This is a genomic window from Polaribacter staleyi (assembly GCF_038024045.1).
Classification (GTDB): Bacteria; Bacteroidota; Bacteroidia; order Flavobacteriales; family Flavobacteriaceae; genus Polaribacter; species Polaribacter butkevichii.
The window spans coordinates 1,787,816-2,710,561 of the sequence record NZ_CP150665.1 but is presented as its reverse complement, the minus strand read 5'-3'; the positions used below and the strand labels follow the sequence as shown (position 1 = coordinate 2,710,561).

Annotated in this window: 772 protein-coding genes, 6 tRNA genes, 3 rRNA genes and 4 pseudogenes (2 of these 785 only partly in view); 424 read left to right on the top strand and 361 right to left on the bottom strand. The window is 30.5% G+C overall.

What is annotated here, in order from left to right; all coding sequences use genetic code 11:
• The 16 genes from WHD07_RS11675 to nirB form a co-directional block, all read right to left on the bottom strand.
• Nucleotides 1-3,102, bottom strand: partial view of a TonB-dependent receptor gene (locus WHD07_RS11675; protein WP_343328527.1) — the 5' portion only. It extends 33 nt beyond the left edge of the window; only the first 3,102 of its 3,135 coding nucleotides appear in the window; the start codon lies at nucleotides 3,100-3,102; the stop codon falls past the left edge of the window.
• A gap of 180 nt (nucleotides 3,103-3,282) precedes the next feature.
• Entirely contained in the window at nucleotides 3,283-3,963 is a 681-nt protein-coding gene (locus tag WHD07_RS11670; RefSeq protein WP_343328526.1) for a T9SS type A sorting domain-containing protein, read from the bottom strand.
• A 374-nt stretch (nucleotides 3,964-4,337) separates the two neighbouring features.
• Complete coding sequence (locus tag WHD07_RS11665; protein ID WP_343328525.1) at nucleotides 4,338-5,609, bottom strand: alginate export family protein; 1,272 nt, start codon at nucleotides 5,607-5,609, stop codon at nucleotides 4,338-4,340.
• Between the two features lie 131 nt (nucleotides 5,610-5,740).
• Nucleotides 5,741-6,571: an ABC transporter ATP-binding protein gene (locus tag WHD07_RS11660; RefSeq protein ID WP_343328524.1), complete on the bottom strand. Its 831-nt coding sequence runs from the start codon at nucleotides 6,569-6,571 to the stop codon at nucleotides 5,741-5,743.
• Nucleotides 6,571-7,428 (bottom strand): ABC transporter ATP-binding protein, encoded by an 858-nt coding sequence (locus tag WHD07_RS11655; RefSeq protein WP_343328523.1) that lies wholly within the window; start codon nucleotides 7,426-7,428, stop codon nucleotides 6,571-6,573. The genes WHD07_RS11660 and WHD07_RS11655 overlap by 1 nt, the downstream gene beginning before the upstream one ends.
• A 92-nt stretch (nucleotides 7,429-7,520) precedes the next feature.
• Nucleotides 7,521-8,627, bottom strand: coding sequence for an ABC transporter permease (locus WHD07_RS11650; protein ID WP_343328522.1), 1,107 nt, complete (start codon nucleotides 8,625-8,627; stop codon nucleotides 7,521-7,523).
• A gap of 236 nt (nucleotides 8,628-8,863) precedes the next feature.
• Complete coding sequence (locus WHD07_RS11645; RefSeq protein ID WP_343328521.1) at nucleotides 8,864-10,249, bottom strand: CmpA/NrtA family ABC transporter substrate-binding protein; 1,386 nt, start codon at nucleotides 10,247-10,249, stop codon at nucleotides 8,864-8,866.
• Between the two features lie 330 nt (nucleotides 10,250-10,579).
• Nucleotides 10,580-11,245: a Crp/Fnr family transcriptional regulator gene (locus tag WHD07_RS11640; protein WP_343328520.1), complete on the bottom strand. Its 666-nt coding sequence runs from the start codon at nucleotides 11,243-11,245 to the stop codon at nucleotides 10,580-10,582.
• 108 nt (nucleotides 11,246-11,353) lie between these two features.
• Nucleotides 11,354-12,787 (bottom strand): rubredoxin, encoded by a 1,434-nt coding sequence (locus WHD07_RS11635; RefSeq protein WP_343328519.1) that lies wholly within the window; start codon nucleotides 12,785-12,787, stop codon nucleotides 11,354-11,356.
• A complete protein-coding gene (locus tag WHD07_RS11630) occupies nucleotides 12,784-16,305 on the bottom strand; it encodes a molybdopterin-dependent oxidoreductase (RefSeq protein WP_343328518.1) in 3,522 nt (1,173 codons plus the stop codon). The genes WHD07_RS11635 and WHD07_RS11630 overlap by 4 nt, the downstream gene beginning before the upstream one ends.
• Before the next feature lie 152 nt (nucleotides 16,306-16,457).
• The gene (locus WHD07_RS11625; RefSeq protein ID WP_343328517.1) at nucleotides 16,458-17,882 is read right to left on the bottom strand and encodes an MFS transporter; all 1,425 of its coding nucleotides are present in this window, start codon (nucleotides 17,880-17,882) and stop codon (nucleotides 16,458-16,460) included.
• Between the two features lie 526 nt (nucleotides 17,883-18,408).
• Nucleotides 18,409-19,068, bottom strand: coding sequence for a response regulator transcription factor (locus WHD07_RS11620; protein ID WP_211296735.1), 660 nt, complete (start codon nucleotides 19,066-19,068; stop codon nucleotides 18,409-18,411).
• A 282-nt stretch (nucleotides 19,069-19,350) separates the two neighbouring features.
• Nucleotides 19,351-21,159, bottom strand: coding sequence for a type IV pili methyl-accepting chemotaxis transducer N-terminal domain-containing protein (locus WHD07_RS11615; protein WP_343328516.1), 1,809 nt, complete (start codon nucleotides 21,157-21,159; stop codon nucleotides 19,351-19,353).
• A 17-nt stretch (nucleotides 21,160-21,176) separates the two neighbouring features.
• Nucleotides 21,177-21,761, bottom strand: a complete 585-nt coding sequence (locus WHD07_RS11610) for a DUF4202 domain-containing protein (RefSeq protein ID WP_343328515.1) — start codon at nucleotides 21,759-21,761, stop codon at nucleotides 21,177-21,179.
• Between the two features lie 9 nt (nucleotides 21,762-21,770).
• Nucleotides 21,771-22,148, bottom strand: a complete 378-nt coding sequence (gene nirD, locus WHD07_RS11605) for a nitrite reductase small subunit NirD (RefSeq protein WP_343328514.1) — start codon at nucleotides 22,146-22,148, stop codon at nucleotides 21,771-21,773.
• A 151-nt stretch (nucleotides 22,149-22,299) separates the two neighbouring features.
• Nucleotides 22,300-24,813 (bottom strand): nitrite reductase large subunit NirB, encoded by a 2,514-nt coding sequence (nirB, locus tag WHD07_RS11600; protein ID WP_343328513.1) that lies wholly within the window; start codon nucleotides 24,811-24,813, stop codon nucleotides 22,300-22,302.
• Between the two features lie 224 nt (nucleotides 24,814-25,037).
• Here nirB and WHD07_RS11595 point away from each other — a divergent pair, with 224 nt between their 5' ends.
• From WHD07_RS11595 to WHD07_RS11550, 10 genes are all read left to right on the top strand, one after another.
• Nucleotides 25,038-25,619: a HupE/UreJ family protein gene (locus WHD07_RS11595; protein WP_343328512.1), complete on the top strand. Its 582-nt coding sequence runs from the start codon at nucleotides 25,038-25,040 to the stop codon at nucleotides 25,617-25,619.
• A gap of 214 nt (nucleotides 25,620-25,833) precedes the next feature.
• Nucleotides 25,834-26,262, top strand: coding sequence for a deoxycytidylate deaminase (locus WHD07_RS11590; protein WP_105049634.1), 429 nt, complete (start codon nucleotides 25,834-25,836; stop codon nucleotides 26,260-26,262).
• On the top strand, nucleotides 26,252-27,823 hold the full coding sequence (locus tag WHD07_RS11585; protein ID WP_343328511.1) for a S41 family peptidase: 1,572 nt from the start codon (nucleotides 26,252-26,254) through the stop codon (nucleotides 27,821-27,823). Before WHD07_RS11590 ends, WHD07_RS11585 begins: the two co-directional genes overlap by 11 nt.
• A gap of 320 nt (nucleotides 27,824-28,143) precedes the next feature.
• Nucleotides 28,144-28,473, top strand: a complete 330-nt coding sequence (locus tag WHD07_RS11580) for a HesB/IscA family protein (protein WP_105049636.1) — start codon at nucleotides 28,144-28,146, stop codon at nucleotides 28,471-28,473.
• Between the two features lie 38 nt (nucleotides 28,474-28,511).
• On the top strand, nucleotides 28,512-28,661 hold the full coding sequence (locus WHD07_RS11575; protein WP_343328510.1) for a hypothetical protein: 150 nt from the start codon (nucleotides 28,512-28,514) through the stop codon (nucleotides 28,659-28,661).
• A complete protein-coding gene (locus WHD07_RS11570; protein ID WP_343331007.1) occupies nucleotides 28,630-28,875 on the top strand; it encodes a four helix bundle protein in 246 nt (81 codons plus the stop codon). The genes WHD07_RS11575 and WHD07_RS11570 overlap by 32 nt, the downstream gene beginning before the upstream one ends.
• A 32-nt stretch (nucleotides 28,876-28,907) precedes the next feature.
• A complete protein-coding gene (sufB, locus tag WHD07_RS11565) occupies nucleotides 28,908-30,356 on the top strand; it encodes a Fe-S cluster assembly protein SufB (RefSeq protein ID WP_343328509.1) in 1,449 nt (482 codons plus the stop codon).
• Between the two features lie 129 nt (nucleotides 30,357-30,485).
• Nucleotides 30,486-31,235: a Fe-S cluster assembly ATPase SufC gene (sufC, locus tag WHD07_RS11560; protein ID WP_105049639.1), complete on the top strand. Its 750-nt coding sequence runs from the start codon at nucleotides 30,486-30,488 to the stop codon at nucleotides 31,233-31,235.
• Nucleotides 31,236-31,377: 142 nt separating this feature from the next.
• Entirely contained in the window at nucleotides 31,378-32,691 is a 1,314-nt protein-coding gene (gene sufD / locus WHD07_RS11555) for a Fe-S cluster assembly protein SufD (protein WP_105049640.1), read from the top strand.
• Nucleotides 32,692-32,787: 96 nt separating this feature from the next.
• Nucleotides 32,788-32,991, top strand: a complete 204-nt coding sequence (locus WHD07_RS11550) for a hypothetical protein (protein WP_343328508.1) — start codon at nucleotides 32,788-32,790, stop codon at nucleotides 32,989-32,991.
• A gap of 30 nt (nucleotides 32,992-33,021) precedes the next feature.
• Here WHD07_RS11550 and WHD07_RS11545 read toward each other — a convergent pair whose 3' ends face one another.
• On the bottom strand, nucleotides 33,022-34,344 hold the full coding sequence (locus WHD07_RS11545) for a serine hydrolase (RefSeq protein ID WP_343328507.1): 1,323 nt from the start codon (nucleotides 34,342-34,344) through the stop codon (nucleotides 33,022-33,024).
• Between the two features lie 99 nt (nucleotides 34,345-34,443).
• On the opposite strand from WHD07_RS11545, the gene WHD07_RS11540 reads away from it, so the two are divergent.
• The gene (locus tag WHD07_RS11540) at nucleotides 34,444-35,658 is read left to right on the top strand and encodes a cysteine desulfurase (RefSeq protein ID WP_343328506.1); all 1,215 of its coding nucleotides are present in this window, start codon (nucleotides 34,444-34,446) and stop codon (nucleotides 35,656-35,658) included.
• A 128-nt stretch (nucleotides 35,659-35,786) separates the two neighbouring features.
• Here the strand turns inward: WHD07_RS11540 and WHD07_RS11535 are convergent, their stop codons facing one another.
• On the bottom strand, nucleotides 35,787-37,469 hold the full coding sequence (locus WHD07_RS11535) for a G-D-S-L family lipolytic protein (protein WP_343328505.1): 1,683 nt from the start codon (nucleotides 37,467-37,469) through the stop codon (nucleotides 35,787-35,789).
• A gap of 21 nt (nucleotides 37,470-37,490) precedes the next feature.
• Complete coding sequence (locus WHD07_RS11530) at nucleotides 37,491-40,352, bottom strand: TonB-dependent receptor (protein ID WP_422897637.1); 2,862 nt, start codon at nucleotides 40,350-40,352, stop codon at nucleotides 37,491-37,493.
• A gap of 206 nt (nucleotides 40,353-40,558) precedes the next feature.
• Between WHD07_RS11530 and WHD07_RS11525 the strand changes: the two genes are divergently transcribed.
• Together WHD07_RS11525 and serS are read left to right on the top strand one after the other, a co-directional pair.
• A complete protein-coding gene (locus tag WHD07_RS11525; protein ID WP_343328503.1) occupies nucleotides 40,559-41,491 on the top strand; it encodes a bifunctional riboflavin kinase/FAD synthetase in 933 nt (310 codons plus the stop codon).
• A gap of 1,557 nt (nucleotides 41,492-43,048) precedes the next feature.
• A complete protein-coding gene (gene serS, locus WHD07_RS11520) occupies nucleotides 43,049-44,323 on the top strand; it encodes a serine--tRNA ligase (protein WP_343328502.1) in 1,275 nt (424 codons plus the stop codon).
• Nucleotides 44,324-44,420: 97 nt separating this feature from the next.
• Here the strand turns inward: serS and WHD07_RS11515 are convergent, their stop codons facing one another.
• Nucleotides 44,421-44,567 (bottom strand): hypothetical protein, encoded by a 147-nt coding sequence (locus WHD07_RS11515; RefSeq protein WP_170062904.1) that lies wholly within the window; start codon nucleotides 44,565-44,567, stop codon nucleotides 44,421-44,423.
• Between the two features lie 123 nt (nucleotides 44,568-44,690).
• Between WHD07_RS11515 and WHD07_RS11510 the strand changes: the two genes are divergently transcribed.
• Both WHD07_RS11510 and WHD07_RS11505 read left to right on the top strand, forming a co-directional pair.
• Entirely contained in the window at nucleotides 44,691-46,487 is a 1,797-nt protein-coding gene (locus tag WHD07_RS11510) for a tetratricopeptide repeat protein (RefSeq protein WP_343328501.1), read from the top strand.
• An 84-nt stretch (nucleotides 46,488-46,571) separates the two neighbouring features.
• On the top strand, nucleotides 46,572-46,901 hold the full coding sequence (locus WHD07_RS11505) for a DUF4286 family protein (RefSeq protein ID WP_105049649.1): 330 nt from the start codon (nucleotides 46,572-46,574) through the stop codon (nucleotides 46,899-46,901).
• Here WHD07_RS11505 and WHD07_RS11500 read toward each other — a convergent pair.
• On the bottom strand, nucleotides 46,898-48,961 hold the full coding sequence (locus WHD07_RS11500; protein WP_343328500.1) for a M48 family metalloprotease: 2,064 nt from the start codon (nucleotides 48,959-48,961) through the stop codon (nucleotides 46,898-46,900). The two genes, WHD07_RS11505 and WHD07_RS11500, sit on opposite strands and share 4 nt — an antisense overlap.
• Before the next feature lie 147 nt (nucleotides 48,962-49,108).
• Here WHD07_RS11500 and rsmA point away from each other — a divergent pair, with 147 nt between their 5' ends.
• On the top strand, nucleotides 49,109-49,912 hold the full coding sequence (gene rsmA, locus WHD07_RS11495) for a 16S rRNA (adenine(1518)-N(6)/adenine(1519)-N(6))-dimethyltransferase RsmA (RefSeq protein ID WP_343328499.1): 804 nt from the start codon (nucleotides 49,109-49,111) through the stop codon (nucleotides 49,910-49,912).
• A complete protein-coding gene (gene mgtE, locus WHD07_RS11490; protein WP_105049651.1) occupies nucleotides 49,902-51,254 on the top strand; it encodes a magnesium transporter in 1,353 nt (450 codons plus the stop codon). Before rsmA ends, mgtE begins: the two co-directional genes overlap by 11 nt.
• Before the next feature lie 289 nt (nucleotides 51,255-51,543).
• Here the strand turns inward: mgtE and WHD07_RS11485 are convergent, their stop codons facing one another.
• The 3 genes from WHD07_RS11485 to WHD07_RS11475 all read right to left on the bottom strand — a co-directional run bounded on the left by WHD07_RS11485 (nucleotide 51,544) and on the right by WHD07_RS11475 (nucleotide 54,878).
• On the bottom strand, nucleotides 51,544-52,221 hold the full coding sequence (locus tag WHD07_RS11485; protein WP_105049652.1) for a response regulator transcription factor: 678 nt from the start codon (nucleotides 52,219-52,221) through the stop codon (nucleotides 51,544-51,546).
• Nucleotides 52,211-54,139 carry a tetratricopeptide repeat-containing sensor histidine kinase gene (locus tag WHD07_RS11480; protein ID WP_343328498.1) on the bottom strand — a complete coding sequence of 643 codons (1,929 nt, stop codon included), beginning with the start codon at nucleotides 54,137-54,139 and terminating at the stop codon, nucleotides 52,211-52,213. The genes WHD07_RS11485 and WHD07_RS11480 overlap by 11 nt, the downstream gene beginning before the upstream one ends.
• 205 nt (nucleotides 54,140-54,344) lie before the next feature.
• Nucleotides 54,345-54,878 (bottom strand): RNA methyltransferase, encoded by a 534-nt coding sequence (locus WHD07_RS11475; RefSeq protein WP_343328497.1) that lies wholly within the window; start codon nucleotides 54,876-54,878, stop codon nucleotides 54,345-54,347.
• 124 nt (nucleotides 54,879-55,002) lie between these two features.
• Between WHD07_RS11475 and mutS the strand changes: the two genes are divergently transcribed.
• Both mutS and WHD07_RS11465 read left to right on the top strand, forming a co-directional pair.
• Complete coding sequence (gene mutS, locus WHD07_RS11470) at nucleotides 55,003-57,576, top strand: DNA mismatch repair protein MutS (RefSeq protein WP_422897661.1); 2,574 nt, start codon at nucleotides 55,003-55,005, stop codon at nucleotides 57,574-57,576.
• Nucleotides 57,576-58,037 (top strand): RNA methyltransferase, encoded by a 462-nt coding sequence (locus tag WHD07_RS11465; RefSeq protein ID WP_343328495.1) that lies wholly within the window; start codon nucleotides 57,576-57,578, stop codon nucleotides 58,035-58,037. Before mutS ends, WHD07_RS11465 begins: the two co-directional genes overlap by 1 nt.
• Nucleotides 58,038-59,135: 1,098 nt before the next feature.
• On the opposite strand, the gene WHD07_RS18285 is transcribed toward WHD07_RS11465, so the two are convergent.
• The 7 genes from WHD07_RS18285 to WHD07_RS11435 all read right to left on the bottom strand — a co-directional run bounded on the left by WHD07_RS18285 (nucleotide 59,136) and on the right by WHD07_RS11435 (nucleotide 63,475).
• Nucleotides 59,136-59,543: a type II CAAX prenyl endopeptidase Rce1 family protein gene (locus WHD07_RS18285; RefSeq protein WP_422897660.1), complete on the bottom strand. Its 408-nt coding sequence runs from the start codon at nucleotides 59,541-59,543 to the stop codon at nucleotides 59,136-59,138.
• 135 nt (nucleotides 59,544-59,678) lie between these two features.
• Nucleotides 59,679-59,846, bottom strand: coding sequence for a hypothetical protein (locus WHD07_RS11460; RefSeq protein WP_343328494.1), 168 nt, complete (start codon nucleotides 59,844-59,846; stop codon nucleotides 59,679-59,681).
• A gap of 11 nt (nucleotides 59,847-59,857) precedes the next feature.
• The gene (locus WHD07_RS11455; protein WP_343328493.1) at nucleotides 59,858-60,034 is read right to left on the bottom strand and encodes a hypothetical protein; all 177 of its coding nucleotides are present in this window, start codon (nucleotides 60,032-60,034) and stop codon (nucleotides 59,858-59,860) included.
• A 93-nt stretch (nucleotides 60,035-60,127) separates the two neighbouring features.
• Nucleotides 60,128-60,436: an HTH domain-containing protein gene (locus tag WHD07_RS11450; protein ID WP_343328492.1), complete on the bottom strand. Its 309-nt coding sequence runs from the start codon at nucleotides 60,434-60,436 to the stop codon at nucleotides 60,128-60,130.
• A gap of 18 nt (nucleotides 60,437-60,454) precedes the next feature.
• Nucleotides 60,455-62,614, bottom strand: coding sequence for a peptidase domain-containing ABC transporter (locus WHD07_RS11445; RefSeq protein ID WP_343328491.1), 2,160 nt, complete (start codon nucleotides 62,612-62,614; stop codon nucleotides 60,455-60,457).
• Between the two features lie 18 nt (nucleotides 62,615-62,632).
• The gene (locus WHD07_RS11440; protein ID WP_343331006.1) at nucleotides 62,633-63,070 is read right to left on the bottom strand and encodes an HlyD family efflux transporter periplasmic adaptor subunit; all 438 of its coding nucleotides are present in this window, start codon (nucleotides 63,068-63,070) and stop codon (nucleotides 62,633-62,635) included.
• 96 nt (nucleotides 63,071-63,166) lie between these two features.
• Nucleotides 63,167-63,475 carry a hypothetical protein gene (locus WHD07_RS11435; RefSeq protein WP_343328490.1) on the bottom strand — a complete coding sequence of 103 codons (309 nt, stop codon included), beginning with the start codon at nucleotides 63,473-63,475 and terminating at the stop codon, nucleotides 63,167-63,169.
• A gap of 745 nt (nucleotides 63,476-64,220) precedes the next feature.
• On the opposite strand from WHD07_RS11435, the gene WHD07_RS11430 reads away from it, so the two are divergent.
• Nucleotides 64,221-64,502: a Sec-independent protein translocase subunit TatA/TatB gene (locus WHD07_RS11430; RefSeq protein WP_158839705.1), complete on the top strand. Its 282-nt coding sequence runs from the start codon at nucleotides 64,221-64,223 to the stop codon at nucleotides 64,500-64,502.
• Nucleotides 64,503-64,539: 37 nt separating this feature from the next.
• Here WHD07_RS11430 and WHD07_RS11425 read toward each other — a convergent pair whose 3' ends face one another.
• From WHD07_RS11425 to WHD07_RS11415, 3 genes are all read right to left on the bottom strand, one after another.
• Nucleotides 64,540-65,181 carry an O-methyltransferase gene (locus WHD07_RS11425; RefSeq protein ID WP_105049660.1) on the bottom strand — a complete coding sequence of 214 codons (642 nt, stop codon included), beginning with the start codon at nucleotides 65,179-65,181 and terminating at the stop codon, nucleotides 64,540-64,542.
• Between the two features lie 182 nt (nucleotides 65,182-65,363).
• Nucleotides 65,364-65,627, bottom strand: a complete 264-nt coding sequence (locus WHD07_RS11420; protein ID WP_343328489.1) for a hypothetical protein — start codon at nucleotides 65,625-65,627, stop codon at nucleotides 65,364-65,366.
• A 3-nt stretch (nucleotides 65,628-65,630) separates the two neighbouring features.
• Nucleotides 65,631-66,197, bottom strand: coding sequence for a sigma-70 family RNA polymerase sigma factor (locus WHD07_RS11415; RefSeq protein ID WP_343331005.1), 567 nt, complete (start codon nucleotides 66,195-66,197; stop codon nucleotides 65,631-65,633).
• 300 nt (nucleotides 66,198-66,497) lie between these two features.
• Between WHD07_RS11415 and panB the strand changes: the two genes are divergently transcribed.
• The 6 genes from panB (at nucleotide 66,498) to WHD07_RS11385 (ending at nucleotide 70,050) form a co-directional block, all read left to right on the top strand.
• Complete coding sequence (gene panB, locus WHD07_RS11410) at nucleotides 66,498-67,316, top strand: 3-methyl-2-oxobutanoate hydroxymethyltransferase (protein ID WP_105049663.1); 819 nt, start codon at nucleotides 66,498-66,500, stop codon at nucleotides 67,314-67,316.
• 118 nt (nucleotides 67,317-67,434) lie between these two features.
• The gene (locus tag WHD07_RS11405) at nucleotides 67,435-67,791 is read left to right on the top strand and encodes a four helix bundle protein (RefSeq protein ID WP_343328488.1); all 357 of its coding nucleotides are present in this window, start codon (nucleotides 67,435-67,437) and stop codon (nucleotides 67,789-67,791) included.
• Between the two features lie 15 nt (nucleotides 67,792-67,806).
• Nucleotides 67,807-68,745 (top strand): 2-hydroxyacid dehydrogenase, encoded by a 939-nt coding sequence (locus WHD07_RS11400; protein ID WP_343328487.1) that lies wholly within the window; start codon nucleotides 67,807-67,809, stop codon nucleotides 68,743-68,745.
• A 28-nt stretch (nucleotides 68,746-68,773) separates the two neighbouring features.
• Nucleotides 68,774-69,160 (top strand): VOC family protein, encoded by a 387-nt coding sequence (locus tag WHD07_RS11395; protein ID WP_343328486.1) that lies wholly within the window; start codon nucleotides 68,774-68,776, stop codon nucleotides 69,158-69,160.
• 32 nt (nucleotides 69,161-69,192) lie between these two features.
• The gene (locus WHD07_RS11390) at nucleotides 69,193-69,636 is read left to right on the top strand and encodes a hypothetical protein (protein WP_343328485.1); all 444 of its coding nucleotides are present in this window, start codon (nucleotides 69,193-69,195) and stop codon (nucleotides 69,634-69,636) included.
• Between the two features lie 15 nt (nucleotides 69,637-69,651).
• Entirely contained in the window at nucleotides 69,652-70,050 is a 399-nt protein-coding gene (locus tag WHD07_RS11385; protein WP_343328484.1) for a DoxX family protein, read from the top strand.
• Between the two features lie 763 nt (nucleotides 70,051-70,813).
• Here WHD07_RS11385 and WHD07_RS11380 read toward each other — a convergent pair.
• Nucleotides 70,814-70,957 carry a hypothetical protein gene (locus tag WHD07_RS11380; protein WP_343328483.1) on the bottom strand — a complete coding sequence of 48 codons (144 nt, stop codon included), beginning with the start codon at nucleotides 70,955-70,957 and terminating at the stop codon, nucleotides 70,814-70,816.
• 265 nt (nucleotides 70,958-71,222) lie between these two features.
• Between WHD07_RS11380 and WHD07_RS11375 the strand changes: the two genes are divergently transcribed.
• Nucleotides 71,223-72,116: an IS1595 family transposase gene (locus tag WHD07_RS11375; protein ID WP_343328482.1), complete on the top strand. Its 894-nt coding sequence runs from the start codon at nucleotides 71,223-71,225 to the stop codon at nucleotides 72,114-72,116.
• A 483-nt stretch (nucleotides 72,117-72,599) separates the two neighbouring features.
• On the opposite strand, the gene WHD07_RS11370 is transcribed toward WHD07_RS11375, so the two are convergent.
• Genes WHD07_RS11370 through WHD07_RS11355 form a run of 4 tightly spaced genes read right to left on the bottom strand, consistent with a single transcriptional unit; the run spans nucleotide 72,600 to nucleotide 79,256 of the window.
• Nucleotides 72,600-73,457: a class I SAM-dependent methyltransferase gene (locus WHD07_RS11370; RefSeq protein ID WP_343328481.1), complete on the bottom strand. Its 858-nt coding sequence runs from the start codon at nucleotides 73,455-73,457 to the stop codon at nucleotides 72,600-72,602.
• A gap of 57 nt (nucleotides 73,458-73,514) precedes the next feature.
• A complete protein-coding gene (mnmG, locus tag WHD07_RS11365) occupies nucleotides 73,515-75,392 on the bottom strand; it encodes a tRNA uridine-5-carboxymethylaminomethyl(34) synthesis enzyme MnmG (protein WP_343328480.1) in 1,878 nt (625 codons plus the stop codon).
• A 49-nt stretch (nucleotides 75,393-75,441) separates the two neighbouring features.
• Nucleotides 75,442-75,852, bottom strand: coding sequence for an rRNA maturation RNase YbeY (gene ybeY / locus WHD07_RS11360; protein WP_105049672.1), 411 nt, complete (start codon nucleotides 75,850-75,852; stop codon nucleotides 75,442-75,444).
• Nucleotides 75,853-75,854: 2 nt separating this feature from the next.
• Nucleotides 75,855-79,256 carry a DUF4175 family protein gene (locus WHD07_RS11355; protein WP_343328479.1) on the bottom strand — a complete coding sequence of 1,134 codons (3,402 nt, stop codon included), beginning with the start codon at nucleotides 79,254-79,256 and terminating at the stop codon, nucleotides 75,855-75,857.
• A 200-nt stretch (nucleotides 79,257-79,456) separates the two neighbouring features.
• On the opposite strand from WHD07_RS11355, the gene WHD07_RS11350 reads away from it, so the two are divergent.
• The 7 genes from WHD07_RS11350 to WHD07_RS11320 all read left to right on the top strand — a co-directional run bounded on the left by WHD07_RS11350 (nucleotide 79,457) and on the right by WHD07_RS11320 (nucleotide 85,687).
• Nucleotides 79,457-80,296, top strand: coding sequence for a hypothetical protein (locus WHD07_RS11350; protein WP_343328478.1), 840 nt, complete (start codon nucleotides 79,457-79,459; stop codon nucleotides 80,294-80,296).
• Between the two features lie 97 nt (nucleotides 80,297-80,393).
• Nucleotides 80,394-81,914 (top strand): glutamate--tRNA ligase, encoded by a 1,521-nt coding sequence (gene gltX, locus WHD07_RS11345; protein ID WP_343328477.1) that lies wholly within the window; start codon nucleotides 80,394-80,396, stop codon nucleotides 81,912-81,914.
• Nucleotides 81,915-81,916: 2 nt separating this feature from the next.
• On the top strand, nucleotides 81,917-82,462 hold the full coding sequence (locus tag WHD07_RS11340) for a hypothetical protein (protein WP_343328476.1): 546 nt from the start codon (nucleotides 81,917-81,919) through the stop codon (nucleotides 82,460-82,462).
• 158 nt (nucleotides 82,463-82,620) lie between these two features.
• Nucleotides 82,621-83,547, top strand: coding sequence for an SPFH domain-containing protein (locus tag WHD07_RS11335; protein WP_343328475.1), 927 nt, complete (start codon nucleotides 82,621-82,623; stop codon nucleotides 83,545-83,547).
• 74 nt (nucleotides 83,548-83,621) lie between these two features.
• Nucleotides 83,622-83,939, top strand: a complete 318-nt coding sequence (locus WHD07_RS11330) for a heavy metal-binding domain-containing protein (protein ID WP_343328474.1) — start codon at nucleotides 83,622-83,624, stop codon at nucleotides 83,937-83,939.
• A 73-nt stretch (nucleotides 83,940-84,012) separates the two neighbouring features.
• Nucleotides 84,013-84,825: a LytTR family transcriptional regulator DNA-binding domain-containing protein gene (locus WHD07_RS11325; protein WP_343328473.1), complete on the top strand. Its 813-nt coding sequence runs from the start codon at nucleotides 84,013-84,015 to the stop codon at nucleotides 84,823-84,825.
• Nucleotides 84,809-85,687, top strand: coding sequence for a LytTR family DNA-binding domain-containing protein (locus WHD07_RS11320; protein ID WP_343328472.1), 879 nt, complete (start codon nucleotides 84,809-84,811; stop codon nucleotides 85,685-85,687). Before WHD07_RS11325 ends, WHD07_RS11320 begins: the two co-directional genes overlap by 17 nt.
• A gap of 201 nt (nucleotides 85,688-85,888) precedes the next feature.
• On the opposite strand, the gene tatA is transcribed toward WHD07_RS11320, so the two are convergent.
• From tatA to rnr, 3 genes are all read right to left on the bottom strand, one after another.
• A complete protein-coding gene (gene tatA, locus WHD07_RS11315) occupies nucleotides 85,889-86,077 on the bottom strand; it encodes a twin-arginine translocase TatA/TatE family subunit (RefSeq protein ID WP_343328471.1) in 189 nt (62 codons plus the stop codon).
• 56 nt (nucleotides 86,078-86,133) lie between these two features.
• On the bottom strand, nucleotides 86,134-86,823 hold the full coding sequence (locus tag WHD07_RS11310) for a head GIN domain-containing protein (RefSeq protein WP_343328470.1): 690 nt from the start codon (nucleotides 86,821-86,823) through the stop codon (nucleotides 86,134-86,136).
• Nucleotides 86,824-86,912: 89 nt separating this feature from the next.
• Nucleotides 86,913-89,138, bottom strand: a complete 2,226-nt coding sequence (gene rnr / locus WHD07_RS11305; RefSeq protein ID WP_343328469.1) for a ribonuclease R — start codon at nucleotides 89,136-89,138, stop codon at nucleotides 86,913-86,915.
• A 112-nt stretch (nucleotides 89,139-89,250) separates the two neighbouring features.
• On the opposite strand from rnr, the gene WHD07_RS11300 reads away from it, so the two are divergent.
• The 4 genes from WHD07_RS11300 (at nucleotide 89,251) to WHD07_RS11285 (ending at nucleotide 92,290) form a co-directional block, all read left to right on the top strand.
• Nucleotides 89,251-90,180, top strand: a complete 930-nt coding sequence (locus tag WHD07_RS11300) for a diacylglycerol kinase family protein (protein WP_343328468.1) — start codon at nucleotides 89,251-89,253, stop codon at nucleotides 90,178-90,180.
• A gap of 228 nt (nucleotides 90,181-90,408) precedes the next feature.
• Nucleotides 90,409-90,582: a hypothetical protein gene (locus WHD07_RS11295; RefSeq protein ID WP_170062911.1), complete on the top strand. Its 174-nt coding sequence runs from the start codon at nucleotides 90,409-90,411 to the stop codon at nucleotides 90,580-90,582.
• A 707-nt stretch (nucleotides 90,583-91,289) separates the two neighbouring features.
• Complete coding sequence (gene rpiB / locus WHD07_RS11290; RefSeq protein ID WP_158839757.1) at nucleotides 91,290-91,724, top strand: ribose 5-phosphate isomerase B; 435 nt, start codon at nucleotides 91,290-91,292, stop codon at nucleotides 91,722-91,724.
• A 125-nt stretch (nucleotides 91,725-91,849) separates the two neighbouring features.
• Complete coding sequence (locus tag WHD07_RS11285; protein WP_343328467.1) at nucleotides 91,850-92,290, top strand: GNAT family N-acetyltransferase; 441 nt, start codon at nucleotides 91,850-91,852, stop codon at nucleotides 92,288-92,290.
• A 118-nt stretch (nucleotides 92,291-92,408) separates the two neighbouring features.
• Here WHD07_RS11285 and WHD07_RS11280 read toward each other — a convergent pair whose 3' ends face one another.
• From WHD07_RS11280 to WHD07_RS11270, 3 genes are read right to left on the bottom strand one after another with little or no spacing between them, the layout of a single operon-like run.
• Nucleotides 92,409-94,937: a TonB-dependent receptor gene (locus WHD07_RS11280; RefSeq protein WP_343328466.1), complete on the bottom strand. Its 2,529-nt coding sequence runs from the start codon at nucleotides 94,935-94,937 to the stop codon at nucleotides 92,409-92,411.
• Nucleotides 94,927-95,841: a FecR family protein gene (locus WHD07_RS11275; protein ID WP_105049687.1), complete on the bottom strand. Its 915-nt coding sequence runs from the start codon at nucleotides 95,839-95,841 to the stop codon at nucleotides 94,927-94,929. The genes WHD07_RS11280 and WHD07_RS11275 overlap by 11 nt, the downstream gene beginning before the upstream one ends.
• Before the next feature lie 59 nt (nucleotides 95,842-95,900).
• Nucleotides 95,901-96,410: an RNA polymerase sigma factor gene (locus WHD07_RS11270; RefSeq protein ID WP_343328465.1), complete on the bottom strand. Its 510-nt coding sequence runs from the start codon at nucleotides 96,408-96,410 to the stop codon at nucleotides 95,901-95,903.
• A gap of 181 nt (nucleotides 96,411-96,591) precedes the next feature.
• Between WHD07_RS11270 and WHD07_RS11265 the strand changes: the two genes are divergently transcribed.
• From WHD07_RS11265 to WHD07_RS11255, 3 genes are all read left to right on the top strand, one after another.
• Nucleotides 96,592-97,644 carry a hypothetical protein gene (locus WHD07_RS11265; protein ID WP_343328464.1) on the top strand — a complete coding sequence of 351 codons (1,053 nt, stop codon included), beginning with the start codon at nucleotides 96,592-96,594 and terminating at the stop codon, nucleotides 97,642-97,644.
• A gap of 94 nt (nucleotides 97,645-97,738) precedes the next feature.
• Nucleotides 97,739-98,521 (top strand): membrane metalloprotease, encoded by a 783-nt coding sequence (locus WHD07_RS11260; RefSeq protein WP_343328463.1) that lies wholly within the window; start codon nucleotides 97,739-97,741, stop codon nucleotides 98,519-98,521.
• A 77-nt stretch (nucleotides 98,522-98,598) separates the two neighbouring features.
• Nucleotides 98,599-99,183 (top strand): porin family protein, encoded by a 585-nt coding sequence (locus tag WHD07_RS11255; protein WP_343328462.1) that lies wholly within the window; start codon nucleotides 98,599-98,601, stop codon nucleotides 99,181-99,183.
• Between the two features lie 278 nt (nucleotides 99,184-99,461).
• Here the strand turns inward: WHD07_RS11255 and WHD07_RS11250 are convergent, their stop codons facing one another.
• Genes WHD07_RS11250 through dinD form a run of 4 tightly spaced genes read right to left on the bottom strand, consistent with a single transcriptional unit; the run spans nucleotide 99,462 to nucleotide 102,522 of the window.
• Nucleotides 99,462-100,028, bottom strand: a complete 567-nt coding sequence (locus WHD07_RS11250; protein ID WP_343331004.1) for a pseudouridine synthase — start codon at nucleotides 100,026-100,028, stop codon at nucleotides 99,462-99,464.
• Nucleotides 100,029-100,032: 4 nt separating this feature from the next.
• Entirely contained in the window at nucleotides 100,033-100,830 is a 798-nt protein-coding gene (locus WHD07_RS11245) for an alpha/beta hydrolase (RefSeq protein ID WP_343328461.1), read from the bottom strand.
• 58 nt (nucleotides 100,831-100,888) lie between these two features.
• The gene (locus WHD07_RS11240) at nucleotides 100,889-101,677 is read right to left on the bottom strand and encodes an aldose 1-epimerase (protein ID WP_343328460.1); all 789 of its coding nucleotides are present in this window, start codon (nucleotides 101,675-101,677) and stop codon (nucleotides 100,889-100,891) included.
• A 5-nt stretch (nucleotides 101,678-101,682) separates the two neighbouring features.
• The gene (gene dinD / locus WHD07_RS11235; protein ID WP_343328459.1) at nucleotides 101,683-102,522 is read right to left on the bottom strand and encodes a DNA damage-inducible protein D; all 840 of its coding nucleotides are present in this window, start codon (nucleotides 102,520-102,522) and stop codon (nucleotides 101,683-101,685) included.
• A gap of 100 nt (nucleotides 102,523-102,622) precedes the next feature.
• On the opposite strand from dinD, the gene recA reads away from it, so the two are divergent.
• The 3 genes from recA to WHD07_RS11220 all read left to right on the top strand — a co-directional run bounded on the left by recA (nucleotide 102,623) and on the right by WHD07_RS11220 (nucleotide 105,215).
• Complete coding sequence (gene recA, locus WHD07_RS11230; protein WP_105049694.1) at nucleotides 102,623-103,630, top strand: recombinase RecA; 1,008 nt, start codon at nucleotides 102,623-102,625, stop codon at nucleotides 103,628-103,630.
• 162 nt (nucleotides 103,631-103,792) lie between these two features.
• Complete coding sequence (locus WHD07_RS11225) at nucleotides 103,793-104,335, top strand: GNAT family N-acetyltransferase (RefSeq protein WP_343328458.1); 543 nt, start codon at nucleotides 103,793-103,795, stop codon at nucleotides 104,333-104,335.
• 163 nt (nucleotides 104,336-104,498) lie between these two features.
• Nucleotides 104,499-105,215: a LytTR family DNA-binding domain-containing protein gene (locus tag WHD07_RS11220; RefSeq protein WP_343328457.1), complete on the top strand. Its 717-nt coding sequence runs from the start codon at nucleotides 104,499-104,501 to the stop codon at nucleotides 105,213-105,215.
• A gap of 162 nt (nucleotides 105,216-105,377) precedes the next feature.
• Here the strand turns inward: WHD07_RS11220 and WHD07_RS11215 are convergent, their stop codons facing one another.
• The 4 genes from WHD07_RS11215 to WHD07_RS11200 are packed head-to-tail and all read right to left on the bottom strand — an operon-like array spanning nucleotide 105,378 to nucleotide 108,321.
• On the bottom strand, nucleotides 105,378-105,530 hold the full coding sequence (locus tag WHD07_RS11215) for a PspC domain-containing protein (protein ID WP_105049697.1): 153 nt from the start codon (nucleotides 105,528-105,530) through the stop codon (nucleotides 105,378-105,380).
• Nucleotides 105,531-105,551: 21 nt separating this feature from the next.
• Nucleotides 105,552-105,983, bottom strand: coding sequence for a dUTP diphosphatase (dut, locus tag WHD07_RS11210; protein WP_343328456.1), 432 nt, complete (start codon nucleotides 105,981-105,983; stop codon nucleotides 105,552-105,554).
• Nucleotides 105,984-105,988: 5 nt separating this feature from the next.
• Nucleotides 105,989-106,864, bottom strand: coding sequence for an alpha/beta hydrolase (locus WHD07_RS11205; protein WP_343328455.1), 876 nt, complete (start codon nucleotides 106,862-106,864; stop codon nucleotides 105,989-105,991).
• Nucleotides 106,865-106,866: 2 nt separating this feature from the next.
• On the bottom strand, nucleotides 106,867-108,321 hold the full coding sequence (locus WHD07_RS11200) for an oligosaccharide flippase family protein (RefSeq protein ID WP_343328454.1): 1,455 nt from the start codon (nucleotides 108,319-108,321) through the stop codon (nucleotides 106,867-106,869).
• 96 nt (nucleotides 108,322-108,417) lie between these two features.
• On the opposite strand from WHD07_RS11200, the gene WHD07_RS11195 reads away from it, so the two are divergent.
• From WHD07_RS11195 to WHD07_RS11185, 3 genes are read left to right on the top strand one after another with little or no spacing between them, the layout of a single operon-like run.
• Complete coding sequence (locus tag WHD07_RS11195) at nucleotides 108,418-109,413, top strand: NAD(P)H-dependent glycerol-3-phosphate dehydrogenase (protein ID WP_343328453.1); 996 nt, start codon at nucleotides 108,418-108,420, stop codon at nucleotides 109,411-109,413.
• Nucleotides 109,414-109,456: 43 nt separating this feature from the next.
• On the top strand, nucleotides 109,457-110,116 hold the full coding sequence (locus WHD07_RS11190; RefSeq protein WP_105049701.1) for a hypothetical protein: 660 nt from the start codon (nucleotides 109,457-109,459) through the stop codon (nucleotides 110,114-110,116).
• Nucleotides 110,117-110,120: 4 nt separating this feature from the next.
• Nucleotides 110,121-111,389: an MFS transporter gene (locus WHD07_RS11185; protein ID WP_105049702.1), complete on the top strand. Its 1,269-nt coding sequence runs from the start codon at nucleotides 110,121-110,123 to the stop codon at nucleotides 111,387-111,389.
• 54 nt (nucleotides 111,390-111,443) lie between these two features.
• On the opposite strand, the gene WHD07_RS11180 is transcribed toward WHD07_RS11185, so the two are convergent.
• The 5 genes from WHD07_RS11180 to WHD07_RS11160 form a co-directional block, all read right to left on the bottom strand.
• A complete protein-coding gene (locus tag WHD07_RS11180; protein ID WP_343328452.1) occupies nucleotides 111,444-113,147 on the bottom strand; it encodes a cytochrome-c peroxidase in 1,704 nt (567 codons plus the stop codon).
• Between the two features lie 107 nt (nucleotides 113,148-113,254).
• The gene (locus WHD07_RS11175) at nucleotides 113,255-114,775 is read right to left on the bottom strand and encodes an alkaline phosphatase PhoX (protein ID WP_343328451.1); all 1,521 of its coding nucleotides are present in this window, start codon (nucleotides 114,773-114,775) and stop codon (nucleotides 113,255-113,257) included.
• Between the two features lie 235 nt (nucleotides 114,776-115,010).
• Nucleotides 115,011-115,349 carry a hypothetical protein gene (locus WHD07_RS11170; protein ID WP_343328450.1) on the bottom strand — a complete coding sequence of 113 codons (339 nt, stop codon included), beginning with the start codon at nucleotides 115,347-115,349 and terminating at the stop codon, nucleotides 115,011-115,013.
• 415 nt (nucleotides 115,350-115,764) lie between these two features.
• Nucleotides 115,765-116,103: a hypothetical protein gene (locus WHD07_RS11165; protein WP_343328449.1), complete on the bottom strand. Its 339-nt coding sequence runs from the start codon at nucleotides 116,101-116,103 to the stop codon at nucleotides 115,765-115,767.
• Between the two features lie 299 nt (nucleotides 116,104-116,402).
• Nucleotides 116,403-118,049 (bottom strand): glycerol-3-phosphate dehydrogenase/oxidase, encoded by a 1,647-nt coding sequence (locus tag WHD07_RS11160; RefSeq protein ID WP_343328448.1) that lies wholly within the window; start codon nucleotides 118,047-118,049, stop codon nucleotides 116,403-116,405.
• Nucleotides 118,050-118,193: 144 nt separating this feature from the next.
• Between WHD07_RS11160 and WHD07_RS11155 the strand changes: the two genes are divergently transcribed.
• Together WHD07_RS11155 and WHD07_RS11150 are read left to right on the top strand one after the other, a co-directional pair.
• Entirely contained in the window at nucleotides 118,194-118,628 is a 435-nt protein-coding gene (locus WHD07_RS11155) for a TerB family tellurite resistance protein (RefSeq protein ID WP_343328447.1), read from the top strand.
• A 39-nt stretch (nucleotides 118,629-118,667) separates the two neighbouring features.
• On the top strand, nucleotides 118,668-119,258 hold the full coding sequence (locus WHD07_RS11150) for a 2OG-Fe(II) oxygenase (RefSeq protein ID WP_343328446.1): 591 nt from the start codon (nucleotides 118,668-118,670) through the stop codon (nucleotides 119,256-119,258).
• A 42-nt stretch (nucleotides 119,259-119,300) separates the two neighbouring features.
• Here WHD07_RS11150 and WHD07_RS11145 read toward each other — a convergent pair whose 3' ends face one another.
• A complete protein-coding gene (locus WHD07_RS11145) occupies nucleotides 119,301-119,843 on the bottom strand; it encodes a pyridoxamine 5'-phosphate oxidase family protein (RefSeq protein ID WP_343328445.1) in 543 nt (180 codons plus the stop codon).
• Nucleotides 119,844-119,937: 94 nt separating this feature from the next.
• Between WHD07_RS11145 and WHD07_RS11140 the strand changes: the two genes are divergently transcribed.
• Nucleotides 119,938-121,413 carry a Na+/H+ antiporter NhaC family protein gene (locus WHD07_RS11140; RefSeq protein WP_343328444.1) on the top strand — a complete coding sequence of 492 codons (1,476 nt, stop codon included), beginning with the start codon at nucleotides 119,938-119,940 and terminating at the stop codon, nucleotides 121,411-121,413.
• Nucleotides 121,414-121,470: 57 nt separating this feature from the next.
• On the top strand, nucleotides 121,471-121,755 hold the full coding sequence (locus WHD07_RS11135) for a hypothetical protein (protein WP_343328443.1): 285 nt from the start codon (nucleotides 121,471-121,473) through the stop codon (nucleotides 121,753-121,755).
• Between the two features lie 1,002 nt (nucleotides 121,756-122,757).
• Here WHD07_RS11135 and WHD07_RS11130 read toward each other — a convergent pair.
• The 8 genes from WHD07_RS11130 to pheS all read right to left on the bottom strand — a co-directional run bounded on the left by WHD07_RS11130 (nucleotide 122,758) and on the right by pheS (nucleotide 131,674).
• Nucleotides 122,758-123,153: a hypothetical protein gene (locus WHD07_RS11130; RefSeq protein WP_343328442.1), complete on the bottom strand. Its 396-nt coding sequence runs from the start codon at nucleotides 123,151-123,153 to the stop codon at nucleotides 122,758-122,760.
• Between the two features lie 9 nt (nucleotides 123,154-123,162).
• Complete coding sequence (locus WHD07_RS11125; protein ID WP_343328441.1) at nucleotides 123,163-123,759, bottom strand: TetR/AcrR family transcriptional regulator; 597 nt, start codon at nucleotides 123,757-123,759, stop codon at nucleotides 123,163-123,165.
• A gap of 6 nt (nucleotides 123,760-123,765) precedes the next feature.
• Nucleotides 123,766-125,184 carry an efflux transporter outer membrane subunit gene (locus tag WHD07_RS11120; RefSeq protein ID WP_343328440.1) on the bottom strand — a complete coding sequence of 473 codons (1,419 nt, stop codon included), beginning with the start codon at nucleotides 125,182-125,184 and terminating at the stop codon, nucleotides 123,766-123,768.
• A 1-nt stretch (nucleotide 125,185) separates the two neighbouring features.
• Nucleotides 125,186-128,332, bottom strand: coding sequence for an efflux RND transporter permease subunit (locus WHD07_RS11115; RefSeq protein ID WP_343328439.1), 3,147 nt, complete (start codon nucleotides 128,330-128,332; stop codon nucleotides 125,186-125,188).
• 21 nt (nucleotides 128,333-128,353) lie between these two features.
• Nucleotides 128,354-129,487, bottom strand: a complete 1,134-nt coding sequence (locus WHD07_RS11110) for an efflux RND transporter periplasmic adaptor subunit (protein ID WP_343328438.1) — start codon at nucleotides 129,485-129,487, stop codon at nucleotides 128,354-128,356.
• Nucleotides 129,488-129,499: 12 nt separating this feature from the next.
• Nucleotides 129,500-130,003 carry a GbsR/MarR family transcriptional regulator gene (locus WHD07_RS11105; RefSeq protein ID WP_105049718.1) on the bottom strand — a complete coding sequence of 168 codons (504 nt, stop codon included), beginning with the start codon at nucleotides 130,001-130,003 and terminating at the stop codon, nucleotides 129,500-129,502.
• Nucleotides 130,004-130,250: 247 nt separating this feature from the next.
• Nucleotides 130,251-130,508 carry a hypothetical protein gene (locus WHD07_RS11100; RefSeq protein WP_343328437.1) on the bottom strand — a complete coding sequence of 86 codons (258 nt, stop codon included), beginning with the start codon at nucleotides 130,506-130,508 and terminating at the stop codon, nucleotides 130,251-130,253.
• A 146-nt stretch (nucleotides 130,509-130,654) separates the two neighbouring features.
• A complete protein-coding gene (gene pheS, locus WHD07_RS11095) occupies nucleotides 130,655-131,674 on the bottom strand; it encodes a phenylalanine--tRNA ligase subunit alpha (protein ID WP_105049720.1) in 1,020 nt (339 codons plus the stop codon).
• A gap of 211 nt (nucleotides 131,675-131,885) precedes the next feature.
• On the opposite strand from pheS, the gene gdhA (WHD07_RS11090) reads away from it, so the two are divergent.
• The 21 genes from gdhA (WHD07_RS11090) (at nucleotide 131,886) to WHD07_RS10990 (ending at nucleotide 159,279) form a co-directional block, all read left to right on the top strand.
• Nucleotides 131,886-133,229, top strand: a complete 1,344-nt coding sequence (gene gdhA / locus WHD07_RS11090) for an NADP-specific glutamate dehydrogenase (RefSeq protein ID WP_343328436.1) — start codon at nucleotides 131,886-131,888, stop codon at nucleotides 133,227-133,229.
• Nucleotides 133,230-133,346: 117 nt separating this feature from the next.
• Nucleotides 133,347-136,379: a PEP/pyruvate-binding domain-containing protein gene (locus tag WHD07_RS11085; protein ID WP_343328435.1), complete on the top strand. Its 3,033-nt coding sequence runs from the start codon at nucleotides 133,347-133,349 to the stop codon at nucleotides 136,377-136,379.
• 179 nt (nucleotides 136,380-136,558) lie between these two features.
• Entirely contained in the window at nucleotides 136,559-137,896 is a 1,338-nt protein-coding gene (gene gdhA, locus WHD07_RS11080; RefSeq protein ID WP_343328434.1) for an NADP-specific glutamate dehydrogenase, read from the top strand.
• 87 nt (nucleotides 137,897-137,983) lie between these two features.
• Nucleotides 137,984-138,604 (top strand): LysE family transporter, encoded by a 621-nt coding sequence (locus WHD07_RS11075; protein WP_343328433.1) that lies wholly within the window; start codon nucleotides 137,984-137,986, stop codon nucleotides 138,602-138,604.
• A gap of 9 nt (nucleotides 138,605-138,613) precedes the next feature.
• Complete coding sequence (locus WHD07_RS11070) at nucleotides 138,614-139,234, top strand: LysE family transporter (RefSeq protein WP_343328432.1); 621 nt, start codon at nucleotides 138,614-138,616, stop codon at nucleotides 139,232-139,234.
• 58 nt (nucleotides 139,235-139,292) lie between these two features.
• Nucleotides 139,293-139,898 (top strand): LysE family transporter, encoded by a 606-nt coding sequence (locus WHD07_RS11065; protein ID WP_343328431.1) that lies wholly within the window; start codon nucleotides 139,293-139,295, stop codon nucleotides 139,896-139,898.
• A 10-nt stretch (nucleotides 139,899-139,908) separates the two neighbouring features.
• Nucleotides 139,909-140,748 carry an alpha/beta hydrolase family protein gene (locus WHD07_RS11060; RefSeq protein WP_343328430.1) on the top strand — a complete coding sequence of 280 codons (840 nt, stop codon included), beginning with the start codon at nucleotides 139,909-139,911 and terminating at the stop codon, nucleotides 140,746-140,748.
• A gap of 106 nt (nucleotides 140,749-140,854) precedes the next feature.
• Entirely contained in the window at nucleotides 140,855-141,937 is a 1,083-nt protein-coding gene (gene dinB / locus WHD07_RS11055; protein ID WP_343328429.1) for a DNA polymerase IV, read from the top strand.
• A gap of 143 nt (nucleotides 141,938-142,080) precedes the next feature.
• On the top strand, nucleotides 142,081-142,530 hold the full coding sequence (locus tag WHD07_RS11050; RefSeq protein WP_343328428.1) for a GNAT family N-acetyltransferase: 450 nt from the start codon (nucleotides 142,081-142,083) through the stop codon (nucleotides 142,528-142,530).
• Complete coding sequence (locus WHD07_RS11045) at nucleotides 142,531-142,980, top strand: 3-oxoacyl-ACP synthase (RefSeq protein ID WP_343328427.1); 450 nt, start codon at nucleotides 142,531-142,533, stop codon at nucleotides 142,978-142,980.
• Nucleotides 142,981-142,984: 4 nt separating this feature from the next.
• Nucleotides 142,985-143,893, top strand: coding sequence for a helix-turn-helix domain-containing protein (locus WHD07_RS11040; protein ID WP_343328426.1), 909 nt, complete (start codon nucleotides 142,985-142,987; stop codon nucleotides 143,891-143,893).
• Between the two features lie 316 nt (nucleotides 143,894-144,209).
• Nucleotides 144,210-144,845, top strand: a complete 636-nt coding sequence (locus tag WHD07_RS11035; RefSeq protein ID WP_343328425.1) for a DUF6973 domain-containing protein — start codon at nucleotides 144,210-144,212, stop codon at nucleotides 144,843-144,845.
• A 191-nt stretch (nucleotides 144,846-145,036) separates the two neighbouring features.
• Nucleotides 145,037-146,653, top strand: coding sequence for an aspartate:alanine exchanger family transporter (locus WHD07_RS11030; RefSeq protein WP_343328424.1), 1,617 nt, complete (start codon nucleotides 145,037-145,039; stop codon nucleotides 146,651-146,653).
• A 45-nt stretch (nucleotides 146,654-146,698) separates the two neighbouring features.
• Nucleotides 146,699-148,561 (top strand): SLC13 family permease, encoded by a 1,863-nt coding sequence (locus WHD07_RS11025; RefSeq protein ID WP_343328423.1) that lies wholly within the window; start codon nucleotides 146,699-146,701, stop codon nucleotides 148,559-148,561.
• 249 nt (nucleotides 148,562-148,810) lie between these two features.
• Nucleotides 148,811-149,476, top strand: a complete 666-nt coding sequence (locus WHD07_RS11020; RefSeq protein WP_343328422.1) for a succinate dehydrogenase cytochrome b subunit — start codon at nucleotides 148,811-148,813, stop codon at nucleotides 149,474-149,476.
• Between the two features lie 12 nt (nucleotides 149,477-149,488).
• Entirely contained in the window at nucleotides 149,489-151,501 is a 2,013-nt protein-coding gene (locus WHD07_RS11015; RefSeq protein WP_343328421.1) for a fumarate reductase/succinate dehydrogenase flavoprotein subunit, read from the top strand.
• Nucleotides 151,502-151,511: 10 nt separating this feature from the next.
• Entirely contained in the window at nucleotides 151,512-152,252 is a 741-nt protein-coding gene (locus WHD07_RS11010; protein WP_105049736.1) for a succinate dehydrogenase/fumarate reductase iron-sulfur subunit, read from the top strand.
• A gap of 175 nt (nucleotides 152,253-152,427) precedes the next feature.
• The gene (locus WHD07_RS11005) at nucleotides 152,428-152,985 is read left to right on the top strand and encodes an RNA polymerase sigma-70 factor (protein ID WP_343328420.1); all 558 of its coding nucleotides are present in this window, start codon (nucleotides 152,428-152,430) and stop codon (nucleotides 152,983-152,985) included.
• Nucleotides 152,986-153,104: 119 nt separating this feature from the next.
• Nucleotides 153,105-154,277 (top strand): FecR family protein, encoded by a 1,173-nt coding sequence (locus WHD07_RS11000; RefSeq protein ID WP_343328419.1) that lies wholly within the window; start codon nucleotides 153,105-153,107, stop codon nucleotides 154,275-154,277.
• A gap of 205 nt (nucleotides 154,278-154,482) precedes the next feature.
• Nucleotides 154,483-157,800, top strand: coding sequence for a TonB-dependent receptor (locus WHD07_RS10995; RefSeq protein WP_343328418.1), 3,318 nt, complete (start codon nucleotides 154,483-154,485; stop codon nucleotides 157,798-157,800).
• A 12-nt stretch (nucleotides 157,801-157,812) separates the two neighbouring features.
• Nucleotides 157,813-159,279, top strand: coding sequence for a RagB/SusD family nutrient uptake outer membrane protein (locus WHD07_RS10990; protein WP_343328417.1), 1,467 nt, complete (start codon nucleotides 157,813-157,815; stop codon nucleotides 159,277-159,279).
• Nucleotides 159,280-159,405: 126 nt separating this feature from the next.
• Here the strand turns inward: WHD07_RS10990 and WHD07_RS10985 are convergent, their stop codons facing one another.
• Nucleotides 159,406-160,041, bottom strand: a complete 636-nt coding sequence (locus tag WHD07_RS10985) for a ribonuclease H family protein (protein WP_343328416.1) — start codon at nucleotides 160,039-160,041, stop codon at nucleotides 159,406-159,408.
• Nucleotides 160,034-160,606: a phosphoribosylglycinamide formyltransferase gene (locus WHD07_RS10980; RefSeq protein WP_105049750.1), complete on the bottom strand. Its 573-nt coding sequence runs from the start codon at nucleotides 160,604-160,606 to the stop codon at nucleotides 160,034-160,036. Before WHD07_RS10980 ends, WHD07_RS10985 begins: the two co-directional genes overlap by 8 nt.
• A gap of 171 nt (nucleotides 160,607-160,777) precedes the next feature.
• Here WHD07_RS10980 and WHD07_RS10975 point away from each other — a divergent pair, with 171 nt between their 5' ends.
• The 6 genes from WHD07_RS10975 to WHD07_RS10950 all read left to right on the top strand — a co-directional run bounded on the left by WHD07_RS10975 (nucleotide 160,778) and on the right by WHD07_RS10950 (nucleotide 165,942).
• Nucleotides 160,778-161,014 (top strand): acyl carrier protein, encoded by a 237-nt coding sequence (locus WHD07_RS10975; protein WP_004569249.1) that lies wholly within the window; start codon nucleotides 160,778-160,780, stop codon nucleotides 161,012-161,014.
• Between the two features lie 6 nt (nucleotides 161,015-161,020).
• Entirely contained in the window at nucleotides 161,021-162,274 is a 1,254-nt protein-coding gene (fabF, locus tag WHD07_RS10970) for a beta-ketoacyl-ACP synthase II (protein WP_105049751.1), read from the top strand.
• Nucleotides 162,275-162,280: 6 nt separating this feature from the next.
• Nucleotides 162,281-163,018: a ribonuclease III gene (rnc, locus tag WHD07_RS10965; RefSeq protein WP_105049752.1), complete on the top strand. Its 738-nt coding sequence runs from the start codon at nucleotides 162,281-162,283 to the stop codon at nucleotides 163,016-163,018.
• Nucleotides 163,019-163,323: 305 nt separating this feature from the next.
• Nucleotides 163,324-163,794, top strand: coding sequence for an IPExxxVDY family protein (locus WHD07_RS10960; RefSeq protein ID WP_105049753.1), 471 nt, complete (start codon nucleotides 163,324-163,326; stop codon nucleotides 163,792-163,794).
• 2 nt (nucleotides 163,795-163,796) lie between these two features.
• Nucleotides 163,797-165,224 (top strand): pyruvate kinase, encoded by a 1,428-nt coding sequence (gene pyk / locus WHD07_RS10955; RefSeq protein ID WP_343328415.1) that lies wholly within the window; start codon nucleotides 163,797-163,799, stop codon nucleotides 165,222-165,224.
• Nucleotides 165,225-165,471: 247 nt separating this feature from the next.
• The gene (locus WHD07_RS10950) at nucleotides 165,472-165,942 is read left to right on the top strand and encodes a CBS domain-containing protein (protein ID WP_343328414.1); all 471 of its coding nucleotides are present in this window, start codon (nucleotides 165,472-165,474) and stop codon (nucleotides 165,940-165,942) included.
• Nucleotides 165,943-165,948: 6 nt separating this feature from the next.
• On the opposite strand, the gene WHD07_RS10945 is transcribed toward WHD07_RS10950, so the two are convergent.
• Both WHD07_RS10945 and WHD07_RS10940 read right to left on the bottom strand, forming a co-directional pair.
• Nucleotides 165,949-166,299: a hypothetical protein gene (locus tag WHD07_RS10945; RefSeq protein ID WP_105049756.1), complete on the bottom strand. Its 351-nt coding sequence runs from the start codon at nucleotides 166,297-166,299 to the stop codon at nucleotides 165,949-165,951.
• Nucleotides 166,289-166,831: a GNAT family N-acetyltransferase gene (locus WHD07_RS10940; RefSeq protein ID WP_343328413.1), complete on the bottom strand. Its 543-nt coding sequence runs from the start codon at nucleotides 166,829-166,831 to the stop codon at nucleotides 166,289-166,291. The genes WHD07_RS10945 and WHD07_RS10940 overlap by 11 nt, the downstream gene beginning before the upstream one ends.
• A gap of 159 nt (nucleotides 166,832-166,990) precedes the next feature.
• Here WHD07_RS10940 and WHD07_RS10935 point away from each other — a divergent pair, with 159 nt between their 5' ends.
• The gene (locus WHD07_RS10935; RefSeq protein WP_105049758.1) at nucleotides 166,991-167,326 is read left to right on the top strand and encodes a single-stranded DNA-binding protein; all 336 of its coding nucleotides are present in this window, start codon (nucleotides 166,991-166,993) and stop codon (nucleotides 167,324-167,326) included.
• A gap of 66 nt (nucleotides 167,327-167,392) precedes the next feature.
• On the opposite strand, the gene WHD07_RS10930 is transcribed toward WHD07_RS10935, so the two are convergent.
• Complete coding sequence (locus WHD07_RS10930; RefSeq protein ID WP_343328412.1) at nucleotides 167,393-168,313, bottom strand: L,D-transpeptidase; 921 nt, start codon at nucleotides 168,311-168,313, stop codon at nucleotides 167,393-167,395.
• Between the two features lie 153 nt (nucleotides 168,314-168,466).
• Between WHD07_RS10930 and WHD07_RS10925 the strand changes: the two genes are divergently transcribed.
• Nucleotides 168,467-168,964 (top strand): hypothetical protein, encoded by a 498-nt coding sequence (locus WHD07_RS10925; protein ID WP_343328411.1) that lies wholly within the window; start codon nucleotides 168,467-168,469, stop codon nucleotides 168,962-168,964.
• 14 nt (nucleotides 168,965-168,978) lie between these two features.
• Here WHD07_RS10925 and WHD07_RS10920 read toward each other — a convergent pair whose 3' ends face one another.
• The 4 genes from WHD07_RS10920 to WHD07_RS10905 form a co-directional block, all read right to left on the bottom strand.
• Complete coding sequence (locus WHD07_RS10920; RefSeq protein WP_105049761.1) at nucleotides 168,979-169,440, bottom strand: pyridoxamine 5'-phosphate oxidase family protein; 462 nt, start codon at nucleotides 169,438-169,440, stop codon at nucleotides 168,979-168,981.
• A 151-nt stretch (nucleotides 169,441-169,591) separates the two neighbouring features.
• Nucleotides 169,592-169,888: a chaperone modulator CbpM gene (locus WHD07_RS10915; RefSeq protein ID WP_105049762.1), complete on the bottom strand. Its 297-nt coding sequence runs from the start codon at nucleotides 169,886-169,888 to the stop codon at nucleotides 169,592-169,594.
• A 2-nt stretch (nucleotides 169,889-169,890) separates the two neighbouring features.
• Entirely contained in the window at nucleotides 169,891-170,778 is an 888-nt protein-coding gene (locus WHD07_RS10910) for a J domain-containing protein (RefSeq protein ID WP_343328410.1), read from the bottom strand.
• Between the two features lie 166 nt (nucleotides 170,779-170,944).
• Complete coding sequence (locus WHD07_RS10905) at nucleotides 170,945-171,358, bottom strand: hypothetical protein (protein WP_105049764.1); 414 nt, start codon at nucleotides 171,356-171,358, stop codon at nucleotides 170,945-170,947.
• A 140-nt stretch (nucleotides 171,359-171,498) separates the two neighbouring features.
• Here WHD07_RS10905 and WHD07_RS10900 point away from each other — a divergent pair, with 140 nt between their 5' ends.
• The 10 genes from WHD07_RS10900 to WHD07_RS10855 all read left to right on the top strand — a co-directional run bounded on the left by WHD07_RS10900 (nucleotide 171,499) and on the right by WHD07_RS10855 (nucleotide 182,128).
• Nucleotides 171,499-172,740, top strand: coding sequence for a PAS domain-containing sensor histidine kinase (locus tag WHD07_RS10900; protein ID WP_343328409.1), 1,242 nt, complete (start codon nucleotides 171,499-171,501; stop codon nucleotides 172,738-172,740).
• Nucleotides 172,737-173,786, top strand: coding sequence for a response regulator (locus tag WHD07_RS10895; protein ID WP_343328408.1), 1,050 nt, complete (start codon nucleotides 172,737-172,739; stop codon nucleotides 173,784-173,786). The genes WHD07_RS10900 and WHD07_RS10895 overlap by 4 nt, the downstream gene beginning before the upstream one ends.
• Nucleotides 173,787-173,875: 89 nt before the next feature.
• Complete coding sequence (locus tag WHD07_RS10890; RefSeq protein ID WP_105049767.1) at nucleotides 173,876-174,715, top strand: universal stress protein; 840 nt, start codon at nucleotides 173,876-173,878, stop codon at nucleotides 174,713-174,715.
• Between the two features lie 491 nt (nucleotides 174,716-175,206).
• The gene (gene hpf, locus WHD07_RS10885; protein ID WP_105049769.1) at nucleotides 175,207-175,509 is read left to right on the top strand and encodes a ribosome hibernation-promoting factor, HPF/YfiA family; all 303 of its coding nucleotides are present in this window, start codon (nucleotides 175,207-175,209) and stop codon (nucleotides 175,507-175,509) included.
• Between the two features lie 341 nt (nucleotides 175,510-175,850).
• Entirely contained in the window at nucleotides 175,851-176,702 is an 852-nt protein-coding gene (locus WHD07_RS10880) for an ATP cone domain-containing protein (RefSeq protein ID WP_105049770.1), read from the top strand.
• Between the two features lie 4 nt (nucleotides 176,703-176,706).
• The gene (locus WHD07_RS10875; RefSeq protein ID WP_343331003.1) at nucleotides 176,707-178,080 is read left to right on the top strand and encodes an MBL fold metallo-hydrolase; all 1,374 of its coding nucleotides are present in this window, start codon (nucleotides 176,707-176,709) and stop codon (nucleotides 178,078-178,080) included.
• Between the two features lie 15 nt (nucleotides 178,081-178,095).
• On the top strand, nucleotides 178,096-178,512 hold the full coding sequence (locus WHD07_RS10870) for a hypothetical protein (RefSeq protein WP_343328407.1): 417 nt from the start codon (nucleotides 178,096-178,098) through the stop codon (nucleotides 178,510-178,512).
• A 247-nt stretch (nucleotides 178,513-178,759) separates the two neighbouring features.
• Nucleotides 178,760-179,209 carry a hypothetical protein gene (locus tag WHD07_RS10865; protein WP_105049772.1) on the top strand — a complete coding sequence of 150 codons (450 nt, stop codon included), beginning with the start codon at nucleotides 178,760-178,762 and terminating at the stop codon, nucleotides 179,207-179,209.
• A gap of 179 nt (nucleotides 179,210-179,388) precedes the next feature.
• Nucleotides 179,389-179,850 carry a (2Fe-2S)-binding protein gene (locus WHD07_RS10860; RefSeq protein WP_105049773.1) on the top strand — a complete coding sequence of 154 codons (462 nt, stop codon included), beginning with the start codon at nucleotides 179,389-179,391 and terminating at the stop codon, nucleotides 179,848-179,850.
• A gap of 61 nt (nucleotides 179,851-179,911) precedes the next feature.
• Nucleotides 179,912-182,128, top strand: a complete 2,217-nt coding sequence (locus WHD07_RS10855) for a xanthine dehydrogenase family protein molybdopterin-binding subunit (protein WP_343328406.1) — start codon at nucleotides 179,912-179,914, stop codon at nucleotides 182,126-182,128.
• 331 nt (nucleotides 182,129-182,459) lie between these two features.
• On the opposite strand, the gene metG is transcribed toward WHD07_RS10855, so the two are convergent.
• Entirely contained in the window at nucleotides 182,460-184,514 is a 2,055-nt protein-coding gene (gene metG, locus WHD07_RS10850; protein WP_343328405.1) for a methionine--tRNA ligase, read from the bottom strand.
• 172 nt (nucleotides 184,515-184,686) lie between these two features.
• On the opposite strand from metG, the gene WHD07_RS10845 reads away from it, so the two are divergent.
• Nucleotides 184,687-185,640 carry an LD-carboxypeptidase gene (locus WHD07_RS10845; protein ID WP_343331002.1) on the top strand — a complete coding sequence of 318 codons (954 nt, stop codon included), beginning with the start codon at nucleotides 184,687-184,689 and terminating at the stop codon, nucleotides 185,638-185,640.
• Here WHD07_RS10845 and WHD07_RS10840 read toward each other — a convergent pair.
• Nucleotides 185,630-186,019, bottom strand: a complete 390-nt coding sequence (locus WHD07_RS10840) for a hypothetical protein (RefSeq protein WP_343328404.1) — start codon at nucleotides 186,017-186,019, stop codon at nucleotides 185,630-185,632. The genes WHD07_RS10845 and WHD07_RS10840 overlap by 11 nt on opposite strands.
• A 64-nt stretch (nucleotides 186,020-186,083) precedes the next feature.
• Here WHD07_RS10840 and WHD07_RS10835 point away from each other — a divergent pair, with 64 nt between their 5' ends.
• Nucleotides 186,084-186,443 carry a YraN family protein gene (locus WHD07_RS10835; RefSeq protein ID WP_343328403.1) on the top strand — a complete coding sequence of 120 codons (360 nt, stop codon included), beginning with the start codon at nucleotides 186,084-186,086 and terminating at the stop codon, nucleotides 186,441-186,443.
• A 78-nt stretch (nucleotides 186,444-186,521) separates the two neighbouring features.
• Nucleotides 186,522-187,424: a DMT family transporter gene (locus tag WHD07_RS10830; RefSeq protein ID WP_343328402.1), complete on the top strand. Its 903-nt coding sequence runs from the start codon at nucleotides 186,522-186,524 to the stop codon at nucleotides 187,422-187,424.
• A gap of 2 nt (nucleotides 187,425-187,426) precedes the next feature.
• Here WHD07_RS10830 and WHD07_RS10825 read toward each other — a convergent pair whose 3' ends face one another.
• The 3 genes from WHD07_RS10825 to WHD07_RS10815 form a co-directional block, all read right to left on the bottom strand.
• The gene (locus tag WHD07_RS10825; protein ID WP_343328401.1) at nucleotides 187,427-187,918 is read right to left on the bottom strand and encodes a TlpA disulfide reductase family protein; all 492 of its coding nucleotides are present in this window, start codon (nucleotides 187,916-187,918) and stop codon (nucleotides 187,427-187,429) included.
• Complete coding sequence (locus WHD07_RS10820) at nucleotides 187,918-189,282, bottom strand: TlpA family protein disulfide reductase (protein WP_343328400.1); 1,365 nt, start codon at nucleotides 189,280-189,282, stop codon at nucleotides 187,918-187,920. Before WHD07_RS10820 ends, WHD07_RS10825 begins: the two co-directional genes overlap by 1 nt.
• A 148-nt stretch (nucleotides 189,283-189,430) precedes the next feature.
• Nucleotides 189,431-189,781, bottom strand: a complete 351-nt coding sequence (locus WHD07_RS10815) for a hypothetical protein (protein WP_343328399.1) — start codon at nucleotides 189,779-189,781, stop codon at nucleotides 189,431-189,433.
• 83 nt (nucleotides 189,782-189,864) lie between these two features.
• Between WHD07_RS10815 and WHD07_RS10810 the strand changes: the two genes are divergently transcribed.
• On the top strand, nucleotides 189,865-190,368 hold the full coding sequence (locus WHD07_RS10810) for a CvpA family protein (protein ID WP_343328398.1): 504 nt from the start codon (nucleotides 189,865-189,867) through the stop codon (nucleotides 190,366-190,368).
• A gap of 89 nt (nucleotides 190,369-190,457) precedes the next feature.
• On the opposite strand, the gene WHD07_RS10805 is transcribed toward WHD07_RS10810, so the two are convergent.
• The 10 genes from WHD07_RS10805 to WHD07_RS10760 all read right to left on the bottom strand — a co-directional run bounded on the left by WHD07_RS10805 (nucleotide 190,458) and on the right by WHD07_RS10760 (nucleotide 201,783).
• Nucleotides 190,458-191,084, bottom strand: a complete 627-nt coding sequence (locus WHD07_RS10805; protein WP_105049784.1) for a carbonic anhydrase — start codon at nucleotides 191,082-191,084, stop codon at nucleotides 190,458-190,460.
• Between the two features lie 11 nt (nucleotides 191,085-191,095).
• Nucleotides 191,096-192,958, bottom strand: coding sequence for a SulP family inorganic anion transporter (locus WHD07_RS10800; protein WP_343328397.1), 1,863 nt, complete (start codon nucleotides 192,956-192,958; stop codon nucleotides 191,096-191,098).
• Nucleotides 192,959-193,051: 93 nt separating this feature from the next.
• Nucleotides 193,052-193,681 carry a carbonic anhydrase family protein gene (locus WHD07_RS10795; RefSeq protein WP_105049786.1) on the bottom strand — a complete coding sequence of 210 codons (630 nt, stop codon included), beginning with the start codon at nucleotides 193,679-193,681 and terminating at the stop codon, nucleotides 193,052-193,054.
• A 14-nt stretch (nucleotides 193,682-193,695) separates the two neighbouring features.
• Entirely contained in the window at nucleotides 193,696-194,481 is a 786-nt protein-coding gene (locus WHD07_RS10790) for a universal stress protein (RefSeq protein ID WP_343328396.1), read from the bottom strand.
• Nucleotides 194,482-194,486: 5 nt separating this feature from the next.
• Complete coding sequence (locus WHD07_RS10785; RefSeq protein WP_343328395.1) at nucleotides 194,487-196,079, bottom strand: SulP family inorganic anion transporter; 1,593 nt, start codon at nucleotides 196,077-196,079, stop codon at nucleotides 194,487-194,489.
• 83 nt (nucleotides 196,080-196,162) lie between these two features.
• A complete protein-coding gene (locus WHD07_RS10780) occupies nucleotides 196,163-196,459 on the bottom strand; it encodes a hypothetical protein (protein WP_343328394.1) in 297 nt (98 codons plus the stop codon).
• 66 nt (nucleotides 196,460-196,525) lie between these two features.
• The gene (locus WHD07_RS10775; protein ID WP_105049789.1) at nucleotides 196,526-197,284 is read right to left on the bottom strand and encodes an SH3 domain-containing protein; all 759 of its coding nucleotides are present in this window, start codon (nucleotides 197,282-197,284) and stop codon (nucleotides 196,526-196,528) included.
• A gap of 1 nt (nucleotide 197,285) precedes the next feature.
• Nucleotides 197,286-199,049 carry a BatD family protein gene (locus tag WHD07_RS10770; protein WP_343328393.1) on the bottom strand — a complete coding sequence of 588 codons (1,764 nt, stop codon included), beginning with the start codon at nucleotides 199,047-199,049 and terminating at the stop codon, nucleotides 197,286-197,288.
• Between the two features lie 130 nt (nucleotides 199,050-199,179).
• Nucleotides 199,180-200,031 (bottom strand): tetratricopeptide repeat protein, encoded by an 852-nt coding sequence (locus WHD07_RS10765; protein ID WP_245893539.1) that lies wholly within the window; start codon nucleotides 200,029-200,031, stop codon nucleotides 199,180-199,182.
• A gap of 357 nt (nucleotides 200,032-200,388) precedes the next feature.
• Complete coding sequence (locus WHD07_RS10760) at nucleotides 200,389-201,783, bottom strand: glycosyltransferase family 2 protein (RefSeq protein WP_343328392.1); 1,395 nt, start codon at nucleotides 201,781-201,783, stop codon at nucleotides 200,389-200,391.
• Between the two features lie 546 nt (nucleotides 201,784-202,329).
• Here WHD07_RS10760 and WHD07_RS10755 point away from each other — a divergent pair.
• Entirely contained in the window at nucleotides 202,330-203,022 is a 693-nt protein-coding gene (locus WHD07_RS10755) for a hypothetical protein (protein WP_343328391.1), read from the top strand.
• Nucleotides 203,023-203,276: 254 nt separating this feature from the next.
• Here the strand turns inward: WHD07_RS10755 and WHD07_RS10750 are convergent, their stop codons facing one another.
• The 8 genes from WHD07_RS10750 to WHD07_RS10715 all read right to left on the bottom strand — a co-directional run bounded on the left by WHD07_RS10750 (nucleotide 203,277) and on the right by WHD07_RS10715 (nucleotide 211,856).
• The gene (locus WHD07_RS10750) at nucleotides 203,277-204,323 is read right to left on the bottom strand and encodes a VWA domain-containing protein (protein WP_343328390.1); all 1,047 of its coding nucleotides are present in this window, start codon (nucleotides 204,321-204,323) and stop codon (nucleotides 203,277-203,279) included.
• 27 nt (nucleotides 204,324-204,350) lie between these two features.
• Nucleotides 204,351-204,713 carry a four helix bundle protein gene (locus WHD07_RS10745; protein WP_343328389.1) on the bottom strand — a complete coding sequence of 121 codons (363 nt, stop codon included), beginning with the start codon at nucleotides 204,711-204,713 and terminating at the stop codon, nucleotides 204,351-204,353.
• A 46-nt stretch (nucleotides 204,714-204,759) separates the two neighbouring features.
• Nucleotides 204,760-205,764 carry a VWA domain-containing protein gene (locus tag WHD07_RS10740; RefSeq protein WP_343328388.1) on the bottom strand — a complete coding sequence of 335 codons (1,005 nt, stop codon included), beginning with the start codon at nucleotides 205,762-205,764 and terminating at the stop codon, nucleotides 204,760-204,762.
• The gene (locus WHD07_RS10735; protein WP_343328387.1) at nucleotides 205,751-206,668 is read right to left on the bottom strand and encodes a BatD family protein; all 918 of its coding nucleotides are present in this window, start codon (nucleotides 206,666-206,668) and stop codon (nucleotides 205,751-205,753) included. The genes WHD07_RS10740 and WHD07_RS10735 overlap by 14 nt, the downstream gene beginning before the upstream one ends.
• 19 nt (nucleotides 206,669-206,687) lie before the next feature.
• Complete coding sequence (locus tag WHD07_RS10730; RefSeq protein ID WP_343328386.1) at nucleotides 206,688-207,557, bottom strand: DUF58 domain-containing protein; 870 nt, start codon at nucleotides 207,555-207,557, stop codon at nucleotides 206,688-206,690.
• A gap of 69 nt (nucleotides 207,558-207,626) precedes the next feature.
• On the bottom strand, nucleotides 207,627-208,616 hold the full coding sequence (locus tag WHD07_RS10725) for an AAA family ATPase (RefSeq protein ID WP_068447642.1): 990 nt from the start codon (nucleotides 208,614-208,616) through the stop codon (nucleotides 207,627-207,629).
• 105 nt (nucleotides 208,617-208,721) lie between these two features.
• Nucleotides 208,722-209,498 (bottom strand): UDP-2,3-diacylglucosamine diphosphatase, encoded by a 777-nt coding sequence (locus WHD07_RS10720; protein ID WP_343328385.1) that lies wholly within the window; start codon nucleotides 209,496-209,498, stop codon nucleotides 208,722-208,724.
• Between the two features lie 438 nt (nucleotides 209,499-209,936).
• Nucleotides 209,937-211,856 carry a M1 family aminopeptidase gene (locus tag WHD07_RS10715; RefSeq protein WP_343328384.1) on the bottom strand — a complete coding sequence of 640 codons (1,920 nt, stop codon included), beginning with the start codon at nucleotides 211,854-211,856 and terminating at the stop codon, nucleotides 209,937-209,939.
• Nucleotides 211,857-211,960: 104 nt separating this feature from the next.
• Between WHD07_RS10715 and thiL the strand changes: the two genes are divergently transcribed.
• Both thiL and WHD07_RS10705 read left to right on the top strand, forming a co-directional pair.
• Entirely contained in the window at nucleotides 211,961-213,013 is a 1,053-nt protein-coding gene (gene thiL, locus WHD07_RS10710; RefSeq protein ID WP_343328383.1) for a thiamine-phosphate kinase, read from the top strand.
• Nucleotides 213,013-213,510, top strand: a complete 498-nt coding sequence (locus tag WHD07_RS10705) for an isochorismatase family cysteine hydrolase (protein ID WP_343328382.1) — start codon at nucleotides 213,013-213,015, stop codon at nucleotides 213,508-213,510. The genes thiL and WHD07_RS10705 overlap by 1 nt, the downstream gene beginning before the upstream one ends.
• 268 nt (nucleotides 213,511-213,778) lie before the next feature.
• Here WHD07_RS10705 and WHD07_RS10700 read toward each other — a convergent pair whose 3' ends face one another.
• The 18 genes from WHD07_RS10700 to WHD07_RS10615 form a co-directional block, all read right to left on the bottom strand.
• Nucleotides 213,779-214,237, bottom strand: a complete 459-nt coding sequence (locus WHD07_RS10700; RefSeq protein ID WP_343328381.1) for a MarR family winged helix-turn-helix transcriptional regulator — start codon at nucleotides 214,235-214,237, stop codon at nucleotides 213,779-213,781.
• 1 nt (nucleotide 214,238) lies between these two features.
• Nucleotides 214,239-214,604: a VOC family protein gene (locus WHD07_RS10695; RefSeq protein ID WP_343328380.1), complete on the bottom strand. Its 366-nt coding sequence runs from the start codon at nucleotides 214,602-214,604 to the stop codon at nucleotides 214,239-214,241.
• A gap of 216 nt (nucleotides 214,605-214,820) precedes the next feature.
• On the bottom strand, nucleotides 214,821-215,030 hold the full coding sequence (locus WHD07_RS10690; RefSeq protein WP_343328379.1) for a hypothetical protein: 210 nt from the start codon (nucleotides 215,028-215,030) through the stop codon (nucleotides 214,821-214,823).
• Between the two features lie 13 nt (nucleotides 215,031-215,043).
• Nucleotides 215,044-215,346 (bottom strand): DUF3817 domain-containing protein, encoded by a 303-nt coding sequence (locus WHD07_RS10685; protein WP_343328378.1) that lies wholly within the window; start codon nucleotides 215,344-215,346, stop codon nucleotides 215,044-215,046.
• A gap of 532 nt (nucleotides 215,347-215,878) precedes the next feature.
• Nucleotides 215,879-216,469: a TetR/AcrR family transcriptional regulator gene (locus tag WHD07_RS10680; RefSeq protein WP_343328377.1), complete on the bottom strand. Its 591-nt coding sequence runs from the start codon at nucleotides 216,467-216,469 to the stop codon at nucleotides 215,879-215,881.
• 255 nt (nucleotides 216,470-216,724) lie between these two features.
• Nucleotides 216,725-217,489 carry a type I methionyl aminopeptidase gene (gene map, locus WHD07_RS10675; protein WP_343328376.1) on the bottom strand — a complete coding sequence of 255 codons (765 nt, stop codon included), beginning with the start codon at nucleotides 217,487-217,489 and terminating at the stop codon, nucleotides 216,725-216,727.
• 226 nt (nucleotides 217,490-217,715) lie between these two features.
• The gene (locus tag WHD07_RS10670) at nucleotides 217,716-218,141 is read right to left on the bottom strand and encodes a hypothetical protein (protein WP_343328375.1); all 426 of its coding nucleotides are present in this window, start codon (nucleotides 218,139-218,141) and stop codon (nucleotides 217,716-217,718) included.
• 298 nt (nucleotides 218,142-218,439) lie between these two features.
• Complete coding sequence (locus tag WHD07_RS10665) at nucleotides 218,440-219,504, bottom strand: polysaccharide lyase family 7 protein (RefSeq protein WP_343328374.1); 1,065 nt, start codon at nucleotides 219,502-219,504, stop codon at nucleotides 218,440-218,442.
• Nucleotides 219,505-219,544: 40 nt separating this feature from the next.
• Complete coding sequence (locus WHD07_RS10660) at nucleotides 219,545-219,979, bottom strand: RbsD/FucU family protein (protein ID WP_343328373.1); 435 nt, start codon at nucleotides 219,977-219,979, stop codon at nucleotides 219,545-219,547.
• Between the two features lie 26 nt (nucleotides 219,980-220,005).
• Nucleotides 220,006-220,776, bottom strand: coding sequence for an SDR family NAD(P)-dependent oxidoreductase (locus WHD07_RS10655; RefSeq protein WP_105049803.1), 771 nt, complete (start codon nucleotides 220,774-220,776; stop codon nucleotides 220,006-220,008).
• Nucleotides 220,777-220,840: 64 nt separating this feature from the next.
• Nucleotides 220,841-221,953, bottom strand: a complete 1,113-nt coding sequence (locus tag WHD07_RS10650) for a polysaccharide lyase family 7 protein (RefSeq protein ID WP_343328372.1) — start codon at nucleotides 221,951-221,953, stop codon at nucleotides 220,841-220,843.
• Nucleotides 221,954-221,957: 4 nt separating this feature from the next.
• On the bottom strand, nucleotides 221,958-222,677 hold the full coding sequence (locus tag WHD07_RS10645; protein ID WP_105049805.1) for a FadR/GntR family transcriptional regulator: 720 nt from the start codon (nucleotides 222,675-222,677) through the stop codon (nucleotides 221,958-221,960).
• Nucleotides 222,678-222,744: 67 nt separating this feature from the next.
• Entirely contained in the window at nucleotides 222,745-224,019 is a 1,275-nt protein-coding gene (locus WHD07_RS10640) for a divalent metal cation transporter (RefSeq protein ID WP_343328371.1), read from the bottom strand.
• Nucleotides 224,020-224,040: 21 nt separating this feature from the next.
• Entirely contained in the window at nucleotides 224,041-225,939 is a 1,899-nt protein-coding gene (gndA, locus tag WHD07_RS10635; RefSeq protein ID WP_343328370.1) for an NADP-dependent phosphogluconate dehydrogenase, read from the bottom strand.
• Between the two features lie 685 nt (nucleotides 225,940-226,624).
• On the bottom strand, nucleotides 226,625-227,221 hold the full coding sequence (locus WHD07_RS10630; protein WP_343328369.1) for an MCP four helix bundle domain-containing protein: 597 nt from the start codon (nucleotides 227,219-227,221) through the stop codon (nucleotides 226,625-226,627).
• 143 nt (nucleotides 227,222-227,364) lie between these two features.
• On the bottom strand, nucleotides 227,365-228,285 hold the full coding sequence (locus tag WHD07_RS10625) for a septum formation inhibitor Maf (protein WP_343328368.1): 921 nt from the start codon (nucleotides 228,283-228,285) through the stop codon (nucleotides 227,365-227,367).
• Between the two features lie 102 nt (nucleotides 228,286-228,387).
• Nucleotides 228,388-228,852 (bottom strand): large conductance mechanosensitive channel protein MscL, encoded by a 465-nt coding sequence (gene mscL / locus WHD07_RS10620; protein WP_343328367.1) that lies wholly within the window; start codon nucleotides 228,850-228,852, stop codon nucleotides 228,388-228,390.
• Nucleotides 228,853-228,863: 11 nt separating this feature from the next.
• Nucleotides 228,864-229,838, bottom strand: a complete 975-nt coding sequence (locus WHD07_RS10615; RefSeq protein ID WP_343328366.1) for an acyl transferase — start codon at nucleotides 229,836-229,838, stop codon at nucleotides 228,864-228,866.
• Between the two features lie 74 nt (nucleotides 229,839-229,912).
• Here WHD07_RS10615 and WHD07_RS10610 point away from each other — a divergent pair, with 74 nt between their 5' ends.
• The 6 genes from WHD07_RS10610 (at nucleotide 229,913) to WHD07_RS10585 (ending at nucleotide 233,813) form a co-directional block, all read left to right on the top strand.
• On the top strand, nucleotides 229,913-230,257 hold the full coding sequence (locus WHD07_RS10610; RefSeq protein ID WP_343328365.1) for a DUF4377 domain-containing protein: 345 nt from the start codon (nucleotides 229,913-229,915) through the stop codon (nucleotides 230,255-230,257).
• A gap of 12 nt (nucleotides 230,258-230,269) precedes the next feature.
• Nucleotides 230,270-230,962 (top strand): hypothetical protein, encoded by a 693-nt coding sequence (locus WHD07_RS10605; protein WP_343328364.1) that lies wholly within the window; start codon nucleotides 230,270-230,272, stop codon nucleotides 230,960-230,962.
• A 17-nt stretch (nucleotides 230,963-230,979) separates the two neighbouring features.
• Nucleotides 230,980-231,387, top strand: a complete 408-nt coding sequence (locus tag WHD07_RS10600; RefSeq protein ID WP_343328363.1) for a hypothetical protein — start codon at nucleotides 230,980-230,982, stop codon at nucleotides 231,385-231,387.
• On the top strand, nucleotides 231,383-231,952 hold the full coding sequence (locus tag WHD07_RS10595; protein ID WP_343331001.1) for an RNA polymerase sigma factor: 570 nt from the start codon (nucleotides 231,383-231,385) through the stop codon (nucleotides 231,950-231,952). The genes WHD07_RS10600 and WHD07_RS10595 overlap by 5 nt, the downstream gene beginning before the upstream one ends.
• Nucleotides 231,939-233,288 carry a hypothetical protein gene (locus tag WHD07_RS10590; RefSeq protein WP_343328362.1) on the top strand — a complete coding sequence of 450 codons (1,350 nt, stop codon included), beginning with the start codon at nucleotides 231,939-231,941 and terminating at the stop codon, nucleotides 233,286-233,288. The genes WHD07_RS10595 and WHD07_RS10590 overlap by 14 nt, the downstream gene beginning before the upstream one ends.
• 165 nt (nucleotides 233,289-233,453) lie before the next feature.
• Entirely contained in the window at nucleotides 233,454-233,813 is a 360-nt protein-coding gene (locus WHD07_RS10585; RefSeq protein ID WP_343328361.1) for a hypothetical protein, read from the top strand.
• Here WHD07_RS10585 and WHD07_RS10580 read toward each other — a convergent pair.
• Nucleotides 233,801-234,859 carry an isoaspartyl peptidase/L-asparaginase gene (locus WHD07_RS10580; RefSeq protein WP_343328360.1) on the bottom strand — a complete coding sequence of 353 codons (1,059 nt, stop codon included), beginning with the start codon at nucleotides 234,857-234,859 and terminating at the stop codon, nucleotides 233,801-233,803. The two genes, WHD07_RS10585 and WHD07_RS10580, sit on opposite strands and share 13 nt — an antisense overlap.
• 113 nt (nucleotides 234,860-234,972) lie before the next feature.
• Between WHD07_RS10580 and WHD07_RS10575 the strand changes: the two genes are divergently transcribed.
• From WHD07_RS10575 to WHD07_RS10550, 6 genes are all read left to right on the top strand, one after another.
• The gene (locus WHD07_RS10575) at nucleotides 234,973-236,514 is read left to right on the top strand and encodes an aldehyde dehydrogenase family protein (protein ID WP_343328359.1); all 1,542 of its coding nucleotides are present in this window, start codon (nucleotides 234,973-234,975) and stop codon (nucleotides 236,512-236,514) included.
• Between the two features lie 165 nt (nucleotides 236,515-236,679).
• Nucleotides 236,680-237,267, top strand: coding sequence for an alpha-ketoglutarate-dependent dioxygenase AlkB (locus tag WHD07_RS10570; protein WP_343328358.1), 588 nt, complete (start codon nucleotides 236,680-236,682; stop codon nucleotides 237,265-237,267).
• A 178-nt stretch (nucleotides 237,268-237,445) separates the two neighbouring features.
• Nucleotides 237,446-238,033, top strand: coding sequence for a 2OG-Fe(II) oxygenase (locus WHD07_RS10565; RefSeq protein ID WP_343328357.1), 588 nt, complete (start codon nucleotides 237,446-237,448; stop codon nucleotides 238,031-238,033).
• Between the two features lie 61 nt (nucleotides 238,034-238,094).
• Nucleotides 238,095-239,468 (top strand): DUF1800 domain-containing protein, encoded by a 1,374-nt coding sequence (locus WHD07_RS10560; protein WP_343328356.1) that lies wholly within the window; start codon nucleotides 238,095-238,097, stop codon nucleotides 239,466-239,468.
• Between the two features lie 101 nt (nucleotides 239,469-239,569).
• Entirely contained in the window at nucleotides 239,570-240,760 is a 1,191-nt protein-coding gene (locus WHD07_RS10555; protein ID WP_343328355.1) for a DUF1501 domain-containing protein, read from the top strand.
• A gap of 97 nt (nucleotides 240,761-240,857) precedes the next feature.
• Nucleotides 240,858-241,832, top strand: a complete 975-nt coding sequence (locus tag WHD07_RS10550) for a YitT family protein (RefSeq protein ID WP_343328354.1) — start codon at nucleotides 240,858-240,860, stop codon at nucleotides 241,830-241,832.
• Between the two features lie 34 nt (nucleotides 241,833-241,866).
• Here WHD07_RS10550 and WHD07_RS10545 read toward each other — a convergent pair whose 3' ends face one another.
• The 24 genes and pseudogenes from WHD07_RS10545 to WHD07_RS10430 form a co-directional block, all read right to left on the bottom strand.
• Nucleotides 241,867-243,006, bottom strand: coding sequence for an ATP-binding protein (locus WHD07_RS10545; protein ID WP_343328353.1), 1,140 nt, complete (start codon nucleotides 243,004-243,006; stop codon nucleotides 241,867-241,869).
• A 2-nt stretch (nucleotides 243,007-243,008) separates the two neighbouring features.
• Nucleotides 243,009-243,872 carry an aldo/keto reductase gene (locus tag WHD07_RS10540; protein ID WP_343328352.1) on the bottom strand — a complete coding sequence of 288 codons (864 nt, stop codon included), beginning with the start codon at nucleotides 243,870-243,872 and terminating at the stop codon, nucleotides 243,009-243,011.
• 2 nt (nucleotides 243,873-243,874) lie between these two features.
• A pseudogene (locus WHD07_RS10535) lies at nucleotides 243,875-244,630 on the bottom strand (SDR family NAD(P)-dependent oxidoreductase); the annotation flags it as partial.
• Between the two features lie 190 nt (nucleotides 244,631-244,820).
• Nucleotides 244,821-245,762: a hypothetical protein gene (locus WHD07_RS10530; protein WP_343328350.1), complete on the bottom strand. Its 942-nt coding sequence runs from the start codon at nucleotides 245,760-245,762 to the stop codon at nucleotides 244,821-244,823.
• A gap of 98 nt (nucleotides 245,763-245,860) precedes the next feature.
• Nucleotides 245,861-246,121 carry a hypothetical protein gene (locus WHD07_RS10525; RefSeq protein ID WP_343328349.1) on the bottom strand — a complete coding sequence of 87 codons (261 nt, stop codon included), beginning with the start codon at nucleotides 246,119-246,121 and terminating at the stop codon, nucleotides 245,861-245,863.
• 314 nt (nucleotides 246,122-246,435) lie between these two features.
• The gene (gene atpG, locus WHD07_RS10520) at nucleotides 246,436-247,302 is read right to left on the bottom strand and encodes an ATP synthase F1 subunit gamma (RefSeq protein ID WP_105049828.1); all 867 of its coding nucleotides are present in this window, start codon (nucleotides 247,300-247,302) and stop codon (nucleotides 246,436-246,438) included.
• Between the two features lie 49 nt (nucleotides 247,303-247,351).
• Nucleotides 247,352-248,929 (bottom strand): F0F1 ATP synthase subunit alpha, encoded by a 1,578-nt coding sequence (gene atpA / locus WHD07_RS10515; protein WP_105049829.1) that lies wholly within the window; start codon nucleotides 248,927-248,929, stop codon nucleotides 247,352-247,354.
• Nucleotides 248,930-248,950: 21 nt separating this feature from the next.
• Nucleotides 248,951-249,508 carry an ATP synthase F1 subunit delta gene (atpH, locus tag WHD07_RS10510; RefSeq protein WP_105049830.1) on the bottom strand — a complete coding sequence of 186 codons (558 nt, stop codon included), beginning with the start codon at nucleotides 249,506-249,508 and terminating at the stop codon, nucleotides 248,951-248,953.
• A gap of 8 nt (nucleotides 249,509-249,516) precedes the next feature.
• On the bottom strand, nucleotides 249,517-250,017 hold the full coding sequence (locus WHD07_RS10505) for a F0F1 ATP synthase subunit B (protein ID WP_105049831.1): 501 nt from the start codon (nucleotides 250,015-250,017) through the stop codon (nucleotides 249,517-249,519).
• A 154-nt stretch (nucleotides 250,018-250,171) separates the two neighbouring features.
• Nucleotides 250,172-250,360, bottom strand: coding sequence for an ATP synthase F0 subunit C (gene atpE / locus WHD07_RS10500; protein ID WP_013993139.1), 189 nt, complete (start codon nucleotides 250,358-250,360; stop codon nucleotides 250,172-250,174).
• 36 nt (nucleotides 250,361-250,396) lie between these two features.
• Nucleotides 250,397-251,530, bottom strand: a complete 1,134-nt coding sequence (gene atpB, locus WHD07_RS10495; protein WP_343328348.1) for a F0F1 ATP synthase subunit A — start codon at nucleotides 251,528-251,530, stop codon at nucleotides 250,397-250,399.
• A gap of 84 nt (nucleotides 251,531-251,614) precedes the next feature.
• Entirely contained in the window at nucleotides 251,615-252,001 is a 387-nt protein-coding gene (locus tag WHD07_RS10490) for a DUF6168 family protein (protein WP_343328347.1), read from the bottom strand.
• Nucleotides 251,994-252,212: an AtpZ/AtpI family protein gene (locus WHD07_RS10485; protein WP_343328346.1), complete on the bottom strand. Its 219-nt coding sequence runs from the start codon at nucleotides 252,210-252,212 to the stop codon at nucleotides 251,994-251,996. Before WHD07_RS10485 ends, WHD07_RS10490 begins: the two co-directional genes overlap by 8 nt.
• Complete coding sequence (locus WHD07_RS10480; RefSeq protein ID WP_343328345.1) at nucleotides 252,178-252,591, bottom strand: polymer-forming cytoskeletal protein; 414 nt, start codon at nucleotides 252,589-252,591, stop codon at nucleotides 252,178-252,180. The genes WHD07_RS10485 and WHD07_RS10480 overlap by 35 nt, the downstream gene beginning before the upstream one ends.
• A gap of 1 nt (nucleotide 252,592) precedes the next feature.
• A complete protein-coding gene (locus tag WHD07_RS10475; protein ID WP_343328344.1) occupies nucleotides 252,593-254,815 on the bottom strand; it encodes a tetratricopeptide repeat protein in 2,223 nt (740 codons plus the stop codon).
• A 128-nt stretch (nucleotides 254,816-254,943) separates the two neighbouring features.
• Nucleotides 254,944-255,639: an ABC transporter ATP-binding protein gene (locus WHD07_RS10470; protein ID WP_105049837.1), complete on the bottom strand. Its 696-nt coding sequence runs from the start codon at nucleotides 255,637-255,639 to the stop codon at nucleotides 254,944-254,946.
• A gap of 11 nt (nucleotides 255,640-255,650) precedes the next feature.
• On the bottom strand, nucleotides 255,651-257,117 hold the full coding sequence (locus WHD07_RS10465; protein ID WP_343328343.1) for a DUF5687 family protein: 1,467 nt from the start codon (nucleotides 257,115-257,117) through the stop codon (nucleotides 255,651-255,653).
• Between the two features lie 51 nt (nucleotides 257,118-257,168).
• The gene (locus WHD07_RS10460; RefSeq protein ID WP_343328342.1) at nucleotides 257,169-257,876 is read right to left on the bottom strand and encodes a hypothetical protein; all 708 of its coding nucleotides are present in this window, start codon (nucleotides 257,874-257,876) and stop codon (nucleotides 257,169-257,171) included.
• 2 nt (nucleotides 257,877-257,878) lie between these two features.
• Nucleotides 257,879-258,556: a hypothetical protein gene (locus WHD07_RS10455; RefSeq protein ID WP_343328341.1), complete on the bottom strand. Its 678-nt coding sequence runs from the start codon at nucleotides 258,554-258,556 to the stop codon at nucleotides 257,879-257,881.
• A 2-nt stretch (nucleotides 258,557-258,558) separates the two neighbouring features.
• Nucleotides 258,559-259,104 carry a hypothetical protein gene (locus tag WHD07_RS10450; protein ID WP_343328340.1) on the bottom strand — a complete coding sequence of 182 codons (546 nt, stop codon included), beginning with the start codon at nucleotides 259,102-259,104 and terminating at the stop codon, nucleotides 258,559-258,561.
• 140 nt (nucleotides 259,105-259,244) lie between these two features.
• The gene (locus WHD07_RS10445; protein WP_343330977.1) at nucleotides 259,245-260,132 is read right to left on the bottom strand and encodes an IS3 family transposase; all 888 of its coding nucleotides are present in this window, start codon (nucleotides 260,130-260,132) and stop codon (nucleotides 259,245-259,247) included.
• A gap of 8 nt (nucleotides 260,133-260,140) precedes the next feature.
• On the bottom strand, nucleotides 260,141-260,452 hold the full coding sequence (locus tag WHD07_RS10440; protein ID WP_343328339.1) for a transposase: 312 nt from the start codon (nucleotides 260,450-260,452) through the stop codon (nucleotides 260,141-260,143).
• Between the two features lie 75 nt (nucleotides 260,453-260,527).
• Complete coding sequence (locus WHD07_RS10435; RefSeq protein WP_343328338.1) at nucleotides 260,528-261,178, bottom strand: hypothetical protein; 651 nt, start codon at nucleotides 261,176-261,178, stop codon at nucleotides 260,528-260,530.
• An 11-nt stretch (nucleotides 261,179-261,189) separates the two neighbouring features.
• Nucleotides 261,190-261,528, bottom strand: coding sequence for a PadR family transcriptional regulator (locus tag WHD07_RS10430; protein WP_105049842.1), 339 nt, complete (start codon nucleotides 261,526-261,528; stop codon nucleotides 261,190-261,192).
• Nucleotides 261,529-261,778: 250 nt separating this feature from the next.
• Here WHD07_RS10430 and WHD07_RS10425 point away from each other — a divergent pair, with 250 nt between their 5' ends.
• Nucleotides 261,779-263,125, top strand: coding sequence for an OmpA family protein (locus WHD07_RS10425; protein ID WP_343328337.1), 1,347 nt, complete (start codon nucleotides 261,779-261,781; stop codon nucleotides 263,123-263,125).
• Nucleotides 263,126-263,198: 73 nt separating this feature from the next.
• Here WHD07_RS10425 and trxA (WHD07_RS10420) read toward each other — a convergent pair whose 3' ends face one another.
• Nucleotides 263,199-263,558, bottom strand: a complete 360-nt coding sequence (gene trxA / locus WHD07_RS10420; protein ID WP_105049844.1) for a thioredoxin — start codon at nucleotides 263,556-263,558, stop codon at nucleotides 263,199-263,201.
• Between the two features lie 195 nt (nucleotides 263,559-263,753).
• On the opposite strand from trxA (WHD07_RS10420), the gene WHD07_RS10415 reads away from it, so the two are divergent.
• Nucleotides 263,754-265,817, top strand: coding sequence for a prolyl oligopeptidase family serine peptidase (locus WHD07_RS10415; RefSeq protein WP_343328336.1), 2,064 nt, complete (start codon nucleotides 263,754-263,756; stop codon nucleotides 265,815-265,817).
• A 42-nt stretch (nucleotides 265,818-265,859) separates the two neighbouring features.
• Here WHD07_RS10415 and WHD07_RS10410 read toward each other — a convergent pair whose 3' ends face one another.
• Nucleotides 265,860-266,915 (bottom strand): NAD(P)/FAD-dependent oxidoreductase, encoded by a 1,056-nt coding sequence (locus WHD07_RS10410; protein WP_343328335.1) that lies wholly within the window; start codon nucleotides 266,913-266,915, stop codon nucleotides 265,860-265,862.
• A 228-nt stretch (nucleotides 266,916-267,143) separates the two neighbouring features.
• Here WHD07_RS10410 and WHD07_RS10405 point away from each other — a divergent pair, with 228 nt between their 5' ends.
• Nucleotides 267,144-269,222, top strand: coding sequence for a M13 family metallopeptidase (locus WHD07_RS10405; protein WP_343328334.1), 2,079 nt, complete (start codon nucleotides 267,144-267,146; stop codon nucleotides 269,220-269,222).
• Nucleotides 269,223-269,452: 230 nt separating this feature from the next.
• Complete coding sequence (locus WHD07_RS10400) at nucleotides 269,453-270,376, top strand: ABC transporter ATP-binding protein (protein ID WP_343328333.1); 924 nt, start codon at nucleotides 269,453-269,455, stop codon at nucleotides 270,374-270,376.
• Nucleotides 270,377-270,524: 148 nt separating this feature from the next.
• On the opposite strand, the gene WHD07_RS10395 is transcribed toward WHD07_RS10400, so the two are convergent.
• Complete coding sequence (locus tag WHD07_RS10395) at nucleotides 270,525-273,353, bottom strand: VPS10 domain-containing protein (protein WP_343328332.1); 2,829 nt, start codon at nucleotides 273,351-273,353, stop codon at nucleotides 270,525-270,527.
• Between the two features lie 164 nt (nucleotides 273,354-273,517).
• Here WHD07_RS10395 and WHD07_RS10390 point away from each other — a divergent pair, with 164 nt between their 5' ends.
• From WHD07_RS10390 to WHD07_RS10365, 6 genes are all read left to right on the top strand, one after another.
• Nucleotides 273,518-274,837 (top strand): DEAD/DEAH box helicase, encoded by a 1,320-nt coding sequence (locus WHD07_RS10390; RefSeq protein WP_343328331.1) that lies wholly within the window; start codon nucleotides 273,518-273,520, stop codon nucleotides 274,835-274,837.
• A 494-nt stretch (nucleotides 274,838-275,331) separates the two neighbouring features.
• On the top strand, nucleotides 275,332-276,624 hold the full coding sequence (locus WHD07_RS10385; RefSeq protein WP_343328330.1) for an aminopeptidase P family protein: 1,293 nt from the start codon (nucleotides 275,332-275,334) through the stop codon (nucleotides 276,622-276,624).
• 341 nt (nucleotides 276,625-276,965) lie between these two features.
• Nucleotides 276,966-277,127, top strand: coding sequence for a hypothetical protein (locus WHD07_RS10380; RefSeq protein ID WP_170062918.1), 162 nt, complete (start codon nucleotides 276,966-276,968; stop codon nucleotides 277,125-277,127).
• A 141-nt stretch (nucleotides 277,128-277,268) separates the two neighbouring features.
• Complete coding sequence (locus WHD07_RS10375; protein ID WP_343328329.1) at nucleotides 277,269-278,051, top strand: MbnP family protein; 783 nt, start codon at nucleotides 277,269-277,271, stop codon at nucleotides 278,049-278,051.
• A 56-nt stretch (nucleotides 278,052-278,107) separates the two neighbouring features.
• Entirely contained in the window at nucleotides 278,108-279,160 is a 1,053-nt protein-coding gene (locus WHD07_RS10370) for a cytochrome-c peroxidase (protein ID WP_343328328.1), read from the top strand.
• Nucleotides 279,135-280,109 carry a hypothetical protein gene (locus WHD07_RS10365; RefSeq protein ID WP_343328327.1) on the top strand — a complete coding sequence of 325 codons (975 nt, stop codon included), beginning with the start codon at nucleotides 279,135-279,137 and terminating at the stop codon, nucleotides 280,107-280,109. Before WHD07_RS10370 ends, WHD07_RS10365 begins: the two co-directional genes overlap by 26 nt.
• A gap of 69 nt (nucleotides 280,110-280,178) precedes the next feature.
• On the opposite strand, the gene WHD07_RS10360 is transcribed toward WHD07_RS10365, so the two are convergent.
• Nucleotides 280,179-281,183: a sugar kinase gene (locus tag WHD07_RS10360; RefSeq protein ID WP_343328326.1), complete on the bottom strand. Its 1,005-nt coding sequence runs from the start codon at nucleotides 281,181-281,183 to the stop codon at nucleotides 280,179-280,181.
• A 264-nt stretch (nucleotides 281,184-281,447) separates the two neighbouring features.
• Nucleotides 281,448-282,233, bottom strand: a complete 786-nt coding sequence (locus WHD07_RS10355; protein WP_105049854.1) for an alpha/beta fold hydrolase — start codon at nucleotides 282,231-282,233, stop codon at nucleotides 281,448-281,450.
• A 164-nt stretch (nucleotides 282,234-282,397) separates the two neighbouring features.
• Between WHD07_RS10355 and ppk2 the strand changes: the two genes are divergently transcribed.
• Nucleotides 282,398-283,198, top strand: a complete 801-nt coding sequence (ppk2, locus tag WHD07_RS10350; RefSeq protein WP_343328325.1) for a polyphosphate kinase 2 — start codon at nucleotides 282,398-282,400, stop codon at nucleotides 283,196-283,198.
• Between the two features lie 59 nt (nucleotides 283,199-283,257).
• Here the strand turns inward: ppk2 and WHD07_RS10345 are convergent, their stop codons facing one another.
• The 7 genes from WHD07_RS10345 to WHD07_RS10315 all read right to left on the bottom strand — a co-directional run bounded on the left by WHD07_RS10345 (nucleotide 283,258) and on the right by WHD07_RS10315 (nucleotide 290,226).
• Entirely contained in the window at nucleotides 283,258-283,614 is a 357-nt protein-coding gene (locus WHD07_RS10345; protein WP_343328324.1) for a cupredoxin domain-containing protein, read from the bottom strand.
• A gap of 41 nt (nucleotides 283,615-283,655) precedes the next feature.
• Entirely contained in the window at nucleotides 283,656-284,204 is a 549-nt protein-coding gene (locus WHD07_RS10340) for a carboxymuconolactone decarboxylase family protein (protein ID WP_343328323.1), read from the bottom strand.
• A gap of 279 nt (nucleotides 284,205-284,483) precedes the next feature.
• On the bottom strand, nucleotides 284,484-284,798 hold the full coding sequence (gene trxA, locus WHD07_RS10335; protein WP_343328322.1) for a thioredoxin: 315 nt from the start codon (nucleotides 284,796-284,798) through the stop codon (nucleotides 284,484-284,486).
• A 459-nt stretch (nucleotides 284,799-285,257) separates the two neighbouring features.
• Nucleotides 285,258-286,097: a helix-turn-helix domain-containing protein gene (locus tag WHD07_RS10330; RefSeq protein WP_343328321.1), complete on the bottom strand. Its 840-nt coding sequence runs from the start codon at nucleotides 286,095-286,097 to the stop codon at nucleotides 285,258-285,260.
• A 32-nt stretch (nucleotides 286,098-286,129) separates the two neighbouring features.
• Nucleotides 286,130-287,383 (bottom strand): AbiH family protein, encoded by a 1,254-nt coding sequence (locus WHD07_RS10325; RefSeq protein ID WP_343328320.1) that lies wholly within the window; start codon nucleotides 287,381-287,383, stop codon nucleotides 286,130-286,132.
• Nucleotides 287,376-288,656 carry a branched-chain amino acid transport system II carrier protein gene (gene brnQ, locus WHD07_RS10320; protein ID WP_343328319.1) on the bottom strand — a complete coding sequence of 427 codons (1,281 nt, stop codon included), beginning with the start codon at nucleotides 288,654-288,656 and terminating at the stop codon, nucleotides 287,376-287,378. The genes WHD07_RS10325 and brnQ overlap by 8 nt, the downstream gene beginning before the upstream one ends.
• Nucleotide 288,657: 1 nt before the next feature.
• Entirely contained in the window at nucleotides 288,658-290,226 is a 1,569-nt protein-coding gene (locus WHD07_RS10315) for a serine hydrolase (RefSeq protein ID WP_343328318.1), read from the bottom strand.
• A 130-nt stretch (nucleotides 290,227-290,356) separates the two neighbouring features.
• On the opposite strand from WHD07_RS10315, the gene WHD07_RS10310 reads away from it, so the two are divergent.
• The 4 genes from WHD07_RS10310 (at nucleotide 290,357) to WHD07_RS10295 (ending at nucleotide 292,787) form a co-directional block, all read left to right on the top strand.
• Nucleotides 290,357-290,959, top strand: a complete 603-nt coding sequence (locus WHD07_RS10310; RefSeq protein ID WP_343328317.1) for a hypothetical protein — start codon at nucleotides 290,357-290,359, stop codon at nucleotides 290,957-290,959.
• Between the two features lie 78 nt (nucleotides 290,960-291,037).
• Entirely contained in the window at nucleotides 291,038-291,817 is a 780-nt protein-coding gene (locus WHD07_RS10305) for an alpha/beta hydrolase (protein WP_343328316.1), read from the top strand.
• A 71-nt stretch (nucleotides 291,818-291,888) separates the two neighbouring features.
• Entirely contained in the window at nucleotides 291,889-292,347 is a 459-nt protein-coding gene (locus WHD07_RS10300) for a YHS domain-containing (seleno)protein (RefSeq protein WP_343328315.1), read from the top strand.
• The gene (locus WHD07_RS10295) at nucleotides 292,347-292,787 is read left to right on the top strand and encodes a YHS domain-containing (seleno)protein (protein WP_343328314.1); all 441 of its coding nucleotides are present in this window, start codon (nucleotides 292,347-292,349) and stop codon (nucleotides 292,785-292,787) included. Before WHD07_RS10300 ends, WHD07_RS10295 begins: the two co-directional genes overlap by 1 nt.
• A 98-nt stretch (nucleotides 292,788-292,885) precedes the next feature.
• On the opposite strand, the gene tyrS is transcribed toward WHD07_RS10295, so the two are convergent.
• Nucleotides 292,886-294,178: a tyrosine--tRNA ligase gene (gene tyrS / locus WHD07_RS10290; protein ID WP_343328313.1), complete on the bottom strand. Its 1,293-nt coding sequence runs from the start codon at nucleotides 294,176-294,178 to the stop codon at nucleotides 292,886-292,888.
• Nucleotides 294,179-294,363: 185 nt separating this feature from the next.
• Between tyrS and WHD07_RS10285 the strand changes: the two genes are divergently transcribed.
• Nucleotides 294,364-295,374 carry an NAD-dependent epimerase/dehydratase family protein gene (locus WHD07_RS10285; RefSeq protein ID WP_343328312.1) on the top strand — a complete coding sequence of 337 codons (1,011 nt, stop codon included), beginning with the start codon at nucleotides 294,364-294,366 and terminating at the stop codon, nucleotides 295,372-295,374.
• Here the strand turns inward: WHD07_RS10285 and WHD07_RS10280 are convergent.
• The 4 genes from WHD07_RS10280 to WHD07_RS10265 are packed head-to-tail and all read right to left on the bottom strand — an operon-like array spanning nucleotide 295,352 to nucleotide 298,323.
• Nucleotides 295,352-295,780 (bottom strand): DUF4296 domain-containing protein, encoded by a 429-nt coding sequence (locus WHD07_RS10280; RefSeq protein WP_343328311.1) that lies wholly within the window; start codon nucleotides 295,778-295,780, stop codon nucleotides 295,352-295,354. The genes WHD07_RS10285 and WHD07_RS10280 overlap by 23 nt on opposite strands.
• A 1-nt stretch (nucleotide 295,781) precedes the next feature.
• Nucleotides 295,782-297,122, bottom strand: coding sequence for a dihydroorotase (locus WHD07_RS10275; protein WP_343328310.1), 1,341 nt, complete (start codon nucleotides 297,120-297,122; stop codon nucleotides 295,782-295,784).
• A gap of 9 nt (nucleotides 297,123-297,131) precedes the next feature.
• On the bottom strand, nucleotides 297,132-297,593 hold the full coding sequence (locus WHD07_RS10270) for a GNAT family N-acetyltransferase (protein ID WP_343328309.1): 462 nt from the start codon (nucleotides 297,591-297,593) through the stop codon (nucleotides 297,132-297,134).
• Nucleotides 297,594-297,600: 7 nt separating this feature from the next.
• On the bottom strand, nucleotides 297,601-298,323 hold the full coding sequence (locus tag WHD07_RS10265; RefSeq protein ID WP_105049869.1) for a polyprenol monophosphomannose synthase: 723 nt from the start codon (nucleotides 298,321-298,323) through the stop codon (nucleotides 297,601-297,603).
• Nucleotides 298,324-298,378: 55 nt separating this feature from the next.
• Between WHD07_RS10265 and WHD07_RS18280 the strand changes: the two genes are divergently transcribed.
• The 4 genes from WHD07_RS18280 (at nucleotide 298,379) to WHD07_RS10250 (ending at nucleotide 301,382) form a co-directional block, all read left to right on the top strand.
• Complete coding sequence (locus tag WHD07_RS18280) at nucleotides 298,379-299,047, top strand: DUF4271 domain-containing protein (RefSeq protein WP_422897636.1); 669 nt, start codon at nucleotides 298,379-298,381, stop codon at nucleotides 299,045-299,047.
• A 17-nt stretch (nucleotides 299,048-299,064) separates the two neighbouring features.
• The gene (locus WHD07_RS10260; RefSeq protein ID WP_343328308.1) at nucleotides 299,065-299,811 is read left to right on the top strand and encodes a uroporphyrinogen-III synthase; all 747 of its coding nucleotides are present in this window, start codon (nucleotides 299,065-299,067) and stop codon (nucleotides 299,809-299,811) included.
• A 179-nt stretch (nucleotides 299,812-299,990) separates the two neighbouring features.
• Nucleotides 299,991-300,995: a sugar kinase gene (locus tag WHD07_RS10255; RefSeq protein WP_105049872.1), complete on the top strand. Its 1,005-nt coding sequence runs from the start codon at nucleotides 299,991-299,993 to the stop codon at nucleotides 300,993-300,995.
• Between the two features lie 6 nt (nucleotides 300,996-301,001).
• On the top strand, nucleotides 301,002-301,382 hold the full coding sequence (locus tag WHD07_RS10250; protein ID WP_343328307.1) for a VOC family protein: 381 nt from the start codon (nucleotides 301,002-301,004) through the stop codon (nucleotides 301,380-301,382).
• On the opposite strand, the gene radA is transcribed toward WHD07_RS10250, so the two are convergent.
• The 4 genes from radA to panC form a co-directional block, all read right to left on the bottom strand.
• Nucleotides 301,379-302,740: a DNA repair protein RadA gene (gene radA, locus WHD07_RS10245; RefSeq protein ID WP_343328306.1), complete on the bottom strand. Its 1,362-nt coding sequence runs from the start codon at nucleotides 302,738-302,740 to the stop codon at nucleotides 301,379-301,381. The two genes, WHD07_RS10250 and radA, sit on opposite strands and share 4 nt — an antisense overlap.
• A 279-nt stretch (nucleotides 302,741-303,019) precedes the next feature.
• On the bottom strand, nucleotides 303,020-303,964 hold the full coding sequence (locus tag WHD07_RS10240; protein ID WP_343328305.1) for a lysylphosphatidylglycerol synthase transmembrane domain-containing protein: 945 nt from the start codon (nucleotides 303,962-303,964) through the stop codon (nucleotides 303,020-303,022).
• 1 nt (nucleotide 303,965) lies between these two features.
• Entirely contained in the window at nucleotides 303,966-304,316 is a 351-nt protein-coding gene (gene panD / locus WHD07_RS10235) for an aspartate 1-decarboxylase (protein WP_036825265.1), read from the bottom strand.
• Between the two features lie 28 nt (nucleotides 304,317-304,344).
• A complete protein-coding gene (panC, locus tag WHD07_RS10230) occupies nucleotides 304,345-305,193 on the bottom strand; it encodes a pantoate--beta-alanine ligase (protein ID WP_343328304.1) in 849 nt (282 codons plus the stop codon).
• 97 nt (nucleotides 305,194-305,290) lie between these two features.
• On the opposite strand from panC, the gene WHD07_RS10225 reads away from it, so the two are divergent.
• The 7 genes from WHD07_RS10225 (at nucleotide 305,291) to WHD07_RS10195 (ending at nucleotide 318,228) form a co-directional block, all read left to right on the top strand.
• Entirely contained in the window at nucleotides 305,291-306,100 is an 810-nt protein-coding gene (locus WHD07_RS10225; RefSeq protein WP_105049877.1) for a glycogen/starch synthase, read from the top strand.
• A gap of 12 nt (nucleotides 306,101-306,112) precedes the next feature.
• Nucleotides 306,113-307,672: a DUF4270 family protein gene (locus WHD07_RS10220; RefSeq protein ID WP_343328303.1), complete on the top strand. Its 1,560-nt coding sequence runs from the start codon at nucleotides 306,113-306,115 to the stop codon at nucleotides 307,670-307,672.
• A gap of 25 nt (nucleotides 307,673-307,697) precedes the next feature.
• The gene (gene glmS / locus WHD07_RS10215; protein WP_343328302.1) at nucleotides 307,698-309,554 is read left to right on the top strand and encodes a glutamine--fructose-6-phosphate transaminase (isomerizing); all 1,857 of its coding nucleotides are present in this window, start codon (nucleotides 307,698-307,700) and stop codon (nucleotides 309,552-309,554) included.
• Nucleotides 309,555-309,800: 246 nt separating this feature from the next.
• Complete coding sequence (locus tag WHD07_RS10210) at nucleotides 309,801-315,407, top strand: PAS domain-containing protein (RefSeq protein ID WP_343328301.1); 5,607 nt, start codon at nucleotides 309,801-309,803, stop codon at nucleotides 315,405-315,407.
• Nucleotides 315,404-316,057 carry a response regulator transcription factor gene (locus WHD07_RS10205; protein WP_343328300.1) on the top strand — a complete coding sequence of 218 codons (654 nt, stop codon included), beginning with the start codon at nucleotides 315,404-315,406 and terminating at the stop codon, nucleotides 316,055-316,057. Before WHD07_RS10210 ends, WHD07_RS10205 begins: the two co-directional genes overlap by 4 nt.
• A gap of 125 nt (nucleotides 316,058-316,182) precedes the next feature.
• Nucleotides 316,183-316,545, top strand: coding sequence for a response regulator transcription factor (locus tag WHD07_RS10200; RefSeq protein ID WP_343328299.1), 363 nt, complete (start codon nucleotides 316,183-316,185; stop codon nucleotides 316,543-316,545).
• Nucleotides 316,546-317,865: 1,320 nt separating this feature from the next.
• Nucleotides 317,866-318,228: a response regulator gene (locus WHD07_RS10195; protein ID WP_343328298.1), complete on the top strand. Its 363-nt coding sequence runs from the start codon at nucleotides 317,866-317,868 to the stop codon at nucleotides 318,226-318,228.
• Between the two features lie 267 nt (nucleotides 318,229-318,495).
• Here WHD07_RS10195 and WHD07_RS10190 read toward each other — a convergent pair whose 3' ends face one another.
• From WHD07_RS10190 to WHD07_RS10180, 3 genes are all read right to left on the bottom strand, one after another.
• The gene (locus tag WHD07_RS10190) at nucleotides 318,496-319,230 is read right to left on the bottom strand and encodes an energy transducer TonB (RefSeq protein WP_105049883.1); all 735 of its coding nucleotides are present in this window, start codon (nucleotides 319,228-319,230) and stop codon (nucleotides 318,496-318,498) included.
• 131 nt (nucleotides 319,231-319,361) lie between these two features.
• Nucleotides 319,362-319,967, bottom strand: a complete 606-nt coding sequence (locus WHD07_RS10185; RefSeq protein WP_343328297.1) for an NAD(P)/FAD-dependent oxidoreductase — start codon at nucleotides 319,965-319,967, stop codon at nucleotides 319,362-319,364.
• Nucleotides 319,968-320,555, bottom strand: coding sequence for a MarC family protein (locus WHD07_RS10180; RefSeq protein ID WP_343328296.1), 588 nt, complete (start codon nucleotides 320,553-320,555; stop codon nucleotides 319,968-319,970). It lies immediately after the preceding gene.
• A gap of 84 nt (nucleotides 320,556-320,639) precedes the next feature.
• Here WHD07_RS10180 and WHD07_RS10175 point away from each other — a divergent pair, with 84 nt between their 5' ends.
• The 15 genes from WHD07_RS10175 to tsaB all read left to right on the top strand — a co-directional run bounded on the left by WHD07_RS10175 (nucleotide 320,640) and on the right by tsaB (nucleotide 333,102).
• Complete coding sequence (locus tag WHD07_RS10175; RefSeq protein ID WP_343328295.1) at nucleotides 320,640-321,215, top strand: DUF3109 family protein; 576 nt, start codon at nucleotides 320,640-320,642, stop codon at nucleotides 321,213-321,215.
• Between the two features lie 109 nt (nucleotides 321,216-321,324).
• A complete protein-coding gene (locus WHD07_RS10170) occupies nucleotides 321,325-322,062 on the top strand; it encodes an energy transducer TonB (RefSeq protein WP_343328294.1) in 738 nt (245 codons plus the stop codon).
• Between the two features lie 66 nt (nucleotides 322,063-322,128).
• The gene (gene deoC / locus WHD07_RS10165; RefSeq protein ID WP_343328293.1) at nucleotides 322,129-322,875 is read left to right on the top strand and encodes a deoxyribose-phosphate aldolase; all 747 of its coding nucleotides are present in this window, start codon (nucleotides 322,129-322,131) and stop codon (nucleotides 322,873-322,875) included.
• Between the two features lie 2 nt (nucleotides 322,876-322,877).
• Nucleotides 322,878-323,450: an acyltransferase gene (locus tag WHD07_RS10160; RefSeq protein WP_317044735.1), complete on the top strand. Its 573-nt coding sequence runs from the start codon at nucleotides 322,878-322,880 to the stop codon at nucleotides 323,448-323,450.
• A gap of 1 nt (nucleotide 323,451) precedes the next feature.
• A complete protein-coding gene (locus WHD07_RS10155) occupies nucleotides 323,452-325,527 on the top strand; it encodes a gliding motility protein RemB (protein ID WP_343328292.1) in 2,076 nt (691 codons plus the stop codon).
• A gap of 199 nt (nucleotides 325,528-325,726) precedes the next feature.
• Complete coding sequence (gene cyoE, locus WHD07_RS10150; protein ID WP_343328291.1) at nucleotides 325,727-326,629, top strand: heme o synthase; 903 nt, start codon at nucleotides 325,727-325,729, stop codon at nucleotides 326,627-326,629.
• Nucleotides 326,630-326,631: 2 nt separating this feature from the next.
• Nucleotides 326,632-327,219: a cytochrome c oxidase subunit 3 gene (locus WHD07_RS10145; RefSeq protein ID WP_343328290.1), complete on the top strand. Its 588-nt coding sequence runs from the start codon at nucleotides 326,632-326,634 to the stop codon at nucleotides 327,217-327,219.
• Between the two features lie 58 nt (nucleotides 327,220-327,277).
• Complete coding sequence (locus WHD07_RS10140; protein WP_105049891.1) at nucleotides 327,278-328,261, top strand: cytochrome c oxidase subunit 3; 984 nt, start codon at nucleotides 327,278-327,280, stop codon at nucleotides 328,259-328,261.
• An 85-nt stretch (nucleotides 328,262-328,346) separates the two neighbouring features.
• Nucleotides 328,347-328,688, top strand: coding sequence for a cytochrome C oxidase subunit IV family protein (locus tag WHD07_RS10135; protein WP_105049892.1), 342 nt, complete (start codon nucleotides 328,347-328,349; stop codon nucleotides 328,686-328,688).
• A gap of 77 nt (nucleotides 328,689-328,765) precedes the next feature.
• Nucleotides 328,766-329,431 (top strand): hypothetical protein, encoded by a 666-nt coding sequence (locus tag WHD07_RS10130; protein WP_343328289.1) that lies wholly within the window; start codon nucleotides 328,766-328,768, stop codon nucleotides 329,429-329,431.
• Nucleotides 329,428-330,129: an SCO family protein gene (locus tag WHD07_RS10125; RefSeq protein WP_343328288.1), complete on the top strand. Its 702-nt coding sequence runs from the start codon at nucleotides 329,428-329,430 to the stop codon at nucleotides 330,127-330,129. Before WHD07_RS10130 ends, WHD07_RS10125 begins: the two co-directional genes overlap by 4 nt.
• Nucleotides 330,122-330,661 carry a DUF420 domain-containing protein gene (locus tag WHD07_RS10120; protein WP_343328287.1) on the top strand — a complete coding sequence of 180 codons (540 nt, stop codon included), beginning with the start codon at nucleotides 330,122-330,124 and terminating at the stop codon, nucleotides 330,659-330,661. Before WHD07_RS10125 ends, WHD07_RS10120 begins: the two co-directional genes overlap by 8 nt.
• Nucleotides 330,654-330,875, top strand: a complete 222-nt coding sequence (locus WHD07_RS10115; protein ID WP_343328286.1) for a hypothetical protein — start codon at nucleotides 330,654-330,656, stop codon at nucleotides 330,873-330,875. Before WHD07_RS10120 ends, WHD07_RS10115 begins: the two co-directional genes overlap by 8 nt.
• 121 nt (nucleotides 330,876-330,996) lie before the next feature.
• Nucleotides 330,997-332,328, top strand: a complete 1,332-nt coding sequence (locus WHD07_RS10110) for a TolC family protein (RefSeq protein WP_343328285.1) — start codon at nucleotides 330,997-330,999, stop codon at nucleotides 332,326-332,328.
• Between the two features lie 87 nt (nucleotides 332,329-332,415).
• A complete protein-coding gene (gene tsaB / locus WHD07_RS10105; RefSeq protein ID WP_343328284.1) occupies nucleotides 332,416-333,102 on the top strand; it encodes a tRNA (adenosine(37)-N6)-threonylcarbamoyltransferase complex dimerization subunit type 1 TsaB in 687 nt (228 codons plus the stop codon).
• Here the strand turns inward: tsaB and WHD07_RS10100 are convergent.
• On the bottom strand, nucleotides 333,092-333,892 hold the full coding sequence (locus WHD07_RS10100) for a mechanosensitive ion channel family protein (RefSeq protein WP_343328283.1): 801 nt from the start codon (nucleotides 333,890-333,892) through the stop codon (nucleotides 333,092-333,094). The genes tsaB and WHD07_RS10100 overlap by 11 nt on opposite strands.
• Nucleotides 333,893-334,065: 173 nt before the next feature.
• Nucleotides 334,066-334,266, bottom strand: a complete 201-nt coding sequence (locus tag WHD07_RS10095; protein WP_105049900.1) for a dodecin family protein — start codon at nucleotides 334,264-334,266, stop codon at nucleotides 334,066-334,068.
• Nucleotides 334,267-334,411: 145 nt separating this feature from the next.
• On the opposite strand from WHD07_RS10095, the gene WHD07_RS10090 reads away from it, so the two are divergent.
• Nucleotides 334,412-334,762, top strand: coding sequence for a nicotinic acid mononucleotide adenyltransferase (locus WHD07_RS10090; RefSeq protein ID WP_343328282.1), 351 nt, complete (start codon nucleotides 334,412-334,414; stop codon nucleotides 334,760-334,762).
• Between the two features lie 357 nt (nucleotides 334,763-335,119).
• On the opposite strand, the gene WHD07_RS10085 is transcribed toward WHD07_RS10090, so the two are convergent.
• The 10 genes from WHD07_RS10085 to WHD07_RS10040 all read right to left on the bottom strand — a co-directional run bounded on the left by WHD07_RS10085 (nucleotide 335,120) and on the right by WHD07_RS10040 (nucleotide 353,617).
• Nucleotides 335,120-335,839, bottom strand: coding sequence for an energy transducer TonB (locus tag WHD07_RS10085; protein WP_343328281.1), 720 nt, complete (start codon nucleotides 335,837-335,839; stop codon nucleotides 335,120-335,122).
• Nucleotides 335,840-335,897: 58 nt separating this feature from the next.
• Nucleotides 335,898-336,188, bottom strand: a complete 291-nt coding sequence (locus tag WHD07_RS10080) for a VanZ family protein (RefSeq protein ID WP_343328280.1) — start codon at nucleotides 336,186-336,188, stop codon at nucleotides 335,898-335,900.
• Nucleotides 336,189-336,246: 58 nt separating this feature from the next.
• The gene (gene gcvH / locus WHD07_RS10075; protein ID WP_343328279.1) at nucleotides 336,247-336,627 is read right to left on the bottom strand and encodes a glycine cleavage system protein GcvH; all 381 of its coding nucleotides are present in this window, start codon (nucleotides 336,625-336,627) and stop codon (nucleotides 336,247-336,249) included.
• A 27-nt stretch (nucleotides 336,628-336,654) separates the two neighbouring features.
• Entirely contained in the window at nucleotides 336,655-343,794 is a 7,140-nt protein-coding gene (sprA, locus tag WHD07_RS10070; protein WP_343328278.1) for a cell surface protein SprA, read from the bottom strand.
• A gap of 5 nt (nucleotides 343,795-343,799) precedes the next feature.
• Nucleotides 343,800-344,381, bottom strand: coding sequence for a Holliday junction branch migration protein RuvA (gene ruvA, locus WHD07_RS10065; RefSeq protein ID WP_105049905.1), 582 nt, complete (start codon nucleotides 344,379-344,381; stop codon nucleotides 343,800-343,802).
• Nucleotides 344,382-344,416: 35 nt separating this feature from the next.
• Nucleotides 344,417-346,699, bottom strand: coding sequence for an NADP-dependent malic enzyme (locus WHD07_RS10060; protein WP_343328277.1), 2,283 nt, complete (start codon nucleotides 346,697-346,699; stop codon nucleotides 344,417-344,419).
• A gap of 114 nt (nucleotides 346,700-346,813) precedes the next feature.
• On the bottom strand, nucleotides 346,814-348,550 hold the full coding sequence (locus tag WHD07_RS10055; protein WP_343328276.1) for a glycosidase: 1,737 nt from the start codon (nucleotides 348,548-348,550) through the stop codon (nucleotides 346,814-346,816).
• Between the two features lie 13 nt (nucleotides 348,551-348,563).
• Entirely contained in the window at nucleotides 348,564-349,493 is a 930-nt protein-coding gene (locus WHD07_RS10050) for a carbohydrate kinase (RefSeq protein ID WP_343331000.1), read from the bottom strand.
• Between the two features lie 54 nt (nucleotides 349,494-349,547).
• Complete coding sequence (locus tag WHD07_RS10045; RefSeq protein WP_422897635.1) at nucleotides 349,548-350,885, bottom strand: MFS transporter; 1,338 nt, start codon at nucleotides 350,883-350,885, stop codon at nucleotides 349,548-349,550.
• Between the two features lie 98 nt (nucleotides 350,886-350,983).
• On the bottom strand, nucleotides 350,984-353,617 hold the full coding sequence (locus tag WHD07_RS10040) for a TonB-dependent receptor (protein ID WP_343328275.1): 2,634 nt from the start codon (nucleotides 353,615-353,617) through the stop codon (nucleotides 350,984-350,986).
• Nucleotides 353,618-353,802: 185 nt separating this feature from the next.
• Between WHD07_RS10040 and WHD07_RS10035 the strand changes: the two genes are divergently transcribed.
• The 3 genes from WHD07_RS10035 (at nucleotide 353,803) to WHD07_RS10025 (ending at nucleotide 357,680) form a co-directional block, all read left to right on the top strand.
• Nucleotides 353,803-354,828, top strand: coding sequence for a LacI family DNA-binding transcriptional regulator (locus WHD07_RS10035; RefSeq protein WP_343330998.1), 1,026 nt, complete (start codon nucleotides 353,803-353,805; stop codon nucleotides 354,826-354,828).
• 127 nt (nucleotides 354,829-354,955) lie between these two features.
• Nucleotides 354,956-357,424, top strand: coding sequence for a DUF5686 and carboxypeptidase regulatory-like domain-containing protein (locus tag WHD07_RS10030; RefSeq protein ID WP_343328274.1), 2,469 nt, complete (start codon nucleotides 354,956-354,958; stop codon nucleotides 357,422-357,424).
• Nucleotides 357,425-357,437: 13 nt separating this feature from the next.
• A complete protein-coding gene (locus WHD07_RS10025) occupies nucleotides 357,438-357,680 on the top strand; it encodes a MoaD/ThiS family protein (protein WP_343328273.1) in 243 nt (80 codons plus the stop codon).
• A gap of 69 nt (nucleotides 357,681-357,749) precedes the next feature.
• Here the strand turns inward: WHD07_RS10025 and WHD07_RS10020 are convergent, their stop codons facing one another.
• Nucleotides 357,750-358,025, bottom strand: a complete 276-nt coding sequence (locus tag WHD07_RS10020) for a DUF3817 domain-containing protein (protein ID WP_105049909.1) — start codon at nucleotides 358,023-358,025, stop codon at nucleotides 357,750-357,752.
• 137 nt (nucleotides 358,026-358,162) lie between these two features.
• Between WHD07_RS10020 and WHD07_RS10015 the strand changes: the two genes are divergently transcribed.
• Nucleotides 358,163-358,585, top strand: coding sequence for a molybdenum cofactor biosynthesis protein MoaE (locus WHD07_RS10015; RefSeq protein WP_158840185.1), 423 nt, complete (start codon nucleotides 358,163-358,165; stop codon nucleotides 358,583-358,585).
• 353 nt (nucleotides 358,586-358,938) lie between these two features.
• On the opposite strand, the gene WHD07_RS10010 is transcribed toward WHD07_RS10015, so the two are convergent.
• Both WHD07_RS10010 and WHD07_RS10005 read right to left on the bottom strand, forming a co-directional pair.
• Entirely contained in the window at nucleotides 358,939-359,967 is a 1,029-nt protein-coding gene (locus WHD07_RS10010) for a COX15/CtaA family protein (protein WP_343328272.1), read from the bottom strand.
• A 91-nt stretch (nucleotides 359,968-360,058) separates the two neighbouring features.
• Nucleotides 360,059-360,250 (bottom strand): cold-shock protein, encoded by a 192-nt coding sequence (locus tag WHD07_RS10005; RefSeq protein ID WP_036825331.1) that lies wholly within the window; start codon nucleotides 360,248-360,250, stop codon nucleotides 360,059-360,061.
• Nucleotides 360,251-360,651: 401 nt separating this feature from the next.
• Here WHD07_RS10005 and WHD07_RS10000 point away from each other — a divergent pair, with 401 nt between their 5' ends.
• Entirely contained in the window at nucleotides 360,652-361,926 is a 1,275-nt protein-coding gene (locus WHD07_RS10000) for a ribonucleotide-diphosphate reductase subunit beta (protein WP_105049912.1), read from the top strand.
• A gap of 3 nt (nucleotides 361,927-361,929) precedes the next feature.
• On the top strand, nucleotides 361,930-363,711 hold the full coding sequence (locus WHD07_RS09995; RefSeq protein ID WP_343328271.1) for a ribonucleoside-diphosphate reductase subunit alpha: 1,782 nt from the start codon (nucleotides 361,930-361,932) through the stop codon (nucleotides 363,709-363,711).
• A 316-nt stretch (nucleotides 363,712-364,027) separates the two neighbouring features.
• Here the strand turns inward: WHD07_RS09995 and nhaA are convergent, their stop codons facing one another.
• A complete protein-coding gene (nhaA, locus tag WHD07_RS09990) occupies nucleotides 364,028-365,338 on the bottom strand; it encodes a Na+/H+ antiporter NhaA (protein WP_343328270.1) in 1,311 nt (436 codons plus the stop codon).
• A gap of 6 nt (nucleotides 365,339-365,344) precedes the next feature.
• Nucleotides 365,345-365,785, bottom strand: a complete 441-nt coding sequence (locus WHD07_RS09985; RefSeq protein ID WP_343328269.1) for an META domain-containing protein — start codon at nucleotides 365,783-365,785, stop codon at nucleotides 365,345-365,347.
• Between the two features lie 179 nt (nucleotides 365,786-365,964).
• On the opposite strand from WHD07_RS09985, the gene WHD07_RS09980 reads away from it, so the two are divergent.
• The 3 genes from WHD07_RS09980 to WHD07_RS09970 all read left to right on the top strand — a co-directional run bounded on the left by WHD07_RS09980 (nucleotide 365,965) and on the right by WHD07_RS09970 (nucleotide 371,237).
• Nucleotides 365,965-367,302, top strand: coding sequence for a deoxyguanosinetriphosphate triphosphohydrolase (locus WHD07_RS09980; RefSeq protein ID WP_343328268.1), 1,338 nt, complete (start codon nucleotides 365,965-365,967; stop codon nucleotides 367,300-367,302).
• Nucleotides 367,303-367,428: 126 nt separating this feature from the next.
• Nucleotides 367,429-367,764, top strand: a complete 336-nt coding sequence (locus tag WHD07_RS09975; RefSeq protein ID WP_343328267.1) for a hypothetical protein — start codon at nucleotides 367,429-367,431, stop codon at nucleotides 367,762-367,764.
• 17 nt (nucleotides 367,765-367,781) lie between these two features.
• Nucleotides 367,782-371,237 (top strand): T9SS type A sorting domain-containing protein, encoded by a 3,456-nt coding sequence (locus WHD07_RS09970; RefSeq protein WP_343328266.1) that lies wholly within the window; start codon nucleotides 367,782-367,784, stop codon nucleotides 371,235-371,237.
• Between the two features lie 57 nt (nucleotides 371,238-371,294).
• Here WHD07_RS09970 and dxs read toward each other — a convergent pair whose 3' ends face one another.
• Nucleotides 371,295-373,061 carry a 1-deoxy-D-xylulose-5-phosphate synthase gene (dxs, locus tag WHD07_RS09965; protein ID WP_343328265.1) on the bottom strand — a complete coding sequence of 589 codons (1,767 nt, stop codon included), beginning with the start codon at nucleotides 373,059-373,061 and terminating at the stop codon, nucleotides 371,295-371,297.
• A 65-nt stretch (nucleotides 373,062-373,126) separates the two neighbouring features.
• Here dxs and WHD07_RS09960 point away from each other — a divergent pair, with 65 nt between their 5' ends.
• Nucleotides 373,127-373,576 carry a nucleoside deaminase gene (locus WHD07_RS09960; protein WP_343328264.1) on the top strand — a complete coding sequence of 150 codons (450 nt, stop codon included), beginning with the start codon at nucleotides 373,127-373,129 and terminating at the stop codon, nucleotides 373,574-373,576.
• Between the two features lie 100 nt (nucleotides 373,577-373,676).
• Nucleotides 373,677-376,178, top strand: a complete 2,502-nt coding sequence (locus tag WHD07_RS09955) for a S9 family peptidase (RefSeq protein WP_343328263.1) — start codon at nucleotides 373,677-373,679, stop codon at nucleotides 376,176-376,178.
• A 215-nt stretch (nucleotides 376,179-376,393) separates the two neighbouring features.
• Here WHD07_RS09955 and WHD07_RS09950 read toward each other — a convergent pair whose 3' ends face one another.
• From WHD07_RS09950 to WHD07_RS09925, 6 genes are all read right to left on the bottom strand, one after another.
• On the bottom strand, nucleotides 376,394-376,600 hold the full coding sequence (locus WHD07_RS09950) for a helix-turn-helix domain-containing protein (protein ID WP_147111921.1): 207 nt from the start codon (nucleotides 376,598-376,600) through the stop codon (nucleotides 376,394-376,396).
• A 1-nt stretch (nucleotide 376,601) separates the two neighbouring features.
• Nucleotides 376,602-377,105, bottom strand: coding sequence for a DUF2975 domain-containing protein (locus tag WHD07_RS09945; RefSeq protein WP_343328262.1), 504 nt, complete (start codon nucleotides 377,103-377,105; stop codon nucleotides 376,602-376,604).
• Nucleotides 377,106-377,107: 2 nt separating this feature from the next.
• Nucleotides 377,108-377,686 carry a DUF2975 domain-containing protein gene (locus WHD07_RS09940; protein WP_343328261.1) on the bottom strand — a complete coding sequence of 193 codons (579 nt, stop codon included), beginning with the start codon at nucleotides 377,684-377,686 and terminating at the stop codon, nucleotides 377,108-377,110.
• 75 nt (nucleotides 377,687-377,761) lie between these two features.
• Nucleotides 377,762-378,196, bottom strand: coding sequence for a LexA family protein (locus WHD07_RS09935; RefSeq protein ID WP_105049921.1), 435 nt, complete (start codon nucleotides 378,194-378,196; stop codon nucleotides 377,762-377,764).
• A gap of 354 nt (nucleotides 378,197-378,550) precedes the next feature.
• Nucleotides 378,551-379,816, bottom strand: a complete 1,266-nt coding sequence (locus WHD07_RS09930) for a Y-family DNA polymerase (RefSeq protein WP_343328260.1) — start codon at nucleotides 379,814-379,816, stop codon at nucleotides 378,551-378,553.
• Nucleotides 379,817-379,896: 80 nt separating this feature from the next.
• Nucleotides 379,897-381,393, bottom strand: coding sequence for a PLP-dependent aminotransferase family protein (locus WHD07_RS09925; protein WP_343328259.1), 1,497 nt, complete (start codon nucleotides 381,391-381,393; stop codon nucleotides 379,897-379,899).
• Nucleotides 381,394-381,460: 67 nt separating this feature from the next.
• On the opposite strand from WHD07_RS09925, the gene WHD07_RS09920 reads away from it, so the two are divergent.
• The 4 genes from WHD07_RS09920 (at nucleotide 381,461) to WHD07_RS09905 (ending at nucleotide 386,759) form a co-directional block, all read left to right on the top strand.
• A complete protein-coding gene (locus WHD07_RS09920; RefSeq protein ID WP_343328258.1) occupies nucleotides 381,461-383,284 on the top strand; it encodes a TonB-dependent receptor in 1,824 nt (607 codons plus the stop codon).
• Nucleotides 383,285-383,301: 17 nt separating this feature from the next.
• The gene (gene bioB / locus WHD07_RS09915; RefSeq protein ID WP_343328257.1) at nucleotides 383,302-384,384 is read left to right on the top strand and encodes a biotin synthase BioB; all 1,083 of its coding nucleotides are present in this window, start codon (nucleotides 383,302-383,304) and stop codon (nucleotides 384,382-384,384) included.
• A 377-nt stretch (nucleotides 384,385-384,761) separates the two neighbouring features.
• Nucleotides 384,762-385,334: a hypothetical protein gene (locus WHD07_RS09910; RefSeq protein ID WP_105049927.1), complete on the top strand. Its 573-nt coding sequence runs from the start codon at nucleotides 384,762-384,764 to the stop codon at nucleotides 385,332-385,334.
• A 21-nt stretch (nucleotides 385,335-385,355) separates the two neighbouring features.
• Nucleotides 385,356-386,759 (top strand): flotillin family protein, encoded by a 1,404-nt coding sequence (locus tag WHD07_RS09905; RefSeq protein ID WP_105050615.1) that lies wholly within the window; start codon nucleotides 385,356-385,358, stop codon nucleotides 386,757-386,759.
• Nucleotides 386,760-387,602: 843 nt separating this feature from the next.
• Here the strand turns inward: WHD07_RS09905 and rseP are convergent.
• Nucleotides 387,603-388,949 (bottom strand): RIP metalloprotease RseP, encoded by a 1,347-nt coding sequence (gene rseP, locus WHD07_RS09900; RefSeq protein WP_343328256.1) that lies wholly within the window; start codon nucleotides 388,947-388,949, stop codon nucleotides 387,603-387,605.
• A gap of 172 nt (nucleotides 388,950-389,121) precedes the next feature.
• On the opposite strand from rseP, the gene WHD07_RS09895 reads away from it, so the two are divergent.
• From WHD07_RS09895 to WHD07_RS09875, 5 genes are all read left to right on the top strand, one after another.
• Nucleotides 389,122-389,802, top strand: a complete 681-nt coding sequence (locus tag WHD07_RS09895) for an SCO family protein (RefSeq protein ID WP_105049929.1) — start codon at nucleotides 389,122-389,124, stop codon at nucleotides 389,800-389,802.
• A gap of 51 nt (nucleotides 389,803-389,853) precedes the next feature.
• Nucleotides 389,854-390,084: a FeoA family protein gene (locus WHD07_RS09890; RefSeq protein ID WP_105049930.1), complete on the top strand. Its 231-nt coding sequence runs from the start codon at nucleotides 389,854-389,856 to the stop codon at nucleotides 390,082-390,084.
• On the top strand, nucleotides 390,084-392,195 hold the full coding sequence (gene feoB, locus WHD07_RS09885; RefSeq protein ID WP_343328255.1) for a ferrous iron transport protein B: 2,112 nt from the start codon (nucleotides 390,084-390,086) through the stop codon (nucleotides 392,193-392,195). Before WHD07_RS09890 ends, feoB begins: the two co-directional genes overlap by 1 nt.
• A complete protein-coding gene (locus WHD07_RS09880; protein ID WP_343328254.1) occupies nucleotides 392,111-392,308 on the top strand; it encodes a FeoB-associated Cys-rich membrane protein in 198 nt (65 codons plus the stop codon). The genes feoB and WHD07_RS09880 overlap by 85 nt, the downstream gene beginning before the upstream one ends.
• 88 nt (nucleotides 392,309-392,396) lie before the next feature.
• Nucleotides 392,397-392,960 carry a DUF2911 domain-containing protein gene (locus WHD07_RS09875; protein WP_343328253.1) on the top strand — a complete coding sequence of 188 codons (564 nt, stop codon included), beginning with the start codon at nucleotides 392,397-392,399 and terminating at the stop codon, nucleotides 392,958-392,960.
• A gap of 131 nt (nucleotides 392,961-393,091) precedes the next feature.
• Here WHD07_RS09875 and WHD07_RS09870 read toward each other — a convergent pair whose 3' ends face one another.
• Nucleotides 393,092-393,460, bottom strand: coding sequence for an SPOR domain-containing protein (locus tag WHD07_RS09870; RefSeq protein ID WP_105049934.1), 369 nt, complete (start codon nucleotides 393,458-393,460; stop codon nucleotides 393,092-393,094).
• A gap of 192 nt (nucleotides 393,461-393,652) precedes the next feature.
• On the opposite strand from WHD07_RS09870, the gene WHD07_RS09865 reads away from it, so the two are divergent.
• The 8 genes from WHD07_RS09865 (at nucleotide 393,653) to WHD07_RS09830 (ending at nucleotide 405,062) form a co-directional block, all read left to right on the top strand.
• On the top strand, nucleotides 393,653-394,957 hold the full coding sequence (locus WHD07_RS09865) for a c-type cytochrome (protein ID WP_343328252.1): 1,305 nt from the start codon (nucleotides 393,653-393,655) through the stop codon (nucleotides 394,955-394,957).
• 83 nt (nucleotides 394,958-395,040) lie between these two features.
• Nucleotides 395,041-398,100 (top strand): TAT-variant-translocated molybdopterin oxidoreductase, encoded by a 3,060-nt coding sequence (locus tag WHD07_RS09860; RefSeq protein WP_105049936.1) that lies wholly within the window; start codon nucleotides 395,041-395,043, stop codon nucleotides 398,098-398,100.
• Nucleotides 398,101-398,173: 73 nt separating this feature from the next.
• Nucleotides 398,174-399,628 carry an NrfD/PsrC family molybdoenzyme membrane anchor subunit gene (gene nrfD / locus WHD07_RS09855; protein ID WP_105049937.1) on the top strand — a complete coding sequence of 485 codons (1,455 nt, stop codon included), beginning with the start codon at nucleotides 398,174-398,176 and terminating at the stop codon, nucleotides 399,626-399,628.
• A 2-nt stretch (nucleotides 399,629-399,630) separates the two neighbouring features.
• Complete coding sequence (locus tag WHD07_RS09850; protein ID WP_105049938.1) at nucleotides 399,631-400,158, top strand: DUF3341 domain-containing protein; 528 nt, start codon at nucleotides 399,631-399,633, stop codon at nucleotides 400,156-400,158.
• A gap of 10 nt (nucleotides 400,159-400,168) precedes the next feature.
• Nucleotides 400,169-400,711, top strand: a complete 543-nt coding sequence (locus WHD07_RS09845; RefSeq protein WP_211296745.1) for a c-type cytochrome — start codon at nucleotides 400,169-400,171, stop codon at nucleotides 400,709-400,711.
• Nucleotides 400,712-400,738: 27 nt separating this feature from the next.
• The gene (locus tag WHD07_RS09840; protein WP_343328251.1) at nucleotides 400,739-402,202 is read left to right on the top strand and encodes a quinol:cytochrome C oxidoreductase; all 1,464 of its coding nucleotides are present in this window, start codon (nucleotides 400,739-400,741) and stop codon (nucleotides 402,200-402,202) included.
• Nucleotides 402,203-402,240: 38 nt separating this feature from the next.
• A complete protein-coding gene (locus WHD07_RS09835) occupies nucleotides 402,241-403,248 on the top strand; it encodes a cytochrome c oxidase subunit II (RefSeq protein WP_105049941.1) in 1,008 nt (335 codons plus the stop codon).
• A 32-nt stretch (nucleotides 403,249-403,280) separates the two neighbouring features.
• Complete coding sequence (locus WHD07_RS09830; protein ID WP_105049942.1) at nucleotides 403,281-405,062, top strand: cytochrome c oxidase subunit I; 1,782 nt, start codon at nucleotides 403,281-403,283, stop codon at nucleotides 405,060-405,062.
• 328 nt (nucleotides 405,063-405,390) lie between these two features.
• On the opposite strand, the gene WHD07_RS09825 is transcribed toward WHD07_RS09830, so the two are convergent.
• From WHD07_RS09825 to pflB, 6 genes are all read right to left on the bottom strand, one after another.
• Nucleotides 405,391-406,056 carry a LysE family translocator gene (locus tag WHD07_RS09825; RefSeq protein ID WP_343328250.1) on the bottom strand — a complete coding sequence of 222 codons (666 nt, stop codon included), beginning with the start codon at nucleotides 406,054-406,056 and terminating at the stop codon, nucleotides 405,391-405,393.
• 94 nt (nucleotides 406,057-406,150) lie between these two features.
• On the bottom strand, nucleotides 406,151-407,197 hold the full coding sequence (locus WHD07_RS09820; RefSeq protein ID WP_343328249.1) for a ferredoxin--NADP reductase: 1,047 nt from the start codon (nucleotides 407,195-407,197) through the stop codon (nucleotides 406,151-406,153).
• A gap of 10 nt (nucleotides 407,198-407,207) precedes the next feature.
• Nucleotides 407,208-408,197 carry an aspartate-semialdehyde dehydrogenase gene (locus WHD07_RS09815; protein WP_105049945.1) on the bottom strand — a complete coding sequence of 330 codons (990 nt, stop codon included), beginning with the start codon at nucleotides 408,195-408,197 and terminating at the stop codon, nucleotides 407,208-407,210.
• A gap of 164 nt (nucleotides 408,198-408,361) precedes the next feature.
• Nucleotides 408,362-409,156, bottom strand: a complete 795-nt coding sequence (locus WHD07_RS09810; protein WP_343328248.1) for a formate/nitrite transporter family protein — start codon at nucleotides 409,154-409,156, stop codon at nucleotides 408,362-408,364.
• A gap of 33 nt (nucleotides 409,157-409,189) precedes the next feature.
• Nucleotides 409,190-409,912, bottom strand: coding sequence for a pyruvate formate-lyase-activating protein (pflA, locus tag WHD07_RS09805; RefSeq protein WP_343328247.1), 723 nt, complete (start codon nucleotides 409,910-409,912; stop codon nucleotides 409,190-409,192).
• A 110-nt stretch (nucleotides 409,913-410,022) separates the two neighbouring features.
• Entirely contained in the window at nucleotides 410,023-412,278 is a 2,256-nt protein-coding gene (pflB, locus tag WHD07_RS09800; RefSeq protein ID WP_105049947.1) for a formate C-acetyltransferase, read from the bottom strand.
• A gap of 224 nt (nucleotides 412,279-412,502) precedes the next feature.
• On the opposite strand from pflB, the gene WHD07_RS09795 reads away from it, so the two are divergent.
• From WHD07_RS09795 to WHD07_RS09720, 16 genes are all read left to right on the top strand, one after another.
• Entirely contained in the window at nucleotides 412,503-413,534 is a 1,032-nt protein-coding gene (locus WHD07_RS09795) for a rhodanese-related sulfurtransferase (RefSeq protein ID WP_343328246.1), read from the top strand.
• Nucleotides 413,535-413,580: 46 nt separating this feature from the next.
• A complete protein-coding gene (locus WHD07_RS09790) occupies nucleotides 413,581-413,829 on the top strand; it encodes a type II toxin-antitoxin system Phd/YefM family antitoxin (protein WP_105049949.1) in 249 nt (82 codons plus the stop codon).
• Nucleotides 413,830-414,090: a Txe/YoeB family addiction module toxin gene (locus WHD07_RS09785; RefSeq protein ID WP_105049950.1), complete on the top strand. Its 261-nt coding sequence runs from the start codon at nucleotides 413,830-413,832 to the stop codon at nucleotides 414,088-414,090.
• Between the two features lie 51 nt (nucleotides 414,091-414,141).
• Nucleotides 414,142-415,389: a peptidase U32 family protein gene (locus WHD07_RS09780; RefSeq protein WP_343328245.1), complete on the top strand. Its 1,248-nt coding sequence runs from the start codon at nucleotides 414,142-414,144 to the stop codon at nucleotides 415,387-415,389.
• Complete coding sequence (locus WHD07_RS09775; protein WP_105049952.1) at nucleotides 415,389-415,619, top strand: ferredoxin; 231 nt, start codon at nucleotides 415,389-415,391, stop codon at nucleotides 415,617-415,619. The genes WHD07_RS09780 and WHD07_RS09775 overlap by 1 nt, the downstream gene beginning before the upstream one ends.
• Nucleotides 415,620-416,032: 413 nt before the next feature.
• Entirely contained in the window at nucleotides 416,033-417,559 is a 1,527-nt protein-coding gene (locus WHD07_RS09770; RefSeq protein ID WP_343328244.1) for a regulatory iron-sulfur-containing complex subunit RicT, read from the top strand.
• On the top strand, nucleotides 417,534-418,028 hold the full coding sequence (locus tag WHD07_RS09765; protein WP_105049954.1) for a gliding motility lipoprotein GldH: 495 nt from the start codon (nucleotides 417,534-417,536) through the stop codon (nucleotides 418,026-418,028). Before WHD07_RS09770 ends, WHD07_RS09765 begins: the two co-directional genes overlap by 26 nt.
• Before the next feature lie 71 nt (nucleotides 418,029-418,099).
• Complete coding sequence (locus WHD07_RS09760) at nucleotides 418,100-420,367, top strand: penicillin-binding protein 1A (RefSeq protein ID WP_343328243.1); 2,268 nt, start codon at nucleotides 418,100-418,102, stop codon at nucleotides 420,365-420,367.
• Between the two features lie 152 nt (nucleotides 420,368-420,519).
• Nucleotides 420,520-421,221, top strand: coding sequence for a CoA transferase subunit A (locus tag WHD07_RS09755; protein WP_343328242.1), 702 nt, complete (start codon nucleotides 420,520-420,522; stop codon nucleotides 421,219-421,221).
• A gap of 117 nt (nucleotides 421,222-421,338) precedes the next feature.
• Nucleotides 421,339-421,599 (top strand): four helix bundle protein, encoded by a 261-nt coding sequence (locus WHD07_RS09750; RefSeq protein WP_343330997.1) that lies wholly within the window; start codon nucleotides 421,339-421,341, stop codon nucleotides 421,597-421,599.
• Between the two features lie 34 nt (nucleotides 421,600-421,633).
• Complete coding sequence (locus WHD07_RS09745) at nucleotides 421,634-422,287, top strand: 3-oxoacid CoA-transferase subunit B (RefSeq protein WP_343328241.1); 654 nt, start codon at nucleotides 421,634-421,636, stop codon at nucleotides 422,285-422,287.
• 1 nt (nucleotide 422,288) lies between these two features.
• Nucleotides 422,289-422,516: a hypothetical protein gene (locus WHD07_RS09740; protein WP_105049958.1), complete on the top strand. Its 228-nt coding sequence runs from the start codon at nucleotides 422,289-422,291 to the stop codon at nucleotides 422,514-422,516.
• A 15-nt stretch (nucleotides 422,517-422,531) separates the two neighbouring features.
• Complete coding sequence (locus tag WHD07_RS09735) at nucleotides 422,532-422,762, top strand: hypothetical protein (protein ID WP_343328240.1); 231 nt, start codon at nucleotides 422,532-422,534, stop codon at nucleotides 422,760-422,762.
• A gap of 45 nt (nucleotides 422,763-422,807) precedes the next feature.
• The gene (locus WHD07_RS09730) at nucleotides 422,808-423,569 is read left to right on the top strand and encodes an exodeoxyribonuclease III (protein ID WP_105049960.1); all 762 of its coding nucleotides are present in this window, start codon (nucleotides 422,808-422,810) and stop codon (nucleotides 423,567-423,569) included.
• Between the two features lie 8 nt (nucleotides 423,570-423,577).
• The gene (locus WHD07_RS09725) at nucleotides 423,578-424,894 is read left to right on the top strand and encodes a lytic transglycosylase domain-containing protein (protein ID WP_105049961.1); all 1,317 of its coding nucleotides are present in this window, start codon (nucleotides 423,578-423,580) and stop codon (nucleotides 424,892-424,894) included.
• 106 nt (nucleotides 424,895-425,000) lie between these two features.
• A complete protein-coding gene (locus WHD07_RS09720; protein ID WP_105049962.1) occupies nucleotides 425,001-425,984 on the top strand; it encodes a DUF4837 family protein in 984 nt (327 codons plus the stop codon).
• Nucleotides 425,985-426,048: 64 nt separating this feature from the next.
• On the opposite strand, the gene trpS is transcribed toward WHD07_RS09720, so the two are convergent.
• Nucleotides 426,049-427,017 (bottom strand): tryptophan--tRNA ligase, encoded by a 969-nt coding sequence (trpS, locus tag WHD07_RS09715; protein ID WP_343328239.1) that lies wholly within the window; start codon nucleotides 427,015-427,017, stop codon nucleotides 426,049-426,051.
• 238 nt (nucleotides 427,018-427,255) lie between these two features.
• Here trpS and WHD07_RS09710 point away from each other — a divergent pair, with 238 nt between their 5' ends.
• Together WHD07_RS09710 and trhA are read left to right on the top strand one after the other, a co-directional pair.
• Entirely contained in the window at nucleotides 427,256-428,020 is a 765-nt protein-coding gene (locus WHD07_RS09710) for a lysophospholipid acyltransferase family protein (RefSeq protein ID WP_343328238.1), read from the top strand.
• Entirely contained in the window at nucleotides 428,017-428,655 is a 639-nt protein-coding gene (gene trhA / locus WHD07_RS09705) for a PAQR family membrane homeostasis protein TrhA (RefSeq protein ID WP_343328237.1), read from the top strand. Before WHD07_RS09710 ends, trhA begins: the two co-directional genes overlap by 4 nt.
• Before the next feature lie 4 nt (nucleotides 428,656-428,659).
• On the opposite strand, the gene WHD07_RS09700 is transcribed toward trhA, so the two are convergent.
• A complete protein-coding gene (locus WHD07_RS09700) occupies nucleotides 428,660-429,133 on the bottom strand; it encodes a CYTH domain-containing protein (RefSeq protein ID WP_343328236.1) in 474 nt (157 codons plus the stop codon).
• A gap of 48 nt (nucleotides 429,134-429,181) precedes the next feature.
• Entirely contained in the window at nucleotides 429,182-430,159 is a 978-nt protein-coding gene (locus WHD07_RS09695) for a class I SAM-dependent methyltransferase (protein WP_343328235.1), read from the bottom strand.
• Nucleotides 430,160-430,403: 244 nt separating this feature from the next.
• On the opposite strand from WHD07_RS09695, the gene WHD07_RS09690 reads away from it, so the two are divergent.
• Both WHD07_RS09690 and recO read left to right on the top strand, forming a co-directional pair.
• Nucleotides 430,404-432,764, top strand: coding sequence for a hypothetical protein (locus tag WHD07_RS09690; protein WP_343328234.1), 2,361 nt, complete (start codon nucleotides 430,404-430,406; stop codon nucleotides 432,762-432,764).
• A gap of 1 nt (nucleotide 432,765) precedes the next feature.
• Nucleotides 432,766-433,488: a DNA repair protein RecO gene (gene recO, locus WHD07_RS09685; protein ID WP_158840297.1), complete on the top strand. Its 723-nt coding sequence runs from the start codon at nucleotides 432,766-432,768 to the stop codon at nucleotides 433,486-433,488.
• On the opposite strand, the gene WHD07_RS09680 is transcribed toward recO, so the two are convergent.
• The 6 genes from WHD07_RS09680 to WHD07_RS09655 all read right to left on the bottom strand — a co-directional run bounded on the left by WHD07_RS09680 (nucleotide 433,489) and on the right by WHD07_RS09655 (nucleotide 440,554).
• Nucleotides 433,489-433,842: an SdpI family protein gene (locus WHD07_RS09680; protein WP_343328233.1), complete on the bottom strand. Its 354-nt coding sequence runs from the start codon at nucleotides 433,840-433,842 to the stop codon at nucleotides 433,489-433,491. It lies immediately after the preceding gene.
• Between the two features lie 93 nt (nucleotides 433,843-433,935).
• The gene (locus WHD07_RS09675) at nucleotides 433,936-434,802 is read right to left on the bottom strand and encodes an acyl-CoA thioesterase (RefSeq protein WP_105049969.1); all 867 of its coding nucleotides are present in this window, start codon (nucleotides 434,800-434,802) and stop codon (nucleotides 433,936-433,938) included.
• Nucleotides 434,803-434,811: 9 nt separating this feature from the next.
• On the bottom strand, nucleotides 434,812-435,978 hold the full coding sequence (locus tag WHD07_RS09670) for a peptidogalycan biosysnthesis protein (protein WP_343328232.1): 1,167 nt from the start codon (nucleotides 435,976-435,978) through the stop codon (nucleotides 434,812-434,814).
• A gap of 1 nt (nucleotide 435,979) precedes the next feature.
• Nucleotides 435,980-436,873 carry a metallophosphoesterase family protein gene (locus WHD07_RS09665; protein WP_343328231.1) on the bottom strand — a complete coding sequence of 298 codons (894 nt, stop codon included), beginning with the start codon at nucleotides 436,871-436,873 and terminating at the stop codon, nucleotides 435,980-435,982.
• A gap of 59 nt (nucleotides 436,874-436,932) precedes the next feature.
• On the bottom strand, nucleotides 436,933-438,063 hold the full coding sequence (locus WHD07_RS09660; protein WP_343328230.1) for a PepSY-associated TM helix domain-containing protein: 1,131 nt from the start codon (nucleotides 438,061-438,063) through the stop codon (nucleotides 436,933-436,935).
• Nucleotides 438,064-438,133: 70 nt separating this feature from the next.
• Entirely contained in the window at nucleotides 438,134-440,554 is a 2,421-nt protein-coding gene (locus tag WHD07_RS09655) for a TonB-dependent receptor (protein ID WP_343328229.1), read from the bottom strand.
• Between the two features lie 606 nt (nucleotides 440,555-441,160).
• On the opposite strand from WHD07_RS09655, the gene WHD07_RS09650 reads away from it, so the two are divergent.
• The 8 genes from WHD07_RS09650 to trxA (WHD07_RS09615) all read left to right on the top strand — a co-directional run bounded on the left by WHD07_RS09650 (nucleotide 441,161) and on the right by trxA (WHD07_RS09615) (nucleotide 449,527).
• Complete coding sequence (locus WHD07_RS09650; RefSeq protein ID WP_343328228.1) at nucleotides 441,161-441,556, top strand: MarR family winged helix-turn-helix transcriptional regulator; 396 nt, start codon at nucleotides 441,161-441,163, stop codon at nucleotides 441,554-441,556.
• Nucleotides 441,557-441,566: 10 nt separating this feature from the next.
• A complete protein-coding gene (locus WHD07_RS09645) occupies nucleotides 441,567-442,679 on the top strand; it encodes an efflux RND transporter periplasmic adaptor subunit (RefSeq protein WP_343328227.1) in 1,113 nt (370 codons plus the stop codon).
• A gap of 27 nt (nucleotides 442,680-442,706) precedes the next feature.
• A complete protein-coding gene (locus WHD07_RS09640) occupies nucleotides 442,707-445,907 on the top strand; it encodes an efflux RND transporter permease subunit (RefSeq protein ID WP_343328226.1) in 3,201 nt (1,066 codons plus the stop codon).
• On the top strand, nucleotides 445,894-447,222 hold the full coding sequence (locus WHD07_RS09635) for a TolC family protein (protein ID WP_343328225.1): 1,329 nt from the start codon (nucleotides 445,894-445,896) through the stop codon (nucleotides 447,220-447,222). The genes WHD07_RS09640 and WHD07_RS09635 overlap by 14 nt, the downstream gene beginning before the upstream one ends.
• Before the next feature lie 66 nt (nucleotides 447,223-447,288).
• Nucleotides 447,289-447,420, top strand: a complete 132-nt coding sequence (locus WHD07_RS09630) for a hypothetical protein (RefSeq protein WP_262510187.1) — start codon at nucleotides 447,289-447,291, stop codon at nucleotides 447,418-447,420.
• A 97-nt stretch (nucleotides 447,421-447,517) separates the two neighbouring features.
• Complete coding sequence (locus tag WHD07_RS09625; protein WP_105049973.1) at nucleotides 447,518-448,150, top strand: Crp/Fnr family transcriptional regulator; 633 nt, start codon at nucleotides 447,518-447,520, stop codon at nucleotides 448,148-448,150.
• Nucleotides 448,151-448,202: 52 nt separating this feature from the next.
• Entirely contained in the window at nucleotides 448,203-449,216 is a 1,014-nt protein-coding gene (locus WHD07_RS09620) for a c-type heme family protein (RefSeq protein WP_343328224.1), read from the top strand.
• A gap of 11 nt (nucleotides 449,217-449,227) precedes the next feature.
• Nucleotides 449,228-449,527 carry a thioredoxin gene (gene trxA / locus WHD07_RS09615; protein ID WP_105049975.1) on the top strand — a complete coding sequence of 100 codons (300 nt, stop codon included), beginning with the start codon at nucleotides 449,228-449,230 and terminating at the stop codon, nucleotides 449,525-449,527.
• A 52-nt stretch (nucleotides 449,528-449,579) separates the two neighbouring features.
• On the opposite strand, the gene nadB is transcribed toward trxA (WHD07_RS09615), so the two are convergent.
• Both nadB and nadA read right to left on the bottom strand, forming a co-directional pair.
• A complete protein-coding gene (nadB, locus tag WHD07_RS09610; protein ID WP_105049976.1) occupies nucleotides 449,580-451,169 on the bottom strand; it encodes an L-aspartate oxidase in 1,590 nt (529 codons plus the stop codon).
• 9 nt (nucleotides 451,170-451,178) lie between these two features.
• Nucleotides 451,179-452,174 carry a quinolinate synthase NadA gene (gene nadA, locus WHD07_RS09605; RefSeq protein ID WP_343328223.1) on the bottom strand — a complete coding sequence of 332 codons (996 nt, stop codon included), beginning with the start codon at nucleotides 452,172-452,174 and terminating at the stop codon, nucleotides 451,179-451,181.
• 105 nt (nucleotides 452,175-452,279) lie between these two features.
• On the opposite strand from nadA, the gene WHD07_RS09600 reads away from it, so the two are divergent.
• Entirely contained in the window at nucleotides 452,280-452,861 is a 582-nt protein-coding gene (locus WHD07_RS09600) for a methyltransferase domain-containing protein (RefSeq protein WP_343328222.1), read from the top strand.
• A gap of 73 nt (nucleotides 452,862-452,934) precedes the next feature.
• Here the strand turns inward: WHD07_RS09600 and WHD07_RS09595 are convergent, their stop codons facing one another.
• Both WHD07_RS09595 and WHD07_RS09590 read right to left on the bottom strand, forming a co-directional pair.
• Nucleotides 452,935-455,037: a TonB-dependent receptor domain-containing protein gene (locus WHD07_RS09595; RefSeq protein ID WP_343328221.1), complete on the bottom strand. Its 2,103-nt coding sequence runs from the start codon at nucleotides 455,035-455,037 to the stop codon at nucleotides 452,935-452,937.
• Between the two features lie 64 nt (nucleotides 455,038-455,101).
• Nucleotides 455,102-455,476, bottom strand: a complete 375-nt coding sequence (locus tag WHD07_RS09590; RefSeq protein WP_343328220.1) for a hypothetical protein — start codon at nucleotides 455,474-455,476, stop codon at nucleotides 455,102-455,104.
• Between the two features lie 188 nt (nucleotides 455,477-455,664).
• Here WHD07_RS09590 and WHD07_RS09585 point away from each other — a divergent pair, with 188 nt between their 5' ends.
• The 21 genes from WHD07_RS09585 to WHD07_RS09485 all read left to right on the top strand — a co-directional run bounded on the left by WHD07_RS09585 (nucleotide 455,665) and on the right by WHD07_RS09485 (nucleotide 476,880).
• Nucleotides 455,665-456,387, top strand: a complete 723-nt coding sequence (locus WHD07_RS09585; protein WP_343328219.1) for a peroxiredoxin — start codon at nucleotides 455,665-455,667, stop codon at nucleotides 456,385-456,387.
• Nucleotides 456,388-456,503: 116 nt separating this feature from the next.
• A complete protein-coding gene (locus WHD07_RS09580; protein WP_343328218.1) occupies nucleotides 456,504-456,947 on the top strand; it encodes an OsmC family protein in 444 nt (147 codons plus the stop codon).
• 101 nt (nucleotides 456,948-457,048) lie between these two features.
• Nucleotides 457,049-458,380, top strand: coding sequence for a cytochrome ubiquinol oxidase subunit I (locus WHD07_RS09575; RefSeq protein ID WP_343328217.1), 1,332 nt, complete (start codon nucleotides 457,049-457,051; stop codon nucleotides 458,378-458,380).
• Nucleotides 458,381-458,386: 6 nt separating this feature from the next.
• A complete protein-coding gene (cydB, locus tag WHD07_RS09570; RefSeq protein WP_343328216.1) occupies nucleotides 458,387-459,463 on the top strand; it encodes a cytochrome d ubiquinol oxidase subunit II in 1,077 nt (358 codons plus the stop codon).
• A gap of 20 nt (nucleotides 459,464-459,483) precedes the next feature.
• Nucleotides 459,484-459,780 (top strand): hypothetical protein, encoded by a 297-nt coding sequence (locus WHD07_RS09565; RefSeq protein ID WP_343328215.1) that lies wholly within the window; start codon nucleotides 459,484-459,486, stop codon nucleotides 459,778-459,780.
• An 82-nt stretch (nucleotides 459,781-459,862) separates the two neighbouring features.
• A complete protein-coding gene (locus tag WHD07_RS09560) occupies nucleotides 459,863-460,474 on the top strand; it encodes a TetR/AcrR family transcriptional regulator (protein WP_343328214.1) in 612 nt (203 codons plus the stop codon).
• 1 nt (nucleotide 460,475) lies between these two features.
• Nucleotides 460,476-461,726 (top strand): TolC family protein, encoded by a 1,251-nt coding sequence (locus WHD07_RS09555; RefSeq protein ID WP_343328213.1) that lies wholly within the window; start codon nucleotides 460,476-460,478, stop codon nucleotides 461,724-461,726.
• A gap of 102 nt (nucleotides 461,727-461,828) precedes the next feature.
• Nucleotides 461,829-462,722: an HlyD family secretion protein gene (locus WHD07_RS09550; protein ID WP_343328212.1), complete on the top strand. Its 894-nt coding sequence runs from the start codon at nucleotides 461,829-461,831 to the stop codon at nucleotides 462,720-462,722.
• Nucleotides 462,723-463,625, top strand: coding sequence for an ABC transporter ATP-binding protein (locus WHD07_RS09545; protein ID WP_343328211.1), 903 nt, complete (start codon nucleotides 462,723-462,725; stop codon nucleotides 463,623-463,625).
• Nucleotides 463,626-463,699: 74 nt separating this feature from the next.
• Nucleotides 463,700-464,428, top strand: a complete 729-nt coding sequence (locus WHD07_RS09540) for an ABC transporter ATP-binding protein (protein WP_343328210.1) — start codon at nucleotides 463,700-463,702, stop codon at nucleotides 464,426-464,428.
• Nucleotides 464,429-464,614: 186 nt separating this feature from the next.
• Nucleotides 464,615-465,001, top strand: a complete 387-nt coding sequence (locus tag WHD07_RS09535) for a GxxExxY protein (RefSeq protein ID WP_343328209.1) — start codon at nucleotides 464,615-464,617, stop codon at nucleotides 464,999-465,001.
• Nucleotides 465,002-465,234: 233 nt separating this feature from the next.
• Nucleotides 465,235-466,341, top strand: a complete 1,107-nt coding sequence (locus WHD07_RS09530; protein ID WP_343328208.1) for an ABC transporter permease — start codon at nucleotides 465,235-465,237, stop codon at nucleotides 466,339-466,341.
• 39 nt (nucleotides 466,342-466,380) lie between these two features.
• The gene (locus tag WHD07_RS09525) at nucleotides 466,381-467,502 is read left to right on the top strand and encodes an ABC transporter permease (protein ID WP_343328207.1); all 1,122 of its coding nucleotides are present in this window, start codon (nucleotides 466,381-466,383) and stop codon (nucleotides 467,500-467,502) included.
• 68 nt (nucleotides 467,503-467,570) lie between these two features.
• Complete coding sequence (locus WHD07_RS09520; protein ID WP_343328206.1) at nucleotides 467,571-469,028, top strand: FAD/NAD(P)-binding oxidoreductase; 1,458 nt, start codon at nucleotides 467,571-467,573, stop codon at nucleotides 469,026-469,028.
• 55 nt (nucleotides 469,029-469,083) lie between these two features.
• Complete coding sequence (locus WHD07_RS09515; protein WP_170062922.1) at nucleotides 469,084-469,221, top strand: hypothetical protein; 138 nt, start codon at nucleotides 469,084-469,086, stop codon at nucleotides 469,219-469,221.
• A 161-nt stretch (nucleotides 469,222-469,382) separates the two neighbouring features.
• A complete protein-coding gene (locus WHD07_RS09510) occupies nucleotides 469,383-470,018 on the top strand; it encodes a DUF2202 domain-containing protein (RefSeq protein ID WP_343328205.1) in 636 nt (211 codons plus the stop codon).
• A gap of 135 nt (nucleotides 470,019-470,153) precedes the next feature.
• On the top strand, nucleotides 470,154-471,464 hold the full coding sequence (locus tag WHD07_RS09505) for a TolC family protein (RefSeq protein WP_343328204.1): 1,311 nt from the start codon (nucleotides 470,154-470,156) through the stop codon (nucleotides 471,462-471,464).
• Nucleotides 471,465-471,595: 131 nt separating this feature from the next.
• Nucleotides 471,596-472,675: an efflux RND transporter periplasmic adaptor subunit gene (locus WHD07_RS09500; RefSeq protein ID WP_343328203.1), complete on the top strand. Its 1,080-nt coding sequence runs from the start codon at nucleotides 471,596-471,598 to the stop codon at nucleotides 472,673-472,675.
• A gap of 256 nt (nucleotides 472,676-472,931) precedes the next feature.
• Nucleotides 472,932-476,126, top strand: coding sequence for an efflux RND transporter permease subunit (locus WHD07_RS09495; protein WP_343328202.1), 3,195 nt, complete (start codon nucleotides 472,932-472,934; stop codon nucleotides 476,124-476,126).
• Nucleotides 476,127-476,225: 99 nt separating this feature from the next.
• Entirely contained in the window at nucleotides 476,226-476,531 is a 306-nt protein-coding gene (locus WHD07_RS09490) for a hypothetical protein (RefSeq protein ID WP_343328201.1), read from the top strand.
• Between the two features lie 136 nt (nucleotides 476,532-476,667).
• Nucleotides 476,668-476,880, top strand: a complete 213-nt coding sequence (locus tag WHD07_RS09485; protein ID WP_343328200.1) for a DUF2892 domain-containing protein — start codon at nucleotides 476,668-476,670, stop codon at nucleotides 476,878-476,880.
• A gap of 77 nt (nucleotides 476,881-476,957) precedes the next feature.
• Here the strand turns inward: WHD07_RS09485 and WHD07_RS09480 are convergent, their stop codons facing one another.
• The 3 genes from WHD07_RS09480 to WHD07_RS09470 form a co-directional block, all read right to left on the bottom strand.
• Complete coding sequence (locus WHD07_RS09480) at nucleotides 476,958-479,699, bottom strand: outer membrane beta-barrel protein (protein WP_343328199.1); 2,742 nt, start codon at nucleotides 479,697-479,699, stop codon at nucleotides 476,958-476,960.
• Nucleotides 479,700-480,241: 542 nt separating this feature from the next.
• Nucleotides 480,242-483,691, bottom strand: a complete 3,450-nt coding sequence (locus WHD07_RS09475) for a hypothetical protein (protein ID WP_343328198.1) — start codon at nucleotides 483,689-483,691, stop codon at nucleotides 480,242-480,244.
• Nucleotides 483,692-483,927: 236 nt separating this feature from the next.
• Nucleotides 483,928-485,106, bottom strand: coding sequence for an acyl-CoA dehydrogenase family protein (locus tag WHD07_RS09470; RefSeq protein WP_343328197.1), 1,179 nt, complete (start codon nucleotides 485,104-485,106; stop codon nucleotides 483,928-483,930).
• 174 nt (nucleotides 485,107-485,280) lie between these two features.
• Between WHD07_RS09470 and rnpA the strand changes: the two genes are divergently transcribed.
• The 17 genes from rnpA (at nucleotide 485,281) to WHD07_RS09385 (ending at nucleotide 503,899) form a co-directional block, all read left to right on the top strand.
• The gene (gene rnpA, locus WHD07_RS09465) at nucleotides 485,281-485,673 is read left to right on the top strand and encodes a ribonuclease P protein component (RefSeq protein ID WP_343328196.1); all 393 of its coding nucleotides are present in this window, start codon (nucleotides 485,281-485,283) and stop codon (nucleotides 485,671-485,673) included.
• Nucleotides 485,660-487,291, top strand: coding sequence for a S41 family peptidase (locus WHD07_RS09460; RefSeq protein WP_343328195.1), 1,632 nt, complete (start codon nucleotides 485,660-485,662; stop codon nucleotides 487,289-487,291). Before rnpA ends, WHD07_RS09460 begins: the two co-directional genes overlap by 14 nt.
• Nucleotides 487,292-487,318: 27 nt before the next feature.
• Nucleotides 487,319-488,998 carry a DUF6909 family protein gene (locus WHD07_RS09455; protein ID WP_343328194.1) on the top strand — a complete coding sequence of 560 codons (1,680 nt, stop codon included), beginning with the start codon at nucleotides 487,319-487,321 and terminating at the stop codon, nucleotides 488,996-488,998.
• A gap of 36 nt (nucleotides 488,999-489,034) precedes the next feature.
• The gene (locus WHD07_RS09450; protein WP_343328193.1) at nucleotides 489,035-490,072 is read left to right on the top strand and encodes a hypothetical protein; all 1,038 of its coding nucleotides are present in this window, start codon (nucleotides 489,035-489,037) and stop codon (nucleotides 490,070-490,072) included.
• A gap of 2 nt (nucleotides 490,073-490,074) precedes the next feature.
• Nucleotides 490,075-491,082 carry a dTDP-glucose 4,6-dehydratase gene (gene rfbB / locus WHD07_RS09445; RefSeq protein WP_343328192.1) on the top strand — a complete coding sequence of 336 codons (1,008 nt, stop codon included), beginning with the start codon at nucleotides 490,075-490,077 and terminating at the stop codon, nucleotides 491,080-491,082.
• Between the two features lies 1 nt (nucleotide 491,083).
• Nucleotides 491,084-491,941 carry a glucose-1-phosphate thymidylyltransferase RfbA gene (gene rfbA, locus WHD07_RS09440; RefSeq protein ID WP_343328191.1) on the top strand — a complete coding sequence of 286 codons (858 nt, stop codon included), beginning with the start codon at nucleotides 491,084-491,086 and terminating at the stop codon, nucleotides 491,939-491,941.
• On the top strand, nucleotides 491,938-492,477 hold the full coding sequence (rfbC, locus tag WHD07_RS09435) for a dTDP-4-dehydrorhamnose 3,5-epimerase (RefSeq protein ID WP_343328190.1): 540 nt from the start codon (nucleotides 491,938-491,940) through the stop codon (nucleotides 492,475-492,477). Before rfbA ends, rfbC begins: the two co-directional genes overlap by 4 nt.
• Before the next feature lie 188 nt (nucleotides 492,478-492,665).
• Nucleotides 492,666-493,955 carry an oligosaccharide flippase family protein gene (locus WHD07_RS09430; RefSeq protein ID WP_343328189.1) on the top strand — a complete coding sequence of 430 codons (1,290 nt, stop codon included), beginning with the start codon at nucleotides 492,666-492,668 and terminating at the stop codon, nucleotides 493,953-493,955.
• An 86-nt stretch (nucleotides 493,956-494,041) separates the two neighbouring features.
• The gene (locus tag WHD07_RS09425; protein ID WP_343328188.1) at nucleotides 494,042-494,665 is read left to right on the top strand and encodes an acyltransferase; all 624 of its coding nucleotides are present in this window, start codon (nucleotides 494,042-494,044) and stop codon (nucleotides 494,663-494,665) included.
• Nucleotides 494,666-494,668: 3 nt separating this feature from the next.
• Nucleotides 494,669-495,694 (top strand): glycosyltransferase family A protein, encoded by a 1,026-nt coding sequence (locus WHD07_RS09420; protein ID WP_343328187.1) that lies wholly within the window; start codon nucleotides 494,669-494,671, stop codon nucleotides 495,692-495,694.
• Between the two features lie 490 nt (nucleotides 495,695-496,184).
• Nucleotides 496,185-496,874 carry a hypothetical protein gene (locus tag WHD07_RS09415; protein ID WP_343328186.1) on the top strand — a complete coding sequence of 230 codons (690 nt, stop codon included), beginning with the start codon at nucleotides 496,185-496,187 and terminating at the stop codon, nucleotides 496,872-496,874.
• Nucleotides 496,867-498,045 (top strand): O-antigen ligase family protein, encoded by a 1,179-nt coding sequence (locus WHD07_RS09410; protein ID WP_343328185.1) that lies wholly within the window; start codon nucleotides 496,867-496,869, stop codon nucleotides 498,043-498,045. Before WHD07_RS09415 ends, WHD07_RS09410 begins: the two co-directional genes overlap by 8 nt.
• Before the next feature lie 9 nt (nucleotides 498,046-498,054).
• Nucleotides 498,055-499,170: a glycosyltransferase gene (locus tag WHD07_RS09405; RefSeq protein WP_343328184.1), complete on the top strand. Its 1,116-nt coding sequence runs from the start codon at nucleotides 498,055-498,057 to the stop codon at nucleotides 499,168-499,170.
• 5 nt (nucleotides 499,171-499,175) lie between these two features.
• Nucleotides 499,176-500,531: an exopolysaccharide biosynthesis polyprenyl glycosylphosphotransferase gene (locus WHD07_RS09400; protein WP_343328183.1), complete on the top strand. Its 1,356-nt coding sequence runs from the start codon at nucleotides 499,176-499,178 to the stop codon at nucleotides 500,529-500,531.
• Nucleotides 500,532-501,284 carry a glycosyltransferase gene (locus tag WHD07_RS09395; RefSeq protein WP_343328182.1) on the top strand — a complete coding sequence of 251 codons (753 nt, stop codon included), beginning with the start codon at nucleotides 500,532-500,534 and terminating at the stop codon, nucleotides 501,282-501,284.
• 117 nt (nucleotides 501,285-501,401) lie between these two features.
• Nucleotides 501,402-502,676 (top strand): phosphoribosylamine--glycine ligase, encoded by a 1,275-nt coding sequence (gene purD / locus WHD07_RS09390; RefSeq protein ID WP_343328181.1) that lies wholly within the window; start codon nucleotides 501,402-501,404, stop codon nucleotides 502,674-502,676.
• A gap of 164 nt (nucleotides 502,677-502,840) precedes the next feature.
• A complete protein-coding gene (locus WHD07_RS09385; protein ID WP_343328180.1) occupies nucleotides 502,841-503,899 on the top strand; it encodes a glycosyltransferase in 1,059 nt (352 codons plus the stop codon).
• On the opposite strand, the gene WHD07_RS09380 is transcribed toward WHD07_RS09385, so the two are convergent.
• A complete protein-coding gene (locus WHD07_RS09380) occupies nucleotides 503,864-504,904 on the bottom strand; it encodes a sensor histidine kinase (protein ID WP_343328179.1) in 1,041 nt (346 codons plus the stop codon). The genes WHD07_RS09385 and WHD07_RS09380 overlap by 36 nt on opposite strands.
• 12 nt (nucleotides 504,905-504,916) lie before the next feature.
• Nucleotides 504,917-505,615 (bottom strand): response regulator transcription factor, encoded by a 699-nt coding sequence (locus WHD07_RS09375; RefSeq protein WP_105050020.1) that lies wholly within the window; start codon nucleotides 505,613-505,615, stop codon nucleotides 504,917-504,919.
• A 242-nt stretch (nucleotides 505,616-505,857) separates the two neighbouring features.
• On the opposite strand from WHD07_RS09375, the gene WHD07_RS09370 reads away from it, so the two are divergent.
• Together WHD07_RS09370 and WHD07_RS09365 are read left to right on the top strand one after the other, a co-directional pair.
• A complete protein-coding gene (locus WHD07_RS09370; protein ID WP_343328178.1) occupies nucleotides 505,858-506,664 on the top strand; it encodes a T9SS type A sorting domain-containing protein in 807 nt (268 codons plus the stop codon).
• A gap of 190 nt (nucleotides 506,665-506,854) precedes the next feature.
• Nucleotides 506,855-507,571: a 3'-5' exonuclease gene (locus WHD07_RS09365; RefSeq protein WP_105050022.1), complete on the top strand. Its 717-nt coding sequence runs from the start codon at nucleotides 506,855-506,857 to the stop codon at nucleotides 507,569-507,571.
• A 232-nt stretch (nucleotides 507,572-507,803) separates the two neighbouring features.
• Here WHD07_RS09365 and WHD07_RS09360 read toward each other — a convergent pair whose 3' ends face one another.
• Both WHD07_RS09360 and WHD07_RS09355 read right to left on the bottom strand, forming a co-directional pair.
• Nucleotides 507,804-509,675: an ABC-F family ATP-binding cassette domain-containing protein gene (locus WHD07_RS09360; protein WP_343330996.1), complete on the bottom strand. Its 1,872-nt coding sequence runs from the start codon at nucleotides 509,673-509,675 to the stop codon at nucleotides 507,804-507,806.
• Between the two features lie 529 nt (nucleotides 509,676-510,204).
• The gene (locus WHD07_RS09355; protein WP_343328177.1) at nucleotides 510,205-513,612 is read right to left on the bottom strand and encodes a M4 family metallopeptidase; all 3,408 of its coding nucleotides are present in this window, start codon (nucleotides 513,610-513,612) and stop codon (nucleotides 510,205-510,207) included.
• A 286-nt stretch (nucleotides 513,613-513,898) separates the two neighbouring features.
• Between WHD07_RS09355 and WHD07_RS09350 the strand changes: the two genes are divergently transcribed.
• From WHD07_RS09350 to WHD07_RS09335, 4 genes are read left to right on the top strand one after another with little or no spacing between them, the layout of a single operon-like run.
• Complete coding sequence (locus WHD07_RS09350) at nucleotides 513,899-514,915, top strand: sugar phosphate nucleotidyltransferase (RefSeq protein ID WP_343330972.1); 1,017 nt, start codon at nucleotides 513,899-513,901, stop codon at nucleotides 514,913-514,915.
• A complete protein-coding gene (locus WHD07_RS09345; protein ID WP_343330971.1) occupies nucleotides 514,916-515,893 on the top strand; it encodes a hypothetical protein in 978 nt (325 codons plus the stop codon).
• A 2-nt stretch (nucleotides 515,894-515,895) separates the two neighbouring features.
• On the top strand, nucleotides 515,896-516,666 hold the full coding sequence (locus tag WHD07_RS09340) for a DUF4292 domain-containing protein (RefSeq protein ID WP_343330970.1): 771 nt from the start codon (nucleotides 515,896-515,898) through the stop codon (nucleotides 516,664-516,666).
• A complete protein-coding gene (locus WHD07_RS09335) occupies nucleotides 516,666-517,904 on the top strand; it encodes a murein hydrolase activator EnvC family protein (RefSeq protein ID WP_105050026.1) in 1,239 nt (412 codons plus the stop codon). Before WHD07_RS09340 ends, WHD07_RS09335 begins: the two co-directional genes overlap by 1 nt.
• Nucleotide 517,905: 1 nt before the next feature.
• Here the strand turns inward: WHD07_RS09335 and WHD07_RS09330 are convergent, their stop codons facing one another.
• The 3 genes from WHD07_RS09330 to WHD07_RS09320 form a co-directional block, all read right to left on the bottom strand.
• Complete coding sequence (locus WHD07_RS09330) at nucleotides 517,906-518,412, bottom strand: mechanosensitive ion channel domain-containing protein (protein WP_105050027.1); 507 nt, start codon at nucleotides 518,410-518,412, stop codon at nucleotides 517,906-517,908.
• 12 nt (nucleotides 518,413-518,424) lie between these two features.
• Entirely contained in the window at nucleotides 518,425-518,934 is a 510-nt protein-coding gene (locus WHD07_RS09325; RefSeq protein ID WP_105050028.1) for an acyl-CoA thioesterase, read from the bottom strand.
• 73 nt (nucleotides 518,935-519,007) lie between these two features.
• Nucleotides 519,008-519,919 carry an SPOR domain-containing protein gene (locus WHD07_RS09320; RefSeq protein WP_105050029.1) on the bottom strand — a complete coding sequence of 304 codons (912 nt, stop codon included), beginning with the start codon at nucleotides 519,917-519,919 and terminating at the stop codon, nucleotides 519,008-519,010.
• Between the two features lie 96 nt (nucleotides 519,920-520,015).
• Here WHD07_RS09320 and dprA point away from each other — a divergent pair, with 96 nt between their 5' ends.
• Together dprA and WHD07_RS09310 are read left to right on the top strand one after the other, a co-directional pair.
• Nucleotides 520,016-521,116, top strand: coding sequence for a DNA-processing protein DprA (gene dprA, locus WHD07_RS09315; protein WP_343330969.1), 1,101 nt, complete (start codon nucleotides 520,016-520,018; stop codon nucleotides 521,114-521,116).
• A 20-nt stretch (nucleotides 521,117-521,136) separates the two neighbouring features.
• Complete coding sequence (locus WHD07_RS09310; RefSeq protein ID WP_343330968.1) at nucleotides 521,137-522,204, top strand: hypothetical protein; 1,068 nt, start codon at nucleotides 521,137-521,139, stop codon at nucleotides 522,202-522,204.
• 187 nt (nucleotides 522,205-522,391) lie between these two features.
• Here WHD07_RS09310 and WHD07_RS09305 read toward each other — a convergent pair whose 3' ends face one another.
• The 8 genes from WHD07_RS09305 to mutY form a co-directional block, all read right to left on the bottom strand.
• Nucleotides 522,392-523,336 (bottom strand): hypothetical protein, encoded by a 945-nt coding sequence (locus WHD07_RS09305; protein ID WP_343330967.1) that lies wholly within the window; start codon nucleotides 523,334-523,336, stop codon nucleotides 522,392-522,394.
• A 127-nt stretch (nucleotides 523,337-523,463) separates the two neighbouring features.
• On the bottom strand, nucleotides 523,464-524,825 hold the full coding sequence (locus WHD07_RS09300; protein WP_343330966.1) for a hypothetical protein: 1,362 nt from the start codon (nucleotides 524,823-524,825) through the stop codon (nucleotides 523,464-523,466).
• A gap of 17 nt (nucleotides 524,826-524,842) precedes the next feature.
• Nucleotides 524,843-527,254 (bottom strand): TonB-dependent receptor, encoded by a 2,412-nt coding sequence (locus WHD07_RS09295; RefSeq protein WP_343330965.1) that lies wholly within the window; start codon nucleotides 527,252-527,254, stop codon nucleotides 524,843-524,845.
• A 300-nt stretch (nucleotides 527,255-527,554) separates the two neighbouring features.
• Nucleotides 527,555-528,421 (bottom strand): DMT family transporter, encoded by an 867-nt coding sequence (locus WHD07_RS09290; RefSeq protein ID WP_105050034.1) that lies wholly within the window; start codon nucleotides 528,419-528,421, stop codon nucleotides 527,555-527,557.
• A gap of 103 nt (nucleotides 528,422-528,524) precedes the next feature.
• Nucleotides 528,525-529,073, bottom strand: a complete 549-nt coding sequence (gene gldD, locus WHD07_RS09285) for a gliding motility lipoprotein GldD (RefSeq protein WP_343330964.1) — start codon at nucleotides 529,071-529,073, stop codon at nucleotides 528,525-528,527.
• Nucleotides 529,066-530,394 (bottom strand): gliding motility-associated protein GldE, encoded by a 1,329-nt coding sequence (locus tag WHD07_RS09280; RefSeq protein ID WP_343330963.1) that lies wholly within the window; start codon nucleotides 530,392-530,394, stop codon nucleotides 529,066-529,068. The genes gldD and WHD07_RS09280 overlap by 8 nt, the downstream gene beginning before the upstream one ends.
• Nucleotides 530,395-530,413: 19 nt before the next feature.
• Nucleotides 530,414-530,857 (bottom strand): single-stranded DNA-binding protein, encoded by a 444-nt coding sequence (locus WHD07_RS09275; RefSeq protein ID WP_105050037.1) that lies wholly within the window; start codon nucleotides 530,855-530,857, stop codon nucleotides 530,414-530,416.
• A gap of 172 nt (nucleotides 530,858-531,029) precedes the next feature.
• Nucleotides 531,030-532,073 carry an A/G-specific adenine glycosylase gene (gene mutY / locus WHD07_RS09270; RefSeq protein WP_343330962.1) on the bottom strand — a complete coding sequence of 348 codons (1,044 nt, stop codon included), beginning with the start codon at nucleotides 532,071-532,073 and terminating at the stop codon, nucleotides 531,030-531,032.
• A 165-nt stretch (nucleotides 532,074-532,238) separates the two neighbouring features.
• On the opposite strand from mutY, the gene WHD07_RS09265 reads away from it, so the two are divergent.
• The 7 genes and pseudogenes from WHD07_RS09265 (at nucleotide 532,239) to WHD07_RS09230 (ending at nucleotide 541,552) form a co-directional block, all read left to right on the top strand.
• On the top strand, nucleotides 532,239-532,535 hold the full coding sequence (locus WHD07_RS09265) for a carboxypeptidase-like regulatory domain-containing protein (protein ID WP_343330961.1): 297 nt from the start codon (nucleotides 532,239-532,241) through the stop codon (nucleotides 532,533-532,535).
• 12 nt (nucleotides 532,536-532,547) lie between these two features.
• Nucleotides 532,548-535,559, top strand: a pseudogene (locus WHD07_RS09260) (SusC/RagA family TonB-linked outer membrane protein); the annotation flags it as partial.
• Between the two features lie 19 nt (nucleotides 535,560-535,578).
• Nucleotides 535,579-537,132: a RagB/SusD family nutrient uptake outer membrane protein gene (locus WHD07_RS09255; RefSeq protein ID WP_343330960.1), complete on the top strand. Its 1,554-nt coding sequence runs from the start codon at nucleotides 535,579-535,581 to the stop codon at nucleotides 537,130-537,132.
• 18 nt (nucleotides 537,133-537,150) lie between these two features.
• Nucleotides 537,151-538,034, top strand: a pseudogene (locus tag WHD07_RS18275) (zinc-binding metallopeptidase).
• An 8-nt stretch (nucleotides 538,035-538,042) separates the two neighbouring features.
• The gene (locus WHD07_RS09240) at nucleotides 538,043-539,272 is read left to right on the top strand and encodes a DUF4302 domain-containing protein (protein ID WP_343330957.1); all 1,230 of its coding nucleotides are present in this window, start codon (nucleotides 538,043-538,045) and stop codon (nucleotides 539,270-539,272) included.
• 168 nt (nucleotides 539,273-539,440) lie between these two features.
• Nucleotides 539,441-539,731 carry an HU family DNA-binding protein gene (locus WHD07_RS09235; protein WP_036824254.1) on the top strand — a complete coding sequence of 97 codons (291 nt, stop codon included), beginning with the start codon at nucleotides 539,441-539,443 and terminating at the stop codon, nucleotides 539,729-539,731.
• Between the two features lie 291 nt (nucleotides 539,732-540,022).
• Nucleotides 540,023-541,552: a ribonuclease E/G gene (locus WHD07_RS09230; RefSeq protein WP_343330956.1), complete on the top strand. Its 1,530-nt coding sequence runs from the start codon at nucleotides 540,023-540,025 to the stop codon at nucleotides 541,550-541,552.
• A gap of 629 nt (nucleotides 541,553-542,181) precedes the next feature.
• On the opposite strand, the gene WHD07_RS09225 is transcribed toward WHD07_RS09230, so the two are convergent.
• A complete protein-coding gene (locus tag WHD07_RS09225; protein WP_343330955.1) occupies nucleotides 542,182-543,237 on the bottom strand; it encodes an endonuclease/exonuclease/phosphatase family protein in 1,056 nt (351 codons plus the stop codon).
• A gap of 141 nt (nucleotides 543,238-543,378) precedes the next feature.
• Here WHD07_RS09225 and WHD07_RS09220 point away from each other — a divergent pair, with 141 nt between their 5' ends.
• From WHD07_RS09220 to truB, 10 genes are all read left to right on the top strand, one after another.
• Nucleotides 543,379-546,135, top strand: coding sequence for a carboxypeptidase-like regulatory domain-containing protein (locus WHD07_RS09220; protein WP_343330954.1), 2,757 nt, complete (start codon nucleotides 543,379-543,381; stop codon nucleotides 546,133-546,135).
• Nucleotides 546,136-546,251: 116 nt separating this feature from the next.
• Entirely contained in the window at nucleotides 546,252-547,673 is a 1,422-nt protein-coding gene (locus tag WHD07_RS09215; RefSeq protein ID WP_343330953.1) for a DUF5689 domain-containing protein, read from the top strand.
• Nucleotides 547,674-547,822: 149 nt separating this feature from the next.
• Nucleotides 547,823-548,494 carry a TIGR02594 family protein gene (locus WHD07_RS09210; RefSeq protein ID WP_105050047.1) on the top strand — a complete coding sequence of 224 codons (672 nt, stop codon included), beginning with the start codon at nucleotides 547,823-547,825 and terminating at the stop codon, nucleotides 548,492-548,494.
• 86 nt (nucleotides 548,495-548,580) lie between these two features.
• The gene (locus tag WHD07_RS09205; protein WP_343330952.1) at nucleotides 548,581-550,593 is read left to right on the top strand and encodes a hypothetical protein; all 2,013 of its coding nucleotides are present in this window, start codon (nucleotides 548,581-548,583) and stop codon (nucleotides 550,591-550,593) included.
• An 82-nt stretch (nucleotides 550,594-550,675) separates the two neighbouring features.
• A complete protein-coding gene (locus WHD07_RS09200) occupies nucleotides 550,676-552,769 on the top strand; it encodes a hypothetical protein (protein WP_343330951.1) in 2,094 nt (697 codons plus the stop codon).
• Between the two features lie 53 nt (nucleotides 552,770-552,822).
• The gene (mce, locus tag WHD07_RS09195; protein WP_105050052.1) at nucleotides 552,823-553,233 is read left to right on the top strand and encodes a methylmalonyl-CoA epimerase; all 411 of its coding nucleotides are present in this window, start codon (nucleotides 552,823-552,825) and stop codon (nucleotides 553,231-553,233) included.
• Nucleotides 553,234-553,298: 65 nt separating this feature from the next.
• Complete coding sequence (locus tag WHD07_RS09190) at nucleotides 553,299-554,177, top strand: cell division protein FtsX (RefSeq protein WP_105050053.1); 879 nt, start codon at nucleotides 553,299-553,301, stop codon at nucleotides 554,175-554,177.
• A gap of 4 nt (nucleotides 554,178-554,181) precedes the next feature.
• A complete protein-coding gene (locus tag WHD07_RS09185) occupies nucleotides 554,182-554,424 on the top strand; it encodes a DUF3098 domain-containing protein (RefSeq protein WP_105050054.1) in 243 nt (80 codons plus the stop codon).
• Between the two features lie 2 nt (nucleotides 554,425-554,426).
• Nucleotides 554,427-555,236, top strand: coding sequence for an undecaprenyl-diphosphate phosphatase (locus WHD07_RS09180; protein ID WP_105050055.1), 810 nt, complete (start codon nucleotides 554,427-554,429; stop codon nucleotides 555,234-555,236).
• Between the two features lie 9 nt (nucleotides 555,237-555,245).
• On the top strand, nucleotides 555,246-555,950 hold the full coding sequence (truB, locus tag WHD07_RS09175; protein WP_105050056.1) for a tRNA pseudouridine(55) synthase TruB: 705 nt from the start codon (nucleotides 555,246-555,248) through the stop codon (nucleotides 555,948-555,950).
• 77 nt (nucleotides 555,951-556,027) lie between these two features.
• On the opposite strand, the gene mscL (WHD07_RS09170) is transcribed toward truB, so the two are convergent.
• From mscL (WHD07_RS09170) to WHD07_RS09160, 3 genes are read right to left on the bottom strand one after another with little or no spacing between them, the layout of a single operon-like run.
• Nucleotides 556,028-556,438, bottom strand: coding sequence for a large conductance mechanosensitive channel protein MscL (gene mscL, locus WHD07_RS09170; protein WP_343330950.1), 411 nt, complete (start codon nucleotides 556,436-556,438; stop codon nucleotides 556,028-556,030).
• 54 nt (nucleotides 556,439-556,492) lie between these two features.
• Nucleotides 556,493-557,590, bottom strand: coding sequence for an alanine racemase (gene alr / locus WHD07_RS09165; protein WP_343330949.1), 1,098 nt, complete (start codon nucleotides 557,588-557,590; stop codon nucleotides 556,493-556,495).
• Between the two features lies 1 nt (nucleotide 557,591).
• Complete coding sequence (locus WHD07_RS09160) at nucleotides 557,592-558,212, bottom strand: thymidine kinase (protein ID WP_105050059.1); 621 nt, start codon at nucleotides 558,210-558,212, stop codon at nucleotides 557,592-557,594.
• Between the two features lie 100 nt (nucleotides 558,213-558,312).
• On the opposite strand from WHD07_RS09160, the gene WHD07_RS09155 reads away from it, so the two are divergent.
• On the top strand, nucleotides 558,313-559,134 hold the full coding sequence (locus WHD07_RS09155) for a hypothetical protein (protein ID WP_343330948.1): 822 nt from the start codon (nucleotides 558,313-558,315) through the stop codon (nucleotides 559,132-559,134).
• Here the strand turns inward: WHD07_RS09155 and WHD07_RS09150 are convergent.
• Both WHD07_RS09150 and WHD07_RS09145 read right to left on the bottom strand, forming a co-directional pair.
• Nucleotides 559,131-560,141 (bottom strand): glycosyltransferase family 9 protein, encoded by a 1,011-nt coding sequence (locus WHD07_RS09150; RefSeq protein ID WP_343330947.1) that lies wholly within the window; start codon nucleotides 560,139-560,141, stop codon nucleotides 559,131-559,133. The genes WHD07_RS09155 and WHD07_RS09150 overlap by 4 nt on opposite strands.
• A gap of 8 nt (nucleotides 560,142-560,149) precedes the next feature.
• Nucleotides 560,150-560,758, bottom strand: coding sequence for a DUF4254 domain-containing protein (locus WHD07_RS09145; protein ID WP_343330946.1), 609 nt, complete (start codon nucleotides 560,756-560,758; stop codon nucleotides 560,150-560,152).
• Nucleotides 560,759-560,883: 125 nt separating this feature from the next.
• Between WHD07_RS09145 and WHD07_RS09140 the strand changes: the two genes are divergently transcribed.
• On the top strand, nucleotides 560,884-561,360 hold the full coding sequence (locus WHD07_RS09140; RefSeq protein WP_105050062.1) for a DUF4252 domain-containing protein: 477 nt from the start codon (nucleotides 560,884-560,886) through the stop codon (nucleotides 561,358-561,360).
• Between the two features lie 21 nt (nucleotides 561,361-561,381).
• On the opposite strand, the gene WHD07_RS09135 is transcribed toward WHD07_RS09140, so the two are convergent.
• Nucleotides 561,382-561,729 (bottom strand): arsenate reductase family protein, encoded by a 348-nt coding sequence (locus WHD07_RS09135; protein WP_105050063.1) that lies wholly within the window; start codon nucleotides 561,727-561,729, stop codon nucleotides 561,382-561,384.
• A gap of 41 nt (nucleotides 561,730-561,770) precedes the next feature.
• On the opposite strand from WHD07_RS09135, the gene WHD07_RS09130 reads away from it, so the two are divergent.
• Nucleotides 561,771-562,226: a DinB family protein gene (locus tag WHD07_RS09130; protein ID WP_343330945.1), complete on the top strand. Its 456-nt coding sequence runs from the start codon at nucleotides 561,771-561,773 to the stop codon at nucleotides 562,224-562,226.
• A gap of 163 nt (nucleotides 562,227-562,389) precedes the next feature.
• Complete coding sequence (locus WHD07_RS09125) at nucleotides 562,390-563,538, top strand: cystathionine gamma-synthase (protein ID WP_343330944.1); 1,149 nt, start codon at nucleotides 562,390-562,392, stop codon at nucleotides 563,536-563,538.
• A gap of 57 nt (nucleotides 563,539-563,595) precedes the next feature.
• Here the strand turns inward: WHD07_RS09125 and WHD07_RS09120 are convergent, their stop codons facing one another.
• Nucleotides 563,596-565,218, bottom strand: coding sequence for an Ig-like domain-containing protein (locus WHD07_RS09120; RefSeq protein ID WP_343330943.1), 1,623 nt, complete (start codon nucleotides 565,216-565,218; stop codon nucleotides 563,596-563,598).
• Nucleotides 565,219-565,273: 55 nt separating this feature from the next.
• Nucleotides 565,274-565,960, bottom strand: coding sequence for a ComF family protein (locus WHD07_RS09115; protein ID WP_343330942.1), 687 nt, complete (start codon nucleotides 565,958-565,960; stop codon nucleotides 565,274-565,276).
• Between the two features lie 52 nt (nucleotides 565,961-566,012).
• Here WHD07_RS09115 and WHD07_RS09110 point away from each other — a divergent pair, with 52 nt between their 5' ends.
• Together WHD07_RS09110 and WHD07_RS09105 are read left to right on the top strand one after the other, a co-directional pair.
• Nucleotides 566,013-566,576 carry a class I SAM-dependent methyltransferase gene (locus WHD07_RS09110; protein WP_343330941.1) on the top strand — a complete coding sequence of 188 codons (564 nt, stop codon included), beginning with the start codon at nucleotides 566,013-566,015 and terminating at the stop codon, nucleotides 566,574-566,576.
• 44 nt (nucleotides 566,577-566,620) lie between these two features.
• Complete coding sequence (locus WHD07_RS09105) at nucleotides 566,621-568,162, top strand: glycine--tRNA ligase (RefSeq protein ID WP_343330940.1); 1,542 nt, start codon at nucleotides 566,621-566,623, stop codon at nucleotides 568,160-568,162.
• Nucleotides 568,163-568,234: 72 nt separating this feature from the next.
• Here the strand turns inward: WHD07_RS09105 and WHD07_RS09100 are convergent, their stop codons facing one another.
• Nucleotides 568,235-568,753, bottom strand: a complete 519-nt coding sequence (locus WHD07_RS09100) for a heavy metal-associated domain-containing protein (protein WP_343330939.1) — start codon at nucleotides 568,751-568,753, stop codon at nucleotides 568,235-568,237.
• A 161-nt stretch (nucleotides 568,754-568,914) separates the two neighbouring features.
• On the opposite strand from WHD07_RS09100, the gene WHD07_RS09095 reads away from it, so the two are divergent.
• From WHD07_RS09095 to WHD07_RS09025, 15 genes are all read left to right on the top strand, one after another.
• A complete protein-coding gene (locus WHD07_RS09095) occupies nucleotides 568,915-569,790 on the top strand; it encodes a DMT family transporter (RefSeq protein ID WP_343330938.1) in 876 nt (291 codons plus the stop codon).
• Between the two features lie 147 nt (nucleotides 569,791-569,937).
• Nucleotides 569,938-570,561 (top strand): 50S ribosomal protein L21, encoded by a 624-nt coding sequence (gene rplU, locus WHD07_RS09090; RefSeq protein WP_105050072.1) that lies wholly within the window; start codon nucleotides 569,938-569,940, stop codon nucleotides 570,559-570,561.
• 40 nt (nucleotides 570,562-570,601) lie between these two features.
• Nucleotides 570,602-570,862, top strand: a complete 261-nt coding sequence (gene rpmA, locus WHD07_RS09085) for a 50S ribosomal protein L27 (RefSeq protein ID WP_036824185.1) — start codon at nucleotides 570,602-570,604, stop codon at nucleotides 570,860-570,862.
• A gap of 392 nt (nucleotides 570,863-571,254) precedes the next feature.
• Complete coding sequence (locus WHD07_RS09080) at nucleotides 571,255-571,977, top strand: response regulator transcription factor (protein ID WP_343330937.1); 723 nt, start codon at nucleotides 571,255-571,257, stop codon at nucleotides 571,975-571,977.
• A gap of 227 nt (nucleotides 571,978-572,204) precedes the next feature.
• The gene (locus WHD07_RS09075; RefSeq protein ID WP_343330936.1) at nucleotides 572,205-573,437 is read left to right on the top strand and encodes a 3-deoxy-D-manno-octulosonic acid transferase; all 1,233 of its coding nucleotides are present in this window, start codon (nucleotides 572,205-572,207) and stop codon (nucleotides 573,435-573,437) included.
• Between the two features lie 59 nt (nucleotides 573,438-573,496).
• On the top strand, nucleotides 573,497-574,054 hold the full coding sequence (locus WHD07_RS09070) for a YeeE/YedE family protein (RefSeq protein WP_343330935.1): 558 nt from the start codon (nucleotides 573,497-573,499) through the stop codon (nucleotides 574,052-574,054).
• Nucleotides 574,055-574,166: 112 nt separating this feature from the next.
• Nucleotides 574,167-574,580: a transporter gene (locus tag WHD07_RS09065; RefSeq protein WP_105050075.1), complete on the top strand. Its 414-nt coding sequence runs from the start codon at nucleotides 574,167-574,169 to the stop codon at nucleotides 574,578-574,580.
• Nucleotides 574,581-575,573, top strand: coding sequence for a GTP 3',8-cyclase MoaA (gene moaA, locus WHD07_RS09060; RefSeq protein WP_343330934.1), 993 nt, complete (start codon nucleotides 574,581-574,583; stop codon nucleotides 575,571-575,573). It abuts the gene before it with no gap.
• A 97-nt stretch (nucleotides 575,574-575,670) separates the two neighbouring features.
• The gene (locus WHD07_RS09055) at nucleotides 575,671-576,858 is read left to right on the top strand and encodes a molybdopterin molybdotransferase MoeA (protein ID WP_343330933.1); all 1,188 of its coding nucleotides are present in this window, start codon (nucleotides 575,671-575,673) and stop codon (nucleotides 576,856-576,858) included.
• A 48-nt stretch (nucleotides 576,859-576,906) separates the two neighbouring features.
• Nucleotides 576,907-577,263: a four helix bundle protein gene (locus WHD07_RS09050; RefSeq protein ID WP_343330932.1), complete on the top strand. Its 357-nt coding sequence runs from the start codon at nucleotides 576,907-576,909 to the stop codon at nucleotides 577,261-577,263.
• A 26-nt stretch (nucleotides 577,264-577,289) separates the two neighbouring features.
• The gene (gene moaC / locus WHD07_RS09045) at nucleotides 577,290-577,763 is read left to right on the top strand and encodes a cyclic pyranopterin monophosphate synthase MoaC (RefSeq protein WP_343330931.1); all 474 of its coding nucleotides are present in this window, start codon (nucleotides 577,290-577,292) and stop codon (nucleotides 577,761-577,763) included.
• A gap of 81 nt (nucleotides 577,764-577,844) precedes the next feature.
• Nucleotides 577,845-578,948: an NTP transferase domain-containing protein gene (locus WHD07_RS09040; RefSeq protein WP_343330930.1), complete on the top strand. Its 1,104-nt coding sequence runs from the start codon at nucleotides 577,845-577,847 to the stop codon at nucleotides 578,946-578,948.
• Between the two features lie 30 nt (nucleotides 578,949-578,978).
• Nucleotides 578,979-579,449, top strand: coding sequence for a hypothetical protein (locus tag WHD07_RS09035; protein WP_343330929.1), 471 nt, complete (start codon nucleotides 578,979-578,981; stop codon nucleotides 579,447-579,449).
• Between the two features lie 44 nt (nucleotides 579,450-579,493).
• On the top strand, nucleotides 579,494-580,903 hold the full coding sequence (locus tag WHD07_RS09030; protein ID WP_105050081.1) for a sensor histidine kinase: 1,410 nt from the start codon (nucleotides 579,494-579,496) through the stop codon (nucleotides 580,901-580,903).
• Nucleotides 580,904-580,952: 49 nt separating this feature from the next.
• On the top strand, nucleotides 580,953-581,726 hold the full coding sequence (locus WHD07_RS09025) for an enoyl-CoA hydratase/isomerase family protein (protein ID WP_343330995.1): 774 nt from the start codon (nucleotides 580,953-580,955) through the stop codon (nucleotides 581,724-581,726).
• Nucleotides 581,727-581,795: 69 nt separating this feature from the next.
• Here the strand turns inward: WHD07_RS09025 and WHD07_RS09020 are convergent, their stop codons facing one another.
• The 5 genes from WHD07_RS09020 to WHD07_RS09000 all read right to left on the bottom strand — a co-directional run bounded on the left by WHD07_RS09020 (nucleotide 581,796) and on the right by WHD07_RS09000 (nucleotide 585,802).
• On the bottom strand, nucleotides 581,796-582,380 hold the full coding sequence (locus tag WHD07_RS09020; RefSeq protein WP_343330928.1) for a hypothetical protein: 585 nt from the start codon (nucleotides 582,378-582,380) through the stop codon (nucleotides 581,796-581,798).
• Between the two features lie 276 nt (nucleotides 582,381-582,656).
• Entirely contained in the window at nucleotides 582,657-583,241 is a 585-nt protein-coding gene (locus WHD07_RS09015) for a hypothetical protein (protein ID WP_343330927.1), read from the bottom strand.
• A 258-nt stretch (nucleotides 583,242-583,499) separates the two neighbouring features.
• Complete coding sequence (locus tag WHD07_RS09010; protein WP_343330926.1) at nucleotides 583,500-584,072, bottom strand: hypothetical protein; 573 nt, start codon at nucleotides 584,070-584,072, stop codon at nucleotides 583,500-583,502.
• A 293-nt stretch (nucleotides 584,073-584,365) separates the two neighbouring features.
• A complete protein-coding gene (locus tag WHD07_RS09005) occupies nucleotides 584,366-584,950 on the bottom strand; it encodes a hypothetical protein (protein WP_343330925.1) in 585 nt (194 codons plus the stop codon).
• A gap of 279 nt (nucleotides 584,951-585,229) precedes the next feature.
• Complete coding sequence (locus tag WHD07_RS09000; RefSeq protein WP_343330924.1) at nucleotides 585,230-585,802, bottom strand: hypothetical protein; 573 nt, start codon at nucleotides 585,800-585,802, stop codon at nucleotides 585,230-585,232.
• A gap of 215 nt (nucleotides 585,803-586,017) precedes the next feature.
• On the opposite strand from WHD07_RS09000, the gene WHD07_RS08995 reads away from it, so the two are divergent.
• A complete protein-coding gene (locus WHD07_RS08995; RefSeq protein ID WP_105050086.1) occupies nucleotides 586,018-586,890 on the top strand; it encodes an AraC family transcriptional regulator in 873 nt (290 codons plus the stop codon).
• Between the two features lie 44 nt (nucleotides 586,891-586,934).
• Here the strand turns inward: WHD07_RS08995 and WHD07_RS08990 are convergent, their stop codons facing one another.
• From WHD07_RS08990 to WHD07_RS08970, 5 genes are all read right to left on the bottom strand, one after another.
• Nucleotides 586,935-587,594 carry an HD domain-containing protein gene (locus WHD07_RS08990; protein ID WP_343330923.1) on the bottom strand — a complete coding sequence of 220 codons (660 nt, stop codon included), beginning with the start codon at nucleotides 587,592-587,594 and terminating at the stop codon, nucleotides 586,935-586,937.
• Between the two features lie 54 nt (nucleotides 587,595-587,648).
• The gene (locus WHD07_RS08985) at nucleotides 587,649-588,491 is read right to left on the bottom strand and encodes a universal stress protein (protein ID WP_343330922.1); all 843 of its coding nucleotides are present in this window, start codon (nucleotides 588,489-588,491) and stop codon (nucleotides 587,649-587,651) included.
• A 12-nt stretch (nucleotides 588,492-588,503) separates the two neighbouring features.
• Complete coding sequence (locus WHD07_RS08980; protein ID WP_343330921.1) at nucleotides 588,504-589,646, bottom strand: hypothetical protein; 1,143 nt, start codon at nucleotides 589,644-589,646, stop codon at nucleotides 588,504-588,506.
• A 9-nt stretch (nucleotides 589,647-589,655) separates the two neighbouring features.
• The gene (locus WHD07_RS08975; RefSeq protein WP_343330920.1) at nucleotides 589,656-590,612 is read right to left on the bottom strand and encodes a hypothetical protein; all 957 of its coding nucleotides are present in this window, start codon (nucleotides 590,610-590,612) and stop codon (nucleotides 589,656-589,658) included.
• 221 nt (nucleotides 590,613-590,833) lie between these two features.
• Nucleotides 590,834-591,244 carry a BrxA/BrxB family bacilliredoxin gene (locus WHD07_RS08970; RefSeq protein WP_105050091.1) on the bottom strand — a complete coding sequence of 137 codons (411 nt, stop codon included), beginning with the start codon at nucleotides 591,242-591,244 and terminating at the stop codon, nucleotides 590,834-590,836.
• A gap of 362 nt (nucleotides 591,245-591,606) precedes the next feature.
• Here WHD07_RS08970 and WHD07_RS08965 point away from each other — a divergent pair, with 362 nt between their 5' ends.
• The 5 genes from WHD07_RS08965 to WHD07_RS08945 all read left to right on the top strand — a co-directional run bounded on the left by WHD07_RS08965 (nucleotide 591,607) and on the right by WHD07_RS08945 (nucleotide 597,716).
• The gene (locus WHD07_RS08965; RefSeq protein ID WP_105050092.1) at nucleotides 591,607-592,368 is read left to right on the top strand and encodes a TerB family tellurite resistance protein; all 762 of its coding nucleotides are present in this window, start codon (nucleotides 591,607-591,609) and stop codon (nucleotides 592,366-592,368) included.
• 170 nt (nucleotides 592,369-592,538) lie between these two features.
• Nucleotides 592,539-595,946 (top strand): isoleucine--tRNA ligase, encoded by a 3,408-nt coding sequence (ileS, locus tag WHD07_RS08960; RefSeq protein WP_343330994.1) that lies wholly within the window; start codon nucleotides 592,539-592,541, stop codon nucleotides 595,944-595,946.
• A 5-nt stretch (nucleotides 595,947-595,951) separates the two neighbouring features.
• A complete protein-coding gene (locus tag WHD07_RS08955) occupies nucleotides 595,952-596,329 on the top strand; it encodes a TraR/DksA family transcriptional regulator (RefSeq protein WP_343330919.1) in 378 nt (125 codons plus the stop codon).
• A gap of 72 nt (nucleotides 596,330-596,401) precedes the next feature.
• Nucleotides 596,402-597,058, top strand: coding sequence for a hypothetical protein (locus WHD07_RS08950; protein WP_343330918.1), 657 nt, complete (start codon nucleotides 596,402-596,404; stop codon nucleotides 597,056-597,058).
• A gap of 43 nt (nucleotides 597,059-597,101) precedes the next feature.
• Nucleotides 597,102-597,716: a lipoprotein signal peptidase gene (locus tag WHD07_RS08945; RefSeq protein WP_343330917.1), complete on the top strand. Its 615-nt coding sequence runs from the start codon at nucleotides 597,102-597,104 to the stop codon at nucleotides 597,714-597,716.
• 388 nt (nucleotides 597,717-598,104) lie between these two features.
• On the opposite strand, the gene WHD07_RS08940 is transcribed toward WHD07_RS08945, so the two are convergent.
• Together WHD07_RS08940 and WHD07_RS08935 are read right to left on the bottom strand one after the other, a co-directional pair.
• Nucleotides 598,105-598,272: a hypothetical protein gene (locus WHD07_RS08940; protein ID WP_343330916.1), complete on the bottom strand. Its 168-nt coding sequence runs from the start codon at nucleotides 598,270-598,272 to the stop codon at nucleotides 598,105-598,107.
• A 27-nt stretch (nucleotides 598,273-598,299) separates the two neighbouring features.
• The gene (locus tag WHD07_RS08935) at nucleotides 598,300-601,707 is read right to left on the bottom strand and encodes a T9SS type A sorting domain-containing protein (protein WP_343330915.1); all 3,408 of its coding nucleotides are present in this window, start codon (nucleotides 601,705-601,707) and stop codon (nucleotides 598,300-598,302) included.
• A 374-nt stretch (nucleotides 601,708-602,081) separates the two neighbouring features.
• Between WHD07_RS08935 and WHD07_RS08930 the strand changes: the two genes are divergently transcribed.
• Nucleotides 602,082-603,077: a hypothetical protein gene (locus WHD07_RS08930; RefSeq protein ID WP_343330914.1), complete on the top strand. Its 996-nt coding sequence runs from the start codon at nucleotides 602,082-602,084 to the stop codon at nucleotides 603,075-603,077.
• Between the two features lie 40 nt (nucleotides 603,078-603,117).
• Here WHD07_RS08930 and WHD07_RS08925 read toward each other — a convergent pair whose 3' ends face one another.
• From WHD07_RS08925 to WHD07_RS08905, 5 genes are all read right to left on the bottom strand, one after another.
• Nucleotides 603,118-603,693 carry a phage tail protein gene (locus WHD07_RS08925; protein WP_343330913.1) on the bottom strand — a complete coding sequence of 192 codons (576 nt, stop codon included), beginning with the start codon at nucleotides 603,691-603,693 and terminating at the stop codon, nucleotides 603,118-603,120.
• Nucleotides 603,694-603,957: 264 nt separating this feature from the next.
• Nucleotides 603,958-604,641, bottom strand: a complete 684-nt coding sequence (locus WHD07_RS08920) for a response regulator transcription factor (RefSeq protein WP_343330912.1) — start codon at nucleotides 604,639-604,641, stop codon at nucleotides 603,958-603,960.
• Entirely contained in the window at nucleotides 604,625-605,440 is an 816-nt protein-coding gene (locus WHD07_RS08915; RefSeq protein ID WP_343330911.1) for a sensor histidine kinase, read from the bottom strand. Before WHD07_RS08915 ends, WHD07_RS08920 begins: the two co-directional genes overlap by 17 nt.
• 140 nt (nucleotides 605,441-605,580) lie before the next feature.
• Complete coding sequence (locus WHD07_RS08910) at nucleotides 605,581-606,111, bottom strand: hypothetical protein (RefSeq protein WP_343330910.1); 531 nt, start codon at nucleotides 606,109-606,111, stop codon at nucleotides 605,581-605,583.
• A gap of 806 nt (nucleotides 606,112-606,917) precedes the next feature.
• On the bottom strand, nucleotides 606,918-607,430 hold the full coding sequence (locus WHD07_RS08905) for a hypothetical protein (protein WP_343330909.1): 513 nt from the start codon (nucleotides 607,428-607,430) through the stop codon (nucleotides 606,918-606,920).
• Nucleotides 607,431-607,596: 166 nt separating this feature from the next.
• Between WHD07_RS08905 and uvrC the strand changes: the two genes are divergently transcribed.
• Both uvrC and WHD07_RS08895 read left to right on the top strand, forming a co-directional pair.
• Nucleotides 607,597-609,393, top strand: coding sequence for an excinuclease ABC subunit UvrC (uvrC, locus tag WHD07_RS08900; protein WP_343330908.1), 1,797 nt, complete (start codon nucleotides 607,597-607,599; stop codon nucleotides 609,391-609,393).
• Nucleotides 609,390-611,591 carry a patatin-like phospholipase family protein gene (locus tag WHD07_RS08895; RefSeq protein ID WP_343330907.1) on the top strand — a complete coding sequence of 734 codons (2,202 nt, stop codon included), beginning with the start codon at nucleotides 609,390-609,392 and terminating at the stop codon, nucleotides 611,589-611,591. Before uvrC ends, WHD07_RS08895 begins: the two co-directional genes overlap by 4 nt.
• A gap of 65 nt (nucleotides 611,592-611,656) precedes the next feature.
• Here the strand turns inward: WHD07_RS08895 and WHD07_RS08890 are convergent, their stop codons facing one another.
• Nucleotides 611,657-613,912 (bottom strand): inorganic phosphate transporter, encoded by a 2,256-nt coding sequence (locus WHD07_RS08890; RefSeq protein ID WP_343330906.1) that lies wholly within the window; start codon nucleotides 613,910-613,912, stop codon nucleotides 611,657-611,659.
• Nucleotides 613,913-613,995: 83 nt separating this feature from the next.
• The gene (locus tag WHD07_RS08885) at nucleotides 613,996-615,207 is read right to left on the bottom strand and encodes a porin (protein ID WP_343330905.1); all 1,212 of its coding nucleotides are present in this window, start codon (nucleotides 615,205-615,207) and stop codon (nucleotides 613,996-613,998) included.
• Between the two features lie 334 nt (nucleotides 615,208-615,541).
• Between WHD07_RS08885 and WHD07_RS08880 the strand changes: the two genes are divergently transcribed.
• A complete protein-coding gene (locus WHD07_RS08880; RefSeq protein WP_343330904.1) occupies nucleotides 615,542-618,292 on the top strand; it encodes a TonB-dependent receptor in 2,751 nt (916 codons plus the stop codon).
• A 134-nt stretch (nucleotides 618,293-618,426) separates the two neighbouring features.
• Nucleotides 618,427-620,439, top strand: coding sequence for a hypothetical protein (locus WHD07_RS08875; RefSeq protein WP_343330903.1), 2,013 nt, complete (start codon nucleotides 618,427-618,429; stop codon nucleotides 620,437-620,439).
• Nucleotides 620,440-620,707: 268 nt separating this feature from the next.
• Here WHD07_RS08875 and WHD07_RS08870 read toward each other — a convergent pair whose 3' ends face one another.
• The 9 genes from WHD07_RS08870 to WHD07_RS08830 all read right to left on the bottom strand — a co-directional run bounded on the left by WHD07_RS08870 (nucleotide 620,708) and on the right by WHD07_RS08830 (nucleotide 633,528).
• Nucleotides 620,708-621,211, bottom strand: coding sequence for a DUF3575 domain-containing protein (locus tag WHD07_RS08870; protein WP_343330902.1), 504 nt, complete (start codon nucleotides 621,209-621,211; stop codon nucleotides 620,708-620,710).
• Between the two features lie 58 nt (nucleotides 621,212-621,269).
• Nucleotides 621,270-621,821: a DUF3575 domain-containing protein gene (locus WHD07_RS08865; protein WP_343330901.1), complete on the bottom strand. Its 552-nt coding sequence runs from the start codon at nucleotides 621,819-621,821 to the stop codon at nucleotides 621,270-621,272.
• 179 nt (nucleotides 621,822-622,000) lie between these two features.
• Nucleotides 622,001-623,137 (bottom strand): efflux RND transporter periplasmic adaptor subunit, encoded by a 1,137-nt coding sequence (locus WHD07_RS08860; protein ID WP_343330900.1) that lies wholly within the window; start codon nucleotides 623,135-623,137, stop codon nucleotides 622,001-622,003.
• Nucleotides 623,138-623,139: 2 nt separating this feature from the next.
• On the bottom strand, nucleotides 623,140-627,459 hold the full coding sequence (locus WHD07_RS08855; RefSeq protein ID WP_343330899.1) for a CusA/CzcA family heavy metal efflux RND transporter: 4,320 nt from the start codon (nucleotides 627,457-627,459) through the stop codon (nucleotides 623,140-623,142).
• Nucleotides 627,460-627,527: 68 nt separating this feature from the next.
• Nucleotides 627,528-627,914, bottom strand: coding sequence for a hypothetical protein (locus WHD07_RS08850; RefSeq protein ID WP_105050116.1), 387 nt, complete (start codon nucleotides 627,912-627,914; stop codon nucleotides 627,528-627,530).
• A gap of 255 nt (nucleotides 627,915-628,169) precedes the next feature.
• On the bottom strand, nucleotides 628,170-631,547 hold the full coding sequence (locus WHD07_RS08845; RefSeq protein WP_343330898.1) for a hypothetical protein: 3,378 nt from the start codon (nucleotides 631,545-631,547) through the stop codon (nucleotides 628,170-628,172).
• Nucleotides 631,548-631,603: 56 nt separating this feature from the next.
• Nucleotides 631,604-632,098, bottom strand: a complete 495-nt coding sequence (locus WHD07_RS08840; protein WP_343330897.1) for a methylated-DNA--[protein]-cysteine S-methyltransferase — start codon at nucleotides 632,096-632,098, stop codon at nucleotides 631,604-631,606.
• 1 nt (nucleotide 632,099) lies between these two features.
• A complete protein-coding gene (locus WHD07_RS08835) occupies nucleotides 632,100-632,771 on the bottom strand; it encodes a hypothetical protein (protein WP_146105300.1) in 672 nt (223 codons plus the stop codon).
• Nucleotides 632,764-633,528: a TatD family hydrolase gene (locus WHD07_RS08830; RefSeq protein ID WP_343330896.1), complete on the bottom strand. Its 765-nt coding sequence runs from the start codon at nucleotides 633,526-633,528 to the stop codon at nucleotides 632,764-632,766. Before WHD07_RS08830 ends, WHD07_RS08835 begins: the two co-directional genes overlap by 8 nt.
• Nucleotides 633,529-633,629: 101 nt before the next feature.
• Between WHD07_RS08830 and WHD07_RS08825 the strand changes: the two genes are divergently transcribed.
• Complete coding sequence (locus WHD07_RS08825; protein ID WP_343330895.1) at nucleotides 633,630-634,988, top strand: DEAD/DEAH box helicase; 1,359 nt, start codon at nucleotides 633,630-633,632, stop codon at nucleotides 634,986-634,988.
• Entirely contained in the window at nucleotides 634,988-635,353 is a 366-nt protein-coding gene (locus WHD07_RS08820) for a Na(+)-translocating NADH-quinone reductase subunit F (RefSeq protein ID WP_343330894.1), read from the top strand. The genes WHD07_RS08825 and WHD07_RS08820 overlap by 1 nt, the downstream gene beginning before the upstream one ends.
• A gap of 241 nt (nucleotides 635,354-635,594) precedes the next feature.
• On the opposite strand, the gene WHD07_RS08815 is transcribed toward WHD07_RS08820, so the two are convergent.
• The 3 genes from WHD07_RS08815 to WHD07_RS08805 all read right to left on the bottom strand — a co-directional run bounded on the left by WHD07_RS08815 (nucleotide 635,595) and on the right by WHD07_RS08805 (nucleotide 638,385).
• Nucleotides 635,595-636,401 (bottom strand): Abi family protein, encoded by an 807-nt coding sequence (locus tag WHD07_RS08815; protein ID WP_343330893.1) that lies wholly within the window; start codon nucleotides 636,399-636,401, stop codon nucleotides 635,595-635,597.
• Between the two features lie 336 nt (nucleotides 636,402-636,737).
• Nucleotides 636,738-637,457 carry a 3-ketoacyl-ACP reductase gene (locus WHD07_RS08810; protein ID WP_343330892.1) on the bottom strand — a complete coding sequence of 240 codons (720 nt, stop codon included), beginning with the start codon at nucleotides 637,455-637,457 and terminating at the stop codon, nucleotides 636,738-636,740.
• Nucleotides 637,458-637,539: 82 nt separating this feature from the next.
• Nucleotides 637,540-638,385, bottom strand: a complete 846-nt coding sequence (locus WHD07_RS08805; RefSeq protein ID WP_343330891.1) for an OmpA/MotB family protein — start codon at nucleotides 638,383-638,385, stop codon at nucleotides 637,540-637,542.
• A gap of 116 nt (nucleotides 638,386-638,501) precedes the next feature.
• On the opposite strand from WHD07_RS08805, the gene WHD07_RS08800 reads away from it, so the two are divergent.
• The gene (locus tag WHD07_RS08800) at nucleotides 638,502-639,494 is read left to right on the top strand and encodes an FAD:protein FMN transferase (RefSeq protein WP_343330890.1); all 993 of its coding nucleotides are present in this window, start codon (nucleotides 638,502-638,504) and stop codon (nucleotides 639,492-639,494) included.
• A gap of 108 nt (nucleotides 639,495-639,602) precedes the next feature.
• The gene (locus tag WHD07_RS08795) at nucleotides 639,603-640,877 is read left to right on the top strand and encodes a hypothetical protein (protein WP_343330889.1); all 1,275 of its coding nucleotides are present in this window, start codon (nucleotides 639,603-639,605) and stop codon (nucleotides 640,875-640,877) included.
• Here the strand turns inward: WHD07_RS08795 and WHD07_RS08790 are convergent.
• The 6 genes from WHD07_RS08790 to gpmI form a co-directional block, all read right to left on the bottom strand.
• Nucleotides 640,874-641,644: a class I SAM-dependent methyltransferase gene (locus WHD07_RS08790; RefSeq protein WP_343330888.1), complete on the bottom strand. Its 771-nt coding sequence runs from the start codon at nucleotides 641,642-641,644 to the stop codon at nucleotides 640,874-640,876. The two genes, WHD07_RS08795 and WHD07_RS08790, sit on opposite strands and share 4 nt — an antisense overlap.
• Before the next feature lie 53 nt (nucleotides 641,645-641,697).
• Nucleotides 641,698-642,072, bottom strand: a complete 375-nt coding sequence (locus WHD07_RS08785; protein WP_343330887.1) for a GxxExxY protein — start codon at nucleotides 642,070-642,072, stop codon at nucleotides 641,698-641,700.
• 97 nt (nucleotides 642,073-642,169) lie between these two features.
• Entirely contained in the window at nucleotides 642,170-642,973 is an 804-nt protein-coding gene (gene map / locus WHD07_RS08780; RefSeq protein ID WP_343330886.1) for a type I methionyl aminopeptidase, read from the bottom strand.
• Nucleotides 642,974-643,030: 57 nt separating this feature from the next.
• Nucleotides 643,031-643,432, bottom strand: coding sequence for a BT0820 family HAD-type phosphatase (locus WHD07_RS08775; protein WP_343330885.1), 402 nt, complete (start codon nucleotides 643,430-643,432; stop codon nucleotides 643,031-643,033).
• Nucleotides 643,432-643,974 carry a thioredoxin family protein gene (locus WHD07_RS08770; protein WP_343330884.1) on the bottom strand — a complete coding sequence of 181 codons (543 nt, stop codon included), beginning with the start codon at nucleotides 643,972-643,974 and terminating at the stop codon, nucleotides 643,432-643,434. Before WHD07_RS08770 ends, WHD07_RS08775 begins: the two co-directional genes overlap by 1 nt.
• Before the next feature lie 15 nt (nucleotides 643,975-643,989).
• The gene (gene gpmI / locus WHD07_RS08765) at nucleotides 643,990-645,507 is read right to left on the bottom strand and encodes a 2,3-bisphosphoglycerate-independent phosphoglycerate mutase (protein WP_343330883.1); all 1,518 of its coding nucleotides are present in this window, start codon (nucleotides 645,505-645,507) and stop codon (nucleotides 643,990-643,992) included.
• A 267-nt stretch (nucleotides 645,508-645,774) separates the two neighbouring features.
• Between gpmI and WHD07_RS08760 the strand changes: the two genes are divergently transcribed.
• From WHD07_RS08760 to WHD07_RS08750, 3 genes are all read left to right on the top strand, one after another.
• Complete coding sequence (locus tag WHD07_RS08760) at nucleotides 645,775-646,161, top strand: ankyrin repeat domain-containing protein (protein ID WP_105050133.1); 387 nt, start codon at nucleotides 645,775-645,777, stop codon at nucleotides 646,159-646,161.
• 170 nt (nucleotides 646,162-646,331) lie between these two features.
• Complete coding sequence (locus WHD07_RS08755; RefSeq protein WP_343330882.1) at nucleotides 646,332-648,077, top strand: aromatic amino acid hydroxylase; 1,746 nt, start codon at nucleotides 646,332-646,334, stop codon at nucleotides 648,075-648,077.
• Nucleotides 648,078-648,128: 51 nt separating this feature from the next.
• Nucleotides 648,129-648,410, top strand: coding sequence for a rhodanese-like domain-containing protein (locus tag WHD07_RS08750; protein ID WP_343330881.1), 282 nt, complete (start codon nucleotides 648,129-648,131; stop codon nucleotides 648,408-648,410).
• Nucleotides 648,411-648,498: 88 nt separating this feature from the next.
• Here the strand turns inward: WHD07_RS08750 and WHD07_RS08745 are convergent, their stop codons facing one another.
• The 3 genes from WHD07_RS08745 to alaS form a co-directional block, all read right to left on the bottom strand.
• Nucleotides 648,499-648,906: a hypothetical protein gene (locus WHD07_RS08745; protein WP_343330880.1), complete on the bottom strand. Its 408-nt coding sequence runs from the start codon at nucleotides 648,904-648,906 to the stop codon at nucleotides 648,499-648,501.
• Between the two features lie 115 nt (nucleotides 648,907-649,021).
• Complete coding sequence (locus WHD07_RS08740) at nucleotides 649,022-649,969, bottom strand: GSCFA domain-containing protein (RefSeq protein ID WP_343330879.1); 948 nt, start codon at nucleotides 649,967-649,969, stop codon at nucleotides 649,022-649,024.
• A gap of 72 nt (nucleotides 649,970-650,041) precedes the next feature.
• Nucleotides 650,042-652,660, bottom strand: a complete 2,619-nt coding sequence (alaS, locus tag WHD07_RS08735) for an alanine--tRNA ligase (protein WP_343330878.1) — start codon at nucleotides 652,658-652,660, stop codon at nucleotides 650,042-650,044.
• Between the two features lie 160 nt (nucleotides 652,661-652,820).
• Here alaS and WHD07_RS08730 point away from each other — a divergent pair, with 160 nt between their 5' ends.
• The 8 genes from WHD07_RS08730 (at nucleotide 652,821) to WHD07_RS08695 (ending at nucleotide 658,738) form a co-directional block, all read left to right on the top strand.
• Nucleotides 652,821-653,789 carry a M23 family metallopeptidase gene (locus WHD07_RS08730; RefSeq protein WP_105050138.1) on the top strand — a complete coding sequence of 323 codons (969 nt, stop codon included), beginning with the start codon at nucleotides 652,821-652,823 and terminating at the stop codon, nucleotides 653,787-653,789.
• A gap of 94 nt (nucleotides 653,790-653,883) precedes the next feature.
• The gene (locus tag WHD07_RS08725) at nucleotides 653,884-654,213 is read left to right on the top strand and encodes a MerR family transcriptional regulator (protein ID WP_343330877.1); all 330 of its coding nucleotides are present in this window, start codon (nucleotides 653,884-653,886) and stop codon (nucleotides 654,211-654,213) included.
• Between the two features lie 117 nt (nucleotides 654,214-654,330).
• Complete coding sequence (locus WHD07_RS08720; RefSeq protein ID WP_343330876.1) at nucleotides 654,331-654,939, top strand: LemA family protein; 609 nt, start codon at nucleotides 654,331-654,333, stop codon at nucleotides 654,937-654,939.
• A gap of 5 nt (nucleotides 654,940-654,944) precedes the next feature.
• A complete protein-coding gene (locus WHD07_RS08715) occupies nucleotides 654,945-655,382 on the top strand; it encodes a TPM domain-containing protein (RefSeq protein WP_343330875.1) in 438 nt (145 codons plus the stop codon).
• Complete coding sequence (locus WHD07_RS08710) at nucleotides 655,379-656,224, top strand: TPM domain-containing protein (RefSeq protein WP_343330874.1); 846 nt, start codon at nucleotides 655,379-655,381, stop codon at nucleotides 656,222-656,224. Before WHD07_RS08715 ends, WHD07_RS08710 begins: the two co-directional genes overlap by 4 nt.
• 125 nt (nucleotides 656,225-656,349) lie before the next feature.
• Nucleotides 656,350-657,195 (top strand): hypothetical protein, encoded by an 846-nt coding sequence (locus WHD07_RS08705; protein ID WP_343330873.1) that lies wholly within the window; start codon nucleotides 656,350-656,352, stop codon nucleotides 657,193-657,195.
• A gap of 164 nt (nucleotides 657,196-657,359) precedes the next feature.
• Complete coding sequence (locus WHD07_RS08700) at nucleotides 657,360-657,617, top strand: hypothetical protein (RefSeq protein ID WP_343330872.1); 258 nt, start codon at nucleotides 657,360-657,362, stop codon at nucleotides 657,615-657,617.
• Nucleotides 657,618-657,844: 227 nt separating this feature from the next.
• On the top strand, nucleotides 657,845-658,738 hold the full coding sequence (locus WHD07_RS08695) for an IS1595 family transposase (protein WP_343328482.1): 894 nt from the start codon (nucleotides 657,845-657,847) through the stop codon (nucleotides 658,736-658,738).
• Here WHD07_RS08695 and WHD07_RS08690 read toward each other — a convergent pair whose 3' ends face one another.
• From WHD07_RS08690 to msrB, 14 genes are all read right to left on the bottom strand, one after another.
• Nucleotides 658,739-659,119 (bottom strand): DUF423 domain-containing protein, encoded by a 381-nt coding sequence (locus WHD07_RS08690; protein WP_343330871.1) that lies wholly within the window; start codon nucleotides 659,117-659,119, stop codon nucleotides 658,739-658,741.
• A gap of 6 nt (nucleotides 659,120-659,125) precedes the next feature.
• Complete coding sequence (locus WHD07_RS08685; RefSeq protein ID WP_343330870.1) at nucleotides 659,126-662,818, bottom strand: metallophosphoesterase; 3,693 nt, start codon at nucleotides 662,816-662,818, stop codon at nucleotides 659,126-659,128.
• 14 nt (nucleotides 662,819-662,832) lie between these two features.
• On the bottom strand, nucleotides 662,833-663,432 hold the full coding sequence (locus tag WHD07_RS08680; protein WP_343330869.1) for a nucleotidyltransferase family protein: 600 nt from the start codon (nucleotides 663,430-663,432) through the stop codon (nucleotides 662,833-662,835).
• A 4-nt stretch (nucleotides 663,433-663,436) separates the two neighbouring features.
• Nucleotides 663,437-664,456 carry an XdhC family protein gene (locus WHD07_RS08675; RefSeq protein WP_343330868.1) on the bottom strand — a complete coding sequence of 340 codons (1,020 nt, stop codon included), beginning with the start codon at nucleotides 664,454-664,456 and terminating at the stop codon, nucleotides 663,437-663,439.
• 60 nt (nucleotides 664,457-664,516) lie between these two features.
• Nucleotides 664,517-666,805: a BamA/TamA family outer membrane protein gene (locus WHD07_RS08670; protein WP_343330867.1), complete on the bottom strand. Its 2,289-nt coding sequence runs from the start codon at nucleotides 666,803-666,805 to the stop codon at nucleotides 664,517-664,519.
• Nucleotides 666,806-666,812: 7 nt separating this feature from the next.
• Entirely contained in the window at nucleotides 666,813-671,846 is a 5,034-nt protein-coding gene (locus tag WHD07_RS08665) for a translocation/assembly module TamB domain-containing protein (RefSeq protein ID WP_343330866.1), read from the bottom strand.
• A gap of 170 nt (nucleotides 671,847-672,016) precedes the next feature.
• The gene (locus WHD07_RS08660; RefSeq protein ID WP_105050149.1) at nucleotides 672,017-672,286 is read right to left on the bottom strand and encodes a hypothetical protein; all 270 of its coding nucleotides are present in this window, start codon (nucleotides 672,284-672,286) and stop codon (nucleotides 672,017-672,019) included.
• A 17-nt stretch (nucleotides 672,287-672,303) separates the two neighbouring features.
• The gene (locus tag WHD07_RS08655; protein WP_343330865.1) at nucleotides 672,304-673,521 is read right to left on the bottom strand and encodes a bifunctional alpha/beta hydrolase/OsmC family protein; all 1,218 of its coding nucleotides are present in this window, start codon (nucleotides 673,519-673,521) and stop codon (nucleotides 672,304-672,306) included.
• A gap of 15 nt (nucleotides 673,522-673,536) precedes the next feature.
• A complete protein-coding gene (locus WHD07_RS08650; protein WP_343330864.1) occupies nucleotides 673,537-674,055 on the bottom strand; it encodes a peptide-methionine (S)-S-oxide reductase in 519 nt (172 codons plus the stop codon).
• Nucleotides 674,046-674,990 carry an aldo/keto reductase gene (locus WHD07_RS08645; RefSeq protein ID WP_343330863.1) on the bottom strand — a complete coding sequence of 315 codons (945 nt, stop codon included), beginning with the start codon at nucleotides 674,988-674,990 and terminating at the stop codon, nucleotides 674,046-674,048. Before WHD07_RS08645 ends, WHD07_RS08650 begins: the two co-directional genes overlap by 10 nt.
• Before the next feature lie 69 nt (nucleotides 674,991-675,059).
• Nucleotides 675,060-676,616, bottom strand: coding sequence for a protein adenylyltransferase SelO (locus WHD07_RS08640; RefSeq protein WP_343330993.1), 1,557 nt, complete (start codon nucleotides 676,614-676,616; stop codon nucleotides 675,060-675,062).
• Nucleotides 676,616-676,861 (bottom strand): glutaredoxin family protein, encoded by a 246-nt coding sequence (locus WHD07_RS08635; protein ID WP_343330862.1) that lies wholly within the window; start codon nucleotides 676,859-676,861, stop codon nucleotides 676,616-676,618. Before WHD07_RS08635 ends, WHD07_RS08640 begins: the two co-directional genes overlap by 1 nt.
• A gap of 68 nt (nucleotides 676,862-676,929) precedes the next feature.
• Nucleotides 676,930-677,466: a peptide-methionine (S)-S-oxide reductase MsrA gene (gene msrA, locus WHD07_RS08630; protein WP_343330861.1), complete on the bottom strand. Its 537-nt coding sequence runs from the start codon at nucleotides 677,464-677,466 to the stop codon at nucleotides 676,930-676,932.
• A gap of 86 nt (nucleotides 677,467-677,552) precedes the next feature.
• Nucleotides 677,553-677,996: a peptide-methionine (R)-S-oxide reductase MsrB gene (gene msrB / locus WHD07_RS08625; protein WP_343330860.1), complete on the bottom strand. Its 444-nt coding sequence runs from the start codon at nucleotides 677,994-677,996 to the stop codon at nucleotides 677,553-677,555.
• A 189-nt stretch (nucleotides 677,997-678,185) separates the two neighbouring features.
• Between msrB and WHD07_RS08620 the strand changes: the two genes are divergently transcribed.
• Entirely contained in the window at nucleotides 678,186-679,391 is a 1,206-nt protein-coding gene (locus tag WHD07_RS08620; RefSeq protein WP_105050157.1) for a Pycsar system effector family protein, read from the top strand.
• Here the strand turns inward: WHD07_RS08620 and WHD07_RS08615 are convergent.
• The 3 genes from WHD07_RS08615 to WHD07_RS08605 form a co-directional block, all read right to left on the bottom strand.
• On the bottom strand, nucleotides 679,388-681,775 hold the full coding sequence (locus WHD07_RS08615) for a GAF domain-containing protein (protein WP_343330859.1): 2,388 nt from the start codon (nucleotides 681,773-681,775) through the stop codon (nucleotides 679,388-679,390). The two genes, WHD07_RS08620 and WHD07_RS08615, sit on opposite strands and share 4 nt — an antisense overlap.
• A 77-nt stretch (nucleotides 681,776-681,852) precedes the next feature.
• A complete protein-coding gene (gene der, locus WHD07_RS08610) occupies nucleotides 681,853-683,169 on the bottom strand; it encodes a ribosome biogenesis GTPase Der (RefSeq protein ID WP_105050159.1) in 1,317 nt (438 codons plus the stop codon).
• Between the two features lie 125 nt (nucleotides 683,170-683,294).
• Nucleotides 683,295-684,806 carry a choice-of-anchor I family protein gene (locus WHD07_RS08605; protein ID WP_343330858.1) on the bottom strand — a complete coding sequence of 504 codons (1,512 nt, stop codon included), beginning with the start codon at nucleotides 684,804-684,806 and terminating at the stop codon, nucleotides 683,295-683,297.
• Between the two features lie 184 nt (nucleotides 684,807-684,990).
• On the opposite strand from WHD07_RS08605, the gene WHD07_RS08600 reads away from it, so the two are divergent.
• Nucleotides 684,991-685,500 carry a GTP-binding protein gene (locus WHD07_RS08600; RefSeq protein ID WP_343330857.1) on the top strand — a complete coding sequence of 170 codons (510 nt, stop codon included), beginning with the start codon at nucleotides 684,991-684,993 and terminating at the stop codon, nucleotides 685,498-685,500.
• Here the strand turns inward: WHD07_RS08600 and era are convergent.
• Nucleotides 685,497-686,381, bottom strand: coding sequence for a GTPase Era (gene era / locus WHD07_RS08595; protein ID WP_105050162.1), 885 nt, complete (start codon nucleotides 686,379-686,381; stop codon nucleotides 685,497-685,499). The two genes, WHD07_RS08600 and era, sit on opposite strands and share 4 nt — an antisense overlap.
• A 180-nt stretch (nucleotides 686,382-686,561) precedes the next feature.
• On the opposite strand from era, the gene WHD07_RS08590 reads away from it, so the two are divergent.
• A tRNA-Met gene (locus tag WHD07_RS08590) sits at nucleotides 686,562-686,634 on the top strand.
• A gap of 179 nt (nucleotides 686,635-686,813) precedes the next feature.
• Here the strand turns inward: WHD07_RS08590 and WHD07_RS08585 are convergent.
• Both WHD07_RS08585 and WHD07_RS08580 read right to left on the bottom strand, forming a co-directional pair.
• Entirely contained in the window at nucleotides 686,814-687,803 is a 990-nt protein-coding gene (locus tag WHD07_RS08585; RefSeq protein WP_422897657.1) for an ISAon1 family transposase, read from the bottom strand.
• On the bottom strand, nucleotides 687,790-688,140 hold the full coding sequence (locus WHD07_RS08580) for an ISAon1 family transposase N-terminal region protein (RefSeq protein ID WP_343329009.1): 351 nt from the start codon (nucleotides 688,138-688,140) through the stop codon (nucleotides 687,790-687,792). The genes WHD07_RS08585 and WHD07_RS08580 overlap by 14 nt, the downstream gene beginning before the upstream one ends.
• Before the next feature lie 155 nt (nucleotides 688,141-688,295).
• Between WHD07_RS08580 and WHD07_RS08575 the strand changes: the two genes are divergently transcribed.
• From WHD07_RS08575 to WHD07_RS08475, 21 genes are all read left to right on the top strand, one after another.
• On the top strand, nucleotides 688,296-689,687 hold the full coding sequence (locus tag WHD07_RS08575) for a site-specific integrase (protein WP_343330856.1): 1,392 nt from the start codon (nucleotides 688,296-688,298) through the stop codon (nucleotides 689,685-689,687).
• A complete protein-coding gene (locus tag WHD07_RS08570) occupies nucleotides 689,688-690,338 on the top strand; it encodes a hypothetical protein (protein ID WP_343330855.1) in 651 nt (216 codons plus the stop codon).
• 436 nt (nucleotides 690,339-690,774) lie between these two features.
• Nucleotides 690,775-693,081, top strand: coding sequence for an EcoAI/FtnUII family type I restriction enzme subunit R (gene hsdR / locus WHD07_RS08565; protein WP_343330854.1), 2,307 nt, complete (start codon nucleotides 690,775-690,777; stop codon nucleotides 693,079-693,081).
• 103 nt (nucleotides 693,082-693,184) lie between these two features.
• Complete coding sequence (locus tag WHD07_RS08560; protein ID WP_343330853.1) at nucleotides 693,185-694,771, top strand: class I SAM-dependent DNA methyltransferase; 1,587 nt, start codon at nucleotides 693,185-693,187, stop codon at nucleotides 694,769-694,771.
• Entirely contained in the window at nucleotides 694,764-695,981 is a 1,218-nt protein-coding gene (locus WHD07_RS08555) for a restriction endonuclease subunit S (RefSeq protein ID WP_343330852.1), read from the top strand. Before WHD07_RS08560 ends, WHD07_RS08555 begins: the two co-directional genes overlap by 8 nt.
• Before the next feature lie 12 nt (nucleotides 695,982-695,993).
• Nucleotides 695,994-697,190 carry a PD-(D/E)XK nuclease family protein gene (locus WHD07_RS08550; protein ID WP_343330851.1) on the top strand — a complete coding sequence of 399 codons (1,197 nt, stop codon included), beginning with the start codon at nucleotides 695,994-695,996 and terminating at the stop codon, nucleotides 697,188-697,190.
• Between the two features lie 12 nt (nucleotides 697,191-697,202).
• Complete coding sequence (rnhA, locus tag WHD07_RS08545; protein WP_343330850.1) at nucleotides 697,203-697,904, top strand: ribonuclease HI; 702 nt, start codon at nucleotides 697,203-697,205, stop codon at nucleotides 697,902-697,904.
• Nucleotides 697,905-697,956: 52 nt separating this feature from the next.
• The gene (locus tag WHD07_RS08540) at nucleotides 697,957-700,947 is read left to right on the top strand and encodes an AAA domain-containing protein (RefSeq protein ID WP_343330849.1); all 2,991 of its coding nucleotides are present in this window, start codon (nucleotides 697,957-697,959) and stop codon (nucleotides 700,945-700,947) included.
• Between the two features lie 36 nt (nucleotides 700,948-700,983).
• A complete protein-coding gene (locus tag WHD07_RS08535; protein WP_343330848.1) occupies nucleotides 700,984-704,589 on the top strand; it encodes an EVE domain-containing protein in 3,606 nt (1,201 codons plus the stop codon).
• Nucleotides 704,590-705,831 (top strand): McrC family protein, encoded by a 1,242-nt coding sequence (locus WHD07_RS08530; RefSeq protein WP_343330847.1) that lies wholly within the window; start codon nucleotides 704,590-704,592, stop codon nucleotides 705,829-705,831.
• An 834-nt stretch (nucleotides 705,832-706,665) separates the two neighbouring features.
• Nucleotides 706,666-707,796 carry a hypothetical protein gene (locus WHD07_RS08525; protein ID WP_343330846.1) on the top strand — a complete coding sequence of 377 codons (1,131 nt, stop codon included), beginning with the start codon at nucleotides 706,666-706,668 and terminating at the stop codon, nucleotides 707,794-707,796.
• Nucleotides 707,797-707,800: 4 nt separating this feature from the next.
• Entirely contained in the window at nucleotides 707,801-708,235 is a 435-nt protein-coding gene (locus WHD07_RS08520; protein WP_343330845.1) for a hypothetical protein, read from the top strand.
• 3 nt (nucleotides 708,236-708,238) lie between these two features.
• Entirely contained in the window at nucleotides 708,239-709,708 is a 1,470-nt protein-coding gene (locus tag WHD07_RS08515; protein ID WP_343330844.1) for a hypothetical protein, read from the top strand.
• 6 nt (nucleotides 709,709-709,714) lie between these two features.
• A complete protein-coding gene (locus WHD07_RS08510; protein WP_343330843.1) occupies nucleotides 709,715-713,086 on the top strand; it encodes a hypothetical protein in 3,372 nt (1,123 codons plus the stop codon).
• 12 nt (nucleotides 713,087-713,098) lie between these two features.
• A complete protein-coding gene (locus WHD07_RS08505; protein WP_343330842.1) occupies nucleotides 713,099-714,298 on the top strand; it encodes a hypothetical protein in 1,200 nt (399 codons plus the stop codon).
• 4 nt (nucleotides 714,299-714,302) lie between these two features.
• Nucleotides 714,303-715,913, top strand: coding sequence for a hypothetical protein (locus tag WHD07_RS08500; RefSeq protein WP_343330841.1), 1,611 nt, complete (start codon nucleotides 714,303-714,305; stop codon nucleotides 715,911-715,913).
• Entirely contained in the window at nucleotides 715,913-716,635 is a 723-nt protein-coding gene (locus WHD07_RS08495; protein WP_422897654.1) for a hypothetical protein, read from the top strand. The genes WHD07_RS08500 and WHD07_RS08495 overlap by 1 nt, the downstream gene beginning before the upstream one ends.
• 3 nt (nucleotides 716,636-716,638) lie before the next feature.
• Nucleotides 716,639-717,349, top strand: coding sequence for a hypothetical protein (locus tag WHD07_RS08490; RefSeq protein WP_343330839.1), 711 nt, complete (start codon nucleotides 716,639-716,641; stop codon nucleotides 717,347-717,349).
• Nucleotides 717,350-717,354: 5 nt separating this feature from the next.
• Nucleotides 717,355-718,098, top strand: coding sequence for a transglutaminase-like domain-containing protein (locus WHD07_RS08485; protein WP_343330838.1), 744 nt, complete (start codon nucleotides 717,355-717,357; stop codon nucleotides 718,096-718,098).
• On the top strand, nucleotides 718,088-719,014 hold the full coding sequence (locus tag WHD07_RS08480) for an endonuclease/exonuclease/phosphatase family protein (protein ID WP_343330837.1): 927 nt from the start codon (nucleotides 718,088-718,090) through the stop codon (nucleotides 719,012-719,014). The genes WHD07_RS08485 and WHD07_RS08480 overlap by 11 nt, the downstream gene beginning before the upstream one ends.
• A gap of 11 nt (nucleotides 719,015-719,025) precedes the next feature.
• On the top strand, nucleotides 719,026-719,571 hold the full coding sequence (locus WHD07_RS08475; protein ID WP_343330836.1) for a CHAP domain-containing protein: 546 nt from the start codon (nucleotides 719,026-719,028) through the stop codon (nucleotides 719,569-719,571).
• A gap of 637 nt (nucleotides 719,572-720,208) precedes the next feature.
• Here the strand turns inward: WHD07_RS08475 and WHD07_RS08470 are convergent.
• Genes WHD07_RS08470 through WHD07_RS08440 form a run of 7 tightly spaced genes read right to left on the bottom strand, consistent with a single transcriptional unit; the run spans nucleotide 720,209 to nucleotide 728,279 of the window.
• Nucleotides 720,209-721,015, bottom strand: coding sequence for an alpha/beta hydrolase (locus tag WHD07_RS08470; protein WP_343330835.1), 807 nt, complete (start codon nucleotides 721,013-721,015; stop codon nucleotides 720,209-720,211).
• 8 nt (nucleotides 721,016-721,023) lie between these two features.
• Nucleotides 721,024-723,525, bottom strand: a complete 2,502-nt coding sequence (locus WHD07_RS08465) for a glycoside hydrolase family 2 TIM barrel-domain containing protein (protein WP_343330834.1) — start codon at nucleotides 723,523-723,525, stop codon at nucleotides 721,024-721,026.
• A 13-nt stretch (nucleotides 723,526-723,538) separates the two neighbouring features.
• Nucleotides 723,539-724,408, bottom strand: coding sequence for a glycosyl hydrolase (locus WHD07_RS08460; RefSeq protein WP_343330833.1), 870 nt, complete (start codon nucleotides 724,406-724,408; stop codon nucleotides 723,539-723,541).
• A gap of 20 nt (nucleotides 724,409-724,428) precedes the next feature.
• Complete coding sequence (locus WHD07_RS08455; RefSeq protein ID WP_343330832.1) at nucleotides 724,429-725,547, bottom strand: Zn-dependent alcohol dehydrogenase; 1,119 nt, start codon at nucleotides 725,545-725,547, stop codon at nucleotides 724,429-724,431.
• Nucleotides 725,548-725,558: 11 nt separating this feature from the next.
• Entirely contained in the window at nucleotides 725,559-726,800 is a 1,242-nt protein-coding gene (locus tag WHD07_RS08450; RefSeq protein ID WP_343330831.1) for an NAD(P)/FAD-dependent oxidoreductase, read from the bottom strand.
• A 6-nt stretch (nucleotides 726,801-726,806) separates the two neighbouring features.
• Entirely contained in the window at nucleotides 726,807-727,115 is a 309-nt protein-coding gene (locus WHD07_RS08445) for a 2Fe-2S iron-sulfur cluster-binding protein (protein WP_343330830.1), read from the bottom strand.
• A gap of 6 nt (nucleotides 727,116-727,121) precedes the next feature.
• Nucleotides 727,122-728,279, bottom strand: a complete 1,158-nt coding sequence (locus WHD07_RS08440) for a cytochrome P450 (protein ID WP_343330829.1) — start codon at nucleotides 728,277-728,279, stop codon at nucleotides 727,122-727,124.
• Nucleotides 728,280-728,419: 140 nt separating this feature from the next.
• Between WHD07_RS08440 and WHD07_RS08435 the strand changes: the two genes are divergently transcribed.
• Nucleotides 728,420-729,256 (top strand): AraC family transcriptional regulator, encoded by an 837-nt coding sequence (locus tag WHD07_RS08435; protein ID WP_343330828.1) that lies wholly within the window; start codon nucleotides 728,420-728,422, stop codon nucleotides 729,254-729,256.
• Nucleotides 729,257-729,456: 200 nt separating this feature from the next.
• On the opposite strand, the gene WHD07_RS08430 is transcribed toward WHD07_RS08435, so the two are convergent.
• The 3 genes from WHD07_RS08430 to WHD07_RS08420 all read right to left on the bottom strand — a co-directional run bounded on the left by WHD07_RS08430 (nucleotide 729,457) and on the right by WHD07_RS08420 (nucleotide 731,575).
• Complete coding sequence (locus WHD07_RS08430; protein WP_343330827.1) at nucleotides 729,457-729,696, bottom strand: hypothetical protein; 240 nt, start codon at nucleotides 729,694-729,696, stop codon at nucleotides 729,457-729,459.
• 175 nt (nucleotides 729,697-729,871) lie between these two features.
• Nucleotides 729,872-730,792, bottom strand: coding sequence for a helix-turn-helix transcriptional regulator (locus WHD07_RS08425; protein WP_343330826.1), 921 nt, complete (start codon nucleotides 730,790-730,792; stop codon nucleotides 729,872-729,874).
• A gap of 24 nt (nucleotides 730,793-730,816) precedes the next feature.
• Nucleotides 730,817-731,575 (bottom strand): SDR family NAD(P)-dependent oxidoreductase, encoded by a 759-nt coding sequence (locus WHD07_RS08420; protein ID WP_343330825.1) that lies wholly within the window; start codon nucleotides 731,573-731,575, stop codon nucleotides 730,817-730,819.
• A gap of 600 nt (nucleotides 731,576-732,175) precedes the next feature.
• On the opposite strand from WHD07_RS08420, the gene WHD07_RS08415 reads away from it, so the two are divergent.
• The 7 genes from WHD07_RS08415 (at nucleotide 732,176) to WHD07_RS08385 (ending at nucleotide 742,842) form a co-directional block, all read left to right on the top strand.
• Nucleotides 732,176-733,798 carry a hypothetical protein gene (locus WHD07_RS08415; protein WP_343330824.1) on the top strand — a complete coding sequence of 541 codons (1,623 nt, stop codon included), beginning with the start codon at nucleotides 732,176-732,178 and terminating at the stop codon, nucleotides 733,796-733,798.
• A gap of 440 nt (nucleotides 733,799-734,238) precedes the next feature.
• Entirely contained in the window at nucleotides 734,239-735,630 is a 1,392-nt protein-coding gene (locus WHD07_RS08410; protein WP_343330823.1) for a sulfatase, read from the top strand.
• 21 nt (nucleotides 735,631-735,651) lie between these two features.
• Nucleotides 735,652-737,106, top strand: coding sequence for an aldehyde dehydrogenase (aldA, locus tag WHD07_RS08405; protein WP_343330822.1), 1,455 nt, complete (start codon nucleotides 735,652-735,654; stop codon nucleotides 737,104-737,106).
• A 97-nt stretch (nucleotides 737,107-737,203) separates the two neighbouring features.
• Nucleotides 737,204-738,415 (top strand): glycoside hydrolase family 117 protein, encoded by a 1,212-nt coding sequence (locus WHD07_RS08400; protein WP_343330821.1) that lies wholly within the window; start codon nucleotides 737,204-737,206, stop codon nucleotides 738,413-738,415.
• Nucleotides 738,416-738,440: 25 nt separating this feature from the next.
• The gene (locus WHD07_RS08395) at nucleotides 738,441-740,000 is read left to right on the top strand and encodes a sugar porter family MFS transporter (RefSeq protein ID WP_343330820.1); all 1,560 of its coding nucleotides are present in this window, start codon (nucleotides 738,441-738,443) and stop codon (nucleotides 739,998-740,000) included.
• Nucleotides 740,001-740,087: 87 nt separating this feature from the next.
• Nucleotides 740,088-741,353 (top strand): Ig-like domain-containing protein, encoded by a 1,266-nt coding sequence (locus tag WHD07_RS08390; RefSeq protein WP_343330819.1) that lies wholly within the window; start codon nucleotides 740,088-740,090, stop codon nucleotides 741,351-741,353.
• A gap of 262 nt (nucleotides 741,354-741,615) precedes the next feature.
• On the top strand, nucleotides 741,616-742,842 hold the full coding sequence (locus tag WHD07_RS08385; RefSeq protein ID WP_343330818.1) for a T9SS type A sorting domain-containing protein: 1,227 nt from the start codon (nucleotides 741,616-741,618) through the stop codon (nucleotides 742,840-742,842).
• Between the two features lie 77 nt (nucleotides 742,843-742,919).
• Here WHD07_RS08385 and WHD07_RS08380 read toward each other — a convergent pair whose 3' ends face one another.
• The 3 genes from WHD07_RS08380 to WHD07_RS08370 are packed head-to-tail and all read right to left on the bottom strand — an operon-like array spanning nucleotide 742,920 to nucleotide 746,242.
• Nucleotides 742,920-743,762: a class II fructose-bisphosphate aldolase gene (locus WHD07_RS08380; protein WP_343330817.1), complete on the bottom strand. Its 843-nt coding sequence runs from the start codon at nucleotides 743,760-743,762 to the stop codon at nucleotides 742,920-742,922.
• A 10-nt stretch (nucleotides 743,763-743,772) separates the two neighbouring features.
• Complete coding sequence (locus WHD07_RS08375; RefSeq protein WP_343330816.1) at nucleotides 743,773-745,329, bottom strand: hypothetical protein; 1,557 nt, start codon at nucleotides 745,327-745,329, stop codon at nucleotides 743,773-743,775.
• Between the two features lie 4 nt (nucleotides 745,330-745,333).
• Nucleotides 745,334-746,242, bottom strand: a complete 909-nt coding sequence (locus WHD07_RS08370; protein ID WP_343330815.1) for a carbohydrate kinase family protein — start codon at nucleotides 746,240-746,242, stop codon at nucleotides 745,334-745,336.
• A gap of 129 nt (nucleotides 746,243-746,371) precedes the next feature.
• On the opposite strand from WHD07_RS08370, the gene WHD07_RS08365 reads away from it, so the two are divergent.
• From WHD07_RS08365 to eno, 3 genes are all read left to right on the top strand, one after another.
• Nucleotides 746,372-747,217, top strand: a complete 846-nt coding sequence (locus tag WHD07_RS08365; protein WP_343330814.1) for an AraC family transcriptional regulator — start codon at nucleotides 746,372-746,374, stop codon at nucleotides 747,215-747,217.
• 233 nt (nucleotides 747,218-747,450) lie between these two features.
• On the top strand, nucleotides 747,451-748,935 hold the full coding sequence (locus WHD07_RS08360; protein WP_343330813.1) for an aldehyde dehydrogenase family protein: 1,485 nt from the start codon (nucleotides 747,451-747,453) through the stop codon (nucleotides 748,933-748,935).
• A 20-nt stretch (nucleotides 748,936-748,955) separates the two neighbouring features.
• Nucleotides 748,956-751,247, top strand: a complete 2,292-nt coding sequence (gene eno, locus WHD07_RS08355; protein ID WP_343330812.1) for a phosphopyruvate hydratase — start codon at nucleotides 748,956-748,958, stop codon at nucleotides 751,245-751,247.
• A gap of 158 nt (nucleotides 751,248-751,405) precedes the next feature.
• Here eno and WHD07_RS08350 read toward each other — a convergent pair whose 3' ends face one another.
• From WHD07_RS08350 to WHD07_RS08335, 4 genes are all read right to left on the bottom strand, one after another.
• On the bottom strand, nucleotides 751,406-752,689 hold the full coding sequence (locus WHD07_RS08350; protein ID WP_343330811.1) for a glycoside hydrolase: 1,284 nt from the start codon (nucleotides 752,687-752,689) through the stop codon (nucleotides 751,406-751,408).
• Nucleotides 752,690-752,691: 2 nt separating this feature from the next.
• A complete protein-coding gene (locus tag WHD07_RS08345) occupies nucleotides 752,692-753,069 on the bottom strand; it encodes a DUF4982 domain-containing protein (protein ID WP_343330810.1) in 378 nt (125 codons plus the stop codon).
• Nucleotides 753,070-753,167: 98 nt separating this feature from the next.
• Nucleotides 753,168-754,718 (bottom strand): glycoside hydrolase family 2 protein, encoded by a 1,551-nt coding sequence (locus WHD07_RS08340; protein WP_343330809.1) that lies wholly within the window; start codon nucleotides 754,716-754,718, stop codon nucleotides 753,168-753,170.
• A 73-nt stretch (nucleotides 754,719-754,791) separates the two neighbouring features.
• Nucleotides 754,792-757,320 (bottom strand): glycoside hydrolase family 2 TIM barrel-domain containing protein, encoded by a 2,529-nt coding sequence (locus WHD07_RS08335; RefSeq protein ID WP_343330808.1) that lies wholly within the window; start codon nucleotides 757,318-757,320, stop codon nucleotides 754,792-754,794.
• A 492-nt stretch (nucleotides 757,321-757,812) separates the two neighbouring features.
• On the opposite strand from WHD07_RS08335, the gene WHD07_RS08330 reads away from it, so the two are divergent.
• Entirely contained in the window at nucleotides 757,813-758,838 is a 1,026-nt protein-coding gene (locus tag WHD07_RS08330; RefSeq protein WP_343330807.1) for a LacI family DNA-binding transcriptional regulator, read from the top strand.
• A 105-nt stretch (nucleotides 758,839-758,943) separates the two neighbouring features.
• On the opposite strand, the gene WHD07_RS08325 is transcribed toward WHD07_RS08330, so the two are convergent.
• The 18 genes from WHD07_RS08325 to WHD07_RS08240 form a co-directional block, all read right to left on the bottom strand.
• The gene (locus WHD07_RS08325) at nucleotides 758,944-760,224 is read right to left on the bottom strand and encodes a glycoside hydrolase (protein ID WP_343330992.1); all 1,281 of its coding nucleotides are present in this window, start codon (nucleotides 760,222-760,224) and stop codon (nucleotides 758,944-758,946) included.
• A gap of 22 nt (nucleotides 760,225-760,246) precedes the next feature.
• Complete coding sequence (locus WHD07_RS08320; protein ID WP_343330806.1) at nucleotides 760,247-761,698, bottom strand: sulfatase; 1,452 nt, start codon at nucleotides 761,696-761,698, stop codon at nucleotides 760,247-760,249.
• Nucleotides 761,699-761,718: 20 nt separating this feature from the next.
• On the bottom strand, nucleotides 761,719-762,990 hold the full coding sequence (locus WHD07_RS08315) for a glycoside hydrolase family 117 protein (protein ID WP_343330805.1): 1,272 nt from the start codon (nucleotides 762,988-762,990) through the stop codon (nucleotides 761,719-761,721).
• A 57-nt stretch (nucleotides 762,991-763,047) separates the two neighbouring features.
• A complete protein-coding gene (locus WHD07_RS08310) occupies nucleotides 763,048-764,004 on the bottom strand; it encodes a hypothetical protein (protein ID WP_343330804.1) in 957 nt (318 codons plus the stop codon).
• A 5-nt stretch (nucleotides 764,005-764,009) separates the two neighbouring features.
• On the bottom strand, nucleotides 764,010-766,202 hold the full coding sequence (locus WHD07_RS08305) for a glycoside hydrolase family 3 C-terminal domain-containing protein (RefSeq protein WP_343330803.1): 2,193 nt from the start codon (nucleotides 766,200-766,202) through the stop codon (nucleotides 764,010-764,012).
• Between the two features lie 4 nt (nucleotides 766,203-766,206).
• A complete protein-coding gene (locus WHD07_RS08300; RefSeq protein WP_343330802.1) occupies nucleotides 766,207-767,331 on the bottom strand; it encodes a glycoside hydrolase family protein in 1,125 nt (374 codons plus the stop codon).
• Nucleotides 767,332-767,342: 11 nt separating this feature from the next.
• Nucleotides 767,343-768,905: a sulfatase gene (locus tag WHD07_RS08295; RefSeq protein ID WP_343330801.1), complete on the bottom strand. Its 1,563-nt coding sequence runs from the start codon at nucleotides 768,903-768,905 to the stop codon at nucleotides 767,343-767,345.
• Between the two features lie 8 nt (nucleotides 768,906-768,913).
• On the bottom strand, nucleotides 768,914-770,014 hold the full coding sequence (locus tag WHD07_RS08290; protein WP_343330800.1) for a glycoside hydrolase family protein: 1,101 nt from the start codon (nucleotides 770,012-770,014) through the stop codon (nucleotides 768,914-768,916).
• A gap of 2 nt (nucleotides 770,015-770,016) precedes the next feature.
• Nucleotides 770,017-771,123 (bottom strand): glycoside hydrolase family protein, encoded by a 1,107-nt coding sequence (locus WHD07_RS08285; protein ID WP_343330799.1) that lies wholly within the window; start codon nucleotides 771,121-771,123, stop codon nucleotides 770,017-770,019.
• A 36-nt stretch (nucleotides 771,124-771,159) separates the two neighbouring features.
• Nucleotides 771,160-772,407 (bottom strand): glycoside hydrolase family 16 protein, encoded by a 1,248-nt coding sequence (locus WHD07_RS08280; protein ID WP_343330798.1) that lies wholly within the window; start codon nucleotides 772,405-772,407, stop codon nucleotides 771,160-771,162.
• Between the two features lies 1 nt (nucleotide 772,408).
• Nucleotides 772,409-775,453: a glycoside hydrolase family 2 TIM barrel-domain containing protein gene (locus WHD07_RS08275; RefSeq protein WP_343330797.1), complete on the bottom strand. Its 3,045-nt coding sequence runs from the start codon at nucleotides 775,451-775,453 to the stop codon at nucleotides 772,409-772,411.
• 36 nt (nucleotides 775,454-775,489) lie between these two features.
• A complete protein-coding gene (locus tag WHD07_RS08270) occupies nucleotides 775,490-777,775 on the bottom strand; it encodes a glycoside hydrolase family 2 protein (protein WP_343330796.1) in 2,286 nt (761 codons plus the stop codon).
• Nucleotides 777,776-777,786: 11 nt separating this feature from the next.
• Nucleotides 777,787-780,024 carry an FAD-dependent oxidoreductase gene (locus WHD07_RS08265; protein WP_343330795.1) on the bottom strand — a complete coding sequence of 746 codons (2,238 nt, stop codon included), beginning with the start codon at nucleotides 780,022-780,024 and terminating at the stop codon, nucleotides 777,787-777,789.
• A 31-nt stretch (nucleotides 780,025-780,055) separates the two neighbouring features.
• Nucleotides 780,056-781,720 carry a sodium:solute symporter family protein gene (locus tag WHD07_RS08260; protein ID WP_343330794.1) on the bottom strand — a complete coding sequence of 555 codons (1,665 nt, stop codon included), beginning with the start codon at nucleotides 781,718-781,720 and terminating at the stop codon, nucleotides 780,056-780,058.
• Nucleotides 781,721-782,095: 375 nt separating this feature from the next.
• Nucleotides 782,096-785,464 carry a VCBS repeat-containing protein gene (locus WHD07_RS08255; protein WP_343330793.1) on the bottom strand — a complete coding sequence of 1,123 codons (3,369 nt, stop codon included), beginning with the start codon at nucleotides 785,462-785,464 and terminating at the stop codon, nucleotides 782,096-782,098.
• A gap of 113 nt (nucleotides 785,465-785,577) precedes the next feature.
• A complete protein-coding gene (locus WHD07_RS08250; protein WP_343330792.1) occupies nucleotides 785,578-787,086 on the bottom strand; it encodes a RagB/SusD family nutrient uptake outer membrane protein in 1,509 nt (502 codons plus the stop codon).
• 21 nt (nucleotides 787,087-787,107) lie between these two features.
• On the bottom strand, nucleotides 787,108-790,062 hold the full coding sequence (locus tag WHD07_RS08245; protein WP_343330791.1) for a TonB-dependent receptor: 2,955 nt from the start codon (nucleotides 790,060-790,062) through the stop codon (nucleotides 787,108-787,110).
• An 891-nt stretch (nucleotides 790,063-790,953) separates the two neighbouring features.
• Nucleotides 790,954-793,086, bottom strand: coding sequence for a SusC/RagA family TonB-linked outer membrane protein (locus WHD07_RS08240; protein ID WP_422897659.1), 2,133 nt, complete (start codon nucleotides 793,084-793,086; stop codon nucleotides 790,954-790,956).
• Nucleotides 793,087-793,755: 669 nt separating this feature from the next.
• Here WHD07_RS08240 and galB point away from each other — a divergent pair.
• From galB to rrf, 6 genes are all read left to right on the top strand, one after another.
• On the top strand, nucleotides 793,756-796,239 hold the full coding sequence (gene galB / locus WHD07_RS08235; protein WP_343330790.1) for a beta-galactosidase GalB: 2,484 nt from the start codon (nucleotides 793,756-793,758) through the stop codon (nucleotides 796,237-796,239).
• A 1,147-nt stretch (nucleotides 796,240-797,386) separates the two neighbouring features.
• Nucleotides 797,387-798,904 (top strand): 16S ribosomal RNA (locus WHD07_RS08230).
• Nucleotides 798,905-798,989: 85 nt separating this feature from the next.
• Nucleotides 798,990-799,063 (top strand) — tRNA-Ile (locus WHD07_RS08225).
• 83 nt (nucleotides 799,064-799,146) lie between these two features.
• Nucleotides 799,147-799,220 (top strand) — tRNA-Ala (locus tag WHD07_RS08220).
• 184 nt (nucleotides 799,221-799,404) lie between these two features.
• Nucleotides 799,405-802,290, top strand: a 23S ribosomal RNA gene (locus WHD07_RS08215).
• 174 nt (nucleotides 802,291-802,464) lie between these two features.
• A 5S ribosomal RNA gene (rrf, locus tag WHD07_RS08210) occupies nucleotides 802,465-802,574 on the top strand.
• Together the 16S, 23S and 5S rRNA genes with 2 tRNA genes alongside form the textbook arrangement of a ribosomal RNA operon.
• Before the next feature lie 477 nt (nucleotides 802,575-803,051).
• Here the strand turns inward: rrf and WHD07_RS08205 are convergent.
• Together WHD07_RS08205 and WHD07_RS08200 are read right to left on the bottom strand one after the other, a co-directional pair.
• On the bottom strand, nucleotides 803,052-803,627 hold the full coding sequence (locus WHD07_RS08205) for an NAD(P)H-dependent oxidoreductase (RefSeq protein ID WP_343330789.1): 576 nt from the start codon (nucleotides 803,625-803,627) through the stop codon (nucleotides 803,052-803,054).
• Between the two features lie 73 nt (nucleotides 803,628-803,700).
• Entirely contained in the window at nucleotides 803,701-804,525 is an 825-nt protein-coding gene (locus tag WHD07_RS08200; protein ID WP_343330788.1) for a helix-turn-helix domain-containing protein, read from the bottom strand.
• 399 nt (nucleotides 804,526-804,924) lie between these two features.
• Here WHD07_RS08200 and WHD07_RS08195 point away from each other — a divergent pair, with 399 nt between their 5' ends.
• The 3 genes from WHD07_RS08195 to WHD07_RS08185 all read left to right on the top strand — a co-directional run bounded on the left by WHD07_RS08195 (nucleotide 804,925) and on the right by WHD07_RS08185 (nucleotide 806,259).
• Nucleotides 804,925-805,404, top strand: coding sequence for an Hsp20/alpha crystallin family protein (locus tag WHD07_RS08195; protein WP_343330787.1), 480 nt, complete (start codon nucleotides 804,925-804,927; stop codon nucleotides 805,402-805,404).
• 178 nt (nucleotides 805,405-805,582) lie between these two features.
• Complete coding sequence (locus WHD07_RS08190; protein ID WP_343330786.1) at nucleotides 805,583-805,792, top strand: hypothetical protein; 210 nt, start codon at nucleotides 805,583-805,585, stop codon at nucleotides 805,790-805,792.
• Nucleotides 805,792-806,259, top strand: coding sequence for a hypothetical protein (locus WHD07_RS08185; protein ID WP_343330785.1), 468 nt, complete (start codon nucleotides 805,792-805,794; stop codon nucleotides 806,257-806,259). The genes WHD07_RS08190 and WHD07_RS08185 overlap by 1 nt, the downstream gene beginning before the upstream one ends.
• Before the next feature lie 115 nt (nucleotides 806,260-806,374).
• On the opposite strand, the gene WHD07_RS08180 is transcribed toward WHD07_RS08185, so the two are convergent.
• The 6 genes from WHD07_RS08180 to WHD07_RS08155 all read right to left on the bottom strand — a co-directional run bounded on the left by WHD07_RS08180 (nucleotide 806,375) and on the right by WHD07_RS08155 (nucleotide 811,508).
• Nucleotides 806,375-806,677, bottom strand: coding sequence for a DUF3817 domain-containing protein (locus WHD07_RS08180; protein WP_343330784.1), 303 nt, complete (start codon nucleotides 806,675-806,677; stop codon nucleotides 806,375-806,377).
• 1 nt (nucleotide 806,678) lies between these two features.
• Complete coding sequence (locus tag WHD07_RS08175; RefSeq protein WP_343330783.1) at nucleotides 806,679-807,137, bottom strand: hypothetical protein; 459 nt, start codon at nucleotides 807,135-807,137, stop codon at nucleotides 806,679-806,681.
• Nucleotides 807,138-807,211: 74 nt separating this feature from the next.
• A complete protein-coding gene (locus WHD07_RS08170; protein WP_343330782.1) occupies nucleotides 807,212-808,129 on the bottom strand; it encodes an AraC family transcriptional regulator in 918 nt (305 codons plus the stop codon).
• Between the two features lie 144 nt (nucleotides 808,130-808,273).
• Nucleotides 808,274-809,407, bottom strand: a complete 1,134-nt coding sequence (locus WHD07_RS08165; protein ID WP_343330781.1) for a putative porin — start codon at nucleotides 809,405-809,407, stop codon at nucleotides 808,274-808,276.
• 49 nt (nucleotides 809,408-809,456) lie between these two features.
• A complete protein-coding gene (locus WHD07_RS08160) occupies nucleotides 809,457-810,350 on the bottom strand; it encodes an IS1595 family transposase (protein ID WP_343328482.1) in 894 nt (297 codons plus the stop codon).
• Between the two features lie 297 nt (nucleotides 810,351-810,647).
• Entirely contained in the window at nucleotides 810,648-811,508 is an 861-nt protein-coding gene (locus WHD07_RS08155; protein ID WP_343330780.1) for an AraC family transcriptional regulator, read from the bottom strand.
• Nucleotides 811,509-811,740: 232 nt separating this feature from the next.
• On the opposite strand from WHD07_RS08155, the gene WHD07_RS08150 reads away from it, so the two are divergent.
• The 9 genes from WHD07_RS08150 (at nucleotide 811,741) to WHD07_RS08110 (ending at nucleotide 826,856) form a co-directional block, all read left to right on the top strand.
• Complete coding sequence (locus WHD07_RS08150; RefSeq protein ID WP_343330779.1) at nucleotides 811,741-814,824, top strand: TonB-dependent receptor; 3,084 nt, start codon at nucleotides 811,741-811,743, stop codon at nucleotides 814,822-814,824.
• Between the two features lie 11 nt (nucleotides 814,825-814,835).
• On the top strand, nucleotides 814,836-816,335 hold the full coding sequence (locus tag WHD07_RS08145; RefSeq protein ID WP_343330778.1) for a RagB/SusD family nutrient uptake outer membrane protein: 1,500 nt from the start codon (nucleotides 814,836-814,838) through the stop codon (nucleotides 816,333-816,335).
• A 25-nt stretch (nucleotides 816,336-816,360) separates the two neighbouring features.
• On the top strand, nucleotides 816,361-817,254 hold the full coding sequence (locus WHD07_RS08140) for a hypothetical protein (RefSeq protein WP_343330777.1): 894 nt from the start codon (nucleotides 816,361-816,363) through the stop codon (nucleotides 817,252-817,254).
• Between the two features lie 150 nt (nucleotides 817,255-817,404).
• Nucleotides 817,405-818,925 (top strand): cellulase family glycosylhydrolase, encoded by a 1,521-nt coding sequence (locus tag WHD07_RS08135; RefSeq protein WP_343330776.1) that lies wholly within the window; start codon nucleotides 817,405-817,407, stop codon nucleotides 818,923-818,925.
• Between the two features lie 113 nt (nucleotides 818,926-819,038).
• A complete protein-coding gene (locus tag WHD07_RS08130; protein ID WP_343330775.1) occupies nucleotides 819,039-820,082 on the top strand; it encodes a glycosidase in 1,044 nt (347 codons plus the stop codon).
• A 1-nt stretch (nucleotide 820,083) separates the two neighbouring features.
• A complete protein-coding gene (locus WHD07_RS08125) occupies nucleotides 820,084-821,652 on the top strand; it encodes a cellulase family glycosylhydrolase (RefSeq protein ID WP_343330774.1) in 1,569 nt (522 codons plus the stop codon).
• A gap of 30 nt (nucleotides 821,653-821,682) precedes the next feature.
• Entirely contained in the window at nucleotides 821,683-823,278 is a 1,596-nt protein-coding gene (locus WHD07_RS08120) for a sodium:solute symporter (RefSeq protein WP_343330773.1), read from the top strand.
• Nucleotides 823,279-823,379: 101 nt separating this feature from the next.
• On the top strand, nucleotides 823,380-824,204 hold the full coding sequence (locus WHD07_RS08115) for a sialate O-acetylesterase (RefSeq protein WP_343330772.1): 825 nt from the start codon (nucleotides 823,380-823,382) through the stop codon (nucleotides 824,202-824,204).
• Between the two features lie 63 nt (nucleotides 824,205-824,267).
• A complete protein-coding gene (locus WHD07_RS08110; protein WP_343330771.1) occupies nucleotides 824,268-826,856 on the top strand; it encodes a beta-mannosidase in 2,589 nt (862 codons plus the stop codon).
• A 142-nt stretch (nucleotides 826,857-826,998) separates the two neighbouring features.
• On the opposite strand, the gene WHD07_RS08105 is transcribed toward WHD07_RS08110, so the two are convergent.
• From WHD07_RS08105 to WHD07_RS08090, 4 genes are read right to left on the bottom strand one after another with little or no spacing between them, the layout of a single operon-like run.
• On the bottom strand, nucleotides 826,999-828,021 hold the full coding sequence (locus tag WHD07_RS08105) for a UDP-glucose--hexose-1-phosphate uridylyltransferase (protein WP_343330770.1): 1,023 nt from the start codon (nucleotides 828,019-828,021) through the stop codon (nucleotides 826,999-827,001).
• Nucleotides 828,022-828,041: 20 nt separating this feature from the next.
• The gene (gene galK / locus WHD07_RS08100; RefSeq protein WP_343330769.1) at nucleotides 828,042-829,190 is read right to left on the bottom strand and encodes a galactokinase; all 1,149 of its coding nucleotides are present in this window, start codon (nucleotides 829,188-829,190) and stop codon (nucleotides 828,042-828,044) included.
• 10 nt (nucleotides 829,191-829,200) lie between these two features.
• Nucleotides 829,201-830,091 carry an aldose 1-epimerase gene (locus tag WHD07_RS08095; protein ID WP_343330768.1) on the bottom strand — a complete coding sequence of 297 codons (891 nt, stop codon included), beginning with the start codon at nucleotides 830,089-830,091 and terminating at the stop codon, nucleotides 829,201-829,203.
• Nucleotides 830,092-830,097: 6 nt separating this feature from the next.
• Nucleotides 830,098-831,090: a GntR family transcriptional regulator gene (locus WHD07_RS08090; RefSeq protein ID WP_343330767.1), complete on the bottom strand. Its 993-nt coding sequence runs from the start codon at nucleotides 831,088-831,090 to the stop codon at nucleotides 830,098-830,100.
• A 138-nt stretch (nucleotides 831,091-831,228) separates the two neighbouring features.
• Here WHD07_RS08090 and WHD07_RS08085 point away from each other — a divergent pair, with 138 nt between their 5' ends.
• On the top strand, nucleotides 831,229-832,857 hold the full coding sequence (locus WHD07_RS08085) for a sodium/sugar symporter (RefSeq protein ID WP_343330766.1): 1,629 nt from the start codon (nucleotides 831,229-831,231) through the stop codon (nucleotides 832,855-832,857).
• Between the two features lie 65 nt (nucleotides 832,858-832,922).
• On the opposite strand, the gene WHD07_RS08080 is transcribed toward WHD07_RS08085, so the two are convergent.
• Together WHD07_RS08080 and WHD07_RS08075 are read right to left on the bottom strand one after the other, a co-directional pair.
• The gene (locus WHD07_RS08080) at nucleotides 832,923-833,360 is read right to left on the bottom strand and encodes a thioesterase family protein (RefSeq protein ID WP_343330765.1); all 438 of its coding nucleotides are present in this window, start codon (nucleotides 833,358-833,360) and stop codon (nucleotides 832,923-832,925) included.
• A 68-nt stretch (nucleotides 833,361-833,428) separates the two neighbouring features.
• Complete coding sequence (locus WHD07_RS08075; RefSeq protein ID WP_343330764.1) at nucleotides 833,429-835,558, bottom strand: carboxy terminal-processing peptidase; 2,130 nt, start codon at nucleotides 835,556-835,558, stop codon at nucleotides 833,429-833,431.
• Nucleotides 835,559-835,909: 351 nt separating this feature from the next.
• Between WHD07_RS08075 and surE the strand changes: the two genes are divergently transcribed.
• From surE to WHD07_RS08045, 6 genes are all read left to right on the top strand, one after another.
• The gene (gene surE, locus WHD07_RS08070) at nucleotides 835,910-836,680 is read left to right on the top strand and encodes a 5'/3'-nucleotidase SurE (RefSeq protein WP_105050633.1); all 771 of its coding nucleotides are present in this window, start codon (nucleotides 835,910-835,912) and stop codon (nucleotides 836,678-836,680) included.
• Nucleotides 836,668-836,955: a hypothetical protein gene (locus WHD07_RS08065; protein ID WP_343330763.1), complete on the top strand. Its 288-nt coding sequence runs from the start codon at nucleotides 836,668-836,670 to the stop codon at nucleotides 836,953-836,955. Before surE ends, WHD07_RS08065 begins: the two co-directional genes overlap by 13 nt.
• A gap of 78 nt (nucleotides 836,956-837,033) precedes the next feature.
• Complete coding sequence (gene lpxB / locus WHD07_RS08060) at nucleotides 837,034-838,155, top strand: lipid-A-disaccharide synthase (protein WP_343330762.1); 1,122 nt, start codon at nucleotides 837,034-837,036, stop codon at nucleotides 838,153-838,155.
• Nucleotides 838,156-838,166: 11 nt separating this feature from the next.
• Complete coding sequence (locus WHD07_RS08055; RefSeq protein ID WP_343330761.1) at nucleotides 838,167-838,502, top strand: n-acetylglutamate synthase; 336 nt, start codon at nucleotides 838,167-838,169, stop codon at nucleotides 838,500-838,502.
• Between the two features lie 36 nt (nucleotides 838,503-838,538).
• Nucleotides 838,539-839,030 carry a C40 family peptidase gene (locus WHD07_RS08050; protein ID WP_343330760.1) on the top strand — a complete coding sequence of 164 codons (492 nt, stop codon included), beginning with the start codon at nucleotides 838,539-838,541 and terminating at the stop codon, nucleotides 839,028-839,030.
• Between the two features lie 38 nt (nucleotides 839,031-839,068).
• Nucleotides 839,069-841,084: a ComEC/Rec2 family competence protein gene (locus tag WHD07_RS08045; RefSeq protein WP_343330759.1), complete on the top strand. Its 2,016-nt coding sequence runs from the start codon at nucleotides 839,069-839,071 to the stop codon at nucleotides 841,082-841,084.
• 112 nt (nucleotides 841,085-841,196) lie between these two features.
• Here WHD07_RS08045 and WHD07_RS08040 read toward each other — a convergent pair whose 3' ends face one another.
• The 4 genes from WHD07_RS08040 to WHD07_RS08025 form a co-directional block, all read right to left on the bottom strand.
• Nucleotides 841,197-841,715 carry a thioredoxin family protein gene (locus WHD07_RS08040; RefSeq protein WP_343330758.1) on the bottom strand — a complete coding sequence of 173 codons (519 nt, stop codon included), beginning with the start codon at nucleotides 841,713-841,715 and terminating at the stop codon, nucleotides 841,197-841,199.
• A 92-nt stretch (nucleotides 841,716-841,807) separates the two neighbouring features.
• Entirely contained in the window at nucleotides 841,808-843,379 is a 1,572-nt protein-coding gene (locus tag WHD07_RS08035) for a peptide MFS transporter (RefSeq protein ID WP_343330757.1), read from the bottom strand.
• Between the two features lie 71 nt (nucleotides 843,380-843,450).
• On the bottom strand, nucleotides 843,451-844,842 hold the full coding sequence (locus WHD07_RS08030; RefSeq protein ID WP_105050215.1) for a peptide MFS transporter: 1,392 nt from the start codon (nucleotides 844,840-844,842) through the stop codon (nucleotides 843,451-843,453).
• 13 nt (nucleotides 844,843-844,855) lie between these two features.
• Nucleotides 844,856-847,057: a S9 family peptidase gene (locus WHD07_RS08025; RefSeq protein ID WP_343330756.1), complete on the bottom strand. Its 2,202-nt coding sequence runs from the start codon at nucleotides 847,055-847,057 to the stop codon at nucleotides 844,856-844,858.
• A 145-nt stretch (nucleotides 847,058-847,202) separates the two neighbouring features.
• Here WHD07_RS08025 and WHD07_RS08020 point away from each other — a divergent pair.
• The 5 genes and pseudogenes from WHD07_RS08020 to WHD07_RS08000 form a co-directional block, all read left to right on the top strand.
• A pseudogene (locus tag WHD07_RS08020) lies at nucleotides 847,203-848,471 on the top strand (hydroxymethylglutaryl-CoA reductase, degradative); the annotation flags it as partial.
• A 57-nt stretch (nucleotides 848,472-848,528) separates the two neighbouring features.
• A complete protein-coding gene (locus WHD07_RS08015; protein ID WP_343330990.1) occupies nucleotides 848,529-848,930 on the top strand; it encodes a DUF1569 domain-containing protein in 402 nt (133 codons plus the stop codon).
• A 158-nt stretch (nucleotides 848,931-849,088) separates the two neighbouring features.
• Entirely contained in the window at nucleotides 849,089-850,030 is a 942-nt protein-coding gene (locus WHD07_RS08010; RefSeq protein WP_343330755.1) for a GYDIA family GHMP kinase, read from the top strand.
• Nucleotides 850,031-850,161: 131 nt separating this feature from the next.
• The gene (locus WHD07_RS08005) at nucleotides 850,162-851,373 is read left to right on the top strand and encodes an NAD(P)/FAD-dependent oxidoreductase (protein ID WP_343330754.1); all 1,212 of its coding nucleotides are present in this window, start codon (nucleotides 850,162-850,164) and stop codon (nucleotides 851,371-851,373) included.
• Nucleotides 851,374-851,472: 99 nt separating this feature from the next.
• A complete protein-coding gene (locus tag WHD07_RS08000) occupies nucleotides 851,473-852,027 on the top strand; it encodes a thioredoxin family protein (protein ID WP_343330753.1) in 555 nt (184 codons plus the stop codon).
• A gap of 77 nt (nucleotides 852,028-852,104) precedes the next feature.
• Here WHD07_RS08000 and WHD07_RS07995 read toward each other — a convergent pair whose 3' ends face one another.
• The 5 genes from WHD07_RS07995 to WHD07_RS07975 all read right to left on the bottom strand — a co-directional run bounded on the left by WHD07_RS07995 (nucleotide 852,105) and on the right by WHD07_RS07975 (nucleotide 854,559).
• Nucleotides 852,105-852,602, bottom strand: a complete 498-nt coding sequence (locus WHD07_RS07995) for a hypothetical protein (protein WP_343330752.1) — start codon at nucleotides 852,600-852,602, stop codon at nucleotides 852,105-852,107.
• Between the two features lie 113 nt (nucleotides 852,603-852,715).
• Nucleotides 852,716-853,090 carry a hypothetical protein gene (locus WHD07_RS07990; RefSeq protein WP_343330751.1) on the bottom strand — a complete coding sequence of 125 codons (375 nt, stop codon included), beginning with the start codon at nucleotides 853,088-853,090 and terminating at the stop codon, nucleotides 852,716-852,718.
• A 214-nt stretch (nucleotides 853,091-853,304) separates the two neighbouring features.
• On the bottom strand, nucleotides 853,305-853,538 hold the full coding sequence (locus WHD07_RS07985; RefSeq protein WP_343330750.1) for a hypothetical protein: 234 nt from the start codon (nucleotides 853,536-853,538) through the stop codon (nucleotides 853,305-853,307).
• A gap of 11 nt (nucleotides 853,539-853,549) precedes the next feature.
• Complete coding sequence (locus WHD07_RS07980) at nucleotides 853,550-854,155, bottom strand: thiamine diphosphokinase (RefSeq protein ID WP_343330749.1); 606 nt, start codon at nucleotides 854,153-854,155, stop codon at nucleotides 853,550-853,552.
• A gap of 68 nt (nucleotides 854,156-854,223) precedes the next feature.
• Nucleotides 854,224-854,559: a hypothetical protein gene (locus WHD07_RS07975; protein ID WP_343330748.1), complete on the bottom strand. Its 336-nt coding sequence runs from the start codon at nucleotides 854,557-854,559 to the stop codon at nucleotides 854,224-854,226.
• A 528-nt stretch (nucleotides 854,560-855,087) separates the two neighbouring features.
• Between WHD07_RS07975 and WHD07_RS07970 the strand changes: the two genes are divergently transcribed.
• From WHD07_RS07970 to WHD07_RS07940, 7 genes are all read left to right on the top strand, one after another.
• Nucleotides 855,088-855,807 (top strand): sensor histidine kinase, encoded by a 720-nt coding sequence (locus WHD07_RS07970; RefSeq protein WP_343330747.1) that lies wholly within the window; start codon nucleotides 855,088-855,090, stop codon nucleotides 855,805-855,807.
• A 200-nt stretch (nucleotides 855,808-856,007) separates the two neighbouring features.
• A complete protein-coding gene (locus WHD07_RS07965) occupies nucleotides 856,008-856,730 on the top strand; it encodes a LytTR family DNA-binding domain-containing protein (RefSeq protein ID WP_343330746.1) in 723 nt (240 codons plus the stop codon).
• Nucleotides 856,731-856,758: 28 nt separating this feature from the next.
• Entirely contained in the window at nucleotides 856,759-857,838 is a 1,080-nt protein-coding gene (locus WHD07_RS07960) for a diphosphomevalonate decarboxylase (protein ID WP_343330745.1), read from the top strand.
• Nucleotides 857,839-857,864: 26 nt separating this feature from the next.
• Nucleotides 857,865-858,260 carry a hypothetical protein gene (locus WHD07_RS07955; protein ID WP_343330744.1) on the top strand — a complete coding sequence of 132 codons (396 nt, stop codon included), beginning with the start codon at nucleotides 857,865-857,867 and terminating at the stop codon, nucleotides 858,258-858,260.
• Nucleotides 858,261-858,314: 54 nt separating this feature from the next.
• Nucleotides 858,315-859,241, top strand: a complete 927-nt coding sequence (locus tag WHD07_RS07950) for a mevalonate kinase family protein (protein WP_105050230.1) — start codon at nucleotides 858,315-858,317, stop codon at nucleotides 859,239-859,241.
• Between the two features lie 4 nt (nucleotides 859,242-859,245).
• Nucleotides 859,246-860,163 (top strand): geranylgeranylglycerol-phosphate geranylgeranyltransferase, encoded by a 918-nt coding sequence (locus tag WHD07_RS07945; protein WP_105050231.1) that lies wholly within the window; start codon nucleotides 859,246-859,248, stop codon nucleotides 860,161-860,163.
• A gap of 36 nt (nucleotides 860,164-860,199) precedes the next feature.
• Entirely contained in the window at nucleotides 860,200-861,054 is an 855-nt protein-coding gene (locus tag WHD07_RS07940; RefSeq protein WP_105050232.1) for a pseudouridine synthase, read from the top strand.
• 121 nt (nucleotides 861,055-861,175) lie between these two features.
• Here the strand turns inward: WHD07_RS07940 and WHD07_RS07935 are convergent, their stop codons facing one another.
• Nucleotides 861,176-861,778, bottom strand: coding sequence for an RNA polymerase sigma-70 factor (locus WHD07_RS07935; protein ID WP_343330743.1), 603 nt, complete (start codon nucleotides 861,776-861,778; stop codon nucleotides 861,176-861,178).
• 140 nt (nucleotides 861,779-861,918) lie between these two features.
• On the opposite strand from WHD07_RS07935, the gene WHD07_RS07930 reads away from it, so the two are divergent.
• From WHD07_RS07930 to WHD07_RS07890, 9 genes are all read left to right on the top strand, one after another.
• Nucleotides 861,919-863,070, top strand: coding sequence for a FecR family protein (locus tag WHD07_RS07930; RefSeq protein WP_343330742.1), 1,152 nt, complete (start codon nucleotides 861,919-861,921; stop codon nucleotides 863,068-863,070).
• A gap of 168 nt (nucleotides 863,071-863,238) precedes the next feature.
• Nucleotides 863,239-866,826, top strand: coding sequence for a SusC/RagA family TonB-linked outer membrane protein (locus WHD07_RS07925; protein WP_343330741.1), 3,588 nt, complete (start codon nucleotides 863,239-863,241; stop codon nucleotides 866,824-866,826).
• A 12-nt stretch (nucleotides 866,827-866,838) separates the two neighbouring features.
• On the top strand, nucleotides 866,839-868,389 hold the full coding sequence (locus WHD07_RS07920) for a RagB/SusD family nutrient uptake outer membrane protein (protein WP_343330740.1): 1,551 nt from the start codon (nucleotides 866,839-866,841) through the stop codon (nucleotides 868,387-868,389).
• 261 nt (nucleotides 868,390-868,650) lie between these two features.
• Nucleotides 868,651-869,823: a TlpA disulfide reductase family protein gene (locus WHD07_RS07915; RefSeq protein WP_343330739.1), complete on the top strand. Its 1,173-nt coding sequence runs from the start codon at nucleotides 868,651-868,653 to the stop codon at nucleotides 869,821-869,823.
• 26 nt (nucleotides 869,824-869,849) lie between these two features.
• Nucleotides 869,850-871,046 (top strand): TlpA disulfide reductase family protein, encoded by a 1,197-nt coding sequence (locus WHD07_RS07910; protein WP_343330738.1) that lies wholly within the window; start codon nucleotides 869,850-869,852, stop codon nucleotides 871,044-871,046.
• A 383-nt stretch (nucleotides 871,047-871,429) separates the two neighbouring features.
• Entirely contained in the window at nucleotides 871,430-872,809 is a 1,380-nt protein-coding gene (locus tag WHD07_RS07905) for a TlpA disulfide reductase family protein (protein ID WP_343330737.1), read from the top strand.
• A gap of 168 nt (nucleotides 872,810-872,977) precedes the next feature.
• Nucleotides 872,978-875,791 (top strand): pitrilysin family protein, encoded by a 2,814-nt coding sequence (locus tag WHD07_RS07900; protein WP_343330736.1) that lies wholly within the window; start codon nucleotides 872,978-872,980, stop codon nucleotides 875,789-875,791.
• A 121-nt stretch (nucleotides 875,792-875,912) separates the two neighbouring features.
• A complete protein-coding gene (locus WHD07_RS07895; RefSeq protein ID WP_343330735.1) occupies nucleotides 875,913-877,877 on the top strand; it encodes a protein-disulfide reductase DsbD family protein in 1,965 nt (654 codons plus the stop codon).
• Between the two features lie 38 nt (nucleotides 877,878-877,915).
• On the top strand, nucleotides 877,916-879,418 hold the full coding sequence (locus WHD07_RS07890) for an aminotransferase class V-fold PLP-dependent enzyme (RefSeq protein WP_343330734.1): 1,503 nt from the start codon (nucleotides 877,916-877,918) through the stop codon (nucleotides 879,416-879,418).
• Between the two features lie 170 nt (nucleotides 879,419-879,588).
• Here the strand turns inward: WHD07_RS07890 and WHD07_RS07885 are convergent.
• From WHD07_RS07885 to WHD07_RS07875, 3 genes are all read right to left on the bottom strand, one after another.
• Nucleotides 879,589-879,674 (bottom strand) — tRNA-Leu (locus WHD07_RS07885).
• 349 nt (nucleotides 879,675-880,023) lie between these two features.
• A tRNA-Leu gene (locus WHD07_RS07880) sits at nucleotides 880,024-880,109 on the bottom strand.
• A 15-nt stretch (nucleotides 880,110-880,124) separates the two neighbouring features.
• A tRNA-Gly gene (locus tag WHD07_RS07875) sits at nucleotides 880,125-880,196 on the bottom strand.
• A gap of 297 nt (nucleotides 880,197-880,493) precedes the next feature.
• On the opposite strand from WHD07_RS07875, the gene WHD07_RS07870 reads away from it, so the two are divergent.
• From WHD07_RS07870 to WHD07_RS07760, 23 genes are all read left to right on the top strand, one after another.
• Nucleotides 880,494-884,621, top strand: coding sequence for a hybrid sensor histidine kinase/response regulator transcription factor (locus tag WHD07_RS07870; RefSeq protein WP_343330733.1), 4,128 nt, complete (start codon nucleotides 880,494-880,496; stop codon nucleotides 884,619-884,621).
• A gap of 285 nt (nucleotides 884,622-884,906) precedes the next feature.
• Complete coding sequence (locus WHD07_RS07865) at nucleotides 884,907-886,244, top strand: T9SS type A sorting domain-containing protein (protein WP_343330732.1); 1,338 nt, start codon at nucleotides 884,907-884,909, stop codon at nucleotides 886,242-886,244.
• A 328-nt stretch (nucleotides 886,245-886,572) separates the two neighbouring features.
• Nucleotides 886,573-889,338, top strand: a complete 2,766-nt coding sequence (locus tag WHD07_RS07860) for a T9SS type A sorting domain-containing protein (RefSeq protein WP_343330731.1) — start codon at nucleotides 886,573-886,575, stop codon at nucleotides 889,336-889,338.
• Between the two features lie 25 nt (nucleotides 889,339-889,363).
• Entirely contained in the window at nucleotides 889,364-889,543 is a 180-nt protein-coding gene (locus tag WHD07_RS07855) for a hypothetical protein (protein ID WP_343330730.1), read from the top strand.
• 161 nt (nucleotides 889,544-889,704) lie between these two features.
• Nucleotides 889,705-892,539: a PQQ-binding-like beta-propeller repeat protein gene (locus WHD07_RS07850; RefSeq protein WP_343330729.1), complete on the top strand. Its 2,835-nt coding sequence runs from the start codon at nucleotides 889,705-889,707 to the stop codon at nucleotides 892,537-892,539.
• A gap of 117 nt (nucleotides 892,540-892,656) precedes the next feature.
• Nucleotides 892,657-894,204: a T9SS type A sorting domain-containing protein gene (locus tag WHD07_RS07845; protein ID WP_343330728.1), complete on the top strand. Its 1,548-nt coding sequence runs from the start codon at nucleotides 892,657-892,659 to the stop codon at nucleotides 894,202-894,204.
• 11 nt (nucleotides 894,205-894,215) lie between these two features.
• Nucleotides 894,216-895,682, top strand: coding sequence for a sulfatase (locus tag WHD07_RS07840; protein ID WP_343330727.1), 1,467 nt, complete (start codon nucleotides 894,216-894,218; stop codon nucleotides 895,680-895,682).
• A 10-nt stretch (nucleotides 895,683-895,692) separates the two neighbouring features.
• Nucleotides 895,693-897,498 (top strand): alpha-1,3-galactosidase-related protein, encoded by a 1,806-nt coding sequence (locus tag WHD07_RS07835; protein ID WP_343330726.1) that lies wholly within the window; start codon nucleotides 895,693-895,695, stop codon nucleotides 897,496-897,498.
• 25 nt (nucleotides 897,499-897,523) lie between these two features.
• Entirely contained in the window at nucleotides 897,524-898,900 is a 1,377-nt protein-coding gene (locus WHD07_RS07830; protein WP_343330725.1) for a sialate O-acetylesterase, read from the top strand.
• Nucleotides 898,901-898,925: 25 nt separating this feature from the next.
• Nucleotides 898,926-901,244, top strand: coding sequence for an alpha-amylase family protein (locus tag WHD07_RS07825; protein WP_343330724.1), 2,319 nt, complete (start codon nucleotides 898,926-898,928; stop codon nucleotides 901,242-901,244).
• Nucleotides 901,245-901,248: 4 nt separating this feature from the next.
• Nucleotides 901,249-902,133, top strand: coding sequence for a sialate O-acetylesterase (locus WHD07_RS07820; protein WP_343330723.1), 885 nt, complete (start codon nucleotides 901,249-901,251; stop codon nucleotides 902,131-902,133).
• A 4-nt stretch (nucleotides 902,134-902,137) separates the two neighbouring features.
• The gene (locus WHD07_RS07815) at nucleotides 902,138-903,673 is read left to right on the top strand and encodes a sulfatase (protein ID WP_343330722.1); all 1,536 of its coding nucleotides are present in this window, start codon (nucleotides 902,138-902,140) and stop codon (nucleotides 903,671-903,673) included.
• 182 nt (nucleotides 903,674-903,855) lie between these two features.
• Nucleotides 903,856-905,277 carry a sulfatase gene (locus WHD07_RS07810; protein WP_343330721.1) on the top strand — a complete coding sequence of 474 codons (1,422 nt, stop codon included), beginning with the start codon at nucleotides 903,856-903,858 and terminating at the stop codon, nucleotides 905,275-905,277.
• Between the two features lie 23 nt (nucleotides 905,278-905,300).
• Complete coding sequence (locus WHD07_RS07805; RefSeq protein ID WP_343330720.1) at nucleotides 905,301-906,842, top strand: sulfatase; 1,542 nt, start codon at nucleotides 905,301-905,303, stop codon at nucleotides 906,840-906,842.
• 339 nt (nucleotides 906,843-907,181) lie between these two features.
• Nucleotides 907,182-909,107, top strand: a complete 1,926-nt coding sequence (locus WHD07_RS07800) for an FAD-dependent oxidoreductase (protein WP_343330719.1) — start codon at nucleotides 907,182-907,184, stop codon at nucleotides 909,105-909,107.
• 136 nt (nucleotides 909,108-909,243) lie between these two features.
• Nucleotides 909,244-909,465, top strand: a complete 222-nt coding sequence (locus tag WHD07_RS07795; RefSeq protein WP_343330718.1) for a hypothetical protein — start codon at nucleotides 909,244-909,246, stop codon at nucleotides 909,463-909,465.
• Nucleotides 909,466-909,617: 152 nt separating this feature from the next.
• Nucleotides 909,618-911,090: a sulfatase gene (locus tag WHD07_RS07790; RefSeq protein ID WP_343330717.1), complete on the top strand. Its 1,473-nt coding sequence runs from the start codon at nucleotides 909,618-909,620 to the stop codon at nucleotides 911,088-911,090.
• A gap of 185 nt (nucleotides 911,091-911,275) precedes the next feature.
• On the top strand, nucleotides 911,276-913,966 hold the full coding sequence (locus tag WHD07_RS07785; protein ID WP_343330716.1) for a hypothetical protein: 2,691 nt from the start codon (nucleotides 911,276-911,278) through the stop codon (nucleotides 913,964-913,966).
• A 2-nt stretch (nucleotides 913,967-913,968) separates the two neighbouring features.
• Nucleotides 913,969-915,480, top strand: coding sequence for a sulfatase (locus WHD07_RS07780; protein WP_343330715.1), 1,512 nt, complete (start codon nucleotides 913,969-913,971; stop codon nucleotides 915,478-915,480).
• A 1-nt stretch (nucleotide 915,481) separates the two neighbouring features.
• Nucleotides 915,482-917,014, top strand: coding sequence for an arylsulfatase (locus WHD07_RS07775; protein WP_343330714.1), 1,533 nt, complete (start codon nucleotides 915,482-915,484; stop codon nucleotides 917,012-917,014).
• A 13-nt stretch (nucleotides 917,015-917,027) separates the two neighbouring features.
• Complete coding sequence (locus tag WHD07_RS07770) at nucleotides 917,028-918,551, top strand: sulfatase (RefSeq protein WP_343330713.1); 1,524 nt, start codon at nucleotides 917,028-917,030, stop codon at nucleotides 918,549-918,551.
• A gap of 170 nt (nucleotides 918,552-918,721) precedes the next feature.
• Entirely contained in the window at nucleotides 918,722-921,952 is a 3,231-nt protein-coding gene (locus WHD07_RS07765) for a glycoside hydrolase family 2 TIM barrel-domain containing protein (RefSeq protein WP_343330712.1), read from the top strand.
• Nucleotides 921,953-922,109: 157 nt separating this feature from the next.
• A protein-coding gene (locus WHD07_RS07760) for a right-handed parallel beta-helix repeat-containing protein (protein ID WP_343330711.1) crosses the window boundary here: on the top strand, nucleotides 922,110-922,746 show its 5' portion. It continues 1,184 nt past the right edge of the window; only the first 637 of its 1,821 coding nucleotides appear in the window; its start codon is at nucleotides 922,110-922,112; the stop codon falls past the right edge of the window.

Sequence of the window (922,746 nt, the reverse complement as noted above, 5' to 3'; positions counted from 1 at the left end):
AGAACTTACAGGATAAGTACCTTTGTCTATACCTCTAGTACTTAAACCATTGTTTCCTACCTCTGGGTCATACCCAGTATACTTTGTAAAAGTTAATAAATTTTGACCAGCAACATACAATCTTAACTTAGACAGTTTCATTTTGGTTAACATTTTTTTATTAAAATTATAACCCAATGTTATATTACGTAATCTAACATAAGTACCATCTTCTAACCAAAAATCATTTCTTCCTCTAAAGTTATCATGCGTTTGAGCACCTCTATATACAGGTATATCTGAAGTTGGATTTTGAGCTGAATATTGGTAAATTAAATCTTGATGATTCCCATATTGATAAGCATACGCTTTACTACCATTCATTATTTTACCTCCAAAGGCTCCATATAATTGTGCAGAAAGATCAAAATTGCTATAAGAAACAGATGTATTAAAACCCATTTCAAACTTTGGTGTACCACTACCAGAATATTGTCTATCATTAATATCAATAACTCCATCTCCTTTATCTGGTATTCCGTCACCATCCGTATCTACAGTTAAAGCATCAACCAATCTTAAGTCTCCTACTTTTGCTCCACTAGTAGGAAATTCAGCAAGATAAGCGTCTAATTCCCCTTCTCTAATAATTCCATCTGTTTTAATTAAAAAGAACGCACCCGCTTCATAACCTTCTGCCAAAACAGAAACTGCATCAGTATCATTATCTGTACCCGCAATATTACTATCATTAAAATAAATGATTTTATTAGAACCACTCATTTTGGTTACTTTATTTTTATTCTTAGTAAAATTAACTCCAGCATTCCATTTTACTTTCCCTCTTCCTTTATTTTTATAGTTTAAGGCATATTCAACACCAAAGTTTTCCATATCTCCAACATTTAAAACTACCGAAGCATCACTTCCAGAACCTGCACCAACTGTTGGTGGTAAAAATACAGGGAATAACATGTCTTTTTTGTTTGTTGTATACACATCTTGCGTAAAAGTTAACCTATTCTTAAAAAATGATAAATCAATACCAAAGTTTTTAGAAACAGATGTTTCCCAAGAAACCAACTCATTTGCATAGGCTTGTTGTGTTGCTCCTAATTGTAAATTTTGATTGTCTCCAGCCCCAAAAACATAATCGTTTTCTAAAGTAATTACTGGTGCGTATGCATAATCTGCAATACCTTGATTACCTGTAGTACCATAACTTGCTCTTAACTTAAAATTATTAACAATGTTTTTAACCGGTTCCCAAAAGTTTTCGTCAGAAACGTTCCAACCTGCAGAAAAAGAAGGAAAAGTTCCCCAGTGATTATTTTTAAATCTAGACGACCCATCTCTACGCACACTGGCACTTAACAAATATTTTCCTTTATAATTATATTGTAAACGAGCTAACATACCAATCAGTGTGTTTTCTCTATCTTGTCCCCATTGTCCTTTTCCAGACCCTGCTAAAGACTCTCCCGTTGCACCATTAATAACGGTAATATCGTTACTATTAATATCAAACTTCTGTGCAAAGAACGAAGAAAAATTATATTTTTCAGCAGAATAAACTCCAACAAAATTTACATTGTGATTTCCAAAAGATTTATTCCAGTTGATAATGTTTTCCCAAGAAAATCTAATCGATGTTGAGCTAGAATTATAAATTCTAGATTGCTGTCCCGGTAATGGTTCTCCTTCAAAATCATATGCTACGAATTCTGGACTGATCGTTCTTCTAGTTGCATTTTCCCAACCTGAAGATATTCTTGAGGTAAATTTTAAATTTTTATTAAAATTATAAGAAATATCTAATCTTCCATCAAAATAATGTCTTTCATCATTATCTTCTTGAAGTAATTTTCTACCTAAGTAAGATAAGTTCTGAGCAGAACTTCCATCACCTGCATCTCCAATAGATTCTAAGTTATCTTCAAGATCTACTTGTAATGCTTGGTATCTATAAGCGTCTCTTAATAACCCCCAAGGTGCTATTTGTTTTTCTTCAACTCTAAAAGACATACCAGTTTTAATATCCCAATTTCCTTTTTTTAACTGAGCGTTTGTTCTTACATTGAACCTGTCATATCCAGAATTATAAACCATACCTTCTTGAGAAAACAAGTTTGCCACAACACTATATGTTAACCCAGCTTTACCTCCTGAAAGAGACAAACTATAGTTCTGAATTGGAGCAGCATCATTCTCTATAAAGTCAATTAAATTTGTATTATTAGTTAACTGAGATGAATTATTTTCTGCACTATGCCAAGTGTTTCCATAAACATTTCCATTTTGAGCAAAAGATTGTAAGAAGTGAGAATACAATTTATCTTCACGATCCATAATATGTGTAACAGAAGTAATATTTTGTACACCGTAGTAGGCATCTAAATTAATCTTCATTACACCCGCTTTACCTTTTTTAGTTGTAATTAAAATTACACCCGCTGCACCACGTGTTCCATAAATTGCAGCAGAAGCTGCATCTTTAAGTACATCTATACTTTCAACCTCACTTGTACTTAATTTTGGATCACCGTCAAAAGGAATTCCATCTACTACATATAATGGCTTATTAGAACCATTAATAGAGGTTAAACCACGAATCATAATGTTTGCTTCAGAACCAGGAGCACCATCACTAGCAACAACTGTTACCCCTGCAATTTGTCCTTGCAGTGCAGAACTTAAATCTGAAGTTGAAATTTTCATTATCTCTTCAGATTTAATTTGAGATACAGCACCTGTTAGCTCTTTTTTCTTCTGAGTACCATAACCAATAACCACAATTTCGTCTAATTGAGATACATCTTCAGATAAGCTAACATTAATCGATTTTTTCCCATTTACCTTAATTTCTTTTGTAGCAAAACCAATGTAAGCAAATATTAACGTACTATTGTTCTTCGCCTTAATTACATAGTTACCATCAAAATCGGAAACAACCCCATTTGTTGTTCCTTTAACAAGAATACTTACCCCCGGTAAAGGTTGTCCTCCACCTGTAACATTACCTTTTACAGTAATTGTTTGCGCTTGCAACACACTAACACACATAACAAAAAAGAATGCGATGTAGATAGCTTTGTGTTGATACTTTATTATTTTAAATTTCATATTTATTATAATTTGAATTTATTTATGTTTACAAATATTTGATTTTAATACTATTTTACTAATAACAAATGATTTTATAATTAAAACAAATGTTGAAAAGCTTAAAGTTTTGTTAATATATAAGGAATTACCAATTTTTTACTTTAAAAAACATTTATTTATAAAAAGATTGTATCTAATTTAATTTTTTACTATTTTTTTTGCAAAACCGTTATCCCCTACTAAGAAATAAATCCCCTTATTTAAACCAGAAATATCAAGAATATTTTTAGCTTTAAAGGTCTTTACAGTTTTTCCTAATAAATTAATTACGCTAAGAATTTTAATATTAGAAACATCAGAAATATTTATAAAATCAGTTGTAGGATTAGGATACACTTCTATTTTCTTTTCTTGAACAGAAAAGTCTTTATTAGCCAGAGTTGCAGCTGCATCTACACTAATATTATATTTTTCAATTTGTGTTGATGAAGCTCCTGCAGCAAAAATTTGAAGTGTATACCCAGAAACATCCACAGTAGGTGTGTACTGGTATGTTTCTGTAATAGAAGTTGCACTACTTTCTGTGAAACCATTTTTATAATCTGCATTTTTAAAGACCGCAGGACTAGAAGCTGGCTCATAAAACCTAATAACAATTCTTGCCTGATCTCCAACAGGTTGTGTATTCCCAGGAGCTACAGGTAAATTGGTATAAGTAGCTTCTATATCTAAAGGAACATTTGTAGGTAATGTATTTACAGGGCTTGTTGAAGCAAGAAAATCATCTATAGGCTTGCCGTTAACTTTAATTTCTAACGTTTGTGCTAAACTTGAAAACCCAACAAGAAAAGCAATTAGTACAAAAGTAATTTTTTTCATATTTTATGTTTTGAATTAATAATATTCAAATTTTAAAATAAAAACAGCTGTACCTTAATACTGATGGTTTATTTAATAAAACATATGTTTTATTAAATAAATATCTTTTTTACAATAACACTTCATAATTACTAACTTTACATACGTTAAAATGATGTATTTTATAATTTATTATTATAAATTTCAATGATTTATTTTTAGAATCCCCTTTTTTTGTCAAGTTTCTAGTTTAAAATTATAATTTTTCACCAAACAGATCAGTTATCATGCTTAACTTATAATAATATATTAAAACGAAAAGTTGTCACTAAAAAAAGCCTCACATTTCTGTGAGGCTTTTTTGTAAGTGCTATAAATTTTTAATTTTCAGAATTTTAATTTAAAAACTTTGGCTTAATCACTAACATTGCCCAAGCCCAGTTTTGATTATTTGCTGCAGCTGCTTCTGTTACGTTTTTTAGTTCATACATACCGTCACTTGCAAACATTTGAGAATATCCAAGTGCTAAAGAATATCCTTTAAATTTCTTTTTGTACACTAAATCTATTTCTGTTCCTAAAGATTTTTCTCCACTTGCTAATGCTTGTTCTCCTCTAAAATTAAGTGCTTTAACCATTAAGCTAGAAGAATCGTTTAAAGTGAAGTTTGCACTTAAATGTAGGTCTACTAAACCAATTGAGTTTGCATGATTCCCTACATAAAAATAATCCATAAAACCATTAAACTTATGGTTTGTTCCATATAAAGGGAAAAATGCTCCCGTTTCTCCTGCATCACCATCGTTACCACTAATAGCCTCTACACCTAATCCTAAACTTACTTTTGGCGCTACTTTATACGTTGCATCTAAACCAACTAAATACGCTCCTTTTACATCCACATCTCCCTGACGTTTTCCTGTCTGTAAAAAAGCGTTTGCAGACAAACCAAAGCTACCAGATTTATAATCTAAATGTGTTCCTAAGGTCTGTAAATTACTTACGCCGTCTGCTTCTCCTGATACAGCATCAAATTCTTGAAATCCATTATTTAACAATAATAAACTACCCGTTAATTTATTCCACTTTTGTTTCATATATAACATTTGCATCGTTTTATATGAGAAAAAACCGGTTGTATTATACGCAGTACCTGCAGATTGAAAACCTGTTGGATTTGAATAATCTTGGTTAAATGCCAATGCAAAATCTAACATAAAATTATCTTTTTTATATTTAAGTAAAGCTGCATCGTGGTTTCTACCTTGTTGTGCCCAATCTAATCCTCCTAAGATTCTTTGATCATCATAAGATAAAACTTGACGACCAACTCTTGTTGATGTATTTTCTCCTAACTTTAATTCTGCCCAAGCCTGAAAAACTGCAAAAGAATTATTTTGATCATAAGGTAAAATTTGTCTGTTTTCTCCCCACACCATTACATCTTGTAAACTTACGTACACCCAATAATTGTCTGTCATGTAGCTGGTATTTAAACGTACTCTTGTAGAAATTCCAAAACCGGCATCTGCTGCATCCGGAATTAAACTTCCAAATCCGTTTCTATATTCTGTTCTTGGTCTAAACTCTCCATCTAATGTAAATTGTGCATTTACAAACTGAAAACACGCTAACATTAGCCCTAAAATTACGTATTGTTTTTTCATTTTTTTCTTATTTAATTTAATCCTATTTGGTTTTTAATTGTAATTATTTGAGATTGAAATCTCAAAGATAACGCCCCTTATTTATGAATATTATGATAAATCTCATATTAAAAGACATAATTATCTTTTATTTAATGTTCTAAAAAATCTATTAAATGTTTTCTGTATGCATAGTAATCATCATGCTCTAAAACAGACTTTCTAGTTCTTGGTCTTTCAAAATTGATATCTAAAATATCTCCTATTTTTGCTTTTGGCCCACTTGTCATCATTACTACTCTGTCTGCTAAAAAAATAGCTTCATCCACATCGTGTGTAATCATCACAGCGGTAATTTTTTCTTTATTCCAAATTTCTATTAAAATGTCTTGCAATTCTCCTCTTGTTAAAGAATCTAACATTCCAAAAGGTTCATCTAACAACAATACTTTTGGTTTTATTGCAAATGCTCTTGCAATACCTACTCTTTGCTGCATTCCTTGAGATAATTCACTTGCTTTTTTATAAAAAGCATCTTCTAAACCTACTTTTTGTAAATAGTATTTTACAACATCATTTCTTTGTTTTTTTGTTGCATTAGGAAAAACCTGATTTACACCCAACAAAACATTCTGTAAAGAAGTCATCCAAGGCATTAAACTAGGCGATTGAAAAATAACACCTCTATCTGGTCCTGGTCCTTGTATATGTTTTCCTAACACAGAAATATTTCCTCCAGAAATTGGGTTTAATCCTGCAATCATAGAAAGCATTGTTGTTTTACCACAACCAGAATGCCCAATAATAGTGACAAATTCTTCTTTTTTTATTTGTAGATTTAAGTCTTCTAAAACTACATAATCTCCTTTTGGAGTAGGATATACTTTTTTAAGATTTTTTAAATCTAACATTACGTCATTAGAAGGAAAACGTGTGTTATTCGTAATAATTTTAGGTGTTTCTTGTTTTATTATAGTGCTCATTAGATTCCAAATTTAAACTGATTCACAAAATCTTTAGGCGTTAAATCTGGAAGTACATATTCCTTTTTAGCTTCAGATTTACGTTCATTTCCAATATCCATTAAATACTCAATAATAGCATTTCTGGTTTTTTTAAAGCTCTCATTATCATTCATGGCTGTTTTATCTCTCGGACGCTCTAAATCAATTTTAAATTCTGGACCCAATGTTGCATTAGGCCCAGGCCTTAAAGGAATAATTCTGTCTGCCATATAAATACCTTCATCCACATCATTTGTAATTAACAAAGCTGTTCTCTTATCTTTCCCCCAAATATTTAAGATTTCGTCTTGTAAATTACCACGTGTTAAAGCATCTAAAGCTCCTAGAGGTTCGTCCATAATTATCATTTCTGGTTTCATTGCCAAAGCTCTTGCAACCGCAACTCTTTGACGCATTCCTCCAGATAATTCGTTTGGTCTTTTATTAATTGCTGGCGTTAAACTCACCATTTCTACATAATTGGCAACAATTTCATTTAGTTCCTTTTTGTTTTTCTTCGGAAAAGCTTCTTTTACTGCCATAAACACATTCTGACCAACCGTTAACCAAGGTAATAATGAATAATTTTGAAAAATTACTCCACGCTCATGACTTGTACCAACTACAGGAGCTCCTTTAAACAACACTTCTCCACTTGTTGGTTTTATCAATCCATTAATTAAATTAACTAATGTTGTTTTTCCACTTCCTGTAAAACCTACAATTGCAACAAATTCGCCTTCTTCTATTTTCAAGTTGATATTAGACAACACTTCTGTTTCTCCATCTGCTTGATGATAATTTTTGTAAATATTATTTAGTTCTAAATATGCCATCTTATTTATGTGTAATTGTGTAATTGCTGAACTGTTTAATTGTTGCTAAACTTACGTTTACACGTTTAAACAATTCCACGATTAAACATTATTTATATTGCATCCGTTTTATCAAAAGACACCCAATTCTGAATCGTTAACATCAATCTATCTAATAAAAAACCGATAATACCAATTACAAACATGGCAACAATAATTTTTGCATTAGAATCGTTTGCGCCATTTTGAAATTCTTCCCACACAAACAACCCTAAACCAGGACTCTGTGCCAAAAGTTCAATTGCAATTAAAACCATCCAAGCAACTGATAATGTTATTTTTAACCCTGTAAAAATTAAAGGCAGCGAAGAAGGTAAGATTACTTTAAAAATCTTCTGAAAAGTTCCTAGTTTTAAAACTTTTGCAACATTTATATAATCTTTATCTACAGAAGAAACTCCCATAGCCGTATTTACTAATGTTGCCCACATAGAACAGAAACCAACACTAATAAATGAAATGGTAAACGAACTATCTTCATTAGAATCTATCAACAATGTTTTTACAATCATAAAAACTAATAAATACCAAACTACAGGTGATACTGGCTTAAAAATCTGAATAAACCAATTAAATGCACTTTTTAAAGTAGCACTTAATCCTATAAAAATACCTAAAGGAACTGCAATTAATAAGGCCAATAAAAACCCAGCAAATACCGTTTGTAAACTTCTAAATATTTGATCTACAAAAGAAGGTCTACCCGTGTAGGTAATTGCCTCTTTTCCTTCTGCAATTCTTTTGGCATTTAAAGCTGCTGTTTTTTCTATAAAAGCAGCTTTATCTGCACTAATAATTCTGTGATCTCTTAATAAAGAATGAAAAGATTCCCAAACCTGAGCAGGAGATGGTAATGTATTTGGCTGACAACTAGATTCACCAGAAGCAATACAAGCTTTTAAAGCATCTGCCGCAACTTGACCTTGGTCTTGTAAAGCCTTTTCTATTTTAAATTCTGCCTCTATATTGTATAAAGACTTTGCCCCTAAATGCCACAAACCAATAAATAATAAAATGGAAGCAAGCGGCACTATTGTCTTGCGTAAAAAGTTTTTAAATGCTTCTTTTTCTAGTTTTCCAGTAAACAGATCTTTTAATGTTATAAAAAAACCTAATCCTATAAAATTAGAAACCTTCTCTAGTGTTAAACTTGCTTTCATGTGTTTATTTTTAAAGTTCTCGATACAAAATTTCTGAAAATTAATTTTTACTCGAATGACAGTACCTTATTTTTCAGTACTAATATTTTACGTTGTCACATCGAGTGATTTCGATTTTTCTTCGAAATTGTATCGAGATGTTTTTTTATCCTTTCGACAGAGTGAGGTATGAACGACGAGAAATCTTATAAATAGTGAGATTCCTCCTCATACTTCGTTCGGAATGACAAAATCAATTATTTTTTATCTTTATTTCCTATTTTAAAACTATTGATGTATCCTATAGGGTCTTTTGCATCGTACATTGTTCCATCAATAAAATCTGCTGTTGCTGGTTTGTAACCATCTGTTGCAGGAATATCTGTTGCAGGAATTTTTCCTTCTGCTACTAAAAGAGCTGCTGCTTTTTTCCAGATATCTGGTCTGTAAATATCCTTAATTGTACTTGCATACCAGTCTGCAGTTTTTGCATCAGGTATTTGTCCCCATCTTCTCATTTGTGTTAAAAACCAGATTCCATCAGAATAAAAAGGATAAGTAGCATTGTACTTATAGAATACATTAAAGTCTTCCATTTCTCTTTTATCTCCTTTTTCGAATTCAAAAGTACCAGTCATAGAATTTGCTAATACTTCTACCGGAGCACCTACGTATTGAGACATAGATAAAATTTGTACAGCTTCTTTTCTATTTTCTGGTTTGTCTAACCATTTACCAGCTCTAATTAATGCTTTGGTAACTGCAATGGCTGTATTTGGATTTTCGTTTACAAATTTCTCTGTCATAACAAATACTTTTTCTGGGTTGTTTTTCCAGATATCATAGTTTGTAACAACCGGAACTCCAATTCCTTTAAAAACTGCTTGCTGATTCCAAGGTTCACCCACACAATACCCATGAATAGTACCTGCTTCTAACGTTGCCGGCATTTGTGGCGGAGGCGTTACAGATAATAAAACCTCAGCATCAATTTGTCCTTGTACGTTTTCTTTGGTGTACATTCCAGGGTTGATTCCTGCTGCTGCCAACCAATATCTAATTTCATAATTGTGCGTTGAAACCGGAAAAACCATTCCCATTTTAAAAGGTTTACCAGAATTTCTATACTCAGTAATTACAGGCTTTAAAGCTTCTGCTTTTATAGGATGAACAGGTTTACCATCTTTATCTTTTGCTACATGTGGTTTCATTTTAGACCAAACATCATTAGAAACTGTAATTGCATTTCCGTTTAAATCCATAGAAAAAGCAGTTACTAATTTTGCTTGACGACCAAAACCTGCTCCTGCAGCAATTGGCTGACCTGCTAACATGTGCGAACCGTCTAATTGACCATCAATAACACGGTCTAAAATATTTTTCCAGTTAGATTGTGCTTCTACAGAAACAAATAATCCTTCGTCTTCGAAAAATCCTTTTTCTTTTGCAATAGCTAAAGGAGCCATGTCTGTTAACTTAATAAATCCAAACTTTAATTGAGGTTTTTCTATAGCTAATGTTTTCGTTTTTGATATTGTTGCATCAACTACTGTTGTTGCCTTTTTAGTTTCTTTACCTCCACAAGCAAATAATAACATTGCTACAGGTAAAATGTAAGTTGATTTTTTAAATAGAGATTTCATTTTTAGTAAGTTTTATTAATCTACGTATTAATACTTATTTGTTTGACAAATATATAAGTAGATATGTTTCTAACTTATGGGAAACCTCATGTTAAAACCTCTTTTTAAAACATATTATAAACTGCGATAAAACATATTACAACAGTAAAATAATATTATTCAACACATTAAACCAACATAAAACATATACGTATAATTCTACGTACTTATTTTTAGATTAATTTTTATACGTAAAAAACCCTTCAGGTTTTAAAATCTGAAGGGTTTATAATATTAATTTTTAAAAATAGACCTAAACTTCATTAGACCAGTCCAAAATTTACAAGAGTATTAAGAATCTAGATAATAATTATGTTCACTAATTTCATTCTTTAAATTCTGAATATTAGCAATACCAATTTTTTTTCCTTGAGCAATAATCAATCCTTCCTTTTTAAGTGTAGAAAAAATTCTTATGACTTGTTCTTCTGTAGTTCCTGCATAATCTGCATATTCTTTTCTACTTAAAGGTAGGTTTAAAAAACCTCTTAAATCGCCAAATTTTCTATGAATATATAACAATGTATCAATAACGCGTTCACGAACAGTCATTTGAGAAATCGTTTTCACTTTAGATTCACTTCTATTTAATTCGTTAGCGTAAAACAACATCATATCATACCCAAATTTAGGGTTTTCTAACAACGCTTCTTGTAAATCGTCTTTAGAAAAGTAACACAAAACAGTATCTTCTAAAGCAATAGAACCAATAGAATAATACTCTTCTGTACCAAAACCTCTATGCCCTATAATTTCTCCTTCTTTAGCAAAACGCACAATTTGTTCACGTCCATTAATACCAGTTCTAAAAACTTTTACAGTTCCTTTTAAAATGAAAAACAAGCCATTTACAGGTGCTCCTTCCATAATAAATTGTTGCCCTTTTTTACATTTAAGCGTTTTCTTATGCTCTACAAAAGCTGAATTCGGTAAATTAGGTAGATTTTTCTTTATCAAACAATTCGTATTTATACAAGAAGCACAAGAAAAATCAGTAATTACTTTTCTTGAGTTTTTTAATACTATGTTTGAATTTATAATCAAATTATTTATGCTATATGTTACTTATTTAACTAATACTACTTTTTTAAAACTACTTTTAGGTGCTTCACAAAGCGAACATTCATAGCTTTCTGGAAGCGTACTAAAAAGGGTTTCTGCAGGGATATTTTGAGTAATATCGCCAAAGGCTTCATCGTAAATTGTGAAACAATCTTTACATTGATAAACTTCTAATTCTGTGGTTTCTTTTTGTACCTCAACTTCTTTTTCTGCTTCGATTTCACTTCCTAATTGATCAAAATACAACTGACTTAATTCCATTAACAAACCGGGTAATTCTACTTTATCCACGTCTTGAACGTGCATAATATATTGCCTTGTATTTGGGTCGAAATTTTTAGCATACAAAAGATTATACGTATCTCTTGTTTGAAAGTTGCCAATCATTTCTGGTTGTTTATTTCTTTCCACTACAATTGATGTAAAATAATAAGCTGCTTTGCTGTAATCTGTAATTCCGAAGGTTAAACCATAGGTACTAATATCATTTTGATCGAAATTAGAAACCAAGTATTTCTTTAAATTTAAAGCATCTTTATTAGCTACAGGAATATGCCAATTTAACTCTAACATAGAATGGCGCACATTGATTCCTCGCTTCCCTAAAAACTTCTCCCAAACCAGTTTAGATTCTTTCGGAATCCCTTTAACTACAAAAGATTTCCAAGGTGTAATAGAAATTTTACCAATCTTATTTTCAGAACACAATTCGCACATTTCTTTTAAGAAAGAAACATCATATTTATTGTTTCTCCAATACAAACCTAACCAGTATTTATCCATCCCAATTTTGTTCATTCCTTCAAAATAAGGAAAAGGATAAAAAGGCACTTCTAAAGGTTTATCTACCGTTCTATTATTGGTGTCTACTGCATCACTAACCAAATCGAAAATCATTTCGATGGTTTCTGGCTCTTCTTGAAGAACGTTTTCAATGGCAGTTTCAATCTTATCTAAATCCCAACTATAAATTAAAGCAGGATACATTTGTGTTTTTTTCCAATCTGGAAGCCTCACATACAAATACCAATAATCTTCGTGTTCTGAAGCGATAAAATTTATATTCCCTGTAAACAAAGGAACTAAACGTTGTTTTGGATCTGTTAAATTTATTTTTAATTTAGATTCTGTGCTAAATTGTTCTAAAAGATATAAATATCTATCTCCGGTTAACCAAGACGTACTCGGAAAAATATCTGCACAAACATAAGACGAAACAATGTTTTCTACGCCTGTTTCATTGGCTTCTACAATTTTTAATTTATCAAATTGAGCTAACTCTTCTTGATTTACTTTTTTAGGTAATAAAATATCTTGTCTAGATCCAAAAGAAATGGTTTTTAAGCCCAAACTTTCTACAGATTCACAAATGTACTTTAGTTCTCCAGGAGATAAAACTCCACCTCTTACAATGATTCTATTTAACTGCTCGCTCATACTGTTACTTTTGCATTGTTCAAAATTTCTCTTACTTCCGTTTTACAACTTCCACACCCTAAACCTGCGCCTGTTTTGTTACATAATTCCGTAAAATTAGAACATCCTTTAGCAATGGCTTCTTCAATATTCCCTTCTCCTACTTGGCTACAAGAACAAACTAATTTTCCTAAAACAGGTACATCATTAGATGCGCCTCTTAACAAAGTATCTCGTTTGTCAGACATTTCAATCTTGCTTTCAATTAAGGTTTTAAACTCTGCAAATTCATTTTTATCACCTACTAAAACAGCACCAATTAGTAAATCGTCTTTTACAATACACTTCTTATAATATCCTTTAGAAATATCTGTAAAAATAATTTCTTCGTAACTTGGGTCGTTGTCTGGTACAGAAACCTCTCCGATACTACATAGATTTAAATCGCTAAATTTTAGAATATTCATTAGCACAGAACCTTTGTAAGCCTCACTAATATCGCCTGCAATAAAATTAGCTAAAATGCCTGCTTGTTCTTCTGCTGCAGAGGTAATACCAAATAATTTATTATTAAATTCGGCAATTTCCCCGATGGCAAAAATATCTGGATGAGAAGATTGTAAATGCTGATTTACCTTTACGCCTCGCCCGCAAACAATACCGTTATTTTTAGCAATTTCTATATTTGGCCTTGTACCAATTGCATAGACAATGGCATTGGCCGTAATGTATTTTCCACTTTTTAGGTTGATGGTTAACTCACCAGTATCTTCATCATCAAAAACAGTACTTACTTCATTATCAAAATAAATTTGAATTCCTCTTTCTTGTACGTTTATTGATAATAATTTACTAGAAATTTTATCTAATTGACGTTCCATTAATCTAGATGCACGCTGAATAATAGTGATTTTTACATTCTTGTGCTTCATCGCTGCAGCCAACTCTAAACCTAACAAACCTCCACCAACAATTACAACATGTTGTTCTTCTGGTAACAAACCTGTAGCATCTAAATAATTTTTAAATCGATCTGCATCATTTTTATTACGCATGGTAAAACGACCTGGTAAATCTATTTGCACATCTTTAGGAATAAAAGGTCTACTTCCTGTTGCTAAAATCAACTTATCAAAAGAATGGGTTTCACCGTTAGAATCTGTTACTATTTTAGTCTCTTTATCAATTTTATTGATAATTGTTTCTGGGTGAATTTTAATATTCAATCCCTTTAATTCAGCATTTTTTATTTTTAATAATTGCTCCCAAGACAGTTCTTCTGTAATATATTCTGGTAATAAAACACGGTTGTAAAACAAGTTAGATTCCTTAGAAAAAACATGAATTTCATCTACCTCGTTATAATCTCTATAATTTTGTAAAAATCTAAAAGCGGCAGCTCCAGCACCTGCAATAATAATTTTGTCTTTCGGTTTTTTATATTTTGAAACTGAAACCGATGTAAATTTAAAATCTGGCTCTTTAGAAACCGGATCTATATGTGTATTGGTTAAATTATTAGCTCTATTTAAATTACTATTTAGCACTTTACCCCAATGCATTGGTAAGAAAACAACGCCTTCTTTAATTTCGTCTGTAATTTTTGCACGTACTCTAACCACTCCGTTTGCACTTTTAATTTCTGTAATATCTCCGTCTTTAATTTTGTTTAAAAAAGCATCTACAGGGTTAATTTCTAAAACAGGTTTTGGATAATGTGTTTTTAACCTTGCTACTTTACCTGTCTTTGTCATGGTGTGCCACTGATCTCTAATACGACCTGTGGTTAAAATTAAAGGAAATTCATCGTTTGTTTTTACCGATGTATTTTCTATGGTTGATGGAACATTAAAAATTGCTTTTTGAGAAGGTGTATAAAACTTTTTATCTTCAAAAAGACGTGGCGTTCCTTTACTTCTATATTCATTTACAGGCCACTGAAAAGTACCTTCGTTTTTTAATCGATCATAATTTAAGAAAGAAACATCAATATTTGTTCCTTTGGTCATCGAAGCATATTCGTCATAAATTTCTTCTGCACTGTTAAAATTAAAACCTCTAAAGCCCATTCTTTGTGCAAAATCACAAAAAATTTCTACATCTGGTCTTGCTTCTCCTGGCGCTTCAATCTCTTTTGGTAAATAAGAAATTCTTCTTTCAGAATTTGTCATAGTACCTTCTTTTTCTAACCATGCAGCAGCTGGCAACACCAAATCTGCATAGTTTAAAGTATCTGCTTTATGAGAAATTTCTTGTACCACCACAAATTTAGATTTTGCCATGGCTTTTTCTATTTGATGAGAATTTGGCATACTCACCAACGGATTTGTACTCGCAATCCACACTGCTTTTACCTTTCCGCTTTCTAAAGCATCAAATAATTCTGTTGCTGTTAATCCTGGTTTTGCAGATATTTTATCAACACCCCAAAATTGCGCAACTTCTCTTCTATGTTCTTCGTTATTTAAATCTTTATGAACCGCTAACAAGTTTGCCATTCCACCAACTTCTCGTCCGCCCATTGCATTTGGCTGACCCGTTAATGAAAAAGGACCTGCACCAGGTTTACCAACCTGACCAGTTATTAATGATAAGTTTAAAAGTGATGTGTTTTTGTCTGTACCAATTACACTTTGGTTTAAACCCATTGCCCACATACTGATAAAGCCTTTAGATAGACCAATCATTTCTGCAGCTTTCTGAATTTCTTTTGCAGGAACTCCACAAATTTTAGATGCTTGTTTTAAAGTCGTTTCAAAAATAACTTCTTTATAACCATCAAAACCTTGTGTGTGGTTTTTAATAAAATCTTCATCAATTAAACCACTTTTGTACAAACACCTACCAATAGCATTGTATAAAACAACATCGGTTCCTGGTGTTAATTGCAAATGCAAATCTGCAAATTTTGCAGAATCTGTTTTACGTGGATCAATTACAATTACTTTTACCTTCGGATTTTCTTCTTTGCGTTTTTCAATTCGTCTAAACAAAATTGGATGACACCAAGCAGGATTTGCACCTGTTATTAAAAAAGTATCAGCTAATTCTATATCGTCGTACGAAATTGGCACACTATCTTCTCCGAATGTTTTTTTATAACCAACCACTGCAGAACTCATGCATAAACGTGAGTTGGTATCTATATTATTGGTTCCTAAAAACCCTTTTGTCAATTTATTGGCAATGTAATATTCTTCTGTTAAACTTTGTCCAGAAACGTAAAACGCTACAGCATCTGGACCATGTTTTTTTATAATTGATTTAAAAACGTTGGCAGCTCTATCTAAAGCCGTATCCCAAGAAACACGCTCACGCGGATGAGAGCGACTCCAACGCATTTCTGGATATAAAATTCTATCTGAAGTATCATTGGCAACATAATGCAAGTTCATACCTTTAGAACACAACATCCCTTTGTTAACAGGATGGTCTTTATCTCCTTCAACAAAAACCTTGTTGTTCATGTCTTTTTTTACGATAATTCCGCAACCTACTCCACAATAAGAACACGTTGTTTTAATTTCATTTTTAATCATTTAGACCAAGGTTTTATACAAAATACGACATTAAAATATTACTAACCAAAATTCCATTTTTTTATTCTGATACATTAAAATTAGAGAACTGAATTTTTAAATCTGTTTTTCGATTCTTAATGTATTAGATAATTGGGGGACAATCATCTGTTTTATCTTTTTACTTTAATTGGTATCAACTCTGGTGATAAACCATTTATTTTTTCTGTTTCATCTTCTTCCTCTGTAGAAAACTTTATTGCTAATGCTGCAATACCTGTAGCAACAACCACAAAACCAATTAATAAATATCCGTTTGCAACGGCACTTGAAGAAGCTGCAGATTGCGCTGCTTTAATAACCTCATCTCCCAAACCTTCGCTAGATACAATGGCTGCTTTTTCTGCCAATGAAGATTTGGATTTTAATAACATTGCTGCTAAAAATGCACCAACATTTCCTCCTGCTCCAACAATTCCAGAAACAGAACCGATGGCTTTTTTATTGATAAATGGCACTACAGAAAACGTTGCTCCTTCTGCCATTTGTACACTTAAACTAAATAAGATTAATAAAACAACTCCTAAAACCAAACTTGTTGCTCCTGAGAAAGATATTAACATAATACCTTGTAAACTTAAGATGAAAGACAAGAATAAAACACGCCCTCTCAATCCTTTTAATTTCCCAAATTTATCTCCAAAGAAACCACCTAGAGTTCTTGCAAAAATATTCATCAAAGCAAAAGATAATACAATATTACCAGCGGTTACTCTTTGTAATTGAAACGTATTCTGAAGATAATCATCCATAGTTCCGTACACTGTTAATTCAATTCCGAAACTTGCAGCATATACTACAAAAAGAATCCAAACTCTATAATCTTTTAATACTTCTAAAAATCCTATTTGATCCTTTTTAGTAACAATCATTTCTCCAGCGGCTTTTAATTCGCCAAAGTTTCCTTTTGGTGTATCTGTTGTAAATACGTAATATACAATACCCATTAAAAAACAAACAATACCAGCAATTACCATAGAATATCTCCAAGCTTCACCGTCTGCAACTCCAAAAGCAACCACTGCTGCTGCAATTAAAGGCATACCTAATCTATTTGCTCCACCACCTAAGTTACCCCAACCTGCAGAAGTTGCATTTGCGGTTCCTACAATATTTGGTGCAAACATTAAAGAAGTATGTACTTGTGTAATTACAAAGGAAGCTCCAATAAAACCAATAAATAATCTACAAACTAAAAATTGCGTTGGTGTTTGTACTAATCCACATAAAACAACAGGAATTGCACCTAACATTAATAACCAAGTATAGCATAATCTTGGTCCGTATTTATCACATAATTTACCAATAAGCAAACGTGCAAAAACGGTTCCTGAAACGGCTAAAATAATTGAGTTCCATTTTTGATCTGGAGTTAAGCCTAAATCTTTTACAACATCTGGCATAAATGGTACAATACCAAACCATGCAAAAAAGCATAGAAAGAATGAGATTGATGTAATCCAAAATGTACGAGTGGATACATTCTTAAAATCGAATAAACTTAATTTTGTTGACTTTTCTTGAGATAGATTTATCATAATACATATTTTTAGATACACAAAACTAAGTATAAATACTTAATTAATGTACTAAAAAATACGTATTTTATAATTATTACTAGATTAATAATTACGTAGTATTGAATTTAAGAATATGATAAAATTGGAGTTGAAAAATAATTGTTATGAAAAAGGTGTATTCCAATAAATGAATATTTTACAGAGAAATACTTAGGTTTCCTGGTTGTTATGAGTTGTTACACAGAGCTTCACAGAGAAACACAAAGATACACAGAGTTTTTTTCTTTGCGCCCTTGGCGATATAACTTTGAGAACTTTACGGTGAGTTATTACACAGAGGTTCACAGAGAAACATAGAGATACACTGAGGTTTTTTCTTTGCGCCCTTGGCGATATAACTTTGTGAGCTTTGCGGTTAGTTGTTATACAGAGAATCAAAGAGAAACGCAGAGATGCACTGAGGTTATTTCTTTGCGCCCTTGGCGATATAACTTTGTGAGCTTTGCGGTTAGTTGTTACACAGAGACATCTACAGTCAAAAGACCTATATCAACTGATACTCTCTGGCCTTATTTGTTAATTCTTGTAAGTTTTTAGCTTCTAATTTCTTCATTAAATTAAAACGATGCACTTCTGCAGTACGCTTACTAATTGCTAATTCTTCAGCAATATCTTTATTATTCTTTAACTCTAAAACTAAAGTAAGTATCTGTCTTTCTCTTTTAGTTAACTTAAAAGGAAGCTCTTTTAATTCTGTTTTTGGTTCTGAAACTTTCATTGTATTACCATTTACAAAGTTATTCATTATAATGGTAGAAACATCACCTGTAAAATACTTATCGCCAGCAGCTACATTATTCACGGCTTTTAAAAACTCTTCTTTACTAGCTCCTTTTAACAAATAACCATCTGCACCGGCTTGTATCGATTTTACAACATACTCTTCAGAATCGTGCATAGAAAGCACTAAGGTTTTTACATCTATTTTCTGTTTTGTAATTTCTGCAACCACTTCAATACCATTCATTTCTGGCATACGAATATCTACAATAAGAACATGAGGTTTGTTTTTAGCAATTACCTCTAAAGCTTCTTTTCCGTTAGAAGCTTCATCAATAACCGTAATTCCTGTCTGATCTTCTAAAAGTGCTTTTATTCCATCTCTTACCAAAACATGGTCGTCTGCTAAAACTACATTAATCATAATTACAATTATTTTATACGTACAAAAATAAGGTTTTTAAGTAAAACTACGTAATTAAAATAATCTCTAACCGTTACTTAATTTTCTAAAAGAATCTATCTGCATTATAACTACACTGTCACATCGAGTGATTTTGCTTTTTTTTTGCAAAATTGTATCGAGATGTTTTTTTACAAGAAATAAAAGTTAACAACCCTAAAAAAGTTTTCGATACAATTTTTCTTCATTCTTCAGAAAAATCACTCGAACTGACATTATGTAAAGCATATCTATATTAAAAAGTTAAATAGGAATATTCAAAGTAACTCTAGTCCCTTTTCCTAATTCAGAATTTAAGAATAAACGACCATCAATATATTTAATTCTTTCTTTCATAAAGGTCATTCCCATGCCTCCATCTCCGTTTTTTACTTTCTTTACTTTCGATGGTTCAAAACCTTGACCATCATCATCAATAACAATACTTAAAATATTTTTACTGTGAGAAAGTGACACTAAAATATGTGAAGAATCTGCATATTTAATAGCATTGTTAATTGCTTCTTGGGTAATTCTGTAAATATTAATTTCTACCAAAGAATCTAAACGATCATTAAAACCTGTTTTGTTATAAAACATAATTTCTTTACCTGTTAATCTCCCTAGCTCTTGTGTTAACTTGGTTATTGCAGGCACAATTCCGTGATCTGATAATTCAGGCGGAGTTAAATTAAAAGTAGCAGTTCTAACTCCTTTTATAATATTGGTGGTTAATTCTTTTAGGTGTTCTATTTTTATCGTTGTCTTATCAATATCATTCATATTAATGCTTTCTAGATTGTATTTTAACCCTGTAAGCATTTGTCCAATTCCGTCATGAACATCTTTGGCAATTCTGTTTTGTTCTTTTTCTTGATTTTCAATAATCTTACTTGAGATTATTTTCTGCTGACTCATTTTCTCCTCGAAATTCTTTTTTACCAACCTTTCAATTTCTATCTGGGCAGCTTTTCTATCTGTAATTTCTGAAGCTATAATTAACAATTCTGATTTATCTTCTGTAGGCCTGTAAGGAACTATAGACATTTCTAACCAAATACCAACATCTCCTTTAATAGTTGCTTTTACCTCTCCTTGCCAACCCGTTTTTTTATATTTATTAATTAAATCTTCAATTAATAATTGCTCATTTTCATTGGTTGATAAAACATGCCAAAAGAAAACTTCTTTTTTAATTTTTGACAATCGAAATAAGCGAGAAAACTTATTACCTATATGAATTAAACTTCCGCTTGGAGAAATTCTTGCAAACAATAGCGTTTCATCCATTGCATGACTTAAAGCACGTAATTCTTTAATTGATTTTTCTTTAGAAAGACTCAGTTCATCTGCGTCAAAAGCCATTTTTTTAGCTTTTTTTTCTGCAAATAATAAATCAGACAACGTAGCTTTTACTGATTTTGCTGCTGGCCAAAAAATGAATAATAACTCTCCAAAAAGAATCAATAAAGTTAAGCCCATTAAAGTAACCTCTAACTTTCTTAACCAAACTACTTTTTCTTCTGCTTCTAAATCATACTGATTTACAATCTCATCCATTATCAACAAAAAAGCACTTTCGTTATTGGTTACCTTTTTAATTTCTGATGTTAATTCATCATTAGAAACATTAGAATTTTCTAACTTATTTATAATTGATTTTGATGCTTTCTGAATGGTATCAAAAACAGGATTGATTGCTATAAACTTGTTTTTTATTTTATCGCTATTCTGTTTAGGAAGCCCTAAACTATCATTTCCGTTTTGAAGTGAATAATGAGACAACTCCCATAAATGAAGTGTTTCTGTAATTTTATTTTTAAGAAGAATTCTGTTTTTTTCATCCGAAGAAACCAAAAGAGAAACAATTTCTTTGGTTAATTTCTGACTCAACATTCGCTGCCTACCCGCAACATTAATTACGGTAGAATCGCTTTTTTGAGTTTCTAAATGATTGCGAACTAAAACCTGACTAATAATTACAGAAAGCGCAATAGCACTTAACGCAATCATATACAAACGGCTTAATTTATTAAACGTTCTTTGGTCTAATGAATTACCGTTTTTAGTCATTTTTTAGGTTATATTTTCTATGAAATAGCTTGTTTTACCAATGCTAAACTTTTTTCTGAAAATGGTATTTTTAAAGCTGCTGCGTGTCCAGCATCAGACATTTTTACCCATGTTTTCTTTAAAATATCAATGATTTTTTCATCGGTATGTTTTGCTGCAAATTCATCAAAGTAATAATCTAGAAAAACCAGGCAAATAACATCTTCTAAAGTTTGAGATTCTTCGTTTTTCTTGATGAGTTTTTTTAAGATAATTTTCTGAACTCTATCTACAAATTGAGCATCAAAACCAACTTGTTCTAAGATTTCTCCAGTCAATTCTGCGTGCATCTTTTTTAATTCTTCACGCCATTTTAGATACCCAACTCTATCCATCGGAAACTCTTTTCTACCAATTTTCCAACGACAAATATGTTGTGCTCTTGCCGCAATTTGAAGTGCTTTTGATGCATTTGGATCAAACTGAAGCAACTTTCTAGTCATCCTTTGAGAATACAATAATTCTTTAGGATACTCTAATCCAGAAACTTGGTAATTGTTTGGGTCTTCTGCGTTTTTTTTATCAATAATAGCAATAGCAGTTTCAAATCTTGTTGGCTTCATTTTTTAGTTTTATTCTGAGAAGCCAATATACACATTTTCTGCTTCAATCTTAACAGGATATATAGCAATAGGCGCTAAATCTGCATTTAAATTTTCGCCAGTTTCTAATGAAAACGTTTTTTTATGCAAAGGACATGCAATTTTAGGAATCCCTTTATGATCGCCCAACATACCTCTAGACAACACCATTTCTTGTTTTTCTGGTGATAAATTTTGACACGCATACCATTTGCCCAATCTAGAAAAATTGAAAACAGCAATTTGTAAATCTTTGTATTTTACACACGCACCACCATCTTTTGGAAACGCACTTATTGGAGCGGCTTTAAACCAAACTTTTACTTCTGCTTCTTTGACTGTTTTGTATTTTAAAAGTAATGTGTCCATAATTGTTGTTTTTGTTGATATGTTCTCGATACAAAATTTCTAAAAAAGAAATTTCACTCGAACTGACAGTTTTCGTTTAGCTATTTTATTTTTAATATTGTCACATCGAGTGATTTTGCCTTTTCGCAAAATTGTATCGAGATGTTTTATTTTAATTTTTCCAGAGTTCTGGCATTTTTTGATCACGTAAAGGCACAAATACTAAGTTGTCATCTCTATCATCTGAATTTACAAAATGATGAAAACGTTTCTTTGTTTCTTCGTTTGCGATGGCTTGCTTCCACTCACATTCGTAAGCATCCACTAAGAATTGCATCTCTTTTTCTAAATCTTCAACAATATTTAAGCTGTCTTCTATAACCACTTTTTTCAATTGCTCTATTCCGCCTTCTAATTTATCTAACCAAGCAGCAGTTCGCATTAACGGAGCGGCTGTTTGTATATAGTAAATTAAATAACGATCTAAATATTTTATAACCGTTTCATTGTCTATTTTTTCAGCTAATAACTGTGCGTGTCTTGGTGTTGCTCCACCGTTTCCACCCACATAAAGATTCCAACCACCTTCTACAGCGATAATTCCAAAATCTTTACCTCTTGCTTCTGCACATTCACGAATACAACCAGAAACACCACCTTTAATTTTATGCGGAGAACGCAACCCTTTATACCTGTTTTCTAATTTTATGGCAAAAGAAATACTTTCATCTAAACCATAACGACACCATGTAGAACCTACACAACTTTTTACAGTTCTTAATGATTTTCCGTATGCATGACCACTTTCAAAACCTGCATCAATTAACTCTTTCCAAATTGCTGGTAAATCATTTAATTCAGCTCCAAAGAAATCGATACGCGCTCCACCGGTAATTTTTGTATATAAATTATATTTCGTTCCTATTTGTCCTAAAACAATTAAGTCTTGTGGCGTTACTTCTCCACCCGCAATTCTTGGCACTACAGAATAGGTTCCGTTACGCTGTATGTTTGCTAAAAATTTATCGTTTGTATCTTGGGTAACATCTTCTTTATTTGGAGTATCATTATATAAACTTGCAAAAATTGAAGAAACTAACGGCTTACAAGTTTCACAACCATGACCGGTTCCTGTAGCATCTAAAACCTCGTTAAAAGTAGTTAGCTTTTTGGCTTTTATAATTCCGTATAATTCTTGTCTGCTATATTCAAAATGTTCACAAATTACATTTTTAACTGTTTTACCTAACGATTTCAACGTTTCGTTAACCAAATCTGTAACCATTGGTTTACAACCACCACAACTTGTACTTGCTTTTGTTGATGCAATAACGCCTGCTAAATCCTCACACGAACCATCTTTAATAGCTCCACAAATTTGACCTTTACTTACGTTTTCACAAGAACAAATTTGTGCCTCGTCTGGTAAATCTAATGCACTACCAAAAGCACCGCCTTCTGTTGCTGGTAATATTAATTGCGCAGCATCTTCTGGAATTGCCATTCCGTTTAAAAATACTTGATGCAACATATTGTAGTCTGATGCATCCCCTACTAAGATTCCTCCTAATAAAGATTTACCATCTAAACTAACGTTAATTCTTTTATATAAATGCTGTGTTTTGTTTTCGAAAATAACAGAATGTCCTTTAGATGCAGGCATAAAAGGTTCTCCAAAACTTGCTACATCTACACCAATTAATTTTAATTTGGTAGACATGTCAATTTCGGCAGGCATTAAAGTTTCGGTCTTACCTAAAATTTGATCTACAGCAACACCAGCCATATCGTAACCAGGAGCCACTAAACCATAAATCATTTGGTTGTACAAAGCAACTTCTCCGATTGCGAAGATATTTTCGTCGGAAGTTTTCATTTTATTGTCAACTACAATTCCGCCACGAACGCCCATTTCTAAGCCACATGTTTTACCAAGTTCATCTCTTGGACGAATTCCTGCAGAAACTACTAACATTTCTACGTCTAAAACATCGTCTTCGCCAAACTCCATTCCCGTAATAGCATCGTCTCCTAAAATCTGGTTGGTTGCTTTACTTAAATGTATATTTAATCCTATCGATTCTAATTTTAATTGCAATACTTTACTACTTCTTGCATCTAATTGTCTTGGCATTAATTTAGGTGCAAACTCTACAATATGCGGTTCTAACCCCATATCCATAACAGCTTTACCAGCTTCTAAACCTAATAAACCACCACCTAAAACAGCAGCTCTTGCATTTGGGTTTCTCTCTTTAAGATTTGCAGCATACGCTAACATACCTTCTAAATCCTCTATAGTTCTGTACACAAAAACCCCTTCTTTTTCTACACCTTTAATTGGCGGAACAAAAGCAGAAGATCCTGTTGCTAAAACTAAGTAATCGTAATTAAAAACTCTGTTTTTAGCAGTAATTATAGTTTTTGTAGTTCTTTGAATGTCAGAAACTCTTTCATCAACAATTAAATCGATTTTATTTTCTTTATACCATTCTGCAGGTGCCATTTCTAAAGCTTTTGCATCTTGGTTTTCGAAAAACTCACTTAAATGGACTCTATCATAAGCAGGTCTTGGCTCTTCACCAAAAACAATAACTTTAAATTCTTCATTTACAGATGCTGCTACAAATTTTTCACAAAATTTATAACCAACCATTCCATTACCTACAACTATAATTGTTTTCATAATTACGTATTTGAATTACAAAACTAAGTATTATTACTTATTTATACGTATTTAATTTTATAAAATTTACGTATTAATTAAATTATTATTGATTTAAAGAAATGAATACTTATAAATTTGATATTATTTAAAATTTAGCAATTAGAATTGTTAATAGTGTATTTACGTTTTATTTCGATTACAGTTTTTAATATCTTTGGCAATCACACCTAATTAATTTTTAAATGGACGATTTTTTACTGTATTTTAAAATGGGCTTAAACCATGTGTTAGATTTATCTGCTTATGACCATATTTTATTTTTAATTGTTTTAGCAGTTGTATTTAGCTTTAGGCAATGGAAAAAAGTTTTATGGTTGGTTACTTTATTTACAATCGGTCATTCTGTTACCTTGGCTTTATCCGCGTATGGTATTTTAAAAATTAAAATGGATATGATTGAATTTTTGATTCCGGTAACCATCTTTATAACCGGACTTGTAAATGTACTTACCGCTAAAAATGCGTCTTCGGGGAAACAAAATATCAACTTAATTTTTGCTGTATTTTTTGGTTTAATTCACGGATTAGGTTTTTCTAACTATTTTAAAATGATGGTTGGTAAAGAAGAAAATAAGTTGTTTCCGTTATTAGAATTTGCATTAGGTATAGAAGCTGCTCAGATTATTATTGTTTTAGGAATCTTAATTGTTGGTACACTACTACAAAACTTTTTTAGAGTTAGCAGAAGAGATTGGATTTTAGTTTGCTCTTCTATTGTAATTGGTTTTGCGATACAAATGATGTTAGATAGAGTTTTTTGGTAAATAACAAAATTTTCGTTTTTTTCTGCTGATAACAAGTAAGCTGCGTTAGGGATTGCAGTGAAAATCCTTTTTATGAAGAATGAATAAAAAGATTGTAACATAAAGCCCGACCTTTAGGGGAACGCCCAAAAAAGAGTACTTAGAGAGCGTCTAAATAAATTTTGTCTTATTATTAACGTCTTATTTCTGTAAATATTTTTACTTTCGTTCTAGTATGACGGATAAGAAACAATTAAAGTACGATAGAGCTTACTTAAAAATGGCTTTTGAGTGGGGAAAACTCTCACATTGTAAACGTAAACAAGTAGGTGCACTCATTGTAAAAGGCAGAATGATTATTTCTGATGGTTTTAACGGAACACCAACTGGTTTTGATAATTGTTGTGAAGACGATGAAGGAATTACAAAGTGGGAAGTTTTACATGCAGAGGCAAATGCTATTTTAAAAGTTGCTTCTTCTACCCAATCTGCAAAAGGTGCTACACTTTATATTACCTTATCTCCGTGTACACAATGCAGTAAATTAATTCACCAAGCAGGAATAAAACGTGTGGTTTTTGCAAATTCTTACAGAGATACATCTGGAATCGATTTTTTACAAAAAGCAGGCGTAGAAATTATGCATTTACCTTATGAAAAATAGTAACAACTTACCTATATATTTATCTTTAGCAGTTATTTTAGGTTTACTTATTGGTGTTTCTTTAAACGGAAGCCCTATGAATATGATGTCTCTTTCTAAGAATTCTTCGCAAGAAATGAAGATAAAGAAACTGATTAATTTTATTGAAAAAGATTACGTAGATACTTTAAATACAGATAGTTTATTAGATGGTGCCATAACGCAAATGTTGGGTAAGTTAGATCCGCATTCTGTGTATATACCTAAAGAAAATTTGCAAGCTGTTACAGAAAACATGCAAGGCAATTTTGTTGGTATTGGTGTGCAATTTAGAATGATAAACGATTCTATTACCGTGATTCAACCTATAAAAGGCGGACCAAGCATAAAAGCAGGTATTAAAGCTGGCGATCGTATTTTAATGGCATATAAAGATACGTTGTATGGTAAAGATATGTTTACAGACAAAGTGCCTGGTTATTTAAAAGGGAAACCAAATACTAAAGTTGCACTTCAAATTTATAGAAAAAGTACAGACTCTCTTTTTACAATTGATGTGACTCGTGGTAAAGTAAATATTAAAAGTGTTGATTTGGCATATATGATTAACGATTCTGTTGGTTATATTAAATTAGATCGTTTTGCTAGAAACACCTATACAGAATTTAAATCATCATTACATACTTTAATAGATGATGGAATGACCGATTTGGTCTTAGATTTAAGAGGCAATGGCGGTGGTTTTATAGACATTGCTAATAGTATTGTTGATGAATTTTTAGAAGACGATAAATTAATTGTTTTTACCAAAAACAACAAAAATAAAATTGAAGAGTCTTTTGCCACTTCTAGAGGTGATTTTGAAAAAGGTGGTTTGTATGTTTTAATTGATGAAAACTCTGCCTCTGCATCAGAAATTGTTGCGGGAGCCTTACAAGATAATGACAAAGGAACTATTATAGGTCGTAGATCTTTTGGGAAAGGTTTGGTGCAAATAGAAATGGATTTAGGTGATGGTTCTGCAGTGCGTTTAACAACGGCTCGTTATTACACTCCAACAGGTCGTTCTATTCAGAAACCCTATAATCATAATGGAAATAAAAATTATTATAAAGATTTTCAGAACAGAATTACAAGCGGAGAACTACTAAGCAGAGACAGTATAAAAGTAGTAGATTCTTTAAAATTTACAACACCAAAAGGTAAAATTGTTTACGGTGGTGGTGGTATTATTCCGGATGTTTTTGTACCTATAGACACTACTTCTTACATGACCAATTTCTATTTTAACACTATAAATAATTTTGCTTTTGATTATGTAGATAACAATAGAAAAGCTCTAGAAAAATGGACCATAGACAGCTTTGTAACAGATTTTGACACAGATAAAAAAGTATTTAATTCTTATTTAACAGAAGTTAAAAACCGTGTAAAACCAAATACTAAAACCAAAGAAAGTTTAAAAAAATACTTAAAAGCATCTATTGCAAACACTCTTTTTGGCGATGTAGGTTTTTATAGAATTATGCACAAAGATGATAACATGATTCAGAAAGTATTAGAACTAGAAAGCCAGAAATAATTAATTCGGTTAGTTTGTATTAGTAAAAGACGGTTACTCATAGTTGTTAGCACTAAAATAATCTTTAATGGTACGTATTAATTTGCTATTGTATACATGCTTTTGCACCAATTAAAAATATAATATCTTTTCTAAATTCATTGTAGTAGTTATAAGTGTTTTAAAAACCCATTACTGTTCTAAGAACTACAATAAACCTTACTTATAATTACAATCAATAAAACCAATTGTATAATTAGGTTTGATAATGAAAGTTTCCAAGTTTTATTCGACTTATATTGTATATTTGCAGACAATTTAGATTTAATCTATTTAAAATTATGATAAAAGTTTCAGACACAGCGAAGAAGAAAGTCGTAGAACTAATGACTGACGATGGCTTTAATGCCGCAACCGATTATGTTCGTGTTGGTGTAAAAAGTGGTGGTTGCTCTGGTTTATCTTACGATTTAACTTTTGATAATAAAAAAGATGAAAACGATAAAGTCTTTGAAGAGAATGGTGTGAAAATTATTGTCGATAAGAAAAGTTTTTTATATTTAGTAGGAACAACTTTAGAATACTCTGGAGGTTTAAACGGAAAAGGATTTGTTTTTAACAATCCAAACGCAAACAGAACATGTGGTTGTGGGGAGAGTTTTAGTTTATAAAGTTCACAGTAAAAAAGTTTTTAAAGTAGCGTAATGTTATGGCAAAATTTAGTTCTTTTGAAGAAATTATTTCTTGGCAAAAAGCAAGAGAACTAAATGTTGTCTTATATAAGATTACAAATTCAAATGATTTATTTTCTAAAGATTTTGGATTAAATAAGAAGGGCGTCAGTTTCAATTTCTTCTAACATTGCAGAAGGTTTTGAAAGACAAACAACTAAAGAATTTATAAGATTCTTATATATAGCTAAAGCATCTGCGGGCGAAGTTCGTTCTCAATTGTATTTAGCTTTTGACATAAAATATATTGATAAAAATGAGTTTGAAGAATTAAAGTTAAAAACAAATGAAGTTTCAAAATTGATAAGTGGACTATTAAAATATCTGCATTCAACTTTATAAACTTTTAACTTTTTAACATTATAAACTAATTTATGAGCAAGTACACAGAAGAAGATTTAGAAAAAGAATTAGAAACCCAAGAATATAAATACGGTTTTTATACAGATATAGAAAGTGACACATTTCCTGTTGGATTAAGTGAAGATGTTGTTCGCGCAATTTCTAAGAAGAAAAATGAGCCAGAATGGATGACTGAATGGCGTTTGGAAGCTTATAGAGTTTGGGAAAAAATGGAAGAACCAGAATGGGCAAATGTGCATTATGAGAAACCAAAGTTTCAAGACATTGCGTATTATTCTGCTCCAAAAAAGAAACCTAAATTAAATTCTTTAGATGAAGTTGATCCAGAATTATTAGACACTTTTAAACGTTTAGGGATTTCTTTAGACGAACAAAAAAAATTAGCTAATGTTGCTGTAGATATTGTTATGGATTCTGTTTCTGTAGCTACTACTTTTAAAAAGACATTAGGTGAAAAAGGGATAATTTTTATGCCAATTTCTGAAGCAATTCAAGAACATCCAGAATTGGTTAGAAAATATTTAGGAACCGTTGTACCAACAACAGATAACTTTTATGCAGCATTAAATTCGGCAGTTTTTTCTGACGGATCTTTCTGTTACATTCCTAAAGGTGTTAAATGCCCAATGGAATTATCTACCTATTTTAGAATTAATGAAGGTGGTACAGGACAATTTGAAAGAACCTTAGTTGTTGCAGATGCAGGAAGTTATGTTTCTTATTTAGAAGGTTGTACTGCACCAAGTAGAGATGAAAACCAATTACACGCAGCTGTTGTAGAATTAATTGCAATGGACGATGCGGAAATTAAATATTCTACCGTACAAAACTGGTATCCTGGTAATAAAGAAGGTAAAGGTGGCGTTTACAATTTTGTAACCAAAAGAGGATTGTGTGAAACCAACGCTAAAATTTCTTGGACACAAGTAGAAACAGGTTCTGCAGTAACATGGAAATATCCTTCTTGTATTTTAAAAGGAAACAATTCTGTTGGTGAATTTTACTCTATTGCAGTAACCAACAATCATCAACAAGCAGATACTGGTACAAAAATGATTCACTTAGGCAAAAATACCAAGTCTACCATTATTTCTAAAGGTATTTCTGCAGGACACTCACAAAACTCATATAGAGGTTTGGTACATGTTGGAGCTCGTGCAGAAAATGCACGTAATTTTTCTCAGTGCGATTCTTTATTAATGGGTAATTCATGTGGTGCACACACGTTTCCTTACATAGAAGCAAAAAACAAATCGGCACAAATAGAACACGAAGCAACTACAAGTAAAATTGGTGAAGAACAATTATTTTACTGTAACCAACGTGGTATCGATACAGAAAAAGCAATTGCATTAATTGTAAACGGATTCAGTAAAGAGGTTTTAAACAAACTTCCTATGGAATTTGCTGTGGAAGCGCAGAAATTATTAGAAATTAGTTTAGAAGGTTCTGTAGGTTAAAAAACTACAAATAGTTACTGTTTACTTGTTTACCTATTAAATTACATAAACAACGAATACAGTTTAAAAATATATAATTATTAAAATAATGCTGATAGCCAAAAGCTAAAAGCCAATAGCATAAAGAGAATGTTAAAAATAGAAAATTTACAAGCAAGTATAGACGATAAATCAATTTTAAAAGGATTGAATTTAGAAGTAAAAGCAGGTGAAGTACATGCAATTATGGGGCCTAATGGTGCTGGAAAAAGTACCTTGGCAAACATTATTGCAGGAAAAGAAGATTATGAAGTTACTGCCGGAACTATTGAATTAAATGGTGAAGATATTAGCGAATTAGCACCAGAAGAAAGAGCACATAATGGTGTCTTTTTATCTTTTCAATATCCTGTAGAAATTCCTGGAGTTTCTGTTACAAACTTTATTAAAACGGCTATTAACGAAACTCGTAAAGCAAAAGGTTTAGAAGACATGCCTGCTAAAGACATGTTAAAAATGATTCGTGAAAAATCAGAATTATTAGAAATAGACCGTAAATTCTTATCTCGTTCTTTAAACGAAGGTTTTTCTGGTGGAGAAAAGAAACGTAACGAAATCTTTCAAATGGCAATGCTAGAACCAAAATTAGCAATTCTTGATGAAACTGATTCTGGTTTAGATATTGATGCTTTACGTATTGTTGCAAACGGTGTAAACAAATTAAAATCTAAAGACAACGCAGTAATTGTTATTACGCATTACCAACGTTTACTAGATTATATTGTACCAGATTTTGTACACGTTTTACACGATGGAAAAATTGTAAAAAGTGGAGACGCTTCTTTAGCTTTAGAATTAGAAGCAAAAGGATATGATTGGATTAAACAAGAACTAGTATAGTTCACAGTAAATCAGTAGCAGTTTGCAGTCAAAAAACTGCATGCTAAAACAGAAATAAAATTAAAATAGTTAGTCATTAAAGCAATTTATACATGTCATTGGTAAACTGCCAACTGAAGACTGACAACTGAAGACTGAAATAATGGAATTAAAAGAAAAATTAATATCATCATATGTAGCTTTTGAAAACGGAATTGACATTAATTCTGATGTTCATGAGATACGTTCTAAAGCATTTCAAAACTTTGAAGCGTTAGGTTTTCCTACCAAAAAGTTAGAAGAATGGAAATACACGTCTTTAAACTCAGTTTTAAAACAAGACTATAGTATTTTTCCTAATAAAGCCAATAACATTGAATTAGCCGATGTAAAGCAGTATTTTATACATGATATAGATACGTATAAAATTGTTTTTGTTGATGGTAAATACAGCTCGTTTTTATCTGAAACAACGCATGATACTGTAGATGTTTGTTTAATGTCTGCCGCTTTAACAAAGCCACAATACAAATCGGTTATAGAAAACTACTTTAACAAAGTTGCAAAACAAGATAATTTAACGTCTTTAAATACGGCATTTGCTACAGAAGGAGCTTATATAAACATTCCTAAAAATGTTGAAGTAAAAAAACCAATTCAAATTATCAATTTTACTACAGGTTCAGAAGCTGCAACCATGCTACAACCTAGAAATTTAATTGTTGTTGGAGAGAATGCTCATGTTCAAATTATAGAACGTCATCAAAGTTTAACAAGCAACCCAGTTTTAACAAATTCGGTTACAGAAATATTTGCTGATAAAAGAGCTTTTGTAGATTATTACAAAATTCAAAATGATGATAATAATGCATCATTAGTAGACAATACTTTTGTAGAACAACAATCTAATACTGTTGTATCTGTGCATACTTTTTCTTTTGGAGGAAATATCACTAGAAACAATTTAAACTTTTATCAAAAAGGAGAATACATAGACTCTATCTTAAAGGGAATTACAATTATTGAAGGAAAACAACACGTAGATCATCATACTTTGGTACACCATATTGAGCCAAATTGTGAAAGTCATCAAGATTATAAAGGAATTTATGATGAGCGTTCTACAGCTGTTTTTAACGGTAAAGTAATTGTAAATAAAGAAGCTCAAAAAACAAATGCTTATCAACAAAACAACAACGTTTTATTAAGTGATAAAGCAACCATTAATGCAAAACCTCAACTAGAAATTTTTGCTGATGATGTAAAATGTTCTCACGGTTGTACTATTGGTCAATTAGATGATGAAGCTTTATTTTACATGCAACAACGTGGTATTCCTAAAAAAGAAGGAAAAGCATTATTAATGTTTGCTTTTGCAAATACGGTTTTAGAAAGCGTTAAAATACCAGAGGTAAAACAACGTATTACCAAGTTAATTGCAGAGAAATTAAATGTAAATATTGGTTTCGATTTGTAAGGCAACGCAGTTGCTTTTTGTATAAAGATTAAACCACGCTTTTTGCGTGGTTTTTTTATGCTCAACTATTTTTTGTAACTTTAAAAAAACAAAATTATGAACAAAACAATTAAAACAATTTTATTATCTGCAGGAGTAGTACTTCTTGTTTATGGAATTTACACAATGGTACAGCCAGAAACCGAAATTTCTATTGGCGATTTAGATTTAGTAAAAGCACAAGACAATACAAACTCTTATATTACAATAGCATTAGGAATTGTAGCTGTAGCACTTAGTTTGATAAAAGGAAAGGGCTAAATAATTCAACCTATTTTTTTACAAATGGTATTATTCTTCAATAGCAGAAATAACACCTTTTAAAAACTCATTTTCATCAAAGTTTTTTAAGCCAAAACGTACAATAACCATTTCTTGATCGGGTAAAACATATACCCTTTGTCCTTGAAAACCATCTGCATAATACATGTTTTTAGGCACATCTTTAAAGTGATTTTTTGCATTTAACCAAAACTGAGCACCATAAGTTCCATCAGAAGTTGGTGTTGGTCTGGTTATATAATCTACCCATTTTTTTGTAAATAATTGTTCTCCGTTCCAATTTCCGTTTTTAAGGTATAAAAGACCAAATTTACACCAATCTCTTGTGGTTGCCCAAGAATAAGAAGAACCTACGTAATTTCCACTTAAATCGGCTTCTAAAAGCATAGAATTCATTCCTATCTTATCAATAAAATCTGAATACCAAAAATCTAAATATTCTTGATGTGTTTTAAAATAGCTTTTTAAAATTCCAGATAATAAATTAGTGGTTCCAGAAGAGTAATTCCAAGTTTCGTTTGGCTTGCCAACCAAAGGTTTGTTTTCTTGCATTTTGGTCATATCTCTTTCTAAAAAAAGCATTTTAGTAGCGTCAGAAATTTCTTCGTAATTTTCATCCCATTCCAAACCAGAATTCATTTGTAATAAATTACTGATGGTAATATTTTTTCGTTCATCTTTTTGCCACGACGCAATTGGTGCTTTATCATTTACGCCCAATTTTCCTTGATGTTCTAAAACACCAAAAACAGTACTTAAAATACTTTTAGTCATGGACCAACCCAATAATTTTGATTCTTTAGAAAATCCATCGGCATATTTTTCTAAAACAATTTGATCTTTATAAATGATTAAAACCGCTCTTGTTTGGTTTATTGAATCAAACAAAAAATCTACAGAGCTATCTATTTTAGCATAATCTAAATTTGCAAAAACCGTATCTTTTTGTGGTGCATCTCCATAAGGATACACCTTTAAATTATCCCTTTTTTTTCTTTTAGGTATTAGGTAATTGGCAGTTTCATCCTTTTCTATTAAGGTTAAAACAGCGCCTAAACCTTTTCTATAAACTGCTTTTCTAGTTAATAAGCCAAACGCAGAAGAAATTGCTATTTTACTTTCTAAATCAATTGCATCAGAAGCTAAATTAACAGGCGCAAAATTATTATCTGTTTTGTCTGTAAAGGCTAAAGTTCTATCTGCAACAAAAACAGAAGAAGCAATATTTTTAGCAGAATAGCCCGATAACATATTCAATTTTGGATAATTATAAATTATTGTACTTAAAACAAGAATCAATACTAAAAGTAGAATCCGTTTAAAAATTTTCATGAGAAAAGAGTTTAGTTATGTAAAAATAAGAAAATCATATTGGCTTTTTTACAAGTTTAAAAAATCAACCTTTATCTTTGTCTTTTAAATTGATTTTGTATGATAAATGTTGATAAAATTCGAGAAGATTTTCCCATTCTAAAAAGAACGGTTCACGGAAAGCCTTTAGTCTATTTTGATAATGCTGCCACTTCACAAACACCGCAAGTTGTTATTGATGCCATTGTAGATTATTATAGCAATTACAATGCTAATATTCACAGAGGTGTGCATACTTTAAGTCAGGAAGCAACAGACAAATATGAGCAAGCACGTATTAAAATTCAGAAACATTTTAATGCAAAAGAAGCTTATGAAATTATTTTAACTTCTGGTACAACAGACAGTATTAATAGAGTTGCTGCTGGTTTTGCAACCCTTTTAAATGCAGGTGATGAAATCATTGTTTCTGCATTAGAACACCATTCTAATATTGTACCTTGGCAAATGTTGTGCGAAAAAACAGACGCTATTTTAAAGGTCATTCCGATGTTAGAAGACGGTTCTTTAAACATGGAAGCTTACCACAATTTATTGAATGAGAAAACAAAATTGGTTTTTTGTAACCATGTTTCTAACGCATTAGGAACCGTTAACCCAATTGAAGAAATTATTAATGCTGCACACAAAGTAAACGCTGCTGTTTTAATTGATGGAGCTCAGGCTACACCTCATATAAAACCAGATGTACAAGCTTTAAATGTTGATTTTTATGTAGCTTCTGCTCATAAATTATGTGGCCCAACAGGTGTTGGAATGTTATACGGAAAACAAGAATGGTTAGAAAAACTACCTCCTTACCAAGGTGGTGGAGAAATGATAGCTACCGTAACTTTCGAAAAAACAACCTATGCTGGTTTGCCTCATAAATTCGAAGCTGGAACACCAAATATTTGTGGTGGAATTGCTTTTGGAGCTGCCATAGATTATCTAAATTCTATTGGTTTTGATGAAATTGCAGCGTATGAAAATGAACTTTTAACTTACGGTACGCAAGAACTTTTAAAAATTGAAGGATTAAAAATTTACGGAACCACCAAAGAAAAAACTTCGGTTATTTCTTTTAATGTAAATGATATTCATCCGTATGATATTGGCTCAATATTAGATAAATTAGGAATTGCCGTTAGAACAGGTCATCATTGTGCACAACCCATTATGGACTTTTATAAGATACCAGGAACCATAAGAGCTTCCTTTTCATTCTACAACACAAAAGAAGAAATAGATGTTTTAGTTGCCGGCGTAAAAAGAGCAACAATGATGCTTTCATAATTGTCATTGCGAGGAACGAAGCAATCTGCTTAGTGTAAGCTACAAATTTTTATGTATTACGTTCTATAATATAAAAAAAGGTTGAGCAATTGCTCAACCTTTTTTTTGTACTTAATTGTATGTATTTCTTACTGTAAAAGCGGTGAATAATTTGTTGTAAAATCTCCTGCTTTTGCCAAACCATTTGTTGCTGTTGTAAAGTTAGAACCAAATTTAGCATCCATAGCAGCTAAAATTTTGTTAGCCATTAAAGCATAACCTCTACCTGTTAAATGAACTCCATCTAAACTTACCAAACCACCCGTAACTAAACTTGTTGTCATGGTATAACCATCAAACATTATTCCTGTAGAAGCTTCTTGTAAAACACCCTTAAAATCTACCAAAGCAATATTATCATTTAAAGCAGCAGCATCTTCTATAATTGTATTATAAGCATCTGTAGCGGTTTTTATTGCTAATTGTTCTTGTGGTGTAAGTACCCACTTATCTTCTAAAGGAAGGGTAATTCCTTCTGCAGAAAACTGACCCGCTAAAGTTGCTGGTAAAAGTCCATTACTTTGAGCAATTAAAGTACCCGCTGCAGTCATATTTACTGTTCCGATTACTCTACTACTTGGTAAAACAAATAAATCATTAGAAGTTGCAGATCTTGCTTTTCCATATTGTTGCCCTAACAAATTAGCCACCAAAGGTGCCGCTGCAGCAGGTAACCCTATCGATTCTACAAAAGGAACAAAAGTTGGACTCGCACCTAAACTATTAGTAATTGCAGCAGTTAAATCTGTGGCATCTTCATCATATATAACTAAAGAATTTGTTTCTGTAGCAGAAAAAACAATAGCACGTTCTGGTTCTCCAGCACCTACATACACCTGATTAACAGCGCCAAAAACTGAATTTAATAACGGAATTTGAGCTTTTAAAGTTGGTCCAGTTTCTGCATCATTAGGGTCTAAAGGATTATAAGGCACGGTTGTAAAGTGTGCTAATGTTGTAATATAAGGTAAATTAGCAACTACTCCTTTTGCTCCACCAGAAGTTAAAGTTGCAATCATACCATTAAAAACATTTGCAAAAACTAAAGGGTTTGTAATATCATTAGATCCATAAGTTGCAGGGTTTAAATTCCCTGTAGGATTTCCTTCAGATGGAGATTGATCTACACCAGTACCTCCAGAAAGTGCATAGCCTAAAACATCATTACCACCAATTTCTGATAATGTAAAAAATGTTGGTGACTGTGCCATTGCATCTCCTAAAACCGTTGCTGTAGATGAAGAAGCCATTCTTGCAAAATAAGGGTTAGCTAACCCTGGTATAACGCCTGCTGAGTTACCATAACCTGCCGCTAATAAATGAAAGCTTTTTGCCCCAGGAATACCAAAATTATTTAAGCTACCGCTAACAGTAGAAGTAACTTCTGTAGTTGGTGTTGCTGTTAAAGATTCTGGCCCAGAACCATTAAAAAATAATCTTGGTCCTTGTATTACATTTCCTGAATACAATAACCCACCAATATTATCATTCATTAAAGGTTGATTAAAATCTCCTCCTCCAGCAGCTTTAAATTTTGATGCTAAGATATTAGGAAAAGAATTTTCTTGTGCTACTTTAAACAAAGCTCCATCTGTAAAACCTGCTGTAAAAGAGGCTCCAATAGAAACATATTTAGAAAAATCTAACCCATTTGCATTTAATTGAACTTCTGCTGCTACTTCTTCTGGAATTGTATCCAACTCATTGTTTACATCACAAGACATAAAACCAAGCGTTAAAAGAAACAATCCTACATATTTATAATTCTTCATTAAATTTTGATTTTTTTTTTTTTAGTTATTAATTGTCCAAGAAAGGTAGTACTGAGAACCAATAGCACCAACACCCGGAGCACTTAAATATTCTTTACCTGTTAAATTAGCACCTCCTAATTTAAAAACAGATTTCCAAGTAGGCACACTATAATTAATTTGTGCATCTAATACTGTTCTAGATGCAATTGTTGCGTCTAAGAAAGTAGATTCCCATCTGTATTCATCTTGCCATCTTGCATTAATATTAAAACCAAAGTTTTTAAACAAATTGGTGTTTCCAAATTGTAATTTTACTTTGTGTTCTGGTGTATTAAACCCTGCTTCAAAATCTGGATCAGAAGCTTGATCAAAATCAAATTTAGAATACGTATAATTTAAACCTAGATTAAAATCATTTAAAACCTTTGTGTTTAAACCAATAGAAGCCCCATAAGAATTAATATCTGCTGCAGAATTGGTATAGGTTTGAAAACCTGCAAAATCACCATTTCCTATAGCTATTAAAGCTAAAGGAACATTAGCACCACCAGGACCTACAGGTGCCGTTTGTGTTAAGTTTACATCTCCATAAAAAGGAACTACCACATTTTTATTTGCGATAAAATCTTCATATTGATTGTAATACACACTTAAATCTACAGAAATATTAGAGTCTCCTGTTGGTACAATACCTCTATACCCAACCTCAAAAGCAGTTACTTTTTCTGGTTTTACCAATGCTACATTTGCATTTGTAGGTAAATTAGATTGATCTGCTGCAAAGGCCTCTACAGAACTTTGAGAAAAGGCATTTTCATAAGCCATTCTACCAGAAATAGAAGTAGTACTTCCAATTGGAGTAGTACCAAAATTATTAGCAATAAATTGACCTCCTCCACTAACAGTTAAAGGACTTGTAGTGTATCTATCTAAATTATCTGGTGCAGAACCTACTAAAAAACCTCTACCTGCATTTAAACCGATGTATTGATCTTGTGTTGTTGGGTTTCTAAAACCTGTTTGAAAAGAAGCTCTAAAGTTTTGATTTTTATTTTCGCCACCTGCGTAGGCAAATGAAATTCTTGGTGAAAAATTACCTTCAAAATTTTGTGCTTTGTCATAACGAATAGAAGCTGTAATTTTTAAACGATCTTCTTCTAAAAATTTCTTTTGTGCTTGTGTATACACACCATATTCATTGTATTCTATTGGACCATCATAATCTGTAAAAATACTACCGTTAGAATTTAAAGAGTATAACCTGTATGAACCACCAACCTGAAACTCTGCCCAATCTGTAATATCTTGTAAGTTATAGTTTGCATCTGCATGATAATATTTAGTATTGTCTTGAAATTTAGCACCAGTAACTAAATCTGGGTCTTGGATTACCTCTTCAAAAGCGGCTTTAAAACCTGCTGATCCAGGAAGTAACCTACCCGATTCTGCCGTTTGTCTTGCAACTGCATGTGCTTGATCTGCCGTTAAACCTGCTAACGTTCCTTGTACAAAAGCTCCGGTATACTCTCCAAACCAAGTATTGTCATCTTTCCAAGCTCTATTAATATTAATAGCAGCAAAACGAGTATCGTAAGAATTACCTGCATCTTCACTAGTTACATAACCTCTAACAAAAAAGTTTTTACCTTTTACTTCCAATTTATGTTGCTCCATTAAGAAGTCTTTAATATTGTATCTGTTGGTACCTTGATAAATAGTGTTTCCAATACCAAATTTAGAATTCCATACAATTTCTAAACGATCATCTCCAAAAGGACGATAATTTAAAGAACCTCCAAATTTTACACTTTTTGCTTCATAAGTCATTAAATCTCTTTCATCGTACCCTGTTCTACTTACATTTTCGCTAGGCACTAAAGCTGCTGCACCAGATGGTAAAATACCTAACCCCTCTAAGGTTTCTGCAACGCCTCTTAAATTGGTAGAGACCTCATCTCCATAAACATTTAAACCATCGTAGTTTCTATCAGAATTTCTATCTCCAGAAGTATAACTGCCATCTTTTGTATTTCTATAATCTGTTGCATACCATTCTGTACCTTTTAAATAAGATAAAGTAGCTTTTGCAGCAAACTTATCTGAAAAAGCATATGCCATTCTAATATTTAGATCTTTAAATTCGTTGTCTCCTGCAGCATCTTGACTTGTAATTCCTGATTTTAAAGAAACACTAATTCCTTGATCTTCAAAAGGGCTTTTACTTGTCATAAACATAATACCATTAAAAGCATTGGCACCATATAATGCAGAAGATGCCCCTGGAAGTAATTCTACCGTTTTTACATCTAACTCAGACATACCTAACAAATTACCCAAGGCAAAATTTAATGCCGGAGATGAATTATCCATCCCGTCTACCAACTGCATAAAACGCGTATTAGAAAACGTAGCAAAACCACGTGTGTTAACAGATTTAAAAGTTAAACTATTTGTATTAATATCTACTCCTTTTAAATTTTCTAGGCCATCATAAAAACTAGGTGCAGATGTGTTTTTAATTGACCTACTATCCATTCTTTCTACCGTAACAGGAGACTCCATAATACGTTCTGGAGTTCTAGAAGCAGAAACAACTATTTCATCTAAAGAAGTTTCATTTTCAATTAAACTAGCAATTACTTTTTGATTATTTTTTGTAATTTCTATTTTTTCTGGATGAAAACCTAATACAGAAATCTCTAAAGTAAAAGGTGGTTTATCTGTAACCTGTAGTACAAAATTACCATCAAAATCGGTAGTAGTACCTACCGCTTTTCTTGAAATTTTAATATTAGCACCAGGAATTGTTTCTCCTGTTTTGGCGTCTTTAACAGTACCTGTAACCGTGGTTTGAGCAACCATGGCAACACTACTAAAAGCTATAAACGCTAGAAGTATCATTTTTTTTATCATAATTTGAATTATTTGTTAGCTAAATGCAAAATACAATTTTTTTTGAATAATTCAATAAATAGTGCTGTTTTTTAAGATTATAACAATAATACCCCGTATTTTTATCAAATAAAAAGTTCTAAAAACTACTCTTTTACATATTAGAAGAAACGGTTAGTTATTGTACATTTGTAATATCTTTAATTATCTTTTTTTTGGATACAATTCAGAATATTTCTAATTTTTCTACTTCAGAAAAAACATACGTAACCATTGGTACTTTTGATGGGGTACATTTTGGGCATCAAAAAATTATTGACAAGCTTGTTTTAGAAGCTAAAAAAGCCAATAAAAAATCGGTGTTGCTTACCTTTTTTCCGCACCCAAGAATGGTGTTACAAAAAGACAATTCTTTAGAGTTGATTAACACGATTGAAGAACGTGCAGAATTGCTTAAAAAAACAGGTTTAGATTACTTAATTATTCATCCTTTTAGTAGGGAATTCTCTAGAATGACGGCCTTAGAGTTTGTACGTGATGTTTTGGTAAATAAACTTAATATATCTAAATTAATTATTGGTTACGATCATCATTTTGGTAAAAATAGAGAAGGAAATATTGTTCAGCTTACTGAATACAGTCATTTATATGATTTTATTGTAGAAGAAATTCCGGCACAAGACATTGATGATGTTTCTGTAAGTTCTACCAAAATTAGACAAGCTTTAGCAGAAGGAAGTTTAAAAACCGCCAACAATTATTTAGGTTATAATTTTATGTTAAGTGGTACTGTTGTAAACGGAAAACATTTAGGCGGAACAATTGGCTACCCAACAGCCAATATTGATGTAAAAGAAAACTATAAACTAATACCAAAAACAGGGGTTTATGTTGTGAAATCTACCCTTGATAATAAAACTGTTTTTGGAATGATGAATATTGGTAGTAGACCAACGGTTGATGGAAGCTACCAAACTATTGAAGTACATTTTTTTGATTTTAACCAAGATTTATACAACCAATACCTTACCATTGAATTGCTTTATTTTTTACGAGATGAAGAAAAGTTTAGTTCTATAGATGCTTTAATTGTTCAGCTTAAAAAAGACGAACAAACTGCTAGAGATTATATTAAAAACAAGCTTTAAGTTTTTTACATAGGTTATGTTAATGCTACCTTTTTTTTAAGGAACCTTGCATCTCTTTTGCTATCACTGTTATGGGACTTCTCATTGCATTCGAAGTGACAACTAGGGTGGTTTATTATGCTTTCTAAATTAACATACAGATTTGTCATTTCGAAATGAGCATTTTTAAGCGATTGAGAAATCACATAAAGTTAACCAACTTTATATTAGCTTGTTTATGGGATTTCTCCTAACGTCGAAATGACAAGTTGGGTGTGTAGTTTTGGGTTTTCATTGTTATGGGACTTCTCATTGCATTCGAAGTGATAACTAGGGTGGTTTATTATGCTTTCTAAATTAACATACAGATTTGTCATTTCGAAATGAGCTTGTTTAAGCGATTGAGAAATCTCATGAAGTTAACCAACTTTGTGTTAGCTTGTTTATGGGATTTCTCCTAACGTCGAAATGACAAGTTGAGACTCTATTGTGTTTCTATGTCTTTTTGCTTCCTTTGTTTCTACACAATTTGTCTTTTCGACCTTTTGGGAGAAATCACATAAAGTTGATCTGTTTTATGGAATCACTGCTATGGGATTTCTCCTAACGTCTAAATGACAAGTTGGGTGTGTAGTTTTGAGTTTTCATTGTTATGGTGCTTTTTATTGTTTCGAAGTGACAATTGGGGTGGTTTATTATGCGTTCTAAATTAACATACAGATTTGTCATTTCGAAATGAGCTTTTTTAAGCGATTGAGAAATCTCATGAAGTTAACCAACTTTGTGTTAGCTTGTTTATGGGATTTCTCCTTGCATCGAAATGACAAGTTGGGTGTGTAGTTTTGGGTTTTCATTGTTATGGGACTTCTCATTGCATTCGAAGTGACAACTAGGGTGGTTTATTATGCTTTCTAAATTAACATACAGTTTTGTCTTTTCGAAATGAGCTTGTTTAAGCGATTGAGAAATCTCATGAAGTTACCCAACTTTGTGTTAGCTTGTTTATGAGATTTCTCCTTGCATCGAAATGACAAGTTGGGTGTGTAGTTTTGGGTTTTCATTGTTATGGGACTTCTCATTGCATTCGAAGTGACAACTAGGGTGGTTTATTATGCTTTCTAAATTAACATACAGTTTTGTCTTTTCGAAATGAGCTTGTTTAAGCGATTGAGAAATCTCATGAAGTTACCCAACTTTGTGTTAGCTTGTTTATGGGATTTCTCCTAATGTAGAAATGACAATTATAAAACCCTTTCAGGTTTTTAAAACCTGAAAGGGTTAAACTGAGTATTTTTTTAAGAACCACCTTCTTTAGTATTCAGAATAAGTAAATTGATTAAATTTATTTGGAATCTCTATGCGTTAAGGATAGAGCAATTGTTTGAGCTCTTTTTTGTTTTTCTACAAAAAAAGCGAGTGCGAAAGCCTGACCCTTGTGGTAACGCCCAAAAAGCGCCCTTTATAATTCTTCTTTTTGTGCTATTTTTTGTACGTATTTATAAGGAAACTTTTTATTGATGATTTCGTGGTAAATCCATTGCACAAATTATATCTTTGCATTTACAAAATTCTACAAAAATGTTACAAGTACAATTTATTAGAGACAACAAAGAAACTGTTTTAGCAGGGTTAGCAAAACGTAATTTTGCCAATGCAGAAACAATTATTGAGCAAGTTTTAACTGCAGATGAAAATAGAAGAGCTACTCAGGTTGAGTTAGACAATACGTTGGCAGAATCTAATAAAATGTCCAAAGAGATTGGTGGCTTTTTTAAGTCGGGAGAAGTGCAAAAAGCAAATCTATTAAAAGAAAAAACGGTTCAGTTAAAAGAAAAATCTAAAGAACTTGGTGAGCGTTTTAATACGTATGCAGAAGAATTACAAACACTTTTGTATCAAATACCAAACATACCGCATGCTTCTGTAAAAGCAGGAACTTCTGAAGAGGATAATGAGAAAATTTTTAGTGAAGGAACGATTCCAGATTTAGGAGAAAATGCATTACCTCACTGGGAATTAGCTAAGAAATACGATATTATAGATTTTGAATTAGGAAATAAAATTACAGGTGCTGGTTTTCCGGTTTATAAAGGAAAAGGTGCAAGATTACAACGTGCTTTAATCAATTATTTTTTAGATAAAAATACCAAAGCTGGTTATACAGAAGTGCAAGTGCCACATTTAGTAAATACAGAATCTGCTACTGCAACTGGGCAGTTGCCAGATAAAGACGGACAAATGTATCATGCTACAGTAGACGATTTATATTTAATTCCTACTGCAGAAATTCCTATTACCAATATGTTTCGTGGTAATTTAATGCAAGAATCAGAATTTCCAATAACAGTTACAGGTTACACGCCTTGTTTTAGACGTGAAGCAGGTAGTTATGGTGCACACGTTCGTGGATTAAATAGATTGCACCAGTTTGATAAAGTAGAAATTGTACGAATTGAACATCCAGATAATTCTTATAATGCTTTAAATGATATGGTAGAGCATATTAAAGATATTTTAAGAGACTTAAAATTACCTTACAGAATTTTACGTTTGTGTGGTGGAGATACTGGTTTTACCTCTGCCTTAACGTTCGATTTTGAAGTGTTTTCTACAGCACAAGATAGATGGCTAGAAATTAGTTCTGCATCTAATTTTGAAACTTTTCAGGCAAATAGATTAAAACTTCGTTTTAAAAATAAAGAAGGAAAAAGCGAATTAGCGCATACCTTAAACGGAAGTTCTTTGGCTTTACCGCGTGTTTTAGCCGGTATTTTAGAGAACTACCAAATAGCAGACGGAATTAAAATTCCTGATGCTTTGGTACCTTATTGTGGGTTCGATATTATAGATTAGTACTCAGTATACAGTTGGCAGTAATCAGTTAGCTTGTTTGTGTAAAAAATTGTTTTTATACAATTGAGAACTGTTTACTGCAGCTGCAAACTGAAGACTAATTTGCAACGACAGCTACCATTAATCTTTTATATTTATTCATTTCTAATAAGGCATTTAAATACGCACTTATTTGTCCGTTTTTCATAAACTCAATTGAGTTATTTTTTGCAATTTCGTATTGTTTAGAAAAAGTATTCATCATCTTTAAATTTGATTGGTTATATACTCTATAGACAAGTTTTATGCCAAAATGTTACAAAAGGACGTTAAGAATAGCTGCCTTTAATAAAAATTTAACATTTATGTTGATTATCTTTGATTTGATATGAAAAAACTCTTTTTACTTATTTTCCTTACTATTAGTAGTATTGGCTATGCTCAAAACGATTATTTGTTGGGAGAAAGTTATTACAGAGAAGGAGAATATGAAAAAGCAGCACAAGTATTTAAAAAACTATATGCTAGTAGTCCTTTTAATACATCGTACTTAAGTAGATTAATTTCTTGTTATCAAGAAACAGGGCAATTTTTAGACGTAGAAACATTATTAAAAGACAAACTAAAAAAACATGCTGAACAAGGTTTTTTATATGTGTACTTAGGCTATAACTACGAAAGACAACAATTAAAAGAGCAAGCACAAACCAATTATAATTTAGCTTTAAAAACTATTGATAAAAACCCTTCTTTTGCTGGAATTATAGGCCGTATTTTTAAAGACTACAACTTGTTAGATAACGCTATTTTAGCGTATGAAAAAGCAATGACTAAGAATGAAAACGCTAATTATAGTTTTCAAATTGCACAGATTTATGGTGAAAAAGGCAATTACAAAAAAATGTTTGAAGCCTACATGAATTTGGTTGATAAAGATGACCAATACTTTAGTTTAGTACAAAGATATACCAGTAAATACATTACCGATGATTCTGAAAATGAAGCCAATATTGTTTTTAGAAAAACATTATTAAAAAAATCTGCAAGCAACCCTAAAAATGTGTGGAATGTGTTGTTAAGTTGGCTATTTACCCAACAAAAACAGTACAATAAAGCATTGATACAAGAAAAAGCATTGTACCAAAGAAATCCTGACGATTTAACTGCAATTTTTAGATTAGGAAAAATAGCTTTTGAAAACACCAGTTACGAGGAAGCAAAGGCTTGTTTTGGTTTTATTACCGAAAAATCGACCTTTAATGAAGAAAAAATTGCGGCATCTTTATACCTCGCAAAAATTGCAGTTGCCACAAAGAACCCAGACACAGAAAAGTTATTTGCTGTTCTTTTTAATGAATTTGGAAAAAATACAGCAACCATAAAATTACAAGTAGCATATGCAGATTTTTTAACTTTTCAGAAAAATAAACCTAATAAAGCTAAAGAAGTTTTAGAAGCTGCTATCAATTTTTCTAGTTCTAAATTTGATAAGGCAAGAATAAAATTAAAATTAGGAGATATTTTGGTGTTTACAGGCAACTACAACAAAGCATTAATTTATTTTTCTCAAATACAAACACAACTTAAAAATCACGAATTAGCGCAACAAGCAAGGTTTAAAGTAGCACAAACAAGTTATTTTAAAGGCGATTTTACATGGTCTAAAGCTCAATTAAAAGTACTAAAGAGTTCTACAACACAAATGATTGCTAATGACGCTTTAGAGCTGTTTTTAAAGATTACAGACAATGAACCTGTAGATTCTATTCCTTCTGGATTAAAACAGCTAGCAAAGGCAGAATTACTGTCTTATCAGAATAAAAATGAGGAAGCATTGGCAGAGTTACAAAGCTTATTTACTCCTAAAAACGTTTTTGCAAACGGATTAACTCTAGGTGATGTTATTTACGATGATGTGTTATTTTTTAAAGCAAAATTACTCATCAAACAAAAAAAATATGAGGAAGCTATCATCAGTTTTACTAAAATTATTACTGCCGATAACCAAGGAATTTATGTCGATGATGTGTATTATGAAATTGCCCAATTGTATAATAATCAATTAAACAATCCAGAAAAGGCGTCAGAATATTATCAAAAGATTATTTTTGATTATTCTTCTAGTATTTATCTAGTAGATGCCAGAAATAAATATCGAAAATTAAGAGGAGATAAACTTTTGTAAGGTTTTTAGAACCTAATAAGGTATAAATGCCTATTTAAATATACCTACAAGGTTTTAGAGACCTAGCAGGATAAAACCAAAAAAATGTACATATACAACGTAACAATAAATATAGATGAAACGGTTCATAAAGAATGGCTTACCTTTATGGAAACGCATGTTTTAAAAGTATTAAATACTGGTAGGTTTACCGCTGCAAAACTAACCGAAGTTTTGGTTGAAGAAGAAATGGGTGGTAGAACGTATTCCATACAATATACGGCCAATACAAGAGAAGATTTAGACGATTATTATAAACACGATGCAGAAAAATTACAACAGCAAAGTCTTAAAAAATTTGGTGATAAAATGTTAGCTTTTAGAACAGAGTTAAAGTTGATAAAAGAGTTTTATCCCACGCACATAGAAAATTAAGACAGTTCTAATTCTTTATTTGTTGATAATATTTTAGCCTGATAATCTAAGAGTTCTTTCTTTAAAATAAAATACCCTCTAGAAACCAAAAATTCATAACTATTTAAGGCTGCAAATAAAGTTTGAAGGTTGTTATCAAAATACGTTTGTTTACCAAAATATTGTAATTTTTCTGAGGTATATAAACTTAGAGTTTTTCTCATTTCAGCATTAATTTCAGCTGTATATAAAGCATCATCTAACATCGATTTTAACTCCTCTTTTAATTTATTTTCTAAAGGTTCTATTCTTAAAAATTTAGATTTAATTTCATCGTAAGGAGTGTTTTGACTGATAAAATCTAATTTTTCTAGCAGATCATAATAGATTTGCATCTTGTTATCAAAACCACCATCAAACTCAATTAAGTTTTTATAGAGGGCTTTAATTTTTTGAGGATTAGTTGATACTTTTTCACAGTACTTATAAATACGAATATCTTTATTTTTTATACTTTGTTCTAAAACCTCTAACTCTTTTTTAATATTATTAATTAAGGTATCTAGGTCTTTTTTGGAGTATTTTTCTCCATCATAGTCAAAAGTTTTAATTTTTATTTCGCCAGATTTTATCAAATTTAAGATTTCAAGATCATTTTTTAATGACAGTTCTATATAATTTCTATGAACACTCTCTGAAGAAAATAAATCTTTTCCCTTCACCTCACTATCCATTATAAAATCTTTTTCAATATCAAATTTTACAGGGTTCTTATTATCATAATACCCGTTATAAATTTCAGGAAAAGTATTATCTATATATGTTTTTTGAATTTCTTCGGCAAAATTTTCTAAGGAACTGTATACTGGTTTAGCTTCGTATTTTATATCATTAAATATTTTTTCAGTTAACTTTTCTTGGAGCTCTAATAAATTACGAAACAAGTTACCAGCCAAATTAAAATTCTGAATTTCTTTTTTAAAATCAGTCGCTTCAAGATTTTTAACTCTTTGTTCTATAGTAGGATGAGATGCCCATTGGTCTTCTATATTTAGTTTAGATTTATTATACCTATTTAAATCATTAAGTTTAATAAATGGTAATCCATTTTTAATTTCAATTTTATCTTTCTTTGCTAAGAAATTAACTAAATAACTTTGTTCTGCATAAATATTTTTACTTTTAATATTGTCAATCACTTTAGAATCATAATGTGATAAAACACCATTAAAAGCTACTTCTGCCAAATCTAGTCTTAGTAGAGAGTCTTTTAATGGTTTATAACCCGTTATGCTTGCTGCAGTTGTATCTGCATGAAATTCCATTTCTCTAGATAAAGCCATATAGCTTTTATTTAAATAATTATAAAGTTGTTTTAAAACCCATTGAATCCCTTTTACAATCTCTAAACCAATCATTACAAAAATGGCAAAATAATTACTCGTTTCTCCCCAACTTCTGGCCGCTTTATCAAATGAGTCATTATCATATAACATGTTAAATATTATTTGATTAAAATTATGAACATAACTTCCTACTTTCATACTTTTTTGACTAAAATGACCAAATTCATGAGCTAATATTGCCTTTAATTCTATTTCCGTTGTTGTATTAATTAATCCCAAACCTATTTGTAAGTTCTTTTTAATAGGAAAAAACATACTCCAAAAACTAGAATCATAAAAAACAGCAGCAGTCACTTCTGGAGATAAGTATACCTTTTTAGGAAATGGTGTGCCTATTTCTTCTACCAAATTATCTATTAATTTAAACAGTTCTGGTTGCTCAGTTCTATGTATCTCCGTTAAATGAGACAAGTCTTTTTTATTAGATTTAAAAAGAAATTTTATAATAAAAAAGAAAACTAAAACACCTAAACTAGCAAGACCAATACCCAATGCAATTGTAATTAGGTGTGGTTTTGATATAACCATAGTTATTGCACCAAAAACACAAATTACTGCAAGAGCAATGCATAAAAATACAATGAGTAGATAAACGAATAAAAAAACAACAATTGAGATAATTGCTTTTTTTGCTTGATTTTTAAAATTTTGGGAGATTTCTATTTCTTTTTTCATATTTTTTTCAAAACACCAATATAAAAAATATAAAAAGATTTAAAACTGTCTCTTTTAATTTTTTGTACTTTATAAGAAGATCCTAAAATTAAATACAAAAGTGTTAGAGTTTGTATTACTTTTGTTTTTTAAGCATAAAACATAAACATGTCAGTTAAAGCAAAAAAACATTTAGGTCAGCATTTTTTAACGGATGAAAGCATTGCAAAAGATATTGCAGATGCTTTAACTGAAAATGGATATGAAGATGTCTTAGAAATTGGTCCTGGAATGGGTGTTTTAACCAAATACTTGTTACCCAAAAAAGCAAAAGTTACTGTAATGGAATTAGACCGAGAATCGGTTGCTTATTTACACGATACATTTCCGCTAGAACATATTAAATTAGATACTTCTAAAGAACATTTTGAAATTATTGAAGGTGATTTTTTAAAGCACAGCATTCAAGATATTTTTAATAAAAAACAAGTAGCAATTATAGGGAATTTTCCTTATAACATTTCTACACAAATTGTTTTTAAAGCGATAGAAAACAGGGAGTTTGTACCAGAATTTGCAGGTATGTTCCAGAAAGAAGTAGCCAAAAGAATTGCAGAAAAAGAAGGTAGTAAAGTTTACGGAATTCTATCTGTTTTAACGCAAGCTTTTTTTGATGTAGAATACCTTTTTACTGTACCACCAACGGTTTTTAATCCACCTCCAAAAGTAGATTCTGGTGTTATTAGATTGATAAGAAAAAAAGATTATTCACTACCTGTTGATGAAAAATTATTTTTTAGAGTTGTAAAAACAGCCTTTAATCAACGAAGAAAAATGTTGCGTTCTAGTTTAAAATCTTTTAATCTTTCGGATACCTTAAAAGAAGAGCCTATCTTTGCGAAAAGACCAGAACAATTATCTGTTTCTGACTTTATTTCACTGACGCAAAAATTAGCAGAAAATGACATTTGAAATCACTGATGAATTTTTAGAAAACCTATCAGAGCTTATCATTTCTAATAATGATAAAGAAATAACATCTTTATTTTCTGAAGTCCATTTTGCAGATATTGCAGAAGTTTTAGACGAAGTAAATTTTGATGAAGCTATTTATATTATTAAACTTTTAGATAGCGAAAAAACATCAGAAATTCTTACAGAATTAGATGAAGATATCCGTGAGAAAATTTTAGAAAACTTATCTGCAAAAGAAATTGCCGATGAAGTTAGAGAAATGGACACCGATGATGCTGCTGATATTATTGGAGAACTATCCGAAGAGCGTCAGCATCGAGTAATTTCTGCATTAGAAGATGATGAGCATGCAGCAGATATTAAAGAATTATTATCTTATAATGATAATTCTGCCGGAGCATTAATGGCAAAAGAATTGGTAAAAGTATACGAAACCTGGACCGTAGCCGGATGTATGCGAAGAATTAGAGGACAAGCCAAAGATGTTACCAGAGTGCATTCTATTTACGTAGTAGATAAAGAAGATAAATTGGTGGGGAGAATGTCTTTAAAAGACTTAATTATTGCCAAGTCAGACCATAAAATTGCAGACATCTGTAAAGCAAAGGTAGATGCTGTAAATGTACATGAAGAAGAAGAAGCCGTAGCTAAAATAATGGCAAAATACGATTTAGAAGCCATACCCGTTGTAGATGATAATAACGTTTTGGTAGGTAGAATTACTATTGATGATATTTTAGATGTTATTAGAGAAGAAGCTGATAAAGATTACCAAATGGCGGCTGGTTTTTCTAAAGACGTAGAAGCAGATGATACTATTTGGGAACTTACAAAAGCACGTTTACCTTGGTTAATTCTTGCTCTCTTTGGAGGCTTTATTTCTGTTTCTGTTTTAGGTAGTTTTGATGGTGCTATGAAAAATTTTCCAGAACTATTTTTCTTTACCCCATTAATTGCTGCCATGGCAGGTAATGTAGGTGTACAATCTTCTGCAATTATTGTACAAGGTTTGGCAAACGACAGTTTAAAAGGCTCTTTATTTAAAAGACTTTTAAAAGAAATTTTACAAGGCTTTTTAAACGGTTTTGTATTAGCAACTTTATTAATGTCTGCAGGAATGTTGTTTTTAGGTTTTAATATCAATCTAGGAATTACTGTAGCGGCATCTTTAATTTCTGTAATTATTATTGCCTCAATTATTGGAACATTTATTCCTATTATTTTAGCAAAAAAAGGCGTCGATCCTGCATTGGCAACAGGGCCATTTATTACTACAAGTAATGATATTTTAGGTATCTTAATCTACTTTAGTATTGCTAAATTAGTATTAGGTTTTTAAGCCTTTACTTTTTTAAAGCAATTTATTTCTCACAAAATAGAGCACGCAAAACAAAATTATAAAAGAGCATAAAAAAAACCTTTCAGGTAAACTGAAAGGTTTTATTCTTTTTCCTTGTTTCGATATCCCTACGGATACCTGCAATAATTCCCCAATTATAAATATATAATTATATAACAAAAATACAACTTATCTAAAACTAGAACATGTAAAAAACCGAAAGTAAAAATGTGGTTTTCCGCAGAAAAGAATATTTTCTAGACAAAAACTATAAAAAAATCCTTAAAAATTAATCTATAATCCCTAATTCTTTCGCTTTAAGCACCAAATCAGTATTATTTTTAGCGTTTAAATCGGCTCTTAAATTACATAATTTAGTTTCTATAGAACGTAGTTTTATAGGAGTATCATCTGCCTTTGTTATCACCCCTTCTAAATTGCTTATTTTAGGATAATTAGGAAGCTCTTTTAAAATTTGAACAGCTACATCATCCATTTGTATCTGAACGATGTTTCTACGCATTATTTTTTGATGAATTTCATGCGTGTAATAGTAATCGTTGGCTAACATTTTTTGAACCGCAAAACCAATTTCTGTAGCATCGCATTTACTTTTTAATAAATAAGCATTAGGATTTAAATTACTAATAACATTATACACTCTATTGGTTTCTGTATGCCCAGTAATCACCGCTATTTTAATATCAAATTCATTATTTTTAATGGCTTTTATCAATTCTTCTCCTCCATCTAAATTTGTTTCGTCTGTAGTATTATCAAAACTTAAATCTGTAAATAATAATTGAAAAGGATGAGTCTTTTGGTGCTGTTTAATCAACTGAAAAGCGTCATCACAATTATTAGAGGTAACCACATCAAAATCTCCCACTTCTTTTAACGAACAAATAATACCTTGTAACACTAATTGATGATCATCAACAATTAAAATTTTTGTTTTATTTTCCATTTTTAGGGATTTCAATATCAATACTTGTTCCTTTTTCTAGTTCACTTTCAATAATAAAAACACCATTAATTTCTTCTACTCTTTCTTTCATATTTTTTAAGCCAATTCCACTTTTCTTATCCTCTATATTAAATCCGTTACCGTTATCTAAAATGGTTAAAAAAACAGCATTTTTTGTCTCTTTAAAACTTAGAGTAATTTCTTTTGCAGCTGCGTGTTTTTTAGTGTTTTGAATACTTTCTCTTATCGATAAAAATAACGTTCTTTTTATAGCATTATTAATTTCTTGCCAATTTACGCTATCTATTTCTTGTACTTTTATTCTAAAATTAACTTCAAAAAAATCTGATACTAAGTTAATTATCTGATCTTTAAAAGATACTTTATCAAAACTTTCACTACTTAATTGATGTGATAAATTTCGAACATTGTCTTTTATAACATCTAAACTTTTGGCTTCTTCTACCAGATTGGTTTTTGCCAACCTTAAGTGCAACATTCTAATATCACCGGCAACCTCATCGTGTAAAGATTTTGCTATTTGTTGTCGCTCTTTTTCTCTTACTTCTACCTGCTGTAACTTTGCATCAAAAAGCATTTTCTTACGTCTACTAGAAACAATACTTGCCCCAAAACCAATAAATAAAAGACTTCCTGCTGCAAGCAACCAACCAATTGTTTTTTGTTGTTTTTCTTTTTCTAACTCTAATTGTTTTCTTGTATTTTCTTCTTTTAAATGATCATTTTCTATGTCCTTCTTTTCAGTTTCATACCTTACTTTAGCAAACTGATTTTTTAAAGATCTTTCTCTTCTATACAAACTGTCATTTAATATAAAATGCTCTTCTAAAAGTAGCCTTCCTTTTTCTCCTTTTATTAAGGTTGATAAACGAAAAAGGTTTTCTAAAATATATCGATTATAGCTTATTTCTTTGGCTTTTTCTAAGCCTTTTTTAGAATGATAAATGGCTTTTTTAATATTATTTTCATCTTTATAAAAATCACCTAAAATAGAATGAGAAATAACCAAACCTCTTTTATAGTTTCTCTTTTCTCTCAATTTTAAGACTTCTAAATATCCTTTTAAAGCTATTTTTTTATTACCCAACATAAAGTTATTGTAAGAAAAACCCGCCAATGCAGATTCATATCTGTAATCACTTTTATATTTAAGACTGTCTATAGATAAACTTTTATTAAAATATTCTATTGCTTTTTGGTTATTTCCTTCAGATTCGTAGGTATTTGCTAAATGGTTATATAACCTGGCCTTTTCATATTTTATTTTTAAATGCGGACTTTTCTTTTGAAGTTCAAAAAATTTTAAATAATTTTTTCTAGCTTCTTCTTGTCTTTCCGTCATAAACATTACGTTTCCTAAACGTTCATACAAAAGCCCCGTAAAAAAAACCTCATAAGGCGATTTTTTAAAACCAAACTTTGCAATATGTGGCTCTACAAAACGCAACCCTTCTATAATAGAATTTTCGCTCCCTAAATAATCTTTTTCATCATACTGAATGGCAGCCATAGGAAGCAATCTTCTTGTTGCTTCGAGAGAATCTTTTAATAGAACAGAAATATTTTTAGACTTGTTATAATAATAAAAAGTACTGTCTGGTTTAAATTGAAGTTTAAAATACAGTGCTCTATAATAATACTCTTTGGCCAAAACCGTAGTGTCTTTAGTTCTAGTATAATATTGGTGTAGTTTTTTTGCAGACAGCTCTAAATTAACCAAATCTTCATTAAAAAAACTACGCTTACCAAAATTAACATACGTACACTTTAGTATAGAATCGGTTTTACTTTTTTCTGCTAATAAAAATGCTTTTTGGGGTAAATTAGTTTGTTTTGTCTTTTTATATTCTTTTAATAAAACAGTAATAGAATCACCATCTTTTTTTTGAGAAAACACGGTAAAACTGAGTAAAAAAAGTAAAAAAAGAGTCTTTTTGGGGGTAAAAGATAAACATCTTAATTTTTGAAGAAATTTATATTTAGTCATCTTTTACAATGATTCAAATTTATTGTTAATTCTTTAAAATCTTTTTCTTTTAACATCATTAAAATAGGGAATTTTTTAGATTCTTTAAAAATAGAATTTTAGAATTAAAAATCAACTATAAATTATTCATTTTCTGAAATAAATCCCACAAAACAACACCTGTAGTTACAGAAATATTTAAAGAATGTTTGGTACCCAACTGCGGAATTTCAATACACAAATCTGAGGCACTTACCACTTCTTGCTGCACTCCTTTTACTTCATTACCCATTACAATAGCATATTTTTCTCCTTCCGTCGGATAAAAAGTATTTAGTTTTGTACTATTTTCTGCTTGTTCAATTGCCAATACTTTAACGCCGTCTGATTTTAATTTTTCTACTAAAGTTAAGGTATCTTCTACATACTCCCAGGCAACAGATTCGGTTGCTCCCAAAGCTGTTTTATGAATGTCTTTGTTAGGCGGAGTTGCACAAATACCACATAAATAGATTTTTTCTATCAAAAAAGCATCACTAGTTCTAAAAACAGAACCAATGTTGTTTAAACTTCTAATATTGTCTAATACTACTATAATTGGGGTTTTCTCTACAGTTTTAAATTCATCTACTGTAATTCTACCTAACTCGTTATTCTTTAATTTTCTCATATCTTGTGAATAAGTTCACTGCAAACTGCTACTGAATACTGCTTACTAATTTTTATCTTCGCAAAACTAACTGAAAATTTCCAAAAACTTGGCAAAATCAAAACCAAAAAAGGTAACTCCTTTAATGAAACAATACAATGCAATCAAGAATAAATATCCTGATGCGATGTTACTTTTTAGAGTAGGAGATTTTTACGAAACTTTTGGTGAAGACGCTAAAAAAGCTGCCGGAGTTTTAGGAATTACATTGACAAAACGTGGCGCTGGTAGTGAAACCGAAACTGCCTTGGCAGGTTTTCCGCATCATTCTTTAAATACCTATTTGCCTAAGTTGGTAAAAGCAGGAATGCGTGTTGCTATTTGCGACCAGTTAGAAGACCCAAAAATGACCAAAACTATTGTAAAACGTGGTGTTACAGAATTGGTTACGCCTGGTGTTTCTTTAAACGACGAAGTTTTACAAACCAAAACAAACAACTTTTTAGCGGCTGTTCATTTTGATAAAAAACAACTCGGAATTTCATTTCTTGATGTTTCTACAGGTGAATATTTGGTAGCGCAAGGAAATGCAGAATACATAGATAAATTGTTGCAAAATTTTAGTCCGAGTGAAGTTTTGGTTCAGAAACAACACAAGCAACAATTTTTAGAATTATTTGAAAACCGATATTATACATTTTATTTAGACGATTGGGTTTTTCAAAAGGAATATGCAAATGAAACTTTACACAATCATTTTGAAGTTAAAAGTTTAAAAGGTTTTGGTATTGCAGATGTTAAAAACGGAATTATTGCTGCCGGAGCCGTCATGTATTACTTATCGGAAACGCAACACAATCAATTAAAACACATTCAGCATATTAGCAGAATTGCAGAAGACAATTATGTTTGGATGGACCGTTTTACGGTAAGAAATTTGGAGCTTTACAATCCGAATTCAATAAATGCTGTCACGCTTTTAAATGTGATTGATAAAACCATTTCGCCAATGGGCGGACGTTTATTAAAGCGTTGGTTGGCATTGCCATTAAAAAATATCGACGAAATTAAAAATCGTCATGAATTGGTAAAGTTTTTTATAGATTCTGATGATTTTTCTCAAACGGTAACCTATCAATTAAAACAAATATCAGATTTAGAACGGTTAATTTCTAAAGTAGCAACCGGTAAAGCTTCACCAAGAGAAATTGTATTGTTAAAAGATTCTTTAAAAGCGATTCTGCCGATAAAAACATCCGCAGAAAAAAGTAAAAATAACACAGTAAAAGCACTCGGAAATCAATTACATACGTGTACAGATTTAATTGAAAAAATTAATGAAACCTTGTTTGATGATGCTCCGGTAAACATCAATAAAGGAAACGCAATTGCTACGGGTGTTCATACAGAACTAGACGATTTACGTGCCATTTCTAACTCCGGAAAAGAGTATTTAGACAATATGTTAGCGCGTGAAACGGAACGAACCGGAATTACAAGTTTAAAGATTTCTTTTAACAACGTTTTTGGCTATTATATAGAAGTTAGAAACTCGCATAAAGACAAAGTTCCACAAGAATGGATACGTAAACAAACCTTGGTAAATGCAGAGCGATATATTACCGAGGAACTCAAAGAATACGAAACCAAAATTTTAGGTGCCGAAGAAAAAATAGCCAAATTAGAACAAGAAATATTTACTAAATTATTACAATACATCATTCAATTTGTACAAATTGTACAAGAAAACGCACAGATTATTGCAAAAATAGATTGTTTACTGTCTTTTTCTGTTTTAGCTATTGATAACAATTATGTGCGCCCAATTATGGATGAAAGCACCGATTTAGAAATTAAAAATGGGCGTCATCCAGTAATTGAAAAACAGTTACCCATAGACCAAACGTATATTGCCAATGATGTTGTTTTAAACAGAACTCAACAACAAATAATTATGATTACTGGGCCGAATATGTCTGGTAAATCGGCCATTTTAAGACAAACTGCATTGATTGTTTTATTGGCTCAAATGGGAAGTTATGTTCCGGCTCAGAATGCAAAAATAGGAATTGTAGATAAGATTTTTACACGTGTTGGTGCAAGTGATAATATTTCTATGGGCGAATCTACTTTTATGGTAGAAATGAATGAAACAGCATCCATCTTAAATAACGTTTCTGAGCGCAGTTTAATTCTTTTAGATGAAATTGGTAGAGGAACGTCTACTTATGACGGAATTTCGATTGCTTGGGCTATATCCGAGTTCTTACACGAGCATCCAACCAAAGCAAAAACACTATTTGCAACACATTATCATGAGTTAAATGAAATGACCACGACTTTTGAGCGCATTAAAAACTTTAATGTGTCTGTAAAAGAATTAGAAAACACCATTATTTTTTTACGTAAACTGGTTTCTGGAGGTTCTGATCATAGTTTTGGTATTCATGTCGCTAAATTAGCTGGAATGCCAAATATGGTGATTCATAGAGCTAATAAAATATTAGCACAATTAGAAAAAAACAATAAAAGTGCCGAAGTTAAAGATGTTTTAAAACAAACTCAAGAGGAAGAAATGCAATTGAGTTTCTTTCAGTTAGATGATCCTTTGTTAGAAAACATTAAAGAGGAAATTCTTGCTACAAACATTGATACGTTAACTCCTATTGAAGCATTGATGAAATTGAACGAGATTAAGCGAATGTTGATTAAAAAGTAATGGTAAACAATTTAGAACAAGGTTTTTTCGGAATCGGAATTCAGAATGGAAAAACACCAGAAAATTTAGGTGTCCTTTGGCGTTCTGCCCAAAATATGGGCGCTAGTTTTATTTTTACCATTGGCAATCGTTATGCAAAACAAGCTTGCGATACGCACAAAGCTACAGGTGCAATGCCCTATTTTCATTACGAAACTTTTGAGGATTTCTTTAACAACCTCCCAAAAGGCGCTATGTTAGTTGGTGTAGAATTAGATGAAAAAGCGGTACAATTAGAAACATTTGAGCATCCAAGACGTTGTGTTTACTTATTAGGCGCAGAAGATCATGGAATGTCTAAATTAGCTATTGAAAAATCGCATCATTTAGTGAAATTTAAATCTGAGTTGAGTTTAAATGTATCCGTTGCAGGAAGCATTTTGATGTACGATAGGCAAGCTAAATTGAATTTTAAGGTTTAGATAAGTTAAGAGAATATTGATTTAAAAACGTGTTTGTATAAGAGAAGTTGCGTAGTTTAAGCATTAAAGTTAGCAAAAAAACATAGATAGAAAGTCTGCGAGAACTTTCGTAAATAGACTTTTACCAGCAATTTTTTTTATACGTTGTTGTACGCAGGCTGTTGTCATTCGTTAATTATCTAAATTTTCATTATTAGTTCCTAAATTTAAGCTCTTTGTCAAGCTTTTTTTTTAAGCTTGACAATGTACTGGATTTAATAGTTCCTAACTTCTTACAAATTTTCCTAAAAATTCCAAAAGTTGTGGATTATCTTCTAATGCTATTTTAGCAACAGCATAAAAATCACGTATCCAATCATCTAATTCTCCAAATGCTGTATCTTTTAGTTTCTTTGTATCTTGACTTTTCCTTTCTTGTTTTAAATATTTTGTTCTTGCAATTTTTAAACTTGCTATTAATATTATTGTTTCTTGTACTTTGTAAACAACTGTAGTTTCGTTACATCTGTTTAAAGTATTTCTTGTTAATAAAGTATTCTCATAACCAAACTTTGCTATTATTGAGGCTATTTCTGTTTGTTTTCTATTGATATCGACATTGATTTAATAATTCTGCTTATGTGAAACTTCTTTTTGTAATTACTTATTCTATTTCTAAGGAATAATGATAAGAAAATATTTATTACAGGTATAAAAAATAACATAATTATCCGTAATTAATATCACGTATTAGTTACGGTTAGTCATAAAGAATAAAGTTTATTTGCTATTATTTTTATGAAAATTACTCAAGAAATGTGTGAAATGTTATTTAAGTAGGTGAGATTTTTAACAAAAAAAACTTATAAACTTGTGAAATTGAGAATATATAAAAAAGTATTATAATTTAAAAAATGTTACACTAAAAGTTAAATCTTTTTAGAGTTTTAACATTTTTAAATATTTCATACAAAGCAATAAAAATAGATAAAGAAAGTAAAATTATAAATTTGCGTTGTGTTAAAATAGGGTTGTTAAATATTAAATTTATTAAAGCATTTAAGATACATAAAGCAATAAAATAAAAAGAGGTTTTCAGTAAAAATAGTTTTAATTTTTTCATAATATTTCGGAATATATAAATCCTGTTAAATTATATAAAGAGTGTAAAAGTGTAGTCATTAAAATAGCAGAATAATTACTCTTTTTTTGCTTAATAGTTAAGAAATAATAATTTAGAATTAAACCAGAAAAGAACGCGTATATCATATAAATAATACTATAGTAATGAAACAATGCAAAAAATATACTACTAATTACGATTAAGAACATGAAGTTTTTAGTGAATTTTGATAGAATAGTTAAAAAAATGTAATTAGAAACAAGGGTTTCAAAAAAGGGTGCTACCAATACTACTGAAATGAATAAAACTATTAATTCAGTATTTTCTGAGTTTAAAGAAGAATTAAGAATATTGAAATATGAAGATAATAAGTTAAATAATATAGCAATTATTATTTTTATCATGTAACAAGCAAAAAATAATAAATAGTTATTTTTTAAAATTAATTTAAGCATATTTTTAATATTGAACTAAACCCTAATTAACGTTATACTTACGAGTAATTTTATTAAAGCTAATTAGGGTTAAGGGGTAATAAATCACATGCACATATAGGCGTTACCAGAGTCATGGTATAAATATTTCTTAATACCACCAGTGATATACCAAAAAGCATCATAAAAAAAATCAGTTTCTTTAGTTGGCTCACCACCATTAATATTGATTTGTTCTTCTAACTTTAACTCGATTAAACTATTATTTTTCATGTCTTTTTTTTTTAGTTTTCATTCCAACCATCAACAATACCAGATTTAATACTTGACCAATTATCTATAACTTCAGCCGCTAAACCAAGCCATCCAAGTTTTTTTACCCAAGGAGGTAAACCTCCATTAGTTGATGTAATCTCATGTGTATTCAATTCTTGAACACCATAATTTTGTAAATTCTTCATTTTTAAAAATTTAAAGTTAAACAATTATTTAGTATCAAAAAATATAAAACGTGCACTTTTTAATTATTTTTGATAGTGCTAATATAAATTTGGTCACTCTAATAGCATTGGAGTAAAGTAATTTTTTATGCAACCACCTGCAATTTTTATTTTTTCTTTAGAAGTTAGTAGTTCAACCGAATAATTAATCTCTAATTCACAGTCCTCAAGATAAACATAGCTTTTTAATTTTCGAGAATAGGTTATTGGAAATCCTTTAATTTTTAAATTTTCTAATACATTGTAAAGTTGACTTTCACTAATGTTTAATTTGTTAGCAAATTCATTTGGAGTACCAGTGTTGCCAACTTTTACATATTGATGAATTTTGCGTAAACGTTCTAGCTGTTTGATTGTTTTCATTTTCTTAGTCTTTTATATTTAATTATCAATTTTTGGTACTTGTTGTTGCCATAAATTGTAATAGTATTCTTGCTTGTTGTACAGTTCGTTATGAGAACCTTGTTCTATTACCTTTCCTTTTTCTAAAACTACAATTTTATCCGCATTTATAACAGTACTTAGACGATGCGCAATTATTATAATGGTTTTTTGTTGTTCTCGTAAATTTTTAATTGTGCGTTGGATATAATTTTCAGAAGTACTATCTAGTGAAGATGTAGCTTCATCTAACACTAAAATTTCTGGTTGCTTGTACAAGGCTCTTGCAATAGCAATACGTTGTTTTTGTCCGCCAGATAATGAAGCTCCGTTTTCACCCAAATACGTATTAAAACCATTAGGTAAACTTTCTATAAATTCTTGAATACCGATGTTTTTACAAATAGAAAGTATCAATTCCATATTTGGTTGAAATTCTCCTACAGCAATATTTTCAATTACATTGCCAGCAAACAAATCTATTTTTTGTGGTACTACACTTACTAATTGACGTAAGCTATTGTTTTCTATATATTGTAAATCAAAATCACCAATTGCAATTGTTCCTTTTTGCAAAGGGTACATGTTTTGTAATAATGAAATAAGTGTTGATTTACCTGAACCACTTTCGCCAACAATTGCTGTAATTGTGCCTTTTTTAATATGAAGATTGAAATTTTTGTACACTTCTACACGCGTACCATATCTAAACGAAATATTTTTAAAAGAAATGTCTCCAATTTTATCGGCAGTCAGTTTGAATTTGTTTTCCGTTTCTTCACGTTCTAAATCCATTATTTCAAATAATCTGTCAGCAGCAATTAAGGCATTTTGTATTTGTTTATTTGCACCAACCAAATTTGCTATAGGGTTTGTAAAATAACCTATAATTGCATAGAAAGACATTAATTCACCTGGCGTTATTTCTCCGTCAATTACAAAATATGAACCACTCCATAATAAAACAATAGTAAAAACTTGAGAAAGTGTACTTGAAGATGTACCTGAAAAAACACTGTTTAAAGCAGACTTATACCCTGTATTTAATAAACTAATAAAGCGAGTTTCAGTTTTAATATTGGCAAAATTTTCTAAACCAAACCTTTTAATTGTACCCACTGAATTTAAAGACTCTACCAACTGACTCTCTAAATCAGCCGCTTTTTCCATAACTTTACGTTCAGTTTTTTTATTGAGTTTATTTACAATTGCATAAATAATTATGTAAAAAGGTATAATAGTTAACATAATTAAAGCTAGTTTCCAATAATAAGTAAACATTAACCCAAAAGAAAAAATAACTATTAATAAATTAACGGCTAGATTTAAAGCGACACCATTTATAAACGTTCTTATTTTTACAGCATCATTAATACGAGATATGATTTCACCTACACGCATTGTGTCAAAAAACTGTTGTGGAAGTTTTAATAAATGTTTGTAATACCCTAAAATTAAAAGAGCATCAATTTGTTGCCCTGTTTTTATTAGAAATATATCTTTAAAAAGCCCAATCAATACTTTTAATATTAAAAGTATAAACATTATTATACTTAATAAGTTTAAGAGTTTTGTATTTCCTCCAACTAATACAAAATCTGTTATTTTTTCAATATAAATAGCTGTTGAAAAACCAAGTAAAGTAAAAATAACAGCACCAACAAATGCCTGAATTAAAATGTATTTATGTGGCTTTAATAAAAACCAAAAGCGTTTTAATACAGAAACTTTTTCATTACCTGTTTTAAAACTCTCGGCTGGTAGTAACAATACTAAAACTCCTGTCCATTCTTCTTGAAATTTTTTATGCGTTTTTTTATGGAACTTACCTGTGCCGGGATCCATAATTTTAATATAAGTCTTTGTAACTTCATAAATAACGACATAATGTTGCAGTTGTTTTTTAACAATAATATGTGCTATTGCAGGTTTTGGTATTTTGAATAAACTATCAAATTCACCACGAACACCTTTTGCTTCAAAGCCTAATTTTTGAGCAGCTTCAATTAACCCTAATACATTTGTACCTTTTTTATCTGTACTTGCATACTGCCGAATACGTGCAATTGGAATTTGTAAATTGTAATGTGCAGATATAGAAGCTAAACAAGTAGCACCACAATCTGTAATATCGTGTTGTTTTATTGTAACCTTTTTCATTTGTTTTTTGTCAATTTTTTAAGTAATACTTTGGTTACTTGGGTTTAACCAATCATCAATTTTGTCATATAATAACTGATATAAAGTTCTTTCAGTTAGTTTAAATCTTGCACTAAAAGTCATTCCTTTCTTTAAGTTTCCTTTAAAATTGTTTTTTAATGTTAGATGTTTTTGGTCAATTTTACATCGGATTTTAAATATTGGAGTTTCGTTAATAAGTTCAATATCTTTTCCAATTTCTAAAATTTTTCCTGTTGCAAGTCCCCATTGATTGTAATTAAAAGCATCGATTTGAAATTTAATAGTATTATTGGGATTAATTAGACCGATGTCAATAGGAGATACATAACACTCGGCAATTAAATTACTATCTGGTGAAATTTCAGCTAAAGGAATTCCTGCATTAATGAAACTACCTTCTTGAATACCTATAATATTTATTAATGTACCATTAATAGGTGAGGTTAATACATAATAGTTTTTGTTTTCTTTTTGAAGTTGAAGATTATTTTCTAATTCGTTTAACTCTCTTTTTTTATTTGTTAAATCTGTTTACCAGTTATTTATTTGTTGTTTTTTTAATTGTGCAATGGAATTGATATTTAAATCATATTCAAATTTGTAGTTTTCATATTCAACAGCAGCAATAACTCCTTTTTCAAAGAGTTTTTTATTTCTATCATAATCTCGTTTTGTTTTTTGAAATCGAGTTTGTAATTCTTGCAACTTTTCTCGGTATTGGATGTATTCCTTTTGATATTTTTGAGAGTACAAACTGTCTAAAATAATTCGTTTATTGTTAATAAGGAATTTAGTATCGTGTAAGAATTCTTTGGTGTCTTTGATGTTTATTTTTAACAAGTCTAACTTGTTTTCAATAGTGTAATCATCTAAGACTAATAGGGTGTCACCTTTTGAAACTTGTTTGTTAATTTCAATTGCATTTTTCAGTACTTTCCTGAATAAATTGTAGTTATTTTTATGTGCTCTTTGTCGGATTTTATGATTCCTCTTGAAGAAGTATATACATCTACTTTAATAAATGGTAATGAAATAAATGCTCCAATTAAGGAAATTATAAATATTGAATAAATAATTGAACTTTTCTTACTGTGTTTAAATTGGTGAACTTGTGTTGTGTTCTCCAGTATTTCTTTGGGGAAAATTTGTTTCATAGTTTTTTCTTTTTCAATCTATTGGCTCATTGAGTGAAAGCTCTTTTAATTTTGTGAGGAACGAGCAAAATTAAATGTGCTTTTACAAGCTGTTGGTTTCGGTCAGAGCTTGCGTACAACCATTTATATAAAAATAAATAGTTGTTTTATCTGTTTATTTTAACTGATAATCACAATAAAATTTATGCTTTTAGTTATACAATTACAAAGAAGACTATTCTTCTTCTAGCATATTTTTTTAACAATTATTTTTCAGTAAATCTAAACCATAAAAACACACTTATCAATCCCCGAAAACAGTGAAATTTATTCTCACTGAAAATGGTGAAATGTCTAACTGTTTTCAGTGAGAAGAAAATAGTCTGTAGAGGCCTTAATGAAATTAAATAAAATAAAAAGGATGTTGATTAAAAAGTAATTATCTTTGTTGTATGAATTCAACTCTTTTATTTATTAGCGGCCCAGAAATTATGGTTGTCATGTTAATTGTGGTGATGCTTTTTGGTGCAGATAAGATTCCTGAAATTGCCAGAGGATTAGGAAAAGGAATGCGTCAAGTAAAAGACGCAACCAATGATATTAAAAGGGAAATCAACGAAAGTTCAGAGAAAATAGGGATAGATACCGATATTACTAAAAACATCAACAAAGAAATTACAGATGTAAAAGATAGTATTGATGATATTACAGGACCTATAAAACGTAATATGTAAAGCGTTTTATACCTCTCTTAACCTATTTAGTAGCTCGTTATTTTACCCTACTTATTGTTAATCCATCTCTTATAGGCAATAAAACAGTTTCTATTCTATGGTCAGTATTCAGTAACTTATTATATTCTAAAAGTACTTTAGTGTCTTTATCTTTTGGGTCTAATTCTTCAACTACTTTTCCACTCCAAAGTACATTATCAGACAAAATAATACCACCAGAATTCATTTTATCAATTATTAAGTGAAAATAATTAATGTAGTTAGATTTATCTGCATCAATAAAAACCAAATCAAATTTTTCATCAATAGTGGGTATAATTTCTATGGCATTACCAACATATTGTACTATTTGATCTCTAAAACCAGATTTTTCGAAATATTTATTTTGTAACGTTTCTAATTCTTCGTTTTTATCTAAAGTAAAAATTTTTCCTTCGGATGCTAAACCTTCTGCTAAAGACAATGCAGAATACCCTGTATAAGTACCAATTTCTAAAATGTTTTTAGGTTGAATCAGTTTAGAAATCATAGACAATACTCGCCCTTGAAAAGCACCACTTAACATTCTAGGGTTTAACACCTTTTGCCAAGTTTCTTTACTTAATTCTTTTAAAATTGTAGGTTCTTGTTGTGAGTGATCTACAACATAATTGTCTATATTTTCTGGTAAAAAATGCATGGTAATGTTTGGTTGAGCGCAGTCTAAACCTTATTAATTGATTAAAGAATAAACCTTTCTACTGCCGCTAGAAAGGATAAAATCAAAAGTACAAAAAAAACGGAATCTATATTTCTATAAATCCCGTTTCTATCTAACAAAAAATCAAAAAATGTGATTTTCTAAAAATCACGAAAATATTTTTATAGCTTAAGTTTTTCTAACTCTTTTTTTAGAGCATCTTTATCTTCTTTACTTAAACATCGTGTTGTTTCCTTGCAGCTTTTTGCATGGCCTTTATATATTTTTGTAAGCGTATTATTTTGCTTGGTATATAGAGAGCAAATTCTACATCTTAAAAAATGAATGTTCAATTTCACTTTTTCTGCTAATGTAGCAGCTCCGTATTGGCTTTTGTCACAAATAGTTGTGGCTTCGTCGCAAGTAATTTTTAAACTTTTAAACATGTCTTAATTATTAAACCAATTATCTTCCATACATTTTCTGAGCTGTGTTCTTGCTCTATGAATGATAACCCATAGGTTAGACGCTGTGATATCTAATTCCTTACAAATTTCTTCCGTTTCAAATTCTTGAATGGTTTTCATTCTAAATACCATTGCATATTTTTCTGGCAAAGCATCTATACAAGAATCTAATTGACTTTTTAATTCTTCGTTTTCAATTGTTTTTTCAGATTGATTGTCCCAACTTTGTGGCACTCTTTCCTCTATCCAATTTCCTTCATTTTCACCATCATCATAAAAATTCATTCTAACTTCGGCTTGTCCTTTTTTAGAATTAATTTTTCTATAATGGTCTATTATTTTTCTTTTTAAGATTGAAATTAACCAAGTTCTTTCCGTAGATTTTCCTTGAAAATTTTTAGCAGACTTAAAACCTGCAAAAAAAGTATCTTGTACCAAATCTTTAGCTAAATCTCCATTATTTACACGCACAACAGCATAATTATACATATAATCTGCATAATTATCTATCCATTTGTCGGTATTTAATACAACTTGCTCTTGTGTCATCTTAGAATTAAAAAGCCAAATATAGTGCAAATTTTTATTAAAAATAGCTTTCCAATTTCCTCTTCTTTTAATAACTATTTGTTTTAACGCCAATTTAACAAGTAAGTTTTAAATATTTTTTTTCTATAATCAGAGAAAATACAAACCTAACAAGCTCCTTATAAATAACTTATTTACAAAATATTAAAAAAATTCAACTCTTACTTGAGTCCTAAAAAATTAGTAAAATCAACAACCTATAAACTTGTTACATATTTGCTGCTTTTTCATACATTTACATATACATAAAAAACAAAAAGTATGTCAACAGCAAAGAAAGAATATAAAAAAGTTACTGTAAAATCTCTAGTAGATATGAAGAAAAATGGAGAGAAAATTTCCATGTTAACTGCGTATGATTTTACAATGGCTAAAATTTTAGATGGGGCTGGTATAGATGTTCTTTTAGTAGGCGATTCTGCCTCTAACGTTATGGCGGGTCATGAAACAACGTTGCCTATAACTTTAGATCAAATGATCTATCATGCAAGTTCTGTAGTTAGAGCCATTAACCGTTGTTTGGTGGTGGTAGATTTACCTTTTGGTAGTTATCAATCTGACCCAAAAGAAGCATTGCGTTCTGCTATTAGAATTATGAAAGAAAGTGGTGGACACTCTATAAAATTAGAAGGTGGTAAAGAAATTAAAGAATCTATAAAACGCATATTAAATGCAGGAATTCCTGTAATGGGGCATTTAGGTTTAACGCCACAATCTATCTATAAATTTGGTACTTATACCGTAAGAGCCAAAGAAGAAGAAGAAGCAGAGCAATTAATGGAAGATGCTTTAATGCTAGAAAAACTTGGTTGTTTTGCTGTTGTTTTAGAAAAAGTACCTGCAAAATTAGCACAAGAAGTTGCAGAAGCAATCTCTATTCCGGTAATTGGTATTGGAGCTGGAAATGGTGTAGATGGTCAAGTTTTAGTTACCCATGATATGTTAGGGATGACACACGAATTTCATCCACGTTTTTTACGTAGGTATTTAGATTTATATAAAGACATGACAGGCGCTTTTGAAACTTATATTGATGATGTAAAAAGTGGAGATTTTCCTAATGATAAAGAGCAATATTAAATAACTGTTATTAGATTTTTTGATAATTAGATTGTTAGATTTGACATAAACATTCTAAAATTGGATGAATGAAACTAACAATTTATTAACAATCTAGTTATTTTAAAATTTATAAAATATGCACAGGTATAAAGATTTAAAATTCTGGCAATTAAGTAGAGCATTTTGCACTGATATCTACATTGTTACTAAGACTTTTCCTACTGATGAAAAGTTTGGATTAATTTCTCAACTAAGAAGAGCAGTAGTCTCTATATCTTCTAATATCGCTGAAGGAGCAGCTAGAAGTTCAAATAAAGATTTTAAACGCTTTCTAAGAATTTCTTTAGGATCTTGTTATGAAATAGAAACACAACTTTTAATTTCCTTTGATTTAGGTTTTATTGATAAAAAAGAACTTGAAAATCTTAATAACACTCTTCAACAAGTTATTAAAATTTTCAAGTTCTTCTCTAAAAATCTAAAATTCCAATAATCTAATAATCTTACTTTGAAAATATTACACTTAGACTCCAACCACGCACTTTTAATTAATCAATTAAATGATTTAGGATATCAAAACGATGAAGATTATACGTCTTCTAAAGAAGAAATTGAAGCTAAAATTCACAACTACGATGGTTTTATTATTAGAAGCAGGTTTTCTATTGATAAAGCATTTTTAGACAAAGCTACCAACTTAAAGTTTATTGGACGCGTTGGTGCAGGTTTAGAAAACATAGATTGTGCGTATGCAGAAAGCAAAGGAATTACATTAATTTCTGCTCCAGAAGGAAATAGAAATGCGGTAGGAGAACACGCTTTAGGTATGCTATTATCACTATTTAACAAGCTAAACAAAGCTGATAAAGAAGTTAGAAACGGCAAATGGTTGCGCGAAGAAAATCGAGGAATTGAGCTAGACGGAAGAACCGTTGGGTTAATTGGCTACGGAAATATGGGAAAATCATTCGCAAAAAAATTACGTGGTTTTGATGTAGAAGTTTTATGTTATGATATAAAACCAAATGTTGGCGATGCAAATTGCAAACAAGTTTCATTAAAAGAATTACAAGAAAAAGCAGCTATTCTAAGCTTACACACTCCACAAACGCAACTTACTGAAAAGATGATAAATTCTGATTTTATCAATGGTTTTAAAAAGAATTTTTGGTTGATAAATACGGCTCGTGGAAAATCTGTTGTAACAAAAGATTTAGTTTCAGCTTTAAAATCAGGTAAAATATTAGGCGCAGGTTTAGATGTTTTAGAATATGAAAAAGCTTCTTTCGAAAATCTTTTTTCCGACGATAAAATGCCCGAAGCTTTTCAATATTTAATCCAATCAGAACAAGTGCTTCTATCTCCACATGTGGCAGGTTGGACAATTGAAAGTAAAGAAAAATTGGCACAAACAATAGTAGATAAAATTAAAGCAAAATTCTACTAGTTTCTAATCTTTATAAAAACTTAAAGAAATGAAAAATAGAGTAACAGGCATAGGTGGTGTATTTTTTAAAACTGAAGATACAAACGCAACAAAAGAATGGTATAAAAATCATTTAGGTTTTAACACCGACGATTGGGGTTGTACTTTTTGGTGGAAAGATAAAGATGGTAATAAATGTTCTACACAATGGAGTCCCTTTCCTAAAGACACCAATCATTTTAAACCTTCTAAAAAAGACTTTATGTTTAATTATAGAGTAGAAAATTTAGTAGAATTATTAGCAGAATTAAAAAAAGAAGGGGTTACTATTGTTGGTGAAATACAAGAATACGACTATGGTAAATTTGGTTGGATTTTAGACAACGAAGGAAACAAAATAGAGCTTTGGGAACCTATTGATGAAGCTTTTATTTAGAATTAGATATTAAGAAATTAATCAGAAAAAACATGACAGAAAAAAATAAAAATTTAGACGAAAACGTAAAAAATGCTGCAAGTTCTATTTCTAACGAAGCAAAAGAAACCTTAGAAAACACAAAACATAAAGCCAGTGAATTTGCAGACACTGCAAAAGAAAAAACAACTGAGTTTGTAGAGGATGCTAAAGAAATTTTTGAAGAGGCAAAAGGAAAAGTAAATGAGCTTTTATCTGATGAAAATATAGAAAAAGTAAAACACAAAGCAGAAGGTTACTCCGAAATTGCAAAACAAAAAACTAGTGAATTTACAGAAGAAGCAAAAGAAACCTTTGAAGATATAAAAGAAAAAGGTTCTGAATTAGTTGGTGAAGCTGCAGAGCATTTAGCAGATTTTGCAGAAGATGCCAAAGAGGAACTAACAGATATCAAAGAAAAATCGAAAAGCTTTTTACAACGATTATTCAAAAAATAATAAAGAAACATAAGTATGCATTTTTTATCTGACTACCCTACTGAGATTTTAATCTTAGTATTTTTAATCATTACTTTCTTAATATCCGCATTTGAAAAAATACTAGATTGGAAAGGAAATGTATTTTTTATAAAAGATCATTTTAAAAACTCTCCATTAAAAAGTAGTGTTCCTTTTTTATTAGCCATTTTATTAATCATAGAAATATTTGCTGTAGGATTTATGATTACCGGAGTCTATCAAATTTATACTTCGCAAGTAAAAGAAATTGCATTACTCGGAATACAGCTTTCTGCGATTAGTATAATTTTAATGCTTATAGGACAACGTTTGGCAAAAGATTATCCAGGAGCGATGTCTTTAGGTGTCTATTTTATCATTACACTTTGTGGTGTTTATTTACTAAATAGTTAAAATTGATAGAATTTAAATAAGTTAATAAATAATATTTATAATAAAACCTCTTAAAACAAGCGTTCTAAGAGGTTTTTAATTTTTCTTAAACAACTAACACTATTAAATAAATAAATATTAATTACAGTTGTTTAAAATCGTTTTTAACTCTTTTTAAGCCCGTAAATTAAGAAGAGTATTCAGAGATTGGTCTTGCTTTTTAAATTTGAAACAAAACCTCTATAAAAAGCTCTCATAGATTCATTTTACCGGTTTTGTATTTCTCTCTTAAAAGAGAAACACAATAAGAATCAAATTTCATTGGTAACATTTGCTCTACAATCATATTCTCTTCAGAAAATATTTTATGAATAGAAATTTAAGAAAAATGCCAAAGATGTCTTGGTACAGCAAAAGCAAACCAATACTCTTTATAATATTTAGCATCATCACTTTTTATCATTCGGCAATGCAATAATTAATATTCCGTTTTCAGAGAGTAATTCTTTTAACTTTAAAATATAATCAGATAAATTTTCTATAGGTTCAAAAACATACCAAAGTATAATTAACCTAATTTTTTTCTATCTGAAGTAAATCTTCTTTTAAAAAAATCACTTGTGCCCTCCCCTACATCTAAAATACTTTTCGATGCAGTTTTAAAAGAATTAATTAAACTTGACTTTCTTTTAGGTTTTTGTCTTTTTACAGATGGATATACTTTATCAATAAACAATTTTTAAGGATCTGTATGCAAAATATAATTTTCACTTTTATAGTAGTTTTATAAATCTACAAGAACAAGTAAAGTTACAATCATATCATATTCTGCATAAAACATTCCTTTAAAAGTTTCATCGGGCACCATAAAATTCTTACAATTTAATAAAGGCCCTAATATTTTCTGAAGCCCTTTTTTTTCTTCCATAATTTTCTATTTTAATTAAATGTTCCACGAGGAACACTAGCATTTTTTTTATAAATTATCTATACATATAAACCAATAGTATAAAAAAATGTTATCAAAAAAAACTCAGAAACCTAGCATACTTTTAATATTAAGGTAGGTTAAATTTTACTTTTTAATAAGTACATCAGCAAATAACCCCTATAATTTTTGATTCCATTAAAAAAGTTTTTTAGAGGTCAGTATTTAAATTCATATCTTAGAAGTCAATAAATATAGTAATTAAATGAATATTTTTAAGGGACAAAACCTTCTAGAGTTTGCTGACCGTTTTAAGACTGACCTAGATTGTAAGAAATATCTAGCAGATATTAAATGGAAAGATGGTTTTCAATGTGTAAAATGTAGCCATAAAAAAGCTCAGATAAGAAAAGATTTCTCACGTACTTGTAATATTTGTTCTCATCAAGAATCAGCAACATCAAACACACTTTTTCACAAAGTAAAATTTGGTATTAGAAAGGCATTTTTTATTGTTTTTGAAATGAGTACAAGCACTAAAAGTCTTTCAGCAAGCTATGTTTCAGTTCGTTTTAGTGTTACTGAAAAGACAGCTCGTTTATTTATGCTTAAAATTAGAGAAGCTATGGAAAGCAGTGGGAATAATCCCATGACAGGTACTGTTCATGTTGATGAATTTGTACTTGGCGGACGCGAAAAAGAGAAAGTTGGCAGAAGTTATAACGTAAAGAAAAAGAAGGCCATTACTGCTGTTGAGTTAACTGATGATGGAAAAGTAAAAAGAATGTATGCTATGAGAATCGAAGATTTTTCAGCAAGTTCGCTTCAATATATTTTTGTGAATCATATTAGCAGAGATGCTAAAGTGATAACCGATAAATGGAGAGGTTACAGACCAATTGCAAAAGTTTATGATATTACACAGATTGAAAGTAATAATGGTATGAATTTTAAAGCTCTTCACACTATGATTCATCAAGTAAAATCATGGATAAGAACAACGTATTCTTGGGTAAGTAATTCTAATATAAATAGATATTTTAATGAATTTTGTTTTAGAATTAACCGTTCACAAAGCAAAGCAACAATATTCAATAATCTTATAACTAAAATGGTCAAAAAAGAAAAAGTTAGCCACAAACAAATTATATGTAGCTAACTACTGACCTCTAAAGTTTTTTATTACTGTGTAAAGCAGCATTAAAACTAATTATTGAGAAACTCTATCTAGATACAATACGAAAATTTTAATATTACATACTTGTTAAACTCCATAGAAAAATAGTAGACCAGAAAAGAAATGTACTTTTTATAAAAGAGTATTTAAAAACCTTAACTTTAAAAATGATGTCCAATTTTTATTAGATAAAGCGCATTCTAAAAACTATATAATTTTTTATGTTAATCGAATAGAGTTTGGCAAAAGCACATCCAAAAACTAAATATAAAGATATCTTCTTTGTAACTACACTTTTTAATGTTTATTTACTAAATAATTAGAATTGATAATTTTTTATAAATTCGATAAATAATAACTATAAAAAAACCTCCTAAAACAAGCGTTTTAAGAGGTTTTTAATATTTTCTAAACAACTACGTTATTTAATTATTAAACGTTAATTAGAATTAATTAAAATCGGTTTTAACTCTTTTTAAGCACATATATTAAAGAAGAATATTCAGAAGTTGTTCTTGCTTTTAAATTTGAAACAAAACCTCTATGAAAAGCTTTAATAGGATTCATTTTACCTGTTTTATATTTTTCACTTAAAAGCGAAACATAATAAGAATCAAATTTCATAGGTAAAGTTTGTTCTACAATCATATTATCTTCAGAAAATATTTTATGAATAGAAGTTTGAGAAAAATGCCAAAGATGTCTTGGTACATCAAAAGCAGCCCAGTACTCTTTATAATATTTTGCATCATCACTTTTATGATTTGGTACAGCAATAATTAGCCGTCCATTGTCAGAAAGTAATTCTTTTAACTTTAAAATATAATCAGATAAGTTTTCTACATGTTCTAAAACATGCCAAAGTGTAATTACATCAAAGTTCTTATTGTTAATCTGCAGTAAATCCTTTTGTAAATCAACCCCTTTTTTCTTAGCAATATCTCTTGCATCAGCACTTGGTTCTACACCAGAAACTGTCCAATTATTACCAGCACAAACTTTTAAAAAATCACCTGTTCCCGCCCCTACATCTAAAATACTTTTCGAAGGTGTTTTAAAAGAATTAATTAAGTTTAACTTTCTTTTTAAGGTTCTATTTTTTACAGATTGATACACTTTATCCATAATCGATTTTTTACTATCTGTATGCGAAATATAATTTTCGCTTTTATAGTAATTTTCTAAATCTACTGGTACTGGTGAAGTCACCAACATATCATACTCTTCATTAAACATTACTTCATAAGTTTCATCAGAAACCGTATAATCCTTACAATTTAAAAAAGGTACTAACCTTTTGTGAAGTCCTCTTTTTTCCCCCATATTTTTTCTTTCTTTATAAAATGTTCCACGAGGAACATTAGCAATTTTTTTTTAATTCTATCTTCCCATATAAACCAAAAGAACAGAAATGTCGCTGGGGGAAACTCCACTTATTCTACTAGCTTGTGATATTGATGTAGGTTGAATTTTACTCAACTTTTCCCTCGCTTCAAACGAAAGAGATTTTACTTTTTGATAATTAAAACTAGAAGGAATCACAACATTATCTAAACGATTTAATTTATCGGCATTATTCTTTTCTTTTTCTATATACCCCGAATACTTTAAATGGATTACAGCTTGCTCAATAACTTCTTTATCGATTTTATTTTCTTCTAAAAATGTATTTAATTTCTTAATATTTTTAAAATCAGAAAACTCTAATTGAGGTCTCGCTGCAATTTTATAAAGCTTCATAGATTGATTAATCAAGGCTAAATTTTTAGCTTCTAAAATAGGATTTATCTCTGCTTCTTTTACACTTGTATTCTGTAAAAACTGAATTAATAAATCTGCTTTTTCTTGTTTTTCTACAACTCTATCTAATCTTTCTTTAGAAGCTAATCCTAATTTATAACCAATTGGTGTTAATCTTAAATCTGCATTATCCTGTCTTAAAAGCGTTCTATATTCTGCTCTAGACGTAAACATTCTGTAGGGCTCTTCTGTACCTTTTGTAATTAAATCATCTACCAGAACACCTATATAAGCTTCATTTCTTTTTAAAATAAAAGGATCTTTTCCTTGCGTTTTTAAAGCCGCATTTACACCTGCCATTAAACCTTGTGCAGCAGCTTCTTCATACCCAGTTGTACCGTTAATCTGACCTGCAAAAAACAAGTTCTCTATAATCTTAGTTTCTAAAGAATGTTTTAATTGTGTAGGTGGAAAATAATCATATTCTATAGCATAACCATATCTTAAAAATTTTACATTTTCGAAACCTGCAACAGAACGAATAGCTTTATCCTGAACATCTTCTGGAAGCGATGTAGAAAATCCATTTACATACATTTCACAAGTAGTCCAACCTTCTGGCTCAATAAACATTTGATGTCTATCTTTAGTTGCAAAACGATCTATCTTATCTTCTATCGAAGGACAATATCTTGGTCCTGTAGATTTAATTCTACCATTAAACATTGGTGATCTATCAAACCCTGTACGCAACAAATCGTGCACATCTAAATTAGTATATGTTAACCAACATGAACGTTGCTTTTGTAAAGGTTTAGTAGTTGGTAAATAAGAAAATTTTTCTGTCATTTCATCACCAGGTTGCTCTATCATTTTAGAATAATCTAAAGACCTACCATCTACTCTTGGCGGTGTTCCAGTTTTCATTCTTCCAGATTCAAAACCTTTAGCAACTAAATCTTCTGTAATTCCGGTTGAAGCTCCTTCTCCTGCTCTACCACCTCCAAAACTTTTATCACCAATATGAATTAATCCATTTAAAAAAGTACCCGCAGTAATTACCACAGTTTTTGCTTTTATTTCTAAACCTAAGGCAGTTTTAACTCCTATAATTTTATTACCATCAAACAATAAACCATTCACAGAATCTTGATAAAAATCTACATTTTCTGTTTGCTCTAACATCGTTCTCCAACATTCTGCAAATTGCATTCTGTCAGATTGTGCTCTAGGACTCCACATTGCAGGTCCTTTAGATTTGTTAAGCATTTTAAATTGAATAGCAGTCTTATCAGTAACAATTCCACTATACCCTCCTAAGGCATCAATTTCTCTTATTATCTGACCTTTTGCAATTCCTCCCATTGCAGGGTTACAACTCATTTGCGCAATATTCTGCAAATTCATTGTAATTAACAAGGTGTGAGCACCCATATTAGCAGCAGCTGCAGCAGCCTCACTCCCAGCGTGACCACCTCCTACTACAATAACATCGTATGTTGTTGAAAATAAACTCATTATATTATAGTTCCACGTGAAACCTAGTATTTATATTATTGATTATCAATTATTTGAACTGAGAAAGTGCTTCATCTTCTGCATTTCTCATTACTTTTTTTTCTTCTTCTGTTTTATCTTTTAAGCCCATGTAATGTAGAACCCCATGAATCATAACTCTATGCAATTCATTAACAAAAGAAACCTCAAAATCTTTAGCATTATCAGCAACTCTTTCTACAGAAATATAAATATCTCCACTAATTAACTTACCTAAAGTATTATCAAAACTGATAACATCTGTTAAAGTATCGTGCTGTAAAAATTCAACATTCAATTTATGAAGATACTCATCATCACAAAAAATATAATTTAATTCTCCTAAGCTAAAACCTTTATTGGACACCACAGTATCAATCCAATATTCTAAAAGATTCTCATCTTTTAACTCAAATTCTGTTTCGTAATTAAAAGTCACCATCTCTACTCTTTCTTTATGTTAGAAAAATATGCCCTAACTTTATTCTTATAAATTTGCTGCAAAGGTAATGATTGTCTGTTTAATATCTCTGTTTGATTATAAAACTGCTTTTTAAATTCTAAAGCTTTAATATTTCTTTTTTTAAACCTATTTAAACTAGCATTAGATTTTCTTTTTTCATCTTCTCCCTGTTCTAAATTCGCATCTTTTAATTTTAATAATTGATAATTTAATTGCTGCATTTTTTGTAATGTAGCACCATTAAAACCTTTCTCTAAGATTTCATTTTCTAGTTCTTCCATCTTTTTTAAAGCCTTTATTGCTTCTGTATTGATAGCTTTGTTAGAATTTTCAGATAGTTTTATTTGGTTTTGAAGTTCATTTCTTAATAAACTTTGTTGCTTATAAATCTCATATATTTCACCATTTAAATCATCATTAGCATTTCCTTCACTTCCCTTACCTCCTTTTCCATTCTTTCCGTTCTTTCCATTTTCACCAGCTTCTCCACCTTTACCTTGTTTACCACTTTTACCTTTATCACCTGGTTTAGTTCCTTTTTCACCTTCTTTACCATCTCCTTTATTATCACCAGGTTTTGATCCTTTTTTCATACCCTTTTTCATCTTTTCAGATAAATCACCTTGTTTCTTTATTAAATCTGGCAAACTAAAACCTTTTCCTTTTCCTTTCTTTCCTTTACCCATTTTCATGGACATAGAATTTTGCATACTACTTAAAATGTTGCTTAAATAATCTGCTAAATTATTCACTGAAGTCATAACATAACGTTGATTAGATATCCCATTTGAGAACATATTTTCAGAAAAATGCTCTAAGGATTGTTCTAAATTATAATGTACGGTTGATAAATCATCTTTAATTTTTGCTGAAATTTTAGGCAACCTCATAGACAACACATATAAACTATCATCTATATGTTCAAAATACGTTTTAAGTTCATTTTGCTTTTTTAAATCTTTACCAAAATCTGGGTGCGATGTAGAAATGGCATCAAACTTCTCCATTAAGGATTCTTGTTTAAAAGAAAAAGTAACTAGATTTTCTAAAATTTTTCGCAAATCATCCATATTTTCTTCAATAGATTCTCCTTCCATTTCCATCATAGCTTTTTGCATTTTGGCACTCATCTCCTTCATTTTTTTAGAGGACTTCTTCTGGCTTTGTTTTGCATCACTACTTTTTTCTTTAGATAAATTCTCTTCAGATTTTTTTAATTCGGAATCTATATCTTCTTTCTCATCTTCCACATCCGGAAGCTCCATTGGCTCTTTTAACTTTTCATTATCCTTATTTAATTCTTCTAATTCTTTTTTAATAGCATCAAATTCTTTTTTAATATCCTTTTGCTTCTCTAAAACATCTTGTTTTTTGTTAGATAAATCCTCTTGTTTTTTTGATAATTTTTCTATTTTGTCTGCAATTTGCATTGTCTTCTGCTCCACATAAAAACGTTTAGTTAATTCTAAAATACGCTCTAAACTTCTTTCTTGTTGTTTATTTTGTTGTGATAATTCTTTCGCCTTTTTTAACAAATCATCTTTGTTAAGCTTCTCTGCCATTTTCTGAATTTCATCTAACAACTTTTGTTGTTTATCTAATTTTTTTAATTCTTCTATACGTTTATTTAATTCCTCTTTTTTATTCTGCAGATCATCATTCTCTTCCTTTTTCTCTGATAAATTCTCTTGTAACTTTTCAGTTTGACGTTCCATCATTTTATTATAATTATTCTGACGTTCTACAAACTTTTCAATCTTCTTTTTATCATTCCAATTAATCTTCTTTTTACCTTGTAAATCTTCTTGTACTTTTTCTAAATCTTTCTGTTGCTTTTTTTGTTTCTGAATAGAATTCTCAAGATTGTTAATCGTATTTTTTTGATTTTCCAATAACTCCTCTCCTACTTCATCTTCTGTTTTTTGTCGATATTTAAAAACAGAACTTTTAGTTTTTTTACTACCATTTACAGCATCATTATCAAATACCTGAAAAAACAACTCATAATTGATTCCTTCTTCAATATGTAAACCATCAGGAAAATTATAAAAAAAAGTTTGAATGTTTTGATTGGTAATCGGTAAATCAAAAGTTCTTAGATTCTCTGGTTGTTGATTATCATAATAAACAAGCTGCAATTTTTTTAACCCATAATCATCAGAAATTTTACCAGCAAATAAAGGTGTACTATTAACAATACTATCCATATTAGATTGAATGGAAATAATAGGAAACTCATCTTTTATAACATCAACAGAAAACTGTAAATTTTCAAAATCTTTTAAATTTTTATTTGAAGATGCAATCTGATAATTGATGGGGTTTTCAATATTTTTTGAATATTTGAAATGATTATCATAAATCAACTCAAAAAAAGTTCTTTTATCATTGTTGATAAAAGCCACAGAATCCGTTTTATTTGTACTAACTTTCCAAGTAATGGTAGTACCTTCGGGAACAATAATATTTCCAGAATTTTTTACGGTTTCATTTTTCTTTTTAAGATATCTAGGGTAATTTATATCCAAAGAAATAGTATTTATAGTTGGTGTTTGTATAACTTCTATTTTATATTCTTGAGATTGAACACCATTAGCTTCTATAAAAAAATCAATAGGTTTTTGAACATCAGAAAAAGTATAAGAAAAGGCTCCATTTTTATTATTTTCTAAAAAATATTGCTGATTTTCAAAATGGATTTGTACTTCACTTGGAACTACTTTTCCTTGGGTCTCAACCAAAATAGAAATAGATTTTCCTTGAATTACTTTTAAGTCTGAATTTTTTATTAAAAATAAAAAAGGTGCAGGCGGATTATAAACAGTATTATGATTTACAACGCGATGAAAGCTTTGTGATATTTTATCATTACCACCTGTAAATAAAGTAATTAACCAAATTAAAATAGGAACTATAGCATATTTTAAATATTTTTTATTTTTTGTAAAATCAACTGCTTTTACAAACGGAATAGGTTGTAATTCTTCTGATTTTTGATTGATACTAGCCAACAATAAATCAGTTTGATTAGTATTTTTTTTTAACTGTAAAATATTTAATAATTTATCTTGAACTTCAGGTAAATGACTTCCTATAATTTTTGAAGATTCTTCATCAGAAATTCCTTTTCTTAAACCAATTAATTTAAAAATTGGCATCAAAATAAATCGAATTAATAGAAATAATTCAACTCCTAAAAAAAGCCAAAATAAAATGGTTCTTGCAGTGGGTTTTAACCACAGAAAATATTCTATAAATACCGTGAAAAAAAAATATAGAAATCCTAAAGAAATAAATAAAATTCCTCCTTTTATCAATTCACTCGTGTAATATTTACGCGTAAATTGATGTAACTTTTCCTCAATGTTTATAAGTAACGCCATAATTAACTATTAAAAATACTATTTTTACATTGATACACCATCAAATTACATCATAAAACCAAATACATCCTAAAATAATAAGAATTTTAACGCAACCTTAAAGGTACATTTACATCTAATATTTGATACTTCTCACAATATTAAAGAGTTGTAAGTTTTAAAAAAAATAGACAACTAACAAAAAAATACATCTTTACACTATGAAAAATTTATCAAAACTTCTATTTTTATTTATTAGTATTTCTGCCTTTTCACAAGGTCCTTGGACACAAGAAAAAGGAAAATTCTACACCCAATTATCATTTACTACCATACCAAATTATAACGAATTATTTGGTGACCCGGATTATGCTATAGAAGGAAAAATAACAGATAATACCATACAACTTTATGGAGAATATGGTATTACTAACAACACAACTCTAATTGTAAATTTGCCTTATAAAATTATTAAACACAAAGAATTGGTAAATCCGTGTTTAGTTGGTCCTTGTCCAGAACATACAAATAAAGAAAACTCTTTAGGAAACATTGAAGTTGGTTTAAAACACAATTTTTACAAAAAAGATTGGTTGCTTTCCGGCCAGTTTTCTATAGAAACAAATACGGGTTCTTTTAATGAAAATTCAGGAATAAGAACTGGTTATGATGCCTTTACTTTCACTCCGCTATTTTTAGCAGGTAAAAGTTTTAATACATCTTATTTGCAAACTTTTTTAGGAACCAAAATTAGAACAAATAATTACTCATCTAACTTTAAAATTGGTGGAGAATATGGTGGTAAAATTTCTAAGCATATTTGGTTAATTGGTTTTCTAGATATAGAAAAGTCTTTTAAAAATGGAGACATTGATTTACAAAATTCTAATTCAGCAACAGCTTTATATGTAAATGATCAAGAATATGGTGTTGTGGGTGTAAAAGCAATTGGAGAGTTTTCTGACAATTTTGGAGTTACCGCAAGTTTACCCGCAGCTTTTTTTGGAAACAATGTTGCCAAACAAGTAGCGTTATCTGTAGGAATTTATAAAAAATTCTAAATAGTTTACAATATAAAAAACAACTTAAAAGCCTTTTCTAAAGGCTTTTTTTTATGCCTTTAGAAAACTATCTTTGCAATCATAAAAAATAGAAAAGATGGAATCTAATGTACGTGTTCGTTTTGCACCAAGTCCTACAGGACCTTTGCATATTGGTGGTGTAAGAACAGCTTTATATAATTATTTATTTGCAAAAAAATATAACGGAACTTTTGTACTTCGTATAGAAGACACAGACCAAACACGTTATGTTGCAAATGCAGAACAATATATTATAGACGCTTTAGAATGGTGTAATATTCCTTTTGATGAAGGCCCAGGAAAGAACGAAAAATTTGGCCCTTACAGACAATCAGAACGTAAAGAATTGTACAAAGAATATGCAGATAAACTCATTGAAACTGGTTGGGCATATTACTGTTTTGATTCTTCTGAAGCTTTAGACGCAGAAAGAAAAGCGCATGAAGCAGAAGGTAAAACTTTTATCTATAACTGGCATAACAGAGCAGGCGGAACTTTAGTAAACTCTTTAGTTTTAACTGATGAAGAAGTACAAAACAGAATAAATTCTGGCGAAAATTATGTAATCCGTTTTAAAACGCCTCAAGATGAGCTTTTAAGAATGGAAGATGAAATTCGTGGAAATATTAGAATTGATACCAATACTTTAGATGATAAAATTTTATTTAAAGGAGATGGTATGCCAACCTATCATTTAGCAAATATTGTTGATGATCATTTAATGGAGATCTCTCATGTTATTCGTGGAGAAGAATGGTTACCTTCTATGCCATTACACGTTTTATTATACAAAGCTTTTGGTTGGGATGCTCCTAAATTTGCACATTTGCCATTAATTTTAAAACCAGTTGGTAAAGGAAAATTAAGCAAACGAGATGGAGATAAATTAGGTTTCCCGGTATTTCCTTTAGAATATACAAACGATGTTACAGGTGATGTTTCACGTGGTTATAAAGAAGATGGTTATTTTTCTGATGCTTTTATAAATATGTTGGCTTTCTTAGGATGGAATCCTGGAACAGAACAAGAAATTTTTAATTTAGAAGCTTTAATAGAAGCTTTCGAATTAAAACGCGTTAGTAAATCTGGTGCAAAATTTAACCCAGATAAAGCAAAGTGGTTCAATCAACAATATATGCAAACGAAAGATGATGAATCATTGACTGAGTTGTTTTTGCCTATTTTATCAGCAAAAGGAATTACTAAAGACAAAGAATTTGTTTTAAAGGTAGTTGCATCTATTAAAGAAAGAGCAGTTTTTGTACATGATTTTTGGGATTTATCTAGTTTCTTTTTTGAAACTCCAACAGAATACGATGCTAAAGCTAGTAAGAAAAACTGGAAAGAAGGAACTGCAGAACTAATGCAAGAATTAATTACTCAAATTTCATCAATCGAAGATTTTACATCAGAAAATACAGAGAAAGAAATTAAAGAATGGATTACTGCTAAAGAAATTGGCTTTGGTAAAGTAATGCAACCTTTAAGATTGTCTTTAGTTGGTAAATTAGCAGGACCACATTTATTTGATATTATTGCAATGATTGGTAAAGAAGAAACTATTAAAAGATTAGAAAACGCAATCGAAAAATTATAATTATGAAAAATATAATCCTATTTATTTTACTGTTTTGTGCCATTACAACACAAGCACAATATGGATACGGCAATAGCCAAGGCCAAGGCAGACGTCAGAACCAAATGATGCAAACAGAACAAAAAGCACCAGAACCAAATTTTGATGTAGAAAGATATATAGGGATTGTAGTTTATGATATTGAAAAAGCAGCAAAAAAATCGAGCATTAAACTTTCTTCTAAAGAAGGACAAGAGTTTGAAAAAGTATTAACTAAATACAATAAAGATATTAAAGACATTACCAGAATTAATACTTTTGTATTAAGAAGTACCAAAGATATGGTAGAAAATTATCAGAAAAAAGTGATGTCAACTGGTGATAATTCTTCTCAGAAAAAGGTAATGACAACCATGAATGAGAACTTAAAACCTATTTCTGTAGTACTTAAAGAAGAAGATCTAAAATTAGATAAAACTATGAAGAATCTACTTTCTGAAAAGCAATATAAAAAATGGATTAAGTATAATAGAAAAATATATAAAGTTTTTCCGAAAGAAGAAGAATAAATTAAAATGTTAACTATAATAAAACCCTGTAAAATTAAATTTTTACAGGGTTTTATTTTTAAAAAAAAGTGTAACATATATATAAAAATGCGTCCTATGAATAACTACTGAAAATCAGTATCTTTACGTAAATCAAATTATTAATTAAAAAATAAACTATGTTATCTTCAATACCTATTATTATCGTACTTGGTGCACTTGTTCTTTTTGCTTCCTTTTTTATGGTAAAACAACAATCAGCCGCTATTATAGAACGTTTTGGAAAATTTCACAGCATTCGTCAATCAGGACTTCATTTAAAAATTCCTTTTGTTGATAAAGTTGCAGGAAAATTGAGTTTAAAAATTCAACAATTAGATGTAATTATAGAAACAAAAACATTAGATGATGTATTTGTAAAACTAAAAGTTTCTGTACAATACAAAGTAATTAAAGATAAAGTATATGATTCTTTTTATAAATTAGATTACCCTCATGAACAAATAACAAGTTATGTTTTTGATGTGGTAAGAGCAGAAGTACCAAAAATGAAATTAGACGATGTTTTTGTAAAAAAAGATGATATTGCTATTGCTGTAAAAACTGAATTAAATGATGCCATGTCTGATTATGGTTTTGATATTATTAGAACCTTAGTTACTGATATTGATCCAGATGCTCAGGTAAAAATAGCTATGAATAGAATTAATGCTGCAGATAGAGAAAAAACAGCCGCACAATATGAAGGAGATGCACAACGTATATTAATTGTAGAAAAAGCAAAGGCAGAAGCAGAAAGTAAACGTTTACAAGGACAAGGTATTGCAGACCAAAGAAGAGAAATTGCACGTGGTTTAGAAGAGTCTGTAGACGTTTTAAATAGAGTTGGTATAAACAGTCAAGAAGCATCTGCATTAATCGTTGTAACACAGCATTATGATACTTTACAGTCTATTGGTAGTGAAACAAACAGTAATTTAATATTATTACCAAATTCGCCACAAGCAGGAAGTCAAATGTTAAACGATATGGTAGCTAGTTTTACAGCAAGTAATCAAATTGGAGAAGCTATGAAAAATGCAAAACCTAAAAAATTAGATAAATAATTATATAAGATTTTACTTCACCTTTTATAACAACAATAAAAGGTGAATTTTTATAATAAAAAAATTAAAAAGAAATGATTGTAACAACTACACCCACCATAGAAAACAGACCTGCAACTCAATATTTAGGTATTGTAACAGGAGAAACCATTATTGGAGCAAATTTTATTAAAGATTTCTTTGCAGGAATTAGAGATATAGTAGGTGGTCGTTCTGGTTCTTATGAAAAAGTTTTGCGAGAAGCAAAAGATTCTGCTTTAAAAGAAATGCAACAAATGGCAAATTCATTAGGCGCAGAAGCTATTGTTGGCGTAGATTTAGATTATGAAACTGTAGGTTCTAATGGAGGAATGCTAATGGTTACAGCCTCTGGTACAGCTGTAAAACTATAAATAAAACTAAGTTTATAACAAAACACTTAAGGTAATTAATAATTATTTTTTATTTTTTACCAAAAATTAAGCTTTGATAAAACCTTTTAGTCTAGAGACTTTTATTATAAATAAGTTATCAATAACTGTATTACACGGACTATTAGTTTTTCTATTTTTAAACGTATTTAAACCTTTTAAATTATATCTATTAAAAGAACATTTATTTGGGTATACTATCTTAATGGGAATCTTAACCTTTATACTTCCATTTTTAATATTTGTATTCTTAGAAAAAATAAATTATAAAAAATGGACTATTGGATCTCTTGCTCTATTATCTATTTGTTTTTTAGTAATTTATAATTACATTTTATGGTTTTCAAGTGGTATTTATAAAGATATTACTGGTTTAGTTAAATTAAGTTTTTTACTCTTTTCTAAGTACTCTTCTAGCTTAGCTATACTATCTTTTGCAACCATATTTTTATTAAATGATTTAATCCTAGATTTTAAAAAAAAGAAAAAAAATAATCAGATAAAAGCACAAGAAATAACAATCTATTCAGAAAATAAAAAAGAAAACTTACGAGTAAATATTAATAAATTAATTTATACTTCTGTAACTGGTAATTATACAAGTTTTCATATAATAACTGAAGAAGGAGTTAAAGAAGTAGTTTTAAGAAATTCTTTATCTAATGTGCTTCTTCAAATAAAAAAATTTCCTACTATTTTTAGATGCCATAAATCTTATATAGTAAATACATCATTTTTTAATACTTTAAGTGGAAATGCAAGGGGGTATTATTTAGAATCTGAATTATTAACAACACAAATTCCTATTTCTAGAAGTTTTAAAAAAGAAGAACTTAAAAAATTAATTTTCAATGAAAAAAATTATTAATTGGCTTTCTATACCTTATTATTTTAATCCATCGGTAAAATTTAAACTTAAAATAAGTTTTTTTCATGGATTATTTATATTTCTTTTTTTATATCTTTTTAAACCCTTTTATTTAAATCTATTTGAAGTAATTATTTTAGAATATACTTTAGGTATAGGCATTATTACATGTTTAGGTACTTTTATTTTTTTATACATACCTGCACTTATTTTTAAAGAATACTTTAATGAAGATAATTGGACTATTGGTAGAAATCTACTTTTAATGGTTGTAGGGGTTACATCAGGTAGTGTACTTTTATGGTATATTACTCAAATATATTCTGAGACGTATCAACTAATAAAAATTAGTTTTTTAGAATTTCTTTTTTACACTTTTTTAGTAAGTTTAATTCCATTAATCTTCTTTATATTTTTTAATGAAAAAAAGATAAGAATTAGAAGAGAAAAAAAGGTTTCTGAAATTAAAGAAATTAAGAAAGAAAAAGAGATTGATCTGATAATAGAATTAGCCAAAGAAATTAGCATCTACTCTGATAACGGAAAAGAAAATATTACTTTCCTTATAGATAATTTAGTTTATGTAACTTCTCAAGGAAATTATGCAAGTTTCTTTTTAATAAATAAAAATAACGAGTTAAAAGAAAAAATATTAAGAGTTACTTTAACAAAAATAGCAACTGAATTAAAAGAGTATTCTAATATCATTAGATGCCATAAAAGTTATATCGTAAATATTGATTACATAACAGATATTTCTGGAAATGCAAGAGGCTATTTATTAAAATCAGATTTTATTTCTACAAGTATTCCTGTATCAAGAAGTTTTTCTAAGCAATCTTTACAAAGATTGATACGTTAACCCTTCCCATTTATCCCAAATACCCCTAAAAAGTTCCTGTTTACAACAAATTTTTTAAAATATCAATTATGAAATCTATATTTGTTGAACATAAAAAAGGATTAAAAATTTTGGGGGATTTTTTTAATTCAAAATACAAAAGCTCAACTTGTTTATACAAATTGAGCTTTTTTTTTATGATTATAAAAAAGAATTAAACCGTTATTTCTTCTCTTCTATTTTATCTTCTGAATCTTCTTTAGCAGCGTTTTTAAACTCTTTAATTCCACTTCCTAAACCTTTCATTAATTCTGGAATCTTTTTTCCACCAAATAAAAGTAAAACTACTACTACAATGATTATTAATTGAGGTCCCCCAATAAATAGAAAATTTGTTGATAAACTATACATGTTTTATTTAATTTAAGAATACAAAGATACAAAAAAGCATATAACAGATACTCTAGTTAATTTCTTTTTTGAATAATACCACCAATAACTTTTTTATCTTTTACTACTTCTGGATTTCCTTTGTAAAATATAGATCCTCCAAAACTTACTTTAGCACTTAATGTTTGTCCTGCTAAAATTTCTGCCTTAGCTCCTGTACCCGCAAAAACATTACAGTTACCTGATGTTTTCATACCAAAACCATTGTAAATACCATATAAATCTACTTCTACTTCTTGGTTTTTTGTACTACCAGAAAGTTTTACGATTCCTCCAGAAGAAGTTTTAACGGTAAGATATTTAACTTTTGTTGTTAAGTTGATAAATGCTCTTTCTTGTGCGTTTACTTCTAGTTTATCTTGGTTAAAATCTTTACCAGTTATCGTTGCGCCCTCGTTGGCATCTAAAATAGCGATATTTTTGTTGTAATAAAGTTTTATTAGAATTTTACCATCTGCGGCATTATTTTCTGGTTTTAAAGAAAACGGTAATGATAATTTTAAGGTGTTATTTACATTCTTAATTTTTACCTTTTCAGATTTTTCTCCGGTGATTTCTAATCTTTGATCAGAAGATTTAATCAACTCTAACTCTATACCATTATACACTTTTAACTCAGTATAATCTCCTAAATTTTTAGTAATAGTTGTTTGTGCAGCTAATGTAAAACTAAACATTAGTGTGCAGATAAATACTATTTTTTTCATTGTTTTAAAATTTAATTACCGTGTTTAAATCAATAAACATACCACTATAAAAACTTAATAACGTTTATATAGTGGCAAAATTGCTAATTTTATTTTTCTATTAAACTAAAATCTAAATGTTTTCTTTCTAAATCGGTATGTTTTACCCTTACTTTAACATCATCTCCTAACTGGTACAAATTTTTAGTAGATTGCCCAACAATAGCATACTGTTTTTCATCAAAAATATAATAATCACTTTTTATATCTTTAATTCTAACCATTCCTTCACATTTATTAGACGTAATTTCTACATAAATACCCCATTCTGTAACACCTGTTATTACACCATCAAAAATTTCATCTTTATGATCTTGCATGTATTTTACTTGCATGTACTTAATAGATGATCTTTCTGCTTTAGAAGCTAGTTCTTCTCTATTAGATGAATGTTTACACTTTTCTTCATAAGGATCTGATTTTGGCGAATCTCCGCCATCTAAATAATGTTGAAGCAATCTATGTGTCATTACATCTGGATAACGTCTAATTGGCGATGTAAAATGGCTGTAATAATCAAAAGCCAATCCGTAATGACCAATATTTTTAGTGGTATACACTGCTTTAGACATGGTTCTGATGGTTAAAGTTTCTATCATATTAGATTCTGCTTTACCATGTACATCACTTAATAACTGATTTAAAGAGTCTGAAGTAGCTTTTTTAGTATCTGTATTAATTTTGTAACCAAATTTACGAACCATATTTTCTAAAGAAGCTAACTTTTCTACATCTGGCTCATCATGCACTCTGTAAATAAAAGTTTTATTGGTTGCTTTTCCTTTAGAAAAACCAATAAATTCTGCTACTTTTCTGTTTGCTAATAACATAAATTCTTCAATTAATTTATTAGCATCTTTAGATTCTTTAAAGAAAACACCTACTGGGTTTGCTTCTTCATCTAAATTAAACTTCACTTCTACTCTATCAAAAGAAATTGCACCAGCTTTCATTCTTTTTTTACGAAGAATTTTAGCCAATTCGTCTAACTTTAATGTAGCTCCTACAATTTCTGGAGTTACTGTGTATTCTTTATCAATGATAGAAATATCTTTAGGCATAACGTAAGGCTGCACATCGTCAGATAACTTTACATTTTCTATAATAGATTGTGCTTCTTCATACGCAAAACGTTGGTCTGAATAGGTAACGGTTCTACCAAACCACTCGCCTACAATTTGTGCTTTTTTATTCAATTCAAAAACAGCAGAAAACGTTAATTTTTCTTCATTTGGTCTTAAAGAACAAACTCCGTTAGATAACATTTCTGGTAACATTGGTACCACTCTATCTACTAAATAAACAGAGGTTGCTCTTTTATAAGCTTCATCATCTAAAATAGTTTTAGGCTCTAAATAATGCGAAACATCTGCAATATGAATTCCTATTTCATAATTACCATTTTCTAATTTTGTAAATGATAATGCATCATCAAAATCTTTTGCGTCTTTAGGATCTATGGTAAAAGTTAAATCTTTACGCATATCTCTACGCTTAGAAATTTCTTCTTTTGTAATTTCTATCGGTAAATTTTGTGCTTCTTTTTCAACCTCTGGTTCAAATTCAAAAGGCAAACCATATTCTAATAAAATAGAATGCATTTCTGTATTATGATCTCCTGGTTTACCAAGAACAGTTGTAATTTTACCAAAAGGATTTTTAGAGTTTTTTGGCCAATCTAAAAGCTTTGCCTGAACTTTATCGCCATCTACTGCGCCATTCATTTTACTTTCAGAAATAAAAATATCTGCATACATTTTGTTGTTATCTGGCACTACAAACCCAAAATTTTTGTTTTTGTTTTTTTGTAAAACTCCTACAAATTCTGTTTTTGCGCGTTCTATAATTTCTACAACGTCTGCTTCATATTTCTTTCCATTACGTCTTTTGTAAACAAAGGCTTTAACAGTATCGTTATGCAAACCTTTACCTAAATTAATATTCGGAATAAAAATATCATCTTCATAATCATCCGTAATAAAATATCCATTACCTGTAGATGTTACATCTAAAGTACCAATAGAATATTTTTTATCAACATTAATTTGAAACTTACCTCTTTCTACTTCTTTTATTTGTTTTGTTGCAGCTAATTCTGCTAATTTCTTTACTATTTGGGTTTTACCATCAGTATCAGAAATTTTTAATTTTGCAGCTATTTGCTTATGATTATAAGTTTTTTCGCTGTCTTCATTTAATACTTTAAATATATTTCTGGTTAAGTCTTTTACAACATTCCCTTTCTTTTTATATATTTTTTTCTTCTTTTTTGTCATTAATTCTTACTTCTTATTATATACTACCAAATTACAATTTTTTACTGTGATTTTCATTAAAAAATAGTTATCAATCTAATATTGAATTTTGGCTTTAATTTAATTATTATTTATGTCTCAATTAGACAAGTTTAGTGTTTATAATTCTTGGTTTATAATTGCAAATCCTATCGCTGGAAATCTAAAATTTTCTATACAGTGGAAGGAAATTAAACAATTATTAAACAACAAGAATATAGATTATTCTTTTGCTTTTACACAATTTTCTAAACACGAAATTGAATTGGTACAAAACGCTATTCAAAAAGGGTTTAGAAATATTATTTCGATTGGTGGAGATGGAACACTACACAATGTAGTTAACGGAATAATGATGCAAAGGTACGCAAAAACTTCTGATATAACTATTTCTGTGATACCTTTAGGAACTGGCAACGACTGGATAAAAACATATAACATACCTAATAACATAGAAAAAGCTGTAGAAATTATCCATAAAAAGAACACGATATTACAAGATATTGGTGTTTTAAAAACCGAAAGTAAAACTATCTATTTTAATAATGTGGCTGGTTTAGGATACGATGGTTATATTGTTAATAAACTAAAAACTTTAAAACGTTTTGGATCTATTGCGTACTTAATAAGCGGAATAACAGGTTTACTATTTTATAAAAAAACTATTTTTAAAATTATTTTTGATGATAAAGTTATAGAAACTAATTGTTTAATGACAATTATTGGTATTTGTAAATTTTCTGGTGGTGGAATGCAGTTTACAGAAAATGTAAATTCTTCGGATGGTTTATTCGATATTACAATTGCTAAAGACTTAACAATTTTAGATTTATTTTTTAATCTTAAAAAATTATATTCAGGAAAAATTGTGCATCATAAAAAAGTAGAAACCCATAAAACAAAAGCCATTAAGGTTATTCCACAATCTTCTAAACCGTTTATACAAGCTGATGGAGAATTAATTGGAACTGGTACTATTTCTGTTGATATTGTTGAAAAAGCCATTAATTTTTGTGTTAATTAATAATAGATTTGTTTTTAATATATATTTAATCCCATTTTTCAACGGGATTAAATAAAAAGTTTTTTAAATTATAAATCTCGCTTAAAATAGTGATTAATTAACTTACTAATTATATGCAGTACCTCCTAGTTTTTAAAATTTAAATTTCAATAAGTTAAAAAAATCTTAATTTTTGTGTAACGTTTTATAAATCAATACGTCTATATAAGAAAGGAACCAATTATTAAGATGAAAAATCTACGTAAAATCATTGCTTTATTCTTATTTATATTTATTACAGGTATTGTTGTTACGGTAATGAGTATAAATTCTTCTTTAAATAACAACAATGTTGAAAAGGAACTCGTAGAAATTCAAAAAGATACTTTATCTCTCTTAAATGCTGAGAAAAAAACAGTTTAGTACTTTCATCTTTTATTTCAATCTCTTCTCTACTTTATAAATTCTTTTTCAAAGAAACTTTAAATGAAGTAATCTCATTAAAGCAATTTTAAAAATTTTACTTTACTAACAGTTATCAACATTCTATATTATAATTATATTTTCTTTTTAAATTTAAAAAAAACAATAATGGTTATAATAGTGTGTGAATAGCTACTATAAAAAAATCACTTTTTATTTTCTTTTTTGAGTTATTAAAAATCATTGACAAGTTATGAGTTACTTAAAAGCTTAAAAATCAATTTAATTTTAGAGTTATTAACAATAGTTATAAACAGTAGTTCACTTAAAATTCTTAATAGTTAACATTAAAATCTATGTAAACAAATGGTTAATTTTATGTTGATAAACTTTTATCAAAAACTCATAAAAAAAGTTGTGTATGTGATAGTACTCGTTGTATTGTAATATTTTTTTTAAATACCAAATTTACTTGTAAAAGTTTACCGATACTTCTTAACAATTACCTAACATAGCTAAAGAGTTAAAAATTAATTAGTTATTAAAAAAGCTATTTTTTTGATTGTTTATAACTGTTGATAACCATAAAAAACTATATTTTTGTTGATGTAACTATGTCATTGCGAATGTAATGAAGCAATCTGTTAATTAATAAAAAGATTACTTCGTCATTCTTCTTCGTAATGACAATATATAAAAATTAAATTATGACAATTGCCATTGGTAACGATCACGCCGGTACAGAATACAAATTCGAAATTATAAAACATTTAGAAGAAAAAGGATATAAAGTTCTAAATTTTGGAACCGATACAAATGCTTCTATGGATTACCCAGATGCAATTCATCCAACTGCAGATGCTGTAGAAAGTGGTAAAGCAGAAATGGGTATAATTCTTTGTGGTTCTGGTAATGGAGCGCAAATGACTGCTAATAAACACCAAGGTATTAGAGCTGCCTTGTGTTGGAATAATGAATTGGTAGCCTTAACAAGACAACATAATAATGCAAACGTTTTAACGATTCCTGCACGTTTTGTGTCTTTACAACAAGCATTAGGCTTTGTAGATATTTTTCTTTCTACAGAATTTGAAGGTGGAAGACATGGAGATAGAGTACAAAAAATTTCTTGTGCTGGATAAATAACTTTTTCCGATACAAAATTTAAAAAGAATCACTCGAAATGATAATCTGTTAATAACTGTTGTTTTTTGAGTGATTTTACTTTTTTAGCCAAAAAATAAAGAGAATATTAAGACTTTAAATAATGAATTTTCAAATAAAAACCTTCTTAGAGTTAACAACTACAGAACTGTATCAAATACTTCAATTACGATCTGAAGTTTTTGTGGTAGAACAAGATTGTGTATACCAAGATGTAGATTTTAAAGATCAAAAATCTTTGCATGTTTTTGGTACTAAAAATGATAAAATAGTGGCCTACACGCGTATTTTTAAACCAGGAGATTATTTTACTAACAGTAGTATTGGTAGAGTTGTGGTAGCTGCACCCGAAAGAAAATATGGCTACGGACACGATTTAATGAAGGCGTCTATAGAAGCGATAAAAACTCATTTTAAGGTTGCTGAAATTACTATTTCTGCACAAAAATATTTAAAGAAATTCTACGAATCTCATCATTTTATTCAAATTGGTGAAGAATATTTAGAAGACGGAATTCCGCATATTAGAATGAATAGAAATTAATTAGTTTTCATCCAACTTGTCATTTCGACGATAGGAGAAATCTCATAAACTTACTCAACTTTAAATTTCTACTTTTCAATACTTAAAGGTGATAAAATTTTAGGTAAATTATTTTCTTTTAAAAACGGACTCTAAAACTTAAGTTAGGTGTAAAAGGCAGTGAATAATTGTCTACTCTTCTTACATTATTTTGGCTATTATCATCTACAACATAATAAGAATCTATTGTATTTTTTTTATCTGTAATGTTGGTAAAACCAAGACGAATAGTTGCTTTTAGCGCATCAGAAAAATCTAATTTATAGCTTCCAGAAAGATCTAATCTAAAGAAATTAGCTAAATTTTCTTGGTTAGGATTGTCGTAATTTACAATGGTTCTATTTCCGTTTTGTATGGTTTCATTTCCTAGAACAGGTTTTGTATAGGGTTTACCAGAACGTAAAACACCACCAAAAGACACTTTTAATTTTTTAGTAAAACTGTAATTAAATGCAGCACTTACAGAGTGAGAAATATCTAAACTATTGGCAAAGGTTTCTGGAGAAAAAATATCGAAAGAATACTCATTTTTAGAATAGGTATAACTTAACCAAGTACTAATATTTTCAGTTTGTTTATTTACTAAAAATTCAACCCCTTTTACCTCGTAATTACCAATAGAATTAAAGGTTTGTATGTTGTTGTAAAAACCTTGATTTGCTGCTGTAATTCGGTCTACTTTTTTATAAAAACTTGTAATATCTACGTATAATTTATCTTTAGCATAGGCAGTACCAAAAGATACTTGTTTGCTTTTTACTATAGGGATATTTTCATCGTCAGAAAGAATCCATCTTCGTTTTTCGATGCCTAAAAAATTTTCTTCAAAATCTACTTTTTGCGCCGTTGTTTGGTTTTTTAATTCACCTTCTAATTTTAAAGAAAAGGCAGTATTTAACTGTTGTCTTATATTAATTCTAGGTTCAATTACAAATTTATTAAACTTATCAAAATAGTTTGCACGTACTCCAAACCTAGCATAAGTATTGTTTTTTTGATATTCAATTTCAGAATAAAAAGCACTTTTTAATAACACTTTTTTTTCTGTAGTAGAAAAAGTTGGTGCGTTTACAGTGGTGGTATTTCTAATGCCTATTTCATTAAATACCAATCCGTTAGTAAAAAATAAAACATCAGAAAATTCGTATTTAGAATTCAGTTTTATTTCTGTTTCTAAGACATTATTAAACTGCGTTTGAAACTGATCAGTATCATTATTAAAATCTGATGAATTAATTTTATAATCTGAATAAAAGGCAGATAATGTAGTAGAAAATTTGGCATTCCAATTTGCATCCCAACTAATTTTTGCACCTACATTTTCTTGTTTTAAAGCACTATTTTCTTCAATAAGTGTATTATTAGAAGTGTATTGTTCTTTATAATCTAAATTATTTTTAATGTGGATAAAATTAGTTCTTATGGCATGATTATAATTAACATCATATAAAACTTTAAAAGAATAATCGTAGAAATAAAAATCTGATTCTGTGTTATTTACAATATTTGAAGAAATAGAATTATCCTGAAAACTTCTAGAGAAATAATTGTTATATGTTGGTGTGTTAATAACATCTGTAAATGATCTTCTTGCAGAAATATGTACTTCTAAATTCTCTTTTAGAGGTACTTGTACAAAAGCATCTGCACTTAATAAATTAAAACCGGCACCACCAGAAAATTTATTGGTAATTCTGTTAGAAGTTTCCATATTTATGGTAGATGAAACTCCGTCTGAAAAAGTACTACTTGTACCATTTTTAGTCACAGAAACCTTCTTTGTTAAATACGGATTGTAAGCAGAAATAAGTCCGAAAAAATGACCAGCATGGTACATTTTTATTCCATCCCAAAGAATTAAATTTTGGTCGTTTGTACCGCCTCTAACGTTAATATTAGAAATACTTTCGTTTACACTTTCTACACCTGGTAAAATTTTAATAGTTTGTAAAATATCAGGTTCTATTAAACCCGGTAAAATTCCGAATTTTTCGGTATTTAAAACCGTACTTCCATCAGTACTTTTTTGCAAACCAGCAGTTAAAAAACGCGGCATTATAATTTCTGATAATTGCTCTAAGGCTTCTTCTAAAAACAATTGTTTACAACTGGGTAAAAACAATTCTTTAGCCGCAAAATTTTTAGTTTTAAAACCGATAAAAGAAATATTTAAAGTAGCATTTACAGGCACATTTTTTAAATGAAAAACACCGTTATTATTGGTTGTTGTTCCTAATTTATAGCCATTTACTTTTACAGAAGTTAGTAATAAAGGTTCTAGCGTTTTGGCATCTAAAACGGTACCGCAAATAGCAATGGTTTTGTTTAAAAATGAAACGGTTACGTATCTATTATCTAAAGTTTTAAACTGTAAAAATGTTTTTTTGTTTAAAAATGATAATAATTCATCAATAGAAATTCCTTGTTTTGGTTGTGGTATAAAAATGTCTTTTACATCAGTATCTGAATAAGAAAACTTAATATCGTAACTTTTTTCTAATGTTGATAACAAGGTAGAAAGTGCAATTTTATCAGAAGAATTCTGAGTAAAAACAACACTTGTCATCAATAATAAACAACATAAAAGAAGACGTATTTTAGTGATCATAAGTATAGATAGTAATTTTTTTACCATCAATTTTATAAGACAATTGCAGCGGAATTGTAATAGATTTTAAGGCTACATTTATATCTGAATGTGTAAAACCACCAGAGTATAAAATATCTAAATCGATGTTTTTAGTTTCAATCGTATAATCAAACTGATTTTCTATTTCTTGCAATACAAAACGCAAAGCAGTACTTTTAAAATTAGACTCTTTTTGCAACCAAGATTTCTCGCTAATATCAAACGTATTGTTGGTATCAATAACACCATTAACTACTTTAAAAATAGTACCTTTTGGTAGTTTTACAAGGGTATCTTTATAAGCAACACTTACCAAACCTTCGTAAGTTTTTACTTCAAAATAATTAGTTCTTTCTTTTACGTTAAACTGTGTACCAAGCACGGTTACTGCTCCTATTTGAGTATTTACCGTAAACTTTTTTCCTTTTTCAACCTTAAAAAAAGCTTCTCCCTTTAGGGTTAAATTTCTACTATTTTTCCAATCTTTTTTAGAATAGGTAATTTCTGAGTTTGCGTTTAAAATTACTTCAGAATTATCTGGTAAATTAAAACTTTTTGTTTGTGCAAATTGGGTTTTAAAATTAGCTTCATTATTAAAAAGTAGAAAATACGATGTTGTTAACAATACAACAATTGCAGCAGCATATTTGTAGAATTTTTTAAAATTAAAGGAAACAACTTTGCCTTTTTTAGTGGTGTTTTTTGTCTTTAATTTTAAGTCCGCAAGGGCTTTTTCTACATCTACTTTTGGTGTTTCTATTTGCGTGGAATAATGTGCAATTTTTTCTAGAGTAGTAAAGTCTTTTGTTTCTTTTAAACGCGTCAATTCTTCATCAGAAATATCTCTGTTTAGCCATTTTAAGATGTCGTTTTCGTTTTCCATTTTTTGTACTTCTATATATGTAACAACTAATACGTAGTTTACCCTACCTTACATTGGTATTAAATTCCGTCTATGTTAGTTCTTAATTTTTTTAATGCTGATGACATTCGTTTTTCTACTGCTTTTTGAGAAATTTCTAACATTTCTGCAATTTCTCGGTATTTTTTACCATCAATTCTATTCATTAAAAAAACCTCCCTCTCACCTACTGTTAAACCTGCAATGGCATTTTTTAGCTTGTTTTTAAATTCTTCTTCTTCTAATAAATAATCTGGACTTTGGTTATCTACATCTAAATAAGGACTACTTTTTGCATATTCAAAAACTACCTTTTGATGCTTTACTTTATTAAGAAAAAGATTGTTAATAACTGTAAATAAGTAAGACTTTGCTTTCGTAAAATCGACTTTAGCGCAATGTTCCCATATTTTTATAAATGCTTCTTGTGCTAAATCTAAAGACGTATTTTTATCACCAGACTTATAGAATGCAAAATTACTTGCAGATTGTATATGAGAAGTGTAAAACTCATTAAAATAAATTTCGTTACAAAGAGATTTATTAGTCATATAGGGGTTTTAAATAATAAAAATAAAAAAAAATTAAAACAAAGGTAGGGTAAATAAATGTTTAGTTGTTTTACTTACAGAATGACAAAAAAATAATCATTCTAAAAAAAAGGTAGGGTAAAATAAAACAAAGTTGTTTTACTCATATAAACAAGAAACATTAATTATAAAATTTATTAAAATGAAAACATTAAAATTAATTACAGCAATTGCTTTTACAGTACTATTAGGATTTACTTCATGTCAATCTGAAGAAAGTAAAGAAATAGGTACCAATCCAAATGCTAATTCATCTACATCACCAACCGCTTCTAATTATGAAAGAGCAGCTCAAAATGATGGTTCTGATGATGATTTTTTAGACGGAAATTCTTGTACTGAATTATTATTTCCTTTAACAGCTACTGTAAACGGACAACAAATTACCTTAATTAGTAAATTAGATTTTTCTTTAGTTTTAGATATTATGGGAGAATTAAATAACGATGCTGATGTTGTAACTTTCAATTTTCCTATTAGTGTAAAAACAAGTAATTATACAGAAGTTGTTGTTAATAACCAAGCAGAATTTGATGCTTTACAGCAAGAGTGTGAAAATGCAGAAGCACAAGGAAAAGGTGCAATTTCTTGTATAGATATTAACTTTCCGGTTACCATGTTAACTTATGATATTAGTTTAGAACAAACCGGAAGTGTGGTTGTACAATCAGAAAAACAACTGTATACGTTTATGACAGATTTACAATCTGATGAGTTATTTGCCGTAAATTATCCAATAAATGCAACTTTAAGTAACGGAACTGCTGTAACAATTAAAAGTGATGCAGAATTTCAAAATGCTATTTCAGAATGTGTTCAATTTGAAGATGAAAAAGACGATGCAGCAACTACAGCAGCAGAGGTTGAAGCTATTTTAACAGGAACAAAATTTAAAGTAGAAACTTTTATTACAGCGGGTGCAAATACTGCAAACGATTATGCAAATTGGTCTATAGAATTTACTAACGATTTAAAAATTGTGGCTACAAATGTAGTTAATGCTGCACTAGGAGAAGTAGAAGGAACGTATACGGTAAGTTCGGAAACAGAAGCTTTTGTAAATATTAATTTTGCTAGTAATACCGCACTAAGTGCTTTAGGAAATGATTGGGTTATTAGCTCTTTTACTAACACCTTAATTACATTACAAAGCAAAACAGATGCTTCTGTTACTTTAGCATTTAAGAAAATTTAAAAAGGAGAAGTAGTAGTAGGTTTTAGTTAGTTGATGATAACTTTACAACTATTATTCCCGAAATTTTAGTTGTAAAGTTTTAAATAAAAGTAAAATGAAAAATATTTTTTTAAGTGTAATTTTAGTGAGTAGTATCCTTATTTCTTGTTCGTCAGAAAATGAAGAAATAATAGATGGAGAAACAGGTAATACCGTTAATGTAGCTACAAATAGACAAGCTACAGGTTCTTCTGCTAACGATTTACTTTCTGCAAATACCTTTAAAAAAATGATTGTAGAACTTTCATATATAGAAGGTTTTAAGCCTTCTGATGCAGCCATTAACAATTTTAAAAGCTTTATTACTAACAGAACTAACAAACCAGAAGGAGTAACATTTAGTATTAAAGAAATAGCCGCTACAAACAAAGAAGTATATACTTTAGATGAAGTAGTAGCTTTAGAAAAAACAAACAGAACTACTTATAATTCTGATACAACAATTGCTGTTTGGGTATTATTTATCAATGGTAAATCTTCTAGTGATACTAATTCTAGCGCAATTTTAGGTTCTGCATATTGGAACACTTCTTTTGTTATTTACGAAGAAACAATTCATGGTTTAAGTAACAGTGCTTTTGAACCAGAAAGAAGCTTATTAGAATCATCTGTAATTCATCACGAATTTGGCCATATTTTAGGGTTAACAAATTTAGGAACCGAGTTACAAAGTGATCATGAAGATACAGAACATCCAAAACATTGCGATGAAAAAGATTGTTTAATGTATTGGGCTGCAGAAACTAGCCAAGGAATTGGTTCTATGATTACTGGCGGACAAATACCAACTTTAGACGCACAATGTTTGGCAGATTTAAAAGCCAATGGCGGAAAGTAAAAATAAAGGTAGGGTAAAATAAAGTTGAGTTGTCTTATATACGAGAACAATAAATATAAACTTTAAAATTATTTAAAATGAAAACATTATATATAACAATAGCATTATTAATTACAGGTCTTTTATCTGTAAAAGCACAAGATAAAAATAGGGCTACAGCAGGTATTAAAGGAGGATATAATATCTCTTCAGTTAGTTTCGATGGAAGCTCAGAAACGGGTAGGTTACACGGATATCACATAGGTATTTATGGCGAATCTTACATTGGTAAATACCTTTCTATTCAGCCAGAAATTTTGTACTCTAAACAAGGTTATAAAATTATAGATGATAACGGAACGTACACACAAAAGTTAGATTATATAAATGTACCATTGATGTTAAAATTATATCCTGTAAAAAGTTTTTTTATTGAAGCAGGACCACAAATAGGATTTTCAATTTCGCACAAAGAAACCTTTGATGCAGGTTTTATTCTATATGATACATCAGAAGAATTTGAACCTAGTAATTTAGATTGGGGTGTAAATGTAGGAACCGGTTTTAAGAGTGATGGAGGCGTAAGTTTAGGAGTAAGATACCATTTAGGTCAAAGTGATGTTTATGACCAAGACAAGCCAAAAAATAGAGTATGGCAGCTCTATTTAGGATTCGAATTTTAATCACAGGGAGATAGCCAAGGATTTAATTACCAGATTATTGTATCGAAATTAAAAAACATGTTTCGGAAGCATACGTCGTACCCTTGGGTCTAGGGTGTTGATTCAAAAAAGGGAGATAAATAATTATTTATCTCCCTTTTTTGTCATCTTATAAATTAAGTAACCAAAACCCACTAAAAAGTGTAAAATGATTACTGCCGCAACTATATATAAAGTGGTGTTAGAATTATTCATTTTGCAAAAATATAAAGATAAATACTTTTTTTTTGTGATGAATGTTACATTAGGGTATCAACTTCTTTTACACCACAAATTTCTAAATCTCCCAAAGTAATTTCTCCTATTCTAACACGAATTAGACGTAAAGTAGGCAAACCTACAGCGGCAGTCATTTTTCTTACTTGTCTAAATTTACCTTCTGTAATAATAATAGAAACCCAGCTTGTTGGTCCGTGTCTTTCATCCCTAATTTTCATGCTTCTAAGCGGAAATTTAGGATCGTCTATTATAAAAGCTTTACCAGGTTTTGTTATGTATTTTTTGCCATTAAAACCAATTTCTACTCCGGTTTGTAATTGCTCAATTTCTTTTTGGGTAATAACTCCATCAACCTGAACGTAATATTCTTTTTCGTATTTATGAGATCTAATTTCTGCAGAAACTTTACCATCAGTTGTTAATAATAGTAAGCCTTCAGACGGAACATCTAAACGACCTATAGCCATGGTTCCTTTTGGAAAATCGTGTAATTCTCCTAATAATTTTTTCTTCCGCTTTGCGGGATTTACAAACTGAGAAATCATTCCCCAAGGTTTGTGAATTATAAAATGACGATGGTTTTCTATCAATTTATTGAGCTTTTAAAGAAGATAAAAAACTATTAAAAGAAGCCCAATAAGTTTCATTACCTTCCGTAGTTTTCCATAATGCTCTAGAACCGTGAATACCTTTTACTTCTGGTATAAAATGAGTTAGATAAATAGGGTTTATTTTATTAACCAAAGTAGTTACGCCTGCACTTTCACTTTTAGAAGAAGTAACAAAAACAGGTTTTGTATACGTACTTATGGCTTTATTTATATCGATACCTTTAAAATATTCACCAGGACTAAAAGCTGCAACTGCTTTAATTTTAGAATTATTTTCTCCCATTAAAAGAGCTAAAGAAGAAGAATAAGAACTACCAACTAACAAAATTTGTTTTCCTCCATTTTGTTGATATATGTAATCTATTGCAGCTTCAATATCTTGCCTTGCATCTAAATAAGTAAGCCCTAAACCTTTTGTTTTGGCAGCAATTGCTGTTTGGTTATCTATAGTATTTACAGTGTTGCCAGAACGTTGATCTATTGCCATTACAGAATATCCTAATTTATTTAATTCTATGGCAGTATCTTTATATTCTCCTCTACTATAACCCGCCTGATGGCATAATAAAACAGTAATAGGCGCTTCTTTAATTTTATAAATATCTGCAGTAATTGGCAAACTATCTTTAGAAGGAAATGTAATGGTTTCTTTTTCTAAATTAGGTTTTGTTTCTTCTTGTATTGTTTTATTTTCTGACACAACATTAGTTGGAGTTGTCGGTTTATTTTTACAAGAAAAAAGTAAGAGTACGCTAAGAATTAAAGAATATTTTATCATTTTGTTTAGGATGAAGTTTTAATATTTATAAATTTGATAACTAAGTTTTTTAAAGAAATTATAAGACTTTAATTGTTACAGAAAAAGTATTTTTTCCTTCGGATAAACGCATGTTTTCTTCAGAAAATTTTTGGTCTGTGTAAGAAGTATACTGTGTAATTGGTTCAATACAAAGCATGTTATCAACTTCTGTCCATAACATAAAATTATCAAAGTTTTTTGTAGTAATTTCTATGTCGTTTTTATCACTATTTTTTAAGATGATTTTATCAGCATTTAAAACCGGGCAAGCATTTGAACCCGCTTTATAAACATCTGCCAAAGTAATTTCTGTATCGTTAGAAATTAAGGTTTCAGTACCTGTATTAGATAATAAAAATGCAGGATGATAGCCTAACATAAAAGGCATTCCTTTTTCTGACTCGATGATAAATTGGATATGTAAAACATCGTTTTTTAAGGTAAAATTCTTTTCAAATGTAAAATCGAAAGGCCAAAAAAGTTTTTCTTCTGTAGATTTTACAGGAAATTTACTGTTGTTAATAAGTGTATTCTTTTTGTATTTTTTGATGAATTTTGCACTGCTTTCATCCGAAGAAATTAAAGAATAATCCATTTCTCTTAACAAACCATGTTGATCTAAAATAGCATCACCATTTTTGGTATGCACTCTAAAATTATTTTTAGAAGTTGGGCCAATTACCGGAAACATTTCATCGTCAGCATTACGCCAACCTTTACTTCCTTTTTGATGAATATACTCTTGGTTGTTTTTCTGAAAACTAATTAGTTCTCCTTTTTCGATTTTAATAAGAGAGTTTACGTTTTTTAGTATAATAATACTCATTTTAATTATTTTAATTTATCAGGGTTTTTACCTAGTTTTTTAGATTCAGAAATAACTCTTCTTTCTAATTTCTTTATATCTTCTTCTGCAGGTAAGTTTTCTGGTTTAATACCTCTTTCTAATAATATTTTTCTTACAGATCTATTGTTAGTTATATGTTCTGCAGAAATACTTCTTTCGTTTCTTAAATCTTTTTCTTTAGTATTAAAGACCGTTATTTCTGTTGCAAAATCTTTTGCTTTTATAGTGATAGTTGGTAAATAATCTGCCAATGCTCTACTATTAGGAATTCCTAATTTAGCTTTCATATCTTTTGTTGATCTTCCAAATAAAGCTTGGTCTCCTTTACTTCTTATTAATCCAAAATTTTTATCGTTTCCTGTTTTTTCGTAAATTAATTCTGATAAATCCTTTTCTGAAATTGTTAGTTTTTGTCTTGCCTGTAATCGTTCCCAATCTTTAATTCTTTGTTCAATTAGCTCAAACTTTCTTGTTTGCATTGCAAAGTAATTTTGTGCAAAAGCAATACTTTCTTTTCTTGGGTCTCCATTTTGTGCAATTAAATAACAAGCATATCTTGTAAGCATTAAATCTTCTATTTCTCTTTTGGTATTAGAACCAATTTCAACCATTTTCCTGACGTCAGGAAAATGGTCAAGAATATCATTTCCAGTTATATCACAAGAAACCTTTGCCTTATTAATAACTTTTATAAAATTTTCCCATTTTGAATAACCTAATAGAATTTGCAAATCCCTTGCAAACCAAAACTCTATACCACTTTCAGTAGTTTGAGAATAGTCTTCAAAATTTTTAGTTAGACTTTGTACAATTTCTTTTTTCATCTTTTTCAATTTTTTATAAAAATACAAAAAAAGATGTGTACAAAAACAAACTCTTTTTGTAACTTGTGGCACTTATTTAAAAATAAAACAAGCAAGATTAATGGCGGCAGATAAAGAAAAAACAGCAAAGCTAAAAGCACTTCAACTTACTCTAGATAAGCTAGATAAGACTTATGGTAAAGGAGCCGTAATGAAATTAGGTGATGTAGTTACCGAAGATATAGATGCAATTTCATCTGGTTCTTTAGGGTTAGATTTAGCCTTAGGCGTAGGTGGTTATCCAAGAGGAAGAGTTATTGAAATTTACGGACCAGAATCTTCTGGTAAAACTACTTTAACGTTGCATGCAATTGCTGAAGCTCAAAAAGCTGGAGGAATTGCAGCATTTATTGATGCAGAGCACGCATTTGATAAATTTTACGCAGAAAATTTAGGAGTAGATATCGATAATTTAATTATTTCTCAACCAGATCATGGTGAGCAAGCATTAGAAATTGCAGAAAACTTAATTCGTTCTGGTGCAATTGATATTGTTGTTATTGATTCTGTGGCAGCATTAACTCCAAAATCTGAGATTGAAGGAGAAATGGGAGATTCTAAAATGGGTTTACATGCTCGTTTAATGTCTCAAGCATTACGTAAATTAACAGGTACTATTTCTAAAACAAAATGTACAGTTATATTTATTAACCAATTACGTGAAAAAATTGGTGTAATGTTTGGTAACCCAGAAACTACAACGGGTGGTAACGCATTAAAATTCTATGCTTCTGTACGTTTAGATATTAGAAGAAGAACACAACTTAAAGACGGAGATAGAGTTATTGGTAACAGTACTAAAGTTAAAGTTGTTAAAAATAAAGTAGCACCGCCTTTTCAAATTGCAGAATTTGATATTATGTACGGGCAAGGAATCTCTAAAGTTGGTGAAATTTTAGATATTGGTGTAGAATTAGGTATTGTTAAGAAAAGTGGTTCTTGGTTTAGTTACGGAGAAACAAAATTAGGTCAGGGTAGAGATGCTGTTAAAGGTTTAATTAAAGACAATCCAGAATTAGCAGAAGAACTAGAAGGTAAAATTAAGATTGCTATCGAAAATCAAGAATAAACATTAAAAGTTCTAACTATTATTATTAAACTGCTATAGAAGTAATCAATCTATAGCAGTTTTTTTATGCGTTTTCTAAAAGTATAATACAACAAACTATTTTTTATTGTGCAATATATATGTGCTTTTGCAAGACAGTGATTACTTTTATAGGTTTGTAGCATGATTCATCTAACAGAACAACTATCCTTACAAAAGATAAAAACAGAAGATTATACCAAATTGTATAATGTTATGCGTGAGGTTTACCCTTTAGCTTACAGCCATTTTTGGACAGATAATGGAGATTGGTATGTAAATTCTCAATACGCTAAAGCGCATATCTTAAAAGAATTATCCGAAGAAAATACAGCGTATTATTTTGTACTGTTTAAAGATGAAATTGTGGGTAATTTTAGAATTATTTGGGATGAAACTTTGCAAGGTTTATCCGAAGAAAAACAAGTGAAATTACACCGAATTTATCTTCATAAAAAAACACAAGGAAACGGAATTGGTAAAAAATTAGTTGCTTGGTTATCAGAAAGAGCAGTTAAAAAAGGATACAATGCCATTTGGTTAGATGCTATGGATGAACAACCACAAGCTTTTCAGTTTTATAAAAAGTTAGGGTTTGTGTATCATTCTCATACTTTTTTAGCATATGATTTATTATATAAAGAAGTACGAAAAATGAGTCAGTTATATAAAATTTTAAACCCTTAATAGTTGTTTTTTAGAGTTTAAAATATAATAATTGTAGTTTGAATATTTTATTTAATCCTTTAAAAATATATGTTTGTACTGTATATTTAGTAATTAATACTTTTTATTTATAAATTTGCAAAAGGTTTATTTTTTGAAGATGATACCTTTTAAAAAGCATAAAATGAAATATACATATATCATTATACAAGATAAAATTGATGATTTTGATGATTTAAAAACAGCTTTAGATGAATATTCTGATTATAAATTTATAGCTACAGCAACAAATTTAGAAGATGGTTTTTCTTTAATTGTGAAAGCAAAACCCAATCTTATTTTTTTAGATGTAGAAATTAATGATAGAAATTCCTTTACACTTATTCCTAAATTAAAAGAGTTTTTTACTGATTTGCCAATAATTATTATGACAACAAAACATAATTATTATGCAAAAGAAGCAGTAAACAACCAAGTTTCTTATTTTTTAAGTAAGCCAACAGAGGCTGTAGAACTAGAAAATTCATTACTATTTTTTGAAAAAGTATTTACAGAAAGACAAACACACCTTGTAGTAAAAACAGGGGCAGATATCTATCTTTTACACTATAATGAAATTTCTTTTTTACAAGCGGAAAGAAATTATACGAGTATTTTTAAAGCAAACGGAAAACGTTTTTCAACATCAAAATCTTTAAAATATTTCGAAGAAACCTTACCTAAAAAATTTATTCGTGTTCATAGAAGTTTTATTGTAAATAAAAACTGCATTGAAAGATTAAATACTAGAAAAGGACAACTCTTTTTGCAACCAGAAGATTCATTAAAAGACTTAGAAGAAAATTTTATTCCTATCGGAAAAGAATACCTACTGAAACTTAAAAACTCTTTTTCTTTTTAAAAATTATAACTCTTTTTTATCAATTATTTGGTTATAAAAAATGTTGTTAATCCTTAAAAAAATATTGTTAGTAGTTGTTTAGTGTGTTTTTATCCTAATTCATATAAATTTAAAAGAAAAGGTAGTAATTTTAAATTACTACCTTTTTAAGTATTTTAAATATTATTCTTTAGATAGAATTTTTACCAACCATAAAATTAAATAGGCTCCAAGACCTAAACCTCCAAATAAAACCAATAAGACAAATAATATTCTAATATTTTTTGCAGAAAACTGTGTTTTTGTACTTAACCATTCACATACTCCTAAAATCATAATTTTATTTTTTAATTTTTGTTAAACTCCTGTACTTCCAAAACCACCAGCACCACGTTCTGTTTCACTTAAAACAGTTACTTCTTGCCAGTTTATACGTTCGTGTTTTGCAATAATTAATTGCGCTATTCTTTCGCCATCATTTACAATAAATTCTTCATTAGATAGGTTTACTAAAATAATACCAATTTCTCCTCTGTAATCTGCATCTACAGTACCAGGAGCGTTTAAAACAGTAATTCCTTTTTTAGCAGCCAAACCACTTCTTGGTCTAACTTGAGCTTCAAAACCAACAGGTAACGCTATAAATAAGCCTGTTTTTACAATGGCTCTTTCTAAAGGTTTTAAGGTGATTGCTGTTTCAATATTTGCTCTTAAATCCATTCCTGCAGCACCTTCTGTTTCGTAATTAGGGGTTGCGTGTTTCGATTTATTAATTATTTGTACGTTCATTGTCATTATAAATTATATAAAAATGTAATTACTTCTAAAAATTCTGCTTTCCAAAAAGACTCTGTATGTGTTCCTTTTGGTGCAATTTTAGTTTTTATGTTTTCTGATGGAAAACCAAGATCTATTAAGCGTTCTGCCATATTTTCTGTGTCGGTAACCATAATAGCTTCTTCTTTATCACCGGCTAATAAATAAAGTCTTGTATTTTTTTGATTCCCATTTTCTTCTGCAAATTTAATTACTTTATTAGAAAACCAAAAAGAGGAGGAAAGTGCACCTATTTTACCAAAAACTTCTGGATGTTTTAATCCGCCATAAAAAGAAATCAATCCTCCTAAAGAGCTACCAATGATGGCTGTGTTTTCTGGAGCTGGTTTGGTTCTGTAATTTTTATCAATAAAAGGTTTTAATTCATTTATTAAAAAATCGACATAAATAGCTCCTTTTCCTCCACCATATTTTAGGTTTTTCCAAGGTGTATATTCTTCAATTCTTTTCTCTCCACCATTTTCAATCCCTACAACAATAAAGCCTTTACCCTTTTTTTTATAGAGTTCATTCAACGTTTCATCAATTCCCCATTCGCCAACAAAAGAAGTTTTGTTATCAAACAAATTCTGAGCATCGTGCATATAAATTACATCATATTTTTCTGTTGATGTAGTATAATTTGGTGGTAAATACAACCAAATTTTATGAGGAATATCGTTTAAACCATCAATAATAAATGTTTTTTGTAAAATGGAAACATTGATTGATTTTGTAGAAAGTTTTTCTGTATTTTTTGTTTCTGTAATTTCTTTTTTTACTTCAGATTTTTTGACTTTACAAGCGTTAAAAACCAGTAGTAAAATTAGAAAATATATTGATTTTATATTCATTTCTATCGTTTTAATATTTGTTTAATTTCCTCTTTTTCATTGTAATAAATCAATCCGAAGAAAAGTAAAATAGTTACTATAGAAAACCAATACTGTCCTCTAAATACTATAAAAGAAACCCACTCAAATAAAATTGAAAATATTAAATAATACGCTATTTTTTTTAATTTATAATTTACTGGATAATGCTTTTTACCAACAAAATAAGACAACACCATCATGGTACCAAATGCTATTAACGTTGCCCAAGCGGAAGCCATAAAGCCTATTTTTGGAATCATTATTAGGTTAAAAATAATGGTTATTAAGGCTCCCACAATAGAGAAATACATTCCGTATTTTGTTTTATCCGTTAGTTTATACCAAATAGATAAATTATTATAAATGCCTAAAAATAAGTTTGCTAAAAGTATGATTGGCACAATACAAAGTGCTTCAAAATATTCTGGTTTTCCTAATAAAATTTGTGCAAATAAATCTATAAAAACAACTACAATAAGCATAAAAAAGGATCCAAAAATGGTAAACCAAGTTAAAACTTTAGAATAGGTTTCTTTGGCATTTTTTTTATCAGCATTATTAAAGAAAAAAGGTTCTGCACCCAAACGAAATGCCATTATATACAAGGTCATAAAAACACCTAATTTGTAACAAGCTGCGTAAACTCCCATTTGTTTTTCACCCAAGATATCTCCTAACAAAAGTTTGTCTAGATTTTCATTGGTTACAAAAGCTAAGCTTCCAACCATTATTGGTAAACTATAGGCTAACATTCTTTTAAAAAGCGTAATATCAAACTCGAACTTAAATTTAAAAACAGATGGAAAGAGCAATCCAAAAGTAGATAAACTGGCTACAGTACCTGCAACAAAAATATGAATGACTTTTGGGTAGTTACCATAGTAATTTACAATGGTTTCTGGTAATGAAATTCCGTTTTTAATAGCATAAGGCACAAACCATAAAAAGAAAACATTTAAAATAGTAAAAACACCAATATTTATCAGTTTTATTGCTGTAAATTTTAAAGGTTTGTTAGTAACGCGTAAATATGCAAATGGTACAACTACTAGGGTATCTAGCGTAATTGTATAAACTAATAATTTAAAAAATAAAGGGTTTTTAAACCCGAAGAAAGTAGCAATTTCATTATTAAAAAATAACGCTAAAAAAAAGAAGATTAGCGTTGAAATTAACAAACTAATAAAGGATGTAGAAACTACTTTTCCTTTCTCTTTTTCCTTAGAAAAAAAACGAAAAAAAGCAGTTTCCATTCCAAAAGTTAGTAGTGCATTTAAATAGGCAGCATAAACATAATAATCTGTATTAACTGCATATTTTTCTGCATCTAATGTAGAGGTATGTAATTTAACCAAAAAGATATTAATTGCACGTGGCAAAACAGCGGCAATTCCGTATATTATGGTGTCTTTAAAAAATCGTTTTAAGGAACTCAAAAAATTAGTATTAGCATACACAAATATAATAATTCACAAATGCATTCATCATTAGATACTAATTTTCTTACTTTTGATATATAAAATGATCAATAGATGAATGAGCACAAAAAAATAGCGGTTTTTGGTGGTGGTAGTTGGGCTACGGCCATTGTAAAAATGTTGAGTGAAAACCTTGATACCATTGGTTGGTACATGAGGAGTGAGCAAGCAATTGAGCATATTAAAGAAAACGATCATAACCCAAATTATTTGCAATCTGCAGATGTGTATGCACGTCAGTTAGATTTGTCTAGTGATATTAATTACACCGTTAAAAACTACGATATACTTATTTTTGCAATTCCTTCTGCCTTTTTAATGAGCGAATTAAAGAAATTAGATACTTCTTTAGAGGGTAAAATTATTTTTTCGGCAATTAAAGGAATTGTACCAGAAACAGGTTTAATTATAGGCGAACATTTTAATAGAGAATTTAATATTCCTTTAGAAAACATAGGTGTTATTACGGGGCCTTGCCATGCAGAAGAAGTTGCTATGGAGCGATTATCATATTTAACAATTGCTTGTAAAGATGAAAATAAGGCAAAATATATAGAAAAGTCTTTGCAAAGTTGGTACATAAAAACCAAGATTTCTGATGATATTATAGGTACTGAGTATGCAGCAATGTTAAAAAATATTTATGCTGTAGCTGCTGGTATTGCACACGGTTTAGGTTATGGAGATAATTTTCAGGCAGTTTTAATGAGCAACGCAATTAGAGAAATGAAACGCTTTATTAAAAAGGTACATAAAATGAAACGTAACATTAATAACTCTGCTTATTTAGGCGATTTATTAGTTACAGGTTATTCTCTTTTTAGTAGAAATAGACAATTTGGTAACATGGTTGGTAAAGGATATACTGTTAAATCTGCACAAATGGAAATGAGTATGATTGCAGAAGGGTATTACGCTACTAAAAGTGCCTTTAAGATGAAGGAAGAAAACGGAGCAAATACGCCTATTATAGATACGGTTTATAATATTTTATATGCGAACAAAAACCCTAAAAAAGAATTTCAAAAATTGACAGATAAATTAGATTAAATGTTTAATTTTGAACATTGATATAAAATATTAAACAATTGTAATGAAAACAATACAAGAAGTTGTAGAAAGTACCATTAGAAAAACACCTTTTATAGAAGAGGCTTTAAATGAAAAGTTGATAAATGTATCTTCTTTAGCAAGAATTATTTTAGCAGATGTTTCTGCTGCTTTAAAAAAAGAAGTAAAAGTAGGTGCGGTAATGATGGCAATTAATAGGCTTTCTCCTGCAAGTGAATTGCGTATTAGAAAGAATATTAAGAAGTTAGCTTTAGATTTAGGTGATGTAATTGTACGTTCTGATCTCTGTGATTTTACCTTTAAAAATACACCTTCTTTATTACGAGAAATTGCAAAAATTCTAACAAAATCATCAGAAAATTCTGATTATTTTTTAACCGTTTCTCAAGGTATTTTCGAAACAAATATTGTTACTAGTAAAAATTTAGAACCTTTTGTTAAAGAAATTTTTGAACAAGAAATTTTAACCAATAGTATGCTAGATTTAGCTTCTATTACTATAAAATTACCTAAAGAAAATTTAGAACAATCTGGTATTTATTATTTTATTTTAAAACAACTAGCTTGGGCAGATATCTCTTTACAAGAAATTATTTCTACTACTAATGAAATGACAATTGTTGTAAATGAAGAAGATATTAACCAAACATTTGCCATTTTAATGGATATGAAATTACGTTAGTAAAATGGCAAAACAAGATCCTTATGCAGCCTTAAGAATAAAAGAATTTAATATATTTCTATTTGTTAGATTTCTCCTTGTTTTTGGTTGGTCTATGCAATTTATTGTTATTGAATGGGAAGTATATTCTCTTACAAAAGACCCTTTAAATTTAGGAATTATTGGTTTAATGGAAATTATTCCGGCATTTACAATGGCTTTATTTGCAGGTCATATTGTAGATCAAAATGAAAAAAGAAATTTATTAGCTATTTGTACGGCAGCTTTTTCATTAATTAGTTTAGGCTTATTTTTATTAACATCAGAGAGTGTAGTAGGGCATTGGTCTACAAACGCGGTTTTATACTCTATTTACGGGTTGGTTTTCTTTGGCGGCTTTTTACGTTCGTTTTTTGGGCCTACCATTTTTTCTTTAGTAGCCTTGTTAGTGCCTAAAAAAATATATCATAATGCGGCAACCTGGAGCACAAGTACCTGGAAAACAGCGTCAGTTTCTGGAGCTTTATTTGGTGGTTTTTTTATAAGTTGGATTGGTGTTGACATGACCCTTTGTTTAGTCTTTATATTGGTAATCTTATCTTTAACGTTCACTTTTTTAATTAAAAAGAAACCAATTTTAAATAAAAAGATTGGTGAGCCAATGAAAGAAAGCTTAAAAGCAGGAGTAAAGTTTGTATTTCAGAACAAAGCCATTTTAGGAGTTTTAACTTTAGACATGATTGCTGTTTTATTTGGAGGAACGGTAGCTATTTTATCTGTTTTTGCACAAGATGTACTTAAGGTGGGACCAGAAGGTTTTGGTGTTTTAAACGCCTCTATTTCTATGGGAAGTATTGTTACCATGTTTTTAACAACTTACATTCCTATCAACCGAAAAACAGGTAAAAAAATGTTGATATCTGTCTTTGTCTTCGGATTAAGTATTATTGCCTTTGGGTTGTCTTCTATTTTCTGGGTAAGTATTTTAGCTTTATTTGTAAGTGGTGCTGCAGATGGAATATCGATGGTTATTCGTCAAACTATTTTACAATTAAAAACTCCGGATGATATGAGAGGTAGAGTATCTTCTGTAAATTCTATGTTTGTGGGTTCTTCTAATGAATTAGGTGCTTTTGAAAGTGGTTTAGCAGCTAAACTATTAGGCCCTGTAGTTGCTGTTGTTTTTGGAGGAACAATGACCTTAATTACTGTAGTAGCTATTGGTGGTTTAAACCCAACTTTAAGAGAGTTAGATTTAACAGCAGAAATAGAAGCAAACGATAAAGAAGAATAAAAAAACCTGCTTTAGTAAAAAACAGGTTTTTATAAGATGCAATTTTATGGATAATTAATAGTTATCGGTGAGTGTTTTCATAAAAGAAATAAGACTCTTTTGCTCTTCTGTACTCAAATTTAAATTATCAAAAGGTAACGTTTGGTATTCTTCATAAATACCAATTCCTTTTCCACCGCCACGATTATAAAAATCTACGACTTCTTCTAATGTTGTGTATACGCCATTGTGCATATAAGGTGCTGTTTTAGCAATGTTTCTAATAGTAGGTGTTTTAAAAAAACCTTTTTTTTCTTTAGTATGAAATAAATTGTATCTACCAGGATCACTGCTAATTGTAGCATTTATAGTATCTTTTTTTTCAGGAACACCAATCAATTCTAATTCTGTATCTGTAAAATTAGGAGGCACAGTTCCGTTAAATAATGGAGGAAAATGACATGTAGCACAAGCTGCTTTTCCCATAAATAAATTAAAACCCTCTTTTTCTTGATTGGTTAACGTATTTTCTTTTCCGTTGATATTGTTATCAAACTTAGAATTAAAAGAATTTAGCGTTCTAACATAAGATGCAATAGCATGTCTAATATTAAAATCGATTCTTTTAGATTGATATAAAGTTGTTAATAAATGCTTATATTTTGTGTTTTTTTGCACCCTATTTACAATAGAATCCATAGGCAGGTTAAATTCATTGTGGTTGTTAGCAACGCCTATTATTTGCCCTTCTAAGCTTCCTGTACGAGCATCCATAAAATAAGATTGTTGATAGGCAGCGTAGGTTAAAGTAGGACTGTTTCTAATCTGTCTGCTATCAAAAGTTTTTTTACCATCCGTAAAAGCTAAATCTTTTATATGACAACTAGCACAAGCCATATTTTTATTTTTAGAAAGAATTTTATCATTAAATAACGCTTTACCAAATAATTCTTTTTGTTGTAAATGCGTGGTATCACTTTTATAATCTGTAAAATAGAATACATTAATTGCTTTCGAATTAAAAAGGGCAGAAGCGGTATTTGAGATGGCCATTTCAAAAGGAAAAGTAACGTTCCAATCTTTTTGAGTTTCTATTAATAACTTTAATTGCTTGTCTGTATTTTCTTTGATAAAAGCAAACCTATCAAATGTATCAAAATCTGTATTTAATGCTTTAATAGCCGTTTTAAAAGAGGTAATTAATTGTTGATAAACTTTTTTAGAGGTAAATTTATCTTCAAAAAATTCTACGAGTGTTATTAGCGTTTCATAAGTGTATTGACTTTCTAACAAGGATGCTTTTAATACAGGAGAATCAAATCCTGTAATTCCGGTTGTAGAAATTCTAATAATTTGATTTCTTAACAACCAAATAACATGATAATCTTTTAAGTTGATGTTTATATTTTTTTTAATTAATTTTAATCTATTACTAGTTACAGCAACTGTTTTTTTAATATTTAATGAATCTAATGTAGTATCATAAAGTAGTTCTTCTATAACTTGAAAACCAAAAGGATTTGAAATTTTTATATCTGTTAAATCTTCTTCTTGTACCTGTAAAATGTTAGGTGCGTTTAAAGATTTATAGTTGTTTTTATCTAATGAAGCTAAAATAGGTTCTATTCTTTTAAAGTGTTCACGAGCTTTTTTATAAAGAGTTTTATTGGTTGCTATTTTTTTTGAAAGAGATATAGAATCTAGTAGTGTAATACAGGTATTTAATTGTGAATCATAAAATGTTTTTATGTTTTTGTTTGTAGAAGAGATGTTTATCATTTTCTCTTCTTTTTTGCAAGCTACTAGGGTTAAAAGCAAAAGACATATACTAAAAGTATATGCCTTGGCTTTCATAAATAAGATGTTATTCATGATGTTTTTTTAAATTATCTTTCTAAACCTTTAATTAAATAAAGCATAGAACCTTCTTTTCTGTTTGCTAAATCTGGGTTTGCATTTGGGTCTGTAAAAGAAGTTCCGTCTGCAGGTTCCCATCCATGATTTTGTGTTATTACTAAGAAGTTGTTGTCACCATTGTTAACAACATCTGTTACATCTATCATCCCTGTAATTTCCCATCTACTAGAAGTCTTACCGTATCCAATACTCGCAGCTCTATTTTGATCACATTCTAAAACCGTTTTAATAGCTCCTGTAGCTAAGTTGTATTGATATAATTTAGCATATCCATGAACAGCAGTATCTAAATATCCGTTAGGATCTTCTTGTATGTATGCATAGTTTTCTGTTACTAAGATATTATCTGGAGAGTGAAAACCAGCTGCTTTACCACCAATTTTATCACCATCTAATACACAGGTAATTTTACAAGCTCCTGTTGGATCTGTTTCATTTAAAACAACTTTGTAAACACGTCCTAAAACGCTTCCTTTACCAATTAAATCTGGTTTATCACGTCCTGTAACACAGAAATAGATTTCTCTTTGGTTTGCTGCAGAGCCTCTTCTCCAGTCGATATCTTCTAATCTAGAGAATCCCATCACACCTTTTGTTTTTGCTTCTGTGTCTAAGGCTGTAATTTCTCTTTCATTTAACTCTACAAATTCTGCATTATATTCTGTTCCTTCAGCCATGTCTATTTCAAAATCAACACCAGTAGAAGTTACTTTTAAGCCATACAATTTACCTCCATCTAAATCTCCTCTATTTCCAACATACATCCCTAATTGACCAGAAGGAACTGTATTGTCTGAGTGATCATCTCCAATAAAAATAACTGTTTTGTCTGCATAAGCATCTTTACCAATTGGTACTGCATTTTCTGTAGACCATTGTCCTAAAGCAGACAATAATTCTCCTGTACTAGCATCATCAGGACTTTTTGTAGGGTCTGTTAAAAACACACCTTTTGATGCTCCTCCCCATTCACCACCAGATAAATACAAAGGACCAAATCCATGTTCTTCCTGACTGATTAATGTTCCTGAACATTGTGCTGTTTGAGCCGTAGCTGTTGCATTTAGGATATATTCTCCATGAAATGGTCTTAAATTTTTATTTAATAAAATACGTGCTATCGAATAATCTGCTTCAATATTATTAATTAAAGTAAAGGTATCATCTCCGTTGTTAATTAAACCTGCACCATCAGCCATAGATCCGTATACGAAATCTGGAGTATTTGGTATTACGTCTTCAGAAGTTAATAAAGGAGTAATTTTTAAGTGTAAAAAATCGTTTGTAACTTTTAAGAGACTAGGTGATTTTGAAGTTGCTAAGAAAACAGACGCGTCTTTACCATTTTCTCCGTTAATTCCGTCTTTTCCATCAACACCATCAATACCGTCAATACCATCTTTTCCATCTTCTGGTTCACAGCTTATTAATATTGTACTAGTGGCTGCCATCATAAAAAGTGCAATTACTAGTTTAAAATAATTTTTCATAATTCTAATTTAAGTTTTGTTGTTAATTTTTGACAAAACTATTCTTTGAATGTATGAAAGGCGTTAAATTAATAAGGTTGTATGATTAACTTATAGTTAGTTTAAAGTTATTAAGGTTAAAAAATTTTTAAGCTTTATGAACAGCTTTTATAGTTTACAATTAATTTGTATTTCTGTTTTTAAGGCATAAAAAAACCGTTTATCAGTTGTGTTGATAAACGGTTATAGAAGTTTATTATTTTTCTTCTGTTATGGCTGTAATAGATTTAACAGTTTCTTTTTCGTCTGTAGGATTGCCATCTTCATCTAAAAGATCAATTTCTTTATTTACCCAAGTAATATTAAATTTCTTTCCAATCAATTCATCTTCATACAAAGAAAGCTCTATATTTTCATCTAAGTCGTAAAATAAAAACGGAACATTCTTATCATCTACAAATTTAAAATATTCAGTTTCTGTAAGTCCTTTAAAAGTAGCAATAATTTTGCTTGATGTTTCTTGAGCAGAAATTGTATTTACAGCAATAGTTAAGGTAATAAACAGCACGAATGCTGATGCATATAATTTTTTCATGATTTTTAATTTTAAGGTTATTTTTTAATAAATATAGTAGCTCGCTCTTTTTCCTAAAAGAACCTGCTTTTGTTTTGAAGTACTCGAAACTATATTTTCATAAGCCTTAAAATTACTGATATGTGTATATCAAATATACATTTTTTTTCGATTGAAAATTAAATTTGATATTTATTTTTCATTCAACAAATAATTATTTTTAAACACTCGTTTTTGTTGTTTATTACGTTGATATTAAGTGTATTAAATTCTATGTGTTTTTTTATTAAAGTTGCTGTATAACCTGTTTTAGCTTGATAAATAGGGTTAGAATATTATGAATATCATTTTATAAATTTAATTTAAAGTAATTTTCTTATAAGAAAACACTACCTATATTTAAGTTATAAAGGTGGATCAAAAAGATGATAAAATACTATTTTGCTGCTTTAATAGATAATATGGTTTTTACAACAATTTTAGAACCTGTTTTTTGCCCTACCGAATTGTATTCATCTACAAGTTTCTTTTTCCAAGTAAGTGTAAATTTTTTATTTATTTTACTATCATCTTCTTTTTCAAAATCTACATTTTTTTGTACATCATAAAATAAATATTCTACATTATTAGCATCTACAAATTTATAGTCTTGATTTTCTGTAGGACCAACATAAGTTGCAACTAATGTATGTACTGTTTCTTGAAACGTAATTTTTTTTGCAGAAAAAGAGATAGTAATAAATAAGATAACAGCCGTGGTATAAAACGTTTTCATAATTTTTAAATTTAAGTTTATTGTAAATTATAAATATTTTAAATACGCTTTTTGGGAGAAAGAAGTTATTTAAATAGAAAAGCGTAAAAAGTATAAATTCATAAGCGTAATAATTATATTAAGATCACTCAAATATAAACTATTTTTTTATTGAAAACCAGTATTAAGTTTAAATTGTTGCACTTTAATTATTCTGATGTTCAGTGTATTGGGTGATTAAAATACTGTTGAAAAATAAAGACCTCACAGACTTTTTACAATCTATGAGGTTTTTAAATTTGTATTTGAAAAACAATATTTTACTTAAAAGTAGTAGCCAATTGTATTTTTTCTTCTAGTTCTTTTAGATGTTTTTCTGTTGTTTTTTCGTTCCAAGAAAAATAGTTTTTAAACTCATTAAGCACATACTCTTTGTATAAAAATACACTGCGTGCATCAAAAAATAAACGTCCGGTTCTGCGCATAAAAAAATCGGTGGGAGTACAGGTCATTTCATAATTTATGGTAAACCAAACTTCTGCTTTCATCATTTTTTCTTGCATGTTATCATGCATTAAATCATCAAACTTTTGTAAAATAATATCTGTTTGTTTTCCATAATTATGCACTAAATATTCTGCATCTTTTCTATCGAAATCTACTTCTGCAATTCTATTCTGGATAGCGTCTGTATAACTTTGTACTTCTTGGTAATTATTAAAAGCTCCACCAGAAAGAGCTATTTTTTTTGTTTTTATATCCTCAAACTTTGTGTCGAATCTTCGTTCGTATTTTTTGGCAACCAAATCTACAATACGTTCTGCCATTTTTCTATAACCGGTTAATTTTCCGCCTGCAATAGAAATTAATTCTGTATCAGAAACAAAAATTTCATCTTTTCTAGATAGTTCTGAAGAAGACTTTCCTTCTTCGTGTATTAAAGGTCTTAAACCTGCCCAAGAGGACTCAATATCATCTAATGATAAATTGATGTCTGGAAACATATTATTTACCGCAGAAATCAAATAAGTGGCATCTACTAAATTAGTTTCTACATTGTTTTTATCTAGTTGATAATTGGTGTCTGTAGTACCAAAATAAGTAACTTTTCCACGCGGAATGGCAAACATCATACGACCATCTGGTATATCAAAATAAACCGATTGTTTTACCGGTAATTTATTATGTGCAACTACCAAATGAACTCCTTTGGTTAAATGTAATCGTTTTCCTGTTTTAGAATGATTGGTTTGTCTTAAATCATCTACCCAAGGTCCTGTTGCATTTACAACATACTTTGCTTTTATATCAAAATCAGTATTAGAAATTGTGTCTTTTACGGATGCTCCAACAACCCTATTATCTTCATAAATAAATTGTGTGGCTTCTGTATAATTTAAAATTTTAGCCTCGTAATCTAACGCTGTTTTTAGTACTTCTATGGTTAAACGGGCATCATCGGTTCTGTATTCTGCATAATAACCAGCGCCATTTAAAATACTTTCTGGCAACAAAGGTTCTTTTTCTAAAGCTTCTTCTTTTTCTAACATTTTACGTTTGTCTTCTCCTTCTACAGAAGCTAAAATATCATAGACTTTTAGTCCGATAGACGTTAACCAAGAACCATAGGTTCCGCCTTCAATTAAAGGTAAAATCATTTTTTCTGGAACCACCAAATGAGGTGCTAAATCATGCACAATGGCGCGTTCTGTACCCACTTCTTTTACCAACCAAAAATCGAATTGTTTTAAGTAGCGCAAACCACCATGAATTAGTTTTGTAGATTTACTAGAAGTACCAGAAGCAAAGTCGTTTTTTTCTATTAAAGCCACTTTCATTCCTCTAGAAGCAGCATCTAAAGCAATACCTGCACCTGTAATTCCACCACCAATAATTAAAACATCAAATTCTATAGTTTGTAAATCTTTGGTAATATTTTCTCTATTGAAGTAAGAAAAGTTGCTCATAATTAAAATTGAATTTCTTTAAATAATAATCAGTATCGATTATTTGTTAGCAAAGTACAAAAAAGCAAAACATTCATTTTATCTTTTTAGTTTTTTTTAATTGCCTTTTCTACATCATTTGTTTTATATTTATAAAAAAACAAAATGGCAATTTTAGATTTATATTCTAAAGGAAAACACCAACAAGAAATAGGACATTTTGCAAATATTGTAAAAATTGCAAAAGTAGATGGTGAAATTACCGATGATGAAAAAGAATTATTAATTAGAATGGGGAAAAACTTAAACTTAACATTAGATGAGTTTGCAGTTATTCTTAATAATCCGGAAAAATTTCCAATAAATGCACCTGTCAGTTATAATGATAGAATAGAACGTTTACACCGTTTAACAAAAATGATTTTGGTAGATGGTAACGCTAAATTAATAGAAGTTCAATTGATGAGAAAAATTGCTGTTGGCCTACATTTTTCTACGGATAATGCAGAAAAAGTATGCGACGAAGCTATTCATTTAGTTTTAAATGAGAATAGTTTAGAAGATTTTACCGCGGCTATTAAAAAAGTACATAATTTTTAATTGCAAACAATTCACAAATTAGAGCTGTGGTTGTCCTGGATGGACGATCTTGCAGAGCAAGATTATGTGGTTATTGATGATTTTATAGACAACAACCTTTATAAAGAAATTAAAAACTTCCTTTTTAAAAACATAGATGTTTTTGATAAAGCAGGTATTGGTTCTCTTAACCAACACACAATAAAAAAAACCATTCGTGGCGATAAAACCTATTGGTTAAATAAAGAACGAGATACAATTCTTAAAGATTTTTGGAATTTATTAGAAGAAACAAAAAGCACGTTAAATAGGTATTGTTATCTAAGTTTATCTGGGCAAGAATTTCATTTAGCTCATTATCCTTCTGGAGGTTATTATAAAAGGCATTTAGATCAATTTGAAGGTAGAAATAATAGAATGATTTCTATGATTATTTACCTAAATGATAATTGGGAAACAGAAAATGGTGGACAATTAGAAATTTTAGATAAAGATAAAAAATTGCAATTAGTAGAACCTATTGCAAAAAGATGTGTTTTATTTAAAAGTGATAAAGTTCCACATGCTGTTTTAAAATCTTTTAAAGACAGATATAGTTTAACAGGTTGGTTGCTTTATCAACCAATAGGTTTAGGACCATTATTAGGTTAATTATAGGTTTCTTTTTTATAAGTTACAGAAATACTAATAATATTAGTCTAAAATTTTTGTTGGTAAACCATCAATACTGGTTTGGTTTTTATCTTGCCAGTATTGTGCTATACCTTCTTTACCTTGCTCTGTTGCCCAATCATTCAGCTCGTTTCTTTCTCCTTTATATTCCATAAACGGAATAGACATTCCGCAAGAGGTTTGTGCAGATGTTATAGTAATATCAAAAATCTGACGCGTTCCTGGAGTTTCTGGAAACAGCGTAATTAACTCATTCCAAGTAGCATCACCTTCTTTAATTTCTTTCCCTTTTCCGTACAAACGCAAAATATTTGGTGCACCTTCAAAAGCACAAAACATCATGGTAATTCTGTCGTTTTCTAATAAATGAGCAGCAGTTTCGTTTCCACTTCCAGTAACATTTAACCATAAAACACGGTTTTCACTTACAACTCTAAAAGAATCCATACCTTTTGGCGATAAATTAATTCTACCAGAATTTGGTGCAGTAGCAACAAAGAATATTTTTTGTGCTTCAATAAATTTTTGAAGTCTTGAGGTTATTTTTGTATAAAATTTAGACATATAAGGTTTCTTTTTAAGTGGACAATTTACAAAATATCGATTGATAAAATGTTTTATAAATTACTACCTTGTAACCAAATTAAAATTTCTCTTTATGGAATATGGATTTCTATCAGTAATACCACCAATTGTGGCCATTATTTTAGCCTTAAAAACCAAGCAAGTATACATTGCGCTATTATTTGGTATTTGGTTTTCTTGGTTAATCATAGAAGGATGGAATCCGTTAGCGGGAACGTTAGCAATGATTGAAGGAATGTTAAACGTTTTTCAGTCTAAAGGAAATACAAGAACCATAATGTTTAGTGCTTTAGTTGGCGCTTTGTTAATTTTTATTCAGTTTTCTAGAGGAGTAGAAGGTTTTATCAATATTATAAATAGAAGATTAGTAAAACTAGAAAATAAAAAAACAGGTTATAGTAGAATAATGGTGCAAGTTTTAGCAACAGTAACCGGTTTATTACTGTTTGTAGAAACAAGTATTAGCTCTTTAACCGTAGGTACTTTATACCGTCCTATTTTCGATAAATTAGGCATTCCAAGAGAAAAATTAGCATACATAGCAGATTCTAGTTCTGCACCATCATCCATATTAATACCTTTTAATGCTTGGGGCGCTTTTATAATGGGTCTTTTATTAACACAAGGAATAGACAAGCCTTTTGCAATGATGATGAGTTCTATTAAATATAACTTTTACCCATTAATTGCCATTGTAACTGTTTTCATTATCATTTTTACCAAAAAAGATTTTGGACCAATGAAACAGGCTGAAAAGAGAACCAAAGAAACAGGCGAGTTAATGAACGAAGGCTCTACACCAATGGTTTCAGATGAAATTACCTCATTTCCGCCAAAAGAAGGCATTCCTGCAAGAGCATATAATATGATTGTGCCGCTTTTAACCATGGTTTTAATGATGCCAATTAACTTAGTTTACACAGGTTGGAATGAGGTTAAAGAATTTACATCAACCTTAGATCATATACAACAAGCAATTGGTGCAGGTTCTGGTTCTTCATCCGTTTTATACGCTGTAATTACGGCACTTTTAGTGGCAATTGTAATGTATATGATTCAAGGATTTTTAAAGCCAAAAGAAGCTATTAATTTAACCTTAAAAGGAATTAGCGAGTTAATGCCATTAGCGTTATTAATGCTGTTAGCATTTGCTATTGGAGACGCTTGTAAAGTATTAGATACAGGAAACTATGTGGCAAATGTTACAGAAAGTTGGTTGTCGCCAGAACTGTTACCGGCGGTTGTTTTTATAGTTAGTTCTTTCATCGCATTTTCTACAGGAACATCTTGGGGAACCTTTGCAATTATGCTGGCAATTTCTATACCTATGGCAAATATTCATGGGGCAGATGCAACTATTGTAGTGGCTGCAACTTTAGGTGGCGGAATTTTTGGAGACCATTGCTCGCCAATTTCAGACACTTCTATTATCTCTTCCATGGCATCTGCAAGTGATCATATAGACCACGTAAAAACGCAATTACCTTATGCTTTAGTTGGTGGCGCAATTACTGTAATTATGTACTTGGTTATCGGTTTTATGGGGTAGTAGGGTAGCATTTGGTAGAAAAGACTAAAACTAAAAAGTAAATATTAAACTAGAAATATGCATTTAGAAAAGTTAACTTTAAGTCATTTCATTTTAACTTTCATAATTATTTTATCTTTTAGTAGTTGTACAAAAGAAGACATTTGTACAAAAGAAATTAATGTGCCTATTTGGAATGAAGAAGCTCAAATATTTGAAGATAATTTTCAAGATTTCCCTTGTGATTTTAATGGAATAACTAAAAGTGTATCAGAGTTTACTCTAAATGAAAAAAAAATACTTTTACTAAATTTAAAAAATAAAAAGACTACAGAAATTTCAGTACAATCTCCTGCTTATTAAACAACAAAGTTATGTCATTGCGAGGAAGAATGACGAAGCAATCTGTTTAATCAAATAAAGATTTTTTTAAACTTTCAGTTTATAATAATTTGGGCGTTACCACAAGGGTCGCGCTTTTCACTATATCTTTTTGTAAAAAACAAAAAGGATGCCGTTGCAATCGCTAACGCGGGCGTATTTGTTAACAATTTGTCATTTCGAAAAGAGCTTTTTTAGGCGATTGAGAAATCTCACATTCAATTTGTCTTTTCGATCTTTTGGGAGAAATCACATAAAGTATGTAAATATTGTTATGTTATCAGTGCCATGAGATTTCTCAGTACTTCTAAATGACAAGTTTTATGGCTCGGTGTTGCGGGATCACTGTTATGAGATTTCTCCTGTCGTCGAAATGACAAGTAGTGTGAGTTGTTTTATGGTTTCACTGTTGTGTGACTTCGCATTATTTTGAAGTAACAATTTGTTTTTTTTAAGTTTGATGTACTTATTAACACAATCAGTAACCCATACAGCTTGTCATTTCGAAAAGAGCTTTTTTAGGCGATTGAGAAATCTCACATTCAATTTGTCTTTTCGATCTTTTGGGAGAAATCACATAAAGTATGTAAATATTGTTATGTTATCACTGCCATGAGATTTCTCAGTACTTCGAAATGACAAGTTTTATGGCTCGGTGTTGCGGGATCACTGTTATGAGATTTCTCCTATCGTCTAAATGACAAGTAGTGTGTGTCGTTTTATGGTTTCACTGTTGTGTGACTTCGTATTATTTCTAAGTGATAATTTTGATTTTTTTTAAGTTTGATACAGTTACTAACACAATCAACAACGTACAGCTTGTCATTTCGAAATGAGCTTTTTAGAGCGATTGAGAAATCTCATAATCTTTTGAATTAAGAGGCTTCTATCTTCTATTTTATCGGAATGATACCTAGAAATTGTGTGTGCTTAATGAAGAAAAAATTGAATTTGTAAAATAGGATGATATCCTCAAAACTTTACTTACTCCGCTAAAATACCACGCTTTTTAATTTCATCAATCATACGTAAAGCACCTTCTTTAACGGTGTTTTCTTTAAAGAAAAATGTTTTTTCGTGTAAAGTGTTTCCTTCAAAAAAAGAAACCTGAAAACGGTTATTTAACTTGAATAATTCTGGTTGAATAAATTCAATTTTAGCAAAAGAATTTGCGGGTAGTTTGTCTAACTTTTTACGCAACAAAGAAGTAGTTTTTGTATCAGAAAAACCCTGAGAAACAATGACCATCATTTCTAAGTCTACTTTCTTATTATTAATAATATACACATTCCAATCATCTGTTTTGTACAAATCATTGTATTCATAAACAACAGCCATTTCTACGTCTGTAACTTCTGGTATGTGAATGTCTTTTTTCATAAAAAATAATTAAGTAAATAATTTTTTTGTGTCTTTGTAATTTGGTGTGATAAAACCTCGTAAATTATTTAGAATAAGATGCTCAAAAACCACCTCGAGACCATAAATTTCAAAAAGATTTTTAGGATTAAAAACAAAGTCTTTAATTCTTGTAAAATACAAATCGCAAAACAAATCTACGTTTAAACTTTTGCGAAGATACTCTTTTTCTATAGCCTCTTCAAGCAAAGGTTTTAAGTTGTTTTTTATAAAGTTGTCTTTAAAATCTTTAAAAACAGTGTCTGCATTGTGGTAATATTTCTTAATTCCGTATAAAAATGTAGGCTGAAAATAGTTTAAATATTGAAAACTATTTTTCTGAATTAAGAGAATTCTTTCTATAGGATCTTCTGTGTTTTTTAGAATTTTATCTACTTCGTGTAAATATTTATCTACAATAAAACGAACCCCTTTAGAAATGAGTTCGTCTTTATTTTTAAAGTGTTTGTAGATGGTTTTTTTAGAAATACCAAGTTCAGAAGCAAGCTGATTCATAGAAAAACGCTTGCTTCCAAATTTGATAAAGTTGGTAATAGAACACTCTAAAAGTTCTTGTTTACTAACCATTTTAGTTTATTTTAAACCACCTCCTAAAGCTTCATAAAGGTTAACAACAGATTGTAATTGTTGTAATCTGCTACCAATTACTTTAATTTCAGAGCTTAATGCACTTTGTCTAGCCGTTAATAAGTCTAAATAAGTGGCATATCCATTTTTTAATAATTCTTCAGAATTTTTTTCTGCTTTGCGTAAAGCTTCTACTTCGTTTTGTAAGAATTCATACTTTTTGTTTTCAGAATTGTAAGAATAGAGTGCATTAGAAACTTCGTTACCTGCAACTAATAAAGTCTTTTTAAAGTTTAGTAGTGCTTGTTCTTGTTGTGCAATAGCAACTTCTTTTTGTGTTTTTAATTTTCGTTTATTAAAAATAGGTTGTGTTAACCCCCCAACAATATTCGCAAATAATGAATTTGCGTTAAATAATTTATCAAAATCTAAACTTTGCAACCCACCAGAGGCAGTTAAAGTTAAAGAAGGATATAAACTACTTCTAGCAACATTTGTTAACTCGAAAGCACTAATTAATCCATATTCTGCAGCCATCACATCTGGTCGGTTGCTTAATAATTGAGAAGCAACCCCTAATTTCATTTCAGAATTTATGGTTTGTTGGTCTAAACTACTTCTCTTAATTTGTTGAGGTGCTTTACCTAACAAAATACCTAGTGTATTTTCTGCTTTAAAAAGAGCCACTTGTAAATCTATTTCTAATGCTTTAGCGTTATTGTATTGTGCAATATTTTGATCTACTGCTACCTGATTTGTTAAACCAGCCTCTTTTAAAGCGATAATAGTTTCTACTCCTTTTTTTCTAGTTTTAATAGATGTTTTGGTAATTTCTAACTGTGCATCTAAAGCCAAAATAGTGTAATATGTATTTGCAATACTAGAAATTAGTTGCGTTTTTACGGCTTGATGTCCTGCTACACTTTGTAAAAAAGCAGCTTGTGTTGCACGTTTATTACTACGTATTTTTCCCCAAATATCAGCTTCCCAAGAAAGTGAAGCGGTAATATCATACTGGTCTGTAGATGTATTTGTTAAAAAAGCACCAAACTGACTGTTTTTAGACAATTCTTGATGTGTAAGATTTGGACCAACACTTAAAGTTGGTAAATAACCTGCTTTACCTTGTTTTGCATAGGCTTCAGCTGCAACTATTTGTTGTATTGCAATTCTAATATCCATATTGTTTTGCAATCCTTCTTCTATGTATTGCTGTAAATAGGTATCGGTAAACAAGGTTTTCCAAGATACATCTGCCATAGATATACTATCTGATGGCAAATTATCTGTTCTGTACAAGTTTTCTGTTTCTGTAATTTCTGGTCTTGTATACTCTTTGGCAACAAAACAACTTTGTAACGTAAAAGCCATTACAGCTACTACGACTCCTTTTTGAAGGTTTTTGTTTTTTATAATTGAGATCATCTTATTCTTCTTCTTTTTGTTGAGAAATAACGGCTGGTTTACTAGAAACTTTTTCTTGTAACCATTGAAATAATATAAATAGTATCGGAATTACAAAGACTCCTAAAATGGTACCAATTAACATTCCACCAACAGCACCTGTACCTATCGAGTTGTTTCCTTCAGACCCTACACCTTTTGCTAATACTAATGGCATTAAACCAAGAATAAAGGCAAATGAGGTCATTAAAATAGGTCGTAAACGAGATTTTGCTCCATGAATAGCAGCATCTACAATACTTTCTCCATTTTTACGTCGCTGCAAAGCAAATTCTACAATTAATATGGCGTTCTTGGCGAGTAGACCAATCAACATAATTAAAGCAATTTGGAAATAAATGTTGTTTTCGAGTCCAAAGAAGTATGTACTAATATACGCTCCAAATACACCAAACGGTAATGATAATACAACAGCAAAAGGTAATAAGTAACTTTCGTATTGTGCACTTAATAAGAAATATACAAATAGAATACTTAATGCAAAAATAAATGCAGTTTGGTTACCAGCGTTTACCTCTTCTCTTGTTAAACCAGAATATGCAACGGTATAATTACTTGGTAATTTTGCTACTTCTTCTTCAATAACTCTAATAGCATCACCTGTACTAAAACCTTCATTTGTAGCACCAGTTATGGTTGTAGAATTAAATAGGTTAAAACGAGTAACTGATTGTGGTCCATATACACGTTCTAATTTTACAAACTGTGTAATAGGTGTCATTTCTCCAGTATTTGTTCTAACATACATGCTATTTAAATCATCTACACTAGCTCTATCATCTGGTAATGCCTGAATGTACACTCTAAATTGTTTTCCGAATTTAGAAAAATCCGAAGCATACACTCCACCAATATAACCTTGTAAAGTTGAGAAAATACTACTAATTGGTACCCCTTTCTCTTTGGCTAAAGGCACATTAATGTCCATTTCATATTGTGGGTAATTTGTGTTGAAAGAAGATTGTGCATATTTTACTTCAGGATGCTTCATTAAAGCCATGGCAAATTCTTTATTCGCTTTATCTAAGTCTGTAAATTCTCCACCAAATTTGTCAAGTAAATTTATCTCAAAACCAGATGAATTACCAAAACCACGAATACTTGGTGGCGAGAAGAAAATAATATTTGCTTCTGGCATTGTAGATACAATTCCGAATAATTTACCTGTAATGGCTTGTACAGAGGTTGATGGATCTTTACGTTCTCCCCAATCTGCTAATTTTATAATACCAAAACCATAATTACTACCCGCTCCACTAATTAAACTTCTACCTTTAATAAAGTTAACAGCAACTATTCCATCAATATCTTTAATTTTTCCATACAAATCTTTAGCAACCGCATTAGTTCTATCTAAAGAAGCTCCTGCAGGTAACTCTATATTTGCAAAAATAATTCCTCTATCTTCATTAGGTACAAATCCTGTTGGTGTATTTTCAGTTGCCCAAAAAATTCCAACAACTGCTAAGACTAATAATAAAACTGGTACCCATTTTCTTTTGTATAAGAAATGTAGCGATTTACCATATCTTTCTACAGTAGCATTAAAACCACGATTAAATAAAGTGTAAAAACGTTTTAATGGGCTTTTTCCTTTTAACTCTTCATCTTCTTTATGCGTTTTTAATAGTAAAGCACACAAAGCCGGACTTAATGTTAATGCATTAACTGCAGAAATAAGAATGGCAATAATTAATGTAACACCAAATTGCTCATAAAACACTCCTGTTGGTCCTGTAATAAAGGTAACCGGAATAAATACAGCTGCCATTACTAAGGTAATAGATATAATGGCACCAGAAATTTCGTTCATGGCTACCAATGTTGCTTTCTTCGGATTTTTCTCTCCTTCATCCATCTTCGCATGCACCGCTTCTACAACCACAATAGCATCATCTACCACAATACCAATGGCGAGGACTAATGCAAATAGTGTTAAAAGGTTAATGGAGTATCCAAAAACATTTAAGAAAAAGAAGGTACCAATAATAGAAACGGGTACTGCAATTGCAGGAATTAACGTAGATCTAAAATCTTGTAAGAAGATAAACACCACTAAGAATACCAATAAAAAGGCTTCCATTAAAGTACTAATTACTTTTTCTATTGATGCATTTAAGAATAAACTGGTATCGTAAGGCACAAATACATTTAACCCTTCCGGAAGGTCTTTTTTAACGCCTTCTAAAGTTGTTTTAATGTTTTCAATAATTTCTCGTGCATTAGAACCTTTGGTTTGAAAAATCCCCATAAATACGGCAGGTTTTCCTAAACTCATCGCATTAGACGCATAAGATTGTGCATCTAATTCAATTTTAGCAACATCATTTAAACGAAGAAATTGTCCGTTTCCTAATGCTTTTATAATAATATCTCCGTATTGTTTCTCTTCTTTAAAACGACCACTATACGTTAAGGTATAAGAAAATGCTTCTCCATTATTTTGACCTAAAGAACCAGCTGCTGCTTCTAAATTTTGTTCTTTTAAAGCTGCAGTAACATCCGAAGGAATTAAATTATAAGCGGCTAATTTTTCTGGTTTTAACCAAATACGCATTGCATAATCTTGTTGAGAAAATACACTTACATCTCCAACACCACTAATACGTTGCATTGCCGGAATTACGTTTATTTTTAAGTAATTCTGAATATAAGTAGCATCGTAATCTGTATTCTCAGAATACATAGAGATAAACATTAATGCACTTGTTTCTTGCTTTTGAGTTGTTACCCCTGTTTGTATTACCTCTTGAGGCAGTAATGGTGTTGCTCTAGATACACGGTTTTGTACGTTTACAGCAGCAATATCTGCATCTATTTCTTGATTAAAGTAAACAGTAATTTCTGCGGTACCTGTATTAGATGCCGTAGAGGTAATGTAAGTCATACCTTCTACACCATTTATTTGCTCTTCTATAGGAATAATTACACTCTCTAAAACGGTTTCTGCATTGGCTCCAGGATAAGATGCAATTACCTTAATTGTTGGTGGTGCTATATCTGGATATTCTTCTATTGGTAAGCTTGTGATACTGATAACCCCTAGTATAACGATGATAATAGAGATTACTGTTGAAAGCACGGGTCTTTCAATAAATGTTTTTAACATGTCTAATATTTTTGTTAGTTACTAGTTTTTAAATAAGGTAGCTACTGGTTTAAGAGCCTCATCAAAAGAGGTTTCTTTAGGAGAAATAGCCATACCATTTCTTAATTTACCAACACCAGATGCTATAATTTTGTCGTTTAATTCTACACCAGATGCTACAACATATAAATTATCTATGCTGGCTTTTACCTTAATAATAGAAGTGGCAACTTTGTTATCTTTATTTAACTTAAATAATATGATATTTCCTTGTTGTTCATAAGTTGCTGCTTGCGGAACCACAATGGCATTTTCATAAACTGTTGGAATTTGAATTTTACCACTATTACCATTTGTTAATAGTTGGTTAGGATTGTTAAAAACAGCTCTTAAACTAATAGTACCGGTGTTTTTATTTACTTGCCCTGTACTGGTTTCTATTTTCCCTTTTTCTGCATACGTACTTCCGTTTGCTAAAACTAAATTAATAGCAGAATAATTAGCTAGTTTTTCTGCTAAGTTTTTACCTTTTGCATTTTGTAAAAAGTCTAAATACTGACTCTCGTTTAAACTAAAAAAAGCATATACTTTACTAATATCACTAACCGTTGTTAATGGAGTAGGATCTGCAGGACTAACCAATGCACCTTCTCTAAAATTAATTGCACCAACATAACCATCTACTTGGCTTCTTATGGTACCGTAACCTATGCTTGCAGAAATACTACTATAATTAGCTTTTGCTTGTGCTAAATTAGCTTTTGCAGTTTCTAATTGTACTGCACTTATTATGTTTTTTTCTACTAGAGGTATTAATTTGTTAACCTCTACCTGTGCTACATTAATACGAGCTTTTGCTGCTCCGGCATCTTGACTTAAAGATTGTGTTTCTATTTTAAATAATACTTGTCCTTTACGTACTTTTTGTCCCTCGTCTACCATTACTTTTTGAATGTATCCAGAAACCTTTGCTCTTACAGCACTATTTACGATACCTTCTATACTTGTTGGGTATTCTTTGTAACCCGTTACTGTTTTAGTTTGCATTGCAATTACAGGAAAAGAAGGAGCAGGACGGTTTGCTGCAGTTGTTGCTGGTTTTTCATCTTTTGCACAACTTGCAATAACTAAAAATACGCTTAGTGATAGTAGTGTTAATAATTTATGGTGTTTCATTTTTTACTTCGTTTAAATATGGAATTGGTTGTTTATTAATTTTTCTCTTAATGTTTTTACTGAAAATGATGCTTCATCTATAAACTTAACATAATCGTTGTGAAAACTTAAATCAAATTTATCTTCTTCATTTTCAATTTTTAGACTGTTCTGTTTTTCTTTATAGTCTTTAATTTCTAAATGTATTGAGCGTTCTTCTTGCCAATGGCTTATCATTCTATCAACATGTTGAATAATAGTATCCTTATTAATGATAAAATATTTTTTACGATCTCCTGTTTTAGTGAAATACTCAATTTTATTTAAATCTTGTAAATGATTTAAATGGGTAGATATAGTGCTTTTACTAGCGCATAAAATACTTACCATATCTTCAAAAGTGGCTCCTTTTTTACCTGTTAAAATTATATAAGATAAAATACGAGCTGCAACAGGTGCTAATTGTTCTCTATTTTCTAGATGAACACCCAGTCTTTCTACCAAAGCCATTTTTTTCTTGCAGATTTCTTCTTTCATTTTAATTCGTTTTATACTGTTTTTGAATATCAATATTTTATTCACAGTGAAATTCTCTGCAAATATATATTATTAGTTCGGAACAAACCGAACTACACGAAGTTAATTTATTGTTAAAGAAAAAAACCGATATTTCTATCGGCTTTAAATTGTGTAAGTAAAAATGTATTTTAATACTGTATTATAGCTTTTCTATTTAGATTTGCTAAGTATAATGCTATTTTAGTTTGTTTTAGTATTTAAAGAATTACCAAACTTTATAGAAATCTTCTTTAGAGATTAGATCTCCATCACATTCGTCAATAGTTAATGTTTCTTCACACAAACCACCAAATTGATCTTCAAGATTTTCATCACTGTATTTTGTAACTTTTCCGTTTGCATAAACGGTAATTTGTTTTAAAACTTCATCGGCATCATTGGTTTCAAAATACCAAGTAGAGGTTCCCCAATCTGCATATTCATCATCTCTGTTTTCATCCCAAAATTGTGTAAAATAGTTCATTATATAACTTATTTTCTTAAAAATGATGTATCATTTTTGATTAGTCTCCTTGTTTTTCTGTTAATGTACATCAGAAAGATTATCAAGGATAATTTTATAAATATACGCACTCTTTCTTTTCGGAAAGACTAAGTTGTACTTTTCTTTTATAAAACAGATTTAAATTGCTCTAAGAAACGTTTGTCGTTTTCATAAAACATTCTAATATCTGGTATTTGATATAATAACATAGCAATACGTTCTATTCCCATACCAAAAGCGTAACCAGAATATTTAGTTGGGTCTATGTTTGCATTTTTTAATACATTAGGATCTACCATACCACAACCCATAATTTCTAACCAACCTGTACCTTTTGTAATTCTATAATCAGTTTCGGTTTCTAATCCCCAATAAATATCTACTTCTGCACTTGGCTCTGTAAACGGAAAATAAGAAGGACGTAAACGAATTTTAGATTTACCAAACATCTCTTTTGTAAAGTATAAAAGTGTTTGTTTTAAATCGGCAAAAGAAACATCAGTATCTATATATAAACCTTCTACCTGATGAAAAATACAATGTGCTCTTGCAGAAATATCTTCATTTCTAAAAACTCTTCCTGGAGAAATAGTTCTTATAGGTGGTTTATTTTCTTCCATATAACGTACTTGTACAGAAGACGTGTGTGTTCTTAATAAAATATCTGGATCTTGTTCTATAAAGAACGTGTCTTGCATATCTCTTGCAGGATGATATTCTGGTAAATTTAAAGCGGTAAAGTTATGCCAATCATCTTCAATTTCTGGTCCTTCAGAAACGGTAAAACCAATTCTATTAAAAACATCAATAATTTGATTTCTAACCAATGAAATTGGATGACGAGAACCTAAATTAATTGGTTCTGACGGACGCGTTAAATCTCCATAAAATGATTTCTGACTAGCAGCTCCTTCTAAAGATTCGCTTAGTTCAGCAACTTTTCCTTCTGCAGACTTTTTTAAATTATTTAATGCCTGACCAAAATCTTTACGTAATTCTGCATCTACATTTTTAAATTCAGCAAATAAGTCTTTCAATAAGCCTTTGCTTCCTAGGTATTTAATTCTAAAAGTTTCTACTTCTTCTTTTGTAGTGGCATTAAATGCTTTTACATCACCAATCAGTTCTTTTACTTTGTCTAACATTTTAAAGGATAATTAAGGGGCAAATTTAATCTTTTTTAATGAAAAGTGGTGTTCCTTTTTTAGAAGAGTTAAAGGCTGTTAAAGTCAATTATACGAAATCGATTAAGTAAACGAAATAAATTAGGTAAATAAATGGTTTTTTAAATTTAACAAAATGTAAAATAATTATATTTGCACATTAAAATTATCATAATAATTGAATATTTAATTTATGAATTCTAAAATAAATGCCTTTGTGGATTATGTTAAAGAACGTAATCCAAACGAACCAGAATTTTTACAAGCAGTATACGAAGTTGCAGAAACTGTAATTCCGTTTATAGAGGAGAATTCTAAGTATCAAAATAAAAAATTATTAGAAAGAATGGTAGAGCCAGAAAGAACGTTAATGTTCCGCATACCATGGGTTGATGATAATGGAGAAACACAAATTAATAGAGGATATAGAGTAGAATTTAATTCTGCAATTGGTCCTTATAAAGGTGGGTTGCGTTTTCATCCTTCAGTTAACTTATCTATTTTAAAATTTTTAGGTTTTGAGCAAGTTTTTAAAAACTCGTTAACAACTTTACCTATGGGTGGAGGAAAAGGAGGATCTGATTTTAATCCGAAAGGAAAATCAGACAGAGAAGTAATGGCATTTTGTCAAGCTTTTATGTCAGAATTATTCCGTCATATTGGTGCAAATACAGATATACCTGCAGGAGATATTGGTGTTGGAGGAAGAGAAATTGGTTTTATGTTTGGTCAATATAAAAAATTACGCAACGAGTTTGTGGGTGTTTTAACAGGTAAAGGTTCTAGTTGGGGAGGTTCTTTAATTAGACCAGAAGCAACAGGTTACGGAAACGTATATTTTGCACAAAACATGTTAAAAAGAAAAGGAGATTCTTTAAACGGAAAAAAAATAGTTATTTCTGGTTCTGGTAATGTTGCACAATATGCTGCAGAAAAAGCAATAGAATTAGGGGCTACAGTTTTAACGTTATCTGATTCTTCTGGATATATTTTAGATGAAGAGGGTTTAAATACAGAAAAACTAAAACACGTTATGTTTATTAAAAACGAAAAACGTGGAAGAATTAGTGAGTATGTAGAGAAATATCCGAATGCAAAATTTGTGGCCGGAGCAAGACCTTGGGGCATAAAATGTGATATTGCTTTGCCATGTGCAACGCAAAATGAGTTAAATGGAGACGAAGCCAAACAACTAATTAAAAATGGTTGTATATGTGTTTCTGAAGGTGCAAATATGCCTTCTACACCAGAAGCAATTCATGAATTTCAAAACGCAAAAATTTTATTTTCTCCAGGAAAAGCATCTAATGCTGGTGGCGTTGCTACCTCTGGTTTAGAAATGAGTCAGAATTCTTTACGTTATAACTGGACCAGAGAAGAAGTTGATGTGAAATTGCATCAAATTATGAACGATATTCATAATTCTTGCGTACAATACGGAGAAAATGAAGACGGAACAATAGATTACGTAAAAGGAGCAAATATTGCAGGTTTTGTAAAAGTGGCAAACGCAATGTTAGACCAAGGTGTTGTTTAAATTACAACCTTAATAATAGGTAAAAGCGCATCATTTTTTGATGCGCTTTTTTTTTATTTTTATAAGAGTTAGAAACTAAAATTTATATCTTGTGTGTTCAACAAGAAAGCAACTAATATGAAAGAAAATATAATAGACAACTTAAAATCTTACGCATTTAAAGAAGTTACTTTCGATAAGTTAATGAAAAAAAGAATTAACCAAGTGTTAATAGTTTGTTCTAACTATGATTTTTACATGCTCGAAGAAGATGGTAGAATTGAAGAGCGAATTTTTAATGAATATACTTCGTTAAACTTAAGATATCCACCAAATTTTGTGCACGCAAATTCTGCAAAAAGAGCCATTAAAATAATGGATTCTCATAAAATAGACATTGTTATTACTTGGTTAGATATTGGTCATTATAAAGCATTTGAAACATCAAAAATAATTAAAGAAACGTTTCCTAATGTACCCATTGCGGCATTAAGTCATCATTCATCAGAATTAAGAAGCAAGTTAAAAAAAGGGAACACAGGTATTATCGATTTTGTTTTTCATTGGAATGGCAATGCAGATATATTTTTGGCCATTATAAAGTTAACGGAAGATAGAATGAATGCCGAAGTTGATATTAATGGTGTTGGTGTAAAAGCCATTTTGTTGGTAGAAGATTCCCTTAAATTTTATTCAAGATATATTCCACTTATTTATAAAGTGATCCTTAAACAAACCCAACAAATAATGTCTGAAGGGTTAAATGAGCAACGAAAAATGTTGTTAATGAGAGGAAGACCAAAAATTTTATTGGCAACAACTTATGAAGAAGGAATGCATTTATTTGATACCTACAAAGAAAACTTATTAGGTGTAATATCTGATGTGAATTATTTTAAAGATGGTGTGCGAAATGAAGATGCAGGATTTTTATTTTTAGATTATGTAAGAAATTACAAGCGTTATTTTCCTTTTTTAATTCAATCTTCGGATGCCAATAATAAAAAACGAACTTTAGAGCTTAAAGGGAAATTTTTATACAAGCATTCAGAAACATTAGGGGTTGATATTAAAAATTATATTGTAAAATACTTTGCATTTGGCGACTTTGAGTTTTGGGATCCCATACAAATGAAAGTCTTAGCTAAAGCCAAAGATTTAAATGAATTTCAAAAAGCAATAAAAATTGTTACAGAAGATTGTTTAATGTATCATGCCACAAGAAGCGAGTTTTCTAAATGGTTAAAATCTAGAGCACTTTTTCCTTTGGCAGATTTATTAAGCACTATAGAATATGATGATTTTGAAAACAGCAATCAAATAAGAGAGTTTTTAAATAACGCTATTAAACTATATAGAATTTATAGGTCTAGAGGAGTAATTGTAAAATTTAACAAACTTAAATATGATGAATTTGTTGGCTTTGCAAGAATAGGAGAAGGAGCTTTAGGAGGAAAAGGAAGAGGTTTGGCATTTATAGACTCTTTTTTAAAGCGAAATAATTTATATAATAAATATGAAAACGTAAGCATATCAATACCAAGAACCGTTGTAATAAGTACCGAAGTTTTTGATCAATTTATTGATACTCATAAGCTAATTGAATTTGTTGCAGAATGTTCTGATGATGATAAAATACTAAATAAATTTATTTCAAAAGATTTACCAGAATGGGCTTTAGAAGATATTAAAGCATTTTTAAAAACAACCAAATGCCCAATTGCCATTAGATCTTCTAGTATTTTAGAAGACTCTAATTTTCAGCCTTTTGCAGGTGTTTTTTCAACCTATATGATTCCGGATTCTGATATTGATAAAAAAGTTGAAATGGTTTCTAATGCCATAAAATCGGTTATGGCTTCTTCTTTTTTCGAAAACAGTAAAACCTATTTAAAAGCATTATCACACACCATAGAAGAAGATAAAATGGCGGTAATTTTACAAGAGGTTACCGGTAAACAATACCAAGACGTGTATTATCCAAATATATCGGGAGTGGCACGTTCTATTAATTTTTATCCGATTGGAGAAGAAAAACCAAACGAAGGAATTGCTAATATTGCTTTAGGTTTAGGAGAATTGATTGTAGGAGGAGGAAAATCTTTACGTTTTTCACCTTATCATCCCAAAAAAGTACTACAATTATCCTCTCCGGGTTCTACACAAAGAGATACACAACAATATTTTTATGGTTTAGATGTAGACCCAGAAAGTTATCAAACATCTACTTGTGAAGCCATTAATAAAAAGAAAGTAACTATTAGAAAAGCAGAAAATCATGGTTCTTTAAAATTTGTTGCATCTACCTACGATCTACAAAATAATAGAATTAGACCTGGCGTAATGCATGATGGAATTCGGGTAATTACCTTTGATAATATTTTAAAATACAACACTTTTCCTTTGCCAGAAATTTTACAAGAATTATTAAGAGTTGGGCAAAGAGAAATGAGAAATCCTATAGAAATAGAGTTTGCAGTAAAGCTAGATGTGCCTTCAGGAAAACCCAAAGAATTTAGTTTTTTACAAATTAGACCTATTGTAGAAAGTGTAGAAGCAGTGTGTAAATTGCCCGAAAATTTAAATGTTTTAGATACTATTATTTATTCTGAATCTGCCTTAGGAAATGGAAAATATGAAAACATTTGCGATGTTGTTTATGTAAAACCTCACACGTTTAATTCTGCTAATACAAGAGATATTGCAAAAGCAGTAGAAGCCATTAATAAAAAATTTGTAGCCGCAAATAAACCCTATATTTTGGTGGGTCCTGGTCGTTGGGGTTCTAGTGATTCTTGGTTAGGGATTCCGGTACTTTGGTCTCAAATTTCTGCAGCAAAAATAATTGTAGAATCTGGTTTAAATGATTTTAGAATAGACCCGAGTCAGGGAACTCATTTTTTTCAGAATTTAACCTCCTTTAAAGTGGGGTATTTAACCATAAACCCGTTTATACAAGATGGTTTTTTTGATGTAGATTATTTAAATGAACAAGAAGCTGTCTTTGAAGATTCTTATTTAAGACATATTTCTTTTAAAAACCCGCTTACCGTTATTGTTGATGGAACCAATAATAAGGCAGCAATTTTTAAAGCAGGTATTTCTTTAAAAGATATTTATCCTAATGAAGAAAAAACCGATGAAGAGTTGCCTCCTGAGGGATTTATGTAAAAATATGTATTCAATAAAAAATATCCTTTATGAATTTAATTATATTTCATATTCGTAAAAAAGAGTTATTTTTTTGTTAATCCTTAAAAATACAGCAAAATATGTTGTTTAAAAATCAATTTTAAAAATGTATTTTTGTTATTAAAATGATTTTATAAATAGTTGTTAATTATATAAATATGAATGTTACAGAAATTTTAACAAATCTAGAAACCAAACATCCTAATGAAAAAGAATATTTACAGGCTGTTAAAGAGGTTTTAGAATCTATAGAAACAATTTATAATGAAAACCCACAATACGAATCGGCAAAAATTATTGAACGTTTAGTAGAACCAGATCGCATTTTCACTTTTAGAGTTTCTTGGATTGATGATTCAGGAAATGTTCAGGTTAATTTAGGTCATAGAATACAATTTAATAATGCCATTGGCCCTTATAAAGGAGGTATTAGATTACACCCAAGTGTAAATTTAAGTATCTTAAAGTTTTTAGGGTTTGAGCAAATATTTAAAAATGCCTTAACCACATTACCAATGGGAGGTGGAAAAGGAGGCTCTGATTTTAATCCTAAGGGAAAATCGGATACAGAAATTATGCGTTTTTGTCAGGCTTTTATGCTAGAATTATGGCGCTTTATTGGCCCAAGTACAGATGTACCTGCAGGTGATATTGGTACTGGAGCTAGAGAAATTGGGTTTATGTACGGTATGTATAAAAAATTACAACAAGAAAACTCGGGCGTTTTTACAGGTAAAGGTTTAAATTGGGGTGGAAGTTTAATTAGACCAGAAGCAACAGGTTTTGGTGGTGTTTACTTTACAAAAGAAATGCTACAAACCAAAAATGATGATTTTAATGGAAAAACAATTGCACTTTCTGGTTTTGGTAACGTTACTTGGGGTGTTGCTTTAAAAATTACAGAATTAGGCGGAAAAGTAGTTACAATTTCTGGTCCTGATGGATATATTTATGATGAAAAAGGTTTGGATGAGGATAAAATAAGTTACTTACTACAATTAAGAGCAAGTAATAATGATATTGTTTCTCCGTATGCAGATGAGTTTCCAGAAGCTATTTTTTATGCAAATGAAAAACCTTGGGGCGTAAAATGTGATATTGCAATGCCATGTGCTACTCAAAATGAGTTAAATGGAGAAGATGCTGTTAAATTAATAGCAAATGGCGTACAATATGTTGCAGAGGTTTCTAATATGGGTTGTACTCCAGAAGCCATTCATGAGTTTCATAAAGTTAAAATTTTATACGCACCAGGTAAAGCAGTAAATGCAGGTGGAGTTGGAGTTTCTGGCTTAGAAATGTCTCAGAACGCAATGAAAATGAACTGGACAAAAGAAGAGGTAGATGCTAAATTACACCAAATAATGAACTCTATACATACTGCTTGTTTAAAATTTGGAACAGAAGAAGATGGGTATATAAACTATGTAAAAGGAGCAAATATTGCTGGTTTTATTAAAGTAGCCGATTCTATGTTAGATCAAGGAGTTATTTAATAAAACTCTTTTAAGTTATTACAAATATGAAACGCGTCAATTTTTTGACGCGTTTTTTTGTTTATTTGCCTATGTAAAAAACAATTTATGCACATTCTAATTTTTATTTTCTTAGGTTTTTGTATTGCTGCTGCAGGTAGTATTACACCTAGTTTTTTAAACTTAACGGTTGTTAAATTCAGTTTAAGAAATGGTAAAAAAGCAGCATTTTATCTTATTGGTGGTTATGCAACCATCTTATTTTTTCAAGCAAATATAGGAGCCTATTTGTCTAGTGTTTTAATGAAAAATTCAGAATATATAACCTTAATTCAAAAAATTGGAACAGGAATACTTTTTCTATTATCTATCAATTTTTTTAGATTGTATTTTACATCAATAGAAAAGAAAGAGAAAAAAGAAATTCCAAAGTCTAAGGCTTATCTGCACGGTATTATCATGTCTTCTTTAAACACCATTGCCATTCCTTTTTATTTTACTTCAATTTCTGTTTTAATAGGATTAGAATATTTTGAATACTCCTATTTAAATAGTTTTTACTTTTCAATTGGTTCTACTTTGGGTTCTTTTACTTTATACTCTTTGTATGCGATTATTGCAAACAAAATAGAACACAAATTAACTTTTATTGCTTCTAAAATGGATTTTATTTTAGGTTGTTTAACAGGAGTTGTTGCAATTGGAAATGCTGTATATTTGTATATATAATAATTAATTTTGAACATACTTTTACTTTTTTTCTTCGGATTTTTCTTCTCTTTCGTGGGGTCTATTACACCAAGTATGTTAAACATGACTGCCTTAAAAATTAGTTTAGAAAAAGGAAGAACCGCTGTAAATAATTATGCGTTAGGTGTTTCTTTAATAGTTATTCCTCAAGTAATAATTGCCGTTATTTTAACCAAGTATATTGCAGAAAACCCCACAATTTTAGAAACGTTAGAAAAATTTGGTATTGTTATTTTTATTCTCTTGTCTTATTATTTTTATAGAGAATCTAAGAAAGAGAAAATTAAAGTTGATGGCATAAAAGCGAAAGACTCAAAACCTCTTTTAACAGGCATAACCTTGTCTGGTTTAAACATGTTTGCAATTCCTTTTTTTAGCGGAACAGCTATAACTTTAGAGGCTTTTAATTTATTTAGTTTTAAATATATACCTATTTTGTTTTTTACTTTAGGATCTGTAATTGGTACGTATTATATCCTCTTTTTGTATGGGAAATTTGCAAAAACAATTCAACAAAAAACAGGAAAACTAACAAAAGATATCAATATTATTTTAGCAATTTTAACCGGTTTTGTGGCTCTTTTTTCTCTTGTAAAACTCTTATTTTAATTCGCTACAGTAATTTTTTCAAATAAATTCCGACAGAATTGTTACTAAATAAAGTAACATGATTTCGCTATTTTTCTTTGGGTTTGTTTTTTCCTTTTTAGGATACACGCTACCAAGTGTGTTAAATATGACTGCCTTAAAAATTAGTTTAGATGCTAATAAAAGAGAATTTACCAAGTTTACATTGGGTGTTTCTTTAGTTGTTTTTATTCAAGTTTATGTGTCTATTTACATGATAGAATACATTTTAGAAAATCCTAGACTGTTAGAGGTTTTAGAGAAGTTAGGTATTGTTGTCCTTATTTTCTTATCAATTTATTTTTACAAACAGAATCAGAAAGAAAAGAAACAGTTAGAGGTAAAGAAAAGAAACTCATTTTTTACAGGCATTATTTTGTCTTTATTAAACATGTTCGCTATTCCTTTTTTTTGTGGAGCAGCAGTACTTTTAATGACATTTAAGAGTTTTAATTTTGATGTTGTTTCTACGCTTTTTTTTGTGTTAGGATCTGTAATTGGTGCCTATTTTATACTTTATTTATATGGCAGATTTGCAAAATGGATTCAACAGAAAACAGGTAATTTAACCAAGAACATCAATTTGTTATTAAGTTTTATTACGGCAAGTTTTGCTTTGATTACATTTCTTAAATTTGTAGTATAACTTACAGAAGATGAAAATAATTAAAAACTTCCTTGTTAAAGGAAAACATAACAAACCGATTGTAACAGATGTTTTTTATAAAGAAGAACATCAACCAAAAAAAATAGTTATTTTTTGTCATGGTTACAAAGGTTTTAAAGATTGGGGAGCTTGGAATTTAATGGCAGAAGCATTTGCAAATGCAGGATTCTTTTTTATCAAATTTAATTTTTCTCATAACGGAGGTACTTTAGAGCAACCCATAGATTTTCCAGATTTAGAAGCTTTTGGTAATAACAATTACTCTAAAGAATTAGATGATTTAGGGAGTATTATCGATTGGATTTCATCCGAAGAAAAATTTAAAAATGAGGTTGATGCTGATGATATTTCTATAATCGGACACAGTAGAGGTGGAGGTATTGTATTATTAAAAACCAATGAAGATGCTAGAGTTAAAAAAGTAATTACGTTAGCAGGAGTTTGTGATTTCGAAAAAAGAACAGCAACTGTTGGTGATTTAGAAGAATGGAAACAAAAAGGTGTAAAATATGTTTTAAACGGAAGAACAAAACAAAATATGCCTCACTTCTATCAATTTTACGAAGATTTTATTCAGAATAAAAAACGTTTGGATGTTAAAAAAGCTACGGAAAATTTAAAGATTCCGCATTTAATAATTCATGGAGATAAGGATACTTCTGTTTTAATTAATGAAGCAGAAAACCTAAAAAAATGGCATCCAAAAAGTCAATTTGAGATTATAGAAAATGCAAATCATGTGTTTAACGTTTCTCATCCTTGGCAAGAAAAAACAGTTTCTAAAGAGCTAGCAAAAGTAACGCAGCTTTGTATTGATTTTTTAAAATAGATTTGTCATTACAAATGAGGAACGAAAGAAGTAATCTGTCTATTTAAAAAGTGACTGCTTCGTAAACTCGCAATAACAAACAACATCTTTTTTGTATTTTAGAAACATGGAATTGCAACCACCTTTTAGAAAAATAATTCATGTAGATATGGATGCTTTTTACGCATCTGTAGCAGAATTAGACAATCCAGAATTAAGGGGAAAAGCGATTGCAGTTGGTGGCGAAGGTAGACGAGGAGTTATTTCTGCGGCAAGTTACGAGGCCCGTAAATTTGGTGTAAAATCTGCCATGAGTGGTACTTTAGCAAAACAAAAATGTCCGCATTTAATTTTTGTTAATTCAGATTTTAAGCGTTATAAAGAAATTTCATTACAAGTAAGAGAAATATTTTATGAGTACACAGATTTAGTAGAACCACTTTCTTTAGATGAAGCTTATTTAGATGTTACAGAAAATAAAAAAGGAAATCCGTCTGCAAATACCATTGCAAGAGAAATTAGACAACGTATTTTTGATAAAACGGGTTTAAGAGCATCCGCAGGTATTTCTATAAATAAATTTATTGCCAAAGTAGCTTCGGATATCAACAAGCCTAACGGACAAAAAACGGTTCATCCAGAAGAAGTTCTTCAATTTTTAGAAGAATTACCCGTAAATAAGTTTTATGGAGTTGGTAAAGTAACGGCAGCTAAAATGTATAATTTAGGCATTTTTGTGGGAAATGATTTAAAAAAGAAGTCTTTAGAAGAATTGATAAGGTTATTTGGTAAATCGGGGACGCATTATTACAATATTGTTCGTGGTATTCATAATAGTGTGGTAAAACCCAATAGAATTCGGAAATCTGTGGCAGCAGAAAGAACTTTTAGCGAAAACATTTCTTCAGAAATTTTTATGATTCAAAAATTAGAAAAAATTGCTGACGAGTTAGAAAAACGCATGAAAAAAACGGATACAAAAGGAAAAACTATTACTTTAAAAATTAAATATTCTGATTTTACACAGCAAACAAGAAGTAAAACCAAAGACTATTTTATGCAAACCAAAAAAGAATTTTTTCCTGTGGTAAAAGAGTTGTTGTTTCAAGATAAAATTACAAATTCTGTACGTTTATTAGGTTTATCTTTTGGCAATCTAAATACAGAAGATAATGAACCTGTTTGGGTGCAATTAAAGTTCGATTTTTAGATATGCAGTGTCTTTTAGTATTATTAGCAGATATTTTTTTAAAAGCTACTTAACTGAAAATGTAATTTGATTGAAAGTAGCTAACGAAGCTAATAAAGAAGGATTTGAAAATATTTTTTTTGAAATGATAAAAAACACAAATTATGATAAAAATAATCAGAACTAATTCCGAGAATATAGATTTTATCAATTTGGTAAAAGAACTAGATGCTTATTTAAAAATTACAGATGGAGATGAACACGATTTTTACCATCAATTTAATAATATTGATGTTTTAAAAAATGTTGTTTTAGTTTATGTTGATAAGGTGGCAGTTGGTTGTGGTGCAATAAAAAAGTTTGATAAAACTTCGGTTGAAGTAAAAAGAATGTTTGTTTCTCCTGATAAAAGAGGTTTAGGAATTGCACAAAAAATACTTACAGAATTAGAAATTTGGGCCAAAGAATTGGGATATCAAAAATGTGTATTAGAAACCGGAAAAAGGCAAGTAGAAGCAGTTAAATTTTATAAGAAATGCAATTATAAAGTGATTGAAAATTATGGTCAGTATACAAACATGGAAAATAGTATTTGTTTTTCTAAAACAGTTTAAATGGATATAAAAGAAGCTCTTTTTAAACAATGTGAGTTTTTTGTAAATAAACGGTTACAAACGGTAGATGATATAATTTCATCTAACCAAAAAGCGTTGCAATCAGAAACTAAAAGTTCTGCTGGAGATAAGCACGAAACAGGGCGTGCAATGTTACAGTTAGAAATGGAAAAAGCTGGCCAGCAACTTGCCGGAATTCATCAAATGAAAGAGGTTTTGGCTAAAATAGATGTTTACAAAAAAAGTACTATTGCTCATTTGGGGAGTGTAATAGAAACAAGTTCTGCAAACTATTTTTTATCTATTTCTGCAGGACAAATAATCGTTGATGGCAAGATCTATTTTGCTATTTCAGTTTCATCACCCATAGGGAAACTACTATTAGGTAAGAAGACTAGTGACCAAATAGTTTTTAATAATAAAAAAAGTATAATTAAAAGGATTAGTTAAAATTATGTACTTTAGGGATTTAAATAGCTCATCATCAATGATAAAATCTCCCATTATAACTCATAATTACCAAAAACTCGAAAAATATAATTTTGATATTGTAAAACTCGAAAAATTAGTAGAACTTGAAACTGAAGAAGTCTTAACAAAAAATCATAAAGTTAGTTTTTATGCATTAATTTTTATTACAGAAAATACGGGTAAGCATTCTATAGATTTTACAGATTATGATTATACTAAAGGAACAATTCTGTCTATTAGAAAAGACCAAATGCATAAGTTATATTTAGATAAAAAGACAAAAGGTTTTTTGTTGTGTTTTAAAGAAGAGTTTTTAAATAGTTATTTAAATGAGATAGAGGTTGCTAGTGCAATACAGATGTTTAATGAGTTATTAGTGTCTCCAAAAACACAATTAATAAATAGCGATTTTGTAAGTATTTTTCAATTAATAAAAGGTATAGAAAAAGAAGTTTTACTTGTACATGATATGTATTCTTATAAGTTGATTAGAAGTCTTTTGCATATTTTAATTACCTTAATTTATCGATTAAAATCTAAAGATTATAATAACATACAACAAAGTAAATATTTAAAAGAGTTTATTAAATTTCAGAGTGCTTTAGAAGAAGATTACGCTAAAACTAAAAAAGTGTATGATTATGCAAATAAATTAGGTTTTTCAACAAAAAAATTAAATACAGTTGTAAAATTTATAGCCAATAAACCTGCTAAAGAGTTTATTGATGATACCGTTATTATAAAAATAAAAAGATTGCTTTTGCAATATAATCTTTCTATAAAAGAAATTGCATTTCAGGTAGGTTTTAAAGATCCTGCTAATCTTTATAAGTATTTTAAAAAGCATACTACATTTACCCCAGATGCGTTTAGAAAGCAATTTATAAGTTAGTTTGTCCCATTTTTACAGTTTAAAAGCACTTTATTACCTTTCTTGTATTATAGTTTACACTTAAATTTGCAGGACAACATTTAATGTTTAAAATACGAATTTATATTCCCCAATTTTTCATAGAATTTACTTTTTTGAAAAGTATATAATTAAATTGCCTTAATTCTTTTTTTAGAATTAAGGCTTTTTTTTGAATTTATGTTATCTAAAAGATCGTTTATTTTTTACAATTTTAAAATTGATGAGCTAGCAATCATGGTTAAAAAAAAGCCTTATTTTTACCATATTAAGTTTATGAATTATATTATTTCTTTCTATGAAAAAACTTTTCTTTTTTTTAGTCCTACTATTTTCTTTACAAATGTTTTCTCAATCTAATTTTAAAAGTTTTTTTAAACTTTCTGCCCCCATAAAAAAATGGGTATTATTTCATCCTTTTAAAGCAAAAAAATCTTTGGAAGTGTCTAATGAAGCAAATAAGGTTTCAGATTCTATTGCAAAAACTAACTTATTAGATGGCGATGGTGCAGGGGGTCAGGTAGATGCCTTTAGGCATGCCTATTGGATGGCACGTATGCATCAAGAAATAGGAGAAAGAGCTGCGCGTTCTTTAGGGAAAGCACATGAAAAAGAAAATTATATTACTTATAAAAAAAGAAATTTAGAAGAAGGAGTAGTGCCAGATGAAATATCTTCTGAAATGGATTTATATAATAATGAACAAGGATTACAATTAATAACAAAAGGAAGTAAAATTTCTAAAAAGGGATTAATTTATAAAATTGTAAATGCTATTAAAAAAGGTACCTTTAAAATTATAAAAAAAGATATGAATGGTAATTTTTTAACTTGTGAGGGAGAAGTTATTGCCAAAGAGTCACTTAAGGGAACTTGGGAAAATAATAAGTGCTTAATTTCTTCTAAAAAAGGTAAAAACCTCGTTTTTAATTAAGAAAAAACTTACTACAACGTATTCGTTCAATAGGCATGGTTGTTAGCGCAGATTTATCTAAAAAAAACCAACAATAGCAAGACTTCAAGTGATAAATATCATAAAAATTTATTGTTGTAAAGCCCTACTTTTGCCCACTTAAATGAAATTCAGTTTTTTATAAAATTATACTAAAATAAATATTAAAAATTATGGAATTTTTTTCAGAATTACTCACTAAAGATTACTTCGTGTTATTTCTAGTTATTGGCTTAGGAATTACCCTTGGAAACATTCGAATTAAAGGGATTAATTTTGACACTTCAGCAGTTATTTTTGTAGCTATCTTTTTCGGGTACTTGTATAATTTAAATGGTATTACCTTTAATATTCCACCAATCATACAAAGTGTTGGGTTAGTTTTATTTATTTATACCATAGGTATGCAAGCAGGTCCTTCTTTCTTTAGTTCTTTTAAAGAACAAGGAATAAAATTAATTATTTTAGCAGGAATTACTGTAATTACAGGAGGAATAACAGCAATATCTATTTCTTATCTTTATGATGTAGATATGAATATGATGAGTGGTTTGTTAACAGGTGCATTAACATCTACACCTGGTTTGGCGGCTTCTATAGAGGCTTCTCACTCTCCTTTAGCTTCTATTGGTTATGGTATTGCCTATCCGTTTGGGGTATTAGGTGTTATCTTATTTGTAAAATTAGGACCTACTTTATTTAGAGTAAATGTAAAAAAAGAAGAAAAAGACTTCGAAGAACAATCTACTTCTAATACACCAATGGTAATTAACAAAAACTTAATTATCTCTAATGAAAACGTTAATGGAAAAACCATTAAAGAGTTAAGAATACGTTTTATGACCAAAGCGAATATTTCTCGTATCATGAAACCGAATCAGTTACCAATTTCACCTACAAAAGATACCATTTTAGAAACAGGAGATATTATTAAAGCTGTAGGTACTGTAAATGCATTAGAAAGAATAGAGGTTTTATTAGGTAAGGTTACCGATATAAAAATTCCTCGTAGTGGAACTTACGAAGTAAAATGGTATGTAGTAAGTAATGATGCTGTGGTAAACAAAAGCATTAGAGAACTTAATCTTTTAGAAAACTATTCTGCAACCATTACTCGTATTAGAAGAGCAAGTATAGATCTTGCACCACACCCAACAACCAAAATAAAATTTGGTGATAAAATTTTAGTTTCTTGTTCTAAAGGAAACGTTCCTGCTGTTACACAACTTTTTGGAGACAGTTTAAAAAGAATAGGACAAACCAGTTTTTTACCTGTTGCATTTGGTATTGTAATTGGTATTATTGTGGGGGCTATTGCCATTCCTTTAGGAGGTATCAGTCTAAAATTAGGGCTTACAGGAGGAGTGCTTTTAGCTTCGATATTTTTAAGTTGGAAAGGAAAAGTTGGATCTGTAATTTGGAATTTATCAGGACCTGCAAATCAAATATTACGTCAGTTCGGTTTGTTATTATTTCTTACCCCTGTAGGGTTAAAAGCAGGACAAAGTTTAATTTCAGCTATTGAAAAACATGGGTTTATTTTATTTTTGTACGGAGCGCTTATTACATTAATACCAATGATTGCAACTGTTCTTGTTGGGCGTTTCTTGTTAAAAATTAATTTTTTATCTATTTTAGGGGCATTAACTGGTGGAATGACATCTACTCCAGGATTAAGTGCCACAGATTCTATGACCGAATCAGAAGCACCACAAGTTGCTTATGCAGCAGTATATCCTTTTTCTTTAGTACTTATAATAATTGTGGCAGAAATAATGGCAATGTTATAATCTATTTTTAATCAACTTAAATTTGCAGTTATTAATAATTAAACTATGACAACTACATTTATTATTTTAGCAATAACAATTATTCTTTTTGTTTCCGGAAAAATTAGGCCAGATATTGTAGCTATCACTAGTATGATGGCATTAAGTATGACAGGCGTTTTAACTGTTGGTGAAACATTTTCTGGATTTAGCAACTCAAGTATTATTTTAATTGCAGGTCTTTTTATTGTTGGAGAAGCAATGAGTAGAACCGGATTGACTTCTTGGTTGGGTAATAAAATTATTGTGTTATCTAAAAATAATTCAAATAAGTTATTAGTTTTAATTATTATAGGTTCTGCTATTTTATCTGCTTTTATGAGTAACACAGGTACAGTTGCCTCTTTAATGCCTGTTATAATTGCAGCTTCTTGGAGGTTGAAAACACCTGCTTCAAAAATGTTAATTCCCTTGTCGTTTGCAGCGGCAACTGGAGGGTTGTTAACCCTTACAGGTACACCCACAAATATTGTAACAAACCAAGCAATGATAGATGCAGGTATTCCTGAATTTGGCTTTTTTGAATTTGCTTATATAGGAGTTCCTTTATTGTTTTTAACAGTAATTTATATGCGTTATTTGGGTACAAAGTTATTACCAAGTAATAAATCTAGAAGGTTAGAAGATATTGATGAATCAATACAAAGTATAGAAGATTCTTATCAATTATTTGAAGGATTTTGGAGGGTAAGAATTAGACCTAATTCTTCTGCTGTTGGTAAAACAATGAAAGAGTTAAAGTTAGGGTCATTAATGGGAGTAACTATTATAAAAATGATTTCTAAAGAAGATATTACAACTTCTTTTCTTAAAAAAGTAGGTTTTAAAAAAAGTGATTTAGATGAGTTTCCAGATTTAAATAGACAAATGAATGTTGGCGATGAGCTTATTGTAAACTGTAGTGAAAATCGTATTCATAGATTTATTGATAAATATAATGTAGCAGCAACTAAATTAACCGATGTTGATGGTGAATTTATCAAACAAAATGTACTTTCTGATGAGATTGGAATGTGTGAATTGATTATTGCACCAAAATCTAATTATAGAGGTAGACATATTAATACTGGTAGATTTGGTAAAAAATACAATTTACAAGTTATTGCAGTAAGTAGATACAACAAAAGAATTAGGGGTAGAGAATTCGATTTGCAAGAAGGAGACGTTATTTTGGTAAGAGCAAAATGGGAAGATATTAAAGCAATTCAAGAAGAAAGTAGAGATTTCTTGATTATTGGTTCTCCAGAAGAACTATCTAAAGAAGTAGGTACCATAACAAGAAAAGGTGTTATTTCTATTTTGGCAATGATATTTATGGTTTGCATGTTTATTTGGGGGCCTTATTCTTCATCAATAACAGTAATGTTAACTGCTTTTATTATGATTGCGGGTGGTTGTATTAATATGAATCAATCTTATAGATCTATTAATTGGAATGTGATTATAATAATGGCAGGTATGATACCGATGGGGGTTGCACTTCAAAAAACCGGAGGCGCAAAATTTATTGCAGATTCTATGATTTTATTAGTGGGAGAAAAACATCCCACATATTTTTTAGCAGGTATCTTCTTAATTACTTCTTTTTTAAGTCAGGTAATGAGTAATACTGCAACGGCCATTTTAATGGCGCCAATTGTTTTGGTAGCATCTTTAGAGTTAGGGTATTCTCCACATCCATTTATGATGGCATTAGCTGTTAGTGCGTCTACGGCTTTTTTAACACCTTTTGGTACGCCAACAAATACAATGGTAATGAATGCAGGTAATTATAAGTTTACAGATTATTTAAAAAGTGGTGCTATTTTACTTTTAATGTTTTTTATAGTAAGCATTGTGTTGATACCTATAATTTGGCCATATAGTTAAAGCACTATTAAAAGGGATTTTATTTTAACTCTTTTTTTGGTTTACCAATTTAATAAAAGATATAATTTGTCATTATTTTTTAATAAATATTAATATGTAAGAATCTGTTGTTTAGCGTTTTAAGGTGAATTTATTTTCTTTATTAAAACGATTCTAAATAACTAAAAAATAACCATTATATTTCAATAAAGAATATGTAAATGGTACATTTGTAAAACAACAATTATAACTTAATTATACATTTATACAATGAGCGGATTTTTCAAATCTTCAGTTGGAAGAAAGATAGCCATGGCGCTTTCTGCATTCTTCCTCATGTTTTTCTTAATTATACATTTAGCGGTTAATGTTACCTCACTTTTTAGTGAAGAGCTCTTTAATCAATTATCTCATTTTATGGGTACAAATCCTTTAATACAATTTGCTTTGCAGCCTGTATTAATTTTTGGAGTTGTTTTTCACTTTGTGATGGGGTTTGTATTAGAATTGAAAAACAAAAAAGCAAACGGAGTTGCCTATGTTAAAAACAATGGAGCAGCTAATTCTACATGGATGAGTAGAAACATGATTTATAGTGGATTGGCTATTTTAGCTTTTATTGCACTACATTTTATTGATTTCTGGATTCCAGAATTAAACCACAAATACGTTGCTGTGTTGCCAGAAGATCCAACAAGATATTTTCATGAATTACAAGAAAAATTTATTCCAATCTGGCGAGTAGCTGCTTATGTAGTAGCATTTGTTTTCTTAGGATTGCATTTAGCACACGGTTTTACATCTGCTTTTCAATCGATGGGAGTTACCGCAGGAAGAAAAAAAGCATTACAAAATTTTGGTAAAATCTATTCAGTAGTTATTCCTTTAGGATTTATCATTATTGCATTGTTTCATCATTTTAATCATAACCATTAATCTTAAATAACTATGGCTTTAGATTCAAAAGTACCAGAAGGTCCAATTAAAGATAAGTGGACAATTTATAAAGACAAAATTAATCTTGTAAACCCAGCAAACAAACGTAATATAGATATTATAGTTGTTGGTACAGGTTTAGCAGGTGGTTCTGCAGCGGCAACGTTAGCAGAATTAGGATATAACGTAAAAGCATTTGCTTATCAAGATTCTCCACGTAGAGCGCATTCTATTGCAGCACAAGGAGGTATTAATGCAGCAAAAAACTATCAAGGAGATGGAGATTCTAATTACAGATTATTTTACGATACTGTAAAAGGAGGAGATTACCGTTCTCGTGAAGCAAACGTACACCGTTTAGCAGAAGTATCTGGTAATATTATAGATCAATGTGTGGCACAAGGAGTTCCTTTTGCACGTGATTATGGTGGTTTGTTAGACAATCGTTCTTTTGGAGGAGTTTTAGTTTCTAGAACTTTTTACGCAAAAGGACAAACCGGACAACAATTATTATTAGGATGTTATTCTGCAATGAACCGTCAGATTGCTCGTGGTAAGATTGAGATGTTCAATCGTCATGAAATGTTAGATGTTGTAAAAATAGATGGTAAAGCAAGAGGTATTATTGCACGTAATTTAATTACCGGAGAAATAGAACGTCACTCTGCACATGCAGTTGTAATTGCAACAGGAGGTTACGGTAACGTTTATTTCTTATCTACCAACGCAATGGGGTCTAATGCTACAGCAGCATGGAAAATTCATAAAAAAGGAGCCTTTTTTGCAAATCCTTGTTTTACACAAATTCACCCAACGTGTATTCCTCGTTCAGGAGATTATCAGTCTAAATTAACATTAATGTCTGAATCTTTACGTAATGATGGTAGAATTTGGGTTCCTGCAAGAATAGAAGATGCAAAATTAATACAGCAAGGTAAATTAAAACCTACGGAGATTGCTGAAGAAAATAGAGATTATTACTTAGAACGTCGTTACCCTGCCTTTGGTAACTTAGTACCACGTGATGTTGCTTCTAGAGCAGCAAAAGAACGTTGTGATGCTGGTTACGGAGTAAATGCAACAGGAGAAGCGGTGTATTTAGATTTTGCTTCTGCTTTTGAGCGTTATGGTAAAGAGCAAGCTAAAATACATGGTATTAAAAATCCTTCTAAGGAAAAAATTAAAGAATTAGGTCAAGCAATTATTGAAGAAAAATACGGAAACTTATTTCAGATGTATGAAAAAATCATCGCTGAAAATCCGTATGAAACTCCAATGATGATTTATCCTGCAACCCACTATACAATGGGTGGTGTTTGGGTAGATTATAACTTAATGACTACTGTAGAAGGTTTATATTGTATTGGAGAAGCAAATTTCTCTGATCATGGTGCGAACAGACTTGGGGCTTCTGCCTTAATGCAAGGTTTAGCAGATGGTTACTTTGTATTGCCTTATACTATTGGTGATTATTTATCTAATGACATTAGAACAGGTGCAATACCTACAGATACCAAAGAGTTTGATGACGCAGAAAAAGAAGTAACAGATAGAATTAATTTCTTCCTTAACAATAAAGGAACAAAATCTGTAGATCATTTTCATAAGCGTTTAGGTAAAGTAATGTGGGATAAAGTTGGAATGTCTCGTAACGAAAAAGATTTAAAAGCTGCAATGGCAGAAATTAAAGCAATTCGTGAAGAATTCTGGAAAGATGTTATGGTACCTGGAGCAGCTAATGAAATGAATGTTGAACTAGAAAAAGCAGGTCGTGTAGCAGACTTCTTAGAATTAGGAGAGTTGTTTGCAAAAGATGCTTTAATAAGAAATGAGTCTTGTGGTGGACACTTTAGAGAAGAATCTGTAGAGTTAGATGGCGAGCAAAAAGGAGAAGCAAAACGTAATGATAAAGATTTCGCTTTTGTATCTGCCTGGGAATATAAAGGAGAACCTGCAGACGCAGTTTTACACAAAGAACAATTAGAATTTAAAGATATAGAACTTAAACAACGTTCATACAAATAATAAAGACATTATGAATTTAACACTTAAAATTTGGAGACAAAAAGACGCTGGTTCAGAGGGTCAAATGGTAGACTATAAAGTGACTGATATTTCAGAGCATATGTCTTTCTTAGAAATGCTGGATGTTTTAAATGAACAATTAGTAAACGCAGGTGAACAACCCGTTGCTTTTGATCATGATTGTCGTGAAGGTATTTGCGGAATGTGTTCTTTATATATTAATGGAGAAGCTCACGGACCTGATAGAGGTATTACTACTTGTCAGTTACATATGCGTATGTTTAAAGATGGAGAAACTATTACAATAGAGCCATTTAGAGCATCAGCATTTCCGGTAATAAAAGATTTAATTGTAGATAGAATGGCTTTTGAGCGTATTCAACAAGCAGGTGGTTACATTTCTGTAAACACTTCTGGTAATACACAAGATGCTAACTCACTTCCTATTTCTAAACACGCAGCAGATGAAGCTATGGATGCAGCAGCTTGTATTGGTTGTGGTGCTTGTGTAGCAACATGTAAAAACTCTTCTGCAATGTTATTTGTAGGTGCAAAAGTATCTCAGTATGCTTTATTACCACAAGGACAAATAGAGGCTGCAGATCGTGTAAAAAACATGGTTGCACAAATGGATTTAGAAGGTTTTGGTAACTGTACAAATACAGGTGCCTGTGAGGTAGAATGCCCTAAAGGAATTTCTTTAGACAATATTGCTAGAATGAATAGAGAATTGATGAAGGCAAATTTATAATACAAAGTTATATTTTTTTTAGAAAAACCTGCATTTTGCAGGTTTTTCTGTTTTATAAACTGACAACAACATTGTTTAGGTTTTTAATTCATTCTTTTGTTCTAGTTTAACCAGAGCGTTTAAGATTATTTTTCTGTTATATCTTTATTCGTTCAATATTTTGCAAATTAGAAATTTGAATTATAAGAATGAAAATGAAAAGCGTTTAAAACAGTACAATACACTGTACAACTCACTATACACCTCCTTGTGTTTGTTTTCTAATAAGTATATTGATAACTTAGAGAAGGCAAAAGATATTGTACAAGATGTTTTTATTAAATTTTGGAATAACAACATAACATTTGAAGATAAAGTAGCTTTAAAATCTTATTTGTATGTCTCAGTAAAAAATAAAAGTATCGATTATCTTAAAAGTAAGGAGTATAAACTTACACAAAGGGTTGATTCTTTAGATTATTTTGAACTAGAATCTGATCTGTATTTCGATAAAGAATTCTTTATGGAAGAGGTTTCAGTTGCTATTGAAAAAGGCCTAAAAACGTTACCAGAAAAATGTAGGGCAATAGTAGGGTTAAGTATGAATGGGTTTAAAAACAAACAAATATCTGAAGAGTTAGGTATTTCTATCAACACTGTTAAAACTCAAAAAAAAATTGCTTATAAGAAATTACGCTTATTTTTAAAGTCTCCATTTGTTGAGTTTTTCATTATTTTACTGCTAAATAATTAGGTAAATAGCATTTATACGTACCTGTAATTATATATTTATTAAAAAAAGTTAAATTTTATTCACCCGTTTTTATAAATCGCTCGTTTATTGATAGAATAAGCGCTAGACAATTATTGTAAATGAAAAGAGTTAGTCAATTAATAGAATTAGCAAAGGAGATTGCATCGTCCTTTTTAATGGATCGAAATATAGATACTGAAAGAATGGAATCTAACTTTGATAAAGAGAGCGCAAAAGAATTAATGGATCGATTAAAAGACCCAGAAGAGCGTAAAAAAAGAGCAAGTATTGTTCGTGAAATTGATAAGGAAAAGAAAGAAACTTGGAGAAAGATAAAAGAAGCAATAGCTTCAAAACCAAAATTTAATTATTTTAAAATATTTTCTAGAGTTGCCGCAGTATTTATCGGTTTAATAGGATTTGCTTACTTTTTGTTCCATAACAAACCAGCAATAACTATTGAAGATAATCTAATTGCTGAAGAAGAGATTGTTTTAAAATTATCTAACGGAAATACACAAATAATTACCAAAAATGGGGAATCTAAAATTATTGATGATAAAGGAAAAGTGGTTGGTGCTCAAAAAGGAAATAAACTAAATTATAAAAATAGTTCTACAACGATTTCTAAAAAACTCATTTTTAATGAGTTGAAAGTACCTTATGGAAAAACCTTTTCACTTGTTTTGTCTGATGGAACCGAAGTACACCTAAATGCAGGTACCGTATTAAAGTATCCCGTTCAATTTTTAAAAGAACAAAACAGACAAGTATACTTAACAGGAGAAGCATTTTTTAAAGTAACCAAAGACAAAGAACATCCTTTTGTGGTGGAATCTAACGACTTAAATATTAGAGTTCTTGGTACTAGTTTTAATGTGTCTTCTTATGCTGAAAATAAAGATATTTTTACAGTTTTGGTAGAAGGAGCAGTAAGACTGTATGGTAAAGACGAATTGTACACTGAAGAAAAATCGAAATTATTAATGCCAGGTAGAAAAGCCAGATGGAATAAAAAAGATCAAAAAATCACCATTAAAAAAGTAAATACATCCATTTATACAAGTTGGATTGATGGCACATTGGTTATAGAGAATTTAAAATTTAAACAAATCATTAAAAGACTAGAAAGACATTACAACATCAAAATTATAAACAATAATAAAGAACTATCTAATCAGGCATTTACGGCAACTTTTAGAGTAGAAAATATTCAGGAGGTTTTAGAATCTTTTAAAACAAATTTCTCTTTTAAATATAAAATAGAAGGAGATACCATAACTATTAATTAATCAACTTAAAAAAACAAAAAATGAATTAAACAAAAGATTTCACATTAGGATATACAAAAAGATTGGAAAATGCTGGAACATTTCCCAATCTAAGACTTGTATGATTTAACACATTTATTAAACCAATAATAACTAAAACAAAAGTATGAAAAAACTAACTAATATATGGGGAGGTAACTTCTTGCCCCATAAAATAAGTCGTAAAATGAAATTAACAGCTTATCTTATATTTATTTCACTTTTTCAAATTCAAGCAAGTACTAATTCAGAAAATGATAAAGTAACTTTAAGTTTGAATAAAGTTACCTATTTAGAAGTATTTAGGGCAATAGAATCTCAAACAGAATTTAATGTATTGTATAATAACAATGAATTAAATAATGCAAAGGAGGTATCGGTAAATGTAAAAAATACACTTGTTTTTGATGTCTTAAAAAACTTGTTTAAGAACACTAATATTGAGTATAAAACTGTTGGAAAACAGATTGTATTAATTCATAAAAACATTCCAAACACTATTTCTAAAAGTATTATTAAGTTAGAAAATCCTGTAAAGATTACTGTTAAAGGTATTGTAAAAGACCAATTTGGCAACCCAATACCAGGTGTTAGTGTTTTAGAAAAAGGATCTACAAATGGTACAACTACAGATTTTGATGGTGTTTATGCCATTTCTATTACTGATAAAAGTACTGTTTTAGTGTATTCATATCTTGGGTATAAAACGAAAGAAGTTGTAGTAGGCAATCAAACAGACATTAATGTTACTTTAGAAGAAGAAGTAGGTCAGTTAGACGAGATTGTTTTAGTGGGTTATGGTAGTGTTAAAAAATCTGATGTAACAGGTTCTGTGTCTTCTGTAAGTGCAGAACAACTAACGCAAACGCAATCTACTTCTATTGCACAAGCTATTCAAGGTAGAGCGCCAGGGGTTTCTGTAACAAAAAGTTCTGGACAACCAGGATCTACGCCAACAGTAAGAATTAGAGGTGTTGGTACTGTTAATAATGCAGATCCATTGTATATTGTAGATGGTGTTCCTATTAATGATATTAGCAATATTAATATGGACGATGCAGAATCTGTTCAAGTTTTAAAAGATGCTTCCGCTACAGCAATTTATGGTTCTAGAGGAGCTAACGGAGTTGTATTAGTTACCACTAAAGTTGGTAGTAAAAATAGGACTATCATTTCTTATAAAACTTATACAGGTATAGAAAATAGAATTGATAATTTAAAGGTGATGAATTCAGAGCAATGGGCTACACTTTATAATGAAGGAAAAGTAAATGACGGAGCTACTCCAGAAGCTGCTTTTGCAAATCCATCATCATTAGAATCATATGATTGGAAAGATGCTGTTTACAGAACAGGAACTTTACAAAGCCATCAATTATCTGTATCAGGTGGTAGTGAAAAAACATCTTATTACGTTTCTTTTGGGAAGTTAGATCAAAAAGGAATTGTAAATAATACCTCTTTTGATAGAACAAATTTTAGAGTAAATAGTACCTATAAAATAAAACCTAAAATTAGAGTAGGTCAAAACATTCAGTATTCAAAGTCTACCTCTAATGCTGTTGCTTCTTTTGGGCAGAACTCTAATAATAAAAGTGCTTTTATTGGGTATGTTGTAGACCCTGTTTCTCCTATTTATAATGAAGATGGTTCACCTGCAAGACCTTTATACTCTACAGAGATAAGAAATCCTGTTGGGTTAACAATTTATGAAAGAACACCTTTAACAAAAGAGAGCTTTTTAGGAAATGTATTTATAGAAGCAGATTTAATAAAAGGTTTAAAGTTTAAATCTAACTATGGTTTAGAGGTAAATAATAGAAAGATGGATAACTTTCAACCAGAATACTATATCTCTGCAGAACAAAATAGACCTGTAAATATTTACAGTACGTTAAGATCAGAAAATAGAGTTAACGTTTGGTCTAATACCTTAAGTTATAACACAACAATTAAAGAAAAGCATAGTATTAGTGCCTTGTTAGGACATGAATCACAAAAATTAGATTTTAACAATGTTGTGGCCACCAGAAGTGCAATTCCAGAAGGAGTAAAAAACCCTACATTAGGTTCAGGTTCAGTAGATTCATCAACAAATAATGGAAGTATCTCTAGCTCATCATTATTATCATATTTTGGTAGAGTAAATTATAATTATGATGATAGGTATTTATTTACAGGTACTTACAGAATAGATGGTTCTTCTAGATTTGGAGAAAATAATAGATTTGCCCAATTTCCGTCTTTAGCCTTAGCGTGGAATATTCACAAAGAAAAATTTTACAATATTGATGTTATTAATCAATTTAAATTCCGTGTTGGTTGGGGAGAAACAGGAAACCAAAACATACCAAACTCAGCAATATTTAGTAGCTTAAGTACTAGTGAAAACTATGTATTAGGTAATGATGAAACAACTACAATTGGTTTGGCTCCACTAAGCCCAGGTAATCTAGATTTAAAATGGGAAACAACTACTACCACAAACATTGGTTTCGATTTAGGTGCATTTAATAATGCACTTACATTTACTGCAGATTATTTTATAAAAACAACCTCTAATATGTTGTTAGAATCTCCTATTTTACAAACATCTGGATATCAATCTGCACCCACTATAAATGCAGGTGAGATTGAAAATAAAGGTTTAGAATTCTCATTAAATTACAAAAAGAGTATCAATGATTTCTTTTTTAGTGTGGGTGGTAATATCTCAATCATAGACAATACAGTACTTAACTTAGCCACAAAAGGCAGTATTATTAGTACAGGTTTTGCAGGTAATGGTTATAAAGATATTAGTAGAACAGAAGCAGGGCGACCAATTGCATCTTTTTATGGTTTACAAGCAATCGGAATCTTTCAAAATCAAAAAGAAATAGATGATAATGCAAGTTTAAGCGGTAATTTGCCTGGAGATGTTAGGTATAAAGATATAAGTGGAGATGGTATAATTAATGATGATGATAGAACATTTATAGGTTCTCCTTTACCAGACTTTACCTACGGAATTAATGTTGATATGACGTACAAACAATTTGACATGACCATGTTTTTTCAAGGAGTACAAGGAAATGACATTTTTAATGCTACAGCATATTTATTAGAAGGAAAGTTAGATAGTAATTTAACTACTTATTATTTAGGAAGATGGACAGGAGAAGGTACTTCTAACTCTATACCTAGAGCTACTTTTGCTGGGTTTGCTAATAATACAAAGCAGTCTAGTATGCTTATAGAAGATGGATCTTACTTAAGATTAAAAAATATTCAAATAGGATATAATTTTACAAAAGATGTTTTAAGTAAAACATTTATTTCAAAAGCTAGAATTTACGTAGCTGCTCAAAATTTATTTACCATAACAGATTATAGAGGTTTAGATCCAGAACTTGGTGTTGATGAAACTCAAAGTGGTACCAGAACATCTTTAGATTTAGGGATAGACAGAGGTAGATACCCATCTACAAGAACAGTTTCTTTAGGACTAGATATTAACTTTTAAAAAACATAGATTATGAAATTATATAATAATATTAAGATATATATAAAGTACAGTTTGTTATTGTTACTAGTTGTAATGGTTTCCTGTACAGATAATTTAGATTCTAAGGCTTATGGAGAACCAGTTTTAGAAGATTTTTATACAAATCCAGTTCAAGCAGAGCAAGCTTTAATAGCAGCTTACTCTTCTATGAGTGAGTTGTCTGGTAGCGATTTTTGGGGCACCATGGGAAATGATATTATTTTTGGAGAAATAGGTACGGACGACTTTATTAAAGGTGGACGAACTGCTGAAAATAATGCGCCATTATTTGAAAGAGATAAATGGACTATTTCTACATCAAACCCAGTATTAGGAGAATTATGGAAAGTAAACTACAAAGGTATTTTATTTGCTAATTTGGTACTAGAAAAAGTACCAAACATCACTTTTGATGATGCTGTTAGAAAAAAGGAAATTTTAGCAGAAGCTCATTTTTTACGTGCTTTTTATTACTTCGATTTGGTAAATACTTTTGGTGGTGTACCCGTTATTGACAAGCTTTTAAGTATTGGAGAAGTTAATGTGCCTAGAGCAACAAAAGAAGCTACATATACTTTTATTGAAGATGATTTAAAAATAGCAATTGCAGATTTACCATCAAGATTAGAAAGAGATGCTAATTATAACGGACGTGCAGATAAAGGAGCCGCTTTAGGGATGATGATGCGTGTGTCTTTATATCAAAATAAAATGAGTCAGGTAGAAACTTATGGAAATCAATTGTTTGCATTAGGCTTTGAATTAACACCAGACTATACAACCATTTTTCAGCCAGAAGGTGAGTGGAATTCTGGTTCTCTTTTTGAAATTAATTTTTCTTCGGATGCAAGTATTTTAGGTACTGGTATACCAAAACGTGTAAACCCAATTAGTAATAAAGGAGGAGGTTTTGTACAAGCAAGAGACGGTTTAAGAAATGAATATGAAGCAAATGATCCTAGATTAAATGCAACGATGTTTTTTATAGATGCTCCTTATGGTACAGATTGGTATGTAAGAAAGTATGCTTGGGCTCCATATACAAATTATACAAAACCAACCATAGGAGGTGATAACAATAGTGCAAATAACATTCGTATTATTAGACTTGCAGATGCTTATTTAATGTATGCAGAAGCAATTTATAATACAAATCCTGTAAAGGCAATAGAATATGTTAACAAAGTTAGAACTAGAGCAAGAGGTACAGCTTTACCTACTGTAGTACCTAATTTACCAAATACATTATCAGGTCAACCATTATTAGATGCTATTTATCATGAAAGACGTGTAGAATTGGCAGGAGAAGGTTTTCGTTTTCATGATTTGGTAAGAACTGGAAGAGCAGGCGCTTTATTAAGTCCTTATGGGTTTATAGAAGGAAAACATGAGTTAATGCCAATTCCTGTAGATCAAGTAACTTTATCTGAAGGTATTTTAGAGCAAAATAACTACTAATTTATTTTCTACAAGATAGATATACTAGTTTATAAAATTGATTGAAATTTTTTAGTAAAAAAAGCCCGAAACTAATTATTAGTTCCGGGCTTTTCTATTTGTAAACAATTGATAATATCAATGAATCTATTTCCTTCCAAAATCTGCAGGAATTTCTCCCCAAGCTTTGGTTTCCCATTTCAAAATAGGATTTTTATATGTGTTTTCTTTCAGCCATTTTTCGGCTCTTTTTATCAAGTCTAATAAATCTTTATTAGAAGCATCAAAATGCATGTTGGTTTTACATCTTTTCTGTTTTACCCAACTCATGGCAATCTTAGAATCAGAATAAATAGGAATATGCTCTTTGTTCTTACTCTTTAAAAGCGCAATTCCGTGTACTAAAGCTAAAAATTCGCCAATATTATTGGTTCCCTTAGCAAAAGGACCTTTTATAAAAATTTGTTTCTTATTATGTGTTAAAACACCTCTGTATTCCATTTTTCCAGGATTTCCAGAGCAAGCAGCGTCTACAGAAATACTTTCTAAAATAGGTCTCCCTAATTTTTCTTTTTCTGCGGATGATAAAGTTGGTTTTTTAGTGTCTTTACCAACGTAATCTGCATAGTTTTTGGTAGCCGCAATTTCGGCTTCGTTTAAATCGGCAAAAGATTTGTATTGTGCGCCTTCAAAACCTTCAATTTGCTTTTTACAGACTTTCCAAGAAGTAAAAACACCTTTTCTACGTCCGTTCCAAACAACATAAAACTTTTTTTTACTCATTTATAGTTAAAATTACATCTTCAATAACTCTTGGAAAGTAACGTTGTTCTAAAATATGAATCTTTTCTGCGATTTTTTCTGGTGTATCTTCACTTAAAAGAGCTGTTTTTTCTTGAAAAATGATAGCTCCTTCATCATAATTGGCATTTACGTAGTGAATAGTGATGCCTGTTTCTGTTTCTTTATTTTCTTTTACAGCTTTATGAACGTTCATTCCGTACATCCCTTTTCCTCCATATTTTGGCAATAAAGCAGGGTGAATATTGATGATTTTATTAGGAAAAGCATCAATAATTTTTGTTGGAATTTTCCATAAAAAACCGGCCAAAATAATATAATCTGCTTGCTCTTTTAAGAGATTTAGAATTTCATCCGTAGTAAAAAAAGCTTCTTTTTTAAAATGTAAACATTTGATGTCTAAATTTTTACATCTATCAAAAACTTTGGCATGTTCATTGTTACATAATACGGTAGTAACCTTAGCGGTTTTAGTATGATTAAAAAATTTAATAATGTTTTCGGCGTTCGTTCCAGAACCAGATGCAAAAATAACAATACGTTTCATAACTTCATTTCTAGGCTACAAAAAAAAGAATAATTATTAACAATTAGATTGTTTTAAGTGAAGATTAAATATTTTTCTTTACTTTTAAGAATCATTTTTACGGCAAAAATTAGTTTTAATTGTTAAGATTCGTATTTTTGCCACGATTAAAATTTTAAAAAACACAAAATTATGTCAGACATTGCATCAAGAGTAAAAGCTATTATCGTAGACAAATTAGGAGTAGACGATAACGAAGTAACAACAGAAGCTAGCTTCACAAACGATTTAGGAGCAGATTCTTTGGATACTGTTGAGTTAATTATGGAATTCGAAAAAGAATTCGATATTCAAATTCCAGACGATCAAGCTGAAAACATCGGAACAGTAGGTCAAGCAGTTAGCTATATTGAAGAAGCAAAAAAGTAAATTTATATGCAATTAAAACGAGTTGTAGTCACTGGACTTGGCGCACTAACGCCAATTGGTAATAATATTGAAGAATATTGGAATGCTTTAGTTAACGGAGTTAGCGGTGCAGCGCCTATTAAAGGTTTTGATGCTGCCAAGTTCAAAACTCGTTTTGCATGTGAATTAAAGAACTTTGAAGTTACGGACTTTATCAATAGAAAAGACGCCCGTAAAATGGATAGGTTTACGCAGTATGCAATGGTAGCTTCTGATGAAGCTATTGCAGATGCAAGCCTAGACTTAGAAAAAATTAACAAATTACGCGTAGGTGTAATTTGGGGAGCTGGAATTGGAGGTTTAGAAACTTTTCAAAACGAAGCCATAAATTTTGGAGCAGGAGATGGCACACCAAGATTTAATCCTTTCTTTATCCCAAAAATGATTGCAGATATTGCACCAGGAAACATTTCTATTAAGAATGGATTTATGGGGCCAAATTATACTACAGTTTCTGCATGTGCATCATCAGCTAACGCAATGATAGATGCTTTAAATTATATTCGATTAGGTACTTGTGATGTTATTGTAACTGGTGGCTCTGAAGCTGCAGTTGTAATTTCTGGTGTGGGTGGTTTTAATGCTATGCACGCTTTATCTACAAGAAACGAAAGCCCAGAAACAGCTTCTAGACCTTTTGATGCAGAACGTGATGGTTTTGTGTTAGGTGAAGGAGCAGGTGCTATTGTACTAGAAGAATATGAACATGCCAAAGCTAGAGGAGCAAAAATTTATGCAGAGGTTATTGGAGGCGGTATGTCTTCTGATGCTTATCATATGACAGCACCACATCCAGAAGGAGTTGGTGTAATTGCTGTAATGAAAAATTGTTTAGAAAATTCAGGAATTAATCCAGAAGATGTAGACCATATTAATACACATGGTACTTCTACACCTTTAGGTGATGTTGCCGAATTAAAAGCAATTTCTGAGGTTTTTGGAGAACATGCTAAAAACATCAATATTAATTCTACAAAATCAATGACAGGTCACTTGTTGGGTGCTGCAGGAGCTATTGAATCTATTGCTGCTATTTTGGCAATGAAACATAGTATTGTACCACCAACAATTAACCATGTTAATGTAGATGAAAACATCAATCCAGAATTAAACTTAACTTTAAATAAAGCTCAAAAGCGCGATATTAAAGTAGCTATGAGTAATACGTTTGGTTTTGGTGGTCATAATGCATGTGTTGCATTTAGAAAATTAGATGAATAATACTCTATGAATTTTATTCGTAAAATAGTAAAGCCTCGCAATGAAGAGGACGCACAATTATATAACGAATTAAAAAAATTACTCAACTTTTCACCAAGAAGTATTAATAAATACAAAAAAGCATTTACACATAGATCTGTGCAAATGCTAGACAGTAAAGGAATACCAATTAATTATGAACGCTTAGAGTTTTTAGGTGATTCTATTTTAGGTTCTGTAATTGCTGCCTATTTGTATAAAAAAGTTCCTACGGGAAGTGAAGGTTACCTTACGCAGATGCGCTCTAAAATAGTAAGTAGAGAGCATTTAAATGAATTAGGTAAAGATTTAGACTTAATACGATTTGTAAAAAGTAATATAGATCAAGCTAACGTTGGTGATAATATTCATGGTAATATTTTTGAAGCATTAGTAGGTGCTATTTATTTAGATAAAAACTACAATACCTGTCAGAAATTTATTTACGAAAATGTAATTGTTCCTTACGTTGATATAGAAAAACTAGAAGGAAAAATAACCAGTTACAAAGGTCTTATTATAGAGTGGTGTCAGAAACAAAAGAAGAAATATACTTTTGATACTTACGAAGATTCTGGTAACGAGGCTATTAAACATTTTAGTGTAAAGGTTAGTATAGATGGCGAGCAAATAGCCAAAGGTAGAGCCACTTCTAAGAAAAAAGCAGAAGAACAAGCAGCTAAAAGAGTATATTTTGCTTTTCAGGAAGAGATTTCTTTGGGGTAAATAGCTAAGGTTTTTGTGTATTACATAACTTGTAAAAGCCTAAATCTGCATATATAATTAAAATAATTTTTTTGGTTTGATTCTACAACTTGTTTAGAGTACTTTTTTTAAGGAAAGAATAAAAAAATAACGTTATTTTAAAAGCTGTAATAATTTTTTAAGAAGCAAAAAATAGAACGTACTTATTATTTCAAGAATGCATTAATTTAAAGTAACAACGATAACGTTTTCGTTAAATTAACACTAAAATTCGTAAACAATTAGTAATTTAGCTAACTCATAGAAACGAGTATTAGTTATAATTTATGCAGGTACACGCTTTAGAAATGGACGATTTTTTTGAAGAAGAATATTCTTTAATAGGCATCCATTCTACCTTAGAAGATTATAAACTTGCCTACTTATTAAATAAAAACCTAAACGCAAGGTTTTATAAAGCAAAAGAAGATTTAGAGTTTGTTAGAGAAAAAAAGAAATCCTCTTTTTCTATTTATAAATATAAAAATATAGAATTCGATTTCGATTGTTTTTTAATAGCAAATAGTTATAAAGGAGAAAATCAAACAGCGTCTAATCAGTTATTACTAACATTAGAAACAAAAACATATTTAATTCCAGAAAAGAAAAAAGTAGATTTCTTTTTAAAAATTTGTGGAGTATCAGAAGATGAATTTGTTTTGAAAACGATAAATAGAATTAAAAGTATTGACAATGTAATTACGGCATATTCAATAGATAAAAACACCTTAAAGTCTAAAGACTTTTTAATATTTTAAACATGAAAAACTACAAAAAAACAAAAATAGTTGCAACCTTAGGTCCAGCAATAGATACCAAAGAAAAAATGAAAGAATTGGCCGTTGCTGGTGTCAATGTTTTTAGAATTAATTTTTCTCATGCAAATTACGATATCGTAAAACAAAACGTACAAAGAATTAGAGAAATTAATGAAGAAGAAGGATTTAACGTAGCCATTTTAGCAGATTTACAAGGACCAAAACTTCGTGTAGGAGTAATGGAAGAAAATGTAGTTTTAAAAGATGGAGACTTATTTACTTTTACTACAGAGAAATGTGTTGGTAACAAGAACAAAGCATTTATGACGTACCAACGTTTTCCTAAAGATGTAAAAGTTGGTGAACAAATTTTGGTGGATGATGGTAAATTATTATTTGAAGTAGTTTCTACAGATAAAGATAAAGCCGTTGTTGTAAAAGTAATTGTTGGTGGACCTTTACATTCTAAAAAAGGAGTAAACCTACCTAACACTGCTATTTCTTTACCAGCGTTAACAGAAAAAGATAAAGAAGATGCTATTTTTGCCTTAGGTTTAAATATAGATTGGATGGCGCTTTCTTTTGTAAGAACACCAGAAGATTTAAGAATGTTACGCGATTTAATTGATGAACATTCAGATTATAGAGTCCCTGTAATTGCTAAAATAGAAAAACCAGAAGCAGTTGCAAATATAGATGCCTTAATTCCTTATTGTGATGGATTAATGGTTGCCCGTGGAGATTTAGGAGTAGAAATACCTATGCAAGATGTGCCATTAATTCAGAAAAAATTAGTGAGACGTGCTAAGAGAGCAAGAATTCCTGTAATTATTGCAACGCAAATGATGGAAACAATGATTGACAATCCTGTGCCAACAAGAGCAGAAGTTAATGATGTTGCAAACTCTATTATGGATGGTGCAGATGCAGTAATGTTATCTGGAGAAACATCTGTAGGGAAACACCCATTAAGAGTAATTCAAAAAATGTCTGAAATCATTAGAGCTGTAGAGAACTCTAACATGATTAAAGTACCACACGAAGCACCACATATTAGAACAAACAGATTTATAACAAAATCAGTTTGTCATCACGCAGCATTAATGGCAAATGATATTGATGCAACCGCAATTTCTACATTAACAAATAGTGGGTATACTGCATTCCAAATTTCTGCATGGAGACCACAAGCTAAAATTTTAGCATTTTCATCAGAAAGAAGAATTTTAGGAAAACTAAATTTACTTTGGGGTGTAAAAGCTTTTTATTACGATAAAAACTTAAGTACGGATGATACAGTTGTAGATATTAATAAAATATCTAAAGAAAAAGGCTTTGTTAAAGAAGGAGATTTAATGATTAATCTTACTTCTATGCCAGTAGAAGCTAAAGGTATGGTAAATACCTTAAGAGTATCTGAAATAGACTAAATACAAGTCTTTAAGAATATTTAAAAAGCATCTTGATTTTGTCAAGATGCTTTTTTTTGTGTGAAAATAAAGTTTTTAATGTTGTATCTATTTAAAAAAAAATACAGAAAGAAGAATAATAATTATTTTTAAATGATTATTTGATAAATAAGATTCTTTATTTATAAGAAATTAAAAAAAAATGAATGTAAATGTTGCATAAAACAGAAAAAACAGTACATTTAAAAGAACTAAAAACGAAACTATTATGGCAATTAAAAGCTTTCAAGGAAAAAGAGACGTAAGTCAAGGAAAAGATGAGTCACAAATTTTAGTATCTGATTATATGACAACAAAATTAGTAACTTTTAAAGCTGAAGACACTTTAGACCATGTAATTAACCAATTAATTACCTATAAAATTTCTGGAGGACCGGTTGTGAACGATAAGAATGAATTGATTGGTATTATTTCTGAAACTGATTGTATTAAACATATTTCTGAAAGTAAATATTACAATATGCCTTCTGATACTAATAATACTGTAGGTAAATATATGGTTACAGATGTGGATACGATTGATAAAAACATGAATATTTTTGATGCTGCTTTTAAATTTATTAGCTCGCACAGAAGAAGATTTCCTGTTGTAGAAAACGGAAAATTAATAGGACAACTTAGTCAAAAAGATGTTTTAAAGGCTGCGATAAGTGTAAAAGGTAATACTTGGAATAGTTAAACTGTATTATTCTTTTCTGATCAATAAAAAGGTTTCATTTTCTAAAGCCAAATAACCTTCATTGTAAATATAAAAATAAGTATTACCTGTTTTTGTTTTATAAATAGAGGTAAAAAACTGAAAGTCGAAACCTTTATCATATAATTTGGTTCTAGTTACTTTTGTTTTTCCGGAAGTATTTAATTCTGATAAAATTTTATAGTTTTTTCTAAGACGATTATTAATATTTCTGATAAGGTTTTTACTGTCTTTATTAACACGATTGTTATAAGCATTTCTGCAATAATCAGAACAAAATTTCTTATCAATTCTACCCTTTACTATTTCATCACACTCTAAACACTTTCTACTTTCCATAATTTATTTTTTTTAGTTCATACCAATTTACTTGCTTATTACCTTCTTTAAATTCATTAACAAATTGCAAACCAATTTTTTGTAAAATCTTATTAGAACCAATATTTCTTGTTTCTGCAGCTCCATAAATAATATTATAACTCATGGTTTTAAAACCATAATCTAAACAGGTAATTGCAGATTCTAATCCATACCCTTTTTTCCAATATTTAGGAATAAATCGATAGCCAATATCAATAAAATCTTGGTAACCATTTAAACTTTCTTTTTTACCTTTATTTAGTTTTAATCCAGACCAACCTATAAAATTACCCGATTTTTTTTCTATAACAGCAAATCTTCCAATACCATTTTCTTGGTATTGCCTCCTAACAAAAGCAATATTTTTTTCTGCCTCTGCTTTGGTTTTAATGGTATTATTTCCTAAATATTTATGTACCTCTGGGTTAGAATCTAATTCAAACATACCTTCTAAATCACTTATTATAAGGTCTCTAAGAATTAATCTTTTTGTTTCTAATTGAATTTTCATAGAGTAAATATACTTAAAAAATATCCGTTTACAAACGACTACAAGTAATTACAACCGAAAGTAATTGTTTTGTAACCGAATAAAATTGCAATGGTGTTGCAACTTTGCGGTGTCAAAACGAATTGACAACAATAAAATAATAATTTAAAAACTTATCTTATGAATACGTTAAGAAACAAAGTACAGTTAATTGGTAGATTAGGTCAAGAACCAGAAATAGTAACTTTTAAAGATGGCAATAAAATGGCTAAATTTTCTATGGCAACAGATGATAGTTATAAAGACAAGGCAGGTAATAAAGTAGAGCGTGCTTATTGGCACAATATTGTGATAACTGGTGGTTTGGTTAATGTGGTAGAAAATTATGTAAAAAAAGGACAAGAAATAGCCGTTGAAGGGAAATTAACAAATAGGTCTTATGACACAAAAGAAGGTGAAAAAAGATATGTAACAGAAATTTTGGTGAACGAATTGTTGCTTTTAGGAGGCAAATAAATTTACGGTTTTTGGTAAAAATAAAAGCATTGGTTTAAGTACCAATGCTTTTATAATGTACATTCATTATTTTTTTTGATAGCCATAAATATCTTTTAAAACTGTTGTTTTACCACTAATTGAGTCTTTTATATTTAAATGATATCTAATGGTAATTTTAGTATTGACGGGAGCATAATAATAGATAACCCAAATATCTGATTCTTTTGTGCCAATACAGCCATTAGAATAGGCTTTTTCTAATGTTTTAGGATTGGTAGTTGTATGTATTAATTGCCCGTAACGGATGCCATTAATTTCGGTTTCTATAAAAGGCACTTGTGGTAACTTTGTAACCTTTTTATCATCTCTGTTGGTTAGATAATATCGATGTCCATTTGCTGGGTTATAGAAATCAGGAAAACGTTCATAGCCAACTATTTTTCCTTCTCCTGTTTTTGTTTTTAGATCTAAAATACGTCCGGCCATTTTTAGATACTTTTTTTCATTTCTACCCACTCTAATAGGAAAACTATAAAGTTCTTTTGAGTTTTCTAAAATTCGGAGTTTAAATTCAGGAATATTAACATCAATTCTTGTACTTTTAAAAGAATCAGACAACTTTTTAGCTAATTTAGAGTTGGGTACAATAAGTTGATCTCCTTTTTTTAAGACAATCATTTTTTTCTGATCATAAACAAAAGAATCCTTTTTAATCATCAGATAATAATCTGTATTTTTTAGTACATCAATTATATAAGGATTTGCCCTAACCAGTAAATGTTCTGTTAACTTATAGTTTGTTAAAGAATCGTATTTTACCACTACAGAATCTATAAATTGAAAGTAATTTTCTACGGTTATATTCTTTTTTACCTTTACTTTTTTAGGGATAAAAGTACGTTTTAAAATAGGGGTTACTTGTAGAAATGTAATTGCATTCGAATTGCTAATATTAAAGAATATTAGTACTACTAAAACGATATAATATTTTACTTTATTTTTCATAATTCAACGAATTAGAAACCTAGTAGACCTAAGTTATACTTTTTTTAAAAGAAATAGAATGATATTCATCATACATAGAACTAGCTGATGAATATCATTTCTAATTGATATAATTTTAAGTTCTTTTACATAAGTATTTTAAAATGTATTATTATGAAAATAGAACATTTAGAAGAGCGGATTAATGATTACAAAGCATCTATTAAAATAGTTGTTGATAAAAAATCTGAGTGGGAAACTAATACTAAAAAGTTAATATTAAAAACCTTACGGAATACTGTTAAAAGCTATAATATTGGGTGGAAAGTTCAAGAACTTAATTGGATTAATAATAATGAAGCGGTAAATATTATATTCGATTCTTTTCCTGCAGAGCTTATGGATTGTACAAATAAAATACCTGCATATCAATTTATACAAGGAGGTGCATTGGTTTTTTCACAATCGTATAGCGGAGATGTATATGTAATGGTTCTTTTTCCGTACGTAGAGCAGTTACCAATAGAAAACAATAGTTTAGAATTAGGTATTTATGGTCCAACAGAAATTACAGCAAAGCTAATTATAGAAAAAGTAGATGAATTTTTAAAAGAGATGATAAAATGGGAAGTTCCGTCTTATAAAACTCAATTAGGTTTTCAGCACAAATAGTTTTTTGTAAAAGATTAAGAATTATCGTGTGTAACCTTTTTACCTGTTATTTCATCAATGGTAATTTTAAATACAATAGGTGTATTATTTTTGTTTATTTTATGTGAAAAATCACTAATACAGTGTAAGTTTCTATGTTCTTTTTTAGAAATAAGCTCTTTAATTCCTGCATAAAATTCATGTAAATGTTTTTTTGCTTCTGAGCCAGATAATTCTTTATAGAAGCCATGTACTAAAACAGAATTACAAACAGTACTGCTTTGTTTTTCCGAAACTTGTAGAGATACTTTTCTATAATTTCTCATTGCCATTGTTTTATGACCGTCTTCAGAATAACCAATAATAATATTTTCCTTATCAAAAAAATAGGTCATAGGTACAACAAAGGGTCTGTCAATATAAATATAACCTAATTGCCCTACATAGTTGTTAGATAAAATTTGTACGCATTCATTATCGTTTAAATTCGTTACCATGATGCTAGTTTTTAAGTGAAAGTATGACTAAGGTAGTTAAAGTCAGGTAACTAAAAACTGATATAAATCAGTTTTTTAAAATTAAAAAAGATGATCTTTAAATAAATCTTATGGCTGTGAAGTGTAAATAATAAGAAATTATTTTAATTTTTTACTCTTTTTCATAAAACGTAAGCTTGTTTTGCAAATCTGTAATTTCTTTTTTTAAAGCATCTACTTGGTTTAATAAGTTGTAAATTACATCAACACCTTCTAAGTTTATGTTTAAATCATAGTGTAAGCGAATCATTTTTTCTACTTCTGTAATTTGAGTAACTTTTATATAATGATTATCATTTTCTACAATAACTTCTATTAATTCGTATTCTTTTAATTCATTTATAAAAGTTTTAGGAATGCTGTAGTGCTTACAAAATTGCTGTATAGATATTAAATTTTGAGTTTCCATAATTAGCGTTGTTTTTGTAATTCTTTAATTAGCTCTATTTCTTTTTGGCTTAGTTTGGTAGGTATTTTAAGTTTATAGGTGATAAACAAATCTCCAAACTGACCTTCTTTTTTATATGTAGGAAACCCTTTTCCTTTCAATTTTACTTTGGTGCCATTTTCTGTTTCTGGTTTAACCGTTAATTTTACTTTTCCATCAAAAGTATCTACCATTAATTGACCGCCAAGTAAAGCTGTGTACACGTCTAAATCTACATCAATATAAAGGTTGTCTTTGTCTCGTTTAAATTTAGTGTTGTTTACAATAGAAAACTGAATGTATAAATCGCCATTAGGTCCGTTATTTACGCCTTTACCGCCATGACCTTTAATTTTGATGATTTGTCCGTTTTCTACACCGGCAGGAATGGTAATTCTAATGTTTTTACCATTAACAGTAATTACCTGTTTTTGGGTTTTATAAACATCTTTTAAATTTAGTTGAATTTCAGAATTGTAATCTTGTCCTCTATATTTTGCACTTGTTCTTCTTCCAGAAGTTGCACCACCGCCAAAGATGTCTCCAAAAATATCAGAAAAATCTTCTTGAGAATAACTTCCTTGACTGCTTTGAGATCTTTTTTGATGTGCTTGTTGTCTTTGTTTTTCTTGTTCGTAAGCCTCCCCGTTTTGCCAATGCTCACCATATTGGTCGTATTTCTTACGATTTTCTGGATTGCTTAAAACTTCATTAGCTTCATTAATTTCTTTAAATTGTTTTTCGGCAGTTTTATCATTCGGATTTAAATCTGGATGGTATTTTCGTGCTAATTTTCTGTAGGCTTTTTTAATATCAGCTTCAGAAGCACTTTTAGTAATTCCTAATATTTTGTAATAATCTACAGTTGCCATTTTTTGTTTTTTTAAGCTTCTAGAGCAAAATTAAAAGTAGTACAATTAAATTATAGATAAAATGAGAAATATCAGTTATTTAAACCGATAACTAATCATTTTAGCAGTTTTTTAAATTAATCAATAAAAACCAAAAAGAAGTTTAACATTGTGTTTTTTGTGCAGACTATGTTGTTTTTTCTAATGCTAAATTTAGTTTTTTAACCAAGTTAAATTCAGATTGATCTGTATCGTCTACAGAAGCTGCTATTTTGGTAGCTGTTTTGCTTATTAGACTTTTAATGCCTTCTGTAAATAAAGATGGATGTTCTTTTTTAAAATCTATAAACTCAGCATAACAAGTTTCAGAATTAGAAAAACCTTCGGTATTTAACCAATCGAAAACAGTTTCAATTTGATAGGCTGCATCAGAATGAAAATCATCATCAACAGGATCTACTTTTGTCCATTTATTTTTTACAATTTCTTTTAAAATAGTAAACTCAATTTCTTCTACAACATTATCGGCGGCAGCAATTGCATAAAATAATTTACCTAGGTTTTCATAAAAAGAAATAATAGTGTTTTGTGAAGGTTTCATAATTAAAAGGTTTATGAATGTTTGTAAATTTATACTATTATTTACGGTTAAATTATGACATTCGTCATTATTAAGTGTCTCTTTTGCACAAAATATAGTATTTTTAAACCTTTAATTAATCTGATAATTTATTACAAATAATGCTAAACAAAGAGCAAGATATTTTTAATGTACTTTTTGAAGCTGTTTCAGAGGGAGTTGTAGTGGTAGATGATCAGCAAAACATTGTTTCTGTAAATACTTCTGTAGAAAAAATGTTTGGTTACGAGAAAGGTGAGCTTGTTAAAAAAAAGCTAGATGTTTTAATACCTAAAAATTATCATGCCGGTCATGGAGCTCATTTTAATGGCTTTATGAAGAATAAAGAAAAAAGGCAGATGGGGAATGGGCGAGGTTTATATGGAGCTCGAAAAAATGGAGATATTTTTCCTTTAGAAGCCGGTTTAAATCCGTTTGAAATTTATGGAAAAACTTTTGTAATGGCTTTAGTTATAGATATTTCTGTTAGAAAACAACAGGAAGAAGAAATCTATAAATTAAATGAAGAGCTCGAAAAAAAGGTGAGCGAAAGAACAAAAGAACTAAGCAAAACGGTTAACGAATTAAAGGTAGTTAATTTAGAGTTAGACGAAGAAAACCATAAAAGGATAGAAGCCGAAAACCAAATTAAAGCCGCGTTAAAAAAAGAAAAAGAGCTCAATGAATTAAAAACCAAATTTTTATCGTTGGTATCTCATGAGTTTAAAACACCTTTAAGTGGTATTTTAACTTCTACCATGTTATTAGGTAAATATAAACTGTCTGAACAACAAGAAAAAAGAGACAAGCATTTACAAACAATTACCAATAAAGTACATTATTTAAATAATATTTTAAATGATTTTTTATCCGTAGAAAAATTAGAGACGGGTAAAATAAATTACAAGTTTCATACTTTTAAATTAAGCAAGGTTGTAGATGAGGTAATTTACAATGCAAATATGCTTTTAAAAGAAGGACAAAGAATTAATTATCCAGAAGACATCGATGAAATTTCTTTAACACAAGATGAAAAAACGGTGGAGTTAGCGTTATCTAACTTGGTAAACAATGCCATTAAATATTCACCAGAAAATACAGAAATTAGCATCAATATAACACAAGATAAAAAAGAGACTACCATTAATATTAAAGATAACGGAATTGGTATTCCGAAAGCAGATCAGAAAAATATATTTAATCGTTATTTTAGAGCAGAAAATGCTTTATTAACACAAGGAACAGGAATTGGCTTAAATATTATTAAAAGTCATTTAGAAAATTTAGGAGGAACGATTACTTTTGAAAGTGAAGAAAATGTCGGTTCTACTTTTACAATGAAGATTATTAACAAAGCAATATGAAAAAAATATTATTAATAGAAGACGATGTAGTTTTAAGAGAAAACACATCAGAACTTTTAGAATTATCTAACTACGAGGTTGTAAATGCTGCAAATGGAAAAATAGGAGTACAAGTAGCAAAAGAAACTTTACCAGATATTATTGTTTGTGATATTATGATGCCAGAACTAGATGGTTATGGTGTTTTAGAAGCTTTAACTAAAAATGAAAGCACACAACACATCCCTTTTATATTTTTATCAGCAAAAACAGAAAGAAAAGATGTTAGAAAGGGAATGGATTTAGGTGCAGATGATTACATAACAAAACCTTTTAGTGAGGATGAATTGATTAGTGCCATAGAAAGCAGATTAGCAAAAGCGTCTATACTAAAAGATATTAGAGAAAAAAAAGTAGTAAAAGTAGAAGAAACAGAAGATATAAGAAGTCTTAATGATCTAAAAAATTATTTTGAAGATAACGGAGAGTCTTTTGTTTTTGCTAAAGAAGCAACCATTTATAAAGAAGGTAATAACTCTAATTATATTTACTTAATAAATAGAGGGTTGGTAAAATGCCATAAATTAGATGAACAAGGTAAACAACTTACCACTGCTTTATACAAAGAAGACGATTTGTTTGGGTATACTTCTTTTACTCAAAATTTAGCCTATCAAGAATCTGCAACTGCAATTCAAGAAACCGAGTTGGTAGGGCTTTCTAAAAAAGCATTAACCAATGTTTTAAACAAAAATCATAAAGTAACGTTAGAATTAATAGAATTGCTAACAGAAGATTTGGCAGTTGTAAAAGACCAACTTTTGCAAATGGCCTACAGTTCTGTAAGTAAAAAAACGGCAAAAACAATTTTAATATTTGCAGAAAAATTAAATAGAAAACCAGAAGATCAAATAAAAATTTCTAGAAACGATTTAGCAAGTGTTGCTGGTATTGCAACAGAAACATTAATAAGAACCATGTCTAATTTTAAAAAACAAGGACTTATAGAAATAGAGGGTAGAACTATTAGAATTTTAGACTTAGAAAGGTTAAGAGAAATCTGCTAATACGTACTAAGTGTAGGTTGATATGACCAATATCATTTTTTAAAAAGCATTGTAGCCATAAATTTGTCTGATATTAAAGACGAATTACAATGAAAAATATTTTATTACCTACAGATTTTTCTGATAATTCTTGGAACGCTATTGAGTACGCTTTAAATTTTTATAAAGACTCAATGTGTAATTTTTATTTATTACACATTAATAGACTAAGCAACGTTGCAACAGAAGATTATTATTACGCCCAAACACAAGAACTTCTTGTGGATGTTAATATAGAAAACGCAAAAACAGCATTAAAAAAACTACAACAAAAAATAGTAGAAAATTTTAATAACACCAAACATAAATTTGTCACTTTAACAGATACCAACTTTTTTATAGAATCGATAAGACAACATATCGAAGAAAAAAAAATAGATGTAATTGTAATGGGAACAAAAGGAGCTAGTGGTCTTGCCGGTTTTATTACGGGTAGCAATACTGGAGATGTTATTACAAAAGTAAAATGTACCACTTTAGTAGTGCCAGAGAATGCAAAATTTGGTAAAATTGAAGAGATTGCATTTCCTACCGATTTTTCATTGTCTACAGATTTGCAATTATTACAACCTATCATAAATATTTTAGAAGAAAAAAAAGCATCATTAAGAGTTTTAAATATCAGTAAAAAAGTAACTGCATTAAATGCAGATCAACAAAAAAGTAAAGAATTACTAGAAGATTACTTTTACAATTACAGTCATAGTTTTCATTTTTTAACCAATAAAAAAGTAGAAGATGCTGTACAGTGTTTTGTAAACAGTAGAAATATAGACATGATTGTTATGGTTGCAAAAAACCTTAACTATTTTCAACAGATACTATTTCATACCAAAGTGGCAGAAATAAGTTATCATACAGACGTTCCTTTTTTAGTGCTTCATGAATAAAACATTATGTTATGGAAAATTCAATTTTTTTAGCAAAGTTTTGGGGTTATTATTTACTTATATTTTTCGTTATTCTAAGCTTTAATCCAAAAAGGATTCGGCAAATATTTAATGATTTAGAAGATCAGAAATTTTTAATTATTTTATCTTTTTTATCAATTATTATTGGGTTGATAAATATTCTGCTTCATAACATTTGGCAGCCTAATTGGAAACTCATCATAACCCTAATTGGTTGGTCTTCATTACTTATTGGTTTGTTTCTTTTTATTTTTCCGAAACGAACAATCAATTGGTTAAAGTTTGTAAATATTAAATTTGTACAAGTAATTTACACACTACTTTTTTTAGTAGGTATTTACCTATTAAATATAGGATATGCCATTATAATCTTTTAAATTAAAAGAATTCCTCTTGATGTTTTTAGAGGTTTCCTTAGATATTGTCTCTCCCATGAAATGGGAATTTATATTAACTTAAAATTCATAAAGATGAAAATAAATATTCAATTTGTTAACATGTCTACAAGTGAAACTATGGAAGCTTATACAGAAAAAAAGCTAGCTAGTTTGGTTAAAAAATTCGACAAAATTTTAAATGCAAACGTGTTTTTTAAAAAGGAAAATGATTCTAAAGATAAGGGAATGATTTGCGAAATAGAATTGAGTGTTCCAGGACCAAGACTATTTGCTTCTTCTAATGAAAAAAATTATGAACTTGCTGTAAAAAACACTATTTCAGATTTAGAAATTCAATTAAAAAAGAGAAAAGGAATTGTAAAACCTTATTTATAATTTTAGCATTAAAAATCTTCTAAAATAGCACTCTTTTTTAAGCTGATATATATCATACTTTTATTGTAAAGATAAAGTTAGCTTTAAAAAATGTACGCTACATATACGTGCAATGATAATAAAAGAACTTAGTTAGTACTTAAAAAGCATTAACTAAGTTTTTTGAACCTGTAAAAGTAAAAATAAATTTAAAAAAGAATTAGCACTCTTTTATAAAGGTATTGATACTAAAGTAAAAACTGTTTAAGCTATAAATGATATGGCTTATAATTAGGTAAGCTCATTGGGTAGAAATTTTCTACATCTTACAATTTTGTTTATAATGTTCTTTAATTTTCAATATGGATGATACTAATATAAATGTCATAAAATATTCTGGAAAAAAAGTAAAATTTTCTACAAGTAAGCTCTATGCTTCATTAAAAAGAACCGGAGCAGAAGATGCTATTGTAAATCAAATTATAGATAAAGTTAGAGATGAGTTATACCAAGGTATTTCAACCAAAGAAATTTATAATAGAGCGTTTGCGCTACTTAAAAAGAAAGAACGTCATTTTGCCTCTAAATACAAATTAAAGAAAGCAATTTACGAGTTAGGACCCACTGGTTTTCCTTTTGAAAGGTTTGTTGCTGCAGTTTTTAAATATGCTGGATACAGTGTAGAAGTTGGTAAAATTTTAAACGGTAAATGTGTTACACACGAAATAGATGTAACTGCAACAAAGAATAAGGAAACCATTATTGTAGAATGCAAGTTTCATGGAGAGCAAGGCTTTAATTGTAATGTAAAAGTGCCTTTATACATTAACTCTCGTTATTTAGATGTAAAAGCACATTGGGACACAAACAATCAAACAGAATCTAAATTAATAGAAGGTTGGGTTGTTACAAACACAAGATTTACAGAAGATGCATTAAAATTTGGTAACTGTTGTGGTTTGCATTTATTAAGTTGGGATTATCCTAAAGGAGATGGTTTAAAAGATAAAATAGATCGTTTAGGATTGTACCCAATTACAGTTTCTACCTTACTAACAAATAGAGAAAAAGAATTTTTATTAAACAGAAATGTAGTTTTATGTAGAGAGGTAATAGAAGACGTTTTTTACTTAGATCATTTAGGTATTTCTAACATTAGAAAAGATAGAATTCTAAATGAAATTAAGCAATTGTGTAACAGTAAAAATCATTAATCAAATGGAACATTTTGCTAAAATAAATTTTTTAGGAGCTTCTGGAGTGGTAACAGGCTCAAAATTTTTAATTGAAACTTCAGAGAAAAACATATTGATAGATTGTGGTATGTTTCAAGGTTTAAAAGAACTTAGAGAACTAAATTGGCAAGATTTACCTGTTGATGTTAGCAAAATTGATGTTGTACTTTTAACACATGGCCATTTAGATCACGTTGGATATTTACCTAGATTAGTAAAACAAGGTTTTGTAGGTAAAATTATAGGAACCGCACCCACATTAGCCATTGCCAAGATTATATTAAAGGACAGTGCTAAAATTAATGAAGAAGAGGCAGAAAAAGCAAACGAAGAGGAATATTCATCTCACAAACCTGCGTTACCTTTTTATACTATTGAAGATGCCGAAAAAACCATCAAGCAGTTTGATGTAAAAGAAGATAACGAGTGGCTTTTGTTATCAGAAAATATAAAATATCGTTTTCAACAGAACGGACATATCATTGGTGCAACTTTTATAGAATTAGATATTAAAGGTAAACGTTTTGTGTTTTCTGGAGATATTGGTAGAAAAAATGATTATCTTTTACAAGATCCCAAAACACCAGAAAGGGCAGATTTTTTATTTATAGAAAGTACGTATGGTAATAAGCTACATCCAGTAGAAGATGTAGAGCAAAAATTGGCTACTATTATTAAGGAAACTATTCAAAAGAAAGGAAACCTAATAATTCCGAGTTTTGCTGTAGAACGCTTGCAAACGCTTATGTATATTTTATGGAAACTGTATAAAGAAAATAAGATTCCGAATATCCCTATTTTTGTTGATAGTCCGATGGGTAATAGAGTTTTAGATGTTTTTAAACGTTTTCCTACCTGGCATAAATTACCAGTAGAAGATTATAATGCCATGTGCAATCATGTAAATATTGTTCAATCTTACAAAGAAACATGGGAAACAATAGACGATAAAAGATCTAAAATTATAATTGCCGGAAGCGGCATGGTAACAGGTGGTAGGGTATTAACCTATTTGCAACAATTAATAGATGAAAAAGCAACTACAGTTTTATTAGTAGGCTATCAAGCAGAAGGAACTCGTGGAAGACAATTATTAGATGGCGCTCACGAAATTCGTTTTAGAGGTAAATATTATCTTGTAAAAGCAACAGTTAAAACCATAGAGAGTTTATCTGCACACGCAGATCAGCAAGATTTAATAAGCTGGATGAAAAACATTAAAAATGTTCCAGAAAAAATATTTTTAATTCATGGAGAGCCCACCGATTTAGATGCTTTTAGGGTTAAAATAAAAGATACTTATAATTGGAATGCAGTAATACCTAAACTAGATTCTGTTGAGAAAGTTGAAATTTAATAAAAATTGAATAAAATGGAAGCAAACAAAAGTTATAAAAGTTTTAATGAAAACAAATCTATTGAAGAATTAAAATACAATATGCTTCAATATACAATAAGAATAGAAGAAGAACTTATTGAATATAAATTTTATCAAAATCTTATAGAAGGCTCTACTTTTAAAGGAAACTCTATGAATCTATTTGAGAACTTAGAAATGTTTAAAAAAGATATTAAGTCTACAGAAAAAGAAGCTTTTGCGTTGTTAGATGAAATTAAATTACATTCAAACTCAATTTCAAATAAAATAGAATGTGATGATTTATCGTGCGATAATTTCTTTATAAATAAGCACAATGAGTTAGAAGAAAAAACATATAATTTTTTCAGGAAATGCAAGGCCTTTAAAATTCAAATGTTTCAATATTTAGAAAGTGTTTTAAAAATATAAATATTAATTAACTGATAATTATCAGTTTATGGGTTTTTTGTTATTCGTAATTTGGTACGAGAATTAATGATGACAAAGAGTTTTTAAGAGTACCTTATATTTTTATAAATAAAAATCACTTTTTTTTAGTTTATAAAAATATAAAAACAGCAACCAAAGTAACTTCTAAGGTTGTGTAAATGTAATTAATAAGTAGTTAGGAGTTCGGGGGAACTCCTTTCTACTGATTAGATTTAAAAATAACATCATGAAAATAGCACAAGTAAATACAAGTTTTATAAAATGGTTAAGTGCAGAAGAAATGCATAATGACTCTAAAGAATGGCTTATAGATTTAGAATTTTTAAATGATGAATATCTTTTTTTTGAAGATTTAATAAAGTGGAATACGCTTCAATTAATCGATTTTCAAGCCTATTCTAAAAGTAAAGAATTTATCGAAATTTTAAGTAACTCTAAAAAAACCAATGACAAGTTAATTGAGTTGGTTAAAAAGCATAAAAATGGTCTTGAAGTTTTAGTAGACGTAAAAGATGAACCTAAAAAAGAGGAAGCTTATAAAACAGAACACAAAACAGTTCTGGTTCTGTTTAAAAATCATTTAAAAGAGCACAGAGCTCTAAAATTAAATTTATTTGAGATTTTAAAAAAAATTAAAAAAACAGAAAAAGGAAAACGAATAATAGATGTAGAATAAGATTATTGTAAAATATTAAGATAAAGCTGCAGAAAATTGCAATGAAAATTAAGAACTCGTTCATTATTGAACGGGTTCTTTTTTGTTAAAAAAATCACAAATACTCTTGGTTTTACATCTGGTTAAAATAACAACGGCAATTTTTTGTAACTTTCAAGTTAAATTATAAACCTCTTTCTATGCCAAATTATAAGCTTCATATTAACGGAAAAGTACGTGCAGTTTCTGCAGATGCAGATACACCCTTGTTATGGGTTTTAAGGGATGAACTAAATTTAGTAGGTACAAAATTTGGTTGTGGTATTGCACAATGTGGTGCTTGTACAGTACATATAGACGGTGTTGCTACAAGAAGTTGCCAAATGCAAGTTTCTATTTTAGATGATGTAAAAATTACAACGATAGAAGGGTTGTCTGATGATGGAAAACACCCTGTACAAGAGGCTTGGAAAGAAATTGATGTACCACAATGTGGATATTGTCAGGCAGGACAAATAATGACTGCTTCTGCGTTTTTATCAGAAAATAAAAATCCTTCAGAAGAAGAAATAAGAGAAGCTATGCATGGTAATATTTGTAGATGTGCTTCTTATAATAGAATAGAAAAAGCGGTAAAAGTTGCTGCAGAAAAAATGTCTTAATATAAAAAAGTGGTTCCTCAAATTTTTTTTGAAGAGGAAAACCTAAAAATTACTTCACAAAATGGAATCTAAATCAAAGAATAATTTTAGCAGAAGAAACTTTTTAAAGGCATCTGTTTTAGCAAGTGGTGGCCTTTTAGTTGGTTTTAATTTATTAACGGCTTGCAAACCAGAAGCCGTAATGCCAGTAGATCTTGATAGTTTAAACTTTAATGATTTTAATGCGTTTATTAAAATTTCTGATGATGGTTACGTTACTATTTTTTCTCCAAATCCAGAAATTGGGCAAGGTGTAAAAACAGCAATGCCTATGATTATTGCAGAAGAATTAGATGTAGAATGGAGCAAAGTACGTGTTGTACAAGCTAATTTAGATACTAAAAATTTTAAAAGACAAGTTGCAGGAGGTAGCCAATCGATACGTTTTGGTTGGGATGCTTTAAGGCAAACAGGTGCAACCACAAAACAATTGTTAGTTAATGCGGCTGCCGTAAAGTGGAATGTAGATGCTAGTACTTGTAAAGCATCAAAAGGAATTATTACAAATGCAAACGGAGATAAATTAGGCTATGGAGATGTTGTAAAAGAAGCAGCTTTGTTATCAATTCCAGAAGATGTAAAGTTGAAAGAAATTAAAGATTTTACAATTATTGGTCAAGAAATAGTAAACGTAGATATTGATAAGATTATTACAGGAAAACCTCTTTTTGGATTGGATTATAAGGCAGAAGGTATGTTATATGCATCTGTTTTAAGACCTCCAGCTTTTGGGCAAATATTAGAAAGTTTTGACGCTTCTGAAGCAAAAAAAATAAATGGTGTTATTGATGTAATTACCATTGGCGATAAAGCGAGAAAATTTTTGAATTCAGGGAAGAAAAACTGGACTTTTAAAATGTCAGAAACCGATAAAGTAGTGGTAATTGCAACAAATACTTGGGCTGCAATTAAAGGAAAAAAAGCACTTACTGCAATTTGGAAAGAAGACTCTAAATTAGAATCTACAGAAAATCAAAATAAAGCATTAACGAAGATATTAGAAGGAAAACGTTTAGCAACAAGAAGAGAAGATGGTAATTTAAAAAAGGCTTTTGCAACGGCAGATAAAGTGATTGAAAAAACATATCATTCTCCTTTTTTACCACACAATTGTATGGAACCTATGAATTTTTATGCAAATGTAACTGCAGAAAATATTCAATTAGCAGGTCCTGTACAAACACCAGAATTTGCAGCACAAGTGGTTGCAGAAATGTTAGATTTTAATGTAGATAAGGTGTCTGTAGAAATGACAAGAATGGGAGGTGGTTTTGGTAGAAGACTCTACGGAGATTTTGTATACGAAGCCGCAGAAATATCTAGTGTTATAAAAAAACCGATTAAATTAATCTCTACAAGAGAAGATGATATGACTACAGGAGTTTACAAGCCTTCTGTAAAATATAGAATAAAAGCCGCTTTAAAAGACGGAAAAGTAATTGGATATCATTTAATTGAAGCAGCTGTTGGTAGTAATATGTATGGATTAATTCCTAATTTTTTTCCTGCAGGATGTATTCCTAATTATAAAGTAGAAACAGGCAATTATAAAAGTAACGTTACAACAGGTGCATGGAGAGCTCCTTATACCAATTTTTTAGCATTTGCAGAACAAAGTTTCTTTGATGAATTGGCATCAGAATTAAATATAGATCCTATTCAATTACGTTTAGATTTATTAGAAAACGTAAAAGGAACTACTGATAAAAAAATTGAATATTCCGGACAAAGAATGCAAGACACTATTAAATTAGTGAGAGAAAAAGGAAATTGGGGAAAAACAAAAGAAGGTGTTTACCAAGGTTTTTCTGCATATTATAGCCATAATACACATGTCGCAGAAATTGCAGATATTGTTTTAAAAGATGGTTTTCCTATAGTTAAAAAAGTAACTGTTGCGGTAGATTGTGGTGTTGTAGTAAACCCAACAGGAGCAAGAAACCAATTAGAAGGTGGTGTTTTAGATGGAATAGGGCACGCTATGTATGCTGATTTTTCTTTAAAGGATGGAAAACCAACACACAAAAATTTTGATACATATAGATTAATCAGAATGCAAGAAACGCCAAAAGTCGCCGTTCATTTTGTAGAAAATGATTTATCTCCTACAGGTTTGGGAGAACCAGGTTTACCTCCAGCAGGTGGGGCAGTTGCCAACGCAATTAATGCGGCTTTAGGTAAGAGAATTTACAAGCAGCCGTTTATAAATGAATTAAAACAAGATTCAATTTTAAGCTAATTTTAAATGAGTTTAAAACAAAAAAATTGCCAAAACCAAATACATGGTTTTGACAATTGGATGTGAGTAACTTTTTTTGTTAAAATTCTTAGGGAACCTTTTAACTTGCTACTCAATATTTAGCACATTTATGGGGGCATTGCTAATATGATACAAATATAAAGCGTTTCTAAAAGTAATTTTTTAAATGCTTACAAAGTGTAAGTGTCTTTCGATTATTGACAATAATCTGTCGATTAAAAGAGTATCTTTAGTCGTGTAAAATTGCTGATAAACTAAAAAAAGCCACTTAAAAGTCGCTTTTTTTAGTTTATCAGTAAATAAAATAGATTTAACTTACTTGTTGTCCGTTTTTAACGGCTTTTTCTGGCTCTACAAAAGCTAATTTTCCATCAGGAGTATCTGTCATTAAAATCATACCTTGGCTTTCTACGCCTCTAATTTTTCTGGGTGCTAAGTTTACCAAAACAGAAACTTGCTGACCAATAATATCTTCTGGCGAAAAGCTTTCTGCAATACCAGAAACTATTGTTCTTGTATCGATACCAACATCAACCTTTAATTTTAAAAGCTTTTTAGTTTTAGCCACTTTTTCTGCTTCTAAAATAGTACCAATTCTAATATCTAGTTTGGTAAAATCATCAAACTCTATGGTTTCTTTTTGTGGTTCTACTACTTTATTTTCTTGTTCGTTGGCAAGTTTAGTTGCTTGTAATTTTTCTATCTGAGCATCAATTGTTTTATCTTCAATTTTAGAAAACAACAATTCTGCTTTGTTTATTTGATGCGCTGCAGGTAATAAAACATCTTTTTCGGTAACATCTGTCCAAGAAAGCGAGTCATCAATATTTAAAATTCCTTTTAATTTATCCGAAGTAAACGGTAAAAATGGTTTAGAAGCCACTGCCAATGCTGTAGAAATTTGCAAAGCAACATACATAATTGTTTGTACACGTGCTGCATCAACTTTTATAACCTTCCAAGGTTCTTCATCCGCTAAATACTTGTTACCAAGTCTTGCTAAATTCATTAATTCTTGGCTAGCTTCTCTAAATCGGTATCTTTCTATAGACTTACCAATAATATTCGGAAACTCTTTTACAGCTGCTAAAACATCTTCATCTACTTCTGTAAAATCATTTGGTGCAGGTACAATTCCCTCGTAATATTTGTTAGTTAAAACCACAACTCTATTAATAAAGTTACCAAAAATAGCAACCAATTCGTTGTTGTTTTTAGCCTGAAAATCTTTCCAAGTAAAATCGTTGTCTTTACTTTCTGGTGCGTTTGCTGTTAAGGTATAGCGCAAAACATCTTGCTGATCTGGAAATTCTTCTAAATACTCATGCAACCAAACTGCCCAGTTTTTAGAAGTCGATAATTTATTTCCTTCTAAATTTAAGAACTCGTTTGCAGGTACATTATCTGGTAAAATATAATCTCCATGTGCTTTTAACATCGATGGAAAAATAATACAGTGAAAAACAATATTGTCTTTTCCTATAAAATGAACCAATTTGGTATCATCCTTTTTCCAATAATCTTCCCAGTTTTTTCCTTCTCTTGCTGCCCATTCTTTGGTAGATGAAATGTAGCCAATTGGCGCATCAAACCAAACATATAAAACTTTTCCTTCGGCATCTTTTAAAGGAACCGGAATTCCCCAATCTAAATCTCTTGTTACTGCTCTTGGTCTTAAACCATCTTCTACCCAACTTTTTACCTGTCCGTAAACATTCGGTTTCCAATCTTTTTTATGACCTTCTAAAATCCACTCACGTAAAAAAGCTTCGTGCTTATCTAGAGGTAAAAACCAGTGTTTTGTTTCTTTTACTGTTGGTACATTACCTGTAATTGCAGATTTAGGGTTAATTAAATCTGTTGCGTTATGAGAAGTACCACAGTTTTCACATTGATCTCCATAACTTTCTTCGAAACCACATTTAGGGCAAGTTCCTACTACAAACCTATCTGCTAAAAACTGATTTGCTTCTTCATCATACAATTGTGCAGAAACTTCTTCTATAAACTCACCATCATTATACATTTTTGTAAAAAATTCAGATGCAGTTTCATGATGAACTTTTGCTGAGGTTCTAGAATAATTATCAAAAGAAATTCCGAAATCTTCGAAAGATTTTTTGATGATTCCGTGGTATTTATCAATAATTACTTGCGGAGAAACGCCTTCTTTTTTAGCTCTCATTGGTATGGCAGCTCCGTGTTCATCTGAACCAGAAATGTAGGCAACATCATTACCAGTTAAGCGTAAATAACGCGCATAAATATCTGCAGGAACGTAAACACCTGCTAAATGACCAATATGAATTGGACCATTTGTATAAGGTAAAGCGGCAGTAATTGTATATCTTTTAGGAGCACTCATGTGTTCTATGTATTAATTGTGGACTGATTTTTGAAGTGCAAAAGTACGAAAAACGGAGTTTTAAAAACCATTGAAAATTGATACATTTACCATAATAAGATTTTTATACAATCAGAAACAAGAAACAACACCTATTTTGAAGAAAAATATGCTATTTATTACGTTTTTATTGATGATTTTTTCATCGATAAAAGCACAAGAAAAACTAAGTACACCTGCTTATTTAAAAAAAGGAGATACAATTGCTATTGTTGCGCCTGCTGGAATTTTAAAAAACAGACAAGCAACCATTCTTAAAGCTAAAAAATTAGCAGAAAGTTGGGGTTTAAAAGTAGTTATAGGTAAAAACGTATTCAAACAAAACAATCATTTTGCAGGAACGGATGTAGAACGTTGTCAAGATTTTCAGGATGCGTTAGACAACCCAAACATTAAAGCAATTTGGGCTGCAAGAGGCGGTTACGGTTCTGTAAGAATTTTAGACTTATTAGATTACACAACGTTTATGGAGCACCCAAAATGGATTATTGGGTATTCTGATATTACCGCGTTTCACAACCACATTCATAATTTAGGCGTAGAAACCATTCATGGAATGATGGCAAGTAGTTTAGAGGAGAAGCCAGAGGAAATTATTAAAACAATTTCGAGTTTTAAAAAAGCGTTGTTTGGTACAGCTATTTCTTATAAAATTCCATCATCAAAATATAATAGAATTCCATCATCAGAAATAATAGAAGGACAAATAGTAGGAGGAAACTTGGCTATTTTAGCATCTATGTTAGGTTCTAAAAGTCAGTTAAATACGGATGGTAAAGTGTTGTTTATTGAAGAAATTGGCGAGTATAAATATTCTATTGATAGAATGTTACAAAGTTTAAAACGTGCCGGATATTTTACAAATGTAAGTGCTGTAATTATAGGTAATATGTCTTCTATCAGAAAGAATTCTACTAAATGGGGAAGTACTATTGAGCAATTAATTTTAGATGTTGTTCCAGAGGATATTCCTGTTTTCTTTGATTTCCCTGCGGGACATGAAGCAGATAATAGAGCAATGATTTTTGGACGAAACATAAAGCTATCTGTTGGTAACGGACAGTATTTTGTTAAGTTTACAAAATAGATTTTACTTTAAATAAAGTAGCGTCTAGCTCATTGTAAAGTTTTAAAAACCGTTGTTTACGATTTTCTTGTTGCTTAAATTCATTAGCCTGAAAACCACCAATAAAATTCAGCCATTTGTGTTTTGGTTTATTGTGATTTTCTTCATTTAGGTTAAAGTCTATTTGTGATATTATGAATTTTATTTCTTTAGAAAATAAGCTTTCTTTAATTTTCTGTATAAATCTTTTTATTTCAATTTCTAATTGATTAAACTCATCATCAGTAATAATTTTATCATTTTGATGTCTTTTGGATTCTGTTTTTAAGAACTCTAAATATTTAATAAGCGTTTCTTTTTCCATTATTATAAAAGTAAGTAATAATTTGTAAATTAACATGCTGCAATTTTCAATTTAACAACAGACTGAAAACTGCCAACTGAAGACTAAAAACTTAAAAAAAATGGCAGAACACAATGAACTTGGAAAAGAAGGAGAAAAATTAGCCATTGATTTTTTATTAAAAAATGGTTATAAAATTTTAGAAACCAATTACCGTTATTTAAAAGCAGAAGTAGATATTATTGCTAAAAAAGATAACACTTTAGCGGTTGTAGAAGTAAAAACAAGAAGTACCGATTATTTTGGTAATCCGCAAGACTTTGTAAATCCGAAGAAAATAAAACTCTTACTGTCTGCAATTGATTATTACGTGGTTGATAAAGATTTAGATGTTGATGTCCGTTTTGATATTATTGCGATTATCCATCAACAAAAAGAAACAAAAATTGAGCATTTAGAAGATGCTTTTCTTCATTTTTAACAATTCCTTTTCAGCTGAACATCGTAATCAATATTCAATAAATGAACTTTTTAAAAGCCTAAGTTTTAGTTTCGTTCTATGGTTACAAAAAAGTTTTGGTTTGGTGTTCTTTTAGGTGTTTTAGGTATTGTCCTTTTTTCTTCTAAAGCTGTAATGGTAAAACTGGCGTACAATTATAATGTAGATGCCATTACTATGTTATTGTTAAGAATGTTATTTTCTTTTCCTTTTTATGTGGTGATTGCGTTTTTGTACCGGAAACAAAATGAGCATATTAAAACGACTCATAAAGATTATTATTGGGTAGTATTTTTTGGTTTGGTTGGTTATTATTTATCAAGTTATTTCGATTTTGAAGGCTTAAGCTATATAAAAGCAAGTTTAGAGCGTATTATTTTATTTGTATATCCTACCATTGTTATTTTATTAAATAGATTATTCTTTAAACAACCTATTACTAAATTTCAGGCGCTTGCCATCTTTTTATCATACGTAGGTATTGTAATTGCTTTTTCTGATGAGGTTGATATTTCTGGTAATAATGTGTATTTAGGAGGCTTTTTTGTGCTTTTAAGTGCAATAACCTATGCTTCTTATTTAGTAGGTAGCGGCTGGTTAATTCCTAAATTTGGTGTGGTAAGGTTTACGGCTTATGCCATGTTAGTTTCTTGCTTTTGTGTGTTTGTTCACTTTAGCATTATTGGTGATACAGATTTGTTTCATCTACCTTGGCAGGTATATGGTTTTGGGTTTTTAATAGCAATATTTGCAACCGTAATACCTTCGTTTTTAGTAAGTACTTCTATTAAAATGATTAGCTCGTCTAACTTTGCTATTGTTGCTGGTGTTGGGCCAATATCTACCATAATATTAGCGTCTTTTTTCTTAGGAGAACGGTTAACTTTACTTCAGTTTTTTGGAGCCTTTTTAGTGGTAATTGGTATTATTATAACCTCTTTAAATCAAGCAAAGAAAAAGTAAGACTACTTTAAAGCTTTTAAAATAGCTTTTCTTAAATCACTAATATCAGATTTTTTATTGCCACTATCTATGTAGGCAATTTTTCCTTTTTTATTGATGATAAAATAAGAGGGGTATACTTGTTGTTTGTTAAATTTCTGACTTACATCCATAGCAGAATAAGCAATTTGAAAGTTAAAAGGATGTACTTTTAATAGTTTTTCTATTACTGGTTTTCTATCTAATGCAGGTGCAATAAATAAAATATCATCTCTTTTTTCAAACTCTTTTACAAGGTTATTTAATTTAGGAATGTCTGTTAAACAAGGCATGCAAGAGGTAAACCAAAATTTAAAAATAACTACTTTTTCTTTAATTTCTTTATTGGTTAATTTTGTACCATCTGTAAGCCATAATTTAAAGCTAGGAGCGTCATCATTAATTTTAAAATATTGTTGACTAACAACACTATAATTAATAAATAACGCAAAAATAACTACCCATTTTTTTACCATTACTTTTCGGTAAAAAAATCTTTTACATCTTTTAAATGTTCTGGTTTTGCAATAATTTTTTTGTTAGCATCTAAAATAAAATAACTTGGTGTAGAAACAATATTATAGGTTCTTGCAATTTTGTTTTCCCATTTGTTTAACCCTAAAACATGATGCCAATTTGGTAGTGTTTTCTTAAAATTGTTCCATCCAAAAGCTTCTTTTTCTAAAGAGAAAGCAACTACTTTTACTTTTTTATTATCTTTTAAAAATTTATGTACTTGTGGTATTTCGTTTAAACAATGTGAGCAAGTGGTACTCCAAAAAATTAATAAATAATTTTCTGCATCGTCTAACTTAGAAAGTTTTAATTCTTTACCGTTTTCTTTCCAAGAAAAATCTGGTGCAATTCTACCTACTTCAGCAGCAAATAAGGCTTGCTTAGCTTTTTTAAAGTTTTTATCTTGAATGTTAGCTGGTAATTTGTTGTAATAAGTTTCAAACAAATAATCTATTAAATCTAAATTCATAGAAGATTCAAACTGAGTAACCAAAAACTCAATTACATCTTTTTTATAAGTGATATTTTCAATTTTAGAAAGTACGGTATCTACCGATTTTTTATATAAATTTTGTTGTGTTTCTTGGTCTTCAGAATAATTAATATAAAAAACATAGTCTGTAATTCTACTGATTAAAAAAGAAGAGTTTAAAAGCGTTTTATTATCAAAATCTATGTTGTTAAAAAAAGTATTATTCATGCTAGACATATATTCTTCTGGAGTTTTTAAAATATCCGAAGAATTATTTTTTAACGAAGCTTTAATAAAAGGCTGAACATACATGCCGTTTGAAGTTTCTAAATATTCTTTTTGAATATCATTTACTTGCTTTAAAGCTTTTTTATATTCTTTATTTAAATTTAAACTTTTATTTTGTAACCCTACAACTTGTATAGAATCTAATGTTTGTTGCGCTGCAGAACTTTTGTCTAAATAACTTTTATATAAAATATTTTCTTTTGAAGCTGTAAAAAAAACGGTTTGGTTTCCGTAATTAGGATTAAAACTAAAACTTACATCTTCTTTATTAAAAATAAAATCTACAAAACCAGCTTCCTCTAATTTATAAGTTACTCTATAAGAACCCGGTTTTGTGTTTGTTGGTAGTGTAAAACTAAACTTACCTATTGCTTGTTTTTTTCCTTGAATTGTAACAGTATCTATTGCTATTTTAGAATTTTGTACAAACTTTTGTGTGGCTCCTTCTATTTTATATAAAATAACCCAATCACTTTTTAAAGTAGGATACATTGTACCGTTAACAGTGTATTGTGCTTGTGCAAATGAAGAAATTAAGAAGATAAAAGCAAGTATTTTTTTCATTTTTTAAGTTTGATTTGTTCTTATTAAGCTAATTTCAAGAAACGTACCAAAAGTACTATTTCTCTATTAAATTAGGAATTTATTTAATAAATTCTGCCCATAAAAAGGTTCTAAAAAGAAAACAATATTACAGGTTATTAGCGTATTGTTAATAATTTAGCGTGTCAAAATAGTTTATAATAGCTTCTTTCATTAACACAGTTTGTTCTCCTGGTTTTAAGTTTGGTAATTCTGTAAGTGTTTTATAATGTGGCCAAGCATCATCATCAAAAAAATTGAATTCGTAATAACCATACGGTTCTAAAAGCTTACAAATGGCAATATGCATTAGGTTTACTTTTTCGTCTTTCTTAAATTCTCTATGACCTTGCCCTAATTCTTGTACGCCAATTAAATAGATAATTCCATCCATATTTAATTCGTCTCCATCTGCAAATTGATCTGTTAATTTACCAACTAACAAATCCCATTTTTCTTTTAAGGTGAGTGTTTTAGACATCTTACTTTTTTTATAAGTTGTAAAGATACAACTGGCATTTTTAAATTGACTAAAAATTATGTAGGTTTGAGAAAATTAATTCCATGAATATTTTTGATATTATTATTGCTTCTTTACTCCTTTTTGGTTTTGTAAGAGGATTGTTAAAAGGGTTGTTTGTAGAAGTAGCTTCTTTGGTTGCATTAATAGGTGGTGTGTACGGTGCAATCCATTTTTCGTATTTTGTTTCAGATTTTTTAAAAGAATATGTTTCTTGGAAACCAGAATATATTTCTTTAGCCTCTTTTGCAATTACTTTTGTAATTATAATTGTAGTAATTGCACTTTTAGGAAAAGCATTAACTAAAATTGCTGATTTTGCCTCTTTAGGAATTCTAAATAAAATACTAGGTGGTGTTTTTGGCGCTTTAAAGATTGGCTTAATACTAAGTGTTGTTTTTATTTTCTTTGGTAAAATGAATGATACCATTCCGTTTATAGAAAAAGAAACTTTAGAAGCATCTATATTATATGTTCCTGTAAAAAAAGTAGCACCAGCTATTTTTCCATCGATAATTAAAGAAGATAAAGCGGAAAAACCTTTATAGAAATTTTAAGTTTTTTTGATAATAAAGAATAGGCTGTTTAAAAAGGGTAAAGCTTGCCAAAAAAACTTTTTAAACAGCCTTTTTAATTTCTAATCTAGATGGTAAATTTTCATAATATCTTCTAGATATTTTTCAAAATCAATCTTAAGATCTATTAGTTTTCCTGTATGAATATCAAAAACCCAACCATGTACTTTTAAGCCACGATCTCTGTATGCTTTTTGCACTGCCGCAGTTTTAATTAGGTTTACACATTGTTCTTTAACATTTAATTCTACCAATCGTTCATACTTTTTTTCTTCAGAATCAATTGTATTTAGTTCGTCTGCATGAATTCTATAAACGTCTCTAATATTACGTAACCAAGGATTTAAAATACCTAAATCTGCAGATTGCATTGCCGCTTTTACACCACCACAACCATAATGACCACAAACAATAACGTGTTTAACTTTTAATTGGTCTACGGCATAATTTACAACAGACATTACATTTAAATCGATACTAATAACCATATTAGCAATATTTCTATGCACAAAAACTTCTCCGGGTTTTGCGCCCATAAGTTCTTCTGCTGTAGCTCTACTGTCTGAACAACCAATGTATAATAACTCTGGGTTTTGGCCTTTCCCCAATTCTTCAAAAAAATTTTTATTGACAGATAATTTTTCTTTTACCCAATCTTCATTGTTCTTGAAAACCTTATTTAAATCCATTTTTTTAAGTTTTAATTAGTGTTTTTTCTGTTTTGTTTAATCCAATTGGTACAGGCATCAAAAGATTTAAAAATGTGTTCTTTTGGAATAAAATCTGGAATGATGTCAATTCTTTCCATCATATATCTAGGCTGTTTTAAAAGATCAACAAATAAAACCTCTACGTTTTTAGTTTTTAAATCTAACAACATATCTTCCATAGCATACAGACCAGATTGGTCCATATATTGCATTCTGCCCAAACGCATAATTACTATTTTAGCAGTATTAGGTATTTGTTGATAAAGTGCTTGAAAATCGCTTGTAGAGCCAAAAAATAAAGGCCCTTTAATGTGTTTTATAAACACTTCTTCTTTTAATATAGAAGGAAACTCTTTCTCATCAGACCATTCTTCTTCTTTTAATGATTTTACATCAGATCTTTCTGCCGTTAAATCTCCAATTTTTTTCATGAACATGAGTGATGCAATAATCAAGCCAATACCTACTGCGTATACTAAATTCCAAAAAGTAGAAAGCAGCATTACTACCATCATAATTAACACCTCTGAACTTAATTTTAAAGGACCTATTTTAATATCTCTAGGCAAACTAGGTATTGCCTTTAATCCTTTGTAATCCATAACTCCAATACCAACGGTAATTAAGATGCCTGCTAACACTGCTGCGGGTATTTTAGAGGCAATAGGACCTAAACCAAGCATTACAATTAGTAGCATAACACCAGCAATCATTCCAGAAAGTTTTGTTTTTCCTCCTGCATTAATGTTTACTACAGTTCTAATAGTTGCCCCAGCACCTGGAATTCCACCAAACAAAGCGGCAATACTATTTCCTATCCCTTGTCCTACTAATTCATTATTTGGTTTGTGTTTTGTTTTGGTCATGTTGTCTGCAACAACACTTGTTAAAAGAGAATCTATGGCACCTAAGAGCGCTAATGTTAATGCTGTAAAAATATAAGGAGTAATGCTGTTTAAAGAAAATCCGGTAAATATTTCCCATTTAATAGATGGTATTCCGCTTGGAATTTCTTGTATCGTTCTATATTCTAAGCCAAAAGCAACTGCAATACCAGACATTACCACAAGTGCCACCAATGTACTTGGTACTTTAGTGGTAATTCGTTTAAAGCCATAGATTATAAAAATGGTACCTAAGGCCAGTAAAAGTTCTAACCAATCTATATTTTGTAGTGCTCTAGGAATTGCTTTAATAGCACCTAATGCGCCAGAAGTTTCTTTGGCAGCTAGTATTTGTGCTTCTTTTTCAATGTCTTTAGATGTTGTTTTTTGTGCTGTAGTAATTGTTTCTTTAAAGTTGTCGATGACTAAAACTCCGTCTCCAACTTCATCTTTTAAGATGTTTTCTAAAATAACTTGTTGTGCTTGTGCATTAAATTTACTTACAAATTCTACATCATCTTTAGGGTAATACCCTACAGAAGGCAATACTTGTGTTAGTAAAATAATTAGACCAATTGCGGTCATAAAACCAGAAACTACTGGATAAGGAATATATCTAATATATTTTCCTAAGCCAATTAACCCTAAACCTATTTGAAATAAACCTGCTAATAAAAAAACGGTTAAAATTGCGGGTAGAGCTTTAGATACATCTCCATCATTTGCTGCAATAAGACCTGCAATAACAACCATACTAACAGCGGTCATTGGTGCTGTTGGTCCAGAAATTTGGGTGCTTGTTCCTCCAAAAAGTGCCGCAAAAAAACTTATAAAAATAGCGCCATATAAACCTGCGCTAGGGCCTAAACCAGAAGATACTCCAAAAGCAAGTGCTAGTGGTAGTGCTACAATACCTGCTGTAATACCACCAAAAATATCACCTTTTATATTTGAGAATAAATTTTTCATATAGTAGTTCTAAATATTCTAGGTAATATAATTAATATATACTTAATAAAAGAGATTTTTAAGGTCTCTTTTATTAAGTAATAGGGTGCTTTTTTAATTAAGGAAGGTTACGCCACCGTCGTTAATATTATACATGGCACCCACAATCATAATTTCTCCATTTTCTTCCATGGTAGATAAAACTTCACTTTCGTGTCTAATTCTTTCTATAGTAAGTGCTACGTTTTTTGCAGCAACATTGTCTACAAATTCTAGGTTAGAAGAATTTCTTAAAGAAGGATCTTTTGGTTCTGAAATAGCGTTTACTGCTGGTTTTATTTTATTAAGCATTGCTGTTAAGTTTCCTAATCTAGCGTTATCGCAAGCTCCTTTTATGGCTCCACAGCTTGTGTGTCCTAAAACAACTATAAGTTTTGTGCCTGCTAATTTACAACCAAACTCCATAGATCCTAAAATATCTTGGTTTACAAAGTTACCAGCAATTCTAATACTAAAAACATCTCCTAAACCTTGGTCAAAAACAAGTTCTGCAGAAACTCTAGAATCGATACAACTTAAAATAGTTGCAAAAGGAAATTGACCAGAACTGGTATCGTTAACTTGTTCTAATAAATTCCTATGTGCTTTTAAATTGTCTTGAAATCTTTGGTTTCCTTCTTTTAAATACTGTAATGACTTTTCTGGTGTCATTGTAGCTTGCGTTTCTCTTGTATGTGCTTTCATAATCTTTTTGTTTTTTATGTTGTTAAAATAAGAGAGCAATTAAGGTTTTTAATTGCCTCTTTAATATTTGATTTTGTTGTGTTACTATGATTTCTATTTACAAAAAGTAAATTGATACTACTTTTTGATAAATAATTGCAAATGTTTTTCATGGCATTGTCTCCTTTTTCAAAAACGTACTCAGTTGTTTTTTTATCGTTAGATAAAGGTTCTTCTTTTAAATGACTAGAACTATCTACTATTTTAAAAGAAGTTAACTGTTTGTTAGAAGAACTTAAAATATGCTCTACAAGTATATTATTAGATTTTGTCTGGTTAAATATACCTAAAGACATTTCTTTAGGTTGTTCTAAAGAATTATGCTCATCTGCAATAACAATTGTTCCTTTGTGTTGTTGTAAAACAAAGTCTGTAATATTATCTCCAAGAAAATGTAAAGATTTCGATTTTCTTTTTCCTAAAACAACAATATCTGTGTTGTTTTCTTTTAAATAAGTATCGATTTCGTTTTTTACGTTGCCAATAGTAAAAGAATATTTAATAGGTACGTTATTGTCTTTAGTAAACGAATTTACAATGTTTTTAATTTCTTTATCAATTATAAAAGACGATTCATTTATCTCCCTTTTGGCAGATAATTGATTGTCGTTTTTTACAATATCTGTAGGTGATTTGGCATAAAAAAAATGAATGTCTGCATCTATTATTTTAGCTAAACTTACAGAGCTTTTTAAGACACTTAGTGTGTTTTCTTTTAGATCTGATAGTACTAAAATTTTATATTTTTTCTTTTTTTCCATCGTCTTTAACTTAAACTTAAATTAGATTTAGGTCTATCATTAAAGAAGTGAATAAAACTTGCCGGATTTTCTACCGTACCACGTTTAGATATTAATTTTATTTCAATGTTTCGTTCTTTTGCTTTAAACAAGAAATCTTCTAGAATTTCTATAATGTCGTTATCTAAATACCTTGTTTTAATAAGATTTATTTCTAAATAGGTATCTCTTGGTAGGCTATCTAATTCTTTTAAAATAGCACCTTTATTAAAGAAAGTTACCTCTTCTGCTAAAGTCATTTTTATTTTGTGTTTACCATTGCTATTATCTTCAATATGAAGAAAGTGAGAGTTTTGGTAACTTTTTAATAAAATAACTACAATTCCTACCGCTAATCCTAAACCAATACCTATTAACAAATCTGTAAAAACAATACCAACAACCGTTGCAATAAACGGTACAAACTGTTTCCATCCTAGTTTATACATTTGTTTAAATAATGCTGGTTTTGCTAATTTGTAACCAACAACTAATAAAATGGCAGCTAGTACGGATAATGGAATTTTATTTAATAAAGTTGGAATTAAAATTACAGAAATTAACAAAAGGAAACCATGTATAATAGTAGATAATTTTGTTTTTCCGCCAGATTGTACATTTGCAGAACTTCTTACAATTACTTGCGTAATTGGTAAACCTCCTACTAAACCAGAAACGATGTTTCCTGCTCCTTGTGCCAATAATTCTCTATTGGTTGGTGTAACGTTTTTGTCTGGATCTAATTTATCACAAGCTTCTACACTTAATAAAGTTTCTAAACTTGCTACTAATGCAATTGTAAAAGCTACTACCCATACTTCTGGATTTGTAATTGCACCAAAATTAGGAAAACTAAATTGACCTAGAAAAGAATCAATATCATCAGGAATAGGTACACTTACTAAATGTGATGCAGAAATAGCTAATGTTTCATTACTACTTGTAAGTAAATGGTATATAATACCTAAAACAACTGCAATTAATGGCCCTTGAATAACCGTAAAAAATTTGGCTTTTTTAGCCAAAACAGTATCCCAAAATAAAATTACAGCTAACCCTAAAAGACCAATTACAACAGATCCTAAAATAAGATGATCGAAAATATTAAAAATAGAAGAAAAAGTGTTTTCTCCTGAAGTTTCTAAGAAAGCATCAGCTCCTTCTGGTTCTGCATCATACCCAAAAAAGTGTGGGATTTGTTTTAAAATAATGATGATACCAATACCGGTTAACATCCCTTTAATTACAGAAGATGGAAAATAATAACCAATAACTCCGGCTTTTAATACCCCAAAAATTAATTGAATAATACCTGCTAATACTACAGCAACTAAAAAGTTTTCATAACTACCTAAGGTTCCAATAGCGGTTAATACAATAGCTGCTAATCCTGCTGCAGGACCACTAACACCTAATTTAGAGCCACTAAGGCTACCTACTATAACACCTCCAATAATACCGGCAATAACTCCAGAAAATAATGGTGCCCCACTTGCTAAAGCAATACCTAAACATAAAGGTAATGCTACGAAAAACACTACAATACTTGCAGGTAAATCGTTTTTAATGTTTTTAAACATATGTAATGTGTTTTTACTCCGTTCTTATAAGAATAGAGTTTTTTTGTTAAGTTAAATAAATTGTTGTTTTTTTTGTACGAAGGTTAAAGTACAAACTTAGGTGGTGGGGTAGTTATCTTAGGAAACAAAGAGGTGTAGTCTTTAGATGTAAAACGTACAATTTCTCTTCTTTCAATTTTTCTAAAAAATACTTGTAATGAGGAATGCGGATATACTTTTAGTTCTTTAAAAGTTTCTGACTCGTAATTGTCTTCTTCTTCTTCATTTAAACTTAAGAAAATTGAAATATCTTGATTTTCATCAACAAAACTTATAATTGTTGGTGCTGTAATAACACTCACAAAAAGTATAGAGAATAAGATTGCAATTTTAATTTTCAAATATTTTTTATTTTTCCTGAATTGCAAAAATAGCAAAGCAAATCTTAAAAACTTGTTAATTAAACATTAAAAATCACTTATTATTTTAATTTCGTCAGCAATTATCCATCCTAATTTACCATCGGCTAGTTTAATCTTTTTCCAGTTATCTACTGCATCTAAAACAAATACTTTGGTGCCTTCATGTAACGTAAAAACTTCTTCAGAATTTAATGTTGGCGCATTTCTAACTTCTGTTTTCTCTGCAAAAACAATGGCTTCTTTGTTATTTATAGAAAAATGATATTGATTATAAGTAATAAATAATGAAGCAATTAAAAGTATAAAACTAATGCTACTTGTTGTAAAATAGAATCGTTTTTTAGAAGGGCTTTCTGCAAAGTAAAATAATAAAAATAACAAACTACCTAAAATAGAGCATGCAATAACTACTACTGCCCACTGGTTATAAGATAGTTTTTGTAAATAATTTACAGAAAACTTTTGTAAAACTGTTTTTGGTAATACCTCAATATTATCTAACGCTAAGCGTTTTGCAAAAACCAAATTGTTTTTTACATCTTCATTTAAAGGATTTAATTTTAAAGCTTTTTCATAATAATAGATAGATGGACCTACTTTGTTAAGTTTATAATAAGAATTACCTAAATTATAATACAACTCTGACGATACTAATTTTTGCGATTCTACTTTTTTATATAACTCAATAGCTTCGTTAAATTTACCGTTTTTATATAAATTATTTGCAGATACAAATAAGCTATCTACATTTTGTGCAGTAACCGAGTTGACAATTATCAACAATAAAAAAAATAGTTTCTTCATTTTATAATTGTTTATCTAATTCAACAATAACTTGTTTAGCTCTTTCAAATTCAGCTTCCATTTCTGTGTTGGTTATTTGAGAGTAACGTGCCATATCAGAATGTTTTAATACTTCTATAAATTGATGAATTGTGGTTGTTTCAATTTTTTTATTTTCTAAAATTTCAGTAATTTTTTCTTTACTGATATCTGCCGTCTCAATACCTAATTTTGCTTTTAAGTAATTGTGTAATGCGCGTTCTAAAGCTTCGTAGAAAGCTTCTTTTTTACCTAATTGTTTTTGTGCTTTAGATAAATATTTCTTAGCCAATCTTTCTGCTTTTCTAAGTTTGTTTCCAATAAGATCGTTACTTCTTTCTTCGTTCTTTTTAGCAATAAAAATACCAATCGGAATTGTAATTAGAGGTAATAATAATAAAATATAAAACAAGTTCGATTTAAAGAAATCACTTGTGTCTACAAGCTCTAAATTACTTTTTGTTTGTATATATCTAAAGTTTTTACCTGTAGAAGTTACGGTTTGTTTTTGAATCGTATTAGTGTCTGTAACTGGTTTTAATTCTTTGCCTTCTAATACGTTTACATAGAAATCATCGGTTGTAATAGTGTGGTATTTTTCTTCCTTCGGATTAAAATAAGAGAAAGAAACATTCGGAATTTTATATTTTCCTTTATACTGTGGTACAATGGTGTATAAATCGGATACCGAACCCGAAATTCCGCCAGAATTCACTCTAACTTTTTCTTTTCTTTCTGGTTGATATTTTTCTAATTCAACCGGAGTTGTAATTTCTGGTAATTCAAATAATTTTAAATTTCCTTCTCCAGAAACGGCTACTTTAATTTGAGAACTTTCATTTGCTTTTAAAACATCTTTATTTAAAGAAACATCAAAATTAAAATCTCCAACAGCACCATTATAATTTGTAGGTTTGCCTTTTAAAGGAAGACTTTTAGGAGTAATTGTTTTTTTTACGGAAGCAAATTCTTTTCTAACATTTCTGGTAATTACGTTTCCAAAAAAATCTGCTCTCCCTGTAGGAACACCAATAACAATATCCATTTTCATAGGATCTATTGCTAATTTTCCTGTTTTTGTAGGTATTAATAAAGCTTTTTGAAGCACAATGTATCTGTAATCTTCTCCATTATATTTCCCCATTTTTACAGGGTACGCATCTATTTTAATAGCCTGATTCCAAAAACCATTGTATTGTGGTGCTTCTGTAACATTGGTATCGTAAACACTAACATTTTCGCTTACATAAAGTCTATATTCTACATAGATTCCTTCTCCTACATAAGGGCTAGATTTAGAAATTTCTGCAACCAAATGTATGTTTTGTTGTGCAACATAATTAGGGTCATTTGGGTTTTTGGGTACAGCAACAGCATCTGAAACAATAATTTTTATGGGTTCAGATTTTATTGTTTTTCCGCCAATTTTAATGCTTGCTGGCCCAATAGTTAATTCTCCTTTTCTTTTGGGTTGAATAATGTACGAGTAAGACTGTGTAAAACTAGCTTTTCCGTTTATCCAAGATTGACTTACCGATTGGCTTGGTCCGCCAACAACTTTGAAATTAGAAAATTTAGGAGGAGAAAAATCATCTCCACCTTGTTTGTTTATTGAGAATTCAATTCGCAATCGTTGGTTTACGCCCAACTTATTTTTACTCACTTTTGCTAATAAGGTTGCTTCTTGGGCAACTCCTGTAAGCGAAAGCAAACTTATAAATAATGTTATGTAAAATTTCAACTTCATATTCGTTTCTCTAAATCTCCCAAAATGGGAGAAACACGCTTATTTTATTTTAAACTATATTTTCCTCAACTATAAATAGTCCTTTAAGGTTGAGTTTCTTCTTTTTTGAAGAAGTAAAGATGGGATTTTTTTACCAATCTTTCTCTTGTTTTACTTTTTTACCTTTTGCTTTTTTAGCATTCATTTTTTTCTGAGTTTTCTTTTCCTCATTATTTAAGCTTTCTAGCAATTGTTTTATTTGTTGCGGAGACATTTTTCCTTGTTGAGGTTTGGGTTTTTGTTGCTCTTTTTTCTCATCTTTTTTAGGATCTTGGTTTTTCTTTTGATCCTTGTCTCCCTTACCATCTTTATCTTTGTCGTCTTTTTTGTCCTTGTCGTCTCCGTCTTTTTTGTCTTTATCCTTGTCTTTATTTTTATCGTCTTTGTCTTTCTTGTCCTTATCTTTTTTATCCTTATTGTCTTTATTATCCTTGTTTTTGTCGTCTTTATTATCTTGATTTTCTTTTTCTAATAATTTCTGGGCAACGGCTAAATTATAGCGAGTTTCATCATCATTAGGATTGTTTCTTAAAGAATTTTTATAGGCATCAACCGCTGGTTGATATTGTTTTTGCTCCATCATAGCGTTACCGATGTTATGAAACGCTTCTGCCTTTGTAAATTTATCTTTTGCAGTTTTTGCAGTTAATTCGTATTGAGGTACAGCCTCTTTAAAATTTTTATTTTGATAAAAAGCATTCCCTAAATTATAAGAGGCTTTATCGTAATTAGAGTTGTTACTTAATGATTTTTGATAAGCAACAGAGGCGTCTGTAAATTGCTTTTTACTGTACAATTCATTTCCTTGTCTTAACAACTTTCTTGCTTGTCGTTGTAAAGCAATAGAATCTTTTTGTGCTAAAATTTCTTTAGATGAAAATAGCATTAAGAAAACGATAAGGATGTATTGTAAATTCTTCATCTTATTTTGAATTTCTTTCATAATTCTGTATCATTTTTCATAAAAATTAATGATTACAAAAGTAAGGCATTCAAAAAAAGTATTTTGTTAATAAGTTGTTATTTTTAATAATTTATACAGTGTAAAAATTACATTCTTTTTTAGTTAAAAGACCTTTATAATCTATAAAACTAAAGTTTTTTTAGGGTTGTAGTTGGGGTATGTTGTTTACTGTCAGTTACCTAAAAAGGTAGGTGTTTTTGTATGGCTTTGCATAAAACACCTATAAACAAAAAATTGATGAACAATAAATAGTATTTACTGTTCATCAATAGAATTAGGGGTTACTTCTTTAACCGATATTTACAAAGGTTGTTTTGTCCTTAATTCTTAATCTATTTATGCAGCTAGTTCACGAGTTAACCAACCACTTTTACCTGCTGTTGCAATTGCATATGGAGTAATCCAGAATAATCCGAAGGTGTATAAAATACTGTACGAGTATGCCCACAAAGCTTCTTTTAAATCATATTTTTTTGAGTAAAATAATACAGGGAATGTAGAGAATATTAAAATACTTAATAGTGTAGAACTTATAAATAAAACGGGATGTGTTAAGACGAAATAGAACATGAATATTAAAAAAGGGTAAGACATTATCATTTTTATTGATTGCGTAACAAATAACAATCTCGATCCAAATTTGCTACCTTCTTTAAAATTGGTAAAAACATATTTATACATGGCAATGTTTTCTCTAACGTTACTTCTGCCCCATCTAATAAACATTTTATACAAGCCCGTATAGTCTTCTGGTACATTTGTATAGGCATAGGCATTTTTTTGAAATAACACGCTGTAACCTTGTTTTAAAATCATATTGGTTAAGGCTCTATCTTCACCAATATCCGAAGCTTTCCCCATAAATTTTTGATCGATCCATTCTGGTAAACATGCAAATACGGCAGTTGCTTTGTAAGCCGCTAATGCTCCAGGAGTGCATAAAACAGAATTTAAACTGCTTTCTGCAGATCGTTTAAATTCGAAACTCATTACAAAACTTACATTTAGCATTTTTGGCAACAAGGCTTTTTTATTATTCAACACCTGAATGTTACCTGCTACAGCACCACATTTTTTATCTGTAACTATTGGACTTACTAAATTACGAAGGGTATCCTTTTTTACAATAGAATCACTATCTACCGTTACAAAAACTTCTCCTGTACCCATATGAAAACCACGGTATAATGCGTGTCTTTTACCCATGTTTTTAGGTTGTTGCATTATGGTTACTTGATCTCCTAAAATTCTTTTAGCTTCTTTCATCCAATACCAAGTATCGTCTTTACTACCATCATCAATGGATAGTAATTGTAATTTTTCTTTTGGATAATCGCTTTTGGCTAAACTTTCTAGCGTAGCCCAAACTTGTTTTCCTTCGTTATATGCAGGTACAATTACTGTAACAGTAGGGAGTTCGTTATCACTTACAGAGGCAATTGGTTTGTATTTAAAGTATAAGTATACATCGTAAATAAAAGTCATTGCTCCAAAGACAAACAATACGGCTGCAAATGTGAAAAATAGAAATCCAAAATTGTTATTTAATCTATTAAAATTAAATTTTGAAAAATCATCTTGTAATACATAAACGGAATAAGCAGCGCCAATCATTATAACAAATGAACTTACAAGAATAATAAGAGCTCTATAATTAATTGGAGAGGTTTTCTTATTTTCTATAGAAAATTTGTTATGCTGTAATTTTAAATTAAAGGTTGCTGATTTCATTTTTAAAAATTATTTAGATCTTGTGTATACATCTAAACCAATTTGCGTGCCGTTAGAAATAAGTGCCTATTTACTGGTATTTATAAGTTTTTAGTGTGTTTTTGTGTGTAATTTTTACCCACTTGGTGTGTAAAATATATACCTTATTGTTGTGCAGATTACTTTTTTTTTATTGTGGTTTTTGATAGTTGAACCCTTGTAAAAAAGTATAGGTAGTAGCTACCAATTGATAATTGAAGCTAGATTTAAAAAAATAGAAGGTTGTTTTTAAGTTTTGAGGGGATTTTGGATATTTATAAGTTATGTGTATGCAAGGGGATGAATATAAATAGTTTATCATAAAACTGAAAACTAATATCAATAGATTTTTTTGTTTTCAGTTTATTAATCGTAAATTTGTTTAGCTTTTACGGACGCTTTCCACTCATCATAGAGAAGTTGTATCGACACCGTTAATCAAAACATAGTTTAATCGAAGTATATTCTCGCTTCTGGAGAATGATTGATGAGTGACATTTTTTATAGCGATTACAAATATATTTTACGATGAAATTAAGTTTAAATAAATATAATATTAAGTACATAAAAAGATGTGCGAAAAATATTAAAAGAGAACAAAACCTTCCTTACCATCAAGCTTTAAACATAACAGTTGAAAAATTAGGATTCAATAATTGGAAGCATTTCCTGAATGAAGCAGAAAAGTGCAATAATAATTCACCACACAAAATTAATTTTGCACCAAAAGAATCTATTGAAGGGGAAACACGTGATCCTTACAGAAACTTACTTGTAGGTGCGGTGAATAAATTAATTGAACAAAATTACATTTCATTAGATTTAGGGGATGTTAACGAAGAAAATGAAGAAGGGCATATCTTCTGTAAAATTTTTGGTTATAGCTCTGTAATTATTTGGCGAAATATAGGCTTTGGAGAATTACACATTTCTATTTGGTGGAAATATAATCACAACAACCATCCACAAGTTAATCTTAAGGGAAATCAGAAAGAGAATTTTAATTTAAGTCAACCATTAGCAAAACGAAATCATTATCCAAAATTTGTTGGAGTTGTAGTAAATTGTTGGTTAGAAAGGAAAAAAGGTAAATATATTCAAGGTACAAATCGAGAAAGTATTTTTGATACTTATACACGAAAAGGAGAATTAAAACATCTAAAAGAATTGCCTATTCTAAAACCTAACGGTTATGAGATTTCGGGGCCTTTTCGTTTTTAAAGAAAATTCAAAAATGATTATTTAATAGAACTTATGGCTATTAATGAATAACAATTTAATTAAGTTTTTAGTTTAAAAAGGTCTGCAGACAATAACGTTTAAAAAAACATAGGCTTTTTTATTTATTAATAAAGTTCGAAAAATAATAGCAAACTATTTTTCACACCAAAAGAGCCGATTAAAACTTAATCGGCTCTTTTGGTATTCTGTATTTTCAGTTGATAAAATTGTGTCTTTTTTAGAAGTAACTTAGGTTATTTATTTGTTTTTTCTTCATTAAACAAATCTACTTTTCGTAACCATTTTGTTTTCTTATCAAATAAGAAAATATCAATCAATAAAAATAGTAACCCGATGGCTAAAAACCACTGAAATTGGTCTTTGTAATCAGAGAATTGTTTGGTTTCAAATTCGCTTTTTTCAGCATTTGCAATCACATCAGCAATAACCTTAACCGGTCTTTCTGTAACATTACCATCAATGTAATTTCCATCGGCAGCATCTGCAATACCTTGTAAAACATCTGGCATTCGCTTGGTAATAACAGTTTCTCCTTTGTTGTCTTTTTTATAGCCAATCATAGAGCCATTTACGCGCATAGGTATAGGTGCTCCTTTTTCTAATCCTACACCAATGGTGTAAATTTTAATGCCCTCGTTTGCTAAATTCTTAGCAACTTGTTTTGTTTCTTCTTGATGATCTTCTCCATCAGAAATAATTACTAAAAAACGATTGGTTTGTTCGTCATTATTATAATATGTTTTGGCTAATTCTAAGGCTCCATTGATGTCTGTTCCTTGGCTAGAAACCATATCTGGATTTGCGTTTTGCAAAAACATATTTGCCGCTGCATGATCTGTAGTAATAGGTAAAAGCGGATATGCGTTTCCTGCATAAATTATAATTCCCACTCTATCAGATCCTAATTGATCTATTGTTTTAGAGATAATTTGTTTTGCTTTTTCTAATCGGTTAGGCGCAATATCTTCTGCCAACATACTTTTAGAAATATCTAAGGCAAAAACAATATCTACACCTTCTCTTTTTACCGTTTTTAATTTGGTTCCCATTTTAGGGTTTACCAAAGCAATTATTAAAAATGTAATTCCTAAAAGTAAAAATACCAGTTTTAAAACCGATTTAAATGTTGATGAATTTGGTGCTAATTTTTTTAGTAAATTTAAATCAGAAAATTTACGTTGTGTTCTTTTTTTCCACCATAAAACCAACAAGAAAACAACAATCATTGCTGGAACGATTATTAGTAGGGAAAAATAAATTGGTTCTTCTATACGATACATATTGAAAAGGTGTAACTGTGTAATTGTTTAACTGTTTAATTGAGATTTTCTTAAAGCATTAAGCATATTTGATATTTTGTAAATACGTTGCCTTATATCATTATAAATAATTTCATCTATAAATTTTAATTTGTGACATAAAATAATATGATTTAAAACTTCCATTGTTGTACTAAAAGCAATTGTTGAAAAATGTGCTTTGTCTTTGTTTGTAATTCTTGATGTTCCTTCTGCAATATTTGCAGCTATTGAATTAGTTGCTCTTTTTAATTGGCTTGTAATTCCATATTTTTCATCAGCAGGAAAATCTTTTGAGATACCGTAAACTGCTACAGATAAATCAATAGCTTCTTGCCAAACTTTTAATTTTTCAAATGAAAATACGTACACCTTTTTTCAATTACACGATTAAACAAATAAACAATTACACCTTTTTCTATATAAAACTCTTAAATATTGTGTTCCTTAACAAGAATTCTAACAATAAGAATCCTAGTCCTAAAAAGACAAAAATTCTATATTTTTCTTGATAATTGTAATACTTAAATTCTTCTATTTTTGTTTTTTCAAGCTTGTCAATTTCATCATAAATTTCTTTTAAGGACTCGTTGTCTGTTGCTCTAAAGTATTTTCCTTGTGTTTCTGTGGCAATTTCTTTTAGTAACTCTTCATCAATTTCTACTGGTAGCTTTCTAAATTGTAAATTACCAGTTCTAGGATCTCTACTATAAGGAAAATCTGCCATTCCGTTTGTTCCAATTCCTATGGTGTAGGTTTTAATGTTTAATTCTTTGGCTAGTTCTGTAGCAGTTCTAGGGTCTATGTTTCCTGAGTTATTTACACCATCGGTTAGTAAAATGATAACCTTACTTTTTGCGGTACTTTCTTTTAATCTGTTAACTGCAGAACCTAAGCCCATTCCTATGGCAGTTCCGCCTTCTAATTGTCCCCATTTTAATTCAGAAATAGTACGTTTTACAATCCCTTTATCGCTTGTAATTGGTGTTTGTGTAAAACTCTCTCCGGCGTAAACTACAATTCCTATTCTGTCGTTAGGTCTTCTATCTACAAAATCTATAGCTACTTTTTTAAGAGCCTCTAGTCTGTTTGGTTCTAAATCTCTAGCCAACATACTTGCAGAAACATCAATGGCCATAACAATATCTATCCCTTTATTCGTTTTTGTTTTTTTACTTACAGCAACGTTTCTTGGTCTTGCCAAGGCAATAATAATTGCTGCCAAGGCGAATAGTCTTAAAAGATATAAAGCGGGTTTTAATTTAGATAAAAGAGAGTCTGTATTAAAACCTTTTATACTAGGGATTGTTAAAACTGCGGCATCTTTTTTACGCATAAAAAAGTGCCAAATTGTTAATAATGGTATGATTGCTAGCAGCCACAAAAACCCCGGACTATGAAATTCAAAATTACTCCAATTCATCATTTTCTTCAATAATTGGTTTAGGTTTTAAATTACTCACAATGTCTTGTGCGTCTTTTCTGTTTTCTTCAATTTCTATAGCTAAAGGTTTCGATTTTGCAAATTTCACCAAATCTGCTTCTTGTAATAACGCTTTTAACTTTTTAATGGTGTCTTCTGAGGTCTGAATTGTTTCTGCATCTTTAAAATCTTTTAACATATCTAAAACTTCGTCAGTTGTTTTTTCTAATGCAGGTACCTTTAATTCTCGTTCTATATAACCACGAACAATTTCGGTTAATTCAGAATAATATTCTTTTACTTTATTGTTTTGCCACAATAATTTTTCGTCTAATTCATTTAGCCTATAAATAGCTTCTTCGTAAGGCGGTAATGCTCTGTAAGTTGGTTCTTCTTCCTCTTCTTTTCGTTTTCTAATAACAAACCAGTAAATCCAGAAACCTATAATTGCCAAAGCAGCTAAAAGTATGTAGACGTATATTTTAAAATCATCAAAAGTATAAGGTTCGCTTTTAATAGATTTAATAGGAAATTTCTTTACCTTGGTAGTGTCAATAGCTATTGTAGCTACATTTACCAATAAAGAATCTGTTAAAAATGCTTGATTTTTTACAAATATTTGTTGTTGCGGAATGTAAAATGCACCACTATCAAAACCAGTTAAAATATACTTTCTGATTAAAGAATTTTTAATAGTATCTACTTGGGTAGAATCTATTACCTCTAAACCTTTTAAATGTAATTTAGGAACGATAACATTCTGAGTTTCATCTACCGTAATTTTTAATTGAAACTGTTCACCAATTCTAATATTGGTGGTATCTATTTCTGCTTTTACCATTGGGTTTTGTGCAAAACCTATGGTAGAAATAAATAGTAGTATGTAAAGTATTTGTTTTTTCATTTTTAGGGTAACTACGTTACTATCTTCCTTTATGTTTAAAATAACCTAGTAATTTTTTCACATAGTTTTCATCAACTCTAGCATTTACAGCACCTGCACCGCTTCTTTTAAACATGTTTATATAATAATCTGTTAAACGTAGTGCGTTTGCTTTGTAGCTTGTTCTTACAGATTTCGATGCTGTATTTATCAGCTTAACTTCTCTAGTTTCTGAATCTAACATTGGTACCATCCCTAAATTAGGGATTTCCTCATCATGTTTATCAAAAATTCTAATTCCTGTTAAGTCATGTTTATTTGCCGCAATTTTTAATGTTTTTTCGTAATCATCATCCATAAAATCTGATAACATAAAAACAATGGCTCTTTTTTTCATCACACTAGATAAAAACTTTAAAGCAGCAGCAATATTGGTTTTTTTACTTTTTGGTTTAAATTCTATTAACTCTCTAATAATTCGTAAAACGTGACTTTTTCCTTTTTTAGGAGGGATAAAAAGTTCTACATCATCAGAAAATAAAATTAAACCTACTTTATCGTTATTTTGCGTGGCAGAAAAGGCTAATGTAGCGGCAATTTCTGTAACAGTATCTTTTTTAAACTGCGTTGATGTACCAAATAATTCAGAGCCAGAAACATCTACCAAAAGCATCATGGTTAACTCACGCTCTTCTTCAAAAACCTTTATATAAGGCTCGTTATAACGCGCAGTAACATTCCAGTCAATGGCTCTTACATCATCGCCAAATTGGTATTGTCTTACTTCAGAAAAAGTCATACCACGTCCTTTGAATGATGAATGGTATTCACCTCCAAAAATATCATTAGACAAACGCTTTGTCTTAATTTCTATTTTACGAACTTTTTTAAGTATTTCTTTAGTATCCATCTTTTCAATTGTCAGTTAACATTTATCATTTATCAGTTTTAAAACCGATAATTGTTCATTGATAATTGTCTATGGTACTTCAATTTCGTTAATAATAGAATTGATAATGTCTACAGAAGTTACGTTTTCTGCTTCCGCTTCATAGGTAATTCCTATTCTGTGACGTAAAATATCAAAAACAACTGCTCTAACATCTTCTGGTATTACATACCCTCTTCTTTTGATGAAAGCATAACATTTTGCAGCTTTAGCAAGGTTAATACTTCCCCTAGGTGATGCTCCAAAACTAATTAAATCTTTTAATTGTGGTAAGTTGTATTTCTCAGGATAACGAGTTGCAAAGATGATATCAAGAATGTATTTCTCAATTTTTTCATCCATATACACTTCGTTAGCAACTTCTCTTGCTCTTATAATTTGATCTACAGAAACTACAGGATTTACTTTTGAAAATCCGCCAGATAAATTCTGACGCATAATAATTTGCTCATCTTGTAATTTAGGATAATCAATGACCACCTTCAACATAAATCTATCTACTTGTGCTTCTGGTAACGGGTACGTTCCTTCTTGCTCTACCGGATTTTGAGTTGCCATTACTAAGAAAGGCTCATCTAACTTAAAAGTAGTATCACCAATAGTAATTTGGCGCTCTTGCATTGCTTCTAGTAAAGCAGATTGTACTTTTGCAGGTGCTCTGTTAATCTCATCTGCTAACACAAAGTTTGCAAAAATAGGTCCTTTTTTAATTTCGAAACCATTTTCTTTCATGTTGTAAATCATGGTTCCAACAACATCTGCAGGTAATAAATCTGGTGTAAATTGTACTCTACTAAAACTAGCTTGTACCGCTTTAGACAAAGTATTAATTGCTAATGTTTTTGCCAATCCAGGAACCCCTTCTAACAAAATGTGTCCATTACCAATTAAGCCAATTAACAAACTTTCTATCATTTGTTTTTGCCCAACAATTACTTTATTCATTTCTAAAGTAAGAATGTCTATAAAGGCACTTTCTCTTTCTATTTTTTCATTAATAGCTCTTACATCTACATCCATTGTAATATTGTATTAGGTGTTATTTTTTACGAAAACAAAGCTACAATTTTAACATATTGCTATTTGTTAAAAGTAGGTTAAAGATTTCGTAAGTTTCTGTTTAATTTAAAGGGAATTATTATTGTATTTTAACAGTTTAAATTCGGAATCATTAAATTTTCCGTAGGTAAAATATTGAATCCAATCTCCTAGATTTATATAAGTTGAAGTTTGTTTAAGACTTATTTCTAAAGGAAGGTGTCTGTGGCCAAACACAAAATAATCGTAATGTTGTTCGGTTAGTTTTTCTTTACAGTACTGTACCAACCATTCATTATCATCCCCTAAATATTTAGCATCATCATCCCCAGAAATTAGTTTGTTTTTTACAGACATATAATGTCCTAAACGTACACCTAAGTCTGGATGTAACCATCTAAACATCCATTTAAATAAAGGAAATGTAAACACTTTTTTCATGCGTTTGTAACCATGATCTCCGGGGCCTAAACCATCTCCGTGCCCAATTAAAAACTTTTTATTGTTGATTAAAAATTCTTGAGGCTCATGATATACAGGTATGTTTAGTTCTTTTTCGAAATAATCATTCATCCATAAATCATGATTACCAATAAAAAAGTAAATAGGAATTCCGCTATCTTTTATTTCGGCTAATTTACCTAAAACTCTAACAAAACCTTTTGGCACAACTGTTTTATACTCAAACCAAAAGTCGAATAAATCACCTAATAAAAAAATAGCTTCTGCATCTTTTTTTACTTCGTCTAACCAAGCAACAAACTTTTTTTCGCGAGGAAAACTAGCTTCTGGCGTTGGTGCTCCAAAATGTTGATCGGATGCAAAATAGACTTTTTTATTTTCTGAAGTTGTTATAGAAATCAAGGAGTTGTTTATTTATATCGGTAAAAATAGAAAAACTAATTTATAAACTAGTGATAGGGATTAAAAACATCTCGATACAATTTTTGTTACCACAATTTTGTGGTATCACTGTTATGAGACTTCTCAATATTTCGAAGTGACAAGCTTTGTGTTTTTTTTCGTTTAGTTTTTTCTGCGTTCAGTTTTGTTTCCATCCAGTTTTGTCATTTCGACCTTTTTGGGAGAAATCACATAAAGTTTGGAAGGTGTTGTGTTATCACTGTTATGAGATTTCTCAATACTTCGAAATGACAAATTGAACGTGTTATTGTATGTTTTTATTACACCCAGTTTTGTCATTTCCGCTTAAGAAGTCTTTTGAATAATACATATTGTCAGTTCGAGTGAAATTTCTTTTTCAGAAATTTTGTATCGAGAACATTTCAATTAAAAAAAAAACTATTCTTTGATAATCTTTCTATATAAGTTTCCAGAATCTGTAAAAACTTTAATAAAATAAATACCAGCACTTAGTTCATTAAGGTTTATCTGTTTGCTGTTAGATTTTAGTACTTCTTTTCCAAAAGCATTAAAAAGTAGTGCATTTTTAAACGTACTGTTTTCTGATGTCTCAATCGTTAAAAAATGACTTACTGGGTTTGGATACAAAGTAATATTTTCTGATAAAAAATTATTGTTTTCTAAGCCTAAGGTTGTAGTACTATTTCTAGAAATTAAGTGATAATCTGGGTCAAAATCAATAGAACTTACAGAGAAATTTACATTTTCTATAAATATTTCTCCATTTGTTAAGTTGTTTAGAACCAAATCTAAAACTTCTCCGTTTGTTCCATTTAAGCGTATTGGAACATTGGCTTCAAAGAAAGAAACAGAAGGATCACTCTGCGCTTGGTTTAACTGTATGCTTATGGTGTTTGTTGTTGGTTGATGCCAATTTATGTTGTAAGTTGGATATCCTTGGTTGTACACCCAATCGTTAAAAAACTCGTTTAAATCTAGGCTACTCGCAGTTTCTAAATGTGTTATTAAATCGGGTGTTTTAGCGTAACCATAGGCCAAATTAGGATCGGTTATGTAGTTTTTTACACCTTTAAAAAAGTTAATATCTCCTAATTTTTTACGCAACATGTGTAAAACCATGGCACCTTTATTATAGGTTAATCTACTATTAAAAATTCTGCTAACACTTGTGGTGTCAGTGTCAGAAAGGTAAACCGCTCCACTTGTAGATGAGGTTACCGAGTTTATGGTAGTATTTCTCCAATTTTTAAAAGAAGCATCACCATCTAAATGTTCTATTGTTAAACCAGATAAGTAGGTTGCAAAACCTTCATTTAACCAAATATCTTTCCAACTACCACAAGTAACTTTATTACCAAACCATTGGTGTGCTAGTTCATGGGCAATTAACCCTCTACTAAAATTTCCCATAAAAGAAACCGTTGTGTGTTCCATTCCTCCGCCCCAACCAAACTGAGCATGCCCGTATTTTTCATTTTTGTAAGGATAATCGCCAAACAAATCGATAAAATTTTTCATAATATCAACTGTAACTCCTGTATTACTTTGTGCATACGCTATGTTTTCTGGGTACACATAATTCACAATCGGAAAGTTGTTGTCATTATGAGAAACTTGATGAGAATACGTAGTGTAATCTGTAACTGCAATGGCAATTAAATAAGCCGGAATAGGATATTGATGTTTAAAATGAGTGGTTTTAAGTCCTAAGGCAGTTGTTGTGCCTTGCTCTAATCCGTTAGAAACGGAAACATATTGTTCCGGTGCTGTAATGTACACGTCAATAGTGTCTATTTTATCATTTAAATCTTGTTTACAAGGCCACCAACCTAAAGCTCCATAAGGCTCAGAAAGTGTCCAAAGAACCGGCGTATTTGCTTCTCCATGTGTATTTACTTCAAAAGAACCAAAACCATTACTTGTTGGGTTTCCGTTGTATTCTATGGTTACCGATGCCGCGTTTCCTTGGTTTAAGGTGTTTAGAAGTGTAATAACTAATTCGTCATTTGCATTTTGAGTAAATAAAACTGAATTATTATTTTGAGTAACAGAGGTTACCGTCATATTATCATCTAAATCGAAAGTAACGGTAGATAATTGATCTAAAGCGGTAAAAGTTGTGGTTACCTTACCCGAAATAGCTGCCACAGCAGGATTTACTGTAAACTCTAATTTATGGTAAGTAATATTGTAATTTGAGGTGTTTGGGTTTGCTTTAAACTGAATTTTTGTTGCCGCAGATTTAGCTTCAGTTTCTGCAATTGCTATGATTTCTTGAGCAGTTGTACTGGAAATATAGATAAAAATAAGGAAAAAAAGTACAATATGGCGAATCATTACTCAGTGGATTAGAATTTAAAAGTACTGTTTAAAATGTAAAATAAAAAATATAGGTGTTAAAGTAGTTCTTTCTTTTTTTAGAATGTACCTATCTTTGCAACATGTTAGAAGATAAAAATACACAAAAAACGTCCTTGGCCGAACTAGGTGAGTTTGGTTTAATCAATCATATTACACAATATTTTAAAGTGCAAAATGCATCTACAATAAAAGCTGTTGGAGATGATGCTGCCGTTTTAGATGCTTCGGATAAACAAACTCTAGTAACCACAGATTTGTTGATAGAAGGTGTACATTTCGATTTAAGTTATATGCCGCTAAAACATTTAGGTTACAAAGCGGTTATGGTAAACTTATCTGATGTGTATGCAATGAATGGAGTTGCAGAACAAGTTACCGTTTCTATTGCGGTTTCTAACAGGTTTCCGTTAGAAGCTATAGAAGAATTGTATGCAGGTATTCAGTTGGCTTGTGAAACCTATAAAGTAGATTTAATTGGTGGAGACACTACTTCATCTACCAAAGGAATCTTAATTTCTGTTACCGCAATTGGTAAGGCAGAAACAGCCGATGTTGTGTATAGAGATGGCGCAAAAGAAACCGATTTAATTGTGGTTTCTGGAGATTTAGGTGCGGCTTATTTAGGTTTGCAAGTTTTAGAAAGAGAGAAACAAGTTTTTAAAGTAGACCCTAATAATCAGCCAGATTTAGATAGCTATACTTATTTAATTGAACGTCAATTAAAGCCAGAAGCACGTAGAGATATTGCTGGCTTATTAAAAGAATTGGAAGTAAAACCAACTTCTATGATTGATATTTCTGATGGACTTTCATCAGAACTTTTTCATATTTGTACGCAAAGTAAAGTAGGCTGTAAGGTGTATGAAGATAAATTACCTTTAGATCCGCAGGTAATTTCTGCTTGTGAAGAGTTTGAATTAGATTCTACCATGGTTGCTTTAAGCGGAGGTGAAGATTACGAACTGTTATTTACAGTGCCTATTGCAGATTTCGATAAAATAAAAGGAAATCCTAATTTTTCTATTATTGGTCATATTACTGCAGAAAACCAAGGGTTAAATTTGGTAACAAGAGCAGAACAAGAAATTGAATTGAAAGCACAGGGTTGGAATGCTTTGAAAAGTAGTAAATAATGAAGCCTGCGTTACTAATAATTGATATGCAAAAAGCTTTTCTTGAAGGTTATTGTAAATCTTCAATGGAAACGGTATCTCCAATAATTAATGAAGCGATTCATTGTTTTAAAGAGCAAGGATATCCAATTATATTAGTTCAGGATGTAAATGAAAAAGAAGGAGCTATTCCTGGTAAAAAAGGCTTTGATGTTATTGCTTGTTTAGACTGGAACAAAGTAGATTATACTATACATAAAAGCAGTTTAAACTGCTTTTATAATACAGATTGTAATGATATTTTACAAAAAGAAAATATTGATACCGTATTTCTATCAGGATTTTGTGCAGATTATTGTGTGCTTGCTTCTTATAAAGGTGCTTTAGATAATGGCTATACAGCCTCAATTTTAAGAGAAGGTATTGCTGCAGGAGCACAAAAAGATATAGATAAAGTGGTAGTAAATAATAATACAATATCTATTTCATTATTAAAAGAAATGGTTTGTACTAAATAATTGTAGACTCGTTTTTTTAGAAATACAACTTTAAAAAAAAACATCAAAAGTAATTTCTAATATTAGAATTGTCTACACGACCAATAATTTCAAAAATTCTATTTTTATGAACTTTCCCTAATTTATTTGTTGTAATAAGTTAGATCAATAATAGTAGAAGTTTATTTTGAGTTTGGTTTAGTTTAAAATTCTTTTTCTAAATCTTTCGGAATAATCCATTTTCAATGTAGTTTTTTGTTAAACGGATTGTTAACCACAATTAATACTTTTATTTAATTTTATCTTGTTCAATCAAATTAGCCAGACTCTGATTGAATGAGGATAATTTGTTCCCTAAAATTGAAAAGAAATCTAAGTCAGCATTTTCAACCGCTGTTAATGCTTTTTGCAAAACATCTGTACCTTTAACTGTCAATGTAACCACCTTAGCTCTTGTGTCAGTTTGGTGTTCTTGTCTGTTGATAAAATTCTTTTTTTCCAAAGTTCTTAAAACTTTGGAAACCATCATTCTATCTGCATTACTTTGGTTAGCAATATCAACTTGGGTAACAACATTTTTCTTTTTTGAAAGCCAACCTAAGGCAGCTAATAAGACAAACTGTGTCTGTGTTAAATCTAAAGGGTCTAAAACTATTTTTAGTTTGCGTTGCCATAACATAGTTACTTGTCCCAGTAAATAACCTGGACTATCATTTGGACTTTTAAATTGAAATTCGATTTCTTTCATTTTAAAGGGAAGGTTGTAAGAGGGTTATAGTGTAGTTGTCTGGGTCTTTTACAATCAAAGTTTTTCCAAATGGAGTGTTGTTGATTGTGCCTAAAATAGCAACTTCTTTCGCTATAAGGTCTGTTTGTAAATCTTCAATAGTACTGTCTATAGCAAACCAAAGTTGAACACCATTACCCAGTTCTTTACCATCTAGGTTCTCCATAGGTGTTCTTATAGCAAAACTTGCTTCTCCTTTATTGTATTTAAAAACATAAGCATACGGATTAGACATTTCAGATAATTCAAACCCTAATTTATTTGTATAGAAGTCTTTTGATACTTCTAAATCTCTTACTTGAAGAGATGCAAATTCTAATTTTCTCATTTCTTTTTTTTAGTTGCTGCAAATATAGTATTCGTGACAACTATATGCAAGTAATTTTACTTTTATTATTTTTGATTGCTATACGTTGTAACAAGTTTTTTTGGAAGTTTATTTAGAGAGAGATTTATGTATGGAAACAGCAAATTTTAGCGGGTTAACACTGATACTAAATTCTACATATATGTTTTAAACTAGTTTTCATCTTTTATTCTATTATTATTCAAGTTCTACACACTTAAAATTCAAACTTTCCAATAATTCAACAACTTTTATTTCTAAATAATTTATGTCTTCTATTCGTAAAATTTTGTCACAATCTTCAAGATCAAAATTCCATTTAGATTTACTGAGCAATTCATCAAGATAAGGTTTTAATAATTCTATTTCGGCTTTCCTTTTTACGCTTGTTTTAAAAATAGATACCATTATTAAGCTGATTTTATAGGTTGCTTAAAATTTTCTTGTCAATATAAAATGTACCAAAAGGAATGAAACAAGCTAAAATAACCTTCCAAGTTGTTTTTCTAAATTTCCAGTTTTGTTCAACACCAACACTTAATGTGTTTATGAGAAAAAACAGAAATATTGCTCCGTGTATAGGTCCTAATAATTTTGTTAAATTTGGATTATAAAAATAATATTTCATTGGTACAGCAATAAATACAAGAACCAATAGTGAAATACCTTCTAGGAAGCCAATAATTCTAAGCCTGCCAATTTTTGTTTTAAGTAAGTTTTTCATAATTATCTAAAATAAGGTCTGTTTGCGATTGGGGAAAAGGGCCAAGGAATTGCTATAAAAATAATTAATATAGCAATTGAAAACCAAATTAACATTGTTTTGAATTTTTCCTTGTCCTTTAATTTTCGCTTTGTCAAAGAAGAGCCAACTGTCAATAGTACAATTGCTAATAACATTAGGAATATGTGTATTAAGCTAAAAAATGTTGTGTCAACGTTCTTAATAGATTTATCAAAGTTTGCCCAAAAGTATTTTATGATTGGACTTTGGGTATAGAGTATAATACCTAATATAAGTTGAATGTGAGCTATTGTTGCAGTCCAATGCCTAGTAAGATTATCTAGTTTAGAAAATTGAAAATTTTGGAAATACCCTCTATAAGCTCTGTAAATTGAATAAATAATACTTATTAGGACAAGCCAACGTACAATAGAATGGAAAAATATTAGTGTTTGGTACATCAGTATTTTATTAAATAATGATGCAAAGATAATAAAAACATACTGATTGGTATGTTTTTATTTAAAGGTTATTAATTAAGATTACTTAAATAACTTTTAAGTTCTTCTAAATAAGAATTATAACAATCGTTATTATTGGATATTTTTCCAAAATTTCTGATTCCCCAATAACTTGATATTATAAAATAGGCAACTTGTTTTGGGTTTATATTGCTACGAACTTTACCATCCTCAATTCCTTTTTTTATGTTGTTCTCAATAGATGTTTGCCATTCAACAATTAATTCTTTAAGAGCTTTTGTAAATTCGGAATTCCATGGGGTCATTTCTTGTGATAAATTACCTGCTGGACATCCATATTCAAGTTTTAAGAAATTATTTTCTAATAACAGAGATTTTGTCATTAAATAAATTTCCTCAATTGGGTTTTCTGTATTTTGTAAGGGGAAAATAACAGATTTTTGCATTATAGGTTTAACAATTTCGTTGATAATAGCAATGCCCATTTCATCTTTTGTTTTAAAATGGTAGTAAAAAGCTCCTTTAGTAACTTTTGTTGTTGCTATAATCTCGTCAATGCTGGTAGTTTGGTAACCTTTCTTATAAATTAACTCAAATGCTTTCTCAAGAATATTATGTCGGGTATTTGATGCTTTTGTCATAAAAGATACTAATTAGTAGGATTTGAAAAGTAATCAAAAAAAACAAGTTGAAGAAGTTATTTAATTATGGATGTTTGTTTTGGATTACAGATAATAGTTAAGTTATTATTACAGCGTTAAGAACTCTAAACTTTGCTTTGAGTACCAAAAGGAATATTAACAATAAACCTTCTAATATTTGTTTTTTATTCATAATGTAACTTAATAATATCATTCTCAAATTAGTTTTTATCCAACCTAGCTTTGCTGAAAATTTTATTTCCACATCCCGTTTGATTCTGTTAAAACGATGGGAGTTTTATCTGTAATTAATATTGTTTGTTCATGTTGTGTTACATATCCACCTCTGTTTCCTACTAAAGTCCAACCATCATTCAACCCAACAGCAACAGTTGATTTTGTTGAAATGAAAGTTTCTATTGCTACGGTAGTATTTTTTTTAAATCGTTCTCTGTTACTTTTAACTCTGTAGTTTAAAATATTTTCAGGTTCTTCGTGCAAACTTCTACCAACTCCGTGACCAGCCAAGTTTTTAATGACTTTAAATCCAGACTTTTTTGCTTCGGTTTCTATTAAATATCCAATTTCAGAAATTTTTACTCCACCTTTAATATTGTTTATGGCTTTGCGTAAAATGTTTTTAGAAGCATCTACAAGGGGTTGGTGGTTATGAATGTCTTTTCCAAGTACAAAAGAACCTCCATTATCTGACCAAAAACCATTTAATTCTGCTGATACATCAATATTAATTAAATCTCCTTCTTTTAATATTTTTTTTTCTGATGGTATTCCGTGAGCAGCTTCTTTATTTACACTTATACAAGAGTAACCAGGAAATCCATAAGTTTCATAAGGAGCAGATTTAGCACCATAACTTTTTAAAATAGCTCCTCCATATTCATCTAGTTCTTTAGTTGACATTCCAACTTTAGCATATTCTATCATTAATTTTAGTGTAGTTCCAACAACTTCACTAATTTTTTTCATTCCGATTAGTTCGGATTCTTTTGTTATTGACATTTTTATTATGGTTTAAGCTTAGTATAGGGTAGAAAATCGGTAAGATTTTTAGGCACGAACTAAGCTGAAGTTTTTTGTTTTATTTATAATTATTTAAAGTTAAATCAACTAGGTTTGGTAATTTAGTAAATATAAACAAAACCTTGATTAAGAAACAAGCCTTGATTGATTTTAGACAGTGTTGTGTATAGTTATTTATTGATATAAACTGAATTCAAGAATAAATTTAATTTATATTTTGCTTTTCGTTTTGTCTAATTAATTTAGCACACCCTTGTAATTTTTGATTATTCCATTTAACTATAATGGTTTTACCTGAATCATTTCCAGCCATATCTAAACAACTTTCATTTTTATACATTATGGTTATTATTTCTTTATTAGAATCATTACCTTTAAAAAAGATATCTGTGTTTTCTTTTTCAGAGATATTGTTTTCTAAAATAAGATTTCCAGTTGTCTTTTTTTCTCCTAGCATGGTCATTAGTACGAAAGTGTAATCCTTCCCATTTTTATTAGATATAGTTATATTCCAATTTGGCTCAAAACCACTTCCGTTTATTTGACTTATACCAGTATTTTTAATATTTTTATCTTTACAAGAAAATATTGTGATTAATAATAATGTTAAAATTAAAATATTTTTTTTCATTTCTATGTATTTTTTTAATTGTGTTTAACTAAAATGATAAGGTGGTTTTTAATTCACTTTATCAGAAGTTAAACGAAGTTAGTTATTTTTTTATGAAAATAAAGTTTGATTTTTTACAAATAAGTATAGTAGAATATCTAAAATTGTTTTTAATTAAGGAAAAGTAAAAGAGTCTATGAGTATCTTAACTTTAAGACCTTAAAGAAATATTTATTTCAACAAAAAAATACATAAAAAAAAGGCGAAAATTTTCGCCTTTTTTGCTTCTTATAAAATACGAGTTGATACTCGTTAAAAACTACTCTTCACTTGGCTTTGTACCTGCGCCAACAGTTGCTTGTTTAAACCATACTTCTGCATAGCATCCATTTGCATATTGTTTTGCAATATCACCATTATAGGTTTCTGAGCCGGTATGCCAAACGATATTGTCTTTTGGGTCTTTACCGTTTGTTTGGTTGTAGGCACCTTGCTTAAAGTTTTGTAGTTCTCCTGCATAGCCATTTTCTTGTTCTACACCATCACGCCCAATTGCTGCGTACAGTGTTAAAATTTGTTGAGGAATATCTGACTTTTTAGAAAAGTCTGATTTGATTAAGCTCTTTGTAAACTTTTTAGTTTTGTGACCTTCGCTTTTAAAAGTAAGATACATTACGCCGTTAAATACGTTTATTGTATAACTGAATTCTTCGCCTAAGGCAATACCATTTTCTGGTTCTTCTGGGTAAGAAGTAGGAGTGTCTCCAACTACAGACATATCATATCCCCAAACTGCTGTAGAATAATCCCACCTTTTAGCGTTATCACCTTTGGTGTTAATTTCATAATTCCAAAAAATAGACCCTTTTTTGTGTCCCGGAAATTTTTTGTAAAATATTTTTAAAGGTTCATTTTCATGTCCGCCATTTCCATGTATTTGTCCAATAACTACCGAATAAGAAGCGGCAACTCTTGCATCACCAGAGGTGGAAACGTGCATTACTTTTCCGGTACCTGTTAACTTACCTCCAACTTCAGTTAACCATTTTTTATTTTGTCCTAGTTCTGTTCTTGTATTGCTAGAGGTTCTAGAAGTAATTCCAGAATTAGGTGTTTTATAAACTACCCAATCTGTTTTTCCATCATTAGCAACATAAAAAAAGTCTTTATGTTCTTTGTTTGTTAAGTTTTTAATTTTCTTTCCATCTCCACAAAGAATATTCCATTGGTCCATAAACGGAATAACATCACTTGGATATGTTATTGATGTAGCTTCCTTTTTAACAGTCGGTTTTTTGGGTGTGTTAGAACAACTGCTAAGTAATAAAGCAACTCCAATCAAAAAAAATGGTTGTATGAATGCTTTTGTGAGTTTTATATTCATTTTGTTTGTTTTTTATAAATAAAATAAGGTGTTCAATTTCCTAAAAGTTACTTTCTTCTGCCATTTTTACAACGCCAACAGTTAGTATTAAATTAGCAAATCTACGCTGTTCTCCTGTTTGAATAATTAAAGTGGTGTTTGGGTCTCTAATTTTGTCGTAGAAAGCCCAACGTTCCATTTCATCCCAAGTTACATTTCCAAGTAGTTTTTTATAAGCATCATGTATTTCTGCATTTGCTTCGGCAGGTTTTTCCATAACGATTGCTCCTTGTACAGGGCAAACTTCTAAGATGCCTTCTAGTACGGTAAGTGCATCTAACAATCCTGGTTTAAAATTAAGATGAACCGTTGTAGAGTTAGGACCTGTCATGGCGCCAACAGGTAAATTACCGTCTGCAATAACCACTTGCGCAAAATGACCAGAACGCGCAAGTGTTTCCATAATTGTTGGGTGTATAATCGGAGTTTTTAGCATAAAATTATATTTTAAAAAATTATGAATTACATATTATAAACACCTCCATTAATATCTAGGGTAGCTCCGGTAATAAAACCATCGTATTCTGATGCTAAATACAAAACTGCTCTTGCTACGTCTGCTGCATTACCTGCTCTTTGAATTGGTATACCTGCTGTTGTTGCAGCTGCAGATTCTTTTGTTGTGTGTGTGTTATGAAACGAAGTACCTAAAATTAAACCTGGGGCAACAGCGTTTACTCTAGTTCCTTGAGGACCTAATTCTGTAGATAATGCTCTTGTAAATGTTAAAATAGCTCCTTTACTTGTAGCGTAGACCAATGATCCTGGATGACCACCTTTACGCCCCGCAAGTGATGCCAAATTAACAATACTACTAGTGTTGTTCTTTGCTAAATGTGGCGCTGCTGCTTTTGTTACAAACATCATAGAGGTCATGTTAATGTCCATAACCTTGTGCCAAAATTCAGCTTCCATTTCGTTTAGCATTTTACGAGCAACAAGTGAGCCTGCGTTGTTAATAAGGATGTCTAAACTTCCAAACGCGGCTATCGTTTTTTCTACTATTGTAATTGCATCGGTTTCTTTTGTTAAATCACCAGCAATAGCAATTGCTTTTACTCCTTTACTAGTTGCATCTGCTACTAATTGATTGGCTGTATCTGAACTCGAAAAATAATGGATAGCTACATTGGCTCCACTATCTATAAAATGTTTGGTAATAGATTCTCCAATTCCTTGTGCTCCAGCAGTTATAAGTACGTTTTTACCTGCTAATTTATGATTGATTTTCATGATGTTTCTGTGTCTATAAGGTGTTTTGTTTTTAAAAAGTGTAATGCTATATTGTAGCTAAGTTTTACTGTTTTGCTTGTTTTTTGTACAAGAAATCATTTTTAGCAAAATAACCATCGTTAGAATAAGCATCATCACTTATGGTAATGTTGGCTGTTTTAAACCAAACTTCTGTATAATTTCCGTCTGCGTATTGTTTTTGAATGTCTCCTCCATGAGTTTCTGCACCAGAACACCAGTTTTTATTTATCTCAGGAGATTTTCCGTTTGTTTGGTTGTAGTTTCCTAGTTTAAAGAAACAACCTTCACCAGTATATGCTTCTGGACGTTCTACTCCGTCTTGACCAATGGGTACAAATAATTTTTGAGTTTGCTCAGGAATATCTGCCTTTGTTGTGTATTCTGAAACGATTATGTTTTTTGTAAATGTTTTCGTTTCATGTCCTTCACTTGTAAAAGTTAAGGTCATAATACCATCTTTAATATCTATTTCATAACTAAATTCTTCGTCTAAAGCAATTCCGTCTTTCGGCTCTTCTGGATATGTGCTTACATCGCTACCTACAACAGATAAATCATATCCCCAAACAGCTGTAGAAAAATCCCATCTTCCAGCATTGTCATCACCAGCGGTGTTAATTTCGTAATCCCAAAAAACAGAACCTTTGGTATGACCAGGAAATTTTTTGTAAAATATTTTTAATGGCTCATTCTCTAAACCATCGGCACTATGAATTTGACCTACAACAACCGAGTAAGATGCTGCTACACGAGCATCGCCAGTTACAGATACATTCTTTACTTTTAAAGTTGCTTTTAAATTGGCATCGGTTTTAGGCGTCCATTTTTTAGATTGTGCTAATTCTGTTCTTGTATTGTTAGAGGTTCCGTGTGTATGTCCGGCATTTGGCGTTTTAAAAACAACCCAATTTTCATTACCTTCATTTGCAGTAAAAAAGAAGTCTTTATGCTCAAAATTATTTGCAACTCCAGCGTTAGATCCATCACCTAAAATTAATTTCCAATGATCAAAAAACGGAATTACGTCACTTGCGTAAACGGTTTTTTCTGTTTCTTTTTTTTCTTCCTTTTTAGCGGTTTTAGAACAACTGTTAAGGGTTAGAAAAACGCCAAGAATTAGGCATGCAGCTACCGATGTTATTTTATTATTTTTCATTTTTTTATAATTTAGGTTTAATTGTTTCTTCGTTTTCTATGTGTTTTGATAATTTAAAAAAGTGATCATTCATCATCTTTGAAGCAAGTTCTACGTCTTTAGCCGCTATTGCTAAATAAATATCTTCGTGTTTTTTAATTTCAGAAATTACTTTATCACCTTCACATACAGTTGCTCTATCGTAAGTAATTAAAATAGGTGGCGTTATTAAAAGCATTAGAGAAACCATTGTACTGTTTTGGCTAGCCTTTGCAATTGCTAAGTGAAACAATAAGTCTTCTTCTAGATAATCGTCTCCAATAGTAATTTTTTCTTTAAAAGCATTTAAAGTGTCTTTTATTCGTTTTAAATCTACCTCTGTTCTTCTTTCTGCCGCTAATCTTACGGTCTTTAATTCTAATGAGATTCTGGTTTCTACTAATTCATTAAAAGTAGGTGCATCTAGCGCTATTATTTCTTCTACCATGCCATTAAACCCAGTTAACCCTATGGCTAGAATAGTACCACTCTGAGACATGGATTTTAAGATTCCGTAAAACTCTAGCTTTCTTATGGCTTCTCTAATATGGTTTCTTTTTACATTAAATTTTTCTGACATCATTCTCTCAGAAGGCAATTTATCTCCACGCTCTAAATTTTTAGCGTTAATTAAATCACGAATTTTACAGATCACATCATTCTGTACAATTCTGTTAGAATTTTCATTTATTAAACTTATTTTCACTTTAATTGATTGTTTTAATTGATGATATTCCCTTTTTTAAATACATTTAGAAACCGCTTTTAGTTGTTTAAAAGTAATTTAAAAGTGCCAATATGCCGTTGTAAGAAATTACTAGAGAAAAGAATAAGGCAGCAAACAAACCAATGTATACACCTAAAGTTGTCTTATAGTCTTTCATTACTTTTTTGCTACTTAACATTAATATAATTCCGAGGATTACAATGGGTAATACAAAGACATTAAATACTTGCGATAAAATTTGAATTTCTATAGGATTTGCACCAAATGCTGGCCCAATTAATGCAACTAAACAAGCAATAGCAGTGATGATTCTAAACTGACGCGAATTGGTATCTAACTCGCCAGATTGATAATCTGCAATTAATAAAGGCGCAATTAATAAACAAGGAAAAATTGATGACAAACCTGCGCTTAAAGCACCAAAAAAGAAAATAGAAACCGCCCATTTACCTGCCACAGGTTCTAAAGTATTTGCCATATCTAATACTTGTGTAACTTCTTTACCTTGGTAAAACAAAGCTCCTGCAGCCACTGCCATGATAACACCACTAATAATAAAGATTAAAATAGCCGCAGTTATAGAATCTTTTTTTTGTTGATCTAAGTTTTTAATAGTCCAACCTTTTCCTTTTACAAATAATGGTCTCGATAAGAATGTTGCCGATGCCATAGTGGTACCTACAAAGGCGGCCACCAACATTTTACCACCAACAACGTTTGGTATGGTTGGTATTAATCCTTTTACAACATCTAATGGTAAAGGTTGTACAAAACATAGTGATAATATAAACGAGAATCCCATTAAGGTTACAAATATGACAAGTATTTTCTCGAAGAAAGTATACTTACCCACCAACATTAATAAGTAAAAAGTAACAATTATTATAATGGCAGTTATTAATACGGTTTCGTATTTATAAGCGGCTAAACCTTCAAAATTTACGGCAAGTATTTCAAAAATAATATAGGCAGAAATACCTAAAATTCCCATTAAGGAATTCCATTGACCAAACGTAATACCCACAATAACTAAAATGGCTAAAACTTTACCATATTTTAAATGTTTTTTAAATCCGTAAAGGGCAGTTTCTCCTGTTAGTAAAGCGTAATTTCCGTAAGCAAACATTAAAATTCCAGAGAAAATACAACTTAACAATAACACCCATAATAATTGCATGTTAAATTTACTACCTGCAACAATCATAGAAGTTACACTACCAGTGCCAATGGTATATCCAATGGCGAAAATCCCAGGGCCAAATCCTAAAATAACTGCTATTATTTTTTTTAGAAATGACTTTTTATTTTGGGTTGTTGTCATAGTTAATTGTTTTTTATTTAGTTAATTATTCCACTCTGTATGATAGAATTTATTAGAATTGTCATTAATTCTTTGATAGGTGTGCGCTCCAAAATAATCGCGTTGTGCTTGTATTAAATTTGCTGATGAATTTGCAACCGCAAAACTGTTTAAGAAATTAATAGATTCGCTAAAATTAGGAATTGCTAATTCGTTTAAAACACCCCCAGAAACCACTTTTTTAATACTTGGTTTTAATGATTTTATCTTTTGAATTACACCTTCATCAGTCAATAAATTATCGGTTGATTTAAATACGGTAACCAATTCTACCATTAAATCAGACTTAATGATGCAACCATTTGTCCAAATTCTAGCCAATTCGCTTAAGTTTAAATCCCAATTGTAACTTTTAGAAGCCTCTTGAATTAATTTTAATCCTTGGTAATGATTTATAATTCTTGCAAATTGATATCCTTCTAAAATATCATCCGTAGTTAAGTTTAAATTTTGTGTAGTATTTTCTTTAAAGCTTTCACTAGCATTCACACGTTCCTCTTTATAAAAAGAAGTGTATCTCGCAAACAATGCAGAAGCAATCATGGTACTAGGCACTCCTAATTCTGCAGTGGCTATAGTGGTCCAGTTTCCTGTTCCTTTATTGCCTGCTTTGTCCATTATTTTATGAACTAACCAATCATCACCTTCTTTTTTTCTTAGGATGTCTATCGTTATTTCTAACAAATAACTGTTGGTAGTTGCTTTCCATGATTCTAAAATATTAGCTATTTCATCTGGGCTTTTACCTAATCCCTTTAACATTACAAACACTTCTGCTAATAATTCCATTTCTACATACTCAATTCCGTTGTGCACCATTTTCACAAAATGACCACTTCCTTCGGTTCCTATATGTATGCAACAAGGTAAGTTGTTTACGTCTTTAGCGGCAATGGTTTCTAAAAAAGGTTGTACCTCTTTGTAAACTTCTTTAGTACACCCAGGCATAATAGAAGGACCTTTTAATGCACCTTCTTCTCCACCAGAAACTCCGGCACCAACAAAATGGATGTTTTTAGATTTTAAATAATCAAAACGTTCTTTTGTTTTGTTGTAGTTAGAATTACCACCATCTATTAAAATATCTCCAGCATCTAAAAACGGCAAAAGATCTTCTATAACATCATCTACAATTTTACCAGCATTTACCATTAACATGATTTTTCTGGGTTTTTCTAGAGAATTTACAAATGCTTCTATATTATCAAAAGGAAGACTTGTTGACAATTCTTTAAATTCATTTTTAAAGTTTTTTGCAACATCTTCTTCTGTGTCTTTAATGTGTCTGTTAAATAGAGATATGTTAAACCCTTTATTTGCTAGGTTTCTACTAAGGCTTTTACCCATAACCCCTAATCCGAATAAACCAAATTCTGACTTTTTTAAGATTTCCTTACTAATCATTTCTACTATATTATTTGGTGTTAAATTTATATTTATATCAATGGCGTTTTTGGGAGTTTCTAAAATATCGAATTGAGATTTTAACAAATCAGAACTCATAAAATGCCCTTTACGATTGTTTACTCTTTCTTTTATTTGCTCGAAAGAACCATTTAGAAAAACCCATTTTGCATTTTCTTTTATTTTTGCATTTAAAATATCGCGATATTTTTCTTTTAAAGCAGAACAAACAATAATACAACCGCCTTTTTTTAATTGCTCTTTGGCAAGTTTATTTAAGGTTTGTAACCAACCCAATCTGTCATTATCATTTAATGCCTCTCCTTTAGACATTTTTAAAATATTTTCTTCGGGATGAAAATCATCTCCATCAAAAAACGGAATGTTTAATTTTTCTGATAGCAAGTTTCCTATGGTGCTTTTACCAACCCCAGAAACTCCCATAATAAAGATAATTGTTGATTTTTTTTGAAGCATAATTTTGGTTAACCAGTTTGGGTACCCAAATATATGTTTTTTAAATTTAAAAAAGTGCTTAAGAATCAGATTATTATAAAATTTATAAGAATTTGATCTTTAACGGATTAAAAAAGAGGGGTGTTTTGTACGTGTTTTCGCTTTCTTTTCGAAGAGATAAAATAGTTAAAGAAATATTACTTTTAACTGTTGATGAATTTCTGTTTCTAGTTATTTAAATTCAGGGAATTGAAAGGTAGATTTAGGGTTAAGAACTGTGTAAGAAATAAAGTTGAGGTATTGTAGGGAAGGATTAAAACAAAAAGAGTGAAAATTTTAAAATTTTCACTCTTTTTGTTTTTTTAAAGGTTTTTTTAAAGGTTTTTTTAAAGGTTTTTTTAAAGGTTTTTTTAAAGGTTTTTTTAAAGGTGTTTGGTTATTGGCGTGTTTAAACCATTAATTATACACGGCTTAAGTTACTTTTGATTTATTTTTTATAATAGTGTATTAGCTTGTACGTTGGGTAGATTTCACATTTTTAATGCCAATATTTGCGTCAACAGATTGAGAATCATCAACGATTTGTAATAAGAATAGTCCGAGGAATAATGAGCATTTAATGCTTTATAATTTAGGTTTTGTGTTTTTTATAAAGCGAATGCTTTTTATTATTCTGTGTGTAGAAAATTAATAGATGCTTTAAATTTTAGTTTTCTTTTGGTTTGTAAATAACAATTACTTGAATTAGAATTGCAAGAAAAATCAATATATAAATTTCTATTTTTGTAAAAAGCTCTACCGAATCAATGGCTTTTTCACTTAAAAACATTTGTCTTTTACCTTCATCTAACTGAATTTTTGACAAATCATTAAGATTTAATTTTACTACCGAAATATGATTGATTAAAGGTGTTTTATCAGCAAACTTAGACTGGATGAAATTGGTTTCTGAGCTTTTTAATATTTCTAAATTATTTTTATAATCACTAAATATTTTTTTCTCTTGTAGGGTTAGATTTGTTTGTTCAAACAGCTTAACAAAATCTTGAATATCTTGGCTAACTTTTTTATTTCTGTTTGAAAAAAATACGGAATCTGAGTCAACAACAGCCAACTCTTTTTCTTGTACCGAGTTAGACATTTTAAAGATTAAATCTTTTGCAATAAGTCTATCTTTATAAATTGCAACAACAGAATTTTTAACTCTAGAAAAATTGTTTCTATCAATAAGATTTGTTGCAATAATTAAAATAAAAACCATTAAAATACCAAGAACCCATTTTACTTTGTTGAAGAATACCATAGTTTATTATAAAAATTAATACCTATCAAATTTAAATAAAATGAAAACTATTAACAAAAAAAAGTGATAACTGCTTGTAATTCTACAATAGACGAAATTAACTTATTAACTAAATAATCTAGTTTCTATACCAATAATAAACATTAGTATTTTAACTTTAATGCTTCTCTTTTAGATGCATCTGTTAATTTCTTTTGTTTCCAATAAGGTTCATTACTGCTTGCTTTTAATGTAGCAGTTGTAATCAATCCGGTTCCATTATCTTCTGACCAACCTAAGATCTTGTAAGGAAAGTCTTTTTCTACATCAATAGAAATTGTTCTATCAATATTTAAGTATTTTATTAGATAACTTAAAGTGTTGTCTGTTGTTGTTTTACTGATGACTGCTTTTTTTACGTCCATTTTTTTGTAGTTAAAACGACTGTAAATGGTAGACGGAATTAAATCTATTTTTCCTTCTGGTAATTGCCCTTTGTTAATACGAATTCTGGTCATTAAATCTTCTTCTAAAAAGGCTTTTTTTATTGTGTTTTCTTCGTCTCCGTCAGATTCAAAATAAGAAAATTGTTTAAAATGATATGCGTTATCACCCAGATTTAATTGTGTAAAAGTATGTCCGCACCATTCTTGTATACTTGTAGATGCTTTTAGCGTAAACGGATATTTCTTAGCGTTGATGGGTGTAAAAGTAGAGGTGATGATAGAATAATCATAAATACCTGTATGAAACTTACGTACCTGGTTTAATTTCATTACAGAAACGTTATCGTTTCCTGCCTTTTTGGGGTAGTCTAATTTAACTTGTTTTGTTACAGAAAAAGGTTCTGTAACAAAAACTAAAACAACTTCACCATCGCGAATTTCACCATATCTAGCTTGTTTTAAAGCATAGCTACTTAATTCTGCTTTACCAGAATACCAATATCTATGAAATGCATCGTTTATAGAAAGTGCGTTGTTTTCTTTATTTACAGTTACCTGAGCAGTTTTATTGGTTTGTCCGGATTGGCAACTGATAAAAGAAAAAAGAAATAGGTAAAAAAGTGTTATTTTGATATTCATATATTTTCGATTTACTAATTATCTTATAAAACTATTAAGTGGTTTTATAGCAGAAGTTAAAAAAAGTAAGTCGTTTTTTATAAATAAGTTTACAAAACGAGTTTATAGTTCCTTTTTTTCACTTAAAACCTTTAATAGGTATTCATTTTGTTTTTCTAGAAGCTCATTGGTTTTGTTCATTAACTCAATGTTTTTAGGAGTAACAACGGCTTTGTTTTTTGGGTCGTCTGCTTTCTTTTTCATGGTATTCATTGCTTTTACAACAATAAAAACAGTAAATGCAATAATTAAAAAATCGATGCCTGCTTCAAATAGTTTACCATAACCAATGGCAATTTCATCAACAGTAATTTTTTCTTTAACAAGTACAGCTTCTCTTAATATAATTTTTTTGTTTTCCCACTTTGTACCATCCGTTATAAACGCTAATGGAGGCATTAAAACTTCTTTTACTAAGGTACTAACTACTTTATTAAAAGCAGCGCCAATAATAACACCAATAGCAATATCTATCATGTTTCCTTTTACGGCAAACTCTTTAAATTCTTCTAATAATTTAAATTTCATCACTTATTTTTTTACAAAACCATCAAATTACAACCTCTAATATCAGAATTGTCAAAACGACCAATAATTTCAAAGGTTCCGTTTTTGTGCACCTTGCCTAAATCTTGCGTAGCAATAAAAGAGCAAGAATTATAATTGGCCAAATCTATTACATTAATTCCGCCTGTTTTTCCCACTTGTTGAATGGTTAAGGCATCTTCTGTATCTCTAGTAAGAATCTGCATCCAAGGAGGCGTATCAAAAATACCGTTTCCGTTAGAATATCCTTGGCTCAATAATTCGGTCATTCCGTATTCTGAGTGAATTTTATCAACATTAAAACCATTCTTTAAAAGTTGATGTAATTCTTCTCTAACCAATTCTTTTCTTCTCCCTTTCATACCACCAGTTTCCATAATAATGGTGTTTTTTAGGTTGAATTGTAGCATTTCTACTAAATCTAACAAAGCAAAAGAAACACCAATTAAAAGTACTTTTTGTCCTTTTTGGTCTAAATTTGTTAGTTTTTTGGCTAATTCTTCTATATTATTGAGGTAAAATCCGCTTTCTGAGTTTTTAGATTTCTTAATTAAATCATCTACCATATAGACTAAAGAAGAACCTTTTCTTTCTAAATAATTTGGTAATAACGCCAAAACTACATAATCTTCTATATTGCCATAAAAATGAGCAAATCCTTTTAAATAACTTTCCTCGTAAAGCTTAATATCTGTTACATAATGGTTGCTTGTTACGCTACCTGTAGTACCAGAGCTGGTAAACGTTTCTTCAATCTCTTTGGTAGAAGAAAGTACTTTTCTACTCTTAAAAAACTGAATGGGTAAAAACGGAATTTCTTCCACCTTTGTAACGTCTGAAGGATGAATGTATAATAAGTCGCAAAAAGATCGGTACACTTTATTATTTTTAAATTGATGTTTAAAAACAGATAAAGCAACTTGCTTAAATTCTTCTTGATTTTGGATGTTAAAAATTGTGTTTTCCATATACGTTGCAAAAATAACATTATTAGACGCAACCTTTTTAAAAATTCTGCATCTTGTAAGAAAAGAACTAGATAATGAGATTAAAAAGTATAATTCTATTGTTTTTTGTGTTGATGGTTTCTTGTGAAAAGAATGATTTTGGGTTCAATAATAAAACACTTGTAATTGCATCAGAAAAAGTAGATTGTGTGGGTATTTCTCCTCAAAAATGTTTTTTAGTAAGAGAAGTAGATAAACAAGATTGGAACTTTTTTTATGATTCAATAGACGGTTTTACATATGAAGCAGGTTTCGAATATGAAATTTTAATTTCTGAAAAAGAACTAGAAAATCCGCCACAAGACGCATCATCAATAGAATATAAATTGATACGTATTATTTCTAAGATAGAAAAAACATCAGAAAATTTACCCAATTAAAAACAGCTAAAAATGAATTTTAAAAACCTTTTCTTTTTATTCCTTGTTACTGTGTTTTTTTCTTGCGAAAAAAATGATATCGCTGTAAATGCAGATAATTTATTGTTAGGAACTTGGGTAGATCCTGTTTATAATGATGAAACGACCACTTTTAAAAGAGCCAATACTTTACCGAGTGATGCGTATGGAATTTCGTTTACCGAAAACGGTAATTTGGTAGAGCGAACTTCTGGTTGGTGTGGCACACCGCCTTTATCTTATTTTAATATTGAAGGAACTTTTATACAAGAAAGTACACTTATCAGTATTTCTACACAAAGCTATCCCACAAATTATGCATGGAGAATAATATCGCTTACCGAAAATGAATTGGTGGTAAAAAGAGAGCTTACAGCACAAGAAATTGAGCACAGAAATTTAATGGATTTATTTAATGAAATTCAAGAGTTGTCTTACAGTGTTTCTTGTTCAGACGTTAGTAATTGGTTGTTTACAGCCTATGGAGCAAAAGCCTGTGGAGGTGCGCAAGGTTATATTGCGTATTCAGCTACAATTGATACTACTTCTTTTCTAAATAAGATCGAAATATATACACAAGCAGAAAAAGAGTTTAATGTTAAATGGGGCATAATTTCAGACTGTTCTATAACTAAAGCACCAATTTCTGTAGTATGCCAAAACGGATATCCAACACTTAAATATTAACTTAATTACACAAAAAAATGAAAAAAACTGCCTTACTTTTATTTGGATTACTTGTCTTTTATTCTTGTTTAAATAATGATAATGATACACCAAATTACACCTTTGAGTATTTATCAATAGATGAAGCTGTAGTGCCTGCAAGTTTTACTTTAGGAGAAATAGATACAATTACAGTAAAGTATTCTTTACCAAATAGTTGTTATGCTTTTGATCAAATTTATTACCAACCTAAAGATACTACAAGAGTTGTTGCGGTTACTGCAATTGTAAATTTAGATGAAAACTGTACAGAAGCTATTGTACAAGAAGAAAAAAAGATTGCTGTAAAAGCAACACAAGAAGAAGACTATGTTTTTAAATTTTTTAAAGGAAAAGATAGTGATGGTGAAAATATTTTTGAGGAAGTAATAGTTCCTGTAAATTAGAGCCATCAAACTAGAAGAACTCATAAAGGAATGCTGCAAGCAAAATATAGCAGCGCAAGCAGAGGTTTATCAGATTTTTTCTGATAAACTCTTTGCTGTTTGTTTAAAATATTCAAGAAATTATCAAGACGCAGAAGATAGTTTACAAGATAGTTTTATGACTATTTTTAGTAAAATTGAACAATATAAAAATAAAGGTTCTTTTGAGGGGTGGTTAAAACGGATTACCATACACACCGTTTTACAAAAGTATCGAAAGAAATCTCCTTTACAGTTTGTAAAAGAAGTTTCTGAAGAATTAGAAGAAGAGGAACTTAGTTTAGAAACAAATAATTTTAGTATTGATGTTTTGTTGAGGTGTATTCAGCAACTGCCAGATAAGTATCGATTAATATTTAACTTATATGTTTTAGATAATTATTCTCATAAAGAGATTGCAGAAATGTTGCAAATTTCTGTGGGTACCTCAAAATCAAATTTGTCTAGAGCTAGAAAAATTTTGAGAGATCAGTTAGAAATTCATCAAAATAAACAACAGAAAATACTCATAAATGAAACAGAATAATTTAGATAAATTGTTTCAAGAGCAACTTGATAATTTGGAGGCAACTCCAAATAAAAGAGTATGGAACAATATTGAGTCTAAACTTAAAAAGAAGAAGAGGCGTGTAGTACCTTTTTGGTGGTTTGCAAGTGGCATTGCAGCAATGTTGCTTTTAGGATTGTTTTTATTTCCTTTTTCTGATGATAAAACGGATGTTATTAAAACGGATTCGAAAATTATAATAACTGAAAGCCCAAAAAAGGAATTAGAGATAATGGATAACTCTAAAGTAGATGCTGTAATTAAAAAAGAAACAAGGAAAGAAGAAATGTTTGTTGTTGATAAAAAATTAAATGCTAGCTCAATAAAACCTAAAAGAAACACTAGTAAAAATACCGAGAATAAAAACAATTTAGTTAGCACAAAAAACGCTATGAAAAAGAATTTTTTAGCTGATAAATTTACAAAGATAACAGAAGGTTCTGTAAAGAATAAGCAGATTATTCTCGATGAAAACAATGTAGTGATTGCCGAAAATAAGAATACAGGTATTGAAAAAAAAGTTACACAAATAGATAAAGAATCCCCTAAAAATAAAGTTGATTTAAATAAATTTATAGAAAAAAAGGATAGCGTTTTTTCTGTAAAATCATTAAAAAAGAAATGGTCTATTGCACCTGTTTTTGCGGTGTTAAAATCTAATTCTTTTTCAAGCGGTTCGCCTATAAACGAGCACTTATCTAACTCTACAAAAGGTAAAAGTTCTTTTTCTTATGGCTTTAAAATAGGATATCAAATTACTGAAAGGTGGAGCATTCAATCTGGAGTTCATTTACAAGAAATGGGTTTTAAAAACAACCAAGTAACGGCCGTTCCTTCAATTTCAAAAAGTTCGTTACCAGTTGTATTTAATAATGGAGATTCTTTTTCTTTTAATGAAATGGTTACTCAAAATTCAGATTTGGTGAGTAATTCATCATTAGATAGAACTAGTTTACATGGAGATTTAAATCAAAATTATGGATACATAGAGATTCCTGTAGAGGTAAAATATAATTTTTTAAATACTAAAAAGTTTAATACACAGTTGGTTATGGGGTTTAGTTCTTTGTTTTTAAATAAAAATGCCGTAAACTTTAGCACTTCCATTATCTCTACATCAGGTAAATCTAATAATTTAAACAACATTAATTTTAGTGGAAACTTAGGTTTCGATTTTAATTATTCTTTAAATAAAAAGTGGTCTTTAAACTTAAATCCAATGTTTAAAGCACAGTTGCACACTTTTAGTCAAGATGTTAATGGTTTTTCCCCTTTTAATTTAGGGGTATATTCCGGTATTAAATATAAATTTTAAATAATATCTTTAATTAGATTCGTTTAACGAGTTTTATTGTTCGTTAATCGAAAAATAAAGTATAAAACATTTTTAAATGATTATTTTTGTTTAGGAGTTTTTTATATAATTATAAGAGTTAGTGTATTTATTTTATAAATATATTAATTTAAGACTCTGAAATTTATGAAAATAAAGAATATGACATTTTTAGCTGCTACATATAGAACGTTAAGTGGAACGAAAGAAATTATTGAAACATTAGAAAAAAAAGCGACACAGTGGGTTGTTTATAAAGATAATAAACCATCGTATTTTGTAGATTTTTACGATTTAGAAAAAGAATCTAATGCTATGATGAATAGTTTAGTTTTATGTACAAAAAGATCTATGCAAGAGGTTTTAGAAATTATTAATAAAAAGAATAATATTAATTTATCGGTACCTGTTGTATCTAGATTAGGTTATAAAAAACTTGTAAAATCTAAAAAAATAGAATTAGATTTAGAGCCTATTCCAGAAAAATGGTTGGCTTATTCTTTGTAAATTTTAACAACCAATTCATCTTTATCATTCATAGAAGCTCTATACATTCCTGCTGTATTAAATTCAAAAGACATATTTCCATTCTTATCTAAAGCAATAACACCACCCGTTCCTCCAAGTTTTGTTAATTTATTTTTAATAACATCTGTAGTAGCTTCTTTTAACGTTTTATGTTGATATTCCATTTGAGCAGAAATATCATACGCAACCAAACCCCTAATAAAATATTCTCCCCAACCGGTAGATGATACTCCGCAAGTATTATTATTTGCATAAGTTCCTGCACCAATAATTGGCGCGTCTCCAATTCTTCCCCAACGCTTATTTGTCATACCTCCTGTAGAAGTACCTGCAGCAATATTTCCATTTTTATCTAATGCCACACAACCTACCGTTCCAAATTTTGCATTTTTAATATCAGCATCATAAAAAGCGGCTTTTTTATCGTTATGATCTAATTCGGTTTTTGTTTTATTTTTTATTCTTTGAAGTGATTGAAAACGTTTTTCTGTATAAAAGTAACTTGGGTCTACAATTTCTAAACCTTTTTCTTTTGCAAAAATAGAAGCTCCTTTACCAGAAAGCATCACATGGTCAGAATCTGTCATTACTTTTATAGCCAATTCAATAGGGCTTTTTACATTGGTTACACCAGCAACAGCACCCGCATTTAATGTTTTTCCATCCATAAAAGAGGCATCCAATTCGTTGGTTTCTTCATGTGTAAAAACAGCTCCTTTACCTGCATTAAATAAAGGAGATTCTTCCATTACCTGTATTGTTTTCATCACTGCTTCTTGGCTTGTTCCTCCGTTTTTTAAAATAGTATGACCTACCTTTACAGCTTCTTCTAATTTTGCTTTGTAAGCAGCTTCTTTTTCATCAGATAAATTCTTTTTTAAAATTGTTCCTGCACCACCATGAATTATAATTGCAAATTCATGTTTTTGTTTCGTTGTATTTTTTTCTTCGGATGATGGTACTGTTTCTTGTTTGCATCTTAGAGAAATTAATAATAACAAGGTGATAAAAAAGGCGTTTTTCATAACTATATGTTTAATATTAAACAAATTATATTGTTTTTGTTTAATTTATAATTGATTAAAAATTATTCGTAAATTCGTCATTCGAATGTAAACAACAAAAACGGAACAGCAAAATGACAGACTTTGGAATACAAGAAGCTTTACAAGAATTAGGTTTAAAAGCTATTAATAATGGAACTTCTACAGGATCTAATAATTTTTCTAGTGGCGAATTGATAGAAAGTTATTCTCCTGTTGATGGAAAGTTAATTGGAAAAGTAAAAACAACTACAAAAGAAGATTATGAAAAAGTGATGGAAGCTGCCACAAAAGCATTTCTATCATTTAGAAATATTCCTGCGCCACAAAGAGGAGAAATTGTTCGTCAGTTTGGTAATAAATTAAGAGAAAAGAAGGCAGCACTTGGTAAATTGGTTTCTTATGAAATGGGAAAAAGTTACCAAGAAGGTTTAGGTGAGGTGCAAGAGATGATAGACATTTGTGATTTTGCAGTAGGTTTATCTCGTCAGTTAAACGGACAAACAATTCCGTCTGAAAGACCAGGACATGTAATGAGAGAACAATGGCATCCAATAGGTGTTGTTGGTATAATATCTGCCTTTAATTTTCCTGTGGCTGTTTGGGCTTGGAACACCGCTTTAGCGTGGATTTGCGGTGATGTTTGCGTTTGGAAAGGTTCGGAAAAAGCACCTTTATGTACCGTTGCTTGCCAAAATATTATTATAGAAATTTTAAAAGAAAATAATTTACCAGAAGGAATTTCTTGCATTATCAATGGAGATTACAAAGTTGGTGAAATGATGACTACCGACACAAGAATTCCATTAATTTCTGCTACAGGATCTACCAAAATGGGAAGAATTGTTGGAGCAACCGTTGCACAACGTTTTGGCAAATCCTTATTAGAATTAGGTGGAAATAATGCCATTATTATTACGCCTACAGCGGATCTAAAAGTGGTGGTTCCTGGTGCTGTTTTTGGTGCTGTTGGTACTTGCGGACAACGTTGCACATCAACCAGAAGGTTAATTATTCACGAATCTGTGTATGATAAAGTAAGAGATGCAATTGTTGGTGCTTACAAACAAATTAAAATAGGAAATCCTTTAGATGAAAATAATCATGTGGGGCCGTTAATAGACAAAGATGCTGTAAATACGTATTTAGCTGCTATAGAAAAAGCAAAATCCGAAGGTGGTACTATTTTAGTTGAAGGTGGTGTTTTAGAAGGTAAAGGGTACGAAAGCGGTTGCTACGTTAAACCAGCAATTATAGAAGCCGAAAATCATTTTGAAATTGTACAACATGAAACTTTTGCGCCTATTTTATATCTAATGAAATATAGTGGAGAAGTAGAAAATGCAATTGATCAACAAAACGGGGTTGCCCAAGGATTGTCATCTGCAATTATGACCAATGAACTAAAAGAAGCAGAGAAGTTTTTATCGTATTCGGGTTCAGATTGTGGAATTGCAAACGTAAATATTGGTACTTCTGGAGCAGAAATTGGAGGAGCTTTTGGTGGTGAAAAAGAAACGGGTGGCGGTAGAGAGTCGGGTTCTGATGCATGGAAAGTATATATGCGTAGACAAACAAATACCATAAATTATTCAGACGAGCTACCTTTGGCTCAAGGCATAAAATTCGATTTATAAGAGCTACCTTTTAATCATTTTATATAAAAACCCAACTTGTAAGAGTTGGGTTTTGTATTTTTATTAAAGTTGATTTTTTCAAAAAAATCAACTAATTTCGTCCAACACAGTAATTAAAATTTACTTTATCATCATTGATGGGTGCAACTAGAGATAAAATTATATATGAAACTACCTTTAAATTGTACCGCCACTTATATAAATGATTTTTTGAGTGATGAAGAAGCTAGTGAACTTTATTCCATTTTGATAAACAAATACAAATTAGACCAGTCTAGGATAATTATACAGGCTGGAGGTAAATTGATAAAAACGGATAGTTTTAAAATTTTATTTGCAACTGAAAGGCTCATGAAACAAAATAGTCATCCAGAAGAAGTGCACGGAAAATGTTTTGTTTGGGATGGACCAATGGCTAGATTAAGAGAAAAAGTTGAACGGTTATTAAATAAGGACTTTGAACTTGCTATGTGCCTTTACTATCCTGATGGAAATTTTTTTGCTCCTTATCATAGTGATCAAGAAACATCCGGATACAACACCATTTTACCTTCAATTAGTTTGGGAGAAGTTCGCGAGTTTAGCTTTAATGATAAAGCAACTAATGAAGTATACAACTTAGATTTAGCCAATGGTAGTTTACTGGTTATGGGAGCGTATTGTCAAACAAGATATACGCATAGTTTGCTTCAGAATTCCAAATATAAAAAAGGAAGAATCAATATTACGTTTCGAGAATCGAGTTTTCAATAAGTACAAAAGGAAAAAGCAATGCTTAACAAATACGTGTATAATTAATTGCTACGAAATTCCTGAATCGGAATTCAATCAAATTAATTATCTTTCCGAAATGACAAAAAGTACAACTCATATTTAACGGTCAAAAAACATATAAACTGTTAAATCACTGTTAGTAAAAACAAAAAATATTATGGCAATAAATTATTCATTTGGTCTTCCTCTTAAACACAACTATGCAGATTATATTTCTTATAGAGGGTTATTTCTTCCTCATGAAATAGATAGAATTCTTAACTTTTGGAAAGAAGATAAGATTATAAAAGCAACACTTTCTGGAGATGATAAATACAATGATAAGCTTAGAGATAGTTCTGTGATGTTTATTGATAATACCCCTGAAAATGAATGGATTTATAATAAATTGGCAAGTCTAGCAATTAGTTGTAATAATGAACGCTATTGGTTTGATTTGTTAGGTTTTCATCAAGAGTTACAATTAACAAGGTATTCTGAAGGAAATTTTTTTGATTGGCATTTAGATTTTGGTGCAGGAGAAATTTCTGCTCGAAAACTAAGCATGACAATTCAGTTATCTGATGCTGATGCTTATGAAGGTGGCGATTTACAGTTTATGATAAATAATAAAATTGAGAATGCACCTCGAGAAAAAGGAACCATTATTATTTTTCCGTCTTTTATTATGCACCGAGTTACACCAATTACCAAAGGAACAAGACAATCTATTGTTGGTTGGGTTTCTGGCCCACCTTATAGATAACATATTCGATAGTATTTTATTGATGAATTAAACTATCTTTAAGTTCTACAGTCTAAATAATATGAAATCAACACATATACAACATTTATATAATAGAATTGGTTTTGGTATTACTCCAAAAGAACTTGCACGTTTATCTAAAAAAAGTAAGAAAAATGTGGTAAACGAGTTATTTACAGCTTCTAATAAAACAACAGTTTTAAAGGTTGATATTTCTTTTCTAAAAGGTAAAACGTATAAAGATTTTAAAGATAAAGAGCAGAAACAAGCACTTCAGAAAATTAGTAGAAAAAAAGTTCTAGAATTATCTACAGCTTGGTTTCAAAGATTAAATAATCCTTCTGAAATTTTACGTGAAAAAATGACCTTGTTTTGGGCAAATCATTTTGTATGCGAAAACAAAAACATCTTATACGTACAAAGTTATCATAATATGTTGCGTAAAAATGCTTTGGGAAATTTTGGTGATTTCACAAAAACAGTTTCTAAAGAACCAGCAATGTTGGCATATTTAAACAACAAACAAAATAAAAAAAAGAGTCCGAATGAGAATTTTGCTCGCGAATTAATGGAGCTTTTTACATTGGGACAAGATCAATATACAGAACAAGATATAAAAGAGTCTGCAAGGTCTTTTACAGGGTATAATCATAATTTTAGGGGGCAATTTACTTTTAAAGAAAAACAGCACGACAATAAAGAAAAAACTTTTTTTGGTAAATCGGGTAATTTTAATGGGGATGATATTATAGACATTATTCTACAAAAGGAACAATGTGCAAGGTTTATTTCAGAAAAAATTTACACTTATTTTGTAAATGAAAATATCAATAAAAAACATATTGATGAAATGGTTGCTGTTTTTTATAAAGATTACAACATCGAAAAATTAATGCGTTTTGTATTGCTTTCTAAATGGTTTTATGAGGATGAAAATATTGGAACAAAAATAAAATCGCCCATTGAGTTTTTAATTGGCATCAATACAATTGTGCCTTATAAAATAGAGAAAGAGAGACAAATTATTCTGGTTCAAAGATTATTAGGTCAAATATTAATGAGTCCGCCAAATGTTTCCGGATGGAAAACAGGAAGGAATTGGATTGATAGTAATACCATTGTTACACGCTTGCGATTGCCCTCTGTACTGCTAAATAATGCTGAAATTGCCTATTCTGAAATTGGTGATGAAGAAACTATGATTACCAATTTTAAGAAAAGAAAACTCCGTAGAAAGGCTTTTATAAAAGTAAGTGCAGATTGGAATTCTTTTGAAGAAAACTATAAAAACAATTCTAATAAAGAGTTGGTGCATCAAATAATTACTTCAAAAATAAATAAAGGAACAGAAGAAATGTTAGAAAGAAATCAGCAACTTTCTAAACACGATTTTGTTGTACAATTAATGAGTTTGCCAGAATATCAACTTTGCTAAATCAAAACACATGAACCTTTCTACTAACAAATACATGATGATTTTTCTATTTAATTTTGGAAAGCAACATGTGACCATCAAAAAAAAATAAAAACGACCACATGAAACGTAGAGATTTTTTAAAACAGACAACTTTTGCTTCGGGGATGTTTTTTGTGCCTCAGTTTTTAAAGGCTTTCGAGAACAATTCTATAAAGCCCTTTAGCAATAAAAAAGTAGTTATTATTCAGTTAAAAGGGGGTAATGATGGTTTAAATACGGTGGTGCCTTTTAACAACGACATTTATTATCTACAAAGAAGTAACATCGCCATAAAACAAAACGATTTATTTAAAATTTCTGATGAAGTTGGGTTGCATAAAAGTCTACAACCTTTGCAGGATTTGTACAATAAAGGCTTTGTAAGTATCATTAACAATGTTGGGTATCCAAACCCTAATTTATCACATTTTAGAGCTACAGATATTTGGCAAACCGCTAGTGATAGCAATGAATATTTGCAAAATGGTTGGGTAGGTCGTTATTTAGATTATACCAAAGGAACTCCTTATAGCGCTATTGAAGTAGATGAGAGTTTGTCTTTAATGTTAAAAGGAAAAATGCAAAATGGATTGGCAATTACAGATCCAAAAATGTTTTATAATTCTATGAGTGCACCGTTTTTTAATAACGTGGTTGCTAATTATAATGATGCACATTTAAGCGAACATAACTTAGGATATTTGTACAATACCATGATTGATGCAAAATCATCTGCAAAACATATTTACGAGCAAAGTAATACCAAAAATTCGTTTGCAGATTACCCAAAAAATATTTTTGGAAAACAACTAAAAACTATATCTCAATTTATAAATTCTGGTTTAGAAACACAGGTTTATTATGCAGGTTTAAGTGGGTTTGATACACATGCAAACCAAGCAGGCACACAAGAAAGATTGTTAAAAGTGTATGCAGAAAGTATGGAAGTATTTATTAATGATTTGCAAAAAAATAACGCTTTTGATGATGTCTTGATTCTTACTTTTTCTGAATTTGGTAGACGTGTAAAACAAAACGAATCTAAAGGAACCGATCATGGTACCGCAAACAATGTTTTTGTGATGGGAAAAAACTTAAAAAAACAAGGTTTGTATAATGATTTGCCAGATTTAGGAAACTTAGATAAAAATGGAAATCTTACATATGAAATAGATTTTAGAGAAATTTACGCAACTATTTTAGATAAATGGCTACAAGTAGATGATGTAGCTATTTTAAATAAATCATTTTCTAAATTGGGGTTCGTTTAATGCTTGCTATTGTTAAAAAAACCTTTAATTTCGTCTAAGTCCTGATAGATTTATTTTATTATCATTTCCCCTATAACCGGAAAAAACTTAGAAATAAATGAAAGCATTTTTAGCAAACATTATTATTAAAACCACGTTAAAGTTTAAAGACAAAAAAAAATATCCAAAAGGAAGCCCTTCTGAATATAAATTAGCCAAAAGATATAGAGAACTTTTGGTAACCATTAAACGGAATTTTAAAAATGTAGTACTTATAGTAATTGGTATTTTTTCTGCCTCTTTTGGTTTTAAAGGCTTTTTGCTAACAAACGATTTTATAGATGGTGGCGCTACGGGTATTTCTTTATTAATAGCTGCCGTTACGGGTATTCCGCTTTACATTCTTATTATTTGTATCAACATTCCTTTTGTTTTTTTAGGTTATAAAATTATGGGAAAACAGTTTGCTATAAAAACGGCTTTGGCTATTACCGGGCTTGCGCTTTGTGTGGCAATTGTTCCTTTTCCTAATGTTACAGATGATGATTTGTTGGTAGCAATTTTTGGAGGTTTCTTTCTTGGTGCAGGTATAGGACTTGCTATTAGAGGTGGCGCTGTAATTGATGGGACTGAGGTTTTGGCTATTTACCTAAGTAGAAAATTTGGTGCAACCATTGGCGATATCATTATATTAATTAATGTCTTTATTTTCTCTTTTGCAGCGTATTTACTTTCTATAGAAGTAGCCCTTTATTCTATGATAACGTATATGGCAGCCTCAAAAACTTTAGATTTTATAATTGAAGGAATTGAAGAATATATTGGTGTCACTATTATTTCTTCTCAAAGTAATAGAGTAAGAGAAATGATTGTAGAAAAACTAGGTAGAGCTGTAACTATTTATAAAGGAGAAGGTGGTTATGCTAAAAATGGTGTCTCTAAAGAAATGGATATTATTTATACAGTAATTACACGTTTAGAGGTAAACAAATTAAATACAGAAATAGAAAAAATAGAATCGAATGCTTTTATCATTATGAATAGTATAAAGGATATAAAAGGAGGGATGATTAAAAAAAGACCTTTGCATTAACTAATGTTATTTTGTTTAAATAATTAGAAGAATTCTAATTATACTGTACTTTTCTAATAACACGCATGGCCTCTTTGTATTTTATATAAGTGGTTTTATCTTCTAAGTTTCTGATATAAGTTTTTGCTTTTTTTAGTTGATCTGCAGCATCTATAAAACCATGAAGAAAGCAAATAAGGTAGTTTGTAGGTAAGCGTAAAACAGCTTCGTTTTCTATATCAGAAAGCGGAATTTCTTTCTCAATTTTTTGTATAATAGCTTTGTTGTTTTTATAAATGTGTAGCATAATACCAACATCTAACTTAGGAGGAACAAATAAAAATTCTTTTACAATAACGTGTTTTCCGTTTTCTTTAAAATTGATAATTGTTTTCTCTAAAGGATACAGTTTTTCTTGCTTTTCTAAACCTAAATAAATGTATTCAGTAATAATAAAAGATTGATTATTATAACTAATTTGTACATCATCTAAAGCAGAAAAAAATAGTTTTACTTGTTCATTAATTAATTCAATATCTACTCTAGAAAAATATTCTTCTCCATTTATAATTTTCTTTTCTCCTGCCCAACACAACACAAATTGCTCATTAAAAACCTTGTATTGTGGGTTGTATGCTGGTTTGTGATTGTTGATGAAATCAAAAACACCGTCTAACGTTAGTTCTATATTGTTACGTGCATTTTTTTCTATTGCCTCAACAATTTCCTTATTGGTGTTTCGTAATTCAAAATTGCCAGATGATGGTATTGAGTTACTTCCTCGTCTGTAAAACGTGTTTCCTTTTCTATATTTCCAAGTATTTTTTAAAAGAGAAGTAATTTTATTATTCGGATAAATAGTAACCAAACCAATTACTTTATGACGCGGTAGCCTCGGAAAAGGAACATTTTCATATTCTATTTTTGGTGGGTTTTTTAAATACGCGTTTACCAAATTCTGAATCTTGCTATCATCAAAAAAATCGACACCAATAATCTTGTTTTCTTCGTCCTCGATACCAATTACCAAGTAAGAGTTGTTTTCTGGATTGGAGTTGGATAAGGCACAAATATGTTTTAAAAACTTTGCTTTACCTTCTTTAGAATTTAAAGATAACTTTTGCTTTTTATCATAAAAACTATTCTCATCATTATGAGAAAGTAAGTTTTTAATAAGTAAGCGTTTGTTTATCATTTTTATGGTATTTCTACTCCTTGGCTAGCTTCTAAAAGTAAAAACCAGTCTTCTGTATTTAAATTGATTTCTAATGCTTTATTTGCGTTTAGAATTCGTTCTTTATTTGTAGTGCCAATAACTGGAGCTATTTTTGCTGGGTGTTTTGAAATCCAAGCTAATAAAAGGGCGTCTTCGGATACTGTATATTTTTTAGACAATATATCTAAAACTTCTTTTACTCTTATAGTTTGAGGCGTTTTTTGTTTAAAAACGGTTCCTAAAGGACTCCAACACATTGGTTGTATCTTTTTCTGAAGCATTTGATCTAAACTCCCATTTAACATTGCTGTATGTTGGGTTAATGAAAATTCTATTTGATTTACTGAAACCGGAATTTTATCTGCAATTAAATCAACTTGAGAAGGCGTAAAGTTTGAAACCCCAAAATTGATGATTTTTCCACTTTTTTGTAATTCAGAAACAGCCTCGGCAATTTCATTGGGTTGCATTAATGGACTTGGTCGGTGTAGTAAAAAAGTATCTAAATAATCAGTTTTTAAATTTATTAGAGATTGTTCTGCACTCCAAATTATATATTCTTTAGAATAATTATAATGCTTTAATTTATTGTTTCTAGCTTTTCCAACAAGTTGGATACCACATTTAGAAATTAATTGAATTTCTTCACGCTGAATACCACTATCTAAAAAAGCTTTTCCAAATTCAGCTTCTGTAGAATAATCACCATAAATATCTGCATGATCAAATGTTGAATTGCCATTTTCTATGCAAAATTGTATCATATTTACTTGTTCTTTGGTAGAAAATTGTTTTCCCCATTTACCCCAAGACATACAACCAATTATAATTTTTGATGTAGGCATTTTTAATTTTTGTTTAAAATAGTTGGTGTTGCTTGTGCTGTTGGGTATACCACTAAATCTTCAATATTAACATGGTATGGTCTAGATATAACAAAGTAAATAATATCTGCAATATCATCAGCTTGCAAAGCTTTATAACCTGCATACACAGATTTTGCTTTTTCGGTGTCTCCTTTAAAACGAACTTCAGAAAATTCTGTTTCTACTGCCCCAGGATGAATTGCAGACACACGAATGTTATGTTTGTTTAAATCTATTCTCATGGCCTTGTTTAAGGCATTTACAGCGTGTTTAGACGCACAATATACATTTCCGTTAGGATACACGTCTTTTCCTGCAATAGAGCCTATATTAACAATAAAACCGTTGTTTCTATCCGTCATTTGCGGAATGATAGCTTTAGAAACATACAATAACCCTTTTACGTTAATATCTATCATGGCATCCCAATCATCAATAGACCCATCTTGTATGCTAGATAAACCATGCGCATTCCCTGCATTGTTGATTAAAATATCAATTTTCTTAAATTTTTCTGGTAAAGAATTTATGGCGGTTGCTACTTCGGTTTTATTAGAAACATCAAATTGTAAAGTAGTTACTTCTGTAAGTTTGCTTAATTCTTCTGCTAGTTTTGTTAATCGATTTGCTCTCCTTCCACAAAGAACTAAACGAATATTATTTTTTGCAAAAATTTCTGCTGTTGCTTTTCCTATTCCAGAAGTGGCTCCGGTTATAAATGCTGTTTGTTTCATTGTTTTTTTATGGTAATTTTCTTGTTGATATAAAAATCACAAGACTGTTATAAAATTAAGGAAACATATTTTGCTTGTCAGTATTTTAAAGATTAATTTTTCATCAAATTATTAACAAAGAAAAAACCGTCCTCCACAGGACGGTTTATCTTTCAATTGGTAACTAACCAATCAAAAATCAACTAACCAAACTTTATTTTAAATTTCTTCTATTCTTTACTTTTCTTGTTACTTTAGCACGTTTTCTATTGTTGTTCCTTACAATATCTTTCGCTTCTTTTTTAGATTTTTCACCTTTTAGGTATTGTACAAACCCTCTACCTATAAAATTATATGTGGTTTCAGAATTTACATTATATAACTCTATCCTCCCATCATTAATAACGCTTAATTCAAATTCTTCAATATCTCCGTTATCATAATTCAATGTTAAAATTTTTAGGTTTTCATAACCTGTCACATCAAATATTTCATATCCACCTACGTAATCCCAATCTATAATATCAATTAGTGTGCCAAGTGAATCCTGAGAACTATAAAATGTTGTAATATTATCTGGTGTAAAAGCTAAATAATTTTCATTATCAAAAGCATTTGGTACACCTCCTTTAGTCGATACTTTTTCCCAACCAATATATTCTTGTAAAAAGTATTCTATGTTTTCGTAAAACAATTTATCGTAATCAAATTCATTTACTTGATATCCAATTAAATAATAGCTTACGTTTTCTCTTCTATTATAGATTCTTATTTCATTATTAGAAATTATAGTCACATCAAAATCATTTGCACCGTCTAGATCGTGGTTGGTTTCTAATACACCATTATAGGTATTGTAAGTTCCAACATCAATCCCAAAACCATTACCGGTTTTTCCAATATCAACAATATTATTATTGGCATATAAAACGCCATCTATAAATGATAATGTAAATGCTCTAGAAACATAAGGAATATCTCCATTTCCTGTAGTTTGGTTATAATCTACATACCATAAATCATAATCAGAGACTACTTGTTCTAACGATATTTGATTTTGATAACCATCATCGTATGAATCTTGATAAACTGTAGAACAAGAAGACAAAAGTGTTACTGTAATTATAATTGTTAAAAGTAGTTTTATTGATTTCATAAGCTTGTATTTAGTGGTTATGCTTATGTAATTTCAAAATACGTGCCAAAAAATTAAAACCACTTAAATTGAGTGGTTTTAATTAGAAAAGTATTTAATTATTTTTCTTTTATAAGAGTCACTGAATCTCTTTTTTGTATGTTTTTAATTTTAAAGTATTTTGTTTTCCCTTTTTGTTGATAAGATATTACAGCCTCGTCTTCCTTTAAATTAAAAGGAAGTACTTTTGATGTAGGAATTTGATTCTTTAGTTCTTTTATTGGATTTATATCTAAAGTAAAATCTTTTGTTTTACTATTTTTTTGAAATTCAGCATAGATATATGTAAGGCCTCCAATAGTTTTAATTTTAATCTTCATTTTATTTTTTCTAAAATACAGGCTATCAAAATGGATGTTCTTTGTAGAGGTATATCTTATGTAGATATTAGAAAAAGTATTTTTGTGTAGAGTAGGAGAGTTGCTATAATAGGTGCTAGAAAGAATTTTAAATAGTGGTTTTTTATCAAATTTAGAGCTAGCACATTGAAAAAAAAGAAGGGTAATATTGAGTGTTAGAATTATTCTTATGGTTTTCATACGAGTGTAATTTAAAACTAAAATTTCAAATTGTATGCCAAGAAACAAAAAAGCGAACCAATTTGGTTCGCTTTGTATGCTATATAAAAAAATTATTAGTTATTTAAAGCTTCTGCTCCACCAACAATTTCTAAAATTTCATTAGTAATTGCTGCCTGACGTGCTTTGTTGTAAGTTAACAATAATTCGTCTCTTAATTCTGTTGCGTTGTCTGTAGCCTTATGCATTGCAGTCATACGAGCACCGTGTTCAGAAGCAAAACTATCTCTAATAGCTTTGTATAATTGTGTTTTTAAAGACTTTGGTATTAAAGCTTCTACAATTTCTTCTTTAGAAGGTTCAAATATATAATCAGAATTTACTGCATCAGCATCTCCTCCTTCTATAGGTTTAATTGGCAAAAATTGTTCTATTTGAGGTATTTGAGTTGCTGCGTTTTTAAATTGATTGTAAAAAACTTCAATTCTATCATAAGTTCCATTGGCATAAAAACTCATTAACTCTTCTGCAATTACTGCAACATTATCAAAAGTTAAATCGTCGTAGATATGATTTCTAGATTCAACAATATTAAATTGTTTTGCCAAAACATCACCACCTTTTTTACCAATAGTAAGTAAATCTACTTCAACATTACTATATTTTTCTTTTACCGTTTTAATAACTTCTTTGGTTATTGATGAGTTAAAACCACCACATAAACCTCTGTTAGAAGTTACTACAACTAATAAAACTTTAGAAACTTCTCTTTGAGTTGAATATACACCACCTGCATCACTATCTAAAGTTGCACTTAAATTTTGCAATAATTCAGTTAGTTTAGATGAATATGGGCGCATTGCCGTAATTGCATCTTGTGCTTTTTTCAACTTTGCAGCAGATACCATTTTCATGGCAGATGTAATCTGCATTGTAGATTTAATAGAAGTAATTCTATTACGTATTTCTTTTAAGTTTGCCATTCTATTGGAATTTTGAAATTCCCGCTTTCGCGGGAATGACAACTATGTTTTATGCGAAATGAGTAGAAATTTCTTTAGCTGCTGCTTCTAATACTGTAATTGTTTCTGGAGTTAATTTACCAGATTTCAATACATCTAAAGTATCTCTATGTTTAGAGTTTAAATAATCTATATAATCTCTTTCGAATTTTTTAACTTGGTCTACCGGTACATCTTTTAACAAGTTTTTAGAACCTGCATAGATAATTGCTACTTGATCTTCTACTGAGTAAGGATCATTTTGTGCTTGTTTTAAAATTTCAACGTTACGTTGTCCTTTAGAAATTACACTCATTGTAGCAGCATCTAAATCAGAACCAAACTTTGCAAACGCTTCTAATTCACGATATTGAGCTTGATCTAATTTTAAAGTACCAGATACTTTTTTCATAGATTTAATTTGTGCGTTACCACCAACACGAGATACAGAAATACCTACGTTAATTGCCGGACGAACACCAGAGTTAAATAAATCTCCATCTAAGAAAATTTGTCCATCTGTAATCGAAATTACGTTTGTTGGAATATATGCAGAAACGTCACCAGCTTGAGTTTCAATAATTGGCAATGCAGTTAAAGAACCTCCACCTTTTACAATTCCTTTTAAAGAATCTGGTAAATCGTTCATTTCACTTGCAATTTTGTCATCATTAATAACTTTTGCAGCACGTTCTAATAATCTAGAGTGTAAGTAAAATACATCACCAGGATATGCCTCACGTCCTGGAGGTCTTCTTAATAATAAAGAAATCTCACGGTATGCAACAGCTTGTTTAGATAAATCATCATAAATAATTAAAGCTGGTCTACCAGAATCTCTAAAGTATTCTCCAATTGCAGCTCCAGCAAATGGTGCATATACTTGCATTGCTGCAGGATCTGATGCATTTGCTGCTACGATTGTAGTATAGGCTAAAGCTCCTTTTTCTTCTAACATATTTGCAATTGCTGCAACAGTAGACGCTTTTTGACCGATAGCTACGTATATACAATATACTGGTTCACCAGCATCAAAAAATTCTTTTTGATTTAAGATGGTATCAATAGCAACTGTTGATTTACCAGTCTGACGGTCTCCAATGATTAACTCACGTTGTCCACGTCCAACAGGAATCATTGCATCAATAGATTTAATACCAGTTTGTAACGGTTCTGTTACTGGCTCTCTAAAAATAACACCAGGAGCTCTACGCTCTAGTGGCATTTCGTAAGTTTTACCTTTAATAGGTCCTTTACCATCAATAGGGTTTCCTAAAGTATCTAAAACACGTCCTACAACGCCTTCACCTGCTCTTAAAGAGGCAATACGTTCTGTACGTTTTACAGTAGAACCTTCTCTAATAGAAGTAGAGGCTCCTAATAATACAACCCCTGCATTATCTTCTTCTAAGTTTAATACGATACCTTCTAATCCGTTTTCGAATTCTACTAATTCACCATATTGAACATTAGAAAGACCGTAAACACGAGCAATTCCATCTCCTACTTGTAAAACAGTTCCTACTTCATTTAAAGTTGCTTTAGCTTCAAAATTTGTTAACTGTTGTTTTAAAATTGCTGATACTTCAGCTGGTTTAATACTTGCCATCTTTTATGATTTGATGTATAATTAAATTTTTGGAATGTAATGACTGTTGTCAAATTCCTTTTTCAATTCGTTTAAATAATTAGAGATACTTGCATCATATTGCACATCTCCAACTCGTAATATAAATCCTCCTAAAATAGCAGGGTTTACCACGTTTTCTAAATTTGCTTTGTCTCCTGTTAAGGCAACAATTTTTTCTAAAATTTGTTTTTCGATATCTGCAGTTAAAGGAACAGCTGTTGTTACTTTAGCAACTTGCATGTGTTTATCAAAATCATAAATTAGAGCATATTGTTTTGCTATAGAAGCAAGCATTGCTATTCTTTTATTATCTTGTAATAAGTGAAATAACCCAAGTGTAATATTGTTAACTTTACCTTCAAATAATGCGTTTAACACATTTCTTTTATCAGTAGCTTTAACAATAGGACTTCTTAACATTACTTCAAACTCAGCGTTTTCAGAAATTGTTTTTGTTATAAATAACATATCGTCATTTACGGCAGTTTCTTCTTTAGAATCTTTAGCAAGGTTTAAAATTGCTTTTGCATAACGTATTGCTGCTCTTGCGTTTTTCATGCCCTAACTTAGTTTAAAGTAACATCTTTTAAGATTCCTTCAACTAATTCTAGTTGATCTTTCTTATTAGATAATTCTTTTTTAATAACTGATTCTGCAATACCTATAGACAATTCTGCAACATTCTTTTTTAATTCTGCTAAAGCTGCTTGCTTTTCTTGAATGATAGCTGCTTGTGCATTTTCAATCAATTTAGTAGTTACTTCTTTAGCATCTTCTTTAGCTTCTGCAATCATATTATCTCTAATATCTCTTGCTTCTTTCATCATTGCTTCTCTTTCTGCTCTTGCTTCTTTTACTAGCTTTTCGTTATCGGCTTGTAAATTTTGCATTTCTTTACGTGCATTGTCTGCAGCTGCTAAAGCATCTTCTATACCAGATTCTCTTTCTTCCAAAGAAGTTAAAATTGGTTTCCAAGCAAATTTTACCATTAAAGCGATTAACGCTATTAATAGGATTAATGAAACTACAAATAACCCCGGTGAAAAATCGTTTAATAAGGTTTCCATTCTATAAACTAATTAATTTTTTATTTCTTTTTTTGTTTAATTTAAAAGAACTCCTTTATGTTTCTTTTAAAATTAGTTTTCCCATGCGATGGGAGTTTAAAAATAGGTTCTGTAACCAACCGTTACAGAACACTATTTTTTGTTTTTGTTTGGATTATTTTCCTAAGAATAATGCACCAAATGCTAAACCTTCTAATAATGCAGCGATAATAATCATTGCTGTTTGAATTTTTCCAGTTGCTTCTGGTTGACGAGCAATTCCTTCCATTGCTTTACCACCAATTTGACCTAAACCAATTCCTGCTCCGATTACGATTAATCCTGCTCCAATTAAATTGTACATAATAAATGTATTTTTATTAAATTAAACAAATTTGTATTAATGATGCTCAGGCTCTGCTACTGCCATACCTATAAATAATGCTGAAAGCATTGTAAAGATATATGCTTGTAAGAAAGCTACTAAAACCTCAATTAATGTTATAAAAAATGATAATGCAAAAGACAATCCTGTTGCTCCAACCACACCAAGTGATTCTTTTAGAGTAAACATAATTGCTATTAAGCTCATTACCACAATATGACCTGCTGAAATGTTTGCGAACAAACGTACTGATAATGCAAATGGTTTAATTAAAAAGGCACCTGCTAATTCTATAATTGCTAAAATTGGTCGAATTAAGTATGGTACACCTGGCATCCAAATCATGTGCATCCAGTATCCTTTATTACCACTTACTGTGTAAATTACAAATGTAAATACCGCTAAACATAATGTAATTGTTATTTGTCCTGTTACGTTAAATCCTAACGGAGTTAAACCTACTAAGTTTAAAACCCAAATAAAGAAAAATACAGTTAATAAATATCCTGTAAATCTTCTGTAGTGCTTTTCACCGATATTTGGTCTAGCTATTTCATCTCTAACATATAATACTAGAGGCTCTAGAACTCTAGAGAAACCTGTAGGTATTTTTTTTGTTTTGTATTGATTTGCCAATCTAGAAAACCAGAACAATAATAATAAACCTATTAAAAGAACTCCTACAACTGTTTTAGTCATAGAGAAATCTAAAGGTTTATGAGCATTTGTTGCATGGTGGTGTTCATCAAAAGAGATTGCTGAAGCACCTTTTTCTAATTCGTAAATCTTAGAATGAAGCTTCGCAAATTTTAACCCATTTTTTTCTACGATTACATGACCGTCATCATTATGATGAAACTCTGATGACATAAATGTAACCAAACCTTCACTTGACCATAAAATTATTGGTAATGGAAAACCAACATGTTTTCTTTCGCCATGATCACTTGTGTATGAAAACAAAGTGAAATCATGAGAATCCTTTATGTGATGTAACACATAGGCTTCTATTTCTTCTTTCGTATTTAAGCGACCGCCATCACTTTGGCCATCGTGCTTTTTATCAGATTCTGATGCAAATCCCACTGAAGTAAAGAGGGAAATTGCTGCTATTAAAAGAAACTTGATTGTTTTTTGTGCAATCTTCATTGTAAAAATACGCTTTCTAAATTCGCGGCAAAGATATGTAATAATTCAAAACTACAAACCTTTTTTTATGGTATTTAATTATTATTATTTTTTCTTCAATATTTTAGCAACAAATACTGCTTCTGTTAATAAAAAAACAATGGCAGGAATGAATAGGGATAATCTTTCAGAAAACGATAATTCATTTTCTGGAAATATTGATTTGTAAAAGATGATACTAAACAACGTTAATTTTAATAGAATTGTACCTAGATAAATGAAACCTAATTGCTCAAAAATTTTAGGTACTCTTGAGAATATTAGAAAATTTGTACAAATTAATAGGGAGAAAGCTAAATGAAATAAGTATACTTTTTTTAGTGAGTATGGTAATGTAATTTGCTGTTCTTCTATGAAATATTGATGTATTGTTAAGCTTAATAAAAAGAGGGTAAAGAAAACAATAGAAAATACAAGTATGCTTTTAATCATTAATTTTGTTGGCTTGTTTTATTAATGAATACATGGCCAAAAATATGGCTGTTAAAGTGATAGTTTCTGTTAAAAATGAAGTCTCAAATTTTTTATCTAACCATTCTCCTAATAAAAATCCTAGGTAAATAGTTAATCCCATTTGTAAACCTGCGCCTGATAGTTGCATGGCTTTGTTAAGCGGTTTTTTCTGAGAGTCTTTTTGGGTCATTACTTGCGTTTAATTCTTTTAGTGTTCCTTTCATTGTACAAGTTGCGTTGAACGAAGCACCAGGTTCTACAGAAAGTTTAGAGATAACTACTTCACCAGAAATATTGGCAGTGGATTTTACTGTTAAGATATTAGATACCGTAAGTTGACCTGAAAATTTACCTTCTATATCTGCGTTGTTGCTTTCTACTTTTCCTTTTACAAATCCTTCTGCACCAATAATAACTCTACCGTTGGTTACTAAAGTTCCTTCTAAAGATCCATCAATTCTAAAATCACCATCAGATTTAATATCACCAACAATTGTTGTGTTTTTAGCTATAACATTTCTTTCCATAACTTTATTCTTTTGCGGTTTTTTTGTCTTACTACTAAACATTTTACTTACTTAATTGGTTAACTATTTCTTTTGCTTTCTTTCCTTCTTCTGTGTTTCCATAGCTAACAGCTACAAAATCTAGCGCAATTTTGTAAGCTTCTTTATCTTTGTACTTACCTATAGCATATGCTTTTAAAAGTTCGAATTTAGGAATTAATTTCGAATTTTGAATGGTCGGTAGTATTTCATTTATTTTTGTAACTGTTTCATCAAACTTATCCTCTTTGTATAAATAGTACATTTCTTTATACAATTCTTCAATTTTATTGACCGCTATTTCTTCTTTAATAGGTTTGTTTGGGTTTTTAATTACTTGTGCAAACTTTGTTGTAGAGTAGTCTGTTAGAATTACATTTTTATGTTTGGCTGCTTTTGTAATATTATTTAAATCGGTGTATATTAGATATAAATGCCAGTTAATTGGTAGTATTAATTCTTTACTTGGGTTTAAAGAGGCAACTCTTTCTAAGCGTTCAATAGCTAATTTAGTGTCTTTAAATTGTTCTTTATAAATTACTCCTAATTCATATAAAGCTTCATTTCTTTCTAAGTGTAAGGAGTCAATTTTTTCTTTTTCAGTAGGAATTGTTTTTAAATAACTTGCTAAATCGTAACGAGAACTCTTTTTGTTTACCGTTATAGAATCGTTTTCTGTTATGTTTGCACTAATTTTAAAAGACCATCTCCAGTCATCTTCTAAGGCTCTATTTCCCCAGATTTTTTGAAATTCGGCTTTCCCATAATTTACTGATTCTGTATTGTAGAAATACCATTTTCCTTTTTTGTTAGATTTTAAAAGGTTTCCACCAAAAGTATCTCCAAAAGCTTGCTGGTTTAACTTTAATTGGGCAGCTTCTTCATCTTTCTTTTTTAAATCATCAATATATTTTTGAAAAAAGGCTTCTTGTTCTGATTTTGGTAGTGATACAATTCTTAAAATACTATCATTTTTAGAAACTGTTTTTTCAAAATCAATTAAGGAAGCTAAGTTTCTATGTTTTCTTTTGATGCGTCTAAATCTTAAATTTAGGGTATCTACGGCAATATTTAAAATACTATCGTAATAAGCGCTTGCTGCAAGATATTCTGAATTCTGAAAATTGATATTTCCAAGTCTTTCGTACGTAAATGTTTTTTGTTTTATATTGTCAGATTCGGCTCTAAGAGACTTGTTGTAAAAATCTACAGCTAAGTCTATACTATCATTTTGTTCATGCAGATAACCAACTTGGTAATTTAGTTCGTCTAAATAAGGTCTGTTTTCTCTTTCCTTAATTAATGCATACATTTTTTCTAATATAGCTGCGGAAGTAGAATCGTTGGTAGCGTTTTTTGCTAGCTCAATATGGGCATGCATTTTATATTTGTAAGGTGCTTTTTTAAAGTTGATGATTTTGTTAAACGCCAACAAAGCAGAGTCTTTTTGGTTTTCGGAACTATAAATCTGACCTAAAACAAACAAGTTTCTTGCTCCTTGGTTTCTGTCTTTTAAAATATCTGTAGCTTTAATTAAGTATTTTTTTGCATTTTGTATACTATCAGCTTTTATATACGCCATGGCTAAGGTGGTGTAACCATGTTCTTTCGTTTCTTCTGGTAAATCTACTTCTAAAGTGTCTTTTATTTTAAGAAGTAAATTCATAGATTCTATAGCAAACTCTTCATTATCGATTCTAATGTTTGTTTTTGCTCTCCAAATTTTAGTTTCTGCAATTAAGTTTGCATCAGGATAGGTGGCTATTACATAGTTAAAAGCTTCTAAAGCAGGAATAAAACGTTGCTCGTAATAACGAGCCTTTCCTAATAAAAAATAAGCATCATCAATTTGCCTATTGCGCTCTAGATCGTTAATATTCATTCCGTGTTTTTGGATTGCTTTTACAGCTTTTTCTTCTGCAATACCAAAAGGAGTGGTTGCTTTTGATTCTTCCTCATTGTCATCATCAAAACCAGCTCCCATTCCAGAATTTAAGTTCGGGATGATAATTTTATCTTCTTCAAATTTAATGGGTTCTATAGGTAATTGCTGAAACCAATCATCTTTATAGCCATCATTAATTTCTTTTATTCCTTGTTTTAAGGCTTCGTTACCATTAAATAATACATTAAACTTTGTATTTAAAACCTGCCAGTTTCTACTAATTAAAGTGTCTTTTTTTGCGCTACAAGAATATAAAACGGCAAATACAGAAAGAAGTAAAACTAATTTTTTAGTATATTTCACAAATAAATATTTGATTACACAATTTTTTTATGGCCTAAGAGCGTAAAATACTCTTATTTAGAACTATTTTCTTTTAAAAATAGTATAAATCATCGTGTAAAAATAGTAATAAAATAAGAATAGAGCGCTTATACAGAAAAATAGCTTTCTAATTCTTTTAAAGTTGCTGTAGATGTTTCAATATCTTTCACTACATTTCCTTTGTCTAAAACTACAATTCGTTCGCAAACTTCTGTTACATGTGTTAAATCGTGACTAGAAATTAAAACGGTAATTTCTCTATTTTCGGTTAGTGTTTTAATGATTGTTTTTAAGCGTATTTGTGTTGTTGGATCTAAATTTGCAAAAGGTTCGTCTAAAATAACCACTTTTGGGTTTCCCATTAAGGCGGCAACAATGCCTACTTTTTTCTGATTTCCTTTACTTAAATCTCTTAAATATTTTTTCTTACCGATGATTTCTTCGTTAAAAAAATCATTAAATTGAGTTAAAAAGGTAGCAATGTCTGCTTTATTCATGCCTCTTAAATCACCAACAAATTCAAAATATTCTTCTGGGGTTAAGTAACCAATTAAAAAAGATTCATCAATAAAAGAACCTGTAAAGTTTTTCCAGTCTTCACTTTGGTTTACTTGTATATCATGATTTACAATTGCTCCTGTAGTAGGTCTTATTAAATCTAAAAGAATATTAAAATAAGTGGTTTTCCCTGCGCCATTATTTCCTACTAAACCAAAACTTTGACCTGTTGGAATTTCTAATGAATCTATGTTTAGTACTGCTACTTTTCCGTATTTTTTTGAAAGTTGTGTAGTTTGTATCATTGTTTTGTAAATTAATTTTCTTGTTTAAAAGAATGAATCATTATGTATTTTGATGCAACATATTTTTTGGTGATTGCTGCCATTAATTTTTTATGTAAAGCAACACCTATAAAGCCTAGGCCTGCTAAAACAATTACGGCAACTTCAAAGCTAACTAACCAGTTTATCAAACCAAAAAGTCCCATGGGTACAAACATTAAAGGAATACCTATTAACCATTGTACTGCTCCTGTTCCTTGATAATTAAAAGCTGCTTTTTCATCTAAATTTATTTTCTTTCGGTTAAAGGAACCTCCGTATAAAATTACATGTGTGTTTACGCCAATATTGTAAATCATGGCTGCAAAATGTACTACTAAAATTTTCCATCCAAAATATACATAAGGTATACCAAGAAGAAATAAAATGATAATACTAGCGGTCATCAGCGTAAATTTTGATTTTAAATAACGCTCGTATTTAAAATTCTGACTCATTAAAAGATTGTAATAACTACTGTCCCAGGCAGGAATAAATTGTCCAAAATTGATTAAAAATGTTCCTGTAGAAAAGATTCCGACCAAAACATACATAAAAGCCATGTCTTTATAGGCTGCTTGTGGATAAAAGAATAAACCATACAACAAACCAATAATTAAGATAAAAAAGGAAGATTTTGTTCTTTTATTTCTTGTTATTAAGCGCAGGTCGTTTTTTATAAATGGCGCAACATCTCCTAACTTATCCGCCCAAGATAAATCAGACGAGTTTGCTTCTTTTACTTTGGTTGCAACTGCTTGGTCTAAATAGACTTGGTTTCTTAGTTGTTTATAATTTAGTTGATATAAAACTGCAAGTAAAATAAAACCTAAAAGACTATAAATTGGGTTGTGATAAATAAAATCGAAACCTTGACCAATAAAGCCTGCTATATTAAAAATTTCATAACGCTGCACTAAGAAACCACCTAATAAAATGACCAATAAAGCTCCAAAAGCAACATTGTTTTTATTGATTAAAAAATTTAGAAAGTTAGCAGATTGAATTAATAAAAGCATTAGTAATAACCATCCTAAAACGCCTTCTGTTACATAGCCTTCTTTAATTAAAACTAGAGAAAACGGAATGTAAAAAAACAAACTCATAATGTTAAAAAACGAAAAAGACGATTTTACCAAGACATAATGTACAATGGTATTTTTTTTAACGGGTAAGACCAACAATGGTTTAATATTCATTATTGGTAAATTTTGCATTAGGTACCTAAAAATTAAATCTCCTGTAATTGCAAAGAGTAAAAAACTATTTACAACCACTAAGGGATCTTGATTTGGAAATTGTTCTTTTACCATAAAAAAGCCTCCAATCCCTAAACCTAAAAACATTAAAATAAAGTACAGAGCAAAAAAGCCCATCAAAATTTTTACGCCAATACTTTTACCGAAGGAAGCAGACCGTGTAAATTGTTTCCATTCTAATTTTAAAAAGTGTGAAATCATAAGTTGGTTAATTAGTTCGATTGATAATAAGTAGTTTATAAAACGATTTTGTTACAAATTTTTAGAAAGTTTATATTCTGGATACGTTTCTTCTAATAATTCTTCTGCTTTTTGTGGGATGATTACAGAGGTAATGTAAGAGATAATAGCAAATAAAGTTGCTAAGGCGGCAATTAAGAATAACCAATAATTATTTAAAGTATTAAAATCTATTTGACTAAGGTTGATGATATTAAAAAGATTAACAAATGTTATTAAAGTAAAAGTACTTCTTGTTTCTCCAATCATAGCTTCTAGTAAAAAGATGTTTTCTTTTTTCTTGACTTTTATTTTGTGTTTCCTTCTTGTAATAGCTGTTTTTATCATTTCGTGAATAGCCAAACCTAAAATAGCAGCCATCAAAACATATATTGAAAAAGGTAGTGATAAAGCAAGGTAAAAAGTTAAAAAAATAGCGGAAGTAACCACTATTTTAGGTACTGTAAACCACTCTTTGACAAAACGTAAAATAATTTTCCAATATCGTTTGTTCATTTGGTTCTGTTTCTGTTCTACCACATCCATAAAACCAAAAACACCAAATTTTTTAAAAGACTTATCTCTTGCATCTTCAAATGTTAAAAGTGGCTGCGCTACCCAAATTTCTTCAATATCGTTGGCTAAATGATCTACCAATTCTGTTTGTACATCGTAGTGATATACATAATGTTTTCTGGTGAATTTGTAGAGTTCTTCTATGTGGGTTTGTGTTAGTTTCATGGTTAAATAATTACATTTGCATATTGCTCTTTCACTATCTTTTTATTCTGATGATGAATAGTATTTGTTGACCATAAAAACAATACAAATAATACAAAAATTCCTAATTGAATATTGTTATGAATAGGGTTTAAAAGACTTTCTGAAGTTCTAAATATTGTAATAGAATTAAACAATATAACTGCATTATTAATAATATTGAATAAGCTATTATTCATGTTTAAAGCTAAAAATTCTTCTTGCTTTTTTTTCTTTTTTATGAATAAACTAAAAAAGAAAACTAAAATGTATAAAAAACCAAACCCTGTTAAAATCTGAAAAAAGATTTCTTTATCTTCAAATAAATTCATTATCAAAAACAAGGCATAAAATAAAGCACCAGAAATAATAATTTTAGGCAATTTAAAAAATGTAATTAAAAACTCTAAAGACTGCCTATAAAACTTATTTTGTACAGATTTTGTCTTCTCTTTTAGCAAATTATTAAACCCTCGATCAGAAAAATTTCTATGAATATTTATAATTTCTTTTTTAAAATCCAAATCTGAATTTTTAGTAACTTTTTCTTCTAAAACATTAGCAAAATGGTCTACAATTTCTGTTCTAACATCATAATATTTTATTCCGCAAGAAAAAATGTAATTGTCTATTTGTAAAAGTTGCTCTTTAGTTAATTCCATAGCTATAGAATTTTATATTTTTTGATGGCTTCTTTATGTTTTTTGTAGAAATAATGGCAGATATAAGTTACTGCAAAACCGGCTGAAAAGAAACCTAGAAAAACTCCATTATCATTAAAATAATTTCCTCTGATTAAAGAAATAATTATAAAAATAATACTTAGATATTGTGTTTTTAGTATGTAGCTATAGGTTGTTTTTACTTTAGATTTTATGTTACTAACTATAATATATAATAAGTAAATAAGGCAGGTAGCTGAAGTGGTGTAAACAATTTGATTCAAATTATTTATGGTGTTTTTAGAAAGTACAATATTAAAATTTGTAAAAATAATTACAGGTAAAGAATAAGCTACTAAATAAATAAAGTAAAAAGGTTTAAAAATTTTAACGGCATTTTTTACAACAATTTCAGCTTCATTATACTGTAAGCCAAAATAAAAACTAGTAGTTTCGTCAAAATGTTTATCCCATTTTAAAATGGTTGCTTTAAAGGCATTCTCAAATAAGAAATTTTTGTCTATAAAATACTCTACATCAGAAACCATATGGTCTAAAATTTCGACTTTCAGATCTATATAATGAAACTTCTTTTTATCAAGATAATTTTCTACTATTTGTATTTGCTCTTTAGATAATGTTTTGACCCCTATAAAACAAGAGTAATCTTTTAAATTTCGATTATTAATTAAGCTGTTAAATTTTTCATCATAATTAGATGTTTATCTGTATTCCATTTTTCCATTGGGGTTATACGTCCCAACAATCCGTGAAGTCTTCTATTGTTATAAAATTTCACGTATCGTTTTAATATTTGCTCTATTTCACCAAAATATTGATAGTCGAACCTTTTAAAAACTTCTTTTTTTAATATTCCGTGATACGCTTCTATATGTGCATTTTCCTCAGGTGTTGCAATGTGTGTAAATTCTTGTTGTACTCCGATTAAACCTAAGTATTCACGTACTCTTTTAGCTATAAATTGGCTTCCATTATCACTTCTAATAACTACATTATTGGGGTAATCATAATCTTGAAACAACTCAGATAGTAATGTAATAACGTGATGCTGTTTAATGGTAAAAGAAAAATAGTCTTTTAGTATTCTACGAGTATGAACGTCTATGACCGAGAGTAAATAAGCATTCTTTCCTACACTTGGTATCCAAACCATTTTTATATCCATTTCCAGGCATTCTAAGGGCTTAGAAGTGTGAACTTTTCTGAACTTTACAAACTTGCGTCCTGAACCACTTCTATCTATCCTATTATCTAGTTTGAGTAAGCCTTCTTCTTTCATAATTCTATATAGTTTTTTATGATTTATAGTGTACCCCTCTCTTTTTAAATAGCTGGTCATTAATCGATAACCACAATCTATAAACTCATGCTGTAAAATTTCTTTTATAGCTGCAACTACATCGTTTTGTAATACAAAGCCTTTGGTCTTATGAAAAGTTTCTTTAGTTGGCTTATTTCCTTTTTTACCACCACTAGGTTCTCTGTAGTAACTACTCTCTACAATACCTACCATTTTTAGGATTTTTGTTTTGCTACACTTATATTTTTTATAAATTGCATTGACTAAATCTTTCTTGGATCGGACGTTCCAAACTTTTTTTTTAAAAGTTCTCGTTGTACTTCAAGCTCAATTTCTCTATCACTTAATAATTTTCTTAAAACTCGATTCTCTTCTTCTGCCTCTTTAAGTTCTTTACTCTTGGTATCATAAGTTACCTTCAAACCTGCTTCTCCTTTGTGCTCAAACTTCTTTCGCCAACTGTAAAATGTTCCAGTGCTTACACTGTATTTTCGGCAGGCTTCTACAATACCTATTTCTTCTGAAACTGATAGAATTTCTAACTTCTGTTCTAATGTCCATTTCTTGTATTTCATATCTCAAATATATTAGTTTTGAAATTTAAAATATCACTCCGAACTATTAAGGGGCTAAACTAGATAATTCCATAATTATGAAATTTTATATTTTTTGATAGTTTCTCTGTGTTTTTTATAAAAATGGTAATAAATATAAGTTCCCAAAATAAAAGAGAATAAAAGTCCAACTTGAAAGGGATTAAGATGTCCTTCTCTATTAAAAAAATCGAAGTCTATTAAAAGAATGGCTCCTAATAAAATATTTAAACCTTGAGTTTTTAAGATAAAACTGTACGTGGTTCTTTTTTTATTTTTTGAAATCAATAGAAAAACAAACAATACAACAGTTAAAACAGTAACAATTTGAAAAACTAAATTGAGGCTACTTTCTATATTTATAGAATATAGAAAATCCATTTTATTTATTAAAAAATATGATAGTAAATAAGGTATTGGCATTAAGAAAAACCATTTTTTAAAATTCTTTTTTGCCTTTTCTAATACTATTTTTGGGGCAGAATAAGCTACTCCAAAAAGCCAACTAGAAGTTTCTTTTAAATGCGTATCCCATTTATTAGTGACGCTATAAAAAACTGTTTCAAAATCAAGATTTTCCTTTGTCATTTTCGTTTCTATATCAGAAACAATATGATCTAAAACTTCAAAACGAACATCAATATAAGTAATGTTTTTAAGGTTTAAATAATGTTCTACTCTTTGTAGTTGTTCTTTGTTTAATTCCATAGCTAAAATTTTTACTCCAAACTAAATTTAGGATTCACCAATTGTTGCATCGTTTTTAAAAACTCTTGCATTTCATCCAACTTGTTGGCTGTTTCTTTGGTGCCGATTTCTGTTAACTTGTAATATTTTCTAAGCCGATTACCAACTTTAGCAACCTCTACATCTAATAAACCATCGGCTTCTAGTTTGTGCAATGCAGGATACAAAGCACCCTCGGTAATTTTTAATTCGCCTTTGGTTAATTCTTTTACTTTTTGAGTAATCTCATAACCATACATTTTATCGTTTGTTTCTAATAACTTTAAAATGATGGTTTGTAAAGACCCTTTATATAATTTCTGATTTCCCATTTTATTGATGTGTAATCGTGTAACTGTTTATTTGTTTAATTGTCATTGCAAGTTTACCAAGCAGTCTTATCATTAAAAACAGATTGCTTTGTTCTTTGTTGTGACAATTTCTTAAATACAAATATATACATAATTTTCTTATACATAAAATTCTTATGTATTATTTCCTTTTTAATTTATAGTGTTTATCCTTGTAGGTGTTTTTATAATTACACACACTTTTGTAATCAATAAAAAACATGCTATGAAAATGAAAAAAATTTACACTTACTTATTTATTTTAACATTGGGAGTTACCAATGCGCAAACAAAAGAAAACAAATTTATGAATGGAGAAAGTCAATATGATTCTTGGGCATTAAGCCTCTTTGTTGGCCCTAGTTCCATTTACACCGGAGATTTAAGAACAGATGAAACTGCTTTTAAGTTAGGAATTGCCGGTCAATTAGGAGTCACCAAATGGTTTAATCATGCTTTTGGTGTAGAAGGACTGCTACAATTTGGTAAAACTAGACAAACAAATGCAACTCCAAATTTAGATGGGAACACAAAATACTTAGGTCTTTCCTTTAACGGAATGTTAAACCTTAATACTGTTTTTAGAAGAGGAGATTTGGTTGGTAATAGAAAATGGAATGCTTATGTGTATGCAGGTATGGGGTTTATGGATTTTACTGCCAGGGTTAGAAATACCAAAACCAATGTAACAACAGTGTATAAAAATAACTTCCCTAGAAGAAGTGCTTATGTACAAGGGGGTGCTATATTGTCTCGAAGATTAAATGATAATTTCGATATTTCTGCAAGAGCAAACTTTATGTTAAATGGTAGAGACATGTTTGATGGTGTAGCTTCTACCAAACATGCAAATGCACAAGAGCGTTTGCTTACAGCAAGTATTGGTATAACTTATCATTTCGGTACAAAAGAAAAATTAGTTTGGTCAGATCCTTATGCACTTAAACTAAAGGATGCTTTAAGTAAACAAGAATTAAATAAACCTGTAAATAAAATATTAAACTTAAATGATGATGATAATGATGGTGTAGTCAATGAGTTTGATAAAGAACCAAACACTTTAAGTAACGCAGTGGTGGATGGTGCCGGAAGAGCATTAGATACAGATAATGATGGTGTAGCTGATGGTATTGATAAATGCCCTTTGGTTAAAGGAGAACAAAAAAATAATGGTTGCCCAAGTGAAGTGTCTAAAAAAATAGTTCAAGAAAATGAACTAGATGCCTTAAACCTTTCTTTAAGAGGTATTCAATTTGATACATCAAAAGCTATAATTAAAACAGAATTTTATTCTGTATTAAATAATGCTGTTTCTGTTGTTAAGAAATTACCTAATCAAAAATTTATGATTACAGGATATACAGATTGTTTAGGGAATTTAGATTCCAACCAAAAATTATCTGAAAGGAGAGCTAATTCTGTGAAGAATTACCTCATAAAAAACGGAGTTTCAAAATCTCAAATTTTTGTAAATGGACTCGGAGAAAATTCTCCTTTGCATTATTGTTCTCCATGTAATTCTTGTAGTAAAGAAGAGCACAAAGAAAATAGAAGAATAGAAATTAAAATTTTAAATTAGAGTTCGTTAATTATGCTGAATGAAAAGTGTTTAAACTATAATAGTTTAAACACTTTTTTTTATTATGGTAATCTTACTTTGTTACCTTTAAAACATCAGCAATAATGCGTTCTAATTCTGCTTTTGGTAAAGCACCATTTGCCATTTGTGGATCTCCTTCTGCAGGGCAAAATAACATCGAAGGAATACTTCTAATGCCAAAAGCAGCAGATAATTCTTGTTCTGCTTCTGTATCTATTTTATAAATGTCAATTTTACCTTCATATTCATTAGATAATTGTTCTAAAACAGGTGCAATTGCTTTACAAGGTCCACACCAATCTGCATAAAAATCTATTAAAGCGGGTCTTTTCCCTTCAAATTTCCATTCTTTGTTTTCTTCAAAATTAAACACCTTTTCTAAAAAGGCTGCTTTTGTTAAGTTTTCTGTCATAATAATATTATTTTCTTTCGATTAAAATCGAAAATATCTAATTTGTCTTTTTTGCCTAAGCAAGAATCTATTTATACAAAAGTAGTCGTTTTTATATACTTTAAATTACAGTATGTTAATAATTAGGTAAAAGTAGAGAAGCTTACAAAGGATGTATTATTTTAGTGTCTTCTAAAGAAACAATAAAAAAAGTTGATGTATCCAAAAACAAACAAAAAACCAGTTGTAGATTCTTATTTTGGAATCGATGTTGTAGACAATTACAGATGGTTAGAAGATGATGAAAGTCCAGAAACAAAAGCTTGGGTAAAAGAAGAAAACCAAGTTACTTTTAAATATTTAGATCAAATTCCGTACAGAAAACAATTAAAAGAACGTTTGTCTAAATTATGGAACTACGAAAAAATAGGAACTCCTTTTATAGAAGGCGATTACACGTATTTTTCTAAAAATGATGGATTACAAAATCAAAATGTAATTTATAGAACCAAAGGAAACTCTGAACCTGAAATATTTTTAGACCCAAATACTTTTTCTGAAGACGGAACCACTTCTTTAGGTGCTTTAAGTTTTTCTGAAGATGGTAAAACAGCTGCCTATTCTATTTCTGAAGGAGGTTCTGATTGGCGTAAAATTATTATTATTGATGTGGAAACCAAAACCACAAAAGAAGATATTTTGGTGGATGTAAAGTTCTCTGGAATTTCTTGGTACAAAAACGAAGGTTTTTACTATTCTAGTTATGATAAGCCAACTGGAAGCGAGTTGTCTGCAAAAACAGATCAACACAAATTATATTATCATAAATTAGATACTTCTCAAAAAGACGATACCATTATTTTTGGAGGAACTCCTGCAGAAAAACACAGATATGTTGGTGGGTACTTAACCGAAGATTTTAAATACTTGGTAATAACCGCACAAGTTTCTACTTCTGGAAATAAATTGTTTATCAAAGATTTATCTGATAAAAATAATGAGTTAAAACCAATTATAGAAACGGTAGAAAGTGATACTTATGTTGTTGATAATAGAGGAGATAAGCTGTTTTTGGTAACCAATTTAAATGCACCAAATAAAAAAGTAGTTACGGTAAACTTTACAAATCCTACGGCAGAAAATTGGCAAGACTTTATTCCGGAAACAGAAAATGTTTTAAGTATTTCTACAGGTTCTAATTATCTATTTGCACATTATATGGTAGATGCGGTTTCTAAGGTTTTTCAGTATAATTTTACTAGAGAAATTATTAGAGAAATTAATTTACCAGGTATTGGTTCTGCTGGTGGTTTCAGCGGAAAAACAAAAGCCAAAGAATTGTATTTTTCATTTACCAATTATAACACACCAAATTCGTCATATAAATTCAACCCTAAAGAAGGGAATTACAAATCTTATTGGAAACCAAAAGTAGCTTTTAATGCAGATGATTATGTAAGTCAGCAAGTTTTTTATCCATCGAAAGATGGAACAAAAATTCCGATGATTATCACGCATAAAAAGGGAATGGAACTAAACGGTAAAAACCCAACTATTTTATATGGCTATGGAGGGTTTAATATCAGTTTAACTCCTGCTTTTAGTATTGCAAACGTAGTTTGGATGGAACAAGGCGGAATTTACGCAGTTGCAAATTTAAGAGGGGGAGGAGAATACGGAAAGAAATGGCACGATGCCGGAACGCAATTAAAAAAACAAAATGTTTTTGACGATTTTATTGCGGCTGCCGAGTTTTTAATCAGCAAAAAATATACTACGTCAGAATATTTAGCAATTCGTGGTGGTTCTAATGGCGGACTTTTAGTTGGTGCAACCATGACGCAAAGACCCCAATTGGCAAAAGTAGTTTTACCTGCTGTTGGTGTTTTAGATATGTTGCGTTATCACACGTTTACTGCTGGCGCAGGATGGGCCTATGATTATGGAACCGCAAATGACAGCAAAGAAATGTTTGAATATTTAAAAGGATATTCGCCAGTACATACTATAAAAGAAGGTGTAAAATATCCGGCAACTTTAATAACCACAGGCGATCATGATGATAGAGTAGTGCCTGCACATAGTTTTAAATTTGCGGCAGTATTACAAGAAAAACAAACAGGAGAAAACCCAACTTTAATAAGAATAGAAACCAATGCGGGGCATGGAGCAGGAACACCTGTTGCAAAAACAATAGCGCAATATGCAGATATTTTTGGTTTTACGTTATTTAATATGGGGTTTCAACAATTACCAAATCCGCCAAAGGCGAAAAAATAAGTTATAGTTTATAAAATAACTAAATTGATAAAAAGATGGCTGTTACTTATAGCTATCTTTTTCTTTTTTAGCAATGTAGTTACATAGGTATTTTGCATCTTTTTTTACACCGCCTAAAGTAGCAGAACCTCTTGTGTATAACCAAGGTAGCCCAATAAAATACAAACCTTCCATATCGCTTACGCCTCTATAATTTTTAGGATAATGGCGGTCGTCTAGTTCAATATTATCAATCCAACTAAAGTTGGGTTTAAAACCTGTTGCCCAAACAATATTTTTAATATCGTTTATTTTTTGTTTTTCAAATATGATGGTTTTCTCATTGGCATCTAATGTTCTACCAACACACGTAATGTTCTCTTTTTTAAACAATGTTTTTACATCGGTTCCAATAACTGGCTGACCGCTGTTGCTAAGTTTTTTACCAATCCAAGAATATTTATTGGCAGTTAAAAAACCAACTTTACGAAACCACCACCATAAAGTTTTGCCTAAGAGTTCTTGCGGTAGTGAAACGATGTTTGTGTTTCCAGAAAAATAAACGGTTCTATCGGTTTTTGAAACTTCATTTAGAATCTGAACTCCAGAGTCTCCCGCGCCCACAACTAGTGTTGCTCCTTCTTGTAACTGATTTGGACTTTTATAATGTTCGCTATGAATTTGTAAAACGTCTTTAGCTATTTTTGTATGACAACTTGGTGTAAATGGTTTGTGAAAAGGACCTGTAGCTATAATTACATTCTTTGCTTTAAAGGTTTGTGTATCACTTTTTAAGGTGAAAACACCGTGTTCTTTTTTTAAAGAAGTTATTTTATGGTTAAACTCAACCTGAATATTAAATTTGAAAACATACGATTTTAAATAATCTGCTACTTCGTATTTATTAGCATAATGCCCTTTTTTATAAGGGAATTTCATTCCTGGTAAACTATTAAATTCAGATGGAGTAAATAATTTTAAAGAATCCCATCTTTTTAACCAAGGTTCACCAGTTTCAGAATTTGCATCAACAATTAAAAAATCTGCATTTTGTTTACTTAAATGATAAGCAATAGCAAGCCCAGATTGACCAGCTCCAATTATAATATAATCTTTCATATGCAGTTATTGTGGTTACAAAACTAATGTATTTAAAAGGGATAAGTTTTGTTTTTTTAGAGATAAACATATGAAATAGATATGTCGTTTTTTAATTCTTTATATTTGATATGGTATTCGAGCAATTACCAAATCAAGAAAAAAAACAGAACTAAAAGTTAAAATTTGTAACAATCTGCAATTGTTGTTACTAATTGTATCAATTAAACTCAATCAAATCAATAAATCATGAAGACAATTAAAAAAGTGTTTTTTGTATCGGCTATTGCCTCTTTAGGTTTAGTAGCTTGTAAACAAGACAAACCTAAGGAAGAAAAAGCCCCTGGTATTGCCTTAGAAAATATGGATAAAACTGTAAAACCTACAGACGATTTTTTTAGACATGTAAATGGAACTTGGATCGATAAAACAGAAATTCCAGACGATCAAACTTCTTGGGGTGGTTTTAATCAACTTCGTAAAAAAACAGATGCAGACGTTTTGACTATTTTAAACAAAGCAATTGAAGAAAGAAATTTCCCAAAAGTAAAAGATGCTAAAGGAAACGAAATAGATTCAGATCAAGAGAAAGCGGTAAATTATTACCAAACCATAATGGACACGGTTGCTAGAAATGCCCAGGGTAAAGCACCAGTAATGCCTTATTTAGCAAAAGTAGACGAAATTAAAACAAAGAAAGACGTAGAAACATATTTAACAAACATGGCGCCTTATGGTGGCGGAGGTTTTTATGGTTTTGGTGTTTATAACGATTTAAAAAACAGCAGCCAATATGCAGGTTATATGGGCGGAGGAAGCTTAGGTTTATCTAGAGATTATTATGTAGATGATAAAGTAAAAGACAAATTAGAAAAATACCAAGAATTTGTAGCAAAAATGTTACAAGAATTTGGAGACGATGCAACTACAGCTAAAAAGAATGCAGCTACAATTGTTGCTTTAGAAACTAGTTTAGCAACACCAATGATGTCTAAAGAAGAAAGCAGAGATATTCGTAAGCTTTACAATCCTATGACGGTTGCAGAATTGCAAAAATTATCTCCAGCAATAGATTGGCAAGCACATTTAGATGGTGTTGGTGTAAAAGATTTAGAAAAGGTTATTGTAACAGATCTGGGTTATTTTAAAGCGTTAAGCGATGTTTTTGCAAAAACGTCTGTTGCAGATATTAAATTATTATTACGTTGGAATACTATAAACAGTGCTTTAGGTTCTCTTTCTACAGATTTAGAAACTGCAAACTGGGAATTCTATTCTAAAGAAATGCGTGGCGCTAAAAAACAACGTGCAAGAGATGAGCGTGCTTTAGGTAGTTTAAATGGTGCTGTTGGTGAAGCTTTAGGAAAACTATATGTAGAAAAAATGTTTCCACCAGAAGCAAAGGAAAAAGCCAAAGAAATGATTGACAATGTAATGTTAGGTTTCGAAGCTAGAATTGCACAATTACCTTGGATGAGTGAAGTTACCAAAGAAAAAGCATTAGAAAAACTACACAAATTAACCGTTAAGATAGCTTATCCAGATGTTTGGAAAGATTATTCAGAATTACAAGTTAAAGGATTAAAAGAAGGTGGTTCTTACTTTGAAAACGCTATTAATGTTACCAAATGGAACTACAACAAAGAAATGGCAAAATTAGGGAAAGAAGTAGATAGAACAGAATGGGGCATGTCTCCTCAAACAGTAAATGCTTACTTTAATCCTGTAAATAATGAAATCGTTTTTCCAGCAGCAATTTTACAACCTCCTTTCTATGATTATAAAGCAGATGAAGCTGTAAATTATGGTGGAATTGGAGCTGTTATTGGACATGAAATTTCTCATAGTTTCGATGATTCTGGTGCTCGTTTTGATGGTGATGGAAACCTTAAAAACTGGTGGACAGAAGAAGATGCTGTAAAGTTTAAAGAAATTGGCGGAAAATTAATTAAGCAATACAGCGATATTATTGCAATAGACAGCATGCACTTAAATGGAGAATATACTTTAGGAGAAAATATTGGAGATTTAGGAGGTGTACAAGCGGCTTACGAAGGTTTACAGATTTTCTTACAAAAGAACGGAAGACCAGCAGATATAGATGGTTACACGCCAGAGCAACGTTTTTTCCTTTCTTGGGGAACCATCTGGAGAACCAAAATGAGAGACGAAGCACTTAAAAATTTAATTATGACAAACACACATTCTCCTGGAATGTATAGAGCGTATATGCCTCTTAAAAACGTAGATGCTTTTTACAAAGCATTCGATGTTAAAGAAGGTGATAAAATGTATCTAAAACCAGAAGAAAGAGTGAAAATTTGGTAGTCCCCCAATTGTTTTATCAATGTAATTTTTTATAGAAATTACTTTTTAGAACTTAAGAACCGATACGAAAGTGTCGGTTCTTTTTTTGGGCGTTACCACAAGGGTCACGCTTTCACTACTCGCTTCTTGCTAAAAAGCAAGAGAGCTCAAACAAGCCGTTCAATCGTTAACGCAGCATACTTGCTGTCTTTTAGCTATAAGAAATCAAATAGAAATCTTATTTTTGTAAAATGCTAAAAGTAAAAACTATTTCTTTTTCTTATCGTAAAAACAAAACAATCTTAAACGATTTTAAATTCACTTTACAACAAGGAGAACACTTGTGTATTATGGGAGAAAGTGGTTGCGGAAAATCGACACTATTAAAAGCCATTTACGGTTTAGTAGATTTAAATAAAGGGAAAATATTTTGGAAAGAAGACCAAATTTTTGGACCAGAAAAACACCTTGTTCCCGGTTTCGAAAACTTTAAATACGTAGCACAAGATTTCGATTTAATGCCTTACATTTCTGTTTCAGAAAATATTAAAAAATTCTTATCTCGTTTTTATCCAGAAGAAAGCGAACTAAGAACACAAGAGTTATTAGAAGTCATACAAATGACCGCTTTTGCTAATACTAAAGTTAAAAATTTAAGCGGCGGACAAAAACAACGTGTTGCCATTGCTAGAGCTTTGGCAAAAGAACCTCAGTTATTGTTGTTGGATGAACCTTTTGGACAAATAGATAATTTTAAAAAGAACTCTTTACGAAGAAATCTTTTCAGTTATTTAAAAGAAAAAAATATTGCCTGCATTATTGCAACCCACGATAAAAATGATGCACTTTCTTTTGCAGACAAACTCATTATTATCAAAGACAATAAGATTATTGAAAACAATGCTCCAAAAGAGATTTATAACAATCCAAAAGAAAAATATGTTGCTGCCTTGTTCGATGATGTAAACGAAGTAACCATCAATAATATAAAGGAGTTATTATATCCGCATCAAATAAAAATTGTAGAAAATTCAGTATTAAAAGCAACCGTGTTAAACTCTTATTTTAAAGGTTCTTATTGGTTAATAGAAGCAGATTTTAATGAACAAAAAGTGTTTTTTAATCATATGATAGATTTAGAAAAGAATACTGAAATAAATCTTCAATTTTTATAAGTTATAAATAGTGTCACTTCGAGTGATTTCCGACGATAGGAGGAAATTGTATCGAGAAGTAATTCAGTTTTCAATAGTTCTCGATACATTTTATTTCACCAAAAAAACAGCAATTCCATCACTGTTAAAATATTCTTGCTGATAATTTTTATTCCACGTTAAAACTTACTTTTTCATCACCAATTTTAAGAGTGTATTTCCCTTTTGGTAAATAGTAGCTTTCATTATCTGCTTCCTGGATAGTTACTTTTTTATTGACTTTTTTGTAAGCTTTTAATCCTTTTTTAGAAAAAGAAACATTATAAATCGCTTTATTATAACCTTTGTCTGCATCAATAGAAATTGAATTTATTTTTACCTTTCCAGCATACACATCAATCGTTATTTTTTTATCAGCATTTACGTAAAACGGAACCTCTACTTGCGGTGTGTTAGCTGCTCTCCAGGGGCTTCTTGAATTTCCCCACCTTTTACTTTTAGTAATGTTTTTAACTTTAAAAATAGCAACTGATTTCGCTAAAATACTGTCGTTCATTTTTTGTAATGCAGCAATATTTGTTTTGTATAAACTGCGTCCGTGTGTGGCAACAATTAAATCTTTTGCTGTTGGCTGAATCACTAAATCGTGTACAGCCACATTGGGTAAATTGTTACTAAATGCTTCCCAAGAAGTTCCTTGGTTTAAAGAAACGTACAAGCCATTATCGGTACCTAAATATAAGATGTTTTCATTCTCAGAATCTTCTTTTATGACGTTTACTGCAGAAGTCGGAATTTCTTTACCAATGTTTATCCAAGTTTGTCCGTAATCATCAGACTTGTAAATATAAGGCGTAAAATCATCAAATCTGTAACCGTTTAAGGTGGCGTACACACGCGCTTTTTTAAATTTTGATGCAATTACTCTAGAAACCCATAAATCTTGAGGAAGGTTGTCAGAAATTTTTGTCCAACTGCCACCTCCGTTGGTTGTTAAACTGATAATTCCGTCATCAGAACCTGTGTAAATCAATCCAAATTGAAACGGACTTTCAGAAATTGTGGTTAACGTTCCGTAAGCAACATTTCCTTTTTTGCCACCATGCGTTAAATCCTCAGAAATTGTTTCCCAAGTATCACCTTGGTTTAAAGATCGGTGTAATTTATTACTTCCTAAATATAAAATATCTTGGTTGTGTTTAGATAACTGAATTGGCGTTTGCCAGTTAAATCGATACGGTTTTTCTTTTTTAGCGGGTTTAGGCTGTATGTATTTTCTGCTCCCCGTTTGTCTATCTATTCTAAAATAACTTCCAAATTGAGAGCCCGTGTATACAATGTTAGAATTTCTATCATCAATTTGAACCTGCATGCCGTCTCCACCCATTATAGATTGATACGGGTTTTGACCATATTGTTTCCAACTTTTATCGATTCTTGCATTATTAGGACCAAACCAAACTCCATTATCTTGTAAACCCCCGTATACATTATAGTTTTTTTCATGGTCTACATTTACAGCATAAAATTGACCTACCGGAATGTTGTTTAACTTTTCCCAATTTTCTCCATCATCATAAGAAATATTTAAACCACCATCATTACCTTCTAGTAAATGACCCGATTTTTTAGGATTTACCCACAATGCCTGATGATCTGAATGTGTATTTTCTTTACTAATAGAAGTAAAATTTTCACCACCATCTTTAGATTTTATAATAGTAACACCTAGCACATAAATGCTGTTTTCATCTTGTAAATCCACTCTAATTTCACCAAAATAATATCCGTAAGAACTATAAATACCGTCTAAGTAATTAGTGTGTGTTTTTTTCCAATTTTTACCACCATTTGTAGTTTTAAAAACTTCTGCACCAATTACAGGTTCTTCAAAAGCAACGGCCATTTCATTGTCTAAAAAAGTCATTAATTCTTTTGGCTTCATTCCGCCAGGTTTTAATAATTGTTTTACACCTTCTGCTCTAAATTTTTCTCTAAAACCATATTCTTTTAAATAGGTATTTAATGTTTTGTTTCTAAGTGCTAAAACTTCTGCAGACGTTAAGTTTTTAAATTGTTGTTTGGTTAAATTATAAGAAGTAACTTTTTTTCCTTTTGGTTTTCTTCTGTATTGGCTATCATGCAAAGCATACACGATATTTTCATTAAAAATAGCTAACCCAATTCTACCAACTCCGTTTCCTGTTGGAAAACCACTGTTATCGGCAATTTTTGTCCAAGAATTCCCTGCGTCTGTACTTTTGTAAATGGCAGAATTTTCTCCATCACCATCAAAATTCCAAGCTTTACGCTCTCTTTGCCAAGAAGCAGCATACATTACGTTAAAATTTTCTGGCGCAACGGCAACATCTATAATTCCGGTGTTTTCATTAATAAACAAGGTTTTTGCCCATGTTTTTCCTCCGTCTGTAGTTTTAAAAATTCCTCTTTCTTTATTTGAAGAGTATAAATGACCAATGGCACCTACAATAACCTCATCAGGATTGTTAGGGTTAATTAAAATTCTACCAATATGATGTGTATCTAGCAAACCAACATTTTGCCAAGTTTGACCTTTATCCGTAGATTTTAAAATTCCGATACCTGCATAACTAGAGCGAGAAGAATTATTTTCTCCTGTACCTACCCAAATAGTTCCGGTTTTCCAATCTACTGCAATATCACCAATATTTAAAGTTGCGGCATTGTCTAAAACAGGAGTAAGTGTTGTTCCGTTATTGTTGGTGTACCAAAGTCCACCAGAAGCATAACCCACATAAAATTCGGTGGTGTTTTCTGGGTTTACAGCAACATCTACTACACGTCCGCTCATTACGGTTGGACCGATATTGATAAATTCAATATTCTTTACTAAAGAAGAATTCATCATCAGAGATTTCTGTTCTAAAGATTGTTGAATGCTATTTGCATCTGTTGTTGTTTGTGCAAGTAAAGAAATAGAAAAAAAGAGGGCTAAAAAGCGGAAAATAAACTTCATAAAAGATGTGGTTTGGTTTAAAATGATGAAATTACCAATTGTATTTTCAATACCAAAAAAATTAACATAAAAAGGAATTTTAAGAAAAATTCATCCTCAATTTTAAACAACGTATCTTTGCAGGCTGAAACAACTACATAAAGTTGCTTTCAAAAATAACTTTTATGACATTTAAAGATTTAGGTTTATCTCCCGCTTTGGTAAAAGCAGTAGAAGAAAAAGGATACACCAAACCATCACCAATACAAGAAAAAGCAATACCACATATATTAGAAGGTAAAGATATTTTAGCATCTGCACAAACAGGTACAGGAAAAACAGCAGGTTTTACCTTACCAGTTTTACAACATTTAGCAGAAACAAAGCATCCAAAATACAGACCATTACGTGCGTTAGTATTAACGCCTACAAGAGAACTGGCAGCGCAAGTTTATGATAACGTTAGAGAATACAGTAAGTATGTAAACATAAAATCTGCCGTAGTTTTTGGTGGAGTTAATGCAAAACCACAGATTGCAACGTTAAGAAGTGGTGTAGATATTTTAGTAGCAACACCAGGTAGATTATTAGATTTACACAGCCAGAAAGCAGTGTCTTTTAACAGAATAGATGTTTTAATTTTAGATGAAGCAGACAGAATGTTAGACATGGGTTTTGCAAGAGACCTAAATAAACTGATTAGTTTTATGCCTGCAAAACGTCAGAATTTAATGTTTTCTGCAACTTTTTCTGCGGATATTAAAAAATTAGCTTCAGGGATTCTAAATAATCCTGTTTCTGTCGAAGCAGAACCACAGAATTCAACCGCTAAAAAAGTAACGCATAAAGTGTATCAGGTTGATAAAGGTAAAAAAACAGAGTTTACCATTAAGTTGATAAAAGATGGAAAATGGAATCAGGTTTTAATCTTTACAAGAACCAAACATGGTGCTAATAAATTAACAGAGAAATTGATAAAAGCAGGAATTTCTGCCGCTGCAATTCACGGAAATAAGAGTCAGGGTGCAAGAACAAAAGCATTAAGAAACTTTAAAGAAAATACTATTAAAGCATTGGTTGCTACAGATATTGCTGCACGTGGTTTAGATATTCCTTTATTACCACACGTAATTAATTTTGAGTTGCCAAATGTACCAGAAGATTACGTACATAGAATTGGTAGAACTGGTAGAGCGGGAGCAGCTGGAGAAGCAATTTCTTTAGTTTGTAGTGAAGAAACGGAATACCAAAGTGAAATAGAAAAATTACTAAAAGAAAAATTAAACTCTACGGTAGTAGAAGGTTTTGAGCCTACAGATACTGCAGCACCTAAAAGAGCGGCAACACAAAGTAAAGGTTCTTTTGGTAAGAAAAAAAGACCTACAAATGGAGGTGCTTCTCAAGGAGACAGACCAAAAAAGAAACCTCATTTTAAAGGAAATAAACCAGCAGGAGCTACTTCTGGAAGAGGAAGAACGGGAGCACCTAAAAAGAAGCGTTTTTAGACACTAATTTCTCTAATTCAGACAAATTTTATTATCCTACAAGGTTGTTAACCTTGTAGGATTTTTACTTTTAAAGAACCTTTACTACTTCCTTTTAGGAACAAAAACCACAAAGTCTGTCATTTCGAGCGTAGAGAGAAATCTCATATTGTTTGTTTATTGTTTTGTTATCACTGTTATGCGACTACTCAATGCTTCGAAGTGACTGGTTATGATGTCTTTTTTAAGCTAACGGAATTTGCGTTAGGGATTGCAGTGACATCCTTTTTGCTTTTTTAGCAAAAAGATATAACCTTTCGACTTCGCTCAAGATAAATTACAAGCCCGCTCGAACGCCCAAAAAACAACAATTATAATGTATTATTTTAGTCTTTTTGATGTAAAATACAATTGAGCATAATAAAATATAGAAAGAGATTTTTATATTTTATTAATAGTGAAATTGTAGCTACCTAAATATTGCTACCTTTGTTAGTAAACATAAATTCATCAGTATGAAATACGATAAAATAGACTCAAAATTATTTATAAAAAATCGAAAAAACTTTATGGCTGCAATGCAACCAAATAGTTTGGCAATTTTTAATTCTAATGACATTTATCCGATTAGTGCAGATAGTACAATGCCTTTTGAACAACACAGAGATATCTTGTATTTAAGTGGTGTAGACCAAGAAGAAAGTGTATTATTTTTGTTTCCTGATTGCCCTAACGAAGCTTATAGAGAAATTTTATTTGTTAGAGAAACCAATGACCATATTGCGGTTTGGGAAGGAGAAAAATTAACTAAAGAAGCTGCTTTTGAAACAAGTGGTATAAAATCTGTTTTTTGGTTGCAAGATTTAGAGAAAATCTTGTTTGAATTGTCTACATATGCAGATACTTTTTACATTAACACAAACGAACATTATAGAGCTAATGTAGAAACAGAAACGCGCGAAGGACGTTTTACAAAATGGTTATTAGCTAAATATCCTGCACATGCTGTGGCTAAAAGCAATCCTATTTTACAAAAATTACGCTCTGTAAAAGATACTATTGAGTTAGATTTAATTCAGCACGCTTGTAATATTACAGAAAAAGGATTTCGTAGAATTTTACCTTTTATAAAACCAGGTGTTTGGGAATATGAAATTGAGGCAGAATTATTACATGAATTTGTAAGAAATAGGTCTAAAGGCTTTGCCTATACGCCAATTATTGCAAGTGGTAACAATGCAAATGTTTTGCATTATATAGAAAATAATAAAGAGTGTAAAGCTGGCGATTTAATTCTGTTTGATATTGCGGCAGAATATGCAAATTATAAAAGTGATTTATCTAGAACAGTACCTGTTTCTGGTAAGTTTTCTGATAGACAAAGAGCTGTTTATAACGCAGTACACCATGTTAAAAAAGAAGCTACAAAATTATTGGTACCAGGAACTTTGTGGAAAGAATACCATGTTGAGGTTGGTGATATTATGACTGCAGAATTGTTGAAATTAGGTTTGTTAGACAAAGCAGATGTGCAAAATGAAGATAAAAACTGGCCAGCATATAAAAAGTATTTTATGCATGGAACTTCGCACCACATGGGGTTAGATACGCATGATTATGGTTTGTTACACAAGCCAATGGAAGCCAATATGGTGTTTACCGTAGAACCAGGAATTTATATTCCAGAAGAAGGTTTTGGAATTCGTTTAGAAGATGATGTGGTGGTACAAGAAAAAGGAGAACCGTTTAACTTAATGGGAAACATACCTATAGATGCAGAAGAGATAGAAGATTTAATGCAAGGTTAATTCTTAATATTAATATTTAAAAGCGAGTTGTACAACTCGCTTTTTTTATGGTTTAAATTTTATAACAAATATTCTTAATTGTAAGAAACCTATATTATATTTGCCGAAAGTCAAATTTTCTGAAAAAAACAGTTTGCATATTAATTTTTATAGCCTTTGCTTTTAGGCCAATATATTCTATTGGTTATATAGCCTATTTTGAGCTAAATCTTAATTATATAATAGAAACCTACTGTGTAAATAAAGACAAGCCAGAATTACAGTGTAACGGAAAATGTCATTTAGCAAAACAAATTGCACCCAAGGTAGATTTTGATAACGGAGAAACAAAAGGTGTACACATGATAACGGAAGCATTTTTTCCTGTTTTTAAAGAAAATGACTACAGCTATTCTATTAAAAAACTTCTTTTTATAAAAATAAAAGATAATTGGAAATTAACCACTTTGCATCCAATTACTCTTATTGGTTCTTTAGAAGAGCCACCAGATTTTCTTTCATAAATAACAAACAATCAATAAACATTACAATCATTTTAGTAATGTGTTTTTGTGGTAATTGTATTAATTACTACCAAATACACTATGCTATCATTTATTTATGAAACCAAGTGCTTTAAATATAAGGCGCTAAAAACCAGTATAATGAAAATCACAAAATATATAGCTGCTTTTTTAGTAGCAGTAACTTTATCATCATGTACGTCTAATAATGACGAAGAACTTATTAGTGGAGAAGGAGCATTAATTTTAGAGTTTGACAATGCTTATAATACGTCTGATTTGTTAATAAACAGCACTACTTATGATGCTAATGCAACCGAAGATATTACCATTTCTAAAGTAAAATACATTGTTAGTAATATTCGTTTAGAAGATGAAAACGGAACGGTTTTTACCTACCCAGAAAACGATTCTTATTTTATAGTAAGTGAAGAAGATGTAGCTTCTCAATTTGTAAACTTAGCAAATGTTCCTGCTGCAAATTACACAAAAGTAACTTTTGGAATTGGAGTTGATCAAGAAAAATACTTAGAAGGAGCAACCGGACAAGGAGATTTCTTAACAATAGCTCAAGAAGAAGGTATGATGTGGAGCTGGCAAGCTGGGTATAAGTTTTTTGTTTATGAAGGCACATATACTTCAGAAACAACAACTACAGCAACTGCTTTTGCTTTTCATATGGGTAGCCACGGTACTTCTTTAGATAATTATAAAGAGGTTACACTAGATTTGCCTAATACAGCAAGAGTTAGAACAAATTTAACTCCAGAGGTTCACTTTATAGCAAATGTTTCTAAGGTGTTATCTGGCACTACAGAATTTTTATTAGATGATGCACCTCAGATTCATGTAGATGGTGTAAAATCACCACAAATTGCAACCAATATTAATGGTATGTTTACGGTAGATCACGTGCATAATTAATCTAATTTATATAAAACGTAACTAGAAAATTTTTAGTTGCGTTTTATCATTTATGTATGAAAAAAATAATCCTACTTGTTTTTGGGGTTTGTTTATTTGTTTCTTGTTCTAACGATGAGGAAGAATATGTGGCAATCCCTACAAACTTAGCTTTAAAAATACCGAGTAATTTTCCTGAAATAGCATATAATTTAGAGCAAAATCCTTTAACAGAAGAAGGTGTTGCTTTAGGTAAAAAACTTTTTTATGAAGGAAGATTGTCTTCTAACGGAATTATTGCGTGCGGTTTTTGTCATGAACAAGCCTCTGCTTTTACACATCATGGTCATACGGTTAGTCATGGTGTTGATGGTGCAATTGGTTTTAGAAATGCACAACCTATTCAAAATTTAGCTTTTTTTAGCGAGTTTACTTGGGATGGAGCAGCAATTCATTTAGATCTGCAACCTATAATACCAATTACTAGCGAGGTAGAAATGAATGAAACCATTCCTTCTATTTTAGCAAAACTAAATTCTTACTCAGAGTATAATACTTTATTTACCAATGCTTTTGGCGATGCTGAAGTAACCTCAGAAAGAATGTTAAAAGCACTCTCTCAATTTATGGTTACGATGATTTCTGGAGATTCTAAATACGATAAAGTAGTTAGAAATGAAGATAATGTAGAATTTACAGATTCAGAAAAAAACGGATTCGAAATTTTTAAAAATAAATGTGCTGCTTGCCATTCTGGAGCCTTATTTTCTGATAAAACATATCGAAATAATGGAATTCCAGAAAATCCAAGATATCCAGAAGAAGAAGGTAGAAAACGCGTTTCTGGCTTTGTAGAAGATCTTTATAAATTTAGAGTGCCTAGTTTAAGAAATGTAGAAAAATCTTTTCCGTATATGCATGATGGTAGGTTTGGTACTTTAGAAGATGTTCTTAATTTTTATACGGATGGAATGACAGAAAACGGAGGTGTGGTAGACTCTTTATTGATAAAAGCCGATGGTAGTTTGGGGATCGATTTAACTACAAAAGATAAAGAAGATTTAATTGCTTTTTTAAAAACATTAACAGATAATACATTTTTAAATGATGAACGATTTGCAGAATATTAACATAAAAAACAAAACACTTATAATTGCTCTTTTTTTAATTTTCTTTTCTAATATTAAAGCAACGCATGCTTGCGATTTGTGCGGTTGTTCTACAACAAGTGGTAGTTTTGGTTTAGGAACTTTAAATAATGCTAGTTTTTTTGGGTTGCGTTATATTTATCAAAGTTTCGAATCTAAAGATGGAATTTTTACCAACTCACCTGTAAGTAAAGAAACCTTTCATACGTATCAACTTTGGGGAAGAGTCCCTGTAAGTGAAAATTTTTATGTGAGTGCCATATTGCCTTATCAAGATTTAAATAGAGCATTTACAGATAGAAATGAGCATATAAATGGTTTAGGAGATGCTACAATTATGGGGTGGTATAAAATTAGATTTTATAAAAAAAAGGATAAAGAAAAAGAAAAACTATACACCGTTGTAGCTAAAGAACCTTCTGGTCATTCTTTAGAAATTGGTTTGGGTACCAAGCTCCCTACAGGTAAATTTCAACAAGTGCTTACAGATAGAGTAAACCCAGGTTTTCAATTAGGATCTGGAAGTTTTGATGGAATTTTGGCACTTTCTCACAGTTATGGTGCAGATAAGTTTGGAGTAAATAGTACGTTAACGTATTATTTAAAAGGAGAAAATAAAAATGATTATAAGTTTGGAAACCAGTTTAGTTATGCGTCTAATTTCTTTTATGCAGTTTCTAAAGAAAAATACATGGTTTTGCCATTTGTAGGGCTTTCTGGCAATGTTTATAACAAAATAGAGCAGTATGGCGAAAAGATTGATAAAACCGAAGGAAACATCTTTAATGGTACTTTTGGAGCAGAAATAACGACTAAAGATTTTATTTTTGGCGCAAATTATACAGCACCAATAACTCATGATTTATTTGGTGGAAATGTAACTCCAAAACAATCATTCTCTCTTTATTTAAACTTTAATTTAAATAATTAATTTATTTATACAAAAAAAAAGACAAACGTATAAGTTTGTCTTTTTTGTATAGATATATATTGTTTGTTATTATCTCTGTAATCTACCAGTAGTATTTCCCTCTAAAATACTCATTACTTCTTTTTCGTTTGCGTAATTAATATCGCCTAAATAGGTATGTTTAATAGCACAAGCTGCACTACCAAATTCCATAGTTTTAAAGTCATCAAATTTTTGTAAACCATGAATTATTCCGGCAGCAAAAGCATCACCAGTACCAATTCTGTCTACAATATGTGTTATGTCTAAATCTTGGGTTTCTTGAAACTCTTTACCATTCCACATTCTTGCTCTAATTTTATGCCAAGAAGAATTAATAGAAGTTCTTATTTTGTCGAACACTTTTTCTATAGTAGGATATTTTTCCATTAATTGCTTACTAGCTTCAATAAAATCTTCATTAGAATAAGAAAAATTGGTATCTAAAAGTTCATTTATTTCATTTACACCTCCAATAAAAACGGTAGAATAATTAACTAATTCAGATAAAATTTCTTTTGGAATTCCACCCCATTTCCATAAACCACTTCTGTACGTTGGATCCGCAGAAATTCCCATACCTTTTTTTTGGGCAAGAATTAATCCTTCTTTTAGAGTTTCATAACCCCCTTTACAAAGTGCAGGTGTTATCCCTGTCCAATGAAACCATTTTCCTTTTTTTAAAGATTTTTCCCAATCAACCATTTCTGGTTGAATTTCAGAAAAAGAAGAGTGAGATCTGTTATAAGAAATAGAACTAGGTCTCATAACCGCACCAACTTCTAAAAAATAAACACCTAAAGGTCTATTAGAACGAACAATTGCAGAAGTACTAACGTCAAATTTTCTTAGAAAAGAAATTGCTGTATCACCTATAAAATCATCAGAAATACATGAAATATGTTTTACATCTGCTCCAAAATTTGATACAGAAATTCCAACATTTAATTCCGTACCACCAAAATAAAATTCTACTTGGTTAGATTGAATAAATTTTTTATTTCCTGAAGGAGAAATTCGCATTAAAACTTCTCCAAATGTAATTATCTGATTCATAATAAAAGATTTTATAAAACAAATATACTTTATATAAAAGAATTAAAGCGTTGTTTTATTTTAATTATATTGAGGTATTATTGAAGATGTAATAATGTTAATTCCTTTGTGTTAAAGGGGTTTTGGATGTTTTAATTTTTAAATAGTTCTTTTGATAAAAATAAAAACTGAATAAAAAAGCCATATTTACGTCAATTGGTTAACCAATTTTAAGTAAAATAAGTTAAAATCAAATTTGTATAATAAAAGAAAATGAACAACTAATTATGCTCTTAAAGAAGATATAAAACGAATAGTTTGGTTGTTAAACATTTCTGGTTGCTCTACATTTACCACATGACCACAATTTTCTATAACAAAAAGTGATGAAGTAACATGTTTGGCAACAATGTTTTTTATAGAAGGCAAAAACAAATGATCTTCGGCTCCCATTACGTATAGTGTAGGAATTTTAATATCTTTTGTTCTAAAAAAGCGTAAAAGTGGGTTAATTTCTGAGGTTAATTTAAACCAACGTAAAAATTCTTTTTGATATAATTTTTTCGCTTCGTTTACAAACAACAATCTAGAGTTTTTATGATTTTTCTTTGGCATGATAATAAATGCAAAGAGTTTGTATAAAAGCATATACGGTACTACAGACTTAAAAATGTTACCTACTTTCATTAATACTTGAGAGCGGAAATTCATTTTTATAATAGCGCCTCCCATAATCATGCTTTTTACCAATTCTGGTCTTTTTTCTGCAAGATTTCTAATAAGAATGGTTCCTAAAGAAATACCAATAAAATGAGATTTTTTAATTTTTAAATGATCAATTACTTCTACAATATCTGCCGTAATAGAATCAAAAGTATATTTTGCTTTAAAAGTATCTTTTAAGGTTGGTTTGCTATCTCCATGACCACGTAAGTCTAAAATTAACACATTAAAATGTTTTTTAAAATCTCTAACTTGTTTAAACCAGATAGAACTACTGCCTCCTGCTCCATGAACAAAAGTTACCCATTCTTTAGATTCTGTATGTGGATATGAGTAGTAGTTTAACAAAAATTTATTTTTTTACGTAATTATGTGAAACGCAAAAATAGGGTATTTATTTTTGATGAAAAAGAAAACGTTTTTTGTGCCTAAATATTATTTATAATTAATTTAAAATAGCCGCCTTAAAACAATTCTGTTTCATTTTTTTTAAAATTTTGTAAATTGCCTAAATGGAAAAACAAACTTCATCTAACGGTAAAAAAAAGAAATTTAATTACGAACAAGAATTAACCCTTTTGCATACAGAATTAGTACACATGCAAGAATGGGTTAAAAGCCAAGGTTTAAAAGTAGTGGTGCTTTTTGAAGGTAGAGATGCTTCTGGTAAAGGAGGAACTATAAAACGTTTTACAGAGCCTTTAAACCCTAGAATTTGTAAAGTGGTTGCTTTGGGTGTGCCTACAGAAAAAGAGAAGTCGCAATGGTATTTTCAGCGTTACGTGCAATATTTACCTGCAGCAGGAGAAATTGTGTTGTTTGATAGAAGTTGGTACAATAGAGCAGGTGTAGAAAAGGTAATGGGTTTTTGTACCGATGATGAGTATGATGAGTTTTTACGCTCTTGCCCAGAGTTTGAACGTATGTTGGTTAGATCGGGGATTATTGTTTTAAAATACTGGTTTTCTGTAAGTGATGAAGAGCAAGAAAGACGTTTTAAAAACCGTATTTCTAATCCTTTAAAAAGATGGAAATTTAGCCCGATGGATTTAGAATCTCGTTCTCGTTGGTTAGAATATTCTAAGGCAAAAGATCAAATGTTTGCGCATACAGATACCAAGCAAGTGCCTTGGTTTGTGGTAAACTCCGAGAATAAAAAGCGAGCAAGGTTAAATTGTATTAGTCATATGTTAAGTAAAATTCCGTATGAAAAAATGGATTTAAAACCTATAGAGCTTCCACCGTTACCAGATGGTAAAGCGTATGTTAGGCCACCTATGGATTATCAAACTTTTGTGCCAGAAAAATTTTAGTGTATAAACACAAAAAAGGCGAACATTTCTGTTCGCCAATCACTATTTGAATAAAGAAATTATTCTACTATTAACGTATATTGTGGTGTTGGGTTTAAAGGACAGAAATAAACATATTCTCCTTTTGTAAGTGTTACTTCTTTAGAAGTTTCTTTTGTGTTGTTTTTTACTTGTGCAGTTACATACGCGTTTTTAATGTGCGCTTTTACATCTGCTTTAGGAGCTAAAACAAAACCTACATTATGACCAACGTTGTTGTTTGCTACTTCAAAAATATAAGTTCCTTCAGATAATGTAAGTTGTTTCTGAGTAAACTCACCTTTTGTTTGTTCTAAAGAAACTGTTTTTGCTTCTTGTGCGTTTGTATTAAATGCAAAACCTAAAACTACTACTAAAATTGCGATTACTTTTTTCATGATTGTTGTGTATTATTATGGATTAAAAAATTGATTGTTTATTAAATTGTTGCTACTTCTAATGCTTGTGCTACAGGGAAATCTACGGCAACATCTGTTGTTTTATGAAAGTAGTTGGTAATGGTAATTTCTCCTATTAAGATAATTGCATCTGCCAAGTTTCCTTTGGTATATCCTGCTGCGTATAAGTTTTCTACTGCTTCTGGTGTTGCAGCTCCTCTGTTTAAAGATACACTTCTAGAAAATTTTGCTAAAGCATCTAATTTTGAGTCAAAAGAAGCTTCACCTGCTCTTAGTTCTAAGATTTGCTCTTCTGTAAAACCATTCATTTTACCAATGGCTGTGTGTGCAGATAAACAATACACACAATTGTTTACTTGACTTACCGCTAGGTTTATTACTTCTTTTTCTTTGGCAGAAAAACTAGTTTTTCCGTTTCCTATTGCTAAAAAGTTACCTAATGCAGTTTCACTGTGTGCAAATGCTGCGTATAAGTTAGGTACAAAACCTAATCCTTTTTCTAACTGTGTAAAAATTGCTTGGTTATTTGATGATACTTCGTTTTTTGTTGGTACGTTAAATGTGCTCATAATTTTATTTTTAAAATGTTTTATTATTACTGTTTTGTGTTGCTTTTATATTAAGCTTCGCATTTGCAAAGTTGTTGTTCTGGGTTTTGATCGTCGTAGGTTTGGTATCCCCAACAATTTGGGCATTGTGTGTTTTCTATAGTTTTCATAATTGTTGTTTTGTTGTTGTTATTAATTGACTCTGCAAAGATGCAACCGATAGTGACTTCAAAAATTGGACAAAAGTTCCTTTGATTTGGACTCGTTAAAAAGTTGTCTTTTTTTTGATGATTGCAGTGCTTATTTTAAGTTGTCTATTTTACTTCTTAAACTGCTTTCTGTAATTAAACCCGTATGTCTGTCTGCAGGTGCTCCGTCTTTAAAGAAAATTAATGTTGGTATGTTTCTAATATTAAACTTTGCTGCTACTTCTGGATATTCATCAACATTTACTTTTTTAATGGTAATGTTGTCTTGTAACTCGTCTGCTAATTTGTTGATGGTTGGCAATAAAGTCTGACAAGGGCCACACCAGTCTGCATAAAAATCTAATAATACATTGCTGTTGTTTTCTATAACATTGTTAAAGTCTGTTTGTTCTAATTGAATTTCCATTTTTTCTTATTTTTAATTGCTGCTAAAGCAGGATTTATATCTTGTTGTTGTGTTGTTATTGTTACACACTGCAAAGATGCAACCGAGATAGAGGTTTAAAAATGGACAAAAGTTCTTACTGTTTGGACAAGGCAAAAATCTTGGTAAAAATGCACGCGTGAAGGATAGAGCAAGTTGTTTGAGCTCTTTTAAAGTTTGATAAAACTTTAAAAAGCGAGTTGCGAAAGCCTGACCTGATAAGGGCACGCCCAAGAAAAATAAAAAATGTTGAGTGAAGCTAAAACAATAAACCACAAACTTGTCATTTCGACAATAGGAGAAATCTCATAACAGTGATACCACAACACCAACCAAACTTTATGAGATTTCTCTCAAAAGGGTCGAAATGACAAAGCTGGATAAAAAAATACAAACCTTGTTACTTTGTGTTTTATGAAGCTAAGGGAAATAAATAGCCGGCTAATATTCCTTTTTAAATTGCAAAGGCGATTTTAAAATGGCCTTTGTAAAAAAGCGTGTAAAATAAGCAGGATCGTTAAAACCAAGCTCAAAGGCAATTTCTTTTACCGTTTTATCTGTGTAAATTAATTGACGTTTTGCTTCTAACAAAATGCGGTTTTTAATAAAGTCTGATGGTGTTTTTGCACCCAACTTCTGAAAATGTTTGCTAATAGATTTTGGCGAAAGTCCCAATCTGTTTGCGTAGTCTGTTACCGAGTGCATGGTTTTAAAATTCTGTTCTACCAACAAACTAAAATCTTTAAAAAGACGGGTTTCGGTGTCTTCTTTAATTACATGGTTTTCCTTTTTTACACGAACCGAAGAAATAATAAATTGCTTTAAATAAGATTGCAACATATCGTACTGTGCAGTTTCGTTTTGTTGAAACTCTTCTATAAGACTCTCTAAAATAAAGTTGAGTTTTTTGGTGTCTTTTTCGCAGGGTTTTACAAAGGGTGTTTCATATATATTGTTGAATAGAATTCCGTTGCAAGCTACTTCTGTATCGTGGGTTTGTATGCAATAAAAGTCTCTTACAAAGGTAAGTTTGTAGGCTGTTTTTATTTGTTCGGAATCTACTGTAAATACTTGTCCGGGTGATAAAAAGAACAACACATTGTCGTTAAACGTATAGCTTTCAAAATCGATATTATAAGTTCCACTTCCTTCTTGAATCCAATAAATAGAATAGGCGTTTTGTTGCACAGAATGATCTATGGTACACGCTTTTTCAAACTGAACCGTACTTACAGAAAAGGTTTCTTTAAAGGAATATTTTACAATGTCTTGTACTGCCATATATTGGTTTTATGGTTGGTTGGTCGTAAAGTTTATTGTTTCTTTTCAATTTTTTTAAAACGAACATTTTGGGGTAAAGGAGAAGAATATTCTTTACTAACTATTTTCCTTCTCATTGAAGGTTTGTCTTTAAAATGACGAGAAATATTTTTTACTATATCTAAATAATTATCAGAACCATCTTCTTTTTGATGATAATATATTTTTATAGAACGACAATTTTTATGTTCAAAAATAGTGTTTAACATGACCCTGTCTGATAAACCACAAGAGTGTCCTAAAATGATAACTTGAAATTTTTCACTATCAATTGTACTTAAAAGCTGGTCATAATTATTATTTTGAAAATATTGAAACGATTTAAAGAATTCTAAATATTTATTATCATCTATATTTTCTATCAGTTGATAATCTTCATCCATTTCATCTCCAAATCCGAAAACTGGTTTAAAATTTTCTGAATCTATTTCACCATGAATACTATTGATATTACCGTTTTCCATAGTCCCATCATATGTTTCTAGAAAATAAAGATGAGAACTGTCAGTGTAATTAAAGTTTACAATATAAGAGTAACAATGAATTTTATTATTTACTTTTTCATCTTTGTAAATCTTTGAAATATGTTCTGAGTCTGAGAAGGTGGAAAATTCCCGAGTATCCCATTTATTATCATTTAAAGAAGAGTTTGGTTTAAAAATTTTATACATTTCTAAAAACGCTTCTTTTGTTGTAATTTTCTCAATATTAAACTTTAGAAGAACTTTTTCTTTTAAATATTTGATTAAAAGATTTTTAACTTCTTCGAATTCTTTATTTAGTTTTTCTACCTTTTCTTTTTTTTCTATCAAATGATCTTCTTCACTTTTAGTGATTTGAAGTTTTGGAAGGTTAACAATTTTTTTTAATTGTAAATAATATTCATTTTCAATATCAACCCAGTTTTCAATGTAGTTTTTGCTGTTAATTAAGATGAAAAAATCATTTTTAACTTTTAACAAAACTCTTCTAAGAAATTTATTTTCGGCAAATAATGTATCACGTTTATAAGAAATATCTCTTGAAACAGACGTATTCATTAAAGTGTCAAAATCGTTGAAGTTTTCTATATTCTTCTTTAATAGGAATCTAACTAAATCATCTCCTAATTCAAAAATCTTACTTAATTCAGGATCTGAATGATTATTGGCTAAATTTTTCCAAATATCATCTATAAAATGCTTGTAAGAAGTTGGTAGACCATGAGCTAAATCAAAGCCATTTCCAACGAGTATTAGTTTATTCATTTGCAGTTTTCTTTTTCATCACTAAGTTAGTGAAAATAAAAACCAACAAAGCAGGCAATACCCAACCCAAACTATGTTCGGCAAAAGGGATGATGCTTTTAATTCCGGTTAAGTTTTCTCTAGGAATGATAAACCCTAAAAAATCTGGAATACTAAAAATAAAAGTGATAATTACTACACCTCTAAAAACCAATTTAGAAGCATATTTTTCTGGGACTACATTTAGTAGAATTAATACAATTGTTATAGGGTATACAAACATTAAAGCAGGTACAGCAACATCAATAATAAAACCAACATCGTTACTACCAACAATAATACCTATAACTGCAGAAACAGCAGCGGTAATTGTATAAGCTGTGTTAGAATTATTGCAGATTCCTCTTACATAATCTGCGGTTCCTGTAATAACTCCAATTGCTGTAGTAAAACAAGCTAAAGCAACTAAAACACTTAAAAAAGTGCTTCCTAAATGCCCTAAAGTTAGTGTGCTTAATCCAGATAAAATTTCAATTCTTGTTGCATTTTCAGCAAAAGTTGATGAGAATAAAGCCCCGCTAAAAATTAAGCCTCCGTAAATTAATAGCAAACCTGCTCCCGCAATGATTCCTGCTTTGGTAACAAGTTCTTTTTTTGCATCAAAAGTGGTATGCCCGCGCAAGTGTAAAGAGATTACAATTACTGCCCCAAGAATAACACCGGCAATGGCATCAAAAGTTTGGTAACCTTCTAAGATTCCGTCTACAAAAGGATGTTTAAATACTGCAGGATTTATGGTGCCAGGTGAAGTAAAGCTAGCAATTGCAATAATTATTAATAGAATTAGTACAATAATGGGCGTTAAAAACTGACCAATTAAACTAATTATTTTAGAGCGATTAACGGCAAATAAAAAGACCAAAACAAAGTAAATTACACTTGTAACCAATGCAGAAGACTCAAAAAAGGGCTGAATTGCTATTTCGTGTGTTACCGCAGCCGTTCTTGGGGACGGAATTGCTATGGCAATGATGTAAATTAAAAAACAATAAATGGTGCTAAATAACGGAGAAACTTTTTTACCAAAATCATACAAAGTTCCTTGTAATCTTGCATGTGCAAAAATTGCCAAAATAGGAATAGCAATAGCTGTTATTACAAAACCTAAAATAACAACCCACCAATCGGGTCCTGCTTTTACGCCTAAAGATGTTGGTAAAATTAAATTTCCTGCTCCAAAAAAGAGTGAAAATAATGCAAAACCTGCAATCCAAATTTCTTTTGTCTTATTCAATTTAGTTTGCTTTTTTAAGATGTAAATCACCAAAATCGAAACTAAAATCGGTTATAGGTGCAATAGGTTTCATGGTTGCATTTGTTGCATTTCCTTTTTCATCAAAAGTAAAGTTTACAAAAACATCTGCATCAAAACTTCTGTTGTTCCATTTTGCAACGTAGGTAGTTTGGTTGTAAGGTAATAATTGTCCCACTAATTTAGAAGAACGTTCACATTTTATAGTGTAAGAAGTTCCGTCATTAGAAATTATAATATTTCCAAACCAATTGTCTTTGTAAGTACCAACAATTTGACTTGGTTTAGGCAAGCTTAGGTCTTTTTTAGCTAGTTCTACTTTGCTGTAAATAGCTGTTTTTAAACTATCGTTATATTTTAAATACTTGGTGTTGTTTGTGCCTAATTTGTTTAACCAGTTTCTATCGTTATAACCTAAATAAGCATCTTTAATTGTGTTTGTAACGGTATTAAAAGCGCCTCCATTCATTTGATTGGTTAAAACAATAATTGCCAAATCTAAATCTGGAATCATCGTAAACTGAGTTACCGTACCTAATAAACCACCTGTATGATATACTTGTTTGTGCCCGCCTTTTACATCGGTTAAAAACCATCCTAAACCATAACCTCTAAAATTAGAGTTATAAGTATCATTTTTTCTAACCTTTAAAGGTGTTTGTAATTGCCAAAGTTCGTGAAATTGAGTTTCGCTTAACAAACGTGTTCCGTTTTTTGTAACAGCATCATTCATTAAAAATTGTGCCCAGGTAAGCATGTCGTTTACGTTACTCATAATTCCGCCAGCAGGATTTGCAGTTTCGCTCCAATCGTGCGGAATTTGTATTACTTTTCCTTCTGCTCTTGTGTGTGCATCAATTATATTTGTTCTATTTGTAACTCTATTGTAAGATGCTTTACTGTTGTTCATGCCAACAGGTTTCATAATTTTAGTTTCAATAAATTCTTCCCAAGAAAGACCACTTACACGTTTTAAAACTTCACCAGCAATAATAAACATATTGTTATTGTATGCAAATTTGCTTCTAAAAGACGTTTCTGGTTTTAAGTATTTTACGTTGTTAATTACATCAGCAACATGAAAATCATTTCCTTCTGGGAAAAACATTAAATCTCCTGCACCTAAACCCATTCCGCTTCTGTGTGTTACCAAATCTCTCACGGTAAATTGTTCTGTTACCCAAGCATCATATAATTGAAATTCCGGAATGTGTTTTCTAACTTTATCGTCCCAATTTAATTTCCCAGCATCTACCATCATTGCTAAAGCAAAACAAGTAAAACCTTTACTATTAGATGCAATACCAACTAAGGTATTCTCATTCATGTCTTTTTTATTAGTTAAAGAACGAACTCCGTGTCCTTTTGCGTACACTATTTTTCCGTCTTTTAAAATTCCGACAGAAATACCCGGTACATCAAAGGTTTTTAAGGTTTTTTCAATTAAGTTATCGAGATTTTTTTCTGGTATTTGTGCGTTGCTATTAATGGTTGTAAAAGAGGTTATTAATAGTACTAAAATGGAGATACTTGCGTGTTTAAAGTTGTACATTATTGAGGTAATTTTTATCCTTGAAATATACATATTTTTCATATCTTTAAAGATGATATTTTATAAATATTATAGGAGCCCTAAAAGGGGTTTAAACTCCTTTTAGGGCTAGTGTGAATAAAAATAAAACATGCGCGAATTAGAAACCATTAAGTTAGATTATTTTTATCATATTTATAATAGAGGAATTAATGGTGAAGATTTGTTTTATTCTGATGAAAACTATCGCTATTTTTTAAAATTATATAAAAAATATATTTTTCCTGTTGCGGAAACCTTTGCTTGGTGCTTGTTAAAAAATCATTTTCATTTATTAGTAAAAATTAGAAGTGAATCAGAAATTTGTGCTTACTTTTCTATTGATACAGAAAAAGCAGCTAAAAAACCATCCCAACAATTTTCTCATTTTTTTAATGCCTATGTACAAGCTATTAATAAGCAAAATAAACGGCATGGTTCTTTGCTAGAAAAACCATTTCGAAGAATAGAATTAAAAGATGAAACCTATCTAAAGAATTTGATTTTATATATTCATAATAATCCTATTCAGCATGATTTTGTTAAAAAATTGACTGATTACCCTTGGAGTTCCTACTTTTCTATAATTTCAGATAAAAATTCTGCGATTGAAAAAGATAAAGTAATTTATCAATTTGATACAAAAGAAAATTTTATAGATTCGCACCAACAAAAAATTGATAGTATTATTATAGAAAAATGGTCAAACATTTAGAATAATATGGTTTTGTTAAGTAGCCCTAACAGGGTTTCAAAACCCTGTTAGGGTTAAATAATTTCGAATTTATTGACGATGATTTTAGATTATAAAAAAGCTATGATTTCTTATACTGATTCAGGAAAAGGAACTGCCGTAGTTCTAATTCATGGTTTTTTAGAAAATGCCACGATGTGGGATAAAATTACTCCTGAATTAACCAAAAGAAACAGAGTAATTACAATTGATTTACTAGGTCACGGAAAGTCTGATTGTTTAGGTTATGTACATGCTATGGAGTTGTTTTCTGAAACTGTAGAAGCGGTTTTAAAGCACTTGAAAATTAGAAAATTTATTTTGGTTGGCCATTCTTTAGGAGGTTATATTTCTTTAGCGATTGCCAAAATAAATCCTACTAAAATAAAGGGATTGTGTTTGTTAAATTCAACTTCTAATGAAGATTCTGAAGAACGAAAAAAAATAAGAACAAGGGCAAATAAATTGGTGCAAAATAATTTTGAAAACATGGTTAAAATGTCCGTGTCAAATTTATTTAATCAAGAAAATTTATCAAAATTTAAAGAAGAAATAGAAGCTGTAAAAACAGCAGCATTACAAACTTCGTTACAAGGGTATATTGCAGCGCAAGAAGGTATGAAATTACGTGAGAATATGAATGCTTTTTTAGCAGATAGTCAATTTAAAAAAATGATTATTATGGGGGCAAAAGACCCTGTTTTAGATTTAGAAATATCTAAAGTAGAAGCTAAAAAAATTAATGCGGAGTTGGTGGTTTTTCCTGACGGACACATGAGTCATATTGAAAACACGCAAGAATTGATTATTACTTTAAAATATTTTCTTAAAAACTGTTAAACTTAACGGTTATCTTATTATTTACTGTAATGTGTTGAGTATTTATTCGACTATCAATAAAATTTAATAGAATGAAGCATTTTTTATTATTCTTATTTTTAGGAATTTCAACAACTTTATCGGCACAACAGATAGATTATAATACTAAAAAAGGCTTTGTTGCCGAAGGGTACGATGTGGTTTCTTATTTTGTAGATAAAAAACCTGTAGAAGGAAAAAATAAATTTCAAACAAATTATGACGGTGCTAAATTTAGATTTTCTTCAGAGAAACATTTAAAAATGTTTACAGAAAATCCTAAAAAGTACGTGCCTCAGTATGGAGGGTATTGTGCGTATGCTGTTGCTGAAAAAAATACAAAAATGTACATAGATGCAGAAGCTTATGAGATTAGAGATGGTAAGCTATACTTATTTTACAGCTCTTTCTTTGGAAACAAGTTAGATGATTGGAAAGAAGGAAATACAAAAAAGTTACAAATTAAAGGAGATGAAAATTGGGAGGTTTTAAAGCATAAAAAAAATAAATAATGAAAAAATTTGGACTATTTTTTTTACTGATATCATTTACGGCATTCGGACAAAAGCATGATTATAATACTAAAAAAGGCTTTGTTGCCGAAGGGTACGATGTAGTTTCTTATTTTGGTAATAAAGCTGAAAAGGGAGCTGAAAAATTTAGAACAACATACGATGGTGTGCAGTTTAAGTTTTCATCAAAAGAACATTTAGAAACGTTTAAAAAAGAACCCAAAAAATACATACCTGCCTACGGTGGTTATTGTGCTTATGCAATTGGTGTAAAGGCAGAAAAAGTGTCTATAGATCCGGAAACGTTTGAAATTAGAGGAGGTAAATTATATTTATTTTACAATTCTTGGGGAATAAATACGTTAGAGTTATGGCAAGAAGAAGGAGCAGAGAAACTTAAAGAAAAAGCAGATAAAAACTGGCTAAAAATAATTAAATAGTAATCGTTGGAAGCAGTCTTGGGGGAGATTTGTGAATGTAGATGAAAAAAAAGAGCTGAATTAACATTCAGCTCTTTTCTTGTTTTATAAAGTAGATGTTACTCTGCTTTTAATAAATAATATGTTTTTTTACCACGTTGTAATAACACATATTTATTGGCAATTAAGTCTTCTTTAGTAATAGAATAATCCTCTTTTACTTTTTCTTTATTTACAGAAATTGCGTTTTCTTTTAAAGCTCTTCTAGCATCTCCGTTAGATTTTAAGAAGTTTGTTTTTGCGGCTAAAGCACCAATCATATCTAAGCCTTCTTCTACATCAACGGTAGCAACAGTTGCTTGTGGCACACCTTCAAAAACATCTAAAAAAGTTTGTTCATCTAAAGATTTTAAATCGGAAGCTGTAGATTTTCCGAATAAAATATTAGAAGCTTTTAGGGCATTTTCATACGCTTCTTTTCCGTGTGTTAAAATAGTTACTTCTTCTCCTAGTTTCTTTTGTAATAAACGTAAATGCGGGTTTTCTGTATGTTCTGCAATTAAGTTTTCTATGGTTTCCTTGTCTAAAAATGTAAACTTTTTAATAAAGTTTTCTGCATCTTCATCCGAAGAATTTAACCAATATTGGTAATATTTGTAAGGAGAAGTTCTGTCTGCATTTAACCAAACGTTACCTCCTTCTGTCTTACCAAATTTTGTTCCGTCTGCTTTTGTAACTAAAGGAACAGTAATTGCATAGGCTTTTCCTTGCGCTTTTCTACGGATTAATTCTGTACCTGTGGTAATGTTACCCCATTGGTCAGAACCACCCATTTGTAGTTTACAATTTTTCTCTGTGTATAAGTGATAAAAATCGTATCCTTGAAATAATTGGTAGGTAAATTCTGTAAAACTCATTCCAACAGAAGATTCAGAACTCAAGCGTTTTTTTACAGAATCTTTTGCCATCATGTAGTTTACAGTGATGTGTTTACCAGTATCTCTTACAAAATCGATTAATGAAATATCTTTCATCCAATCGTAATTGTTAACCAGTTCTGCTTTGTTTTCTGCGGTAGCATCAAAATCTAAAAAACGTTCTAAATTTTCTCTCACTCCAGCAATATTTTTTGCTAAAGTAGCTTCGTCTAACAAATTACGTTCTGCAGATTTTCCAGAAGGATCACCAACCATACCTGTAGCACCACCAATTAATGCAATAGGGTTATGGCCCGCATTTTGAAAGTGTTTCAAAATGAAAATCTGTACCAAACTACCAATATGTAGAGAGTCTGCAGTTGGGTCGAAACCAATATAACCTGCAGTTTTATTTTTTAATAAATAGTCTTCTGTATCTGGCATAATATCATGCAATAATCCACGCCAGCGTAATTCTTCAACAAAATTTGTCATTATAAATCTAAATTAATTCAATTCAAAATACGAATGTCAAACTGAGCTTGTCGAAGTTTTTTTTGTATTGATACTGTAAATCATCAATTTCGACAAGCTGAATTTGACATGTTTAGCAATTAATTATTTGCTATTTTCATTGTGCAAAGATAAACTTATCAATGAAAAAATCATAAATTCGCCCTATGATTTTAGTTACCGGAGGAACAGGTTTAGTAGGCGCGCATTTATTGTATCATTTAGTTAAAAATGATGAAAAAGTACGTGCTATTTATCGAACTGAAGAAAAAATAGAAGCCGTAAAGAAAGTTTTTTCTTTGTATTCTGATGATGTAACGCTGGTTTCTAAAATAGAATGGTTTAAAGCTGATATTACAGAGGTACCTGCTATGATTCCTGCTTTTGTAGATGTTGATAAAGTGTATCATTGTGCTGCGTTTATTTCTTTTAATCCGAGAGATTATCGAGAAATGCGAAAAGTAAATATTCATGGAACTGCCATTATTGTAAATCTTGCTATTGATGCAAAAGTGAGTAAGATTTGTTTTGTAGGTTCTATTGCTTCTGTAGGGAATTCTTTAAACAGAAGTTTGATTACCGAAGAAAATGAATGGAATCCGGAAGAAGATAATAGTGGATATTCGATAACAAAGTTTGGTGCAGAAATGGAAATTTGGCGTGCAAGCCAAGAAGGAGTAGATGTGGTTATTGTTAATCCTGGTGTTATTTTAGGAAGTGGTTTTTTTACAGCGGGTTCGGGTAAATTATTTTCTCAAGTCTATAATGGTTTCAAATATTACACAAAAGGAGTTACTGGTTTTGTTGGCGTAAAAGATGTCGTTGAGGTGATGATTCAATTAATGAATTCTAGTATTAAAAATGAGCGTTTTATTTTGGTGTCAGAAAATAAATCATTTAAAGAAATCCTTTGTTCTATTGCTCGGTATTTTGGTAAAAAAGAACCCACAAAAAACATAAAACCTTGGCAAACGGGTGTTTTTTGGAGGTTTTCTTGGTTTTTGTCTTTAATTACTAGAAAAGAACCTTTATTAAGTAAATACTCTGCAAGAAGTGCTCATTCAGTCTCTAAATATTCATCAGAAAAAGTAGAAAAGAGTTTATCTTTTCAGTTTGAAAAAATAGAAGATGTTATAAAAAGAGTTTGCAATAATTTTACTCGTTTTCAGAGTTTTTAATAGAATCTGATTTTCGTAAATTAACGGCTGCTTTTTTAATAGAATCTTTTCTAATAGAGTCTTTTACAGTTTGTATTTTACTGTAGAATTCTTTTTTTTGATCTAAGTTATTTTGAACATCTTGCAGCATTTCTTCATATAAATCTATTTTAGAAGTGTAATAGAAATTACTGTTTTGAAAACGTAGACTGTCTATTTTATACTTATCGTATACAAATGCCATGTAATTAATTTTCTTTTGATCGTTATTGTTCTTCACAAATTTAGCTGAAGAAGCAATCATCATGTCTTGAATCAATAACGTCATTGTATCTCTAGGAATCAGGTCTTCTGGTTTCTTAAAAATAGTGTTACTGGTACAAGAAGCTAAAAAAAGAACAACAAGTAAATAGCTTAATTTTTTCATATTAGCGATTAAAAGTAAGGCGTTTTCCTTTAATATTATCATTAAATTTCCCCTCGTTGTAGATTAAATTTCCATTAACAAATGTATGGGTTATGGTTGATGAAAATGTGGTGCCTTCAAAAGGAGACCAACCGCATTTGTATAAAATATTGTCTTTAGAAACAGTTTGCGACTTGTTGGTATCAATTAAAACGATATCGGCAAAATAGCCTTCTTTTATAAAGCCACGTTTTTCAATTTGAAATAATTTTGCAGGATTATGACTCATTTTTTCAACCGCTTTTTCAATTGAAATTACGCCTTCTTTAACTTTTTCTAAAACGGCAGTTACAGCATGTTGCACTAAAGGTCCACCACTTGGTGCTTTTGTGTATACATTGTCTTTTTCTTCTAAAGTATGAGGAGCATGATCTGTTGCTAAAACATCTATTCTATCATCTAAAAGGGCTTCCCATAAACCTAATCTGTCTTTTTCTGTTTTTACAGCAGGATTCCATTTTATGTGCGTTCCTTTTTCATCATAATCTTTGTCAGAAAACCATAAATGATGAATACAAACTTCTGCAGTAATCTGCTTTTCTTCTAAAGGAATGTCATTTCTAAAAAGCTCAGTTTCTTTGGCTGTAGATAAATGAAAAATATGCAATCTAGCGCCCGTTTTCTTTGCCAGTTCAATTGCTTTAGAAGATGATAAATAACAAGCTTCTTCACTTCTAATAATTGGGTGGTATTTTACAGGAATGTCATCTCCGTATTTATCTATAAACTCTTGCGTGTTTTTTCTGATGGTAGCTTCATCTTCACAATGTACAGAAATAATCATTTTTGTTGATGAGAAAATTTTCTCTAGAATTTCTTCATTATCAACCAACATATTTCCTGTAGAAGAGCCTAGAAACAATTTAATTCCGGCTACTTTTTTAGGATCTGTTTTTAATAATTCTTCTAAATTATCATTGGTACCACCAAACATAAAAGAATAGTTGGCATAAGAATCGTTGGCTGCAATTGTAAATTTATCTTCTAATAAATCTTGAGTCGTAGCTTGTGGTACGGTGTTTGGCATTTCAATAAAAGTAGTAATTCCGCCAGCAACAGCAGCTCTACTTTCTGTGGCAATATTAGCTTTGTGTGTTAAACCAGGTTCTCTAAAGTGTACTTGATCATCAATAAAACCAGGAATTAAGTATTTACCATCAGCATCAACAACTTCAACATTTTCTGTTGCTTTTATGTTTGATGAAATTTCTTTTATCAATTCGTTTTCAATTAAAACATCACCTAAAAAAGTGTTGTTTTCATTTACAATTCTTGCGTTTTTTATTAAAGTTGATTTTGCCATGTTTTCTTCTTAAATATCCATTTTCATATTTACTAAACCCTTTGTAAAACCAAAGCGTTCGTAAGATTTTATAGCGTCAGAATTGTTGCTATAAACATCTAATCTTAATTCTTTTAAATCTTTTTCTTTAGCCCAATTTTTTAGAGCTTCTAAAATTAATTTACTAATTCTGTTTCCTCTAAAAGATGGTTTTACAAATATAAAACCAATATACCCATGTTTTGGATTTTTATGATAATGTTTAGAATTTTCTATCCTTAAGTAACCAGAAGCAACTAATTGGTTGTTAGAAACGGCAACAATTAAATGAATGTTTTTATTGGTAATTAATTCGGGAATATTGTAGTAAAACAATTTACCATCACCTAAAAAAGGGTCTAAAGGTCTTTCTGCTTTTATAACTCCTTGCTCAAATTCTAATAAAGTTTCTAAATCGTTTAGGTTAGCCGTTCTTATAGAAAATTTATTCATGTTATTTCTATTTAGGCAATCCTTTTAACTTCATTTTTATTACACCAAACAAAGCCTCATAAACAATATTACCACTCATTTTAGAGGTTCCTAAGGTTCTGTCTGTAAAAATAACAGAGACTTCTTTTATGTTAAAACCATGTTTCCATGCTTTAAATTTCATTTCTATTTGAAAAGCATATCCTACAAATTTAATTTTATCTAACTGTATGGTTTTTAGTACTTTTTTGTTCCAACAAACAAAACCAGCGGTAGTGTCAAAAAGTGGAATTCTTGTAATAAAACGAACATATTTTGAAGCAAAATAAGAAAGAAGTAATCTTTTCATATCCCAGTTTACTACGTTTACTTGGTTGTTTACATATCTAGAACCTACAGCAACATCACCTCCTTCTTTTTTACAAGCATTGTAAAGACGAACCAAATCTTTTGGGTTATGAGAAAAATCGGCATCCATTTCAATAATATAGTCGTAGTTTTTTGCTAGCGCCCATTTAAAACCATGAATATAAGCAGTGCCTAACCCATTTTTACCTAACCTTTTTTCTAAAAATAGTCTATTTGGAAATTCTAAAATTAAGTTTTCTACAATTTGTGAAGTTCCGTCAGGAGAATTATCATCCACAACCAAAATATGAAATTCTTTTTTTTGATTAAAAGTGGTTCTAATGATAACTTCTATGTTTTCTTTTTCGTTATAAGTAGGTATAATGACTAACGCGTCTGACATAAATAAAATTTCATGTGGTAAGTAGGCAAATATACATTATTTAATTACTAATTTTGTGTTAATCTTACCAAAACAGAAAAAGGTGCAAGCATTAGACAGAGCAGTCGTTGATAATAGTTGGATTACCATATTGTTGGTAGGTTTATTTGCCTGCGTTTTTCTTTTAAGAGGTATAAGCGTTGTAAGGTTAAGAGGTAGTGTTTATTCTTTAATAAACCCAACTTTTCTTGAAACTGAAATTGAAGAAAATTCGTCGTTTTTTAACTCATTTAAAAGCGTGATTTTTATATTTTCTGTATTCGTACTTTCGCTGTTAATTTATAAAATTTATCTACATTTCACTCCTTACTCTCCTGAAGGTTTTTATGTTTTTTTAAAAATTTGTGGAGTTGTTTTCTCTTATTTTGTTGTAAAAAGGTTGTTAGAGTTTCTACTTTCTTCTTTGTTTTTGATTCATAAAAAGCTAGATTTTTTTTTAGTTTCTAAGTCTATTTATTTGTACGCTGTTTCTTTTTTGCTGCTTATAGCCTTGGTTTTAGAGGAGTATTCACCATTAAACACGCAATTTTTAGTTTATTTTTCTGGAGTATTATTTTCAATTCGTTTTATATTTCATGGGGTTCGTAATAAAAAGCTGATTTTTAGCGAGTTGTTTTATTTTATTTTGTACCTTTGCGCCTTCGAAATAGCACCGCTATTTATACTGTTTAAATTGCTGTTTTAACTACAAAATGAAAGCATATGAAAGTGAAAACGATTTTAGTATCACAACCAGAACCAAAGACAGAAACATCACCTTATTTTGACTTGTCTGATAAACAAAAAGTTAAGATAGATTTTAGACCTTTTATTCATGTAGAAGGAATCTCTGTTAAAGAAGTAAGAGGAGAAAAAGTAGACTTAAATAAGTTTACAGCTATTATATTAACTAGTAGAAATGCTGTAGATCATTTTTTTAGAATTGCAGAAGAAATGCGCTTTAAAGTGCCAGATTCAATGAAATATTTTTGTCAGTCAGAAGCCGTGGCTTATTACTTGCAGAAATACGTAGTGTATAGAAAACGTAAAATTTATGTAGGTACTAGATCGTTTCTAGATTTAACAAAATTAATTAAGAAGCATAAAACTGAAAAATTTTTATTACCAAGTTCAGATAAGTTAAAACCTTTAATTCCAGAAGAATTAGATAAATTAGGTATAAACTGGAAACGTTTAGATTTATATAGAACTGTTGTTAGTGATTTGTCTGATCTAGAAGATGTTTTTTATGATGTATTGGTGTTTTTTAGTCCATCAGGTATAGAATCATTATTACAAAATTTTCCAGATTTTAAACAAAACAATACTAGAATTGCTGCTTTTGGTAATTCTACTGTAAAAGCAGTAACAGAAGCTGGTTTTAAGTGTGATATAGAAGCACCGTCACCAGAAACACCTTCTATGACAATGGCTTTAGATAAGTATATTAAAGCAGTAAATAAGAAATAAAATATTCTAAAACTAATTTAGAATACTCTATAAAATAGATAAAAACCGAACAGAAATGTTCGGTTTTTTTGATTTATAATATTTTTTATCGTGAGATTTTTACTCTTAATATTATTGTGGGTTTCGTATTTTTTAAATACCTTCAATGAGAATATCTTAACAAATAAAAATAGAGTAGCATGACTAAAAAATTGATAACATTTGGTGAAGTAATGATGCGTTTATCCCCTCCAGGATATTCTAAATTTTCTCAAGCAACCTCTTTCGACTTGGTGTATGGAGGTGGTGAAGCTAATGTGGCAATTTCTTGTGGTTATTTAGGAATGAAAGCAGCACACGTTACCCGTTTTCCGGATAATGCATTAGGTAAAGCGGCAACTCAATTTTTGCGAAAACATTGGTTAGGTACAGCAAATGTTATTTATGGCGATGATATGTTAGGTAAATATTTTCTAGAAAAAGGCGCTGTACATAGACCCAGTGAAGTAATTTATGAAAGAGAAGGTTCTGCTTTTTCTTTAATAAAACCAGAAATGGTTAATTGGGAAGAAGTGCTAGAAGGTGCGGATTGGTTTCATTGGACAGGGATTACACCAGCCATTTCAGAAGGTGCAGCTATGTGTTGTTTAGAAGCTATTAAAACTGCCAATAAAATGGGAATTAAGGTTTCTGGCGATATCAATTCTCGTAAAAATATGTGGAAATACGGTAAAACCATGCAAGAAGTAATGCCAGAATTAGTAAAAAACACAGACATTGTAATTTCTAGTAATCGAGGTATTCATGAAATCTTTGGTCTTGGAGAGTTGGGAGGCGGATTTAGTGGATCTGCTAAATTATTAATGGAGAAATTTCCAAGAATAGATAAAGTTGTAGGGAAAACTAGAAAATCTATCAGTGCTTCTCATCAGCAAATACAAGGTAAAATGTGGACTGGTAAAAAGTTTATAAAAGCAGAAACATTAGATGTTACACATGTTATAGATCGTGTTGGTACAGGAGATGCTTTTGCGTCTGGTTTAATTTACGGATTGTTACATTATGATAATGATATGGACGCTTTAAATTTTGCAACAGCTGCTTGTGCCTTAAAACACACGGTAGAAGGCGATGTAAATATGGTTTCTGTAGAAAATGTAACTAGTTTAATGGGTGGTAATACCTCAGGGAAAATAAAAAGATAAGAATAGATGTCATTTTTTATAAACCATATAGCACTTTCTGTAAAAGATGTTAATGATTCTGTAGCTTTTTATCAGAGGGTATTTCAATTAAAAGAGATTGAAAATAAAGCATCAAATTCTAATACGAGATGGTTGTCGTTAAACGAAGGCAAACAGTTGCATTTAATTCCTCGTCCAAATTTTGAAATCAAAACAAATAAAGCTGTTCATTTTGCTTTGTCTACATTAGACTTTGATTTATTTGTAAAAAAAATAGAAAATTTAAATATTGAATATACAGATTGGCATGATGTTCCTAATGAAATTTTTATTAGAAAAGATAGCAAAAAGCAAATCTATTTTCAAGACCCAAATGGGTATTGGATAGAAGTAAATAATGATGTTTAAGCAAACAAAGTAGCAAAAGCTTCTTCTATTTTGCCAACTAAAACCAATCTTATTCCGTGGTTTTTAGAAGAAATCTTATTGTATTTAGAAGCAACTAAAGTTTTGTAACCTAATTTTTCTGCTTCTGTAATTCTTTGGTCTATTTTAGAAACAGGTCTTATTTCTCCTGCCAAACCAACTTCTGCAGCAAAACAAACATTTGGGTTAATGGCAACATCTTGGTTAGAAGATAAAATTGCAGCAACAACGGCTAAATCTATTGCCGGATCATCTACATTTATGCCTCCGGTGATATTTAAAAAGACATCTTTTGCACCTAATTTAAAACCAGCTCTTTTTTCTAGAACCGCTAAAATCATGTTTAATCTTTTTAAATTATAACCTGTTGTAGAGCGTTGAGGTGTTCCGTAAACTGCGGTAGAAACCAGGGCTTGTATTTCTATCATTAAAGGTCTAATACCTTCTAAAGTGCTTGCAATTGCGGTTCCGCTTAAATCTGCGTCTTTCTTAGAAATTAATATTTCAGACGGATTAGAGATTTCTCTTAATCCGTTAGAAAGCATTTCGTAAATTCCTAATTCTGATGTTGAGCCGAATCTGTTTTTTTGGCTTCGTAATATTCTGTAAGTATGGTTTCTGTCTCCTTCAAATTGTAAAACAACATCTACCATGTGTTCTAAAATTTTGGGTCCGGCAATGTTTCCATCTTTATTGATGTGTCCGATTAATAAAACCGGGGTAGCGGTTTCTTTGGCATATTTAATCAATTCTGCAGCAGTTTCTCTTATTTGAGAAATAGTTCCGGGAGAGGCTTCTATGGAGCTTGTGTGTAGTGTTTGTATAGAATCGATTACCAAAACTTCTGGCATGGTCTCTTCTATGCTTTTAAAAATATTTTGAGTATTGGTTTCTGTTAAAATTAAACAGTTAGAGTTGTTGGCTTCTAACCTTTCTGCTCTCATTTTTATTTGAGACTGACTTTCTTCTCCAGAAACATACAATACTTTTTGGCTGATGTTTAAGGCAACTTGTAATAATAAAGTAGATTTACCAATACCAGGTTCTCCTCCTAAAAGTGTTACCGAGCCTTTTACCAATCCGCCACCAAGAACGGTGTCTAATTCGTTATTATTGGTTACAATTCTTTCTTCTGGATTTAGCTGAATGTCTGCAACTTTTAATGGCTTGTTTATGGTTTGTTTTGCGGTTGTAGATTGTTTCCAAACTCGTTTTTCCTCTTTTTGTATTACTTCTTCTACAATGGTGTTCCATTCTTTACAGGCTCCACATTGTCCCACCCATTTTGCATGTTGAGTTCCACAATTCTGACAGAAAAAAGTTGTTTTGGTTTTAGCCATTTAAAAAGAGTTTCTAAGGTTTGAAAGTAGTAAAGTTACAAAGTTTATGAGTGATACTTTTTAATAATCTAAAAAAATAAATTTCTCTAAAAGTTGGCAAACGGTTGCGTTAGCGATTGAAGTGGCATCCTTTTTTGTTGATAGGCGTCATTGCGAGGAACGAAGCAATCTGTTTTTATAAAGTAAGATTGCCGCAGAAAGTAAAAAAACTTTCCTCGCAATGACAAACCTCAAAAAAGATATAACGTAAAGCGCGACCTTTAGGGAACGCCCAAAATATTATTTATCTTTATTGTAAATTGGTAAAAATAAAAAGGCTAAACCTCCAAAAACGATAATCATTGCTGTTTGTGCGGTCCACATAATCCAACCAAAAGCGGTTGCAGGTTCTGTAGGAATATTAAATAAAGCCAATGCGCCGGCAACCGCAATTGGGTATAAACCGATGCCGCCATTTGTTGCTGCAATAGAAAATCCGCCAGCTATAAAGCCAATTAAAATTCCGCCAAAAGGTACTTCTAAGCCGTTAATTGCAGGTATTGTTGCCCAAAACATAGCTACATACATTACCCAAATAAATACGGTATGAAAAATAAAAGCCCATTTGTTTTTCATTTTAAAGATGCTTGTAACACCTTCAATTAAACCAGAAACAAAGGTTTTAATTTTTAATAAAAAGCCAGATGTCGCTTTTTTTACAAACGAGGTGAAAACAAAGAAACCAATGATTAGAATAACTAAACCAATAATTATTTTAGAAGGATCGAAGTTTTTGGTGAGGAGTTCGTAAATAAAATCGAACTGAACAAAAAGGGTAATTGCAACAATAGAAAGCATCATTATTAAATCTGCAATGCGTTCTGCTACAATGGTTCCGAATCCTTTTTCGAAAGGAATTTTCTCGTAATTTGCCATTACGGTTGCTCTAGAAATTTCGCCTGCTCTTGGTAGTGCTAGGTTTACTAAATAGCCAACTAAAACAGCCAAAACACTGTTTGTGAATTTAGGTTTAAAACCTAATGGTTCTAACATAAACTTCCATCTGTAGGCTCTAGAAAGATGACTTAAAATACCAAAGAAAAGCCCAAGAAAAATATAACTGTAATTGGCTTCTTTAAAGTAGGTGCCTAATGTTTCTAGAGAAATACCTGAGAGAGAATACCATACTAAAAAACCTCCCAAAGCGAGAGGTAGTATGGTTTTTAAGATTTTTTTAATATTCAAACTAAGTAAGTGTATTGTCTTTTTCGTTAGGAAATACTAAGGATGGTTTAAAGTTTTTAGCTTCTTCAAAATCCATAAATCCGTATACGATAAGAATTAATACATCATTTACAGCAACTTTTCTTGCGGCTGCTCCGTTTAATGTGATTTCTCCACTTCCACGAGGTCCAGGAATAGCATAGGTTTCTAAACGCTCTCCATTATTATTGTTTACGATTTGAACGCGTTCGCCTTCAATAATATTGGCTGCATCCATTAAATCTTCATCTATGGTGATGCTTCCTATATAATTTAAATCTGCACCTGTAACTTTTACACGGTGGATTTTTGATTTTACAACTTGTACTAACATGCAGCAAAAATACTGTTTTTTTTGATTATTATTTTTTTAATTGAATGTTGTCTATCAATCTTATTTCTCCTGCAAATACTGCAATAAAAGCGCGGTATTTATTATTAGATTCTTTGTTTTTTATGGTTTCTAATGTTTTTTCATCAGCAATTGTAAAATACTCTAAATTTAATAAAGGGTGTTTTTTAAATTGATTTTCTACCCATTCGGTTATTTTAGTAGCATTTTCTGTGCCAAATTTTTTACGTACTTTTTTAAGTGTTTTAAAAATAAAAGGTGCAGCTGCTCTATGTTCTAAAGATAATCTTGTGTTTCTAGAACTCATTGCTAAACCGTCTTCTTCTCTAAAAATTGGGCAGCCTTTAATTTTAACGGGCAGGTTATTTTTTTTGACCATTTTTTTGATAATCTGCAATTGCTGAAAATCTTTTTGACCAAAATAGGCTTTATCTGGTGTAACAATCTCGAAAAGTGTTTTTACAATGGTGCCAACTCCGTTAAAGTGCCCTTCTCTAAATTTACCTTCCATTTGATGTTCTAGTCCATCAAAATCAAAATTTTCTGATGTAATATTTTCTGCATAAATTTCTGCTACAGAAGGAAAAAACAATACGTCGCAAGAAACACTTTCTAGTAATTTGGTGTCGTTTTCTATTGTTTTTGGGTAGGTAACTAAATCTTCTTGGTTGTTAAACTGCGTAGGATTTACAAAAATACTAACCACAACAAGGTCGTTTTTTTTCTTTGCTTTGGTAATTAAAGATAAATGACCTTGGTGTAATGCGCCCATTGTAGGTACAAAACCTATGGTTTTGTTTTTCTCTTTTAGAGAGGTTAAATACGCTTTTATTTCTTGTTTGGTATTAAAAATTTTCATCCTAAAAAATTAAGTAAAGACTGCAAACTTACCAATTTAACACGATATTAGCATAATAATTTGTATTTTTGCGCTTCTTATAAAAGAGTTTGATTTAATGAAGGACAAGAGAATATTATTTGTTTCATCCGAAGTAGTTCCGTACTTACCAGAAACAGAGTTATCATCTACAGCCTTTAATGTTGCAAAAAACGCACATTCTAAAGGAGTACAAACAAGAATTTTCATGCCAAGATATGGCGTAATTAACGAACGCAGACATCAGCTACACGAAGTAATTCGTTTATCGGGTATGAACCTGGTTGTTAATGATATGGATATGCCATTAATTATAAAAGTTGCTTCTATTCCTAAAGAAAGAATGCAAGTATATTTTATAGATAATGAAGAATATTTTAAACGAAAAGCCGTTTTTACAGATGAAGACGATGAATTGTTTGAAGACAATGATGAACGTGCAATTTTCTTTGCAAAGGGAGTTATTGAGACTGTAAAAAAATTAAATTGGGCGCCAGATATTATTCATGTTCATGGATGGATGGCCTCTCTTTTACCTCTTTATTTAAAAGAATTTTATAAAGAAGAACCTTTATTTACAGAAAGTAAAATTATTACGTCTTTATACAACAATCCTTTTGAAGGAAATTTAGATGAAACTTTAGCAGATAAAGTAAAATTTGATGGTATAAGTGATGATAAAATAGCAACAATTAAAACACCAAATTTTACTAATATATTAAAAAGTGCCATAGAAAATTCTGACGCAATTATACATGGTAGTGAAGAAATTTCAGAGGAATTAACTTCTTTTATAGAAGGGAAAGAAATTCCGGTTTTAGAGTATCAATCTGAAGACTTAAAAGAAAGTTATTTAAATTTTTATGCTGATTTAATTGCAGCCAATTAATTATATTATAGGGTGAGGAAATTTTTAGAGAAAAGCGCATGTGTTGTTGCTTTAATATTGGTATTTACAGCTGTTGTATCTTGCGAAAAAGATTTTACAGATATTGGTTCAAGTATTGTTAGCAATACAAAATTTGATACAGACGCTTTAGTCATTAATGAAGTTACTATTGAGAATAGTGATGTTACAAGTGTATCTTCGGGTAATTTATCTTTAGAACCAGGACAATATTTATTAGGAGTACACGCAAGTGATGCTTACGAAAAAATAGAAGCATCTATTGTTTCTCAACTAGCTTTAAGTTCGGGTTTACAGGTGGTTGATGATGCAAATGTTTATGTCTCTGATACAACTGTTGTTACAACAATAGATACTGTTTTTGTAAAATTACCATATCAAGTAGTTTTAAATGATGATGCTACGGCATATGAGTTAGATTCTATAATAGGTAATCAATCTAAAGCATTTAATTTAAATGTTTATCAAACCAATACTTATTTAAGTACTTTAGATCCTGATAATCCATCAAAAATTAATAGTTATCAATCTAATGATGTTTTTGAAAAAACAGGGAGTATACTAAATACTACTGCAGACTTTAAGTTTTTGCCATCATTAACAGATTCTATTGTGGTTAAAAGATGGTTAAGTACTGGGGCGTTGGCAACAAAAGATACGGTAACTTATTTAAATTCTACTTCTACACTTCCTCTTCCTTTTGCAGCAATACCTTTAAATGAAGCTGAAATTAAAAAAATATTTTTAGATAAATATGAGTCATCAGAATTTGACACTCAGGCTGCATTTAATGATTATTTTAGAGGACTTATTTTGGAAGCGAATGGTGATGAAGGCTCTTTAATTTCTTTTAACTTTAATGGTACAGTTAAGCCTTCATTAGAAATTTATTATACAAATACGGTGGTTATTGGTGATAAGGTTCTGGATACAATTTACAAGAATGATAGTTTCTTATTATCAGGCGTAAGATCAAGTATCTATAAGATGGAAGATAAAACCTATCCTGCAGATAATATTGTAGTACAAGGAGCAGCGGGTAGTGAAGCGGTAATAGATCTTTTTGGAGTAGATGCTGATGGAAATGGAATAGCAGATAAAATTGAAGAATTAAGAGCAAGAAATTTACTGATAAATGATGCTTCTTTAACTTTTTATATCAATCAAGATGTAGATACAACAGCAGTGCCTTACCAATTGTTTTTGTATAAAAGTGATGAAAAAATAAACCCTACTTATAGTCAAATAAAAGACGTTTACTCAGAAGGAGCTGCTATTTTTGGAGGTTTATTAGAAAGAGATAGTAATGGTAAAAAAGAAAAGTACACTTTTAGAATTACAGATTATATTTCAGATATCTTAAGTGAAGAAACCGATTATTCTCCGAAATTAAGATTAAAAGTAATTAACTCAACAGATTTACAAACGGTTACAGATACTGTTTTTAGGAACTATAATTGGAATCCAAAGGCGGTTACCCTTTTAAATCAATCTGCTATAAACGAAGCTAAAAGAGTAGAGTTTAAGATTTCATATTCAGAAAAGAAAAACTAACTAACTAACTAAAAAAATAATTGTTATGTGTGGAATAACTGGCTATATCGGTTTTAGAGAAGCTTACCCAATAGTGATAAGTGGCTTAAAAAGGCTAGAATATCGTGGTTACGATAGTGCTGGAGTCATGATGTATGATGGTAAAGAAATACAACTTTCTAAAACTAAAGGAAAAGTATCTGATTTAGAAGAAATAACAAGTAAAGAGCTAGGAAGGAGAAAAGGAAATATAGGAATTGGTCATACCCGATGGGCTACACATGGTGTGCCTAATGATGTTAATTCTCATCCACATATTTCTCAATCTGGAGATTTGGTAATTGTTCATAACGGAATTATAGAGAATTATGATTCTCTTAGAAAAGAATTAATTTCTAGGGGGTATACTTTTAAAAGTGACACAGATACAGAGGTTCTTGTTAATTTAATTGAAGAAGTAAAAAAACAAGAAAACTGTAAATTAGGTAAGGCTGTACAATTAGCGTTAAATAATGTTATTGGAGCTTATGCTATAGCTGTTTTTGATAAAACAAAGCCAAACGAGTTAGTAATTGCTCGTTTAGGAAGCCCAATTGCTATTGGTGTAGGGAAAGATAATAAAGAATTTTTTGTAGCTTCAGATGCTTCCCCTTTTATAGAGTATACTAAGGATGCTATTTATTTAGAAGATGAAGAGTTGGCAATTGTTAAGATAGGGAAACCTATTAAAGTCCGTAAAATTAAGGACGATACGATGGTTGATGCTAATATTCAGCAACTAAAAATGAGCTTAGATCAAATAGAAAAAGGTGGTTATGATCATTTCATGTTAAAAGAAATTCATGAACAACCAAAGGCTATTATAGATACTTATAGAGGTAGGATGTTGCCAAATGAAGGGCTTATTAAAATGTCTGGTATTGATGACAATTTAAATAAATTTTTAAATGCTAATAGAATTATCATTATTGCTTGTGGTACTTCTTGGCATGCAGGTTTGGTAGGGGAGTATTTATTAGAAGATATGGCGCGCATACCTGTTGAGGTTGAGTACGCTTCTGAGTTTAGATACAGAAACCCTATTATTACTCCAAATGATATTGTTATAGCAATATCTCAATCTGGAGAAACCGCAGATACCTTGGCTGCTATTAAATTAGCAAAGTCTAAAGGAGCATTTGTTTTTGGAATTTGTAATGTGGTGGGATCTTCTATTGCTAGAGAAACACATGCAGGAGCTTATACACATGCTGGTCCAGAGATCGGTGTAGCTTCTACAAAAGCGTTTACCACTCAAATAACAGTTCTTACATTAATTTCATTAAAACTTGCAAAAGCAAAAGGAATAATGTCTGACTCTGTTTTTAGAGTATATCTACAAAAAATGCAATTAATTCCTGCAAAAGTAGAAGCGCTTCTAAAAATTGATCAAAAAGTTAAAGAAATAGCTGCTGTTTATAAAGATGCAAAAAATTGTTTGTATTTAGGTAGAGGTTTTAATTTTCCGGTAGCATTAGAAGGGGCTTTAAAATTAAAAGAAATTTCTTATATTCATGCAGAAGGGTATCCTGCAGCAGAAATGAAGCACGGGCCTATTGCTTTAATTGATGAAAATATGCCAATTTTTGTAATTGCAACTAATAAAGGTCATTACGAAAAAGTGGTTAGTAATATTCAGGAAATAAAATCTAGAGCAGGTAAAATTATTGCGATTGTTACAGAAGGTGATGTACAGGTTAGAGAAATAGCAGATCATGTTATTGAAATTCCTGAAACAGAAGAGGCGTTAACTCCTTTGTTAACAACAATTCCTTTTCAGTTACTATCATATCATATTGCAGTGATGTTAGGAAAAAATGTAGATCAACCTCGAAATTTAGCAAAATCGGTAACGGTGGAATAATTTTTGATAATTTACTATATAATAAAACCCAGCGATAAGCTGGGTTTTTTTGTTTTTAGAAAAAAAAGTAAACTACTATTATAACTAGTACTTGTTAAAAAAAAGAATCTTTATTTATTCATTGATAAAATATATATAAATGATAAAATAAAATTATGCTTATATTAGACTCTAATATACTTAATATAGAAAATAAATTATCAGCAGATATAAATTTTAATCTCTATATTTAGATAATCTAAAGTTATGAATTATAATCAAATAGCCATCTTGTTTTTACAAGGTACTATAGTTGCCTCAGTAATACTCTTATTATTCCGTCTTAGAAGACAATTAGGTATTGGAGTTATGTATGCTTGTTTGGGGTTGTTTCAATTTGTGCAAGTATTTCTATATAGTACTGTTTATGTTTCAGTAACAAGCGATTTTAATGTTCCTCCGGGGTCCGCGGTTTTTTTTACAGCAACTCTTTTTGTTTTATTAATGGTTTATATAAAAGAAGATACTAGTGAAACAAAAAAAATAATCTATGCGTTGTTTATTGTAAATATCGTAATGGCAATTCTTTTACAAACATTGAATTGGCATTTTGGAAATTCAACTATAAATGGCCCTATAGACCTGCCTACAACTTTTTTTGAAGTTAGTCCATGGGAATTATTTATAGGTACAATTACATTGTTTTTAGACGCTTTTTTAATCATAATTTTATTTGAATATATATCTAGAAAAGTACGATTCTTATTCTTACAAATTTTTTTAACAATGTTAATCGTTGTAAGTTTTGATACTCTTTTTTTTGTAACCGTAGCTTTTTGGAATTTAGAAAATTTAAAATCAATTATTATATCAGGATTGATCTCAAAAGGAGTTTTTACACTTTTTTATAGTGGTCTTCTTTATTTTTATCTAAGGTTTTTTGATTCTAGTGAGCCTTTAACACATATATTTAATATAAAGGATGTATTTCAGCCTTTAACATATAAGCAGAAGTTTGAATCTGTAGAAAAAGAAATTAAAGAAGCTGCAGAAATGCATCGTATACTTACAGAGCATTCTAATGACTTGTTTTTTTTGCAAGAACCAGATAGTACATTTAAATACATTAGTCCTTCTATAAAAAAGTTATTGGGTTATGAACAATTAGAGTTTATAGGAAAACAAGTTTTTAGTATCATACATAAAGATGATGTTGAGGTATTAAAAGATGTGTTAGAACAAAAACTGTTTAGCAATGGTATTATTTCCGAAGCAATTCCTTTTAGGGTTCGTCATAAAGAAGGGCATTATGTTTGGTTAGAGTTTTTATCGTCTCCAGTATATAAAGAGAAAGAAAAAGAGATTAGCTATTTTGTTACCTCTGCAAGGGATATTACACAGAAGGTAATTGCAAATCAAAAAATTCAAACATCATTAGAGTTATTAGAAAAGAGTGAAAATTCTTTAAAAGAGGCTAGTAAAGTGGCTAAAATAGGATATCAAGAATATGATTTAGCCACGGATACTTATAAATGGTCTGATTATGTTTATGATATTTATGGCGTAGACTATAGGGGGAAAATACCGTCAAGGAAAGAGATTGTGTCAATTTTTGACAAGGAATCTCAAAGAAAAATAAAGGAAATATCAGAAGCACTTACGGTTAAAGGAACTCCTTGCGATGTGGAATTAAGGTGTATCAATTTAAAAGGAAAAGAAGTTTGGGTGCGTTATGTAGCAAAATCTGTATACAACCAGCAAAATGAAATTATTGGAAGAAGAGGTGTCTTACATAATATTACAGCTTTTAAAAAGTCTCAACTTGAATTAGAGCTTTCTAAACAAAAAATTCAAACCTCTTTAGAATTATTAGAAAATAGAAAATACTCTATGGATGAGGCTAGTAAAGTAGCTAAAATAGGGTATTGGGAACATGATACCTTAACAGATAATATTATATGGTCTGAGTATATGTACCAAATATTTGGTTTAGATCCTAAAGATGGGGTTCCTATACGAGAAGAGGTTTTAGCATTTTTTAATAAAGAATCTCAAGAAAAATTATTACCAGCTACGTTGGATCTCACGTTGAAAGGTATTCCTTATGATATTGAATTGAAGTGCATCAATCTGAGAAAAGAAGAGGTTTGGGTAAGAAATGTTGCGCAACCTATTTATAACCAACAAAATGAAATTGTAGGTAAAAGAGGGGTAATGCAAAATATAACAAGTTTTAAGAAAACTCAATTAGAACTAGAGTTTTCTAAACAAGAGATTCAAACAACTTTAGATCTTTTAGAAAAAAGCCAATACTCATTAAAAGAAGTAAGTAAAATAGCCAAAATAGGGTATCAGGAATATGATATTGCAACAGATACCTATAAGTGGTCAGAATATATTTACGATGTTTTAGGGTTTGATGCAGATAAACCGATACCAACACGAGAAGAATTACTATCAATTTTTGATAAAGAGTCTCAAAGAAAGATACAACAATCTGCTTTAGATATTGATTTAAAGGGAATGCCTTGTGACATTGAGTTGAAGTGTACTACTTTAAAAAATGAGGAGATTTGGATACGAAACGTGTCTCAGCCTGTGTATGATGAACAGAATAAAATTGTGGGTAGAAGAAGTATTATGCAAGATATTACTGCATCTAAAAAAGCACAATTTGCATTAGAACTTTCTAAAGAAAAGATACAAACTTCTTTAGAGTTGTTAAAAAGAAGTGAATACTCTAAAAATGAAATGAGTAAAGTGGCTAAAATAGGGTATCAAGATTATGATATTGAAACGAATACCTATATATGGTCGGATTATATGTATAATGTTTTAGAATTTGATAGAAAAGAAGGAGTGCCTCACCTAAATAAAATTCTATCAATTTTTGATAAAGAATCTCAAAATAAGATAGCAAAAGCTTCTTTAGATGTTGATTCGAAGGGGCTTTCTAGTGATATTGAGGTGAAATACATCAACTCTAAAAAAGAAGAAATTTGGTTGAGATATTTAGCACAACCGGTATATAATAAACAAAATGAAATTGTAGGTAGAAAAGGAATTTTACATAATATTACAGAATCTAAAAAAGCATTGCTCGAATTAGAAGTTTCTAAACAAAAAATTGAAGATTCTCTTCATCTTTTAGCTATAAAAGAGCGCTCTATGAATGAGGCAAGCAAGTTGGCTAAAATTGGGTATTGGGAGTATGATATTGCAAACGATACTTACATTTGGTCCGATTATATTTATCAAATATTTGGTTTAACTCCCCAAAAAGGAACTCCAGTTCAAAAAGAAATTCTAAAATTTTTAGATGATGAATCTAAAGAAAAATTAGTAAAAGCAAATGAAGAACTTAATTTAAATGGAGGTTCTTTTGATATTGAGGTGAGACTAGTTAATAGTAAAAAAGAGGAGGTTTGGGTAAGAAATGTAACTCAGCTAATTTATAATCAGCAAAATGAAATTATTGGTAGAAGAGGTGTTGCCCAAAATATTACATCTTCTAAAAAAGCACAATTTGAACTAGAACTTTCTAAACAAAAAATTCAGACTTCTTTAAGTCTTTTGGAAAAAAGAAAGTATGCTATGGATGAGGCAAGTAAAGTTGCTAAAATAGGTTATCATGAATATGATATTGAAACCGATACTTTTATGTGGTCTGAGTATCTGTATCATATTTTTGGATTAGATATTAATAAGCGAGTTCCATCGAGAAATGAAATTATAAACTTTTTTAATAAAGATTCACAGAAAATAATAGTAGAAGCAACTAAAGAACTTGATACAAAAGGGATTCCTTATGATATAGAATTAAAGATACTTAATCAAAGAAAAGAAGAAGTTTGGGTACGTAACGTAGCGCAACCGGTATACAACCAACAAAACGAAATTATTGGTAGAAGAGGTATTACGCAAAACATTACAGAGAAAAAATTAATTGAAGAGAAAAATTTAATAATTACAAATAGATATAGAGAGTTGTTTGATAGTGCTACAATCTCTATTTGGAATGGGGATTTAAGTCTTGTAATGCAACAGTTAGCAGAACTTAGAAAACTTAACATAACTAATATTAGAACTTATTTAGAACAGCACCCAGATGTATTGTTTTCAATACTCCAAAAAGTAAAAATAAATAAAGTTAATAAGGCTACCGTAAAATTATTTAAAGCAGAAACTGATAAAGATTTTTTAGTAGGAAATATACAAGATACCTTTGGTAAAGGTGCTCATAAAGTGTTTGGGGAGTTAATTATATCCATATGGAATAATAAAAGAACATTTACATCAGAAGTAAATTACAAAACCTTAAAGGGAGATGAGTTTGCAGCTATAATTTCTATTCCTATTCCTCAAACAGAAATAGAACAAAAAACAGTTCCTGTTAGTATTCAAAGTGTTCAAAGTATAAAAGATGCAGAATCAGCAAAACGAGAGTCTATTAAGAGATTAAAAGAAGCTCAGAAATTAGCAAAAGTAGGAAGTTGGATATTTAATCCTTTAAACCAAGAGTCAGAGTGGTCTGAAGAAACATTTCATATTTGGGGTTTAGACCCAGGGATAGGTAATCCTAAGTTTGATACAATTTTAAATCAGATTCATCCAGACGACTTAGAATTACATAATAGTTCTGTTGATAAAGCTATCCGTTTAGGAATTCCATTCGATATTGAATTTCGAATTTTCCTACCCAATGGTGCTCAAAAAACGTTGCGAGGTCTTTGTCAACCAGTAATAGGTGATGACGGAGAAGTTATTAGTTTAAAAGGTGCCACTCAGGACATAACAGAGCAGAAACGAATAAGAAATGAAATTGAAAAAGCAGAAGAGATGTATCGTATATTAACCGATAACTCTAATGACTTAATCTGTTTACACGAAATGGATAGTACTTTTAAATACATTAGCCCTTCTATAAAAGGTATTTTAGGGTATGAACAAGCGGAACTTTTAGGTAAAAAGGTATTTAAAGTTGTCCATAAAGAAGATATTAGTTCTCTAAAAAAAGTTATGGAACAGAGAATGTTTAGTAGTATGGTTATTGATGCTTTTGTTTGTAGGGTACTCCATAAAGAAGGACATTATGTGTGGCTAGAATTCTTATCATCTCCTGTTTATAAAAATAAAAAAATTAGCTCTTTTATTTCCACCGCAAGGGATATTACACAATGGATTTTAGCAAAACAAGAAATTCAAGAATATCAAACATCGCTTCAAAAATTAACCACAGAAATGACTGTGATAGAAGAAAAACAGAAAAAAGAAATTGCGACCAATATTCATGATCATTTAAGTCAGTCTTTGGTTATTTCTAAAATGAAAATTAATGAGTTAAAGAAAAGGCCACACTTAAAATTAATAGATGATGATTTAAAGTTTATTGAAACACATATTTCTGAAGCTTTAGAAAATAGCCGAAAAATCACTTATGAACTATCGCCACCAGTATTATATCAATTAGGTATTATTGAGGCGTTAAATTGGTTGTTTGATAATGTAGAGGTAACTCATAAGATAATGTGTGTAGTTAAGAGTAATGTAGATAGTATAAATCTTGATGAAATAAAATCGATTTTATTGTATAGAAGTATACAAGAAGTTTTAATGAATGCAATAAAATATGCCAATGCTTCTTTAATTACTTTAGATCTCGATAAAAATAAACTAGGGCTAAATATTTTTATTACTGATAATGGTGTTGGGTTTGATACTTCTATATTAAACAACTATCAAAATCATTCTGGTTCTGGCTTTGGATTATTTACAGTTCAAGAACGTATTAGAAACATACAAGGAAAATTTACCATAAAATCGAAAATAAATGTGGGAACAACTGTAGAATTTTTTATACCTTTATCTAAATGACTTATCTAAAAGAAATTAAAATAGTATTAGTTGATGACCATAAATTGTTAAGAGATGGTTTAAGAAACATTATAGAACAAAGGTCTAATATGCATATTATTGGTGAGGCTTCTGATGGCAGAGAAGCTATAAAAACATGTTTAAAATTAGCTCCAAATGTTATTGTTATGGATGTTGCAATGCCTGGTTTAAACGGCATAGAGGCAACAAAACAAATTCATAAAGAAAACTCTGATATAAAAATAATAGGTCTTTCTATGCATTCTAGTAAGCAATTTATTCAGAGTATGTTTAAAGCGGGTGCTTTTGGATATCTATTAAAAGATGGAGATGCTGATGAATTAATAACAGCAATTTCTACAGTAATGCAAAATAAAAGATATCTCTCAAGAGAAATTAATCAAGAGTTTCTTACAGTACTTAAAGAGAAGAAAGCATTAGAAAAAACACAATTGAGCTCTAGAGAAAAGGAAGTATTGCAGTTAATAGCAGAAGGTAAATCATCTAAAGAAACAGGAGAAATTTTGTTTTTAAGCCCTAAAACGGTTGATGTTCATAGAAATAATATTATGAAAAAGATAGATTTACATACAATTCCAGAATTAACAAAGTATGCGATTCAAGAAGGTTTAACCTCATTAGATCTTTAACTTATTAGAGCATTAGTTTGTTTATTAATAATCAAATGATAAGCATATTGCTTATGTAAATACTTCTAAAAAAGGCCTACATTTGAGTTTCTCCCCTGGTAATTTTTTAAAATATTTGCCTTATCTTGAAATCAAAAAAAAATAATTTATTAATAGTAGAGGACAATTCATTTGTTGCAAAGGCTATTGTTAATGCTGCTAATGAAATTAGTAGTATTGGAGATGTTTGTTTAACAGAGTCTTTGCAAGAAGCAATTTCTTTTTTTGATAATACTTATTTTGAATTAGTAGTACTCGATTTAAAATTACCAGATGGACATGGAATAGAGCTTTTGAAAATTCTTAAAGAAAAACAAATAGAAACAAAAGTGTTTGTTTTTTCTGTAAGTACAGAGCTTAAGCTTTTTTGTTTAAAATATGGTGCATTGGCTTTCTTTGATAAAGCGAAAGATTTTGATGAATTAATAGAAGCTATTACAAACGCTTAACCAACCTACCACAAGTATTTTATTTTTTTATTTACATAGCATAAAAAAAGCTAAACGACAAGGGGGTGGCTTAGCTCTATTATTAATATAATTATGGGGGGGTAACTACATTAATATTTTTTATCAAAAATAGTTTTCGTTTATTTTAAAATTTCAAATAAACTACACTTCAAAGATAGATAAGAATGTTAGTTTTTTCAATAGGTAATTTTCTTATTTCTAGAATAACTTTTTAGGTGATTTTATTTTGAAGGCTATAAGGTGTTAAATTATTTTTTTTAAAAAATTAAAAAACTTTACATTATGCAGTATAGACTTTTATTAGTTGTTTAAAAATAGCTCATAAAAAAAGCTAAACGTCAAAGGGGGGAGTTTAGCTTTTTTATTAATACATTATGGGGGGGCTAAATACATTAATATCTTTTAATAAAATAGTTTTAGCGGTTTCTGTAATTTTATGATTTACAGATAACTAATAAACTATATTTCAAAGATAGATAAGAATGTTAGTTTTTTCAATAGGTAAATTTCTTATTTTTTGAATAATCTTTCGAGTAATTTTGTTTGAAGACTATTAAGTGTTAAAGTGTTTTTTATCAAAAATCAAAAAACTTTACATTATACAGTATAGACTTTTATCAGTTGTTTAAAAATAGCGCATAAAAAAAGCTAAACGTCAAAGGGGGGAGTTTAGCTTTTTTATTAATACATTATGGGGGGCTAAATACATTAATATCTTTTAATAAAATAGTTTTAGTGGTTTCTGTAATTTTATGATTTACAAATAACTAATAAACTACACTTCAAAGATAGATAAGAATGTTAGTTTTTTCAATAGGTAAATTTCTTATTTTTTGAATAATCTTTCGAGTAATTTTGTTTGAAGACTATTAAGTGTTAAAGTGTTTTTTATCAAAAATCAAAAAACTTTACATTATGCAGTATAGACTTTTATCAGTTGTTTAAAAATAGCGCATAAAAAAAGCTAAACGTCAAAGGGGGGAGTTTAGCTTTTTTATTAATACATTATGGGGGGGCTAAATACATTAATATCTTTTAATAAAATAGTTTTAGTGGTTTCTGTAATTTTATGATTTACAAATAACTAATAAACTATACTCCAAAGATAGATAAGAATATAAGTTTTTTCAATAGGTAATTTTCTTATTTTTTTAATATTGATTAAAAGTATGCTTTTTTAAAGGTTAATTGTTATAGCCTAATGATGGTTTAATAATAAAAATGATAAGCATTTTGCTTACGTTTATATCTAATAAAACCACTTATCTTGCCTTTAATTCATCTATTATACCCCTTATATTGAAATCAATTTTAAATAATTTACTAGTAGTGGAAGACAACTCTTTTATTGGAAAGAGTATTGTTAATGCGGCTAAGAAAAATACAGGAATCAAACACATTCGTTTAACAGAATCTTTACAAGAGGCAATTACTCTTTTTGCTGATACAAATTTCGAATTGGTGATACTAGATTTAAAACTACCTGATGGAAATGGTATAGAATTATTAAAAATCCTTAAAGAAAAACAAATAGAAACAAAAGTGTTTGTTTTTTCTGTAAGTATAGAGCTTAAAAGCTATTGTTTAAAATATGGGGTTTGTACTTTTTTTGATAAAACGAAAGATTTTGATAAATTAATAGAGGCTATTACAAACGCTTAAGGATAAGTGGTGTTTCATTAATTTTAAAAATAGCGCATAAAAAAAGCTAAACGACAAGGGGGTGGTTCAGCTTTTTATTAATATAATTATGGGGGACTAAATACATTAATTTATTTTTAAAAATAATCTAAAATCAAGATATAATATTTGTTAAAGATTACACTACAAATATAGATAACATTGTAAGGCTGTTCAATAGGTGAATTTCTTAGTTTTCAATTATTTAAAGAAAAAAATAAAACCCAGTTATAAACTGGGCCTTATTTTTTAGATTCTAACTTCAAAAGTAATAGGGATACTGTAACTAACACCAACAGGAGTTCCTCTTTGTTTTCCAGGAGTCATGGTAGGTAAGGCACTAATAATTTCTACTACTTCTTTTTCTAATCTAGGGTGTGGTCCTCTAGCTCTAACATTTGCTATTTTACCTTTTTTGTTAATTGTAAAAATTACAAATAATTTCTTTTTACCAGGTTGTAAGCCTAATTCGTTAGCTAAATTAACATCAAACTTTCTACCAAAAAACTCAGTTACTTTTTTTGTAAAACAGTCTTTTAAGGCTTTGTTATCTCCTTTACATCCAGGGTAAACAGGTACGTTTTCAATTAAGATAAAAGGGATGTCTTCTACAACCTCTTCTACTTCTTCTACCTCTACAATATCATCTGTATTTACAATTACACCTTCTGTTTCATCTGTTTCTGTAGATTCTATAACGGTTTCTTCTATTTCTTTTTCATCTTCTACAACTGTAATTTGTTCTACAACTGGTGGAGGTGTGTTTTTTGGTGGTGGTTTTACTTCTTGCATTTCTATGATAGGAATGTCTTCTTTCATATCATCGATCATATTGGCTTGTCCTAAGCTTTTTAAATCATTCCTTTCATATGTTTTATATTCAATTAAAGTGTAGGTAATAAATAAGGTTAGCACTAACCCTATTTGTAAGAAAATCTTGCTATAATTTTCTAACTGTTGTTTTGGGTTTTTTTTAACGTCCATTTTGAAATCCTTTTAAATTATGTAATTTTTACTTTGTTATTTAAAAATAGCTTTAGAATTATCAAATTCTCAGGAATTTGGTTTTCTATTGTAAAATTAAAAATTAAAAGGACTTTAAAATATGATTTTCATCATACTTTGTCGTGTATTTTTGTAGGGATGTTATTGTTCCAAATAGTAAGTATTTCTGTAGCTACACTTGCCCCACTACCGGCAGCAATTGCAAACTGGCTTCTGCAACCAGCTATTGTACCGCAACAGTATAAGCCATCTTTTATAAGATGGTTTTTGTTTTTAAGTTGAATTCTATCTTTAGAAGGGTTTGCACTACCATGAGGTTCTATAAAAGTGGCTAAACCTTCTATTGTAAATGGTTTAGAATAATTTAAAGCAACAATTACAATTTTACTAGAATAAGTAGCATTGTTGGTTGTTATTTGGTAGCCATTTTTAATATTTAAGACAGATAAAACTTTTTCGTTTTCTATTTGTTGTACATCTGGGTATAAGGTAGCAAGTTGTTCTTTACCTTTAATTAGAATATCTTTTCCTAAAGTTTTAGGAGGCAAACCTAGTACGTTATTAAATAATGCGTCTTGTAGATGAGATGCTCTTTGGTGCATAATAATTCCAATATTTTTATCGGCTGCAAAAGCTTTGTTTTTTGCAGAACCTAATACCAACGCACATTGCATTGCAGAAACGCCTCCTCCTATAATTAAAACATCAAAAATCATTTAAATAAAAAGGACTTTAATATTTGCTGCAAATAATTTTACAGAAATAGCTAATAAAATTACACCAAATATCTTTCTAATTATTTGAATTCCGTTAGGACCTATTATACGTTCTATTTTAGAAGATGTTTTTAATACAAAATAAATTAAAAGAACGTTTGCTAAAACAGCAACTATAATGTTTTCTAAATGAAACTCAGCTCTTAAAGAAAGTAAGGTTGTTAAACTACCTGGGCCAGCAATTAAAGGAAAAGCTAAAGGGAAAACAGAGGCTGTAATTGCATTAACATCGCCTTCATTATCTTTATAAAGCGTAATTCCTAAAATCATTTCTAAAGCAATAAAGAAAAGTATAAAGGCACCTGCAACAGCAAAAGAATGTACATCAATTCCTATTAATTTTAATAAACTTTGTCCTAAAAACAAAAAAATAATCATAATAATCCCTGCAATTATAGCTGCTTTTTCAGACTGAATATGACCTGCTTTTTTTCGTAAGTCTATAATAATAGGAATATTACCAATAACATCTATCACAGCAAACAAAACCATAAATGCAGTAAAAGCTTCTTTAAAAATAAAATTCATAATTTTTTATATTTTTGGCAAAATTAGGCAACTTAGTTTAGGAAAACGTAAAGTTATAGAAAAAAATAACACTATTTTTGCGGTATGTTTCAACTCGGAAAAACTATAGTATCAGAAAATATTATCGAAAAAGATTTTGTTTGCAATTTATCTGCATGTAAAGGTGCTTGCTGTATAGATGGTGACGCAGGTGCTCCCTTAGAAAAGGAAGAGACAAAAATTTTAGAAGATATTTATCCTAAAGTAAAACCTTTTTTAAGAAAAGAGGGCATTGCTGCAATTGAAAAACAAGGCACTTGGGTTACCAGTGAATGGGGAGAATTAGAAACTCCTTTAATTAATGGTGCAGATTGTGCTTATGTTATTTTTGATGAAAAAAAGACGGCTTTGTGTGCTATTGAAGAAGCTTATAATCAAGGAGAAATCGATTGGAAAAAACCAGTTTCTTGTCATTTATACCCGATTAGAATAAAAGACTACAGTGAGTTTTCTGCTGTAAATTATGATAAATGGGAAATTTGCGACGATGCTTGTACCTTAGGTAAAGAATTACAAGTGCCTGTTTATAAGTTTGTAAAGCAAGCTTTGATTAGAAAGTATGGTCAAGACTGGTATGATGAATTAGAAATAGTTGCAGAAAAGCATTTAAAAAATAGGTAGTTACACTATAAAAAATATTTTAGCCTAAAAGCATCAAAGAAATTTGATGCTTTTTTTGTGGCACGTTAATTGGTTTAACAAAGTTTTAACATTTAAAAACTTTCTAATTATGAAAAACACCAAGAAACTACCAACCAAACAATTAGAAAAATTCTCTAACCTTTTTATGCAGTTAGGGCTTGTATTAGTACTCTTTATAGTCTTTGTGACTTTAGAATACCAAACCGAACAGAAAACAATAGTTGTTCTTAAGCCAGATAAAAACAAAATTGTTTATGTAGAACCAGATGTAGATGTTCTTTTTACAAAACAACCTAAAGTTGTGCCTCAAGTAAAGGTTATAAAAGCAGCACCATTTATTGTAGATGAGGTTGTAAAAGGAGATAATACTATTATTGAAACAATTATAGATAATACTCCAATAGAAGATCCTGTTTTAATTGATATAGATAAAGTTGTTGAGGTTTATGTTATTGATGACTTTATTGAAGATGTAGATTTTGTAAGTATAGAAGATGCACCTGTTTTTAAAGGATGTGAAAATTTATCAAAAAAAGAAAATAAGATTTGTTTTGATAAAAAAATGAAACAGTTTGTACAACGTAATTTTGATGTAGGATTGGCAACTGAAATAGGTTTACGTTCTGGCAAACATAAAATACAGACGCAGTTTGTAATAGATGATAAAGGAGATGTAGTTGATGTGATGATTAGAACAGCGTATAAAGGTTTAGAAAAAGAAGCTTTAAGGGTTATTAAAAAGTTACCCAAATTTAAACCTGGTAAACAAAATAGTAGAACGGTTAAGGTTAGATATAATTTACCAATAGCTTTTCGTTTAGAGTAAAATAAAACCCAACCAAAAGGTTGGGTTTTTTATGGAATCCGTTTTATTATTTATTATTTTTGTAAAATGAAAATGAATCAATATTTAGACGCTACTTACTTAAAAACAGCAAGTCAGGCGAATCTTACGGAAGAAGAAAATCAACAAAAAGTGATCGATTTAATTAAAGAAGCTATTTTGTTCGATTATAAATTAATCATGATTCGTGCTAAATACATCCCTTTAGCCAAAGAAATGTTAGGTAAAGCTTCTTCTAAAACTTTAATAGGTACTGTAATTGGCTTTCACGAAGGAACTTATTCATTAGACGAAAAAATTAAAGAAGCTAAAGAAGCTATTAATTTAGGTGCAGATGAGTTAGACTTTGTTGTAAATTATCAGGCTTTTAAAAGAGGCGAAATAGATTTAGTTACCAATGAAATTACAAAGGGAATAGCCCTTGCTTTAGATAATAATAAAGTTGTAAAGTGGATAATTGAAGTTGCTGCCTTAACCAATAAAGAAATAGTTGTAATTTCGTCGTTAATTAAAAGTATTGTTTTTACTGTTTTTGGTGAAGAAAATGCAGAAAATGTTTTTGTAAAATCATCAACAGGGTTTTTTAAAACCGAAAACAATTTACCAAATGGGGCCACATTTGAAACTATGAAATTAATTATAGAAAATGCAAAACCCTTAAAAGTAAAAGCAGCAGGTGGTGTAAGAGATTATGAAACCGCTGTAAAAATGATAGATTTAGGAGTAGATAGAATAGGTACATCATCTTCTAAAGAAATAGTTAATAAAGAACAAAACAGCAATTCAGGATACTAATTTTGATAGAATATTTTGCACATGAAACGGCTGTAATAGATAACGATTGCAGTATTGGTAAAGATACCAAAATCTGGCATTTTAGTCATATTATGTCTAATTGTGTTATAGGTGATCACTGTAATATTGGTCAGAATGTAGTAGTCTCTCCAGAAGTTATTTTAGGTAAAAATGTTAAAGTGCAAAACAATGTTTCTATTTATACAGGCGTAATTTGCGAAGACGATGTTTTTTTAGGTCCTTCTATGGTTTTTACAAACGTAATTAATCCACGAAGCGCTATCAAAAGAAAAAATGAATATCAAAAAACTTTAGTAAAAAAAGGCGCAAGTATTGGTGCAAATGCCACCATTGTTTGCGGTAATACTATTGGTGAGTATGCTTTTATTGGTGCTGGTGCTGTAGTAACTAAAGAAATTTTACCATTTGCACTTGTAGTTGGCAACCCCTCTAAACAAATAGGTTGGGTAAGTGAGTACGGCCATCGGTTAGAATTTAATAAAAACGGAATTGCTATCTGTAAAGAAAGTAATCAAAAATATCAATTAAAAAACAACACCATTATAAAGTTATAGAATGATAAAAAAATACGTATTTCTAGTTTTATTATTTCCCTCAATATTATTTGCTCAAGAAGAAAAATATCCAATTTTCGAAGCTTGTAAAGGTGTAGAAATTCAATCATTAAAAGATTGTTTCTATGCGCAAACAAGAAAATTGTTTTTTGCCGAATTTAAAACTCCAGAAATTGCAAAAAACGAAAGTTTTAAAGGAACTGCCAATACTATTTTTGCGGTTACAACAGAAGGAGAATTTAAGTTAATTTACGTAAATACGCCATTTAATGAAGTAAGGGAAGAAGTAAAAAGAGCTTTTATGGTTTTACCAAAAATTACTCCTGGTTGGTATAATAATCATCCAATAGAAATGAAGTTCGAATTGCCTATCAGTTTTCCAGTAAACGAAATTTCTAAAGATTCTATTGTAAATAACGATGGTGCTAGTTTAGAAATTAAAAAAGAAAGTTTAATAGATGTTGTAGAAAAAAAGAGAATTGCAGATTCTACCTTTTTAGAACATAATAGTAAACTAAATATTCCATTTACACATAGAAGTTATGTAGATTATGAATATGCGTTGCACAAAGCAAAAGGTACACATACGGCTTCTAAACCTTATACGTACAATGAAATAATGCCGTATTATGATTTAACCAAAGAGAAGAAAAAGTTTTTAAAACCAAATAAAGAAACTTGGTTGGGTAAAAAAGTTTGGAATGAACATTTATTACAAGTAAAAAAGAAAGATTATTGGTTAACAGTAGATTTATTGTTTGATGTTCAAATGGGAAAAGATAATTCTGATGTAGCGTACACTTTTAATAATTCTAGAATTGTAAATGTAAACGGAGAGATTGGAAAGAATTTTTCATTTTCTACCACGTATTCAGAAAGCCAAGGTAGGTTTGCAGAATATGTAAATAGTTTTATAACCAATACAGCAGCCAATGTACGACCTAAAAATTCTGAAGGATTGGTTCCTGGTAGAGGTAAAACAAAAGGTTTTAAAACAGATGCTCACGATTATCCTGTTGCAGAAGCGTATTTAGCATACACACCAAATAAGTATATGCAGTTTCAGTTTGGTAATGGTAAAAACTTTATTGGAGACGGATATAGATCTTTTATTTTATCAGATGTTTCTTCTCCGACCACTTATTTAAAAATGAAGGTTGATTTTTGGAAAATACAATACACTAATATTTGGATGTGGAATACAGAACCCTCTTTAAGTACTGTCTCAGATCCAAATGAACATGCAAGAAAATATGTGGCAGCTCATTATTTGAGCATCAACCTAACAGATAAGTTAAATATAGGTCTTTTTGAAACTGCAATATCTGCAGGAGAAAACGGAATAGATGCAGGTTTTTTAAACCCTGTTTTATTTTATAGATCTTTAGAGTTTAATAGAGGAGAAGATGCCGGTAATGCCATTGTTGGTTTAACTGGTAAGTATAAATTAAATAATAATATCTCTTTATATTCTCAATTAGTAATAGATGAGTTTTCTGTTGGTAACGTAAGCGATTTAAGTGATTGGAGACATAAATATGCCTATCAATTAGGTGTAAAATATTTTGATGCCTTTAAGGTTGAAAATTTATTTTTACAGTTAGAGTACAATCGTGCTCGTCCGTACACATTTGCACATAAATCACCTATTTTAAATTACGGAAACTACAGCCAACCTCTTGGGCATTTGTGGGGAGCTAACTTTTGGGAGGCAATTGCAATTGCAAGATATAAAAAAGACAGATGGAGTGGTAGTGCTAAAATTATTGTAGGTAAAAAAGGATTTGATTTAGAAGACCAAGTAATAAGTTACGGTGGTGATATTTATCAATCTTATGATGATCGTGTAGGAGATACGGGTATAGAAATTGGACAAGGTAATACTGCAAATATTTTTATTGCAGATGTACAAAGTAATTATTTAATTAATCCTTCTAACAATACAAGTCTTTTTGCTAGTTTGTCTTATAGAAACTTCTCTTCAGATACGCCTTTAACGAGTTTTCCATCAGGAGGAAATGTTTGGTTTTCTATAGGAGTAAGAGCAGATTTATTTAATTGGTACTTCGATTTTTAAATTTTAATATTTTTTTGTGAAAAATAAACGATATTATATATATCTTTGTAGTGTGATTTTTAATTAAGTCACACTTTTTCTTTTTCATAGCAATTTTCCCACTCAATTTATTGAGTGGGTTTTTTATTTAAAGTTAAAAGCTTAATTAAATGGTGGTAAAGTCATAATTATCAAATATCTTTGCAAACTATTTTGAGAAATGGAAACAAAAGTAATTACAGACAATAAAATATCTATGCAGGCGATAATTTCAGATTTTAAGCAACTCACAAAAGTTGGTTTGTCTCTAAGTGTTGTGTTTTCTTCTGTTGCGGGTTATTTATTGGGTGTAGAAATTATTGATTACTTTACCCTTATTTTGTTGGCAATAGGAGGTTTTTTTATGGTTGGTGCTTCTAATGCATTTAATCAAATTATAGAAAAAGATACCGATGCTATTATGAAACGTACTCAGAACAGACCTTTACCAACTGGTAGAATGTCTGTAAATGTAGCACTTACTGTTGCTATTTTGTTTACTATTTTTGGACTTTCAATTTTATATAGTATTAACGCTAAAACAGCCTTATTTGGTGCTATTTCTATATTTTTATATACAAGTGTTTACACACCATTAAAATCTGTAACACCTTTATCTGTTTTTGTAGGTGCTATTCCAGGAGCTATCCCATTTATGTTAGGTTGGGTTGCTGCTACCAATCAGTTTGGTATGGAAGCAGGGTTTTTATTTATGATTCAGTTTTTCTGGCAATTTCCACACTTTTGGGCAATTGGTTGGTTACAACATGAAGAATATCAGAAAGCCGGTTTTAATATGCTTCCTATGGGATTAAAAGATAAAGGAGCTGTAAAACAGATTATTTTTTACACGGTAATTATGATATTAGTATCTACTTCGCCTGTTTTAAAACTATCTGGGGCATTTTATATATATCCTGCAACAGCAGTAATTGTTGCCTTGTTAGGTATGTATATGTTGTATTTTGGAATTAAATTACATAAAAGTGAAGAAAACATTGATGCAAGAAAACTAATGCTATCAAGTGTTTTGTATATTACAGTAGTGCAAATAATCTACGTAGTAGATAAATTTTTACATTAATAATGATAGTAGAACAAACATTAGAACAAGAATTAAAGGTTGCTAAGAAAAAATCTGCAAAACCTATGTTGTGGATTTCCATGATTAGTATGGTGATGTTTTTTGCAGGATTAACAAGTGCATACGTAATAAGTATGGAAAGAGATGATTGGGTTTCTTTTGATTTACCTCAGGCGTTTTATGTAAGTACAGTATTAATCGTAGCAAGTAGTATAACACTTTTTTTGTCGCAAAAATTCTTAAAAGAAGATAAAAGACAACTATCTTTAATACTTGTAGTTGTTACCTTATTATTAGGAATAGGATTTGTTTGGCAGCAATATGTTGGTTTTAATCAACTAAAAAGTGTAGGCTTATTTTTTACAGGTCCAGAAAGTACGGTATCAACATCTTTTATTATAGGAATCACTTTTATGCACGTTTTACACCTGTTAGCAGGGATTATAGTGCTATTAGTTGTTATTTATAATCATTTTAAATACAAATACAAATCAGACAATATGCTTGGGTTTGAACTCGGTACAATCTTCTGGCATTTTGTAGATATACTATGGATTTATCTATTTTTCTTTTTCTATTTTATTAGGTGATGAAAAATAGCTATTTTTGGCGCACTAACTAAGAACACTAATTAATAGAAATTATTATATGGAAGCAAATATTGCTATACCTACAGATGGTAAAGAAACTTGGAGCGGTGGTGGTGTAAAACCATTTGGAGCAAGTTATGGTAAAATGATGATGTGGTTTTTTATCGTTTCTGATGCTTTAACCTTTTCGGGCTTTTTAGCAGCTTACGGTTTAACACGATTTAAATTTATAGACTCTTGGCCAATTGCCGATGAGGTATTTACTCACTTTCCTGGTTTACATGGTGTACATGCACCAATGTATTATGTTGCATTAATGACTTTTATACTTATTGTTTCTTCTGTAACAATGGTATTAGCTGTAGATGCAGGTCATCAAATGAAACAAAAAAGAGTAGCATGGTATATGTTTGCTACTATTATTTTTGGGATGATTTTTATCGGCTCTCAAGCATGGGAATGGAAAAATTTTATTTCTGGTTCTTATGGAGCTGTAAAAACTACTGATGGAAGAATTTTACAATTTGTAAAAGACGGACACCAAATTGCATTGTCAGATTTTGTAGTAGGTGAAAGAGCAGACGGTAGAGTACAACAAACTAGAGAAAATGGATTGTGGTTCGAGAAAGAAGAAACAATTGCTAACTATTCGATAGCTCAAATTCAAAGTTCTTTTAAAGCAAATCCAGATATACAAATTCGTTCTGAATTGATTGATCCGGCAACAAAACAAAAAATAATTCTTTCTAGAGAAGAAGGATTAGCTCAATTGGCTAAAACAAAATTGGTTGTAGAAGGTGCTAACTTGCATGTAAATGAGTATGGAAATACTATTTTTGCCGATTTCTTTTTCTTTATAACTGGTTTTCACGGTTTTCACGTATTGTCAGGAATTATAATTAACATCATTATTTTCTTTAATGTTGTTCTAGGTACTTACGAGCGTAGAGGACATTATGAAATGGTAGAAAAAGTAGGTTTATATTGGCACTTTGTAGATTTAGTTTGGGTATTTGTATTCACATTCTTCTACTTAGTATAATTAAAAAGAGTACCTCTAGGTAAATTCTAAAGGTTTCTGTTAAAATTATCATTCCAGCGAAAGCGGGAATCTAAAAAATATTAAAATGGCACACGCACACGAATCAAACACAAAGAGAATTTGGGTAGTTTTAATACTACTAACCGTTATAACAACTGTAGAAGTTGCATTTGGTATTGTTAAACCAGCTTCTTTACATCTTACAAGCTTTTTAGGTACAAGTCCTTTAAACTGGTTGTTTATCATTTTAACATTGGTAAAAGCATATTACATTGCTTGGGCTTTTATGCACTTAGAGGGTGAAAAAAAATGGTTTAGACGATCTATAGTTTGGACCGCAGTTTTTCTAATTTGTTACCTAGTAACATTACTCTTAATAGAAGGTGGTTATTTATATGACACTTTAGGACCACTTGTAAAATGGTAAAATAAAAAATTTAAAAGGTGGTTTTAACCACCTTTTTTTATATACTGAAATTAATTTTAGTGCCTTAAAAAGAATAGATGATGAAACTTACTAAAAAAAGAGTTGTATTATTTTTACTATTTATTTTTCCATTAATCTGTTTTTTAATTTTATCAACCGGAAAAAATAATTTTACTAAATTACCTGTTGTTACTAAAGGTGTTGTTGATGTTTCTACCTTAGATACCTTACAAACATTTAAAGATAGAATTTCTATTGTTTGCTTTTTAGGTAACGATATAGATACACAAAAAGGCGGTTTCTTTAATCTTAACGAGAAAATTTACAAGAAATTTATAGAATATAAGAAATTTCAGGTAATTGCTATCTATCCCAAAGGAAAAGAAGAAGGAGTTAAACAGCTTAAAAAAGAAATTAGTGCTTTTACAGATATGGTAAAATGGAATTTTGTTGCCGGTTCTAAAGAAGAAATAGTAACTTTATATGGTAGTTTTAATTCTGGTAATGCATTATCTAATTTATACACATCTAACGTTTTTTTGATTGATAAAAACGGTAATCTTAGAGGTAGACTTACCGACGCAGATAGTAAAGATGGAAAACTTATTGGTTACAATATGAATTCTGTTTCTGAGTTAAATGCTAAATTAAAGGATGATGTTTTAGTACTCTTTTACGAGTATTATGCTGCATTTAAAGAAAAAAACGAAAATAAAGCAGATAGAAAAGAAGTTGGGTTATGAACAAAAAGTATTCTTATATAGGTGTATCATTTGTTATCCTTTTATTCGGAATTTATGTTGTTAGAAATTTAGATAGAAGAATAAATGATAATGATCTTGTGCAACATGATCGATTGGATAGAATTGACAAAAAATCTGGTAAAAAAAGTGGTTTATATACATTTAATAAAGTTCCAGATTTTGAGTTTGTAGATCAAAACGGAAAAATAATTACCAATAATGATTACAAAGGAAAAGTTTATGTTGTAGAATTTTTCTTTTCTACGTGTCCAACTATTTGTCCTTTAATGAATAAAAAGATGGTTACTATTCAAGATGAATTCTCTTCTAATACTAACTTTGGTATTGCTTCTATTTCTATTACGCCAGAAATAGATACACCAGAGGTTTTAAAAGAATATACCTTAGAAAATCAAATAACGCATAAAAATTGGCATTTGTTAACAGGTCAAAATCAAGAAATTGTTTATGATTTAGCTAATAAAGGATTTAAATTATATGCAGGTAAAGGAGATGAAGATCATGGAGGTTTTGAGCATTCTGGTTTGTTTGCTTTAGTAGATAAAGAAGGAAATATTAGATCTAGAACAGACGAGTTTGGTAACCCAATTATGTATTACAGAGCTTTAAGTGAACAAGGTTTTCCTGACCAAGTAGAAGAATTAAAAAAAGATATTAAAATTTTGTTGAATGAGTAATTTAGCACAAGAAAAAAAATATAAGAAAATTATTACAGGCTTATCCATTGTTATTCCTTTGGCAGTGGCAGCTTTATTTGGTATTAATTTAAGAAAACTAGGTTTTAATGTAGCGCCTTTAACTTTTTTACCACCCATTTATGCATCTATAAATGGTATAACTGCAGTTGTTTTAATAGCAGCAGTTGTTGCAATTAAAAAAGGAAATAGAAAGTTACATGAGCAGTTAAATACATTTGCAATTGCCTGTTCTTTAGTTTTTTTATTACTGTATATTGGGTATCACATGACATCTGATTCTACTAAATTCGGAGGTGAAGGTGCTATAAAATATATTTATTATTTTATTTTATTTACGCATATAATTTTATCAATTATTATAATTCCACTTGTACTTACCACTTTTATGAGAGCAAAGTTGGGTAATTTTCCGCAACATAAAAAAATAGCAAAACTTACATTTCCTTTATGGTTGTATGTAGCCATTACGGGTGTTGTTGTTTATTTAATGATATCTCCTTATTATGTATAAAAAAAGAGTAATTATATGGTTGTTGTTGATGGTTTTTACATCACAGGTTTCATTTTCTCAATGTGCAATGTGTAAAGCTGTAGTAGAAAATGGCGATGTTTCTATGGCGCAAGGTGTTAATAATGGAATAACCTATTTAATGGTTTTTCCGTATCTTTTGGTAGGTGTTTTATTTTATGTAATTTACAGGTATAAAAAAAATGCTAAAAATTAACATTTATATAAGATTGATATCTTGTAACAAATTTTACTTTTAGTCGTCTTATTGAAACATTATAAGAATTTTTTCTTTTTGATGATTACATTATTTTATATCAACCCAAAAAAAATACGTTTTGAAGACTAAACTTATCCTATTTGTAGCTTTTTTTACTACAATTGCTACTTTTTCACAAAAGAAATGGACTCTTAAAGAGTGTGTTAATCAAGCTTTAGATAAAAATATTTCTATTCAACAGAATAAATTAAACTTAGAAATTGCAAAAACGGATTTAAAGAGTTCTAAAGGAAACTTTTTACCTACTGTTAGTGCCAATTCTGGAGGTAATCTTTCTGCAGGTTCTAACTTTGATCCTGTTACAAACAACAGATCTGCAAGCACAACTTTTTTTGGTGGTAATGTTGGTTTAAGTGCAGGTATAACTGTTTTTAATGGGTTTAGAAATTTAAACTTATACAAGCAAGCAGAATTAGGTATCGAAACAAGTAAATTAGATTTAGCAAAAATTGAGAATGATGTTTCTCTGTTTGTTGTAAATGGATATTTAAACGTTCTTTTTGCCAAAGAAAATTTAGAAGTAGCTAAAGTTCAGGCAGAAATAAGCAAAAAACAGATAAGTGCTGCTAATGATAGATTTGAGGCTGGTACTATTGCAAAAGGAGAATTATTAAACTTTAAATCTACCGCTGCTAATGATTTACAGAGTGTAATAACTCAAGAGAATGCATTAGACCTTGCGCTCTTAAATTTAGCACAATTATTACAGGTTCCGGTAAATAATTTTGATGTTGCCTCCTTAGATGTTCAGTCACCTTCATCTGATTTGTTGTATAAAAATTCATCTGCAGTTTATGATAAATCTTTAACAAAAATGCCCGAAATTAAACGAGCTAAATTGGCAATAGAAAATGCAGATTTAGGTATTGCAATTAGCAAAGGAAGCTATTTACCAACAATTACCAGTTCTGTTTTTGCTAATTCAAATTATAGATATATTATAAAACCAACAGGAGTTCCTACTGGTAATTTTTTCGATCAGTTAGATGGAAACCTAGGTTATGGAGTTGGCTTTAACGTTAGCGTTCCTATTTTTAATGGTTTTAAAACTGATGCTAGTGTAAAAAGATCTAAAATAAATAAAGAAATTTTTGAAACTAGATTAGAAAGTGAAAAATTAAATTTAAAACAAACTATAGAGCAGGCGTTTTTAGATGTAAAATCATCTTTAAAAGCATATGAAGCTGCTAAAATTTCTTTAGAAGCACAAAAAGAAGCATTTAAAAATGCACAAGAAAGATATAATTATGGGGTAATGACGTTGTTCGATTTCGATTTAGTTAGAACCCGTTTGGTTAATGCAGAAGGAGCCATGATACGTTCTAAATATGATTATGTTTTTAAAACAAAAGTGTTACAATTTTATTCTGGAGAACTTATTTTAGAATAAATATAATATAGATGAACTTTAGAAGCCTCGCAAATTTGCGAGGTTTTCTTTTTTGGATGACTTATATTTGCATAAAAAATATAGAACTTGGTAATTATCCTTAACATAGAAACCGCAACCAAAAATTGCTCTGTTAGTATTGCGAAAAATGGTGAAGTTATTGCGCTAAAAGAATTAAATAATGGTAAGTATTCCCATGCAGAAGTACTGCATCCTTTTATTTTAGATGTTTTAAATGAAGCAAATCTTACTTCTAATCAAATAGACGCTGTAGCGGTAAGTAAAGGACCTGGATCTTATACGGGCTTAAGAATTGGTGTTTCGGCTGCAAAAGGGCTTTGTTTTGCTTTTGATAAGCCGTTGATATCTATTAAAACCTTAGAATCTTTAGCGCATGCTATTTCTGTTGATGAAGGCGTAATAATATCGATGTTAGATGCAAGAAGAATGGAAGTGTATGCTGCTGTTTTTAATAAAAATCATGACCAAGTAAGAGATATTAAAGCAGAGATTATTGATGAAAACTCTTTTGCAGAATACTTAGAAGCTGGTAAGGTTACCTTTTTAGGTGATGGTGCTCACAAGTGCAAAGATGTAATTACTCATAAAAATGCTGTTTTTGTTGATGATAAGTTTCCTTCTGCTAAAGAAATGGCGCAATTATCTTATGATAAGTACAAAAAAAACGACATCGAAGATGTCGCTTATTTTGAACCTTTTTATTTAAAAGATTTTGTAGTGATTCCAGAAAAGAAAAAGAAACCTACTTTTTAACATTAACTTGATGTGGATAAGGAATTTCAATTCCTGCTTTATCAAGTGCTAATTTTACATTTTCTGTTACATCAAAGTATACATTCCAGTAATCTTCTGTTTTACACCAAGGTCTTACAGCAAAATTAACAGAACTATCTGCTAATTCAGATACAGTAACTCCTGGGGCAGGGTCTTTTAATACTTTTGGATGAGAAGTTAACACATTCATTAAAACTTCTTTTGTTTGCTTAATATCTGCATCATAAGAAACGCCTATAGTTAAATCTACGCGTCTTGTACCTTCTGTAGTATAGTTAACAATATTTCCGTTTGATAATGTACCATTTGGTATTATAATTTCTTTGTTAGATAAACCAGTAAGTTTTGTTGTAAAAATTTCAATTTCTTTTACAACACCAATTTCACCTTGTGCTTCTATTAGGTCACCAAGTTTAAAAGGTTTAAAAATCATAATTAAAACTCCTCCAGCAAAGTTTGCTAAAGATCCTTGTAATGCTAAACCAACAGCTAAACCTGCTGCTGCTAAAATAGCTGCAAAAGAAGTAGTTTCTACTCCAAGTTTAGAGATAACAGCTATGATTAATAATATTTTTAGTCCCCAACCAATTAAGTTCCCTAAAAATTTTTGAAGCGTAAGGTCTAATCCACCTTTGTTCATTACTTTTCTAGATGTTTTAACAATTAGTTTGATAACTAATAACCCAATAATTAGAATTGCTAATGCAACTAATATTTTTGGTGTAAACTCAATTATTAATCCTTTTAAATATTCAAGATATTTATCCATTTTTTATTTTTTTGTTATAAATTAACTGCAAAAATAATGGTTTCTTATTGAAGAACGAAAAGATTAACAACTATAATAATTAGACATAGAGTTTAATGTTGTAGTTGTTTTTATATAATAAAAAAGCGATTTAATTTTACATTAAATCGCCTTTAAATAATTCTTTTTATGTTTTAATTTACTTCAAAAGTAATTTTTAAGTTAACTCTAAACTCGGTAACTTCATCTCCATTAACAACAGCACTTTGCGATTGTACAAATACAGATTTAATATTTTTTACAGATTTAGAGGCTTGTTTTACTGCCTTTCTTGTTGCTTCTTCCCAACTTTTTTCTGAGTTTGCTAATACCTCAATAACTTTCATAACTGCCATAATCTTATTTTTTAGTTAATATCTAGTAAAGGTATTAAATTAATATTTATTTACTCAATGTTAATTTAATGTTACCAAAATGTTTTTTAATTGTAACTTATTATGTATATTTGTATATATATTATGAACCCTAAAAAATAAAATCATGAAAAAAATACTAACACTTATAGTTCTTTGTGTAGCAGCAATAGGATATTCTCAAGATAAAGAAGTAACTTATACAGCAGAAGGTAATTTGGTAAAAGCTACTTATTACTATGAAGATGGATCAATAAGTACTCAAGGTTATTTTAAAGATAAAAAATTAACTGGAGAATGGACTCGTTTTGATAAAGAAGGTAATAAAGTTCAAATAGCCAATTATAAAGACGGTAAAAAAGTTGGCAAATGGTTTGTTTGGAACGATGATTCTTTAAGAGAAATTAATTATGATAACAATGCAATTGTTGATGTAAATTTATGGAAGCATGAAGCAAAGTTAGCTTCTAATAAATAAAAAATACTTTATGTAGCTTTTAAGGCTATATTAAACTCCAAAATAATATATTTTGGAGTTTTTTTATGGAGTAATGTTTCCTTTATAAAGGGTATTATTAAAGGTGTTTCTGTTACTTGTTATGTTTATAGAATTTGTTTAGTTTGTATAACTAAAAGTTGTTTTACTTAATTTATAGAGTATATATTTAAAAGGATTGATGTTTATATAGGTCTTATTGTACTTTACTATTTAGTAGTGATAAATATAATATTACTTTGTAGGTTTAAAGTAATCTAAGAAGGCTTTATTTAAGCTCATAAAAAAACCGTTTAGAGCATGCTCTAAACGGTTTTTTTATTTGTGTTGTAAACTCTATTACTCTACAATTAATGTAAATGGAATACTATATTTTACACCTACTGGTTTTCCTCTTTGTTTACCAGGTTTCATTTTAGGCAATTGTTTCATCACTTTAATAACCTCACTTTTAATTTTTGGGTGTGGTGCTCTAGCGTTTACGTTAACAATATTTCCGTTTTTATCAATTTTAAAACCAATAAATACTCTTTTTCTACCTGGAGATAAACCTAGTTCGTTAGGTAAATTTGCATCAAATTTTCTTGAGAAGTGCTTTTGTACCATTTTACTAAAACAAGCTTTTAACTCATTTTTACTTCCTTTACATCCAGGAAATACAGGTACATCTTCAATAATCATAAAACTTACATCTTCTACAACTTCTTCTACTTCTTCTACCTCTACAATTTCTTCTACTTCTACAGCTTCAGTTTCATCTGTTTCAGTAGATTCAATTACAGTTTCTTCAACTTCCTTTTCATCTTCAACAATTTCAATTTTTTCTGGTGCTGGTGGTGGTGGCGTTTTTGGTTTCACTGGCTCTACTCTTTCAGTAATTACAGTTTCTTCTTCCATTTCGGCATTCATCGTTACAGTACCTAAATCACCAATATTTCTATCGTATGTTTTCTTTTCTATTGCAGCATAGGTTACAAATAATGCTAAAACCAAACCTATTTGCATAAAAATTTTACTGTAATTTTCTAAATTTGATTTTGGGTGTTTTTTAATTTCCATTGTAAAGAGTTTTTAATAGTTCGCTAATTTAATTAAATTATTGGTTTATATACAAGTCTTAGTATGAATTAACTGTAATTTTTTTTAATATTAGATTAAAAACAAATAATCCTAACAGAATTCCTACCGTATTTGATAATGCATCTTTATAATCACCTGTTCTATATACAGTTAATGTTGCTTGCAAAACTTCAATAATTATGCCAAAAATTATACAACTAATTACGATAACGTATTTTAGTGTTGGTTTTCTATAAAATGAAAGCAACCAACAAAGAGAAAGCGTAAAATAAGCAGTCAGGTGGTATACTTTATCTACATTACTAAAACTTTCTTCAAGTTTGGGCATTTTCATTAAACTTAAATATGTAATGGTAATAGTTATTAGTATTGCAATGACGTAAAGGTTATCCTTGAATAAGTTCTTTATACGCTGCAGCATCTAATAAATTATTTATTTGAGTTGTGTCTGATATGTCCACTTTAATCATCCAACCTTTACCGTAAGGATCAGAATTTACAAGTTCTGGTTCGTCTTCTAAAGCTTCATTAAATTCAATTACTTCACCTGTTAAAGGCATAAATAAATCTGAAACAGTTTTAACCGCCTCTACAGAACCAAAAACTTCTCCTTCTTCTACAGTATCGTCTAAGGTGTCTACATCTACATAAACGATATCTCCTAGCTCTCCTTGTGCAAATTCTGTAATACCAACTGTTGCAGTATTTCCTTCAATTTTAATCCACTCGTGATCTTTTGTGTATTTTAACTCTAATGGTAATTTCATTCTTTAATTAATTTTATGGTGTTATTGTTAATTTCCTCCTAGGTTATAAATAATATTAAATCCTCCATTAATCGACTGTCTCGGAAAAGTGGTAGAGATTGCATATTTAGATGTTTGATGATTATAGTAAAATGATGCTGTTAGGCTATTGCTTAATCTATAATCTGCGGTAAATTTAATAGAAAAAAGTTTCTGTCCACCACTTATTTGATTATTATCTTCATCTACAGATCTAATTTGTGTTAAATTATCTCTTAAAGATACATCTGCTCTTAAGTTTATATCTCCTTTTAGAGTTTGTTTTTTTCCTGTAAATCGGGTATTAAACTTTACGTCTTTAAATACATAACCCATTCCAAAAACATATTCTGTTCCTTTAATATCAGTTAAAGTACTGTTATTAAAATTCATGGTAAGGGTTCTATCTCTTTTTACTTCTCCTCTAAGTGAGAAAGAGTTTCTCATTTTCATATCTAATTTAATTAGTGGAGAAAATTCATCAACTAAAGTAGCAGCAGCTACTAATAATTCTGGTTCATAATTGTTAGCTACATTTATATTTGCATACGGATTATTACCATCATACTGCAAGTTGTTTGTAAAACTAGATAGGGTATAAGAAGATCTATAACCATGTGATACTACAAAGTTGCTAAAGTTTTTCTTAAAGAATTTTAATTTCATTAACCCATTGTATCTAAGTGTCCAGTTAGGAATTGGAATATTTCTAAATAAACCTGTGTTTACTTTATCAGGGCTCTGCCCAGAATATGCAGCCATAAAAGCAGGTAATAATACTTGTTGACTATTTGCACCAAAACCACTTACCGGAACTCCATTTTCGTTTGCAAGTCTGTTAGAAATGATACTTCTATAGTCTCTTAATTTTTGAAACAATTCATCGCCGTCTGAAAATGCCGTAGAAACCATAGAATAACTAGTACTAAAGTTTCCTGTTTCAAAAGCAGCAATATTTTGATCTAACTCGCCAAACTCAGTTCCGTTATTTATAACATCTAATTGTTGAGATAAATCTCTTGTTTTAATTTTATTACCCCTAACATCTATATTTAAATCCTTAATTGGTTTTAAGGTAAATGTATAATCTAATTTGTTGTAATGTGTTTTACTGTAGGTTTTATTATAGTAATCTGCATCAGCATCTCTAGGTGTTACTAACCATCCATTTTCTAAGGCCTTGTTTCTAATGTCTACTTGACTACCAAAGGCAAAAGAAGTAGGTGCGCCTCCTAAAAAGCCAACATCTTCTGTGTAACCTGGTAATAATTGCCCGTTGTTTTCTGAGTAGCTAATTTTACCTTGTTTTATAGATGTTAAAATATCATAAGTACCTTTTAGAATTGTTTTACCAATAGATAGCTTTTTCTTTTTTACTCCTGTTGTGCTTCTTCCAGGAGTTCTAGGTAAACTTGGGCCGTTTAATCCTTTCGATTTTTTTATTTCTTTGATTCCTTTACGTTGACTCTTGGTTAGTAATAATTTTTCGAAACCAAGGCCTTTGTAAAAGCTATCAAAATTTAAAGTAGTATTTAAATTGTGGGTATTAGCATTCTGAATTACGTTTCCAATCAAGTCTACAGAAGATATATCAGCGCCATCAACATCTATAGTGTTTTGTGGTGCCGCTTGCCAATCGAAATCTGCTGTGTATGCATAATCTGCTTTTATAAATTTTAAAAACGGAATTTTATCAATTGGTAAATTATAGGTTCCGTTTAATGTTTGATGATATTGGTTTGCTCTTCCTGTGTTAAAGAAATCATCAAATACTTGAATCTCATCATTACTATTAAAAGTATCATACACATAACTATTGGTTGCATTAAAATTTAATTGCAACGATTTTGTTAGATCAAAACCAATTGTGTAATCCCAATCAAATAAGAACCTACGTTGTTTTAATTCTGGTTGTGGAGATAATCCTTCTACTAAATTTCTAGATTGTTGTTCGTTATAATTTCTATTGATGCTAGAATTAACGGCAAATGTTTTAGGTATTGGGTTAAAGTTAAAATCTTTTATCAACTTTAAATATTCACTTTTAAAGAGTGATGAGTTTTTAAAAGGTTCTATTGGTTTAGAATCGAAACTAAAGTTATAAGATGCAGAAGCTCTTACACTTTCGTTAATACGTTTTTTGATGTTGTAATTTCTCTGAAATTCTTTATTATGTGCATAAGAAACAGCTAAATTTTCTACATCGTAAAACTTAGGTTTTTTTGTAGAATTAGGATTTCTATTCTTTTTTACGTTTGTAAAACTAATGCTAGTTCTTTTGGTATAATCTCTAGAAAACTCACTGTTTTCATTTTCTCCCAAAGCATCTGCTAGTTCTACATCCTGAAATTGAGGATCGTATTTAGGGTCTATATAAACCTCACCAACACTATAACTCATAGGTAACTGAATTCCCCAATCTTTTGGAGTTAAGACTTTTCCTAAATTAATGGTTGTAGCAACATCATATTGTTTTGTTTCGTCTAAACTACGTTGGTTTACCCTTTCTTCTACATTCCCAAAACCTACGGTAGACATACTACCAGATAAAGATACATTTGCTACATCCGCAAAATTGGCATCGGCATTTAATACTGCAGCCCAACCACCTTGGTTGTCAAATCCAGAAGAACGTAATTCATTAAACCAAACCTCTCCACTTATTGGCGATGTTGTATTGTTTTTTAGCCCTAAAACAATTGTTTTTAATTGTGCTAATGTTGGGTTTCCTTTTACAGCTATTGTATACGGAATTTCTGGATCTTGTTCTATAGAGGTGTATAAATCTGTAATTGCACTTCCAGCTCTATCTCTTTCTAATTTTACTAATCCGAAAGTTTCTAAAAAAGCGTTTAAATTATTTGCTTCTGGCCAAAGATCTAAGGCAGAAGTACCGTTTGTAGAAACTTTTAACGGAACTTCTATTTGATAATAGTTGTCATCTAAATCTGTACCTAATCTTATAATGGCAGAAAAGTCGTTGTCACTTATGGCAAGAGCGCCTTCATTCTTTTGAAGATGCATAAACATCTTTAAATTTTTGAATCGCCTTAAATCCATACTAATATTTTTGTAAATAGCCCTTGCTTCATTTGGAGGCAGGTTGTTTACTTTTAAGGTAACAGATTGTTCGTTTTGCAGTTGTACACTAGTACTACCTTGCAAACGCTCTCTTTCTATTCCTGGAGGTTGTATGTAGCTTCCTTCGTTTTGCTCGATACTTACAACACCAACTTCAAAATCTTTTAATTGATTATCATCTAAATCTATAGGAGTTGTTAGGTCTTCATCTAGTGTTTTTGTGTAACGTCTCCAATCTCCACGTACCAAGTCTAATTCTCCAAAACGAATTACAACAGGTATTTTAAAATTGGTTAAAAACATTCTCATAAAACGGATACTATTAAAATCTGATATACCATTTACTGGTGTTCCGCTTCTTATAGGAACTCTAAATTGATACCACGTTGTTTTTTGATTTACACCGTTTTCTAAAGTAACATCTGTTGTTTTTTCATCAACAATAAAATTCTTTCCTACTACCAAATCATTTCTATTCATAGAAACTTTATACTCGTAGTAACTTTCTACGGTATTCATGGTTTGATCTTTATTAATATCTTCTACATCTGGATACGATGTTGATGATGTTGGGTACGTTTCTGGAGATTGATTTAAGGTTGGTGAGTTGCCTTGTGTGTTGTTGTAGTTTTTATATCTGGTAATAATTGATGCGTTACTTGCATCTAATTGAGATCCTCTAAAATATTGAAAGTTATCTGATGCAGGGTCATTTGGGTTTAATTTACTAAAGTTAGAAAGAGTAGTACTGTATTTAGCAAATTCATCAGTATCATTTAAACCATCAAAACCAACATCTTGGTTAGCTCTTGCGTCATCATCTTCATTAAAAGCATAAATAATAGATGGGTTTGTAGGTACTTTACCCCATGTAGTTGGTGCTGTATTTAGATCGCCGCCCGTTTCTGGTAAACCGTTTTCATACATTTTACGACTATCTTTTAAGATGTCTTCGGATACATTTCCTAAGTTAATGTATAAATCTCCTACTTGGTTTGAAACATCGTTAGGGTTCATTCCTGCAGGTAAACCTTCTTCTGGTCTAATTGAATAATTTTCATAAGGGTCCATCACCCAAAATTGTACGTATTCAATATTTGCTTGATCAAAATTATTGGTTGTTAAAGGTCTCATAACGCCTCCCCATCTATTTTCAGGATCAGAGAAAGTACCATCTGTATTTACATTGATTCCTGTATCAAAATTATAAGAACCTCTTTCTGATGGGAAATAAGCCAAATCTAAGGTTCTTATTAATGAATTCTGTGTAATGTCTAATTGAATATTAGGAAACAACTCTCTATAATTAATTTGTCTTGTTTCTGCTCTAGAAAGTTCTGCTGCACTTATGTTTGATGGAGTATCTCCTGCTCCGTAAAAAATTTGATCTACATTATACCAAGCCAATCTTCCTCTTTGGTAATTGTAAGATAAATCTTCTTGTTCACCATTAAAGCCAGGGAAATATTTAGGAGTACTTGCTTGGTGCCAATCTAATGGAGATAAGATGCTAATTGGTATTTGAGAAGCTTCAAAGTCATCTATATAAGAAGTTGCTGCACCTGTTACGTCTATTCCGCTTGGTGTACCAGGAAGTAAGTAGGCCATATCTGCTCTAACCGATAAATTAGAAGGTACATCTGTATCTACAAAAGGTAATTTATTTGCCAATTTTGTAAAATAGGGTACTTCTGTAGAATAATCTACATTCACCCCAAACATGGTGTTGTTTATTGGGTCTGATCCAAAGTTTACTTTAGGAGTAATAGGTCTTTCATTTACATTTAAAACAGTTGCACCAACAATAAATTTATCAGAAAATTTATGTTCAACATCAACACCCATAAATGTTTTTCTTTGTTGATTAAATACGGCATTGTTTTCTGTAGACACGCTAATTGGTGTTCCAGATGCTTGCAAGCCTGTGTCTATAATTTGTACACGACCAAGTTGATAATCTACCACATAATCTACTCCTTCTACCAATTGTCTACCACCAGCAGTTACTTTTACAGATCCTCTTGGTACATTAAATGCGCCAATAGGGATTCCGCCAGAAGTTTCTGATTTAAAATATCCTTTTAAGAAATACTTATCTTTATTTTGATAGTTGTTTTGTGCGTTTACCTTGGTATTTAAATAAAGTTCTTTAAATAGGTAAGTAGCATCTTCTGTATTGGTTAATTCATCGGCCAAATCATTACCAAAAGGTTCTGGCTCTGGAAAAAAGATAAATCCGTTTTGTGAGTTAACGGTAATTCCTTCTACATAATCGAAAAAACCGTCTGGAGATCTAAACTGACTCTGGTCTAACTGGTCTAATTTTAAAATTTGTAGTAAAGGTAAATTAGCGATTCCTGCAGTTTTAGCATTTTGTAAAACGTTAGAAGGAATTCCTGTTTGATCATCTCTATATTGAATTTCGAAACGAAAACCATCCTGCGTTAGCGGAAAAGCACCTAGGGCATATACGTTTTTCATCATTAAACGCCATGTAGGAAAAGACTCCTCTACAGTAACACCACCTATAACTCTATCTCTTTTTGTTTTTAAAATTTCACTACGTAATAATTTTACAGCTAAAGCTTGAGGAGCTAATATTCCGTCATTAGAAAACTCTCCAACTTTAAAAGAGTTTTTTGTGCTTCCTGTAACACCTCCAGCAATGGTATACTCATAAGCAACGGCTAAAACTTCACCATCATTTAATCTTCTATTTAAAGAAATAAAACCCAATTGAGCATTTAAGGTGTATTCACTTGTGTTTAATTTTCGAGCATTTTCTAACACAGAATAATCTGTACCTTCACTCATGTTGTAAGGCTGTAACGTGCTATTTACGGTAGAAATACTTCTAATTCCGCTAGTTGTAGTTAGTAGGTTAGATAAATTATTAGACTCATTTGCAGGAATATTTCCACCCGTAGTTGTTGGCGGACTTGTGGGTTGTACTTCTCCTGTTTGGTTTACCAAAACATCTGTATCAGATTCTCCAATATCTGCTAAAGCCACAATACTTCTATAATCTTCTGTACTAGCATTTCTGTTGGTTATCCAAACTTCTACTCTTGTAATGTTAATTTGACTGTTGATTAACGGATAATTTTTAAGAGAATTTGCGTAGTTGTCTATAAAATATTGTGATAAGAAAAAGTGACGATCATTATCATAATCTGTAGCCTGTAATTGAAATTCTTGTATAGATGCCCCACCTTCTGCAACAACAGTTTTACTTTCTGAGTTTTGCTGAGAAAAGACCGCAGTTATGTTTGTGTTACCAAATTTTAATTGTGTTTTTACACCAAATAAACTTTGCGCACCGTTAATTAAAGAGTTTTTAATGGGCATAGAAACGTTACCTGCTTCTATGCCTTGTAAAATATCATCTTCAGTAGGTTCGTAACCAATTTTTACTAAGTTCTGAAAATCGAAAGTAGATTGTGTGTCGTAATTTGCAGTGAAATCTAAACGTGTACCAACTTGCGCACGAATACTTGCATTAATTTGTTGATCAAAATCGAACGTAAAACTACTTCTATTTTCTTCTGATAATTGTGGGTTCTCTGTATTCTGATAAATAAAACCTAGCTTTAAATTTAAACTTCCTGTAGGAGTTACTTTAATTTCACTTCCACCAAAAATAGTTTTAAAAAAATCTGAATTTACATAATAAGTAGGTAGTAAATCTTTTTGAGCGTCTTTAGAACCCTTTTTCTTAGAATTTGTAGCGCTTACTTTGTCTTTATAATATTGCGTCATATCTCTTTTTAAGCGATAATCTGCGTATTCTCTTTGAGTTAGATATATAGGTGTTTTAGTATAATAATCACCTATTTTTTCTATGATTACATATTTATTTAAATCTTTATCAAAAATAATTTCTTTTTCTGCCAGATAATCTAAAAACAAACCTCCAGTTTGATCTTTTTTAAAGTTATATCTTAACTTTAAAGTATCATTTTTTACGGTAACAGAATCTGTGTTTTTATTTGTTTGCGCATGTAGGGAGATGTTTGCTATGAAAGCAAAAGCAAGAAATAAAATTATTTTTTTTAAAAAAATTCTCAAAATTATTATAAATTTTTTAAGGCTAGTTTTATTAAGTTTTCTACAGTGGCCTCTGGATTTTCTTTTAAAATGTTAGAGATTACTTTCTCAGACTGTTTTTTATTAAAACCTAAAACCTCTAAAGCAGATAACGCTTCATCTTTACTGGTATTGCTTGTAAATGTAGAAACTTCATCAATATTAAAAGTTTTTAAAATTTTATCTTTTAAATCAACAATTACTCTTTGTGCTGTTTTTATACCAATTCCTTTTACCGATTGTATTAATGGTACGTTTTCTGATGCAATTGCATGTTGTATTTCTTCTGATGTCATAGAAGATAACATGGTTCTTGCAATACTTGGCCCAACGCCAGAAACAGAAATTAATAGTTTAAAAACTTCTCTTTCTGTTTTAGAAATAAATCCAAAAAGGGTGTGTGCATCTTCTCTTATAGATAAATGTGTGTATAAAACAACCGCTTCATCATCTGGTAAACTAGAGAAAGTGTTTAGAGAAATATGTAATAAATAACCAACTCCGTTGCAATCTACTACAACTTCTGTTGGATTTTTTTCTACCAACCTCCCTCTAATTTGTGTAATCATAGCTCTTTTTTTCTTTGCGACTAAAGTAGTAAATATTATTTGTTGTTTCTTTTTTCTTTTTCCTGGGCGTCTACAGCAGCCAAAGCAGCCATATTTACCATTTCATCTACACTAGAACCCAATTGCAAAATATGTACAGGTTTACTTAATCCTAAAATGATAGGGCCAATAGATTCTGCGTGGTTTAATTGTTTTAATAATTTATAGGTAATGTTTGCAGATTCTAAGTTAGGGAAAATTAAAACATTTACTTTTTTACCATTTAGTTTAGAAAATGGAAATTCTTTTGCTAGCATTTCTGGGTTTAAAGCAAAATCTGCTTGTAATTCACCATCTATAACTGTATCTGGAAAATGACGATGTAAATAAGAAACTGCTTCACTAATTTTCTTTGAAGTTTCAGAACTAGAAGATCCAAAGTTAGAAAAAGAAACCATTGCCATATTTGGAGACATACCAAACATTTTTACAAAGTTACCTGTCATTTGTGATATCTTAACCAATTCTTTCGCAGAAGGGTTTACATTGATGGTGGTATCTGCTAAAAATAACGGACCTTGTTTGGTTAACATTAAGTTGGTTGCAGCAATTTTGGTAATTCCTTTGTCTTTTTCAATCAATTCTAAAATTGGTTTTAGAACTGTTGGATAAGGTCTAGAATACCCTGTAATTAATGCATCTGCTTCTCCTTCATTTACCATCATTGCAGCAAAGTAGTTACGCTCTCTCATTAATTTTGTAGCCTCGGATAGAGTACGTCCTTTACGTCTTCTGTTTTTCCAATAAATATTTCCAAAACGCTCTCTTCGTTCTGTTTCTTCATCGGTTTTTGGGTCTATAATTGGCACATTTGCTGTAAAACCAATTTCTTCTTTTAATGCTAAAATTACTTCTTTGCGTCCTAATAGTATCGGTTTACCAATTTTTTCATCGTGCACCCTTTGTGCTGCTTTTAAAACATCTAAATGGTCTGCTTCTGCAAAAACAATGCGTTTTCTATTACTTTTTGCTCTGTTGTGTAAAAGTCTTACTTCTTTACTTCCAGAACCAGAGCGTTCCATTAATTCTTCTCGGTATTTATCCCAATCTTGTATTGGTTGTAAAGCAACACCAGAATCCATCGCTGCTTTTGCAATGGCTGGTGGAATTTCATAAATTAATCTTGGGTCAAAAGGTTTTGGAATAATATATTCTCTACCATAAGCTAAACTTACTTCATCATACACAATATTTACTTGCTCTGGAACAGATTTTTTGGCTAAGTCTGCTAATGCATGTACTGCAGCCATTTTCATTTCTTCATTAATTTTAGTAGCTCTAACATCTAAAGCACCTCTAAAAATAAATGGAAATCCAAGTACATTATTCACCTGGTTTGGATAGTCAGATCTACCTGTTGCCATAATAATATCTTTTCTTGTAGCAACCGCTAAATCGTATTCTATTTCTGCAACAGGGTTTGCCATTGCAAACACTATTGGGTCTTTTGCCATAGACAAAAGCATTTCTGGAGAAACAACGTTTCCTTTAGATAGCCCAATAAAAACATCTGCATTATGCATGGCTTCTTCTAAAGTATTTAGGTCTTTGTCTGTTGCAAATTCTGCTTTTTGTGGAGTAAGATTACCTCTATCTTTTCTAATAACTCCTTTACTGTCGCACATGACAACATTTTCTTTTTTTACACCTAGTTTTAAATACAATAGGGTACAAGAAATTGCCGCTGCTCCAGCGCCATTTACAACAATTTTTACTTTGCTAATATCTTTGTTTGTAATGTCTATGGCATTTTTTAATGCTGCAGCAGAAATAATTGCCGTACCGTGTTGGTCATCGTGCATTACAGGAATGTCTAATTCTTCCTTTAATCTTCTTTCAATTTCAAAAGCTTCTGGGGCTTTAATATCCTCTAAGTTGATGCCTCCAAAAGTAGGGGCAATTGCTTTTACTGTTTGTATAAAAAGTTCTACATCAGTTGCGTCAACTTCAATATCAAAAACATCAATATCTGCAAATATTTTAAAGAGTAGGCCTTTTCCTTCCATAACAGGTTTAGAGGCATCTGGACCAATATCACCTAAGCCTAAAACGGCAGTTCCGTTAGAAATTACAGCTACTAAGTTTCCTTTTGCTGTATATTTATATGCGTTGTTTTTATCCTTTTCTATTTCTAAACAAGGCTCTGCAACACCTGGTGAATATGCCAGTCCTAAATCGTGTTGAGTAGCGTATTTTTTAGTAGGAACTACTTCTATTTTTCCTGGTTTTGGCTTTGCGTGATATAATAAAGCTTCGTGTCTTTTTCTAGAATCGCTCATGATATTAAGTCTTTGCTTGTTTAAGCTTACAAATATATGATTTTCAACGGAAGAGAAAATTTATTTTCTATTCTTTTAAAGGACTTTTTAACTTAATGTTTGTTCTAGAACTTTCTAATACGATAAAGTTTTTGTGGTATTGTTTTCTGAATAGGTAATAGAAAAAGAATATGTTTTAAGATTTGCTTTTAGTTGCGCAAAATCTTTTTTGGTAGACCAGGTTATATTTAATTCATTTTCAGAATTTTCATTGATGTTTATTGTTCCTTTAAATGCTTTAGAAGTATTTCTTAGTCGCATTATTTTTAGTTGGTTTAAAACAATATCTGTTTTAACGCCTTGTTCTATGTCTTTATTTGATAAGGTTGTTCTGTTAATTTCTTTGTGACCGCCGCTTCCGCCTTTATCTGCGGCTGCATAATTATTTTTACCTGCAAAAAGATCTAAATACCATACTTGAGGAATACCTGGCATAAACATTTGAATGGCTCTTGCTAGTAATAGTTTTTGTTCATTTTCTCCTAAAGCACTAAAAAAAGTTGCGTTAACTTGATAGTATGAAATTTTATTTCCGGCAGGGTCGTATAGGTTTTTTACTCTACCACCGCGTTCTAAAATAGTATTCATGATCGATTCTATTTCAGCGTCTTTTAGTAAACCGTTATTGTATTTTCCGTTGACTTCTTTTCCTTTTAAATCTAAAACAGGAATTCCGTCATGACACCCTAACATGTTTACAGTTTTATAACCTTTGCTAATAATCTCATTAGCCCAAGTTAAAAGAGCTTTAGCATTAGATGTTTCTAAGGTGTGAATCATTAATCCTGGTAAGAAAAAGTCGTAAATTTGATACCCTTCTTTTGCTACCTCATCATGTAAATCTAAACCATATTCTGCATGAATTTCTGGTAAAAGAATAAGATCATTTTTTTTAGCAATTTCATTAATGCGGTCTAAATAGGTCCAAGTTCCTGGTTTGTTAAAAAAATTAGTTTGCCCAATTTCTTTATGTAAATAAGCAAAAGCATCTAATCGTAAAATTTTGCATCCAAAGGTTTTTACTTTTGATAAAGTTTCTTCATAAAAATCCCAAACTAATTCAGATTTGGCATTTACATCCATTTGACCTAAAAAAGTTTTCTTTTTTTCTACTATTTGGATAATTTCTTTTTTAAATTCATTGTAATCAACAAAATCAACACTTTCTAAATTAAGTTTTTTATCAATAGCTGAATTGATTATTTCACAAATCAATTCAGCGTTTTTGAAAGCTCTAGGGGAAACTTCGATTAAATCTTCAATATTAATTTTTTGATAATTTATTTCTTGGTAAAAAGTGTTCCAATACGGTTTTTCTGTGCCGTCAGGAAAAGGAACTTTTAAGATAGGAAGTCCAGATTTTCTCATAAATAATTTACTAAGAAATTCTTCTTTTGGTATTACAATTCCTTCTTTATTTTTGGTTCCGTTTTCTTTCCAAAAAGTATTCCAGTTGATGAAAAAATCTTTGTATTTAGAGTTTTCGCCATTCTTTAATAAATCTTTGAATTGTGGAGAATTCACAGATAGATGATTTAAAACAATATCAAACTTTAATTCAATATTTAAATTTTCTAATGCTTTTAAATCTGCCTTTGAAACCAATTCTTCATTTAAATTATAATCTATTACAGAAAAACCTCTATCTAAATCACTATTAAAAAAGGTAGGTAATACATAGAATAACGAAAAAACATTTTTAAATTCTGGCATTTTAAGCATAGAAATAGTGTCGCTTAATTTTTGCCCAATACTATCTGGATATGCATTAAGCATTACTCCATTTGAAATTATATTTTTTTCTTCTTGCATGATGTTGTAATTGCTATAAAAGTTTAGATAAGATGTTAATATTATCTGGAAGTCTACCTACATTTTGAAGTTTTAAAGCGGCTAATTTTAAAGCGACTTGTAAACAATCTTGAATTGGTTTTTCTTTAATATAAGCGAATAAAAAACCTGACCAAAAAGCATCTCCTGCTCCAGTTGTATCCATTACTTTTTCAACTTTTATGGCTGGTAATTGAATGATTTTTTTATTAATTTGAGATAATTTAACCCCTTTACTACCTAGTGTTAAACATATAGTTTCTACACCTAGGTTATGAAAAAATGCAAAAATTTCTTCATGTGGTAATTCCGTTTCAAATAGACGCAACATGTCATCTTCGCTAATTTTTATTAACGGGTTGAATTTGCAATACGCTTTAATTACGTTTAGAGCTTCTTCTTGACTTCTCCATAATTTCTTAGCGTAATTTATATCTATACTTAATTTGCAGCCTAAATTGAATGCTTCTTCAGCTTTTTTTAAGATGATGCTTTGCGCTGGTTCTTTACTTAAAGCAAAACAAGTTGTGTGAAATATCTTTGTTTGTTTAAGTATTTTAGTAGCTATTTGTTCTTCTGTAATATGGTAATCTGCTTTACGAAAAGGAATAAAATCTGGAGTTCCATTTGATTTAGAAACAAAAATTACGCTTGTAGGTTTGTTATCAAGTTTTTTAATATTACTTGTATTTACACCAGCTTCTGCTAATCTTTTAAAAATGTAATCGCCAAAACCATCATCTCCAACAGAAGAAATCATTACAGGTTTTAATCCTAATCTAGCAGAATTCATTGCTACATTGGCAGGTGAACCACCTAGATATCTATGGTAATCTCTTGTGTTATTTATAAGTACATCAGATTGATGACCAATGAAATCGATAAGGATTTCACCAACACATAGTATGTCTATATTTTTAGTTATGTTTTTCAATTGTTTAATTTTAATTAGAGCTTTTAAACCTAGTAAGCTCTATAGTTATTCTGCAGAAATAGTTGTAGTTGCTACATTATCATTATTTGGTTCTTTAAGACGCAAGGCAAAAATACCAGCAATAACAAAAAGAACACCTCCTAGTAGAATTGCGTTTACAGCACTATTGTTTAGAATATTTTTTACGATAGGTCCAAATGTTATTGTTTGTATTCCCATAGGAATTACAATCATCATATTTAAGATGCCCATATACACTCCACGTCTTTCTTGAGGAACAATTTTAGAAACCATAGAATATGGAATTCCCATCATTGCTGCCCATCCAATACCAAATAAAATCATAGGTAAAATAACTAGCATAGGATCATGAATGTAGGGAATGCTAAGCATAGCAATACCTGTTAAGAACAAACTTAAAACATATACTTTTTTTCCACCCCATTTTAAAGCTAAAGGAACAAGTGCTAAAGCAAAAACAATTGTAGAAATGTTATAAGTTGTATTCATTTTTGCAGCCTGACTTAAAGCTTCAGACTTGTTAAAGCCCATACTTTCTTCAAACATTGGAGAAATAAATTGCCAATAAATAAACAGTGCATACCACTGAAATAAATATACTGCAGATAATTTCCACATAAATTTAGGCATGTCTTTTATTGCTTGAACTATTTCTGTAAAAGGGGTTCTTATTCTTTCTGAAAGAGGTAGTGCATTGTGTTTTTTAATTTCTTCTAATTCTTTATTTGATGGTGGTATTTCTGGAGTTTTTAATACTGACCAAAGAATGGTTGCAATAGATAGTATTGCTCCTATAAAAAAGGAATAGTACAGCCATTGAGGTATAGAAGTTGCTGCTGTACTTGTGGTTTCTTCTGTGCCAAACCAATCTTGAAAAAGAAAAATAGAGGCATTTGCTAAAACAATACCAGCGCCAACAAATAAACTTTGCATTTGGTACCCAAAACTTAATTGTTTGTTTGGTAATTTATCACCAACAAAGGCACGATAAGGCTCCATGGCCATGTTGTTTCCAACATCTAAAATCCATAATAAACCAACTGCAAACCATAATGATGGACTGTATGGAAAAGCAAATAAACATAAACTACCTATTAATGCTCCAATCAGAAAAAAAGGTTTTCTTCTTCCCCAACGTGGAGACCATGTTTTATCTGAAATAGCACCTATTATTGGTTGAATAATTAAACCTGTTACTGGGCCAGCTAAATTTAACAAAGGTAAATCTTCATGATGAGCACCTAAAAATGAAAATATAGGATTAACTGCTGTTTGTTGTAAACCAAAACTGAATTGAATTCCTAAGAATCCTACATTCATATTAAAGATTTGCCAGAAACTTAAATTAGGTTTTTTTAACATAATAGTTTTTTTAAATAATTAGAATAAGAAAGAGCCAATAGGGAATATTATTGGCTCTATTCCTTCATTCAAAATTCACTTAATAATAACACTCAAACTTAAAAACTATATTGTAAAGTTAAAGATGATGAGCGACCTGTAATAGACCTTGCTCTAACATAACGATCTGTACCGTTTATTGCAACTCCATCCTGACCTTCAACTTCTGTAATACCAACGGTGTCAAAAAGGTTATTTATATTTAAAGATAAAGATAAACCTTCTGTAAGACCTACTCTTCCTAAGAAATTGATGTATGCGTAACCAGGTTGTACTAAATCATTTGCATCTGTAGCGTAAGATTCTGTTGTGCCTAATACGGTAAACCCTAATACATGTTGTTTTTCTAAACCAAAAGCGTAAGAAGGAGCAATGCTGTATAGTAAATCAGCTTGTCTTCTAGGTTTGTTTCCGTCATTAGCTCCATTACCACCTCTATCTTCTTTAATTTTAGCATTTGTATATGTTGCAGATCCATTTATTGATAAATCACCAAAAGCAAATGCACTTTCTACTTCTAAACCTGTTGCTATATATTTGCTACCTACTGTATTTTGAAGTTCGAAACCTGCAGCCTCATCTGTAACAGAAGAAAAACCAGTTACATTTAAGGTTCCGTTATTAAAACGTTTTTTATATCCTATTTCTAGTTGCGAAACCTGGTCGTATTGTACATCTGCTGTACCATCTGTGTTGTAGCTATTTCTATCAGAAGCTCTACCAGAAGCACCTAAACTATATCTACCAAATACGGCTGCATCATCATTCATTTTATAATTTAAACCTGCAGAATAAGACGTAAAGTTATATTCATCAGAAACAATTTGATTTTGATTTGGTTGTACAATTGGTACAGCCATTTCAATTGGTTCTATAATGTTGTTTTTATTTACATCAAAGGCTCCTGTTTCTGGTCCACTAGCAATTGTACCGTCTACTTTTACGTTTTCGAAACGTACACTTCCACTAAAGTTTAATTTATCATTTAAATCTGCATCTATACCAACATAAGGTGAGTTTACTGTGTGTTGTGTATTGTATTTACGTTGACAACAGTTGCCCCAAGCCGGAGTTCCGTAAGCATATTGACCGCCTCTAGATAAACCGTCTACATTTACTAATCTTGCATCTCCACCTCCTTTAACTTCTTGCAAGAAAGAGTTCCATTGCCAAGATATTTTTGTGTTTTGAGTTGCAGTAAAGTAACCAGCAGTTACAGCTACATTGTCTGTAATTTTTTTACTTACTTTTAAATCATTCATTACATTACTTAAATCATCTATGGTAGTGTCAAAAACGTGTATGTTTTGAATTAATCCATTAGCAGGATTGTAAGAGGCACCATTATCTGCATAACTTAAAGTTGCTGGTTGCGGTATTGGTAAACCTGCAACAAAACTATTTGTTTCTCCGAATCCTGCAGAGAAAGGAGCGATAAATGCACCATTATTTAATGCAATTCTACCATTGTTTCTAACTTTCCATCCATCGCCTAAATCAAAAGAAAACTCTACGCCTACAGATTTAGAAATAGCATTGTTTCCGTCTCTAACATCTCTAGAGGCTCTATTTCTATCACTACTTGTTGGACCAGAACTTTCTTGTAAATATTTAGATTGTAAACCATCTGTTGTAATATCAAAACCAGGTAAATTTGCATACGTTGGGTTAGCATCAGTTCCTTGTAATAACATTGGCATTGGCATATACATTGCTGTTTTATCATTTAAAAATTTTAAATAAGTTCTAATGTAACCAGATTTAAATCTTTTTGTAATGTTTGCTTTAATTTGACCACCTTTATTTGCATTAAATCCAGTAGTTCTAGGTCCTTCTCCTGTTCTCATAAAACCACCAATATGATAAGATAAACCATTTTCTAAAGGTGTTCCGTATTCAAAATCTACTCTATTTGTACTATAATCTAACCCTGTAGTCATGGAAACAGTACCACCTTCTGTACTTCCTGTTTTGCTAATTAAGTTAATAATTCCGGCAGGACCATTAGACGTTTGTGTAGATGCAGAACCACCTCTAATAGCTTCTACTCTTGCAATGTTTTTATCTGCTCTTAACCAGTTATCTGAATTACCAAAAGAAGTATCTCCAAATAAATTTAAAGGCAAACCATCTTCTTGTAATTGTAAATATCTAGAACCACCAGAAGAAACCGGTACACCACGTACATTAAAATTTGAGTTTCCTTCCCCTGCAGAAGATTCTGCACGAATTCCAGGAATGTTTTTAAAAATTTCACCTGTAGTTCTAGGTGAAGATTGTTCTATTTGTTTAGTGCTAATTGTAGAAATAGAAACACTAGATTCTATTTTAGATTTAGGGTTTACAACTCCTGTAACAATAATTTCATCTAAAGACTGTGCGTTTTCTTTAATAACAATGTTTAAAGTTACTTTAGATGAGTTTACGGTAACTTCTTTTGTAAAATTATCAAAACCAATGTAAGATGCAGTTAGGTTGTAAGTACCGTTTTCTACATTTTTAATTTCATAATTTCCATCAAAATCAGATGTGGTTCCTAAGGTTGTTCCTTTAAGTATGATGTTTACCCCAGGAATCAATTCTCCATTTTGGTCTTTTACAGAACCAGAAATGGTAGATTGTGCTAATAAAGTTGAGGCTGTAAATGTCAACGTTATTAAAACTAGTCTTTTTAATTGTATTAGTTTTTTCATTTTAATTGTGAATTTAATAATTAGTTAATCATTATTTTGAGTAAAATTAAAATAGTAACGCAGTATTTTATAGGAATCTTAAATCGAAAACGTTTTCGATTTACCGAAAACGTTTTCGATTAAGGTAATTTACTATATTTACGGGGTAATAAAACATATATTTGCTCTAAAAATTAAACAATTCTATTTTGGTAACACTTAAACAAATAGCCGAACAATTAGGTATTTCTATCACAACCGTTTCAAAAGCATTAAAAGATTATCCGGATGTAAGTAAAAAAACAAGAAAGTTGGTGAGAGAAACAGCTTCTTTATTGCACTATAAACCAAATTCTTTTGCCGTTAATTTAAGAACTAAAGAATCTAAAATTATAGGTTTAATTATACCTGTAATTGTGCATCACTTTTTTTCTAGTGTTATTAAAGGAATTATTTCTCAAGCAGAAAAAAAAGGGTATTTGGTAATTATTCTTCAGTCTGATGAATCTTACGAGTTAGAAAAAAAGCAAATAGATTTATTACTTAGTAAAAGAGTAGACGGAATTTTAATTTCTTTAGCCAACGGAACAGGAGATTTTAAACACCTAACAGAAATTATTGAACAGGAAACTCCTTTAGTAATGTTTGATAAAATTGCCAAAGTGGTAAAATGTTCTAAGGTTATTATTGATGATAGAAAAGCTGCGTATACAGCAACAAAACATTTAATTGATATTGGGTGTAAACGCATTGCGCATTTTAGAGGGTCTTTGTTGCCTCAAAATTCTATCGATAGATTTCTTGGTTATAAAAAGGCTTTGCTTGATAATAATTTAGAGTACGATCCTTCTTTAGTATACGTTAATGAGTGTGGAGATATGAGTTTTGAGGAAGGGAAAGAAAATGCAAGACAATTATTAAAAGACCATAAAGATGTGGATGGTATTTTTATAAATACAGATTTAGTAGCAATTGGTGCCATGACGGAGTTTGCTAAATTAGGTGTTAAAGTGCCAGAAGATATTAGTATTGTTGGTTTTAGTAACTGGTTTATGTCGTCTGTAATTTCACCTTCTTTAACAACAATTAATCAGCCAGGTTTTGAAATGGGAAAAAACGCTTTTAAATTATTATATAAAGAAATAAAAGACAGAAAAATGAATAAAAGTATTAGTTATAAAGAAGTTGTCTTAGATACCGATTTAGTGATTAGAGAATCTACTAAAAGATAACTTTTAAGGTTGTTTTTTATATTCCTAAAATTTAAAATTAAGAAATTATTAGGCCTTGTTTAACAAAATTTAAGTGGTTAGATTTAGCATAAAGTTTATGTTTGTATTTATCAACCAAAATTACGTTATGAAATATTTTACTTTTCTACTCATTTTTTTTACCTCTTTAACGGCTCTATCTCAAGTAAAAGGAAGGATTACCGATGCCAAAAACAACCCTTTATCTTTTGTGAGTGTTTATTTAAATAAAACAGTAACAGGTACCACTTCTAATGATAATGGAGAGTATATTTTAAATGTTTCTAAAAAAGGAAAGCAAACCATCGTTTTTCAGTTTTTAGGGTATAAAACTGTAAAAAAGGAAGTGAATATTACTACTTTTCCTTTTGAATTAAATATGCAATTAGAAGAAGAAGATGTGCAATTGGCTGAGTTTTCTATTTCTACGAAAGACAATCCTGCAAATAGAATTATTAAAAATGTAATTGCAAGTAAAGAGAAAAATACAGATAAGTACGCAAAGTATACGGCTAAATTTTACTCTCGTGGTTTGTATAAAATAAAGGATGCACCAGAAAAATTTTTAGGTCAGAGTTTGGGTGATTTTGGTGGTGGATTAGATTCAACAAGAAGCGGAATTATTTATCTTTCGGAAACTGTTTCTGAAATCCATTTTCAGAAAAAACCTAAAAAGTTTAAAGAAAAAATTATTGCTTCTAAAGTTAGTGGAGAAGATAACGGAATTAGTTTTAATAGGGCAGAATCTGCCAATATCAATTTTTATAATAATAGTGTTGAGTTTGGTAACGATTTAATTTCGCCAATTTCTACCAATGCTTTTAGTTATTACAAATATCAATTAGAAGGTACTTTTTATGAAAAAAGCGGAAAACAAATCAACAAAATAAAAATCATCCCGAAAAGAAAGAATGACCGAGTTTTTAATGGTTCTTTATATATTGTAGAAGATGATTGGGCTTTATACGGTGCAGATGTTTCGGTAACCGGAGCACAAGTAAATATTCCTATTGTAGATGTTTTGTATCTAAAACAGAACTATAATCATTCTGAAGAAAATGATGCTTGGGTTTTAATTAGTCAGAGTATCGATTTTAAAGTAAATGCTTTTGGTTTTAAGTTAGATGGACGCTTTTCTTCTGGATATTCCGATTATAATTTTAACCCTACGTATCATAAAGATACTTTTACTAATGAGGTTTTATCCTTTGAAAAAGAAGCAACAGAAAAAGATACGGTGTATTGGAATGCTTTAAGACCGGTTCCGTTAACGTTAGAAGAAACATCAGATTATAAATTTAAAGACAGTTTAAAACTTGTTCGGAAATCTAAAAAGCATTTAGATTCTGTAGATAAAAAGCAAAATAAGTTTAATTTATTATCACCAATAATGGGGTATACTCATCGAAATTCTTATAAAAAATGGTCTGTTTCTTATGATGGTTTAATAGATGATTTTAGCTTTAATACCGTGCAAGGTTTTAACACCTCTTTAGGGGTGAGTTTTTTTAAAGAACAAAATGATAAAGGAAAATGGTGGAAGGCAGGTGTGAAAGCTAATTATGGTTTATCAGAAAAACGCTTAAGATCAACCTTCTTTTTTACAAAAAAATGGAATGATATTTCGAGACCAAGAATGACTATTTCTGGGGGAGTTACTACTGCTCAGTTTAATGATAGGAATCCTATCATGAAGTTAAATAATACTATTAGTTCTTTAGTAAGAAGGTTAAATTATTTAAAGATTTATGAAAAAGAGTTTGCTAAAATAAGTTATTCCGAAGAAATTAAAAATGGTTTTTATCTGTCATCATCTTTAGAATACGCAAATAGAAAGCCTTTATTTAATACTACAGATTATTCGTTTGCTTCGAAAGATAATAATGGAGGCTATAAATCTAATAATCCTTTAGATAGAAACGATTTTGATAATGCAGCATTTACAGCGCACAAAATGGCGACTCTAAATGTAAAAGGGACTTTTGTTTTTGGGCAGAAGTATTTGTCTTATCCAAATAGTAAATTTAATGTAGGTAATCCTAAATTTCCGACTGTTAGTGTTACCTATACTAAAAAGTTTGAAGCGGCTAACTCTGAGTTGAATTCAGATTTGTTTCGTATTAATGTGAGGCAAGATATTGATGCCGGAAATTACGGAAAGTTTGTGTATAATGTAAAAGGAGGTGTTTTTTTAGAAAAGAAAAATATTCCTTTTATGGATTTGTTGCAAGCTAATGGAAATCGTTTGCTATTTCCTTTAGATGGAGAGTTAAATAGTTTTGGGTTGTTAGAGTATTATAAATTTTATACAAATGATAGGTATGCAGAAGCGCATATAGAACATAATTTTAAAGGGGCTTTTTTAGGTAAAATACCGTTGCTAAATAAATTGAATTTCCACTTAGTAGGTGGAGCAAAAACGTTAATTATGGCCGATAAAAAACCGTATACAGAATATTCTGTAGGTTTAGATAACATTGGTTTTGGTAAATGGCGTTTTTTAAGGGTTGATTATGTAAAATCTTTTCATGCAGGAATTAAAAGTAACGGTTTGTTGTTTCGATTGAGTATGTTTTAATTATTTTTGAAAGATGAAAATTCAAATACTTTTTTTTGGGATTACAACAGATTTAGTAGGTGCTTCAAATTTAGATTTAGAAATTGCTGATGCTTTAACAGTTGTAGGTTTTAAGAATTTTTTGAAGGAAGAATATCTGCAGTTAAAAAATATCAATTCTTATGCTATTGCCGTAAATGAAAGTTATGCTGCAGATGAGTTAGCCTTAAAAGAAGGCGATGTAATTGCTGTAATTCCGCCAGTTAGCGGAGGGTAAAAAAGCCTGTTTTTTATACCTCGAAGGGAAGAAACAAGCTTGTATGATTTTCTGAAAAAATAGAGATACTTATTTTTGACAATATTTTTTATCAATATAAAAAGTACCAAAAGGAATTACAGAGGCAACTAAAACAATTCCTAAAGTTTTGTTACTCCAATTCATTTCTTTTTTAATTACAATCGCTAAAACTACATACAACATAAAAAGAATACCATGAGGCATTCCTAACATTTTTACATAAGTTGCATCACCTTGAATATACTTAATTGGTGTTGCTATAAATAACAATAATAAGTAAGAAATCCCTTCTAAGATGCTTACAAGTCTAAAGATGTTTTTCATTTTATAGGTATTAATCATTGCGAACAAAGTGAAGTAATCTGTTTAAATTAAGAGATTACTTCGTGGAAAACTCCTCGTGATGACGTTTCATTTATTTTTGCGAAAATACAATTTTGTTTTCCTATTTTTGTTGATGAATGGAAAGAACTTCAATAAAAATTACATCAGAAAAATTAGATTTACAAGAATGTTACAATTTTGTAGAAGATGATGCTTGTGGCGGAATTTCTGCATTTGTAGGTACTGTTAGAAATGATACACAAGGAAAAGAGGTGTTGCAATTAGATTTTTCTACTTACAAACCAATGGCAATTAAAGAAATGCAAAAAATTGCAGATTTGGCTTTAGAGAAATTCGATATTAAAAAAATAGCCATTCATCATGCAGAAGGAATGTTGCAGGTTGGTGAAATTCCTGTAATTATAACAACTTCTTCTAAACATAGAAAAGCCGCTTTTGAAGCTTGTGAGTTTGCTATTGATACCCTAAAAGAAACAGTGCCAATCTGGAAAAAAGAATACTTTGCAGATGGTGAGGTTTGGGTAAATGCACATCCGTAATTTAGTTGGCGGTTCTCAGTATTCAGTTTGCAGTCAAAAATTTTAGCCAATGCTGTTGCGAGCGTCTCGCTCGTACCTTTTCTTAAAACATCGTAGAATAAGTTCGTGGAAATTACGCCGCATGTTATTGGTGTTTGCACGAGCGGGACGCTCGCGCTAGCGGGGGCTTGTGGAGGTATTTTTAGCCAATGCTGTTGCGAGCGTCTCGCTCGTACCTTTTCTTAAAACATTGTAGAATAAGTTCGTGGAAATTTCTCCGCATGTTATTGGTGTTTGCACGAGCGGGACGCTCGCGCTAGCGGGTAACTTTTAATGATTGCCAGATTGTGGCTTGTGGAAGTATTTTTACTTGCTTACTGCTTACTACTTTCTGCCTTTCTGCTCTGGATCCATAAGTAAAACTGCAATCCAAATAAAATAGCACCCGCCAATAAATGTGTTGCTTGTGTGCCTAAAGGAAATTCTGCATAATACATTAAAATACCTGTAATGGTTTCTAAGAAAATTAAACCAACTACCCAATTTACAAGTTTGTAGCCTAGGTTTTTTGCCTGATTTAGATAAAATAAAGCTAAATTAATTAGTACAATTGCTATGGTAAAGGATCTGTGAAAATAGAATTTAAAACTCGGATTCATTAAACTATAATCTTTGTTTTCGAAACCGTAAAGTTTTACTTGTTCGTCTATAAATTGTCTTACTTGGGTACCCATTGCAATTTGTATCAAAGAAAAAGCAGCAGAAACAATTAGTAATTTACTAAAGAGTGAATTGTAAGTGTAGGTCTTTTTTTTATCCGAAGTAATAAATTTTAATTGTAATAAAAGTGCAATAATAATTAAGCCTATTACCATGTGAATGGTAATAATTGTTGGTTTTAAATTGGTGTCTACCACTGTTTTTCCTAACCAAGCTTCTACCAACATTAAAAAGAATGCTGTGTAAGCTAATAACGGAACGCGTTTGTTTGTTTTCCAGAATTTTGTGGCCCAGTATATAAGGAATAAGAAAACAAAACCAGCTAAAACAGAACTTAACCTGTTAATGTATTCTGTCCAAGAGTGGTATTTATTAAATTTAGCGTAATCGTGTTTGGTATATTTTTTCCAATTATCAATTTTAAATTCAGAATCCGTTTTAACGGTGTGTTCTGCAACATATAAAGCTTCATCTTTAATGATGATAAATCCTTTTTTAAATTCGGTATTTGGTTTCCAAGTAATTTGTTCTTCTGAGGTTGGCGGAATATAATAGCCAAAACATTTAGGCCAATCGGGACAGCCCATTCCAGAACCAGTCATTCTAACAACAGCACCTGCTAAAAAAATTAAGTAGACAGATATGATAGCAATTTGTACGGTTTTTGGAAATCTACTTTTCATAAAAGAATATTATTTCTGCAAAAATAAGACAAAAAAAAGCCGCTTAAAAAATAAGCGACTTGTTCTTTTTAAAAAATTTAAAAGAATAGAATTAGATAACTCTAACGTCTACTGCATTTAAACCTTTTCTACCTTCTTTAAGGTCGAACTCTACTGCGTCACCTTCTCTAATTTCGTCAATTAATCCTGATACATGTACAAAGTACTCTGTGTTTGAATCATCTTCTGTTACAAATCCAAATCCTTTAGATTCGTTGAAGAATTTTACTGTTCCTTTTTTCAAAATAATATAATATAAATGTTAATAATACTGCAAATATAAGATTATATTAATTGGTTTTACCTAATTGCTGTTTTAAATAATTTTTTTACTTTTTTTTATAAAAAAATGAGGTTTTAAAAATGAAAATTGTGGGTGCAAAAAGGTCATAATAATTCTTTGTTAGCAGTATTTTAAGAATGTCAACAGTAGCAATGACTTAGCCGTTTTTTATGTTTTAAGGTATTGATTTTCATTTAATTGAAAAAGCGTTATTTTTCTTTAAACTTGAAAAAAAAACGGCTATTGTTAAAAACTTCAAGGGATTTGTGAATAAGTATAACTTTCTTTTTGGAACAAAAAAAGCAATCTTTGTAAGACTTGTTCTTAACAACAAATTAACCTTCAAATAACACCAATTTACCGTGGAGATTACGCACATCATAAAAAGAGACTCTGAAAGAACCACTTTTGAGTTAGAGAAAATTATTAATGCTATTGAAAAAGCAATGCTTACTGTAAATAATGGCTCTAGAAACGACGCTATTGCAATTTCTAACATTGTACATGGTACTTTATTAGAAAGAAGGTTAAATGAACCCGATTATACACCCACGGTAGAACAGGTTCAGGATATTGTAGAGTATAAATTAATGGACAGCCCTTTTCATGATGTGGCAAAGGCGTACATTTTATATAGAGATGAACAAACAAGAAGTAGAAAGCCTAATATTTTTGAGAAAAGGATAAACTTAAAACCTTACGATTATCCTGCTTTAGGAGAATATGTAGATGCTATTAGACACTCTTATTGGATACATACAGAATTTAATTACACAAGCGATATACAAGATTTTAAAGCAATTCTTACTGATGTAGAGCAAAATGCTATAAAGAATACCATGTTAGCCATTTCTCAAATAGAAGTAGCTGTTAAAACTTTTTGGGGAGACATTTATAAAAAAATGCCGAAGCCAGAAATTGGTTCTGTTGGTGCAACATTTGCAGAGAGTGAAGTACGTCATCATGATGCGTATTCTCATTTATTAGAAATTTTAGGATTAAATAATGAGTTTAAAAACTTAAAGAAAAATCCTATTATAATGAAGCGTGTTAACTATTTAGAAGGCGCGTTAAAAAATGTAAATAGTGAAGATAACCAAGAGTTTTCTGAATCTATCATTTTATTTTCTCTATTTATAGAGCACGTATCTTTATTTTCTCAGTTTTTAATTATCATGGCCTTTAATAAGCATAAAAATGTTTTAAAAGGTATTTCTAATGTGGTAGAAGCTACTTCTAAAGAAGAGCAAATTCATGGAGATTTTGGTATTGATCTTATTAAAATTATAAAAGAAGAAAACCCAGATTGGTTTGATGAAGGTAATAATTTATTGGTGCAAGAAACTTGTAAAGAAGCCTTTCTTTCTGAAAGTAAAATTATAGACTGGATTTTTGAAAAAGGAGAATTAGATTTTCTTCCTAAGAACGTTATTAAAGAATTTATTAAAAATAGATTTAATAATTCTTTAGAGAGTATTGGTATATCAAAAGTATTTGATGTAGACCAAGTATTATTAAAAGAAACTGATTGGTTTGATGATGAAATTATTGGAACCAAACATGGTGATTTCTTTGTAAAAAGATCTATCAACTACAGTAAAAGAACTAAAAGTATAACTAGCGACGACCTATTTTAAATTATGAACCTGAACGAGACAACCACCACATCAAAATTAACAGAACACGAAAAATTAATTCAAGCAAGAAACGCCGCTAGGAAAGAAATGCTTAAAGATACTAAGGAACCAGAAATTACATGGCTAACAGAAAATAGTCGTAAATTTTTAGAGTCTGGGTATTTAACAGGAAACACAACTCCAGAAGAAAGAATACGAGAAATAGCAGACAATGCAGAAGGGATTTTAAAAATTAAAGGTTTTTCTGATAAGTTTTACAAATACATGGCTGCCGGATATTATTCTTTAGCATCGCCAGTTTGGTCTAACTTTGGTAAAAAAAGAGGTTTGCCTATTAGTTGTTTTGGAAGTCATGTTGCAGATGATATGGGAGATATTTTATTCTCTCAATCAGAAGTTGGTATGATGTCTAAATTAGGAGGCGGAACGTCTGGTTATTTTGGTAAGTTACGAGAAAGAGGAGCAGATGTAAAAAATAATGGTTCATCGTCAGGGTCTGTACACATTATGCAATTGTTCGAAAAAATGGTTGATGTTGTAAGTCAAGGTTCGGTAAGAAGAGGTCGTTTTTCTCCATATTTACCAGTAGATCATAAAGATATTAAAGAGTTTTTAGAAATAGGAACAGAAGGAAATCCAATTCAAGAATTAACCCATGGTGTTACTGTAAGTGACCAATGGATGCAAGAAATGATTGATGGAGATGTAGAAAAGAGAAGTATTTGGGCTAAAATATTACAAAGAAGAGGAGAAATAGGATACCCTTATATACTTTTTAGAGACAACGCAAATAACGGAACGGTAGATGTTTACAAAGACAAAAACCACGAAATTTATGCAAGTAATCTTTGTACAGAAATCATGTTACCATCTAATGAAGATTGGTCTTTTGTATGTTGTTTGTCATCTATTAATTTAGTGCATTATGACGAGTGGAAAGATACAGATGCAGTAGAAACATTGGCATATTTCTTAGATGCAGTAATGCAAGAATTTATCAATAAGTTAGAAGTATATAGAGATTCTGCAGATAGAGACGATCAGTTTACGTTTCGTTTTATGGAAAAAGCCTATAAATTTGCAAGAGAAAATAGAGCATTAGGTTTAGGTGCTTTAGGATGGCACTCTTTATTACAATCTAAAATGTTGGCCTTTGATAGTGCAGAAGCATATTCTTTAAACAGTGAAATCTTTAAAGTAATTAAAGAAAAATCATACAAAGCATCAGAAGAGATGGCAAAAATGTATGGAGAACCAGAAGTTTTAAAAGGATATGGCAGACGTAATGCAACCTTAAATGCAATTGCACCAACTACATCATCAGCATTTATTTTAGGACAAGTATCACAAGGTATAGAGCCAATTTGGTCTAATATTTATGTAAAAGATATCGCTAAGATTAAAACAACTATTAAGAACCCAATTTTAGAAAAACTTTTAGAAGAAAAAGGGCACAATACATCAGATGTTTGGAAAAGTATTAGAGATAACGATGGTTCTGTACAACATTTAGATATTTTAACAGAAGCAGAAAAAGACGTTTTTAAAACGTACTCAGAAATAGATCAAAATGTAATTGTATATCAAGCGGCAAACAGACAAAACCATATAGATCAAGGGCAATCTATCAATATTATGGTGCATCCAGATATGCCAATTAAAGATGTAAATGCAGTATATATTAATGCTTGGAAATTAGGTGTAAAATCTATGTATTACCAACACAGTATGAATGCTGCACAGAAGTTTAAACAAAAGAAAGAATGTGCTAGTTGCGAAGGTTAATTAGTATCAGAAATAAAGATAAGAGAAGTCGAAAGGCTTCTCTTTTTTTTTGTAGCTATTTCCAGCTTTCACTACTCGCTTTTTTTGCCAAAAAAAAATGGCAAAAAAGAGCTCAAACAGACCGTTCAATCTGGGCTAAACCTATTTAGATGCTTTTAGAGAATGCAGTCAACTTTCATGCTGAACTTGTTTCAGTATCTCAACTCAGTAATATTAAAACGTTATAAGAACTTGAAATAAATTCAGGTTGACAACAAAAAAAGAGAAACCTTAAGCTTCTCTTTTTCTATTTATAAACTATTTAATAAGAGATTTATCACTCATTAATAACTTCAACCTTAGCACTTGCTCTTAAAATAAAGTACCCAATTACGGCAGAAATAAGCGAGCCTAAAAGAATTCCTATTTTTGCAGAACTAATGTATTCTGGTGATGAGGTAAAGGCCAAACTAGCAATAAAAATAGCCATTGTAAAACCAATACCTGCAATAAACGAAACGCCAAAAATTTGTTTTACACTAACATCATCAGGAATTTGAACCAAGTTTAATTTCTCTGCAAGTAAAACAACTAACGGAATCCCTAATCCTTTTCCTAACACCAAACAAAGGATAATATTTATAACCAACGGCACTTCTATACCAACAGAACTGTCTATTAAAACACCCGCATTTGCCAATGCAAAAACAGGAATGATAAAATAGGCAACCCAACCATGTAAACTATGTTCTAAATGCTGTAATGGAGACTGAAACTTGTGGCTCCAATCTTCTAATTCGTCCATATGTTCTATTTGAGCATTAGATAAAATAGGTTTTTTTAATACCGTTGCATTTTTAATATCATTGTAAATATTTTCTAATTGAGATAAAAATGTGGCAGTTTCTATTTTTTGTCTTATCGGTACAGAAAAAGCTAATAAAATACCTGCTACAGTTGGGTGTACTCCAGATTTTAAGAACAATACCCAAACGATTATTCCGGTAAAAAACATAATAAATTTAGAGTAATACCCTTTGTAAGACAACAAGTATAAACCAGCTAGTAAGCCCAAACCTATAAATAATAAGGTGGTTTTAATGGCACCACTATAAAAAATGGCAATCACCAAAACAGCTTCAATATCATCTACAATGGCAAAGGCTATTAAAAATATTTTTAAACTTAAAGGGACTCTTTTTCCTAGAGAGTTTAATACAGCTAAAGAAAAAGCAATATCTGTGGCCATGGGTATTCCCCAACCTTTAAAGGTGTCTGGGTTCTGATTTAAAAGCATAAATAGGGCAACAGGCGCAATTACACCTCCGATAGCTCCAAATAGCGGGAAAGCTATTTTTTTAATTGAATTTAATTCGCCAATTAACACTTCTCTTTTAATTTCTAAACCAATTAAAAAGAAGAAAATAGCCATTAAGCCATCGTTAATCCATAATATAAGCGGTTTTTTTAGCTCAAAATTTTCTCCGGTAACTCCAATTTTATACTCTAAAAGAGAAGTGTAACTATCGCCAAAGCTAGAATTTGCCCAAATTAAGGCAATTACAGTGCTTAATAATAATAGAATACCACTAAAGCCTTCAATTTTTATAAACTTTTGAAACGGTGTAACAAATACTTTTTTTATCATAGAATTTTAATTAAAATAAACAGCTTCAAAAATTGCTAAAGGCGCCCTTCGTCCTACATTTAAAGACAATACATCGTCTTTTACAGTATAATTATCGGCTAAGTTTAAAACCTTTAAAAATGCAGGTTCATCTGTATTAGGGCAAAACATTCTAGTAGATACTAATTTGCTAAATTTAATTCGGTTACCCTCTTCTAGGGTAAATTCTCCAGAAACGGAATTACAGCCCGCAAAACCAGTTACCCTATTATTTTGAGTTTTTAATGTGATAAAAATTTCACGTTCTTGGTTTTCATTCATTTTAACTTCTTTTCCTTCTAAGGATTTTAGTTTCCAGTATTTTCCTGTGATAGCAGTATCAAAAGAATCATTACTTTTTTTTTGTACAGAACTACAACTCATTGCGGTTATTAGTATTAAGTAGAATAGTATTAATTTAGCTTTCATATTTGATTTTTTGTTAAAAAATAAATATACTTTTACTTGTCAACATAGTAAATTTAAAATTATTAAAGTCTTCATAAAATTTAAAGACTAAAATTGGTTTGTATTGTTTTTTCTTTGCTTTTATCAATCCAAAATAATAGTTTGTACTTTTACACATCAAACTTTATAATTCATACATAATGAACTGGGAACAACTCCTTTCTTTAAAACGCTTTGGAGATACGCAAAAACGCGAAAGAATAGCACAAGATGAAACTCGTTTGGGTTTTGATGTAGATTTTGATAGAATTATATTTTCATCTGCATTTAGAAGTTTACAAGACAAAACACAGGTAATTCCGTTGTCTAAAACCGATTTTGTACACACACGTTTAACACACAGTCTAGAGGTCTCTGTGGTAGGAAGAACCTTGGGAAGACGAGTAGGAAAGGTGTTGTTAGAGCGTCATCCTCATTTATCTAATTTAGGATATACTTTTAACGATTTTGGTGCCATTGTAGGTACTGCTTCTTTAATGCACGATATTGGAAATCCGCCTTTTGGGCATTCTGGAGAAAAAGCAATTGGAGAGTATTTTAAAACCGGAAAAGGCGCAAAATATAAAGCAGAATTAACAGCTATAGAATATCAAGATTTAATAGATTTTGAAGGAAATGCAAACGGATTTAAAATTTTAACAGAATCTAGAGAAGGCATTTCTGGTGGTTTGCGTTTAAGTTATGCAACGTTAGGTGCTTTCTTAAAATATCCTAAAGAAAGTCTTCCTAAAAAACCAACAAATCATATTGTAGATAAAAAATATGGGTTTTTTCAATCTGAAAAGAATGCGTTTTTAGAAGTGGTAGAAGATTTAGGAATGAAGCAAAAATCTGCCTCTGCAGTCTCTTTTTATAGACATCCATTGGCATATTTAGTAGAAGCGGCAGATGATATTTGTTATACAATTATAGATTTTGAAGACGGAATTAATCTTGGTTTAATAGAAGAAGAGTTTGCTTTAGAGTACATGATTAAGTTGGTAAAAGATACTATTGATATTAAAAAATACCATTCTTTACAACATAAAACAGACAGAATAAGTTACTTAAGAGCTTTGGCAATTGGTGTTTTAATTAATGAAGCTGTAACTATTTTCTTGGCAAATGAAGAAGCTATTTTAAACGGAACGTTTGAGAAGTCTTTATTAGAAAAATGTAAGTACGAGGCACAAATTAACGACATTATTAAATTAAGTATTGATAAAATTTATAAAAGCACAGAAGTTATAGAAAAAGAGGTGGCTGGTTATAGAATTATTGCCGATTTGTTAGATGTTTTTGTATCGGCATTAAATAATAAATTTGAAGGAAATCCATCTAACTTTGATAGTTTGGTGTTAAACCTTTTACCAAAAGAATATCAAACAGAAACCAATAACTTGTATCATAGAATTATGCATGTTTGTAGTTATGTTTCTAGAATGTCTGATAGTTATGCCATTAGAATGCATAAAAAAATAACAGGAAATACAATTTAAATTCCATATTGAAGAAAACCACTAAACTTGTTTTTAAAAAAACCATATGCTATGTTAAACAAAACGATACGATTATTTTTTTTAATGTTGATTTCTAGTTTATTTTTCTTCTGCAAATCAAACCAAGTGAATAAAAATAACAGTAAAAAAAAGGATGAGATTATAACCTTTAATGACCACAAAGTTGTTAAAGAAATTTATAATCAAAATAAATCTAAATTATTGATTTTAAATTATGTAACTACTAAAAATCCTGTAATTACTTTCAATTATCAGGTGCTGGATGTAAAAACAAAAAAGGAGTTAAAAAAAGGTGTTTTTATTGGGGAGAAAATGGAGTGGTTAGATGAAAGTTCTTTAAAATGTACACCTTATATTGGTATGATAGAAAAAGAAAATGATGTAATTATAGAAGAAAACACACCGAAAAAAAAGAGATATACTACTATAAAAATTAACTAACCGAAAAAACTATGAAAATGAAAAAAAAATATTTATCAATTGTTGGATCCGTATTTTTATCATCCCTTCTTTTAGTTGGATGCCAGCAAAAAGAAAAAGAAAGGTCTATAAAGAATAATTTTAATAAAATTAAGAAAGAAAAAAAGACAGAAGGGGTTCATAAAAAAGGAATTGAAAAGATTGCCGATTATCAAAAACAGATAAGAAAAGGAATCGATGAAGAGAATTCTACTTATAAAAAAGGATACCTTATAGAAGAATATAATAAAGCAAAACAAAAAGCATTTAAAAAAGGTAATGCTAGCGCTATTTCTCCTGTTTTTAAAGAAAGAGGTCCTAGCAATGTTCCTGGAAGATCTAGAGGTATTGCTGTAGATCCTAATAATGCTAATAGATGGTTTGTAGGTAGTGTTGGTGGTGGTGTTTGGTTAACGGAAGATGCAGGAGTAACTTGGTCTGTACTAACCGATTTTAAAATACCTAATCTAGCAACTTCTACCATTGTCATTAGTCAAACAAATCCTAATGTATTATACGTGGGGACTGGAGAGCCTTTTGGTAATTTAGGTGCAATTGGAGGTACTGGCGTATATAAAACAATAGATGGTGGTGCTACTTGGCAGAGTTTAGTGGCAACCACCGGTTTTGGTGATGTAGGAAAAATCATTATAAATCCTTTGGATGATATGAATGTTTTAATCGGTACCACTGAGGGGATTTATAGAACTACAGACGGAGGTACTTCTTGGGTGAAAACATATAGTTTTCCAATTGATGGTTCTTTTACAGTACAAGATTTAGATGCAGATCCTTCTAATTTTAATATTCAATATGGTTCTGTAAGCTCTTTAGGTTTGGTAAAAAGTACAGATGGAGGTGTTACGTGGACCATTGTTTTTGATCGTGCAGATTTTAACGAAAATCATAGAAGATTTGAAACAGCTGTATCGCCTGTAGATTCAAATACTATTTTTTTAAGTGTTTTTAGCAATTCTGGAGCAACTGTAGGTGTTAATACAGATTTTTATGTTTCTAGAGATCAAGGAGCCTCTTTTACAAACCTTACTTCTATAGATACTAATAAAAACTTGCTAACAGACCAAGGTTGGTATGATAATGTAATAATGGCACATCCTTATGATGCAAATATTTTTTATGTAGGTGGTGTTGCCGTCTTTAAAGTAACGGTTTCTGGAAGTACATTTACTGCTACTTCTATAGCTTCTGGTTATGATAGCTCCCAAATAAACACGGATATTCATGTAGATCAACATGGATTATCTGCTATTTTAGGAGAAAATGAAACGTTTAGAATTTTATTAGCAAATGATGGTGGTATTTATAGCTCAACGATGAAGCAAGACTCTGGAGCCACAGAAGGAGATTGGTCTGAAGCTGTAGGAGGTAAAAATAGTACTCAATTTTATGGTGCAGCCAAACAAAATGGGGCTGATAATTATTTGGCAGGTGCCCAAGATAATGGTTGTTGGGTATCTTTAGGAGATGATGCTACTGAAGATAAAACATACATAAGTGTTTTTGGTGGAGATGGTTTTGAAGTTATTTGGCATTATGATAATCCTCGAGATTTTATTGTTTCTTCTCAAAACAATAGAATTGGTAGATATGTTAATTTTAACTATGAAGGAGAGATATCTTTAGAAGAAGAGCCAATATTTTACACAAAAATAACAAATGCAAATAACAATCCTGATGTAGTTTTTGCTATTTCAGGGAATGGGGTTTATCGTTCTACAGATTTTGCAGCAACCTGGAGTTTAATACCTATAGTTTCTAATTACGCACCAAGTACTTCAAGTGCTTTAAATGTAAAAGTATCTACAGCAGACCCAAATATTGTTTGGGCTGGAGCTGCAATGACAGAGAGTGGTAGTTATGTGTTACATGTTTCTAAAGATAACGGACAATCGTTTACCAATGCAGGTAGTTATAACAATCCTAATGGTTCTCTTAACGCATATATTTCTGGTATAGCAACCTCTTATACCGAAAAAAATAGAGCCTATGCACTTTTTTCAAATCAAGGGGAACCAAAAATTTTAAAAACTGAAGATTTAGGAGTAACATGGAGTGATATTACAGGATTTGAAACAGGAGCAAATACTGGTTTTCCGGATGTAGCAGTTCATAGTGTTTTAGAAATGCCTTTTAACAAAGATATTATTTGGGCAGGTACAGATATTGGTCTTTTTCAAACAGAAAACGGAGGGACAAGTTGGAGCATGATTACAGATTTACCAGCAGTAGCGGTTTATGACATGAAAGTAGTAAATGATCAGGTTGTAATTTCTACTTATGGTAGAGGGGTGTGGTCTGCAACTATTTCTGATTTAAATACGTACACATTACCAGGATATTTAGAGTTTGCACAAGCCGATACACAACAAAAAGAGATTGAAAGCTTACAAACTGTTGTTAGTTATAAAATACCAACAGATGATGTAAACAGAGTTAAAATATTTATAGATGGTATAGAGCAAGCAGAAGTAATACAAGATTTTTCTGCTGGTGTAACGTATTCTTATGAAACAATAGATTTGGCAGAAGGATATCATCAACTAGGTATTCAGGTTTTTGATGATACAAATAATCTAGAAACCCCAATTAATAATCAAGAGTTTTTAGTAATCGATTATGATGATGCAGCTACTTCTATAGAAATTACAGAGTTTCAAGATTCAGATATTTTTTCTTATAAGTCAGATTTTACAATAAATAATTTAGATGATAACGTGTCTAGTTTAGTGTTAAACAACGCTAAGCATCCTTATAATAACGCAACCACGTATACTGTAGCGTTAAAAAAACCATTAACAATTTCAGAAGATAATAAAGATTTTAGGTATGAAGATTTTGCTATTGTAGAGCCATATACAGATGATCTAACAGACTTAACTCAGTTTTATGATTATGTTTTAATTGAAGCTTCTACCGATTTAATTACTTGGAAAACATTAGATAAATACGATGCAAGAAGATTTCCAGAATGGTTAGCAGAATTTAATAAAGGAACCGATGCGGTGGGAAGTGATGCTTTATTTAAAGAACAAAACATTGTGTTAACAGATAAAGGCTTTGCAATTGGAGATACGGTTGTTTTTAAGTTTAGTTTAGTTTCAGATCCAGGAGCATCTTCTTATGGTTGGGCTATTCAGTCGATAAATAAGAATACAGCTACCGCTTCTGTAGCCGATGTTTTAGCAGGTAATCAGGTATTTGCAATTTATCCTACGGTTTCTAAAGGAAACTTTACTGTACAAGCTAAAAATTCTTTAGGAAAAGCCAAAATGGATATTTTTAGTCTTAACGGTAAAAAAGTATATGCTAAAGAAGTCGATTTTACATCAAACGGTAAACAAGAAATTTCTGTGAGTTTAAATGCAGGAGTTTATATTGTAAACCTTATTGATGGAAACAATAAAAAAGCTTCGAGTAAAATAGTAATTGAGTAGTTTACTCTACTTTCTAGGTGTAAAAAAAGACGCTATTTAGCGTCTTTTTTTTTATGATTATAATTTAAATGCTTCGGATAAACTATGAGCGTCTAAATCAAGTTTTTGCTGAAGCTTTAAAACACTTCCATGTTCTATAAAGGCATCAGGAATACCTAATATTTTTATTTTATGTTGATAATTATTCTGGGATGCAAACTCTAAAATAGCACTACCAAAACCACCTTTTACAGTGCCATCTTCAACCGTAAAAATCGTTGTATATTTTTTAAATATTTGATGTAATAAGTTTTCATCCAAAGGTTTTACAAAACGCATGTCATAATGAGATAATTTATCAGAATTATCCATCAACTCTAAAGCTTCGGAAACATTTTTAGCAATAGTTCCTATAGATAAAATGGCTGTTTTATTGCCCTCTTGTATGCAAACTCCTTTGCCTATTTCTATTTTTTCAAAAGGTTTTTTCCAGTCGATAATAGTACCTGTTCCTCTTGGGTATCGAATGGCAATTGGGTTTTTTAAACCTAATTGAGCAGTGTATAAAATATTACGCAATTCAATTTCATTTCTTGGAGCAAAAACAATCAAATTAGGAATTAAACGCAAGTACGCCAAATCGAAAACACCATGATGTGTTGCTCCATCTTCGCCAACCAAACCAGCTCTGTCTAAACAAAAAATAACGGGCAAGTTTTGCAAGGCAACATCATGAATTACTTGATCGTATGCACGTTGTAAAAATGTAGAATAAATATTGCAAAAAGGCACCAAACCTTGTGTTGCCATACCTGCAGCTAAAGTTACCGCATGTTGTTCTGCTATACCCACATCAAAAGTTCTTTTAGGATATTTTTCTAGCATAAATTTTAGAGAACCACCTGTTAACATAGCAGGTGTAATCCCTACAATATTTTTGTTTTTAGAAGCTAACTCTACAACTGTTTGTCCAAAAACATCTTGATACTTTGTATATAAACTTTTGGCTATTTTTAATCGTTCACCAGAAATTTTATCAAATTTTCCGGGTGCGTGATACGTTACTTGGTCTTCTTCAGCTTGCTGTAAACCTTTTCCTTTTGTAGTAATTACATGTAAAAACTTTGGACCTTTTACATCTTTTAATCGTTCTAATTCTGATAAGATTTTAGGTAAATCATGTCCGTCAATTGGTCCTGAATAATCAAAATTTAATGCTTTTATAATATTGTTTTGTACAGCAAGTCTTTTATCAGTTTTAACCTTTGTTAAATATTCTTTTAAAGCCCCAACAGAAGGGTCGATTCCAATAGCATTATCATTTAAAATGATGAGTAAATTTGCTTTAGAAACCCCTGCGTGATTCAACGCTTCAAAAGCCATTCCGCTGGCAATAGAAGCATCTCCAATAACGGCAATATGGTGTTTTTCTGTTGCTCCTTTAATATTAGATGCAATTGCCATTCCTAAAGCTGCAGAAATAGAGGTAGAGGAATGCCCAACGCCAAAAGCATCAAATTCGCTTTCTTTTCTTGAAGGAAAACCCGCAATGCCACCAAGTTGTCTATTGGTATGAAAAACGTCTTTTCTTCCGGTTAAAATTTTATGTCCGTATGCTTGGTGCCCAACATCCCAAACCAATAAATCATTAGGCGTATCAAACAAATAATGCAAGGCAATGGTTAGTTCTACAACGCCCAAACTAGCACCCAAATGGCCTTCTTTTGTAGACACGATATCAATAATAAAATCTCTCAATTCTTTAGCGAGTTGAGGTAATTGTTCCGGATTTAACTTTCGTAAATCTTCTGGGTTTGATATATTTTTCAACAAATTATTTGTCATAAAGGCAAAAGTACGATTTTGGCGTCAAAAAGTTTTTGTAATATTGAAAACTTAAATTAATGGCAATGATTCAACCTTTTGACGATACTTATTTTATGAGAAAAGCTTTGCAAGAAGCTGAAATTGCCTTTGATAAAGGTGAAGTGCCAGTTGGAGCAATCATTGTTTTTAAAGATCAGATTATTGCAAGAGCACACAATTTAACGGAAACCTTAAATGATGTAACTGCCCATGCGGAAATGCAAGCTTTTACGGCTGCTGCTGATTTTTTAGGAGGAAAGTATTTAAAAGAGTGTGTGTTATATGTTACGTTAGAGCCTTGCCAAATGTGTGCTGGTGCCAGTTATTGGGCACAAATTGGTAAGATTGTTTATGGAGCATCAGAACCAGAAAGAGGATTTAAGAATTTAAATACTACGTTGCATCCAAAAACAAAAGTGGTAGCAGGTATTTTAGAAAATGAATGTGCTCAGCTCTTAAAACGTTTTTTTGTTGAAAAACGGAACTTAAATTAATTTTAATATTGTTAAATATTTAATAAAAAAATCTTAAAAACTTGTGGGATAAGTTGTTTTAAAGAAACTTTACAAGAATTAATTCAAACTTTATTCCTATATGAAAAAAATCTTACTTTTATTCTTGTTCTTTTTTGCTGTTTCAGTAATTACAGCACAAGATACGCCAGTCCCCAATTACAGAGCAGCTGCTAAATATTCTCCAAAAAATTTGGCTAAAATGGTACACTCTACAACGGTAAGTCCACATTGGTTAAAAAAAGGAAATCGCTTTTGGTATGCTTATAAAACATCCGAAGGTTCTAATTATTATTTAGTAGATGCAGATAAGAAATCTAAAAAAGCCCTTTTTGATAATGTAAAGATGGCAAAGTGGTTAACAGAAATCACTAAAGATCCTTACGATGCAAAACACTTACCACGTTTTAGCTTTAAATTTAATAAAGCAGAAAACGCTATTCGTTTTAGAGTAACATCTACAGAAGAAGTTGAAGTTATTGATGATAAAAAAGAGGTAAAAAAAGACTCTGTATCATCAAAAAAAGTAAAAAGTAAGAAACCTAAAATGGAGAAAAAAGTCTACCATTTAGAATATAAATTAGGTGGAAATGGTTTAACAATTATAGATAATTTAAAGAAAGAAAAAGAAGACTGGAAAAAGTGGGCAAACATTGCACCAGATAGTTCTATTGTTTTGTATTCTAAGAATTATAATTTGTATTGGATGGATAAAATAAACTTTAAAAAGTTTATTAAAAATGAAAAAGATAGTACAGTTGTAGAAAACCAATGGACTAAAGATGGTGAAGAAAACTATGGCTACGGAGGTGGTTCTAGAGGAAAAGATAATGTTGATAAAGAAAAAGATAAGGATAAAAGAAACGGAGTTAGTGGTGTTTGGTCTCACGATTCTAAGAAGTTTGTTTTTCAAAAATCAGATGCTAGACATATTAAAGATTTGTGGGTAATTAATTCTACAGGTAAAAAAAGACCAACCTTAGAAACCTATAAATATCATATGCCCGGAGAACAAGAATATTATAAATCTGAATTATTAATTTTTGATATTCCTACAAAAACGCATGTAAAAGTACCTTTAGATACAATTAAGCAACAAAGTATTTCTGTTTTTAGAGCCCCAAGAAAACAATCTAGTAGAGATGATGATTTTAGACCATCATTATTACTATCTAAAAAAGGAAAAGTATACTTCAGTGTTATTTCTAGAGATCGTAAAAAGTATGATATTAATGTTGCTGATATAAATACAGGAGCCTACAAAACCTTAATTGAAGAGCGTTTTAATACGTATATAGAAGCACGTCCGTTAATTTTATTGAACAATGAAAAAGAAATGTTGCATTGGGCAGAACGCGATGGTTGGGCACATTTTTATTTATATGATTCAGAAGGAAACTTAAAGAACCAAGTTACAGAAGGTGATTATCATGTGGCCAATTTTGAAGGTTTAAATGAAAGTACAAGAACCTTGTATTTTTCTGCTAACGGAGTAAATAAAAAGCAAGATCCGTATTATGCACATACTTATAAAATTAATTTAAACGGAACGGGATTGAAAACATTAAACCCGGGAGATTTTACAGCAAGCACAAGTATGGCAGATTCTAATCAGTATTTTGTAAGCAACTTTTCTAGAGTAAATACCGTACCAAAATCGGAAGTTAGAGATGCTAACGGACGTAAAATAATGGATTTAGAAACGGCAGATTTATCGCAATTATTTGCATCGGGATATCAATTTCCAGAAACGTTTAAAGTGAAAGCAGATGACGGAATTACGGATATTTACGGAGTAATGTATAAGCCTTTTGATATGGATTCTACTATGGTTTATCCTTTATTAGAGTATGTTTATCCTGGTCCACAGACAGAAGCGGTAAATAAATCTTTTTCTTACAGAATGGATCGATTAGATAGAATGGCGCAAGTTGGTTTTGTGGTGATTACTTTAGGAAATAGAGGAGGGCATCCAGACAGATCTAAATGGTATCATAATTATGGTTACGGAAACTTACGTGATTATGGTTTGGCAGATAAAAAATATGTAGCGCAACAATTGGCAAACAAACATAAATTTATCGACATAGAAAAAGTAGGGATTTACGGTCATTCTGGTGGTGGATTTATGTCTACAGCAGCTATGTTAGTCTATCCAGATTTCTTTAAAGCAGCAGTTTCATCTGCAGGAAATCACGATAATAATGTGTACAATTCTTGGTGGAGTGAAACGCATCATGGGGTTAAAGAAGAAATTGATGAGAAAGGAAAAATTTCTTATAAATATAAAATTGACACCAATCCATCTTTGGCAAAAAATTTAAAAGGACATTTAATGTTGATTCATGGAGATATGGATAATAACGTAAATCCTGCAGGAACTATAAGAATGGCAAACGAATTAATTAAAGCTCATAAACGTTTTAAATATATGATTATGCCAGGGCAAAGACATGGTTTTGGAAGTATGACAGAGTATTCTTTCTGGTTAAGAGCAGATCATTTTAGTAAGTATTTGTTAGGTAAAGAAGCTACAGATGTAGATTTTATGTATATGAATTTAGATAAGCCAATGAATAAGTAATATTTGTCAGTTCGAGCGCAATCGAGAACTTATTTTTAAAAAACTCCGAATGAAAATTCGGAGTTTTTTTATGCTGTTATTTTATTTGAATAGTTCTCGATACAATTTTTCTTCCTTCGTTAGAAAAACCAATCCAACTGACAGTTCGTATTCGTTTTATATTTAGGGTGTCACATCGAGTAATTTTGCTTTTTTGCAAAATTGTATCGAGATGTTTAATCTTCTGTATATTCTAAAATGTCTGCAGGTTGACAATCTAAAGCCTTACAAATTGCTTCTAAAGTAGAAAAACGAACTGCTTTTGCTTTACCAGATTTTAAGATTGATAAGTTTGCGGTAGTAATGCCAATAATTTCTGCCAATTCTTTACTCCGCATTTTGCGTTTGGCAAGCATTACATCTAAATTTACAATGATTGCCATATTATATTGTTAAGTCGTTTTCTTGTTTTTGATTCTTTGCAATTTTAAAGACTTCGCTTAAAACTAAAAAGAACAAGCCTAAACAGATAATTACTAAATGTTGATTTAATCCAAACTCTAAAGTTATTTTTTCTTGAAAATAATATCTATTAATCATAGAAATTGTGAGAGAAATAATTCCAGAAATCAATAATAGATTCCCTGTTTTTTTGAAAGATTCAATAACTTTTTCTTCAAATATTTTAACTCTTACAAAGTAATTTAATACTTTTCTAAAAAAATATAAAGCGGCAATTATTAATAAATAGTTTAATGCAGAGATAACCAATAATGTTTTTGATAGCAAAGTATCATTATTAAAATTTAGTGAATTTATTTTGATGTTTAATTCTCCTAAATCAACAAAGAATATTGCAATAGAAAAACCAATAATTGCCAAGACTAAGGGCATAGAGAGTATCCAAAGTAAGTCTGTAATAGCTTTTAATATGTTTAATTTTCTCATAATTATATGGTTAAATCGTTTTCTTGTTGCAATAAATTTCCTTCTTTAAAAATTTCTGCTAGAATAAATGCAATAAGCATTAAAAATAATGGTGTAAAATTAATATTTGTACTACTAAATCCTCCTTGTTGAAAATTTACTTTTACGTAACTCGATAATAGAAAAATCATAAAAATATATTTACCTATTTTTCTGAATGAATTAACGTTGTTTTTTTGAAATGTTTTAAGATGCTTAACAGATTGCATTATTTTTTGAAACTCTTTAGTAGCTAAAAAGATGAAAAGTAATATAGCAACAAGCTTAAGGTAATTAATGTATAAAGATGTTTTTAATATTTTATCTATAGTATATACATCTTTGTCTTCTAGTTTTGTAGAACTAATTTTCCATCTCTTAGATTTAATAATTTTAAACCCCGAAGTTTTATTATGGAAACTATAGTTGGCTTTATTATAAGTGTCTGGATCAATTTGAAGATGTATGAAGATTCCTGTTAATATTATAAATACAATAATGTAAATTACTCGAATGCTTTTACAAACAACAACAGCAATGTTTAATAGTTTATTTTTTTCCATAGTTTTATTTATTTGACATTGCAAATATATAAAAATTATCGAAAAACAATAATAAAGTATTAAAAAAAGGTAATTTTATACCTTTTTGATAACGCTTGTTACAATTCCCCAGATCATAAAATCATTTTCTTCGGTGATGTTTATAATTGGGTAATTAGGGTTTTCTGGTTGTAACCAAACTTCGTTTTTTTCTACACGTAGGCGTTTTACCGTAAACTCGCCATCTAAAAAGCAAACGGCAATTTTATTATTGGTAGGTTCTAAACTTCTGTCTATTACTAATAAATCGTTATCGTCTAAACCAGCACCAATCATAGATTGTCCTTTTACTTTTGCAAAAAAGGTAGCATCTTTATTCTGAATCAATTCATCGTCTAAAGAAATTCTGGTTTCTCTAAAATCATCTGCAGGAGAAGGAAAACCAGCAGAAATACCAGTATCTACAAAGATAGCTCCGTTTCCAGAAGAAGTTTTAGGAGTAAAAAAAGTAAGTGTTTTAGATTCAGTCATAATTGTTTGCAAATTATAACTTTTCTTTAAACTTTTTAGATATTATTTTAGAATTAAAATAGTGCCTTACAATCATTACATATAGGTCTTGTTTTTTCAAAAAAAGGGAATAACATATAAAAGACATTTTTTCTTTGAATAGGAGCAACTAAAATTCTAGTAGAATTACAAGTAGGGCAAGAAATATCATTTCCGTTTTTATCTTTTTGATAGTTTCTTGTTATTTTCGACAGTGTGAGATATGAAGAACGAGAAATCTTATAATTATGAGATTCTTCCTCGTTCCTCGTTCGGAATGACAAGCTGACTTAAAAAATATTTTTTTTAGAACTGATTGAGGTAATACTTAATGCCTTAAGAGGCTTTTACAATTATTACATCGTTAATATTTGTAGTAAATCTAGCAGATAATCTTTCTTGACGCATTTTCCAAGTACGTTTTAAATCTTGGTTTCCTAATTTAATTTTATCCGATTTAAACTTTTTATTCAACTTATCAATCGCAGACATTAAAGGTTTGTGTTTTGGGTTTTCGCTTGAAAATAAATCTAATTGAAAATTATCATTGGGTACTAAACCTGTAACAATAACGCCAGCTCTTTTGTATTTAACACCGGTTTTAAAAATAGTTTTTACAGCTTCTACTGCTGCGTTGGCAATGGTTAACGTAGAATCTGTTGGCGAAGAAAATACAACCGTTATGTTTTCTCTATGTTGTTGCATTTCTTTTTTATGTCGATCGCTAGAAAGTTGTACAATTAGCATGTGGCAACTAGATTTCTGATTTCGTAATTTCTCGGCGCAACTTGCTGCAAAGGTAGAAATACGCTCTTTAATATTGTCGATATCAGAATACGTGTATTCGAAACTTCTAGTAGTTGCAATCATCTTTTTAGAAGAAACAGCATTTTCTAAAGGAATTTTAGAAATGCCTTGTAAGTCTTTTTGCAAACGCCATTCTACAATAGAAAATTCTTTTAAAACCCAATCACTAGAAAGTTGTGTAAAATCATAGGCAGTAATACAACCTTTGTCTTGTAAGCGTTTTTTTAAACGACTTCCAATTCCCCAAACGTTGCCAATTTTTGTCCATTTTAAGGCTTTAATTCTTTTTTCATCAGAATCTATAATGCAAATTCCTTTAGATTGCTTAATGTTAGAACGTGCAATTTTGTTGGCAACTTTAGTCAGTGCTTTGGTGGGCGCAACACCCACACAAGTTGGTATTCCGGTCCATTTTAAAATTCTGCTTCTAATTTTTGTAGCATATTCAGACAAATCATAATTTTCAAAACCTTTTAATTCTAAAAAAGATTCATCAATAGAATAAACTTCTACGTCTGGCGAAAAATCTGCCAAAATATTCATCACTCTCGCACTCATATCTCCGTATAACGGATAGTTAGAAGATAAAACGGTAATATTATTTGCTTTACAAAAAGCATCCCATTTAAAAATAGGCGCACCAAAAGGCAATTGTAATTTCTTAGCTTCATCGCTCATAGAAATAACACAACCATCATTATTGCTTAAAATAGCAACTGGTTTCCCTTGTAAATTAGGGTTAAAAACCCGCTCACAAGAAGCATAAAAATTATTACAATCTACGAGTGCAAACATGCTATAAAAGTATCAAAAAATAGCAGGCAAAATTACGTTGTTAATATCTTAATCTTAGAAAAAAACTAATTTTTAAGAACTTACTCAGTTACCTTATTATAAGCACTTTTTAATTTTTTAATCACTGTTTCTATCTCTTCTAAATCTAAATGACCAAAACCAAAACGGATAGCGCAGGTGTTTTTGTTTTGATAAAGAATTGTTTTTGGTAGAAATAAATGGTGTTTTTCTGCTTCTTCGGCTAGTTTTACTAACGATATTTGATGTTGAAATTGTAACCAAATTGCTAATCCGCCAGCAGGAACTTTCCAATGTGCTATTTCTATAAAATATAGCGTTAAGAGTTTACACAAACAATCGCGTCTTTGTTTGTAGATGATGATGTTTTTTTTCATCAAACGATAAATTTCACCTTCATTAATTAATTCGGATAACATTTGTTGCTGAATTAAATCGCCTTGTGCATCTAATAATTGTAAATAGTTTTTTGCTTCTGAAATTAAGTTTTCTGGTGCTATTACAAATCCTGTTTGAAAACTAGGGAATAATGATTGCCCTAATTTTCCTAAATAAATAACCATTCCGTTTACATCGGCGCTTGCCATTGGTAACATTGCAGAACCTTCGAACTGAAAATCGTAATCGTAATCATCTTCAATAATTGCAAAACCGTATGCTGCAGCTAATTGCATTAAAGCTAAACGACGCTCTACACTTAATTTAACCATGGTTGGGTAATCTCTATGCGCACATATATATATACATCTAATACTGCCTTTTATAAAATGTTTTCTAATATAATCTATGTCTAAACCATTGGCATCTACAGGTATTGTTTTAATGGTTGCGCCTGCTTGCTGAAAAATCATATTGGCGGCATAATTACTTAATTGACCTACCAATACTACATCATTTTGTTTTATTAATAATTGAGAAACAATATACAAACTCATCTCTGTGCTACGTGTACTAATTAAGTTGTTGGGTTTGATATGAAAACCTCTTGTTGCATTTAAATAATTAGAGAGCTGTGTTTGAAATAAGGAATAAGAAGATTCGTTAGCTCTATTCCATTTTTTTATCAATGTTTTTCGATTCATAGCCGCACTATACCATCTAGAAAATTGATGAACAGGGTGCAAACGTAAATCTGGTTTTCCATCATTAATAATATACTTTGCATCTGTTAACTGCGTAGTTGATGCTAAATGAAATGATTTTTGAAATGGAAACCCTGTTGTTTTGGCGTAATTGTATGCTTGATTTATTTTTTGTGAAGTCGCTTTTATTTTTGCTGTTTTTAATTCTGGCTCTAAAATAAAAGTGCCCTTGTTTGGTATAATTTCTACCCAACCTTGTGAGGCTAATTCTTCGTAAATTGCAACAGCTGTATTTCTATGGATTTTTAACAATTGACCAAATACGCGAGTTCCTGGTAAAAGAGTTCCTTTTGTTAAATAGCCACGTTGTATTGCATTTATAATTTGCTGTGCAACTTGTATGTACACAGGTTGAGGTATCGATTTGTCAAAATCAATTAATTGTTTAAAAAGTATATTAACCGGACTATCTATCATTTTAAAACTGGACTAGTTTAGTCGTCCGGAAAGTTACGACTTTTGCATGGTATTTAAATTACTATTTATGAAAATTAAAATTGCGTTAGTTAGCACCCTTATTTTTTCTGCTTTACAGATAAATGCACAGGTAGCTCCTATAAAAAGAGACACTTTAAAAGAAATTATTATTACGTCTACCAGAATAGATTTACCTTTTAAAGAGAATTCTAGAACGATAGATGTTATTTCATCCGAAGTAATAAAGAATAGTGCTGCTACAAATGTTGCAGATTTATTACAGCAAGTTGCAGGTGTAGATATTAGAAGAAGAGGAACTGCCGGTAGTCAGGCAGATTTATATATTAGAGGTGGAGGTTTCGATCAAACATTACTTTTAATTGATGGAATTAAAATGGATGATGCACAAACAGGACATCATACCATGAATGCCGCTTTACCAATTGAGGTTATTGAAAGAATAGAAATTATTAAAGGTCCTGCTGCTAGAGTTTTCGGACAAAATGCATTTACAGGAGCAATCAATATTGTAACTAAAAATAAATTAGATGATACGGTTTCTGCAAATGTAGAAGCGGGGTCTTTTGGTCAAATTAATCGTTCTATTACTGTTGGCAAAGATTTTGAAAACACCTCTATTATAGCACACGCAGGTGTTTTACAATCGAACGGATATAGAAATAATTCTGATTATGAAAATAAAAATTATTTCTTAAAAGGTGTTTTTAATAAAGAAAAGCAACCTATAGAAGTAATTGCTACTTTTTTTGATAAAAAGTATGGAGCAGAAAATTTTTATACCACCAATCCAGATTGGCATGAGTATGAAGAAACTCAGAATAGTTTATTAGGAGTATCAACAACTTTTAGAACCGAAAAATTTAAAATTACGCCAAGAGTTTATTGGAAAAGAGGTCAAGATATATTTTTATTAAAAAGAGATGATCCTAGTTTTTTTAGAAATCTACATATTACCAATAAAGTAGGTGTAGAAACCAATGCGTCTTATTCGTCAGGTTTAGGAGTTACAGGTTTTGGAGTAGATGTTTCTAGAGTGTCTATAAGCAGTAATAACTTAGGAAAAAGAAATAGAACCATGGCTAATTTATTTTTAGAACATCGTTTTAAATTTGCTGATGATAAGTTAGATATTACACCAGGAGTTGCGGTTACTTATTTTTCTGATTTTAAATTCCATGCTTTTCCAGGGTTAGATATTGGTTATAAATTTTCTGAAAACTTAAAAGTCTACGGAAACTTAGGTGTTACGTATAGAATACCAACGTATACAGATTTGTATTATAATGATCCAGGAACTATAGGAAATGAAAACTTAGAGCCAGAAGAAGCGTTTGCTCAAGAAATAGGATTAAAGTATAACTCAGGAAGATTTACAACTTCTGTAGCAATTTTTAATAGAGATGCTACTGATTTAATCGATTTTATTAGAGAAAACACCACAATATCTAAATTTACTGCCACTAATATTGCAAAAGTAAATACCAAAGGTTTTGAGGCAAATGCAGATTATCATTTTAAATTAAGTGATTTTAAACAAACATTATCTTTTGGGTATACTTTTTTAGATGATGATATTTTAGAAGAGAATAAAGACTTATCTCGTTATTCTTTAAACACGTTAAGACATCAATTTATAACTCGTTTTGCAAGCAAATTCTTTAAAAATGTAAGACAAAATATTATTTACAAATATGCAGAGAGAACTGTTGGTACAAGTTATAATGTTTGGGATGCTTCTATAATTGTAGATGTTGATAAATTTAGTTTTACAATTACTGCTAGTAATATTTTTGATGCAGATTATATAGAATCTGGTTATGTACCAATGCCACCAAGTAATGTGTTATTCGGTTTGCGTTATGCGTTTTAATACATAAAAAAATAGCTATGAGTGGAGTAAGGCATAATTGGACAAAAGAAGAGGTTTTAGAAATTTATAACAAACCCTTAATGGAGTTGTTGTACGAGGCAGCTACGATTCATAGAAAACAACATGATCCTAATGTAGTGCAGGTGTCAACTTTATTATCAATAAAAACAGGTGGTTGTTCCGAAGATTGTGGTTACTGCCCTCAAGCAGCAAGATATCATACCAATGTAGAAGGTAATGATTTAATGACGGTAAACCAGGTAAAAGCACAAGCGTTAAGAGCAAAAGAAAGCGGAAGTTCTAGAGTTTGTATGGGAGCCGCTTGGAGAAATGTAAAAGACGGACCAGAATTTGACCAAGTTTTAGACATGGTGAGAACCGTAAATAAGTTAGATATGGAGGTTTGTTGTACGTTAGGTATGGTTACCGAAAATCAGGCTAAAAGGTTGGCCGAAGCAGGTTTGTATGCCTATAATCATAATTTAGATTCATCAGAAGAATATTACAAAGAAGTAATTTCTACAAGAGGTTATCAAGATCGATTAGATACTATTGAGAATGTTCGTAAGACAAGTGTAACTGTTTGTTCTGGCGGAATTATTGGAATGGGAGAAACTGCGGTAGATAGAGCAGGCATGTTGGTTGCTTTGTCTACATTAAATCCGCAACCAGAATCTACACCCATTAATGCATTAGTTGCCGTTGAAGGAACTCCTCTGGAGGATGAAAAACCCGTTGAAATTTGGGACATGATTCGTATGGTGGCAACAACCAGAATTGTTTTGCCCGAAACACAGGTTCGTTTATCTGCAGGAAGAACACAAATGAGTAGAGAAGGGCAAGCAATGTGTTTTTTTGCAGGTGCCAATTCTATTTTTGCAGGAGATAAATTATTAACAACTCCAAACCCAGATGTAAATGAAGATCTAAAGATGTTTAAATTATTAGGTTTAAATCCGCAAAAACCATTTACAAAAAAAGTGCAACCAGAAACAGTTTCTGCAGAGAATTCTAAATATCAATCTTTAGAAGAAAAACCAAAATGGACTAGACCAGGCCATAAAATTAAAAGAAATGAAGAGGCACGACTAAAATCATAGAAGGTTGTTTTTAAAACAAGTTTGATGATTGTAGCTCATGTTATTTTGATGCTATCAAGTAGTGTTTTATTTGTATTGCAAAATGAATTAAAAAGAGGAAGTAATAAAAAGCTTTGACATATTTGTGTCAGGGCTTTTTTGTTTTTTAATAATTTATGTAACAAAATTAAGTTTTAAACTACTTATAAGAGAAGCTTAACGATACTTAGTGCTTTAATACGATTCATTTTTGATGTTTATTAAAGTTTACACCCAACAAAATTGCGCTTTTTAAAGTTGGATAAAGTAGAAATGAGTTTCTCTTTATAATGATAGAATAACGTGTTCTATTCAGTCAAAAAACTTTATATTTATTCACTTTTTTAAAACAAACTGCTATGATGGAATGGTTTCAAGAATTAACTACTTTCGAAAAGACCTATTGGGTAATTACCGGAATTTCTACATTTATGTTTTTGTTGGTTTTAATAACTACAATAATTGGTGCCGAAACAGATGATATTGGCGATGTAGATGCCGAAATTGATGCCGATACTGGAGCCGGATTTCAATTTTTTACCTTAAAAAACTTAGTTGCTTTTTTTACCATTTTTGGATGGAGTGGAATTGCAAGTATGGATGCAGGAAACGCTACCGGAACTACCATTATGATCTCTGTGTTTTTTGGTTTATTGATGATGTTTGTGATGGCAGCATTATTTTATTACATCAGTAAATTATCTTCTAGCGGAACCTTAAAAATGAAAAATGCTCTAAATGCTATTGGAGAAGTGTATTTAACAATTGGTGCAAATAGATCTAAAACAGGTAAAATTCAGATTAAAATTCAAGGAGCTTTAAGAGAATTAGAAGCCTTAACAGATTGTAATGAAGATTTAAAACAAGGAAAAATAATTAAAGTAATAGAAGTAACAAATAACGGAATATTAATAGTAGAACCTCAAAATTAAAAAAAAGCTATGTTAAACTTTATGGTATTACAAGCCAGTCAATTTGCTGGATTAATCGGAATAGGAATTGCAATTCTCTTTGTTTTTATATTGCTAATTGCAATGGTAAAACGGTATAAAAGATGTCCGTCAGACAGAATTTTGGTTGTTTATGGAAAAGTAGGTGGAGGAGAATCTGCTAAATGTATTCATGGTGGAGCCGCATTTATCTTTCCAGTAATTCAAGATTATCAATTTTTAGATTTAACACCAATTTCTATAGAAGTAAATTTGGTAAACGCGCTTTCTAAGCAAAATATTCGTGTAAATGTACCAAGTAGATTTACAATTGGGGTTTCTACAGAACCAGGAATTATGCAAAATGCTGCAGAAAGATTATTAGGTTTAGACCAAGACAGTATTCAGGATTTAGCACAAGAAATTATTTTTGGTCAATTACGTTTGGTAGTTGCATCAATGGATATTGAAGAAATTAACAACGACCGTGATAAGTTTTTAGCAAATATTTCACAAAGTGTAGAAACCGAGTTAAAAAAAGTCGGATTAAAATTAATCAACGTAAATATTACAGATATTGTTGATGAATCTGGTTATATAGAAGCTTTAGGTAAAGAGGCAGCTGCACATGCAATTAACGCAGCAAGAAAATCTGTAGCAGAGAAAAATAGAGATGGTTCTATTGGTGAAGCTAATGCGGTACAAGATGAAAGAACACAAGTTGCAGCAGCAAACGCACAGGCGGTAGAAGGAGAAAATACAGCAAAAATTGCCGTAGCCAATTCAGACTCGGTACGTAGACAAAGAGAAGCAGAAGCAGAACGTACAGCAATTGCATCAGAAAAGGTACAAACTGCAAACGCATTAAAAGAATCTTATGCAGCAGAGCAAGAAGCAGAGGTTGCCAGGGCAGAAAGAGAACGTTCATCTCAATTAGCCGATATAATTGTACCTGCAGAAATTGATAAACGTAAAGTAGAAATAGATGCAGAAGCAAGAGCAGAAAACATCAGAAGAATAGCAAAAGGAGAGGCAGATGCAATTTTATTTAAAGCGCAAGCAGAAGCACAAGGTTTGTATGAAGTTTTAACAAAACAAGCAGCTGGTTTAGATCAAATTGTAAAAGCAGCAGGAAACGATTCTCAAAACGCAGCCTTATTATTAATTGCAGATAAATTACCAGAATTGGTAAAAACGCAAGCAGATGCCATTAAAAATATTAAGATTGATAAAGTTACGGTTTGGGAAAATGGTGGAGGAAAAGATGGTAAAACATCAACATCTAACTTTATTTCTGGTATGTATAAAGCAGTGCCGCCATTACAAGAAATGTTTAATATGGCAGGTATGGAGTTGCCAAGTTATTTAAAAGGGAAAGATATTCCAGCAGAGGTATCTGCAGAGATTATTGAGGATAAAGAGAACTAGTTTATTTAAAAATAGAAGTCTTAATTTAAACCATCATTCATGTTTTAGAATGATGGTTTTTTTTTGTAACTAATTTACTTTCTTGTTCTTAATGTTAAAGGTGGTTATAATAAGGTAGATTAAATAATCATTAAATAGGTATTACTACAGGTGTTTAAATAATTTGTTTTTAGTAGCTTGCGAGTGCTAAATGTAATTCTCCCAATATGAAAGCTTGTCCTAATTGTAAATCTGCATCTAGACATAGAATGAAAAGAAAGAATCTTGTTAAAATAATACCAGGTACAAAAGCATATGCTTGTGATAATTGTAATACACAGTACACTTGGTTTTCTCTTATCAATAGATCTTTTAAAGTGTAACAAAAATGCCTCACTATTTTAAAAATTGTGAGGCTTTTTTGTGAGCTATTTCCTAAATTAAATAACTTAATATCCTTTCTATTCTAAAAAAGAATAAATGAATTAGCGGTAATAATGTTTTTAAAAACGTATTTGTAAAGTGTTTATTGTTATGGTTTTAACGTTGTAAATAGGGGAATATACCTATTAATTATAATATATAAATCAGGTAATCTAGAATATATTTATCCTTTACAATCTCACTAAATTTCAAGTGTCTAACCAATCAGTAATAATTATGAAAGCTTGCCCAAGATGTAAATCTGTGTCTAGGCATAGAATGAGAAGAAAGCCGATTGCTAAATTAATTCCAGGTGCCAGAGCATATGCTTGTGATAACTGTAATACACAGTACACTTGGTTTTCTATAATTAATCGTTCTTTTAAAGTTTAAAAAAAGCCTCACTGTTATAGTGAGGCTTTTTAATAGCTTTTATTTTGTTTAGTTGAATAACCTAAAAATATCGTTTCCGTTAGCAAAAAGTAACAATGCTATTAAAAGAATAAAACCTGTTACTTGAGCATATTCTAAAAATTTATCTCCTGGCTTTTTACCTGTAATCATTTCCCAGAGGGTAAATACAACGTGTCCACCATCTAAAGCAGGTATTGGTAAAAGATTCATAAAACCTAACATAATAGATAAGAAGGCTGTAATGTTCCAAAAAGATTGTGCGCTCCATTCGCTAGGAAAAATACTTCCAATAGAAATAAACCCACCTAAACCTTTATAAGCACCAGTACTTGGATTAAAAATTTTCTTTAATTGTTTTATGTAATCTGTTAGTGTTTTTACAGATTTGTTCCATCCTGCAGGAATTGCTTCTGCAAAAGAATACTCTATGTTTGCTAATGTGTAATACCCCAGTCTTTCTAAGTCTTTAGAAGGTAACTGTCCTAAACTAACACCTAATTTTCCTTCATCCGTAACTTTTACAGGTAGTTCTTTAGTTTCAATACCTCTTTTAACGGTTATTTTAATGTCTTGATTTTTAAATTTATCTAATTCTGTTTGCGCTTCATCAAAATACTTTATGGTATTTCCATTAATGGCAACAACTATATCTTTAGGTTTTAAATCGGCACCTATGTTAGGTGATTCCGCAGCAACGGCTCCAATAATAAAAGGGATTCTTGGTTGTAAAATTAACCCAGCATCTTTACCTCTATCGACTAATTGAGAAATAAAATCTTCAGGGATTACTTTATCAATAATTTCTCCTTTTCTCTCTATTTGAAAATTATTTCCATTTACAAATCCAAGTGTTAATTCAGAGAATTTTTTAATTTTTTCTCCATCAATGGTAAGCACTTTGTCTCCTGTTTTTATGCCCAAATTAATGGCTAACGAATCTTGTACCCAAACACCATCTTTTACATTTTCGTTTGGTAAATATTTTTCACCATAAGTATACATTAACATAATGTATATAAAAATACCTAAAACAAAGTTTACAAAAACTCCACCTAGCATTATAATTAAACGTTGCCACGCAGGTTTAGAACGAAATTCCCAAGGTTGTGCAGGCAAAGCCATCTGCTCAGTATCCATGCTTTCATCAATCATACCAGATATTTTTACATATCCGCCTAAAGGAATCCAACCAATACCGTAAACGGTATCACCAATTTTTTTCTTAAAGATTGAGAATTTATAATCAAAGAATAAGTAGAATTTTTCTACTCTTGTTTTAAACAATTTTGCAGGGATAAAGTGCCCTAACTCGTGCAATACAATTAATAAAGATAAACTTAAAATAAATTGCGATGCTTTTATTAATATTTCCATTCAGCGTTAAATCATAGTTAAAATGGTCGCAAATGTACGTTTTTAAAGAGAGTTGTAAAAGGGCTTATAGAACTTGATTTTTTATTTTAACAAAGATTTTACAAAGTATTTGTTTTTGTTTACTTTTCTAAGGGGGTTTTAAGTCGTAAATTTGTGCTTATAAACTTATTTTATGGAGTTAAAATTCTTTAAAAAATCGTTGCCAACGCTTATTTTTTTAATTGTTGTTTCGGCAATTACAATCCCTGTATTTTATCATTTATTAAAGGTTGATAATCGTCTTAAGATATACAATCCAGTAGATGTAAATCCGAGATTGGTAGATGAAAGCATGCTACATATTCAAAAAAATCACACCATTGCAAATTTTAAACTCATCAATCAAAATGGTAAAATTATTACTAATGATGATTATAAAGATAAAATTTACATAGCAGATTTTTTTTTTACACGTTGCCAAACTATTTGTATTGCGATGGCTTATAATATGAGTGAGTTGCAAGCGTATTATAAAAACGATGAGGATATTATGTTTTTATCACATTCTGTAACCCCTGTTATAGATAGTGTTTCTGTATTAAGGGAATATGCAGATAGAAAAGGAGTTATAGATGGAAAGTGGAATGTTACTACAGGACCTAAAAAACACATTTATGAGTTGGCTAGAAAAAGTTATTTTGCGGTAACAGATGAAGGAGATGGAGATGAAAACGATTTTATACACACAGAACAATTTGTATTGGTAGATAAAGAAAAACGGATTCGTGGCTATTATGATGGCACCGAGAAAAAAGATATGGAAAAACTAAAAAAAGATATTGTTTTGTTAAAAGAAGAATATGCTTCTAAATAACTTGTTTAGACTCATTCTAAATTCTTATCTTTGCCTTCCAAATAAAATTCATTGAGCACAATAGCTACATTACGTAAGGGAGAGATTGGGTATATTTCTGAAGAGTCTTTAGATTTTATACCTTTAAAATTACTAGAAATGGGGTGTTTGCCAGGTGCTGAGGTTCAACTGGTTCAAATAGCTCCTTTAAAAGATCCAATTTATATTTGTGTAAACGGAAGCCATTTGGCCATAAGAAAAGAAACGGCTTCTAAAATTATAATCCTTAAAGCAAATTTGTAATGTCTAAAAATGATATAAAGGTTGCTTTAATAGGGAATCCAAATACAGGAAAAACATCACTTTTTAATCAACTTACAGGTTTAAATCAAAAAGTGGGTAATTACCCGGGTGTAACTGTTGATAAAAAACAAGGAACCAGTAAATTATCAGCAACTCAGAATGCCATTATAACAGATTTACCAGGTACTTATAGTATCAATCCTACTTCTATGGATGAAAGTATTGTTTTAAAAACATTACTTAAAAAAGACATAAAAGAATCACCAGATGTTATTTTGGTTGTTGCAGATATAGAAAACTTAAAAAGAAACTTATTACTTTTTTCTCAGATTAAAGATTTAGAAATTCCTACAGTTTTGGCAATCAATATGGTTGATCAAATGCATAGAAAAGGGATTACTATTGATTTGTCTTTATTAAAAAAAGAACTAAATACAGAGGTTGTTTTAATAAGTGCAAGAAAAAATGAAGGAATTGAAGATGTAAAAGCAGCAATTATTCGTTGTCATGTGGCAGCAAAAGCATCTCCACTTTGTGGAATAGATCATAAAATAGATCCCGATTATTTTGCAAAATTAAAAGAAATTAGTCCTAATTACTCTTTGTATGAATTATGGTTAATGGTTACTCAGAATAATTATCCAGAGACTGTTAATAAAGAAGAAAAGGAAAAATTATTAGCATTTAAGAAAGACGTATCTAAGTTAAAAAAATATCAGCATAAAGAAACTATTTATCGTTATCAAGAAATTAATAAAATTCTAAAAAAAACATATATAGTTGATAAATCAAAGGCAACAGACTTACGTGGACAATTAGATAGAATTTTTACGCATAAGTTTTTTGGGTATTTTTTCTTTACCCTTTTGTTGTTGGTGATTTTTCAATCTGTTTTTGATTGGGCTTCAGTGCCTATGGATTTTATTGATGCTACTTTTGCTGAAATTGCAGATTTTGCAAAAAGTAATTTACCATCAGGAATGCTTACAAATCTCTTAACGGAAGGAATTATTCCAGGTATTGGAGGTGTCATTATATTTATCCCACAAATTGCCATTCTATTTTTATTTATAGCTGTTTTAGAAGAAACAGGTTATATGAGTCGTGTTGTGTTTTTAATGGATAAAATTATGCGACGTTTTGGTATGAATGGTAAAAGTATCATTCCGTTAATTTCTGGTACAGCCTGTGCAATACCTGCAATTATGGCAACTAGAACAATTGCCAGTTGGAAAGAGCGTTTAATTACCATTTTGGTGGTGCCTTTTACAACCTGTTCTGCCCGTTTACCTGTGTATGCTATTTTAATATCTTTAATTATACCCGATAAAAAAATCTTTGGTTTTTTAAACTTACAAGGTTTAGTTTTATTATCATTATATGCATTGGGTTTTGCCACAGCAATTATAGCAGCTTATATATTACATAAGACATTAAAGATAAAATCGAAGTCGTTTTTTGTGGTAGAAATGCCAAATTATAAGTTACCATCTGTAAAAAATGTATTTTTTGAAGTGGTAGAAAAAACAAAGTCGTTTGTTTTAGAAGCGGGTAAAATTATTTTAGCATTGTCTATTATTTTGTGGTTTTTAGCATCAAACGGATCAAGTTCTTTTGATAATGCAGAAAAAAATACAGTTGAAAATGTTGCAAATCAGAATTTATCAGATCAAGAATTACAACAAAAAATAGCATCTGCAAGATTAGAGAATTCATATATAGGAATTTTAGGAAAAACAATAGAACCTGCAATTAGACCTTTAGGATACGATTGGAAAATAGGAATTGCTTTAATAACATCATTTGCAGCAAGAGAAGTATTTGTGGGTACTTTGGCAACTATTTATAGTGTAGAGGCAGATGATGAAAACACTTCTACAATTAAAGAAAAGATGCAGTCTGAAATAAACCCAGAAACGGGTAAAAAAAGATTCAACTTTCCTGTAGGTATGTCTTTAATGGTTTTTTATGCCTTTGCAATGCAATGTATGGCAACTTTAGCTATTGTAAAACGTGAAACCAAAACATGGAAATGGCCATTAATACAACTTTTCGGTATGGGCTTGTTGGCTTACATGGCTTCTTTTATAACCTATCAAATTTTAAGTTAATGCAAGAAATTATAACATATATAATAGTGGTGCTAGCTGTTGCTTTTATAGTTAGAAAATATATTTTTCCTTCTAAAAAAAAGAAAGGCTGTAGTTCTGGTTGTGGGTGTTAAAATTCTTTAACACAAAATTAGCTTCTTATCATTGTAAGGTTTTTTATTTTTGATGACTTAGTTTTTAATTATATTCTAAATTATAAAAATGAAAAAAACAATTTTATTAGTAGCCGTTTTTGCAATGGCAATGATTTCATCAACAGATGCTTTCGCTCAAAAATTTCCAAGATTAGATGTAAGCCCTATGGATGCAGCTACTTTTCCTAATGATTGGAAAAACTCAGACAAATTAGTAAAGGTTATTTATGGTAGACCACAATTAAAAGGTAGAGAAGTATCTTCTTTAGCTGCGGTTTCTGATAAAGGTGTTTGGAGAACAGGAGCTAACGAGGCTACCGAGATTACGTTCTTTAAAGATGTTTCGTTTGCTGGTAAAGCAGTAAAGGCAGGTACATATACTTTGTTTACAATTCCTGCAGAAAAAGAATGGACATTAGTTTTTAGTTCTGTTAGAAACGTTTGGGGGCATTATACCTATGATAAAAAAGATGATGTTCTTAGAGTATCAGCCAAAGTTTCTAAATCAGTGAAAACAATAGAAGCTTTTTCAATTGCTTTTGATAAAGCTAAAGACGATCAAGTAATAATGTATTTAGGATGGGGAAACACAGTGGTGTCTGTTCCTTTTAAAGAGGTTGTTTTAAAATAATAAGTTTTAGCGCTTGTGTTTTATAAGTGTTAGAAGTGTTTTAAATAAAAAAAAGCTTCAAATTCTTGTCTGTCAATTTTGATAGAAAAGAATTTGAAGCTTTTTTATTGCTTTTAAATAGTTTAAAAGAATTATTTACCCATTGGTATCACTATAATACCAGAGAATTTTTTCTGAAACTTTATTAAATCTTTATCGGCTTCTAATTTTGTTTTATAATTACCTACTTGTACCTTCCATTCAGGCGCATTGTAAACTAATTTTGAGAAAATTCCAGGAAATTCTACTTTAAAACGAGCCATAAATTTTCTTGCTGTTTGTTCATTTCCATTGTAAAGTTGAATTCTATAACCAAATCCGTAAGTACTATTAAAGCTTCTTTTTTTAGAAATAATTCTTTTAACTTCTGCAGATTCATTAGTTTTATTTTGTGAAAAAGAACTGTAACTAGTTGTTAATAAAACAATCAAAAATGAAAGTGCTGTTAATTTAATATTCATGCTATTTAATTTTGTACAAAAATAACGACTAGTTTAGAAATAAATTAGTTTAACACCTTATTTAGATTAATTATAAATTAAGTTTAACATTCTTTTAGCTTTTCAGATTTTAGGAAGAAGTAGTACTTTTGTCAAACGGAAAAAAATGACATTTATCATTTTATATTAGATATTTTTAAACAAAGTTTAAATATGAAAAGTGTAGAATTGCACAATAGACTAACCACATTACTTCTAAAGAGTTTTACTTTTCTTCTAATTTTTGCATTTAGCGTATCTGCTTATTCACAAGATGTAGATGAAGCACGCCAAAAAGAAGGGAAAAAATTATTTAAATCGTTATGTGCTTCTTGTCACAAGTTAGATAAGAAACTAGTAGGACCTGCTCTAGGTGGGGTAGAGGAAAGAAGAGAGAATGATTGGTTAAAAGCATGGGTTAAAAATAATGCAGAGCTTAGGGCGTCAGGAGATGCGGATGCAAATGCCATTTTTGATGAGTATAAAGGAGCTTCAATGACTGCTTTTCCTCAATTATCAGATAAAAATATAGATGATCTTTTATATTATACAACTGTTGGTGAGCTTAAGAAAAAAGAAGCTGTAGCGGCTGTTGGTGCTACAACTGCTCCTACTGCGGCTGCTCCGGGTTGGTTAATATATATATTAGCAGGTGCTATTATTGTTGCCTTTTTAATGATTGCTAGTTTATTAAAACAAGTAAGTGAGTTAAAAGGAAATACTGCGCCGGGTCAAGACTCTAATCTTAAAAGAGATTTACATGAGCTTTGGGCGGGTTTAAAGCAAAATACATTCTTAAAAGTTTTAACAACTATCTTTTTATTGTTGGTAGGTGCTTATTTGTTTTTCGGAACCTTATTTAAGGTAGGTGTAGATGAAGGGTATCAGCCAATTCAGCCAATTGCATTTTCTCATAAGATACATGCAGGAGATAATAAGATCGATTGTCAATACTGTCACTCATCAGCAAAACATAGTAAAACATCTGGTATACCATCTGTTAATGTTTGTATGAATTGTCATAAAAACATCTCTGAAGTTGCAGACGATACTGTTGTAGAATTAGAAGACGGAGTAGTTCTTGGAAAGCAAGAGTTAGATCTTGAGATTGCTAAAGTTTACAAAGCAGCAGGTTGGGATGCAGATAACTTAGAGTATACAGGTAATACATCACCTATTAAATGGGTAAGAGTTCATAATTTACCAGATTTTGTATACTATAACCATTCTCAGCACGTAACGGTTGCAGGGGTTGCTTGTCAAAAATGTCATGGTCCTGTAGAGGAAATGGATGAATTGTATCAATATTCTCCATTAACAATGGGTTGGTGTATCGATTGTCATAAAGAGACTAAAGTGAATTTAAAAGGTAATGATTATTACAAAAAGATTCATGAAGATTTGGCAAAGAAATACAATGTAGATCAAGTTACCATTTCACAATTAGGTGGTAAAGAGTGTGGTAAATGTCACTACTAATAAAAAAGAATTAAAAATTAAAAGATTAAAAAACGGAATGTTTTTCAGTTTTGAATCTTTCAATCATTAAATAAAAAGTATAAATGGCTTCAGACAAAAAATACTGGCAAAGTGTTGAGGAACTTAAAGGTAGTTCTATTGTTGAAACGTTAAGTAAAAACGAATTTGTAGAAGAAATTCCTACAGATGAGTTTTTAGGTGATAAAGAAACATTAGAGAATTCTTCTACTTCACGTAGAGACTTTTTAAAATATGTAGGTTTTACTACAGCTGCTGCATCACTAGCTGCTTGTCAAGGGCCTGTTAGAAAGGCAATTCCTTATGTTGTAAAACCAGACGATATAACTCTTGGAGTTGCAGATTGGTATGCAACTTCTATGGCAGATGGATACGATTTTGCTAACGTGTTGGTTAAAACACGCGAAGGTCGTCCTATTCAAATAATGCCAAATAAAGAAGCAAACGGAACAACAAGCGCAAGAGTGCAAGCTGCCGTTTTATCTTTATATGATGAGAAATTACGTTTAAAAGAACCTACTAAAGCTGGTGAGTCAATTTCTTGGGCAGATGCAGATAAAGAAATTGGTGCTAAATTAAACGAATTAAAAGAAGCAAACAAACCTGTTGTTTTATTAACAGGTACTATGGCTAGCCCATCTACTGATAAAATTATTTCAGAATTTATTGTTGCAAACCCAAATGTAAAACATGTTGTTTATGATGCGGTTTCAGAATCTGGAGCAGCAGATGCTTTTATGGCAATGTACGGTAGACGTGCATTACCAAATTATCATTTACAAAAAGCAAAAACAATTGTTTCTTTTGGTGCAGATTTTCTTGGAGATTTTCATGGAGGTTTAGAAAAACAATATATAGCTGGTAGAAAGCCTGCAAAAGGATACATGTCTTACCATGTACAGATAGAAAGTAACATGTCTTTAACAGGTGCTAATTCTGATAAAAGAGTGGTTGTAAAACCTTCTGATCAAGTATTTGCATTGTTAAATTTATATAACGCTATTACAGGGGCTAACGTTCCTTCTAAAGCAACTTCTATTGATGCAACTATTAAGAAATTAGCTTCAGATTTAAAGAAAGCTGGTTCTAAAGCAGTCGTATTAACAGGATTGAATGATAAAAATGCACAACTAATTGCTTTGGCAATTAACAAAGCATTAAATAGTGAAATTATTGATGTTAACAACACATTAAACATCCGTCAAGGAAATGATGCTGAAGTTGCTCAATTAGTTTCTGATATGAAAGCGGGTAAAGTTGCAGGATTAATTTCTTACAATGTAGATCCTGTTTATTCATTATCAAGTTCATCAGATTTCTCTGAAGGATTAAAAAAATTAGAATTATCAGTAGCATTATCAACAGAAAATAATGATACCGTAAACGCTTCTAATTATGCATTGCCAGCTCCACACTTTTTAGAGTCTTGGGGAGATACTCAGTTTGATGAAGTAACTTATGGTTTAATGCAACCAACAATTCAACCATTATTTAATACGCGTCAAGTTCAAGATACGTTATTAAAATGGTCTGGAAATGCAACTAAATATTACGATTATTTAAAATCTTTTGCTACTTCTACTATTTTAGTTGGTGGTTCTTGGAACAAAGCTTTACATAATGGTTTCTTTACAAAAGAAGTTGTTATTTCTGAGCCAGTTTTAACAGAGGTAGAGGTATCTATTTCTGATGCAGCTGCAAAACTTTCTAGTGCTGCTAAAAAAGCATCAGGTTTTGAATTAAATTTATATACCAAAACAGGTTTAGGAGATGGTAAGCAAGCAAATAACCCTTGGTTACAAGAATTCCCTGATCCTATTACAAGAGCTTCTTGGGATAATTACTTAATGATGTCTATGGCTGATGCCAGAGAATTAGGTTTTTCTAATCCTGTAAAAGATAATGGTGCTATAAATGGTGATTACGCCAAAGTATCTGTAAACGGTGTTTCAGTTGTTGTTCCGGTAATGGTGCAACCTGGTCAAGCAAAAGGTTCTATCGGTTTAGCTTTAGGATACGGAAAAAAGTTTGGTTTAAAAGAAGAAATGCAAGTTGGTGTTAATGCATATCCATTATACGCTAACGGAAATAATATTCAATACGGAGTTACTATAGAAAAAGTATCTGGAACTCATAAGTTTGCTTGTACACAAGTACAAAAAACAATTGCTGGTCGTCATGATATTTTAAAGGTAGCTTCTTTAAAAGAGTACAATAGTAGTGCAGATCCAAAACATACTTGGAACAAACCTGCTTTTGTATCTTATGATCATAAAGAAGTTGAAGCTAAAACCATAGATTTATGGGACGAGCATAACAGAGAAGTTGGTCATCACTTTAATTTATCGATAGATTTAACATCTTGTACCGGTTGTGGTGCCTGTGTTGTTGCCTGTCATGCAGAAAACAACGTACCTGTTGTAGGTAAAAGAGAAGTTAGAGTTGGTAGAGATATGCACTGGTTGCGTATTGATAGATACTACTCTTCTGAAGTAGAAACTAGAGAAGAAGCAAAAGAATTAGGATTAAGTAGAGGAGATACTTATTTAGCTTTAGAAACTGAAGCAGAAAATCCTGAAGTTACTTTTCAACCAATGATGTGTCAGCACTGTAATCATGCTCCTTGTGAGACTGTTTGTCCTGTTGCTGCAACTTCACACGGTCGTCAAGGTCAAAATCAAATGGCATACAACAGATGTGTAGGTACAAGATATTGTGCAAACAACTGTCCATATAGAGTTCGTCGTTTCAACTGGTTCCAATACTCAAATAATAATGAGTTCGATTTCAATATGAACAATGACTATGGTAAAATGGTTTTAAACCCAGATGTTGTAGTTCGTTCTAGAGGAGTTATGGAGAAATGTTCTATGTGTATTCAAATGACACAAGCAACAATTCTTAAAGCTAAAAAAGAAGGAAGAGCTATTAACACAGATGAGTTTGAAACAGCTTGTTCATCTGCATGTACTACTGGAGCTATGGTTTTTGGTGATGTAAATAATAAAGAAGATGAAGTTGCAGCATTAGCAGCAGATAAGAGATCTTATCATGTCTTAGATTACTTACAAACAAAACCGAATGTAGTATATCAAGTTAAAATTAAAAATACAAACGAAGCGTAAAGATATTTAAAGTGATAAAGTTTTTATCACTTTGAACCTTTGAAATTAAAAATAAAAACTAAGTAATTAAAATATGTCTCATTACGAAGCACCCATAAGGGAACCTTTAGTATTAGGTGATAAAAGTTATCACGATATTACAGAAGACATTGCAAAGCCTATTGAAGGAGCTGCAAATAAAAACTGGTACATAGCATTTTATATTTCTTTGGCAGCGATGCTTTGGGGATTTGGATGTATTTTTTACACCGTAGGAACTGGTATTGGAGTTTGGGGTTTAAACAAGAACATTGGATGGGCTTGGGATATCACAAACTTTGTATGGTGGGTAGGTATTGGTCACGCAGGGACTTTAATTTCTGCTGTACTATTATTATTCCGTCAAAAATGGAGAATGGCCATTAACCGTTCTGCAGAAGCAATGACAATATTTGCCGTTTTTCAGGCAGGATTGTTCCCTATTATTCACATGGGTAGACCATGGAACGGATACTGGGTATTGCCAATGCCTAATCAATTCGGATCATTATGGGTAAACTTTAACTCACCATTATTATGGGATGTTTTTGCAATCTCTACTTATTTATCGGTATCATTAGTTTTTTGGTGGACAGGTTTATTACCAGATTTTGCAATGATTAGAGATAGAGCTGTGAAACCTTTTCAAAAGAAAATATATGCTTTATTATCTTTTGGTTGGTCTGGTAGAACTAAAGATTGGCAACGTTTTGAAGAAGTATCTTTGGTACTTGCAGGTTTAGCAACACCATTAGTACTTTCTGTACATACAATTGTATCTATGGATTTTGCTACATCAATTAACCCTGGTTGGCACTCAACAATTTTCCCCCCTTATTTCGTAGCAGGAGCAATATTTTCTGGATTTGCAATGGTACAAACGTTATTAGGGATTATGAGAAAGGTTACCAACTTAGAAGATTATATTACACGTATGCACATTGAGTATATGAACATTGTAATTATCTTAACGGGTGGTATTGTAGCTGTAGCGTATGCAACAGAATTCTTTATTGCTTGGTATACAGGTTCACCTTATGAAAACTATACCTACTTATCTGTAGGTGCTGCAACAGGTCCTTATGCTTGGGCATTCTGGTCATTGTTGATATTCAATATCTTTACACCTCAGTTACTATGGATTAAGAAATTTAGAAGAAGTTTTATAATAACTTTTATTATTTCTATCGCAATTAACATTGGTATGTGGTTTGAGCGTTTCGATATTATTGCAATTGTATTAAGTAAAGGTCATTTACCATCTACATGGTGGCGTTTTGAACCTACGTTTGTAGATGTTGGTATTTTTGTTGGAACAATTGGATTTTTCTTTGTATTATTCTTATTATATGCAAGAACATTCCCAGTAATCGCACAAGCCGAAGTAAAAACTATTTTAAAATCTTCTGGAGAATTTTACAAGAAGAGAAGAGAACAAGGTATACCTACAAAACCAGCTATTAATGTAGCAAATGTAGCAGGTACATCTGATAAATCTAATAAAGAATAATTATGGAATCATCAAAAGTTATTCACGCATTTTATAACGATGACGAAGTTCTAATGGACGCAGTGAAAGCTGTAAAAGCAGAACATCTTCATATAGAGGAAGTATTTTGTCCTTTTCCAGTACATGGTTTAGACAAAGCAATGGGGTTAGCTCCTACAAGATTGGCAATTACTGCATTTTTCTACGGAATTACAGGATTATCATTTGCCATCTGGATGACTAATTACATGATGATACAAGATTGGCCACAAGATATTGGTGGTAAACCTAACTTTTCTTGGTGGACCAATATGCCAGCATTTGTGCCAATTATGTTTGAATTAACAGTGTTTTTTGCAGCCCACTTAATGGTAATTACTTTTTATATGAGAAGTAGAATATGGCCATTTAAAGAAGCTGAAAATCCTGACCCAAGAACTACAGATGATCATTTTTTAATGGAAATACCTGTAAATAATAATGAAGCTGAAATTACTGCTTTATTGGCAAAAACAGGAGCTGTAGAAATTAATGTAGTAGACAAGCACTAATATATAGATAATGAAGAACTTTAAATTAATTATCGCTCTAGTTACCCTTACAAGTATTATTTCTTGTAATGATAAACGTACGCCTCAATTACAATATATGCCAGATATGTATGTGTCTGTACCTTATGATGTAAATGGTGCGAATGGTATTAATGGAGAACCTGTAAATTCTAAACCTGTTGCAGGTACGATTCCTAGAGGAGGACACCCTGCTTATGATCTTCCAGATACAAATGAAGGTTATGAATTGGCTAAAACTACATTAACAAATCCGTTAGAAGCAACTGAAGAGAATTTGGCAAACGGTAAAGCGATGTACGATATTTACTGTATTTCTTGTCACGGTAAAAAAGGTGATGGAAATGGAGTTTTATCGCAAAGAGAAAAATTTTCTGGTATTCCTAACTATAAAGATAGAGATATTAACGCAGGTAGTATTTATCATGTAATTATGCACGGTAAAAACTTAATGGGTTCTCACGCATCTCAAACAACGTATACAGAACGTTGGCAGATAGTACAATACGTAGAAAAATTACGTTCAGAATTATAATTACAATAAGAAAGAATACGAAAAGATATGTATCAATTCTCAGGTAAATTAAAAACATTCTCATTAGCACTAATACTTGTTGGTTTAGTGGGAATTGCTTATAGTTTTTATTCAGCTCCTAAAACGGTTGAAGAAGCTAAAGAAATTATTGCGCATCAAGCTGCACATGGTGATAACCATGCTACTTCTCATGAAGAGACTAAAGTAGATGCACATAAAAATGAAGCTCATGTGGGTGATGAAAGTCATAACACTACCGAAGCTCATCATGATGCTGTAAAAGATGCTCATGTTGTTGCAGATGCTCATGGTGAACACCATGATGATGCACATGCAGAACATGTTTTACATCAATTAAAAAATAAGCCTTGGTCTGCTTTATATGTATCGTTATTCTTCTTTTTAGGAATTACTTTATTAGTATTGGCATTTTATGCAATTCAAAGAGTTGCTCAAGCAGGTTGGTCTATTCTTCTTTTTAGAGTAATGGAAGCTATAACAGCTAATATAGTACCAACATCTATTGTAATGTTATTTGTTGTAATTTCTGCTGTAATGCATTGGAACCACATGTTCCCTTGGATGGCAGAAGGTACTTTTGATCCAACAAGCCCAAATTACGATCCTATTATTGATGGTAAATCTTGGTGGATGAATGTTCCTGGTTGGGCTATTAGAAGTATTATCTATTTAGCTATATGGAATGCTTACAGATGGTTTATTCGTAAAAACTCTATAAAAGAAGATACTGCAAATGATAATAATAAAACTTATAAATTAAGTTATAACGTTTCTGTTGGTTTTATTTTCTTATTTATGATTTCAGAGTCTTTAATGTCTTGGGATTGGATTATGGGACTAGATCCTCACTGGTTCTCTACATTATTTGCTTGGTATGTTTTAGCTAGTTTATTAGTAAGTGCTTTAACAGTAATTGCTTTTGTAACTATTTATTTACGTTCTAAAGGTGCTTTACCAGCAGTAAATGATAGTCATATTCACGATTTAGCAAAATATATGTTTGGTTTCTCGGTATTCTGGACTTACTTATGGTTTGCTCAATTTATGTTAATTTGGTATGCAGATATTCCAGAAGAAACTACTTATTTTGCAATGAGATTTAATGAGTATAATTTACCATTTTTAGCAATGGTTGTTATGAACTTTGTTTTCCCTGTATTGTTATTATTAAATAGTGATTTTAAAAGTGTTCCTTGGTTTGTATTCATAGGTGGTATTGTTATCCTTGCTGGTCACTACATAGATATCTTTGTAATGGTTATGCCAGGTACAGTAGGTGCTCAATGGTCATTTGGTATACCAGAAATTAGCTCATTATTGTTCTTTTTAGGAGTCTTTATTTATGCTACATTTAATTCATTTGCAAAAGCAAACCCTATACCAAAAGGAAATCCTTTCTTAGGAGAAAGTGAACATTATCACTATTACAATATTGAACACAGAGGTGAAAGTTCAGGAGATCATCATTAATAAATAATTTAAATTAAAATAATTAAGACGAGATAAATATGCTAGCTCTATTTTATATTTTTATAGCTGTTGCAATCGGTGTAAGTTTTTGGCAGATTACCAGAATCATGAACTTAAGAAGCGTAATTGCTACTGATAAAGACAACGCTACCCAAGGTAGAAATGCCATTTACTTTATGGTGTTTTTATATGCAATGATGATTTATTGCTTAATTTTCATGAATGTTGTAATGTTACCAGAATCGGCTTCTTTTGAAGGTGAGCATGATGATAACCTTTTTGATATTACATTTTGGTTGATTGGTATTGTACAATTTTTAATGCAATTTATACTTTTCTATTTTACTTTTAAATATAAAGGTGAAAAAGGAAGAAAAGCAAAATTTTATTCTGATAGTCATAAATTAGAAGCAATTTGGACAATTACTCCTGCTGTTGTATTGGTAGTTTTAATTGGTTACGGATTATGGCAATGGAATAACGTTATGGATTTGTCTGATTTAGAAGATCCTGTTGTTATAGAAGTTTATGCACAACAGTTTAGATGGGATGCTCGTTACGCAGGTGAAGACAACACATTAGGCTTAGGTAATGTAAACTACATTAAAGGTATTAACACTTTAGGTGTTGATATGACTGATAAGAACTCATTAGACGACAAACAAGTTACTGAATTGTATTTACCTAAAGGTAGAAAAGTACATTTTAAGTTCCGTTCTCAAGACGTTTTACACTCAGCGTATATGCCTCACTTTAGAGCGCAAATGAACTGTGTACCTGGTATGGTTACTCAGTTTGGGTTTACACCAAAGTATACAACAGAAGAAATGAGACAACAACCTGAAGTAATTGAAAAAACAGCAGGCATCAATAAAATTAGAAAAGCAAAAGGAGAAGATCCTTATGTTTTTGATTACATTTTATTGTGTAATAAAATTTGTGGAGCATCTCATTACAACATGCAAATGAAAATTACTGTTGTAGAACAAAAAGAATACGATGAGTGGATTGCTAAGCAACCTACATTAGCATCAGTTATTAATTAATTATTAAAATTACACTACAAATTAATAAGATTATGTCAGAACATCATCATAAAGAAACATTTGTAACAAAATATATTTTTACTCAAGATCATAAAATGATTTCTAAGCAGTTCCTTGTAACTGGTATGTTTATGGGAATCATTGGTGTACTAATGTCTATGTTATTTCGTATACAAATTGCATGGCCAGAGCAATCGTTTTCTATTGTAGAAGCGTTTTTAGGACATCACCAAACGGACGGAATTATGGACCCGGATATGTACTTAGCATTGGTAACAATACATGGTACTATTATGGTTTTCTTTGTATTAACTGCTGGTTTAAGTGGTACTTTTTCAAACTTATTAATACCATTACAAATTGGAGCTAGAGATATGGCTTCTGGTTTTTTAAATATGGTTTCATACTGGTTATTCTTTTTATCAAGTGTAATTATGGTATTTTCTTTATTTATTGAAGCAGGACCTGCATCAGCAGGATGGACAATTTATCCACCATTAAGTGCTTTACCGCAAGCAATTCCTGGTTCTGGTATGGGTATGACTTTATGGTTAGTATCTATTGCTATCTTTATAGCTTCTTCTTTAATCGGATCTTTAAACTATATTGTTACTGTATTCAACTTAAGAACAAAAGGAATGAAAATGACCAGAATGCCTTTAACAATTTGGGCGTTCTTTATTACAGCTGTTATTGGTGTAGTTTCTTTCCCTGTTTTATTATCTGCAGCATTATTATTAATTTTCGATAGAAGTTTTGGAACTTCATTCTATTTGTCTGATATCTTTATATCTGGAGAAGTTTTACATTATCAAGGTGGATCACCAGTACTTTTCGAACATTTATTTTGGTTCTTAGGACACCCAGAGGTATACATTGTAATTTTACCTGCAATGGGTATTGTTTCAGAAATTTTAGCAATTAACTCTCGTAAACCAATTTTTGGTTATCGTGCAATGATTGGTTCTATTATAGCAATTGCATTTTTATCTACAATTGTTTGGGGACACCATATGTTTATTTCAGGAATGAATCCTTTCTTAGGTTCTGTATTTACATTTACCACGTTATTAATTGCAATTCCATCTGCAGTAAAATCTTTTAACTGGATTACTACTTTATGGAAAGGAAATTTACAATTAAACCCTGCAATGTTATTTTCTATCGGTTTGGTTTCTACCTTTATTACTGGTGGTTTAACCGGTATTGTCTTAGGAGATTCTGCTTTAGATATTAATGTTCACGATACGTATTTTGTTATTGCGCATTTCCACTTAGTAATGGGCGTTTCTGCTATCTTTGGGATGTTTGCTGGTGTGTACCATTGGTTTCCTAAAATGTATGGTAGAATGATGAATAAAACATTAGGTTACTGGCACTTTTGGTTAAGTATTATATGTGCTTATGGAGTATTCTGGCCAATGCACTTTATTGGTTTAGCAGGTTTACCAAGAAGATATTATACAAATACGAATTTCCCTATGTTTGATGATTTATCTGACATTAACGTTGTTATTACATTGTTTGCATTAGTGGGAGGTATTGCTCAATTATTCTTTATTGCTAACTTTTTTATCTCAATTTATAGAGGTCAAAAAGCAACTCAAAACCCTTGGAACGCTAATACTTTAGAATGGACTACCCCTGTAGAACATGTACATGGTAACTGGCCAGGTAAATTACCAGTAGTTCATAGATGGGCTTATGACTACAGTAAACGTGTAGACGCGCAAGATGATGATAGTGATTATTTACATGGACAAGATTTTGTTTTACAAACAACGCCTTTATTAGACGGAGAAGAGGAATCTTAGACAATTAATACTACTTTAATCATTTATTATAAGTGATTTAAATATAAAAACCCAGTGAATTTATTTCACTGGGTTTTATTTTTTTATAATAGGTATGATTATTACATAAATTTTAATGATATTCATTAATAATTTTACCTGTGATCTGTCTTTGTTTATGCTATTGTTGTTTGTTTACTGTCTTTTAAGTAATTCTTTTTTATGCTTTATAGTTCTATGATACTTTTATTTTTGGATGTTTTCTTACGCTTATTTCAAGTTTATTGGTTTGTTTAAAGGTAGTTTACTAATATTTAAAACGATTCCTTATGAAGTAAAATAGAATGACTTAGTTTATAAGTTCATTTATTTTATCATTAGGAATAAACCCTTTTAGAATTAAAAAAATACCACACACAAAAAGTATAATTCCCATTATTCTTTTCATCCTATAAATAACCAACGGTGTCATTTTGTTTTTTAGTTGTTTTGCTAATAATATTTTACCTAAATCTGTAAAAGCATAACCTAATATGATGGTTGCAAAGTACCAAAAAATACTGGTAGGGTTCATGTCTAAAGTTGGTCCAATAACTAAAACAGTACCTAGCCAAAATGCTAAAACACCAATATTTATAAAATTTAAAAAGTATCCTTTAAAAAATAGTTTTATATAATTACTTTTAACGGGTACCTCTATCGTTTTTGTATGTTCTAAAGCTTCTTTTTTGTTCTGCCTGTCAAAGTAGGTGATAAGGCCGTAAACGATTAAAACCAATCCGCCTACAAAATAAAGTCTAGGATCATCTTTAATTTTTTCTAACAAAGATCTACTTCCGTAATAAGCGATTAATATAAATGTAATATCACCTAAAATTACCCCAATATCAAATGAAATAGCTGCTCTAGCACCTTTTAAAATACTAATTTGTATAAGCATAAAAAAAACGGGGCCAATCATAAAAGCCATGAAAAAGCCTATTAAGAAAGCATTTTTAAAGTCGTAAATATCCATTGTATAAAATTAAGATTTTTATCTGAGGGATAAAAAAAAGGATGGAGAAACCATCCTTTTTAAGTAAAATATATTGTAAATTTTGATGTAATGATTAAACATCATCAAAATCTATTTTTATTTTTGATGTTGTTGGGTATGCCTGACAAGCTAAAACCAATCCTTCTTCTATTTCGCTGTCCGTTAAAATAGAGTTTTTAACCATTACAGCTTTTCCTTCCGTAACTTTACACATACAAGAACTACAAACACCTCCTTGGCAAGAATATGGGGCGTCTAGGTCGTTACGCAAACTAGCAGCTAAAATGTTATCTGTTTGTTGCATTGTAAAGGTTGTTTCTTCATCATCTAACAATACAGTAATTTCTGTAGTTCCTTCTTTTATTTCAGAAGCTGCTTCTTCATCAAAAGATATGGTAAATAATTCAAAATGAATGTTTTCATCAGCAAAACCACGTTCAGAAAGTGTTTTAGAAACTTCATTAATCATCGTTTCTGGTCCGCATAAATATGCAGCATCAAAATTGGTGTTTTTGTAACTATTATTTATGTAAAAGTTTGTGTGTGCTTTGTCTATTCTACCAAATAAAGAACCTTCTATTTGCTCTCTACTATAAATGTAATGTAAGTTTAATCGTTCTGGATTCGCTTCTTTTAAAGCGTCTAATTCGTTCTTAAAAATGGTATCTGCAACTGTTTTGTTACCATAGATTAAAGTAAAAGTAGACGAAGTTTCGTTTTCTAATACGTCTTTAATCATAGACATAATTGGTGTAATACCAGAACCGGCAGCAAATGCTATGTAATTTTTATGTGGTTTAGGTTCTAATATAAATTTTCCTTCTGGTTCAGAAATTTCTATAAAATTACCAGATTTTAATTCTGATGTTGCATAGGTAGAAAAAGTACCATTTTCTACAGCTTTTATAGCTACTTTTAAGTAGTTATCTGTAGGAGAAGAACAGATAGAATAGGCTCTTCTAACTTCTTTACCGTTAATTGTTTTTTTAAGGGTTAAGTATTGCCCAGCATGAAATGCAAATTTAGATTTTAGATTACCAGGTATTTTAAACAAAAGAGAAACCGCATCTGCGGTTTCTCTTATTACTTCTTCAATATGTACTTTATGAAATGTTGACATAACATGTATTTTACACCAAATTATTCGCTATTAAATATTCGGCAATTTGTATTGTGTTTGTAGCTGCTCCTTTTCTAAGGTTATCTGCAACAATCCACAAATTTAAGGTATTTTCTTGAGATTCATCTCTTCTAATTCTACCAACAAACACTTCGTCTTTATTATGTGCATTAATTGGCATTGGATATACATTGTTTGCTAAATCATCTTCTACAATAACTCCAGGAGTTTCGCTTAAGATGTTACGTACATCTGTTAAATCAAAGTCGTTTTCAAACTGAATATTCACCGCTTCCGAATGTCCACCTGCAGTAGGAATTCTTACAGCAGTTGCAGTTACAGAAAAAGAATCGTCACGTAAAATTTTCTTAGGTTCTTTTACCAACTTCATTTCTTCTTTGGTATATCCGTTTTCTAAAAACACATCACAATGAGGTAATGCATTTCTACCAATTTTATGAGGATATGCCATTTCTCCATCTATACCTGCTTCTTCATTATCTAATTGTTGCACAGCTTTTACACCTGTACCAGAAACAGATTGATAGGTAGAAATAACTACACGTTTCATTTTATATTTTAAATGCAAAGGCGATAAAGCCATTACTAATTGTATGGTAGAACAGTTAGGGTTTGCAATAATTTTATCATCTTTAGTTAAAACGTCTCCGTTAATTTCTGGTACCACTAATTTTTTTGTTGGATCCATTCTCCAAGCAGAAGAATTATCGATAACTGTTGTACCTACTTCAGCAAATTTTGGAGCCCATTCTAAAGACGTATCTCCACCAGCAGAAAATAAAGCAACATCTGGCTTCATTTTTACAGCATCTGCTAAAGTTACAATGGTATATTCTTTTCCTTTATAAGATATTTTCTTTCCAGCAGATCTTTCAGACGCTACAGGAATTAATTCCGTTATAGGTAAATTACGTTCTTCTAAAACTTTTAACATTACAGTTCCAACCATTCCAGTTGCTCCAACTACAGCTATTTTCATCAGATATTTATTTAATGATATTATTTATACTGCAAAGATGCTAAAAAAAAACACGAACTAAATTACTTAAAACGCTCTAAATAAGCCAAAGTTTAAAATTTTAGCACAAATTTTCCTGATGTTTAAAATTAAACAATTTGATATAATTTTATATTTATAAGAGGTTAAATATTGATCTCAGTTTTATATTTTCCAAACAAGTAACCATATGGGAGCCCTACAAAGAGTGCACCACCAACAATATTACCTAAGGTAGCCGGAATTAAATTTTTAAAGATAAAAGTAGTCCATGTTATATCTGCTCCTTCAAAAATGGCAAGTGGAATAAAAAACATATTTGCAATACTGTGTTCAAAACCAATAGCAACAAAAGCCATAACGGGTAACCAAATAGCAAACATTTTACCAGTAGTGTCTTTGGCTGCCATACCTTGCCATATAGCTAAACATACTAACCAGTTTGCGCCAATACCTTTTATAAAGGTAACTAAAAATGTATGGCTTGTTTTACCTTCTGCAATACTGTAAACAGAGTCTACATAAGGAGCAGTATGTACAATGTGTGTAAGATAGGTAATGACATAGGCGATAAAAAGTGCACCCACAAAATTACCAGTATAAACTAATCCCCAATTTTTAAACATATCAGAAATAGGTTGTTTTTTTCTTATTAGGTTGGGTATAAAATAGGCGTTATTTCCTGTAAAAAGTTCTGCGCCTACTACAACAACTAGTATAAGTCCGATAGGAAAAGTAGCGCCAAATAGAAACTTTACCAAACCAGGGTTGTTAGCAGCTAATCCTGGTGCTCCACCTGCTACTATTATGGCAAGTAATCCGCCGAAGGCAACATAAGCACCTGCTAAAATGGCAAGAATAAATGTTTTCTTTATTTTATATTTTCCTTTTTTTAAAGCCAGTTGGCTAACTAAATTTATAACTTGTTTGGGGTTGTTCATTCTTTGTTTTTAATGTAAGAACTTAAAGCAATTCTAATTTATTTTTACTTTTTTAAAATAGTTACTTAAAATATTTGATGCTTCTTCTAGTTCTTCTTTTGTATTTTCTCTTGCATCTTTTAATTCATACTCCCAACCTAAAGCTTCCCATTTATGGATGCCTAATTTATGATAAGGTTGAAGCTCTATTTGTTCTATAGTTTTATAATCTTTAAAATAGGTACCTAATTGATGTAATAATTCTGGGGTATTTGTAATTCCAGGAATTAAAACATATCGTAGCCACAATTTTTTACCAGAAGCTTCTCTATGTTTTGCAAAATTAAAAGTGGTTTCTTTGTTTCTTTTACCTGTAATTTGTTGAAATCCTTCTTCGGTCATATGCTTAATATCTAGCATTACCAAATCTGCATACTCATCAATTAATTCTATGGTAGGATGATTTAATAAGCGTCCATTAGTATCTATATTGGTATGAATACCTTCTTCTTTTAATCTTTTAAAGAAAGGAATAAGATTATGTGCTTGTAATAAAGGTTCTCCTCCAGAAACAGTAACTCCACCTGTTTTACCAAAATAAGATTTCATTTTGATGGCTCTTTGTACTAAATCTTCTATAGGAAATTCTTCTCCTCCATGAGTGTCTATTGTGTCTGGATTATGACAGTAAAGGCATTTTAATTTACAACCTTGTAAAAAAACAACCATTCTTATCCCTGGGCCATCATGAGTACCAAAAGACTCAATCGAGTGCACGTTTAATATGTTTTCTAAAGTTTTGATTGTTTTGAAATTTAAGTGAATAAAAAAAGGGGATTCAAAAAATATGGTTACTTTTTTAAATCCCCTGTAAATACATAAAAATACTACATAGATTCGTGGAATGAACGCGAAATAACTTCCATTTGTTGTTCTCTAGTTAATCTTATAAAATTAACAGCATATCCAGAAACTCTAATTGTTAATTGGGGGTGATTTTCTGGGTGTTCCATTGCATCTAATAAAGTTTCTTTGTCTAAAACATTTACATTAAGATGTTGTGCTCCATGATCAAAATAACCAGTTAATGTAGCGGCTAAATTGTCTATTCTTTCTTCTTCAGTAGCTCCTAAAGATTTAGGAACAATAGAAAATGTATTTGAAATTCCGTCTTGAGAATCTTTATAGTCTATTTTAGCTACAGAGTTTAAAGAAGCAATTGCGCCATTAGTATCTCGTCCGTGCATTGGGTTTGCACCTGGTGCAAAAGGAACACCTAAAGCTCTACCATCTGGTGTTGCACCTGTTTTTTTACCATAAACTACATTAGAGGTAATTGTTAATACAGACATTGTTGGATCTGCATCTTTATAAACTTTTAACTTTTTAAGTTCATTATTAAAATCCTCTACACCATTATGTGCAAAAATATCTACTCTGTCATCATCATTTCCATATTTAGGAAATTCTCCTTCTATTTTAAAATCTACAGTTAAACCCGCTTCATTTCTTATTGGTTTTACTTTTGCGTATTTAATAGCTGATAAAGAATCTGCTACAATAGATAAACCTGCAATACCGTAAGCAATATTAATTTGAGGATTTGTATCAATTAAAGCCATTTGAGCTTTTTCGTAGTAATATTTATCATGCATGTAATGAATAATATTCATGGCATCATTATAAACACGAGCAACTTGTTTCATTGCTATTTTAAAGTTTGCCATTACTTTGTCGAAATCTAAAAACTCATCTGTAGATGGTTCAATACCATCAACCATTTGAGTTCCTGTAATTTCACATTTCCCTCCGTTAATTGCTAATAATAACGTTTTAGCCAAGTTTGTTCTTGCACCGAAAAACTGAATTTGTTTTCCAATTTCTTGATAAGAAACACAACAAGCAATTCCGTAATCATCAGATCCTCTTAAAGTTCTCATTAAATCATCATTTTCAAACTGAATAGATGACGTATCGATAGCTACCTTAGAACAAAATTTTCTAAAATTTTCTGGTAATAAAGGAGACCATAAAACGGTAATATTTGGCTCTGGTGATGGGCCTAAATTGTATAAAGTGTGTAAGAAACGGAAAGCTGTTTTTGTAACTTTAGATCTTCCATCGTTTAACATACCACCAATTGCTTCTGTTACCCAAGTTGGGTCTCCAGCAAAAATTTCATCATAAGCAGCCATTCTTAAGTGACGTACCATTCTCAATTTCATAACAAATTGATCGATGTATTCTTGTGCTTCTACTTCTGTAATTGTTCCGTTTTGTAAATCTCTTTCAATATAAATATCTAAAAAAGTAGAAACATTACCCAAAGACATTGCAGCTCCGTCTTGCTCTTTTACAGCAGCTAAATAAGCCATGTATGTCCATTGTACTGCTTCTTGTGCAGTTTCTGCAGGTCTATTTAATTCTAAATTGTAATGATTACCCATTACAATCATATCTTTTAATGCTTTAATTTGTTCAGAAACTTCTTCTCTTAAACGAATTACAGCATCTGTCATTGGTCCTTCAATATTAGCTAAATCGTATTTTTTAACGGCAATTAACTTATCAATTCCGTATAAAGCAACACGTCTATAATCACCAATTATTCTACCACGAGCATAATTATCTGGCAAACCAGTTAAAAAGCCTAAAGATCTAAACTTTTTAATTTCTGCGTTGTAAGCAGAAAAAACACCATCATTATGAGTTTTTACATATTTGGTAAATAATGTATTAATATCTTCACTAGGTTTTAAACCTTGTTCTTCTAATGCTTTTTGAACAACTTTGTAACCTCCAAAAGGTTTCATTGCTCTTTTTAGTAATGTATCTGTTTGTAAACCAACAATTACTTCATTTTCTTTATCGATGTAACCTGCTTCAAAATTAGAAATTCCAGAAATAGTTTCTGTGTCTACAGAGTGAACTCCCCCGTTTTTTCTTTCAATTTGAGTTTCTTTTTTACAACGATCCCAAAGTTTTTGAGTTTTTTTACTGGCACCAACCAAAAATCGGTCATCTCCATAATAAGATACAATGTTTTTTAGAACAAAATCTCTAACGTTAATAGAGGTGTTCCATACACCTTCATTAAAGGCAACTTTTTGCGGTTTTTCTAAGATTAATTCTTGTACTGCCATATTAATTATTTTATATTTTTATGTATTTCTTAATAATATTGCAAATTTAGCTTTGATGTTAATTTTAAAACATGATAAAAGTTAGTTTTTAGTTTTACTTAAGAAAACGATGTAGTTTTTGTTGCTTGAAAATCAGCTGTCTGAAAGATTTTGTTTTTGTATAAATCAATTTTAAAAATTAACTACATTTGCAAAAATATTTAGTTTAACCTAATTCGTATAGCATGCAACTGTACAATAAGTTAAGCGCCATAGAACGCGCTGCATTAATAGATGAGGCAGGCAAAGACCGCCTCACAATTTCTTTTTATCAATATTATAAGATAGAAAACCCACAATTATTTAGAGATAAATTATTCTTAGAATGGAATGCTTTAGATGTACTTGGTAGAATTTATGTTTCTTACGAAGGCATTAACGCTCAATTATCTGTTCCGTCAGAAAACTTTTATGCCTTAAAAGATCAATTAGATAGTATTTCTTTTTTAAAGGATATTCGTCTAAATGTTGCTATAGAGCACGATAATAAATCGTTTTTAAAGCTAAAAGTAAAAGTTAGAAACAAAATTGTTGCTGATGGTTTAAATGACGAAACTTTTGATGTTACTGCAAAAGGTATTCATTTAAATGCAAAGGAGTTTAACGAAATGTTGGCAAACCCAGATACTGTTTGTGTAGATATGCGTAATCATTATGAAAGTGAAATAGGTCATTTTGATGGTGCTGTAACTCCTGATGTAGATACCTTTAGAGATTCTTTAGACATTATAGAAGAAGATTTAAAAGATAACAAAGAAGACAAAAACTTGTTGATGTATTGTACAGGTGGTATTCGTTGCGAAAAAGCATCTGCCTATTACAAACACAAAGGTTTTAAAAATGTTTTTCAGCTAGAAGGCGGAATTATAGAATACACGAGGCAAGTAAAAGAAGAAGGTATCGAAAATAAATTTATTGGTAAAAATTTTGTGTTCGATCATAGAAGGGCAGAACGTATTACAGATGATGTGGTTGCTAACTGTCATCAATGTGGTAAACCTTGCGACACACATACAAACTGTGCCAATGAGGCGTGTCATTTATTATTTATTCAATGTGATGAATGCGCAGAAAAAACAGAAAACACTTGTTCTACTGATTGCCAAGAAATAATTCATTTGCCTTTTGAGGACCAAAAAGAGTTAAGAAAAGGCAAAGGAAATAGCAATAAGATTTTTAAAAAAGGAAGATCGGAAGTTTTAAAATTTAAAAAGTAAATTTAAAACGTACTTAAATAAGTTCTTTTTTTGATATCTTTGTATTATGGAAACAGTAAATTACACAGATTTTCGTTCTAATTTAAAACATTGGTTCGATAAAGTTTTTAATGATGTAAGTGATATTGTCATTAAAAGAAAAGGAGGTAAAGATTTAGTTCTAATTTCATTAGATGAATATAATTCATTAAAAGAAACTACTTATTTACTTACAGGTAAAAATAGAGATGTTTTGTTAAATTCTATCAAAGAACTAGAAGCAGGTAAAGGAGTTGAAAAGGAAATAATAGACTAAATGAAATTAATTTGGTCTACATCTTCTTGGAATGATTATATCTATTGGCAAAAGGTAGATAAGAAAATTCTTAAAAGAATTAATGAACTTATAAAAATTTGTACTAGAACACCTTTTGAAGGTATTGGAAAACCAGAAGCTTTAAAAGGAGATTTACAAGGCTATTGGTCTAGAAGAATAACATCTGAACATAGGTTGGTTTATAAATATGAGAATGAAGAGTTGTTAATTGCTGCTTGTCGTTATCATTATGGCCAGTAAAATTTATAAAATAAAATTACATATAGTAATAAAAAAAATAAAAAATAAGACATGCAAAAAATCGAATTAATGGCGCCTGCTGGTAATTTTGAATCTATGCAGGCTGCTTTAGATAATGGTTGCGATTCTATTTATTTTGGAGTAGAGCAACTAAATATGCGTGCAAGAGCATCTATCAATTTTACTTTAGATGATTTGGAAGAGATTGCAAGAAGATGTTCAGAGAAAAATGTTAGAACGTATTTAACCTTAAATACAATTATTTATGATCATGATTTATCAATTGTAAAAACATTGATAAAACGTGCCAAAGAAGCTAATATTACAGCTGTAATTGCCATGGATCAGGCAGTGATTTCTATGGCAAGAGAACAGGAAATGGAGGTTCATATATCTACACAAATCAATATTACAAATATTGAAACTGTTAAATTTTATGCACTTTTTGCAGATACTATTGTGTTGAGTAGAGAATTGAGTTTGCGTCAAGTAAAAAAAATTACAGAACAAATAGAAAAAGACCAAATAAAAGGACCTTCGGGTAAATTAATTGAAATTGAAATTTTTGGTCATGGAGCTTTGTGTATGGCTGTTTCTGGTAAATGTTATATGAGTTTGCATTCTCATAATTCATCAGCAAATAGAGGTGCTTGCAAACAAAATTGTAGAAAAAAGTACACTGTTATCGATCAAGAAACTGGTTTTGAAATGGAACTTGATAATGAGTATATTATGTCTCCAAAAGATTTATGTACTATCGATTTTTTAGATCAGGTTGCAGAGGCAGGAATCAAAGTTTTAAAGATTGAAGGTAGGGGAAGAGCGCCAGAATATGTTGCCAAAGTAATAAAATGTTACAGAGATGCTATAGATAGTTTGGCTAACGGAACGTATGATAAAGAGAAGGTGATTTCTTGGATGCAAGAATTAGAAAAAGTCTACAATCGTGGTTTTTGGAATGGCTATTATTTAGGTCAGAAATTAGGAGAGTGGAGTAAAGAATCGGGTTCTCATGCAACGCAAAAGAAAGTGTATTTGGGTAAAGGAGAACACTACTTTGATAAAGCAAAAATTGGTCAATTTAAAATTGATGCTTATGATGTTGCTGTTGGAGATACTATTTTAATTACCGGTCCCACAACTGGTGCGCAAGAAATGGAAGTAAAACAAATGTTTGTAAATGATGCTTCTGCCCAAAAAGCAACAAAAGGAGACGAAGTTACCATGAAGTTAGACTTTAAAATTAGACGATCTGACAGGTTATATAAAATTGTAAAAACAGAATTCGCAGAAAACTAATGGTGGTAATTACATTACAAAGAAACAAATGTATTGGTTGTAATTACTGTGTAGAAGTAGCACCAAATCAGTTTCAGATGTCAAAAAAAGATGGTAAAACAGTGTTGTTACATTCCGTAGAAAAGAAAGGGTTTTTTACCATAAAATCTTTTGATGAATCTATTTTTGATTGTTCTAACGAAGCAAAAAAAGCTTGTCCTGTTAAAATTATAGAAGTAAAACAGGTTTAATAAGCACATAAATAAAATATAGAAAGACCTCATTTTTTGGGGTCTTTTTTTGTGCCTATTTTTTAATAGAAGTAAATTAAAATTATTTATTATGCAACAAACAAATAGCTACACGAATTCTAATTTAATCGTTACAAATTCTAAAACGAATAAAAGTTACACAAACGTTCAAGCTATATTTGAAGTGTAATAAAATAAAAAATTAGTTATAATAACTTTACAGTAACCTATTTTTTCATTCTTCGAGAATGCGTATATTTACGAATTAGTGAAGATTAGGCTGTGTTTATGTATCTGTCTGATAATCAATTTATGAACCAAGAGGTTTTTAGTCTTTCTGGCGTCTTTTTTAGTGGATTTGCTGCTTAAAATAAACCTTAAAGAATATCAACTATAAAAATATATATACTTACATGGCATGTGGAAGTTGTGGTACAACAGAAAATGGAGTACCAAAAGGTTGCAAGAGTAATGGTAATTGTGGGGCTGGAACCTGCGGAAGTGGTAGTAATAAACTAGCTGTTTTTGATTGGTTGGCAAATATGACGTTGCCAAGTGGACAAGAAAGATTTAATATTTTTGAAGTCCGTTTTAAAAACGGAAGGAAACATTTTTATAAAAATCCAGAAAATTTACCCATAACAATGGGGGATATTGTGGCTGTAGAAGGATCTCCAGGACATGATATTGGTACGGTTTCTTTGGCAGGAGAATTGGTAAAAGTGCAAATGAAAAAGCACAAAATTACTGAAGATCATGAAGATGTAAAGAAAATTTACAGAATAGCAAGTCAGAGAGATATTGATATTTGGCAACAAGCAAGAGCAAAAGAAGAAGAAACACAACGAAAAGGAAGAGAAATCTTAGGTCGTTTAGGTTTGCAAATGAAATTATCTGATGTAGAATATCAAGGTGATGGAAACAAAGCTACGTTTTATTATACTGCAGATACAAGAGTAGATTTTAGACAGTTAATTAGAGATTTGGCAAGTGCTTTTTCTATTCGTGTAGAAATGAAGCAAGTAGGAGCAAGACAAGAAGCAGCTCGTTTAGGAGGTGTAGGTTCTTGCGGTAGAGAGTTGTGTTGTTCTACGTGGTTAACAGATTTTAGAAAAGTAACAACTTCTGCGGCACGTTATCAACAATTATCGTTAAATCCTTTAAAATTAGCGGGTCAATGTGGTAAATTAAAATGTTGTTTAAATTTTGAATTAGACACCTATTTAGATGCTTTAAAAACGTTTCCTAAACAAGATTTAGTTTTAAAAACAGAAAAAGGAGATGCTGTCTTTGTTAAGATGGATATCTTTAAAAATCACCTTTGGTACACTTATAAAGAAGAGCGTTTTAAGTGGTTTAGACTTACATTAGAACAAGTTTTAGAAATAATAGATCTTAATAAAAATAATGAGAAATCTATTTCGTTAGAAGAGTATGAAGCAGACGTAGAAATTCCTGTAAAAGTAGATTTCGAAGATGCAGTTGGGCAAGATAGTTTAACTCGTTTTGATGCTCCTAAAACAAGTAATCGTAAACGAAATAACAGAAATAGAAATAAGAAAAAACCGGTTGCGGTTGCAAATTCGAATAATAATAGAAGTAAGCCAGCGGCAAAGGTAAATCCTAATCAAAAGGCAAAACCTAACCCGAATCAAAAGCCAAATCCGAATCAAAAAAGAAAGCCACAAGCTAAAAAACAATCAAATACAAACCCAAATCAGAAACCAAAGCCGAACGCTAACCCAAATCAAAAGGTTAAACAAGAGGTTGCACAGAAGCCAAAGCCTAAACCAAGACCTAAACCAAGACCAAGACCAAAAGCTCAGGGAAATGAAAACAAACCAGAGGGAGAAGTTAAAAAGGTAAACAAACCAAGAAGAAATAATAGAAACCGTAAAAACAACAACCCGAAAAATGATGACAATTCTGAAAAGAAATAATTTTTCAATTGTTTTAGCAACTCTTTTTTTGTTACTTTCTTGTGATGATGTTACTGATTTTAATCAATACAAATCAATAGGATCAGAAGGTTGGAAAGCCAATGAAAAAGTAGTTTTTGAGTTTGATGTAAAAGATACAATATCAAAAAAAAACCTATTTATCAATATTAGAAATAATAACACGTATGCTTATAGTAACTTATATTTAATTACAGAGCTTGTTTTTCCTAACGAAACCAAGGTAATTGATACGTTACAATATGAAATGGCAGATAAAACAGGACGGTTTTTAGGCGCAGGCTTTACTGAAATTAAAGAAAATAAATTATTTTATAAAGAAAAAAAGGCATTTCCTATTTCGGGAAAATACATTTTTAATGTGCGCCATGCAATGAGAAAAAATGGTGATGTAAATCCAATTGAGTTTTTACAAGGAATTCAGGATGTTGGTTTTAGCATCGAAAATTAAATAAGGTTCCCGTTTACACGAGAAAGACAAATTAATGAAATCTCAACCATGTTGGGAAACAGTTTTTTATTATGACACAGAAGAAAACAACAGATTTTAAAAAATATATAAAATGGTTTTGGTTGCTAGTTCTTGGCGGATTTGCAGCAATACTATTATTGTTTTTAATAGCTTCTTGGGGTGGTTTAGGAAAGTTACCAACCTTTGAAGAATTAGAAAATCCAGAAAATAATTTAGCAACAGAAATTATTTCTTCGGATGGTAAAACCTTAGGAAAGTACGCTACAGAAAATAGAACACCCATTAAATTTAAAGACTTGCCAGATAATTTGATAAAGGCATTGGTTGCAACAGAAGACGAACGTTTTTTTGAGCATTCTGGTATCGATTTTAAAGGAACTGCAAGAGCTGTTTTAAAACCAGGAAGTGGTGGTGCAAGTACTATTACACAACAATTGGCTAAAATGCTATTTACGGGTAGAGCTTCTAGAAATATCTTTTTAAGAGTTGGTCAGAAAGTTAAAGAATGGGTAGTTGCTCTTAAATTAGAAAAACAATATACCAAAAACGAAATTCTAACCATGTACTTAAATAAGTACGATTTCTTAAACCAAGCAGTGGGTATTCGTTCTGCAGCACGTATTTATTTTGGTAAAGAACCAAAAGAATTAGAGGTTCAAGAATCTGCGATGCTAATAGGGATGTTAAAAAATTCATCTTTATATAATCCTTTAAGAAGAGCAGAACGTGTGCAAAACCGTAGAAATGTTGTTTTAAAACAAATGAACCGTAGTGAGTTTATTTCAGAGCAAGAAAAAGATTCTTTACAACAATTAGACTTAGGTTTAGATATTAATAAAGAAGGCCATAGTGATGGTTCTGCAACTTATTTTAGAACCTATTTACAAAAATATTTAAGAAAATGGGTGCAAGAAAACCCTAAACCAAATGGCGAAGAGTATAATATTTTTAGAGATGGTTTAAAAATTTATGTAACCATAGATTCTCGTATGCAAAAATATGCAGAAGAAGCTATAGATGAGCATATGTCTAATTTACAATCTTACTTTTTTAAAGAACAAGAAAGAAATAAAACAGCACCTTTTTACGATTTAGAGAAAAGTGAAATCAACGGAATTTTAGAAAGAGCTAAGAAAAATTCTGAAAGATATAAACGATTAAAAATAGCAGGAAAATCTAAGAAATATATTGATGAAGTTTTTAAAACAAAAACTAAAATGAGTGTTTTTTCTTGGAAAGGAGATAAAGACACCATTATGTCTCCAATGGATTCTTTAAGATATTACAAGTATTTTTTACGTGCCGGATTGTTATCTATAGAACCTCAGTCTGGGCATATAAAAGCTTGGGTTGGTGGTATTGATAATAAACATTTTAAGTATGATGCAGTTGCGCAGCAAAAAAGACAAGTAGGTTCTACTTTTAAACCTTTTGTATATGCTACAGCTATTAATCAATTAAAATTATCTCCTTGTGATGAGTTTCCGAATATTCCATACACAATTCCAGAAGGAAAATATGGAATTCCAAAAGCTTGGACACCAGAAAATGCGAATAAAAAATACGGAGGAATGTTAACTCTAAAAGATGGTTTGGCAGGTTCTGTAAATACAATGTCTGCTAGGTTAGTAGATATGGTTTCTCCAGAAAATGTGGTTCGTTTGGCAAAATCTGCGGGTATAGAAAGTGATATTCCTGCAAATCCATCAATTGCATTAGGTGCAGTAGATTTATCATTATTAGAAATGGTAAGTGCCTACTCTACCTTTGCTAACAAAGGTTTACGAGTTGCACCAATGATTTTAACAAGAATCGAAGATAAAAACGGAACCGTTTTACAAGAATTTACACCAGAAACAAAAGAGGTTTTAAGTGAGGAATCTGCTTATGTAGTTTTAGATTTATTAAAAGGAGTTACCCAATCTGGTTCTGGAGTTCGTTTACGTTTACCATGGAAAAAAGCAGATTATATTACCGGTCATCCTTATAAATTTACCAATCCTATTGCAGGTAAAACCGGTACCACTCAAAATCAATCGGATGGTTGGTTTATGGGAATTGTACCTAATTTAGCAACTGGTGTTTGGGCTGGTGGAGAAGATAGATCTACCCATTTTGCAGGTATTGCAAAAGGACAAGGAGCAACTATGGCTTTACCTTCTTGGGCGTTGTATATGCAAAAATGTTATGCAGATAAGGCGTTAAATATTAGTAAAGAAGATTTTGAAAAACCAGAAAACTTATCAATCAATATTAATTGTGATGATAAATCTGATGAAAAAGAAATAAAAGAAGAAGAAGAGGATACCGATTTCTAAAAGAAAAATATTTTCGGAGTCTTGTTTTAAACATTGTTGATTTCAAAAAAAAAAGTTATTTTTTGATAAAATTTCTTGTACTAAATATTTTTTAGTAAATTATTCCATTGTCATTTTTTTGGATAGTTGATACATTATAAAAAAGAAACATTATGATTAATAAAAAGGTAAACAATGTACAAGAAGCACTGCAAGGTGTTAAAAACGGAATGACTTTTATGTTGGGTGGTTTTGGTTTATGTGGTATTCCAGAAAATGCTATTGCAGCATTAGTTAAGCTAGATGTTAGAGAGGTAACTTGTATTTCTAACAATGCAGGAGTAGATGATTTTGGCCTGGGTTTATTGCTTCAAAATAAACAAATCAAAAAAATGATTTCTTCTTATGTAGGAGAAAATGATGAGTTTGAACGTCAAATGTTATCTGGCGAGTTAGAAGTAGAGTTAACTCCGCAAGGAACATTGGCAGAAAAATGTAGAGCTGCACAAGCCGGTTTTCCTGCATTTTATACACCTGCAGGTTACGGAACAGAAGTTGCACAAGGCAAAGAAACCAGAGAGTTTGATGGCAAAATGTATGTCTTAGAACCCGCTTTTAAAGCCGATTTTGCCTTTGTAAAAGCTTGGAAAGGAGATGCCGCAGGTAATTTAATTTTTAAAGGAACATCTAGAAACTTTAATCCTAATATGTGTGGAGCAGCAACCATTACCGTGGCAGAAGTAGAAGAGTTGGTAGAGGTTGGTGAATTAGACCCAAACAATATTCATATTCCAGGAATATTTGTACAACGTATTTTTCAAGGAAAAAATTACGAGAAAAGAATTGAGCAAAGAACGGTTCGTATGCGTAATTAATCAATATAGAAATTTAATAATGTAACAATGAAAAATCCAGTAGTTGACAAATCTATAGAAGTTGCATTATTAATAATTGAGTATTGTGAAATTTTATAAGTTGAAAGAAAATAGGTTATTTCTCGTCAATTATTAAAATCGGGAACAAGTATTGGAGCTAATGTTCATGAAGCTCAAAATGCAGAAAGTAAAGCAGATTTTATTCATAAAATTAAAATTGCAACAAAAGAATTAGAAGAAACAAAATATTGGTTAGTTCTTTGTGAAAGATCAAAAACATATCCTAATAATAAAAAATTAGTTGAAAAAGTTAATGAATTAGGGTTAATTTTATATAAAATTCTAAGTACTGGTATTAAATCTCGTAAACAGAATTGATACATTTTTAAATTGTTTAATTGAAACATTAAATATGTTAGATAAAATAGGCATTGCAAAAAGAATTGCGCAGGAAGTTCAAGATGGATTTTACGTAAACTTAGGTATTGGTATTCCAACTTTAGTTGCTAATTACGTTCGTGATGATATAGAGGTTGAATTTCAAAGTGAAAACGGCGTTTTAGGGATGGGCCCCTTTCCTTTTGATGGAGAAGAAGATGCAGATATTATTAATGCAGGTAAACAAACCATAACAACAATGCCTGGAGCAAGTTTTTTTGATTCTTCTATGAGTTTTGCTATGATTCGCGGTAAACATGTAGATTTAACTATTTTAGGAGCTATGGAAGTTGCAGAAAATGGTGATATTGCCAACTGGAAAATTCCGGGTAAAATGGTAAAAGGAATGGGCGGAGCCATGGATTTAGTAGCTTCTGCCGAAAATATTATTGTGGCAATGATACATACTAATAAACGCGGAGAATCTAAGATTTTAAAAAAATGCTCTTTGCCTTTAACAGGTGTTGGTTGTGTAACTAAAATTGTTACAAACCTAGCCGTTTTAGAAGTAAAAGAGAATGGTTTTCATTTATTAGAAAGAGCTCCAGGAGTTACTATTGATGAAATTAAAAAAGCAACAGAAGGTACTTTGGTGATAAATGGAGAGATTCCGGAAATGAATATTTAAGATGGCATTATTTAAAAAAATATATTGGTTAATTTATCCAATGCTTATTGGATTGTTTATGTTGATTTTTGATCTAGTTTATAAAACAGATAATTTTATTCTAAAAATAGGAGTTTGTAGTGTTATCGCCTTTATTTTATCACCAAGAAAAAAAATTATACTTACACAAACAGGAAAAATAAAACAAATTACTTGGCTCTTTTTAAAAAAGCCAATTAGTTTAGATTAGAATTTTAAAATTAATATGGATTATCTTGCCAAAAGACCAAGTTTAGTAATTTTTTTGTTTGTACTTATTTTTATTGCAATTTTAGATTTTGGCTTTAAAATAGACAATTCTATTATGCGCATTGTTATAGCAGCACCTTTGGCAGGATTTTTGTCGCCAAGAAAAAGGAAAATAAGTACACAAACAGGAGATAAAACTCAAATTACTTGGATTTTTTTAAAGAAACCAATTATTATAGATGCATAATTAAAATTAAGAATACGTTCTCTTTTAGAGGATTAAAAAATATAAATGAAGATAATATCATACAACGTAAACGGAATTAGAGCAGCCTTAAAAAAAGGATTTTTAGATTGGTTAGAAGCCGCAAACCCAGATGTAATTTGCATACAAGAAACCAAAGCGCACAAAGAACAATTAGATCTTACTGATTTTGAAAATGCAGGGTATCCGTATCATTATTGGTTTTCTGCTCAGAAAAAAGGGTATTCTTCGGTAGCCATTTTTTGTAAAGAAAAACCAAATCATATTGCATACGGAACCGGAATAGAATCGATGGATTTTGAAGGTAGAAATTTACGTGTAGATTTTGATAATGTTTCTATAATGAGTTTGTATTTACCATCCGGAACAAATTCTGAAAGGTTAAGTTTTAAGTTTAATTATATGGATGAATTTCAAGAATACATCAATACCTTAAAACAAGAGATTCCTAATTTAGTTATTTGTGGCGATTACAATATTTGTCATGAAGAAATAGATATTCACAATCCTAAAATGAAAGGAGTTTCTGGTTTTTTACCTGAAGAAAGAACTTGGATTGGTAATTTTATTAAAAGTGGATTTATAGATAGTTTTCGTTTTCTAAACCAAGAAAAACAAGAATATTCTTGGTGGAGTTACAGAGCAAATTCTAGAGCAAATAATAAAGGTTGGCGTTTAGATTACGCTATGGTTTCTGAGCCCTTAAAAGATCAAATTTCTAGAGCATATATCTTGCCAGAAGCAAAACATTCAGATCATTGTCCAATTGCTGTAGAACTTAAATTTTAAAATTAAATATGAAGCAACTAATTATATTCCTCCTAATAACTAGTTCTATTTTTTCTCAAGAGAAAAAAGACACTTTATCTTTAAATACAAAAGCAGATACTGTATTTATTGCCAAAGATTCTATAAAAGAACCTATAGATCAATCGTTTTTTTCTGATAGCGATTTAGATCTTATTGATAGTTTATTAGTAAATGAAAAATTTAACTCATTATTAGTAGATTCTCTGGCTTATGTTATCAATGATAAAGATATTGTTGGGAATACCTCTACGGTTTTAACAACAGATTTATTAAAGTTACGTCTTGCTGCATTAAACAATAAAACGCCTTTTAATTTAGCTTTTAATCCGTCTTTAGAAAATGTAATTAATAGTTATTTATTGTATCGAAAAAAATATTATCCAGCATTGTTTGCAAAAGCAAAGTATTATTTTCCAATGTTTGAGCAATATCTAGATCAATATGATATTCCTTTAGAAATGAAATATTTAGCTATTGTAGAATCTGCTTTAAGACCTAAGATAAAATCGCGTGTTGGTGCAACAGGTTTGTGGCAATTTATGTATGGTACAGGTATAGAGTTTGATTTAAAAGTAAGCTCTTATGTAGATGAGCGTCAAGACCCTGTAAAGGCAACCATTGCAGCATGTAAATATTTAAGTCAGTTATTTACTGTTTTTGGTGATTGGGATTTGGCTTTAGCAGCATACAACTCAGGACCAGGAAACGTAAGAAAAGCCATAAAACGTTCTGGAGGTTATAAAAATTATTGGAATATTAGACCCTATTTACCAAGAGAAACGGCAAGTTATGTGCCTGCTTTTTATGCAACCATGTATATTTTTGAGTATGCAGATGAACATAATATTTATTCTGATTTACCACAATTCTTTAATTTTCAAACCGATACAATTCAAATAAAAAGAACCATTAGTTTCGATCAAATTTCAGAAAAAATAGATGTTGATGAAGAAGTTTTATCAGAATTAAACCCATCTTATAAGTTAGATATTATTCCGTTTATAAAAGATAGAAAATATGCTTTAAGATTACCTAGCGATAAGATTATAAACTTTTTAGATAAAGAAAAAGAAATTTATGCTTTAGCAGACACAGATGATGCGCAAAGAGAAAAACCTTTGCCTAAATACTTTGAAATGGATCAGCGTATTCGTTATAAAGTAAAAAGTGGCGATTATTTAGGTAAGATTGCAAATAAATTTGGAGTGCGTGTAAGTGACCTTAAACGTTGGAATGGTTTAAAAACAAGCCGATTAAAAATAGGGCAAAGATTATCTGTTTATCCTAAAAAATTAGGTAGTTAACTACTATTTATAAATAAAGAAGGTTTCTTTTGATTAAACTTAAAAATGGAACAATATTTGGAGTGCTAGGTTTAAATACCTAGAACGAAATTTAAAAGCTAAACTTATGAAAAATATATTTACCCTATTTGCAATTGTACTTTTATTAACTTCTTGCGGAGGCAATGAAAAAATTACGCTACGATCATCTGTAGGTAAAGTAAACAAAGTAATGGTAGTTACCAAAGCCAGTGATTGGAATGGCGATATTGGTAAAGAAATAAGAAACTCTTTTGGCGAATTGATGGTGGGTTTACCGCAACCAGAATCTCTTTTATCTGTGTCTCAAGTGGCTCCAAATGGATTTGGAAACATGATGAAAGTGGGTAGAAATATTATGATTATTGGGGTTGGTGACGAAGAGCAATACTATGTAAAAAAGGATGTGTACGCTCAACCACAAACAATTGTTTATGTATATGCAAAAGACAGAGCAGGTGTTGTAAAAATGTTTAAAAAGCACGAAAAAGAAATCATCAAAACATTTATAGAATCTGATATTAGTATGGTTCAGCATTTATTTGCAAAACATAAATTAGATGATTCTCAATTTAAAACATTGCAAAATTTAGGAATTTCATTAACCATCAACAAGAATTTTAATACGGTAGATGATACAGGTGATTTCTTATGGTTACGTCAACATTTATCTAGCGGAATTGCAAAAACAGGAAGTAATAATATTTTAGTGTATTCTGTTCCTTTAGAAGACGAAACAAAAGTAGCAGACAGTATTGTGGCTGTTAGAAATAGAATTGGTAAAAAATACATTCCGGGTTCAGACCCAGAAACCATGCACATGATTACAGAAAAAGCATATACACCTTTTACTTTTGATGCGGTTATAGATGGCAAAAAAGCTTATGAAACTCGTGGTAAATGGGAGGTGAAAAACGATTTTATGGCGGGGCCTTTTTTAAATTATACCGTGGTTGATAAGAAAAATAATAGACTTGTTATTTTTGAAGGATTTACATATGCTCCTTCGGTAAACAAAAGAGCTTTTTTGTTTGAATTAGAGGCTATTGCTAAATCTATGAAGATTAAGTAAAAGAAATAAAAGCATAAAAAAACCGAAAGAATTTACTTTCGGTTTTTTTTATGCTTTTATTTTACTAGTAACCAATTTTGGCTCTTACTCTTTTTAAAACTCCTTTAGCAACTTCAGATGCTTTTTCTGCTCCAATTTCTAAAGCAGCATCAATTTCATGCTTGTTTTCCATAAAATGATTGTAACGTTCTCTTATAGGAGAAAATTGTTCTAAAATCAATTCGTACAAAGCTTGTTTAGCGTGTCCGTAACCATAATTACCACCTTCGTAATTAGCTCTCATTTCTGCAATTTGAGCCTCAGAAGCTAATAGTTTATACAAACCAAAAACATTATCTGTATCAGGATTTTTAGGATCTTCTAAACCTAAACTATCCGTTTTAATAGACATTATTTGTTTCCTTAATTTTTTGTCTGGTAAAAAAATATTGATAATATTATTTCTAGATTTACTCATTTTTTCTCCATCAGTTCCAGGAACTAATTTGGTGCCTTCTTTAATTTCTGCTTTTGGTGGTACCAATGTTTCGCCAACAATATGATTAAACCTATTGGCAACATCTCTTGTCATTTCTAAATGTTGCAATTGATCTTTACCTACAGGAACAATTTCTGCATCATATAATAAAATATCTGCCGCCATTAACATTGGGTATGTAAATAAACCTGCGTTTACATCACCTAACCTATCTGCTTTGTCTTTAAAACCATGTGCTAAAGTTAGCCTTTGGTACGGAAAAAAACAGCTTAAGTACCAAGTTAATTCTGTAGTTTGTGGTATATCACTTTGTCTGTAAAATAGTGTTTTATCAATATTTAAACCACAAGCAAGCCAAGTAGCAGCAACACTATAAGTGTTTTCTCTTAATAGATTTCCATCTTTAATCTGTGTTAAAGAATGCATATCTGCTATAAATATAAAAGATTCATTTTCTGGGCTATTTGCCATTTCTATGGCAGGTAAAATAGCTCCTAATAAATTTCCTAAATGTGGTGTTCCTGTACTTTGTACACCTGTTAAAATTCTTGACATTATGCTGTGTTTATTTTATTTTTAAAAAAAGGTATCTGAAACTTATCAAAAAAAATAAATAATATTTGAGTGAGATACAAAAACCGTTTCGGATAGCAAAAATAAGGTTTTGTTTAAGAAAACCAATCAAACAAAAGAATATTAGTATTTTTGTTTTTAGAGAGCTCTTTGCGGGCTCATTTTTTATTCTTTTTTAATGATAGATACTTAAAGATACTATTAAACGTTTATGAATATTGTGAAGTATATTAAAATTCCTTTTCTTTTAATTTGGCGCTTGTGGTTCTACATTTTAATGTTTACAACGGTTATATTAATGTCTCCTTTATTGTTTATTTTTACAATAAAGGAAGATTCTTATCACTTATTATGGAAACTAATTAGAATTTGGTCTAAAGTACTTATTTATGGTATGGGTTTTAGATTAGACATTCAATTAGATGAAGAAATTGAGCCTAACAAAAGTTATATGTTTTGTCCCAATCATACTTCTTTAATGGACCCGTTTGTGTTGGTTGTTTTAAGTAAAAACCCAATTGTTTTTGTGGGTAAACACGAGTTGGCTAAAATACCTGTTTTTGGTTTTTTTTACAAAAGAGCAGTTATTATGGTAGATAGAACAAACCCAGAAAGTAGGCGAAGGGTGTATAGAATGGCTAAAAAAAGACTGCAAAACGGAGTAAGTATGGCTATTTTTCCGGAAGGATTAGTACCTGAGGAAGAGGTAGTTTTAGCACCTTTTAAAAAAGGAGCTTTTAGTTTGGCAATAGAATTTGAGATGCCAATTGTGCCTCAGGTTTATTACGATTGCAAACGTTTTTTTTCTTGGGATGTTTTTAAAGGAGGTATCGGAACAATTAGAGTACATCAACATCCGTTTATTTCAACAACGGGATTGTCTATACGTGATATGAATACTTTAAAAGATAAAACATTTGATATTATTTACAATGATTTGGTAAATGATAAAAAATATATGAAGGACACAAATAGCAAAAAATGAGTGAAAAATTAAATCATGGATATTCTGAGACCGAAGAACGATTAAATGTTTGGTCTCATGGTTTAGGTTTGTTTGCAAGTATTTTGGTTTTTCCTTTTTTAATTATAAAAGCGAGTACATATGCTAACTTTTGGAATATTACTAGTTTTGTAATTTATGGGTTGAGTTTAATAATCTTGTACGCAGCTTCTACGTTTTATCACGCAGCAAAAAATCCGAAGAAAAGAAGACGGTTAAATATTTTTGACCATGCAGCTATTTATGTGCTAATTGCGGGTAGTTATACTCCTTTTTGTTTGGTTGCTTTACACTCTAATTTAGGTTGGTATATGTTTATTGCTGTTTGGGTTTTTGCTTTAACAGGTGTTATTTTAAAGTTGTTTTTTACAGGAAGGTTTGATAAACTTTCTACAGCAATGTATCTTTTAATGGGGTGGCAAGTGGTGTTTTTTATAAAACCTTTAATGGGGGCGTTAACCAGTTTTGGTTTTAATTTATTAATTGCAGGAGGTGTTTTTTATACAATAGGCGCCATTTTATATTCTATTAAGAAAATGCCTTACAACCATGCTATTTTTCATGTGTTTGTATTATTGGGCAGCTTAAGTCATTTTTTGGCAATCTATTATTTGTAAATTTTTATGCCCAATCTTTAAAAGGGTTTTTGCTAATACTAGAATTATAGTATTTTACATTACCAGTTACTTCTTTGTCTAGCCAATTTGGTTTGGTAAATTCTTCAGATTCAGAATTTAATTCTACTTCTGCAACCACTAAACCTTTGTTATCACCATAAAATTCATCAACCTCAAAAGTATGCGGGCCAACTTTTACCAAATACCTGGTTTTATCAATAATACTTGGTTCGCACAATAAAAGTAAATTTTCTGCTTCGTTTTTGTCAATTTCTTTTTCCCACTCAAAACGTGTTGTGCCAGAAATATTAGATTGTCCTTTAATTGTTATATAAGCTTTATCGTCGGCAATTCTAATGCGTACTGTTCTGCTTTTATCAGAATTTAAATAGCCTTGTTTAATGCTTTTTTGTGCGTAACTATCACTTTTAAAATCATCGTTTTTTACTAAAAATTTTCTTTCTATTTCTACACTCATACATTCTAATTATTAGTTCTTTAAAGTAAGCTTTAGCAATTAAATAAGTTATTTTTTATTGTTATAAACTCCAAATACAAAATCAGATTGATTTGTTTTTAAATAAGCATCTTCTAAGGTGAATAGCTCTTTTAAAACTTTTTCTTTTTCTGAGTCTAGATCAAAAAAATGATGAGAAATATCTCTTAATGCACTCATCAATAAGTTTCCACCGTACGGTTTTTCTACAGTGATATTATAGTGTTTGTGTATGGCCGGAAGAATGCTTTGAGAATCGATACATTCTGATGGATCTGCCATTATCATTCTAAGCACACCAACACCTCTGTATTTGTTTTTATGTAGTTTACTTTTAAACCGTGTTCTAAATTTTTTAGGAATTAAATTTAAAGCTTCATTAATTGCTTTTATTTGGTTTTTAGTAAATTGATGCCTTGTGGCACCTACAAACTCATTTATTATTAAAAAACCATTAGGCTTTAAGGCTGTTTTTATTCTACCAGACAATAGCGATTCTATTTTATCGAAATGATGTAAAGACGATTTAAAGAATACAATATCAAAATCATTTTCTTTAAACTCAAAATCGTCAATATTTTTAGCAACAAACGTAATATTTTTTACATTGTTTTTTGCTGCTTTTTTTGCTGCAATTTCTAATAGATTATCAGCAATATCTATGCAAACAACTTCTTTAAAAATGGAGTTATTTTTAGCCAATTCAATTTCTGGATTGCAAACTCCAGAACCAAGAGAAAGCAATCTTAAGTTCGTTTTTTCCTTTAATACATCTTCTAATATATAATCGATGTAATCTTTATTTTGATCACCAGAAATTAATAAATTCCATCTTTCTCTTATTTTGGGAATAGACCAAAAGTTAGAAGAAACAAAAGAAGTATTATCAAAAGCACTTTTAGTTCTATTTTCTTTATTAAACGTAAATTTTGAAAAGAAAAATTTATGGCCTCTTTGTACTGCTTTAAAGTATGTGTCTATAAAGTCATCTAAAGTAATTATTTTCATTTTTTTTTTGATGTAATATGCTTTTTTTAGAACTTTAGAAGGCCAATTTTTTATTAAGAATATACTAATTATTACAAAAGTACTTTTTTTTATTAAAAGGAAATGTAAAAAGAATTCTTTCTCTAGTTTTTAGATTTCTATTAAAAAAGAGTAGGTTTAAAAATAAAATTAAACATGTACTAATAGTGGCATGTTTACGTTTTATGATAAAAAAGAAATATCTTTGAAATATCAAATTAAAACAATGAGAAAACTCTTTTCACTCTATATTTTATTTTTTACAGTATTCTATTCTGCACAAACAGATTATAGCGATTCTTGGGAAGACTTTTATTCTTATAACAATGTAAAAGATTTTGTTAAGGTAGACGATGTTATTTATGCCTTGGCAGATAATGCTGTTTTTACCTATGATATAGTGTCAGAGGAACTTAACAAGTTGTCTTCTGTACAAGGTTTGTCTGGAGAAACAACAAGTTCCATTCATTATAGCAGTGCCTTTAAAAGGCTTGTAATTGGTTATGAGAATGGATTGGTAGAGGTTGTAGATAATGACGGGCAAATAACGATTTCATCGGATATTGTAAGTTTTAATCAATTTGGAGAAAAAAGTATAAATGATATTACAGAATTTAATAACAATTTATACTTGTCAACCCCTTTTGGTATAGTGGTTTATGATATTGATAAATTAGAATTTGGAGACACTTATTTTATTGGTAATGGCTCTAGCTCTTTATTAGTGCACCAAACAGAAGTTTTTAATGGGTTTATTTACGCAGCTACAGACAGAGGAATTTATAAGGCAGATGTAACCAGTAATTTATTGATTGATTTTAACAATTGGCAAGAACAGTTTTCTGGTAGAGACTTTACCCAAATTACATTGTTAAGCAATCAATTATACGTAGTAGAAAATTATTTAGTAGGTAGCCAAAAAAACACCACATTATTTGGTTTAAATGGAAGTGTGTTAACTCCAAAACAAACATTTGCCGGTGATATTATTTCAACCATAAAAGCATCGGAAGCTAATTTATCTTTAACCTTAAATAATACGGCTATTATTTTAGATTTAACAATGAATGAAATCTTTAGGGTTACTGCAAATACAGATACTAACTTTACCTTAAATGCATCCTATTTTGAAAATGATACCGTTTTTTTAGGAACCAAAGAGTTTGGTATTTTAAATACAACTTCTGGTCAATTAAGAAGTTTTAAAGAAATTCATCCAGAAGGGCCGTTGTTTAATGATGTCTTTTCTATAGCTGCTAGCAATGATAATGTTTGGGTAGTTTATGGAGGGTATAGCAGTGTTTATGGTCCAATTCAAAATAAAAAAGGATTTAGTCATTTTAATGGAGAAAATTGGATAAACACTAAATTTAATTCTAACTTTCCTGTAACAGATTTAAACCATGTTTCGATAGATTCTAATGCAGATAACAGAGTGTTTATTAGTTCTTTTGGTGATACCAATGATGTTAATAGTGTTTCAACAGGTGGTTTGTTAGTGGTGGAAAACGATGAAATTAAAACCTTTTATAATCAATTAAATAGCCCTTTAGAAGATATTTACGCAACAGATCCTAGTAAAGTTACCATAAGGGTTAGTACATCCGTTTTTGATGCTCAAGGAAATTTATGGGTAACAAATATTGGTTTAGGTAACGAATTAAAGAAGCTCTCTACAACTGGTGAATGGTCTAGTTATGATATGAGGTCTGTAGAAACAAGCGAAAAGTTTGGTTTAAGTGAGATTGCCGTGGATAGAAATAATAGTCTTTGGTATGGCTCTAGAGGAAATGGTGTGTACGTGTTTAATGAAAACGGAAATAGAAAGAAAGCATTAATTGCAACACCAAATTTAGGAAACCTGCCAGATGTAAATGTAAGAACAGTTGCTATTGATGGTAATAATAGAGTTTGGTTGGGTACTAAGTCTGGCTTGGTAGTGTATAATAATGCATCAGGGATTTTTGATGATGCAACTCCAAATGCAAATGCAGTAGTTATTAATGGAAATGATGAAGGTTTTGGAGAAAGACTTTTAGGAGATCAAACCATTAATTCTATTGTAGTGGATGGTGCAGAAAATAAGTGGTTTGGTACAGATAATGGAGGAGTTATCTATACAAATTCTAACGGACAAACAACATTGGCCAATTTTAGCATGCAAAACTCGCCATTACCCTCTAATAAAATTGTGAAAATAGCGGTAGATAATAGTACCGGAAAAGTATATTTTGCCACCAACAAAGGTATTGTAGTTTACAATAGTAAAGTTGCCCCTTTTGGCGATGTTTTAGGGGCTGTTTATGCGTATCCAAACCCTGCGTTAAAAAATCATGAAACAGTTACAATTGATGGTAGAAACGGAACACATTTACCCAAAGGAACAAACGTAAAAATAATAGATGTTGCAGGCAATTTAGTGTATGAATCTAATGTTGTAGAAGGACAAGAATTACAAGGAGGAAAAGTGGTTTGGGATAAAAAAAATCTTGCAGGTACCAAAGTTGCTTCTGGTATTTATATTGTTTTACTTTCTAATGATGATGCTTCTGAAACAGCGGTTACAAAAATTGCAATTGTAAATTAAAATGGCAGTTGTAACAACTAAAGCAATTATTTTAAGCTCTTTAAAATATGGCGATTCTAGTTTAATAGTAAAATGTTATACGGAAGAAGAAGGTGTAAAATCGTATTTAATTAGAGGAATTTTAAAAGCAAAAAAAGGTGGGCTAAAAGCGGCTTATTTTCAACCTCTAACACAGTTAATTATTGTTGCAAGCCATAACAATAAAGGAAATTTAAACTCTATTAAAGAGGTTCAAATTTCTAATCCATATCAAACCATTTATAAAGATATTGTAAAACAATCTGTAGTTATGTTTTTATCTGAAGTTTTATCTTATGCGATAAAAGAAGAAGAAAAAAATGAAGAACTTTTTGAGTATTTAGAATCTGGACTTATCTGGTTAGATCTACATGATAAAATTTCAAATTTTCACTTGTTATTTTTATTGAATTTAACTCGTTTTTTAGGCTTTTATCCAGACTTGTCTGAAAGTGATAAATTAGGGTTTGATTTGGTTGAAGGAAATTTTACAGATTTAACTCCATATAAAAATATTATTTCAGGAAACAGTTATTATCAATTTAAAAAGCTGTTAGACATCAATTTTGATGCAATAGAAAACGTGTCTTTTGGTAAACAAGAAAGACAAATAGTATTAAAAATAATAATTCAATATTTCGAGTTGCATTTAGATGGTTTTAGGAAACCGAAATCATTACAAATTTTAGAAACCGTTTTTAGTTAATTATTTAAGTTTCTTCTTTTTTCCTTCTTCGGTAAAATGATCGTTTAATGCTCTTTCTGTTTTTATAACACTTACTAAAACAGATAAAAGCACCAGAACCATTGGTTGCCAAGTTAATTCTTTGGTAGCAAAATTAGCAAAAACCAAACCGCCTAGAAAAGAAATTCCTGCGTAAATAACCAAGTTTTTATTAAATATGCTATTTGCAAAATCCCAAATTTGTTGGTTTAGCGTTGCTTTAGGAGTTCTGTAACCGTACCAATTATTTATTTTTTTTGGTGGAAATTTCCAAAAAATAATACTCAATATAAAAAGTAATCCGTTTGTGGTTAAAATATAAATAATAGGACTCATTTGTTATAATTTTTTAATTTTGCTTACTGCTTACTGCTTACTGCTTACTGCTTACTGCTTACTGCTTACTGCTTACTGCTTACTGCTTACTGCTTACTTTTTAATCGGTCTTAATAGGCCTTCTTGTGTTACAGAAGCTATTAATTTACCATCTCTTGTAAATATATTTCCTTTAGATAAGCCTCTTGCTCCAAAAGCATTAGGAGATTCTACTGTATATAACATCCAATCATCAAAGTCAAAATCTCTAAAAAACCACATAGAATGATCTAAACTAGCAGTTTGAGTGTTTCCAAAATTATGATTACTTGCATTGGGGTTAAAGGCAGGATTTAGTATGTTATAATCAGAAATATAAGTAAGAATTTCTTGTTTTGTTCTAAAATCTAAATCTTGTTTTTCTCCTTTTAAACGAAACCAAACTTGTTCTGTTGGTGGTAAATCTTCGGGTTGTAAAGGATTGGGGATTCTTACGGGTTTAAACTCTATGGGTCTTTCTATACTTAAAAAATATTTCATAGATTTTGGTAAAAAATCACCAAACTTTTCTAATATATTGTCCCAACTTAACAACTTTTCGGGTTGTTTTATTGTTGCATCAAAAGCTACCTGATGCTCAAAGCCTTCTTCTTTTTTATGAAATGAAGCGGCTAGAATAAAGATTGTTTTATCATTCTGACTAGCTGTAACTCTTCTTGTAGAAAAACTACCTCCGTTTCTAACTTCTTTTACAAGGTAATTTATAGGAATTGTTAAATCTCCTGCTTCTAAAAAATAAGAATGTAAAGAGTGTAAAATTCTATCTTGTGGTATTGTTTTATAGGCAGCATTTACTGCTTGTGCTAATACTTGTCCGCCAAAAACATGTGGACTTCCAATGGTTACACTGTTTCCACTAAAATTATGATTTCCTAAATCTTTTAAGTTTAACAGGGCAATTAATTCTTTAGTGTTTTTCATGCTTCGTTTCTACAGTTTAAAAGGAAATTTTTGTTGAAATGGAGTTGGTTGAACTCTTTGCAAAAATAACTTTAAAATTTTGTTTTTTATAGTTTTCTTGTGACGAAGATACATGGTTAAATCTTGAGGAACTGCACCTACAGAACTTTTTATCTCGCTAGCAGTTCTACCGAAGTTTAAATTTTTTAGTTTTTTACTGATGGCAATTTCTATATAATTATATAGCATTCGTTGATAAATAGCATGTTCTCTATTTAGCTGATAATCGATACCTACAAAATGTGCATCTAAAGAATCTTTATTGATGATGCCAGAGATAAAACCTACTACTTTATCTTCTAGATGATAAGATTTTAGAATATAATTTTCTCCGAATTTTTCTTTTAAATCTCTGTATGTTTCTAAGTTGAAAATACCTAAATTAAAACCAGCATTTAAAGCCACTTTTTCATATAAAGCAGTCATTTTAGGTAACACTTCATCGATGTTTTCTAAAGTAACTTCTTTAATTTTAATTTTTGCGCTTTGCTTAAAAGCTTTTTTAGCTTTTACTCTAAACTTGGTTTTCATGGCAGCTAAGTAATCATCAAAATTCTGCCAATTTTCATCAATTTCTAGTTTCATGTTTGGTTCTACAGAAAACGGATGATAGCTATAGTCTGTTAGTTCATCAGAAATAAATAGAGACTCTTTTGTAAAGTCTTTCAGTAAGAAAGCATCAATTTGTTTTTTTAGTTTTTTATCAGAATTTACAAAATGATTAATGCTTTCTGCCAATTCTTTTATGATGGCTTTTTTATCTTGATTTTCCTTTATAAAAACACCATGTTCTCCACTTACAAAAGTGTTGCCGCAAATTAAGAGTTTTAAGGGGTTTTTATCTGGAAATACATGTAGTTTTCTACCAATGGTTTTTAAAAGTTCAAAATCATTTTTAATTGAGTTTAGTTCAAAATCAATAATTTTTAAGCTAGCAAAAGCAGTTGGTTCTTTTTTATGATTCACTAAAACAATATAAGAAAAGGTTATTTCTTGATGGTTTTTTTCTAATGATTTTAAAAAATCAGGATGAAAGTAATAATTTTGGGTACAATCTAAAGCTTCCCAAATCTGGAAAGGAATTTCATCTATAGAAGAGAAAAATAATGCAGTATTTGTATTTGTACAACAAATCAAATTAATTCATGTAGTGTTTTAGGTTTTCTGGCCCTTCTAAAAGGGTTCTTTTTATTTGCAAAGTTCCGTTTTTTAAAGTTATAATATGCCATTTTATAAGGCAGATTTCATTGTTTTCAATTTCTATACCTGTAATAGATCTAGGGTGTACACAGCTACCATCATTAAAAAAAGGAATTTCATTTTTATTAGGAAAACGTGGTCTGTGTGTATGACCAGTAATCATCATTTGATTATTGTTTTTTTGAATCCATTTTTCTAATTTTTGTTCAACTTTAATACGTTCTTTAAAATTCTGAGCAGGACTTGTTGGGTCTGAAAAACCTAAAATTTGTAAAGGTTTCCAAAGTACTTTTACCAAGAAGCTACTAAATCGCCAAAAAACATAATTAAACCAATCTGCTTGATGACCATGTAGTAGAAAAATCTTGTTCCCCGAATTTTCATCTTCTAAAACAATTGCTTCAGAAAACGTTGCACCTATTAGTAGCTCTTTCTTAGTACTTGTTACAGAGTCGTAATAATAATGTAGGTTCTTACGAATTGCAGTAGGGTTTTTATATTTCATGTCGTGATTTCCCCAAATAAAATGCAATCGGTTCTTATCATGAAATTTTTTAAGCCATAAGTAAACGTGTTTATTGGCTTTAAAGATCTTAGAAAAGTTTCTGTTTTCCCATAACTCATCACCATCACCCAATTCTATATATGTAAAATTGTTGTTGTAATAATATTCTAAAGCATGTTTAAACATGTTTCGGTTGTGTGCAAAATCATCTGCAAAACTATTGTCTCCTCTATGAGAATCGCTAAAAAGCACAAATTTAGAATCTGTGTTAAAACATATTCTTTTCGCATTTTTAAATGCACGAGAAATTCTAAAATTAGAAGACATCTTTATTTCTTTTTAATGATATAAAGATGCTAAAAAAAAGTGGTTTTATAAGTTTTACTTTACAGTGGTAGTTTTTTGTTTTTTTTATATTTTCTTCCGTACCACAATAATACGCCAGTTACAGGTAGTGTAGCGGTAAGTAAACTTATAATAAATGCAATGATTTTTCCAACGATTCCTCCAATAGCGCCAATATGAATGTCGTAATTCATTCTTAATATTTTATCTGGTATTGTGGCATTTTCATATTTACCGTAAAGAGCTTCTGTTTCTATTTCTTTTAAGGAATTCTGGTCGAAAAAACGAAAATCTGAATCATAAAATAAGCCCTTACTTTTAGAAACCTCTACATAAATACTATGTGCTGCACTTTCTGGGTAATGTAACTCAAAACCATCCGCTTGCGGATTTTCTTTTTGCAACCTAGGTATTAATAGGTCTATTGGTTTTGTATTACTTGCTATTGCAATTGAATCTTTATTCATAGGGATTTCAAAGAAGACTGTTCTTTCTCCTCCGGTAGATTTATAAACTACATATTTAAGCCAGTCGTAAGACATAAGAGAGCCAGTAAATGCAATTATAAAAGCTAAAGAACAAATGTAAAAACCAGTTACTGTATGTAAGTCGAAATTTTTACGTTTCCACTTTGTAGTTTTTTTCCAATCGAATTTTAAACGTTGTTTTAGGTTTTTCCTCTTTTTTGGAATCCATAAAATAAAACCAGAAATAATAATTAAAAGAAAGATTAAAATAGATGCACCAACAACTTGTTCTCCAATTTTTTTTGGTAACCAAACACGCATGTGCCCTTTTAAGATAAAAGCAAAAAAACCAGTTAAATGATTATCAACTTGAATAACCTTTCCAGAATAAGGGTTTAGAAATACACTTTGATAAAATTCTGGTTCTGCGTCATAAAAAATAACTTCTACAGCGTCATTTTGTTGCTTAAAAAGGGTTCCGTGAACGGTATTTGTAGGAAATAGTACTTGTGCAATTTCTTTTGCTTCTGTAACTGTAATTATTGTGCCCTTTTGAGGAGAAACTGTTTTGTAATCATCATACAAACTTTTAATTTCTTCTCTAAAAGTCCAACAACAACCTGTAATTGCAACAATAAATACAACAATACCGGTAACTAAACCTAATATTTTATGAAGCTGAAAAATTATTTTTTTTGTTTTCATCTTATATAACTATCTATAACCTCAAAAGAGCATCACGCTAATGATGCTCTTAATTTTAGTATTAATTATTTTAAAATTTATAAGCCAATGTTGCAATAAAAGACCTTGGTTGTTCTGGTGTTATCGTACTCCAACCAGAATAGTATTCTTTATCTGTAATATTGTTTGCTTTTATACTTATTCTATAAGTATTTGTTTCGTAGTAAGCAGAAGCATTAAATATGGTATAAGAAGGTAGGTTAAAACTACCCGTTACGTATTTATAGCCAACCATTGTATCATATTCACTAGCTCCATTAAAACCAGCTCCAAAACCTAAGTTTTTAACAAAACCTTGTTTAAACTTATAATCTGCCCAAAAGTTATATGTAATTTCTGGTCCTGATTCTTGATAACGTAAACCTTCTAAGTAAGTTGCTGAAGGAGATTTTTTTACCTTAGAATCATTATAACTAAAACCAGTGTGAATATTTAATCCGTTTACTGGGTTTGCATTTACATCTAACTCTATTCCCTGACTGTTAATTTTTCCGTCTTGAGTTTTAGTGTAGAATAAATATTTATTCTGAACAACGATATTATAGTAGCTTAATGTTGTTTCTAGTTTGTTATTAAAGATGCTTGTTTTTACACCAAACTCTAATTGATTTGCTTCTTCAACATCAAAAGATTGTAATGTTGAAACAGCTGTACCTGTAGAGTTGTCTGTTATGTATTGCGGGTTTACATAAGAAAATCCATTTTGATAATTTGCAAATAATGATACCTTATTAAGTATTGGTTGGTATACAATACCAAATTTTGGTGAAAATGTAGATTTAGTATATTCTGTGTTATTATCCGTATCGGTGTTTTGGTCTCCTTTGTATTGAAACCTGTCATAACGTACACTCGCCATAAATGACAATTCTGGTAAAACATTTATTACATCAGAAACATAAGCACCTAATATATTTTGATGAAGATCGCTATTTACATTGCCAGAACCAGATAAGGCAGCACTTAAATTAGTTGCAGTAATAGCAGGTCCTCCAAAAGGTAATTCTCCCTGAGGTGTTACACTATGTAGAGAAGCCCAATTAGAGCTTTTGTCTGCTATCTTTTTTGATAAATAATCTACCCCAACTAATAGCTTATTTCTTAAATCTCCTAATTTAAAATCGCCAAGAAAGTTTTGCTGTGCATTAAAAGCCTTTGTTTTTGTGTCTAATTCACTTGCGTATAGCGCAAAGTAAGGTGTAACAGTTGGTTCCGATGGATTTGAGTAATCTGCGTAATTCCATAAATAGGTATAATAACCGCTAGAAGAAGCAGTGCTTCCAGATATAATTGATTGAGAAGACCAATTATCAGAAATTTTCCAAGCAACTTCTGCTCTATAGTTTTGGGTTGGACTTTTAATAGTAACGCTATTGTCTGTAAAAGATTTATTTGTGTCGTAATTTAAGGCATCTAAATCTACATAATATGAAGTTGCGGCTCTGTTTAAGAATAAAGAAACTCCATTTGTTTGTTCTGTAGAGTTTACTTCGTAAGATAAGTTAAGCGTTAAATTATTGTTTACTTTATATGAAATTGCAGGAGCCATAAAGACAGATTTTTTAAAACCAGCATCCTGAAAGCTATCTTCATTTTGAAAACCGGTATTAAAACGTAGAGAAAATTTTTCACTTTTATCTGTAACGTTTATATCTGCATTTAATTTTTCGAAACCAAAAGAACCATAACTCGCAGAGATGTTACCACCTGTACCGTTGTAAGGTTTTTTTGTGACAATATTAATCAATCCTCCGTAAGAAGCAACAGCACCTCCAAATAAGGTTCCAGAAGGTCCTTTAATAACTTCTATACGTTCTATGTTAGAAGAATTAATAAAACTATTTGTAATACCAGCAACACCGTTTACTAATTGAGGTTGCACAGAAAAACCACGACTACTAAAAAATGCAGCTCCATCATTAGATCTACCTGTAGACGCCCATAATTTAGAAATACCTGTAACGTTTTTTAAAGCATCATCTAAAGTATTTACAGATTGAGATTCTATTAATTGATTTGTAACTGTATTGTAAACTTGCGAATTTTCGATGTCTTTTAGCGGCATTTTTGCAACATAAGCACTTTGTTTTCTAGAGAACTTATTTTTTCTATTTGATTCTATAATAACTTCACTTAAAATTTCATTTCCTTCAAAAAGAAGAATTGTACCTAAGTCTTTTGTTTCATTATTTAAAATCGATACTTTAATTTCTTTAGTTTTAAAACCAAGATAAGAAATAGATAAAGTATAATTTCCGTGCTCTATGTTGTTTATTTTAAAGACACCATTTTCATTTGTTTGAGCTCCTATTTTTGTGTTTTTTATTAAGACTGTAACTTCAGATAATATTTGTTGTGAATTGTCTTTAATAATACCTTTAATTACTGATTGCTGACTAAATGTTATAAAAGTAGTTAGTAATAACAGTAAAATTGATAACTTGTGTTTCATTTGTTTTTATTTAGACTTAATATGTATAGTTGATTTTTTGACAAATGTATTTTACATAATTGATACTTGCAAGTTATTTATAATAAATCTAAATAATATTTTAAGTGCTTGTTTTTATAGTATTTATTTATTGTTTTTTGTTTAGAGGAACCCTTTTTTTTAGGAAGAAAAAGAGATGGGGAAATTTCTATTTCCCCATAATTTATCACCATCAGCCAACTCTATAAAGGTAAAATTGTTGTTATAATCATGTTCTAAAGCATGTTTAAATATGTTTCGGATGTTTGCAAAAATATTTGTAAAACCACTGTCTCCTTTATGAGAATCGCTAAAAAGAACGAATTTAGAATCTGCATTAAAACAAATTCTTTTGGCATTTTTAAAAGCATGAGAAATTCTAAGGTTAGAAGATATTTGTCATTTTTTTTTAAATATAAAGTTGCATAAAAAATAGGGTTTCATAAAATTATGATTTTTTTAACAAAACCTTAATTAGTTGCATGTGCAACTAATTAAGGTTTTGTTTATTTTAGCCAAGTGAAAAATGATGAAAAACATATAGATTTTGAAAATTCAATAGGTCCTTGGTTTGGGAAAACTAATAAAATGGTTGATTTTTTTTTTCAGGAATCATTTAAATCTAAAAATATAGACCTTACCAAAGAACAGATGATTCTTTTAAAAAAGTTGCAAGATCAAGATGGTTTAAATCAACATGATTTGGCTTTTTTAACATTAAGAAACAAATCTTCTTTAGCACGTTTGTTAGTAAATATGGAAAAGAAAAATTACATATTTAGAGAACAAAATAAAGATGATAAACGTATTAAAAATGTATATATAACTAATTTAGGAAAAGAAGTTTTTAATAAAACAAAACCTATTATTCAAGATTTAATTACTACGATGGAGAAAACTATTTCTCCGGAAGAAAAAGAACAAATAATTAATACTTTAAAAAAAATACAAACAAATTTATATTCTAAAATAAAACAAATTTAATAACCGATATATGAGAAAAATTATACTAGCTGTTCTTGGAGTATTAACTATTGTTGGGGCAATAATTTTGGGGAATTACTTAATTGATAAAAACCAAAAACCAAAACCAAAATATAAAAAACAAATTAAAACGGTGTATGTAAAGGAAGTAGAGAATACTGAGATTCCTATTATTTTATCTGCTAATGGTAATTTAACAGCAAAAAATAAAATAGAAATTTATTCTGAAGTTTCTGGTATTTTAAAATCGTCTAAAAAACTATTTAAAGCAGGTACAAATTATTACAGAGGCGAAACATTGTTAAGTATTAATAGTGATGAGTTTTATGCTAGTTTACAATCTCAAAAAAGTAATCTAAATAATTTAATTACGGCAATTCTACCAGATTTACGTTTAGATTATCCAAAAGAATTTGGCAAATGGGAGGCTTACATAAAAAGTTTTAATATGAATACATCTACTCCAAAATTACCAGAATTTTCTTCTGATAAAGAAAAATATTTTATTAATGGTAGAGGTATTGTTACTGCATATTACAATGTTAAAAACTTAGAAGTACGTTTGTCTAAGCATCAAATAAAAGCACCTTTTACTGGGAATCTTACAGAAGCCTTGGTAACACCGGGTTCTTTGGTTAGAGTTGGACAAAAATTAGGGGAATTTATAAACCCAAGTGTTTATGAAATGGAAGTTTCTATCAATTCAGAATTTGCCGACTTATTAAAAGTAGGCAATACGGTTGCCCTCACAAATTTAGAAAAAACTAAAAATTATATAGGTAAAGTTGTTCGTGTAAATGGTAAAGTAGATCAGGTTTCTCAAACGATAAAAGTATACATAGATGTACAGCACCCAGATTTAAAAGAAGGAATGTTTTTAGAAGCAGATTTGGTTGCAAAATCAGAATCAAACGCAATAGAAATCTCTAGAAAGTTATTGGTAAATAATAAAGCAGTGTACACAGTTAAAAACGATAGTATTTTAACATTAACTAACATTAATCCTGTTTATTTTAATTCAGAAACGGTTGTTGTAAAAGGTTTAGAAAACAATCAAAAAATGTTATCACAGGTTTTACCTGGTGCATTTAATGGTATGATTGTAAAAATTAATAAAAAGTAATTATTACTGAAATAAATTCAGCATAAAATGAAGAAAATAATTACATATTTCATAAAATTCCCAGTAGCAGTTAATATATTTATTATTGCTTTTGTTTTGTTCGGATTGGTAGGTGCTTTAAGTATGAAGTCCTCCTTTTTCCCGCTAACAGACTCGCAATTAATAAATATTTCATTAGCATATCCGGGAGCCTCTCCACAAGAAATGGAAGAAGGTGTGGTGTTAAAAATTGAAGACAATTTAAAAGGTATTGTTGGTGTAGAAAGAGTAACCTCTGTGTCTAGAGAAAATTCTGCAACGGTAAATATTGAAGTAGAAAAAGGAAAAAATATAGATGTTGTTTTATCTGATGTAAAAAATGCAGTAGACAGAGTGCCTTCTTTTCCTTCTGGTATGGAGCCAGCAGTTATTGCAAAAGTAGAAAACATTAGGCCCACAATTAGTTTTACGATTAGTGGCGATAATTTAAGTCTTAAATCTATAAAGCAATATGCTAGAAATGTAGAAAATGATATTAGAGGAATAGACGGAATTTCGCAAGTTGCTTTATCTGGGTTTCCAGACGAAGAAATAGAAATAGCAGTAAGAGAAAATGATTTACTAGCGTATAACATGTCTTTTTCTGAAGTAGCTGCAGCAATACAAAACTCTAATCTATTAATTACAGGTGGTAATATAAAAACCGAACAAGAAGATTATTTAATTAGAGCAAGTAATCGTTTTTATTATGGAAGCGAACTTTTAAATTTAATTGTTAGAACAGAAACTAACGGAAATATTATCCGTTTAAAAGATGTAGCAGAAGTTAGAGATACTTGGTCTGAAACACCAGACAGGTTGTATTATAATGAAAATTTAGCCATAGATATTACTGTAAGTAATACAAATAATGAAGATTTAATTTCTTCTGCAGATAAAATAAAAGAATACATACATAAATACAACCAAGAAAACCAAAATGTACAACTTAATATTACAAGTGATAGAAGTACTACATTAAATGGTAGAACAAAATTATTAATAGAAAATGGTATTGCAGGTATTTTACTGGTTCTTTTCTTTTTAGCATTATTTTTAAACTTACGTTTGGCAATATGGGTTGCTTTTGGTTTGCCAATTTCCTTTTTTGGGATGTTTATTTTTGCTGCTCAATTTGATGTTACTATAAACGTATTATCTCTCTTTGGAATGATCATCGTTATTGGTATTTTGGTAGATGATGGTATTGTAATCGGAGAAAATATTTATCATCATTATTACGATTTAGGGAAATCTAAAATACAAGCAGCCATAGATGGTACCATGGAAGTAATTCCGCCAATTGTTTCAGCTATTCTAACTACTCTTATCGCGTTTTCTACGTTCTTTTTTGTAGACGGAAGAATAGGAGATTTCTTTGGTGAGGTATCAACAATTGTTATTTTAACACTAACTGTTTCTTTAGTAGAAGCTTTAATTATCTTACCAGCTCACATTGCGCATTCTAAGGCTTTAGATAGAAAACGTTTAGAGAACGGAGTAGAAGTTAAGAAAAATGCGTTAGATGCTTTTTTTAATAAAATAAATAGAGCAGCAGATATAGGTTTAGGTAAATTAAGAGACAATTATTATGTGCCTTTTTTAAAGTTTTCATTAAAAAATAAAATCTTTGCATTTGCTATTCCAATTGCCTTGGTAATTTTTAGTTTTATGGCAATGAAAGCAGGTATTGTAAAACAATCTTTTTTTCCTAGAGTAGCAAGTGATAGTGTTAAAATTACACTAACAATGCCACAAGGTACAAACGAGAAAATTACAGATTCTATTATTTCATCCATAGAAAAAAAGGTTTGGTTGGTGAATGATGAGTATACCAAAAAGCAAACAGGTAATGTACAAGTTATAGAAAATGTAATTAAAAGAATTGGTCCTGGTAGCGCAAATGCAACCTTAACCGTAAATTTATTGCCAGGAGAAGCAAGAGATTTTTCATCACCAGAAATAACAAATACAATTACAGATAAAGTTGGTAAAGTTACAGGTGTAGAGAGTTTAATCTTTGGTTCTGGTGGTAATTTTGGAGGAAGCCCAGTGGCGGTTTCTTTATTAGGAAATAATATTACAGAATTAAAAGCTGCCAAAGAAGAATTAAAACACGAGTTAGAAAATAATCCGCTTTTAAAAGATATTTCAGACAACGATCCGGCAGGAATTAAAGAGGTTAAAATTAAATTAAAAGACAATGCCTACTTATTAGGCTTAACCTTGCAATCTGTAATGAGTCAAGTTAGGTCTGGTTTCTTTGGTTTTCAGGCACAACGTTTTCAAAGAGGTCAAGATGAAATTAAAGTTTGGGTTCGTTATGATAGAAAAGACCGGTCTTCTATAAAAGATTTAGATGACATGCGTATTATTACGGCAACAGGAACAAGAATTCCTTTTTCTGAAATTGCAAATTATACCATAGAAAGAGGAGATATTGCCATTAATCATTTAGATGGTAAAAGAGAAATTCAAATTACGGCAGATTTAAAAGACCTTGAAACGAGTGCAACAGAAGTTTTAGATGACATTAAGTTAAAAGTAATGCCAGAAATACTTTCTAAATACCACACCGTAACTCCTTTGTATGAAGGTCAAAATAGAGAAGCTAAGAAAACTACAGATTCAGTTGGCGTAGTAGGTCCTATTATTTTACTATTGATTTATATTGTAATTGCCTTTACATTCCGTTCTTACAGTCAACCAATATTATTAATTGTAATGATTCCTTTTAGTATGATTGGTGTTGTTTGGGGACATTATTTTCATAATTTTTCAATTGGTATTTTATCATTTTTAGGAATTATAGCTCTGGTAGGAATTATGGTAAATGATGGCTTGGTTTTAATTGGTAAATTTAATAATTACTTAAAAGAAGGAATGAAATTCGATGAAGCTCTTATTAGAGCAGGTCAATCTCGTTTTAGAGCTATTGTATTAACTTCTTTAACAACAGTTGCAGGTTTGGCTCCGTTATTATTAGAAAAAAGTAGACAAGCACAATTTTTAATCCCTATGGCAATATCTATTTCTTACGGAATAGCCATTGCAACGATATTAACATTGGTAATGTTGCCATTATTATTATCTGTTTCTAACAGTGTAAAAGTGGGTATAAAATGGCTAAAAACAGGAGAGAAAGTAAATAAAGAAGAAGTAGAAAGAGCTATCATAGAATCTAAATTTGATGAACATGAAGATCATTAGAAACACCATATTAGTAGTCGGGTTTTTATCGACTTTACAAGGATTTTCGCAAGAAATTCTAACAAAGAAAGAAGCGCTAGAAATTACCTTAGAAAATAATTTCGGAATTAAAATAGCGAACAATAATTTAGACGTTGCAAAAAACAATAAAAGTATTTACAATACTGGTTTTTTACCGACGGCTAGTATTTCTTCTGGTGCAAATTATAGTAATAATAATCAAACCAACACACCACAGACAGGAGCCCCAACATCTACAACAGGTGCAATAACCAAGTCTTATAATGCAAGTATTGGTTTAAATTATACTCTTTTTGATGGTTTGGGAAGAAAATACAATTATCAGCAATTAAAAGAAACGTATAATTTAACCGAATTACAAGCCAGAGAAACGATTGAAAACACGTATTTACAATTGTTTACCTCTTATTTTCAAATTGCAAGGTTATCAGAAAATAAATCGAATTTAGACGAAGCATTGTCTATTTCTAAACAACGTTTACTGCGTGCAAAATATCAATATGAATACGGGCAATCTACCAAGTTAGAGTTGTTAAATGCAGAGGTAGATGTAAATAATGATAGTATAACTTTAATAAATGCCAATCAGCAATTAAGCAACGCAAAACGTAATTTAAACATTATATTGGGTGTTGAGAAAGAGGTAACTTTTATTGTTGAAACTGAGGTTCTTTTTAATAAAATGATGAATTTTGAAGATTTGCAACAAAAAACAATTTCTAATAATTCTACCCTTAAACAAAATGAAAAAAACATTGCAATTAGTGAGTTTAACATCAAAATAAATAAGGCAAATTATTTACCGACTTTAGGGTTTAGTTCATCTTATGGTTGGAATCAGAATGATAACGAAAACCTTGCCAATGCCTTTCAGCCAAAATCTACATCATCTAACGGATTAAATGCTGGTTTAAGTTTGTCTTGGAATTTGTTCGACGGAGGAGGTACAAAAACAAGAGTTGCCAATGCTAAAATTGCTTTAGAAAATCAACAAATATTATTAGCACAACAAAAAGTTACAATAGAGAATAATTTAAAAAATACTTGGGAGAATTATCAAAATCAATTATTTATTTTAAAGGCACAAGAAAAAAATGTTTTAACTACTCAAAATAATTTTGATAGAACCAAAGAACGTTACAAATTAGGGCAAGTTACTTCTATAGAATTTAGGCAAGCTCAGATTAATTTTATCAACTCTAAAACAGCGTTTAACAATGCAAAATTTGATGCTAAATTAATAGAATTACAGTTGTTACAGTTAAGCGGAGATATTCTAAATGAGCAGTTTTAAAAACTGATTTTAATCATATGTTAAAATATTTTTATATATTAATTTTGAATTCAAAATTAGAAGAATATGAATTTTTTAACCATACCACAGGTCTCTTGGGTAAATGGCACAATTATGATTGGTATTTTTGCACTGGTTGTAGTAGGCTTAGTTGTAGCTGTTTACTTATTAATGAGCACAGATAAAAAAGCAAAATAGATATCTCTATTTTTATTGATGCCTGAGTTTAACTCGGGCTTTTGTTGTTCTATTAAAATCTATTTCACTATTTTTATAGATGAAAAAATAAGGAATAATGATAAGTAAACTAGAAAGCAATTTTGGGTATCTTTTAGAGAAAGATTTAATTTTAGAAATTCAAGAATTAGGTGTTTCTAAAGAGTTTAAAGAAGATACCACAATTATTGAGGTTGGAGATTATATAAAATCGATGCCTTTATTAATTTCTGGAGCTATTAAAATTCTTAGAGAAGATGAAGATGGTGATGAAATAGTTTTATATTACTTAGAAAAAGGAGACACTTGCGCCATGACCCTTTCTTGTTGTATGGGGCAAACCAAAAGTAAAATTAGAGCCGTTGCAGAAACAAATGTTGAGTTAATTATGTTGCCTAAAGAAAAAATGGCAGAATGGTTAGGGAAATATAAAACGTGGCAAGCCTATATTTTACAAACATATCATCTTAGAATGGATGAGCTTTTAGAGGCTTTAGATACCATCGCTTTCTTAAAAATGGATGAACGCATTTTTAAATATTTAAAAGACAAAGCAATGGTTACTCATAATGATCTTTTACATGTTACCCACAAACAAATTTCTGAAGATTTACATACATCTAGAGTTGTAGTATCTCGATTATTAAAAAAATTAGAAAACGAGCGTAAAATAGAACTTTTTAGAAATAGTATTAAAGTTTTAGAACTGTAACATTAGTTACTGAATAATAATAAAATACATCCTATTTTTGTAATAAAAATAGATGAAATTTTTCAGTTTATTTATAGCACTGGCTTTTATATTTGGATGTAAAGATGCCAAAAAGACTCCTTCTTATTCTAAAAAGGCGGCTTCAGAAACACAAGAACATGTTGGTAAAAAGTTAATGGAAACAAACTGTTATGTTTGCCATAATGCTACCACACCAGAAGATAACCGAATTGCACCACCAATGATTGCCATTAAAAAAAGGTATTTAATGGGGAATTCTACAAAAGCTTCATTTATAGCATCGATGCAAAACTGGATTAAAAACCCAACCAAAGAAAATGCTATAATGTATGGCGCCGTTCAACGTTTTGGTTTGATGCCTAAACAGGCTTTTCCTGAAGAAACAATTCAGCAGATTGCAGATTATATGTTTGAGTCTGAAATAGAAAAACCAGCATGGTTTGACGAGCATTACAATCAACAACATGGAAACGGAAATGGCAGAGGTAATGGAATGGGTAGAGGTAATGGAAACGGAATGCAAAGACAGCAGCAAGGTGCTAATTTTAAAAACCTAACTTACAGTGAAAAGGGGTTAAAATATGCACTAGGTACCAAAGCTGTTTTAGGAAAAAACTTAATGGGAACAATTCAAAAAAAAGGAACCTTGGCAGCATTAAAATTTTGTAATGTAAAAGCATATCCTCTAACAGATAGTATGTCTGTAGTATATAAAACAAGTATAAAAAGAGTTTCAGACAAACCAAGAAATGCAAGTAATGCCGCTAATAATTTAGAGAAAGAATATATTACTGTTTTTAAAAAAGACGCCCAATTAAATAAAGAGTCAGAACCGATTGTTGTTGAATCTGCAGAAAATGTAAAATTTTATTATCCAATTAAAACAAATAGTATGTGTTTGCAATGTCATGGTAAACCAACCCTAGATATTAAAAGCAATACTTTAGCTGAAATAAATAAGTTATACCCAAAAGATTTAGCTGTTGGCTATGCAGAAAATCAAGTAAGAGGAATTTGGAGTATTACCTTTCATAAACAATTATAAAATTCTTAGGCATGAGCAATTTTTTAGACGTTATTAATCAAGACAAACCTGTTTTAGTAGATTTTTTTGCAGAATGGTGTGGGCCTTGTAAAACAATGAGTCCTATTTTAAAAGAAGTAAAAGATGCTTTAGGAGATAAAGTATCTATAATTAAAATTGATGTTGATAAAAATCAATCTTTAGCAGCTAAATATCAGGTTAGAGGTGTACCAACGTTTATTTTATATAAGTCTGGTAAACAGGTTTGGAGACAGTCTGGAGCCGTACAAAAAACAGCATTAATTACTGTTATAAATAATCTGGGGGGATAATTATTATAATAGTAATAAGTTGAAAAGCATCTGATTAAAGTCAGGTGCTTTTCTACTTAGAAATACAATCTAAACTGTAAAAACCACCACAATTAACAGTTCTCTTTTTAGAGAATTGGGTAATTAAATATGCCGTTGTAATTAAATTTCTTAACTCGCATAAATCTACAGAAAGTTCTGAGTGATCATATAAACGTTTGTTATCTTCATACAATACTCTTAGTTTTTTTTCAGCACGTTTTATACGCTCGTTAGAACGTACAATACCCACATAATTGGTCATAATCGTTTTTACTTCATTTCGATCGTGCGCAATTAATATTTTTTCCATGTTTTTAATAACGCCATTGTCATTCCAAACAGGAATATCCGTTGGCATTTTAGCGTTATCATATTTTTTAGAAATATTTAAAAAGGCATTGTGAGCGTAAACCAAGCCTTCTAATAAAGAGTTAGACGCCAATCTATTTCCGCCATGTAAACCCGTTCTAGTTACTTCGCCACAAGCATATAGTTTTTTAATAGAAGTCTTTGCTTTTTTATTAACATTTACACCACCGCAAATATAATGAGAGGCTGGTACAACCGGAATATAATCTTTGGTAACATCTATATTTAAAGAAGCACATTTTTCTGTGATATTAGGAAAATGCTCTTTAAATTTATCCATATCTAAATTAGTACAATCTAAATATACATGTGGTTTTCCACTTTTCTTTAATTCGTTATCTATAGCTCTAGCAACAATATCTCTAGAGGCTAATTCTTGTCTTTCATCATATTTATGCATAAAGAAATCACCATTGTAATTTCTTAATCTAGCACCAAAACCTCTTACGGCTTCAGAAATTAAAAAAGCAGGGTATTCTCCTGGGTTGTACAACGCTGTTGGATGAAACTGAATAAACTCCATTTCAGAAATTTCGGCTTTTGCACGGTATGCAATTCCTATTCCGTCTCCAGTAGCAACCACAGGGTTTGTTGTGGTTTCATATACTTGGCCATTACCACCAGAAGCTAAAACAGTAAATTTACTTACAAAAGTTTTTACTTTTGCATTTTTTTCATCTAACACATAAGCACCGTAACAAGAAATTTTTCCGTTTCGTTTTGTCTTTCTCTTTTTTGTTTGATGTTCGGTAATTAAATCAATTGCATAATGATGCGTTAAAAAATCAATATTTTTAAGCGCATTTACTTGCGCTAATAAAGCACGTTCTACTTCTGCACCTGTTATATCTGTATGATGTAAAATTCTATTCTGAGAATGTCCTCCTTCACGACCTAAATCGTAATCACCATTTTCATTTTCATCAAATTGTGTTCCCCAGTCAATTAATTCTTGTAGTCTATCTGGGGCATCACCTACCACCATTTTTACCACCTCTTCATCGCATAAACCATCACCTGCAACTAAAGTATCATTGATGTGTTGTTCAAAACTATCAACGGTTCTGTTGTAAACAGTGGCAATACCACCTTGTGCATACTTAGTGTTAGACTCACTTTGTTCGTCTTTAGTAACTATTGTAATTTTAGCGTCTTTAAACTTAGTGGCTGTTTTTAGCGCAAAAGTTAATCCAGAAATTCCAGAACCAATTACTAAAAAGTCTGTAGAAATTATTTTTTTATCAGGTAACATTTTAAGGCGTTATTTAGAAAGTTCTAACATTCTATTAATAGGAATAATTGCTTTTTTTGCTAATTCTTCTTCAACTTCTATGTTAGGTAATTCGTGTTTTAAACATAAATACAATTTTTTCATTGTATTCATTTTCATGTAAGCACACTCGCTACAAGCACAGGTATTATCTTCTTTAGCAGGAGCAGGAATAATTATTTTATCTGGGTTTTCTTTTAACATTTGGTATAAAATACCGGCTTCTGTAGCTACAATAAATTTTTTCTTTTTACTGTTTTTTACATGATTTAAAAGCCCAGAAGTAGAACCAATATATTTAGCAACCTTAAGCATGTGTGCTTCAGATTCTGGATGCGCAATTAATTCGGCATCTGGATGCTCTTTATATAAGTCAATCAGTTTTTCCATAGAAAAAGCTTCGTGTACCATACAAGCGCCATCCCAAAGTAACATTTCTCTACCTGTTTCTTTGTTTAAATAAGCACCTAAATTTCTATCTGGTGCAAAAATTATAGGCTGATCTAAAGGAATTGCATCAATTATTTTTTTAGCGTTAGATGATGTACAAACGTAATCGCTTAATGCTTTAATTTCTGCCGAACAATTAATATAAGTGACAACAAGATGATCTGGATGTTGTTTTTTAAATGCAGCAAAATCTTCTGGCGGACAAGAATCTGCCAATGAACAACCCGCTAATAAATCTGGTAAAAGAACCTTTTTAGTTGGGTTTAATATTTTTGCAGTTTCTGCCATAAAATGAACTCCTGCAAAAATAATCATATCTGCATCTGTTTTGGCAGCTTGTTGCGCCAAAGCTAAACTATCACCAACAAAATCTGCAATTTCTTGAATTTCATCAATTTGATAATAGTGTGCTAAAAGAACTGCATTTTTTTCTTTTTTTAGCTTTAAAATCTCCTCGACATAATTTATATCAGGAGTTTCTATATCTAAAAATCCTTTTTTAGTAAGATTTTTCTTTGCAGTTTCTAAAGTTTCCATAAAAAGTGTTTATTTTGAACTATAGTGCAAATATAAACTCTATTTTGTTGGTAAGAAAATGATTGACATTCATTCTATTAAATAATGATTATAATTTACTAAAAAATGAACTTATCGGAAGAATTTTGGGATAAAAAGTATCTAAATAATAAGGTTGGTTGGGATTTAGGAGTTGTTTCTCCTCCTTTAAAAATGTATTTTGATCAACTTATTAATAAGGATTTAAAAATACTCATACCAGGAGGTGGAAATTCTTACGAAGCAGAATATCTTTTTAACCGTGGTTTTAAAAATGTTTTTGTGGTAGATCTTTCTAAAACTGCTTTAACAAACCTAAAAAATAGAGTTGTCGGTTTTCCGTCATCACAATTAATTCATGCTAATTTTTTTGATGTCGAAACTACTTTCGATTTGGTGATAGAACAAACTTTCTTTTGTGCTATAGATCCACTTTTAAGAGAAAAGTATGCGTTAAAAATGCATCACTTATTAAGAGCTAAGGGTAAATTGGTGGGTTTGCTTTTTGATGCAAAACTAAATGAAGATCATCCACCTTTTGGTGGAAATAAAAACGAATACACTTCTTATTTTGAACCCTTTTTTACAATGGATGTTTTTACAAAATGTTACAATTCTTATGCAAATAGGCAAGAAATGGAGTTGTTTATGAAGTTTGTAAAAAAATAAAAGATGATGTATAAAAAAACCTCAAAGGGTTTTAAAATCTTTGAGGTTTGTATAGCGTAGGTTTTGGTTTTAACTAGAATACATACTGTAAAAAAGCAGAGAAATTACGTCCTGGTTCTGTAATTGGCGTTCTTCCAAAATCTGCTTGGTTTGTAAATGAAAAATTTAAATGACTATTATAGCCTTTATCAAATACGTTTAAAACAGCAACACCTAAGGTTACATTTTTAAGTGGTTTGCCTCCAAAACGAAGATCTAAAGTTTGATATCCATCTGTACTGGTTTCTCCATAGCTTTCAGAAATATTATCTTGTTTAGAAACTAGATTATATTGTGCGTTTGCCCATAATTTTTCTTTTTCGAAACCAAGTGATAATTTGGTTGTAAAAGGAGGTGTTAAGGGTAAAGATTCCTCTAAATCTTTGTTTTTTGTATACACGTAAGAAAATGCTGTTTTAAAATTATAGTTCTCTAAAAAATCTAGTCTAGCCATGGCTTCGAAACCTGTTTTGTAAGCTTCATCTAAATTTTGAAAAACTTTTACATTGGTGGGTTCTGCGGTAGGGTTAAATTTTCTTGTAATGTTTGGGTTTACAATACCAACAATGTAGTTTTCGAAATAAGAATAATAAACAGAAGTTTCGAATTGAAAACTATTAAAGCCGTTTTTAAGTTCTTCAAAACCTTTAATCCCTATTTCGAACTGATTGTTTATTTCTGCTTTTAAATCTGGGTTTCCAATATATTCATACGGATCTTGCCCTACCGTAAAATGATTTATAAAACGCTCAATCATATTTGCAGTTCTAGTTCCACGACCATAAGCGGCTTCTAATATATAGTTATCAGAAATTATTTTTTTAACCGAAACAGTTCCGCTAAAAGTGTGTTCTGTGCGTTTTTTTAAATCATACATGGCTGCAAAATCTGCTTCTGGATCTTTAATATCTGAAGTTACATTGTCATAACGAACACCTGCAGTTAAAATGGTGTTTTCTGCTAAATTGTATCTTGCTTCTGTAAAAACACCAAGATCTGTAATATAAGAATCTTGCCAAACTTTATCATTAAATGTTTTTGGAGTAGCTAGTTTGTTGCCATTCATTATTTTTACAATTCTGGTTCTTCCGCCATCTCTTGCAATATTCATAATATCAACTCCAGAAAATATATCTAGGTTTTTAGAAGGTTTCCAATTCATTTCAATTTTACCACCAATAGTTGTTGCCTCTACGGCAGAAGCGGCTTCCATCATCATAAAAGAAGGTCTGTTGTTATTGGTCATTAAATGATCTACATAACTATGGTATCCCTTTACGGTAATAGACTTTATTATTTCTGCAATATTGTCTATTTTGTAATCTACGGATAGAATGCTACTGTTATCATAATCAGTATCCATAGGCAAAGCGGCATGTAAAACATCTCGTCCAAAAGATTGTCTCCAGTCTACTTTTAAACGCTGATTTTGTGTAAAGTTATAGCCAACTTTAATTCCGTAATCAGAGCTTTTAAAAGAAGACGGAATTGTGGTTCCAAATCCATCTTTATAATTACCAAAATCACGATAACCAACATTGGTAACAATATCAAATTTTTCATTGATATATTTTAGTTCTGCTAAACTTACAAGAGAATTTCCGTTGCTTTCAAAGCCACCAGATACTTTTCCGTGTAAACCATAATCGTTATAATCTGGTTTTTGTGTAACAAGGTTAATAATTCCACCAAAAGTAGCGCCATATCTAACCGTGTATGGACCTTTAATAATTTCAATTCTCGAAATTTCTTCAGGAATAATGTGTGTTGTTACAGGATCCATTCTGTTAGGGCAGGCATGCATTGCTTTTGTGCCACCGTCATATTGAATGTTTAATTGTTCGTACTGTGCGCCTCTAAAAGAAGGATCTATGGCATAATTACCTCTTTTAATTACAGAAAAACCGTTAATGTTGTTAAACAAATCGGCAACATTTTTAGGTTGCACAATCTTTTTAGCATATTGATTAGCAATAGAGCTAAATACAGGGTCTTTCTTTGTTTTTCCTGTAATAATCACTTCATCTAGTTGTACTGCTTTTTGTTTGGTACTATCTTTTTTTGTGTTCTCTTTTTCTTGACTATAAGACGTAGCCGAAATTAGCGCGCATAAAAGCACTTTATAAAATATTTTCATTGATAATTGTTTTTATTTTTAGGTATTTAATGTTTTATAGAAACTCTATAAAATGAAAAAACAATTATGCATTTGGTGGATGAAAATAAGTAGTTGATAATTTAAAATAATAAAGATTTAAATACTGAAAAGTTGGTTTGTTTTGATAGGTGTTTTTAGTAAAATGAAAAGAAGAAATTTTTTGATTGTAAACCAAAATATCTTTAAAATTGATGAGTTCTACAGGTTGATTTTTTTCTTGATTGGCTGTTTTGGTAATCTTTTTTAAATGGCATTTACCATTACATTGTAGTTCTGGTTTGTCTTTGTTTTCGCAAAAAGTCTCAATAAAACCTGCTGTATCTAAATTATAATAGATGTACGTTATAGAAACTCTTAAACTGTTGTAAAGTATAAGAGTGCTGAATAATATAGAGAAAATTAGTTTCCAGTTTTTCACAAATACAAAATTAGAAGATATAAGTATCTTTTATTATGACTTTTATCATTTAAAGCTTCTATTGCTTTTAGGTTTGTTAGTGTGATACAATAGTATCGTTATATTTTTAATATCTGTGCTACTTATGTTACAAAAAAGAAGCCGTATGAAGTGTAATTTTACACTGTAAAAGTTAAAATGATATACTTATGAATACCTTAGAAACAGCAGAACAAGAAGCATTTGCAATGCCAAGAATTGGAGATAAAGCTCCTCAATTTACAGCAACTACCACGCAAGGAGAAATTAATTTCCCTTCAGATTATAAAGGTAAATGGTCTATATTATTTAGTCATCCTGCAGATTTTACGCCAGTTTGTACTTCAGAGTTTATGACATTTGCGCATTTAGAAGAAAAATTTGAAAAAGCCAATTGTAGTCTTATCGGTTTATCTATTGATGGTTTATACAGTCATATTGCATGGTTAAGAACTATTAAAGATAAAATTGAATTTAACGGAATGAAAAATATAGAAGTGAAGTTTCCCTTAATCGAAGACATTTCTATGAATGTTGCCAAAAAATACGGAATGATTCAACCAGGAGAAAGTAAAACACAAGCCGTTAGAGCAGTATTTTTTGTAGATCCTAATGAAACTGTTAGAGCAATTATTTATTACCCATTAAGTTTAGGGCGTAATTTTGATGAATTATATAGAGCATTAATTGCTATGCAAACATCCGATGAGTTTAATGTAGCAACTCCTGCAGATTGGAATCCTGGAGACGATGTAATTGTATCTCCTGCTGGATCTTGCGGTGTAGCAGAAGAAAGAATGACTTCTACAGAAGAGTTAGATTGTAAAGATTGGTTTTTCTGTACTAAAAAACTAGATAAAGATTTAGTTTTAGATACAATTTTAAAAAAATAATAATTTTATTAATTTCTTACAAAAGAGACTAGTGTTTTAAAACGGTCTCTTTTGTAATATTAGTTACAAATAGCTTCTAATTAAGAACCTAAATTTGTGCATTAAATATCAATAAAATGGTTAAAGAACATTTTTATCAAGTTAACGTAAATTGGAAAGAGAACAGAAAAGGAGTGTTAAGTTCTAACGTTTTAGATGAAAAAATAGCAATAGCTACACCTCCAGAATTTCCTAAAGGAGAAGCAAATATTTGGACACCAGAACATTATTTTGTAGCCGCAATTAATGGTTGCTTAATGACGACCTTTTTAGCTGTGGCAGAAAATTTTAAACTCAATTTTGTGAATTTTGAATCGAATGCGGTAGGAAAACTAGAAATGGTAGACCGCAAATTTATGATGAGCGAAGTAGTTTTAAAACCAATTGTTACAATTTCTAATGAAGCCGATATTGATTTAGCTAAAAAAGTGGTAGAAAAATCAGAAAATGCATGTTTAATATCTAATTCTGTAAATGCTACGATTAAATTAGAAATAACAATTAAAGTAAAAAAAGACTAAAAATATAGACTTAAAAAAGATGGCGTTTCAGGAGTGAATTCCTTATTTTTATTGGCGCTTATAACCATTACTATTTTTATAATAAATTAAAAAAGTTTTCTATGGAAGACATGCTCTTTTATGATAGAATGCAATTTGCATTTACTATTACATTTCATTATCTATTTCCACAATTAACCATGGGTTTATCTTTGTTAATTGTTTATTTTAAATGGAAATTTCTTAGAACAGAAATTACAAAATACAATGATGCTGCAAAGTTTTGGATGAAAATATTTGCACTTAATTTTGCCATGGGAGTTGTAACTGGTATTCCTATGGAATTTCAATTCGGAACAAACTGGGCAAAGTTTTCTGAATTAACAGGAGGTATTATTGGTCAAACTTTAGCCATGGAAGGCATGTTTTCCTTCTTTTTAGAATCGTCCTTTTTAGGGCTCTTTTTATTTGGTGAAAAACTATTGGGGCATAAACTGCATTTTCTTACCGGTTTTCTGGTTTTTTTAGGTTCTTGGGCAAGTGGTTATTTAATTATTGCAACCCATTCTTGGATGCAATACCCTGTAGGATATGAAATTTTAGAAAACGGAAAATTTGTGCTAAATAATTTTGGAGCTTTATTTTCTAACCCTTGGCTATTGCCTTCTTATTTACACAATCAGGCAGCTTCTTTAGTTACGTCTTCATTTGTAGTTGCTGCTATCGGAGCCTTTTATTTATTAAGTGATAAGCACCACGAATTTGGAAAACTATTTGTAAAAACAGGTGTTGTTTTTGGTTTGGTTTCTAGCCTATTAGTGGCTTTTCCAACAGGAGATTTAGCTGCTAAAAATGTAGTAAAACATCAACCTGCAACCTTTGCAGCAATGGAAGGAATTTTTGAAACCGAAGATGGTGGGTCTGAAATTGTATTGATTGGACAGCCAAATATGTTAGAAAAAAAATTAGATAATAAAATTGCAGTACCTAATATATTAAGTTTTTTAACGTATCAAGACTGGAATGCAGAGATTAAAGGTTTAAATGAGTTTGATGAAAGTGTGCATCCTACAAATGTGCCAGGGTTGTATTATTCTTACCATATAATGGTTGGTTTAGGAACTATTTTTATTGGTTTAATGCTATTAGCTTCTGTACAATTGTTTCGAAAAAAATTATATAAAACAAAATGGATTTTATGGGCATTATTATTTATGCTGCCATTTCCATACATTGCAAATACCACGGGTTGGTATACGGCAGAATTGGGTAGACAGCCTTGGTTGGTGTACAATTTATTAAGAACTTCAGAAGGCGCATCTCCAACAGTTTCATCAGGAAATACATTATTTACTTTATTGGGTTTTATTGGTTTATATCTCCTTTTAGGAATGTTATTTTTAATGTTAGCAGGAAAAATTATTAACAAAGGTCCAGAACTAGAAAAACACTAATAAATTATGGAATTATTTTGGTATATCGTTTTAATGACAATGTTGGCTATTTATGTAATTTTAGATGGTTATGATTTTGGTGCAGGAATTATCCACTTGTTTTTTGCAAAAAAAGAAAAAGATAAAAAAGCAATCACTAATGCAATAGGTCCTTTTTGGGATGCAAATGAAGTTTGGTTAATTGCCGCAGGAGGAGTTTTGTTTTTTGCATTTCCAACTTTGTATGCATCTTCGTTTAGTGGTTTTTATTTACCATTAATCATGATTTTATGGCTGCTTATTTTTAGAGCAATTGGCTTAGAGTTAAGAGGGCAGGTGCATAACAAAATGTGGGAGGCTATTTGGGATAAAGCTTTTGGAATTGCTAGTTTATTGTTGGCTTTGTTTTTTGGAGTTGCGCTAGGTAATGTTGTTAGAGGTGTAAATTTAGGGGGTGTTGTAAACGGAGTTTCTACCCACGAAGCACATTATTTCTTTTTACCACTTTGGAATCCTACTTTTAGTCCGCAAGCAGAACAATTGGGTATTTTAGATTGGTTTACCGTTTTGCTAGGAGTAATTGGTGTAGTAGCTTTAACAATTCATGGTGCCAATTGGATTATTTTTAAAACCAATTCTGATATTAATGAAAAGCTAAAAAAAGTAGTGTTTAACTTAACTTTTGTATTGTTAGGTTTGGTAATTATTTCTCTTTTGGTTTGGCATGTTATGGAGCCAAAACCTTTTCATAATTTCTTAAACAAACCTTGGTTATTTATTTTTCCAATCATCACTTTTACGGGGTTATTTGGCTTGTTTAAAGTAAAGTCGTTTCAACAACATGGTAAAGGATTTTTATTTAGTTCGTTGTTTTTATTTGGTGGATTAACTTCTACTGTGGCATCTATATTTCCAAAAGTTTTACCATCAACAAATAACATAAACCCAGATTTAACTTTGTATAATGTTGCCGCAGAAGAATACGGATTATCTGTGGGGTTATACTGGTTTCCAATAGCAGTTATTTTAGTAGCTATTTATATGGTAATACAGTATAAAGTTTTTAAAGGAAAAATGGATGATGTGGGTTATGGAGAGCATTAATTTAGACAATACTTTATGTTATGACAGATACGCTTATTGCAATCATTAGTATTTTTGTAGGAATGATTGGAGCAAATTTTTTAGGTGTTTTTGCAAAGAAATACTCATTGCAATTTATAGGAAATACCATTACAGGTATTTTTGGAAGTATCTTCTTTATAAAAATGTTGGGTAGATTGGGTTTTGACCCCAGGACAATTATGAAATCTGGAACTGTAAATATAGTTTTGTTTTCTATTAATATGCTGGTGTCCTTTTTTGGGGGTGTTTTGGGTTTAATTTTTGCGAAGTGGATGATTAGTAAAATGAATAAATAAGTTGAAAAATAATCAAACAGATAAGGTGTTTGATTATTTTTTGTACATTTGTTAACCAAATGGTTAAACTATACAGTTAATAATGAAGAGTAAGAAAAACGAAAATACCGAAAGTTTAATTTTAGAAGCAGCAAAGTCTATTTTTCAAACAAAAGGAATGGATGGTGCTCGTATGCAGGAAATTGCAGATAAAGCGGGTATTAATAAAGCGATGTTGCATTATTACTATAGAAATAAGCAGTTGTTGTTTGAGGCAGTTTTTAAAAATGCCTTTTCATTATTAGCGCCTCAATTAAACACCATTTTAAATGATGATTCTACTATTGAAGAAAAAGTGATAAATTTTTCATCAAACTATATTTCATTTATAGCGGAGCATCCATACTTACCCAATTTTATTATTCAAGAATTGAATAGAAACCCTGATTTTATTTTAAAAATGAAGGAAAGTAACGGATTTCCAAATCTTAAAAAATTTAAAAAACAAGTAGAGCGTGAAGTTGAAAAAGGGAATATTAAGAAGATAAAAGCCGCACAATTATTCATTAATATTTTAGCGCTAAATGTATTTCCTTTTATAGGGAAACCATTAATTAAGAGCTTAATTTCGGTTGATGAAGAAGGTTTTCAGCAACTCATAGAAGAGCGTAAAACAGCTGTTGCCGATTTTATCATTAATTCAATAAAAATATAAGATGAAAAAAATAGCATTCATTTTAATAGTAAGTATTAGTGTTTCTGCATTTTCGCAAGAGCGTTTTACGCTTACGGATTGTTATCAACTATTAGAAACAAATTATCCTTTGGTAAAACAACATCAATTATTAGAAATTCAGCATCAAAAAGATGCAGAAATTATTTCTAATTCTAAATTACCTCAATTTAATATTGATGCACAAGCAACGTATCAATCAGATGTAATAGAACTTCCTGTTGCAATGTCTAGTGTTGAGCCTCAAAATAAAGATCAATATCGTGCTACATTTTCTATAAATCAACTTATTTATAACGGAGGTGTAACAAATGCCAATTTAAAAATAAAACAAGGTCAACTTAAAACCAATCAAAAACAAATTGATGCAAATATGTATCAGTTAAAAACACAAATTAATCAACTGTATTTTTCAATTTTATTAACGCAAGAATCTTTAAAATTATTAGAGGTAAAAGAGCTTCAGTTACAAACTAAATTAAAAGAAGTAAAATCAGGAATTAAATATGGCACATTATTACCTGCTTCAGATAGTGTTTTAGAAGCAGAATTGTTAAAAATTAAACAGCAATTTATAGAGGTTGAAAGTAGCCAATTATCTTTAATAGAAACGTTATCTAGTTTGGTAGGGAAACCTTTTAAAGCTGATGTAAAATTAGAAGTTCCGTTAATTAGTACGCAATTAAATAACGAAATAAACAGACCCGAATTAGAATTATTTAGGTTAAAAAAAGAAGAAGTTAATAATTATAAATTGCTTATTTCTAAACAAAATTTACCAAAAGTAAATGGTTTTGCAACTGGCGGTTATGGTAACCCAGGGTTAAATATGTTAGATAATTCTTTTCAAACTTTTTACACTGTTGGTATTAAATTACATTGGAATGTTTTTGACTGGAACACCAATAAAAAACAGCAAAAAGTGGTTGCTATCAATAAAGATTTTATAGAAAATGAAACAGAAATTTTTAAATTAAATACCCGTATAGCATTGAATAAGCAGCAAAAGGAAATTGAAAAAATTACTGCATTTATAAATTCTGATGTAGAAATTATAGCACTTCGTAAAAAGGTATTGAAAACGTTAGACTCTCAACTTAAAAACGGGGTCATTACATCATCAATTTACACAACAGAATTCACCAATTTATTTGAAGCAGAAAACACTTTGTTAAAACATAAAATACAAATAGAATTAGCAAAAGCAAATTACAATACTATAAAAGGAGAGTAAATACGCCGCAAATTTCGCAAATCTACGAAGATAAAAAGTTTGCAAAAAAAATCAGCGATAATCTGTGAAATCAGCGGGAAAAAAATTAAAAAACGAACTAAAATGAAAAATTACAATTACATATTAGCCTTAATCATTATTGTCACAACATTATTTTCTTGTGGAAAAGACAATGGAAAAGCAGATGGTTATGGGAATTTTGAAGCTACAGAAGTAACCATTTCTGCAGAAAATAACGGAAAACTGATTCAGTTTACTATTGATGAAGGCGATCAACTTAAAAAAGACCAATTTGTTGGTTTTATAGACACTGTGCAATTGGCTTTAAAACGAGAACAATTAATGGTTTCAAAATCTGTAATTAGTTCAAAATCTAGAGGGGTTCTATCACAAATTTCTGTGTTAAATTCCAAATTAAAAACAGCCAAAATTAATAAAGCCAGAACAGAAAACTTAATTAAAGACAACGCAGGTACACAGAAACAATTAGATGACGTTTCCGGAGAAATAGATGTTATTAAAAGTCAAATTAGGAGTGTCGAAATTCAGAATGCACCTGTTGTGAATGAGCTAAAAAATATAGATGTTCAATTGAAACAACTTGATGATCAAATTCAGAAAAGTAAAATAATTAATCCCGTAAACGGAACCGTTTTAACTAAATATGCAGAGCCAAATGAAATTACTGCTTTTGGAAAACCACTGTATAAAATTGCAGATTTAAGTACCATGGAATTGCGCGTTTATGTGAGTGAAACACAATTAGCAAACATTAAAATAGGACAAAAAGTTGAGGTTAAAATTGATGTTGCAGATGCGATGGAAACGTATCAAGGAATTGTTAGTTGGATTGCTTCGGAAGCAGAGTTTACGCCTAAAATCATTCAAACCAAAGAAGAACGAGTTGCGTTAGTGTATGCTGTAAAAATTAATGTTGTAAACGATGGAAGTTTAAAAATAGGGATGCCTGCAGAAATGTGGTTAACACAAGAATAAATGGGTATTACAATTAATAACATATCAAAATCTTATAAAAAAGTAAAAGCCTTAGAAAACATTTCTTTTGAAGTGAAACCGGGTGAGCTTTTTGGGCTAATTGGTCCTGATGGAGCTGGTAAAACAACCTTGTTTAGAGTTTTAACCACACTCTTAATAGCCAATGAAGGCACAGCAAGTGTTGCGGGTTTTGATGTAATTAGAAATTATAAAAGTATCAGAAAAAATGTGGGTTATATGCCTGGGAAATTTTCTTTGTATCAAGATTTAACGGTTGAAGAAAACTTAAATTTTTTTGCCACCATTTTTGGAACAACCATCGAAGAAAATTACGATTTAATTAAAGATATTTATATTCAAATAGCTCCTTTTAAAAATAGAAGAGCGGGTAAGCTTTCTGGAGGGATGAAACAGAAATTGGCTTTGTGTTGTGCTTTAATTCATAAGCCAAAAGTGTTGTTTTTAGATGAACCTACAACGGGAGTTGACCCAGTTTCTAGAAAAGAATTTTGGGAAATGTTAAAACGTTTACAGCAAAAGGAGATTACTATTCTAGTTTCTACACCCTACATGGATGAAGCTGCTTTGTGTGATAGAATTGCATTAATTGAGGGTGGTAAAATTTTAGAAATTGATACACCACAAGCCATTGTAAAACAGTATCCAAAACAAATTTACAATGTAGGTGCCAATAATATGTATCAGCTTATTAATAGTTTAAAGAAGTATAAACACAATCATAGTGTGTATCCTTTTGGTGAATTTGTGCATTATACAGATGGTAGGTCAGATTTTAATCCAACGGAGTTGGAAACGTTTTTAAAGTCTAAAAACCTAACCAATATCAGCATAGAAAAAACTGCCGCAACGATTGAAGATACTTTTATGGAATTAGCAAAATAAGTATCAGTTAGAGCGTTGTTGGGAACTATTTTTAATGTCAAGACTGTGTTTAATGATAGAAAAGAGAGAAAATAATGAGTAGTAACAATGTTATAGAAGTAGAAGGGTTAACCAAAACATTTGGAGATTTTACTGCTGTAAATGCTATTTCTTTTGATGTTAAAAGAGGTGAGATTTTCGGTTTTTTAGGTGCAAATGGAGCTGGTAAAACAACGGCTATGAAAATGCTGATAGGTATTTCTAAGCCAACTTCTGGAGTTGCAAAAGTTGCTGGTTTTGATGTATACACACATGCCGAAGATATTAAGAAAAACATTGGTTATATGAGTCAGAAATTTGCATTGTATGACGATTTAACGGTGAAAGAAAATATTACTTTTTTTGGAGGAATTTATGGTTTGTCTAGAAAAAGTATCAAAGAAAAATCTTCTGTGTTAATTGAAGAATTAGGCTTAGAAAGTGTTGCCACAAAATTAGTAGGTTCTTTGCCATTAGGTTGGAAACAAAAATTATCGTTTTCGGTGTCTTTACTTCACGATCCTAAAATTGTGTTTTTAGATGAACCCACAGGTGGTGTAGATCCGATTACAAGGCGTCAGTTTTGGGAATTGATTTACAAAGCCGCCCATCAAGGAACCACTGTTTTTGTAACTACACATTATATGGATGAAGCAGAATATTGCGATCGTGTTTCTATTATGGTAAATGGAAAAATAGAAGCTTTAGATACTCCGAAAAAATTGAAAGAACAGTTTAAAGTTGATAATATGAATGATGTGTTTTTAAAATTAGCGAGAGGTTAAATACTATCCCACAGATTTCGTAGAAAAAGTATAAGTAACTCTAGAAAAAATCAGCGTTAATCGGCGTAATTAGAGGGAGAAAAACTAGAAAATAAGAATGTTGGGTTTTAAAATTAGAAAAAAATAATAAAGGTGTCTCGCAGATAACGCAGATTTACGCGAATAAAATAAAAAAAAGAAACAGTTATGGAAGAAAAAACAGAAAATGAAATATCTTATATAATTAGAGGAGCAATTTTTAAAGTCTATAATGAATTAGGTCCAGGTCTGTTAGAATCTGTTTACGAATCTATTTTATTATATGAGCTAGAAAAAGAAGGGTTATCTGTTAAAAGACAAGTTTTGTTACCAATATTTTATGATGATATTATACTGGATAATGGTTATAGGTTAGACTTATTAGTAAATAATAAAGTAATAATTGAAATAAAATCTGTTGAAAAACTGGCAAACGTACATCATAAACAAGTGCTTACTTATTTAAAGCTTTCTAAATTGAAATTAGGAATATTAGTCAATTTTAATGAAGATAATATAACAAAAGGTATTTTTAGAAAAGTGAATGGATTATAAAGAGTGTTTCGCGGATAACGCAGATGTTCGCAGAAAATAGAATAAATCTGCGTTTATCAAGGCAATCTGCGGGAGAAAAACTAGAAAATAAGAATGTTGGGTTTTAAAATTAGAAAAAAATAATAAAAAGTGTCCCGCAGATAACGCAGATTTACGCGGATAAAAAAAAATAGTTTTAAAAAATCAGCGCTAATCTGTGAAATCAGCGGGAAATCAGTTACAGAAATAAAATAATGAAAAGATTTATAGGCTTCATAAAAAAAGAATTTTACCATATTTTTAGAGATAAACGCTCGTTGTTTATCCTCTTCGGCATGCCAATTGCTCAAATTATGCTATTTGGTTTTGCAATTACCAACGAAATTAATAATGTAGATATTGCTATTTTAGATCACTCAAAAGATGCTACTACAGAAGAAATTATTCATAAAATTGCTGCTTCAAAATATTTTAGTATTAAACAAATTATAGAAAAAGAAGCTGATATAGAAACTATCTTTAAAAAAGGACATGTAAAAGCTGTTTTAAACTTTGAAAACGATTTTAGCAAAAACCTTCGTAAAAAAAACAAAGCAACTATTCAAATTATTACAGACGCCACAGATCCTAACACTGCCAATACCATCAGCAATTTTGTAAATGCAATACTTCAAAAATATCAAAAGGAGTTAAATAAAGACATTACAATTGCCTATCAAATTGTACCTGAAACACGCATGGTGTACAATCCGGAATTAAAAAGTGTATATATGTTTGTTCCTGGAGTTATGACTATTATTTTAATGCTAGTTTCTGCAATGATGACATCCATTTCTATTACGAAAGAAAAGGAATTAGGAACCATGGAAATACTGCTAGTATCACCTTTAAAACCATTTCAAGTAATTATTGGTAAGGTGTTTCCTTATATTTTTCTATCTATAATTAATGCTATTGTAATTGTCTTGCTAAGTATTTTTATATTTAAAATGCCTGTTCAGGGAAGCTTTTTGCTCTTAGGTTTAGAAAGTGTTTTATTTATTATTTCAGCCTTGGCTTTAGGTATTTTAATTTCAACAATTTCGGCCACACAACAAACTGCAATGATGATTTCTTTAATGGGATTAATGCTACCCGTAATTTTATTATCTGGTTTTATTTTTCCTATTACAAGCATGCCTTTACCACTACAAATTATTAGTAATATTATTCCTGCAAAATGGTTTATCATCATCATAAAAGGCATTATGCTTAAAGGTGTTGGAATTGAATATGTATGGAAAGAAACCTTAATTTTATTAGGAATGACAGTGTTTTTTATTGCATTAAGTGTTAAGAAATATAAAATTAGATTAGAGTAAAATAGATAACAATATTCAGTTCTCAGTAAGCAGTAAAATATGAAAACAATTCTATACATTATACAAAAAGAGTTTAAGCAAATCTTTAGAAATAAAGGAATGCTTCCAATTATTTTTGTTTTGCCATTGTTGCAATTGGTTATTTTATCTAATGCGGCTACTTTTGAAGTAAAGAATATTAAATTTGGCTATATAGATAATGATCATACATCAACTTCAATAGCATTAATAGAAAAGTTTAATGCTTCTACCTATTTTAATGTATTAACAGATTTTCCATCAGAAGCATTGGCAAGTTCTGCAATGTTAAAAGGAGATGTTGATGTACTTTTACAAATACCACATTATTTCGAACGCGATTTACAAAAGGAAAAATACAATAAATTAGGGGTTACACTTAATGCTATTGATGGTGCGGTGGCTGGAGTGGAAAATGTGTATGTAACTCAGGTTGTGCAACGGTTTAATCAATATTTAAAAATTGACCTCATCCAAATTTCAGACCAACAAATACAACCGGTTAGTATAGAAACCATTCCTTTATTTTGGTATAATAAAACATTAAACTACAAAACATTTATGGTTCCAGGAATCCTTGTTTTATTGGTAACTATGATAACGTTGTTTTTATCAGGAATGAATGTAGTTCGCGAAAAAGAGATAGGTACTTTAGAGCAAATAAACGTAACTCCAATTAAAAAAAGTCAGTTTATAATTGGGAAACTTTTTCCGTTTTGGGTAATTGGTATGGGGTTATTAACGGTGGGTTTAACTTTAGCAAAAGTTATTTTTAACGTTCCTATGATTGGTAGTTTGCCACTGATGTACTTATACACGTCTATTTATATTTTAGTAATTTTAGGCATTGGGCTATTCATTTCTAATTTTACAGACACACAGCAACAAGCAATGTTTATTGCGTGGTTTTTTACTGTTATTTTTATTTTAATGAGCGGCTTGTTTACTCCTATTGAAAGTATGCCAAAATGGGCTCAAGTGGTTACTGAATTTAACCCTATAAAATATTTTGTTGAAGTAATGCGTATGGTCATGTTAAAAGGTTCTGGTTTTACAGATATTTTTCCGCAATTAATGAAAACTTTTTTTTATGCTTTAATTATGAATGGTTTAGCTGTTTGGAGTTATAAGAAAACAAACTAAATTTTTTGTGTAACATAAGTTACTGTGTAGGTTTTAAGTTGAAATTACCTTTACTTAAAATTAAAAGAATGTCTAAAATTGTGATCTTAGGGGCAGGTATTTCTGGTCATGTTGCTGCGGCTCATTTACGCAGAAAGCTATCTAAAAAACACGAAGTTGTTGTGGTTTCTCCTAATAGTAACTATCAATGGGTTCCTTCTAATATTTGGGTAGGAATTGGTAGAATGAAATCAGAAAAAATCTATTTTCCTTTAGCACCTTTATATAAAAAGAAAGGCATAGGTTTTAAACAAGCAAAAGCAATTTCTTTTTTTCCTGAAGGCGATAAAACAGAAGATAAACCATATGTTTTAGCAGAATATGTAGTTGGAGAAAACAAAGGTAAGCAAGAAAAAGTAACCTACGATTATTTGATTAATGCCACAGGACCTAAATTAAATTTTGAAGCTACAGAAGGCTTAATCCCCGGAAAAAACAAAACTTTTTCGGTTTGTACTTATACACATGCAGATCATGCTTGGGCAGGGTTAGAAGCCTTAATTCAAGAAATGAAAAAAGGTAAAAAAGCTAAAATTTTAATTGGTACAGGTCACGGAAAATCTACTTGTCAAGGAGCTGCTTTCGAATATATTTTAAATGTAGAGCGAGAATTACACAAACATAATGTACGTGATTTGGCAGAAATTACATGGATTTCTAATGAATATCAATTAGGTGATTTTGGGATGGATGGTATGTTGTTAAGCTACGGAGGCATGACCATGAAATCTCATGAAATGGTTGAAATGATTTTTGAAGACAGAGACATTAAATGGATACTTGGCGCAGGTGTAAATAAAATTGAAGACGGCATAGCACATTATGAAAATTTAGACGGAGAATTTAAGTCAGAAACGTATGATTTTGCCATGTTAATTCCTTCGTTTTCGGGTCATGGGTTTAAAGCTTATGATAAAAATAAAAAAGAGATTACAGAAAAACTCTTTAAAGGCTTTATGCTAGTAGATGCAGATTATACACCAAAGCCTTATGAAGAATGGTCTGTAAAAGATTGGCCAGAAACGTATCAAAACCCAAGTTATAAAAATATTTTTGCACCCGGAATTGCCTTTGCACCTCCGCATGCAATTTCTAAACCAAGAACAAGTAAAAACGGAACGGTTATTTCTCCTGCACCACCAAGAACAGGTATGCCTTCTGGTATTACAGCAATAATAGTAGCAGATAATATTATAGATTCAATAAAGAAAGGAAAAGAAGTACTTTCTCATAAAGGATCTATGGGCAATATGGGTGCAGCTTGTATTGCATCTGCTGGTTACGGACTTACATCCGGAAGTGGTGTAAGCATTACAACGTTTCCAATTGTGCCAGATTATGAAAAGTATCCAAAAACACAAGGAAGACAATTAGGCAAAACTTTTGGAGAAATAGGTTTAGCAGGGCATTGGCTAAAATTAGCATTGCATTATGCCTTTATTTATAAAGCTAAAATGCGTCCGTTTTGGTGGTTGATTCCAGAATAATATTTAGTTCACCTTGGCAATCATCAGTTTTTATAAAAAACAAAACACAAACAAAATGACACAAAGAATATCAAGATATCAAAGATTTAAAATGATGAATCCTATCATTCAGTTTTTCAAATTTATTTATTTAAGTATAAAAATAATGCTTGTTGTAGCTGGAGGGCACGGAGGAACTAGAAAAGTAAATTGATGTGGTTATCAGTTTTAGTTGGTTAAAGATGTTGGTTGGTTTCAATATCTTGAAAAAAAAGAGAGCTTTATGCTCTCTTTTTTGTTTAACTATGTAACATTTGTGGCTTTACAATTGTTTTTTATTGTTGAAATTTAATAATTAATTTTAAATGAGACAAGATGAAAAATTTTAATCAAAAGCACCAATTACCTATTGTAATAACAATAATAGTGCTTACTTTTTTATACGCATGTAATGATAACGATACTATTAATACTGTTAATGAAGATGCTACAGAGCAAGTTTTAATTGATGCAGACAAAGCTTCTTTATTATTTATGTTAGAAGAAGAAAAATTAGCAAGAGATACCTATATCTATTTAAATGATGTTTGGTCTATAAATCAATTTGCTAATATTAAAGATAGTGAGCAAACTCATATGGATGCCATTCAGAAACTATTAGTTATGTATCACATTGAGTTTACTATTTTGCCTATTGGTGAATTTAAAAACAAAGGTCTTCAAGATTATTATAATCAATTTAAAGTAGATGGAGCTATAAGTGCATCTAATGCTTTTCAAATAGGCGCTACCATTGAAGATTTAGATATTGTAGATTTACAAGAGTATATTGATGCTACTAATAATTCCTCTTTAATAACCGTTTTCGAAAATTTAAAATGTGGTTCTAGAAACCATTTAAGAAGCTTTATTAAAGGTATTGATAAAGCAGGAGATTCTTATACTCCTCAGTTTTTATCTCAAAATGAATATGAGAGTATAATTTTAGGTAGTCAAGAACAATGTAATTAAAGTTTTACTTCGATTATACCAAAAAGCACTCTTTTTAAAGTGCTTTTTTAATGGAAAAGGTTTTATAGCATGTAACATAAGTTACAGACCACCATGTATTCTAAACTTACTTTTGTACTAGATAATAGAACATACATGAAAAATACACTATACATAACCCTACTTTCTTTGTTTGCAAATGCATTGTTTGTGCAAGCGCAAGAAATAAAACCAATTTCTAAAAAAGAAATCTTATCTATTGTTGCAGAAAAAAATACAACAATTAAAATTTCTGAAGAAGCATTTAATGCTGCAAAGGGAGATTATAAGCAAACAAATGCGGTGTTTTTACCAAACATAACTGCAAGTCATACTGGTATTTCAACAACAAATCCATTAATGTCTTTTGGGTCTAAATTAAATCAGGAAATACTAACACAAAACGATTTTAACCCTGCTTTATTAAATGATCCAACAACTACTAGAAACTTTGCAACGAAGATAGAAATTCAGCAACCATTAATTAATTTAGATGGCTTTTATCAAAGAAAAGCAGCGAAATCTAAAATGGAAGCCATGTCTTTGCAAACAAAACGTACACAAGATTATTTGGTTTTTGAAGTAGCAAAAGCTTACATGCAATTGCAACTAGCTTATAAAGGTGTTGCCGTTTTAGAAAAAGCCTTAGAGGCTGCGAATGCAAATAAAGAAATGGCAGATAATAGTTTTAAACAAGGTTTTTTACAGCGAGCTGATGTTTTAAATGTAGAGATAAGAGTTACGGAGGTTAAAAACCAATTGCAAACAGCAAAAAGTAATGTGCAAAATGCATCTAATTATCTATCGTTTTTAATGAATGATAAAAGTGATGTTTTATATGAACCCACAGAAAGTTTAGCAGTTGCTAATTTTACTGTTGATAGTAAAACAATTTCAGAAAACAGAGCAGATATTAAAGCAATGCATTTAGCGTCTAAAGGATATGAAGCAATGAATAAAGCTGATAAAATGGCTTTTTTACCTCGTTTAAATGCTTTTGGAAGTTATGAAATGTATGACAATAAAGTGTTTCAAGGAAATGCCAATGGTTATTTAATTGGCGCTCAGTTAAGTTGGGATATTTTTAAAGGTTCTAAACGTTTTGGTAAAGCACAGAAAAGTAAAGCCGAATTTGAAAAATCGAAGTTAGAATACAACCAATATGTGTCTAAAAGTAATTTAGAATTGAATAAAGTAAAGCGCCAATTACTAGATGCAAAAAACAGGTTAGAATTAACCAATTTAGCTGTAGAACAATCTGAAGAGTCTTTAAGAATTAGAAAAAATAGATTTAAAGAAGGTTTAGAAAAAACGTCTGATTTATTAATGGCAGAAACTCAATTTGCACAAAAGCAATTAGAATATTACCAAACTATTTTCGAATATAATTTTACACAAACCTATCTAGAGTTTTTAACGAAAGAATAAAAAGAGAAACAAGAATTAAGAACCAAGAATCAAGACAACTGTTTGTGTATTTCTGGTTGAAAAAAAAGTAAATATAATTATCCTACAAGGTTTCAAAAATTTTGTAAGTATTAAATAAAAACCAAATTCAAATGAAAAAATACATACATATAATAGCATTATTTGCAGCTTCATTAATAATAACGAGTTGTGGAAGTGAAGAAAAAAAAGAAGCAGTAGACAATACACCTGCAATTAAGGTTGCAATAAGTAAAGTTGCTATAAACAATAACAGTCCGTTTTTATCTGCAAGTGGCAAAATACAAGCAACTAACAGTGCAGATTTAAGTACAAGAATGATGGGTTATGTGAAGAATGTACACGTAAATGTTGGCGATAAAGTTAGAAAAGGTCAGTTGTTAGTGTCTATTAATAATACTGATTTACAAGCAAAAAAAGGACAAGTAAACGCTGGTATTACACAAGCTAAAACTGCTTTTACAAATGCAGAAAAAAATTACAATCGTTTTAAAAATTTGTATGAAAGTAAAAGTGTTACCCAAAAAGAAATGGATGACATGACGGCTAATTATCAAATGGCAAAAGCAGGTTTAGAAGCTGCCAATCAAATGAAAAATGAAATTAATGCACAGTTTGCATATTCTAATATTACAGCGCCTTTTAGTGGTGTTATTACTAGTAAAAATATTGAAATAGGAGATATGGCAAACCCAGGAATGCCGTTAATTAGTTTGGAAGCGCCTGGTGAATTTGAAGTAATTGCAATGGTTCCTGAAACTGAGATTTCGCAAATTAAAAATGGTACAACTGTAAATGTTTTGGTAAAATCTATGGATAAAATATTAAAAGGTAACGTTACGGAAGTAAGTATTTCTGCTAAAAATACAGGCGGACAATATTTAGTGAAAATAAATTTAGAGAAAACTGCGGTACCTATTTTATCTGGCATGTTTGCTACGGTTCAGTTTCCTGTAGAAAGAAAAACAACATCAGCATTGGTTTTAATCCCTACAGAGGCAATTATAGCAAAAGGACAGTTATCTGGTGTTTATACCGTAAGTGAAAGTAACACAGCGCTATTACGTTGGTTGCGTTTAGGAAGAAAATTTGGAGATAAAGTAGAGGTTTTATCTGGCTTAAATGCCGATGAATCTTACATTGTTTCTGCAGAAGGAAAATTATTTAACGGAGCTAAAATAAGTGTTCAGTAAAACAGTTTTCAGTCATCAATTGGCAGTTGCAGTTATCAGTAAGATAAAATTTTAAACAAGAATTATAGCGTTAAGGATAGCAGTGGAAATCCTTTTTTAACTTCATAAAGAAGTTGTCATTACGAGGAGTGCAACGACGTAGTAATCTCTTAGTCGAGTTAGAGATTGCCACAGTAAATAAAAAATTTACTTCGCAATGACTTATAAAAAAGATTGAAACGGATAGCCTGTTAAAACGCCCAAAAAATAAAAAGAAATGAAAGAAGGTTTAGCTGGAAAAATTGCAAAAGTCTTTATTGGATCAAAATTAACCGTGTTGCTAATGATCGTTTTTATGGTGGTTGGTGTGTACGCTTCTTTTTTGATACCGAGAGAAGAAGAGCCGCAAATAGATGTGCCAATGGCAGATATTTTTGTGGGATATCCTGGTGCGAGTCCTACTGAGGTAGAAACGCGAGTGGTAAAACCTTTAGAAAAATTAATCTCGAATATTAAAGGTGTAGAGTATGTGTATTCTACGTCTATGAATGAGAAAGCAATGGTAATTGTGCAGTTTTATGTGGGCGAAGATATTGAGCGTTCTTTTGTGAAATTATACAATGAAATTAACAAGCACATGGATCAAATGCCGGCAGGTGTTACGTTTCCGTTGGTTAAAACGCGTGCTATTGATGATGTGCCTATGTTGGGGTTAACGTTGTGGAGTGAAAACTACAGCGATTATCAATTAGGTCAAATGGCGCAAGAATTAGAAAGCGAAATTAAAAAGGTAAATGATGTTTCTATTACCGATAAAATAGGAGGAAGAAACCGACAGTTACGTGTGGTTTTAGATAAAGATAAGCTGGCCGCAAGCGGATTGGATTTTTTATCGGTTTCTGAAATGATAAAAGCAAATAATACCCAATTAAGTGCGGGTAGTTTTGATAAAAGTGATTCAGAATTTTTAGTAAAAACAGGTAGCTTTTTAGCCTCTGTAAAAGATGTAGAAAATTTGGTGGTTGGTGTACAACAAAATAGACCTATTTATTTAAAACAAATTGCCAATATTGTTGATGGACCAGAAATTCCACAGAATTATGTGTCTTTAGGTTTTGGAAAAGCGAGTGAAAAATCTCAAACTTATAAGTCTGAATATCCGGCAGTAACTATTTCTGTAGCTAAAAGAAAAGGAGCCGATGCGATGAAAATTGCAGAGGTAATTTTAACAAAAGTAGCGCATTTACGTACCACTTTAATTCCGGATGATGTACACGTAGAAATTACTAGAAATTACGGAGAAACCGCTTCTCATAAAGTATCTGAATTGCTATGGCATTTGATTGGTTCTATCTTTGCAGTTACTCTAGTGGTTATGTTAGCAATGGGTTGGCGTGGTGGTTTGGTGGTGTTTTTATCTGTGCCAATTACGTTTGCGTTAACGTTGTTGAGTTATTATATGATGGATTATACGTTAAACAGAATTACGTTGTTTGCGTTGGTTTTTGTAACAGGTATTGTGGTGGATGATTCCATAATTATTGCAGAAAATATGCACCGACATTTTAAAATGAAACGTTTGCCGTTTAAACAAGCTGCTTTGTACGCAATTAATGAAGTTGGAAATCCAACCATTTTAGCCACATTTACTGTAATTGCTTCTGTTTTACCTATGGCTTTTGTTTCTGGTTTAATGGGGCCTTATATGGCGCCAATGCCAATTGGAGCTTCTATTGCAATGATATTATCTTTATTTGTTGCCTTAACAATTACACCTTATTTAGGATATATTTTCTTAAGAGAAAAAGATAAAAAAGGAGGAGAAGAGAAAGTAGAAAAACCTTTAGAAGAAACCTTTATTTATAAAATTTATAACAAATTTGAAAGACCGTTGTTAGAAAACGGAAAGAAACGTTGGTTGTTTTTAGGCGGAACATTTGTACTATTGATGGCAACAATGGTGTTGTTTTTTACAAAATCGGTTGCTGTAAAAATGTTGCCTTTTGACAACAAAAACGAGTTTCAGGTAGTAATTGATATGCCAGAAGGCACTACTTTAGAAAGAACTGGAGTTGTTGCGCAAGAAATTGCACAGTACTTAGCTACGCGACCAGAAGTGGTTAATTATCAAAACTACATTGGTACTTCTGCACCCATTACTTTTAACGGTTTGGTACGTCATTACGATTTACGTGGAGGTTCTAATATGGCAGATATTCAGGTGAATTTAATTGGAAAAGAACATAGAAGTATTCAGAGTCATGGAATTGCAAAATTGTTAAGACCCGAAATACAACGAATTGCTGCAAAATACAATGCAAATGTAAAGCTGGTAGAGGTACCACCAGGACCACCGGTTTTGTCTACTATTGTAGCTGAAGTTTATGGACCTGATTATAATGAGCAGATTAAGATTGCAAATAGCGTTCAGAATATCTTAAAAAATACAGAAGATGTGGTAGATATTGATTGGATGGTAGAAGATGACCAAACAGAATATCAATTTAATATTAATAAAGAAAAAGCCATGTTGTATGGTGTTGCGCCTCAACAAATTGCCTACACTATGAATATGGCGTTGTCTAACCGTGCTATTACTACTTTATATGATGAAGATGCCGTAAATCAGGTTGGTTTGGTATTGACTTTAGATGAAAAAGAAAAATCTACCATTTCTGATATTTCTCAATTAAAAGTAAAATCGAAACAAGGAAATTTAGTACCTATTGCAGATTTAGTAGAAATTAAAGAAAGTATTGCTGCAAAAAGTATTTATAGAAAAAACCAAAAACGTGTAGTGTATGTATTGGCGGATATGGCTGGGGAATTAGAAAGTCCGGCATACGCAATTTTAGGAATGGAAGAAAAATTGAATAAAATAGCGCTTCCTGAAGGATATAAATTAGATGAAATGTATTTGGGTCAGCCAGAATTTGAAGATAATTATACCGTAAAATGGGATGGAGAATGGCAAATTACTTTAGAGGTTTTTAGAGATTTAGGAATTGCCTTTTTAGGTGCTATTATCTTAATTTATATTTTAATTGTTGGATGGTTTCAAAACTTTAAAGCACCTGTTGTAATGATGGTTGCCATACCGTTATCATTAATAGGAATTATTTTAGGACACTGGATTATGGGCGCCTTTTTTACAGCAACGTCATTTATTGGTATGATTGCTTTGGCAGGAATTATGGTTAGGAATTCTGTTTTATTGATAGATTTTATCAACTTAAGATTAGAAGAAGGAGTGCCTTTAAAACAAGCAGCAATTGAGGCAGGAGCGGTGAGAACAACACCAATTTTATTAACTGCCGGAACCGTAGTTATTGGTGCATTTGTTATTTTGTTTGATCCTATTTTTCAAGGACTAGCAATTTCTTTAATGGGAGGAACTATTGTTTCTACAGTACTAACGTTATTGGTTGTGCCGTTAGTGTATTATATGATAGAGAAGAAAAATTATAAATAAAGAACTTTTTTCCGCAGATTACGTGGGTTTCCGCAGATAGGAATAGGATAAATCTGCACTTATCTGCGTAATCAGCGGGAGACAAAAAATAACAAACTCATGAAATTAGTGATCGTTACAGCAGTAGAAGAGTTTCAAAAAGAGGTTTTAAACATCTTTAAAAAAGCAAATATTGAAAACTTTAGTAGTTCAGATATCGATGGTTATAAGAATGCGCCTTCTTTATTAAAAGCCTCTAATTGGTTTTCGGCAGAGAAGAATGGGAATGAATCTATCATGTTTTTTTCTTTTACTAACAAGGAAAAAATTGATGGACTCTTTACTATAATAGATGAGTTTAATACTAATCTAGAAACAAATAATCCAATAAGAGCAGTTGTACTCCCAGTAGAAAGGTTTATTTAAAATTTCCTTTTTTTGAAAATAGAAAAAGAATAATAAATCTGCTGTTATCCGCAAAATCTGTGGGAAACAAAAACAAATTATAAGTAATTATGAATAGTCCTGTAGAAATCTGTAGGAGGTTAAAAAAATATAAGAAATGTTAAATAAGTATTTTAGAGTAATTGTAGGAGTGATGGTTTTATTAAGTGTTGTTTTAACATTTTATGTGAATCAGAATTGGATGTGGTTTACCGTTTTTATCGGAGTGAATTTAATTCAGTCTGCATTTACAAAATGGTGTTTGTTAGAAACCATTTTAATGAAATTAGGTATTAAAAAAGAAGGCGACTCATGTTCTTCTTGTAACTAGAAAAAGAGTTTTATCTTTTAATTTAAAACATAAAAAAAGGCTATAAACATAATTTATAGCCTTTCTATTTTTAAATTTTATCCTCTGTATCTATGTCTTTGACTTGGTTCAAATTTTTTGCCCGAACTTCCCAAACTATTAAATTTCCAAGTAAAAGTTAACATTGCATATTGTTTTAGTACTGTACTAGAAGAATCTTGTATATAATCTTCTGTTGCAACTCTTCTTGCATTTGTATTTTGATTTAAGATGTCATACACCTTTATACCCAATGCTCCTTGGTCTTTTAATATTGAGTATCTTAAAGTTGTATTCCAGAACCAAGCACTCTTTTGAAAACCATCTGCTATATTAGGGTTGTAATTAAATTTTACATCATTTCTCCATTCTAATTTTTTAGGTAAAAATGTTGCTGTGCTTATTAACACATCGTGACTTGTAAAGTTTTTATCACTAAACTGTTCTATATCATAAGTGTTTTTGTTCACGGATATAGTATATGAAGGTCTAATTTGTAAGATATCATCCCACATAAAATCAAAACCAAGTCTTGGAGAAATCGAGGTTGCTTTACTAGAGTATTGTACTCCATTGTTAAAGTTTACATTCTTATTATGGTTAGCAAAAACTCTAAATTCGGTTTTTAAACTACCAAAATCTTCCCATTTTTTGGTAACACTATAACTTCCGCCTGCTTGTAAGCTATAAAAACCATCTACGTTTGCATAAGAAGTTTCTCTAATAAGCGTATTTGTGTCTATTATGGTATTTGCAACCACTCTATCATTTGTTAAAGAAAGGTTACCAAAAGCCCAGAAACCAGTTCTTTCTTTCCAATTAAAATTGGATACTCCAAAACGCAAACTGTGCGTTTTTGTTGGAGCTAATTCTGGATTACCAGTTACAATATTCAATGGGTTAGATTCGTCTCTAAAAGGTTGTAATTGAGATAATGAAGGTGTACCATTTCTAAAGTTATATCTTAATCTATAACTACTTGTTCTATCTTTTCTATATCTAAGATTTACTCCGTATTCTAAATTATTAAAATCTCTCGTTAAGTTGGTTTCTGGCCTTAAAAAATCTTTGTTTTCTAAGGTTCTATTTACATAAGATACTTTTGCAGATGTAGACCATTTATCATTTCTGAATTCTAGTTTTGCACTCGGTTTTTTTACATTGTCTAAATACTCGAAATCGGTACTTAATAAATTACTAAACTCCGTATAATCACTTGTATTTTGATCAAAGTTAAAAGTACTTCTTTTTCGTTTCGTTTTTGTGTTTGAATATTCGTAAGCAACATCAAAAAATAAAAGTTTAGATACTAATGGAAAACGATACACAACCTCACTACCAGTTTCTACAATGTCTGTAATTCCGTCAGAAAATTGATCTCTAATTATTTGATCTGGATTGGTACCATAAACATTCGTTTCTGATTTTACCAAGTCTTCTGTTTCCGTTTTTTTAACATTTACTGTTAGTTCTACTTTTAAAAAGGCGCCGTTATCACCAAATAATTTGGTTAGATTTATTTCGTTATCAATTTTTTTAATATTAGAATCTGCAACAGAATTAGAGTTAGAATCGTTGGTAAGAGTATTAGTATCATTAAAACTTTCTGAATTACTCATGTAAGTGTTTTTATTGATGTCTGCATTAAAGTCTGTTTCAATATCAATTCTAAACGTACTGTCAATTTCAATTTCAAAATCTACACTTGCATCATGGCTATCACTTTCGTTAAAAGAAGTGTTATTCGATTTTCTGATAAAACTTGTACCGTCAGATAAAAAAGTTTCTCTATCGCTTGTTGTTTTGTTATCCGAATCACTGTTTTTATAGAAGTAATCACTAGAAAGTTCAAATATATTTCCAAAAGCATTGATATAATTTACTCCATAATTGTTAGAAGTAACAATACCTTGTCCACCACCAAAACTTCTATTATTACCACCAAATTGCAATCTTTGGTTTCCAAAACTAAAACCAGGCGAGTTTACATTATTACCACCTGCTAAAAGACCAATTCTTTCGCTTTGTTTAAAACGAGTTGCCATACCTGCGTATTCATATCTACCATCGGTACCTTTTCCTGCAGCAACTTTACCAAAATACCCTTTATTGTTTTCTTTTTTAATAGTTAAGTTAATGGTTTTGTTTTCTCCATCAGAATCTTCGCCAGCAAATGCTTGTGCTTTTGTCTTTGTATCCGAAATTTGAATTTTCTCAATAATATCTTTGGTTAAATTTCTTGTTGTAATTGTTGGGTCGTTACCAAAAAAGGGTTTTCCGTTTACCAATATTTTATTAACAGATTTTCCGTTTATAGTAATATTTCCTTCATCATCGACCTCTACACCAGGAAGTTTTTTTAGTAGATCTTCTACATTTGCATCTTTCTTGGTTTTAAAAGATTTTACATTAAACTCTACGGTATCTTTTTTAATTGTGATAGGAGCACTAGATCTAATAACAACTGCATCTAACACGTTTGCAGGTTCTAAAATTATAGTACCAATGCTTTGGTTTTTTACTGTAACTATTTTACTGTAAGGTTTGTAACCAAGATAAGAAACCACTAATTTTACTTTACTATCTGCAGTTTTACCACCTACATTAAAATATCCTTTAGAATTTGTAATGGTATACGCAATAATACTACTGTCTTTTAATCTTTCTGTATGTACAGTTGCTGATTCTAAGAACTCATTATCTTCACCTGATTTTATGTTTCCTTTTAATTCAAATGATTTTGTTTGCGAATACGTTAGACAACTTAAAAGTAAGCAAGTTAATAAAAGAAGTTTCTTCATTTTTGGTTGGTTGATTGGTTATTTGAGTAAGGTTTGAATAAGTGTAACTAAATTTTGAAGCAAAGGTTTAATCAAATAATTAGATAATCTATTTTTTAACACAACTTTGGGAGTTTATCGGTCTTTATCATTATTTTTTGTTAAAAAATAACACACCTATTTTGCAAAGCAAAATAGGTGTGTTATTAAAATAGTTGAGGTTTTTTAAAGAAACAGTGCTTTATTTTAAGATGTAAAGATGTTGTGAATTAAAAAGTATAAAGAGTGTAGTTTGGATTTAAAAATTAAAGTAGTGTGTTTTTTAAAGTCTTATTTTTATTTGTTCTAAATAAAAACTTATATTTGCAGCATAATTATTTGTAATGATTGTTTTTTATACTGAAAGTAAGCCTATAGTTTCTATGTTAAATACATCCGTTTGTGATAGTGTTTGTTCTTCTAATTGCATAAAACCAAAAAGTAGCTGTTGCAATAAGTATAAAAAAAAGGGCATCAACTGTAAGCGATGCCCTAATATTTTGCTAAAAGCTTCTTAGCTTAATTTACCCTTTTTTATATAACGGGTCTGCACCAATTGTACCGATTAAGCTTTCTAAATATTCGTTAGAACTAACATTTTTATATTCAATTTTTAATTTTTCTAAACGACTATTGATGTCCATTTCAGAAACTATAGATGCATTAAAAGGGTTTGCAATAAAGTCTTCGGAATATTTAATTTGATTACCGTAGAATGCAATATCTTTTTGTTGCTTTAATTTTAAACGCTCTTTGTACCAGTCGCTATTTATAACATACTCTCTGCTAAATAAATTACGTAATTCAGGATCGCTAATCTGTTTTCCTTGATAATTACCATACGCCATAATGTGTAATAGAACTTTTAAAGGAGGAATTGCAGCAGCGATACTACCATCTTCAAAATAATTTAAAGCAACTTTTTGTTGTGCTTCTACAATGTTTTTAATTCCGTCTACATAATCATCTAAACCTTGTAATTCTGGTTTAAGCATTCTTTCACTAAAAACAGCTGTTGGTTCATCAAAAATTCGATGCATACATCTGTAAGAGAATGTTTTTGTAATTCTGTATCCTAATCTACTAGCTAAAATAGTTTCTCCTTCGTATTCAAAATCCTCAATTTTTTCTAAAGAACCATTTTTAATTAATTCTTTAGGATCTCTGTCTTTTGGTTCTAATCTTGCCCAAATTTCAGGAATTAATAAACTTACATCATGGTCTATTTTGTTTTCTGCACCTACATAACCTGCCGCAGTACTAAATCCGTTAGATTCTGTTAAAATATGAGACAACAATGCATTGTTTAAATCGGTTGTTGGTGTAAGCATATTAAACGGTGCTTTAGTTAAAGCTCCTTCAGATCCAGCACCTGTAGTAGATGGAGATTTACCTGTTAAACTACAAATAAAGTCCATAAATAATTCTGGTGCTTCTTGGTAATGAATAGGATTGTAAACAGCCAAAGGTCTTATTCCTGCAACTTTATCAACAGGGTTGTTTCTTCTACCTGGTAAAACTGCATTTACAACATGGTGTACAGGATCTTTACTTTTAATTTTTCTAACCAAACGTACACCAAGATCTGCTAAATAAGTAGCCTCTGTTTCTACCACATTTTTATTAGGTTCAAGGTAACGAGGGTTTTTTGTAGGTTCTCCGTTTACAATTCTGGTATGAGAAGGAACCACAAAAAATTCTTCTTTTTGATCACTCTTTACAATACTTTCTATAAAATCTTTAACAGGTTGTGTGTATTTGTCAAAGTTGATAGTATCTTCATATAAAGCAATGGCATCTTCTTTTTTTAGTAGCTCGTAGTTGGTTAAAAAGCGTCCGTTTGTTACCAAATCTAATTCTGCCGCTTTATCATAACCTCTTACAACAGCTTCATCTGGTCTTTGAAAAAGATGCGCTTCGCAATTGGTTAATAATTTTAAACTTTTATTTGTAAACTCAGGATTTAGGTTGTTTAATAGATTTCTAGGTATGGTAATAGAAGCTGTAATATCATCTTCGGTTTGCACTTTTTCTGACGGAGAAAAATCTGAACGAAGTTTGTTTAACATCCAGTTTCCTTGTTCATTAAAACCAATACGAACATAACTACCCACAACAGGAGTGTTATTGTATAAAAGACTTGTGCCTTTTTTTCCGTTGATAATTTCAACAGACATATATTCTTTCCAGTTTAAACTTCCGTGAGCTTGTCTGTGTAGCCTTTTTACAAAAAGGACTAAAGAACGAATATGAACCGGAATGTTGTTTAGCATTTCATTAAACTCGTCTGAATTTTCTTTAGAAGGGATTAATAATTTAACGGCAGAACTTAAGGTTCTTTTTTCACTTAAAAAAGATCTAGATATAGGTCTGTTTGGGTCTTTAACTTTCCAACGATTTGAATAAACATATTGTATAATCTCATCTGCCTTTTTAAAGTCTTCTTCTATGCTATGGATGTTAAAAGTACTATATGTAATAGCATTTTGCATGGGTTTAGAAATCTCAGATTTACCACCTCCAGAAACCGTACAAGGTTTGTGGCAAAAAACACCTTCTGCAAAAGTTTCTATAATTCTCCATAAATCGATTGATTTATGTTTTTCTAATTTTAATTTACTTCCGGTAGGATGCACGTATGTTTTATAAGGAGACAAGGTTAGTTTTTGCTCTTTACTATTATGCATCCAAGTAATACTATTTGTATTGGTGTTTACGTATGCAAATTCTGGAATGTAAACAATATTAGGATATTTTTTGTCTACTGCATAATTTTCTGGTTTTACCTCTATGGTATCTCCTAAAAGTTCTTTTACGCCTTCGAAAGTATGTTTAAAATTATAGAAAGCAGCGTAATCTTTACCGTCTACAGTATCGCCCATTACTCTTCTTGCAAATGCAATTGCACCACCCGCATGTTCTTCTTCTACCAAACCAAATAAGTTGGCAGAATAACTAATTTGAGTTTTAATTTCTTTTTTAGAATATCCGTAGTAATTATCAGCAATTAAAGTAATAACAACCCCTCTATCATCTCTACAGGTAATTTTAAAAGCACCACCATCATTATAAAGTTCGTTTTCATTTTTCCAACACATTCCGTCTTTTCTTTGACGTTCTGTAGCGTCATCAAAATGAGGTAAACCAACGTCTTTCTTTTTTAACTCTTTTAATTGCGGAGCTAAAACGATACAACCTGTATGACCTGTCCAGTGTTCTGTATCTAAAGCAGCATCATTTTGCGCCAAATTAGGGTCTCCTGCATTGCCAAAAATAGATTCTACAAAATCTAGATTACTTACCAAGTTTCCAGGAACAAAGAATCTAACTTCTAAAGATTTTTCTGAAATAACACCTTTTACTTCTGGGCAAACAATAGGTCTAAGTAGTGTAGAAACCATTACTTTGGCTTGTTTTTCTTGACTAGATGTAAATGGCAATGTTTTTAAATCATCCGAAGGATTAAAAGCTGCATTTAAAAAATGTGCAAATACTACTTTGGGTACTTCAAATTTATCTAAAGGCACCGGTAAACTTCCCTCTACAATATGAAAAGTACCTTTTGTGGTTCTTTTATCATTTAAAGGATTGTTTAAAATACCTTGTTTTACTCTACTTGTAGTAACTAAATCACTTTTAAAAGAATTTCCATCTGGTGGTAAACTCACCTCTCTTGCTTGTCCTTTTTTTGATAAAACTAACGTGTCGTTTGGTATTGCAATTGATTTATCAATAGAAACATCTTTAAAATAATCGTCTATAAAATCTTGAATTCTTGTATCTACAGGAGAAAGATGATTGGATAATAATCTTGATTTCTCTTGAATACTTTTGATAAGACTGCTTGTTAATTCTTCGAATTTAGGATTTAAAAATTGGGTGGAATTTTCTGGTTTGTCTTTAAAAGTTGGTTGGCCTAATGAAGCTAATTGTAAATTGATAAACTGAATAATGTCATTTCTAGTTTCTTGCATAGTGAGATGTCCTTATTGTTATGGTATCGTTCTATAGCAAAAATAAAACATGAATTAATTTTAAAAGCTGTTAAATATCATGTTTACAGCGTATTTTGAAAGCTTAATTGAGGTTTTTAATAAAAAAGTGAATTTATTATGTTTAAGTTTAGTGTTTCTAATTAAGTTGATAAAAAATATTTCTACAATTTTTTTGATGCTAATTTATATCAAAGAGTATCTAGCCTTACAGTTATTTATTTAAAAGCACTTAAACCCGTTACATCTAAACCTGTAATTAATAAATGAATATCATGTGTGCCTTCGTAGGTAATTACACTTTCTAGGTTCATCATGTGGCGCATAATAGAGTACTCGCCAGTAATTCCCATTCCTCCTAACATTTGTCTTGCTTCTCTAGCAATTGTAATTGCCATGTCTACATTATTTCGTTTTGCCATAGAAATTTGAGCAGAGGTTGCTTTTTCTTCGTTTCTTAAAGTACCGAGTCTCCAAGCTAATAATTGCGCCTTGGTGATTTCAGTAATCATTTCAGCTAATTTTTTTTGTTGTAATTGAAACTGACCAATAGGTTTGCCAAATTGTTCGCGCTCCTTACAATAGCGTAATGCAGTGTCATAGCAATCCATAGCAGCACCAATTGCGCCCCAAGCAATTCCGAAACGAGCCGAATCTAAACAACCTAATGGTGCTCCCAATCCAGATTTATTTGGTAGCAAGTTTTCTTTGGGTACTTTTACATTATCAAAAATAAGTTCTCCAGTTGCAGAAGCACGTAAAGACCATTTATTATGCGTTGTAGGTGTTGTAAAACCTTCCATTCCGCGTTCCACTATTAAACCATGAATTCTACCTTCTTCATTTTTTGCCCAAACAACTGCTATTTGTGCAAAAGGCGCGTTAGAAATCCACATTTTTGCCCCATTTAAAAGATAATGATCTCCCATATCTTTAAACTTTGTTTCCATGCCTGAAGGATTAGAGCCATGATTTGGTTCTGTTAATCCAAAGCAACCCATCCATTCTCCAGAAGCTAATTTTGGTAAATATTTTTTACGCTGTGCTTCATTGCCATATTTAAAAATAGGGTACATAACCAATGAAGATTGTACAGAAGCAGTAGAACGAACACCAGAATCTCCACGTTCTATTTCTTGCATAATTAATCCGTAAGAAATTTGATCTAAACCTGCGCCACCATATTCTTCTGGTATATAAGGACCAAAAGCACCAATTTCTGCCAAACCACCAATAATTTGTGTAGGAAACTCTGCTTTCTGAGCATATTCTTCGATAATAGGAGAAACATCGCGTTTTACCCAATCTCTTGCAGCGTCTCTAATTAACTTGTGTTCTTCTGTTAATAAGTCATCTAAATTGTAATAATCTGGAGCCTGAAAAAGATCTTGTTTCATGTTTTTGATATCTAAGAATTATACTATTAGTTTTTTTATGGGGTTGTTTAATTGTGTTATTTTAAACAAATATATGTATTGTTGTTAAATTTTAATTAATTTTAAATTAAAAATTACTAAAGTTAAAGATACAAAATCTATTAAAAGTAGATGATTTCTATTAAGTTTGTAAATATGAAGCACACCCTAGGAAAAGAAGAACGTTTAAAAAGTAAAAAGCTTATAGAAAGGTTGTATACGGAGAGAAACTCTGTAAAAGCATTTCCGCTTAGAATGATTTTTTTACAAACAGAGCATACATCAAATTTTCCTGCTCAGGTTGGTGTTTCTGTTCCAAAACGTAATTTTAAGTCTGCCGTAGATAGAAATCGATTAAAGAGATTAATGCGAGAATCTTATCGTTTGCAAAAAGAAATTGTATATAATCATTTAGAAAAACCGTATATTTTTATGATTTCGTATATTGGAAAAGAAGCATGTACCTACGATGAAATGTTCTTAAAAATGGAAAAACTGTTAACTAGGTTTATAGAAGAAACCAAAAACATAAATAATGACAAAATTTAATTTTTCTAAAAAAACGATTTTGGTTCTTTTAGTAGGAACCCTTTTTTTGTCGTTTTCATTTAAATCTAAATTTTTTGAAGTTGCAAAACAAATAGAAATTTACAATACGTTGTTTAAGGAGTTAAATATGTATTATGTAGATGAAATTAATCCGGCAGAATTAACGAACAAAGCAATAAAAAATACCTTAAAAGATTTAGATCCTTATACCAATTTTTATAACGAGCAAGATGTAGAAGATGCCAAAATTAGAAGAGAAGGTGAGTATGGAGGTATTGGGGTTACCGTATATTACTTAAAAAATGGAATTCAAATTAATGAAGTTTATAAAGGATACGCTGCAGATAAAGCAGGACTAAAAGCAGGAGATGTTATTGTTTCTGTTGATGGGCAATCTGTAAAAAATATGGAAAGAGAACAGCTTTCTATGTTGATAAAAGGAACGCCAAACAGTAAGTTTTCTGTTACATTAGAAAGGCAAGGTAATACTATTCAGAAAGAAATTACTAGAGATAAAGTGGTTTTAAACCCTGTTCCGTTTTTTAAAATGATAGATGAAGAAACAGGATATATTGTACTAACACGTTTTAATAACAAAGCATCATCCGAAGTAAAAAAAGCATTTAGAGCATTAAAAAAGACCGGAATGAAAAAACTAGTTTTCGATTTAAGAGGAAATCCTGGAGGTTCATTATCGGAATCTTTAAATATTTGCAACTTTTTTTTACCAAAAGGGAAAACGCTTGTTACCACAAAAGCAAAAATTAAAAAATGGAGTAACACATATAAAAGCACAAATGAACCTTTAGATTTAGAGATTCCTATTGTGGTTTTGGTAAACGGTCGTTCTGCTTCAGCTTCTGAAATAGTAAGTGGTTCTTTGCAAGATTATGATAGAGCTGTAATTATGGGACAACGTTCTTTTGGAAAAGGTTTGGTACAACGTTATAGAAAACTAACGTATGGTACACAGTTAAAATTAACAATCTCTAAATATTATACACCAAGTGGTAGATGTATTCAAGAATTAGACTATACCAATAGAGATAAAGATGGTAATGTGCCTAAGTTTTCAGCTTCTGGTATTAATGAGTTTAAAACAGCAAATGGTAGAACCGTTTATGATGGAGGTGGTGTTTTACCAGATGTGGTTATTAAGACCTCTAAAAAAACAGAAGCAACTAAAAGTTTATTGGACTCAAGAGTTATTTTTAATTTTGCTACAAAATATTATTATAAAAATCTAGAAATAGAAAGTGAAACTAATTTTGATTTTAAAGAAGCTGATTTTAATGGTTTTACAAATTATTTAAAATCGGATACTACGTTTGTTACCAAGCAAGAAAAACTATTTAAAGAAGCTTATATAGCGTCAAAAGAAAAAGATATTTCTAAAGAATATAACCAAATTAAAGAGAAGTTATTTAAAGATAAGATTGATGAAATATCTAAAAATAAAGATATTTTAAAAAGCGTTATTAAAGAAGAAATATTAAAAAGATATTATTATGAAGAAGGTGTTTATAACCATAATCTAAAGAATGATTTTGTTATAAAAGAAGCAGTTAACTTATTGTATAACCAAGATAAATATAAGGAACTATTATCCGTTAAATAATTTTATCTTTGAAAACTAAAATTTAGAATGGCAAAAATAAATAAAACAGATAGAACCAGAGCGCAAGAGTCTACAAACGCTATAGAAAAATTATACATTTCTATGCGTCATTTATTTAGTAGAGGTTTTTATAAACCAATGGGAATTTCTGGAGAAACGTTACGTAAATCTTTACTTTCTCTAAGACCTGAAATTTATGGTTCAATTGCTGAAGAAAGAATTGAATTAAATGGTTTGGTGTATGTTATAGAAAGACTTCCAAAAGGAATTGAAGAATGCCAGTTTATAAATTTAACCGCAGATGAAGGATATAGTGATTCTCATTTCGAAAGCATAATTCCACCAAAAAGAAGAAGAAACTGTTACAGAATAGATAAAGATCAAATGAACATAGAGATTACTCGTGGTCGTTCTGAAATTTATGATATTCTTACACATTTAACTTTCTTATTTATTGAGTCTCATAAAATTCAAAAAAGAGTAACCATAAATGAAGGGACAGACTTTATTAGAGAATGGAAATATTTAGAAGATATTGTTATTTACAATAAAGAGATTACTGCCCAAGAAAGAGAGGTAGCTATTGCACACTTAAGTAATATTTTAGGAAGAACTTTTGAAGAGGTTTTAGAAATTCATAAAACGTTTAAAACAGCGCAAAATCAAGACAGATTTTTTCATTTAATTTATTGGTTAGGTAAGTTAGCAATTAATGAAGTTTTAGACAACAAGAAAAGAAAAGTTACTTTTAGTACTGTTTTAATTGAAGAAATTGGGCATCATATTTATGGTGATGTTTGGGCAAATAACATAAAGAAAGTTTTAAAAGAAAATAAGCTTTTAAAAAGACCTATACATATTATTAGCGCAAATATGCACAGTGTATTAAACTCTATTTACGCTAAAGGAGCATTACCAAAAGAAGCTGCAGAGCATGAAGGTTTTGAGCTATTTCAATTGTTAAGTAATTCAGACAGTAAACCATTACAAAGGGCTGTTAAAGAATATGCTTCAGAAAACGGTTTAATTTATATTAAAGATACTTCTGGTACAAATATAAATGTACAAGTTATAGATACTGATAAAATTGATTTTGAGCATGCTTCTTTTGATAAAGTAAATTCTATAAATAAAAAACCTGTAATAATTGTAATGGATTATGCGTTTGGAGAGCAGGCTTATGAGACAATGGATGAACTTTTAAAACCGTATAAAAATACCAAAAAGAAAAATCATTTAGACGTAAAATCTGTTTCTATAATGGGTAAAGCAGGAATTTTAGAGGGAGGTAAAGGAGATATTATGATTCCGACGGCACATATTTTTGAAGGTACTGCAGACAATTATCCTTTTAAAAATGAGTTATCTAAAGAAGATTTAGAAGGTTTTGGAGTGCAAGTATTTGATGGTTCTATGATTTCAGTGTTAGGAACCTCATTACAAAATAAAGATTTATTAGAATTTTTTCATGACTCCACCTGGAATGTTATTGGTTTAGAAATGGAAGGAGCACATTATCAAAAAGCAATTCAATCTGCATCAAAAATTAGAGGAAACATCGCCAAAAATGTAAAAGTAAGATACGCGTATTATGCTTCGGATAATCCTTTAGAAACTGGTGGTACTTTAGCTTCTGGTGGTTTAGGTATGACAGGAGTTACACCAACATATGCGATTACTCAAAAAATATTAGAACAAATTTTTTAATAGTTCAAGATTAAATTTTACAACCAAACTAAAATAATGTCAACAAGTCAAAACAACAACGAAGAAGAAGTAGATTTAGGTTCTTTATTTGTAATTATTGGGAAAGGGTTTTCTAAGTTTTTCAATTTTATTGGAAGTATTTTTAAAAGTATTTTTCATCTTTTAATTTCAATTTTACTCTTTTTTAAACAAAATATTTTAAAAATTGGAATAGCAGTTATAATTGGCGGAGGAATTGGAGCTTTTTTAGAAGCTAAAAAAGAAGACTTATTTAGCTCGGACTTATTAGTGAAACCTAATTTTAAGAGTGCTAGACAATTATATAGTAATATAGATTACTATAATGATTTAGTAAAACAAAAAGATACTGCTAGTTTAATAAAGACGTTTAATTTAGATAAAGAAACAGCAGCTTCTTTAAAGAAGTTTACAATAGAACCTATAAAAACAGAGAATGATATTATAGATTCATATAATAATTTTATTACATCTGTAGATACTACAACGGTAAAGAGTTATGATTATGAAGATTTTAAAATATCTTTTTCTGAATATGATTATAAAGTTCATCAAATTCGTGTTGTTGCAGCAAAAAATAACGTGTTTGCAGGTTTAGGGGATGTAATTATTTCTTCTGTTGTTAGTAATAAGTATTTTGATAGGTTAAAATCATTAACCAATGAAAATTTAAATAGAACAGATTCATTATTACGCCAGAATTTAGGGCAAGTAGATTCTTTAAGAAGAGTTTACATGCAGGTGATGATTGAGGAAGCAAAAAAACAAACAAGTGGTACTAATATAGATCTAGGTGGAGAGAAAAGAAGTACTAAAGAACTTGAGTTGTTTGAAACAAATAGGCAAATTAATTCAGAATTAAAAAATGTTGTAGCAGAAAGGTCCGAGAAATATGAAGTAATAAATATTGTTTCAGACTTTCAACCAATAGGCTATAAAATAAAAGGTGTAACTAAAAATTATGTTTTTTTATTAGGGGTTTTGGGAGCTTTAATTATGATTTTATTTTTATTAATAAAACAATTAAATGTTTATTTAAATAATTATAAAAAATAAGAATGCAAGCAATTTTAGTAACAGGAGGAGCAGGCTTTATAGGGGCAAATTTTATACCTTATTTTTTAGAAAATAATAAAGATGTACAAATTGTAAATTTAGATGTATTAACTTATGCAGGTAACGTTTCTAATTTAATTGAGGTTAATAAAGATTCTAGATATACTTTTGTACAAGGAGATATTTGCGATAGAGCTTTAGTAGAAAAACTATTTAAACAATACAATTTTAATGGAGTCATTCATTTTGCAGCAGAATCTCATGTAGATAACTCTATTAAGAACCCAGATACCTTTGTGAGAACAAATGTTTTTGGAACATTTAATTTGTTAGATGTCGCTAAAAATTACTGGATGGAGGCTCCAAACGTTTATAAAAATGGTTTTGAAACGGCTAGATTTCATCATATTTCTACAGATGAGGTATATGGAACTTTAGGAGCAACTGGTTTGTTTACAGAAGCAACCTCTTATGCACCAAATAGCCCGTATAGCGCCTCAAAAGCGTCATCAGATTTTATGGTTAGAAGTTATTTCCATACCTACGGAATGAATGTTGTTACCACAAACTGCTCTAATAACTATGGCCCAAAGCAACATGATGAAAAGTTAATTCCTACCATAATTAAAAAAGCAATCTCAGGAGAAAATATTCCCATTTATGGAGATGGAAAAAATATTAGAGATTGGTTGTATGTTTTAGATCACTGTAAAGGTATTGAGTTGGTTTATAAAACTGGTAAAACAGGTGAAACCTACAATATTGGTGGAAAAAATGAACGAGATAATTTATATATTGTAGATAAAATTTGTGGAATTTTGGATGCAATGATCCCTAAAACTAAATCTTATAAGGAACAAATCAGTTTTGTTAAAGATAGACCGGGTCACGATTTTAGGTATGCAATTGATGCATCAAAAATAGAAAGTGAATTAGGTTGGAAAGCAGATGAGAATTTTGAAACGGGTATACAAAAAACCATTGAATGGTATTTAAAAAAGTATCAGTAATATGAAAGGAATTGTTTTAGCAGGAGGTTCAGGTACAAGATTACATCCTTTAACATTAGCAGTAAGTAAACAGTTAATGCCTGTGTATGATAAGCCGATGATTTATTACCCAATTTCGGTTTTAATGTTAGCAGGTATTCATGAAATTTTAATAATATCTACACCTCAAGATTTACCATTGTTTAAGCGTTTATTAGGTGATGGAAAAAAATATGGATGTGATTTTCAGTACGCAGTACAAGAAGCGCCAAATGGTTTGGCAGAAGCGTTTATTATTGGAGAAAAGTTTATAGGTAAAGATAAAGTAGCTTTAATTTTAGGAGATAATATTTTTTATGGGTCTGGTTTGCCTAAATTATTAAAAGCAAACAACAACCCTGATGGAGGAATTGTATATGCGTATCATGTAAATGATCCAGAAAGATATGGTGTGGTTGAGTTTGATGACAATCAGAAGGCAATTTCAATAGAAGAAAAGCCAGAAAAACCTAAATCTAATTATGCAGTTCCTGGTATTTATTTTTATGATAATGACGTTGTGGAAATTGCTAAAAATATAAAACCAAGTAAAAGAGGCGAGTTAGAAATAACAGAAGTGAATAACGTGTATTTAAAAAAAGGGAAATTATCTGTAGAAATTTTAGATAGGGGAACCGCTTGGTTAGATACGGGGACTTTTGATTCTTTAATGCAAGCATCGCAATTTGTACAAGTAATAGAGGAAAGACAAGGCTTAAAAATAGGTTCTATAGAAGAAGCTGCTTTTAGATCTGGGTTTATTACCAAAGAAGAAATGCATCAATTGGCTAAACCATTATTAAAAAGTGGTTATGGCCATAATTTATTAAAAATAAAATGATAGTAAAAGAAACAAGTTTAAAAGATTGCTTTGTCATAGAACCAATTTTTTTTAAAGATAACAGAGGTTGTTTTTTATTGGAATATAATAAAAAAGAATTTCAAGAAAAAACAGGTTTTGATGGAGATTTTGTTTTAGGAAATCAATCTACTTCACAATATGGAGTTGTAAGAGGATTGCATTTACAAAGAGGAGAATTTGCACAAGCAAAATTAGTAAGAGTTGTTAAAGGAAAGATTTTAGATGTTGCTGTAGATGTAAGAAAAGACTCCGAAACTTTTGGTAAACATTTTTCAATAGAGTTGTCTGAAGAAAACAATAAACAACTTTTTGTTCCTAGAGGTTTTTTACATGGTTTTTCTGTTTTAGAAGATGACACGATTGTTTCTTATAAATGTGATAACTATTATAATCCAGATGCTGAAGATGGTGTTATTTATAATGATAAAGATTTAAATATTGATTGGGGTATGCCTTTAGGTGAAATTACATTGTCTGAGAAGGATACTAAGTTAAAAATATTTAAAGAGTTTTAAGTAATAAAAAGTATAGAAAATTTTTAGAAATTTATCTAAAAAAAAAGTTGTTTCTAGTTGTGTTTTTTAATTATATGATGAAGAAGGTACATTCTGAATATTTATTATTAGACAAAGATAAAGAGGGTAGGTTTGTAACTTACTGGAAATAAACTTAGTGAAAAATAGGTTGCTTAAAGTAAGAAAAATTGAATAGAATATTAGACTTTATTAAGAATAAAAAGAATTTAAAAATAATTAAGAATTTTTCAGCTCTTACATTGATTCAAGTGCTTAATTATTTATTTGTTTTATTGTTAATACCATATGTGGTTAGAATTATTCACGCAAATAATTTTGGGTTAATTACTTATTATAATGAGATATTAGTTTATTTTATAATTTTAGTTAATTTTGGTTTTGAATTTACAGCTACAAGAAAAATATCATTAAATATTGATGATAAATTAGAGATAAGAAAAATTTTTTGGGAGACAGTTTTTGTAAGAACCACCTTAATGTTTTTTAGCTTTCTTATCTTTTTATTGATAATATTCTATGCAGAAAGTATATCCAATATTGGTTTATTGATAATCATTTTTTGTAAGATTATTGGTTTAACCTACCTGCCTACTTGGTTTCTTACAGGTATAGAAAAAAATAATATAGCAGCCTATTTTGTTTTCTTTTCAAAACTAAGTGCTTTGATTTTAATATTGTTATTTGTCAATAATGAAGATGATTTTATTCTTTATGCATTAATTTTAACAATTGTAGAAATTGTAATAGGGTTATCTTTATTCATATATGTAATTTATAAATATGATTTATCTGTAGTTATAAAACCAAACTTAAATTCGTTATTTTCTATAGTAAAAGAAAATTTTTCAATTTTCTTAAATATTATTTTAAACCAATACGTAACTCTCAATTTTTTTTTATTAGGTTTTTTTGTGAGCGACGAATTATTAGGATATTATGGAGGTGCTTTTAAAATAATTATGCCAATTATGATAATTACTTGGTTCCCTTTAAATCAATCAATTTATCCTTTAATGAATAGAGCTTTTGATGAGGGGCTAAAAAAAGGAATTACTATTTTTAAAAAGATGTTACGTCCTATTTTAATATTTAATTGCTTATTAACGTTATTTATATATGTTGCTGCACCTCTTTTAGTGAAAATAGTTTTAGGAAAAGAGTTTGTTAGTTCTGTTAGAATTTTAAGGATATTTTCTTTTCTTCCAATCCTAGTAACTCTAACAAATTATTTAACAATACAAGGTTTGTATGCAATGAAATTAGAAAGGTTATCACCATATATTGGTTTTTTTGTAGGATTTACTTGTTTATCTTTAAATCTATTATTTACACCTGATTATGGTGTTTTATCTTCTGCATATATTTGGGTTTTTACACAATTATTGGCAGTGTTAATTACGATGTATGTATTATATAAAAATGGACTAAATATTTTAGAAAGAAATAAGAATAGTTAGAAATATTAAATTGTCTATTATATTATTCTTTATGAAAAAAAAGGGGAAGGTAGTTTTTAAAATAATAAGTTAATTAATTTTTTAGAATGATTAGAAAGATTGTTGAAATTTTTGCGCATTTTGTTAGTCTATTCTTTAATTATAGTTTAATTAAATATTGGAGGTTTTTCATAAATAATATTTACAGTTACAGTGTAAAGAGAAGGTTTAAAAAATGTGGTAATAATACTTTTATAGAAGCGCCAATATATATAGAAGGAGCTAGAAATATTACGATTGGTAATAATTTTTATTGTTTTAAAAGGCTACGAATTGAAGCTTATGAGAAGCATCTTCAAAGCAAGTTTAAACCTGTTATTTTAATAGGTAATAACGTTAGTATAAACTATGATTGTCATATAGGTTGTATTAATAAAATTGTTCTTGGAGATAACGTTCTTATAGGGAGTAGAGTATTTATTACAGATCATTATCATGGAGATACAGATAATTCTAACATATTAGATGTTGCTCCAAACAAAAGGCAGTTAGTATCAAAAGGGCCCGTTATTATTGAGAAAAATGTTTGGATTGGTGAAGGAGTGTCAATTATGCCTAATGTTACTATTGGAAAAAATTCAATTATTGGCGCCAATGCTGTTGTAACTAAAAGTTTTCCAGCTAATTCTATTATTGGAGGTGTGCCTGCCAAATTGATAAAAAAAGTGTAAAAAATGAAAGTAAGTTTAGAAGGGTTTAGTGTTGCTATTCCAGCATATAGTAGAGTAAAGGAGTTTGAAGAATTATTGATATCAATTTATGATATGTCTTTTTTGCCAAATGAAATTGTTATTTGTGAAGATGGTTCTAAAGAACGAAAGGAATTGTCAGCAATAGGCTCTCAATGGAAATCTAAATTTCAAGAAAAAAACTGTAACCTTATTTTTATTGAAAACGAAATAAATTTAGGTTACGACGCTAACGTTAGAAAATTAATTGAAGTCTCTTCTTTTAAATGGGTTGTTTTAATTGGTAATGATGATTTGTTTTTAAAAGATGGTTTAAGTATTTTAAAGGAGTTTACTGACAGAAATAAAAATATTTCTATGGTTTCAAGACCTTTTATAAGGTTTAGTGATGATATTAATAAACCATTAGGATTCTCGACAATAGATAGCAAAGAAAATATTTATAGTAATTCAAAAAAAAGTTCTTCAAAAATGATTTTTAGATCTTGTGGATTTGTTGGAGGATTAGTAATAAATAGAGATTGGGCTTTACCATTAGCAACAAAGAAATATGATGGTTCTTTGTACTATCAAATTTATTTAGCATGTAATGCTTTTTGTACAAATGGAATTGGCTATTTGAATAGACCTACTGTTGGTGGTAGAACAGGTAACCCACCTTTATTTGGTTCTGCCACAAGTGAATCTGAAATTCATGTACCAGGAGCTTACTCAGCAAAAGGAAGAGCAAAAATGTGGAAATCTGTATTAGAAATCTCGCAAGACATAGGTACAAAATATAAAGTAGATATATATAAAGATTTGAAGAAAGAGTTAATGGTTAAACAGTCTTTTCATGTTTTTGAAATGAATGTTGGAGTTGGAGTAAGAGAATTAAAGGAATTGAAAAGTGAATTAAAGAAAATAGAATTGTTTAATCATATTGTTCCAAAATTTTTATTTACTATAAATTATTTCTTCGGTAGAAATGCTTTAATTTTTTATCGATTAATTAGAAAAATAGCACAATAATAAATTGATAATAAAAACAAAATATTCACTTTTTAGAATTGTTTTAGTATTGGCTGTAATATTTAATATAGCTTTACCTAAAGGAGGGTTTGATGTTGTAGGTATACCTATTACTTGGGGCTATATTATCCTTTTTTTTATTGTTTTTTTTACTCTTTTTAGAAGTTTACTTTTAACTAAGATAGGGACTTATAGGCTTCAGGCTTACTTACTATCATTGCCTTTTACTATATGTTTTATTTTCTATTTATTTTATGTTAAGAAGTTTTCTTTAGGAGGAGGTTTTTTAATATCCTGTATTCTAAGTTTTGTTTTTTTTCCAATGATATTTTTATTGTTTTTTGAAGAATGGATAAAAAAAATTATTAAAGATTTTGATTTTTTTCACAAGATATTATTACGCACAATATTATTTATATCGGTATTTGGTGTTTTATTGTTTTTTTATAAAATAATTACAGGCGTAGCTTTTGAGATCCCTTATTTGACAGTGAATATAAAAGATTATGGTCTACTCAATTCGAAGCACAATAATAGAGGAGATGGCATATTTAAATTAATTTCAACTTATAGTAATGGAAATATTTTTGGAGTTTGTATGTTCTTTCTCTTGCCATTTACAAAAAACCACAAATGGCATAAAATATTTTTAAAATTAGCCATGATACTTACTTTGTCTAGAACAGTATGGGCAGGACTTATTATTTATGAAATTATTTCATATAGAAAACATTTTGTAAAAATGGCACTTATAGGTTCTGGTGTTGTTATTACTTTGGTATCTGTAATGGTATTTGTTTTAGGAAAAGATATGAGTTATCTTTTAGACCCTACCCTAAACGGTCGATTAAATGGGAGCTTTTTTCAAAAAATACATTTATTTTTTTACGATTTAGATTTTAAAGGAATTACTGAAATGACTTATAAGAGTATTTTAGAGCAAATGGGTATTGTTGGTTTTGTATTATTCGTTGTTCATTTTTTTTCTTCATTATTTGTTAATCAATTTTATAAATTATCTCAATATCAAAATGAATATCAAAAACAATTAAAAGTAGGGATATTGACATATTTAATTGCCGCTTTTGTAGATGGGGCTTATGTTTTAATACCCGTTAGTTTGTTTTTGTGGTTTTTTAATTCTTTAATTTTAACAAAAAAATTAAAAGAAAATGAATAAAGCTAGTTTATTTTTATTACCCTTAGCTGTTTCATTTCCTATAGAAAAGTTAAGTAACCTCTTTTTAGTATTGTTTTTTCTTACTCAATTGGTTTTGTGTTTTTTTAATAAAATAAAATTTACTTTCACTTATAAAATATTTAAGAATCCATTAGTAATATTATTCTTTTTCACTTTTTTCTTATTAAAATTAAGAACATCTGTAGGTGGATGGGATAGAGATTTATCTTTATTATTATTACCTATATTTTTTTCATTTAGAGAATTTAAACAAGGAGATATTTATTTTATTTTGAAGTGGTTTGTTTATTTACTTGGTTTAGGCGTGATTACTTGTCTTTTTTATGAAATAATAGCAGAGTTTTCTTTTAATAATTATGTCAATGAATGGAAATTAGTAGAACATTATAAAAATAATCATATTTTTTATTTAGTGCATTCAATTTCAGAAAGAATAGGATTTCATCATATTTATTTGTCATTATATATGTTTTGTGGTTTCATTGTTAGTCATTGGTTGTTGAGTGAAAAAGTTATTGATAGTAGAAGAGAAAGGTATTTTATAATAATTTTGATGATTTTCTTTTTTCTTTTTTCTTTTTTATCAATTTCAAGAATGACTATTATTTCTTTTATTCTTTATTTTTTAGGAGTAGTTTTCTATAGCTTAAAAAAAAGAAATAAGATAAATTATGGTTTAATAATATTCTTTATTTTTATAGGAGTATTCACGGTCTTTTTTTCAAATAAATTTACGGAAAGATTTAAAAATATAAAAAATGACCCTAGAGTTAATCTTTTTAATTTGTCTGTTGATTTATCTCAAGAAGCCTTTTTTTTAGGATATGGTGCTAGAAGAGGTGAAGAATTATTAATTGAAAAACAAAGGAAAGAAGGGGATAATGTATATTACAATAATCCTCATAACCAATATTTAGATTATTTATTGAAAGGAGGAGGTATTATGCTTTTATTCTTTTTAACACTTCTTTTTTTATTATCTAAGTATTTTATTGTAAATAATTTATATATAGGATATATATTTGTTTTCTTTTTTGTCTTACAATGCTTAACAGAAGCTTTAATGGAGCGTTACAGAGGGATTATTTTGTTTTCTTTTTTAATTAGTATATTTCTTAAATTGGTGTCTTTGAAAAGTGAAAAAAAATAAATTAAATTAATGAAAGTAGCTATTATACATTATTGGTTTATTACAAGAAGAGGAGGGGAAAAAGTTGTTGAATCCCTTTTAAAACTATATCCAGATGCAGATATTTACACACTTTTTTATGATGAAGAAAAATATGGAAATCATTTAAAGAAACACAAGGTATATACCTCAAAGTATAATACATCCTTTTTCAGAAAGCATTATCAGAAGTTATTTCCATTGTATCCTACAATTGTAAGATCATTAAAACTTAGAAAAGACTATGATTTAATTATCTCATCTGAGTCTGGACCAGCAAAAGGTATTAAAATAAACAATAATGCAAAGCATGTATGTTATATCCATAGCCCAATGAGATATTGTTGGGGTTTTACTGATGAATATTTAAAATCAATTAAACCAATTCTTAGGCCTGTAGCAAATTTTTTCTTTTTGAAATTACAGAAATGGGACAGAAGTACAATTGATAATGTTGATTTATACATTTCAAATTCAATTAATGTAGCTAAAAGAGTTGAAAAATATTATAAGAGAGAAGCTAAAGTTGTTTATCCTCCTATTGAAACTGCTTTATTTAATAAACCATTAAAAACGAAACTTAAAAAAGATTATTTTTTAAGTTTCGGAGCAATTACTCCTTATAAAAAAATAGACTTATTAATAGATTGTTTCAATAAAAGTGGAGAGAAATTAATTATTATAGGAAATGGGTCTGAAAAAAATAAACTTGAAAAAAAAGCCAAAAAAAACATAGAGTTTAAAGGTTTTTTACCTGAGTCAGAAATAGAGTTTTACATCGAGAATTCTAAAGCATTAATTTTTCCTGGTGAAGAAGATTTTGGAATGATACCATTAGAAGTAATGTCTTATGGCGTACCTGTAGTTGCTTTTAAAAAAGGAGGAGCTTTAGAGACGGTTGTAGAAAATAAAAAAAATGTTAAAGAATCTTCAGGAATATTTTTTAAAGAGCAAAATATAAAATCTCTAGAAGCTGCGTTGTTATTTTTTAAAATGATAGAAAATGATTTTAATACGGAATGGATTCGAAATCATGCGAAAAAGTTTGAGGAAAGCAATTTTTTAAATCAATTTAGCGTTGAAGTTAATAAAATTATAGAATCATAAACAATTTGAAAAAAAGATACTCTTACTTAATAAGACCGTTACAGTTCTTGTTAGATATTCTAATTATTAATATTATAGTCTATTTTATTTATGACAAAGCATATTTAAACATATCTTTTTTGTCATATATTACTTTGTTTTGGGTTGTAATATCTTATTTTTCAGGTTTTTATAGGGTTCGTAGGTTTACGAGTTTTTTAGGGGTTATTACACTTTTAGGAAAACAGTTTTTAATATTTATCTTTGGTTATTTTGCCTATTTTGGGGTTTTTAGAGAAGGAGATATTATTGACAATCAATTTCTAATATTATCCTCAATAATAATAAGTATAGCTTTTGTTAAGTTAATATGGCTATTTGTACTAAATAAGTATAGGTCTTTAGGTAATAATTTTAGAACCACTATTGTTGTTGGTTTTGATGATTCTTCAAAAAATATTATTAAACTTTTTAAAAGTAAATCTAATTTAGGATATAAATATCTAGGTTTTTTCTCTGATAAAAATTATAGAAATAGTGAGTATCTAGGTAAATTAGAATCTGTTTTTGAATTTGCTATAGAATACTTGGTGGATGAAATTTACTGCTCTTTATCATCATTAAATGAAGATCAAATAAAAAAAATAAACAAGTTTGCAATTGAAAAGGACATTGTTTTAAAACTGATACCAAACTCAAGTGAATTGTATAGTAAAAATCAAAGTGTAGAATATTATGACGATGCATTAATGGTTTTAAATGTAAATAAACTACCCTTTGAGTTTGCAGAAAACTTTTACATTAAAAGAGTATTTGATGTGTTTTTTTCTTTATTCGTAATCATTTTTCTGTTATCATGGTTATTACCTATTTTATGGTTTTTAGTTAAATTAGAATCCAAAGGACCTTTAATTTTTAAACAAGGAAGAGAAGGTATAAATGGAGAAGAATTTATATGTTACAAATTTAGATCTATGCAAATAAATGATATATCAGATAAAGTACATGCTACAAAAAATGATGCTAGAGTAACAAAAATGGGAGCATTTTTACGCAAAACAAGTATGGATGAATTACCTCAGTTTTTTAATGTATTAGTTGGTGACATGAGTGTAGTTGGGCCCAGACCACATTTAGAAAGTTTGTCTTTAGAGTATCAAAAAGATGTAGATGATTATTTAAAAAGACATATTGTAAAACCAGGAATTACAGGTTTAGCTCAAGTAAGTGGGTATAGAGGAGAAATAAAAAGAAGGACAGATATTAAAAATAGAGTACGTTTAGATATTTTTTATATCGAGAATTGGTCATTTTTTTTAGATATCAAAATTATTTTACAGACCATTCTTAATGTTTTTAAAGGAGAAGAAAAGGCGTATTAGATGACCGAAAATGTTACACTTACAGCCACAATTGTTCTTTACAATGAAAATCTATCATCATTAAAAAAAACGATTGACTCTTTTTTAAAAATAAATTTAGATAAGAAACTTTTTTTAATTGATAATTCACCTTCAAATACGTTACAGAAACACTTTATTTCTCCTGAAATTGAATATGTTTTTGTTGGTAAAAACATAGGTTTTGGTAGTGCTCATAATTTAGTTTTAGATAAAGTTAATTCACAATTTCATTTAGTTTTAAATCCAGATATTGAGTTTGATTCTCTAATTATTCCTATTCTAATTAGTAAATTAGAAGAAGAAAAAGAGGTTGCTTTTATAACACCAAAAGTTTTATACCCAAACAATAAAATGCAATTCGTTTGTAGAAAATTTCCAACTTTATTCAATTTAATAAATAGAAGAATTAAATTATCTAAAAAAGAAATTTATAAAAATGAGTATCGAGATCTAAATTTAGAAAAGTCATTTTATCCAGATTTTATTCATGGTTGTTTTATGCTCTTTAATACAGGTGATTTTATGGGTTTAAAAGGTTTTGATGAGCGTTATTTCTTGTACATGGAAGATGTTGATATTTGTCGAAAAATTGATATAATAGGAAAAAAAATACTTTATTTCCCCGAGGTTAAAATTATACATCAACATCAAAAAGGCTCATCAAAAAGTCTAAAACTATTTTTTAGGCACACATCATCTGTAATTAAGTATTTTACAAAATGGGGATTTTAATACAATACGCTTTTGCTATCAATTAAGGTTTCCTTAAAAATGTCTTTCCCACGAAAGTGGAAATCCAAAGAATTTAAAATATATTTGCAACAACAACACAACACAACACAACAAACAATGAATGTACTTATTTTAGGTTCTGGAGGTAGAGAACATGCTTTTGCTATTAAATTATTAGAAAGTAAAAAAATTAATAAACTTTTTGTAGCGCCAGGAAATGCTGGTACAGATAAAATAGCAACTAACGTTAATATTAGTGTTACCGATTTTGAAGCTCTTAAAAAAATTACCTTAGAAAACGATATTAAAATGGTCGTTGTTGGTCCAGAAGTACCTTTGGTAGCTGGTGTACACGATTTCTTTTTAGCGGATGAAGAATTAAAAAATATTCCGGTAATTGGACCTAAAAAAGACGGAGCTTTATTAGAAGGAAGTAAAGATTTTTCTAAGCAATTTATGCAAAAACACGGCGTTCCAACAGCTCGTTACGAGTCTTTCACGAAAGAGAACTTAACCGATGGTTTTGCTTTCTTAGAAACTTTAGAACCACCTTACGTGTTAAAAGCAGATGGTTTAGCAGCAGGAAAAGGAGTATTAATTTTAAATTCTTTAGAAGAAGCAAAAACCGAATTAGAAGAAATGGTTTCTAATCAGAAATTCGGAGATGCATCCACAACAGTAGTGATCGAAGAATTTTTAAAAGGAATAGAATTATCTGTCTTTGTGTTAACAGACGGAAAAAGTTATAAAATTTTACCTTCTGCCAAAGATTATAAAAGAATTGGCGAAGGAGATGCAGGTTTAAATACTGGTGGAATGGGCGCAATTTCTCCTGTACCGTTTGCAGATAAAGCATTTTTAGATAAAGTAGAAGAGTTGGTTGTAAAACCTACCATTGCTGGTTTACAAAAAGACGGAATCGATTATAGAGGTTTTATCTTTATTGGATTAATGAATGATAACGGAAACCCTTCTGTGGTTGAGTACAATGTAAGAATGGGAGATCCAGAAACAGAAGTTGTATTACCAAGAATAAATTCTGATTTATTTGACTTATTCGAAGGTGTTGCACATCAAAATTTAAATGAAAAATCTTTTTCTGTAACAAATCAAACAGCAACAACGGTAATGTTGGTTTCTGGAGGCTATCCAGAAGCGTACGAGAAAAACAAAGAAATTACAGGTTTCGATACTGTAGAAGAATCTTTCGTTTTTCATGCCGGAACTACCATTAAAGACAATAAAGTAGTTACAAGCGGAGGTAGGGTAATGGCTATAACTTCTTTCGGAGACACTATAGAAGAGGCTTTAGAAAAAAGTTACAGAAGTATAGATAAGATTCATTTCGATAAAATGAACTATAGAAAAGATATTGGTTTCGATTTAGTGTAGATGTTTTATTTGGGCGTTTTAACAGGCTTTCAACTATATCTTTTTTTTCAGAAAAAGAAAAAAAGGATGCCGTTTCAATCCTTAACGCACTTGTTTAAAATCAAAAATTTAGCCCTAAATTTTAATACGTATTAAAAAAATGGTAGCTTTAAATTGAACTAAAAATGAATGCTACCCAAAATAAAATAATTGTAGCTCCTTTAAATTGGGGCTTAGGGCATGCAACGCGTTGTGTGCCAATTATAAATGCGTTATTAGAAAACAATTTTACACCAATAATTGCATCAGATGGAAACGCTTTTAATTTTTTAAGAAAAGAATTTCCTAATTTAGAATATTTAGAAATCCCAACGTATGCTATTTCTTATCATAGAAATTTAAAGTTGGGATTCATTTTTCAACTTCCTAGAATTATAAGTGCTGTTCGTAAAGAGCATCAAATTATAAATAACTTTATTCTTAAAAATAAAGAGGTTGTTGGCCTTATTTCTGATAATAGATTCGGAGTAAGAAGCAACTTAATTCCTTCTGTTTATATTACACATCAAGTAAATGTTTTGTCTGGCAGTACCACTTACTTTACAAGTTATTTTCATCAAAAAATAATTAAGAAGTTTGATGAATGTTGGATTCCTGATACAACAAATTCTACTTTTTCAGGAAAATTGTCATCAACCCCAAAAAATCTAAATACAAAGTTTATAGGTGTTTTAAGCCGATTTAAAAAACAAGAATTACCTAAAAATATAGCGGTTTTAGTCATTATTTCTGGTCCAGAACCCAACAGGACTCATTTAGAAAATAAATTGATTTCAGCCTTTAAAAACGATGTTAGAGATGTTGTTTTTGTTTTGGGTAAAGTAGAAGCTGTGCAAAAAAAATGGATTTCAGGTAATATTACTTTTTACAACTATGTGCTTTCAGAAGAACTTCAAAATTTAATGAACTCTTGTGAGGTTGTTATTTGTAGGTCTGGTTATTCTTCTATAATGGATTTGGCTGTTTTAGGTAAAAAAGTGTTTTTTATTCCTACTAAAAATCAAGATGAACAAGAATATTTAGCAGAATTTTTAGAAGAAAAAAAAATAGCTCCATTTGCTAAAACTAAAGATTTCTCGAAAGAAAAAATCTTAAAAACAGCAAACTATAAAGGTTTAAAAACAGCAGAAACTAAGTTAAGTTCAAAATTATTTAGCCTTTTCGAGCGTAAAAGAAAACTCTGATCCTTCTCCGTAAGTACTTTTTAACAAAATGGTTTCATCATGCGCCTCTATAATGTGCTTTACAATAGATAAACCTAAACCAGAACCACCTTGTTCTCTAGATCTACTTTGGTCTACTCTATAGAATCTTTCAAAAAGACGAGAAAGATGCTGTGGTTTAATTCCTTCTCCGTTATCAATGGTTTTTACAATAAATTTATTTTCGTTGTAGCTTTCTACGGTAACAATAGTGGTGCCATTGGGTTTCCCGTATTTAATAGAGTTAACCACTAAATTTATTAAAACTTGTTCAATTTTTTCTATATCACCTTTTACAAAAAGAGGAAACTCATAAATTCTATCAAACTTTAAAATGATGTTTCTTTTTTTTGCTTTCATTTCAAACAAATCAAAAACATTTTGCACCAATTCTAAAATGTTAAAAACAACCTTTTTAGGTTTCATTCCGTCATTTTCTAACTTAGCAATCATATCTAAATCTTTAATAACAGCAACCAGTCTTTCTACTCCTTTATTGGCTCTTTCTAGATATTTTGTTCTAATTTCCTTATCGTTTACAGCACCTTCAATTAAGGTTAAAATATAACCTTGTACGGTAAATAAAGGTGTTTTAAGTTCGTGTGCAACGTTTCCTAAAAAGTCTCTTCTAAAAGAGTCTCTTTCGGTTAAACTTTTTATTTCTAGTCTTTTACCTTCTACAAAGCGTTGCATTCTTTTAGATAGTTTTTCAATATCTGTAGTAACAGAATCTCTACGTAAGTCATTAACATCTAAAATAGATACATCTTCATAGATCTTTTTAAGACGTCTATAGATAAAATGTTCTGTTCTATATTGAATGATAAAAAATGAAATGATGAAGAGAGTAAAAATGGCTAGAATAACTGTGCTTATTCCTAAGTGTGTTGTGTATAGAAAATAAGAAATGATACCAATTGTAAATGATAGTATGGTTAAATATAATGCAGACCAAAGTGCGTATGAATACGTTTTTTTTATTTTCATTTAAGGCAGTTTTTAATGTTCTGCGCCTTCTAAAACAAACTTATAACCAACACCTTTTACAGTTTTAAAGTGATCATCACCAATTTTTTCTCTTAGTTTTCTAATGTGTACATCAATTGTTCGTCCACCAACAACAACTTCATTTCCCCAAACAGTGTCTAAAATAACTTCTCTCTTAAAAACTTTACCAGGTTTAGAAGTTAATAAAGAGAATAATTCAAATTCTTTTCTTGGTAAAGAAATTCTTTTACCTGCTTTGTAAACTACATATTCATCTCTGTCAATAACAATATCTCCTATTTTAAAGGTTTCTTCGCTATCTTTTTCAGTTTTTAGTCTACGTAAAAGAGATTTTACCTTGCTTACTAAAACTTTTGGCTTTATCGGTTTGGTAATATAATCATCAGCACCAGCTTCAAATCCAGCTACCTGCGAGTAGTCTTCTCCTCTTGCGGTTAAGAAAGAAATAATAACATTTTCTAGTGTTTTTACTTTTCTAATTTTCTCACAAGCTTCAATTCCGTCCATTTCTGGCATCATAATATCTAATAAAATTAGATGTGGAATATTTTTTTTAGCAGATTTTATGGCTTCTTGTCCATTTGTAGCTGTAAAGATTTGATATCCTTCATTTTTTAAATTGTAACCAACAATTTCTAAAATATCTGGCTCATCATCTACTAATAAAATTTTAAAATCACTTTTATTCATATAGCTAGTTAAAGTACGATTGAATATCAAAAATAGTAATAATTATATTACCAATACGATTACTTAACAATCATTTAATCTCTTTGTTGTCAGTTAACGTTAATCTAACATAAGAATAATTACTTGGTTGAGCTTTAGTGTGTTGTTTTATTTTTAAATTTAAAGGTAAGTTAACGTGTTGTAAATCAGTGTTAATTTTATTATTTATATTTTTATGGCTATAATTTTAACAAAATTGCTTTATGAAAAAAAATTACTTTTTTACTTTTATGCTTACACTTTGTTTAACTGGAGTTTCTTTTGGACAAGAAATGCTGTTAAATGGAGGTTTAGAAAATTGGGATGATGATACTACCCCAACAAGTTGGTCGAAAGCAGAGGCTGTAACAAAGTCTACAGAGGCACATTCTGGCTCTTTTTCTGCTTTTAGAAATGGAGGTTCTGGTACAAAAGATTTATCTCAAACAATTACAGGTGTTGTTCCTGGTGAGAGCTATACAATTAGTTTTTGGTATAAAGTTACTGCCGGAGATGATAAAGATGCTAGAATTTGGTGTACTTGGAAAAACGGAAGTACAACTATTTATCATGTAGGTGATGGAAATGACCGTTCTAATGATCCTTTAAGAGGACCAGAAGATGGATATTTAGATAATAATGGTGGTGTCTGGACTAAATACGAAGTTACTGTTACTGCTCCTGCAGCTGTAGATGCTTTTTATTTTGAGGTAAGGTCTTACTCTAATTCATTAACTTATTTTGATGATTTATCATTTGTAAAAAATGCTACTGCTTCTTTAAAGAATAATTCAATAGAAGGTTTTGCCACGTATCCAAACCCAATTACAGATAAAAAAATCACTATAGCTAGTAATAGTTTAGATATTAAAGAAGTGTCTATTTTTAATGTTATTGGTAAAAAAGTGTTTTCAACTTCTTTTTCTGGTTTAAAGAAAAATTTAGATGTTTCTACAATTAATTCAGGAATTTATATTTTAAAAGTTACTGAAGCTGGTAAAACGGCTACTAAAAAATTAGTGATTAGGTAATTTATAAGAACGTTTTTATTTTATAATAGGCTGTTTTAAAAAAAGTGTTTTTTTATCAACTTAAACTTATTTTGGGGTCTTATCTCATTTGATTAAGGTACTGAACAGGTTTAGTTTGATAAGTTTTACACTTTTATGGCAGCCTTTTTTATTTTTCTTATCTTTCTAGAGAAAAAGAAAACGTAATGCTATGAATTTATCCGTAAAATTAAATGATGTACTTTTTTTAGATATCGAAACTGTTCCTGAACAAGAAAATTGGCAACTGCTATCTAAAGAAACACAAGAACTTTATGCAAAGAAAACCGAGTATCAGCGTAAGGAAGAGTTTAGCGCTTCTGAGTTTTATGAACGAGCAGGTATTTGGGCAGAGTTTGGTAAAATTATCTGCATTTCTGTGGGGTATTTTGTGGATGTGAAAAATAAGAAACAACTCCGTTTAACATCTTTTTTTGGTGATGATGAGCATCAACTTTTAAGTGATTTTAAAGTGTTATTAGATAAACACTTTGCTAAAAAAAGCAATGTGTTATGTGCGCATAACGGTAAAGAATTTGATTTTCCTTTTATTGCTAGAAGAATGATTGTACACCAAATAGAATTGCCTAAAAAGCTAAATTTATTTGGTAAAAAACCGTGGGAAGTTCCACATTTAGATACACTAGAATTATGGAAGTTTGGCGATTATAAACATTATACATCGTTAAAACTATTAACGTCTATTTTAGGGATTCCATCTCCAAAGGATGATATTGATGGGAGTGAAGTAGCTGATGTTTATTATAAAGAAAAAAATATACAAAGAATTGTAACTTACTGTGAAAAGGATACTGTTGCAGTTGCGCAAATTTTATTACGTTTTAATAATCAAGAATTATTAAAAGAGGAAGATATTGTGAGTGTTTAATTATTTTGAAGAGATCTAAAGAGAAACTAAGAAGTTCTTTCCTGTAAGGTTTCAAAAACCATGGAGGTGTTTTATTTTAGGAGTTGTTAGGGATAACACCTACAAGGTCAAAAAAAGACCTTGCAGGTGAATAATGTTTATTTTACGCTAATTTTTTTTGAGGTTTTCTCTATCAATCTCTTAAAAATCGGTGAAGTTTTCGAAAAAAACTTTACGTATTTGAAGTGAGGTGTTAATCTTCTAATTTCATAGAAAGCTCTAACCAGCGTTCTTCTTTTTGCTCTAAACTTGTTATAGTTTCTTGTAGCTCTTCAGATTTTTTAGCAATATCATCCGGAGCAATTTCTACATTTAAAAACTGTTTTTCTATGGTTGCTTTTCTTTTTTGAAGTCTTTCAATATCACCTTCTAAAGCACCAAACTCTCTTTTTTCATTAAAACTTAATACGTTTTTAGTTGTTTTTTTGGTAGCTTTTTTATCGTCTTTTTTTACGGATGTTTTTTCTGGAGCTTCAGTTAAAGCAGTACCGTCATCGTAGGCTCTAAAATCTGAGTAATTTCCTGGAAAATTATCAACAACACCTTCGCCTCTAAAAACAAAAAGGGCATCTACAATTTTATCCATAAAATAACGGTCGTGAGAAACTACTAAAAGGTTTCCTGGGTAATCTAATAAGAAGTTTTCTAACACATTTAGGGTTACAACATCTAAATCGTTAGTAGGCTCATCTAAAATTAAAAAATTAGGATTCTGAATTAAAACAGCACATAAATACAAACGTTTTTGCTCTCCTCCAGATAGTCTTTCAACAAAATCGTATTGTTTCTTTTTATCAAACAAAAAACGTTCTAATAGTTGTGATGCAGAAATTTTTCTTCCTTTAGTTAAAGGGATAAATTCTCCAAACTCTTTAACAACATCAATAACCTTTTGTCCTTCTTTAATATCGATACCAGCTTGTGTATAATAACCGTACTTTACTGTTTCACCTAAAATAACTTTACCAGCATCTACAGGAGCGGTTTGTGTAATAATATTTAAAAAAGATGATTTTCCTGTTCCGTTTTTACCTATAATTCCTACACGTTCTCCACGTTTAAAAACATAATCGAAATTGTCTAGAATCTTCTTATCACCAAAAGATTTAGATACTTTATGAAGTTCTAGAATTTTACTTCCTAAGCGCTCCATGTTAATTTCTAATTGCACCTGATGATCTTGCCTACGTTGATGTGCTTTTTCTTTAATTTGATAAAAATCATCTGTTCTAGACTTCGATTTTGTAGTTCTAGCCTTTGGTTGCTTTCGCATCCATTCTAATTCTTTTTTAAATAAACTTTTAGCTTTCCCTAAATTGGTTGCCTCTAAAGCTAAACGTTCTTCTTTATTTTGTAAATAGTAAGAGTAATTCCCTTTGTATTTATATATTTTACCTTCATCTAACTCTAAAATTTCATTACACACGCGTTCTAAAAAGTAACGATCATGAGTAACCATAAATAAGGTAATCTTTTCTTTTGCAAAAAAGGCTTCTAGCCATTCAATCATTTCTAAATCTAAATGATTTGTAGGTTCATCTAAAATTAATAAATCGGGTTTATTAATTAAAACAATGGCTAAAGAAAGGCGTTTTCTTTGTCCTCCAGAAAGCGCTCCAACTTTAAGCGTTAAATCGTCTAATTTTAATTTAGATAAAATTTGTCTGTATTGTGTTTCAAAATCCCAAGCATTATAATGCTCCATTTGCTCAAAGGCAGCTTGGTATGCATCTGTATCATCTAAGTTTTTTAAAGCTTTTTCATATTGATTAACAATAGAAAGAATTTTATTATCGGTTGCAAAGATGGTTTCTTCTATAGTTAGTTTAGGATCTATGTCATCTTTTTGAGCTAAATAAGCAATAGAAATGCCTTTTCTGCTAACCACTTGTCCAGAATCTGGTACGTCTAAACCGGCAATAATATTAAGGATAGAAGTTTTACCACTTCCGTTTTTAGCTACAAAGGCAACTTTTTGGTCTTTACTAATTCCAAAAGAGATGTCTTCAAATAACACGCGTTCTCCATAAGACTTAGAGATGTTTTCTACAGATAAATAATTCACAGAGATAAATTTGTTTTTTGCAAAGAAACAAAAAACCCAAGCGTTAACTTGGGTTTTTGATATCATTTAATTTTTTTAGGGGACTTTTGGGGGAAATAAATTAAATGTTTACTATTATGATGTAAATATATAGTAAAAAAAAGTATTTGTCAATCACTGAAAACAGTGAAATTTTCACCTCACTGAAAATGGTGAGAAGTCTCACTGAAAATGGTGATATAAAATAAAACCCCTTAAATATAATCTAAGGGGTTTGGTAGTGTTAGTTAGTTGATTTATTACTGTTTAGTGAATTTTCAGGTGAAAGTTTCTACTCTATAAATTGCTGTTTATAAATAAATTTATTTTTTTAAAGAATTTATATCTGCAAGGTTTTTTTTAGAGGTTACTGCTAAACCTAATAAATTTAGTACAATAATGATATAAATATATAGTAAATAAAAGTATTTGTCATTAACCGAAAAAGGTGATGTTAATTATAAATCCCAGGAGTTATGCCTGGGATTTATAAAATGTTTTTTATTCTTATTTATTGTTTTATAAATTTTTGAGTAAATGTTTCTTCTTCATCTGTTAGTTTTATTAAATAAATTCCTTTTTTTAGAGTGCTAATATTTACAGCATTATTTTTAATAATACCTGAACTTATTATTTGACCTAATACATTTGTAATGCTATAATTAGATGAAAGTAAACTAAAATTAGGATTGATGTTTAAGATATCTATAGCAGGATTTGGATAGATCATTTTATTTCCATTAAATAAATTGTTATTTGTTGTAAAACCTGTATTTGTTGATGGTAATGCGTTTACAGAGTTTTCGGTTACTCCATTGCCAACAATACCTTTAATAGTTACTTGGTCTATGTAAATATAATCGCTATTGTTAGAGGCGTCATTTTGAAATCTAAAAGCAGCATTGGTTGCAAAATTAACATCAGCATTATTTAAAGTAATTTTTGCTGTGTAATAATTGTTGTTTTCAAAATTTGTTCCACTTGCCCAAGCAGCTACTGTAGTCCAAGATGATCCATTGTAATAACGTAACCAAAAATCTTCTCCGTTTTCCATAGAATAAGAATAAAAATAGAATTCTATTTCTACAGAATTGTAACTCGTTAAATTAAATGTTGGTGATGTCATTGCAGATCCTGTACCAGAATTGTCTCTAATTCTTATTGAATAATTACCTTCATAAGAGCGAGAACCGGTGTATCTAAAACAATCAGTTCCTCCGTCAGACCATCCGTTCCAACCAGATTCAAAAAAGGCTTCATGTAGTATTGTTGTAGAACCTGTTATAGCCGCAGAAACTAGAACTGTTCTTGTGGTAGAGCTGCTGTTGTTAGAAGTGTCAGTTACGTTGTAAGTTATAGTGTAGGTTCCTTCGATTGCGGTATTTACATTTCCAGAGGTAGTAATGTTGGCCGTAATATCTCCATCTATATTATCGGTTGCAGTTGCACCAAGCTCATTATAAGTATCGCCAACGGTTAAATTTATTGTTGATGCGCCATTTAAAGTGATAATTGGAGCAGTTGTATCTGCTGTTGGTGTTCCGTTATCAATTTGAACTGTATAATCTTCAACCTCCCCATAATTAAAAGATTCGCAAGAGGTTGGTGTACCGTTGTATTTCATAGAAATACGCATTCTAGTTGTTCCGTTTAAAGCGGAATTTGGTATTGTTATTGTTGTATTAACAGGTGTTGTTTTGGTTGCGTTTTGAGATAGAATTTGTTCTCCTGCGTCATTAAAATCGCCATCTTGGTTGTAATCAATCCAAGCAGCATATCCTTCAGAGTATGAAGTTCCTGTCCAGGTAGGAGTTACTGTTAGTGTGTAAACGCCTCCTTTATTTAAGTTGGTTGAAATACTTGTAAAATCAGAATAAAATTGTCCTCCAGAAGTATTGTTTATAGTTCCTAGTTGTACCTTACTAATATATTCATCATTTACATTTGTACTTGCAGCGTTACAATAAGAAAGTGGTGTGCTACCTGTTGTTGTTATATTGGTACTTGTAGATGTTCCGCTTCCACCAGAACTGCAATTGGCAATTACAGAAACGTTATAAGTTGTTCCGGAAAGTAAATTTGTGGCATTAAAAGAGGTAGTCGTAACATTGGTTGTTGCTGCTCCTACTGTTACGTCATAAGATGCTGCGTTTGATACTGCGTTCCATGATAAGGTAAAACTATTGTTTGTAATAGAAGTAGCACTTAAGTTACTAGGAGCTTCTAATGTGCATGTTTGTACAAATTCTGCTCCAATACCTACCGCGTAAAAAGCATTGGTAGTTGCAATAACTTCGGGGCTATTTACACCATATAAGTCTTCTGCAGATTGTATTCCTGCTGTTCTTGCATCAGCATATTGAGATCCAGAAGATAAGTATACGCTCTCTGTTCTGTAGGCAATTGCAGCAGCTTTTGTAATGTTAATACCTGTAACGTTATAAGAATCTCCATTATCATTTGTTCCGCTTTTTCCTACGGATAAAATATAAAACCAATGATTTAAAACCCCACTATTATAATGTACCCCACCATTATCTCCTGAGCCAGAGTACCAGTTTGTGCCCTTATAAGTATCTGGTTGTCCGTAAGCATTTGGGTTAGATAAAGATCTAATTGGGCCTCCAATTTCTTCACCTAACAACCAAGTGTCTTTTGTAGGGTCTGCATAATATTCTACACTTGCAGCCCAAATATCAGAAAAACCTTCATTCATTGCTCCAGACTCATAAGAGTAGGTTAGGTTTGCTGTGTTTTCGCATACTGCATGCCCAATTTCGTGAGCAGCAATATCTAAAGAAGTTAAAGGAGAAAAACTTGTACCGTCTCCGTAAGTCATTACAGATCCATTCCAGAAAGCATTATCTTGATTAGAGTAACCATATTCTATCAGATCAAAATGCACATAACTTTTTATAGCGGCACCATTATTATCGTAACTATTTCTGTTATAGGTTTGATAAAAATAATCATATGTTTTTTCGGCACCCCAATGTGCGTCTAAAGCAGCATTGTCTTCATCAGAATTAGCGTGTTCAGATGCGGTCCAATTGTTGTCGTTATCAGTAAAATCAATGGCAGAATTGTAATTAATTCTAAGTTCCATATTATAGGTCTCAATTCCATTTCCTCTAGAGGTTTCTCTTAAAATATAGTTCCCACCACTTAAAGTTGTTTCAATATTTTGATTTCCACTGTATTTTGTAGCTGCATTTCCTGCAACAAATGCGGTGTTTACGTTTGGTGTTTCTGTTTTTTTATGAGAACCATGTTTCTTAGAACTGTTAAGATGCTTTATAATTGCATCTTTATAAACAACTTTACCAGAATGTGCATCTACATATATATAATTTCTACTAATAGGCTTAGTGGCGTAGATATCAAATTTATATACTAACCTCGCTTTTTTGTGTTTTGTAATTTCTTTAGGTAAAATTAAAAGTTCTCCAACAGGTTTTTTATAATTGTTCATTATTTTGGCTTCTTCAGGGTTTTGCCATAGGTACTGTTTTGCATCAATATATGAAATGGCTTTTGTAAAAGCTGTTTCTTTAGAGATGTTTGGGATGGTGTTTACTTTGCCGACATCGTAAAAACTTCCGTTCATAGTTTTTATAGAGTTGTTCTTAGAGTGGGCAATGTAGTTTGCAAATTCTACTTTAATACCTTTAAATTGTTGTTGATATTTTTCATGAGTAAAACCTAATTTGTCTGTTTCGGTTTTAATTTTCAGTAAATTTTCATCAGGAGATAGTTTTAATTTTTTCCTTAGAATATCTGGGGCTCTTTGTAAAGACTTTTTAGAAGAATCATTAAGTTTTATAAACTTAGTGTTTTTGCCTTCTTGGGCGTTTGTTGTTAATAATCCTATTAAAAAGAAACAAGTTATTACTACGTTTTTAAAGTTTTTATACATCATATAAACTAAAATTTAGAAATGGTTGATAAAGGGGTTAAGTTTTTGTATTGAGTTTAAGTCAGTATTTTGTATTAAAAAACTTAAATTTTTACAAATAACACAACAATATTACAAAATCATTAAATATTTCACAATACCTGAAAATGGTGAAATATATTCCTCCCTGAAAACAGTGATAAAACTCCCTGAAAAAGGTGAGTGTATTACTTTGTCTTTGTTAAATTCTAATTTCTTGAATTTCTTAATTAGTGCTATATTGCGAGCATATTATTGATAAAAGAAAAACATGAAAATAATAGTACCAATGGCCGGAATTGGGTCTCGTTTAAGACCTCATACATTAACAGTTCCAAAACCTTTAACTGTAATTGCAGGAAAACCAATTGTACAACGTTTGGTAGAAGATATTGCTTCTGTTATAGATGAAAAAATAGATGAAATTGCATTTGTAATAGGTACAACTGCTAAAGGGTTTCCTAAAGATACAGAAGCACAATTATTAAAAATTGCTGCAGAGTTAGGGGCAAAAGGATCTGTTTATGTGCAAGAAGAAGCTTTAGGAACAGCACATGCAATTTATATGGCAAAAGAATCTTTAAGCGGGCCTTGTGTTGTAGCGTATGCAGACACTTTGTTTAAAGCAGATTTTACTCTAGATGTAAATGCTGATGGTGCAATTTGGGTAAGTAAAGTAGCAAATCCAAGTGCCTTTGGTGTTGTAAAATTACAAGATGGTTTTATTACCGATTTTATAGAAAAACCAAAAGATTTTGTTTCTGATTTAGCAATTATTGGAATCTATTACTTTAAAAGTGGAGATAAGTTATTAGAAGAAATTCAATATTTAATAGACAACGATTTAAAGGAAAATAACGAATATCAATTAACTAATGTTTTAGAGTCTTTAAAACAACAGGGAGCTAAATTTATTCCTGGAACAGTAGATGCTTGGATGGACTGTGGTAAAAAAGATCCAACGGTAGATACCAATAAGCAGGTCTTAGGTTTTGAGCATGAAGCAGGAAATAATTTAGTAGCTAAAGATGTTGTTTTAGAAAATTCAGAAATTATTCAGCCTTGTTTTATTGGTAAAAACGTAGTGCTTAAAAATACAAAAGTAGGGCCTTATGTTTCTATTGGAGCAAATAGTGTAGTAGAAAATTCTACCATTGTAAATTCTCTTATACAATCTAATGTTGTTATTTCTAATGCAAATTTAGACAATGCAATGATTGGAAATCATGCAAAATACAATGGTAAATATACTTCTGTAAGTATTGGAGATTATACAGAATTAACATAAATGATTATAAGATTAGAGAATAAAGAACAGAGAAAAAAGAGGGCTATTTATGTAAAGTATGCTCTCTTCTCTCTTTTTTTTATGCTCTGTTCTTTCAATTTTTACGCACAAGATAGCATACCAATTGCTAAAGATTTAACAGAAGAAAAAGGGTTAAATTTTCAGCAATTTTTTTTTAAGGCCTTGTCAGAGAAATCCATTGGTAATTACCAAAAAGCTATTGAAAACTTAGAAAGTTGTAACCAGATTTTAACAGATAATGAGGCTGTTTATTTTGAGTTTTCTAAAAATTACTTGCTATTAAATAAAACATTATTAGCAAAAGAATATATTAAAAGAGCATTAGAAGAAGTGCCAAACAATAGTTGGATGCTTAAGCATTTGGTTAAAATTTATGTAAAGGATAGAAATTATTCTGACGCCATATCTGTTCAGCAAAAGTTAGTTGTTCTTAATCTAAAAGAACGATCGTATTTGTTGCAATTGTATTTGCAACAAAAAGAGTATAAAAAAGCTATTTTATTGATGGATGAAATGGAGCGTGATAATGCACTGTCTTCTTCTTTTAAGAAAATTAAAAATAACCTAGAAAATAAAGAGAGTAAAACGGTTGTAGAGAAAACAGTAAAACCAGAAGCTTCGTTAGAAGATCAATTTAAAGAAGAGAAGTCGTATGCTGTTTTAAAGCAGATTTTAATAACCTCTAAAGAGAATTCTGAAGTGCTTTTAAAATACTCAAATGAAGGAGTTTCTCTTTTTCCTGCACAACCTTTTGTATATTTAATGAAAGGAAAGGCATTAAATTATCAGAAAAAATATAAAAAAGCGTTATTGAGTTTACAGAACGGTATCGATTTTGTTATAGAAGATGCAATGGAGTCTAATTTTTATAAAGAAATGGCTATTTCTTATAAGGGTTTAGGTGATTTTAATAAGGAAAAGAAGTTTATTGAGAAATCAAAAAAAATAAAAAAGTAAGAATGAAATTTTTAAAATATTTTGTGGTCTTTGCGGTTGTATTTACTTCTTGTAAAACAAAAAAGAATTTAATAGATGCAAATGCTATTGCTACAGAAATGTCTGCTAAAAAAGTGGCTAGAAAACACGTTGCAGCTAATTTTGATGAAAAGACGGTTGATGCTAGGTTAAAAGCAAATTTTAATAACGGAAAAGTAAAACAAAGTATTTCTGTAAGTTTAAAAATGATAAAAGATGAGGTAATTTGGTTAAAAGGAACTAAATTTATTACCGTGTTTAAAGCAAAGATTACACCAACTTCTGTAAGTTATTATTCTCCTTATGCTAAAAATTATTTTGAAGGAGATTTTAGCATGTTAAAAAAAATATTAGGTACAGATATTAATTTTAATCAGCTTCAAAATTTATTTTTGGGACAGTCTTTAACAAATGTAAAAGAAGAAAAGCAAACGGTAGTTATTGCTGATAATTCGTATGTTTTATCACCAGAAATACAAGCAAGTTTGTTTGATCTTTTCTTTTCTGTAAATCCTTCTCATTTTAAATTAGATAAACAATCTGTTGTAAATTCGATAAAAAATCAGCGTTTAGATATTTCTTATCCTTCGTATAATGTGGTTGATGATGTTGTTTTTCCATCAGAAATAAAAATAAAAGCAAAACAACCCGGTAAGTTTACAAATATAGATTTTATTGTAAAATCTGTTGAATTTAATAAAGATATTGATGCTTCATTTTCGATACCTAATGGTTACAAGCAAATAAAATTATAGTGAAAAGTAGAAAGTTTTACATACCCGTTTTAATTTTTTTTCTAAGTATTTTTTCTGTTTTTGGACAAACAAGAAAAGAGTTAGAAGCACAACGTAAAAAACTTAATTATGAAATTAAGCAAGTAAACTCGTTGCTTTTTAAAGAAAAAAAGAAAGTAAACAATGCTTTAGATGACTTAAAAGATTTAAACAGAAAAATATATGTTAGAACGCAATTAATCGCTACGATTAACTCTGAAGCAAAAATTTTATTAAAAGACATTCGTAAAAATGAAACGGAGCTTAAAAGTTTAAAAAAGAAGCTAGCGGACTTAAAAGCAGATTATGCTGATATGATTTTTAAATCGTACAAAAGTAAATCTCAGCAAAGTAGAATGATGTTTTTGCTCTCTTCTCAAAGTTTTTATCAGGCTTATAAACGGTTAGAGTACATGAAACAGTATACTTCTTTTAGAAAAAAACAAGGAGAAGAAATTGTAGTTCATACAAATGAAGTGCAACAGTTAAATGATTCTTTATTGGTTCAAAAGGCTTTAAAAGATACTTTAATTTTGTCTCAAAAAGAGCAAAAAAAAGAAATTGAAATTGATAAAAAAAATCAAGAGAAATTAATTGCCACTATTAAGAAAAGAGAAAGTAAATACAAAAAAGAGCTTCAAAATAAAGTTAAAGAAGAGAAAAGAGTTACTGCTCAGATAGATAAGAAAATCCGTGAAGAAATTGAGCGAGCAAATAGAATTGCACGATCAAAATTAAAGGATAAGCCAAAGACTTCGGTTAAGAAAAATGAATTTATTTTAAGTCCAGAAGCCAAAGCTTTAGCAACAAAGTTCGAGTTAAATAAAGGTAGGTTGCCTTGGCCTGTAAGTGAAGGTATTGTTGTTAGAAAATTTGGAAAACAACCGCATCCATCATTTCCTGGAATTACTGTTAACGGTACTGGTTTGCATATTGTAACCAAACAAGGTAAAGATGCGCAAGCTATTTTTAATGGTAGTGTGCTTAATGTTTTGGTAAGTGCAGAGGGTAGAAAAAACGTTTTAATACAACATGGTAATTATATTTCATCTTACAATAACTTAGAAAAAGCGTATGTTAAAAAAGGAGATCGTATTGTAACGGGGCAAAAAATTGGTCAGATTTTTACCGACAAGGTTTCTAAAAAAACAAAGTTAATTTTTGTGTTGTTTAAAAATACAACACGTTTAAATCCTTCTTCTTGGATTTTAAAAAGGTAATTTAATTATCTGGTTGTGGAGAATATTTAATATTTTTTTGAAGAATAACAGCATTTGGTAAGGTTATTAATTCTTTTTCTGGTGTTCTTAATGTGATAAAAAAAGCACCAATATCTCTAATTTCACCTGTAATATTATTGTCTTTCTCTAAAATAGTAATAGTGTCTCCTATTTTTACAGGGTAGTTTATAAATAAAATTAAACCTGCTGTAATATTAGAAAGTATAGACCATTGAGCAAAAAAAGCAATTCCTAAAATGGTTAAAAAAGAAGAAACATATACTAATAGTTGTTTTTCATCAACACCCCAAATAAAAGAAACTAAAACAATTACTGTAATATAAATTAGCACGGTAACTATTTTATTAGTTACTATAATTCTTGCTTTTTGAAATCCAAACTTTGTTTGAATCTTTTTTAAAGAATTGGTAATTAATAAGCGTGTTAAAATAGCAGTTACAAAAATTGCAACCGAGTAAATAATTTTATATTTATATAGCTCCATCATAATTATTAGTATTTAACTAAATAGTGCTTTTAAGGCAGTGGCATCGCTAGGTTTTAGTTTGCCAGCTAAAACTAAACTTAATTCTTTACGTCTTAATGCTCCTTCAAAACGAGTTTCTTCTAAATCTGTTTCTGGTCTAATTTGAGGAATGGCAACAGGTTTTCCGGTATCATCTACCGCTACAAAAGTGTAAATTCCTTCGTTAACTTTAGTTCTAGATCTAGATTGTCTGTCTTCTATCCAAACATCTACGTATATTTCCATAGAGGTGTTAAAGGCTCTAGAAACTTTAGCTTCTATAGTTACCACGCTTCCTACAGGGATTGCTTTATTAAAAGCAACATGGTTTACAGAGGCTGTAACAACAATTCTTCTAGAATGTCTTTTTGCTGCAATACTACAAGCTCTATCCATTCTTGCTAATAATTCGCCCCCAAAAAGGTTTTCTAAATAATTTGTTTCACCAGGTAAAACTAAGTCGGTAAGTATTGTTAAAGATTCTTTTGGCGTTTTTGCTTCCATCAAAAAATATTTTTGAGCAAAGATACAATCACTTATTTAAAAGTGAAGTTTAAAAACGTTAAAGAAAAAGGAATTAATCTAATTTTTTAGTTAATAACCAAGCGTCTTTAGAAACTGTTTTTTGAATTCGGTAAAGACTGTTAATTGCTTTGTTACGATTAGAATAGCTGTTAAAGGTAACTTGTGTAAGTCCCCATTTGTTAACGCCAATTATTTTAGCATCATACCCTTTAGCCTTTAATTCGATAACTTTTTTTTCTGCATTTTCTGCAAATTGAAAAGCTCCAGCAATAATATGGTATGGTTTTGCTATTTCTTTAGCAACATTTAAATTAATAGTTGGTAAAGGGTTAGAAATTACAAAAGTAGCAGATTGTATTTTTTTCTGAATTGCTTTTTCTTGATTGGCTATAGTTACTTTTTGCTGATTATTTTGATAACCGTTATAACCTGCAAATCCTAAAGTTAATAAAACAGCAGCTGTTGCAGCATATTTTATAAATGCAGGTATTCCTTTTTTCTTTTCTTCTGTAAATACAGGAGTTAAAGGTTTTACTTGCTCTTTATATCTTGCAATTGCAGAAGATTCTACTGTTGCTAAACCAAAAGACTCTGTTAAATAGTTAACGGTAGTATTGGGTTCAAAAATAATTTGTTTTGCTTCATTTAAAGACAAAATACCTAAATTATCTATTTGTACTTGCTTATTTTGTAGCTCATTTTGCCACTTAATTACAGATAATGAAATAGCAGTAGATGCTTTCTCGAAAGAAATATTTTCTGCAGAAGCAATATAATTTGCTAATAAACCATCGTTGTGCTTTAACAGGCTGTTAAATGTAATTTGTTTTGTTGGTGGGGTAAAGGTGTTTGTAAAATTATTCACCTTTGCACCAATTCTATTTGTTACAAATCCTCCAAAGTCAGGTACAATTACGCAATCGTATCTGTATAGTAAATCGTTAATGTATGTTGCTAAATTCATTGTAACAAATATAGAAATTAAGACGTTTTGTAAAACAATTTCTTAACAATTTTATCAACAAATATTTTATATATTGGTATTCAAATTGTTACCAAATTGAAAGAAGAAAAATTATTGGCAATCTTAAGATTGCAAAAATGCAAAGCTATTGGAGATATTTTGGCCAAAAAGCTTATTGTTAATGTGGGAGATGTAGAACAGGTTTTTAAAGAAAACACTGCAATGCTCTCAAAAATAAACGGAATAGGAAATCATGCTTTAAAACATTTGTTTGATGTTAAAAATATAGAATTAGCACAAAAGGAATTAAAATACATAAAAGACAACAACATTTCTTACACCTATTTTTTAGATAATGATTATCCTAAAAATCTTCAGCATTGCATCGATAGTCCTATTTTAATGTTTAAAGATGGAAATTTAGATTTCTCTAATTCCAGAATTATTTCTATTGTGGGTACACGGAATATTAGCTCTTATGGGCGTAATTTTTGCAATCAATTTATAGAAGAAATTGCAACCTACAACCCTATAATTGTAAGTGGTTTTGCTTATGGAGTAGATATTTGTGCACACAAAGCAGCGGTAGAAAATAAGTTGCAAACAATTGCTGTGTTAGCACATGGTTTTGAGCAAATATATCCGAAGGTTCATAAAAAATATATTCATCAAGTAAATGAAAATGGAGGTTTTTTAACTGAGTTTTGGAGTGAAGAAGATCCTCTAAGAGAAAATTTTCTAAAACGTAATAGAATTGTTGCAGGCATTTCTACAGCAACAATTATTATAGAATCGGCATCTAAAGGAGGTTCTTTAGTTACCGCAGATATTGCTAATTCTTATAACAAAGATGTTTTTGCTGTACCTGGTAGAACTACAGATTTGTATAGTAAAGGGTGTAATGATTTAATTAAAAACAACAGAGCGCACTTGTTAAACTCAGCTTTAGATGTTGTAAAAATGTTAAATTGGGATGTTCAAGAAAAAAACAAAACAATTCAAAAACAATTATTTGTAGAATTGAATGAGAATGAACAAAAAATTCATGATTTGTTACACGATAAAGGACAACAATTGTTAGATGTTATTTCGTTAGAATGTAATATTCCTATTTATCAATTATCATCTATTTTATTGCAAATGGAATTAAAAGGGGTTACAAAACCTTTACCAGGAAAGATGTTTGAACTTGCTTAATAATGCTTATTTTTGATATTATGAAGTCAGAAAGAAAACTAATGTCTAAGAAGAAACCTACATTTCCTGTAAATGAAATGTTGAGTTCGTATTTAAAAAAATATAATAGAAACATAAAAATTCCTATTTTTTATGACGATCTGTTACGTTTTCAGGGCTCAATTACGGTTTACGATAAAAATGAAGAAGATACCCTTTGGATACGTACTTATTATTCTGAATGGGATAGAGCAGAAATTGATAAAAGTTTAAAAAAAATATATACCATGTTGCTTTCTGACGGAAGTGATGAAACCATTCCGTTTTTAAATGTAGACGCCATAGATTACTGTACGTTTGGTAATTCTAAACCCTTTAGAGTTAAGGTAAGAAATATTTTAAATGACAATTTCACTTATTTTTATGTAAAAAAAGCAGATGCTTCTCGTGTTTATGGTTTAGAATTAGAACATATATTATCTCCTCATAATATTAATTTCTTAGTTTATAAAGATACCTTAATAGAAGAGCATATTGTAGGGATTCCTGGAGACGATTTTATTAAAAATTTCTTACCAAAATGTACCGAATCAGAAAAATCTCAGATAGCCAAAGAGTTTGTTAAATTTAAAGAACGTTGTTTGGTTAGGTTGTTAGGAGATATGCGTTCTTACAATTATGTTGTTACACCAACGCACGATTTTTCTCATATTATTTATAAAATTAGAGCCATTGATTTTGATCAGCAATCTTTTGAAGGGAATTTAAAAGTTTACAATCTTCAGTTTATGAAAGAAAACTTTAAGATGGTAGAAATGGTTGGTAAAAAATTACAAAATAGTTCTATAAATCAATATAAAATAGAAGAACGTTCTTTTATGGCAAAACGTATGATTACAGCCCCTAGAAGAACAGAGTTTCTTATTAATTGTATGAAAAACGATACGATTTCTTATCCTAAAAATGTAGCATTATTAAAGAACCAACTAATTAAATATGTGGGAGATGTAAAGTTTAAAGAGTGTACAAATATGGGAGAAATTTTAGATACTATTTTATCTTTTGTAAAACGTAATTACTTAGATATTAGTAATAAAGAATTGTTTTAGAAGCTATTTCCTGCTTTGCACTATATCTTTTTATTTCTGTTACAGCTAATTTTCTTTATTGTAATCTCTGGCAATTTTATTATTAGAAACAGATTGCTTCGTTCCTCGCAATAAGCTTATAAAAGAGGCATAAAAAGGATGTCGTTTCAATCAGGGCTAGAGTTTGTTTGTTTTTATTTTAAAAATATTAGTCAATTATAATGCTTATTGGTAAGTTGTATTTTGTTTTTACAATTTTATCAGCTTGTTTTCCAGGGATTAATTGTGGTAATTTTTTAAGTGTTTTTATAACCTCTTTTTCTAATTTTCTGTTAGAAGATTTAGCTTTAATATCTGTTACGTATCCCTTTTTATCAACAATAAATTCAGTATAAATTTGGTGTTTACCTTTTTTTAAGTCTAGTTTTTGGGAAGGTTTCGTATTAAAATTTTCCTCAAAGAAAATCTTAATTCTTTTCTCAAAGTTTTTTTGAGTATTTTCTTCTGATTCTTTAAACTTTGGGCTTTGTTCAATAATAAATCCCATTATAATTTCTTCCTCTTCAATTTCATTAAATTCAATAACTCCATCAATTTTTAATTCTTCAACAACTTCGCCTGTAGTAACTATCTCTATAGGTTTGTCATTTTTTAAATTGGTATTACAAACTGTAATTCTAGTTGTGGCAGGAGAATGGGGGAGGGTTTCTTTTTTAGTTACAATAATAGTGTCTTCTTTAAGTATGTTTTCTAAGGAGTTAGTTTCTTTTTTAATATTATTAATTGTATCAATAATTACTACATCTTGTATTTTTTGTTTTTTACCATCCGTATATTGGCAAGAAAAAAGAGTTGTGCCCATCACAAAAAATAAAGACAGCACAAATAATTTTTGAAAAGATAAATGTTGATCAAAAACTACTTTAGGAATTTCAATTGTAATACTATTTAGTTGTTTTTTATAAAAATGCCCGCAAACTCGCTTTTTTTTATTTTTAATTAAGTAATCTGTAATTTCACTTGTAGTTTTTTTAGTAAAATCAATCACAGTTTTAGAACAAGAACTGCAAAATTTTCCTTTTTCTTTTTGGGTCATCTTGTTCCAATTTTCATGACAAGGTTTAGGAATTGTAATTTTGAGTTTCGAGTTCATAATATTAGTTTTATGAAGTCTAAATCAAAGAAGATGCCAAAGTTAAAATTTTGTTAAACAGTAAGTATTTAAAGCAAAAAGAGGCGTAAAATAAAATTACGCCTCTTTTTTATATCAGTCTTCTAAATTAGAAAGCACCTATAAAATGACTTCCTTCTGCATTTACCAATTCTGCACCTTTAGTTACAACACCAGTTTCTGTTTCTATAACATAAATGTTTCCATTTTGTCCTACAGGAGCTTGTGTTACGTATATTTCTGTACCATCAACTACAAAACCTTGGTATTGGAATAAGTAAAAATCTGGATCGTAAGGAATGGCATCAATTTTAGTAGCCGTTTTAGCATTTAAATCTACAAGAGCAAAAAAGCCTTGTGCACCTGCTACACCATCCTGAGAACCATTATGACGGTAAGCTACAACCGCTTTACCATTTGCAGCTGGTCTCCAAGCAAGAATATAAGCACCTTCTATTCCTAAAGCGTCATCTAGGTTAAAATTATAAGAATTATCATATTGGTTATCTGCACCAATTTTTAAGATATAAGAACCTTCTGGGTCACTTTGGTTGGCTTGGTAAACACTTCCTCCGTATTCGAAAGCGTTAATGCTTCGGTATCCGTTGGTGTTTCCATGTCCTAAAGTAGACGTAATTACCGTTGGGTTTAATAAAGATGGGTAATCTAATACAATTGTTTTAGAACCTAAAATTTCATAACCACTATCACTTTCTACAGTTGCAGGATCTACTTTACTTAAACGAGCTCCAATATATAGTTTATCTCCAGCCTTATTTAAAGTAGGCATGTCAATTCTAGAAATATAATAACCTTTTGCTTCTTCTTCTGCACTTAAACGTACAACATGCTCCTTGAATTCGTTTATTGAAGAGTTTACTAAGTCTAAAGTAACTACACCTATTTTAGCTTCTGTATAGTTATAAGTATCATCTGTAGCATCATCCGGAGTACCATTGTCATCAACTTGGTGCTCTGTGGATACATAAACTGCAGCACCTGTTTGGTCTCCATCAAATAATTTTATCCACCTTGGTGCGGTACCAACATAAGGAGCAATACTAACCTCAGAACCCGTAGGAGTAAATGTTTGTCCGCCTTCTACAGTATATTTTGTGTAATTACCACCAGTATCACCTGCGTAGCTAATGTTAAAAATAGTACTTCCATCTTCAGAAGATTGTAATCTTGCAGTTCTGTTTGATGGTGCAATAAATCCGTCTTCAAAAGGATTAATAGATACGGTTGGGTCTTTAGCATCTTCGCTAGTTACAGCGTAAATTAATGTTCCTCCGTTTCCGTCTCCTGGGTTATCTCCCATTTTTGCTCCAGCAATGGTAATCCATCTAGTGTCTTCAATTGGGTCTGGATCAACAATTGGTTCTTCATTAATATCATCACTACATGCAGTTAATGCACCGAATGCTAATATAAAGGCTAATGCTTTGGGGTTTGTAAATATTTGTTTCATTTTATACTATTTTATGGTTAAAATTTATTTATTGTGTAATTTAATTTTAGGTAAAAAGCTCTTCCAGGTTTCTGTACAGATAAATTATCATACACCGGTTTATCGAATATGTTTTTAACATCGAAACTTGCTACCAGTTTTTTGTTTGGAAAAGCATAACTAAGCCCAAGATCTTGAGCGAATTGTTTCGGTACTTTAAAAAAGTCAGCACCACTAACTCCAGATGGGATGTTTAAGTAGTTAAACTCATCTGTAAAATACATTGTGTAGAATAGATTTAAACGAGCTTTTTTCTGAATTACATTTTTAAAAGAGTATCTTAAACTACCATTCATAGTAAAAAAAGGAGTGTTTGGTACCGCTATTTCTACTCCTTTATTCATGATTTTTATATCAAAACGGGTAAGATTAAAGTTGAGGCCAAAATTGTTATTGTAACTATAGTTTAGTTGGGCTTCTATTCCTTTAGATGTACCGCTTCCTTGATTCACATAAATAATTAAATCATTATCAACATTTGTAGAGTTTATGATAGGTAAACCAATTCTATCTTTAATATTTCGGGTAAATAAATTTGTAGAAATTGTAAAGTCGTGTTTTTTAAAGTTAAAAGAACCAAATCTAAAACCAATATTAAAATTATTACTGTGTTCTGGATTAAGAAAAGAGTTTTCTACAACATTATCTCCGTTGTCTCCAAATACTTCCGTTTCATTTGGTAAACGAACTGCTTTTTCTGCCGAAGTTAATACTGTAATATTTGGCTTAATTGCATAGGAAAGTGCAAGACCATATCCATCAAATTTTTTGTTGCTACTTATAATTTTATCTACAATTCTTTGTGTTCCATCAGAATTTGTTTCTATATCAGGATCGATACTTGTTGTTTTCTGTTGGTAATATTTACCAAAAAAACTAGTTTTTAGTTTGTTGTCAAAAGCATTCATTTCATAGGTTAAAGCATAAATGTTTTTAGTTAAATCTCTAGTTCCTTTAAATGTATTTTCTAAAACAGAAACTAATTCGTCACTATCTTCTCTATCGATACCATTGTACAAATGATTTAGAAAAACTTTATGTTGCTTGTTAATCTCATAAGAAAGTCCTGTTCTAATGGAGGTTACTTTTCTATTTATATTTAGTAGTGTAGGTCCTTGTTCACTTTGAGATTCCCAAGTATATTTGTATTCATTACCTCTAAAGTCAATAGCTCTTTTTCCATTCCAACTATAAGCCCAAGCAACAGTGTCGTTTACAACACGATTTCTTTTTCCGTACATTCCATTAACATTTATGTTAAGTCCTTTTGTAAAAAGATCTTTCTTTTGATAGGTTAAATTTGCTAAAAGTGCATTAGATTTTAAAAAACGCCCTTTGTAGGGTGTTATGGTCATAAAAGCACCATGTTGTACTTCTTTATAGTCATCAGAACCTGTAAAGCCTATTAAAAATTGGTCAGCCCATTTTACATCAGTAAAACCAATTTGTGCCATTCCTCCGGTAGATCTATAAGCGTCATTAAACCTTTTTGCGGTAATTGGTGTTTGTGCACCTCCTAAACCAGTAACTAAAACGCTTCTACCTGTAACGGTATAATCATTATCGGAATAATTATGAAAAAGTGACCCTTTTAGAGTTAATCCAGATTCTTTAAAACGATATAAACCATTAAAGCTTGTTTGAGAAGTGTTAAAAGAACCATAGGAAGTAGAAATATTAAAATTAGTTTTTGCTCCTTTATGAAGTATAATGTTAATTGCACCACCCAAAGCATCATCTGCTAAATGTCCGGGAACTACACCTTTGTATACTTCTATGTTTTTAATCATAGAAGGCGGAATGCTATTTAAACTAAATGAAGATCCGTAAGTAGAAATTGGAATTCCATCAATAAAAATACGAACAGCACTCCCAGATAAACCGTTTATAGAATATTTGACCTCTGAACCTAAACCTCCATTTTGACGAATTTTAACACCAACTGTTGTGTTTAATAATTCGTTTGTTTGGATGTTTCTAAGACTAGCTTCTTTTGTTTTTATAACATTTACAGCAAAACCTTGAGTTTCTTTTTTTGTTTTTTCTGTTTTGGTAGTTATCCTTACTTCGTCTAATTGATTTTTTATCAACTCTAAGGAAAGATTAACTTCTTTTTTCTTAGTGTTAAGTAAAGCTGTGATTATTTTCCGTTTTGAATTTAAAGAATGGAATTGAATTTTATGCGTGCCGTAGGGTATCGATTTTATATAAAATTCTCCATTAAAATCAGTAACAGTTTCTTTGTAGAAATGCGCTCCTTTTATAACTACAAATACATCTATTCCAGGTTCGTTATTGTTAAATTTTACTTTACCATAAAAATCTCCTTCTTGACTAAATGAAGCGTATGATAAAAGAAAAAGTATACATGTTTTGATAAAATGAGACATTCTTTTTTTTTGACAAATATAGTTTTATTTATATTTAATCTAAATAAGCTTAGTTGTTTTAGTGAATTATAATTTTAAATACGGTTTTAGGTGTGATGTATTAATTTTAATGGGGTGGTATTAAGAATAATTAAAAAATGACACCTTATTTTTAATGATTCTACATAGTGTGTTCTGTGGATTTACCTCTTTTACATAGCAAAAACACCTCTAAAAAATGATTTTAAGGCATTTTGTAAAGAGAAAATCTAAAAAAGATATTAAATTTTGTAAGGTTTGCTGTTTTAGAAGTGGTTTCTGTTAAGTGGTTTGTTTTCCGCTTCTAAAACTCTCTATAACTACGGTTGATAAAATTAAACTTCCGCCAATAAAAGTGTGTAGGGTAGGAATTTCGTTTACAAAGAGGTAGGCAATTATAATTCCAAAAATGGGTTGTACACTACTAATAATACTTGCTGTAGTAACTGTAAAATGTTTTAGAGAATGCACCATCATTGTGTGACCTATAGCAGTAGTTATAAGGGCAACTACTATTAAAAGAGGGATTTGACTTTGTAGGTTAGAAAAATCACTAAAAAATAAAACAGGAATTAATAGTACAGCAACAACAATCATTTGGTGTAACATTAACGCACTTCCGTTATAGTCTTTTACATGTTTTTTAATGGTAAGATTTCTAAGAGCGTAACAGAAGGCAGATAAAATTCCGAATAAAATTCCTTTTAAATCATTGCTTTCTAAAGAAAAATCTGGAACTAAAATGTACACGCCAATTAAAACGATAAGGGCTAAAAAAATATGTACAGGGTTTAATTTTTGTTTAGAAAAAAAAGGTTCTAAAAAAGCAGTGATTACAGGAAAAGTATAAATAGATAGCATTCCTAAAGCAACATTAGATAGCTTTAGTGCAATAAAATAAGTAACCCAATGTGCACCCATAAAAAAACCACTAATGATAAAAGAAATAAAATCTGCTCTCGATTTTATTTTTAAATCGATCTTTTTAATTTTACAAAAGATATAAATAAAAACAGCTGCTAAAATTGCTCTACATAAAATAATAGCCTCTGCAGGCAAAGCAATATATTTTCCTAAAACACCAGACGTACTAACGAAAAGAGTTCCTAAAAGTAAAAATGATACGTTTTTTCCGTGTAAGTTTTCCATTAAATGTTATTGTAGTTTTATGAGGTCAATTTTTTTGTGCAAAATTGAGGGGAGATCAAGAAAGGCGAAGTTTTTGTTTGATTTTTTTTATTTTAAAGTGTTGTTATTTCCACTCTAAAGTTTCTATCAATCTTAAAATATCTTCTTTAATGTAACTTACGGCTGGTAAAACAGAATCGTAGTTTGGTTTTGTGTAAAAATATAAAGATCCTTTTATAAAATTATGCGTACTATCAGTTAAATGAAACTGAATTTGAGAAGCTGCATTTCCTGTAATCTCATAAATACTACCAAAGACTCTTTTTTTAGGGTTTACAAAATCTTTAGGAATAATTTGTTCAGCCTTAATGGTGTGTTTAAATACTAGTTTTTCTGCTTCGGTAAGCAATTCTTTTATATTGTTATTTACAGGTCTGTAAGTTATGTCTATAGATGCTTTTAAATTAGGGTATATAATGGTTAGCCAATTATTAGCATCGTCTTTAACCTTAGTGTCTTTTAAAATGTCAAAAGAATATGGACGCTCTAAAGTTAATTTTTGATATGATTTTTTAGGGTACGTTAAGCTTAAATAGGCTTTAGGTTTTGGTAGTGTATCTTCTTTGCAAGAAAGAAAAGTAATTGTAAATATTAATAGAAAAATGTTACGCATTTCTGGTTGCTTTAACTTGTTTAATACGTTTTTTATCTAACGCTTCTATGGTAAACGTATAGTTCTTAAAGTTTATTTTCTCTCCCTTTCTAGGGAATTTACCCGAAATTTCTAAAATAAATCCGGCTAAGGTTTCGCTTTCTCCTTTTTCTTCTTCAAAAATTTCTTCATCTTCATCATCTAAAACTCTACAGAAATCTTTAATAGAGGTTTTGCCTTCAAAAACATAATTGTTAGCATCTATTTTAGAATATTGTAAATCTTCATCATCAAATTCATCATTAATATCGCCTACAATTTCTTCTATTACGTCTTGTAAGCTTACTAAACCACTTGTGCCACCATATTCATCAACAACAATTGCCAAGTGATTTTTTTTCTCTCTAAAATCGCCCAATAAATCATCTAGTTTTTTGTTTTCTGGTACAAAAAATGGTTCTCTTAATAATGTAGGCCACTTAAACGTTGTTTTATTTAAATGCGCTAACAAATCTTTAGCATATAAAATACCAATTATATTATCGATACTGTCTTTGTAAACAGGATTTCTAGAGTATCCGTTTTTTAGAATTTTATCTAAAACAACTTCATAAGGCTCGTCATCAGAAAGTGCAAAAATATCTATACGAGGTACCATAATTTGTACCGTTTCTGTGTTTCCAAAATTTACAATTCCTTCTAATATTTTTTGTTCGTCTTTGGTAGTGGCTCCTTCAGAAGTTAATTCTAATGCTTGCGATAAGGTTTCTACAGAAAAGTTAGAGTTTTTACTCCCTAATTTTTTTTCTATCCATTTTGTTAATGTTATTAAGGGTAAACTAAAAGGGGTTAATAGAATACTTATAAAATGAATAAATTTAGACATTGTTTTAGAAAAACGGAGTGCGTTTCTAGAGGCGTAAACCTTTGGTAAAACTTCTCCAAATAAAAGAATTAAAAAGGTTACTAAAACAATTTCTAATAAAAAGCGAATAGGAATGGTAAAAAGGTATGCGTTTAATTGATAATCGAAATGACCAAATAAAGTTTCTGATAGGGAAGCAAATAATAAAACAATTAAAATGTTTATAAAATTGTTGGTTATTAGAATGGTTGCTAGTAATTTTCTGGGTCTTTCTAGTAAGGTTACAACAATATTTTGTTCTTTTCCGTTGTTAGAAAGTTCGTTTAAATCGGTTTGAGAAAGCGAGAAAAAAGCAACTTCTGCTCCTGATACTAGCGCAGAACTTAATAGTAAAGCAATTAGTAGTATTGCATTAAATGTGGTTAGTAAATCTGTTGAAGCTAGTAATAAAAATAATATTTCGGGATCTGGGTCCAATTGCTTTAGGTTTGATTAATTAAAAAGGTAAATCATCGTTTTCTTCTTCCTGAACAGCTTTTGGTGCTGGTGCAGAAGGTTTTTGATGTTGTTGTGGATTAGTATTATTAGGTGTTTCTAAGTTTTTCTTTGTAGATAACATGGTCATTTCATTTACATGAATCTCTGTAGAATAGCGTTTTACGCCATCTTGTTCCCATTGTCTGTTTTTTAATTTACCTTCAACATACACTTTATCACCTTTAGATAAATATTTTTCACAAACCTTTGCTAATCCGTTTCTTACAACAATATTATGCCAGTCTGTAGAGGTTACTTTTTCTCCGGTAGTTTTATTGGTGTAGCTTTCGCTAGTTGCTATAGGAAATCTACCAACACAGTTTTGATCATCAAAATAATGCATCTTAACATCATCACCTAAGTTACCAATTAAAATTACTTTATTTATTGTTCCTGCTGCCATAGCTTTATTTTTTTTGTTAATAGGTGTAGCGCAGTCTAGACCTATAAAATTTAATCTCTCGAAAAGCTGCGCTCTTACTTTTAATTAAAATATTTTTTAATTTTTGTAAGTCTCGAGTAGATAAACTTAATGTAAGTTAAAAATTTCACATCAAAAGTACTAAAAATATCAATTACTTTTTAGTTAGAAAAGTTTCTAAAAAATTAGCAATTAAAATAGGGACTGGGTGTTTTTCTATTTCAGTCCATTTTATGGTGGCTTTGTTTAGCTTTTTAGTTTCTATAATCCAAAATTGTGTATATAAATGTTGATGCGATAATTTATGTACGATTTCTTTTTTATTAAAGAGAGAAATCGTTGTTTCTGCAGGAAATAGATCAATAAATTCTTCGGATGAAACTAGTTCATTTTTGTTGATGTTTTTATTGCTTTCTATTAATGGAAATTGAAATAAACCTTGCCAGATTCCTTTTCCTTTTCTTTCAGATAAAATAGTTTTATTGTCATCGGTTTTTATCACCAAAAAATTAAAATAACGTTTTCTAACCTTTATTTTTTTCTCTTTTACTGGTAACTCGTTTGTTAGCTTTTTTTCTAATGCCATGCAACTACCCGAAAAAGGACAGCTATCGCACAATGGGTTTTGAGGTTTACAATGTAATGCACCAAAATCCATAATTGCCTGGTTATAGGTTCCAGGTTGAGATTCATCAATTAAAGTCTGCGCTAAAGCTTTAAACTCTTTAATCCCTGCAGATGAGTTAATAGGTGTTTTAATTCCGTTGTAGCGAGAAAGTACTCTGTAAACGTTTCCGTCTACAACAGCAGTGGGTTCATTAAAGCAAATTGATGCAATTGCAGAGGCGGTATAATCTCCTATTCCTTTTAGTTTTATAATCTCTTTATATGTAGATGGAAATTCGCCATTTAATTCGTTGGCAATTTGTTTTGCAGAAAAATGAAGATTTCTTGCTCTAGAATAATACCCCAAACCTTGCCACATTTTTAACACGGTACTTTCATCCGCTTTAGCGAGATCGAAAACAGTGGGAAAAGTGTCTGTAAATTTTAGATAATAAGACAAACCTTGAGCAACTCTTGTTTGTTGTAGCATGATTTCTGATAGCCAAATAAAGTATGGGTTTTTAGATTTTCGCCAAGGCAAATCTCTATTGTTTTGTAAGTACCAGTAAATTAATATATTGGGAAATTTCATCGTATAAAATTCGATTTGCAATAATATAACAATCGTTTTGAATTTTAGTGAATTCTTAGTAAAAGAGGTTAAATGTTAAAATATTTTTGTTAAAATTGTCTTTTATCTTGTTTTGTTAACATAAAATTAAGAGGTTTACGCTAATTAATTCAAATAAATTATTAAATGAAATTAAAAACTAACTTTATTTTAACGCTCTTTTGGGCGTTTGTAGTGCAAGTTTCTTTTGCACAAAGTAAAATGATATCAGGAACTATTTCTGATAAAACAGGTGTTTTGCCAGGAGTTTCGGTTCTTGTGAAAAGTACCAATAAAGGAACGGAGTCCGATTTTGATGGTAAATACGTTATCTCAGCAAAAGCAGGAGATGTTTTGGTGTTTAGATATCTTGGGATGAAAACCTTAGAAAAAACAGTTGGAACAGGAAGTGTTTTAAATGCGGTACTTGAAGAGGATTCTTAAAGTTTAGATGAGGTTGTAATTACAGGTATTACTACCACAGATAAACGTTTATTTACTGGTTCTTCCACATCAATAAAAGCTTCTGAAGTGAAGTTAGATGGGGTTCCAGAAATAAGTAGAGCGCTAGAAGGAAGAGCTGCTGGTGTAACAGTACAAAACGTTTCTGGTACTTTTGGTGCTGCTCCAAGAATTAGAGTTCGTGGTGCTACTTCTATTTATGGTAATTCTAAACCATTATGGGTAGTAGATGGTATTATTTTAGAAGACGCTATTGATATCTCTTCTGGAGATTTGGCTTCTGGAGATGCAACAACGTTAATAAGTTCTTCTATTGCAGGTTTAAATGCAGATGATATTGAGTCTTTTGAGGTTTTAAAAGATGGTTCTGCTACTTCTATTTATGGTGCAAGAGCAATGGCTGGTGTAATTGTAATTACAACTAAAAAAGGTAAAGCAGGTGTAAGTAGTATAAATTATACTACTGAAACTACCTTTAGAATGAGACCTTCTTATAATGATTTTAACATTATGAATTCTCAAGAACAAATGTCTGTTTATGAAGAAATGCGTGCTGGTGGATGGTTAAATTATAGTACTGTTGCAAATGCTAGTGAAAGTGGTGTTTATGGTGAAATGTACCAATCATTAAAACAATTAGATGCTAATGGTAATTTTGTGCTTGCAAATACGCCAGAAGCAAAAGCAGCTTTTTTAAGACAAGCAGAGTTAAGAAATACAAACTGGTTTAATGAGTTATTTAATATTAATGCAATGCAAAGTCATTCTGTTAATATGTCTTCTGGTACAGATAGAGCAACTTATTATGGTTCTATTAGTGCATTAATAGATCCGGGATGGACAAAATCTAGTAACGTAAATCGTTATACTGCCAATTATAAATCTTTATTTAAAGTAAATGATAGATTGTCATTTAATACAATAAGTACGGCGTCTTTTAGAAATCAGAAAGCACCAGGAACGTTGTCTCAAGATACAGATGTGGTTACTGGTACAGTAAAAAGAGATTTTGATATCAATCCATATTCTTTTGCCCTTAATTCTTCTAGAGCTTTAGATCCAGATAAATTTTATACAAGAAATTATTCAGATTTTAATATCGTTAAAGAATTAGAAGAAAATTATATTGATATTAACGTTGTAGACTTAAAGTTTCAGGCAGAGTTAAAATATAAACTTAGCGAAAAAACAAATGTTAGTTTTTTAGGAGCTTTAAAATATCAATCTACATCTTTAGAACATAATTCTACAGAGTTTTCTAATCAAGCAAATGCGTTTAGAGCAATGGGTAATGAAATTATTAGAGATGCAAATCCGTTTTTATATACAGATCCAGACGATCAATATGCTGTGCCAATTAGTGTGTTGCCAGAAGGAGGTATTTACAGACGTACAGATTATAGTATGTTAGGGTACGATTTTAGATCTACTTTCTCTTATAAGGATATTATTAAAGAAGATCATACTGTAAACTTTTATGCAGGAGCAGAGCTTAATTCTGCAGATAGAAAAAATTCTAACTTTACTGGTTGGGGATTACAATACTCTTTAGGAGAAGTACCTTTTTATGGGTATGAATTATTTAAGAAAGGAGTTGAAGAAAATAGCTTATACTACGGTTTAGAAAATAGTAGATACAGAAATTTAGCATTTTTTGGTAACGCAACCTATTCTTGGAAAAGACGTTATACCTTAAATGGTACATTGCGTTATGAAGGGTCTAATAAATTAGGGAAATCTACAGCTTCTAGATGGTTGCCAACATGGAATGTGTCTGGTGCGTGGAATGTACATGAAGAAGATTTCTTTGAACACTTAGGTGCCTTAGATAGACTTACTTTTAGAGCTTCTTATAGTTTAACGGCAGACAGAGGTCCAGATTATGTGTCAAATTCATTAGCAGATATTAGAAGTATTAACCCTTGGAGACCTTCTTCTGGTGTTAAAGAAAGTGCTTTGTATGTTAGCTCTTTAGAAAATAGTGAATTAACGTATGAGAAAAAACATGAATTTAATGTTGGTTTGGATGCTGGTTTTCTTGATAACCGTATAAATATAGGTTTCGATTGGTATACTAGAGATAATTTTGACTTAATTGGTAGAATTAATACACAAGGTATTGGAGGAGAGGTAACAAAATATGGTAACGTAGCTGAAATGAAATCTGATGGATTAGAATTTTCTATCTCTGCAACACCAATTAAAACAGAAGACTTTTCTTGGCAAACAGATTTTGTATATTCTAAAACAAGTAATAAAGTTACAAAGTTAGATACTCAACAAAGAGTAATTGATTTAGTTACAGGTTATGGTTTTGCAAGAGAAGGTTATTCTGTAAATTCTATTTTTTCTATTCCTTTTGCCGGTTTAAATGAAGAAGGTATACCTACATTTCAAGATCAAGATGGTAACGTATCTGTTAGCGATATTTACTTTCAAGAAAGAGATAAGTTAGATTTCTTAGAGTATTCTGGTTCTACAGATCCAACAGATGTTGGTAGTTTTGGAAATATTTTTAAATATAAAAATTTAACGTTTAATGTATTTACAACATTCTCATTTGGTAATGTGGTAAGGTTAAACCCTGTATTTAGTTCTTCTTATTCAGATCTTACGGCGTTGCCAAGAGAGTTTGAAAACAGATGGGTGTTACCAGGAGATGAAAACACAACAAATGTACCCGTAATTGCTACAACAAGACAACAAGATGATTATGGTTTTTATGATTTAAGAACCGCTTATAATGCCTATAATTATTCTACAGAAAGAATTGCAAAAGGAGATTTTATAAGACTTAAGCAAGTGTCTTTAGCATATCAATTTCCTAATGAACTTGTAAAAAAATTAAGCCTTAATAGCTTCTCTATAAAATTACAAGCTACTAATTTATTTTTACTGTATTCAGATGATAAATTAAACGGACAAGACCCAGAATTTTTTAATTCTGGTGGTGTTGCAAGCCCTTTAGCTAAGCAATTTACTTTTACATTAAAATTAGGATTATAAAATATAAAATATATAAAAAATGAAAAATAATAAAAAAATATTATTTGTAATATTTCTTTTTTCTCTTTTTGTGGTGTCTTGTGATGATTTTTTAGATGAAACGCCAGATAATAGAACAGAAATAGATACTGCAGAAAAGGTTCGAAAGATACTAGTATCTGCATATCCATCAACTACGTATGGTTTGGTAGCAGAATTGTCTTCTGATAATGTAGATGATATAGGTGCGGATAACCCTTATTCTGATAGATTTTCTGAACAAATTGTGTTTTGGGAAGATATTACAGAAACAGATAACGATAGCCCTACTTCTATTTGGGAAGGTTGTTATGGTGCTATTGCAAACGCAAATCAAGCATTAGCAGGTATTGAAGCTCTTGGTGATGGTTCTTTATCGGCAGAAAAAGGAGAGGCTTTAATAGCTAGAGCTTATGCACACTTTGTTTTGGTAAATATGTTTAGTAAGCATTATAACACACAAACGAGTAATGTAGATTTAGGAGTACCTTATTTAGAAACTGCAGAAACAACTTTAAACCCTCAATATGATAGAGGAACTGTTGCAGAAGTGTACGAAAAAATAAATAAAGATATAGAAGCAGCTTTACCGCTTATTAGAGACGATATTTACGATGTGCCTAAATACCATTTTAACGTAAAGGCATCTTATGCATTTGCAGCAAGGTTTAATTTATACTACGAAAACTGGGCAAAAGCAAAAGAGTATGCAACGATAGTTTTAACAGCAAATCCTACTAGTTTATTAAGGGATTGGCAAGCTCAAGGTCAGGTTGTTAGAAGTCAATTACCAGCGTCTACTGCATTTTATGAAGATACAAGTAACTTGTTAACACAGGCATATACTTCTATTTCTGGAGTGCATTTTGGAGCTTATTATACAGGTTCTCGTTTTAATCATACAAGTCAGATTTCTGCTAGAGAGTCTCTAGGGGTTGCTTTGCCTTGGGCAAGTAATGCAGGTTTATATCCATATTACAGACCTTTTGCTTATACTGCAGCAAACTTAAATAAAACATTGTTTATGAAAATGCCTTATTTGTTTGAATATACAGATGCTGTTGCAGGTATTGGGTATAGTAAAACAATTAAAAGTCCTTTCACTATGGATGAAACTTTAATTGTTAGAGCAGAGGCAAACGTAATGTTAAAAGATTATAGCGCAGCTTTAGAAGATTTAAATACATTTACTAGAAATTACAATCAATTAAGTCCAGAAACAGACATTACAGAAGTAAATACTTTTTACAATGGTGTGGCATATTCTACAGAAGATGATCCTACTCAAAAAAAGGTGTTAAGTCCTAAATTTACAATTGAGGCAGGTACACAAGAAAATATGTTACATTATACGCTTCAGTTAAGAAGAATACTTACAATGCATGATGGTTTAAGATGGTTTGATAATAAAAGATACGGTATGGTTATACCAAGATATCAATACACAGAAACAGAGCCTATTGTTGTAGATGTACTTACAGCAGATGATCCTAGAAAAGCAGTTCAATTACCTCAAGATGTTATTTCTGCAGGTTTAACTCCTAACCCTAGATAGAGTATTAATTAAATAATTATGACAATCATGAAAAAAATAAAATATTTAGTATTCATTTTAGCATTAGCTTTTACTAGTTGTGAAGAGAATGATGTACCAAACCCAGATAAGAGTTCTATTAGCACAGATTTTGGATACGAAAATCAATTTGATAAGTTTTTAAAGAGAGAATTTGTAGAACCGTATAATATTGAAGTTTTATATAAATTACCAGATGTAGAATCTAACTTTAATTATACGTTAGTACCAGCCGAATATGAGAAATCTATTAAGTTGGCAAACTTAATTAAATATCTATGTTTAGATGCTTATAGCGCTGTTGCACCAGCAGGTTTTTAGAGAAAACATTTCCTAAAATGCTAGTTTTTGTAGGTTCTTTTGGGTATAATTCTAATGGAACAATTCTTTTAGGAACTGCAGAAGGAGGGTTAAAGGTTTCATTGTATGGAGTTAATGATTTAGATGAAACGAGCCCAGAGCAATTAAATAATTATTACTTTAATACCATACATCATGAGTTTGCACATGTATTACATCAAAACATACCTTATACAACAGATTTTAACCAAATTGTAGGAGCGGGTTATATAAGTGATGAGTGGAGTACTACATGGGGTGCTAACGAATCTTTAGAGGCAGGTTTTATTAGTGACTATTCTAGTAAAAGTGCAAATGAAGATTTTGTAGAATTAATTTCTCATTATGTATTGGCATCTGAAACGGATTGGGAAGCTACTATTACTAATGCAGGTGATGTAGGAGGGCCTATCATTAATCAAAAAATAGCTATAGTTAAAGCGTATATAAAAAGTAGTTGGAATATAGATCTTGATGAGTTAAGAGCTGAAATACAAAACAGGTATGCTAATTTAGCTTCACAAGATTTAGATAATATAAACTAAAAAGACACATGAAAAAATATATAAAAAAATCATTAGCTTTTTTGCTGTTAGTTGTAATGGCAACTTCTTGTACAGATAATACGGAAGAAATGGTGTTTGAAGAGTCTAGCTCAGATAGAATCCAAAATGCAATTAGTGAATATAAACAATTATTAACTTCTTCAGAAAAAGGTTGGGTTATTGAATATTATGCCGGAGAAGATCAATCTTATGGAGGGTATAATTTTGTTATGAAATTTAATGAAGATTTAACTTCAGATGTGTTAATGGAATTAGATTTTGATACTTTAGAATCTAGTATGTATAATGTTATTGCTGCTGGAGGACCTGTTTTAAGTTTTGATACTTACAATGCGGTTACTCATTATTTTGCTACTCCAAGTTCTGCTAATGCAGATGGGTTGGAAGGTGATTACGAGTTTTTCTTATTATCTAGTACAGAGAATACGATTACCATGAAAGGTAGAAAGTTTGGAAACATCATAAGAATGGTTAAGTTTTCAGGAGAAGCAGAGGAGTATTTAACGGATGTAAGTGTTGTTAGTTATGTGCTTTCACTTGCTTCGGGATACGCTATTAATAACGAAATTAATAACGTAACTCTTGGTAATCATCGTATTGCTTTTTCAATAACAGGAGAAGATGCGGTAGATATGGCATATATTTCTACGACTACAGGTATTAAATTATACGAACCAATTACTGTTGGTGGAAATGAAATTACTGAGTTTACTCTAGATAAGGCTAAAAATCAGTTAGTATCTATTGATGGTTCACTAATTATAGACTTAATTATAGCTCCTTTTAATATAAACCAAGATTGGAGTATTGACACTACGCTAGCTTCTGATATTTCTGCAGATTTTTTTGGTAAATATGTTGAGGTATACAATGCTAACGGAGCTGCTTATGGAGAGACTTTACAAAGATCAATTTCGTTGGGTAATACTGCAAATGGTAGTGGTATTCAGTTTTATTCATTTGCACCACCTTCAACAACATGGACTACTGAGTATAATTTAGCTTTTTCACCTGTATTAGATTACTCGGATCAGTTAGCTATTGCTAAAGTTGGTGAAGGTTTAAATTGGTCTTTTTACACACATTTAAATCCTCTGTTAGATTATGTTGTTGATAATGCACCATATACTGCAGAACCAAATACACCAGCAAACCCAACGGAAGTTAAATTAACTAGTACAGTTGATGCAAATGCTTGGTTTGTTATTAAACTATAATAGTATCAATACTTTAAGTGAAAAAATCTAAGATTTTAATCTTAGATTTTTTTTCGCTTAATAACTTTTACTTTTTTTACATTAAACTGCTTGGAATTGATTAATTATCATATATTTGCATCCGCATTTTTGAAAGTAAATTAATAAAAATATAGTAAAAATAGAGACATGACGAAAGCAGATATCGTATCAAAAATTTCAGATAAATCAGGGATTGAAAAAACAGATGTATTAGCAACTGTTGAAGCATTCATGACTGAAGTTAAAGATGCATTAGAAAATGGCGACAACGTTTATTTAAGAGGTTTTGGTAGTTTTATTATCAAAACAAGAGCAGAAAAAACTGGGAGAAATATTTCTAAAAATACTACAATTAAGATTCCAGCACACAATATTCCAGCCTTTAAACCGGCAAAAACTTTTACAGAAGGAGTAAAAAGTAAAGTAGTAGTTAAGTAACACACACAATATTAATCTAAATCTTAACAGATTTAAAAAATCGTAACATTATGCCAAGTGGTAAAAAAAGAAAGAGAGCTAAGATCTCTACACACAAAAGAAAGAAAAGAGCTAGAGCAAATAGACACAAGAAAAAGTAAGCATCCGCTTACTTTTTCGTTTATAGTTTAGCACAAAAAAAACAACAAGTTCATTGACATAAGAGGTTAAAAAAACCTCACACGGTATTACAAATACCTGACAATATTAACCCATCTGCACAATGATGTGTAGTGTTAAAACCATTTCAGTATGAAAACAGAATTAATAATTCGTTCAAATTCATCTGATATTGATTTTGCCTTATTAAGAGATGGAAAACTTATTGAATTAAATAATGAAACTAGTGATAACAAATTCTCTGTTGGCGATATATTTTTAGCCAAAATAGGAAAAGTTTTAACTGGTTTAAATGCAGCCTTTGTAAATGTAGGGTACCCAAAAGACGGGTTTTTACATTATCATGATTTAGGTGCGCAAGTAAACTCATTAAATACATTCATTAAGAAAGTAAGCACAGGTAAGTATAAAGAATTCACTTTAAAAAACTTCCAAAAGGAAGAAGACATTAACAAAGACGGTAGTATTAACCAAGTACTAAAAACAGGGCAAAACCTATTAGTACAAATTGTAAAAGAACCTATTTCTACAAAAGGACCCAGACTAAGTTCTGAGTTATCAATAGCAGGTAGATATTTGGTTTTAGTTCCTTTTTCTAACCGAGTTTCTGTTTCTCAAAAAATAGCAGACCCAAAAGAAAAAGAACGTTTAAAAAGATTAGCAAAAAGCATTAAGCCCAAAGGGTTTGGTGTTATTTTAAGAACTGTTGCCGAAGGAAAAAAAGTAGCAGAATTAGATAAAGATTTGCAAAACTCATTAGAACGTTGGGTAAGAATGTGTAAAAGTATACCTAATACAAACACACCAACAAAAATTTTAAGCGAGTTAAACAGAGCATCTTCTATATTAAGAGATGTAATGAATGATTCTTTTACAAGTATTGTAACAAATGATGAAACTTTGAAAGAAGAAATAAAAGAATATTTACAAGAAATTTATCCCGAAAAGGAAAAAATTGTAAAATTACACAGATCCGAAACTCCTATTTTTGAAAAATACGGAATAGAAAGACAAATTAAAACATCATTTGGTAAAACAGTTTCTATGAGTAGAGGTGCCTATTTAGTAATAGAGCACACAGAAGCATTACACGTTATTGATGTAAATAGCGGAAACCGTTCTAACAAAGCAGGTTCTCAAGAAGATACTGCATTAGAAGTAAATCTAATTTCAGCTACAGAAATAGCACGCCAGTTACAACTGCGTGATATGGGAGGAATTATAGTTGTAGATTTTATTGATATGCACAAAGCTGAAAACAGAAATAAACTATTTCAGCATCTAAAAGACCAAATGGCTTTAGATAGAACAAAGCACAAAATATTACCTCCAAGTAAATTTGGATTGGTACAAATTACAAGACAAAGGGTAAGACCCGAGTTAAGTATAAAAACTACCGAAGCCAACCCAAACCAAAATGGAGAAGTAGAAGCACCAATAGTTTTGTTAGACAAAATTGAGGCAGATTTAGAGAAGTTTATGTCAAACTCTAAAGACGGGAAAATACAGTTAAATGTACATCCCTTTATTGCAGCTTATCTAACAAAAGGAGTAAATTCTATACGTTTTAAATGGTATTTAAAACACAAAAAGTGGATTACAATTATACCTCGTGACGCTTACACATACTTATATTATAAATTTAAAACTTCAAAGTCTTAAAGTCTTATAATATAAAGGCAATAATTTTTTATCAAAAAACCCCGTAACTTTTTTAGTTACGGGGTTTTTCTGTTTTATAAGATTTTTGTAATTATACAAAATACACCCAATTTGTCATTTCGAACATAGTGAGAAATCACATATTAAGTTTCATTTATTTAACCATGTTATTTTTGGGCGTTCCCACAAGGGGCAGGCTTTCGCACTCGCTTTTTTTGTAGAAAAAACAAAAAAGAGCTCAAACAATTGCTCTATCCTTAACGCGTAGTGAATATTATCTTGTAAGATTCTTAAAATCTAATTGGTTGTAAATCACTTAGCCCCTTCAGGTTTTTAAAACCTGAAGGGGCTCTTATAGAGGCCTCTTAACAGTGATTTCTCAATAATATTTACAAGTTATATGAGATTTCTCCATCGCTTAAAAAAGCTCATTTCGAAATGACAAACTATGTGGTTGTTAGGTGTGTAAGTGGTTCTTTTTACTCAAAAAAAAGATCCAAGCTTGTCACTTCGAAGTACTGAGAAGTCTCATAACAGTGATAACCTAACACCAACCAAATCCCATAAAAGTTCTCTCAAAACGTTAAAATGACAACCTAAACGCAAAGAAATACGTTGTAATTATAAAACTATTTAGCCTCTTTAATTAAATATAAATAAACAGGATAATGATCAGAATACCCACCCGTATACCCACCGTTAGAAAAACTTCTAAAAGGATATCCTTTGTATTTTCCTTTTTTAGTAGTTAAAAAACGTTTGTTAAAAATCATCGCTTTGTACATTTTATAAGTAGAAAAATCTTTTTCACCTTTATCTAATAAAGGCGACGTAAAGAAAATCATGTCAAATAAATTTATTTTATCCCTATATTTTAAAGTGTTAAAACCTCTTCTAAACATGTCTTCATAAGGGTTGTACAAATCTCCTTCGTTTACGTTTTTCTTTCTGCTTTTTGTTTTTAATACATTTTTAAAACTAGAATTTATAGGATCATCATTAAAATCGCCCATAATTAAAATTTTAGCGTCCTCGTCTTGCTCTCTAACTTGCGCTATTATTTTTGTGTTCTGGTAGGCTGCTTTTTCTCTGTTTGGTCTACTTGCGGCTTCTCCGCCCCTTCTAGAAGGCCAATGGTTTACAATGATGTGTATCAATTCATCATCTAGGTAACCAGAAACTAATAATTGATCTCTAGTGTAAACTGGGTAATTATCTTTAAATATCTTCGGGTTAAAGGCTTCGTGATGAATAGGATTAAAATATTTTTTCTGATATAACAAAGCAACGTCTATACCTCTTTTATCAGGAGAATCGTAATGTATAATTCCGTAATCATTTTTTATTAAGTGTTTAGAGTGTATTAAATCTTCTAAAACATTTAAATTTTCTACTTCAGAAACTCCTATAATTGCCGGACTTGTATTGGTTTTATCTGCACCAATTTGAGCAATTGTGCTACTCAGTTTTTCAATTTTATCCCAATAAACCTTAGATCTGTTCGATTTTAGCTCCATCATCGGGCTTGCCTCATCATTTTTATTTACATCATTAATGGTGTCAAATAAGTTTTCTAGATTGTAAAAAGCAATGGTTCTAATTTTATATTTTTTTCCATTTTTCTGAGCATTACAAGTAGTAATAGACAATACTAGCATAAAAATAAAAAACAATTTATTTTTCATTTTGTTGTGTTTTTTAATTTTGTAAAAGTAAGAAACTAAAGTGGTTTTAGGTGTTAAGCATCAGGTTTTTAAGTGTTTTAAATATTTTTTTACTAACTTTAAGTGCAAAAGAAAAAAGAAAATTTAGAGTAAAAATTAGTTATGAAAAAAATTGTTATGGCAACTTGCTTGCTATTAGCTTCATTTTCTGGTCTTTATGGTCAGGGTGTTGTAAAAGGTCTTGTTTTAGACAATAATTCTAAGAAACCTCTAAAGGGAGTTTCTGTTAAATTACAAAATGCATCAAAAAATAGTATAACAGATTTTAATGGTAATTTTTTAATAGAAAATATCCAAAACGGAACCACTGTTTTAGAGTTAAAATTGATGGGGTATGAAACTCAAAATATTCCCATAGAACTGTTTGGTAAAACGCTAAATTTAGGAAGTATCTTTTTATTTAAAGAGGTTGTAGAAAATCAAGATTTAAGTTTAATTACGCTTTCTGATGATGAGTTAAATGATGATGGAAGTGCTGCCGATAATATTTCTGGACTCTTACAATCATCAAAAGATATTTTTCTTAGAACTGCTGCTTATGAGTTTAGTTCCTCCTTTTTTAAGGTAAAAGGATTAGATTCTGGAAACGGGAAAGTGCTGATAAACGGCATAGAGATGAATAAAATCTATGACGGTAGAGCGCAATGGAGTAATTGGGGTGGTTTAAATGATGTATTAAGAAACCAAGAGTTTAGAAACGGTCTATCTCCTTCAGATGTTACTTTTGGAGGACTCTTAGGTGCTACCAATATGAATACAAGAGCATCAGAACAAAGACCTGGGTTACGAGTTTCGTATTCTTCATCAAACAGAAGTTATCAACACAGAGCCATGGCAACCTATGCTACGGGGATGTTAAAAAACAATTGGGCTTTTACTTTTTCTGGAAGTGGTAGACTAGGGAACGAAGGTTTTAATGAGGCTACTTCTTACAAGGCGTATGCTGTTTTTACATCGGTAGAAAAAAAGTTAAATGATAAAAACAGTATAAACTTTACAGGAATTTTCGCATTAAATAGAAGAGGTAAATCATCGCCAAACACCCAGGAAGTGTTTGATTTAAAAGGAATAAAATACAACGATTATTGGGGCTTTTTAGATGGAAAAAAAAGGAATTCAAGAATTAAGGAAGTAAATGAGCCTATTTTAATGCTAAATCATTATTGGAATATTACAGAAAAAACTTCTATAAACACCAATATTGCTTATCAATTTGGTAAGATAGGCAACAGCAGAATCGATTATAATGGAGGTGCTAACCCAAGTGCGGCTTATTATCAAAATTTGCCAAGTTATTTTTTAAGAAATAACGATTTTGAAGGTGCTTATAATGCTGAAAATAATTTTAAAAAAGACGGACAAATAAATTGGAATCGGATTTTTGATGCAAATAAAACTAATGAAACTGCAGGTTTAGAAAATGCTTATGTTTTGTATGAAGATAGAAATGATGATAAACAATTTACTATAAATTCTATTTTAAATACAGAGGTAAATGACAATGTTTCCTTAAACGCAAAAGTAGAATATAAACAATTACGGTCTCAAAATTTTGCAGAAGTTATCGATTTGTTAGGTGGAGTTGGCTACTTAGATATAGATCCTTTTGGGGCTACAGAAGATGAAAAACAAAATGATCTTTTAAACCCAAATAGACTAGTAGGTAAAGGTGACCAATTTAAGTATAACTTTAATTTAAATTCTGATATTATTTCTGCCTTTACACAAGCGCAATTTCAATACCATAAAATTGATTTTTTTGCAGCTCTAAAAGTTGCGAGTACCACTCATCAACGAGAAGGTTTGTATAAAAACGGAAGTTTTTCTGAGAATTCTTTAGGTGCATCCGAAGCACAGAAATTTATAGATTATGGTTTTAAAATGGGGGCAACGTATAAAATTACGGGGCGTCATTTGGTAGATATAAATGCAGCATATATTACTGAGGCACCAACTCTTAGAAATACATTTTCTAACTCAAGAGAAAATAACAATGTGGTTTTAGGTTTACAAAGCGAAAAAATACTTTCTACGGATGTGAGTTATGTTTACAGAAGTCCAATTATTACATCAAAAGTAACAGCGTATTATACCTCTGTAAAAGATGCAACGGAGATTTCGTTTTATTTTGCAGATGGAGTTGGAGGTGATAACACAGCCTTTGTGCAAGAGGTTTTAAATGGAATTAGTAAAAAGCATTTGGGGTTAGAACTGGGGGTAGAAGCGCAACTAACATCAACGTTTAAATTAAAAGGAGCTGCGGCTATTGGGCAATTTACTTATGATAATAATCCTAATTTATACTTAACCACAGAAGCAGATACAGAATCTTTGGCTGCAGGTTTTGTAGCTGGATTTAAAGATTTTGGCAAGACTAATCTTAAGAATTACAAATTAGCTGCCGGACCTCAAAATGCGTATTCGGTTGGTTTTGAATATCGTGACCCAAATTACTGGTGGGTGGGCGCCACTTTAAATTTTTTCAGCAACACATTTATAGATATTTCACCTTTAAATAGGTCTCGAAATTTTTATACAGATGATGATGGTTTGCCTTTTTTAGAATATGATAATGAGATTGCAAAGAAACTTTTAACGCAAGAGAAATTCAACGATTATTCTGTAGTAAATTTTGTTGGAGGAAAATCTTTTATCATTAATAAACATTATGTAAGTTTTTTTGTAACGGTAAATAATTTGTTGAATAAAACCTACAAATCTGGCGGATTTGAACAAGGAAGAAATGCCAATTACAGACAATTATTAGAAGATAAATCTTTAGATAAACCTGTTTTTGGGAATAAATATTGGTATGGTAGAGGCACAACTTATTTTTTAAATGTAAGTGTGTCGTTTTAATCGCAGGGCGATAGCCAAGGGTTTAATTCTCGAGGCTTGTCTCGGAATTAAAAAGCATGTTTCGGAAGTATACCTCGTACCCCTGAGGAGAGGTTGTTAATTAAAAAAAAATAAAAATGAAAAAGAATAAAATAACCGCAATAGTTTGGGCGCTTGTAATAAGTATCTCTTTTATAACCTGTGTAGAAGATGGAAACTTTACAGTGCCAGAAAGTTTAGGAAATGAAGAAAATGAAGCTGTAAGTCAGATTTTAGATAGTATTGCTGCCGGATCGCTTCAATTAAAAACGATACAACAGCTAAAAGAATTGTATATAATTGGGGATAATCCTTTAGAAATTACTTCTGACATTGTTGTAAAAGGATATGTAATTTCTTCGGATAAATCTGGTAATTTTTATAAAGAGTTTTATATGCAAGATGCTCCAGAAAACCCTACTGGAGGCATAAAAGTGGCTTTAAATTTAAGCAACAGTTATAATAAATTTAATATTGGTAGAGAAATTTACATTCGTTTAAAAGGGCTGTATGTTGGCGAAATTAATTCGGGAGATGGTAATATAACCATCGGAGGAAAAGTAAGTACTACAGATCTTAATGAAATAGAAAACGTAACAACAAATCAAATTCCGAATCATATTTTTAGAACAGAAACAACAGAAGAAATTGTACCAAAATTAATTGATTTTGCAGGGATTAATGAAACCCATATAGGAACTTTTATTGCTTTAAAAAATGTGTTTTTCGATGCTAAATTAGCAGGTAAATCGTATGTAGACCCAAAAGAAGATTTTGATACACAACGTAAAATTCAAACTTGTTTAGGGTTGGGATATGATTATATATTGCTAGAAACGAGTTCTTTTTCTCGTTTTTCAAGTGAAACCTTACCCGAAAAAGCAGGAACTATAAATGCAATTGTTTCTAAAAATTTTAATGGGGATTTAATTGTACTTAATTTAAATAATACAGATGATGTTTACATGAATGATGAAAGATGTACACCTTTACCGATAGAAGAGTATACGACAATTTTGTTAGAAGAAAATTTTGATACTGAGTCTGGGGAAATAGATGTTTTAAATTGGATTAATTTTAGGGAGGAAGGAACAAAGTCTTGGAGGTCTTATACGGATACCTATTCGCAAAGTAAAGCTGCGCGAATGAATTCTATTAATTCTGGAGATGAAAGCACAATTACTTGGTTAATTACATCTGGTATTGACTTAGATGCCACATCACAAGAGTTTTTGTCTTTTGAAACTTCTAATAGTTTTGGAAATGGTAGCGATTTACAAGTTTTAATTTCTACAGATTTTAATGGAAATGAAAAGAATATACATACGGCTACGTGGGCTATTTTACCAGCAAAAATAGTTTCTAATGGCGAGAATTATAAGAGTTGGGTGCATTCTACCTATATCGATTTATCCAATTATTCTGGTACAGCTTTTATCGCTTTTAAATATACCGGAAATGGTAATGTGAATTTTGATGGTACTTATGAGTTGGATAATATTAGTGTTATTGCTAAATAACTACTATCTAAGAGGTGTTTCCCTTACCTAAAAAAGGGAAAAACACTTTTCTTAATTAATGTATTTTACTACTGTTAATCAGTTGTTTACCTTTTATTGTCCTTTTTTTTTATTGCAATTTTGATGTATTGAAAATTAAAAGCGGTAAGATGAAAAATTTATTAAGTGTTGCAATTAATGAAATAGGAGTAAAAGAAATAGCAGGAAGTAGACATAGCAAGCGCATTTTAGAGTACGCAAAAGAATCTGGTTTTCCTTGGGTTAATGATGATGAAACTCCTTGGTGTAGCATTTTTATGAATTGGGTAACTAAAAAAGCCGGATTAAAAAATAGCAACTCTGCAGCTGCACGTTCTTGGCTAAATGTAGGCGAATCGGTAAATAATCCAGAACCTGGTGATGTGGTTGTTTATTATAGAGGAGACTTTAATTCATGGCAAGGTCATGTTGGTATTTTTATGGGGTTTTCTGCAGATGGAAGCAGAATTTACACTTTAGGAGGAAATCAATTAGATGCCGTATCTATTTCGGCTTATGCAGCCGATAAATTATTAGGTTTTAGAAGATTAAATCCCAGTAGAAAACCAATTTTACCAAAACCAATTTTAAAAAGAGGATCTAAAGGAGAAGAAGTTGTAAAGCTGCAAAATATCTTAAAAAGTCTAGACTACGCTGTAGGAACTTCAGATGGAGACTTTGGCCCAAAAACACAAAACGCACTTATCTTATTGCAATCTACAGAATTTGGTAGAGAAGCTAACGGAGTTTATGATGAAGGTACCAAAATATACATCAATTCTTTATTAGAAAATAGAAGCTAATCAATTTAAAAATAAAACCAAACGGCGTTAACCGAAAAGCCATTTTTAAATAGAGTAGGTAAAATTAAAACTAAAAACTAAAAAAGATGTCAAAAGTTCAACCACTAGGTTATCCGCACGCAGGTGCAGGAACCGTAGAAATTTTATTAAAAGAAGAAGACGGTGCAGATTATGCAGTATTATTTTCTCCAGATCCAAACAATATTTTATTAAGAGAAAATAATCAGGCAATGCAGTTTTATTATTATCCTAAAAACCCAAGATTGGCAAAGTTTCCTGATGATAGATTTAAATTTTCTATGCAAGTTTTTAAATCTGAAGCAGATGAAACTACCGTAATTGGGGCAGAAGGTTTAGAAGAAGAAGCAGGTGGTTACACAACACTTACTACAACCATAGATTTGCCAGAGGCTTTACTTAAAATAGCAATAGATAAATTAAAAGATAAACTTCATAAAGAATTTAACAACAATAGAACATCTAAGTTATTTGGACTATTTTCTTTTAAAAAAGGGGTAGATAGAGACTTTAATGAAACAAACGTTAGGCCAATTCAGTTAGTGGAAAACAATATTAATATGCATATTATTGGCGAAGATGGAGACGATAAACCTTTTGGAGGTATGAATCCTTGGAGCTTTAATGTACAAGGAGATGGAGCAGGTAGTACTTTTGGTTTGGGAGAAAATGCATTTTCTATCTTAATGGGGCGTAACAGTGCATCATTAGTTAAAAGTGCATTAGAAAACGGAAACAATAATTTAGTTGTAGAAAATGCTATTAGGTATAAAGGTTATTTGCCAACGACTACAATTAAAACTACTGTAAATGCTAAAAAGGTACATAACTACTTTTCTGCTAAAAGTAATGTAAATTTTGCCTTTGTAGATATAAATTGGGAACATGAGTACGAAAAAATTAGAACAGAGGGAGGTATTGTCTCTGAGGTAATTACGGATGAGCAATTTTCTTCTGATGAAAGAAAAACATTAGAAGAAAGTTTACTAACAAAGCAAAGAGAGTTTGCTTTCGAAATTCTAAAAAAACAAATTTTTGATGTTGCCGATAAAGAATTTACACCTGCAGAAGCTCCAGAAAAAAGAGGTGGGTTGTTCAATATTTTTAGATGGAAAGGTAGTGTAGGTGTTAGCTTAAAATCTGGAAAACAAATTAGAGAAGTAGATTTTACAGACGAAATTAAATTTTCTGCAATAGAAGTTATGGACTCTAAAATAAGCGGAAGCTTAGACCCATTAACAGATCTAACAGGAGATGCTGCAAAAGAAGATCTTAAAAAATATATTACAGAAGTTCGTTTAGATGAAGATTTTCAAAAAGTACAAATTATTACCTCTTTAAATGGTGGTTTAATAAAATTAGATAGAGATGGAGATATTATAAATGATAGTCCTGTAAGTCAGGTTTCTATAGAAGTTGGTTATCCTAATTCTAGAGGGAATATAGTTTGGAAAAGTTCTGGAAGAATGATTGCTCCAGAAGGCACTCCATACATAACAAAAACCAGTAGATCTGGTAAAACCATAGATGCTATTTTTCCTGCAACTTGGGGTTCTAGAGAAACAGAAAAAAATGCCTTTGTTTTTAGTTTTGTTAAAAATGAAACACCTAGTAAAATTACGGTGCGCCAAAACATAATGTATGAAAAAGATAAGCGAGTAAGAGTTAAAGATAAAGTAAATGAATTTGAGTTTGATGGCACTAAAATATTTATTCCGTTACCAGTACAAAATGCTGTAAACTATACTTTATCTACAGAAGAGCTTTATGAATGTGATACTTTAGAAGTTAGAATTAAGGCAGATAAAATGGCTACTAAAAAAATAAGATTTACAGAAGATAATTATGAGGATTTAATTCCGCTAAAGGTATGGTATGAAAACGATTATAAAATTAAGCCTACTAAATTTAAAATTAAATATACTTGTAAAGGTAAAGTAGATGGCAAAACAGAAAAGGTAAAAATTGCTACAGATTGGCAAGAACTAGACTATCAAGAGGGAGATGTTTTATTTGAAATTCCGTCTGGTACAGAAGAAGAAAATGAAATGATTGTTGCTATAAGAGAAGAGCTAGAGTAAACTTAAAAACTATAATGTTAAGAGGTTGTTTTTAAATTAATTCTTTATAAATAACCTCTTTTTAATTTTAAAAATAAATGATATGCCAAATGCTAAACTTTTTAAAGTACAAGGTTCTAAAATTGTACCTGCAAATAGATTTAACCTTAAAGCGTCTAAGCCTAGTATTAGTTTTAACGCTATAAAACCAAATGTTTTTTCCGTAATAAAACATCCTGTTGTACATTCTATTAACTTTGTTCCTGTTAAAAGTGAAGCTCATTTACCGTTGGTTAGTAATAGAAGTAAAATAACAAAAACAACTGTTTTTACAGATAAAAACAACTCAAAACTTAAATTGCAGTTTCCAAAAATTGTAATAACACCACTTAATAATACTCTTTTTTATTATGAAACTGTTTTAGATTCTAAAGGTTATGAAGATGGTTATTTGGGTAGGGTAACCTTAAAGTATAGTGTAGTAAAAATTAAAAAAGTTGGGTTTAATTATGTCGATTTAGATTTAAAAGAAGTTATTCTAAACTTAAAAGTTAAGCAAGAAGTTATAAAAATTAATGGTTTAATTGATTCTAAAGCTAAAAGTATCGTTTTTAAATTAAAAGACGAAGCTGTAAAAATTGCTTTTTTTAGCCTTATTACAGAATTTGATGATTTTAAGTCTAGTGTAGATTTGTTTTTTGCTTTTAAGGGGTATTCAAATCCAGAAGTAAATTCTAAGTTGGCAATTCAATTTAATAGAATAAAAGATTTTAGTTTACTAAGAAAAAAAGTAAAATTAACACAAAGCCCTTTATTATTTAGAAATAAAAAAGTAGAAAGTAATTTAACAATTAGAAACTTTAAGAAGCTTCAAATTAAAAATAAAGTAAAACCAACAAAAGACTCAGGTTTAGTGAAAAGTACATTTTTGCTAAGAATTAATGAGAAATTAAATTATCAATTGCCAGAAAATGCGGCACAAAGTATTTATAAAAATGTAAACGGAGGCTTAAATAATAACCCATTTAATTTAAATATAGAGTATTCAGATTTTAAGCAAATTTATGTACCGGGTATAGAAAATAATTACCTTTCTATCTATAAGTCTGCTTTACAGCCAAATACTTTTCTTTTAGTGCCAAAGCAATATCATTTAACTAGAGATATAGATACAATGCAACCTTGTATAACCACTATATTTCATGCTTTTGAAGATGGAACAGGTTTAACAGAAGATATTTCTAAAATTAGTTTTTTGTTTGCAATTGGTCCAAAATTAACAGATTTCGACTTAGCGAAACTAAAAATAGATTTATATAATAATAAATGCATTGAAAAAGATACTTTAAATTATTTTGACGAAATTCAATTTTTATTTCCTAATGATATCGGTGCTAAATATGAGGTAACTGGTAATTCTTTTTTACAGAAGGCAGCTATTACTGTAGATGGTAAGTATTTTATTTTTAATAGTGATACCGAAAGTTTAAACGAAGCTAGTTTATTAATTAATGCACTTAACAATTCAGTTTCTCAATACGCAAATATTAATTTTTCACATAAAGAAATTAAAGATTCTAGTATTTTAGAATTAAATGTAGAGAAATCTACAGGAGAAGCTATTAAAGCAGAAATAATAGACGAGTTTAAAAAAATTAAATTAGAAAACATATCACTTTCTCCGTGTAGGGTAAATGCAGTTTTAAGTATAGATCAATCAAATAAAACCTTTATAAACAAAAGTTTTTTTAACAATTTTCAACTTATAGAAAGTGAAGGTGTAGTACTTTTAAATCAAAATACATTTCTTAGTAATAATAGCACAGAAATAAAAGAGTTGTTTTTTAACCATGAAAGTATAGAAGATTTAAGTTCAGAGTTTAGCCAAATAGTATCTAGTTCTACAGATTATAATAGATATGTAACTGTAAGAATCAACTCACAAAAAGACAGTGTAAAAAAAGTTTTTATAGATATTACCATAGATGATACAGGGAGTAGTTTTAAGATAATGAAACACAGGCAAGATTTTAGAACACCAATATTGTTTAATTTTATTTTAAAAAACACAGAAAACAGACAAACAACTATTTCTTGTAAAACAGATTATTTTGATGTAAATGATAATTTAATAAATACCATTACAAATACTATAGATTACACAAATACTGCAAACATAAATATACAAGAAGGTTAAGTTTAAGGTTTTATTATTTCTAAAATAAAAAAATAACCATTACTTTTATCTATATGGATAAAATAGAACATATTGGCATTGCTGTAAAAGATTTAGAAAAGTCTAATCAGTTATTTGCTTCACTTTTTGGGAAACCACACTATAAAACGGAAGAGGTTGCTTCTGAAGGTGTAAAAACCTCTTTTTTTCAATCAGGTCCCAATAAAATAGAATTGTTAGAAGCTACACATCCAGAAAGCCCTATTGCTAAGTTTATCGAGAAAAAAGGAGAGGGAATTCATCATATTGCTTTTGCTGTTACTGATATAAAAGCAGAGATAGAAAGACTTCAGAAAGAAGGTTTTGTAGTTTTAAATAAGCAGCCAAAAAAAGGAGCAGATCATAAATTAGTTGTTTTTTTACATCCAAAATCTACCAATGGAGTTCTTATTGAGTTATGTCAAGAAATAGATTCGTTAAAATAATGCTAACAGTTACGGTAACTGCATTCTAATTATTATCTTGCAAACTTTTAAAACCAATCTAAAATATGTCTTCTAAATTTGATGCTTATCAAAAACGACGACTGCTATCTTCTTACTTTTCAGTAGTAGTAAGTATAGCTTTAGTACTTTTTATGGTCGGTATTTTGGGGTTGGTTTTGTTAAAATCTACCTTTGTTGCTAATCGTGTAAAAGAAAAAGTAGCAATTACGTTGTTCTTAAAAGACAATGTTTCTACAAAAAATAGAAATAATTTTAAAGAATCTTTACAAAAGGAGGCCTTTACTAGAACAATTATTTATACAAGTAAAGAAAAAGCAGCAAAAATTTATAGTGAAGAAATTGGTGAAGATTTTCTTAAATTTTTAGGAGAGAATCCTTTAAAAAACGGCATTGATATTTACTTAAAAGCCGATTTTGTAACTCCAGAAAAAATGCAAGAGCTAGAAGAACGTTTTCTTAAAAATGCTTTTGTATCGGATGTTTCTTATGACAAACCATTAATTAATTTATTAACCAAAAACATAAAACGAATTAGCTTTTGGCTGTTAGTTGTAAGTGGTTTTTTTGGTTTAGTGGCTATGATTTTAATTAATAGCTCAATAAGATTGTCTATATATTCTAAACGATTTAATATTAAAACCATGCAAATGGTAGGCGCCACAAAAGGGTTTATTAGAAGACCTTTTATTTGGCAAAGTATAAAACTAGGTATATTAGGCGCTCTTTTAGCTATTATAGCATTGGGAGTTGTTGTTTATTATGTAGATAAATATGCACCTAGTTTAGCGTTAATTAAAGATTATGTTACGTTAGGGTATTTAGTAGGAGGCGTGTTTATTGCTGCCTTTTTAATTACTTGGATCAGTACCTTTTTTGCTACACAACGTTTTTTAAACTTAAAAACAGACGAACTTTATTATTAAAACAATGGAAAACGAAAACACACAACAACCAGCTTTTTTATTTGGTAAAAAAAATTATATAATCATGATTGTTGGTATCATTTTTATTGCTCTAGGTTTTATATTTATGGCAGGTGGCGGAAGTGATAATCCTGAGGTTTTTAATGAAGAAATATACAACTGGCAACGTATTCGTTTAGCGCCAACATTAGTAATTATTGGTTTAGGAATTGAAATTTATGCTATTTTAGCAAATCCAAAAAAATAAACATGAATTTAATAGAAACAATTATTTTAGCTGTTATTGAAGGAATAACAGAATATCTGCCTGTGTCATCTACTGGACACATGATTATTGCATCGTCTTTTATGAAAATTGCTACAGACGATTTTACCAAACTTTTTACCATTGTAATTCAATTAGGCGCTATTTTATCTGTGGTTGTTTTGTATTGGAAACGATTTTTTCAGAGTATCGATTTTTACTTTAAATTATTAATAGCATTTATACCAGCAGTAGTTTTAGGTCTGTTATTAAATGATGTAATAGATAGTTTGTTAGAAAGTCCGGTAACGGTTGCTATTTCTTTAATTATTGGTGGTTTTATCCTCTTAAAAGTAGATGATTGGTTTAAATCTAATGAAGTTTATGATAAAGAAAACCCAACAGCGCATACAGAAATAAGTTATATGACTGCGTTAAAAATTGGTTTCTTTCAATGTTTAGCAATGATTCCTGGTACCTCTAGAAGTGGTGCAAGTATTGTTGGGGGTATGACTCAAAAAATTAATAGAAAAGCTGCCGCAGAATTTTCATTCTTCTTAGCAGTGCCAACCATGTTAGGAGCAACTGCATATAAAATTTATAAATACTATAAAGCAGGTTTTGAGTTATCTTCAGATCAGGTTAATTATTTAATTGTTGGTAATATTATTGCTTTTGTAGTGGCTTTAATTGCTATAAAATCATTTATAGATTATTTAAGTAAAAAGGGGTTTAAGATTTTTGGTTATTACAGAATTGTATTGGGAATTGCGTTATTAGTAATTCATTTTTTCATTTATAGATTAACAATATAATTTTTGTTGATGACTGAAGAAGATTTTAAAAATGGTCAAGTTTTATTAATTGATAAGCCTTTAAATTGGACCTCCTTTCAAGTAGTTAATAAGCTTAGATGGGAAATAAGACAGCGCTTTAAGATTAAGAAAATTAAAGTGGGGCATGCGGGTACTTTAGATCCGCTTGCAACAGGTTTGTTAATTATTTGTACAGGTAAGCAAACAAAAGAAATACACATTTATCAAGGGCAAGAAAAAGAATATACAGGTACATTTACAATAGGAGCTACAACACCAAGTTACGATTTAGAATCAGAAATAGATAAAACCTATCCAACAGCCCATATTACAGAAGAATTATTACACGAGACTACTCAACAGTTTATAGGTGATATTCAGCAAAAACCACCAATTTTTTCAGCAATAAAAAAAGATGGTAAACGTTTGTATGAGTTGGCAAGAAAAGGAGAAACTACAGAGATTAATGCAAGAACTGTAACTGTTTCAGAATTTGAAATCACAAAAATAAATTTACCAGAAGTAGCATTTAGAGTTGTTTGTAGTAAAGGAACTTATATCCGTTCTTTAGCGTATGATTTTGGACTAGCTTTAAACTCAGGCGCACATTTATCAGCATTAAGAAGAACCAAAATTGGTAATTTTTCTGTAGAAAAAGGAGTTTCTGTAGAGCGTTTTATTAATGATTTACAAGAAGATACTTTAGAATCTTAACAAAATAATATTTGTTTTAAGCATAAAAAAACCCAAGCATTTGCTTGGGTTTTTATTTTATAAAGAAAAGTAGAAAATTATTTCTTAGCTAATAAATCTCTAATTTCTGCTAATAAATCTTCTTGACTTGGTCCTTTTGGAGCTTCAGGAGCTGGAGCTTCTTTCTTTTTTGTTTTATTGTATGCTTTTACAATCATAAACATTACAAAACCAACAATAATTAAGTTGATAATTGTATCTATCCAAGCACCATAAGTAATTGCGTTTTCTGGAGTTGCTACTTTACCAGCTGCGTCTAAAACTGCTTCAGATAATATATATTTTTGATCTGCTAAACTTACGCCTCCTGTAAATACACCAACAATTGGCATCACAATATTACTTACAAATCCTTTTACAACTGCACCAATTGCACCTGCCATAATTACTGCTACTGCAAACTCAATTACATTACCACCAGTAATAAATTCTTTAAATTCTTTTAACATTTTATTTGATTTTTTAATTAATTATTAGAATACAAAAGTAGTAAAAAAAAACTACTACTTTAACACTTTGTTAACACGTTGAGAAATTGCTGTTAATGTTTCGTACGGTATTGTTTCAGAAACATCTGCAATGTGTTGTATCATTTCTTGATTGTTAAAGACAATTACGGCATCACCTTCTTTACAATCAATTTTAGTAATATCTACCATAATCATATCCATACAAACGTTACCAATAATTTTTGCTTTTTGATTATTGATAAGAACATATCCTTTTTTATTACCCAGTCTTCTAGACAATCCATCTGCATGACCAATAGGTATTGTAGCGGTTTTACTTTGTCTTTTAGCTGTAAAAGCTCTGTTATAACCAACAGTTTCTCCGGGTTCTATAATATGAATTTGAGAGATAATAGATGTTAAATTATGTGTATTTTTAAGTTGCGCCGTTTCTTTTTCATCATTACCAAAACCATACAAACCAATACCAATTCTAACCATATCAAACTGTGCTTTTGGGTAGTTTATAACGCCAGAAGTGTTTAAAATATGTAACATAGGTTCGTAACCCAAGTGCTTGTAGAATTGCTGTGCTATGTATGCAAAATTATTAATTTGGTTGATGCTAAATTCTTGCTCTTCTAAATCTTCACTAGCAGCAAGATGAGAAAATAATGAGTGTACTTTTACGTGGGTTGTTTCTTTTAAGTGGGTAATTATTGTAGGAATATCTGTATGCCAAAAACCTAATCTATTTAAACCTGTATTAAATTTTAGGTGAATTGGGTAATTCATTAGCGGAGTTTCATCTGCTAATTTTAAAAATGCATCAAAAATTCTAAAGTTATATAAACATGGTTCTAGTCTATATTCTACAATAGATGCTATGTTTTGTATATGTGGGTGTAAAACCAAAATAGGGGTTTCTACGCCTGCTTTACGTAGTGCAATTCCTTCAATAGCGTAGGCAACTGCAAAATAATCTACTTTTTCTTCTAAAAACTTGGCAATTTGTACGGCATCACTTCCATATCCAAAAGCTTTAACAACAGCTAAAATTTTTGTTTCTGGTTGTAGTTTTTCTTTAAAATAATTTAGATTGTGCAACAATGCATTTCCGTCAATCTCTAAAACTGTAACATGATTATTCATTTTATTCCGAACTTGATTCAGAATCTTTTTGACTTAAGATTCTTTGTTTTTGTATTGCTTTGTAATACGCAGCCCTACTTAAAGGCTCATATTCTTGAGTTTCCCCTAACATTACCAAATCATCATTTTTCGCTTTTCTAAAACTGTAATGCGCTAAGTTTCCGGTGTGTGTACAAACAGCATGTACTTTTGTAACATACTCTGCAGTTGCCATTAAAGCAGGCATTGGACCAAAAGGATTCCCTTTAAAATCCATGTCTAAACCTGCAACAATTACTCGAATGCCTCGGTTTGCTAAATCATTGCAAACGGCAACAATTTCATCATCAAAAAACTGAGCTTCATCAATACCAACAACATCAACATCTGTAGCTAATAAGCGAATGTTTGATGCTACAGGCACAGGTGTAGAGCGAATTCTATTATCATTATGAGATACCACTTCTTCTTCATCATAACGTGTATCAACCGCAGGTTTAAAAATTTCTACGCGTTGTTTTGCAAATTGTGCACGCTTTAATCTTCTAATAAGTTCTTCTGTTTTTCCAGAAAACATGGAGCCGCAGACAACTTCTATCCAACCAAATTGTTCTGAATGATTTACTGTATTTTCGAGAAACATTTTGTAATTTTAGGCTTTAGAATATTAAATTTGATGTTACTTTGAATTTCAACAAATTTATGAATATTTACGAGTAAAAAATAACTTCAATAGACAACTTATGCACAAAAAATTAGAAGCTGATTTAATCAGTTTAGCACACAGCATTTTACAATTAAAAAATAAAGAAGATGTGTTTGCTTTAAAAGAAATATCAAAAGAAATTTATGAGAAATTATCTTTGTTAGCATTTGTAGAAGAATATGTAAACACCACACCCGCTTTAGAAGAAACAACAGAAGAACTAATTTCTAAGGTTGAAAAAGGGTTAGAATTACAAGAAAAGTCTAAAGAGGATATTTCTATTGATATTGAGGTAATTGATGAAGTTGTTGTTGAAGAAATACAAGTAGAGGAAGAGCAAATTGTTTTACCAATAGAAGAAACAATTGAGCAAGAAATAGTTGAAGAAATAGCTGTAGAGGAGGTAAAAGAAGAAGTAAAGGTAGCTGTTGAAGAAATTATAGAACAACCTTTTGCAGAATTAGAAGAAATTATGTTTGCAGAGCCAGAACCTACAGAAATAAAAGAAGTTGTTAAGGCTAAAGAAAGTAAGGTATTGTCTTTAGAAGAAGAATTAGAAGATACTATTTCTGTGGATGAAATGGCTACTTTATTTGATATACCTGTACAAAAATCTTTAAACGATAGGCTAACAACCAATATTCAGATTGGTTTAAATGATAGAATTGCATTTGTAAAGAATTTGTTTGACGGTAGTCAAGAAGATTTTAACAGAGTTGTTTCTCAATTAAATACATACCCAACAGAAAAAGAAGCAAAAAAGTTTATCAATAAAATGGTAAAGCCAGATTATGATTGGTCTACTCAAGAAGCGTTAGAAGCTCGTTTTATGGAAATAATAGAACGCAGATTTGCTTAAAGAATACTTTTTACTTTTTCTATAATTTGTTTAGGAGCAATACTTTTTGCACAATCTAAATAACCTTCTGGATATTTATTACCATAAATAGAAGTTGGCACTAAAGGATATTCTTTAGTGTCAGCTAATAAGGCGTAATCTTTTGGTTGGTTAAATGGCGCAAAACCAGCAAACGGATGCGTAACTCCCCAAATAGTAATTACTTTTACTCCATACATTGCTGCTAAATGAGCATTGCCAGAATCCATAGAAATCATACAATCTAGGTTAGAAATGGTGTCTAATTCTTCTGTAAAACTTAATTTCCCTGCAGCTAAATAAATGTTTTGGTTTGTTTTTAGGGTTTCTAATTGTGCAACATCACTTTTACCGCCAAATAGCAAAATGGTGTAGTCTTTAGAAAGCTGTTCTACAACAATTTTCATTTGATCTAAAGGATACATTTTACTTTTATGAGCTGCAAAAGGCGCAATTCCTATAATTTTACGTTCTGAAGTTATAACGTTTTTTAAGGCAATCGGAATTGCTTTTTTATCAGAAAAAACAGGGCTAGATAAATCAATCGTAAAACCTAATTTTCTAAAAACATCTGCATAACGTTCGTGCGAAGTTTTTAGTTGTTTAAAGTTTTCTTTAGAAATTAATGCTTTTTTCTCTTTTCGTCCTTTATCAATCTGAATACATTTTTTATTAAAGAATAGCAGTTTTAAAACATTACTTCTTAAAACATTATGTATATCAGCAATTGCAGTAAAATGAAAAGGTTTTAATTCTTTGTATAATTTAAATAATCCTAAAAAACCTTTGTGTTTTCCTTTTTTATCAACAGGATAAACAGTTACGTTTTTAAAATCTTTAAATATAGGTGTTAAAAATTTTTGCGTTAAAATTGTAGCTGTAACATCTTTGTTTTGTCTAAATAAAGCGTCTAAAACAGGCACTAAAATAGCAACGTCTCCCATTGCTGAAAGACGGATTACTAAAATATTTTGCTTAGAGTTAGACAAGAAGTGTATTATTTAGAAGCTCTTAAAACAGGGTTTAATTCCGCGTCATTATACATTTTCATTTGCTTGTAAACCTTCATGTATTTTTTACCATTTTCAATATCTTCTAATAAATCATCAATTGCGGTAGATAAGTCGGTACGTTGTTCTAAAAGAACGGCTAATTTTTTAGAGCAACTTGCTTTGTGTGCATCAGAAGCATCTTCTCTAACCGTTTCTAAATGCATGTGGTAAATCTTTAAAGCTAAAATTGATAATCGATCAATTGCCCAAGCCGGACTTTCAGAGTTTATTTTTGCGTCTTTAGAAACTGTAATGTCTTTATATTTATCTAAAAAGTAGCTGTCTATAAACTCTACATTATCAGTTCTTACTTGGTTAGAAGCGTCAATTTTTCTTTTTAATACAAGTGCATCTTCCGCATTTATATTTGGGTCTCTAATAATGTCTTCATAAGCCCATTGTGTAGCATCTACCCAACATTTTTCGAAAAGTAAAAAATCTATTAAATCAGTTTTTTTATCAAAAGGATTTGTGCAAACTTGTTCAACCTCTGGTTTATTTTTATAAGTTTTAATACAATTATCAAAAATTTCGTTGGCTTTTTTAGAAAACATATACTATATAATTTAAGGAACAAAATTACAAAATAAAATTTAGGTTTTAGGTTATAATTGGTTTTAGAAAATAAAGATTTGTAACAAAGTTGGTTGGTAGTCGTCTCAATTTAAAACCTATTAACATGAAACATTTAGCAACCCTTTTATTTGCATTTTTTATTACAACCATTTCTGCACAAGAGGCAGCATTTCAAAATTTTTATAAAGTTAATAAAGATCAATCAACATTTTCTATCAATTTATCAGCTTCTTTAGCGGGTTCTTTTTTAGATAATGAAGAAGATGGAGATTTAATGAACATTATTAGAAAATCTAGCGATTTTAAACTCATGATTTTTAATAATCAAGACAATGCGGTTTCTAGTGATTTTAGAAAATTTAGCAGAAAAAATCACTTAAAAACATTGGCACGCGTAAAAGAAAACGGAAGTAAAGCCGAATTATTTTTTATCGAAAAAGGCAATTACATCAGAGAAATAATTATTAGAGCCAATAGCGATTCAGATAAAATGGTCTTGTTTGGCTTAAAAACAAAAATTACGCATGATGAATTAGCAGCAATGATTTCTTCTTCAGATATAAAAGTTTCATCAAACTAAAAACTACTAAAAGAGAAGGTTTTAACCAATCTTCTCTTTTAATGCTTCAATTACTTTTTTGCTGTTTCCAATAAAAATTTCATCATCAACAATAAAAACCGGACGCTTTAAAAACGTGTACTCATCTAACAAAAACTGTCTATAATCAGCCTCAGACAAAACTTGGTTTTTTAAATCCATAGCCTTATACAACTTAGCACGTTTGTTAAAAAGCGCCTCATAACTACCAGAAAGTGCGTACATTTCTTCTAATTGCGTCGTTGTAACATTGTTTGCTTTAATTTCTTGTCGCTCAAAACCATCTGTATTTACCTCTTTTAAAATTCTACGGCAAGTATCACAAGTTTGTAAAAAATAGACTTTCTTCATTTTTATAGATTATATTTACATCTCCAAAATTACACAAAAAAATGAAAATACAATTTGATCTTTTAAGAACATCTCGCACATTAGTTTTAAAAGAATTAGACGGTTTAACTTTAGAGCAAATCCATACAATTCCTGCAGGTTTTAAAAACAATATTGCTTGGAACGTGGCACATTTAGTAGTTACACAACAACTTTTAAACTACAAGTTAGCAGGTTTAAACTGTTTATGTCCAGAAGAATTAATCGAAGATTATAAAAAAGGAACAACACCTACAAAAAACTTTACAGAAGAAGAATTTGAAGAAGTAAAAGAGTTGTTGTTAGGTTTGCCAGATACTTTAGAAGAAGATTTTGAAGCAGGTATTTTCGAAACTTATAACGAGTACCCAACAAGTACAGGTTTTGTTTTAAATTCTATAGAAAGTTCGATTGCTTTTAACAATTTTCACGAAGGGATTCACTACGGAATCATAAGATCTATCAAGAAATTTTTATAGGTTTATTAGAAGCTGTTTCCAGCTTTCACTACTCGCTTTTTTTGAATAAAACAAAAAAGTGTTCAAACAAAGAACCTGTCTTGAGCGAAGTCGAAAGGTTCAATCTAGGCTAAACTTGTTTGCTAACTTTTAGGAATACCAAAGCTGAATTAAAACTTTAAAGATGAAATTTAATACAAAAACCATTCACGGAGGTCAACAACCGGAAGCAGCAACGGGAGCATTAGTGCCACCTGTTTTTCAAACATCTACCTATGCGCAATCTAGTTTGGGGTCAGACCAAGAATACCATTATTCTAGAGGGTCAAACCCTACAAGAACGGCGTTAGAAAATAGTTTGGCTTCTATAGAAAACGGAACCCATGGTTTTGCCTTTTCATCTGGTTTGGCAGCCATAGATTGCGTGTTAAGAACTCTAAACCCTGGAGACAAAATTATAGCAGGAATCGATTTGTATGGTGGAACCTACAGAATGTTTACACGTTTATTCGAAAAATACGGATTAGAATTTACCTATGTAGATACAGAATCTGTAGAAAATGTAGCGAAAGCAATTACAGAAAAAACCAAATTAGTTTGGTTAGAAACACCAACAAATCCGTTAATGAAAATTGCAGATATCCAAGCAATTTCTAAAGCTGTAAAAGATGTAGATTCTAACATTTTAATAGCGGTAGATAATACTTTTGCAACACCTTATTTGCAGCAACCTTTAAATTTAGGAGTCGATATTGTAATGCATTCTGCTACTAAATATTTAGGCGGACATTCAGATATAATCATGGGAGCTTTAATTGTAAAAGATGCAAAATTAGCAGAAGAGTTGCACTTTATTCAGTTTGCAGCAGGTGCTATTGCAGGTCCTATGGATTCTTTTTTAGCATTAAGAGGCATCAAAACATTACATCTTAGAATGCAACGTCATTGCGAGAATGCAATGGCAGTAGCTCGTTTCTTAAAACAGCAATCAAAAGTAGATGCTATTTATTATCCAGGTTTAGAAGATCATCCAAACCATGCTATTGCAAAAAAACAAATGAAAGCTTTTGGAGGCGTAGTTTCTTTCAGTTTAAAAGATAAAAGCAAAGAGGCTACTTTTAATTTTTTAGAAAATATTAAGTTTTTTACGTTGGCAGAATCTTTAGGAGGTGTGGAGAGTATGGTAAACCATTCGGCAACCATGTCGCATGCATCTATGCCAGAAGAAGAACGTTTAAAAATAGGTATTACAGCTTCTTTAATTCGCTTAAGTGTTGGTGTAGAAGACATCGATGATATACTTGCAGATTTAGAACACGCATTAAACGCATAAAAAAAGAGCCAATTGGCTCTTTTTTTATGTACAGTATTTTATAGATAAAAGTAAAACTTATTCTGGGTTTTTAACGGTAAAAATATTGCCATCTAAGTAATAATTGGCTCTTACTTTTAGTTCTTCAGAGAAATAGATAATATTTTCTGGCTGCTGTTTTAGTAAGTAGTTTCCTGTATCCCATTTATTATTTTTATTGGTATCAATAATGGCTCTGACAAAATAAGTTTTAGGTTCTAAAAGATTAAATTGTATTTGTTTAGATTCTGAAATAAATTGCCTTTCTATTAGGTTTTCTTTGTTTTTTCCTTCTAAAAGTTCAATAATTAAAGAGTTGGAAGTTTGGTTTTGTATATCCATTGTTATTCTCCCGTAATCTTCCAATTCTTTAGTAGTTAAGCTATAGTATAAGGTATCATTTTTTTGCTCAAAAATGTCAAAAATAGCATCAGGTAATATTTTTAAGGTATAGTTTTGTTCTGGTTTTTTATCAAAAAGTAAGGCAATTTTATTCTCTTTTTTAGAAATAAAACTAGTGTACGAGACTGCTAGCGTGTCCTTATCTGTAAAGGTAATTTTAGTGGTATCAATCTTAACAAGTGGGTTGTTCCCTTTAATAAACAAAGTATCTCTAAAATGTAACGTACCAGATGCAGAACTAGTTAATGTTAAGGTGCCTATTTTTTTCTTACGTAGCTTTACGGTAAGCGTATCAATAAAATTATCGTTGGTAACTATAAAGTTTAAAGAATCCGCTTCAAAAGGTTTAAACCAATAGTTTAGCGTGTCTTTACCTGTTTCAAATCTCGAAATACTTTTAAAATCCTTAGGTGTTTCAGATATAATTTTAACTTTTAAATCTTTTATTTCACCCTCGTAACCAAATGCAATTTTTCCTTTAGAAATTTCTTTACCACGTTTAAATTGATACGGTAAAGTTTCTTTAAATAATTTAATTGGTTTTTTAATAATACTGTCTTTAGGCAATGTTATAGTGTCTGTAAAAAAACCTATTTTGTCTTCTCTAGGATTAAAAAGATAATCGTTAGACGTTTCTTTTAGAGCAATCATAAGATACTTACCTTCTTTTAAGTTTGTGAAATTAAAAGCAGAAGAATCTAAGGTATTTGCCACGTAGTTAGGTTTGGTTTTAAAAACAATAGAATCTGTAAAAGCACTGTCTATTTTATACAGTAACACATTTATATTTTTTTGCCTATCATCTAAATAAGCATCTACTATTTCTCCGGAAGTTGTTAGAGAATCTATATAATTTCCGGTAGCAAAAACATATTTAAAATTTTCTAATTTATTACCCTCATTATTGTCTTCTACAGCATTACCAAAGTTGATAATATAAGTGGTGTTTTTAATTAAGGTATCAAGAATTTTTAAAGTTAAAAACTTACTTGCTGTTCCTTGAGGTGATACTAATAAAGGACTTTTTAGTGGAGGAGAAACAATTAATTGTTTGTTTAAATCTTTCAATTTTATAAACTCGTTAAAGTTTAATTTAATTTCTTTTTTATCAAAATTGATAGTTTCGTAAGGAGGGTTTGCAGTAACAAACAAAGGTGCATCTTCATCTTTTGGGCCACCTTCTGGTCTTCCTGTTCTTGCACAGTTTGTTAAAATAAGGAAAGAAAGGCTAAAAAAAAGAAATCTAAAAATTGGTTTCACAAAGGTAAATTTTATACAAATTAACAATATATTTTTGACTTAAAAAGCATAAATTTTACTCTGTGTAAGCCATTGTTAAAATACTGATTTTTACACCAGCGGTTTTTTGCAATTCTTTTGCACAGGCTTCTAAAGTTGCACCTGTAGTAATTACATCGTCAATTAATAAAACGTGTTTATTTTTTAATATTGTAAAGTCAGACAGTTGAAACTTGGTGTCAATATTATTAAAGCGTTCAAAACGAGCCTTAAAAGTTTGAGTTTTAGAAGTAGACGTTCTTATTAAAATGTTTTCTATTAACGGTTTTTCTAAGTGTTTGCTTAAGCTTTTTCCGAATTTTGTAACTTGATTATATCCTCTTTGTCTGCGTTTTTTAGGGTGTAAGGGAACAGGAATAATAACATCGATGTCTAAAAAATCTTTGTTTTCTTTTAAAATTTCGCCTAACCAATTGCCAAAAAAATGGCCTATTTCTTCATTTCCTTTGTACTTTAATTCGTGAATTAACTTTTTAGTAATTCCTGTTTTTCTAAAAAATAAAAGCGAATTAGCTTTTTCTATAGCAACTCTACCGTAAAAAGTTTTTGCAATTTTGTTCTCTAGAGAGTCTGTAAAATTGGTTAAAGGTAGATCGTGACGGCAAAATGTACAGAGTACATTTTCATTCTGTGTTAATTGATGCTCACAATTAGCACACAGTTTTGGGTAAAAAAGATTGAATAAGTCTTTTAAAATTCGCATTTTTACAAAGCCTTTTTTTTAGAAAGATAATCATATAATTTAAGAACAGGATTTGAATAACAGAATAAATTTTTTAAAAGAGTCTTTTAAAAACTTAAAAACATTAGGTACTGTTACTCCCAGTTCTCGTTTTTTGGCAGCAAGAATGTTAAAAGGAATCGATTTTTCTAAAGTAGAGGTTTTGGTAGAATTTGGTCCAGGAAATGGAGCAATAACCAAGCTTATTCTAGAAAAGTTGCCAAAAAACGCTACTTTAATTTGTTTTGAAATTAATGAGAACTTTTACAATCAATTATCACAAATCAAAAACAAACAGCTGATTGTGATTAAGTCATCCGCAGAAAAGATAGAAGAAGAATTAAAGAAATTCAATTTTAATAAAACCAATCACATTATTTCTAGCTTGCCGTTAACTATAATTCCAGAGGAAATTACCAACGAAATTTTAAAGAAATCATTTCTTGCACTAGAAGATAAAGGAACCTTTATTCAGTTTCAATATAGTTTAACCTATTTTAAAAAACTTAAAACGGTGTTTAATCAATCAATCTCTTTAGGTTTTGAGCCTTTAAACTTCCCTCCAGCCTTTGTTTATCATTGTAAAAAAGTAGATTAAATTTTTATTGATAAATTTTTAGATTGATGTATATTTGTCGCATTATGGCAAAACAAGAAGATCAATTTAAGAAAGTATTATCGCACGCTAAAGAATATGGTTATGTTTTTCAGTCTTCTGAAATATATGACGGATTAAGTGCGGTTTACGATTATGCTCAAAACGGAGTTGAGCTAAAGAAAAATATTAGAGATTATTGGTGGAAAGCAATGGTGCAAATGCACGAAAACATTGTGGGTATAGATGCTTCTATTTTAATGCATCCAACAACTTGGAAAGCTTCTGGGCATGTTGATGCTTTTAACGATCCTTTAATTGATAATAAAGATTCTAAAAAACGTTACAGAGCAGATGTTTTAATTGAAGAGTATTGTGCTAAAATAGAAGGAAAAATTAATAAAGAAGTTGCCAAAGCAGAAAAACGTTTTGGGGATGCCTTTAATAAAGAAGAATTTTTAGCAACAAACGGACGTGTTGTTGGTTATCAAGAAAAAATAAATACAATTTTAGCAAGAATGGGTGCTTCTTTAGAAAAAGAAGATTTAGCCGATGTAAAGTTATTAATTGAAGAATTAGAAATTGCAGATCCTTTAACAGGTTCTAGAAATTGGACGGATGTAAAACAGTTTAATTTAATGTTTGGTACCAAATTAGGTGCTTCTGCAGAAACTGCAATGGATTTATATTTAAGACCAGAAACAGCGCAAGGAATTTTTGTAAATTTCTTAAACGTGCAAAAAACCGGAAGAATGAAAATTCCTTTCGGAATTGCACAAACTGGTAAAGCGTTTAGAAACGAGATTGTTGCAAGACAATTTATTTTTAGAATGCGTGAGTTTGAACAAATGGAAATGCAATTTTTTGTAAAACCAGGAACTCAAAAAGAATGGTATGATGCTTGGAAAGAAATGCGTTTAAAATGGCATTTATCTTTAGGGATGGGTGCAGATAATTACCGTTTTCATGACCACGATAAATTAGCGCATTATGCTGATGCAGCTGCAGATATTGAGTTTAACTTTCCATTCGGATTTAAAGAATTAGAAGGAATTCATTCTCGTACAGATTTTGATTTAAAAGCGCATGAAAAATTTTCTGGAAAGAAATTACAGTATTTCGATCATGAAGAAAACAAAAGTTACACACCTTATGTTGTAGAAACTTCTATTGGTTTAGATAGAATGTTTTTAGCTGTTTTTTCTCATTCTTTACAAGAAGAAGCGTTAGAAAATGGAACAACAAGAACGGTTTTAAAATTACCAGCAGTTTTAGCACCTTTTAAAGCAGCTATTTTTCCTTTAGTTAAAAAGGATGGTTTGCCAGAAGTTGCTCGTGAAATTATGGATGATTTAAAATGGGATTTCAACGTGTTTTACGATGAAAAAGATGCCGTTGGTAAGCGTTACAGACGTCAGGATGCAGCAGGAACACCATTTTGTATTACGGTAGATCACGATACTTTAAACGATAAATGTGTTACTATTAGACATAGAGATACAATGGAACAGAAAAGAGTTGCTATTGCAGATTTAAAAGCAATTATAAAAGCAGAGGTAGACGTAAAAACTTGGTTACAGAAAATATAATTAATTTTTAAGTATAAAAAAAAGCAGCATCTAAATTTTCTAGATGCTGCTTTTTTATTTAAAATGGTTGTGTTATGCTGCTTTTTTATCAGCGCAACATGCTTTCTTACAATTTTCTTTGCAAGTCATTTTTTTATCTTTATTAGTTGTACAACATGCTTTTGTACTGTCTTTTGAATCACATTTTTGTTTGCATTCTTTTCCTGAAGTTGTTTTGTTTTCACATTTTTCTTTACAAGTATCAGAACATGTATGTTTTCCTTTGGTTGAAGAAAGAGAGGCTTTATATAATTCTCCACCAGCAATTCCGTCTACAAAAGCAATTAAATCTTTTTGAGAAGTTGTGTTGGCATCAAATTCTATGTTAGCAACACTATCTTTAAAAATAACTTTAGCATTTAAAACACCTTCTTTTTTAGATAATTTAGATTGAATTGTTTTTGCACAACCAATTTCGCAAGTCATTCCAGAAATAGCTAAAGAAACGTTTTGTTTGTTAACGGGTAGTACCTCTTTTTTTGCTTCACTTATACAGCCAATTAAAACAAAACAAGCAATAGCAAAAGAGAATAATATTTTTTTAGTTTTCATAAAGTAAGTTTACAGTGTTAATTTTTACATTTAAAATTGAATCTTCTAAAAACTTCAAGGAAGTCTGTTTAGAAAATAGATAAAATAATTTTACAAATTTATTAATAAAAGGGTTGTCTTCTAAACTTTTATCGGATTTTTGCTTAATATTTTTATTATAAATGAGTAAACAACAACAAAAGTGGTTTTATCTAACTGTACTTTCTATCGTTTGGGGTAGTTCTTTTATATTAATGAAAAAAGCACTTTTAGGTGTAAGTCCTATTCAATTAGGCGCTTTAAGGATGATTTTTACGGCACTTTTTTTACTTTCGGTAGCTTTTCCTTCTATTAAAAAAATTAAAAAGAAACATTGGCAGTATATTGTTTATACGGCACTTGTAGGTACATTTATACCAGGTTTTCTATTTGCTTTTGCTATTACAAGTATCGATAGTGCAGTGGTATCTATTTTAAATTCTCTTACACCTTTTAATACCTTAATTTTTGGAACCCTAGTTTTTGGTTTTACATTTAAGAAATCGCAATTATATGGTATTTTAATAGGTTTGGTAGGAACTTTAATTTTAATATTAGAAGGAGCAGATGTAAATCCACATCAAAATTATTGGTTTGCTTTATTAATTATAATTGCCTCTGTAGGGTATGCTTTTAATGCAAATATTGTAAAAAAGTATTTACATGATTTGGATGCTTTGGCAATAACAACTGGTAATTTTTTATTATTGATTGTCCCTGCAATCATCGTTTTAAGTTTTACAGATTTCTTTGTTACCTTTGATGTTAAGAATGAAGTGTTAATGCATTCTTTGGGATATTTGGCTATATTATCTGTAGTAGGAACAGGTGTCGCAAAAACTTTTTACAATAAATTAGTACATATTTCAGGTCCTGTTTTTTCATCTTCTGTAACGTATTTAATTCCTATTGTAGCTATTTTTTGGGGAGTGTTAGATGGCGAGAAGTTAAGTTTAATTCAGGTTTTAGGAGGACTTATTATTCTTTTGGGCGTTTACTTTGTAAATAAAAAGAAATAGTTTTTTATAAATAAAGGGTATTCTATTGATTTTGATAGAATTATTTATAAAAACTATATTGCTAAGTATTAAAAAAGATGTATATTTGCACCCGCATTTTCATTAGGATTATGCAAACTAATTAGTAATAAACGCAAAACAAATAGTATGTACGCAATCGTAGAGATGGCAGGGCAGCAGTTTAAAGTTGCAAAAGACCAAAAAGTATACGTTCACCGTTTACAAGGAGAAGTAGGATCAAAAGTTACTTTTGATAATGTTCTTTTACTTGATGAAAAAGGGAATGTAACAATTGGCGCCCCAGCTATAGAAGGAGCTTCAGTAACAGCTCAAATTTTAAGTCACTTAAAAGGTGATAAAGTAATCGTTTTCAAGAAGAAAAGAAGAAAAGGTTACATTAAGAAAAACGGACACAGACAATTTTTAAGCGAGATTCTTATTGAATCTATTGCTGCTTCAGGTAGTAAAAAAGCTGCTCCAAAGGCAACTAAAGCTGCTCCAAAGAAATCTGCTAAAGCAGACGACTTAAAGAAAATTGAAGGTGCAGGACCTAAAGCTGCAGAAGCTTTAGTAAATGCAGGTTTAGATACTTTTGCAAAAGTAGCAAAAGCAGATCCAGCAAAATTGAGTGAAATCTTAACTGAAGCAAGTTCTAGATTATCTCATTTAGTAACAACTACTTGGCCAAAGCAAGCTGGTTTAGCTGCAGAAGGTAAGTGGGATGAATTAAAAGAATTACAAGATAGATTAGACGGAGGTATTGAAAAATAATTCCTAATAATTTAACTTTAACCTATAAAAACTCAATAACATGGCACATAAAAAAGGTGTAGGTAGTTCGAAGAATGGTAGAGAATCAGAATCGAAACGTCTAGGTGTAAAAATATTTGGAGGACAAGCTGCAATTGCAGGGAACATTATTGTTCGTCAAAGAGGAACAACTCACAATCCAGGAGAAAACGTTTACATGGGTAAAGATCATACTTTACATGCAAAGGTTGACGGTGTTGTAGAATTCCGTAAGAAAAAGGATAACAGATCTTATGTATCTATTACTCCATTTGAAGTTTAAGAAATTAAGCTTTTAAATTATTAGAAACGCTCAAACATGTAAATGTTTGAGCGTTTCTGTTTTCTAGAGTATCTTAAAATTATTACATATTTATAGGATTCTAAATATTTTAAAAAATAAAAGATCAAAGAGTAATGTTTGTTAAATTAAATCAATCTTTTTCAATAACTTTTTAAGTTAAAGTATCGTCTTTTAGGTTGATGGATAGTTGGGGAGGAATGATTAAAAAGGGTGTAAAACTCTAAAAACACAAAAATAAAGGTACATACAGGCTAGTTGTAAAGATTTTTTTTAGAACTGTTTGTAGTTTTTTCAGAACATTTAGTGCTAGTTTAATATCATTTCCTCTTAGAATTCCTATTTTAGTGTAAAATTGAAACCCTCCTTCCCCCATGAGCAAAGTAAAAATTTTAGTCGTAGAAGATGAAGCCATTATTGCAGACAATATTTGCGATACGTTACAAAAATTAGGTTATGAGACTTTAGAGTCTGCGAACAGCTATACAGAGGCAATTAATAGAATAAAAGAACAACCGCCAGATATTGCTATTTTAGATTTTAGGTTGTCTGGAAAAAAGACAGGAATAGATATTGCAAAGAAAATAATAGAATCTTATAATTTTCCATATATTTTTTTAACTTCAAATTCAGATAAATTTACGTTAAACCAAGCTAGAGAAGTTATGCCTCTTACTTGTTTGGTAAAACCTTTTTCTAAAAATAAATTATATAGATGTGTAGAAGATACTTTACGTAATTTTTCTAAAAAGGTTGATGAAAAAGATCTTTACAAGCCTATTATTAAAGACTCTCTTTTTGTAAAAGAAAAAGGTCTTTATAAAAAAATTAATTTTGAAGATATTTTGTATTTAAAAAGTGCGCATGTTTACATAGAGATTATTTTAAAAACACATCAAAAAATAGTAGTTAGAACAAGCTTAAATGATATTCTAGAAAAGTTAGATATTAATTTTGTTAGAATTCATAGAGGGTTTATTATCAATACAAAATACTTATCTCAAATAAACTATACATCGGTAAATATTTTAAAAGAGGAAATTCCTATTGGTAAAAAATATAAAGAAAACCTTGTAAAAAGAATCAATTTTATTTAATATTTAGAACATTATAAGACCTGTATAGAACATTATTGATAATTTAATAGATTAGTTAAAGTATATTTGATTGTATATTTAGATTGTTATTAACATTTTTTTTCTGGGGAATAATGATGTTTTTATAAAATCTAAACACGTTAATAAGCTACTCTATACGGGTAGCTTTTTTTTATCTATTGAATTAAGTTGAAGCTTAGTTGTTACTATTTTGTATTTTTGCAGCTATGAAATTTTTATATAATTCTGTGGTTTTTATTACCTCTCTGATGCTGCCAATAATAGGCGTGTTCAGTGAAAAAATAAAACTTTTTGTAGCGGGTAGAAAAGAAACCTTTTCTAAAATTATAGCATTAAAGAATTCTGAAACTATTTGGTTTCATGCGGCTTCTTTGGGAGAATTTGAACAGGCAAGACCAATTATAGAAGAAATAAAGAGTAAGTATCCTGCTTATAAAATTTTAGTTACTTTTTTTTCGCCTTCTGGTTACGAAATTAGAAAGGATTACGAGTTAGCAGATGTTGTTTGTTATTTGCCTTTAGATTCAGAATCTAATGCTAAAAAGTTTATTAAAATAGTAAATCCTAAATTGGCTATTTTTATAAAGTATGAATTTTGGCCAAATCTTTTAAATGAATTAAAACAAAAAGAAATCCCTACCATTTTAGTTTCAGGTATTTTAAGAAAAAAACAGCTCTTCTTTAAAAGTTATGGAGGTTTTATGAGAGATTCATTACAAGCCTTTCATCACTTTTTTGTGCAAGATGAAAATTCTAAAAAGTTACTAAGCTCCATTAGTTTTAAGAATGTAACTGTTGCAGGAGATACCCGTTTTGATAGAGTTTCTAAAATTTTAGAACAAAATAATTCGCTCGATTTTATCAATCAATTTAAAGACGGTAAATACACTGTTGTTGCAGGAAGTACTTGGCAAGAAGATGAAGCGTTGTTGGTAAATTATATCAATAATAAAGCATCCGAAGATGAGAAGTTTATTATTGCGCCTCATAATATTAAACCAGAAGCAATTTTAGAATTACAGAAATCCATCAATAAAAAAACTATTTTGTTTTCAGCGAAAGCTGATGAAAATTTATCGGAATACACAGTTTTTATTATAGATACTATAGGCATTTTAACCAAAATATACGCAGCAGCAGATCTTGCGTATGTTGGTGGAGGTTTAAAAACAGGTTTACATAATATTTTAGAACCTGCAACTTTTGGAATTCCTGTAGTGATTGGAAATAAATACGACAAATTTAAAGAAGCTGTAGATTTGGTTAAAATAGGAGGTTGTATTTCTATTAAAAATCAAGAAGAATTTACAGCAAATTTTATCAACCTAAAAGAAGATGAGAGCTTTAGAAAGTTAACGGGAGTTATCAATAAAAGATATATTGCCGATAACCTTAAAGCAACAAAATTAATTATGAATTATTTAGAGGATACACTTTAAATGAATATCAGTTCGATTGATTTTTATCAGAATCGTATCGAGAATAAATGAAAGAAATTATGGATTTTATATTACAACCTTGGGCTTGGTATGTTGGTGGTCCGCTAATTGCAATTTCGCTCTTATTATATTTTTATTTTGGTAGAAATTTTGGGGCCTCTACAAACTTCGATACACTTTGTACCATGGCCGGTGCAGGAAAAGTATCTGATTATTTTAAGAAAGATTGGAAAGATCGAGACTTTGCATTGATGTTTGTGGTTGGGTTAATTATTGGTGGTGTTATTTCTGCAAAATATTTAATTCCGAATCAAACAATAGATTTAAATCCTAAAACGGTTCAAGAACTTACAGAACTAGGGTTTTCAAACGTGGGTAGTCAGTATTTTCCTGATGAAATTTTTGGGGTTGAATCATTTTTATCAATCAAAGGGTTTTTAATTCTTTTGGTATCAGGGGTTTTTGTTGGTTTCGGAACGCGTTATGCAGGCGGTTGTACTTCTGGTCATGCCATTACTGGTTTAAGTAATTTAGAATTACCATCGTTATTAGCTGTAATTGGGTTTTTTATTGGTGGAATGATTGCGACTTGGTTTATTATTCCAATGTTATTCTAATAAAAACCATTTTTCCTACAAGGTTTTAAAAACCTTGTAGGTGTAACTAAGTACAAATAAAATATACCTACAAGGTCAAAAAAAAGATCTTTCAGGATAAAAAATATTCAAAATGAAAAACATCAAATTCTTACTATTAGGAATCTTTTTTGCCATCGTATTAAGTAAAAGTGAAGCCATTTCTTGGTATCGATTTTACGAAATGTTTAAGTTTCAATCTTTTCATATGTTTGGGATTATTGGAGGAGCCGTTGTAATTTCGATGTTTTTTATGCAGTTGTTTAAAAAAGGCATTATAAAAGATATAAAAGGAAATAAAATTATACCACAACCCAAAGAAAAAGGTTTTATAAGAACTATTTTAGGAGGAACATTTTTTGGCTTAGGTTGGGGAATATCTGGAGCCTGTGCTGCACCTATTTTTGTAATTCTAGGCTTTAAATTAATACCTGCTTTAATTTTATTATTTGGTGCGCTTTTAGGTGCGTTTATTTATGGAATTTTAAGTAAAAAACTACCTAACTAAATGAGCAAATTAATAGACAATTTCGGTCGTCAAATGGAATATGTACGATTGGCAGTTACCGACCGTTGTAACTTGCGTTGCCAATATTGTATGCCTGCTCACGGAATAGAAATTGTACCTAGACAAGAGTTATTAACCTTTAAAGAAATGTATCGCTTAATTAGAGTGTTAACAGAATTGGGCGTTAATAAAGTTCGTTTAACAGGTGGAGAACCTTTTGTGCGTAAAGATTTTGTGGGGTTTTTAGAAATGTTGTCTTATAACGATTTGTTAGAAGCAATTAATATTACCACCAATGGCGCAATGATTTCTAAGCATATTTCTAAAATTGAAGCATTAGAAAAGGTAAAAAACATTAATTTAAGTATTGATAGTTTAGATCGAGAAAAGTTTGCAAAAATTACACGAAGGGATGTTTTTCCGGAGGTTTATAAAACCTTTGAGCTCTTAGAAAAAAGTAGCTTAAATTTAAAATTGAATGTAGTAGTGCAATCTGGTTTTAATACAGATGAAATAGTTGATTTTGTACGATTGACAAAAGATAAAAATGTTGCGGTTCGTTTTATTGAAGAAATGCCTTTTAATGGAAAAGGGGAACGAGAAATGAAAGAAAACTGGACTTTTAATAATATTTTAAATGAAGTAAAAACGGCGTTTGATGTAAAGGAAATTCAGTCTGAAAAATCATCAACTTCTAGAAATTACCAAATAGATAATCATGCAGGTACTTTTGGAATTATACCTGCTTTTACCAGAACTATTTGCAACGATTGTAATAGAATTAGAATAACCTCTACCGGAACTTTTAAAAATTGTTTGTTTGATGATGGTGTTTTTAATCTTCGCGATTTTATAAGAAAAGGCGCTTCTAATGACGATTTAAAAGAACTTTTTTTAGGTTTGGTAAAACAGAAACCAGAAAATGGTTTTATTGCAGAAGCCAATAGAAAAGATGGTGGCGCTTCTGAGAGTATGAGTACAATTGGAGGATAATAAAAGTGTAATCGTGTAATTGTTTAAATGTGTAAAACGCTTGAACACTTGAACAATTACACGATTACACAAATAAACAATTATACATTTTATACAAATGATTTCAGTAGAAAAAGCTTTAGAAACTGTTTTAAATTCAAATCGATATTTTGGGCTTGAAGAAGTTCCGTTTATAAAATCTGTAGGCAGAATTTTAAAAGAAGATATACTTGCCGATAGAGATTTTCCACCATTTAATAGGGTTTCTATGGATGGAATTGCTATTGATTATACTTCATTTAAAAACGGACAAAGAGCTTTTAAAATAGAAGGAATTCAAGCTGCAGGAAGTGAGCAAATTTCGTTAAATAATTCAGAAAATTGTATAGAAGTAATGACAGGGACAGTTTTACCAAACAACGCCAACACTGTTATTAGATATGAAGATGTTACCATAACAAATGGAGTTGCAACAATTACTGTTGATGCAATAAATGATGCTCAGAATGTGCATGCAAAAGGAAAAGATGGCAAAATTGGCGATTTATTAATCGAACAAAATACCAAAATATCGGCAGCAGAAATAGGCGTGCTAGCAACAGTAGGTAAATCGTTTGTAAAAGTAGCAAAACAACCAAAAGTGATGATTGTTTCTACGGGTGATGAATTGGTTGGTGTAGATGAAATTCCGTTAGCACATCAGATTAGAAGAAGTAACGTGTTTACTTTAGTGTCTTTGTTAGAAAGACTGAATATACCCTCTGAAACAGCGCATATTACAGATGATAAACCTGTTTTAAAATCGAAAATAGAAAACTATTTACAAGAATACGATGTATTGCTTTTTAGCGGAGCGGTAAGTAAAGGAAAGTATGATTTTTTACCAGAGGTTTTTGATGAATTAGGAGTAGAGAAACTGTTTCATAAAATTACACAACGACCAGGAAAACCTTTCTTTTATGGTAAAACAGATGAATGTAATGCCTTCGGTTTTCCTGGAAACCCGATTTCTACTTTTGTAAATTGTTTGGCATATTTTTATCCTTGGTATTACAAATCTATAGGTTTAGAAGTTGAACAAGAAATGGCAATTTTATCCGACGATGTTATTTTTAAACCTAATTTAACATACTTTTTACAAGTAAAATTAAATTCAGTTTTGGGAGATTTAATAGCAACGCCTATTACAGGAAATGGTTCTGGAGATTTAGCAAGTTTGGTAAAAACAGATGCTTTTATTCAGTTACCTAATGATAAAGTTGAATTTAAAAAAGGAGAAGTTTATAAAGTAATTCGCTATCGCTAATTATAATTTTAAATGTTTAGTTTTGAATGTTAAGTTTAAAATATGGCTATGAAAGAAAGTATCGTTCAAAAAAAAAGCTTTGAATTTTCATTAAAAATAATTTCTTTATATAAAAAATTACAACAAGAAAGAGAATTTGTCATTTCAAATCAAATTTTGAGAAGTGGAACATCAATTGGTGCAAATATAGAAGAAGCTTTAGCGGGGCAAAGTAAGAGAGATTTTACTGCAAAAATGTCTATTTCATCAAAAGAAGCAAGAGAAACTAAATATTGGTTGCGATTATTAAAAGAAAGTGAAATAACGAATATAGATGTTGATTCATTAATTTTAGATGTTGATGAATTGATAAGAATATTAACATCTATTGTTAAAACATCTCAACAGAATCTAACTAAAAACTAATCACTCAACATTTAAAACTAAAAATTGTGAGCAATTTTACACATTTAAACAAAAAAGGAAATCCTAAAATGGTAAATGTTTCTGATAAGAAAATTACCAAAAGAACAGCCATTGCAAAGGCAACCATGTTTTTAGGAAAAGAAGTAATTGCTCATTTTACAAATGAGGAGTTAGTCACTAAAAAAGGACCTGTTTTTCAGACGGCAATTATTGCGGGAATACAAGGGGTTAAAAAGACATCAGAATTAATACCAATGTGCCATCCTTTATTAATTAATGGGGTTGATATTGATATTAATATTATAGATACAGAAAATATAGAAGTTTTTTGTGAAGTTACCATTACAGGAAAAACCGGAGTAGAAATGGAGGCTTTAACAGGCGCAAATATTACCTGTTTAACCATTTATGATATGTGTAAAAGTATCAGTCAAGAAATGGTGATTAAGGAAGTAAGGCTGTTGAAAAAAACTGGAGGGAAATCTGATATAAATAATTAATTGTCATTACGAGGAGGAACGACGAACTAATCTGTTAATAAAAGATTGCTTCACTTTGTTCGCAATGACAAAATGAATAATATGAAAAAACACAAAAAACATACAAATTTAGAAAGAAGAGATAATGATAATTTTGCGCCAAATGAAATTGCAATTTTAGGTACAAATTGTGGTGTTATTTCTGACTTAGTTCATTGTCTTTCTAATAAATTATCCAACTATAAGTTGGCGTATTTTGATGCTTCTCATGCAAAAGATGTTGCAGAAAATTCGTTATCAGAATATACTTTTCATCATCAAGGAAATTTGCAGATCACCACTTCTGGAAACGTAAATAAATTTGAGCAACGCTTGCAATTTGCACAGTACGATTATGTTTTTATCAACGGAAATCATTATCAAGGAGCAAAACAAATCTTAATTTTAGATGAAGCAAAAGAAGCTTCGGTTTTAAAAAGATTAGAACAGTTAGATTGTATTCAGTTTGTTGTAAAGTTGAAATCTGACACGGAATATTTTTCGTTTTTGGAAGAAAAATATCCGCAGATAAAAAACATCACGTGTTATACAATTGACGAGGTTGATAAAATTGCAAACCACATTCATAATCTGATTCAAGAAAAAATTGCACCTGTAAAAGGTTTGGTGTTAGTGGGAGGAAAAAGTACTAGAATGGGGCAAGATAAATCTGAATTAGATTATTTTGGAAAACCTCAAAAAGAAGTTGCAAAAGAATTGTTAGAAAATAATAATTTAGAAACGTTTTATTCAGTTCAGAATTCATCACCAAAAGAAGATGAAATTTCTGATAAGTTTTTAAATTTAGGTCCGTTTGGCGGTATTTGTTCTGCGTTTCAGAAAGACCCAAATGCAGCTTGGTTTGTATTGGCAACCGATGTTCCTTTTGTTACTGAGCATATAATTCAATTGGTGCTTAAACATAGAAATCCGACTAAGTCGGCTACGGCAATTAAAGGCAAGAACAAAGATTTTCCAGAGCCTTTAATAACTATTTATGAACCAAAAGCATATGCCATTTTATTACAGTATTTGGCGCAAGGATATTCTTGTCCGCGTAAAATGTTAATTAATTCTGATGTAGAAATTGTTGAGGTTGCTGATGATTTTATCAGAAATATAAATACACCAGAAGAGTTTAGAGCTGCTAAAAAAGAGGTAAATTAGAATTTTAAACCTGTGAATAAAACTTTTTATATGAAAACGAAATCATTATTTTTTATTCTACTTTTTGGAATACTTTTTGTTGGTTGTGAGCCAGTACTTACTACCAAAGAGTTTATGGTGGGTAGTTGGCAAACTACCTATTTAAAAATAGAAATGTATACTGTTAATAAAACAGATTCTTTACAGATTTATGAAGATAAATTTGAAGAAGATTCAGAGTTAGTTGCGCAATCTAAATATAATAAAGATGGTACTTTTTCTGCTTGGTTTATAAATAAAAAAGGAGAACAGATATCTAAAGCTTCTGGTAGTTGGTCTGTTAAAAATGATTCATTATTAGTAGCTTTTAATTATGGAGGCAGAGATATGAAGGTGAGTTATGATATTACAAAAACCGATGAAGGTTTTATTGGTAAAAGTAAGTATGATTGGGATGAAGATGGTGATTTTGATGACCTATTGATGATGAAAACTAAAAGAATAAAAACAAACAAAAATTGACAAATATTAAAAAGATCTCTTTACGAATACGTATTTTTCTGTCCATGATTTTATTGGTGTTATTGGCATCCGTATTAATTTTGGTAGTTACTATTTATCAGTATGATGAACAGACAAAAGATTATAACATTCAGCGTTTTGAACGAAAAGAAGCAACCACAAAAGAAACAATTGAATTAGAATTAAAAAATAAGACTACATACCCTGTAAATACAGGTAATTTAGCTAAAATATTTCAAGAACGTATTTATGAAATATCCTCTATTAACAAATTAAATATCTCTTTTTATGATTTACAAGGTAATTTACTAAAATCATCTACAGCAAGTGCCTTTGAAAAAGTAGACTCTAAACCAATTCCACAAAACTTATTAAAAGAATTGGCAAATAACTCTAATCATAAAATATTAAAAACAAGTGTAGATAAAGGGATTGGTTATCAATCTTCATTTTCATTTATTCATGATCCAAAGTTTAAAAGAATAGGTATTTTAGAGTTGCAATTTACGCAAGATAACTCTGAGATAGAACAGGAGTTAAGAGAGTTTATATTAAGATTAAGCTTGGTTTATATTTTGATGTTTTTAATTGCCATTGCAACTGCGTATTTTTTATCGAGCTATATAACGAGATCAATAAAAACGATTTCTGATAAAATGCAGCAAACACGTTTAAATAAAAGAAACGAAAAAATTATATTAAACAAGGCAAGTTCAGAGATAGAAATTTTAGTAGAAGCCTACAATCACATGATTGATGAATTAGGAGAAAGTGCAGCTAAATTAGCTAGAAGTGAGCGCGAACAGGCTTGGAGAGAAATGGCAAAACAAGTTGCTCACGAAATTAAGAATCCGCTTACGCCTATGCGATTAACGGTTCAGAGTTTTGAGCGAAGATTTAATCCGTTAGATGAAAATGCAAAAGAAAAATTAAGAGAATTTAGTCAAACTTTAATTCAGCAAATAGATGTAATGAGCTCAATAGCTTCTGCTTTTTCTGATTTTGCCAAAATGCCAACGCAAAAAAAAGAGCAAATAGAAATTATTAGTGTTGTAAAATTTGCTTTAGATATTTTTACAGAAAAATATATAAAATATTTCCCTGAAGAAGAAGAACTGTATGCCAATTTAGATAAAACACAATTAATTAGGGTAATTACTAATTTGGTTAAAAATGCTATTCAGGCAGTAGATAAAGAAGAAAATCCTTTAATTGAAGTAAAAGTTTTATCGGAAGAAAGTAATTTAAAAATTACAGTTTCTGATAATGGAAAAGGAATTGCAGATGACGTAAAAGAACTTATTTTTGAACCTAAATTTACAACTAAAACTAGTGGCATGGGATTAGGTTTGGCTATGATTAGAAATATTATAGAAGCTTATGATGGCTCTATTTCTTTTACTTCTAAAGTAGGGATAGGAACCGTTTTTACAGTGATTTTACCTAAGAAATAATATAATTATCGCCTATGATTTTTGGTATAGGCAACTAAATAAATAAATGATGAAATTCGAGAATATTTTAGTTGAAAAAAAAGATAGTTTAGCACAGATTACTATCAACAGGCCTAAAAAATTAAATGCTTTAAATAAGGCGACTATCAAGGAGTTAAATATTGCTTTTGCAGCATTGGAAGATGATGAAACTACCAGGGCAATTATTTTAACGGGTAGCGGTGATAAGGCTTTTGTTGCAGGAGCGGATATTTCTGAATTTGCTGATTTTTCAGTAGAAGAAGGTGCTAATTTATCTAGACTTGGACATGAAATTTTATTCGATTATGTAGCAAACCTATCGATTCCTGTAATTGCGGCAATTAATGGTTTTGCATTAGGAGGTGGTTTAGAGTTAGCAATGGCTTGTCATTTTAGAGTGGCGTCAGATAATGCTAAAATGGGATTGCCAGAAGTTTCTTTAGGGGTGATTCCTGGTTATGGAGGTACACAACGTTTGCCGCAATTAGTAGGTAAAGGAAAAGCCATGGAAATGATTATGACTGCTGGTATGATTTCTGCAGAAGAAGCAAAAGAATCTGGTTTGGTAAATCATGTTACTACACAAGAGGAATTATTACCTTTAGTAGAAAAAATAGCAGGTAAGATTACAAGGAATTCTTCGGATGCAATTTCTGCAGCAATTAGAGCAATTAATGCTGGTTTTGAAGAAGGTGTTAATGGTTTTGATGTAGAAGTTGAGGAGTTTGGAGAATGTTTTGGTACAGAAGATTTTAATGAAGGTACTGCCGCTTTTTTAGGGAAGCGAAAACCTAATTTTTAGAAAGTGTATACATAAAAAGCGAGCCTTATTGGACTCGCTTTCTTTTGTCTATTGGAATAGATTGTTAGATTAGATATTGAAATTTTTCACATACATCCTGTTGTCTGTATATACAAGAACTTTATATGCTCCTTTTTCGGTTTTAGATAATTTGTAAACTCTGTTTAAAATTTCTTCACCTTCAATTTTTTCAGAAAGAATAACTTGGTTATCATAATATAAAACAACTTTTATAGGTTCTTTGTTAAAAGCAAGTTTAGAAATTAAGACTAGTTCTCCTTCAGTTCTAATTACAGGTTTAAAAATTTTCTTGTTTTCTTCTTTTAAGAAGGTAACAAAGCCATCTTTAACTTCCAATTTTTTTACAATAATTTCAAAGTCTTTATCTAATTCGGTAGTGTAAACACCGTCTTCTAAATTGGTTAAATCAAATGTTTTAGAAAAAGTTCCAGAACTTTGAATGACTTGTTTATATATTGTAATTCCGTTTTCATTTTTAATAGTTAAAGCGTGTCCTTTTTTTACAGACTTGTATTCAACTTTAACTCTTTTTACAGCTACTACATTAGTAGATTTCGTGTTCTCATTTGCGTATCCAATTAATGTTCCGAACATTAATGCTACTACTAAAATTGTTTTCATTGTTGTTCTCATTTCTTTTCATTTTAGAATTAATAACACCACAAAGGTATGGTGGTAGTTAAGTTTTAAAAACAACAGAATTGGTAAATATGTGTTCTAAATTATCAGAATTAATATATGTTAATTAATTATTAAGTTAATATAGGATACATTCTGGGTAATTATAAATAATTTTGAAGTACAGAGAATATTGTGTAAAGGTATTTTACAAATAAAAAGCGAGTCCTTTTGGACTCGCTTTTACCATCAAATTATAGCAGTAATTTGACGAAACAATTAACTAAATTTTTATATTGTAAGATCTTTTACATACATTCTATTGTCAGCATAAACAACAATTTTATACGACCCTTTTTCAGTTTTAGATATATTATAAACTCTGTTTAAAATTTCTTTACCTTCAATTTTTTCAGAGTGAATAAGATTGTTATCATGATATAGAACTACTTTTATAGGTTGTTTGTTAAAAGCAATTTTAGAAATTAAAACTAAATCTCCTTCAGTTCTAATTACAGGTTTAAAAATTTTCTTGTTTTCTTCTTTTAAGAAGGTAACAAAGCCGTCTTTAACTTCTAATTTTTTTATAACAATTTCAAAGTCTTTATCTAATTCGGTAGTGTAAACACCATCTTCTAAATTTGTTAAATCAAATGTTTTAGAATAGGTTCCAGAACTTTGAATGACTTGTTTATATATTGTAATTCCGTTTTCATTTTTAATGGTTAAAGCATGTCCTTTCTTTACAGAATGATATTCAACTTTAACTCTTTTTACAGTTACAGCATCTGTAGATCCTGTATTCTCATTTGCGTATCCAATTAATGTTCCGAACATTAATGCTACTACTAAAATTGTTTTCATAGTTGTTCTCATTTCTTTTCATTTTAGAATTAATAACACCACAAAGGTATGGTGGTAGTTAAGTTTTAAAAACAACAGAATTGGCAAATAAATACTCTAAATTAACACGTTAAGGCTTTGTGAATTAATTGTTAAGTTAAAATAGAATATATTTGTGGTAATTTTAGCTAATTTAGAAAATAGTTTTAAAATAAAAAGCGAGTCCTTTTGGACTCGCTTTTATCATTATCAAATTATGGCAGTAATTTGATAAAACAATTAACTAAATTTTTATATTGTAAAATCTTTTACATAAGATCTATTATTTGTACTAATAATTACTTTGTAATTACCTGCTTCATTTTCTGATAATTTATACACTCTTTTTAAGAATTTTTCTCCTTCAATAGTTTCAGAAAGAATCGCTTCATTTTTATAATAAATAACAATCTTTAGAGGTTGGTTGTTAAAATCAATTTTAGAAACATATAATAAATGTTTTTCTGCTCTAATAACAGGCTTAAAAACTTTTTCGTTTTTATTGTTTAAAAAAGTAACCAAACCATTTTTAACGTAAAATTGTTTAATTACAATTTCAAAATCTTTATTTAATTCAGCTGCATAGATTCCGTCTTCTAAAGCAGAAAAATCAAAAGTCTTAGAATAAGTTCCTGAATTTTTAATTTCATTATTGTAAACAGTTACTCCCTGGTCGTTTTTGATACTTAGAGTTTGTCCTTTTTTTACGTTACTAAATTCTACTTTTACAGTTTTCTTTGCTTCAAGATCATTGTTGTTTGTATGCTCGTTTGCGTATCCGATTAATGTTCCAAACATTAATGCTACTACTATAATTTTTTTCATTTTTGTTTTCATCTTTTGGTTATTTTAAATATTAATAACACTGCAAATTTATGGTAGAAGTTTTGTTTTAAAAACATCAATATTGGCAAGTTTGTGTGTTATATTGTGTTTATTGGTAGCTATGTGTGGTTTTGTTTGGTAATATAGAATATATTTATGGTAATTAAACATAATTATGAATCACCAAAAATTGTAGTTATAAAAAGTATTTTACAAATAAAAAGCGAGTCCTTTTGGACTCGCTTTTACCATCAAATTATAGCAGTAATTTGACGAAACAATTAACTAAATTTTTATATTGTAAGATCTTTTACATACATTCTATTGTCAGCATAAACAACAATTTTATACAACCCTTTTTCAGTTTTAGATATATTATAAACTCTGTTTAAAATTTCTTTACCTTCAATTTTTTCAGAGTGAATAAGATTGTTATCATGATATAGAACTACTTTTATAGGTTGTTTGTTAAAAGCAATTTTAGAAATTAAAACTAGATCTCCTTCTGTTCTAATTACAGGTTTAAAAATTTTCTTGTTTTCTTCTTTTAAGAAGGTAACAAAGCCGTCTTTAACTTCTAATTTTTTTACAACAATTTCAAAGTCTTTATCTAATTCGGTAGTGTAAACACCATCTTCTAAATTTGTTAAATCAAATGTTTTAGAAAAAGTTCCAGAACTTTGAATGACTTGTTTGTATATTGTAATTCCGTTTTCATTTTTAATGGTTAAAGCGTGTCCTTTCTTTACAGAATGATATTCAACTTTAACTCTTTTTACAGTTACAGCATCTGTAGATCCTGTATTCTCATTTGCGTATCCAATTAATGTTCCGAACATTAATGCTACTACTAAAATTGTTTTCATAGTTGTTCTCATTTCTTTTCATTTTAGAATTAATAACACCACAAAGGTATGGTGGTAGTTAAGTTTTAAAAACAACAGAATTGGCAAATAAATACTCTAAATTAACACGTTAAGGCTTTGTAAATTAATTGTTAAGTTAATATAGAATACATTTGTGTTAATTGTAAATAATTTTGAAGTATAGAGAATATTGTGTGTAAAAAGTATTTTACAAATAAAAAGCGAGTCCTTTTGGACTCGCTTTTACCATCAAATTATAGCAGTAATTTGACGAAACAATTAACTAAATTTTTATATTGTAAGATTCTTTACATAAGATCTATCATCAGTACTAACGATAACTTTATAATTACCATTTTGTCTTTCCGATAATTTGTAAATTCTATTTAAGATCTGATTTCCTTCTATTGTATCAGATAAAATTTCTTCATTATTATAATAGATAGCAACTTTTAAAGGTTCATTATTAAAAGCAATTTTAGAAACATAAAGTAAATTATTTTCTACTCTAATTACTGGTTTAAAAACTTTTTCGTTTTTATTGTTTAAAAAAGTAACCAAACCATTTTTAACGAAAAATTGTTTGATAATAATTTCAAAATCTTTATTTAATTCGGCAGTATAAATTCCGTCTTCTAAAGCAGAAAAATCGAAAGTTTTAGAATAACTTCCAGAATTTTTAATTTCATTATTATATACTGCTATCCCTTCGCCATTTTTAATGGTTAAAGTTTGTCCTTTTTTTACATTATTAAATTCAACCTTTACTGTTTTCTTAGCTTTAAGATCGTTGTCACTTATATTATTGTTTGCGTATCCAATTAATGTTCCGAACATTAATGCTACTATTATAACTTTTTTCATTTTTGTTTTCATCTTTTAGTTATTTTATAAATTAATAACACTGCAAATTTATGGCAGAAGTTTCTCAGAGAAAACATCAGTATTGGCATATTTGTATGCTAAATTATCTGTTATTTATATGTTAAAACAAACTAAAGTTAATTTAGAGTATAATTTTGGTAATTTTATATAGCTTTTTAGAAAATAGTGTTGTAAATTTGATTTAAAATAGGAATATGATGAATGTGAAACCAACTTTAGAAAAAATTAGTCCAGATTTTGGAAGCTCTATACTGGTAAAAAAACATACCGAGTTTTTAAAGCAAATAAAGGCATTTTGGCACTTTCACCCAGAAATAGAATTAGTTTATGTAAATAAAGGTAAGGGTAAAAGACATATTGGTAATCATTTATCATACTTTAATAATAGTCAGTTGTTATTAATAGGTTCTAACTTGCCACATAATGGATTTACAGATAGGTTAACCACAAATGGTTCTGAAACGTTAGTGCAATTTAAACCAGATTTTTTAGGAGAAGATTTTTTTGAAGTACCAGAGATGAAACCTATTAGTATTTTGTTTGAAAAAGCCAAAAAGGGTATTCTTTTTGGTGTAAAAACCAAAGAAAAATTAGGGCCAAGGATTGAAAAAATATCTGAAAAGAAAGGTTTTAAGCAAATTTTAATTTTATTAGAAATATTACACACCCTTTCTAAGTCTGAAGATTATACGCTTTTAAATGCAGATGGTTTTGCTTTTGAAACACAACCGCAAGATAGTAGTAAAATAGATATTATTTTTAAACATATAAACGAGAACTTTAATCAACATATTAGTTTAGATGAAATTTCTAATTTAGTGAGTATGACGGTTCCTGCATTTTGTAGGTTTTTTAAGAAAACAACAGGTAAAACGTTTACAAAATTAGTAAATGAATATAGGGTTGTACACGCAACTAAATTACTATCAGAAAGTCAAACAAGTATTACAGATATTTGTTTTGAATGCGGATTTAATAATTTTTCTCACTTTAATAAGTTGTTTAAAGAATTTACAGGAAAATCAGCTTCAAAATATAGAAGTGAAATGATTAGTTTGGTGCAATAAAAAATAGCGTATATATAAAGGTAGGTTAAAATAGAGCTAAAAAACTACTTAATACCATTCCACTCATCATCAAATTGTTTTAAAAAATTTACCATAAAAGAATGCCTATCTGCAGCAATTTTTTGCCCAGAAAGAGTGTTCATTTTATCTTTTAAAAGTAACAGTTTTTCGTAAAAGTGATTTATGGTTGGGGCAGAAGAACTTTTGTACTCTTCTTTAGTCATGTTTAAATTCGGAGAAATTTCTGGATCATAAAGTGCTCGATTTTTAAATCCACCATAATTAAAACATCGAGCAATACCTATGGCCCCAATAGCATCTAATCGGTCTGCATCTTGTACCACTTCTAATTCTTTAGAAGTAAATGTTTTTACCTTTTTATCAAAAGAATTTTTAAAAGAAATATGGTTGATAATATTAATAACATGTTCTATTATCTCGTTGTCAACTTTTTGCCTCTCTAAAAAAGTAGCTGCCATTCTAGGGCCAACAGTTTCATCACCATTATAAAATTTAGGGTCTGCAATATCATGCAATAAAGCCCCTAAAGAAACCACAAAAGCATCTACTTTTTCTTCTTTAGAAATTAAAATAGCATTCTTATAAACACGCTCTATATGAAACCAATCGTGTCCTCCTTCTGCATTTTCTAATTCTTTCTTAACAAAAGCAATGGTATTTTTTATAATGTTGGTTTTATTCATTTTACAAAAATATTAAAAATGAACTTAGGTCTTAGTTTCCTTTTGATTTAAAAATTATTTTAGATAAATAGCCATCACCGGAATGTCTATATGATTTATTAAATCTTCTGCTAAACTAAAGGTAAATAATCGCTGATATAAGTTACGTTCTTGGTTTAATAAACACACCATATCTATTTCGTTTTTTTGACAATATTCTGTTAATGATCCTTTTAGGTTTATACTATCGATAGAAATAAATTTTGTTTTTTTGTAATTAACAGTTAGGTTTTCCTTAAACTTATTCATTAAAGGAGTAATAGATTCTCCGTGGGCTAAATCGAAATGAACAACATGTAATTGAGCACTGAATTCTTTTGCAATTTTAGTTAATTTTTCTAGAGGTACAATTTCTTCGTCTCTATAATCTACTAAAAACATAATGTTATTAAGGTCTCCATCAAATTGAGCTCTTGCAGGAACGGCAATAACAGGTTTGTCTATTTCTTCTAAAATTTTAATAGTATCCGTTTCCATAAAAATATTAAAGAGACTACTGTTTCCTGTATTACGTGTTCCCGTTATAATGATTTCAATTTTATCATCTCGTTTGGCAACATATTTAAATAAGGAGTTTACAAAAATACCTTGATCTACAATATATTTTACTTTTAAATTTCCTTTTTTACTAGCTTTAATAAGTTTTTCGAAGGGTGGAAATTTATCTTTTTTATTTCTAAAATTATCGATATCTATTTTATCATAAATAGATTGCGTTTTTTCATCTACCGAAGTGTCTTCGTGGTAAGAGTGATACACAATTAAAGTAGCTTCTAATTTTTGAGCATATGCCATAGCATATGCAAAAGCGTTTAAAGAAATTTCTGAAAAGTCTGTTGGAAACAATATATTTTTCATGCTAATATGTTTTTAAAATGATACTTCTAGATTTAGTTCATAAATATTATTTTCGTTTAATGCTTTGTCGTTGTGTTCTGCATTTAAAATTAATCGTAAATATTTATTAACGGTGTAAGACACTCCTCCAATATAACGTTTAGTACCTCTAAAATCATCTGTTTTTAAGTGAAAGGAATCGTATCTTCCCCAAATGGCTAATGGAGATTTCTTAATCTTATATTCCCCAAAAAAACTATATCCATTATTTTTAATAGGTTTGTTGGTGCCTTCATATAAATAGCTCGCTCTAAAATCTCCAACACCTTTATGTGTTTGTGCTGTTAAGGTTAGTTGTTTTCCTGTATAAGTTATAAAACCCAAAACCTGGTTAAAATCTGGTGCTTCTTCATTATTTCCTTTTCCAATATTAAAATAACCACTTAGGTGAAGTTCTGGTAATGTATTAGCAAATGGTCTAACAGATAAACGTCCGGAAATTACTTTATTATTGTTTTTTTCTTCACCAGAATATCCTGCTCCGTTATAAATACCAATTACATAACTGGCGTATTTACCAGGCATAGCTCCATTAATTTCTTTTAAGAATTTTTTATCCATTTTGGGGCCAATATTACCACCAAAAGTTACACCAAAATCGGCAGAATTAAAAATTTTATTTCTTTCAATAAACATATTGTCTTGTACTCTGTACGTGTTTATTTTTTGCTCATAATCTAACCAAGGTGTATGAACCATACCAACTTCTAACCAGTTTCCTGTAAATACAGTACTATTAAAATTAGGTTTGGCTTTAACATAAAGGTATTTTAATCTTGTTTCTATATTACCAGCATCAGGTCCATCTCTGTCTACTGTCAAATCCATGGTGTATCTTACGGAAAAGGTTTCGTTTAAGTCTTTTTTTAAAGTAAAGTAACTTCGTTTTAAAACAAATGCACTTTTATGTTCATTTACAAGACCTTTTTCATCATCAGCCTGTGTTTGTGCAATACCGTCTCTATAAGCAATAAACCAATTACCAGACATTTTAAGAAAGTCTGCTACCACAATTCCTTTTTCTTCGGTGTCAATACCATTTTTCTGTATTTGAGCATTACAAAAAATAGAAAAATAAAATAAAGAGCTAAGTAAAATATGCGTTTTTAATTTCATAGTTCAGCCTTAAAATGAAGTTGCTAAAAATTTTACGCCATAAACAAGTAGTATACTTACTATAAGTCCTATAGATACTTTAAATAAGTCTTTACCTAAACTTTTAAACATTTCTTTACGAGCATCATTTTTACGCAATACTAAGTTTAATGCAATTTCTCTACCTGCTAAAATCCCTATAAATACCCAAGTAGTACTCATAGGTACGTTGTTTAATTCTTTAAAATAGAAAAGTACAATACCATAAGTAAAGTCAATTAAAGTAGCAGCACGTATGTCTACCGTATTTGTTTTAGAACGGATAATGCTTTGTATTGCTCCACCTTTAGAAGCAATTATAAAAGCTAAAAGTCCTAAAATAATAATTAAAGAACCTGCCAGTTCCCAAATATTTAAAGACCTTGGTAGGTACACGTAAATATTTGCAAAATCTTGAATTAACCATTGCGACCATAAAAAACCTGTAGATAACCACTGTAAGGCGGTCCATATATTTTTCTGACTATTTGTAATCGGATTTTCAATAAATTTCTTTTCAACAGTTTTAGATATGATTAAATACAATACAATTGCGGTTCCAAAAGCGACTAAATATCCAGACATAGATTTTAAAACCATATCCGTTAAATTCTTTTCATTAAAAAAAGTAAGTATTAAAAAAGAGGTACTTACAGGAATTCCCGTTCGAGTTAAAATCATTAACACTATTGGAGGTAAAATATAATACCAAGCAAATGGTTCTGGTAATGGATATTTAGACAATCTACCATAAGAGACATCTCCATTGTGTGTAAAGCATCCGTAAATTAAGGTTATAGTTAATATGCTACCCGCAAAAATCCACAAAACCCACCATTTTTTACGTTCATTAGAACTTAAAAAAGTACCTAACGTTTGTATTGTGTCGTTTCCTACAACTGAGTAAGCAGCTAAGATAAAACCTAAATACATTACTGTTATTTCCATAAATAAAATAAGTTAGTTAAAAAGTATAAATACTAAACAAAGGAACTTTTTTATTAAAGGGGCTGTGTTATTTAAAATTTAAATAAATGTAAAGTTTTGTTTTTTAAGTTTTTAGGTTTTTTGGTAGGGTAGATACGTAATTATAAAACATAAAAAAACCACGTAATTTACGTGGTTTTAATCTTGTTTCTTGTGTTAAAAAGTCTTGTTTCTTTTAAAGATTAACAAAACTCTTCGTAAGCCTGCGCTAAGTTTTGTGCAATCATTTGTGCAGATCTACCTTCAATATGGTGGCGCTCTAGCATGTGCACTAAATTACCATCTTTAAACAATGCAATTGCTGGCGATGATGGAGGAAAAGGTACCATAAACTCACGTGCTCTTTGTGTAGATTCTTTTTCTACACCTGCAAAAACAGTTGTTAAGTTTGTTGGTGTTTTCTCAGCCCCAAGAGAAGCAATTGCCCCTGGTCTAGCAGTACCTGCTGCACAACCACAAACAGAGTTTACCATCACTAAAGTTGTTCCTTTTTTAGACATTGCGTTTTCAACATCTTCACTTGTATATAATGCTTCAAAACCAGCTTTGATTAACTCATCGCGCATTGGTTTTACTAATTCTTCTGGATACATATTTTCTAAATTTAAAATGCAAAGATAGGTATTTGTTTTACAAAATTCAACATACTTAAAAATGGTAGTATCAATAGAAACATCAATAAAATTGATATCATAAAGTTCTTTTTATTTTTGGGCATGCCCATTTTTAAATAAAAGTTTCGTTGTCACTACACTTTTATTTAAAAACCGTTAGGCTTCGAGTTTATCTTGAGCGAAGTCGAAAGGCACTCGCTTTTTTTGAGAAAAACAAAAAAGAGCTCAAACAAATGCTACAATCCTTCATGCATAAGAACCCTTTGGCTTTATAAACTTTAAAACGTTTTACATTTCAACTAAATAACTTTGTAACTTTGCCTCTTTAAAAAAATAAATAAATGGGAAGTTTTACAAAATGGTTAGGAGCAGGTTTAGGATTTACTTTTGGGGGTCCAATAGGTGCAGCCATTGGTTTTGCAGTAGGTAGTTTTGTAGATGGTTTTTCAGAAAAAGATTTAAATGAAGAACAGCTAGATTACGAAAGAAGCAGACAAAGAGGTAGTAGAAGTACTGCAGACACACAATCTGGAGATTTTGAAATGAGTTTACTTGTTTTGGCATCCATAGTAATAAAATCTGACGGAAAAGTAGATCAAAGAGAGCTAGATTTTGTACGTGCTCAATTTGTGGGTATGTATGGTAAAGAAAGAGCAAACAATGCGTTTAAACTTTTTAACGGAATTATAAAAAAGCAAGTTTCTGCACGTCAGGTTTGTATTCAAATCAGACAAAACATGTCGCATGCATCACGTTTACAATTGTTGCACTTTTTGTTTGGTATTGCAAAAGCAGATCAATTTGTATCAGAAACAGAAGTAGAAGAAATTAGAAAAATTGCGGGCTATTTATACATCAATCAAAATGATTTTGAATCTATAAAAGCCATGTTTTATGATTCTTCAGAGAATGCTTATAAAATTTTAGAACTAGAAAAAACAGCTACAGATGCAGAGGTAAAAAGTGGTTACAGAAAAATGGTAAAAAAATACCATCCAGATAAATTACAAGGTTTAGGAGAAGAACATTTAAAAGGTGCCAACGAAAAGTTTCAGAGCATACAGGCAGCTTACGAACAAATAAAAAAAGAAAGAGGCTTGTAAATACTAGAACAACATTATAAGTTTTAAAGTGGCAAAGTTAAACCCAACTAAGGTTTTAATTTTGCCACTTTGTAGTTTTGCTACTTTTTTACCTTAAACTTTGCTACTTTCAACTGACTAAAATTAGAAGAAAATCCTTAATTTCGCAATCTTATCAGAAAATAGATATGATGAAAGCGAAATTTCCTGAATATAAAGGACTTGACTTACCAAAAGTAGCAGAAGAAATTCTTAATTATTGGCAAGAAAATAACATTTTTGAAAAAAGTGTAACCTCAAGAGAAAATGCAAAACCTTTTGTGTTTTTTGAAGGCCCTCCTTCTGCAAACGGACTTCCAGGAGTTCACCATGTTTTAGCAAGAGCTATTAAAGATATTTTTCCACGTTATAAAACCATGAAAGGCTTTCAGGTAAAAAGAAAAGCTGGTTGGGATACACATGGTTTGCCAATAGAATTGGGTGTTGAGAAAGAATTAGGAATTACCAAAGAAGATATTGGTAAGAAAATTTCTGTAGAAGATTATAATGCTGCTTGTAGAAAAGCGGTAATGCGTTATACTGATATTTGGAATGACCTAACCAATAAAATGGGATATTGGGTAGATATGGAAGATCCATACATTACCTACGAACCTAAATATATGGAATCTGTTTGGTGGCTTTTAAAAGAAATTTACAACAAAAAGTTAATCTATAAAGGATATACAATTCAGCCTTATTCGCCAAAAGCGGGTACAGGTTTAAGCTCTCACGAGTTAAATCAACCAGGTACATACCAAGATGTAACAGATACAACAGTTGTTGCACAATTTAAAGCAGTAGCAAACACACTTCCAGATTTTTTACAAAATGAAGGAACTGTTTATTTTATAGCTTGGACAACTACACCTTGGACATTGCCAAGTAATACAGCATTAACGGTTGGACCTAAAATAGAATATGTTTTAGTAGAAACGTTTAATCAATATACTTTTGAACCTATTAAAGTAATTTTAGCTAAAAAATTAGTTGGAAAACAATTTGCAGGTAAAAACAATGTAGAAGTAGAAACTACAGAAGAACTAAGTACTTATAATGCAGGTGATAAAAAAATACCTTACCACGTTATTAAAGAGTTTGTTGGTAAAGATTTAGTTGATATTAAATACGAACCCGTTTTAGATTACTGTTTGCCAAACGATAATCCGCAAGATGCTTTTAGAGTAATTGCTGGAGATTTTGTTACTACAGAAGACGGAACAGGAATTGTACATACCGCACCAACTTTTGGAGCAGATGATGCAATGGTTGCAAAACAAGCAGTGCCACCAATTCCGCCAATGTTGGTAAAAGATGAAAACGATAATTTAGTTCCTTTAGTAGATTTACAAGGAAAATTTAGACCAGAAATGGGCGAATTTGCAGGTAAATATGTAAAGAACGAATATTATAATGATGGCGAAGCACCAGAAAGATCTATTGATGTTGAATTAGCTATTAAGTTAAAAACAGAAAATAAAGCTTTTAAAGTAGAAAAATACAAGCACAGTTATCCAAACTGTTGGCGTACAGATAAACCAATTTTATATTATCCATTAGATTCTTGGTTTATTAAAGTAACCGATGTTAAAGATAGAATGCACAGTTTAAACAAAACCATTAATTGGAAACCTGAATCTACAGGGACAGGACGTTTTGGAAACTGGTTGGCAAATGCAAATGATTGGAATTTATCTCGTTCTCGTTATTGGGGAATTCCATTACCAATCTGGAGATCAGAAGATGGTAAAGAAGAAATTTGTATTGGTTCTGTAAAAGAATTAAAAGAAGAAATGGCAAAGGCTGTAGTTGCTGGCGTTTTAGCAAAAGACATTTTCGAAGATTTTGAAGTTGATAATAACTCGGAAGAAAACTATGCGAAAATAGATTTACATAAAAATATTGTGGATGAAATTGTATTAGTTTCAGCATCTGGACAACCAATGAAACGTGAAAGCGATTTAATTGATGTTTGGTTCGATTCTGGTTCTATGCCTTATGCACAATGGCATTATCCGTTTGAAAACAAACAAAAAATTGATGGAAACGAATCTTTTCCTGCAGATTTTATCGCAGAAGGAGTAGACCAAACACGTGGTTGGTTTTATACTTTACATGCAATTGCAACAATGGTTTTTGATTCTGTAGCGTATAAAAACGTAGTTTCTAACGGTTTGGTTTTAGATAAAAACGGACATAAAATGTCTAAACGTCTAGGAAATGCAACAGATCCTTTTACAACATTATCAACGTATGGAGCAGATGCAACACGTTGGTACATGATTGCAAATGCAAACCCTTGGGACAATTTAAAATTTGATTTAGATGGAATTGAAGAGGTAAAACGTAAATTCTTCGGAACTTTATATAACACCTATTCATTTTTTACTTTATATACAAATCTTGATGGTTTTTCTTATGAAGAAGCAGATATTCCTTTAGAAAAAAGACCAGAAATAGACCGTTGGGTTTTATCAGAATTACATACTTTAATTGCTAAAGTAGATAAGTTTTACGAAGAATATGAGCCTACAAGAGCTGCTAGAGCAATAAGTGATTTTACTCAAGATTACTTAAGTAACTGGTACGTACGTTTAAGTAGAAGACGTTTTTGGAAAGGAGATTATCAAACAGATAAAATTTCTGCATATCAAACGTTGTACACTTGTATGAATACTATTGCAAAATTAGCATCGCCAATTGCGCCATTTTTTATGGATAGGTTGTATCAAGATTTAAACTCTGTAACCGGTAAAGAAACATCAGAAAGTATACATTTATCTGATTTTCCAGTATACGATGCAAGTTTTGTTGATAAAAGCTTGGAACGTAAAATGGAAAATGCACAAATTATATCATCTTTAGTTTTATCACTTAGAGCAAAAGAAAAGATTAAAGTGCGTCAACCATTACAAAAAATTATGATTCCTGTTGATAGTGAACAACAGAAAGAAGAAATTTTAGCCGTTGCAAACTTAATTAAGAACGAGGTAAACATTAAGGAAATCCAGATTTTAGATGACGCTTCAGATATTTTAATCAAACAAATTAAGCCGAATTTTAAAACATTAGGCCCAAAGTTTGGAAAAGATATGCGCTTTATAGCTGCCGAGGTTCAGAAGTTTAATCAAGAAGATATTAACAAAATAGAAAAAGATAAAAACATTCTTCTTGACATTAATGGAAAAAATATTATTTTGGAGCTCTCGGATGTAGAGATATCATCTAAGGATATAGAAGGTTGGTTGGTTGCAAATGAAGGAGCGTTAACAGTTGCTTTAGATGTTACAATAACAGAAGAATTACGTAAAGAAGGAGTTGCTAGAGAATTGGTAAACAGAATTCAGAATGCACGTAAAGACACTGGTTTAGAAGTAACAGATAGAATAAAGTTGACGGTTTTAAATTTTGAGAACTTACAGAAATCTATCATAGATAATAAGGAGTACATTATGAGTGAAACATTAACTAAAGAATTAGTTTTTGTGGATGTGTTAGAAAATGGTACAGAAATTGAGTTTGATACCATAAAAAGTAGAATATTAATAGAAAAAATGTAAGAGTTATGTCAGAAGTAAAATCAAAATATTCAGCGGAAGACTTACAAGAGTTTAAGGCAATTATAGAGAAAAAAATAGCGAGAGCAGAAGAAGATTTAGCTTTGTTAAAAGCTGCATATAAAAATGATTCTAATAATGGTACAGATGATACTTCTCATTCGTTTAAATCTTTTGACGAAGGTTCTGAAGTAATGAACAAAGAAGCAAATGTTCAGTTGGCTATTAGACAAGAAAAATTTATTAGAGATTTAAAAAATGCTTTGTTACGTATAGAAAATAGAACGTATGGTGTTTGTAGAGTAACTGGTAAATTAATACAAAAAGAACGTTTAAGAATAGTGCCTCATGCAACTTTAAGTATAGAGGCAAAACGTAAACAATAATTGTTTTATTAAAATATAATTATCTAAAAGCTTCTTTTATAAGGAGCTTTTTTTATTTAAACTATTCAAAGAATGTTTGTTGTTTCAAGGTCTAAAGTTTTTGTATTCTTTTTATTAATTTCTTCTGTAGCTTTATCGCAAAAGAAAGTTTTAAAAAAGTTTGAAACTCAATCTAAAGAAATAGAAATTTCTACACTTGGGTTAGATGATCTTGTGATTGAAAATTCAACTTCTAATTTTGTAGAGGTTTACTTAATAGCAGAAAACGTAGCGGATCAACAGATTGTTTCTAAGGAAGCATATGGTTTGCTGAAAATTCAGTTTAATATACCAGAAAATATAACTGAAGAAAAAGTTTTTAGAAAATTTATTACAGAAAGATTGCATAGAGCAAGTGCTGTTATAAAGATTCCAAAAAGTAAAAAAATCACCATTTTTGGTGATGAAATAAATATTGAAACTAAAAGTTACCAAGGAGATTTAAATATTTATATTGAAAAAGGTATTTTAAAATTGCATACTATTTACGCAAGTTTAAGTGTTAAAATGTATGCAGGTAACCTTTATGCAGCTGTTAATAAAACCAATATAGATATAGTTTCTAAAAAGGGTAAGATAAAAATTAACGATGTTTTAGTTGAAAATTTACATCAAAAAAAGGAAGAAAAATCAGATGAAATAATTAGCATAAATTCTATAAAAGCTAATATTTTCTTAACAACCCAATAAACACAATAATATTGTTATTTTTGTGAGTACAAATTCAAGAAAAATGTCAAAAAAGAATCTTGCTATTCTAACCATAGGTATCGCAATTATTTTAGATCAAATCATAAAAATATATGTAAAAACACACTTTGTTTTAGGAGAAGAAGTGGTTGTTTTTAATTGGTTTAAAATACATTTTGTTGAAAACAATGGGATGGCAATGGGGTTTGAGTTTGGTGGTAAAGCAGGGAAACTTTTTTTAACATTGTTTAGATTGGTTGCCGTAACAGGAATTATCTATTGGTTAGTGCAAAACATTAAGAAAAAAGTACACAATGCTGTAATTATTGCTATTGGTTTAATTTTTTCTGGGGCAGTTGGTAATATTATAGATTCTGTTTTTTACGGAGTTATTTTTGATGATTCAAACCATAAAATAGCTACTCTTTTTACAGACAAACCTTATGGAGAATTATTTCATGGTAGAGTAGTAGATATGTTTTATTTTCCATTATGGGAAGGTGTTTTACCAGATTGGATACCTGTTATAGGAGGAGAATTCTTTACTTTTTTTCAATATATATTTAATCCAGCAGATGCTTTTATAAGTGTTGGTGTTGCTTTGTTGTTTATTTTTAGCAAGCAAGCTTTTCCTAAAGAAGAGGCTGTAAAAGAGTAATTTTCTTACTGTTAAAGTGGGGGTATATCAATACTAGCATTTATAATTTTCTATTGTAAGAAAATTATAAATCTAGCCACTGTGATTTTTCGTGATGTAAATATTTTAAATTATATCAAAGACATGTTAATCCTTCTTTTTAAAGTTGATTTTAATAAAATTAATAAGAATAGAGTTAAGGGAGTAATAAAACTAGTCTGTTAAAAAGAAAAGGCATTATAAGATTATTTGAAAAGTTGTCTATATTATATCAGCTTTCTGCAATTTACAATTGGCAAGTGGTAGATAATACAAACTAGTGGTTTTATAAAAGTTACAGATACATTAAAAAAGGCTATCAAAAATTAATTTGATAGCCTTTTAATATATAGAATGATTTTACTTTTTATTAAAACCCTTCTCCAAGTGGTTCAGGAGAAGAAGCTTGTGCTTTTTGCGGATTTAAGATCATATAGGTTCCTAATGCTGTTAAAGCAGCATATTTACCGTAGTTTCCTATCTTTTTAATTGCTTCTTTACGCGTAATATCTTCTGAAGTTTTTATATTTTTTTTCATGATGTTTAGTCTTTAAAATGATAGCTATTATTCTAAAATTATTTTTTTGTTTAACTTTCCTTTTCCAGTTTCAAGTTTTACAAGGTAAACACCTTTAGCTAATACCGGTAAAGCAATATCTTTAGTTCCGTTAGAAGTAAAAGCAGTTTTTACTACTTGTTTACCAAGCATACTGTACAACTTAATGTTAGCATTACCCTGTGGTAAACCAGCTATTCTTAAAGTAGTATTATCTAATTTATAAATGCTTGTGTTTTCTAAAGTTGCCGTTCCATCAATACTTAAAGTACTATTGGTTGTGTGAATGTAAAAACGACCAATTCCGTCTAAATTTTTAGATAAAGTAACTTTATAAGTACTGTTTGTTTCATTTAAACGAGTAAAGGTATTTGTAAGCCTGTCTTCTAAAAATATTTTTAGATCATCATTAAAGTTAGATGTGTTTAAAGAAAAAGTAATTTCTTTACCAGCAGTAGCTTTAACTCCAACAGGAACCACCATACTGTTATAATTAGTATCTGGTAATGTTTGTATGGCTAAATTTTTACCTTGATTATTAGAAACTAACTGGGTAAATACTTCAAAACTAGAAGAAACACCGTTAAACATTTTAGAGTCGTATCCATTATCAAAATCTGTAGTTTTACCTTCTATGTAGAAAACCTTAGTAGATTTTTTTGTATCGTTATTTTCAATAAACAATTCAAAAGATGTTTTAGGAGTTTGTCTCATAAAAGTATCTGTATTTTGATGGCTTCTATTAGTCGTAGAGAACAGTATAGCTCCATCGGTTGATGCTTCTATAAAGAAACCTTGACCTGGTGCAATTTCTATAGGACTTGTAGCATTGTATGTTGTGTATGAAGTACCATTCCATAACCAAACTGTTTTTTCTGTAAGTTTATCTGTATTTACGTTTGCAAAGTCACCTGAGTTAACATAAGCTGTATAAGGGTTACCAATTAAATTAAATTTATTTCTAGAACCCGATGCTGATACAGGAAACATTACGTTAGAAGTATTTAAATTACCCGTAGATGATAAATCATTAGGGGTATCTAGTTTTATTGACACACCTAATCCTGGAATAAAGTTACCGGTACTAGCTGTATTAGCGTAGAACCAAGGTGTGGCTCCATCATTTGAATAGCTACCAATACCAATATTAACACCTGTACCGCTTGCAAAAGTATTATTTGCCATTATGTTTTGTAATGTTTCATTTGCAATAGGTGTAGATGCTAAATACCAATTTGTTGTTGGTATATTTCTTTTAAAAGTTACGGGTCCGGTTACAGTACTTTGTGGTATAAAAGATGCTCCAGAATTAATAGTTAAACTGTTAAATGTAACTGCGTTACTTGCTGTTGGGTAATTATTTAGACTACTAGGAATAATAATGTCTGCATTTGCAGGAGGAACAGCATTTGTGCTCCAGTTAGATGGTTCACTCCAATCTGTATTTGTTACCCCTATCCAAGTTGCTGTATTGGTTTGAGTTACTGTAGGTACATCCACGTTATTAGATGTAAGACTAATTGCATCTTTTGCAATAACTACAAAATTATTAGCACTTTCTGCGGTTAAGTTAACAGTAAAACTCCAAGTATTTCCAGTAACTGTTGCAGAACCTAGAGAAGTTGTATTATCAGCAATACCATCATTGTTAGCGTCTATATAGGCATTAACAGTTATACCGTTTTCTGCATGAGTTCCAGAAATTGTTAATGTTGTTGAATTTGTTGTTGTAGTAGCTGAAGGGCTAGTAACTATTGGGTCTACCGGTGCTTCATTATCTAATACAAATGTATTATCATTTGTCCCTGTTGGTGTTAAATTAGTTAAGGCATTACCTACTGCATCAGCGATGTCTTGACCGCCTGCAAAGTCTAAAGTTACTGTTGCATTTAAAGCAGCTAAATCTCCACCAGAAACTGTTACTCTGTAAACATTACCACTTGGGTTTGTTACTGAAGCAACTGTAGCTGTTGTTCCGCTTACAGTGAAATCTGTTGCATCCACGTTACTAACAGGGCCATCAAAAGTTACATCCCATACTAATGCATCTGCGTCTGTTGGGCTTGTTGTTGGTGACTGACGAGCAATACTGCTAATAAGTGGTTCTGTATTATCTAATACAAATGTATTATCATTTGTCCCTGTTGGTGTTAAATCAGTTAAGGTATTACCAACTGCATCAGCGATGTCTTGACCGCCTGCAAAGTCTAAAGTTACTGTTGCATTTAAAGCAGCTAAATCTCCACCAGAAACTGTTACTCTGTAAACATTACCACTTGGGTTTGTTACTGAAGCAACTGTAGCTGTTGTTCCGCTTACGGTGAAATCAGTTGCATCCACATTGCTTACAGGGCCATCAAAAGTTACATCCCATGCTAATGCATCTGCATTTGTAGGGCTTGTTGTGGGGCTCTGACGAGCAATACTGCTAATAAGTGGTTCCGTATTGTCTACCACAAATGTATTATCATTTGTCCCTGTTGGTATTAAATTTGTTAAGGCATTACCCGATGCGTCCGTTATGTTTTGTCCTCCAGAATGTCCTAAGGTAACTGTTGCATCTAAAGCAGCTAAATCTCCACCAGAAACTGTTACTCTGTACACATTACCACTTGGGTTTGTTACTGAAGCAATTGTAGCAGTTGTTCCCAAAACAGCGAAATCAGTTACATCTACATTATTTACCGGCTCATCAAAAGTTACATCCCATACTAACGCATCTGCATTTGTAGGGCTTGTTGTTGGAGTTTGACGAATAATACTTGTAATACGAGGTGCAATTGCATCAACAGGAGCAACTGCCCAAGTTAATCCATCTAAAGCTAAATAATCTGCATTTCCGGTTGTAGAAATAATGATTTCATCAATACCAACATTAGAATAATCAGTACCGCCTTCGGTAGCAAAATTGATAAAAGTATAACCATTATTAGGACTGAAAGTTGCCGGATTAGAAAAACCAGAACTTTTTGTAATAGTGTATAGAGCAGTAGCTGCTCCATTTTTCTTACCCGTTATTGTAAGAGTTGTTGATGGTGTGCCTAAAGGGTATCTATTAGATAAAAATAAATAGAAACTTTTTATGATAATATCAGTTCCATCAGTAGTTTTAATAGAAAAAGAAGAACCATCATTTGTTCCTGGGGTTCCATTTGAATTATCAATAAAATTGTTGTCAGCCGCAGTTCCGTTCCATCCAGCGCCAAAGTAAGTTTCTATATCATAACTGATTTCACCAGGGCCATTAACAATTGTAAAGTGTTGTCCGTTGTCTGAAAATGTTGTCCCGCCAACAGCGTCATCTTCAAAAGCCTCTGTAGTTTGGGCACTTGCTTTTAAGCTTAATAAGCTTAAAAACAGGAACACCGCAAAAAAAGGGAGGCGTTTAAATGCTAAAAAAGTAGTTTTTTGTTTCATCTTTTTTTTTAAGTGGTTAGTTTTCAAATATATGGTTTATATAATTTAGAAAAAAATAATAATTAGGGTTGTTATACAAAACAGGTATAAATACCTGTTTTGTATTTCGAGAATACTTACGGGATTAGTTTTATGTAATATTGGTTGTTAAGGTGCTTTTTATGTGTAGTTTCATTTTTTTTTGTTTACGTACTTTAGTGTTATGTGAATTTCTGTTTTCAATAGAATTTAAAACTTGAAAAATTTTGTCGTAATTTGCTTGAAAGTTGTACTTGAAAAATTGTTTTAGATTAATTCAATTTACTGTTATATAGTGGTTTTTAATCCTTTTTATTCTAAATGCAGCACAAGTTTATATTAACTAAATTTTAATAATGGAAAAAGAAGGAGCTTTAAACGAAATAACTAAGCTGTTAGTGGAGTCAAAAACAGAAACTGAAGAAATTATTGCCGTTAAATTGTTATCTAGTTTTTATGAAGAAGTTCTTAAAAATTTTTCGATAGAAGAATTAAATAAAAATGAATTTGAGGTTCAGGGAGGTGTTGCTTTATCTCCGATACATGCCAAAGAATGCTTGTATGATTATATAAGAACTGCTCGTTTTATTAAAGGAGTTTATAAAGCAATTAATAATGCAAAGGAGAATTTTGTGGATGAAATAGTAGAGGTAGTGTATGCCGGTTGTGGACCTTTAGCAACTTTAATAATACCTTTATTATCTTTTTATGATCCAAAAAAGATATCAATTACATTAATTGATATACATGATGTATCCATAATGTCTACTAAAAAAATTATTGAGTATTTAAAATATGAGGAATATATTAAGGAGTATTGTATAACAGATGCAACAAAATATATACACAATAAAAAAGACTCATTGCATGTTGTAGTAACTGAAACAATGGATAAAGCTTTAATTAATGAGCCTCAAGTTTCAATAACACTAAACTTAGTAGCACAACTTTCTGAAGGAGGTATTTTAGTTCCAGAAGAAATTAAATTATCAACTAGAAATTCTTTTTTTGCTAAAGAAAAATGTTTTGGTAAGAGTGTGTCTAATGAAGATTATATTAATGATCTAGCATTTCAAGACTTATTTTCTGTAACAAAAAATATTAAAAAAACTAAAGATGATTTTAGTTTTGAATCAGGTTCTATTTTTTTTGATAAAGGTTTTGAAAAAACTCCTGACATTTGTATTTATACAGAAATAAGAGTTTTTGACGATGTTTATATCAATAAAGGAGAATCGCTAATAACAAACCCTTATTGCATTAAGTCTTTGTATTCTTTGAGTTTAAATTCATATAGGCTATTATATACTACAAAAAAAATCCCAAAATGGGATATAAAAAACACTCCATAATTTTAAAATTATGGAGTGTTTTTGTTATGTGTTTTAAATATTAACTTCTTGAAGGATAAACTCCTTGTAAAGCAATAACATAATTTATAGTTAAATAAGGTTGCATATTATTGTGCGCTAGGTTTCCACCACTATTACCAACAGTAATACTGTTAGAAGCAGCGTTTAGAGATACATCTGGTGTAGCATCATTGAACCCCATAGTTGCGTCAAAACCTCTACCTCCTGGTAATCCTGGAGTAGAGATTGATGAGTTTTCTGTAGCAGTCGCTTTTGTTGAGTTTGCTGAACTTACCTTAACGGCTCCTTGAGCTATGTGATTATGAGCAGGTATTTCAGTAATATTTAATGTATGATATTCTTGTCCGCTTCTAGAACCCAATCTGCGATCAGATAATCCTGGTCCTCTACCAGAGCTAACAGGAACTCTACCACGTAAATCGGGTAAAGCAAATGTTGTTCTTCCATCTCCACCATAGGTTGTTCCTAAAATAGAAAATAATGCTGTGTTTTGTGAAATTGGTAATAATTGTCCGTTACATAATGCCCATCCTCTTGGTGCAAAGTTGCCAGCGAACATACTAATTGATCCTAATAAAGGGTCTGCTGATGCCATAATAATAAAATTTAGTAGTTAGTTTAAGTTTATATTTCTTATTGTTAAAGATGATTATAACAATACAAAACAACCAAATATACATAAATAGGAGTAAATGTTTATGATTTTTACTAAAAACACGTATTAATACCTATTTTATTATAAGTTGTAATGGATTGGTATTAAGTTTGTTGAAGGAAGGTGTGTATAGCAATCCTTAAAGTAATAACTTAAAACATCATAATTTTATTGTCAATAAAAAATATAATAAGAATGTGTTTTTTAAAAGTTAAAATCTGGTGTAATCTCTATTAATTTTTTTTGAATTCCGTAAATAACCAAACCAGCTACATTTTTAGATTGTGTCTTAAGAAGTAAATTGTTTCTATGCCCTTCTACTGTTCTTGGGCTTATAAAAAGTTTTTCTGCAATTTCTGCGGTGGTATATTGGTCGCAAATTAATTCTAAAACATCTATTTCTCTTTTAGAAAGCAGCTTTTTATCTAAATCGCTTTTTATACGTTTTCCACTCGATGAAATGATGTTTTCATGAATAATCTTTAATACCTTTTCATCGTAATAAAACCCTTTTTTACTTACTTCATTAATGGTATGAATGACCATTTTAGGACTCGTATTTTTAAGTAGGTAAGAAGAAGCGCCAACATCTATCATGTTGGTAATAAAAGATTTTCCATCGAAACTAGTTAGGGCAATTATTTTAATTTCTGGATATTTTTTATGGATAACTTTAGTAGCTTCTACACCATTTATTTCTGGCATTTTTAAATCCATTAAAATAATGTCTGGCTTTTCTGTAGTAGTAGAAATAAAGTCTATTAGTTTTTTGCCATTTTCTGCTTCGTAAGAAATAGTAAGATTTTCTTCTCTTTCTAATAAAAAACGAATTCCTTTTCTAAAAAGTTCTTCATCATCAGCAATTATAATATTAATTTTTTTCATCATCTTGAGGGTATATTACAATTAAAATTTTAAAACCGTTGCCTATTTCACTACCAATACTATACTGTCCGTTTAATAAAGAAATTCTACTTTCTATATTTTTCATACCAAGACCTTTTTTATTATCTATGTTATCAGTATTAAAACCAATTCCATTGTCTGTATAGCTAAAAATTAATTTATTGTTTTTTTGAGAAATGTGTATGGTGCTATTATTTGCTTTTCCATGTCTTACAGAGTTGTTAATTAACTCTTGTGTAATTCTAAATAGGTGTAATTCATTTTGTGGGTTTAAATATTTGTTAGGGTAGTTAATAGTGTATGCAATGTTAATTTTTCTACTATTATTAAAGGAGTCTGCTAGTTCTTCAACAGCATCTTTAAAACCAAATTCTTCTAAAATAGGTGGTAATAGATTGTGCGCAATTTTACGGGCACTTTCTAAGGTTTTGTCTGTTGCTTCTAAGATGCCATTATTAACAATTAGGTATTCTTCTGGGGATAATTCTCCGTCTTTTAAAAGATTTGCATTAAGGTTAATTACATTTAGTTTAGAGCTAATATCGTCATGTAAATCTTGTGCAATACGTTTACGTTCTTCTTCTTGCGTTATAATAATAGATTGTATAATTTCTTTTTGATGTGTAACTTCTAAATTTCTTTTTTCTAATTCTTTTTCCACTATTTTTTTTCTAGAGAAGAAGAAAAATAATAGCAAAGCAACTCCCATTAGAAGAAGCATTAAAACACCTATTAATACTATTGTTATCACTTGATTTTCTTGAGCAAAAAATTCTTCCATTATGAGGTTTTAAAAACGCCAAAAACGAATTTACGGAATAATTTTTTATATAAAGATAGTTGTCGTTACACGATTAAAAAAACCTAAATTTAAAAACAGGGGTTTTTACCTAGTTGATTGTTTTTAAAGCTTTTAAATTATTAGTTGTTTTTAAAGCGGATAGGTCTTTTAAAATTTTGATACCATTCTATAAAAATAGCAATCTGAAAAATAAAGTATAAAATATTATTAAATAACCAAACATATGTTTTTACCTCTTTACTACCAATATTACCTAATGTAAAAATTAGTGTGCTACAAAGTGTGTATATAAAAAAACCAGAGTTAAAGTAAATGTATTTTTTACTTGTATTAGAATCTATCCTTCTTATAAAAAAGTAAAAACTATAAATTATTAGGGGTATTGAAGTGATAACAATTTCTAATTCAGACCATTTTATATAAATCTTAGGATTTACTTTTAGGTATATTATTAAAGACAATGCAACCAAAAAGATTAAAAACCTATTAACAATCTTATATTTTTTTACTTTAAACAATGTTGAAAAGAATAGACTTAAAAGAATAAACTGACCAATAAAATAATAATGACTTAAAAAAAGATTATGTTCTTTTAAATGAGATAAATACGAGGAATAAAACTGAATTGTACAACAAAGTATTAGATACATAATAAAGTACTTTAAAGCTTTGTCTTTTTTTGTATAACTTATTATAAATGAAAGGGTGTTTATGGCTAAAAAAAAATAGCCACCATTTGTAAGAAATTCATCAAAAGTCATTTAGTTATTTGTATTTATAAATTTCTATTCGTGTTTTATAAAAGTACTATTTTTTATGTTTTTTTTTGATTTAAAATTTTTATACCATTCTATAAAGATTAAGATTTGGTAAATTACATAGAGTATGGCATTTAATATCCAAACATTTTTCTTAAAAGATGATAATGATGAGTTAATAATATTACCTACAGAGAATAAAAAAGTACTAGAAATTAGATAAATAAAAATTCCACAATTTAAATAAATAAATTTTTTTGAAGAATTTAGGTTTTCAGAAAAATAAAAAATAGAGAATAATACAATGGGTATTGAGGTTATAATAACTTCTACTAAATTAAATTTAAAATAATCTAAAGGATTTATTATGTATAGAATAATAATAACAATAGGAATCGTGCTTAAAAATAAATTAACAACTCTTTTTTTTATTTGAGACTTTAAAATTTCTTTATAAAAAAAACTCAGAAAGAGAAATTGCCCTACAAAATAATAATGCGATAAATAAAGGTTGGGTATTCCTTGGATACTTAAATAAGAAGATCTTACTTGTATTAATAAGCAATATAAAAGGTAGAAAGGGATAATTTTAAAAGCTATCGATTTTTGTCGATAGCTTTTAAAAAATAAAAATGTATTTACGGCTAAAACAAAATAGCCGATATAAATAATAATTTTAATTAGAGGCATTTACTACTTTAATTTAGAGGGCTATCTGAGTCGCAAGCAGAAGGACAAGGGTCTGTAAAATCGAAAATACCACTATCATCTGCACTTTCTGCAGCTAAAGTATTTCCCTTAGTAGCACTAGGCAACATATCTTTTCCGTTTTCATCTACGCCTACAATCATTAATTTTTCTTCATATTCTTTTTCACCTTTACTGTTTGTAGATTCTTTTACACCAATATATGCGCGTATACTTTCTACTCCGTCTTCCGCAAGAACTTCTTGTAAATCTATTTTTGGGATGTTAAAAGCACGACATTTATGGTATTTGTTGTAGTCAGATTCTAAGTTTCTCCAGTTTTCTGCCCACTTTTTGGCTTCGTCTAGAGAAATGGTGTTTACCTTAGAAGGTGTTGGTACAGGAGTCTTTTTTTTAGTACCATTAATATTAATATTAAAAGTAATGTTGGTGTTTTTGTTGTTTTTTACAGTTAAGTCTACACTTTCTTTTAAGTTTTCTAAGTTTTCGTTACAATTACACATAAGTTTAAGTATTAGTTTAAATTAAATTTAGTTAGGCCATAAAGTTATGTAAAATAAATATCATTGTATGGGAAACCATAATATAAACTAAAAGTAGGTGTTGTTACTTGGTGTGTTATTCTTTAATTCTATTTTGTATTGGTTTAAAAATCCGTAATTTCGTACTATGCCTACACCTTTAGAACTTCAAATTAAAACCTTACCAAATGAACCCGGAGTTTATCAATATTTTGATAAAGAAGATGTAATTATTTATGTAGGTAAAGCTAAAAATTTAAAGAAAAGAGTTGCTTCTTACTTCAACAAAAATCATGAAAATGGTAAAACTAGGGTTTTAGTAAAAAAGATTGTTCGTATAAAACACATTGTGGTTAATACAGAAACAGATGCTTTATTATTAGAAAATAATTTAATCAAAAAATACAAACCACGTTACAATGTTTTGCTAAAGGATGATAAATCGTATCCTTGGCTTTGCATTAAAAAAGAACGCTTTCCAAGAGTTTTTATGACACGTAGAGTTATAAAAGATGGATCAGAATATTTTGGTCCTTATACCTCTATAAAAACGGTGAGAATTTTATTAGATTTAATTAAAGAATTATATCCGCTAAGAACTTGTAATTACGATTTAAGCCATCAGAATGTAAATGAAGGTAAGTATAAAGTTTGTTTAGAATATCATTTAAAAAACTGTAAAGGTGCTTGTGAAGGTTTAGAAACCGAAAGTCATTACAGTAATTCTATTGCAGAAATTAGAAATATTATAAAAGGAAACTTTAAAGAAAGCTTAGATAAGTTTAACCAAATGATGTTAAACTTTGCCGAAAAAATGGAGTTTGAAGAGGCGCAGAAAATTAAAGAAAAGTTACATTTATTAAGTAATTATCAATCTAAAAGTACCATTATAAATCCGTCTATAAATAATGTAGATGTTTTTTCTATTATTTCTGATGAAACACATGGATACGCTAATTTTTTAAAGATTTCTAACGGATCGATTATTCAGTCTCACACTACAGAAATTAAGAAAAAATTAGAAGAAACTGATAAAGAATTATTAGAGCTTTTTATTGTTGAAATTAGGCAACGATTCGATTCTCAATCGCCAGAAATATATGTGCCATTTAAAGTAGATTTAGGAGAAATAGTAAAAGTTACCATTCCTAAGTTAGGCGATAAAAAACGCATTGTAGAACTCTCTGAAAGAAATGCAAAATACTACAGGCAAGAGCAATTTAAGCAGGTACAAATTGTAGATCCAGACAGGCATGTTAAAAGAATTATGGCGCAAATGAAAAAAGATTTGCGTTTACATGTAGAGCCACGTCATATAGAATGTTTCGATAACTCAAACATCCAGGGTACAAATCCTGTTGCGGCTTGTGTGGTGTTTAAAGATGGTAAGCCAAGTAAAAAAGATTACAGGCATTACAATATTAAAACAGTGGAAGGGCCAGATGATTTTGCGTCTATGGAAGAGGTTGTTTTTAGAAGGTACAAACGTTTGTTAGAAGAAAAACAACCGTTGCCTCAGTTAATTATTGTTGATGGTGGAAAAGGACAATTATCATCTGGGTTAAAAGCGTTAGATGATTTAGGTTTAAGGGGTAAAATTGCCATTATTGGTATTGCTAAACGTTTAGAGGAAATTTATTATCCAGGAGATCCAATTCCTTTATATCTTGATAAAAAATCGGAAACTTTAAAAATAACACAGTATTTACGAAACGAGGCGCATAGATTCGGAATTACGTTTCACAGAAATAAGCGTAGTAAAAGTGCCATTAAATCTGAGTTAGAACAAATTCCTGATGTTGGTAAGCAAACAATTACAACTTTATTACGTAAATTTAAGTCGGCAAAACGTGTTAAAGAAGCTTCTTTAGACGAATTAAAAGAGGTTATAGGAAATGCCAGAGCTATAAAAGTATATCAATTTTTTGAGCTTCAAAAAAAATGAAAAAATTATTAGTATTATTTATTGTGCTGTTTTCGGTTAGTTTTTATAGCCAAGAAAAACAACCAAAAGTTGGGTTAGTTTTAAGCGGAGGAGGCGCAAAAGGCTTTGCCCACATTGGTGTTTTAAAAGAAATAGACAAAGCAGGTTTACAGATAGATTATATTGGTGGCACAAGTATGGGCGCAATTATAGGTGGCTTATATGCAATAGGATATTCTGGAGAACAGATAGAGCAAATTGTTTTAGAAACCGATTTTGTTTCGTTATTACAAGATAAAATACCCAGAAATTCTGAACCTTTTTTTGAAAAAGAATTTGGAGAGAAAACAGTATTTACCCTTCCTGTTCATAAAGGAAAAATAGGGTTACCTAGAGCGGTTTCTAAAGGGCAAAATGTACTCAATTTTTTAATGGAATTATTAGCTTCTGTAGAAGGTATTTCTGATTTTAAAAAATTTCAAATTCCTTTTTTTTGTATTGCAACAGATGTAGAAAACGGAAATGGTGTTTTATTAGAAAAAGGTTCTTTGCCTTTAGCCTTAAGAGCTAGTGGATCTTTTCCAACTCTATTAAATCCTGTGGTTTTAGGAGATAAGTTGTTGGTAGATGGTGGAATAGCAAATAATTTTCCTGTAAGTATTATGAAATCTAAGGGAGTAGATGTTGTTATTGGGGTAGATGTAGAAGGTAAATTGTACGATAAAGAGAAACTAAACTCTGTAGTTGCTATTATGGACCAGATTGTTAGTTATAAAATGTATAGTATTACTGATAAAGAAAAAGAAAAGTTAGATGTGTACATTCATCCAGATATAAAGGGGTATAATGTTGTTAGTTTTGATCAGAAAGAAGAAATTTTACAGAAAGGGATTGAAGAAGGACAAAAATTTAAGGACGTTTTTAAAAATCTAGCTTTAAAACAAACGCATAAGAAAAAGCATAAAAAATTAAATTTTGATGATCAAAAATTTAAAATTACCGATATCGATTTAACCGGTTATAAATACTATACAAGAGCCTTTGTTTTAGGTAAAATAAAGATTAGAGAAGGAGATAGCCTTTCTAGAAAAGAAATTACCAAAAGAATCTATTTTTTATCATCCACAAAAAATTATGAGAAAATAGAATATAAATTAAGTAAAAAGAAAGACAACACGTATAGTTTAAAATTGCATTTAAATGAGTCTGATGAAAATGCAAATCTAAAATTAGGGGTTCATTATGATTTTTTATACAAATCGGGAGTTTTAGTAAATTACAATCAAAAACATTTATTACTAGAAAACGATTTATTTTCTTTTGATATGATTTTAGGTGATAATTTAAGATATAACTTAAATTATTTTGTAGATAATGGGTTTTATATTAGTTATGGTTTTAGGTCTAGGTATAATCATTTTAGATCTAATTCTAAGTTTAATCCAATTGTTTCTGAGTTTGCAAATGTGAGTAGTATCAATTTAAAATATACAGATATAACCAATCAATTTTTTTTACAAACTACGTTTAATAGAAGGTTTGCTGTTGGGGTAGGTTTAGAGCATAAATATGTAAAAGCAACCACAGAAACAATTGCCTCTGCGAGTAACCAAGAAACTATTTTTGATGCCAGTCATTATTTAAATAGTTTTGGGTATATAAAACTAGATACGTACGATAAAAAATATTTTCCTACCACAGGCTACTTTGCAGATTTAAATTTTAAATGGTACATGGCTTCATCTGATTATAATGAAGATTTTACACTTTTTGCACAAACAAAAGGAACCTTGGGTTTTGCAACCACTTTTTGGGATAAACTAACTTTGCAAGTAACAAGTGAAGCAGGTTTTACTTTAAATGAGACCAAATCTGATGTTTTTGATTTTTATTTAGGAGGTTATAACAAAAATTATATCAATACGTTTGTTTCTTTCTATGGATATGATTTTGCAGAACTGTCTGATAATACTTTTTTAAAGACAGAGTTTAATTTTAGATATGCCATTGCAAAAAAACATTATGTTTCTCTTATAGCTAACTATGGTAGGTTAGAAGACAACGTTTTTAAGAATATAGATCTTTTTAAAGATGTAAAATCTGGGTATGCCTTAGGATATAGTTATGATACCTTTATTGGTCCGTTAGAAATTAAATATAGTTGGTCTCCAGACAATAAAGATAATTATTGGTTATTTAATTTAGGGTTTTGGTTTTAGATAAATCTTTATAAAAAAAAAGCCATGAATTTAATTCATGGCTTTTTTTTATGATAAACTTGTACTTATTTTACAGCTTGTTTTGTACTTAAATGAAACTCTTCATAAGTTTCTAATAAGTTCATTAAAGCTTTAATTAAATCTTTTGTTTCTAAAAGAATACTAAAATATAAGGTTGTGTTTTTTGGACTCGTTTCATCTGTTCTAATTCTTGCTACTTGCTTTTCTATAGATGATGATACATTTTTTAACAACTCTGTTTTTTCTATTAAAAGATCATTAAGGTTATCTAAGTCTCTTTTTTCAAAAACAGTAGCTTCTTTAGTTAATAAAGTAGATAATTGAGCACTGATTTCTTTTAAATCATTTATTTGTGCTTTCTTTAAGTTTTTATGATTGTTGTTTACGTGCTTGTAGCTTGCTCTAGAAATATAACTAATAGATTGTGCTACGTCTTGTAAATAACCTAAAACCATAATGTAAAATCTACTAGCTTGTACAGAAGTTTCATCTAAAGATTTAATAAAATAGAAAACACCATCTTTTAAACCATCAATTTCATCATTAAGTTTAGCAACGTGTTTATCTGTTTTACGTAATTTATTTAAATCGTGGTTAGATAAATCATTAACAACATTTGTATATAATTTGTTTACACGGTTTACAACTTCAGAGATATGATCTGCACTTTCTTCAATAACTCCGTTAATTGTAATTAATTCGGCTCTTTCTATAAATTCTTGTTTTTTAACTTCTTTAGATTTTTTTCTATGATTTAAAGTGTTTCTAGTAATTAAAAACGCAACCACAGCTAATAAGATAGGTATCATAATCATGTCCCAACTTATTAAATACGCTACTAAGGCTGCAGCTAAAAAGGCTATAATTGCAGTTAAAAACCATCCACCAACAACATTTATTACACCTGCAACTCTATATACAGCACTTTCACGTCCCCAAGCTCTATCTGCTAAAGAAGTACCCATGGCAACCATAAAAGTTACATAAGTAGTAGATAAAGGTAGTTTCATAGAAGTTGCAATAGAAATTAAAATACCAGCAACAATTAAATTTACAGAAGCTCTTACTAAATCGAAAGCCGGTAATTCATATGTTTTGTCTTTTGGTAATTCTATAACAGGTTTCTGAAATTTAGAATCTATATATGCTAAAGTAGATTTAGGAACGATATAAGTAATACCTACATTAAGTCCCATGGCAATTCTTACAAATACTCTAGACAAAGTGTTTGGTTGAAATTTTTCATGTCCTTCTCCTTGACGAGATAAATCGATTCCAGTTTTTATTACGTTTTGTGCTTTACTAGAAGTCCATAAGGTTACTACCATAATTAAACCAGCCACTAAAAGTAGCCAAACATTAGAAGGTACTTTCTTTGCTAAAATTCCCATAGAAAAAGCATCTGCAGCAACGCCAGAAACTTCCCAAGTTTGGTAAGAGTTCCAAGCGGCAATAGGTACACCTACAAAGTTTACCAAATCGTTTCCAGAGAATGCCATTGCTAAAGAAAAAGTACCAATACCAATAATTAATTTTAAGATATTAACTTTAAAAAATTGTATTAAAATTTGAGAAATAATTGCCCAAGTTACAAAACTACCTGCTATAATTAATAAGGTGTTTCCTTCAATTAAGTGCTCTATATCTTTGTAAAAAGGAGTTCCTTTTAATCCTTTAATAATGATGAAATAAGTAATTGCTGTAATTGCAAAACCACCAAATAAAGCACTAATATAAGTAGCTCTTTTATCAAAATTAAAAGAATAAATTAATCTAGAGGTAAATTGTACAATTGCACCTACAGAAAAGGCAATTACAACGGAGAGTAGAATTCCGAAAATAATTTTAGTAGCTGTTTCATGATTGATATAGCTCCAAAGGTCAGAGAATGATTGTGCCTCATTTGCAGATATTTTTATCAAAGAAATACAAACTGCAGCACCTAACAATTCAAAAACAATAGAAACGGTAGTTGAGGTAGGCATTCCAATAGTATTAAAGATATCTAGTAATAAAATATCTGTAATCATTACGGCCATAAAAATGAACATAATGTCTTGAAACATAAACATATTTGGGTTAAAAATTCCCTTTCTAGCAACTTCCATCATTCCACTAGAGGTAACGGCACCAAAAAACACACCTAAACTAGCAATTATCATTATATTTCTAACAGATAATGCTTTAGAACCAATGGCCGAATTTAAGAAGTTAACAGCATCGTTACTTACTCCTATAACTAAATCTACAATAGCTAAAATAGCTAAAGCTACTAACATTAAAATATATGGATCTCCCATGTTGTTTATTTAATTTTTTTTGTTCTGCAAATTTACAAACACAAAAAATTGTGAATGTTATGTTTATGTTATCTTAATTATTATTAAAAATGAATATCAACTTGTAATCTAAACAGTAGTTGATCTGATGTAAAACCAATATCTGTATAGCTTAGGTCTGTTTGTACTTTTAATTTATGACCTGCAATATATTTAGAAACACCTAAAGTGTATTGATTTTCTGCCCCTTTACCTGTAATATTTCTATCTAAAGTAACATTTGTGTAACGTGTAGATATTTCTACTGTTTTAGAAATTAAGTAACCAGATTGTACATTTAATCCGTTACCAACCTGTACAATATCTCCAGTTAGAGTTCCATCAGTATTTTTTGCGAATGGATCATCTGCTTTTCTATTTGCGTATTCTGCCATTAAAGAAAACCCTTTGTGTTTGTACATAGCATCAATAAAAACATTAGAAATATCTGTACTATACAATGTACCACTATTATTGGTCATATAGCTACCTTGGTTTCCTCTATTTCTAACGGCATTTTTATTTATATTATATCCAAAGGCAACAGATAGTTTTTGATGCTCTTCAAATTTTAAATCACTTCCTTTATAATCACCTTTGCTTGTGAAATCTCCAAAAGGGAAAAACTCAACTCTTGCGGTGTATTGATGACCACCTTCATTTCCTGTAGTTACGTTTCTTCCTTCACCCTGAGAAACAGAAAGTGTTTCTTTCATTAAAAAGGTTTCAGATAGTTTTGTTTTATGTTTTAGTTGAAGTCCCATGTCTCTGTCTATATTAAATCTACTATTTAATAAAGAACGATCTACCATTTGTAAATTACCAGAAGAAATAACACGTTCTCTATTGCCTGGTAATTTTGTTTGTCCAAACCATAAAACAAAATTTCCTGAGAAATTCCATTTTAAAACGGCATCCATTATGTATCTAGGTGAGTTGTGTGTGTATTCAGATGCACCAGATTGATCTCTATTAGATAAACCTAATTCTACTTTGTATTCTAATTTAGGCGAATAAGCAAAACCGTTAAACTTTAAACGAGACCTTCTAATTAACATAGATGTTTCTGGATTAGAAAGACCATTATTTACATCCCATTGAGAAGTTGCTAAGGTTTGGAATCGAAATCCTACTTTCATAGTCCAAGTACTATCCTTACCAACTAAGTTAAATAGCCCTTTACCAAACTTTGGGGTATTAGTTTCTTGTCCGTTTGTGGTTAAGAAAGTGCACAAACAGGTTACAATTACTGCTATACGCAGTATTGAAATTCTCATAATTATTAGTTTTTGTCACTGCAAAGAACCGATAATTATGTTAAATTAATGTTAATAGAGTATTAATAAAAAAAACTGCCTTGGCCAAAGGCAGTAGGTCATATAAAATAGTCGACAAAAACTAATTAATTTATGATGACAATTTATCTTTAAAGATTTTTACAAATGTGCAATCAATAATTAAATCTAATGTTTCTTTTAAATTAACTAAAGGTTAATTCATTTTTGTTAATTAACATTTAGTTAATGTTTCTGTAATACAAGCATAATTTTGAACTAACATAGAGTTTACAAATGCGGTGGACTTTTGCCGAAGTAAATTATACGAAAAAAAATGAAAAAATTTTTATTTATTACTTTTTTGGCTTTCAGTCAATTAATAGTTGCACAAAGCAAAGGAACGTTAAAAGGTTTATTAACGGACAAGGAAGCAAATAATGAGCCGTTGCCATTTGGAAACGTTCTTATTAAAGGAACAACTATAGGAGCAACAACAGATTTTGATGGAAATTACATGTTAAATGTACCAGCCGGAAAGCATACTGTAGTTTTTAGTTTCTTAGGATATAAAACAATTGAGAAATCAATTACAATTGTTGCAGGAGAGACTGTAACTGTTAACCAAGTATTATCTGCAGAAGAAGGCGTTTCTTTAGATGAGATTGTTGTAAAATCTTCTACTAGTAGAGAGTCTGTATCTGCTTTACTATTAGACCAAAAGAAAGCAACGGTAATAAAAGAAAGTATTGGTGCGCAAACTTTAGCTAAAACCGGAGTTTCTAATGCAGCTAATGCCACTACTAAAATTTCTGGGGTAACTAAAAGTGAAGGTTCTGGTAACATTTATATTAGAGGTTTGGGAGATCGATATTTATCTACAACCATGAATGGTTTACCTATTCCTTCGGATGATGTAGAAAATAAAAATGTAAATTTAGATTTGTTTTCTACAAACATTATTAAAAATGTAGGTATTAGCAAAACGTATGCTACTAGTAGTTATGCCGATCAAGGTTCTGGTAATGTAGATGTAAATACTAAAGAGTACTCTAAACAAGCATATTCTATTTCTGTTTCTGGTGGTACAAATACAAATGTATTAAACTTGTCCGATGATTTTAGAACATCAATTATAAATAATGATGTCACTTTAGGGTTTCATAAAAAAACGTACGCACTTCAAAATGCTATTACGTTGCAAGGTTGGGATACAGAAACAACTGCAACTCCAATAAATTTTAGTGGTTCTTTTTCTGCAGCAAAAAAGTTTTCTGTATTAGGTAAAGAAGTTGCTGTTTTTTTAACAGGATCTCATTCTAAATCTTTTGAATATAAAGAAGGACTTTTTAAACGTTTTAGATCTAATGTTTTAAACAATAGTTTTACGGATGTAGAGCAATACAATATTACTTCTAATACTACAGGATATGTAAATGTAAAATTAAGACTTAACGATACTAATAAAATTAAATACAATACCTTATTTGTTAATAAAGGTGAGGATAGATTGTATGAGCAAGGTAGAAATGGTTTAGGTTATGTTTTTGATCAAGATCCACAAGAAGAAGGCGCTTTTGTAAGAGATCAAAACTTTAAACAAACTACTATGTTTGTAAACCAACTTTTAGGTGAGCATAAATGGAATGAAAATAATACCTTAAACTGGGCAGGTGGTTATAATTTTGTATTAGCAGAAGAGCCAAACAGAATTAGAAATGAAGTAAATATTTTAGACGTTACCACTTCACCAGAAATTCAGTTTTCTCATGTTGGAGATTATCAACAAAGAAAATCTAGTCAAAAAATACAAGACACAGAATATGCTGCGCTTATAGAAAATAAATGGGCATTAGGAAGTAAAGATGAAGATGATAATAAGCCATATTCTTTAAATTATGGAATCAATATAAGACATAAAGAAAGAACCTTTAAATCTTTATTTGTAGGTGTTAGAGCTAAAGATTTTACAGCTCCTTCTGTAGATGATATTTCTTCTGTAATTACATCAAGTGGTTTTAATAATGGTTTAAAACTAAGAGTAGGAGAAACAGATAGATATAATGCCGATTTAGATATTATGTCTGGTTTTGTAAACTTCGATTTTGCTTTAGGAAACAAGTTATCTGGTAATTTAGGTTTGCGTTACGAAAGAGATGAGTTAGATGTAACTTGGGATATTACCAATTATGTTGGTAGAATAGGAACCTTAAATAGAGTTTATGAAAGTTTATATCCAAGTGTAAACTTAAAATACGAATTATCAGAAAACAACTACTTACGTTTTGCATCTAGCATTACGCAAACATTACCAGAGTTTAAAGAGTTAGCACCTTTTGAGTATGTTTCACCGACTGGTCGAGTTGTTAAAGGAAATCCGGCATTAGAAAAATCTGATATTTATAATTTTGATGTAAAATATGAAATGTTTCCACAAAGAGGACAGCTTTTTTCTGCAACAGCATTTTATAAACAAATTAAAAACCCAATAAACTTAGCACAAGCTAGAGGTTCTTCTGGTAATTTTCAATATTCAAACACTGGTGATGAGGCAACTGTTTATGGTTTTGAAATAGAAGCAAAAACAGATTTGTTAAAAAATGCTGATGATGATGGTATTTTAAACTTAACAGCAAATGTTACAAAAATGTGGCTAAAGCAAGATTTACTAGAAAACTTTCAATACAAAGATATTACAGAGTCTAGCTTACAAGGGGCTTCTGATTTTATAGCAAATGGTTCTTTAAGTTTTAGTGATAAAAAAGAAAATGAATTGATTGCAACATTAACAGGTAATTATTCTTCTGATAAAATATTTGCTCTAGGTTCTCCAGAAGATTTTGCAAATAGTGCCTCTTTATATAATGATGAAATTATAGAAAAAGGATTTGTATCGCTAGATTTAGTAGTCAGTAAAAAATTAAGTGATAATATATTGGTAAAGTTAGTAGGTAGAAATTTATTGAACCCAGAAATAAAGCAAACACAAAAAGTAAGAAGCTTAATTACAGATGTAGAAACCAATGAAACGGTATTATCTTATAAAAAAGGAAGCCAATTAACGCTAAGTGTAAAGTATACTTTTTAGGTAAGTTAACTAAGGGTTAACAAACCATAGATTTTCTAAATAAACCCTAACACACTATTAATATTTAGGTAAAGAAAACTAAAGGAATGGGTAGTTTCTTTGTAAAAAATAAAATTATAACCAATTAAAATAAAATGAAAAAATCAATTTTTAAAATTTTTAATATTGTAGCTTTTTCTTTAGTTACATTAACCTTAACCAATTGTGGTAGTAAGGAACCAGAAATTATTATACCTGGTGGAGAATCTGAAGTAATTGAAAACTTAAGTGTTGGAATTATGAATGGTAATCTTGATGAAGATTATACATTAAATGCAGGAACTGCCTATAGCTTAAACGGATCTTTTACTATAGATTCAGGTGCAAAATTAACAATACCTGCAGGAACAAAAATTCAAGCTTTAAATGGAGGAACGGAAGTTTTTATTGCAGTTTTACAAGGAGGTAAAATAGATATTCAAGGTACTGTTTCTTCTCCTGTTATTATGGCTTCTGCTTCAGGTAACCCTGGAGATTGGGGAGGATTAACAATTTGTGGTAATGCAACTACTACCGCTGGTGTAGGTGCAGAAGCAGAAGTTGGAGGTTTTATTTATGGAGGTACAGATGATGCTGATGATTCAGGTTCTATCAATTATTTAGTGATTAAAGGAACTGGTGCTCAAATTAGTTTAGAATCTCAATATAATGGAGTTTCTTTCTATGCAGTTGGTTCTGGTACTTCTATTAGTAATGTTGCTGTAATTAATGGATCTGATGATGGTGTCGAATTTTTTGGAGGTACCGTTTCTGTTTCTAACTTATATTTAGAAAATAACGAAGATGATTCTATAGATTGGACAGAAGGATGGAATGGAACCGTAAATACGGCTTACATTTCTCATACAAAGTCTGGTTTTTCTACAGTTTTTGAGGGAGATAAAGATAATGGAAATCCTAAATTTAATAATATTACTGCAATTTCTACAGTAGGAGGAACAGCATTACAATTTAAAAAAGAATCTGGGGGTACAATCACTGGCTTGTCTTTAAGTGGTTACGATGTAGATTTAGATATGAAGGATGGTGGTGCAACTTCTAACGTTGTATTGTCTGATGGTTACACTCCAGTAGCATTAGCTTCAGAAGATCAAATGACTGCTTCAGGAGATTATTTTTACACATTAAATACTTCTGTTGTACCAACTGTTACTATTTCAGATTTTGATTGGGTTCCTACAGAATTATCGTTCGAAAGTAGTTCTTTACAAGGAGCAGTAACTACAGATGTTACTTTAGATGCTTCTGTTAGTTATAACTTAAATTCTTCTTACATTGTACAATCAGGTGCTACATTAACAATTCCTGCTGGAACAAAAATTACAGCTAGAAATGGAGGTACAGGTGTTTACATTGCGGTTTTACAAGGAGGTAAAATAGATATTCAAGGTACAGCTGCTAATCCAGTAGTAATGTCTTCTGCTTCTGGTAATCCTGGAGACTGGGGAGGTTTAACTATTTGTGGTAATGCAACAACTACTGCAGGTGTAAATGCAGAAGCAGAAGTTGGTGGTTTTATTTATGGAGGTACAAATGATGCAGATAACTCTGGGTCTGTAAAGTATTTAGTAATTAGAGGAACAGGCGCTCAAATTAATTCTGAGTCTCAGTATAACGGAGTTTCTTTTTATGCGGTTGGTTCTGGAACTACAATTGAAAACATTTCTGTAATTGATGGAGCAGATGATGGTGTTGAGTTTTTTGGAGGAACAGTTTCTGCTAAAAATTTATACTTAGAAAATAATGAAGATGATTCTGTAGACTGGACAGAAGGATGGAATGGAACAATTACTAATACATACATTTCTCATACTGTTAGTGGTTTTTCTACAGCTTTTGAAGGAGATAAAGATAATAAGAATCCTAAGTTTGTAAACTTAACAGCAATTTCTACTGTAGATGGTACTGCTTTACAATTTAAAAAGACTTCTGGAGCAACAATTACTAATATTTGGTTAGAAGGGTATGATAAAAACATCGACATGAAAGATGATGGTCCTTTAGCAAATGTAATTATAGATGGTTCTGCAGCAACAACTACAGCAGATTATAAAACAGGAACCAAAGTAGATGCTTCTGCTTGGACTTGGAAAAGTGCAGGTTTATAATAAAAGCTAGTAATTTTAGAATTACTAAACTATAAATGTTTTAAAATCTCTTGAAGTAAACTTCAAGAGATTTTTTTATGCGCTAATTTTACATCTAAATAAAGATGTTTTAATGTAAGAGGTATTACTTGAGTATGCTGAAAAAGATGCTTTAGAGTGGTTAAAATTAGAAGTATATTGGTAGGTTAATTTAGAGTGAAACATTATGTGAGTCACAAAAAAAAACGCACTCTAGAGTGCGTTTTATAAATTATAAGGTAAGTAATAATTAGAATCTCCAACCAACATTTACACCAATTCTAGGCACTAAAGTAGGAGCGGCGGTACTAAATAAGTTTCTACCAATACCAGCATGTACATCAATAGTTAAACCACTTTCAGCAATATATTTTGTACCAACAGCAACACCTAATGCACCATCTGTATATTTTTCATAAGTAAAGTCGCTACCTCCATTATTAGGTAGTTTTTCTTTTCCCCAATTGATTCCAAAAAAAGCTTCACCAAAAAAGTTCCATTGTTGGTTTGCAGAAAAATAATTACGGTAATAAGGAGTAATTATGGTATTTTCATTGTATCTAAATTTAGCTTCTTGTTTTGCTAAGTTAAAAGCAGTAGAAACACCAAAAGAAGAATTTTCTGTGATGTAGCTTTCATAAGAAAACTCTAAGTTTTTTATAACCAAAGCATCTCCAATATCTAATTTAATTTCTTGTTGAGCATAACTTAAAGAGCTAACTAAAAGTCCGAAAGCTAAAAGTATTTTTTTCATGTTTTTATTTTTTATATCCTTTTATAGAAAGACAAATTTAGTGAATAAGATTGATTTCTTAGAACCTGTAGCCTAAAGATACCCCACCTCTGCCAACAACTTCTAAAGAGCCATTATCTCTACCTAAATTACGGCCTATGCCTAAATAAATTTCTGTAGTAAAGCCTTTTTTAGAAATAAATTTTCCACCAACAGAAATACCAACAGCAAATTCTGTATTTGTTTTATCATTGTGCTGATAATTACCATTAATATAATAGTCGTAATTATTGTTTTCATAAGAATGTAACATCCCAAAACCTTCCACAAAAAAACCTCTTGCAAACTTGCTAGAAAAGTATCTTCTATAATAAGGCGTTAAAGAAAATTTTCTATATTCATCTATATCTTCATTATTGTCAAAACCTACAAGAACACCAACTCCAAAAGATGATTCTTCATTAATTAAATACTCATAAGAAACATCTATCCATTCAAATACTAGAACACCAAAAACATTTAGTTTTACCTCATGTTTTTTGTTAATGTCTTGCGGAAATTTTTCTTCTTTCTCTTGAGAAAAAATAATTAAATTGCTAAATAATAGCACAATTAGGGTAATTCTTTTCATTTTCATCTTTTTTTAAAGTTATGTTGCAAACATATCTTAAAAAAAGTCTAGAATCTAAAAAATAACTTTTAAATTATATGTGTGTTGGATGTCGCTTTTTTAATTTTCATCAAAATAATTTAACATTAGGCTTTATAAAGTATTTTATTTTTATTTAAATGATAAAAAAAAAGTACAATTTATTCACCATTAAAATCATCGGATAGCATAAAATTTCCATTGGTGAGTATTTTTTTATTTTGCAATAAAGTATCATCTACTATTTGTGCGTAGTTTTCATTTTGCAACCCAATGTTTAATTTTGTTTTTTCAAATACATAATAATCATCTTTTTGTTCTTTTAAAACCAACGCAAAATAAACATCTTCACTTTTTTTAATAGCACTTTTTGGTAACGCTATTTCTTTTTTTACATCACAAATAATAGCGGCTTCAATATACATTCCCGAAATAAAATTATTACTTTCTTCATCGTTAATATGTCCATGCACTTTAATGGTTCTATCTGCATTTATAGAAGTACCTACTAAGTGCACTGTTGCTTCATAAGTTTTATCTGATGCTTCTGGAATTTTAAATTCTATTTTTTGATTTTTTTTAATTTTTAAAATATCTTTCTCAAAAACAGATAATTCTAAATGAATATGATCTGTATTTATAATTTCTAATAGTTCGCTAGACGAAGACACAAAAGAGCCATTACTTACATTTACTTTTGTAACATAGCCACTAATTGGTGCGTACAAATTTATGGTAGAGGTTATGTTGCCTTGTTTAACAGAGTTTGGGTTGATATTCATCATTTGTAACTTTTTACCTAATCCGTTATAACTAGCCAAACTAACTTTATAATTACTTTCTGCTTTTAAGTAGTTTTTTTGCGATGTTATTTTTTCATCAAACAAGGTTTTTTGTCTTTGATACTCGTTTTTTAGAAAATTGAGTTGTGCAGAAATTTCTAAATATTCTTGTTGAATTTCAATAAATTCTGTGTTTTTTAAAATGGCCACTAATTGACCTTTTTTAACTTTATCACCAATTAAAAGCGGAATTTTAGTTACGTAACCACCAACAAATGTACTTACGCTAGATTTGTTTTCTGGCGGAACATCAATCATACCATTAACATTTATAACGGTATTAAAAGTTTGTTCTGAAAGCTCACCTAATTGCATGGCTTCACTTTTAAATTGTTGTGTACTAATTTTAATTTGATTGCTAGTTATTGTAGTTTCTTTAACTGTTTCTGTCTTTTGTTCGGTATTTCCACAAGTAAAAAAAAGTAATGAAAATAAGAGTATATATATGTTTTTCATTTTTAAAATGTATTTAAAATAAGATAGTTAATGTTGATAGCCGTTTGATTGTATGCGTTTAAATTGTTTAGGTATGATAGTTCAATATCTTTAGCGGTTTCTATGCTTTGGATGTATTGAAAAAAATCAATTTCACCTTCTTTAAAGGTACGATTGGCTGTTTTTATAATTTCGTTTTTTAGGTTCTTTCCTTGGTTCTCGTAGTAATTTACAGCTTCGTTATATTGATGTAATGTTGCTAAAAGAGCTTTGTACTCGGCTTCTAACTTTATTTTATAATCTTGCTGTTGTTCTAAAATAATGTCCTTAGAAATTTTAGAAGCTTTTATTTTTGAAGTATTTCCCGTAAAAAATAATGGTATTTTTAATCCTATTTGATATCCGCTAACCGTATTTTTTAAGAGGTTATTTGTACCTTGAAAATATTCTAAACTTATATCTGGCAATAAACTTTGCTTTTCTTTTTGATACAAAGCATTTTGATAGTTTTTAGCCTCTTCAAAATATTGAACTCCTAGATTATCTTTGGTAGCTATACTTTGTACATTTAGTTTTTTAAGCGGTTCATCTAAAATATGTAATGTATCTGTTTGTACAATGCTTTTTAATTGTTCGGCAGAAAACACAACTTCTTGCACCGCTTGTTTATAGCTTGTTTCTAACTGTTTTTGTTTAGATTTTGCAGTAATCATTTCTAAATAATTGGTTTCACCTAAATTAAATTTACGTGCCGATTTTTTTGCAAAATCTTGATACAAACTATCTAAAAATCGATACGTTTCAGCTTTATTCTTAGCATAGCTTAGTTGATAATAATGAGCATAAACTGCTTTTTTAATTTGTAAAACTTGAATGTTATAATTAGTTTCTTGGATACTAACTTTTATTTTGTTTACTTTTTTGTCAGCAAAATAAACTGTTGGGAATTTAAAATCTTGGGCAATACCAAATATTTTTAAAGGCAGATTGTTTGTTGCTAAATTGTTTTCGTCATAATTATAGTAAATAGAAGTTTTATCAAAACTAAAAGCATTTCCTATCAAAGCTTTGCTTTCATCAATTTTTAAATTAGAAGCCTTTAAACTTGCATTATTTTTAATAGCCAAAGCCAAGGTTTCTTTAACTGTTAGTTGAGATTGTGCATTTGTATTAGCTACAGATAAAAAACCAATAATAGTAATGATTACTGTTTTATTTATTTTGCGTGATTTTTTTTCTTCAAACCAAGCATATAATACAGGTAAAACAATAAGCGTTAAAATAGTTGCTGTAATTAAACCACCAATAACTACCGTTGCTAAAGGACGTTGAACTTCTGCGCCAGCATTTGTAGAAATGGCCATTGGTAAAAAACCTAAAGCTGCTGCCGCTGCGGTTAATAAAACAGGTCTTAATCGTTCTGCTGTTCCTCGTTTTATGCGTTCTTCAATATTATCCATTCCTTCTTTTTTAAGTTCTTTAAAATGTTCTATTAACACAATTCCATTTAATACGGCAATTCCAAATAATGCAATAAAACCAACACCTGCAGATATACTAAAAGGTAACCCGCGTAACCATAACAATACAACGCCACCTACAGCAGAAAGCGGAATAGCAGAATAGATTAACAACGCTTCTTTTATAGAGCCAAATGCAAAATAGAGTAATAGAAATATTAAGACCAATGCAATTGGTACCGCAATTTTTAAACGAGCCTTGGCACTTTGTAAATTTTCAAATTGTCCGCCATAAGTAATTGTGTAACCAACAGGTAATTTAAGTTTACTATCAATAATAGTTTTAACATCATCTACCACAGATTGTAAATCCCTATTTCTTACGTTAACACCAACCACAATTCTACGTTTGGTGTCGTCTCTAGATATTTTTGCGGGTCCTGTTGTGTATTTAATATCAGCTAATTCGCTTAAAGGAATTTTATTTCCACCAGGAGTATCTACATATAAATGCTGAAGACTAGATAAGTTTTTTCTGTTATTTTTATCTAATCGAATTACTAAGTCAAAACGTTTTTCACCTTCAAAAACATTACCAACTGTACCGCCTGCAAAACCCATAGTTATTAATTGATTTACATCAGAAATATTTAAACCATAACGAGCAATTTTACTTCTATTAAAAGTAACACTCATTTGAGGGAGTCCTTCTACTTTTTCTATAATGATGTCAGATGCTCCTTGTACATCTTTAATAAGCGTTCTTATTTCATCTGCTTTTGTAGCCAAAACAGATAAGTTTTCGCCAAATATTTTGATAGCAACATCGGCTCTAACACCTGTAATTAATTCATTAAAACGCATTTCTATGGGTTGGGTAAATTCTACTTCCATATCCGGAATTATGGCTAAAGCTTCTTTAAATTTATCTGCTAATTGATCTTTACTTTTTGCAGAAACCCATTCGCTTTTTGGTTTTAATTTAATAATTACATCACTTTCTTCCATAGACATTGGGTCTGTTGGTACTTCTGCGGCACCAATTCTACTAACTACTTGGTCTACTTCAGGAAAATTATCTAAAAGAATTTGTTCTATTTTGGTAGTGATTTCAATGGTTTTTCCGAGTGAAGTTCCTGTTTTTAATACAGGTTGAATTACAAAATCTCCTTCATCTAAAGTGGGCACAAATTCTCCACCCATTCTAGTAAACAAAATAATACTTGATATTAATAGGAATCCTGCTAAACCAATAACAATTTTTTTATGTTGTAAAGCCCAGTGTATAGAAGGCTTGTACCATAAATTTAAAATCTTCATTAAACGTACAGAAATATTCTTGTCACTTGGTTTACTCGGTTTTAAAAATAGTGAAGAAACCACCGGTACATAGGTTAAACAAAGTAGCATTGCGCCAACTAATGCAAAGCTAAATGTTAATGCCATGGGTTTAAACATTTTGCCTTCTACACCACTTAAAGATAAAATAGGAATGAAAACAATTAGAATAATTAATTGACCAAAAATGGCAGAATTCATCATTTTTGAAGCACTTTTTAATGTAATTGCATCAATTTCTTCTTGTTTTTCTTCTTTTTTAAGTAATTTTAGTTTGTCGCTCTCACTTATAATTCTAAAAGCTATAAATTCTACAATAATAACCGCACCATCAATAATAATTCCAAAATCGATAGCGCCAAGGCTCATTAAATTTGCATCTATTCCAAAAGTATTCATCAATGAAATAGTAAACAGTAAGCTTAATGGAATAACAGAGGCAACCACTATACCAGAGCGGAGGTTTCCTAATAATAAAACCACTACAAAGATGACAATTAACGATCCTAAAATTAAGTTTTCTGAAACCGTAAATGTGGTTTTATCAATTAACTCACTACGTTCTAAAAATCCGTTAATATAAACACCTTCTGGTAAATTATTTTGTATTGCTTTAACGCGTTCTTTTACGGCATCAATAATTGCTTTAGAGTTACCGTTTTTGAGCATCATAATTTGACCAAGAACTTTTTCTCCTTGACCATTTCCTGTAATGGCTCCAAAACGTGTTGCGCTTCCAAAACCAACTTTGGCAATGTCTTTTATGTAAATTGGAATCCCTTCATTTTTTACCACAATATGACCAACATCTTCCAAAGATTTTATCAAACCTTCTCCACGAATAAAAAAAGCTTGATTTGTTTTTTCAATATAACCACCTCCGGCAACACTGTTGTTTTTTTCTAGTGCGTTGTAAATTTCAGCAACAGAAATATGCATCGCATTTAATTTATTTGGATTGATGGCAACTTCGTATTGTTTTAAAAAACCTCCCCACGTGTTCACTTCAACCACACCAGGAATTCCGGATAATTGACGCTTCACAATCCAATCTTGAATAGTTCTTAGCTCTGTTGCAGAATATCGGTTTTCATAACCCGGTTTTACGTCTAAAATATATTGATAAATTTCACCCAAACCTGTTGTAATTGGCCCCATTTCTGGTGTTCCGAAACCTTGAGGAATTTTTTCTGAAGCAGATTTTATTTTTTCTGCAATAAGTTGTCTGGGTAAATAAGTACCCATATTGTCTTTAAAAACAATGGTTACAACAGACAATCCAAATTTAGAAACAGATCTAATTTCTTCTACACCTGGTAAATTGGCCATTTCTAATTCTACCGGATAGGTAATAAATTGTTCTACGTCTTGTGTAGATAAATTACGTGAAGTAGTAATTACTTGTACTTGGTTATTGGTAATATCTGGAACAGCTCCAATAGGGATTTTGGTTAATGAGAAAATTCCAAAACCGATAATAAAAATAGTGAAAATGAAAATAATCAGCTTATTTTTTAAGCTGAACTTTATAATGTATTCTAACATAATTCATAAAAATTAAGAAATAATAAATGCCTGTTTGTTATAAACAGGATTAAAAATCTAAAATTGAATTATGCGTGTTTGGGTGGTTGAAAAACAGAAGGTTTTTCAATAAAAGAGTAAGATTCTTTGTAATAATATTTTTGTTGAACTTGAATTGGGAGGGTTTCTTTCAATTCAAAAACTTGCGTGTTTAAGGTAAAAACAGTAGGTAAGTGGTTGTGGTTTGCGCAATCTTTTTTAAAAGGTAAATTGCCATGCTCTTTATGTTTTTCTATAGTACCATCATCAAATCCGTAATGCTCCGTTAAAAAATCAATAAAAGAATCTCCGTATGTTTTTTGATGAAATTGAGCGTGTTCTATCAATACATTGATTTTAGAAAAAGTTTCTAAACCAATATTTAAACTCTGTAAGAGAATTAAATTTGATAACAATATTGCTATAAGTTTCATCATTATAGTGCAAATTAAAGCCTTTTTTTTAATTATTTATGAAATAATTGTTACATAAGAAAAAAATTAACATTTTAATAATTTAGTTGATAGTGGCAAAAGGAACCTCTAAAATTGTCATTTCGAAGTATTGAGAAATCTCATAACAGTGATACCACTATACTGACCAAACTTTATGAGATTTCTCTCAAAAGCTCGAAATGACAAAACTGGGCGAAAAACGGCACAATCGTGTCGTTTCGAGGAATTAAGAAGTTTCTAAAAAATAGCTCTCAATTGTACGTTTCCGGTATGTATGGTTTTGGTATTTTCACTCTTTCTACCTAGGTAATTTAAGTTTAGATTTAAAAAAGAATTTAGTTTTTTATTGAATAAAAGATTCCAAGTATAATTTTTTCCTGCTTGTAAACCCTCTAACATTTGGTAGGCAACAGGTGTATTGGTATCTCCTGTAAAATCATTTAAAAATACATTTACATTGGCAGAAATTTGATTCTTTTTACTGTTGATGTAAAAATATTCAATTCCGAATTTCTGTTGTTTTAATAGCTCAAAATCTTGCAACTTATTTTCTTTGTTTTTAAAGTGATAAAAAGCGGTAAGACGATTGTTGTCATTATACAAGAAACTAATTTTAGGCTGAATTTCGTTGGCGTTAATGGTATAATTTCTGTTATTAAAATTCTGAGTTTCTAAATCGTTTTTAGATGTTTTTCCCATCAACTCAAACAGCCAAAAAGAAGCAAACTTATGTGCAAAATCTACTTGGTGTAGTTTAATGTTGTTTTCTTGATTTCCAATAAAGTACTGTTGTTTACTTCTGTTTTTGCCAAAGGTATAAGTAGTGCTATATTTCTGTAGGTTTTTGTTAAAATAAAGGCTGTTTCTAATGTTAAAATTAAGACCTATAAGTTTACTTTCATTAAAATCGAAAGGATTAAAATTAAAGGAATTTCCAATTCTTTGTTGTTCATTTTCTACACTTAAAAAACTCTGATTGTAAAATTTAGAAAGTACTTTTTTAATACCGTTTTTAGAGACCCAAACTCTTGGGTTTAACGTTATAGATTGAGAAAATTTGGCTCTTTGGGTAGCAATAAATTGCAAATTAGGTTTTGGTAAACGTAAATAAGATGCTTGATCTTGAAATTCTGCAATTTCAAACTCATCAAAATCCTTAACGCCATCGTTATTATAATCAATCCAAGTATAATAGCCCAAACCAGGTTCTGTTTGTATATAAATATATTCTTGTCTGGCAATATTACCCGATGAGGTTTCATAAACAGTACCTAAGTTGATAAAATTTTTAAATAATTCTTGATTAAAAACAACTTTAGAATTCAACGATTTTTCGTTCTCAGTAAACTTGTTTTCTGTAAGCCTATAATTGGCAAAAACACTTAAATTAGTTTGTCTGTTTTGTATTATTTTACTGTTGATGTAAAACGTTTTTCTATTGTTAACTTCGGTAAAAGAATTAGATTTTATACTATCATTATTTCGGTAATTAAAACCAACTTTGGCAAAGACACTTGTAGTATCTCCAATACCAAAATAGGTTTCGTATTCTTTAAATTTATGACTTGTATTGATAAATTCTTGCGTTGTAATATCTTTTCTGCTGTTGGTTTCAAAATTGATAAACGCACCCAACCATTTTTTATTGAAATCGTGTTCTATTTTTGCTTTTGCAGTAAAAAAGGCATCGTCTTCTGTAGTTGAGGTGTTTTTTAAAAAACTTCCGTTTATATAAAAAGACGTGTTTTTCAACTTCATTTTAGATTGTAACTCATGTTTGTTTCCAGAAAAAACATCCTTGTAGGTTAAGTTGTTGTATCGATATAAAAGAAAGTCTGTTTTTTTGTTTTGCAAAGAAAGCTCAGATTGAAAGAAACTTTTGGTAGCATTATTGGTTAATAAATTCCAATCTCTATTAAATTCTACAGACTCCCAACGTTGTGCTGTTTTAAAATTATTCTGTACAAACTCATGACTAATATTACTCTGTAATTGCCATTTTTTATCAATTAAGGTTTGTTGCCAATCCACCTTTGTTGCCAATGCTTTATTTTTGGCATCATCTAATGTAGAAAACAGATTTGCATCATTATTACTTAAAGCTACTTCTGTATTAATTGTTGTTTTATTAGAAGGATTATAGGATGATTGCACTATAAATAACTGCGATTTTGTGGGCGGAATTAAACGAATTATGGGCTTGTAGTTTCCTAGGTTTTTACCTACAAACAAAAAAATGTTTCCGATGGCAGTGGTTTTATCTAAAATATAGTCTCCTAAATTGTTGCCAACGTTAGAAAAAGTTACGGTGTATAAATCGTCTGATGTATTAGTAGAATACTCAAAAACTTCTTCGGTACCATTTAAAACTTTTTTGTAAAGAATTTTATTCTCATTAAAAGTGTCTGCATAGGCACTTTCTGCCACCATTAAATCGGTATTATTACCTGCGTTTTCTAAGATTCTTTTTTGTTCTGTAGTTAAACTCTGTTGTACTGGTTGGTTTTTTGCATCATTTTCCGAATAAAAATAACCAGCAATACTAAACTTTTCACTTTCGTAAGAAGCTTCATTATAGGTTACAAATCGGGTGTAGTTTTTTTCGGAATATTGAAAATCAATAGATATTCTCATATCATTGGTTATCGGGTAAGTAGTGTTAAATTCTATTTCACCAAGGTTGTAATCTATTGTATAATCATTCTCTTCTCCACGTTTAATTAAAACTCCATTAATGTACACTTTCTCGCTACCTTCAATAATTAAAATAGCACTTTCATTATTAGCACCTAATATTTTATACGGACCTTGATTTCCTTCTACTCCAGTAATTTTGTAGGTACTAAATCGTCCTCTAACTACTGCTCCAGAAGCGGCTACTTTTAAGTTGTCGTTAATTTGGGCTTGTACCAATAAGCCAGAAACTTGTTTGGTTAATGGTAAAAAATAACTTTTTTTATTTTCTAGTGAAATATCACCAGCTCTTACACGCCAATTATCGGTAAACATTTCAATAAAAATACGATCGAAATCGGTGATGTTTTGCGAATATCCGTTTTCTTGAATAGGAATATTGGTGTCAAAAATATTGGCTCTTAATGTTACGTCTTTAGAGAGTTTACCCGATATTTCTAAATCTAAAGCAGAGTTGGTAACCGCATTCTGATTGTTACCTGTGGTAATGCCTCTACTAATATATCCTTTGGTTTGTAAACCATCAAACAATTTTATTTCTGATGCTTTTTTGTTGGTGGTTAAACTGTATAATTTACCCGTATTTGTACCATTCGGAACCATAAATTTTTCATCGAACGGTGTATATATTTTTGTGATAAAATCTGGTAGACGAAAATATTCGACGGTAATTTCTGTATATTTTTTAGAGTTGATGATTAAAACGGCATTACTAAAATCTACCGTATATTCTGATGAAGGGATTGCCTTTAAAAATGTATTTAAGACTTTAAATTTCTGCGGATTTAAAGCCACAGAGTCTAATTGAATGGTATCCTTTTCAATTAAATATTTTTGAACTCTAAAATCTTTAGATATCGTTTGAGATTGGATTGTAAACCCAATAAAAAGCAATAAGAAAAAGAGAATTCTTTGAATCATAAAAAACTATACGATTTAAACGTAAAAATATGTTTTTTAATGTTTGAATAATAAAATTAAAACAACGATTGTTGTTTTACTGGGTTTTCGTGTGCCAATAACCATTTTTTACGCCAAATTCCGCCTGCATAACCTGTTAAAGAACCATCAGAACCAATAACTCTATGGCACGGAATAATAATCCAAATTGGGTTTTTACCATTTGCAGAGGCAACTGCTCTTATGGCTTTTACATCTCCTAATGCTTTGCTTTGTTCTAAATAGGTTCTTGTTTTATTAAATGGAATATTCAATAATTCTTGCCATACTTTTTTCTGAAATTCTGTTCCTTGCGGATTTAATTTTAAGTCGAAATTATTTCTATCACCAGAAAAATAAGCGTCTAACTGTGTTACACATTCTTGCAAACATTTAGGAATATCAGAATTTGTCACTTCGAGCGCAGTCGAGAAGTCTTCATCCAATACAGAAACAGATTGAATTCCGTTTTCATCACCCACAATTTTTGCGGTTCCTATTGGAGTTTTGTAATATGTGGTTTTTAGGTTCAAATTAATTATAATTTGTATAAGCAGATTTAGTTTGCCTATCTCTGCTTTTGAAATATAAATTATTAAAAATAGGATACTTTTTAGAAATTTTTAATTTAATTGTTTTATTTTTTCTACAATCACTAATCTCTCCACAGCTAAGGCTGTCTTTGTGTAAACGAGTTCTAAAAGAGAATTTTTCATTTCTATATTTATAATTGATGTAGAAATCTGCATATTGATTGCCTTTGAAATATAAGATTTTTGAAATACTTCCTGTGATTGTGTTGCCAAACAATATTAATTCGTGAGGATTTAAGGACTTTTCAGTAATTAATATTCTTGACTCTTCAGGATGTAAAGAATCATATTCAACTGGGTAATATTTACCAATAATAGGTTTACTTAGTCTAACTCTTTTAGGATAGCCATCATATAAAGCATCACTAGTTTTAAATTTTTTAGAGTTTACATTATATTTATAAATTATATTTGATGTTCCAGCATTATTACCACCGTGTCTAATTTTGGTAATAAAACCAACAGTTGTTTTTTTGTTTTTATTAATACCTTCAATTTGGTCATTATTCTTTATTAAAGAAATGATAACTATAATAATTATGATTGGAGTTATAATATAGATGACAAATTTATCTCCAGAAAAATTATTTCTATTTTTAAAAAAATTAAACACCAAAAACATCTTTAGAATTCTGAGTGGTAATTGCGGCAATTTCATCAAAAGAAAGCCCATAAATAGTTACCAATTTATCAACTACATTGGTAATATACGCACTTTCGTTTCTTTTTCCTCTGTAAGGAGTTGGTGCTAAATAAGGCGAATCGGTTTCTAAAACAATGTGTTTTAAATCAATTTCATTTAAAAACTTATCAATCTTACCATTTTTAAAAGTAGCTACACCACCAATACCTAATTTCATGTTATAAGAAACAGCTTGTTTTGCTTGTTCTAAAGTTCCTGTAAAACAGTGAAAAATCCCTCTTAAATCATCACTTTTTTCAGATTCTAAAACTTCAAATACTTCATCAAAAGCATCTCTACAATGAATGTTAATGGGCATTTTTCTTTCCTTTGCCCACTGAATTTGAGTTCTAAAAGCTTCTTGTTGTTCTTTAATAAAACTTTTATCCCAAAATAAGTCCATGCCAATTTCGCCTATGGCGTAAAATTTCTTTTTATCAAGCCATTCTTTAACGTGTGCCAATTCTTCTAAATAGTTTTCACCTACAGAAGTAGGATGTAGGCCCATCATTAAAAAAACATCGTTAGGATACTCTTTTTCTAATTGTAACATAACATCTGTGTAGGTAGAATCTATAGCAGGGATAAAAAAACGACTAACACCAGCGTCTTTAGCGCGTTGCATCATAGCTGCTTGGTCTTCGTTATACTGACTAGAATATAAATGGGTATGTGTATCTGTAATCATTTTGTGTAAAAGTTTCTACTGCAAAACTACTAAATATTCTTAGTGAAAAGGGCTATTGTTTAGCGTTTTATAAAACGTACCTTTGCAGAAAAATATTAAGAATGACTTTTCAAGATTTAGGAATCTCTAATCAATTACAGTATGCTATTGATGATCTGGGTTATGTGAACCCAACACCAATACAAGAACAAGCATTTTCTGTTGTAAGATCGGGGAAAGATGTTGTGGGAATTGCGCAAACAGGTACAGGAAAAACTTTTGCGTACATGATGCCTATTTTGCAAGATTTAAAATATGCTACGCAAAAACACCCAAGAGTATTAATTTTAGTGCCAACGCGTGAGTTGGTTTTACAGGTGGTAGAACAGATAGGACAATTATCTAAATATATTAATACACGTGTTTTAGGGGTGTATGGTGGTGCAAACATCAACACACAAAAACAAGCTATTTTACAAGGACAAGATATTATTGTTGCAACTCCGGGGCGTTTGTATGATTTGGCGTTGAGTAATGCTTTAAAGTTAAAATCTATTCAGAAATTGGTGATTGATGAGGTTGATGTAATGTTAGACCTAGGTTTTCGTTTTCAGTTGATGAACATCTTTGACGTGATACCAGAGAGAAGACAGAATATATTATTTTCTGCAACGATGACAGAAGATGTAGATGCCTTAATTTACGATTTCTTTAAAAATCCAGAAAAAATATCTGTGGCTGTAAGTGGAACGCCGCTAGATAATATTGAGCAAGTTTCTTATAACATTCCTAACTTTTTTACCAAAGTTAATTTGTTACATCATCTTTTAGCAGATAAAGAAACCTATAATAAAGTATTAATTTTTGTTGGTTTTAAGAGAACTGCAGATTTGTTATTTAAACATTTACAAGAAGTGTTTAATGATGAAATGTGTGTGATTCACTCTAATAAAACTCAGAATTATAGAATTCGTTCTATAAAACAGTTTGATGAAGGTAAAAATAGAATCTTATTAGCTACCGATGTAATGGCTCGTGGTTTAGATTTTGATAATGTTTCTCATGTTATTAATTTTGATACACCAGAGTTTCCAGAAAACTATATGCACAGAATTGGTAGAACGGGTCGTGCAGAACGAGCAGGAAAAACCTTACTTTTTTCTACACCAAAAGAGCAAGAAACAAAAGCAAGTATAGAGGCTTTAATGGATTATGAAATTCCGGTTTTAGATTTACCAGAAGAAGTTGAAATTTCTAAGTTATTAACAGAAGATGAACGTCCGAAAGAAGATCAAGGGATTTCTAAGAATAGAACTTCTTTAGAGTATGTTCCTGGAGCTGCATTTCATGAAAAGAGTGAAAAAAACAGTAAAACCAATCAAGGTGGTTCTTATAGGCGAGAAATTGCTGCAAAATATAAGAAACCTAAAACTAGAGGAGATAAAAATTACAACAAACATAACAAGAAAAAGAAAAAGTAATGCAGGTTTTAACAGCACAAGAATTGCATAATTTAGCAATGAATATTGTTGGCGAGAAGCTTATAAAAATGGGGTATGAGTTTCAGGCTATTAATAGTCAGTTAAAAAGACATCCTCAGTTTGTATTATTTAAAAAAGGAGCACCTACTATTTTTGTTTTGGTAAAAGCAACTAATAATATTCAGAATCCAAATGAGTATGATGCCATTTGGATGGAGACTTTTAAAAATCACGCCAAAAAACAGAACGCCAAAGTTTGGTTTGCTGGCGTAGGAATTGCCAACGCAGAAAGTGTTGAAAGTCCGGTTTTTAAAGACCAACCTTACTATGTGGCTTTTGAGAATTTTATTAAGGTGTTGGAGTAAGGTTTGTTTAACGTGTTTGTTTCAGAAAGTAGCGCTGGTTTAAGCAATAAAGTAAGCAAAAAGGCAGAAATTTTTTATACAGGGTATTAGCCACTGGCTTTTTCTTGTATTTTATAAATGAAAAAACCTAGAGCAAGTCTAGGTTTTATTTTCAATATTTTAAAGTGCAGAAACTAAAGCGTGATGAATAGTAGTGCACTGTGAGGCAAAATTACTGCTTTTCTGTTAATATACAAAGTTATTAACAATATTTAATAGAGTTTTTAATAATTCCTTTAATATTTTCGTTATCATCAAAACTTTCAAAAATCTTCGTAATTCTATTATGCATCTCTACTTTTCTATTGTCAGAAATCGTGCCTAAAAAATAATAAATAACTTTTATACAAGAATACATTGAGTTTCTATCATTATTTAAATCTATTTGTGGTAGAACAGAAATACCTTTTGGAGTGTTAAAATCAAATAAAACATCTCCGTGAGCGCAACTGTTTCGAATTAATATAATAGTTTCTATTAGGTTAATGAATTTTTTTATATTCTTAATTCCAAATGATTCAGAAATTCGAGTTTTAATGTTGTCATCTTTTAAGTTTCTATAAATATTTAGAATTGTACCAAATGTGAAAAATTCTAAAGTTTTCCAAGCAGGAGCATATTTGTCATTTATATATTTATCGTGATGTTTTTTAATGGGTTTGTTTAGTTTTATAAATTTACCATTATAAAATTTTGGTAAATTGTCAATTATACTATTATTAACTATAGCTTGGTCAGCAAACCAAGTTGGTGAATCTTTGTATTTATTTGAAACATAATAAACAAGCTTTGTTCTGAAATTTATCTCAATTCTATTGATGTATTTTGCTAAAACATTTCTTAAATCTACATCTAAATAATATAATTTTATAATATCTGAAAATTTTGTTCCTGTTTTGAAATTATGTGATTTGTCTATTTCAAAAGGATTCCAATAAAAACCAAGTCTATAATAGCCAATATCTAAAAGAAATTCCTTAATCTTTTTTTCTTCAAAGTCAAGAATCATTCCTCTCGTCTTGAGTAATTTTATTTGCTCTATTGTATTTGTTGCTTTCTGCCCCATATAGTTTTCGAAAATACAATAATTTACTGATTTTTTCTTTTTTTATATTGAGTGAGTGCTTGTGGTGAACTATAATGATATCGAACGTTTTAATGTTTTATATCAGAAGTTAAACGAAGTTAGTTGATTTTTTTGAGAAAGTAGTCAAGTCGCTAAAAACAAGAAACCATCTTAAAGTGGTTTTAGAATAAGTTTGTAATTATACATACAAACGAGGTATAAAATTGTTGAATAATTACAATTTAATACCTCGTTTTTGTTTAAGTGGTAATTACAATTTTATGGATTAGTAGACCATAAAGAAGCCCCTTTTAGCATGGCTCTTCTTGGTAATTTTAATCCTGCAACAATTAATTCTGCAAAATCATCTGGCTGTAAAACACTGTCTTCAGAGTCTTTGTTTGCAATACCTAGTTCTATAGACATATCAGATGCAATAGTACTAGGTGTTAGTGTGCAAACTCTAATGTTGTTTTTACGGACTTCTTTCATTAAAGATTCCGACATACCAATTACGGCAAATTTAGAGGCAGAATATGCAGATGTGGTTGCATTTCCGTTTAATCCTGCAGTAGATGCAACATTAAAAATATCACCTTCATTTTTAGCTATTAAATAAGGTAATACTTCTTTTGTTACATGATACATCCCCATAACATTGGTTTGTATAATTTGGGTCCACTTACTAACTTCCATATCGTTAAGTGTACCAAAAGCAGCAATTCCTGCATTGTTTACTAAAATATCTACCGTACCAAAAGTTGCTATAATACTTTTAATTCCTTTTTTTACTTCTTCATAATTGCTAACATCAAAAACTGAGTAAGTAGCATTTACCCCAAGGTCTTTTAATTCTGCAACCGTTTCTTTTAAAACCGTTTCTGTTCTACCTGTAATTGCTACATCAATTCCTTCTTTAGCAAATGCTAGTGCAGTTGCTTTTCCAAGACCTCTTCCTCCACCAGTTATAATTGCTTTTTTGTTTTTTAATTTGTCCATTTTGTATATGATAATTAATTTTTTTAAATCAAAAAAACCACCTGAAATTCAGATGGTTTTTAATTGTTATTTCAGCATAAAATTATTCTTTATCTTGCTCTAACAAATCAAAAAATTGATTTAATTTAGGCATGATAATAATTTTTGTTCTTCTGTTTTTTGCTTTGTTAACACTAGAGTCATTTGGCACTAATGGTACATATTGACTTCTACCTGCAGCAATTAATCTTGCTGGTTTAACGCCAAATTTATACTGTAAAACTCTTGTTATAGAAGTAGCTCTTAACACAGATAAATCCCAGTTGTCTTGAATTAAATTTCTTTTGATAGGAGTTGTATCTGTATGTCCTTCAATCATCACTTCCATTTCTGGTTGATCTTTAATTACTTTTGCAATTTTATCTAAAACAGAGTATGCATTTTCGTTTACATTATAACTACCGCTTTTAAATAATAATTTATCAGAAATAGAGATAAACACAACCGTTTTTTCAACATTTACTTCAATGTCTTTATCTTGAATTCCGTCTGTTAAGTTTTTAGTTAAGTGATACTTAATAGCAAGATTTAATGAATCTTTTTGACTCATTGCTTTTCTAATACCATTAATGTATTTGTCTTTTTCACTTAATTGAGAAATAACATTTTTAATGTTATCAGAAGACGATTGAGTTAAAACTGTTAAGTTTTCAACTTGTTTTAAGGCACCTTTTTTATCCTCTTTTAATGTTTTTACCTGTTCTGTTAAGGTAAACACTTTGGTAGATTCTTTTTCGTTTTCAATTAGACACTTTTGTAAACTAGCTTTTGTATCTACTAATTCTGTTTTTGTTTCATTATGTTCTGCTTGTAAAGAAGCAAATTCTTTTTTAGAAACACAAGAACTAACCGTAATAGCAGTTAATAATAAGATTGATATTTTTTTCATTTATAAAAGATTAAATTAAGTTAACAAATTTAACGAATTGTAGTTACAAAAAAGTATTATTATTGATATTTTATGAAAACTTTATGTTCTATTTTTGTAGAAACATTCTATAATTTATGATACTTAAAAATAAAATTATTTTTATCACATTTCTATTGGTTGTTCTTTCTTGTTCTAAGAAAAATGCACCAAAAGATTTTACTTTAAAAGGATATGTTTTTGGAACATCCTATAATATAATCATTTTAGACGCACCTAAGAACTATCAAAAATCTATTGATAGCTTGTTTTTTTTAATGAATAAATCTTTGTCTACCTATATACCTAATTCAAATATTTCTAAAATTAATAAAGGAGATTCTACCGTAGTTGTAGACGATTTATTTTTAGAAGTTTTTAAAAAATCCAAAAGAATTTATAAAGAAACCGATGGATATTTTGATCCGACCGTTGGTAATCTTGTAAATGCTTGGGGTTTTGGGCCCAAAAAGGAAAAAATAAATTTAACAGCAGATCAGGTAGCAAAAGAAATGCAATATGTTGGTTTAGATAAAGTATCAATTGTTGATGGTAAAGTAAAAAAACAAGATGTTGATATTTATTTAGATTTTAATTCTATTGCTAAAGGATTTGGAATTGATGTGGTTGCTCGTTTTTTAGATCGTAAAAACATAGCGAATTATTTAATAGAAATTGGTGGTGAAATTAGAGCAAAAGGAGTAAAAAAGGAAAATCATCCGTGGGTTATTAAATTGGTAGATCCTATAAAAAAAGATAGTATAAAAGGGTTTCGAAATATCAATTTATCTAATAAATCTATGGCTACATCGGGCAATTATAGAAAATTTAGAGTTACCAAAGATGGTCAAAAGTATGTGCATACAGTAAATCCTAAAACGGGGTATGCAATAGAAAGTAACTTACTAAGTGCTTCAGTAATAGCTAACTTAGATTGTGCGGATACAGATGCGTATGCTACCGCTTTTATGGCTATGGGACTCAATAAAGCTAAGGAGTTTTTGATAAATCATAAAAATATAGATGCTATTTTATTATATATTGATGAAAAAGGAAAATTAAAGGAATATAAGACAAATGCCTATAAGTAGTGAGTTTTTAATGCTATCTTTTTATTATATTGCATTTTATAACTTAGATCGTTTAGTATTATTATGAGAAAATTACTTCTAACACTTTTATGCTTATTCACGTTTACATTGTCAAACGCTCAATCAAATCAAGACATCGCTAATGTGTACATAAAAAGAGCAAAAGAAGCTATAGAAACAAGTATTAACTATAAAGAAGCTTTGGTGCAGTTTAACAAAGCTTTAAAGTTTATGGACACCATAAGTGATAGAAATGTGGCTTCTTTAGCATCCTTAATCTATTATGAAAATCATTTGTATCAAAGTACAGAAAAAGAACGATTAGCTTTTTTAAATACATCTGAATCTTATAGTAGACAATATTTTTTACTTGCCATTGATAAAACTTCTGAAGAATATGCATCTAATTTAGAGAATCTTATTTTGATAAAGGAAACTATAGAAGAGTTAGAAATTAAGGTAAAGAAACAAGAAGATGAGCGTATTAGAAAAGAAAAAGAGCATAAAAAAATAGACTCACTTAAAGCTATTTGGAATAGAAAATCTGAAACTTTATCATTAAGGGTTGACAGTATTTATAATTTTAATGCAAACCATATTGCGTTATATACAAAAGGAGGGAATTTTGGTGTTATAGATGATAGAGGTAGAATTCTTTTAGAGGCTTCAATATATAAAGACGCTATAAATTCTGAGGGTTTTATTTTATTGAAAAATAAGAAAGAAGAACCAACTAAAATTTATTGTTTTAATACGAATGATAAAAATGGTTTTCTCTTGCCAGATGTTTCTGAGTTTAACGCTACTGCCACTCATTATGGTAAATTGATGTTACCAAGAGGAAATGGGAGATTGGTTACGTACCCTAACAATTCTAATGAACCAATGGTGTATGATTTAAATGTAAAGAAAATAGTTAGAGTTTCTGATAATACAGAATTATTTAAATCCTTAAAAAAGGATGATATCATAGATAAATACAATAAAGATGGTGAGGTTAAGGTACATAAAGAATGGTATTTATTTGGAGGAGATTTAGGTGGTAAGATATATCCATTATATACAGAAAACATGTACGATGTACATTCTTTTTTATGTGCTGCTAGTGGTAAGTTATTAAGTGCAGAATCGGGTTATGAATATATTGGTGCTTTTTATGAAGATAAGAGCCAGGTAATTAAAAAAGACAAAGTTATTTGGATAGACCAAGAAGGAGCAAAAGTAAGTGCTGTAAAAGATGCTTATAAAAATTATAAGGGAGACTCTAAAGTGGTTAAATTAGAGGCAGGGATATATCAAATTTTAAGAAATGATGTAATTGTTTTGGGTGATGAAGAATTAGAGAAAATGGGAGAGTTTTTAAGAAAACATAAAGGCAATTAATTCTTATAACATACCGGAAGAATTTCATGTTGCATTAAACAAAATCGTTCTAGTTTTTCTGGAGCGATTTTTTTTGTGTAATCAATTTCATCAACGCTAAAACCTATAGAACGTAATTTATCAAAATAATCTCTACCGTAAACTCTAACATGATCATATTGTCCAAATATTTTGGCACGTTCTTTTTTATCTGTTATAGAATTGTCTTCAAATGTTTTTTCTCTTGATAAGTCTTGCGGAATTTGAAAAATACCAAATCCGCCTTTTTTCATCACTCTAAACAACTCTTGCATTGCTTTAGTATCGTCTGTAATGTGTTCTAATACGTGGTTACAGAAAATAACATCAAAAGAGTTGTCATCAAAAGGCAAGTCGCAAATATCTGCTTTTACGTCTGCAATTGGTGACTCTAAATCTGATGTTGTGTATGCTAAGTTTTTTTGTTTTCTAAAAATGTCTAAAAAACACTGCTCAGGTGCAATATGTAAAGTCTTTAGTTTTTCTTTGGATGTAAAAAAAGAAGTTTCATCTCTTAAAAATAACCACATTAAACGATGTCTTTCTAAAGATAGGGTAGAAGGAGAAAGTGCATTTTCTCGCTGTTTGCCATATCCGTATGGTAAAAATTTACGAAAACTTTTACCATCTATTGGATCTGTAAATTTATCGCCTTTTAAAGAAAAAGCAATGATTGGCCTTACTAGATAACTAGCTTTTATTAACCAAGGTCTTGGTATGGTATTTAATATGGATTTAAAGAGTTTCATGGTTGTTGTGCCACAGAGATTCGCAGAGAATTTTCACAGAGAATCACAGCGTTTTAAATTGTGTTTATAAAACGTTTTAATCCGTTTTTTAATAGTTTTGTATGGAAATTAATTAATAATCCTAATGGGTAATTGCCTAATTTCATATATGTTAAAATTTGGGCAGAATGAACATCTGTTAAAGACTCTACCGTTTTTAGTTCTAAAACTATTTTATCTTCAACCAATAAATCAATTCTATAACCGTGATCTAATTTTATTTCTTTATATATTATTGGTAGTGAAACTTCCTTTTTTACGTTTAAACCTAGATTTTTTAGTTCAAAGAATAAACACTCTTGATAAGCAGATTCTAACAAACCTGGCCCAAGAGTTTTATGAACTTCAATAGCTGCACCAATAATCTTTTCTGTTATTTTATTATCCATAGTTTATTTACGAAATGGTTTTATAATATAAACAATTTCTCTGTGAAACTCTTTTACATCATAATAAAATAAACTCTGTGAATCTCAGTGTAAATACTTATTGTCTAAATTCATCCTCCTCATCAGTAACAATACCTAAAGCGTCATGTACGTATTTAAAGGTTGATAACAATTCAGGTTTGCCATTAACAATAGCAACATCGTGTTCAAAATGAGCAGAAGGTTTGTTATCTAAAGTAGTAATGGTCCAACCATCAGCATGTTGTCTAATTTTTTGAGTCCCCATATTTGTCATTGGTTCTATGGCAACAACCATTCCTTCAATAAATTTCTTTCCTCTTCCTCTTTTTCCGTAGTTTGGCATTTCTGGATCTTCATGCATTTCTCTTCCTAAACCATGACCAACCAATTCTCTTACAACTCCGTAACCATGATCTTCAGTAAATTTCTGAATTGCATATCCTACATCACCAACTCTATTACCTGCTTTAAATTCGCGAATACCAACATATAAACTAGCTCTTGTTACCTCTAAAAGTTTTTTAGTTTCTTCGGCAATTTCTCCAACGGCAAATGTGTAGGCATGGTCTCCATGAAAACCATTTTTATAAGCTCCACAATCTATAGAAATAATATCACCTTCTACTAGTGGTGTTTTATTTGGTATACCGTGTACAACTTGAGAGTTAGGGCTCATACAAAGTGAGTTTGGAAAATCATATAATCCTAAAAAACCTGGTACAGCACCTTCAGATCTAATAAAGTCTTCGGCAAGTTTGTCTAAATACAAAGTGGAAACCCCAGGTTTTACTTCTTTAGCGAGCATACCTAATGTTCTAGAAACTATTAAAGCACTTTCGCGCATAAGTTCTATTTCTTCTCTTGTTTTTATCTTAATCATGTTAAAAAAATTGAAAAGCAAAGTTACTATATTTTAGGCGAAAATAGGAGTGTTTATCTATTTGAAAAAAGAGAAAAATCCTTTCTTCTTTTTTTTAGGTGGTTCGTAATTAAAGATAGATTTATAGATGGCTGTCCATCCTAAAAAACCGCCAACATTTCTATCGTCTATAAATAAGTCGGCATGAATTTTACGACTGTATTTTTCGTCAAAAACTTCTTCTGGAAAATTCTTATTTACGGCATAGAATTCAAGATTGTTTTCTTTACAAAAAGCAACAGCTTCATCGAGTTTTTTTCCATGTCTGTAAGTCCAAAGAATTAATCGATGGCCTTGAGATTGTAGTTTTTTTAACGTATGAAAGGCAAAGATTAACTCTTTGCCTATTTTTGGGTATGCATCTTCTACAATGGTGCCGTCAAAATCTACGGCTATAATTAAAGGGTTTTCTGGCAGCATTAATGGTCGTAAGAATGTTTAAATAGATCACCTGAAACAATTTTTAGCATGTCTTTTTCTAAAGATTCACGAGCATACTCAACATATCTACCAATTTCTTTTCCTTTTTTATAAAAGATAAAAGTAGGTACTCTTTTTATATTGAAACCTTCTTGTAAATTATCTGGTGTTTTTTTACTTCTGTTTACGGTAATTAGTTCAAAATTATTTAAATCAAAATCTGCTTGTTCTAAGATTTTAAAAAAACGCGGAGTTTCTCTTTTGCTGTCTCCACACCAAGTACCCATAAAACCTTTAACTGTAACTCCTTTTAATTCTTTTTTAAGAGAAGCAATAGTTTGGGCATCTGGAGTATAAGTATCAAACTTTTGATCAAACCAAGTTTTGTAAGGAGCTTGTTGAAAAGAGGCTTTATTTGCCAATCCAATTAAATCTCCTCTTTGGTTTTTTACTGCAGTTGCTTTTTTTGCTTCAGTTGCTTTTTGTTGTACGTTGCAAGATGCAAGTACAACAAAGCAAGCTAATAAAAAGAGTTTTTTCATTCTAAAAAGATTAATTTATAATAATGAATGTTGTGTCATTTCTTTAGGTTGTTCTAATCCCATTAAATCTAAGATTGTCGGTGCGATATCACCTAAAACACCACTGTTTACCGATTTTATTTCCTTATCAATTAAAATAAAAGGAACAGGGTTTGTTGTGTGAGCAGTATGAGGAGAACCATCAGGATTCATCATTGTTTCACAGTTACCATGATCTGCAATTAATAAAATAGAGTAGCCGTTATCTAAACCAGTTTCTATTACTTCTTTGGCACAAATATCTACAGCTTCACAAGCTTTTATAGCAGCTTCCATAATACCTGTATGACCAACCATATCTCCATTGGCAAAATTTAAACAAACAAAATCAGCTTCACCTTTCTTTAAATCTTCACATAAGGCATCTTTTAATTCGTACGCAGACATTTCTGGTTTTAAATCATAAGTTGCTACTTTTGGTGAGTTTCTTAAAATTCTAGATTCCCCTTCAAAAGGTTCTTCTTGCCCTCCAGAAAAGAAAAATGTAACGTGAGGATATTTTTCTGTTTCTGCAATTCTAATTTGCTTTTTACCTGCTTTAGATAAAACTTCACCTAAAGTATTTTTAATATTATCTGTGTTATAAATAACGTTTATTCCTTTAAAACTTTCATCATATAGCGTGATGGTTGTATAATAAAGGTCTAATTTTTTCATTCCAAATTCTGGAAAATCATTCTGAGATAAAGCATTTGTTAACTCTCTTCCTCTATCTGTTCTGTAGTTAAAGAATAATACTACATCACCTTCTTTAATTTGTGATTTAGGAGAACCATCTTCATTAGTTACAATGATAGATTTATGAAATTCATCTGTAATTCCGTCTTCATAGTTTTTGTTCATCACTGCAATAGCATCTGTAGTTTTAGTACCAGCACCATTTACAATACCATCATAGGCTTCTTTTACACGTTCCCATCTATTATCTCTATCCATAGCGTAATAACGTCCGGTTACAGAAGCTAATTCTCCTGTACTTTCTTTCATATATTCTTGAATGTCGTTAATAAAATAAGTTCCAGATTTTGGGTCACAATCTCTACCATCTGTAAAGGCGTGTAAGTACACATTGCCTATTTCATTTTCTTTAGCAACATCTAACAATCCTTTTAGGTGATCTATGTGTGCATGTATTCCTCCATTAGAAAGTAATCCTAATAAATGAACATCCTTTTTATTGTCTTTGGCATATTTAAAAGTATCTAGTAATACTTTTTCTTTACCTAAGGTTTTTTCTCTTACCGCTTTGTTAATACGAGCTAAGTTTTGATAAACAATTCTTCCGGCTCCTAAGTTCATGTGTCCAACTTCAGAATTTCCCATTTGTCCTTCTGGCAAACCAACATGTTCTCCATCTGTCCTTAATTGAGCATTTGGGTACTTCTCATATAAACCGTTAATAAAAGGTGTTTTTGCATTGTAAATAGCAGATACTTTAGGGTCTTGTGTAATTCCCCAACCATCCAAAATCATAAGGATAACTTTCTTGTTCATTGTCTTAAAATTGAACAGTAAAATTAAGAAATATTTTATCGTTTTTATTGATTTTATCAATTTTTTACGAAACCGATAACGTAAATAAACTTTATAAATTTAGAAAAAATAGTAGGTGAGTAGAATTTAACGGTTATTAAGTTTTTCTTGGTAAATGCTATTTGTTAAATACTTGTTAATTGCTATTGGTTGTTGAAACATTATAAATGATTGGTAGTCTTTTAAGTATAATAACCGAATTAATTATAAACCCAAAACTTATTTATTATGAAAAAATTAATCTTACCATTATTATTTTGTCTTTTTGCTTTCGGATCTGTAAAAGCAACAACCTCAGAGAGTTTAAATTATAAAGAAGCAGTAATAATTAAATCTAATTATAATGTTAGTGCTTTTTTTAAGTTAATACAAATGGGGAATTATGAAGCTGTAAAAGCTTTAATAGAAACTGGAGAAAATGTAAACAAAAAATCGAACGGTTTAACTCCCTTAATGTTTGCTGCAAGGTATAATAAGGCCAAAATTGCCAAACTTTTAATAGAAAATGGAGCAAAATTAAAGACAAAATCAGACAGAGGAAACATGACAGCATTAGATATGGCAAAAAGATCGAATGCAATAGATGCTATAAAAGTTATTAAAGAAGCTCTATAATATTGATATTTGAATTAATTAATATGTAGCGTTAAACAGACTGTCTTTAAGGGAGTCTGTTTTTTTTGTTCATTATGATAAATACTTGTTAGAATGAGTTTTAACACCTTTAAAATATGTAATCAATATTTTTAAGCGTATTATTGTAAGAATAATTCAATTTATTTTCAATGAACGCTCATTTTGAACTAAACGAAGTTACTAAGAAACTACCCAAACATTTACATAAGTTTGTGGTACAACAACCTTATGATGAATACACAGCCCAAAACCAAGCGGTTTGGCGTTATGTAATGAGAATGAATGTAGCTTATTTGAGTAAAGTGGCACACAAATCTTACATAACTGGGTTAGAAAAAACGGGTATTTCTTTAGAAAATATTCCTTTTATGGAAGGAATGAATAGAATTTTAAAAGAAATAGGTTGGGCAGCTGTTTCAGTTGATGGTTTTATTCCGCCAAATGCTTTTATGGAATTTCAAGCCTATAATGTTTTGGTAATTGCTTCAGATATGAGAACTATTAATCACATAGAATACACGCCTGCTCCAGATATTATTCATGAAGCAGCAGGTCATGCTCCCATTATTTCAAATCCAGAATATGCAGAATATTTAAGAAGATTTGGAGAAATAGGTAGCAAGGCAATTTCATCTTCTAAAGATTATGAAATGTATGAGGCAATTCGGCTTTTATCAATCTTAAAAGAAGATCCAAATTCATCAGAAATAGAAATTAAAGAAGCACAAGAAAAAGTAGAGTACCTTCAAGATAATATGGGCGAATTGTCTGAAATGGCTCAAATTAGAAATCTGCATTGGTGGACTGTAGAATATGGTTTAATTGGTGGTTTAGAAAACCCTAAGATATACGGAGCAGGTTTGTTGTCATCAATTGGAGAAAGTGCTTGGTGTATGAAAGATGAAGTGAAAAAAGTTGGGTATTCTATTGATGCTGCTACGGTAAATTTTGATATTACAAAACCACAACCGCAATTATTTGTAACGCCAGATTTTGCTTATTTAAGTTTGGTTTTAGATGAGTTTGCAAATACAATGGCTATACGAACTGGTGGTTTAAAAAGTATTCAAAAATTAATAGATTCAGATAATTTAGGAACGATAGAACTAACCACCGGTATTCAGATTTCTGGTGTTTTTTCTAAAGTTATTCAGTATAAAAATAATAAAGTAGCATATTTTCAAACAACAGGGCCAACGGCTTTAGCAAATAGAGATAAAGAATTAATAGGACACGGAATTACAAGTCATGCCAATGGTTTTGGCAGTCCTGTTGGTAAATTAAAAGGAATTAATTTGCCAATTGAAGATATGAGTCCTAGAGATTTAAAAGCTTACGGAATTTACGAGGGCGAATTTATGACCTTAGAATTTGAGAGTGGAGTTGTTGTAAAAGGAAAAGCAATTACAGGTACAAGAGATTTAAGAGGTAAGATTTTAATTATTTCTTTAGAAGATTGCACGGTAACTTATCAAAATGAAATATTGTTTCAACCAGAATGGGGTATTTATGATATGGCTATTGGTAAAGAAGTGGTTTCTGCCTATGCAGGTCCTGCAGATGTAGATTCTTTTTTAACTTTAGGTAAGGTTTCAGAAACGAAAACGCATAAAATTACGTACTCAGAAAAAGAGCAGCAATTGTATGGTTTGTATGAAGAGGTTAGAAAGATAAGAGCGGGTAATCTATCAACAAATAAAAAAATAACAGAAATATTTAATCAGTTAAAAACTCAATTTCCATTAGATTGGTTATTGCCGTTAGAATTATATGAATTAGCTTTGCAGCATCAATTTTCTATCCAATCGGCTATTTTAGAATGGTTAGAAGCGTTAAAATGTAACAAAAGCTACACAAAGTTAATTGAAAATGGACTAATTTTGTGTCGAGTTTAATATTTAAAATAAAATAACATGGGTCTATTTGACATGTTTAAAAGAAAAGATATGAGTGCAGAAATTAAAGAATATTTAGAAAAAGGAGCGGTAGTTTTAGATGTTAGAACACAAGAAGAATGGAATGAAGGGCATACAGAAGGTGCAGAACATATTGTTTTAACAGTAATTCCTTTAGAGATTGAAAAAATTAAAGCTTGGAATAAACCAGTAATTGCCGTTTGTAGAAGTGGAGCAAGAAGCGGACAAGCAACTCAGTTTTTAGCTAAAAACGGTGTTGATGTTATTAATGGTGGTCCTTGGCAAAATGTAGACCAACATATTTCTAAATAGAGGTAAAGGTTTAAACAATCAATTTATTTAGATTGTTTCTTTTAATATGATAAAATAGAATTATAACAATTGTTGTAGTTCTATTTTTTTATGAATAATAGTGATGTTTTTTATTTCGAAAACCTTTTTTTCGGTGTCTTTGTAATCTATTGTAGATAATAATTGAATGTGTTACTTTTCTTATAACAGCAAATACACCACCAAGCATAGCGCCAACAAATGCACCCATTGTTAGTGGATCAAAATTATGACCTGTAATAAAGTATTTTATATAGAAGGTGATAATTCCTATAAGGATAGCTACAAGAAATACTTGAAGTTTAGATTTAGAAATGTAAGCGTAAATACCAGTAAAGATTCCTGTAATTATTGAAGTTGCAGTAATTTTTGTTAAAATAAGTTCTATTAAGTTAACTTCATCGGTAATAAAAATAGAAGTTACAAATATACCTATTAAAAGCCCTGAGGCGATACCAATTAATACTTTTTTAATCATCTTGATGAGGGAATTGTAGTATATAAAAATACTATTTTATTTTGATATTTCATTATTTTTTTGCTAATTTTTTAAAAAAAATAAAAAAACAGAGCTTAATAATTGGTAATGTGTTTTAAAAAAGGATATGATAAAATTGATCTTTTATTTTTGATTTTTTAAACTCTAAATTTTTTAAAAACTGCTGATGTTGCTCAGAATTCTCATTAAAAGGTCTATGAGACATCCCTTTTTGAATTGTTTCAATTTCTTTCATCATCGATTTTGAGTCTTCAGAAAACCAAGTATCCGTAAATTTTTCCCAAATGTAATTGACGGCTGTTTTATTTGGATGTACCATGTCTTCGTTATAAAAACGATAATCTCTTAACTCATCCATCATAATTTCATAGGAAGGGAAATAGAAGGTGAAGCCTTCAGTAAGTATACTGTGTATTGCAGTAATTAAATGCGCTTTACTTAATGTGTTTTCTACAAATCCATCTTTTAAGTGCCTTACAGGAGAAACCGTAAAAAGTACTTTTATATTTTTATTGATGGATTTTAAAAGATCAATTATGTTTTTTAAGCTTTGAGAAATTTCAGCTACAGTTAGTATTTCTTTTAAGAATTTTTTTTGCGGAATTTTATGACAATTAGCTACAATTGTATCCGTTTCAATAAATCGATATACCCAAGATGTACCCAAAGTTATAACAACATGGGTTGCTTCTTTTAATTGTTGGTTGGTTGATGAAACTGCGGTATTTAGATTGTCTAAGAGTACTTTTCTATCAGGAGAACTTAAATTAGAATGCGCATCAAAAGAATGCCAACGTTCATTTTGAAAAATGATATCTTTTGTAGTGTATACTTTTTCATTAATTGCATTTGTAATCAGATTTTCTATTGCCTTTGGATGAAATAAAATACCAAATGGATTTTGATTGGTTTGAAACTTAAAATAATTTAGTTTATCACCAATATTTTCAGAAAAACAAGAACCTAGCAAAAGAAGCTTAGAGTTGTAATCTATTGGGTTTCTTATTTCTTTTTTTAAAGGAATTATTGTCTGAAGCTGCATTTTATAAAAGTAAAATAAAAAAGGTTCAAAATAAAATTTTGAACCTTTTTTGATGAGTTTTCTAATCGCTTTTTAAATCAAATAATCCTTAGCTTTATCTAAAGCTTTCGGAATTCCTCCAGGGTTTTTCCCTCCAGCGGTTGCAAAGAAATTTTGTCCACCACCACCACCGTGTATTAGTTTTCCTAATTCTCTAACTACTTTTCCTGCATCGTAACCACGTTCATTTGCTAATTCTTTAGAAATATAACACGTTAACATTGCTTTGTCTTTTGCTGCAGAAGAAGCAAAAAATAAGAAAGCATTTTGATGCTCTTTACCTAAAGAAAATGCTAGGTTTTTAATTCCGTTTTGATCTAAATCTACCTTTGTAGCTAAAAACTGAACCCCGTTAATTTCTTGTATTTGATTTTTTAATTCGCCAGATAAATTTTTAGCCTTATCTTTTAATAGTTGTTCAATTTGTTTCTGTAGAGAAGCATTTTCATCTTGTATTTTTTGAACAGCTTTTACAGGTTCTTTTGTGTTGTTTAATAACTCTTTAATTTCTAATAGAGCTTTGTTACTTTCAAAATAAAAATCTTTAACAGCTTCATTTGTTATCGCTTCAATTCTTCTAATACCAGAAGCAACAGCACCTTCAGATTTAATTTTAAAGTGCCAAATGTCACTAGTGTTTTTTACATGCGTTCCTCCACAAAGTTCTATAGATTTTCCAAATTTTATAGCTCTTACTGTGTCACCATATTTTTCACCAAACAAAGCCATTGCACCATCTTCAATTGCTTGTTCCATGGTAATGTTTCTGCTTTCTTCTAACGGAAGTTTGCCTGCAATTCTTCTGTTTACAAAATTTTCTACTTCATGTAATTCTTCTACGGTTAATTTAGAAAAATGAGAAAAATCAAAACGTAAAGATTTAGAATGTACAGCAGATCCTTTTTGCTCTACATGAGTTCCTAAAACCTCTCTTAAAGCTTGGTGTAATAAGTGCGTTGCTGTATGGTTACATTCTGTTCTATAACGTTGTTTTTTATCTACAACAGCCTTAAAATTTTCGTTAATGTTTTTTGGTAAATTCTTTGTAAAGTGAATAATAACACTATTCTCCTTCTTGGTGTCTAAAATATAAATTACATCTCCATGTATATCTTCTAAGTAGCCTTTATCACCTACTTGTCCTCCGCCTTCTGGGTAAAAAGGAGTTAGGTTAAATACCAATTGATACATTTCACCATCTTTTTTAGAAGTTACTTTTCTGTACCTTGTAATTTTTACGTTTGCTTCTAAAGCATCGTATCCAATAAATTCTTCTACCGAATCATCCACTAAAACAGTCCAATCATCCGTAGACATTTCACTAGCGGCTCTAGATCTGCTTTTTTGTTTTTGAAGTTCTGCTTCAAATCCTTTTTCGTCTAATTTTAGTCCTTTTTCAGAAAGAATTAAAGAAGTTAAATCGATAGGAAAACCATAAGTATCGTATAATTCAAAAGCTTTATCACCAGATATTTCTTTGCTAGAAGAGTTTTCTATAATTCTATCTAATAAAAGTAATCCTTGGTCTAATGTTCTTAAAAAAGAAGTTTCTTCTTCCTTTATTACATTTTCTATTAATTGTTTTTGTGCTTTTAATTCAGGGAAAGCAACACCCATTTTTTTACTTAAAACATCTACCAATCTATAAATAAAAGGTTCTTTTTTATTTAAGAATGTAAAGCCGTAACGTACAGCACGTCTTAAAATTCTTCTAATTACATAACCAGCACCTGTATTGCTAGGTAATTGGCCATCAGCAATAGAAAAAGCAACAGCTCTAACGTGGTCTGAAATTACTCGAATGGCAATATCTTGTTTTAAATCTTCACCATATTTTACATTGGTAATGGTTTCAATTTCTCTAATAATTGGAGTAAAAACATCGGTGTCATAATTAGATTTTACGCCTTGCATAACCATACATAAACGCTCAAAACCCATACCAGTATCAATATGTTTATTTGGTAAATCTTCTAAAGTACCATTGGCTTTTCGGTTGTATTGCATAAAAACTAAGTTCCATATTTCTACAACCTGTGGGTGGTCTTCGTTAATTAATGTTCTACCATCAACTTTTGCCTTTTCTTCTGCAGAACGAATATCAACATGAATTTCAGAACATGGTCCGCAAGGTCCTTGCTCTCCCATTTCCCAGAAATTATCCTTTTTATTACCTTTTAAAATGCGGTCTTCGGCAATAAATTGTTTCCATATATCAAATGCTTCTGTGTCCATTTTTAAATTATCTGCATCATCAGAACCTTCAAAAACGGTTACGTATAAAATATCTTTGTCTATTTTGTAAACCTCGGTTAAAAGTTCCCAAGCCCAAGCAATGGCTTCTTTTTTAAAATAATCACCAAAAGACCAGTTACCTAACATTTCAAATAAAGTATGATGATACGTATCGTACCCCACCTCTTCTAAATCGTTATGTTTACCAGAAACACGCAAGCATTTTTGAGAATCTGAAATTCGGTTCTTCTTTGGTACTCCATTTCCTAAGAAGTATTCTTTAAAAGGTGCCATTCCAGAATTTACAAACATTAAAGTTGGGTCGTCCTTAGTTACCATTGGTGCAGAAGGCACAATTAAATGAGATTTTTCCTTAAAAAAGTTTAAAAAAGTAGCACGGATATCTTGTGATTTCATATAAAAAGAAGTTTCCAACAAGTTGGATTATGTTAAATTATTTTAAAAAAAACTGCGAATAAAAAGCCGTTGTAAAACATTTTGTAAATTCGTAACTTAATAAAAACGAGTTTTAAATATAAAACTCTCGTTACAGAACAAAAATAGTATATTTAGCATTATGGCAAAAGTAAAATATTATTACGATGCAGACACACTTTCTTACAGGAAAATTGCTGTAAATAAGGGTGATTACTACAAGAAATCTATTTTTGGGGTATTAGCTGTCGTTTTAACTGCTTTCTTTGGTTTTATTATTTTAAGTCAGTTTATAATGTCGCCAAGAGAGCGTTCTCAAAAAAGAGAATTAGAAAATTTAAAGTTGCATTACGAGTTGCTTTCTAAACGAATGGAAGAGAGTTCTTCTATTTTGGCACAACTACAAGAAAGAGATAATAATATTTATAGAACTTATTTTGAAGCAAATCCTATTTCTGATGAACAAAGAAAAGCGGGTTTTGGTGGAGTTAATAGATACAAGTATTTAGATGGTTTTGATAATTCTACCATGATAACTAAGTTAACAAAAGATATCGATGTACTTTCTAAACAATTGGTGGTGCAATCTAAATCGTTAGATGAAATAGTAGGTTTGGCTAAAGAAAAAGAAAAAATGTTAGCTTCAATACCCGCAATTTTACCTGTTAAATTACAAGATTTAACAAGAATGGCTTCTGGGTATAAATGGAGAATGCATCCAATCTTAAAAATTAGAAAATTCCATAAAGGAATGGATTTTACGGCACCAGTAGGAACGCCAATTTTTGCTTCTGGTAATGGTGATGTAATTAGATCAGAAAGAAGTGCAACTTTTGGTAATGTGGTTTATATAGATCATGGTTATGGGTATAAAACTATTTATGCACACATGAGTAAAATAAAAGCAAGAAAAGGTGATAAGGTAAAACGAGGAGATTTAATAGGATACGTTGGTAACACAGGGCGTTCTGTATCTGCACATTTACATTATGAGGTTCATAAGAATGATAGAGCGGTAAACCCTATTAACTTTTATTACGGAGACTTAACGCCAGAAGAGTTTGCTGCAATGCAAAAAGCTGCGGAAGAAGAAGGGCAATCTTACGACTAAAAATTGTGTAATTGTTACATCGTTTAAATGTTTAAAATGAAGACATAACTTAACAATTACACTTATATACAGTTAAACAATTACAAAATAAAAAATGCACATAGACTTACCAGAAAAAAGGTATTATAAAATAGGTGAAGTTGCTAAGGCGTTTAACGTAAATACTTCTTTAATTCGTTTTTGGGAAAAAGAGTTTGATATTATCAAACCTAAAAAAAATGCCAAAGGAAATCGATTGTTTACACAAGAAGATATTAAAAATTTTAAATTGATATTTAGCTTGGTTAAAGAACGCGGTTTTACTTTAGAAGGCGCAAAACAAAAACTAAAGCAAAATCCAGAATCTACCATCCATAATCAAGATATTATTAATAGATTAGAAGGTGTAAAGGCAGAATTGATTAAAATTAAAAATCAATTGTAACATTTCTTTTATTTGCGTGTCTAATAAATTGATAGGTGCCGATATCCTTTACATTGTCAAGAATATTCGGTAATTTTGTGAAACAAAAAATCAATCAAAAATTAAAAAATAGAAATTATGAAAAAATGGTTAATTCCGGTAATAGTAATATTGGTAATTGTTTTCGGACTTTACAATTGGGGTAAAAATTTTAATAACGAAGCTGTTGTTTTACAGGAAGATGCAAAAACAACGTGGTCTAATGTAGAAAGTGCTTACCAACGTAGAAACGATTTAATTGGTAACCTAGTAAAAACAGTACAAGGAGCGGCAGATTTTGAAAAAGAAACATTAACAGATGTTATTAATGCAAGAGCAAAAGCAACTTCTGTAAATATAAATGCAGGCGATTTAACACCAGAAAAAATGGCACAATTTCAACAAGCGCAAGCGGGTATGAGTGGAGCACTTTCTAAATTATTAGTTTCTGTAGAACGTTATCCAGAATTAAAAGCAAACGCAAACTTCTTAGAGTTACAAAGTCAATTAGAAGGAACTGAAAATAGAATTAACGTTGCTAGAGATCGTTTTAATGAAGGTGTAAATAACTATAACAAACACATCAAAGTATTTCCAAACTCTGTTTTAGCAGGTATGTTTAATTTTGATGAAATGGATCGTTATAAAGCAAATGCAGGATCAGAAAATGCACCTGATGTAAACTTTGATTTTAACAAGAAAAAATAAGAAAAATGTCTAAGGTAGAAGCATTTCTTTCTCCAGAAGAAGAACAAGAAATTATTTCTGCGATTAGAGTTGCAGAGAAAAATACTTCTGGCGAAATTAGAGTACATATTGAAGCTTCCACAGAGATGGAGCACGATAAACGAGCGTTAGAAGTATTTCATCTGTTAAAAATGAACAATACCAAAGATGATAATGCAGTGTTGATTTACGTTGCCGTAAAAGATAAAAAATTTGTTATTTATGGTGATAAAGGAATTAATAAAGTAGTTCCTACAGGTTTTTGGAATACCACAAAAGATGTGATGCAAACCCATTTTAAGAATGGAGATTTTAAACAAGGTCTTGTAGACGGAATCTTAAAAGCCGGAGAAGAATTACAAACCCATTTTCCTTGGCAAATTGATGATGAAAATGAACTTTCTAATGAGATTTCTAAAGGATGAATTTAAAAAAAGTTTTCAGTTTTCGATTTTCAGTTTCTACTAAAAAGGCATTTGCTTTACTTGCTTTTTTATGCACCTTAAATCTTTTTTCTCAAGGATTTAAAATTCCAGAAACACCTAAATTTCAAACAAGTGTTTATGATTATGTTGGGTTGCTTACTCCGAATCAAAAAACGAGTTTAGAAAGTAAATTAGTACGTTATTCAGATACTACTTCTACCCAAATTGTAATTGCTATTATTGCATCCACCGAAGGTGAAAATATTAGTTATTTAGCCGCAAATTGGGGTGAGAAATGGGGGATAGGAGATGCAGCAAAAGACAATGGTGTTTTAATATTGTTGGCTCAGAATGATAAAAAAATTGCCATTCAAGCAGGTAGAGGTACAGAACACTTATTAACCGATTTTCAATCGAAAAGAATTATAGATAGAGTTATAATCCCTGAGTTTAAAAAGGGGAATTTTTATAGTGGTTTAGATAAAGGGGCCGATTATATTTTTAAAACTTTAAACGGAGAGTTTAAAGGAACTCGCCAAAAAGAAGCTGATGGGTTTGATCCTGGAATTATCATTTTTATCATAATCATTATTATCTTTTTTATTTTAATTTCTAGAGGAAATAAAAATAACGGAAGTGGTGGTAGAGGTTTTAGAAGAGGTTCTATTGCAGATACTATTTTCGATGCCATTATTTTAAGTAATGCAGGTAGAGGTGGCGGTAGCTTTGGCGGCGGCGGTTTTGGAGGTTCTTCTGGAGGAGGAAGTTTCGGCGGCGGTGGCTTTGGTGGCGGATTCGGTGGCGGTAGTTTTGGTGGAGGTGGCGCTTCTGGAGGCTGGTAATAAACAGGTCTTTTACTTTTTTTAGAAATAAAATTCATAGTACATAAAAATAAAATTAAAAATGAGTCCCTTCTAGTTTTACTAAAACTAGAAGGGCTTGTTTGTTAACACACAAAAGGTTCTTTATGAAAAAAATAGTTATCGTTTTTAGTTTCTTACTCTCTGTTTCTTGTCAGAATTTTGGCAGTTTAAAGCTTATTTCAGATTTATCTAAAGACTTAGAAGAAGTATCGGGTACAGAAGTTGTTGCCAATTCTAACCTAATTTGGATGCTGAATGATGGCGGAAATAAGCCTAAAATTTATGGGGTTTCTGATACAGGGAAAATCGAAAAAGAACTTACTGTAAAAGAAAAAAATAACGATTGGGAAGATTTAACTTCTGATGAACTGGGGAATATTTATATCGGTGATTTTGGTAACAATGATAGTAAAAGGAAAAACCTTGTTGTTCTAAAAGTAAATCATGAAGATTTAACAAGTGGTAAAAAAGTAAAAGTAGAGAAGATTAAGTTTTACTACCCAAATCAAACAAAATTTCCGCCCAAAAAGAAGCAACTTTTTTTTGATGCAGAATCTTTCTTTTACTATAAGAACTCGCTCTACGTTTTTACAAAAAGTAGAGTAAAAAATAAATTCGGAAAAACTTCTTTATATAAAATTCCTGCCAAGGAAGGAGAACATGAAGCTCAATTTATCTCTGATTTTAATAGTTGTGATGAGATGGATTGTTGGATAACTTCTGCAGATATTTCTAATGATGGGAGCAAAGTAGCTTTATTATCGCCCTCTTATGTTCTTCTTTTTTCTGAGTATAAAAACGATGATTTTTTATCAGGAAAATTAACTAAGATTCCTTTAAATTATGCTTCTCAGAAAGAAGGAATTACTTTTAAAAATAATAACACCTTGTTAATTACTGATGAAAAAGCACATGGCGTTGGTGGAAATTTTTATGAGTTGAAATTGTAATGTTATTTGTATTTCAGAAGGTAAAAACTACCTTTCGGAAATAGTTTACTTTATCTTTTTGTTGATACTATTATATTTAGGGTATAATAAAAAAAATAAAAGTTATGAAAGTATTCGTTTTAGCATTTAGTCTTTTTTCCTTCTTATTTTTTACGGAAACCAAGATGAATTCAAAAGAAAACCAACCTAAAATAGAGGTTGTAATTGGTAGTAGTTTTAAATTGATAAATGATACAAAAAACAAAGTAAGTATTTATACAGGTACTGGTTTTGTGTCTTTAAACAAAGGTTCTAGTACAAGTGTTGGTTGCAATGTTGGTAAAGAAGTTTGTTGGGCTAGTAAAGGAAAAAAAGGTAAAGTTATTTTTAAAATAACTTCTAAACAGTGCGGAAAAACAATAAAACTATCTACTGTACTTTAATTATTTAAGATGAAATATCTAAAATATTATAGGTTAGAATTATTACTCTTTTTTCTATATAGTTCTATATTTTTTCTTCTGTTTGTATTTTAATTTTATAGGTAATCAATTTATAAAAATAGCTGAAAATAAATAGGTTTACAGCTATTTTTTTATTGCTTATATAAATCTATATAGAGGTCAGTATTTAAATTCATATCTTAGAAGTCAATAAATATAGTAATTAAATGAATATTTTTAAGGGACAAAACCTTCTAGAGTTTGCTGACCGTTTTAAGACTGACCTAGATTGTAAGAAATATCTAGCAGATATTAAATGGAAAGATGGTTTTCAATGTGTAAAATGTAGCCATAAAAAAGCTCAGATAAGAAAAGATTTCTCACGTACTTGTAATATTTGTTCTCATCAAGAATCAGCAACATCAAACACACTTTTTCACAAAGTAAAATTTGGTATTAGAAAGGCATTTTTTATTGTTTTTGAAATGAGTACAAGCACTAAAAGTCTTTCAGCAAGCTATGTTTCAGTTCGTTTTAGTGTTACTGAAAAGACAGCTCGTTTATTTATGCTTAAAATTAGAGAAGCTATGGAAAGCAGTGGGAATAATCCCATGACAGGTACTGTTCATGTTGATGAATTTGTACTTGGCGGACGCGAAAAAGAGAAAGTTGGCAGAAGTTATAACGTAAAGAAAAAGAAGGCCATTACTGCTGTTGAGTTAACTGATGATGGAAAAGTAAAAAGAATGTATGCTATGAGAATCGAAGATTTTTCAGCAAGTTCGCTTCAATATATTTTTGTGAATCATATTAGCAGAGATGCTAAAGTGATAACCGATAAATGGAGAGGTTACAGACCAATTGCAAAAGTTTATGATATTACACAGATTGAAAGTAATAATGGTATGAATTTTAAAGCTCTTCACACTATGATTCATCAAGTAAAATCATGGATAAGAACAACGTATTCTTGGGTAAGTAATTCTAATATAAATAGATATTTTAATGAATTTTGTTTTAGAATTAACCGTTCACAAAGCAAAGCAACAATATTCAATAATCTTATAACTAAAATGGTCAAAAAAGAAAAAGTTAGCCACAAACAAATTATATGTAGCTAACTACTGACCTCTAAATCTATAAATTAACAATCCCCAAGCCAATACTAAACACAAACCACCTAAAGGAGTAATTGGGCCTAAAAATTTCAGCTTTTTATTATTGGCAGATGAAAGAACGAGTCCATAAATAGAAAATGAAAATAAAAGGATTCCAATGATAAAGAAGTAAACAATGTAGTTGTCTAAAGTGAGTTGTTTGTTTAATTGAAAACCTAAAACAAGTAAAACAATGGCATGATACATTTGATATTTTACACCTGTTTCAAAACTTTGTAATTGCTCTGTATTTAATTTTTTCTTTAAAAGGTGTGCGCCAAATGCACCAAAAATTACGGCTGTTAGCCCAAAAAAGGCTCCTGAAATTAATGCTATTTTATCCATAGTTTGTTAAAAATTGAATCCTAAATTAACGGTTACTCTAAAGCCATCATCACTATTAAATGCAGCAATATTTGCTACTAACATGTTTGCAGCATTAAAGAAAACACCACCTCCGTAAGAAGTATTCCAATCTTTATTACGCTCTAGGTTTGTTGTATTGTTTTGTTGTCCCCAAATTCTACCGTAATCAAAACCACTATAAATACCAATATTTAAAGGTGCTAAACTTGTTTTAACTTTGTTTAAAAGTAAACGGACATCTGTAGATTGATAAAACGAATTTTTACCCGTAAATCGTTGGTTTCTAAATCCTCTTAAACCATCATTACCACCAATACTTGCTGCTTGATAAAACTCATAAGAATCTCCAAAATTAAAATGACTTTTTGCTTTGGTAGCAAATACTAATTTTCCGCTAGAAACTAATTTGTGATCAAAAGAAACAGCAGGAACTAAATACCCAAAGTTATTGTTATTATTTAAGTTAGAAGTATAACCTACTTTTAAAGATGTTTTCATCCCCATCGTTGGGTAGGCATTGTTATCTGCATTTTCAAAAAGATAACTTGCCTCGGTATTTATAAATTGTTGGTTTTTAAAAATATCATTATCGGTATCAAATTCCTTAATTATAAATCTATAGGCTGTTTTTTCTACTTTATAGTTTTGCAAGTTTACACCAACTTTAATTTTGGCTCCCAAATCTCCTTTCCAATGAATAAAAGAACCTGCCGTAATTTCTCTTATTCTAACTCTATTGTATTCTTCCTCTTCTTCTTCATGTTTTGCATTTGGGTTTATGGTATTGTTTCCAATTCCAAAATAATTCATTGCAAAATTAGGACTCGTAAAGCGTGCATTTATACCAAGATTCCAATTCTTAAAAACGTTTGCAAACTCGCTCGAGTAATTCAATTCAAAACCGCTTGTTGCAAAATAGAATGCAGCATTTAGTGTGTGTTGAGATGTAAATGGGTTTCTCTCAAAGCCATAAGCGGTATATATATTAGAAACGCCAATTTTTACACCATCATCTGGATTAAAGCCAATAGTTGGTGATATTAAAAATTGATTGTTTTTAAGCTTTTTGTAATCATAAATATTTGTTTCGTAATTGTCCGTCAGTTTTTTATTCCCTTTGTTGGTGATAAACGTGTTTTTCTTCGATTTGTAATCGTAAATTTTTACTTTTTTACCGTTTATAATATTGTAAACATCATTGTTTTGACCGCCAATAATTCTAACCTTAATTAAGTTTTTATCTTCTCCTTTCACTACAAAATGATCATCATCATCTAAACCATAAATCCAAATTTCTTTGGTTTTAGATTTGTGATACGTTCGTTCATGAAAAACAGTACCTTTTTCTCCTTTTATAATGCGATATCCTGTAATTTTTGTTTTACCATTAGGCAATCTATCAATATCAAACCAATCATCTTTATTTGTTCCTTTTATTACCTGAAACTTATTGATGTGATCAAAATAAGTATCAGAGATTTTCTGTAAATTTCGTCTTCTACCTTGTAGTTTTGTTTTTATTTCAGCTACTGTTTTATCTCTTACTTCAATAGGAAAATTAGTAAAAGCATCGTCTATTATTGCATCTGTAAGGTGTGTAGTTATCCTTTTTACTTGTGCATCCCAATCGGCTTTATTTGCGGTGGTAATTAATGCCATGTCTAAAGGATAAGGCTCTAAATTAAACCATTTAGGGCTATTTAATTCTTCTTCATAAGATTGCATTAAACGCAAAGTAGGTATTATTTTTGTAGCAACACTCAACAAAAATCCATCACCAAAAATAGAAAATGCTTGGTCTCTATCTCTAGGCACGGGTCTGTAAATAGTTTGCTCTCCTTCTTCAAATTCAGCCCATCTCCATTGGTCTTCATGTCTATCCCAATCTCCAATTAGCATATCAAATAAACGCGCTCTTATGTAAGATTTTTCATCTAAAATATGGTTTTCGTTTTTATTTAATTTTTTTAGTAAATCGTCTGTACTAATTAATTCATTAGAAAAACCAAAGCTTTCTTTGTCGCCATGACCAGAAGAAGCACGTTCTTCAATCATGTATAACTCATCACCAAATTCAGTATTAAAACTCCCCAAACTATTTTGTTTTGGTATGAAGTATAAAACCGGATTTGTATGATAAACGCCAACAGCATCAGATAATTTACCAATAGTAAAAGGCGCATATGGATGTGAGCCTGTAAAAACATCACTTAATAAATCTTCTGTAGCCGTATCATTAAATTGGCCTTCTATATATTGGTCTTTAAAGGCTACAGCTTGTAAATATTGTACTGCATTTTTACGCAAGGCACGCATTACATATTCTCTTCCTTTTTTATCCTTTAGTCTTAAAGATTTAGATTGATGACCACCACCTTTTCTAACAGGTCGTAAACCACCAAAAAGGGTGTCTAAATTTACGGTTGGTGCATTTACTTCTGTACCAAAATATTTTCTGTAACGCTTTCCCCATAAAAAACGATAAACGCCGCTTTTATCAATTTCTTCTTTGGTATAAATAGAAGATTTTTTCTCTGTAATGTTGCTTTTAGGAAACGTGGTGTAGTTTTTCTTTTCATTTGCAGGTAAAACGTTGGTTTCATAAACAACTTTATCATCTTTTACAGTATAAAAACGAACTTTAGAAGAACCATCTTTGTAAATATTTAATTTAGCAAAACCTTGTGCAGCATATGTAAATTTAGCATTGCCAGATAATTTTGTTGGTGTTGTTTTAGAACCAGAACCACTAACTATTTGCGGAAGATTGTCTTCTACAATGTATTGTAAATTATGATCGTGACCAGAAACAAAAATAGTTTTATCATTTTCTTGAGAAAGCGTTATAATACGTTTTCTAAGCTCGTTGTATTTTTTATTTTGAATGTCGGTATTTGAAAGTCCGGATGTTTTTCTAATTAAATTTTTAAGAGAACCTAAAACGGGTAAGGGATTTGTATGACTTTTAAAAGAATATTTTCCTCCATGAGAACCGTTTGTAAACATTGGGTGATGCAGCGCTACAATGGTTGTTTTTCCTCTTGCTTTTTTTATTAAACCTTCAAATTCATCAAAGAATTTCGTTCTTGTTTTAATTTCACAGTCGTCATTTATTGTTGGGTGATTGTCCCAATTTGTTAAATACCAATGCGTGTCTACTATAATTAAAACAATATCTTTAGTGATATTTACCTTTTCTAGAGGACAACCGTTATTCGGTAAAAAAGCTGATTTTCCCAATGCTTTTTCAACTAGTTTTTCTTCTCTTTTTAGACCATCTAAACCATGATACCAATCATGATTACCAGGAATAAAAATAGCATTTCCTTTAAATTCTTTGGCAACATTGGTTTGTGCTTCTATTCTTCTTTTGGCTAAAGGATAGTTTTTAGATGATTTTTTAGGAATACCAGTTTCATACACGTTATCGCCTAAAAAAAGTAAAGTTGACTTTTCTGAAGCGTTTTTAATATGCTTTTTTAAATATTTTAAAGCAGGTGAATCTTCTTCTAATGTTGAGTTTCCTGCATCTCCAATTAAATAAAAAGTATGTTCAATTTTAGAACTATCCTTTTTAATTACCTTAGGTTGATTTTCTGCAATTTGCTTTTTTATGGTTGCACAAGCGGAAATCAATAAAAAAAGTAACGTGAAGACAGCATATTTGAATAATTTCATAAGTACGAAAATAACTATTTTAAAATTGAATTTTTATATTGATGTAAATCTTCTTTGGTATCTATATCTAAGAAGTTAGTGGTTCGTTTAGGATATAGCACTTTTTCTGTTCTACTGTTGATGAAGTCTTTTGCTCCTTTATCTCCTTTTATCAGTAATAAATCGGAAAAATATTTTTCAGGAAAAATAGCCGGAACCCCTAATTTTTCTCCATAATTGGAAGCGATAATTACCTCTTTATTTTGTTGAAATAAATGTAACATTTCTTCTAAATACCGAACTTCAATTGCGGGTTGATCTGCTAATAAAATAAAAACACCCTCAAAATGATGTTTCTTTTTTTTAAAATAATTGATACCAGCAACGATGCTAGAACTCAATCCATTTTCGAAATGATCATTCTTAATAAATTCGATATTGTTTGTATGTATTTCGGATTTTATTTTATCCGCATTTGCACCTAAAACACAATAAATTGTTGAAGAAAAAACAGTTTTAATATTCTCTAAACTTATCTCTAAAAGTGTTTTATTATTGATTTTTTCTAACTGTTTTATACCATTCATTCTAGATGATTTTCCTGCAGCTAACACTAAAATTGCAATATTTTTCATCAATTTAGTTGTTTATTTTACCTGTAAGATTTCTTAAAGAAAAGGGTTCTTTTTTTCTAATTACAGATAGAATTTCTGCAACAATAGAAACCGCAATTTCTTCTGGAGTTTGTGCGCCAATATGCAAACCTGCTGGTGTGTAAATATTGTCTAAAAATTCATCTGAAAGATCTGGTACAAAATCAAAAAGTTCATTAAATAAACGTTCTCTTCTATTTGGTGCACCTAAAATACCAATATATTTTGGGGTGTATTCAGACAGTTTTACTACATATTTTAAATCCTGTACATAACTATGATTCATAATTACAATGGCAGTATTTTCTTCAATGTTTTTAAATTGAATACTTTCTGGAGAATCTCCTACAACCGAATGCGCCCCAGGAAAATCTTTTAGTTGTTTGCTATCTTTTACGCAGGTAATTACATCTATTTCCCAACCTAAAGTAGCCGCTGCTTTACATAATTTAACAGCATCGTGCTCACCACCAATTATAATCAACCTAAAACTGGGTTGTAAAATTTGAGTGTAAATGTTAGCCTCTTTTTTATGCTGAAAATTAAAGTGGTCTGAAAATACAAATTGTGTTTTATTGTTAAAAGTAACTACAGAACCAAAGTTGCCAAAAGCTTCATTTTCTTTTGTAAAATGGCTTTCAATTTTGATGGTTTCTCTTTTAGAATTTGCATCAGAAAACTGATTTATAAAGGCGTTAGAAATTAAAAAAGGTTCAATTAAAACATATAAAATCCCTTCGCAGCCTAATTTATATCGTCCATCGTAGGCAATCATTTTTGGTTTGTTATCAGCAAAAACACTTTTAGCTCTGTGTATAATTTCTTTTTCTACACAACCACCACTAACGGCACCAACAGAGTTTAAATCTTCAGAAATTAACATTCTTACCCCTGGTTTTCTGTAAGAAGAACCTTCTAAATGGACTACAGTTGCCAATACATTTTTCAATCCTTTTTGTTGATTGATAACTGCCTGATTGATGATTTCTTTGAGTTCGTGATTCATTGATAAAAACTAATATTAAAATCTAAATATAAAACGTTTAATCCTTTTATTTTGATGATTCTAAAAAGAATAACCAATTGCAAAGTTAAAAACAGGTTCATCTGCTCTAAAGTCCCAACGTTTTCCTTCTTCTAAAGAAGGATCATGAAACGGAGCCGCCAAATCGAAACGAATTACAAAACCCTGTACATCTATTCGCAAACCAAAACCAGCACCCATTCCTAATTCATTTATAAAGTTGGACGTAAATTTGTCTCTAACATTACCATCACTATCATTAAAATCAGAATTAGAAACGGTATTCCATACATTTCCGGCATCCGCAAAAACAGCACCTTTAAGAAAGGAATAAATAGGAAAACGGTATTCTAAATTTGCTTCTAACCGCACATTACCTGTTTTATCAAAAAAAGAACTTGCAGTGTTTGTATCATTGTCATTATAAGTTCCGGGCCCAAGAGATCGAATACTAAATGCTCTAACGCTATATGGACCACCAGAATAATATTGTTTTACAAACGGAATTACATCAGAATTGCCATACGCATAACCATAACCGGCAAAGATTCTAGTAGCAATTGTTTGTTCTTTTTTTGGACCAAAATTATAATGATACCTTACATCTACATCCGCTTTTGCATATTGTGCATATTCCAATCCTAAAAAGGTATTGGTTTCTGTTGTTTTTTTATCAAACAAACTAATAGAATTACCAGCCACATCTAAGGTAGATTGTAAATAAAATTGATGGCTTTTGGCGGCATTCAACATTTCATTGTAGGTAAAAGAAAAGGTAAGTCCGCTTATAAATTGCTGATCAAAACTGCTTTGTAAATAAGAGTTGTTATCTAAAATTTCTTGAAACGCTGCGGTTGTATTTGACAAACGCGTATAATTTACAGAAATAGGATTTACCTCGTATGTAATATATTTATTTGCATTCCAAGTATACCCAAAAAGAGCTGTACCAGACAGCAATGTGTATAATTGACTTCTGTTTAAATAGGTGGCACTTAAACTTACTTTTGTTTTTGGAATGGCATAATCAAAATAATCTTTATTGATAGAAAAAGGGGAGATAACTCTAGGGAAAACTAGTTCTCCTTTAAGACCCAATTCTAAACTACTTAACCCCGTATTGCCACTAGAAATTTGAGTTTCGTAACCAATATTTGTACTAATGTTTAAGGTTTCGCCTCCTTTAAACAAGTTTCTATTGCTATATGTTAATGATAATTCTGGACCTGCAAAATTGTTAGATTTGGTAACGGCTTGTAATTCTGCACGTATGGCGCGTTTGGTTAAGGGTGATAAAAAAATGTTGGCTTCTAAACTAGCGATACTATCTGTAATAGCGTCTTTTATTTCTTTATATTGAATGTTTACAAACTTATATGCACCAATAGAAGAAAGTTTTCTGGCAGTGTTTTTAGAGGTTGATGGATTAAAAAAATCGCCTTCTTTTAACGTAATAAATTCATCTAAATATTTTGGATTAAAAAATAAGGTGTCTTGATAATAGTTTTTATCTTGATAACGAATGCCTTTTACTTCTGTAGAATCATTTAAATTATAATTCGGATATACATTGATGTTTTTAATTTGATAAGGAACGGTTGCTTTTTTAGGTACGTTCGCTTTTAATTTTAAGAATAAATCGAATTTTTTACTTTTATATCTATTGGTATCCGCTTCAAATAATAAAAACTCCGAATTAAAATTATAATATCCTTTGTTCTTTAATTCGGCATCTAATCGTAGTCTTTCTAGTTTTAAATTCTCCAAGTTAAAACGCATCTCTTTTTTAATTGGAGATGTTGTACTTAGGTTTTTAATGTCTTTATAAATAGGCGAAACCATAGAGTCTATTTGGTAAGTAGCCATTTTATAAGGAGCAGGTATTTTTAAACGATATACTATAGAAGCTTCCTTTTTCTTTTCTTTAAAACTAGACGCAATGGAGCTATAGAAAAAACCATAATTTTCTAATTTATTTCTTAAAATTTCTTTATTCTCGATGGCATTTACATCCGATTGATACACTGGTTTTTGACCTATTTTTTTATACAACCATCTATTTAGAAAGTTGGTTTTTTCTTGCTGATTTTTATAGTAATAATACAAGCCAAGGTGTATGCCTAAAAACTTTGTATTGGGTTGTTGACTTAATACAGAAGATAAACTTTGTTTTAATTCACTTACTTTTTGTACGGTTGAGTCTGCTTCAATTTCTATAGAAGCACCCGTGTACAAACGTTTGTTTTCTGGAATGTATTTTTTAATACCACAGCCGTAAATAAATACGAATAGTAGAATTATAAAAGAATGTTTTTTATAGGATGCTTTCAAATTTTAATTACTTTTTAGGTTCTGAATTATCATCGTTATTACTTGTTTTTGTTTTGTCTTTCTGTTCTTGTGCGCTCTTTTTGTCTTTTTCTGAACTTAAAATAGAATTCCAAAGTTGATGAAACTCATTGAATTCTTTGGTGAAAATCAATGCAATTCCGTTTACAATTATTTGTCCGTCTATGACATTTTCAAATTCACTTTTTCTAAAACCTCTAAGGCGATATCTACCATCCTCAGTAATTTTATACTCTAAACTTACATTACCAATTAAAGGAGATTTTTCTTCTGTAGTGCTACTACCTTGTATGTCTACTTCGCTACCAACTCTTACCGTTAAACGATCATTAAATAATTTTTTCTGAGCGGCAACATCCAATTGTGTTCTATCTGTTGGTGTGTCTCCTTGGTAATCTGTAAAACTATTTAATCCAAAATCTAATTCGATACCAGAACCCCCTAAAATTTTATCAGAAAAAGTATTTAATTGCCCAGAAACAGCATCATTTAAATTGTTTCTCGCAATGGTTGCAAACCCACCAGAACTACCATCGCTACCAGCATCTGGATAAAATCGATTTAAAACTAACAAAGAAAAAACCTGTTTATTTAATTCTTCTTCTTGTTGATTAATTTGTTGTACACGCTCGTAAACCTGACCGCTTATTGCACCTTGTTGCTCTTCTGGCATGTCTAAATTAAAAGATATTTTTGGTTGCAACAATTCGCCAGCAATATTTAAATACACATTAAAAGGTAAAACCTGTTTGTATTTGTTTTTTGTTGATGCATCTTCGCCAGAAGTTTGCGAAGCCATTAAATCTGAAGCGGAGGTTTTTAAGGTGTAAGACGTACGGATGTCTAACTTGGCATCAAAAGGATCTCCCGCCCAAGAAATTCTACTTCCAGGAACCAATACAAATTTTCTATCTACCACATTGTATAAATTCAGTTGGTAATATCCTTCGGAAACTTCATAAGCTCCTGTTAAAGACAAGCGTCCATTCGGATTCATTAAAAAGATCAAATCACCATCACCAGAAACCTTAAAATTATCGCGCGTTTCTTTATCTATGATAATATTTACGGCTGCTTTTTTATCAATTTTTAGCAATGCTTTTATATCAAAACCTGTAATAGTAGCCGTTTGTTCTTCTTTTTGTGTTAAAATAGCATCCGGATTTTCTCTATTTACAAAAGCAACAACACCATCTCTTTCTTCTATATTTGTATAGCTAGAAGGCAAAACGTATGTAACATCTGTGTCTGAATCAACAACTAATTTTGCGTTTAATTTAGGTATTTGTAAATCTCCCGTTAGTTTTGCATCAACATTAAAAGAAACTTTTCCGTACAAAGATTCGTTGTTTTCTTTGGTAGCATTTAGCACTCTAAATTTATTTGCTTTAATGTCTAAATTAAAGGTAGGGTTTATAAAACTCTTGGTTTTTATATCACCAGAAACTACTAGCGAATTTTTTTCTGCATCTAATATGGTAAAATTAGATAGGTGTAAACCACTGTTATCTACTTGTAAAGTTTCATTTTTTAAATTGAATTTGGCGTTTAATTTAGCAACTTTAAAAGCAGCGTTTGTAAAAAGTAAATTCCCATTATATTTAGGATCAGATGTTGTGCCTGTTACTTTAAAATCGCCAGAAAAACTACCCGAAGTTTCTTTAATTTCTCCGAATGAAAGGGTGTTTAACGCTTTCATTTTAAAACTATGAATCAACAAATCTAAATTTAAATTGGCGTCGTTATTATCTACCAAATAATCGCCTTTTAAGTCTAAATCGATACTTCCATCTTTTAAAGCGGCATTAAAATCATACTTTCCGTTTTCTAAAGATTTAGCATCAACACTTAATTTCCCAAAGTCAGTTTTTAATACTTGTAGCTCACTAATATTTAGATTGGCAATAATACCGGTGTCTCCAAATGGTTGTTCTAAAATAAAATCTCCATTTAAAATTCCTGTGGTAATTTCATTTTCTGGACTTAAATAATTAAAAACTTCATTGATTTGAAAATCTTTGTAATTGATAGCAATATGATCTTTTGTAATCCGCGGAATTTTATCTGTAATTTCTATAGATTGCTTGCCTTTGCTAATTTTAAAATCGGAAAATGTAAGTTTATTTTCTTCAAAAAAGATGGCATTGGTTTTAGGAATTTTCCAAGTATTACTATTTAAAAACAAACTGTCTTGGTCTATTGTAAACTTTAATTTATCACTGTTACCAGTAATCGTTGTGTTTACATTCATCAATTTTTCTCCTTTATAAAAGCCTAAAAAGTTAAGGGATAATTCGTTGTCTTTTTGTGTACCTGTAATGATTGTTTTGGGCACATTTAAAGGGCCTGCAGTGATTTCTTTAAAACCTAAATTAAAGATGAAATCTTCTTTATCTGTTTGCATAGAAAAAGCCAAACTATCTAATTTATTATCACTAAAATTAATGTGCGGAGCAGTAATATTTGCTATCAATTTTCTTTCTTTTTCTTTAAAATTGACATCAACATGTATAGTGTCTAACTCTTTTAAATTGACAAGAAACACCTCTTTTAAAAGTGGCGTTTGTGAAACTTTAGCTTTTAAAATTAAATTGACAGGGTTTGTAATCGTATCAGAAAGGGTAACATTTCTATAAAAATAACTAGAAACATGACGCTGTAATGCCGTACTAAATGTTTGTGGATCTGTGTTAGATTCTAAATTTAAATCAATCATTTTATTTTTAACAGAAACCGCTGTTGTGTCTTTGTCTACAAACGCATTGGCAGTTACATCACCCAATAAAAAGGTTCTATTATTATAGACCACAACTCCGTTTTTGATGTTGCTTTTTACTGTGTAATTTTCAGTGTTTCCTGCAAAGTCTAAAGAAAGCTCCATGCCGGTTTTTACTTTACGTTGCATAACGCCAAGTGCTTCTAAATTGGCACCAATTAAGTTTAGATTTACGGTTGCTTTAGAATTTATAGTATCTAAATTTATAAGGGCATTTAGATCTAAATTCAAGTTTTCGTCTTTATAAGTAGATGTTATTTTTCCTTTGCCATTTTTCACATCGCCTTCTAGATGTAAATCTTTAATTAGATATTTTTCTAATTGAAATTTAGAAATAGTTGTATTTAAAGTAGCGTCTAAATCTTGTATGTTTTTACCACTTCCTGTGGATGTTAAAGCGATGCTTAATTCTCCAAAATTAGGATTCATTAAAAGAGCTCCAACATTATAATCATCAATTTTTAAATCTGCATTGTAACTAATTGTAGCTTGGTTTTTTAAGTTTCCTTTAAGAGTAGCAATCCCTTGCGATGTTGTTATTTGTGTATTTGTACTGATGTTTTTTAAAGTACCTTTTGCGCTACTTGTTATTAAAATATCTTCTGGTAAATGAATACCTAATGCTTTTTCATCTACAATTTGTAACAGATCATTTCGTTTTGTCTTTGCTTTAAAATTAGCAATGTTCAATTGTAATTTATCTGGTTTTGTGCTGTTTTTGATGTTTCCATCCAAAGACATTTTAGTTGCAGTTCCCCAATTTAAATTTGTATTAGCAATATTTAAATCAGCTAAAACTCCGTTTACATTTATTTTCCCGAAAAGCTCTTTTTTACTTAATTTTGATACGTACTCATTTTGTTTTAAACTAGGTTGAAACGTAAAAAAATCATCTAAAAAAATAGAGAAATTGGGAATGCCTAAGTTAATTTTTGTGTTTTCTGGTGATGAAATTAATTGAGAAATAGACTTGTATTTTGCGTTTGCAAAACCAGCAATCGTACTTTTATTTAAGTTGATTTTTAGATCAGAGACTTTTAATTCTGTATCTGTTATTTCTGTGTTTAGTGTAAATTTCTTTAACCTAAATCCCGATTTTTCTTTAAAATTAAAAGTATTTAATTGCAAACCTGCTTTTTTGTCTTTTAAGAAAATATCGGAAGCTTTTAAGGTGAATTCGTCTAAAACAAGTGCATTCGGATTAAACTTGTTTTTAACAACTTTTGCATGATTTACAAAATACAGAATCTTGTTGTTCTCTAAATTTACATCCGTAATTTGCACATCAAAATTAGGCCATTCAAAAGCGCTATTATTATTTACAACGGGCTTATTAGTTGTTGTAGCATTGTTTGAAGCTGTTTTTAAAAGAATATCAGAATTTTTAAGCTCAACGGTAGTAAGATGAATGCTGTTTTTAGACAAATCAATTTCAGGAATTTCTGTGTAAAATTCATCAATATGTACATCAGCAATTAATTTATCCTGTGGATTCTCATAATCTATTTTTATATTTTTTAGAGAGAATTTATTTATGGATAATTGCGGTAGCGTGGTTTCTGTAGTTGAAGTCTCAGAAACTACAGGTTTCTGAATAAGTTTAATGTTTGTATCAGAAAGAGCAATTTTATCAACATTAAAAACCATTTTCTGCAAATCAACTTTTTCCATATTGGCAGTTAGATTTCCAATTTTAAAATGGCTGTCAATTCCTAATACGTCATCTTTAAAAAGTATATTAATATCTGATAAATCAAGATTTCCAAGAACAATATCTATAGGTTCAGAAACTGTTTCTTCAACAACTGGAGTAGGATCTTCTGATGCAAACGCATCAATTAAAAACTGAAAATTATAGCCAGAAAGGGTGTCTTTTCTTTTGATATTTGCCCGTAATCCGTCCCAATTTAAATGATCTACACCAACAGCATCTCCTTTAATCATAGACCAAAGAAGTAGGTTTGCTTCTAAAGATTTAGAATAAATTAAGGTGTCTCCCTTGGTATCTTCTACATACAAACCCTCTAATTGCAATCCTCCTTTAAATGTTAAAAAAAGCTTGTCTACAGTAATTTTTGTGTTGGTTTTGTCGGTAACAAAGTTTATGGCTTTATCTACAATAATGCTTTGTCCCCAAGGACTTCTAACAAAAAGTAGCAACAAAGTAATAAAAAGTATACCTCCTAAAAAGATTCGTAAAAACCTTCTTAAAAATCGATATTTCTTATGTTTTACTTTTTTTGACACTGTGTTAGACAATTTTAGTTGTGCAAATGTAACTTGCAAATGTTAATCAAATTGTCCTTAAATCAGATTCTTTTAACTCTTTTGCTAAAAATTTAACAATTTTAGGGAAATCCATATTTTAGGAATCATAAAAAATGGATTAGATTTAAAAGAACCGAATATATAAGCTATTATTTGTAGCCTACTTTACAAGTTTCACATTGATAGGTGTCTTTATTGATAACAATACCTGTAATGTTACTTTCTACAATTTTATTGATAAAGTTGTTATAAGTTTGGTCGTTTCCAACCAATTTATTTCCTTTATTTTGTTTGTAAAATTCTCCTTCCCACTCTTGCTTTCCCCAACAATTAGGGCAAATTCCAATAGGTGCTTTTGTAGAAGTATTTCCTTGAACTTTAGAGTTAAAGTAATTTTTAATATTTTCTATAAGATTCATCTTTTGTGGTTTTAAGGTTACATTAATTCAGTTTCAATAATAATTTTACTTTGTAATGTTTTGTGAACAGGGCATTTAGCTGCAATTTCTTTTAAGCGTTGTTTTTGTTTATCATCTAAATTACCAACAAATTTTAATTTCTTTTGTAAATGATCAAAACGAGTTGGTTTTTCCACATCAATATCTAAATCGTCACTATGTTTTTTTGAGTAAGTGATGTACACAAAGACTTCTTGTAAATCCCATTTTTTACGTTGGGCGTACATTTTTAAAGTCATTACTGTACAAGCTGCTAAACCGGCGCTTAAAAAATCATACGGAGAAGGGCCAAAATCGTCACCACCAATACTAGTAGGTTCATCAGCAATAAAAGAATGATTTTTAGTTTGAATGGATGTTGTAAAATTATCTTCTAATAAGTTTAAATGACCAACCAATTGCTCACCATCTGTAGAAATCATTTTGTTTTCTTCTGGTTTAAAATAACGCTCTACCCAAGTACCAATCATATTACCCACATAAATGCTATCTGCGGGTTTAGATAATAAATGATCTGCATCATCTAAACTTACAAAACTCTTTGGATGCATGGCATTATGATAAATTTCATGCGCATTTTCTATACCCACAACTTGATCAAAAGGAGCGTGCATTACCAAAATTGGCTTGCGTAAATCTTTGATGATTTTTGGTAAATCTGTTTTATGAAAATTGTTTACAAATTCTTGATTTATCTTAAAAGGACGACCTCCAATTTTAACTTCAACATCCCCTTTTTCTGGGATGTCTTCTAATCCGTGAGAAAATAAATGTGTTACGTGACTCACTGTTGCTGGTGCGCCAACTGTTGCCACAGCTTTTATGTTTTTTAATTTAGATGCAGCTACAATAACTGCCGCTCCACCTAAAGAATGACCAACCAATAAAGAGGGGGCTTTGTAATTTTCTTCTAAAAAAGCACTCACATCTAACAAATCTTCTACGTTGGCAGAAAAATGACTTTCTGCAAATTCACCTTCACTTCTTCCTAAGCCTGTAAAATCGAAACGTAAAACACCAAAACCGTGAGTAGATAAAGAACGGCTGATGTTTTTTACGGCATTAAAATTACTATTGCAAGAAAAACAATGTGCAAAAATGGCAAATTGATTGGGTTTCTGATTTGCAGGTAATTCTAAATATGCTTGTAATTTTAAGCCTTTTCTATTTTTAATTTCTAATCTAACGGTGTTCATTCTTTTTTTGATTTTTTAAATAGTCGAAATAAGGTGACGAACTTTACATTTGTCCACGTTTTTAGAGAATTGTTGTAATAAAAGTTTCAATTTTGGGTTGATGTAGTTCTTACAAAATGGCTTCTCTGGATTTGATTGATAATAATTTTGAAATGCTTCTGTAGAAGGTTTAAAGTTTTTAAATTTTACTATTTTAGTAATAATGCTATCACTGAAACTTGCTTGTAATTCTTCAATAATTTGTATACTTTCTTCTTTTTGTTGATGAGAAAAATAATAGATCGCAGACCGATATTTTGTTCTCATAGAATGGTTACTCGTACTTTTATGCGTTAATAAATGGATTTCAATAAGCGTTTTTAAATTGATTTTTTCAACATTAAAATGAACAATAACAGCCTCAGAAAAAGTGTTGTTTATTTCTGTTGATGCAACCCAACCTTGATCCACTTTTTCTACTCCAACTAAAGCTTGAAAAACAGCTTCTGTACACCAATGACAACCACCACCAAAAGCAATTTTGGTTAATTCCATTGTAATTTTTTTCTTTCTGTCCAGTATGCATCAGGAGAAACTTTTAAAGAATTTAGAGTTTCTATATCATCAGCAGATAAGGTAAAAGAATCCATTTCTAAATTCTGTTTTAATTGTTCAATAGAACTAGCACCACTTAAAACGGTACTTTCAGGAATTGTTTGAACGCAATATTTTAATGAAATAGCATCCACACCAACGTTGTGTTTTTTTGATAAACTTTCTAAAGTGGCGTACATTTCTGTATAATTCGGATAGTTTTCATTCTTAAAAACCCTTCCATTTGCCAAAGCTTCTTTAATTACAATCGATTTATTTTGACGAACTAATTCCGCTGAAATTTCTATGAAACTTTGATCTAAAAAATTATAGGTTACTTGAAATAAATCAAAAACCGGCGTTCCATCAACCAAAACATTTAAAGCTTTTTTAATGACTTCAACTTGGTTAGTTCCTGTTGTGGTTAATCCTATTTTTAGATTGTATTCCTTTTTTAATAAAGCCAATTGTTCTAAAACTTCGGTATTCTCTAAAACACCAGTTTCTAAAGTTGCAGAGTGAATTTGATACACTTTTAAATAGGGTAGCAGCTGTTTAGAGAAATTCCACTGCTCATTTAATTTAGATAAACTATGCTCTTTTACCTCGTGAACCGTTGCGTTTGCATCAAAATTTGCGGTGTATGTATATCCCCATTTTGTAGCAACTTCAATAGAATTGTCATCTTTGGTTTGTACCCATTCTAACAATAATTCTTCTGCTAAACCGTAACCTGGAGCCGTATCAAAATAACGAATTCCTAAATGATAAGCCTCTTCTAAAACTGCAAAACTTTGGTTTCTAAATTCCGTTAAGTCAGAATTATCACAAGTTTCTGTTCTAACATTAATGTATTGAGGTCTTCCTAAAGCTGCGGTTCCTAATCCTAATTGCATATTTTTTATGATTTTTAACCCCTTCAGGTTTCCAAAACCTGAAGGGGCTTTTATTAGATACTTATTTTTTTATGAACTACAAGACAACATTGAGCAACCTACTTTGTTTCTTGCCCATTCTGGTCTTTTTGCAAACCATTTTTCGTTTTCTGGTTGTGCTGCGTATGGATTTTTTAAGAGTTGAAATAATTCATCAATTAAAGCGTAATTTCCTTTATCTGCTTCATCAATTGCCATTTGAGACATATAGTTTCTAAGCACATATTTAGGGTTAACCAAATCCATTTTTTCTTTTCTTTCTTCGGATGAAACACGTTCTATTTGAAGTCTTTTATCGTATTTTTTGAACCACAAATTCCAACTATTCTTTACTTCATCAGAAATGTTTTCAAAATCGTAAAAAGCTTCTTTTATCAACTCTAAACCCGATGTATCATCTGTGAAATTGCTTAAATTTCTAAAAAAGATCGTCATATCTGTTTCTACCAATTGTAAAGTATCCTCTAAATTCTGAATCAATTTAGCGTCGTCTTCATCCGAAGTAAATAAACCTAATTTAGATTTCATCATCTGTAAAGATTGTATTTCAAAATCGATTTTATATTGCTCTAAAATAGCATTTAAAGGGTCTACTTCTTCAATAATTGGATACAACGCATTGGCTAGTTGATACAAATTCCACAAACCAATATTTGGTTGATTTCCGTATCTATAGCGTTTGTGCTGAATGTCGGTTGTATTTGGCGTCCAACCAAAATCGAAGCCTTCTAACCAACCATAAGGCCCGAAATCTATGGTTAAACCAAGAATAGACATGTTATCTGTGTTCATGACTCCGTGTACAAAACCAACACGTTGCCAATCAATAATCATTTTTAAAGTACGCTCAGAAACCTCTTTAAAAAAGTTGATATAAGTTTCTTTGGATGGTTTTCCTAAATGTGTAAAATGATGTTTGATGGTATAATCCATCAAACCTTTTAAGTTTTTAAGGTCTTTTCTAGCGGCAAAAATTTCGAAACTACCAAAACGTAAAAACGAAGGAGAAACTCTAGAAACAATAGCTCCTTTTTCGTAAGCCGGATTTCCATCGTATAAAACATCTCGTAGTACCGAGTCGCCAGACAAACTTAAAGACAAAGATCTTGTGGTTGGCACACCCAAATGAAACATGGCTTCGGCACACAAATATTCTCTAACGGATGATCGCAAAACTGCCAAACCATCTGCAGTTCTAGAATACGGCGTTTCGCCAGCTCCTTTTAATTGTACTTTCCAGTTTTTAGTATGGTGTTCAATTTCAAATAAATTAATGGCTCTACCGTCGCCTAATTGTCCTGCCCAATTTCCAAATTGATGTCCTGCATAACACATGGCATAGGGTTTTGTATTTGGGTAGATTTCGTTTCCTGTAACAATATTTTTAAAGAATTCTGATTGTGCGTCTTCCTCAGAAATCCCCAATTCAGTAAGCATTTCTGGTGAAACGTGTAGCACTTCTGGTTTTGCTGTTTTCTTTGGGTTTACATAAGAAAAAGCAGCATTTTCTACCTGTCTTCTTGTGTTTTCTAAATTAACATCCGAAGGGTTTTCTGCCGTAAAAGTGTCTTTTATGTTTAGGTTCATCATAATGTATCAATCCATTTAAGAAGGTCTTTATCCGAAGGGTTTCTTAACTTTTTAGTATTTATTGTAATTGTAGGAAAATTTAGTTTTCTATTTTCATACAAGTTACGTAATTCCTCTGCATTTTCTACAGACTTTTCTATATCTAAAAACGCGTAATCTAAATTACGCGTTTCTAAAAATGTTTTATAATATTGAGTTTTATGACATCTTTCTGTGCCAAATAATTTAATTTTATTTTTCATTTCGTTTGTCTCCTTGAGCGCAGTTGAAAGGTTTTGTTTGTTCTCGACTGCGCTCGAACTGACATTAATTACTTTATTTTATCTGCGTGTAATTTTCTCAATTTAGCTAATTTTGGAGCAATTACAAAACTACAATATCCTTGTTGGGTATTTTCTCTGTAATAATTTTGATGCTCTTCTTCAGCTTCATAAAAAATACCTAACGGACTAATTTCTGTTACAATTTTATCATCATAATAAGGTTGTACTTGTTTTACAACTTCATCAGCAATATTTTGCTGAAGTTCATTATGATAATAAATTACAGAGCGATATTGAGTTCCTCTATCTGCACCTTGTTGATTTAAGGTTGTAGGATCGTGAGTGGTCATAAAAATAACTAAAACATCTTCATAAGAAATGATATTTGCATCGAAAGTAATTTGAATTACTTCTGCATGACCTGTTAAACCAGAACAAATTTCTCTGTATGTTGGTTTGCCTGGAGCAATCCCTCCTGTATAACCAGAAACTACTTTTTCTACACCTTTTACTTCTTGAAATACAGCTTCTGTACACCAAAAACATCCACCTCCTAAAGTGGTAGTTTGTAAATTTTTATTCATTTTATACCTTTTTGTCATTACGAGGAAGAATAACGAAGTAATCTCCAATTTAATAATAGATTGCTTCGTAAACTCGCAATGACGTTTTAAATTTCTAATTTCATCGATTCAGAATTAATACAATAACGCAAACCACTTGGTGCTGGTCCATCAGGAAAAACGTGTCCTAAATGACCATCACAAGTATTGCACATAACTTCTACTCGTACCATTCCGTAAGAAACATCTTTATGATATTTAATAGCGTTTTCTTTTATAGGTTGTGTAAAACTTGGCCAACCAGAACTAGAATCGAATTTTATGGTAGAATCAAACAAGGGAGTGTTGCAACAAACACAGTTGTATTGGCCTTCATCATAAATAGAACATAAGGCACCAGAATTTGGTCTTTCTGTACCTTTGTGTCTTGTAATTCTAAATTGCTCTGGGGTTAATTGGTCTCTCCATTCCTTTTCTGATTTTTCTACTCTTTTATCCGGAATCGGGTTGCCTTTTACACTAAAGTTTATTATTTCTTTCCAAGTAAGCATATTTCTTTCCTTTTTTTTAAATTAGTACGATGATAGTTTTGCGTTTTTAGGCGTAAAAACGCTTGTTTCCTTACAAATAATTGTTAATTTGTAAGCTGTTGAAAGCAAATGATAAATTTACGACCAATATTGACAAAGTAATGAATGGAATTATAGTTTCTTCTTATTTATTTATAAAATAATTTTACAATGAGCACATTAATTGATAATGCAGAAAAGCATGTTTTTAAGTTACTAAATATTGATTTAGAAAGAAACTATATCTATCATAATTTAGCACATACACAGCGTGTTGTAGAAAAAACGCAAGAACTTGTAGAGAAGTTAAAAATAGATAAGGAAGCTGCAGAAAATTTAGAAATTGCTGCTTGGTTTCATGATACAGGTTTTGTAAAAGGAGCTGAAAACCATGAGGAAGAAAGTGTAAGAATTGCTACCGCTTTTTTAAAAGAAAATAAAATTGAAGCGGATAGAATTGATGTAATTACGAGACTTATTTTGGCAACTAAAATAAATTATCAACCCAAAGATGATTTAGAAAAAATTATAGCAGATGCAGACTGTGCGCATTTGGCCTCGAAAAACTTTTTTGAATATACCTCGTTATTAAGAAAAGAGTGGGAGCTAACTGGTTTTAAAAATGTTTCGGATATAGAATGGGTTGAAGGGAATATCGATTTCTTTACGCAATGTCATCGTTATAATACCGCTTATGCTTTAAAAAATTGGACAAAAACCAAAGAGAAAAATTTGTCTAAACTGATAAAGAGTCAGAAGGATTTGGCAACAGATTTTAAAAAAAATAAACAAAAGCAAGAAGCTTTAGATATTAAAAAGAACAAAAGTGAGGTGCCAGAAAGAGGAGTAGAAACTATGTTTAGGATTGCATTAAAAAATCATATGACTTTAAGTAATATTGCAGATACTAAGGCCAATATTTTACTATCTGTAAATGCTATTATTGTTTCTTTAGCACTGTCTAATTTATTTCCAAAATTAGATAAACCCTCTAATAGTTACTTAATTATACCCGCAATTATATTTATTATTTTTACGGTGGCGTCTATTATTTTATCAATTTTAGCAACAAGACCCAATATAACACAAGGTAAGTTTACTAAAAAAGATGTAGCTAATAAAGACGTTAATTTATTGTTTTTTGGTAATTTTCATCAAATGAAATTACCCGATTTTGAATGGGGTATTTCTGAAATGATGAAAGACAGAGATTATTTATATGGTTCTCTAACCAAAGATTTGTATTTTTTGGGATTGGTTTTAAATAGAAAATATAAGATATTAAGAATTACCTACACTGTTTTTATGGTGGGTATTTTAGTAAGTGTATTGGCTTTTGCTATTTCTTTTTATTCATTAGATTTAACAGCTTCTTAAGCTTCAATTTCTTTCATTAAATCATTAAAAGTAATTGTTTGGTTTTCATTAAAATTTGTTTGATATAAAACCTCAACTCTTAATGCTTTTAATCCGCTAACTCCTTGCAGGTCTTCTAAATCTAAAAACTCAATGGTTCCTAATTGTTTTTTAGATTGTAAGTAGTTTATGTATTTTACATATTCTAATGCATCTTTGTTTTGAGAATAAACAATTGCTATTTTTCCGGGTACGGTTAAACGATCTTTGGTGCCTTTTATATGTGCTTTATCAATACGTTTTTTAATAATTTCGTATCTTATATTATAAGCACCATCTACATCAAACTGCTTTTCGTCCATTCTAAATTTTATCGCCATAGCGGTACTATGGACTAAAATTAGAGAAGCAACACGTAAATCGTGTTTCATGTTTTTACGCTCGTAAAAGGCTAGATTTTCCATTTCGTAGGTAGTCTGTAATTGCCATAAACGAAGGTTGTATAAATATAGACTATCAAAAGTTTTACTTTTTGTAATAGATTGGCCTATATACATGTTGTATTCTACACCATCCGTTTTATATCTCTCAAAATAATGAGGATACATTTCTTGCGCTTGTATTTGTTTGTTGTCTAAGAATTTTGCTAGTTTATCATTTAATAATGTAACACTATTTTCGTATTCTTTTCTTTTTTCATAAACAACGTTTAGTTTTTTATCTAAACGATTCATATAAATACTTACTTTTTGAGAAAGCGTTTTGTTTATATTTTTTATATGATTAAATACGGGGTAGATTTCTCTACTTAAAAAGTCTAGAATACTTACTTCATCACCAGCAGATAACCCTTTTTTTACATCTTTTAAGTAAGATGCAACTCTGAACATTAATTCGTTATAAATAGGTAATTTTTCTGATTGGCAAGCGTCTTTTAATACCGTAATAGCTAACGATAATTGTGTTGTTAAATCTTCTTTTATGGCTAAATTTCTTGCTTCTGAAGACCCTTTTATATCACTTTGACCAAATAGTGGATATACATTATTAAATACAATTTCGTCTAATTTTGCATTCTTGTCTATTTGACGTGTTACATGATATTTTTCTGCAGCCTCATAAAAACGCCATTTTACAGAATGATGTATAGAAGTGTAGTTTTCTTGAATGGTAGCTTCTAAAATATTTTGACGCTCTTCTGAAGTTCTTTTTACAGCAGCTTCAAAAACAGGAATGATATCTTTTAATTTGTTGATGTTTACAGAGTTTAAATCATAAGCTCTTGGTGATGCAATTTCTAATAAAGCTAAATCTCCATTATTGGTAGCTTTAATAGGAATTAAAATGATACTATGAATTCCGTTTTCTTGAAGATTCTGAGAAAAAGGATTATGATTTGTGTTTATACCGTATTGTTCTATATCAGAAATGATAAAGGTTTCATGGTTTTCAAACACTTTTTCCATAATAGCATTACAAAAGTAACCAGAGTTACAATTTATTTCGGCACCATGATTTAAGATTAAACTGTTAGATTTATTAACCTTAGTTTCACAAATTTTTGTATTGATATTATCAAAAATAGAATAGCCAAGTTTTAAGTCTTTTATGCTGTAGAAATCTCTTAAATTACTTTGTAGTTTAGGTATTAAATCTGTGGCACCTTCTAGTAAATTTGCTTTAATAGAAGAAAGCATTTCTTCTGAAGTAACATCAAATAAACTAATAAGACCAAAGCCTTTAAAAATATAGCTATTTGGAGGGAATTTTTCTTTCCAAAGTGCTATGTTATCAAAATTATTAAGTAATTCTTTAAAGTCTTTTTCTGTTAATAAAGGTGCTTTATCTGTTGCTGTAATTTCAGAAAAATCTGCATTAAAAGTGGTTCTGTAGTATTTCATTGTTCCAGTTGTTTTGTCTGGAATATCAAAATAAAAAGGTCTTTTTACATCTACCTTAAAACCATAAACATAGCCTAAAATAAATGTACATGCCATAATGTACATGCTATCATCTTCGAAATTACGAACAGTTAATTGGTAATCGTCTCCTGCATTTTTTAAAATATCCTCAAAACGATCTGTAAATTTAAAAGAAGTAAAAGAAAACGGAATACTTGCTGCTTTTATTTCATTTAATAATAAAGGTTCTGGAAATAAAGGGTTTAATAATAAATTTATTTGATCTTTATATTTTTCTAATAAGGTATAATCAGAAAAACCATCATTTAATTCAGGATACAGATTAATTAAAGTTACCATTTCTTTTGCAGAGCTATGAAAAGGATGTTTTGCATACTCTGTATCGGCATATTTTTTAAACAAGTTAAAAACCTTGTTAAAAGATACGTTTAGTTGTAGTGGTAATTCCGCTTCTGAAATTAAATTTGATTTTATAATTTTCATTCCTTATAAATGTAAATTTATTTACAATGTTACTAAGCATTTAGACGTATTACGGTAACAAATGTTACAAAATGACGTTATTTTTGTCTAAAATAGATAGTAATTGGGACTCCAGAGAAATCGTAAATGTCTCTTAATTTGTTTTCTAGAAAACGTCTGTACGAATCTTTTACATATTGAGGCAAGTTACAGAAAAACACAAATTGTGGTGTTTGTGTAGGTAATTGCATACAATATTTAATTTTTACAAACTTCCCTTTTATAGCTGGTGGCGGAGAGTTTTTAATAATCTCTAACATTGTTTCATTAAACTTACTTGTTTGTATTTTAGTTTTTCTTTTCTGAAAAACTTCTACAGCCGTTTCTATGGCTTTAAACAAACGTTGTTTTGTTAATGCAGAGATAAATACAATTGGCACATCTGTAAAAGGCTCAATTTGTTTTCTTACCATTGCTTCAAAATCTCGCATGGTGTTGGTTTCTTTCTCTACCAAATCCCACTTATTGATTAAAATAACAATTCCTTTTCTGTTTTTTTCTGCTAACCAAAATATATTTTGATCTTGTCCTTCAAAACCACGAGTGGCATCAACTACTAAAACAATAACATCAGAATATTCTATAGAACGTACTGCACGCATTACAGAATAAAATTCTAAATCTTCTTTTACACGAGATTTTTTACGGATACCAGCAGTATCTACTAAGTTAAAATCGAATCCAAAACGATTGTATTTTGTATCAATAGAATCTCTAGTTGTACCAGCAATATTGGTAACAATGTTTCTATCTTGCCCAATTAAAGAGTTTATAAATGAAGATTTTCCTGCATTTGGTCTTCCAACCACGGCAAATCTTGGTAATGCTTCTTTTTCTGAATCTAAATCTACTTCTTCTGGTTCTGGCATTTTTTCTGCTAATGCATCTAATAAATCTCCAGTTCCGCTTCCGTTAATTGAGGCAATTGTATAGTATTCTCCTAAACCTAGGTTGTAGAATTCTATAGCGTCTGGCTCACGCATTGCGTTATCAACCTTATTTACTACGGTAAAAATTGGTTTTTTAACCTTACGTAAAAGTTTAGCAACTTCTGCATCCATAGGTGTAATACCATCTTCTACATTTACTACAAAAACAATTAAATCTGCTTCTTCTATGGCAAGATTTACTTGTTTTCTAATTTCACCTTCAAAGATATCATCAGAACCAGTAATATATCCACCGGTATCAATCACAGAAAATTCTTTTCCATTCCAGTCAGATTTTCCATAATGTCTGTCTCTTGTAACTCCGCTAACAGAATCTACAATGGCTTCTCTTCTTTGAACCAATCTATTAAAAAGCGTCGACTTTCCTACATTTGGTCTTCCTACAATGGCAACAATACTATTCATTTGAATTGAAATTTTTGCAAAGATACAATTTAAGGTTGTAAGAATGATACTAAAAAAAAAGTCTTTAAGCAGCAAAAACCAGCAAATTTCTTTGCTGGTTTGATTACTTATAAATTTAGTGCTTTTTAGTTGTTCTCGTAGATAGTAATTGTACCACTATCTTCGTTAGAAACAACTAGTAAGTCTTTGCCTGTAGGGCTATCATATGCATCAATTATTAATAAGCCTTCTGGAGCTTCATCACCAGAATGAGAAAGGATTTGTAAAAATTGAGGAGATGTAGGATTTGTAATATCATACACTAAAACCTGATCGTTTCTTTCTAAACCTACAAATAAAATATAGCGCTCATTACCAAGGTTTAATATTTCTACACTTTCTGGTTCTGCACCTTTGTCATCACTTCTTTTATCACCATCATTAAATCTATCTGGTGTTAAAGCCAACGTTTCTGTTGCAATACTATTTCCGCTATCATAAACTAAACTTCCGTTTGCAGACCAAATACTAAAAGAACGCGCTCCGTAGCTAAATAATTCTTCTACTTTACCATCATTATTTGCATCACCTAAAGTAGTTGTAGTTTTTAAACGACCTAAATTTGTTTTATTTAAATAATCATTTGCAGCAGGAAAAACGGTTTCATCTAACGTTAAATCATCCATTCTTACTTCTTCGCTAAAACCGTCGTAATCTCTAGAATCTCCTTCGTTTGCAGAAATAATATATTCTACCCCATTAATTTTTACATATACAATTGCATCTGGCATATAGATACCTTTTACTGGCCAGTTTTTTAACTCGGTAACATCATCTTTATCACTTGCATCAATAGAATTATTTGCTAAAGAATAGTCTTTATAACCTAAAGGATAAATATTATCGATGCTTTTTGTTACTAGGTTTATTTTAGCAATTCCGTTGTTTTCTTGTAAAGAAACCCAAGCAGTTTTTGAATCTTCTGAAATTGCTACATATTCTGGCTCAACATCCTTTGCTAAATCTGCATTAGGCCCAAAAACTCTAAATCCGTTGCTTTCTAAAGTTGCTTCTTGATCATTGAAAGCTGTAAAATCTAAAGTAGTTACGATATTATTTTCTAGGTTGATAATACTTACACTTCCTTCAGGATCATTTGTGTAATCGTCACTTGGCTCTCCTTCGTTTGCAGAAACGATTGTTTTTCCATCAGGAGAAAAGGTAACCATATCTGGTAAAGCACCAACGGTATATTCATTTAATAAAGAATTATCCGAAGTGCTAAAAACTAAGATTTTTCCAAGATTTTGTTTTACATGATTTTCTACAGCTACGGCTAATTTACCATCAAAAACAGCAACACTATTAGGAGAGCCATATGCATCTAAATTGATAGATGTTTCTTTTATTGGAGCATTTAAATCGCTAATGTTATTGATAGAGATTTCATTCGATTCAACATTAACTGTAAACAATTTTTTTGATGTTTTATCAAATGCAGTAATTTCTGATGCGCCTTCATCACCTACATTTATGGTAGTTTTGTGTTGAAAATTAACAGAGGTATTTACCGGTGGTAAATTAGGTTCGTTGTCTTTTTGGCAACTTACAATAATTGTTAATACAGTTACTAAAATAAGTTTTTGTAAAATTTTCATTATTTGGTTTTTATTTTTTTGCAAAAGTGCTTCCAAATCTTGAAATTAGTGTTAATATAATTATAAGTAAATATTAGTATTTTGGTCTGTTTGTAAAGAAATAGATTGCTTTTTGCTTGAATTTTAATTGATTTGTTAACAAAACGTAATTTTTGATTACTTTTAAAAAATAATATATAACCACATGAGTGTTAAAGAAACCAGAAATAGCGATTTTTTTTTACGTCCGAGATTTTCTATAGATCTAGAAGAAAATGCAGATGAGTTATTAAAAAGAATTATAACATATCTAAAAAGTGATGCTTGTGTGTATAGGAGTAGCGTGGCAGAAAAGCATGTTTTTATTGATATACCTGTTAAGAAAAGTCATTTTTGGTCTCCACAATTGCATTTTGAAATTGTAGCGAAAAATGAAAATTCATCAACCATAAAAGGTTTATTTGGACCAAAACCACAAGTTTGGACACTTTTTATGTTTGTTCACTTTGTTGTGGCAACTTTGTTTTTAGGCTTTTCGGTATTTACTTATGTAAAACATCGTTTGGGTGAAAACTTGGTGTTTCCTATTGCTGTTTTGGTAGCATTGCCATTAATATGGTTGTTGCTGTACTTTTTAGGAAGTATAGGAAAAGAAACCGGTAAGACCCAAATGAAAGAATTACACGATTTCTTAATAACTATTATCAATTGTTAGTTTTGGTTGTAACCAAAACGTTTTAGCTGCGTTTTATCACTACGCCAATTCTTATTTACTTTTACATATAGTTCTATAAAAACTTTTTTCTCAAAAAATTTCTCTAAATCTTTTCTTGCTTCTGCTCCAACACGTTTAAGGGCAGATCCTTTATGACCAATAATAATTCCTTTTTGAGTTTCTCTTTCTACCATGATAATAGAACGAATTCTAACAATGTTTTCTTCTTCTATAAACTCTTCTGTTTCTACTTCTACAGAATACGGAATTTCTTTTTTGTAATGCATTAGAATTTTTTCTCTAATTTTTTCATTTACAAAAAATCGTTCTGGTTTGTCTGTTAATTGATCCTTCGGATAAAAAGCAGGACCTTCTGGCAACAATTCTTTTATTTTTTCAAAAACGGCAGGAACGTTAAATTTTTCTAGTGCCGAAATTACAAATACTTCCGCATTCGGAACTTTGTTTTTCCAATATTCGATTTTTTCTTCTACTTCTTCTTGAGAAGACTTGTCTATTTTGTTTAAAAGTAGAATAACCGGAATCTCACTATGGATGATTCTTTTAAAGAAAGCTTCATTTTTTAATTCTTTCTCACCAACTTCTACCATGTAGATAAGTACATCTGCATCTTCAAAGGCAGATTTTACAAAATCCATCATAGAAGATTGTAGTTCGTAGGCAGGTTTTAAAATACCTGGAGTATCAGAAAACACGATTTGATAGTCGTCTTCATTTACAATTCCTAAGATTCTATGCCTCGTAGTCTGTGCTTTAGCTGTAATGATAGATAATTTTTCACCTACCAATGCATTCATTAATGTTGATTTACCTACGTTAGGATTTCCTATAATATTTACAAAACCTGCTTTATGCGTCATGCTGCAAAGATAATTCCTTTTTCTATTTGATTAGAATTTAGAAGATTAAAAAATAATTAAAAAAAAAACAAAAAAAATTTGGTTGGTACTTACTTTCTGTTGTATATTTGCAGCCGGAAATAACGGGTCGAGTTTATGAATCGAAAGTTAAAAGCTAAGAAGTTATTTTTGAAATTACAACGCGGGATAGAGCAGTAGGTAGCTCGTCGGGCTCATAACCCGAAGGTCACTGGTTCGAGTCCAGTTCCCGCTACTACTTTAAATCTTTATAAAACAACAGTTTAGTTCGCTAAACTGTTTTTTTATGCAATCAATTTACGAATTTATTAGGATCAAGTCAAAAAGTTGTGGGATTTAAGGATTACGCAAAAATAGTGCTAAGTCTAAATAAGAAAAAATCGGATCAAGTCAAAAAGTTGTGGGATTTAAGGATTACGCAAAAATAGTGCTAAGTCTAAATAAGAAAAAATCCACATTTCTGACGCCTCTAAACTGTGCTCTAAAGGCTTTAATTTTAGCGTTGAATGATTCTGCAGAAGCATTAGTACTTCGATTATCAAAATAGTTTAAGATGTTTTTGTAATGTATGGACATTGTTCTAGCTATAGTATTGAAGCTTTTAAACGCTGCTTGCCTTACTTTTTCATCCCATTTAGCAAGTCTTATAAGTGCTGATGTTTTATCTTTAGTGTTATTGAATATCCAAGATAGATTTTGGCATAACTTGTATGCTTTCTCTAAATCCGGATATTTTTCAAACAGTATTTCTGCTCTTATAGATTGATTTTTAGTCCATTTACGACTTGATTTATATAATAGATATCTGCTTCTAGCTAATAGTTGTTTGAGTGTATCTCCATTAGGTAATAGTTTTGGGTTGTATTTTAAAGATTTACTTCTGGCGTTTTCAATGGCATCATTCTCAGTATCAATCGCTTCCCATCGATGTTTAATTCTTATTTCTTGCAGTGCATCTAAGGCTAATTTTTGCACATGAAAACGGTCTATTACTAAGGCAGCGTTTGGAAAGGATTTCTTGACTATAAGCCCCATATTTCCCGCCATATCCAAGGTTACTTCCATAACTTTCTTCCTGTGTTTTAAAGGAATTTTATGAAGTATTTTTATGACAACTTCAGCTTTAGTTCCTTTGATCATGGCTACTATTGCGCCTTTCTTTCCTTTAGCTAATTTATTTGTTATTATGGTATATAAATCACCGTTAGAAAAGGCAGTTTCATCAAGTGATAAGTGAGTCCCTAAATTCTTTGCAAACAATAACCAATCTGTTGCGTGCTTCTGTTGATCCCAAGCTTTAAAATCACTTAAATAATCCTTATACTGTCTTTGTAAACTTCTGGGATTTACCCCGTAGAAATTAGCTACAGTACTAGCGCTAGTAGCGTTATTACTGACTGATATCTTTTAAAAAAGCAGCAAATTCACTAGTTATTCTAGTGCCTTTTGCTACTAATTGCCAATTTCTTGTAACTACTTTTTTAGAATTTTCTTCAACCCAACGTCGTCTAATAACATGTAGAAAAACGTTTTTACCACGTATTGGAAAATCTTGCACCGTAGCCTCTGGGAAAAAGCCTTTAGAGCTTAATTTAAGGGGTTTAAATTCTTCTGGAATTGTATTTAATTCTGTAAAATAGAAATGAAGTTCTCCATTTTTAACTTCGTGTTTCGTTAATTTAAAATAGTCAACAAGAATTTCTGGTAATAATAGTTTTGTTAGTTCAATTGAAGTATCCAAAATAGAGGTTTATTAGAAAGCAAAGTTCATGCTTTTTAATTTACTCCACAACTTTTTGACTTGACCCGAATATTTATGGAAAAGCGAACAACTACAAAACCAAAGAAGCTCGGTTAACTATTTTAACCTCTTACAGAAAAAATTTACTTTTTTTATTGAAGAAAGGATTTAATCCGTTTGAAGATAATACTCTTTTGTATCAAAAATTGAAGGATCCTTTTCTAAAAGAAGAACCGAAGAAAAAAGTTAAAGAACAAGTTGTAAAAGAAGAGGGGATTCCAAGTTATTTAAATGAGGCTATAAAGTCAGCTATAAAAGAAGCTATAGAAGAACAAACAATTGTTCTTGGAGGAGAAAGTGAAATTAGTAAAACAGAAAGTATTGCTAGTGGGGAGAAAGTTGTGTCGACAGAAAAACAAAAAGAAGTAGTTCAAAAATCTGATTTGTCTCCAGTAACAAAAAGTATTGCTAAGCAAGAGAAAAGTATTGCTGATCCAAAGAAAAGTATTGCTGTAGGTTTAAATAAAGAAGATTTAGGTAAAAACGCAGCTATAGTTAAGGATAAAGAAGGTGGTGAGCGTGTTGCTATCCAAAATAAAAGTATTGCAGATGATGATCATAAAAGTATTGCTGAAGTTGAAGATGATGGAATTTCTATTACAAAAGCTTTTGATCTTGCATTAGAATTAAAAGAAAAGGAAGTAAGTGAAAGAACGATAACAGACTATAGAAGAAAGAGTAATAAGTTTATTGCGTGGATGGAAACAAGTTATCCTGATAAGAAAAATATAAAAAGTATTGCTAGAAAAGATATCATAGAATATTTAAATACCATTCTTTTAAGAACAAGTGCAAGAAGTAGAAATAATTATAGAACAGAATTAGGGAGTTTGTTTCAGGTATTAAAAGACAATGAATTGGTAGACGAAAACTATATTCAATCCATACCAATTTTAGCATCAAAACCTAAAAGACATAAAACCTATTCTTTAGAAGAACAAAAAAAGATATTTAAATATTTAGAAAAGGAAGATCCTCATTTATTGTTATTTATAAAGTTTGTTTCTTATTGTTTTATTAGACCTATAGAGGTTTGTAGAATAAAAATAAAAGACATCAATATTGAGGAAAGAAGAATTCAATATAAAGCAAAAACGAGTGCTAAAAAGACAAAAATAATTCCTGATATTTTATGGGAAGTATTGCCCGATTTATCAAAATTAGATAAAGAGTCTTATTTATTTACACCCAAAGCAATTGGTGCTTTTTGGGATGCAAAAGAAATTAATAGAAGAGATCATTTTTCTAAACGCTTTACAAGTGTTGTAAAAGAACAATTTGGTTTAACAGAAGATCATGGGGTTTATAGTTTTAGACATACGTTTATTTCTAAATTGTATCGAAAATTAAGAGAAAAAGCAACTCCTTTTGAAGCGAAAAGTAGTTTGATGTTAATTACAGGTCACACTTCTATGGTTTCGTTAGAAAAGTATTTACGAGATATTGATGCGGAATTACCAGAAGACTACTCCAAATTATTTGAATAAATGTCAGAAAAACAACCAAAACAGCACGAAATTTATAACGAGTTAAGAGATAGGGCTTCTTATCCGCTTTTAATGTACGTTTCTAAAAGTTTAGTGGAGGATGAAATTGATGATGAGCAAAAGAAAAACACAGAATGGTTGTTTGATCGGTTAATTGTTGCCAAAGCTAAAATGGATATTAGTTATGTGGATGTACAAGATGATACCATGGAGATGTTGAAAAAAGGGGGTGAATTAAGAGCGAATCTTTTTGATTTGGTAGATTGTTATGCAACATTAAAGGAGGCGCAGTTTAATTTCTTATACAATAATTATCGAAACCATTTACTTGGTATGAAGTGTTGGTGTGATGAGATGGTAAAAGATGTAGAAGATGGAACGAATGAATTTTATAAAAAATACATTAACTATTTTAAAATGCAGGCAGATTTGTATGCACAGCATCAAAAAGATCTTTTAGAGACTTTTCCTGATGAAAATGGTGAGGTAAAAATAGAGGTTAATATCCGTTCTTTTGTTGTTGATAATTTCTCGACGATCAAAAAAGAAATTAATACAATTGAAAGAGAATCTACAAAAAAGAAATATTTAATTACAGATGAAGAGTCTCGTAATTATTTATTAGAAAAAGTTTTTGGTGTTAATTTGTAGGTAAAATCATCTACTAAAAAATAGAATAGACTCAATTATGCGTTAATTGTACGTGTAATTAACGCATAATCGATTCTAATTTAAAACGTTATCGTAAAATTAAAAAAAATCACCATCTAATTATTTGGGTTTGGGGTGTGTTTAAGAGAGTGTTTGTAATAAGTAATGCAGTGTATTTATGGGAAACCGTACTATTTTTCTAAATTACTTAATTATCTTTATATTTCTAAAAAGACAAATTTTCATCTAAAATATTTTTTAAAGTTTCAATGGTTATTTTCCTTGTTTCTTGTTGTGATATTTAAGTAGAATATCATATCTTTAGTTTTTATCTTTTTAGTGTAAAATTGCGAAAAAACGCTAAGTTTAATTCCTTGAATGGTATATCTTGTTGTGATAAGTTGTATTGATATTGCAAGGAGTGAATCTATTGAAAATGAATAATAAAAACTTATCAGAATCTGATACTAGGGCTAATTTTATTGATCCTAAATTGATTGATAGTCATTGGGAATCTATACATATTGTTAGAGAATATTACTTTACAGACGGTAGAAAACTATTAGGTAATAAACGTGGAAAACGTTTGTTTTTAGATTATCTTTTAAAATATAACAATACTAATTTAGCTATAATTGAAGCTAAAAAGTTAGGAGATCATCCAACAAAAGGTTTGCAACAAGCTTTAGAATATGCAGAAAAATTAAAAATAAACTTTGTTTATGCAACTAACGGTGCTCAAATCTATGAGTTTAATAGAAGTACAGGTAAAGGGAGTTATATTGATAATTTTCCAACACCTAAAGAGTTGTATAATAGGCTTTTTGGAACTAAAAATGCTTTAAAAGAGAAGCTGCATAATATTCCGTTTTTACTTACTGGAAATTTTGGACCACGTTATTATCAAGAAATTGCAGTGAGCAAGGTGATGGAAAGTATTGCAGATGGGCAAGATCGTATTTTGTTAACCTTAGCAACAGGAACAGGGAAAACCTTTATTTCATTTCAAATTGTACACAAATTACTGCAAGCAAAATGGAATTTGGATGGAAATGATAGAAGGCCAAGAGTTTTATTTTTAGCGGATAGAAATGTTTTGGCAGACCAAGCCATCAATACTTTTAACCCTTATGAAAAAGATGTGATTAAAATTGATGGAGAAGAAGTAAGAAAACGAAATGGCGTAGTGCCAACCAATGCTTATATCTTTTTTGCTATTTATCAAGCCATTGCAGAACGCGAAAATATTGGTGGTTTCTATAAAGAATATCCATCAGATTTTTTCGATTTAATTGTTATAGACGAATGTCACAGAGGAAGTGCCAACGAAGAAGGTTCATGGCGAGCTATTCTAGATCACTTTAAACCTGCTATTCATTTAGGATTAACAGCAACACCAAAACGAGACGATAACGTAGATACTTATAAATATTTTGGGAAACCTATTTATGAATATTCTTTAAAAGAAGGAATTCAAGATGGTTTTCTAACACCTTATAAAGTAAAACGTGTTACTACAAATATTGATGAATACATTCACACCAACGATAGTAAAATTATACAGGGTGAAGTAAAAAAAGACCGTTACGAGCTTAACGATTTTAATAAAAGTATTACTGTAAAACAACGTATTGAGTTGGTCGCACAAACCATTTTACAACAAATTGGTAAAATGGATAAAACCATTGTGTTTTGTGCCAATCAAGATCATGCGTTAGATTTAAGAGATTATATTAATAAACATAAAACCGTTACAGATATTAATTACTGTGTGCGTGTTACTAGTGATGAAGGCAAACATGGTAGAGAACTTCTAGAAGCTTTTCAGGATAACGATAAAGATATTCCTGTAATATTAACGTCTTCTAAAATGTTAACTACAGGTGTAGATGCTAGAAACGTTCGTAATATTGTACTTACAGCTCCTATTGGTTCTATGGTAGAGTTTAAACAAATTATTGGTCGTGGTACGCGTGTGTTTGATGGTAAGGACTTTTTTACCATTATAGATTTTGTAGGTGCAACCAATTTGTTTTACGATGCCGAATGGGATGGTGAACCCGAAGAACCTATAGATGGAGCAGGAGGAGAACCAACACCAAAACCACCACGCAAACCAAAAGTAAATGAACCCGAAGAACCTTACGAGCGTAAAGAAAAATTAATTATTTCTTTAAGTAATGGTCGTCAATTAAAGGTAACAGATATAGATACGCGTTATATCGATGAAAACGGAAAGCCATTAACGGCACGTGAGTTTTTAGAAAAATTAGTGGGTGAATTGCCTGCCGTTTATCAAGATGAAAAACAGTTACGACAAATTTGGTCTAATCCAGATACCAGAGCAGATTTACTGATTAAATTAGGCGATTTAGGTTTTGATAACGAACAACTAAACGATTTACGTAATATGATTGCCACACCAGAATGCGATATTTTTGATGTACTTTCTCATATTTCATTTGATTCTAATTTAATGACGCGTAAACAACGTGTGAAATTTGTAAAAGACGAACCTGAATTTTTTGAAGTCTATAAAAACCTCGAAGCTCGTGATTTTTTAGAGTTTGTTTTAAAACATTACGAAGAATATGGAATTGAAGAATTGCAACGCGACAAATTAGGCGATTTGGTAAAGCTAAAATTAGGCACATCCAAAGATGCTAAAACTGCCTTTGGTGATATGAATACGCTTTTAGGAGCCTATTATAAATTACAAGAAAACATTTATAAAGCAGGATAATAAAAAATTAAACGTCATTGCGAGGCACGAAGTAAGCTCATAAGAGGAATCGAAAACAATTAACAGATTGCTTCGTTCCTCGCAATGACAACAAAATACATAAATGAGCATACAAAACAACATAGACAGGATTACAGATATTTTAAGAAGAGACGATGGTATTTCTGGTGCTATGCACTACACAGAGCAAATCTCTTGGATTCTGTTTCTTAAATTTTTAAACGATTACGAAGACAATAAAGCAGACGAGGCTTTTTTAGAAGGTACAGACTATACGTATGTGTTACGTAAAGATTTACGTTGGCATCAATGGGCGTGCCCAAAAGATGAAGCTGGTAAACTAGATGTAAAACGTGCTTTAACAGGAGACGATTTAATAGACTTTGTAAACAATACGTTGTTTCCGTATTTAAAAGCATTTAAAAGCACTACTAATGATCCGAAAACTTTAACTTATAAAATAGGTGCTATTTTTGAGTATTTAGATAACCGTATTGCAAGCGGACATACGTTGCGTGAGGTTTTAGATATTATTGATGCACTAGATTTTCAGAGTAGTGATGAGTTGTTTGAGCTTTCGCAAGTGTACGAAAACCTACTAAAAAGTATGGGAAGCGATGGTGGAAACTCGGGAGAGTTTTACACGCCAAGAGCCATTATTACTGCCATGGTAGAAACCACAGATATTAAAGTGGGTGATACCATTTATGATGGTGCTGTTGGTTCTGGTGGTTTTTTAGTAGAAGCTTTCGATTTTTTAACCAAAGGTGATAAAAAAGAAAAACTATCTGCTGCAGATTGGAAAACCATACAAGACGATACCTTTTTTGGGATGGAAAAAACCAGTTTGGGGTATGTGATGGGGATGATGAATATGATTTTGCATGGTATAGAAAGCCCCAATGTGTATAAAGGCAATACGCTAACTCAAAACATACGTGATTATCAAGAAAAGGACAGACACAATGTTATTTTAGCAAACCCACCATTTGGAGGAAAAGAAAAAAAGCAGATACAACAAAACTTTCCTGTTGAAAGTAACGCAACGGAGATTCTATTTATGCAGCATTTTATGAAAATGCTAAAACTAGAAGGTCGTGCCGCAATTGTAGTACCAGAAGGCGTTTTGTTTCAAACCAATAATGCCTTTACCAAAGTAAAACAAACCTTGTTAGAAAACTTTAATGTGCATACCATTGTGAGTTTGCCAGCAGGTGTGTTTTTACCCTATAGTGGTGTAAAAACCAATATTATCTATTTTGATAGAAAAGGCGCTACTAACAACATTTGGTATTACGATGTAACACCTCCTTACAAACTCACCAAAAACAAACCCATTGCTTACGAGCATATGGCAGAGTTTGTACACTTATTTCACAACCCAAAAGAACGCAACCACACCAATGCCAAATTAAAAGATGCTGTCACCCTGAACGAAAATGTCAGTCTGAGCGCAGTCGAAGACCAAAAGAAGACCAAAACGAATAAGAAAGGAAGCGAAGGCGGGCAATGCAACAACTGGACAGTTAACGTAAAAGACATAAAAGATTACGATTTAAGCGCCAAAAACCCACATAAAGTAGTTGAGGTTATACACCAAAGCCCAAAAGAATTGTTAACTGCTATCAAACAAAACGATAGCCAAATAAATACATTAATGAACCAAATTGAAAGCTTGATTGATGGGTAAATTCAAAGAAACGTTATTTTCAGAAATTTGCGATTTTGAAAACGGAGATCGAGGAAAAAATTATCCATCAAGAACAGCTTATGTAGATAAAGGAATACCTTTTTTTAGTGCTGGAAACATATCTGATAATAAAATAAATGAAAGTTCATTAAATTATATTTCAAAAGAAAGATTTGATTTATTGGGAAGTGGTAAGGTTAGAAAGGGGGATATTCTTTTTTGTTTAAGAGGTTCCTTAGGTAAGTTTGCAGAAATTGAACAAGATATTGATGGAGGAATAGCATCATCATTAGTTATTATAAGACCATGTGATAAAGTAAATTTAGGATTTTTAAAATTGTTTTTAGAAAGTCATTTTTGTTCTGAAATGATTAAAAAATATGATAATGGAACAGCTCAACCAAACCTTTCTGCAGCAAGTCTAAAAAAGTTTAAAATCCCACTTCCACCATTACCAGAACAACAACGTATTGTAGCTAAATTAGATGGTTTGTTTGCCAAAATAAACCAAGCTATTGGTTTGTTAGAAGAAAATATTGCACATACCCAAGCTTTAATGGGGAGTGTTTTGGACAAGGAGTTTGGGCGATTAGCTAAAAAGTATAAAACAAAAACGCTTCCAAATGTTGTTAAAAAGGATAGGCACTCTATAAAAAGAGGTCCTTTTGGTAGTGCTTTGAAAAAAGCTTTTTTCGTTGAAAAAGGATATAAGGTTTACGAACAAAAAAATGCAATTAAAAATGATTTTAGTTTAGGTCACTATTATATTAATGATGAAAAATTTGAGGAATTAAAAGGTTTTCAAGTTGTTCCTGGAGATTTAATCATTAGTTGTTCAGGTACAATTGGAAAAATAGCAATAGCTCCAAAAAATATAAAAAAAGGTATAATCAATCAAGCTTTGTTAAAAATCTCATTAGATAATTCAATTATTTCTAATGATTACTTTACTTATTTCTTTAAGAATTTTGTGAATCAAGGTCAACTAAAAACGAAAGGAGCTGCTATAAAAAATATTGTTTCAGTTAAGGAACTTAAGAAAATTCCATTTGCTTTACCAACTTTAACTGAACAAAGTGAAATAGTTAAAAGTATTAAACAACAAGAAATATTATTTGAATCAGTATTAAAAACCCAAACCCAAAAGCTAACTCATTTAAAAGCCTTAAAGAGCAGTTTGTTAGACCAGGCTTTTAAGGGGGAGTTGTAAAAAAAACATTTTATGGAATATTTAAAATTAGAAAGGCTACTAAATACCTCTAAAAAGATTGTTGATGTACATCTAAAAGAGAAAAAAGAAAAAGGAGAAGACTTTAATGTGTTTTCGATATTGGGTATGGAAACCAATGAAACTAAAACGCACTCTGCAATGTTGGTAGCATTGTTAGACCCAAAAGGGAATCATTATTATGGTGTACAATTCTTAAAGTTGTTTTTAGATGAAATTGGGTATGAGTATGAGGCCTATAATGATGAAGGTTTAAAGCTTGTTAAGATAAAGCCAGAACATCATTTGGGTAAAATTTCTAAAGATTACACAACAGGTGGTTTTATAGATATTTTAATCACTTTTCCTGATGGAAAAGCAATTGCCATAGAAAACAAAATTAATGCAGGAGATCAAAAAAATCAAATGTATAGATATAGTCTATATAAAGGTGGAGATTGTAAATTGTATTATTTAAATAAAACAGGAACACCTCCTTCTAAAAATAGTCTGCTAACTTTAACCGAAGAAGATTATGAAATTATCTCTTATAATCAGCATGTTTTAAATTGGTTATCAAAATGTTTGTCCATCGTTAAAAGTGGATCAATAGTAGAAAATGCAATAAAACAATACCAAATTTTAATAAAAAATCTTACAAATACAATGGCTAAAGAATTAGAAATTAATCTAAATGATTTGATCGTAAAAAATTTATCGGAAGCTAAATACATTCATGCTCATTATGAAAAAGCAGTAGAAAGTATTAGAGAAAAATTAAGAAATGCTATTTGTGAAAAAATAAACAGTATGTCTTTACCTGTGGGGGCATATTTAGGAAATAATACAACTCACGTGTATTCTCAAATCTGGCTAAATTCCGATAATCTTGAAAAAAACAATGTTCTTTTTGGTTTAGAATCCTTTTCGGGAAAAGGAAATAATAACGGTCGTATTTTTATAGGCATATTTGATAGAAAAAATAATTACGATGCTTTAAGAGATGGTGATTTTAGATTAAGTTCTTATTGGCCCTTAGTAGCAGATATTAAAACTCCAGGTAACAATCCTTTAAATTTATCTAGTACCAATACCTTAGAAAAACTAAGTACAGACAAAGGGTATTTTGATGAAATGGTAAATGGTATTGGAAGTCAAGTAAAAGATTTTGCAGATACCTATTATAAATTATTTGCAGAGAAGGTCTTGTAAAAGAGAAATGACATGAAGAAAGCAATACCAGATATAGAATTATTTACAGATGGTGGTGCAGAACCAAATCCGGGTAAAGGTGGTTTTGGAACCATTTTAAAACATAAAGGCAGACAAAAGGAGTTTTTTGCAGGTTATGAGTTTACTACCAATAACAGAATGGAGTTAATGGCTGTAATCTTTGGTTTAGAAAAAATAAATACTAAAGCAAGAGTTACCGTTTATTCAGATTCTAAGTATGTTGTAGATAGTATAGAAAAAGGATGGGCAGTAAATTGGGAAAAGAATAATTGGATTAAAAAGAAAGGTAATTTAGTACTCAATAAGGATTTATGGCAACGATTATTGGCTGTTATAAAAAAACATGAAGTTGTTTTTAATTGGGTAAAAGGGCATGCTGGCCATTTGGAGAACGAACGCTGCGATTATTTGGCAAATTTGGGCATAAACGCAGAAGATAAAATTAAGGATGAAGGGTATTTAGATTACTTAGAACATATTGAAAATTATCAAGAAAAAAGCATAGAAAAAGAAGGTGATTTATGTAGAAAGTGTAATACACCTACAGAGAAAAAAACACCTAAAAAACGCAAGATAAAACCAAACAAATCTTTCTATTATGAGTATTATTTGTCTTGCCCCAATTGTAATGCCATTTATATGGTAGAAGCTGCCAAAAGAATGATACCCACGGAAAATAATTTATTTAAGTAAGCACTTTGTCTAATAACATCTAAATGATCTATTAGAACAAATATCCTAATAAATGATTGACAGAAACATAACTTTAGCAATTGGTAAGGCTATCCGAGAAGGTAAATATCTTAGCATTAAGTACAAAAATAAAAATGGCGAAATTACTCCATTTTGGATTGCGATATTAGATATAAACGCAAACGGAGAACTTTATGTAAACATATTTAATGTTACTAAAGATGAGCCAATTTTAAATGCAAAGATTTTTATTTCAAGTATACAGACCGTTGAAATCTTAAAATTTTCACACTATGATGTTACTGATAAACTGATAGAGAAGATTACCAATGATGAAAGTTTGCAGAGATATGAATTTGACAGGTATAGCAATAATATATTAAACTATTATTTAGAATGCTACAAAGCAAATAATAACCCATTTTTACATAAAAAGCACTTAATTCCAAACGTCGATAGCCATGAGTTAATAAATCAAAACCCTTATCAGTTATCAGATAAACAGCAAAAGCACATCATAAAAGAAATTTATAATAATGATTATAATACATTTTACGATTATGAACTGGCGTTATGCGAATTTTCAATAGACATAGAATCCAGAGGTAAATTTGTAGTCGCATATAGGATGTTATCTTATAATCCTGTTGAGAAACAACTTAAAATAGGATCTAAAATACTTTTCAATTCAGATTTCTACATTAAGGGTACTAAATATTCACTGTCTTATTATACAGATTTAAGCCGAACAGATTTTGAAGCCTTATATCTAAATGATAAAAATGGTACAATAGAACAATTAACAGGTAATTTTAGATTAGGCGAGTTACCTAATACTAGGCCAGAAATTGTTGTTCTTGGATATGCGCAAATTGATATTTCTAATATTTATGATCAAATACACTCCGAACACGCAAAAAAAGAATTAGAAACACCTTTAAAAGCCTTTTTTCAAAACCTTTCATTACTAAGTAGAAAAAATAGAAAAGAGCCTCACATTGTCCTTTATGACGATAATGTCAATATAGATCAACTCCGTACTATTTATAATTCATTAAAATATCCAATTACCTATGTACAGGGGCCGCCAGGAACTGGTAAAACACAAACCATCTTAAATATTGTGGTTAACTGTTTAACCAACAATAAAACCTTATTAATTGCGTCTAACAACAATGTTCCTATTGATGGAATAAAAGATAAATTACATTTAGGGACCTATAGAAATAAAGAGATTCTATTTCCTGTTATTAGATTAGGAAATAACAAATGTACAGCAGAAGCATTAAAAAAAATAAAAGAACTTTATGAGTTCGAAACAAGAGATACGCCCAATGAGAATCTATTATTTAAGTTAAAAGAAAAGTCTAAAGAAAATAACAGAAAATTACTCAGTAGATTAGAAAACTATGAACAGAGGTTAGACATAGAACAAAATTTAGAATTTATTAATGGCTTAATTGCAAAAGGTAAAGATAGCTACTGGCGACTTGAAGAAGAAAAAAAGAAACTAGAAGAACGCTTAAATCAAATTCCAATAACTACCGATGATAATGTTAAAGGAATCTTTGAAATTATTAAAGGGAATTATCAATTACAGCAATTTTTTTATTTTGAGTCTTTAAGATACATAAAACGCTTAAAAACAAAAAAATATAGCGACCTCATTGAAATACTTTATATAGAAGAAGAAAAAACACAAGTAAAGCAATTTAATACATGGATTTCTCTAGACGAGAATTTACAAAATTTCACCAAAGTTTTTCCAATTATTCTTACAACTAACATCTCAAGTCGTAGATTAGGAGATAAGTTTAAATTTGATTTGTTAACAGTGGATGAAGCTGGTCAATGTGATATTGCTACTAGTTTAATACCAATTTCAAAATGTAAAAATATGGTTTTGATCGGAGATACAAACCAATTAAAACCTATTGTTGTTTTTGAAGAGTCAAGAAATGAAGAGTTAATGAGGCAATTTAGAATTGATGAACAATACAATTACTTCCACAATTCAATTCTTTCAGTATACAAACAAATAGACAGTATTTCAAGAGATATACTATTACGTTACCATTATCGCTGTGGAAGGCAGATTATTAACTATTCTAATATGAGGTTTTATGAGAGCAAGTTAAATCTTTCAGAAATCAAAAGAAAAGGTGATTTAAAATTAATAGACGTAAACAATGTAAATCATAAAAATAAAAATTCACAGATAGAAGAAGCCATTGAAATAGTAAATTACATAAAAGAAAACGGATTATCAGATGTCTTTATTATTACACCATTTCGAAATCAGGAAGAAGTTCTAAATCATTATATAAAAGCGGCAATTGCTAATGGGAAAATAGATTCTTCGGTGAGTTGTGGAACAATTCACAAGGTTCAAGGACAGGAGAATAAAACCATTATAATTTCCACTGCAATTTCAAGAAATACAACCTCAAGAACGTACGATTGGATTAAAAATAATAGTCAATTAATAAATGTAGGTGTTACAAGAGCCAAGGAGAATCTAGTTGTAGTAGCTGATAGAAAAGCTATCGATATTTTATCTAGGAAAGATGATGACCTATATGCGTTGATTAATTATGTCGAAAAAAATGGGGCTATTAAAATTTCTGAGAGTATTGCTAATAAATTTACTATTGGTTTTTCTAATAATTCCATTATTGAAGATGAATTCTATAAAACAATGCAACATTATTGCCAAATTAAAGGCACCAAGTTTAAGAGAAACGTTAAGATAGTAGAAGTATTTCCTGAAGAAATGCATAATAAATTAGTAAATAAAAAGGAATTTGATGGTGTTCTTTATGAAAGCAATGTTCCAAAAATAATTTTTGAATTTAACGGAATTGAACATTATCAAAATAAAAGTCGAATACAATCGGATAAAGTGAAAGAGGAGCTATGTCAGTTAAAGCAAATAAAAATGATAACTCTTCCGAATCACTATGCAAAACATTATGAATTTATTCGTGAATTAATTAAAAAATTCAATGGAGATGTTTATCAAAAAACCTTATTCGACTACTAAAATAATCTGTTAATTAAACCCTATTACAAGTCACATATGTTATTTGAAAAAGTAAAACGAGAACACATAATAAAAGGAATTCAAGACTATGAGGAAAAAAGTTATCCAGATGGTTTTGGTCCTTCATTAACGTATGATGTAATTTATAATGATAAAAAATATCCACCTCCTTCAATTATGGCTTATGCATATTACCATGCGGAAGGTAAAAAAGTAGAAAGTAATTTTAAGGTTGGTAAAGGGACAGAGTGTTTTAATGCTTTTGAACGGAATGGATTTATTATTGTAAAAAAAGAGATGAACGAAAAATTATATAAGTTAAAACAAGAGTTTTTAGACTATTGGACTTTAGAGAAGTTACAAAATATGACTCTAGAAGAATATACAGATACTAATAGAGAAAATTCATTTTGTTATTGGTTAGAACATATTACTAGAGATTTAGGAAGTATTGTTGGAGGAAGTTCTTATAAGTTTGGGATATACAAACGAAATAGTAGTGGCGAGGTTAAAGAAGAAAGCAATCGGAACACAGATGGTGAATATGCCTGGTTTAAAAAATATGAAGGAGATAAAAAAGGCAAAGGAGAAGCGTTTGAAACAGTAAAAAGCATCATTATTAAAATTGCGAAGGCAGCACAAAATAATACATTAGAAGTTATTGATACTCTAGATTTAGGTAATGCTTACAAATGGAAAATAGCCTTTTTATATGGTGATTATAATTGTGTAAACATGTTCAAGTTAGATGCGTTGCGTGTGATAGCATCAAATTTAGATATCAAATACAATAACAAAACTCCGATTTCTTATTTTCATAAAGCTATTTTAAAATTAAAACCTCAAGATGATGAGTTTTTTACATATTGTCATGTATTATGGAAAGAATATGAAGAACGCTTAATCGATGTTAAAAAAGACTTTGCCAAATGGTTAAATAAAAACACGTTTGATTCTTACAGAGCTTATTTAGGGTTTACTAATAAAGGTATTGAGAAGAAGCTAGATGAAATCAATAGTTTTTTTGATGACATAGATTTCTTTTTGGTAGACCCAAAGAATGTAAATGGATTGGTAAGTACTATTTTATTCATGATGAGTAAGAAAGAACGTATTAAAAATCCAGATTTTATAGAGTACGATTCTAAAAATAGCAATGGCATACCAAAAGCTATTTTAGGAAAAAATAATTACATCAAATTTCTAACAGAAAAGTTTGATTATATAGCTCCTAATTATTGGATCTTTCAAGGGAATCCGAAGATTTATAATACTATAGGAGCACTAAAATCAGGACATTTAAAAAGTTGGAAAGTAGCAGCACATAAAGAAACAATAGCCATTGGAGATAAAGTTATTATTTGGCAAACAGGAAAAGATGCAGGTTGTTATGCACTTGCTGAGGTTACTTCAGAAGTAGGTGTTTTCGAGGAAGAACAATTTGAGCAACAATACTATATGGATACATCTAATTCTTTAGCTAAAGAACGTGTAAAAATTAAAATTGAACATTCTTTTGCAGATACCCCAATACTATGGAAAGACATTAAAAATAGATCCATTTTTAATAATTTCAAGGCAGGTAACCAAGGCACGAATTTTTCCGCAACTAAAGAAGAATATGAAGAAGTAATGAATTTAATTGATTACAAAAAACAAAGTAGCAATACAAAACTAGATGGTTTAATTCAAGATTACAAAAGCGCTCTAATAAATGATAATTGGTTATATGTTGAGCTGTACAAGTTTGAATGGGCAAATTGGTTGACTGAAAGAGTCAATTTTGATAAGCAAACAGATGAAGAAATTTTAGAGCTATGTTTGGCTTCTCAGAATGAAAATTACACCGATGCTAAAGGAGTACAATTTATTAAACAAGGAGCTAGAGAAAAGCTAAGTAAATATATTGGAATTGAAGATATTAAAATTTTTAGAGATTTTTATAATGGTCTAGAATTAGAAAATATAGATTATTCTAATCGTAATATGAGTTTTCCTATTTTGTCTTGTTGGATGTCTGTTTTAGCCCCTAATTCGATTTTCCCAGCAAGTAGAACTTCATTTGCTGATATTATTAGAAAGGTTTTTGTAATAAAATTAAGAAGTAGTAACATTGATTTTGTCATTAATATGCAAAAACCAATGGAGACAATATGCAATGTTTTATTAGAGGATAAAGAGATTACTGAATTTATTAGTAAAGAATTGGATAAATCAGAATTATCGCAATTAGATTTAAACTGGTTAACTCAAGATTTTTTATTATTTATAGATAGACACCCAAATTTATTAAAGCCAATAACAGAAACTGTTGAAGAGGAAGAAGAACAATATATTATGCTTGATAAAATGCCAACAAATCAAATTCTATACGGCCCTCCAGGAACAGGGAAAACGTATTATTTAAAAGATCAGTTGTTTGATAGATATACGCTTAGGGAAAATGCTATTACCAAAGAAAAGTTTTTTGAAGATAAAATAACGAATTTAACTTGGTGGCAAGTAATAGCAATAGCACTTATTGAAAATGGAACCTCTAAAGTAAATGATATTCTAGAGAATAGATGGGTGAAAACGAAGGCATCGTTATCAGAATCTAAAAATGTGAGAGCTACAATATGGGGAACATTACAAATGCATACGATAATTTCTTCTGAAAATGTAGCGTATAAGCAACGTCAAAACCCATTAATTTTTGATAAGAATAATGATAAAATGTGGCAGTTACTTGAAGAAGAAACAAAAGAGCAGGTTCCTGAAATATATGATATAATAGATGAAGTTAACAATTTTAAAAGCAATAATGAAACGGTTATAAAAAATTACGATTTTGTAACTTTTCATCAATCATTCGCTTATGAAGATTTTATAGAAGGAATCAAACCTGTTTTTCCAGAAACAGAAGAAGAAACTAAAGATTTAGGATACACGATTGAAGAAGGTGTTTTTAAAAAATTGTGTACAAAAGCGAAGAATGATCCTTCAAATAGATATGCTATTTTTATAGATGAAATAAATAGAGGGAATGTTTCTGCTATTTTTGGGGAGTTAATAACGCTTATTGAAACCGATAAACGAAGTGGTGCTAAAAATGAGTTAAGTATTAAGTTACCGTATTCTAAAACAAATTTCAGTGTGCCTTCTAACTTAGATATTTACGGTACCATGAACACAGCAGATAGATCTGTAGAAGCATTAGACACTGCATTAAGACGTCGTTTTGAGTTTAAAGAAATGATGCCAGATTATACCGTTATAGAAAATGAAGAAGTAGATGATATTAAGCTGTCTGAAGTTTTAGAAAAGATAAACGAGCGTATAGAGTTATTAATAGATAGAGATCATGCAATTGGTCATTCGTACTTTTGTAATGTAAATTCAGAAGAAAAACTAGCCAATGCTTTTAATACTAAAATAGTGCCTTTGTTACAAGAGTATTTTTATGGTGATTATGGTAAAATAGGATTGGTGTTAGGGAAAGGATTTGTAGAAAAGAAAAAAAATGATGATATCAATTTTGCTGATTTCTCGTATGAAAATTCAAATGATTTTAAAGCACCTTCATTCCTTTTAAAGCAGGTAAATGAAGATAATGTAATCGATGCAGTTTTATCATTGTTAGGAAAAAAGGAAGCAGAATAATTGATAAGTAATAAGACAATATCGGTTTTTGAACACCAACGTTTATATGTTGGTGAGGAAGGTTTTAGCCAAGTACATTTAGATGCGCTATTAAAACTGAACGAATATCACGATGGTAACTATTTTGAACCTATTGCTAAAGGGATTAAATTTAATCAGTATGTTGGTGTAATTCAGGTAGATGGTTTAACTATTGAGATTCACCCAAAAGCAGATAAAGATGATGCGGATACTAAATGGAAAGGTGTTTTATTAAAAATGTTACAAGCATGCGGAAAGCTAAAAGCATCATCTACTGGAGCAGCGCATGTAAAAAGACAGCATCTTAATTTACTAGAAGTTTATTTTGAATTGTACTTATTAGAAGTAGAAAGCTTGGTTAGAAAAGGTTTGATTAAGAACTATAGAAAGCAAACACAAAATACAAAAGCATTAAAAGGTAAATTAGAATTTGCAGGACATATTCGAAAAAATATAGTTCATAAAGAACGTTTTTATACTACGCATCAAGTGTACGATAGCAATCACTTTTTACATCAAGTATTACAAAAAGCGTTAATTATTGTTACTCAGTTTACAAACGGAACTAGATTACAGGATTTAGCAAACAGAGTGCAGTTAAATTTTCCAGAAGTAGACCAAAAACCTATTACCGAAAAACAACTGAATGAAGTTCTGTTAAATAGAAAATCTGTTGGATATGCGAATTCATTAGAGTTAGCGAGACTAATTATTTTAAATTATTCGCCTGATATTTCAAGCGGAAAAGAAAAGATGTTGTCACTATTATTTGATATGAATGAATTATGGGAAACCTTTGTTTTAAAGCAGTTACAGAAGGCTTGTTTAGGTACTGATATAAAAGTGTCAGGACAAGAATCTAAATCCTTTTGGGGAGGCAATAGTTTAAGACCAGATATTGTATTGCGTAAAGGTTCTCAAAAATTTATAATCGACACAAAATGGAAAAGACCAAAAAACAATACCTCTTCAGTAAGTGATTTACGTCAAATGTATGCGTATTGTCGTTTTTGGGATGCAGAAAAAACCTTGTTACTGTATCCAGGAGAAACTCGAGAAAATAGTTTTAAATCGTACTTAACAGATGATTATGTCTTGGATCAAGAAGAAAATCATTCACAAATAGAGCATCAATGTAAAATGGGCTTTGTTTCTGTTTTAGAGGATGGGGAACTAGATGAGGTTTTAGGCGAGAAGGTGTTGAAATTATTGGTTTTGTGATTAAGAATTAAGTTAATTATAAAGGTTAAGCTAACAACTGTTTACCATATTTAGAATATGGTAAATAAATTACTTACCTACATTCTAAAATAATGGGTATCAACTTACCATTGCTGATGTCATATTTATATGATAGCAAAAGAATATAAAATAGTACTTCCAATATTATAAATCATATTTTTAGTAAAGTAAATTATTATAAAAAAGTAGAAGAATTGTCGGGCATGACAGTTTTATTTTTTCTTATTGTTTAATGGCGAAAGCTAAGCCAAAGGATGAATTAGCTATTTTTTTTTAAAAAAATAATCAACTCTTATTTGTTTGTTACGGAAAGCCGTAATGAACCCACGTCTTATTCATTTAGTTTTGTTTATCCTTCATAAGAATTTAATATTCTATGTGAAGTTTTAGTTTATTTTTTTTGTGGTTTAGGCAATAAGTATTTGAGGATGTTGATTAGCTTTTAAAAGTGTTTTAACTATCAAACTAATTGTATTAATGATGTATTTCTATCTAGATAGTTAGATGTTTTTTTATGATTTAATTAAAGTGAAATTTCTATTGTGTTTTGTGAACTCAATTTTTATAAAAGTTAGATTTAAAATAAAATTATATAATAATAAGCACTGTTTATTAAAAACTGATTGTATGAAAAAAACTTACCAAATATTAACTGTTCTCTTTTTTTACCTATTTATTAGCACTAGTTGTAAACGGGATAAGCAAATTAATCGAACAACAAATAAGAATGTTACCAATAAGTTAATCAATAAGAAAGTTGAGCAAAAGGTAAATATCACAGAAGTCAACTTCTATTTTGAAAATTCATTGAGCATGAATGGATATTTAAATGGAGATAATTTTCAGCAAACTGTTAGAAGAATATTACTTAATGCAGATGGGGATAGTCTTTCTACATATTTTGTAAATACAAAAGAATATTCGCAAACCAATCTTAAAGATAAAATTGCTAATAAAAAGATTGCGACAACAGGAATAGGGAATTCTGATCACAAATTTATTTTTACCAATGCAATTAAAAATGCCAAAGGGAATAATTTAAGTATTGTTATTACTGATGGAATTTATTCCATGAAAGATGGGAATATTGCTTTAGTAGAGATTGATATAGAAGATGCTTTTAAAAAAGCACTTAAGTACAATGAATTAGAAACGGTGGTTCTAAAAATGACATCGAACTTTAAAGGTAGATATTATTCAGAAAGTTGTAAGAAAAAAGGAGGCACACAGATAGATCTAGAAAGACCTTATTATATCATTTTGTTCGGAAACAAAGCAGTCATAAATAAAGCTCTTAATGAAATTGTAATTATTAAAGATTTAGAAGGGTATAAAGAACAAGCTAGGTTTTTAATTACAAAAGATTTAAAAGTAAATTATTCAGTACTTACAAAAGGAGAAGAGAAGCAAGGAGATTATACCGTAAAGAGATCCAGTCAATTATATAATGTAACAGAGATTGAAGATGCTGAGAAATTTACAAAAAGTGGATTACTGCTTAAAGATAGATATTTACAATTTGGTGTTGCGGTAGATTATTCTAGTCTTTCTATTCCTAGTAACTATTTAATAAATCCTTTAAATTATTCTATTGAAAATAATACAGGTTATAAAGTCGATGAAATAAAAACCATTGCAGATTTATCAAAAAATAGTCACACCTACAAATGGATTCAGAACCTGAATAAAAAAGGAAATATGAATTTTACTCATATTGTAGTCGTAAAAGCTAAGTCAAAAATATACGGAGACCTTAAAGTGAATTTAGATATAAATTTTCCATCATGGATTTCTAAAACTGGCTCTGAGAATGATTGTGAAATAAAAGAGGACAGTTCTTCTACATTTGCTTTTGATCGGTTAATGAATGGTATCTCAAAAGCTTATGAAAAAGTAAATAATAAAAATAATTTTTTTGAATTAAAAATAAATATTAAAGCTTAATAAAATGATGAATGAAATTGTAGCAACCCTTTATGACCGATTGTTTGATTGGAATACCTATCAAGAGTTATCTGGTATGGTGTTTAATAATCAAGATTATGGTAAACTAGGATGGGTGTTAATCATAGTTCCTATCCTTACATTGACTGTTTTTTATAAGTTTTGGGACCCAGTTAGTAGTTCTAAGTTAAAATGGTTTTTATCCTTACTATTGGTAATGATAATATCATACACAGGAACATCAATTATACTTTATAATAACTTTGAGATTATTCAATATATTGGAAATTATACGGGTGAAAGTGGTGAGCCAAGTGCAGATTATTTTATTTTCCAAATGAGTGTAATCACGTTGGTTTATGCGCTTGTATTATCGATTATTTTATCAGTAATTCCATTCAGACTAGTAAGTACTAATAATAGATATAACCCTTTTTAAATTATGGCAAAATTATATGTTTTCGGAATTGGAGGAACTGGTTCTAGAGTAATAAAAGCGTTAACAATGTTGTTAGCTTCTGGAGTAAAATTAGAAAATAACTTTGATACAGTTGTGCCAATTATAATTGATCCAGATACCGCAAATGGAGATTTGAATAGAACTGCAGATATTTTAACAAAATATCAAAATATTGTAAGTAAAGCAGGTAGTGAAAACGATCTGTTTGGAACTAAAATAAAGACACTGATTCAGCTTACAAATGAAAATAGTCCGAATTTAAGTAACAATTTTAAGTTTGGTATAGATGGTAGTGGTCAAGAATTTGGTCAATCTATAGATTATAATGGTTTAGATGATGAAAATAAAGCACTAATTGATTTGCTATTTAGCGAAGAAAATATTAAGGCAGACATGACTGTTGGTTTCAAAGGAAACCCTAATATAGGAAGTGTTGTTCTAAATAAAATTGTAGATTCTGATGAGTATAAAGAATTTTCAAATTCTTTTAATCAAGGAGACGCAATCTTTATTATCAGTTCCATTTTTGGAGGAACAGGAGCCTCTGGGTTTCCTTTGTTATTAAAAAACTTAAGAATTAATGATACTAATAGACATAATTCTGATATAATTAGTAAGTCAACTATTGGAGCCATATCTTATTTACCATACTTTAAAGTGTCTGATGGTAATAATGATGAAAAAGAGATTGATTCTACCACATTTTTTGGAAAAGCAAAAGCAGCATTAAGTTATTATGAACATGCTATTTTTAATAACAAGGATATGTTGAATTCATTTTATCATATCGGTGACATAGCTAATAACAATATGAAATATGCAGAAGGAAAGGCAGATCAAAAAAATGATGCACATTTTGTTGAATTGGCAGGGGCATTGGCTATTGTTGATTTTGTGAAGAGTGTACCTGTTATTTCTCAAAATAACCAAATTACAATTAAAGAGTTTGGGGTAGAAGATGGTGGCACAAAATTGAAATTTGACAGTTTAGGGCAGGACGCTAAGGATAAGCTAAGAGTACCGTTGTCTAAAATGTACTTGTTTGATAAGTTTATTGAAAAATCTATGGATGAGTTATTGAAATCTCCAGGAAAGTATAATGGTGAAAGTGGTATTGAGAAAGACTTTTATAATTCAGATTTTTATAAAATAGAATTCATTCCATTTTTAAATTATTTTAAAAAATGGATGGATGAGATGCAAACGAATGAAATCTCATTTACTCCTTTTCATGAAAATCAAGATCATGATTCCTTGTTAGATTTTATAATAGGAAACGAAGTTTCCCGTGGAAGTACATTTTCGAGAAACAGAGCTAAAGGAGACCTTTTGATTAGAAGTGCGCATAAATTAGTGAATGGAGGGAAACTTAATAACATAAGAGAAGAAGAACGTTTTATTAAAGTATTTGATAGCATTTTAACAGAACAACTTAATAACATTCTAAATTAATAAAAGATGGGAAAGAAAGTTTTTAGAATACATAATCAAGGTGCTTTAATTAACGATTGGTTTGCATCAACACCAATTAATGCAGCATTAATAGATAGTATAGATACAGATGGTGGAAATGGTAAGAAGTTACCAACATCTATTCCAAGTCCATTCGCGAGAATTGATCTAGTTAGAACAGCATTTAACATTATTGGAAATAGTGGTCAATTAGATGGAATTGAAAAGATGGGGAAGGCTGTAGCCTCAGACAATCATAAGTTAATTTCAGATGCTTTAGATATCGGACAGATTATATTTAATTACGATAAATACAAAGACGATTTAGAGTTTATTGCATGGGATAAAACAACAAGTTTAAGTAAGTTGTTAAGTGGGAATGAACAACAGAGACATTTAGGCAATACGCTCGACTTGTTTTTAAAACAAGATGCTCTTCAATATAATTTTAATGATTTTGATAAAATTTATATAATAAAATACAAACATATAATTATTGGAGGTACATCTCCAAGAACCTTGTTTTTTGCCGCTCCCAACGCAACGGAGATTGATATTAAGTTTGGAAATGACACGATGCTCGATGAAGGTTTACATCCTTTATATAAAAGAGATAAAGAATATGTAAAGTATTTGTACGCATTATCTAAAACGACTAATTTTAATTCTAAATTCCCTGAGTTTAACAGCTATTTAATAAAGTCTTTTGAAGAGATTCATAGTATAGATGGGGCTTTTTACAATGAGTTAATGAATATTAATACTGACCAGTACTTAGACTCTTTGCCTAATGTGTTTTTTAACGGGAAAGTAGGACAACCTATAGAGGTGATTAGAGGATTGTTGTTAAAACAATATGTATTAGATCCTATAAAAATTCAAGATAATAGTGATTTAACCATTGTAACAACCAAAGTAAATGAAGGGTATAAACCATTGGTTTTACCTGTTGAGCCATTAAATTTAAGATATAAATATACTTTAGATTCATGGAATGCTACTACAATTGTTCCTGTAGAAGATTCTAGACCTTTATCTAAAAGAACATTGCCAGAACAAGGAGATTTGTATCCTTATTTAACAATGAATGACTTTTTAGCAAATACGATTATTAAGTTACCTTATGAAATAGATAAGGGTAAGTTTTTTACTGTTGGAGAAAATAAATACTTATTACCACTTACAAAAAGATTTTTTGATTATTTCAGTGTTGATGATATTTTAAATAAAAATATGATTGAGCTAAATTCTAGAGCTGGAGATAGTGTAGAGATAAAAATTAATATACCAATTAAAAAGGGAGTTATTCAGTATTCAAAAATTTATTACCCTAATGATGCTACTGATCCTAAAAAAGGTAAAATTGTAGAAAAGCCATTTGCTTTTTCTATTTACCCATTTGTTTTTAGTGAGGAAGTAGATATTACGTATGCTTTAGGATTAGCAGATGTAATGCCAGAAAATGGGAATACCTTAAATTTGAAGGTGTTTAATTCCAAACAAAAGAATGAAAGTGTTTCTGTACATCAAAAACAAAGATCAGTAGTTCCATACATAACTACACAGACTATTGTGGAAGATCGTTTCGACACAATTTTAATTAAATATGGAGATTATGAGAATTATTTAATTCCAACTTGGTCAAACTATAATGGAAAGGGTGGTGATGATTACGAGTTTTCAATTGATTTTGGAACGACAAATTCTCATATAGAATATAAAATTGAAGGTCAGGGAAGTGAAAAAGCATTTGATATTTCGGAAAAAGACATGCAAATAGCTTTTTTAATGCCTAATGATACTCCTAAAAGAAGTGAAGCGATAAGAACTATCTTAGATGGAGAATCACATTTAAAACAAGAAGTAATAAGTAAGTATTTTGGTGAAAATGAATTGCGAAACGCACCTTTTAGAACCTGTTTAGTTCAGAATAAGGATGTAAACTATAGCATGCCTACATTTGTTTTTGCAGATGCCAATGCTGCTTTTGATTATGAAAAAGTGGCTATTAGAAAATACTTAAAGGCTTTTACAGATTTAAAATGGGCCAATAATAAAGTAGAGGATAATGCAAGGTTAGCACATTATATTGAAGAACTTTTATTGTTATGTAAAGGGAAGGTGTTAAGTAACAATGGAAACATTAGTAACACTAAAGTTACCTGGTTTTATCCTGTAAGTATGTCTTCTGCACATTTAGGAAGGTTAAGAAAAATATGGCAAAAGAGCTTTAAAAAAGTTTTTGGAAATAGCATAAATGAAAACAATTTAATTGATTATCCTGAAAGTGTAGCTCCTTTTTATTATTACAAAGCAAAAGAAGGTCTAATGGCAATGGCAAGACCATCAGTGTCAATTGATATTGGAGGTGGAACTACGGACATTATGATATATGCAGATGGAGAGCCTAAATTAATTTCTTCATTTAGATTTGCTGGAAACTCCATTTTTGGAGATGGATTTAACGGGAATATTAATAGTAATGGTTTTGTAAATAAATATTATTCGGAGTTTAAAGATATTTTAATTCAAAATGATCTAAAAGCTGAGGTAGAAATTTTAGAAAAATTATTTAATGAAAATCAAACATCACAAGATTTAATCAATTTTTTCTTTTCATTAGATGAAAATAAAAACATAAAAGATAAGAAATTAAATAATCTAAATTTTTCTGAAAAATTAGCAGGAGATAGTGATTTGAAGATTATCTTTTTGTTGTTCTATTCGTCTATTATTTATCATATAGCTGAATTAATGAAGGCTAAAAATTTAGAAGCCCCACGAAATATTGTATTCAGTGGTACAGGGTCAAAAACAATCCAAATTTTAGATCAAGACACAAAAAAATATAGCTCATTAAAAAGACTTTTTGAAGCTATCTTTAATAATGTTTTTAAAGAGGATGATGTAAACATTATTGTTAAAGGAAGTGATAATCCTAAAGAAGTGACTTGTAAAGGAGGTTTCTATATGGATAGTAAAATAGATAACCTAAATCACACAGAATTGATAGAGGTAAATGTAGGGAGCAAGGAAACTGTTATTCAAAAGTTAAACACAGTATCACAAACTACAATTAAATATAAAGATTTATCTAAAGATTACTTGAAAGGTGTTGTTAACAATGTAGAAGAGTTTTATAAGCTTTTTAATAAATTAATGACAGAACTCAATTTTAAAGACAGTTTTGATATTTCTAATAAATCTGTAGAAAAATTTAACAAAATAAAATCATTAGATCTTCTAGATTATGAAATGCAAGGTATCGAAAACTTAAAATCAGATTCAACTGAAGAAGATCCATTGGGTGAAACCTTATTCTTTTTTCCTCTTATTGGGAAGTTGAATGAATTAGCAAATGAAATTAGTAACGAATAATCAATTGATGATATGAGAAAAATTGGATGGTTGTTTATAGTTGTTTTTTTGTTTATTAATAATAGTTATGGACAAACAGAACAAGATCGTATTACTTCTTTCAAAAAAGTAAATAAATGGGCAGTGGTTAAATTAACCATTGCCTATATGGAAGATTTAAAAGGGTGGCCTCAAAAAAACGCTAAAAGAAATCAAGAATTAGAAACTTATACGAAGTTAAAAGAAGACTATGATTCATATTTAGAAAACGTAGATTTAGAAGAAGTGAGTAGTCTTTTGTTAAAAGGTTGGAAAAGGACTAGAGAGAATGTGTTTGAAAACTATAGGAAAGAACTTGTTGATAATAGTTTAACGATGAATAGTTTTGAGAATATATCTTTTGTTCCTGTTAAAGTAAGTGAAACTAAACGGAGAGAAGCTATTAAAGTCCAATACACTTCATTCTTACCTAATATTATCGAAAAGGAAAAAGAAATTCTAAAAGTAGAAGAAGTTGTCTATGATGAAAAATCACCTACACTAACCAGCACTAATAAAGAAAAATCAAGTTTACTAAACATAATTGTTTATGTAGCGTTGGTGATATCACTTTTATTAATACTTTTTTTAATTATTGTATTGAAAAAAGTTTTTAAAAAGTTAGAAGTTTTAGAAAAAGAAGATAAGAAAAGGCTTAGAAGAGTGCAAGTAGATCATAATACGGAGTCTAAATTTAACGGAAATATTGAATTATTAAACAGTAAAATTCGATCATTAGAAAAACAAAATTATGAATTACTAAATGATTTAAATTCAACTAAAAATAGTTTTAAAAGTGACCGTAATGATAGCCCCGTTGAAGATAAAAAGTCTTTAACTAGAAATTTAAATGTTACTAAAAGCCAGCAAGATTTAACAAAATTAATATACTTCCCTTCACCTTTTGAAGATAACAGATTTTCAAATGAAGATGTAAGTGAAACGCAAGTGCCTTTCTCATTATATTTAGCTAAAATTGATAGTAATACAAATCAAGGAGCAATCAGTTTAATAGAGACAGCAGACCTTTCTAGAGCTTTAAATTCTCCAAATACTTTTTTAGAACCTGTTTGTAATTATGAAAATGCATACAGTTCATCTACAAAAGAAATAAAAGTAATAGCTAAAGGTGATGTAGTATTAGAAGGGGAAGATTGGGTAGTAAAAACTAAAATAAGAATTAAATTTATTTAAAATTATGTACCAATCATTTGAAGTGCTCATAATAATCTCTATTGTAATTTTTCAGATTATAATTGCTAGAGATTTATATTTTAAGATTAAAGCTTACAAAGCAATTTTCGATTTTGAGGATCTGCCTGTTATTACTCAAAAAAAGGTTTCAAAAGATGTTTTTAAGTCTGGAGAAGTTTCTGATATTTTAACGTATGAAGGAGGAGAGGGAGTTGTAAATATTACCTATTTAGAATATAATAATAAAAGTCGTGTGTTGGCTACAATGGTGAAATACATAAATGTGTATTTGATTAAAAATAAAGGAGCAACTATAGATTTTCATTTAATAAAAGATATTGTAGATAAGCATACAGAAACATCTCAGAATGAAATTGAAAATAGAATACCAGCACCTTTATATTTAGGGTTAGCTGCTACTATGTTAGGTATTATTATAGGGCTTTTTTCTGTTAATTTTGATGCTAATAGTGATGCTTTAAATGCAATTCAGCCTCTTATTAATGGTGTTAAATGGGCAATGTCTGCAAGTGTAATAGGACTAATTATTACAACCGTATTTTCTATAAAAATCTTTAAAGATGCTCAGGTTGAGGCAGATGAAGAGAAGAGTGAGTTTTTGTCTAAGTTACAGTCTGAATTGATGCCAAAAATGGCAACAGGTAAATTGCCTGAGGTTGCTATTTTATCCGATAAATTGGATGTTTTTGCAAGAAGTACATCGGGTTCAATTTCTCATTTAGACAATATTGTTCGCACGACTTCTAATACGGTTGAAAGAGAGCAGCAATTAATTCAAGATATTAGAAAGTTAGATGTTTCTAAAATCACATCAGCAAATGTTGAAATATTTACTAAGCTTGATGACATGATGGATTCTTTTGCAAATTTCGCAAATTATTACAACAAGTTAAACAGTTCAATGAAAGGAACTTCAGATCTTGTTGATAAATTACAAAAGTTTGTTTCAACTACAGAAAATATAAATGTTGTCTTAGAAGGTATTAAAAATAATATTGAAGAAAGTAATGCCGCAACTACATTTTTTAATACTCATATTCAGTCATTTTCTCAATATGGAGATGCTGTAAATGAAGCTGTAGCTAATGCAGATTCTAGAATGTCAACAGCAGTAAGTAAGCTAGGTGAATTAACAGAAAAACAGTTTAATTCATTTAATGGAGCAATTGCTAGTTTTGATTCAAAACTTTCAACAGCTTTTACTCATTCTATAGAGAAATTTACAGAAGCTATGGAAACTCAGGTTCTAAGAACCGAAGTAGCGTTTGAAAACAGCACACCAAAATTTGAGAAATTAAATAAATTAGACCAACTTGATAAACTAAGTCAATTAAATGTTATTAACACTCGTTTGGAAAGTTTGGAAACAAATTTAGCTAGAGCTTTTAATAGAAATAGCCAAGAAATAATTTTGGCATTAAAAGAGGGGAATCAAATTACTAGTAATAATAGTCCAATTTCTATACATCAGATTAAAGAAAAGAAAAAATCAACTTTAGAAAAGTTATTACCAGGATTGCAGATTGGTACTTATGTCGTTATAATAATATTCGGTGTGTTTAGCTTATTAAGGTATTTAGATTTTATCAACTAATGAAAAAGTCTAATTTCTTTTGGGTGGGGTATGCAGATTTAATGACAAGTTTGTTTTTTATAATGTTAGTGCTATTTGTAGTTACTATTAATTTTCTCCAATTTAAAATGAAAGAAAATGAACGTGTTATTACAGAAAATGAAGACTTGTTTAAAAATAATTCTACATTAATTAGCTCATTACAAAATAAGGAAAAACAGTTAAATATTGAAATTCAACGTCTAAATAAATTGTTAAAAATTGAAGAGCAATTTAAACCTTTAGAAGATAGCCCTTATTTTGTTTACCTAGATCAATGTAAGAAATTTGTGGCGAGAGATCTGATTGGTAAACAGATTTTTGAATCTAAACAAACCGTTATTAAGAATGAATTTATAGCAGTAACTGTTAAGGCAGGTGAGGTTTTAGAGAGCTTTCTAAAAAAAATGCAAGAGAGTAACCCTGATCAATCTTATTTATTAGTAATTGAAGGTAATATGGCTAATGAGTTAGATAAGAGTATTAATATTAATGATTTATGGGGATATAAAAAAAGTTATGAAAGAGCTTTAGCTGTATATAATCTGTGGCAAAAAAGGTCTATTGATTTTAGAAAATATAATGTTGAGGTTATGATTTGTGGAAGTGGATTTAATGGCTTGTGCAGGGATGAAGAGGAGGGTAACAATAAAAGGTTTTCAATTCAAATAATTCCAAAAACAGAAAATCAGTCAAAAAAATAGATAATGAAAAAATCAGGCTTTTTTTGGATTAGCTATGCAGATTTAATGACGAGTCTATTTTTCGTTATGTTGGTTTTATATATAGTATCATTTACCTTTTTACAATCTAAGCAAGGTATTTTAGAGGCACAAGCACAACAATTAGAGGAAATTAAAAATGTTCAAAAGGCTATTGAAAGTTTAGATACTACCTACTATCAATTTGATAAGGAAAATAAAAGGTATAAATTAAATATTGATGCTAGGTTTCGACCTAATAGTTCAAATTTAAATGACATTCCAATAAATAAAAGAAATGAAATATCTAAAGCAGGAAAAAACTTATATGATAAAATTGAAAGTATAATTGATACAAGTAAAACAATAGATTATTTGTTAATAATAGAAGGAAGTACTCAGAGGTACAATAACAATTGGAAAGATGGTCCCAATTTAGGCTATAAGTTAAGTTATCAACGTGCACTATCCTTATACAATTATTGGAGGGAAGAAGGAGCTGATTTTAGAAGTTTAGGAAGCCAATGTGAAGTTATCATTGCAGGTAGTGGTTATTTTAGTCAATCAAGAGATGAACTTAATGAGAACAATAATAGACGCTTTACAATTCAAGTAACCTCTAAGGTAGGTAAGTTTCTGCATAAGAAAGAAGTGCCTTTAAAGGAAGAACAAAAAGAGGAAGTAAGTGAGAGTTTTTTTGGCAAGTTATTTAATTAGAAAGAATGAATTTTAAACTATTGATTTTAAGTGTTGTTATGGTGTTGCTACTAGTTCTAACATCGTCATGTACAAGTTGTTCAAGGTCTGGGAGAGCACAAATTATTGCAATGGCCAAAAAGGAAGGAAGTAAAAAAAATACAATCCCAGAACCAAATACAATTATAAAAGATATAGCACCAAAAATAATTGAAATTGAAGATGTTGTAACTCCAAAAGAGAAAAAAGTTATCAATAGTGAGTTGATTAAAAATAAAATTCCGAAGGCAGAAGGAAATTTAATACAGGTAGAAGGGTTAGTGTTAAAAGAAGTTAGAGAGTTAACGATAAAGTTAAGAGCGACTAGTTCTCAGTTAGATCAAATTTCTAAAATGAAAAAGCATGTACAAAAGGAATGGCATTATATATTTGATCCAGCCACAGGTCATGATACTTGGAGATCTGCCGAGGCAACAATTTCATTAAAATACCAAGGAAAGTATTCTGGTGATTGTGATGATTATGCAATTTTATTAGCCTCTTTTGCTAGACAGATAGGGTTAAAATCGAGAGTAGTTGGTGGTTTTGATGGAGATTCAGGTCATGCATTTGCAGAATTTGAAATTAATAAAAGAGATTTGAAGAGTCGGTATCTAAACGGTTTTGATTATCGATCAATAAATGGTTCTTATTGGGTTAGTTTAGATTGGTTTAAAGGAAGTGAGCATAACCGTTTTACGCATAATACAGAGATTTTAAATGGGATTTAGATTATTGAAATATAGTTTTACAGTTGTTTTTTTTTTAATATTTAGTTGTCAATCCAAAAGCTCGAAACAACACGAAAATAATACTAAAGTAATAACACAATCAATAAGGGGAGAAAAAAAAGAAAATTCTTTTAATACCTCTACAAGAAAACCAAGTTTTTCTTTAATAACCTGGAACATCCAAGATTTAGGTAGAACTAAGAATTCAAATGAAATTCTTGAAATAGCTAAAATTTTAAGAAATTTTGATTTAGTAGCCATTCAGGAAGTAGTTGCAAAAGACCCCGCAGGAGCACAAGCAGTAGCTAAAATTGTAGATGAGTTAAATAGAATGGGAAGTAAATGGAGTTATCAAATTAGTAATCCTACAAAAAGTCCCTCAGTATACATGTCTGAACGATATGCTTATTTGTGGAAAACATCAATAGTTAGCTTACTCAAAAAAGCTTATTTAGATAAAGATTTAGAAGATAAATGTGTTCGAGAACCATTTATTGGTAAGTTTAAACTTAAAAAAGGATCAACTCCATTTTATGTCGTCAACTTTCATTCAAGAAAACACGATGATCATCCAGAAGAAGAAATTAAATTTTTCAAAGATTATCCAGAAAGGTTAAATACGAATAATATTTTTATTGTTGGAGATTTTAATTTAAATGAACGTCATAAGGTGTGGGATGATCTATATGGTTTAGGCTTTAAAAGCGCTGTTAAAAATAAAAAAACTACCTTAAAAATGTCTTGTAAGAATGGTGTTTATTTAAACCATTTTATTGATAATATATACTATAATTCAGCAGAAGTAAAATTTGTTAATTCAGATCATTTAGATTTTGTTAAAACATGTGATAATTTAAAATATGCAAGAATGTTATCCGATCATTTACCTGTTTTTTTAGAATGTGTTATTGATTAAATTTCTTATGTATGAAAAAGATTATTTTATTATTGATATTAAGCTCTTGTTTTATAAGTTGTAATAGATCGTATGATAAAAAAGGAAATGAAATTATAGATACCTTTAATAATGTTCCAGTCTATTTACATCAAGGTAAAAACACTAGACATAAGGCTACGGACGGATATAATTATGGTCTAGAATGGCAATGTGTCGAGTTTGTAAAAAGGTATTATTATGATCATTTAAGTCACAAAATGCCAAACACCTTTGGACATGCAAAAGACTTTTATAATCATGGGTTAAAAGATGGGCAAAAAAATACAGCAAGAAATCTTACGCAATATTCTAACAAAAGTAAATCTCAGCCAAGAGTAAATGATTTAGTAATTATGGATGGTCATAGATTTAATAAATACGGTCATGTTGCAATTGTATCTAAAGTTAGTGACAGTGAGATTGAAATTGTTCAGCAAAATGTGGGTAGAATGTCTAGAGCAACTTTTAAGTTGATTCACAAAAATGGAGTATGGGAAATTGAGAACGATTTATTGTTAGGTTGGTTAAGAAAATAAGCGAACTACTTTTCTGTAGATATTAAAAATATGACTAGCATAAAAATGGTATGTAAGAAAGGTGTTTATTTAAATCATTCTGTTATTAGTAGTTATTATAATTCATCAAAGGTTCAGTTTATTGATTCAGATCTTTTAGATTTTGTTTAAACGTGGTGATTTAATAAATGCCAGAATGTTAGTAGATTATTTAGGTTTCAAAAAAATCACTATATTGCAACAAGAATAATACAATAATAATCTGAACTAGACTGAACACGTTTTAGAACACGATTTAAATAATAAAAAGGTTAAAATTCAGTAAATCAACGATTTAACTGAACTCATAACCCGAAGGTTACTAGTTCGAGTTCAGTTTTTGATACTGTTTTAAGTTTTTGTAAAATAGTAGTTTAGTGTGCTAACTTTTTTTCGCTAGTGTTGTTTTTTCATAAGTGACTATTTATAAATGATGAGTTTTTAGTCTACCTATTTCAGGAAAGTAAATGGTTCAAATTAGATAAAGAAGTATTTATTAAAACAATGTATTCCCTATTTGAAAAACGGGAAGGTTAGCTATAATTCTTGCAATAGAAGGAATAAAAAAACAGACAAGTTCTTATAAAGAATGTGTCTGTTTTATTTCTAAAAAAAGATTTTATTCTTTTTTACAATAAGTATCAAAAAAATGGAATGATTTTTCTACGTTTTTAATCCAATAAGACCATTCGTGTCCTCCTTCAAATTCTTCAAAAGTATGAGGGATTCCCTCTTTTAAAAGATCGTTATGAAGTGTTTTATTAGCAGAAAATAAGCTGTCTTTTACACCACAATCAAAACGGATAGGAGGTAAGTGAGACTTATTTTTTATAAAAGAATCTATTACGTTTGGAGTAACAGATTCTTTTAAATAGGTTTCTAAAGGATCATCTGTAAATAGTTGCATTTGTTCTAATTTTGTAATAGAACTATGACCAGAAATGGCTTTAAATTTTTCGGGAAATCGTGCTCCTAAAGACAATGCTCCGTAACCTCCCATAGACAAACCGCCAATACAAGTTGCCGTTGAATTTTTAGCTTCTGGAATGTTTTCTTTAACAGCGGTAATCACATCACTTACAATCCAATTATCAAATTGTTTTTGATGATGAGAAAAATAAGCAGAACCATCACCCCAAAGTCCATCTGATGGCATTGCAATAATTGCAGGTTTTATATTTTTATTTTCCATCAGCTTTTTAGCGGTTTTATGAGCACCACCTTTCATTGCCCAAATCCAAGCACTTCCATAAACACCGTGTAGTAAAATGTAAATAGGTAAATTATCTATATTATCAACTTCTGGTACATACAAACAAATGTCTCCTCTACCTTTTAAATTAGGCGTTTTTACGGTTAAAAATCTTAATCCTTGAGATTCGAAAACAGAATCTGAAAGTTCTACAGTTTTAAAGCTTGATGCCATATCATTATTTATTTTATAATTAATGAATTGTTGGTTCCTTCTAAATTCTTAGATTTTATAGCAACATTTACGGCTCCTTTCTCGTTCGATTTTACAAAAATAGCTGCTTGTCCGTTAAAGAATTTTCTTTCTGGTTTCGATAAGTTTTGCAAATTGGTTGGATCTCCATTACCAGCGGCTAAAAATACAGCAGCACCTTTAACCTGAATTTTCATATTATCATTGTAATTTACACATAAATTACCATTTTTATCTAAAACGGAAACAATGTAAACACCCACTTCTCCATTTTTAATAGATGTTAATTCTGGTTTTATTTCTATGTGATGAGGAGCACCAGCAGTAACTCTTGTTACTTCAGCCACCTTTTTACCTTTTTTGTTGTAAGCAACTATTGTTGCTTCACCTGGTTCATAAACTACATTATCCCAAACAATGGCATAGGCTTTAAATAAATCCCAATTACCACCACCAGAAGCCTGTTTTTCAATAGAATTACTTTGGTAAGACTGGTTTTTTAATGGTTTTTTAGTCTGAATGCCATAGCTTTTTCCGTTTACAAATAATTCTGCTTTTTCATAAGAAGTATAACAAACTACAGGAATTTCTTTTCCGTTCATAGCAGGTAAAGTCCAATGAGGAAAAAAGTGAAGTACATCTTTCTTTTTATTCCATTGTGTTTGATATAAATAGAATTTATCTTTTTCTAAACCAATAAAATCAACAGGTGCAAAATAAGAACTTCTAGCTTTTACTTCGTGATAAGGAGAAGGTTCTCCTAAATAATCATAACCTGTCCAAACAAATTCGCCATAAACACTTGTGTTTTTTTCTTGTGCAGCAAACTCTTTATACGCTGGGTATCCCCAAGGAACATTGGTAGTTTCATAATTTCCAGGAGCACCGTCTTTATACGTTTTTGTGTTTAAAGAATTTCCTCTTTTGGTTTGAAGTGTATCAAAAACAACCGGGAATTTATAACTGTTTCTAACACTAACTGCTCCTCCAGTTTCACTTGCATAAAACTTTAAATTTGGATATTCTTTTCTTATTTGATTGTAAATACCTGGTTTGTAATTAAAGGCCGCTACATCTACTGTTTCTGCCATTCCGCTTTTTAAAGCTCCTACAGCAGAGTTAAAACCAGCAGTTGTGGCACGGGTTGTATCTACAGTTTTTACAATTTTGTTTAAATAACTTGTAATGTTATTTGGGTCGTGTTGGTATTGTTCTAAAATTTCATTACCAATACTCCACATAATAATACTTGGATGATTTCTATCTCGTAAAATCATATCTGTTAAGTCTGTTTTTGCCCATTTATCAAAATGTTTAGAATACCCATTCATTACTTTTCCTATTTGCCATTCGTCAAAAGCTTCATCAATGGCTAAAATTCCCATTTTATCACAAATATCTAACGCTTCTGGAGCAGGAGGATTGTGAGAAAAACGAATTGAATTTACACCCATTTCTTTCATTTTTTTCATTTGACGCATAAATAATTCCTTATGAAAAGCCGCACCAACAGGACCTAAATCATGATGCATGTTTACACCTTTAAATCTTATTTTTTTATCATTTAAATAAAAACCATCTACTTCAAAACGAATACTTCTTATTCCAAAAGACGTTGTGTAGGTATTAACCACCTTGTTTTCTTTTAAAATTGATGTTTTAAGTTGATACAAATTTGGCGTTTCTAAATTCCAAAGTTTAGGTTTAGAAACCTTGAAGTTTTCAGTAATTTTTGTGTTATTTTGAATTGTAATTTCTTTAGATTTTCTATCGATTTGTTTTCCTTCAGGAGAAATTACTTCATTTACCATTGTGTAATTTCCAGTTCCTAAAACCTCAACATCTACATGCACTTCTGCATGTCTTTTTGCAATAACAGGTGTAGTAACAAAAGTTCCCCAAGTTTTAACGTGGGTTTTATTGGTTTTAATAATCGAAACTTTTCTATACAAACCTGCTCCAGGATACCATCTAGATTGACTATTAAAATTCTCTAAACGAACAGCAATTGAATTTTCGCCAGGTTTTAGAAATTTTGTAATATCAAAATAGAAAGAAATATATCCGAAAGGACGCTCACCAACATAGTTGCCATTAACGTATACTTTGGCGTTGCTCATAGCTCCGTCAAATAGAATTTGTACTTTTTCTTTTAATTCGGAAGCAGTAATCGCATAATCTGTTCTGTACCAACCAATGCCTACGTAAGGCAACGCACCAGATCTACCAGTTCTATATCTTGGTTTGGTTTCACCATCCTGAATTACAGTTGTTAACTGAACATCGTGTGCAAAATTAAAATCTTGTACTGCTGCCCAATCATGAGGCACTGTTACATTTTCCCATTTTGAATCATCAAAACTTTCTTGAAAAGCAGCACCATAATCATAATTTGTAAATTTCCAGTTCTTTAATAATGTGGTTTCTTGTGCAGAAATAAAACTAAAAAAACTACTGAAAGCAATTACTAAAATTGATTTTTTTATATTCATATTTATAATAAATTTAATTTTTATCTTCTAATTTATAGGTTCTGATATAATCTATATAGGTTGTTCTGTCTTCTTTTGAAGCACTAGCTACTTTTCCTCCATCTTTAGGAATTGCATTCCAATCGTATTTTTCTATGGAAAAATGAAGGAATAATTCTTGATCAAAATCAACAGGAGGATTTATAGTATACACGTGTTTTCCGTCTAAGTAGAACAGTAATTCTGTAGGACTTTTCCACCAACAACCATACGTATAAAATTTCTCTGAATTTTTAACCATTGGATACATTACACTTTGACTGCGTTTGGCTTCATTACACGCAGTTTTTCTGTGAATGGTATTGGAATGCATAATTTTATTCCATTTTTTGCCCCAATCTTCTGCCAAAGGAGAAATTGAACCAACAGATTCTGTAATGTCTATTTCGTGTTTATAATCACAAATATTTTTAGACATCAACCAGAAACCACCCCCCATTTCTGTTTTATTCATTTTAAATTTGGCTTCAAAATAATGTCCATAAGAGATGGATTTAGACGCTCTAATAATACCTCCGTAATACTTATAAACCGCAGGTGTCTTGTATTTGTTACTTGTAAAAGGTTTGTCTAAGGTTCCAACTTCTATTTCTAAATGTCCTTTATGAAGAGTGATAGCACTTTCTTTAAAAAGCGCAGGCGGTCTTCCAATCCAACCAAAATCTGGATGCCCTTCAGGATCGGCAATCCATTTGCTTTTATTTAATTTTTTTCCATCAAATTCATCCGAAAGATGTTTGATGATAGTCCATTTTTTTCCTTCGGGCGCTTTTATTTGTGCACTAAAATTTAGTGTAAAAATAAAGAAACAAATGACTATTAAAACGTGGTTTTTTAAATTCATAAGATAGAGAATAGTATTATTTATGAATCAAAAACGATTACACCTTTTGCATTTTTACCTGCTAGCATATCATCAAATGCTTGCTGTAAATTTTCTAAAGGATAGGTTCTAGTAATCATTTCGTCTAATAATAAATCGCCTTTTTCATATAAGTTTACCAATTTAGGGAAATCTATTTGAGGTCTACATTTTCCGTATAAAGGATTCATATATATTTTATCCCACTCAAACAAACTCATGTCTATTGTAATTTCTTCTTCAATACCACTAACTTGTACAGCAGTTCCCGCATTTCTAACCATGGCTAAAGGTGCTGCTCCTAATGCAGGAATTGCAGTACATTCAAATGCATAATCTGCACCTCTATTGTCTGTTAATTTCTTAACTTCTTCGGATGCTTTTAACAAACCAATATCATTTTTATCTGCTAAAATGGTATGTGTAGCACCAAACTTTTTTGCCATTTCTAGCCTTTCAGGATTAATATCAATCGCAATTATTTTTGAAGCTCCAGATATTTTTGCACCCTGAATAGCATTTAAACCAACACCACCAGTTCCTAAAATTACTGCAGAACTTCCTGCTTTTAATTGTGCAGAATTTACAACAGAGCCATAACCCGTCATTACCCCACAACTTATAATACTAGCAGAAGCCATTGGCATTGCGCTTTCTAATTGTACACAAGCAGATTCTTTTACCAAAGCGTATTCTGCAAGGGTGCCAATATTAAAGGAACGTTCTATAGGATTGTTTTTCCACTTAGAACCTTCTAAATGTGCGTGTCCGGGTGTATATCCGTTTCCACCAGCAGTTACTGGCGAGTTGTTTTCACAAATATGCTGGTTGCCTTCTTGACATTGAAAACACTTCATACAAGGTGTTGCCCAATTTAAAATAACTTTATCACCTACTTTAAAATTAGTAACATCTTTACCAATTTTCTCAACAATTCCTGCACCTTCATGACCTAAAATAATTGGTTTTCCCCAATGTAGAGAATCATGATCTGTATGGCACAAACCAGCAGCTTTTATCTTTACAATAATTTCGTCTCCTTTTGGATCTTCAATAGTTATGGTATCTATAATAAAAGAACCGTCTCCTTTTGCAATTGCAGACTTAGATTGTATGCTCATAGTTTTATTTTTTATAAAAATGTTGTTGGTTTCATTGGTATTGAAACATCAACTAATTTTGTTTTATTAATTTTTTGTTTTCCTTTGATGAATCTTGTTCCTAACACAAAGGCTTTTCCGTTATTAATAGCATCAACAGCTAACAACTCATCATCCTTAAAGTACCACACAGAAAAACTTGTGTTTTCAGTTGCTTCTTTTCGAAGTAGCACCTCGTTATAACCAGTAGCCAAACCAACCATTTGTAACTTTATATTGTATTGATCTGACCAAAACCAAGGAATGGTGTCATATATAATCTCTTTACCACAGATAGATGCCGCTGCAACTTTACTTTGATCTACCGCATTCTGAACAGATTCTAATCGCATAAACCTCTTGTAATGCGGGTTGTAATGAAAAGTACAATCGCCAATAGAATAGATGTTTTCATCATTGGTTTTAGCAAATTCATTTACTTTTATTCCTTGTTCAATATCTAAACCAGCATTTTGTGCAAGCTCTGTATTTACTCTAATACCTACACCTACAATGATAATATCAGCCTTAAAGGAAGTATTGTCATTACAATAAACAGTATTTACATTGCCAACTGTTTCTATAGAAGTTACATTTTTGTTGGTTAGAATTTCTACATCATTTTGTTGATGTAATTCCATAAAATAATCGGACATAATTGGTGCTGTAACTCTTGCCAAAACTCGTTCTTCTCTTTCTAAAACAGTTACATTTGCACCTATTTTCTTTAAAGAAGCCGCAGTTTCTAAACCAATATAACCTCCACCAATAATTACTATATTTTTTTCTTCAGAAGTATCAATGGCACTTTTAATAGCGATGGCATCATCTGCAGTTCTCATCGGAAATAAATGAGTAGCAGTTTCTATACCAGCAATAGGCGGAATAAAAGGTCTTGCTCCTGTTGCAATTACCAATTTGTCATAGTTTTGATGACCTTCGTTTTCAATAGAAATGGTTTTTTCATCTCTATTGATTGACGTCACTTTTACTCCTAATTTTAAGGTTATCTTTTCATTCTGATAACTCTCTAGCGGTTTTAAAAGATTGCTATTTAAATCACCATCAATAATATACGATTTAGATAAAGGCGGTCTATGATACGGTGTGTTTGCATCTGAATCAAACAATATAATTGCTCCTTGCCAACCTACTTTTCTTAGGTTAAAAGCAAAATTAACACCTGCATGACTTGCGCCAATAACAACACAAATTTGATTTTCTGTAGCCGACATCAAAATTTATTTAGCAACTTTAAAAACAACACCATCTAAATCTTCACTCACTTGAATTTGACAAGAAAGACGACTGAACTCATTGGTTAAATCATCAAATTCTAACATATCATTTTCTAGCTCTTCTGCTTGTCCTGTTTTAGAAACATACTCAGGTTCTACATGTACATGACAGGTTGCACAAGAGCAAACGCCACCACAATCACCATCAATTCCTTTTATGTTATTATTTACTGCCAATTCCATTACAGAACCAGAAGTTCCTTCTACAGTTATTGATTCGTTATCGCTTGTAATAAATGTTATTTTTGCCATTTTCTATTATTTATTAAATGTTACTTTAAGAGCATCAAAACCTACTTTTCTTTTAAACTCTCCTAAATTTTCTATATTTTCTTTGGTTTCTATTACGTTTATTGAGCTTACTTTTTGAGATAAAGTAGCCAACAATATTCTTAAAATCTGACGTGCATGGGTTGCTCCTAAACAGTTGTGTGTACCAAAGCCAAAACTAACATGTGGATTTACTTTTCTGTCTAAAACTACTTCATTTGGGTTTTCAAATACATTTTCATCTCTGTTTGCAGAAGCCCAGTTTAAAGAAATTCTAGTGTCTGCTTTTATAGCGTGTTCACAAACTTGGGTGTCTTTGGTAACCACTCTACCCATTTGGGTTAATGGAGTAAAATAACGTACCAATTCTTCTACAGCATTGTTAATCATTGCTGGATTTTCTTTTAAAGCTGCCAAAGATTTTGGATGTTCAGAAAAGTAAGCAATTGAGTTTGTTACTGCATTAATTACCGTATCTCTACCACCTGCAAAAGTTAAAATTAATACACCTTTTACTTCTTCTTTGGTCATTTTTTTACCATTAACTTCAGAATTTAAAAGTACAGAATACAAACTACCACTTGGGTTTTCAATAGCAAGGTCTATTTGATTGTCAATATAATCATATAAAATATTGGCTTTGTCTGCATCTAAATCAGAATCATCACTTCTAAAAACGTGTGTTCCCCAAGAAATCCATAAATCGGCTTCAGAATACGGAATGTTTAATAATAAGGTTAACGCTCTAGATTGTAATTTTAAGGCAAAATCAGCAACCACTTCAACTTCATTATTTTTTAATGACTCTTCAACAATTTCCTCTATAATAGTTGCAATTTTTGCAGCATAATCTTCATTTAAAGGTCTTTTAAACCAAGGATCTAAGATATCTCTAAACGATTTATGTTGCGGCGGATCTACTTCAAAAGGAATTTGCCTGGTATCTCTAATAGCAACTTCAGAAGGAATTACAATTCGTCCAACTTCTTCACCTCCAGATTGAAAATTTTGCCATTGATGTGCACATTTTCGCACTTCTTTATGACGTAAAACCATGGTAACTGGATCATTTTGATCATCCATTTTACCAATCCCTTTTTCTTGTCTGGCTTTTTTAAATGCGTCTGGAAATTCGCTTGCTTTCATAATATATTAAATTGACATTTATCTGGGGCCAAAGATTATATAATTAAGAAATTATAGAATGCCTTATCTAGACAATAAAGTACCCTATTATGTTGTATATTTGTTGTTGACAACTGTTTTGTTGAATATAATAGACAATTATGAGGCCAAAATTTGAAAAAGTTCCATTAGATAGTAATCGATCAATTATTGCTTTTAGATATTCTGGAAGTGATTTTGATGCGCCTTGGCATTTTCATCCTCAGCATGAATTAACATTCATAGAAAAAAGCAAAGGAACAAAGTTTATTGGTGATTATGTGGGGCCGTTTGCAGAAGGAGAATTGGTTTTAATACGATCTAATGTACCGCACTGTTGGAAAAATAATTCTACAATTGATTCAGAATCTTCTTCATTAGTAATTCAGTGGAACAAAGGTATTTATGCTAAAGTACCAGAAATGGACGGTGTTTTTAAAATGTTAAAAGCAGCTTCTAAAGGGATTCTTTTTAAAAAGGAAAATATTTCTGAAGTGGCGTTACTTTTAAAAGAATTATTGACTTTAGAAAGTACTGATTTGTATTTGAAACTTCAAAGTTTATTGGTCTTATTATCTAAGTTAGAGTTTAGGGAGCTTTCTGAAAAAAACTTTATTGATGATTTACCTTCAGAATACAGCTCTAGAATTAGAAAAGTACACGATTATGTAGAAAAACATTATCATAAAAAGATACAATTACAAGAACTAGCCGATTTATTAAACATGTCCGAACAGTCTTTTTCTCGTTTTTTTAGTAAAATAATGGGAAGACCTTTTTTTACTTTTTTAAATCAGTATAAAATAAATATAGCAAAAAGAATGTTGATGGATACAGATTGGTCTGTGCGGGAAATTTGTTTCGCTTGTGGATATGAATCAGTTCCGTTTTTTCATAGACAATTTAAAAAATTTACAAATCAAACCCCGTCGTTTTATAAAAGAAACCATAGTAAATAGAAAAACCTTTAAGAATAAACCTAGTAGCTTCAATAAGTTGGTAAATTAATTTAAAACAAAAATTTATGGACTATTTGTTAGTTTGTAAACTGCCATGTTATCCCCATAAAAATTAAGTGTTTATGTAGGGGGCATTAAGACTTCTTAACATAAATGATACTTCTACTTTAGCAGAAAAAATGTATGTATTTATACCTTATTTACTGTGGAGAAATTGGTGATAAAATTAGGGGTTGCTTCTGAAACCCTAGACTGTAGTAAAATCTTAAATCGGATGGAGAAGCTTTATCAGGGTTTCTTAAGTCTTCAACATAAATCCAAGCTCCAATTTCATAAGTAAATCTTGTTTCTACAAGGAAAGTGGCATTAATAGGATTGGTTGTATCTCTATTATTGTTTCCAATAATTATGCCTTCTTCTGGTCTAAATTCAATGTACATACTTTGATCTCTAGTATGTAGTCTGTCATTGGACAGTTTTATGACATATTCTGCATATTTATCTTATAATTTAAAGACAGACAATGGTTTTATAGAAAAGTTTATAAAGAGTAATATAAATTAAAAGAGTAGACGTATAAAAGGTGCTTTTTTAGGGAGAGCTAGTTTTATTCATTTAATTAAATAACTTTCTAAATTCTAAAGGAGACATTTCTGTTTTGTTTTTGAAAAGTTTAGTAAAAGACGCTGGGTGTTCAAATCCAAAACGGTAAGCAATTTGGCTTATTGGAAGTAGTGTGGTTGATAATTGTTCTTTGGCTTCTGTTATCAATTTATTATGAATATGTTGCTGTGTACTTTGCCCTGTGAGTGATTTGAGTATGCTGCTTAAATAATTAGAGGAAAGATTTAGACTATTGGCTACCCATACAACTGAAGGCAAACCTTTTTCAATTAACCTTTCATCTTTAAAATAATCTGATAAAATTTTTTCTAGTTTAGTTAATACTAGGTGATTAGATTTTTTTCGAGTTATAAATTGTCTTTCGTAAAATCGCTCTGCATAATTAAGCAGTAATGATAACTGTGAAATAACAATCTTTTGACTAAATTTATCAATATTAGATTCATATTCGCGTTTTATATTATTTAAAAGATTTATAATTATTAGTTCTTCTTTTTCAGAAAGAAAAAGAGCTTCGTTTATAGTGTAACCAAAGAAAGTATAGTTTTTTATTTCTTTTGATAAAGTTGAATTCCATAGAAAATCTGGATGAACCAATAATAACCATCCTGATGGTTTATTATTATCATTAATGTTTGGATTTTTTTCTAAATTCATTACCTGATTTGGTGCAAAGAAAGTCATGAGTCCCTGATCAAAATCATATTCTTGTTGACCGTAAAAAAATTTATGAGCAACATTTCGTTTTAATCCTATGGTGTAATAATCTTGTCTCCATTTTAAACTCTTAACCTCATTAGGATACTTTACTTGGCTGTAATCTAATAAACTAATTAATGGGTGTTCGGGAGCATTTATATTTGCTAGTTTATGGTAATCGCTAACTTTTTTAAAATGTTTTAATTTTTTCATCACTATAAAAATATAAAAATAATGTTAGACAAACATCCCTCCAGATATTTCAATTCGTTGTCCGTTAATCCAGCCTGCTTTATCAGAGCATAAAAAAGCTACAGTTCCACCAATATCATCAGCTTCACCTACGCGACCTAATGCTGTATTATTAGCTATGATGTCTCTTTTTTCTTGATTATCTCGATTACTTCCTCCAGCAAAATCAGTGGCTATTGGTCCTGGGGCTATAACATTTGTTGTAATTTTACGTGTACCTAGTTCCTTTGCTAAGTATCTTGTAAATACCTCTATACCTCCTTTCATAATAGCGTAGGCAGACATACCAGGTAAACTAAAACGAGCCAAACCACTAGATATATTAATAATTCTTCCACCTTTATTTAGGTAAGGTAATGCTTTCTGTGTAAGAAAATATACACTTTTTAGGTGTATGTTTATCATTTCATTAAATTGATTTTCTGTAGTGTCAGAGATCAAATTGAAAGTTCCTGTACCTGCATTATTAATCAGAAAATCAAAATTAGAATTACCATTTCTTTTATTTAAATAGTCTGTAGCTTTTGTAATAAATTCTTGTCCACTTTTGTAGTTGTTAGCATCAAAGTGAAAAGCGATGGCTTTTTGTCCAATTGCTTCTATTTCAGAAATAACTTCCTTAGCTTTTTTTTCATTGCTTTTATAAGAGAAAATTATATTTATTCCATTTTTAGCAAGACTGAGTGCCATGTTTTTTCCTAAACCTCGACTAGCTCCTGTAATAATAGCTGTTTTTTGTATCATCTTTTATGTTGTTTATATTTACAATACAAAGTTGAATTAAAATCTAAAATTATAATGTTCCAAATCTCAGGTTGTCTTGTCCTAATCTAATATTTTGATTATAGGTTAGTAGTTGTGTTGTGTAAAGCCTAACTAGACCAAAACTAGACAGTACTTAAGGTTGTGTTTAGAGTAAGTAAAGTGTCTTGTTTTAAGAAGAAGTAGAAAACATTATTTTTAGAACTTTACAAGTTAAATTATAGTTGTTTTTTTGAATAAATAAGGTTTTAATCAATTAGAATGGTCAAGTGAAAATGTTCTAAATTTCTTAGCTGTTGTTTTTTAATACTGTTTATTTAAAAGATTAGGGTTGCTAAATGTAAAATTAAAGACAGTAATATTGTATTAGGGGTGCTGATTAAAGTTTTTTGTAAAAAATCAAAAATAATTATAGTAATTATTAACTTGACAAAAACTTGACATTTACAACACTTGATGTTTAAAATGATGTAATTAAAAAAGGTTTGTTTTGATTACCTAATATTAATTTTCTTTTTCTTATAAAATTAATTTACATTTAACCTTACGAAGTTATTTTTTTTTAATCTTTTATATTAATTTATGAATTTAAAGCAGTTTTTTTTTCTTTTAATAAGTGTTTTTACTCTATTAAAACCAATTGATTTTTGTGCACAAAAGGAATCAAAGGATATAGAAAAAATATTTGAAAAAGCACTTAGTTTAAAAAATTATGAGCCAGATAGTGCTTTGGTTTTATTTAATAAAAGTTATTCACTTTATATACAAGCTAATGATACTTTAAATGCGATACAATCATTGCTTGAAAAAGCCTATCTTTTTGAAACGAATGCTAAATATGCAAAGTCGTATGATATTCTCTGGAAAACGTTGTTGTTAACTGATAATATAGATAATGAAGATATACGTGCTGTAATATATTATAGGTTAGGGCGGATTTATAGTTATTACAAAAGAGAAGATAAGTCTATAGAGTTTTTAAAGAAAGCATTAGAAATTCAAAAAAAGCTATTAAACTCTAATGATAAGGATAAATCAACTTTAACACCTTATTATTATTCTATAGCAGCTACTTACAGAGAGTTGAATAAGCCAGATTTAGGTAAAAAATATTTAGATTCAAGTTATCTTTATTATCGAGATAAAAAATTGGTAACAAATAGATTTTTTTTAGATTTTGAAAAAGCTATTTATCTTTCTAAGAAAAATAGAGTTATCGAAGCTATTAAGGTATTTGAAGAGATTTATCCATTATTCCAAAAAGAAGAGCCTTCTTATATGGTGCTTTTTTATAAATATTGGGGAGATGCTTATTTTACTATTAATAATATTGAAAAAAGTGAGGAATATTACTTAAAGTCTTTAAAAGTTTCTCAAAAATATAAAAGTCATATAGATTTTACACCTCTAGTTTATGAGAGATTATCAGAAGTATACTTGTTAAATAAGAATTATAAAAAAGCCTTTGAAAATATACAGAAAGCAAAAGAATTAGACCGTTTGTTTTTTGATAGTAGAAGTAAAGAAAATCAAACTTTATTAGAAATAAAAGATGATTATAGGTTAGAGAAAGAAAGGCAAGAAAAAATAATAAAAGAACAAAACTTAAAACAATTAAAACAAGAAGATGAAATTATTAAACTCCAACGAATTATACTTATTGGGTCTTTAATTTTTGTAATTGCTTTAGGGTATTTCTTTTTTAAACAATTAAGAGAAAAACATAAAACAGAAAAAGAACTTCTAAGAAAAACTAAAGAATTAGAAATTGAAAAAACCAAAGAACTTTTAGAATTAAAAAATAAAGAGTTGGCTACTTCTGCTTTACAATTGATAGAAAAAGATGAGTTTTTAAAAGAATTGAAAAGTAGAGTTAGAGAAGGTGGAGAAAAGGTGAAAATTCATGAAATAAATAAAGTGTTAAGGTCTGTTTCTGTTAATAATAATAAAAACTGGGATGATTTTAAAATGCGTTTTATAGATGTGAATAAAGAATTTTATGATTCTATTTTTCAAAAATTCCCTAAACTTAGTCAAGGAGATCAAAAAATTTGTGCTTTAATTAAATTAAACTTTTCAAGTAAAGATATGGCACGTTTACTTGGTATTTCTGTAGAATCTGTGCACACTGTAAGACACAGAATTCGTAAAAAAATGAATCTTGCTAGAAACGTTAATTTAGAAGAATATATTAATTCTCTATAGATACCAGGTATCTAAGCGTCTAATAGACTATACAACATGACAAATGTACTATGTCTAGTTTTTGTCAAGTTTATTTTTATCTCATTTTAAATTGTTTCATATACTTTTAACAGAAGAGTAATATTCTTAGGTTGAATTCATTTTTGTGTTATCTAAATTCATTTTAAGAAAATTATCATCTGCATAATTTCAACCTTCATAAAATGAATGCAACACTATATGAAGCATGTAAATATGCCCGTAACTTTAGATCAGAAAATGTTTCTAGAGCAAAATATTTTGTATGTATGTTACAAATATTATCATACAGAACTTAAAACCAGAAACACATTTAGAATTATCGATATTACTGTATATCATTATAAGCATGATGCTTGTTAATAATGGAGTAGGCAATAATACATAGAAAAATAAATAATATAACTTAAAAATAAAATTGAATGCGTTTTAAACTTAATCTTGTAATATTTCTTAGTTTTAATTGTTTCATTTTTGCTCAGAATAAACCGAACATTGTTTTTATTTTAGCTGATGACTCAGGTTATGCAGACTTTGGCTTTCAGGGTAGTACAGAGTTCAAAACACCTAATTTAGACAAATTTGCAACGGAAAGTGTTCGATTTACCCAAGCATACGTTTCAGCTGCTGTTTGTGGTCCTTCTAGAGCAGGAATGCTTACCGGAAAATACCAACAACGCTTTGGGTATGAGGAAAATAATGTACCTGGTTATATGAGTAAATCTGGCACTGTAGGAGATGATATGGGGTTGCCCTTAGAGCAAAAAACTGTTGCCGATTATTTAAAAGAACAAGGGTATAGAACGGCTATTTTTGGTAAATGGCATATGGGTAATAAAGATCAATTTCATCCTACCAAAAGAGGGTTTGATGAGTTTTATGGCTTTAGAGGTGGTGCAAGAAGTTATTATGAATTTAATGAAGACAATCCTAACAACAGACCAGAAGATCGATTAGAAAGAGGATTCGGTAATTATGAGGAGTCTACACTGTATTTAACAGATGCTTTGGCCAATGAAACGATTAAGTTTATCGAAAAAAACAAAGAGAACCCTTTCTATGTTTATTTATCTTTTAATGCTGTTCACACGCCTATGGAGGCAAGACCTGATGATTTGGAGCAATTTCCAAATTTAAAAGGTAAAAGAAAAACATTAGCAGCAATGGCAATGGGGTTAGATAGAGCTTGTGGTCGTGTTATTGATAAAATAAATGAATTGGGATTAAGAGAAAATACAATTATTGTTTTTACAAATGATAATGGCGGTCCTTCCGATACTAATGCTTCTTCAAATAAACCACTAGGAGGTACTAAGGCAAACCATCTAGAAGGAGGAATAAGGGTTCCTTTTTTAATGTCTTGGCAAAACAAATTAAAAAGTAATACAACTTACAACAACCCAATTATAATGTTAGACATGCTACCTACTTTTTATAAGTTAGCTGGTGGTGATGAAAAAACAATCGAAGGTATAGATGGGGTTAATTTACTACCTTATATCAATAATGAAATTACAGAAAGACCTCATATTGATTTATTTTGGAAAAAAGAAGTAAGAGGGGCGATTAGACATAATGATTGGAAATTAATTAGGTTCCCAGATCGTCCTGCAGAATTATACAATATAGCAGAGGATAAAGAAGAGCTACATAACGTTGCAGCTAGTCATCCGGAGTTAGTAAAATTACTCTATAAGCGTTATTTTGATTGGGAAGTAACTTTAGAGCGACCTAAATGGATGTTAAAGCATATTTATGAAGGAAAGGCAATAGAGAGAATTGACGCATATAGAAACAAGAAAGGCTTAAATTAATTTATTAAATAGTACATCATTATGTCAGACATTAAAGATTACCAATTATTTATAGATGGAAAGTGGAAAACTTCTACTTCTGGTGAAACAATAAATATAGTAAGTCCTTCAACAGGAGAAGTAATAGCAAGAGTACAAAACGGAACAGTAGAAGAAGCTATTGAAACGTTAGAAGTAGCTGATAGAGCTCAAAAAGATTGGAAAAAATTTACAGCAAGAGAAAGAGCAGACCTATTATATAAATTTGCCGACGAAATTGAAGTGAATACAGAGTATTTAGCAGAATTATTAACAAAAGAACAAGGAAAACTGTTAAAAGTTGCTCGTTTTGAAGTGGCTGCTACTGCTTCATTTATTAGATATGCCTGTGAAGGTGCAAGAAGAATTGAAGGAGATATTATTCCTTCGGATAATCCAAATGAACAAATTTGGATTCAAAAAGTACCCAGAGGAGTCGTTGTAGCTATTACAGCATGGAATTTTCCTTTAGCATTAGCGGGGCGTAAATTAGGCCCTGCATTAATTACGGGAAATACTATTGTAATTAAACCTACTTCAGAAACTCCTTTAGCAACATTAGAATTAGGAAACATTGCAAATAAAGTTGGTATTCCTGCAGGTGTAATTAATATATTAACAGGCCCAGGTAGAGCAATGGGTAATGCATTGGTAGAGAGTTCAATCTGTAAAATGGTTACCATGACAGGTTCAACTCCTGTAGGACAGCAAATTGCACGAAATGCAGCAACAAATTTAACTCACGTACAATTAGAGTTAGGAGGTAAAGCACCATTTATTGTTTTTGATGATGCCGATTTAGAAGCTGCTGTAGAAGCTGCTTTACATTCGCGTTTTGATAATTGTGGTCAAGTTTGTACTTGTAATGAACGTTTGTATATTCATGAGGATGTCTATGATGCTTTTATGGCAATATTTTTACCTAAAGTAAAAAAAATTAAAGTTGGAGACCCAATGTTAGAAGATACAGATATGGGACCTAAAGTAAATGCAGCCGAATTGAAACATATGGAGCATTTAGTTGAGGTATCTGTAAAAGAAGGAGCAGTAGTAGCTTTTGGTGGTAAAAAACCAAAAGGAGCTCAGTTTGAAAAAGGGTTTTGGTTTGAACCAACAATTTTAACAAATGTAAGTCAAGATATGACAATTGTTCATGAGGAGGCTTTCGGACCAATTTTACCAGTACTAAAATTTAAAACTTTTGAAGAAGTTATTGGTTATGCAAATGATTGTGAATACGGCTTAGCAGCAATGGTGTTTACAAATGATATGAATACGATTATGAAGTGTAACGATGAATTAGAATATGGTGAAATCTATGTAAATAGAGGTCATGGAGAACAACATCAAGGTTTTCATAATGGGTATAAATTATCGGGTTCTGGAGGTGAAGATGGAAAATATGGTTTTGAGCAATATTTAGAAAAGAAAACATTTTACATCAGACATAAAGCATAACATTAAAAAGATAAAGTTATCTATTGATTTAGGGTATTCTAATATTAACAGCAATAAGATAATCAAAAAGATTATAAGATTTTAATAAATGAACAAAATGAAAAAAGGAAGACACCTATTTTTTGCAATTTTAGCAGTTAGTTTAATTTCCTGCAAGAAGGACGATATAAATAAAGAAAAAATAATGGAACATAAAAATGAGGTAACTGACCAACAACAAGATTATTTAGGAATTACAGATAAAGATTATTTAAGTGCAGCTTCAAAAAGAGCTTTATCATGGCCTATGGATTTAGGAAATGATTGGTATTTCGATTATAAAGTTGAAGACTTAAAAGGAGATTTAGCTTATGAAGAAGGTGTTGTAAGAAGAGATCCAAGTGCAATGATAAAGCACAATGGTAAATACTATGTTTGGTATAGTAAGAGTACAGGGTTGTCTCAAGGTTTTGGAGGCAATATTGCAGAGGATAAAGTTTTTCCTTGGGATAGATGTGATATTTGGTACGCTACTTCTGTAGATGGAATTACTTGGAAAGAAGAAGGAGTTGCGGTAAAGAGAGGAGAAAAAGGAGCATATGACGATAGATCTGTATTTACAGTTGAAATTATGGAAAATGATGGTATGTATTATTTATGCTATCAAACCGTAAAAGGTCTTTATAATGTTCGGGTAAAAAATCAAGTTGGTTTAGCTTGGTCAAATTCACCAAACGGACCCTGGACCAAAAGCAAATCACCTATTTTAAGTCCTGCTGATAATGGTGTTTGGAAAGGAGAAAAACAAAATAGATTTCTAGTTGAGAAAAAAGGAGATTTTGATAGTCATAAAGTACACGATCCTTGTATTATTCCTTTTAAAGGAAAGTTTTATTTGTATTATAAAGGAGAACAAATGGGAGAGCAAGTTACGTTTGGCGGACGCCAAATTAGACATGGAGTTGCTATTGCAGATAAACCAGAAGGACCTTATGTAAAATCACGTTTTAACCCTATATCTAATAGTGGTCATGAAATTTGTGTTTGGCCATATAATGGCGGTATTGCATCTTTAATAACCACTGATGGACCAGAAAGAAACACAGTACAATGGGCTTCTGATGGTATTAATTTTGAAATTATGGGAGCTGTAAAAGGTGCACCTCATGCTATTGGTTTAAATAGAAGTGCAGACATTGAAAAAAATCCAACAGAGATTTTAAGATGGGGATTAACGCACGAATATAAATCTTGGGATTGGCAATATATTAGAAGATTTACAACATGGAATGTTAAAAATCATACAGCTAAAGGAGAAGACGGAGAATAAAAAAATAAATCTTTAAAAGAATAAAATGCTCAGTAAAAAAAACTTTGTAATTAAAATAGCTGCAATTGTTGCTCTCGGAGGATTTCTACTGGGTTTCGACGCTTCGGTAATTTCTGGAGTGGTTAAATTTATAGAACCAGAATTTAACCTAACAAAACTTCAAATAGGTTGGTCTGTAAGTTCTATAACGCTTACCGCAGCCATAGGTATGATAATTGCTGGACCTATGAGTGATAAGTATGGTAGAAGAAAATTGTTGAAATTTGCCGCCATTTTATTTACAATCTCTGCAATAGGTTCTGCCTTAGCAGGATCATTTTTTTGGTTAATTGTTTTTAGATTGATTGGTGGATTAGGAGTTGGAGCTGCCTTAATTATTGCACCGATGTATATTGCAGAAATTGCTCCTCCAGAAAAACGAGGACAATTGGTTTCATTTAATCAATTAAATATTGTTATCGGTATTTCGATAGCTTTTTTTACAAATTATCTTATTCTTAAATGGGGAAATTCAAATGCAGAATGGACAAAGGTTTTAGGTTTTGATCAATGGAATTGGAGATGGATGTTGGGTATTGAAACGATTCCAGCAATATTTTATTATTTTGGTTTAATGGTTGTACCTAGAAGTCCAAGATGGTTAATGATGCAAGAAAAAAAGGAAGAAGCTTTAGTTGTTATGAATAAAGTAGTTTCTGAAAAGGAAGCAGTCTCGCAAATTAATGCGGTAGAACATAGTATAAAGGTAGACAATAAGAAGCAAAAAGCAAAACTTGGAGACATCTTTAAAAAATCGATGCGAAAAGTGATTGTAATAGGCATTATAGTAGGTGTTTTTCAGCAAATAGTAGGTATTAATGCAGTACTATTTTATGCGCCTATGATTTTTGAACAAACAGGTGTTGGTACAAATGCATCCTTTATTCAAGCAGTTTTAGTAGGTGTTACAAACTTAGGGTTTACCATTGTTGCCATGTTAGTAATTGATAAGTTCGGTAGAAAACCATTGTTAATTATAGGAATGACAGGTATTGCTATTTGCTTATTTTTATTAAGTTACGGCTTTAATAATGCTACTTATTCGTTTTCTAAAGAAGCTATTAATAATCTACCAAAAGAGATTAATGGAAAACAAATTTCACAACTTCAAGATAAGGTGTTTGAAAACGATATTGAGTTTAAGTCTGCAATTGTTGCAGCTTTAGGAGAAGAAAGTGCCAAAGTACATGAAGCAACACTTGTTACAGCTTCAGCTAAAATGAACACACTGTTAATTTTAATAGGTATTATAGGGTTTGTTGGCGCATTCGCAATGTCAATTGGACCAGTAATGTGGGTGTTGTTTTCAGAATTGTTTCCTACTAAAATACGTGGAGTTGCTATTGCATTTGTAGGATTTGTAAACCTTGGAGTTGGTTTTTTTGTGCAACTTTTTTTCCCTTGGGAACTGTCAACACTAGGTAACGCTATAACCTTTTTATTATTTGGATTATTTGCAGTTATTGGCCTTGCATTTATTTGGTTAAAAGTACCAGAAACCAAAGGAAAATCATTAGAAGAATTAGAAGAAATGTTGGTTAAATAATTATCTGTTTAACAGATGAGTTCATATAAAACCAATATCCTCTTATAAAAATAAAATAATAATAGTTAAAGAAATAGAATACTAAAAATGAAATATTTAAAAAAGACTTTGTTTATATTGTTTATTACTGTTTTAGTATTGGTGTCTTGTAGTCGTTCTTCTGAGCCCAAAGAAGTACCCCAAAAGAATGATTCACCAATGGCAGTTAATGATGAGTTAAATGTAGAAGAAAATAGTTTAGCAGGTATTAAGAATCAAGTTAATGTAGCTGCAAATGATGTTTTAGGAAATGATGGAGGTGATGCTGATAATTATAGTTTAACTACTGCAACAACTCATGGAAATGTTATAGAAATAAGTGATGGAATCTTTGAGTATGTGCCAAATAGAAACTTTTTTGGTGATGATAGCTTTACCTATACTTTAACGGATGCTAATGGTGATGCAAAATCAGCAACAGTTGGTATTACTGTAAATAAATTTGAACCTTCTGCAGCAGATTTTAATAATATAGATCCAAATTTACCTTCTTTTGTATCTATAGAAGACACAACACCCGAAGATAAAAAATGGGTAAAATTAGAGTCGATGTCAGATGAATTTGATACTTGGGATGGTAACAAATGGTTCAAATCTACTTGGAATTATGGGGTTCCTGTTTTTATGTCAACATCTGCAGAAAACTCAGGGGTTTCAGATGGTAAATTATGGCTTAAAGCAACCTTAAATGAAAGTAATCCAGATGGTAGGTGGTTTCAAACAGCTAGAATTCATTCTAAGGTAAAAACAAAGTACCCTATGTATACAGAAGCAAAGATAAAATCTTCGCACATTTCTGCATATAATACCTATTGGCTAAACAATGGGAATAGTGATAATAGAGATGAAATTGATATTATCGAAAACAATTCTAAACCTTCTTGTAATGGTTGTCAACCAGAATTTCCAACAAAAATGAATTCACAATATTTTCATGCAGACTCTAGTAAAAATCCTGTTACAATTAGAGATGAAGATAATTTTATAAATACCAATCTATCAACAAATAATCCTTTAAGAGGGGTAAAATGGAATGAAGCATATCAAACATTTGGTGTTTGGTGGAAAGATTCAAAACATATACAATTTTACTTAAATGGAGAGCCAGCAGGAAGTGTTGAGGTGGGGCATGATAGATCTGGAAAATCATATACTGGACGAGAATTTACACGTGATTTAGAAATTATTTTTGATTTATGGACGAATACTGCAGATTATTTAGGAGGTCTTCCTCCTAAAACAGATTTAAAAGACGACACAATTAATACCATGAGAATTGATTGGGTTAGAACGTGGAAATTAGAAGACAAATAAGTAGAAACAGATTTTTTTATCCCAAAGGATAAAAAAGTCTGTTTTAAAGAATAAATAAGGCAATTAATTGGGGTATAAATATACTTTAGTTTGAAAATTAAAGCCTAATGATTAAAAAGCTAAGTTTTAGAAATCTATTGATAATCAGTATTTAATTTCTTTGAAATAGAAAGAAAACGATGTTGTCAAGTTTTTGTCAAGTTAGGTAAGAGCTTATTATATGTATTATAAAATATATTAGCTAGCTAAAACAATTAAAAACATGCATAGAAACATATTATTAATAATACTAAGTGTATTTAGTATTTCAAGTTTAACAAGTCAAGAAGATTGGGATGGTGTTTCTGTTCCTATAACGTTAGAAAATGGAGATAGTTGGGTGTTACAAACTAATGTTTCCGACGGTTTTAATTATAGTGCTCCTGCAGATAATAAAGGAACTACTTTTAAAAGTAAATGGGATGATTTCTATCATAATGGATGGACAGGACCCGCAACAACTGTTTGGACAAGAAAACATTCTACTGTTGAGGATGGAGAGCTAAAATTAACGGCAACAAGATATCAAACTGATAAAGTTAACGCAGGAGCTATTCATTCTAATGCAACTGTTCAATATCCTGTTTATATTGAAGCAAGAATTAAAATAATGAATTCTGTTTTGGCAAATGGAGCTTGGTTATTGAGCCCTGATGATACTCAAGAAATAGATTTTATGGAGGGATATGGTGCTACATATTCAGAAAGTGCAGATTCAGATCTTACTTGGTGGGCTAAGAGAATGCATGTAAGTCATCATGTTTTTATTAGATCTCCTTTAAAAGATTGGCAGCCTAATGAACTTTCAAGTGGCCCTGGTAATCCATCAAAAAATCCTACTTGGATAACAAGTGCTAATACTATATGGAAAGATGATTACCATACTTATGGTGTTTACTGGAAAGATCCATGGCATTTATATTATTATATTGATGGTGTTGAGGTTTCTAAAAGAGAAGGAAAAGATGAAGTTGACCCTCTATATTATACAAATTCAGTAGATCAAGGAAATACAAGTAATGATACTAGAACAGGGTTATCAAAAGCTATGGATGTTTTAATAACTGTTGAAGAACAAGGTTGGAGAAGTGCCGCTGGTAAATCTGTTATTCCAACAGATAATGAATTGGCAAACACAGATAATCATACATTAAAAGTTGATTGGATTAGAGCATATCAACCAAAAAGTAGCTTGTCTGTAAATAGTATAAAAAATAACTTAAAAGTTGATGTTTTTCCAAACCCGTCTTTCGATTTTGTAAAAGTTAATTCAAGTAAATTAATAGGGAATATTGATTGTTTTGATATGGTGGGGAATTTAATTTCTTCTCAAAAATATGATGATGCATCGGTTACTTTTAATGTAGAAAATCTATCAAACGGAATTTATTTTTTACAAATTTTAGCTGAAGATGGAGCCGTTTCAAGGCATAAAATTTTAAAATATTAATACTAAAATAGTAATTTTAGTTAGAAAAGGATAGTTGAACAAAAGAGTCTAACTATCCTTTTTTATTTATTAGAGTATTACATATTATAATTTACAGCTTCTAATCTATTTAAAACAATATCTTTAATCTTAGGAATCACTTCTTTCATTAAATATGGAGGATAAGCAGCATCAATATCTTTTCCCATTTCTTTATACAATTCTTTCATATAAGTAGTGTGTACAATTGTACCTACATTCAATTTAGCAACTCCCATTGAAATGGCTTTTTGAATATCTTTATCTGCAATTCCTGTACCTCCATGTAAAACTAAAGGGACACTAACAGCAGCAGCTATTTCTGCCAATCTATCAAAGTGAATTTTTGGGGTTTTTGGCGTAAAACCATGAGCGGTACCAATACCCACAGCCATAATATGAGGATTTGCTTCTTCTACAATTGCTTTTACATCTGCTACGCTTGCTAAAAAATCATTATCAGATTTTATAATAACGCCTCTACCCATTATTTTTCCAACTTCTGCTTCTACTAAAACGCCTGCAGATTCGGCATATCTAGTAACTTCTTTAGTCATTGCGATATTTTCTTTTAAGCTTTTTTGAGATCCATCAATCATTACAGAATCATACCCATCATCTATTGCTTTTTTACACATATCTACAGATATACTGTGATCTAAATGTAGGTAAATAGGTTGTTTTGTAAAAGGTTGTATTCCTTCTATTAATTTTTTGAATAAGAAACTGGTGTTAAGTTCAACAACTGGTGGGTATGTCATTACCATTACAGGGCAATTTGCTTCTTCAGCAGCTAGCGCTACAGCTTGTGTGTCATAAATATCATTTACATTAAAACCGATTAAACATTTTTGTTGCTTTCTATAATCGTTTACGAGTTGTATTAAATGTTGTTTTTCCATTTTATGGTTTTTAATAGTTTAGTTTTTTTTGAATACTTCTTCCTGCTGTTCCTGGGGCAACAAACTCTAAGTTTTCTACATTTGCCCAATGATTAAATTCTTTAAGATCTTCTTGTATATGACCTCTTCCAATAATCCAATGATGATCTAATCCGTTAGTTAAAATAGTACCAACAATGGCAGAGGCTTTTATGTTTTTAGGTGAAACCTCTCCGTAAGCACCTCTAAATCGCATTTCAGAATCTATAATTTCACCTTCAAAAGAAAGCATACTAGAGGCATGTGGGTATTGATATTTTGCAATTGTAATTTCTCCTTTTTCTAAAAGGAATTCTAATAACATACCGTAAGATTGTGCTTCATCGTAGTTATCTAAAATACTATGATTTCTAACTTCAAATTTAGTTCCTTTACGTAGTAATCTTGTAGAAGAACCTCCACAATGCCACATACCTAATCTGTTTTCTTTGGTATTTAGAAGAGATAAATCGGTAAGTGTAGGTAATGCTTTTCCATTACTAATTTCATTCATAGTTACCATTGTTATCAAGGCTCCCATATCAGATTCATCTGCAACAGGTATTCCTAAATCTTGAACAAGAGCACCGGCTCCATCACCCGCAATTTGATAATTATCAAATAATTCTGGCCAATTTTTTAAAGCTACACCAATATATGCTCCTCTACGAGCATAATCTGCAATAGCCAAACTAAATCTAACAGATAAAAATAATTCTCTTTTACTTACTTTGTGAAGTTTACATTTTTTAGAGGTAATTAGTTTCTGAACGATGTTATTTATGTCATCTTCATCAAATTGTTCACCATGTTTCCAAACAGTCTCAATATCTACTCTATCTATAGCTAAACCAAGATGTTTGGTAATAGACATTTCGTTTAATTCACAATCATAAAAACCAGGAACTCGCATGCCACCAACCATTAAAATAGAAGCATGTTGCATTCTCTTTTTTGCACTTACAACTCTAATAAATTTATCTAAAACAAGGTCTAATTGTTTTGATTTTGGCGAATCAAATACCCAAGAATATTTTACCTCAAGAGAATTTAAAATGTTTAGTAAAAAGTTTTGTCCGCACAGTCTGTTAGCAGTTAACCTGCCTCCTGTAACTTCGTTATGAGACCAGCTTAATAATGGAATTTTATTTTCTCGCAACCAAGTACCTAAAGCCAAAGCTAGATCACCAGAAATATAGGAAGCTTGATAAATAATTAATCCACTCATTCCTTCTGTATTAAACTTGTCTAAGACTTCTAATATTGCTTTTTTTGTTTGAATTGGTTCTTTTAAAGCTAATAATTGATTATTTAAACCAAATACACTTTTAGTTTGTTCTACAGCCTCTGTATACGATTTTTTTGCTTTTTCCCAATCGAAATGTAATTCAAAACCAATACCTATTAATCCAATTTTTACATCTTTTTTTTCTGGAGCTTTACAAATTAGTTTCTCCATTTCCTCTGCTACTACGCCTGTACGTTGTAGTATATCTAAATTCAAATTTTTAGATTCTAATACGGGTTGCTCTAAGATCTCTGTTGTCATAATTTTATTTTTTTAATATTATTTGTTCAACTTCTTTCCTATTCGGAAAATAACTTCTACCACCAAAATGCGTTGCAATTATAGAAGCATAGGCAGATGCATATTCCATACGTTCTGCTAAGTTTTTGCCCTTTAATAAAGCCGCAGCATAAGCACCGTGAAAAGCATCTCCGCATCCTGTTGTGTCTACTACTTTAGTAGAAAAAGCTGCTTGATGAATTATTTTACCATTTTCTAAAGCCCAACTTCCGTTTGCTCCATCAGTTATTACTAATTGGCCGTTGGTAATAGAACTTAAATGGAATAAACATTCCTCGGCAGATTCTAATTCACTAATTATTTGAGCCCCTTCTAGTGGTAAAATAATATGATTGCCAAGTGAAATCATTTCTTTTAATAGATCAATATCTCCAGTTTCAATGTCTAATACTGAAGGGATATGATACTTATTGGCAATTTTTAAAAGTTCTAGATTTCCAACAACATCATACCCATCTACTAATAAAAGACGACTGTTTTTAATCCAATCTTCATTAATGTCTTTTGGTTGAAGGGGTAAGTAATTATTTATCGAATAAAAAACGGTACGATCTCCATTTTCAACATTGACTTCAACAACAGCAATAGCGGGTTGAAATTTTGGGTTGTTAATTAGTAAAGAGGTATCCACGTTACATCTTTTTAATTCTTCTCTAGCTATTAAACTTAAAGTATTGTCTGCTTTATATCCTAAAAAGGCTGTTTTTAAATTGTTCTGAGCAATAACACAAGCCGCATTTCCGGCAGGAGCTCCACCTTGAATAATTATTTTTGAAACTTCGTGTTTTGTTCCTGATTTTATATTTGAAGGAACCTCAGATAAAATATCTACAACCATCATTCCCGAAACGATAACATCAAATTGCATTTGCATTCTCTTTTAAATTATAGTGTAAATGTAATTCTGATTTTGGGCAACTATTAAGCACATAATCAGCAGTAAAGTGTACTATTTTTCCTTATATTTGATTTTATAATATTTTTATTGTAAAAAACATACATAATGAAGGCTGTTTTTGAACCTATTTCTAACTATTTAAACCAATCGTTACATTATAGAGTCTTTGAAAAACTAGAATTTGAGACACCTTGGCATTACCATCCAGAATGGGAATTAACCTATATAACAGAAAGTACTGGAATTAGAAGTGTAGGGAATTCTATACAAACGTATCAAGCAGGAGAATTGGTTTTATTAGGCCCGAATTTACCACATTGCTGGAAAACAAATAGAAGTACCAAGCAATTAGCAAAATCTACAGTGATACAATTTAATAAAGACTTACTTGGTGATGGATGGTTAGAAAAAGAAGAGTTTTCTTCTATAAAGAAAATGCTCGATAAAAGTAATTATGGATTAATATTTAATGAAGTTACTGCAAAGAATATTGGAGATAAAATGGTTTTAATGAAAGAGATGTCTCCTATATTTAAATTAATAGAGGCTATAAAATTGCTACAACAATTATCTTTAGAAAATTCTGAAGTATTGAGTTTAGGAGCTCGGTTTAATGTAAATTCCTTGGTTTCTGATCGGGTTAAAAAAATTATTGATTTTGTAGACACTAATTATCAAGATAAAATAGACGCCGCACAATTGGGAAATTTAATTTTTATGACGCCTGTCTCTTTTTCAAAGTTTTTTAAGAAAACATTTAATAAAACATTTACCTCTTATTTAAATGAGTATCGAGTAAGTAAAGCTTGTGAACTATTAAAAGAATCAGATATTTCTGTAGAACAAATTGCTTTTGAAACGGGGTATCCAAACCTTTCTTTTTTCCATAGACAATTTAAATTATATACAAACAGAACTCCTGCTCAATACCGATTGGCATTTTTAATATAAAATTTATCTTCCTTTATTGTGTTCTAATTTATATTTTGATACATATATTAAAGTATTAATATGGAAAAATAGTACACTTTGTTGTAAAAATTGTGTTTTATAGATAGTCTATACTAATTGTAATTTTGGGTATAACTAATTGAGAACAGTTGTTTTAAGTTTTTGAAGCAAATGTTTTTAGTATGTTATTTCTAAAAATAGTCTAATAATTAGTAATTATAAACACAACTATTATGATACAGTATTCTAAAAAAATAGAAAAGTTTTTAAAACAAAACCCAATTCCTGTTTTTATTGACGGAAAATGGAAAGTAAGTAGCTCAGGTAGAGTTTCTAAAATTGAAAACCCAGCAGATCAATCTATTTTAACTAAAGTTTCTAAACCAACCGCAGATGAAGCTGTAGAAGCTATTGAAGCTGCAGATAAAGCATTTCAATCTTGGAAAAGAGTAGGAGCGGTAGAAAGAGCAAAGATATTAACCAAATTTGCAGATTTGTGTGAAAGAGATGGCGAAGAATTGGCGCAATTAGAAGCTTTAGATGTTGGTAAATCAATTCAAAATGCAAGAGGGTTTGACGTGCCTTTCGGAATAGATTCTTTACGTTATTATAACAATTTAATTCAAGAGGAATCTTTTGAAAAAGAATTGAACTTAGAAGGAATGAGTAGTAGTAAATCTGTAAGACTTCCTTTTGGAGTTGTTGGGTTTATTTTTCCTTGGAATTTTCCATTAACATTATGTATGTGGGGCATTGGGCCAGCTTTAGCAGCCGGAAACACAGTGGTTATAAAACCAGCAGAAATTACACCTTTAAGTACATTGTATCTAGGTGTATTAGCAAAAGAAGCAGGAATTCCTGATGGAGTTATTAATATTCTTCCTGGTAGTGGGTCTGAAATAGGAAATGTGCTAACCTCTCACCCAAAAGTAAAATGCGTATCCTTTACAGGGTCTTCTCCAATAGGTAAAATCATAGGTCAAAATTGTGGTTTCAATTTAAAACCCGTAAAACTAGAATTAGGTGGTAAAGGTGCAGCAGTTATTTTTGAGGATGCAAATATTGATGCAACAGCAAAAGGTTTAGCAGATGCAATTACATTAAATACAGGACAAGTTTGTTGCACCGCTACGCGTTGGATTGTACAAGAATCTGTTGCAGATGAGTTTATAGAAAAAGTAAAAAAACAATTATTAAAAACCGTTATTGCTCCTGGGATGAAAGAAGAAAGCGAAATGGGACCTGTAGTTAGTCAAAAACAATTAGATAGTATTTTGGCATATATAGAAAAAGGAAAACAAGAGGGAGTTAAAGTAATTCTTGGTGGAGAACGCATGGAAAAAGATGGTTTTAAGGAAGGTTATTATTTAGCACCAACATTACTTTTTGGAACACCAGATAATATTTGTTTTAAAGAAGAAATTTTTGGTCCTGTAGCTTTTATATCAACATTTAAAGATGAAAATGATGCTATCAATCAAGTAAATAGTATTGATTATGGTTTGGCAAATAGTGTTTGGACTTCAGATAAATTAAAAGCAGACAGAGTTGCCAAAGAAATGGTGGCTGGTAGTAGTTGGATAAACGCTCATAATGTTTTTGCTTATGGTTTAGCTTACGGAGGCGTAAACGGAAGTGGTAACGGAGGAGGCGTAAATAGCAAAGAAACCATGTATGATTATACACGTGTACTTTCTATTGCAGAGCCTGTAATGTAATAATTTTTATAGATAAGATTATGAATGATAATGAGTTAATAGCATATTTAGTTCAAAAAAAGGTGCTTATATCTAGTGAAGTAACCATAAAACCTTTAACCGGTGGTGTTTCTTGTCAAATATTATTAATAGATGATGGTAAAAATAGAATTGTTTTAAAACGTGCTTTAGAAAAACTAAAAGTAAAGGATGATTGGTTTGCAGATGTAAAACGAAATATTATTGAACAAAAATATTTAAAATATGTTGGTAAATTTTTACCAACGTCAGTACCCAAAGTTTTATATAGTGATACGGCACATAATTTCTTTTGTATGGAAATGTTAGAAAACGGACTTTTAAATTGGAAAGAGTTGTTGTTGAAAGGAAACTTTAACCAATCTTATGCAAAAGAAGCGGGTACTGTATTGGCAAGAATCCATTCAGAATCTTTTAATAAAGAAGACTTAAAAAAGGAGTTTGACACACTTGATAATTTTACAGAATTAAGAATTTCACCTTATTTATTGGCAACAGCAAAAAAAAATAAAAAAATTGCTTCTTATTTTGAAGCCGAAGCAAAAAGACTTGCTAAAGTAAAACAATGTTTGGTGCATGGAGATTTTAGCCCTAAAAATATTTTAGTAAGCAATGATCGTTTTGTAGTCTTAGATTGTGAGGTTGCATGGTATGGAGACCCGGCTTTTGATATTGCTTTTTTATTAAATCACTTTTTATTGAAAGCGTTGTATTTAAATACTAATTCAGAAGAATTAATGAATTCTGCTACCGTAATTTGGGATGCGTATTATAATGAAATGAAAGCATTTTTTGATGCTAATTTTGAAGCAAGAGTCATGCATTTATTATCTATGTTGATGTTGGCTAGAGTGGATGGAAAATCTCCTGTAGAATATTTAGACGAGGGTAAAAAGAAAACAGTTAAAGAATTTGTGTATGAAGTTTTACCTGTAAAACAAAAAGATTTTAAAATGCTAAAAAATAAATGGTTAAACAAGATAAATACTTATAAAATGAAGATAAAAAATATTGATGCATATCAAATATTTGATTCTAGAGGAAACCCAACAGTTGAAGTGGAAGTAACCTTAGAAAATGGAGTTAAAGGGCTTGGTTTGGTTCCTTCAGGGGCGTCAACAGGGCAATTTGAAGCACTAGAATTGAGAGATCATAATGAAAAAATATTTAGAGGGAAATCTGTATATAAAGCTGTAGAAAATGTTAAAACAGAAATAGCTGATGCCTTAGTAGGTGAGTCTGTTTTTGATATGGAGAAAATTGATCAAATAATGATTGATTTAGATGGTACTCCAAATAAAACACGTTTAGGAGCAAATGCAATTTTAGGAGTTTCAATGGCGGTTGCAAATACAGCTGCAAATGCTAAAAACATTCCTTTATATGAATATTTAGGTAGAGGTAAAGGGAACTTAATTCCTTTAAATGAAATTCAAATTTTAGGAGGAGGCGCACATGCTGCTTGGGCAAATGATATTCAAGATTTCTTAGCAATTGCTGTTGGAGCAAAAACATATGAAGAAACCTTAGAAATAACGTTTAATTTGTATCATACAGCTGGCGAGATAATGAAAGAACGTGGTAAATGTGTGGGAATTGCTGATGAAGGAGGGTGGTGGCCAGATTACACCTACAATGAAGAACCATTTGAAGTGTTTATGGAGGCTATTGAAAGAGCTGGATATATTGCTGGTAAAGATGTAGCGATTTCATTAGATATTGCAGCAAGTGATTTGTACGATGGAAAAAATTATAACTTACCGCTAGACAACAAATCTTATACTCCAGATGAGTTTTATAATTTAATGGTTGCTTGGTGTACTAAATATCCAATTATTTCTATTGAAGATCCGTTTGCAGACACCGATTTTGAAAATTGGAGAAAGTTTACAGAAGAATTAGGGCATAGAGTCCAAATTATTGGAGATGATTTGTTTACCACAAATATTAAAAGAATAGAGCAAGGGATTCAAGAAAAGTTGGCAAATTCAGTACTTATTAAATTAAATCAGATAGGTACAGTAACAGAAACCTTGAAAGCCATTAAATTGACTCAGGACGCAGGTTGGTTGCCCGTAGTTTCAGCTCGTTCCGGTGAAACCGAAGATGCTTTTATTTCTCACTTAGCAGTGGCAACAAATGCTGGTCAGTTAAAAGTGGGCTCGTTTGCTAGAAGTGAAAGAATGATTAAATGGAATGAAAATTTAAGAATTCAAAGAAGCCTTGGTGACAAAGCAACGTTTATAGGAGGTGCAATTTATGATACTATTTTTCATGTAAAAGAACTTGTTTAAGTTTTTAGATTAAAAATAAATTATAAGTTTTACAATAAAAGAAATAGGGGATTCTTAAGAATTCCCTATTTCTTTTTTGTGTATCTGATGCTATTAAATTTTGTTAGAAAGGTTAAAAAAAACTAGTAGAAATATACATTTTAAGTATAATATTAAACCTATTTCCCTTCAATTCTTTTGCGTTGAGCTTTACTTAACCCTTGACTAAAATATACTTCTTTTGGTAGCAGCACATCAGATTTTTTCATGCTCGGGTCATTTACAGATTGACTTAAATCACAATCAAAACGTCCTAAAATACTGTATAAATTTTTCCAATCACGACCTGCATTAATAAAGTGTGAAATTCCCCAAGAAATTCCATCAGCATTTGGATTGTCTGTAAAAGCATCTGGGTTATAAGGTCCTGCAGCGGTAGGTAATAATGTTGTTACAGAAGCAATTTCAAAATTTATCCAATCTTTGGCATATTGAATCGTGTAATGTTCAATTCCGTCTGTGGTAACCAAAGCTCCAATTCCTTCCTTAAACGGAAATAAGATAGTTTCATGCCCCGAATTCATAACCGGATTTAAAGCATGCTTTTTAAAAGGTCCTTCTGGTTTATCAGCTATAGCAACACCCCAAACATCCCAATGTTTTCTATTCGCATCACGTTGATCCATACCTGTTTTATAATACAAGTAAATTTTACCATTATGTACAAACGGAGAAGGATCATGAATTACACGCCAATCCCAATCATTCGATTCGCCATAAGGAATAACAACTTGGTCTAATGGAGTCCAAGGTCCGTCTGGTGAATCTGCATAAGACATTGCTACAGGACAAATGTCGTAGGCATCTTTAAATTCATTGTATTTACCACTTGGTGCTTCAAAAGCTTGGTAATACAAGTAATATTTATCTTTCCATTTTAAAATATCAGCAGTTGCTACAGAGCGCCATCCAGGTTTTGGTTTTTTTGGTCTTGTAATTGCAACTCCTTGCTCTTTCCAAGTAAAACCATCGGTACTTGTTGCGTACCAAATTTCGGCTAAATCCCAATCTTTAGAAGGAATGGTATCGTTTGCTTTAGCAAAACCTTGTGGAGGTGTACTTGTTTCTCTATGCGTATACCACATATAGTATTTACCGTTTTCTAAAATTATTTTAGAAGGATCTCTACGTGTTAATGTTCCGTCTCCATTATTATAGTCGAAACCTTTTAACTCTGTGTATTTAAAATTAGAGTATAGCTCGTTATCTAACATTCTAGGTGCTTCGTAATAATGGAAGCTTCGTTGTATTGCGGAGCTTAATTTTCTGTCAGGCTCTAAATTACCTTTTTTTAATGGAAAAGGGGTATTGTATAATTTTTTAGTTATTTTTTTGTTTTGTTTATCAGAAGTACAACCCAATAAAGCGATTAAAGAAAGAGTTACTATTGCTATTTTTTTCATTTTTAGTATTTTAAATTCCAAACAATTTCATCACTTAATTTTTCAGACACTACTCTTATTGTATTATCTCCTTTTTGCAACGTAACATTATCAAAAACTACTACTTTAATGTCTGATGTATTTTTTTGCATTGCTACTTTTTTATCATTTACGAATAAAGTAACTTTTGGAGTATTAGTATATACTTTAACTTTAATTTCTTCTGATGTTCTATCAATGTTTCTTCGCTCTGCGATATATAAAACAAGGTCTTTAGACCAATTTGCTTTATAAAAGTAAAAGGCATCTTTTTTTATTTTTCTATCATAAGAAACCAACCCTTTATGGTTTAAGTTTGGTATTCCACCTCTGTTCCAACCAGCAACAGAAAAGTCGAACATATTCCAAATATAAGAACCAAATATAAACGGTCTGTCTTGAATGATTTTCCATGAAATTTCGTGGTATTTACTCTGTTCTTGCTCAGGAAAATAATTTCCTATGGGCTTTTTTCTACACGAGATGCATTTTGTTGCATTGGGTTTCCTCCAACTCCGTATTCACTAATACCTAAATGTCTATCGGGATAATTTTTATGTGCAGTATCTAACCAAGTGGCCATGTCTTCATATGCCCCATAATACCAACCATAATATTTATTCCACGCTTGCATATCTGTAATATTACCCATATTAGATATATCTGGTCTGTCACTTGCAGATGCAGTAATACGCGTAGAATCTAATTGATGTGCTAACTTGTTTAATTCTTTTGTAAGTAGAACACAAGGTTCATCTGGACTTCTATAAGCGCGAACTTCATTCCATAATCCCCAATATACAATTGATGGATGGTTGTAGTTTTGAAAAATTAATTCTGTTAATTGCTGTTTTGCATTTTGTTGTTCTCTTCCACTATAATCGTGTACAAAAGGAATTTCAGACCAAACTAAAAGTCCTATTTTATCTGCTAATTCATACGAATAATCCGAATGTTGATAATGAGACATTCTTAAAGCAGTTGCACCAATTTCATCAATCAATTCAAAATCTTTTTCGTGATTTTCTTTTGTTAAAGCGGGGCCTACTTGTTTCCATTCTTGATGCATACTTACGCCATAAGAACGGTATGGTTTTCCATTTAAATGAAAACCAGTATTGGGGTCTACCTTATAATTACGTAACCCAAAAGTTTGAACAATCTTGTCTGTAGATTTATCAGAAATAAGCGAAACTTCTAAGGTGTAGATATATGGATCTTGTTTTCCTTGCCATAGATGAGGTTTTGGGATGATTAATGTTTCTTTTATTTCATTTTTCTGATGAATTTTCTGAGACTTATTTAAGATTACATTTCTTTTTGCATCTTTAATAACATAGTGAATTGTTATTGGTTGTTTATTTTTTTTATCAAGATTCAATAACGTTTTTACTGCTATTTCTGCTGATTTGTCGATAGATTTTAATGTTACAAATACACCTGATGATGCATGAAAATCTGGTTTAATATGATTTACTGGTGTTTTAAAAAGAGTTACATTTCTATAAATACCACCATATAAATTAAACAAACCATCCGTAACAGGAATTCGTTTAAAGTTAGGAGCGTTACTAACTTGTACAGCTAATAGGTTTCTACCAGAGGTGATGGCATCAGTAATATCAAAACAAAAGGCACTATAACCACCTATATGTTGTCCTATATATTTACCGTTTACATATATTTTAGCCTCTTGTCCTACAGCTTCAAAACGGATAAAAGTACGTTCGTCGGTTGTTTTTTTTGTTGTAAATTCAGAGCGATACCAAGCCTTTACTTTATCATAGGCAACCTCATTAATGGCATCCATAGAATAGGTGTGCGGTACAGAAACTGATTCCCAACTAGAAGAATCAAATTCATTTTGATGCGCGTTATAAATTACCCCTTTTTTAAACTTCCAATCAGAAATTTCTATTTGATTTCTATGTTTTAAAAAGGTTACTTGTGCCTTTATACTTATTGATAATAAAAGTATCACAACAATTACTACTTTGTTTAATTTTATCATTTTTTAATACTATTAAGTTTCTTTTTTTATGATAAAAGCAACTGTAATTGCTGTGTCTTTATAAAACAACTTGTTACTTTATATCAATAGTTATTGTGTTGCTATTTAGGTTTTTAGAAGAAGCTTTTATGTTAACTTTACCGCCTTTTCTTAATGATTGTACAATTAACAATGCACGACCTTTATCTGTAACCAATTTATTAGTCTGAAAGTTTTGAATATTGGTTTTTGCACCATTATCTACACCTAGTATTTTAGCATTTCCATCAACGTTAAATGAAAGTTCAACATTTTCGGTTTTAACTTCTAAACCATTTTTGTCTACTAATTGTGCTTCAATATGTGCTACTTGATAACCATTTGCCAACAATTTAACTTTATCGGTTGTTAAACGTATATGGGTTGGAGTAGAGCTAGTTTTTAATTCTGCAATTACTTCTTGGCCTTCAAAACCTGCTTTTGCAGTTAAAGTTCCTGCCTGAAAAGGAATAGTCCATCTAAACAGACGATCTGGAGCTTCCGACATACTTCTTCTTCCTAATGATTTTCCGTTTAATAGAAGCTCTACAATGGTATGATTAGAACAAACTTCTACAACCACTGTTTCTCCTTCTTTATAATTCCAATGCATGTTAGAATCTCTCCAATTATATGCTCCAGAATTTTCTGGTAATTGTTGCCCTGAGATTCCCTTAGCTTTAAAACCAGAATCTGCAATTGGCAGTGTACCTATAGAAATATGAGGTTTGTTTACCCAAATACTTTTAAAATAATTCCACCCTTGGTATTTAAAACCAGCCAAATCTAGCATATCTCCCCAACCACTTTTGGCAGGCCAATCTCCATCACGCTCTCCCATATAATCAATACCAGTCCACATAAAAATACTAAATACACTAGGGTTTTCTAGAACTTGTTTCCAATCTTCCCAAGTACCAGGATTCTCGTTTATGGTAATTAATTTATTTGGAAAATGCTTTAATGCCCACGGAATATCTTTGTTACGATAACTAAAACCAGCAATATCGATAGCATCTGCATAACCACTAACCATACTTACTTGTGGTATTACAAAATTAGATGTTATTGGTCTTGTAATGTCTAATTCTTTGGTCCAATCACTTAGTTTTTTTGCAGTTTCCGCTAAAATGAATTCACCTTTTTTACTCGCGTCATAACGGGTTTTCATTTCTTCTGGAGAGAATATTGGTTCACTTCCCCAATATTTTCCTGAATTTTGAGGTTCGTTAGGGTTTTCCCAAAAACCTGTTACAAATCTATAATGAAGATACGTCCATTCAATTTCATTACCAATACTCCATTGAAAAATACTTGGGTGATTTCTATCTCTAAGCATTATTCGTGTTAAATCACTTTTATTCCATTCTTGAAAATGTTCTACATACCCTCGGGTAATATAATCGTCATGACGATCATGGTAATTAGTTCGTTTGTCCTTAGCGTAATCAAATTCATCAAAAAACTCAGTTTGTACTAAAAGTCCCAATTCATCACATAAATCTAAAAACTCTTTTGAAAAAGGATTATGAGCTGTTCTAATAGCATTTACACCTGCAGCTTTAAGTTTGTTTAAACGCCTTCTCCAAACATCTTTTGGAACTGCCGCTCCAACTAAGCCACCATCATGATGCAAACAAACACCTTTAACATCTGTAATTTTTCCGTTTAATTTAAAGCCAAAATCTCTACTAAATTCTAAATTTCTAATTCCGAATGGAGTAGTGTAAGTGTTTATAACAGTACTATTATTAACTATTGATGTTACAGCCTTATACCTATTTGGATTGTCTAGTTCCCATAATTTTGGATTACTTATTTTAAGTTTTTGAGTAATTTTTTTTTCAGTATTTGATGATATGTTTACCTCTTGAGATATTTTGGTAACCTGATTTCCGTTACCATCTAAAATTTTGGTTAAAAGCGTAAATGATTTACCCTCATTAAAATTATTATTTACTTTAACTTCAAGATTAATTTCTGCTTCTTCTTTACTAATTTTAGGTGTTGTTAAATAGGTTCCCCAAATAGGAATGTGTAATTTATTTAAAGTAATTAGTTTTACATTTCTATAAATTCCGCTTCCAGTATACCATCTGCTGTCTGCATATCTAGAGTGATCTACATGAACCGTTAAAACATTGTCTTTAGACCCCGTATTTAAATGTTCTGTTAAATTAAAATATACAGGAGAATATCCATAAGGATTTTTACCAAGTAACTTTCCGTTTAACCAAAATGTAGCGTTATTATACACTCCATCAAAAAGAATATACGTATTGGTTTTTGCTTTATCTATGTTAGATTTAAAGTGTTTTTGATAAATACCAACACCACCGGGTAAATAACCTGTTGCTCCTTCATAAATAGAATCGAAAGATTTTTCTACACTCCAGTCATGAGGTAACCGAACATTGCGCCATTTTTTATCTTTTAACGGAACTTTTTTAGGCTTTGTAGTGTTTTTTTGTAGAGAGAATTTCCAATCAAAATTAAAATCTTGTTCTCGTTCTTGAGCATTAATAGTAGTACAAACTATTAATAAAATGAATACTAGTTTTAAAGGAGTCAACTTATTTGCCATTATATTTCGGATGTATGTTTTGATTCTTAGCAAATTTAAATGTTATCTTAAAATAAGTATTATTATAAACTTGACAAAAACTATACCTATAACCTTGTACCATTAAATTTAGGTTTTTTAATACTACATATGGTTTTTTGTTTAAATTAAATATTCTTTTAGTTGAGTTAGAACGTGTGATTAAGTATATTGTTTTTTCTAAGGAATTAAAAGATTCTAATACGCTTTAAAGACAAAATGATGTTAGGATTAGAAATGATTTTCACCGATTTTTCTGTAATAAGTAAAAGTTATATTATAAAATAGATTTTAATTTTTTTATAAATAGCACGAGGATTTTAGTTGTGTTTTTTATTTTTATCATCGCTGTATTTAGATGTAAAACTGTGAGATTTATTTAATTATAATAGCATTTAATTGTTTTTGAGATTATTTAAATGTTTTCGGAAATGTTTTTTCTTTGGTAAACTGTAAAATTTTAAGAGAATAAAGATGGATTATGTTACTATAAAAGATGTTGCAAAAAGATTGAATTTATCTATTTCTACAATATCTCGTGCATTTAATGATAAATATGATATAAGGTCCGAAACTAAAGAACTGGTTTTAAGAACGGCTAATGAAATGGGATATCATCCGAATCCTATGGCCAAAAAATTGACCCAAAAAAGATCTTTTAATATTGGAATTGTAGTTCCAGAATTTATTAACAGCTTTTTTACAGAAGTAATAATGGGCGCTCAAGAAGTGTTATTTGCTAAGGGATATCAAGTACTTATTACACAATCTAACGAGTCTTTTGAAACTGAATTGAAAAATGTAAAATCGTTAGAAGATAGTATGGTAGATGGTTTAATAATTTCTCTTTCTTGCGAGACAAAGAATACCGATTATTATCAGAAGCTTTTAGGTAAAGGACTTCCTATTGTCTTTTTTAATCGTGTTAGCAGTAAGTTGAATGCTTCTAAAATTTTGTTTAACGATTATAAATGGGCTTTTTTTGCTACCGAACATTTAATTTTACAAGGTTATAAAAACATTGTTCATTTAGAAGGTATTAATACTTTAACCCTATCATTAGAGCGCTCTAGAGGATTTAAAGATGCCCATAAAAAATATAAAATAGAATTAAAGAAAGAACAATTTGTTAAAACTGGGTTTAATATTGTTGATGGAGAGAAGGTGGCAAAAAGTATGATTGAAACAAATAAAATTCCTGATGCTATTTTTGCTTCTTGTGATCCTCCTGCAATTGGAGCAATGAAAGTGTTTAAAAAACATGGGTTTAAAATTCCAGAAGATATTGCATTTGTTGGTTTTACAGAGAGTAAGATGGCTTCTCATATAGATCCTCCTTTAACTTCAGTTAAGCAGCCAGCTCATGATATAGGTACTGAAGCGGCAAAAATGTTATTAGCTCAAATAGAAGATCCTAAGGCTTTTATACCTCAAACGATTATTTTAAATGGTACCTTAAATGTTAGGGAGTCTTCTGTAAAATTATCGTCTAGTTTATAATTGAATATAGATTTTGTACTTATTTACAACACATCTTATAAGAAAAAGTAGTGTTGTAAATAAGAAAAATAATAGGAGCTATTTTTTATTGATGACTTGGTTAATTTAATTTTTTGGATTATTTCTTTTGGGTTTCTTACCAATATTACCCATGCCTTGTGAAAAATATACTGCTGGTTTGTGCCAAATACCTGTTTTCTTAAACACGGGTTCATCGTAATCTAAACTCAAATCACAATCAAAACGAGCTAAAATAGAATGTCCTTTATTTTTTGTTCCTGCATTTGTAAAATGACTCAATCCCCAGGTGATTCCTCTTCCGTTTTTTGTGTTCGTAAATGCATCTGGTACGTAAGGTCCAGGAGCAATTGGATACAATTCACCTATGCTAGCTATTTCAAAATTCACCCAATCTTTTGCATACTGCATTGTGTTATGCTCATTACCATCTTTAATTACAAAAGCAGCAACACCTTCCTTAAAAGGAAATAAACTAACTTCATGTCCAGAGTTTAAAACCGGGTTTAAAGGGTGTTTTTTAAACGGTCCCATTGGGCTGTCGGCAATTGCCAATCCACCAGCTACCCATACATTTCCGGGTCTATTAAATGCAGATTTGTAATAAATATAGACTTTTCCATCATGTACTAATGGGTATGGATCGTGAATAGCGTATTGATCCCATTCTCCTTCTTTTCCATTTTCTATTACTGCTCCCTTTACAGCTGTCCAAGGACCATCAGGCGAATTAGAATAAGACATGGCAACCGGACAATAATCTCCACTTTTACCACTAGCTTCCATAAAACCTTGATAGTACAAATAATATTTACCTTCCCACTTTAAGATATCTGTGGTAGAAACCGAGCGCCAACCAACTTCTGGTTTTGGCGGACGTGAAACTGCAACTCCTTGTTCTTCCCAAGTTACTCCATCTTTGCTGGTAGCATACCATATTTCAGATAGATCCCAATCTGTTGATGGGATTTTATCTGTGCTTTCATTTGCTCTTTTAGAACCTATTGGCGGCACAATAGTATTTCTATAAGTGTACCACACGTAATATTTTCCGTTTTCAAAAATTACTTTTGATGGATCTCTACGTGAAATTGTTCCGTCGTGCCCATGATAATCAAAACCCTTTAATTGAGTATATTTAAATTGAGAATACAACTCGTTTTCTGCAGGATGTATGCCATCATAGTTATTAAAACTACGTTTCATTGCAGCACTCATCTTAAGATCTTTAGTTTCCTTTGTAACATTATATGGAAAAGCGGTAGTTTTATTTTGAGCAGATGCACTTATAAAAAACATTAAAATAAAAATGTTTAAACTATTTATAAGTATGCGTGCACCAATCTTAATTAAGTTAAATTTTCTCATCATCAGTTTAGGATTTTTAGTTTTATTTATTCAAAAGTATATTTGACCAAGCTTTTAAAATATCTTCATCAGAAGCGTCTGGTTTTAAACCTTTTTTAGCAAAACCTTTTACCAAATAGGAGTGTGAACCTTGTTTTGCTTTTTTTATAGCTTCGGCAGTTTCTGGAACCATATTCTTTTCAATAACTTTCAATTTTGAATTTAGCTTTTCAAATAATTGTTTCTGAATTTTATTATAATCTTTAGATGCGGATAAATTATTAAATTCATTAGGATCTTTTTTTAAGTCATACAACTCAAATTGGGGACGAGTTTTAGCCATCAGTTGGTTATAAGGAGCTTCTAATCTGCCTTGTTTATCTAATACTTTATATAACGTAAATGCAGGATATTGCAATTTCTTATAAGAAGTTAATTGCATATAAGGCAAATCTGGTCTTCTATTCCAAATTAATTTAAAATGACCATCGGTAATAGAGCGTATATCATCAACAGCGTCTCCACATCGTTGACGAAAACCAAACATATATTCTCTTTTCTCTCCATTTAATACATCTTTTCCGTGCATATAATTAGGAACGTTTATGCCTGCTAATTTTAAAGAACTTACAGTCACATCAATTAAACTTATTAAATCTTTTTTTACAGTACCTGCTTTTAAGTTTTTAGGATACCTAATAATTAATGGAATTGCCAAACCTCCTTCGTATAACCATTGTTTATCTCTTAAATGAGGTCTACCATGATCTCCAAATAGTATTACAATTGTATTGTCTGCTAAACCTTCTTTTTTTAATCTTTCTAGGATGACTCCTACTCTTTGATCTGCAACTTGTATACTTTCTAAGTAATTTGCCCAATCAGCTCTAATAATAGGATGATCTGGGTAAGAACCTGGTAGTGCAACCGTAGCTGGGTTTATTGGGTGTTTTTTATCTGTAACAAAATTCCTATGAGGTTCATGAATTTGAACTTGCGCAAAAAAGGGTTGATCTTTAGAACGTTGTTTCCAATCGGTACCGTCAAAAAAAGATGCACCTAAAAAGTTATAGTCTTCTTTCCCTTTTTTCTTCATATCATGTGCCCAACCATTGGTACAAAAATACCCGTTCTTTCTAAAAATATCCATTACTGTAGAAATACCTTTTGGCAGTTTTTCCTTATCTATAGTTCTATGATTTAAAAGATTATATGCGCTTGGATAAGTTCCTGTAATTTGTGAGGATCTACTGGCAGAACAAACAGGAGCATTGGCATAAGCATTTATGTATTTTACTCCCTGATTTGCTAATAAATCCATATTAGGAGTTTTTACATCTGCATTTCCGTAAGCACCTAATTCTCTACCTAAATCATCACAGTTTATCCAAAGAATATTAGGCTTATTAGCTATTTGAGCTTCAAAACTAATAGTATTTATAATAAGAAAAACTACGATGGTCGTTTTTAATAAAGCCCTAACTATTAATTTCATTTTTCTATTTTTTATTTTGATTATCTCCCTTCTGGATTTTTACCAATGCTTCCCATTCCTTGTGCAAAGTATACTTCTGGTCTGTGCCAAATTCCTGTGTTTTTAAATGCTGGTTCATCATAATCTAAACTCAAATCACAATCAAAACGGGCTATAATAGAATATCCTTTTTTTGGTGTCCCTGCATTTATAAAATGAGATAATCCCCAAGTAAAACCTCTTCCGTCTTTAGTATCTGTAAAAGCGTCAGGTACAAATGGGGCAGAGGCAGTTGGAGTTAATGAAACTACAGAGGCAATTATAAAATTAACACCATCTTCAGAATATTGTATGGTTTCTCTTTCGTTTCCATCTTTAATAGCTAAAGTAGCTACCCCACCTTTATAAGGCCAATATGAAGTTTCGTGTCCCGATTGCATTACTGGGTTTAACGGATGTTTTGTAAACGGACCTAAAGGATCTTCTGCAATTGCTAAACCATGACCAACGGCGTAGTTACTTCTATTGTCTGGCCATTTATTATAAGCGGCTTTGTAATACAAATAAATTTTACCTTTGTAAACTATTGGATGAGGATCGTGTGTTGCATTTCTATCCCATTCACCTTCTTTTCCAAAAGGGATAACTTTATCACCTCCATGTGTCCAAGGACCATTTGGCGAGTCTGCATAAGAAACAGAAACCGGACATAAATCTCCTTTTAATCCACTCGGTTCATCAAATGCTTGATAATATAAATAGTATTTTCCTTTCCAAACTAATATATCAGGAGTTGCTACAGAACGCCATCCAGATTTTGGTTTTTGTGGTCTAGAAACTGCTGCTCCTTTTTCTTCCCATGTAATACCATCTTTACTTGTTGCATACCAAATATCACATAAATCCCAATCTGTAGATGGAATCTCATCTGTAGCTTCGCTTGCTTTATTCCAACCAATTGGAGGAACTTTAGTATGTCTTTTTGTGTACCAAACATAGTATTTACCATCTACAAAAATAGGTCTTGATGGATCTCTACGAGAAATAGTACCATCACCATTATTGTAATCAAACCCTTTTAAACGAGTATATTTAAATTGAGAAAAAAGCTCGTTATCCTGAACTCTTGGAGTAGGGTAGTTAAACATTCTTTCTGAAGCTGCACTTAGAGGAATATTAGGTTTCTCTGTTGGCATTTTGAATGGAAATTTTTCAGAACTTTTAGAGACTGTTATTTGGTTTGTGTTCTGTTCTTTTGGTGAACAAGAAAAGATGAGTCCAATAGCTACTAATATAATTAATTTAATTTTCATCTGTTGATAGTTTTATAAGGAATTATAACTTGTATGTTTCTTCTATTATTTTAATATTTAATACGTATCATTTTTTAATGAATAAAAATGAAACCAATCTACCTGAAAAGTAGAATTTCTTATTTGTTCTTCTCTAACTGCTGTTTTTCCGTACGTAAAATAAAGGCTTCCAATATACCAGTAAAGAGGTTTAACCGCTTTTTTAGGTACTGTTCTTAAAGTTGGTTTGGTATCATCGCTAGTAAAGTTGACTCTGTTACCAATTTTAACCCATTGCGCTTCATCTTTTTTCCACATTTGTAAATATTCTGGGTGATATTCCATACCAAGAATTTGCCATTGGTCATGACCGTATTTTCCAATAACTTCACCTTTGTATTTGTCTTTTTTTCCATCAATCATAATGGCTTTTTTCCAACCAAAACCAGGACCTTCTCCTTTATTAACTTTAACTTTTTTTTGTAAAGACTCGGTCCAAATATATGCAGGAGCATCAGATGACCAATCTGTGTGTTCTCCGCCACCAGTAGAAAATTCCATAATATCAATTTCCATCCAACTATCACCTTTCCCTCTTGTTCCAGGTACCCAATTTGTTCTAGTATCATCTAAAGATCCCCAAATAGAAGGATGCCAAACATTTCGTTTATTATGAGGAATACCTGTTGTTTTCCATTTAAAGGCATAAAAGCCATATTGAAAATAATCATTTGAAACAATTGCACCCGCTTTACGTTCTGCTTTAATACCATAACAAGTTAAGATTCCGTCTTTTTCTTGTACGTATTTTTCTCCTTGTCCTAAACCTGCTTTTGTAGATTTTCTAAAATGCCATTTTTTTGTATTAAAAGAAGCATTTTTTCTATTTCCATTAAACTCATCAGAAAATTTTGAGTTTTTTTGAGTTTTGTATATTTCTTTTAATTCTTTAGGAAGTTCTTGTGCTTTAGAAGAATAGACTACTATTAGTGCTGTAACAATGCCCAATTTTTTTAGAACTGATGTATAAATCATGTTTTTTATTTTAATTGGATAATTGCTTCTTGTGGCACTGAGGCACCTAATCTTACACTTAAATCTCCTGGAGAAGCATTACCAACTACTATTTTATAATTCCCTTTTCTCCAAACTCTTTCTCCTTCTTCATTAACCACTTTTAAATCTTCTGGATTAATTGAAAATGAAACTGATTTTTTTTCTCCTTTTTTTAAGGATGCTCTACTGAAGCCTTTGATACTTTTTATAGGTATTCCTCCCGAAACATTTTCTGGACAAACATATAATTGAACAACTTCTTCAATATCAAAATCACCAATATTAGCAACATCAACAGAAATATTTAAAGTTTCTTTTTTCTTAAGTTTTGTAGAACTCAGTTTTAAATTACTGAAGGTTGTTTTAGAATAAGTTAATCCATAACCAAAAGGAAACATAGGCTCTTTGGTCATGTATTTATAAGTTCTTCCTTTCATAGAATAAGAATCATATGCAGGTAACTGATCTACATTTTTAGGAAATGTAATTGGTAATTTACCTGAAGGAGAAACTTTACCAAACAGTACATCTGCAACGGCATTTCCACCTTGTTCTCCAGGATACCAAATTTGGATAATAGCATCACAATGCTCTTCAATACCTTCTAAAGAAACAGGGCCTCCACTAGCAATTACTAATATTAATGGTTTGTCTTTTTTCTTTTCGATTAATTGATGAATGTATTTAATCTGGTTTTCGGGTAATTTTAAGTTTGGTTTGTCACCTCCGTGAGCAGAAGCAATAGCATCTACACCTTCACCTTCTAAATCTGCAGTTGTACCAACAACACAAATGGTAACGTCTGATTCTGCTGCTACATTTGGCGCCCAGTTTTTAGGGTTTGGGTTTATCTGAAATGGCAATGCACCACTTCTATAATTTAATGAACTTCCTAAAGAAACAGCGTCTGTAATCCCTTCTAAAATAGTAACCAAGCCAGTACTAACTCCATAATAACTTCCCATTAACATATCGTTAGAGTTTGCAAAAGGACCTGTTAAATAAGGAATCTTTACCTCAGGAGAAAGTGGTAACACATTGTTTTTGTTTTTTAATAAAACAATTGATTTTTGTGCTGCTAAACGAGATAATGCAATATGTTTTTCTGAATGAATTACCTCAGGTCCAATCTTTGAATACAGTACATCTTCTTGCTGATCAAACATACCTAAACGAAAACGAGTTTTAAATAATTGCATGACTCTTTCATTGATTAATTTCTCTGTGATTAATCCTTTTTCTAGAGCTTTTTTTAAGTTCTTGTAAGTTCCTCCACAATTTAGATTTACACCCGCAGTTAATGCCAATGCAGAAGCATCTAAAGTTGTTTTAGCATATCCTTGTTTTCCTGCAGCACCTGAAATCGCACCACAATCGGATGTTACATATCCATCAAAATTCCAATTTTCTCTTAAGGTTTCTTTTACTAAAAATTCGCTAGTACAAGAAGGTTTCCCAAAAACCATATTATAGGCAGTCATAACTCCTTCTACCTTTGCATCAGTAACTAAGGCTTTAAAAGCAGGGAAATATGTTTCGTTTAAATCTTGTTTAGAAACCTCTACATTAAACTCTAATTTACCATGTTCTGGACCAGAATGCATTACAAAATGTTTTGCACACGCAGCTGTTTTTAAATAATTTGGATCATCTCCTTGTAAACCTTTTACAAAAGCAACTCCAATTTTAGACATTAAAAAAGGATCTTCACTATACGATTCTTGACCACGTCCATAACGTGGATCACGATACAGATTTACTGTTGGAGACCAAAATGTCAATCCTGCAAATTTACTATGATTTCCCATTGCCTGAGAAATTGAATATTTTGCTCTTGCTTCATCTGAAATAGCAGAGGCAACTTCTTGAATTAATTCAGGATCAAAAGTAGCTCCCAATCCAATTCCTTGGGGAAAAATAGTTGCTTTTCCATTACGTGCAACTCCATGTAAAGCTTCACTCCACCAATTATAATCAGGTACTTTTAACCTTGGTATGGCTGCAGAAGCATGTACCATCTGACTTATTTTTTCATCTAAAGTCATTTGAGAAATCAAAATACGGCATCTTACTTCTAGTGGTAAATCTTTATTCTGAAAAGAAAAATCTACTTCTTGACAAAAAACTGAATTAGTTATAAATAGAACAATAAACGATAGTTTAAAATGTAATTTCATAATTTTATTTTTTGCTTATTTCCTTTGTTATTTTTAAAGGAATTTGAATATTAAAAGAATGTCTAACCTTATTAGAATCTAACGTATCTGCAGCACATAATAATGCAATTGCTTCTCCGTTTTCTACCACAACTTGCGGACGTTCTAAATGTGTAAATTGTTGTACTCTTCCATTTGCCCAGGTTACAATTCTTTCAGAAATATCATGATGTTTAGAAGCTACCCAATCTAATCCATCCTCAGACTCATATTGAACAAGTGAAAAAGTACGTCCTTTTCCAACTATTTTTATTCTTTTTACAATAGCTCTATATTTTCCATCTTGAAACCAGATATATGGGTCCTCTGCAGGGAAACGTTCACCAGCAACTTCAAAAGCTAATTTTTCTTGTTTCACAAAAGGTCCTGTTGGGCTATCAGAAATTGCTACCATATGAATTACTGGACCACCAGATGGCAACGGAAATTTTTTACCAACACCTTTGTAAACCATTAAATACTTACCATCTTGCATTTCACAAATAGAAGGGTTAGATGTCATTAAAGCATCAGGAGCGTCATCATTTTTAGAAACATCTAACACGGGGTTGTCAAAACGTGTCCAAGGTCCGTTAGGACTGTCTGCTACAGCCACACCAATTCTTTGGTTATTTCTATGTTGCCAGTTTAATTTATGCTTACCAGGAATACCAACTACTTCACCATCGCCAGTATTACCCATGTAGTATAAATAGTATTTACCTTTCGATTTTATTACTGTAGGATTGTGAGTATCCATACCATCCCAAAATTCTTTACCTCTTGCGGGTAATGCTATATCTTGAAATTTAAAAGGACCAAATGGAGAATCAGAAACTGCATGAGCAATTTCTGAATGTGTTACCCATACCCATCCCAATGCTTTTGGCCAACGAGAATACAACATGTGGTATAAACCATCTTCTCCTTTTACAACAGAACCTCCCCAAACACTTTTTCCTTCTTCAGAAAAAACGGATGTTGGTGATACTTTACCGAATTCAATTTTTAAATCAATATCTTGTTTAGGTTTAGGTGTATCTTTTTTTGGTTTTTCTGCACAAGAAACCAATACAAATACTGCTATTATTAGTGATGCTAAATATTTCATGTTCTTTATTGTTATATATTATTAGTAGGTACTTTATACTCTTTACGAAGTTTTATCAATTCGTTTTTTAAACGAGCAACTTCTTTTTTATAACTTGCGTTTTTAAATTGATTTTTCATTTCTGAAGGATCCTTTTTTAAATCGTAAAACTCCCATTTGTTAATTTCATAAAAGTAAATTAGTTTATATCTTTTTGTAACAATACCTTCATGTTTTTGTATATCATGACCGCCAGGGTAATCGTAATAATGATAATACAAGCTTTCTCTCCAGTTCTTAACTTTTTTGTTTTTCAAAATAGGTAACAAACTTTTGCCTTGCATTTCCGAAGGAATTTTAACGTTTGCAAAATCTAAAATTGTTGGAGGGTAATCTATATTCTGAACCAGTTCTTCGCTCACTTTTCCTCTAGTAACTAGAGAAGGACAATATGCAATTAACGGTGTTCTAAAAGCTTCTTCGTACATCATACGTTTATCATACCAACCGTGTTCACCTAAAAATAATCCTTGATCGGAAACATAAATAACCAAGGTGTTATCTTCTAATCCTGCAGTTTTTACATAATCCATTAATCTACCAACATTATCATCTACAGATTTTACACAACCTAAATAGTTTTTCATAATTCGTTGATATTTCCATCTAATTAAATCTTCTTCTTTTAAATTGGTTTTCAAAAAGGCCTCATTCTTCGGATTAAAAACGTTATCAAAACTTGCTTTTTCATCAATACTTAATCTTCCATATGCTCGTTTCCATAAAGCACCTCCAAAATCTTCATATCTATTTGGTTTTTCTTGTTTTTTAGACCATAGTTGGCAATACCATCCCATTGGCATTTCTTCAATAGTCATATCTGTTTCTTTAACTCCTAATCCATTTTCTGAATGATTGTCAAATAAATTGTTTGGTTCAGGTATGTCAATATCATCAAATGTTGTTAAATACTTTACAGGAGGCAACCAATTAGCATGCGGAGCTTTATGGCCAACAATCATTAAAAAAGGTTTCTCTTTTTCTCTCGTTGCATCTAACCAATTAATAGCCTTATCGGTAATTACATCGGTTACATAGCCTTTACTTCTAGTATTTCCTTCTGTTGTTTTAAAATCTGAATTGTAATAATCTCCTTGACCAATTAAAACATCCCAATTAGTAAAACCAACAGGATTGTTTTTTAAATGCCATTTGCCAAAAAAGGAAGTTTCATATCCATTTTTTTGAAGAATATTAGCAATAGTTGGCTGACTCCCATCAAATTTTTCTTTTAATGTTTTGATGCCATTTAAATGGCTGTGTTTTCCAGTAAGTATTGTGGCTCTTGATGGTGCACAAATAGAATTACCCACATAGCTTCTATCAAAACGAACACCATTATTAGCTAATTTGTCAATATTTGGGGTCGGAGCAATGTTAGCCAATCGATCATTATAGGCACTAATTGCTTGGTACGCGTGATCATCAGTAATAATAAGAATTATATTTTTTTGAGAATTACTTTGACTCATTCCTAAAAAACTGGAAGCGTAAAAAGCGACTAACAAACTATATTTCAACATTCTTGTTTTCATTCTTTTTTTTAATTTTTCTCAATTAAAGGAATTACTAACGAATAAGAAATTTCACTATCCTTCGGTAAAATTGCAATAATTAATGCTTTTGGCACACCATTTTCCATATAAAACTTAGGCATATCTGCAGTTCTTTCTGTTTTTGTAACGGTACCATCTGTCCATTTAATTTCTCCTGCTTTTAACACTAAAAAGTTTTTTGCAGGTTTCCAATCTAACCCCATATCGTCAGACTCAAATAACATGGTAGAACCATCAGGATAATCGCTCCAAGCACCTCGTGAATCTTTTGCAATACAATAATAATTTCCATTGTAAACCCATTCTAAATGATCATCTATTGCAAAACTTGCCGTTGGATGCGTAATAAAAGGAACTCCTGTGTCTACAAAAGGTCCCATTGGAGATTTAGAAAGAGAGGTAACGTGCACTACTTTTCCGTTTTTAAATTTTTCGTTTGGCTCCACATATTTATACGCCAACAAAAACTTACCGTCTGTACGTTTTGAAATAGTTGGTGTTGATGTCATCATTCTATTTCCTGTAACATCAATTAATGGTTTATCAAATCGCTTCCATTCTCCATTTAAATCATCAGCAACAGCTAAACCAACTCTTTGATTATTTCTATTTATCCACCATTCTTTATCAGTATATTTTGGCATAATTGTGTCTGAAGTTTTATTCCAAAAACCACTTCCTTTATTTCCCATATGGTATAAATAGAATTTACCGTTGTGTTCAATTACGTGTGGATTATGCGTACAATCTCCATCCCAATATTTATTTCCACGAGGAGGTAACACTAAATTTTTAAATTTATAGGGACCTTCTAAATTATCAGAAACTGCGTGTGCAATTTCAGAATGCGTAACCCAACCAAGATGTCCTCTACTTTTTAACCAACGAGAATAAATTGCGTGGTACTTTCCGTCTTTCCCTTTTAAAATATTTGTTCCCCAAACATTGTAATCTTTTTCAGAAATAATGTTTGCCTTGTCAAATTTTTCAGGAAGTAATTTTTTAAAATCAAAATCTGATTGTGCTAAACCTATAAAGGTTACGAAAAAGGAAAAAACAGATATAATACTACTTTTTAGATTCTTCATTATTAATTTTTTATAGTTTGAATTGGAATTTGAACATTAAAGGATTGAAGTACACCTTTACTATCTTTTACATCAGAAGCACATACAAGAACTTTTGGAATTCCATTTTCTATATAAACTTGAGGTCGTTCTAAATGAGCTGTTTTCTGCACTGTTCCATTATCCCATTTAATTTCTAATTTTGAAACCAATGCATTTTTCGATAGTTTCCAATCAAATCCATCTATAGATTCAAATAGAACCAATGCCTGACCAGCATCTGTAAACGCTCCGTGCATATCTTTTAAAATAGCTCTGTATTTTCCAGCTTCGTACCAAATAAAAGGATCTTCCGCAGGAAAATCATGTCCTTCTGCTAAAAATACTGGTTTTCCATATTTAACAAACGGTCCTGTTGGACTGTCAGAAGTTGCGACACAATGCACCACTGGTCCTCCCCAAATTCCTTTTTTCTTTTTACCAACTGCCTTATATACCATTAAAAAACCACCATCTGGTCTTTTAGTAATGGATGGATTGCTCACCATTAAGGCATCAATAGCTGTACTATCCTTACTAACATCAACTAAGGGTTTATCAAAGCGTTTCCAAGGTCCATTTGGCGAATCTGCAACAGCTACTCCAATTCGCTGATTATTTCTATGTATCGGATTCAATTTTATTTTTCCTGGTTTGCTGTAAATCTTTCCATCTCCAGTATTCCCCATATAATATAGGTAGTATTTGTCGCCAAACTTATGTACTGTTGGGTTATGCGTACACAAACCATCCCAAAGTTTTGAATCTCTAATCTCCAAAGTCACATCTTTATGTTTAAAAGGTCCAAAAGGTGATATTGACGTTGCATGTGCAATTTCAGAATGCGAATCCCAAACCCAACCTAAATCTTTTTTCCATCGAGAATAAAACATATGATACAAACCATCATTATCTTTTGTAATGGATCCTCCCCAAATACTCATTGTATCACTTTCAAATTTAGACTGAAGTTTAACTTCTCCTAATTCAATTTTATAATCTTGTTTTTTTTCTTCTAAAGTTTTTTTTGGTTGTTCTTTACAAGAACTTAAAAGAGTAACTGTAATTAAAACTAATACTAGATGTCTCATTTTATGCTATTTGATTATTTTTTTTAAAAAATCTTATTATTTTTTGTTATAATATCTTACATAATCTACTTTCATCGAAGTACCATCAATAGCATCGGTTACTGTACCAGACCATTTAATAATTGCAAGACTCAGCCAAATAGGTGTTTCGCTATAACAAAATGTATTTTTCTCTCTTCTAATCTCTTTTCCATCAAAATAAAAAATCAATTCTTGTTCATTCCACTCTAAACCATAAGTGTGATATTCATCTGCAAAATTGTAATTTTTGGTAACGTCTAAAACGGATATATCTTTCCATTCGCCGTTTTTTAAATATTGAACTTTATAATCTGAAATTAAACCATACCAATTTCCTTTGCTATCTTTCCAGCCATTAACAAACTGTGTGGCTCCTACGGTAATGTTTTCTTTCCATGTAAATTCAACCCATTTTTGACCAGAATTTTGTGTTGTCCAAGAAGAGAAAGGATTTCCGTCAGTTAAAGAATGTGAGCTGTCTTTTTCTTTAAATGAACCACTTGTTGTTATAGTTACATCCTTACTTTTTGCATAATTCACTAAGCCAGGAATGTCGGTGTCTGCTGTTGTAGATAATGCACTTGGGTAATTACCATCTTTATTTACACCATAAACTCTAAACTCTCCAAGGTTAAATTTTGACTGATTGTTCGAAATAAATCTTATTTTTTTTGTTTCAATAGCTGTTTCCAGTTGAATAGTGTAATCTGGTTTTGCTCCATAAGTAAAACCTTTATGATTTGTTTGGTGTTTCTTTTTACCGTTTTTATCAATTGTAAAATCTGTCCATTGATGAATATTTGTACTTACTTCGTTTGGAAAATGTCCTTCATTAATATCAATTTCAAACCTTTTTCCTTCTTTCGGTTCGGGTCCTTGAGTCATCAACCAAAAAGAATTATTGGTAGCTTCTGCTGCTGCATATCTGTACCTAGCTTCAAAATAACCGTATTTAAATTTCTTACGAGTCCAAATACTACCCGAAGTCCATTCTTGACCGCCTCTTTTTTCCTTTCTATTTTCTAAATGTAAAACGCCATCTCTTACAACTGCATTTTCTCTCCATCTACTGCACAAAATATGCCCATTTGGACCATTTTGTGACACCCAATTTTTGTCTAATTTTTTATTTTTGTAATCAAATTCATCATTCCAGGCCAATTTCCACTCGTCTAGGTTGATTTTTTTCTGATTCTGTTGCGCTTCTAATTTTAAAAAATTGAAGACTAAAAATAAGGCAACTAGTGTAGTTTTTAAGTTCATCTTAATTTGCTTTAGAGATGGTAGACCAATTACTTTTTTGACCGTTGTTTTCTCGTTGAATTTTAAAATAAATAGGAGAAGTGCTTTCTAAATCAATAGTCATCATTCCTCTAACATTCGATTTAAATTCTTTGTTTAAATTTTCTTTGGTAGTGCCATACTTTACGGTGTAAAAAGTATCATCAAATTCACTGGTGTAACCAATTACAGCTTTATTATCAGTAATAAATGCATCCCAAATTTTAGGAGCTAAAGGTTTTCCATTAGGGGTTCCTTTAATTGCATTTGGAGTTTTACTTTCTCCTTTGCCATTTATAGCAACAACACTAAAAGTGTATTCTTTATCGTTAGATAAGCGCTCTATTTCAATGGCATTTGTAATTGTTTTAAAAGAAGCAACTGTTTTGTTATTATCATTTGTATAATAAACTACATATTCCGTTGCACCAGGTACTTTTTCAAATAAAACTCTTACCGATTTATCACCTAAATCTATCCCTGTAATAACAGGGGATTTTGGCGTTGAAAATGGAATTACTTTTTCATATCTAACATAACCTGTTGGGCTTACCAACTGTATGCGTAAATCTAATAATTCATCAGGCAATTTCCCCCAAGTAATTTCTCCTTGCCAAACTTTGTCTGCGGGATGTATGTTTGGTAAATCTTGAGATTTTTCTTCAACAATAGTTCCGTCTGTAGCTCTAAAATTCCATTTTAATTTATAATCAGTTAAACTATAACTAGGGTAGTCGTTTAATCCTCGAATGGGAATTTCAACTTTTGCTTTATTGTTTGCTATGTGTAGGTTTTTAACGTCAATATTTTTTATAGGACTAAATTCTTTGGCAACTCTATGAAACATTCTACGTTTTTGTCTCCAAACATTTATCAATCCCCAAACTCTATTTTCTTCTTGAGAAGTTGCAGCATAACCACTTCTATAATCATTAAATGTCCACAATGAACCTCCAATAACAAATTCATTTTTGCCTCTCCAATGTTCATTCCAATCAGAAAAAATTTGTTGATCACCATCCAACGAAGTTGTTGGGTATGGGTCAAAACCATATTCTGAAATAAAGATGGGTTTATCTGGCCACTCACTTCTTAATTTATCAATAATAACTTGTGGTTCTCCTTGCCAGCGATACATGTTGTGCATAATAATATCAACCTCTGTATTTGGGTCTGTTTTACGATTAGAGAAACTTTTCTGACCACTATTACTAACACAAGTAACCAATCTATTTGGATCCATTTCTCGTACATAATCCATTGTTGTTTTTGCATATTCGTAATGATTAGAAAGTTCATTACCAACACTCCAACCAATAATGCTGGGGTGATTCCAATCTCGCTCTACCATTCCTTTTATCCAGTCTTTTACTAATGGGTAATGAGGTGCCGTAAATTCTGGATTTGTTAAATCACGAACATTCACTTCTTCAAAAATTAAAATTCCTTTTTTATCACATAACTCAATTAATTTTTCATTTTGAGTTCCGTGCATAATGCGCATAAAATTAGCACCTGCTTCTTTCATTAAATCAACATCCTTTTCTAAAACCTCTAAAGGCTCAGAAGATCCCCAATAACGATGCTCGCTTACACGATTAAATCCACCTAAACGTACAGGTTCACCATTTAATAATAATTTAGAATCTGTTACTTCAACTTTTCTAATTCCGAAGTTATTTTCCTTGTTATCAATTACCGATTTTCCTTCTAAAATTGTCGTTTCTAAACGATACAATTCTGGATAATCAAAATGCCATAATTTTACATTCTTTGCTTCTAAATTACCTTCTAAAATTGCATCAACAGTTTTATGAGCAGCAACTTCAATAGTTTTATTTAATGTTAGTATTTTTCCGTTTTTTGAGATTACAGAATGAATTGCAATGTTTTTAACTTCGGATGAATTGTTTTCTAACCTAACCTTTAATTTAAGGTTTGCAGTTCCTTTTTCTAAATTTGGTGTTGCATGGATGTATTGGTTGTTAATTCTTACATTGTTATTTTTTATTAAATAAACATCTCTAATAATTCCTCCCCAATTCCAAGTGGCACCAACTTTATTTCTATTGTCTACTTCAACTGCAATTGTATTTTTTCCATTAAAATTTAAATGAGCTGCTACGTCAAATTCAAAAGGCGTAAAACCACCTCTGTGCTTACCAATAAACTGACCATTTACATATACTTTTGCTACGTGATAAACGCCATCGAATTGTAATCTAATTTTCTCGTTTGAATTAGCATTCCAACTACTTGGCAATTGAAACTCTTTTCTGTACCAGCCTAAACCATTATAATTTGAATATGAATTGATCATTCCCCAATGCCCAGGAACTTTTAGATGATGCCAATCAGAATCATTGTAGTCAGGTAAATAGACTTGATTGGGTTGTTCTTTTGCTTCTTTATATTTTTCTGCTGATATTGGTCTAAATAACACTGCATCTGCAGCAACTTCTCCGTCTGTGATTGCGGTAAGTTCTATATAATTATTTTCTGAAGCCTTAAACGTAAAGATGCCCAAACTAATCCATTGGCCACAATCTGTTCTTTGACTTACGTATTCAGATGTTTTTCCTTCGGAGTGATTTATATTTACTTGTGCTGTTAAATGTGATGCAAAAGGATATTTAATTAAAGCTTCATAATACCCAGTTTTCTTAATTGTAGGTTTAAAACGGACATAATTATTTGCTGCTTCTTCTTTTTTAAAATTACGGACTAAATAATCTTCACCATAAAAAACAGATCCTCTTCCACCAACCTTTTTTGTTTTCCAACTACCTTTTATTTCAACCTTAGTTTTGTCGTTATTATCAATAACAATATCATTTGGTTGCTCTTGGATATTTAATGGATTTGAACCCATACCATAAATGGTATTGAATTTCCAATCTCCACTTAAAATCATTTTATTTGTATCTGGAAAAGCACTTGATTTTGTTTGTATTTTACAACCAACAACTAACAAGGCTATTAAAAAAACACTGATTTTTATTCCTCCGAATAATTTAAATTTTCTCATGCTACTTAATCTTTATATTGAAGTAATAGATGTTGTTTATTTTAATTTCTTACTATCTGACCATTCTGAATTATTCGATTTTATTTGAATAAAAAAGGGCTCTTTAGAGTTCCAAGGAATATTAAAACTCCCTTTTAGTTCTGTGGATATTTCTTGTGATAATGCTTTAGAATTAACGCCATATTTAAACGTAAATAAAGAATCTGCATCGGTAACTTTATAACCTACCGTTACATTTTTTCGATACTTTTTTAGAAAAATAATTTTTGCTTTTTTAGATTCATCAACTAGATTATGCGTCTTTTTAATTGGAAATTCTGTAGTTTTTACTTCAATATTCATTGGAGAAATTAAACTTGCTTTTACACGAACCGCACCTTTTTTATTCTTGAAACTAAAGGTTAAATCCGCATCTCCTGGTGTAATATTTGGGATCGTAATTTTCTCTGAATCTATAACTTTACCATTTTCATTGATAAAATCGCACTTCAACTGATAGTCTTTTAAAACAAAAGAAGGAATCTCTATTTTATTACGAGGAGTAATTACAATGGTAGCTTTTAAATTTGTTAATTCACTTTGCATTTTAGCAACAGGAGCATATAAATCTCTAATTTGATTGTAAGCTGCCTTTGGATTTCTCCAAACATCTACAACACCCCAAGCTCTGTTTTCTGAAGCTGGTGTGTTTTTATAATTGCTTCTATAATCGTTATACGTCCATAAAGCAGTTCCAATTACATAAGGCAATTCATTAAACTGTTTCATTTCATCCAACAATTTCTCGTCTAATAAAGCATTAGATTCTGACCCAATTTGACCTTTTCCTATTTCTGAAAAGAAAATAGGTTTGCCCGGAAACTTTTTATGAGTTTCAACCACCTTTTTTAAATGACCTCCATACGTATTTATTGAAATGAAATCTGCTTTTTTAACAGGCTCATTTGTTACATCAGATTTTGGTAAGTAAGCCGTAAAACTTGCATACGTTTTTAACCGTGTTTTATCTAAGCTAATAACATGGTCGAACATAGAATTTACATACTTAAACTGTTCTGGAGTCATGGTCATGTCTTCCCATTCGCAATCTAAATTTCCAATTTCATTACCAACACTCCAACCAACAACACTTGCATGATTGTAATCTCTTTCAATCATTTCTGTTAACCATTGTTTGGTTATTGGATTGTTTGGAATTGCATTTGGCGCAGCTCTTCCCCAAACCGGAATTTCTTCTACAATCATGTACCCAATACTATCGCAAAATTTCAGTAAATTTTTAGATGCTGGAGCATGCATAATTCTAGAGAAATTTCCCCCAAGAGATTTCATATCTAGAAGGTCATTCTTTATCAATTCCTCTGGTTCAGTATTTCCATACAATCTATGATCATGAACTCGGTTAAAACCATTTATTCTAATTGGTTCATTATTTAATACCAGTTGTTCTCCTTTAACTTCTAGTTTTCGAATTCCAAATTTATCTGAAACCACATCTATCAACTGATTATTTGTTGAAACTTCAGTAGTTATATTGTATAAGTTTGGTCTATCAAAATGCCATAAATCAACATTTTTTAATGGTTCTGTAAAAGTGATTTCTGTTTTTGAAATATTCTTACCAGCAATTTTTATTGAATGATTTTTAGTCAACCAATTTTCACCAGCTTTATTTTCAATAGTTGAAACTAAATTTATTTCAGATTCAGTATCGCCATTGTTTTCAATTTTGTATTCAATTTTAAAATCTACAATCCCTTTTTCAAAATTTGGGATTGCCGAAATATGTTGCCATACTACCCGAACATTATCATTTGTAAATAGTGAAACATTTCTGCTAATTCCTCCCCAAGCCCACCAAGCGCCACGTTTAAAAGTATTGTCTGCCATAACAACTATGGTGTTTTTTGCTCCATAATTTACTTGGTTGGTAATATTGAATTCAAAAGGAGTATATCCACCTTTATGAGAACCTAATAATTTTCCATTGAACCAAACTTTAGAAGTTTCATAAACAGCGTCAAATTTTATACGGACTTGTTTACCTATCCAACTTGTTGGGACTTCTATTCTTTTTTGATAAAAACCTTTACCAACGTAGTGCGTGTATTTATTTTCTGTGTCCCAATTTCCAGGAACTTCTAGTGTATCCCAAGAATTATAATCGGCATTTAAAACTTCATCATCAGAAACACTGTTGGATGCTAAAAAACGCCAATCTCCATTTAAAGAAATCTGTGTATTAGTATCTCCATTACTCTTTTTATCGGTACAACCAATTAAAATACTAACTAGAAAAATTACATAATAAAGATGTTTCATAATTTCAATAATTAACTACAGATAACTTCAAAAATAGATGCAGGTACATTTTCTGATGGATGCTCTACGTTTATAATTATTCCTTTTGTTTTTATTTTTGAATCAAACCTCCAAGTATTAATAGTTTGGTAATTCCCTTCTTTTGTAACTAAAACAGTTCCGTTTAAATCTGTAATAGTATAATTTCTAAGACAAAAAGGAACAACTTCTTCTGGATGTCCCATTAAAGTAGATTCTAAAGGATGGTCATAATCAGAATCTAAAAACAACTTAATTTCTGATAGTTCTTTTTCTGTTTTCCATTCAATTTTTAAACTTGGTTTTTTATCTTCTAAACTTGCGCTCCAAGCATTCACACTACCCCAAGGGCGTACATATCCGTTTCCGATATTTGTGCTTCTAAAAGCTTCAATTGAAGGAGAAATTTCCATTGCTATGTTATAACCTTCTGGTCTTCTTTGTGGAATCCAGAACTCAAAAGTATCAACACCAATGCCACTAGGAGGTGTTTGTTTTCCGTTATTAGAAACGGCTTTATTAACTCCATTAAATACAGATAAAACACCAGAATAACGTTGGTTACTATTTTTTAAATACGCTTTTTCATTAGACATAAATGTTACAAAAGCATATTGATTTTCAGTGACAGAACTAGAAAATTTAAACTCAATTTCTTGTTCTCCTTTTTTAAGGTTGATGATTTGATTTTCTAAAATAACCTCTGGTGTATAGTTTTTAGATTTTTTTGAAGTTCTTAATTGTACTTCAATTTGAGTGTCTTCATCTGCTTTTACGAATACTTTAAAAGTGTAATTTTCATTCCCTTTAAAAGGTAGTAATTGAGCAGCAGAAGTAGCTAGGTTTGTCCAGCCTCCATCAAAAGGAATTTTATTTAAACTCAAATTAGAAGAACTTGTAACCGTAGCTTCATTTACTAAATTACTATCTACTTGAATTGGGATATTTGGAATACTTTGTCCCACAATATTCAATTCATTCTGCAACGTTTTTATCAAGCCATTCTCTAATATTTCTGCAGGGTTTATATTGTTTTTAATACAAATAGTTGCAGCCATTCCTACAGCTTGCGCACACAATCCTGTTGTTGCCATTACTCTTGTAGAACCAAAAGCTACGTGTGTTGCGCTTATAATTCTTCCTGCTAAAAACAGGTTGTCAATATCTTTACTTACAAACGAACGATAAGGGATTTGATATACTCCTTTAGAATGCCATTGTGTACAAGCAGATAGTTTACTGTAAACACCTTCTGCAGGATGTAAATCAATAGCCCAACCTCCGTGAGCAATTGCATCATCAAAAACTGTTTGTCCTAAAACATCTTGTTGTTTCATCATATACAACCCGTTGAATCTTCTACTTTCTCTTTTTCCAGGAATGGTTCCAACCCATTCTAAGGTCATATTATCTACATCTTCAAACTCACCAGAATTTTTAATATAATCCCAAACACCGTATATTACTTTCCACAATTCGTATTTAATCTCTTCGGTATCGTGAATGGTATCTCCTTCACCACCATATTCAAACCACCAAAAACGACAACCTTTATCATCTTTTCCAATTGCTTTATAACGAGGAATTTTCTTAATATCTTTTAAGGCAAAATCGGGTGCTATAAACTTTACAGGCTTATCTGTATTCTTGCTATAAAAATACATTGAGTGTCCTAGTAGTTCGCCATATGATTTATCTGGAGCAAATAATTCGCCAAATTCTTCTTTAGATTCTGCTCCCATTCTAAATGAAGCTCCTGCTTTAAAAGCAACTATTCCATCACCCGACGCATCACAAAATAGGGGAGCGCTTATTATATATTCTGTTGAATTTTGAGAATTGAAAGCTCTTACAGATTCTATTTTTGTATTGTTTTCTTTTAAAATATCGTAAACATTTGTATTTAATAATAGTGTAATATTCTTTTCGTTTAGTACTTTCTCTAACAAAACGGTATCAAAAATAACGGCATTACCTTCCTTATTTCTGTGTAAATTTTCAATAAGAATTTCATCCATTACACCACCTTCACGGGACCAACGGTTGTTATTTCCCATATGAGAAGTGGCTCCTAAAATCCAAAGTCTAACTTCTGAAGAAGCATTACCGCCCAATACAGGTCTATCTTGTATCAAAACTGTTTTTGTTCCTTTTCTGGCAGCTGTTATTGCTGCACAAACACCTGCAGTTCCACCTCCAACAACAACAAACTCACTTTGTAGTTGTATCATTTTGTTTGATCTACCTTTGTTATTAAAATCCTTAATTAACATTCTTTACCGTATTTTTATTTTTAAAAATTATGTAAGCACCTAAAACTAGTACTATAGCTCCCATGCCTGTAACCAATAATGTTGGTTTTTCTTCTAAAAAAGAAATTATTATAACTAATAATCCAGTTGAGGCTACACCAATTCCAATAACCCTTCCACCTTTTTTATTTCCACCTTCAGATTCTTCTGCATCTAATGAAACCTTTGTTTCAACCAAAGCTGTATATTTTTTATATTGAGAAACATCTGTTTTTTTAATTCTTGCATATAGCTCAAAAAAGAGTAGTATAGCTATAGGGATTCCTACACCTGCGGTCATTTCCATAGCTCTACTTAAACTATAATTAAATAATGATGGCATTATAAATTTGAAAAAAGAATTGATTATTAAAGAAACAATAGTAACAATTAACACACTTTTTCCGTTCTGATATTTTGAAAACAAAGCCACTAACGGAGGTAAGAACATTGCGCCACCAGTTATTGCAGCCAAACTCATAACAACTTCAACAATTCCTCCCATAAAAGGTACCAACAAAGCAACAACAATTGTAATTAAACCTAATATGATGGTTGAAATTCTACCGACCTTTACTAATTTTTCTCCGGAGGTTTCAGGATAAAAGTGTTTATAAACATCATTTGCTAAAACACCTGCAGAAATATTTAATGTGGTATTTACAGAACTAGATGTAGCAAAAATCATTCCTCCTAACATTAAGCCTAACATACCTACAGGCAATACTTCTTTACACATTAAAAGATAGGCACCTTCATCGGCTAAACCTCCTAGTTCTGGGTTTAAAACTTTATATATCATAGGAGGTAACATCCAAATTAATGGGCTAATAGTATACAATCCTCCAAATAACCAACCTACTTTTTTAGCATCTTTTGGAGTTGCTACGCTTGTGTAACGTTGAATATAAGCCCAATTTCCTGCAATAAAAAATAAATTATACAATCCAAAAGTTACCATAAATTCCCAAGAATATTCAGCGTTTGTAAAGTTGAAAAAGTTATCGGGAGCTTGCTCAATAAAGTTGTTAATCCCTCCAATTTTGTCAAATGATAAAGGAACTACAATTAAAACAGCAGCAGTTAGCACTACAAACTGTAAAACATCGGTTACAATTACTGCCCATAAACCACCAACAGCTGTATATATTAAGATTAATATTCCTAAGAATATAATACTAGCAGAAATTGGAATTCCTGTAGAAACCTCTACAATTTTAGCAACTGGATATAAAAAAGCTCCCGTTGTAAAAACGGATATAGCTAAAAATAAATAAGTATATACTTTTTGGGTATTGTAGCCCAATCTATCTGTTATAAATTCAGCTGCTGTTAATGCTTTTGTTTTTTGCCATTTAGGAGCAATGACAAAGCCTATAATTAAACCAGCAATACACATTGTCCATTGAATGGTTACGGCTACCCAACCACTAGAATAAGCTATAGACCCCCAAACCACAAAAGTTCCTGCAGAGAAAAAACTCATAAATAAAGATAATCCACTCATCCACCAAGGTAATGCTCCTCCAGCAGCAAAAAAAGATTTCATGTTTTTTCCGGATTTAGAGAAACTTAATCCGCAAGCAAAAACAAGGGCAGTAAACACTAAAATAACAGCAATATCGATGTTAGTCATTTATTAAAATTTTAGTTTAAACCGAAATTTAATCTAATTTACTAAGAGAAACAATTGAAGGTTTAAAAAACATCTTCGAGAACGATACCGAAAGTATTTTAATTTACGGAAACGTTTCCGTAAATTTTTGAAATAGATTATTTAAGGAGGTTTAATTTGGATATGTATCCGTTTGAAAGTACTGTAATTTGTATTCTAATTTAAAAGTTTAAAGATTAAAAGGAAATTGAAAAAACATATAATACTTTATATTTTTATTCAATTTCCTTTTCCAATTTAAATTATAATTGGTTTCTTTTTTTGATTTTCATGCAGTTGTTTTCTGAAAATAATAGTTACCTAGATGGGGACTTAAAAAAGATTTTCTTTAATGAACTATTTTTTAGGTAGTTTAGATATTGTATACAAATCGTGTGTTTCATTATTATTGATAATAAGTAACAGTTTGCCTTTTTTTGTATCAAGAATTAACATGTTTCTCACATCTTTATCAGCAAATAAACCAGAGGATTTGTTAGGTATATAATCATAATTACCTTTTTTGTTACCCTCTAAGAAAACACCTGTTCCGGCATCTGCTCTTGTAGTTTCAACTTCTGACATGTGGTTGTTTCCACTTAAAATTAAATCCTTGATGTTATCTCCATTAATATCATCAAGGATGATACTATTAATAACTGATTTTTGAACATGATTAGAAAATGGTTTGAAGGTAAAATTACCAGTGCCATTATTTTTAAAAATACCAGACTTAAATTGATTTACCTTGTAATGTAAGGCTGTTTTAATTCGAGGGCCTAGTATCCCCTCTAAGTCACTATTTGCAAATTCGTTGTACGATTTTATTTTATTTTTTAAATGAGGTAGTTGTTGTGCTGTACATCCTTTTCCTCTTACTGGAACTTCTTTGTTATTATAATACTTGGCTAAAAAAACATCTTCTACACCATTAAAATCAAAGTCGTTTGTGTAAATATGAAATGGTTGTTCTTTTGATGCATGAAATTTATAATTGGTACCTAAATTTCCTGCAATAATATCTTTATCACCATCATTATCTATGTCTGAAACTAAAACTTTATTCCACCAACCTTTAGATTCTTTTAAAGTTGGGTAATCGTTACTTTTTATTAGTTTTCCATTTTTATTGATGAATACTTCAATGCCCATCCATTCGCCTGTAACAATTAAATCAACTTGGTGGTCATTATTTATATCAGTCCAAACTGCGTCTGTAACCATGCCAATAAATTCTAAATCAGGTGCAATGTTTGGAGTTGCAATAGAAAATTTACCATTGTTATTTACTAAAAGATAACTTCTTGGTGCATATGGGTATTTTTCTGGAATTACACGTCCTCCAACAAAAAGGTCTTGGTCTCCATCGTTATCAAAATCTTTAGCAATAGCAATAGATCCTGCGGAAACCATATCTGGTAGGGCGGTAGTAGATTTACTAAATTTTCCATTTCCGTTATTAATATACAGTCTATCTAATAGCATTTTAGGTAGACTACTAAACTCATAACTACCACTAACCACATATAAATCTTGATCACCATCGCCATCAGCATCAAAGAAAGTAGCACCTACATCTTCTTGGTTTTTATCATTAATAAAATCAGGAATATTAGCTGTTTTAAAACTGCCATTAGCGGTGCTTAATAATAATTTACCAGCTTGTTTTCTTCCACCTCCAATAAAAACATCATCAAAACCATCATTATTAATATCTGCTTTAGCAACAGCTGGACCTGTTTGAGATAATTTGTGAGGCAATAAAACTTGTTTGTGATAATCATTAAAATAAGGATCATCATGTGCATACTCGAATTTTACTTTTGAAAATAGAGTAGGTGATTCGGTTTCTTTTTTACTGTTAAATTTTGTTGCATTTGAATATGTTACAAGTATAGTTGTGTTTATTGTTGGATTAATTATTTCTTGTTGTTTACCATCTTGCCAAACTATTTTTGCTTTTAAAACTTCAGCATCTTTATGGATTCCGAAATGTAATTTATTTGAAACTGCGGATAAAAATCCACGTGTATTAATTAGTTGTCTTGTCTTTACAGAACCATCATTCATGTATAAATTAACGATGGTACCAACGCCAAATTTATTTTTATCAGGACCATTAATAGAGAATTGAATAAAGCTTCCGTTTTCTATTTCACGGGCGTTATTTTTTAAAAGAGTAGCAGGTTCATTAATATTATTTACGACTAAATCTAAATCACCATCGTTATCAAAATCGGCATAAGCAGCACCATTAGAAAAAGTCGGTTTTTCTGAACTCCATGTTTTAGAAGTGTTTTTAAACGTAAGGTCTTTATTGTTCTTAAAGAAATAGTTGGTTAGTTTCTGTTGTGGTAGCATTTTAACATATTCAAAGAAATCTTCTTTGGTTGGTTTTCTTCCTTTTGCTCTTAAAGTGGCTAGAATTTTAGAATTAGAATCTCTATCTATTACATCTCTAAAGACTCCATTTGTTACAAAAACATCATTATGACCGTCTAAATCGAAATCTGCAGATAATAAAGACCAGCTCCAATCTGTATCTCCAATTCCTGCCATTTTACTTATTTCGCTAAAGGTACCGTTACCATTATTTACCTGAAGCATGTTGTGCATGTATTGGTAATGATATCCCGACTTTGTCATGGATTCAAAGTTTTCAATAGAGGTCATTCCCATGGTTGTTTTAGATCGGATATAATCTTCTGGATTCATATCTAAAGTCATTAAATCTAAAAGTCCATCATTATTAATATCAGCAACATCACCACCCATTGTATTGAAAGCCATGTGCTTCATTACTTTGTCTCTACCTTCAGAAAATGTGCCATTACCGTTGTTTAAGTAAACGTAATCTGGAATATTAAAATCATTATTTACATAAATATCTAACCAACCATCATTATTTAAATCGGCAACTTGTGGGTTTAAACCAAAGCCTGTTTCTGGTAATATGCCAGATTTTATGGAAACATTTGTAAAATGTCCTGTTCCATCATTATTATATAATTGATCACTTCCTTTTAAAGCAATTGTTTTTGGGTCTTTTTGTAAAGCTAAAAGGTCTCTAACGTCTGTTTGACTTCTGTCTATAATATCACCAGCATTAGAAATATAGACATCTAAATCGTTATCGTTATCATAATCAAAAAAGATTGCATTGATAGTTCTATTTTCATCTGCTAAACCTAGTTCTTGTGCTTTTTCTGTGAAGGTTAAATCTCCATTATTAATGTACAGCATGTTTGCAAATTGATGATTTTCATCAATCCAACCACCTCTAGAAAGATAAATATCTAAATAACCATCATTATTAACATCTACTATAGTAACACCTGTATCAAACCCTTTTCTTTTAATAATACCTGCTTTCTTAGAAATGTCTTCAAATTTAAAATCACCTTTGTTTAAATATAATTTATTGTCTGAAGTATTTGAAGAAAAGAAAATATCTACCAAACCGTCGTTGTTAAAATCGGCTGTTGCAACTCCTCCACCAATATATATGTAGTTATAAAGGAAGTAGTTTGCATCAGGTGTTTCAATCAAAGAGTTTTGAAAATCGATTCCAGAATCTTTAGGAGATACAGTTGTAAAGAGTTTTTTAACCTCATTTTTAGAGGGAATATTCTCTGTGTTTTTATCGCAAGATGTAAGTGATAAAAGTATTAAAAATGATAGGGATTTTACTAAGTTTACGGTGTTTGATATATTAAAGTTTGACATATTTTTTTATAAAATTAGTGCTTTATAAAATTACAGAAGGCTGTTAAATTGAAAATAGAAAACGGTAAGTTATAAAAAATATCTTACCGTTTATCTTTAAAAATAATTCAATTTTAGTTTGCTAAATTTGGATTTAAATCTATTTCTATCTGTGGAATAGGAGCATAGTAGTTTTCTGAAGACAATGAACCTAATACAGGATTGGCTATTGGTATATTTGGATCTAATGGAGTACGGGCATTATTATTTAATGCATCTGCAACTCTTTCCATTCTAACTAAATCATTATAACGTAGAAATTCACCTGCAAATTCCCATTTTCTTTCTGTAAATGCCAATTCAGCTAAATCTCCTGAAGTAATATCTACATTAGAGTCTGGTGTATTAAATGGGTTTCCTGCAGCTCTTCTTCGTATTTTATTTAAAGCTTCCCAAGCATCAGCACTGTTATTACCAGCTCTTCCTGATGCTTCTGCATAGTTTAATAAAACTTCTGCATATCGCATATAAAAGTCGTTTCTATCAGTAGACCATTGACTTGGTAAATCTCCAAGTGGACCAGCTACTTTTGTAAAGACAGGTTGTACTTGATCTTTAAAGTTTTTCCAATCTAAATCGGTTCTATAAGTAGCTTCTTTTCTTGGTCCTTCCGGAAAATCTTCAAAGAAACGAACTTCTGCAAATACTTCAGACCAACCTCCTTCTACATCAGAAGGATATCCTAATATTCCATATTTTCTATTCCCTAAATTCGCTGGATTATTGTAGGCTATGGTCCAAACAGATTCATCGTTGAATCTATTTGCAACTTTCCATAAATCATTTAAATCTTCTAACAATTCGAAACCATGAGCTTCATGATTATCTATAACTTTTTTAGCAATGTTAGCAGCATCGGTATATTTTGCATTGTCTTTTACTGGAAAACCAGCCCAATTCATATACAAGCGAGACAACATTGCTTCTGCGCTTCCTTTATTTGGACGAGGTGCTCCTGCTAATACACCTGGATAAATGTCTGGAAGTAGGCTTTCTGCAAGTAATAAGTCTTTTTCAATTTGTTCATACACTTCTACTTGTGTTGCTAAGCCTATTTCAAAATCAGGAATTGATGTTAAAGGCAAAGGAATTCTTCCGTGAATTCTAGACATGTGCAAGAAAAGAGTCCCTCTTAAAAAATGAGATTCACCCAAAAGAGTATTATAGCCTTCTTGATCTGCTACTGTTAAGTCTTGAGCGCTTTCTATAACAGCATTTACTGCACGAATCATAGAGAAAACATCTTTATAATTACTCAATGATCTTGGATTATCTCCAGCAACATTCATTTGGTCGTACTCTCTAAAAGGAGCTTTATTTAAAGCTTTATGTGTTGTTATATCATCTCCAGCCCAACCAAAAACATTAAAAGTTGTCCATTGTGCTGCTGTACGTAATTTTCCGTAAACACCTGTTACCCCTAAATTAAAATCTTCTAATGAAGAAAACTTACCGGGTGCTAATTGAGATTTTGTAGGATCTTCGTCTAAATTGGTACAGTTTTGAAATGAAACAGCGCAACCTAATAAGACGATAGATATACTACTGCTTAAATATTTTATAATTTTATATTTTGTATTCATAATTTAATCAATTTTTATGTATTAAAAATTTAATTTAATTCCCAAAGAAAAAGTTCTAGGATTTGGATATGCACCAGCATCGATACCAGCTGCAACGTCTCCATTACCTCTTTCGGCAGGATCTGCGGCTACAGACGTTAGTTCTGGGTCGTAACCTTGATAATCTGTAATCAAGAATAAATTTTGACCACTTGCATATAATCTCAAAGATTCAAATGATTTACTATTCTTAATAGTATATCCTATTGCTAAGTTTTGTAAACGGATAAAACTTCCGTCTTCTACAAATCTAGAAGAACCAATAATACTTTGCCCTCCAGCAGGAATATCTGTTTCATTTTCTGGTGTCCATTGGTTTAGTTGGTCTGGAGACATAAAACTTTTTTGTGGACCATTGATTGTTCCACGCATTGTATTATATACATCAAAACCATGAACTCCTTGTAATAAGACATTCAAATCCCAATTTTTATAGGTAAACGTGTTGCTGAACCCCCAGAAAGTTGTTGGTGTACCATTACCAATTGTTTGGTAAACTACTTCACCGTCCTCATCTCTTAAATATTTTGGATCTCCAGGAGCTCTACCCAATACAGCTGCTTCTGTTGCTTCTGCTGTTTTCCAAGTTCCTAAAAAAGTAGCTCCTAAAAACTGACCTAAAGGTTGTCCTTTTTCTATAATATTCCAATATGATTGTGTACCATCTGTCGCTTCAAAAGAACCTTGTATAGAGTTTACACCACCAAGGTCAACAACTTTATTTTTAACAAAAGAGAAATTAAAATTCGAATCCCAATTAAAGTTATCGTTTCTAATAACACCACCTCCTAAAGAAAAATCGATACCATAGTTTTCTACTTCTCCAATATTTTGTGTAATTACTCCTCCACCGTTTGTTGCTGGTACAGGAACATCTAATAAGAGATCTGTTGTGTTTTTCTTGTAAGCATCAATAGTTAAGTTAGCTCTTCCGTTCCAAAAAGCCAAATCTACACCAAGGTTGGTTTGGGTAGTTGTTTCCCAAGTTAGCTCATCATTACCATAACCTGCAGGAATTGCACCTGGTTCTGGAGCTTCACCTGTAAATGGATAAGATGCATCTGTTCCTCCAATTAATGAGCTAGGGTATGTGACATATGGAGCAATATTTTGGTTACCTACTTGTCCCCATCCTCCTCTAATAGCTAAATCTGTTAGAAAATTATTGTTATTTAGAAAATCCATTTTTTTGAAGCTATATTTTAAAGCTACAGATGGAAAGTATCCTGTGTTTTTATTGCTTCTAAATCTAGAAGATTGGTCCATTCTAACAGTTGCAGTTACAAATAAATCTTCATCATAAACATAAGCTGCTCTTGCCATAAGAGACTGGATACTCGATTTGTTGTATATGTTTGTTGCTCCAAAAGCACTTGCTAATTCGGCTAAATAGAAGTTACCTGAAATAATATAATCTTTTGCAGAATAACCGTTTTGACTATATTCACTTTGTGAAAATTCAAATAATCCAGTAGCGGAAATGTTGTGTTTACCGTAAGTGTTTGCCCAAGTTACAATATTACTTACTTGGTAATTTGTAGATTTAGCTCCACTGTAAGTAGCATCTGGTAAAGTAGAGTTAACAACATAATTTTGTTGTGTTGTGTTTATAGAGTTTGTTCCTACGATAAGTGAATATGTTAGTTTATCTGTGATATTATAAGAGGCATTAAAGTTAAGGTCAATTCTATCTCTAACATTCTGTAAATCGGACTCTCTCATATCTGCTATAGGGTTGTATGTACCACTAGCTACACCATATAAAGAGAATAAATTATATTCACCGTTTTCATTATAAATTGGTGTTGTTGGATCCCAGGTTGCTGCTTGAAATATTTTTCGTGCTTCAAAAAGATTAAATTGGTCTAAATTGTTTTTAGTTTTTGCTCTTAGAGCAGATACATTTAAACCAACTTTAAGCTTATCGTTAACTTGAGCGTTTACATTAGAACGTACAGAAAATTTTTCATAACCAGTTTCTATTGCCATTCCGTTTTGGTTAACGTAGTTACCCGATAAGAAATAATTAATTTTACCATCTTCAGAACCTCCGCTTGCAGATAATTGTAAGTTTTGTGTAAAACCTTGTTGTCCTAATAATTCTCTTTGGTAATCTGTACCTCCATTTGCTTCAAAATCTGCAATTTGTTGGTCTGTATAAATAGCAGGAGAGTTTACTCTTGCTCTACTAGAATTCTCTATTCTTGCAAAATCGGCGGCTCCAAGTGTAGGTAAAAATTTAGGAACATTATCAAAAGAAACAAAATAATCTACATTTATTTTACCTTTTCCTCTTCCTTTTTTAGTGCTTACTAAAATTACCCCATTAGAACCTCTAGAACCATAAATGGCGGTTGCAGAAGCATCTTTTAGTACGTCCATAGAAGAAATGTCATTTGGGTTAAGAGTACTTAAATCACCTCCAATTACACCATCAATAACTACTAAAGGACTATTATTACCTGTAATTGAGTTTACCCCTCTAATACGTACTTTTATCTCACCACCTGGTTGTCCAGAACTTCTTGTTACCTTTACTCCAGAAGCTCTACCTTGTAAAGCGTCTTCTACACGGGTAACAGGTTGATTTTCGAAAGACTTGGCAGTTACTTGAGAAACAGAACCAACTACATCACTTTTTTTAGCTGTACCATAACCAATTACTACGATTTCGTCTAATTGACTGGCATCTTCAGTAAGGTTTACATTAATTATTTGTTGGTTTCCTATAGTAATATTTTTAGTAGCATACCCTAAAAATGAAAAGATAAGAACATCTCCGCTTGATGCAGAAAGGCTATACTTACCGTCAAAATCTGTTGTTGTACCACTATTAGTACCTTTTTTAAGAATACTTACGCCTGGTATAGGCATATTATTTTCATCATTAACAACCCCAGAGATTGTTTTTTGAGAGTAAGAGTGTTGCATACTCATTAACGTGAGTACAAACATTAATACAAAACTCCTGCTTAATAGTTTAGTAATTTGCTGTTTCATAAATTAGTTATTGTTTTTAATGGTTTTAATCTTTTGGTTTTTGTTTCTTTTTAATGTTAGTTTTAGAGATTATGTTTGTTGGGGGATTGTTTGTTTAAGTGTTAAAAAAATAAGATATTTTTATAAAAAATAGTCTTTTTATTATGTTTTGGTAAAAACAAACCTATGTTTATTTGTTTTTAGAAAAAAGAACAAATGTGCTTATTAAGGTAACAGATGTACTTTTATTTTCTGTTGGATCTTTTTACCATATTTTAATGAGGGATAAAAGGTTTCAGAATAATAATATCTTTTTTTAATACCTAACCACTTGTATTTAATAGTCGATAACGATAAATTTATAGTTAAAATTTATTGTGCTTGAAATAAATGTAATTGGTAGTTTCATAATTAAATTAGTTTTTTGATTGATAAATAATTTTTTTAGGAATTTGTGTTTATAATTACCTTTTGATTAATTAAAACTAGAAAAGTTTTTAAGGCTATATTAAAAAAGAAACCTGTTAAGAATCAAATATCGTTTTTTATGTCACATTTGTTTAAATTATGAACTTGATATAAACTTGACAAGACTTGTTTTTTTAGTGTTTTTAGATGTGAAATAGTTGATTTTGTTGGGCTTAATAGGTTTTGGGTTAATAATGATTGTTGCTTTGTATTATTTAAATAGAGCTAGTTTTTAAAGGATCTTAAGCTTAAAAAACGTGTAAATTTTACCATTTAGGCCTACGTTTTTATACTTTTAATCAAGTTTTATATGTTTTATAATTTAATGTCAAGTATTTGTCAAGATTATAACAACCCCTTCAGAGTAAGAACTTTTTTAATTTACAATAGAATGATCATGAAAATTTTCTCACTTCTATAAAAAAGATTTCCCATTCTTGTATCTGGAACATACTGTTGCATGAGGGCTAACCTTTCTGGAGTATTAACAACCCCATCGGTTTCCATTAAAAAAAAGGCACCTGCTTCATACCCTTTACTAAGATAAGTTACCTTGTCTTCATTTCCTTGTACACCACTAATACCTTTAGAGTCTGCAAACGGATATAATTTAGAGTCACCACTCATTTTGGTAACTTCATTCTCATTCATAGTAAAAGTATAATTCACATTCCATTTAAATGCTTTTCCAGATCTATACCCAATGGCATACTCCATACCTTTATTTTGCATGTCACCTACATTTAAAACTACTGTACCTCCATTTTCAGCTCCTGTGGAAGCAGGTAATAATAAAGGAAACAGCATATCTGTTTTTTGGGTATTATAAAAGTCTGCAGAAAAAGTCAATTTGTTTTTAAACATTGCTAAATCTATACCTAGGTTAAATTGAGAAGATGTTTCCCATTTAACATTAGGGTTGTAATACTCTACTTGTGTAGCTCCTGACTGAAGAATACCATTTCCTTCCGTACCAAAAACATAGTCATTTTCTAAAGCAATGGTAGGGCTATAGCTATAATCAGAGAAATTTTGATTACCAACAGTACCGTAAGTTAATCTTAGCTTAAGTGAATTTGCAACATCTTTTAAAGGTTCCCAAAAAGGTTCGCTTGAAATGTTCCATCCTGCAGATATAGATGGAAACACTCCCCAACGATTTTCTTTAGAAAAACGAGAAGAACCATCTCTACGAATACTAGCCCCAAATAGATATTTAGATTTATAATCGTATTGAGCACGTGCCACCATTCCTACAAGGGTGTTTACTCTATCGAAATTACCTGAACCATTTGTAGCAAATTCAACAGATCCTCCATCTAAAACTTGTATATCGTTATTTACAACATTTAAACGCTCAGCAACAAAAGTGTTATATGCGTATCTTTCTGAGGTAACAATCCCTATTAATTTTAAATTATGACCACCATCAAGGTTTAGTTCGTAATTTAAACCTCCTTCCATAATTAGGCTTTTAGAGACGGCATCAATATTTCTAACCCTTGATCTTTGAAATGGGGCTTCAGGTTGTAATTCACCATCATCATTAAATACAAAGAGTTTAGGTTTAAAATATTTGTTTAGTGAATTTGATATTCTTCCTCCAGCTCTAGCAAAAAGTCCCAAACCTTTTGCTAAAGTATAGTCTAACTGCATATTCCCAGAAAAAACAGAACCTTTGGTGTTGTTTATTGTTTGAACCTGTTGTATAAGACCTCTAGATATCTGAATCTCTGCGTCATTACCACTATCTATAATAGATGTTTCTGATAAATCAAACGGATTTTGATAAGGTTTGTATTGAAAAGCAGAATAAAGTGATGTTGTTCTGTCTCTATCATCAATATTTGCAGCTAAATTTAATCTTAGTTTTAATTTATCTGTTTTATAAATAGAATTTGATCTTAAGTTAAAACGAGTATATCCAGAATTTACAATAATACCATCTTGTTTAAAAAAGTTAAGTACCACACTATTCGTCAAGCTCTTTTGTCCTCCCGATAGTCTTATACTATAATTTTGAATTTGTGCATTATTGGCTTGTAACTGATCTACTACATTAGTATTATTACTTAAATAACGTTGGTTTGGTTGTAAAGGAGTGTAAGTATTTGTTCCTTGTTCTGGAGTTAATCTACCAAAACCTTCCGCTGTATTAAAATAAGCATATGCCCACTCTTCTGTAGTTAGTAGAGGCATACCAGAGGTTATTGTCTGTATACTAGAATAACCGTCAAAAGTAACTTTTAACTTACCTTCTTGTCCTTGTTTTGTAGTAATAAGTATAACTCCAGCAGCACCACGTGTACCGTAGATAGCCGTAGATGCTGCATCTTTTAAGACATCTATAGATTCAATCTCATTATTACTCAATTCAGGATTTCCTTCTTGTGGAATACCGTCTACTACAAACAGAGGAGAATTGCTTCCGGTGATTGAAGTAATACCTCTAATTTGAATATTAGAAGAAGCTCCTGGTTCTGCAGAACTCATTTGAACATTCACTCCAGAAATCTGTCCTTGTAGTGCAGATTCTAAATCAGGCGATGAAACTTTTATTATTTTTTTCAGTTTTTCATAAGGCTAATTCACTAATATCGAACTATAAAAAAGAGTATTACAAAAGAGGTGTCTAAGAAATTAAATTATTGAGACCTATAAATTTTGGAAACAAGAGTTAAAAAATGTAAAAACTTTTATTGATTCTATCATAGATAATTTGTCGATTTTTCTTGCTTTTAATTTTAAAAGAAAGAAGATTACATAAAAAAAATAGGAGATAATTGGGGGATATAGTTGTTGTAATATTACCTATCTCTAATAGATCATTTGAAGGGAAAAAGGAATGATTTTTGTAGCCGAATTTTTATATTAGCAAGGATGTAAAAAATGGATGGATCAAAATATTTAAAACTCTCAAAAATAAACTTAAGGGATTTTATATTATGTATAGAAAGGATACGATAAAATTATTTTTTGATGTTTTTTATAGTTTCGATTTATAGGAAGAAGGACGTTTAGTCATTAAAACATATTATGTTACGTGTAAATATTGTTTTTGGTTGCTGTGTGGTTTAATCATATGTGGTAGTTTTAAAATTATATTTCATAATCTTATTAAGAATGTTCTAATATTTTTATCCTTTGGTAGTTTTATGAATCAATGTATTTAAATTAATTAAAATGAATTTTTTAAAAGTAAACAGTTTAGGAGTCTTATTGGCTATTTTTTTAATAGTTTCCTGTGCTAAAAAAGGAGAAATAAGTAGCATTTCAGATCAAAATTTTAACGAGGGATGGTTGTTTCAAAAAGATACTTTACTAAGTGCTGCAAATATAACTTTTAACGATTCAAATTGGAGAAAAGTTAACCTACCACATGATTGGGCTATTGAAGGTCCGTTTAGCAAAAAAAACAATGCAAGAACCGGTGGGTTACCAGTTCATGGAGAGGCCTGGTATCGCAAACATTTTACAGTTAAAAAAGCATATAATACAAAACAAATAGCTATAGAGTTTGATGGTGCAATGAGTAATGCTAAAGTGTATTTAAATGGAGAATATGTTGGTGAAAGACCTTATGGGTATATTGGTTTTGAGCTAGATTTAACGCCGTTTATTAAATTCGGAGAAGAAAATTTAATTGCAGTTAAACTAGCTCCAGAAGATTTATCAATGCGTTGGTATCCTGGAGCAGGACTGTATAGAAATGTTCGACTAAAAATAAATGAATTAGTACATATACCACAATGGGGAACATTTATAACTACACCAACAGTAACTAATAAAAAAGCAATTGTAAAAATAGAAACTACGGTAAAAAATGCGTCTAATATTAAAACAAAGGGAATATTAGAAACAAGTATTATTGATAAAAATGGAAAACAAATAGTTGTTGTTTCTAATGATTTTAGTATTGCAAATAATTCAGAAGAAAAACAAAATCAAGAAATAGAAATTTTAAATCCAATTAAATGGAATTTAAATGACCCAAACTTATATACAGCAATTTCAAAAGTTATAATTGATGGAGTTGTGAATGATGAATATTCAACCGATTTTGGAATTCGAAATATTGAGTTTAATAAAGACAAAGGTTTTTTATTGAATGGCAAACAAGTACAGTTAAATGGTGTCTGTATGCATCATGATTTAGGTCCTTTAGGAGCAAGCGTTAATTACAGAGCTACTGAACGTCAAATGCAAATCATGAAAAGTATGGGGGTAAATGCTTTGCGTACCAGTCATAACCCACCTTCACCAGAAATGTTAGAAGTATGTGATAAATTAGGAATTGTCGTTATTGTTGAAGCTTTTGATGAATGGCAATTAGCAAAAGTGCCAAATGGTTATCACAAGCACTTTGATAAGTGGCACGAAAAAGATTTAAGAGATATGATAAAACGTGATCGTAATCATCCATCTGTAATTATGTGGAGTATCGGAAACGAAATTTTAGAACAAAGTAAAAAAGATGGATGGAAATTAACCAAACACTTAAATGATATTTGCCATAGTGAAGATGATACACGACCTACTACTGCTGGTTTTAATTATTATCCTGCTCCTTTTACTAATAAATTAGCAGATCAAATAGATGTTGTTGGTATGAATTATTGGCCTGCACATTACAAAGAAATTAAAGAACAAAATCCCAACATTATTTTATACGGATCTGAAACTTCTTCTCAAACAAGTAGTAGGGGAGTATACCATCTGCCAATAGAATTTAACGAAAAACACGAAACAAATCATGTGTCTAGTTATGATGCTATTGTAGGTCCACCTTGGGCTTATGCGCCCGATGTTGAATTTGATGCACAGGAGCAAAACCCATACTCTTTAGGTGAGTTTATTTGGACAGGTTTCGATTATTTAGGAGAACCAACACCTTATGGAGGTAGAGATAATTCAACGAATGGATATTGGAATGGAGATTGGCCTTCTCGATCATCTTATTTTGCACCAGTCGATTTATGTGGTTTTCCAAAAGATCGGTTTTATTTATATCAAAGTCAGTGGACTACAGAGCCCATGGTTCACGTATTGCCTCATTGGAACTGGCAAGGTAAAGAAGGAGATATTATTCCTGTATATTCTTACACAAATTGTGATGAGGTAGAACTATTTGTTAACGGAAAATCATTTGGAAAAAGAAAAAAAGGAGTCGATTTCACAGAAATTCCTTCAGAATATCACGGATTTAAAAAAGGGATGTATAAATCTAAATATCGTTTATCCTGGAATGTACCCTATCAACCCGGAAGTATAAAGGTAATAGGTTATCGTGATGGAAAAGAAGTAGCAGAAAAAGAAATTAAAACAGCAGGAAAACCAGCTCAATTAAAGTTAATAGCTGATAGATCAGAAATTGATGCCGATGGAAATGATTTATCATTTATTACAGTTAGGGTAGAAGATGCATTCGGAAATATTTGTCCAATGGCAACTAATTTAGTCAAATTTAATATAGAAGGAGAAGGTGTTTTAGCAGCGGTTGGCAATGGAGATCAAACTTCATTAAAATCATTTCAAATTAATGAAAGAAATGCATTCAATGGTTTATGTATGTTAATTATAAAATCCACTAAAAAGAAAGGAACAATAAAGGTAATAGCAATATCAAAAGGATTAACTACTAATAAAATTAATTTGCAAACTAAATAGTTGTAATATTCTACTTTAAAAAAGGGAGCTTTCCATTTGGGTGTTCCCTTTTTTTTGTTGAGATATAAAAAAGAGTAGGGTTTATATATAGGTACACTTTTGCAATTCAAATAAACTTATAGAATAAAAAAGGTCGGGCTTTCCACTATATCTTTTTGCGAAAAGCAAAAAGGATGCCGTTTCAATCCCTAACACAAAGCCTGTAATTGTAATCAGCAAGAAGAAAACAAGCTTACAAAGAGCAATTTTAACGAATAGACACCCATTTGTTCTTCATGTAAAAAAAAAACTGTCATTGCGAGGCACGAAGCAATCCCCTTATTTCAATAAATTCAGGTTCTGAGTAAATCGAAGCTTTCTATGCTTGTCCAAGTAACCAAGTAAAGTTATTTCAAACCTATTAAGACAAAAAATCAGCGCACACTCTTTCCCGTTTTTAATACTAGTATGTTGTAAAAAGCAGCAATTATCCCCAAAACCCAGCTAAAACCAAAGATCCTTAAAAAAATAACCAAAAAAACATTTCATGTAACTTACTAGAAACAAAATAATTAGGATAAGTATGTAAAATAAACAAAAAAAAAGGGTTAAAAAATAGTTGTTAGATTAAAAATGAGTTGTAAGTTTGCACCCGCTAACAGCAATATTGCTTCGTTAGTTTCGTTCATTGAGGAGTTGTAAAGGGGTTAAAAATTAAGGAGTTAAGCTGATAAAGTTATGAAAATTTTATCAAAAAAACTTTGATTTTTATGAGGTTTCTTTGTAAAAAACGTTGTATATTTGCAGTCCGAAATTTTCGGCAAAAAGTTCAGCATTTTTCACAAGCAAAATAAAATAAAAAAAACTTTATTTTTTTTATTGTCAGATTAGAAATAGTTTGTATGTTTGCAGCCGCTAAGAAATACAGCAAAAACGATCAGAGAAAATTTGGAATGATTTAAAAAAAAATCAGTTAGTTCGATTCTAACGTTTCTACAAAGTTCGAGATTAAAAGGGGATTGATAGGGTGTTAAAGCTTGTCATTTCCGACTCGGTAAAGTTCATTGAAAATATTGAAATTGACAGCGTAATTAAAGAGTAGAATAACCACATTATTAGATTAATGTAAAATTCTTTTGAAACTTATTCATTAAAATATTTAAAATATACAATGAAGAGTTTGATCCTGGCTCAGGATGAACGCTAGCGGCAGGCTTAACACATGCAAGTCGAGGGGTAACATTGTGCTTGCACAGATGACGACCGGCGCACGGGTGCGTAACGCGTATAGAACCTACCTTTTACTGGAGAATAGCCTTTAGAAATGAAGATTAATGCTCCATAGTATTGATTAATCGCATGATTAATTAATTAAAGATTTATTGGTAAAAGATGGCTATGCGTCCTATTAGTTAGATGGTAAGGTAACGGCTTACCATGACTGTGATAGGTAGGGGTCCTGAGAGGGAGATCCCCCACACTGGTACTGAGACACGGACCAGACTCCTACGGGAGGCAGCAGTGAGGAATATTGGGCAATGGAGGCAACTCTGACCCAGCCATGCCGCGTGCAGGAAGACTGCCCTATGGGTTGTAAACTGCTTTTATACAGGAAGAAACACTGGTATGTATACCAGCTTGACGGTACTGTAAGAATAAGGACCGGCTAACTCCGTGCCAGCAGCCGCGGTAATACGGAGGGTCCGAGCGTTATCCGGAATCATTGGGTTTAAAGGGTCCGCAGGCGGTCGATTAAGTCAGAGGTGAAATCCCATAGCTCAACTATGGAACTGCCTTTGATACTGGTTGACTTGAGTCATATGGAAGTAGATAGAATGTGTAGTGTAGCGGTGAAATGCATAGATATTACACAGAATACCGATTGCGAAGGCAGTCTACTACGTATGTACTGACGCTGAGGGACGAAAGCGTGGGGAGCGAACAGGATTAGATACCCTGGTAGTCCACGCCGTAAACGATGGATACTAGTTGTTGGGCATTAGCTCAGTGACTAAGCGAAAGTGATAAGTATCCCACCTGGGGAGTACGGTCGCAAGACTGAAACTCAAAGGAATTGACGGGGGCCCGCACAAGCGGTGGAGCATGTGGTTTAATTCGATGATACGCGAGGAACCTTACCAGGGCTTAAATGTAGTATGACAGGACTAGAGATAGTTTTTTCTTCGGACATATTACAAGGTGCTGCATGGTTGTCGTCAGCTCGTGCCGTGAGGTGTCAGGTTAAGTCCTATAACGAGCGCAACCCCTGTCGTTAGTTGCCAGCATGTTATGATGGGGACTCTAACGAGACTGCCTACGCAAGTAGTGAGGAAGGTGGGGATGACGTCAAATCATCACGGCCCTTACGTCCTGGGCCACACACGTGCTACAATGGTATGGACAATGAGCAGCCATCTGGCAACAGAGAGCGAATCTATAAACCATATCACAGTTCGGATCGGAGTCTGCAACTCGACTCCGTGAAGCTGGAATCGCTAGTAATCGGATATCAGCCATGATCCGGTGAATACGTTCCCGGGCCTTGTACACACCGCCCGTCAAGCCATGGAAGCTGGGAGTGCCTGAAGTCGGTCACCGTGAGGAGCCGCCTAGGGTAAAACTGGTAACTAGGGCTAAGTCGTAACAAGGTAGCCGTACCGGAAGGTGCGGCTGGAACACCTCCTTTCTAGAGAAAGATGGTGAGTTACAAAAAAAGGTTTTTTTTACTCTTTGCTGTTAATTTTAAAATAAAAAAGTATTTAAGCTATTCTAGTCTCGTAGCTCAGCTGGTTAGAGCGCTACACTGATAATGTAGAGGTCGGCAGTTCGAGTCTGCCCGGGACTACAAATAAGCAAGATACTTAAGGAAATTCTGGAAGTAAGGGGATTCTACATTCATAATTTAGGATTTATTCTGAATTTCATAATGGGGGATTAGCTCAGCTGGCTAGAGCGCTTGCCTTGCACGCAAGAGGTCATCGGTTCGACTCCGATATTCTCCACAACGGCTTATAGTTGTTGCTGATTTAATTATCAGTGGCGATTCGCCACAAGTTCATTGACATATTGGTAAAATGATATCGTAAGAATCAAATAGATAGAGAACGATTAGATTTATCTAATCAAAAATTTTTTTATAAAAATATAAAAGAGTTCATTGTAGAAGCAATTCTACAGCAAAAAGTACAATAAGTTAAGTAAGGGCGTATGGCGGATGCCTAGGCTCTCAGAGACGACGAAGGACGTGATAAGCTGCGAAAAGCTACGGGGAGGGGCACATACCTTTTGATCCGTAGATATCCGAATGGGGCAACCCGTCATGTTGAAGACATGTCACCACGTAAGTGGGGTAAACCCGGTGAACTGAAACATCTAAGTAACCGGAGGAAGAGAAAACAATAGTGATTCCGTTAGTAGTGGCGAGCGAACGCGGATTAGCCCAAACCAAAGTTGTTACGGCAATTTTGGGGTTGTAGGGCCACGATATTCGAAGATAAGTGAATTAGAACTGTTTGGAAAGACAGACCATAGAGGGTGATAGTCCCGTAAAAGTAAGCGAATTTAAGATAGTGGTACCCTGAGTAGTGCGGGACACGAGTAATCCTGTATGAATCCACCGGGACCATCCGGTAAGGCTAAATACTCCTGAGAGACCGATAGTGAACTAGTACCGTGAGGGAAAGGTGAAAAGAACCCTAAGTAAGGGAGTGAAATAGAACCTGAAACCGTACGCCTACAAGCGGTCGGAGCAACTTCGAGTTGTGACGGCGTGCCTTTTGCATAATGAGCCTACGAGTTACTGTTTCTAGCAAGGTTAATTGATTAAGTCAAGGAGCCGTAGCGAAAGCGAGTCTGAATAGGGCGCTTTAGTTAGTAGTAGTAGACGCGAAACCGAGTGATCTACCCATGGGCAGGTTGAAGCTGTGGTAACACACAGTGGAGGACCGAACCAGTTGACGTTGAAAAGTCTTTGGATGACCTGTGGGTAGGGGTGAAAGGCCAATCAAACTCGGAAATAGCTCGTACTCCCCGAAATGCATTTAGGTGCAGCGTTGAGTAAAAGTTTTATAGAGGTAGAGCTACTGATTGGATGCGGGGGCTTCACCGCCTACCAATTCCTGACAAACTCCGAATGCTATAAAATGTTTCTCAGCAGTGAGGGCATGGGTGCTAAGGTCCATGTCCGAGAGGGAAAGAACCCAGACCATCAGCTAAGGTCCCCAAATATATGTTAAGTTGAAAAAACGAGGTGAAATTGCTTAGACAGCTAGGATGTTGGCTTGGAAGCAGCCATTCATTTAAAGAGTGCGTAACAGCTCACTAGTCGAGCGATTTCGCATGGATAATAATCGGGCATAAACATATTACCGAAGCTATGGATTAACGTTGAAAGACACGTTAGTGGTAGGGGAGCATTGTAACCTGGGTAGAAGGTGTACTGTGAGGTATGCTGGACTGGTTACAAAAGAAAATGTAGGCATAAGTAACGATAATGGGGGCGAGAAACCCCCACACCGAAAGACTAAGGTTTCCTCAGCGATGCTAATCAGCTGAGGGTTAGTCGGGTCCTAAGGCGAATCCGAAGGGAGTAGTCGATGGATAACAGGTTAATATTCCTGTACTTCTTATAATTGCGATGGGGTGACGGAGTAATGAAAGCACCGCGAACTGACGGAATAGTTCGTTGAAACATGTAGCTATTAGTTTTGTAGGTAAATCCGCAGAATTAGGTGAAGTGTGATAGTACCAAGCGTCTTCGGACAATTGGATAGTGTGTCTAAGGGCTTCCAAGAAAAACCTCTAAGCTTCAGATTATAAGAACCCGTACCGTAAACCGACACAGGTAGTTGGGATGAGAATTCTAAGGTGCTCGAGAGATTCATGGCTAAGGAACTAGGCAAAATAGACCCGTAACTTCGGGAGAAGGGTCGCCCTGTAGCAATACAGGGCCGCAGTGAAAAGGTCCAGGCGACTGTTTATCAAAAACACAGGGCTTTGCTAAATTGAAAGATGATGTATAAGGCCTGACACCTGCCCGGTGCTGGAAGGTTAAGTGGAGGGTTTAGCTTCGGCGAAGATCTGAAATGAAGCCCCAGTAAACGGCGGCCGTAACTATAACGGTCCTAAGGTAGCGAAATTCCTTGTCGGGTAAGTTCCGACCTGCACGAATGGTGCAACGATCTGGACACTGTCTCAGCCATGAGCTCGGTGAAATTGTAGTATCGGTGAAGATGCCGATTACCCGCAGCGGGACGAAAAGACCCCGTGAACCTTTACTATAGCTTAGTATTGGCTTTGGATAAGTAATGTGTAGGATAGGTGGGAGACATTGAAGCGGCGTCGCTAGGCGTTGTGGAGTCGTCCTTGAAATACCACCCTTTGCTTATCTAGAGTCTAACTCAGAGATGAGGACAGTGCTTGGTGGGTAGTTTGACTGGGGTGGTCGCCTCCAAAAGAGTAACGGAGGCTTCTAAAGGTACCCTCAGTACGCTTGGTAACCGTACGTAGAGTGCAATGGCATAAGGGTGCTTGACTGAGAGACATACAGGTCGATCAGGTTGGAAACAAGAGCATAGTGATCCGGTGGTTCCGCATGGAAGGGCCATCGCTCAAAGGATAAAAGGTACTCCGGGGATAACAGGCTGATCTCCCCCAAGAGCTCATATCGACGGGGGGGTTTGGCACCTCGATGTCGGCTCGTCACATCCTGGGGCTGGAGAAGGTCCCAAGGGTTGGGCTGTTCGCCCATTAAAGTGGCACGCGAGCTGGGTTCAGAACGTCGTGAGACAGTTCGGTCTCTATCTGCTGTGGGCGTTAGAAATTTGCGTGGATCTGACTCTAGTACGAGAGGACCGAGTTGGACTGACCTCTAGTGTACCTGTTGTTTCGCCAGAAGCATAGCAGGGTAGCTACGTCGGGAAGGGATAAGCGCTGAAAGCATATAAGCGCGAAACCCACCACAAGATGAGATTTCTTTAAAGGGTCGTTGGAGATTACAACGTTGATAGGTCATAGGTGTAAAGGCAGTAATGTCATAGCCAAGTGATACTAATAACCCATAGACTTATGTACGCTTCCCGCCGAAAGGCGGGAGCACAGACTCTTTATTTATAAGACGATTTAGATATTATTTTACCATATGTTAACTTATACTTTAGCAATAGCTAAAGAGTTATGAGTTATAAGTGTTGAGTTATGAGTTGAAAAACTTTAAAACTTAGAACTTTAAACTTAGAACTAAAATCTTAGGGTGGTTATAGCATTGGGGCTCACCTCTTCCCATCTCGAACAGAGAAGTTAAGCCCAATAGCGCCGATGGTACTGCATTTATGTGGGAGAGTAGGTCGCCGCCTTTCTTTAATCTTGAGTAATCAAGACAAATTAAACCTCATATCTTACGATATGAGGTTTTTTTATGCGATAAATTTAACGACATTGTTGTAATTATTGGAAATTAAAGAGTGTTGGGTTTAGGTTTTTGTAGTTTAGACTTGGTTCTTGCTTTATTATTTAGTTTACCACGGTGTTTACATGTATTTTAGGATACTTTTTAAGGGATATAATGAATTAAATGGGATGTTTTAGTGCTTAGAGATTTTCTACTTAACTTTTTTGCGTGAAGGATAGAAATGAAAAGCCCACAGTGAGGTACGAGCGAGGACTTGTAATGGATAGCCTGACCATTTTTATTACGAATTATTATTTCTATTATGATTCTTCAATAAAAAATGGGCACGCCCTAGATATTAATTAATTCATTATGTTAATGTCTGTATTTTTAAACCTCATATCTTACGATATGAGGTTTTTTTTATGAGCTATGGTTTATTAATTTAGTATTTATAAACTGATCTGATTTGCTTTATCCAGTTGTTAATATTTACCTTGGTGGGACTGTCTGCTTTATCAAAAAAGAAATGATGGTTAATTTTTAGACCGCAATAACGGAAAATACCTTCGTCAGAAGTTTGTAAAAGAGCCTTATCCATTCCTGATTCCTTATATGCTGTTTGTGATTTACCTTGTGTATTTATAATGGTAATTTGCTTGTTTGTAAGCAACCCTTTTTGGACGCCTTGGTCATAACAATAGGCAAAACCATAACTAAAAACACGGTCGATGTATCCTTTTAGTATTGCAGGCATTCCTGTCCACCAAATAGGATAAATTAATGTAATATGGTCGGACCAACTTATGAAGTCTTGTTCTTGTTTTACATCGTTTTTTACTTTACCTATTCGTTGGCCTTCTATATCACTTAATGTAAGAATTGGGTTAAAATTGAGGAGATTTAAATCTCTGATAATTATCTCTTGATGTTGATTTGTTAGTGTTTCTTCAACAATTTGTTTAAAGTAAGAATTTAAACTTTTTTCGTTTGGATGCGCGTAAATAATTAAATGTTTCATTGTACTTTTTTTTATGATATTACAAAAGTACAGTGTCTTTTTATACTACAATTGTATGAAAACGAAAACGGAATTAGTCAGGATCGACCATACATATATTTTGTTGAAATTTTAAATAGTTTGTGGGAGTAAGGTTTAAGTAGTTCTTAAAATCTAGAATGAGATGGCTTTGATCATAATATCCACATTCGTTGATTATATCTAACCAATTGACTTTTATTGATTTTGATGTGTTATTTTGTATTAATTGAATAGCTTTTATAAAGCGTTGGTATCGGTTAATTTCTTTGGCAGAGTAACCTAACTGTTTTTTATGAATAAGTTGTACATTTCTTTCAGTCTGTTGTTCTTGATCTGCAATTAGCTTAATTGGATCTACAAATTTGCTCTTTATATTTATTAATTTTTCTGCAATTTTATTTTGTTCTTGTAAATAAGGTCTACAAAAATGTAGTATATGGTCTATTCTTTGTTTTGTGTTTTTTATTTTATAAAGTTCGCTCCATAATGTCATAAAGCAATTTTCATTTGATAATCCATCACTATTTAATTCTTGGTATTTATTTTGTGATATATCTCCAAAGAACCTGTAAAAAGTGTCTGCTTTAAAGTTTACAACTAATATTTTTGAATTTGGAAATAGATCATAATTAAAGGCTTGTTTAATTGGTCCTAAAAGAAGGTATTTATCTATTTTAATCTCAGTATTGTCTTTGGATTGGAGAGTTGTTTTTGATCCGAAAGAGAAAATTAAGATGGTTTGATAAGACGGAAGGAATGTTTTGGTAATAATTTTTGTATTTGTATTTTCTGCAAAGTAAAAATGCGAAAAAATATTTTCGAAGGCTTTAGGAACGGCAATTCTATAACTATTATATTTTTCTGTGTTATCTACCATTTTGTTAAATGCTATTCATTTTTATAGGAATGAGATTTTACTATGGTTCTACTTTTTAGGTAACTAATTTAGTAAATAGAATGGTAAAAGCAAGTTTTTTTTTTAGTTGATATAGGTAAGTTAGTTAGGGTAAATCTGTTTTAATTTTTTGCTAAGTTCATTTTTATACTTTACTGCCTAAAGAAGGAAATTACATCAAATTATAAATGTCAATTCGGCATTTATTTTATTCAAAAAAAGTTAATTGTTCTGCAAAATTGACAGAATAATATCAGTTTACTCTGAAAATAATTTTTTAGCAGTAGGTATATTTATTTTGGCATTTTTTTTGTTTGTAAGAGTGTGAAGTCCAATAGGATTTCAAGTTTGAAATAATGTTTAATTTAAAATCTTGTAATTATGAACAATGTAGTAAGTGTTCCTAAAAACGGAAGTTTAGCGAACAGTAATTCAAATCAAAACTTCCCAACTTTGTCAAATTGGTTAGATGATATTTTTAATAGAGATCTACCATCTGTATTTACATCAAATTTTAACACTGGTATTACTACTTTACCAAAAGTAAATATCAAAGAAACTGCAGATGCTTTTACGGTAGAAGTAGCAGTTCCTGGTTTAAAAAAATCAGATTTCCATATTGAAATTGATAATCAAGTATTGTCAATATCTACAGAGACAAAGCAAGAAAATGAGCATAAAGAAGAAAATTATACTCGTAGAGAGTTTGGTTACTCTTCTTTTAAAAGAACTTTTACGTTACCTGAAAGCGTAAATGATGAAAAAATTAATGCGAGCTATAAAGAAGGTATTTTAAGTATTCTATTGCCTAAAAAAGAAGAGGCAAAACAAAAGCCTGCCAGAAGCATTAAGATTACTTAATTAATACATTAAATTTTTTGGTTGAAGTATGAAGTAAATAGTAGGAGATTGAGCAATCGATCTCCTCTATATTATTATTATTATAAACGTTTAATTTTTTTTTAAATTTAATGTTATGGCTAGAAAGTTTAAGTCAGGAGATTGGGTTAGAGTTAGAGGCAATTTAACACCCCCTAAAATGCAAGTTCTCAAATATGTTCAAAAAAAAGATTCAATTCTTGGTTTGGTCGATTGTGACAGTTATTTAGAATGTGTTTGGTATAAAAATGGTGAACGGAAATTAAAAGTATATCATCAAAATAAGTTAATTAAAACAATAGAAACTGGTGGTTTGTTTAAATCGTTTTTAACAACACCTAAATTAAATTTAATTCAAAATTTAAAGTGATGAAAAGATATATTTTATTATTTATGATTGGCTTGTTAAGTATTAGTTGCAGTGGTCAAAAAAAAGAATCAAAAGAAAATAATATAGCAGAAGAACCCAAAGATGCTTGGAAAGTTGATAAAGAATATGATGATAAAGGAAATTTAATTAGATATGATAGTATTTATTCTTGGTCTTCTAATAGTAAGTTAAACGATCTTTCTAATGCAGATAGGGATAGTTTGTTACAATCCTTTAAATCAAGGTTTTTTACCAATTTTTCTGGTTTTGAAAGTAAAGGTTTTAGGGATGTCTTTTCTAAAGATTCACTTTTTAGCAAACATTACTTTAATAAAGATTTTTTTGAAAGTGATTTTGGTAAGGATTTTATGGATATAGATAAAATAACTGAAAAAATGTTGGAGAGACAGAAATATTTTTTAGAAAAATATCAATTAGAATTTAGCAAACCTAAAGACGAAAACTAAAAAGTTTTCGTCTTTTTTTGAAGTCTTGTTTATTATATCCTTATTCTATGTATTTTAAATATTATTCTTAGAATTAATTTCAGAATTATAGCTTGTAAAAGTTGTGCTATAGATGTTATAATTTTTTTAAAATTGTACGATCAATATAAAACGTTCCAAATGGAATAAAACAAGCTACAATAACTTTCCATGTTGTGGTTTTAAATTTCCAATTTTTCTCAATACCAACACTTAATGTATTGAAAATAAAAAGGACAAATATAGCTCCATGTATTGGACCTAATGTTTTGCTTAAACTAGGATTCTCAAAGTAGTATTTCATAGGTATTGCAATAAAAATTAGCACTAATAACGAAATACCTTCAAGAAAGCCAATAATCCTTAATCTTCCGATTTTTGTTTTTAATAAATGTATCATTTTATCTAAAATAGGGTCTGTTTGCTAATGGTGAAAATGGCCATGGAATTGCGATGAATATTATTATTAAAGCAAAAGAAAAGTAAATAAGCATGGTTTTATACTTTTGAATATCTGTTTCTTTTCTCTTTGATTTAGCAGAACCTATTGTAATTACCATTATGGCACTAATCATAAAGATGATATGATAGAGAGCATAAAAAACCAAATCCCAATTAGATATTAAATTCTTAAAATCAGAATAAAAGTAATTAATGATGGGGCTTTTTACATAAACAAGAATTCCTAATGTGAGTTGTATATGCGCAATAGTTGCTGTCCAATGTCTGGCTTTATTATCTAGAGATGAGAAATTAGATTTAGTTGAATAGCCTTTATATGCTCGATAAATTGCATATGATAAAGAAAAAAGAACAAGCCACCTACAAATGGAATGTAACATTAAAATGGTTGAATACATAAACTTTTAATTTTATAAAGAAAAACAAAGGTTTATATTTTCTTAAAAAGGATATAGAAGATTTTATGCCTTAATTAGGATTTTTCAATCAATTTTCTAAATTTACTAGGCGATATTTTTTCACGTTTTTTAAAGAATCTTGTAAAATACGAGGGATCTAGATATCCCATTTCATAAGAAATTTCGCTAATTGATAGATTTGATTGATAAAGTAAGTATTTTATTTCAATAAGTTTTATGTCATCAATAAGTTTAGAAGCAGATTTAGTAGTAATGAACTTAACAGATTTGTTTAAATGATTGGGGCTAATATTCATTATTTGGGCAAAGTCTGCTACTTTTAAGTTTTCTTTTACTTTTTTGTGTGCTAAGATTCGGAATTGGGAAGTAATTTGATATGATGCACTCTGATTGATAAATTTATTTTGACCGAACAATATTTTTAACTCTGTCAGTAACGTGTATAGATAGGAATGAATAATATTAATATCTGGTATTGCATCTCTTTTAAATTCAAACACTAATCTTTCTAAAATATTTACAATTGATGCTTTTGCAAACGAATTTGAAACATTTATAATAGGATGATTTCCTGTATTTAAAAAATCAAATTCTGATATTAATGAACTGTTACCAAATTTACCAATAAGTATACTGGGATGAAAGTGACATGCAAACCCTTTTACTGTTTTTTTTACTTCTTCTGTAGAGAATACACATCCTGCTTGGAGTACTACAATATTGTTGGGGGTAATTGTGTATTTTTTAAATCCGATTTTAGTATTGTAAGATCCCTCGGTTACAAAAATAAGTGTATGACTTTCTTCTCTTGAAGGATGTATTGGTTTGAGTACTTTTTCTGCCAAATCCTCTATTTTTAAACAAAAAAAGTCTTCAATACTTTTTTTAAAAAGTTTATTTAATTTTGGACTATCGTAAAAGTATTCTTTTCGGAAATCTTCTGAATTGTATGTTTTTATTTTAGATTTCATCTTCTATATTAACAAGAGGCTTCTTTTAAGTTCTGTGTACCTTGTAAGTTGGTAAGTATTTAATTTCACACTAAAGTACCTTGTTATATTTTTTTTAATTATCAATAAAGAAAATAATGTTTTAAGAGCGTTCTTTGTTGTGTTTTAAAATCTAAAATCTAAATCTAATCTAATCCTGTTTCCATTTTCTTTTTCGAAGCCAAGAGGAATCAGTTGCTTAACAATATAATACTTTAGTTTTAAATTGATCTTCTTATCAACTTTATACCCAGCAACCACTTCTACTCCTTTAAAGTTAGTTAGTCTACCATCTGGAGAGCCAAATGATGAATAATCCCATCTTGCCCAATCATTTTGTGCAAGAAAATCTACTGCCGAATATTTTTCCATTTTAGAATAACTTGTGCTAAATAACCAATCTCCTTTTTCTTTTAAGTTACCATATTTTAAGCCAACTACAAGGCCTTGTGTTTGATTTTTAAAGTTTTTTGGTATTGATTGTGTATTGTTGTAATCTTTTAAATTCTTATAATAATCTAATTCTATATTAAAAGGAATCTTTTCTAATATTTTAAATCTTGTACCAATTTGTGCTATAGAATAATCGAGTAGTTGAGTATCATTTCCATCAGGAATATTAGGAATATTTTTGAAGATGTAGAGAGACGGAAACAATGTTAATCGGTTTTTAAAGAAAGAAGATGAAATTTGAAACCCTTCTAAATAAGAATCTTTTTCTAAAGATTTGTTAGATGTAGCAATAATATAATGTCCTGCTTTTATGTTAAATGAATCAAAAATACCAGAGTTAATATTAAAGTTATTGCCAAGAGAAATTCCTTCGGGATACACATTGTCACTCCAAAATAATTCATTATTCTTTTCAAAAGGAAATGTGTTTTTACCTATCCAAAAAGAAAAGGTATTCCATTTTCCTTTAAAATAAGCTTTTTCTAAACCAATAGGCAAAGTATTAAATTCTTTAAACCCATCTCCAAGTGTTAATTGTGGGTCTTGTTGTTTATTAGGTGCTCCTGTTCTTAATCTAACACCAACTTCATACCATTTATCATTATATTTTACCCCTGCTCTAAATCTATAACGTAGTCTGGTTCTATCTTCTCTATAAGAACCATCTGTTTTTTTAGAATCCCAATCTTGTTCTGCGCGTAAACGAAAATCTGCATCAAAAGTTAGTTTAGAATATATGGAGTCAATTTGGGCTGTTAAAGTTATAGGAACTAATAGTAGTGTTAGAATAAATAGTAACTTTTTCAATTTTTTAAATGGTTTTGTGTATATAGAATAGCAATTTAGAGGTCAGTAGTTAGCTACATATAATTTGTTTGTGGCTAACTTTTTCTTTTTTGACCATTTTAGTTATAAGATTATTGAATATTGTTGCTTTGCTTTGTGAACGGTTAATTCTAAAACAAAATTCATTAAAATATCTATTTATATTAGAATTACTTACCCAAGAATACGTTGTTCTTATCCATGATTTTACTTGATGAATCATAGTGTGAAGAGCTTTAAAATTCATACCATTATTACTTTCAATCTGTGTAATATCATAAACTTTTGCAATTGGTCTGTAACCTCTCCATTTATCGGTTATCACTTTAGCATCTCTGCTAATATGATTCACAAAAATATATTGAAGCGAACTTGCTGAAAAATCTTCGATTCTCATAGCATACATTCTTTTTACTTTTCCATCATCAGTTAACTCAACAGCAGTAATGGCCTTCTTTTTCTTTACGTTATAACTTCTGCCAACTTTCTCTTTTTCGCGTCCGCCAAGTACAAATTCATCAACATGAACAGTACCTGTCATGGGATTATTCCCACTGCTTTCCATAGCTTCTCTAATTTTAAGCATAAATAAACGAGCTGTCTTTTCAGTAACACTAAAACGAACTGAAACATAGCTTGCTGAAAGACTTTTAGTGCTTGTACTCATTTCAAAAACAATAAAAAATGCCTTTCTAATACCAAATTTTACTTTGTGAAAAAGTGTGTTTGATGTTGCTGATTCTTGATGAGAACAAATATTACAAGTACGTGAGAAATCTTTTCTTATCTGAGCTTTTTTATGGCTACATTTTACACATTGAAAACCATCTTTCCATTTAATATCTGCTAGATATTTCTTACAATCTAGGTCAGTCTTAAAACGGTCAGCAAACTCTAGAAGGTTTTGTCCCTTAAAAATATTCATTTAATTACTATATTTATTGACTTCTAAGATATGAATTTAAATACTGACCTCTATAGCAATTTTTATATACTGTTTAAGTTTTGTTAATGAATTAGTCTTTTCTTAAATTAAAATCACTACTATTTTTAAAATGGGGTAGAATAAAAGACAGTTGTGAGTTCTGGTTTTGTAAAGTTAAATATCGGAGACTTTTGTTAAAGTAAAATTAAGCCGATTTAAAAGTAATAATTTTTATTTTAATTTTAAAATGAAATAAATTCCGTTTAATCTGTAATCTTTAAATTTCATGTGAAAGAATTAGCCAGAAATTTCTTTATTGTAATTCAATTTAAATTCTTTAGGAGACATGTTATGTTTTTTCTTAAAAGCTCTATTAAAGTTGGATAACGAATTAAAACCTGCTGAGTAGGAGATTTCATTAATAGACATATTAGTTTCTGTTAAATGTTTTGTAACCACACCTAATCTGTAGTCTAGTAAATAACGAGTAAAATTTTCTCCAGTTCTTTTTTTAAAATAATGGCTAAATGCAGAATCCGACATGTTTACCAAACCCGCAATTTTAGAAAGTTTAATGTTTTTTTGATAATTATTTTTAACGTAATCTAGTATTAATGAAATTCTTCTGCTTTCTCTTTTCTGACTGTAATTAGCACTTGGAGGGCTACTCAATACCTTAAAATCTTTTGAGATAGATAAGATGTGTAAAATTTCTAAGAAAGTTAAAAAAGATTTAAAACTGTTGTTATCTTCAATTGTTAAAAGCATTTCTGTCACTTTTATTTTTGTTTCACCAGAAAACATAATGCCACGCTTAGAAAGTTCTAGTAGTTTTTTTATGTCTTTAGTAACATTATAACTCATTATTTTTGAGTGTAAAAAATGCTCTTGAAATTGAATAGTTATAACACCTGCATTACTTATTGCTTTTTCAGATTTCCATACATGTTTTAAATCTGGACCTAATAAAGTTAAATCGTCTCCTTCAAATTTTTCAACATAATCTCCAACAGTTCTACTTCCTTTAAAATGAGTAATTAAGTTTAACTCATATTCATTATGAAAATGTAACGGATAATCAAATAACGCATTCTGATGTTTTAAAATAACAAAAGGATCATCTTGTTTAATAGGCGTTATTTCTTTTATAGATTTCATGAGAAATTTTAATATTTATTTAGTTTACTATCATTTTAATCCAGAAGATATTCAAATGTAGGAATTATAAAATTAATAATTATTTAAATTTTAAATAATGGAATTAAGTTTTTTTATGAGTGTAAATTATTGATAATTCAAAAAACGCATAGTATTAAACATAATTTTGTCATTTTAAACCATTTTACTTCTATAATTTTGAACCATAATTAAAATTATAAAAATAAACTCAATGAATAAAAAAAATCGAATATGGCTTTTCTCTACTGTTTTGATGGTTTTATGCTTTACAAGTATAAACGCTCAAATTAGTATTGACGGTGTTATTACAGATGAAACTGGTATGCCATTGCCTGGTGCATCTGTAGTTGAATTTGGAACAAGTAATGGGACAACTACAGATTTTGATGGAAAATTCAAAATCACAGTTAAAAGTGAAAATTCCCAAATAGAGTTGTCTTATATAGGTTATAATAATGTTGTAACTAAAATTGGAACGAAGCGAACGTTTAAAGTTATTTTAAAAGAAAACGTAGACGCTTTAGATGAAATTATTGTTGTTGGTTACGGTTCTGTTAAAAAGAGTGATTTAACAGGTTCTGTGTCTAGTGTAAAAATGGAGGCATTAGAATCGATACCTGCAAATTCAGTTGATGGATTGTTGCAAGGTAGAGTTGCTGGGTTACAAGTTGTAACGGCTTCTCAAGAGCCAGGAGCCGGAGCTACAATACGTATTAGAGGTGGTAGTTCATTTAGTGGTAGTAATGATCCTCTTGTAGTTGTTGATGGCTTTCCTATTGGAGGAGCTGGTGACATAAAACAAATTAATCCTGCTGATATTGAGAAAGTTGAAGTTTTAAAAGATGCTTCTGCTTCTGCAATTTACGGTTCTAGAGGTGCAAATGGGGTAATTATGATTACTACTAAAAGAGCCAAGTCTGGTAAAGCATCAGTAGAAATTAATCATCAAACTTCTGTAAAGAGTTTTACATCAAACTTAATTAATTGGGAAGATCCTTTATTAATGGCTGAGTTAAGTAATGAGCGTAGTATAAATGATGGAATGGTTCCTAATTATATAGGGCAAACTATTGCAGGTGTTTATTACCCTTCTTTGTCTGAAATAGCAAGTGGAGTATGGCCCCACAATACAGATTGGGCAGATGTTGTTTTTAGAGATGCACCAATATCTACCAATACAACTGTTTCTGTAAGAGGTGCAAATGATACAACATCTTTTAATATTAGTGGTAACTTATTAAAAGAGCAAGGAGTTTATATTGAAGATGATTATCAGAAACAAATTATTAATTTAGGAGTATCTCATAAATTTAGTGATTGGCTTAAAATTAATACATCAAATATTATATCAAAAAATAAACGAGACAATAATGGAGGTCTTGCATATTACAGAAATCCGCTTTGGCCAGTGTATGATGCAGATGGAGATTATTTTAGAACATCATCTCAAGACTTTGATCATCCGTTGGCTTACACCGAAAATGTATTAAATACTTCTAAAGGCTTAGATGTAATTTCTTCTTACTTGTTCGATTTTACTTTAAACGAGCATTTAAGTGTTAAAACGCAATTAAACTATAAGTATGGTTCTACAATAGGAGATAGGTATTTGCCAAGTGCTTATACTTTAGAGGGTAATTATTATGATGGTGTTGCTTACATAACTAATTGGGAGAGTGAAGATGTTTTATCAGAAACTTTTGTAACCTATAATAATACTTTTAAAGAGGTACATAAATTAGATGTAATGGTAGGTCAATCTTACCAAAACACCGTAAGTCGTTCTTCAGAACTGAAGGCTAAAGGATTTATAAATGAAGCGTTGGGTAATGAAAATATGAGTGCAGGAGATCCTGAAGCAAATCAAATATCAAACGGAAAATCAGAAACAAAACTACTTTCTTATTATGGTCGTTTAAATTATACATTTAATGATAAGTATTTATTTACTGGAACTATGCGTGCAGATGGTTCTTCTAAATTTGGAGAAAATAATAAATGGGCATATTTTCCATCTGGAGCTATTAGTTGGAAAGCGCATAAAGAAGGATTTATAAACGATTTAGGAATTTTTAATGAGTTAAAAGCGCGTTTAAGTTATGGTATTTCTGGTAATCAAGGAATTGCTCCTTACCAAACATTAAGTAGATATGGTATAGAGAATTACTATGATGAAGGACAGTGGAAAACAACTATTGGCCCAGGTTATATTAGTGGACAATATGGTCCTGATTATCGTTATAATTATTGGTCGGGTATTCCTAACAAAGATTTAAAATGGGAATCTACGTCTCAGTTAAATTTTGGTTTGGATATGTCTTTTTTAAACAACCGCCTAAAAACTACAATAGATTTATATAAAAAGACAACAACAGATTTATTGCGTCAAAAATTCTTGCCTTTATCATCTAGCTATAGTAGAATTTGGGTAAACGATGGTGAAATTCTGAATAAAGGAATTGAAGTTACTATTGATGCAAATATTATTAATGGAGAAGATTTTTCCATGTCATCTAATTTAATGCTAGCTATTAACCGTAACGAAGTTACAAGTTTAGGAGATGGTGTTTCAATGGGGTTATTAAAAGACCCAAATACAGGAATGGATTATGAATTTCAAGGTACTGGTTTTGATACTTTCGGAATGGCAACTTCTAATATTTATGGTGTAGGACAACCGTTAAATGTGTTTTATGGTTATAAAACGGATGGTATTATTCAAAAACTAGAAGAAGGATTAGCGTCTGGAGCTTCCGGAAACATGGCTTTACCAGGTGAATTTAAATATGTTGATATTAACCATGATGGTACTATTGATGAAGGAGATAGAACTGTAATTGGTGACCCAAATCCTGATTTTAATGCAAGTTTAGGTCTTAATTTTACCTATAAAGATTTTGATTTATCGATGTTTTTTAATGGTGTTTTTGGAAACGATATTTTTTATCCAGGTAAACTAGATCAGGCAAATACAATGCCATTACGATGGACGCAAGACAACCCAAGCAATAATTTTCCGAAACTAAGATCTGTTAGAAACTTATTGTTAAGTGATTGGTTTGTAGAAGATGGTTCTTTTGTAAGGTTACAAAACCTAACCGTTGGTTATACTTTAGGCTCAGATAAAACCTCATTTTTATCTAAGGCACGTATTTATATAAACGCAACTAATGTATACACGTTTACTTCTAAAGATTTTAACGGGTACGACCCAGAAGTTGGGTTAGATGGTGTGTATTGGGGTGGTTATCCACGTACAAGAAGTTTTACGCTTGGTTTGAATTTAACTTTTTAATCTAGAAAATCATGAAAAAAAGATTTATATATATAGTAAGTATTATCGTATTAGGCTTTTACTCTTGCGATTTAACGGAAGAACCTTATGGTTTCTATTCTGATGATAATTTTTATAAAACTGTAGAAGATGCAGATGCGGCACTTTTATATGCTTATAGAGCATTTAATTACCTCGGGTATAACAGAGGGATGGTAGATATTGGTGATTTATCAACAGAAATAATGACTGTAAAAGCAGGTGAAGGAAATGGAGTTCAAGAATTAGATCAATGGAAGTCTACCAAAAATAACGGTACACTATCAGATTTCTTTCAATATTGTTACATCGCTATTAATAGAGCAAATGGAGTTATAGAAAATGTAGTAGACCAAGATTTTAATCAAGCAGATAAAGATAGAATTTTAGGAGAAGCGTATACAATTAGAGCTTGGAGTTATTTTAGTTTGGTACGAGTTTTTGGTAAAGTACCTATGCAAAAGCAGTTGGTTAGTACAGAAGCACAAACAACACCTGCATTGGCAAAAGATTTAGATGAAGTTTATAATTTTATTTTAGAAGATTTAAATACTGCAGAATCTCTTCTTTCTATAGATAGAAAAGTGGGGCATTTTGATAAAGTAGCTAGTTGGGCAATCTTATCTAAAGTTTATTTAAATATTGCATCTGGTAAAGATAATAATGCTGCAGGATATCGTGATATGAATGTTGATGCAAATGAAATGTATACCCAAGCAGCAAAATGGTCTGCAAAAGTATTAAATGAGCAATCTGAATTTGGTTTTGATACTTCACTTGGTAACGTATATAACGTAGAAAAACCAGATGGACCTGAGCATATTTGGCTTATTAGTATGGATAGAACAGGAGATAATACAGAAGAGTTTGGTTCGTCTATGTTAATGTGGATGCCTTGGGGACCAGGAGCATCATACTATGTAAAAAATGCAAATGGAGTATTAGAACCTACACAAAATGGATGGGAGGTTTATCATATTGCACCTTCATTTATAACTTCTTATGGTCTTACAGATAAGCGTAGAACAGATTTAATGGGTAATGAAATATTTGATGCAGATGGTAATAGTATTGGTAGCGTTAGTGATGGAAACATTCCTGCTACTTTTAGTACTAAATATTTAGATCCTAATTTTAATGGTAACCGTACAAGTACTAGACCTTTAATGATTCGTTTTTCTGATATCGCATTAACATATGCAGAAGCTGTTGGACCAACTGCAGATGGAGAAATGTGGTTAAATAAAATTCGTACGCGTGCAGGTATTGCAGATGTTACAACAGGTATGAGTATTACCGATTTTAGAAAAACAGTTTTACAAGAAAGAAAATGGGAGTTAGCATTTGAAGGGCATCGTTTATTTGACCTTAGAAGAACTGCAACCGTTATTTCTAATATCTCAGAAGCGCAAACATCAGGTTTAACGGAAGACGAAGCAGCATTTTATCCTATTCCTTTAAGAGAATTAGATCTAAATCCAAATGCAAAGTAATTATTAATATTCAAAAAATATAAAGATGAAAAAAATAGCATATAGCATCTTCTTAATAGCTTTAGTATCTGTCTTTTCTTCGTGTGAAAAAGATTTGATGGAAGACGTTAATGAAGGCAATTGGAATAATGAACGTAACATTATCGATTTTGGTTTAAAACAACAAATTGGTTTAGCTCGTATAGAGCGATCAGCAAATGAAGCTACCGTAAACATTACTATAAATGCAAGTAACTTAGACCTAGCAGCTGTAGATATTACAGACATGGTTTTATCTTATGATGCACAAGCAAATGTTGCTAGTGGAGACAAGCTAAATTTTGATAATCCAGAAAAGAAATCAACAGTTACAGTAACTTCTAAAAAAGGAGAAACACTAGAATGGACTATTTTTATAGAACCTTTTATTAATGAATTAGAAGGAAGTTGGGCAATATCTAACTATTCCATAAAATGGGATGATGGTAATGGATGGGGAAATGCAGGAGAGGCAGATCTTTCTGGTTTATTAACAGCATCTTCTACTGGTTTAGATGATATAATAATTATTGGTCCTGTTAAAGGTGCAAATGATGAAGGCCTAGTATATGGTAATTATGAACGTACACTAGGTGCAGATGGTTTAGCAGCATCTTATGTTTATGCTAGAACAAGTGAAAATTGGGATGTTAGATTTAACCAATTACCAGTTGGTAAAGGAGAGTGGATTTTAAACAAAGACAACTCGGTTACTTTTGTTGTTAACGGAAAATCTTACACTACAAAAACATTTGATAAAATTAATGATACCACGCTAAAATTACCTTTAGAACCAGGTGCAAAAGACTTGGGTAGAACTAATTGGGACGATTATTATGGAGATCATACTAATAAATTTGTAGCAACTACAAATTTATGGTATACACTTATAAAACAATAATAAATAGCAAAAGAAACACGGTAGATACGAGAACCGAAACGATATGTTTTTATTATATGAAACCGTGTCTTTTTAATTTTTTCAATAATGTGTTACCAAACACAGTGTTGTATAACTATAAATAGAATATCTATAACTATGAATAAATTTATGATACATTCTTTATTAATTTTAATTTTTTCAAGTTTTGTGGCTTGTTCAGATTCTACTACTGAATTACCAAAACCTTCTGGAGATTTAATTATTAAAAATAAAACAACAGTTTCAACCAATTTTATTGGAAATGGAGCGCAATGGGGAGGCTTCGATATCATTGAAAGTTGGACAGGTAATGATGATTTTACAGAAGCAGATTGGGCAAAGCTTAAAGAACGAATAGATTTTATGCGTCCGCCATTCATCAGAATAATGATTAGTGCAGGATGGAATTATCTAGACGACGGAAGTATATATAACCCGGCAAAAACCAATAAAGCATTTCATAGAATGATGCAATATTGTACTGATAATAACATAACAGTAATGTTTGGAGAGTGGGGGCATGTTTTCTTAAATGGTGATAAAAATCAAATTGATTATAAATGGATGGATTATACCGTAGACTATCTAGATTATTTAATTAAAGATAAAGGGTATACCTGCATTAAATATTACAATATGATTAATGAACCAAATGGTGATTGGTCTACTACAAAAGGTGATTATAACTTATGGAAAACCGTTACATCAGAATTTATTACAAGAATGGAAACATCAGGAGTAGATCAGTTGGTAAAATTGGCAGGTCCAGATTTAGCTGTTTTTGGTGATGCAAATGATACTAATTGGGTTGCAAAAGCAGAAAGTGATTTTGGCAGCAAAATGGCATTGTATGATATTCATTCATATGCAACCAAAAGCTTTGTAAACGGTAATAATTATTTAAGTGTTCTTAAGGCTTACAAAAATTCGATTCCTGCTGATAAACAAATTGTAGTTGGCGAAATTGGATTAAAGTATTACGATAGTGATGTAGAGTTACAAAAAGAAAACGAAGCAAGAATAGCTGCAGACCCATATTCTTCTACAGATAGCAATATGTTTGTATACGATGGTTTTTATGGAGTGGATGTAAGTGATGCTATTGTACAAACTATGATGGCAGGATTTTCTGGAGCTCTTATTTGGGATATGGATGATGCTATGTATAACGAAACAGGATCGAAAACGGGTGCAGATGCTAAAAAATTAAAACGATGGGGTTTTTGGAATATTTTAGGAGAAGAAGCTTTTGATAGTAGTGCAGACGAAGAAATAAGACCATTTTTCTATCCAGTATCTCTTCTTTGTAGATATTTTCCTCAAGGATCAGATATTATAGAAATAGAGCTTCCAAACAAAAAAGGATTGAAAGCTATTGCAGCAAGAAAAGGAGATAAATATACCATTGCTATTGTAAACTCTAACTACGTAAGTTATGCAAATTTAGCGCTCGTGGCAGATCAAATGTTTGCTTTTGATAAAGTATCAAAATATCAATACACCTCTAAATTTGATGGTGGGTTTCAAGGTGTGGTGGATACAAAAGGATTTCCTGTTCCTCTAGAAGATAATGTTCTAGTTGCGTTAGACGGAAGTTATAAAATGGACATACCAGGTCAATCAGTTACCATTTTTACAAATATGCTTTAAAAAAAAGTAACAGTTAAGTTTTGTTATTTAATTGTTTACATGTTAAAAAAGAAAGTGAAAGGTATTTTGTATACCTCTTTAAAATATTAGTTTAAAAATTATAGAACCATAGAATGAATACTATTAAAGAAAATAAAACAGGATTATTACGTTTAGAAAAACATGAAAAGAATCCTATTTTTAGCCCAAATCCAGATAATTACTGGGAAAACATTGTGGTTTGTAACCCTGGTGTTTGGCATGAAAATGGAAAATTTTCAATGCTTTATAGAGCAGCCGGAGATGATGAAGAACATTTTATTAGATTTGGTTTAGCAGAAAGTACAGATGGGGTTAATTTTACAAGAACGTCTAATGAACCTGTTTTTTCTCCAAGTATCGATGGACCAGATATGGGAGGTGTAGAAGATCCTAGAATAGCAAAATTTGGAGACGAATTTTATGTTACCTATGCATACAGACCGTTTCCTCCAGGGCAATATTGGAAATTTGCTCACGATGTTATTTTATTACCAGAATCAGGAGAAGATACTCCTTTGGTTTACAAAAATAACGTTGCAAATTCTGGATTGGCAATTTCAAAAGATTTAAAAAAATTTAAAAGATTAGGTAGAATTACAACGGCTAATCTAGATGATAGAGATGTTATTCTTTTTCCAGAAAAGATAAACGGAAAATTTGCTATGTTACACAGACCAAAAGAATGGATTGGAGAAGCATATGGTACAGAAAAACCAGCTATTTGGATTCGTTTTACAGATGATTTAATGGTTTGGGAAGAGCCAAGTACATTATTAATTTCTGGTATAAATGGTACATGGGAAGAAAAAGTAGGAGGTAGCACACCGCCATTAAAAACAAAAGATGGTTGGTTAGTTATTTATCACGGAGTAGAAAATGGTGGTTTAGGATATTATCGTGCTGGCGCTGCATTATTAGATTTAAACGATCCTACAAAAGTAATAGGTCGTTTAGAAAACTGGATTATGGAACCTGAGCATGATTATGAAATTAATGGTTATTATAAAGGTTGTGTTTTTCCAACTGGAAATGTAATTATAGACGATAAATTATACGTATACTATGGTGCTGCCGATAAATATATTGGTTTAGCAACTTGTAGTGTAAATGAACTTTTAGAAGCATTAAAAAAGTAAAATGAAAAAAGCCATCACTCTATTTTTTGTAACATCTTTTATCCTTTTTTTTATTGGTTGTAAGCAAACAAATAATCAACAAAAAGTTGATGTTCTAATCTCTTTTAATGAAACCAATACGGTAAATGTTCCGTTTATTGGGCATGGTGTTCAGTGGTCTGCATATCCGCATGCAGATGCTAACAATGCAGAATGGGGGTTTTTAATGACAGATGAAAAATGGAATACACTTTATAAACGGTTAGATTTTGTAAAACCACATATCATTAGAGTGATGGATGTTGCTGCATGGCGCTACTATAAAGGTTTGGATAAAAAAGGAGAACCTATTTTAGATTTTGATACGCAAGAAATAAAAAGTCTTTATAAACTTTTAGATTATTGCCAATCAAGAAATATTAAAGTCCTTTTTGGAGAATGGGGGGCACCTGGTTTGTGGAATTTAGATGAATCTATTCCAGAAATTGAGCGTGCAGATGATCCTCGTTGGACAAATATGATTGTAAAATATTTAGAGCATTTAATTAACGAAAAAGGATATACCTGTATTCAATATTATAATTTAGTAAATGAGCCAAATGGTTACTGGGCATCAACCGATGGAGATTGGGAACAATGGAAAACCGGTTATAAAATGTTAGCAGAAGCTTTAAAGAAATCTAGTTTAGATAAAAAGATACAACTTTCTGGTCCCGATGCTGTAACGCAATGGAATCATCCTTCTCATCCTAAAAAAGCGGATGATTGGGTATATTCTACCGTAACAGAATTAGATTCGATTACTGGTTTATATGATTTTCATATTTATGCCGATCAAGATTTAATTAGAACGGGTAACTTTATTTCTTATCTAGAACCTTTTACATCAGAAATTGCAAAGACTAAAAAACCTTTAGTTTTAGGTGAATTAGGGATGAAGTATAGTGGAGATTTAAACATCAAAAACAAAGCAAAAGGAGAGGCGGACCCGTATGCTGGGGCTGATGATTCTTCTATGTTTGTCTACGATTATTTTTATGGGGTAGATATGGCAGATGCGGCAATACAAAGTATGCTTGCAGGTGTTGGTGGAACCATTGCTTGGGATTTAGATGATGCGATGCATACAGTAGGTGATTTAGGAGAAAAAGATCAGCTAAAAAAATGGGGAATGTGGAACATTTTAGCAGAAGAATTTGGTGACTTAGAAGTTGATAAAAAACCACGACCTTGGGCTTATTCTTGGACGCTTCTTTGTAATTTATTCCCATCAGAATCTACTATTTACAAACCTGTTTATTCAGTTGCTAATGATAGTATTCGTGCTGTTGCTTCTAGAAATAACGAGACATTTACAGTAGCTATCGTAAATCAGTCAAATACATCTAAAACTATAGGATTGGATGCTTCTTTATTGATGTTAGATGCATCTATTTATTTGTATGAATATTCAGAAAAAAATAGACCGGTGAATACCGATGGTTTCCCTGTGGTTACAAAAAAAATAGATTTAGATTCTAAAGAAAAAAATATAGTTGTTACTGTAAAAGAGAACAGTGTCGTTTTTTTAAGTTCAATTTTAATAAAATAACCTTTCTAAAGGTTTTGTCAAAAATATATTATGGATTATAATTTAGGAGTTGTAGATATTACAGTGCTTGTTGTGTATTTTATTTTTATAGTTTGGTTTGGTATTAAATCATCTAAAAAAGGAAGTGAATCTACAAGCGATTATTTTCTTGCAGGTCGAAACATGACATGGCCAGTTATTGGGTTTTCATTATTTGCTGCAAGTATTTCTAGCACAACTTTAATTGGTAAAAGTGGTGATGCGTATTCTACCGGAATAGCTGTTTTTAATTACGATTTAATATCGGTTCTGGTAATGGTGTTTTTTGCAATGTTCTTTTTACCGTTTTATATTAAGTCGGGAATTTTTACGATTCCAGAGTTTTTAGAAAAACGTTTTGATAAACGTTCTCGATACTATTTTTCATTCATTACGCTAATGGGATCTACTTTCTTAGATGCCGCAGGAGCTTTGTATGCAGCATCATTATTAATGAAATTAGTGTTTCCTAGTATGACAATTATGGAGTTGTCTATGATTTTTGCAGTGGTTGTGGCAGCATACACCATTCCAGGAGGTTTATCCGCAGCCATAAAAGTAGATCTTATTCAAGGTATTTTATTATTGGTAGGAACTTTTATTTTAACCTTTTTAGCCATGAATAATGGTGGTTTAGATTATTTAAAAAACTTGCTTTTAGAAGGCGATTATATGATGAAATTAATTCGTCCAATGAATGATTCTTCCGTTCCTTGGTTAGGTATGATTGTCGGAATTCCGATTCTCGGATTCTATTTCTGGGGAAATAATCAGGTGTTAGTGCAACGTGTTTTAACAGCAAAATCTATAGATCATGGTAGAAAAGGAATACTTCTTGTTGGATTTTTAACGGTATCTTTAATCTTTGTTATCATTTTTCCTGCGGTTATTGGTAAACATTTATTTCCAGATTTACCTAAAAACGATATGGTGTATCCTAAGTTGGTTATAGAATTAATGCCAACAGGATTGTTAGGGCTTATGCTTGCGGCAATGGTAGCGGCATTAACATCTACATTAAGTGCGTTGTTAAATTCTGTAGCTACATTGTTTACAATGGATTTTTATACCAAGTTTAAAAAAGAACCCTCACAAAAAGAGCAAGTATACGTTGGTAAAATAGTATCTATGGTTGTTTTAATACTTGCAGTAGCTTGGGTACCATTTGTATCTAAATTCGATTCTTTATTAAAATATTATCAAGAAATGTTAACCTATATAGCTCCGCCTGTAGTTGCTGTTTTCTTTTTAGGTGTTTTTTGGAAACGTATTAATAGGCATGGTGCTTTTTGGGGTTTAATGGGCGGTGCTTTTGCTGCTATAACTACTATTGTGGCAAAAGTTGCTTTTAATTATGAGCTTTTAGGAGATATTCATTTTTTACTTAAAGTACCTTTCTATTTTGTGTTTAGTGCAATTATAATTGTGGTAGTAAGTTTACTCTCTAAACCAGATGACGAAGAGAAAATTAAAGAGTTAATATGGACTAAGAAGATTTATGAAGAAGAATCTAAAGAACTTATTGGTGTGCCGTTTTATAAAAATTTCAGGGTTTGGTGTGTGGTATTAATTGTGCTATGCCTTTTTGTTTTATATCTATTTCAATAATTAAGAAAGAGTTGTATCATTAAAAAAGTATTTGGTATTTCTTTTAAAGTAGAAAAGGAAACTTAGTAATAAATAATTTTATAACATTAAAAGATTAAAAAATGACAAGAAAAAATTTATTTTTAATAGGATTATTTTTTTTAACATTCAATATGTTTTCACAAGATTCTAATTTTCATATTTACCTATGTTTCGGACAGTCTAATATGGAAGGTTCTGCAACTATAGAAGAACAAGATAAAATTGGTAACGATAGGTTTAAGGTTTTAGCGCCAATGAATTGTATCGATTCTGAACGAAAAAAAGGGGAATGGACTATAGCAATACCTCCATTAAGTCAATGTTGGGGAGGACTTTCGCCAGCTGATTATTTTGGAAGAACTATGGTTGAAAATTTGCCTAAAGAAGTTACTGTAGGCGTTGTAAATGTGGCCATTGGTGGTTGTGATATTCGTTTGTTTGATAAAAATAAATGGCAGAATTTTACAGATACCTACCCAGAAGAATGGTTTCAAGATAAAATTAAAGCATACGGAGGGAATCCTTACAAGCGTTTTATAGAGTTGGCAAAACAAGCTAAAAAAGATGGCGTAATTAAAGGGATTCTTTTACATCAAGGAGAAACAAATCAAGATGATGCCAATTGGCCTTTGTATGTTAAAACAATTTATAATAATATTTTATCCGATTTGTCTTTAACCGCAGAAGAAGTGCCTTTAATTGCAGGAGAAGTAGCTAATGAAGCACAAAAAGGTGTATGTGCAAGTATGAATAAAATAATTGATAAATTACCAGAAACGATTCCAACGGCTTATGTAATTTCTTCAAAAGGATGCACGCTTAGAGAAGATAATGTCCATTTTAATTCTGCTGGTGTTCGTAAATTAGGAAGAAGATATGCTTTTAAAGTATTAAGCTTAGAGTAATCTTTTTAGTTTACATATTTTAAAGAGATTGCTGTTTTTTATTAAAATAAATAAAAATGTTATATGTTTTCTAAGTTTTATCACTATTTAGTATGTTTTCTATTAGTGCTTTTTATGTTTTCTTGTAATGATTCGCCTAGTTTTATTTCTAAAAAAATAGAAAAAAATTGGTTGTTTAAAGCAACCAAAGATTCTACATGGTTACCTGCAAAAGTGCCTGGGTCTGTACATACAGATTTACTTACCAATAATGTTATTGAAAATCCTTTTTATCGATTAAATGAAAAAGATCTTCAATGGATTGATAAAAAAGATTGGGAATATAAAACTGTTTTTACTGTAGATAAAACTGTTTTTGATAAACAAAAAATAGAATTCAATTTTAAAGGGTTAGATACGTATGCAACTATTTATCTAAACGATTCTCTTATTTTAAAGACTAATAATATGTTTATTGGCTATAAAATAGCTATTAAACAATATATAAAACTAGGAGAAAATAGTTTAAAGATTGTTTTTGATTCTCCTATAAAAGAAGGGCTGAAAAAAAGAGAAGCATTAGGGTATCAATTACCAAATGCAGTAAATGATCAATCAGAAAATGGTGGGTTAGGTAAAAAGAAAGTCGCAGTTTTTAATCGTAAAGCTGGGTATCACTTTGGATGGGATTGGGGACCAAGATTAGTTTCTAGCGGTATTTGGCAAGAGATTGAGTTAAATGCGTGGAATAATGCTGTTATAAAAGATGTGTATTTACAACAACAAAATATTTCTAAAGAAGTAGCTGTGTTAAATGCTAAATTAGAAATAGAAGCTGTAGATAATATAAGTGCTGAGGTTTTTATCAAAATAGATGATCATCAATATTTAGAACAAGAAATTGCACTTAAAAAAGGTGTAAATAAGATTGATATTCCTATAAAAATTAAGAATCCAGAATTATGGTGGACAAATGGTTTAGGTAATCAAAAATTATATAAAGTTGATGTAACACTTAAAAAAGGTAACAATTTGTTTGATTTGGTTTCTCATAAAATCGGATTAAAGACATTAAAAGTTATTCAAAAAAAGGATTCAGTTGGTGAGAGTTTTTATTTTAGACTAAATGGTCACGCTGTTTTTATGAAAGGTGCAAACTACATTCCCCAAGATGTGTTTTTAGATAGAGTTACCACAAAAGATTACGAGAAGGTAATTAAAAATATGGTAGATGCTAATTATAATATGGTTCGTGTTTGGGGCGGAGGTATTTATGAAAAGGATATTTTTTATGATTTATGTGATAAATATGGAATTTTAGTTTGGCAAGATTTTATGTTTGCGTGTGCGATGTATCCTGGAGATACCTCTTTTTTAGAAAGTGTAAAGAAAGAAGCTATATACAATGTTAAAAGGTTAAGAAACCATACAAGTATTGCATTATGGTGTGGTAATAACGAGAATTTTACAGCTTGGAAAAACTGGGGTTGGATTGATGAAATAAAGAAAAATCAGGGTCAAGAAACGGTAGATGTTCTTTGGAATGGATATCAAAATGTATTTCATGAAATTTTACCAGAAATAGTAGCAAAATTTGATAACGATACTTTTTATTGGGCTTCTTCACCAACTTCTGCAAGAGGAGAGGATGCAACATTAACTGCTGGCGATTATCATTATTGGAGAGTTTGGGGAAATCAAGAATCTATTTTATCATATAATGAAGCAATACCTCGTTTTATGTCTGAATATGGTTTTCAATCTTTTCCGGATTATCAATCGGTAAAAAAATATACAAATAAGCAAGATCAAAATATTTATTCTGATGTAATGCAATCGCACCAGCGTTCTAATATTGGTAATAAGAATATAGAAATGTATATGAATTCTTGGTACCATAAGCCTAAAGATTTTCAATCATTTTTGTATGTAAGTCAGTTGTTACAAAGTACAGCAATGCAAATAGCTATAGAGGCCCATAGAAGAAATATGCCTTATTGTATGGGGAGTTTATATTGGCAAATTAACGATTGTTGGCCGGTTGCTTCGTGGTCTACAATAGATTATTATGGAAACTGGAAAGCGGCACATTACACTGTAAAAGAGTTGTACAAGCCTATAAAAACAATGTTTTATAAGAATGACGATAAATTAGAAGTTCATATTGTTTCTGATAAATTAAAGGATAAAAAGGCTTTGTTAAAAATAAAGTTAATCAACTTTAAGGGAGCTGTTTTAAAGGAAACAGAGAAGAATGTTACCATAAAACAGAATACAAGTGGTGTTTATTTTGATGTAAACGAAGTTGCTTTTATCAATGGAGAAAAGAAAGAGAATACTTTTTTAGTTTCAGAATTGGTGGGTGTAGATAATGTAGTTTTTGATGAAACTATCTTTTATTTAGAAAAACCAAATCAATTAGAATTATTAAAGCCAACAATTGAGTATTTCGTTTTAACACAGCATGAGAAAGAAGTTGAAATAGAAATTTCATCGAACGTTTTAGTGAAAAATATTTATTTAATTACTTCAGAAAAAGGACATTTCTCAAACAACTACTTTGATGTTTTACCGAAGAAAAAATACCGCATAAAATTTTCATCAGAGGAGCAAATTAACATAGAAAAGTTTACAAAAGAATTAAAACTCATATCACTTTTTGATACTTATTAAAAGTCAAGTAAAAAAGTCATTAAGTTGATTTTTGTTAAAGTATACAAGATTAAAGAATAGGTTGATAACAACATTGTTGTAATAAAAGTATAAAAAAAAGCTTCTCATTATGAGAAGCTTTTTTTGTAGAAGTTTGTAATTTCTACAAACAATCTTTTATCATTTTTACAGCTTGTTCTGCAGTAATATCTCTTTGCGGAGTACCAAACATTTCATAACCTACCATAAATTTCTTTACAGAAGCGCTTCTTAATAATGGTGGGTAAAAACTCATGTGCCAATGCCAATGCTTGTTTGCATTTCCGTCTGTTGGCGCTTGGTGAATACCACTAGAATAAGGGAAAGAAGTGTTAAATATTTTATCGTAAGCTTTGGTTAAAACAGCAATTGCTTCTCCGTATTGTAAAGCTTCTTCTTCATTCATCTCTAATATATTAGCTTGCTGTTTTTTAGGAACAATCATAGCTTCAAAAGGCCAAATAGCCCAAAAAGGAACTAAAACTACAAACCCATCATTTTCAAAAATAATACGTTCTTTCTTTTCTAATTCTTGCGTTAAATAATCACCTAACAAACTACTATTATTATTGTTATAATAGTTTAATTGTTGCGTGTTCTTTTTATCAACTTCGTTTGGTAAAGAAGACTGGCTCCAAATTTGTCCATGTGGGTGTGGGTTACTACATCCCATAACTGCACCTTTATTTTCAAAAATTTGCACATAATTAATTTTAGGATTTGCAGCCAATTCAGTAAATTCTCTTTGCCAAGCAAAAACTACTTTTTGAATTTCTGATGCAGACATATCTGCTAAACTTTTTGAGTGATCTGGGCTAAAGCAGATTACTTTACAGATACCTGTTTCACTTTGTGCTTTTAGAAGTCCATCATTTACATCAAATGTAGGTGAGTCGTTTTGTAAAGCAGCAAAATCGTTTGTAAAAACAAAAACATCTTTATACTCTGGGTTTATTTCCCCGTTAATTCTTGTGTTTCCTGCACATAAATAACAAGATTCATCATGAGATGGTCTTTTTTCGTTATTTACCGCTTCATTTTGTCCTTGCCAAGGTCTTTTAGCTCTGTGTGGAGAAACTAAAACCCATTCTCCTGTAAGAATATTAAAACGCTTATGCGAATAGTCTTGTAAATTTGTATTACTCATCTTTTTAGTCTTGTAATTGATTATTTTACGATATGTGTTCCTTGAGAAAGTTCAATAAAATATACAGAACATTCATTGTCAAATTTATTTTTGTAAGCTTTAGATGCCGTTTCCGCAAATGCTTTTGCTTCACTTTTATCAATTAAATTAATGGTACAACCACCAAAACCACCACCCATCATTCTTGCTCCAAGAACGTGTTTGTTTTTCTTAGCTTGGTCTACTAAAAAGTCTAATTCATCACAACTAACATGGTATTGGTTAGATAAACCTTCGTGAGATTGATAAATTAAAGAACCTAATAACTCTAAATCATTATTTTCAATAGCTTTTGCAGCTTTTAGAGTTCTTTCGTTTTCTTGTATAATATATAATGCCTTTTGGTAATTGGCTGGTGTTACCTTGTCTGCAATAGTTTCTAAATCTGCTTCAGTAGCATCTCTTAAAGCTTTTATACCTAATAATGCAGATACGCCTTCGCAAGCAGAACGTCTATCATTATAAGCACTATCAGACAAACTATGTTTTACGTTTGTATTTATCAACATTAATTGATGATCTTTAAAATCTATTTTATAAGGTTTAGATTCTACCGTTCTACAATCTAAGTGCAATGCATTGTCTTTTATCCCAAACATACTTGCGTATTGATCCATAATTCCACAGTTTACACCCACATAATTATGTTCTGCTTTTTGCGATATTATAATCATTTCGTGTTTGGTAAGTCCTAAATCAAATATTTCATTTAAACCAAAAACAACACTATTTTCTAAAGCTGCAGAAGATGACATACCTGCACCTCCAGGAATATTACCTTTAAAGATAATATTGAAATCACCAATCACTTTATTTTTATTCTGAATTTCGGCAACAACACCAAAAACATAATTTTCCCAGCTTCCTTCTTTAGAAGGTTTTAATTTATCTAGTTCAAACTCTATTGTACTGTCTAAATCTAAAGCAATGGCCGTAGAACTACCAGAATCACTTTTTTGAATAGCTGCTGCAATTCCCTTATTAACGGCTGCCGGAAATACAAAACCATCATTATAATCTGTGTGTTCTCCAATAATATTTATTCTTCCAGGTGAAAAAATTAATAAAGGGTCTGTTTTAAATTTTTTGATGAATGTCTCTTTCACATCCTTAACTAGTGTTGCACTCATGTTTGCTATGTTAATTGTTATTAATGTTTATTTTCCAAACAATGGAATATTCTTCATTAGGGTTTAATGTTTGTAGCCCTATTTTATTATTAAAACTATCAGAAACTCCGGTAGTAGGTTCTATTGCTATTGTATTTAATCTTGGTGGAGTATAAGCTTGTAAAAAATTATCTTTTACTGAAGAAGAAAAGTTTAATTGATATTTTGGGGTATTAAACTGAACTTTATCTGTTTTTAAAACCCAACAATCATCTAATTGTTTGTCTTTAATATTTAATGTTACTTTTGCTTTAACGTCTTCTGCACCTGTAGTAATATTTCTATCTCCAATTATTAGTTTTTGATCACAATCAAAATTTAAAGCGCTTTCAGATAAATTATCACTTATAAAATAAGGATGCCACCCTAAAGTAAAAGGAAAAGTTTTAGTGTCCGTATTTTTTACATATATAGCTAAACTTACATTGTTGTCATTAAAAACATACGTTACTTGAATTGTATAAGTATAAGGAAAACCTGCTGTTTTAGTATGCTCTGTATATTCTAAAGTTAGATTTGCAGAACTTTCTGTTGTTTGTTGTTCTATTAATTTAAATGTTTTATTGTAAACACTACCATGTAAGGCATTTCTTTCTTCTTCTTGATTTGTTTCTAGTTGAAATTCTTCATTGTTAAAAGAGTATTTACCATCTTTTATTCTGTTTGCAAACGGAAATAAAATCGAGGAAGCAAAGGTAGAATCGTATTTTAAGGGATGCAAATCTTGTATAATTGCATGTCCTTTTAAAGTTAGTTCTTGTAAGCTAGCTCCTTGGTCTAAGTAAATTTTTCCAAAAACTGAGTTGTCAGAATTTTTTACTTCTAAAATATTTTTTTCTGAGTTATGATTTATAGTATACACTTGATATTATATTGAGTTTCTAATAATAAGTTTGTTTGGGTTTTCTATTTTTAATTGTTCTTTATTTAAAATCATTTGAGCTAATCTTTGTCCCATTTCATTAAAATCGGTAGTGATTGTTGTAATTCCGCCTTCTACAATTTCATGAAGTATAGTGTCATTATACGAAAGAACTCCAATATCTTGCCCTAATACAAAGTGTTGCTTTTTCATTTTTTTGATAATTCGTAATAAACTTTTATCATCAGGAATTATAAATAACTCATCTTTTATTAAAAGTTGTTCTGATGTTTTTTCAACGATTTCATAAGGGATATTTTTTTCTTCACAGAACTGAACAAAACCTTTAATTAAACTTTTAGGTTGATTATGATTTAAAGCTATAAGATTAAGTTTTTTGTATTTTTTTATGGATTCTGAAATTGTATTTAAATTCGTATAAATTGTTTTTTCAAAATTTTGATAAATAGATGGATAATCTTCTAAATCTTTATGAATTTGATCTAAAATGTACACTTTATCTTTTGGTAGTACCTTAATCGTTTCACTTGTATTTTTAAAACTTGCAGGCATAATTACATACGCATTATAGTCACCTGCATTATCTTGTATCAGTTTTTGAAAAATAGTTTCGTTAAAATGATGAAAGAAAATATCTACTTGAATATTGTCTGTTAAATTTTCTAAAAACGAATTATATAAATCTTCTTTAAAGGAGTTTAATTCATCAAAAAGTAAAAATATTTTTTGTTGAACCTCTATGTTTTCGCTAGATACATAGTACCCTTTTCCTACTACAGGTTTTATAATTCCTCTATTTTTTAATTCGTTAAAAGCTGTTAAAACCGTATCTCTAGAGAGTTTGTTCAGTTTTCTAATGTCGTTTATAGAAGGTAATTTATCTCCTTTTTTTAGTTCTCCATTATTTATTGCATCCTCAATATTGTGGATGATTTGTTTGTATTTTGGAACTCCTATTTTATTTTTAACTTCAATCATAGATTAGACAAATATACAATTTTTATAACAAATACCTACCAGTACCCACTAGTTTGTAAAAAAAGGAGATTTTGTTATTAATCTTAGATTAATATACATATATTTGACATTAATTAACTAAAACAAAAAATAACAATTATGACAGCAGGTTTTCATATGTGGGATTATGTAGTTTTTATAGCATATGCCATTTTAATTTTAGGTGTTGGTTTGTGGGTTTCTAGAGATAAGAAAGGTCATCAAAAAAATGCCGAAGACTATTTTTTAGCAAGTAAGTCTTTACCTTGGTGGGCCATTGGTACCTCTTTAATTGCAGCAAACATTTCTGCAGAACAATTTATTGGAATGTCTGGTTCTGGTTTTGCACTAGGTATTGCAATTGCTTCTTATGAGTGGATGGCAGCATTAACTTTATTAATTGTAGGTAAATATTTCTTACCTATTTTTATAGAAAAAGGTTTATATACAATTCCAGAATTTGTTGAAAAACGATTTTCTACCAACCTTAAAACAATCTTAGCTATTTTCTGGTTAGGACTTTATATTTTTGTAAATCTTGCATCAGTACTTTATTTAGGAGGATTGGCAATTGAAACAATTATGGGTGTAGATATGATTTACGCAATCATTGGTTTAGCACTTTTTGCAGCGGCTTATTCTTTATATGGAGGTTTATCTGCAGTAGCTTGGACAGATGTTATACAAGTTGTTTTCTTAGTTTTGGGTGGTTTAATTACAACTTATTTAGCTTTAAATACCGTTTCTGGAGGAGAAGGAATGATGGCAGGTTTCTCTAAAGTTATGGATGCGGCACCAGAAAAATTCCATATGATTTTAGACGAATCTAACGATAATTATGTGAACTTACCTGGTATCTGGGTACTAGTTGGTGGTTTATGGGTTGCAAACTTATATTATTGGGGTTTCAACCAATATATTATACAAAGAACTTTAGCAGCTAAATCGTTAAAAGAATCTCAAAAAGGAATTTTATTAGCAGCATTTTTAAAGTTAGTAATTCCATTTATAGTTGTTGTACCAGGTATTGCAGCGTTTGTTATGGTAAATGATCCAGAGATTATGGCTAATTTAGGTGGAGCAGGTATGTTAAATGTACCCTCTGTTGGACAAGCTGATAAAGCGTACCCTTGGTTATTACAATTTTTACCAACGGGTCTTAAAGGTGTGGCTTTTGCAGCATTAGCAGCAGCTGTAGTTTCTTCTTTAGCGTCTATGATAAACTCTACATCTACCATTTTTACAATGGATATTTATAAACAATATATTAATAAAGAGGCTAATGATAAAAAGACAGTAAATGTTGGTAGAATTTCTGGAGGTGTTGCTTTATTAATTGCAGCTATTGTTGCACCGCTTTTAGGTAATATTGATCAAGCATTTCAGTTTATTCAAGAATATACAGGTATTGTGAGTCCAGGTATTTTAGCAGTGTTTATGTTAGGTTTGTTTTATAAGAAAACAACTAATAACGCGGCAATTTGGGGAGCATTATTATCGATTCCAATTGCATTAGCTTTAAAGTTTATTCCAATTGCAGTTTTTGAGCCTTGGATGCATCAAATGGGAATTGCAACGTTATTAACTATGATAATTACTATTATTTTAAGTAATATTCAAAATAAAGGTGCTGATGATGAAAAAGCAATTCAGATTACAGATAACTTATTTAAAACAACTCCGTTGTTTAACATTGGTTCTTTTATAGTGTGTGTGTTACTTGCAGTATTATATGCATTATTCTGGTAGAATAATTTTCATAAAAAAAATCGCTTAACATTGTTAAGCGATTTTTTTTTGCCCTTTAATTTCTTTTAAAGCGCTATTTTTTCGAAATCGTCACTTCTTTCTGCGATATCAAACAAGTGTTGTGCTTCTTTTGGTGGTACGGTAAGTTTTCTTTTTGTTAAATCTATCCAAGCTCCATATACTTTTATAATGGCAGACAGTTTGCCTGCTTCATTAAAAACCTGATGTGTAATTTTCCAGCGTTCGTTGTTTTCTGATAAGCCAGAAACTTTAAAATCTACCGTTATGTTTTCTCCTAAATGAATTTCTTTTCTAAAAGAAGTTTCTTCTGTAAATAATATAGGGCCAATGTTGTGTTTTGTAAACTCTTCTATAGAAAAATTTTGATCTTTAAAATAGCGCACTCTTACTTCTGCTGCATAATCATTGTATGCCGTATGGCGCATGTGCCTGTTTGGGTCAAAGTCAGACCACTTTGTATGAAATGTTACTTTAAAACTCATCTTATTAGAAATTTAAAAACCTGATAATATTGGATATTATCAGGCTTGTTATAATTAAGTTGTTACTTTTAGTGTTTTACTAATTTATTGTTTGTGTTTAGTTTTAATTCACTTAAAACATTTAAAGCTTCATAAACATAAACGTCTTTAGATAGGTTTTTATGCCATGCCAATCTTTTATCTGCTAATGTGGTGTCTTTTTTAAATAGTGGAACTTCATACTCTGGAGAAGTAAACTTTAAATCAGATTTATAATCAAAAACTGCTTTAAATTTTTCAGCGTCTTTTTCATTAGCAGCATTTTCTTTTTCAAATACTTTATAATTTAAGGTATAAGAAGTGTCATCTTGTTTCTTTTTTAACCATTTTGCATATTCGTTTATCAATTTAAACTTAGTATCTGTAGCAATTCTTTGTTTGCTATTATAAATTACATCAGAAAAATTTTGATAAGTATTTGTTTGCACATAGTCTGCTTGTTTAACCTTATCCCAAGCTAATGCACCACTTAAATCTCTTTCACCAAATTTCATATAACTATATCTGTCTGGCATTGCAATATCAGAATACACGCCTTCTATTTGAGTAGAACCACCATTAATTCTGTAGAATTTTTGGATAGTCATTTTTAAAGCACCTAAATCTTTGTCATATTTAGTAAATTGATTAATAGGCAATACACTTTGTACTGTTCCTTTACCGTAAGTTTGATTTCCTCCCATAATTACAGCTCTTTTGTAATCTTGCATTGCAGCAGCAAAAATTTCTGATGCAGAAGCAGAAAACTCATTTACCAACACTACAACAGCTCCATCCCATTGAATTTTAGGGTCGATATCTTTTTTAATAATAGGGTTTTCTCCTCTGTATTTTACTTGTACAATAGGCCCTTCATTAATAAATAAACCACTAATTTCTATAGCTGTTTTTAAAGATCCACCACCGTTATTTCTTAAATCAACAATTAAACCAGTAACGCCTTCGCTTTTTAACCTTGCAATTTCTTGCTCCATATCTTTTGCAGAGTCTCTATAGTTTTGTTCGTCAAAATCTATATAGAATTTTGGTAAATCTATAATTCCGAACTTTTTACCATCTTTTTCTACAATACTAGATTTTACAAAAGTTTCCTCTAATTCTACAACATCTCTAATAATAGAAATTACTTTGGTAGTACCGTCTAATTTTTTCTTAACAGTTAATCTAACCTCTGTACCCTTTTTTCCTTTAATAAATTTAATTGCATCATCTAAACGCATGCCCACAATATCTAATGGTTCTTTGTCTGCTTGTGCAACTTCTAAAATAATATCACCAGGTTCTAAGCTTCCTTCTTTCCAAGCAGGCCCCCCAGAAACCAATTCAAAAATTTCAGTATAAATTCCTTTTTTTACCAAACGAGCACCGATTCCTTCTAATTTACCAGACATATCTTGGTCAAAACGTTCTTTTATACTTGGTGCCATATACGTTGTATGCGGGTCAAAAGCACCAACTACAGTGTTTAAAAAAGTAGAAAACCAATCTTCATGTTCTAATTCTTCGATTCTAATATATAAATCGTCCATGTTTTTAAGCACTTCTTCACGAGCTTCTTTTTCTAGTTCACTAAAGTTTTTAGTCTTATAATTTTTATCTTTTTCTACGCTAGCTTTTTGTTTTTCTAATTTGTCTTGTATTCTAATTAGTGTACTTAACTTTAGCTGTTTGCGCCAGTAGTCTATTAATTCATTTTCGTTTTTAGCAAACGGAACTTTTTCGTAATCAACATCAATCGTTTCGTTTTTCTTAAAGTTAAAAGGTTGTTTTAACAGATCACCATAATAAGATTTTGCATTTTTAATTTTGCTAGAAAAACGATCATATACCAAGTTATAAAAAGAAACATCTTCTTTTAATAGTTGGTTATCAATTTCATATTTAAATTTAGAAAACTCTTTAATATCCTCTTGTGTAAAATATCTTTTATTTGGGTCTAATCCGTCAATAAATTCATTAAAAACATATTCAGAAAAATCATCATTCATATCTTTTACAACAAAATGACTTCTTGTAAGAATGTTTCTTAAAATGTACACTAAAATTTTATCCTTTTCAGGATCTGAGTTGGGAGTTATGTTTGTGTTTTTAGCTTGCAAGCTAGTTACAAATAGCAAGGTTGCTAATAAAAATGTGGTAATTTTATATTTTGTCTTCATAAATTTTATGTCGTGATTCTAATTCTGTAATTACTCCTTCTGCTTTGCTAATCTACTAAAATAATGCCAAAATTATTTAGGAAGTTTTATTTCGTTCTCTTTTTATCGATTTTTATAAAATATTCAGAAATAATTTTTACAACTGTTTGATGTTTTTTAATTAGAAAAACAGATTAGACTATTACAATATTACGTAAAAAAGAGAAATTCTATTCTTTACAAAATGTTAAAAAGAAAATCGTGTAAAATCAATTATATTTGCTTAAAATAATTCAAAATTTAAAGTTCAATATTTAAATTGAAAACTTCCTGTAATTTTGAATTCTTAATTTTGAACTTTAAACGAAAATGATGCAAGACAAACCTTTAATTTTAATTACAAATGATGATGGGATTACAGCTCCTGGTTTAAGAGCTTTAATTGGCATAATGAATAAAATTGGTGAAGTGGTTGTTGTTGCACCCGATAGTCCACAAAGTGGGATGGGCCATGCTATTACAGTAGATAATGTGTTAACCTGTAATCCAATAACAATTGATGAAGGCCCACAATTAGAATATACCTGTTCTGGTACACCTGCAGATTGTGTAAAAATGGCGGTGAATGAAATATTAAATAGAAAACCAGATTTATGTGTTTCTGGGATTAATCATGGAGCAAATTCATCGATTAGTGTTATTTATTCGGGTACCATGAGTGCTGCTATAGAAGCAGGAATAGAAGGAATACCTGCAATTGGTTTTTCTTTATTAGATTTTAAATGGCATGCAGACTTTAAACAATCAGCAGATTTTATAAAAAATATTACCTTAAATGCCTTGTTAAACGGTATTCCAGAAGGGATTGTTTTAAATGTAAATATTCCAAAATTAAAAAAGGAAGAAATAAAAGGAGTTAAAATTTGTAGACAAGCAAATGGGTATTGGAGAGAGATTTTTGATAAACGAAAAAACCCAATGGGAAAAGAGTATTATTGGCTTTCTGGTGAGTTTGTAAACAAAGATAAAGGGCAAGATACCGATCTTTTTGCGTTAGAAAACGGATATATTTCTGTAGTTCCTGTTCAGTTTGATATGACAGCACATCACATGATTCAAAAACTAAACGCTTGGGAACTGTAAAAAAAGATATTTTAATAGGCATTTTAGTTTCCTTATTTGCCACCTTTGGAGGCATCTTTTTGTATTTAGAATACATTTCTAAATATGGATTTTATGAAACCATAGATTTAATAAAAGATGGAGATTTATATGGTAAAGTATTGTCTTTAGCTGCTATTCCTAATTTGTTTGTATTTTTTATTTTTATCAAAAAGAAACAAGATAACAGGGCAAAAGGAGTTTTGTTGGCTACTATTTTAATAGCATTAACAACTTTGGTTTTAAAATTTATTTAATAGAGATAATGTCTCCTCGAGCGCAGTCGAGAGGTTTAATAAGGTCTCGACTGCGCTCGACCAGACAAGTAAAAACTTATGAAATATTACATTATTGCTGGTGAGGCTTCTGGAGATTTACATGGCTCTAATTTAATGAAAGCATTGTATAAAGAAGATACAAATGCAGACATTAGGTTTTGGGGTGGAGATTTAATGAAAAATGTTGGAGGAACTTTGGTGAGTCATTATAAAGAAAGGGCCTTTATGGGGTTTTTCGAAGTGCTAATGAACCTATCTAAAGTGTTAGGTTTTATTAAGTTTTGTAAAAAAGATATTACAGAATTTAAACCAGACGTTCTTATTTTTATTGATAATTCTGGGTTTAATTTACGTGTTGCCAAATGGGCAAAACAGCAAGGTTTTAGAACCAATTATTATATTTCTCCGCAAGTGTGGGCAAGTAGAGCAAGTAGAGTAAAAGACATTAAAAGAGATGTTGATAAAATGTTTGTAATACTTCCTTTTGAAAAAGAATTTTATGAAAAACATAATTATAAAGTATCATTTGTAGGGCATCCTTTAATAGACGGAATTGCAGGCAGAAAACAAGTAAGTGAAGTTGCTTTTAGAAAAGAATACAACTTAACAGACAAACCAATTATTGCTTTGTTACCCGGAAGTAGAAAGCAAGAAATTACCAAAATGTTGTCTGTAATGTTGTCTTTAATTGATGATTTTTCTGACTATCAATTTGTAGTTGCAGGTGCTCCGAGTCAAGATTTAAGTTTCTATAAACATATTATTAGCGATAAAAAAGTAAGCTTTATCAGCAATAAAACATACGATTTATTAAGTCTTTCTTACGCTGCTTTAGTGGGTTCTGGTACTGCAACTTTAGAAACCGCTTTGTTTAAAGTACCTCAAGTAGTTTGTTATAAAGGAGGTAATATTTCTTATCAGATTGCGAAAAGAATTATCACCTTAAAATTTATTTCTTTGGTCAATTTAATTATGGATAAAGAAGTAGTAAAAGAATTAATTCAGAATGATTTTAATAAAAAAAATCTAAAAGCAGAGTTAACAAAAATTTTAGATAATGACTACAGAGAAAAACTGTTTTTAGAGTATTTTGAATTAGAAAAGAAACTCGGAGGAAAAGGAGCATCAGAAAAAGTGGCCAAACAAATTGTTAGCGATTTAAAAAAGGAAGCAAACTAACTTTAAAATGGATGAATTATAATTGTAAAAAATTTAGAGTAGTTCAGAATACCGATAATGGTGAAACATCAGGAGAAACCATTTTTAAATATCAACAAAAGGGTACTATTCTTACTTGTGAATACAAAGGCGGACAAATAGTAAAAGGTCATTTAATAGGTCTTGTAGATGCACAAGGGAATATAGAAATGCGTTATCACCAAGTAAATCTTAAAGGAGAATTAATGACAGGTATTTGTAATTCTACACCTAAAATATTGTCTAATGGAAAAATAAGGCTTTATGAAAATTGGCAGTGGACTTCTGGAGATATGTCAATTGGGAAATCAGTTTTAGAAGAAGTTTAACTAAGTGTACACATTATACGTAAAAGAATATTTAATATGAGGAAATGGGGTTTTTTATTGGTTGTAATTTCTTTACTATTAAGTTCTTGTTCCTCTACTAAAACGGCTGTTAAAAAGACCACAAAACCAACTACAAAACCAACTACAAAAGTAGATAGAATTGTATCTAATGCCTTAAAATATAAAGGGGTGCGTTATAAATTTGGAGGAACAACAAAAAAAGGAATGGATTGTTCTGGTGTTGTTTATGTTGCCTTTGATAGCGAAAATGTACAACTGCCAAGAATTTCTAGAGACATGGCTAAAAGAGGTGAAAAAATCTCTTTAAGTAAAGTTAAAAAAGGCGATTTATTATTTTTTAGAACCAGTAAAAGTAAACGAAGCATTAATCATGTTGGTTTGGTGGTTTCTCATACAAAAGGGCAAATTAAGTTTGTACATGCCACAACTTCTAGAGGTGTAATTGTTTCTAATTTATCAGAAAAATACTGGAAAAAAGCATTTGTAAAAGCAACAACCATCTTATAATTAGTAGTTAACGTTTTTTTTAGTAACTTTAGCTTGCTATGAAAAGGTTGTACAATTATATACCCTTGCACTTTGTTGTGCTTTTAATTATTGGAATTTGTTTTCAATTTTTCACTCAATTTTGGACTTTTAATTTTCTAAAAACCTCGTTATTTTTAGGGGTTTTGGCGATACTTGTTTTTCTGATAAAAAATAAAGTGATAAGAACAAGTATTGCGCTTGTTTTATTCTTTTTTGTAGGTGTCTCATCGGTTTATTTACATGATGATAGGAATTACAATTCTTTTTATGAACATCATTTAGAAGATAATGAGACTCTTGTTTTACAGATTCATAAAATTTTAAAACCTGGCAATTATTATCGAAAATACGAAGCTAATATTATTAAAGTAGATTCTCTAAGTACAATAGGAACCGTCTTGTTAAACATTCAAAAAGATAGTTGTTCTAGTTCTTTGCTTGTAGATGATCAATTACTCTTAAAACCAACTTTAAAAGAGTTAATTCCGCCGTTAAATCCGCATCAATTTAACTACAAATCTTATTTAGCCAAACAAGGTATTCATCATCAGTTATTTGTAGCAGAAAATCAGTTTTTAAGGTTGAATTCTAAGTCGATTACTTTATTTGGATTATCAGCAAAGTTTAGAAATAAAATTCAAGCATCTTTAAAGAAATACCATTTTAAGGAAAATGAGTTAGCGGTAATTAACGCTTTGTTGTTAGGACAACGACAAGATATTTCTAAAGAATTGATTGTAGATTATCAAAGAGCAGGCGCCATCCATATTTTGGCAGTTTCTGGGTTACACGTTGGTGTTATTTTATGGATTCTATCCTTCATTTTTAAACCTCTTGAAAGGATTAAATATGGATTGTTTTTAAAAACCATGATCATTGTTTTATTACTTTGGATGTTTGCTTTTATCGCAGGACTTTCGGCATCAGTAGTTAGAGCAGTTACGATGTTTACTTTTTTAGCGATCGGATTATCCTTACGGAGAAAAAATGTAGTAGAATTTTCATTTATTTCATCCATGCTTTTCTTATTGTTGATAAAACCTATGTTTCTGTTTGATGTTGGTTTTCAACTAAGTTACTTAGCTGTTTTTGGTATTCTTTGGGTGCAACCAAAATTGTATAAAGTTTACAATCCAAGATTTTTTATAGATGAAAAAATTTGGCAATTGTTCACCGTATCGATTGCAGCGCAAATAGGAATTTTACCCTTGAGTATTTATTATTTTCAACAATTTCCGGGGTTATTTTTAGCCTCAAATTTGGTCATCATTCCTTTTTTAAGTGCTATTTTAATCGGAGGAATTTTAGTCATTATTGCATCACTTTTACAAATTTTACCACAATTTTTAGCGGATATTTATGGAGGTATCATAACTGGAATGAATGGCTTTGTAAGTTGGGTTTCTCATCAAGAAGAATTTTTGTTTAAAGAAATTTCAATTTCATTTGTTACAATGTTGTGTTGGTATGTATTCTTATTTTTAGGTGTTTATTTTCTTATAGAAAAGTCATCCAAAAAACTCATTTACTTTTTTATTTCAATTTTATTATTACAAGGTGTTTTTCTTTTTGAGTCGAATAAAAACAATACAAAACAAGAATTAATTGTGTTTCATAAAAGTCGATTTTCTATGGTTGGAAAGCGGGTAGGAGCACAACTATTTTTGCAACACGATATAGATAGTGTAAGGTTTAAAAAAGAAAATAGTATTAAATCGTATCGAGTTTCAGAAGGTATTGAGAAGGTAGAGGAAACCAATTTTAACAACTTTGTGAAGTTTTCTAATAAAGATATTTTGTTGATAGATAGTTTGGGAGTTTATAATATTTCGGGATTGCAAAACCCAATTATTGTTCTGCAATATTCGCCAAAAATAAATCTAACAAGGTTGATAAAAACAATAAAACCATCGCAAATTATTGCAGATGGTTCTAATTATAAAAGTTATGTAATTGGTTGGGAAAAGTTGTGTTTAAAGCATCAAATACCTTTTCACTACACAGGTCAAAATGGCGCGTTCATTATTGATTAAAGTTTCTATAAAGCTTTTTATTTTTCTTAAAAAAATATTTTCACCAAGAGTAAAATTTTATAGATTTCTGCCTTCGCAGGAATGACAAAATGGAAATAGTTTATAAGTATTATTACAAATTACTTTTAAACTCTTTATCAAATTCACCCCATTTCTTAGTTTCGTACAGTTTTTCAGAAAAATAGACCAATACTTTTTCCATTATTTTTGTATCTAAATACCCTGGAATTCTGTCTAATAATTCCTCTTTTTCTGATAAAAATAAAGTAGTTGGGTAAGACATTCTTCCGTTCATTAAAGTCGCTGCAAGTTGATGATAACCACGTCTTCCTTCTTTTTGAAATTTAAATGTGTGGTCATTAAAAACAATGTTCTTTTTGTATTCACCATCTAATTTAACGGCATAAAAGTTTTTATTAATATAATCGCCAATAGTTTTATTAGAATAAGTGTTTAAATCCATTTTTTTGCAATAGCCACACCAATCTGTATACACATCAATTAAAATAGGTTTAGGGTTTTCTTTGTTTAATTTAATGGCCTCTTCAAAACCTAACCATTTAATGTTTTCTTGTGCATTTGTATTTAAATAAAATAATGAAATTGCAATAAGTAGAATAAGTTTTTTCATATGTAATCGGTCGAAATAGGGATGTCAAATTTACAAAAAAAAGTAAAGCACCGAATTTCGATGCTTTACTTAAGTCGTTATAAGAAGAGAAATTACTTTACTCCGTGCATTAGTTTATTCATGATTGGTGTTAAAGCCATTAAGATTACTCCTGCTGCAATTGGTATAATGGTAAAAATTAAAAAGAAGGTACTCATATCGTAAGCAGCCGTAATTTTATCAATCATTCCTCCCATAGAACCTGCTGTTTTGTTACCCATTCCAATGGCAATGTACCAAAGTCCAAACATTAACCCTATTTTACTTGCAGGCACTAATTTACTTACATAAGACAAGCCAACAGGAGATAAAGCCAGTTCTCCTAAAGTATGTAATAAATAAGCTAAAATTAAAAAGATCATACTAACAGAAGCGGTTTGAGCTCCTTGCGGTATGCTTGCAGAACCATATGCTAAAATACCAAACCCTAATCCTAAAAGTACCAAGCCAAGGCCAAACTTAACAGTTGCAGATGGATTGTATTTGCTTTCCCATAGTTTAGAAAAAAGAGGTGCAAACGTAATGATGTAAAAAGAATTTAAAATAGAAAACCAAGAAGCAGGAACTTCTGTTTCTACTTCAGAGAATTGAGATTTTAACATCCAAAGTACGATTGCCCAAATAATTACAAAACTAGTCCCTAAAAAGAGATTAGATAACGCATATTTTTTAAAAGTAATTTTAAATAATTTTAATAATACGTAGGTAATAATCATTAAAGGCACTACGGTAAGTAACGTGTTTGCTACTCTAAAAATATTTGCTGCATCGCCTTCTAGAACTCTATTGGTATAGTCCTTTGCAAAAATAGTCATAGACCCTCCGGCTTGCTCAAAAGCCGCCCAAAAGAATATTGTAAAAAAAGCTAAAACACCTACAACAATGTAACGGTCTCTTTGAACGTTAGTAGGTACTTTTTCTTGTGTATCAGTATTTGCTTTGGTTTGAATAGCATCTTCGTATTCTACGGTTTTAGATGGAGATAAACCTACTTTACCAAAAATACCTTGTGCTAACCAAAATTGTAGAGTACCTAAGAACATAAATACACCTGCAAGACCAAAACCGAAATGCCAACCATGTGTTTCGCCAATATAACCACAAAGTAATATCCCTAAAAAGGCACCTGCATTTACTCCCATGTAATAGATGGTAAATGCACCGTCTTTTTTGTCTTGAGCATTTACATACATACCATTAATTATTGATGTCATGTTTGGTTTAAATAGCCCATTACCTGCAACTAACAATCCAATACCTATGTATAAGCTAAAAGGAGTGTCAAAAGCCATTGCTGCATGTCCAAGAGCCATAATTAATGCTCCCCAAACAACAGCTGTTCTGTAGCCAAGAAACTTGTCTGCTAACCATCCTCCAAGTATAGGAGAAAAGTACACTAACATGGTGTACGTTCCATAGAGTCCAAGAGCTTCTTCTCTAGACCAAGCCCAACCACCATCTATCAAAGCAGAAGTTAGAAAAAGTACTAGAATAGCGCGCATTCCGTAGTATGAAAAACGCTCCCACATTTCTGTGAAAAATAAAACAAATAATCCAGATGGGTGTCCCATCAATAATTTACTGTTCATTTCTGAACCTTCAAACCTGTATTTAGCTGTATTCATAAAAAGTAATTGAAATTATAATAATATAAAACCTCATAAAAATTTAATTTATGAGGCTTTTTGTTTTTTAATTATTCTTCGGCTAATTCAAAGCCTTCAGCTTCTTTGGTGCTGAAATCTGTTTCATTATCTTCGGCGCCATGAGTAAGCGCTTTTAGTTTTCCTAAAAAGAGGTAAACTAAGAAGGCAAATACTACACAGAAAATTGCGATCCCTGTAAAAACTTTAAATTCTCCAAAAAGAGAAGAAGATTCTCCTAGTAAACCTGCGGCTTTATTTCCTAAACCTGTTGTTGCAAAATAAATCCCCATCATTATAGATGCATATTTGGCAGGTGCTAATTTGGTAACGAATGATAGTGAAACCGGAGATAAACATAATTCTCCAACTGTATGAAATAAATAAGCTAATACTAACCAATACATTGCAGAGGTTCCTGTACTATCATATTGAGCTGCGGCAGCAGACATAAATAAAAATCCGATACCAGTAATTCCTAAACCAAGAATCATTTTATATAAAGAAGAAGCTTCGGTTCCTTTTAATTTTCTTTTAGCCCAAAAAGCAGCAATTCCAACTCCTAAAGAGATAATAAAAAAAGAATTTAAAGATTGAAACCAAGTAGCTGGTACTTCCCATCCCATTAACATTCTATCTGTTTTTTCTCTAGCATAAATATTCATTAAACCACCGGCTTGTTCAAATGCTGCAAAAAAAGCAATGATCAATAGAAAAGAAATCATTAAAACAATAATTCTGTCTTTTTCAACTTTATTAAGAGGTCTTTTGTAGGCTTCTTGATCTTCTACGTTATCAGATTTACCTAAGTAATTACCTACGTGAACTAAATATTTTTGACCAGCAACAAATTGAATTAAACCTATAATCATTAGTAATCCAGCTAATCCAAAACCATAATGCCATCCATGAACTTCACCTACATAACCAACAACTAATCCCGATAAGAAAGCACCAACATTAATACCTATATAAAAAAGGGTAAATCCTTTATCTCTACGTACGTCTCCTTTTTTATAAAGCCCACCCACCATTGTAGAAATATTTGGTTTTAAGCATCCAACGCCAAGTATTATAAAAACCAATCCTGTGTAAAATGCCCACATAGCTTCATAGGCAAGCACGCAATGTCCAAAAACCAAGAGTATAGCTCCTAAAATTACCGATTTTTTTTGACCTAAAAATTTATCTGCTAAAATACCACCCGGAATAGACATAATATATACGAGTGCTGTATACCATCCGTATAGAGCTAATGCATCTCCCTGAGACCATCCAAGACCATGATTTACATCTGTAGTTTTAGAGGTTAAGTAAAGAACTAAAAGGGCTCTCATCCCATAGTATGAAAAGCGTTCCCACATTTCTGTAAAAAATAAAACGTATAATCCAACGGGGTGACCAAATAATTCTTTTTGGTGCGGTAACTTAGCAGTATTGCTCATATATTTATTCTTTTTATTTGTTTGATTTGTTATTTAAATTCGCATCGATAAAGTTAGTCATTTTTGTGAACAAATTTAAACGCGTATTTCTTCCTTTATAAATTCCGTGTGTTCTGTCTGGAACAATAAACATATCAAATTGTTTATTCGCTTCAATTAAAGAATTTATCATTCTATAAGAGTTTTGTACGTGTACATTATCATCACCAGTTCCATGAACCAATAAGTAGTTTCCTTTTAATTTATCGGCATAATTTATCGGCGAATTATCATCATAACCACTTGCATTTTCTTGTGGAGTTTGCATATAACGTTCTGTGTAAACAGAATCGTAAAAACGCCAAGAAGTAACCGGCGCAACGGCAATTGCTGTTGTAAAAACATCATTTCCTTTTAAAATACAATTGGTACTCATAAAACCACCAAAAGACCATCCCCAAATACCAACATTATTTTTGTCGATATAAGAACGTTCTACTAATTTTTTAGCAGCTGCAATTTGATCTTCCACTTCGTATTTACCCAATTCTTTCTGAGTTACCTTTTTAAAATCGGCACCTTTAAAACCCGTTCCGCGTCCATCAATACAAACTACAATAATTCCTTTTTGCGCTAACATATTATGCCAGTAATCATTACTTGCGTTCCAAGAGTTTCCAACTTGTTGAGAACCAGGACCAGAATATTGAAACATTAAAAGTGGGTATTTCTTTGTTTCATCAAAATCTAAAGGTTTTACCATCCACATATTTAAGTCGTTTCCATTAATGTTAATGGTAGAAAACTCTTTAGGACTCATTTTATATGCTGATAATCTTTCTTTTAAAGCAACATTATCTTTTATCACCTTTAACATTTTTCCTGTACTATTATATAAAGAATAAATAGGCGGTGTTTCTGCTGATGAATACGTGTTGATGAAAAAGTTTAAGTTTTTACTAAAAGCAGCCGTATTCTGACCGTCTTCATTGCTTAATAAGTTTTTACGTTTTCCTTTTAAATTGATAGCATAAACACCTCTATTGATAGAGCCATTTTCTACAGATTGATAGTAAATGGTTTTCTTTTTTTCGTTAAAACCATAGTAATTAGTTACTTCCCAGTTCCCTTTTGTAATTTGGTTGATGAGTTTTCCGTTAAAATCATAATGATAAATATGGTTGTAACCATCCTTTTCGCTCGTCCAAATAAAACTGTTATCAGCTAAAAAAGTAAGGTTGTCTGTAATATCAATATATGCTTTGTCAGTTTCATTTAATAATAAAACAGTTGTTGCTTTTACAGGATTTACTTTGTGTAATTTTAAGTTATTTTGATGGCGATTTAAAGTTGTTGCCACTAAAACATCGGCATCATTAGACCATTTAATTCTAGGAATATATTCGTAATCGCCTAAAGAAATTTTCTTTGTACTTTCTGTTGATAGTGTATACATATGTAAAGTTACATCTGCATTTTTCTCTCCGGCTTTTGGGTATTTAAAAACCTGTTGCGTTGGGTATAATTCTGTACCAACAATGTCCATAGAAAACGTAGGAACATTTGTTTCATCAAAACGTAAATAAGCTAAGTGAGTTCCTGTTTTATTCCATTCAAAAGCTCTTACAAAGGCAAATTCTTCTTCGTAAACCCAATCTGTAATACCATTAATTACTTCATTTATTTTACCATCGTTTGTAACTTGAGTAATGTTATTTGATGCTAGATTTTTTATAAAAATATTGTTGTCTTTTGCATAGGCAATATTTTTATTATCCGGAGAAAAAACAGGTTCTTGTATGTCTTCTTCTATTAAAGTTAAATTTTTTGTTGCAATATCATACGCATAAAAAGTTCCTTTAAAAGAATGTCTATATATTTTTTTGAAGTTGGTACCTAAAATTAGTTTCGTTTCATCATTGTTAAAACTGTAAGAAGAGAAATTTTCTAATCCTTTTAAGTTTGCACTATTTACAATCGTTTCTACTTTTTCTAGCGTTTTGTAACTATATTTATCTACAGTTACAGACCTTGTTGCTCTGTCGTAGTTTAAAACAGCATAAAAATCGCCATTCATAGAGTTTAAAGAATTCATTCTTTCCGCAGAAAACGTTCCGTTCCAGATTTCTTCTAGCGTAATTTCTTTTAAATTTGATGTTTGTTTTGGTGTTGTTTGTGCTGTAGATATGTAACTTGTTAATAATAGAATAGTTACAAAAAAGATTCTTTTTTTCATTGTAGACCTTGAGATTTGATAAAACTTTGCCAAGTTTACGGAAAAATCCATAAAAAATATCTTAAAAAATCAGAAAACTTGAATATCCCTTAATGTTTTAACAGTTTGACTTATCTTTGTTCTTGATACTTTTATACCCAATTGAATGAACAAACTTATTTCAGGTTTTTCTAAGTTAACTAAAGATGAAAAGATTACCTGGTTAACCGAGAATTATTTCCATAATCAATCAGAAACTAAAGCTATTATTAAGCAGTATTGGAACAACAATAATGATTTACAACAACTGCACGATGATTTTATAGAAAACACAATTTCTAACTTTTACATGCCTTTTGGTATTGCACCAAATTTTGTAATTAATGATAGAACTTATGTAATACCTATGGTTGTAGAAGAAAGTTCTGTGGTTGCAGCAGCTTCTTTGGTGGGGAAATTTTGGAGTACTAGAGGCGGTTTTAAAACAACGGTTATTGGTACTACAAAAATTGGGCAAGTTCATTTTATGCATGCGGGAGGTAAAAAGGAACTCGAAGCCTATTTTACTAAAAATAAAACAGAATTATTTGCAGCTACGGCTTCCATCACTAAAAATATGGAAAAACGTGGTGGCGGAATTTTAGATATTCAATTAGTTGATAAAACTGATCAATTAGAAAACTATTACCAATTACATGTAACCTTTGAAACGAAAGATTCAATGGGCGCAAACTTTATAAACTCTTGTTTAGAGGCAATTGCTAAAAAGTTTGAAAAAGACGATATAGAAATTGTAATGAGTATTTTGTCTAATTACGTTCCAGAATGTGTGGTTAGGGCAGAAGTGAGTTGTAAAATAGAAGAATTAGGAGGAGAGAATCCGCAAAAATTTGCAGAGAAATTTTATCAAGCTGTAAAAATTGCAGAAATAGAACCTTACAGAGCAGTAACGCATAATAAGGGGATTATGAATGGAATTGATGCCGTTGTTTTAGCAACTGGTAATGATTTTAGAGCAGTAGAAGCTGGTGCGCATGCGTACGCGTCTAGATCAGGACAATATTCAAGTTTATCTCATTGTTCTATTGATGATGGGCTTTTTAAATTTTGGATAGAAATTCCTTTAGCTTTAGGTACTGTTGGTGGTTTAACAGCTTTACATCCAATGGCAAAATTGTCTTTAGAGATGTTGCAAAAACCATCTGCAAGAACATTAATGCAAGTAATGGCAGCAGCAGGATTGGCTCAGAATTTTGCAGCTTTAAGGGCGTTAACAACTAAGGGAATTCAGCATGGACACATGAAAATGCATTTGCAGAATATATTAAATCAGTTTAATGCAGCCGAAGAAGAAAAAGAAATAATTACTGCTTTTTTTGATAAAAGAACTGTTACGCATTCCGCTGTAGTAGATAAAATAGATGCCTTAAGAAAACCAACCATTAATTGGGTTGATTTTTCTGATAAAAATTTAGTAAGATCTAAATTATCTATGATTGATAAAAATTCAAAACCTATTTTTGGAAAAATGAATGGGCAACAAATGATAGAACATTTAAGCTTTTTACTTCAGATTTCTAACGGAAAAGTAGCTGCGGATTATTATGTTTCTGATGAGAAATCAGCAAGAAGAAAACCTTTTTTAAATACAGAAGGTGAATTGCAAGTTGGTTTTAAAGCGCCTTTGTTGTCTGAAGAACCAAATGATTTAAAATTTAATTCTGTTGGTGAGGCAATCAATGATTTATTTATTCAAATTGATGATTTTAAAATTCATTTTGAAACAGCCAATGCCGAAAATCACCCATTTTTTGGGGAATTAGATTATGCTTGTTGGCAGAAATTTCATGTAAAACATTTTACACACCATTTTAAACAATTTGGATTGGTTTAAATTTGAATTACAATGATTGATAAATATAATTTGGCTAAAGCCATTTGTATGTAATTTATTTATGTCATCCAGCTAAAGTTGGATGCAATTCAACAGAAAAATGTAATTAATAAATTTATAAAAATCAATAGGTTGAAATCTATTGAAATTAAATAATAATGAAGAACTATTATTCCAACGGAAAACTTTTACTAACAGGAGAATATCTAGTTTTAGATGGAGCTAAATCTTTAGCAATTCCAACAAAATTTGGACAAGATTTAGTGGTGGAAAATATACAAGAACCTCAAATTATTTGGGGAAGTTTTACGCATACAGGAGCATGTTGGTTCGAAGCTGTTTTCGATTTACAAAAACTACGTTTAGTAAATTGTACATTTAATTCTGATAGAGAAGGAAATGGAGAAGTAATTGCAGAAACCTTGTTAGATATTTTAGAGGAAGCAAAAAAAATGAATCCAAGTTTTTTAAAATCAGAAAATGGGTTTATGGTAAAAACAAACCTTACATTTCCAAGAAATTGGGGATTAGGTACATCATCAACTTTAATAAATTCTATTGCTGCTTGGGCAAAAGTAGATGCTTTTAAATTACTTTGGAATTCTTTTAAAGGAAGTGGTTATGATATTGCTTGTGCTCAGAATGATACACCTGTTTTTTATCAAATAGAAAATAAAAAACCTGTTGTAGCACCTGTTAAATTCAATCCTAGTTTTAAAGAAAATTTGTTTTTTGTGCATCTAAATCAGAAACAAGATTCTAAAGAAGGAATTGCAAAATTTAGAGAACATCTCGACTGCGCTCGACATGACATTCAACAAAAAATAAAAAGAATTTCAGAGATTTCTGATGCCTTTTTAAAAGTTGAATCCTTAGAAAAGTTTGAGGCGTTAATTGTAGAACATGAGCAAATTATTAGTTCGATTATCAAATTGAAACCGGTAAAAGAAAAATTATTTCCAGATTATTTCGGAGCCATAAAAAGTTTAGGCGCTTGGGGAGGAGATTTTGTGCTAGTAACAGGAAATGCTGATACGCCAACGTATTTTAAAAATAAAGGATTTACAACCATTCTTAGGTATCAAGAAATGGTTTTATAACATAATGTCACATCGAGTGAATTTATTGAAGAATGAAATAAATTTGTATCGAGATGAAGATGATTTAATATAAGGTTCTCGATACAATTTTGAAAAAAATCAAAATCACTCGAACTGACAACATAGAAAAAATGAAAAAAGTAATAATTATTGGAGGTGGAGCAGCAGGATATTTTACAGCGATAAACGCAAAAGAAAATAATCCTGAATTAGATATTACGATTCTCGAAAAAGGGAAAGACGTTTTACAGAAAGTGAAAATTTCTGGAGGTGGAAGATGTAATGTAACACATGCTTGTTTTGAGCCTAAAGAATTGGTGAAATTTTACCCAAGAGGAGAAAAAGAATTGCTAGGACCTTTTCATCAATTTATGACAGGTGATACTTTTGAATGGTTCGAAAACAGAGGCGTGCCTTTAAAAATTGAAGATGATAATCGTGTTTTTCCAGAAGCAAATAAGAGTCAGGCAATTATAGATTGTTTTCAGAATGCTGTTGATAACTTAGGTATTAAAGTGTTCACAAACTGTGGTGTAAATTCAGTTTCTCAACAAGATAACAAATGGGTTATCAACACAAAAGAACAAGTTTTTGAAGCAGATAAATTAGTCATTGCAGCAGGAAGTTCTAAAAAAGTGTGGGAATTGTGCGAAACTTTAGACCATGATGTTATAGAACCTGTTCCGTCGTTGTTTACCTTTAATATCAATGATAAACGTTTGGTAGATTTATTGGGAACTTCAGTACCAAACGCTACTGTAACGATTGCTGGAACAAAATTAGAAGCATCCGGACCTTTGTTAATTACGCATTGGGGAATGAGTGGACCTGCAGTTTTAAAATTATCCGCCTTTGGCGCAAGAATTTTAGCGGATAAAAATTATCAATATAACGTAGAAGTAAATTGGTTGTCTAGACCAACAGATAAAGTTTTAAATGTTTTGTTAAATTTAAAAAAGAAAGAACCTAGAAAAACAGCTATTTTAAAATCGCCATTTGCTGAGGTTTCTAAAAGGTTGTGGGAACGTTTTGTAATTGCAGCAGGAATTAAAGCAACTCAGAATTGGGCAGATTTAAATAATACGCAGTTAGAAGGTTTAGCAAATCAGTTAACAAAAGGTGTTTTTAATGCAAACGGAAGAACTACTTTTAAAGACGAATTTGTTACTGCTGGTGGAGTAGATTTAAAAGAAATTAATTTTAAACGTTTTGAAAGTAGAAAGCATAAAAACCTCTTTTTTGTAGGTGAAGTTTTAAATATTGATGCTGTTACTGGAGGCTTCAACTTTCAGAATGCGTGGACAGGTGGTTTTATCTGTGCAAATGCTTTGGCAGAGGATTAATAAAGTACAATTTATGTCATTGCGAGGTTACGAAGCAATCTGTTGTTTAACAAAGAGATTGCTTCGTTCCTCGCAATGACAAATCAAAAGATAATTATTATGGCAAGAACAGAATCTAACGAGTTTAAAAACGGAACAAAAGCACCTGATTTTACTTTATTAAATACAGTTGATGATTCTTTTGTTTCTTTAAAGGAAGCTAAAGGAGAAAAAGGAACTGTAATTATGTTTATTTGTAATCATTGTCCGTTTGTAATTCATGTAAATAGTGAGTTGGTGAAAATGGCAAATGACTATCAGCAAAAAGGAATTGCGTTTATTGCAATAAGCTCTAATGATGTTGATAATTATCCGCAAGATTCGCCTGAATTGATGAAGAAATTGGCAAAAGAAGAAAGTTATCCATTTCCGTATTTGTACGATGAAACTCAGGAGGTAGCAAAAGCCTATGACGCTGCTTGTACACCAGATTTTTATGTTTTTGATGATAACTTAGAGGCTGTTTATCATGGTCAATTAGATGCTTCTAGACCAGGAAACGGAAAACCGGTTACCGGAATTGATTTAAGAAATGCACTAGACAATTTGCTAGAAAACAAACCAGCTATAGAAAACCAAAAACCAAGTATGGGATGTGGTATTAAATGGAAATAGTTTGAAGTATTATAAAAAATAAAAACGAATCTTACAGGCCATTTTTTTTGGTAAGTAAGATTCGTTTTTTATGCAGACTATGCTGCTTTACTTTGTTGTTTGCTAATTAGCAGACTATTAATTGTTTTATTCCATTTTTCTATAGAATCGAACTCGTTACCTGGCTGAAAACTAATGTCAGAATTGTAAAACTCTAGCACAATGCTTGGTTTGTTTTTGTCGATAGTATTTAGCTTAAGTATTAATTTATCAAGTGTTGTTTCGTTCTTTCCTAAAGACTTACTAATGTTGTTTATCTCACAATTTTTAATAGTTGTAAGGTCTACAAACTGAAGGCTTACTTTTTCTTTTGTTTTTTGTAAAAATGAAACCGTGTTTTTAGAGGTGTCTACACCAATGGCATAATTTTCTCCTATTTCATGTTGTGTTATTTCAGAGCCATTTTTTTTAGCAAAGTCTTTAAGCGTGTTTAATAATTCTTTTTGTTTTTTCTTTTTATTGTTGTTTGTTAATACAAATGGTAATGCACATACGGCAATACATATTAATCCTATAATAGCTGTTCCTAAATCCATGTTATTTATTTTTAATTTTTTTGAGATACTAATTTTTGTATGAGACGATAATTCGCAACATAGCAGTGTTTTAATGTAACTATGCCAATGATAGTTCTAATAAAAAAGAAGTATTACCAAAAATTATGGAAAGGAAAAATAAGATCAGACTTTCGATGTCTGATTAAAGTGTTGTCTAAGTAGTTTTTATACTGTTTAAACTTAGAATTAAACTCTAATTTATTTGAATATGTAATTGCAACAAAATCGTCTGAAGACAATTCGAAATTAGGTAAAGAAAATTCTAAAAGCTCAGAAACTGAGTTTTCTGATTGCTGTGTATGTGTATAAAAAACTTTAGAAGCAGTGGTAGAAAACGTTGCTTTTTCTGTATTTGTAGAAACGTTATGCGTACCTAAATAAGGAAGTGTATTTGCAGAAAGATACATCCCAGAGCAATAAATTGCAATGAGTAGTATTACTTTAAATATCTGATGCTTTTTCTTCATTATTTCTTTGTCATAAAAATTATGATACTGCAAATTTAGTTTTTTTTACAATAGAATAAATTAAAAAGTTTATTTGTTATAAAATATTTAATCGCAGGGCGATAGCCAAGGGTTTAATTCCCCGAGGTTTGCCTCGAAATGAAAAAACATGTTTCGGAAGCATACCTCGTACCTTTGGGTCGAGGTTGTTGATCTATTGTAAAATGTAACCAGATTAACCAACTTCACCTCGATGAGGTTTTAAGGCATCTCTATAGGTTTTCATATCTTTTTCATCAACAGTTATAAAAGCAGCAAATAACATTGGGTTCTTTTCTTCAATATCAATTTCATGATAAGTTAAGTTTTCTAGATCTGCAAATTCTTTTAAATGAATGGTATGATGTTTTGCCGTTTCTTGTGCATCAGGACCTCTAAAATCCCACAATAATTTTATTTTTCTACTCAATTTTTTTGTTTTTAATGGTTGATGAAAATGAATAATTCTCCGCTTTCAAAAGTGATTTTTATATTATTTGTTATTGCTTTATTTCTTGTGCCAATTCTTTCTCCGAAAGTTAAATCTTCCTTATCTAAAGGATATTGCAATCCTAAAGTGCTAATGTTTTTTGCTTTAGGAAAAGGAACTAAAGAAATTGTTTTGTTTACACAGTTAGAAATAGCAGTGCTTTTATCCGCTAAAAAATAACGACTATGATTATCGAAAAAAGTAAGCTTTAATTTGTGTTTCCACTGAATTGCTGTGTGCAGGTTTCCTAAAAAATGATCTTGTTCTTTTCCGCTTGCACCAAAAACATCAACGTTTTTAAAACCTTTATCGAAAAGGATTTTCAGCATTTTATCAAAATCTGTAAAATCTTGATTCGGAGTATGAATTACTTCAATATTTTCTGGAATGTTTTCTATAGAATCAAAATCTCCGCTAATAAAATTAGGTTTCATTTTATTCTTTTCTAAAAATTGATAAGCGCCATCTGTAGCACAAACAATTTCATATTCCTTTATATTAGGAATTGCTTTTGGAGGTTCTCCGTTTAGAAGTAGAAAAACTTTTTTTGTATGCATAGAATGCAAAAATACCCATTTCAGAATTAATGAAATGGGTATTTAAAAACAAGTAAAATTTTAAATGATTACTTTTTTTTCCAAGTTAAAATAATGGTAAACAATTTTCCAATTAAAAAAATTAGCATTCCAAAAGTAGGTGCAAGTAAACCAACTCTAAAACCAATAGCTAAAACCTGACTAGATACACTATCTGCAACGCTTATCATTTCTAAGGCTTGTAAAAGACCAATCACAAAGCCTAAAACACCAAACACAAAAGAAAATAATGCTAAAGAGCTAATGAGTTTGTGTGTTTTTTCGGTATTGTTTTTTAAGCCTTTAATAAATAAAACAACAATTACAATTAATAAGATTAATAACGTAATCATGAATAGTGGTCCTCCTTCAATAATGAATTTCATAATATATTTTTTAAGATTATAAAGTAAAAGTATTTTTAAAAAGAAGGTGATAAATAATTTAGCGACCAATAACCAGTTTTGATTTGGTTTTAACAAATGTCGTATTTTTAATGAAAATAAAATGAAAATTGTTGAAACACTTGTTAATTTGGTATTTCATCTATTTTTACAGTAAATAGTGTTAAAAAATAGTTTATTTGTAAGATGAATAAGTTGGTGTTAAAAGTTTTTAAAAAAGTATCATTACACTTGTTTTTTTGGCTGATTGTTTGGTTTTTCTTTTCTAGCTTTTTTAGTGTTGGTTCCAAAAACGAAAATTTTATTTTTTGGTTTTCGACCATTTTAAGTACTATTTCAATTGTATCTTCTTATGTTTTTGTGTATTATTTAATTCCAGAGTTTTTAATTACTCAAAAACATAAAACTTTTATTTTATATACTTTTTATACATGTGTTTTTATTGTTTGTGCGGTTTTAATGACAGTTGTTTTTGGTTTTGTCTTTTTTTACAATTTAGAATATCAACAAATGCCAGCATTAACAAAAAGTCTTGCTGTAATTTTAGTTTGTGTTATACTAATTGTTGTTTTGGCAAGCGGTTTAAAAATATTAAAACACAGTTATAAATCTTTAGATGAAAAAAAGACTTTAGAAAATAAATTTTTACAAACTAAGTTAGAGTTAAAGGAGCAAGAATTAAAATTTTTAAAGATGCAAATTCATCCGCATTTTTTGTTTAATTCTCTAAACACTATTTATGGTTTTGCAATCGCTAAAGCGGATGAAGCTCCAGAAATGATTTTAAAATTATCTAATTTGTTAGATTATATTTTATATCAAGTTGATAAACCTAAAGTACTTTTAATAGAAGAAGTAAATCATTTAGAAGACTATATTTCTTTAGAGAAAATGCGTTTTCATGATACTTTAAACGTTAATTTTATAAAAGAGAAACTAAATGATTCTCTTCAAATTCCGCCAATGTTATTAATTCCGTTTGTAGAAAATAGTTTTAAACATGGTGTAATTATTGATGGAATTTTAAAAGTTGACATTCAACTTAAAGTTGATGCTAATTATTTGTTTTTTGAAATAGAAAACTCATCCAAAGAAAAAGAAGATATAAATGGCGGAATTGGTTTAGAGAATATTAAAAAAAGACTAGAAATGTTGTATCCGAAGAAACATCAACTAGAAATAATTGATAAAAAGGATGTATTTAAAGTGTCTTTAAAAATTGAATTTTAATAGAGATTGTCATTTCGACCTTTTGGGAGAAATCACATAAAGTAACTCAACATTGTGTTATCACTGTTATGCGACTTCTCACGCTGTTCGAAGTGACAAGTTTTGGAGGTTTTTTTTACCCGGTTTCTCTTTTCGAAAGAATGAGGCACGAATGACGAGAAACCTTATGCTTTCTAATCTAAAAATAAATAGCTAAAAAAATGAATACTATAAATTGTGTTATTGTTGATGATGAGCCCGTTGCTAGAAATATTCTAGAAACTTTTGTGGCTAAAATTCCGAATTTGAATTTGGTAAAAAGTTGCAAAAATGCCATGGAAGCTTTTGAAATAGCAAATTCTAATAATATAGATTTATTCTTTTTAGATATTAATATGCCAGACATTTCTGGTTTGTCTTTGGCTAAATCAATAAACAAGAAGTCTAAAATTATTTTTACAACTGCTTACAGAGAATATGCTGTTGATGGTTTCGATTTGCAAGCGGTAGATTATTTGTTAAAACCTATAGCTTTTGATCGTTTTTTACAAGCCGTTAATAAGTTTTTTGAAACACAAACTGTTATTGTGAAACAAGTGGATGTTGAGGAGCCTTCCATAAAGAATGATTATATTTTTGTGCGTTCAGAACGTAAAATGGTAAAGGTTAATTTTGATGATATTCTATATGTTGAGAGTTTATCCGATTATATCAAAATTCATACAAAAGACATCGTTTTAGTAACTAGAGAAACGATTAGTAATTTGGAAATGAAATTGCCTTCTCAACAGTTTTTAAGAATTCATAGGTCTTATATTATCAATTTAAGTAAGACAGATTCTTATACGAATGAATTTATTGAAATTGAAAAAAATGCAATTCCTATAAGTAGAACGTACAAAGAAAATGTACTTAAAAAGTTAAACGGAAATTCTTTGAAATAGTTTTATCTTTGAGGCAAATTTTAGAAGTTTGGATACAGCACAATTTATTTCAGAATCAATTAACAATTCGGTAGAAAAAGCAAGCTTTACGTGGCAAACACCAAGTAATATTGCGTTGGTAAAATATTGGGGAAAGAGCAATCCGCAAATACCAAAAAACGCTTCTATTAGTTTTACGTTAAACAATTGTCATACCATTACTACAATTGATTTTGAGAAAAAAGAAACATCAGAAAAAGTAGATTTCGATTTGTTTTTTGAAGGAAAACAAAAAGATGCATTCAAACCTAAAATTGCAGAATTCTTTACAAGAATTCAAGAATATTGTCCGTATATTTTTGATTATAAAATGACCATTAATTCAGAGAATTCTTTTCCGCATTCTAGTGGTATTGCATCTTCCGCAAGCGGATTAAGTGCCATTGCTATGTGTTTAATGAGTTTAGAGTCTGCCTTAAATCCTGATTTATCAGTAGAAAAAATAAATAAAAAAGCTTCTTTTTTAGCGCGTTTAGGTTCTGGGAGTGCAAGTAGAAGTATAGAAGGGCCAATGGTTGTTTGGGGAAATCACCCAGAAATAGAAGGCAGTTCAGATTTGTTTGGTGTAAAATTTCCTTACAAAGTACATTCGGTTTTCGAGAATTATCAAGATGCTATTCTTTTAGTAGACAAAGGCGAAAAGCAGGTTTCTAGTACTGTTGGTCATAATTTAATGCATGAGCATCCGTATGCAGAAAGTCGTTTTACACAGGCTAATGATAATTTATCAAAAATATCAGAGATTCTTAAAAACGGAGATATAAAAGCTTTTATCGGTTTGGTAGAAAGTGAAGCCTTAACATTGCATGCAATGATGATGACAAGTAATCCGTATTTTATTTTGATGAAACCAAACACGCTAGAGATTATCAATAGTATTTGGGCATACAGAAATGAAAACAATAGCAATATTTGTTTTACGTTAGATGCTGGTGCAAACGTACATGTTTTGTATCCGGAGAATGAAAAAGAAGCTGTAAATCAATTTATAGAAAAAGAACTTTCTAAATTCTGTCAAAAAAATCAGTATATTTATGATTCTGTGGGAGTTGGAGCGAAAAAAATGTAAAAAAAATAATAAAAAAACACTCTTAAATGAAAACTTTTGTAAAGTTTATGCCAATGCTCGTTTTTCTTTTTACGATATCCGTAGCGGCACAGAAAACCACTTGGTTAGACGCTAATTTAAAAGAAACTAATCAGGCAAAGTCTGTTTACTATAAAGTAATTTCTGCAAATAATAAAGAAGTAACTTTTTTTTACAAAAGTAGTAGTGTTTTTAGAAAGATTGGCTATTCTAAAGGAGTGTTTGATGGGTTTTTTTCTGAATTTTATGAGTCTGGTGAGTTAAAAACTTCTGGCAGATATGAAAACGGATTAAAAGAAGGGGTTTGGAAAACCTATTATAAAAACGGAAAAAATAAAGAAAAAGGGAAATATGTAAAAGGAGAAAAGGTAGGAGTTTGGAAAACTTTTTACAAGAATTTTTAATAATACCACCTTAACATAATATGTTGTATTTTTGCAGTACTATAAAAAAGAAAAATGAAAGGACCATTATTTTATGCTAAAATCCTTCTCTTTGGAGAATACGGAATCATCAAAGATTCTAAAGGTTTAGCAATTCCGTTTAACGCCTACCGAGGAGTTTTAAAAACTGATTCTAATTTATCTGGAGAGCCTAAAGTTTCCAATCAAAATTTAGAACGCTTTTATAAACACTTATCTTCTTTAAAAACAGATTTAGTTTCTTTTAATTTAAAAGAATTAAAAAAAGATATAGATAACGGTATGTATTTCGATTCATCAATACCACAAGGTTATGGTGTTGGTAGTTCTGGAGCTTTAGTGGCATCTATTTATGATAAGTATGCAGCTGATAAAATAACGGTATTAGAAAACTTAACAAGAGATAAGTTGTTAAAGTTAAAAGAAGTTTTTTCTTTAATGGAATCTTTTTTTCATGGTAAGAGTTCTGGTTTAGATCCTTTAAATAGTTACTTAAGTTTGCCTATTTTAATAAATTCTAAAACCAATATAGAGCCTGCAGGTATTCCTTCTCAAAAACAAGGTAAAGGAGCCGTTTTCTTATTAGATTCAGAACAAATAGGAGAAACCGAGCCAATGGTAAACATCTTTATGAATAAGATGAAAAATGAAGGGTTTAGAAAAATGATTAGCGAGGAGTTTGCAACAACAACAGACGCTTGTATTGAAGATTTTTTAGGCGGAAACGTAAAATCGTTATTTGGTAATGTAAAATCATTGTCTAAAATTGTTTTAAAGAACTTTAAACCGATGATTCCTGATGCTTTTCATAAAGTTTGGGAAAATGGAATTATCAGTAACGATTATTACCTGAAACTTTGTGGTTCTGGAGGTGGTGGTTATATTTTAGGTTTTACAGAAGATTATGAGAAAGCTCAAATAAGTCTTAAAAATTACAAGTTAGAGTTGGTTTATAGATTCTAGTTTTATGCCCAGTTTTAAAGCAAAAAGATTCCTTTTTAAACTTTTTAGTTTAGTTTCAGTTATAAGAGGCTACAATATTCTTGTTTTAGTTTTAGCACAATACTTAGCAGCTATTTTTATTTTTTCACCTAAAAACACACTTAGAAGTGTTGTTTTTGATGTAGATTTATTATACATCGTTCTGGCAAGTATCTGTGTGGTTGCTGCAGGATATATTATCAATAATTTTTATGATGCAAAAGTAGATAGAATCAATAGACCTTTAAAAACAGGCATTGATAATTATGTAAAGCAGTCTACCAAACTAAAACTATATTTTACTTTAAATTTTTTAGGATTTATTTTTGGTCTTCTTATTTCTGGTAGGGCAGCTTTATTCTTTGCCATCTATATTTTTGCTATTTGGTTTTATTCGCATAAGTTAAAAAAGTATCCTTTTACGGGTTTGGTTTCTGCCACTATACTTACAATTCTTCCTTTTTTTGCTGTATTTGTGTACTTTCAGAATTTTTCAAAAATAATTTTTGTACATGCAATTTTTTTGTTTTTGGTGATTATGGTAAGGGAATTACTAAAAGATTTACAGAACATGAAAGGGGCAATAGTGAATGATTATGATACTTTTCCGGTAGTTTACGGAGAGGTAAAAACAAAACAGTTATCAATATTTTTATTGCTATTAACTTTGTTTCCTGTAGTTGTTTTGTTTAGTTATCCTGCGTTAAGTTATATGAGATATTATTTTTATTTTGCTTTAATTGTGTTGGTTTTTTTAGGGTTTTATCTTTGGAAATCTACAGAAACAAAACAATATAGAATGATGCATAATGTTTTGAAAGTGTTGCTTTTAATAGGTGTTTTTTCTTTAATTTTTATTGACACCTCTCTAATTGTAGAAAAAGTAATAGACAGATTGAATTAAGATTTTTTATGCGTATTTTTGCAGAAATTTTAAGTAATGAATTCAAATAAAAACTCGTCGAGAGGACGACAAGAAGGTAAAAAAAGCACTCCACTAAGTAGAAAAAGTAAACCTTTAGCTAGAAAGAGTCCTAAAAAAACTTTTACCAAAATTAAAGAAACTCCAAAATCTGATGAAACATCAGGAATCCGTTTAAACAAATACATTGCAAATTCAGGAGTATGTTCTCGTAGAGAAGCAGACACTTATATAGAGCATGGTAGTGTTGAGGTAAATGGGAAACTAGTTACAGAAATGGGGTACAAAGTTCAGCCAGATGATATTGTTCGTTTTGATGGAACTTCTATTACGCCAGAACAAAAGAGGTATATTCTTTTAAATAAGCCTAAAAATTACATCACCACTATGGATGATGATAGAGGAAGAAAAACCGTAATGGAATTGATTTCAAATGCATCTAAAGAAAGAATTTATCCTGTAGGTAGATTAGATAGAAATACAACAGGTTTGTTGTTGTTTACAAATGATGGTGATTTAGCTAAGAAACTAACGCATCCAAAACACAATGTTCGTAAATTATATCACGCATCTCTAGATAGAAAATTAGAGTTAAGAGATTTAGAAAAATTACGAGGAGAAGTTATTATTGAGGGTAGAAAAGTGTTTATTGATGCTGTTTCTTATGTAGATGGTCAGCCAAAATCAGAAATAGGTATCGAAATACATTCTGGTAGAAACAGAATTGTTCGTAAGATTTTTGAACATGTAGGTTATAAAGTAAACAAACTAGATAGAGTTATTTTTGCCGAATTAACAAAAAGAAACTTACCAAGAGGTAGATGGAGAGAGTTAACCAATTTAGAGGTTTCTAATCTTCAGATAATGAAATAGAATCAAAAAAAAATCCAGCTTTAAGCTGGATTTTTTTTGTCTTATTTATATCGATTGTATTAAAATTTAAGAAAAAGAATACTTCCAGTAATGAAAACAATAAAATAAGATTGCTATGTAGTTATACTAAGTGTTTTAGAAAATTATATTTCTTAAAATCGAAAAACATAAAAAAAACGGCACTAGTTTTATTTTTAATTTTTTTTCTAATTATAGAAAAAGCATTAGTAATATGAAACTCAACAGTTTTAATGCTAACATTAAGATATTCAGAAATTTCTATGTTAGACAAACCTTCACTTTTACTAAGTTCAAAAATTTGTTTGCACTTTGGAGGCAATTGCTGAATGCTATCATTTACTAAAGAAATAAGTTTTTCGTTATCTTCTTCAGAACCTGAATCTATAATCGTATTTATATAATCTACATACACTTTTTCAATTCTTAAAACAGATTGCGTTTTTCTGTATTGATCTATAAATTCATTGTATACCGCTTTGTATAAAAAACTTTTTAATGAATAGCTTTCATTGATACTCTTTCTTTTTTCCCAAAGCTTCACAAAAACATTTTGAACTACGTCATCTGCCTGAATATGATTATTTATGAGGCTGTTGGCATATACACATAAACTATGGTGATAGGTGTCAATTAAATAAGAAAAAGCCTTTTTATTGCCTTTTTTTAAGCTTAAAATTAAGAGTGTGTTGTCTTTGAAATCCATTAAGATTTGGTCATATTTTTAGTTTTAGTTGCGTAAATATGCTAAAAAAATATAAGTAATTCTTTTTTTTTAACTTTTTATTTAGAAAAACCTAGGGTATTTAAATGATGCTTCGTTAGTGTAATAGAAAAGAGAAATAAATGAAGAATAAAAAGGCAGAAAGTTTAATTGCAAAGTTTATTGTAAAATCTATTTCAGCAGAAGAACTAGATAAACTATCATTATGGATAGAAAGTCCAGAGAATGAACTGTTGTTTAAAGAATATATTAAGATTAATTATGCTGTAGATTATAACTTAAGTAATTTTAATAAAGAGAAGTCTAAACTTAAAATTTTAAAAAGGATAGAATCTAAAAATAAAGTAGTAAAGTTATCCAAAGTACTAAAGTATGCTGCAGCTATTGCTTTATTGGTATCCCTTTTTGTTTTTACAAATAAGGATTATGCAGATAAGAATGATACATTAATTGTAAATGAAATACTTCCAGGGCATGATAAAGCGATTTTAACATTAGAAGATGGTAAGCAAATTGTATTAGAAAAAGGAAATGAAATAATAACAGATAAAGTAACTGGTAATGGAGATGAGCTTGTTTATAGTGATAAGTTAAAACCTAAAGTTATAGAAGAGCTTATTTATAACTATTTGACAATTCCTAGAGGAGGACAATACCGTGTAAAGTTATCCGACGGAACAGACGTTTGGTTAAATTCTGAATCTAAGCTTAAATATCCTGTGAATTTTATTGAAGGAAAAACCAGACAAGTAGAACTGGTTTATGGTGAAGCGTATTTTGATGTATCACCAAGTACAAACCATAATGGTGATAAGTTTAAGGTATTAACTAAAAACCAAGAAGTTGAAGTTTTAGGAACAGAGTTTAACATTAAAGCCTATAAAGATGAAAATAGTATTTACACAACACTCATAGAAGGAAAGGTAAGGATAGAAAACGATTCTAATAAAGTAGTTTTAAAACCTAATGAGCAATCTGTTTTAAATATAAACAACAAAGACTTTGTGGTCTCTAAAGTAGACGTTTACTCTGAAGTAGCTTGGAAAAGAGGCTTGTTTAGTTTTAAAAACAAATCACTTAAAGAGATTATGAAAGTTTTATCTAGATGGTATGATGTTGATGTTGTTTTTGTTGACAAAAAACTTGAGAACGTTGTTTTTAAAGGTGTGTTAAACAAAAATCAAAGCATTCAAGATATTTTAATTCTAATTAAAAACACAAATTTTATTAATGACTATGAAATAGATAATAATACTATTATACTAAAAAACTAAAAGTAAGAGGAACAAAGCTTAGACCGTGCAAAGTATAAGGCTTTATCCCCCCCTTTAGAATTACTAACTAATTAAATATTTAATTAACTAACAACATGCAAATTTATGGAATTTAAATTAACCTCCGTTTTTTTCTTTCTACGAAAGAAACTACTACTACTAAACATTATGAAAGCAACCATTTTCTTATTGTGTTTTAGCGTTTTTAGTATAACACCAAACAATGTTTTATCTCAAAACGCTAAAGTCAAAATTGAAGAAAATAAAAATGTAACTGTTGATGAAGTTTTTGATCTTATTATGAGTCAAACAGATTATACTTTTATTTATCAAGTAGAAATGTTTAAGAATTTACCAAAAGTGAGTCTTAAAAAAGGTGTTATAAGCGCTAATAAGCTCTTAGAAAAAAGCCTCTCTAATGGTCATTTTGATCTTAATTTCACTTCTAAAAACACAATAATCATTAAAAAAACTGAAAATAAATTACAAGAAACAATTATTACAGGTACAGTAGTTGATAGACAGGGTTTACCAATACCAGGAATAACAGTCTATGTTTCAGATAGAGAACCCGCTAAAAGACGTAACTCTCCTGATTTTATTATTAGAGGTACCACTACTGATTTTGACGGTAAATTCTCTATAAAAGCAAAAGTGGGGTATTATATTGTAGCTAATGGTTTAGGTTACCAAATGTCTGTTCAACAAGTAACTTTAGAAACACAATACACTATCACTTTAAAAGAGGAGATTAGTCAACTAGATGAGGTTGTTGTTATTTCTTCTGGTTTTAAAGAAATTTCAAAAGAACGAGTAACTGGAGCTTATGAAAGTATAAGTAAATCTCAATTAGACAAACCTGCATCTAGTATTGCAGAAAGATTAGGAGGGGTTGTTGCAGGTTTACAAAGTGTAGTAGATGCAGATGGTAATACAAGTTTTCAAATTAGAGGGCTTTCTACCCTTGGAGCAGATAGAGATCCTTTAATTGTTTTAAATGGTTTTCCTATTGAAGGAGGTTTCGAAACCATTAACCCAAATGATGTAGAAAGTGTTACTGTCTTAAAAGATGCTGCTGCAGCTTCTATTTGGGGTGCTAAAGCAGCTAATGGTGTTATAGTAGTTACAACTAAAAAAAATAGGGCAAGAGAGTTAAATGTTTCGGTATCATCATTTGTTAGGTTTTCTCCAAAGTTAGATACAGATTACACACTTAACAATGCGTCAAATGAAGACCATATTGAATATTTAAAACTGGCGTTTGATGGCACTAATTTTGGCTCTGGGTTTAGACAACCAGATGAATTTGGTATAACTGGTTTTAATACCTATTCAAATATCTATACTACATTTTACAACGGGCAGTTTGGAGTTATTTCTCTTGCAGAAAGAGATGTACAATTAGCAAGATTGGTGAATTTGGATAATAGCAATCAAATAAAGGATCATTTACTGCAAACCCCAATGGTACAGCAATTCAATATTAACATTTCGGGGGGCAATAAAAAAATGTCTAATAGTTTGTCTTTACTATATGAAGATAATAAAGACTATTTTCAAGGCAATAAGATAAACAAATATCTAATTAACTTCAATAATTCCTCTAAACTGTCTAATCGATTACAATTTAATTTTTCTGGAATGTTACAGTATAATGATGAGACTCGTAATGGTGTTGATTTAGGAACCTTGTCAGAATTATCTAGAGCAGATATGTTAATGGAAGAGGATGGTAGTTTAAGCGATTTATCTTATTTAAGAAATAATTTATATGCCATAAACCAGGTGCGTCCAGATGCCAATTTGTATCCTTATGGAGGTAATTTATTTTACAATCCAATTTCAGAGATTAAAAATAGAGATCGTGGTACTAAACGATTAAACGCACGTATTCAAACAGGACTTACCCTAGATATTTTGAAAGGTTTAGATATAACATCTAGTATTCAATATGAAGTTTTTGATACCAAGCAAGAAGATATTTATAATGAAGAAACTTATGACGTAAGGGCTGCTGTAATTAAAAGTACTACACCTAATCCTGCAGGAGGCGTTCTTACTCAAAATGTACCAAGCGGAAGTATATTACAAAGAGGTACTGCGGCAAGACCTAACGCAAGAACTAATGCATATATATTTAGAAACCAACTTAATTTTGATCGTACTTTTGCAGATAAGCACCATATAAGTTTTCTAGCTGGTACCCAATCAGAAGAAAGAGTTTTTAAAACAACTATAAATCCAACAAGCTTCGGATATAATCCAGCCACCTTACAATCATCAGGTAATGTCCCGTCAAACATTCTTACTTTAGAAAGTTGGGCTGGTCAATGGCTCGGGTTTTACCCTATAAGTGTTGCTAATCAAAACCTTAGTTTAATCCCTTTTGGGTATAGTAGTGAGGCCATACTAACGGAAGATACAGATAGGTTCTTTTCATATTATGCCAACTTAGGTTATACCTTTGATGATAAATATACAATTACTGGAAATTATAGAAATGATGCATCTAACCTAATTGCAGATGATTCATCTATACGCTCAAACCCTTTTTGGTCTGTTGGTTTAGCTTGGAAAGCTCATAAAGAATCTTTTTTAGCCAATTCAGATTGGTTAAATAGATTAAATTTTAGAACAACTTATGGTTATGGTGGAAATGTAGATACAAGTACATCAGCCATTCCAACACTAGGGCTTAATCCAACTGCAGATCCTGTAACAGGAGAGTTAACGTCTTCTGTAGCCAATGTAGGAAACCCGTTGTTACGTTGGGAAAGAACAAGACAATTAAATTTAGGAGTAGATTTTACTTTATTTAATAATAAATTAAATGGTTCTGTTAACTATTATAATAAAAAAGGAACCGATTTAATTGTGTCGCAATCTATACCCTCTGTTAACGGGAATACCACAGCTACAATTAATAATGGAGAAATGGTTAATAAAGGTTTTGAAATTGAGTTAGGTACTACATTACCAATTAAGGGTAATGACATTATTTGGAATGCCTCGATGTATTTTAGTCATAATGATAATGAAATAACAAAATTCTTTAAAACAACTTACAACAGTTTTGAATATACAGGCGCTCTGGGACCTTCTGGGGCTTATACAGAAAATTACAATGCCAATACGTTATGGTCATTTGAATATGCAGGTGTTCAAGATTTTAATGGTACCGCAGCTCCAGCGTATTATGCTCAAGATCGTGAATTTGGTTCCTTTTTAGGAAGACCTACTGGAGATGTTTCTCAATACATGCTAGCTTCTGGTACATCTGTGGCACCTACCATTATAAGTACAAGACAGTCTTTTAAAATATACGACTTTAATCTATCTTTTATTGTCGCTGGAAAATTTGGTCATAAATTTAGAAGAACCTCATTTAATTATGAATCACAAACATTCAGATCAATTAATAGTTCCGTTTCAGAAGCTCTCAACGCGGGCGATGGTTCAGAAATAGCGCCAATTATTTCAGATAGTTTCTTATATTTTAGATATAGTAATGTTGCACCTTTTTTAAATTATTCAATTGTAGATGCTTCACTTATTAGGCTGCAAGAAATTAATTTATCGTACAACCTACCTATAAGTACTACTAATAAATTAGGTATAAACAGTCTTCAATTATACCTTCAGGGTAATAATCTAGGCACTATTTTATTTAATGATTTTGGAGAAGATCCAGAATACCCAAGAGGTTCTATTCGTCCTCAAGCATTATATACACTTGGATTTAATTTAAATTTTTAAACTAGTTTACAGATGAAAACATATAAATTAATATTATTAATTTTAATAAATGTATTATTCTTTGTTGGATGCGAAGAATACTTAGACGAAGCACCATCTAAATCTAATGGGGTAATACCATCAACAGTACAAGATTTAGAGGGTTTACTAAATGACAGAAATACCTTTGTTGCAGAAAATGCAAATGAAATAATTGCTGCAAGTGATGATTACGGACTTAATAGTAATTATTTTGATGTAGATCCTCAAGAGTATAATATTTCTTTAATTCATGATGCCACCTGGAATAATGAATTCCCTGCATTTTCAGAATTTCATATTTGGGAAGGTGAATGGGAAAAGATATTCACAGCAAACTTAGTTTTAGAAGCCTTGGATTTGGTAGAGGGAAATGCAGATGATAAAGCAAACTTAAAAGCTGAAGCTCATTTTATTCGCGCCTATAGTTACTTTTTATTAGCAAACACCTATTGTTTGGCATTAAAAGGGAATGAATCTGAATTGGGGTTGCCTATTAAAGTAAGCACAAGTTTTGAAGAATCTTTAGAAAGAGTAAGCCTAGAACAGACTTACAATTTTATAACTTCAGATGTTGAAGAAGCCTTGAAGATAACGCGTAGATTAGAGGAAAAAAATGGGTATAAGAGAATATGGCGAGCTAGTACTGCTGCTGTTAATGCATTTGCAGCAAGATACTATTTAGCACTTCATGATTATGACAAAGCAGAACAATATGCGCAAAATTCTCTTGATGAACATAATACCTTAAGAAACCTTAACACAGATGTAAATCTAGTTTCTCAAATACAGAATATTGAAAGAGATGGAGACCCTAGCACTACAGAAACAGCAACATTGTTATACCCTAATTTCTTAGGGAGATTTTCTGGTGGCGAAGATAAATACATTTGGGAAGAATTTTATTATGATAGAGAAATGGTTAATAATCTCGGGGAATTATATCCATCTAATGATTTATTAAACTTATACGATCAAAGCAACGACTTAAGGTTTCAATATTTTATGGTTGAAAATCACTCTTATGTAAGAGGAGCAGATGGTATTGATAATCCGCTGTTTAGCCAAACAGGTTATACTGATGTTGTAGGAAGTAGTAGCAGAACAATTTCTGGCCCTTCTGTACCAGAAATGTACTTAATAGTTGCCGAATGTCAAGTTAGAAAAGGAAATTTTGCTAGTGGTTTAGCAATGGCTAATATTTTAAGAAGAACAAGAATGGATAATAGTGCCCCAACAAGCGCTATCGATTTATCTGCTAGTTCGCAACAAGAAGCTTTAACTAAAATTTTAAATGAAAGACGAAGAGAGTTGCCTTTTGTTTTAAGATGGTATGATTTAAAACGATACAATTCTAATGATGATGCATCTGATGATGTAGATAATTTAACTAGATCTTTTTATCCTTATTCTCAACTTGCTGTAGATGGCAGTTCATCTGTACAGGTCTATACATTACCTAAAAACTCACATGGGTATGCAAGACCAATACCCAATAACGATATTGTTACCTCTGGAGGTATTTTAAAACAAAATCAATATTAGAAGAAATAAAGGCTTATTTAAATACTAAGTAAGCCTTTTTTAACTAAATAATAGCTCTTCTTAAAGCTATCTATATTTTATGCTGCAATGTGGTGTAAAGAGATATAACAGATTATAGAAAGGTTTAGTGAGTCTTATATTATTTTTAAAACTTAGGAGTTTCGTTCATAAAACTTTAGACTTTTCTCATAGAGCAGTTTGATGGTAATGAATTAGTACATTCTAAAAGTAAAAAGTTAATTATAACAAAATATAAATAAAATGAAGAAAATAGCAATAATGTTATTGGGGTTACTGTGTTTGGTAGCTTGTACAACACAAAAAAAACATCCTAATCAGTTTACTTTAACTGGAGAAATAAAAGGATTATCGGGTAATTTGTTCTTTAGACACCCAGATAAAGAATATACAAGAGAAACTCCCGCAGATACTATTAAGGTTTTAAATGGTAAAATTCATTTTTCTGATACTATTTCAAAACTAACACTTATTACTGCTTATCCAGATTTCAGAGGACCAGATAAAAAACTTTTTAAGATACCAGCTGATAGCATGGGGTATTTTCCTGTTAAATGCGCATATTTTATGTTTTATGCCTTTCCTGGAGCAGATATTAAGGTTTCTGGAGAAGCTACAGATTTTATGAACGCGTATCCTAGTGGCGATAAATTTAATGATGCTTTAGCTGCAGCCAATAAACTAACATTTCCAAACTATAACAAAATGGGAAATATTGCGGTAGCTAATACACATGAAAAGGATTCATTGGTCATAAAAGAAAAAGAAGAAAAGGCAAATAGTATTTTTAAACAGAATACGAAGGAACTTATTGCGCATATTAAAGGCAACCCTAAATCATTGGGAGCTACTTGGTATTTAAATGATTTACTACGAAGAAGGCAAATTGATGAAATACAAGCTGAAGCCTTGTTTAAAGATTTATCAACAGATTTATCAGAATACGAAGACTATAAAAATATAGCTACTAGAATAGCGGGTATTAAGAATACCAAAGAAGGTTCTCCTGTACCTTCTATAAAAACAAATGCAACATTAGATGGTGGCGAATTTAACATCAATTCATTAAGAGGTAAGTATGTTTTAATTGATTTTTGGGGTATTTGGTGTGGCCCTTGTGTAGAAGAAATGCCAGAAGTAAAAGCTTTTCAAGAAAAATATAAAGAAAAATTGGTTGTTTTAGGCATTAACTCTGGAGACACGAAAGAAAGAGTGAAAAAATTTGTAAACGATAATAACTATAATTGGCAACAGTTATTAAGTGCCAGAAAGAGCACATCTGATAATTTTGTAAATCGATTTAACGTACAAGGTTTTCCAACAAAACTTATTATTGACCCAAGAGGAAACATTGTAAAACGCTTTGTTGGAGGGGGTGAAGAAGCTTTTAAAGAATTAGAAAAATTATTAAAATAAATCATCAATCAAAATAAATAGAAACCATGAAATTAGGATTTAAAATAAAGTATACAATCATATTTTGTCTCGTTGCAATATTAGCTTTTACTAGTTGTAAAAAGGAAGTGTCTTTTGTAGGCTATACGATTACCGGAACTGTTAAAGGTTTAGAGCAAGCTACAGTAAAATTGGTAGAGTTTAATTTTGCAGATAGAGGAGCTGAACCTAAAATTATTGATAGCACTAGAATGACAAACGGTGTTTTTGATTTTAAAGGTATTGTTGAGCATCCCGATCGTGTAACTATAATGATAGGTGAAAAATTTCACAGTGAAATTTTTTTAGAGAACAGTAAAATTACTTTAAATTTTGATACATCAGAGTCAGATCGTGGTCGACTTAAAGCAAAAGTTACAGGTTCAGCATTAGAGCAAATATATGACGTACAGCAAGCGAAAATAGACAGTATCATGAATCAGGAGAAATATGCAGTTTTAAAAAGCATAAGACCAAAAATGGACGAAGCTTATAAGTCCAAAGATGATGCTAAAATAAAAGCATTTCAAGTATGGAGTGCTCAGTTTAGTGATTTGCAAAGCCAACAGCAAAATGAACGAAGATCATTTATGATTCAATATGCAAAAGACCACCCAGAATCTGCAGTAGCACCTTGGGTTTTAGGTTTTCAGTTTAGTGAAGGACGCATGTCTAAGATGGAAATGAAAGAGATATATCCAATATTTAAAGGTGCTGCTAAACATACAGCTATGTTTAAATATTATGAAAAAACGTATGATGATATTTTTAAGGCCTTAGGAGAAGGTTCTATTGCTCCTGATTTTAAATTGAATGATGTAAATGGAAATGAAATAGCACTATCTAAAATAAATGCCAAGTACAAATTAGTTGATTTTTGGGCATCTTGGTGTGTGCCATGTAGAGCTTCTTTTCCACATTTAAAAGAATTATACAAAGAATACAAAGAAGATGGATTTGAAATTGTTGGGATTGGAACAGCCGATGATGAAGAAAAATGGAGAAAAGCGATTGAAGAAGATCAAACACCATGGATGCATTTAAATGATACTGGGGAAAATCATAAATATGGTGTTGTTGCGCTCCAATATGGAGTTCCGTTTTTGCCAACTACGTTTTTAATGGATGAAAATGAAAAAATAATCCTTCGAAATCCTAAAAAATCAGAATTAGATAATAAACTAAAAGAACTATTTGGCCATTAATAAAAGTAACACCTTTCGTTAAACTAAATTTTATAGTTAGTTACAATAAATAAAAGTTGAAAAAGGGTTCGATTAAAACCCAACTCTTTTGTTTTAAACTTTAAGACCTTGTTAGTTAGTGGGGTGTGTATTGTTGTTGCTAATGTATAAGTAGCTATTTAATCATAGCATTGATGCTACTATTGCAGGTGGCTTGTATTACCCTATGTGTAATTTACATATTGTTTTCTGCCAGAAACACAAACTAAGACTTTAAAGTTATAAGTAATTCTAGTTTTTTGTATTTCATAAAAACAGCGTTAATCTTATACCCAAAGAGGTCTTTGTCAACAAATTAAAAAAATTAAAGAAGTAATCATACTTCGAGACTAAAATATAACCAAATGAAAAAAAGAATAGTAACAATTGCCTTAGTGTTTTTTGTGCTCTGGTCTTGTAAAAAAGAAGTAGCTGTCAATTATGTTATTCTATCCGGAAATATTAACAATACTAAAGGAGGAGAATTAAAAGTTAGTTCGCTAAATGGTTTTAAAAAAGATATAAATGTTAATAATACTGGTGTTTTTTTAGATACCCTTTTTATTGAAGAAGATGGCTTATATAATTTAAGATATGAGCAGGTTAGATCTACTCCTTATTTGTCTAAAGGGGCTACAGTTCAATTTAACGTGGATGCTAAACAACCTACAAACACATTAAAATTTGCTGGAGGCCATGCTGAACTGAATAATTACTTTGCTTATAAGGCAAATAAAGATTTTGAATTCATGAAAGATAGATCAGGAAGTTTCAATGTTGAAGAATCTGCTTTTGAATCGAAAACTTTAGAGTTACAAAAAGACTTAGAAAATAAACTTAGCACTATTAAAGATGTACCTGAAAGCTTTAGATCTAAAGAAATGATAGCCATTAATTATGGTAGGTTACTAAAAAAAGCAAATTATGAAAGAATGTATGGCTATCTAAACAAAGATAGAGCATTTAAAGCTTCTGATAATTTTAAAAAAGAACTGTTAGAACTGTCTTTTGATAATGGTGAAGATTATTTACACTCTAAAGATTACCAACAAATAGTAGGTAATAATATTAATCAAAAAGCATATGGGTATTATCAAAAAGATTCATTGCCTTATCCTGAAGCTATGGCAAAATCATTATCTGAAATTAACAATGTAACCATTAGAAATATGGAGTTATACAAAAATATTTCAATGAATTTGTCAATGTCTCAGGATAAAGATAAAGATTTAAAAGATTTTTTAAATGCCTCTACCAATGAGAACCATAAATCAATCGTAAAAGCCTTATTTGAAGACTTAAAAGTATTAGATGCTGGTCAACCGTCACCTAAATTTCAAAATTTCGAAAATTATGCTGGAGGCACAACTTCTTTAGACGATTTAAAAGGTAAGTATGTTTATATTGATGTATGGGCTACATGGTGCGGACCTTGTAAATACGAAATTCCTTTTCTTAAAAAAGTAGAAGAACAATATCATGATAAAAACATTCATTTTGTTAGTCTTTCTGTTGATAAACAAAAAGACAAAGACAAGTGGAAAAAGATGATTGTTGATAAAGAACTACAGGGAACACAAATAATTTCAGATAACGATTTTAATACATCATTTGTCAACAATTATAAAATTAATGGTATTCCTCAATTTATTCTTATTGACCCACAAGGTAATATTGTTAAAGCAAATGCGCCAAGACCTTCAGAAGAGAAACTCATTGAGTTATTTAAGGAGTTAAAGATCTAAAACATTTTCAATGAAAAATTGGCATCCATACTAATTTGACATTTATGGATAGAAATCCAGATTAATAGTAGAATAATTTATATGAATTTAACATTTAATTAATAGGGGCAAATTAAGATTTTTGACTCTATGATTATATAAATGAATAACTAAAAAATAATAATCAAAATGACTAATAAAACGTTTTTAAAAACTCACGTCTTTATGCTTTTAATGGTATTGACGTCTTTTTTCTTAGATGCACAAGATACTGCATCAAAATTTAAAAAAGTGACCGAGCTTGAGGGGATAGAAGAATATTTATACACACCTAACGGAATGAATATCTTATTGGTTCAAGATAATTCGGCTCCTGTGGTAACAGTGCAAATTGTTTATCGAGTTGGTTCTAAACACGAAGTGCTTGGAAATACGGGGTCGACACATTTATTAGAACATTTAAATTTTAAAGGAACACCTACGTTTAATAAACGAAAAGGTACATCAATTGATAGTAAATTAAATAGTATTGGAGCAAGAATGAATGCCACTACTTGGTATGACAGAACCAATTATTATGAAACCATTCCTAGTGACCATATTGAGACTGCACTTCATATAGAAGCAGATAGAATGCGAAATTCTTTATTATTAAAAGAAGATAAAGATGCAGAAATGACGGTTGTTAGAAATGAATTTGAACGTGGTGAAAATAACCCAAATAGTTTGTTAATTAAGGAAATATGGGCTACAGCATATATGGCACATCCTTATCATCATAACACCATTGGTTGGCGTTCAGACATTGAAAATATGCCTATAGAAACATTAAGAAATTTTTATGACACTTACTATTGGCCAGATAATGCAACATTAACCATTATTGGCGATTTTCAAAAAGAATCACTTTTTAGTTTAGTTGACAAGTATTTTGGTAAAATTACTAAGGCACCAAATGAAATGCCACAACCATATACAACAGAGCCAACTCAATTAGGTCCAAGAAGAATAATTATTAAAAAACCTGGTCAACAAGGCATCGTATCTGTAGGTTACAAAATACCAGGTAGAATGCATCAAGATCTACCTGCACTACAAGTGTTAAGTCAAATTATAGGTTCTGGAACATCTTCTATACTTAATAAAACATTTGTAGATACAGGTATGGCGCTTTTTGGCTATTCAAGTGCTTCCAATTTTAAAGAAGTAGGATTATTTACTGTTGCTTTGGGGATTACTCCAGATAAAGATCATGAAGAGATAAATAAACAATTACTTGAGATGATAACTACAGTAAAAAATAATGGTGTAACTCAAGAAGATGTTGACCGAATTGTTGCAAAGCTAAATGCACAAACCATTTTTTCAAGAGATGGTTCAGGTAATATTGCAGGAGAACTAAATGAAGCCATCGCAGGAGGTGATTGGAAAGACTACGTTTACGGAAGTAAAAGACTTAGTAAAGTTGCAGCAGAAGATGTAAAACGTGTGGCAAATATGTATTTATTAGAAGACCAAAGCACAACGGGATATTTTGTCCCAAAAGTGGCAGGAGGTAATAAGGTAGTAGGTCAAAAGCCTGCAAATTTTATGTTTCATAATGATCTTAAATATTTTTACAGAAATCCTGAGCATGTAAATGATGACTGTCATACGGATTCTAATGTAGTAGCAGAAGAAGCAATTGCAGAGATCACTTCTGCATACGAAACCATTAAAATATCTGATAAAGGAGAAAAATTTACAAGAAAAAATGTTGCAGGTATTGATGTAATTACCGCCAAAACAGGTGCAAAAGATTTTTTAACCGTATCAGCAAGTTTTCCTATAGGAGATTATTTAAATACTAAAGGTAATGAAATGGTGCCATCCTTAACAGCGCAAATGCTAAGTAAAGGGACGCTGAAAAATGATAAATTTCAATTTTCTCAAAAATTAGAAAAACTTGGCGTTACATTAAGAGTTAATGCTAGCACTCATAAGGTAAGTATAGGTTTTAAATGCTTAAAGAAAGATTTAAACGACGTTATCACTTTATTAGCTGAAGAGTTAAGATTTCCTTTATTTAATGAGAAAGAATTTAACTTACTAAAACAGCAAAACGAGGGAGGTATGAAACGTGGATTAACAGATCCAGGTACTCAAGGCTCAATTGCGCTTTCCCAAGCTTTATATTCCAAAGGACATCCTAACTATTCTACTGATATTCAAACATCTATTGATAATTTAAATAAGGTAACATTAGATGAATTAAAAGCGTTTCATAAAACCTATTTTGGTTCAAAAGACATGCATTTAGTCGCTGTTGGTGATGTTGATACTAAAGCATTATATAAAGCTCTTAAAGTTGCTTTCAAAGGATGGACTGGAGGAGTTAAAGCTAAGGCTAGTTTTAAAAACTCAACAAAAGCAAATGCTTTAACTAAAGTGGTTACCATTCCTCAAAAACCAAGTGCAGAAATGTATATAGGACAGTATACAGGAATTCAAAGAATGGATAAAGACTTTTTACCGTTTTATATGGGTACAAGTATTTTAGGTGGTGGGTTTTCTGGGAGACTTATGCGTACTGTAAGAGACGAAGGTGGCTTAACTTATAGTATCAATGCAAGTCATTCTGGTCATAATTATGCAGATGGTTATTGGTATGTTAATGCCTCTTTTAACCCTAATTTATTTCAAAAAGGGTTAGATGCAACCATGGTTCAAGTAAAAAAATGGGTAGAAGAAGGTGTAACAGCGCAAGAATTGGCTGCTAAAAAAACAAATTTGACAGGAAGTTTTAAAGTTGGTCTTTCTACAACAGGTGGTTTAGCAGGTACTCTTTTAAGCTTTGTAGAAAGAGGATTAGAACCAAGTTATATAGACCAGTATTCTAAAGATATTGAAGCTGTTACTTTAGATCAAGTTAACACAGCCATATCAAAACATATAGATTTAAATAAATTAATTATTATAAAATCCGGGTCTTTAAATAAGGAGGGCAATCCTTTAAAAGAATAGCATCAGTCATCTTCCACTTAACATTGTTTTTATTGAATTAATCATTTTACTTAGGAAGATTTTAGGGGTTATTATCTAGATATAGTGTAATAACCCCATTTTTAATTTAAAAATAACCAAAATGAAAAAAGTATTATTTTTTTTAGTCCTATTCGTTAGTTTAGGAGTATTCTCTCAAATAGAAAACCCAGTAACCTGGTCTACGTCTATAAAAAAAGTTTCTGATACAGAATACATTTTAATTACTGAATCTGCTATAGAACAAGGTTGGCATTTGTATTCGCAAAGCGTTCCAGAAGACGGTCCAATTCCTACTACTTTTAAGTATATAACCAATGAATCTATTGTTTTAGATGGAGAAACCATAGAAGAAGAAGGACATACTATTGATGATCCTATTTTTAATATGAGGATTAAATTCTTCGAACATAAAGCTGTTTTTAAACAAAAGATTAAAATTTTAGGAGATGTAAATCAAATAAAAGGAACTGTAGAATTTATGGTTTGTGATGATTCTAGATGTCTTCCACCCACAGAAGTCGATTTAAACTTTGTTATAAACCCAGGAAAACCTGCTGTAGTAAAAGAAAATAAACAGACCGATGTTGTTGCTACTAAAAATGTAAACAAGAATAAAAACTCTTCTGAAAAGAAAGGGTTGTTTGCCATTTTCTTTATTGCTTTTTTATCTGGTTTTGCAGCGTTATTAACACCATGTGTGTTTCCGATGATTCCTATGACAGTCAGTTTTTTTACAAAACAAAGTAAAACCAAAGCAGCCGGAATTAAGAATGCTATTATTTACGGAATCTCTATTATTGTAATCTATGTATTGCTTGGAGTATTTGTGAGTCTAGTTTTTGGAGCTGATGCCTTAAATGCATTGTCAACAAATGTTTGGTTTAATGTAATTTTCTTTTTATTATTATTGGTTTTTGCAGCTTCGTTTTTAGGTGCTTTTGAAATCATGTTACCTAATTCTTGGGCAAATAAAGTAGACTCTCAAGCAGATAAAGGCGGGTTAATTGGTATCTTTTTTATGGCCTTAGCTTTAGCAATTGTTTCTTTTTCATGTACAGGCCCAATTGTAGGAACCTTATTAGTAGAAGCAGCATCGGGCGGTAGCCAGCTAGGTCCAATTGTAGGTATGTTAGGTTTTTCTTTAGCAATTGGCTTGCCATTTGCATTGTTTGCAGCTTTTCCAGGGTGGTTAAATTCTTTGCCAAAATCTGGAGGATGGCTTAATACTGTAAAAGTGGTTTTAGGATTTTTAGAATTAGCCTTGGCTTTTAAATTCTTGTCAAATGCAGATTTGGTTTTAGATTTACATTTGTTAGAAAGAGAATCGTTTTTAGCCATTTGGATAGCCGTTTTTGGAGCTCTTGCATTTTACTTATTCGGAAAAATACAATTACCACACGATAGCCCACTTACACACATTTCTGTGGGGCGATTAAGTTTAGGGTTAATAGTTATGTCATTTACAATTTATATGATTCCGGGATTGTGGGGAGCACCTTTAAATTTAATTAGTGCATTTCCGCCACCACAACATTACAGTGAATCGCCTTACGGAGTTGGATTTTCTAAGTTAGGAAGTGGAGAAGCTGTACATTCTGATATTCCAGATGGAGCTCATTTAATGGCGCCACATGATATTTTAGCTTTTAATGATTATGACAAAGGCTTAGCCTATGCAAAAAAAGTAGGAAAACCAGTATTGATCGATTTTACAGGTAAAGCATGTGTAAATTGTAGAAAGATGGAACAGAATGTTTGGGTAAAACCAAGTGTTTTAGGTGTGCTAAAGAATGATGTAATTCTAATTTCATTGTATGTAGATGATAAAAGACCTTTACCAGAAAATGAGGTTGTAGAATCAAAATTAAAACCGGGTAAGAAGTTAAAATACATCGGACAAAAATGGAGCGAATTACAAACAATTAAATACAAAACAAATACACAGCCAATGTATGTGTTGATGGATCATAATGAAAATAATTTGATAGATCCTGTTGCTTATACACCAGATGTAAAAGCCTATAAAAATTGGTTAAAAGACGGTGTTTCAAACTTTAAAAAGTAATTTTTATTTTAAATAAATTCTTTTAAAACCTGTTAAAAATGAATTCATTACTTGATAAAAAAGATACAGAATTAGAACTGTATTTTAATAAGTTTAGGAAAAATATAGTTGGTGTAGATCAAACGTTTATGTTTCCATCCGGAGAAAAAAAACTTATATACACAGATTGGACGGCAAGTGGTAGACTCTACCGCCCAATTGAAGAGAGATTACTAAATGATTTTGGTCCTTTTGTGGCCAATACACATACAGAAACATCAACTTGTGGTGCAGCAATGACGCTCGCTTATCATGAAGCAAGAACAAAAATAAAACAACATGTAAATGCATCAGAAGATGATGTATTAATTACAGAAGGTTCTGGTATGACTGGTGTTGTAAATAAGTTTCAAAGAATTCTAGGATTAAAAGTTTTAGAAAACTTAAAAGATTATACTGCAATTCCAGAAGCTGTAAGACCTATTGTTTTTGTGTCACATATGGAGCATCACTCAAACCAAACTTCATGGTTAGAAACTATTGCGGTTGTTAAGGTAATTCCTTGTAATGATCAAGGTCTTATTTGTTTAGAAAGTCTAGAAAAGCTTTTAATAGCTTATGAGGCGCATCCTATAAAGATGGTTTCTGTAACCGCGTGTTCAAACGTTACGGGTATTAAATTACCCTATCATAAAATTGCAGGAATTACACATAAATACAATGGACTTTGTTTTGTAGATTTTGCTTGTTCTGCACCTTATGTAGATATTGATATGCATCCCAAAAATGAAGAAGAATATCTAGATGCTATTTTCTTTTCACCTCATAAATTTCTTGGAGGTCCTGGTAGTTCAGGAGTTTTAATTTTTAACAAAAAGTTATATAAAAATACGGTACCAGATAATCCTGGAGGGGGAACGGTTAGTTACACAAATCCTTGGGGACAACATGATTATTTTGACGATGTAGAAACTAGAGAAGACGGCGGTACTCCAGCATTCTTACAAACCATCAAAATAGCACTTGCGATTCAGTTAAAAGAGGAAATGAGTGTAAAGATGATAAAGCTTAGAGAAGATGAGATGAATTCTCGTATTTTTAAAACATTAGAAGCTTTACCAGGAGTTAATATCTTGGCTCCTGATCAAAAAGAAAGATTAGGAATCTTTTCATTTTATTTTGAAAATTACCATTTCAATTTAGTGGTTAAACTATTAAATGATCGTTTTGGTATTCAAACACGTGGTGGATGTTCTTGTGCGGGTACTTATGGTCACTTTTTGTTAAATGTAGATCAGCAAACCTCAAGGAATATAGGGCTTCAAATTCACGAAGGTTGTAATACAGAAAAACCAGGTTGGGTTCGTTTGTCGATACACCCAACAATGACAAACAAAGAAATTGATTTTATTTGCGAATCCTTATTAGAACTATCTAATCATATCAAAGAGTGGTCTAGAGAGTATCATTATGATATAATTAAAAACGATTATATACATAATACCATTGAATCTTTGGAAGGTAATTTGGTACAAAGTTGGTTTAATCCTTTAACTGTTTAAGCAGATACTAAAGTGTAAAATAAATTTTAAAGAACCTTTTTAGAAAGACGATATACTTGTTTTTCTAAAGAGGTTTAGTTTGTTGTTTGAAAGTTGTCCCAAAAAGGCAATCAAAAAAGTTTATAAAATCAAAAAACCGTTGAAAATCGCAAGATTAACAACGGTTATTGTACTGAAGGCGGGACTTGAACCCGCACGGCCATTACTGACCACTGGATTTTAAGTCCAGCGTGTCTACCAATTCCACCACTTCAGCATTGGTCTTTTATGTAGCAAAGCAAAAAAAATATACATCTTTAATATGATATACTTTTTACTTTATTATTTTTATGAACTTTTATTCTTACCCTTATTTCTAAGAGAGGTGCAAATATAGTGTCTTTTTATTATAAAATCACAATTTTTAAGATAAAAAAATACTTTTTATTTTGTTTTTTAAGAAGTAATTTTTATTTAGAGGGTAAGTGGTTTATTTCTATGTGTTTAGCTTTTTTTTATAAAATTGTAAAAACTTAAAATTATTGAATTTTAAAAAAAAAGACAGAAGTTTTAAGATTGTAAAAGCAAAAAACCGTTGAAAATCGTAAGATTAACAACGGTTATTGTACTGAAGGCGGGACTTGAACCCGCACGGCCATTACTGACCACTGGATTTTAAGTCCAGCGTGTCTACCAATTCCACCACTTCAGCATGGTAATTGAACAGAGCGAAAGACGGGATTTGAACCCGCGACCCCCACCTTGGCAAGGTGATGCTCTACCCCTGAGCTACTTTCGCAGTCATTATTTTAATAAGAACTTTTCTTTTTATTACTCTTATTTCTAAGAGCGGTGCAAATATAATATCTTTTATTGTTTAGGCAAATTTTTATTTCATTTTTTTGAAAAAAAATCAATTTTTTTTATTTGGTTGTTTTTACTTAGAAAAACAATTACATTTATATTGAATTAAAAGGGAAGTAAATGTAGTTGTTGCTAGCCTAAAATTTAGTTTTTTTGTAATCTCATTGTTTAAATAAAGGAAAGGTTAAAGTTATCTATTGATATTTACTTTTTTTGAAGCTCATTTTAATGTATGTTTAATAAGTTTAATTTTCTGTTTTTAGTGTTTGTGTTTTTATTTCTGAATATTAAAGCACAAGAAAATGAGTTTGCAAATGTAAAAAAAATTACAATATCAGATGGGTTAGCGCATAATGGAGTTACTTCTGTTTTAAAATCGAATGATGGTTTTTTGTGGATTGGTACTTATGTGGGGATTAGTAAATATGATGGGTATAAATTAACCACTTTTAAAAACACCATAGATAAGGATATTCTAACAAGTAATAGGGTAAGATCAATTGCCGAAGATTATAAAAATAATTTATGGATAGGTACTGATCAAGGGTTAACGGTTTATAAATCTTCTCAAGAAAAATTTGTAAAAATATATTCTAATAAACTGATAGGCAAAGATAGTAGTGGCCCTATTATTAGAAAGGTTTTTATCAATAAGAAAAACGATAAAATTTACTGCTTAACAGAGGGGAATGGAGTGTTTCTTTTCGATGAAAATTATAAATTATTAAATCAGTTTGTTCCACTAGTCAAAGATCCTAACGAGCTAACTTTTTATGATGTTCTTGAATTAAATGATGGAAATTTAGTTTTTACAACTTCTAGTGGATTGTATTTTTTTGACATCAGCGAAAATAGTTTTAATAAAATTTTAGATCCTGATATAGAATCTTCAACAGGTATTATTGCAATAAATGAAACATTATCTCTTGTTAATTTAACAAAAGGTATTGGGGTTGTTTGTTATAATAAAGTGAATAATGAGTTTACCTTAATAAAAAAAATACTTACAGATAGACAGTTTAACCGTTTGTGTGTAGACCCAAAAGGAGATTTGTGGTTAGGTGCTATGAATAAGGGGCTTATGAAAATTAAAGATATTAAATCTGTAATTAATTGTAACAACATTCAGCCATTTGTAAAATATCACTTTAAAGACAGTGTAGATAGATTAAGAATAAGTAGCATTTTATCTACATCAAATACTATTTGGGTAGGATCTTATAATGAAGGTTTATATCAATTTAATATAAAAGAGAGTCCTTTTAAGAAGTATAATAAAGAGATGAATTATAAATATGGTATTGCTTCTAACAGTGTTACCAATTTTTCTAGTTTAGATGATAAAAGAGTTTATGTAACCGCAACATTTGGTGGTATTGGTTTGTTTAATACAGAAACAAGAAAGTTTGAACCATTGCCTTTTAACCTTCCAGAAAAGTATTTATTAAGTGTTTCTTCGGTTTTTGTAGATTCTAAAAAAAATACTTGGTTTAAAGTTACTGGTGCTGGTTTTTTTAGAGTTAAAAAAGGAGAAAAAAACATAGAAAAAGTTAAGGCTTCTGTTTTAAAGAATATTTCACCTCATTCATTTAGATCTTATACAGAAGATAAGTTTGGTAATATTTGGATTGGTTGTTCTCAGGATGTCTATAAAATATCATTAGACAAATTTAATAACATTAAAAGTTTTGAGTCTTTAAATAATACCCCTTATTTTGAGAAGAAAAAACTGTCTTTAGCTAGGTTTGTTTATGCAGATCCTTTAAAGCCTTTTATATGGATTGGAGCAGATTCTGATGGTTTGTTTAGAGTCGAAAATTCAGAAAATAAACCTTTAGAAAAGTTAAGTGTAAGACAATTTTTACAGGATAAAAATAATAAAAAATCGTTATCTAGTAATTTTGTAACATCGGTATTAAGGTTACCTAATAATGATTTATGGATTGGTACAGAAAGCGGAGGAATTTGTAAAGTGGAGGAAAATAATGGGGTACTCGAGTTTTTTCCGTTTACAGAAAAAGATGGACTTTCTAACAATGTTGTAAAAAGTATACTATATGACAATGAGCATGGTTTATGGATTTCAACAAATATTGGATTAAATAAGTTTGATTTAAAAAGTAAAGTATTTAGAAAATTTAATTTAGCTGACGGTTTGCCTTTTGAAGATTTTTGGTTTGCTTCTGAAAAATTAAAAAATGGAACCTTACTCTTTTCTGGATTAGATGGTTTTTGTTATTTTAATCCAACAGATATTATCAATAAAGAAGAATTACCGCAAGTAGTATTAGAGGATTTTAAATTATTTAATCAAAAAATTTACCCTGGAGATACCATTAATAATAGAGTTCTTTTAACGAAAAGTTTATCAGAATTAAATGAAATAACCTTGCAGTATAATGAAAATGTTTTTTCGTTAGATATTGCGAGTTTACACTTCTCTAATCCTAAGAACCATTCATTAAAATACATGCTATCTCCAACCAATACAGATTGGATTGAAACAACATCTACCGATAGAACAATTAACTTTAGTGGTTTGCAACCAGGGGAATATGTGTTAAGTTTTATGGCTTCTAATTCTTTAAATGAATGGACAGCTCCAAAGAAATTAAAAATAACAATTGTGCCTCCTTTTTGGAAAACTAATACGGCATTTTTTATATATGCGTTGCTTGCTATTTTCTTGCTTTATCTAGTTGTGTTTATTATTACTAAAATTCAATCTTTAAACCATAATGTAGCCATAGAGAAATTAGAAATAGATTCTGTTAAGAAGTTAAATGAATCTAAATTACGTTTCTTTTCAAATATTTCTCATGAAATTAAAACGCCTATAACACTTATTTCTGGACCTATAGAAGTATTATTAGAAAGGTATAAGAATAATCTTGATGTTTCAGAAAAACTAGCACTCGTGCAGCGTCAAACAAAAAAAATTAGACAGTTAGTAGATCAAGTTCACGATTTTAGAAGGGCAGAGGCGAATTTGTTAAAAATGAATTATTCTCGTTTTAATTTTAATGATTTTTTACAAGAATTATCAAATGATTTTATGTTTTTGGCAAGTAAAGATCAAAAACATTTTGAACTTGTTGCTAAAAATAAAGATATTATAGTTTCTGCAGATAAAGGTAAAATAGAAAAAATTTGCAATAATTTAATAAACAATGCTTTTAAATATACAAAAGCGGGTGATACAATTAAAATTGAATTTAGTTGTGTTGAAAAAGATTTGATTATTTCTGTGAGTGATACGGGGATGGGAATTGAAGAAGAAGATTTAGAACATGTTTTTGAAAGATTTTATCAATCTCAAAATACACAAGCAGAACATATTTCGGGTTCGGGAATTGGTCTTGCATTTTCTAAAAAATTAGTAGAAATGCATTATGGCTATATAAAAGCCGAAAGTAAAATTGATCAGGGAACTACTATTAGTATTCAGTTGCCAATTGTAAAACAACAAGTAGAAAAAGATGAAAAGCTAGATGAAGCAACAGTAATACTACCTAAGGAAAAAGAAATTGTTATTGATAAACAAATAGTACAAGAAGATTTAACAACGGTTAGTGTTAGTGGTGAGTTTTCTGAATCCTTGGTCTTTTATGCTGAAGATAATTTAGAAATGAGAAACTATGTTTCTGGCATATTATCTAAGTATTTTACGGTAAAATCTTTTAGAGACGGACAAGAATGTTTAGATGCTTTAGAGCATAATTGGCCAGATATTGTTATTAGTGATGTGCAAATGCCTGTGTTAAATGGGTTAGATTTATGTATCGCCATAAAATCTGATTTAAAAACGAGTCATATTCCTGTAATTCTGCTTACAGCTTTAACTAATATAGAAGATCATGTTAGAGGATTAAGAGATGGGGCAGATGCTTATATAAAGAAACCTTTTAATGTACAACGTTTAATTACAAATACAGAAGCATTACTTAATAATAGAAAACAATTAAGAGAAAGGTATCAAGTTGGTATTCCGTTAACAAAAGAAAACAATAAGAATAATAGAAATGATAATGCATTTTTAGAAAAGTTGTATAGTATAATGGAAGAAAATCTAGATAATCAAGATTTCGATATCAATACATTAGCTAAAGAACTCTATTTGAATAGAACACATTTTTATCAGAAAGTAAAAGTGTTAACAAATCAAACTCCTTTTGAGTTGATAAAAATGTATCGTCTTAAAAAGGCAGCTCAATTTTTAGTGCATAAAAAACTGTCTGTAAATGAAGTTTTTTTAATGACAGGTTTTAAAAGTAGAACACATTTCACAAAAATATTTAAAGAAAAATACGAAGTTTCTCCAAGTAAATATGCGAAAGAGAACGAAGATAAGTTTTCTTAAATACCTTTTTTATTGCTTTATAAATATAATCACTCAACTTTACATGTATGTAATTCCGTTGAGTGATTTTATTTTTTATACTAATAAAAGTAAAGTATAGACTTATGGTCGCCTTTTTTAACCTTTTTTCTTCATAATATGTAAAATTTTACAAGTATTGTAAATAGTTGCTTACTCTATTCATTTATAGTTATTTACTAAAAACAACATTGTTTTTATTTTTAGATACAAAGAAAATTAACGTGTTTTCTTTCTTTGAGGTAAACAATTTAATATCTAATTATTATGAAAAAAAGAATACTTAAAACATTTTTATTCTTAGGCTTTACGTTTTTTGCTTTAAGCCTAAGTGCTCAAACATTTACATTTAGTTCTGGTTTAGAAGGTTGGTCTGCTAGCTTTGGTTCTAACGGAGCAGTAACGCATGCTGCAACAGAAGGAGTTGCTAATGATGGAGCATTACAACTAAATAGAACAACAGATAATGCTAATTTTGGTATTAAGGTTGGTGCTAACGATGTAACAGAAACAGGGATTGATGCAGATGCTACCAAATTTATAAGAATTAAATATAAAAATGGTACAAAAGGAACTTCTATTCGAATTGGTGGTAAAAATGTAGATGATGCAGCAATTAAAACCGATAATAACAAAAATGTTGATTTTAATATTTTAGCTCCAGACTCTAACGAGTATGTTGTTTCTTATATAGATATGAGTGATATTGCCTTATGGAAAGGTACTATTACTAATTTCTATATAATGGTAAGAAAAAATAGTGCTTCAGATACAGGAGATTTTTTCTTAGATGAAATAGAATTTTTAACATCTATGCCAGCTGCTACTTTTAGTGAGTTTATTAAAAACCCAAGTTTTGATGGGCCTACAGGTACAGCTCATCTTACCGGAGATGTAGATTTTGCTACTAGAGGATTGACTACAACAGAGTTTCATGATGGTGGTCAAAGTTTAGGATTTAATTTTAGCGCAGACGCTACCAAACCTTTTTGGAATTTTACACTTCATGAAAAAACATATCCAAGTGTATATACTGCGGGTTCAGATATCCAAATTAAAATGTGGGTAAAAACAAATAGAGTTGCACCTATAAAAATATCATCAAGAGTAAAGTTGTCTTTAGGTGGCACTGAAATAGATGGTAAACCAATTGCTACTGTAAGTACAACAAATACAACTATGGATTGGGAAGAGCTAACTTTTAATATAGAAGTTACTGAAGACTTTGATGGAATTATTTTTTGGTTTGGGATAGATTGGACTGATGATACGGAAGGAGAGGTGGTAGAAAACTTAAATGCTGGAGATATGGTTTATATAGACCAAATGACTGCAACTCTTACCTTAGATAATGTTTTAAATGTAGAAAACAACGTTTTAGATGGTACTAACGTTTATGTAAATAATAAAACGCAAACTTTAAACGTAAAGGCTCCTTTAAACAGTAGCTTAGAAATGTATAATATTTTAGGAAGTAAAGTAAAAGATATCCAAAAATTAAATGAAAACAGTGCGGTTTCTTTAGCAGGTATGACAAGCGGAATTTATATAGTAAGAGTAACTTCTGAAGGTAAATCTAAAACAAAGAAAGTTATAGTAAAATAATTACTTTCTTTCAAATTACCCCCCAATTAGCCTCAACTTATTTTTAAGTTGAGGCTTTCTTATTAAATAATACGACTTATAATAGAACCAAATACAATGTAGTACGAAACAAGAGATTTGTACGGAAACAAACATTTTATGTATTACAGAATACAGTAAAAGATAACTTAAGTAGTTAATTGCCAAAGAATTCTAATATAGGTGCATCAATATAGAATACTATAAAGGTAATTTTGATTAGTTAGGTGGTAAAAATTAAGAATAGAGAACAAAACTACGGTTGTAGTTTTACAACAATAACAATTAACTTAAATTAAATTTAAAAATTATGAAGAAAAGAGGACTTAAAAAATCATTTTTATTACTGGCTATCCTAGGGTTAGTTAGTTTTAATATGAATGCGCAATTATATCAATTCGCTTCAGATACTGAAGGATGGTCAAATGGTTTTCAAATGGCAAGCACAACCTTTGATGATGACGATGCAACCAATGGTTGGACAAATGATGGGGGGTTAATACTTACTAGAACAAGTAACAATGCGACAATTAATGCACCAGCTCCATTAAATGGTACCGTAAATAACTATATGAAAATTCGTGTAAAAAATGAATCAGGTGCAACTTCAATTCGTTTTGCTGTTCAAGAAGATAAACCAGGAGGAGGTTTTACTACAATATGGTTAACCCAAAGTATAGATGCTAATTCAGCTGTATTTAAAACGTATTATATAAAATTGGATGGGCCAGAAACTATAGGTAGTGGAGAATGGGCTCAAAGTGGTCAAGCAGCAAATCAACCAGATAGTCCTTCTTTTTGGGGTGAAGCTACAGAAACAGTATTTCTATTATTTAGAGGTGGTTATGTTGATGATGCTAGTACACCAGGTGTAGAGGAAGGAGGAAAACAAATATTTGTTGAGTCTATTGAGTTTTTAAATATTCAAAGTGCATCTACTTACGCGGAGTTTGTGGGAGCTGAATCAGCTGATATTTCTACTCCAGGTACTATAGAACCTACATTAAATGGTAACGCAAATACTACAGGGGTCTTTTTTCCTGGTGGTGGATCTAGAATAGGTTCTTTTTCAGATACACAGGTTTTTGAAGGAGATTATAGTTTTAAGATGGAAACTAGTAATGCTGGTACAGCTGATGTTAGTGGAATTTTTATAGGTAGTGGTGCTGGTAATCCTGCTGGTTCAAAATTTACAACAACAGCTGCAGGAAAGCATTTAATGGTTCTTAATGTATACATTGAGTCTGGTAATCCTGCAAGAATTCAAACAAATTTCGATGCAAGTTCAACGTCTAGATTTCAAACAATTAATTGGGATACCGAAGATTTAGAGAAAGGTAAATGGCATAGATTAACTCAAGAAATTACTTTTAGAAATTTAGATAATACTGCAGATGCAGTGGTTTCAGACGGTGTAAAAACTACTATTAAAGTTGCTGCAGATAATGGTAATTCTGTTGTTGTTTATGTTGATGGTTTAGAGGCAATTGCTGATGCTGATTATATTTCTACTACAGGAACTTCTGCTGGTTGGAGTTTAGGTACAACATGGGATAGCGGTTTAGAGCCAACTGCAACAGATATAGTTTATATTAAAAATAATGTTAATATTTTCTTTGATAGTGAGGTTGCTAAAGAAATATTTGTAAATGATGGTAATGTACTTACTTTAACAGCTGGTGCTAATAGATCTTTAACTGTAGATGAATTACATACAAATAAGACAGGATCTGTTGTAGCGGAAACAGGTACATCGCTTATTGTTAATAATTTAGCAACAGGAGGAAAAGTAACTTACAAAAGAGAATTAAGTTATACTGCTGGTAATCTAGAAGGATGGCATTTAATTGCTGCTCCAGTAGTTGGTCAAGCATATGGTACAGGAACAACTTGGATAGCTGATAACGATATTGCAAGTGGAACTGGAACTAACAAAGGAATTGCTACTTACAATAATGCTGTTGCCGCTAGCAATTGGAGTTATTCAGATGGTTCTGCAAGTTCTTTTACAAACGGGAAAGGGTATTCTATGAAGAGAGGAACTAATACAGGAGATGTTTCTTTTACTGGTAGTGTTAATACAAAAGGTGTTACATCTGCAATTACTGTAGGTGCAGGAACACCTTTTAATTTAGTAGGTAATCCTTATACGTCATATATTAATAGTGCTACTTTTTTAACAACAAATACAGCTTTGTTAACAAGTCAAACTATTTGGATCTGGAATCCATCAACTAAAAACTATGATGCTAAAGTTACTGGAGATGATTTTAAAGTAGCGCCAGGTCAAGGTTTCTTTGTAAGTGCTACTGCAGGAGGAAACGTTAGTTTTGCAAAAGCAATTCAAAGTCATGAATCTCCTGATACTTTTTTAAGATCTGAAGCTAAACCAGAAATTATTTTAAATGTAACTAACGGAAAGCTTAATAGATTTGCAAGAGTATACTATGCTAACAATGCAACTAAATCTTTTGATAATGGTTTAGACGGAGCAACTTTTACAGGTTTACCAAATGAATTAGATGTGTTTACTAATTTATTGGATGGTAATTCAGGTGAAGCTTTCCAAGTTCAAGGATTGCCAAACGCAGATTTAGAAAAGATGGTTGTACCTGTAGGTGTTAAGGTAGAAGGTACTCAAGAAATTACTTTTACAGCTGAGGCATTAAATATTCCTTCAGGATTAAATATTTACTTAGAAGATAGACAAGAAAATGTATTTACGCAATTAAATGAAGTAAATGCTGAATATAAAGTTTCTGTATCAGAAGCATCTAATGGTATTGGTCGTTTTTACCTTCATACTAGAAGTTCTGCTTTATCTACAGAAGATGATGTTATTTTAAATAGCGTAAGCATCTTTAAATCTGATCGTTCAACTTTAAAAATAGCAGGATTGAAAAATGGAAAAGCAGCTGTTTCTTTATTTAATATTCATGGAAAAAATGTAATGAATGCTTCTTTTGATACTAATGGTGTTAAAGAAATTGCTTTACCAAAATTAGCAACAGGTGTTTATATTGTTCAGTTAACCACTGAATCTGGAAAATTAAGTAAGAAAATCATTTTAGAATAATATTAACGAGAAAAAAAGATATATCATGAAAAAAAATATAAAAACAAACACAGAAAACAATCAAGAAATTTCTCGTAAGGATGCTTTAAAAAAGATTGGTAATTACGGTAAATATGCGGCATTAACAGCTTTAGGTACTTATCTAATCTTAAATCCGCAGAAAGCACAAGCTCAAAGTCCAGAAGCTCCTGGTACAGGGTTTTAACTTGTTTATCTTTTTAATTTAAAAGAAAGCGCTACATATTTATGTAGCGCTTTTTATGTATTAAAACGTTGCTTTACGTTCAAAGACGTTAAATATATCTACAGATACAATTTGGAAACTTTAAATCACTTATTTTATAAAAAGTTTAAAATCCATTATAAATGAATCAGAGTTTAAAAAAGTATGTACTAATTGCTACTACGTTGTTAATTAGTTTTAATTGCGTTTCTAATACACTTCCTGCACTTAAAAAAAGTAAGGCAATTGTAAGTATAGAAACTGGTTTTACCATTTTAAAAGTAAGATCTGCAGTCAATAAAGAAGGAACTTATATTGTAGCCAGTAGTTATGAAGGTACTTTGTTAGGCGTTTCTGATACAGGAAAAATACTTTGGAAAAATGCCTTATCGGGTTTTATGAATCATGATATTTGGGTAAGAGATTTAGATAATGATGGTGCAGATGAAATACTAGTTGCCAATGCAAATGGTACAATTTATTGTTTAGATTCTAAAGGAAAACTGTTGTGGCAGTTTAAAAAGAACAGTGCGCCAATGTATGCAGTTACTGCAATTAAAAAAGACCATAAGATGTTTGTGGTTGCTGGCGGATTGGATAAAAGTATGTACTATTTAGATGCAAAAGGAAAATTTCTAAAAGAAATTAAATCGGCAACATATTCTATAGAAAAAGTAAGAAAAAGTACAACAGGAACAAGAGTTCCAAATAAAAGTGAAAGTGCTGCCAACTTTATAAGAACCATTCAAAATAAAGACAATACTGAAACACTGGTTGTTTTAGGAACCAATAATCACATGAATGTGGTGGGGACATTATACTTTTTTAATGCTTTTGAAGAACTTCCTTTTAAGAAAACCCCTATAAAAGCGGGTAAAAATGTAAAAGGGAAATTAAGAATTAGACCCATTGGCGATTTTAGAGTTGTAGATATTAATAACGATGGAAATAAGGAAATTGTTTTAGGTGCTTCTGCACATGCTAGCGATTTATTAGTGTCTACCTATAGTATTTTAAAGGATGAATTTACTTTTAATAAAATTAACAAAGTAAAATTTGGCTATGATATTGCGCAGTCTGAAATCATAAAACAAAACGGTGAAACTACTTATTTTACAAAAGTGGGAAGCCAAATACATTTGTACAAACCGAATTCGTTAGAAAAAGATGTAGAAAGATTAGAAGGTAAATATGCCTATAATGATTTGTGGAAAGTTCCTGAAACAGGCAAAATAATTTTAGCGAGTGCACAAAGTGGAGGTAGCCAAATTCATATTATAGATACCAATGATAAAGGTTGGAAAAAAGAATTTGAAAATTTAGAACCAGAAGGAAAAATAGCTTCTATTTTAAAGAACACAAAATCGATTAGAGACCATTTAAAAAATTATACAAAACCAAATTTCGAAAATAAATCGCAAACGGTTTATTTTATGACCGAAAAGGTGCCTAATAATTTATTGAATTTAAAAAACAAGATTTCAAATTCTTATGATTCGCCAATATTTTTGAATTCTATGCATTTAAGAAACGTAGAAAAGTGGGACAGATCTCAAATGAACAATCAGAAATATAAAAATGCAAAAGACAGAAGAAAAAAATATACCTTAACACAAAAAGAGTCTATCGATTTAATTACTAAAGGCTATGAAGACAATCCGGGAGTTGCATATTGGGCAGGTCATGGTAACGATCCTTATATGTTTCAGTTAAGCACTACAAAAGCGGTTATAGACAAATCAAAAGGTAAAAAGAAGGTTTTAATTTATCCAGAAATGGAAGATCATTCAGAGAATTTATCGTTTTTGGTAAACGATTTGGTATATCCTTTGGCAGAATATGCAAAAGATAAAAACACTACTATTTTTTTAAGATCTAAACATGTTTCTTGGTTAGGAAGTAATTACCAGAAACCTTGGGCAAGATTAATGTCTGGTGAATTTGCAGATGTTTTTGTGCCTTCTATGGAGGAAACTACAGACAAATCTATGGAGCTAAGTTTGGCGGGTAGAACGGGTATGTGGGCAAGTGGCGCTGTAAATTCTTGGGGAACACGCGCTGTGCCAGATAACACTACTTTTGATAGAGCTAGGCAATTAGGATACCAAAGATTGCCAAATCATTTTTTAAGAATGTTGATTTTTCATACGTCAAATGGCGCGCAATTCATCAATAATTTTGCAGTAGACCAAGATTATTTAAGCATTTATTGGGAGTTGATAGCAAAAGGAGCATTGTATGTACCAAAAAGAAATGAAATTTTAAGTTTTTCTCCGGTTCATCTAAGTATGAAAGCACCAGATCATCATTTTTTAGATGATGGTTCTAACGTAAAATGGAATGTTTTTTATGATGAAGAATTTGAGAAGAATAATCCGTTTGTAATGAGTAGATTAAATGGTTCTTGGCCAGCGGCACCGGTTACAGAATGGGATTTTTCTAGATATGCTGCAGGGGTTAAAGAAAGAAGATTAAATTTCTTAGCGCCTTATGAAAACGGATTGGTGATGATTACGCCGCCACAAAACGGAGTTTTTGCAGATAAAAATGCACCAAGAGGTACCTTAGTGAACAACCTACATCCGTTGTATAAAAACATCATGAAAGAGTACATTACAGATGGTCGTAATTACTATTCTGCAGATGGAAAACAAACTTTTAAAGCAGATGAATATTATAAGGTTATAGAAAAAGATCTTAAAGCTAGTTCTAAAAAATTACCAATAACTGTTGCTGGAGATGTTGCTTGGGTAGTTGCGCAAACTTCACCAAAACATTTACGATTAACCATATTAGATAGCGGATATATCAATCCGGAAGAGCGTACTGCAATTGTTCATTTTAACAACATCAACATAAAAAAGATAACAGATATTTTAAGTAAAGAAGAGTTTAAAGTACAAAACTCCTCACTAGAAATAAACATTCCTGTAGGTGCTTTTAGGTTTATAGATATTGAGCTAGAGCAAGCATTGTAGCAAGAAATTATTGATAGATACAATTTATGTATCCGTAAAAACAAAGTAAAGAGTAATCTTAATGAACTTTACATCTATAATCTTGTACTTAAAAAGACGGGAGCTTTAATTTTTTAAATGATGATAAAAACACCTTTTTTTATACTATTTTTTGTTATTAATTTTCAGTGTTTTTATGCTCAGATAGATAACGAAGCTAACTTTTATACGTCGGTTGCAAATGCAAATTTTAATAAAAATTTAGTTTCAGATTATAATGTCGATAATGATTTTACTACAGATGATAGCTCCAAACTAGAAGATGCCATCAATGATATTTCATCCAACGGAGGTGGAATTTTAACCATACCTGCAGGTGATTATTCTTTTGGTGACATCAACCTAAAATCAAATGTTCATATTGAGGTGCATCCCAATGTGGTGATCAGGCCTTTTTATGAAATTCCGAGTAATGGAAAATTAAAGAATTCTGCTATTTTTAATTTAGGAGATAATACAAGTCCTATCAAAAATGTGAGTATTAAAAGTTCAACAGGAAATAGATTTACGGTAGATTTAACGCATAACAACAACCCAAATATAGCCGTTGTAAGTTGTGGTAAAGTTTCCAACTTTGTGGTTGCTAATTTTAATGTACTTGATAGTTTTACAAAATTTTCAGCAGTAACTTTTGGTGGCGATTTTTATAATGAAGAATATACTTTTCCAGAAAACGGCATTGTAAAAGATATTGATATTCAGAATGCACATTATGGTTATGGAGTAGTGCAAACCCAATCTGCAGAAAACATATTGTTTAAAGATTTATCAGGAACAGGCGGCGCAACCTTGCGTTTAGAAACAGGGTTTACAGGATTAAATGACTTACAAGGAACCAATTTACCATCGGGAGTAAAAAGAGTAGGCGGAATTGATAAAATAGTAGCAAGAAATATTTCATGTACAAATGGTAATTCGGCATTAATGATTTCTCCGCATGCTTTGCATAACGGAACCGTTGATGCAGAAGGTATTCATAGTATAAGTGCTGGTTTTGCAGTAAGAGTAGAAGGCGGCTTTATATCTAATAAATACGATCAAACCATTGGTTTAACAAAAGGGACTTTCGAGTTTGTTAGGGTTAAAAATGTAACGGCAACTTATGGAGAGAATGCAGAAATAAAAGCAAAACATTTTCATTTATATCCACAAGAAATAACACCTCCTACTACGTTGGCTAGTTATATTTCTGAGGATGAAACAGAAGTTTATGTAGGTGCTGCAATTGCACCTGTGTTGGCAGATACTAATTATACCTGCACAAATGGTGTAAAAACGGTGGTTGTAGAAGAACCTGTTGTGGGTACTGGATTTGAGTATCAAGAAGATATTATTCCTGCGGAATATTTAACGATTAATTGCGCTGCATTGTCTGTTGATGATAATAAAACAGGTGAAAACGCAGTAAAAATAGTTCCCAATCCGAGTACTGGTTTTATCAATTTAAAGAATATCAATAACTTTAAAAAAGCAACAATTTATAATATTTCTGGGCAATGGGTTAAAACAATTAATGGTAATGATTCTTCTAGAAATGTTGATGTTAGAATTTTAAAACCTGGAGTATATTTTGTGAAAATTAATGCTGATATAGCTTCTTTTACAAGAAAATTAATAATTCAATAAAAAGAGTGTACATGAAATCAAACTTTTTAAAAATACTATTTGTAGTTGTTTCAATAACCTTTGTAGGTTGTTCAGAGAAGCAAAAAGAAGTTGCTCAAGTTAAAAAAAGCAATCAGCCTAACATTATTTTATTTGTTGCAGACGATCATGGTATAGATGCAATTGGTGCTTATGGAAATCCCGTTATAAAAACACCAAATTTAGATCAATTAGCTTCTGAAGGAGTAAAGTTTACAAACGCATATTGCACCAGTGCAAGTTGCGCTGCGAGTAGATCTGTAATTCTTTCAGGGAAATTTGGTCATGCAACAGGTTCTTATGGTCACGTGCATGATTATCATCATTTTAGTACCTATGACACAGAAACGTCTTTACCTGTAATTATGGAAAAGGCTGGGTATGAAACGGCTAGAATTGGTAAATATCATGTGGCTCCAGAAAAAGTATATCACTTTAACCAAGTGTTAGAAGCAGATCCAAGAAATACGGTAGAAATGGCAGAACAATGTGCCGATGTTTTAAAGTCTGGTAAACCTTTCTTTTTGTATTTCTGTACAGATGATCCTCATAGAGGGCAACCTTTTGAGCCAGAACAATGGGACACGCCTAACAATTTTGGGAACAAACCAGCAGGGTATAAAGGTGTAGAAACAATTACTTACAATCCGGAAGATGTTTTAGTGCCTTCTTTTTTACCAGACACAAAACAGACAAGAGAAGAAATTGCACAGTATTACCAAAGTATTTCTAGAATAGACCAAGGTTTTGGGAAATTAATGAAAATGCTTAAAGATACAGGGAAAGCAGACAATACCATTGTTATTTATATTTCTGATAACGGAATGGCTTTTCCGGGAGCAAAAACTACCGTATATGAGCCAGGTATAAAATTGCCATGTATTATAAAAGATCCTTTAAAAGATATAAAAGGAACCATAAATACAGCTATGATTTCTTGGGTAGATTTAACGCCAACTATTTTAGATATGGCAAAAATTGATTATAAGAAAGAACAGTTTCACGGAAAATCATTCAATACTATTTTAGAAAAAACAACTTCGAAAGGTTGGGATGAGGTATATGCGTCTCATACATTTCATGAAATTACCATGTATTACCCAATGAGAGTGGTAAGAAATAAAAATTACAAATTAATTTGGAATGTTGCTTGGCGTTTAGAATATCCATTCGCATCCGATTTATGGGCATCTTCTACTTGGCAAAGTATTTACAGAAATGACATAGAAAATTTTGGTCCAAGAAAAGTACAAGACTATCTTTTTAGAGCAGAGTTTGAGTTGTATGATTTAGAAAAAGACCCAAATGAATTAAACAATTTGGCAACAAATAAAGAGTATACTTCGGTATTAGAATCGATGAAAACAAAAATGAAAAAATTTCAAAAAGAAACATCAGATCCTTGGATGATTATGTGGGGACACGATGCTTCATTACAAGGAACAGGAGTTAATTTATAAAATAAAGTACATGAAAAATACCCTATTAAAAAGCATTACCGTTTTAGTTTTTATACTTACCATTGGTTGTAATGCAACAGAAATTATCAATATAAAACATGCCGAAGGAGATATGACTTTGGTAGTAAGAGAAGCTATTGAAGGTGCAAAAACCAAAGACATAAAATTGGTGTTTGAAAAAGGAAATTACTTTTTTAAAACAGATTATGCAATTGGTAAATTCTTGTACATTACAAATCATGGAAATGGATTTAAAAAAATAATTTTCAATTTTGAAGGATTTAATTCTGTAGAAATAGAAGGTAATAATTCTGAATTTATTTTTAGAGGTCAGACTTTACCATTTGTTTTTGATGGTTTGAATAAGGTGGATGTAAAAAATGTAACCTTAGACTGGGACATTCCTTTTTCTTTTCAAGGAGATGTTGTTGCAATTAATAAAAAAGAACAATGGTATGAGTTGAAACCTTATACAAAAGGATATTCATGGAAGTTAAGAAAAGGTAGAATAGAATTTCCAGGAATAAATCATTTTAACTTTACTTCTTTGGGAAGTTCTTTGCCTCATAATAAAGAAACCAAAGCAGTAGATTATGGTGCTTGGGATAGTAGTTTACAATCTAATTTTGTAGAAAAAAGACCAAATGGAGTTTTACGTTTTTATGATAAAAATTTAAAAAAGTATCCAAGAGTAGGCGCTGTTTTACAATCGAAAGGAGATAAATTAAACAACAGATACGCACCTGCATTTTTAACTAGAAATTCTAAAAACATTGAGTTTAATAATGTTACAATTCACCATGCATTAGGAATGGGTTTTTTGTTTGAAAGATCAGAAGATATTCAAATTTTAAATTCGGGAATCTATATTAGAGAAGGTTCAGATAGAGTAATGTCTATTGTGGCAGATGCTACACATTTTGCAAACTGTAAAGGAGATATTTTAATTGAAGGTTGCCGTTTAGAAGGGATGTATGATGATGGTACAAATGTACATGGGACTTATGTGGAAGTAGATAAGATTTTAGATAACAAAACCATTAGAATCGCTTTAAAACACGACCAACAAATGGGATTTGAGTTTGCTGGTGTAAACGATGAAATTTGGTTTATAAAGCAACCAAACCCACAAAGAGCAGAAACAAATACCGTAACTTCTGTAAGAGTTCTTAATGATTATTTTTCTGATATTACCTTTAAGAATGAAATTCCTGCGGATTTAAAAATAGGAGATATTTTAGAAAACAAAACATGGAATCCTACATTTACCATGCGTAAAAATGTAATTAGAGATCATAGAGCAAGAAACATCATTATTAAAACACCTAAAAAAATTATTATAGAAGATAATGATTTGTCTTCTATGATGTCTTCAATTATGTTGCGAGGAGAAACTTTTTATTGGTTTGAATCTGGTAATGTAGAAGAGGTGATTATTAGAAATAACAGGTTTGTAGATTGTGCTTATGGTGGTTCTGAACATGCAATTTTAAAAGTATCTCCAAGATTAGGAAAGACTTTTGATAGCACAATAACCTATGATAGAAATATCACTTTCGAGAACAATACCATAGAAACTTTTGGGAATAGAATTGTTTGGGCAGATAGAGTAGATGGCTTAATCATTAAAGGAAATAAAATAAAGCAAACTACCACTTTTAAACCACAATTTCCGGATGCTAATATGTTCGATTTGATGTTTTGTAAGAATGTAGAAATTACTAATAATACTTATTCAGGAAGCAATAAAAATATATTAAAAGCGGATGAAACTTCTCAAAAGGATTTAAAATTTAAAAATAATACGGGTTTTTAACATGTATAAACTATTAAAAAATAAAATGAAGACTGCTTGCATTTTAGTCGTCTTTTTGGTTTCTCAGTTTGTAGCGGGGCAAGTTACTCCTAATGCATTGTTTCAAGATCACATGGTGTTGCAGCGCAATAAACCCATTGCTGTTTTTGGAAAAGCTGGTAAAGAAAAACAAGTAATTGTTACCTTTAAAGGGAAAACCTACAAAGCAAAAGTAGAGAATAACAATTGGAAGGTTTTTTTAGATGAAACGAAAGCGGGCGGACCTTATACATTAAGTATTAAAGGGGAAAATGAAATAATTCTTTCTGATATTTTGATAGGAGAGGTTTGGTTGTGTTCTGGTCAATCTAATATGGAAATGCCAGTAAGTGGCAATAAAGGGCAACCCATTAACAAAAGTAATTTAGCTATTTTAAATAGTGAAAATTCTCAATTACGATTTTTTAAAGTAAAAAAAAATAATTCAAAAACTCCTTTAAATTCCTGTGAAGGAAATTGGAAACTTGCAGCACCTAATTCTGTTAAAGATTTTAGTGCCACTGCTTATTTTTATGGAAAAATGCTTCAAGAAAAATTAGGAGTACCTGTTGGACTTATTAATAGTAGTTGGGGCGGAACTCCTGCAGAAGCTTGGACACCAAGTGAAATTATACAAACGGAATTTAAAGATTTTAAAGGGTGGAATAAAAAGACAAAAACGCCTCAAAAAAATCCTTCGGTATTGTATAACGGAATGATTCATCCATTAAAACCATTTACGTTTAAAGGTGTTATTTGGTATCAAGGCGAAGCAAATAAAAATTATTATCAAAATTACCACCAATTGTTTTCATCCATGATAAAAAGTTGGAGAACAGCATGGAATCAAGGAGACTTTCCTTTTTACTTTGTTCAAATAGCACCGTTAAGTTGGGGAGGAGAAAACCAAGCATATTTGCGTGAAGCGCAATTAAAAACCATGCTTTCGGTTCCTAATACAGGGATGGCCGTTACATTAGATATCGGAGAGAAAGAATGTATACATCCTGCCGAAAAGCAAAAAGTGGGTGAACGTTTGGCGTTGTGGGCTTTGGCTAAAAACTATGGATTTAAAGATATTCAATATTCCGGTCCAGTTTATAAAGAGATGAATGTTAAAGCTAATAAAGTAACCTTAACATTTGATTATGCGCCATTAGGAGTTTTTAATTTTGGTAAAAAAATGGATGGTTTTAAAGTGGCAGGAGAAGACAAAATATTTTACCAAGCAGAAGCCAAAATTACAAAAGGAAAATTAGAAGTTTGGAGTGATAAGGTTTTAAAGCCTGTAGCAGTTCGTTACGGTTGGGACGCTTGGGTAGATGGGGCATTATTTAATACCGCCAAATTACCAGCATCTTCTTTTAGAACAGACAACTGGTAATTAGTAGAAATTTTAAAACGTAATTATGATTTTAAATAAAGTAAAACATACAATTAAATCTGTATTCAAAAAAAGTGTATTAGGTGTTTTTTTGCTAGTTGCTATTGTTATCAATGCGCAAGATTTAGAAAAAGAAGCAAACTCTAAAATTAAAACCTTAGAAAAATTAATAAAGAAAGCAAGTAAAAAAAATATCGATGTTTTAAAAGAAAAAACCACGATTAGAACTGCAGAAGTTTTTTTAAAGTTTGCCAATTGGGATGAGAAAAATATTGCTGTAAACACAAAATTATTTAAGAAAGTTCCTTCTTTTAAAGAAGAAGCACCTAAAATGGCAGCAAATTTGGCTTCTTTTGAAAGAAAAGATATCAATGTAATGTTAGACAAATCGATTGCAGAAATAACTTCTTTAATTGATGGTGAAACCTTTAGAAAAGAAAGTGTACAAGTAGATTGGGCAAAGGTTTCTGTAGATAAAGATCAACTAACCTATAATAATCGTCCTGTTTTTTTAGCAGATTACACATGGAAACCAGAAACAAAAGAGCTCAATGAATTTCATGGAAATCAAGATGGATTCTTTTTAACGCCAACGTATGTAGTAAAAGAAAACGGAACGATAAACCCTAAAAAAATGGAAGAATTAGAGGGGAAGTCAACCGGTTCTTTTGGCTTTATTTTTATGAATCATAAAGGCGTGCCAAAATGGTCTAAAGAAAAATTTGGACCTCATTTTTCTATGAGAGAAGATACGTATACGGGGTACGATATAGACAATCCTGGAGCAAGATATCTTCAAGAAAAATTGTTAGAAGGAGTGGTTCCTAAAATGGCGGGTAAAAACTTTAGTAAGTTAGGATATATGCTATGTAACGAACCTCATTTTTTTACATATACAGATGCTAAAAAGAAAAAATTACCTTGGGCTTCTGGTGGCGTTTCTCATTTTACTATTGATAAATTTAAAGATTGGTTATCAAAAAAACACAAAAATATTGCCAATTTAAACAGCGTTTGGAATTCAGATTTTAAAGATTTTAATGACGTAAAAATTGATATTCCTATTGATATTAGTTTAAAAGGATCGCCAATTTGGTATGATTGGGCTGCTTTTAATATGGATAGAGTTACTGAGTGGTATGCATTCTTAAAAAAAGAAATTACAAAGCACGATGCAAATGCAAAAGTGCATTTAAAAATAATGCCCAATCTTTGGACCGATAATAAAAGAGTGCATGGTATCGATTTAGAGGCTTTAACAGATTTAAGTGGAATTGTAGGGAATGATTCTGGTGCAGACCACACATATACTTGGGGAAAACCTCACGAATGGCAAAAGAAATATGCTTTTGAATGGAGAGAGTTGTGTATGGGATTTGATTTTATGAAATCTGTAAGTCCTAATAAAATTAATTTTAATTCAGAATTACATTATTTATCAACCGTAAGATCTCGTAATTTATATTTAGATCCAAGTTATGCAAGAGCTACATTTTGGTTGGCACATTCTTATGGTATGACCGCAAGTCAGATTTGGTATTGGCCAAGAGCAGCGGATGGCTCTATTTCTAAAAAAGCGCTTAATGATAAAGGATATGCAGGTTCTAACAATCAACAACCAAGAGTAACCAATGAAGTTGCCATGACGTTAATTGATTTGAATTCGAATTCAGAAGAAATTATGTCTATTCAAAGACAACGCAAACCCATACGGTTGTTCTATTCTAAAACATCGGCAATTAATAAAAAAGAGCACATGGATGATCTTTATCATTTGTATGAAGGTTTAAATTTTGAAGGTGTTTCTTTAGGGTTTGTCACTGAAAATATCATCAAAAAACAAGATGCTAAAAATTGGGATGTGGTGGCAGTTTTTAAAACTCCTTTTGTTACAAATGATGAATTAAAAGTGCTACAAACCTATTTAAACAATGGAGGAACCGTAATCGTTGATGATAAAAGTTTGCTAAAAAACGAATATGGCAAAGAACTTCCTGGTTTAACTGAAGGTAAAGGAACCATAATTCAATTGAATTCTGTTGCTGAAATTAAAGAGAAAGCATTCTCAATTTTAAATGAAAAAAATCTACTTTCTGATGTTGTTTTAGAAGAAACAAATGCCATCGGTACAAAAGGTTGTATTTGGAAAGTGGTGAAAAATGAAAAAGGAAACAATGTTTTATCAGTTGTAAATGTTGGTAAATCGGATGCTTCACTTAAAATTTCTTTAAAAGGAAGTACCAACATTATTTGTAAAGATTTAATAAAAGGAATACCAGTTTCATCAACACCAACTTTAAAACCACATGAAGTTTATTTTGTTGAGGTAACTTCTAAAAAATAAGTAAATGAAAAAAGGTAAATTTTTTCCAATCATAATGTTGTTTTTATTGTTTTCTTGTGCTGCTATTTCTCAAGAAAATAACGAAGTACAAGTTGTTTTCTTAGCAGGACAATCTAACATGGCAGGCGCAGGAAATTATGACGATTTGGATGATGCAATCAAAAAAAGAATAGACAAAGTTGCTGATCGGGTTTTTGTGAGTCAATCTAATACTGCACAATCTCCTTTGTCATATTATAAAAATAAGCCGAGTAAAAAGTATGCTTTTACAAAACGATTTGGTCCTGAATTATTAGTAGGATTAACCTTGGCAGAGAAATATCCGAAGAAAGAATTTTTGTTGATAAAACATGCAAAAGGCGGAACTGCTTTGTATGGTGCATGGAACCCCAATTGGACTCTTGAAAAAGCGAAAGAAATTGAAAAAGGAGAGAAAAAGCAAAGCTGGAATTTGGTGCAACAACACATTAATTTGATCAATGAAAATTTAAAGATTTTAAAAGAAAAGGGAAAGTCGTATAAAATTATTGGCATGACTTGGATGCAAGGAGAAAATGATGCGGTTTTAGAAAAAGCGGCCACAACTTACAAAGAGACTTTAGAAAAGTTAATTCAGAAATACAGAACTACTTTTCATGAGAAGAATATGCCTTTTGTATTCGGACAAATAAACTCTAGATATGGTGTTAAAAACGGAGCAAAAACCGTGAGAGTACAAATGGAAAAAGCTGCCTTAGAAATACCTAATGTGGTTTTGATAAAAACGAGTACAGATACAAGTTGGTCAGATTTTCCTAAAAATCCAGATAATGTGCATTACAATGCCGAAGGTCAATTAAGACTGGGAACTGCCTTTGCTAAAGAATTAATAAAACTATCAAACAAATAACAAAATGAAAAGACAATATTCTTATTTCATACTTAGAATTTTATGCATTCTAATATTAACCACAACTTTTACTGCTTGCAGTCAAAAAGAACAACCAATTAAAAAACCCAATATTTTATGGGTGGTAGCAGAAGATTTATCCCCATTTATGGGCATTTATGGAGATTCTATTAACAAAGGTCACACGCCTGTTATTGATAAATTGGCGGCAGAAGGTGTTTTATTTAAACGTGCTTATGCAACTGCTCCAGTGTGTTCTGCAAGTAGATCTGCATTTATAACTGGCGTGTATCAAACTACAACAGGTACGCATAATCATAGATCAAATAGATTTACAGATGGCGAAATTGTACCAGAAGATTTAAAAATTAAATTGCCAGAAAATATGGAAACAATTCCGGAATTGATGAAAGCAGCAGGATACTTTACTTTTAATAGTGGTAAAGATGATTATAATTTTGATTACGATAGAAGGGCTTTGTATGATACAGGAACAAAAGAAGATTACAAGGCAGGAATGAATGGTTGGCAGGGAAATTTTGCGATTGATTACAAAACCGTTACAAATTATGTTTGGAATGCCAGAAAGGATAAAAACCAGCCTTGGTTCGGACAAGTAGAAATTATGGGTGGTAAAAAAGATTACCAATATGTTAGAGAAGGCGAAAAATTAGATACCTATAGCGTGCCAATGCCTACTTATTTTCCAGATATAAAATCGCAAAGAGAAGCGTGGACACAACATTATAATGCCAATAGAGGATCTGACGTAACGTTAGAAAAAATAATAAAACAATTAAAAGCAGATGGTGAATTTGAAAATACCATTATATTTTTCTTTTCAGATCACGGAAGTAATTCGTCTTTAAGACACAAACAGTTTTGTTATGAAGGTGGTTTGTTAGTTCCTTTAATTATCAAAGGAAATAACCCAGCCTTAAAAGCAGGAACTGTAAGAAACGATTTGGTTTCTTTATTAGATGTTTCTGCAACTACATTGGCTTTGGGTAAAGCAAAAATGCCATCTTATTTAGTAGGACAAGATTTGTTTGCGAAGAATTATAAAGAAAAAGAATATGTAATTGGTGCAAGAGACAGATGTGATTATACCATTGATAGAATTAGATCGGTTGTTTCTGAAGATTACAGATATATCCGTAACTATTTTCCTGATAGACCAATGTTACAAGCAGGTTACAGAGACAATAAAAAGATTGTAAAAGACTTAAGAGCATTGCACGAAAAAGGAGCATTAACACCTTATCAAGATGAATTTTGGTTTGGAGTTCGTCCTACAGAAGAGTTGTATGATTTAAAGAAAGATCCAGATCAGATGAATAATTTAGCGTTGAATGCAGATTTTGCTGAGGTCTTAAAAGAACATAGAACTGTTTTAGAAAATTGGATTAAAGAAACAGGTGATAAAGGGCAATTTCCGGAAGCTGCTGCACAATTAAAAGCAACGTATGATATGTGGAAAGACAGACCAAGATTTCGTGATGCAAAAGTAAATCCAGAATACGATCAGTTTAAAAAATAAAAGGAAACAACCTTTTAAGAATGCAAGTTTACAAGAGAATCGTGTTTACAAAAATGTTGTAAACACGATTTTTTTTGCGTTTAAAATTATATTTTTCTACTATTAAATACATTTTATAAACGTATAAATACAATCATTTTGATATTTTGAGGTTTCTTCGTTAAAAATTAAATAACGCAAATATGAAATCTCACCGCATCAAAAATGTTTGTATAATAGCTTTATTACTATTTACATTTTCAACTTTTAGTCAAAATAAGAAATCGAAACCGAATGTATTATTCATTATGGTAGATGATTTAAATGATTGGGTAGGTGCATTTGGTAGAAATCCTCAAACCAAAACGCCTAATATAGATGCATTAGCCAGTAAGAGTACCATTTTTAAAAATGCGTATTGTTCTGCACCTTTGTGCAACCCTTCTAGAACAAGTATCATGTCTGGTTATAGACCTTCTACAACTGGAGTTTATGGTAATTCGGAAGTTTTTAGAAATTTAAAAGGTTTCGAAAACACCGTTACAATTCCTCAGTATTTCGAGCAAAATGGCTACAAAACGGCAGCAGCAGGAAAAATATTTCACAGTCCTAGAGGAAAAGGAAAAGAACCAAAAGAAGGTAGTGATCCAGGATCTTTTCAACAAGAAAGAAAAGGTGGTTTAGGGGGGACTTATCCGGATAAAAAAGACCTACAAACTCATGGTTTAAATCTTAAAAAATACGGAGTAAAAGGTTCTTTCTTAAGATCTTTTGATTGGTTTCCTGTAGATGTTTCTTTAGAAGAAAATAATGATTTTGAATCGGCAGATTATGCTGCTAAATTTTTACAAGAAAAGCATGATAAACCTTTCTTTTTGGCTTGTGGTATTTTTAGACCTCACTTACCTTGGTATGCTCCAAAAGAGTTTTTTGATCTGTATAATTTAGATGATATTAAACTACCAGGAACCTTAAAAAATGATTTGGATGATGTGGGTAAAATGGGACAAAATATGGCTAAAAAAGGAGTTCATAAATCTATTTTAGACCATGGTAAATGGAAAGAAGCAGTAAGAGCTTATATGGCAAATATTTCTTTTGCAGATGCTTGTGTTGGTCATTTATTAAACGGGTTAAAAGAAAGTAAATACGCTAACAACACCATTATTGTTTTAATGGGAGATCATGGTTGGCATTTAGGAGAAAAAGAACATTGGTCTAAAAATGTTTTGTGGGAACGTTCTGCAAAAACGCCTTTGTTAATTTTTGATCCAACAGATGGTACCGGAAAAGTAAGTACCTCTTTGGTTTCTTTATTAGACGTGTATCCAACTTTAGTTGAAATGGCAAACTTGCCAGATAACAAGGTGTTAGAAGGAAAAAGTATTTATGATTTGGTAAAAAATCCCAATCATGAAATTAAAGAATATGTTTTAACATCTAAGGCAAAGGGAATTCATTCTTTACGAAGTAAAACGCATAGATATACTGTTTATTCTGATGGTTTTGAAGAATTGTACGACCATAGAATTGATGCTAATGAGTGGACAAATATTGCTAGTAATGCATCAAATAAAGAAATTTTAAATAAATTTAGAAAAGAATTAAAAAGGATCTTAAAATAAAAGATTTTCAACACCCTTTTAGCATGAAAAAACAGCTTACAAATTTTAGTGTTTTAATAATAATCGTAACTTTTTTTACGTCTTGTAGTGTTTCTAAAAAAGAGGTTTCTAAAGAAAATAAAAAACCCAATATCGTATTTATATTAGTAGATGATATGGGCTACGCAGATGTTGGTTTTAATGGTTCAACCTATTTTGAAACTCCCAATATAGATGCGTTGGCAAAAGAGAGTTTGGTGTTAGATAATGCGTATATGTATCCAACATGTTCTCCATCTAGAACCGCTATTTTTACAGGAAAACAATCTTTTAGAACCGGTGTGTATACAGTACCAGTTTTAGAAAAAGGAGACGCTCAAGAAAATATTTTTTCTAGATGGACTGTTGGTAAAGAGCATCCTATTTATGCAGAACCTTTAGCAGAAGCAGGCTACAAGTCTATTCATTTAGGGAAATGGCATATTGTTGGCCCTTATCCGCAGAAAGAATTGGCTAAAACATATCCTTTAAAAGAAAGATTATCACAGCCAGATGCAGGAGATTATAGTTGGGTAGCCAATCATAAAACACCAGAAGTACAACAATATTATCCTGAAGGAAGAGGTTTTATAAAAAATGTTGGAGGTAGTTTTAGAGGAGATCCTGCTTATGAAAAAGGAGGTTATAAAAGTGAAGCTGGTGGTTATTGGGCTCCTTTTAGCAATCCGTTTATAACAAAAAAAGATACAGATAATTGGTTAACAGATCGTTTAACAGATGATGCTATTGCCTTTATTGATGAACATAAAGAAGAGCCTTTTTTAATCAACCTAAACTTTTACGCTGTTCACAGACCAATAAAATATAGAAGTAAAGAATTGTATCAAAAATATTTTGAAAAAGCAGGAGATACTATTACTGGTCAGGGTTTGCACGATAAGAAAAAGAAACACGAATATTTTGCCAGTTATGCCACTATGGTAGCATCTGTAGATGATAATATAAAACGAATTGTAGATTACTTAGATGCGAATCATCTTAGAGAAAATACGGTTATTATTTTCACGTCAGACAATGGATTTCATAGTATGGCAAGTGCCAATGATTTAATGCGTGGTTCTAAAGGATCTATTTATGAAGGAGGAATTAGAGTGCCTATGTTTATCAATTGGCCAAATAAAGTTGCGCCAAGAAGAAGTGATGTTGCTGTAAGTGGATTAGATGTTTTTCCAACCTTAATGAATTTAGCGAATGTGCATGATTTTAAAGGAACTTTAGATGGAAATTCAATGACAAATTTATTTCAAAAAGATGATAAAAAACTAACAGAAAGACCTTTGTTTTGGCATTTAGCAAGTAGATATAAAAACGGAACGTGTTCTGTAATTAGAAAAGGAGATTATAAGTTAATTCAGTTTTTGGCAGATGGAAAACTAGAATTGTACAATTTAAAGGAGGATCCTAAAGAATCAAAAGATTTGTCTAATATCGAATTAAAAACAACACAAAACCTATTAAAAGAATTGGTTTCTTGGAGAAAGGAAAACAACGTTCCTTTGCCACCAAATTCGGTATTGCCTTTTTAATTCTTAATCCGTTTTACCTTTTTTTGCGTTACTTTTAAGTAAGAAAATGAAAAAATAAGAATTGATTGATTGTCAATTTTTAAAACATATATAAAACAGCATTCTATTTAGGTGCTGTTTTTTTGTACTTCATGGATTGGAGGTGTAAAACTTCTCTGATGGCTTCATAAAGTAATGTTTCCTATAAAAAAAATCGCAGTTATTCTGAGGTGGTTTTGGTTATAAGTTATAGAGAAATTACTGATAATGACTTAGAGATACACAATAATTATCCACAAAAACAAGCAACCTTCCGTTTTCTATTATTATTGGTAGAACCAAAGTATAAAAGGACATCAAATGAAAAGAAGAGACTTTTTTAAAAAAGGAACAACAGGAGTTTTAGCAGCAAGTTTGTTTCCTATTATGGGAGATATTTCTGCACAAACTTCTAATAATAATATATTGTTTAAGGAAGAAGAAATATTAAGAGAACGTTTAAAAACCAATCCTATACGTAGAAAAACATTAGATGTAGATGTTGCTGTTATTGGTGGAGGAATGTCTGGTATTTCTGCCGCAGTTTCCGCGGCCCGAAATGGCGCTAAAGTAGTTTTAGTACAAGACAGACCCGTTTTAGGTGGTAATGCTTCTAGTGAAATGAGAGTTACTGTAAATGGAACTCAAAGTTTGTTAAATAAGCATAAGATAGAAAGAGAAACCGGTATTGTAGAAGAACTTTTAATTGAAAACTGGCATTACAATCCGCAAGAATCTTATCCTGTTTGGGATCATGTTTTATATAATTATGTAGTACGAGAAAAAAATCTAACACTGCTATTAAATACAACTGCGTTGGATGTAAATATGGATGGCAACAAGATTAAATCTGTGGTGTGTCGTCAATTAACAACCGAAACAGATTTTACCATAAATGCACCTACTTTTTGTGATTGTTCTGGAGATGGATTTGTAGCTGCAAGTGCAGGAGCAGAATTTAGACAAGGACGTGAAGGCAAAGCAGAATTTAATGAGCAATTTGCACCAGATAAACCAGACGGTTGGGTAATGGGAGATTGTTTTATGATGATTACCAAAGACATGGGAAGGCCAGTGCCTTTTTACGCACCAGAATATGCAATTCCTTTTGATGCGGAAACGGCATTTAAAGACAAACACAGAAAAGTAAAACAAGTTAAAGAAGGTTTTTGGTGGGTAGAATTAAGTAGTGAGGTAGATATTATTGGAGAAAGAGATGAAATTCGTCATCGATTAATGGCTCATTTTTATGGCGTTTGGGATCATATAAAAAATTCTGGAGATTTTCCTGAAGCAGACAATATGGTTTTAGATTGGGTAGGTTCTATTCCTGGTAGAAGAGAATCTAGAAGGTTTGTGGGAGATTATATTTTATGTGAACCCGATATGTTAGGCTTGCGTCATTTTGATGATGCCATTGCCTTTGGTGGTTGGTCTTTAGACGAACATTGCCCTGGCGGAATTGAAAACCTTAAGGAGCCAGCAAGTTATTTTCATTCAAGATTTAAAGATGTATATCAAATTCCATTTAGAAGTTTGTATTCTAAAAATATAGAAAATTTATTATTTGCTGGTAGAAATGTGAGTGTTACGCATATTGCGCTTTCATCAACAAGAATTATTGGTACTTGTGCAATGATGGGGCAAGCAGCCGGAACAGCAGCTGCAATGTGTGCAGAAAAAGGAATATCGCCAAGAGAATTGTATCAAAATAATATAAATGATTTGCAAGAGCAATTGTTAAGAGACGATTCTTATTTTCCTCATAGACCTGCTGTAGATAGTAAAGACAAAGCAAAAAATGCGAGTTTAATTTTTGCTTCTTCCACAAGTTCTGGTGATGTAAAAAACTTAACCGATGGAGTTGGTAGAGATGAGGTTGATAAAATTCATCATTGGCAATCAGACGGATTAAATGCAGAAGTACAGTTAGAGTGGAACAAGCCACAAAATTTTACAAGTGTAGAAATGAAGTTTGATACCAATTTACAACGTAAAATTAATTTCCATAAAAACCCTGCAAAAAATGAAGGTCAGGTTATGGGCATTCCTCCAGAATTGGTGAAAGAATTTACGGTGGAAGCACGTGTACAAGGAAGCTGGAAAGAAGTTGGTAAAAAAGACTATAATATTACAAGGTTGGTCAAAATAAATTTTGATGAAGTAAAAGCTACAGCTATTCGTTTACAACTGAAAAGTACACACGGAAAAGAAAATATTAGAATGTATGAAGTTCGCTGTTATTAAACAATTATTTTATCAATAAATAAAAACTATGATTCCTCTTAAAAAGCCTGTTTGTTTTTTATTGCTATTTATTTTATGCTTTTCAGTACATCTATCGGCACAAAAGAAAAAGACACTGGTAGACTTTTTTCTACCAATGGAACCTCAAAAAGCTTTAGTTTCAGAAGGGATTTGGGGAGATTCAAATGTAATTCCTAGAGATACCACAAATGGATTGGAAGATGCTACATTAAAAAAATGGTGTTATTGGGATGGACGCATTGTAAAAGATGATGAAGGAAAATACCATATGTACGCAAGTCGTTGGGATCAAAAATATGCTCATAGCAAAGGTTGGCATAAATTAGTCTTCCTTTAGGGACTTTCCGTTTTATAGATGTTGAATTAGAAGAAAAATTATAGGTTCATAAATTAGAGTTTTGACATTAATCAATAGGTTAAAAAATTCATAATGAATAAAAAGCATTAACTTGTTAATTAGTTATTAGCAGATATAAATGATGGTTGTCTATGCATAAAAGAAAAATTTCATTTCCGATTACCTTAATATTGATTTTTACAATCTTATCTACAGCTTGTACAGCTCAATTACATAAAAAAGGAAACTTAAAACAGCAAACAAAACAACCCAACATTGTTTTCTTATTAGTAGATGATTTAGGTTTTGGAGATTTTGGTTGTTATGGTGCCCAATTTAATGAAACGCCAAATATTGATAAATTAGCAAGCCAAGGTATGTTGTTTAAGAATGCGTATGCAGCAGCCACGGTTTGTTCACCTTCTAGAGGCGCTATTTTAACGGGGCAATATCCTGCAAGAACGCACCTTACAGATTGGATTGCAGGACATGAGTTTCCAAATGCAAAATTGTCGGTTCCAGATTGGAATATACGAATCGAACATCAATTAACTACGTTACCAGAAGCGTTAAAAGAAGGAGGGTACGCAACCGCTTTTTTTGGAAAATGGCATTTAATGCCTTCTAATCAGCCTGATTTTGAAGAACATTACCCAACCAATCACGGATTTGATATTAATGTTGGAGGACGAGAATGGGGACAACCTAAGGGAAAAGGAAAATATTTTTCGCCTTTTGAAATGCCTAATTTAGACGATGGAAAACCAGGAGATTTTTTAACAGATAAGTTAACAGATGCTGCGCTTCAATTTATAGATACTACAAATAAAAAGAATCCTTTCTTATTATACTTTTCTTATTACACAGTACACGGACCTGTTATGTGTCCGCCCAAATTAGAAGAAAAATATAAAGAAAAAGCTAAAAATTTCATCAATTCAAAAAATGAATACATCAATCCTAAAAGAGCAGGAATGGTGGAAGCATTAGACAATAGTGTGGGGAGACTTGTTGAAAAACTAGAAGAACTAGGAATTTCAGAAAATACAATTATTGTACTTACTGGAGATAATGGAGGTAATTTTGATGAGACAACAGGAGGTTTAAAAGGCTATAAAGGTTTTTCACACGAAGGAGGCGTTAGAGAGCCTTTAATTGTAAAATGGCCAGGGAAAACAAAGGGAGGTTCTGTAAGTGATGAGGTGGTGATTGGAACAGATTTTTATCCAACATTCTTAGATGTTGCCAATTTACCGTTACGTCCAAAGGACCATAAAGATGGAATTAGTATGCTTCCGTTGCTAAATGGGACTTCAAAAAAACTAGATAGAGACACTTTTTATTGGCATTATCCTCATTATCATAGAACCAAACCTTATGGAGCCATTAGAAAAGGAAATTACAAATTGATACAGTTTTTTGAGGATGGAAGATTGGAATTGTATGATTTATCTGTAGATCCAAATGAAACCCATAATATTGCTGTAACTCAACCTGAAATTGCATCAAAATTACTTGAAAATTTAAAAGAATGGCAAGTTTCTGTAGGTACACAAATGATGAAAGAAAATCCGAATTATGATGTTGAAAAAGCAGCTATCAAAAGGAAAAATAAAGGAATGTAAATACTGTTTTAAAAGAAATACTATTGAAAACAGAAAAGGTTTAATTTCAAAAAGGAATTAGACCTTTTCTGTTTTTTTGAAGTCTAAATTTTGAATATAAATTCACAAATACATTTTTTTTACGCAATCACACCTATTTTTAACGAAAGAAAGTGAAATTCGATATTCTAAAATTAAAAATCATTATGAATCACAGTAAAATCTTTAATTCTTATTTTTTTAAATGGATGCAACCAGTTTTTACGATTGTCATTTTATTTACAGGAAATATTTTTTTAGCACAAAATTTTTCTACACAAACAAACAACATTAGAAATTCTGTTATTGGAGAAATCAATAATACATCCGTTTTATTTGTATCAGAATTAAGTACAAGTTTAGCCGCTTACACACTTACAGGAAAAGGACTTTGGAATTATAAGATAGATACACCTTCGGTTATTTTCGAAATTTTAGCAGAAGACTTCAATAAAGATGGTAATGATGATTTACTGGCCGTTGCAGGTAATGGAATAGTGTATTGTATTAATAGTGATGGAAGTTTACTTTGGGAATATACACCAGATCATAAAGTACGTTTGTCGGAAATTGCTGTCGTAAAAAATGGTGATAAAATTCAAATTTTTACAGGTGGTAATGATAACCAATTGTATGAATTAAATGAGAAAGGATTACTAGTTTCATCAACCAAAATTGAAGGTGTTGTAAGAAAAATTGAAGCAGGTAATTTTATAGATAAAGATAAAGAATCACTTTTTGTAATGACGTATTACCATGATAAGTTTCGTTGGGAATTTATGGGGATTTTAGATGCAGATACCAAACAAGTGCTTACGGAAACTACTATAAAAAAGAAAGAATTAAAAGACTTAACTAAAATAATGGTTACAGATATTTCTGTATCGGATATTAATAAAAATGGTAAAGATGAAATTTTGTTTTTTGGAGACCTTTCTTGGACACCAATGTTTTTTGGATTAGATGGTAACTTTAATATTGTTTCTCACTATAAAGGAAACAGAAAAAGAGATTTACAAAGATATGCACACCTAAAAGGGATTAGTTTACAGCCTGTAAAAGATGAAATAGCCATGCAATATGGTGGTCTTTTGTATCGAATAGATTTAAAAGGAAACCTAATAGAAACTAAAGGAGAAAAATACGATCAATTAGTTTTTAGTGATTTTGTTTTGGATAAAAAAAGCAAACAATTAATTGCAACAGGAGAAGTTGATGGTGGTAATGGGGTTTACTTCTTTAATTTAGAAAAGAAAAATTGGCTTAAAACTTCGCAAGAATTACAAGGTACAATGGCTCGTGTAAAAGATAATTTAGACAAGCTATACAAACAAACACTAAATTTTGAGTTGCCTAGTTATCAAAAAAAATCTGACAAAAGTTGGGTGATGATTACTAAAAATTCGGAAGATGCTAAGATTAAAAAATTACATGGTAATGATATCAAATTTGTCATTCAGAAATCTCCAAAAGAAGCTACAGACAGAACGTATTTGGTAAATAAAATAGGAGAGTCTGCATTAAAAAAAGACAAGAGAGGAAAATACCAAGACACAAGAGCAGAAATTATTCAAATGGCGAGAGACTATGAGGCAGAAAATCAGCCTTTTACTTTTTGGGCAGGACATGGAAACGATCCTTTTTATATTCAAATAGAAACGTTAGAAGAAATTTTAAGAGTAGCTCCAACTACCTGTTACGGTTTTGTCTATGCAGAAATGGACAATGTAAAAGATCCAAGAGTTCAACATTTTGTAAAAGAGTATATGCCTAGATTGGCAAAAGCGATTAGAAAAAATAACAAAGCAAAATTATATTTCAGATATAAAAACATGTTTTGGGCGGCAACGTCTCATTTACCACTTTGGAAAGAGCTATTTTTCTCTGGAAAATATAGTGATATTTTAGCGCCTGCATCAGAAGATACAAGTAATAGAATTCAAGATTTAAATTTAGCGGGTAGAGTTGGTATGTTTACCGGTGGTTATGTAAATGATTTTGCTATGCGTTTAATTGATGACAATCCAACAAGTTGGAGGCCATTAACTCCGGGAGGACAAAATTCTGTTTCTCCATATTTAAGACAAGGAGTGATGATGGCTGCTTACGGAGCGCGATACGGAGTGGTTTCTACCTCTGGTTTTGTAGAAAAACCTGGACTTAATATTTTATTTGCGTTGATGAAATCTGGCGTTTTACCAATTGTAGAAAAAGAGAATATACAATCTATTAGTTCTTGGCATTTAATAAAAGATATTGATGAAAAATTGGTGCATTCTGTAGATACACATCACGAAATAAAACAATACAAAAAGGATGATGAAAATGCTGTTTTTTCTGTAGGACAAATGCATTGGGCAGGAACCGATATTCCGAGTCATGATTATTCTAAAATTGCTTTGGGTGTAGCTTACAGATGGTTAAATTATATACCAGAAATGCCAAACGGAATGGTGCCAATTGCGCCTATAGAATCTGAAAAAGAATTATTAAAATCAAAGGCTCTTTTTAGTATTAGTAACGGAAAACAAGGGTTTTTAAATAATGAATTTGTTGCTGCAAATAAATACGAATCAACCTTTAAAGATATTGTAGAAAGTGGTGCAAAACAATTACCAATTTTGGTAAAAGGCGCTGCATGGTCTGCTATTAAAATTGATGAAAATCACACAAGAATTATCTTATTAGATCAAGGATATATAGAACCACAAGATAGAGATGTAATCATTACTTTTCAGCATAGAAAACCAAGTTTGGCAACAGATATTTTAAGTAAAGAAAATTTAAATATTACAAAGGATGCCATCAAATTAACGGTTCCTGCGGGTTCTATTAGATGTATTGATATAACGTATTAATCATGAAAAAAACACCATTATTTTTATTGTTCGCACTAATTTTTTTTTCAAATTATGCACAAAAACAGCAACAACCAAATATTCTTTTTGTGGTTATTGATGACCTAAATGATTGGGTGGGTCCATTAAACGGTAACAAGCAAGCCATCACCCCAAATATGGATAAATTTACCAAAAGTGGCACAATGGTTTTTAAGAATGCAGTTACTCCAGCACCAATTTGTGGTCCTTCTCGTTCAGCATTTTTATCTGGTTTTTTACCGAGTACTTCTGGTATTTATGGCAATGCACATAATATGTTGTATTCAGATATTGTAAAAGAGAATCCAACAATGCCAGAGTATTTTTCATTAAACGGATACCATACATTATCTAATGGAAAAATTTTTCACAAACACGGTACTAAAAATGGGTTAACAGATTTTGGTGAGTGGGCGTATGATGAATTTGCAAGAGCAAGAAGGTATAATAATGATGCAGCAGATAAAAATTTAGTAACTTCTTCTAAAGGAGGCGTTATAAATGGCATTGTAAAACTAGCGTATAAAGAAACGAAAGCAAAATTAAGTTGGGGACCAACCAAAGAAACCTTTGAAGAAACGGTAGATTATGGGGTTGCAGATTGGGCAAAAAAGCAATTACAACGAGATTTTGACAAACCATTTTTTATGTCCGTAGGTTTTATAAAACCACATTTACCTTGGTTTGTTCCAAAAGAATTTTTTGACATGTATGATGTAAATCAAATTGAAGATTTACTCCTAAAAGAAGATGATTTAGCAGATATTATAGATGACGAAGGGAAACAAAAATTTAAGGCATCAGAAGAATATAAATGGATTAAAAAGCACCATTTGTCTAAAGAAGCAACAAGAGCATATTTGGCAAATATTAGTTTTGTAGATAAATGTTTTGGTGTTGTTATGGATGCTTTAGAAAAAAGTGGTCATGCAGATAATACGATTGTGGTAATTTTAGGAGATCATGGTTGGCATTTGGGAGAAAAGCAACGTTATTTAAAAAATACTTTGTGGGCAGAAGCCGTAAAACCGCCCTTGTTTGTAAAGCTTCCGGGGATGAAAAAAACAATCATTTCAGACAGTCCTGTTAGTTTGTTAGACGTGTATCCAACTCTAATAAGTTTGGCGAATTTGCCTAAAAAAGAAAATTTAGATGGACATGATTTTTCAAGTGTATTAGAAAATCCGGCATCAGAATGGAATTATCCAGGAGTTACCGTTTCTACGGAAGGAACATCAGTATTGACCGAAAAGTTTCATTTTATTCAATATTTAACAGGAGAAGAAGAGCTGTACGATGTAGTTAAAGACCCTAATGAATGGAATAATTTAATTAGAGAAGCTACATATAAAAAAGAAATTACAACATTAAAAAAATGGGTTCCTAAAGAAAGAGCAAAACCGAGTAAGGAAAGGTATAAAAAACCAAAGAATTATGTAGATGCAGATCAAGATCCAACCATTAAAGCCACGCGTAAATTTAAAATAAAATAAGATGATGAAATTAAGAGTAGTATATAGTATTTTTTGTTTTTTTCTGTTTGTAACTTCATTTCAAGCACAGAATTCTAAACCCAATATTGTTGTTATTATGGCAGATGATATTGGAGTGGGAGATATTGGGTATTACAACAAAATTAGAACAGGCAAAACTCCTGTGGTACCAACACCTAATTTAGATAAAATAGCCAAAGAATCGATGCGTTTTTCAGATGCACATTCACCTGCGCCATTATGTGCACCAACACGATTTTCTATGTTAACAGGAAATTATACGTATAGAAATAAAAGATCTTTTGGTGTTTGGACACCAGAAGCGGATGCTTTAATTGACCCAGAGTTTACTACAGGTGCAAGAATTGCAAAAAAGGGTGGTTATACAACTGCTTTCTTTGGTAAATGGGGTTTAGGAGGTTCTTGGATTCGAGAAGGAAAAGGTAAAAAAGTAGATTTTTCAAAAGAAAATGCAGGAGCATTAACCTATGGATTTGATTATGCTTTAGAATTGCCAGAAGGGTTGCAAAATGAGCCTTATGCTTTTTATGAAAATCAAGAATGGATGAAATTAAAACCGACTTCAGTTTTAAAAGATTTAGATGCTGTGCAAACAGGTTATGCATATGCTAAAAAGCACAAAACAAGAGGTGGAATTGGAGATTCTAATTGGAACCCAGCAGATGTAGGTTTCATTTTAGCAGACAAAGCTGTACAATATATTGAAAGACAAAAAAAGGATACACCTTTTTATATGTATTACTGTAGTCAAGCAGTGCATATACCGCATACTCCTCCGGTAAGTTTTAATGATAAAAAAGTTAAAGGTGTTACACCTGGTTATCATGGAGATATGGTTCACGAATTAGACTTACAAGTAGGAATGATTGTAGACGCTTTAAAGAAGTCTGGAGCATATGAAAATACCTTGTTTATTTTTACATCAGACAATGGAGGTTTAAAATTTGATAAAGGAATGAAAGCTGCTGGTCATGATGCTAGTAACGGAATGGAAGGCCAAAAAGGATCTATTTTTGAAGGTGGACATAGAGTGCCATTTTTTGCTATTTGGCCTGGTAAAATAAAACCTAATACAGTATCTAATGAACCAATTATTGCACATGATATTGTAGCAACAATTGCTGCTTTAACAGATCAAAAATTAGACAATACTAAAGTATTTGATTCAGCAAACTTAGTACCTTACTTTTTAGGAACATCAACAAAAAAAGCACACGATTATTTATTGCATCAATCTGCAAGCGGACCAACGTATGCTATTAGAGATGGCGATTTTAAGTTGATTATGAGTTTAGGTGGTAAAGGCAAAACAAAAGCAAATAATGAATTAAAGAATAAAGGAGTTATTATAGCAAAATTAACCCCAACACACTTATTCAATTTAAAAGATAACTTAAATGAAGTGGCATCTAAGAATTTGTTAAACAACCCGAAATACAAAGAGAGAGTAGAAACGATGCTTGCTACATTTAAAGAATTAAGAAAAACAAAGGCAGCTACAGTATCTTATTAACTATTACAAAATAATGAAAAAAATGAAATTAAAAGGAATTCTATTATTGTCTTTTACGTGTGTATTTAGCTTTACGAGTTGCACAGGTCAAAAAACAGTTACAAATCAAGACAAAAAAGAAGTTGTATCAAGCACAACTCAAAAACCAAATTTAATCATTATTCATACCGATGAGCATAATTTTAGAACCATAAGTGCGTATCAAAATTTATTGCCAGAAGAACAAGCATTTGTATGGGGAAAAGGAAACAATTCTAAAACACCAAATATCGATAAATTGGCAAATGAAGGAGCCATTGCAACAAGTTATTATTGTGCAGCGCCAGTTTGTACGCCATCGAGAGCTTCTTTAGTTACAGGTTTGCATCCAGGATCTACAGGTGCACCAAAAAACGGAATGCATATTAGTGAGAACATTCCAACATTTGCCACTATTTTAAGAGACCAAGGTTATGCAACTTCTTATGTAGGAAAATGGCATTTGGCAGGTCATGAAAAATACACTTTCGGAATTAAATACAAAGCAGGTTTTGATGATAATCGATATATGATGAAAGGTGGACACGCTCCTTATTTTCATATAAAAGACGGTAAGTTTAAAGGGATAAACGAAAAAGTTGCTGCAAAATTACCTAAAGAGGAGGTAATTCATTTAACAGATTTTTTTACTGATAAAACTTTAGAAATTTTAGAAAGAGATAAAAATAAACCCTTTGCTTTGATGCTTTCTATTCCAGATCCTCATACGCCAGATTACGCAAAACCACCTTATGATACAATGTATCAAGATTTAGATATTAAATCGCCTAAAACGATGGCTTCAAAATATACTGCAATAAAACCATCTTGGGCGGGTGGAAAAGGTAAAAAAGACAATAATGAAGCTATTGGAAAAAAAGCATTTACAAATGAGAAAAATGCGTTAAAGCAATATTTTGGTATGGTAAGCCATATTGATGATAGTGTTGGTAGAATACTTCAATTTTTAGAAGATAACAACCTAACAGAAAATACCATTGTAGTATTTACTTCAGATCATGGAGATATGTTTTTTGAACATAATAGACGTAACAAAGGAGTGCCTTATGAAGGATCTGCAAGAATTCCTTTTTTGATTCGTTACCCAAATAAAATTCCTTCGGGAAAAGTGATAAATACTGCGTACACAAATGTAGATTTTGCGCCAACTATTTTAAGTTTGATGGATGTAAAAACGGATGCAAAGTTTCAAGGTTTAGATACTTCAGAAGATTTTACAAATAATAAAAAAGAAGTTACAAGTGATCGGATTACTTATTTCGCCAAGTCTGGCGGATGGTGGGCTGCAGCAGTAACAGACAGGTATAAGCTGGTTATCGATAAAAAAGAAAAACCTTATTTATTCGATTTACAAAAAGATCCAGATGAGTTGATAAACTTTTATTACGATAAAGAATATGCAGCCATTGCAAAAAAGATGCAAACAGAATTATTTAAACAAATGAATGAATTTGATGAGCCAGGTTTAAAGGTAAATCAGAAATATATTACAGAATAAACACCTTTATTTAAGGTAAAATTGAGTAGGGTTTGGGTAAATTGTTTTTAACATTTAGGCAAATCCTATTTATCTTTATAAGATTAATACGTATTGCTATATTCATAATTTTTAACGAATAAAAACATTGAAAAATATGATTGGTAACGGTTTGTAAAAAAATATTTAAAATGAATTTAAAGTACTCTATTGTTTTCTTTTTATTATTAATTTCTCAATTTACTGTCTCTCAAAACGATTGGGAAAACGAATTGATGTTTGAACAAAACAAGTTGAGGTCTCGTGTGCCTAGTTATTCCTACACAAATCATGCAGATGCTTTAGAAGGAAATAGAGATAAATCTAGAATACAATCTTTAAACGGAACGTGGAAGTTTAAGTATGTTGGGACTTCTAAAGATAGACCTACAGAATTTATTAAAAAAGATTTTAACGGAGAAAATTGGAGTGATATTCCTGTGCCTTCAAGTTGGGAATTAGAAGGTTTTGGACAACCCATTTATACCAATATTATTTATCCTTTTACTCCGGATATTAAAAATGGAGGAAAAAGAAACTTCAATTATATGGGGCCTCATCCGCCGCAATTTCCATTTATAGAAAAATATAGAGACAACCCAGTTGGGAGTTATTATAGAGATTTTACAATTCCAAAAGATTGGGATCATCAATCTGTAATTTTACATTTTGGTGGTGTTTCATCGGCATTTTATGTGTGGGTAAATGGCAAAAAAGTAGGATATAGCCAAGGAAGTAGATTGGCTGCAGAATTTGATATTACAGCATTTTTATCCGAAGGAAAAAATAGAGTAGCGGTGCAGGTTTTTAGATGGAGTGATGGTAGTTATTTAGAAGACCAAGACATGTGGCGTTTAAGCGGAATTCATAGAGAAGTATTGCTTTTAGCACAACCAAAAATTGCTTTAAATGACTTTTTTGTTAGAACAAAGTTCGATGATACATTAGAGGATGCAAAATTAGAAGTACGTCCTCATTTATGGATGAAAGGTGATGAAGACAATTTAAAAGACTGGATAATTTCTGCGGATTTATATGATGCTAACAATCAAAAAGTTTTAGAAAAACCGATGTCTTGCAAGGTAGATGATGTCCATTTTGAAAGATGGCCGCAAAGAGATATTACCAAATTCGCCTTTTTAGAAGCAACTATTAAAAACCCAAAAAAATGGTCTGTAGAAAGTCCGTATTTGTACACGTTGGTTTTTGATGTAAAAGATGCAACTGGCAAAATTGTAGAATCTAGAAGTCAGAAAGTAGGTTTTAGAAAAATAGGTTTTAGTGCCGATAATGAGTTGTTGATTAACGGAAAACCTGTAAAAATTAAAGGAGTAAATCGTCATGATCATCATCCTGTAAGAGGAAAAGCATTAACAAGAAAAGATTTAGAAGACGATGTAAAACTGTTAAAGAAATTCAATTTTAATGCGGTAAGAACATCACATTATCCGAATGATCCATATTTCTATGATTTGTGTGATAAATACGGAATTTATGTAATGGATGAAGCGAATATAGAAACCCATCATTTAGGAAGTTATGCACCACAACAACCAAGTTTAGCGATTCCTATTTTAAGTAGAATTATGAGAATGGTAGATAGAGATAAAAATCATGCCTCTATTATTTCTTGGTCTATGGGAAATGAAGCTGGAACAGGACCTGCTTTCGCAGCTGCAGCAGGTTGGATAAAAGATTATGATGCTTCCCGATTTATTCATTATGAAGGAGCACAAGGAAAACCAACGCATCCAGAGTATAAAGAAGGAGAAGAAGGACAAAAAGTGTTTAGAGGACCTGCACATGCAAATCCTGATGATCCAGATTATGTAGATGTTTTAAGTAGAATGTATCCAGAGATTTATCAGTTAAAGGCAATGTCTGAAAGCAAGTACATCAACAGACCAATTATAATGTGTGAGTATGCACATGCCATGGGGAATTCTATTGGTGGTTTGGGTGAATATTGGGATTTAATCAACTCTAAAAAGAACTTAATTGGAGGTTTTATTTGGGATATGATAGACCAAGGTATTGCAAAAAAAGACAAAGATGGTAACACATTTTATGCGTATGGAGGCGATTTTGAAGATTATCCGAATGATAAAAATTTCTGTATCAACGGTGTTTTTTCTGCAGATAGAAAACCAAATCCACATGCGTGGGAAGTAAAATACATTCAGCAACCTTTTAATTTTACTGCCGTTGATGTAAAAAGCGGAACTATTTTAGCCATCAATCATTTAAATGAAACCAATTTAAATAATTATAACGTTCGTTGGACGTTGTCTGAAAACGGAAAAGAAATTCAGGCTGGAGTTTTACAAAATGTAGATGTACAACCAAATACATCATCAGAAGTAAAGATTCCGTTTAAAAAAGTAAAATTTAAGGACGAAAATGAATATTGGTTAAAAATATCGATACAAGAAAAGGAAGCTACTTTTTGGGCAGCAAAAGGATTTGAAATTGCAAACGAGCAACTATTAGTCAAAGAAAAAGTAGTAAAAAGTATTTATACATCTTCATCTAAATCAGCATTACAAGTTGTAGAGAATACTTCTGAGATTTTGGTTTCAGGAAAAAAATATTCAGCAAAAGTATCTAAACAAACAGGAGAGTTCATTTCATTGCTAAAAAATGGAAAAGAGCAGATTTTATCACCTTTAAAACCAAATTTTTTTAGACCACCAATAGATAACGATTTACGTGGCGCAAGCAGTAGAGACTTTAAAAAATCGAGGGCTTATTGGGAATTTTTAAATGAGAAATTAGAAACGAAATCGGTTAAAGTAATTACAGACAGCACAAATGAAACAACGGTTTTAGTTGAAAAAACGTATAAAGACGAAGTACAATTAAATATGAAGTATCACTTTTTAAGTGATGGAAGGATTGTTGTAAAAATGGATTTAGATGCTGAAGAAAGTTTACCAGGTTTGGTGAAATTCGGAGTTACTTTAGGTGTTTCTAAAACAAACAACAATACTACTTTTTATGGAAAAGGACCTTGGGAAAATTATATTGATAGAAAACGAGGAACAGAAGTAGATGAATTTACTTTTAAAACAGACGATTTATTTACAAACTATGTTTTTCCGCAAGAAAACGGAAACCGTTCAGATGTACGATGGTTGCAATTATCAGAAAACAAAAAAAGCAATTTAAAAATTGAAGGTTCACCAACATTCGGATTTTCAATTTGGCCTTATGCTCCTAAAAACATTCAAGAAGCAAAACATCCTTTTGATTTAAAAGAGCAAGGTTTTTACACATTGAATTTACATTTAATTCAAATGAGCGTAAACGGAACGTTGTCTGAAACCTTGCCAAAATATGTAATTCCTTCTGGGAAATATAGTTTTGAGTTTGTGTTAAATTAATCGATTAAAACGTATTTTGATGCTTAAATAAGGATAAAAGGCTGTATTTGTATATAAATAGGGTGTCATTTATTTAGGGATACAAATAATTTATTATCAGACAATTTTTTTTGATGGTATGTAGATACTTTTCGAATATATTCAATAAACACATATTATGAGAAAAGCTCAAATAACGATCTTCCTTTTTCTGTTTGTAATCATTCAGATAAGTTCGCAAATTGTAAATGTTGCAGATCATGGCATAAAACCAGGTAAAGATGTAACTTTAGAAGTGTACCAATTACTGAACTCTTTAGAGGGTAAAAAAAATGTAACACTGTTTTTTCCCAAAGGGCAATACGAGTTTTATCCAGAAAATGCGTTTGAAGAATATAGAGCCGTAACCAATCATGACAATAGCTTAAAGAAAATAGCTTTTCCTATTTATAATTTCGAAAACTTTACGTTAGACGGTAATGGATCTACTTTTATGTTTCATGGTAAAATTAGCCCTATTGTTGTAGAAGGTTCTACAAATACAAGGTTAAAAAACTTTGCGATAGACTGGGATAAATCATTTGTGAATGAACTAAAAGTTGTTAAAAATAATGAGGAAGAAAATTCTTTTGTAGTTGAGGTTGCAAACGAAAAGTTTGGTTTCGAAGTAAAAAACAATCAGATTTTGTTTAATCATTATGATTGGCAAGATGAAATCGGTCAGAATATAGCCTTTGATTCTGCTACTAAATCTCCTATTTGGCAAACCAAAAATTATTTTTTAAAGCCTCAGCCTAAGACAGCAGCTAAAATTA

Excerpts from the sequence above, each read along its gene's own strand:
- WHD07_RS11285 (WP_343328467.1), top strand. The coding sequence starts at position 91,850 with ATGAATTTTCAAATAAAAACCTTCTTAGAGTTAACAACTACAGAACTG.
- WHD07_RS10730 (WP_343328386.1), bottom strand. The coding sequence starts at position 207,557 with ATGGATACTAAAGAAATACTTAAAAAAGTTCGTAAAATAGAAATTAAG.
- WHD07_RS08280 (WP_343330798.1), bottom strand. The coding sequence starts at position 772,407 with ATGAACTTAAAAACTACACTAGTTGCCTTATTTTTAGTCTTCAATTTT.
- WHD07_RS08775 (WP_343330885.1), bottom strand. The coding sequence starts at position 643,432 with ATGCTGCCAGAAAACCCTTTAATTATAGCCGTAGATTTTGACGGCACC.
- WHD07_RS10325 (WP_343328320.1), bottom strand. The coding sequence starts at position 287,383 with ATGAATAAACTAATACTCGTTGGAAATGGCTTTGATTTAGCTCATGGT.
- WHD07_RS07970 (WP_343330747.1), top strand. The coding sequence starts at position 855,088 with ATGCCAGCATTAACAAAAAGTCTTGCTGTAATTTTAGTTTGTGTTATA.
- WHD07_RS10405 (WP_343328334.1), top strand. The coding sequence starts at position 267,144 with ATGAAGACAATTAAAAAAGTGTTTTTTGTATCGGCTATTGCCTCTTTA.
- WHD07_RS11065 (WP_343328431.1), top strand. The coding sequence starts at position 139,293 with ATGATTTCGCTATTTTTCTTTGGGTTTGTTTTTTCCTTTTTAGGATAC.
- WHD07_RS07935 (WP_343330743.1), bottom strand. The coding sequence starts at position 861,778 with ATGGATTTCAAAGACAACACACTCTTAATTTTAAGCTTAAAAAAAGGC.
- WHD07_RS08150 (WP_343330779.1), top strand. The coding sequence starts at position 811,741 with ATGAATAAAAAAAATCGAATATGGCTTTTCTCTACTGTTTTGATGGTT.
- WHD07_RS08600 (WP_343330857.1), top strand. The coding sequence starts at position 684,991 with ATGAGTGTTAAAGAAACCAGAAATAGCGATTTTTTTTTACGTCCGAGA.
- WHD07_RS10920 (WP_105049761.1), bottom strand. The coding sequence starts at position 169,440 with ATGGTAACGAATTTAAACGATAATGAATGCGTACAAATTTTATCTAAC.
- WHD07_RS07860 (WP_343330731.1), top strand. The coding sequence starts at position 886,573 with ATGAAGAAAAGAGGACTTAAAAAATCATTTTTATTACTGGCTATCCTA.
- WHD07_RS07930 (WP_343330742.1), top strand. The coding sequence starts at position 861,919 with ATGAAGAATAAAAAGGCAGAAAGTTTAATTGCAAAGTTTATTGTAAAA.
- gpmI (WP_343330883.1), bottom strand. The coding sequence starts at position 645,507 with ATGAACAAGAAAGTTATCCTTATGATTTTGGATGGTTGGGGAATTACA.
- WHD07_RS11615 (WP_343328516.1), bottom strand. The coding sequence starts at position 21,159 with ATGACTAAAAACGGTAATTCATTAGACCAAAGAACGTTTAATAAATTA.
- WHD07_RS07770 (WP_343330713.1), top strand. The coding sequence starts at position 917,028 with ATGAAAAAAATGAAATTAAAAGGAATTCTATTATTGTCTTTTACGTGT.
- WHD07_RS09545 (WP_343328211.1), top strand. The coding sequence starts at position 462,723 with ATGGGTATTACAATTAATAACATATCAAAATCTTATAAAAAAGTAAAA.
- WHD07_RS09160 (WP_105050059.1), bottom strand. The coding sequence starts at position 558,212 with ATGTTTCTCGAAAATACAGTAAATCATTCAGAACAATTTGGTTGGATA.
- WHD07_RS10455 (WP_343328341.1), bottom strand. The coding sequence starts at position 258,556 with ATGGAATTAACTAAAGAGCAACTTTTACAAATAGACAATTACATTTTT.
- WHD07_RS08895 (WP_343330907.1), top strand. The coding sequence starts at position 609,390 with ATGAAAAAATTATTAGTATTATTTATTGTGCTGTTTTCGGTTAGTTTT.
- WHD07_RS08720 (WP_343330876.1), top strand. The coding sequence starts at position 654,331 with ATGAAAAAATGGTTAATTCCGGTAATAGTAATATTGGTAATTGTTTTC.
- WHD07_RS10585 (WP_343328361.1), top strand. The coding sequence starts at position 233,454 with ATGAAAATAAAGAATATGACATTTTTAGCTGCTACATATAGAACGTTA.
- WHD07_RS10340 (WP_343328323.1), bottom strand. The coding sequence starts at position 284,204 with ATGAGCACATTTAACGTACCAACAAAAAACGAAGTATCATCAAATAAC.
- WHD07_RS09310 (WP_343330968.1), top strand. The coding sequence starts at position 521,137 with ATGAAGTCAGAAAGAAAACTAATGTCTAAGAAGAAACCTACATTTCCT.
- WHD07_RS10600 (WP_343328363.1), top strand. The coding sequence starts at position 230,980 with ATGAAAAAAACTGCCTTACTTTTATTTGGATTACTTGTCTTTTATTCT.
- WHD07_RS10055 (WP_343328276.1), bottom strand. The coding sequence starts at position 348,550 with ATGCAAGAAGAAAAAAATATAATTTCAAATGGAGTAATGCTTAATGCA.
- WHD07_RS09190 (WP_105050053.1), top strand. The coding sequence starts at position 553,299 with ATGTCTTCTAAATTTGATGCTTATCAAAAACGACGACTGCTATCTTCT.
- WHD07_RS09695 (WP_343328235.1), bottom strand. The coding sequence starts at position 430,159 with ATGAAAATAATTACTTTAGATGACTTTATAGACACATACTTTAAAGCA.
- WHD07_RS08705 (WP_343330873.1), top strand. The coding sequence starts at position 656,350 with ATGAAAAAAATAGTTATCGTTTTTAGTTTCTTACTCTCTGTTTCTTGT.
- WHD07_RS09635 (WP_343328225.1), top strand. The coding sequence starts at position 445,894 with ATGAAGATCATTAGAAACACCATATTAGTAGTCGGGTTTTTATCGACT.
- WHD07_RS11380 (WP_343328483.1), bottom strand. The coding sequence starts at position 70,957 with ATGGAAGAAAAAAAAGGGCTTCAGAAAATATTAGGGCCTTTATTAAAT.
- WHD07_RS11430 (WP_158839705.1), top strand. The coding sequence starts at position 64,221 with ATGAATTCAACTCTTTTATTTATTAGCGGCCCAGAAATTATGGTTGTC.
- WHD07_RS07835 (WP_343330726.1), top strand. The coding sequence starts at position 895,693 with ATGAAAAATACCCTATTAAAAAGCATTACCGTTTTAGTTTTTATACTT.
- WHD07_RS10540 (WP_343328352.1), bottom strand. The coding sequence starts at position 243,872 with ATGCCTACATCAAAAATTATAATTGGTTGTATGTCTTGGGGTAAATGG.
- WHD07_RS09660 (WP_343328230.1), bottom strand. The coding sequence starts at position 438,063 with ATGAAAACAAAAAAAATAATTTTTCAGCTTCATAAAATATTAGGTTTA.
- WHD07_RS10915 (WP_105049762.1), bottom strand. The coding sequence starts at position 169,888 with ATGGAAACTCAAAATTTAATATCTATACAGCAATTTTGTAAGCACTAC.
- radA (WP_343328306.1), bottom strand. The coding sequence starts at position 302,740 with ATGGCTAAAACCAAAACAACTTTTTTCTGTCAGAATTGTGGAACTCAA.
- WHD07_RS07920 (WP_343330740.1), top strand. The coding sequence starts at position 866,839 with ATGAAAACATATAAATTAATATTATTAATTTTAATAAATGTATTATTC.
- WHD07_RS08375 (WP_343330816.1), bottom strand. The coding sequence starts at position 745,329 with ATGACAACAGAGATCTTAGAGCAACCCGTATTAGAATCTAAAAATTTG.
- dut (WP_343328456.1), bottom strand. The coding sequence starts at position 105,983 with ATGAACGTACAAATAATTAATAAATCGAAACACGCAACCCCTAATTAC.
- rfbA (WP_343328191.1), top strand. The coding sequence starts at position 491,084 with ATGAAAGGAATTGTTTTAGCAGGAGGTTCAGGTACAAGATTACATCCT.
- WHD07_RS10380 (WP_170062918.1), top strand. The coding sequence starts at position 276,966 with ATGATAACGGAAGCATTTTTTCCTGTTTTTAAAGAAAATGACTACAGC.
- WHD07_RS10140 (WP_105049891.1), top strand. The coding sequence starts at position 327,278 with ATGGAAGCAAATATTGCTATACCTACAGATGGTAAAGAAACTTGGAGC.
- WHD07_RS09830 (WP_105049942.1), top strand. The coding sequence starts at position 403,281 with ATGTCAGAACATCATCATAAAGAAACATTTGTAACAAAATATATTTTT.
- WHD07_RS09730 (WP_105049960.1), top strand. The coding sequence starts at position 422,808 with ATGAAGATAATATCATACAACGTAAACGGAATTAGAGCAGCCTTAAAA.
- dinB (WP_343328429.1), top strand. The coding sequence starts at position 140,855 with ATGGAATTGCAACCACCTTTTAGAAAAATAATTCATGTAGATATGGAT.
- WHD07_RS10865 (WP_105049772.1), top strand. The coding sequence starts at position 178,760 with ATGAAAATAGCACAAGTAAATACAAGTTTTATAAAATGGTTAAGTGCA.
- WHD07_RS11625 (WP_343328517.1), bottom strand. The coding sequence starts at position 17,882 with ATGATAAATCTATCTCAAGAAAAGTCAACAAAATTAAGTTTATTCGAT.
- WHD07_RS10875 (WP_343331003.1), top strand. The coding sequence starts at position 176,707 with ATGGAACATTTTGCTAAAATAAATTTTTTAGGAGCTTCTGGAGTGGTA.
- WHD07_RS07810 (WP_343330721.1), top strand. The coding sequence starts at position 903,856 with ATGAAATCTCACCGCATCAAAAATGTTTGTATAATAGCTTTATTACTA.
- WHD07_RS11405 (WP_343328488.1), top strand. The coding sequence starts at position 67,435 with ATGCACAGGTATAAAGATTTAAAATTCTGGCAATTAAGTAGAGCATTT.
- WHD07_RS10525 (WP_343328349.1), bottom strand. The coding sequence starts at position 246,121 with ATGAAGATTAAAATTAAAACTATTGGAGGCCTTACATATATCTATGCT.
- WHD07_RS11165 (WP_343328449.1), bottom strand. The coding sequence starts at position 116,103 with ATGAAAACGTTTTATACCACGGCTGTTATCTTATTTATTACTATCTCT.
- WHD07_RS11110 (WP_343328438.1), bottom strand. The coding sequence starts at position 129,487 with ATGAAACACCATAAATTATTAACACTACTATCACTAAGCGTATTTTTA.
- fabF (WP_105049751.1), top strand. The coding sequence starts at position 161,021 with ATGCAATTAAAACGAGTTGTAGTCACTGGACTTGGCGCACTAACGCCA.
- WHD07_RS10085 (WP_343328281.1), bottom strand. The coding sequence starts at position 335,839 with ATGGAAATTAAAAAACACCCAAAATCAAATTTAGAAAATTACAGTAAA.
- WHD07_RS09075 (WP_343330936.1), top strand. The coding sequence starts at position 572,205 with ATGAAATTTTTATATAATTCTGTGGTTTTTATTACCTCTCTGATGCTG.
- WHD07_RS10610 (WP_343328365.1), top strand. The coding sequence starts at position 229,913 with ATGAGATTAAAAAGTATAATTCTATTGTTTTTTGTGTTGATGGTTTCT.
- WHD07_RS08160 (WP_343328482.1), bottom strand. The coding sequence starts at position 810,350 with ATGAATATTTTTAAGGGACAAAACCTTCTAGAGTTTGCTGACCGTTTT.
- WHD07_RS07830 (WP_343330725.1), top strand. The coding sequence starts at position 897,524 with ATGAAGACTGCTTGCATTTTAGTCGTCTTTTTGGTTTCTCAGTTTGTA.
- WHD07_RS10695 (WP_343328380.1), bottom strand. The coding sequence starts at position 214,604 with ATGAGAAAATTAGAATTTGCATCTCTTCAAGTAAGAGATTTAGAAGTA.
- WHD07_RS08520 (WP_343330845.1), top strand. The coding sequence starts at position 707,801 with ATGATGAATGAAATTGTAGCAACCCTTTATGACCGATTGTTTGATTGG.
- WHD07_RS08550 (WP_343330851.1), top strand. The coding sequence starts at position 695,994 with ATGGAATATTTAAAATTAGAAAGGCTACTAAATACCTCTAAAAAGATT.
- WHD07_RS09940 (WP_343328261.1), bottom strand. The coding sequence starts at position 377,686 with ATGGAAAAAAATAAACTATTAAACATTGCTGTTGTTGTTTGTAAAAGC.
- WHD07_RS10795 (WP_105049786.1), bottom strand. The coding sequence starts at position 193,681 with ATGAAAGCACATACAAGAGAAACGCAAGCTACAATGACACCAGAAAAG.
- WHD07_RS07995 (WP_343330752.1), bottom strand. The coding sequence starts at position 852,602 with ATGGATTTAGGAACAGCTATTATAGGATTAATATGTATTGCCGTATGT.
- WHD07_RS11115 (WP_343328439.1), bottom strand. The coding sequence starts at position 128,332 with ATGTTAAAAACATTTATTGAAAGACCCGTGCTTTCAACAGTAATCTCT.
- WHD07_RS11395 (WP_343328486.1), top strand. The coding sequence starts at position 68,774 with ATGAAAAATAGAGTAACAGGCATAGGTGGTGTATTTTTTAAAACTGAA.
- truB (WP_105050056.1), top strand. The coding sequence starts at position 555,246 with ATGACTGAAGAAGATTTTAAAAATGGTCAAGTTTTATTAATTGATAAG.
- WHD07_RS07870 (WP_343330733.1), top strand. The coding sequence starts at position 880,494 with ATGTTTAATAAGTTTAATTTTCTGTTTTTAGTGTTTGTGTTTTTATTT.
- WHD07_RS11300 (WP_343328468.1), top strand. The coding sequence starts at position 89,251 with ATGTCTCAATTAGACAAGTTTAGTGTTTATAATTCTTGGTTTATAATT.
- WHD07_RS07790 (WP_343330717.1), top strand. The coding sequence starts at position 909,618 with ATGCATAAAAGAAAAATTTCATTTCCGATTACCTTAATATTGATTTTT.
- WHD07_RS09520 (WP_343328206.1), top strand. The coding sequence starts at position 467,571 with ATGTCTAAAATTGTGATCTTAGGGGCAGGTATTTCTGGTCATGTTGCT.
- WHD07_RS10415 (WP_343328336.1), top strand. The coding sequence starts at position 263,754 with ATGTATCCAAAAACAAACAAAAAACCAGTTGTAGATTCTTATTTTGGA.
- WHD07_RS09935 (WP_105049921.1), bottom strand. The coding sequence starts at position 378,196 with ATGACTGAATCTAAAACACTTACTTTTTTTACTCCTAAAACTTCTTCT.
- WHD07_RS11355 (WP_343328479.1), bottom strand. The coding sequence starts at position 79,256 with ATGGCGTTACTTATAAACATTGAGGAAAAGTTACATCAATTTACGCGT.
- WHD07_RS10250 (WP_343328307.1), top strand. The coding sequence starts at position 301,002 with ATGTCATTTTTTATAAACCATATAGCACTTTCTGTAAAAGATGTTAAT.
- WHD07_RS08340 (WP_343330809.1), bottom strand. The coding sequence starts at position 754,718 with ATGATAAAATTAAACAAAGTAGTAATTGTTGTGATACTTTTATTATCA.
- WHD07_RS10560 (WP_343328356.1), top strand. The coding sequence starts at position 238,095 with ATGAAATCAACACATATACAACATTTATATAATAGAATTGGTTTTGGT.
- WHD07_RS08080 (WP_343330765.1), bottom strand. The coding sequence starts at position 833,360 with ATGAGTTTTAAAGTAACATTTCATACAAAGTGGTCTGACTTTGACCCA.
- WHD07_RS09525 (WP_343328207.1), top strand. The coding sequence starts at position 466,381 with ATGAAAACAATTCTATACATTATACAAAAAGAGTTTAAGCAAATCTTT.
- ppk2 (WP_343328325.1), top strand. The coding sequence starts at position 282,398 with ATGGAAAAACAAACTTCATCTAACGGTAAAAAAAAGAAATTTAATTAC.
- sufC (WP_105049639.1), top strand. The coding sequence starts at position 30,486 with ATGTTAAAAATAGAAAATTTACAAGCAAGTATAGACGATAAATCAATT.
- WHD07_RS07855 (WP_343330730.1), top strand. The coding sequence starts at position 889,364 with ATGAAAAAAAATATAAAAACAAACACAGAAAACAATCAAGAAATTTCT.
- WHD07_RS08935 (WP_343330915.1), bottom strand. The coding sequence starts at position 601,707 with ATGAAACAAAAAACTACTTTTTTAGCATTTAAACGCCTCCCTTTTTTT.
- WHD07_RS08790 (WP_343330888.1), bottom strand. The coding sequence starts at position 641,644 with ATGAAACTCTTTAAATCCATATTAAATACCATACCAAGACCTTGGTTA.
- WHD07_RS08385 (WP_343330818.1), top strand. The coding sequence starts at position 741,616 with ATGCATAGAAACATATTATTAATAATACTAAGTGTATTTAGTATTTCA.
- WHD07_RS08190 (WP_343330786.1), top strand. The coding sequence starts at position 805,583 with ATGCAAGTTCTCAAATATGTTCAAAAAAAAGATTCAATTCTTGGTTTG.
- hpf (WP_105049769.1), top strand. The coding sequence starts at position 175,207 with ATGAAAATAAATATTCAATTTGTTAACATGTCTACAAGTGAAACTATG.
- WHD07_RS10725 (WP_068447642.1), bottom strand. The coding sequence starts at position 208,616 with ATGGATGTAGATGTAAGAGCTATTAATGAAAAAATAGAAAGAGAAAGT.
- WHD07_RS09375 (WP_105050020.1), bottom strand. The coding sequence starts at position 505,615 with ATGAATAAAAGTGATTTTAAAATTTTATTAGTAGATGATGAGCCAGAT.
- WHD07_RS09035 (WP_343330929.1), top strand. The coding sequence starts at position 578,979 with ATGAAAACGAAATCATTATTTTTTATTCTACTTTTTGGAATACTTTTT.
- WHD07_RS09985 (WP_343328269.1), bottom strand. The coding sequence starts at position 365,785 with ATGAAAGCTAAATTAATACTATTCTACTTAATACTAATAACCGCAATG.
- WHD07_RS08905 (WP_343330909.1), bottom strand. The coding sequence starts at position 607,430 with ATGTGTAATTGTAACGAAAACTTAGAAAACTTAAAAGAAAGTGTAGAC.
- WHD07_RS08260 (WP_343330794.1), bottom strand. The coding sequence starts at position 781,720 with ATGACTAACATCGATATTGCTGTTATTTTAGTGTTTACTGCCCTTGTT.
- WHD07_RS11455 (WP_343328493.1), bottom strand. The coding sequence starts at position 60,034 with ATGAAGAATTTACAAAATTATGGTGTTCAAGAATTGAATACACATGAG.
- mutS (WP_422897661.1), top strand. The coding sequence starts at position 55,003 with ATGAAACAATACAATGCAATCAAGAATAAATATCCTGATGCGATGTTA.
- WHD07_RS10905 (WP_105049764.1), bottom strand. The coding sequence starts at position 171,358 with ATGAAACCTTCACAAAACACTATTATTTCTTTTTATGAAAACCTAGGT.
- WHD07_RS08940 (WP_343330916.1), bottom strand. The coding sequence starts at position 598,272 with ATGAAAAAAAATATAAAAACTTCAGAAGATATTACGCGTAAAGAAGCA.
- WHD07_RS08055 (WP_343330761.1), top strand. The coding sequence starts at position 838,167 with ATGAATTATAATTGTAAAAAATTTAGAGTAGTTCAGAATACCGATAAT.
- WHD07_RS10950 (WP_343328414.1), top strand. The coding sequence starts at position 165,472 with ATGGCAATTAAAAGCTTTCAAGGAAAAAGAGACGTAAGTCAAGGAAAA.
- WHD07_RS11170 (WP_343328450.1), bottom strand. The coding sequence starts at position 115,349 with ATGAAAAAATTATATGCATCAGCATTCGTGCTGTTTATTACCTTAACT.
- WHD07_RS10435 (WP_343328338.1), bottom strand. The coding sequence starts at position 261,178 with ATGGAATTAAACAAAGAACAACTACAAAGAGTAGAACATTATTTAAAC.
- WHD07_RS09105 (WP_343330940.1), top strand. The coding sequence starts at position 566,621 with ATGGCAAAACAAGAAGATCAATTTAAGAAAGTATTATCGCACGCTAAA.
- WHD07_RS08515 (WP_343330844.1), top strand. The coding sequence starts at position 708,239 with ATGGCAAAATTATATGTTTTCGGAATTGGAGGAACTGGTTCTAGAGTA.
- WHD07_RS08465 (WP_343330834.1), bottom strand. The coding sequence starts at position 723,525 with ATGAATATAAAAAAATCAATTTTAGTAATTGCTTTCAGTAGTTTTTTT.
- WHD07_RS11590 (WP_105049634.1), top strand. The coding sequence starts at position 25,834 with ATGACGGATAAGAAACAATTAAAGTACGATAGAGCTTACTTAAAAATG.
- gndA (WP_343328370.1), bottom strand. The coding sequence starts at position 225,939 with ATGCTTCAAAAAAAATCAACAATTATCTTTATTATGGGAGTTTCTGGG.
- WHD07_RS11550 (WP_343328508.1), top strand. The coding sequence starts at position 32,788 with ATGAACAAAACAATTAAAACAATTTTATTATCTGCAGGAGTAGTACTT.
- WHD07_RS11045 (WP_343328427.1), top strand. The coding sequence starts at position 142,531 with ATGGATATAAAAGAAGCTCTTTTTAAACAATGTGAGTTTTTTGTAAAT.
- atpH (WP_105049830.1), bottom strand. The coding sequence starts at position 249,508 with ATGAAAAACGCAAGAGCAGCAATACGTTATGCAAAAGCAATTTTAAAC.
- WHD07_RS11320 (WP_343328472.1), top strand. The coding sequence starts at position 84,809 with ATGAAAAAAATTATTAATTGGCTTTCTATACCTTATTATTTTAATCCA.
- mnmG (WP_343328480.1), bottom strand. The coding sequence starts at position 75,392 with ATGAGTTTATTTTCAACAACATACGATGTTATTGTAGTAGGAGGTGGT.
- WHD07_RS11375 (WP_343328482.1), top strand. The coding sequence starts at position 71,223 with ATGAATATTTTTAAGGGACAAAACCTTCTAGAGTTTGCTGACCGTTTT.
- WHD07_RS08145 (WP_343330778.1), top strand. The coding sequence starts at position 814,836 with ATGAAAAAAAGATTTATATATATAGTAAGTATTATCGTATTAGGCTTT.
- WHD07_RS08605 (WP_343330858.1), bottom strand. The coding sequence starts at position 684,806 with ATGAAAATTTTACAAAAACTTATTTTAGTAACTGTATTAACAATTATT.
- WHD07_RS09380 (WP_343328179.1), bottom strand. The coding sequence starts at position 504,904 with ATGAAAATAAAAAAAACGTATTCATACGCACTTTGGTCTGCATTATAT.
- WHD07_RS10705 (WP_343328382.1), top strand. The coding sequence starts at position 213,013 with ATGAAGCCTGCGTTACTAATAATTGATATGCAAAAAGCTTTTCTTGAA.
- ruvA (WP_105049905.1), bottom strand. The coding sequence starts at position 344,381 with ATGATTACACAAATTAGAGGGAGGTTGGTAGAAAAAAATCCAACAGAA.
- WHD07_RS10980 (WP_105049750.1), bottom strand. The coding sequence starts at position 160,606 with ATGAAACGTATTGTTATTTTTGCATCTGGTTCTGGAACGAACGCCGAA.
- atpA (WP_105049829.1), bottom strand. The coding sequence starts at position 248,929 with ATGGCAAGTATTAAACCAGCTGAAGTATCAGCAATTTTAAAACAACAG.
- WHD07_RS10225 (WP_105049877.1), top strand. The coding sequence starts at position 305,291 with ATGAAGGACAAGAGAATATTATTTGTTTCATCCGAAGTAGTTCCGTAC.
- WHD07_RS11585 (WP_343328511.1), top strand. The coding sequence starts at position 26,252 with ATGAAAAATAGTAACAACTTACCTATATATTTATCTTTAGCAGTTATT.
- WHD07_RS10650 (WP_343328372.1), bottom strand. The coding sequence starts at position 221,953 with ATGAAAAATAATAAAATAACATCGGTAGCTGCATGCCTAATTCTTGGC.
- WHD07_RS09630 (WP_262510187.1), top strand. The coding sequence starts at position 447,289 with ATGAATTTTTTAACCATACCACAGGTCTCTTGGGTAAATGGCACAATT.
- WHD07_RS11515 (WP_170062904.1), bottom strand. The coding sequence starts at position 44,567 with ATGATGAATACTTTTTCTAAACAATACGAAATTGCAAAAAATAACTCA.
- WHD07_RS07950 (WP_105050230.1), top strand. The coding sequence starts at position 858,315 with ATGAAAGGACCATTATTTTATGCTAAAATCCTTCTCTTTGGAGAATAC.
- WHD07_RS10590 (WP_343328362.1), top strand. The coding sequence starts at position 231,939 with ATGAAACAGAATAATTTAGATAAATTGTTTCAAGAGCAACTTGATAAT.
- WHD07_RS09625 (WP_105049973.1), top strand. The coding sequence starts at position 447,518 with ATGATAAGTAAACTAGAAAGCAATTTTGGGTATCTTTTAGAGAAAGAT.
- WHD07_RS08645 (WP_343330863.1), bottom strand. The coding sequence starts at position 674,990 with ATGCAATTAGGATTAGGAACCGCAGCTTTAGGAAGACCTCAATACATT.
- surE (WP_105050633.1), top strand. The coding sequence starts at position 835,910 with ATGCAAGACAAACCTTTAATTTTAATTACAAATGATGATGGGATTACA.
- WHD07_RS11445 (WP_343328491.1), bottom strand. The coding sequence starts at position 62,614 with ATGAAAAAGGTTACAATAAAACAACACGATATTACAGATTGTGGTGCT.
- WHD07_RS09835 (WP_105049941.1), top strand. The coding sequence starts at position 402,241 with ATGCTAGCTCTATTTTATATTTTTATAGCTGTTGCAATCGGTGTAAGT.
- WHD07_RS09070 (WP_343330935.1), top strand. The coding sequence starts at position 573,497 with ATGGATTTTATATTACAACCTTGGGCTTGGTATGTTGGTGGTCCGCTA.
- WHD07_RS09020 (WP_343330928.1), bottom strand. The coding sequence starts at position 582,380 with ATGAGAACAACAATGAAAACAATTTTAGTAGTAGCATTAATGTTCGGA.
- WHD07_RS08360 (WP_343330813.1), top strand. The coding sequence starts at position 747,451 with ATGATACAGTATTCTAAAAAAATAGAAAAGTTTTTAAAACAAAACCCA.
- WHD07_RS10155 (WP_343328292.1), top strand. The coding sequence starts at position 323,452 with ATGATAAAAAAATACGTATTTCTAGTTTTATTATTTCCCTCAATATTA.
- WHD07_RS09745 (WP_343328241.1), top strand. The coding sequence starts at position 421,634 with ATGTTAGATAAAATAGGCATTGCAAAAAGAATTGCGCAGGAAGTTCAA.
- WHD07_RS07990 (WP_343330751.1), bottom strand. The coding sequence starts at position 853,090 with ATGAAGAAAAAGCATCAGATATTTAAAGTAATACTACTCATTGCAATT.
- pheS (WP_105049720.1), bottom strand. The coding sequence starts at position 131,674 with ATGTTAGACAAAGTAAAAGAACTGATTGGTGATGTAAAAGCATTTAAT.
- WHD07_RS08495 (WP_422897654.1), top strand. The coding sequence starts at position 715,913 with ATGAAAAAGTCTAATTTCTTTTGGGTGGGGTATGCAGATTTAATGACA.
- WHD07_RS11485 (WP_105049652.1), bottom strand. The coding sequence starts at position 52,221 with ATGGAAAATAAAACAAAAATTTTAATTGTTGATGATCATCAATTAGTG.
- WHD07_RS08700 (WP_343330872.1), top strand. The coding sequence starts at position 657,360 with ATGAATTCAAAAGAAAACCAACCTAAAATAGAGGTTGTAATTGGTAGT.
- WHD07_RS10830 (WP_343328402.1), top strand. The coding sequence starts at position 186,522 with ATGGTTACAAAAAAGTTTTGGTTTGGTGTTCTTTTAGGTGTTTTAGGT.
- recO (WP_158840297.1), top strand. The coding sequence starts at position 432,766 with ATGGCAGTTGTAACAACTAAAGCAATTATTTTAAGCTCTTTAAAATAT.
- WHD07_RS08890 (WP_343330906.1), bottom strand. The coding sequence starts at position 613,912 with ATGGGAGATCCATATATTTTAATGTTAGTAGCTTTAGCTATTTTAGCT.
- mutY (WP_343330962.1), bottom strand. The coding sequence starts at position 532,073 with ATGAAATTTCCCAATATATTAATTTACTGGTACTTACAAAACAATAGA.
- WHD07_RS10020 (WP_105049909.1), bottom strand. The coding sequence starts at position 358,025 with ATGAAAAACATCTTTAGACTTGTAAGCATCTTAGAAGGGATTTCTTAC.
- WHD07_RS10985 (WP_343328416.1), bottom strand. The coding sequence starts at position 160,041 with ATGAGTAAAAAAAAGTTTTATGTTGTTTGGAACGGACGTAGAAAAGGT.
- WHD07_RS08075 (WP_343330764.1), bottom strand. The coding sequence starts at position 835,558 with ATGAAGACAAAATATAAAATTACCACATTTTTATTAGCAACCTTGCTA.
- WHD07_RS10300 (WP_343328315.1), top strand. The coding sequence starts at position 291,889 with ATGAAGCATTTTTTATTATTCTTATTTTTAGGAATTTCAACAACTTTA.
- WHD07_RS10945 (WP_105049756.1), bottom strand. The coding sequence starts at position 166,299 with ATGGAAAGTAGAAAGTGTTTAGAGTGTGATGAAATAGTAAAGGGTAGA.
- WHD07_RS07965 (WP_343330746.1), top strand. The coding sequence starts at position 856,008 with ATGAATACTATAAATTGTGTTATTGTTGATGATGAGCCCGTTGCTAGA.
- WHD07_RS08770 (WP_343330884.1), bottom strand. The coding sequence starts at position 643,974 with ATGAAAAAACTCTTTTTATTAGCTTGCTTTGTTGTACTTGCATCTTGC.
- panB (WP_105049663.1), top strand. The coding sequence starts at position 66,498 with ATGTCAACAGCAAAGAAAGAATATAAAAAAGTTACTGTAAAATCTCTA.
- WHD07_RS09405 (WP_343328184.1), top strand. The coding sequence starts at position 498,055 with ATGAAAGTAGCTATTATACATTATTGGTTTATTACAAGAAGAGGAGGG.
- WHD07_RS09410 (WP_343328185.1), top strand. The coding sequence starts at position 496,867 with ATGAATAAAGCTAGTTTATTTTTATTACCCTTAGCTGTTTCATTTCCT.
- WHD07_RS11340 (WP_343328476.1), top strand. The coding sequence starts at position 81,917 with ATGAAAAATATAATCCTATTTATTTTACTGTTTTGTGCCATTACAACA.
- WHD07_RS11140 (WP_343328444.1), top strand. The coding sequence starts at position 119,938 with ATGGAATATGGATTTCTATCAGTAATACCACCAATTGTGGCCATTATT.
- WHD07_RS09295 (WP_343330965.1), bottom strand. The coding sequence starts at position 527,254 with ATGTCTCATTTTATCAAAACATGTATACTTTTTCTTTTATCATACGCT.
- WHD07_RS10370 (WP_343328328.1), top strand. The coding sequence starts at position 278,108 with ATGAAAAAAATAATCCTACTTGTTTTTGGGGTTTGTTTATTTGTTTCT.
- WHD07_RS08460 (WP_343330833.1), bottom strand. The coding sequence starts at position 724,408 with ATGAATTTAAAAAACCACGTTTTAATAGTCATTTGTTTCTTTATTTTT.
- WHD07_RS09810 (WP_343328248.1), bottom strand. The coding sequence starts at position 409,156 with ATGAACAACCCCAAACAAGTTATAAATTTAGTTAGCCAACTGGCTTTA.
- WHD07_RS09000 (WP_343330924.1), bottom strand. The coding sequence starts at position 585,802 with ATGAAAAAAGTTATAATAGTAGCATTAATGTTCGGAACATTAATTGGA.
- WHD07_RS08415 (WP_343330824.1), top strand. The coding sequence starts at position 732,176 with ATGAATTTAAAGCAGTTTTTTTTTCTTTTAATAAGTGTTTTTACTCTA.
- WHD07_RS10120 (WP_343328287.1), top strand. The coding sequence starts at position 330,122 with ATGAGTAATTTAGCACAAGAAAAAAAATATAAGAAAATTATTACAGGC.
- cyoE (WP_343328291.1), top strand. The coding sequence starts at position 325,727 with ATGGAAACAAAAGTAATTACAGACAATAAAATATCTATGCAGGCGATA.
- WHD07_RS08470 (WP_343330835.1), bottom strand. The coding sequence starts at position 721,015 with ATGGCATCAAGCTTTAAAACTGTAGAACTTTCAGATTCTGTTTTCGAA.
- map (WP_343330886.1), bottom strand. The coding sequence starts at position 642,973 with ATGATTAAGATAAAAACAAGAGAAGAAATAGAACTTATGCGCGAAAGT.
- WHD07_RS09760 (WP_343328243.1), top strand. The coding sequence starts at position 418,100 with ATGACACAGAAGAAAACAACAGATTTTAAAAAATATATAAAATGGTTT.
- trxA (WP_105049844.1), bottom strand. The coding sequence starts at position 263,558 with ATGACAGAAAACTTAACAAAAGCAGCCTTTTTAGAAAAGGTGTTTAAT.
- WHD07_RS08035 (WP_343330757.1), bottom strand. The coding sequence starts at position 843,379 with ATGAATACAGCTAAATACAGGTTTGAAGGTTCAGAAATGAACAGTAAA.
- WHD07_RS09600 (WP_343328222.1), top strand. The coding sequence starts at position 452,280 with ATGAACTTATCGGAAGAATTTTGGGATAAAAAGTATCTAAATAATAAG.
- WHD07_RS09930 (WP_343328260.1), bottom strand. The coding sequence starts at position 379,816 with ATGTTTGCACTCGTAGATTGTAATAATTTTTATGCTTCTTGTGAGCGG.
- WHD07_RS09775 (WP_105049952.1), top strand. The coding sequence starts at position 415,389 with ATGGTGGTAATTACATTACAAAGAAACAAATGTATTGGTTGTAATTAC.
- WHD07_RS10910 (WP_343328410.1), bottom strand. The coding sequence starts at position 170,778 with ATGGCAACTGTAGATTATTACAAAATATTAGGAATTACTAAAAGTGCT.
- WHD07_RS07795 (WP_343330718.1), top strand. The coding sequence starts at position 909,244 with ATGGAACCTCAAAAAGCTTTAGTTTCAGAAGGGATTTGGGGAGATTCA.
- WHD07_RS09640 (WP_343328226.1), top strand. The coding sequence starts at position 442,707 with ATGAAGAAAATAATTACATATTTCATAAAATTCCCAGTAGCAGTTAAT.
- WHD07_RS10130 (WP_343328289.1), top strand. The coding sequence starts at position 328,766 with ATGATGAAACTTACTAAAAAAAGAGTTGTATTATTTTTACTATTTATT.
- WHD07_RS10665 (WP_343328374.1), bottom strand. The coding sequence starts at position 219,504 with ATGAATATAAAACTCACAAAAGCATTCATACAACCATTTTTTTTGATT.
- WHD07_RS10390 (WP_343328331.1), top strand. The coding sequence starts at position 273,518 with ATGACATTTAAAGATTTAGGTTTATCTCCCGCTTTGGTAAAAGCAGTA.
- WHD07_RS09425 (WP_343328188.1), top strand. The coding sequence starts at position 494,042 with ATGATTAGAAAGATTGTTGAAATTTTTGCGCATTTTGTTAGTCTATTC.
- WHD07_RS08865 (WP_343330901.1), bottom strand. The coding sequence starts at position 621,821 with ATGAAAAGAATTACCCTAATTGTGCTATTATTTAGCAATTTAATTATT.
- WHD07_RS10690 (WP_343328379.1), bottom strand. The coding sequence starts at position 215,030 with ATGGTATCTATTTTTAAAACAAGCGTAAAAAGGAAAGCCGAAATAGAA.
- WHD07_RS11595 (WP_343328512.1), top strand. The coding sequence starts at position 25,038 with ATGGACGATTTTTTACTGTATTTTAAAATGGGCTTAAACCATGTGTTA.
- WHD07_RS09040 (WP_343330930.1), top strand. The coding sequence starts at position 577,845 with ATGAAAAAACACAAAAAACATACAAATTTAGAAAGAAGAGATAATGAT.
- WHD07_RS10280 (WP_343328311.1), bottom strand. The coding sequence starts at position 295,780 with ATGAAAAAATTAAGCTATTTACTTGTTGTTCTTTTTTTAGCTTCTTGT.
- WHD07_RS09355 (WP_343328177.1), bottom strand. The coding sequence starts at position 513,612 with ATGATGTATAAAAACTTTAAAAACGTAGTAATAACTTGTTTCTTTTTA.
- WHD07_RS09155 (WP_343330948.1), top strand. The coding sequence starts at position 558,313 with ATGCACAAAAAATTAGAAGCTGATTTAATCAGTTTAGCACACAGCATT.
- WHD07_RS08370 (WP_343330815.1), bottom strand. The coding sequence starts at position 746,242 with ATGCAAATGCAATTTGATGTTATCGTTTCGGGAATGATGGTTGTAGAT.
- WHD07_RS11645 (WP_343328521.1), bottom strand. The coding sequence starts at position 10,249 with ATGAAATCTCTATTTAAAAAATCAACTTACATTTTACCTGTAGCAATG.
- tatA (WP_343328471.1), bottom strand. The coding sequence starts at position 86,077 with ATGTATAGTTTATCAACAAATTTTCTATTTATTGGGGGACCTCAATTA.
- WHD07_RS07845 (WP_343330728.1), top strand. The coding sequence starts at position 892,657 with ATGATGATAAAAACACCTTTTTTTATACTATTTTTTGTTATTAATTTT.
- WHD07_RS11275 (WP_105049687.1), bottom strand. The coding sequence starts at position 95,841 with ATGGAAAACGAAAACGACATCTTAAAATGGCTAAACAGAGATATTTCT.
- WHD07_RS11025 (WP_343328423.1), top strand. The coding sequence starts at position 146,699 with ATGACAACTACATTTATTATTTTAGCAATAACAATTATTCTTTTTGTT.
- WHD07_RS08500 (WP_343330841.1), top strand. The coding sequence starts at position 714,303 with ATGTACCAATCATTTGAAGTGCTCATAATAATCTCTATTGTAATTTTT.
- WHD07_RS08285 (WP_343330799.1), bottom strand. The coding sequence starts at position 771,123 with ATGAGACATCTAGTATTAGTTTTAATTACAGTTACTCTTTTAAGTTCT.
- WHD07_RS08305 (WP_343330803.1), bottom strand. The coding sequence starts at position 766,202 with ATGAAATTACATTTTAAACTATCGTTTATTGTTCTATTTATAACTAAT.
- nirD (WP_343328514.1), bottom strand. The coding sequence starts at position 22,148 with ATGGACACATTACTTTTAAAATACAAAACAGTCAAAGAAGCAGAAGTA.
- WHD07_RS09645 (WP_343328227.1), top strand. The coding sequence starts at position 441,567 with ATGAGAAAAATTATACTAGCTGTTCTTGGAGTATTAACTATTGTTGGG.
- WHD07_RS11670 (WP_343328526.1), bottom strand. The coding sequence starts at position 3,963 with ATGAAAAAAATTACTTTTGTACTAATTGCTTTTCTTGTTGGGTTTTCA.
- WHD07_RS08860 (WP_343330900.1), bottom strand. The coding sequence starts at position 623,137 with ATGAAAAACATATATATACTCTTATTTTCATTACTTTTTTTTACTTGT.
- era (WP_105050162.1), bottom strand. The coding sequence starts at position 686,381 with ATGACGCATAAAGCAGGTTTTGTAAATATTATAGGAAATCCTAACGTA.
- WHD07_RS08800 (WP_343330890.1), top strand. The coding sequence starts at position 638,502 with ATGATACTTAAAAATAAAATTATTTTTATCACATTTCTATTGGTTGTT.
- WHD07_RS11630 (WP_343328518.1), bottom strand. The coding sequence starts at position 16,305 with ATGATTAAAAATGAAATTAAAACAACGTGTTCTTATTGTGGAGTAGGT.
- WHD07_RS10135 (WP_105049892.1), top strand. The coding sequence starts at position 328,347 with ATGGCACACGCACACGAATCAAACACAAAGAGAATTTGGGTAGTTTTA.
- WHD07_RS08675 (WP_343330868.1), bottom strand. The coding sequence starts at position 664,456 with ATGAATCACGAACTCAAAGAAATCATCAATCAGGCAGTTATCAATCAA.
- WHD07_RS10840 (WP_343328404.1), bottom strand. The coding sequence starts at position 186,019 with ATGTTAATTTACAAATTATTACTTACTTTTATAATAATGGAAAAAGAA.
- WHD07_RS11450 (WP_343328492.1), bottom strand. The coding sequence starts at position 60,436 with ATGAAAACAATCAAACAGCTAGAACGTTTACGCAAAATTCATCAATAT.
- WHD07_RS09950 (WP_147111921.1), bottom strand. The coding sequence starts at position 376,600 with ATGGCAATCATTGTAAATTTAGATGTAATGCTTGCCAAACGCAAAATG.
- galB (WP_343330790.1), top strand. The coding sequence starts at position 793,756 with ATGAATTTTTTAAAAGTAAACAGTTTAGGAGTCTTATTGGCTATTTTT.
- WHD07_RS09015 (WP_343330927.1), bottom strand. The coding sequence starts at position 583,241 with ATGAGAACAACTATGAAAACAATTTTAGTAGTAGCATTAATGTTCGGA.
- WHD07_RS10880 (WP_105049770.1), top strand. The coding sequence starts at position 175,851 with ATGGATGATACTAATATAAATGTCATAAAATATTCTGGAAAAAAAGTA.
- WHD07_RS10670 (WP_343328375.1), bottom strand. The coding sequence starts at position 218,141 with ATGAAAAAAAATATTTTAATTTTAACATTATTATTAATCACAATATTT.
- WHD07_RS08855 (WP_343330899.1), bottom strand. The coding sequence starts at position 627,459 with ATGTTAGAATACATTATAAAGTTCAGCTTAAAAAATAAGCTGATTATT.
- WHD07_RS10090 (WP_343328282.1), top strand. The coding sequence starts at position 334,412 with ATGAAAAAAATACTAACACTTATAGTTCTTTGTGTAGCAGCAATAGGA.
- WHD07_RS09770 (WP_343328244.1), top strand. The coding sequence starts at position 416,033 with ATGGCATGTGGAAGTTGTGGTACAACAGAAAATGGAGTACCAAAAGGT.
- WHD07_RS11020 (WP_343328422.1), top strand. The coding sequence starts at position 148,811 with ATGAGCGGATTTTTCAAATCTTCAGTTGGAAGAAAGATAGCCATGGCG.
- WHD07_RS10555 (WP_343328355.1), top strand. The coding sequence starts at position 239,570 with ATGAAACGTAGAGATTTTTTAAAACAGACAACTTTTGCTTCGGGGATG.
- WHD07_RS09495 (WP_343328202.1), top strand. The coding sequence starts at position 472,932 with ATGAAAGAAGGTTTAGCTGGAAAAATTGCAAAAGTCTTTATTGGATCA.
- WHD07_RS08655 (WP_343330865.1), bottom strand. The coding sequence starts at position 673,521 with ATGAACACCGTTAGATTAGAAATTAAAAATAGAAAAGGCTTAAAATTA.
- WHD07_RS09480 (WP_343328199.1), bottom strand. The coding sequence starts at position 479,699 with ATGAAGAAACTTCTTTTATTAACTTGCTTACTTTTAAGTTGTCTAACG.
- WHD07_RS10045 (WP_422897635.1), bottom strand. The coding sequence starts at position 350,885 with ATGTTAAAAAAACCTAATTTAAGTTTCTGGCAAATCTTTAATATGAAT.
- WHD07_RS10260 (WP_343328308.1), top strand. The coding sequence starts at position 299,065 with ATGAAAGTGAAAACGATTTTAGTATCACAACCAGAACCAAAGACAGAA.
- WHD07_RS08085 (WP_343330766.1), top strand. The coding sequence starts at position 831,229 with ATGACAGCAGGTTTTCATATGTGGGATTATGTAGTTTTTATAGCATAT.
- WHD07_RS10750 (WP_343328390.1), bottom strand. The coding sequence starts at position 204,323 with ATGTATCGTATAGAAGAACCAATTTATTTTTCCCTACTAATAATCGTT.
- WHD07_RS09970 (WP_343328266.1), top strand. The coding sequence starts at position 367,782 with ATGAAAAAAAAATATTTATCAATTGTTGGATCCGTATTTTTATCATCC.
- trpS (WP_343328239.1), bottom strand. The coding sequence starts at position 427,017 with ATGTCAAGAATTTTAACAGGTGTACAAAGTACAGGAACACCACATTTA.
- WHD07_RS08870 (WP_343330902.1), bottom strand. The coding sequence starts at position 621,211 with ATGAAAAAAATACTTTTAGCTTTCGGACTTTTAGTTAGCTCTTTAAGT.
- WHD07_RS08715 (WP_343330875.1), top strand. The coding sequence starts at position 654,945 with ATGTCTAAGGTAGAAGCATTTCTTTCTCCAGAAGAAGAACAAGAAATT.
- WHD07_RS10660 (WP_343328373.1), bottom strand. The coding sequence starts at position 219,979 with ATGCTAAAAACTCCGATTATACACCCAACAATTATGGAAACACTTGCG.
- WHD07_RS10285 (WP_343328312.1), top strand. The coding sequence starts at position 294,364 with ATGATTTTAGTTACCGGAGGAACAGGTTTAGTAGGCGCGCATTTATTG.
- WHD07_RS11010 (WP_105049736.1), top strand. The coding sequence starts at position 151,512 with ATGAATTTAACACTTAAAATTTGGAGACAAAAAGACGCTGGTTCAGAG.
- WHD07_RS09575 (WP_343328217.1), top strand. The coding sequence starts at position 457,049 with ATGGAAGACATGCTCTTTTATGATAGAATGCAATTTGCATTTACTATT.
- WHD07_RS09925 (WP_343328259.1), bottom strand. The coding sequence starts at position 381,393 with ATGATAGATAGTCCGGTTAATATACTTTTTAAACAATTAATTGATTTT.
- WHD07_RS08810 (WP_343330892.1), bottom strand. The coding sequence starts at position 637,457 with ATGGACAAATTAAAAAACAAAAAAGCAATTATAACTGGTGGAGGAAGA.
- WHD07_RS08120 (WP_343330773.1), top strand. The coding sequence starts at position 821,683 with ATGGATTATAATTTAGGAGTTGTAGATATTACAGTGCTTGTTGTGTAT.
- WHD07_RS09500 (WP_343328203.1), top strand. The coding sequence starts at position 471,596 with ATGAAAAAATACATACATATAATAGCATTATTTGCAGCTTCATTAATA.
- WHD07_RS09180 (WP_105050055.1), top strand. The coding sequence starts at position 554,427 with ATGAATTTAATAGAAACAATTATTTTAGCTGTTATTGAAGGAATAACA.
- WHD07_RS08290 (WP_343330800.1), bottom strand. The coding sequence starts at position 770,014 with ATGAAGAATCTAAAAAGTAGTATTATATCTGTTTTTTCCTTTTTCGTA.
- WHD07_RS11500 (WP_343328500.1), bottom strand. The coding sequence starts at position 48,961 with ATGAAAAAAGAAATAGAAATCTCCCAAAATTTTAAAAATCAAGCAAAA.
- rplU (WP_105050072.1), top strand. The coding sequence starts at position 569,938 with ATGTACGCAATCGTAGAGATGGCAGGGCAGCAGTTTAAAGTTGCAAAA.
- WHD07_RS08745 (WP_343330880.1), bottom strand. The coding sequence starts at position 648,906 with ATGATTAAAAAAGTATTAATTGGTATCGCCTCAGGGCTTTTAATAGGT.
- WHD07_RS08975 (WP_343330920.1), bottom strand. The coding sequence starts at position 590,612 with ATGGAAATAACAGTAATGTATTTAGGTTTTATCTTAGCTGCTTACTCA.
- WHD07_RS08535 (WP_343330848.1), top strand. The coding sequence starts at position 700,984 with ATGTTATTTGAAAAAGTAAAACGAGAACACATAATAAAAGGAATTCAA.
- WHD07_RS08345 (WP_343330810.1), bottom strand. The coding sequence starts at position 753,069 with ATGTTCGACTTTTCTGTTGCTGGTTGGAACAGAGGTGGAATACCAAAC.
- WHD07_RS08335 (WP_343330808.1), bottom strand. The coding sequence starts at position 757,320 with ATGGCAAATAAGTTGACTCCTTTAAAACTAGTATTCATTTTATTAATA.
- WHD07_RS11330 (WP_343328474.1), top strand. The coding sequence starts at position 83,622 with ATGATTGTAACAACTACACCCACCATAGAAAACAGACCTGCAACTCAA.
- WHD07_RS09620 (WP_343328224.1), top strand. The coding sequence starts at position 448,203 with ATGAAATTTTTCAGTTTATTTATAGCACTGGCTTTTATATTTGGATGT.
- WHD07_RS10265 (WP_105049869.1), bottom strand. The coding sequence starts at position 298,323 with ATGTCAGACGCGTTAGTCATTATACCTACTTATAACGAAAAAGAAAAC.
- WHD07_RS10995 (WP_343328418.1), top strand. The coding sequence starts at position 154,483 with ATGAAATTAACAGCTTATCTTATATTTATTTCACTTTTTCAAATTCAA.
- WHD07_RS08995 (WP_105050086.1), top strand. The coding sequence starts at position 586,018 with ATGATGAATGTGAAACCAACTTTAGAAAAAATTAGTCCAGATTTTGGA.
- WHD07_RS08480 (WP_343330837.1), top strand. The coding sequence starts at position 718,088 with ATGGGATTTAGATTATTGAAATATAGTTTTACAGTTGTTTTTTTTTTA.
- trxA (WP_105049975.1), top strand. The coding sequence starts at position 449,228 with ATGAGCAATTTTTTAGACGTTATTAATCAAGACAAACCTGTTTTAGTA.
- WHD07_RS08615 (WP_343330859.1), bottom strand. The coding sequence starts at position 681,775 with ATGAAAATTATAAAATCAAATTTAATTTCAGAAGCGGAATTACCACTA.
- WHD07_RS10930 (WP_343328412.1), bottom strand. The coding sequence starts at position 168,313 with ATGAAAAATAAAGTAAAATATTATATCGTTTTAGTAGTACTAATATTC.
- WHD07_RS09140 (WP_105050062.1), top strand. The coding sequence starts at position 560,884 with ATGAAACATTTAGCAACCCTTTTATTTGCATTTTTTATTACAACCATT.
- WHD07_RS08450 (WP_343330831.1), bottom strand. The coding sequence starts at position 726,800 with ATGTCGGCTACAGAAAATCAAATTTGTGTTGTTATTGGCGCAAGTCAT.
- WHD07_RS09065 (WP_105050075.1), top strand. The coding sequence starts at position 574,167 with ATGAAAAACATCAAATTCTTACTATTAGGAATCTTTTTTGCCATCGTA.
- WHD07_RS11150 (WP_343328446.1), top strand. The coding sequence starts at position 118,668 with ATGGACGATCTTGCAGAGCAAGATTATGTGGTTATTGATGATTTTATA.
- WHD07_RS08560 (WP_343330853.1), top strand. The coding sequence starts at position 693,185 with ATGAGCATACAAAACAACATAGACAGGATTACAGATATTTTAAGAAGA.
- WHD07_RS10990 (WP_343328417.1), top strand. The coding sequence starts at position 157,813 with ATGAAATTATATAATAATATTAAGATATATATAAAGTACAGTTTGTTA.
- WHD07_RS11370 (WP_343328481.1), bottom strand. The coding sequence starts at position 73,457 with ATGGGGGAAAAAAGAGGACTTCACAAAAGGTTAGTACCTTTTTTAAAT.
- atpE (WP_013993139.1), bottom strand. The coding sequence starts at position 250,360 with ATGTACAATTTAATTGGAGCAGGATTAATCGTAATCGGAGCAGGAATT.
- WHD07_RS10480 (WP_343328345.1), bottom strand. The coding sequence starts at position 252,591 with ATGTTTAGTAGTAAGACAAAAAAACCGCAAAAGAATAAAGTTATGGAA.
- WHD07_RS08200 (WP_343330788.1), bottom strand. The coding sequence starts at position 804,525 with ATGGTAGATAACACAGAAAAATATAATAGTTATAGAATTGCCGTTCCT.
- WHD07_RS10940 (WP_343328413.1), bottom strand. The coding sequence starts at position 166,831 with ATGAAAATTCAATTAGAAACAAAAAGATTAATTCTTAGAGACCTTATA.
- WHD07_RS10895 (WP_343328408.1), top strand. The coding sequence starts at position 172,737 with ATGAAAAAAATATTATTAATAGAAGACGATGTAGTTTTAAGAGAAAAC.
- WHD07_RS08635 (WP_343330862.1), bottom strand. The coding sequence starts at position 676,861 with ATGAAAAATAAAATTAAATTATTTGGCACAGAAAGATGTCATAAAACT.
- rpmA (WP_036824185.1), top strand. The coding sequence starts at position 570,602 with ATGGCACATAAAAAAGGTGTAGGTAGTTCGAAGAATGGTAGAGAATCA.
- WHD07_RS09585 (WP_343328219.1), top strand. The coding sequence starts at position 455,665 with ATGAATACCTTAGAAACAGCAGAACAAGAAGCATTTGCAATGCCAAGA.
- WHD07_RS11190 (WP_105049701.1), top strand. The coding sequence starts at position 109,457 with ATGAAAACAATACAAGAAGTTGTAGAAAGTACCATTAGAAAAACACCT.
- WHD07_RS09365 (WP_105050022.1), top strand. The coding sequence starts at position 506,855 with ATGAATTTATCCGTAAAATTAAATGATGTACTTTTTTTAGATATCGAA.
- WHD07_RS08785 (WP_343330887.1), bottom strand. The coding sequence starts at position 642,072 with ATGGATAATAAAATAACAGAAAAGATTATTGGTGCAGCTATTGAAGTT.
- WHD07_RS08040 (WP_343330758.1), bottom strand. The coding sequence starts at position 841,715 with ATGAAAAAACTTATTCTACTTATTGCAATTTCATTATTTTATTTAAAT.
- WHD07_RS11295 (WP_170062911.1), top strand. The coding sequence starts at position 90,409 with ATGAAAAATCTACGTAAAATCATTGCTTTATTCTTATTTATATTTATT.
- WHD07_RS11035 (WP_343328425.1), top strand. The coding sequence starts at position 144,210 with ATGAAAAAACTTTTCTTTTTTTTAGTCCTACTATTTTCTTTACAAATG.
- WHD07_RS10505 (WP_105049831.1), bottom strand. The coding sequence starts at position 250,017 with ATGGAAACCTTATTAAACGATTTTTCACCGGGGTTATTTGTAGTTTCA.
- mscL (WP_343328367.1), bottom strand. The coding sequence starts at position 228,852 with ATGAAATTTAAATTATTAGAAGAATTTAAAGAGTTTGCCGTAAAAGGA.
- rfbC (WP_343328190.1), top strand. The coding sequence starts at position 491,938 with ATGATAGTAAAAGAAACAAGTTTAAAAGATTGCTTTGTCATAGAACCA.
- thiL (WP_343328383.1), top strand. The coding sequence starts at position 211,961 with ATGTTAGAAGATAAAAATACACAAAAAACGTCCTTGGCCGAACTAGGT.
- WHD07_RS09385 (WP_343328180.1), top strand. The coding sequence starts at position 502,841 with ATGAATGCTACCCAAAATAAAATAATTGTAGCTCCTTTAAATTGGGGC.
- WHD07_RS09550 (WP_343328212.1), top strand. The coding sequence starts at position 461,829 with ATGAAAAATTACAATTACATATTAGCCTTAATCATTATTGTCACAACA.
- WHD07_RS09320 (WP_105050029.1), bottom strand. The coding sequence starts at position 519,919 with ATGAATTTAGCAACATACATTAACGATTTACTATACAGATACGATTGC.
- WHD07_RS08820 (WP_343330894.1), top strand. The coding sequence starts at position 634,988 with ATGCAGGTTTTAACAGCACAAGAATTGCATAATTTAGCAATGAATATT.
- WHD07_RS08175 (WP_343330783.1), bottom strand. The coding sequence starts at position 807,137 with ATGTATTCAACCATTTTAATGTTACATTCCATTTGTAGGTGGCTTGTT.
- WHD07_RS11245 (WP_343328461.1), bottom strand. The coding sequence starts at position 100,830 with ATGATAAAATATTCTTTAATTCTTAGCGTACTCTTACTTTTTTCTTGT.
- hsdR (WP_343330854.1), top strand. The coding sequence starts at position 690,775 with ATGAATAATAAAAACTTATCAGAATCTGATACTAGGGCTAATTTTATT.
- WHD07_RS08435 (WP_343330828.1), top strand. The coding sequence starts at position 728,420 with ATGAGGCCAAAATTTGAAAAAGTTCCATTAGATAGTAATCGATCAATT.
- WHD07_RS10800 (WP_343328397.1), bottom strand. The coding sequence starts at position 192,958 with ATGAAAAATTTATTCTCAAATATAAAAGGTGATATTTTTGGTGGTATT.
- WHD07_RS08805 (WP_343330891.1), bottom strand. The coding sequence starts at position 638,385 with ATGAAAAAAATATCAATCTTATTATTAACTGCTATTACGGTTAGTTCT.
- WHD07_RS09490 (WP_343328201.1), top strand. The coding sequence starts at position 476,226 with ATGAAATTAGTGATCGTTACAGCAGTAGAAGAGTTTCAAAAAGAGGTT.
- WHD07_RS09905 (WP_105050615.1), top strand. The coding sequence starts at position 385,356 with ATGGTATTACAAGCCAGTCAATTTGCTGGATTAATCGGAATAGGAATT.
- WHD07_RS08245 (WP_343330791.1), bottom strand. The coding sequence starts at position 790,062 with ATGAGTATGCAACACTCTTACTCTCAAAAAACAATCTCTGGGGTTGTT.
- trxA (WP_343328322.1), bottom strand. The coding sequence starts at position 284,798 with ATGGAAATTCAATTAGAACAAACAGACTTTAACAATGTTATAGAAAAC.
- WHD07_RS09240 (WP_343330957.1), top strand. The coding sequence starts at position 538,043 with ATGAAAAAATATATAAAAAAATCATTAGCTTTTTTGCTGTTAGTTGTA.
- WHD07_RS11100 (WP_343328437.1), bottom strand. The coding sequence starts at position 130,508 with ATGAACTATTTTACACAATTTTGGGATGAAAACAGAGATGATGAATAT.
- WHD07_RS11060 (WP_343328430.1), top strand. The coding sequence starts at position 139,909 with ATGAAAATAATTAAAAACTTCCTTGTTAAAGGAAAACATAACAAACCG.
- gcvH (WP_343328279.1), bottom strand. The coding sequence starts at position 336,627 with ATGAAATTACCATTAGAGTTAAAATACACAAAAGATCACGAGTGGATT.
- atpG (WP_105049828.1), bottom strand. The coding sequence starts at position 247,302 with ATGGCAAACTTAAAAGAAATACGTAATAGAATTACTTCTATTAAATCT.
- WHD07_RS10395 (WP_343328332.1), bottom strand. The coding sequence starts at position 273,353 with ATGAAGTTTATTTTCCGCTTTTTAGCCCTCTTTTTTTCTATTTCTTTA.
- gltX (WP_343328477.1), top strand. The coding sequence starts at position 80,394 with ATGGAATCTAATGTACGTGTTCGTTTTGCACCAAGTCCTACAGGACCT.
- WHD07_RS11575 (WP_343328510.1), top strand. The coding sequence starts at position 28,512 with ATGGCAAAATTTAGTTCTTTTGAAGAAATTATTTCTTGGCAAAAAGCA.
- WHD07_RS09475 (WP_343328198.1), bottom strand. The coding sequence starts at position 483,691 with ATGCAAGAAACTAGAAATGACATTATTCAGTTTATCAATTTACAATTA.
- WHD07_RS10700 (WP_343328381.1), bottom strand. The coding sequence starts at position 214,237 with ATGAAAGAAATCGAATTTCAATTTAAAAGTCCAAATGATAGTCCAGGT.
- WHD07_RS10255 (WP_105049872.1), top strand. The coding sequence starts at position 299,991 with ATGACTAAAAAATTGATAACATTTGGTGAAGTAATGATGCGTTTATCC.
- WHD07_RS07910 (WP_343330738.1), top strand. The coding sequence starts at position 869,850 with ATGAAATTAGGATTTAAAATAAAGTATACAATCATATTTTGTCTCGTT.
- WHD07_RS11535 (WP_343328505.1), bottom strand. The coding sequence starts at position 37,469 with ATGAAGAATTATAAATATGTAGGATTGTTTCTTTTAACGCTTGGTTTT.
- WHD07_RS11465 (WP_343328495.1), top strand. The coding sequence starts at position 57,576 with ATGGTAAACAATTTAGAACAAGGTTTTTTCGGAATCGGAATTCAGAAT.
- WHD07_RS08110 (WP_343330771.1), top strand. The coding sequence starts at position 824,268 with ATGTTTTCTAAGTTTTATCACTATTTAGTATGTTTTCTATTAGTGCTT.
- WHD07_RS08140 (WP_343330777.1), top strand. The coding sequence starts at position 816,361 with ATGAAAAAAATAGCATATAGCATCTTCTTAATAGCTTTAGTATCTGTC.
- WHD07_RS09395 (WP_343328182.1), top strand. The coding sequence starts at position 500,532 with ATGACCGAAAATGTTACACTTACAGCCACAATTGTTCTTTACAATGAA.
- WHD07_RS08740 (WP_343330879.1), bottom strand. The coding sequence starts at position 649,969 with ATGCAGCTTCAGACAATAATTCCTTTAAAAAAAGAAATAAGAAACCCA.
- WHD07_RS10430 (WP_105049842.1), bottom strand. The coding sequence starts at position 261,528 with ATGGGAAATCAGAAATTATATAAAGGGTCTTTACAAACCATCATTTTA.
- WHD07_RS07955 (WP_343330744.1), top strand. The coding sequence starts at position 857,865 with ATGAAAACTTTTGTAAAGTTTATGCCAATGCTCGTTTTTCTTTTTACG.
- WHD07_RS09515 (WP_170062922.1), top strand. The coding sequence starts at position 469,084 with ATGACACAAAGAATATCAAGATATCAAAGATTTAAAATGATGAATCCT.
- WHD07_RS11635 (WP_343328519.1), bottom strand. The coding sequence starts at position 12,787 with ATGAGCGAGCAGTTAAATAGAATCATTGTAAGAGGTGGAGTTTTATCT.
- WHD07_RS10190 (WP_105049883.1), bottom strand. The coding sequence starts at position 319,230 with ATGGACGTTAAAAAAAACCCAAAACAACAGTTAGAAAATTATAGCAAG.
- WHD07_RS08255 (WP_343330793.1), bottom strand. The coding sequence starts at position 785,464 with ATGTCAAACTTTAATATATCAAACACCGTAAACTTAGTAAAATCCCTA.
- WHD07_RS09460 (WP_343328195.1), top strand. The coding sequence starts at position 485,660 with ATGACAAAATTTAATTTTTCTAAAAAAACGATTTTGGTTCTTTTAGTA.
- WHD07_RS11145 (WP_343328445.1), bottom strand. The coding sequence starts at position 119,843 with ATGTCTAAATTTTATACAAAAATAACCTCAAGACTTCAAAAATTTATT.
- WHD07_RS09920 (WP_343328258.1), top strand. The coding sequence starts at position 381,461 with ATGAAAATTAAAATTGCGTTAGTTAGCACCCTTATTTTTTCTGCTTTA.
- WHD07_RS10825 (WP_343328401.1), bottom strand. The coding sequence starts at position 187,918 with ATGGTAAAAAAATGGGTAGTTATTTTTGCGTTATTTATTAATTATAGT.
- mscL (WP_343330950.1), bottom strand. The coding sequence starts at position 556,438 with ATGTTAAAAGAATTTAAAGAATTTATTACTGGTGGTAATGTAATTGAG.
- WHD07_RS08555 (WP_343330852.1), top strand. The coding sequence starts at position 694,764 with ATGGGTAAATTCAAAGAAACGTTATTTTCAGAAATTTGCGATTTTGAA.
- WHD07_RS08090 (WP_343330767.1), bottom strand. The coding sequence starts at position 831,090 with ATGATTGAAGTTAAAAATAAAATAGGAGTTCCAAAATACAAACAAATC.
- gdhA (WP_343328434.1), top strand. The coding sequence starts at position 136,559 with ATGAATGTTACAGAAATTTTAACAAATCTAGAAACCAAACATCCTAAT.
- sufB (WP_343328509.1), top strand. The coding sequence starts at position 28,908 with ATGAGCAAGTACACAGAAGAAGATTTAGAAAAAGAATTAGAAACCCAA.
- WHD07_RS11205 (WP_343328455.1), bottom strand. The coding sequence starts at position 106,864 with ATGAATATAAAATCAATATATTTTCTAATTTTACTACTGGTTTTTAAC.
- WHD07_RS08760 (WP_105050133.1), top strand. The coding sequence starts at position 645,775 with ATGAAAAAATTAATCTTACCATTATTATTTTGTCTTTTTGCTTTCGGA.
- WHD07_RS08950 (WP_343330918.1), top strand. The coding sequence starts at position 596,402 with ATGTTTGTTGTTTCAAGGTCTAAAGTTTTTGTATTCTTTTTATTAATT.
- WHD07_RS09780 (WP_343328245.1), top strand. The coding sequence starts at position 414,142 with ATGCAAAAAATCGAATTAATGGCGCCTGCTGGTAATTTTGAATCTATG.
- WHD07_RS10470 (WP_105049837.1), bottom strand. The coding sequence starts at position 255,639 with ATGATACAAACTACACAACTTTCAAAAAAATACGGAAAAGTAGCAGTA.
- WHD07_RS10680 (WP_343328377.1), bottom strand. The coding sequence starts at position 216,469 with ATGACAAAAGCATCAAATACCCGACATAATATTCTTGAGAAAGCATTT.
- lpxB (WP_343330762.1), top strand. The coding sequence starts at position 837,034 with ATGAAATATTACATTATTGCTGGTGAGGCTTCTGGAGATTTACATGGC.
- WHD07_RS10015 (WP_158840185.1), top strand. The coding sequence starts at position 358,163 with ATGGAAAGAACTTCAATAAAAATTACATCAGAAAAATTAGATTTACAA.
- rsmA (WP_343328499.1), top strand. The coding sequence starts at position 49,109 with ATGTCAGTTAAAGCAAAAAAACATTTAGGTCAGCATTTTTTAACGGAT.
- WHD07_RS10715 (WP_343328384.1), bottom strand. The coding sequence starts at position 211,856 with ATGATTCGCCATATTGTACTTTTTTTCCTTATTTTTATCTATATTTCC.
- WHD07_RS10820 (WP_343328400.1), bottom strand. The coding sequence starts at position 189,282 with ATGAAAAAAATACTTGCTTTTATCTTCTTAATTTCTTCATTTGCACAA.
- WHD07_RS10385 (WP_343328330.1), top strand. The coding sequence starts at position 275,332 with ATGAAATACGATAAAATAGACTCAAAATTATTTATAAAAAATCGAAAA.
- WHD07_RS09720 (WP_105049962.1), top strand. The coding sequence starts at position 425,001 with ATGAAAAATATATTTACCCTATTTGCAATTGTACTTTTATTAACTTCT.
- WHD07_RS11270 (WP_343328465.1), bottom strand. The coding sequence starts at position 96,410 with ATGACTAATAAATCTCTTTGTAACGAAATTTATTTTAATGAGTTTTAC.
- WHD07_RS08010 (WP_343330755.1), top strand. The coding sequence starts at position 849,089 with ATGAAGAACTATTATTCCAACGGAAAACTTTTACTAACAGGAGAATAT.
- WHD07_RS09555 (WP_343328213.1), top strand. The coding sequence starts at position 460,476 with ATGAAAAAAATAGCATTCATTTTAATAGTAAGTATTAGTGTTTCTGCA.
- WHD07_RS08965 (WP_105050092.1), top strand. The coding sequence starts at position 591,607 with ATGGGAAGTTTTACAAAATGGTTAGGAGCAGGTTTAGGATTTACTTTT.
- WHD07_RS08570 (WP_343330855.1), top strand. The coding sequence starts at position 689,688 with ATGTCAGAAAAACAACCAAAACAGCACGAAATTTATAACGAGTTAAGA.
- WHD07_RS10030 (WP_343328274.1), top strand. The coding sequence starts at position 354,956 with ATGAAATATTTTACTTTTCTACTCATTTTTTTTACCTCTTTAACGGCT.
- WHD07_RS10845 (WP_343331002.1), top strand. The coding sequence starts at position 184,687 with ATGATTTTTTCATCGATAAAAGCACAAGAAAAACTAAGTACACCTGCT.
- WHD07_RS08750 (WP_343330881.1), top strand. The coding sequence starts at position 648,129 with ATGAGTGCAGAAATTAAAGAATATTTAGAAAAAGGAGCGGTAGTTTTA.
- WHD07_RS09820 (WP_343328249.1), bottom strand. The coding sequence starts at position 407,197 with ATGTCAACATTTCATAAAGTACATATTGAAGAAGTAATAAGAGAAACC.
- bioB (WP_343328257.1), top strand. The coding sequence starts at position 383,302 with ATGAGTGGAGTAAGGCATAATTGGACAAAAGAAGAGGTTTTAGAAATT.
- WHD07_RS08620 (WP_105050157.1), top strand. The coding sequence starts at position 678,186 with ATGAGCACATTAATTGATAATGCAGAAAAGCATGTTTTTAAGTTACTA.
- WHD07_RS10570 (WP_343328358.1), top strand. The coding sequence starts at position 236,680 with ATGAAACTACCTTTAAATTGTACCGCCACTTATATAAATGATTTTTTG.
- WHD07_RS08980 (WP_343330921.1), bottom strand. The coding sequence starts at position 589,646 with ATGAAATTAAAAACGCATATTTTACTTAGCTCTTTATTTTATTTTTCT.
- WHD07_RS10580 (WP_343328360.1), bottom strand. The coding sequence starts at position 234,859 with ATGAAAAACGCCTTTTTTATCACCTTGTTATTATTAATTTCTCTAAGA.
- alaS (WP_343330878.1), bottom strand. The coding sequence starts at position 652,660 with ATGAAATCACAAGATATCCGTGCTACTTTTTTAAACTTTTTTAAGGAA.
- WHD07_RS08000 (WP_343330753.1), top strand. The coding sequence starts at position 851,473 with ATGGCAAGAACAGAATCTAACGAGTTTAAAAACGGAACAAAAGCACCT.
- WHD07_RS10810 (WP_343328398.1), top strand. The coding sequence starts at position 189,865 with ATGAATATTTTTGATATTATTATTGCTTCTTTACTCCTTTTTGGTTTT.
- WHD07_RS11240 (WP_343328460.1), bottom strand. The coding sequence starts at position 101,677 with ATGAGTATTATTATACTAAAAAACGTAAACTCTCTTATTAAAATCGAA.
- WHD07_RS10270 (WP_343328309.1), bottom strand. The coding sequence starts at position 297,593 with ATGAATAAATTTTCTATAAGAACGGCTAACCTAAACGATTTAGAAACT.
- WHD07_RS09880 (WP_343328254.1), top strand. The coding sequence starts at position 392,111 with ATGGAAATGGCCATTAATACAACTTTTCGGTATGGGCTTGTTGGCTTA.
- WHD07_RS10760 (WP_343328392.1), bottom strand. The coding sequence starts at position 201,783 with ATGAAATCAGCAACCTTTAATTTAAAATTACAGCATAACAAATTTTCT.
- WHD07_RS11350 (WP_343328478.1), top strand. The coding sequence starts at position 79,457 with ATGAAAAATTTATCAAAACTTCTATTTTTATTTATTAGTATTTCTGCC.
- rnr (WP_343328469.1), bottom strand. The coding sequence starts at position 89,138 with ATGACAAAAAAGAAGAAAAAAATATATAAAAAGAAAGGGAATGTTGTA.
- WHD07_RS09370 (WP_343328178.1), top strand. The coding sequence starts at position 505,858 with ATGAAAAAAAATTACTTTTTTACTTTTATGCTTACACTTTGTTTAACT.
- WHD07_RS09865 (WP_343328252.1), top strand. The coding sequence starts at position 393,653 with ATGAAAAGTGTAGAATTGCACAATAGACTAACCACATTACTTCTAAAG.
- WHD07_RS09255 (WP_343330960.1), top strand. The coding sequence starts at position 535,579 with ATGAAAAATAATAAAAAAATATTATTTGTAATATTTCTTTTTTCTCTT.
- WHD07_RS09100 (WP_343330939.1), bottom strand. The coding sequence starts at position 568,753 with ATGAAAACTAAAAAAATATTATTCTCTTTTGCTATTGCTTGTTTTGTT.
- WHD07_RS08930 (WP_343330914.1), top strand. The coding sequence starts at position 602,082 with ATGGAAAAAGAAGGAGCTTTAAACGAAATAACTAAGCTGTTAGTGGAG.
- WHD07_RS09030 (WP_105050081.1), top strand. The coding sequence starts at position 579,494 with ATGATTTTATTGGTGTTATTGGCATCCGTATTAATTTTGGTAGTTACT.
- WHD07_RS08660 (WP_105050149.1), bottom strand. The coding sequence starts at position 672,286 with ATGAATCTTATAGAAAATATTAAAAATTACTTTAACTCTAAAGTTCAA.
- WHD07_RS10125 (WP_343328288.1), top strand. The coding sequence starts at position 329,428 with ATGAACAAAAAGTATTCTTATATAGGTGTATCATTTGTTATCCTTTTA.
- WHD07_RS08680 (WP_343330869.1), bottom strand. The coding sequence starts at position 663,432 with ATGAAAAATATTGCAATTTTAGTGTTAGCTGCAGGAAAATCATCTAGA.
- WHD07_RS10180 (WP_343328296.1), bottom strand. The coding sequence starts at position 320,555 with ATGAATTTTATTTTTAAAGAAGCTTTTACTGCATTTATGGTTTTGTTT.
- moaA (WP_343330934.1), top strand. The coding sequence starts at position 574,581 with ATGAGCAAATTAATAGACAATTTCGGTCGTCAAATGGAATATGTACGA.
- WHD07_RS09565 (WP_343328215.1), top strand. The coding sequence starts at position 459,484 with ATGACAGATACGCTTATTGCAATCATTAGTATTTTTGTAGGAATGATT.
- WHD07_RS07900 (WP_343330736.1), top strand. The coding sequence starts at position 872,978 with ATGACTAATAAAACGTTTTTAAAAACTCACGTCTTTATGCTTTTAATG.
- WHD07_RS08315 (WP_343330805.1), bottom strand. The coding sequence starts at position 762,990 with ATGAAAATTAAATTAATTATATTAGTAGCTATTGGACTCATCTTTTCT.
- WHD07_RS09945 (WP_343328262.1), bottom strand. The coding sequence starts at position 377,105 with ATGAGAAAATTAAACATATTAAAAGCTATTACAGACTTACTTTGGATA.
- WHD07_RS11160 (WP_343328448.1), bottom strand. The coding sequence starts at position 118,049 with ATGAGCAACTTTTCTTACTTCAATAGAGAAAATATTACCAAAGATTTA.
- WHD07_RS07780 (WP_343330715.1), top strand. The coding sequence starts at position 913,969 with ATGAAAAAAACACCATTATTTTTATTGTTCGCACTAATTTTTTTTTCA.
- purD (WP_343328181.1), top strand. The coding sequence starts at position 501,402 with ATGAATGTACTTATTTTAGGTTCTGGAGGTAGAGAACATGCTTTTGCT.
- uvrC (WP_343330908.1), top strand. The coding sequence starts at position 607,597 with ATGCCTACACCTTTAGAACTTCAAATTAAAACCTTACCAAATGAACCC.
- WHD07_RS08850 (WP_105050116.1), bottom strand. The coding sequence starts at position 627,914 with ATGATGAAACTTATAGCAATATTGTTATCAAATTTAATTCTCTTACAG.
- atpB (WP_343328348.1), bottom strand. The coding sequence starts at position 251,530 with ATGAAGATTGCACAAAAAACAATCAAGTTTCTTTTAATAGCAGCAATT.
- WHD07_RS09455 (WP_343328194.1), top strand. The coding sequence starts at position 487,319 with ATGGCAAAAATAAATAAAACAGATAGAACCAGAGCGCAAGAGTCTACA.
- WHD07_RS09505 (WP_343328204.1), top strand. The coding sequence starts at position 470,154 with ATGAAAAATACACTATACATAACCCTACTTTCTTTGTTTGCAAATGCA.
- WHD07_RS08490 (WP_343330839.1), top strand. The coding sequence starts at position 716,639 with ATGAAAAAATCAGGCTTTTTTTGGATTAGCTATGCAGATTTAATGACG.
- WHD07_RS10465 (WP_343328343.1), bottom strand. The coding sequence starts at position 257,117 with ATGATTTCACACTTTTTAAAATTAGAATGGAAACAATTTACACGGTCT.
- feoB (WP_343328255.1), top strand. The coding sequence starts at position 390,084 with ATGTCTAAAAATGATATAAAGGTTGCTTTAATAGGGAATCCAAATACA.
- WHD07_RS08875 (WP_343330903.1), top strand. The coding sequence starts at position 618,427 with ATGAAAAAATCAATTTTTAAAATTTTTAATATTGTAGCTTTTTCTTTA.
- WHD07_RS10275 (WP_343328310.1), bottom strand. The coding sequence starts at position 297,122 with ATGGCAAAATCAACTTTAATAAAAAACGCAAGAATTGTAAATGAAAAC.
- panD (WP_036825265.1), bottom strand. The coding sequence starts at position 304,316 with ATGTTAGTACAAGTTGTAAAATCAAAAATCCACCGTGTAAAAGTTACA.
- WHD07_RS10640 (WP_343328371.1), bottom strand. The coding sequence starts at position 224,019 with ATGACAACAACCCAAAATAAAAAGTCATTTCTAAAAAAAATAATAGCA.
- WHD07_RS08365 (WP_343330814.1), top strand. The coding sequence starts at position 746,372 with ATGAAGGCTGTTTTTGAACCTATTTCTAACTATTTAAACCAATCGTTA.
- WHD07_RS09765 (WP_105049954.1), top strand. The coding sequence starts at position 417,534 with ATGATGACAATTCTGAAAAGAAATAATTTTTCAATTGTTTTAGCAACT.
- WHD07_RS09145 (WP_343330946.1), bottom strand. The coding sequence starts at position 560,758 with ATGTTTTCTAAAAAAGCCAACGAAATTTTTGATAATTGTATTAAAACT.
- WHD07_RS09080 (WP_343330937.1), top strand. The coding sequence starts at position 571,255 with ATGAGCAAAGTAAAAATTTTAGTCGTAGAAGATGAAGCCATTATTGCA.
- WHD07_RS08510 (WP_343330843.1), top strand. The coding sequence starts at position 709,715 with ATGGGAAAGAAAGTTTTTAGAATACATAATCAAGGTGCTTTAATTAAC.
- WHD07_RS09115 (WP_343330942.1), bottom strand. The coding sequence starts at position 565,960 with ATGCGAATTTTAAAAGACTTATTCAATCTTTTTTACCCAAAACTGTGT.
- WHD07_RS10790 (WP_343328396.1), bottom strand. The coding sequence starts at position 194,481 with ATGGAAAAAAAGAAAAAATATAAAATTTTAGTACTATCAGATCTAAAA.
- WHD07_RS10185 (WP_343328297.1), bottom strand. The coding sequence starts at position 319,967 with ATGATTTTTGATGTTTTAATTATAGGAGGAGGCGTTTCTGCAATGCAA.
- WHD07_RS10605 (WP_343328364.1), top strand. The coding sequence starts at position 230,270 with ATGAATTTTAAAAACCTTTTCTTTTTATTCCTTGTTACTGTGTTTTTT.
- WHD07_RS09875 (WP_343328253.1), top strand. The coding sequence starts at position 392,397 with ATGAAAAAAACAATTTTATTAGTAGCCGTTTTTGCAATGGCAATGATT.
- WHD07_RS11660 (WP_343328524.1), bottom strand. The coding sequence starts at position 6,571 with ATGAGCACTATAATAAAACAAGAAACACCTAAAATTATTACGAATAAC.
- WHD07_RS11125 (WP_343328441.1), bottom strand. The coding sequence starts at position 123,759 with ATGGTTAGTAAACAAGAACTTTTAGAGTGTTCTATTACCAACTTTATC.
- WHD07_RS08310 (WP_343330804.1), bottom strand. The coding sequence starts at position 764,004 with ATGATTTATACATCAGTTCTAAAAAAATTGGGCATTGTTACAGCACTA.
- WHD07_RS10175 (WP_343328295.1), top strand. The coding sequence starts at position 320,640 with ATGTTTCAACTCGGAAAAACTATAGTATCAGAAAATATTATCGAAAAA.
- WHD07_RS08485 (WP_343330838.1), top strand. The coding sequence starts at position 717,355 with ATGAATTTTAAACTATTGATTTTAAGTGTTGTTATGGTGTTGCTACTA.
- WHD07_RS08155 (WP_343330780.1), bottom strand. The coding sequence starts at position 811,508 with ATGAAATCTATAAAAGAAATAACGCCTATTAAACAAGATGATCCTTTT.
- WHD07_RS07895 (WP_343330735.1), top strand. The coding sequence starts at position 875,913 with ATGAAAAAAGTATTATTTTTTTTAGTCCTATTCGTTAGTTTAGGAGTA.
- WHD07_RS08985 (WP_343330922.1), bottom strand. The coding sequence starts at position 588,491 with ATGAAAAATATATTGTTTCCAACAGACTTTTCAGAAATTTCTTTAAAC.
- WHD07_RS11420 (WP_343328489.1), bottom strand. The coding sequence starts at position 65,627 with ATGTTTAAAAGTTTAAAAATTACTTGCGACGAAGCCACAACTATTTGT.
- WHD07_RS08695 (WP_343328482.1), top strand. The coding sequence starts at position 657,845 with ATGAATATTTTTAAGGGACAAAACCTTCTAGAGTTTGCTGACCGTTTT.
- WHD07_RS09300 (WP_343330966.1), bottom strand. The coding sequence starts at position 524,825 with ATGAAACAAATATTTACAAACCCCAAAGCATTAGCCTTTATATTAGCA.
- WHD07_RS08915 (WP_343330911.1), bottom strand. The coding sequence starts at position 605,440 with ATGGAAGAATTTTTTGCTCAAGAAAATCAAGTGATAACAATAGTATTA.
- WHD07_RS08380 (WP_343330817.1), bottom strand. The coding sequence starts at position 743,762 with ATGGAAAAACAACATTTAATACAACTCGTAAACGATTATAGAAAGCAA.
- WHD07_RS09910 (WP_105049927.1), top strand. The coding sequence starts at position 384,762 with ATGATGGAATGGTTTCAAGAATTAACTACTTTCGAAAAGACCTATTGG.
- WHD07_RS08135 (WP_343330776.1), top strand. The coding sequence starts at position 817,405 with ATGATACATTCTTTATTAATTTTAATTTTTTCAAGTTTTGTGGCTTGT.
- WHD07_RS09845 (WP_211296745.1), top strand. The coding sequence starts at position 400,169 with ATGAAGAACTTTAAATTAATTATCGCTCTAGTTACCCTTACAAGTATT.
- WHD07_RS09325 (WP_105050028.1), bottom strand. The coding sequence starts at position 518,934 with ATGGAAGCAAAAACGCCAAAAGAATCTTTAACAATACTTACCGACTTA.
- aldA (WP_343330822.1), top strand. The coding sequence starts at position 735,652 with ATGTCAGACATTAAAGATTACCAATTATTTATAGATGGAAAGTGGAAA.
- WHD07_RS10425 (WP_343328337.1), top strand. The coding sequence starts at position 261,779 with ATGAAAAAAATTTACACTTACTTATTTATTTTAACATTGGGAGTTACC.
- WHD07_RS11225 (WP_343328458.1), top strand. The coding sequence starts at position 103,793 with ATGATTCATCTAACAGAACAACTATCCTTACAAAAGATAAAAACAGAA.
- WHD07_RS11620 (WP_211296735.1), bottom strand. The coding sequence starts at position 19,068 with ATGATTAATGTAGTTTTAGCAGACGACCATGTTTTGGTAAGAGATGGA.
- WHD07_RS10315 (WP_343328318.1), bottom strand. The coding sequence starts at position 290,226 with ATGTACAACTTTAAACACGCAAGTATCTCCATTTTAGTACTATTAATA.
- WHD07_RS11105 (WP_105049718.1), bottom strand. The coding sequence starts at position 130,003 with ATGAAAGAAGAAATCTGCAAGAAAAAAATGGCTTTGGTAGAAAGACTG.
- WHD07_RS11425 (WP_105049660.1), bottom strand. The coding sequence starts at position 65,181 with ATGCATTTTTTACCAGAAAATATAGACAATTATGTTGTAGATCACTCA.
- WHD07_RS11015 (WP_343328421.1), top strand. The coding sequence starts at position 149,489 with ATGGCTTTAGATTCAAAAGTACCAGAAGGTCCAATTAAAGATAAGTGG.
- WHD07_RS09215 (WP_343330953.1), top strand. The coding sequence starts at position 546,252 with ATGAAAAAGAATAAAATAACCGCAATAGTTTGGGCGCTTGTAATAAGT.
- WHD07_RS10685 (WP_343328378.1), bottom strand. The coding sequence starts at position 215,346 with ATGAAAAACTTACTTAAAACAAAAATTGGCAGGCTTAGAATTATTGGC.
- WHD07_RS10345 (WP_343328324.1), bottom strand. The coding sequence starts at position 283,614 with ATGAAAAAAGTAATCGCAATTTTAGTAGTAGTTTTAGGTTTTGCATTT.
- WHD07_RS07975 (WP_343330748.1), bottom strand. The coding sequence starts at position 854,559 with ATGAAATTCATTATTGAAGGAGGACCACTATTCATGATTACGTTATTA.
- WHD07_RS10010 (WP_343328272.1), bottom strand. The coding sequence starts at position 359,967 with ATGAAAAGTAGATTTCCAAAAACCGTACAAATTGCTATCATATCTGTC.
- WHD07_RS08265 (WP_343330795.1), bottom strand. The coding sequence starts at position 780,024 with ATGATACAACTACAAAGTGAGTTTGTTGTTGTTGGAGGTGGAACTGCA.
- WHD07_RS09450 (WP_343328193.1), top strand. The coding sequence starts at position 489,035 with ATGTCAACAAGTCAAAACAACAACGAAGAAGAAGTAGATTTAGGTTCT.
- ileS (WP_343330994.1), top strand. The coding sequence starts at position 592,539 with ATGAAAGCGAAATTTCCTGAATATAAAGGACTTGACTTACCAAAAGTA.
- WHD07_RS09235 (WP_036824254.1), top strand. The coding sequence starts at position 539,441 with ATGACGAAAGCAGATATCGTATCAAAAATTTCAGATAAATCAGGGATT.
- WHD07_RS09050 (WP_343330932.1), top strand. The coding sequence starts at position 576,907 with ATGAAAGAAAGTATCGTTCAAAAAAAAAGCTTTGAATTTTCATTAAAA.
- nadA (WP_343328223.1), bottom strand. The coding sequence starts at position 452,174 with ATGGAAACTTTAGAAACTGCAAAGAAAAATCTTACTAAAAAAGGATTT.
- WHD07_RS08970 (WP_105050091.1), bottom strand. The coding sequence starts at position 591,244 with ATGTATCCAGAAGAATTAGTAAAACCAATGCGCGATGAGTTAATCAAA.
- WHD07_RS10295 (WP_343328314.1), top strand. The coding sequence starts at position 292,347 with ATGAAAAAATTTGGACTATTTTTTTTACTGATATCATTTACGGCATTC.
- WHD07_RS11085 (WP_343328435.1), top strand. The coding sequence starts at position 133,347 with ATGAAAGAAAATATAATAGACAACTTAAAATCTTACGCATTTAAAGAA.
- WHD07_RS07945 (WP_105050231.1), top strand. The coding sequence starts at position 859,246 with ATGCCCAGTTTTAAAGCAAAAAGATTCCTTTTTAAACTTTTTAGTTTA.
- WHD07_RS09790 (WP_105049949.1), top strand. The coding sequence starts at position 413,581 with ATGGAAACAGTAAATTACACAGATTTTCGTTCTAATTTAAAACATTGG.
- WHD07_RS11135 (WP_343328443.1), top strand. The coding sequence starts at position 121,471 with ATGCATTTAGAAAAGTTAACTTTAAGTCATTTCATTTTAACTTTCATA.
- WHD07_RS08300 (WP_343330802.1), bottom strand. The coding sequence starts at position 767,331 with ATGAAATATTTAGCATCACTAATAATAGCAGTATTTGTATTGGTTTCT.
- cydB (WP_343328216.1), top strand. The coding sequence starts at position 458,387 with ATGGAATTATTTTGGTATATCGTTTTAATGACAATGTTGGCTATTTAT.
- WHD07_RS08395 (WP_343330820.1), top strand. The coding sequence starts at position 738,441 with ATGCTCAGTAAAAAAAACTTTGTAATTAAAATAGCTGCAATTGTTGCT.
- nirB (WP_343328513.1), bottom strand. The coding sequence starts at position 24,813 with ATGAAAACAATTATAGTTGTAGGTAATGGAATGGTTGGTTATAAATTT.
- pflB (WP_105049947.1), bottom strand. The coding sequence starts at position 412,278 with ATGGCAGTACAAGAATTAATCTTAGAAAAACCGCAAAAAGTTGCCTTT.
- WHD07_RS10735 (WP_343328387.1), bottom strand. The coding sequence starts at position 206,668 with ATGAAAAAACAAATACTTTACATACTACTATTTATTTCTACCATAGGT.
- WHD07_RS08730 (WP_105050138.1), top strand. The coding sequence starts at position 652,821 with ATGGCAAAAGTAAAATATTATTACGATGCAGACACACTTTCTTACAGG.
- WHD07_RS08430 (WP_343330827.1), bottom strand. The coding sequence starts at position 729,696 with ATGTACATTGAATTTAGACCAGAAGAAGGCATAATTATTGGAAACAAT.
- WHD07_RS08650 (WP_343330864.1), bottom strand. The coding sequence starts at position 674,055 with ATGGAATTAACCAAAATTGCTTTTGGTGGTGGTTGTCATTGGTGTACA.
- WHD07_RS09220 (WP_343330954.1), top strand. The coding sequence starts at position 543,379 with ATGAAAAAAATTGTTATGGCAACTTGCTTGCTATTAGCTTCATTTTCT.
- WHD07_RS09560 (WP_343328214.1), top strand. The coding sequence starts at position 459,863 with ATGAAGAGTAAGAAAAACGAAAATACCGAAAGTTTAATTTTAGAAGCA.
- WHD07_RS09675 (WP_105049969.1), bottom strand. The coding sequence starts at position 434,802 with ATGAAAAACACTAAAGAATTAATTGCCCTGTTAAACTTAAAAGATTTA.
- panC (WP_343328304.1), bottom strand. The coding sequence starts at position 305,193 with ATGAAAATTTTTAATACCAAACAAGAAATAAAAGCGTATTTAACCTCT.
- dxs (WP_343328265.1), bottom strand. The coding sequence starts at position 373,061 with ATGACAAATAATTTGTTGAAAAATATATCAAACCCAGAAGATTTACGA.
- msrA (WP_343330861.1), bottom strand. The coding sequence starts at position 677,466 with ATGAATAAAAATTTACAAACTACCACTTTAGGAGGTGGATGTTTTTGG.
- WHD07_RS07980 (WP_343330749.1), bottom strand. The coding sequence starts at position 854,155 with ATGCATACAAAAAAAGTTTTTCTACTTCTAAACGGAGAACCTCCAAAA.
- WHD07_RS11175 (WP_343328451.1), bottom strand. The coding sequence starts at position 114,775 with ATGAAAAATTATTTTAAACTAGTAATTGCACTTTTTATGATGGCAGCC.
- WHD07_RS11665 (WP_343328525.1), bottom strand. The coding sequence starts at position 5,609 with ATGAAAAAACAATACGTAATTTTAGGGCTAATGTTAGCGTGTTTTCAG.
- WHD07_RS11390 (WP_343328485.1), top strand. The coding sequence starts at position 69,193 with ATGACAGAAAAAAATAAAAATTTAGACGAAAACGTAAAAAATGCTGCA.
- WHD07_RS10400 (WP_343328333.1), top strand. The coding sequence starts at position 269,453 with ATGCTAAAAGTAAAAACTATTTCTTTTTCTTATCGTAAAAACAAAACA.
- WHD07_RS08325 (WP_343330992.1), bottom strand. The coding sequence starts at position 760,224 with ATGAGAAAATTTAACTTAATTAAGATTGGTGCACGCATACTTATAAAT.
- mgtE (WP_105049651.1), top strand. The coding sequence starts at position 49,902 with ATGACATTTGAAATCACTGATGAATTTTTAGAAAACCTATCAGAGCTT.
- WHD07_RS09755 (WP_343328242.1), top strand. The coding sequence starts at position 420,520 with ATGATTAATAAAAAGGTAAACAATGTACAAGAAGCACTGCAAGGTGTT.
- WHD07_RS08330 (WP_343330807.1), top strand. The coding sequence starts at position 757,813 with ATGGATTATGTTACTATAAAAGATGTTGCAAAAAGATTGAATTTATCT.
- WHD07_RS08725 (WP_343330877.1), top strand. The coding sequence starts at position 653,884 with ATGCACATAGACTTACCAGAAAAAAGGTATTATAAAATAGGTGAAGTT.
- WHD07_RS11530 (WP_422897637.1), bottom strand. The coding sequence starts at position 40,352 with ATGATACTTCTAGCGTTTATAGCTTTTAGTAGTGTTGCCATGGTTGCT.
- WHD07_RS11510 (WP_343328501.1), top strand. The coding sequence starts at position 44,691 with ATGAAAAAACTCTTTTTACTTATTTTCCTTACTATTAGTAGTATTGGC.
- WHD07_RS10440 (WP_343328339.1), bottom strand. The coding sequence starts at position 260,452 with ATGAAATACAAGAAATGGACATTAGAACAGAAGTTAGAAATTCTATCA.
- WHD07_RS10815 (WP_343328399.1), bottom strand. The coding sequence starts at position 189,781 with ATGTCTAAAACACTCACCTTAAAAGAAAAATGGGATTTGTTAGTTGGT.
- WHD07_RS09825 (WP_343328250.1), bottom strand. The coding sequence starts at position 406,056 with ATGGATATTTACGACTTTAAAAATGCTTTCTTAATAGGCTTTTTCATG.
- WHD07_RS10360 (WP_343328326.1), bottom strand. The coding sequence starts at position 281,183 with ATGAATCAGATAATTACATTTGGAGAAGTTTTAATGCGAATTTCTCCT.
- WHD07_RS09290 (WP_105050034.1), bottom strand. The coding sequence starts at position 528,421 with ATGGAAAACTTACACGGAAAAAACGTATCATTTTTACTTTTAGGAACT.
- map (WP_343328376.1), bottom strand. The coding sequence starts at position 217,489 with ATGTCAATAACAAAAGAATCCGAACTAATCGGAATGAAAAAAATTAGT.
- WHD07_RS10900 (WP_343328409.1), top strand. The coding sequence starts at position 171,499 with ATGCTAAACAAAGAGCAAGATATTTTTAATGTACTTTTTGAAGCTGTT.
- WHD07_RS11460 (WP_343328494.1), bottom strand. The coding sequence starts at position 59,846 with ATGAAAAATAATAGTTTAATCGAGTTAAAGTTAGAAGAACAAATCAAT.
- WHD07_RS09305 (WP_343330967.1), bottom strand. The coding sequence starts at position 523,336 with ATGAACTCGAAACTCAAAATTACAATTCCTAAACCTTGTCATGAAAAT.
- WHD07_RS08505 (WP_343330842.1), top strand. The coding sequence starts at position 713,099 with ATGAGAAAAATTGGATGGTTGTTTATAGTTGTTTTTTTGTTTATTAAT.
- WHD07_RS09980 (WP_343328268.1), top strand. The coding sequence starts at position 365,965 with ATGAACTGGGAACAACTCCTTTCTTTAAAACGCTTTGGAGATACGCAA.
- WHD07_RS07805 (WP_343330720.1), top strand. The coding sequence starts at position 905,301 with ATGAAAAAACAGCTTACAAATTTTAGTGTTTTAATAATAATCGTAACT.
- WHD07_RS07785 (WP_343330716.1), top strand. The coding sequence starts at position 911,276 with ATGAATCACAGTAAAATCTTTAATTCTTATTTTTTTAAATGGATGCAA.
- der (WP_105050159.1), bottom strand. The coding sequence starts at position 683,169 with ATGAATAGTATTGTTGCCATTGTAGGAAGACCAAATGTAGGAAAGTCG.
- WHD07_RS11280 (WP_343328466.1), bottom strand. The coding sequence starts at position 94,937 with ATGATCACTAAAATACGTCTTCTTTTATGTTGTTTATTATTGATGACA.
- WHD07_RS10925 (WP_343328411.1), top strand. The coding sequence starts at position 168,467 with ATGAAAATAGAACATTTAGAAGAGCGGATTAATGATTACAAAGCATCT.
- WHD07_RS10805 (WP_105049784.1), bottom strand. The coding sequence starts at position 191,084 with ATGGATTTAAATAAGGTTTTCAAGAACAATGAAGATTGGGTAAAAGAA.
- WHD07_RS09125 (WP_343330944.1), top strand. The coding sequence starts at position 562,390 with ATGAAATTTAATACAAAAACCATTCACGGAGGTCAACAACCGGAAGCA.
- WHD07_RS10835 (WP_343328403.1), top strand. The coding sequence starts at position 186,084 with ATGGCAGAACACAATGAACTTGGAAAAGAAGGAGAAAAATTAGCCATT.
- WHD07_RS11215 (WP_105049697.1), bottom strand. The coding sequence starts at position 105,530 with ATGATTTTAGGAGTATGTGAATGGTTAAGTACAAAAACACAGTTTTCT.
- alr (WP_343330949.1), bottom strand. The coding sequence starts at position 557,590 with ATGAATAATCATGTTACAGTTTTAGAGATTGACGGAAATGCATTGTTG.
- WHD07_RS09025 (WP_343330995.1), top strand. The coding sequence starts at position 580,953 with ATGAAATTCGAGAATATTTTAGTTGAAAAAAAAGATAGTTTAGCACAG.
- WHD07_RS08830 (WP_343330896.1), bottom strand. The coding sequence starts at position 633,528 with ATGATTACAGATACACATACCCATTTATATTCTAGTCAGTATAACGAA.
- WHD07_RS09470 (WP_343328197.1), bottom strand. The coding sequence starts at position 485,106 with ATGAAACAAGATCTTTTTCAGGCTCCAGATTATTACAATTTAGATGAC.
- WHD07_RS10775 (WP_105049789.1), bottom strand. The coding sequence starts at position 197,284 with ATGAAGAAACTATTTTTTTTATTGTTGATAATTGTCAACTCGGTTACT.
- WHD07_RS08275 (WP_343330797.1), bottom strand. The coding sequence starts at position 775,453 with ATGAGAAAATTTAAATTATTCGGAGGAATAAAAATCAGTGTTTTTTTA.
- WHD07_RS11180 (WP_343328452.1), bottom strand. The coding sequence starts at position 113,147 with ATGATAAACATCTCTTCTACAAACAAAAACATAAAAACATTTTATGAT.
- WHD07_RS11335 (WP_343328475.1), top strand. The coding sequence starts at position 82,621 with ATGTTATCTTCAATACCTATTATTATCGTACTTGGTGCACTTGTTCTT.
- WHD07_RS09960 (WP_343328264.1), top strand. The coding sequence starts at position 373,127 with ATGATTCAACCTTTTGACGATACTTATTTTATGAGAAAAGCTTTGCAA.
- WHD07_RS10210 (WP_343328301.1), top strand. The coding sequence starts at position 309,801 with ATGAATTATAATCAAATAGCCATCTTGTTTTTACAAGGTACTATAGTT.
- WHD07_RS09210 (WP_105050047.1), top strand. The coding sequence starts at position 547,823 with ATGAAAAATTTATTAAGTGTTGCAATTAATGAAATAGGAGTAAAAGAA.
- WHD07_RS09850 (WP_105049938.1), top strand. The coding sequence starts at position 399,631 with ATGGAATCATCAAAAGTTATTCACGCATTTTATAACGATGACGAAGTT.
- WHD07_RS10330 (WP_343328321.1), bottom strand. The coding sequence starts at position 286,097 with ATGGCAGTACAAGACATTGTAAAATATTCCTTTAAAGAAACCTTTTCT.
- WHD07_RS10545 (WP_343328353.1), bottom strand. The coding sequence starts at position 243,006 with ATGATAAACAAACGCTTACTTATTAAAAACTTACTTTCTCATAATGAT.
- WHD07_RS10785 (WP_343328395.1), bottom strand. The coding sequence starts at position 196,079 with ATGTTTAAAAACATTAAAAACGATTTACCTGCAAGTATTGTAGTGTTT.
- WHD07_RS09795 (WP_343328246.1), top strand. The coding sequence starts at position 412,503 with ATGCAACTGTACAATAAGTTAAGCGCCATAGAACGCGCTGCATTAATA.
- WHD07_RS10095 (WP_105049900.1), bottom strand. The coding sequence starts at position 334,266 with ATGGCAGTTATGAAAGTTATTGAGGTATTAGCAAACTCAGAAAAAAGT.
- WHD07_RS09275 (WP_105050037.1), bottom strand. The coding sequence starts at position 530,857 with ATGGCAGCAGGAACAATAAATAAAGTAATTTTAATTGGTAACTTAGGT.
- gdhA (WP_343328436.1), top strand. The coding sequence starts at position 131,886 with ATGAATTCTAAAATAAATGCCTTTGTGGATTATGTTAAAGAACGTAAT.
- nadB (WP_105049976.1), bottom strand. The coding sequence starts at position 451,169 with ATGTTACCTGATAAAAAAATAATTTCTACAGACTTTTTAGTAATTGGT.
- WHD07_RS09785 (WP_105049950.1), top strand. The coding sequence starts at position 413,830 with ATGAAATTAATTTGGTCTACATCTTCTTGGAATGATTATATCTATTGG.
- rfbB (WP_343328192.1), top strand. The coding sequence starts at position 490,075 with ATGCAAGCAATTTTAGTAACAGGAGGAGCAGGCTTTATAGGGGCAAAT.
- WHD07_RS10960 (WP_105049753.1), top strand. The coding sequence starts at position 163,324 with ATGCAGGTACACGCTTTAGAAATGGACGATTTTTTTGAAGAAGAATAT.
- rnc (WP_105049752.1), top strand. The coding sequence starts at position 162,281 with ATGAATTTTATTCGTAAAATAGTAAAGCCTCGCAATGAAGAGGACGCA.
- WHD07_RS09330 (WP_105050027.1), bottom strand. The coding sequence starts at position 518,412 with ATGATGGAGCTATATAAATATAAAATTATTTACTCGGTTGCAATTTTT.
- WHD07_RS11050 (WP_343328428.1), top strand. The coding sequence starts at position 142,081 with ATGATAAAAATAATCAGAACTAATTCCGAGAATATAGATTTTATCAAT.
- WHD07_RS11540 (WP_343328506.1), top strand. The coding sequence starts at position 34,444 with ATGATAAATGTTGATAAAATTCGAGAAGATTTTCCCATTCTAAAAAGA.
- WHD07_RS11580 (WP_105049636.1), top strand. The coding sequence starts at position 28,144 with ATGATAAAAGTTTCAGACACAGCGAAGAAGAAAGTCGTAGAACTAATG.
- WHD07_RS09055 (WP_343330933.1), top strand. The coding sequence starts at position 575,671 with ATGATTTCAGTAGAAAAAGCTTTAGAAACTGTTTTAAATTCAAATCGA.
- WHD07_RS10115 (WP_343328286.1), top strand. The coding sequence starts at position 330,654 with ATGTATAAAAAAAGAGTAATTATATGGTTGTTGTTGATGGTTTTTACA.
- WHD07_RS10630 (WP_343328369.1), bottom strand. The coding sequence starts at position 227,221 with ATGGTATTCTTCAACAAAGTAAAATGGGTTCTTGGTATTTTAATGGTT.
- WHD07_RS11475 (WP_343328497.1), bottom strand. The coding sequence starts at position 54,878 with ATGAGAAAATTAAAGAATAACGAGTTAGGTAGAATTACAGTAGATGAA.
- WHD07_RS09510 (WP_343328205.1), top strand. The coding sequence starts at position 469,383 with ATGAAAAATTTTAATCAAAAGCACCAATTACCTATTGTAATAACAATA.
- WHD07_RS18285 (WP_422897660.1), bottom strand. The coding sequence starts at position 59,543 with ATGATAAAAATAATAATTGCTATATTATTTAACTTATTATCTTCATAT.
- WHD07_RS10060 (WP_343328277.1), bottom strand. The coding sequence starts at position 346,699 with ATGAGCGATTCTAGAAAAAGACACGAAGCTTTATTATATCACGCAAAG.
- WHD07_RS09340 (WP_343330970.1), top strand. The coding sequence starts at position 515,896 with ATGAAATTTTTAAAATATTTTGTGGTCTTTGCGGTTGTATTTACTTCT.
- sufD (WP_105049640.1), top strand. The coding sequence starts at position 31,378 with ATGGAATTAAAAGAAAAATTAATATCATCATATGTAGCTTTTGAAAAC.
- pyk (WP_343328415.1), top strand. The coding sequence starts at position 163,797 with ATGAAAAACTACAAAAAAACAAAAATAGTTGCAACCTTAGGTCCAGCA.
- WHD07_RS09005 (WP_343330925.1), bottom strand. The coding sequence starts at position 584,950 with ATGAGAACAACTATGAAAACAATTTTAGTAGTAGCATTAATGTTCGGA.
- WHD07_RS10310 (WP_343328317.1), top strand. The coding sequence starts at position 290,357 with ATGCGCGAATTAGAAACCATTAAGTTAGATTATTTTTATCATATTTAT.
- WHD07_RS11415 (WP_343331005.1), bottom strand. The coding sequence starts at position 66,197 with ATGACACAAGAGCAAGTTGTATTAAATACCGACAAATGGATAGATAAT.
- WHD07_RS09580 (WP_343328218.1), top strand. The coding sequence starts at position 456,504 with ATGGTTAAAGAACATTTTTATCAAGTTAACGTAAATTGGAAAGAGAAC.
- WHD07_RS09735 (WP_343328240.1), top strand. The coding sequence starts at position 422,532 with ATGGATTATCTTGCCAAAAGACCAAGTTTAGTAATTTTTTTGTTTGTA.
- WHD07_RS08455 (WP_343330832.1), bottom strand. The coding sequence starts at position 725,547 with ATGAGCATACAATCTAAGTCTGCAATTGCAAAAGGAGACGGTTCTTTT.
- WHD07_RS08420 (WP_343330825.1), bottom strand. The coding sequence starts at position 731,575 with ATGATACAAAAAACAGCTATTATTACAGGAGCTAGTCGAGGTTTAGGA.
- WHD07_RS11000 (WP_343328419.1), top strand. The coding sequence starts at position 153,105 with ATGAAAAGAGTTAGTCAATTAATAGAATTAGCAAAGGAGATTGCATCG.
- WHD07_RS09205 (WP_343330952.1), top strand. The coding sequence starts at position 548,581 with ATGTCAAAAGTTCAACCACTAGGTTATCCGCACGCAGGTGCAGGAACC.
- WHD07_RS11385 (WP_343328484.1), top strand. The coding sequence starts at position 69,652 with ATGCATTTTTTATCTGACTACCCTACTGAGATTTTAATCTTAGTATTT.
- WHD07_RS10080 (WP_343328280.1), bottom strand. The coding sequence starts at position 336,188 with ATGCCCAAACTTGAAGAAAGTTTTAGTAATGTAGATAAAGTATACCAC.
- WHD07_RS11545 (WP_343328507.1), bottom strand. The coding sequence starts at position 34,344 with ATGAAAATTTTTAAACGGATTCTACTTTTAGTATTGATTCTTGTTTTA.
- WHD07_RS09595 (WP_343328221.1), bottom strand. The coding sequence starts at position 455,037 with ATGAAAATATTTTATAAAGTGCTTTTATGCGCGCTAATTTCGGCTACG.
- WHD07_RS08030 (WP_105050215.1), bottom strand. The coding sequence starts at position 844,842 with ATGAGCAATACTGCTAAGTTACCGCACCAAAAAGAATTATTTGGTCAC.
- WHD07_RS07940 (WP_105050232.1), top strand. The coding sequence starts at position 860,200 with ATGAATTCAAATAAAAACTCGTCGAGAGGACGACAAGAAGGTAAAAAA.
- WHD07_RS09690 (WP_343328234.1), top strand. The coding sequence starts at position 430,404 with ATGAGAAAACTCTTTTCACTCTATATTTTATTTTTTACAGTATTCTAT.
- recA (WP_105049694.1), top strand. The coding sequence starts at position 102,623 with ATGGCGGCAGATAAAGAAAAAACAGCAAAGCTAAAAGCACTTCAACTT.
- WHD07_RS11185 (WP_105049702.1), top strand. The coding sequence starts at position 110,121 with ATGGCAAAACAAGATCCTTATGCAGCCTTAAGAATAAAAGAATTTAAT.
- WHD07_RS07850 (WP_343330729.1), top strand. The coding sequence starts at position 889,705 with ATGAATCAGAGTTTAAAAAAGTATGTACTAATTGCTACTACGTTGTTA.
- WHD07_RS08920 (WP_343330912.1), bottom strand. The coding sequence starts at position 604,641 with ATGATGAAAAAAATTAATATTATAATTGCTGATGATGAAGAACTTTTT.
- WHD07_RS11655 (WP_343328523.1), bottom strand. The coding sequence starts at position 7,428 with ATGGCATATTTAGAACTAAATAATATTTACAAAAATTATCATCAAGCA.
- WHD07_RS08125 (WP_343330774.1), top strand. The coding sequence starts at position 820,084 with ATGAAAAAAGCCATCACTCTATTTTTTGTAACATCTTTTATCCTTTTT.
- WHD07_RS08815 (WP_343330893.1), bottom strand. The coding sequence starts at position 636,401 with ATGATTCTTGACTTTGAAGAAAAAAAGATTAAGGAATTTCTTTTAGAT.
- dinD (WP_343328459.1), bottom strand. The coding sequence starts at position 102,522 with ATGAAAAAAGAAATTGTACAAAGTCTAACTAAAAATTTTGAAGACTAT.
- WHD07_RS08825 (WP_343330895.1), top strand. The coding sequence starts at position 633,630 with ATGACTTTTCAAGATTTAGGAATCTCTAATCAATTACAGTATGCTATT.
- WHD07_RS10890 (WP_105049767.1), top strand. The coding sequence starts at position 173,876 with ATGAAAAATATTTTATTACCTACAGATTTTTCTGATAATTCTTGGAAC.
- galK (WP_343330769.1), bottom strand. The coding sequence starts at position 829,190 with ATGAGTGCAACACTAGTTAAGGATGTGAAAGAGACATTCATCAAAAAA.
- WHD07_RS07820 (WP_343330723.1), top strand. The coding sequence starts at position 901,249 with ATGAAAAAAGGTAAATTTTTTCCAATCATAATGTTGTTTTTATTGTTT.
- WHD07_RS08845 (WP_343330898.1), bottom strand. The coding sequence starts at position 631,547 with ATGATTCAAAGAATTCTCTTTTTCTTATTGCTTTTTATTGGGTTTACA.
- WHD07_RS08925 (WP_343330913.1), bottom strand. The coding sequence starts at position 603,693 with ATGGCATCAGCAGACCCTTTATTAGGATCAATTAGTATGTTCGCTGGC.
- WHD07_RS09540 (WP_343328210.1), top strand. The coding sequence starts at position 463,700 with ATGAGTAGTAACAATGTTATAGAAGTAGAAGGGTTAACCAAAACATTT.
- WHD07_RS08105 (WP_343330770.1), bottom strand. The coding sequence starts at position 828,021 with ATGAGTAATACAAATTTACAAGACTATTCGCATAAGCGTTTTAATATT.
- WHD07_RS07915 (WP_343330739.1), top strand. The coding sequence starts at position 868,651 with ATGAAGAAAATAGCAATAATGTTATTGGGGTTACTGTGTTTGGTAGCT.
- WHD07_RS09740 (WP_105049958.1), top strand. The coding sequence starts at position 422,289 with ATGGCATTATTTAAAAAAATATATTGGTTAATTTATCCAATGCTTATT.
- WHD07_RS10935 (WP_105049758.1), top strand. The coding sequence starts at position 166,991 with ATGAATACGTTAAGAAACAAAGTACAGTTAATTGGTAGATTAGGTCAA.
- WHD07_RS08885 (WP_343330905.1), bottom strand. The coding sequence starts at position 615,207 with ATGAGAATTTCAATACTGCGTATAGCAGTAATTGTAACCTGTTTGTGC.
- WHD07_RS11650 (WP_343328522.1), bottom strand. The coding sequence starts at position 8,627 with ATGAAAGCAAGTTTAACACTAGAGAAGGTTTCTAATTTTATAGGATTA.
- rpiB (WP_158839757.1), top strand. The coding sequence starts at position 91,290 with ATGACAATTGCCATTGGTAACGATCACGCCGGTACAGAATACAAATTC.
- mce (WP_105050052.1), top strand. The coding sequence starts at position 552,823 with ATGGATAAAATAGAACATATTGGCATTGCTGTAAAAGATTTAGAAAAG.
- WHD07_RS11030 (WP_343328424.1), top strand. The coding sequence starts at position 145,037 with ATGGAATTTTTTTCAGAATTACTCACTAAAGATTACTTCGTGTTATTT.
- WHD07_RS08025 (WP_343330756.1), bottom strand. The coding sequence starts at position 847,057 with ATGAAAAAAAGAATCTTTTTTGTAACTATTCTATTATTAACAAGTTAC.
- WHD07_RS08295 (WP_343330801.1), bottom strand. The coding sequence starts at position 768,905 with ATGAAAACAAGAATGTTGAAATATAGTTTGTTAGTCGCTTTTTACGCT.
- WHD07_RS08910 (WP_343330910.1), bottom strand. The coding sequence starts at position 606,111 with ATGTATCTAATACTTTGTTGTACAATTCAGTTTTATTCCTCGTATTTA.
- WHD07_RS08390 (WP_343330819.1), top strand. The coding sequence starts at position 740,088 with ATGAAATATTTAAAAAAGACTTTGTTTATATTGTTTATTACTGTTTTA.
- WHD07_RS08475 (WP_343330836.1), top strand. The coding sequence starts at position 719,026 with ATGAAAAAGATTATTTTATTATTGATATTAAGCTCTTGTTTTATAAGT.
- WHD07_RS09995 (WP_343328271.1), top strand. The coding sequence starts at position 361,930 with ATGAACCTGAACGAGACAACCACCACATCAAAATTAACAGAACACGAA.
- WHD07_RS07890 (WP_343330734.1), top strand. The coding sequence starts at position 877,916 with ATGAATTCATTACTTGATAAAAAAGATACAGAATTAGAACTGTATTTT.
- WHD07_RS08525 (WP_343330846.1), top strand. The coding sequence starts at position 706,666 with ATGAATGGATATTTAAATGGAGATAATTTTCAGCAAACTGTTAGAAGA.
- WHD07_RS07800 (WP_343330719.1), top strand. The coding sequence starts at position 907,182 with ATGAAAAGAAGAGACTTTTTTAAAAAAGGAACAACAGGAGTTTTAGCA.
- WHD07_RS08350 (WP_343330811.1), bottom strand. The coding sequence starts at position 752,689 with ATGAAAAAAATAGCAATAGTAACTCTTTCTTTAATCGCTTTATTGGGT.
- WHD07_RS08990 (WP_343330923.1), bottom strand. The coding sequence starts at position 587,594 with ATGAATAAAACCAACATTATAAAAAATACCATTGCTTTTGTTAAGAAA.
- WHD07_RS11195 (WP_343328453.1), top strand. The coding sequence starts at position 108,418 with ATGAATGAGCACAAAAAAATAGCGGTTTTTGGTGGTGGTAGTTGGGCT.
- WHD07_RS10490 (WP_343328347.1), bottom strand. The coding sequence starts at position 252,001 with ATGATTAAAAGCATACTTGTATTTTCTATTGTTTTCTTTACCCTCTTT.
- ybeY (WP_105049672.1), bottom strand. The coding sequence starts at position 75,852 with ATGGTGACTTTTAATTACGAAACAGAATTTGAGTTAAAAGATGAGAAT.
- nrfD (WP_105049937.1), top strand. The coding sequence starts at position 398,174 with ATGTCTCATTACGAAGCACCCATAAGGGAACCTTTAGTATTAGGTGAT.
- WHD07_RS09840 (WP_343328251.1), top strand. The coding sequence starts at position 400,739 with ATGTATCAATTCTCAGGTAAATTAAAAACATTCTCATTAGCACTAATA.
- WHD07_RS10375 (WP_343328329.1), top strand. The coding sequence starts at position 277,269 with ATGAAAATCACAAAATATATAGCTGCTTTTTTAGTAGCAGTAACTTTA.
- WHD07_RS09650 (WP_343328228.1), top strand. The coding sequence starts at position 441,161 with ATGGTTGATTTTTTTTTTCAGGAATCATTTAAATCTAAAAATATAGAC.
- WHD07_RS08015 (WP_343330990.1), top strand. The coding sequence starts at position 848,529 with ATGATTGATAAAAATTCAAAACCTATTTTTGGAAAAATGAATGGGCAA.
- WHD07_RS09010 (WP_343330926.1), bottom strand. The coding sequence starts at position 584,072 with ATGAAAAAAATTATAGTAGTAGCATTAATGTTTGGAACATTAATCGGA.
- WHD07_RS07905 (WP_343330737.1), top strand. The coding sequence starts at position 871,430 with ATGAAAAAAAGAATAGTAACAATTGCCTTAGTGTTTTTTGTGCTCTGG.
- WHD07_RS08640 (WP_343330993.1), bottom strand. The coding sequence starts at position 676,616 with ATGAACCTAAACATAAAAGACACTTTTACGGCAGAAAACCCTTCGGAT.
- WHD07_RS09680 (WP_343328233.1), bottom strand. The coding sequence starts at position 433,842 with ATGAGTCCTATTATTTATATTTTAACCACAAACGGATTACTTTTTATA.
- WHD07_RS11260 (WP_343328463.1), top strand. The coding sequence starts at position 97,739 with ATGAAAAATATTTTTTTAAGTGTAATTTTAGTGAGTAGTATCCTTATT.
- WHD07_RS08185 (WP_343330785.1), top strand. The coding sequence starts at position 805,792 with ATGAAAAGATATATTTTATTATTTATGATTGGCTTGTTAAGTATTAGT.
- WHD07_RS10100 (WP_343328283.1), bottom strand. The coding sequence starts at position 333,892 with ATGGATAAATATCTTGAATATTTAAAAGGATTAATAATTGAGTTTACA.
- WHD07_RS08955 (WP_343330919.1), top strand. The coding sequence starts at position 595,952 with ATGTCAGAAGTAAAATCAAAATATTCAGCGGAAGACTTACAAGAGTTT.
- WHD07_RS09265 (WP_343330961.1), top strand. The coding sequence starts at position 532,239 with ATGAAATTAAAAACTAACTTTATTTTAACGCTCTTTTGGGCGTTTGTA.
- WHD07_RS08710 (WP_343330874.1), top strand. The coding sequence starts at position 655,379 with ATGAATTTAAAAAAAGTTTTCAGTTTTCGATTTTCAGTTTCTACTAAA.
- WHD07_RS07925 (WP_343330741.1), top strand. The coding sequence starts at position 863,239 with ATGAAAGCAACCATTTTCTTATTGTGTTTTAGCGTTTTTAGTATAACA.
- WHD07_RS11130 (WP_343328442.1), bottom strand. The coding sequence starts at position 123,153 with ATGAAAAAAGACATTCACATACCAGAAGTTACAGACGTAGAAATGGCT.
- WHD07_RS10655 (WP_105049803.1), bottom strand. The coding sequence starts at position 220,776 with ATGAAAATCAATCATAAATTAGCAGGTAAAAACGTACTTATAACTGCT.
- WHD07_RS08250 (WP_343330792.1), bottom strand. The coding sequence starts at position 787,086 with ATGAATACAAAATATAAAATTATAAAATATTTAAGCAGTAGTATATCT.
- WHD07_RS11120 (WP_343328440.1), bottom strand. The coding sequence starts at position 125,184 with ATGATCTCAATTATAAAAAACAAAAACCTTCAAAAAGGAGTCGTAGTA.
- gldD (WP_343330964.1), bottom strand. The coding sequence starts at position 529,073 with ATGCGTAACATTTTTCTATTAATATTTACAATTACTTTTCTTTCTTGC.
- WHD07_RS07765 (WP_343330712.1), top strand. The coding sequence starts at position 918,722 with ATGAATTTAAAGTACTCTATTGTTTTCTTTTTATTATTAATTTCTCAA.
- WHD07_RS10975 (WP_004569249.1), top strand. The coding sequence starts at position 160,778 with ATGTCAGACATTGCATCAAGAGTAAAAGCTATTATCGTAGACAAATTA.
- WHD07_RS08440 (WP_343330829.1), bottom strand. The coding sequence starts at position 728,279 with ATGAAAGCAAGCGAATTTCCAGACGCATTTAAAAAAGCCAGACAAGAA.
- nhaA (WP_343328270.1), bottom strand. The coding sequence starts at position 365,338 with ATGATAAAAAAAGTATTTGTTACACCGTTTCAAAAGTTTATAAAAATT.
- WHD07_RS11505 (WP_105049649.1), top strand. The coding sequence starts at position 46,572 with ATGTACATATACAACGTAACAATAAATATAGATGAAACGGTTCATAAA.
- WHD07_RS08195 (WP_343330787.1), top strand. The coding sequence starts at position 804,925 with ATGAACAATGTAGTAAGTGTTCCTAAAAACGGAAGTTTAGCGAACAGT.
- WHD07_RS09095 (WP_343330938.1), top strand. The coding sequence starts at position 568,915 with ATGAGTAAACAACAACAAAAGTGGTTTTATCTAACTGTACTTTCTATC.
- WHD07_RS09135 (WP_105050063.1), bottom strand. The coding sequence starts at position 561,729 with ATGAAGAAAGTCTATTTTTTACAAACTTGTGATACTTGCCGTAGAATT.
- WHD07_RS08685 (WP_343330870.1), bottom strand. The coding sequence starts at position 662,818 with ATGAAATTATTCAAATATGCTGTCTTCACGTTACTTTTTTTATTGATT.
- WHD07_RS10530 (WP_343328350.1), bottom strand. The coding sequence starts at position 245,762 with ATGAAATCAATAAAACTACTTTTAACAATTATAATTACAGTAACACTT.
- WHD07_RS10615 (WP_343328366.1), bottom strand. The coding sequence starts at position 229,838 with ATGGAAAACACAATTTTTAACATCCAAAATCAAGAAGAATTTAAGCAA.
- metG (WP_343328405.1), bottom strand. The coding sequence starts at position 184,514 with ATGAGTGCTCCTAAAAGATATACAATTACTGCCGCTTTACCTTATACA.
- WHD07_RS10765 (WP_245893539.1), bottom strand. The coding sequence starts at position 200,031 with ATGAAAGAAATTCAAAATAAGATGAAGAATTTACAATACATCCTTATC.
- WHD07_RS07815 (WP_343330722.1), top strand. The coding sequence starts at position 902,138 with ATGAAAAGACAATATTCTTATTTCATACTTAGAATTTTATGCATTCTA.
- WHD07_RS08410 (WP_343330823.1), top strand. The coding sequence starts at position 734,239 with ATGCGTTTTAAACTTAATCTTGTAATATTTCTTAGTTTTAATTGTTTC.
- WHD07_RS11610 (WP_343328515.1), bottom strand. The coding sequence starts at position 21,761 with ATGAAGCCAACAAGATTTGAAACTGCTATTGCTATTATTGATAAAAAA.
- WHD07_RS10305 (WP_343328316.1), top strand. The coding sequence starts at position 291,038 with ATGATTTTAGATTATAAAAAAGCTATGATTTCTTATACTGATTCAGGA.
- WHD07_RS08115 (WP_343330772.1), top strand. The coding sequence starts at position 823,380 with ATGACAAGAAAAAATTTATTTTTAATAGGATTATTTTTTTTAACATTC.
- WHD07_RS11265 (WP_343328464.1), top strand. The coding sequence starts at position 96,592 with ATGAAAACATTAAAATTAATTACAGCAATTGCTTTTACAGTACTATTA.
- WHD07_RS10860 (WP_105049773.1), top strand. The coding sequence starts at position 179,389 with ATGCCAAATTATAAGCTTCATATTAACGGAAAAGTACGTGCAGTTTCT.
- WHD07_RS10625 (WP_343328368.1), bottom strand. The coding sequence starts at position 228,285 with ATGAATATCAAAATAACACTTTTTTACCTATTTCTTTTTTCTTTTATC.
- WHD07_RS08400 (WP_343330821.1), top strand. The coding sequence starts at position 737,204 with ATGAAAAAAGGAAGACACCTATTTTTTGCAATTTTAGCAGTTAGTTTA.
- WHD07_RS08755 (WP_343330882.1), top strand. The coding sequence starts at position 646,332 with ATGAACGCTCATTTTGAACTAAACGAAGTTACTAAGAAACTACCCAAA.
- WHD07_RS08425 (WP_343330826.1), bottom strand. The coding sequence starts at position 730,792 with ATGAAAAAATTAAAACATTTTAAAAAAGTTAGCGATTACCATAAACTA.
- WHD07_RS09230 (WP_343330956.1), top strand. The coding sequence starts at position 540,023 with ATGAAAACAGAATTAATAATTCGTTCAAATTCATCTGATATTGATTTT.
- WHD07_RS08180 (WP_343330784.1), bottom strand. The coding sequence starts at position 806,677 with ATGATACATTTATTAAAAACAAAAATCGGAAGATTAAGGATTATTGGC.
- rnpA (WP_343328196.1), top strand. The coding sequence starts at position 485,281 with ATGAAGCACACCCTAGGAAAAGAAGAACGTTTAAAAAGTAAAAAGCTT.
- WHD07_RS10770 (WP_343328393.1), bottom strand. The coding sequence starts at position 199,049 with ATGAAGTTGAAATTTTACATAACATTATTTATAAGTTTGCTTTCGCTT.
- WHD07_RS09700 (WP_343328236.1), bottom strand. The coding sequence starts at position 429,133 with ATGAGTGTAGAAATAGAAAGAAAATTTTTAGTAAAAAACGATGATTTT.
- WHD07_RS08445 (WP_343330830.1), bottom strand. The coding sequence starts at position 727,115 with ATGGCAAAAATAACATTTATTACAAGCGATAACGAATCAATAACTGTA.
- WHD07_RS07825 (WP_343330724.1), top strand. The coding sequence starts at position 898,926 with ATGATTTTAAATAAAGTAAAACATACAATTAAATCTGTATTCAAAAAA.
- WHD07_RS11255 (WP_343328462.1), top strand. The coding sequence starts at position 98,599 with ATGAAAACATTATATATAACAATAGCATTATTAATTACAGGTCTTTTA.
- WHD07_RS10755 (WP_343328391.1), top strand. The coding sequence starts at position 202,330 with ATGAAATTAAGTTTAAATAAATATAATATTAAGTACATAAAAAGATGT.
- trhA (WP_343328237.1), top strand. The coding sequence starts at position 428,017 with ATGAGTGAAAAATTAAATCATGGATATTCTGAGACCGAAGAACGATTA.
- WHD07_RS09860 (WP_105049936.1), top strand. The coding sequence starts at position 395,041 with ATGGCTTCAGACAAAAAATACTGGCAAAGTGTTGAGGAACTTAAAGGT.
- WHD07_RS09130 (WP_343330945.1), top strand. The coding sequence starts at position 561,771 with ATGAAAATACAATTTGATCTTTTAAGAACATCTCGCACATTAGTTTTA.
- glmS (WP_343328302.1), top strand. The coding sequence starts at position 307,698 with ATGTGTGGAATAACTGGCTATATCGGTTTTAGAGAAGCTTACCCAATA.
- WHD07_RS08540 (WP_343330849.1), top strand. The coding sequence starts at position 697,957 with ATGATTGACAGAAACATAACTTTAGCAATTGGTAAGGCTATCCGAGAA.
- WHD07_RS10575 (WP_343328359.1), top strand. The coding sequence starts at position 234,973 with ATGACAGACTTTGGAATACAAGAAGCTTTACAAGAATTAGGTTTAAAA.
- WHD07_RS09535 (WP_343328209.1), top strand. The coding sequence starts at position 464,615 with ATGGAAGAAAAAACAGAAAATGAAATATCTTATATAATTAGAGGAGCA.
- WHD07_RS09815 (WP_105049945.1), bottom strand. The coding sequence starts at position 408,197 with ATGAAAATAGCTGTAGTTGGAGCAACTGGAATGGTTGGAACTGTAATG.
- WHD07_RS10450 (WP_343328340.1), bottom strand. The coding sequence starts at position 259,104 with ATGGTTTCTGATGTAGAGTATTTTATAGACAAAAATTTCTTATTTGAG.
- WHD07_RS10040 (WP_343328275.1), bottom strand. The coding sequence starts at position 353,617 with ATGAAAAAACTAATACAATTAAAAAGACTAGTTTTAATAACGTTGACA.
- WHD07_RS10565 (WP_343328357.1), top strand. The coding sequence starts at position 237,446 with ATGGCAATAAATTATTCATTTGGTCTTCCTCTTAAACACAACTATGCA.
- WHD07_RS10410 (WP_343328335.1), bottom strand. The coding sequence starts at position 266,915 with ATGAAAGATTATATTATAATTGGAGCTGGTCAATCTGGGCTTGCTATT.
- eno (WP_343330812.1), top strand. The coding sequence starts at position 748,956 with ATGAATGATAATGAGTTAATAGCATATTTAGTTCAAAAAAAGGTGCTT.
- WHD07_RS09665 (WP_343328231.1), bottom strand. The coding sequence starts at position 436,873 with ATGTCTTCTAATTTTAGAATTTCTCGTGCATTTAAAAATGCGAAAAGA.
- WHD07_RS10550 (WP_343328354.1), top strand. The coding sequence starts at position 240,858 with ATGAAAGCATTTTTAGCAAACATTATTATTAAAACCACGTTAAAGTTT.
- deoC (WP_343328293.1), top strand. The coding sequence starts at position 322,129 with ATGAAAATGAATCAATATTTAGACGCTACTTACTTAAAAACAGCAAGT.
- WHD07_RS10145 (WP_343328290.1), top strand. The coding sequence starts at position 326,632 with ATGATAGTAGAACAAACATTAGAACAAGAATTAAAGGTTGCTAAGAAA.
- WHD07_RS08880 (WP_343330904.1), top strand. The coding sequence starts at position 615,542 with ATGAAAAAATTTTTATTTATTACTTTTTTGGCTTTCAGTCAATTAATA.
- WHD07_RS09225 (WP_343330955.1), bottom strand. The coding sequence starts at position 543,237 with ATGAAAAATAAATTGTTTTTTATTTTTATGCTAGTATTGTCTATTACT.
- WHD07_RS09870 (WP_105049934.1), bottom strand. The coding sequence starts at position 393,460 with ATGAATATTAAATTAACAGCACTTTCATTTTTGATTGTTTTATTAACA.
- WHD07_RS09485 (WP_343328200.1), top strand. The coding sequence starts at position 476,668 with ATGTTAAATAAGTATTTTAGAGTAATTGTAGGAGTGATGGTTTTATTA.
- WHD07_RS09420 (WP_343328187.1), top strand. The coding sequence starts at position 494,669 with ATGAAAGTAAGTTTAGAAGGGTTTAGTGTTGCTATTCCAGCATATAGT.
- WHD07_RS08045 (WP_343330759.1), top strand. The coding sequence starts at position 839,069 with ATGAAAAGGTTGTACAATTATATACCCTTGCACTTTGTTGTGCTTTTA.
- WHD07_RS09350 (WP_343330972.1), top strand. The coding sequence starts at position 513,899 with ATGAAAATAATAGTACCAATGGCCGGAATTGGGTCTCGTTTAAGACCT.
- WHD07_RS09200 (WP_343330951.1), top strand. The coding sequence starts at position 550,676 with ATGCCAAATGCTAAACTTTTTAAAGTACAAGGTTCTAAAATTGTACCT.
- WHD07_RS08005 (WP_343330754.1), top strand. The coding sequence starts at position 850,162 with ATGAAAAAAGTAATAATTATTGGAGGTGGAGCAGCAGGATATTTTACA.
- WHD07_RS11155 (WP_343328447.1), top strand. The coding sequence starts at position 118,194 with ATGGCAATTTTAGATTTATATTCTAAAGGAAAACACCAACAAGAAATA.
- WHD07_RS10170 (WP_343328294.1), top strand. The coding sequence starts at position 321,325 with ATGAAAAACACCAAGAAACTACCAACCAAACAATTAGAAAAATTCTCT.
- WHD07_RS08205 (WP_343330789.1), bottom strand. The coding sequence starts at position 803,627 with ATGAAACATTTAATTATTTACGCGCATCCAAACGAAAAAAGTTTAAAT.
- WHD07_RS09345 (WP_343330971.1), top strand. The coding sequence starts at position 514,916 with ATGATTATAAGATTAGAGAATAAAGAACAGAGAAAAAAGAGGGCTATT.
- WHD07_RS09185 (WP_105050054.1), top strand. The coding sequence starts at position 554,182 with ATGGAAAACGAAAACACACAACAACCAGCTTTTTTATTTGGTAAAAAA.
- WHD07_RS08320 (WP_343330806.1), bottom strand. The coding sequence starts at position 761,698 with ATGAAATTAATAGTTAGGGCTTTATTAAAAACGACCATCGTAGTTTTT.
- WHD07_RS08050 (WP_343330760.1), top strand. The coding sequence starts at position 838,539 with ATGAGGAAATGGGGTTTTTTATTGGTTGTAATTTCTTTACTATTAAGT.
- WHD07_RS07840 (WP_343330727.1), top strand. The coding sequence starts at position 894,216 with ATGAAATCAAACTTTTTAAAAATACTATTTGTAGTTGTTTCAATAACC.
- WHD07_RS08130 (WP_343330775.1), top strand. The coding sequence starts at position 819,039 with ATGAATACTATTAAAGAAAATAAAACAGGATTATTACGTTTAGAAAAA.
- tyrS (WP_343328313.1), bottom strand. The coding sequence starts at position 294,178 with ATGACAAATTTTGTTGAAGAATTACGCTGGCGTGGATTATTGCATGAT.
- WHD07_RS11310 (WP_343328470.1), bottom strand. The coding sequence starts at position 86,823 with ATGAAAAAAATAGTATTTATCTGCACACTAATGTTTAGTTTTACATTA.
- WHD07_RS11040 (WP_343328426.1), top strand. The coding sequence starts at position 142,985 with ATGTACTTTAGGGATTTAAATAGCTCATCATCAATGATAAAATCTCCC.
- rseP (WP_343328256.1), bottom strand. The coding sequence starts at position 388,949 with ATGGAAATATTAATAAAAGCATCGCAATTTATTTTAAGTTTATCTTTA.
- WHD07_RS10205 (WP_343328300.1), top strand. The coding sequence starts at position 315,404 with ATGACTTATCTAAAAGAAATTAAAATAGTATTAGTTGATGACCATAAA.
- msrB (WP_343330860.1), bottom strand. The coding sequence starts at position 677,996 with ATGCTTACTTGGAAAGAAATAATAAACTTTAGTGTAAAAGGCAACCCG.
- WHD07_RS09895 (WP_105049929.1), top strand. The coding sequence starts at position 389,122 with ATGGAGTTAAAATTCTTTAAAAAATCGTTGCCAACGCTTATTTTTTTA.
- WHD07_RS07865 (WP_343330732.1), top strand. The coding sequence starts at position 884,907 with ATGAAAAAAAGAATACTTAAAACATTTTTATTCTTAGGCTTTACGTTT.
- WHD07_RS10485 (WP_343328346.1), bottom strand. The coding sequence starts at position 252,212 with ATGACCCAAAAAGACTCTCAGAAAAAACCGCTTAACAAAGCCATGCAA.
- WHD07_RS11220 (WP_343328457.1), top strand. The coding sequence starts at position 104,499 with ATGAAATATACATATATCATTATACAAGATAAAATTGATGATTTTGAT.
- serS (WP_343328502.1), top strand. The coding sequence starts at position 43,049 with ATGTTACAAGTACAATTTATTAGAGACAACAAAGAAACTGTTTTAGCA.
- WHD07_RS10365 (WP_343328327.1), top strand. The coding sequence starts at position 279,135 with ATGATGAACGATTTGCAGAATATTAACATAAAAAACAAAACACTTATA.
- WHD07_RS10460 (WP_343328342.1), bottom strand. The coding sequence starts at position 257,876 with ATGAAACTAACACAAACCCACATAGAAGAACTCTACAAATTCACCAGA.
- WHD07_RS08270 (WP_343330796.1), bottom strand. The coding sequence starts at position 777,775 with ATGAAACATCTTTATTATGTAATTTTTCTAGTTAGTATTTTAATTGGT.
- WHD07_RS09655 (WP_343328229.1), bottom strand. The coding sequence starts at position 440,554 with ATGAAACACAAGTTATCAATTTTACTGTTATTACTAACTACTTTTATA.
- WHD07_RS10870 (WP_343328407.1), top strand. The coding sequence starts at position 178,096 with ATGGAAGCAAACAAAAGTTATAAAAGTTTTAATGAAAACAAATCTATT.
- rnhA (WP_343330850.1), top strand. The coding sequence starts at position 697,203 with ATGAAGAAAGCAATACCAGATATAGAATTATTTACAGATGGTGGTGCA.
- WHD07_RS10025 (WP_343328273.1), top strand. The coding sequence starts at position 357,438 with ATGAAAATTCAAATACTTTTTTTTGGGATTACAACAGATTTAGTAGGT.
- WHD07_RS08170 (WP_343330782.1), bottom strand. The coding sequence starts at position 808,129 with ATGAAATCTAAAATAAAAACATACAATTCAGAAGATTTCCGAAAAGAA.
- WHD07_RS09725 (WP_105049961.1), top strand. The coding sequence starts at position 423,578 with ATGAAGCAACTAATTATATTCCTCCTAATAACTAGTTCTATTTTTTCT.
- WHD07_RS10855 (WP_343328406.1), top strand. The coding sequence starts at position 179,912 with ATGGAATCTAAATCAAAGAATAATTTTAGCAGAAGAAACTTTTTAAAG.
- WHD07_RS10740 (WP_343328388.1), bottom strand. The coding sequence starts at position 205,764 with ATGAATTGGAGTAATTTTGAATTTCATAGTCCGGGGTTTTTGTGGCTG.
- WHD07_RS09955 (WP_343328263.1), top strand. The coding sequence starts at position 373,677 with ATGAAAAAAATCTTACTTTTATTCTTGTTCTTTTTTGCTGTTTCAGTA.
- WHD07_RS08945 (WP_343330917.1), top strand. The coding sequence starts at position 597,102 with ATGTCAAAAAAGAATCTTGCTATTCTAACCATAGGTATCGCAATTATT.
- WHD07_RS08690 (WP_343330871.1), bottom strand. The coding sequence starts at position 659,119 with ATGGATAAAATAGCATTAATTTCAGGAGCCTTTTTTGGGCTAACAGCC.
- WHD07_RS07775 (WP_343330714.1), top strand. The coding sequence starts at position 915,482 with ATGATGAAATTAAGAGTAGTATATAGTATTTTTTGTTTTTTTCTGTTT.
- WHD07_RS09530 (WP_343328208.1), top strand. The coding sequence starts at position 465,235 with ATGAAAAGATTTATAGGCTTCATAAAAAAAGAATTTTACCATATTTTT.
- WHD07_RS11075 (WP_343328433.1), top strand. The coding sequence starts at position 137,984 with ATGCACATTCTAATTTTTATTTTCTTAGGTTTTTGTATTGCTGCTGCA.